The sequence below is a fragment of the Gardnerella sp. DNF00257 genome (genome assembly GCF_049262745.1).
GTDB classification, from domain to species: domain Bacteria; phylum Actinomycetota; class Actinomycetes; order Actinomycetales; family Bifidobacteriaceae; genus Bifidobacterium; species Bifidobacterium piotii.
Window position 1 is genome coordinate 288,357 of sequence record NZ_CP058403.1, and the last position, 922,746, is coordinate 1,211,102.

The 922,746-nt window shown below is 41.3% G+C and carries 700 protein-coding genes, 26 tRNA genes, 2 other RNA genes, 7 pseudogenes, 1 CRISPR repeat array and 6 riboswitches (2 of these 742 running past the window's edge); of the genes and pseudogenes, 353 read left to right on the forward strand and 382 right to left on the reverse strand.

Annotated elements, in window-relative coordinates:
• On the forward strand, positions 1–688 hold the 3' portion of the coding sequence (locus tag HXT23_RS00980; protein ID WP_148699028.1) for an IS3 family transposase. It extends 110 nt beyond the left edge of the window; 688 of the gene's 798 nt are visible here — the last part of the coding sequence; its start codon lies off the left edge, out of view; its stop codon occupies positions 686–688.
• On the opposite strand, the gene HXT23_RS00985 is transcribed toward HXT23_RS00980, so the two are convergent.
• Positions 580–1,002, reverse strand: coding sequence for a DUF3052 domain-containing protein (locus tag HXT23_RS00985; protein WP_004130062.1), 423 nt, complete (start codon positions 1,000–1,002; stop codon positions 580–582). The two genes, HXT23_RS00980 and HXT23_RS00985, sit on opposite strands and share 109 nt — an antisense overlap.
• A 237-nt stretch (positions 1,003–1,239) precedes the next feature.
• Between HXT23_RS00985 and nrdD the strand changes: the two genes are divergently transcribed.
• The 6 genes from nrdD (at position 1,240) to HXT23_RS01015 (ending at position 9,304) form a co-directional block, all read left to right on the forward strand.
• Positions 1,240–3,687 (forward strand): anaerobic ribonucleoside-triphosphate reductase, encoded by a 2,448-nt coding sequence (nrdD, locus tag HXT23_RS00990; RefSeq protein WP_422112931.1) that lies wholly within the window; start codon positions 1,240–1,242, stop codon positions 3,685–3,687.
• A gap of 121 nt (positions 3,688–3,808) precedes the next feature.
• Positions 3,809–4,516 (forward strand): anaerobic ribonucleoside-triphosphate reductase activating protein, encoded by a 708-nt coding sequence (gene nrdG / locus HXT23_RS00995; RefSeq protein WP_248899327.1) that lies wholly within the window; start codon positions 3,809–3,811, stop codon positions 4,514–4,516.
• A 418-nt stretch (positions 4,517–4,934) separates the two neighbouring features.
• Positions 4,935–6,836: an ABC transporter ATP-binding protein gene (locus HXT23_RS01000; protein ID WP_422112932.1), complete on the forward strand. Its 1,902-nt coding sequence runs from the start codon at positions 4,935–4,937 to the stop codon at positions 6,834–6,836.
• Entirely contained in the window at positions 6,826–9,000 is a 2,175-nt protein-coding gene (locus HXT23_RS01005) for an ABC transporter ATP-binding protein (RefSeq protein ID WP_422112933.1), read from the forward strand. The genes HXT23_RS01000 and HXT23_RS01005 overlap by 11 nt, the downstream gene beginning before the upstream one ends.
• A gap of 115 nt (positions 9,001–9,115) precedes the next feature.
• Positions 9,116–9,189 (forward strand) — tRNA-Asp (locus HXT23_RS01010).
• 42 nt (positions 9,190–9,231) lie between these two features.
• Positions 9,232–9,304: transfer RNA gene (locus HXT23_RS01015), tRNA-Phe, on the forward strand.
• An 80-nt stretch (positions 9,305–9,384) separates the two neighbouring features.
• Here HXT23_RS01015 and galE read toward each other — a convergent pair.
• Positions 9,385–10,395 carry a UDP-glucose 4-epimerase GalE gene (gene galE, locus HXT23_RS01020; protein ID WP_016635764.1) on the reverse strand — a complete coding sequence of 337 codons (1,011 nt, stop codon included), beginning with the start codon at positions 10,393–10,395 and terminating at the stop codon, positions 9,385–9,387.
• Between the two features lie 170 nt (positions 10,396–10,565).
• Here galE and trmB point away from each other — a divergent pair, with 170 nt between their 5' ends.
• From trmB to HXT23_RS01055, 7 genes are all read left to right on the forward strand, one after another.
• Positions 10,566–11,531 (forward strand): tRNA (guanosine(46)-N7)-methyltransferase TrmB, encoded by a 966-nt coding sequence (gene trmB, locus HXT23_RS01025; RefSeq protein ID WP_422113066.1) that lies wholly within the window; start codon positions 10,566–10,568, stop codon positions 11,529–11,531.
• Between the two features lie 129 nt (positions 11,532–11,660).
• A tRNA-Glu gene (locus HXT23_RS01030) sits at positions 11,661–11,732 on the forward strand.
• Between the two features lie 170 nt (positions 11,733–11,902).
• The gene (locus tag HXT23_RS01035; protein ID WP_422112934.1) at positions 11,903–12,640 is read left to right on the forward strand and encodes a hypothetical protein; all 738 of its coding nucleotides are present in this window, start codon (positions 11,903–11,905) and stop codon (positions 12,638–12,640) included.
• A gap of 25 nt (positions 12,641–12,665) precedes the next feature.
• The gene (locus tag HXT23_RS01040; RefSeq protein ID WP_422113067.1) at positions 12,666–15,404 is read left to right on the forward strand and encodes an HAD-IC family P-type ATPase; all 2,739 of its coding nucleotides are present in this window, start codon (positions 12,666–12,668) and stop codon (positions 15,402–15,404) included.
• Positions 15,405–15,466: 62 nt separating this feature from the next.
• Positions 15,467–16,930, forward strand: a complete 1,464-nt coding sequence (locus HXT23_RS01045; protein WP_422112935.1) for an L-serine ammonia-lyase — start codon at positions 15,467–15,469, stop codon at positions 16,928–16,930.
• A 268-nt stretch (positions 16,931–17,198) separates the two neighbouring features.
• Positions 17,199–17,606: an FKBP-type peptidyl-prolyl cis-trans isomerase gene (locus tag HXT23_RS01050; RefSeq protein ID WP_004130076.1), complete on the forward strand. Its 408-nt coding sequence runs from the start codon at positions 17,199–17,201 to the stop codon at positions 17,604–17,606.
• 57 nt (positions 17,607–17,663) lie between these two features.
• The gene (locus HXT23_RS01055) at positions 17,664–18,143 is read left to right on the forward strand and encodes a GreA/GreB family elongation factor (protein ID WP_016635771.1); all 480 of its coding nucleotides are present in this window, start codon (positions 17,664–17,666) and stop codon (positions 18,141–18,143) included.
• A gap of 186 nt (positions 18,144–18,329) precedes the next feature.
• Here the strand turns inward: HXT23_RS01055 and lexA are convergent, their stop codons facing one another.
• Positions 18,330–19,052, reverse strand: a complete 723-nt coding sequence (gene lexA, locus HXT23_RS01060; protein ID WP_422112936.1) for a transcriptional repressor LexA — start codon at positions 19,050–19,052, stop codon at positions 18,330–18,332.
• Positions 19,053–19,212: 160 nt separating this feature from the next.
• Between lexA and HXT23_RS01065 the strand changes: the two genes are divergently transcribed.
• Together HXT23_RS01065 and nrdR are read left to right on the forward strand one after the other, a co-directional pair.
• Positions 19,213–19,575 (forward strand): LysM peptidoglycan-binding domain-containing protein, encoded by a 363-nt coding sequence (locus HXT23_RS01065; protein ID WP_016635773.1) that lies wholly within the window; start codon positions 19,213–19,215, stop codon positions 19,573–19,575.
• Positions 19,576–19,887: 312 nt separating this feature from the next.
• The gene (gene nrdR, locus HXT23_RS01070) at positions 19,888–20,334 is read left to right on the forward strand and encodes a transcriptional regulator NrdR (protein WP_032812895.1); all 447 of its coding nucleotides are present in this window, start codon (positions 19,888–19,890) and stop codon (positions 20,332–20,334) included.
• Positions 20,335–20,570: 236 nt separating this feature from the next.
• On the opposite strand, the gene HXT23_RS01075 is transcribed toward nrdR, so the two are convergent.
• On the reverse strand, positions 20,571–22,847 hold the full coding sequence (locus HXT23_RS01075; protein WP_422112937.1) for a HelD family protein: 2,277 nt from the start codon (positions 22,845–22,847) through the stop codon (positions 20,571–20,573).
• 199 nt (positions 22,848–23,046) lie between these two features.
• On the opposite strand from HXT23_RS01075, the gene mraZ reads away from it, so the two are divergent.
• From mraZ to HXT23_RS01165, 18 genes are all read left to right on the forward strand, one after another.
• Complete coding sequence (gene mraZ, locus HXT23_RS01080) at positions 23,047–23,826, forward strand: division/cell wall cluster transcriptional repressor MraZ (protein WP_422112938.1); 780 nt, start codon at positions 23,047–23,049, stop codon at positions 23,824–23,826.
• Complete coding sequence (gene rsmH / locus HXT23_RS01085; RefSeq protein WP_422112939.1) at positions 23,823–24,893, forward strand: 16S rRNA (cytosine(1402)-N(4))-methyltransferase RsmH; 1,071 nt, start codon at positions 23,823–23,825, stop codon at positions 24,891–24,893. The genes mraZ and rsmH overlap by 4 nt, the downstream gene beginning before the upstream one ends.
• Positions 24,893–25,582 (forward strand): hypothetical protein, encoded by a 690-nt coding sequence (locus tag HXT23_RS01090; protein WP_422112940.1) that lies wholly within the window; start codon positions 24,893–24,895, stop codon positions 25,580–25,582. Before rsmH ends, HXT23_RS01090 begins: the two co-directional genes overlap by 1 nt.
• Positions 25,582–27,636: a peptidoglycan D,D-transpeptidase FtsI family protein gene (locus HXT23_RS01095; protein WP_422113068.1), complete on the forward strand. Its 2,055-nt coding sequence runs from the start codon at positions 25,582–25,584 to the stop codon at positions 27,634–27,636. Before HXT23_RS01090 ends, HXT23_RS01095 begins: the two co-directional genes overlap by 1 nt.
• Before the next feature lie 28 nt (positions 27,637–27,664).
• Positions 27,665–28,846 (forward strand): hypothetical protein, encoded by a 1,182-nt coding sequence (locus tag HXT23_RS01100; RefSeq protein WP_016635779.1) that lies wholly within the window; start codon positions 27,665–27,667, stop codon positions 28,844–28,846.
• A 23-nt stretch (positions 28,847–28,869) separates the two neighbouring features.
• The gene (locus tag HXT23_RS01105) at positions 28,870–30,690 is read left to right on the forward strand and encodes a UDP-N-acetylmuramoyl-tripeptide--D-alanyl-D-alanine ligase (RefSeq protein WP_422112941.1); all 1,821 of its coding nucleotides are present in this window, start codon (positions 28,870–28,872) and stop codon (positions 30,688–30,690) included.
• Positions 30,687–31,790, forward strand: a complete 1,104-nt coding sequence (gene mraY, locus HXT23_RS01110; RefSeq protein WP_016802455.1) for a phospho-N-acetylmuramoyl-pentapeptide-transferase — start codon at positions 30,687–30,689, stop codon at positions 31,788–31,790. Before HXT23_RS01105 ends, mraY begins: the two co-directional genes overlap by 4 nt.
• Positions 31,791–31,799: 9 nt before the next feature.
• Positions 31,800–33,368, forward strand: coding sequence for a UDP-N-acetylmuramoyl-L-alanine--D-glutamate ligase (gene murD / locus HXT23_RS01115; protein ID WP_422112942.1), 1,569 nt, complete (start codon positions 31,800–31,802; stop codon positions 33,366–33,368).
• The gene (locus HXT23_RS01120) at positions 33,361–34,704 is read left to right on the forward strand and encodes an FtsW/RodA/SpoVE family cell cycle protein (RefSeq protein ID WP_422112943.1); all 1,344 of its coding nucleotides are present in this window, start codon (positions 33,361–33,363) and stop codon (positions 34,702–34,704) included. Before murD ends, HXT23_RS01120 begins: the two co-directional genes overlap by 8 nt.
• Positions 34,705–34,912: 208 nt before the next feature.
• Positions 34,913–36,118 carry a UDP-N-acetylglucosamine--N-acetylmuramyl-(pentapeptide) pyrophosphoryl-undecaprenol N-acetylglucosamine transferase gene (locus HXT23_RS01125; RefSeq protein ID WP_032815327.1) on the forward strand — a complete coding sequence of 402 codons (1,206 nt, stop codon included), beginning with the start codon at positions 34,913–34,915 and terminating at the stop codon, positions 36,116–36,118.
• Between the two features lie 2 nt (positions 36,119–36,120).
• Positions 36,121–37,629, forward strand: coding sequence for a UDP-N-acetylmuramate--L-alanine ligase (gene murC / locus HXT23_RS01130; protein ID WP_422112944.1), 1,509 nt, complete (start codon positions 36,121–36,123; stop codon positions 37,627–37,629).
• Positions 37,630–37,745: 116 nt separating this feature from the next.
• A complete protein-coding gene (locus tag HXT23_RS01135; RefSeq protein ID WP_422113069.1) occupies positions 37,746–38,930 on the forward strand; it encodes a cell division protein FtsQ/DivIB in 1,185 nt (394 codons plus the stop codon).
• A 273-nt stretch (positions 38,931–39,203) separates the two neighbouring features.
• The gene (gene rpsL, locus HXT23_RS01140; RefSeq protein ID WP_003813881.1) at positions 39,204–39,575 is read left to right on the forward strand and encodes a 30S ribosomal protein S12; all 372 of its coding nucleotides are present in this window, start codon (positions 39,204–39,206) and stop codon (positions 39,573–39,575) included.
• A 3-nt stretch (positions 39,576–39,578) separates the two neighbouring features.
• Positions 39,579–40,049 carry a 30S ribosomal protein S7 gene (rpsG, locus tag HXT23_RS01145; protein ID WP_004127577.1) on the forward strand — a complete coding sequence of 157 codons (471 nt, stop codon included), beginning with the start codon at positions 39,579–39,581 and terminating at the stop codon, positions 40,047–40,049.
• A gap of 42 nt (positions 40,050–40,091) precedes the next feature.
• The gene (fusA, locus tag HXT23_RS01150) at positions 40,092–42,221 is read left to right on the forward strand and encodes an elongation factor G (protein WP_004130136.1); all 2,130 of its coding nucleotides are present in this window, start codon (positions 40,092–40,094) and stop codon (positions 42,219–42,221) included.
• Positions 42,222–42,391: 170 nt separating this feature from the next.
• Entirely contained in the window at positions 42,392–43,591 is a 1,200-nt protein-coding gene (gene tuf / locus HXT23_RS01155; RefSeq protein ID WP_102704959.1) for an elongation factor Tu, read from the forward strand.
• 211 nt (positions 43,592–43,802) lie between these two features.
• Positions 43,803–43,982 carry a hypothetical protein gene (locus HXT23_RS01160; protein WP_415680552.1) on the forward strand — a complete coding sequence of 60 codons (180 nt, stop codon included), beginning with the start codon at positions 43,803–43,805 and terminating at the stop codon, positions 43,980–43,982.
• Positions 43,942–46,308 carry a leucine-rich repeat domain-containing protein gene (locus tag HXT23_RS01165; RefSeq protein ID WP_422112945.1) on the forward strand — a complete coding sequence of 789 codons (2,367 nt, stop codon included), beginning with the start codon at positions 43,942–43,944 and terminating at the stop codon, positions 46,306–46,308. Before HXT23_RS01160 ends, HXT23_RS01165 begins: the two co-directional genes overlap by 41 nt.
• 208 nt (positions 46,309–46,516) lie before the next feature.
• Here the strand turns inward: HXT23_RS01165 and HXT23_RS01170 are convergent.
• Positions 46,517–46,590 (reverse strand) — tRNA-Lys (locus HXT23_RS01170).
• A gap of 438 nt (positions 46,591–47,028) precedes the next feature.
• Here HXT23_RS01170 and HXT23_RS01175 point away from each other — a divergent pair.
• The 7 genes from HXT23_RS01175 to murI all read left to right on the forward strand — a co-directional run bounded on the left by HXT23_RS01175 (position 47,029) and on the right by murI (position 61,273).
• Positions 47,029–52,929: a S8 family serine peptidase gene (locus tag HXT23_RS01175; RefSeq protein ID WP_422112946.1), complete on the forward strand. Its 5,901-nt coding sequence runs from the start codon at positions 47,029–47,031 to the stop codon at positions 52,927–52,929.
• Positions 52,930–53,049: 120 nt separating this feature from the next.
• A complete protein-coding gene (xseA, locus tag HXT23_RS01180; protein ID WP_032843025.1) occupies positions 53,050–54,390 on the forward strand; it encodes an exodeoxyribonuclease VII large subunit in 1,341 nt (446 codons plus the stop codon).
• A 64-nt stretch (positions 54,391–54,454) separates the two neighbouring features.
• Positions 54,455–54,766 carry an exodeoxyribonuclease VII small subunit gene (locus HXT23_RS01185; protein WP_422112947.1) on the forward strand — a complete coding sequence of 104 codons (312 nt, stop codon included), beginning with the start codon at positions 54,455–54,457 and terminating at the stop codon, positions 54,764–54,766.
• Positions 54,767–54,883: 117 nt separating this feature from the next.
• Positions 54,884–54,956: transfer RNA gene (locus HXT23_RS01190), tRNA-Arg, on the forward strand.
• A gap of 131 nt (positions 54,957–55,087) precedes the next feature.
• Complete coding sequence (locus tag HXT23_RS01195; protein WP_223293471.1) at positions 55,088–56,221, forward strand: Abi family protein; 1,134 nt, start codon at positions 55,088–55,090, stop codon at positions 56,219–56,221.
• Between the two features lie 288 nt (positions 56,222–56,509).
• Positions 56,510–59,920 carry a mupirocin-resistant isoleucine--tRNA ligase gene (gene ileS, locus HXT23_RS01200; protein WP_016787345.1) on the forward strand — a complete coding sequence of 1,137 codons (3,411 nt, stop codon included), beginning with the start codon at positions 56,510–56,512 and terminating at the stop codon, positions 59,918–59,920.
• Between the two features lie 570 nt (positions 59,921–60,490).
• Positions 60,491–61,273 carry a glutamate racemase gene (murI, locus tag HXT23_RS01205; RefSeq protein ID WP_422112948.1) on the forward strand — a complete coding sequence of 261 codons (783 nt, stop codon included), beginning with the start codon at positions 60,491–60,493 and terminating at the stop codon, positions 61,271–61,273.
• Between the two features lie 47 nt (positions 61,274–61,320).
• Here the strand turns inward: murI and HXT23_RS01210 are convergent, their stop codons facing one another.
• Entirely contained in the window at positions 61,321–61,947 is a 627-nt protein-coding gene (locus tag HXT23_RS01210; RefSeq protein ID WP_240320629.1) for a vitamin K epoxide reductase family protein, read from the reverse strand.
• A gap of 79 nt (positions 61,948–62,026) precedes the next feature.
• On the opposite strand from HXT23_RS01210, the gene HXT23_RS01215 reads away from it, so the two are divergent.
• Positions 62,027–62,923, forward strand: coding sequence for a PHP domain-containing protein (locus HXT23_RS01215; RefSeq protein WP_016787355.1), 897 nt, complete (start codon positions 62,027–62,029; stop codon positions 62,921–62,923).
• Positions 62,924–62,970: 47 nt separating this feature from the next.
• Here the strand turns inward: HXT23_RS01215 and HXT23_RS01220 are convergent, their stop codons facing one another.
• Together HXT23_RS01220 and HXT23_RS01225 are read right to left on the reverse strand one after the other, a co-directional pair.
• Positions 62,971–63,195, reverse strand: a complete 225-nt coding sequence (locus tag HXT23_RS01220; protein WP_020758939.1) for a DUF3107 domain-containing protein — start codon at positions 63,193–63,195, stop codon at positions 62,971–62,973.
• Between the two features lie 9 nt (positions 63,196–63,204).
• Positions 63,205–64,773, reverse strand: coding sequence for a phosphotransferase (locus HXT23_RS01225; RefSeq protein WP_422112949.1), 1,569 nt, complete (start codon positions 64,771–64,773; stop codon positions 63,205–63,207).
• A 151-nt stretch (positions 64,774–64,924) separates the two neighbouring features.
• Here HXT23_RS01225 and HXT23_RS01230 point away from each other — a divergent pair, with 151 nt between their 5' ends.
• Positions 64,925–66,565 carry an ATP-dependent helicase gene (locus HXT23_RS01230; RefSeq protein ID WP_422112950.1) on the forward strand — a complete coding sequence of 547 codons (1,641 nt, stop codon included), beginning with the start codon at positions 64,925–64,927 and terminating at the stop codon, positions 66,563–66,565.
• A 53-nt stretch (positions 66,566–66,618) separates the two neighbouring features.
• Here the strand turns inward: HXT23_RS01230 and HXT23_RS01235 are convergent, their stop codons facing one another.
• On the reverse strand, positions 66,619–68,400 hold the full coding sequence (locus HXT23_RS01235; RefSeq protein ID WP_422112951.1) for a zinc-dependent metalloprotease: 1,782 nt from the start codon (positions 68,398–68,400) through the stop codon (positions 66,619–66,621).
• A 248-nt stretch (positions 68,401–68,648) separates the two neighbouring features.
• Here HXT23_RS01235 and HXT23_RS01240 point away from each other — a divergent pair, with 248 nt between their 5' ends.
• Positions 68,649–69,566, forward strand: coding sequence for a S16 family serine protease (locus HXT23_RS01240; protein WP_422113070.1), 918 nt, complete (start codon positions 68,649–68,651; stop codon positions 69,564–69,566).
• Here the strand turns inward: HXT23_RS01240 and HXT23_RS01245 are convergent.
• Positions 69,557–69,630: transfer RNA gene (locus HXT23_RS01245), tRNA-Val, on the reverse strand. The genes HXT23_RS01240 and HXT23_RS01245 overlap by 10 nt on opposite strands.
• Positions 69,631–69,793: 163 nt before the next feature.
• On the opposite strand from HXT23_RS01245, the gene HXT23_RS01250 reads away from it, so the two are divergent.
• The 6 genes from HXT23_RS01250 (at position 69,794) to HXT23_RS01275 (ending at position 76,134) form a co-directional block, all read left to right on the forward strand.
• The gene (locus HXT23_RS01250) at positions 69,794–71,152 is read left to right on the forward strand and encodes a DivIVA domain-containing protein (RefSeq protein WP_422112952.1); all 1,359 of its coding nucleotides are present in this window, start codon (positions 69,794–69,796) and stop codon (positions 71,150–71,152) included.
• A 54-nt stretch (positions 71,153–71,206) separates the two neighbouring features.
• Positions 71,207–71,959 (forward strand): DNA repair protein RecO, encoded by a 753-nt coding sequence (recO, locus tag HXT23_RS01255; protein WP_016787368.1) that lies wholly within the window; start codon positions 71,207–71,209, stop codon positions 71,957–71,959.
• 86 nt (positions 71,960–72,045) lie between these two features.
• A riboswitch (TPP riboswitch) is annotated at positions 72,046–72,147 on the forward strand.
• A 36-nt stretch (positions 72,148–72,183) separates the two neighbouring features.
• Positions 72,184–72,804: an ECF transporter S component gene (locus HXT23_RS01260; protein WP_004130359.1), complete on the forward strand. Its 621-nt coding sequence runs from the start codon at positions 72,184–72,186 to the stop codon at positions 72,802–72,804.
• 169 nt (positions 72,805–72,973) lie between these two features.
• Positions 72,974–73,897 (forward strand): ABC transporter substrate-binding protein, encoded by a 924-nt coding sequence (locus tag HXT23_RS01265; RefSeq protein WP_016808719.1) that lies wholly within the window; start codon positions 72,974–72,976, stop codon positions 73,895–73,897.
• 108 nt (positions 73,898–74,005) lie between these two features.
• Positions 74,006–75,247, forward strand: coding sequence for a phosphotransferase enzyme family protein (locus HXT23_RS01270; RefSeq protein WP_115757264.1), 1,242 nt, complete (start codon positions 74,006–74,008; stop codon positions 75,245–75,247).
• Between the two features lie 92 nt (positions 75,248–75,339).
• Positions 75,340–76,134: an isoprenyl transferase gene (locus tag HXT23_RS01275; protein ID WP_016635710.1), complete on the forward strand. Its 795-nt coding sequence runs from the start codon at positions 75,340–75,342 to the stop codon at positions 76,132–76,134.
• Positions 76,135–76,160: 26 nt separating this feature from the next.
• Here HXT23_RS01275 and HXT23_RS01280 read toward each other — a convergent pair whose 3' ends face one another.
• Both HXT23_RS01280 and HXT23_RS01285 read right to left on the reverse strand, forming a co-directional pair.
• The gene (locus HXT23_RS01280) at positions 76,161–77,390 is read right to left on the reverse strand and encodes a M20 family metallopeptidase (RefSeq protein ID WP_016635709.1); all 1,230 of its coding nucleotides are present in this window, start codon (positions 77,388–77,390) and stop codon (positions 76,161–76,163) included.
• 64 nt (positions 77,391–77,454) lie between these two features.
• Positions 77,455–77,844, reverse strand: a complete 390-nt coding sequence (locus HXT23_RS01285; protein ID WP_016635708.1) for an MTH1187 family thiamine-binding protein — start codon at positions 77,842–77,844, stop codon at positions 77,455–77,457.
• A 167-nt stretch (positions 77,845–78,011) separates the two neighbouring features.
• On the opposite strand from HXT23_RS01285, the gene HXT23_RS01290 reads away from it, so the two are divergent.
• From HXT23_RS01290 to HXT23_RS01350, 13 genes are all read left to right on the forward strand, one after another.
• Positions 78,012–79,532, forward strand: a complete 1,521-nt coding sequence (locus tag HXT23_RS01290) for a glycine--tRNA ligase (RefSeq protein WP_016635707.1) — start codon at positions 78,012–78,014, stop codon at positions 79,530–79,532.
• Positions 79,533–79,615: 83 nt separating this feature from the next.
• Positions 79,616–80,770, forward strand: coding sequence for a tRNA dihydrouridine synthase DusB (dusB, locus tag HXT23_RS01295; protein ID WP_116438596.1), 1,155 nt, complete (start codon positions 79,616–79,618; stop codon positions 80,768–80,770).
• A gap of 229 nt (positions 80,771–80,999) precedes the next feature.
• A complete protein-coding gene (gene ftsZ / locus HXT23_RS01300; protein ID WP_016635705.1) occupies positions 81,000–82,208 on the forward strand; it encodes a cell division protein FtsZ in 1,209 nt (402 codons plus the stop codon).
• Positions 82,209–82,232: 24 nt separating this feature from the next.
• Complete coding sequence (locus tag HXT23_RS01305; protein ID WP_016635704.1) at positions 82,233–82,697, forward strand: cell division protein SepF; 465 nt, start codon at positions 82,233–82,235, stop codon at positions 82,695–82,697.
• A gap of 211 nt (positions 82,698–82,908) precedes the next feature.
• Positions 82,909–83,202: a YggT family protein gene (locus tag HXT23_RS01310; protein WP_415701891.1), complete on the forward strand. Its 294-nt coding sequence runs from the start codon at positions 82,909–82,911 to the stop codon at positions 83,200–83,202.
• Positions 83,203–83,475: 273 nt separating this feature from the next.
• Positions 83,476–84,789 carry a DivIVA domain-containing protein gene (locus HXT23_RS01315; protein WP_016787380.1) on the forward strand — a complete coding sequence of 438 codons (1,314 nt, stop codon included), beginning with the start codon at positions 83,476–83,478 and terminating at the stop codon, positions 84,787–84,789.
• A 68-nt stretch (positions 84,790–84,857) separates the two neighbouring features.
• Positions 84,858–85,352 carry a signal peptidase II gene (locus HXT23_RS01320; RefSeq protein WP_016808726.1) on the forward strand — a complete coding sequence of 165 codons (495 nt, stop codon included), beginning with the start codon at positions 84,858–84,860 and terminating at the stop codon, positions 85,350–85,352.
• Positions 85,345–86,301, forward strand: coding sequence for an RluA family pseudouridine synthase (locus tag HXT23_RS01325; protein ID WP_422112953.1), 957 nt, complete (start codon positions 85,345–85,347; stop codon positions 86,299–86,301). The genes HXT23_RS01320 and HXT23_RS01325 overlap by 8 nt, the downstream gene beginning before the upstream one ends.
• A gap of 52 nt (positions 86,302–86,353) precedes the next feature.
• Positions 86,354–89,905: a DNA polymerase III subunit alpha gene (dnaE, locus tag HXT23_RS01330; protein WP_422112954.1), complete on the forward strand. Its 3,552-nt coding sequence runs from the start codon at positions 86,354–86,356 to the stop codon at positions 89,903–89,905.
• Positions 89,906–90,059: 154 nt separating this feature from the next.
• Positions 90,060–90,752 (forward strand): hypothetical protein, encoded by a 693-nt coding sequence (locus HXT23_RS01335; protein WP_004130326.1) that lies wholly within the window; start codon positions 90,060–90,062, stop codon positions 90,750–90,752.
• Between the two features lie 188 nt (positions 90,753–90,940).
• Positions 90,941–92,278 carry a type I glutamate--ammonia ligase gene (gene glnA / locus HXT23_RS01340; protein ID WP_004130324.1) on the forward strand — a complete coding sequence of 446 codons (1,338 nt, stop codon included), beginning with the start codon at positions 90,941–90,943 and terminating at the stop codon, positions 92,276–92,278.
• A gap of 420 nt (positions 92,279–92,698) precedes the next feature.
• Positions 92,699–93,655, forward strand: a complete 957-nt coding sequence (locus HXT23_RS01345) for a nucleoside hydrolase (protein ID WP_032813541.1) — start codon at positions 92,699–92,701, stop codon at positions 93,653–93,655.
• Between the two features lie 130 nt (positions 93,656–93,785).
• Positions 93,786–95,189, forward strand: a complete 1,404-nt coding sequence (locus tag HXT23_RS01350; RefSeq protein ID WP_016635694.1) for an MFS transporter — start codon at positions 93,786–93,788, stop codon at positions 95,187–95,189.
• Positions 95,190–95,284: 95 nt separating this feature from the next.
• On the opposite strand, the gene hrpA is transcribed toward HXT23_RS01350, so the two are convergent.
• Positions 95,285–99,358: an ATP-dependent RNA helicase HrpA gene (hrpA, locus tag HXT23_RS01355; RefSeq protein WP_422112955.1), complete on the reverse strand. Its 4,074-nt coding sequence runs from the start codon at positions 99,356–99,358 to the stop codon at positions 95,285–95,287.
• 28 nt (positions 99,359–99,386) lie between these two features.
• Positions 99,387–100,088 carry a class I SAM-dependent methyltransferase gene (locus HXT23_RS01360; protein WP_422112956.1) on the reverse strand — a complete coding sequence of 234 codons (702 nt, stop codon included), beginning with the start codon at positions 100,086–100,088 and terminating at the stop codon, positions 99,387–99,389.
• Between the two features lie 120 nt (positions 100,089–100,208).
• On the opposite strand from HXT23_RS01360, the gene hflX reads away from it, so the two are divergent.
• The 8 genes from hflX to HXT23_RS01400 all read left to right on the forward strand — a co-directional run bounded on the left by hflX (position 100,209) and on the right by HXT23_RS01400 (position 108,050).
• Positions 100,209–101,726 carry a GTPase HflX gene (gene hflX / locus HXT23_RS01365; RefSeq protein WP_422112957.1) on the forward strand — a complete coding sequence of 506 codons (1,518 nt, stop codon included), beginning with the start codon at positions 100,209–100,211 and terminating at the stop codon, positions 101,724–101,726.
• A 131-nt stretch (positions 101,727–101,857) separates the two neighbouring features.
• Complete coding sequence (locus HXT23_RS01370) at positions 101,858–102,820, forward strand: L-lactate dehydrogenase (RefSeq protein ID WP_004130300.1); 963 nt, start codon at positions 101,858–101,860, stop codon at positions 102,818–102,820.
• A gap of 155 nt (positions 102,821–102,975) precedes the next feature.
• Positions 102,976–104,322 carry a SufS family cysteine desulfurase gene (locus tag HXT23_RS01375; protein ID WP_422112958.1) on the forward strand — a complete coding sequence of 449 codons (1,347 nt, stop codon included), beginning with the start codon at positions 102,976–102,978 and terminating at the stop codon, positions 104,320–104,322.
• A gap of 28 nt (positions 104,323–104,350) precedes the next feature.
• On the forward strand, positions 104,351–104,977 hold the full coding sequence (sufU, locus tag HXT23_RS01380) for a Fe-S cluster assembly sulfur transfer protein SufU (RefSeq protein WP_422112959.1): 627 nt from the start codon (positions 104,351–104,353) through the stop codon (positions 104,975–104,977).
• Between the two features lie 53 nt (positions 104,978–105,030).
• A complete protein-coding gene (locus tag HXT23_RS01385; protein WP_016635688.1) occupies positions 105,031–105,507 on the forward strand; it encodes a metal-sulfur cluster assembly factor in 477 nt (158 codons plus the stop codon).
• Positions 105,508–105,520: 13 nt separating this feature from the next.
• Positions 105,521–106,222 (forward strand): HAD family hydrolase, encoded by a 702-nt coding sequence (locus HXT23_RS01390; protein ID WP_422112960.1) that lies wholly within the window; start codon positions 105,521–105,523, stop codon positions 106,220–106,222.
• A 276-nt stretch (positions 106,223–106,498) separates the two neighbouring features.
• A complete protein-coding gene (locus tag HXT23_RS01395) occupies positions 106,499–107,119 on the forward strand; it encodes a type IV toxin-antitoxin system AbiEi family antitoxin domain-containing protein (protein ID WP_422113071.1) in 621 nt (206 codons plus the stop codon).
• Positions 107,112–108,050 (forward strand): nucleotidyl transferase AbiEii/AbiGii toxin family protein, encoded by a 939-nt coding sequence (locus HXT23_RS01400; RefSeq protein ID WP_422112961.1) that lies wholly within the window; start codon positions 107,112–107,114, stop codon positions 108,048–108,050. Before HXT23_RS01395 ends, HXT23_RS01400 begins: the two co-directional genes overlap by 8 nt.
• A 328-nt stretch (positions 108,051–108,378) precedes the next feature.
• Here the strand turns inward: HXT23_RS01400 and HXT23_RS01405 are convergent, their stop codons facing one another.
• Entirely contained in the window at positions 108,379–109,026 is a 648-nt protein-coding gene (locus HXT23_RS01405; RefSeq protein ID WP_422112962.1) for a DUF4125 family protein, read from the reverse strand.
• Positions 109,026–111,080: a DUF4037 domain-containing protein gene (locus HXT23_RS01410; RefSeq protein WP_422112963.1), complete on the reverse strand. Its 2,055-nt coding sequence runs from the start codon at positions 111,078–111,080 to the stop codon at positions 109,026–109,028. The genes HXT23_RS01405 and HXT23_RS01410 overlap by 1 nt, the downstream gene beginning before the upstream one ends.
• A gap of 290 nt (positions 111,081–111,370) precedes the next feature.
• Between HXT23_RS01410 and HXT23_RS01415 the strand changes: the two genes are divergently transcribed.
• Positions 111,371–113,638: a BspA family leucine-rich repeat surface protein gene (locus tag HXT23_RS01415; RefSeq protein WP_422112964.1), complete on the forward strand. Its 2,268-nt coding sequence runs from the start codon at positions 111,371–111,373 to the stop codon at positions 113,636–113,638.
• Between the two features lie 54 nt (positions 113,639–113,692).
• On the opposite strand, the gene HXT23_RS01420 is transcribed toward HXT23_RS01415, so the two are convergent.
• Positions 113,693–113,766: transfer RNA gene (locus tag HXT23_RS01420), tRNA-Pro, on the reverse strand.
• A gap of 435 nt (positions 113,767–114,201) precedes the next feature.
• Here HXT23_RS01420 and lysS point away from each other — a divergent pair.
• Together lysS and HXT23_RS01430 are read left to right on the forward strand one after the other, a co-directional pair.
• Positions 114,202–115,878 carry a lysine--tRNA ligase gene (gene lysS, locus HXT23_RS01425; protein ID WP_016787416.1) on the forward strand — a complete coding sequence of 559 codons (1,677 nt, stop codon included), beginning with the start codon at positions 114,202–114,204 and terminating at the stop codon, positions 115,876–115,878.
• Between the two features lie 155 nt (positions 115,879–116,033).
• Positions 116,034–116,774 carry a phosphoglyceromutase gene (locus HXT23_RS01430; protein WP_004130287.1) on the forward strand — a complete coding sequence of 247 codons (741 nt, stop codon included), beginning with the start codon at positions 116,034–116,036 and terminating at the stop codon, positions 116,772–116,774.
• A gap of 144 nt (positions 116,775–116,918) precedes the next feature.
• Here the strand turns inward: HXT23_RS01430 and phoU are convergent, their stop codons facing one another.
• Entirely contained in the window at positions 116,919–117,599 is a 681-nt protein-coding gene (phoU, locus tag HXT23_RS01435; RefSeq protein WP_016787418.1) for a phosphate signaling complex protein PhoU, read from the reverse strand.
• A gap of 154 nt (positions 117,600–117,753) precedes the next feature.
• Between phoU and HXT23_RS01440 the strand changes: the two genes are divergently transcribed.
• Positions 117,754–119,202, forward strand: coding sequence for a sensor histidine kinase (locus tag HXT23_RS01440; RefSeq protein WP_422112965.1), 1,449 nt, complete (start codon positions 117,754–117,756; stop codon positions 119,200–119,202).
• A gap of 35 nt (positions 119,203–119,237) precedes the next feature.
• Here HXT23_RS01440 and HXT23_RS01445 read toward each other — a convergent pair whose 3' ends face one another.
• Positions 119,238–119,492, reverse strand: coding sequence for a DUF2530 domain-containing protein (locus HXT23_RS01445; protein ID WP_162862689.1), 255 nt, complete (start codon positions 119,490–119,492; stop codon positions 119,238–119,240).
• Between the two features lie 169 nt (positions 119,493–119,661).
• Between HXT23_RS01445 and HXT23_RS01450 the strand changes: the two genes are divergently transcribed.
• The 3 genes from HXT23_RS01450 to HXT23_RS01460 all read left to right on the forward strand — a co-directional run bounded on the left by HXT23_RS01450 (position 119,662) and on the right by HXT23_RS01460 (position 122,713).
• Positions 119,662–120,651: a CHAP domain-containing protein gene (locus HXT23_RS01450; protein WP_020973356.1), complete on the forward strand. Its 990-nt coding sequence runs from the start codon at positions 119,662–119,664 to the stop codon at positions 120,649–120,651.
• A gap of 100 nt (positions 120,652–120,751) precedes the next feature.
• The gene (locus HXT23_RS01455) at positions 120,752–121,507 is read left to right on the forward strand and encodes a C40 family peptidase (RefSeq protein ID WP_020973357.1); all 756 of its coding nucleotides are present in this window, start codon (positions 120,752–120,754) and stop codon (positions 121,505–121,507) included.
• A 162-nt stretch (positions 121,508–121,669) separates the two neighbouring features.
• Positions 121,670–122,713: a universal stress protein gene (locus HXT23_RS01460; protein ID WP_016635970.1), complete on the forward strand. Its 1,044-nt coding sequence runs from the start codon at positions 121,670–121,672 to the stop codon at positions 122,711–122,713.
• Between the two features lie 107 nt (positions 122,714–122,820).
• Here HXT23_RS01460 and HXT23_RS01465 read toward each other — a convergent pair whose 3' ends face one another.
• Positions 122,821–124,059, reverse strand: coding sequence for a glycosyltransferase (locus HXT23_RS01465; RefSeq protein ID WP_032818186.1), 1,239 nt, complete (start codon positions 124,057–124,059; stop codon positions 122,821–122,823).
• 179 nt (positions 124,060–124,238) lie between these two features.
• Entirely contained in the window at positions 124,239–124,658 is a 420-nt protein-coding gene (locus HXT23_RS01470; protein WP_032813037.1) for an OsmC family protein, read from the reverse strand.
• 110 nt (positions 124,659–124,768) lie between these two features.
• Here HXT23_RS01470 and HXT23_RS01475 point away from each other — a divergent pair, with 110 nt between their 5' ends.
• From HXT23_RS01475 to HXT23_RS01485, 3 genes are read left to right on the forward strand one after another with little or no spacing between them, the layout of a single operon-like run.
• Positions 124,769–125,641 (forward strand): thymidylate synthase, encoded by an 873-nt coding sequence (locus HXT23_RS01475; RefSeq protein WP_016635973.1) that lies wholly within the window; start codon positions 124,769–124,771, stop codon positions 125,639–125,641.
• 46 nt (positions 125,642–125,687) lie between these two features.
• The gene (locus HXT23_RS01480) at positions 125,688–126,311 is read left to right on the forward strand and encodes a dihydrofolate reductase (RefSeq protein ID WP_422112966.1); all 624 of its coding nucleotides are present in this window, start codon (positions 125,688–125,690) and stop codon (positions 126,309–126,311) included.
• A gap of 18 nt (positions 126,312–126,329) precedes the next feature.
• The gene (locus HXT23_RS01485; protein ID WP_004130272.1) at positions 126,330–126,875 is read left to right on the forward strand and encodes a low molecular weight protein-tyrosine-phosphatase; all 546 of its coding nucleotides are present in this window, start codon (positions 126,330–126,332) and stop codon (positions 126,873–126,875) included.
• 112 nt (positions 126,876–126,987) lie between these two features.
• Here HXT23_RS01485 and HXT23_RS01490 read toward each other — a convergent pair whose 3' ends face one another.
• Both HXT23_RS01490 and HXT23_RS01495 read right to left on the reverse strand, forming a co-directional pair.
• The gene (locus HXT23_RS01490) at positions 126,988–127,773 is read right to left on the reverse strand and encodes a DUF4191 domain-containing protein (RefSeq protein ID WP_248899285.1); all 786 of its coding nucleotides are present in this window, start codon (positions 127,771–127,773) and stop codon (positions 126,988–126,990) included.
• A 172-nt stretch (positions 127,774–127,945) separates the two neighbouring features.
• Positions 127,946–128,602: a DUF3043 domain-containing protein gene (locus HXT23_RS01495; protein WP_016635977.1), complete on the reverse strand. Its 657-nt coding sequence runs from the start codon at positions 128,600–128,602 to the stop codon at positions 127,946–127,948.
• Between the two features lie 137 nt (positions 128,603–128,739).
• On the opposite strand from HXT23_RS01495, the gene HXT23_RS01500 reads away from it, so the two are divergent.
• Positions 128,740–130,107 carry a dipeptidase gene (locus tag HXT23_RS01500; RefSeq protein ID WP_410294241.1) on the forward strand — a complete coding sequence of 456 codons (1,368 nt, stop codon included), beginning with the start codon at positions 128,740–128,742 and terminating at the stop codon, positions 130,105–130,107.
• A 79-nt stretch (positions 130,108–130,186) separates the two neighbouring features.
• Positions 130,187–130,289, forward strand: a riboswitch (TPP riboswitch).
• Positions 130,290–130,516: 227 nt separating this feature from the next.
• Positions 130,517–133,162 carry an ATP-binding cassette domain-containing protein gene (locus HXT23_RS01505; RefSeq protein WP_422112967.1) on the forward strand — a complete coding sequence of 882 codons (2,646 nt, stop codon included), beginning with the start codon at positions 130,517–130,519 and terminating at the stop codon, positions 133,160–133,162.
• A gap of 68 nt (positions 133,163–133,230) precedes the next feature.
• On the opposite strand, the gene HXT23_RS01510 is transcribed toward HXT23_RS01505, so the two are convergent.
• Positions 133,231–133,303: transfer RNA gene (locus tag HXT23_RS01510), tRNA-Arg, on the reverse strand.
• Positions 133,304–133,903: 600 nt separating this feature from the next.
• On the opposite strand from HXT23_RS01510, the gene HXT23_RS01515 reads away from it, so the two are divergent.
• From HXT23_RS01515 to HXT23_RS01550, 8 genes are all read left to right on the forward strand, one after another.
• Positions 133,904–134,533, forward strand: a complete 630-nt coding sequence (locus HXT23_RS01515; RefSeq protein WP_101889647.1) for a tryptophan transporter — start codon at positions 133,904–133,906, stop codon at positions 134,531–134,533.
• Positions 134,534–134,674: 141 nt separating this feature from the next.
• Entirely contained in the window at positions 134,675–135,256 is a 582-nt protein-coding gene (locus HXT23_RS01520) for a tryptophan transporter (RefSeq protein WP_004130262.1), read from the forward strand.
• 125 nt (positions 135,257–135,381) lie between these two features.
• Positions 135,382–137,262: an ABC transporter ATP-binding protein gene (locus HXT23_RS01525; RefSeq protein WP_422112968.1), complete on the forward strand. Its 1,881-nt coding sequence runs from the start codon at positions 135,382–135,384 to the stop codon at positions 137,260–137,262.
• A 14-nt stretch (positions 137,263–137,276) separates the two neighbouring features.
• On the forward strand, positions 137,277–138,050 hold the full coding sequence (locus tag HXT23_RS01530) for an energy-coupling factor transporter transmembrane component T family protein (protein WP_032816908.1): 774 nt from the start codon (positions 137,277–137,279) through the stop codon (positions 138,048–138,050).
• A 56-nt stretch (positions 138,051–138,106) separates the two neighbouring features.
• Positions 138,107–139,207, forward strand: coding sequence for a 1,4-dihydroxy-2-naphthoate octaprenyltransferase (menA, locus tag HXT23_RS01535; RefSeq protein WP_422112969.1), 1,101 nt, complete (start codon positions 138,107–138,109; stop codon positions 139,205–139,207).
• Positions 139,208–139,421: 214 nt separating this feature from the next.
• On the forward strand, positions 139,422–140,210 hold the full coding sequence (locus HXT23_RS01540) for an ANTAR domain-containing response regulator (protein WP_115757224.1): 789 nt from the start codon (positions 139,422–139,424) through the stop codon (positions 140,208–140,210).
• 96 nt (positions 140,211–140,306) lie between these two features.
• Complete coding sequence (gene polA / locus HXT23_RS01545; RefSeq protein ID WP_422112970.1) at positions 140,307–143,333, forward strand: DNA polymerase I; 3,027 nt, start codon at positions 140,307–140,309, stop codon at positions 143,331–143,333.
• Between the two features lie 58 nt (positions 143,334–143,391).
• Positions 143,392–144,249 carry a Nif3-like dinuclear metal center hexameric protein gene (locus tag HXT23_RS01550; RefSeq protein WP_422112971.1) on the forward strand — a complete coding sequence of 286 codons (858 nt, stop codon included), beginning with the start codon at positions 143,392–143,394 and terminating at the stop codon, positions 144,247–144,249.
• Between the two features lie 116 nt (positions 144,250–144,365).
• Here HXT23_RS01550 and HXT23_RS01555 read toward each other — a convergent pair.
• From HXT23_RS01555 to HXT23_RS01580, 6 genes and pseudogenes are all read right to left on the reverse strand, one after another.
• Positions 144,366–144,452: transfer RNA gene (locus tag HXT23_RS01555), tRNA-Leu, on the reverse strand.
• 66 nt (positions 144,453–144,518) lie between these two features.
• Complete coding sequence (locus tag HXT23_RS01560) at positions 144,519–146,462, reverse strand: FAD-binding protein (RefSeq protein WP_115757218.1); 1,944 nt, start codon at positions 146,460–146,462, stop codon at positions 144,519–144,521.
• Positions 146,463–146,545: 83 nt separating this feature from the next.
• A complete protein-coding gene (locus HXT23_RS01565; RefSeq protein WP_115757217.1) occupies positions 146,546–148,099 on the reverse strand; it encodes a DNA-processing protein DprA in 1,554 nt (517 codons plus the stop codon).
• Entirely contained in the window at positions 148,096–148,470 is a 375-nt protein-coding gene (locus HXT23_RS01570; protein ID WP_410294374.1) for a hypothetical protein, read from the reverse strand. The genes HXT23_RS01565 and HXT23_RS01570 overlap by 4 nt, the downstream gene beginning before the upstream one ends.
• A pseudogene (locus HXT23_RS01575) lies at positions 148,444–149,781 on the reverse strand (YifB family Mg chelatase-like AAA ATPase); the annotation flags it as partial. The pseudogene HXT23_RS01575 and the gene HXT23_RS01570, both read right to left, overlap by 27 nt.
• Entirely contained in the window at positions 149,781–150,263 is a 483-nt protein-coding gene (locus HXT23_RS01580; RefSeq protein WP_162862688.1) for a YraN family protein, read from the reverse strand. The pseudogene HXT23_RS01575 and the gene HXT23_RS01580, both read right to left, overlap by 1 nt.
• A gap of 224 nt (positions 150,264–150,487) precedes the next feature.
• Here HXT23_RS01580 and glgX point away from each other — a divergent pair, with 224 nt between their 5' ends.
• Positions 150,488–152,611, forward strand: a complete 2,124-nt coding sequence (glgX, locus tag HXT23_RS01585) for a glycogen debranching protein GlgX (protein WP_016786800.1) — start codon at positions 150,488–150,490, stop codon at positions 152,609–152,611.
• A gap of 150 nt (positions 152,612–152,761) precedes the next feature.
• Here glgX and HXT23_RS01590 read toward each other — a convergent pair whose 3' ends face one another.
• Entirely contained in the window at positions 152,762–153,814 is a 1,053-nt protein-coding gene (locus HXT23_RS01590; protein ID WP_422112972.1) for an ABC transporter permease, read from the reverse strand.
• A 135-nt stretch (positions 153,815–153,949) separates the two neighbouring features.
• On the opposite strand from HXT23_RS01590, the gene HXT23_RS01595 reads away from it, so the two are divergent.
• The 5 genes from HXT23_RS01595 to aroA all read left to right on the forward strand — a co-directional run bounded on the left by HXT23_RS01595 (position 153,950) and on the right by aroA (position 158,998).
• Positions 153,950–154,023 (forward strand) — tRNA-Pro (locus HXT23_RS01595).
• A 257-nt stretch (positions 154,024–154,280) separates the two neighbouring features.
• Positions 154,281–154,883 carry an ECF transporter S component gene (locus HXT23_RS01600; RefSeq protein WP_016635674.1) on the forward strand — a complete coding sequence of 201 codons (603 nt, stop codon included), beginning with the start codon at positions 154,281–154,283 and terminating at the stop codon, positions 154,881–154,883.
• 199 nt (positions 154,884–155,082) lie between these two features.
• The gene (locus tag HXT23_RS01605; RefSeq protein ID WP_116438550.1) at positions 155,083–156,672 is read left to right on the forward strand and encodes an ABC transporter ATP-binding protein; all 1,590 of its coding nucleotides are present in this window, start codon (positions 155,083–155,085) and stop codon (positions 156,670–156,672) included.
• Positions 156,673–156,674: 2 nt separating this feature from the next.
• The gene (locus tag HXT23_RS01610; protein ID WP_032815803.1) at positions 156,675–157,568 is read left to right on the forward strand and encodes an energy-coupling factor transporter transmembrane component T family protein; all 894 of its coding nucleotides are present in this window, start codon (positions 156,675–156,677) and stop codon (positions 157,566–157,568) included.
• A gap of 62 nt (positions 157,569–157,630) precedes the next feature.
• A complete protein-coding gene (gene aroA, locus HXT23_RS01615; protein ID WP_422112973.1) occupies positions 157,631–158,998 on the forward strand; it encodes a 3-phosphoshikimate 1-carboxyvinyltransferase in 1,368 nt (455 codons plus the stop codon).
• 115 nt (positions 158,999–159,113) lie between these two features.
• Here aroA and HXT23_RS01620 read toward each other — a convergent pair whose 3' ends face one another.
• The 3 genes from HXT23_RS01620 to HXT23_RS01630 form a co-directional block, all read right to left on the reverse strand.
• Positions 159,114–160,343: an acetate/propionate family kinase gene (locus HXT23_RS01620; RefSeq protein ID WP_004574964.1), complete on the reverse strand. Its 1,230-nt coding sequence runs from the start codon at positions 160,341–160,343 to the stop codon at positions 159,114–159,116.
• 177 nt (positions 160,344–160,520) lie between these two features.
• A complete protein-coding gene (gene pta, locus HXT23_RS01625; RefSeq protein WP_422112974.1) occupies positions 160,521–162,179 on the reverse strand; it encodes a phosphate acetyltransferase in 1,659 nt (552 codons plus the stop codon).
• Positions 162,180–162,466: 287 nt separating this feature from the next.
• A complete protein-coding gene (locus HXT23_RS01630) occupies positions 162,467–164,944 on the reverse strand; it encodes a phosphoketolase (RefSeq protein WP_004112522.1) in 2,478 nt (825 codons plus the stop codon).
• A gap of 373 nt (positions 164,945–165,317) precedes the next feature.
• Here HXT23_RS01630 and guaA point away from each other — a divergent pair, with 373 nt between their 5' ends.
• From guaA to ssrA, 8 genes are all read left to right on the forward strand, one after another.
• Positions 165,318–166,880: a glutamine-hydrolyzing GMP synthase gene (gene guaA, locus HXT23_RS01635; protein ID WP_016831849.1), complete on the forward strand. Its 1,563-nt coding sequence runs from the start codon at positions 165,318–165,320 to the stop codon at positions 166,878–166,880.
• Between the two features lie 102 nt (positions 166,881–166,982).
• Positions 166,983–168,425: an Eco57I restriction-modification methylase domain-containing protein gene (locus HXT23_RS01640; RefSeq protein ID WP_422112975.1), complete on the forward strand. Its 1,443-nt coding sequence runs from the start codon at positions 166,983–166,985 to the stop codon at positions 168,423–168,425.
• 12 nt (positions 168,426–168,437) lie between these two features.
• Positions 168,438–170,576 (forward strand): ATP-binding protein, encoded by a 2,139-nt coding sequence (locus tag HXT23_RS01645; protein ID WP_422112976.1) that lies wholly within the window; start codon positions 168,438–168,440, stop codon positions 170,574–170,576.
• 1 nt (position 170,577) lies between these two features.
• Entirely contained in the window at positions 170,578–171,174 is a 597-nt protein-coding gene (locus HXT23_RS01650; RefSeq protein WP_422112977.1) for a hypothetical protein, read from the forward strand.
• A complete protein-coding gene (locus HXT23_RS01655; protein WP_422112978.1) occupies positions 171,164–171,790 on the forward strand; it encodes an HNH endonuclease in 627 nt (208 codons plus the stop codon). The genes HXT23_RS01650 and HXT23_RS01655 overlap by 11 nt, the downstream gene beginning before the upstream one ends.
• 255 nt (positions 171,791–172,045) lie before the next feature.
• The gene (locus HXT23_RS01660) at positions 172,046–172,327 is read left to right on the forward strand and encodes a Type 1 glutamine amidotransferase-like domain-containing protein (RefSeq protein WP_422113072.1); all 282 of its coding nucleotides are present in this window, start codon (positions 172,046–172,048) and stop codon (positions 172,325–172,327) included.
• Positions 172,328–172,829: 502 nt separating this feature from the next.
• Positions 172,830–174,512 carry an alpha-amylase gene (locus HXT23_RS01665; protein WP_422112979.1) on the forward strand — a complete coding sequence of 561 codons (1,683 nt, stop codon included), beginning with the start codon at positions 172,830–172,832 and terminating at the stop codon, positions 174,510–174,512.
• A 154-nt stretch (positions 174,513–174,666) separates the two neighbouring features.
• Positions 174,667–175,063: a transfer-messenger RNA gene (gene ssrA, locus HXT23_RS01670) on the forward strand.
• 96 nt (positions 175,064–175,159) lie between these two features.
• On the opposite strand, the gene HXT23_RS01675 is transcribed toward ssrA, so the two are convergent.
• Entirely contained in the window at positions 175,160–176,242 is a 1,083-nt protein-coding gene (locus tag HXT23_RS01675; RefSeq protein ID WP_116438544.1) for a Panacea domain-containing protein, read from the reverse strand.
• A 728-nt stretch (positions 176,243–176,970) separates the two neighbouring features.
• Between HXT23_RS01675 and HXT23_RS01680 the strand changes: the two genes are divergently transcribed.
• From HXT23_RS01680 to HXT23_RS01700, 5 genes are all read left to right on the forward strand, one after another.
• Complete coding sequence (locus HXT23_RS01680) at positions 176,971–178,155, forward strand: hypothetical protein (protein ID WP_422112980.1); 1,185 nt, start codon at positions 176,971–176,973, stop codon at positions 178,153–178,155.
• A 560-nt stretch (positions 178,156–178,715) separates the two neighbouring features.
• Entirely contained in the window at positions 178,716–180,020 is a 1,305-nt protein-coding gene (locus HXT23_RS01685; protein WP_032816638.1) for an MFS transporter, read from the forward strand.
• Between the two features lie 185 nt (positions 180,021–180,205).
• Complete coding sequence (locus HXT23_RS01690) at positions 180,206–185,992, forward strand: GA module (RefSeq protein ID WP_422112981.1); 5,787 nt, start codon at positions 180,206–180,208, stop codon at positions 185,990–185,992.
• Between the two features lie 430 nt (positions 185,993–186,422).
• Positions 186,423–187,679 carry a serine/threonine transporter SstT gene (gene sstT / locus HXT23_RS01695; RefSeq protein ID WP_016636153.1) on the forward strand — a complete coding sequence of 419 codons (1,257 nt, stop codon included), beginning with the start codon at positions 186,423–186,425 and terminating at the stop codon, positions 187,677–187,679.
• Between the two features lie 91 nt (positions 187,680–187,770).
• Positions 187,771–188,193: a GNAT family N-acetyltransferase gene (locus HXT23_RS01700; RefSeq protein WP_016636152.1), complete on the forward strand. Its 423-nt coding sequence runs from the start codon at positions 187,771–187,773 to the stop codon at positions 188,191–188,193.
• 7 nt (positions 188,194–188,200) lie between these two features.
• Here the strand turns inward: HXT23_RS01700 and epsC are convergent, their stop codons facing one another.
• From epsC to HXT23_RS01730, 6 genes are all read right to left on the reverse strand, one after another.
• Positions 188,201–189,040: a serine O-acetyltransferase EpsC gene (gene epsC / locus HXT23_RS01705; protein ID WP_016636151.1), complete on the reverse strand. Its 840-nt coding sequence runs from the start codon at positions 189,038–189,040 to the stop codon at positions 188,201–188,203.
• 129 nt (positions 189,041–189,169) lie between these two features.
• Positions 189,170–190,102: a cysteine synthase A gene (gene cysK, locus HXT23_RS01710; protein WP_119529448.1), complete on the reverse strand. Its 933-nt coding sequence runs from the start codon at positions 190,100–190,102 to the stop codon at positions 189,170–189,172.
• Between the two features lie 547 nt (positions 190,103–190,649).
• Complete coding sequence (locus HXT23_RS01715; RefSeq protein ID WP_119529449.1) at positions 190,650–191,453, reverse strand: energy-coupling factor ABC transporter ATP-binding protein; 804 nt, start codon at positions 191,451–191,453, stop codon at positions 190,650–190,652.
• Positions 191,450–192,304, reverse strand: coding sequence for an energy-coupling factor ABC transporter ATP-binding protein (locus HXT23_RS01720; RefSeq protein ID WP_119529450.1), 855 nt, complete (start codon positions 192,302–192,304; stop codon positions 191,450–191,452). Before HXT23_RS01720 ends, HXT23_RS01715 begins: the two co-directional genes overlap by 4 nt.
• Positions 192,286–193,086 carry an energy-coupling factor transporter transmembrane component T family protein gene (locus HXT23_RS01725; protein WP_119529451.1) on the reverse strand — a complete coding sequence of 267 codons (801 nt, stop codon included), beginning with the start codon at positions 193,084–193,086 and terminating at the stop codon, positions 192,286–192,288. The genes HXT23_RS01720 and HXT23_RS01725 overlap by 19 nt, the downstream gene beginning before the upstream one ends.
• 76 nt (positions 193,087–193,162) lie before the next feature.
• Positions 193,163–193,762, reverse strand: a complete 600-nt coding sequence (locus tag HXT23_RS01730) for an ECF transporter S component (RefSeq protein WP_119529452.1) — start codon at positions 193,760–193,762, stop codon at positions 193,163–193,165.
• A gap of 383 nt (positions 193,763–194,145) precedes the next feature.
• Here HXT23_RS01730 and HXT23_RS01735 point away from each other — a divergent pair, with 383 nt between their 5' ends.
• The 4 genes from HXT23_RS01735 (at position 194,146) to HXT23_RS01750 (ending at position 198,818) form a co-directional block, all read left to right on the forward strand.
• Complete coding sequence (locus HXT23_RS01735; protein WP_422112982.1) at positions 194,146–195,132, forward strand: DUF3137 domain-containing protein; 987 nt, start codon at positions 194,146–194,148, stop codon at positions 195,130–195,132.
• 96 nt (positions 195,133–195,228) lie between these two features.
• The gene (locus HXT23_RS01740) at positions 195,229–195,783 is read left to right on the forward strand and encodes a LemA family protein (RefSeq protein ID WP_422112983.1); all 555 of its coding nucleotides are present in this window, start codon (positions 195,229–195,231) and stop codon (positions 195,781–195,783) included.
• Between the two features lie 175 nt (positions 195,784–195,958).
• Positions 195,959–196,768, forward strand: coding sequence for a nucleoside phosphorylase (locus HXT23_RS01745; RefSeq protein WP_020973404.1), 810 nt, complete (start codon positions 195,959–195,961; stop codon positions 196,766–196,768).
• Positions 196,769–197,051: 283 nt separating this feature from the next.
• Entirely contained in the window at positions 197,052–198,818 is a 1,767-nt protein-coding gene (locus HXT23_RS01750; protein WP_422112984.1) for an ABC transporter ATP-binding protein, read from the forward strand.
• 237 nt (positions 198,819–199,055) lie between these two features.
• Here the strand turns inward: HXT23_RS01750 and HXT23_RS01755 are convergent, their stop codons facing one another.
• Positions 199,056–200,387 (reverse strand): Na+/H+ antiporter NhaC family protein, encoded by a 1,332-nt coding sequence (locus tag HXT23_RS01755; protein WP_422112985.1) that lies wholly within the window; start codon positions 200,385–200,387, stop codon positions 199,056–199,058.
• A gap of 574 nt (positions 200,388–200,961) precedes the next feature.
• On the opposite strand from HXT23_RS01755, the gene HXT23_RS01760 reads away from it, so the two are divergent.
• Entirely contained in the window at positions 200,962–201,705 is a 744-nt protein-coding gene (locus HXT23_RS01760) for an ATP-binding cassette domain-containing protein (RefSeq protein WP_422112986.1), read from the forward strand.
• Positions 201,695–203,773 carry a YhgE/Pip family protein gene (locus HXT23_RS01765; protein ID WP_422112987.1) on the forward strand — a complete coding sequence of 693 codons (2,079 nt, stop codon included), beginning with the start codon at positions 201,695–201,697 and terminating at the stop codon, positions 203,771–203,773. Before HXT23_RS01760 ends, HXT23_RS01765 begins: the two co-directional genes overlap by 11 nt.
• Before the next feature lie 90 nt (positions 203,774–203,863).
• On the opposite strand, the gene HXT23_RS01770 is transcribed toward HXT23_RS01765, so the two are convergent.
• Positions 203,864–204,997 (reverse strand): 4-hydroxybutyrate dehydrogenase, encoded by a 1,134-nt coding sequence (locus HXT23_RS01770; RefSeq protein ID WP_422112988.1) that lies wholly within the window; start codon positions 204,995–204,997, stop codon positions 203,864–203,866.
• A gap of 212 nt (positions 204,998–205,209) precedes the next feature.
• Positions 205,210–206,550, reverse strand: coding sequence for a H2O-forming NADH oxidase (nox, locus tag HXT23_RS01775; RefSeq protein WP_016799407.1), 1,341 nt, complete (start codon positions 206,548–206,550; stop codon positions 205,210–205,212).
• A 354-nt stretch (positions 206,551–206,904) separates the two neighbouring features.
• Here nox and HXT23_RS01780 point away from each other — a divergent pair, with 354 nt between their 5' ends.
• The gene (locus tag HXT23_RS01780) at positions 206,905–207,513 is read left to right on the forward strand and encodes a pyroglutamyl-peptidase I (RefSeq protein ID WP_116438527.1); all 609 of its coding nucleotides are present in this window, start codon (positions 206,905–206,907) and stop codon (positions 207,511–207,513) included.
• A gap of 113 nt (positions 207,514–207,626) precedes the next feature.
• On the opposite strand, the gene HXT23_RS01785 is transcribed toward HXT23_RS01780, so the two are convergent.
• A complete protein-coding gene (locus HXT23_RS01785) occupies positions 207,627–208,697 on the reverse strand; it encodes a metal ABC transporter solute-binding protein, Zn/Mn family (protein WP_102705017.1) in 1,071 nt (356 codons plus the stop codon).
• Positions 208,698–208,955: 258 nt separating this feature from the next.
• On the opposite strand from HXT23_RS01785, the gene HXT23_RS01790 reads away from it, so the two are divergent.
• From HXT23_RS01790 to HXT23_RS01800, 3 genes are all read left to right on the forward strand, one after another.
• Entirely contained in the window at positions 208,956–209,840 is an 885-nt protein-coding gene (locus tag HXT23_RS01790) for a bifunctional methylenetetrahydrofolate dehydrogenase/methenyltetrahydrofolate cyclohydrolase (protein WP_016636133.1), read from the forward strand.
• Positions 209,841–210,014: 174 nt separating this feature from the next.
• Entirely contained in the window at positions 210,015–211,520 is a 1,506-nt protein-coding gene (gene rpsA, locus HXT23_RS01795) for a 30S ribosomal protein S1 (RefSeq protein ID WP_004130522.1), read from the forward strand.
• A 161-nt stretch (positions 211,521–211,681) separates the two neighbouring features.
• Complete coding sequence (locus HXT23_RS01800; protein ID WP_016635741.1) at positions 211,682–212,011, forward strand: TM2 domain-containing protein; 330 nt, start codon at positions 211,682–211,684, stop codon at positions 212,009–212,011.
• Between the two features lie 142 nt (positions 212,012–212,153).
• On the opposite strand, the gene HXT23_RS01805 is transcribed toward HXT23_RS01800, so the two are convergent.
• A complete protein-coding gene (locus tag HXT23_RS01805) occupies positions 212,154–214,298 on the reverse strand; it encodes a sialidase family protein (RefSeq protein ID WP_422112989.1) in 2,145 nt (714 codons plus the stop codon).
• A 564-nt stretch (positions 214,299–214,862) separates the two neighbouring features.
• On the opposite strand from HXT23_RS01805, the gene HXT23_RS01810 reads away from it, so the two are divergent.
• From HXT23_RS01810 to pyk, 5 genes are all read left to right on the forward strand, one after another.
• Entirely contained in the window at positions 214,863–215,387 is a 525-nt protein-coding gene (locus HXT23_RS01810; RefSeq protein WP_004113147.1) for a GNAT family N-acetyltransferase, read from the forward strand.
• 55 nt (positions 215,388–215,442) lie between these two features.
• A complete protein-coding gene (coaE, locus tag HXT23_RS01815) occupies positions 215,443–216,114 on the forward strand; it encodes a dephospho-CoA kinase (protein ID WP_422112990.1) in 672 nt (223 codons plus the stop codon).
• An 80-nt stretch (positions 216,115–216,194) separates the two neighbouring features.
• Positions 216,195–218,309, forward strand: coding sequence for an excinuclease ABC subunit UvrB (gene uvrB / locus HXT23_RS01820; protein ID WP_422112991.1), 2,115 nt, complete (start codon positions 216,195–216,197; stop codon positions 218,307–218,309).
• A 512-nt stretch (positions 218,310–218,821) separates the two neighbouring features.
• Positions 218,822–220,435, forward strand: a complete 1,614-nt coding sequence (locus HXT23_RS01825) for an InlB B-repeat-containing protein (RefSeq protein WP_422112992.1) — start codon at positions 218,822–218,824, stop codon at positions 220,433–220,435.
• Between the two features lie 441 nt (positions 220,436–220,876).
• Positions 220,877–222,316, forward strand: coding sequence for a pyruvate kinase (gene pyk / locus HXT23_RS01830; protein WP_032813212.1), 1,440 nt, complete (start codon positions 220,877–220,879; stop codon positions 222,314–222,316).
• A 286-nt stretch (positions 222,317–222,602) separates the two neighbouring features.
• Here the strand turns inward: pyk and HXT23_RS01835 are convergent.
• Positions 222,603–222,676, reverse strand: a tRNA-Leu gene (locus HXT23_RS01835).
• A gap of 290 nt (positions 222,677–222,966) precedes the next feature.
• Between HXT23_RS01835 and HXT23_RS01840 the strand changes: the two genes are divergently transcribed.
• The 6 genes from HXT23_RS01840 (at position 222,967) to HXT23_RS01865 (ending at position 227,085) form a co-directional block, all read left to right on the forward strand.
• A tRNA-Arg gene (locus tag HXT23_RS01840) sits at positions 222,967–223,039 on the forward strand.
• A 67-nt stretch (positions 223,040–223,106) separates the two neighbouring features.
• Positions 223,107–224,516 (forward strand): bifunctional UDP-N-acetylglucosamine diphosphorylase/glucosamine-1-phosphate N-acetyltransferase GlmU, encoded by a 1,410-nt coding sequence (gene glmU, locus HXT23_RS01845; protein ID WP_422112993.1) that lies wholly within the window; start codon positions 223,107–223,109, stop codon positions 224,514–224,516.
• A 45-nt stretch (positions 224,517–224,561) separates the two neighbouring features.
• Positions 224,562–225,035, forward strand: coding sequence for a ribosome silencing factor (gene rsfS / locus HXT23_RS01850; protein ID WP_422112994.1), 474 nt, complete (start codon positions 224,562–224,564; stop codon positions 225,033–225,035).
• Positions 225,036–225,044: 9 nt separating this feature from the next.
• Positions 225,045–225,866, forward strand: coding sequence for a histidine phosphatase family protein (locus tag HXT23_RS01855; RefSeq protein ID WP_016635859.1), 822 nt, complete (start codon positions 225,045–225,047; stop codon positions 225,864–225,866).
• Positions 225,867–226,045: 179 nt separating this feature from the next.
• Positions 226,046–226,567 (forward strand): LytTR family DNA-binding domain-containing protein, encoded by a 522-nt coding sequence (locus tag HXT23_RS01860; protein ID WP_016797538.1) that lies wholly within the window; start codon positions 226,046–226,048, stop codon positions 226,565–226,567.
• Between the two features lie 68 nt (positions 226,568–226,635).
• Positions 226,636–227,085, forward strand: coding sequence for a DUF3021 family protein (locus HXT23_RS01865; RefSeq protein ID WP_422112995.1), 450 nt, complete (start codon positions 226,636–226,638; stop codon positions 227,083–227,085).
• Between the two features lie 181 nt (positions 227,086–227,266).
• On the opposite strand, the gene HXT23_RS01870 is transcribed toward HXT23_RS01865, so the two are convergent.
• A complete protein-coding gene (locus HXT23_RS01870) occupies positions 227,267–227,671 on the reverse strand; it encodes a pyridoxamine 5'-phosphate oxidase family protein (RefSeq protein ID WP_422113073.1) in 405 nt (134 codons plus the stop codon).
• 446 nt (positions 227,672–228,117) lie between these two features.
• Between HXT23_RS01870 and HXT23_RS01875 the strand changes: the two genes are divergently transcribed.
• The 5 genes from HXT23_RS01875 (at position 228,118) to HXT23_RS01895 (ending at position 232,926) form a co-directional block, all read left to right on the forward strand.
• Complete coding sequence (locus tag HXT23_RS01875; protein ID WP_422112996.1) at positions 228,118–229,113, forward strand: DMT family transporter; 996 nt, start codon at positions 228,118–228,120, stop codon at positions 229,111–229,113.
• Between the two features lie 103 nt (positions 229,114–229,216).
• The gene (locus tag HXT23_RS01880; RefSeq protein WP_422112997.1) at positions 229,217–230,425 is read left to right on the forward strand and encodes a hypothetical protein; all 1,209 of its coding nucleotides are present in this window, start codon (positions 229,217–229,219) and stop codon (positions 230,423–230,425) included.
• A 110-nt stretch (positions 230,426–230,535) separates the two neighbouring features.
• Positions 230,536–230,608, forward strand: a tRNA-Ala gene (locus HXT23_RS01885).
• A gap of 151 nt (positions 230,609–230,759) precedes the next feature.
• Complete coding sequence (locus tag HXT23_RS01890; protein WP_016635853.1) at positions 230,760–232,019, forward strand: Na+/H+ antiporter NhaA; 1,260 nt, start codon at positions 230,760–230,762, stop codon at positions 232,017–232,019.
• Between the two features lie 55 nt (positions 232,020–232,074).
• Positions 232,075–232,926, forward strand: coding sequence for a TIGR00730 family Rossman fold protein (locus HXT23_RS01895; protein ID WP_020973430.1), 852 nt, complete (start codon positions 232,075–232,077; stop codon positions 232,924–232,926).
• Between the two features lie 26 nt (positions 232,927–232,952).
• Here the strand turns inward: HXT23_RS01895 and HXT23_RS01900 are convergent, their stop codons facing one another.
• Positions 232,953–234,128 carry a succinate dehydrogenase/fumarate reductase iron-sulfur subunit gene (locus HXT23_RS01900; RefSeq protein WP_422112998.1) on the reverse strand — a complete coding sequence of 392 codons (1,176 nt, stop codon included), beginning with the start codon at positions 234,126–234,128 and terminating at the stop codon, positions 232,953–232,955.
• Positions 234,129–234,253: 125 nt separating this feature from the next.
• Here HXT23_RS01900 and HXT23_RS01905 point away from each other — a divergent pair, with 125 nt between their 5' ends.
• From HXT23_RS01905 to era, 6 genes are all read left to right on the forward strand, one after another.
• On the forward strand, positions 234,254–235,051 hold the full coding sequence (locus tag HXT23_RS01905; RefSeq protein WP_422112999.1) for a 16S rRNA (uracil(1498)-N(3))-methyltransferase: 798 nt from the start codon (positions 234,254–234,256) through the stop codon (positions 235,049–235,051).
• 136 nt (positions 235,052–235,187) lie between these two features.
• Positions 235,188–235,556: a histidine triad nucleotide-binding protein gene (locus HXT23_RS01910; RefSeq protein WP_016635849.1), complete on the forward strand. Its 369-nt coding sequence runs from the start codon at positions 235,188–235,190 to the stop codon at positions 235,554–235,556.
• 3 nt (positions 235,557–235,559) lie between these two features.
• The gene (locus tag HXT23_RS01915) at positions 235,560–236,864 is read left to right on the forward strand and encodes a PhoH family protein (protein WP_422113000.1); all 1,305 of its coding nucleotides are present in this window, start codon (positions 235,560–235,562) and stop codon (positions 236,862–236,864) included.
• A 2-nt stretch (positions 236,865–236,866) separates the two neighbouring features.
• Positions 236,867–237,394 (forward strand): rRNA maturation RNase YbeY, encoded by a 528-nt coding sequence (gene ybeY, locus HXT23_RS01920; protein ID WP_004130585.1) that lies wholly within the window; start codon positions 236,867–236,869, stop codon positions 237,392–237,394.
• Complete coding sequence (locus HXT23_RS01925; protein WP_422113074.1) at positions 237,384–238,901, forward strand: hemolysin family protein; 1,518 nt, start codon at positions 237,384–237,386, stop codon at positions 238,899–238,901. Before ybeY ends, HXT23_RS01925 begins: the two co-directional genes overlap by 11 nt.
• Positions 238,902–238,910: 9 nt before the next feature.
• Positions 238,911–239,975, forward strand: a complete 1,065-nt coding sequence (gene era, locus HXT23_RS01930; RefSeq protein WP_422113001.1) for a GTPase Era — start codon at positions 238,911–238,913, stop codon at positions 239,973–239,975.
• 456 nt (positions 239,976–240,431) lie between these two features.
• Here the strand turns inward: era and HXT23_RS01935 are convergent, their stop codons facing one another.
• Together HXT23_RS01935 and HXT23_RS01940 are read right to left on the reverse strand one after the other, a co-directional pair.
• Positions 240,432–244,310, reverse strand: a complete 3,879-nt coding sequence (locus HXT23_RS01935; protein ID WP_422113002.1) for a hypothetical protein — start codon at positions 244,308–244,310, stop codon at positions 240,432–240,434.
• A 410-nt stretch (positions 244,311–244,720) separates the two neighbouring features.
• Positions 244,721–246,775 (reverse strand): AMP-dependent synthetase/ligase, encoded by a 2,055-nt coding sequence (locus HXT23_RS01940; protein WP_410294289.1) that lies wholly within the window; start codon positions 246,773–246,775, stop codon positions 244,721–244,723.
• A 419-nt stretch (positions 246,776–247,194) separates the two neighbouring features.
• On the opposite strand from HXT23_RS01940, the gene HXT23_RS01945 reads away from it, so the two are divergent.
• The 12 genes from HXT23_RS01945 to HXT23_RS02000 all read left to right on the forward strand — a co-directional run bounded on the left by HXT23_RS01945 (position 247,195) and on the right by HXT23_RS02000 (position 268,188).
• Positions 247,195–247,812 (forward strand): 50S ribosomal protein L25/general stress protein Ctc, encoded by a 618-nt coding sequence (locus HXT23_RS01945; RefSeq protein ID WP_004132884.1) that lies wholly within the window; start codon positions 247,195–247,197, stop codon positions 247,810–247,812.
• Between the two features lie 735 nt (positions 247,813–248,547).
• Positions 248,548–257,412: an InlB B-repeat-containing protein gene (locus HXT23_RS01950; RefSeq protein WP_422113003.1), complete on the forward strand. Its 8,865-nt coding sequence runs from the start codon at positions 248,548–248,550 to the stop codon at positions 257,410–257,412.
• Positions 257,413–257,510: 98 nt separating this feature from the next.
• Complete coding sequence (gene rpmE, locus HXT23_RS01955; RefSeq protein ID WP_004113085.1) at positions 257,511–257,723, forward strand: 50S ribosomal protein L31; 213 nt, start codon at positions 257,511–257,513, stop codon at positions 257,721–257,723.
• A gap of 144 nt (positions 257,724–257,867) precedes the next feature.
• Positions 257,868–258,965: a peptide chain release factor 1 gene (prfA, locus tag HXT23_RS01960; protein WP_116285916.1), complete on the forward strand. Its 1,098-nt coding sequence runs from the start codon at positions 257,868–257,870 to the stop codon at positions 258,963–258,965.
• A gap of 97 nt (positions 258,966–259,062) precedes the next feature.
• Positions 259,063–259,950, forward strand: coding sequence for a peptide chain release factor N(5)-glutamine methyltransferase (gene prmC, locus HXT23_RS01965; protein WP_422113004.1), 888 nt, complete (start codon positions 259,063–259,065; stop codon positions 259,948–259,950).
• 21 nt (positions 259,951–259,971) lie between these two features.
• Positions 259,972–260,649 carry an L-threonylcarbamoyladenylate synthase gene (locus HXT23_RS01970; protein ID WP_422113005.1) on the forward strand — a complete coding sequence of 226 codons (678 nt, stop codon included), beginning with the start codon at positions 259,972–259,974 and terminating at the stop codon, positions 260,647–260,649.
• On the forward strand, positions 260,646–261,749 hold the full coding sequence (locus tag HXT23_RS01975) for an MraY family glycosyltransferase (RefSeq protein WP_020757335.1): 1,104 nt from the start codon (positions 260,646–260,648) through the stop codon (positions 261,747–261,749). Before HXT23_RS01970 ends, HXT23_RS01975 begins: the two co-directional genes overlap by 4 nt.
• Before the next feature lie 176 nt (positions 261,750–261,925).
• Complete coding sequence (gene guaB / locus HXT23_RS01980; protein ID WP_016635948.1) at positions 261,926–263,470, forward strand: IMP dehydrogenase; 1,545 nt, start codon at positions 261,926–261,928, stop codon at positions 263,468–263,470.
• Between the two features lie 185 nt (positions 263,471–263,655).
• Positions 263,656–263,973, forward strand: coding sequence for a hypothetical protein (locus HXT23_RS01985; protein WP_020757332.1), 318 nt, complete (start codon positions 263,656–263,658; stop codon positions 263,971–263,973).
• A gap of 84 nt (positions 263,974–264,057) precedes the next feature.
• A complete protein-coding gene (orn, locus tag HXT23_RS01990; RefSeq protein WP_422113006.1) occupies positions 264,058–264,765 on the forward strand; it encodes an oligoribonuclease in 708 nt (235 codons plus the stop codon).
• A 66-nt stretch (positions 264,766–264,831) separates the two neighbouring features.
• Positions 264,832–266,280 carry a PIF1 family DEAD/DEAH box helicase gene (locus HXT23_RS01995; protein ID WP_422113007.1) on the forward strand — a complete coding sequence of 483 codons (1,449 nt, stop codon included), beginning with the start codon at positions 264,832–264,834 and terminating at the stop codon, positions 266,278–266,280.
• 78 nt (positions 266,281–266,358) lie between these two features.
• A complete protein-coding gene (locus HXT23_RS02000; protein WP_422113008.1) occupies positions 266,359–268,188 on the forward strand; it encodes a proline--tRNA ligase in 1,830 nt (609 codons plus the stop codon).
• A gap of 204 nt (positions 268,189–268,392) precedes the next feature.
• Here HXT23_RS02000 and HXT23_RS02005 read toward each other — a convergent pair whose 3' ends face one another.
• Positions 268,393–268,992 (reverse strand): single-stranded DNA-binding protein, encoded by a 600-nt coding sequence (locus HXT23_RS02005; protein ID WP_422113009.1) that lies wholly within the window; start codon positions 268,990–268,992, stop codon positions 268,393–268,395.
• A gap of 390 nt (positions 268,993–269,382) precedes the next feature.
• Here HXT23_RS02005 and HXT23_RS02010 point away from each other — a divergent pair, with 390 nt between their 5' ends.
• Complete coding sequence (locus tag HXT23_RS02010) at positions 269,383–270,594, forward strand: CAP domain-containing protein (protein ID WP_422113010.1); 1,212 nt, start codon at positions 269,383–269,385, stop codon at positions 270,592–270,594.
• A 153-nt stretch (positions 270,595–270,747) separates the two neighbouring features.
• Here the strand turns inward: HXT23_RS02010 and HXT23_RS02015 are convergent.
• A pseudogene (locus HXT23_RS02015) lies at positions 270,748–270,861 on the reverse strand (M13-type metalloendopeptidase); the annotation flags it as partial.
• A 96-nt stretch (positions 270,862–270,957) separates the two neighbouring features.
• Here HXT23_RS02015 and cas9 point away from each other — a divergent pair.
• Genes cas9 through cas2 form a run of 3 tightly spaced genes read left to right on the forward strand, consistent with a single transcriptional unit; the run spans position 270,958 to position 275,763 of the window.
• On the forward strand, positions 270,958–274,518 hold the full coding sequence (gene cas9 / locus HXT23_RS02020) for a type II CRISPR RNA-guided endonuclease Cas9 (protein WP_422113011.1): 3,561 nt from the start codon (positions 270,958–270,960) through the stop codon (positions 274,516–274,518).
• A gap of 7 nt (positions 274,519–274,525) precedes the next feature.
• Positions 274,526–275,434, forward strand: a complete 909-nt coding sequence (cas1, locus tag HXT23_RS02025; RefSeq protein ID WP_422113012.1) for a type II CRISPR-associated endonuclease Cas1 — start codon at positions 274,526–274,528, stop codon at positions 275,432–275,434.
• Positions 275,431–275,763, forward strand: coding sequence for a CRISPR-associated endonuclease Cas2 (gene cas2, locus HXT23_RS02030; protein ID WP_004108445.1), 333 nt, complete (start codon positions 275,431–275,433; stop codon positions 275,761–275,763). The genes cas1 and cas2 overlap by 4 nt, the downstream gene beginning before the upstream one ends.
• 50 nt (positions 275,764–275,813) lie before the next feature.
• Positions 275,814–276,489: direct repeats of the CRISPR family, unit length 36 nt; unit sequence CAATTATATCAAGAATGGTAGAAGCTAATTTTCAAC.
• A 372-nt stretch (positions 276,490–276,861) separates the two neighbouring features.
• On the opposite strand, the gene HXT23_RS02035 is transcribed toward cas2, so the two are convergent.
• Positions 276,862–278,994, reverse strand: a complete 2,133-nt coding sequence (locus HXT23_RS02035; protein WP_422113013.1) for a M13 family metallopeptidase — start codon at positions 278,992–278,994, stop codon at positions 276,862–276,864.
• A gap of 91 nt (positions 278,995–279,085) precedes the next feature.
• On the opposite strand from HXT23_RS02035, the gene map reads away from it, so the two are divergent.
• From map to HXT23_RS02100, 13 genes are all read left to right on the forward strand, one after another.
• Positions 279,086–279,859 (forward strand): type I methionyl aminopeptidase, encoded by a 774-nt coding sequence (map, locus tag HXT23_RS02040; RefSeq protein ID WP_016785904.1) that lies wholly within the window; start codon positions 279,086–279,088, stop codon positions 279,857–279,859.
• A gap of 93 nt (positions 279,860–279,952) precedes the next feature.
• Positions 279,953–281,074 carry a peptide chain release factor 2 gene (gene prfB, locus HXT23_RS02045; protein ID WP_422113014.1) on the forward strand — a complete coding sequence of 374 codons (1,122 nt, stop codon included), beginning with the start codon at positions 279,953–279,955 and terminating at the stop codon, positions 281,072–281,074.
• Positions 281,075–281,185: 111 nt separating this feature from the next.
• A complete protein-coding gene (ftsE, locus tag HXT23_RS02050; RefSeq protein WP_422113015.1) occupies positions 281,186–282,499 on the forward strand; it encodes a cell division ATP-binding protein FtsE in 1,314 nt (437 codons plus the stop codon).
• Complete coding sequence (gene ftsX, locus HXT23_RS02055) at positions 282,499–283,422, forward strand: permease-like cell division protein FtsX (RefSeq protein ID WP_032812849.1); 924 nt, start codon at positions 282,499–282,501, stop codon at positions 283,420–283,422. Before ftsE ends, ftsX begins: the two co-directional genes overlap by 1 nt.
• 240 nt (positions 283,423–283,662) lie before the next feature.
• Positions 283,663–284,979, forward strand: coding sequence for a CHAP domain-containing protein (locus tag HXT23_RS02060; RefSeq protein WP_230479099.1), 1,317 nt, complete (start codon positions 283,663–283,665; stop codon positions 284,977–284,979).
• A gap of 53 nt (positions 284,980–285,032) precedes the next feature.
• Complete coding sequence (gene smpB, locus HXT23_RS02065) at positions 285,033–285,521, forward strand: SsrA-binding protein SmpB (RefSeq protein WP_004130644.1); 489 nt, start codon at positions 285,033–285,035, stop codon at positions 285,519–285,521.
• An 889-nt stretch (positions 285,522–286,410) separates the two neighbouring features.
• Complete coding sequence (locus tag HXT23_RS02070; RefSeq protein ID WP_016635763.1) at positions 286,411–287,337, forward strand: ABC transporter substrate-binding protein; 927 nt, start codon at positions 286,411–286,413, stop codon at positions 287,335–287,337.
• Between the two features lie 117 nt (positions 287,338–287,454).
• The gene (locus HXT23_RS02075; protein ID WP_422113016.1) at positions 287,455–288,450 is read left to right on the forward strand and encodes an amino acid ABC transporter permease; all 996 of its coding nucleotides are present in this window, start codon (positions 287,455–287,457) and stop codon (positions 288,448–288,450) included.
• Positions 288,451–288,533: 83 nt separating this feature from the next.
• Positions 288,534–289,370: an amino acid ABC transporter ATP-binding protein gene (locus HXT23_RS02080; protein ID WP_422113017.1), complete on the forward strand. Its 837-nt coding sequence runs from the start codon at positions 288,534–288,536 to the stop codon at positions 289,368–289,370.
• Positions 289,371–289,600: 230 nt separating this feature from the next.
• Positions 289,601–290,566: an ABC transporter substrate-binding protein gene (locus tag HXT23_RS02085; protein ID WP_016635665.1), complete on the forward strand. Its 966-nt coding sequence runs from the start codon at positions 289,601–289,603 to the stop codon at positions 290,564–290,566.
• A gap of 33 nt (positions 290,567–290,599) precedes the next feature.
• On the forward strand, positions 290,600–291,478 hold the full coding sequence (locus tag HXT23_RS02090) for an amino acid ABC transporter permease (RefSeq protein WP_116438491.1): 879 nt from the start codon (positions 290,600–290,602) through the stop codon (positions 291,476–291,478).
• A gap of 93 nt (positions 291,479–291,571) precedes the next feature.
• Positions 291,572–293,479 (forward strand): glutamine--fructose-6-phosphate transaminase (isomerizing), encoded by a 1,908-nt coding sequence (gene glmS / locus HXT23_RS02095; RefSeq protein ID WP_422113018.1) that lies wholly within the window; start codon positions 291,572–291,574, stop codon positions 293,477–293,479.
• Positions 293,480–293,495: 16 nt separating this feature from the next.
• Complete coding sequence (locus HXT23_RS02100) at positions 293,496–294,986, forward strand: ABC transporter substrate-binding protein (RefSeq protein WP_032815585.1); 1,491 nt, start codon at positions 293,496–293,498, stop codon at positions 294,984–294,986.
• 53 nt (positions 294,987–295,039) lie between these two features.
• On the opposite strand, the gene HXT23_RS02105 is transcribed toward HXT23_RS02100, so the two are convergent.
• Positions 295,040–295,810, reverse strand: coding sequence for a type III pantothenate kinase (locus tag HXT23_RS02105; RefSeq protein WP_016786294.1), 771 nt, complete (start codon positions 295,808–295,810; stop codon positions 295,040–295,042).
• Between the two features lie 199 nt (positions 295,811–296,009).
• Here HXT23_RS02105 and HXT23_RS02110 point away from each other — a divergent pair, with 199 nt between their 5' ends.
• Entirely contained in the window at positions 296,010–297,773 is a 1,764-nt protein-coding gene (locus HXT23_RS02110; protein ID WP_032815583.1) for a glycoside hydrolase family 13 protein, read from the forward strand.
• 109 nt (positions 297,774–297,882) lie between these two features.
• Here HXT23_RS02110 and pdxT read toward each other — a convergent pair whose 3' ends face one another.
• Both pdxT and pdxS read right to left on the reverse strand, forming a co-directional pair.
• Positions 297,883–298,476: a pyridoxal 5'-phosphate synthase glutaminase subunit PdxT gene (gene pdxT / locus HXT23_RS02115; RefSeq protein WP_032813518.1), complete on the reverse strand. Its 594-nt coding sequence runs from the start codon at positions 298,474–298,476 to the stop codon at positions 297,883–297,885.
• A 28-nt stretch (positions 298,477–298,504) separates the two neighbouring features.
• The gene (pdxS, locus tag HXT23_RS02120; RefSeq protein WP_042711222.1) at positions 298,505–299,338 is read right to left on the reverse strand and encodes a pyridoxal 5'-phosphate synthase lyase subunit PdxS; all 834 of its coding nucleotides are present in this window, start codon (positions 299,336–299,338) and stop codon (positions 298,505–298,507) included.
• Between the two features lie 561 nt (positions 299,339–299,899).
• Here pdxS and HXT23_RS02125 point away from each other — a divergent pair.
• The 11 genes from HXT23_RS02125 to HXT23_RS02175 all read left to right on the forward strand — a co-directional run bounded on the left by HXT23_RS02125 (position 299,900) and on the right by HXT23_RS02175 (position 315,768).
• Entirely contained in the window at positions 299,900–301,582 is a 1,683-nt protein-coding gene (locus HXT23_RS02125; protein ID WP_422113019.1) for an ABC transporter substrate-binding protein, read from the forward strand.
• A 160-nt stretch (positions 301,583–301,742) separates the two neighbouring features.
• Positions 301,743–302,711 carry an ABC transporter permease gene (locus tag HXT23_RS02130; RefSeq protein ID WP_016838033.1) on the forward strand — a complete coding sequence of 323 codons (969 nt, stop codon included), beginning with the start codon at positions 301,743–301,745 and terminating at the stop codon, positions 302,709–302,711.
• Positions 302,712–302,747: 36 nt separating this feature from the next.
• Positions 302,748–303,593 (forward strand): ABC transporter permease, encoded by an 846-nt coding sequence (locus tag HXT23_RS02135; RefSeq protein ID WP_422113020.1) that lies wholly within the window; start codon positions 302,748–302,750, stop codon positions 303,591–303,593.
• On the forward strand, positions 303,583–305,268 hold the full coding sequence (locus HXT23_RS02140; protein ID WP_422113021.1) for an ABC transporter ATP-binding protein: 1,686 nt from the start codon (positions 303,583–303,585) through the stop codon (positions 305,266–305,268). The genes HXT23_RS02135 and HXT23_RS02140 overlap by 11 nt, the downstream gene beginning before the upstream one ends.
• Before the next feature lie 179 nt (positions 305,269–305,447).
• Positions 305,448–305,948, forward strand: coding sequence for an S-ribosylhomocysteine lyase (locus HXT23_RS02145; protein WP_004113527.1), 501 nt, complete (start codon positions 305,448–305,450; stop codon positions 305,946–305,948).
• Between the two features lie 60 nt (positions 305,949–306,008).
• Complete coding sequence (locus HXT23_RS02150) at positions 306,009–306,554, forward strand: N-acetyltransferase (RefSeq protein WP_422113022.1); 546 nt, start codon at positions 306,009–306,011, stop codon at positions 306,552–306,554.
• Positions 306,555–306,649: 95 nt separating this feature from the next.
• Complete coding sequence (alr, locus tag HXT23_RS02155) at positions 306,650–308,005, forward strand: alanine racemase (RefSeq protein WP_422113023.1); 1,356 nt, start codon at positions 306,650–306,652, stop codon at positions 308,003–308,005.
• Between the two features lie 82 nt (positions 308,006–308,087).
• Complete coding sequence (locus HXT23_RS02160) at positions 308,088–309,371, forward strand: deoxyguanosinetriphosphate triphosphohydrolase (RefSeq protein WP_016786273.1); 1,284 nt, start codon at positions 308,088–308,090, stop codon at positions 309,369–309,371.
• Positions 309,372–309,445: 74 nt separating this feature from the next.
• Complete coding sequence (gene dnaG / locus HXT23_RS02165) at positions 309,446–311,548, forward strand: DNA primase (RefSeq protein WP_422113024.1); 2,103 nt, start codon at positions 309,446–309,448, stop codon at positions 311,546–311,548.
• Between the two features lie 90 nt (positions 311,549–311,638).
• Positions 311,639–314,785, forward strand: a complete 3,147-nt coding sequence (locus tag HXT23_RS02170) for an alpha-mannosidase (RefSeq protein WP_422113025.1) — start codon at positions 311,639–311,641, stop codon at positions 314,783–314,785.
• Positions 314,786–314,802: 17 nt separating this feature from the next.
• The gene (locus HXT23_RS02175; protein WP_415696452.1) at positions 314,803–315,768 is read left to right on the forward strand and encodes a nucleoside hydrolase; all 966 of its coding nucleotides are present in this window, start codon (positions 314,803–314,805) and stop codon (positions 315,766–315,768) included.
• Between the two features lie 147 nt (positions 315,769–315,915).
• Here the strand turns inward: HXT23_RS02175 and HXT23_RS02180 are convergent, their stop codons facing one another.
• Entirely contained in the window at positions 315,916–317,631 is a 1,716-nt protein-coding gene (locus HXT23_RS02180; protein ID WP_116285885.1) for an acetolactate synthase large subunit, read from the reverse strand.
• Between the two features lie 263 nt (positions 317,632–317,894).
• Here HXT23_RS02180 and HXT23_RS02185 point away from each other — a divergent pair, with 263 nt between their 5' ends.
• The 3 genes from HXT23_RS02185 to HXT23_RS02195 all read left to right on the forward strand — a co-directional run bounded on the left by HXT23_RS02185 (position 317,895) and on the right by HXT23_RS02195 (position 321,749).
• Positions 317,895–319,088 (forward strand): SLC13 family permease, encoded by a 1,194-nt coding sequence (locus HXT23_RS02185; RefSeq protein WP_032815578.1) that lies wholly within the window; start codon positions 317,895–317,897, stop codon positions 319,086–319,088.
• Between the two features lie 371 nt (positions 319,089–319,459).
• On the forward strand, positions 319,460–320,881 hold the full coding sequence (locus tag HXT23_RS02190; protein WP_422113026.1) for a PTS ascorbate transporter subunit IIC: 1,422 nt from the start codon (positions 319,460–319,462) through the stop codon (positions 320,879–320,881).
• Positions 320,882–321,020: 139 nt separating this feature from the next.
• Complete coding sequence (locus HXT23_RS02195) at positions 321,021–321,749, forward strand: GntR family transcriptional regulator (RefSeq protein ID WP_016635561.1); 729 nt, start codon at positions 321,021–321,023, stop codon at positions 321,747–321,749.
• Between the two features lie 107 nt (positions 321,750–321,856).
• On the opposite strand, the gene rpsT is transcribed toward HXT23_RS02195, so the two are convergent.
• Positions 321,857–322,117: a 30S ribosomal protein S20 gene (gene rpsT / locus HXT23_RS02200; protein WP_004130697.1), complete on the reverse strand. Its 261-nt coding sequence runs from the start codon at positions 322,115–322,117 to the stop codon at positions 321,857–321,859.
• A 182-nt stretch (positions 322,118–322,299) separates the two neighbouring features.
• On the opposite strand from rpsT, the gene lepA reads away from it, so the two are divergent.
• The 3 genes from lepA to HXT23_RS02215 are packed head-to-tail and all read left to right on the forward strand — an operon-like array spanning position 322,300 to position 326,000.
• Positions 322,300–324,180 carry a translation elongation factor 4 gene (gene lepA / locus HXT23_RS02205; protein ID WP_422113027.1) on the forward strand — a complete coding sequence of 627 codons (1,881 nt, stop codon included), beginning with the start codon at positions 322,300–322,302 and terminating at the stop codon, positions 324,178–324,180.
• Positions 324,181–324,233: 53 nt separating this feature from the next.
• The gene (gene hemW / locus HXT23_RS02210; protein WP_415701421.1) at positions 324,234–325,499 is read left to right on the forward strand and encodes a radical SAM family heme chaperone HemW; all 1,266 of its coding nucleotides are present in this window, start codon (positions 324,234–324,236) and stop codon (positions 325,497–325,499) included.
• A 45-nt stretch (positions 325,500–325,544) separates the two neighbouring features.
• Entirely contained in the window at positions 325,545–326,000 is a 456-nt protein-coding gene (locus tag HXT23_RS02215) for a tripartite tricarboxylate transporter TctB family protein (RefSeq protein WP_016808534.1), read from the forward strand.
• A gap of 138 nt (positions 326,001–326,138) precedes the next feature.
• On the opposite strand, the gene HXT23_RS02220 is transcribed toward HXT23_RS02215, so the two are convergent.
• The 3 genes from HXT23_RS02220 to HXT23_RS02230 all read right to left on the reverse strand — a co-directional run bounded on the left by HXT23_RS02220 (position 326,139) and on the right by HXT23_RS02230 (position 329,816).
• On the reverse strand, positions 326,139–326,420 hold the full coding sequence (locus HXT23_RS02220; RefSeq protein WP_415697267.1) for a type II toxin-antitoxin system YafQ family toxin: 282 nt from the start codon (positions 326,418–326,420) through the stop codon (positions 326,139–326,141).
• A complete protein-coding gene (locus HXT23_RS02225) occupies positions 326,417–326,737 on the reverse strand; it encodes a type II toxin-antitoxin system RelB/DinJ family antitoxin (RefSeq protein ID WP_116438474.1) in 321 nt (106 codons plus the stop codon). The genes HXT23_RS02220 and HXT23_RS02225 overlap by 4 nt, the downstream gene beginning before the upstream one ends.
• Before the next feature lie 631 nt (positions 326,738–327,368).
• Positions 327,369–329,816, reverse strand: a complete 2,448-nt coding sequence (locus tag HXT23_RS02230) for an InlB B-repeat-containing protein (RefSeq protein ID WP_422113028.1) — start codon at positions 329,814–329,816, stop codon at positions 327,369–327,371.
• Between the two features lie 871 nt (positions 329,817–330,687).
• Between HXT23_RS02230 and HXT23_RS02235 the strand changes: the two genes are divergently transcribed.
• The 6 genes from HXT23_RS02235 (at position 330,688) to HXT23_RS02260 (ending at position 336,503) form a co-directional block, all read left to right on the forward strand.
• The gene (locus HXT23_RS02235; RefSeq protein WP_422113029.1) at positions 330,688–332,058 is read left to right on the forward strand and encodes an ABC transporter permease; all 1,371 of its coding nucleotides are present in this window, start codon (positions 330,688–330,690) and stop codon (positions 332,056–332,058) included.
• A gap of 59 nt (positions 332,059–332,117) precedes the next feature.
• Entirely contained in the window at positions 332,118–333,470 is a 1,353-nt protein-coding gene (locus tag HXT23_RS02240) for an ABC transporter permease (RefSeq protein WP_422113030.1), read from the forward strand.
• 166 nt (positions 333,471–333,636) lie between these two features.
• The gene (locus HXT23_RS02245; protein ID WP_248899193.1) at positions 333,637–334,278 is read left to right on the forward strand and encodes an ABC transporter ATP-binding protein; all 642 of its coding nucleotides are present in this window, start codon (positions 333,637–333,639) and stop codon (positions 334,276–334,278) included.
• A gap of 167 nt (positions 334,279–334,445) precedes the next feature.
• Positions 334,446–334,910, forward strand: coding sequence for a 5-(carboxyamino)imidazole ribonucleotide mutase (gene purE / locus HXT23_RS02250; RefSeq protein ID WP_410294377.1), 465 nt, complete (start codon positions 334,446–334,448; stop codon positions 334,908–334,910).
• On the forward strand, positions 334,894–336,066 hold the full coding sequence (gene purK / locus HXT23_RS02255) for a 5-(carboxyamino)imidazole ribonucleotide synthase (RefSeq protein ID WP_422113031.1): 1,173 nt from the start codon (positions 334,894–334,896) through the stop codon (positions 336,064–336,066). Before purE ends, purK begins: the two co-directional genes overlap by 17 nt.
• A 26-nt stretch (positions 336,067–336,092) precedes the next feature.
• Positions 336,093–336,503, forward strand: coding sequence for a Fur family transcriptional regulator (locus HXT23_RS02260; protein WP_016840232.1), 411 nt, complete (start codon positions 336,093–336,095; stop codon positions 336,501–336,503).
• Between the two features lie 102 nt (positions 336,504–336,605).
• On the opposite strand, the gene HXT23_RS02265 is transcribed toward HXT23_RS02260, so the two are convergent.
• From HXT23_RS02265 to HXT23_RS02320, 12 genes are all read right to left on the reverse strand, one after another.
• Positions 336,606–336,887, reverse strand: coding sequence for an HU family DNA-binding protein (locus HXT23_RS02265; RefSeq protein WP_004112617.1), 282 nt, complete (start codon positions 336,885–336,887; stop codon positions 336,606–336,608).
• 243 nt (positions 336,888–337,130) lie between these two features.
• Positions 337,131–339,566, reverse strand: coding sequence for a lysylphosphatidylglycerol synthase transmembrane domain-containing protein (locus tag HXT23_RS02270; protein ID WP_020973627.1), 2,436 nt, complete (start codon positions 339,564–339,566; stop codon positions 337,131–337,133).
• A gap of 58 nt (positions 339,567–339,624) precedes the next feature.
• On the reverse strand, positions 339,625–341,067 hold the full coding sequence (gene purB, locus HXT23_RS02275; protein WP_016635806.1) for an adenylosuccinate lyase: 1,443 nt from the start codon (positions 341,065–341,067) through the stop codon (positions 339,625–339,627).
• Positions 341,068–341,129: 62 nt separating this feature from the next.
• Positions 341,130–342,737 (reverse strand): esterase/lipase family protein, encoded by a 1,608-nt coding sequence (locus tag HXT23_RS02280; protein WP_422113032.1) that lies wholly within the window; start codon positions 342,735–342,737, stop codon positions 341,130–341,132.
• A complete protein-coding gene (locus HXT23_RS02285) occupies positions 342,737–342,988 on the reverse strand; it encodes a hypothetical protein (protein ID WP_116285874.1) in 252 nt (83 codons plus the stop codon). The genes HXT23_RS02280 and HXT23_RS02285 overlap by 1 nt, the downstream gene beginning before the upstream one ends.
• A gap of 140 nt (positions 342,989–343,128) precedes the next feature.
• Positions 343,129–343,752 (reverse strand): DUF6466 family protein, encoded by a 624-nt coding sequence (locus HXT23_RS02290; RefSeq protein ID WP_422113033.1) that lies wholly within the window; start codon positions 343,750–343,752, stop codon positions 343,129–343,131.
• Positions 343,749–344,786 carry a vWA domain-containing protein gene (locus tag HXT23_RS02295; protein ID WP_422113034.1) on the reverse strand — a complete coding sequence of 346 codons (1,038 nt, stop codon included), beginning with the start codon at positions 344,784–344,786 and terminating at the stop codon, positions 343,749–343,751. Before HXT23_RS02295 ends, HXT23_RS02290 begins: the two co-directional genes overlap by 4 nt.
• A complete protein-coding gene (locus tag HXT23_RS02300) occupies positions 344,783–345,952 on the reverse strand; it encodes a vWA domain-containing protein (RefSeq protein WP_230470815.1) in 1,170 nt (389 codons plus the stop codon). Before HXT23_RS02300 ends, HXT23_RS02295 begins: the two co-directional genes overlap by 4 nt.
• A 32-nt stretch (positions 345,953–345,984) precedes the next feature.
• On the reverse strand, positions 345,985–346,533 hold the full coding sequence (locus HXT23_RS02305) for a hypothetical protein (protein WP_016635800.1): 549 nt from the start codon (positions 346,531–346,533) through the stop codon (positions 345,985–345,987).
• Positions 346,534–346,551: 18 nt separating this feature from the next.
• Complete coding sequence (locus tag HXT23_RS02310) at positions 346,552–347,568, reverse strand: DUF58 domain-containing protein (RefSeq protein ID WP_016840217.1); 1,017 nt, start codon at positions 347,566–347,568, stop codon at positions 346,552–346,554.
• Entirely contained in the window at positions 347,565–348,701 is a 1,137-nt protein-coding gene (locus HXT23_RS02315; RefSeq protein WP_016801466.1) for an AAA family ATPase, read from the reverse strand. Before HXT23_RS02315 ends, HXT23_RS02310 begins: the two co-directional genes overlap by 4 nt.
• Before the next feature lie 76 nt (positions 348,702–348,777).
• On the reverse strand, positions 348,778–349,479 hold the full coding sequence (locus tag HXT23_RS02320; protein WP_016635797.1) for a uracil-DNA glycosylase: 702 nt from the start codon (positions 349,477–349,479) through the stop codon (positions 348,778–348,780).
• A 155-nt stretch (positions 349,480–349,634) separates the two neighbouring features.
• On the opposite strand from HXT23_RS02320, the gene HXT23_RS02325 reads away from it, so the two are divergent.
• Positions 349,635–350,318: a LytR C-terminal domain-containing protein gene (locus HXT23_RS02325; RefSeq protein WP_422113075.1), complete on the forward strand. Its 684-nt coding sequence runs from the start codon at positions 349,635–349,637 to the stop codon at positions 350,316–350,318.
• 272 nt (positions 350,319–350,590) lie between these two features.
• Positions 350,591–352,216 carry a chaperonin GroEL gene (gene groL / locus HXT23_RS02330; RefSeq protein WP_016635795.1) on the forward strand — a complete coding sequence of 542 codons (1,626 nt, stop codon included), beginning with the start codon at positions 350,591–350,593 and terminating at the stop codon, positions 352,214–352,216.
• 108 nt (positions 352,217–352,324) lie between these two features.
• On the opposite strand, the gene HXT23_RS02335 is transcribed toward groL, so the two are convergent.
• Positions 352,325–352,618, reverse strand: coding sequence for a WXG100 family type VII secretion target (locus HXT23_RS02335; protein ID WP_016635794.1), 294 nt, complete (start codon positions 352,616–352,618; stop codon positions 352,325–352,327).
• Between the two features lie 161 nt (positions 352,619–352,779).
• Between HXT23_RS02335 and HXT23_RS02340 the strand changes: the two genes are divergently transcribed.
• The 6 genes from HXT23_RS02340 to HXT23_RS02365 all read left to right on the forward strand — a co-directional run bounded on the left by HXT23_RS02340 (position 352,780) and on the right by HXT23_RS02365 (position 360,783).
• Positions 352,780–353,514: a TPM domain-containing protein gene (locus HXT23_RS02340; RefSeq protein ID WP_032815682.1), complete on the forward strand. Its 735-nt coding sequence runs from the start codon at positions 352,780–352,782 to the stop codon at positions 353,512–353,514.
• 60 nt (positions 353,515–353,574) lie between these two features.
• On the forward strand, positions 353,575–354,315 hold the full coding sequence (locus HXT23_RS02345; RefSeq protein WP_032812835.1) for a response regulator transcription factor: 741 nt from the start codon (positions 353,575–353,577) through the stop codon (positions 354,313–354,315).
• A gap of 2 nt (positions 354,316–354,317) precedes the next feature.
• On the forward strand, positions 354,318–356,330 hold the full coding sequence (locus HXT23_RS02350) for a sensor histidine kinase (protein ID WP_016635791.1): 2,013 nt from the start codon (positions 354,318–354,320) through the stop codon (positions 356,328–356,330).
• A 154-nt stretch (positions 356,331–356,484) separates the two neighbouring features.
• Positions 356,485–356,874 carry a cold-shock protein gene (locus tag HXT23_RS02355; RefSeq protein WP_016635790.1) on the forward strand — a complete coding sequence of 130 codons (390 nt, stop codon included), beginning with the start codon at positions 356,485–356,487 and terminating at the stop codon, positions 356,872–356,874.
• An 18-nt stretch (positions 356,875–356,892) separates the two neighbouring features.
• Complete coding sequence (locus tag HXT23_RS02360) at positions 356,893–358,104, forward strand: DUF3027 domain-containing protein (protein ID WP_016840213.1); 1,212 nt, start codon at positions 356,893–356,895, stop codon at positions 358,102–358,104.
• 81 nt (positions 358,105–358,185) lie between these two features.
• Positions 358,186–360,783: an ATP-dependent Clp protease ATP-binding subunit gene (locus tag HXT23_RS02365; protein ID WP_016840212.1), complete on the forward strand. Its 2,598-nt coding sequence runs from the start codon at positions 358,186–358,188 to the stop codon at positions 360,781–360,783.
• A gap of 74 nt (positions 360,784–360,857) precedes the next feature.
• Here HXT23_RS02365 and HXT23_RS02370 read toward each other — a convergent pair whose 3' ends face one another.
• Together HXT23_RS02370 and HXT23_RS02375 are read right to left on the reverse strand one after the other, a co-directional pair.
• Positions 360,858–363,614: a bifunctional lysylphosphatidylglycerol flippase/synthetase MprF gene (locus HXT23_RS02370; protein WP_422113035.1), complete on the reverse strand. Its 2,757-nt coding sequence runs from the start codon at positions 363,612–363,614 to the stop codon at positions 360,858–360,860.
• 2 nt (positions 363,615–363,616) lie between these two features.
• Positions 363,617–364,997: pseudogene (locus HXT23_RS02375) on the reverse strand (alpha/beta hydrolase-fold protein).
• 285 nt (positions 364,998–365,282) lie between these two features.
• Between HXT23_RS02375 and HXT23_RS02380 the strand changes: the two are divergent.
• Positions 365,283–367,340 (forward strand): LTA synthase family protein, encoded by a 2,058-nt coding sequence (locus tag HXT23_RS02380; RefSeq protein WP_421779225.1) that lies wholly within the window; start codon positions 365,283–365,285, stop codon positions 367,338–367,340.
• Here the strand turns inward: HXT23_RS02380 and purD are convergent.
• From purD to purT, 6 genes are all read right to left on the reverse strand, one after another.
• The gene (gene purD, locus HXT23_RS02385) at positions 367,337–368,614 is read right to left on the reverse strand and encodes a phosphoribosylamine--glycine ligase (protein WP_016801453.1); all 1,278 of its coding nucleotides are present in this window, start codon (positions 368,612–368,614) and stop codon (positions 367,337–367,339) included. The genes HXT23_RS02380 and purD overlap by 4 nt on opposite strands.
• Before the next feature lie 33 nt (positions 368,615–368,647).
• A complete protein-coding gene (gene purM / locus HXT23_RS02390; RefSeq protein ID WP_016801451.1) occupies positions 368,648–369,682 on the reverse strand; it encodes a phosphoribosylformylglycinamidine cyclo-ligase in 1,035 nt (344 codons plus the stop codon).
• A gap of 53 nt (positions 369,683–369,735) precedes the next feature.
• Positions 369,736–371,229 (reverse strand): amidophosphoribosyltransferase, encoded by a 1,494-nt coding sequence (gene purF, locus HXT23_RS02395; protein ID WP_016840202.1) that lies wholly within the window; start codon positions 371,227–371,229, stop codon positions 369,736–369,738.
• Between the two features lie 69 nt (positions 371,230–371,298).
• A complete protein-coding gene (locus tag HXT23_RS02400; RefSeq protein ID WP_422113036.1) occupies positions 371,299–375,072 on the reverse strand; it encodes a phosphoribosylformylglycinamidine synthase in 3,774 nt (1,257 codons plus the stop codon).
• 126 nt (positions 375,073–375,198) lie between these two features.
• Positions 375,199–375,981 carry a phosphoribosylaminoimidazolesuccinocarboxamide synthase gene (purC, locus tag HXT23_RS02405; RefSeq protein ID WP_421779051.1) on the reverse strand — a complete coding sequence of 261 codons (783 nt, stop codon included), beginning with the start codon at positions 375,979–375,981 and terminating at the stop codon, positions 375,199–375,201.
• Positions 375,982–376,151: 170 nt separating this feature from the next.
• Positions 376,152–377,525 carry a formate-dependent phosphoribosylglycinamide formyltransferase gene (purT, locus tag HXT23_RS02410; protein WP_422113037.1) on the reverse strand — a complete coding sequence of 458 codons (1,374 nt, stop codon included), beginning with the start codon at positions 377,523–377,525 and terminating at the stop codon, positions 376,152–376,154.
• Between the two features lie 132 nt (positions 377,526–377,657).
• Between purT and HXT23_RS02415 the strand changes: the two genes are divergently transcribed.
• The 7 genes from HXT23_RS02415 to HXT23_RS02445 all read left to right on the forward strand — a co-directional run bounded on the left by HXT23_RS02415 (position 377,658) and on the right by HXT23_RS02445 (position 384,528).
• A tRNA-His gene (locus tag HXT23_RS02415) sits at positions 377,658–377,733 on the forward strand.
• Between the two features lie 255 nt (positions 377,734–377,988).
• Complete coding sequence (locus HXT23_RS02420) at positions 377,989–380,688, forward strand: DNA translocase FtsK (protein ID WP_101896581.1); 2,700 nt, start codon at positions 377,989–377,991, stop codon at positions 380,686–380,688.
• A 125-nt stretch (positions 380,689–380,813) separates the two neighbouring features.
• Positions 380,814–381,428 carry a CDP-diacylglycerol--glycerol-3-phosphate 3-phosphatidyltransferase gene (gene pgsA, locus HXT23_RS02425; protein WP_032815680.1) on the forward strand — a complete coding sequence of 205 codons (615 nt, stop codon included), beginning with the start codon at positions 380,814–380,816 and terminating at the stop codon, positions 381,426–381,428.
• A gap of 4 nt (positions 381,429–381,432) precedes the next feature.
• The gene (locus HXT23_RS02430) at positions 381,433–382,173 is read left to right on the forward strand and encodes a CinA family protein (protein ID WP_101896580.1); all 741 of its coding nucleotides are present in this window, start codon (positions 381,433–381,435) and stop codon (positions 382,171–382,173) included.
• Positions 382,160–382,393, forward strand: coding sequence for a DUF3046 domain-containing protein (locus HXT23_RS02435; protein WP_020973608.1), 234 nt, complete (start codon positions 382,160–382,162; stop codon positions 382,391–382,393). Before HXT23_RS02430 ends, HXT23_RS02435 begins: the two co-directional genes overlap by 14 nt.
• Before the next feature lie 244 nt (positions 382,394–382,637).
• Entirely contained in the window at positions 382,638–383,795 is a 1,158-nt protein-coding gene (gene recA / locus HXT23_RS02440; RefSeq protein WP_018639211.1) for a recombinase RecA, read from the forward strand.
• Positions 383,796–383,817: 22 nt separating this feature from the next.
• Positions 383,818–384,528, forward strand: coding sequence for a regulatory protein RecX (locus tag HXT23_RS02445; protein WP_422113038.1), 711 nt, complete (start codon positions 383,818–383,820; stop codon positions 384,526–384,528).
• A gap of 11 nt (positions 384,529–384,539) precedes the next feature.
• Here HXT23_RS02445 and thrC read toward each other — a convergent pair whose 3' ends face one another.
• Positions 384,540–386,057 carry a threonine synthase gene (gene thrC / locus HXT23_RS02450; protein WP_422113039.1) on the reverse strand — a complete coding sequence of 506 codons (1,518 nt, stop codon included), beginning with the start codon at positions 386,055–386,057 and terminating at the stop codon, positions 384,540–384,542.
• 72 nt (positions 386,058–386,129) lie between these two features.
• Here thrC and HXT23_RS02455 point away from each other — a divergent pair, with 72 nt between their 5' ends.
• From HXT23_RS02455 to HXT23_RS02525, 15 genes are all read left to right on the forward strand, one after another.
• The gene (locus HXT23_RS02455) at positions 386,130–387,488 is read left to right on the forward strand and encodes a glutamate-5-semialdehyde dehydrogenase (protein ID WP_422113040.1); all 1,359 of its coding nucleotides are present in this window, start codon (positions 386,130–386,132) and stop codon (positions 387,486–387,488) included.
• A gap of 16 nt (positions 387,489–387,504) precedes the next feature.
• Complete coding sequence (locus tag HXT23_RS02460) at positions 387,505–388,089, forward strand: hypothetical protein (RefSeq protein ID WP_016635285.1); 585 nt, start codon at positions 387,505–387,507, stop codon at positions 388,087–388,089.
• A gap of 54 nt (positions 388,090–388,143) precedes the next feature.
• Positions 388,144–388,923: a nicotinate-nucleotide adenylyltransferase gene (nadD, locus tag HXT23_RS02465; RefSeq protein WP_422113041.1), complete on the forward strand. Its 780-nt coding sequence runs from the start codon at positions 388,144–388,146 to the stop codon at positions 388,921–388,923.
• A gap of 148 nt (positions 388,924–389,071) precedes the next feature.
• Positions 389,072–390,094, forward strand: a complete 1,023-nt coding sequence (locus tag HXT23_RS02470; RefSeq protein WP_016635287.1) for a ribose-phosphate diphosphokinase — start codon at positions 389,072–389,074, stop codon at positions 390,092–390,094.
• A gap of 86 nt (positions 390,095–390,180) precedes the next feature.
• A tRNA-Gln gene (locus HXT23_RS02475) sits at positions 390,181–390,251 on the forward strand.
• A gap of 135 nt (positions 390,252–390,386) precedes the next feature.
• Entirely contained in the window at positions 390,387–391,037 is a 651-nt protein-coding gene (locus HXT23_RS02480) for a CDP-alcohol phosphatidyltransferase family protein (protein WP_004133174.1), read from the forward strand.
• A 76-nt stretch (positions 391,038–391,113) separates the two neighbouring features.
• Positions 391,114–391,872 (forward strand): YebC/PmpR family DNA-binding transcriptional regulator, encoded by a 759-nt coding sequence (locus HXT23_RS02485; protein WP_004113651.1) that lies wholly within the window; start codon positions 391,114–391,116, stop codon positions 391,870–391,872.
• A gap of 6 nt (positions 391,873–391,878) precedes the next feature.
• Entirely contained in the window at positions 391,879–392,460 is a 582-nt protein-coding gene (gene ruvC / locus HXT23_RS02490) for a crossover junction endodeoxyribonuclease RuvC (RefSeq protein ID WP_004133171.1), read from the forward strand.
• Between the two features lie 60 nt (positions 392,461–392,520).
• Positions 392,521–393,159 (forward strand): Holliday junction branch migration protein RuvA, encoded by a 639-nt coding sequence (ruvA, locus tag HXT23_RS02495; RefSeq protein WP_422113042.1) that lies wholly within the window; start codon positions 392,521–392,523, stop codon positions 393,157–393,159.
• A gap of 5 nt (positions 393,160–393,164) precedes the next feature.
• A complete protein-coding gene (gene ruvB, locus HXT23_RS02500) occupies positions 393,165–394,244 on the forward strand; it encodes a Holliday junction branch migration DNA helicase RuvB (protein WP_016791976.1) in 1,080 nt (359 codons plus the stop codon).
• 68 nt (positions 394,245–394,312) lie between these two features.
• Positions 394,313–394,738 carry a preprotein translocase subunit YajC gene (gene yajC / locus HXT23_RS02505; RefSeq protein WP_116438443.1) on the forward strand — a complete coding sequence of 142 codons (426 nt, stop codon included), beginning with the start codon at positions 394,313–394,315 and terminating at the stop codon, positions 394,736–394,738.
• Between the two features lie 17 nt (positions 394,739–394,755).
• Positions 394,756–395,337 carry an adenine phosphoribosyltransferase gene (locus HXT23_RS02510; RefSeq protein WP_004130797.1) on the forward strand — a complete coding sequence of 194 codons (582 nt, stop codon included), beginning with the start codon at positions 394,756–394,758 and terminating at the stop codon, positions 395,335–395,337.
• Between the two features lie 95 nt (positions 395,338–395,432).
• Positions 395,433–396,761 (forward strand): DUF6350 family protein, encoded by a 1,329-nt coding sequence (locus HXT23_RS02515; RefSeq protein WP_116438442.1) that lies wholly within the window; start codon positions 395,433–395,435, stop codon positions 396,759–396,761.
• 29 nt (positions 396,762–396,790) lie between these two features.
• Positions 396,791–398,473 carry a bifunctional phosphoribosylaminoimidazolecarboxamide formyltransferase/IMP cyclohydrolase gene (gene purH, locus HXT23_RS02520; protein WP_422113043.1) on the forward strand — a complete coding sequence of 561 codons (1,683 nt, stop codon included), beginning with the start codon at positions 396,791–396,793 and terminating at the stop codon, positions 398,471–398,473.
• A 140-nt stretch (positions 398,474–398,613) separates the two neighbouring features.
• The gene (locus tag HXT23_RS02525) at positions 398,614–398,991 is read left to right on the forward strand and encodes a DUF3017 domain-containing protein (protein WP_119529533.1); all 378 of its coding nucleotides are present in this window, start codon (positions 398,614–398,616) and stop codon (positions 398,989–398,991) included.
• 15 nt (positions 398,992–399,006) lie between these two features.
• Here HXT23_RS02525 and HXT23_RS02530 read toward each other — a convergent pair whose 3' ends face one another.
• Positions 399,007–399,954: an MIP/aquaporin family protein gene (locus HXT23_RS02530; protein ID WP_016635296.1), complete on the reverse strand. Its 948-nt coding sequence runs from the start codon at positions 399,952–399,954 to the stop codon at positions 399,007–399,009.
• A gap of 238 nt (positions 399,955–400,192) precedes the next feature.
• Between HXT23_RS02530 and HXT23_RS02535 the strand changes: the two genes are divergently transcribed.
• The 4 genes from HXT23_RS02535 (at position 400,193) to HXT23_RS02550 (ending at position 407,277) form a co-directional block, all read left to right on the forward strand.
• Positions 400,193–400,966: a pseudouridine synthase gene (locus HXT23_RS02535; protein WP_004133164.1), complete on the forward strand. Its 774-nt coding sequence runs from the start codon at positions 400,193–400,195 to the stop codon at positions 400,964–400,966.
• Positions 400,963–403,170, forward strand: a complete 2,208-nt coding sequence (gene der, locus HXT23_RS02540) for a bifunctional cytidylate kinase/GTPase Der (protein ID WP_422113044.1) — start codon at positions 400,963–400,965, stop codon at positions 403,168–403,170. The genes HXT23_RS02535 and der overlap by 4 nt, the downstream gene beginning before the upstream one ends.
• A gap of 94 nt (positions 403,171–403,264) precedes the next feature.
• Positions 403,265–405,793, forward strand: a complete 2,529-nt coding sequence (locus HXT23_RS02545) for a DEAD/DEAH box helicase (RefSeq protein WP_422113045.1) — start codon at positions 403,265–403,267, stop codon at positions 405,791–405,793.
• 110 nt (positions 405,794–405,903) lie between these two features.
• Entirely contained in the window at positions 405,904–407,277 is a 1,374-nt protein-coding gene (locus HXT23_RS02550) for a replication-associated recombination protein A (RefSeq protein WP_422113046.1), read from the forward strand.
• 74 nt (positions 407,278–407,351) lie between these two features.
• Here HXT23_RS02550 and HXT23_RS02555 read toward each other — a convergent pair whose 3' ends face one another.
• From HXT23_RS02555 to HXT23_RS02565, 3 genes are all read right to left on the reverse strand, one after another.
• Positions 407,352–407,657 (reverse strand): YhbY family RNA-binding protein, encoded by a 306-nt coding sequence (locus HXT23_RS02555; protein ID WP_016840177.1) that lies wholly within the window; start codon positions 407,655–407,657, stop codon positions 407,352–407,354.
• Positions 407,658–407,921: 264 nt separating this feature from the next.
• Entirely contained in the window at positions 407,922–410,279 is a 2,358-nt protein-coding gene (locus HXT23_RS02560; protein ID WP_422113047.1) for an energy-coupling factor transporter ATPase, read from the reverse strand.
• Between the two features lie 58 nt (positions 410,280–410,337).
• Positions 410,338–410,937 carry an ECF transporter S component gene (locus HXT23_RS02565; RefSeq protein ID WP_422113048.1) on the reverse strand — a complete coding sequence of 200 codons (600 nt, stop codon included), beginning with the start codon at positions 410,935–410,937 and terminating at the stop codon, positions 410,338–410,340.
• Between the two features lie 5 nt (positions 410,938–410,942).
• Positions 410,943–411,094, reverse strand: a riboswitch (FMN riboswitch).
• A gap of 134 nt (positions 411,095–411,228) precedes the next feature.
• On the opposite strand from HXT23_RS02565, the gene HXT23_RS02570 reads away from it, so the two are divergent.
• A complete protein-coding gene (locus tag HXT23_RS02570) occupies positions 411,229–412,245 on the forward strand; it encodes a glycosyltransferase (RefSeq protein WP_410294342.1) in 1,017 nt (338 codons plus the stop codon).
• Positions 412,246–412,361: 116 nt separating this feature from the next.
• Here HXT23_RS02570 and adhP read toward each other — a convergent pair whose 3' ends face one another.
• Positions 412,362–413,372, reverse strand: coding sequence for an alcohol dehydrogenase AdhP (adhP, locus tag HXT23_RS02575; RefSeq protein WP_016801426.1), 1,011 nt, complete (start codon positions 413,370–413,372; stop codon positions 412,362–412,364).
• A gap of 326 nt (positions 413,373–413,698) precedes the next feature.
• On the opposite strand from adhP, the gene HXT23_RS02580 reads away from it, so the two are divergent.
• From HXT23_RS02580 to HXT23_RS02635, 12 genes are all read left to right on the forward strand, one after another.
• A tRNA-Gly gene (locus HXT23_RS02580) sits at positions 413,699–413,774 on the forward strand.
• A gap of 413 nt (positions 413,775–414,187) precedes the next feature.
• Positions 414,188–414,769 carry a hypothetical protein gene (locus HXT23_RS02585; RefSeq protein ID WP_004130824.1) on the forward strand — a complete coding sequence of 194 codons (582 nt, stop codon included), beginning with the start codon at positions 414,188–414,190 and terminating at the stop codon, positions 414,767–414,769.
• 263 nt (positions 414,770–415,032) lie between these two features.
• Complete coding sequence (locus tag HXT23_RS02590) at positions 415,033–417,090, forward strand: AMP-dependent synthetase/ligase (protein WP_016801422.1); 2,058 nt, start codon at positions 415,033–415,035, stop codon at positions 417,088–417,090.
• 126 nt (positions 417,091–417,216) lie between these two features.
• Positions 417,217–417,705, forward strand: coding sequence for a peptide deformylase (locus HXT23_RS02595; protein WP_016801421.1), 489 nt, complete (start codon positions 417,217–417,219; stop codon positions 417,703–417,705).
• 269 nt (positions 417,706–417,974) lie between these two features.
• Positions 417,975–418,775, forward strand: a complete 801-nt coding sequence (gene rpsB / locus HXT23_RS02600) for a 30S ribosomal protein S2 (protein ID WP_016792016.1) — start codon at positions 417,975–417,977, stop codon at positions 418,773–418,775.
• 29 nt (positions 418,776–418,804) lie between these two features.
• Complete coding sequence (gene tsf / locus HXT23_RS02605; protein WP_004130831.1) at positions 418,805–419,656, forward strand: translation elongation factor Ts; 852 nt, start codon at positions 418,805–418,807, stop codon at positions 419,654–419,656.
• A 155-nt stretch (positions 419,657–419,811) separates the two neighbouring features.
• On the forward strand, positions 419,812–421,239 hold the full coding sequence (locus HXT23_RS02610; protein ID WP_016635307.1) for a UTP--glucose-1-phosphate uridylyltransferase: 1,428 nt from the start codon (positions 419,812–419,814) through the stop codon (positions 421,237–421,239).
• 226 nt (positions 421,240–421,465) lie between these two features.
• Complete coding sequence (locus HXT23_RS02615; RefSeq protein WP_016801416.1) at positions 421,466–423,394, forward strand: helix-turn-helix transcriptional regulator; 1,929 nt, start codon at positions 421,466–421,468, stop codon at positions 423,392–423,394.
• 1 nt (position 423,395) lies between these two features.
• Positions 423,396–423,770: a hypothetical protein gene (locus HXT23_RS02620; protein WP_016801415.1), complete on the forward strand. Its 375-nt coding sequence runs from the start codon at positions 423,396–423,398 to the stop codon at positions 423,768–423,770.
• Positions 423,771–423,780: 10 nt separating this feature from the next.
• On the forward strand, positions 423,781–426,363 hold the full coding sequence (locus HXT23_RS02625; protein WP_422113049.1) for a DEAD/DEAH box helicase: 2,583 nt from the start codon (positions 423,781–423,783) through the stop codon (positions 426,361–426,363).
• Between the two features lie 58 nt (positions 426,364–426,421).
• Complete coding sequence (locus tag HXT23_RS02630; protein WP_004130843.1) at positions 426,422–426,769, forward strand: RNA polymerase-binding protein RbpA; 348 nt, start codon at positions 426,422–426,424, stop codon at positions 426,767–426,769.
• A gap of 81 nt (positions 426,770–426,850) precedes the next feature.
• Positions 426,851–427,564, forward strand: a complete 714-nt coding sequence (locus HXT23_RS02635; RefSeq protein ID WP_422113050.1) for an HAD hydrolase-like protein — start codon at positions 426,851–426,853, stop codon at positions 427,562–427,564.
• Positions 427,565–427,767: 203 nt separating this feature from the next.
• Here HXT23_RS02635 and HXT23_RS02640 read toward each other — a convergent pair whose 3' ends face one another.
• The 17 genes from HXT23_RS02640 to hisS form a co-directional block, all read right to left on the reverse strand.
• Positions 427,768–428,286: a MerR family transcriptional regulator gene (locus HXT23_RS02640; protein WP_016840163.1), complete on the reverse strand. Its 519-nt coding sequence runs from the start codon at positions 428,284–428,286 to the stop codon at positions 427,768–427,770.
• Between the two features lie 21 nt (positions 428,287–428,307).
• Complete coding sequence (locus tag HXT23_RS02645; protein ID WP_016635312.1) at positions 428,308–428,748, reverse strand: FHA domain-containing protein; 441 nt, start codon at positions 428,746–428,748, stop codon at positions 428,308–428,310.
• Between the two features lie 18 nt (positions 428,749–428,766).
• Entirely contained in the window at positions 428,767–429,648 is an 882-nt protein-coding gene (locus HXT23_RS02650) for a DUF881 domain-containing protein (protein ID WP_016792031.1), read from the reverse strand.
• Positions 429,649–429,662: 14 nt separating this feature from the next.
• Positions 429,663–429,995, reverse strand: a complete 333-nt coding sequence (locus HXT23_RS02655; protein ID WP_004130859.1) for a small basic family protein — start codon at positions 429,993–429,995, stop codon at positions 429,663–429,665.
• Positions 429,996–430,014: 19 nt separating this feature from the next.
• A complete protein-coding gene (locus HXT23_RS02660; RefSeq protein WP_016635314.1) occupies positions 430,015–431,046 on the reverse strand; it encodes a DUF881 domain-containing protein in 1,032 nt (343 codons plus the stop codon).
• Positions 431,047–431,089: 43 nt separating this feature from the next.
• Positions 431,090–431,692 carry a CDP-alcohol phosphatidyltransferase family protein gene (locus HXT23_RS02665; RefSeq protein ID WP_422111780.1) on the reverse strand — a complete coding sequence of 201 codons (603 nt, stop codon included), beginning with the start codon at positions 431,690–431,692 and terminating at the stop codon, positions 431,090–431,092.
• 94 nt (positions 431,693–431,786) lie between these two features.
• Positions 431,787–432,452 carry a ribulose-phosphate 3-epimerase gene (rpe, locus tag HXT23_RS02670; protein ID WP_004130865.1) on the reverse strand — a complete coding sequence of 222 codons (666 nt, stop codon included), beginning with the start codon at positions 432,450–432,452 and terminating at the stop codon, positions 431,787–431,789.
• Positions 432,453–432,504: 52 nt separating this feature from the next.
• Positions 432,505–433,464: a prolipoprotein diacylglyceryl transferase gene (gene lgt, locus HXT23_RS02675; protein WP_016635317.1), complete on the reverse strand. Its 960-nt coding sequence runs from the start codon at positions 433,462–433,464 to the stop codon at positions 432,505–432,507.
• 83 nt (positions 433,465–433,547) lie between these two features.
• A complete protein-coding gene (locus HXT23_RS02680) occupies positions 433,548–434,489 on the reverse strand; it encodes a phosphatidate cytidylyltransferase (RefSeq protein ID WP_004130869.1) in 942 nt (313 codons plus the stop codon).
• Positions 434,490–434,493: 4 nt separating this feature from the next.
• Entirely contained in the window at positions 434,494–435,048 is a 555-nt protein-coding gene (frr, locus tag HXT23_RS02685; RefSeq protein ID WP_016635318.1) for a ribosome recycling factor, read from the reverse strand.
• A 154-nt stretch (positions 435,049–435,202) separates the two neighbouring features.
• On the reverse strand, positions 435,203–435,952 hold the full coding sequence (gene pyrH / locus HXT23_RS02690; RefSeq protein ID WP_016635319.1) for a UMP kinase: 750 nt from the start codon (positions 435,950–435,952) through the stop codon (positions 435,203–435,205).
• A 259-nt stretch (positions 435,953–436,211) separates the two neighbouring features.
• Entirely contained in the window at positions 436,212–437,315 is a 1,104-nt protein-coding gene (locus tag HXT23_RS02695; RefSeq protein WP_422113051.1) for an amino acid ABC transporter permease, read from the reverse strand.
• A gap of 5 nt (positions 437,316–437,320) precedes the next feature.
• Complete coding sequence (locus tag HXT23_RS02700; protein ID WP_248899164.1) at positions 437,321–437,998, reverse strand: ABC transporter permease subunit; 678 nt, start codon at positions 437,996–437,998, stop codon at positions 437,321–437,323.
• A gap of 1 nt (position 437,999) precedes the next feature.
• A complete protein-coding gene (locus HXT23_RS02705) occupies positions 438,000–438,872 on the reverse strand; it encodes a glutamate ABC transporter substrate-binding protein (protein WP_032815674.1) in 873 nt (290 codons plus the stop codon).
• Positions 438,873–438,927: 55 nt separating this feature from the next.
• Positions 438,928–439,698 carry an amino acid ABC transporter ATP-binding protein gene (locus HXT23_RS02710; RefSeq protein WP_004137994.1) on the reverse strand — a complete coding sequence of 257 codons (771 nt, stop codon included), beginning with the start codon at positions 439,696–439,698 and terminating at the stop codon, positions 438,928–438,930.
• Positions 439,699–439,900: 202 nt separating this feature from the next.
• Positions 439,901–441,697, reverse strand: a complete 1,797-nt coding sequence (gene aspS / locus HXT23_RS02715; RefSeq protein WP_016840150.1) for an aspartate--tRNA ligase — start codon at positions 441,695–441,697, stop codon at positions 439,901–439,903.
• Positions 441,698–441,832: 135 nt separating this feature from the next.
• The gene (hisS, locus tag HXT23_RS02720; protein WP_016840148.1) at positions 441,833–443,233 is read right to left on the reverse strand and encodes a histidine--tRNA ligase; all 1,401 of its coding nucleotides are present in this window, start codon (positions 443,231–443,233) and stop codon (positions 441,833–441,835) included.
• Positions 443,234–443,329: 96 nt separating this feature from the next.
• Between hisS and HXT23_RS02725 the strand changes: the two genes are divergently transcribed.
• Complete coding sequence (locus tag HXT23_RS02725; RefSeq protein ID WP_116285832.1) at positions 443,330–444,697, forward strand: DUF349 domain-containing protein; 1,368 nt, start codon at positions 443,330–443,332, stop codon at positions 444,695–444,697.
• An 88-nt stretch (positions 444,698–444,785) separates the two neighbouring features.
• Here HXT23_RS02725 and HXT23_RS02730 read toward each other — a convergent pair whose 3' ends face one another.
• From HXT23_RS02730 to uvrA, 9 genes are all read right to left on the reverse strand, one after another.
• Positions 444,786–445,925, reverse strand: coding sequence for a P-loop NTPase (locus tag HXT23_RS02730; RefSeq protein ID WP_421781313.1), 1,140 nt, complete (start codon positions 445,923–445,925; stop codon positions 444,786–444,788).
• 4 nt (positions 445,926–445,929) lie between these two features.
• Positions 445,930–448,848: an NAD-dependent DNA ligase LigA gene (ligA, locus tag HXT23_RS02735; RefSeq protein ID WP_422113052.1), complete on the reverse strand. Its 2,919-nt coding sequence runs from the start codon at positions 448,846–448,848 to the stop codon at positions 445,930–445,932.
• Positions 448,849–448,904: 56 nt separating this feature from the next.
• Positions 448,905–452,201: a tetratricopeptide repeat protein gene (locus tag HXT23_RS02740; RefSeq protein WP_422113053.1), complete on the reverse strand. Its 3,297-nt coding sequence runs from the start codon at positions 452,199–452,201 to the stop codon at positions 448,905–448,907.
• A 218-nt stretch (positions 452,202–452,419) separates the two neighbouring features.
• On the reverse strand, positions 452,420–453,322 hold the full coding sequence (locus tag HXT23_RS02745; protein ID WP_016635329.1) for a LysR substrate-binding domain-containing protein: 903 nt from the start codon (positions 453,320–453,322) through the stop codon (positions 452,420–452,422).
• Positions 453,323–453,401: 79 nt separating this feature from the next.
• Positions 453,402–455,030 carry an alkyl hydroperoxide reductase subunit F gene (gene ahpF / locus HXT23_RS02750; RefSeq protein WP_422113054.1) on the reverse strand — a complete coding sequence of 543 codons (1,629 nt, stop codon included), beginning with the start codon at positions 455,028–455,030 and terminating at the stop codon, positions 453,402–453,404.
• 101 nt (positions 455,031–455,131) lie between these two features.
• On the reverse strand, positions 455,132–455,695 hold the full coding sequence (gene ahpC, locus HXT23_RS02755; protein ID WP_101889301.1) for an alkyl hydroperoxide reductase subunit C: 564 nt from the start codon (positions 455,693–455,695) through the stop codon (positions 455,132–455,134).
• 428 nt (positions 455,696–456,123) lie between these two features.
• Positions 456,124–457,254: a GuaB3 family IMP dehydrogenase-related protein gene (locus HXT23_RS02760; protein ID WP_004130903.1), complete on the reverse strand. Its 1,131-nt coding sequence runs from the start codon at positions 457,252–457,254 to the stop codon at positions 456,124–456,126.
• 57 nt (positions 457,255–457,311) lie between these two features.
• On the reverse strand, positions 457,312–459,567 hold the full coding sequence (gene uvrC, locus HXT23_RS02765; protein ID WP_422113055.1) for an excinuclease ABC subunit UvrC: 2,256 nt from the start codon (positions 459,565–459,567) through the stop codon (positions 457,312–457,314).
• 72 nt (positions 459,568–459,639) lie between these two features.
• Positions 459,640–462,615 (reverse strand): excinuclease ABC subunit UvrA, encoded by a 2,976-nt coding sequence (gene uvrA / locus HXT23_RS02770; RefSeq protein WP_422113076.1) that lies wholly within the window; start codon positions 462,613–462,615, stop codon positions 459,640–459,642.
• A 294-nt stretch (positions 462,616–462,909) separates the two neighbouring features.
• On the opposite strand from uvrA, the gene HXT23_RS02775 reads away from it, so the two are divergent.
• Positions 462,910–464,511: an ABC-F family ATP-binding cassette domain-containing protein gene (locus tag HXT23_RS02775; protein ID WP_410294356.1), complete on the forward strand. Its 1,602-nt coding sequence runs from the start codon at positions 462,910–462,912 to the stop codon at positions 464,509–464,511.
• A gap of 14 nt (positions 464,512–464,525) precedes the next feature.
• Positions 464,526–466,754 carry a beta-carotene 15,15'-monooxygenase gene (locus HXT23_RS02780; RefSeq protein WP_410294357.1) on the forward strand — a complete coding sequence of 743 codons (2,229 nt, stop codon included), beginning with the start codon at positions 464,526–464,528 and terminating at the stop codon, positions 466,752–466,754.
• Between the two features lie 74 nt (positions 466,755–466,828).
• On the opposite strand, the gene HXT23_RS02785 is transcribed toward HXT23_RS02780, so the two are convergent.
• From HXT23_RS02785 to HXT23_RS02795, 3 genes are all read right to left on the reverse strand, one after another.
• Positions 466,829–468,055 (reverse strand): pyridoxal phosphate-dependent aminotransferase, encoded by a 1,227-nt coding sequence (locus HXT23_RS02785; protein WP_410294358.1) that lies wholly within the window; start codon positions 468,053–468,055, stop codon positions 466,829–466,831.
• Positions 468,056–468,158: 103 nt separating this feature from the next.
• Complete coding sequence (ppgK, locus tag HXT23_RS02790) at positions 468,159–468,929, reverse strand: polyphosphate--glucose phosphotransferase (protein ID WP_004130916.1); 771 nt, start codon at positions 468,927–468,929, stop codon at positions 468,159–468,161.
• Between the two features lie 180 nt (positions 468,930–469,109).
• Positions 469,110–469,952, reverse strand: coding sequence for an inositol monophosphatase family protein (locus tag HXT23_RS02795; RefSeq protein ID WP_016840121.1), 843 nt, complete (start codon positions 469,950–469,952; stop codon positions 469,110–469,112).
• A gap of 284 nt (positions 469,953–470,236) precedes the next feature.
• On the opposite strand from HXT23_RS02795, the gene serB reads away from it, so the two are divergent.
• Positions 470,237–470,932, forward strand: a complete 696-nt coding sequence (gene serB, locus HXT23_RS02800) for a phosphoserine phosphatase SerB (RefSeq protein WP_422113077.1) — start codon at positions 470,237–470,239, stop codon at positions 470,930–470,932.
• 17 nt (positions 470,933–470,949) lie between these two features.
• On the opposite strand, the gene fmt is transcribed toward serB, so the two are convergent.
• From fmt to hrcA, 3 genes are all read right to left on the reverse strand, one after another.
• A complete protein-coding gene (gene fmt, locus HXT23_RS02805; protein WP_422113056.1) occupies positions 470,950–471,930 on the reverse strand; it encodes a methionyl-tRNA formyltransferase in 981 nt (326 codons plus the stop codon).
• A gap of 44 nt (positions 471,931–471,974) precedes the next feature.
• Positions 471,975–473,132 (reverse strand): DnaJ C-terminal domain-containing protein, encoded by a 1,158-nt coding sequence (locus HXT23_RS02810; protein ID WP_422113057.1) that lies wholly within the window; start codon positions 473,130–473,132, stop codon positions 471,975–471,977.
• 71 nt (positions 473,133–473,203) lie between these two features.
• Positions 473,204–474,220 carry a heat-inducible transcriptional repressor HrcA gene (gene hrcA, locus HXT23_RS02815; RefSeq protein WP_422113078.1) on the reverse strand — a complete coding sequence of 339 codons (1,017 nt, stop codon included), beginning with the start codon at positions 474,218–474,220 and terminating at the stop codon, positions 473,204–473,206.
• A 343-nt stretch (positions 474,221–474,563) separates the two neighbouring features.
• Here hrcA and tkt point away from each other — a divergent pair, with 343 nt between their 5' ends.
• The 4 genes and pseudogenes from tkt to HXT23_RS02835 all read left to right on the forward strand — a co-directional run bounded on the left by tkt (position 474,564) and on the right by HXT23_RS02835 (position 478,878).
• Positions 474,564–476,663 (forward strand): transketolase, encoded by a 2,100-nt coding sequence (gene tkt / locus HXT23_RS02820; protein WP_248899154.1) that lies wholly within the window; start codon positions 474,564–474,566, stop codon positions 476,661–476,663.
• A 210-nt stretch (positions 476,664–476,873) separates the two neighbouring features.
• Positions 476,874–477,977, forward strand: coding sequence for a transaldolase (gene tal, locus HXT23_RS02825; protein WP_016635345.1), 1,104 nt, complete (start codon positions 476,874–476,876; stop codon positions 477,975–477,977).
• Positions 477,978–478,377: 400 nt separating this feature from the next.
• A pseudogene (locus HXT23_RS02830) lies at positions 478,378–478,548 on the forward strand (conjugal transfer protein); the annotation flags it as partial.
• A gap of 108 nt (positions 478,549–478,656) precedes the next feature.
• Complete coding sequence (locus tag HXT23_RS02835; protein WP_004111696.1) at positions 478,657–478,878, forward strand: hypothetical protein; 222 nt, start codon at positions 478,657–478,659, stop codon at positions 478,876–478,878.
• Between the two features lie 359 nt (positions 478,879–479,237).
• On the opposite strand, the gene HXT23_RS02840 is transcribed toward HXT23_RS02835, so the two are convergent.
• From HXT23_RS02840 to HXT23_RS02855, 4 genes are all read right to left on the reverse strand, one after another.
• Positions 479,238–479,888 (reverse strand): hypothetical protein, encoded by a 651-nt coding sequence (locus tag HXT23_RS02840; protein ID WP_116438410.1) that lies wholly within the window; start codon positions 479,886–479,888, stop codon positions 479,238–479,240.
• Complete coding sequence (locus HXT23_RS02845; protein WP_016801371.1) at positions 479,857–480,729, reverse strand: ABC transporter ATP-binding protein; 873 nt, start codon at positions 480,727–480,729, stop codon at positions 479,857–479,859. The genes HXT23_RS02840 and HXT23_RS02845 overlap by 32 nt, the downstream gene beginning before the upstream one ends.
• 4 nt (positions 480,730–480,733) lie before the next feature.
• On the reverse strand, positions 480,734–481,126 hold the full coding sequence (locus HXT23_RS02850; RefSeq protein ID WP_004121577.1) for a hypothetical protein: 393 nt from the start codon (positions 481,124–481,126) through the stop codon (positions 480,734–480,736).
• 118 nt (positions 481,127–481,244) lie between these two features.
• Positions 481,245–481,424, reverse strand: a complete 180-nt coding sequence (locus HXT23_RS02855; RefSeq protein WP_004123693.1) for a hypothetical protein — start codon at positions 481,422–481,424, stop codon at positions 481,245–481,247.
• A gap of 1,366 nt (positions 481,425–482,790) precedes the next feature.
• On the opposite strand from HXT23_RS02855, the gene HXT23_RS02860 reads away from it, so the two are divergent.
• The 4 genes from HXT23_RS02860 to HXT23_RS02875 all read left to right on the forward strand — a co-directional run bounded on the left by HXT23_RS02860 (position 482,791) and on the right by HXT23_RS02875 (position 484,169).
• Entirely contained in the window at positions 482,791–483,063 is a 273-nt protein-coding gene (locus HXT23_RS02860; protein ID WP_422113058.1) for a type II toxin-antitoxin system Phd/YefM family antitoxin, read from the forward strand.
• Complete coding sequence (locus tag HXT23_RS02865; RefSeq protein WP_016635624.1) at positions 483,044–483,361, forward strand: type II toxin-antitoxin system RelE/ParE family toxin; 318 nt, start codon at positions 483,044–483,046, stop codon at positions 483,359–483,361. The genes HXT23_RS02860 and HXT23_RS02865 overlap by 20 nt, the downstream gene beginning before the upstream one ends.
• Before the next feature lie 156 nt (positions 483,362–483,517).
• Entirely contained in the window at positions 483,518–483,718 is a 201-nt protein-coding gene (locus HXT23_RS02870; protein ID WP_101889313.1) for a helix-turn-helix transcriptional regulator, read from the forward strand.
• Position 483,719: 1 nt separating this feature from the next.
• Positions 483,720–484,169: a hypothetical protein gene (locus HXT23_RS02875; RefSeq protein ID WP_422113059.1), complete on the forward strand. Its 450-nt coding sequence runs from the start codon at positions 483,720–483,722 to the stop codon at positions 484,167–484,169.
• Between the two features lie 586 nt (positions 484,170–484,755).
• Here HXT23_RS02875 and HXT23_RS02880 read toward each other — a convergent pair.
• From HXT23_RS02880 to leuS, 38 genes are all read right to left on the reverse strand, one after another.
• A complete protein-coding gene (locus HXT23_RS02880; protein ID WP_016801179.1) occupies positions 484,756–485,595 on the reverse strand; it encodes an HAD hydrolase family protein in 840 nt (279 codons plus the stop codon).
• A 132-nt stretch (positions 485,596–485,727) separates the two neighbouring features.
• On the reverse strand, positions 485,728–485,976 hold the full coding sequence (gene secG / locus HXT23_RS02885) for a preprotein translocase subunit SecG (protein ID WP_004115170.1): 249 nt from the start codon (positions 485,974–485,976) through the stop codon (positions 485,728–485,730).
• 120 nt (positions 485,977–486,096) lie between these two features.
• On the reverse strand, positions 486,097–486,894 hold the full coding sequence (tpiA, locus tag HXT23_RS02890) for a triose-phosphate isomerase (RefSeq protein ID WP_016635445.1): 798 nt from the start codon (positions 486,892–486,894) through the stop codon (positions 486,097–486,099).
• Between the two features lie 104 nt (positions 486,895–486,998).
• The gene (locus tag HXT23_RS02895) at positions 486,999–488,204 is read right to left on the reverse strand and encodes a phosphoglycerate kinase (protein ID WP_422112630.1); all 1,206 of its coding nucleotides are present in this window, start codon (positions 488,202–488,204) and stop codon (positions 486,999–487,001) included.
• A gap of 256 nt (positions 488,205–488,460) precedes the next feature.
• On the reverse strand, positions 488,461–489,399 hold the full coding sequence (gene whiA, locus HXT23_RS02900) for a DNA-binding protein WhiA (RefSeq protein ID WP_004130980.1): 939 nt from the start codon (positions 489,397–489,399) through the stop codon (positions 488,461–488,463).
• 184 nt (positions 489,400–489,583) lie between these two features.
• Positions 489,584–490,432 carry an RNase adapter RapZ gene (rapZ, locus tag HXT23_RS02905; RefSeq protein ID WP_080649803.1) on the reverse strand — a complete coding sequence of 283 codons (849 nt, stop codon included), beginning with the start codon at positions 490,430–490,432 and terminating at the stop codon, positions 489,584–489,586.
• Between the two features lie 110 nt (positions 490,433–490,542).
• Positions 490,543–491,682, reverse strand: a complete 1,140-nt coding sequence (locus HXT23_RS02910; RefSeq protein ID WP_422112631.1) for a shikimate dehydrogenase family protein — start codon at positions 491,680–491,682, stop codon at positions 490,543–490,545.
• A 60-nt stretch (positions 491,683–491,742) separates the two neighbouring features.
• On the reverse strand, positions 491,743–494,259 hold the full coding sequence (locus HXT23_RS02915; protein ID WP_422112632.1) for a primosomal protein N': 2,517 nt from the start codon (positions 494,257–494,259) through the stop codon (positions 491,743–491,745).
• Between the two features lie 39 nt (positions 494,260–494,298).
• Entirely contained in the window at positions 494,299–495,525 is a 1,227-nt protein-coding gene (gene metK / locus HXT23_RS02920; protein WP_422112633.1) for a methionine adenosyltransferase, read from the reverse strand.
• Between the two features lie 137 nt (positions 495,526–495,662).
• The gene (gene rpoZ / locus HXT23_RS02925) at positions 495,663–495,947 is read right to left on the reverse strand and encodes a DNA-directed RNA polymerase subunit omega (RefSeq protein ID WP_004130985.1); all 285 of its coding nucleotides are present in this window, start codon (positions 495,945–495,947) and stop codon (positions 495,663–495,665) included.
• 143 nt (positions 495,948–496,090) lie between these two features.
• Positions 496,091–496,705, reverse strand: coding sequence for a guanylate kinase (gene gmk, locus HXT23_RS02930; RefSeq protein WP_016635440.1), 615 nt, complete (start codon positions 496,703–496,705; stop codon positions 496,091–496,093).
• Positions 496,706–496,727: 22 nt separating this feature from the next.
• Positions 496,728–497,627, reverse strand: coding sequence for an orotidine-5'-phosphate decarboxylase (gene pyrF, locus HXT23_RS02935; protein ID WP_016635439.1), 900 nt, complete (start codon positions 497,625–497,627; stop codon positions 496,728–496,730).
• A 3-nt stretch (positions 497,628–497,630) separates the two neighbouring features.
• Complete coding sequence (gene carB, locus HXT23_RS02940) at positions 497,631–501,026, reverse strand: carbamoyl-phosphate synthase large subunit (RefSeq protein ID WP_422112634.1); 3,396 nt, start codon at positions 501,024–501,026, stop codon at positions 497,631–497,633.
• A gap of 29 nt (positions 501,027–501,055) precedes the next feature.
• A complete protein-coding gene (gene carA / locus HXT23_RS02945) occupies positions 501,056–502,270 on the reverse strand; it encodes a glutamine-hydrolyzing carbamoyl-phosphate synthase small subunit (RefSeq protein ID WP_116438403.1) in 1,215 nt (404 codons plus the stop codon).
• Between the two features lie 192 nt (positions 502,271–502,462).
• Positions 502,463–502,942, reverse strand: coding sequence for a transcription antitermination factor NusB (gene nusB / locus HXT23_RS02950; RefSeq protein WP_422112635.1), 480 nt, complete (start codon positions 502,940–502,942; stop codon positions 502,463–502,465).
• Between the two features lie 26 nt (positions 502,943–502,968).
• Positions 502,969–503,532 carry an elongation factor P gene (efp, locus tag HXT23_RS02955; protein WP_004130995.1) on the reverse strand — a complete coding sequence of 188 codons (564 nt, stop codon included), beginning with the start codon at positions 503,530–503,532 and terminating at the stop codon, positions 502,969–502,971.
• Between the two features lie 126 nt (positions 503,533–503,658).
• Entirely contained in the window at positions 503,659–504,609 is a 951-nt protein-coding gene (locus tag HXT23_RS02960) for a hypothetical protein (protein ID WP_422112636.1), read from the reverse strand.
• A gap of 122 nt (positions 504,610–504,731) precedes the next feature.
• The gene (gene pyrE, locus HXT23_RS02965; protein WP_422112637.1) at positions 504,732–505,424 is read right to left on the reverse strand and encodes an orotate phosphoribosyltransferase; all 693 of its coding nucleotides are present in this window, start codon (positions 505,422–505,424) and stop codon (positions 504,732–504,734) included.
• Positions 505,425–505,496: 72 nt separating this feature from the next.
• Positions 505,497–506,480 carry a dihydroorotate dehydrogenase gene (locus HXT23_RS02970; RefSeq protein ID WP_422112638.1) on the reverse strand — a complete coding sequence of 328 codons (984 nt, stop codon included), beginning with the start codon at positions 506,478–506,480 and terminating at the stop codon, positions 505,497–505,499.
• A 10-nt stretch (positions 506,481–506,490) separates the two neighbouring features.
• Positions 506,491–507,375 carry a dihydroorotate dehydrogenase electron transfer subunit gene (locus HXT23_RS02975; protein WP_422112639.1) on the reverse strand — a complete coding sequence of 295 codons (885 nt, stop codon included), beginning with the start codon at positions 507,373–507,375 and terminating at the stop codon, positions 506,491–506,493.
• Between the two features lie 170 nt (positions 507,376–507,545).
• A complete protein-coding gene (pyrF, locus tag HXT23_RS02980) occupies positions 507,546–508,580 on the reverse strand; it encodes an orotidine-5'-phosphate decarboxylase (RefSeq protein WP_422112640.1) in 1,035 nt (344 codons plus the stop codon).
• An 84-nt stretch (positions 508,581–508,664) separates the two neighbouring features.
• Positions 508,665–510,077 carry a dihydroorotase gene (locus HXT23_RS02985; RefSeq protein WP_422112641.1) on the reverse strand — a complete coding sequence of 471 codons (1,413 nt, stop codon included), beginning with the start codon at positions 510,075–510,077 and terminating at the stop codon, positions 508,665–508,667.
• Positions 510,078–510,220: 143 nt separating this feature from the next.
• Positions 510,221–511,447: an aspartate carbamoyltransferase gene (gene pyrB, locus HXT23_RS02990; protein WP_422112642.1), complete on the reverse strand. Its 1,227-nt coding sequence runs from the start codon at positions 511,445–511,447 to the stop codon at positions 510,221–510,223.
• Between the two features lie 140 nt (positions 511,448–511,587).
• Complete coding sequence (locus HXT23_RS02995) at positions 511,588–511,920, reverse strand: type II toxin-antitoxin system RelE/ParE family toxin (RefSeq protein WP_004131015.1); 333 nt, start codon at positions 511,918–511,920, stop codon at positions 511,588–511,590.
• Positions 511,920–512,153 (reverse strand): hypothetical protein, encoded by a 234-nt coding sequence (locus HXT23_RS03000; RefSeq protein WP_422112643.1) that lies wholly within the window; start codon positions 512,151–512,153, stop codon positions 511,920–511,922. Before HXT23_RS03000 ends, HXT23_RS02995 begins: the two co-directional genes overlap by 1 nt.
• Positions 512,154–512,248: 95 nt before the next feature.
• Complete coding sequence (locus tag HXT23_RS03005; RefSeq protein WP_422112644.1) at positions 512,249–515,545, reverse strand: bifunctional [glutamine synthetase] adenylyltransferase/[glutamine synthetase]-adenylyl-L-tyrosine phosphorylase; 3,297 nt, start codon at positions 515,543–515,545, stop codon at positions 512,249–512,251.
• A gap of 54 nt (positions 515,546–515,599) precedes the next feature.
• Positions 515,600–516,454 carry a methylenetetrahydrofolate reductase [NAD(P)H] gene (metF, locus tag HXT23_RS03010; protein ID WP_004133041.1) on the reverse strand — a complete coding sequence of 285 codons (855 nt, stop codon included), beginning with the start codon at positions 516,452–516,454 and terminating at the stop codon, positions 515,600–515,602.
• On the reverse strand, positions 516,451–518,787 hold the full coding sequence (gene metE, locus HXT23_RS03015) for a 5-methyltetrahydropteroyltriglutamate--homocysteine S-methyltransferase (protein WP_422112645.1): 2,337 nt from the start codon (positions 518,785–518,787) through the stop codon (positions 516,451–516,453). The genes metF and metE overlap by 4 nt, the downstream gene beginning before the upstream one ends.
• Before the next feature lie 198 nt (positions 518,788–518,985).
• Positions 518,986–519,543: a SixA phosphatase family protein gene (locus HXT23_RS03020; protein ID WP_004131024.1), complete on the reverse strand. Its 558-nt coding sequence runs from the start codon at positions 519,541–519,543 to the stop codon at positions 518,986–518,988.
• 21 nt (positions 519,544–519,564) lie between these two features.
• Positions 519,565–520,665, reverse strand: a complete 1,101-nt coding sequence (locus HXT23_RS03025; protein ID WP_016784959.1) for a tRNA (adenine-N1)-methyltransferase — start codon at positions 520,663–520,665, stop codon at positions 519,565–519,567.
• Between the two features lie 37 nt (positions 520,666–520,702).
• Entirely contained in the window at positions 520,703–521,767 is a 1,065-nt protein-coding gene (gene tsaD, locus HXT23_RS03030; protein WP_016784957.1) for a tRNA (adenosine(37)-N6)-threonylcarbamoyltransferase complex transferase subunit TsaD, read from the reverse strand.
• On the reverse strand, positions 521,760–522,386 hold the full coding sequence (gene rimI / locus HXT23_RS03035) for a ribosomal protein S18-alanine N-acetyltransferase (protein ID WP_422112646.1): 627 nt from the start codon (positions 522,384–522,386) through the stop codon (positions 521,760–521,762). Before rimI ends, tsaD begins: the two co-directional genes overlap by 8 nt.
• A gap of 20 nt (positions 522,387–522,406) precedes the next feature.
• Positions 522,407–523,201: a tRNA (adenosine(37)-N6)-threonylcarbamoyltransferase complex dimerization subunit type 1 TsaB gene (gene tsaB / locus HXT23_RS03040; protein ID WP_422112647.1), complete on the reverse strand. Its 795-nt coding sequence runs from the start codon at positions 523,199–523,201 to the stop codon at positions 522,407–522,409.
• 38 nt (positions 523,202–523,239) lie between these two features.
• Complete coding sequence (gene tsaE / locus HXT23_RS03045; protein WP_253254094.1) at positions 523,240–523,755, reverse strand: tRNA (adenosine(37)-N6)-threonylcarbamoyltransferase complex ATPase subunit type 1 TsaE; 516 nt, start codon at positions 523,753–523,755, stop codon at positions 523,240–523,242.
• Between the two features lie 75 nt (positions 523,756–523,830).
• Complete coding sequence (gene holA, locus HXT23_RS03050) at positions 523,831–524,820, reverse strand: DNA polymerase III subunit delta (RefSeq protein WP_422112648.1); 990 nt, start codon at positions 524,818–524,820, stop codon at positions 523,831–523,833.
• 191 nt (positions 524,821–525,011) lie between these two features.
• Positions 525,012–526,829 carry a ComEC/Rec2 family competence protein gene (locus HXT23_RS03055; protein WP_422112649.1) on the reverse strand — a complete coding sequence of 606 codons (1,818 nt, stop codon included), beginning with the start codon at positions 526,827–526,829 and terminating at the stop codon, positions 525,012–525,014.
• A gap of 51 nt (positions 526,830–526,880) precedes the next feature.
• Positions 526,881–527,735, reverse strand: a complete 855-nt coding sequence (locus HXT23_RS03060) for a ComEA family DNA-binding protein (protein ID WP_422112650.1) — start codon at positions 527,733–527,735, stop codon at positions 526,881–526,883.
• Between the two features lie 138 nt (positions 527,736–527,873).
• Positions 527,874–530,858, reverse strand: coding sequence for a leucine--tRNA ligase (gene leuS / locus HXT23_RS03065; RefSeq protein WP_422112651.1), 2,985 nt, complete (start codon positions 530,856–530,858; stop codon positions 527,874–527,876).
• Positions 530,859–531,063: 205 nt separating this feature from the next.
• Here leuS and HXT23_RS03070 point away from each other — a divergent pair, with 205 nt between their 5' ends.
• The 4 genes from HXT23_RS03070 (at position 531,064) to HXT23_RS03085 (ending at position 534,730) form a co-directional block, all read left to right on the forward strand.
• Positions 531,064–531,504: a hypothetical protein gene (locus HXT23_RS03070; RefSeq protein ID WP_422112652.1), complete on the forward strand. Its 441-nt coding sequence runs from the start codon at positions 531,064–531,066 to the stop codon at positions 531,502–531,504.
• A gap of 74 nt (positions 531,505–531,578) precedes the next feature.
• A complete protein-coding gene (locus HXT23_RS03075; RefSeq protein WP_422112653.1) occupies positions 531,579–532,022 on the forward strand; it encodes a DUF2871 domain-containing protein in 444 nt (147 codons plus the stop codon).
• 89 nt (positions 532,023–532,111) lie between these two features.
• Positions 532,112–532,918, forward strand: a complete 807-nt coding sequence (locus tag HXT23_RS03080; protein ID WP_422112654.1) for a fructosamine kinase family protein — start codon at positions 532,112–532,114, stop codon at positions 532,916–532,918.
• A gap of 90 nt (positions 532,919–533,008) precedes the next feature.
• Positions 533,009–534,730, forward strand: coding sequence for a hypothetical protein (locus tag HXT23_RS03085; RefSeq protein ID WP_422112655.1), 1,722 nt, complete (start codon positions 533,009–533,011; stop codon positions 534,728–534,730).
• Positions 534,731–534,822: 92 nt separating this feature from the next.
• Here the strand turns inward: HXT23_RS03085 and HXT23_RS03090 are convergent, their stop codons facing one another.
• Positions 534,823–536,646, reverse strand: a complete 1,824-nt coding sequence (locus HXT23_RS03090; protein ID WP_016635411.1) for an AMP-dependent synthetase/ligase — start codon at positions 536,644–536,646, stop codon at positions 534,823–534,825.
• Positions 536,647–536,735: 89 nt separating this feature from the next.
• Positions 536,736–537,476 carry a M23 family metallopeptidase gene (locus HXT23_RS03095; protein ID WP_016635410.1) on the reverse strand — a complete coding sequence of 247 codons (741 nt, stop codon included), beginning with the start codon at positions 537,474–537,476 and terminating at the stop codon, positions 536,736–536,738.
• Positions 537,477–537,736: 260 nt separating this feature from the next.
• On the opposite strand from HXT23_RS03095, the gene HXT23_RS03100 reads away from it, so the two are divergent.
• Together HXT23_RS03100 and HXT23_RS03105 are read left to right on the forward strand one after the other, a co-directional pair.
• Positions 537,737–537,809: transfer RNA gene (locus HXT23_RS03100), tRNA-Asn, on the forward strand.
• Between the two features lie 196 nt (positions 537,810–538,005).
• Positions 538,006–539,022, forward strand: a complete 1,017-nt coding sequence (locus tag HXT23_RS03105) for a hypothetical protein (RefSeq protein WP_422112656.1) — start codon at positions 538,006–538,008, stop codon at positions 539,020–539,022.
• Between the two features lie 65 nt (positions 539,023–539,087).
• On the opposite strand, the gene HXT23_RS03110 is transcribed toward HXT23_RS03105, so the two are convergent.
• The 8 genes from HXT23_RS03110 to eno all read right to left on the reverse strand — a co-directional run bounded on the left by HXT23_RS03110 (position 539,088) and on the right by eno (position 548,233).
• Positions 539,088–540,536 carry an amino acid permease gene (locus HXT23_RS03110; RefSeq protein ID WP_032812801.1) on the reverse strand — a complete coding sequence of 483 codons (1,449 nt, stop codon included), beginning with the start codon at positions 540,534–540,536 and terminating at the stop codon, positions 539,088–539,090.
• 51 nt (positions 540,537–540,587) lie between these two features.
• Positions 540,588–540,779, reverse strand: a riboswitch (Lysine riboswitch).
• 71 nt (positions 540,780–540,850) lie between these two features.
• On the reverse strand, positions 540,851–541,606 hold the full coding sequence (locus tag HXT23_RS03115) for a trimeric intracellular cation channel family protein (RefSeq protein WP_032815779.1): 756 nt from the start codon (positions 541,604–541,606) through the stop codon (positions 540,851–540,853).
• Between the two features lie 186 nt (positions 541,607–541,792).
• Complete coding sequence (locus tag HXT23_RS03120; protein ID WP_016635406.1) at positions 541,793–542,962, reverse strand: branched-chain amino acid aminotransferase; 1,170 nt, start codon at positions 542,960–542,962, stop codon at positions 541,793–541,795.
• A gap of 230 nt (positions 542,963–543,192) precedes the next feature.
• Positions 543,193–543,276: transfer RNA gene (locus HXT23_RS03125), tRNA-Leu, on the reverse strand.
• Between the two features lie 41 nt (positions 543,277–543,317).
• Positions 543,318–544,949: a DUF501 domain-containing protein gene (locus HXT23_RS03130; RefSeq protein WP_032812799.1), complete on the reverse strand. Its 1,632-nt coding sequence runs from the start codon at positions 544,947–544,949 to the stop codon at positions 543,318–543,320.
• Between the two features lie 74 nt (positions 544,950–545,023).
• On the reverse strand, positions 545,024–545,665 hold the full coding sequence (locus HXT23_RS03135) for a septum formation initiator family protein (RefSeq protein ID WP_032812798.1): 642 nt from the start codon (positions 545,663–545,665) through the stop codon (positions 545,024–545,026).
• A 147-nt stretch (positions 545,666–545,812) separates the two neighbouring features.
• On the reverse strand, positions 545,813–546,727 hold the full coding sequence (locus tag HXT23_RS03140) for an L-lactate dehydrogenase (protein ID WP_004130482.1): 915 nt from the start codon (positions 546,725–546,727) through the stop codon (positions 545,813–545,815).
• A gap of 210 nt (positions 546,728–546,937) precedes the next feature.
• Positions 546,938–548,233, reverse strand: a complete 1,296-nt coding sequence (gene eno, locus HXT23_RS03145) for a phosphopyruvate hydratase (protein WP_004111823.1) — start codon at positions 548,231–548,233, stop codon at positions 546,938–546,940.
• Between the two features lie 147 nt (positions 548,234–548,380).
• A riboswitch (TPP riboswitch) is annotated at positions 548,381–548,487 on the forward strand.
• A gap of 10 nt (positions 548,488–548,497) precedes the next feature.
• Between eno and HXT23_RS03150 the strand changes: the two genes are divergently transcribed.
• The 3 genes from HXT23_RS03150 to HXT23_RS03160 are packed head-to-tail and all read left to right on the forward strand — an operon-like array spanning position 548,498 to position 551,207.
• Positions 548,498–549,286, forward strand: coding sequence for an ABC transporter permease (locus HXT23_RS03150; RefSeq protein ID WP_016800667.1), 789 nt, complete (start codon positions 548,498–548,500; stop codon positions 549,284–549,286).
• Between the two features lie 30 nt (positions 549,287–549,316).
• Positions 549,317–550,348 (forward strand): ABC transporter substrate-binding protein, encoded by a 1,032-nt coding sequence (locus HXT23_RS03155; protein ID WP_422112657.1) that lies wholly within the window; start codon positions 549,317–549,319, stop codon positions 550,346–550,348.
• 43 nt (positions 550,349–550,391) lie between these two features.
• Complete coding sequence (locus tag HXT23_RS03160) at positions 550,392–551,207, forward strand: ABC transporter ATP-binding protein (RefSeq protein ID WP_016800663.1); 816 nt, start codon at positions 550,392–550,394, stop codon at positions 551,205–551,207.
• A gap of 78 nt (positions 551,208–551,285) precedes the next feature.
• On the opposite strand, the gene mfd is transcribed toward HXT23_RS03160, so the two are convergent.
• The 3 genes from mfd to HXT23_RS03175 form a co-directional block, all read right to left on the reverse strand.
• Entirely contained in the window at positions 551,286–554,930 is a 3,645-nt protein-coding gene (gene mfd / locus HXT23_RS03165; RefSeq protein WP_422112658.1) for a transcription-repair coupling factor, read from the reverse strand.
• Entirely contained in the window at positions 554,920–555,519 is a 600-nt protein-coding gene (gene pth, locus HXT23_RS03170; RefSeq protein ID WP_004130472.1) for an aminoacyl-tRNA hydrolase, read from the reverse strand. Before pth ends, mfd begins: the two co-directional genes overlap by 11 nt.
• 127 nt (positions 555,520–555,646) lie before the next feature.
• The gene (locus HXT23_RS03175) at positions 555,647–556,687 is read right to left on the reverse strand and encodes an ABC transporter substrate-binding protein (protein WP_317623562.1); all 1,041 of its coding nucleotides are present in this window, start codon (positions 556,685–556,687) and stop codon (positions 555,647–555,649) included.
• A 385-nt stretch (positions 556,688–557,072) separates the two neighbouring features.
• Here HXT23_RS03175 and HXT23_RS03180 point away from each other — a divergent pair, with 385 nt between their 5' ends.
• Positions 557,073–557,864, forward strand: coding sequence for an ABC transporter permease (locus HXT23_RS03180; protein WP_422112659.1), 792 nt, complete (start codon positions 557,073–557,075; stop codon positions 557,862–557,864).
• A gap of 108 nt (positions 557,865–557,972) precedes the next feature.
• Here HXT23_RS03180 and HXT23_RS03185 read toward each other — a convergent pair whose 3' ends face one another.
• The 3 genes from HXT23_RS03185 to HXT23_RS03195 all read right to left on the reverse strand — a co-directional run bounded on the left by HXT23_RS03185 (position 557,973) and on the right by HXT23_RS03195 (position 563,700).
• Positions 557,973–561,554, reverse strand: a complete 3,582-nt coding sequence (locus HXT23_RS03185; RefSeq protein ID WP_422112660.1) for a UPF0182 family protein — start codon at positions 561,552–561,554, stop codon at positions 557,973–557,975.
• 142 nt (positions 561,555–561,696) lie between these two features.
• The gene (locus HXT23_RS03190) at positions 561,697–562,986 is read right to left on the reverse strand and encodes a uracil-xanthine permease family protein (protein WP_422112661.1); all 1,290 of its coding nucleotides are present in this window, start codon (positions 562,984–562,986) and stop codon (positions 561,697–561,699) included.
• 345 nt (positions 562,987–563,331) lie between these two features.
• Positions 563,332–563,700: a DUF488 domain-containing protein gene (locus HXT23_RS03195; protein ID WP_421781391.1), complete on the reverse strand. Its 369-nt coding sequence runs from the start codon at positions 563,698–563,700 to the stop codon at positions 563,332–563,334.
• 239 nt (positions 563,701–563,939) lie between these two features.
• Here HXT23_RS03195 and HXT23_RS03200 point away from each other — a divergent pair, with 239 nt between their 5' ends.
• Positions 563,940–565,001, forward strand: a complete 1,062-nt coding sequence (locus HXT23_RS03200; protein ID WP_016635392.1) for a YeiH family protein — start codon at positions 563,940–563,942, stop codon at positions 564,999–565,001.
• A 124-nt stretch (positions 565,002–565,125) separates the two neighbouring features.
• Here the strand turns inward: HXT23_RS03200 and HXT23_RS03205 are convergent, their stop codons facing one another.
• The 4 genes from HXT23_RS03205 to HXT23_RS03220 form a co-directional block, all read right to left on the reverse strand.
• A complete protein-coding gene (locus HXT23_RS03205; protein ID WP_422112662.1) occupies positions 565,126–565,956 on the reverse strand; it encodes a L,D-transpeptidase in 831 nt (276 codons plus the stop codon).
• Between the two features lie 114 nt (positions 565,957–566,070).
• The gene (ychF, locus tag HXT23_RS03210; protein WP_004132823.1) at positions 566,071–567,159 is read right to left on the reverse strand and encodes a redox-regulated ATPase YchF; all 1,089 of its coding nucleotides are present in this window, start codon (positions 567,157–567,159) and stop codon (positions 566,071–566,073) included.
• Positions 567,160–567,215: 56 nt separating this feature from the next.
• On the reverse strand, positions 567,216–568,019 hold the full coding sequence (gene proC, locus HXT23_RS03215) for a pyrroline-5-carboxylate reductase (protein WP_422112663.1): 804 nt from the start codon (positions 568,017–568,019) through the stop codon (positions 567,216–567,218).
• 168 nt (positions 568,020–568,187) lie between these two features.
• A complete protein-coding gene (locus HXT23_RS03220) occupies positions 568,188–569,567 on the reverse strand; it encodes an alpha/beta fold hydrolase (protein ID WP_422112664.1) in 1,380 nt (459 codons plus the stop codon).
• A 129-nt stretch (positions 569,568–569,696) separates the two neighbouring features.
• Between HXT23_RS03220 and HXT23_RS03225 the strand changes: the two genes are divergently transcribed.
• Together HXT23_RS03225 and HXT23_RS03230 are read left to right on the forward strand one after the other, a co-directional pair.
• Positions 569,697–572,231 (forward strand): histidine kinase, encoded by a 2,535-nt coding sequence (locus HXT23_RS03225; RefSeq protein WP_422112665.1) that lies wholly within the window; start codon positions 569,697–569,699, stop codon positions 572,229–572,231.
• A 9-nt stretch (positions 572,232–572,240) separates the two neighbouring features.
• Positions 572,241–572,960, forward strand: a complete 720-nt coding sequence (locus HXT23_RS03230; RefSeq protein WP_016829555.1) for a response regulator — start codon at positions 572,241–572,243, stop codon at positions 572,958–572,960.
• Between the two features lie 142 nt (positions 572,961–573,102).
• Here HXT23_RS03230 and HXT23_RS03235 read toward each other — a convergent pair whose 3' ends face one another.
• Together HXT23_RS03235 and HXT23_RS03240 are read right to left on the reverse strand one after the other, a co-directional pair.
• Positions 573,103–575,796: an ABC transporter permease gene (locus tag HXT23_RS03235; RefSeq protein WP_422112666.1), complete on the reverse strand. Its 2,694-nt coding sequence runs from the start codon at positions 575,794–575,796 to the stop codon at positions 573,103–573,105.
• A gap of 16 nt (positions 575,797–575,812) precedes the next feature.
• Positions 575,813–576,640 carry an ABC transporter ATP-binding protein gene (locus HXT23_RS03240; RefSeq protein ID WP_004132833.1) on the reverse strand — a complete coding sequence of 276 codons (828 nt, stop codon included), beginning with the start codon at positions 576,638–576,640 and terminating at the stop codon, positions 575,813–575,815.
• Positions 576,641–577,204: 564 nt separating this feature from the next.
• Between HXT23_RS03240 and fucO the strand changes: the two genes are divergently transcribed.
• On the forward strand, positions 577,205–578,356 hold the full coding sequence (gene fucO / locus HXT23_RS03245) for a lactaldehyde reductase (RefSeq protein WP_020757132.1): 1,152 nt from the start codon (positions 577,205–577,207) through the stop codon (positions 578,354–578,356).
• Positions 578,357–578,515: 159 nt separating this feature from the next.
• Here fucO and HXT23_RS03250 read toward each other — a convergent pair whose 3' ends face one another.
• Positions 578,516–579,559, reverse strand: coding sequence for a LacI family DNA-binding transcriptional regulator (locus tag HXT23_RS03250; RefSeq protein ID WP_422112667.1), 1,044 nt, complete (start codon positions 579,557–579,559; stop codon positions 578,516–578,518).
• Positions 579,560–580,059: 500 nt separating this feature from the next.
• Here HXT23_RS03250 and HXT23_RS03255 point away from each other — a divergent pair, with 500 nt between their 5' ends.
• From HXT23_RS03255 to HXT23_RS03275, 5 genes are all read left to right on the forward strand, one after another.
• On the forward strand, positions 580,060–581,343 hold the full coding sequence (locus HXT23_RS03255; protein ID WP_004130435.1) for an enolase C-terminal domain-like protein: 1,284 nt from the start codon (positions 580,060–580,062) through the stop codon (positions 581,341–581,343).
• Positions 581,344–581,469: 126 nt separating this feature from the next.
• A complete protein-coding gene (locus HXT23_RS03260; RefSeq protein WP_016635378.1) occupies positions 581,470–582,261 on the forward strand; it encodes an SDR family oxidoreductase in 792 nt (263 codons plus the stop codon).
• A gap of 144 nt (positions 582,262–582,405) precedes the next feature.
• Entirely contained in the window at positions 582,406–583,692 is a 1,287-nt protein-coding gene (locus HXT23_RS03265) for an MFS transporter (protein WP_016800651.1), read from the forward strand.
• A gap of 66 nt (positions 583,693–583,758) precedes the next feature.
• Positions 583,759–584,532, forward strand: coding sequence for an amidohydrolase family protein (locus HXT23_RS03270; RefSeq protein WP_016800650.1), 774 nt, complete (start codon positions 583,759–583,761; stop codon positions 584,530–584,532).
• Positions 584,533–584,669: 137 nt separating this feature from the next.
• Complete coding sequence (locus tag HXT23_RS03275) at positions 584,670–585,584, forward strand: dihydrodipicolinate synthase family protein (RefSeq protein WP_422112668.1); 915 nt, start codon at positions 584,670–584,672, stop codon at positions 585,582–585,584.
• A 118-nt stretch (positions 585,585–585,702) separates the two neighbouring features.
• Here HXT23_RS03275 and thrS read toward each other — a convergent pair whose 3' ends face one another.
• The 5 genes from thrS to HXT23_RS03300 form a co-directional block, all read right to left on the reverse strand.
• On the reverse strand, positions 585,703–587,733 hold the full coding sequence (thrS, locus tag HXT23_RS03280) for a threonine--tRNA ligase (protein ID WP_101889358.1): 2,031 nt from the start codon (positions 587,731–587,733) through the stop codon (positions 585,703–585,705).
• A 143-nt stretch (positions 587,734–587,876) separates the two neighbouring features.
• Positions 587,877–588,776, reverse strand: a complete 900-nt coding sequence (locus tag HXT23_RS03285) for a metal ABC transporter permease (RefSeq protein ID WP_422112669.1) — start codon at positions 588,774–588,776, stop codon at positions 587,877–587,879.
• Positions 588,777–588,778: 2 nt separating this feature from the next.
• Positions 588,779–589,723: a metal ABC transporter permease gene (locus tag HXT23_RS03290; RefSeq protein WP_422112670.1), complete on the reverse strand. Its 945-nt coding sequence runs from the start codon at positions 589,721–589,723 to the stop codon at positions 588,779–588,781.
• Positions 589,713–590,504 (reverse strand): metal ABC transporter ATP-binding protein, encoded by a 792-nt coding sequence (locus HXT23_RS03295; RefSeq protein WP_422113079.1) that lies wholly within the window; start codon positions 590,502–590,504, stop codon positions 589,713–589,715. The genes HXT23_RS03290 and HXT23_RS03295 overlap by 11 nt, the downstream gene beginning before the upstream one ends.
• A gap of 106 nt (positions 590,505–590,610) precedes the next feature.
• On the reverse strand, positions 590,611–591,795 hold the full coding sequence (locus HXT23_RS03300; RefSeq protein WP_016635370.1) for a metal ABC transporter solute-binding protein, Zn/Mn family: 1,185 nt from the start codon (positions 591,793–591,795) through the stop codon (positions 590,611–590,613).
• A 384-nt stretch (positions 591,796–592,179) separates the two neighbouring features.
• Between HXT23_RS03300 and HXT23_RS03305 the strand changes: the two genes are divergently transcribed.
• The 3 genes from HXT23_RS03305 (at position 592,180) to HXT23_RS03315 (ending at position 595,024) form a co-directional block, all read left to right on the forward strand.
• Positions 592,180–593,190 (forward strand): ADP-dependent NAD(P)H-hydrate dehydratase, encoded by a 1,011-nt coding sequence (locus HXT23_RS03305; RefSeq protein WP_422112671.1) that lies wholly within the window; start codon positions 592,180–592,182, stop codon positions 593,188–593,190.
• 13 nt (positions 593,191–593,203) lie between these two features.
• Positions 593,204–593,884 carry an HAD family hydrolase gene (locus HXT23_RS03310; RefSeq protein WP_422112672.1) on the forward strand — a complete coding sequence of 227 codons (681 nt, stop codon included), beginning with the start codon at positions 593,204–593,206 and terminating at the stop codon, positions 593,882–593,884.
• 207 nt (positions 593,885–594,091) lie between these two features.
• The gene (locus HXT23_RS03315; RefSeq protein WP_016635366.1) at positions 594,092–595,024 is read left to right on the forward strand and encodes a LysR family transcriptional regulator; all 933 of its coding nucleotides are present in this window, start codon (positions 594,092–594,094) and stop codon (positions 595,022–595,024) included.
• A gap of 460 nt (positions 595,025–595,484) precedes the next feature.
• On the opposite strand, the gene HXT23_RS03320 is transcribed toward HXT23_RS03315, so the two are convergent.
• From HXT23_RS03320 to cas3, 7 genes are all read right to left on the reverse strand, one after another.
• A complete protein-coding gene (locus tag HXT23_RS03320; protein ID WP_422112673.1) occupies positions 595,485–595,697 on the reverse strand; it encodes a hypothetical protein in 213 nt (70 codons plus the stop codon).
• Positions 595,698–596,253: 556 nt separating this feature from the next.
• Complete coding sequence (cas6e, locus tag HXT23_RS03325; RefSeq protein WP_422112674.1) at positions 596,254–596,901, reverse strand: type I-E CRISPR-associated protein Cas6/Cse3/CasE; 648 nt, start codon at positions 596,899–596,901, stop codon at positions 596,254–596,256.
• Positions 596,902–597,777, reverse strand: a complete 876-nt coding sequence (cas5e, locus tag HXT23_RS03330; protein ID WP_422112675.1) for a type I-E CRISPR-associated protein Cas5/CasD — start codon at positions 597,775–597,777, stop codon at positions 596,902–596,904. It abuts the gene before it with no gap.
• A gap of 58 nt (positions 597,778–597,835) precedes the next feature.
• On the reverse strand, positions 597,836–598,924 hold the full coding sequence (gene cas7e, locus HXT23_RS03335; protein WP_016838863.1) for a type I-E CRISPR-associated protein Cas7/Cse4/CasC: 1,089 nt from the start codon (positions 598,922–598,924) through the stop codon (positions 597,836–597,838).
• 87 nt (positions 598,925–599,011) lie between these two features.
• Positions 599,012–599,626 (reverse strand): type I-E CRISPR-associated protein Cse2/CasB, encoded by a 615-nt coding sequence (gene casB / locus HXT23_RS03340; RefSeq protein WP_016838861.1) that lies wholly within the window; start codon positions 599,624–599,626, stop codon positions 599,012–599,014.
• Between the two features lie 21 nt (positions 599,627–599,647).
• The gene (locus HXT23_RS03345) at positions 599,648–601,318 is read right to left on the reverse strand and encodes a type I-E CRISPR-associated protein Cse1/CasA (protein ID WP_016838859.1); all 1,671 of its coding nucleotides are present in this window, start codon (positions 601,316–601,318) and stop codon (positions 599,648–599,650) included.
• A complete protein-coding gene (gene cas3 / locus HXT23_RS03350; RefSeq protein WP_422112676.1) occupies positions 601,315–604,161 on the reverse strand; it encodes a CRISPR-associated helicase Cas3' in 2,847 nt (948 codons plus the stop codon). Before cas3 ends, HXT23_RS03345 begins: the two co-directional genes overlap by 4 nt.
• A gap of 346 nt (positions 604,162–604,507) precedes the next feature.
• On the opposite strand from cas3, the gene HXT23_RS03355 reads away from it, so the two are divergent.
• Together HXT23_RS03355 and HXT23_RS03360 are read left to right on the forward strand one after the other, a co-directional pair.
• Positions 604,508–605,896, forward strand: a complete 1,389-nt coding sequence (locus HXT23_RS03355) for an IS3 family transposase (RefSeq protein ID WP_422112677.1) — start codon at positions 604,508–604,510, stop codon at positions 605,894–605,896.
• A gap of 189 nt (positions 605,897–606,085) precedes the next feature.
• A pseudogene (locus HXT23_RS03360) lies at positions 606,086–606,409 on the forward strand (transposase-like zinc-binding domain-containing protein); the annotation flags it as partial.
• Between the two features lie 122 nt (positions 606,410–606,531).
• On the opposite strand, the gene HXT23_RS03365 reads toward HXT23_RS03360, so the two are convergent.
• The 11 genes from HXT23_RS03365 to HXT23_RS03415 form a co-directional block, all read right to left on the reverse strand.
• Entirely contained in the window at positions 606,532–608,988 is a 2,457-nt protein-coding gene (locus HXT23_RS03365) for an SHIRT domain-containing protein (RefSeq protein WP_422112678.1), read from the reverse strand.
• An 88-nt stretch (positions 608,989–609,076) separates the two neighbouring features.
• Positions 609,077–609,150 (reverse strand) — tRNA-Arg (locus HXT23_RS03370).
• A 162-nt stretch (positions 609,151–609,312) separates the two neighbouring features.
• The gene (locus tag HXT23_RS03375) at positions 609,313–609,981 is read right to left on the reverse strand and encodes an ATP-dependent Clp protease proteolytic subunit (RefSeq protein WP_016635611.1); all 669 of its coding nucleotides are present in this window, start codon (positions 609,979–609,981) and stop codon (positions 609,313–609,315) included.
• A gap of 5 nt (positions 609,982–609,986) precedes the next feature.
• Positions 609,987–610,598, reverse strand: coding sequence for an ATP-dependent Clp protease proteolytic subunit (locus tag HXT23_RS03380; RefSeq protein WP_032813113.1), 612 nt, complete (start codon positions 610,596–610,598; stop codon positions 609,987–609,989).
• A 35-nt stretch (positions 610,599–610,633) separates the two neighbouring features.
• On the reverse strand, positions 610,634–612,124 hold the full coding sequence (locus tag HXT23_RS03385; RefSeq protein WP_422112679.1) for a chloride channel protein: 1,491 nt from the start codon (positions 612,122–612,124) through the stop codon (positions 610,634–610,636).
• A gap of 150 nt (positions 612,125–612,274) precedes the next feature.
• Complete coding sequence (tig, locus tag HXT23_RS03390; protein WP_016831440.1) at positions 612,275–613,633, reverse strand: trigger factor; 1,359 nt, start codon at positions 613,631–613,633, stop codon at positions 612,275–612,277.
• Between the two features lie 51 nt (positions 613,634–613,684).
• Positions 613,685–615,067, reverse strand: a complete 1,383-nt coding sequence (locus HXT23_RS03395) for an HRDC domain-containing protein (protein WP_422112680.1) — start codon at positions 615,065–615,067, stop codon at positions 613,685–613,687.
• A gap of 181 nt (positions 615,068–615,248) precedes the next feature.
• The gene (locus HXT23_RS03400) at positions 615,249–615,629 is read right to left on the reverse strand and encodes a hypothetical protein (RefSeq protein WP_016831443.1); all 381 of its coding nucleotides are present in this window, start codon (positions 615,627–615,629) and stop codon (positions 615,249–615,251) included.
• A gap of 107 nt (positions 615,630–615,736) precedes the next feature.
• Entirely contained in the window at positions 615,737–616,618 is an 882-nt protein-coding gene (pflA, locus tag HXT23_RS03405; protein ID WP_020973667.1) for a pyruvate formate-lyase-activating protein, read from the reverse strand.
• Between the two features lie 109 nt (positions 616,619–616,727).
• Complete coding sequence (pflB, locus tag HXT23_RS03410; protein ID WP_020973668.1) at positions 616,728–619,103, reverse strand: formate C-acetyltransferase; 2,376 nt, start codon at positions 619,101–619,103, stop codon at positions 616,728–616,730.
• A gap of 249 nt (positions 619,104–619,352) precedes the next feature.
• The gene (locus tag HXT23_RS03415; protein WP_422113080.1) at positions 619,353–621,065 is read right to left on the reverse strand and encodes an NAD+ synthase; all 1,713 of its coding nucleotides are present in this window, start codon (positions 621,063–621,065) and stop codon (positions 619,353–619,355) included.
• A 291-nt stretch (positions 621,066–621,356) separates the two neighbouring features.
• On the opposite strand from HXT23_RS03415, the gene HXT23_RS03420 reads away from it, so the two are divergent.
• The 4 genes from HXT23_RS03420 to HXT23_RS03435 all read left to right on the forward strand — a co-directional run bounded on the left by HXT23_RS03420 (position 621,357) and on the right by HXT23_RS03435 (position 624,403).
• On the forward strand, positions 621,357–622,205 hold the full coding sequence (locus tag HXT23_RS03420; protein ID WP_016635601.1) for a MetQ/NlpA family ABC transporter substrate-binding protein: 849 nt from the start codon (positions 621,357–621,359) through the stop codon (positions 622,203–622,205).
• A gap of 123 nt (positions 622,206–622,328) precedes the next feature.
• Positions 622,329–623,129 carry a methionine ABC transporter ATP-binding protein gene (locus HXT23_RS03425; protein WP_422112681.1) on the forward strand — a complete coding sequence of 267 codons (801 nt, stop codon included), beginning with the start codon at positions 622,329–622,331 and terminating at the stop codon, positions 623,127–623,129.
• A gap of 1 nt (position 623,130) precedes the next feature.
• Positions 623,131–623,811, forward strand: a complete 681-nt coding sequence (locus HXT23_RS03430) for a methionine ABC transporter permease (protein ID WP_016831446.1) — start codon at positions 623,131–623,133, stop codon at positions 623,809–623,811.
• Positions 623,812–623,863: 52 nt separating this feature from the next.
• The gene (locus HXT23_RS03435; protein WP_422112682.1) at positions 623,864–624,403 is read left to right on the forward strand and encodes a peptidylprolyl isomerase; all 540 of its coding nucleotides are present in this window, start codon (positions 623,864–623,866) and stop codon (positions 624,401–624,403) included.
• A gap of 134 nt (positions 624,404–624,537) precedes the next feature.
• On the opposite strand, the gene HXT23_RS03440 is transcribed toward HXT23_RS03435, so the two are convergent.
• Genes HXT23_RS03440 through HXT23_RS03450 form a run of 3 tightly spaced genes read right to left on the reverse strand, consistent with a single transcriptional unit; the run spans position 624,538 to position 627,670 of the window.
• Positions 624,538–626,877, reverse strand: a complete 2,340-nt coding sequence (locus tag HXT23_RS03440; protein ID WP_004574583.1) for a RelA/SpoT family protein — start codon at positions 626,875–626,877, stop codon at positions 624,538–624,540.
• A gap of 11 nt (positions 626,878–626,888) precedes the next feature.
• A complete protein-coding gene (gene dut / locus HXT23_RS03445; RefSeq protein ID WP_004132127.1) occupies positions 626,889–627,377 on the reverse strand; it encodes a dUTP diphosphatase in 489 nt (162 codons plus the stop codon).
• Complete coding sequence (locus HXT23_RS03450; protein WP_004132126.1) at positions 627,377–627,670, reverse strand: DUF4193 domain-containing protein; 294 nt, start codon at positions 627,668–627,670, stop codon at positions 627,377–627,379. Before HXT23_RS03450 ends, dut begins: the two co-directional genes overlap by 1 nt.
• Before the next feature lie 233 nt (positions 627,671–627,903).
• Between HXT23_RS03450 and sepH the strand changes: the two genes are divergently transcribed.
• Positions 627,904–629,250 carry a septation protein SepH gene (gene sepH / locus HXT23_RS03455; protein WP_004132125.1) on the forward strand — a complete coding sequence of 449 codons (1,347 nt, stop codon included), beginning with the start codon at positions 627,904–627,906 and terminating at the stop codon, positions 629,248–629,250.
• A gap of 11 nt (positions 629,251–629,261) precedes the next feature.
• On the opposite strand, the gene HXT23_RS03460 is transcribed toward sepH, so the two are convergent.
• Positions 629,262–630,479 carry an alkaline phosphatase family protein gene (locus tag HXT23_RS03460; protein ID WP_018642368.1) on the reverse strand — a complete coding sequence of 406 codons (1,218 nt, stop codon included), beginning with the start codon at positions 630,477–630,479 and terminating at the stop codon, positions 629,262–629,264.
• Between the two features lie 217 nt (positions 630,480–630,696).
• Between HXT23_RS03460 and HXT23_RS03465 the strand changes: the two genes are divergently transcribed.
• A complete protein-coding gene (locus tag HXT23_RS03465) occupies positions 630,697–633,381 on the forward strand; it encodes a DNA gyrase/topoisomerase IV subunit A (protein WP_422112683.1) in 2,685 nt (894 codons plus the stop codon).
• A 66-nt stretch (positions 633,382–633,447) separates the two neighbouring features.
• On the opposite strand, the pseudogene HXT23_RS03470 reads toward HXT23_RS03465, so the two are convergent.
• From HXT23_RS03470 to HXT23_RS03490, 5 genes and pseudogenes are all read right to left on the reverse strand, one after another.
• Positions 633,448–635,378: pseudogene (locus HXT23_RS03470) on the reverse strand (InlB B-repeat-containing protein).
• A gap of 197 nt (positions 635,379–635,575) precedes the next feature.
• Positions 635,576–636,760, reverse strand: a complete 1,185-nt coding sequence (locus HXT23_RS03475; protein ID WP_422112684.1) for an MFS transporter — start codon at positions 636,758–636,760, stop codon at positions 635,576–635,578.
• A gap of 69 nt (positions 636,761–636,829) precedes the next feature.
• Positions 636,830–639,217, reverse strand: a complete 2,388-nt coding sequence (locus HXT23_RS03480) for a DNA gyrase/topoisomerase IV subunit B (protein ID WP_422112685.1) — start codon at positions 639,215–639,217, stop codon at positions 636,830–636,832.
• 93 nt (positions 639,218–639,310) lie between these two features.
• On the reverse strand, positions 639,311–640,615 hold the full coding sequence (locus tag HXT23_RS03485) for an RNA polymerase sigma factor (protein WP_422112686.1): 1,305 nt from the start codon (positions 640,613–640,615) through the stop codon (positions 639,311–639,313).
• 135 nt (positions 640,616–640,750) lie between these two features.
• Positions 640,751–641,701 carry a hypothetical protein gene (locus HXT23_RS03490; protein WP_016635587.1) on the reverse strand — a complete coding sequence of 317 codons (951 nt, stop codon included), beginning with the start codon at positions 641,699–641,701 and terminating at the stop codon, positions 640,751–640,753.
• 242 nt (positions 641,702–641,943) lie between these two features.
• Here HXT23_RS03490 and HXT23_RS03495 point away from each other — a divergent pair, with 242 nt between their 5' ends.
• Together HXT23_RS03495 and HXT23_RS03500 are read left to right on the forward strand one after the other, a co-directional pair.
• Positions 641,944–643,047, forward strand: a complete 1,104-nt coding sequence (locus tag HXT23_RS03495) for a polyprenyl synthetase family protein (RefSeq protein ID WP_248899086.1) — start codon at positions 641,944–641,946, stop codon at positions 643,045–643,047.
• Positions 643,048–643,129: 82 nt separating this feature from the next.
• Entirely contained in the window at positions 643,130–645,466 is a 2,337-nt protein-coding gene (locus HXT23_RS03500) for a protein kinase domain-containing protein (RefSeq protein WP_422112687.1), read from the forward strand.
• Positions 645,467–645,475: 9 nt separating this feature from the next.
• On the opposite strand, the gene HXT23_RS03505 is transcribed toward HXT23_RS03500, so the two are convergent.
• Complete coding sequence (locus HXT23_RS03505; RefSeq protein ID WP_248899455.1) at positions 645,476–646,180, reverse strand: lysophospholipid acyltransferase family protein; 705 nt, start codon at positions 646,178–646,180, stop codon at positions 645,476–645,478.
• Positions 646,181–646,252: 72 nt separating this feature from the next.
• On the opposite strand from HXT23_RS03505, the gene HXT23_RS03510 reads away from it, so the two are divergent.
• Positions 646,253–646,792 carry a hypothetical protein gene (locus tag HXT23_RS03510; protein WP_248899084.1) on the forward strand — a complete coding sequence of 180 codons (540 nt, stop codon included), beginning with the start codon at positions 646,253–646,255 and terminating at the stop codon, positions 646,790–646,792.
• Positions 646,793–647,090: 298 nt separating this feature from the next.
• Here the strand turns inward: HXT23_RS03510 and secA are convergent, their stop codons facing one another.
• Together secA and hpf are read right to left on the reverse strand one after the other, a co-directional pair.
• Positions 647,091–649,862 carry a preprotein translocase subunit SecA gene (secA, locus tag HXT23_RS03515; RefSeq protein ID WP_016833643.1) on the reverse strand — a complete coding sequence of 924 codons (2,772 nt, stop codon included), beginning with the start codon at positions 649,860–649,862 and terminating at the stop codon, positions 647,091–647,093.
• Between the two features lie 216 nt (positions 649,863–650,078).
• Positions 650,079–650,753, reverse strand: coding sequence for a ribosome hibernation-promoting factor, HPF/YfiA family (gene hpf / locus HXT23_RS03520; RefSeq protein WP_016635580.1), 675 nt, complete (start codon positions 650,751–650,753; stop codon positions 650,079–650,081).
• 156 nt (positions 650,754–650,909) lie between these two features.
• On the opposite strand from hpf, the gene rnpB reads away from it, so the two are divergent.
• Positions 650,910–651,281: RNase P RNA component class A (gene rnpB / locus HXT23_RS03525), an RNA gene on the forward strand.
• Positions 651,282–651,308: 27 nt separating this feature from the next.
• Here rnpB and HXT23_RS03530 read toward each other — a convergent pair.
• The 11 genes from HXT23_RS03530 to HXT23_RS03580 form a co-directional block, all read right to left on the reverse strand.
• A complete protein-coding gene (locus HXT23_RS03530; RefSeq protein WP_422112688.1) occupies positions 651,309–651,941 on the reverse strand; it encodes an HAD family hydrolase in 633 nt (210 codons plus the stop codon).
• A gap of 64 nt (positions 651,942–652,005) precedes the next feature.
• Positions 652,006–653,790 carry a DNA repair protein RecN gene (gene recN, locus HXT23_RS03535; protein ID WP_422112689.1) on the reverse strand — a complete coding sequence of 595 codons (1,785 nt, stop codon included), beginning with the start codon at positions 653,788–653,790 and terminating at the stop codon, positions 652,006–652,008.
• 9 nt (positions 653,791–653,799) lie between these two features.
• On the reverse strand, positions 653,800–654,852 hold the full coding sequence (locus HXT23_RS03540) for an NAD kinase (protein WP_410294066.1): 1,053 nt from the start codon (positions 654,850–654,852) through the stop codon (positions 653,800–653,802).
• A 57-nt stretch (positions 654,853–654,909) separates the two neighbouring features.
• Positions 654,910–655,701: a TlyA family RNA methyltransferase gene (locus HXT23_RS03545; RefSeq protein ID WP_422112690.1), complete on the reverse strand. Its 792-nt coding sequence runs from the start codon at positions 655,699–655,701 to the stop codon at positions 654,910–654,912.
• A gap of 40 nt (positions 655,702–655,741) precedes the next feature.
• Positions 655,742–656,839, reverse strand: coding sequence for an HAD-IIA family hydrolase (locus HXT23_RS03550; RefSeq protein WP_119529265.1), 1,098 nt, complete (start codon positions 656,837–656,839; stop codon positions 655,742–655,744).
• A gap of 99 nt (positions 656,840–656,938) precedes the next feature.
• Positions 656,939–658,495, reverse strand: a complete 1,557-nt coding sequence (locus tag HXT23_RS03555; protein ID WP_422112691.1) for a hypothetical protein — start codon at positions 658,493–658,495, stop codon at positions 656,939–656,941.
• 81 nt (positions 658,496–658,576) lie between these two features.
• Positions 658,577–659,896: a tyrosine--tRNA ligase gene (gene tyrS, locus HXT23_RS03560; protein WP_422112692.1), complete on the reverse strand. Its 1,320-nt coding sequence runs from the start codon at positions 659,894–659,896 to the stop codon at positions 658,577–658,579.
• A gap of 65 nt (positions 659,897–659,961) precedes the next feature.
• Positions 659,962–661,467 (reverse strand): argininosuccinate lyase, encoded by a 1,506-nt coding sequence (gene argH, locus HXT23_RS03565; protein WP_422112693.1) that lies wholly within the window; start codon positions 661,465–661,467, stop codon positions 659,962–659,964.
• 37 nt (positions 661,468–661,504) lie between these two features.
• Positions 661,505–662,719 carry an argininosuccinate synthase gene (locus HXT23_RS03570; RefSeq protein WP_422112694.1) on the reverse strand — a complete coding sequence of 405 codons (1,215 nt, stop codon included), beginning with the start codon at positions 662,717–662,719 and terminating at the stop codon, positions 661,505–661,507.
• Positions 662,720–662,970: 251 nt separating this feature from the next.
• On the reverse strand, positions 662,971–664,377 hold the full coding sequence (locus HXT23_RS03575) for a sensor histidine kinase (protein WP_016784742.1): 1,407 nt from the start codon (positions 664,375–664,377) through the stop codon (positions 662,971–662,973).
• Positions 664,378–664,383: 6 nt separating this feature from the next.
• A complete protein-coding gene (locus tag HXT23_RS03580) occupies positions 664,384–665,085 on the reverse strand; it encodes a response regulator transcription factor (RefSeq protein WP_422112695.1) in 702 nt (233 codons plus the stop codon).
• A 139-nt stretch (positions 665,086–665,224) separates the two neighbouring features.
• Here HXT23_RS03580 and HXT23_RS03585 point away from each other — a divergent pair, with 139 nt between their 5' ends.
• Genes HXT23_RS03585 through HXT23_RS03595 form a run of 3 tightly spaced genes read left to right on the forward strand, consistent with a single transcriptional unit; the run spans position 665,225 to position 667,535 of the window.
• Positions 665,225–665,989 (forward strand): ABC transporter ATP-binding protein, encoded by a 765-nt coding sequence (locus HXT23_RS03585; RefSeq protein ID WP_116285719.1) that lies wholly within the window; start codon positions 665,225–665,227, stop codon positions 665,987–665,989.
• Positions 665,986–666,711, forward strand: coding sequence for an ABC transporter permease (locus tag HXT23_RS03590; RefSeq protein WP_102155501.1), 726 nt, complete (start codon positions 665,986–665,988; stop codon positions 666,709–666,711). The genes HXT23_RS03585 and HXT23_RS03590 overlap by 4 nt, the downstream gene beginning before the upstream one ends.
• Positions 666,712–666,770: 59 nt before the next feature.
• Complete coding sequence (locus HXT23_RS03595; RefSeq protein ID WP_415701531.1) at positions 666,771–667,535, forward strand: ABC transporter permease; 765 nt, start codon at positions 666,771–666,773, stop codon at positions 667,533–667,535.
• Between the two features lie 1,257 nt (positions 667,536–668,792).
• Here HXT23_RS03595 and HXT23_RS03600 read toward each other — a convergent pair.
• Positions 668,793–669,926, reverse strand: a complete 1,134-nt coding sequence (locus HXT23_RS03600) for a hypothetical protein (RefSeq protein WP_410294057.1) — start codon at positions 669,924–669,926, stop codon at positions 668,793–668,795.
• Between the two features lie 703 nt (positions 669,927–670,629).
• Here HXT23_RS03600 and HXT23_RS03605 point away from each other — a divergent pair.
• Both HXT23_RS03605 and HXT23_RS03610 read left to right on the forward strand, forming a co-directional pair.
• Positions 670,630–670,833, forward strand: coding sequence for a helix-turn-helix transcriptional regulator (locus HXT23_RS03605; protein WP_422112696.1), 204 nt, complete (start codon positions 670,630–670,632; stop codon positions 670,831–670,833).
• Positions 670,830–671,231, forward strand: coding sequence for a DUF2178 domain-containing protein (locus tag HXT23_RS03610; protein WP_422112697.1), 402 nt, complete (start codon positions 670,830–670,832; stop codon positions 671,229–671,231). The genes HXT23_RS03605 and HXT23_RS03610 overlap by 4 nt, the downstream gene beginning before the upstream one ends.
• A 23-nt stretch (positions 671,232–671,254) precedes the next feature.
• Here HXT23_RS03610 and HXT23_RS03615 read toward each other — a convergent pair whose 3' ends face one another.
• Together HXT23_RS03615 and HXT23_RS03620 are read right to left on the reverse strand one after the other, a co-directional pair.
• Positions 671,255–671,899, reverse strand: a complete 645-nt coding sequence (locus HXT23_RS03615; protein WP_422112698.1) for a helix-turn-helix domain-containing protein — start codon at positions 671,897–671,899, stop codon at positions 671,255–671,257.
• A 363-nt stretch (positions 671,900–672,262) separates the two neighbouring features.
• Positions 672,263–673,573: a YcxB family protein gene (locus tag HXT23_RS03620; protein WP_422112699.1), complete on the reverse strand. Its 1,311-nt coding sequence runs from the start codon at positions 673,571–673,573 to the stop codon at positions 672,263–672,265.
• A gap of 635 nt (positions 673,574–674,208) precedes the next feature.
• Between HXT23_RS03620 and HXT23_RS03625 the strand changes: the two genes are divergently transcribed.
• The gene (locus tag HXT23_RS03625; protein ID WP_016842135.1) at positions 674,209–674,508 is read left to right on the forward strand and encodes a hypothetical protein; all 300 of its coding nucleotides are present in this window, start codon (positions 674,209–674,211) and stop codon (positions 674,506–674,508) included.
• Positions 674,509–674,604: 96 nt separating this feature from the next.
• Here the strand turns inward: HXT23_RS03625 and HXT23_RS03630 are convergent, their stop codons facing one another.
• From HXT23_RS03630 to HXT23_RS03640, 3 genes are all read right to left on the reverse strand, one after another.
• The gene (locus tag HXT23_RS03630; RefSeq protein ID WP_032815751.1) at positions 674,605–675,312 is read right to left on the reverse strand and encodes a hypothetical protein; all 708 of its coding nucleotides are present in this window, start codon (positions 675,310–675,312) and stop codon (positions 674,605–674,607) included.
• 195 nt (positions 675,313–675,507) lie between these two features.
• Positions 675,508–676,404 carry a hypothetical protein gene (locus HXT23_RS03635; protein WP_004122116.1) on the reverse strand — a complete coding sequence of 299 codons (897 nt, stop codon included), beginning with the start codon at positions 676,402–676,404 and terminating at the stop codon, positions 675,508–675,510.
• A gap of 92 nt (positions 676,405–676,496) precedes the next feature.
• The gene (locus tag HXT23_RS03640; RefSeq protein WP_422113081.1) at positions 676,497–678,443 is read right to left on the reverse strand and encodes a type I restriction enzyme endonuclease domain-containing protein; all 1,947 of its coding nucleotides are present in this window, start codon (positions 678,441–678,443) and stop codon (positions 676,497–676,499) included.
• Between the two features lie 580 nt (positions 678,444–679,023).
• Here HXT23_RS03640 and HXT23_RS03645 point away from each other — a divergent pair.
• The 3 genes and pseudogenes from HXT23_RS03645 (at position 679,024) to msr(D) (ending at position 682,381) form a co-directional block, all read left to right on the forward strand.
• Positions 679,024–679,194 carry a hypothetical protein gene (locus HXT23_RS03645; protein WP_000873143.1) on the forward strand — a complete coding sequence of 57 codons (171 nt, stop codon included), beginning with the start codon at positions 679,024–679,026 and terminating at the stop codon, positions 679,192–679,194.
• A 385-nt stretch (positions 679,195–679,579) separates the two neighbouring features.
• Positions 679,580–680,797 carry a macrolide efflux MFS transporter Mef(A) gene (mef(A), locus tag HXT23_RS03650; RefSeq protein ID WP_422112700.1) on the forward strand — a complete coding sequence of 406 codons (1,218 nt, stop codon included), beginning with the start codon at positions 679,580–679,582 and terminating at the stop codon, positions 680,795–680,797.
• 119 nt (positions 680,798–680,916) lie between these two features.
• A pseudogene (gene msr(D), locus HXT23_RS03655) lies at positions 680,917–682,381 on the forward strand (ABC-F type ribosomal protection protein Msr(D)).
• A gap of 117 nt (positions 682,382–682,498) precedes the next feature.
• On the opposite strand, the gene HXT23_RS03660 reads toward msr(D), so the two are convergent.
• A complete protein-coding gene (locus HXT23_RS03660; protein WP_004121959.1) occupies positions 682,499–682,789 on the reverse strand; it encodes a DUF5960 family protein in 291 nt (96 codons plus the stop codon).
• Entirely contained in the window at positions 682,789–683,001 is a 213-nt protein-coding gene (locus tag HXT23_RS03665; RefSeq protein WP_004121956.1) for a helix-turn-helix domain-containing protein, read from the reverse strand. The genes HXT23_RS03660 and HXT23_RS03665 overlap by 1 nt, the downstream gene beginning before the upstream one ends.
• 311 nt (positions 683,002–683,312) lie before the next feature.
• Here HXT23_RS03665 and HXT23_RS03670 point away from each other — a divergent pair, with 311 nt between their 5' ends.
• The 4 genes from HXT23_RS03670 (at position 683,313) to HXT23_RS03685 (ending at position 688,912) form a co-directional block, all read left to right on the forward strand.
• Complete coding sequence (locus HXT23_RS03670; RefSeq protein ID WP_004121944.1) at positions 683,313–685,637, forward strand: phage/plasmid primase, P4 family; 2,325 nt, start codon at positions 683,313–683,315, stop codon at positions 685,635–685,637.
• Between the two features lie 418 nt (positions 685,638–686,055).
• A complete protein-coding gene (locus HXT23_RS03675; RefSeq protein ID WP_422112701.1) occupies positions 686,056–687,003 on the forward strand; it encodes a phage major capsid protein in 948 nt (315 codons plus the stop codon).
• A gap of 18 nt (positions 687,004–687,021) precedes the next feature.
• Positions 687,022–687,189, forward strand: coding sequence for a hypothetical protein (locus HXT23_RS03680; RefSeq protein ID WP_180947300.1), 168 nt, complete (start codon positions 687,022–687,024; stop codon positions 687,187–687,189).
• A 70-nt stretch (positions 687,190–687,259) separates the two neighbouring features.
• Positions 687,260–688,912, forward strand: a complete 1,653-nt coding sequence (locus HXT23_RS03685; protein WP_422112702.1) for a recombinase family protein — start codon at positions 687,260–687,262, stop codon at positions 688,910–688,912.
• A 212-nt stretch (positions 688,913–689,124) separates the two neighbouring features.
• On the opposite strand, the gene HXT23_RS03690 is transcribed toward HXT23_RS03685, so the two are convergent.
• From HXT23_RS03690 to HXT23_RS03720, 7 genes are all read right to left on the reverse strand, one after another.
• The gene (locus HXT23_RS03690) at positions 689,125–690,084 is read right to left on the reverse strand and encodes a hypothetical protein (RefSeq protein ID WP_248899068.1); all 960 of its coding nucleotides are present in this window, start codon (positions 690,082–690,084) and stop codon (positions 689,125–689,127) included.
• A 150-nt stretch (positions 690,085–690,234) separates the two neighbouring features.
• The gene (locus HXT23_RS03695) at positions 690,235–690,741 is read right to left on the reverse strand and encodes a GNAT family N-acetyltransferase (RefSeq protein ID WP_016635551.1); all 507 of its coding nucleotides are present in this window, start codon (positions 690,739–690,741) and stop codon (positions 690,235–690,237) included.
• A gap of 425 nt (positions 690,742–691,166) precedes the next feature.
• On the reverse strand, positions 691,167–692,105 hold the full coding sequence (locus HXT23_RS03700) for an ABC transporter permease (protein WP_422112703.1): 939 nt from the start codon (positions 692,103–692,105) through the stop codon (positions 691,167–691,169).
• The gene (locus HXT23_RS03705) at positions 692,102–692,881 is read right to left on the reverse strand and encodes a hypothetical protein (protein WP_004132058.1); all 780 of its coding nucleotides are present in this window, start codon (positions 692,879–692,881) and stop codon (positions 692,102–692,104) included. Before HXT23_RS03705 ends, HXT23_RS03700 begins: the two co-directional genes overlap by 4 nt.
• A gap of 10 nt (positions 692,882–692,891) precedes the next feature.
• A complete protein-coding gene (locus HXT23_RS03710; RefSeq protein WP_248899066.1) occupies positions 692,892–693,992 on the reverse strand; it encodes an ABC transporter ATP-binding protein in 1,101 nt (366 codons plus the stop codon).
• Positions 693,993–694,401: 409 nt separating this feature from the next.
• Complete coding sequence (locus HXT23_RS03715) at positions 694,402–694,851, reverse strand: hypothetical protein (protein ID WP_422112704.1); 450 nt, start codon at positions 694,849–694,851, stop codon at positions 694,402–694,404.
• Between the two features lie 248 nt (positions 694,852–695,099).
• On the reverse strand, positions 695,100–695,240 hold the full coding sequence (locus HXT23_RS03720) for a hypothetical protein (RefSeq protein WP_162861504.1): 141 nt from the start codon (positions 695,238–695,240) through the stop codon (positions 695,100–695,102).
• Between the two features lie 168 nt (positions 695,241–695,408).
• On the opposite strand from HXT23_RS03720, the gene HXT23_RS03725 reads away from it, so the two are divergent.
• Positions 695,409–695,657: a type II toxin-antitoxin system Phd/YefM family antitoxin gene (locus HXT23_RS03725; protein ID WP_119529251.1), complete on the forward strand. Its 249-nt coding sequence runs from the start codon at positions 695,409–695,411 to the stop codon at positions 695,655–695,657.
• A gap of 151 nt (positions 695,658–695,808) precedes the next feature.
• Here the strand turns inward: HXT23_RS03725 and HXT23_RS03730 are convergent, their stop codons facing one another.
• From HXT23_RS03730 to HXT23_RS03740, 3 genes are all read right to left on the reverse strand, one after another.
• The gene (locus HXT23_RS03730; RefSeq protein ID WP_032817102.1) at positions 695,809–696,411 is read right to left on the reverse strand and encodes a hypothetical protein; all 603 of its coding nucleotides are present in this window, start codon (positions 696,409–696,411) and stop codon (positions 695,809–695,811) included.
• A gap of 181 nt (positions 696,412–696,592) precedes the next feature.
• A complete protein-coding gene (locus tag HXT23_RS03735) occupies positions 696,593–697,078 on the reverse strand; it encodes an NUDIX hydrolase (protein ID WP_016635903.1) in 486 nt (161 codons plus the stop codon).
• Positions 697,079–697,479: 401 nt separating this feature from the next.
• Entirely contained in the window at positions 697,480–698,091 is a 612-nt protein-coding gene (locus tag HXT23_RS03740; RefSeq protein ID WP_422112705.1) for a CadD family cadmium resistance transporter, read from the reverse strand.
• 431 nt (positions 698,092–698,522) lie between these two features.
• Between HXT23_RS03740 and HXT23_RS03745 the strand changes: the two genes are divergently transcribed.
• Positions 698,523–698,795, forward strand: a complete 273-nt coding sequence (locus HXT23_RS03745) for a type II toxin-antitoxin system Phd/YefM family antitoxin (RefSeq protein WP_016637256.1) — start codon at positions 698,523–698,525, stop codon at positions 698,793–698,795.
• Entirely contained in the window at positions 698,776–699,093 is a 318-nt protein-coding gene (locus tag HXT23_RS03750) for a type II toxin-antitoxin system RelE/ParE family toxin (protein ID WP_016635624.1), read from the forward strand. The genes HXT23_RS03745 and HXT23_RS03750 overlap by 20 nt, the downstream gene beginning before the upstream one ends.
• Positions 699,094–699,356: 263 nt before the next feature.
• On the opposite strand, the gene HXT23_RS03755 is transcribed toward HXT23_RS03750, so the two are convergent.
• The 18 genes from HXT23_RS03755 to HXT23_RS03840 all read right to left on the reverse strand — a co-directional run bounded on the left by HXT23_RS03755 (position 699,357) and on the right by HXT23_RS03840 (position 717,237).
• The gene (locus tag HXT23_RS03755; protein WP_016788772.1) at positions 699,357–699,704 is read right to left on the reverse strand and encodes a hypothetical protein; all 348 of its coding nucleotides are present in this window, start codon (positions 699,702–699,704) and stop codon (positions 699,357–699,359) included.
• Positions 699,705–699,789: 85 nt separating this feature from the next.
• The gene (locus HXT23_RS03760; RefSeq protein ID WP_016635622.1) at positions 699,790–699,981 is read right to left on the reverse strand and encodes a DUF4417 domain-containing protein; all 192 of its coding nucleotides are present in this window, start codon (positions 699,979–699,981) and stop codon (positions 699,790–699,792) included.
• A gap of 183 nt (positions 699,982–700,164) precedes the next feature.
• Positions 700,165–700,344, reverse strand: coding sequence for a hypothetical protein (locus tag HXT23_RS03765; protein ID WP_009994761.1), 180 nt, complete (start codon positions 700,342–700,344; stop codon positions 700,165–700,167).
• A gap of 443 nt (positions 700,345–700,787) precedes the next feature.
• The gene (locus HXT23_RS03770) at positions 700,788–702,266 is read right to left on the reverse strand and encodes an Lsa family ABC-F type ribosomal protection protein (RefSeq protein WP_422112706.1); all 1,479 of its coding nucleotides are present in this window, start codon (positions 702,264–702,266) and stop codon (positions 700,788–700,790) included.
• Between the two features lie 107 nt (positions 702,267–702,373).
• Positions 702,374–702,658 (reverse strand): hypothetical protein, encoded by a 285-nt coding sequence (locus HXT23_RS03775; RefSeq protein ID WP_004114737.1) that lies wholly within the window; start codon positions 702,656–702,658, stop codon positions 702,374–702,376.
• 91 nt (positions 702,659–702,749) lie between these two features.
• Positions 702,750–703,343: a DUF4097 family beta strand repeat-containing protein gene (locus HXT23_RS03780; RefSeq protein ID WP_422112707.1), complete on the reverse strand. Its 594-nt coding sequence runs from the start codon at positions 703,341–703,343 to the stop codon at positions 702,750–702,752.
• A gap of 27 nt (positions 703,344–703,370) precedes the next feature.
• Positions 703,371–704,327 carry a recombinase family protein gene (locus HXT23_RS03785; RefSeq protein WP_422112708.1) on the reverse strand — a complete coding sequence of 319 codons (957 nt, stop codon included), beginning with the start codon at positions 704,325–704,327 and terminating at the stop codon, positions 703,371–703,373.
• A 281-nt stretch (positions 704,328–704,608) separates the two neighbouring features.
• Entirely contained in the window at positions 704,609–706,015 is a 1,407-nt protein-coding gene (locus HXT23_RS03790) for a class I SAM-dependent RNA methyltransferase (protein WP_422112709.1), read from the reverse strand.
• Between the two features lie 10 nt (positions 706,016–706,025).
• Entirely contained in the window at positions 706,026–706,799 is a 774-nt protein-coding gene (locus HXT23_RS03795) for a DUF3159 domain-containing protein (protein WP_004574628.1), read from the reverse strand.
• A 91-nt stretch (positions 706,800–706,890) separates the two neighbouring features.
• Positions 706,891–707,718 (reverse strand): DUF3710 domain-containing protein, encoded by an 828-nt coding sequence (locus tag HXT23_RS03800; RefSeq protein WP_422112710.1) that lies wholly within the window; start codon positions 707,716–707,718, stop codon positions 706,891–706,893.
• A 69-nt stretch (positions 707,719–707,787) separates the two neighbouring features.
• On the reverse strand, positions 707,788–708,681 hold the full coding sequence (locus tag HXT23_RS03805; protein ID WP_422112711.1) for an exodeoxyribonuclease III: 894 nt from the start codon (positions 708,679–708,681) through the stop codon (positions 707,788–707,790).
• Between the two features lie 154 nt (positions 708,682–708,835).
• Complete coding sequence (locus HXT23_RS03810; RefSeq protein ID WP_016797133.1) at positions 708,836–709,378, reverse strand: arginine repressor; 543 nt, start codon at positions 709,376–709,378, stop codon at positions 708,836–708,838.
• A gap of 242 nt (positions 709,379–709,620) precedes the next feature.
• The gene (pheT, locus tag HXT23_RS03815) at positions 709,621–712,239 is read right to left on the reverse strand and encodes a phenylalanine--tRNA ligase subunit beta (RefSeq protein WP_422112712.1); all 2,619 of its coding nucleotides are present in this window, start codon (positions 712,237–712,239) and stop codon (positions 709,621–709,623) included.
• A 3-nt stretch (positions 712,240–712,242) separates the two neighbouring features.
• The gene (gene pheS / locus HXT23_RS03820; protein ID WP_004132005.1) at positions 712,243–713,310 is read right to left on the reverse strand and encodes a phenylalanine--tRNA ligase subunit alpha; all 1,068 of its coding nucleotides are present in this window, start codon (positions 713,308–713,310) and stop codon (positions 712,243–712,245) included.
• 53 nt (positions 713,311–713,363) lie between these two features.
• The gene (locus HXT23_RS03825; RefSeq protein ID WP_116689446.1) at positions 713,364–714,344 is read right to left on the reverse strand and encodes a TrmH family RNA methyltransferase; all 981 of its coding nucleotides are present in this window, start codon (positions 714,342–714,344) and stop codon (positions 713,364–713,366) included.
• A 96-nt stretch (positions 714,345–714,440) separates the two neighbouring features.
• Positions 714,441–715,442, reverse strand: a complete 1,002-nt coding sequence (locus HXT23_RS03830) for a cation diffusion facilitator family transporter (protein ID WP_116689445.1) — start codon at positions 715,440–715,442, stop codon at positions 714,441–714,443.
• A 151-nt stretch (positions 715,443–715,593) separates the two neighbouring features.
• Entirely contained in the window at positions 715,594–716,583 is a 990-nt protein-coding gene (gene miaA, locus HXT23_RS03835; protein ID WP_422112713.1) for a tRNA (adenosine(37)-N6)-dimethylallyltransferase MiaA, read from the reverse strand.
• A gap of 57 nt (positions 716,584–716,640) precedes the next feature.
• Positions 716,641–717,237: a CarD family transcriptional regulator gene (locus tag HXT23_RS03840; RefSeq protein WP_128813736.1), complete on the reverse strand. Its 597-nt coding sequence runs from the start codon at positions 717,235–717,237 to the stop codon at positions 716,641–716,643.
• A 146-nt stretch (positions 717,238–717,383) separates the two neighbouring features.
• On the opposite strand from HXT23_RS03840, the gene glgB reads away from it, so the two are divergent.
• The 3 genes from glgB to HXT23_RS03855 are packed head-to-tail and all read left to right on the forward strand — an operon-like array spanning position 717,384 to position 721,554.
• On the forward strand, positions 717,384–719,654 hold the full coding sequence (glgB, locus tag HXT23_RS03845) for a 1,4-alpha-glucan branching protein GlgB (protein WP_415697607.1): 2,271 nt from the start codon (positions 717,384–717,386) through the stop codon (positions 719,652–719,654).
• 42 nt (positions 719,655–719,696) lie between these two features.
• Positions 719,697–720,446 carry a response regulator transcription factor gene (locus HXT23_RS03850; protein WP_016636277.1) on the forward strand — a complete coding sequence of 250 codons (750 nt, stop codon included), beginning with the start codon at positions 719,697–719,699 and terminating at the stop codon, positions 720,444–720,446.
• 58 nt (positions 720,447–720,504) lie between these two features.
• Positions 720,505–721,554, forward strand: a complete 1,050-nt coding sequence (locus tag HXT23_RS03855; RefSeq protein WP_421779232.1) for a sensor histidine kinase — start codon at positions 720,505–720,507, stop codon at positions 721,552–721,554.
• Between the two features lie 68 nt (positions 721,555–721,622).
• Here HXT23_RS03855 and HXT23_RS03860 read toward each other — a convergent pair whose 3' ends face one another.
• A complete protein-coding gene (locus HXT23_RS03860) occupies positions 721,623–722,360 on the reverse strand; it encodes a ComF family protein (protein ID WP_421778538.1) in 738 nt (245 codons plus the stop codon).
• A 101-nt stretch (positions 722,361–722,461) separates the two neighbouring features.
• Complete coding sequence (locus HXT23_RS03865; protein ID WP_421778539.1) at positions 722,462–723,274, reverse strand: HAD-IIB family hydrolase; 813 nt, start codon at positions 723,272–723,274, stop codon at positions 722,462–722,464.
• A gap of 118 nt (positions 723,275–723,392) precedes the next feature.
• Here HXT23_RS03865 and HXT23_RS03870 point away from each other — a divergent pair, with 118 nt between their 5' ends.
• On the forward strand, positions 723,393–723,821 hold the full coding sequence (locus HXT23_RS03870) for a metallopeptidase family protein (protein WP_004131993.1): 429 nt from the start codon (positions 723,393–723,395) through the stop codon (positions 723,819–723,821).
• 23 nt (positions 723,822–723,844) lie between these two features.
• Here HXT23_RS03870 and HXT23_RS03875 read toward each other — a convergent pair whose 3' ends face one another.
• Complete coding sequence (locus HXT23_RS03875; protein ID WP_422113082.1) at positions 723,845–725,470, reverse strand: DUF5719 family protein; 1,626 nt, start codon at positions 725,468–725,470, stop codon at positions 723,845–723,847.
• 72 nt (positions 725,471–725,542) lie between these two features.
• On the reverse strand, positions 725,543–728,854 hold the full coding sequence (locus HXT23_RS03880; RefSeq protein ID WP_422112714.1) for a glycosyltransferase family 2 protein: 3,312 nt from the start codon (positions 728,852–728,854) through the stop codon (positions 725,543–725,545).
• A gap of 100 nt (positions 728,855–728,954) precedes the next feature.
• Here HXT23_RS03880 and HXT23_RS03885 point away from each other — a divergent pair, with 100 nt between their 5' ends.
• The 4 genes from HXT23_RS03885 to HXT23_RS03900 all read left to right on the forward strand — a co-directional run bounded on the left by HXT23_RS03885 (position 728,955) and on the right by HXT23_RS03900 (position 734,222).
• A complete protein-coding gene (locus tag HXT23_RS03885) occupies positions 728,955–730,436 on the forward strand; it encodes an LCP family protein (RefSeq protein ID WP_422112715.1) in 1,482 nt (493 codons plus the stop codon).
• Between the two features lie 133 nt (positions 730,437–730,569).
• Positions 730,570–731,919 carry an LCP family protein gene (locus HXT23_RS03890; protein WP_422112716.1) on the forward strand — a complete coding sequence of 450 codons (1,350 nt, stop codon included), beginning with the start codon at positions 730,570–730,572 and terminating at the stop codon, positions 731,917–731,919.
• A gap of 96 nt (positions 731,920–732,015) precedes the next feature.
• A complete protein-coding gene (locus HXT23_RS03895) occupies positions 732,016–733,791 on the forward strand; it encodes an FtsK/SpoIIIE domain-containing protein (protein ID WP_422112717.1) in 1,776 nt (591 codons plus the stop codon).
• A 158-nt stretch (positions 733,792–733,949) separates the two neighbouring features.
• Positions 733,950–734,222, forward strand: coding sequence for a WhiB family transcriptional regulator (locus HXT23_RS03900; RefSeq protein ID WP_016636286.1), 273 nt, complete (start codon positions 733,950–733,952; stop codon positions 734,220–734,222).
• Positions 734,223–734,231: 9 nt separating this feature from the next.
• On the opposite strand, the gene HXT23_RS03905 is transcribed toward HXT23_RS03900, so the two are convergent.
• The 9 genes from HXT23_RS03905 to aroC form a co-directional block, all read right to left on the reverse strand.
• Positions 734,232–735,716, reverse strand: a complete 1,485-nt coding sequence (locus HXT23_RS03905) for a sensor histidine kinase (RefSeq protein WP_004574649.1) — start codon at positions 735,714–735,716, stop codon at positions 734,232–734,234.
• Positions 735,717–735,856: 140 nt separating this feature from the next.
• Entirely contained in the window at positions 735,857–737,884 is a 2,028-nt protein-coding gene (locus HXT23_RS03910; protein WP_128813740.1) for an ABC transporter ATP-binding protein, read from the reverse strand.
• A 23-nt stretch (positions 737,885–737,907) separates the two neighbouring features.
• Positions 737,908–738,897, reverse strand: coding sequence for an ABC transporter permease (locus HXT23_RS03915; protein WP_004574651.1), 990 nt, complete (start codon positions 738,895–738,897; stop codon positions 737,908–737,910).
• Positions 738,898–738,909: 12 nt separating this feature from the next.
• Positions 738,910–739,836, reverse strand: a complete 927-nt coding sequence (locus HXT23_RS03920; protein WP_016636289.1) for an ABC transporter permease — start codon at positions 739,834–739,836, stop codon at positions 738,910–738,912.
• Positions 739,837–740,068: 232 nt separating this feature from the next.
• Positions 740,069–741,700: a peptide ABC transporter substrate-binding protein gene (locus tag HXT23_RS03925; RefSeq protein WP_422112718.1), complete on the reverse strand. Its 1,632-nt coding sequence runs from the start codon at positions 741,698–741,700 to the stop codon at positions 740,069–740,071.
• Positions 741,701–742,220: 520 nt separating this feature from the next.
• Positions 742,221–743,888, reverse strand: a complete 1,668-nt coding sequence (locus tag HXT23_RS03930; RefSeq protein WP_422112719.1) for a CTP synthase — start codon at positions 743,886–743,888, stop codon at positions 742,221–742,223.
• Complete coding sequence (gene aroQ, locus HXT23_RS03935; protein ID WP_162861550.1) at positions 743,881–744,363, reverse strand: type II 3-dehydroquinate dehydratase; 483 nt, start codon at positions 744,361–744,363, stop codon at positions 743,881–743,883. Before aroQ ends, HXT23_RS03930 begins: the two co-directional genes overlap by 8 nt.
• 57 nt (positions 744,364–744,420) lie before the next feature.
• On the reverse strand, positions 744,421–746,124 hold the full coding sequence (locus tag HXT23_RS03940) for a bifunctional shikimate kinase/3-dehydroquinate synthase (RefSeq protein ID WP_422112720.1): 1,704 nt from the start codon (positions 746,122–746,124) through the stop codon (positions 744,421–744,423).
• Complete coding sequence (aroC, locus tag HXT23_RS03945) at positions 746,121–747,308, reverse strand: chorismate synthase (protein ID WP_422112721.1); 1,188 nt, start codon at positions 747,306–747,308, stop codon at positions 746,121–746,123. Before aroC ends, HXT23_RS03940 begins: the two co-directional genes overlap by 4 nt.
• Before the next feature lie 209 nt (positions 747,309–747,517).
• On the opposite strand from aroC, the gene HXT23_RS03950 reads away from it, so the two are divergent.
• Positions 747,518–748,021, forward strand: coding sequence for a peptidase A24 (locus tag HXT23_RS03950; RefSeq protein ID WP_102704697.1), 504 nt, complete (start codon positions 747,518–747,520; stop codon positions 748,019–748,021).
• Positions 748,022–748,721: 700 nt separating this feature from the next.
• Here HXT23_RS03950 and mltG read toward each other — a convergent pair.
• The 13 genes from mltG to HXT23_RS04015 form a co-directional block, all read right to left on the reverse strand.
• Positions 748,722–749,879 (reverse strand): endolytic transglycosylase MltG, encoded by a 1,158-nt coding sequence (gene mltG / locus HXT23_RS03955; RefSeq protein WP_422112722.1) that lies wholly within the window; start codon positions 749,877–749,879, stop codon positions 748,722–748,724.
• On the reverse strand, positions 749,872–750,414 hold the full coding sequence (gene ruvX / locus HXT23_RS03960; protein WP_102704699.1) for a Holliday junction resolvase RuvX: 543 nt from the start codon (positions 750,412–750,414) through the stop codon (positions 749,872–749,874). Before ruvX ends, mltG begins: the two co-directional genes overlap by 8 nt.
• A 62-nt stretch (positions 750,415–750,476) precedes the next feature.
• A complete protein-coding gene (gene alaS, locus HXT23_RS03965) occupies positions 750,477–753,158 on the reverse strand; it encodes an alanine--tRNA ligase (RefSeq protein ID WP_102704700.1) in 2,682 nt (893 codons plus the stop codon).
• 52 nt (positions 753,159–753,210) lie between these two features.
• Complete coding sequence (locus HXT23_RS03970) at positions 753,211–753,489, reverse strand: hypothetical protein (RefSeq protein ID WP_004131948.1); 279 nt, start codon at positions 753,487–753,489, stop codon at positions 753,211–753,213.
• Positions 753,489–753,923, reverse strand: a complete 435-nt coding sequence (locus HXT23_RS03975) for a DUF948 domain-containing protein (RefSeq protein WP_004131946.1) — start codon at positions 753,921–753,923, stop codon at positions 753,489–753,491. Before HXT23_RS03975 ends, HXT23_RS03970 begins: the two co-directional genes overlap by 1 nt.
• 141 nt (positions 753,924–754,064) lie before the next feature.
• On the reverse strand, positions 754,065–754,739 hold the full coding sequence (locus HXT23_RS03980; RefSeq protein WP_032815178.1) for a histidine phosphatase family protein: 675 nt from the start codon (positions 754,737–754,739) through the stop codon (positions 754,065–754,067).
• Positions 754,740–754,868: 129 nt separating this feature from the next.
• Positions 754,869–756,209: a galactose-1-phosphate uridylyltransferase gene (gene galT / locus HXT23_RS03985; RefSeq protein WP_050568106.1), complete on the reverse strand. Its 1,341-nt coding sequence runs from the start codon at positions 756,207–756,209 to the stop codon at positions 754,869–754,871.
• Between the two features lie 485 nt (positions 756,210–756,694).
• Positions 756,695–756,817 carry a hypothetical protein gene (locus tag HXT23_RS03990; RefSeq protein ID WP_004574665.1) on the reverse strand — a complete coding sequence of 41 codons (123 nt, stop codon included), beginning with the start codon at positions 756,815–756,817 and terminating at the stop codon, positions 756,695–756,697.
• Positions 756,818–757,368: 551 nt separating this feature from the next.
• Positions 757,369–757,995: a 30S ribosomal protein S4 gene (gene rpsD, locus HXT23_RS03995; protein WP_004113375.1), complete on the reverse strand. Its 627-nt coding sequence runs from the start codon at positions 757,993–757,995 to the stop codon at positions 757,369–757,371.
• Between the two features lie 641 nt (positions 757,996–758,636).
• Positions 758,637–759,398, reverse strand: coding sequence for an ABC transporter ATP-binding protein (locus HXT23_RS04000; RefSeq protein ID WP_422112723.1), 762 nt, complete (start codon positions 759,396–759,398; stop codon positions 758,637–758,639).
• A gap of 1 nt (position 759,399) precedes the next feature.
• Positions 759,400–760,611, reverse strand: coding sequence for an ABC transporter permease (locus tag HXT23_RS04005; protein WP_422112724.1), 1,212 nt, complete (start codon positions 760,609–760,611; stop codon positions 759,400–759,402).
• Positions 760,612–760,632: 21 nt separating this feature from the next.
• On the reverse strand, positions 760,633–761,067 hold the full coding sequence (locus HXT23_RS04010; protein ID WP_102704705.1) for a DUF4418 family protein: 435 nt from the start codon (positions 761,065–761,067) through the stop codon (positions 760,633–760,635).
• Positions 761,068–761,482: 415 nt separating this feature from the next.
• Positions 761,483–764,494: an ATP-dependent helicase gene (locus HXT23_RS04015; RefSeq protein WP_422112725.1), complete on the reverse strand. Its 3,012-nt coding sequence runs from the start codon at positions 764,492–764,494 to the stop codon at positions 761,483–761,485.
• A 444-nt stretch (positions 764,495–764,938) separates the two neighbouring features.
• Between HXT23_RS04015 and HXT23_RS04020 the strand changes: the two genes are divergently transcribed.
• The 5 genes from HXT23_RS04020 (at position 764,939) to HXT23_RS04040 (ending at position 771,044) form a co-directional block, all read left to right on the forward strand.
• The gene (locus HXT23_RS04020) at positions 764,939–765,520 is read left to right on the forward strand and encodes a xanthine phosphoribosyltransferase (protein ID WP_004574671.1); all 582 of its coding nucleotides are present in this window, start codon (positions 764,939–764,941) and stop codon (positions 765,518–765,520) included.
• A 358-nt stretch (positions 765,521–765,878) separates the two neighbouring features.
• Entirely contained in the window at positions 765,879–767,171 is a 1,293-nt protein-coding gene (locus tag HXT23_RS04025) for a thiolase family protein (protein WP_119529228.1), read from the forward strand.
• A 252-nt stretch (positions 767,172–767,423) separates the two neighbouring features.
• Positions 767,424–768,749 carry a hydroxymethylglutaryl-CoA reductase, degradative gene (locus HXT23_RS04030; RefSeq protein WP_422112726.1) on the forward strand — a complete coding sequence of 442 codons (1,326 nt, stop codon included), beginning with the start codon at positions 767,424–767,426 and terminating at the stop codon, positions 768,747–768,749.
• 148 nt (positions 768,750–768,897) lie between these two features.
• Positions 768,898–770,394: a hydroxymethylglutaryl-CoA synthase family protein gene (locus HXT23_RS04035; RefSeq protein WP_422112727.1), complete on the forward strand. Its 1,497-nt coding sequence runs from the start codon at positions 768,898–768,900 to the stop codon at positions 770,392–770,394.
• Between the two features lie 137 nt (positions 770,395–770,531).
• Positions 770,532–771,044: a Panacea domain-containing protein gene (locus tag HXT23_RS04040; protein WP_016837430.1), complete on the forward strand. Its 513-nt coding sequence runs from the start codon at positions 770,532–770,534 to the stop codon at positions 771,042–771,044.
• Between the two features lie 85 nt (positions 771,045–771,129).
• Here the strand turns inward: HXT23_RS04040 and HXT23_RS04045 are convergent.
• The 8 genes from HXT23_RS04045 to HXT23_RS04080 form a co-directional block, all read right to left on the reverse strand.
• A tRNA-Ser gene (locus HXT23_RS04045) sits at positions 771,130–771,214 on the reverse strand.
• An 86-nt stretch (positions 771,215–771,300) separates the two neighbouring features.
• Complete coding sequence (locus tag HXT23_RS04050; RefSeq protein ID WP_422112728.1) at positions 771,301–772,062, reverse strand: Bax inhibitor-1/YccA family protein; 762 nt, start codon at positions 772,060–772,062, stop codon at positions 771,301–771,303.
• 407 nt (positions 772,063–772,469) lie between these two features.
• The gene (locus tag HXT23_RS04055) at positions 772,470–773,276 is read right to left on the reverse strand and encodes a GTP pyrophosphokinase (RefSeq protein WP_128813751.1); all 807 of its coding nucleotides are present in this window, start codon (positions 773,274–773,276) and stop codon (positions 772,470–772,472) included.
• Between the two features lie 309 nt (positions 773,277–773,585).
• Positions 773,586–774,920 (reverse strand): hypothetical protein, encoded by a 1,335-nt coding sequence (locus tag HXT23_RS04060; RefSeq protein ID WP_422112729.1) that lies wholly within the window; start codon positions 774,918–774,920, stop codon positions 773,586–773,588.
• Positions 774,921–775,228: 308 nt separating this feature from the next.
• Complete coding sequence (locus tag HXT23_RS04065; RefSeq protein WP_422112730.1) at positions 775,229–776,389, reverse strand: class C sortase; 1,161 nt, start codon at positions 776,387–776,389, stop codon at positions 775,229–775,231.
• Between the two features lie 296 nt (positions 776,390–776,685).
• Positions 776,686–778,419 carry a SpaH/EbpB family LPXTG-anchored major pilin gene (locus HXT23_RS04070; protein ID WP_422112731.1) on the reverse strand — a complete coding sequence of 578 codons (1,734 nt, stop codon included), beginning with the start codon at positions 778,417–778,419 and terminating at the stop codon, positions 776,686–776,688.
• A gap of 303 nt (positions 778,420–778,722) precedes the next feature.
• The gene (locus HXT23_RS04075) at positions 778,723–784,032 is read right to left on the reverse strand and encodes a Rib/alpha-like domain-containing protein (protein WP_422112732.1); all 5,310 of its coding nucleotides are present in this window, start codon (positions 784,030–784,032) and stop codon (positions 778,723–778,725) included.
• Positions 784,033–785,266: 1,234 nt separating this feature from the next.
• Entirely contained in the window at positions 785,267–786,196 is a 930-nt protein-coding gene (locus HXT23_RS04080) for an ORF6N domain-containing protein (protein WP_422112733.1), read from the reverse strand.
• A 370-nt stretch (positions 786,197–786,566) separates the two neighbouring features.
• Here HXT23_RS04080 and HXT23_RS04085 point away from each other — a divergent pair, with 370 nt between their 5' ends.
• From HXT23_RS04085 to HXT23_RS04095, 3 genes are all read left to right on the forward strand, one after another.
• Complete coding sequence (locus tag HXT23_RS04085) at positions 786,567–786,842, forward strand: type II toxin-antitoxin system RelB/DinJ family antitoxin (protein ID WP_004131892.1); 276 nt, start codon at positions 786,567–786,569, stop codon at positions 786,840–786,842.
• A gap of 22 nt (positions 786,843–786,864) precedes the next feature.
• Complete coding sequence (locus HXT23_RS04090; protein ID WP_101889791.1) at positions 786,865–787,128, forward strand: Txe/YoeB family addiction module toxin; 264 nt, start codon at positions 786,865–786,867, stop codon at positions 787,126–787,128.
• A 96-nt stretch (positions 787,129–787,224) separates the two neighbouring features.
• Positions 787,225–787,485 carry a DUF6725 family protein gene (locus tag HXT23_RS04095; RefSeq protein WP_422112734.1) on the forward strand — a complete coding sequence of 87 codons (261 nt, stop codon included), beginning with the start codon at positions 787,225–787,227 and terminating at the stop codon, positions 787,483–787,485.
• An 83-nt stretch (positions 787,486–787,568) separates the two neighbouring features.
• Here HXT23_RS04095 and HXT23_RS04100 read toward each other — a convergent pair whose 3' ends face one another.
• From HXT23_RS04100 to coaD, 15 genes are all read right to left on the reverse strand, one after another.
• Complete coding sequence (locus tag HXT23_RS04100) at positions 787,569–788,408, reverse strand: ParA family protein (RefSeq protein WP_115756814.1); 840 nt, start codon at positions 788,406–788,408, stop codon at positions 787,569–787,571.
• Positions 788,409–788,471: 63 nt separating this feature from the next.
• A complete protein-coding gene (locus HXT23_RS04105) occupies positions 788,472–789,605 on the reverse strand; it encodes a site-specific tyrosine recombinase (RefSeq protein ID WP_422112735.1) in 1,134 nt (377 codons plus the stop codon).
• A 181-nt stretch (positions 789,606–789,786) separates the two neighbouring features.
• Positions 789,787–790,878 (reverse strand): prephenate dehydrogenase, encoded by a 1,092-nt coding sequence (locus HXT23_RS04110; RefSeq protein WP_415695028.1) that lies wholly within the window; start codon positions 790,876–790,878, stop codon positions 789,787–789,789.
• Entirely contained in the window at positions 790,872–791,924 is a 1,053-nt protein-coding gene (locus HXT23_RS04115) for a prephenate dehydratase (RefSeq protein ID WP_422112736.1), read from the reverse strand. The genes HXT23_RS04110 and HXT23_RS04115 overlap by 7 nt, the downstream gene beginning before the upstream one ends.
• Positions 791,925–792,080: 156 nt before the next feature.
• Positions 792,081–792,515: an alcohol dehydrogenase gene (locus HXT23_RS04120; RefSeq protein WP_415680749.1), complete on the reverse strand. Its 435-nt coding sequence runs from the start codon at positions 792,513–792,515 to the stop codon at positions 792,081–792,083.
• 43 nt (positions 792,516–792,558) lie between these two features.
• Positions 792,559–794,484: a translational GTPase TypA gene (typA, locus tag HXT23_RS04125; protein ID WP_004574694.1), complete on the reverse strand. Its 1,926-nt coding sequence runs from the start codon at positions 794,482–794,484 to the stop codon at positions 792,559–792,561.
• A 230-nt stretch (positions 794,485–794,714) separates the two neighbouring features.
• Positions 794,715–795,491 carry a Fe-S cluster assembly ATPase SufC gene (gene sufC / locus HXT23_RS04130; RefSeq protein WP_004113429.1) on the reverse strand — a complete coding sequence of 259 codons (777 nt, stop codon included), beginning with the start codon at positions 795,489–795,491 and terminating at the stop codon, positions 794,715–794,717.
• Between the two features lie 9 nt (positions 795,492–795,500).
• Positions 795,501–796,826 carry a Fe-S cluster assembly protein SufD gene (sufD, locus tag HXT23_RS04135; RefSeq protein ID WP_422112737.1) on the reverse strand — a complete coding sequence of 442 codons (1,326 nt, stop codon included), beginning with the start codon at positions 796,824–796,826 and terminating at the stop codon, positions 795,501–795,503.
• Positions 796,826–798,370 carry a Fe-S cluster assembly protein SufB gene (sufB, locus tag HXT23_RS04140; RefSeq protein ID WP_004574697.1) on the reverse strand — a complete coding sequence of 515 codons (1,545 nt, stop codon included), beginning with the start codon at positions 798,368–798,370 and terminating at the stop codon, positions 796,826–796,828. The genes sufD and sufB overlap by 1 nt, the downstream gene beginning before the upstream one ends.
• A gap of 107 nt (positions 798,371–798,477) precedes the next feature.
• Positions 798,478–799,599 carry a tyrosine recombinase XerC gene (locus tag HXT23_RS04145; RefSeq protein WP_422112738.1) on the reverse strand — a complete coding sequence of 374 codons (1,122 nt, stop codon included), beginning with the start codon at positions 799,597–799,599 and terminating at the stop codon, positions 798,478–798,480.
• Positions 799,600–799,641: 42 nt separating this feature from the next.
• Positions 799,642–800,553 (reverse strand): ribonuclease III, encoded by a 912-nt coding sequence (gene rnc, locus HXT23_RS04150; protein ID WP_248899451.1) that lies wholly within the window; start codon positions 800,551–800,553, stop codon positions 799,642–799,644.
• Between the two features lie 255 nt (positions 800,554–800,808).
• Complete coding sequence (gene rpmF / locus HXT23_RS04155) at positions 800,809–801,003, reverse strand: 50S ribosomal protein L32 (protein WP_004113441.1); 195 nt, start codon at positions 801,001–801,003, stop codon at positions 800,809–800,811.
• Positions 801,004–801,349: 346 nt separating this feature from the next.
• Positions 801,350–802,000, reverse strand: a complete 651-nt coding sequence (locus HXT23_RS04160) for a YceD family protein (RefSeq protein ID WP_032839583.1) — start codon at positions 801,998–802,000, stop codon at positions 801,350–801,352.
• Position 802,001: 1 nt separating this feature from the next.
• Positions 802,002–802,985 carry a hypothetical protein gene (locus HXT23_RS04165; RefSeq protein ID WP_422112739.1) on the reverse strand — a complete coding sequence of 328 codons (984 nt, stop codon included), beginning with the start codon at positions 802,983–802,985 and terminating at the stop codon, positions 802,002–802,004.
• 96 nt (positions 802,986–803,081) lie between these two features.
• Positions 803,082–803,654 (reverse strand): pantetheine-phosphate adenylyltransferase, encoded by a 573-nt coding sequence (gene coaD / locus HXT23_RS04170; protein ID WP_422112740.1) that lies wholly within the window; start codon positions 803,652–803,654, stop codon positions 803,082–803,084.
• A 626-nt stretch (positions 803,655–804,280) separates the two neighbouring features.
• Between coaD and HXT23_RS04175 the strand changes: the two genes are divergently transcribed.
• Complete coding sequence (locus HXT23_RS04175; RefSeq protein WP_415696601.1) at positions 804,281–804,565, forward strand: DUF3039 domain-containing protein; 285 nt, start codon at positions 804,281–804,283, stop codon at positions 804,563–804,565.
• A gap of 38 nt (positions 804,566–804,603) precedes the next feature.
• Here the strand turns inward: HXT23_RS04175 and HXT23_RS04180 are convergent, their stop codons facing one another.
• A complete protein-coding gene (locus HXT23_RS04180) occupies positions 804,604–806,010 on the reverse strand; it encodes a nicotinate phosphoribosyltransferase (RefSeq protein WP_422112741.1) in 1,407 nt (468 codons plus the stop codon).
• Positions 806,011–806,345: 335 nt separating this feature from the next.
• Here HXT23_RS04180 and cysS point away from each other — a divergent pair, with 335 nt between their 5' ends.
• From cysS to trmD, 8 genes are all read left to right on the forward strand, one after another.
• Positions 806,346–807,941: a cysteine--tRNA ligase gene (gene cysS / locus HXT23_RS04185; protein WP_422112742.1), complete on the forward strand. Its 1,596-nt coding sequence runs from the start codon at positions 806,346–806,348 to the stop codon at positions 807,939–807,941.
• A gap of 81 nt (positions 807,942–808,022) precedes the next feature.
• A complete protein-coding gene (gene ffh / locus HXT23_RS04190) occupies positions 808,023–809,726 on the forward strand; it encodes a signal recognition particle protein (RefSeq protein WP_422112743.1) in 1,704 nt (567 codons plus the stop codon).
• A gap of 34 nt (positions 809,727–809,760) precedes the next feature.
• The gene (locus HXT23_RS04195) at positions 809,761–810,810 is read left to right on the forward strand and encodes an endonuclease/exonuclease/phosphatase family protein (protein ID WP_422112744.1); all 1,050 of its coding nucleotides are present in this window, start codon (positions 809,761–809,763) and stop codon (positions 810,808–810,810) included.
• A gap of 107 nt (positions 810,811–810,917) precedes the next feature.
• The gene (locus tag HXT23_RS04200) at positions 810,918–811,073 is read left to right on the forward strand and encodes a hypothetical protein (RefSeq protein WP_180946721.1); all 156 of its coding nucleotides are present in this window, start codon (positions 810,918–810,920) and stop codon (positions 811,071–811,073) included.
• A gap of 300 nt (positions 811,074–811,373) precedes the next feature.
• Positions 811,374–811,835, forward strand: coding sequence for a 30S ribosomal protein S16 (rpsP, locus tag HXT23_RS04205; protein ID WP_004113466.1), 462 nt, complete (start codon positions 811,374–811,376; stop codon positions 811,833–811,835).
• Between the two features lie 2 nt (positions 811,836–811,837).
• On the forward strand, positions 811,838–812,071 hold the full coding sequence (locus HXT23_RS04210) for an RNA-binding protein (RefSeq protein ID WP_004131855.1): 234 nt from the start codon (positions 811,838–811,840) through the stop codon (positions 812,069–812,071).
• 8 nt (positions 812,072–812,079) lie between these two features.
• Positions 812,080–812,664, forward strand: a complete 585-nt coding sequence (gene rimM, locus HXT23_RS04215) for a ribosome maturation factor RimM (protein ID WP_004131853.1) — start codon at positions 812,080–812,082, stop codon at positions 812,662–812,664.
• Positions 812,665–812,695: 31 nt separating this feature from the next.
• Positions 812,696–813,565: a tRNA (guanosine(37)-N1)-methyltransferase TrmD gene (gene trmD / locus HXT23_RS04220; RefSeq protein WP_422112745.1), complete on the forward strand. Its 870-nt coding sequence runs from the start codon at positions 812,696–812,698 to the stop codon at positions 813,563–813,565.
• Between the two features lie 382 nt (positions 813,566–813,947).
• Here trmD and HXT23_RS04225 read toward each other — a convergent pair whose 3' ends face one another.
• On the reverse strand, positions 813,948–814,529 hold the full coding sequence (locus tag HXT23_RS04225) for an RsmD family RNA methyltransferase (protein WP_422112746.1): 582 nt from the start codon (positions 814,527–814,529) through the stop codon (positions 813,948–813,950).
• Between the two features lie 242 nt (positions 814,530–814,771).
• Between HXT23_RS04225 and HXT23_RS04230 the strand changes: the two genes are divergently transcribed.
• Positions 814,772–815,719 carry a nucleoside hydrolase gene (locus tag HXT23_RS04230; protein WP_004131838.1) on the forward strand — a complete coding sequence of 316 codons (948 nt, stop codon included), beginning with the start codon at positions 814,772–814,774 and terminating at the stop codon, positions 815,717–815,719.
• A gap of 123 nt (positions 815,720–815,842) precedes the next feature.
• Positions 815,843–817,264: an MFS transporter gene (locus tag HXT23_RS04235; protein ID WP_020758532.1), complete on the forward strand. Its 1,422-nt coding sequence runs from the start codon at positions 815,843–815,845 to the stop codon at positions 817,262–817,264.
• A 221-nt stretch (positions 817,265–817,485) separates the two neighbouring features.
• Here HXT23_RS04235 and HXT23_RS04240 read toward each other — a convergent pair whose 3' ends face one another.
• The 14 genes from HXT23_RS04240 to HXT23_RS04305 all read right to left on the reverse strand — a co-directional run bounded on the left by HXT23_RS04240 (position 817,486) and on the right by HXT23_RS04305 (position 833,368).
• Positions 817,486–818,634: a PfkB family carbohydrate kinase gene (locus HXT23_RS04240; protein WP_020757721.1), complete on the reverse strand. Its 1,149-nt coding sequence runs from the start codon at positions 818,632–818,634 to the stop codon at positions 817,486–817,488.
• A gap of 108 nt (positions 818,635–818,742) precedes the next feature.
• Entirely contained in the window at positions 818,743–821,181 is a 2,439-nt protein-coding gene (locus tag HXT23_RS04245) for an ATP-dependent DNA helicase RecG (protein ID WP_422112747.1), read from the reverse strand.
• 251 nt (positions 821,182–821,432) lie between these two features.
• Entirely contained in the window at positions 821,433–821,627 is a 195-nt protein-coding gene (gene rpmB, locus HXT23_RS04250) for a 50S ribosomal protein L28 (RefSeq protein ID WP_004128912.1), read from the reverse strand.
• A gap of 142 nt (positions 821,628–821,769) precedes the next feature.
• The gene (fni, locus tag HXT23_RS04255; RefSeq protein ID WP_422112748.1) at positions 821,770–824,235 is read right to left on the reverse strand and encodes a type 2 isopentenyl-diphosphate Delta-isomerase; all 2,466 of its coding nucleotides are present in this window, start codon (positions 824,233–824,235) and stop codon (positions 821,770–821,772) included.
• Positions 824,228–825,358, reverse strand: a complete 1,131-nt coding sequence (gene mvaD / locus HXT23_RS04260) for a diphosphomevalonate decarboxylase (protein ID WP_119529206.1) — start codon at positions 825,356–825,358, stop codon at positions 824,228–824,230. Before mvaD ends, fni begins: the two co-directional genes overlap by 8 nt.
• Positions 825,359–825,379: 21 nt before the next feature.
• Positions 825,380–826,525 carry a mevalonate kinase gene (mvk, locus tag HXT23_RS04265; RefSeq protein ID WP_422112749.1) on the reverse strand — a complete coding sequence of 382 codons (1,146 nt, stop codon included), beginning with the start codon at positions 826,523–826,525 and terminating at the stop codon, positions 825,380–825,382.
• A gap of 693 nt (positions 826,526–827,218) precedes the next feature.
• A complete protein-coding gene (rplI, locus tag HXT23_RS04270) occupies positions 827,219–827,665 on the reverse strand; it encodes a 50S ribosomal protein L9 (protein WP_004112972.1) in 447 nt (148 codons plus the stop codon).
• A gap of 15 nt (positions 827,666–827,680) precedes the next feature.
• Complete coding sequence (rpsR, locus tag HXT23_RS04275; RefSeq protein ID WP_004105399.1) at positions 827,681–827,929, reverse strand: 30S ribosomal protein S18; 249 nt, start codon at positions 827,927–827,929, stop codon at positions 827,681–827,683.
• Between the two features lie 190 nt (positions 827,930–828,119).
• Positions 828,120–828,761, reverse strand: a complete 642-nt coding sequence (gene ssb / locus HXT23_RS04280; RefSeq protein WP_016806626.1) for a single-stranded DNA-binding protein — start codon at positions 828,759–828,761, stop codon at positions 828,120–828,122.
• 172 nt (positions 828,762–828,933) lie between these two features.
• On the reverse strand, positions 828,934–829,230 hold the full coding sequence (rpsF, locus tag HXT23_RS04285; RefSeq protein ID WP_119529204.1) for a 30S ribosomal protein S6: 297 nt from the start codon (positions 829,228–829,230) through the stop codon (positions 828,934–828,936).
• 196 nt (positions 829,231–829,426) lie between these two features.
• Positions 829,427–830,443, reverse strand: a complete 1,017-nt coding sequence (locus HXT23_RS04290) for a ribose-phosphate diphosphokinase (RefSeq protein WP_016794614.1) — start codon at positions 830,441–830,443, stop codon at positions 829,427–829,429.
• A 67-nt stretch (positions 830,444–830,510) separates the two neighbouring features.
• The gene (locus HXT23_RS04295) at positions 830,511–831,533 is read right to left on the reverse strand and encodes a ribokinase (protein WP_422113083.1); all 1,023 of its coding nucleotides are present in this window, start codon (positions 831,531–831,533) and stop codon (positions 830,511–830,513) included.
• Between the two features lie 157 nt (positions 831,534–831,690).
• A complete protein-coding gene (locus HXT23_RS04300; protein WP_422112750.1) occupies positions 831,691–833,055 on the reverse strand; it encodes a PFL family protein in 1,365 nt (454 codons plus the stop codon).
• A gap of 19 nt (positions 833,056–833,074) precedes the next feature.
• Positions 833,075–833,368, reverse strand: coding sequence for an ACT domain-containing protein (locus tag HXT23_RS04305; RefSeq protein ID WP_016636180.1), 294 nt, complete (start codon positions 833,366–833,368; stop codon positions 833,075–833,077).
• Positions 833,369–833,826: 458 nt separating this feature from the next.
• Between HXT23_RS04305 and HXT23_RS04310 the strand changes: the two genes are divergently transcribed.
• A complete protein-coding gene (locus HXT23_RS04310; protein WP_422112751.1) occupies positions 833,827–842,763 on the forward strand; it encodes a Rib/alpha-like domain-containing protein in 8,937 nt (2,978 codons plus the stop codon).
• Between the two features lie 303 nt (positions 842,764–843,066).
• Here the strand turns inward: HXT23_RS04310 and HXT23_RS04315 are convergent.
• From HXT23_RS04315 to HXT23_RS04360, 10 genes are all read right to left on the reverse strand, one after another.
• Positions 843,067–843,139: transfer RNA gene (locus HXT23_RS04315), tRNA-Val, on the reverse strand.
• Positions 843,140–843,179: 40 nt separating this feature from the next.
• Positions 843,180–843,251: transfer RNA gene (locus tag HXT23_RS04320), tRNA-Val, on the reverse strand.
• Positions 843,252–843,282: 31 nt separating this feature from the next.
• A tRNA-Cys gene (locus tag HXT23_RS04325) sits at positions 843,283–843,353 on the reverse strand.
• Positions 843,354–843,380: 27 nt separating this feature from the next.
• Positions 843,381–843,453: transfer RNA gene (locus HXT23_RS04330), tRNA-Gly, on the reverse strand.
• A gap of 118 nt (positions 843,454–843,571) precedes the next feature.
• Positions 843,572–844,510, reverse strand: a complete 939-nt coding sequence (locus tag HXT23_RS04335) for an acyltransferase domain-containing protein (protein ID WP_016635530.1) — start codon at positions 844,508–844,510, stop codon at positions 843,572–843,574.
• A gap of 42 nt (positions 844,511–844,552) precedes the next feature.
• Positions 844,553–846,079 (reverse strand): DUF4127 family protein, encoded by a 1,527-nt coding sequence (locus HXT23_RS04340; RefSeq protein ID WP_422112752.1) that lies wholly within the window; start codon positions 846,077–846,079, stop codon positions 844,553–844,555.
• A 1-nt stretch (position 846,080) separates the two neighbouring features.
• Positions 846,081–846,923 (reverse strand): carbohydrate ABC transporter permease, encoded by an 843-nt coding sequence (locus HXT23_RS04345; protein WP_016635532.1) that lies wholly within the window; start codon positions 846,921–846,923, stop codon positions 846,081–846,083.
• Entirely contained in the window at positions 846,913–847,884 is a 972-nt protein-coding gene (locus HXT23_RS04350; RefSeq protein ID WP_016635533.1) for a carbohydrate ABC transporter permease, read from the reverse strand. The genes HXT23_RS04345 and HXT23_RS04350 overlap by 11 nt, the downstream gene beginning before the upstream one ends.
• On the reverse strand, positions 847,884–849,167 hold the full coding sequence (locus tag HXT23_RS04355) for an ABC transporter substrate-binding protein (RefSeq protein ID WP_016635534.1): 1,284 nt from the start codon (positions 849,165–849,167) through the stop codon (positions 847,884–847,886). The genes HXT23_RS04350 and HXT23_RS04355 overlap by 1 nt, the downstream gene beginning before the upstream one ends.
• A 75-nt stretch (positions 849,168–849,242) precedes the next feature.
• The gene (locus tag HXT23_RS04360; RefSeq protein WP_116438239.1) at positions 849,243–850,196 is read right to left on the reverse strand and encodes an ROK family protein; all 954 of its coding nucleotides are present in this window, start codon (positions 850,194–850,196) and stop codon (positions 849,243–849,245) included.
• Positions 850,197–850,474: 278 nt separating this feature from the next.
• On the opposite strand from HXT23_RS04360, the gene HXT23_RS04365 reads away from it, so the two are divergent.
• The 3 genes from HXT23_RS04365 (at position 850,475) to HXT23_RS04375 (ending at position 855,004) form a co-directional block, all read left to right on the forward strand.
• Complete coding sequence (locus tag HXT23_RS04365; RefSeq protein ID WP_016635536.1) at positions 850,475–851,614, forward strand: ROK family protein; 1,140 nt, start codon at positions 850,475–850,477, stop codon at positions 851,612–851,614.
• 99 nt (positions 851,615–851,713) lie between these two features.
• Positions 851,714–853,744 (forward strand): family 20 glycosylhydrolase, encoded by a 2,031-nt coding sequence (locus HXT23_RS04370; RefSeq protein WP_422111620.1) that lies wholly within the window; start codon positions 851,714–851,716, stop codon positions 853,742–853,744.
• 75 nt (positions 853,745–853,819) lie between these two features.
• Positions 853,820–855,004, forward strand: a complete 1,185-nt coding sequence (locus HXT23_RS04375) for a GDSL family lipase (protein ID WP_422112753.1) — start codon at positions 853,820–853,822, stop codon at positions 855,002–855,004.
• A 290-nt stretch (positions 855,005–855,294) separates the two neighbouring features.
• Here the strand turns inward: HXT23_RS04375 and HXT23_RS04380 are convergent, their stop codons facing one another.
• From HXT23_RS04380 to HXT23_RS04425, 10 genes are all read right to left on the reverse strand, one after another.
• The gene (locus HXT23_RS04380; RefSeq protein WP_016635358.1) at positions 855,295–856,740 is read right to left on the reverse strand and encodes an MFS transporter; all 1,446 of its coding nucleotides are present in this window, start codon (positions 856,738–856,740) and stop codon (positions 855,295–855,297) included.
• Positions 856,741–856,901: 161 nt separating this feature from the next.
• On the reverse strand, positions 856,902–858,107 hold the full coding sequence (locus HXT23_RS04385; RefSeq protein ID WP_016785560.1) for an iron-containing alcohol dehydrogenase: 1,206 nt from the start codon (positions 858,105–858,107) through the stop codon (positions 856,902–856,904).
• Positions 858,108–858,109: 2 nt separating this feature from the next.
• Positions 858,110–858,823, reverse strand: coding sequence for an HAD family hydrolase (locus tag HXT23_RS04390; RefSeq protein ID WP_016635356.1), 714 nt, complete (start codon positions 858,821–858,823; stop codon positions 858,110–858,112).
• A gap of 80 nt (positions 858,824–858,903) precedes the next feature.
• The gene (locus tag HXT23_RS04395; RefSeq protein WP_032813262.1) at positions 858,904–859,887 is read right to left on the reverse strand and encodes a nucleoside hydrolase; all 984 of its coding nucleotides are present in this window, start codon (positions 859,885–859,887) and stop codon (positions 858,904–858,906) included.
• 76 nt (positions 859,888–859,963) lie between these two features.
• Positions 859,964–860,932, reverse strand: coding sequence for a carbohydrate kinase family protein (locus tag HXT23_RS04400; RefSeq protein WP_422112754.1), 969 nt, complete (start codon positions 860,930–860,932; stop codon positions 859,964–859,966).
• Entirely contained in the window at positions 860,925–861,626 is a 702-nt protein-coding gene (locus HXT23_RS04405) for a phosphoribosylanthranilate isomerase (RefSeq protein ID WP_422112755.1), read from the reverse strand. The genes HXT23_RS04400 and HXT23_RS04405 overlap by 8 nt, the downstream gene beginning before the upstream one ends.
• A 5-nt stretch (positions 861,627–861,631) precedes the next feature.
• Positions 861,632–862,435 carry an energy-coupling factor ABC transporter ATP-binding protein gene (locus HXT23_RS04410; protein WP_004133370.1) on the reverse strand — a complete coding sequence of 268 codons (804 nt, stop codon included), beginning with the start codon at positions 862,433–862,435 and terminating at the stop codon, positions 861,632–861,634.
• The gene (locus HXT23_RS04415) at positions 862,432–863,304 is read right to left on the reverse strand and encodes an energy-coupling factor ABC transporter ATP-binding protein (RefSeq protein ID WP_101889586.1); all 873 of its coding nucleotides are present in this window, start codon (positions 863,302–863,304) and stop codon (positions 862,432–862,434) included. Before HXT23_RS04415 ends, HXT23_RS04410 begins: the two co-directional genes overlap by 4 nt.
• On the reverse strand, positions 863,301–864,065 hold the full coding sequence (locus tag HXT23_RS04420) for an energy-coupling factor transporter transmembrane component T (RefSeq protein WP_016635352.1): 765 nt from the start codon (positions 864,063–864,065) through the stop codon (positions 863,301–863,303). The genes HXT23_RS04415 and HXT23_RS04420 overlap by 4 nt, the downstream gene beginning before the upstream one ends.
• Positions 864,066–864,213: 148 nt before the next feature.
• Positions 864,214–864,870, reverse strand: coding sequence for an ECF transporter S component (locus tag HXT23_RS04425; RefSeq protein ID WP_032813263.1), 657 nt, complete (start codon positions 864,868–864,870; stop codon positions 864,214–864,216).
• A 197-nt stretch (positions 864,871–865,067) separates the two neighbouring features.
• On the opposite strand from HXT23_RS04425, the gene HXT23_RS04430 reads away from it, so the two are divergent.
• Positions 865,068–866,960, forward strand: a complete 1,893-nt coding sequence (locus HXT23_RS04430; protein ID WP_016635350.1) for a PfkB family carbohydrate kinase — start codon at positions 865,068–865,070, stop codon at positions 866,958–866,960.
• 311 nt (positions 866,961–867,271) lie between these two features.
• On the opposite strand, the gene HXT23_RS04435 is transcribed toward HXT23_RS04430, so the two are convergent.
• The 5 genes from HXT23_RS04435 to trxA all read right to left on the reverse strand — a co-directional run bounded on the left by HXT23_RS04435 (position 867,272) and on the right by trxA (position 873,715).
• A complete protein-coding gene (locus HXT23_RS04435; protein WP_422112756.1) occupies positions 867,272–868,480 on the reverse strand; it encodes a hypothetical protein in 1,209 nt (402 codons plus the stop codon).
• Between the two features lie 844 nt (positions 868,481–869,324).
• Positions 869,325–870,116: a DeoR/GlpR family DNA-binding transcription regulator gene (locus HXT23_RS04440; RefSeq protein ID WP_016636371.1), complete on the reverse strand. Its 792-nt coding sequence runs from the start codon at positions 870,114–870,116 to the stop codon at positions 869,325–869,327.
• Between the two features lie 162 nt (positions 870,117–870,278).
• Complete coding sequence (locus tag HXT23_RS04445; RefSeq protein WP_410293996.1) at positions 870,279–871,937, reverse strand: MDR family MFS transporter; 1,659 nt, start codon at positions 871,935–871,937, stop codon at positions 870,279–870,281.
• A 218-nt stretch (positions 871,938–872,155) separates the two neighbouring features.
• Complete coding sequence (locus HXT23_RS04450; RefSeq protein ID WP_410293995.1) at positions 872,156–873,160, reverse strand: G5 domain-containing protein; 1,005 nt, start codon at positions 873,158–873,160, stop codon at positions 872,156–872,158.
• A gap of 198 nt (positions 873,161–873,358) precedes the next feature.
• Positions 873,359–873,715 carry a thioredoxin gene (gene trxA, locus HXT23_RS04455; RefSeq protein WP_060785879.1) on the reverse strand — a complete coding sequence of 119 codons (357 nt, stop codon included), beginning with the start codon at positions 873,713–873,715 and terminating at the stop codon, positions 873,359–873,361.
• A gap of 118 nt (positions 873,716–873,833) precedes the next feature.
• Between trxA and serS the strand changes: the two genes are divergently transcribed.
• On the forward strand, positions 873,834–875,120 hold the full coding sequence (gene serS, locus HXT23_RS04460; protein WP_004131752.1) for a serine--tRNA ligase: 1,287 nt from the start codon (positions 873,834–873,836) through the stop codon (positions 875,118–875,120).
• A gap of 273 nt (positions 875,121–875,393) precedes the next feature.
• On the opposite strand, the gene HXT23_RS04465 is transcribed toward serS, so the two are convergent.
• From HXT23_RS04465 to pgi, 9 genes are all read right to left on the reverse strand, one after another.
• A complete protein-coding gene (locus tag HXT23_RS04465; RefSeq protein WP_016808392.1) occupies positions 875,394–876,167 on the reverse strand; it encodes an HNH endonuclease family protein in 774 nt (257 codons plus the stop codon).
• Positions 876,151–878,736: an ABC transporter ATP-binding protein gene (locus tag HXT23_RS04470; protein ID WP_422112757.1), complete on the reverse strand. Its 2,586-nt coding sequence runs from the start codon at positions 878,734–878,736 to the stop codon at positions 876,151–876,153. The genes HXT23_RS04465 and HXT23_RS04470 overlap by 17 nt, the downstream gene beginning before the upstream one ends.
• Positions 878,737–879,066: 330 nt before the next feature.
• Positions 879,067–879,750, reverse strand: coding sequence for a ribonuclease HII (locus HXT23_RS04475; RefSeq protein WP_410293993.1), 684 nt, complete (start codon positions 879,748–879,750; stop codon positions 879,067–879,069).
• Positions 879,751–879,854: 104 nt separating this feature from the next.
• On the reverse strand, positions 879,855–880,808 hold the full coding sequence (lepB, locus tag HXT23_RS04480) for a signal peptidase I (protein ID WP_016636362.1): 954 nt from the start codon (positions 880,806–880,808) through the stop codon (positions 879,855–879,857).
• Between the two features lie 35 nt (positions 880,809–880,843).
• Entirely contained in the window at positions 880,844–881,212 is a 369-nt protein-coding gene (gene rplS, locus HXT23_RS04485; RefSeq protein WP_004127473.1) for a 50S ribosomal protein L19, read from the reverse strand.
• A 256-nt stretch (positions 881,213–881,468) separates the two neighbouring features.
• On the reverse strand, positions 881,469–883,001 hold the full coding sequence (locus tag HXT23_RS04490; protein WP_119529191.1) for a nitrate/sulfonate/bicarbonate ABC transporter ATP-binding protein: 1,533 nt from the start codon (positions 882,999–883,001) through the stop codon (positions 881,469–881,471).
• A 138-nt stretch (positions 883,002–883,139) separates the two neighbouring features.
• A complete protein-coding gene (locus HXT23_RS04495; protein WP_119529190.1) occupies positions 883,140–884,888 on the reverse strand; it encodes an ABC transporter permease in 1,749 nt (582 codons plus the stop codon).
• A 115-nt stretch (positions 884,889–885,003) separates the two neighbouring features.
• Entirely contained in the window at positions 885,004–885,147 is a 144-nt protein-coding gene (locus HXT23_RS04500) for a hypothetical protein (RefSeq protein ID WP_162861482.1), read from the reverse strand.
• Between the two features lie 113 nt (positions 885,148–885,260).
• Positions 885,261–885,421: riboswitch (M-box (ykoK) riboswitch) on the reverse strand.
• Positions 885,422–885,929: 508 nt separating this feature from the next.
• Positions 885,930–887,624: a glucose-6-phosphate isomerase gene (pgi, locus tag HXT23_RS04505; protein ID WP_004131739.1), complete on the reverse strand. Its 1,695-nt coding sequence runs from the start codon at positions 887,622–887,624 to the stop codon at positions 885,930–885,932.
• A 335-nt stretch (positions 887,625–887,959) separates the two neighbouring features.
• Between pgi and HXT23_RS04510 the strand changes: the two genes are divergently transcribed.
• Positions 887,960–888,032 (forward strand) — tRNA-Thr (locus HXT23_RS04510).
• Positions 888,033–888,068: 36 nt separating this feature from the next.
• Positions 888,069–888,149, forward strand: a tRNA-Leu gene (locus tag HXT23_RS04515).
• Between the two features lie 95 nt (positions 888,150–888,244).
• Here HXT23_RS04515 and HXT23_RS04520 read toward each other — a convergent pair.
• The 3 genes from HXT23_RS04520 to HXT23_RS04530 all read right to left on the reverse strand — a co-directional run bounded on the left by HXT23_RS04520 (position 888,245) and on the right by HXT23_RS04530 (position 891,933).
• Positions 888,245–888,928, reverse strand: coding sequence for a non-canonical purine NTP pyrophosphatase (locus HXT23_RS04520; RefSeq protein WP_119529189.1), 684 nt, complete (start codon positions 888,926–888,928; stop codon positions 888,245–888,247).
• Positions 888,929–889,003: 75 nt separating this feature from the next.
• The gene (rph, locus tag HXT23_RS04525; RefSeq protein WP_020973255.1) at positions 889,004–889,768 is read right to left on the reverse strand and encodes a ribonuclease PH; all 765 of its coding nucleotides are present in this window, start codon (positions 889,766–889,768) and stop codon (positions 889,004–889,006) included.
• 107 nt (positions 889,769–889,875) lie between these two features.
• Positions 889,876–891,933, reverse strand: coding sequence for an ABC-F family ATP-binding cassette domain-containing protein (locus HXT23_RS04530; RefSeq protein ID WP_410293992.1), 2,058 nt, complete (start codon positions 891,931–891,933; stop codon positions 889,876–889,878).
• Positions 891,934–892,032: 99 nt separating this feature from the next.
• Between HXT23_RS04530 and HXT23_RS04535 the strand changes: the two genes are divergently transcribed.
• Positions 892,033–893,187: a quinone-dependent dihydroorotate dehydrogenase gene (locus HXT23_RS04535; RefSeq protein WP_422112758.1), complete on the forward strand. Its 1,155-nt coding sequence runs from the start codon at positions 892,033–892,035 to the stop codon at positions 893,185–893,187.
• 57 nt (positions 893,188–893,244) lie between these two features.
• On the opposite strand, the gene HXT23_RS04540 is transcribed toward HXT23_RS04535, so the two are convergent.
• From HXT23_RS04540 to HXT23_RS04560, 5 genes are all read right to left on the reverse strand, one after another.
• The gene (locus HXT23_RS04540; protein WP_421778606.1) at positions 893,245–895,668 is read right to left on the reverse strand and encodes a transglycosylase domain-containing protein; all 2,424 of its coding nucleotides are present in this window, start codon (positions 895,666–895,668) and stop codon (positions 893,245–893,247) included.
• A 79-nt stretch (positions 895,669–895,747) separates the two neighbouring features.
• On the reverse strand, positions 895,748–896,467 hold the full coding sequence (locus tag HXT23_RS04545) for a Crp/Fnr family transcriptional regulator (protein WP_116285544.1): 720 nt from the start codon (positions 896,465–896,467) through the stop codon (positions 895,748–895,750).
• Positions 896,468–896,497: 30 nt separating this feature from the next.
• Complete coding sequence (locus HXT23_RS04550; RefSeq protein ID WP_422112759.1) at positions 896,498–899,056, reverse strand: S9 family peptidase; 2,559 nt, start codon at positions 899,054–899,056, stop codon at positions 896,498–896,500.
• 101 nt (positions 899,057–899,157) lie between these two features.
• Positions 899,158–900,468 (reverse strand): App1 family protein, encoded by a 1,311-nt coding sequence (locus tag HXT23_RS04555; RefSeq protein ID WP_422112760.1) that lies wholly within the window; start codon positions 900,466–900,468, stop codon positions 899,158–899,160.
• The gene (locus HXT23_RS04560) at positions 900,452–901,972 is read right to left on the reverse strand and encodes a L,D-transpeptidase (RefSeq protein WP_016805671.1); all 1,521 of its coding nucleotides are present in this window, start codon (positions 901,970–901,972) and stop codon (positions 900,452–900,454) included. The genes HXT23_RS04555 and HXT23_RS04560 overlap by 17 nt, the downstream gene beginning before the upstream one ends.
• A gap of 301 nt (positions 901,973–902,273) precedes the next feature.
• Between HXT23_RS04560 and HXT23_RS04565 the strand changes: the two genes are divergently transcribed.
• From HXT23_RS04565 to rpiA, 4 genes are all read left to right on the forward strand, one after another.
• Positions 902,274–903,401 carry a diacylglycerol/lipid kinase family protein gene (locus HXT23_RS04565; protein ID WP_410293988.1) on the forward strand — a complete coding sequence of 376 codons (1,128 nt, stop codon included), beginning with the start codon at positions 902,274–902,276 and terminating at the stop codon, positions 903,399–903,401.
• 415 nt (positions 903,402–903,816) lie between these two features.
• Entirely contained in the window at positions 903,817–905,490 is a 1,674-nt protein-coding gene (pgm, locus tag HXT23_RS04570; protein WP_016805665.1) for a phosphoglucomutase (alpha-D-glucose-1,6-bisphosphate-dependent), read from the forward strand.
• Between the two features lie 125 nt (positions 905,491–905,615).
• Positions 905,616–906,698, forward strand: a complete 1,083-nt coding sequence (locus HXT23_RS04575) for a ribonuclease H family protein (RefSeq protein ID WP_050567894.1) — start codon at positions 905,616–905,618, stop codon at positions 906,696–906,698.
• A 133-nt stretch (positions 906,699–906,831) separates the two neighbouring features.
• Complete coding sequence (gene rpiA / locus HXT23_RS04580; protein WP_016635466.1) at positions 906,832–907,530, forward strand: ribose-5-phosphate isomerase RpiA; 699 nt, start codon at positions 906,832–906,834, stop codon at positions 907,528–907,530.
• A 193-nt stretch (positions 907,531–907,723) separates the two neighbouring features.
• Here the strand turns inward: rpiA and HXT23_RS04585 are convergent, their stop codons facing one another.
• Together HXT23_RS04585 and HXT23_RS04590 are read right to left on the reverse strand one after the other, a co-directional pair.
• On the reverse strand, positions 907,724–907,813 hold the full coding sequence (locus tag HXT23_RS04585) for a 30S ribosomal protein bS22 (protein ID WP_004268639.1): 90 nt from the start codon (positions 907,811–907,813) through the stop codon (positions 907,724–907,726).
• Between the two features lie 147 nt (positions 907,814–907,960).
• Entirely contained in the window at positions 907,961–908,593 is a 633-nt protein-coding gene (locus tag HXT23_RS04590; protein ID WP_032815309.1) for a hypothetical protein, read from the reverse strand.
• A gap of 91 nt (positions 908,594–908,684) precedes the next feature.
• Here HXT23_RS04590 and radA point away from each other — a divergent pair, with 91 nt between their 5' ends.
• The 4 genes from radA (at position 908,685) to HXT23_RS04610 (ending at position 913,746) form a co-directional block, all read left to right on the forward strand.
• Positions 908,685–910,118 carry a DNA repair protein RadA gene (gene radA / locus HXT23_RS04595; RefSeq protein WP_410293986.1) on the forward strand — a complete coding sequence of 478 codons (1,434 nt, stop codon included), beginning with the start codon at positions 908,685–908,687 and terminating at the stop codon, positions 910,116–910,118.
• 33 nt (positions 910,119–910,151) lie between these two features.
• Positions 910,152–911,645 (forward strand): adenosylhomocysteinase, encoded by a 1,494-nt coding sequence (locus HXT23_RS04600; protein WP_422112761.1) that lies wholly within the window; start codon positions 910,152–910,154, stop codon positions 911,643–911,645.
• 91 nt (positions 911,646–911,736) lie between these two features.
• The gene (locus HXT23_RS04605; RefSeq protein ID WP_016635470.1) at positions 911,737–913,158 is read left to right on the forward strand and encodes an amidohydrolase family protein; all 1,422 of its coding nucleotides are present in this window, start codon (positions 911,737–911,739) and stop codon (positions 913,156–913,158) included.
• A gap of 51 nt (positions 913,159–913,209) precedes the next feature.
• Positions 913,210–913,746 (forward strand): cupin domain-containing protein, encoded by a 537-nt coding sequence (locus HXT23_RS04610; protein ID WP_018642959.1) that lies wholly within the window; start codon positions 913,210–913,212, stop codon positions 913,744–913,746.
• A gap of 1 nt (position 913,747) precedes the next feature.
• On the opposite strand, the gene HXT23_RS04615 is transcribed toward HXT23_RS04610, so the two are convergent.
• Complete coding sequence (locus HXT23_RS04615; protein WP_422112762.1) at positions 913,748–914,599, reverse strand: nucleosidase; 852 nt, start codon at positions 914,597–914,599, stop codon at positions 913,748–913,750.
• A 385-nt stretch (positions 914,600–914,984) separates the two neighbouring features.
• On the opposite strand from HXT23_RS04615, the gene HXT23_RS04620 reads away from it, so the two are divergent.
• The 3 genes from HXT23_RS04620 (at position 914,985) to HXT23_RS04630 (ending at position 917,805) form a co-directional block, all read left to right on the forward strand.
• Positions 914,985–915,854: an ABC transporter substrate-binding protein gene (locus HXT23_RS04620; protein WP_020759301.1), complete on the forward strand. Its 870-nt coding sequence runs from the start codon at positions 914,985–914,987 to the stop codon at positions 915,852–915,854.
• A gap of 176 nt (positions 915,855–916,030) precedes the next feature.
• On the forward strand, positions 916,031–916,981 hold the full coding sequence (locus HXT23_RS04625; RefSeq protein ID WP_004131717.1) for an amino acid ABC transporter permease: 951 nt from the start codon (positions 916,031–916,033) through the stop codon (positions 916,979–916,981).
• Positions 916,981–917,805, forward strand: coding sequence for an amino acid ABC transporter ATP-binding protein (locus HXT23_RS04630; RefSeq protein WP_016796786.1), 825 nt, complete (start codon positions 916,981–916,983; stop codon positions 917,803–917,805). The genes HXT23_RS04625 and HXT23_RS04630 overlap by 1 nt, the downstream gene beginning before the upstream one ends.
• Here HXT23_RS04630 and ribF read toward each other — a convergent pair.
• The 4 genes from ribF to infB all read right to left on the reverse strand — a co-directional run.
• A complete protein-coding gene (gene ribF / locus HXT23_RS04635) occupies positions 917,791–919,062 on the reverse strand; it encodes a bifunctional riboflavin kinase/FMN adenylyltransferase (protein ID WP_422113084.1) in 1,272 nt (423 codons plus the stop codon). The two genes, HXT23_RS04630 and ribF, sit on opposite strands and share 15 nt — an antisense overlap.
• Before the next feature lie 105 nt (positions 919,063–919,167).
• Complete coding sequence (gene truB / locus HXT23_RS04640) at positions 919,168–920,397, reverse strand: tRNA pseudouridine(55) synthase TruB (RefSeq protein ID WP_422112763.1); 1,230 nt, start codon at positions 920,395–920,397, stop codon at positions 919,168–919,170.
• Complete coding sequence (gene rbfA, locus HXT23_RS04645; protein ID WP_016805645.1) at positions 920,390–920,905, reverse strand: 30S ribosome-binding factor RbfA; 516 nt, start codon at positions 920,903–920,905, stop codon at positions 920,390–920,392. The genes truB and rbfA overlap by 8 nt, the downstream gene beginning before the upstream one ends.
• A 1-nt stretch (position 920,906) precedes the next feature.
• A protein-coding gene (gene infB, locus HXT23_RS04650; RefSeq protein WP_422112764.1) for a translation initiation factor IF-2 crosses the window boundary here: on the reverse strand, positions 920,907–922,746 show its 3' portion. The gene runs 1,058 nt beyond the window's last position; 1,840 of the gene's 2,898 nt are visible here — the last part of the coding sequence; its start codon lies beyond the right edge, outside the window — the gene reads right to left on this strand; the stop codon is at positions 920,907–920,909.

Below are 922,746 nucleotides of genomic sequence, written 5' to 3' on the forward strand. Positions count from 1 at the left end.
TTGCCAGTTACGTAAAGATATTGCCGCTATTGCTGGTGAGTCTTTCCATACTTATGGTTATTGTCGTATCTGGCATGTATTGCGTGTTCGTGGAATACGAGTCAGCGAAAAAGTAGTGCGTAAGATTATTAGCGAAGATAAAATCCTTGTGCGTTATCCGCGTCGGAAACGGCGCTATTCGAGCTATAACGGTGAGATAGCGCCTGCTCCTGAAAATCTTGTAAAGCGTAACTTTCACACCAATGCCCCTGGCAAGCTATGGCTTACAGATATAACCGAGTTCATCACGACGGAATCGAAACTGTATATTTCAGCTGTTATCGACTGTTTTGACGGAAAGATAGTCGGGTGGGCTAGCGGGCGCCATCCCAGTAATGAAATAGTAATGGCTTCAATGAATATGGCTCTTGAAGAACCCATTAGCGATAATTCGTTGATAATTCATTCTGATAGAGGATCCCACTATCGTGGCGGAGATTTTGCAGCGTTTTTACGATGTCACCACATCATACAATCAATGTCTAAAAAAGGGGTACATATCAGTGTTGAGCTACAAAAGCGTCAACTATTTACTATTTACTACTTGCTTTGGCCTTTGCCGAATGCGCGCAAGCGAATACCATTCCAATCTTCGCTAACTGTTAAAGGCGTTGCGGCGTTCATTCCAGCAGTCATTGCTGCTGCTTGAACAGTGCTCGAGCTTGGAGAACCAGCACGCCCTGGCTTAGGTGTTAAAACCCACATAGGTGCGTTGCTGTTCAACATGTTTGTTGCGTCCATAATGGTGTCTGCTAGCTCGTCTTCGTCGTCGCCGTCTCGCCACCAAATAATCACTCCGTCAACAGTGGAGCTGTAATCTTCGTCAACAAGTTCTTCGCCAGTCAATTCTTCGATATTGCTGCAAATCGCATCGTCAACGTCATCGTCCCACAGCCACTGCTGTACGATGTCTCCAGGTTGGAATCCAAATTCTTCTGCATGTTGAAAAGCTGTCTGTTCCACGTGACTCAATATATCAAAGCGTCAAGAATTTGTGCGACTCGCCCTAGCTGCGCACACGGCACGCTGAGACACGCCTGGAAAATCGCCAGAAACCACAAAATCACTATATATAGTTTGTTATTTATGTAAGTTGCCCTAGATATTGTGCATGCAATGGGTTATAGTAGAGCAAGTTGTTGCGAATCATAAGTCGATTTGCGATGCAAAATACACGGTAGATTGAGAAAGGTCTGTAGAATGCAGGTCTCTGATATGACTTTAGAAGATGCCACTTTGCAAGATGAACAAGCAGCCGCTTTAGGCGATTTTAATGGCGTCTTCAACGACTCTTCTAAGAAGTCTCGCGTGCAAGTCGAAAAGCGCGATGGCCGCGTTGTTGACTTTGATCAGATGAACATAATAATGGCCATTAAAGCTGCGTTTAAGGATTTGCGCAAAGAAGTTGGTCCGCAAGAAGAGCAAATGATTCGCGATATTACGGATCATATTGAGGCCGAGATTCAAGACCGTTACAATGGCCCTGCAAAAATCGAAGATATTCAGACTCTTGTTGAGCATGGTCTTATTGAAAATCACCTTTACGAAGTTGCGCGTTGCTACACAAGCTACCGCCTAAACCGAGATATTGACCGCGCTAAGGCAACCGATATTAACGAAGCTGTGAATCGCCTTGTAAACCGAGATGAGTCGCTTGTGCGCGAAAATGCTAACAAGGATTCCAACGTTTACGCTACTCAGCGCGATCTTCTTGCAGGCGCTGTTTCTAAGGCTTCCGCGTTTTCTATGCTTCCACACGCGGTTTCTAACGCGCACATGAAGGGCGATATTCACTTCCACGATGCCGATTATTCGCCATTTACTTGCATGAGCAATTGTTCGCTTCCAGATTTTGGCAACATGCTTGCTAGGGGATTTGCGCTTGGAAATGCAATGATGGATAGCCCAAAGTCGATTGGCACGGCGGCTACTCAAGTTACGCAGATTATTAAGGATATTGCAGGCGCGCAGTACGGCGGCCAAACTGTAAACCGCGCAGACGAGATGCTGGAGCCTTACGCTAAGTGCGATTACGACAAGAATCTTGCTATGGCTCAGGCCATGATTCCAGATTCCACGCCAATCGAAGTTGCTAAGGCTATGATTGACGGCTTAAAGGCTCAGGAGCCTAAGAATCTTCATTGTTCAGATAGGGATCCTCTTCCAGAAGACACTCCTTTTGACGAGAATTTGAGTGAGTTGGATCAGCTTCGCGAAGTTTACGCAAAGATTATGACGCGCAAGGCGATTTACGACGCTATGCAAACAATGGAATATCAAATCAATTCCAACCGCGTTTCTAACGGCCAGACTCCGTTTGTAACTGTTGGTTTTGGTCTTGGTACGTCCTGGTTTGCTCGCGAAATTCAGCGTGCTATTTTGCTTAATCGCATTCGCGGACTCGGCAAGGACCGTCATACTGCTATCTTCCCTAAACTTGTGTTTACTATTAAGCACGGCGTTAACGCAGATGCTGGCGACCCTAACTACGATTTGAAGCAGCTTGCGCTTGAGTGCTCTACAAAGCGCATGTACCCAGACGTTGTGTTCTACGAGAATATTGTTAAGATTACAGGCTCCTTTAAGGCGCCTATGGGCTGCCGATCCTTCCTTCAGGGCTGGATTGATCCAAAGACTGGCAAAGACGTGGAAGACGGCCGCATGAATCTTGGCGTTGTAACAGTTAATGTGCCTCGCATTGCGCTGGAGTCTCACGGAGACGTAAACCGCTTCTGGAAGCTTTTTAACGAGCGCATGGAAGTGGCACATCAAGCTTTGCGATTCCGCATTATGCGTTGCAAGCAGGCAACTCCTGTAAACGCTCCAACGCTGTTCCGCTACGGCGCGTTTGGGCGTTTGGGCGCTAACGAGAGCGTGGATCAGCTGTTCCGCAACGAGCGTGCAACCGTGTCTCTTGGCTACATTGGTTTGTATGAAGCTACATCCGTGTTCTTTGGCAAGGATTGGATGCAAGATCACAGCTGGAACGAAGATGGCAAGCAATTTGCGCTTTCTATGGTTCGCCGCATGAATCAGCTTTGCCAGCAGTGGTCGAAGGCAGAGGGATACCACTACTCGGTATATTCCACTCCTGCTGAGTCTTTGACGGATCGCTTTAACCGCATGGATCGCCAGAAGTTTGGCAGCATTGAAGGCGTTACAGATCACGACTTCTACACTAATTCCTTCCATTACCCAGTGTGGTTGCAGCCAACTCCTATGGAGAAGCTCCGCTACGAGGTTGACTTCCCGTACTTTGCTTCCGGCGGATTTATTAACTACTGCGAGTTCCCATGCTTGCAAGCGAATCCTAAGGCTTTGGAGGCTGTTTGGGATTATGCTTATAAGATTGGCATTGGCTACTTGGGTACGAACACTCCGATTGACCATTGCTTTGTTTGCGGATTCCAGGGCGATTTTGAGCCGACTAAGGAAGGCTTCCGCTGCCCAGAGTGCGGCAACAGTGACCCAGATAAGTGCAATGTGACTAAGCGCACTTGCGGCTACTTGGGTAATCCTGTTCAGCGCCCAATGGTTCACGGCCGCCACGAGGAAATCGCTCATCGCGTAAAGCACATGTCTGGAGAAACTGGCCATGTTGTTCTTAACAATGGCGAGTCTCGCGAGTGGTACGAGGAAACTAAGTAGTGCGTAGGATTGCGGCGTAAAATCGCGGAGCGTGTAATTGCGTAAAGTCGCAGCTTAAAGTCGCATAAAGTCGCATAAAATAAGGTAAAAGCTAGGCTAAATTACTAAAAAGGTCGGAACCATGGCTCGTATAAGTTTGCACGATTTTGCACCTGCAGACGTTAACCGCGGGCCTTGGATTCCAACCTCTCTTTCTAATAATCCGCGCGCAGGGCAGTGGTCCAGTGAGCGCATGAGCAAGGGCATGATTGCGGATTATAAGCGTTTTTTGATGACGGATGGCGAAGGAATCCGTTGCTCGCTGTACGTTTCTGGCTGCCCGTTCCATTGCGTTGAATGCTATAACGAGTCGATTTGGGATTTTCGCGCAGGATACCCATACACGCAAAAGCTTGAAGACCAAATTATGGAAGATTTGGCGCTTCCGTACGTGCAAGGATTGACGCTTCTTGGCGGAGAGCCGCTTCTTAACACTGGTATTTTGCTGCCACTTTGCAAGCGTATTCGAAGCGAGTTTGGAAATACAAAAGACATTTGGAGCTGGACTGGTTACACTTGGGAAGAGCTTATGCGCAAAGGCGAGACGCCAGATAAGCTTGAGCTTTTGCAATACATTGACATTCTTGTTGACGGGCGATATATGAAGGATCTTCACGATTCGCTGTTGCAATTCCGCGGATCTAGTAATCAGCGGATTATTGACGTGCCAAAGTCGCTGAAAAATCCGAGTGATCCGCCTGTAATCTGGGAAAAGCTTCACGATCAAGAGCGTTTTATTCCATCAATCTATGGCAAGGATCGAGCGAAAGGCGAAGCTGACGCGAGTTAGCTAATGGTTGTTAGAAATAGCGCGCTTAGACCGCGCAAGTGATTTTCCTATTTAGCGTTGCGCGTACCTTCCTATTTGGTGTGTAGGAGGGCTGGGTGTTTACGCTCGCGCGTTACATCGCGCTATTCCTCGCGGCTATTAGCAGCCGCTCGGCTGATTTGGCATGTAAAGTCCACTGGACTTTACGTTTGAGCCAAATCACGCTTTGAAGGAGCTTGAAATACGTTATGCAATTTCAAGCTCAGTCAAAGCGCTTTGCCGCACAGAAGCAGTGCTTCTGCTCTAAGCGGCTCAGCGAATCGAGGTGACTTCTCGCGCATTATGCAGCTCGAAGTCGTTGATTCGCAATCGCACTACAAGCCAAAATAGTCAGAAGTGATATGATTAAGCGTATAAATTCTTTTAATAGAGAGGTCGCATGAAAGCAAAATCGCATAAAAAACACAAGGATTACGCGCCTAATGCGTTTCGCACAATAATGCCGCTGTTAAAGCGCTATCGTATGCTTGGTGTAATCACGTCTGCTGCGATTTTTGTAGAAGCATCTATGCAAATTGCGATTCCAACAGTAATGTCTAGTCTTATTGACTTTGGAATTGCCGCAAAATCCCAAAATGCTGTTAAATACTACGGCTTGCAATTACTCGCTTTTGCCGCAATATCAATGATTTTTGGCGTTATTTCTGGCGTTTGTTGCGCGCATTCTAGCGCGGGCTTTGGCAAAAATTTGCGATGCAAGATGTTTAGTCGCTTGCAATCGTTGAGTTTTTGCGATCTTGACCGTTTTTCTACTGGAACGGTTGTTACGCGCCTAACTAGCGACGTTTCTAATATTCAATTTGCGTATCAAATGGTTATTCGCGCAGGCGTTCGCAGCCTTGTGATTATTGTTGCAGCATGGTGGTTTACTTTTTGCATAAGCCCTTCGATTTCTTGGGTTTTTCTTAGTCTTATTCCAATTGTTGGCGTTATTTGTGGTATTGGTGCCAAGATTGTTGCACCCACTTTTGCGCAAATTTACGGCACGATTGACAGCATGAACGGCATGGTTAGCGAAAATTTGCGCAATATTCGCATTGTTAAGTCGTATGTTAGAGAAGACTACGAAAACCGCCGTTTTAGGCGCATATCGCATAAAATTTACAGCTATTTTTTAAAAGCGGAGTATATTCTAAATTGTAGTATTCCTCTTTTTAACTTGTGTTTTTATGCGTGTTTGCTTCTTGTTGCGTGGATGGCTTCTAAGCAAATCGTTGCTTCGGGAAATAATCCTGCATTTGGCTTGACTACGGGAAATCTTGCTGCGCTGGTTGTATATGCGTTGCAAATTTTGTTTGCGCTTGCTAATTTGGTTGTAATTTTTGTTATGACGGTTACTGCGCGCACGTCAATGCATCGTGTTGCAAATGTTTTACAATCGCATAACAGTGAGTATGTTCATAAAAACGCGATTACAGAGCTTGCAGATGCTTCGATTCGTTTTAATAATGTTGATTTTGCATATGATTCTGCGCGCGTAAATGGCGATTTGTCTTCGGCTGCTTGCGACTTATCTAAAGGTAGTCAGGAAATTTTACACAACATAAATCTAAATATTCCTTCTGGCTCTACTGTTGGGATTGTGGGCGCAACGGGTAGTGGAAAGTCAAGTATTATAAATTTGATTGCGCGCATTTACGATGTAACAAAAGGCACTGTTTTTGTAGGCGGATCAGACGTTCGTTTTTATGATTCCAAAAGTTTGCGCAACCAGATAGGAATTGTGTTACAAAAAAATATTCTGTTTAGCGGCACTATTGCGCAAAATCTTCGATGGGGCAATGAGAATGCGACTGACTCCGACTTGCGCGAGGCGTGTAAAATCGCTTGCGCTCAAGAGTTTATAGACGATTTGCCGCATGCATATAACACGAATCTTGAGCAAGGCGGCAAGAATCTTTCGGGCGGTCAAAAACAGCGACTTTGCATTGCGCGCGCGTTGCTAAAGCGGCCAAAAATCTTGATCTTAGACGATTCAATGAGTGCAGTAGATGTTAAGACAGACGCCAAGATTCGCGAGAATTTAAGGCATTTTATGCCCGATTCCACGCAAATCATTGTTGCGCAACGCGTGTCTTCTTGCATGCACGCGGATTTGATTGTTGTTCTTAAAGATGGGCGTGTTGTTGCTAAAGGAAAGCATAGCGAGTTGATGGAATCGTGTGAAACGTATAGAAAAATGGCGATTTCTCAAGGTATAAAAATGATTGAATCTAAAAACAGCGAAGGCAGTAAAGACACCGAAGGCAGTGAGGGTGGCAGGATTAACAATGGAAAATAAGGAAAAGTCGCAAGAAAAATCTGCGTTAAAGTCTGCACAAGAATCTTCGCAAAAGTCGCAAGAAAACTTAGATCAAAAGTCGCAAGAAAAATTCGCTATAAATTGGCGCGTTCTAAAGCGCTTATCGTCTTATATTATGGCTTACAAGATGCAAGTTTTTGTTGTTATTGCGTCAATTATTATAAGCTCCATTGTTCAAGCTGTAAGCGCAATGTTTTTGCAATCGCTTGTAGACGCGTACATTTTGCCTCTAATTGGCAAGCGTAATCCCGATTTTGCGCCACTTTTGCGAATGATTGCAATTATGGCATGCGTGTGCGCTATTGGTGTGTTCTTTAGCTGGCTTTGGAGCAGGCTGGTTGTAAAAATCGCGCAAAGTGTAATGCGAAACCTTAGAAATCAAATGTTTAAGCATCATCAAGATCTTCCGCTTGGGTACTTAGACGCTCACGGATATGGCGATGTTATGAGCCGATACACAAACGACACGGAAGCGCTCCATGAAGCGATTTCTTGGTCTTTTCCCGATTCGTTTGGCGCGCTAATGTCTATTGCGGCGGCGTTTTGCGCGATTATTTGGCTTTCGATTCCTGTTGCGATTTTTATTGTGATTTTTACTGCAATTCTCTTGCTTCTAGTGCGTTTTATGCTTAAGCGTTCTGGCAAGCTTTTTGTGCAATTCCAGGCAGCTTTGGGTGATTTGAACGAGTTTGTAGAAGAGGCGGATTCTGGTAGAAAAGTTATTAAGATTTTTAATCACGAGCGTGCGGCGGTGGAAAAATTAAGTGATTTGGCGATTCACGTGCAAAAAATTTCTGCTAGCGCCAATTCTTACGCAAATAATGTTATGCCTGTGATTAGTAACGCGAGCTACCTGTTTTACGTTTTGCTTGCGATTTTTGGAGCGTGGGCGGTAAATGCTGGCGTGTATTCTGCTGGATTGAGCGGCGTTTTTGGTGTGAATTCAAGCACGCTTACAATCGGCACGCTTATATCTCTTCTTACGCTTTCTCGCGCGTTTATAAACCCGATTGGTGAGATAACAATGCAACTAAATTCGCTTATGATGGCGACTGCAGGAGCGAATCGCATCTTTGCGCTTTTAGATGAGCCTGTTGAAAAAGATGATGGAACAGTTAAGCTCGTTAAAATTCGCGCAAAAATCGTTGAGTGCTGTAGTGGAGATGGCGATGATAGTGGCGATAAATCGCAAGTAAATCAAGTAGATTCTACAGACGCTAAACAGTCTTATTTGCAAGTTTTTAACGAAGTAAGCGAAGATTCTTGCGGAAGTAATGTGTATTGGGCGTGGAAAAATTGCTCTAAAAATTTAAGTGGCGGTTCTTCAAATTGCGGTTCTTTAAGCTCCGATTCTTGCGCAGATGCCCAAAAACACGCGATTCGCTCTAAAGATGGCGTGTACACGCTTGTTAGGGGAGATGTTCGCTTTGAAAACGTTACGTTTGGTTACGAGCCTTCTAAAACTGTTTTGCACAATATATCTTGGTATGCTCACGCGGGTCAAAAAGTTGCGCTTGTAGGTGCAACTGGAGCTGGCAAAACCACTATCGCCAATCTTCTTACGCGTTTTTATAACATTGCTGATGGTCAAATCTTGTATGACGGAATCGATGTTCGTAATATTTGCAAAAGTGACTTGCGCCATGCTGTTGCAACCGTTTTGCAAGATGTTGGATTGTTTAGTGCAAGCATAATAGACAATATTCGCTACGGACGCCTTAATGCTAGCGATTCCGATTGCATTGCTGCAGCCACTCTTGCTCATGCGGATTCCTTTATTTCCAAGCTGCCAGACGGATACAACACGCATATTAAAAACGGCGGAGCAGACCTTTCTCAAGGCCAAAAGCAGTTGATTGCGATTGCGCGCGCTGCTGTTGCGAATCCGCCTGTTTTGATTTTAGACGAAGCAACTTCTTCGATCGACACGCATACGGAAGCGCTTGTGCAAAGCGCGATGGACGCTTTGATGCAAGATAGAACCGTGTTTGTTATTGCGCACAGGCTTTCTACAGTGCGAAACGCGGATGTGATTATGGTTTTGGACCATGGTCGCATTGTTGAGCGTGGGTCTCATGAAGACTTGATGAAAAAGCGTGGTGAATATTATCAACTTTGCACGGGTGCAATGGAGCTGGAGTAGCCAGCGTCGTGTTTGCTTGATATTCTGCGGCAACACGCCGAATATGCTTTTGAACTTGCATTTTGGCGTGGATTCTGTAAGATAGTAACTCGGCTGTTCAATGGAACAAAGCCACGGCCCCGTAGCTCAGTTGGTTAGAGCGCCGCCCTGTCACGGCGGAGGTCACCGGTTCAAGTCCGGCCGGGGTCGCGATTAGTAAAGGCCCGGTTCGCCGGGTTTTTTATTCATCATGGCTCTGTAGCTCAGTTGGTAGAGCGAGCGACTGAAAATCGCTAGGTCAGCGGATCGATCCCGCTCGGAGCCACAAGTAAATAAATAAAAACTAAATAACAAAACGCGCAGCATTTTTGCCGCGCGTTTTTGTTTATAAGCTAGTCAATTTGCTTAGTCAACTTGCTTCCACGATTCAACATCAATATGATGGTTTGGATTTGCTTGCCAAGCTTCCCATGCGGATTCCACAATATCCTTAACGTTGTAGCGCGCATGCCACCCCATCTCTTCGTTAATGCGCTTAGTGCTTCCAATCAATTGTGGCGGATCGCCAGCTCTACGCCCTAAAATCGCCTCTCTAAATGGCAATCCAGTAACGCGCCTAACTTCGTCTACAATTTGACGAACAGAAGTGCCTTTGCCTGTTCCAACGTTAAAAGCGTCGTACTTGCGCTCATCGCGATCTAAATAAGTAAGCGCTGCAATGTGCGCGTCTGCAAGATCTGAAACGTGAATGTAGTCGCGAATGCAAGTGCCGTCGGCAGTAGGGTAGTCGTTGCCAAAAATCGCAGGAGCTTTGCCTTGCTGCAACCTATCTAAAAGCATAGGAATCAGGTTCAAAATCGCAGGATCTTCTAGCTCCACAGGCCCGCATCCCGCAACGTTAAAGTAGCGAAGTGCGCAAAAACGAATTCCATAAGTGTGTTCGCAAGCGCGTGCCATCCACTCGCCAAAAAGTTTAGTTTGGCCGTAAGGATTAATCGGAAGCATTGGAACAACGTCTTCTGGCACAACTTCTACAGGCGGCTCGCCATACGTGGCTGCGCTAGACGAAAAAACAAGCTTTTTAGCACCGCTTTGGCGCATTCCTTCTAAAACGTTAAGCATGCCATTAATGTTCTGCTGGTAGTACCAAAGTGGCTTTTCTACTGACTCTCCAACTTGCTTTCGCGCAGCAAAGTGAATCACAGAGTCAACGTTATTTTCCTTCATTATTTGCGCAAGTCGCGCTCCAGCGTCTGGGGAAGCAATGTCCATTCCGTAAAGTCGCGCGCCTTCAATTCTTGTAGGTTTTCCGTAGCTCAAATCGTCTACAACTACAACGTTTTGCTTTGCTTGGTGAAGAGCGTGTACAACGTGTGCGCCAATGTAGCCGCATCCGCCTGTAACTAGAATAGTCATTGTTTACCGTTTACCTTTCTTACTTATGCTGTTTTTGCATAATGTTATAGGGAAATTATAGCGCTTGAATCATATTGTGTTTTTGACATTGTTTGTGTTTGTGATTGTTTGTGTTTGTTGCAGTGTTTTGCGCGTTTGATATTATGCGATGAGTTGTGATTCAATCGCGTATGCAAGAAAATAAGGAAGATTGGCTAAAAATGAACGATTTTAATGTAGATAGTGCAAGTGACGATTTGCATGGTGGCCACTCTTTTGGCGATTTGACTGGTGATTTGACTGGTGATTTGACTGCTGGTGCGTATGATTGCGCGGTTGCTGGCGACTCTTCCAAACCTCAACAGCCTCACGCATCCGCTAGGGCGATTCTTTCTTTTGTACGAAGGTCTGCTAGGCTTGACGCGCGCTTAGAGAAAGCCAAGCAGCGCTACTCAAGCGCTTATTTGCTATGCATTGCGGATGGCGATGGGTCTTTGCGCGTAAAAAGCGATTTGTGTGTGGATTCGCAGTGGATTGAAGCCAATTGGGGCAATGCTAATCCGCTTATAGTCGAAATCGGATCGGGTCAGGGAGAAAATATTGTGGCGGCTGCTGCAGCAAACCCGAATACGAATTTTCTTGCGCTAGAAGTTTATGACCCAGGCGTAGCGCACACTATGCTTTTGGCTGGTAAGCAGGATTTGCATAATTTGCGAATTGCGCAAGTTAACGCTCCTGATTTTCTTGCAGCGTGCAAAAGTGGTGTTTTGGCAGAAGTTTGGACATTTTTCCCAGATCCTTGGCCTAAAATGCGTCATCACAAGCGCCGAATTGTTCAGCCTTCTTTGGCTAAGTCTGTGCATAATGCGCTTGTTGCAGGTGGAGTTTGGCGAATTGCTACAGATATTGAGGATTACGCATTGCATGTTCACGAAGTTATGGATTCTTTTGAAGGCTTTGAAAACGATGGCGATTTGCGTGTGAGCTTGCCGATTGAGCATGTTGGAAAGGGTAATGCGCAAGATGCTGCGGATTTGCCTCATGCGGATTTTGTGGAGTCGCGTCGCTTTGATGGGCGTGTTTTGACGAATTTTGAGCGCAAGGGATTGGATGCTGGTCGCGTGATTCACGATTTTGCGTATGTTGTTAAAAAGTGAGTTGTGAATTTGATTGTTGAGCGTTGCGTGGCGTGTGGTGCGTTGCGTTAGAATCGCGTTGTCTTCCTTCAACACGCCGTAATTTGCAAGAACTGCGCATGAGTGTTAATATCATATGGTTTGGTTAAAGCCCCCTTCGTCTAACGGTTAGGACACCAGACTTTCAATCTGACAACAAGAGTTCGACTCTCTTAGGGGGTACAAATTTTGCGCCGCTAGTTTTAGCGGCGTTTTTTGTTATCTACGATGTTTACCTCTTGTGGGGTTATAGGCCAAAAAGTGGGGTTATAGGCCAGAGTTATTAAGTCTTACCCTGAACCTTGCGCTGTTCTTCGATACGCTTCGTGCGTGATTTGTGCTATAAAAGTCTTATGGTCTTTATGCGCAAAACAAAACACGTTCTTATGCGTGCGATTCGTGCTGTTTTGTGCAAACGTAATTATGTTGTTTCGGCTTTTGCGTCCGCATTGGTGATTTTCTTATTTGCGTCTCTAAGTGCTTGCACTCCTCAGGGCCATGCTGTTGGCAATAGCGGGCATTTGGACGACATTGTTCATGATGGCATTGATGTAGAAGACATAAAATTGTTTGTAGTTGGATCCAGGCAGGCGGCTCTTGATTCTAAGCTTTTGCATATGTGTGAGAAATCTGGTTTGCATGCATCATATACTTCGATTGCAGACGTCAAAAATGCTAATTTTGCTTCGCAAGAGGCAATTATGGACGCTTCAAATCAGCCTGTGTCTATTATTTTGATAAACAACATTAATGTTGATAGATTAGATCGCGTTGATTATAGCGTTAAAAGCAATGCTGGCGGTGCGCACGTTGATCTAAAAGCTCGCAAAGCTTGGACTAATGCGCTTGAATATGCGCGCTCTGCTGGGATTCCTGTTGTGCTTGTTAATCCGCAAAATCCACCTAAGGACCGCACTTTGTATGCAGCGAAGCTTTATATTCTTAAGGATTTAGATGGCGAGAATTTGTTTGACGCAAATCTAATTAAGGGTTTCGATAAAATCCAACATTCTAGTCTTCTAAAAATCGTTCAATCTGTGATTGACAATACACCTCACAGTAGGGATGTGGTTATAAATGACAAAGATTAGCTCTAACGTTACGAGTTTGCAAAAAATGCATGATTCGCAAAGCTCTGCAAACTCTACAGATTCTACAGATTCTTTGAATATCTCCGATTTCCCTGATTTGCCAGAGGTTAGCGAACAAGGCTTAACACAAAGCGAAGTTTTTGATGCTGTAAATCGCGGATTTGTAAATGTTACAAATAATCGCACATCTAGGTCCGTTCTTTCTATTGTGCGCGCAAACGTGTTTACTCTTTTTAACGCAATTATTTTTGCAGCAATGGTTGTTGTTCTTGCCACTGGTTCTTGGAAAGACGCTGTTTTTGGCTTTGTGATTCTTATTAACACGGGTATTGGTGTTGTTACGGAGTTGCGCGCAAAGCGTACGCTCGACCGTCTTTCGATTCTTGTTGCTTCCAAATCGATTGTTCGGCGCGAAGGCAAAAATGTTTATGTTGATCATAGCGGTATTGTGCTTGGTGATTTGTTGTGGGTTCGTTCTGGCGACCAGGTTCCTGCAGATGCAAATGTTGTTAAATCTTGGGGCTTAGAAATGGACGAGTCCATGCTTACGGGCGAGTCTGTTACTGTTCGTAAAGCTGCGGACGACTTTGTTTATTCTGGCTCTACTGCGGTTTCTGGCGTTGCTTTAATGCGCGTTACGGCTGTAGGAGATAACAGCTATGCGTCTAAGCTTGCTGCACAAGCAAAGGTTTATACAAAAACAATCTCCGATTTGAGTCGTGGAATTAACACGATTCTAAAGTGGATGACGATTGTTGTTGTTCCTCTTTGCGTTTTACTTGTTTGGTCGCAAATCAATAAGGTTGGCGGTTTTGCTGTAGCTTTACAGACGGGGCAGTGGAAGAGTGCTGTTGTTTCTGCTGTTGCTGGAGTTGTTGGCATGATTCCAGAAGGTCTTGTTCTTTTAACTTCGCTTAACTTTGCTGTTGCTGCAATGCGTCTTGCGCGTAAAAAAACGTTGGTTCAGGAGCTTGAATCTGTTGAAACTTTGGCTCGAGTGGATTGCCTTAATCTAGACAAAACGGGCACTATTACGGATGGTGGAATCGCGTTTGTTGGTGTTGACTTGATTGGTGATGGCTCGATTGGTGATGACTCGAATCGTTTGGTGAATCAAGCTTTGTTCGACTTATCTAACGAAGAAAATCCAAATGCTACAGGTTCTGCCATTATGGAAGGCCTTAAAGATCAAGGTGTTTCCTCTGCTTCTAGTGTTAGCGCTCGCTTGCCATTTTCGTCTGCAAGAAAGTGGAGCGCAATACGCTATGCGCTAAAAGACGGTAGATTTGAAACGTGGTATATGGGTGCTCCAGAGGTTTTGGCAACTGCGATTTGTGCACGCAAATCTAGCGTTGCTTCTGGCGATTTGCACGGTTCTATTGTTCCAGCGGTTGCAGAAGGCGGAATCAGCGATTCTGCGGTTTCTGGCGATTCTACTTTCGATAATTGCCATTTAACGGATTCGTTTAAGCAAATTTTGAATCGTGTAAACGAATACGCTCAGCAGGGTAATCGTGTTCTTCTTCTAGCTGTTGCTTATAGTGATTCTGGCGATTCTAATAACGCAACGTTCTACAGTTCTCCAGTAGTGTCTACAAGCGCTCGCCCTGTTGCTTTAGTTCGATGCTCAGAGAAAATACGTGCTGACGCTCGTCAAACTCTTGCTTGGTTTAGACAGCAAGGTGTTAGGTGCCGCGTTATTTCTGGCGATAATCCAACAACCGTTGCATCTGTTGCCGAAAAAGTTGGTCTAACTGGTAACTCAAAGCCTGTTTCGATGGACGCAAGGCAGTTGCCTAAAGATATAAATCAACTTGCCGAAGTTCTTGAAAACGTTGATGTTCTTGGTCGTGTTTTGCCAGATCAAAAAAAGGCGATTGTTCAAGCTTTGCACTCTAAAGGCCACGTCGTTGCTATGACTGGCGACGGTGTAAACGACACGCTTGCGCTCAAAGAGGCAGACTTAGGCGTTGCAATGGGTAACGCTGCTCCAGCTGCTAAAGCTGTTGCGCAAGTTGTTCTTGTTGACTCACGTTTCTCGCATCTTCCAGACGTTGTTGCTAAAGGTCGTCAAGTAATGGCAAACATGGAACGTGTTGCAGGACTGTTCCTTGTTAAAACCGTGTATTCTGCACTGATTTCTGCAGGTGTGGTTTTGCTCGGTCTTAATTTTCCATATTTGCCTCGTCACATAACCTATATCGGTTCGTTAACCATTGGTATTCCAGCATTTTTGCTAGCTTTGGCTCCTAATACAAGACGCTACGTTCCTGGATTCTTGCATCGTGTTGTTCGTTTTGCTTTACCAAATGGTATAGCTGTTGCTGTGTCTGTTTTGGTTGTGTCCATTCTTTCTCCTTTAATGCTTGCGCGCGGTCTTGATTCTTCTAACGCTAACGCTTCTAGGCTTATTGTTGAATCCGTGCACGCTGTTGGTGTAACTCGCACTATTTGTGCTGTTACTGTTTTTGTGCTCGGTGTTGCAGTTTTGGCTACAGTTTCTAAGCCACTTATCTCTTGGCGTGGAATTATGGTCTTATGCTTTGCTGCTGCTGGCGTTATTGGTGCATTTATACCGTTTGTTGCGCATTTCTTTGATTTGCATGTTCCTGTGAGTGGAAATGCAATGTTTGTTATGATTTGTGCTGTAATTTTTGCCTTTGTTATCTGGTTAGTTTTACATCTTGTTAGTCACTTGATTGAAAACTGGATTGATAATGTAAACGATGGTAGTGTTTTGCACTCTTATGATAGTGATCGTTGATGTAGCGTGTCGTGCCTACTAACAATTGTGCTTACAATAGATATGTGTTCAGTATTTTAGAAATGTTCTCGGTTGGTGTAGGTCCTAGTTCTTCACACACGGTTGGACCTATGCGCGCAGCGAATGCTTTTGTGACTTCTCTTCAAAAGAATGGAAAGCTTAAAGACGTTTCGCGTGTGCGAGTCACACTGTATGGCTCCTTGTCTCTTACTGGATTGGGTCATGGCACGGATCGTGCATCGGTTGCTGGTCTTGAAGGTAACCTTCCAGACGATGTTGATACGGAACACATGATGACTATTCGCGAAGATTGTAAGAAAAGCGGAACTTTAACACTTGCGCATAGTCATACTATCGAATTTGATTACGATTCCGATGTTGTTTTTGAAAAGTGGCGGCGCATGGCTGCACATCCTAATGGCATGCGGTTTGTTGCTTTGAACTCCTTTGGTAATACTGTTGACGAACAAGTTTGGTATTCGATTGGTGGCGGATTTATTCGCAAAGGCAATGCCAACGATAAGATGATTGGTTTGCATGACCGCGTTGATGAAAATGTGGAAGAAAGTGAAGATAAAACTAAAGATTCTGAATCTTCTAGTGATTCGCGCGAAGACTCGTCTGTTCCATATCCTTTTACAACGTGCAAAGAACTTATCTCGATTTGCAAAAAGGAGCATAAGAGTATAAGCGACATTGTTTGGCAAAACGAACTTGCTTTGCATAACGGTAATTCCGAATATGTTCGTTCTTATTTGTTGCATGTTTGGGAAGTTATGGAAGAGTGTGTTGAACATGGATGTAACTCTAAGCAGCAGATTCTTCCAGGTGGACTTGAGGTTCATAGGCGTGCTCCGCGTATGTATGCTCGTCTTGCTGCAAATTCCGATATGCTTAAGCAAAATCGTAGGCGAGCTGATTGCGCTCTGGAAGCTTCTGATTCTGCTTGGGTAAATCTTTTTGCTCTTGCAGTGAGTGAAGAAAACGCTGGAGGTGGTCGTATTGTTACAGCTCCGACTAATGGATCCGCTGGTATTATTCCAGCTGTTTTGCAATACTATTGGCGTTTTGTAGACAGTTCTAGCGAGGAGGGAATAATAAAGTTCCTTCTTGCTTCTGGAGCTGTTGGCTATTTGTTTAAGCGCAATGCTTCTATTTCTGGTGCAGAAGTTGGGTGCCAGGGAGAAGTTGGTTCTGCGTGTTCTATGGCTGCTGCAGGCCTGTGCGAAGTTCTTGGCGGAACTCCGCAGCAGGTTGAAAATGCTGCCGAAATTGGTATTGAGCATCATCTTGGTCTCACTTGTGATCCGGTTGGTGGCTTGGTTCAGATTCCTTGTATCGAGCGCAATGCTATGGCTGCCAACACTGCTATTAATGCTGTTAGAATGGCTCTTCTAGGTGATGGCTCTCATATTGTTAGCTTGGATAGTGCTATTAAAACTATGAAGGAAACTGGCCAAGACATGATGTCTAAATATCGCGAAACATCTAAGGGTGGCTTAGCTGTGAACGTAGTTGAGTGCTAGTTATAGTCGTTGCATTTATAGCTATTTTTATTGCATTTTCCTTAAGCATGTTTTGCGTATTTGCTTGCATTGTGTTGCTATATTGTTATGCAAGTTATATGCGTATTGGCATAGGTAGCGGTTGAGTGCTAATCTAAAACACGCTATAAAATTGCAAAAATGTTATAATATTCAAAGTTTTTAATGAATAGTTTGTAAGTGTTAGTGGCTTTTTGCAAGCATTTACACATGTTTGTAAGGGATTATAAGAGGTTATAAAGGAGGCAAAATGGCACAGGATATGCCAGAAGTAGTTGCGGAATTTGGTACTACGCCAACGGTGACGTTCCCAGCGCTTGAGCCGCCAGCAGGGCTTAAGGTTGTTGAATTGGTAGAAGGTAATGGGCCTTTGGTTCGTGCTGGAGACACTGTTACCGTTAATTACCATGGCGTTGTTTGGGGAGCAAGTGAGCCTTTTGACTCTAGTTTTGCTCGTCATACTCCTGCCAGCTTTGGTATTGGTGTTGGTCAGGTTATTCAGGGTTGGGATCGTACTGTTCCAGGACATAATGTTGGTTCTCGCTTACTTGTTTCTATTCCGCCTGAGTATGGTTATGGTTCACGAGGTGTTCCGCAGGCTGGAATTGGTGGTTCGGACACCCTCGTTTTTGTGATTGATATTATTTCTACTCGCTAAACGCGAGTGATTGTTTTGTTGCTTTTATTCTTTATTCTTTGTTAAGGAGATTGCAAAATGGCTGAAGAAAAAGTAATTCTATTGACTAAAGAAGCCTACGATAAGCTTAAGGAAGAATTAGCTCATCGCGAAGGTGAATATCGTGATGAAATCACCGAGCGTATTGCTGCTGCTCGCGCCGAAGGCGATTTGTCTGAAAACGGTGGCTATCAGGCTGCTCGCGAAGAGCAGGGCAAGAACGAGGGTCGTATTAACGAGCTTATTGTTAAGCTACGCAACGCAAAGATTCTTGAGGCTCCAGAGGAAGGCCTTGTTGGCAATGGCTCTGTTGTTACTTTAGATCTTGCTGGTCGAGAGATGACTTATGTTCTTGGCTCTCGTGATATTGCTGTTGCTACCGATTACGATGTTATTAGTCCAGAATCTCCGATTGGTGCTGCAATTATTGGCGCTAAAGCGGGTGATACTGTTAGCTACTCTGCTCCAAATGGTCGCCAAATTTCTGTAACCATTAAGGATTCTCATCCACTCGCTTAAACAATGAATTTGTTTTAATAAGCGAGCACATACTTGTTATCTATTTATTTTCTCTAATCGCTGTGATTTAGAATCTATATGATTTATAGGTCACAGCGATTTTATTTATATGCTTATTTGTATCCGTTTAACAGTATCGTTCTTTAGTTGTTTTAATCTCGTAAATCTTGTAAATCTCTTAAATCATTAAATTTTTCTTAAAATGGTAACAACTTTGCCCATTATCTTTGCGTGAGACCCATCTATAGGGGAATACGCTGGATTGTGAGGCATAAGCCAAACGTGACCATTTTCTTTTCTAAACGTCTTTACAGTTGCTTCGTTATCTAGCAGTGCAGCAACAATATCTCCATTTGTTGCTTCATTCTGTTCTCGCACAACAACATAATCACCGTCGCAAATTGCTGCGTCAATCATTGAATCTCCATGCACTTCTAGCATGAACAGATTTCCGCTTCCAGTAAGTCTTTCTGGCAAACGCATAACATCTTCAACATGTTGTTCAGCTGTTATAGGTACTCCTGCAGCGATTCTTCCAACAAGAGGAACATCGTGAGAGTTTATCAAAGACTCACTGTTATACATGCTCACATCGATAGCTGATTGTTTTTCAAGCAATGCATGGGCTTTTTCTTTATTCCTTTGTATAAAATCTCCAATAACTTCAATTGCTCTACCTTTATTTGCACTTATTCGTATTAATCCTTTCATCTCGAGTGCTCGTAATTGATGTTTTACGGAAGAAGGACTTCTTAAGCCTACAGCTTCACCTATTTCTCTAAATGATGGAGGGAATCCATGTTCTTCGAGGCATTGCTGTATAGCATCCATGATTTTTCTCTGGCGATCTGTTAGTGGCTCAGCGTTGTGCGCCGCAGAATCACTAAGCTCGTTTTGGGTGGTATTCATGGTGTCTCCTTTCGTTGTTTTACATTCTAATACACTTTTCAAAAAAAATCAAACATATGTTCGACACGCCGTTGCATCTTTAGAACAAATGTGTCAAGATTAATACACTTGTTCGATAGAACAAATGTTCATGTCAATTAAAACGTAAGAAAGGATAGTTATGTATAAGAACTTGAACTCTTCTAATGGTATTAGTTATTCAACACCAAATCGTGCCGCTTTGGCTAATAAGGGTTACAAAAAACGCAAAAATAAATTATTTATTCGTTTTATAGTTTTTTCTGCGTTAGTTTGTTTTGCTTGGATTATTTTTATGCCAAAGCCAGCTGTTTCAGCCGTATCAAAATCCTTTGTAACGTATACTGTTCGACCTGGAGATACCTTATGGAGTTATGCAAAATCCATAACAGATAAAAATGGCAATATTTCTGATTCTGTTGATTACCTTATGCAATTAAATAATCTTGATTCTACAGATTTAGAAGTAGGGCAGTCTATACGAGTACCTTTTATTGACGACTGATTTTGTTATTACAAATATTATTAGAATGGAGTATTTATGAGTTCAGATTATGAATATAATTCGTCAGACTCGTATGATTTGTTTGCATTATATTATTGCGATGATTCTGCATGTTGCAGTTGTAATGATTTAAGCGTTAAACCAATTGTTGAACCACTTGTTGTTATGGATGTATCTATATATCCATCTATTCGAGTGTTTTGCGATAAATTTTATAAAATATACGAGGAAAAATATGAAAAAATCGATTTATTTATATAAAACATTGAAATATATATAACATATTTAATTAATTTTTAGTATGCTGTATATATGCATTGTCCTTTTTGTAAGAATTCCGATACTAAGGTTATTGACACTAGAATCAGCGAGGATGGATATTCAATCCGTCGTAGGCGCGAGTGTCAGATGTGTGGTAATCGTTTTACAACAGTAGAAACTACGCAATTGCTTGTTATGAAGCGTTCTGGTTCTGTGGAACCTTTTGATAGGGCAAAAGTGGTTGCTGGTGTTGGAAAAGCTTGCCAGGGTAGACCAATAGATTCTGAGGAGCTAAAGACTCTTGGAATGGAAGTTGAAGCTGATTTACGCGCTCGTGGATTAGCTCAAATCACATCCGAAGATGTTGGAAAAGCAATATTAAAGCCGTTGCGTGAACTAGACGAGGTGGCGTATCTTCGTTTTGCTAGCGTATATCAGAATTTTACTGGTTTGGAAGATTTTGAACGTGCAATAGATGATCTTAAGAAAAGTAAGTGATTGTGCAATATTTTACATTGAGTGAACAATTTGTGAATGTTGCTGAATAAGTATAAGTTTGAGTATTTGAGTTTGTGTGAATGTTGATTTGCTGTTTGTTAGCGAATCGTTGAGTCTTAGAATAAATATGGTTATAGTGTGAGGGATAACCTGATTTGTTTGACCCAATTAAAGGGTCAAACAAATAACAAGGTTGTTAATAGTTGGGTTTACTCAGTACTTTTACTTCGCGATTATTACTTTGAAAAATTGGCGTCGTCTTGTGTGCGCAAGACAACAAGACGCTGTGTTGGTCTTGTCATTGCAACGTATAGATTTGCCGCTGCGCTAAGTCTGGATGCTGCTTCCTGCTCGATGGCAGAAGGTTGCATTAGGATTACCGCATCGTATTCCAATCCCTTAACATTTTCCGCATTGCAAACGCTAATTTGACTATCGTCAAAGTTTTGCTGAATTATGCGTGCATATTCCTTAGTTGAAAGATTCTTGCTAAGAGTATTTTTAACGATTTTGTTTGCATGCTTTATTAGTTCTTGAGGAACAATAATTGCTACGCGTCCGCTTCCGTCTTCGGAAACAAATTCGTTAAATAAGTCAATGCAATATTTAGCAAGCATATTATTAAGCTCATTTTGATTCTGAACCGTATGTGTAACAAGCGAATCTGGAACAGATCTAACTGCATTAACTGTTGATATATATAAGCCAGAATTATTTGCAACTTTTCCTGCAGCTTCAGAAACTTCTTTAGGATTACGGTAATTAATTGTTAGTTCATAAAGATCCCAGTTTTCGTTTCCAAACAATGAGCTCATGTTTTTTTGCCAACTATGTGTACCACCTAGAGAGGAGGTTTGTGCAACATCGCCAACAATTGTAAATGAGCGTGAAGGGCACCTGCGTATTAGCATACGCCAATCCATTGCAGTAAGCTCTTGCGCTTCATCTACAACAACATGGCCATAAGTCCACTCTCTATCAGACGCGGCAAGATTTGCAACCATACTTGCATCGTTACCTTGAATATTCTCAATAAGCATATCGGCGGTAATAATGCCATTTCCTATGCCATTTTGTGCAAGAGTATCGGAAGCATATTGCTGTTCTTCGAGTTTTTTACGAGCGAGAGCAGCGTTTTGTGCTTCAATCTTTGGATCTGGGCCTAGTAGCTCCATAGCTTCGTCAAGAAGTGGGATGTCGGACTGAGTTAAAGGACTTCCTTTTGGTCTAATCAATGCACGAATATCATTTTCACTTAACCAAGGAGCATATATGCGAAGTTGTTCAGGTTTAGAAAAGAGTTGGTCTATAAGCCAATTGGCATTCATAGGTAGCCAAGCAAGATTTAATGTAATCTTGAGCTTATTTTCCATTCTAAGTTGCGAAGTAATATCGGATATCTCCGCTTGGGAAGGAACATAATCAAGTTGTTCTAGATACCTGTTTCTAAGCGAACTTATAACTGACTTTACAAATGTTTTACGCGCCTGGTTATGAGGCTGGTGTGTGCGCTGAGCGTCTAATTGTGCAAGCTCTATATCTTCCTTTTTTAATTGCACAGCAAAACCATTTATGCGTAGTGTTGGCAAATCTTTAGGAACGCGTATTCTTGCGCAAATAGCGTTTTGAATAACGTTTTTCATGCGGTACATTCCCTTAAGTTTTGCTGCATGAGGAGTGTCTTGCACTGTTGCATGAATATTTGGGATTAGATCCGCTATAGTTCTGCTAACAACACCAGTTTCACCCAAAGATGGCAAAACTTGATCTATGTATCTTAAGAATGCGGAGCTTGGTCCTACGATCAAAACGCCTGATCTTTCAAGCTTTCTGCGATGCGTGTAGAGCAAGTATGCTGCTCTGTGCAAAGCTACTGCAGTTTTGCCTGTACCAGGTCCACCTTGCACAACAATTGTACGGTCAAGAGGAGCGCGAATAATGCGGTCTTGTTCTGCCTGAATGGTTGCAACAATATCCGTCATTTTTCCAGTTCTACGAGAACCTAGAGAAGCAAGCAATGCACCTTCGCCAGTAAGTGTTCCTTGCTTAGACGCTTTGTTTACTTCGTCTGAATGAATATCTAGAATCTCGTCTTCAACTCCTACAACTTCTCGGAATTTAAGAGTTATGTGCCTGCGCATAACAATGTCTCCATGATTTGAAGGAGTCGCTTCGTAGAATGGTCTAGCCGCTTCTGCTCTCCAATCAGTTAAGATTGGGTCGTGATTTTCGCTTAGTAAACCGATTCTTCCAATGTAGCGCCTTATGCCTTCTAGGCTGTCTAGTCTGCCGAACACGAGTCTATCTTCTACAGCTCTAAGTTGCGTTAAACGATCTTCGTACATTGTTGCAAAAGAATCTCGTTCTGTTCGCTGAGTTGGTGAGCCATGCGAGCCTGCAGCGCGTACAGAATCAAGCCTTGCTCGGATTGTTGAACGCAAGTTATCTAATCGACTGTAGGCGCAATCAACCGCTTGTTGTTCTTCGCTGAGTTGTGAGGAGTACGTAGACATTTGTGTCCGTTCTTCTTAAAAGTTGGGCTAAAACTAGGCGTTTAAGTATACCTCGAGGCTAATACACGTTGCATGTTTCCAATCTGAGTTAAAAAAATATTATTTTTTTACAAAAAAGTGGGGATTTTTGGTGAGAAATGGGGTAAAATGGTGAATGATGTGCAAGTGGCATATTGCATGTTGAAAAGGAGGTGGATTGATGGCTAGTAACAATGCTGGCGCAAATGCGCAAGATAAAGCCAATTCCTCCTTTAAGCATGCTCAAAATCCATCTGGTTATGATTCTCAAAATACGGCTCAAGCTAATGCTCAAGATGCGCATATGCCAATGCAAAATTCTCAAGCGTACGCCCAGCCTTATTATGTGATGCCGCAAATGCCGCAAATGTATCAAGCGCAGCAAATGCCTCAAATGCCTGTTATGCAGCCTGTTATGCAACCTCAACCTATGTCTTCGGCTTTTACATCCACTCCTTTGCCTCAAGACGCGGTTTTTGGTGCTAATAATTTGCAAAGTCAGGCTAATAATCACGTAAAGAATCCGATACTTCTTGGAACTTATTCTCCAAAAATAGATGCAAAGGGTCGTGTTGCTTTACCTGCAAAATTCAGATCCCAGTTGGGTGATGGTTTTGTTATTGCTCGCGGACAAGAGCGATGCGTTTATGTTCTTCCAATGCAAGAGTTTGAGCGTATTACAACTCAGATTCAGCTCACATCTATGAGTAATAAGTCTGCAAGAGACTACCTTAGAGTCTTCCTTTCTGGCGCTGTTGATCAGGAGCCAGATAAGCAAGGTCGTATAGTAGTGCCTCCAATGCTAAGGGATTATGCAAATCTTGGAGATGAGATTGTTGTAATTGGTGTTGGAACTCGCGCAGAAATATGGAACAAATCTGCTTGGAACAATTATCTTGCAGATAAAGAGCAAGATTATGCAGATATTGCAAATGATGTTCTTCCGGCGGTGGCACAATGAAAGATTTATCTATAATTCATGCGCCAGTGCTGCTGGAAGACTGTGTAAATCTTGTTTCTCCAGCATTAGATCACAAAGATTCTATTGTTGTTGATTGCACTCTTGGACTTGCGGGTCACGCAACAGCTTTTCTTAAAGCTGCTCCACTTGCAACTCTTATTGGAATAGATAGAGATAGTGAAGCTCTTGGCTTAGCGACAAAAAGAATGCGCGATGAAGGCTTAGAGAATCGTTTTATTCCAGTGCATGCTGCATTTGATGAAGTTGACAAAGTTCTTGAAGATTTAGAAATCGAAAAGATTGACGCAGCGTTTATGGACTTGGGTCTTTCTAGTTTGCAAATAGACGAGGAAGATAGAGGATTTTCTTATTCTCATAACACAGTCTTAGATATGCGTATGGATACAACTCAAAGTGTTACTGCTGAAACCATTCTTGCTACTTATAGTGCATCCAGTCTTGCTCAAATATTCCGTGAGTATGGTCAAGAACGTTTTTCTGGGCCAGTCGCAAGAAAAATAGTGCAAGTTAGACAAGAGAATCCAATAAAAACGTCTGGTCAACTTGTTGATTTAGTGGATCATGTTATTCCGCGTGCTCATCGTGCTCCAGGAAATCCAGCTAAACGAGTTTTTCAGGCTCTTAGAATCGAAGTTAATGGAGAGCTAGATAAGCTTTCTAGGACTCTGCCAAAGCTTGCTTTGCGCTTAAATAACGGTGGCAGAATTGTTGTTGAGTCTTATCATTCTTTGGAAGATATTACGGTTAAGCGTTTTATGAATAAAGGCTTAGAAGTAGATGTTCCAGCAAATATGCCAATTATTCCGCAAAGTGCAAAACCTTTCTTTAAGTCTTTAACTCGCGGAGCTATTAAAGCATCTAAAGAAGAAATTGCAAATAATACAAGGTCTTCTTCTGTTCGCTTACGCGCAGTGGAGCTTATTAGATATATTCCAGATAGGTGGATTAAAGACTTTACAGCTATTGCTCAAGGAGAAGATTCATCTTTGCATCGTTCTTCTTCTAAAGCGAATGGCGTAAATAACAGCAAAGGAGGCAGGTTCTAATGGATAAGCCAAGTAAAAACCGTGCTTCTAGGATTGCTGCGTCTTATGCAAATTCATCTGCTCCTGCTGGGCGAGTAAACGAGAAGGCAGCTGGTAATAATTCAAGGCAAAATCGCGTTTTAAAGTCGATTCCATTAGTGTTTAGTGCCTCTGACCGTAGGTCTTACACAGTAATGAATCACTTACATAGAGTCATAGAGTGGAGTAACACTCGTAAAGCTCCTCTTTTCAACTTGATTATTGTTGTTATTTTCCTTTTTGTTACGCCTACTACGTCTTTGTTATTGCGCACAAAAATGGCGGAGATATCTTTTGAACAAGCTGCCACTCAATCAAGTATCTCTAGGCTTCGTCAAGATGTGGAAACTGCGCAAACAAAGTTAGATGCGCTAGAAGCGGATCTTCCAGCAAAAGCACAAGATATGGGAATGATTCCACAACAGGGAGCAATAACAGTTGATTTAAGTGCTTATGCAAACAAAAAGAAGGCAGAACAAGCTGCTATTGAAGCTCAAAAAGCTAAGCCAGAGCAAGCACAGCAAAAACTTAAACAACAACAAACTAAACCAGATAAAACTAAACCAGATAAAACTAAACCAGATAAAACTAAACCAGACAAAACTAAATCAGATAAAACTAAACAACAAACTAAACAACAGCCAGAACAAAAAAATAAGGAGAAACATTGATGAACCGCCTAATCAAGCAACGTTTCGCCAAATACTCAGGCAAAATGAAAACAGTATTGTATTATGCCAAACTTGCTGGTAAAAAGTTGCACTCTACTACAAGCAGAGTGAGCAAAATCAGCAAGAGCAGATTCAATACGAGTAAGTTGTACAGATCATACGGCAGTAATGCCGCGCGTTCTGGTTCTGGTTATGCTTCTTCTGGAGCTAATGCACGTTATGGCGCTCAAACTAGCGTTATACGAAACACGGTTTTTGCAAAAAAGTGTATTGCTGTTGCAATGATATTCGCGTTTATTGCATCTGTAGCAATAGTAAAACTTAGCTTTATACAGTTAATCAATGCACGTTCTACTGCTCAGGCGGCGCAGGCAGAACGTAGCAGAACTCGTCCAATACTTGCTCGTAGAGGTCGTATTTTAGATGCAAATGGTTCTGTTTTAGCTCAAAGCGTTGAAAGATACAACATAATCGCAGACCCTATGAATGCTCAGTCTTTTAAGCCAACTCCTTGCACAAAGCAAACTGCTGGGAATTGTCATGCAATTAATGGCAAAGATGTTGAAGGAACTGGCGCTGTTGCTGTAGCACGTCTTTTGGCTCCTATTTTGCATATGAGTTCTGTCGAAATAGGCGGCAAGATTGCAGGCGTAGGACGTTACGCTGTTATTAAAAGAAATGTTAAGCCTTCTGTTAAGCGCGCAATAGACAAGCTTAATCTTTCTGGTTGTGTTTATGCAGAAAACAGTAGCGAACGCGTATACTCGAGTGGCCCTATTCTTGGTGCTTTAATCGGCTCTGTTAAAGACGCTGAAGAAAGCGCTCGCAAGGAAGCAAAGGGTAGAAGAGGAGAAATTGGCGAATCTGGACTAGAGCTTTCTCAAGATAAGGTTCTAACTGGTAAAGATGGATATCAAAAATACCAGGGAAATAACGTTGGAAATGAGAAAATTCCTGGAACGGTAAGCGAATATAAAGATGCTGTAAACGGTAACGACATAAAGCTAACTATTGATAGCGATGTAGATTGGTACGTTAAGAAGGTTCTTCTAGACGGCATGAATAGGTATAAAGCTGGATGGGGCGTTGCTGTTGTTCAAGATATTCGCACTGGAGAAATCGTTGCTCTAGAAGATAGCGATAGTATTAAAGCTGGTTCTGCCGAAGCTAGAGCGTCTGTTTCTAAAGCTGTTAGCCAAGTGTTTGAGCCAGGCTCCATTGGTAAAGTTTTCTCAGTTGCAGGCATGCTTCAGACGGGCGCGCGCTCGTTATCAGATAAGTTTGCTGTTCCAGGAAGCATTGAAAAGCAAGGTCAGCTTTTCCACGACGCTCATAATCATGGTGTTATGAGGCTCACTTTGGCAGGCATTTTGAAGGAATCTTCTAACGTTGGCATGATTATGGCTGGCGAAAAATATCCAAATAACAAACGTTATGAGTTTTTGTCTAAGTTTGGAATTGGACAATATACTGGATTAGGCTTGCAAGGAGAATCTCAAGGTTTGCTTCCGAGTGTTCAATCGTGGGATGGTCGTAAGCAAAACACTGTTTTGTTTGGTCAGGGTTATGCAACAAACGCTTTGCAAATCACTAATGCTATATCAACAATCGCAAATAAAGGCGTAAGACTTAAGCAATCGATTATCAAGTCTGTAATTGATCCTCAAGGCAGAGTTACTGAGCGCAAAAGGCCAGAAGGCACTAGGGTATTGGATGAGCACGTTGCTGATCAAATGTTAAATGCTATGGAGTCCACTGCAGAATATTACGGTAGCTACATATCTGTTAATGGATATCGAATTGCTGCAAAGAGTGGTACTGCAGAAGTTGCTGGATTTGGCGGAGCGCTTAGCTCTATAGTTGCAGATTGCGCAGCAATATTGCCTGTAGATAATCCACGTTTTGCAATAACTGTAGCATTAAGCAATCCAGAAGGTACATTCGGTGTTTATACTGCGGCGCCTATTATAAAAACAATAGGCGAGTTCCTAATGCAAAAGTACAACGTTCCAGTATCGACTCCTCGCACCGATCCTATTGCTGTACAATGGTAATAGATAGCGAACGAGGGCGAGTGCGAGTATGAATGCTGTTGATGAATTTTCTAGAACAAGAGTAACTCTTGGTTTTGCTGCACAACAATACGGTTTTGAAGTAATACCATCTTTTGCTTCTGGAATAACAATTACGTCTTTAGCGTGTGATGTTAGGAATGTTAAGCCTGGGTGTCTTTTTATTCCTGCAAATCGCGTAGATAAAAGACAATTGGAAGCTGCTAGAGATGCTGGAGCATACGCAGCAATGGTTACTCCAGAGTTTAGGTCCGAAGCGATGAGCGTTGGTATTCCACTTTTAGTTTCTTCCAACAATCCAGTAACTTTGGGTAAACTTGCTTGCGATGTTAATAATGACCCATCTTCTTTTATAGCGACTTTTGCGGTTGCTGGCGATGATGATGACGAAGTCTATGCAAATGTTATACGTTTAGCTGATTTTCTTCATATGCTTGGCAACCCAATTGGTGTTATAAGCGCTGCAGGGTCTAATTCTCTTCAGCGAGAACTGGATTTAGAATATCCGCTTGGAATAGTGGATATTCAGCACAATTTGTCGGTATGCGTAGAAGATGGTGCTGCAGCTGTTGTTATAGCGCTAAATTCTGCAACTCTTAAAAAAGACGCTTTGCAATCTGTAAACATTGATGTTCTTGGAGTTGAAAGCAATAATGCGCTCGCAATGGCAGGAAGTCTCGATTTGTATAAGTCAGATTCCAGCTCGCAAGCTATTGAACACAGTGGTGGCGATTTGGCATATGATTCAAGCTTTGCAAATTCAAAAGATAAGTCGCAAGCAAGCGGCACATTAGAAGCCAAATCTAAAGTGGATGCTAATTCAGAAGATTCGCAAGATTTGCATGACTCTAAGTCTAAAGAATCATCGGAATCACTTATATATAGTAATAAAAAAGATGATTCTAAGATTGATTACAAGAACGATTCCAAGATTGACGAATCAAGCATAAAATCTGCGCGCCCTGTAATGAGTTTTTATAATTTACAACAAAGGTATGGATTTATAAGTCACGAAAGATCTTATTGTGTAATGCGTTCTAGGGAATCAGATGAGCTAGCTGCATTAGCAGATCAAATCGGCGGCAAAAGTGTTAGTAAACATCTTTCTCTTTCAATCGCAATGGTTCTTGCTGCTGGTGTTAGAAGAGGAACAATTAAGAGCGCGTTGCGAGTATCTCACGAACTAAAATAGAAACCAATATTTAAGAGCAGAAAATGTTTTCAATAGAGCAAAATAGCAAGCAAAATAGCAAGCAAAATAAAATTACAGACACTGTTTTTACGCAAGATAGCACTCATATGATGCCTATGAGCATTAAAGAGGTGGCAGATGCTGTTAACGCAAGCGAGCTTTTATGTGGTTCGTCGGCATCTTGCGATTCTGTAAAAAGCACCGATATTGTTAATTTCGCTACAAGTGATTCGCGTAACGTTGCTTGCGGAGCGGTATTTATTGCTATAAAGGGCGAGCGAGTAGACGGACACGATTTTGTTCAAAAAGCAGCTCAACTTGGAGCCAAAGCTGCGATTGTGGAACATGCTGTTTTGCTAGATGAAAGTGTGCAAAACAAGATTGCTCAAATCGTTGTTAAAAATTCGGTTGAAGCGCTTGGACTTTTAGCAAAACATAATTTAGTTCGCCGCCGCGCGCTAAATACGCCGTTTAGCATTATTGGCATAACTGGTTCCGTTGGAAAAACTACCACAAAAGATATGCTTAATGCTTTGCTTTCAACGCTTGGCAATACAGTTGCGCCCGTTGGGTCTTTTAATAACGAGATTGGATTGCCATTAACGTCTTTGCGTGTAAACGAGAATACGCGATTCCTTATTGCGGAGATGGGTGCAAATCATGTTGGAGAAATTGCAATGCTCACAACTATTGCGCCTCCAGACTTATCGGTTGTATTAAAAGTTGGTGTTGCTCATTTGGGTGAATTTGGATCTGTAGAAAAAATTGCGCAAGCTAAGAGTGAGATTGTTAGGGGACTTTTGCCTCATGGTGTTGCAATTTTGAATGCAGATGATTTTCGTGTTGCGTCTATGAACAAGCTGGCTGATCAAGATAAAGTTCGCTGGTTTGGCTTAAATGCTGATAATAATGGCAATTTTGATGCATCGAATAATGGTAATTATCAATTGCGCGCGCAAGATATTTCTTTAGACGAAAGTGGTTGTGCAAAATTTACGATTATCGAAAGCGAAAAAATCGCAACTAGCGAAAATAGTGCGACTAGTGAAAATAGTGCAACACTACATCTTGCGCTTCCTGGCGCGCACAATGTTATGAATGCTCTTGCTGCATCAAATGTTGCACGATATTTTGGAATGAGTCTTAAAAACATTGCTCTAGTTTTGAATAAAGTTTCGCGTATTAGCCCGCATCGTATGCAAATTTCTGTTATTTGCAAAGATGATAGAAAGTTTACACTTATTGACGATTCATTTAATGCAAATCCAGACTCTATGAAAGCAGGAATTGACGGATTATGCTCTTATGAGTCAAATGATTCTTCTAATTCCGCTAACTCTTCTAGCTCCGACGATTCTGCAAATTCTGCCGATTCTGCCAAATCTTCATCCACTAAACTTTTTAGAATCGCTGTTTTAGGCTCAATGTTGGAACTTGGAAAAGACGAATATAACATGCATGAGTCTATAGGAAAATATGTTGCACAAAAGAATATTGACGCAATAATTTCCGTTGGATCTTCCACGAGTGAAAAATTAGATGAATTAGCTTCTTGCATAGCTAAAGGTGCTAGAGATAATTGGCAAAATAACAGAAATAACAGAAATAACATTGTAAATAAGTATCAAAATAACAATGTTGATGCTAAAAACAACGTGTACTTTGTGCATGATTGTATTGAGGCGAATAATATTGTTTGGAGTCTTGTGGGTGAGCATTCTAGTACTGTTGTGTTGTTAAAGGGGTCTCATGCTTCGGGGCTGAGTGTTTTGGCTGAAAGCTGGGCTAAACTTAGTAAGAGTCTTAACGCTAGCCTTAACAAACATACGGAGGTTAACCTGTGATTGCGCTTATTGTGGGAATAGTGGTTTCGCTAATAGTCACTATTGTTGGCACGCCGCTTTTAATCCGCTTAGTACACCGATTAAATTACGGACAATACATTCGCCAAGACGGTCCGCAATCACATTTAGTTAAGCGAGGCACGCCTACAATGGGCGGTGTTGTTATTAATCTTGCTGTTGTGGTTGGATGGGCTGCATCTGCTTTGTACAGGTATTTTTCTGTTGGCAGAACGCCTTCTTGGTCTGCAGTTCTTGTTCTTTTTGCAATGCTTTCAATGGGCTTTTTAGGTTTTATTGATGATTTTGCAAAGGTTAGAAAAAAGCAAAATCTTGGCCTTTCTGTGCGAGCAAAGTTATTTGGTCAGATTATTTTTGCAAGCATTTATGCGCTTTTAGCTCTTATGTTGCCAACTCAGTCGGGCATTGCAAGCGCGCAGCCTGGCATGAGTTTTATAGAAAAGCCATTCTTTGATTTCTCTATGTTTGGAAAAGCAATAGGAATCGTAATTTTTATTGTTTGGGTAAACTTTTTAATGGCTGCATGGTCTAATGCAGTAAATCTTACAGATGGATTAGATGGTCTTGCTGCTGGATCTTCTATGATTGCCTTTGCAGGATATGCACTTATCGCTTTTTGGGAAAGCTACCATGTTAAAGGCGGCGGCCACTTTGGCTTCTCTTACGCCGTCTCGGATCCGCTTGATTTAACAATTATTTCTGTTTGTGCTGCCGTTGCTTGCTTTGGATTCTTGTGGTACAACTCAAATCCTGCTCAAGTGTTTATGGGAGACACTGGCTCTTTGGCTTTAGGTGGCCTTTTTGCTGCGCTTTCCATTGCTACTCACACAGAGTTTTTGGCTGTTATTTTAGGCGGACTGTTCGTTGCAGAAACTTGCAGTGATGTGATTCAGGTTGGCTGTTTTAAGTTAACGCATAAGCGCGTGTTCAAAATGGCGCCAATTCATCATCATTTTGAGCTTGTTGGATGGGCAGAAGGCAAAGTTGTTGTTCGTTTTTGGATGATTGAGCTTATGTTTGTTCTGTCTGCGTTGATGACGTTCTATGCGGATTGGGCAGGCCGTTCTGGATTGTTGATTTAGGGTGATTATATGAGCAATGTTGCAAATGATTTGTGCAAGGAGTTCTCTTTGCACAATGAGTTCCCATTCCATAACGTTCTTGTAGCAGGATTAGGCGTTTCTGGCATAGGAGCCATGGAAGTGCTTAAAACTGTTGGCGCTAATGCGATTAGCGCAGACGAGCGTAAGGAAGAGGCGCAAATCCACGATTTTTCTAAAATCGATTGGAACACGATTGATGCTGTTGTAACATCGCCAGTTTTTAACCCTAGAACGCCTTTTATTCTAGAGGCTCAAAAGCGCAATATTCCAGTCATCAGCGAAGTGGAGCTTGCGTGGCTTGTGCGCGTAAAGTCGCTTAAAACAAGTCTTCCAGCTGCATGGATTGGAATTACTGGAACAAATGGAAAAACATCTACAACAGAGATGACTTCCGATATGCTTACAGCTTGCGGTCTAGATGCTCCTGCAGTTGGAAACATTGGCAAGTCTGTTTCTTACGCTGCGCTAGAAAAAGAACACGATGCGTTATGTGTTGAATTAAGCTCTTTCCAACTTCATTTTACTAATTCCTTAGAGTTGGATTGCGCTGCGATTACTAATATTGCGGCTGACCATTTGGATTGGCACGGTGGCATTGAAGCTTACGCAAAAGATAAGTCGAAAGTTTTTAATGGCGTTAAAAAAGCGCTTGTGTACAATGCTCAAGATTCACGAGTTAGCGAATTAGCAAAAGTTGCACAAGTAAAAGATGGTTGTAAAAAAATTGGTTTTACACTTTGCGCGCCAAAATGCGGAGAAATAGGCGTTGAAAATGGTTGGATTGTAGACAAAAGTGGCGTTTCTGGTGCAAAAGTTGGTGATCCAGTCAAAATAGTAGCTCTAAAAGAACTAAAACACTTATGCGAGCCAGATGGAAGTGTGTATCCTCATCTTCTTTCAGACGCGCTAACTGCACTAGCTCTAACTCTTGGCTTAAAACAAGACGTTGAAAATGCAGTTAAAGCATTGTGCAACTTTGCTCCAGGAGGGCATAGGATTCAAACTGTTGCAACGTTAAATGCTAAAGATAGTCTTCCAGAACACGCGATTCGTTTTGTGGACGATTCCAAAGCTACTAACGCTCATGCTGCTGCCGCTTCTATTTCTAGTTTTGGCAAAAAATCCGTAATTTTGATTGCCGGAGGCCTTGCAAAAGGTGGCCATTTTGAAGATTTAGTTAATCAAAATCGTAGTATTATTAAGGCTGTTGTTGTTATTGGACTAGATCAAAAGCCGATTGTAGAAGCGCTTAATTTTAAAGGCCAGGGTATTCCTGTAACAATAGTTTCTGCGAATGGCGAAGGTTTCGAATCTTTTGATTCTGTAGATGATCGCGTTCTTAAAGAGGTTGAGAACTCGCCAGTTCTTAGCGCGGATTCTACTTTGGGTCAAAAAGTTATTTCTACAGCTGTTCAAGCTGCTGGAAGGTACGCGCAGCCTGGAGATGTTGTTCTTCTGGCACCAGCATGCGCTTCTATGGATCAATTTGTTTCTTACGCAGATCGTGGCAATCGTTTTGCTAAAGAATCTGAGCGATGGGTTAAGAGCCATGAATGAGAACAATAAAAAAGCTAGCTCATCAAGTTCTAGAAGCCCTAAAAAGCTTAAAAAACGCGGTTTTGGCATTTTTGGCAGTAAAGTGGAGTCTTCAAATAATGCTTTTGGCGTTAAAGAAACATTTAGTGATAATACAAAGGCTTTTAAGCAATACGTTGGTATTCGCAGTATTTTTAACCCATTGTGGTGTCTTTTTGGACTAAGAATATCTGTTGTAATATTAACCGTTTTTGGCTTATTTATGGTGTTTTCAAGCTCGTCGGTAACGATGATTACTTACGGAGCTGGCCCTTGGGGTTCTGGAATGAGCCAACTGTTTTATTGCGTTATTGGTCTTGCTGGATATTTGATTTTTTCACATCTTCCTGTTGATTTTTATAAAAGCAGGATTATTACCATTTACGCAATATCGGTTTTTATGCAATTTTTGACTTTTGTTCCAGGTATTAGGCACGAGGTTAATGGTAATGCTAGCTGGATTAAAATAGGCCCGCTTACAATGCAACCAGCGGAAATCACCAAACTTGCTATATGCATTTGGCTACCAATGGCACTTATTCTTGCAAAAAAGGCTTATAAGCGTGTTGCTATGCGCGCATATATTCCAACAGTTGTAGCTTTGGGTGTTTCGGTTCTTTTAGTTGTTGCAGGCAAGGATCTTGGTACCGCTCTTATTATTTTGCTTATTGCTGTTGTGGCGTTTTATGTTGGAGGATTCCCTACAAAATGGCTTGTTGTGGCCCTTATAACGGCTTGTGCAGCAGTTTTATTGCTTGTTGTGACTAGCCAAAATCGTATGCGTCGTATTCTTGCTACGATTCATGGATGCGATGCAAAGTCGATTAGAGGCGTTTGTTTTCAGTCGATTCATGCGCAATACGCAATGGCGTCTGGTGGAATAATGGGAGTTGGCATAGGTAATTCTAGAGAAAAGTGGAATTATTTGCCGTATGCTCACAACGATTTTATTTTTGCAATCATTGGCGAAGAGATGGGCTTTATTGTTGCTTCTTGCGTAATCCTTCTTTACATTGTAATTGGATGGTGCTTGCTAACTTCTGCCTTGCAATCAACAAATAAGCTTGTTTCAATATCTCTTATTAGCATTGCTACTTGGATTGTTGGCCAAGGACTAATAAACATTTTGGTTGTTGTTCAGATTTTGCCAGTTATGGGCGTTCCTATGCCATTTGTTTCCGCAGGTGGATCTTCTCTTGTTATGTGTCTTCTTGCGATGGGTGTTGCGGATAGTTTTATTAAGAGCAATCCGAACATAAAATTTGGGAATAAATGGTCATTAAAGCGTGCAAAATCGCGGCAGCAAAGTGGTGATTAATCAGCTCAATAATAAACAAGTGTTAATCAAAAACAAGTGTTAATCAAAATTGAGAAAGTATTATAAAATTATAAAATCCGCTTTTCGTAAAAATTTTGTTTAATTTATATTTAATTGTTAAGTCATATATTAAAGTTTTAAGTAGATTAGTTCTGATTGGGATTTATGATTGGGATTATCAAATAAGCAGATTGAGGTGGCTGAATTGGTGCAAGATCAATATAAAGATAGCAATTCTTTGCATGTTGTTCTAGCAGGCGGGGGCACTGCTGGTCATGTTAATCCTCTTCTTTCTGTAGCGCATGCGTTAAAAGATTTAGATGAGTCGGTAGAAATCAGTGTTATTGGCACTAATGCTGGTTTAGAAAAAACGCTGGTTCCTAAGGCGGGGTTGCCATTAGATGTTATTGAAAAAGTCCCATTCCCTAGAAAACCTAATCTTTACATGCTTAAGTTTCCTTTTAAGTGGATTCGCGAAATGCGCAAGGTTGCTAAGATTCTTGAGCAAAGGCATGCTAATATTGTTGTTGGATTTGGCGGTTACGCGTCTGCGCCAGTTTATGCACAAGCGCATAGAATGCATTTGCCTATTGTGATTCATGAGCAAAATGCGCGTGCTGGAATGGCAAATAAGCTTGGAGCGCGTTGGGCAAGCATGATCGGATGTGTTTACGATGGCACTGGTTTAATCGCAAGGGCGGCGTCGAATAGCAAAGCTATAAGAGTTGGTCTTCCTCTTAGAAAATCCATATCCGATTTATGCGCAAAGATTACTCAAGACATTGATTTAGCTAGATTTGAAGGCGCTAAAAATCTTGGACTAGATCCTAGCAGGCCGATTATTCTTGTAACTGGCGGGTCTTTGGGCGCTAAAAGCATTAACGAAGCTGTATCTATTGCTGCTGGCGATTTACTAAAATGCGCGCAAATCGTTCATCTTACAGGTAGCGGAAAATCTAAAGAAGTTAAAGATAATGTTGCGCGCTCGGCTGGTCTTAATCAAATAAATGACATTAAGCCAGAACATGCAGGACTTGGTGATTACCATATTTGCGAATATTTAGAGCGAATTGATTGGGCTTTTGCTTGCGCTGACTTGGTGATTTGTAGATCGGGAGCAGGCACTGTTGCAGAAGTATCTGCGATTGGCGTTCCAGCAGTTTACGTGCCTCTTCCAATTGGAAACGGTGAGCAGCGATTTAACGCACAACCTGTTGCAAACGCAGGGGGAGCGATTATTGTAAACGATTGCGATTTTAGCGATGATTGGATTCGCGCAAACGTGTTGAAATTGCTTAATAACCCAGACGAGCTTTGCAAGATGCGCGAAAAGGCTTGGAAATACGGCATTCGTAATGCTGCAAGAGTAATGGCAGAGCATATTCTTAAGATTGCAAAAGAAAGCAAAAAATAATCATGGAAATTAATATGAACCCTATTTGTGCTGCTTTTAGTAAAGATCAAACTGTAAATTCTTTAGGTTCTGTGCATTTTATTGGCATTGGCGGCGCTGGAATGAGCGTTTTAGCAGAGATGTTACATGAAGAAGGCGTTAGCGTAAGCGGATGCGATAGTAAAGAAAGCGACCACACAAGTCGCTTAGAAGAACTCGGCATAAATGTGCAAATTGGTCAAAGTGCAAGCCATGTAAAAAATGCAGATATTCTTGTGTACTCTAGCGCGATTAAGCCAAATAATCCAGAAGTAGTGGCGGCTGCGCAAAATGGCGTAAAACTTGTTCACAGAAGTGACATTTTATCTTTACTTTTAAGCTCTAAAAAAGGTGTGACTGTTGCGGGAGCGCATGGTAAGACTACAACAAGCTCTCTTTTGGCTCATATTTTGAAAGTTTGTGGTAAAGGCGATTTAGCAGACCCGAGTTATGCGATTGGCGGTTCGATTCAAGCGCAGGGCGGCGGCGAAGTTGACGGAGGTCATGCTGGTTGCGGAAGTGTTATGGTTGCGGAGGCGGATGAATCCGACGGCAGCTTTGAAAAATACAATCCATATATTGCAATTGTTACAAACGTAGAAGCGGACCACCTAGACCATTATGGAAATACGCAAAATTATCGCGCAGCGTTTGTTGAGCATTTAAGCCACGCTCTAGGATTTATTGTGATTTGTGCAGACGATGATGGCGCTTGCGCTGTTTTAGAGGATTTAAGCGATGATTCTCTTAAAAAAACAATCGCATACGCAAGTAGTAAGAATAGTGTTTCTTGCTTAAGTAATAGAGTAAAAAGCCTTGTAAAGTTTGCGTTTATTAATCACGAAAGCGAGCAGACGGGTAGTGGCAGCGAGTCGTTTGTTATTGACTTTAACGGCGATTCTATAAGCGTTAATCTTATGATTCCAGGCTTGCACAATGCTAGAAACGCGTGTGCTGCGATCATTGCAGCAACACTTTTGGGCATGAATCCTAAAGATGCAGCAGATGGAGCTGCGAGCTTCCTTGGTGCTTCTAGAAGATTTGACATTCGCGGATGCGTTGGCGGAGTAACGGTTGTAGACGATTACGCGCATCATCCTACAGAAATCGACGCTCTTTTGCGCGCCGCAAGAAGAAGGTATCCAGATTCTACGATTCGCGTGCTTTTCCAGCCACATCTGTTTTCTAGGACGCGCTCTTTTGCGCGCGAATTTGCTTCTGCTTTATCTCTTGCAGATGACGTAATCGTAACTGGCATTTTCCCAGCTCGAGAAAAGCAGGAAGATTTTCCAAATATTCACGCTTCGACTATTGTTAACGCAGCTAAAGAATGTGCGCTTAATTGCAATATTGAAGCTGTAGAAGACATGAGGGATGGCGCTTTAATGCTTGCTCGCCGAGCTAATAGTGGAGATGTACTTTTTACGGTTGGTGCTGGAAGCATTACCACTATGACGTCTGTTATGCTAGAAGAGTTACGCTTAAAGCAATAAGCTAAATGGGCAATAATAGTCGGCAAACAAGCGATAATAAGCAATCTGTAAAGTCGCAAATAAAGTAGTAAATAAAGTCGCGTATAGATGCAAGTGGAAGTAGGTGAGTGATAGCTATGGGTCGAATGATTTTTGGCAAGTCTGCCAGCAATGATGAATCCAATGAGCCTAATAATCCTAATGAATCTGCTAGTTCTATTAAGCATACTAGGTCTATTACATCCACTTTTGCTACGACTGATAATTTCCCTAAGTCTGATAATTTCCCTAAGTCTTCTAATTTTTCTAAGTCTACTAATCTTGATGCGCATAGAAGGTCAATTCAATCCAATCTAAACTCACAAGATTCTACAAGATTAGCTAAAAATGATTTATCTAATAGCAAAAAAGCGACTACGAGTAGCTCGTTAGAAAATCAATTTTCTAAAAATGCTTTTGTAGATGCAAGAAGACTTTCCGTAGTTGATTTTGTAAAGCAAACGTTAAAGTCTAGTTCTGGTCCTCTTGGAATTGCATCTAGACCTAAAGTAATAGATTTTAGCGCTCGCGAAAAAGAAAAGAATTTTGCTAAAATACGTACCATTTTGCTGCGATTTGCCTACGCTTTTCTTGCGTTTGCGTTAATCGCTTTGCTTTGTTGGATGCTGTTTTTATCTCCATTTTTCCGTCTTGATTCTAAAAATATACGCATTTTTGGTTCTAACGAATGGGTGAGTGAACAGAAAATTGCGTTAATCGCGTCTAATCAGGTAGATAAGTCACTGTTTTTAGTTTCTTCTCAACAAATAATTGAGCAATTAAATAACATACCTGGCGTAACAGAAACAAAGGTTGTAAAGCAATTTCCGCACGGTTTGCAAATAACTGTTCGTGCGCAAAAGCCTGCTGCAATGCTTAAAGCAAAAGATGGCGAAAAACTTACAGCTGTAGATGTTAAAGGTAGAGTCTTAAACGCTGTTCAAAACGTCTCTACTAGCGGAATACCAGTTATAGAAGTTAGCGACGTTAGTAAAAGTCTAAACAGTAGAGCTGTTAAGGAAGCGTTGAAAATTGTAAGCTCGCTTTCTCAAGATTTTAGGTCTCACGTTATTCGTGTTAGTGCAAAAACGCAGGATTCTGTTGAAACAGATGTTTCTTACCCTGGTCCAAGCGGAGACGTTCATAGGATTGTTGTTTGGGGAGATTCTTCGGATTTGGAGCTTAAAAAGGCAATTGTGGAAACGATTATTAGCGATCCAAGTAAAATCGGCAATCGTCAGCTTTTGGATGTTTCTGCTCCTGCAAGGCCGATTCTTAAGTAGTTTGCTTGAGTAGCTTGTTTAAGCGGTTTTTAATTGTCAAGCAAATGTGTATAATAATAGTTTGTGTGTGCCAACGGCGTGCCTTATGTAATAGGCGTGCTGGTTGGGATATCCCAAGTGCCAAAGATAGCGCGCAGTAATGCGTGGCTGGAGGCGCAAGGGCCATCGGGCCGGTGGACTGTGGCTTTTCTCTTTAACCGATTCAGGTTTAAGGTGTGCTGCAGTGCTGCGGTTTCACCAAATAGAAGACATTAATGAATCGGAGAACTTAAGTTGCCTACGATTGAACAACTCGTCCGTAAGGGACGTCAGGCCAAGCCTAAGAAGTCAAAGACTTTGGCCTTGAAAGGTAGCCCGTTGCGTCGTGGCGTGTGCACTCGTGTGTACACAACCACTCCTAAGAAGCCAAACTCTGCGCTTCGTAAGGTTGCTCGTGTGCGCCTCAGCTCGGGTATTGAAGTAACCGCCTATATTCCAGGCGAAGGTCATAACTTGCAGGAGCACTCCATTGTGCTTGTGCGCGGTGGCCGTGTGAAGGATCTCCCAGGTGTGCGTTACCACATTGTGCGTGGCGCTCTCGATACCCAGGGTGTTAAGGACCGCAAGCAGGGTCGTTCCCTGTATGGAGCAAAGAAGGCGAAGTAAAACATGTCACGTAAAGGACCTGCAAAAAAGCATCAGCTGCTTCCTGATCCAATCTACGGCTCGACCGTCGTGGCTCAGTTGATTAACAAAATTCTTCTCGATGGCAAGAAGTCCATTGCAGAAAACATCGTCTACACCGCTCTTGAGCAGGTGAAGGCAAAGACCGAGCAGGAGCCAGTTTCTGTTTTGAAGCGCGCTCTCGATAACATTCGTCCAAGCCTCGAGGTTCGTTCCCGCCGCGTTGGTGGCGCAACCTACCAGGTGCCAGTCGAAGTTAAGCCTGCTCGTGCAAACACTTTGTCGTTGCGCTGGCTTACAGACTTCTCCCGCGTTCGTCGTGAGAAGACTATGGCTGAGCGTTTGGCTAACGAAATTCTCGATGCCTCCAATGGCTTGGGTGCTTCTGTAAAGCGCCGCGAGGATACCCACAAGATGGCAGAAGCAAACAAGGCTTTTGCTCACTATCGCTGGTAATCCACAAGATAATCGGTATCTTAAAGAGCTAAGGATAATAATATGGCACAAGATGTGCTTAACGACCTTAATATGGTTCGTAACATCGGCATCATGGCGCACATCGATGCTGGTAAGACTACTACCACCGAGCGTATTCTTTACTACACTGGTAAGAATTACAAGATTGGTGAAACTCACGATGGCGCTTCTACCATGGACTTTATGGCGCAGGAGCAGGAACGCGGTATTACTATTCAGTCTGCTGCAACCACTTGCTTCTGGCAGCGTCAAACCCATGACACAGATGACCGCTATCAAATCAACATCATCGATACACCAGGACACGTTGACTTTACCGCCGAGGTAGAGCGTTCTTTGCGTGTTCTCGACGGTGCTGTTGCAGTGTTCGACGGTAAGGAAGGCGTGGAGCCTCAGTCCGAAACCGTTTGGCGTCAGGCAGATAAGTATAGCGTTCCACGTATTTGCTTCATCAACAAGATGGATAAGTTGGGCGCAGACTTCTACTATTCTGTTAAGACCATTAAGGAAAAGCTTGGCGCTAAGCCACTCGTTATTCAGCTTCCAATCGGCGCTGAAAACGACTTCCTTGGTGTTGTTGACTTGATTCGTATGAAGGCTTACGTTTGGAATGACGTTAAGGACGATATGGGTGCCCACTACGACACCGTTGACATTCCTGCCGACTTGCAAGAGCGTGCAGAAGAATATCGTGCCGAGCTTATGGATCAGGTTGCAGAAGCCGACGAAGAGTTGCTTGAGAAGTATCTTGAATCGGGAGAGCTTTCCGAAGAAGAGATTCGCATGGGTATTCGCAAGCTTACTATTGCTCGCGAAGCCTTCCCAGTAACTTGCGGTTCTGCATTTAAGGATAAGGGTGTTCAGCCAATGCTGGATGCTGTTGTTGACTTCCTTCCAAGCCCAGAAGATGTTCCATCTATTAAGGGCTTTGATCCAAGCGATGAATCTGTTGAGATTGATCGTAAGCCAGTAAATACAGATCCATTTGCTGCATTGGTCTTTAAGATCTCCACTCATCCGTTCTACGGCAAGCTTGTGTTCGTGCGCGTGTACTCTGGCGAAGTTAAGCCAGGCGATTCCGTGTACGATTCCACTAAGAGCAAGAAGGAACGCGTTGGTAAGATCTTCCAGATGCACGCAGATAAGGAAAATCCTGTAGATTCTGCAGAAGCTGGAAACATTTACACCTTCGTTGGTTTGAAGAACGTTAGCACGGGCGATACCTTGTGCGACGAGAAGAGCCCAATTTCCTTGGAATCCATGACATTCCCAGATCCTGTTATCGAGGTTGCTGTGGAGCCAAAGACTAAGGCAGATCAGGAAAAGATGAGCTTGGCCTTGGCTAAGCTTTCCGACGAAGATCCTACCTTCCAGGTTAAGACCGACGAAGAATCTGGTCAGACTTTGATTTCTGGTATGGGCGAGCTTCAGCTCGACATTATTGTGGATCGTATGCGTCGCGAGTTCAAGGTTGAAGCGAATGTTGGTAAGCCACAGGTTGCTTATCGCGAAACCATTCGCAAGGCTGTTATGAACCAGGAATACACCCACAAGAAGCAGACTGGTGGTTCTGGTCAGTTCGCAAAGGTTTTGATGAACTTCGAGCCAATCGATCCAGAATCTGGCGAAGTCTATCAGTTTGTTAACGAGGTCACTGGTGGCCACATTACTAAGGAATTCATTCCTTCCATCGACGCAGGTGTGCAGGAAGCTATGGAATCTGGCGTTTTGGCTGGCTTCCCAGTGGTTGGCGTTAAAGCAACCGTTACCGACGGTCAGACTCACGACGTTGATTCTTCGGAAATGGCCTTCAAGATTGCAGGTTCCATGTGCTTCAAGGAAGCTGCTCCTAAGGCTCACCCAGTAATCCTCGAGCCAATTATGGCCGTGGAAGTTCGTACTCCAGAAGAGTACATGGGCGACGTTATGGGCGATTTGAACTCCCGTCGTGGAAACATTCAGTCTATGACCGACGCTACTGGCGTTAAGGTTATTGACGCTAAGGTTCCACTGAGTGAGATGTTCGGCTACATTGGTGATCTTCGTTCCAAGACTCAGGGACGTGCAATGTTCACCATGCAAATGGACTCTTACGCGGAAGTTCCAAAGGCTGTTTCGGACGAGATTATTAAAGCCCAGCGCGGCGAGTAAAAGCGCACGCTACTTCGGTGTTTTGTGTCCCTAGTCAACGCTAGAATTTCGTACGTTGACTGGGTTCTGGCACCGAAGTGGCACCTAACCCAGAAACCCAGTAAATATGTAGCTAGAGGCTTCACATAAGAGTGTGAAGCGAACTACGAGACGTCCAGGAGGACAAACACATGGCAAAGGAAAAGTACGAGCGTACTAAGCCGCATGTTAACATTGGTACCATTGGTCACGTTGATCACGGTAAGACTACCTTGACCGCGGCTATTTCTAAGGTGCTTCATGGCGAATATCCAGATCTGAACCCTCAGTATGACTTCGATCAGATCGACGCCGCTCCAGAAGAGAAGGAGCGCGGCATTACCATTAACATCGCCCACATCGAGTATCAGACGGATGCACGTCACTATGCTCACGTGGACGCTCCAGGCCACGCTGATTACGTTAAGAACATGATCACTGGTGCCGCTCAGATGGATGGCGCAATCCTCGTGGTTGCTGCTACCGACGGCCCAATGGCTCAGACCCGTGAACACGTCTTGCTTGCTAAGCAGGTCGGCGTTCCAAAAATTCTTGTTGCTTTGAACAAGTGCGATATGGTTGACGACGAAGAGCTTATCGACCTCGTTGAAGAAGAGGTTCGTGACCTCCTCGACGAAAACGGCTTCGATCGCGATTGCCCAGTCATCCGTACTTCCGCTTACGGCGCTTTGCATGATGACGCTCCAGACCACGACAAGTGGGTAGAGACCGTCAAGGAACTCATGAAGGCTGTTGACGAGTACATCCCAACCCCAACTCACGATCTTGACAAGCCATTCTTGATGCCAATCGAAGATGTGTTCACCATCTCCGGTCGTGGTACCGTTGTCACCGGTCGTGTTGAGCGTGGTAAGCTCCCAATCAACACCCCAGTTGAGATTGTTGGTTTGCGCGATACTCAGACCACCACCGTCACCTCTATCGAGACCTTCCACAAGCAGATGGATGAGGCCGAGGCTGGCGATAACACTGGTCTTCTTCTTCGTGGTATCAACCGTACCGACGTTGAGCGTGGTCAGGTTGTGGCTGCTCCAGGTTCTGTGACACCACACACCAAGTTCGAAGGCGAAGTTTACGTCTTGACCAAGGACGAAGGTGGCCGTCACTCGCCATTCTTCTCCAACTACCGCCCACAGTTCTACTTCCGTACCACTGATGTTACTGGCGTTATCACCTTGCCAGACGGCATCGAAATGGTTCAGCCAGGCGATCACGCAACCTTCACTGTTGAGTTGATCCAGGCTATCGCAATGGAAGAGGGCTTGACCTTCGCAGTTCGTGAAGGTGGCCGTACCGTTGGCTCTGGTCGTGTGACCAAGATTCTTGCCTAGTATTTTCGATTTTCTAGTCTGAAGATATTAGCTAATCTTTAAGAGACCCCGTAAGTTTTCTTGCGGGGTCTCTTTGTTTTCTGTGTTTTTCGTATTTTATTCATTTTTATGTAATTGTTCCAGATGGTTACTAAAATAGTGACTTGCGGCTTGTGGCTGCGTTTACGAGTTAACATTTATTTTTAAGTTGTTAAATAAGAAGGTTGAGTTTATGCCTGGGGTTATTGGCAGGTTGGTTAATCGTATTAAAAGTGGTTTAACGGCTAAAGTTTTTAAGCTGTTTGTTGCTTCGATTATTGCTGTTTGCATGCTTTTTGGCATAATGCCAGCTTGTGAATCTCACGCAGCTTTTGCGCAAAATACGTCTGGGGGGGGGGGCTGCGTTAACTGAGCCTTCTGCATCTAGTAGTGGTAGTGGCAGTGTAGTCAAGCAAGAGAAGCCAGAAGACCCAAACAATTTATTCGCTAATAATCCAAAGCTTAAAGAAGCTCTTTATTATAGGGTAAAAGCAGATAGTGACGTTAGTGTGCCTGATTCTATAGATAGATGGCATCCTACAGAATCAGATATGGCAAGAGTTAAAAAGTTAGATTTAGAAAATTGGAAAATTGATGATGTTAGATTTTTAAAGTATTTTCCAAATCTTGAAGACCTGAATTTGAGTGAGAATACTATAAGTGATATTTCTCAATTGCCTAGTCTAAAAAATCTTAAAAAATTGGATTTGCGTCGTAATAATATAAGTATTATTCCTGTGTTAAATGGTTTGCCAAATCTTGAATCTTTGGACATAAGTGAAAACAAAATTAGTAACGTAGACAATCTTGCTAATCTTTGTGCAGGCAAGCTTATAAATGTTAAAGCTGAAAAAAATAATATTACGAATATTGATAAAATTTATCCATATGCTCTTGCAAAGAATACAGCTTTTTATAATGATTTTCATAGCGATACTTCTAACTTATATGAGAAAAAGTATGATAGTCTGTATGATTTTTCTAACCAGCGCATTGAAAAAAATATAACTACTCAGCAGGCTAAAGATGGGTATAACTATAGTCAACTTTTGAAGTCAAGTATTAAAGATGAAGAATTTACATTTTCTTATAATTATGCTTATGCGGGTAATACAATCGAGAGGAATAGACACTATACTCCTATTACAGATGAGTTAATTCGTATTAATAAAAATGATGGGGTTAAATTAATCGATTTTAATTTAAAGAAAAAAATGGGAATGGATATGTACAATGGAACCAGTGATGTTCATCATGGTCCAGACTTTAGATTTAATGGAAGGCTTCTTATACGTCAATATGTAATTAAACGTATAAATATAGAAGTTAGTTTTGGTCAGTCAATTGATTTTAAGAATGCGCTAAAAAATAGTGAATTATCAGGCTACAGCGGAAAAATAAGCGATTTAGGATTGGAATTTTGTGGATATGATTCCTGGGGAGGTTACGTCAATTTTAATGCGCCTGACAATCAGACAGCCTTTTTCCCTGGTAAACAAACTTTTGAATTTCCTGTATGTTACAAAAACGGTGATATTAAGAATAATATAGAAGGCTACCATCCAGTTGATAATTTTACTTTTATTGTTAATGCGAAAACTATGGCTGAAACGTGGTCTGCTAAAAGCAGTGATGTGAAAATTGATGATATTGATGCGGCTAGCAAAAATCCGCCTGCTAAGCAGCCAACTGTAGAGTCTATTAAAACGAATGTTAAAAATCAGATTGATAAACTGTTTGGAAAAGATGGTTCGCTTGAATATCCTGTTATTCCAGATAATCTGAAAGTTCCTGCATGTTATTCGTGCGATCCTAATGAATCTGAAGATGAATGTTCAAATGTTGACCAAGATGAATGTGCTCCATACAACGGATTCGATCCTAATAACAATCCTAATTACTTCAACGATGATGGTGAAGAAGTCTCTGTGTTTAAGAATATTGGTGATTACTACTATGAAAATTGTTATGATGTAGATAATCCAGATGCTTGCACTCCAAAGTATTATTACAAGGCGCCTACGGTTACGGTAGGTAATTTTGAAATACCTACCGTAACTAGTGAAGATCAAACTGTTAATGTTCCTGTTACGGTTACTTATGTTGATGGATCGCAGTGTAAGTTTAATGCAAGCTTTGTTGTGAAGGCAACGCAGCCGCAACCTCAGCCGCAGCCGCAGCCAGGTCCTAAGTCAGTTCCGCAGCCAACGCCAACGCCTGTGCCAACGCCGCAACCGCAGCCAGAACCTCAGCCTCAGCCAGAGCCTACTCCGCAGAATCCGCCTGTCACGCCTGCACCTGCGCCAACTCCAGATCAGCCTGAAACCCCTTCGGGTCAATCACACATGACGGAACCAGAGATATTGCCTAAGCCATATTTGAACATAGACGTAACACCTGATTCAAACATAGGCACAACGCCTAATACTGGTTCAGAAAATAGCAATACGCCTAATCCGTACCTTAATCAAAAGCCAGATGCTTCTAGTAATGGTGCATCTAAAAATGGTGTAGCTTTTGCTAAGTCTGCTAATAGGCACAAAACTGCTGCTGGAATTAACTCCGCATCGCATAAATCGCGTGGAACTATTCCAGCAACTGGCTCTGAGTCGTCTTTAATAGCGATTGTTGCAATTCTTAGCATATTGCTTGGAGTTGTTGCTATTTGTAAATGCAAATTCAAGCAATATATTTTGTAAAAATAGGTGTGTGGGCGCAAGCCTGTAAGTATGCGTAAGCATGTAAATATGTGCAACACTGTAATTGTGTGTAACCCTGTAAATATGGATGCATAAGTTTTATGCTTGAATCCCCGTATTTACAGGCATAATTCCCAAAGCTAGGTAGGCAGTAGGAGATGTGCCTAAATACGAAAAAACCCAAGCCGCAAAGCTTGGGTTTTGTTTGTGCCCCCTCAGGGATTCGAACCCTGGACACGCTGATTAAGAGTCAGCTGCTCTAGCCAACTGAGCTAAAGGGGCGTTGGCGTTTTCTTGAGCCGAGTAATAACTATACTCAGAATCGCTTTATTTGCAAGTTACGGCGTGTCGTGTTTTGTTATTAGTGCTATAACGCTTTTTTGGTTTCACATTTTATATTTCGGAAAAATTTCGATAAGAAGTTTATCTAAAGTAACATATGTTTATAAATATAAGCAATATTTATAGAAAATAGTAACAAAAAACGAGTTTTTCAATCTTTTGTGTGAACAACATGTTAATTTATAGTTGTATAATCAACGCAGTTCTGAAAAATTTTCTCTTTAGAAATGGCTATATTTCGCCGTTCTTTGTGTATTGATTCGTATTTGTTAACTGTTTATGCATAAAAATTTACATATTTATGTTTTTTTTTATTTTACTCAATGCTAGGCTTGTGAAAAATATTTTATAAGTATTTCATTGAAGGAGAGCGTATTTATGAAGTTCAAAAGAGCATCATATTTAACTCGCTTAGCTGCATTAGGAGTTGCTACAGCAACCCTTATTGCTCCATTTGGTGCAGCAAATGCTGCGGATACTAAGAATTCAGTTAGTAATAACAGTGCTTATGTAAATGATGCAAATGCATCTTCTATTAAAAATCAGTTTAGAATGTATAAAAATAACTCTGTAAGCCATAAGCTTACTAGATATGAGAATTTACACTTAGATTCAAATAAAGCTGCATTGCTTGAAAAATATGCTATAAAGAACAGTGCTAGCGTGCCCAATAAGCCTATTGCTGTTATTGTTACTCTGCGTAAGCAGCCGAGTCGTCCTTCAGTTGCATCGGAAAAATCAAATAAAGATGAGCAAAATCGTTTAATTGATAAATGGCGTAAAAAGTACAATATGAGTGTTCGACGTCAGCTTGGATATTTAATGAATTGCTTTGAAGCAACAATTCCAGCAAACCGTATGCAAGCTTTACGCCATGAGCCAGAAGTTAGATCTGTAGAAAAAGAGCGTTTATATTATCCGCTGGAAAATTTTGCTCGTGAGCTTCAGGGTCTTACGCAGGCTTTCCGAGAAAGTAATAAAAACTTAGATGGTACTGGCATGTTGGTTTCAATAATCGATACTGGAATTGATATTAACAGTAAAGATATGAAGCTGGATTCATCTGCTAAAAGTGCAAAAAAGTTAAATCCACAACCAGGATTTACAGATAAAGTTCCTGCAGGATTTAATTATGCAGATGAAACTAATGAAGTGAAAGATAATCATGCTGAACAGCATGGCATGCATGTTGCTGGAATTGTTGGAGCTAATGGAGATGAAGAAAATGCTCCTGCAGCTAGCAATCATCGTGTTAATGGCATAGCTCCTAATGCGCAGCTGCTTGCTATGAAAGTGTTTTCTAACAACCCAGATATGCCTGGATGCCGTGATGCGGATGTTGTGGCAGCTATAGAAGATTCTGTTAAGCTTGGTGCCGACGTTATAAACATGTCTATTGGCTCCGATAATGGACTTGATTCTACTTCAAGTATTGCTGCGTTAGCGTTAATGAAGGCTAGAAAAGCTGGAGTGTTGCCTGTTGTTTCGGCTGGAAATTCTGGATTGAACTTCTCGAATTCTGGTGGATTAGATGATGTGTTTGGAAAATGGGATGATGGCACTTTGGGGTCTCCATCTTCCTTCCCAGATGCTTTTAGTGTTGCTTCTGTTGAAAATTCAAAAGTTACACAAACCAAGGCGCAATGGTTTGTTAATAATGCATCTGCTACAAACTCTGGTTCTAATGATGCTAAGAAAAATGATTTTCCTTACTCACTTTCTACAGGTGTAGCTGATGGAAAATCACATGAAATTGTTGATATTAACCTTGGTAAAAAAGATGATGTTAAAGACCTTAACTTAAAGGGTAAATATGCATTAGTTAAACGCGGAGATATTGCGTTTACAGAAAAGGTTAATAACGCAAAAGAAAAAGGTGCTGAAGGTGTTGTTGTATACAATGTAAAGGATGATCCTACTCAATTCCTAGATATGGCAGGCGTCGATAAGATTAAAGATGTTTTTGTAACATCAATACGCTATGAAGATGGTGAGGCAATCTATCAAGCAATCAAAAAGAATAATGGAAAAGTGGAAGTAACTTTCACCAATGATTTTGTTGCTATTGCTAACCCAGATTCGTTAAAGCCATCTAGATTTACGTCTTGGGGTCCAACTCCAGATCTTAATTTTAAGCCTCATATTTCTGGTATTGGTGGGAATGTGTGGTCTACTCAGAATGATAATAAGTACAGAAGTATGTCTGGTACTTCTATGGCAGCCCCAAATATATCAGGTCTTTCTGCTCTGCTGATGGAAAATTATAAAAAGCGTTTTAAGGGCAAAGAACTTAAACCTTCTGAATTAGTTGATCGTATTGAGCAAGTGTTGATGAATACAGCTAGGATTCTTACTCGCGATGATGGTAATAAAAAAGTTCCGTATGCTCCTAGACAAATTGGCGCTGGTTTAGCGCAGCTCGACAAAGCCATTAAGACGGATGTTGTTGCAACTACTAAAGATAGTCGCAGCAATGAAAGTAAAGCATATGCTTCTCTTTATGAGTTAAAGCAGGGTGAACGCAAGTTTAATGTAACATTGCATAATTATGGTTCTGAGGATGTTAAATATAGCATACCGAATCAGGTTGTTGTAAACGAGACAAATAAACCTGGTGAAAAAACATCCACATTTGTGAATGATAAAGAAACATTAACTGCAGATAAGTCTTCCGTAATTGTAGAGGCTGGTAAAACAGTTGATATTACTTTCACATTGAATCCTCAATATGGGGAAAACCATTACATTGAAGGATGGGCTTGCTTAAAGTCTAAGACTAAAGGTCAGCCTGATTTGTCTGTTCCATATCTTGGTTTTGTTGGTAATTGGAATGCTGAGCAGATTTTGGTTAAACCTGGTGAAAAGTATAAGAATGCTGATAAACCAGCTCAGCCTGTTAATCCTGCACAAAATCCTTCTCCTGCAGCTCCGAACCAGTCTGCCGATGAAAGTAACGGTGAAATTGATTCAACTACTGCCCTTATGTCTGATTCAGCAGACGGAAGTATGCAAGTTAAGATAAATGGATCTAAACGATTTATGTTCTCACCTAATGATGATGGCTGGTATGATTTAATCACACCATATGTGCCATTATTGCGTAGTGCTGCAGACATTCGCTACGAGATTATGGATGAAAATGCAAGCAAGGTATTACGAGTTTTAGGTGAAGACCACAATGTTTCTAGACCTACTTTGCCTTCTGCAGCAGATTCAATGGGCCATGAAGGTGTGAATGGTCGTTTTGATGGTAAGCGTTATGATCCGAAAATCGCGCAGTTTGTGCGGTTTGAGGATGGAAATTACGTGTATCGCATTCAAGCTCGTTTGGGCAAAGGCTTTCAGTGGCAAAACTACGACATGAAGTTTGCTCTAGATACGCATGGTCCTAATGTGAATGTTTCCGACCGTGATTCTAATGGCGTTGTAACAATCACTTTAAGTGATAACTTAAGTGAAGATCCTGGTCTTCCAGTTATTCGCCGTGTTGGTGATGATGATGTATTTAAGTATGATGATGCAACTGGTTGCACTTTAGATAAAGTACATCATAAGCGCGTGTGCAAAATAAATGTTGGTAACACAACGCCATTTATTTCTGTTGTTGCTAAAGACGCAGGAATGAATGGAACTCGTGTAGTTAAAGTGTTTGCTAATAAAGATCATAAAATCTTCATTTCTCGTCGAAAGGAAATGGACGGGAAGATGGTTGGAACATCTGTAGTGCATGACAATAAGTTAAATCTTGAAGGTTATGTTTCTGATGATGTTAAATCCATGAAAGTTCTAGCAAGTTACAAGAAATACGATGGATCAATTGTTAAAACAACAGTTAAAGTGAATCTAAATAAAGCACCAAAGTTTACTGCTAGTAATATAAAAATAGTACGTGGTGAAAACACTGTAAAGGTGCTTGGATTCTCTGATGATAAATGCAAAACGCAAATAGCTAGCGAAGAGTTTACGTTAACATACAATCCAGAGCGTCCGCGTATTAGTGTTACTAATACGGATAGTGGCGATAGTGATGGAAGTTTGCCTGTTTTGAGTGATGGTAGTGTAACTGTAAAAGGCAAAGTAAAAGATAGTTCACAACCTAAGCAAAAGCTTGAGCTAACAATTCGTTACCAAGTGGATAAAGTGAAGCAAGCAGCTGGTTCTACTGATCCTGGTTCTTCTAATTCAAGCAGCGAATCTGCTGATGATGTAGATGACACTGAGACAAAAGAGGATCCAGTAACGATTAATTCGGATGGAACATTTGAAGTAACAGTAAAGCCTTCTGCTAAGGCGTATCAGGTTACTCTCTGCGCAAGTAATGGTCAGAATCTTAAAATTAAGTCTGTTAAGCTTCAAGGCCGTAACGAGCCGAACTTTATGGAAGTAAGCAATGGCGTGTTCTATCCAAGTAATGTAACTCCACTTGGAGCAAATATTTGGATGATTAATCCTATTACTGCAGGACCAAGCTTAGACTCCTTTACTTTGCAAGGTACTGTTGGTCCAGATATAAAGAGTGTAGAATTTACTCCTTCTACGCGTCTTAATAAAGATGGCAAGTATATGTTAGAGTCAGCTATTGCTGCAAAGATAGACAGTCAAGCGCATAGTTTCTCTATTGATTTGCCAATGCATACGGGAATTAATGATTTCCGTGCTGTTGTAAAAACTGCTGATGGTAATAAGCTTATGGATTTTGCAGTTGCTTTCTTGTTTGATAAAGAAGCTCCAAAAGCTACTTTTGTTAATCCACAATTATATGGTCATACATTGTTTACAAACAAAGATACCGTAAAGTTTAAGGGTAGTGCTCAAGATAACGCTTCTGGATATAGGCTTTCTATCAATCATTCTGTTGTTGCAGAGTTTACTTCTCTGGAAAATGGTGATGGCCCAGAAGCAAACAAAAAAGAATTTGAGCGTGATGTTGATGTAGAAGATGGAGATCATGTTTTTCTTGAGCTTGAAGACAAGGTTAATTCATCTGTTTATGGTTCCATTCCAGTTGTTGTTGATAAAACAAATCCAACTGTAGATGTAAGCATGAAAGACGATGAATCAGTAGAAGGTGACTATACGGTTACTATAAAGGCTAAAGATGCAAATCTTAAATCCGTAGCTGCATATGTTGACGACAAGCCAATCAGTGCTGTTTCTAATACGAATTTAGCTCCTCATCCTGTAGAGAGCACGTTGCTTTCGTTAACTCAAGGATATAGTTCCTATACTGAAGTAGATAAACCTGAAAAGGATCATTTGGAATTAAAGGCAGTCATTCATGCTAAAGATCTGGCAGAAGGTAATCATATTCTTCGCGTAGAAGCTGTTGATTATGCTGGAAACTCAGCTGCTGGTGATAATCAGCGAACTTCCATTCCGTTTGTTAAAAAGAAGCATGCTGAACCAGTTAAGCCTGATCATTCTAAGCCAGATGTGCCTGGTCATAATGTGAATCCAAATGTTCCAAAGAAGCAAGAAATTCCTGCTCCTCCAGATGCAAACGCTCATGTTCCAGCAGCTCCTAAGAGTGTTGTTGAATTAACAAAAGCTCTTAAGAGCAATCTTTTAGTTGGTAAATATGAAAACAATGTTGCTCGTGCAGGTGTCGAAAATCCTATGAAGCTTCGACTTAGCCAAAATAGTGACATTATTGAGCAGCTTAAGAAGAATAAAGTTGTATATGCATATGCGTACATTTATTCTCTTCCTGTTTTGTTGCATGGCAAAGATGGTGCTAGCTACGTAAAGGTTGTTTTGGATGATAAAGGTCAGCCTCATTTTTATGCTGAGATTCCAGAAGGATATTCGGGTAAACATACAATTGTTCTTATTGATAACAGAGGATTACAAATTGCTTGGACTAATGTGTGGGTTATTCCAGCTAATGCAACTTCATTCGATGAGACTATTGCAGAATATAACTTGATACATTCTGAAAGTCATTATGGATTTACTTTTGCGTCTAGTGATGAAGATTATGAATCTGTAAGTAATATTGCAGATAATAATGAGGTAAATGGTTCTGAGACTAACTCGGGAGCATATGCAGGTGCTAATGGTAATGCTAATAGCAATGTTAATGGCAATAGTAAGAATGCTAATAATAATGCTAATTCTTCCTTAAGTAACTCATTGTCTTCTTCAAAGAACACTAATACAGAGGGAATGCTTTCAAAGTTAGGTGTGACTGGTGCTGGAATAGTATTCACACTGGCTACATTGGCTTTGTTGCTGCTAAGTGGCACTTTTGCACTTTTTGTTCGCAAAATGCGCATGTAAAGTGTTAACTAGTTACCTTTAAGTCTAAATAGTTATATTCCCCATGTGTAACAGCATGGGGAATATTTGTTTAGTGCGCTTTATGTTTTGTATGCTCATTTGTTAAATTGGCGTGTTTGCATGTTTGTCCTTCTTAACAGTCAAGCTGTAAGCATGACATTAAGTATGGTGTTGCAAGAATTGCAAAATGAGCATCAAGGCTCAGAGTTGCAGCCTAAAGCGCAATCTAATCGCACGCTACCTTTGCATGCAAGCGAAACAAGCGCCGAAAATCCTTGGCCAGTAAGCGTTATAAGCCAAAAGTTCCATGGTGCTGTAGAAAAGTGGCCTGCGGCTTGGGTAGAAGGTCAGATTGTTGAAATCAACATGAGAAGGTCTACGTCTGGCTACGTAACGCTTAGAGACAGCAACGAAGACGTTTCAATCTCCATAATGGGCTTTAGCAAGTTTGTTCAGCAAGCGAAAGATTTGCGGCAGGGCGATAGGGTAGTTGTTCACGGCAAGGCAGATATTTGGGTAAAAGCAACACGATTGAGCTTTGTTGCCGACGAAATTAGGCGTGTTGGTGCTGGCGACTTAAAAGCGCAAATAGACGAGTTGCGCAAAAAGCTTAAAGGCGAAGGCTTGTTCGACGCGGAAAATAAGGTGCCGCTGCCCGAGTTTCCAAAGTGCATTGGACTGGTGTGTGCGCCTCAAGCTCGAGCCGAGGGAGATGTTATTACAAACGTCAATTTGCGATGGCCTGTAACGCGTTTTAAGGTGGTTCACGCGCATGTTCAGGGTGTGCAATGCCCAGCGGACGTTATTGCTGCCATTAAGCAGCTAGACGCAGACCCAGAGGTTGATGTGATTATTGTTGCGCGCGGCGGCGGTAGTTTTGAAGATTTGATTGGATTTTCGGACGAGGGCGTGGTTCGCGCTACGGCTGCTTGCGTAACTCCGATTGTTTCTGCGATTGGTCACGAAGACGATTGGACGCTGATTGATTTGGCGGCAGATATGCGAGCTTCTACGCCTACAGATGCAGCAAAGCGCGTTGTTCCAGATGTTAACGAGCAATGGCAGTTGATTGATAACGCCTTGCAACACGCGCGCATGAGGATTTCTGCGCGAGTTAGCAACGAGATTCAGCTTATTGAGGGATATGCGAATAGGCCAAGTATTACTCAGCCAACCACTATGTTGGAGCCGCACGAGTTGTTTGTTCAGCAAGCAATTGAACGCATGAGGCATGGTTTGGTGCGGTTGCTGGACGACGCTAGTTTAACTGTTGAAAAGGCACATGCCAGCATTACAGCTCTTAGCCCGCAATCAACGCTTAATCGCGGTTACGCGGTTGTGCAGATTAGCGGCGGAAAGGTGCTTGACGATTCTAGTCGTGTAAAAACTGGCGATGATATAACAGTTACTCTTAAAAGTGGCTTGATCACAGCTAATGTTACTTCTGTAGAAAAGTCGTAAAGTTATAAAGCTGTAAAGTCGTAAAATAAAAAAAGTTTTAAATAAAAATTAGAAAAGGATGATTATGAGTGACGAAACTACGCGCGCAAATGGTGCAAAAGTTGATGCGATTAGCACGCTTAGCAGCGAAGAGCGAGCTGCGATTGACGCAATGCCTTACGAAGAGGCGCGCGAAAAGCTTGTGCAAGCTGTTAAAGCGCTTGAGGCTGGCGGCTTGACTTTAGATCAGTCTATGCATCAATGGGAGCTTGGAGAGGCGTTAGCAAAGCGTGCGCAGGGCTTGCTTGCATCGGTTCGCGCTAAGTTGGACGCGGCTCAAGCGGAGCAGTCGACTACAGCAGCAACTGCTGGAACGCAGTCGAATCTTGAATCGTGAATCTTGAGTGCGTTATAGCGCGTAAACCATGCCATGGTGTATAATTGCCATTTGTTGCTTTGCAAGAAGCGTGCGCATGTTTCGTTTTGCGTGTTGCGCGCTGCAATCAACTAAACTGCCTCGGTAGCTCAGTGGATAGAGCACCACTCTCCTAAAGTGGGTGTCGTCAGTTCGATTCTGATTCGGGGCACTTTTTGTGTATAGCTATATTTGGTTGTGTGCTGTATATAGTTTGTTTATTTTTTGACAAATATTAGTTTCTTTTGTAGAATAGATACGTGGTGAAGCCAGGCTGTGTCTGGTTCGCGAAGAGCCAATCAAGTGATTGATTGGCTCTTTGTGCATCTAATGGCGGGGGATTTGGTGGGAATGATGGTGATTTATAAGCCTTTTACTACTATCAAGCAGCAAATAAAATTGCTTAAGTCTAGAGGAGTAGTGTTTTCTGATGAGCTTAAAGCTATGGAAATACTTGAAAGAGAAGGCTACTATAGCGTTGTGAATGGGTATAAAAATCCATTTCTTGAATCAAAAAATTCGAATAAATATGTTCAAGGAACAAAGTTTGAACACATTTATTATCTTTTTAAATTTGATCGCGAACTTCGTGGTATTATTTTTGCGGCTACAACTAGAACAGAAGCATTGTTAAGATCATCATGTTCATATTGTTTTAGCCAGATTCACGATAATGAAGTCAATGCTTACCTTAATGAAGCTAATTATGAAGATCCAAAGGAATCGCGCGGTTTAGTTAGAGCATTTAATCGAATTATAGAAAATAATACGTCAAATAATAAAAAATTAAATCTAGGGAAAGAATACATACGGCATTGTATCAATAATCACGATGGTCAGGTTCCATTATGGGTTTTATCTAATGACCTAACTTTCGGACAGATATTCTGGTTTTACAAAGTTCAAACTAGATGCATGAGAGGTTTGGTTGCTAGGGAATATACTGAACTTTATAATTCTTCACACTGTTCTCAAAAAGATATTACGTCAATAAAAATTGATTCTACTTATAGAAGAATTAAAGAGTTCAGAAATATTTGTGCGCATGATGAACGTTTGTATTGTGCTAGACCACATAGTTTCAATGCAACAGTTTTTCAGCTTATTAAAGATTTCGACTTATTCTTAGACACTAACTATTATCTAGAGTTTTTAGAGAAAATTGAGAAATTACTAAGTGCGCTTTGCGTTGAAGTGCCAAGTTGTTCCAAAAATGTTATTGAATGCATTGGAATGTCTAGTATTAATGAATTTTATGATTGGAAAAATAAAATTAAAGAAAATATTACCTTGAATAGTAACTTGCCTGTTCCCAACGAACCAACGCTTAAAGCTATGAATCACGCTAATCAAATTATAGATGGCAAAATTGCTGAAGATGGCATTGTTTTTAGTAATGCTAATGAAGCTAAAGCATTTTTGGATAATATGTCATGAAAATGTCATGAAAATTATTCGCGAGTCGCGAAATCCTTCACAATGTTAGGGGATAGTGTTAGATTATTTCTAACTTAAGCGATGATCCGTTATCGGCGGGGAGTTTTCGGAAGAACGGCGAGGATTCGTAAGATTCTTGCTTATTAGAACCGACGGGGTTGGCCCGCATAGCCAAACACGAGAGGCTGCAAGAGTTGCGTAAGTATTTTGCAGCAAGCGAGGTGGTACCGCGGCAGTAACTGTCGTCCTCGCAGGGAAATATTCACCCTGTTGAGCGAGGAGAGCACAGTGAGCGAATCCACTAGTCCAGCCGCAAACGCGTCCGAAAATACGTCTACAAATAACGTATATCCAAAGGCAAGTGTTTCAGCATCAACGCAAGAAGCTGCCAGCGCGCAAGTTGCACCAAATCCTTCCTTCCCAAAGCTTGAAGAGTCCGTTCTTCAATATTGGGATGCAAATAACACCTTCCGCAAGTCAATCGAATACCGCCCGTCTGGCAAGGGTAGCCAAAACGAGTTCGTGTTCTTCGACGGCCCTCCATTCGCAAACGGTCTTCCTCACTACGGTCACCTTCTTACAGGTTATGCAAAAGACGTTGTTCCGCGCTATCAAACCATGCGCGGACGCAAAGTAAATCGCGTTTTTGGTTGGGATACTCACGGTCTTCCAGCAGAGTTGGAAGCGCAGAAGGAACTTGGCATTGAGTCGGTTGATCAAATCGAAAAAATGGGCATCGCAAAGTTCAATGATGCTTGCCGTGCCAGCGTTTTAAAGTACACAAACGAGTGGCAAAACTACGTGCATCGTCAGGCTCGCTGGGTTGATTTCGAGCGCGGCTACAAAACGTTGAATATTCCATACATGGAATCCGTAATGTGGGCGTTTAAGCAGCTTTACGATAAGGGCTTGGCTTACAAGGGCTACCGCGTTCTTCCGTACTGCCCAAAGGACCAGACTCCACTTAGCGCTCACGAGCTTCGTATGGATGCGGATGTGTACCAAAACCGCCAGGATACCACTGTTTCCGTTGCTGTTAAACTTCGAGACGAAGATGATGCTTACGCAGTATTCTGGACCACCACTCCTTGGACAGTTCCAACAAACTTCGCAATCGTAGTTGGCGCAGACATTGATTACGTGGAAGTTCGTCCAACCGAAGGCAAGTTTGCAGGCAAAAAGTTCTACATTGGCAAGCCTTTGCTTGGATCTTACACTAAGGAACTTGGCGAAAACTACGAGGTTGTGCGCGAGCTTAAGGGCGCTGAGATGGCTGGTTGGCGTTACTATCCAGTGTTCCCATACTTTGCAAGCGATTCTGTGCTCGCCGAAGGCGGCACTCCAGGCCCTAATGCTTTTACGATTTTTACTGCAGATTATGTAGACACTGCAGAAGGTACTGGCCTTGTTCACCAGGCTCCTTACGGCGAGGACGATATGAACACGCTTAACGCTCACGAAATTCGCAGCGTTGACGTGCTCGACGCAGGATGCAAGTTTACAAGTGATTGCCCAGATTACGAAGGCTTGTACGTTTTCGACGCCAACTTGCCAATTTTGCGCAACTTGCGTGCAGGAGACGGCCCGCTTGCCAAGATGCCAGAAGATCAGCGCGCGTTGCTGTTCCAAGAAAAAAGCTACGTGCACAGCTATCCTCATTGCTGGCGTTGCGCAACTCCGCTTATTTACAAGCCTGTTTCCAGCTGGTTTGTTTCTGTTACAAAGATTAAGAAGCGTTTGCTTGAGCTTAATCAGCAGATTAATTGGATTCCTGGAAACGTTAAGGACGGCCAGTTCGGTAAATGGCTTTCTAACGCTCGCGATTGGTCGATTAGCCGTAACCGCTTCTGGGGCTCGCCAATCCCAGTGTGGGTGAGTGACGATCCAAAGTATCCGCGCGTAGACGTGTATGGTTCGTTGGATGAGCTTAAGGCTGATTTTGGCGACTATCCTCGCGACGATGATGGCAATGTGAATATGCATCGCCCGTATATCGATCGCCTTACTCGACCAAACCCAGACGATCCTACTGGAAAGTCGCAAATGCACCGCATTACGGACGTTCTTGATTGCTGGTTTGAGTCTGGTTCTATGCCTTTTGCACAGTTCCATTATCCTTTTGAAAATAAGGACTTCTTCGAAGAGCACTTCCCATGCGATTACATCGTTGAATACATTGGTCAGACTCGCGGATGGTTCTACACACTTCACATTATGGCTACGGCTCTATTTGATCGCCCAGCTTTTAAGAACGTGATTTGCCACGGCATTGTGCTTGGTTCCGACGGTCAGAAGATGAGTAAGCATTTGCGCAACTACCCAGATGTTAATGGCGTTTTCAACGAATACGGTTCGGACGCAATGCGCTGGTTCCTTATGTCTTCGCCAATTTTGCGCGGCGGCAATTTGATTGTGACTGCAGACGGCATTAGGGATACGGTTCGTCAGGTTATGCTTCCAGTTTGGAGCTCGTATTACTTCTTCACTTTGTATGCTAACGCTGCAAATGGTGGTAAGGGCTACGATGCTCGTATGCTTCGCGCAGACGAGGTTGCAGGCCTTTGTAACATGGATCGCTACTTGCTTGCTCGCACGCGTTTGCTTGTTGAGCGCGTAGAAAAGTGCTTGAACGAGTTTGCGATTAGCGATGCTTGCGCAGCAGTTAGCGATTTTATTGACGTGCTTACAAATTGGTATATTCGCGGCAGCCGTGACCGATTCTGGAATGAAGATGAGACTGCTTTCAACACGCTTTACACTGTGTTGGAAGTGTTCATGCGCACGATTTCCCCTCTTGCTCCTATGGAAGCGGAGGCTGTGTGGCGAGGTCTTACAGGCGGCGAATCCGTGCATTTGGCTGATTGGCCTTATTTGGTTGAGCCGCAAACGCTTTCGGATGGCGAGAAGAACCCTAAGGCTGGCGAAGTTACTGAGCTTGGTGCTGTTCTTGCTCACGACGATGCTTTGGTTGCTGCTATGGATAAGGTTCGCGAGGTTGTTTCTTCTACGCTTTCGTTGCGTAAGGCGGAGCAGTTGCGTGTGCGCCAGCCGTTAGCAAACTTGACAGTTGTTGCAGAAAATACTGATGCTGTTGAGCCTTACGAGCAGGTTCTTGAGCGCGAGCTTAACGTTAAGAATGTTACATTCTGCACTTTGGAAGACGCAGGCGACCACGGTTTGAAGATTGTTCACGAGCTTAAGGTGAATGCGCGCGCAGCTGGTCCTCGTTTGGGTAAGCAGGTGCAATTTGCTATTAAGGCTTCGAAGAGTGGCGATTGGCGTGTTGACGGCTCTGGTGTTCCTGTTGTTAATACTCCAAACGGCGAAGTTGCGCTTGAACAAGGCGAATATGAGCTTGTAAATCGCGTTGAGTCTTCGGATGCTCAAGTGGCTGCAAATACTGCTTCTGCTGCAATGCCAACTGGTGGCTTTGTTATGCTAGATACTGCTTTGACTAGCGATTTGCTTGCGGAAGGCTACGCTCGCGATGCTATTCGCGCTGTTCAGGACGCGCGTAAAGAGAATGGCTTAGACATTAGCGATAGAATCGCTTTGACTTTGAGCGTGCCAGCTGTGGACGTTGCTAAAGTTAATCAGTTCCGTGATTTGATTTCCGAAGAGACTTTGGCTACAAGCTTAGAAGTTACAGAGGCTGATCCTAGTGCAACCGAGCTTAGCGTAAGTCTTAAGCGTGCGTAAAAGCTAAGTATTGTATAGTGTGCCTTCGCGTTATGTAGTTAGCGCGGAGGCAATTTTATTTTGGATATATAAGCAATTAGGCATTTATTTGTTTTGTGGCGTGCGTTTTGTTGGTCTTCGGATTTCGCCTAAGTGTAGGCGAAATCGGGGTCGCGCTTGCGTGGAAAGCGTATTAGCTTTCCACTTTGAGCAAGCGCTATCGCATCAATTTGCTTTTTCACGCTACGCTTCAAGTGAAAAAGCAAGGTGATGCGACACTCCGATTTCCATACCTTCCTATAGATTCGTTATAACAACAGTACAAATTTACTCATGTTTGTATTTGTCAGTTTTATAAGAAAACATGCAACACTTTGGGCATAAATTCGCCATTGCATTAGTGGGGACGCTCCATATGTGCGCAGCGCAGTGGGCATTGGTAAACCCGTGGTACTTAGCTACTAGGTTTATCTCTGCCACTGCTTGCGTTTCACTAAGAATTTCTACACGCGCAATCTTATTGACTCCGTTTTGTAAAGCTTATGTTTGTGCTAAAAAGTAACATAATAAGAGTCTATTAGGAGGTTTTTTATGACTTCATGCGCTCCAATTGGTGTGTTTGACTCAGGGCTTGGTGGCATTTCTGTAGTTCGTCAACTTCACGCATCTATGCCTAATGAGCGCATTGTTTATTTTGGCGACTCTGCAAACGCGCCTTATGGCATAAAAACTCCTCAAGAAGTGCGAGATCTTAGTTTTAAGATTGTTGAGCATTTTGCAAGTCTTAATGTTAAAGCTGTTGTAATTGCTTGCAATACTGCCACTTCTGCTGCTGTAAAAGATTTGCGCGCACATTACAATATGCCGATTATTGGCATGGAGCCTGCTCTTAAGCTTGCTTGCGATTTGGGTGGTGGCAAGCCTCAGCGCGTAATCGTTGCAGCTACGCCTTTAACTCTTAGAGAACGCAAGTTTGCAGAACTTATGAATCGTTTTACGCAAAATCACAAGATTTTTTCTAGACCGTGCCCTGATTTGGTAGAAATTGTGGAAAATGGCGATTTAGGCAATAAAAATATTGTTATGAGCGCTTTGCACAAGTATTTTGATTCTTACGATTTAACGAATATTGATTCAGTTGTTTTAGGATGCACTCATTTTGTGTTTTATAAAAGCTACTTCCGTGAGTTTTTGCCTGATTGCGTGAATATTGTAGACGGCAATGATGGCACTATTCATCATCTTAAAAGCGTTTTAGAATCTAAAGATTTGCTTGCGCCAATCGAAAATAGTGGAAGTGTTCTGCTTACTAACTCCGATTCAAGTAATCGTATTGCTAAGCTATCGCAATCGTTATTTAATGGTGATTTTTGATTGCAAATTAAATTGCGTCTTATTGATTGCGTCTTATTGATTGCGTCTTATGAAAATATGGCATTGCCGTATTTGCTTAAAATAAGCAATACAAGAGTAAAAATCCAAAGCAAATCCACAATTAAATCGTAATTTAGTCGGTAGTAAGCGCTTAAAATCTTATTTTTTAATCCAATCTCTTGCACACTAAATGTTGCGTGTGTAAGAGACATAAATTGCAAAGTTGTGCAAAACATTAAAACAAGGCACCATGGGCAAAGAATTTGTATAACAAACATAGATTGCGTAAACAGCCAATAAGCGTACAAGAGTGCAGCTAATCCACCAATCCAGCTAAAAGTTGCCAGCCATTTTGGAAGTTTTACTTTTGCTATTCCAACTACAGCAAGCGTTACGAAAACGCTTTCTGCTGCAATTCCAAAGAAAGCATTAGGGAAGCTTAGTTCTCCAAATCTTATGAATTCCGCTTGCCAAGATTGAGCCACTTTAGAGCACGAAACAACGGTGTTTACGTCGCATCCAAGCGCTTTGTGCGGTGCGCGTGCAAGAGCTAAAGTTTCGGAAGAAAGTATTAGCGATGTTAAAAGTGCAATTGCGGATGAAATAAGCATAATCATGTAAACCCAAGCGGCAGAATGTCGCCAAGAATTCATGCGATTATTGTGGCTACCCATAAACACTCCTCAAAGCGCTAATGTATTTAGATATTGTTTAGACTTAAAAACGTTACATGCCACAGTTTACGATAATTATATGACTGTAATAGGTAGTAGTGCGAATAACGATTTTAATTTGGATTCTAAATCGCAAGATTTAGGGTGGGATTTGCATTGTCATACTTTATATTCCGATGGCACTAAAACTCCAAAAGAATTAGTAGATGAAGCTAAAAATCTTGGTCTTAGTGGAGTAGCTATTAGCGATCACGATACTACTGCTGGTTGGCATGATTTTGAAGAAGCTGCTAAAAACGCTGATTTTCCAGTTATTTTTGGATCAGAGATAACATCTGTAGAGGGGAATATATCGGTTCACATGCTTGCTTATAACTACAATCCAAATGACGAGTGCATTAATGAAATGTTTGCAACTACAAGAAAACGCCGATTGGAACGCACGCGCAAAATGGTTGACCTTATGTCGCACGATTTTCCGATTACTTGGCAAGATGTTCTTGCTCAAGCAGGACAAGGTGAGCTAACTACGATTGGTCGCCCGCATATTGCAGACGCTCTTGTTGCTGCAGGCGTTTTTGAAACAAGGTCGCAAGCTTTTGCAGGTCCTGTTGCTCCACGCGGCCCATACTACATTCCAACGCCATCTCCAAGTGTTGATGAAGTTATTAAAGTTATTAAACACGCTGGGGGAGTAAGCGTTATTGCACATCCTGCGGATTATAGCAGGAATCTTGTTATTCTTTCGGACTCTCAAATAGAACACTATGCAAGCGTTGGCCTTAATGGATTAGAAGTATATCATCGTGGCAACTCTTTAACGCAAAGACAAAGACTATTGGAGTTAGCAAAAGACTTGAATTTGCTTGTTACTGGCGGCTCCGATTGGCATGGAAGTGGCAAGCCAAATAAAATCGGAGAAGAAACAACAAGTTGCAATGTTGTTTCTAAAATCCTAAATTACCAGATGAATTAAAATTGCGCTGTTAAAACGTTATAAACGTGTTAAGTGTTCTAGCAGTGTTAAAACGCGTTAAAACCAACTGTGTGAGTTGGCGTATCTCCTATAATTGCATATGCAAAAGAGTCTGCCATAATAAAAATTTTTCGATTGTTTTTATCTGTAAGATTAATCGCTTTTGCGTCTTTAATAGCGCTTTCAATAATGTTTTGTATATCTTGCTCGCTTTGATCGCTTTCAAAGCTAATAGTGTCTTTTACGTGCTTAACGCCAATTGTTACCTTCATTTTTGTTCCTTAATTGTTTTCGCTGTTTTCGGTATTGTTTTCTAGTTTGCTTTTTGCATCTTTAATAGCAAGCTCTGCATCTTTTAGCATTGGAATAATAATCGTTGCTGGCTTGTCTAAATCTTCATTTTTATTGCCATTATTTTCATTATTACCATCATCTTCATTATTCTTGCTATTGGCGTCATCACTATTTTCTGCATCAGCATTATTGCTACTGTTGGATTCGTTGTTTGAATTGTTATTTGCATCGTTAGATTTACTAACGCTGCTTATAACTTGCGTTTCTAAGCCGTCTGCAATAGTGGAGGTTTTAGTAGCAGCTTCAGTGGAATTAGTGTTGTCGTTTATAGTTATAGTTTGTTCGTATGTATTATCTTTATAATCTTTTTGATCTTCTTGCTTGAGCGTTACAATAGTTTTTTCGTTAGTAGCGTCCGAAGATATAGTATCGTCTTTAACAACATCATCTTTAATAGAATTATCTTTAACAATATCGTCTTTAACAATATCTCCTACAGTAAGAGAAGACGCTGGATTTGCGCTATTATTGTTTTGATTTGCGCTTGCTGCTCTAGAATTATTTATGCGAGTAAGCTCGTGAGCAAGACGTTCCACTTGCGCTTTAAATCGCATTATTCCAGTTGTATCTGCGCGTTGCAAAGCTTGAATAAAGTCTCCAACTTGCTCCATTTGCAACCAAAGATTTGCTCGAAGCATAATCATGCTGTCTAATCTAGACCCAAGTATTCTTCCATATGCACTTAGCAAAGCGTTTCTATGCTGCTCGTTAAGCTTTGCAAAAATCCACGCTAAATCGCGAGCAGGATCGTTGATTTGCATGCTTTGCCAATTGGTTACAGCTGTAATCGTGGAGCCAGAAAATAGAAAATCACCATCTTTGAATCCGCCGTGAACTGGGCAAGTGTCGAATGACCATAATCCATCAGTTTCTAAAACTCTAGACCAATTGTCTGTTATTTCTGTAGGAATATGGCCTGCTTGGCGCAATCTTTTAATCCAAGATGTTAATTGCGTGCGAATTTGACCAGTAGTAAAGGAAGGATAACCGCTTTTAGTTAAAAATGACGGACTTAGTCTATGAATCGCGCCTATTGCCGTTCCAGCGTTTACGCAATCATCTGTTGTAAGAAGACTTAATTCTCTTGCATTTCCGTTTAAATGATTACAAATAAGTACTGTCGGATTGTTAAAATCAGCTTCTCCTATGGAGCCAAAATGTAATTCGCTTTGACTTTGATTATTAGTAGAATCTTGTTGATTTGCTTGGTTTTGCCGGTTAGTTTGATTTGCCTTATTTGAAAGCGACCCAGGAACAAACTTAAGCATTTCTTCGTGAGCAAATCCAAGAGCCGCAAGCCCCTTAGTTTTTTGCAATACCCATGCTGCTCGTGCTCTGTCGTGCAAACGTTTATGACCTTTAGTGTTAGAGCTAACAAAAATATCGTAAAGGCTGCCCGAAACGTCTTGAATAACAGCGTGAGATATGCCAGCAGCGGCATCGGTGGCGTTTGCCTGCTCGCTTTGGCGCGTTCCGGCGAATTGTACTTCTGGCATGACCGATGAGGCCAGCGCTACCAACTTGAATCTGCTTATCTGTGTCACAGTTCAACATTAATACAAAGCAACGAGATATAGCTAAATAGCCTTTAACCACATTAGCGTTTTATGCTTTTATTTTTTCTTTAATTGTTGTAACAATAGAATTATGATTTCTACTCAAGAGTCTTTAGAAAGCAAAAAGCGCGAATCTAACGAAAATCATGGTAAAGATTATGCTCAATCTTTGCTAGAAGGTTTAGATGATTCTCAACGCAAAGCAGCAATGGCGTTACAAGGGCCAGTGCGCATTACTGCATGCGCTGGAGCAGGTAAGACTCGCACTATTACACGAAGAATCGCGTATGCGTGCGCAAAAGGAGAGTGGGACGAAAATTGCGTTTTAGCTGTTACTTTTTCTGTAAAAGCTGCTAAAGAAATGCAAAATCGCCTTAAAAAATTAGGCGTAAATAATGCAACTGTTGCAACTTTTCATTCCGCAGCTTTACAACATTTAAGACGAGTTTGGAATGACGTTTGCGAAGCTCCTTTTCCAAATATAATGGATGATCCAAAAAGCGTTACTGAGCAAGCATTAAGTCATTACACGGATTTTGCAGATATGACTTCTGCGCAAATAAGAGATATTGTTTCAGAAATCAACTGGGCAAAAGTTAGTCTTATTGCGCCAGATGATTACGCGCGAGCATATTCTTGCGTTAGTCGAGATCTTCCTGCAGCTCTAGACGTTAATCAATTTGTTGAAGCATATAAAGCTTACGAGTTAGAAAAAAACACAAGGAATCTTATTGATTTTAACGATTTGCTGCTTCTTGCGTGCCACATTTTGCGTGCTTTTCCTAAAGCATGTGAGAAAATACGTAGCAAAATCGGCTGGGTTACTGTTGACGAGTATCAGGATGTTTCTCCTCTTCAACATGAGCTTCTTAAATGTTGGCTTGGCAATAATCGAAATATTTGCGTTGTTGGAGATCCTGCGCAAACGATTTATTCTTTTGCAGGAGCAAGCAGCTACGATTTACTTGAATTTCCTAACGAGTTTGCGCCGCTTTGTGCAGACATTAATCTAAATACGGATTACAGATCTACGGAACGTATTGTAGGGCTTGCTAATCGAGTTCTTTCTAAGTCTGCTTTTAGATGTGATTATTTAAGACTTGTGTCAAAAAATAAGGGTGGCGCTCGCGTTACTAAAACTGTTTACAACACGGATTACGACGAAGCTGTTGATGTTGCTCAACGAATTTATAATGCTGTTAAAGCAGGCAAAGCGTGCCCTACAGATTTTGCTATTCTAACTCGCACTAATGCTCAACAGAATATATTTTGCAAAACTTTGGGTGATTTAGGAATACATTTTTCTGTTAGAAAAGATGCTGGTTTGCAGATTGATGTTTTAGAAAACAATTTTGAAGATTCAAACGCTAGCGATTTGAGTGATTCAGAAAAATACGTCGAAAGTGGCGATGCAAAAGACATTGACTTTGCAAAAGAAAGCGAAAGCGAGCGCGAAAAAGTAGATTTAATCAAAAAATCTTTACTTCCTGTAACGATTTCTACGATTCATGCATCTAAAGGCTTGGAATTTAAGCACGTGTTTTTAATCGGCTGCAGCGAAGGCTTACTGCCATTTGGAAGCATTAATAGAACTCAAGATGCAGACGAAGAAGAGCGCAGACTTATGTATGTTGCAATAACGCGCGCAGAAGCAACCTTGCACATATCTTATGCAATTTGCAAAGACTACGGCAACGGAATGCAAAGGTCTGTAAGCCACTTTTTAGAATAAATGCATTTATGCAATTGTTCTAACGTAAATCGCTTATAAATTAGTTTGTGACTTTATTCGTTGCTTTTTTGCTGATTAGAGTCTTCGCCAGAATCCTTGCCAGAGTCTTCTTCGGAGTCTTCTTTAGAGTCCGCATTAGAATCTTGGTTTGAGTCTTGCTTGTTGTTTTGGATGTCGGTGTTATTGTCGCTAGATGCCAATAATTTACTTAATTCGTCGTCCCAATTAACGTCTTTAAGTTTTTGCTCTAAATCGTCACTGTTCTTAAAATCTTCTAAATCAAGCATATTCTTGCTTAATTCTTCTAGATTAATGTTTGCTAAATTATTGCTATCTGTTTGTCCAGATTCTTTTTTAGTCGTGTTATAGCTGTTTTGAATATTCGTATTGTTTTGACTATTAGTGTTGTTTTCGTTATTTTCGTTGTTTTTATTGTTTTCGTTATTTTTATTTACTTTATTAGTATCGTCTTTATTATCTTCTTTATCTTTATTATCCTTAGTATCTTCTTTATCTTCGCTAAAATCTGGTAATTCTGGCAAAAGATCTGGGTGGTTCCACATGGCATCGCGTTCCTCAATGCCTTTTTCGTTTGTAATCGCATCCCACATTGCAGCAGCTTCGCGCATTGCTCTAGGATGCAACTTTAATCCAGTTAAAGCTTGGAAAGTCATTTCGGAAGGGCCGCCTGCAGCGCGTTCTCTCCTTGTCATCTCTCTAAGCTGCTCAATGTGTGGAATGTGTGCCATTCCAGCACGCCAAATAACGCAATCAACCCAACCTTCACTAAGTGCAAGAAGCGTTTCTAATCCTTTTAATGCTTGTTTTTGATCTTCTGTATCGTTTCGAGCAATATTACATAAGTCAACAGCTCCCGAAATAGACTCTGGGTTCATTCCTTCAATATCTCTAAGCTGTTCTTCCATAGCGCTTAAGTCAATCGAAATTCCAGCTGCATACTTTATTATTAGTGCTTCAAAACGAGGCATAAGCCAAGGTGCAGATGCAAACAATCGTGCGTGAGCAAGCTCTCGCAATGCTAGATAATTCATAACTTCGTTAATGTCTAATCCCCACTTTTTTGCGTAATCTATGCAATTGTAAGGAACAAGACCGCCTGCAGGGTTTTTAAGAAGTGAAATACCTTGATCAAAGCTTCCGCGAATCTCGTGAGATAAATTTCCAGCAGCATATCCTAATTGCATTGCAAAAGACGTGTTAGCAAGAAGGCTCATCATTTGTTCTGGCTTTTTTACGCCATCTGGCATAGGTATTGGCATAACGCCGTCGTATAATCCTTCTACTTCTAAGTCTTGGTCTTCTCCAAATTTTTCGGCAATAACATCCGAAAAAGCGTTACTAACCGATTTGGCAACAGGATTTGCAAACTTAATCCACGAATCTATAGTTCCATTAACCCAGTCTTCTCTTGAAAGAATATCGGGGGTTCCAGATACTGGATTTAGATTGCAATTCGCGTCTAGCCATAAGTTTGCTTCACTTAGCGCTCTTCTTGTTGCATCTGCAACTTGTGCGTTTACTGTACCGCCGTCTCCAGTTGCTTTTTGGCAAGCAAGCAATTGAGCAAGTCTTTTATTGATTGGACCTTCTTTAAGTGTTTCCGTCATCTCAAAAGGCGTGTTTAAGCCGCCATTAGCAAAGGCACTCATTAACGAATGAACTTCTTCTGGAGATGGAAGGCCTCCGTTTGAACATCTTGTAAGAATGTCATCGCGAACTTCAAAAGGAAGATTTTCAAAGTTAGACCAAGCTCTTTCTCCTTCTTTGGGGCCAAAGCAGCTAACAAGCCATTGGTGAATTTCTTCTTCGCTCATATTCAATCCTTATGAAGTTTGTACCTAAGTTAAATATATTTGCGTATATTTTATGTTTGTTTACATAGTCTTTAACTATACAGTTTTAACTACGTATAAAAGATTCTACTCGATACATGGTGATTTTTGCTAATAAATTAATAATGTGTATAACTTTTTCAAATTTTTTCAAAAACCGCATCTTGTGAGGGTTTTTAGAGTGTAGGTTATGCACATTTACATATACTATTAATTTTATGTCTAATAAGATGCCTAATAAGATTACATACGTGTTTAATAAAATCAATAAAAATATATTCACTACTCTTAAAAATGCTGTTGGGGATCTTATTGAATATTTTTCCGCTAAGTCATTTAGGTATTTTGTTGGGTTATTTATTGTAGTTATGTCGATTATCGCGCTTTTTCTACCAAGTGCATACGTTGTTGAAGAACCTGGGCCAACTCAAGATGTTCTAGGAAAGTCTTTTGGAAAATATGTGATTAATGTTAAAAATAGCGCTGTTAAGAATACTGACTATAAATCTTCGTCAAAAAGTGGAAAGCTTCTTTTAGTAACAGTAAATACGTCTGGAATACCAGGTTACGAGATTCCAAATATATATGCGATTGCATCTTGGTTTGATTCTAAAAAGCAAGTTTTACCTAGAGAAGTTCTTGTTCCAGTAAATCAAAACGCAAGCGATTATAAGAAAGAAACAAATAAGCAAATGGCTTCTTCGCAATCTTCTGCGCAAGTGTCGGCTTTGGATTATGCGAAGAAGCATCTTAATGTGAATGTAAAAAACGTAAAAATTAAGTTGCATATAGACGATATTGGTGGACCTTCTGCAGGCATGATGTACGCTTTGGGTATTTTGAACAAGCTTACAAACACAGATTTGGCTGGTGGGAAAATAATCGCTGGAACGGGAACCATTGATAACTCTGGGAAAGTTGGTCCAATTGGCGGTATTCGATTAAAGATGATATCTGCAAAAAGAGACGGAGCTAAATGGTTCTTAGCGCCAAACAGCAATTGCAATGAAGTTGTTGGGAATATTCCGCAAGGCTTAAAAGTTGTAAGCGTAAAAACATTGGATGACGCATACAAAGCGTTAGTAAAAATAAAGGCTGGGAAGAATCTAGATTCTTTAAGAACTTGTAAAGCGGAAAGTGGGCGATGAGGGACTCGAACCCCCGACATCCACCGTGTAAAGGTGGCGCTCTAGCCAGCTGAGCTAATCGCCCGCTTGAAACAAGATACAGTATGGTGTGTACTAGAACGTTGATTTGTGTTTTAGGCGTGTTTTGCGCATATATCATTTGCGTGTTTTGCGTGTTTTTTGTTTATGCGTCTTAACAATCGCGTAAAGTGTATTGAATACGAATCTGTTCAGGAGGTCTATTGTTTATGGCGAGTAAACCTGATACCGCGCGTAATTCTTCGGGTATTGAGCGTGTAGGTAAGCGCAAGAAGGGTTACAGCGTAGAGCAAGTTAATGATTTTCTTGAGCGTGCTCATTCTTTGTATGAATCTAGCGACATTAGTCTTACTCAAAAAGATATTCAAGACGTATCTTTCGATTTAGAAGATGAAGGATATGCTATTCCTCAAGTAGATGCTGCTCTTTCTAGATTAGAGCGTGCAGTTGTAGATAAGACTACGCAGTACGAGATTTCTAATCTCGGCAAGATTGTTTGGAAGGCACAAGCAGACGAAGAATATAGAGTTTTGCTTTCTCATTCCCAGCGCGATTATAAAATGCGCTTTGATTCCGCGCAATCGCGTAAGCCTTCTTACGATAAAAAACAAGTAGACAATGTTGTAAATAAGTCGCTAGATAAGATTGCTGTTCTTCTTGGATATAATCCAGTTTGGGGAAGCAGTTTAAGTGATTTAGACAAAATTGACGCAATGTTTGTTTCTAATGTTCTGTTTACTCAACGTTCTGGAAAACGAGGATATGACGAGCGTCAGGTGGACTATTATCTAAATGCTTGCGTTCGCTTATTAAGCAGACTTGAGTCTTATGATCGAGTTGCTAAGTATACAGACTTCGATTCTAGTGATTCTGTTGATTCTGCTAATTTTGGCGTTTCTGCTAAGTCTAATAATGATTTACAAGAAAATGTTGTTTCTAAAACATCTTCTGCGCCTAGTGTTGTTGAACCTAGTGTTGTTGCGCCTAGTGCTGTTGAACCTAAGGCAGTTCCAGCTCCCTCTCCATTAATGCCTCCAGCAATTCCTCCATCTATTCCTGTTGAGCATCATGCACAGAAGGCGATTTTTACTCCTCACTCTGCGAGTGTTGAAGCTAGTGACGATACAGACGACGAAATGTCGCAAGCGTCTACTGTTATGCCTCCAGCATTCCCTCCGTCTTATGCTCCTAATGCTGCTTCCAACAATTTTGCTACTAACAATAATGATTTTGGAAAAGTTAAAGATGCAGAAAAGAAGGAAGATAGCGCGAATGTTGTTAGTGCGAATGCTGATGGTGTAAATAATGCAAATGCTAACAATGCAAGTAATAACAATGTAAATGATTCTAAATCCATTGGAGATTTGAATCTTTCACTTCTTGCTTCGCCTAAGTTCGAGCCTTCGCAAAGTCTTAATTTAGATATTCCAGATCTTTCGTTCCCTGTTATGAACCATTTTGACACTTCGGTTGAAGATTCTTCTCGCGAAGCAAATAATGATTCAGATGATTTTGACGATACTGGCGAATCTAATTTTGGCGGATTTGTAAACCCAAATCATAATTAATAATCTATTTTTCACTTAGATTTAGGGATTATACAAGCTAAGAGTTATTGATTAATGCCGTTATATAACGATGAAGCTGTTGTTCTTAAGACTTTTCCTCTTGGGGAAGCTGATCGAGTTATTGTTATGCTCACTAAAAAGCATGGCAAGGTTCGAGCTGTTGCAAAAGGTGTAAGGCGGTTAAAATCTAGATTTGGTGGGCGCTTAGAGCCATTTATGCGTGTTAATGCACTTTTTGCAACTGGCAAAACTTTTGATGTTATTTCTCAAGCGGTTTTAGTCTCGCCTTATGCTGGTAGCATTTGTGCGGATTACAATCTGTATAGTTGCGCTAGCATGATTGCAGAGATTGCAGACGATTTAGTCTCGTCTTGTTCGCAATATTCGGATTCTTGCTCACAATACAATCTTCTTATAGCTGCTTTGTCTGCTCTTTCTAAAAGTTTGCATAGTGCTGAATCAATCGCGCTTTCGTACGTTTTAAGAGCATTGCAATTAGCTGGATGGTCTCCTAGGTTAAATGAGTGCGTTATTTGTTCAACACGCAATGATTTAGACTATTTTTCGGCAGCTAGTGGTGGAGTTATGTGCTCTAAAGATCATGCTTTAGAGTCTATTAAGTGCAATGATCTAGCGCGTTTTCAAATGATTTCATTAATTAATGGCGATTGGCAAAATTTAGACGGAACAAGTATAGACGATTTAACATCTAAATGTGTTGAACAATGGTGTGAATATTGGTTAGAAAAGCCTATTAGATCTATGCGTTTAAGCGAAAAAAATTCTAATTCGCTGTATTTTGATTAGAGTTTCTATTATCTTAATGAGCGATTTTGTTAATTTTATGTTTGAATTTTATAAAATTTGTCCTCGCTGTCTGATGCAATATGAATGATATCAGGCACGGGTGCTCTTTTAAGAGCTGAGAAGATTACTGTCTAACCGTTTAACGTGAATCGGGTAATGCCGACGTACGGAGTTTTCTGCAGGGTCGCCTTTGTTTGATTGGTTAAAGATGAAAGGAGACCCTAATGGGTACATCTGTTGAAGAAGAGACCGTGCGTCCATCCTTGCGTTGGAACGTAGCCGATGTTACGCTCACGGTTGTTATTGCTGTAGCTTCTGGTATTATCTTCTGGGGCATCGGCTTGATTAGTGAGCCTATTTCTGCTGCTCTTAAGCTTATTCCAGTTCCAGGCGTTAGCGCATTGTACTATGGTTTGTTCTACTTCGCTGGTCCTTTAGCTGCTATTATGGTTCGCAAGCCAGGCGCTGCACTATTCGGCGAGTTTATTGCTGCAATGGTTGAGTTGACTGTTGGTAGCCACTGGGGCGGTATTGGTACCGTTCTTCCTGGTTTTGTTCAGGGCTTGTTCGCTGAGTTTGCATTCTTGTTTGTTATGTATCGCAAGTGGAACGTTGGTTTGACTGCACTTTCTGGCGCGTTAGCTGGTTTGGGTGGAATCGTTTCAACCTATCCGTTCTACTACGCAGGTGTTCCAATCTTCGGCGCATTCATGATGATTCACACACTTTGCAGCATGATTTCTGGTGCTGTAATTGGTGGTGTAGTTATGTGGTACTTGTACAAGGGTATTGCTGCTACTGGCGCATTGAGCCGTTTTGCTTCTGGCAAAGAAGTACGCGCTTAAGTCTTAACTTTTGCTAGTAAGATTTGATTTGTGGGCGGGGAATTACCTCGCCCACTTTTGTAAAGTCGCAAATAAAAGTGGCAAATAAAGTCGCAAGTTAGCAGCGCGCAAAAGTCGCAAATAAAAGTCAAAATAAAATCACAAATCACTATAAAACAAAGGAGTTAGTATGCTAAGAGTACGTCTTGAATATGTGCATCCATGGACGAATCACGCAGGTATGTATCTTGCAAGAAAGCGCGGATTATATGCGCAATACGGATTAGATGTAGAGTTTACAAGCACAGATACGGAGCGCGGAGATGTTCCAGCATGCTTGGAGCGTGGAGAAGTAGATATAGCTCTTGTTCGCTTAAATCAGCTTTTGGCTCATCAAAATGGCTCAAACAAGCTAACGTCATTTGCTGTAATGAATCAATCGCAAATTGGCGGAATCATAACAAATAAAAACACTGGCATTACGCGATTCAAAGATCTAGAAGGAAAGCGCGTAGTAATCCCTATGGGCGTTAAGCGCTTATACACAGAGCTTCAGCAGGCGGTTGCTGCCGACGGAGGCGATTTTAGCAAGCTGATTACAATTGATCCAGGCCCATGGGAGCCAGACATTCGAGCAGTAGAGCGCGGAATGTGCGACGCTTTTATTAACGTAGCTTGGTGGGAGCCATACCAGGGTTCGCTTCCATTTGACCAAGTTGTTGTTCTTCCATTCGATTCTATTGGCGTAGCGCCTCATCATTCTTACTATGTTTGCGCTCGCCAAGAGATGATTGAGCGAAATCCGCAATTAATACGCAACTTTGCAAGCGCAACAGTTAAGGGCTATGAACTTGCAGGAAAAGACCCGCAGGCTGGCGTTGATGCTTTGCAAAATGCGCTTTGCCATATTAGCCCAGAGGCTTTGCGCGCCTCGCTAGACGAAGTGATTCCGTCTTGGTACGACAAGAATGGTCGTTGGGGTACAGCAGACATGGCTTTGGTGGAAAACTACACTCGTTGGATGGGTGAAAATGGCCACTTAAGTGTGCCTCTTGATTGCGCGCTAAAGAGCCTAGAAAGCGGATGTGTAACAAACGAGTATTTGCCAGAATAGTCGGCCAGCATGTGCTTGAATCGCAAGCATAATAACGATTGCAAACGCAATTACAATCGCAAATAAATATCACAATTCAATGAACCTGTGGCAATAATTGGAGCGAATATGGAAAACGAAAGCAACGACCCTCAGCTAGATATTGTTGCTCAAAGATGGGCAAATGTTGATTTAGATGAGGCAAATATTGTGTGTTCTCTTTTAGAGGATCCGCTAGAAGCTGATTGCGTTTTAAGTCATAGTTTGCGTCCAATGGCTGCAGGTTCATTGATTCGTGTGCATTACAAAGATGATTCGTCAAAGAAATCGCAAAGTTTGGACGTTTATATTAAAAGATGCAGCACAAAAGTTAGGCAAGCAAGCACAATTAGGCCGTATCATCGTTTTGCGGAGCATCTTTTACAAGACAAAATAAGCACGCCAAAGTACTTGTATTTTAACAAAAATAGCGAGTTTTTAGGTTTAGAAAAGAATGCTTCTGGCGATACTTGTGACGATACTTCTGGCGATATTTACGTAGACGGCACTCTTCTTGTAATAGGTGATTGCGCTTACGAAGTGACTTTAAAAGCTGGCGGAGAAGATAGATACAAAGACGCGTACACTTGGGATCCGCCTAAAACGTGTGAAGAAGCCAAAAATCTTGGAGTAATGATGGCAAAAATCGCCTTAGCTTCGCAAAGTTTTGACGAGCCAAATCCTAAGGAAATCAACGCTTTTCAATCAAGATTTAGTCTTTGTGCAAGCGAAGATGTGCAAAAAGCTGCAGAAGTTTGGTTGGAAAATAGACCTGATTTAGCGAAATTCTTAAAAGAGCAGAATCGTGATTTTGTAAAAGATTTAAGTGAATTTGCTCCAACATGCAAAAAAATTTACGATTTGGGGTATGCGAATCTAAAAAAGCAGTGGACTCATGGAGATCCGCATATATCTAATTTTATGTGGGAAGGTAGCGCTCCAAGTGCAGTGTTTGATTTTGGAATGGCGTATAAAAACACAGCAATCTACGATTTGGCAATGACTTTAGAACGCAACACAATTCAATGGGTAGATATTGCGAATGGCAAAAAAGATTCATTTAGAACGGACTTAGCAGAAGCAATTTTGCAAGGATATGCTAGCGTTCGACCGTTAACAGATGTTGAAAAAGAGCTGCTTCCGCTTGTTTTATCTGTAAGTCAAATCGAGCAATGCGTAGAATTTGTAGACTATTACTTAAAGTCAAATGGATCTTACGATTTTAAGATTTGGGGCTACGATACTGGATTCTTAGAGCATGCTAGATGGTACAAATCTTGCTTTGGGAAAAGATATTTGAATTATCTAACAGAAGTTTTGCAAAAAATATAGCGGACTTTTTAGTGTGCTTTTTAGTGCGCTTTTTAGTCAAGCTTTGCAAAACGCTTTAGCTATTCGTTCAATGGGGTTGTTAGATTTTAACTATGAGTTTTGAAAACGTTGACTACACTTCGTTAAATATTCCAGCGGCTCCATTTAGTGATCCTAGCCGTGTGCCAGATTTTCCTAAAGGTAAAGTTCCTCGCCATGTAGGCGTGATTATGGACGGCAATGGCAGATGGGCTAAAGAGCGCGGAATGATTCGCACTGAAGGGCATAAAGCGGCGGAACCAGTGGTTTTTGACACTATTGCAGGAGCCATAGAAGCAGGTGTTCGCTACTTAAGCTTGTACACGTTTTCTACTGAAAATTGGAAGAGATCTCCTCAAGAAGTGCATTTTTTGATGGGATTTTCTAGAGATATTATTCACCGCAGAGTTGCGCAAATGAATGAGTGGGGAGTGCGCGTGCGCTGGGCTGGAAGACGGCCGAAATTGTGGAAGTCTGTTATTGACGAGTTGGAAAAAGCTCAAGAAATCACAAAAAATAACACTACGATTGACGTTGTTTTTTGCTTAAACTATGGTGGTCGCGCGGAAATCGCAGACGCTTGCGCGGCAATTGCTAGGGAAGTTAAAAGCGGCAAAATTAAGGGCGATCGCATTAGCGAGAAGATGATTGCAGAACATTTGTATAATCCAGATATTCCAGATTGTGATCTTGTGATTCGCACTTCGGGAGAGCAGCGCACTAGCAACTTTTTGCCTTGGCAGGCGTCTTATGCGGAGCTTGATTTTGTGCCAGAACTCTTCCCAGATTATGGTCGCGAAGCGTTGTGGAGGTCAATCGACCGTTATGCGCATCGCGACCGCAGATTTGGTGGCGTAAAAACCGCTTAAACTTATCTGTTAGTAGAATTAATTTATTAGTCGCAAGCTAGCCATGCACAAGCTGCAACAACAGCTGATTCAAGTCCACGATTTAGAGTTGGTTGCAAATCTGGAGCAAAAGCTGGATTGTGGTTTCCTGGAGCATTTTTCATGTCTTCAAATCCACCTAATCCCCAGTATGCGTAAGGTGTATTGAAAGCGTTCGCGACTATAGAAAAATCTTCTGAAGCAGAAGCGCGCGAAATATTTACAGAGTCTTCTCCAAAGTATTCATCAAAAGCTTTACGCACGCGCAAAGATGAATTCTGATCATTATTCGTAAGCGGATAGCGGTCATAGTATGTAAATTCTGGTTTCTTAGGACATCTTGCAAGCTCGCACTCTCCGCGCACAATTCGCTCAATAGCAGAGTGAACAAATTTTTGAGTATCTTCGCTGTATGTTCTAGTATTAATCAAAAGTTCCGCATCGTCTGGAATAATGTTTGACTTGCTTCCAGCGTTTATTGCGCCGACTGTAACTATTGCGTAATCTTTAGCTGCAAGTTCGCGAGACACAATCGTTTGCAATTTAAGCACAATTGACGAAGCAACAATCACTGGGTCAACACTCAACTCAGGCATAGAACCATGTGAACCTTTACCAAAAATGTGCACACGAATCGAAGCTGCAGTAGTTAAGAACGCGCCCGATCGAATACCAACTGTTCCTGCAGGAATAGCGCCCAACACATGCTGACCAAGGTAAACGTCAGGCTTTGGAATAATGCGTGTAATGCCATTTTCAACCAAGCTTTTTGCGCCTTGAGCTGTTTCTTCTCCAGGCTGAAAAACGCCAATGTACGTTCCTCTCCAAGCATCTTTATGCTTGTTAAAAGCCTTCAAGGCACCAAGTAGGCTGGAAATATGAAAATCGTGACCGCAAGCGTGTGAAACTCCGACCGTTTTGCCATTTTCGTCTTGCGTGCTAACTGTTGAATTGTAATCTTTTCCTGAATTTTCTTTAATTGGAAGCGCATCAATATCCGCTCTCATAGCAACAACAGGACCTTCGCCGTTTTTAATCTCTGCCACAACGCCTGTTTTGCCAACTCGCTTTGTTTCAATCCCAGCTTTGCTAAGAATATCAATAATTGTTTGAGCTGTATGATCTTCTTTCATTGACAGTTCAGGATGTTGATGAAAGTATTTGTATTGTCTTTCTCGTTCTGCTTGGGTTTTATCTAAATCGGACAATATTTTCTGAACTGCCGTAAGTTGCAGCATAAATTCCTGCTTTCTTTTGTTTTGTTATAACTTTGTTGAGTTTTGAGATTATTTGATTTTAGTTTTATTTTTCTTTATTTCGTTCTTCAAGAATCTTGTCTACAAGAGCAGCTTTTGCGTCGATTTGACCGCTAAAACCAGGGCGAATGTCTAGTTTTAAGATAACGCCTGTGCGGTAGCCTTTTTCAACAAGAACCATAGTTGCGTCTTTTACAACGCGCATAACGTCGTCGAATTCGCCTTCGATGTTTGTAAACATTGCGTTTGTTTCGTTTTTTAATCCAGAATCACGAATCACTTTAACGCAATCTGCTACGTATTCGCTAAGTTCTTCGCCAACTCCGCTAGGAGCAATGCATAATGCTGCAACTGTATTAGTTTTGTGGGAATTTTTGTTATTGCAAGTATCGCAAGTCTTGTTATCGTTAGTCTTTTCAACATTGTTTTCGCTCATTTTAGATCCTTTCAAAATGCAAATGTGTGTTCAAAATTATGCTTACACTTTATTGTATTCGCTTAGCTTATATATGTAGCTTTATACGTTTCTATTAGCGTCACAGGGTTTTTCTATAATAAACACCGTTTCACCCGAATTTTCTAGATTTACGAAAAAGGTGTATTGTGGCTGTTTCAAAACTTGATGAAGTTGTGTCGCTGGCTAAGCGTCGTGGATTTGTGTTCCCAGCTGGAGAGATTTACGGCGGAACTCGCTCCGCGTGGGATTATGGCCCTTTGGGCGTTGCATTAAAAGATAATATTAAGCGCGAATGGTGGCGTTATATGGTCACTACTCGTGGCGATGTTGTTGGCGTAGATACGTCTGTTATTTTGCCTTCTCAAGTTTGGGTTGCGTCTGGTCACGTTTCTGTATTCAACGATCCTCTTATTGAGTGCTTGAATTGCCATAAGCGCCATCGTGCAGATAAGTTGGAAGAGTCTTATGCCGAAAAGCATGGCGACAAGATGCCAGAGAATGGCTTAAAAGACATTGCTTGCCCAGATTGCGGTACTCGCGGAAATTGGACGGAGCCTCGCGATTTTAACATGATGCTTCGCACGCATTTGGGGCCAGTAGAAGACGAAAACAGCTTGCATTACTTGCGACCAGAAACAGCGCAGGGTATTTTCGTTGATTTTAAGAACGTTATGACTTCTACGCGTCAAAAGCCGCCATTCGGCATTGCAAACATTGGTAAGTCTTTCCGTAACGAGATTACGCCTGGAAACTTCATCTTCCGCACTCGCGAGTTTGAGCAGATGGAAATGGAGTTCTTCGTAGAGCCTGGAACCGACGAAGCTTGGCATCAATATTGGATTGACACTCGCGTAAATTGGTATGTTGATTTGGGCGTAAAGCCAGAGAATTTGCGCATGTATGAGCATCCTAAAGAGAAGCTAAGCCATTATTCCAAGCGCACTGTAGATATTGAATACAAATTCGGATTCCAAGGATCTGACTGGGGAGAGCTTGAAGGCATTGCAAACCGTACCGACTACGATTTGTCTGCTCATGCTAAGCATTCTGGCGAGGATTTGAGCTACTTTAACCAGGCAACTGGCGAAAAGTACGTGCCTTACGTTATTGAGCCTGCTGCTGGCCTTACGCGCTCGCTTATGGCGTTCTTGGTTGATGCTTACGACGTTGACGAGGCTCCAAACACTAAGGGTGGAGTGGATAAGCGCACTGTTCTTAGACTTGACCCTCGTTTGGCTCCTGTTAAGGCTGCTGTTTTGCCATTGAGCAAGAAGCCAGAATTACAATCGGTTGCTCAAGATTTGGCTGCGGATCTTCGACAGCATGATTGGGTTATTGACTACGATGAGGCTGGCGCTATTGGTCGCCGCTATCGCCGCGAAGACGAGATTGGTACTCCTTTGTGCGTAACAGTTGACTTCGATACTTTGGAAGATCACGCTGTTACAATTCGCGAGCGCGACACTATGCAACAAGAGCGTGTTTCATTAGATAAGGTTGCAGATTACGTAGCAAGCCGCATTAATGAAAAGCGCGTTAAGTATCCGCAAGGTCCTGTAGAGATTGTTGGAACTCGCGCTGCAGATGGCGGTGTGGATGTTTCTAAGGAAGGCGGCGTTGACGAGTCGCAGCCTGTAAAGATTGCTCAAGCTGGCGGATTGTACTAATAAGTATTTAGTAAAAGTCGCTAGTAAAAAGTCGCATAAAATCGCTAGCAAAAATATATTAAAGTGAACGGAGTTAAAGCAATATGGATTTTTCTATTAAACCAGTGGATTTAGGGAAAATTCATATTGCAACTCCTGTTGTTTTATCTCCAATGGCTGGTATTACTAACTGGCCTTTTCGCGTGATTTGCCGAGAGTACGGGCCAGATGGCTTGTATGTTGCAGAAATGATTACTGCACGCGCACTAGTCGCAAGAAATCCAAAAGCCTTGCGTTTATGCCGTTTTGCGCCTAGCGAGAAAGTGCGCTCCTTGCAACTTTACGGAGTAGATCCTTTAATTGTGGAGCAAGCTGCTCGAATTGTTGTTGACGAAAATATGGCAGATCACGTTGACTTAAACTTTGGCTGCCCAGTTCCTAAAGTTACAAGGCGCGGCGGCGGTTCTGCTCTTCCTTGGAAAACAGATTTGCTTCAAGAGATTTTACATCGCGTTGTAAGCGTGTGTAATCCAGCGGGAATTCCTGTTACAGCTAAATTCCGTGTTGGAATTGACGAAGCTCACGAGACTTTTATGCAAGCTGGCCATATTGCGCAAGAAGAGGGTTGTGCGGCTGTTACTTTGCATGCGCGTACCACTGCAGAATATTATGGTGGTCATTCCGATTGGAGCCGTATTGGCGAGCTTGTAGAGGCTTTAGATATTCCTGTTTTTGGCAATGGTGATATCTGGGGCGCGGACGACGCTCTTGCAATGTTTAAAGAAACAGGGTGTGCAGGCGTTGCTATTGGTAGAGGCTGCCAGGGGCGTCCTTGGATTTTTGCAGATATTCGTTCTGCTTGCAATGGCAGCGATAATCGTGTTAATCCAAGTCTTGGCGAAGTTTGCAAGGTGATTTTAAGGCATTTGGAGCTTCTTGTTGACTTTTATGATGGCGATGAGCGAATGGCAGTTCATGACTTGCGAAAGCATATTGCTTGGTATTTGAAAGGCTTCCCAGTTGGAGGAGGAACTCGCAAAAGCTTTATGGAATGCGAGTCTATTGATGACGTTCAACGCAATATTGATGCGTTAGATTCGTCACTTAAGCTTCCTGAGCAGATTTTAGACACGCCGCGTGGTCGAGTTCGTTTTGCTAAAAAAGTTCATTTGCCATATGGCTGGTTGGATTCAAGAATTACTACTAGCGAGGAGCGCAAAGAGCTTTTTGGCAATGATCCAATGGATGCTAGCTACTAGCGTTTTTCTAGAGTTTTCTAGGGTTTAGTGGCTGTTAAAAATGGCGTCTAAACTATTGCTTAATGTTCCAAACTTTTGTTGATAAAACGCCTTAAATATTTGCGTATAGCACGGTGTATTATCGAATCGGTGACATTTTTTAAGTTTTTATTTGTAAAACGTCGCCATTATCGAGCGTTTTGCGCTAAAGTATTGCGTAAAACGTGCGTGTGAGTGACAGGAGACAACGGTGAGCGAGATTGCCCAGACTGACAATTTCAACGACAAAACCATAATCAAGGTAGTCGGCGTCGGTGGAGCCGGTGGTAACGCCGTCAACCGAATGATCACCGAGGGTTTGCAGAACGTAGAATTCGTAGCTATCAACACTGATGCTAAGGATTTGTTGCGTTCCGACGCTGATGTAAAGATTTCATTATCTGATGCTTCAAGTCGTGGTCTCGGTGCTGGTGCTGATCCAGAAAAGGGTGCAAAAGCTGCACAAGATCATCAATCCGACATTGAAGAAGCATTAAAGGGCGCCGATATGGTGTTCGTAACTTGCGGCGAGGGCGGTGGAACTGGTACAGGTGCAAGCCCAATAGTTGCGCGAGCTGCACACCAGCAAGGTGCTTTAACAATCGCAGTAGTTACGCGTCCTTTCGGGTTTGAAGGCCCTCAGCGTGCTGCATCGGCAAAACTTGGTATTGAAAATCTTCGTAAAGAAGTCGATGCTTTGATTGTTATTCCAAACGATCGTTTGTTGGAAATTTCAGATCGAACTATCGGAATTATTGAAGCTTTTAAGACGGCAGATACCGCATTGCTTGCAGGCGTGCAAGGTATTACCGATTTGATTACCATGAATTCTTATATTCATGTTGATTTTTCGGATGTTACCGCCGTTTTGCGTGGTGCGGGAACCGCGCTGTTTGGAATTGGCGCTGCAAAGGGAGAAGACAGAGCTACTCAAGCTGCTGAAATTGCTATTAGCTCCCCATTGCTTGAAGAGAGCATTGAGGGTGCTCACGGTGCTTTGATTAATATTGCAGGTCCAAGCGATTTGAAGTTGCAAGAAGCAAGTGCTGCAACAGAACTTGTTCGCAAGGCAATTCATCCAGAAGCCCAGATTATTTGGGGTCTTTCTTTGGACGATTCTTACGGAGACGAAGTTCGCGTTACTGTTATTGCCGCTGGTTTTGATTCCCACCCTAAGGTGGAAGACGATAAGGCTGGTGCTTTTGTAGATATGCAAGCAGGAGTTGATTCTGTTGCCCCAGCTCAGTCAACAACTCCAGTCGCATCTCCTGCAAAGCCTGTTGTTGCTGAAGAATCTTCACATCCTGTTTCTTCCATGTTTGATTCTGTTGCTCCAAGCCAGAATTATCAAGCATCGGCTGCTAAAGATAAGCCTCAAGACGAACCAGACGAATTGGATATTCCTGATTTTCTACGTTAAGCATAGCGATAGGAGGGCAGCTTAATGGCTGGCTTTATGAAGAACATGATGTCTTACGTAGGCATGAGTGATGTTCAAGACGACGATGATTTCGTTGATTCTCAAGCGCAAGAAACTTCGTTTGACAACGATCACAACGTTGCTCCTATAAGTCTGCATAATTCAGAATCGCAGTTGGGTAATGGCACTGCTTCTCGTGCTGGAGCAGTCCGCATGAGTCGCATTACAACGATTCATCCAAAGTCTTATGACGATGCTCAATTAGTTGGGCGTGCGTTAAGAGATGGAACTCCAGTTGTTTTGAATCTTACTGGTGTTAGTGAATCTGTTGCGTATCGCATTGTTGACTTTTCTGCTGGAGTTGTGTTTGGTGTTCGTGGATCTATTGAGCGAGTAACGCCAAGAGTGTTTCTTCTAAGTCCTTCGCAAGTAAACATAAAGGTTGAAGACGCTCCTAATGGCGGTTCTGCTAGAGAATTGTTCTCGTAAAGATACAAGCTTAGTAACAAAGACCGCTTATAGCATTTGCTTTATGCGTTATTTAGATTTAAGGCAGAGTCTCTTTGAGATTTCTGCCTTAAATTATCTAATATCAATTATCGAATAAAAATTATCTAATAACAAAAATCTTCTTAACTTTTATTGTGATGATTGTTTACTTGTGATTGTTTTAAGAAAGTTTATTTACGGAAGTGAGTTTATGATTTTTAACAGCTTAATATTAATCATTAATCTTTTTCTAAGCGCATACTTAACAGTGCTATTTATTCGCGCAATTTTAGACTGGATTCCAATCGTATTCCATTCATTTAGGCCAAATGCGATTGTTAGAAAATTTGCTCAAATCATATATTATTTAACGGAACCGCTTTTAAGATTTGCGCGTAGATTCATACCACCCGTAAGGCTTGGTAACATAAGTTTAGACGTAAGTTTTATGGTTGTTTACTTTTTGATAATTGTTTTACAAGTGATTTTATCTATGATTTATTAAGATTTTTGTTTTATTAAGACTTTAAGAATGTTCACTATACGCGCGCAATCGCCACTATTTTTAAACGATGTTCGTATTATTATCTATTAATCACATTATTTACTAAACATTTACTAAACGTAAGTCTTCATAATAAAAATAAGTCTGAATAATAAAATATTGGCAGATTTCGTAAAAAATAATTACTTTTTACACAATTTTTTCTATGGACGTGATAGCATCGAAGAGATATATCAAAAGGGCTGCGCGCCCAAAAGTGAGGTGTAATGCATTATGGCTCTGTTAACGCCTAAAGACATTCGCGAGCATACCTTCCAGATCGTTAGATTCAAGGGAGGCTATGACGTTGACGAAGTTGATGACTTTTTAGATCAGGTTACAGAAACAATCGAAGCGCTTGGTCAGCAGGCCGTGCAAGGACTCGGGGCTTCTACGCAGTCTCTTGGCGCTGATGTTGCTAGCTTAAACAATAAGATTGCAGACTTAACAAATCAGGTTGAATCTTTAACTAAAGAAAATAATGATTTGCGAGAAGCATCCAGCAATGCAAGCAAGAGTGATAACGATCTTGCAGCAAAGCTTAAGGAAGCGGAAGAAAACAACCGTGCATTGAGCGAGCAAAATCAGCAGCTTAAGGAGCAACTGGATGGATTGGGTGCTCAAGTAGATCAGCTTACCGCTCAAGCTGCAAATGCAGATAATGCTAAGGCAGACGCTGATAAGAAGATTCAAGAAGAGCTTGAAAACGTTACGCGCGAGCGCGATGACTTCCGTGCAAGCAGCGAAAACTTGGGTCGTGAGCTAGAAGAGGTTCGCCAGCAGCTTGTTGTAACTCAGCAAGAAAATGCTAAGGTTCAAGATCTTAACAAGCAGCTCGAAGAATCGCATAAGCGAGAAGAACAGCTTCGCGAGCAAGTTTCTAAGATGGAACCAAGCACAGAAACTGGTAGCTTGCAAAAGATTGCAGGCGCTGGTGCGGAAGCTCAGGGCTCGGAGCCAGAGCGTGCTACTGCTATGTTGACTCTTGCAATGCAATTGCACGATCAATACGTAGACAAGGGCAAGGCAAAGGCTCAGCAGATTGTTGAAGAAAGCCAGGCACGCTATAACGAGATAATTGCCAAGGCAGACGAATACTCTGGTCGCACGCACAGCGAGGCTGACGAATACAATAAGCAAACTCGCGGGGATGCGGATGATTATTCGGTGCGTACTCGCGGAGATGCCGATGCTTATGCGGCTCGTGCTCACAACGAGGCAGACGCTTACTCGGGCAAGGTTCGTCAAGCTGCGGATGACTACTCCAAGCAAACTCACGATCAAGCTGATCAATACGAAGCAGAAGTTCAGCACAGAGCTGCGGATTACGATTCCACTACTCGCACTTCTGCAGACGCATATGCTCGCCAAGTACGTGAGAATCTCGAGAAGCAAACTAAGGTTATTGAAGGAAACATTCAAAGCCTTAAGCAGTTTGAAACTGAGTATCGTACTCGCTTGACCGACTTCTTGGGTCAGCTTGTTGCTCAAGTTTCCGACGAAAACACGTATACATCTATGGAAAATCAAGATAAGCAGGATAAGTAGTATTTACTAGTATTTAGTAGTATTTACTAAATCCCTTTAGATTGGAAAATACATTGACGCATAGTTATGTGCGTGTAGAACGGCTGCGTAATCGCGCAGCCGTTTTTGCACTGATTGCTTTTATTGGCGTGGTTTTAGACCGAGTAACAAAAGTTTGGGCTTTAGCAGCGCTTAGTGGTGGAAAAAACATTGAGATTCTTCCACACTTGCTCTCTTTTACTCTTGTTAGGAATCCTGGAGCATCTTTTGGCTTAGGCTCTTCTTTTACTTGGGTTATTAGCGTGTTAGCTTGCGCTGCTTGCGGTGCTATGACTGCTGTTATTAAGCACACAAAATCCTTATATTGGACTATTGCGCTTGCTTTAGCTTTTGCTGGAGCTTTTGGAAATCTTATTGATAGAGCGCAATATGCTCAGGGCTTTTTGAACGGAAAAGTCGTAGATTTTATAAACTACGGATGGTCCGTTGGAAATGTTGCAGATATTGAGCTTATGTTTGCAGGAATCGCAGTTATATGCCTTATTTTGATTGGGATTCCTCTTATAGAGCGCGCTGATGAGTGATATTCGTTTTACAGTTACGAGTCAATTTGCAGGATGCAGGTTCGACGTATGTTTGTCGAAGCTTATGGGAGTATCGCGTGCAAACGCAATATCGCTAATCGATAGTGGCAAAGCAAAAATCTTAAATAGAAAGTCGCAAAAATCGTCTATTTTGCAAGAATCAGATGTGATTGTTGTAAATAAAGAAGACGATTGTGCTTGCGATTGTGCTAGTGCTCGCGATTCTTCCAGTAATGCTCAAAGTAAGCCTTCTATATGCGATTTGGAAATCGTATATAACGATGACGATGTTGTAGTAATAAACAAGCCTGTTTCTGTTGCGTCTCACGCAGCAAAAGGGTGGAACGGGCCTACTGTTCCAGAATGTCTAGAAGACGCTGGAATTAAAATAAACACAACGCTTTGCGACGAATCACGCAAAGGAATCGTAAGCAGGTTAGACGTTGGAACAAGCGGCCTTATGCTCGTTTGCAAAACGGATTTTGCGTACGAAAAGATGAAGCAGCAATTTGCTAGTCATAGTGTTAAAAAAACTTATACGGCATTAGTGCAAGGAAATTTGGAGCAAAACAAAGCGACTATTGAAGCTCCGATTGGAAGGTCGAAAGTATCTGACTTTAGGTTTACTGTAACCAAAAATGGCAAGCCAGCTGTAACACATTGGGATGTTTTGGAGCGCTTTGGAATTGCAACTTTAGTTAGCGTAAATTTAGAGACGGGTAGAACTCACCAAATACGCGTGCATTTTTCTTCGATTGGCCATCCATTAGTGGCGGATAAAATGTATGGAGCAAACCCAAAGCTCGCAGAAAAACTAGAGTTACAACGCCAATGGCTTCACTCAACTAAGCTAGAATTTAAGCATCCTAGAACAGGAAAATTAGTTAAGCTTGAATCGAAGTATCCGCTAGATTTGCAACACGCTTTACAAGCCGTGCGACAATTATAAAAGCGAGCATATTTAGCAAAACAGGTCATATTGCATCTATAAAATAGCAAGCATGACTAGGCCAGAAACAAACTTTGTACATTTGCATAACCACACGCATTATTCGCTTTTGGATGGTGCTTCAAAGATACCAGACCTAGTAGCGAGTGCAAAAGAATTGGGTATGCCAGCTATTGCTATTACAGACCACGGCAATATGCATGGCGCGTACGAGATGTGGAGCACGGCTGTAAAAGCTGGGATTAAGCCGATTATTGGAATCGAAGCTTATGTGACTCCAGAAACAGCCAGACAAGACAAAAGCCGAGTTCATTGGGGAACGGACGCGCAAAGAAGCGACGATGTTTCTGGCGGTGGTTTGATTACTCACATGACAATGTGGGCCGAAAATGATGAAGGCTTAACAAATTTGCTTAAAGCATCGTCTATAGCCAATTTGGAAGGTCGCGTTATGCGATATCCTCGAATGGATAAAGATGTGCTTTCAACGTATTCTAAAGGTGTTATAGCGTCTTCTGGATGTCCGTCTGGAATTATTCAAACGCGTCTTCGTTTGGGTCAATTTGATGAGGCTTTACGCGCTGCAGGTGAGTTCCAAGATATTTTTGGTCGAGATAATTTCTTTATTGAGCTTATGAATCACGGGCTTTCTATTGAAACACGCGTTACAAAAGATTTGCTTGAGATTGCTAAAAAGTTGAATGCTCCTCTTCTTGCTACTAACGACTTGCACTATGTGCACGAAGAAGATCGCGAAGCGCAAGATGCAATGCTTTGTATTAATTCTGGATCTCGCTTAGATGATCCAGATCGTTTTAAGTTTGACGGTTCTGGCTATTATTTGAAGTCTGCTGAGCAAATGCGTGAGCTTTTTAAGGAGTTCCCAGAAGCTTGCGATAATACTCTTGAGATTGCTCGCCGATGCAATGTTATGTTTGATGACGGCGAAGATGGCGCTTTTATGCCGCAATTTGACTGCCCTAAAGGTTGGGATGAGACTTCGCTATTTCTTAAAAAAGTCGAAGAAGGATTAGAGCGCAGATATAACAAAAACGTTCCTATTGAAGTCTTAAAACAAGCAGACTACGAGTGTGGCGTTATATGCCAAATGCAATTTTGTGGCTACTTTTTAGTTGTTGCAGACTATATTAATTGGGCAAAAGAGCATGGGGTTATGGTTGGCCCTGGCCGAGGAAGTGCAGCAGGCGCAATGGTTGCGTATGCAATGGGCATTACCGAACTAGATCCAATGAAGCATGGCTTGATTTTTGAACGATTCTTAAACCCAGAGCGCGTGTCTTTGCCAGATATTGACGTTGACTTTGACCCAGAAGGTAGAGCCAAAGTTTTGGAATATGTTGGCGAAAAATATGGAAAAGATAAAGTAGCGCAATGCGTGATTTATGGCACAATTAAAACAAAACAAGCACTTAAAGATTCTGCTCGAATAATGGGCTATGAGTTTTCTGTTGGAGAAAAAATTACAAAGATTTTGCCGCCTCCAAAAAACGGCAAAGATATGAGTTTCCACGATATTTTTGACGAAAAGTCAAAGCGTTATGCGGAAGCTCGCGAGTTTCGCGAGATGTATGATAGCGACCCAGATACAAAGCGGATTACAGAAGAAGCAAAGGGTATTGAGGGTCTGATTCGCCAAACGGGTGTACATGCTTGTGCAACGATTATGGGTTCGGAGCCTATTACAGATACATCTCCTCTGTTGGAGCGCACTGATGGCACGATTACAACTACCTTTGAGTATCACACTTGCGAAACGCTTGGCTTAGTTAAGATGGATTTTTTGGGTCTTTCTAACTTAACAGTTATTAGAGATACTCTTAAAAACGTTGAAAATAATGGAAAAGAGCCTATTGACTATACTAAAATTCCGCTTGACGATAAAGAAACATATCAGCTTCTTGCAAGAGGAGATACTTTAGGCGTTTTCCAGCTTGATTCCGACGGTATGCGTGCGCTTCTTCGCACTCTAAAACCAGATAACTTTAACGATATTTCTGCTTTGATTGCGCTTTACAGACCAGGTCCTATGGATATGGATTCGCACACCAATTATGCTAAGCGTAAGAACGGTTTGCAAGATATTACGCCTATTCATCCAGAGGTTGCGGAGCCACTAAAAGATGTTCTTGGCGAAACTTATGGTTTGATTGTGTACCAAGAGCAGGTGCAGTCGGCTGCTCGTATTTTAGCTGGATACAGCCTTGGCAAGGCAGATGTTTTGCGTAGAGCTATGGGTAAAAAGAAGCCAGAAGTGCTAGCTAAAGAGAAAATACCGTTCTTTAAAGGCATGAAGGAACATGGTTATTCAGAAGAAGCTGCCCAAGCTGTTTGGGATGTTCTGGTTCCATTCTCGGGTTACGCGTTTAATAAGGCTCACTCGGCTGCATACGGTTTGATTTCTTATTGGACTGCTTACTTAAAAACGCATTATCCTGTGGAATTTATGGCTGCATTGCTTCAAAACGAGCGCACTAATAAAGATAAGACAGCACTTTACTTGGGTGAAGCACGACGCATGGGTATTCGCGTTTTGCAACCAGATATTAATGAGTCGGTTCTTGAATATTCTGCAGTTGGAGATGTTGTGCGCTTTGGCCTTGGAGCTGTACGAAACGTTGGAGATAAAGCAGTTAACGATATTATTAGCGAGAGGGAAAGCGAGCGCGGAAAATTCGTTGATTTTAAGGATTTTGTAAATCGCGTATCGTTTGAATCTCTGAATCGCAGACTTGTTGAATCGCTTATTAAATCTGGTGCTTTTGACTCAATTAGCACTTGTAGGCGAGCACTTTTTGAAGTTTATAATCCACTAATTGACTCAGTTATTTCTATTAAGCGAAAGCAGGCAGGTGGCCAATTTGACCTTTTTGCCGATTTGGATGATTCAAGTAACGAGCTTGGAGACGCACAAATCAATATTCCAGATGTTGAAGAGTGGGATAAAAAAACGAAGCTAAACTTTGAGCGAGAAATGCTTGGACTTTATGTTTCGGATCACCCTTTGAGTGGACTTTCTGCTGTTTTGGCTGGTCTTAGAGAAATGTCGATTGCGCAGCTTCTAAACCGTGCTAGAACTATGAGCGAAAATCAACAAGTAACTCTTGCAGGACTTGTTACTAGCGTAGATAGGCGAGTGTCTAAAAAAGGTAATGCTTGGGCGATTGTAACTATTGAAGACATGGAAAGCTCAATACAATGCATGTTCTTTGGCAAAGTTTACGAGTCTTCTGCTGCAGAACTTGCGATTGATCAAGTTGTGCGAATTAGGGGCCAGGTAGAAGTTCGAGACGAAACTGTTTCTTTAAGAGCTACGGATTTTGAAGTTCCAAGCTTAGAGGCAGAAGACGCTCAACCTGTAACTATTGTTTTGCCTTTGCAAGCGCTAGAAAAGTCTCGTATAAAAGAGCTTGAAAACATTGTTACAAGGCATCCCGGTTGTTGCGAAGTAAATCTTGCTTTGATTGACTCTAAGGGGTGCGCAAAAGTCTTATCTTTTGGAGATAGATTTAGAGTCAAGCGAGATACGTCACTTTTTGCAGAGCTAAAAATATTGTTTGGCCCAGCTTGCTTGCCAAGTGCTTAAAATAAGCGCCTAAAATAAGCTAATCGCGTAGAATATTCTTAGAGTGATTTAGAGTGATTTTAAGCGTTTTAAGAAGTGATAGTTATAAGTAAAGATAAGTGAAGATAAGTAAAAACAAGTAAAGCAAGGCTTTTTAATTTAGAAGGTAAAAGATATGTGTAAAGATAACGACGATTTGAGTAAAAACAATAACGTTAGCGATAATAATAATGGCGTTAATGGCAATAATGGCGTTGGTTCTAATGATTCTAACGATGTTCGTACTTCTTTTACCGATAAAGAGCTGGAAGACGCGTTGCTTGGTTTTGAAAAAGAGTTTAGCGAAGAGCAAAATCGTGATTCAATCGATGATGCTGTAAAAAAGATTGAGCAAGCGGATTTTGAAGAAGATTTGCAAGGTTTGCTTGGAAAAAAGGCAAAGTGCGCGCTGTTCTTAACAGCTATAGAGCCAGGAGAGCTTCTTGCATCTTTTTGCAAAATGGCTGGAGTTAATGCGGATTGTTTTAACGACGAAAATGGTGGAGTCGCAGTTTTACGTGATTTAGACGAAGACAATCCAGAAAAATCAGTTAAAAAATTTACCGACTATTTTCGTGGAATGCCTGCTGTTCTAATGGTAAATCGCGCTAATAAGATTGATGCAAAAGTTTATGAATACAATCGAGGCGTTTTAGACGTTGTTCCTCCTATGATTCTTGCAATGGCTGCTAGATGTGTTGAAGATCTTATGATTTGTTACTCAAGTGTTAAAGATCTTAAAGAATCTGGGATTGAAGTTACAAGTACAGATGATTTAAGCGATGATCAAGCCAAAGAGATTTTTTATAAATATGGCAAAAAGATGTAGTCTATGTTAAATAGATTGCTACTAGATTGCTATTAGATTGTTACATTAAAAATAAGTAAATTCATGCTCATAAAGCTAAATAAAAGCGAAAAGTAAGAGATAATATAATAATTAGTCTCTTAAATATTAGTTAAAGAGTATGAGAGAAAAACACATAGTTACACACTTAAATTGATTGGACTGTAGATATGGATAGACAGCAAGAATTCGCTTTGCGTACAGTTGAAGAGCGTGACGTTCGTTTTATTCGACTATGGTTCACGGATGTTCTTGGAACGCTTAAATCGGTTGCTATTGCTCCAGCAGAGCTTGAAGCTGCGTTTGAAGAGGGTATTGGCTTTGACGGTTCTGCGATTGAAGGCATGACTCGCGTTTTAGAAGACGATATGATTGTTAAGCCAGATCCTTCGACTTTCCAACTTTTGCCATGGCATGGCGGTCCAGAAGGCACGGCGCGCATGTTTTGCGACGTTTTAACGCCAGATGGGGAGCCGTCTCTTGGAGATCCGCGTCACGTTCTTAAAACTGCGCTCGCAAAAGCTAAAGAAAAAGGCTTTACTTTTTACGTTCATCCAGAAATTGAGTTTTACTTATTTGAAGCGCAAGATGATTGGTCTAAGGCGCCTGTTCCTATTGATGAAGGTGGGTATTTTGACCACGTTCCAAGAAGTTCGGCAATGGACTTTCGTCGTAGTGCTGTGAGCATGCTTGAACAGATGGGTATTTCTGTTGAGTATTCTCACCACGAAGGCGGTCCTGGTCAAAACGAGATTGACTTAAGATATGCAGACGCTCTTACTACTGCAGATAACATTATGACTTTCCGCACTGTTGTTAAGGAGATTTCTCTTGAGCGCGGAATGTATGCCAGCTTTATGCCTAAGCCGCTTACAGATCAGCCTGGTTCTGGTATGCACACGCATTTAAGCCTGTTTGAAGGAGATTCAAACGCTTTCTATGAGGCTGGTCAAGAGTTTAATATGTCTCTTATTGCGCGCCAATTTGCGGCTGGTATTTTGCATCATGCTGCAGAAATTTGCGCTGTTACAGATCAATACGTTAATTCTTACAAGCGCTTGTGGGGTGGAGCGGAAGCTCCTAGCTATGTTTGCTGGGGTCATAGCAACCGTTCTGCGCTTTTGCGTGTGCCTCAATATAAGCCAGGCAAAGGCAATTCTTGCCGTATGGAGTTTCGCGCGCTCGACCCTGTGGCGAATCCATATCTTGCATACTCTGTTTTGTTGGCTGCTGGTTTAGATGGCATTGAAAAGCAAATGACTTTGTGTGATCCTACTAGCGACGACGTTTGGGAGCTTACAGATGCTGAGCGTCAAGCTATGGGCATTCAGCCTCTTCCTGAGTCTTTGGATGAAGCTTTGAAGATTATGGAGAAGTCTGATTTTGTAGCTAGCGTTTTAGGTGAGCATGCGTTTGAATACTTCTTGCGCAACAAGCATAAAGAGTGGGAAGAGTATCGTCGCCAAGTAACTCCTTACGAACTCGAGAAATATTTGCCTAGACTTTAGGTTTTTGCGTTTAGTTTGTGTTGACTATTAAAATCGCGCGATGTGCTGTGGTGGCGTGTCGCGCGTTTTATTTTTAGGTTTTTCTTTGATTGTTTTTTAACATTTTTCGCAAAATTTTTTCATATTGTTATATCTGAATGTTTGTGTTTGAATGTTAGTTTTTAAGTATAATCTAAACCTTTGTTTATTTAATTTAACTTTTGCTTGCGATTGGAACATTTTATAACAAAAATCGCAAACTATTGCACAATAAAGAAACAATGATATATCTAAAATTATCCAATTGTAATGTTGATTTTCAAAATTATGGGGATAGAATTTTTGCTTGGTTGCATTTGAATAATTTTGAAAATATTCGCGCAATCCATGATTTACAACGACTGTAAAATCATGCCAAATACACAAAGGGAGGTAACTCAAGTGAAGAAGCTGATTCTTGATCTTGATACTGGTGTTGACGATACTCTCGCTATATCTTATGCTCTTGGAAGCCCAGAAATGGAGCTTATTGGCATAACTGGCACGTATGGCAACGTTTTAATGGAGCAAGGTGTTCGTAACGCGCTTGCAATCACAGACTTACTTGGGCATCCCGAAGTAAAAGTTTATAAGGGACTTTCGCACGCAAGCAAAAAAGATTCTTTTGAAGTTCTTCCAATTTCTGCATTTATTCATGGAGATAACGGAATTGGCGATGTTGAGATTCCAGATTCTGCGCGCAAAGCAGAGGATGAATCAGCTGTTGATTTTATTATCGATTCTGTAAAGAAATATGGCAAGGACTTGGTGTATGTTCCAACGGGACCAATGACAAATATTGCTGCTGCGTTGAAGAAAGCTCCAGAAATCAAGGACGAAATCGGAAAGATTGTTCTTATGGGCGGAGCACTTACCATTCATGGAAACGTAAACGCTTGGACCGAAGCGAATATATCTCAAGACCCAGATGCTGCAGATGTACTATTCCGCTCTGGTGCTCCAGTAACAATGATTGGTTTGGATGTTACTTTACAGACTTTGCTTACCTACAAGGAGACAAAGCAGTGGCGTGACCTTGGTACAAAGGCTGGCAAGTTCCTTGCAGATATGACCGACTTTTACATTAAGGCATATGAGACAACGGCTCCACACCTTGGCGGATGCGGTTTGCATGATCCTTTGGCAGTGGCTGTAGCTGTGGATCCAACGCTTGTTACAACGCTTCCAATCAATATGCAAGTTGATGTTGAAGGCCCAACTCGTGGACGCACAATTGGTGATGTTACGCGCTTGAATGACCCTGTTAAGACAATGCAAGTTGCTGTTGGCGTTGATGTTCCACGATTCTTGAACGAGTTTATGACGCGCATTTCTGGCTTGGCAAAAATCGCTGGCTGAGTGTGGATTTTACGAGTTTTAACTCCGCTTTTTGTTGTTCGACACGCCGCAAATCGCAACATTTTTCGCAATATGCGATGTGCCTTATTTGCCAATGTAAAAACTAAAAATATTAATTGATTGGATTATTATGACTGAGATTGCAAAATCTAGTGCGGTAGACCCATACGAGGATCCAAAAACCCGCGACAAAGTGGCGATTTACTCGCTAATTTTACTTCTTATAACCTTTATTCTTGGAACATTGTGTTTGCAAGGATTTAATCTGGTATTCGATCAGATTGGTAAAGCTGTTGGCGCGCCTGATCAAGCTTCTCTTATTACGAGTTTGCCAATTATTGTTTTAGGCATTGTGTGCTTTATTTACGGTTCTTTGGGTGACTTTGTGTCGCTTCGTAGACTCATAACAATCGGACTTGTAACACTGTTTGTTGGATCGTTGTTTGGTTTTATTGCAAACTTCTTCTTCACTCCAAACTTGTGGACTGTTATTATTGCGCGCATTTTACAAACCGCTGGCGAGCAAGTAGCAGGTTCTTCCTTCCTTGTTATTGCAACTAAGTATTTGCGCAACGATCTTAAGGTAATTTTCTTTGGACTCTTTACTGCTGCTTATCAGCTTTCTGCTTCTATTGGCGTTTTTGCTGCTGGTGCTCTTAGCTCTATTGCTTGGCAGTATTTGTTCTTGATTCCTGCAATTACCATTCTGTTCTTGCCAGTTCTTGTTAAGTTCTTGCCTACAAAGAACGGTATTGGTGGAAAGATAGATAAGCTTGGCTTTACAGTGTTTGGTATTGCTGTTGCATTGTTGACTTTGTTCTTCTCGTACAAGGCATGGGGATTGTTGCTTGGATCCATCGTGCTGTTTGTTGTGTTTGCTGGATACATTATGAAGGCAAAGAACCCGTTTGTAACTCCTGCATTCTTTAAGAATAAGCGTTGGCTTTCGGGCATTATTTTGATCTTCATCTTCTACTTTACTAACTATTGCATGCCTCCAATTTACAATGTTATTGGTGGAGCTTTGTATCATATGAGCACTGAGGCAGTTTCTTCCTACCTTGTATGGGCATTCGTTGTAGCAGCGGTGTTTGGAACATGCTCTGGAACAATTATCGGTTTCATTGGACGTAAAGCTGGCATTATTATAGCTGCTGTTCTTATGATTCTTGGATGGGTTGGAGCTGCTGTATTCATAAATTGCGGATTCCTTGTTCTAACTTTGTGCGCATGCGTTTACTACGCTGGTTGCGGACTTATGTATTCGCCAATCGTTTCAACGGTTCTTAGTGCATTGCCTGTTGAAGAATCGGGTCGTGGATGCGGTATGAACGATTTAGTTATGAATGTTACAGCATCAATCGGTATTTCCATTTTCAGCGGATTCTTTGGCGGAAACTTGCTAAAAGGATTCTCTTTTGCTGGAATCCAAGGCTTAGGTGCAGGTTATTCTAACTTGCTTATGATGGGCGCTATTGTAGCCTTTATTGGCTTAGTAGTTTACATTGCTCGTAGCCTTATGGTTAAAGAGTAATTATTATTTACTCAATATGTTAGTGGTCACTATCTTGCAGTCATCTTTGACTGCGTGGATAGTGACCACTTTTGTATTATTTTGCTTGCGTGCTATCAAATCTTTTTCATACGCTGAATACTAATTGGGTATGCCGTTCCAAGCTCTTGCGCCCAAAGAGAAACGTAGAATTCTTCGCACATCCACTTTAGTTTTTGAGCTTTTTCTTGAGCTTCATCTCTATTAGGCCCAGCAGGCAAGCTTTCTGCTCTCTTTTGAGCTTCTAGCACAAGCTTATGAGCTTCATCTGCCTGCCAAGCCCATTGAACATCTCGATTTTTGTCTAACTTAGCTTTGTTAAGTCGAATCAAATCCGCATGTAAATAGCGCTCTATTGAACTAAGTGCGCTAGAATCTGCTTTTGCAATGAATCCAGGAAAAACAAGCGAAGATGCGTGTTCTTTAATCGATTGAAGAACACTAAGCATTGGCAAGTCGGCTTTGCCGCTAACAGCAGACTCGACTTTAGCAAATCGCTCCAAAATAGCAATAACACTGTGTGCAACTCTATAAACCGTGTCTTCGTAAACTTCGGCAATATTGCCAACGGCTTCTTTAAGTTCAACATCGTTAGTAATTTTTTGCGTATTTGGTATAAGTCGCTTAATAGCAGCCATTTGCAAATCTTGAGCCAAATCTTTAGAAGACTTATAAGGTGCAGAAGCAAGTAGCAAAGCCTCGCTGCCTAGCCATCTAGATGTAATGCGCTTATCGTCTAAAATAAGCATGTTAAGCGCGCCTTGCCAAACCATTTGAGATCTAGAAAGATTAGTTGCTCCAGACTTGTGTAACAAATCTGCTCTCTCAACAACATTTCCAGCTTGTGCAGCTTTAATCGCTTTGCTATTAACAACATTTAATGCACACTCTTGAGCTGATTTTGCAAATCGATGCTGAAGGCTTATTAGCGACTTATCTGTTCCTAAAACAGTAGGCTTAATGCGCTTGTTGTTTTGATTATGCGAATTGTTTTGATTAGGTTTGTTTTTATTAGTTTTCTTTTGCTCAACGCTAAAAGTTACGCGCAAATAAGGAGATAGTCGTTGTAGCTGATCTTCGCTTAAAACTTCTGGGTGGATTTGTGCTCCAACAACACTAATCGCAGCTTTAGTAAAGACTTCGCTAAAGTCTTGCCAAATAAAATCTTCTTGCGGATTCTCATTTATTCCTGGAAGATAATCGTAGTTTTCGTCAATCCACTCGCGGATCTTACGCGCAGTATCTGGAGCTGGCACGAATTGCACGCGCAAAGTCTTAGGAAGAGACTTAATCATGCCAATAATAAGCTCGTCTAATAAGCCTGGCACATTCCAAGTAAACTCTTGAGGCTTAAGTCGCAAAAGCGCATGAAGTGGAACGTGTACGGTTACGCCATCTAAAGGATTATGCGGATCGTAAATGTAGCTTAAGCGCAAATTAATTCTCTGGCCGTCTGTTCCAATCGTATGCCAAGTATCGGGGTAGTCTGCTAAATCAGTGTCATTTGCGTATTGCAAGCGCTCAACACAATCTGGGTTAAAATCAAGAAAATGCGGGTCTTGAAGCCTATAATTTTTCCACCATTTAGCCAAATCTGCAATGGTCGTAGCTTCTTGAGGAAGTTTATTATCGTAAAAAGTAAACAAATCCTCGTCGTTTACAGTTTCGCTTGCTTGCCTAGTGCGATTTGTTTGATTATCGGCATCGTTCAAAACGTTAATATTTGAGGAGATAAAATCGTTGAATGGAAAACGCTGTTGAACGTTTCCTTCGACTAAGCCTTGACGAATCATCAATATTCTAGATTCGTAAGGATTGATTTTAGACCATTGAACAGTGCGATTTTGCACAATAGGCAAGCCGTACAAAAGCACTTTCGATTGAGCAATTGCAGCACCTTTGCTTGCGCTCCAATGAGCATCTAAATATGTTACGCGAGTAAGGTTCTTAGCTAAAGACTCCGCCCAAGCAGGGTCTATTTGCGCGCAATACCTTGCCCAAAGTCTAGAAGTTTCAACTAATTCCGTACACATAATCCAAGAAGGAGTTGTTTTAGAAACAGATGAAGATGGGAAGATTGCAAACCTTGTGCTTCTAGCGCCTTGATAATCGTTTTTTGCCATTTTTTGAGCGCGCTTAATGGCACGAATTTTGGCTGTTCCGCGAAGTCCTGCAAAATCCGAAGCCTTAGGCTCGCGAATAACTTGCATGCCAATCATAGAAAGCAAGCCAGAAAGCATAGAAGCGTGGATTCCTTGATAATCCCAAGTGCAACAAAGACTGTGAGCTGCTTGTTGATTATTTGGCAATTGGCGGATTTGCAAGCTTGCGCGTTTAATCGGCAGCGCTTCGCCAACATTATAATGAAGCTCCTTGCATAAATCTTTAAGCTGATTAACTAAATCTTTCCACTGTTTTAGGCGTAAAAAGTGGAAAAATTCCTCTTTGCAAAGTCGCCTTAGCGCGTTGTTGCTGATTTCGCCATCCGCCTGGAATATGCGATCCCAAATATTCAATGCTGTTAAAAAGTCACTTAACTCGTCTGCATAACGATTGTGTAATCTATCGGCTTCCTCGCGCTTGTCCTCGGGGCGCTCGCGCGGATCTTGCAAACTCAAAAACGCAACAATAACAAGAATCGCAGCTAAAGTATTAGGCGTAGTGTTTCGCGCAGCTTCAATAATCATGCGTCCAAGGCGAATGTCAATTGGAATATGACTAAGCTCGCGGCCAATTCGAGTCAAGCTTATAACACCAGATTTTCTACTTATTGCACCAAGCTCACTAAGCTCGTTAAAACCGTCGCTTACAGCCTTAATATCTGGAGGATCAATAAATCCAAAATTCGTTATATCTTCGCCAGTTTTAGCAACACCAACAGAGAGCATGTGTAAAACAACAGCGCCAAGTGAAGTGCGCAAAATCTCGGGATCGGTAAAGCGCGGGCGAGTCTCGTAATCTTCCCTAGAATACAAGCGAATAGCAATGCCGTCTGCGATTCGCCCACAACGACCAGAGCGCTGATCTGCACTCGCTTGAGAAATAGGTTCTATAGGAAGACGCTGAACTTTGGCAGACTTAGAATATCGCGAAATTCTAGCAAAACCAGGGTCTACAACGTAACGGATCGAAGGCACTGTAAGAGAAGTTTCTGCAACATTAGTGGCGATTACAATGCGCTGATGCGTGTGGTGTTCAAAAACGCGATGCTGGTCTTTAGAAGAAAGACGTGCAAAAAGTGGAACAATCTCAATGGCGTCTCTGCGATTCATGTCGCTTGTGCGCGCACCGAAATAGGAACGCAACGATGCTTCAAACTCGCGAATATCGCGCTCGCCAGAAGCAAAAACCATAATATCTCGCGCGCCTTGAGTGTGTGTTGAATGAATCACAAGTTGAGCGCATGCGCGAGTTACAGCAGAAGCAATGTCTTCATCGCAAATATCTTCTCGATTGCTTTCGTTAGATTGGCTTTGCTCAACGCTTTCATCGTCCATAGCAATATCTGCAAAACCTGGAACATGCTTCATAAGCGAAGGTGCGCTTCCAAGCGGCTCGTAAAGTACGCGCACTGGGTATGTTCGCCCAGAAACCTCTATAACAGGAACTTTAATGTGTAAAGCTTGCTCAAAATGGTCTTTGAACTTTGCAGAATCGATTGTTGCAGAAGTAATAATAAGCTTTAAGTCTTTGCGCTTTGGCAAAAGAGTTGTTAAATATCCGAGCAAAAAATCAATGTTTAGGCTGCGCTCGTGAGCTTCGTCAATAATAATAGTGTCATAGCGCGTAAGAAGTGGGTCGCGCTGAATTTGAGCAAGCAGAATACCGTCTGTAACTATGCGAAGCTTTGTTTTGGATGAGCTTTCGTCGTTAAAACGCACTTGGTAGCCGATTTCTTCGCCAAGCTTAACACCCATTTCGCTTGCTATTCGCTCTGCAACCGTGCGTGCAGCAAGTCGGCGAGGTTGTGTGTGAACAATTTGCTTTCCGCGACCGCCTCTGCCAAGCTCTAAAGCCATCTTTGGTATTTGAGTGGTTTTTCCAGAACCCGTTTGACCAGATACGATCACAACTTGCGACTCTTTAATAGCTTCAATAATCTGGTTGCGTGCGGAACAAATCGGCAGTTCACTAGGATAGTCAAAATTCATATTAAATCCTATTAAATCCTGCTAAATACTATTTTCTTAAGACTTCTATAATCCTGTATCCCTTAGAGCTTGCGTATTTTTCAACGCTAAAATCTTCACCAAGATTTTTAGAAAGCCAAGGGATTAAGGAGTCGGAGCCAAGATTTTTTTGAACAACCAAATAAGCAGCTCCACCAACTTTTAGGCGAGGAAGCCACGTGAGCAAAATATTGTGTAAAACGTCTTTTCCAACGCGGATTGGAGGATTAGACCAAATAAGATCAATGTTTTTAGATGAATCTTCTTTTAGCGCATCTTCTACAAGATAAGTGTGAATGCTATTTAATCCAGCATTCTTGGCGTTAATATTAGTAAGCTCTAGAGCGCGCTCGTTAACGTCTACAGCGTAAATTTGCGCATTAGGGGATTCAAAACCTAAAGCCAAGCTAATAGCGCCCCAGCCGCAACCGATGTCGAAAAATCGCCCATTTTCTGGGGGTTGTGGAGCGTGTTTAAGAAGAACTGCAGTTCCTAAATCAAGTTTAGAAGAGCTAAAAACTCCGTTAGAAACTTGCACGCTAACTTCTTTGCCTCGCAAATCAACTTGCAAAGTTCGTCTTAAGTCTAAAGAATTTGGGTTAGCGGAAAAATACTGTTCGCCGCTAGTCTTAGATTCTTTAGCATTTTTGTTTGTTTTAGTAGCATTAATGCTGCTCGTCTTTTTAGTTTTATTAAAAGTGTTAATAGTCATTTTAGTGTTGGTTAAAAATTATGTCTTCTAGATTCACAATAATAAAACAAACGTTGTAAATCGCGTATTAATAAGGGATTTAACGTAAGTAGTTAAAGAAAAATAGCAAAGGGCATAGTTTTGGTAGATACTTTAGCAAATAGTGATTTGGCAAGTGGTGATAATAATATGCCCGAGCATAAAAATGAGCATAAATACTTTCTTTCAGGCCATAGTGAAGTTCTGCTAGACGATGCGAACGCTGGATCAAGCATAGAAAGTAACGACGAAGCTTGGCAAGAGCGTGAATCAAGAAACGCGTTAAAACGAGTTGCTGGTCTTGGAGAATTACAAGACGTAACCGAAGTAGAGTACAGAAAACTAAGGCTGGAACGCGTTGTTTTAGTAGGCGTGTGGTCTAGCGCTCGCGGAACTCTAAGCCAAGCAGAAGAGTCTCTTAGAGAGTTGGCAGCACTTGCTAAAACAGCTGGAGCAGTAGTATGCGACGGCATGTTGCAGCAAAGATACAGACCAGATGCAGCAACGTATGTTGGTTCTGGAAAAGCGCGTGAACTTGCAGCGGTTGTAGCTCAAAATGATGCGGATACGATTGTTGTAGACGACGATCTTCCACCAAGCCAGAGAAGAGCTTTGGAAGACGCTACTAAAGTCAAAGTTGTAGACAGAACAGCTGTTATTCTAGACATTTTCGCTCAACATGCAACAAGCAGGGAAGGAAAGGCACAAGTAGAGCTTGCTCAGCTTCAATACATGCTTCCGCGACTTAGAGGTTGGGGTGCTGCTCTTTCTAGGCAGGCTGGTGGCCGCGCTGCTGGAGACGCTGGAATAGGCTCTAGAGGCCCTGGCGAAACAAAAATCGAAATGGATAGGCGTGCAATTAGGAATCGAATTTCAAAATTGCGTCACGACATTGCGCTAATGGCACCAACTCGCGAGACAAAGCGCGGATCTAGGCGTCGTCAAGATATTCCAACCGTTGCAGTAGTAGGGTATACAAATGCTGGAAAATCTTCGATTATAAATAGGCTTACTGGCTCTAAGGAGCTTGTAGAAAATGCGCTTTTTGCCACTTTGGATACTGCTGTTCGAAAGTCTTTAACTAAAGATGGTCGCGCTTATACGCTTGTAGACACGGTTGGTTTTGTGCGAAGGCTGCCAACTCAGCTAGTAGAAGCGTTTAAGTCCACTTTGGAAGAGGTTGGCCAAGCAGACGTTATTTTGCACGTTGTTGACGGTTCTCACCCAGACCCTATTTCTCAAATTGAGGCAGTTAACGAGGTTTTAGCTCAAATTGATGGAGTAGAAGACATTGCGCAAATTATTGCGTTTAATAAGTCGGATGTTATGCAAGAGCCAATGCGTTTGCGTTTGCAATCGTTGTATCCTGATTCTCTTATTGTCTCTGCGCAAAGTGGCGAAAATATTGAGCATCTAAAAGCACGCGTAGAAAATTTGTTACCTTCGCCACATGTTCACGTTAAAGTTAAGCTTCCTTACAGTGATTATTCTGGATCTTTACTATCTAAAGTTAGAGAAAATGGCATTGTAAAATCAGTGGAATATAAGGATTCTGGCATAGAATTAGATGCTTTTGTTGGAGATTCTTTGTCTTCAAAACTTATGCAAATTGCGTTTTAGTCGAAATTCCTTAGGTGTGATTAAAGTAAAAACTGTTCATGCATATATCTCTATTGTTAGAGCAGCCCTTATATTTTGAGTTATTTATTAGCTAGAGGGTTGACTCTGTTTTGTGGAAAAGGGGTTTTCTAATGGTGAATTCTCAGGTTAAGCCAACAAAGCTTGCGATTATTGGTGCTGGCGCAGTAGGTTCTACGCTTGCGTTTGCTGCTGCTCAGCGCGGTGTTGCTCGTGAAATTGTGCTTGAGGATATCGCTAAGGAACGTGTTGAAGCAGAAGTGCTCGATATGCAGCACGGTTCTAGCTTCTACCCAGCTGTTTCTATTGCTGGCTCCGACGATGTTGAAATTTGCCGCGATGCCGATATGGTTGTTATTACTGCTGGCGCTCGTCAAAAGCCTGGTCAGACTCGTTTGGAGCTTGCAGGTGCAACTATCAATATTATGAAGTCGATTATTCCTAATGTTGTTAAGGTTGCTCCAAACGCAATTTACATGCTTATTACAAATCCTGTTGACGTTGTTACGCATGTTTCTATGAAGCTTTCTGGTCTTCCTGCTAATCAAATGTTTGGATCGGGTACAAACCTTGATTCTGCACGTTTGCGCTTCCTTATTGCTCAGCACACTGGTGTGAATGTTAAGAACGTTCACGCTTATATTGCTGGCGAACATGGCGATTCCGAAGTTCCTCTTTGGGCTTCTGCAACTATTGGTGGCGTTCCAATGTGCGAGTGGAATGCTCTTCCAGGTCATGAGCCATTGGATGAAGCTAAGCGCGAAGAGATTCATCAAGAAGTTAAGAACGCAGCATACAAGATTATTAACGGTAAAGGCGCTACAAACTACGCTATTGCAATGTCTGGCGTAGATATTGTTGAGGCTGTTCTTCGAGACACCAACCGCATTTTGCCAGTTTCTTCTTTGCTTGAAGACTTCCATGGAATCTCAGACGTTTGCATGTCGGTTCCAACTTTGTTGAACCGCAACGGCGTAAATTCTCGCTTGAATACTCCAGTTTCGGATCGTGAGCTTGCTGCTTTGAAGCGTTCTGCAGAGACTCTTCGTCAAGCTGCGGCACAATTTGGATTCTAATTAGTTTTTGCTTTATGATTTAAGCTTTTATGCTTTTATGCTTGGCTGTTCGTAAAGCGCTAATTACTAAGATTTAAGTATTGAAAGTCGCTCCTTCAATCTTTGTTTGGGGGGAGCGGCTTTTAAGTTATAAATTTGATTAAAAGGTGATTTGAATGTTTAATCATAAAAATCTTGGAACAGATTTTGCGCTAATGCACGATTTTGAAGATTTAAGGCTCCAATTTCCGATTTTAAGTCGCAAAGTACATTCAAAACCCTTGATTTACTTGGATTCTGCAGCAACTTCTCAAAAGCCGCAAGTTGTAATTAATGCCGAAAGCGAGTTTTATAAAACGATTAATGCTGGTGTGCATAGAGGCGCGCACGAGTTGGCAGCGCTTAGCACAGTTGCGTTTGAACAAGCGCGCGCAAAGGTTGCAAAACTCGTTGGTGCTTGTAGCAAAGAAGGCAGCGAAGAGATTGTTGTTACGCCTGGCGCTACAGGAGCGCTGAATCTTCTTGCTACTGCTATTGGAAACGCAACTATTAACTCTAGGTTAAATCGCCCTGGTTTTGCGGAAGATAACTTAACTTTGCGCCAGCATTTTGTGATTAATGAGGGAGATAATATTGTTGTTTCTCGCGCAGACCATCATTCCGTTTTATTGCCATTCCAAGAGCTTGCGATTCGCTCTGGCGCGGAGCTTCGATGGATCGATGTAAGTGAAGATGGTCGCGTGCGCGCAGACGCGGATTATTTGAGCACTGTTATTGATGAGCGCACGAAAATCGTTGCAGTTACGCATATTAGCAATGTTACGGGCGCAATCACGGATGTTTCGCCGATTTGCAAGCGCGCGCACCAGGTTGGGGCGATTTTTGTTCTTGACGCTTGCCAGTCCGTTCCGCATATTCCAGTTGATTTTCACGCGCTAGATGTTGATTTTGCAGCCTTTAGCGCGCATAAAATGTACGGTCCGACGGGAGTTGGGTTCTTGTATGGTCGCCGCAATCTTTTGAATGCTCTTCCGCCAGCCAATTTTGGGGGATCTATGGTGGAGCTTGCGTGGCTTAACAAGCCAGCGCAATATATGCAAGCGCCTTACCGTTTTGAGGCGGGAACTCAGCCAGTTGCACAAATGGTTGCTGCAGGAGTTGCAGCGGATTGGCTGTGCTCGTTGGGCATGAATCGAGTTGCAAAGCATGAGCAGGAACTTGCTGAAGAATTGCTTAAATTGCAAGATGTTCCAGGGGTTCGCGTGCTTGGCCCGCTTGATTTAAGCATGCGCATTGCAACGGTTTCTTTTGAAGTTGAAGGCGTGCATCCGCATGACGTTGGCCAGTTTTTGGATGCGCAAGGTATTGCGATTCGCGTTGGGCATCATTGCGCTCAGCCGATTCATCGCCATTTTGGCGTGTACGCTTCGAATCGCGTTTCTGTTGGAGTTTATAACACAATCGAAGAAGCTCGCGAATTAATCGAAGCTGTTTCCCAAGTTCGCGCATATTTTGGCGCATAGTCGTAATATTTTAATGCAAGGAGAGCGTATGTTTGATATGAGTTTTGATGATGACGGTAACGGTGCAAGTAGCGGATTAGAAAGCATGTATCAAGAAGTGATTTTAGATGCTGCTAGAAATCCGCACGGAAAGGCGCATTTTTTAAGCACGGAGAGCCTTTCTAAAGCAGAGTCGCAAGCAACCGATGAGCTAAAAAACGATTCTAATATAAAAATTACAAATCATCACGAAAATTGTGCTGTAGAAGCTAGTAAAGACTATGCATTTGGGGAATCTCATCAATTTAATCCAACTTGCGGAGATGAGGTTACTATGCACGTGGAACTCGCTAAAAACGTTGATAATTCAAGCAATGCGCTTATAAAAAGTATTAAGTGGGATGGCCACGGTTGCTCAATTTCGCAAGCGAGTCTTTCGATTATGGTTGATTTGGTTGAGGGAAAAACTGTTGCGGATGCCTTGCGATTAGCCGCTCTTTTCCACAAGCTTATGGAATCTAGGGGAGTGGGATTAAAAAACGAGCAAGATGAAGATGAGTTGGAAGATGCAATGGTTTTTCAAGGCGTTTCTAAATATCCAATGCGAATCAAGTGTGCGTTGCTTGCGTGGGAAGGCTTAAAAGACGGTATTGCAAAGGCTATTGAGGCTTTATAAAATCGTATGTAGCTTTATAAAATCGTAGTGTAACGCTAAAAATAAGGAACAAGATGGCAGAAAATCAAGCAGAATCAACTCTTAGCGCAAACAATATTGGGCGCGTAAGCGAGGAAGATATTCAAGAGGCTTTGCACAATGTTGTGGACCCAGAGCTTGGTATTGATGTTGTTGACTTGGGCTTAGTTTACGGGATTGAGATTGATGAGCTTGGTCGCGCGATCCTTACGATGACGCTTACAACGCCTGCTTGCCCGCTTACGGATTTGATTGAAGACGAGTGCGCGAGTGCGCTTGTTGGATTAGTGGACGAATTTAGGATTGATTGGACTTGGAAGCCGCGTTGGAGTGTTGAAAATATTACGGAAGATGGGCGCGCGCAGCTTGAGGCGCTTGGTTATAATTTGAACAATTTGCCTGCTAGCTTTGGCGCTGGGGTTGGTGTTTCTGGCGTTGGTGTTGGAGCTCCTGGTGCTTCTGGCGCTTCTGGAATGTCGTCCTATATTGGCGGAATTTCGCCAACTGAATAATTTAGGATTTTTAATGATTTGCACAGAAGATTTTTCGCCTAATTGCAATGATTTTAAGAATAGTGACGATTGCAAGAATGGCGATAATTTTATTAAGAATAGCGACGATTATTGCGATTTGTGCGCGCAAAAAATTATTGAAAACCGCATAACAGATGTTGTTTTTGACTTGCATCTTCTTGTTGATTGGGATGCGCGCCGCACATTGGAGTCAGAATACCCAGATTATATTGGCGAAGTTCTGTTTAGCTATGAGCCAGAATGGGGTTTTGAGTTTCACGAAGCTTTGCGAGAGGCGGCATGGAGTAGCCAGCGCGCACTGGAATCGTTTAGCGAGCATCACGGTCCTGCTGTAACTTGGCTTTATCGCCTGTATTTTAAGAATTTTTCACGCGGATTTTTAGGGGAGCGAGCGCGTTTTGCGTCTCTTGCTCGCGATTTAATCGCAAAAGGTGTGCGCGTTTGGTCGCTTGGAAACGCTTCGCAAGAGTGGATTGATTGTGCGCGCGCAACTTGCCAAATACTTGGCGAGATAAATGGCGTTAGTGCATCTTACGAATCTCATTTGCGCAAGCCGAATATTATGATTTATCGAGATTTTTTGAGCAAAAATGGTTTGAACGCATCTTCTACTGTTTTTGTTGAATCGGATTTGCGTAGCTTAAAAACTGCACAAAGAATCGACTGTGCGTTTGCAAAATTATTTACTCTGTAATAAAACTATTCACGCTATAGTTGCCTCAACATTTGTAAATATTTATCAATAGTTATTTGAATTTGTCAATGTTTGTCAACAGTGTCAATACTTGACTTATAAACATTTGCTGATGTTTACGTTTTTCAGTCCTAAATAATCACCTATATGCAACTTTTTAACTGCATTTACTTGCAATTGTGCGTTATTTGTATAATAATAAAGCACAAAAGCAAGTATTTAATAAGTGTTTGTTATCTATAAAATGATAATTTTTTAATAGGTTGGTCTGCATTGGTGAAAGTAATAGCGAATCAAAAGAGAACGAATATTAGTGCGATTAAAGGAATAGTTAAGAAAAATAACGGTATTGTTACTGCAAAAGAAATTTCTTCTGCAGGAATAGACTCTTGGTATCTAACTAGCATGGTCAAAAATAATGATTTGGAAAGAGTTGCTCGCGGAGTGTATTTCGATAGCACTTCAAATAATTATGATGAACTTTATTTTTTCCAACTTCGTAATAAAGCTTGCATATACTCTTACCAAACTGCTTTGTATCTGTATAATCTTACAGATCGTATGCCGTTTATAAACGAAGTTACAGTATGCCAGGGGTACAATACGTGGCGCATAAAAAATGATGTTGAAGTGCATCAAATTGAGAAAAAATGGTATAGAATTGGTATCACTCACGTGCGTACTGTTATTGGTAATTATGTGATGGTTTATAATATGGAGCGCACTATTTGCGATTTGGTTAGAAATCGTAGGCGCCAGGATTCAGAGATATTTGGTAAGGCTTTGCGTGCGTATGTGAGGAATCCTAAGAAAGATGTACATAGATTGCGCGAATATGCCAAACAATTTGGTATTCTTCGGCAAGTTGACGATATTTTGGAGATTCTCGATGAATAACAGTAGTAATAAAAGTATTGCAATTAGAGATAGTGTTACTCAGAGTTTACGTAACAAGTCGCAAGAACTTAGCTTAGATTACAACACTTTGTTAAGTCGATATTTCTTTGATGAGTTTTTGAAGTTGCTTGCAAAAAGTGAGTATAAAAATAATTTCGTCTTGAAAGGCGGAATGCTTCTGAGCTTTGTGCTTGGAATTGATAATAGATCAACCCAAGACATTGATTTTTTGATTAATGGTTTAAAAATGGAGGATTCTTATTTATTTAATGTTATTAAAAGTGTTACAGCTTATGAAGAAAATCATGATGGGGTGTGGTTTGAAATCAACGATTCTATTGATTCTATTAGACCTGAAGATGAATATGGTGGATATCGTTTTCATATAATCGGTCATTTAGATAAAATTAGGTTTCCTTTTTCGGTTGACATAGCTACTGGAGATCCAATGTATCCAGAAGTTAAAGTGGGGAAATATTCTACTGTTCTTGGAGACGATATAGATTTGCAAATATATCCTCTTGAATCAGTATTGGCTGAAAAATTGCAAACTATTCTTTCTAAGGCGGAAAGTAATACGAGAAGCAAAGACTTTTACGATATTTACGCAATTATGAATTCGATGAATGCGTCTAATAACGGGAATTGTGGAGTTGCTATTGCGTATTTAGCCGATTGTGAGTTTGTGAATCAAATTAATGAAAGTATTGATTTTAGTGTATTAAAAGTTGCTATGTCGCTTACTTGCAAGCATAGAAATACGTATTTTTCAAAAGTGAAAGCATGTGAAATACTTGAATGCATCTCATGCGATAGTGCTGTAATCGATAGATGGAATAGATATGCTAAGAAGCATCAGTACGCGAAAAGTGTAAATTTTGACGATATTATTTTCGCTATATCAAAACTAATAAATCTTATGCTTGATTAGGTTTTAGCTTTGATTTTGTAACTTGCTTTTGTGCTTCATATTTTCATAGATAATGCACAAAAGCAAGTTTTTTTTTTAATAAGTGTTTATTATCTATAAAATGATAATTCTTTTGGGAATAACCCAATTTTTTGATAGGTTGATGAAAAATTATAGCCCCTCTATTCATTACGTTATGTAAAGAAACGCGCACCAGCGGGTGACTATTCGAGGGACTTATTAAAATTCTATCAAATTAGAATAATGTTAGCAACATACTGTAGCGCTTGTAGCTTTTAATCTGCGTGGAATCGGCAACCTTAAACAAGTTTTTTTATAAGCAAGTTAACTAGTGTGCGCGCTCTGCCGCTTCAAGTGAATCGTAGCCATACATGTGCACAGTATTTTCAATAATCATCTGAGTAAGATTTAGATTTTTTGCAAGCAAATCTTCTATAAAAGCCTTATATTTAGCAAAAGTATCATCAGAATACGTGCTTAATTCTCCTCGCAAATACGTTTCAAAAGATGTATTTTCTGCTGTATCTTTGCTTGTTTTTAGAACGCGCATTGCAAGACCTAAATGAGGGTAGTGATTGCGAAAATCATCGGCCCACTTAACTTGCGTTAAAATAATCTTCTCTTGCTCGCTTTTTCTAGGCTCTAAAATCGGCTTAATATAAGGCTTAATTGTGCGCTCAAAAATTTCTGGCGCAGTAGACTCCATCATTCTTGCATATTTTTCTGTTATCAAATTTCTGCCATTGCTATTTGCGCGCTCAAGATCTTTTTTATAAGACTCTTGCAAATCCAGAGGCCAAGTTAAAAATTGGCTCATTCTCATAATGTGGAATGTTGGCCAGTTTCCTTGACAATTCGCGCGTCCGCCTTCGTTTTGCGTAAGCTGGAATTGCTGCCATTCTAGTTTTGTAATTTCTTCTGCAAGCTTTTGCGTTTTTGGATTTTGCGTTTTTAGATTTGATAATGAATTGCACATCATAAGCTCCTTAAGCACGCAGCGCGCGAATTAATATGCGCTTCAACATACGGGCGCTGCCATTCTAAAAATGTTTCATTGCAATCGCTCAATCCTTGATATTTAAGCTCTTGCACTACTTCGTTGCACACGTTTTGAATAATCTCGTTTATTTTAGATTCAGCTTCGCTGCTGCCTTTTGTGCCTTCGCCAAATCCGATTCCGCCAAAGCACGCCGCACTACTTAGTCGCATAAGCGATTCAAGTTGATTTGCTACTCCAGAAAGTCTAGACGCCATTCGCGCGCTTAGCTTGCGTAAAGCTGCAAATTGCCACTTATAATATGGCAAATATCCTGCGCTTATTGGGTTATTTAGCAAGAATACGATTGAAGCGGTTGCGCGCACAAACTCGTTTATAGAAAGCCACGTTGCAGCTCCGTCTTTTCGCGCTAGCATTCGTGGAACATTGTATTGACCTGTTTGAGCCATCATGCCAAGCCTTCTAGAGATTAGCGAGATTCGCACATCGTCTGGCATAATCTTAAAACTTTGACGCGTTTTGCTAAATTCTCCAAGTGGGTCTGCAAAAATTTGGCCGTTAGTAGCTGCAGCAAGTGTTGATTCGTTTAGCGAAAGCCACAAATACGGCTCGTCTTGGCTTGGAGCAGTAGCAAATCCCGTTATGTTTTCAAAAAATTCGCTTATGCTAAATACTCCGACTCGCTTGCTGCTTTCGCATGATTTAGCGCGCGGCGTTTCTTCGCGAGAGCCAAAACCAGCGAATTCTTGCGGCAAATCGTTGTAAGCTGCTTGCAAATCCTCGCCAATTTTTGCATAGTCTTCATCTGTAAGCCATAAGCAGAATCCTGGGCCAAAATCGTGGTCGCGCGAAATCTCGTCGTCAAATCCGTAGCATTCCGATCCGTGGCCTACTAATCCTGCAGCTATGCGGTTTTTGTAGTCTCTAAATTTTGGTAATTCCAGTAGTTGCTTTCCGTAAGTTTGCCAATATTCTTTTGCAAGTTGCATGCCGTTTTTTATTTTTGGATTATCTTCTGCTTTTACGGTTTTGTTTGACTGTATAGTTTTGTTTGACTTTGGCTGCAGATCATCGGTTGCTGGCGATTTTTCCGCAGCGCACTGAATCGCATCCGCCACGCCACTCGCCGTAAATTTTTCTGCTGCCTTCTGTGCTTGGTGCAAATTTTCCAACGTAATCGCATAGGACTCGCTATCTTTTCCGTAACATTGTGCTATTAAATCAAGCGCTTTACTGTATGCGTCTACAGAATCGGAATACTCTTTTCGTGCGTATTGAACTTGCGCATATCCTGCCAACGCAGATGCGTAATGTGGCTGATTTTGGTTGTTTCCTGCAATGTACATGCGAATGCTGGTTGAAGCGTGTTCAAAAGCAGTGTTAAGACTATCAGATTTGCTATTCGTGCTTTCGTTAGGCTGCGAGCACTCTTGCAAATTCGCAAGCGCAAGATTCGTGTGAGTTGCTGCTATATCTATGTCTGTTGAAGGATCGATACTCGATTTTTGCAATATGTCTAATGCTTTTTCAAGCTGATCTATTGCTTCTTTAATTTTGCCTGTTTCGCTGTAAAGCATTGAAAGATTGTTGTGAAGGGCAGCGAGTTTTCTATCGTTTGGTTTTAGTGTTTTCGATGATTCTTTAATAGCTTGAGAATATATTTCTGTTGCGCGCTCATAGCTGCCCGCGGCTCGTAGGCTAGTAGCAGCGTTAATCAGCGTGGTTGTTCCAGCTTCGCTGCCTGCTAAATCCATCTTTCTTGCCAAATCTAGCGCATTGTCAATGATTTGCTTGTTTTTTGTGTGTTCTCCTCTAGACCTATAAAATCCCATCAACTCGTTTAACACGGATAGTTGCAATGCTTGAGCGTTTGATTCTGCTTGGTTTGATTCTGCTTGGTTTGATTCTTCTTGGTTTGCTTTTGCTTGCGATTGGTTTAGAGCGTTTAGCAAGTATTTTTCGATTTCTTGCACGCTTGCGTGGCTTGCAAACATACTGTCTAGTTCTTTATACAATTGCGAAACGCTTAACATTTAAGCCACCTTGCTTCTTGCGATTAAATTCCGTTTTGCTCACTACTTAATCATACAAAATTATGCGTTTATACAGAATTATAAGTTTATAAGAGTGTTGCAATATACGTTATTCTTGTTTTTTATGATTTGTAATAATTTTATATTAAATTTTTTTGTTTAAGATTAGTTTTTGTATAAAGAAGAATCATCTTTTAGGGAATTTTACATTTTTTCTTCCATTTTTTTTTTTCTACTGGCTAGCATGGATATTAAGAGTGTGTATTCTTGCTGATTGAATAGGAAGATAAATGAGGAATAAGAGCGGGATTTATAAAATTGTGGCCATCTGTGCGTCTGTGATTGCTGCTCTGGCAATGCTAGTTCCGACCGTTACTAGTGCTGTTGGCTTGTCTGCTGCCAATAATTCCAATCATAATGCAGCTTCTGCTCCTAGTTCTGCTACTTCGACTCGTTCCACCTCGTCATCTTCTACTAGCTCAACTAGAAGCAGTGAGCAATCAGGGAACTCAAATAAAGGTAAGTGGACAGAATTAAAAGGGCGTAATCTTCAGTGGAGATATGGTGATAAAAAAGACGGTGGTAATCTTTGTGAATTGCATTTAAGCCCAGTTGATAAGACTAAACCTGTTAATGGAAACCACCTACTCGGCCAAGATTATAACGGTTTAGAACATATTTTTAGCGGATATCAGTCAGGGTCTACTGGATTAGCTAATCAAATAAAAACTATTGTTATAGATGAAGACATGAATCTATCCGACGCAGAAGGAATGTTTTATGATTTTGAAGGTGTTACAAAGATAACTGGTTTGCAACATATGAGATTCAAAGGTTCGAATGATGTGTCTTTGCAATCTATGTTCTCTAAATGCATTAGACTCAAGGAACTTGAAGGCATTCAAAATTGGGATATAACCAAAGTTACTAATACTAGTTTTATGTTTACGGAGGATAAAAACCTTAAAAACATTGATTTAAGTGGTTGGAAGACTAATAATAAAACAAATATGTTTGCTATGTTCTACAATAGTGGCGTTGAATCATTAAATTTAGAAAAATGGAATTTTAGTCAAGATGAATTCCAGGTATTCTATGGCGGTGATAAAAGTAGAGCAACTGCTGGCATGTTTCAGAATTCTGGCTTAAGAGATATTACGCTACCTACGGATAAAAAGAATGAAAACTATTCTACTTTTCCTGGCGGCATATGGCGCAAGTCCAAAGGCAAATCTGCTGTTAAGCCTGGGGAAAATATTGATTTGGTAGATAATGATTATACGTCAAAGACTGGCTATATTCGTTGGGTTCGAGATTATACTAAAGTTACATTTTACAGCAAAGTTGGGGATGCTGAAAATCCTAATAACACAATTACTTGTATTGCTGACGTATTGCAAGGTAAAAGTCATACGCTAGGTAAGAATACAGAGCTAGGTAAGAATACAGAGTTTGTGAATTGCACGCATAAATACACTCCTGGTAAAGATCTTCAATTAAGCGGTAAACCTGATGACAAGGTTGCTGATAAAGAAAAACTAGCCTTGCAGGCTGAAGATCTTGGTTTAACTTATACTGCTAAACTTATTCGCGAATCTAAGAATAGTAAGATTGATGTGTTGAAAAATCTTCTTAAAGAAGCTGATAATTCTCGATATAAGTCAGCCATGACTTTTGATGAGATTAGAGAGTCTCTTGGAATTGTTTCTGACGACACTGTTAAGTGGCAGCAACTCTTAACGCCAATATTTGACGATGTTAATTTTGTAAATAAAAAACAAATTTTTATTAAGAATGCAGGATTTAATGGTAATTCAAAGTTAAACGTAAATAATGATGTGCTTAAAGATCGTGCAAATCCTTTGGATATTCAAGATAAGAATATTAAAGATGCGATTATGCACGCGCTTTTTGATATCACTTTTACGGCTAATGTAACGCACAAGCAAAAGCCAAAGCCACCTGTTCCAACGCCTCCTGCGCCTCAACCGCAGCCAACTCCAACTCCAACACCAGAGCCTGGTCCAACTCCAGAACCAGCGCCAGAGCCAACTCCAACACCAGAACCTTCTCCAGAACCAACTCCAGACGATTCGGATATTTTGCCAGATATAACGCCGAAGCCTGATTTGAATATTAACTCGAATAATAATTTTGTGCATCCTTTCAATAAAGCGCCTCAATCAGTTAAAGGTGATGATGTGCAAAATAACAAGTTGCAGCATTCAGAGATTAATGGTAGAGCTCGTTTGGGTGTAAAAGAGTATGTAGGCGGCAATAGTGGAACCTGCAAATGCGTGTGCCCAAATTTGCCGAAAGACGCAAAATCTCGTAAATTCAATAAATCGGTAAGAAAATCATCAAATAAAGCTACGCCTTGTAAAAGCGGAAATAACTATTCCTGGCTGGGAATTGGTGGCTTGATTATTTCGTGGCTGATTATGCTTCTTATTGGCTTTATTGTGGGATATAAGATGAGAAAGAAGCGCGATGATAATCAGCGCCAAGATGAACATAGCGACGAAAATCAGAGTGTTATAAAAGATCAATCGCTATAAAATCAAACGCCATAAAGCAGTGCGCTTAGACCGCGCTAGTGCAAAAATCAAAAGTCGGGCTGGTGGGATTTGAACCCGCGGCCTCTTCGTCCCGAACGAAGCGCGCTACCAAACTGCGCTACAGCCCGATGTTATTGTGTGAATTCATCTTACGAATACATGATGCAACTACATGCTGTAATCGCATCATGAAACACTACAATAACTTGGTCATAATAGCGTGAACTTGCTACAAAATATAATTGTGTGTCGTTAGTGTGTGTCGCTAGTAAATAAATTTTTTGAGATTTTATTAAAAATTTACTTTCACTTTTTATGGCTTGCATGCAATCTGCAATATTTGCAAAATCATGTCGTTTTTCGTAAATAATTTTGTATAACTTAATAAAATAGTAAAAATTTTTACTGTAAATCTATTTTTCTTCCGAAAACAGAAAAATATAAATATTTATATAAAAATGTGTATTTGATGTAAAAATGATTTGCGCAATCGACTAAATAATGCAATAAAACGGATTTGCGACGCGCTTAGCTGTATTACCTAGTAGCTACAATTAGCGTCTATGAGTGACACGAATACTACAATGCTTGCCGCGCAAAACGCCGCAGCAGAAAATGACGCAACAGATAACGCCAACGAAATCGACACCGTTGAGCATGCCGAAATGCTACTCGCGCAAGACGAGGCAATCGCCAAGCGTGTAAACGAAGGTGCAAGCCTGGATGAAGCAATTGATCCAAGCAATAAAGAGTTTGGTCCTCTTGCACACCCAGAGCAGGTGCAAATGCGCGTTGCAAAGCGTGCAATGATGCTTAAGGAAGGTGTACAACCATACCCAGTGCATCTTAACGTTACGGATACTATCGAAAAAGTGCGTGCCGATTTTGATGGCAAGCTTCAAGCTGGCGAAGAAACCGATACTGAGGTTGGTATTGCTGGCCGCGTTCTCTTCTTGCGTAACGCTGGCGGCTTGTGCTTCGTTAAGCTTGCTGCTGGTGACGGCACTACGATTCAGGCAATGGTTTCCAAGAAGGAAATTGGCGAAGAATCAATTAAGAGCTTCAAGCAGATGGTTGATTTGGGAGACCATTTGTATGTTCGCGGTCGCGTGATTTCTTCCAAGACCGGTGAGCTTTCCGTATTTGCAACCGAGTGGGCGATTGCAGCTAAGGCTCTGCAGCCGCTTCCAGCTTTGCATAAGGAATTAAGCGACGATACTCGTACTCGCAAGCCATATATTGGCATGATTGCAGACGAGAAGATTCGAGATATGGTTCGTAGGCGTTCGCATGCTGTGGCTTCTCTTCGCCGCACTTTCGACAGCCACGACTTCTTGGAAGTCGAGACTCCAATGTTGCAAACGGTTCACGGCGGTGCTGCTGCTCGTCCGTTTACAACTCACATGAACGCTTTCGACATTGATCTTTACTTGCGTATTGCTCCAGAACTTTTCCTTAAGCGCTGCTTGGTTGGTGGAATTGACCGCGTGTTTGAAATCAACCGTGATTTTAGAAACGAAGGCGTGGACGCAACTCACGCTCCAGAGTTTACAATGCTCGAAGCCTACCAAGCTTACGGCACTTACGATACGATTGGCGCTCTTACTAAAGAGCTGATTCAAAAGGCTGCACTAGACGCTTTTGGCTCCACTAAGGTGACTTTGCTTAACGGCGAAGAGTACGATTTTGGTGGCGAATGGAAGCAGATTACCATGTACGGCTCGCTTAGCGAGGCTTTGGGTGAGGAGATTACGCCAGAAACTTCCGTTGAGCATTTGGGCGCAATCGCAGACAAGCTTGGCGTTGAGCGCGACGAAGTGGAGAATCACGGCAAGTTGGTTGAGCACTTGTGGGAGCACTTCTACGAGGATAAGCTTTATGAGCCAACGTTTGTGCGTGACTTCCCAGTGGAGACCAGCCCTCTTGTTAAGGGTCACCGCACAAAGCCAGGAATGGTTGAAAAGTGGGATTTGTATGTGCGCGGCTTTGAGCTTGCAACAGGCTACTCCGAGCTTAACGATCCTGTTGTGCAGCGCGAGCGCTTTGTTGCTCAAGCTAAGGATGCTTTGGCTGGAGACGTTGAGGCAATGGATATTGACGAGGACTTTATTGAGGCTCTCGGCGTTGGTATGCCTCCTGCTGGCGGCATGGGAATGGGTATTGACCGCTTGTTAATCGCACTTACGGGCGCAACCATTCGCGAGACGATTACGTTCCCACTCGTAAAGCCACTTCGCTAGTTGTGATTATCGCTAGTTGTATTAGTTATAATCAGTTGAATTAATCTTAAAAGTCGTTGAATGCTATTCAAGTGTTCGGCGACTTTTTTGATTAAATTTTTCGTGTTTGTTTACTTTTTGTAAGTAGTCGTACGAAACGAATAGACTAGGTAATTATGACATATAAATTAGTATTGCTCCGACATGGTCAGAGCGCATGGAATAAGACCAATCAGTTCACTGGTTGGGTTGATGTACCGCTCACTGAGCAGGGTGTTGAGGAAGCTAAGCATGGTGGCGAGCTTCTTAAAGAGAAGAACGTTCTTCCAGACATCGTGTTCACTTCTTTGCTTCGTCGTGCTATCAACACCGCGAATTACGCGCTTGATGCAGCAGACCGCTTGTGGATTCCAGTTCGTCGCAGCTGGCGTTTGAACGAGCGTCACTATGGCGCTTTGCAAGGCAAGAACAAGTCTGAGATTCGTCAGGAATATGGCGATGAGAAGTTTATGATTTGGCGTCGTTCTTACGCAACTCCACCTCCACAGATCGATCCAAACGATGAATATTCTCAAACGAATGATCCTCGTTATGCAGGCGACCCAGTTCCAGAAACTGAAGCTTTGGCAAACGTTGTGACTCGCGTAACTCCTTACTGGGAGTCCGATATTGTTCCAGAGCTTAAGTCTGGTAAGACTGTAATGATTGCAGCTCACGGCAACAGCTTGCGCGCAATCGTTAAGATGCTCGACAACTTGAGCGAAGAAGAGATTTCCAAGGTGAATATTCCAACGGCTATTCCTCTTCTTTACGAGTTGGACGAGAACTTTAAGCCAATCAAGCCTCGCGGCGAGTATTTGGATCCAGAAGCTGCTGCTGCTGGCGCTGCTGCCGTGGCTGCTCAAGGTCAAAAGTGAGTTTGATTAGCTTAAGTTAGCTTAATTATCTTAAATTAACTTAAATAAAAAGTAGGTTTGCAAAATTAATTGCAAGCCTACTTTTGTTTTACAAGCTACTTTTTAGGTTTCTATTCAAAAATCGTGTTCTACGCCACTTGTGTTTTATGCTACAACTGTGTCTTTGTCTGGTTCTGGCTTCTTAGTTGGGTCAAATCCCGAAACAATAAATACAACTTGCCTTGCTGCAGCAACTGAATGATCGCCTATGCGTTCCATGAATCTGCTTAGAAGCACCAAGTCAATCAATTGTTTTCTAGTGCCGTTCCAATCTTCGCCTTCTACAAGAGCAAAAATATCTTCGTGCAACTTATCCATTACGTCGTCGCCGTGAATAATTGCATCTGCTACATTAACGTCTCTATTTGAAAGCATGTCTGTTAATTGACCTGCAAGAACATGCAAAAAGTCAACCATTTTTTCAACAGTTTCTTTTGCTTGACTTGGTATTGCGCAATCAGGCCATGTGCGTCTTGCGATTTGTGCAACGTGACTTGTTAAATCGCCCATGCGCTCAAAAGTTGCAGCAAGCCTCATAGTTGCAACTACTTCTCGCAAATCTGTTGCAACTGGATTTTGACGTGCAAGCAATATTAAGCATTGATCTATAACGTTTGCTTCTAGTGCGTCTAGCTTTGCGTCGTTATCTATAACCGTTTGCGCAGCTTCTAAGTCTGCGTTTACTAGAGCGCTTCCAGCATCGTTCATGGCTCTTGCAACAAACTCTGCCATGCGTTCAATGTTTAATGCAACTGCCTTCATCTCTTCGTTGAAAATCACTCGCATGGTGTGTCCTTTCTTGCGTTCAATCGCGCTAAATTGCATTGGAGCATATTCGCGTTTGTTTAGATTGCCCTAATCAAGTATAGACTACTGTGCGCACGTGCGTTAAACGTATTAGTCGCTTAAATGTGAGCGCGTTAGAGTATTCTTTAAGAGTATGCTTCAAGATTCGCCATATTCGCCTTTAATGGTGTTTGTTGTTTTTGCTTTGATTGCACTTTGTGTTGCAATTGTTGTTGTTATGTTTGCTTTTGACTTTGTTCTATCAACATTTCGTAATGTTTTTGTTCCATTTTTTGATTCTACTTTTAGTCGTATTTTTATGACTTTTAGGCGTGGTTTTAAGCGCATCTTTCGCATCATTTTTCATAAGAAAATGCAAAAAGTTTTAGGCGATTCCGACTTTGATTCCGATTCCGACTTTGATATAGACGATAGTTCCGAAGACATTAGCTCCGACGCTTGCGCTGTTTTAGCTATGCTTCCAGGAGCTACGATTGTTGTTGATAAAAATAACGACGTTTTGCGCGCAAGTTCACAAAGCTACACTCTTGGAGTTGTTTTAGACGATTCGATTGTTCAGCCGCGCGTTTTGCAAGCTGTAAATAATGTGCGTTTCTCTGGAGGCTATGAAAGTTTTGATTTAGTGACTTTTACTCCCAAACAGTATGTAACAATTAGTGAAGATAGTGATTGTTATGTAGATAATGTAGATAATGTAGATAATGTAGATAATGCAGATAATGCTTCGTATTTGCAATCTTCGGCTGCTTTCGATTCTTCTTCAACACAATCTAGCGATTCCGCGTCTAGTCCTTCTACAATTTCTAGACCTAACTGGCTTAATATTACAGTTGGAAGTGTTGGAGAAGGCAAAGTTGTTGTTATTATAAACGACTCCAGTGCGGAGCATCTTTTTGAGCAAACGCGTAACGATTTTATAAGCAATGTTTCCAATCAACTTATTAGCTCAACACGCATGATTTCCAGCCTTACTAATGTTTTGCAAACTAAAGATGTTAATGCAAGTCGTATTAAAGATATTGCTGCGTCTGCTCAAAAATCGTCTAAACACTTGGAACATATGTTAGAAGATTTGCTTCTTCTTATGCGAGCGCAAAGTCCTATTGATACTTCAAAAGCTAGTGTTGTAAACGTTTTGAGAGTGTTGGAAGATGTTAAAAATCTTGTTTCTGCTCTTTCGTCTAGTAAAAATGTTCGCGTAATTGTTAAAGCAGATTCTTCACTTAATGTTTTAGCGGATTCTAGTCAAATAAGCAGTGCGATTAGAAAACTTGTTGAAAATGCTATTATCTATTCTAACAAAAATAGTGTTGTTGCTCTTTGCGCTTTAAAGTCAGAAGATAATCGATTTGCTGTGATTCGCGTTGTTGATTCTGGAATTGGTATTCCGCTAAAAGATCAGCCGCGTATTTTTGAACGTTTTTATAGGTCGAGTAATCAAAATGACTTTAGTAAAGACGGCGTTGGATTGGGTCTTGCTATTGCTAAGCACGTGGCTCTTACGCATCACGGTAGCATAACATTGTGGAGTAGGCCTGGGCAGGGAACTACTGTTAATTTTGCTATTCCGCTTGCAAAGTAGTGTGCAAAATAGTTCTCTTAATTGTATTAAGCGTTTTACTTTCCTAGTCTTCTATAATCCCAGCGATCAAAGTGTTCCCAGATTAAAAGCAAAATTCCAATTACAAATCCACTAAGGCAAATTGCAGCAAAGAACCACAATAAAAAGTGTAAAATCGCAAGAATAACTGTGATTAATGATGCTATGAGCCAAATAATCGTTCCAGTCATAAATGCTTTGCACAAGTCCACGCGCAATGGCTTTGGTGCTTCTTTGCGTGCATCTGGATTAATAATTGGTGCTAGCTTCATATGATTAACCATACATCTTTGCGTGTTCAATATCAATTTTAAGAATTACATTGCGTATTGTGTTGCGTATTGTGTTGCGTATTGTGTTGCGTATCCGTACCACATTGTATCCTTTAGATTTGTAAGTGTGAATTTGTGAATACATTTAGAAGATTTTAGGAGCGATTTTATGAAGCATGCTGAGCATGGTGCTAAAGCAAAGGGGCGGTTTAATTCGCCTTTTATGCTTTTTACTTCTGTGCGCGGTTCGCATGCATCTTCTAATAATCGTGCTGCAGCCGTTTTAGAAAATAATGGCGCTGTTGTAAGTCTAAAAGATATAAATCAAGAATTTGCTGTTTCTTTGTCTCGTCGCCAGCTTCGTTTAGCACGCGTTGCTAAAGAGCGTAAGAATCGTATGATTATTTCCGCTTCTTTGTTTGCATTAGTCGGAGCTGCTTTAACTTCTATGACGTTGAACAAGCCTAATAGCATGGATTCTTTGGCTTCTAAACCTTATTCTTCTAAGTTGAGTTTTGTAGACGATTCTTCTGCTCAAGCAGCGTCTCGTTCTAGTATGCGAGAAAGCATTAATCGCGCTAATAAATATTTGAACTTTAGCAGCGCAGTTGCTGGCCTTGAATCTGATTTAAGCGCATTTTCTACTAAGTCTTCTCATAAGTCTAAGTGGGATTTGGGTTCTAATTCCGATTTTAAGGTGTCGGAAATGTCTAAGTCTGCAGCAAATAATCCGAATGTTGCTGTTTTCTTGGATTCAGATGCAAAGATTGTTCCATCTGGTTTTAATCCAAATCACGATTCTGGCGATTCGGGAAATGCTTACGAATTTAGCCAATGCACTTGGTGGGTTTATGTTCGCAGGCATCAGCTTGGCCTTCCAGTTGGCTCCAATATGGGAGACGGATGGATGTGGGGCTGGACTGCTCGCAAGCTCGGTTATTGGGTAGATAATACTCCACGTCATGCTGGAGACATAATGGTGTTTGGCCGCGGTCAAGCTGGAGTTAACCGCGCTTATGGCCACGTTGCTATTGTGGAAAAGATTAATCAAGATGGTTCTATAGAAACATCTGAATCTAGCGCCGAATATCATGGTAGAACCTATTCAAGAGTTGTTAGCGCTAAAGATGCTTCCGCTTTTGAGTTTATTCACTACTAAATCTTTTAAGCATTACTCGCATAATATTAGATTCATCAACTTTTGTTGGTTTACTAGGCGTTTTTATGTGCTTTGTATTGTTAATGTGTTAACATCGCTAATGATGGTTGAGCAAAAGATTAATCAAAATATTAAACAAAATAAGATTTTTTCTTCTATAGTTGCGGGAGCTGTATGCACAACTCTTCTTGCTACTATGGTTCCTTTTGCTTGTGCTTATGCAGAAGAGTCTGCAGTTACTTCTACGCGTTCCTTCCCTAAAGTCACATCTGTTAAGCGTGATTTATTAACAGAATCTACTTCTACAAGCGTTGATTCTAATTCGCATTGGGGTGGGATTGAGTCTTTAAATGTTCCTCAAACTAAAAGTGCTGCAGAGTTGGCGGCTCAGGCGGCTGCAGAAAATGCTCGTAATGCTGCTCGCAATAATGATGGCGATTACGATTCTGCTGCAAGCCGTTCTGGCGTTAGAGGAACATCACAAAGCTATTTTGTTGCTCCTCCAGATGGTTCTTCTACGTCGGCAATGCTTAATTTTGCTGCTCAATTCTTAAACAAAGTGCCGTATCGTTCTGGTGGAACAACTCCTGCTGGCTGGGATTGCTCTGGATTTGTGCAATACGTTTTTGCAAATATGGGTGTTTCTTTGCCTAGAACTTCTGGCGCGCAAGCAACAGTTGGTACAGCTGTTCCAAGTCTTGCTCAAGCAGCTCCAGGAGATATTATTGCAAATGGTACTCACGCTGCGATTTACGTAGGCAATGGAATGGTTATTAATTCGCAATACGGCGGAACAAAATATAGCCCTATTCCTTATGTTTTTACATCTGCTTATTCCATTCGCCGAGTTTTTTAGCATAAGTTTTTGGCGTAAGTCGCAAGTTTTTTAGCGCTAATTTGAAAGTTGTAAGTCATAAGTTACAAATCTTCTGTGTTGCAATAGACTCAAAACAATTAAACGGCTATTGTAGTACTTAAGTAAATATTGCAAAATTCGCGCAATGCTAGGAGGATCTAGATGACACAGAATGTTATTACACAAGAAAAAGCTGTTCTTGTAGGCGTTGATGGTTCTCATGCAAGCTATAAGGCTGTTTGGTGGGCGTCAAACTACGCTAAGCATGCTGGATTGCAGCTTCAAATTGTTTGCGCATACTCTTTGCCAAGTTATGCTGCTGTGTCTTTTGATGCAACTTACACTGCCATCGGAGATGATAATGTTGCTCATCAAGACGCTCAGGAGATTCTTTCTAAAGCCAAAGCTGTAGCTTTAGAGCAGGGTGTGGATGCAACAACTCTGATTGTTACTGGCGACCCGTCTTCTGTGTTTGTGGAGCTTTCTAGAAACTATCAACTTATTGTTATTGGAAACCGTGGTAAAGGCGGATTGGCAGAGCGTTTACTTGGCACAACAAGTTCTTCACTTCCAGCATACGCTTATTGCCCAATTGTTGTTGTGCCATATACAGATGATGATGGTCATAGAATCCACTTGAACAATAAGATTTCTAAGATTGCTGTTGGCTCCGACGAATCTAAGTGGGGATTAAAAGCGCTTGAGATTGCTGCAGATTTGGCAGATAGTTGGAATGCTCAATTAGATGTGATTTCTGCTGTTCCTAGCGTTCAAGGAGCTGAGGGAGATACTGCAGTTATGGGGTCTTATATGGAAGATCTTGACGAGCGTGTAAAGCCGATTTTGCAACGCTTGCCAAACCTAAAGATTCATCGTTCTGTAGTTCCTGGTTCTGCTGTAAACGCTTTGACTCAAGCTAGCTTAAACAACGATTTGGTTGTTGTTGGCTCTAGGGGCAGGGGTGGATTTACTGGTCTGCTTCTTGGTTCTATTAGTCAAGGTTTGCTTCAGCATTCGTCTAGACCAGTGTATGTTGTTCCTCGCAAGTATGTGGAACTAAGCGCTGCGCAAGTAGCTCAGCAGTCTATGGCGAGTAGCAATGCATCGCCTATTGACTCTATTAATGGTGTTCATAAAGTTGATGTTCCAAAGGCTGGTGTTGAAGAAGCTAAGCAAATTGAGCAAACAATCGATCCGCTTCACTAAAGTAGTAACGCTAAGTAGTAACGCTAAGCGCTAAAACATAAATCGCGTATAAGGCACTAATTGTGTTTTATACGCGATTTTTTCAAACTTGTATTGTTAATATGCTTTTAGTTTTTCTTAAGCAAGAACCGCGCGCGTCTTGCCTCTCGAGCAGCTCGCTTTTTAGCAAGTTCTTGATTGTTAATGCTAATTGCACGCTCATAAATCTTAATTAACTCTTGAGCTTGCTTTTTAAAGTCATTGTTTTTTGAATATTCAAGAACATTTGCTTTTAGCTGCTCTTGCTCTTCTTCGCTCATATTAAGAACGCGGCTAAACACTTGCTTAAAGTCTTCTTTAGAATCCCATTGGTAACCATTTTTGCCACTAATAATTTGATTTTCATTAGGAGCGTCGTGCTTAACAAGCGCAAACAAGCCAGAGGCCATTGCCTCCAGCATAGAAAGCGAGTGCATCTCCGATAGGGAAGCGGTAGTGTAGTAGTCCATTGCGTGCAAATACTTAGGAATTTGCGTGTGTTCAATAGGGCCTAGAAGGTAAATTCTATCTTCAAATCCTTTGCTTGCTACCTTATTGCGCAAGTCCTCTAAATCAGGGCCTCCGCCAATAACAACAAGTCTAGCTAAATCGCGAGGAAAATCACAATACATAAAGTTGTCAATCAACTCGCTAATGTTCTTTTCGGCTCCGATTCTTCCAACAAAAACAAATAACTTTGTAGAATCTGCAATGCCGTATTTTTTACGGAATTCTTCTCTAAAAGCAATTCGTTCTGGTGTTGGCAAGAACTTTTTGTATTCAACAGCATTGCTAAGAACAACAACCTTTTTATCAACTTTTTGGCGGTCAATATAAGCTTGAGCCTTAGCAGACATGCTGGTAATAATTGTTGCGTTCTTAGAGAATCGCGTAAAATATTTTGCCGATATATTCCTAGAAAACTCAGTAAAATGCTTTAGACCAATGTAAAACAGGAATTTATCGTATTCGGTGTGTAGCGTGTAAACAACAGGAACATGCTCTTTTTTGGCCACTTCTAGGCCTATTTCTCCAATGCCAAATTCGTTTTGAATGTGAATAACATCTGGCTTAAAGTTAATCGGGAACTTTTTGCGCATGTTTCCAATTGGAATTGCAACCCTATACTTGTAAAGCTTTTTCAAAAGAATGCCTGGAACGTACACAACGCCGTCTACAAGCTTGGTTTTACGTTGTTTTTCGGAGCCAACTGTAACAACAAGAACCTCATGACCAAGTTCCTCGTACATTTTTTTAAGCATGTAGGATTGTGTTGCTACGCCGTTTATGTATGGTGGATACGTTTCTGTAAAAATCGCGATTTTCAAAGTTTCCTCCGATTACATAAATAGCTTACATAAATAGCTCTAACAACGTTAAAAGTGTAGCATTGTGTTTAGCATTGTGCCACAAATTGTTATTTTTTGCCACTTTAGTGGCGTTTTTTTGAATCATCGGCTAGTGGCCATTTTTCCGCGTGCTAAGAGCGCTGGTGCAAATCTTCCCATTAATGCCGAATATTTACGCTAACTTGTACAAGTGCTCCGCGCTCAAGAGTGTGCTTAACTGTGCAACCCTTGCTAATATGCTTTTCCATACGCTCTTTTAGTGCTTGTGCATCTTCGTTAGTTAGTGCAGGCTTTGCGCTTGTGGCGTCTACTGTTAAGTCTTCTTGGAATCTTAAGTAAGTTCCTTCTTCTGGGTCGTAAGTGCCATTTACAACTACGCGCGCGCCTTTTCCTTCTCCAATCGCATGCTCAACAGCGTATTGGCTGCTTAAAGCTGTGCAACCAGCTAGAGCTATTTGCATTAGTTCTACGGGAGAAAATTGCCCTTCGCCTTTGCCAAATTTTAGTGTTGCTCCGTCTTCGCTTTTTGCAATCCAAGAGCCGTCTTCTAAACGCTCAACCCATATTCTTCTAGCCATTCTTGCTCCTTTGCGTTTGTTGTATTTAGCTAAAACAATTATATAGAGATGCACAGTATATTTGCACATGCATTGGTAGTGTTGAATTTAGCTAATGATAGAATAAACGTATGGCTTTAACTCAACAAGAACTTGCAAATTTGCGCGCGCGCGTGCCTCAAAAACCAGTGTCTAATATTCCTACTCCTTACGAGGATTTGGTTAGAAAAATCTTTATGGAAGGCACATTAAAATCAGATCGCACTGGTACGGGAACAATATCTCTTTTTGGTCAGCAAATTCGCTTTGACTTAAGCAAGAGTTTCCCGCTTATAACAACAAAAACCGTGTTCTTTAAGGGGCTTGCGTACGAGCTTCTTTGGTTCCTTAAAGGCTCTAGTAATGTGCGTTGGTTGCAAGAAAACGGTGTGCATATTTGGGATGAGTGGGCAGACGAAAATGGCGATTTAGGGCCTGTTTACGGCGTTCAGTGGCGTAGTTGGCCAGCTCCAACAGAGCAAAATCCAAATCGCACAATCGACCAGATTGCAAACGTTATGGATCTTATTAAGAATCATCCAGATTCTCGTCGAATGATTGTTAGCGCATGGAATCCTGCAGAAGTAGAGAATATGGCTTTGCCTCCGTGCCATTCGCTTTTCCAGTTCTATGTTGCCGATGGCAAGCTTTCTTGCCAGCTTTACCAGCGTTCTTGCGATATGTTCCTTGGTGTGCCATTCAACATTGCTTCTTACTCGCTTTTAACAATGATGATGGCTCAACAAGCAGGATTAGAACCGGGAGAGTTCGTGTGGACGGGCGGCGATTGCCATATTTACGATAATCACGTAGAGCAAGTGCTTGAGCAGCTTTCGCGCGAGCCGTACCCGTATCCGCAGCTTGAGATTCGCAAAGCTGATTCTATTTTTAGCTACGACTATAGCGATTTTAAGGTTGTTGATTATAAGCATCATCCTACGATTAAGGCTCCTGTAGCTGTGTGATTTTACTTTATTTAGTGATTGATTAGTAGGCTTACTTAGGAGTTTTATGACTAACAATATTCCCGTTCGTTTAATTTGGGGGCAAGCATACGATTTTGAAGGCCGTACAGGCGCTATGGGCGTTAATGGCGGTATGCCTTGGCGACTTTCCCCAGATTTGCGCTATTTTAAGGCAATGACAATCTCTTGCCCAGTAATAATGGGCAGAGGAACTTGGGATTCTATGCCAGAAAAATTTAGGCCTCTTCCTGGTCGCGAAAATATTGTTGTTTCTAGGAATCCAGACTTTAATCCAAATGGAGCAAAAAGTTTTACAAATATTGAAGACGCAATATGCTACGCAAAAAAGTGGATTGAAGATAATCCTATTGAGCTTGTAGATTCTTTGGATTTGCCAAAAGATGGCAGAGCAATTTGGATTATTGGTGGCGGCGCAATCTTTAGAGAAGTGATTAAGTCACAAATTGTTGACGCATCTTATGTAACTCAAATTGAAGCTAGAGTAGAAGCAGATACCTTTGCTCCAAACATTCAAAAACTTGTAGATGATGGATTGTGGAAAGTTACGCGCGATGGCGATTGGCAGGAATCGCCTATAAAAGTTGGCGAAAAACAATTCAATACAAAATATAAGTTTATGGTTTATGAGCCAGTTAAATCTAAAAAATAAGCTAGATTAAGGATATGTATGGAATCTTTAAGCAAAATTCACGTAGATGCTAAGCATCCGTATGTTGTTATGACAGTTTGCACGGGGAATATTTGCAGATCTCCAATGGCAGAAATTGTTTTGCGTAACGAGTTTAAGCTTAGAGGATTAAGCGATGTTGTTGCTGTAAAATCATGCGGCGTAAGCGACGAAGAATACGGAAATCCTATTGATAGGCGTGCGCAAAAAGAGCTTAAAAGTAGGGGATATTCTTTGCCGTTAAGCCATTTTGCGCATAGGATTGAGCGAGACGAAATAGAAGAGACGAATCTTTTTCTTCCAATGACGGCTTCGCATATGCAATCTTTGCTTAGGATTATTCCGCCGCAAAAGCGTAGTCTTGTACACATGTATAGGTCGTTTGATCCGTCTTTAGAAAAGCCACAAGCTGGTCGCGAAGCTGTTTTAGATTTGGCAGACCCTTGGTATGGTGGTCCTAAAGAGTTTGAGATTGCAATGGATCAAGTGGAGGAGTGCGCTCCGTACATTGTTGATTGGGTTCAGTCGCGTATAACGCGAGAATAGTATTTGCATATAAATCGCAAGTAAAATCGCAAGTAAAATCGCGTATAAATATATTAAAACCAGACGAACCGCTTGGAACGTCTGGTTTATTTTATGCGCAAAACTTAAGAATTTATTTTCCTCTTAAAGCTCTGCGGCTCACGCGTGGAGCATGAGTTGGGTCAATTCCCTTTGGAATTCCAAACCCTAGCTTTCCTTGCAAAGTGCGTAAACGGTCGTTTAGAATCGCAAGCTCTGTTTTGGTTAGGAAGAATCTGCGATTTGGATGAATTGCAGCAAGAGGAGCAAACTTGTGATTTGTAGGAATCAAAGTTTTAGACTTTAGAACTTTACTCCTTAAATCCTTAAGCTTAACTTGATTTTGGCCATTTCCAACGCAAATGCGGTAAACAGGAATATTGGATCCAGCTGTAACACTTTTAATAGCATGCTCTTGGCGTTCCATAGCATGAGTTAGGCGTTCGTAATTGCCTTCTCCAACAAGAAAGATTCCGTTAAAACCAGTTCCACGCCAAATCGCGTCTTTGGTGCGAGGATCAACCCATACTGGCTGTTGTGGGAAAGTAAAACCGCCTTTATTGATTGCGCTTAAAATTCCAGCTGCAGCTCCAGGCTTACCTTCTAGTTTTGCGTATCCAACTTTATCTGCGCGCTTTGTTAGAACAACAGTAAAAAGCAAAAGACCAAGCATAAGCGCTGTTACAATCATCATAATCCACGTAAAAATGGACCAGCGTAAAATAGCGCCAGCTATAACGCATAACACTACAGGGGCTACAAAAGCCAAGCCAAGCCAAAGCGGAAGCTGCTTATCTTCTGTATACGTGTACTTGTAAATGCGCACAATTTGTGAAATCATGCCCGATTTCTTAGTGTTCTTTGACTTTTCGTTTGCCATTTTGCGTTTATCCCCTATACGATATTCGCGTTAATTTTGTTTTGTGCTTATTGCAAGGTTTTCTACAACGGGTTTACTACCACATTTGTGCCACTATTACTTAAGTAGCCTTAAGTAGCATGCTACAAACACACATTTCTATAAATCATATCTTTGTTGGTATACTAGCGTTTTACTTTGGCCAATTACCGCGTTTTGGCGTGCTCGGCTTTGGTAGCCTCCATCTGCGCATTTGTATTGCGCGACTGCAAGCATACATTGCAGACCTAGAGCTTTTAGCAACAGCAGCCTGGCCGTACCTTTTAACAAGTTCTTTTCTAAGTTTTCGCCACATTATTAAAACGTCAATAATCGCAGCAAAAAGATACGCGTAAAGAATAATCGCAAGCGCAAAATAAAGAGCAATATACTTAGTAGACAAGAAGTTTTGTGTAAAGAAGATGCAAATCATAATTACGATTGCGAATGGAACGAAAAACTCGCCAATATTAAAACGTGCGTCTACGTAATCGCGAATATAAACTCTCCAAGGAAGCTGCTCCGACTTTGGCATATGCGCTAAATCGCCATTTTTCATAGCTTCGTATTGTGCGTTTTCTCTTTCGCGCAATCGTGCTCGCGCAGCCTTTGCGCTAGCTTTTCTATCGGTTGGAACTAGCGGCCTAAGATTTTGCGCTGCAGCTTCGCTTTGCTTTGGAGTTGGAGCGTTTTTTGTGCGAGTTTTTGCCTTATTTTCTACTTTATTTTCGCTATTTTCATTGGCTGCTGATTTATTGCCATTTTGCGCATTATTATCAGCATCTTTTTTTACAAATGGATTCCATGTCATGTTTGCAGATTACCCAACAGACTAGACGCGTTCCATAGATTTTGCTGGCTGTTAATGTTGTTAATAGTGTGATAGTGGTTAGATAGTAGTTAATCGCTTGACTATTTGTTTTGGCTATTTGTTTTAAGGAGATTTGTATGGCTAATCTTAATGTGGAAGATGTTAAGAATCGTGTTAGCGCTGCGTGGAATGATGTTATATCCGTTCTTAGTAAAAAGATAGAGCTTGGAGCTGTTTCTGCTAAAGGAATTACTGGGGATCATATGCGCGCTTCGGCTGAATACGTTGCTGGAGTATTGCGCGAAGTGGGCGTTGATGCTCGCGTTGAGCAGTCTCAAAATCCAGATGGCACTCCAGGCGCATTCGAGGTTGTTGGATCTAGAATTGTAAATCCAAATGCTCCAACTGTTTTGCTCTACGCTCATCACGATGTTCAGCCTGTTCCAGATGCAAGCGAGTGGAACACGAATCCTTTTAAAGGAACCGAGATAGATGGGCGCTTGTATGGTCGCGGCAGCGCGGACGATGGCGGCGGAATTGCCATTCACTACGGTGCTTTGCGCGCTTTAAGTGAAGATTTAGGCGTAAACATTAAAGTGTTTATTGAAGGCGAAGAGGAGATGGGCTCTCCAAGCTTTATTCCTTTTATTGAATCTCACAAAGATGAGTTTGAATCCGATGTAATTATTGTTGCAGATTCTGGAAATTGGTCTGCAGAAATTCCAAGCCTTACAACTAGCTTGCGTGGAAACACTACTGTAGACGTTAAGGTTAAGGTTCTTAATCATCAAGTTCACTCGGGTCAGTTTGGTGGACCTATTTTAGATGCATACACGCTTGCTTCAATGCTCGTTGCTTCTCTTTACAACAAAGACGGCGATTTGAATGTTCCTGGAATTGAATCGCAAGAGCCTGTTGGTGGCTTGCAACGCGATTTAGACGAGTCGCAAGTTAGAGCCGATTCTTCGGTAGTGGATTCATACAAGCTTGCAGGAACTGGATCTTTGGCTGCACGAATGTGGACTAAGCCAAGTTTGACTGTTATTGGAATGGACGCTCATCCAGTAGAGGAAAGCTTTAACGTTATTGCTCACGAGACACGCTTGCGACTTTCGCTTAGAACTGCGCCTTGCCAGCGTCCTGAGGAAGCGCAAAAAGCATTGAGTGACTTTTTGGTTGCAAACGCCCCATTTGGGGCAGAGGTTACTGTAGAGCCTCTAGATAATGGCATGGGTTGGGCTATGGATCCAAATGCAATTGCAACTAAAGATGCGCTCGCTTCTATGAAAGACGCTTTTGGTGTGGATCCTATTAACAAGGGCGAAGGTGGCTCGATTCCATTTATTCCAGAATTGCAACGAATCTTCCCTAAGGCTCAAGTTTTGGTTACGGGTCCAGAAGATCCAAAGTCTAATGCTCACAGCCCAAACGAGTCGATTTCTCTTTCTGGCTTGAAGTCAAATATTGTAACGGAAGCTTTGCTTCTTAGTCGCTTAGCGAAGTAGTGTTGTAAGTTATAACTCGCGCATAAAAGCACGCGAACACGTTGATTTTGTGCGCGAGTCTACACAATGCCGTAAAATTTTCACTCGACACGGGTGCTTTGCGTTAATTCGTAAAGCTGAGAGAAACCGTTTGAACGTGAATCCAGGTAATACTGGCGCACGGAGATCTGTTTTTCCCGTGCCTAAAAGTAAAAAGGCACAATCATGTCAACAAGCGTCTTCTATGCATATAGCAAGTAAATGCTGTATGCTGTTTAGATTTTTCTAAGCAAGTAGGCGTTTTGGGATTGTAGGATTTGCTAAGATTCTAAGATTTGTTAAGATTCTAAAAATCTATAGTAAAGTCTAATAATCCTAAAAATAATTTAATAAATAATTAAATAAAAATCATTGCCATAAAGGATTTGCTATGCCCGATGAATCTAAAACGCAGGTTTTGAACAATACTAACCAGTACAAAGCTGAAACTTTCCTTCCATCGGCTTTTAGTGCTGCTCAGTTGCGTTTTGAGAATTGGGGTTATCGTCATGCCTCTCGCAAAGCGTTTGCTGTTCGTGGTTTGAACCTGACTATTGAAGCAGGGCAGAGAGTATTGCTATTAGGAGCATCGGGCATAGGCAAGTCCACTATTCTTGAAGGTGCTGCTGGATTAATCGGCAGCGATATTATTCTTAAAAGTGATTCAAACGCTAAAAATAGTAACTCTTCTTCGCATAATGTTTTAGTTGAAGACGAAGATGGCGGAGTGAGTGAAGGCGCAGTATTTGTAGACGATGTACCAGTTCATAAGGCTCGCGGACGCGTTGGTTTAGTTTTACAAGACCCAGAATCTCAAGCGATTTTTCAACGTTTAGGAGATAACGTTGCGTTTGGTCCAGAAAACATGAATGTTCCGCGCAAAGAGATTTGGAATATTGTTGACGAAAGTCTTAAAGAGGTTGGCTTAGATGGCTTGCAACTTCATCGATCTACTGCACATTTAAGCGGTGGTCAAATGCAGCGACTGGCTCTTGCTGGCGCGCTGGCAATGAAGCCTAGTGTTCTTCTTTTAGACGAGCCTACAGCAAATCTGGATCCAGACGGTGTTGAGCAAATTGTTTCAGCAGTTGGAAAAGTGCTCGACGATACTCACGCAACAATGGTTCTTGTGGAACATCATGCTCAACCGTGGATTGATCTAATTGACCGAGTAATTGTTTTGGGGCTTGAAAATAGCGGTAATAGCGGTAATAGCGAAGATGGCAAAAACTTTGTTCACGATGATGATATTGCAAGGGGTGAGAGTGCTAAAACAGTAATCGTAGCTGACGGAACTCCAGACGAGGTGTTTAATCGCAAGGATCTTGACTTTGAAAATCTTGGAATATGGCTTCCAGATAAGTATAAGGATTCAAAAAATCGCAATATAGGTAGGATTCATGTTGAAGGAGAGCCTGATTGCGATCCTTCTGTAGGAGATGGGAAAGTAGTTTTATCTACAAAAAATCTTGCGATTAGTCATACGGATACTCCAATAGCTAAAAACATTAATCTTGAATTTAATTCTGGCCAAATAACGGCTTTGGTTGGCGCAAATGGTGCTGGAAAATCAACTTTGTCTTTAACTTTGGCAGGGCTAATTCCGTCAATAGAAGGCGAAGTTGTAGCAAGCGAGGAACTTTGTAAAGATTTAGACTCAAGTGATCCTATAAAGTGGAAGTCAACTGAACTCGCTAAAAGAATATCGTATGTTTTCCAAAATCCAGAACACCAATTTGCTTGCGGAACTGTTTTAGAAGAGGTTATGTTAGGCCCTATTAGAACAGGTATGAGCGAGGAGGATGCTCGAGCAAAAGCTCAAGAATTGCTAGAGCGATTCCGATTAGGCAGATATGCCAACGCAAATCCGTACACGCTTTCTGGAGGAGAAAAGCGCAGGCTTACAGTTGCTGCATCTTTGGCTGCAGCTCCAAGGGTTTTGATTTTAGATGAGCCAACTTTTGGCCAAGATCGAAAAACGTGGATGCAAATTATAAAGTTGATTGCAAGTCTTAGAGCAGACGGCGTTAGCGTTATTGTTGTTACTCACGATAAAGAGCTAGTAGATGCTCTTGGCGCGCGTTTGGTTGAACTTTTGCCAGTTAGCAATGCTAAGAATAGTGATTCTGGAGATTTATCAGATTTACAAGAATCGCAAGCAAAAGAAGCTTTAGAATCATCGCAAAGCTTGTCTTCTACAACTAATTCAACGAATATTTCTCGAATAAAAGTTAGCGCTGTAAATAAGCGTGATGAGCAAGAAAGAGCTGCAAGTTGCTCGCCATTTTTGGCTTCGCTAAATCCTGTTTACCGCATGCTTGGAGCTTTTATGCTTTCCATTCCTTTGCTGTTTACTCTTGATTGGCTTTCTTCGACTATTGCGCTTGTTTTAGAGTTTATAATTTTATGGATTATTGGAATGAATCCTTGGCGCGTTGTTAAGCTTTCTTGGCCTGTTTGGGTTGGTGCGCCTGGATCTGCTCTAGCAGTGTGGTTGTACGGTAAATCGGGCGGAGCAACATTGTTTGATTGGGGAATTATTCACGTAAGTGAGCACTCAACAACTCTTGCAATTGCAACGTTTATTCGTATTTTAGCTATTGGTGTTCCTGCAATTGTTACTGTTATTGGTATTGATGCTACAGATTTAGCAGATGCTTTTAGTCAAGTTATGCACTTGCCAGATAAGTTTGTTTATGGCGGATTAGCAGGAATGAGGCTTTTTAGCGTTTTGCAAGACGATTGGGCAGCTCTTACTGCTTCTAGAAGATCTCGCGGTCTTGGAGACGATAGTAAGATTCGCGCATTTATGCCTCAAGCTTTTGCGCTGCTTGTTCTTTCGATTCGTAGGTCTAGTACCTTGGCAACAGCAATGCAAGCGCGCGGTTTTGGTGGAGAAAATCCAAGATCTCATGCACGCATAAGTTACGTAAATAAGCGCGATTATGTGTTTATGGTTGTATGCTTAATTATTCCTGCAATTGCATTAATCGCAGCTGTTTACTACGGTACGTTTGCGCTTCTTGGTGGAAATTAATTTTGGTGTGTCGTTAATGCAAGACACATACTGAAAACGTTGGAATAAAGCCATTTTGGGATATTTTGTGGGCTTAATGGGATTCGAACCCACGACCTTCTGCTCCGGAGGCAGACGCTCTATCCACTGAGCTACAAGCCCGCAACTTGTGAAAGTATACACGTTGCTAGGGATTGAGATTGTTTTATATAAGATTAGAAATGCGTTTTATGCGCTTACGGCGTTTTGCTTGGAATTGCGCCGATTTAAGTGTGGATATTTTTACGTGTTTTGTGTGATTTTTTGCTAATTTTATCTTTTTGTTTGCATTTGTACTTTTATAGTGTTAGCATCGAACACAACACAAACGCATATCGTAAATTTTACGGTGTTAGGTTTGTGATTGACCACATAGGCATTTAGCTTTGCAGCTAAAGTATTTAAGGAGGCGGCTATCATGCGTAACATGAATGCTCAAGCTCGCGATACTTTTGATGCTGCTCGTATGTGGTGGTGGCAGACTTCTCTTTGGCGTAGTTTACTCTAAAGTTTTAGAAGCTGCTTGTTTAGGCTTATAAAAGACCTCTAGGGTAAACCTAGGGGTCTTTTTTATATCCTAAAACGCAAGAATCCATTTGGATTTAATCCAAATTGAAAATAATCTAAACAATCTAAAACCAATAACAATCTACAAACTAACAACAATCTAAACCAAAATTGTTGAAAACAAACAACGTAAAAATTTACGTAAAGGAGAAAATCATGAATCAGGAGTCCACTAACGTAGAAGCTACTAACACAGAGCAAACATCTGCACAGTCCGAAATTAATCAAGCAGCTACTTTGCTAAAAGGCGTAAATGTTAAAAAGCACGCTTTAGATATTACGTCTTTAGTGTTGGTTGCTGTTCTTTTTGCAGCAGGATGCATTCTTGACTTTACAGTTGCAAAGTCGCTTTCGATTGGAAACATTCAGCCTGAGTTTGTTATTGCATCGTTCTGCTTGTCTATTTTGCTTGTTCGACCAAATGTTATTCAAGGTGCGATTATTGGCGCTTTGGCTGCTACTTTGATTCAATTTAACACTTCGATTCCTGGTCTTGAATACGCTTGCGATATTCCAGCAGCAATTATTATGACGTTAGCGCTTATGGGATATCTAAAAGCTTTCCCTAAGGATGCTGCTAGAAAGTTCAGCGTGTTCCCGTTTATATCTACGTTTGTTGCAACTGTTATTTCTGGAATGATTTTTGCAACAATCGCATCCTTATTTATTCTTCACTCTCCAAACACGATTCTTGTTATGCTTCCAATTATTTTGGGAACTGCTGTGTTTAATGCTGTTGTTGTTGAAGTTCTTTACACTCCAATTCGACTCGTTTTGCACAAGTAAATCGCCATTGAAAATGAGAAATAAATTAACTTGAATCAACGTAAGCAAATATAAACAAACGTAAATGAATGTAAGTAAACGTAAATAAACATCAAAAGTCGATAATTAAAACTTGATTATCGCAACATAAAGGAGAAGATTATGAATCAGGGAATTAACGAACATGCAGGTAGCATGATCAATGCTGTAAGTGTTAAAAAGCACGCTTTAGATGTTACGTCTTTAGTGTTGGTTGCTGTTCTTTTTGCAGCAGGATGTATTCTTGACTTTACAGTTGCAAAAGCACTTTCAATTGGAAACATTAAACCAAACTTCTTAATCGCATCGTTCTGTCTTGCGATTTTGCTGGTTCGTCCAAATGTTATTCAAGGTGCGATTATTGGTGCTTTGGCTGCAACTTTAATGCAATTTAACGCATCTATTCCTGGTCTTAATTATGTTTGCGATATTCCGGCAGCAATTGTTATGACTTTGATGATTATGGCTTATGTTCACGTTTTCCCTAAGGATGCTGCTAGAAAGTTCAGTATTTTCCCACTTATAGCAACTTTTATAACTACAGTTGTTTCTGGTTTAATATTTGCATCTACTGCATCTTTCTTTGTTCTTCATTCTCCTAAGACGATCCTTGTTATGCTTCCAATCATTTTTGGAACTGCTGTGTTTAATGCTGTTGTTGTTGAAGTTCTTTACACTCCAATTCGACTCGTTTTGCACAAGTAGCACAGTTTGTGTTTGCAATATGTACTACGCAATATGTGTTAGGAATGTTTGGTAAATTATATAATCGTTAGATAATAATCAATAATTAGTAATCAATTTATTGGTTTTAAGAGTTAGGAATTATTGTGCCTTTGCTTGAGTTAAAAGATGTGTCTTTTAAGTATGTGAATCGGAATAAAGATGATTCTTTAGACTCTTCAAAGGCACAAGATTCCACTTTTGCACTAAAAGATGTGAGTCTTAGCATAGAGTCTGGCGAATTCGTTGGTATTATTGGCCCTTCTGGGTCTGGAAAAACAACGCTTGCTTCGCTTTTTTCTGGCGCGATTCCGCATCATTATTCTGGCGAACTCTTAGGAAGTGTTAAGATTGCTGGTCAAGACACTAAAAATCTTGCTTTAACTAACATTGCTTGCTTAATTGGATCTGTTATTCAAGATATTGATGCGCAAATGGTTGCTGCAAATGTGGAAGATGAGATTCTTTTTGGCTTAGAAAATTTTGGTGTTGCGCATAGCGAAATACCAAGTCGAATAGATGAAGCTTTGCAAATTGTTGGAATTAGTGACTTGCGTAACCGCGATTTAGACACTCTTTCTGGAGGTCAAAAGCAGAAAGTTGCGATTGCTGCTATTCTTGCGCTAAAGCCTAAAGTTATGGTGTTAGATGAGCCTACGTGCGCTTTAGACCCTGTTTCTTCTAAAATGATTTTTTCGATTCTTAAAGATTTGAATAAGAATTTTGGAATAACGGTTGTTGTAATTGAGCAAAAAGTGGCACTTTTAAGCGAGTATTGCAAGCGTTTAGTTGTGCTTTCTAATGGCACTTTGTCGCTTGATTTGCCTGTTAGCAAAGCGCTAAAAAACATGGATTTGCTTTATTCTATTGGAATAAATTATCCGCGCACTACGCATTTTGTTAATGATCTACAGCGTGAGAATGTTTGCTCTAAAAGCGATTTGCCTGTGTCTGTAGAAGATACAGTAAATACTATTGTTAATACGATTAATAGTAGAAAATCTTTGACTTCTAATAGTAATTCTCATGGTGATTCTCATGGTGAATTTGATAATAGCGAATGCGATTCAAACACATCGGCGGTTGCTGGCGATTTTTCCCACGAATCGCAAGTATCCGAACAATCTTCTGCACAATCTTCCGCGCAAAATCAATCAAAAAATACTTCTCCATGTCTTTCGCTTAAAAACGTTAGTTTTTCGTACCCAAGTGGCGTTAGTGCGTTAAAAAATGTGTCTTTTGAAGCTTATGCTGGAGAACTTGTAACTCTTGTTGGAAGAAATGGCGCTGGAAAAACAACCGTTACTAAGCTCATCAATGGTTTGCTTAAGGCGAGCGGCGGCAATATTTTTATTGATGGCAAAGACACTAGCAATATGAAGATTAGTCAGATTGCGCATTATGTTTCTACGCTTTTCCAAAATCCAGATCGTCAGCTTTGCAAAGATACTGTTTTAGAAGAAGTAGCGTTTAGTTGCATTCTTTTAGGAGAGTCGGTTAAAGATGCTAATGATCATGCTATGCAAGTTATTGAAAAGCTAAATCTAGACCCTAAAGCAAGCCCATTTATGCTTTCTAGAGGCCAGCGTCAAATGGTTGCTTTGGCTGCAACTGTTGTAACTAAACCTAAGATTCTTGTTTTAGACGAGCCAACGTGTGGCTTAGACTACATGGAATGCTTGCGTATTATGCAAGTTGTAGAAGACCTTAGAGACCACGGTTGCTGTGTGATAATGGTTTGCCACGATATGGAAGTGGTTCTTGACTTTGCAACGCGCTTAATCGTAGTAAACGATGGCAAAATTCTAGAAGACGGAAGAATAAGTTGCGTTTTTGAAAACAATGCGATTTGCAAAGAAGCTGCATTATGCGCTCCACTTTTGTGTGCTGTATCTCAAGGCTTAGTCGAAAATGGTTTTGACGCTTGTAAGGGCTTGTATAAAAGGGATATGTTGGTTAATGCTCTTAAAAAGAGTTGCAATTTGTAAAGCAAGGTGTAATTATGCAAACTAAAATCTTAACGTATAACGAAGGCTCAACTTTGCTTCACAAAGCAAATCCTATTGCAAAACTCATATTAGCTATAAGCGTTGTTGTATCTGCTTTTATAGCTCAACAATTCACTGTTCTTATTGTTATTGCAGCTCTTATTCTTGCTGGCATGGCTATGGCTGGTATTCTTAAAGCGCTATTTCCTCTTGTGCGTGCAATGCTTATTCTTGGCGTTGTAATGTTCTTTTTGCAAACAGTTATTGCTCAAGGCGGAAACTACATGTTCTTATGGTTTAGCACAAAGGGAATTTCTGTTGCATTGCGAGCATCTTTAAGACTTTTTTGCTTTGCATTGCCTCTTGTAAGCGTGCTTAGCATTACAAAGCTAAACGATTTAGCTAACGCTGTTGTTCAATACTTACACATTCCATATTGCTATGCTTTTACAATCACTACAGCTGTGCGATTTGTTCCTATTTTTGCGTACGAGATGTCTCAAATTACAGAAGCTCAAATGGCAAGAGGAGTGGAGTTCGATACTAAGAATCCTTTTAAAAAGATTAAGCTTATGATGCCTTTGATTGTGCCTCTTTTAGTTTTGTCTGTTCGTAAAGCAGATAGCTGTGCGCTGGCAGCAGAAGAGCGCGGATTCTATTTGCGCACGCGTAAGTCTTCTTTTAGAAAGTATCCTTTTGGTTGGCGTGGATTTGTTCTTTTTGTTGTGTCTGCGTTAATGATTGCTTTGCCAATACTTGTGTCTATATTTGCTCCACAAATAATCTAAAATAGTCTAAACTAATCTAGAATCAATTAAAAAATTCTAGAATTTAGGCGATTTTAATGACTAATATTAAGTTTTGGCTTAAAGGTGCAAGACTTTATACTCTTCCAATTGGAATCGTGCCAGTTGTTATGGCAATTTCGATTTTTGCAAGGTATTTATTTAGTGGTCAAATACTTGTAAAGACTTACAATGTTGAAAATTTTGCTTTGCAAGCGTTTTTGTGTTTATGCGTTGCTGTTTTTATGCAAATTTCAGTAAACTATGCAAACGATTATTGTGACGGTTTGCGCGGATTAGATAATCAAAGGTCTAAGCGAGATGTAAGCGCAGAAAACAAAGCGTTGTGCGATGTGTCTTGGAGGCTTGCAGACGTTGGTATTAAGCCAAAATCAGTGTTGTATGCTGCTTGCATATCTGCTCTAATATCGTGTGTTTTTGGACTAGTTATTACTATTAGAAGCGGAATTTGGATGTTTATTCCTCTTGGATTAATTTGCGTTATAGCAGCTTGGTTTTATGCAGGAGGATCACACCCATACGGATATAGGGGTTGGGGAGAGCTTAGCGCATTTTTGTTCTTTGGGCCAGTAGCGTTTTTAGGAACATTGTGTGCTCTTTTTTATGCAAGTGGTTTTTCTAAAGACTCAATAAATGCAGCAAGCATTGAGCAAATTGTTTTTTGCGTATTATTATCTTTTATTCCAGGCGGATTTTCTGCTTGCCTTATGATGATTAATAATTTAAGAGATATAGAAAGCGATACGCAACATAAAAAGATTACTGCAATGGCTTTGCTTGGCAAACGCAAGGGTAGTGTTGTATTTACTTGTGTTGCTGTTTTAGTGGCGATTTTACAATCATCTTATGTGCTGTTATATGTGTTCGATTCTCGATTTATAGGTGTATTTTTAAGTATTAATAACCCACATAAAACTGTTTTCGCATTAAGCAATATCTTATTTAATAAAGGTGTGTTTATTGTTTCTTGCATTCTGTTACTATTGGTTACTTGCATGTTTATTAAAAAAGCGTGCTCGCTAATATACGCAGTTATTAATGGGAATTATGCTAGTGCTTTTCCGTTGTGCGTACAGTTAGCAATGCTCGGTGCTTTGACTTTTGTATTGTCGTTATTTGCATGTGCTTTACCGCATTAAAAAGCGGTTTAGAGCGTATTTTTATACACGCATGCGAGTAAAATCATTGGCAACGCGCACAGTGTGCTTTTAGTGTTTGTGCATAAAACTTGCATGATGCTAGCCTAAAAAATAAACGCAAAGATGGCGAGTATGAGTATTAAGTGTGCGAATGTATATGTTAGTTAATGCATAGCGCTGTTGCCTTGTGTTTTGGTAAGGAAATGAGGTTAGAATGTCGGCTGAAAACAGCGATGAAGAGATGGGGAAGGCGTCTGTTGTGCTTACGGATGATGAATTGCGTAATGCATATGAATCGTCGAATGGCGTAGAAAGCAATAATAAAAATAGCGAGCAAAAAGAAAACGGCGTTAAAACTGTTGTTGTTGCAGAAGATGAAGCAGTAAACCGTATGGATCTTGTAGCAATGCTGGAAGATAACGGATATAAGGTTGTTGGTCAAGCTGCTAATGGGCAAGAGGCTATTGATCTTACTCGTGAACATCGTCCAGACGTTGTTTGCATGGACGTTAAAATGCCTGGCGTGGATGGAATTCAAGCAGCTGCTACTATTTGCGATGAAAATATTGCGCCTGTTGTTATGCTAACAGCTTTTTCGCAAACAGATCTTGTTAAGCGCGCTACTGGCGCTGGAGCAATGGCGTATGTTACAAAGCCTTACGAAGAGTCAAAGCTTTTGCCGGCTCTAGAAGTTGCAATGGGCAGATTTAGCGAGATTAACGATTTGCTCGATAGTGTTGAGCGCACAGAAAACAAGCTTCAAGATGCTCAAGATCAGCTTCGTAAAGCAGAAGAAAAGCTTAAGAAAGCAGAAGATACTCTCGAAGAGCGCAAGCTTGTAGATAGAGCAAAAGGCTTGCTTATGGATAAAGCTGGCTTCTCGGAGCAGGGTGCTTTCCGTTGGATTCAAAAAACTTCTATGGATCAGCGTATTCCAAAGAAGCGTCTTGCGTTGGCTATTATCGCTAAGTATGGCGAAGAAAAGCCATCTGACGAAGCGTAGTAAAGTCAAAATAATTTTGGTAATCGCGGTTTCTTGCGCGAGCTATGCATAAATAATTTCAAAAGTTTATTTTACAAAAACGCAGGTGGGTGTTAAGTGAATACCAGCATCGTTGCAAACGAGGATTCTTTGAATAATGAGGATTATAAGGGAACGTTGTTGGTGGTAGATGGCCACTCACTTGCGTTTCGTGCTTTTTATGCAATATCGGCAGACAATTTTTCCACAAAATCTGGTTTTGCAACTAATGCAATATGGGGTTTTGCTACTATGCTTTCGCAAGTCATAGAAAAAGAGAAACCAGATAAGCTTGCGGTTGCTTTCGACGTTAAAGGTGGAACTTTTAGAAACAAGCTTTTGCCGCAATATAAGGGTACTCGTGAAGCTGCTCCAGAAGAACTTATAGCTCAGCTGCCCGTTATTCAAAAAATGCTTAGTGCGTTAGGTGTTAAGTACATTACAAAGCAAGGCTACGAAGGCGACGATATTATTGCTACTTTGGCAACTATGGGCGCTAATGCTGGTTATAAAACGCTTGTGCTTTCTGGAGATCGCGATGCTTTTCAGCTAATTAATAACACTATTAACGTGCTGTACCCAGGCAGGCATTTTAAGGATCTAAAGCAAATGGATCCTAATGCGATTGTTGAAAAATACAATGTTACGCCTAGTCAGTATTCAGATTTAGCAGCATTGCGTGGAGAAACGTCTGATAATATTCCAGGAGTTCCAGGAGTTGGAGATGGTTATGCTGCTAAGTGGATTAATCAATTTGGCAGCCTAGAAGGCATTATTGAAAACGCAAGTAAAATCACAGGTAAAAAAGGCGAGTCTTTACGAGAAAGCATTGATCAGATTCGATTAAACAAAAAAGTTAATACTCTTGTTAAAGATCTAGACCTTGGAGTTAGCGTTAGTGATCTTGATTTTGGCAATGTAAACGCTGCGTCCGTAGGAGAGTTGTTTGAAAATCTTGAATTTGGTACGCGTACTAGAAGAAAGATTCTAAAAGAATTTACTCGCGGAACCAAAGAGCTTTTAGATGAGAATATTAAAACAATGATTTCTGCTGGAAGTGCGCATGCAGAAAATGGCGGTTCTACGGAATCAAATGATTCAGATGATATAGAAGACGTTAAAACTCTGTTAGATAAAATAAACGTGCATAATATTAATTCCGAGTCTGATGCAGATAATTGGATTAGTATCGCAAAATCTTGTGTTGCGGATTCTTGCGACTTTTCTGACTCGTATATAAATAGCGCAAATCTTATAAGAAACGACTTAGAATGCGAAAAAACAATAAAAGAGCATAAAGAATTAGTAGTGTTTGCTGTAGAAGAAAAAAACAACACTAGTCAGTTTGGTATTTTTGCAAAAGCATTAATAATCCTAGCTGGTAACGATGCTGCAATTGTGTATGCGAATGTTCTTAAATCCAATAGCGCAATAGCTTATAAACTAAGAGATTTTATAAAAAAGCATGAGTCTTCAGTAGTTTTGCACGATTATAAAAAGCATATTGCTCTTTTAACGTCTCTAAAAATTGTAGAAGATAATTACTCTTTTAGCCCGCTAGTCGATACTCGCTTAGCATCTTACTTAGTTGATCCAGATTTTAAGAACGAAAATCTTTGCGATATGGCTGAGCATGTTTTGAATATTCATATAGACTCTTCGCGATTAAACGCTGAGCCAACGCAAGGCAAACTTGATTTTGATATTGATAGCAGCCAAGATTCTAAAGAGCAAGATTCTAAAGATCAAGATTCACAGAGTCAAGATAACAAAGAATTAGAAAAAAGCATGCTAGAAACAGCTCTGGTTATACGTTTGCTTTCTAAACAATATGCGAAAGAGTTAGATGAGCGCAAGCAAACTGGCTTAATGGTAGACGTTGAAATGCCTGTTTCTAGAGTTTTAAGGAAGATGGAAGATACGGGCGCTGCTGTAGATATGCTACGACTTACGTCTATGAGAGATAATTTTGCAAGTGAAGCTAATTTTGCTCAAAAAATGGCGCTAGACGTTGCAGCTAAGCCAATAAATTTGCAAAGTCCTAAGCAAATTCAGAAATTACTTTTTGAAGACATGGGTCTAAAGCCTACTCGTAGAACAAAAAGTGGCTCGTATACTACTAATGCCGAGGCTTTACAAGAGTTGTATTCAAAAATTGATCCAGATGAGAAGCCAAGTCAATTTTTAGGCGCTTTGCTTAAGTATCGTGAAACTAATAAATTAAAGCAAATCGTTCAAAGCCTTATTGATGCTGCAAGATATAAAGATGGTAGGATTCACACAACTTTTGAGCAAACTATTGCTGCTACTGGCCGACTAAGTTCTTCGGATCCAAACTTGCAAAACATTCCTAATAGAAATGCTGCAGGAAGAGAGATTAGAGCGGCATTTGTTCCAGGAAGTGGCTATGAGCAGCTTATGAGTTGTGATTATTCGCAAGTGGAACTTAGAATTATGGCTCATGCTTCTGCAGATAAAACGCTTATTGATGCTTTCCAGTCTGGAGTTGATTTTCATAAGTTTGTAGCAAGCTTAGTTTATAGGATTCCAGTAGAGCAAGTTAGCGCAGATCAGCGTAGCCATGTTAAAGCAATGAGCTACGGGTTAGCGTACGGACTCAGTACGTACGGTCTTGCAAAGCAACTAGGCATTAGTCCTGCAGCTGCCGAGATGCTTAAAGAAAAGTATTTCAATACTTTTGGTGCAGTACACGACTATTTGGAGTCTTTAGTAGATAAAGCTAGAAAGCTTGGATACACTCAAACAATGTTTGGTAGAAGAAGATATTTCCCAAAGTTAAATTCTACGAACAGAGCATCTAGAGAAGCTGCAGAACGAGCTGCTCTAAACGCTCCTATTCAAGGAAGCGCTGCAGACATTATGAAGCTTGCAATGATTAGAGTAGATGATGATTTGCGAAAAGCTAATGTTAAGAGTCGCGTGATTTTGCAAATCCACGATGAACTTGTTCTTGAGATTGCTCATGGTGAGGCGGATGTTGTAGAAAACATTGTTAAAAATGCTATGGAACATACTGTTGAGCTTTCTGTTCCGCTTAGTGTTTCTACTGGAGTTGGTGCTGATTGGCAGCTTGCTGCGCATTGATGTGTTTGCGAGAATTATTGTAAAGACCACTGTAGGCTTGTTGTAAAGGATAGGAATAATGGCAACTTTAGGTGAGATTGTTAATGTTTTAGAAGACTTATATCCTTTAAGTCTTGCTGAGTCTTGGGATAATCCAGGATTAATCGTTGGGAATCCTTCGCATAAAGTTAATAAAATTATTTGCTTATCGGATCCAACTTTAGAAGCTGTTGAAGGATCGTGCAAAATGGGAGCGGATTTGATTGTTTCGCACCATCCTTTGTTTTTTAAGTCGGTTCACGAAGTTTCTGGTTTTTCTGTTCGTGGAAAAATAGTTCAAACGCTTATTGAAAATCGTTGTGGATTATGGGTTGGTCACACTAATGCGGACGCGGCTTTTAGGGGAGTGGCGCATGCTGCGTCTATTGCTTTTGGTCTTAAGGATTTGCATCCTCTTGTTCCTGCAAGCAATAATGATACTTCTCTTGGGCTTGGAAGAGTTGGAGTGCTTGAGCAAAAAATAACGCTTAAAGAGTTTGCTACGCGAGTTTTTAACGTTTTACCTGCTACTAAGCTAGGCGTTCAAGTGTGCGGAGATGTTGATGCAATGGTTAGTAAAATAGCTGTTCTTCCAGGTTCGGGCGATTCCTTATTCGATGAAGTTCGCGCTTGTGGAGCAGACGTGTATGTAACAAGTGATTTAAGGCATCATCCTGCAACGGACGCGTACGAGCAAGCTATTTATGAATCGCAATTAGCGCACTCTAATATTATTAAGCCTATGCTTATAAACACTCCTCATAGCGCTATTGAGTCTTTGTGGTTTAAGTATGCTGTTAAAGATATTCACGATTCTATATATAAGAATTTTGGTGAGTCATTAGACGTTTCTTGGATTGGTAGAGCTTTTGACCCTTGGAATTACGTGATTAACTAGCGTGATTAACTAGTGCGATTAGCTACGCGATTAGTTAGTGTGATTAGCTACGAGATTAGTGTTTGCTAATACGAAACAAAAAAGTCTTGCTGATTTCTCAACAAGACTTTATTTTGTGTCCGGAGCGGGACTTGAACCCGCACGCCTGTACAAATAGGCACTAGCACCTCAAGCTAGCGCGTCTACCATTCCGCCACCCGGACGGGTGTTTTAGACAACAGATAGAACTATAACATTTTTTTCAACTCTTTGCTTCGGCGTGTTGCAAATTAATTGATTTTTGTAATAATTTCTTTAATTTCGCTAGCATTTTGCGCGTTAATTGGATGATTTGGGTCAAAATCCACTACTGTAACTGGAATATTTTGCACTTTTCCGCTTAAATCCACTATGGAATGTTGCGGATTTTGGCTGTTGTTATGTTGTGGATAATCCAATCTTGTAAAAGATCCTCTAGATTCATGCCTTGCTAACGATGCTTGCAAAACTGCTTTTGCAAATGTAATCAAGTTTTTCAATTCCAAAATAGCTGTTAGTTCTTGATTAAAAACAAGATTTTTAGAATGCAAAATAAGCATATTGGCTTTTGGAATAATAAGCGTATCGATTTTTTGCAAAGCTTCTTTAATGCTCTTTTCGCTGCATCTTACTGCAATAGCTGTTTCCATAATCTCTTCTAGCGCATTTAAAAGCATGTATGGATTTTGCTCATCTTTTGAATCATTCTCGCTTTGCATAAGAGCGCGTATTTTTTGGATTCGCTTTTTAGCTAACTCGTCTATTTTTTGGATTTTGTTTTGCAAATTATTTTGATTTTGAGTCTCTTCTTGATTTTGCAAGTTTTTTGCAATAGATTTTCCTGCGATTTTTCCAAATAAGCAAGCGTCAAGAAGTGAGTTTCCGCCAAGGCGATTAGCGCCATGCACTCCAGAGCAAGCGCATTCTCCAGCAGCGTATAATCCCTTTATACTTTGTTTTTTCCCTCTATCTAACTTATATACTTGGCTGTTAAGAGTGATTGGTATTCCACCCATTGTGTAGTGTGCAGTAGGCTTAATAGGTACAAGATCTTTTGAAGGATCTAAATGCGCATATTTTTCAATCGTCTCAACAACTTGCGGAAGAGTCTCCAACATATGCTCTTTTTCTATATGAGTCATGTCTAGCCAAACGCAATCTTTTTTATCAACGTTGCTAGTTGTGTCTTCTACGCCTCGAGCAGCATCAACTTCTGCTATAATCGCCCTGCTAACTACGTCTCTTGGTGCTAAATCCGCGTGCGTATTATCGTAGTTCTTCATAAAAGCTTCGTTTTTGCAATTCCTAAGCACTCCGCCTTCTCCTCGCGCGGCTTCCGAAAGTAATATTCCAGTGTGTGCTAAGCCCGTTGGATGGAATTGTATAAACTCTATGTCTTCTAATTGCAATCCAGCATTTAGCGCTAAAGCCATTCCGTCTCCAGTTAAATCCCAGGAGTTAGAAGTTGTTGCAAATAGTCTTCCAGCGCCTCCAGTTGCAATAAGAACATTATTTGCGCTTATTTTTTCTACGCTTCCCGTTTTTTCGTTTAGCGCTATAACTCCTTCTACGCTGTTTGTTTCGCTATTTATTGCAATGTCTGTAACGTAAATTTCTTCGCTAATTTCAATGTTTTCTTCTAAGCATTTTTGCCACAAGCTGTATAGAATTTGGTGTCCGATTCTATCTGCAGCGTACGCAGCTCGCCTAACTGGCTGTTTTCCAAAGTTTGCAGTATGGCCCCCAAAGAATCTTTGATTAATGTGGCCGTCTTTTGTTCTAGAAAAAGCAACTCCAAAGTGTTCAAGTTCAATAACTGTGTCTCTAGCTTCTTTTGCTAGCATTTTTGCTGCGTCTTGATCGCTTAGCCAGTCGCCTCCGTGAACAGTGTCGTAATAGTGCCATTGCCAGCAATCTTTTTCTACGTTTCCTAATGATGCTGCAATTCCGCCTTCGGCAGAGCCTGTATGAGATCTTAACGCTTGAAGCTTGCAAATCACTAGTATTTTAGGCTGTTTTCCGTGCGTTTTTAGCGTTTGGTATTCTTTAGACTTTACTAAGCCTAATGCGGCTGAAAGTCCTGCAGCTCCAGCTCCAATAATTAAAACGTTGTAAAACGAGTTATTTATTTTTATTTGCTCGCTTTTTTCTTGACTTTTTGCGTTTGATTCGCTTTGCTCAAAGTTTGATTGCATAACACTTATTTTCTCATATTTTTCGCATTTTATTTAAGACTTTAGGACTTTTTATTTAAGACTTTAAGACTTTTATTTAAGACTTAAGTCTTTTTTCGATTTATGCTAAAAACGCCATTTTGACTTTTGATTAATCCATCTAGCTCAAGAATCGCAAGCTCTCCTGATATTTGCGATATTGAAAAATCGCCATTTGTTTCTGATTTTGCAATAGCTTCATGAATATTGTCTATATTTGCACATACTTTGTTGTGCTTGCATTTGTGAATCGCTTTTAATATAAGCTTTTGTAAATCATTGCAAGTGTCTGGAATACTTTCGTTATTACTTAGTGAATGTGGCAAATAATGATGTGAATTAGGGTAGATGTCTTCTATATCTCTGTGTGAGCATATCATCATAGCTTTTCCGTCATGAATAAGCATGTTGCATCCAGCATTATTTGGCAAAGTTACATCTCCAGGAACAGCATACAATTCTCGGTTTAGTTCCAATGCCCAATTTGCTGTGTTTAATGCTCCCGACCTTAATCTAGCTTGAGAAACTATGACTTTGCTGGCAAGTGCTGCAATAAGGCGGTTTCTTAGCAAGAATCTGCGTGCTTCTGGAATAGTTTCGGGGCAAAGCTCGCTTATGCATGCGCCTCCGCTTGCAAGTATTGCGTTAAAAAGTTGAGCATTGCTGCTTGGACCCATATTGTTTAGTCCTCCAGCAAAAACGACTATTGTTTTACCTACAGGACTTGCGTTTATTGCGTGGCAATCCAATGCGTCTAATGTTCCCCAATGTGCTGCAGCGTCAATTCCGTAAGCTCCGCCAGAAACAATTGTGTGCCCTTTTTTAGCGCACGATTTTGCGAAAGTAAAGCTAAGTTCGTACCCGTAGTCATTGCATCCTCTAGATCCAACGATTGCAAGTGGTTGTTTGCATTGAATAAGAGCGTTTGGGTCTCCAATTCCCCATAAGCAAAGTGGGGGAGCGACCTTGCATTTTGTTGCTAAATCTTGTAATTGTTTAGGCCAATACTTGCTTTTTGGAGATATAATCCATTGCGATCCGCTTGAGCTAAACCATTTTTTGAGTTTGTTTGCATCCCAAAAAGGTAGATCTTGCATTCTTAAACACCATTTTTTAACAGATTTATGCAATACAGCAAAATTATTTACTTCGTTTTTATTGTTTGCACTTTTACCGCCCCAAATTTTAAGACCTTCCAAAAAGCATTTTTCTAAAACTTTGATTTGTGGGTGATTTTTTACAATGTTTGTAAGAACATTGTCTAAATCGTTTGTGCTTGAATCGGTATTGCATTCTTGCTGTTTATTTTCGCTCGAATCTTTTTGATGACTATTTGTTGGAAAATCAAGCTCTAATTGTTTATTGCTTATTTTGCTTGTGTTTTTAGTGATTGATTCGCAAATAGAATATAGCGCATCTACAATGCTTGCAGCATTAACAGTTCCTATAGTAAGCGTGTACATTATTGCGTCTGCTCCATCTACACAAAACGTTAGTATTGCTCGCGCTAAAGTATCGTCATTTATTGCATAAATATCACTTGTTTGCGTGTTTGTTATATTTGCTGCATTGGTCATATTTACAGCATTTGCATTATTTGCATTATTTGTACTAATCATATTCTTGTCCTTAAGCTAATTGCTTGAGCCATATCGGTTAAATCTGGGCAAGTGTGACCACAAAGATCTGCCAAAGTCCAAGCAAGTCTAAGTGCTCTATCTGCGCCGCGTAAACTCAACTTGTGGTTTTCAAGAGACTTATTTATAAGCTCAATCGCTTTTTGAGATGTGTATTTTCTAAGCCACGTTCCAGAAGCTTGAGCGTTGCAACTCCAACCAAGTTTCTTAAAACGATCTTGTGCAACAAGTCTTGCGTTCTTTACATTTTCACGCATCATTGCGCTAGTCAAAATCTTTTCCGACATTTGACTTGCGCCGTTTTCTAACATGGCTTTTCTGGTTATGATTTTTTCTACTGGTGGCACATCCATTTGAATATCAATCCTGTCTAAAATTGGTCCAGAAAGTCTAGAAAAATAGCGTATGCGTTCCTTCTCTTTGCAAGTGCATCGCTCTCCGTTTCCGTACGCATATCCGCATGGGCACGGGTTTGCTGCTATAACGAGTTGGAATTTAGCAGGATACAGCGTTGTTCCTTTAGATCTAGAAACAGCAATATGCCCAGATTCCAATGGCTCTCTAAGCGTTTGCAAAACTCGTGGCGAAAATTCTGGAGCTTCGTCCATAAATAAAACTCCACAATGCGCGCGAGTTATGATTCCAGGCTTGGCTAAACCTGCGCCGCCTCCTATAAGAGATGCTGCGGAAGAAGTGTGATGAGGTGCTTCAAAAGGCGGAACGTCCGTTATTCCGTAGTAGGGAAGTGTTCCGCAAAGCGACCTAATAGATGCCACTTCTAGCTGCTCTCGCTCGTTAAGAGGGCACATTATGCTTGGCATTCTAGAAGCTAGCATTGTTTTTCCAGACCCAGGAGGTCCTATCATCATAACATGGTGTCCTCCAGCTGCCGCCACTTGCAAAGCCCACTTTGTGTGCTCTTGGCCTAATACTTCCGACATATCACCAATTTCGTTTAATGGTTTATCGTTATTTACAGGCTCAACGCTATCTGCGATGTTTTTGCTCGGGCATTTAATTGCGTTGCTATTAGCATTGTGCAAATCGCCAGCTTTTTCTCTTTCTTCTACTCTAATGTGGTCGTACTTGTTAATAGCATTTAGTGCGCGTTCTCTGTTCTTTTCGGCAATCGGCCTAGCTTCGTCTTCTAATTTTCCATTTAGCTCGTCTACTAAATCCAAAATATGCTTAATCCCAATTGCTTCAATCCCATTTACTAGCTTTGCTTCTTCAAGATTTCCGTATGGAATAATCATTTTTGTAATATTTTTTTGCTTAGCGTATAGTGCGATTGGCAGCATTCCTTGAATTGGTAAAACGGATCCGTCTAAATTAAGCTCGCCTAAAATAATAGTGTTTTCTAGCTCGCTAAGTGGAATAATTCCTCTGGCGCTTAGTATGCTTGCTGCGATTGCAAGGTCGTAAGATGCTCCACTTTTTGGCATAGAAGCAGGAGAAAGATTTACTGTTAGCCTTGTGTCTGGCCAGTCGCATCGCAAAGACATATATGCCGATTTAACTCGTTCTCTTGCTTCGCTTAAAGAAGTATCGGGAAGGCCAATAATTGAGAATCCAGGCAGTCCGCTAGATATAAATGCTTGCAACTGTATTGTAAAGGCCTTTAACCCAAGTAGTCCTACAGATAATGCGTTGCCAATAATCATTAGAATGCTCCTAAAATGTGGTGTATTTGAATGTTTTTGTTTTTGGAAATAAGGATTGATACAACGTCGAATCGTATTCTTCTATGCTTAAACATTTTGTGATTTTCTAGCCAATTGAATGCAGCTTTATGCGTTTTTATGCGTTTTTCTTCTGTTACTGCTTCTAAAGGGGTACCAAATCTTATGCTTCGTCGTGTTTTTACTTCAATAAATACGATTATTCCTTCTGTGTTCATCATTACAACATCAAGCTCTCCAAAACGACTATGCCAATTTCTATCTAGCAAAATCCAATTTTTAAGCATTAGTTTTAGTGACGTGTATTCTTCGCCAAGGCTGCCTATTGTTTTATTTGGTATTGAAAAGTCGCATAGTTGTTCTTCGACTTTTGCTACGCAGCTTAGCAGCTCTTCTTGTTGTATATTTTCTTGTTGTATATCTTCTTGCGATATATCTAATATCATGTTTTGCTCGTTTATCATGATGCAATTTCATCAAGCTCAAAATCTTTTTTCTAGCTTTTTAGAGCAATGTGGTTAAAGGCTATACTTCGGCGTGTTGCCTTTAATCTAGGGAAAAATCATACTGTTTAATAAAGGATTTTTTTATTTTCTAAAAAAGCTTGCATTATGCAAAAGTTTAATCTTTTTTAAGAATCGCCTTATGTATTGATGAAAACTATATAAATATATGCAATACTTGAATTATGCAAATTAGACCAGGTTCTATGTATCCGCTTGGAGCTACCTACGATGGCGCGGGCGTAAACTTCGCATTGTTTTCCGAAGTAGCAAAGCATGTTGAGTTGTGCTTGTTTGATGAGCAAGACAACGAAACGCGCATCGATATGACTGAGCAGAATTCTTACGTTTGGCATACTTACATATCTGGAATACAGCCAGGCCAAAGATACGGCTATAGAGTTCACGGTCCGTATGATCCAAATCATGGATTGTGGTGTAATCCAAACAAGCTGCTTTTAGATCCATATGCTAAAGCGATTGAGGGAAATATTGACGGCGACGAGAGCCTGTTTTCTTATTGGTTTGCAAATCCAGATGATTTAGCAGCAATGAACACTTTGGATTCTGCAGATCACACTATGAAAGCTGCTGTTATAAACCCATATTTTGATTGGGGGAACGACCAGCACCCAATGATTCCGTATCACGATAGCGTGATTTACGAAGCTCATGTTAGAGGAATGACGAATCTAAATCGTAATGTTCCTCCCGAAATACGCGGAACGTATGCTGGATTAGCTCATCCAAGCGTAATATCTTACTTAAAAAAGCTTGGAATTACTGCCATTGAGCTTATGCCTATTCATCAATTTGTAAACGATTCTTTCTTGCAGAATAAAGGCTTAAGCAACTATTGGGGATATAACACGATTGGCTTCTTTGCTCCTCAAAACTCGTATTCAAGCTCTGGTCAGCGCGGCGAGCAAGTAAACGAGTTTAAGGCAATGGTTAAGGCATATCATGCCGCAGGAATGGAAGTTATTCTAGACGTTGTTTACAATCACACTGCAGAAGGAAACGATAGAGGTCCAACATTAAGCTTTAGGGGAATCGACAATCGTGCTTACTATCGCTTAGTAGACAACGATCAGCGTCATTATTTTGACACTACTGGCACAGGAAACTCGCTTCTTATGCGATCTCCTAAAGCCTTGCGATTAATCACAGATAGCTTGCGATATTGGGTAACCGAAATGCACGTAGACGGATTTAGATTCGACTTAGCTGCAACGCTTGCTCGTCAATTCCAAGAAGTAGATAAGCTTTCTGCATTCTTCGACATTATTGAGCAAGACCCTATTATCTCTAGCGTAAAGCTTATTGCAGAGCCTTGGGATATTGGCGTTGGCGGATACCAAGTTGGCGGATTCCCTCCAAGCTGGTCCGAGTGGAATGGCCGCTACCGCGATTGCGTACGCGATTTTTGGCGCTCGCAGCCTTCGACTTTGCCTGAGTTTGCAAGCCGACTTATGGGAAGCTCCGATTTATATGAGCAAAATGGTCGTAAGCCTGTAGCTTCCGTAAACTTTATTACTGCTCACGATGGTTTTACTATGAACGATTTGGTGAGCTATAACGAAAAGCATAATGAAGCAAATAAGGAAGGCAATAACGACGGTGCTAACGACAATCGTTCGTGGAATTGCGGAGTAGAAGGCCCTACAAATATTCACGATGTTAACGAACTTCGTCAGCGCCAAATGCGAAATCTTTTCTCCACTTTGCTAATGAGCCAGGGCATTCCTATGATTTGCGCTGGAGACGAGATTATGCGTACTCAAAATGGAAACAACAACGCATATTGCCAAGATAATGCTATTTCTTGGATTAATTGGGATTTTGATTCCACTCAAAAAGATATGTTTGACTTTGTTTCTAAGCTTATTCATTTAAGACTAGATCACCCTGTTTTGCATAGGCGTAGGTTCTTTATTGGTCGTATGCCTTCGGATGATGCTTCAGAGATTCCGCAAGTAGAGTGGTTTGATCACACGGGTTCCGTAATGGATATGGAAGCTTGGAGTAATACTCATGCGCTTTCGGTGATGATTTATTTGAATGGTTCAGATATTCCAGAAACCGATTGGTACGGAAGCAGAATGGTCGATAACGACTTTATTCTTATTTTCAACGCGCATTACGAGCCTATAACTTTCACTTTGCCAGATAAGCGTTATGGCGAAAAGTGGACTCTTGTTGTAGACACTCATAATCCAAAAGGTCCGCAATTGCATTACGAATCTGGTTTTAATATTGTTGCTCAATCTAGAAGCTTCCTTCTTCTTATGAGTGAGAAGCAAGAATAATAAGCAAGAAATAAGCAAATTAATTAATTGTGACCTACGATTTTGCTGATTTTAGCTGGTTGTAGGTCACATTTTTAATATCTTGATTTAATATCTTGATTTAATATCTTGATTTAATATCTTGATTTAATGCATTATTTAAGATTTGACTTAAGACCTTAAACGGTCGCTTTGCATAGCTGCGACTTGTCTTGAAAACACTATTATCCACCCTAAAAATAGTAAACAAGACAAAGCTTCTACATTTGTTAAAGTGTTATTACCATGAACCCATTGGTTTCCAACCCAAGCAGTAAGAATAACAGCTAAATCCGAAGCAACGTAGAATGTTTTAGAAAGCCTAGGAGCAAGCCATGGAAGGCATATAAGCATTGTGCAAATAAGACCAGTAACGCCTCTAGCGCATAAATCGTGTATAACTGGGTGAGGAGTGTAGCGGAACGTTCCAATCCCAATAAACGCTATTCCTCCAAGAATTAGCAAAGCTGCCATAATAGTTGTTCGAGTTTTAAAATGCTTTGTAGTGTTAGTGCCCTTATTTTGCAAGATTTCGTGCTGTGTTGCAACAAACTCGGTTATAGCAAAGTAGCTTGTAATAATAATGCATATTCCAGCTAGAATTAGCGTTGCATTAAACATGCTTGCTGCAAACGTTGTTCTGTCTCCTAGTTGAGAGAAGTTATTGTTGTACCAATACGGGTCGTCGGAAGTTAATCCAGCAGTTGCAGCTCCAGAAATCACAAATAGTGGAAGAAGTGAAGCAACGGTTTTTGCTTCTAAAAGTTCTGCTTGTACAAGAGTTGCATATCCAACAATTCCGCTTAATGCGCAACAAAGAACAGGAAGATAATTGTTTACGGCACTTCTTCCAATAATGCTGTTGATTATAGAAAGAAGAGCAAAAGACATAAGTAGCATTGTTGCGCCATAAATCGTAGAAAGAGCGATTATTTCAAAAGCGTGTTTTGCAATTTGCAACCAATTCTTTTTAAGTATTCCTTTGTGCGTTCTTAAATATCCGACTACAAAAGTGCACATGCTGCAAGCGGCCACCACTCCAGATGCCATTGTAAACAAGCGTTGTGTAACTTGCCATATTGCTGGCATTGTGTTTATGTATATAGACATTACAATCATGCCAAATAATGCGCACGCTAGAAAAGCGATTAATCCAGCTGCTTCTGCACGTTGAAAACGCCCCATATGAACCTCTAAAATCCGTTTCCTATTTTTCAATGCTTGTTCTATTCTATCGCGCGTGTTGCAAATTTGCGTTTGTCTGCAATGTGCGCTATTGTATTTGATTGTGCTTGGAGCTGGTAATCAGCTAGAAAGCATCGGGGTGTAGCGCAGTTTGGTAGCGCGCCTGCTTTGGGAGCAGGATGTCGCAGGTTCGAATCCTGTCACCCCGACTTTTTTATATCTGCTTGTTTTTTGAACATCTACTATACAAAAAAGCACTCTATGTGTATTCTTGTATAGGTGAGTTTTTGGTGCATTATTTGTGTTAGATTCTTACACTGTGATTATAAATATTTGACTCGGGAGCCGTTTTGGCTGAGAGGAAGCGAAAGCTTCGACCGATTGAACGTGTGCTAAGTAATGTTAGCAACGGATGTCGCTCTTTTCCCGTGCCCAAATCTTTCAATATTGAAGAAAGGCACTTATTATGACTAATGTTTCAATGGAACATTCTAATCGCTGGCGTATTCTTGATATCGTCATAGCTGCTATTATCGCTGTTGCATCTGGCGTATTATTCTGGGCTTGGGATATTGTGTGCGCAGCTCCTACTAATCTTTTTGCAAGCTTATTGCCTGGTGCTGAAGGTTTATCTAATGGTTTTTGGCTTTTTGCTGGACCTTTAGCTGCAATAATCGTGCGTAAGCCTGGTGCTGCATTGTTTGCCGAAACGCTTGCTGCTTTTGTGGAACTTATGTTAGGAAATCAATGGGGTGTTGGCGGATCGTTAATCGTCGGTATTATTCAAGGCGTTGGCGCTGAACTTGCATTCATTTTCTTTATGTACAAAACATGGAATCTGCTTTCCACTGCAATATCTGGATCGTTAGCAGGCGTAGCTTGCTTTATCTACAATTGGGTTAGTGGCGGTCAAGGCTGGAGCGCTCAATATATTGTTGCAAATCTCATTACTTCTATTATTTCTGGTCTTATTGTTGCAGGCGTTGTAGTGTGGTTTGTTCAAAAGGCATTAGCTGCAACGGGTGTGCTTGATCGTTTTGAATCAGGCCGTCCTCAAGCATTAGTGTGAGTTATATCTAAGTACTAATTGCAACTTGTAAACTATCGTGTTTAATGCGCAAAATGCAAAAACACGGTAGTTTACTCGTATGATGCTTATATTTCGTATTTGTTTTACTTTATATTTTTTGAAATTGTGTTATGCAATTTTTATATTTTAGATTTTGCTATGCAATGAAAATTTTGCTATGCAATGAAAGTTTGTTTGTATGCAATTTGTGAATAAGACTGAATGGACTCCAGCGAGCGTAGTTGCTAAAGACTGGGGTTGGAGACACGCTACTCGCAAAGATTTTGTGTTGAGGAATGTAAATATTGATATTAAGCCTGGTGAGCATGTGTTGCTTTTAGGCGCTTCTGGCGCTGGGAAAAGCACATTTATGGCTGGTTTAGCAGGTGTTTTAGGTGACGAAACAGAAGGTATGGAAGAAGGTAGCCTTCTAGTCGGTGGTGTTCATGCTAGAGATGCTCGCGGAAAAGTTGGACTTGTTATGCAAGACCCAGATTCTCAAATCATTCTTGAAAGAGTAGGCGACGATGTAGCTTTTGGAAGTGAGAATCTTGGAGTTAACAGCGAAGAGACTTGGAATCGCGTAAAGCTTTCAATAAAAGCTGTTGGCTTAGACAATATTACTCAAGGAAGTCAGGGTCTTAGACGCTCAACACAATCTTTATCGGGAGGTCAAAGGCAACGTCTTGCTTTAGCAGGAGTGCTTGCAATGCATCCTGGATTGCTTCTTTTAGATGAGCCTACAGCTAATCTAGATCCTAAAGGTGTTCAGCAAGTTCATGATGCTGTAGCGAATATTCTTAAAAAAACAGGCTCTACAATGATTGTAGTTGAACATCATATTGACGTGTGGCTGGATTTGATTGATAGAGTTATTGTTATTGGAAAAGATGAAAATAATAATGATTCAAATGTAGGATGCGTTATTGCAGACGGTAAGCCTGAGGATGTTTTTGAAAAGTATGGCGATATGCTTGCAAAAGGTGGTGCTTGGGTTCCAGGAAGAACAGTTAAATCTTTTGCTCCTAAACATTGCTATGACGAGATCAAAGACGAAATAAAAGACGAGATCAAAGATACGGAAGAATCTGTTGCGCTCTATACGAATGATTGCTCTTTTGGAAGAACTCTGACACTATCGGAACATGTTAATGTAGCTTTTCGTTTTGGCGAAGTAACGGCTTTAATGGGACCTAATGGTGCTGGTAAAACCACATTAGCGTTAACGCTTGCAGGCTTATTAAAGCCGATTGCTGGCAGCGTGTGCATGATGGAAAAGTATGTGCCAAAACGACGTAAAAATGATCTTTTTACTTGGAAAAGTCAAGAATTACTAGGGCGAGTTGGCATGGTGTTTCAGGAGCCAGAACATCAATTCATAACATCGTCTGTAAGAGACGAAGTTGCTGTAGGGCCTAAAAAGCAAGGAAAAAGCGAAAAGGAATCTTACGATATTGCCGATAGCATGCTTGAACGTATGGATTTGAAGCGTTTTGCTCTTGCTAATCCTTATACATTATCTGGAGGAGAAAAACGTAGACTTTCTGTAGCTACGCTTTTAGCTGCTGCTCCACGCGTTGTTATTATGGATGAGCCTACTTTTGGACAAGATTTTAAAACTTGGACAGCAATGGTGAAACTTATTGCGCAAATACGCGATAGTGGCTCAGCGGTGATTGTTGTTACTCACGATGATGAGCTTGTAAAGTCTTTAGATGCCAGAGTAATAAGAGTTGAGTCACGAAAAATCGCAGGATCCGCTCATAACTATAGTGAAGGGAATGAGTAGAAGTGAATAAAACTAGTAGTGTAGAAGAATCGTCTAGAATCCAAGTTAAAGACTTTGAAAATTTATTAAAAGTTTCGCATATTGATGTAACTGCATCTTCTAAACGTTTAGAAAGTGAACGACTAGTTTCGCCTTCTTGGTTTATTCGTAGGCTCAATCCAATAAGCCGTTTTATTGGAGCGCTGCTACTTTGCTTACCTATGTTTGTTACATTAGATATTGTTTCAGCTTCTATTGCATTCGGTTTAGATATACTGTTATTTGCAATTGCTGGAGTAACTCCTTGGTATGTTTTACGCCATACTTGGCCAGTTTGGATTGCTGCTTCGGGTAGTTTTATATCGGTTCTTTTATATGGTCAAAGTTCTGGAGATGATATATTTAAGTTTGGCTGGATGCATATAAGCCAAGGATCATTGTATTTGGCAATTTGTACGTTTGTTCGTGTTGCATCTGTAGCAGTTCCAGGCGTTATATTAGCCATTGGATTAGATCCAACTGATTTAGCAGACGGATTAGTGCAGATTTTGCATTTTTCTCCACGATTTGTGTACGGAGCATTAGCTGGATTGAGAATGTTTAGTCTATTGCAAAATGATTGGCGTGCTTTTGGTTTAGCTCGAAGGTCTCGTGGTATATCGGATGGTAAAGCGTTGCAGCGTATGCTTTCGCAATCTTTTGGTTTGCTCGTGTTATCTATTCGCAGAGGCACTAAACTTGCTACAGCTATGGAAGCTAGGGCTTTTGGAAGTAATATTAAACGTGTTCCAGCACGAAAATCGAAGTTAACAGCATACGATTGGATATTTTATGCAATTTGCATTGCTGTTCCTACTATTGCTTTATATGCTTCAATACAAACAGGATATTGGCATAATGCGTTTATTCATATGTAAAGCATTGTGAAAATTACAATGCGTACATATTTATAGATAGTATTCATAATATGAGCGGAATAATGAATACTTATAATCATGATGATGTTTGGCAAGCTCCATCATGCAATACTCCTTTGAATGCAACAGTGAATATTCCTGGAAGCAAGTCGTTATCTAATCGATACTTGATTTTGGCAGCTCTTGGTAAAAAGCCAGTTGTTCTAAAGGGATTGCTGAGATCAAGAGATACGGAACTTATGATTAACGCGCTAAGCGTATTTGGAGTTAAATGCGATTCGCTAAGCCGCGACGGCACAGCAGTTTGTGTTATTCCGCCCAAAAATGGCGTTTTTAGCGTAGATGATTGTGCGGTTGTTAATTGTGGCTTGGCTGGAACAGTTATGCGTTTTGTAACAGCTTTAGCGCTGTTTGCAAATAATTGTGTGAAATTTGATGGAGATGAGCAAGCGTATGCTCGTCCAATGAAGCCTGTTCTAGATGGATTGGAACAGCTAGGCGCAAAAATCGTATATCACGGAAAAGTCGGATTCTTACCATTTAGCGTTATTCCGCCCAAAAATCTTGAATCATATGGTGTAAATTGTGCGCAAAATTCTTGCAATAATCGCGTTATTCGCATTGACTCTTCGTCGTCGTCTCAATTTATATCTGCGCTTCTGCTAATTGCATCTCGAATTCCAGGAGGATTACAAATAGAGCATATTGGAAGCAAATTGCCTAGTATGCCTCATATTCAAATGACAATGGAAGACGTGCGCAAAGCTGGCGGAGTAGTAGATATGCCAGAAAGCGGAGTATGGCGTATTAAAGAGCATGATTTGACTTTGCCAGATGAAGTTGTTGTAGAGCCAGATCTTTCTAATGCAGCGCCTTTTATTGGAGCAGCGTTGATTGCTGGCGGATGCGTTAAAATCCCTAATTGGCCGCTTAAAACAACTCAGCCTGGGGGATTGTTGCCTGGGATTCTAGAGCAAATGGGCGCAGAAATTGTTTTTGAGCATTCGGCTGCGGATTCTTCAACATTGTGCGTAACTGGTAGTGGCAAAATTCACGCAATTAAGTCGCTTGATTTGGCTGCTGCTGGCGAGGTTGCGCCGAGTATTGCTGCGATTCTTGCGCTTGCAGATGGTGTAAGCGAGTTGCACGGTATTGCGCATTTAAGAGGCCACGAAACGAATCGCTTGAGTGCAATAGTTACGGAACTAAATCGCGTTGGAATAGGCGCTGATGAGCTAGATGATGGAATTCGTATTATTCCTAGCAAAAATATGCATGGGGAAGTGATGGAGACTTATGCGGATCACAGAATGGCAACTTTTGCATCAATGTTAGGTCTTCGTATATCTAATATAAGAGTAAAAAATATTGCCACTACGCGCAAAACAATCCCTGATTTTCCTGGTATGTGGAATAAGATGCTTGAATAGTGAGCTTAAATAGTGAGACTAAATAGTGAGCTTAAATAACAAATAATCCCGAGTTTTTTTAACTCGGGATTATTTATGTGTTACGTTTTTACGTTACGTTGTTTTACACTACGATTTAGCGCTCAAACTTGTTGCCGTAAGAATCGACTCCAGCTTCTGCGATTTGTGCAGACTTTCGAGCGATTGCCAACTCTTCGTTAGTTGGGATTACAGCAATAATCACAGAGCTATCTGGAGTGGAAATAATGCGTGGCTCCTTAGAACGAACCAAGTTCTTCTCTTTATCGAGCTTAACGCCGAATGGAGCAAGCTTTTCGCATACGCGAGCGCGAACAATCTCGTCGTTTTCGCCAACGCCAGCGGTGAATGTGATTACGTCCACGCCGCCCATTTGAGCTGTGTAGTTGCCAATGTAGCCAACAATGCGGTGAACGTACACGCCAAGAGCAAGCTTAGCGTCTTCGTCGCCCTCTGCGATGAGCTTATGAATATCGCGCAAATCGCCGTGGCCAGTCATGCCCATCATGCCAGAACGCTTGTTAAAGAGCGTATCAAGCTCGTCTACGTTCATGTGAGCGTTGCGAATAAGGTGGAAGACTACAGCTGGGTCAATATCTCCAGTGCGGCCGCCCATCATTAAACCTTCGAGAGGCGTTAAGCCCATAGAAGTTTCAACTGGCTTGCCAGAAATCTGAGCGGAAGCAGAAGCGCCGTTTCCAATGTGCAAAACAATCTGCTTCAAGCCTTCTGCAGGCTTTCCAACAACGCTTGGAACTACAGAGCCAATGTACTCGTGGGAAGTGCCGTGAGCGCCATAGCGACGAATGTGGTACTGGTTTGCAATATCTTTGTTCAATGCGTAAGTCGCAGCAACCTGTGGCAAATCGTGGAAGAACGAAGAGTCAAACACCATAATCTGTGGAACATCTGGCAAAAGTTCAGTCATGACTTCAGCGCCAACAGCCTCAGGACCGTTGTGAAGTGGAGCCAAAACAGCCAAATCCTTCACCTTATTAATGGTCTTTTTGTTCACTAATGCAGGCTTAGGGAATGTTAAGCCACCCTGAACAACGCGGTGTCCAACAGCTACGATTCCAGACTTAGAAAGATTTGGACCATATTCCTCGAAGAAGCCGAGTACGCGCTTTAAGCCTTGCTCGTGATCGTGCACTGGCTCGTCAAACTCATGCTTTTCGCCATTGAATACGTGCTTGTAGTGTCCGTCAACTGGCTCGCCAATTTTTTCTACAATACCAGATGCAATGCCTTCGCCGCTTTCCAAATCGACGAGCTGGTACTTAATAGAACTAGAACCAGAATTGATAACAAGAACGGTTTTTGCCATGAGGGCATCCTCCATAAAGTGTTGATAAGGCTAGTAAATTGCCACGTTTAAGTGTACATGCAAGTTCCTACAATGAATGCTAATAAATGCTTTTGTATTTACTTATTATTACATTTGCAAATCATTGTAAGAACTTGCGATTATTAAATTATTGCTTGCGATTATTGCTTGCGATTATTAGAACTGCGCTTCCAAAGCTGTAAGAGCAACAGTGTTAATAATATCTTGAACCAATGCGCCTCTAGACAAGTCGTTAACAGGCTTGTTTAGTCCTTGCAGGATTGGTCCAACAGCTAACGCGCCGCTGGAGCGCTGAACGGCCTTGTATCCAATGTTTCCAGCGCATAAGTCTGGGAACACAAACACATTTACGTGGCCTGCAACATCATTGCCTTTAGCTTTGGATGCAGCAACAGTTTCGGACCACGCAGCGTCAAATTGAATAGATCCAACGACCTTTAAGTCTGGGTCGCTTTCTTTTACAATCTTTGTTGCTTCTTCTACAAGATCAACGTCTGGGCCTTTTCCAGATCCAAGAGTGGAGTAAGATAGCATTCCAACTTTAGGATCTAAGCCAAAAGCTTTAGCAGTTTGTGCGGATTGAAGCGCAATATCTGCAAGCTGCTGCGCATCTGGATTAAGGTTGATTGCGCAATCTGCAAATACTGCCACATGATCCTTAAAGCACATAATGAATGCGCCAGAAACAAGCTTAGATCCAGGCTTAGTTTTAATAACTTGAAGAGCAGGGCGAACTGTATTTGCCGTTGAGTTAACAGAGCCAGAAACAAGTCCGTCTGCTAATCCAAGTACCACTAGCATTGTGCCAAAGTAGCTTGCGTCTTTAAGCTGCTCTCTAGCTTGATCTTCTGTCATGCCTTTCTTTGCGCGCAATTCGCAAAGCTTGCTAATCATCTTGCTAAGAATCTCTTCGTCGCTCATAGATTGGAAGCTTGCTTTGCTAAGAGACTTTAATCCAAGCTCTTGTGCTCTTGCAAGAATAGATTCGCGTTCTCCAACAATAACGAGGTTTACAATGTCTCGCTCTAGCAAATAATCAGCTGCTTTTAGAATGCGGTCTTCTTCGCCTTCTGGGAGCACTATTGTTTTCTTATTTGCTTTAGCTTTTCCAAGCAGGCTGTATTGGAAGGCGTATGGGGTAGTAGGAGCGGCAAATGGCTGTTGCAAAGCGCTAATGATTTCTTCGTTTTCAACGTAATCGCTGAATTTATTAAACTCTGATTCGCTTATAGAAGGCAAAGTCCAAAGTGGAGTGCCATTATTGCTTTGAGCATAGTCTTCTTTTAATTCTTTTGCTAAGTCTTCTTTGCAATCAGTTACAAAAATGCCAAATACTTTTGTGTATTCTTTGCTAACGCTTGCGGATTGTGCTTCGATTGTTTGCAAGATTTGCTTACTATCTCTGCCTTCTGCGCAAACGCTTAAGAACACTGGGGAAGCTAAGTCTGCTGCAACAGATGCATCAAATCTAAATAAGTCTGGGTCAAATACAGAAGTAGAATCGCTTGCTACAATAACGCATCCTTGAGCGTTTGTTGCGCTAATCAGCTCGTTGTAACTAGCTACAATGTCTCCTCTTAGTGTGTCTTTGTTTTTACGAACTGCGCATGGGCATGCTGCGATTACTTGTTCCAGCGTTGGTTTTGTGTTGCTTGCGGCTATCAATTCGCTTGTAAATGCGTCATCATGTTTTGCGGATGGCCTAAAAACAGTTGTTGAATAATGATTAGAAAGAGCTTTTGTAACTCCTAGTGCTACAACATTGCGACTTTGCGCGCAATCTGCGCTAATAATAGTTACGTTAACTAACGACACGACTTTTCTCCTTTGATGCGTCTGTGTTTATTCTATTTTGCTTTGCATTTTTATTTTGCTTTGCATTTTCGTTTTTGCTATTCTTCGTATTTCAACGTTGAAAATTGCATATCGAACGAAGAATCCTTAGCTATTTTAAGGCTATTTGCAAAACAACAAGCGGAAATTTCGATTTTTTATGTGTTTTATTATTAATTTTTTTTTATTCTACTAATTTTTTAGGGAGCCAACCTTTCGATTGACTCCCTAAAAATCAGCTAAGCAATTTTAGCGTTGATAGCTTAAAACTACTCGTTATCGCCAGCGGTTGCGGCGGTTGCGGTAACAGCGCCTGGCTTGTCGGTCTTAACGCCTGGCCATACCCAATCGGTGTAGTCTGGGTGATCAAGACCCTTGTCGACTGCATACTGGAAGGCTTCGAGGCGGAAGTCCTCGAGCTTCTTGATTTCGTCGGCATACTTAGCGGCGTCAACCATGCGCAATGCTTCAGCGGTAAGCTCGTAACGATCCATGTCGTTCACGCGAACCATATCGTATGGCGTGGTGGTGGAGCCCTGCTCCTTGTAGCCATGAACGTTGAAGTTGTCGTGGTTTGGACGATCGTAAATCAAGCCGCGAACGTCATGTGCATAGGAGTGGTAAGCGAAGAGGACTGGCTTATCGGCAGTGAAGAGATCAGTGAACTCTTCGTCAGTCAAAGCTTCGTTGTTTTCCTTAGCGGACTGCAACTTGAGCAAGTCAACAACGTTAACAACCTTGAACTTAACGCCAAGCTTGTTCAACTTGTCGGCAGCGGCCATCAATTCCTGCTGTGGAACATCGCCAACACCAGCAAGAACAACCTGAACTTCGTCATTGTTCTTAGCGTTGGAAGCCCACTTCCACTCAGCAGCACCCTTCTCGAGCTCTTCGCGAGCTTCGTCGAGAGTCAACCAAGTAGCAGCTGGCTGCTTACCAGCGAAGATGGCGTTAATCATGTTGGTGGACTTGTAAGCCTTTTCAGCAACAGCAAGCAACATGTTGGAATCCACTGGGAAGTAGATGCCGATTACGTGATCGTTGTTGAAGGTCTTGTTCAAGAGCACGGAGGTTACGCCTGGATCCTGGTGCGAGAAGCCGTTGTGATCCTGACGCCATACGTGAGAGGATACAAGCAAGTTCACAGAGGAGATTGGCTTACGCCATGGGATCTCGCGAACGGTAGCCTCAAGCCACTTTGCGTGCTGGTTCAACATGGAGTCGATAACGTGTACGAAGGACTCGTAAGAGCTCCAAATGCCGTGACGACCAGTGAGCAAGTAGCCCTCGAGGAAGCCTTCCATCTGGTGCTCGGAAAGCTGCTCGGTAACCTGGCCAGTAACAGCCATGTGCTCGTCGACTAAGCCAGAAAGGTAGCCAGCATCCCACTGCTTGTTGGTTACTTCGTAAGCAGCCTGCAAACGGTTGGAAGCGGTCTCATCTGGGCCGAAGATACGGAAGGAATCTGGGTTGTTCTTAATGATGTCGCGAGTGTAAACACCAAGGCGACGGGTAGCTTCGAGCTGACCCCAGCCGTGACCGAATTCCTTAACTTCCTTAACTTCGTAATCTTCAAGCTTTGGAAGCTTAAGATCTTCGCGAATACGACCACCGTTGGCGTTTGGATTTTCGCCAATACGGAGTTCTCCCTTTGGCATGAAGGAAAGAACGTCTTCCTTAACAGCACCCTTTTCATCGAAGAGCTCTTCAGGCTTGTAGGACTTCATCCAGTTCTTCAAAACCTCGAAGTGAGCTTCGGTATCGCGAGCGGAAGCCAGTGGAACCTGGTGTGCACGCCAAGAACCTTCGGTCTTCTTGCCGTCGATGAACTTCGGGCAAGTCCAACCCTTTGGAGTGCGGAAGATAATCATTGGGTAGTAAGGGCGAGTTACGTCGTTAGTTTGAGCCTCGGCCTTAATATCGCAAATCTCATCGAAGATGGTTTCAAACATATCGGCAAAGCGACGGTGAATGGAAAGGTGATCCTCATCATCGAAGCCAGCAACGAACTCATATGGCTCGTAGCCCATGCCGTGGAAGAACTCGTGGAGCTCTTCGTCGGAAATGCGGGAAAGAATGGTTGGGTTAGCGATCTTGTAGCCGTTCAAATGCAAGATTGGAAGCACAATACCATCGGTACGTGGGTTAACGAGCTTGTTGGACTGCCAACCAGTAGCCAAAGGACCAGTTTCAGCTTCGCCATCGCCAACGATTGCTGGAACAAACAAGCTTGGGTTGTTCATAACAGCGCCGTAAGCGTGGGAGAGAGCGTAACCGAGCTCGCCACCTTCGTGGATGGAGCCTGGGGTCTCTGGAGCGAAGTGAGAAGGAATGCCGCCTGGGTAAGAGAACTGGCGGAAGAACTTCTGCAAACCAGCTTCGTCCTTGGTGATCTTTGGATAGTACTCAGTGTAGGTACCGTCAAGATAAGACTGAGCAGTACCAGCTGGGCCGCCGTGGCCTGGACCCATGATAATCACTGTGTTCTGCTGGTGATCAGCAATAAAGCGGTTGATGTGTCCAATAAGGAAGTTAAGGCCTGGAGTTGTACCCCAGTGGCCGACTAGACGATGCTTAACATCTTCGCGAGTGAATGGCTCCTTCATTAGAGGATTGCTGCGAAGATAAATCTGACCGATAGCGAGGTAATTAGCAACGCGCCAATACTTGTCTACGCCTTCGATGGCCGCCTCGGAAACTGGAGCGTTAAGCTTCTTCCAAGGGGTGCCAATAACAGGACTCGTCATGTGTACTCCTGTACTCAAGCACTTTTCAGTGCGATTTTAATCATTACCATTTGGTTATAGAGGCCAAAAAACAAATGTATTCGCCTCTTTTTCCATCTTTTTCAGTATAGTAACAGCTTTTGACTTTTGTGCGTTTGATTAGTTACTACGTGCGAATTTGTTGAAAAAATGTGTTAAAGTGTTAACAAAAATCACCTTAAAAGTATCAATTATGTTATGTTTGATGTTCACTTTCTTGTTATGTAAAGGTTGTTTATTTTTACAATTTTTATAATTTGTTAAGTTACGGCGTTTCGCACAACGCAACGTCTAAAAGCGCCATTAGTATAAATTGAATCACCTATAAATGTGTTTCTTATATATAAGGAGAATCATGGCAAACGGTCCGGTACTTGTAGTTGACTTCGGTGCCCAATATGCCCAGCTAATCGCTAGAAGAGTGAGGGAAGCAAACGTTTATTCGGAGCTTGTTCCACACTCTATGCCAGTAGAGGAGATGCTGGCAAAAGATCCAAAAGCCATAATTCTTTCTGGCGGCCCTGCCTCCGTTTATGAGCCAGGAGCGCCAAAAATTGACACAAAGATTTTTGAAGCGGGCGTTCCAGTGCTTGGAATTTGCTACGGATTCCAAGTTATGGCTCACGAGCTTGGCGGAGTTGTAGACAAAGCAGCATTGGGTGAGTACGGAAAAACGCATGCAACTATTGATGAAGCAGAAGGATTGCTTGCAAATTCGCCATTAGATCAAAATACTTGGATGAGTCACGGAGTGGCAGTTAAGAGCGCGCCAGAAGGATTCGAGGTGCTTGCTCACACTCAAGGCGCTCCAGTTGCAGCTATGCAAGACAAAAGTCGCAAGCTTTACGGAGTGCAATGGCATCCAGAAGTCAAGCATACGCCTTTAGGTCAAAAGCTTATTTCCACATTTTTGCACGAGTGCGCAGGATTGGAAAATGATTGGAATCCTTCTAATATTATTGAAGATCAAGTTGCAAAGATTCGCGCAGAAGTTGGAGACGCGCAGGTTATTTGCGGACTTTCTGGAGGAGTCGATTCCGCTGTTGCTGCAGCTCTTGTGCATAAAGCAATCGGAGATCAGCTTACTTGCGTTTTTGTAGACCATGGTCTTCTTCGTAAAGGCGAAGTCGAGCAAGTTAAGCACGATTTTGTTGAGGCAACTGGAATCAAGCTTATTGCAGTAGATGCAGAAGACGACTTTTTAGATGCGCTTAAAGGCGTTAGCGAGCCAGAGCGCAAGCGCAAGATTATTGGCGAAAAGTTTATTCGCACATTCGAAAAAGCACAACGTCAAGTTATTGAAGAAGCTGGAAAATCTGGAGCAGAAGTTAAGTTCCTTGTACAAGGCACGCTTTACCCAGATGTTGTTGAGTCTGGCGGCGGAGACGGTGCTGCAAACATTAAGTCGCATCACAATGTTGGCGGCTTACCAAAGGACTTAAAGTTTAAGCTTATTGAGCCTTTGCGCACTTTGTTTAAGGATGAAGTTCGCGCAATTGGTACGGAGCTTGGGCTTCCAGACGCTATTGTTTGGCGCCAGCCGTTCCCAGGGCCAGGATTGGGAATTCGCATTGTTGGCGAGATTACTCGCGAGCGTTTGGCTGTGCTTAGAGAAGCAGATGCGATTGCGCGCGAAGAGCTTTCGGCAGCTGGATTAGATCGAGATATTTGGCAATGCCCAGTTGTTCTTTTGGCAGATGTTCACTCTGTTGGAGTTCAAGGAGACGAACGCACATACGGTTCTCCGATTGTGCTTCGACCAGTAAGTTCGGAAGACGCTATGACTGCTGATTGGTCGCGAGTTCCTTACGATGTATTGGCAAAGATTTCTACTCGAATCACAAACGAATGTCGTCAGATTAATCGCGTTGTGTTAGACGTTACATCTAAGCCGCCTGCCACAATCGAGTGGGAATAGAACAAAAAGAAAGAATGATAGAGCTTAGAGAATTTGCTAGAAAACAAATTTTTGCTTTAATGAGACTAGATAGCGTATCAATTAATAAACTGGAGTGATTTGATGAAAAAAAAAACAAACATAAAAAATATAGCTGATAAATGTCAAATATTCACCCCAGAAAATTATGTTAAGGAGTTACTGGACTCAGTTGGATATTGTGAGGATATATTAGATAAAACTATATTAGAAAACTCTTGTGGCGATGGTAATATACTTGTTGAAATAGTTAAAAGATATATTGAACAAGCAATAAAACAAAAATATTCTAAAGAAAGAATAAAAGAAGGTTTACAAGATAATGTTTTTGGATTTGAGATTGATAAGGTTCAATTTGAAAAGTGTATTTATAATTTGAATTTAGTTGCGAAAGAAAATGATATACATGATGTGCAATGGAATATTTATAATAAAGATTATTTAAAAAGTGAGGTTAATAAAAAATTTGATTTTATTGTAGGTAATCCACCATATATAACTTATAGTGATTTATCTAAGGAAGAAAGGGAGTTTATTAAGGAAAAATATAGTACTTGCAGACAAGGAAAGTTTGACTATTGTTATGCTTTTATAGAGCACAGTATTAACTCCTTATCAAATAAAGGAAAAATGTCCTATTTGATACCTAGCAGCATTTTTAAAACAGTTTTTGGTGAAAACCTCAGAGAATTTATGATAGATAATACTATTAGAATAAAAGATTACACAAAAGAAAAAATATTTGATAATGCACTAGTAAAATCGGCGATATTGATAGTTGATAGAGGACATATTAGCAAAAAAATTCAATATGTAGATATGAGTAGTAATCGTAGGTTATGTATTTGCAAAAAAGAAATTAAGAACAAATGGATTTTTTCTAATAAATTTAATGTTGGGGAGAAACGTTTTGGTGATTTTTTTAAAGTTTCTCATGTGGTAGCTACTTTGTTAAATAAAGCATATGTAATTAATGAAAATATGTACGAAGAAGTTGAAAAATTTTATAGGGTTGGGAATTTATTGATTGAAAAAGATATAATTATGCCAACAGCAACGCCGAGAACTATGAGGTATGGAAAGGTTGAAAAAATTATTTTTCCATATAAAGATGTTAATAATCAGATAGAGAGATATGAAGAAAAAGAATTTGAAGAATCATATCCATGCGCTTTTGCATATTTAAATCAATTCAAAGAAGAATTAATGGAAAGAAAATCTGATAAAAAAGCAAAGTGGTTTGAGTATGGGAGATCCCAAGCACTTTCAGGGATTAAATGTGAAAAATTGCTTATATCAACTATTATAACAGACAAAGTTTGTATTTATAAATTAGGTGAAGATTGCATTCCATATGCTGGTATGTATATTTCTCTAAGAAATCAAAATCAAAAATATGACTTAGATTTTGCAAAAAAAATTTTAAAGAGTGAAAATTTTTTTGAATATGTTAAAAATATTGGAATAAATATAAGCGGAAGTTCATTGAGAATTACATCTAAAGATATCGAAGATTTTTATTTTTAAATAGGAGTGAGCATGGAATATCTCAAGTATAGTATTGAAGATAGTACAATTGCGGAGTTATTAGGAGCACAAAATTTTTCCAAAGACGAGGCTGCAATTTTAGAATTGATTAAGAACTCATATGATGCAAAAGCGTTGCTTGTTAAACTTGAATTCATAGATAAAAATACGTTAAAAATAACTGATGATGGAGTTGGTATGGATTCAGAGGATATAAAAAAGCACTGGATGCATATTGGAAAAAGCAATAAAGGATATGACCTAATAGATTCAAACAATAAAGTTAGGGTTCAAGCCGGAGCAAAAGGTGTAGGTAGATTTGCTTTATCAAGATTAGGTAAAAATATTCAGTTATATAGTAAAAAGGAACATAAAGACGGCGTTATTTGGGCAACGGATTGGAATACATCTACATTAGAGATAAATTCAAGTATAGAGAATAAAGGTACCTGTATTATAATAAATAATCTTAGGGAAAAGTGGACTCTGAATAGGATTAAGAAATTAAACAAATATCTTGAAAAAACATATAATGATACGGCTATGAGAATACAAATTATAGCCAATGATTATAATGAATTTGTGGATTTACATTTTCCAGATCCTGAGCCAGGAAAAAATTGTAGGTCGTTTATTAATTTAGAGTATATAAAAGGCGAGTTATTGGTATCAGTATTTTCAGACGAGTTTTCTATTGATGCGAAAAAGTATTGTGAAGGAATGGATTTGAATCAACACAATAGAAAAATAAATATTATAGATGAATTGGAAGGTAATGAAATTTTTGATGTTTATGGAGAAGGATTAATTACAGTTCTAGAGAAACTTGGAAGATTTTCGGCAAATTTATTTTTCAATTTAAATGCTACAAATTATGATAAAGAAAAGTTTCTATATAAATACCTAAGAACTGATGAAATTTTAGATAGTGGTGTTGTTCTTTATAGAAATGCTTTTAGCATATCTTCGTTTGAAGGCGAGAAAGATTGGCTAGGATTAGGAAAAAGATCAAGGAAGTCACCAGCAGCTGCATCACATCCAACAGGTGCTTGGCGAGTAAGAGAAAATCAAATATCTGGGTTCGTATTAATAGATAAAGAAGAAAATAAAGCACTACAAGACCTTATGAATAGACAAGGATTAGATGAAAATATATATTATCAATTATTCATTCAAATAATATTAATTGGTATCAAAGAATTTGAACGATATAGACAAAAAATAATACGAAATATTAATAAAAAAAATATGGTTGAAGAAAACTTTACTGAGAGAATATCAGATGAAATCGTAAGAAATCCTAAAATGATAAATAATTTAAATAAAAATGATAAGGTGAAACTTATTAAAGAACTTAAGTTGTTTAATAAGGATAGTAAAAAACTTAAACAAGAAAAAGCGGATGTTGAAAATAGGTATAGATATGATGTAAGAATTTTGAATGCTTTAGCAACATCGGGTATGAAAGCAACATCAATAGCACATGAGATAAACAATGATAGAAATCAAATCGAACCTTCTTATGACTTCATAATAAATTCTTTAAAAAAATATAAAGTTTGGGACATAGTTAATGATCCGGAAAATAGAAAATTTGCATTTGAAGACATACCAGGTTTATTGGAAAATAATCATGCTGCAGTAAAAAAGATACTTAGGTTCATTGATGCGATTTTAGAAAAAGTAGAAAAGGAACAATTTTTTGCTATGAAATTGAATGTCAAAGAAATTGTGGGTCAAATAATAAAAAAATGGGAAAGAGACTATGCTTGGTTAAATGTAGAAATATGCGTGGATGACTTTTTAGAATTTAACATATCAAAAGACACATTCTATACAATATTTGATAATTTAATATTAAATAGCGTTCAACAAAACAGTCAATCAAATGAATTAAAAATAAAAATTATGATCAGTAAAGACTGCAATAAGTTGAAAATTTCTTATTATGATAATGGAAAAGGATTGCCAGAAAAATATTTAAATAATCCAAGAATTATTTTAGAACCACATGAAACAAGCAGAGCCAATGGTCATGGGCTTGGGATGTGGATAATTAATAATACAATTAATTTTCAAAATGGAGAGATTATTAATATTTCAGGTGAAAAAGGATTTGAATTTATTTTTGAGATGGAGGAGACTTTATAACATGCAACTGATAACTATGCTTTATGTAGATGATAAAATAGATTTGTTTGTTTCAAAATATTTAAAAGGATACTCAAATGATAAGGCTCGTTATGAATATTTGGAATTGAAATTTGAAAGCAATTATTCATATGAGAATTTACTTAACAGTGAAGAAATTCAAAAATCTGATATATTATTTTTGGATTCAATGCTTTTTGAAAATGGTACTGTACTAGATAATAAAATTTCAGGAGAAGAGCTTGGCTTGATAATAAAAAAGATATTTCCTTTTAAAGAAATAATAGTTATCACGCAGTATCAAGAAAAAATGGAGTATAGTACATTAAAAAAATACAACTCTAGTACCTATCATTGTGATCCAAACTTATTTTTCAATGAGAATTGGGATAGGGTAATAGAGAAGGCCGCAGAAAACATTATTTTAAATAGAAATATTCTGAAAAATATTTCATCTAAAAAATATGTTGAAAAATTTTTATTTGAGAAAATGGAGAATTCAATAAATGGGGTGTTAGATTATGATAATTTAACAAAGGTTGATATAGATAATCTGATTAATGCTTTTGAAGAAATGAGAAAACTATATGAACAATGATTATAGAAATACAAAATATTATAATTTAAAAAATGATATTGTGTCTGAAAAAAATTCTTTAGGGAAGAGAATACAAAAGGAACATCCTGGAGTTAAAATAATATATAATCAAATAAATAAAAAAGGTAGTGAATATAATAAAAAATTTAGGTTAATATATAGTAATAAATGTGCTTATTGCGGCATCACAACAGATGTAATAAGTTCTGAACTATTCGAAATAGATCACTTTATTTGCGAGGCATCATTTAATGGTGATTCTATAAAAGCTGGTGAGATAAGTAATTTGGTTTTATCGTGTAGAAAATGCAATCTGGCAAAAAGGGATTTTAAATGGAGTGAAGAATATTCTTCTATGTTTAATGTTGACGATGGAAGCATAACAAAATTATTTTACAGAGATGAGGATTATTATATTAGAATAGAAAAAGAATGCATAACGGACAGCGTGATTTGCAGTTTTTATAATAAACTTAAATTAAGTGAAGAAATTAGAAGATTAGATTTTTTGCTTATGAATATGCATGGATTTTATGAAAAGAATTCCAATGACAGCAGGATAAGAAGCATATTACAATATATTGTTCTTCTACAACGAAAAAGAAATGGATTATAGTTAATACATGAATAAGGTTTCGTTTATCTAATAGTAATAGCTTCAAATATTTATGTAAAATATAGGGAGTTCAAGACTTTTACTAAAGAAACAGATTTTAAACATAGGAGGAAATTTATGATTATAGCAATTGGAGGAGGAGAAGTATATCAAAATCAAACGTACGATATAGATAAATTTATTGTTGAGTAATCAAATAAAGAAAACCCGCATTTTTTATTTATTCCTACAGCGAGTAAAGATGCTGATGCTTATATAGAAACCATAAGTAATTTATATGAGAGCTTGGGATGTAAAACTGATACATTGTATTTATCTAACGCAAAAGTAAACAAGGAAGAGGTTAATCAAAAGATAGAAAATGCAGACATAATCTATGTTGGTGGTGGAAATACTGCTTATATGATGCAAGTTTGGAGAAAATATTCTGTAGATAAGGCACTAATTAAAGCTTATAAAAGCGGAAAGATACTCTCAGGCTTAAGTGCAGGCTCTATATGTTGGTTTATTGCAGGTCATAGGATAGTGAATTTATAGAAGATGTAGAAAACCCAAAACATAAATGGGTTAAAGGCTTAGGCATTATTCCTTATTTACATTGTCCTCATTATGATGAGCCAGAAAGAGTAGGTTTTGATGAATTCTATTCTGGACAGATAGCAGATGCTATAGCAATAGAGAATCAAGTAGCAGTTATTTGGGATAATTACGAGATCAATGTTATTAAATCTAACCATAATAAGAACGCATATAAACTTTCTTGGAGTGATAAAGGTTTGAGTAAAGAAGTTTTATTTTAAAAAATTCTCCGATACTGGGACTGGGACGGGACTAAAAATTTAAAAACGTCCTATAATTAGGTGGATTTAGTTATACTTAAAAAACTAGAATCCAGTATTTTGAATGGTTTGTGATATATCGTACGTTTAGAAAAGAAGAATGGGAATAGATGAGTCTAATATAGTCCTAATATAGTCCTATATATAAGGAGTGAAGTAAGAACAAAGCAAAGCCGCAATTCTTGCAGAAAGGAACAACGATGATCCACGGCATAGAAGTATTTACGAGCTTCAATAAAAAAGCGCTTGTAAAGTTAAAGTTTGTGTTGGCAAGAGTTGCGGCTATAACATCTTGTGCTGCTACTATTTTGGCGGTAGCAGTAGTCGCAAGCAGCCCAGCGATTGCATATGCTGGCGCAAAATCATCTCAAAAAACTGCACAAAAAGGCGTAATCGTAACAGCATTCCAGCAAAATTGGAAAAGCATAGCCAAGGAATGCAAAAAAACGTACGGCCCAGAGGGCGTAAAATACGTGCAAGTTTCGCCTCCGCAAGATCATATTAAGGGCGATCAATGGTGGACAAGTTATCAACCTGTAAGCTATAAGCTAAATTCAAAACTTGGCACAGAAGACGAGTTTAAAAAGATGATTACAACGTGCAAAGCTTCGGGTGTTGGAATTATTGCAGATGCGGTAATAAACCACACAACTGGTTTTGCAAACAAAGACACACTTGGCGTTGGTGGAAGCAAGTATGATGCTGCAAATCAATCGTTCCCAGATGCTGGATATACAAAAGATGATTTTCACAAGTCAACAGAAGATATAAACACGTATCGAAAAGCAGAAATCGTTTGGACGCATCGACTTGTTGGGCTGCTTGATTTGGACACTTCTAATCCTCATGTGCAAAAAACTTTGGGAGAGTACTTTGCGCATATGCTAAAGCTTGGAGTGGCTGGGTTTAGAGTTGATGCTGCAAAACACATGTCTCCGCAAGATGTAAAAGGCATAAAAGCTGCGGCTGCAGAGGCTGCTGGCACAACGCCAGATAAGATTTGGTGGATGCAAGAAACAATAGGGTTCCCAGAGCAAGACCCTATAATTCAGCCAGACCAGTATCTGCAAACTGGTGAAGTGAACGAATTTGAGTACTCCTATAGGCTTAGAAACTATTTTTATGGGTCTATTGAGAATCTTAAACATATTACAGATAAGCTGATTCCAAGCAAAAAAGCTGCGATTTTTGTTACAAATTGGGATACTGAGCGAGACAATGCAAGCAGAGTTTTGACGTATAAAGATGGCAAAAAATATGAGCTTGCAAACGCGTTTATGTTGGCGTATCCGTACGGAACTCCAAATGTGTTTTCGGGTTATGAGTTTACAAAACGAGACGAGGGAGCGCCTGGATCTACGCAAACTTCGATTCCTGATGTGAGTTGTGCGAAGGATTCTAAGTGGCAATGCACGCAAAGGTTAACTTCGATTCGCGGAATGATTGGATTCTACAACGCTGTTAGAGGCACTAAGGTTACTAATTGGCAAGATGACGACGATAATAACGTTGCATTTAGCAGAGGAAACAAGGGTTTTCTTGCGATTAACAATACGGAAAAGCCGCAAAAAGTGAGCTATAAGACTGACTTGCCAGATGGCGAATATTGCAATGTTTATGAGTCTAAAGATTGCACTAAAACTGTGAGCGTTAGTGGTGGCAAAGTGGAGACCACTATTAATGCGGAATCTGCTGTTGCTCTTCATGCTAATGCTGTAAAAAGCCTTGGAAACGCTAGAGCTAGAAACGTTACAATATTTATTTGCGTGTGTGTTGCGGGAATTTGTACGTTTGTTGTTACTAGAAGATTTGTTGAAAAATCGAAGAAGCTTGCCAAAGGCAATAGTGATGGTGTTAAAACAGGTGAGACTGAAGGTAAGTGATTCTGGAATAAATCTTTAGGTGAGCTTTAGGTGAGCTTTAAGTGATTCTGAAATAAATCAATATTCTAAAACAGGTTGACTCTGTTAAAACGTTTATTTATAATGATTATTCTGGCTTTAGCCAGCATTTAAATGATAGTTTGATAAATCAAAAGGGGTCGATCGGTTTCGACGGTGATCTGTTCGCCGCGGGGAAGCGTGCCGAGAATGCGAAAGTCCACTCGTAAACGTCCTTTCGCAAAAGAATAAGTGCTAAATCTAATCGCACTGAGTTCGCTCTTGCTGCCTGAGCTTCGCGCCAGGATTAACCAGCGAGCAGCTGCTCCGTTTACCCACTCACGTCTTCGGAGTGGTGCTAAACGTCATTAGAAGACTTGCTTGAATTGCCGAGCTGCAGGGTAGTTCAGGGACTTTTACTGTAGATATGCTCGCCATGAATTGTCTGCGATAACATGGGGGCAGAAAAACTGCCGAATGGCCAGCAGACTACGCACGTAGAAGACCGAGGGTACGGTTTCCGGACCGGGGTTCAATTCCCCGCGACTCCACAAACGCAATAACGCCACTGCTCAAACAGTGGCGTTTTTTTTTGTTGTTGTTCTATTGTTTAACATATCATGAATTGCTGTAAAGTCGCGCAAAATGCGTTAACTAGCTTCGTTTTTTGCGGACTTTTTGCTGGCTGAAGATTTTCTACTGGATGCAGATTTTTTGCTGGCTTCACTCTTTGCGCTAGTCGCAGGATTCCTGCTAGTTGTAGTGTTCGTGCTGTGCGTAGTGTTTCCGCTAGTCGTAGCCTTTGCGTTGTTTGCAGTGTTTCCACTGTTTGTAGTCGTGTTACTAGTTTTACTACTACTTTTACTAGTCGTGTTTTGAGTCGTGTTACTACTAGTGTTGTTTGTGTTGCTGTTTGTACTCGTGTTTTGAGCCGTGTTTTGTTGTTTTACTGCTTCTAGGTTATGTTGAAAGTTTTGGCGTTTAATCTCGTTTTGCTCGTATTCGCATAATTGTTTTCCTATGCTTCTAGCTATCATGCGTGCTCGAGTTTTAATATTATTATCCGACATGTTTTTGAACTCGTTTAGCGTTCTGATTTTACGCATGACCATGTTTTCAGCGTCTATGAGTTCTTTACAATGATTATTAACCGCGTGTGCTTGATTTTGTGCTTCTAGTTTTTCTTTTTCTGCTTGCTTGCATTTTTTAAGATGCGCGTCTCTTAGACGGCGTATGGCGTTTTCAACGCTTCTACTTCTTGTATTCGCGCGCCCGTCTGCAATTACAGGGTTTTTCGCGTAATAATCGTGGATGATTTTATGTGATAGTTCAGTATCGCATGCGTTGTTAGTGTTAACGCCTCTTCTAGCGTCAACCCATGGTAGCTCACTGCGTGCTCTGGCGGCTAAGTCTTGTGTAGTGTAATCTTTTAACGCGTCGCAAACAGCGTATATTACGCGTAGTTGGGAGCAGTTAAATGATTTGTATAGTTCGACTGGGCTGAAGATAATATTGTTTTCGCTTACTTCGTCTTGTGTTAGGTAGCATATGTTAAATAGTTCTAGGCATACTGGCCCGTTTTTCCATGCTTGGAATGAGTTAGGGAATAATTGTAGGCTTGTTGTAGATAAGTATTGTGCTTGACAGTAGTATGTGAGTAGTTCTAGTCTCTCGTGGCTCATTTTTCCGTAATTATGTAGTATTGCGTATGCTACGCGTTTGATTGTAGACATTTGAGTATTCCTTTCATCGTTGAAAAGACATGACTATTGGTAGGGTAATGGTTTTTAGTTTGCGAAAACGTTACCATACGAGTCGCGTATGGTACAAACTGGCGGCGTGTCGCGAATCGACTTGCATGGGCGCTTTGACTGAGCTTGAAATTGCATAGCGCATTTCAAGCTCCTTCAAAGCGTGATTTGGCTTAAGTCATAAAGTCCAGTGGACTTTATGCGCCAAATCAGCCGAACGGCTACTAATAGCCGTGAGGAATAGCGTAGCGCGCGAGTGCACTTCGATTCGCTGAGCCGCTTAAATGTAAAGTCCAGTGGACTTTACATGCGGCGAAGACGTTCGCACGGCTAATCCGTGCGAACGATATTCCTTATTTTTCCCATTATTTGTTCCACGACACACCCGAAAATCCTTTTCTTAAAAAAACCTGGGAAAATTCTTCAAAAACCTTGAAATGCGTATTTTTACGGTTTAAGTGTTGTTTATCCATAAATTTTACGGCGAGTGTGGCTTAATTGTGGATTAGTTTGTGTATAACATCATTTTTTTCGGTTTAGCATGTGTGGCTGGGGCTTGACTTTTTCAAACGGGGGGGGGGGTATGTTAATAGCAACATCACACGGTGGATAACCGTTGGTGGAAATGCGCGAACGCGTGTTTGATTATTTTTCCCCGCCGCTTGCGGATTGTCCGCTGGCGCGTGGGGGAGAAGAAGAAAGGAAATAAAATGATGAATAAGAAGGCTATCGCCGCTTTCGCTGCTGGCGCAACTTTGCTTGCCGGCTTTGCAATGGCAACCCCAGCATTTGCTGAGGATGCTCCTAAGAAGCAGCAAACTGCTCAGGAGAATCTCGATGCTACACGCAAGGAGATAAAGGAACTTGAAACTAAGTTGCAAACCCTTAAGGGTGGTCTTAAAGGTCTTACGGATGCAGAAAGTACTGCTAAGACTAAGGCTACTTCTGTTATTGCTACTTTAGTTGACACATCCAAAGATCCTTATACTCTTAAGGCGGATGCAAAGGATACTTCAGCAAATATCGCTTTGGCTCAGGCTTACGTTAATGCTCATAATGATGTTGTGAAGCGTAATGCTGAAATTTCTGAAACACAAGAGAAGCTTAATAAAGATAATGACAGTCTTAACGGCTTGTTGGATGCTGTTGATAAGGAAGCCAAGGATAAGGAAGCTAAGAAGGAAGCTAAGGATGGTGCTGCTGATCAGGCCATTGTTGACTTGACTGCTGCTAAGCTTGCTCTTAAGAAGGCTGATGCTAAGAAGTCTAAGGCTCTTAAGGATTATCGCGATAAGAAGACTGTTTATGAGTCTGCTAAGCGTAAGTTTAAGGCTGCTGAGGAGGCTTTGAATTCTGCTAATAATGCTGTAGAACTCTACAATGCTGCTGGTAAGAATGATTCTGCTGAGCTCAAGCGTCTTAATGATGCTGTTAACCGTGCAAAGGCTAAGCGTGATGCTGCACAAGATACACTAGATGATGCTTATGCTGATTACTTTAAGGCTTTGACTGATTCTGAACAGGCTGCTGTATCCTACAACACTGCTCTTGATACTTATAACAAGGACTATGATGCTGCAGTAGCTGCTGGTGCTGATGTTTCTGCGTTTGTGGATATGACTCATGCTGATCATGCTGATACTGATCTTAATGCTGAGCCTGCTCCTTCTCCTGAGGCTCAGAAGAAGGCTGAGGCTAAGGCTGGTAAGAATGGTGCTGCTGCTGGTGCTAATGGCTCCGCTGCTGCTGGTGCTAAGGCTGAGGTTGAGAACAAGAACGGTAAGGACAAGCGCGGTAACACCCACACTGGTACTGGTGTTGGCGTAACTTTGACCGCTTTGGCTGCCACCATGCTTGCTGGCATGGGTGCTGCTGTTCGCAAGGCTCGTCACTAAGCATTGCGCGCGCACTTATGCTAAGTGTGTGAGTGCGCGCTTATGCTCTTTTAGAGTTTGCACTTAACGACTGGTGTGGTGTTTTGTAGGGAAATGCCACACTGGTTTTGCTCTTGATTCTTGCACTTTTGTTTTAATTCTGGTTTGCTATTATTTTCTTTTCTTCCCAGAGTTAGGGCGTCTGCTGCGGGGTTTTGAGTGTTGAGTGTGTTGCTTTCGGTTTTGTTTGCTACTAGGGGCATTCAAAACCGAAAGCTTTTTTGTTTTTCACTTTTTGTTTTTTACTTTTGGTCTATAACCCTCACTTTTTGTCTAAACTGTTTTTTGGTCTATAGCTAACCACTGTTTTTTGTAGCGTTTTTGTTATTTTGTATTATTATTTGTTGATTTTTCTTGAACAAGAGTATAGTGTTACTAAATTTGTAAAATAAGCTATTGGATTTGTGTAGTTTGTAGTGAATTATTTAAGTTTGATAGTGATTTGCGAGTAGTTATGCATTTGCAGAAGCTTGCATTATGATTTGCGATTTTACAAGAGCTTTAAGGGAGAGTTGGTTGCTGTGAAGTCAATATTTAGTAAGAATAATATTTTTATTCGTATGAGATCTATTAGTCCAGCATTGCGATGGTCTTTGGTTGGCTTCTGTTTTTCTATGCTAGGCAATCAAGCGTATGAAGGCTCGGTTTTGCCTTCGATTATTATTGTGGGCTTGCCGGCTTGGGTGATTGGTTTTCGTAAGACTTTTATGACGGTTGCCGATTTTCTTTCGCCATGCTCTGGTTGGATTGTTGATAAGCTTGGCGGTTTTCGCGCTCTTGCAATGACTGAAGGCGTAGAAGGCGTGCTTAGTTTACTACCGCTTCTTATGCTTGGCTCTCCTGCGTGGAAGTGGTCGCTGGTGGCTCTTTCTTGCGCATTGCTGATTACTGGTCAAGTGATTGATATTGCTAGCGAAGTTTTCGAGGTTGATGCTGCAGGCGGCGATGACAGCATGATTGTAAACTACAGCGGCATTGTGAGCGTTTTGGCAAGTATTACAGGAACCTTGCTCGGCTCTCCGCTTGGTTCGTGGATTGCAAGCTGGTCGATTCCTGCTGTTTTGATTTTCTCGTCCGTCACTTCTTTTGCGGCTTGTGCTACGCGATTTATTATGAAACAAGACATTGCGCAAGCATCTAACGAAGTAGAGGGAGAGTTGCAAGAAGTAGAGAATGAATCGCAAGCGATTAGTGAAGAAGGAGAAGTATCGCAAGTATCGCAAGAAAATGACGTTGACAACAAATCCACAGTTAAGCAATCTGCGAATCCATTACTAAAGAGTAAAATCATGCTTCTTGCTGGATCTCTTTTGGTTGCTTTTATTCCTGCATGCTCTGTCTCTTATATTCTTCTAGGTCTTGGTAAGCAATATGGCTCTCAATCTTTAACAATATTGTATATTTTCACTGGTGTAGGAAACGTGCTTGCATCCGTTTTGTATGCGCACTCGTCTCAAAAACTCGGTTTAAGAAAAGTTGCAATTTTAGGCATTATTGTGAGCTTAGCTGCTTATTGCTTTATGTTTACTAATCTTTTGCCAATAATGTGCTTTGCATTCTTACTTGAAGCGATTGGCGGAATGCTATTAGTAGAGCCGATTATTGTTGCGCGTCAGATTCTGTTTAAGGGAAGTGCTCTCGCTAAGTTTTCTGGTTGGGCGCGCCTTGCGTTTGCGATTGGTGCTACTACTGGTTCTTGGATTGGATTTGCATTCTCGTCTACGTTCCAATGGCAGCTTTTGCCTATACTCGCGCTGATTTTCACAGCAGGATTGCTTGTTGTTTTGCCTCAATTACCAAATACTAGCTATGCTGCGCTCGAATGATTATTTGTAATATTTAATATTCAATATAGTTGTGACTTTAATCATATAGTAGTTTTTATCTATAATACTTGAATTTCCGCATGGGGGGGGGGGTATCATCTGCTCTGTTAACAAGCTCTTTTACAATATGTGAATTTATGCATATAGAGCGAGTGGAAGAGAAAATCTATCAGTGAGGATTGCTAATGGTTAAGAAAACGCAAACTGCTAAAAATGCTTTACATGTGTCTAAGAATTACGCGTATTTGAAGCCGAGTGTACTTCGTTCAATGGCGAATGATATAAGTGGAACTCGTTTAGAAGCATGTAAGTCGTATGCTGTTTCGCGTTTACCGAAGATTGCTGTGACTGCAACGTTAGCAAGCTTGCTTGCTTGTGGTGCTGGTTTGCCAACTCATCAAGCTTGGGCTAATGGTTTTAATCTTCCTGATGGTAGCTATAGGTATGCGAATCGCGATTCTTCTACAAAGGCGCAGAGGTATGTGGATATTAAACTAGTGCCATGCGATGATAAACAAAACGATAATAAGGAGACGGCAGACAGAAAAACTTACGGACAATATTATAAGGTTGAATACCAGTTTAATTCTAATGGCGATTGGTGGGGTGGTAGACCATTCTGGTGGGCGAGCGTGCCTAAGGACGTCACAATTGTAGACGATAGCATTACTTTGTACAAACATGAACAGTTGACTGGTGGTTTGTCTTCTCAACAGACAGGTGCAACATATACAAAGGATTCTTGGAATCAGTCCGCAAGCCGTTTCTGGTTTGATAATAATAAAGCGCAAGGTGCTGAATTTAAGAGTAACTGGGAAAGAATGACCGGTGAAGCTGGCGGTTATGACGAATCTGGTGATACTCTCGATACTTCTAAGAAGTATAAGGAAGCCACTAGCGCTTTGATTATTAACTGGGAGAGTAGAGGTAATAGAAAGTCTAAGATTAGCTTCGTTATTAAACTGAACGATAAAAAGACACCTTTGAAGTTTGCTGGTGGCGTGTATCAGGTACTGGGTAACTGGCATTACACCGTTGGCAAGGTTGAGCTTGCACCGACTTTGCCAGATTATTCCAAGGAATTAGAGCTTAATTATCCTCAGGCTACAGAAATTGCTACATTTGGACAGCCAACAAAGTCTGAGCGAGATAAAATACTCAGCAAGCTATGGGATGCTAATAAGAGTAATACCGATGTGCTGAACAAGCTTAAAGGTATGGAACAGACTCAAACTGAAGAGGCTTTCAAAAAGGCTGTAACTATTAATGCTGATGGCAGTGCAAAGGTAACGTATAAAGATAACTCTACGGATACTATTTCTAAGGAGAATCTGACTAAGCGCTATATTCCTTTTGCTGATAAGGTGAAAATTAACTATCCTACCAATTTAACTCCTGTTAAAAATACTTCTCAATTAAGCAAGGAAGAGAAACAAGCTGTAAAGGATGCTATTCTAGCAGCTAATACTGGTAAGCATATTAAAGATTTGACTGTTGATGCTAATGGCAATGCGACTATTACTTTCACTGATAAGATTGGTACTCCTTCAACTAAAAAGCTTGAAGGCAAGTATCTTGTAAAGAAGCAGCGTTCGCTTGCGGATAAGTTTACGCCATACTATCCAGTTCCAATGGCTGTTGGAAATCCAGCTCAATTGACTCAAGGTGAGCAAACAGAACTTGTGAATAAAGTTTATGAAGCGAATAAAACTAAAGCTGACTTCATGAATGCTATTGGTAACCCTAGTAGTGCTGCTGATGCTAAAACTAAAAACATTATTACTGTTGATACTCAAGGCAACGTGACTATCACTTATACTGATAAGTCTACTGATAAGCTCGATGGCAGCAAGATGGTGTATCAAGCGAAGAAGCTTAATGAGACCACTTACATTACGCTTCCAGCTCGTACAGCAGTTGATAATGCTAAGAGTTTAAAAGATGAAGACCAGAAGAAAGTTAGACAAGCTATATTAGAAGCCAATAGTGGTCTTAAAAGCAAGTTAAAAGATAATAATGAAAGCGCTATCACATTTGATGATAATACGCATACTATGACTGTTAAGTTTAATGACGGTTCAACGTCTACTTTCGACTATTCTGAGTTGGTGTATACAAAGGGTAATCCAGAAAAGCCAACGATGCAAAACGCTAGCAGGAATGGTTACAAATATAATATCACTAAGATTGCTGTTAAAGATAAAAGTAAGCTTACTCCAGATGATTGGCATAAGTTTGTTCGCAAGTTCGTACAAGATAACTGGGAAGCTAATCAAGGACAAACCGCAATAACTGATGAATTTATTAATGGCACTAGCGGTTTATTAGATAAGCTGAATGCTACTGGCGATAATAAGGGTAATGGTATGCAACTTTACAACTATAAAGATAAGTGGCATACCAAGAGTGATTCAAATCTAACGTTATCCAATGGAAATTTTGGTCAGAATGGTATTGTTTCAATATATCAAGGTAGTTCTATAGAGATTAAGAAGAATGGCAACTTTGGTCAGGAAACTGCTTTTATGCTTTCTGCAGATGATTGCTTCGTTTCAGATTCTGCCGCTCCTAAGCCTGAAGAACTTAAGAATGAAGCTAATGATCTTATTGACAAGATTCTTAAGAAAAATGGCTTGAATGATCAAGAGATTAAGAAGTTTAAGGAAGATCATAAGAACGATATCAACAATATTGCTAAGCCAGGAGATGTAGACAATATTATTAAGTCTGCTGATGAGCATGGTAAAGATGAGAAGAAAAAGAAAGATGCTCAGAAGCAGATTGAGAATGCTACTAGTAGCTTAGATGAGAAAACTAAGCAAGAACTGAAGAACAAGCTTAAGGGTAAGACTGATCCTGATGAGATTAACCGCATAGTTAATGAAGCTAAAAATAAGAAGTCTGATGAGGATCAGAAGCAGAAGAATGATCAGCAGGCTAAGGAAGAAGAGCAGCAAAAGCAGGCTGTTCAAACTCAACAAGCTACTGATAATAGTACTGTCGACAAAAAGCAGCAGCAAGCTACTCAAGAGGAGAATACTTCTAATCAGCAAGCTGAAAAAGACAAGAAGGATGCTGAGCTTGAGAAGAAAAAGCAGGCTGCTATTGATGAAATTCGCAATGGTGAAGATTATAAAAATCTTACGCCTGGTGATAAGAAGCAGTTTATTGAGAATATTCAGAATGCAGCTGATGAGAATGATATAAATACTATAAAGCAACAGGCTGCGGAAAAGGCTACTCAGAATCAGAATGCTGCTGATAACAGTAATAAAGAAGGTCTTGATAAGGCTAAGACTGATGCTAAGAAGAAGATTGGTGAGTTGACTAATCTCAACGCACGAGATAAGCAGAAGTATCAGGGTGACATTGATAGCGCTAAAGATCTTGATAGTGTTGAAACCATATTAGATAATGCCAATACCGCTGATGCTAAAGCTGCTGCTAAGAAGAAGATTGCTGAGCTGAAGCAGAAAGGTGATCTTACTGAAGATGAAGCTAATGGTTTAATCGGTCGCATTGACAGTGCTAAAGATCTGCGAGAAGTTGAGGGTATTCTTGAGGAAGCCGAGCTAAAGAAAGCTAAGAAGTATGCTAAATCTGAAGTAGATAATCTCACCAATCTTAACAAAGCTCAAAAGGAAGCGCTTAAAGCAGAGATTGATGATATTGAAACTGACCCGACCAATGAGAATATGAAGACTGTTGATCAGGCTAAGACTGCTATCACTGATGTTGTTACCAAGGCTAAAGAGCTTAACAAAAAGATGGGAGATCTTAAGGCTCTTGTTGATTTGGTCAAGAAGCAGGAAGAAGACCTTAAAAAGTCTGAGAAGTACAATGATACATCTAAGAAGACTGCTTTTGACAGTGCGTTAAAGGCTGCGGAAGATCTTGTTAAGACTGATTCTGCTGATAATAAGACTGCTGATGAAGTTGACAAGATTAGTAAAGCTCTTGAAAAAGCTGTTAATGATCTCGGTGGTAATACTGTTGACAAGTCAAAGCTTCAGGATGAAATCGAGATAGCTTATGAATGGCAAGGCAAGAATAAGCAGGGCCAGGATGATTCTTCTAAGAAGAAGAATCCAAAGTATGAGAATGCTTCTAATGATAAGAAGAATGATTTTGATACTGCTCTGTCTAATGCAAAGAGAGTTTATGACCAAAAAGATGCTTCACAGCAGTCTATTAATGATGCTAAAGATAATTTAAGCAAAGCGATTGATGCTCTTGATGGTCATGATAAGTCTCAATTGGTAGCAAAACTCACAGAAGCAAAAGGTAAGAAGAATGATGCTTCTTATAATAATGCTTCTAAGGAGAAGCAAGATGCTCTTGACAATGCTATAACCTCTGCAGAAGGTATCGTAGAGAAAGCTGGTGCAACAGCAGGTGATATTACTAACGCTATCACTGCTCTTACAAATGCTGTTACTGGTTTGGACGGTCAGGATACCTCTGCTTTGCAGAAGGCTGTTAATTATGCCAATATTAATAAGTCTAAAGTAGCTTATAAGAACGCCGATAAAGATAAGCGAGATAATTTTGATAAGGCTTTGCAAGCTGCTCAAAACATCTTGAATAATCCTCAGGGCAAGACTAAGGAAGCAATCAACGATGCTAAGACTAAGCTTGAAACTGCTTCTAGAGCTCTTAATGGAACTGTAGATACTTCTAAGTTGCAAGCTGAAGTTAACAAAGCTAATTCTTTGAAGAAGTCCGTACAGTATACGAATGCTGTTCAGGATAAGAAGTCTGCGTTTGGTGCAGCTCTGCAGCAGGCTGAGTCTGCTCTTGCTGATGCGAATAATGCTCAATCAATGAAGACTCCTGATCAGAAGCAGACTGCTGTTGATACTGCGCTTCAACATCTTCAAACCGCAGCAGCTGCATTGAATGGTGTTGATATTGCTGATTTGCAAGCTGAGATTGCTCTTGAGAATAGGGTGAAAGAGTCTGTAAAGTATGTGTATGATACTGCTGAAAAGCAGCAAAAATATAATAAGGCTTTGCAAGATGCGAAGGAGCTTGTTTCTAAACTGGCTGGATCTGGTGACGAGAGTAAAGATCTTGCTGGTAAGTCTCAATCAGAGCGTCAGGCTCTTGTTGATTCTTCGTTAAAGAATCTGAAGAATGCTAAAGATGCTTTGAATGGTGTTAATAAGACGGTATTGCAAGCTGAAGTTGATGATGATTCTCGCTTTAGCAAGTCGTTAGAATACTCGCTTGGTGAGCCTAATGATTTGGATGTGTATAAGAAGGCGTTGGCGGAAGCTAATCGTGTGCTTGCGGATCCTAATGCTACCCAGGCTCAAGTTGATTCTGCGTTGAAGGATCTTCAGGCTGCGAAGAACAGTATTGCGAATAAGTATAGCGGCTCTGGTACTGGTTCTGAATCTGGTGTTGGTGTGAATGATAATGCGCCTACTACTGCAGATAAGGGCGAGTTGAATATTCAGATTCAGAATGCTGAGTCTGATTCACAGACTGGTAACGTTGGTTCTAATAATGCCGATAATGCTGGCGCAAACTCTGGTAACGCTTCTAGCAACAACGCTGATAACACTTCTAATGGCACAAATTCTATTGATGTGAATGCTTCTGTTGAGAATAACCAGGCTGTTAAGCAGGCAGATGTTCAAGTTTCTAAGGCTCAGGCGACTGTGAATACTGCTTTGGCGGAAGCTAAGCGTGTGCTTGCGGATCCTAATGCAACTCAGGCTCAGGTTGATGCTGCTGTTCGCAACCTTTCTATGGCTCGTAAAGCTTTGGCTGATGCTAAGTCTAATGCTGCCAAGGTTCGTGCTTCTGTGCGTTCTAAGGTTTTGAAGAGTGGTCGTGCTGATCAACTTAGTAATACTGGTAGTAATGTGTCTGTGTTTGGCTTGCTTGCTGCAACTATTAGTGCTGCTGGTGCTGCGCTTTTAGGCAGCAGGCGTCGCGGTGCTTATCGTCACAGCAATAAGTAGAATACTTGCTAGCTGGTCTGGGTATTGCAGATCGGCTAGCTTTAGAGCCTCTTAATGTTGGCTTAAATGCATTCAGTATGTTTGCTCAGTATTAAATAATAGAATAATTAAATTAATTAAAAACGTGCCTCACTTTGCATTTTTCTTTACTTTGCGAAGTGAGGCATTTTGTCATTTTATTTGCGATTAAATGGGAACTTGTAGATGTTTACTATATCTTAAGTTATATTAATCATAAACACTTATTGAAGCCTTTATTTACTGAGTTGCTAAGTCATTTAATTATTGAATTATTGAATAACTAAAACCTAACGATTTGCATATATATGCATACATGTGTATAATATGTAAAAATAGAAAATCTTGCGAGTATGAATACAAATAAAAGAGTATAAAATATTCTGCACAAACTAAATTACAGGAGACTCTCATGCACAAGATTCTTCAAAAGTGGAATAGCATTGACCTTATTCTTCGTATTGTTATTGGTCTTTTTCTAGGCGCTGCACTTGGTCTTTTTGTGCCATCTCACGTTTACGTGCTAGATCTTATGGGAAAGCTGTTTGTGAGCGCACTTAAATCCGTTGCGCCGATTTTGGTATTTTGCCTTGTGATTGGCGCGCTTGCAAAAGCAAAAAGTGTTGGAAACATGAAGCTTGTAATCGTGTTGTATGCACTTTCTACGTTTATTGCAAGCCTTATAGCTGTTTGCGCAGCTATGATTTTCCCTGTTGACTTCACTTTTGCGCATGTTGAAGCAGCATCTTCGCCATCTCCTCAAGGAATCGGCGAAGTTCTTAATTCTCTTGTGTTAAATATTGTTGTAAACCCTGTAGATGCTCTTGCAAAGGGAAACTTTATTGGTATTTTATTCTGGGCAATCGCATTTGGCGTAGCACTTCGCTTGGCTGAGCCTTCCACTAAAGCATTCTTTGACAACGTTTCTTCTGCTATTGGAAAAATTGTTCACTGGATTATTAACGCAGCACCTTTTGGCATTATGGGTCTTGTTTATACAACAGTTTCAAGCAATGGTCTTCGTATTTTTAGTGAATACGGTTCCGTTATTGCCTTGTTAGTATGCACTATGGCTGTTGTTGCTTTGATTGTAAATCCTATTTTGGTTTTTGTTCTTACTGGCAAGAATCCGTATCCTCTTGTATTGCGTACGTTGCGCGATTCGGGAGTTACAGCGTTCTTTATGCGTTCTTCTGCTGCAAATATTCCTGTAAACATGAATTTGTGCGAAAAACTCGGTTTTAATAAAGACAATTACTCTGTTTCTATACCACTTGGATCAACCATTAATATGAGTGGTGCTGCTATAACGATTTCGATTATGGCTTTGTGCGCTGCTCACACGCTTGGGATTTACGTTGATATTCCAACAGCTGTGATTTTGTCTGCGCTTTCTGCAGTTAGCGCTGCAGGTGCATCTGGTGTAGCTGGTGGCTCGCTTTTGCTTATACCTCTTGCGTGCTCGTCGTTTGGTATTTCAAACGATATTGCTATGCAAGTAGTTGCTATTGGCCTTATTATTGGCGTGATTCAAGATTCGTGCGAAACTGCGCTTAACTCTTCCACAGATGTTCTCTTTACGGCAGTTGGCGAATATCGCATGTGGCAGCGTGCAGGTCTTAAGTTTAAGATGGGCAAAGACCACGAGCCAGTGCAACTTAAAAAGTAGCTGTTGTTAAGTATTATTATTAGTGCGCGTTCTTCCGTTTTTACGTTTTAGATCGCGCACTTTTGCTATATTTTGCGAGGTGTTATTGTAAATGAATTTAACAGACGTGCAAATAAAAGAGTATAAAAAATATAATAGCAAAGATATTTTAAAACTATATGATTCTGTTGGTTGGTCTTCGTATACAGATGATTTACCCGCCTTAGAAAATGGCTTTAATAATTCGCTCAAGGTTTTAGCTGCCTATAAAAATGATGAGCTAGTTGGAATTGCTAGAGCTGTTGGTGACGGATATACGGTTGTTCTTATTCAAGATATTCTTGTTTTGCCAGAGTATCAAAGGCAGGGAATAGGCTCTGCTTTGTTAAATGCGATTGTGGATTTTTATCCTAATGTTCGTCAAATTCAATTAACCACGGATTGTACTGAAAAAACTATTGCTTTTTATAAATCTGCTGGTTTTATTGAGTTATCAGAAATCGAGTGCTGCGGTTTTATAAAAGACAGAGCATAATAGCGTATTAGGCTTTAGGGAAGTGGTAGGTTGTGTTTGCGGGAATGCTGCGGTTTATCCACGCGTTTGCTGCGATTGTACTTCCGCTGCCGATTGTGGTTTCTCCGCCTAAGATTGTTGCGTTTGCGTAAATTACAACATTATTTCCAATATTTGGATGCCGCTTTCCGTCTTTTACAGGATTTCCATTCTCGTCTAGCGCAAAACTTTTTGCACCCAGAGTTACGCCTTGGTAAAGCTTAACATGCTCGCCAATCACAGTTGTTTCGCCAATTACAATGCCAGTTCCGTGATCAATGCAAAAATATGCGCCAATTTTTGCTCCTGGATGAATGTCGATTCCAGTTTTTCTGTGTGCATATTCGCTCATAAGTCTAGGAATTAGCGGTACGTTAAGTTCGTAGAGTGCGTGAGCTGTGCGGTGAATAAGCATTGCATAAAAACCAGGGTATGCGAGCGTTACTTCTACTTTGCTTGTGCAAGCAGGATCGCCTTCATACATGGCTTGAATATCTGTTAAAAGTAACTTTTTAATTGTAGGAAGAGTATTTATAAATTTATTGCAAGTTTCTCGAATTTTAATTGTGTTGCTTGTGTAGCATTGAAGTTCGTGAAATATAATGCGTTCTATAGTGTCTAATGCGTTTGAAGTAACAGTATTCAAACTAGCGTTGAGTTGCGTAGTCTCGTTGCTTTCATTGCGCACATGCAACTCAGGCAAAAGTAGAGCCTGAGTCGCATGTATGAGCGCAATAATATTTCGGTAATTAGGTATGAATGTAGCTTGCCTTATGTCTGAATCGTTAATTGAGTTTAGTTGATTTATAAGGTCAAGGCGATCACTCATACATTTCTCCCGTTATTTTTATTATTTTCCTTTATTCTACAGTTTTGATCATTATCTAATAATGTTATTTATTATCCATATATTATTTAATCAAAACTTGCGTATTTACAGTAGCGCTCCTAAATGTAGTTAGTCTTCAAATAATGCGGTAGACAAGTATCGATCTCCTGAATCGGGAAGTATTGCAACGATGGTTTTGCCAGCGTTTTCTTCTCTTTTTGCTTCTTGGATTGCTGCCCAGATTGCAGCTCCAGAAGAAATACCCACTAGCACACCTTCTTTTTTGCTTATAAGCTTGCCGCTTTCGATTGCGTCTTCATTTGTTACGTGAACAATGCGATTATAAATGTTTTGGTTAAGCACATCTGGCACGAATCCTGCGCCGATTCCTTGAATCTTGTGCGCTCCTGGCTTGCCGCCTGCGAGCACAGGGGAGTCGGCTGGTTCTACTGCGATTACTTCCAGATTCGGATTTTGTTCCTTTAAATATGTGCCAGTACCTGTGATTGTGCCGCCTGTTCCAACGCCAGCAATGAGCATATCCACGTTTCCATCAGTGTCTTGCCAAATTTCTGGACCTGTTGTTTTGTAGTGTGCGTGCACATTTGCTTGATTGGTAAACTGTCCTGGAGTCCACGCGTTTGGCGTGTTTTCAACGATTTCCTTTGCTTTGGCAATTGCGCCTTTCATTCCATCTTTAGCTGGTGTGAGCACGAGCTCGGCGCCGTATGCTTTCATAAGTTTTCGGCGTTCAATAGACATGCTTTCTGGCATTACAATAATGCTTTTGTATCCTTTTGTCTGCGCAATCATTGAAAGACCAATGCCAGTATTTCCAGAAGTTGGCTCAACGATTACTGAGCCTGGTTTAAGCGTGCCTTCGGCTTCTGCTTCTTCAATCATCTGCTTTGCAATTCGGTCTTTTACGGAGCCTGCTGGGTTAAAGTATTCGAGTTTTACAAGGATTTTTGCTGCTAGATTGTACTCTTTTTCAATGTGTGTAAGCTCCATAAGTGGAGTGTTTCCTACGAGTTCTTGCACGGACTTGTAAATATTAGACATAATATTTCCCCTTACTTGTTTGTTTTGTTTAATTTGTTTCTGTTTTGTTTTTAATTTTTAAAAAACAATTTTTATTAATAAAGTGATTATTTATTAGTTGTTTCTAAAGATGCCATTATTCGTTTAATATTTATTCGTTTTAACATTAACACGTATTAAATTGTTATTTTTTAACGTTATATTCGATTTTTGGCATAAAAAAAGAAACAGCGCGCTGTTTCTTGAATCGTAATTTGCTGTGTTTTAACGTAGATGCTTTTAACACAGGCTAGATGATGCATACTTAGTGCTTGCAAACATCATTTCGATTAAGAAATGCGCAACAGCATACGTTACAACAACAATTTGTCATCATATTTGTATGATACATGTGCACTCCTTTACTCGTCGAAATGGTGATAAGTGAAGACTATAGCGAATGGATTTGTGTTTGTCAAATTTGATTTGCGTCTGCTGATACTAATGTTTATTAACAAATGCTAATTTTAAGAAACTACGCGATTTGTGCATTTGCTTTCTTTGCTGCTTCATTTGATAGTCGGTAGTTTTATTGTTCGTAATAGTCGTTCACAAATTCTTCAACAGATAGGAACGTATTTTCATAACCCAACTTTTCGCACAGCTTCACAACATCTGGCTTATCTAGTTGTGCGCTAGAAAGTATGTTATCTTGCATAAATGCGTCTCGCGTAGTGCCGTCAAAAAGAACCTTGCCATTGGAAAGCACAACAACTCGATTAAATACTCTAGCCACAAAATTCATATCGTGAAGAACAGCTATAACAGTTTTTCCTTGCAAAACAAGGTGTTTAATAATTGATTCAATACAATTTTTGCCGCGATCGTCTTGGGCGATTGTAGGCTCGTCTAAAATAACAACTTGCGTATCCATTGCTAAAATCGACGCAATAGAAACCATTTTCCTTTCGCAAAGACTTAAATCGTAAGGATTTACCTCGCTTTTATCTAAAAGTCCTACGAGTTTTAGACTTTCTTTTGCTTGAATCAGTGCTTGACTCTTATCAATTCCAATTTTTAAAAGTCCAAACATTACTTCGCGTATAACAGTTGATTCAAAAATTTGGTCATCTGGATTCTGGAATACAAATCCAATATCTTTAGCAAGAGAGGGAACAGTACATTCTGCAATATCTTTACCATTTAATAAAACGCTTCCAGATTTTGGAGTAAGAAGTCCTCTAAGGATTTTAAGTAAAGTTGTTTTTCCAGTGCCATTTTGACCAACAATAGCGCATGCTCCAGTAGCAAAAGACAAATTCAGATTATTGAATATTTGTGATGTTGGAGTATGAGAAAAAGACACATTTCGTATTTCAATAGTAGGAGTCATTGTAAGCGATTCCCTTCGTGCGAGCTTAAAATTTGTGACGTTTGCTCAAGAGTTATTGGATACAAGCCATTATTGTTTTTTAATGAAAGTTTTTTGCAAATTTGAGTATAAACAGGAGGATTTACGCCATATTCTTCCAAGTCTTCGCGAGAAAAGATTTTTTGCGGAGTATCAAAATCAATAAGTTTTCCTTCGCTTAAAAGCATTACGCGGTCGCTATATTGCGCGATTTTTTCCATTTTGTGCTCAACCATAATAATAGTTTGACCCTGATTTTTTAAGGATTCTACCGACTTAAAAACCTCTTCAGAACCTTTAGGATCAAGCTGCGAAGTTGGCTCGTCTAAAATTATTACTTCTGGTTGCATAACTAAAATAGCGGCAATAGACATTCGTTGCATTTGGCCGCCAGATAAATCGTATGGAGAGCAATCTTTAAGATGCGCAATGTTAAGCATCTCCATGATTTTCTCTACGCGATTTTGCATCTCGTTTTGCTCAATGCCAAGATTTTCAAGCCCAAACGCAATTTCTTCGTACACAGTAAGCTTCGAGCCTGTAATTTGATTAAAAGGATTTTGAAAAACCAGTCCAACTTTTTTGCAAAGACTGTCTATTGGAGTAGTTTTTGCGTTAAGACCGTCTACCTCTACTTTGCCGCCGTACGCTCCGTGGTAAAGATTAGGAACAAGACCTAAAATAGCTTGAGATAATGTTGATTTTCCAGCTCCATTAGCACCTATTATTCCAATAAATTCGCCTTTATGAATATCGCAAGAAATGTCATTAAGTGCAAGAGTTTTACTATACGGGTAGCGATATTTTAAGTGCTCTATATGAATAGCTGCCATGCTATATATCCTAAATTATTAAGTAACGCATAAATAATAGATGCGATTATTACGATTAAACAAGCGCATAAAAATAACGTATTGTATTTACTAGGCTTAAACGGTTTTATGAATGTTTTTTGATTATTGCACGAAAATCCGCGAACTTCTAAAGCTATAGTTCTTTCTTTAGAACTCATAAACGAAGACATTATAATCGGGGATATTAGAGGCAAAAAAGCTTTGAAACGCGTTATTGGGGAACCTTTTGTTTTCAATCCTCTGCTTCTTTGTGCATCAACTATAGTCGAAGTTTGCTGTGTTATTTGAGGAATGATTTGAAATAGCGAGACAAAAACATAGCCCATTTTAGGTGGTAAACCAGCTTGTATCATCTCTTGCATCATATTAGAAGGTTTAGTTGTAAGCGTTAAAACACAAAATGCAAACGAAATATTTAATATATTTAGCACAATCTTCATTGCTACTTCAAAACCTTCCTTGCGAGCAATCAAAGGTCCTAGTTTGAATAAAATCGTGTAGTTTCCCGATCTAAAAAAAGTTTGAACTATAAAAATAGTTACAATAATAAAACCAGTAACTTGTATTACGATTTTTATTTTTGCTAGGACCCTTGATGTTGCAAGTAATATTAGGCTCAAAATAATAAAGATAGCAAAAGAAGTATAGCCTCCAAGCAAACTCGGTGTGCTTGGAGCGCATATTACGTATGCAAGCTTGGTTTTTGCAGATAGTCCGTTTAGAAACGAATGCTTATCTTCAAATAGGCTGATGCTTTTCATAGTATCTCGTCTTATTGTGCTTATAAAAACTTGTAGAACTTAGAGTTTATGTGATTTATTTGCTTGCGATAAACGTTTATTTATCAAGATCTTCGTCATCGGATTGATAAATAGCTATTAAACTCTTAGGAAGAACTTTATAAATTCCAGCTGCAAGGAACAAAACAACAATCTTGTCTGGTATATCTACAACAAGCTCATCTACGAATGATGCAAAGAAGCCTTTGGATCCCATTGCTGCAAAAACAGCGTCACCCCAAACGTTTCCAGTGGTTCCGCCCCAATAAATCATGTTTAGAGGTGTAGAAATGATTATTGCGATTGCTGCAACAATAAGACTTGTTATAAGAATGTGATACCACTTGCTCATATATTTTAATCGTGCAGCGATTCCAACGCTTACTCCAATTGCTGCAGCTGTAATGCTATAGACTGTAGAAATTGGATCAATTGTTAAGCCGTAAACAATATTAGTTAAAAATCCAGCAATTCCGCCTACAACTGGTCCTGCTAAGCAAGCTGAAATGCAAGTGCCTAGTGTGCCAAGCCAAAGTGGTAGTTTTAGCATGCTTGCAAATAGTTTTGCAACATAATTTATGCCGATTGCGGCTGGTATTAGTACGAGTGAAGCGGTAGTTAATTTAACGCTCCAAATAGTTTTTAGTTTCTTTACCATTTTTGAACTTCCTATCAGTTAAGGAATAAATTCAAGTTCATTATACGCTTTGAGAAATGTTATTAAAGTAGTTGAAAATTAATGTGTTATAAATTGTTATATTGTTTATTTTGTGTTATTTTGTTCTTTGTTATTTGTTTTTGTATTAAGTCTTTATTGAAAATAGTCACATTTAAGATACTTTGCTAGCAGAATCAAAGTGGTTCAAAATCAAAGTTGTTATTATTTCGTTATTTGACTATTTCACTATTCCAAATTTAACTATTCACAAATCTTACTATTCCAAATAATGATTATTTATGATAAAAAAATATAAGAGCCTTTTATGACTTTTATAAAGATGTTGTTATAAAAATATTGGCGATTATAAGAGGGAGATGACGATGAATGTAAAACATAGTAGCGTGTTTACAAATCCCGAAGTTTTAGAAAGACTTAATAAATTAGAAAAATCTCCCCAAATGCAAGGGAAACTAAATGAGTTAAAAGAAGGCATAAAAAATAACGCTTTTGACCCAATGCGTTTGATTCCATTAATACCAGTAGTGCTAATTATTGGTGCTGTTGGCAATTATCTTCCTTCGTTTGACTACTCTACTTATAAATATCCTTTACTCATAATAGTTGCCTTTGTTGTTTGCTTTGCTGGCAAGTTTTTTGTAACAAATAAGGTTGATGTAAATACTCTATATGCGAATAATGTTTTAACGCCGATTTTAAATGAGATTCTGCCTGGAACGGTATTAGAAAATTCTGAAGGAATTGACAACAGTATTTTTAATAATCTTCTGCCAATATCTAGTAGGTATTATTCAAACAAACACATAATTTTTGGCGATGAATCTAAAACTGAATTTTCAAATATGCAAGCAATGCACTTTTCTAGAACTGAAAGTGGAAAAACTGTCAAAAAAACTGATTTTATTGGTCAAGTCTTATTAATAAACGCAAAAACCAATATAAATGGTCACATTAGAATCGTTCCCGTTACTGGAAAGAACTTTATGGGGCAAAAACTAAATGGATACTATGGTAAAAAAACAAAAGAGGAGAGTGAAGTTCAAACAGAATCCATTGAGTTTAATAACTCGTATTCAATCTTTTCTACAGACGATTTTTATACAAAGCTTGTATTAGATCCAAGTTTTATAGAAGCATTGAATAATTTGCAAAAAAGAATGAGAGTTTGCATATATCTAGATAGTGAGCATATTATTGCAGCTTTTGACTCTGGTCGGTACATATTAGGAAATCCTGGAAAATCTGGAATAGAAGACCTATCTTTAACAAGAGAATATGCAAGATTTAGGGATGTTTTGGCTGAGTATTACGAAATAATCAGCGTAATTAGAGAGAAATTGCAAAATTAGAAGCTATAAAATTGAAAAAGTAGAGATTGCACACTAGTGAATTGCAAAAACAGAGATAATTAAGACTAGAAAAAGGCTAAAAATAAAGGAGACATTATGGATTATGAAACTATTTTAATAGTTATTGCAGCAGTGCTTGTAGTGGCTATTGGCTGGTTTATTGGTACGTTAAATAGACTAAGAAAATATAGAGTGATTATAGAAGAGTCGCAAAAAAACGTTGACATTGCGCTCGCTAAAAGGTACGACACTATTTGCCAAATGCTTAAAGTTGCGCAGTCGTTTGCAAAGTACGAAAAAACAACATTAGTGGATTTAGTGAGTTTAAGAGAAGGATTAAACTCTGCGGATTCTAGCGAAGCAATGAAAAATCAGAATCATGCAATAGGGAAGATTTTTGCTTTGGCAGAAGCTTACCCAGAATTAAAGTCTTCTGAGCAGTTTTTGAATTTGCAAGAAGAAGTGAACGACGAAAACGAGCAGCTGGCTGCAGCAAAAAGAATCGTAAATAGTAACATTAGTACTCTTAATCAAAATATTGTTACTTTCCCAGTTTCGCTTATTGCAAAATTAAGCGGAATAAAGCAGATGGCTTTTCTTGATGAAGATGATTTAAGCAATAAGAAGAATATCGATAGCATACTGGGCTAGTGAAGATGTTTAGCTAGCGAAAATGTTTAGCCAGACGGTATATCTAATGTAGCCAATCGCCCGCGAATTTGCAGCGATTGGCTATTTTTTATAATCTTTGAGTACTAATGCGTGTATTTGTATATAGGATTGAGTGCTTGTAGGATGGAGCTGATTGTATGAAGGAGCTGATTGTATGGCAGAATATGATTTACCGATTTTAGAGTATGATTCCGATAAAAGTGCAGTTTTAATGCCAAATCACGATAATATTTCCGTTCAGCTTCCATCTAAAGCGGTTTTTGCTTTCTTAGGCGATGAAATCGATCAGTATGCTTTAAGCAGGAAAGCTACGATTGTAGCAAATTTTGAATCTGCAACTAAAGTATATCCAATATATGTTTTGGAAGAGAAAGTAGAGAAAAAAGTAAGAGAAAATACAAACAGCGAAGTAGAAGAAGAAACGCAAAAAATCTGCTTAGTGCAGGCTCCAGTTGGTGCTCCTGCCGCTGTTCAGATCTTAGACTGGCTGATTTCTTACGGTGTTAGCGAAGTTGTTAGTGCTGGTTCTTGCGGATCGCTAGTTGATTATGCGGAAAACGTTTTTCTGGTTCCGTATAAAGCTTTAAGGGATGAGGGGACTTCTTATCATTATTTGCCTCCAAGTCGTTATGTTGATGTTTCAGAGCGTTCGAGACGTGCTATTTTACAAACCTTGCAAGCGCACAATTTGCCTTATCATGAAGTTAAAACGTGGACTACTGATGGGTTTTTCCGTGAGACTAAGACGAAAGTTGCTAGTCGTAAGCAGGAGGGATGCGCGGTTGTTGAGATGGAGTGTTCTGCTTTAGCGGCTTGTGCACAAATGCGTGGGATTGTTTGGGGTGAGATTCTTTACACTGCAGATACTTTGCACGATGTTGAAAATTATGATGAGCGCAATTGGGGTGGAGACTCTAAAGCGTATGCTCTTGAGCTTTGTATTGAAGCAGCGTTGCGCATTTGACACGTTTACACTGATATTACATACGGAATCAGCATTTTAATTTGATTTTTTTTTTTAACTCTATGCTTATTATTTCTAGCAAGCATTACGTATAAATGCGTTTAAGTATTACGTTAATGGTTAATAATCGTGATAAGTATGATAGTGTAGCTTTCAATGCTTTGTAGCGAGTGAATAAGCAAATCGCTTATGAAAATGCTGCTTGCGAAAATGATATTAGAGAAGAGATAGTAGAAATAGTAGAAATAGAAGAGATATATAAAGGAAGTGAGAGGTAGCGAGAATGAGTAAAACTGACAATGTGGCAAATCAGCAATCATCGGCAAATAAGAAATCATCCGCACTGCATCCCGACGTAAAAAATTACGTAAAACTATTTTTCAAAGAAAACAAACTTGTAGCTTTTCTTTCGATGATAGTTTTTATTGCCTTGTCTATGATTTACACTGCTATTTCTTGGATTTTGCAAATTATTTTCGACTATATGTCTGGCAAAGGAGACTTCTCTCTAACTACTATTTTGCTGCTTGTCGCTTCCTTTATGCTGGTAATCTCACTGATTTTTGCGTTGAAGCGCAGCGCGTATCCTCGCTTTCTTGAAAAAGCAATGAATCAGTATAAAGAGTCTGTTATTAAGAAGCTTTTAAAAAAGAGTTATAGTGATTTTTCGCTTGCAAATTCCGGCATGTATCTTTCTGTACTTACTAATGATTGCGAGCGTATTCAAGAAAAGTATTTGAAGAAGATTTTTGATTTTGTTCAAGACGTTCTTATGCTTGTAAGCTCGCTAGCTCTTATGATTTACTACAGTCCGCTGCTCACTGTTATTGCTCTTGTTATTTCTGTGCTTCCAATGGCGTGCTCGATTCTTACAGCTAACGAAATCGCCACTAGAGAGGAGCAGGTTTCTAAGTCGAATGAGTCTTATACGGCACTGACGAAGGATGTTTTGAACGGAGTTTCTGTTATTAAGAGTTTTAAGGCGGAGCAGGAGGTTATTGATCGATACAAAAATCAGTCGATGGAGCTTGAGCATACGAAGAATCTTCGCGAGAAAACAATGACTACCGTTTCTGCTCTTGGCACAATTTCAAGTCTTGGAACTCAGCTTGGAGTGATGCTTGTTGGCGCTTGGATGGTTAACGCTCACGTTGGCGTTATTACTGCTGGAATGGTTTTAGCTTTTACTAATTTGATGAATGGCGTACTTCAGCCTATTTCTAGTCTTCCGCAAATGCTTGGCGAGATGAAGGGCGCCAAGAAGCTTATTAGCAAGATGGCTGATTATATGAGTAACGCTAAGGAAGATTCTGGCGAGATTATTGACGATTCTATTAAAAACGTTGTTTTGCGAGATGTTTCGTATTCTTATGATGCGGATCATAAAGTCTTGAAAAATGTAAGTCTTAGTTTGCAAGCTGGAAAATCTTACGCGATAGTGGGGCCTTCTGGCGCTGGTAAAAGTAGTTTGATTAATCTGCTTATGGGCTACTACAAGGATTATAAGGGTAGCGTGCAGCTGAATAATCACGAACTTAGCAATGTGAGCAAGAGTTCGCTTTACGATAAGACGACTCTTATGCAGCAGTCTGTGTTTATGTTTGATGCTTCGATTTTAGATAATATTACGCTGTTTAAGCCGTTCCCGGACGCAGAGGTAGATCGCGTGATTCACTTGGCTGGTTTGAATGATTTGATTGCTGCTAAAGGCAAGGATTATCAGTGCGGTGAGAATGGTAGTCATCTTTCTGGCGGCGAAAAGCAGCGTATTGCTATTGCGCGAAGCTTGCTTAAAAAGTCCGAGATCCTGCTGGTTGATGAGGCAACGAGTGCGCTAGATAACGAGACGAGCGCGAACGTAACGCAGTCTATTTTGGATTTGCAAGGAATTCTTCGACTTGTTATAACTCACCGCTTGGATGCTAATTCGCTTAAACAATATGATGAGATTCTTGTGATGAAAAGTGGCGAGCTTATTGAGCGCGGAAGCTTTGAGGGCCTTATGAATCAGAAAGCTTACTTCTACTCGCTTTATACTGTGTCTATGTGAGGATGTTGTCTGGCTTGTTGAAATGTGCTGAGCAATTTTAAGCTCGGTAAAAATATTAACGCAGTACGCTTTCTGCAATAGTAGCCAATCGCCCGCGAATTTGCATTGATTGGCTACTTTGCGGGTGGCTGTATGTTAGGTTCGCCTACTTGGCGCGGTGAAGAAAATTGCCGTAAATGGCAAAAATCTTCACCAGCGTTTATTAGATGTGTATTGTTTGTGACTTTCAGCTAACTGCTAAATAAACTGAGATATTACAATGCCTGCAGTCATAAGTGGAATGTTGAAGATAAGGAATGTTGGAATGCAAGTATCCCAAATGTGACTGTGTTGACCATCTGCATTTAAGCCAGAAGTAGGACCAAGCGTTGTATCGGAAGCAGGGGAGCCTGCGTCACCAAGAGCTGCAGCGGAAGACATAAGAAGAATTGTTGCAGGAGTGCTAAAACCAATGCTTTGGCAAAGCGGCACGAACAAAACTGCAAGAATAGGAACCGTGCCAAACGATGTGCCGATGCCCATAGTAACAAGCAAGCCAATAATCGTAATAACGAATGCAGCGATTAGCTTGTTTTGACCCATACAAGCAACGCCAAGGTGTACAAGCTCATTAACTCCGCCCGTAGCTTGAATCACGTTAGCGTAGCCGCCAGCAATGAGCATAATAAATGCAATAAGACCCATAAGCTTAACGCCGCCCATAAGCTGCTTGTCGATGTCTTTCCACTTTATTGCGCCAAAAATAATCATGGTTGCAAGACCTGCAAGAGAAGAAAGTGAAAGATCCTTACTAATAACTTGCACTACTACAACAACAATAATCGCAAGAATAGTTACGTAGTGTGCTTTAGTAAGCGGGCCAACAACAGCGTCCGCAGCGCGAGTATCTGCTTCGGTTGTTTTATATTCGCGAGGCTTTCTGTATAGAACAAAAACTGCAAACAGTAAAGCTGCAAGCATTGCAGCACCCAAATACCAGTTCACAGCGCTAACGTCTGAAACGCTAACTTTCATACCATTTTTAGAAAGATTAGTTGCAATAACTGTTTGGAAAATTAAGCCAAAGCCAAATGGAATAGCAATGTACGGCACTTCTAGTCCGAACGCAGTGCAGCATGCGGCAGCGCGGCGATCTAGCTTAAGCTTGTTCATAATGGAAAGAATCGGCGGAATAAGAATAGGAATGTAAGCAATGTGAACAGGCACAATATTTTGAGACATACACGCAATAATTGTTAGAACTGCAAGAAGAATGAACTTGTTCGTGCCAATAATTTTGCTAATTTTTTTAGAAATGATTTGAGCTAGGCCAGTTGCTGTAATTGCCTCTGCAAAAGTACCAAGAAGAATGTAGGCGAGCGCAGTTTGCGCGTTTGTGGAAAAACCATCGCAAAGCAGCGCCATAATAGTGTGGCTGCCATCTCCAAAAAGAGGGAGATGGCCAGCAATGCCACCTGCAACGCATGCAACAATCATTGCGAGTAAAACATTGAGTTTAGCGAGACTTAACGCGCATAACACTACAACCGATACAATTACTGGGTTGCATAGAATGTTTAAAATTTGCATACTCTTTCACCTCTTTTTAAAGTTATCTTCATTTTGATGTTTGTAATAATATGTTTTTTTAATTTTGATGATTTTTAAATTTTAATATTTAAAGACAATATCATAAAGACGTACGTAATATTTTTATTGGCGGAATAAAAATATTACGTATGCTTGAAATTTACATGATTAAATCAAAAATGTGAGATTTTGTTATATATAGCGTGTTTTTAGAGCTAAAATATAGACAAATGAACAAAATGTTCAAAAATAAGTTAGTATTTGTTCACCTTGAAGAGTACTATGAAGGTGTTCGCAAGGAATTAACAAAATAATTAATTCCTTGTTTTACACAATTTTGTTGCAATAACGCAATATAAGTGGCTGCAAAAATCGAGTTTAAGCAGCATCAAATTGAAGATTGAGTCGAAAATCAAAAATAAAAAATCAATAAAAATTAAAAATTGAAACAAAATTAAAAATTGAAAAATATTAGTTAAACACAAAGGAGGAATGCATAGCAATTTCGATAGCAACATTAAAAATGTATACCATTTAAAAATGTATGACATCGCTACTTTGCAGCAAACAAATTATGCAAGAGGAACAAACGCTTATAGAAGCGAAAGAATTAGGATTAAAAAGATTTACAAGAACTCCATTCTGGGATGTGTCATTAAAAGTTGAGCCTCATCAAATCGTTGCAATCTCGGGAGAACATGGCTCTGGAAAGTCTGCTCTACTACTAGCATTGTCTGGCTATATGAAGTTTACGAATGGAACGTTAAAAATCGCAGATTTAAGCCTTCCAGCAGATACAAAAGAATCACGTCAATACGTTGGGCTGGGACTGTTCAATGGAATCAATGAATTCTACAACACTCAAACAATAGAAGAAGCGCTTATGAGCGAGCTAAAACTTGCTAGCGCATCGCCGCTTTTCCGCGAACAATACAAGAATAATGTTAAAAATCGCGAAGCACTGCATCAATACGCGTATAACGTTCTAGCGTATTGGAAAGTGTTATCTCCTAGAGAAACTGCTATTGGTGATTTAACTCCATGTGAGCGCATGAGATTAGGGATTGCGCTTGCGCTACTAAAAAAGCCGTGGATTCTTTTTGTAGACGGCGTAGAAACTGAGCTTACAAGTGAGCAAAGTGAATGCTTGCTTGCAGACATTCGCGCATACGTTAGCAAAAACTACTGCTCCTGCCTTGTTGGAGTTTTGCAAAGCGAGTTAGAAAAGCAAGCGGATCAATTATTAAGGCTAAATCGCGTAAGTTACAGCGAAGATTATGAGCTTAACAAAAATGGAGATGGTAAGAATGCGCGTTAATACTATTGTTCTTGCGTTTCGTGAATTAAATAATGCTATAAAAGGTAAAGCTCGAAAGCTTGTTATTGGAACAGTAGCCTTAATACCACTTTTATATGGGTCTTTGTATTTATGGGCATTTACTAATCCATACAAAACTCTAGATACGGTTCCAGTTGCAGTTGTTGTGGAAGATAGCGGTGCAATTATAAATGGCAAAATGCGTAACATTGGAAACGAGATTAAAACTCGCTTGAAGAGTCAAAAAGATGGAAGTGAAGGTTTCCAGTGGAACTTTGTAGATAGCGCTAAAGCAAACAAAGGTCTTAAAAATGGCGATTATTTTATGGTAGCAACTATTCCATCGTCTTTTAGCAAGTGCATTGCTTCTGCTGAATATGATAGTCCAACTAAAGCAAAGCTACACGTAAAATACGATCAAGCTAGTAACATGCTTGCTTCTCAAATAGGAAAAACAGCGTTTCACACTTTAAGGAGCGAAATTAGCGAAGCGATTGCACAAGAATATTGGGAGAATATGTTTAAAAAAGTAAACTCTGCTTCTGATTCTTTTAATGCTGCTGTGAGCGGTTCTGGCGATTTAAGCGCGGGAATACAATCGCTTAATGGTGGAGTAGATAAGCTTGCTGATGGATCGAGCAAGCTTACTCAATCTTTGCAAAAACTACAAAACGGATTGGGAGAGCTTCAAAAAGGAGCGCAATCGCTTAAAAATGCAAATGCGCAAAGCAAAGATGGAGCGCAAACATTAGCGCAAAAAACTAACGATTTGGCAAATGGCGCAAATCAGCTAAATAGTGGAGCACAAACGTTATATAACGCTACAGACGAACTATATAATGGTGCGCAAAAGCTTTCGGATTCTAGTGCTCAACTTGAAGAGCGTGTTAAAGCAGGAAACGAGGCTACAAAAAATCAGCTTGCTCAATTGCTTGTTGAAGCGCAAAATCCGCTTGTAACTAAAGAGATTGTGTTAGAAAAATTGCAAGGTCTTGCAGGAGGCTTAAGTGAAAATTCTAAGCTCTTAGAGACGAATCTTTCGGCATTGAGCCAAGGTGCTGGAGCACTTTCTTCTGGGAGCTTGAAGATAAAAGCTGGAGTTGACGCCGTTTCTAAAGGAATATCAAGCGTTCACAATGGCTCGTCGCAGCTTTCCGCTGGAGCAAATAAGCTGGCGGAAGGTCTTAATAAAGTAAGCAATGGCAGTGAAAAGCTCAATAATGGTATTAATTCTGCTGCACTTGGGTCTGCAAAAATAGTAGATGGCTCGAGCAAGCTTAATTCTGGAGTTAAAAATCTTTCTGAAAATACGCCAAAGCTTGCTGAAGGAGCTAAAAAGTTGCATGAAGGCCTTAAAAGCGCACAAAGCTCTAGCAAAATCAACAATATTAAGCAAAAAAGTAAGATGATGAGTGCTCCAGTTGCGCTTAAAGAGCATAATTATTCGCATGTTGAAAACTACGGAACTGGCTTTGCGCCTTACTTTATTTCGATAGGCCTTTGGGTTGGCGCGCTTATGGCAACTTTTGTTTTAAGGGTTATGGATAGGCGAGCAATACTTAATGGCATGAATCCGCTTAAAAGTGCGCTTATTAGTTTTACGCCGTTTGTGATTATGGGCGTTGTGCAAGCTGTAATTCTTATGGGCGTTGTTCACGGAGCGTTGAAGTTGCAAATCGACAATGTTGCTGCATTCTACGCGCTGGGGATTATAGCGTCAATAGTCTTTATGGCCATAATGCAAATGATTATGGCAGTGTTTAAGATTCCAGGAAGAATTGTTGCGATTGTGCTGCTTATGCTGCAAATCACTAGCTCTGCAGGAACATTCCCGGTGCAAATGACGCCATCGTTCTTTAGAGCGGTTCACCCATACTTGCCTATGACGTACTCGATTATGGGGTTGCGTCAAGCAATGGCTGGAAGAAACAGCGGAGCAATAGCCTCCAGCATTGGAATTCTTGTAATCTTTGGCATTATTGCAATTGCAATAACAAGCATTGTTGCGCGCATGAAGCGCACAGTTACTATGTTTGATTTGCATCCTGTAATAACGCTTGAGCCGTGAGCTTTAAAGTAGGCATGATAATTAAAATCCCCACAGCTTCTGTTAGTTGTGGGGATTATTTTTTAGTGAAATCTTTAGTGAAATATGATTTTAGAAAGTAGATGCATAGACTTCGTCGATAGCATCTTCGCTCATATGCATGTATGAGTTCTTCAAGAGTCGCTGCTGCTCTTTAACAACGCTTGAAGCCCAGTCGCGAATCATGTCTTTGGTCATGCCATACTCGTGAAGATTGTGCTTAGGGAGAATCGTGTTAAGAACTTCGTCAAGCTTGTTTAATACGTCTACTTTTTGGCATTCAAGAATATTTGCCATAAAGTCAAAAAGTTTAGAAAGCTCAGTATTTTCAGCGCTAGTGCTGTTTTCAGAGTTGTGCTTAGAGTAGTAGCGCAAAACGCTTGTAAGAAGAGCAGCATTTGTCTCGCCATGAGCTACATGGAAAGTGCCGCCAAGCGGATAAGCCATAGCGTGTACGCAACCGCATCCAGCGTTACCAAACGCAATACCAGCGTAAAGACTTGCAGAAACCAAGTCGCCTACAACTTGGCTTTTAGCGCTGCTGCCTTCCTTAACAACTCGCATGTAGCTTTGCAAAATAAGTCCGCAAGCCTTGTAACTAAACATTTTTGTAAGCTCTGTTGCAATAGGGGAGAGCGCAGACTCAATAGAATGAGTAAGGGCATCAATAGAGCTGGTTGCAAAAACGTAATCAGGCAGGCTCTTTAACAATTCTGGAATAAGAACAGCGTCTGTAGCGTAGCAAGCATCATTTGCCAAACCCTTTTTAGTGTTGCGCTTTGTAAGCGAGAACACGGCAACGTTGGTAACTTCGGAGCCAGTTCCGCAAGTAGTTGGAACAAGAATAAGATCTGCGCCTTTTTGTGCAGGAATCTTGCCATCAATCAAGTCTTCGAGTGGGCTTGTTTGCTTTAACGCGCAAACTTTAGAAATATCCAAAACAGTGCCGCCGCCAATGCCAATCACGCGCTTTGGGGTAGTGTGAATATCTCGAACAATAGCGTCAACCATTTCGTCGCTTGGCTCGCCCTTGCCGTAGTTTTCTTGGAAAATCACATTGCAATCAAGGTTTAAGCTGCCAAAATAAGGTTCCCAAATGTATTGGTTTGTAATAACCAAATCGTCTTTGCCAAGCTTAAATTCTTGCGCAAAATCGCGCGTATTTTCAAATTTGTGAATAGTTGGCTTAATAGATAGCTGCTTCATCCTAGACTCCTTTGTTTTAATTTGTACGTCTTACGCTAATATGCGCGTTTTGGTTCGCGATTTGTGCGCGGATGATTAAAAAACCAAGCAACCGCTCCATTATAGAACAAATTGCTTGGTTTAATAAACGCGATTTAAGCTAATTAGCAGAAATTGATTCAGCCTAAGCTAATCAATAAAAAGCGATTCAGCCTAAACCAATCAGAAGCTAATCATCCCTTCAACAAAGCCGTGTAAGCTGCCATCGTAATGTAGTTGTATGGCTGGTTGAAGTGAGGCATAAAGAAGATATCGCACAAAGCAAGCTCTTTAATCGTGACTTTCTTTTGAATAGCAAGCGAGAACAGGTGGATTGCTGCAGACATATCGTAGTTAGACGCCAGTTGGCATCCAACAATCACCTTGGTGTCTTTCTTGTAAACAATGCGAATCTTCACCTTTGGATTCTCAACTTCCATAAACGCAGGCTTTTGTGTATCTTCAAAATCAACGTAGTCAACGTCCATGCCCTCTTTTTGAGCAGCCGTTAAGCTCAAACCAGTGCAAACAAGCTTGTAGTCGTAAATCATCATTGCGCTAGAGCCTTGCACGCCTTCGGTTTCTACAGGAGTTCCGCAAACATTGTGGCCTGCAATCAATCCGCTTCTAACGGCATTAGTAGCAAGCGCAATGTAGTTTACGCGGCTTCGAGCGTTGTCGTAGATTGTAGCGCAATCGCCAATAGCGTACACGTCTGGGTCGGAAGTTTGCTGCTTCTTGTCAACTAGGAAAGCGCCATTTTCGTATTGCTTCAAATGATCTTTTCCAAGAGCAACATTTGGGTGGAATCCAATGGCACAAATCACCATGTCGGCATCGTAAGTGCCCTTGCTTGTTTTAACAGCCTTAACTTCAGTATCTCCAACAATCTCTTCAACAGCTTGACCAAGCTCAAAGTGAATGCCCTTATCTTCCATAATTCTCTTCAAATTATCGGAAAACTCTGGGTCAAAGTAGCCGTTAAGAATATGTTCTTCCATGTCAATGAGAGTCACGTTCTTGCCAAGGCGCTTAAAAGCTTCCGCAAGCTCCACGCCAATGTAGCCGCCGCCAAGAACCACAACGTTATTAAAATCGCGCTCTTGAAGTTTAGCAATAACAGTTTGCGCGTTTTGGAAAAGCTTTACCATTTGCACGTTTTCCAAGTCAATGCCCTTAATGCGTGGCTTGTTTGGAAGGCTGCCAGTAGCTAGAACGAGTTTATCGTAAGAATCGTGAATAACAGATCCGTCTTTAAGCTCGACTGTTACTTCTTTCTTTGCATAATCAATGTCGAGAACTTTGCTTTCAAGATTTACCTTAGCGCCTTTTTTAACGAAATCTTCTGGCTTCTGGTAGAACAGGCCATCGCTGCTTTTAATCTGCTTGCCAATCCACAAAGCCATACCGCAGCCAAGGAAGGAAATGTTGCTATTCTGATCGTAGATTGTAAGATCGTTTCCTGGGTAGCTCAAAATGGTGTTAGCGCAGGCAGTGCCAGCATGATTTGCGCCAATCTGAATAATCTTGGTCATCGGTAATCTCTTTTCGTCATTGATTTTTGATTTATCTATATTTTCTGTATTTATATGGTTTTATGCGCGCTGTTAACAACATTGTTCGTTAAGCACGCGCTAGTAGCTAATCATATTACACTACGACGAGTCTGGCTAATCGTGAGTATAGGTGTGTTGTTTTGCGATTATTGTATAAGTTGTAATTACCATTTAATCTTTGCTATAAAAGTGAAATAAGTAATAGAATCATGAATGTTTTATACAAGTGCATTCGTGTATATAGTTTTCGCAATGTATTTTGATAAAGTTTGATAAAGTTTTATAAAGTTTTATAAAGTTTTATAAGTGAGAGTTGTATGAGGGGGTATTGTAATGCGTATTTTGATTACTGGTTTTACGCCGTTTGATAATGAGTCTATAAATCCGTCGTGGGAGATTGCGCAATCAGTGCATGCGCCTGAAGGCGTGGAACTTGTTCGTTTGCAGATTCCTACGGAATTTAACAAGGGTGCGCAAAAAGTTATTGAGAAAATAGAGGAAGTTCACCCTAATGCTGTGCTTTCGCTAGGGCAATTTGGCGGTTCTGCTTGTTTTAACGTTGAATATGTTGGCATTAACTGTAGAGCTGCGCGCATACCAGATAATAGTGGATATAAGCCTTGGTATGAGTCTGTTGTGCAGGATGGTGATGTGGCTTATAAAGCGACTTTGCCAGTTTTGAACATAGTTGACGCTTTAAATAAAGCGAAATTGCCTGCGGCTGTGTCTTTTTCTGCGGGCGCGTACGTATGTAATGACGTGCTTTACAGTGTTTGTAATTATTGCCAGACTAAAAAATTGCCAATTAAGAGCGGTTTCATTCACGTTCCGTATTTGCCTGAGCAGGTTCTCAATAAGCCGAGCACGAGTTCTATGAGTTTAGCTGATATGCTTCGAGGCATTGAAGTTGCGTTGCGAGTGATTGCAGATGATTGCAAGTGATTGCAGATAAATCGCCAGCAAATCTTTAATTCGTAAGTAATTGCTAATAATCGTAAGTAATTGCTAATAAATAGTATGAAGTATTTATTGTCTATACTTGCTCAAGCACGTGTCTACTTTCCAGGATCTTGCTGGCCTTCGTTAGACCTGTTTGGATCTGGCTGAGAAACAGTCGGCTTTTCGGTAATAGGCTTCTTTTGATTAGCTTCTTGCTTTGCTAAATCTTTACGCATATCGGTCGTAGTTTTGCTAGCATTGTCAATGTCTTCGCAAATCTTCATAACCCATTTTCTTAAATCTGTTGCATACGTTGGCATAAGTTCATTAACCCACATTACAGATGTGTAGCTTCTGCCAGCAGTTCCCGTCAAAATGCTAATATCGTCGCCTTTACGCTGACTATTGCTTATAAGTACGTCGAATTTTCGTTCTTCAATAAGCTTTTGGAATTCATCTATATTAGCTTTGTCTACTTCGTCGCCTTGCGCTACTTGCTGAGCATAAGCTTTAGGCGCAGAATCGCTGATTCCCATATCGGACATAAGCCAGAAAAGAACAGGATTTATTGAAGCGTACTTAAACTTTTTGTGACTTTTAGCAAAGTTTGCAAGATATTCGTCAAGCTTATTTTCTTGCGATTTAACTGCGTCAAGTCTTTTAGCAAAAACCTTCTTTTTTGAAGGAAGGACTTTAGAAAAAGCGTTGCAAATGCTAGAAGCCATCTCGTTTCTAGCATCTTTTGAGAACCAAAGATAGGGATTGTCGCCATTTAGCGCTCCGACTGTGGAAGCTGCGTTTACAATCTCGCTGCTTTTAGACGTATGCTTTGCAACCCAACTATCGTAGCCAGCGCCATTTGACACAACGACTTGCGCAGAATACAGCTTTTGCAAATCTTTGCTAGATGGCTTAAAAGTAGAGATGTCGGTATCTGGATTGCTGATTATAGATTGCACTTCAACATCGTTTCCACCGATTTCTCTAGCCAAACTTGCCCAAGATTCAAGAGTGGAAACAACCTTGATTTGTTTAACTTCTTTTTTGGGTTGTGTTGGAGCTTTAGAAGATTGCGAGCTTGCACCACACCCAGCTATACCAATCAACATTGATGGAACAATTATGCACGCTAAAACAGCTTTGCATATTTTCTTTGCGCGAGTTAAATGAAAAATATTTTCGCACATCTTTGCGCCCCTTCCGTCAGTGTTATTAGCATTAGCACTTGTTAAAACTCGTTGTAGCTTGCTGCAAGGCTCTTTGCAAGTCTTGTTGTAGCTTTCTTATGCAATACAAATACCATTCTATTATAATATTCAGTTATTAACAGTTGTGTCGCGCACTTCGATACCTCACGATAGCCTATCCATGAATTATTTATGCGATTTGTTAGATAAGTTAAAATTGCTATGTGTTAAATTGTGCTGATAGTTGGGAAGTGAATCATGGTTGTTGTATTAGATGGAAAAGCGCTAGCTGCAAGTATTAAAAGCGACTTAAAAAATAGAGTAGAAAAGCTTAAAGAAAAAGGCATTAATCCAGGGCTTGGAACGCTTTTAGTTGGAAGCGACCCTGGCTCGCTGAAGTATGTTGCTGGAAAACACAAGGATTGCGAAGAAGTGGGGATTCGCTCAATCCGCTGCGATTTGCCAGAAGACGCTAGCGAAGACGAAATTCTTAAGGACGTAAATCAGCTTAATAATGACCCTTCTTGCACAGGTTTTATTGTGCAATTGCCTTTGCCAAAGGGAGTTGATTCCCAAAAGATTATTGAGGCAGTAGACCCTGCAAAAGATTGCGACGGAATGCATCCATATAATTTGGGCGAGCTTGTTATGCATATTTCGGGAGATATTGTTACGCCTTTGCCATGCACGCCGCGAGGAATTTTGGCGCTTTTAGACGCTTATAACATTGATCTTGAAGGCAAAAATGTGTGCGTGCTTGGGCGAGGAATCACGGTTGGTCGAACAATCGGGCTGCTTCTTACGCGCAGGGGAGTAGATGCAACTGTAACATTGTGCCACACGCGCACGCGCGATTTGCATGATATTATGATGCGATCCGACGTTATTATTGCGGCAATGGGCAGCGCTGGATTTGTAAAGCCTTGCGATGTTAAGCCTGGAGCCGTGCTGGTTGATGTTGGTGTATCGCGCGTTTTTGATGAAGAAGTGGGAAGGTATCGCGTAAAAGGCGATGTTGATGTTGCTTGTAGAGAAGTAGCGGGAGCGTATTCGCCAAATCCTGGCGGAGTGGGACCAATGACTCGCGCAATGCTATTGGCTAATGTTGTTGACATGGCTGAGCGAGCAGCAAGCGGCGAGTAAGTTGCAAGTAAGTGGCAAGTAGTAAATATCAAATACTGCGACACGCCCGAAGTAAAACGGCGATTTTGGCTATGCCTATATATAACATTGACAGAGCGCGTGCATAGTGCGCGTGCATAAATCATAATTTAATATCGAGTAATATCCACCCCAAGAAGAAACCACTAATAAGTAATGGCAGAGAATAATAACGAAGTCGCCAAGGTTGCGATTAATGATATTGGCACCGAAGAAGACTTCATCAAGGCAGTCGATTCAACCATCAAGAATTTTGACGATGGTGATTTAGTTGAAGGTACAGTCGTAAAGATTGATCACGACGAAGTATTGTTGGACATCGGCTACAAAACTGAAGGTGTAATCCCTTCCCGTGAACTTTCCATCAAGAAAGACGTTGATCCAGATGATGTTGTTGAAGTTGGCGACACCATCGAAGCCCTTGTTGTAACTAAGGAAGACAAGGAAGGACGTCTTATTCTCTCCAAGAAGCGTGCACAGTATGAGCGCGCTTGGGGTGACATTGAGAAGATCAAGGATGCAGACGGCATTGTTGAAGGTACCGTTATTGAGGCTGTTAAGGGCGGCTTGATTGTAGACATCGGTTTGCGCGGCTTCTTGCCAGCTTCCCTCGTTGAAATGCGTCGCGTTCGCGATCTTTCCCCATACATTGGCCAGAAGATTAAGGCTAAGATTCTTGAGCTCGATAAGAACCGCAACAATGTTGTGCTTTCTCGTCGTCAGTTCCTCGAGGAAACCCAGTCCGAAGTTCGCGAGACCTTCCTCTCGCAGCTTAAGAAGGGTCAGATTCGCGAAGGCGTTGTGTCTTCTATCGTAAACTTCGGCGCGTTTGTTGACCTCGGCGGTGTTGACGGTCTCATTCACGTTTCCGAGCTTTCCTGGAAGCACATCGATCACCCATCCGAGGTTGTTAAGGTTGGCGATAAGGTTACCGTTGAGGTTCTCGACGTTGATCTCGACCGCGAACGCATTTCCCTCTCCCTTAAGGCAACTCAGGAAGATCCATGGCAGCGCTTCGCTCGTACCCATGTTCCTGGACAGGTTGTTAAGGGCAAGGTCACTAAGATTGTTCAGTTTGGTGTGTTCATCTCCGTTGAGGACGGCATCGAAGGCTTGGTTCACATTTCCGAGCTTGCTAACCGTCATGTAGAGAACCCAGAAACTGTTGTTAAGGGTGGCGAAGAAGTATTCGTTAAGGTTATTGACGTAGATCTCGATCGTCGCAGGATCTCGCTCTCCTTGAAGCAGGCTAACGAGGCTGTTGATCCAAATTCTGAAGATTTCGATCCAGCTCTCTACGGCATGCCAGCTGAGTATGACGAAGAAGGAAACTACAAGTACCCAGAAGGCTTCGATCCAAACACTAACGAGTGGATTGCTGGTTACGAGCAGCAGCGCGAAGAGTGGGAAGCACAGTATGCAGCAGCTCACGAATTGTGGGAGCAGCACAAGGTGTTCGCCGCTAAGGAACTCGCAGCTGCAGCAGAATCCGCAGCCGCTGATGGTCAGAGTGAAGAAGCTGAAGAAAAGAAGCCAGCTAAGGAAGAGAAGAAGGAAGAAGTTGCTTCCAACTATTCTTCTGAGGCAGCTAACGAAGGTGCTTTAGCTGATTCCGATCAGCTCGCAGCTTTGCGCGAACAGCTTTTGAGCGAAAAGAAGTAGTTTCTACTTTCTAATAGAAGCTTATTAACAATTGCCCTGGTGAGTAATCATCGGGGCAATTTTGTAATTAAATATAGGTACAATTAATTCTCTTTTAAGAATCATGATTATATGATGCTTTTAAATATTAATCATAATTATTAAAAGGATTGGTGAAGATTATGAGCACGTTTGACAACAATCAGCAAAATGCTCAGTTCCCTTCGTACGATGGGAATATTGAGGAGAACACTAAAGCAACTTTAGTAAGCTCGCGCAATAAAATTGTTGCAGGTTTGCTAGCGATTTTCTTAGGCACATTAGGTATTCACAATTTTTATCTTGGTTTTAAAGGAAAGGCGATTGCACAGCTGCTTATTTCTGTTCTTTCTTTTGGTTTCCTGTTGATTATTACGGGAATATGGGCATTGGTTGAGGGTATTTTGATTCTTTGCTCAAAGCCTGGAACTAAGTGGCATCAAGATGCTGATGGTGCTGAGTTAAAAGACTAAAAATAAATATTTAGTATTAAGATTTATAAGTAATTTTACAAATAAAAGATGCGTTTTAGAATTCAATTTCCAAAACGCATCTTTTATTTTTTATGCCTGAAACATTAGAACAAATGAATAATATAGCAAATACACTTATTCTTTAATATTTCATATTTTTTAATTTCATTAATGCTGTAGAGATAGCTATTAATAGAAGCATTAAAGCATAAGGAATAGTTGTGTTGATTCCAGTTTTTTGCATCATTCCTCTATTATTTGCTAACGCATTGCCAGATTTACTATAACGCTTATCATTATTTTCATTATCAATGCTGTAATTATCCTGTTTTGCTTTTGAAGAGTAATGATAATTCGTTCTGGAATCGTCTGTATTAGAATAATCCTTTCTGTAATTTTGAGAATATTCTTTATCTATGTTAAATGTGCTGCTATTCTGTTTGTTGTTATTCTTATTTATCTCCTTTTCAGATTGTGTTGTTTCAGGATCTTTTCCTGTTTGTGTATCAGTATGTGATTGATTGTTAGGTAGAGGATCTGTTTGAGTACTAGAATTTTTAGTTTCACTTGCAACATTTAAAGTTATAGTCGTTTCAAATGATAATTCTGTGCTTGAACGATCTTGATTTTTGTTTGCAGACGCAATACGAATTTTTGCAGTAAGTTTATCTCCAACTTTTGCTGTTTTTGGCACTTCAATTTTCAAAGGAATATATGTAGTTTTATTTGCTTCGATTGTTACAGAATCGCTTGATGCAGTAAAATCACTTGTGTTTATAGACGTAACTTTAATGTTTTCATATTTAGTACTCGTAGGATTTACCACAGGAAGATTTATCTCTTTGGTGGATAGATTAATTTTAGTTGTGGAACCTAAGGTTATGTTAGGACGTATACTTAACCAGTCAGCAGAAATTCTCGTATACATTATGTCATTATTATCGCCCTCATATAGGAGACCATAACCGCCTCCTGCTTTTTGGCTTAAAGCTTGAATAGTGGAGTAAGCCATTGCACCATTCTTGAATCCCTTTTCTTCTGTCCAATTTTCTCCATCATTATATGAGACACGTATCAAACCATTTTCTCTTCCAGAACCAGAAGAAGATGAATATAAGAGGATTTTAGCTGCATCAGATCCGATTGGAGCATCTGGGAATGCTCTTGTTATTTGAGCGTTATTACCTGGATCTGGCAGTGTCTCATCTTTGTATGCTTTACCATACGTTTCTCCGCCATCATTAGAAAAAGCAATGATTCTATGATTATTTGCACCACCTTCATGCGGTCTAGAGTTTAACATAATTCTTCCATCAGAAAGCTCTACAACCTTATTTTCATCCATATGGCTTTGTTCTTTACCTAGTCCAACTGGATTTCCAGCTTTCCAAGTTACTCCATGGTCATCAGAGTATACAGATACGGCTTGCCATTTCTCATTGTTTCTTTGCACACTTCCATTGGAACTGTTTACTATTGCGTATTGTTGTATTAAACGACCTTTATATTTTCCGTATTTTAGTTGAATACCATGCCCAGAAGTAGCAAATCTAGCTCGTTCATTTTTTGGATATTTAGTTATGTCTTTAGTTATAACTTTTGGCTCACTCCAAGTTAAACCGTTATCTTTTGAGCAAGTAACAGCAGCGTCTAAAATATGTCTATCACTTTTATCTGTACTAGCTGTAGAATCCCATACGCCACCATCGTATGATTTTACGAAGAATAAGAAAATATTGCCTGTTTCTTGGTCTACAACATATGAAGGGTCAGAGAATCCATATTTATTTGAGAGTCCATCTTTATTTGAGTTTTCTTTTCCTTTTGCTACGATTTGTATTTTTTCAAAAGTTTTTCCACCGTCTTTAGATATTCTTTGAACAATAGAATTTGGATTAGGGGCATCAGCTGCACCATTTGGTCGATAATCCCAAGCTGTAAGAATCCAACCATTGTTAGCTTCAGCTATTGCAGGTATTCTATAATAAGGTTTTCCAGTTAGTCCTTCCACAGTTTGACCTATTGTTGCTAATCTAATAGGATCCCCGTCTTTTCTAGGCCTTGGAACTGGATTAATATTTGTAACTTTTTCGCCAATTAATTTTGGAGTAGATATAACTTCATTACCATTTGCATCTTTGCTAATTTTCCAATCGGTTGACGGAGTGAAACCTTTTTCTTTAATGTCAGAATTCTCTGTTATATGGAATCCTTGCGTGCATGATACAGTTTTTCCTGGTTGTAGATCTCTCCATCTACAGTTACCATTATTTCCTTCAACGGCCACAGCAGTGAGATTACTTTTAGTTGGCCAAACAGTCACATTGTGATTAGTATTATTTGTGTAAGTCAGCTTATATCTTAGCGTATCCCCAACTCGAACATCATTTTTTAAATCATCCGTACGTGTAATCGTAAATGTTACTGGTTCAGTTTGTTCGGGGGGGGGGTAGTTGCTGATGCTACACCTATGCTAAGTGACACAATTGTTGCAGATGTAAGAATTGCTGAGAAAATATTTTTGCAAACTTTATGCGCTGTTCCAATCATTATATTCCTTTCTTCATTGAAGGCGTATAAGTAATTACCTATAAATTACATCTTTGTCTTTATAGTTTGCGAGAACAATTACCTCGTATCTGTAGATTCTAAATCATTCATATGACATGTGACGTATGTTGAATTTTATGATAAAAAGAAGAAATTATATTGATTAAGTGAATATAAGCGAAAATATTTCGAAAATAATAATTAGTACTTATATAACGATGGTTATGTAAAATCAAATATGCATATGTCGATTAAATATGTTGTGTTGTAATACGGATAGTAGCTTGTATAAAGGATTTTTATGAAGAACATTGAAATTAAAAAATTAGATTATTTAGAAGCCAAAGATAATATGAATATAATTTTAGATTTATATCTAAAAGCATTCCCTAAAGAACTGGATCGTATAGATAATGTTCGTGAGCGCATATTAGATAGTTTGAAAGATAACAATAGTGCGCTTTTACTTGTTGCTACAATGAATAATCGTATTATCGGTGTTTTATATGGCATAGAATTATTACAAGATAATTGGTATGCGAATCAAATTAAGCCATTTTTATCAGAAAATTATGATTGGTACAATCAAGGCTTAGAGCTAAATGAGTTGTTTGTAGATCCTGAGTTTCAGCATATAGGCGTTGGCAGTGCGCTTATGAAGAAAGTCGAAAATCTTAAATTATATAAAACAATAATTTTATCTACAGAAAAAGATAATAATGTTGTTGCTTTAGATTTTTATAATAAGCTTGGATACAGTTTATTAACCGATAATTGGAAATCTTATTACGGGTCTATTTACTGCGTGCTATATAAGAAGTTTTAGTTGGGTCAATTAAAACTTACGTTATTGTGAGAAATGTATCGTTTATAATCAAAATATGACAATGATGCGGATTGCGGTAACGGGCGGAATTGCAGCTGGAAAATCTACAGTAGTAAATCATTTGCGTTCGCTTGGCGCGTTTGTTATAGATTACGACGTTTTAGCGCGTAAAGTGGTGGAGCCGGGAAGCGTAGTCTTGCGGAAAATCGTAAGCATTTTTGGGGAAGATGCTGTTAAGAATGATGGCTCTTTAAATCGCGAGTTTATTGCAAAGCATGTTTTTGGAGACTCCTACGAGAGTTGTGAAAATCGTAAGAAGCTTGAATCTATTATTCATCCTGCTATTTATGATTTAGCGAAGACTTTAGAAGTTGAGTATATAAGCGAATATGTTAATAAAATTTCTGAAGAAAATCACAGTGCGCTAGGCAGTATGAGTTCGATTATTGTGCACGATATTCCGCTGCTTGCACAAGTAATTGACAGCATTCCATTTAGTTTTGACTATATTATTACAGTTGAAGCGCCTAAAGATGTTCGCATTGCGCGAATGATAAGCGAGCGCAAAATGAGCCAGAATCAGGCGAAGCAGCGCATAAATAATCAAGTTGAAGAGATTGAGCGCAAAAAAATCGCGGATTTTGTGGTTGATTCTACAAAGCCTATGGAAGTTATGCTTAAAAACGTTGATTCAAAAATTAAAAAGTGGATGAGTAAGGAGCATTAGATACCGCGCGGAAAAATCGCAAGCAACCGCGCGATTGTTAGGCTTTAGTAAAATAAATAAAATGCTCTTGGAGAAAAATAATGTCGAATAAAATTCAGCGCACAAACAAGCCTTTTGTAGTAAAAGCGCCGTATGCGCCTTCGGGCGACCAGCCGCAAGCAATCGAAGAGTTAGCAAATCGCATTGAAAACGGCGAAAACGACGTTGTTTTAATGGGCGCAACTGGCACTGGTAAAACTGCTACAACCGCTTGGCTGATTGAGCGTTTGCAGCGGCCGACACTTATTATTGAGCCGAATAAAACATTGGCAGCTCAGCTTTGCGCGGAGTTTCGCGAGCTTATGCCAGATAATGCTGTGAGCTATTTTGTGTCTTACTACGATTACTATCAGCCAGAAGCGTATATTCCGCAAACAGACACGTATATTGAAAAAGATTCGAATATTAACGACGATGTTGAGCGCCTTCGTCACGCGGCTACAGCGAATTTGCTTACGCGCAGGGATTGCGTTGTTGTAGCTACTGTTTCTTGCATTTATGGACTCGGTACCCCAGAGGAGTATGCCGAGCGAATGCTTATGCTGAGTGTTGGGGAGACGCTTGAGCGAGACGATTTATTACGTCAATTTGTTAGCATGCAATACAAGCGCAATGACATTGCGTTTACGCGCGGAACTTTTAGAGTGCGCGGAGATACGGTTGAGATTATTCCAGTTTACGAAGAATTAGCTGTGCGAATTGAGTTCTTTGGCGACGAAATCGACAGAATTACAATGCTGCATCCGCTTACGGGGGAAGTGATTCGCCAGGAGAGTAGTGTTCATATTTTCCCAGCGTCTCACTATATTGCGGGTCCTGAGCGCATGGAACGCGCGTTAGAGGCGATTGAGAAAGAGCGCGACGAACGAGTTGCGCAGCTTAAAAAGCAGAACAAATTGCTGGAAGCTCAGCGTTTGGAAATGCGAACTACGTACGATTTAGAGATGCTTCGCCAAGTTGGAGTATGCCCAGGAGTGGAGAATTATTCGAGGCATTTTGACGGACGCGCGGCAGGTACGCCTCCGCATACGCTTCTTGACTTTTTCCCAGACGATTTTTTGCTTGTTTTAGATGAGTCGCATGTAACCGTGCCGCAAATCGGAGCTATGTATGAGGGAGATGCTTCGCGCAAACGAACGCTTGTAGAGCATGGCTTTAGGCTGCCTTCGGCAATGGATAATCGCCCGTTAAAGTGGAACGAATTTTTGGAGCATGTTGGTCAAACTGTGTATCTTTCGGCAACACCTGGAGATTACGAGTTGGGGCTTTCGGATGGAGTAGTTGAGCAGATTATTCGCCCAACTGGTTTGCTGGACCCTAAGATTGAGGTTAGGCCTGTGGAAGGGCAGGTTGACGATTTGCTTGCGGAAATCAAGGCTAGAGTTGCAAAAGATGAGCGCGTGCTTGTTACTACGCTTACAAAGAAAATGGCGGAAGACTTAACTGATTACTTTTTGGAGCTTGGTATTAAAGTTGAGTACTTGCATTCGGATGTTGATACTTTGCGCAGAGTGGAGCTTTTGCGCGAGCTTCGCGAAGGCAAAATTGATGTGATTGTTGGCATTAATTTGCTTCGTGAGGGCTTGGATTTGCCAGAAGTTTCGCTTGTTGCGATTTTGGATGCAGATAAGGAAGGCTTCTTAAGATCTTACCGTTCGCTTATTCAGACGATTGGTCGCGCTGCTCGTAACGTTTCGGGAACTGTGCTTATGTATGCGGATAGCGTTACGGATGCTATGAGCAAGGCGATTAGTGAGACGGAGCGCCGCCGCGAAAAGCAAATCGCGTATAACAAGGCTCACGGAATTGACCCTAAGCCTTTGCGAAAGAAGATTAGCGATGTGAACGACATGCTCGCTAAAGAGGATGTTGATACTCAAACTTTGCTTGCAGGCGGTTACAGGAATGCTAATAAGGCTGGGAACTCGCATTATGGCGTGCCAAAAGAGCCGAATCTTGGGCAGCAAAGCAAAGAAAAGCGCATGGCGAATATTTCTGCCTTGCCGCAAAGCGATATTATGTCTTTGATTAAGAATTTGAGCGAGCAAATGCATGTTGCTGCGCAGCAGTTGCAATTCGAGCTTGCAGCGCGTTTGCGCGACGAAATACGCGATCTTAAAAAAGAGTTGCGGCAAATGGATGAGGCTAGCAAGTGAGCATAATTAATCGTGAGTTAATCGTGAGTTAATCGTGCGAAATTTAGTTATGTTATGTGAGTGATTATTGATTATCTCTGTTTTTGATATGTCTTTGCATTGATAGAGAATCAGCCGTGGAATATTCTAAATTTTGTTAATGTGAAAAAATAAATTTATTTTATTTTTTTTTTTGAAAAATACTTGACAAAAGGATTGAGAGAGAGCATGCTCAGACAGACAGACAGACAGACAGACAGACAGACAGACAGACAGACAGACAGACAGACAGACAGACAGACAGACAGACAGACAGACAGACAGACAGACAGCGTGATTTTGTCTTTTTTGTAACATAATTTTTTACAATTTTCACCACTCTATACATTATTTATTTTGAATTCGCACATATGAGTGGTTCTGCGCATATTTCTATACATTTTTGGCCTATAGATCTATATTTGCGCTGTATAAATTTTTGAATTTAATAAAAAATTATTATTACTATAATCATTAATTTGGTTGGGAATAAAATGAATAATAAAATAATAAAAAAAGTTATTAGTTTAGTAGTTGCTTTTATAGCTGCGATTGGACTTTTTGCAGGAGAAGTGACAGCTCAGGCTGCTGAAGATAATAATGCGAATAAGCATCCTTTACGCATATCTATGAATTATGCAGCAACATTAGGCAAAGGTCATGCAACGCCTGGAGCACTTGGACAGCTTAGTAATGAAATGGAAGCAATGTGGAAGAATCTTCCTATAACAGTTACTGACAGCCAGGGGAAAGAGCTTGAAGTTCAGAAAGAATTAAATGGTCACTGTGAACGCACTGTTGGCAATTTTGCGAATGGCGAAAAAGTAACTATCAAAGTTGATACTTCAAAGCTTCCTGATGGCTATAATCTTTCTTGGGAGTCTGATTATACGTATCCTAAACCAACTAGAAATTATGCTGAATTTCAAGCGGTAGTTGATAACAGTATGCCTGTACGTATTTCGCTAAATCAAATGAAGGTAAAATTCGACTTGAAGGGCGGAAGTATTGACGGTAAATCAGATGCAATCATGAATACTGTAAAAAAAGATAATACGGTTGATTTTCCAGCTGATCCAACAAAAGATAATTTAGTATTTGGTGGATGGTATACCGAGCTACCTGATACTGATTCGTATAGAAAACAAGGAGCTGTTGGTAGACGCTACTACTGGAATAGCAAATCGCCATTTTCTGATTATAGTCGTGATTGGATGCGATGGAATGATACCAATCTAGACCCATTGTATGACGGCATATTTTTACTTCGCGCGCAGTGGAATGCTTGTGCGACTTTTAACGCCAATGGAGGAGTGTTTAATAATAAGAATGAAAACACTAAAGACGAAGTAACTATAGCTGGTAAAGAAATTACGCTTTCTCAAGCGCCTACTCGCGATGATTATCAGTTCTTAAACTGGGTAGATGCTGCTGGTAATACATACAAGCCTGGTGATACGTATACTTTGAATGCTAATACCGTGTTTACTGCAAAGTGGAAGCAGATTCGCAATACGGTTACATTCAAGAACGGCGATAAGACTCAAACGGTAAAGGTGGAAACTGGTAAGGCTATTGATACGGATGCGTTTGCTGACCAGTCCATGCCGAAGAATCCAACGAAGGATGGTTATACTTTCAAAGAGTGGAATACTAAGGAAGATGGTAAGGGTGCAGCATTTACTGGCACAACGACTGTTGATAGTGATTTGACAGTATATGCCATCTTTACGAAGAATAAAGGCAGCGATGATGGTGGCGATAATGACGACAGCAATGGCGGCGGAATTGTTGAACCAGATTCAAGCGATAATCCTGAATTAAATGTTGGAGGCGGCAGCGTCAATAACAATAGAACGTTAAACGGTGCTGCGAACGGCTCGGCAGACGGTGTTGAAAATGGTGCAGCTGCCAATGTAAACGGTGTTGAAAACAGAAGTGGTTCCGCTAAGTCGCAGACTGCTGGCACGCGCTCTTCTGGAGTGCTGCCAAATAATGGCGCGAATGCTTCTGGTGCAACTTTTGCATCCTTCGGCGCTATGGTGCTTGGCATGTTTGCAGCTTCTGGATCTGTGCTAAATCGCAAGCGTGCTAAGTATTTGCGCTAGTTTGCGCTATTGTGTAAGTCATAAATAAATTAAGGCGGGCACTGGTTAAACGGTGCTCGCCTTATCGTTTTGTGTTCCTTATTGTTTGTGCGTATTGTCGTTTGTCTTGTTCGTGCGGTTTTTTTGAGTGTGATTTTTGCGCTTTTTGTCAGTTATAACTTATAAATTATCGATTTTGCTTTTAAGTTTCACTTGTATGCGATAATCGTTGTGTGAGTGCTGTTGATTGTAAGTCGATTGTAAGTTAATCGCGTATAAATAAGTTAGCGTGACTAATCGCAAGTTAAGAGTGATTAATCAGTGAGCGCAGCTAGTCATGTTTAATCGTAGTAAATAAATAAGTGCGAGTTTTGCCTATAGGTCACAATTTGCTGGTACACTATTACTCGGAAAGTGGGTATTTTCCCATTTAAAAATAAACAAAGGAAACAGGCAGGCATTATGAGAAAAGCCAAAATTGTTGATACTATTGGACCAGCTACCGAATCGTTAGAGGGCATTACCAAGCTTGTTGAAGCTGGCATGGATGTTGCTCGCTTAAACCGTTCGCATGGCACTCCTGAAGATCATTTGCGCGTTTACAACAATGTGCGCGAAGCTTCAAAGACCACTGGTCGTAATGTTGCTGCTCTTGTTGATTTGCAAGGTCCAAAGATTCGTTGCGGCTGGTTCAAGAAGAACGCTGAAGGCGAAGACAAGGTTTATTTGGAAGAGGGCCAAGAGTTCGTTATTACAACAGACGATATTGAGGGTGATGAGCATCGCACTTCCACAACCTTCAAGGGTTTGCCAGGAGATTGCCACGCAGGCGATCCAATTTTGATCGATGATGGCAAGGTTCGTCTTGAGGTTACCAAGGTAGAAGGCAACGACGTACACACTAAGGTTGTTGTTGCTGGCCCAGTTTCTAGTCACAAGGGCATTAACCTTCCAGGCGTTGCCGTTTCTCTTCCAGCATTGACCGAAAAGGATGAGTCTGATCTTCGTTGGGCTATTCGCACGGGTGCAGACATTATTGCAATGTCGTTCGTGCGTTTTGCTACCGATATTGATCGCGCTCACGAAATCATGGACGAAGAAGGCCGCCGCATTCCAATCGTTGCAAAGATTGAGAAGCCACAGGCCGTTGCAAACTTGGAAGAGATTGTTAAGACCTTCGATGGCATTATGGTTGCTCGTGGAGATATGGCAGTGGAGATGCCACTTGAGCAGGTTCCACTCGTTACCAAGCGCTGCATTGAGCTTTCTCGCCAATACGCAAAGCCAGTAATCGTTGCTACCGAAGTTCTTGGATCTATGGTTAACTCTCCAGTTCCAACTCGTGCAGAGGCTTCTGATTGCGCTAATGCTGTTCTTGACGGCGCCGATGCAACTATGACATCTAACGAGACTGCAGTCGGCAAGTATCCAGCAGTTACCGTTCAGACCATGTCTCGTATTTCTCAATACGCTACTGAAAACGGTTACGATCGCATTCCATCTGTGGAGCTTGACATGTCTAGCACGGGTGCAGTTTCTTCTGCAGCTGTTGACTTGGCAGACAAGCTCAACGCTAAGGCGATTGTTGCTTACACGCAAACTGGTCGTACCGTTCATCGCATTTCTCGTGAACGCCCAGCTGCTCCAATCTACGGCTTGACCAACAATGAGCACACTTATCACTGGTTGGCTTTGAGCTGGGGCACTGAAGGCTTCTTGATTAGCGAGGACTACCATGATATGAACCGTCATGATCTTATGATCTTCACCGACAAGGTTCTTCGTGAAGCTGGCAAGGTTGAAGACGGCGACAAGATTGTTGTTTTGAGCACTGCTCAGGGTGAGCGCCAGGCTGGTCGTACTGACTCTATTTACGTTCACACCGTTGGTGCTTGCGATTAATCGCTAGTTGATTGCTAGTTGATTGCTAGTTAATCGTTAGTTTTCTAAACGCGCATCCTTTTGGGTGCGCGTTTTTGTTTAGCGCGAATCGCGTGATTTCTCACGCTACGATTTAAACTCAAAGTCGTCGATTCCCGCGTTTGTTTACCATTTGAGTCAAAAAGGGAACAAACGCGGGAATGAAAGCGACTGCAAGGATTATGTGTGTCGTTTGTGTATTGTGAAAAATCGCGTGAGAGAGAAGATAACAAAAACGCCGCTTAGCATGTAAGCGGCGTTGTGCACGTGCCCCCGGTGAGACTCGAACTCACACTGCACAGATTTTGAGGCTGTTTCCTCTACCAATTGGGATACAGGGGCATCTTAAATTATCCGCGTTTTAACGCGACTTGATGACTATACCACATTTTGTAGAGTAATCAAATATACCGCGTGTTGCGTGTAAGAAAGCTAGTTGCGTGTGTGCGGAAAAATCGCAAGCAACCGTGCGCCAAAAACCCAAAGTAAAATGCAATAAATCAAAACGGAATTAAAACGGAATCAAATATCACAAATAAGAATCAAAACGGAATCAAAACAGAAATATTAATTTGCAAATTATTTAAGATTGGGTGTGTTGGTGTAAGAATTTTGGTATAATTGCAACTTGCGCCTCTGTAGCTCAATGGATAGAGCAACGGCCTTCTAATCCGTTGGTTGCGCGTTCGAATCGCGTCGGGGGCACTTTGCTTTGCTCTTATGTTTGTGTTGAAAAATCTTTCGGCACGTATTATGCAAATAAGGAGCGCATGTGGAAAATCATAATGTAGCCGCAGCAATAATTCTGGCAGCAGGTGATGGGACGCGCATGCGTTCAACAACGCCGAAAGTGTTGCACAAGTTTGCTGGAAAAACATTCTTAAATCGCGTAATGGACGCAATGGCAGGCGTAAACCCTAAGGAGCTTGTCGTTGTAGTTCATGCTCAAGCGCAACGGGTGTCGCAAGCAGCACAAAGCTACAACAACGCTGTGCGGATTGTAAATCAAGACGATAAGCCTGGAACTGGCAGGGCTGTGCAGTGCGCAATGCAAGATCTTAACGAGGCTTCAAAACAAGAATGCGGTAATGCGCTTAAAGGGGCTGTGTTAATCGCAGCAAGCGATATGCCACTTTTAGACACGCAAACATTGCAATCATTAATCGATTTTCACAATAATCAAGGCAATGTGGCAACTGTTTTAACCGCTGTTTTAGACGACGCCACTGGCTACGGGCGAATTGTGTGCGGCGAAAATGGCGATGTTTTGCGCATTGTTGAGCACAAAGACGCTAATGCAGAAGAGCTTGCGATTAAGGAAGTGAACACATCTGTGTATGTGTTCGACGCTGCAGTGCTTAGCGATGCTATAGAAAACCTTGATTCAAAGAACGCTCAAGGCGAGTTTTACTTAACAGATGCGCTAGAGCACGCTCGCGCAATGGGGCGTGTTGGAGCAATGGCGGCCGCAGATTCGTTGATTGTAGAAGGCGTAAATACGCGCGTTCAGTTATCTGCGCTTGCAAAAGCATACAACAAGCGCGTTTGCGAAAAGTGGATGCTTGAAGGCGTGACTATTTTAGATCCAGATACTACGTGGATTGAAGACGATGTTGTTTTGCAAGAAGATGTTACGGTTCTTCCAGGCTGCTTCTTGCAAGGGCATACAACTGTTAAAAGCGGCGCTGTTGTAGGGCCGTACACTACGCTTATTGATGCGCAAGTAGATGAAGACGCGGTTGTGGAGCGCTCGCGTGTGCAGGAATCGCATATTTGCCGCGCTGCAAACATTGGGCCGTGGACGTATTTGCGACCAGGAAATGTGCTTGGCGAAGAAAGCAAAGCTGGCGCGTTTGTGGAAATGAAGAAAGCGCATATTGGAAACGGCACTAAGGTTCCGCACTTGAGCTATATGGGCGACGCTGATTTGGGAGAGCACACGAACATCGGCGGTGGAACGATTACAGCAAACTACGACGGCGTGCATAAGAATCACACGACTATTGGCTCTAACGCGCATGTTGGTGCAGGAAACCTGTTTGTAGCTCCAGTTACTGTTGGAGATGGAGTTACAACGGGTGCAGGCTCTGTTGTGCGTCACGATGTTCCAGCGGATTCCATGGTGTATTCAGAAAATACTCAGCATGTTGTAGAAGGCTGGAAGCCAGCTTGGGAGCGATAGTTCGCTAGTTCGATAGTTTGCTAGTTCGATAGTTAAGGAGAAACAATGGCAGCTTTAGAAAGCTCTGTTAACGCGATTAGGATTGCTGCGTCTGCAGCCGATAGGTTAAAAGCCACTAATTGCCAGGCTTTTGACGTTAGCAATCTGCTTGGAATTACAGACGCCATGCTGGTTGTTTCTGCGTCTAACGAGCGTCAAGTCTTAGCTGTTAGTGAAGAAATCGAAAAAGACTTGTATTTAAAAGACAACAAGCGCAAGCCAATATCTAGAGAAGGCTTAGAACTAGCACAGTGGATTTTGCTTGATTTTGGCGACTTTGTGGTTCATATTATGCACGAGGAAGCGCGCGAGTTTTATCGCCTTGAGCGTTTGTGGAATGATTGCCCTGCAATTGATTTGCAACTTCCAGAGCATAGTGAGAGCGATGCGAACGACGATGATGGAGATAATGGAGATAATTCAGATAATGGCGATTATGCCTATGATGCACAAAATGGCGATCAAGAGTCTGAAAGGTAGCGCAAGATAATGGTGGATTTTGTTGAAAGCGCAACACAAATTGCGCATAATGCCAATAAAAACAGCGCTCACGAAGGTATTGCGCGTTCTGTAATGCTTGTTCGCCATGGTCAGACGCCTTATAATGCTCAATTTAGACTTCAAGGCATGATTGATATTGCTTTAGATGAGTCTGGAATAGACCAGGTGACTCGCTCTGGCAAGGCTTTGCGCGTGCTATTTGGAGCTTCCGACTTAGAAGACCCAAAGAATCCAAATAGCCAGGAGCACGTGCGCATTACGCCAGAAGAAGCCGATGCAAGTTTTGTTGCCATTGTTTCGCCGCTTATTCGCGCTCAGCAGACGGCTCATGCTTTTGCAGATAAGATTGGTCTTAATGTGCATGTTGAAGATGGCGTGCGCGAACGCTTTTTTGGCGAGTGGGAAGGCCTTAATCGCCAGCAAATTAGCGAAAAATGGCCAGAAGATTTTAAGGCTTGGGTAAAAGGCGAAGGTGGAGAGCTTAATCACGGTGCAGAAACTAAGCAAGAAGTTGGCGAGCGCGCTGCGAAAGCTGTAGAAGATTGGGCGCGCAAAACTGGCTCAGACCGCGATTTACTAGTGTTTTCGCATGGATCTTGCCTTTCTCAAACTGTTCATAAGCTTCTTGGATTAGACAAGGTAGATCCTTCTTATAAGACGATTGGCGGAATGGGAAACGGCCGTTGGGCGCGTTTAATTCCAAGCCTTAATGCGGATGGCTCAATTCATTGGCGTTTGGATGCTTACGATCAAGGTCCTGCAGCCGACCCTACAAGCCAGCGTCTTATTCGCATTTGGGGTGCAGCTTAAGCAGCATAATTTCTCCTTTTTTGCCGCTTATATTCCTAAAACTACCGTTTAGCGGTTTTGTAAAGACAGATTATTTACAGTGCCGTATAGTCAAAATTACAAAACAGAAAGCTGGCAAAAGCTAAGAAAAGTTAGCAAAAGCTAGTAAACGCTAACGGTAGTATACGAAAGGGGGCCTGATGAAAGTAACGATTGCTATTGTGCCGCCAGAAGAAGAGCAGTGCGTTCAATTGTCAGTTCACAATATTGACGATAACCTTAAACGCATTATAGCCAATTTGCAAAGCATTGATTCTAAAGATGCAAAATCAAGCAATGCTGAAAATAATACTGATATTGCTGAAAATAACACTGCGAATGCGGCAAATAGCAATAATAATTCATTCATATATGGTTATATTAATGATTCGATTATTGTTATGCACGAGCCAGATGTGATTATGATTTGCGTAGAAAATTCGCGTGTAATAATTCACAGTGATAAAGGCGAGTGCGTTTCTTACAAGCGCCTAATGGATTTTGACAATCCGCAATTCGCGTCGTTTGTGCGCATATCTAAATCCGCAATCGTGAACTTAAATCGCATTGTTCGAGTCGATCCAGGATTCGGCGGAAGTATGAGCGTAAAAATGGACGACGGAAGCGTTGAGTGGATTAGTCGCAGATGCTTGAGCTCGTTCAAAAAGCGCTTGGGAATGTAGTTTTAAGCGTATTTTTAATACTAATTTTTAATACTAATTTTTTAATACTTAAAAAGGAAGCGATTATTATGGAAAAGCAAGTTACAACTTTTGGTAAAACAATGGTAAAAAACATTGTTAAAGGCATTGGCATAGGGTGCACTATTTTTACAGTAATGTCTTTTATTTCAAGCCTGTTAGCACATAGCGCGGTTGGAAACAGAATTGCATCTTATGCTGTAGCGTCGTTTGTTATAGGCATAGGATATGGAGTGTTCGCTATTTTTTGGTCGAATGAACGCATGTCAAATCTTGCAAAGTTCGTTTTTGCGCTAGTTCCGCCAATTGCTATTCAATTTATTGTGTCTGTGATTGTTGGGTGGATTTCATTTAAAGATGATCCAGCGGTGATTTGCGGATGGATTGCGTTCACTGTTATTTTACCGATTCCTATTGCTGCAATAATTTATTACTTCGAGAAGAAGAAAGCGGAAGAAATGAACGCTAGATTGCGCGAATTGCGTAAAGAAAGCAAGTAAATTAGTGACAATTAAATAATTTGAGTAAAAATTTAAGTAAATAAAATAATCAAATAAAAATTGAGTGGTGTTCATCTTCGCCTTTGAAGAAGAACGCCACTCGCTATTCTAAAACGCGTCATAGAATGGTCATAATTTATTCGGCGTTTTGCTAGATTTTTGTTAAGAATTAGTATTTTGACTAATCTTTAGCAATCGTCTTTCCAGCATTAGCTCCAGAAGTCAAATCCTGAATCTCATTAATCTCCATAACAGGAACAGCAGCAGGCTTCTTTGTACCCTTTTCTTCTGCAACGCGAACCTGCTCTTCGTAAATCGCGTCATCCGTGTGAAGTGTAACAGTTCCGCGGAAGCGATAGCCCTTCTTTTCTGCCAAATTTGCAACAGCAACAACAAGCTGGCTGCCGTCTTGCAAGTTCTTAAAATGCTGACCTGCAGTGCGCTCGTGGTATGCAAGATGATTATCGTCTAGAACAAACATCGACATCTTTGGGCCAAGATCAAGCTCGCCATCTTTGCTAACTGTTGCAATCCAAGCCAAATTGTTTTCAATAAAAGTCTTCATATCTTCGCTAAGAGTTGCCATGTTGAGTCCTTTCTTCAACTGATTATTGTGCAATCGCGCAATCATATGATTATGATTCAATCACTTTTAAGATTACGCGCAATCGTGCATATAAAGGCTTAAAAATCGATGCATTTTTGTAAAAATGCGTAAACTTGTGACATAAATCACTAATTGCACAAAGTGCGCGCTCCGAATTGCCTTCGCGCGCTACGCTTTAAGCGCGAAGGCAGGTTTGAGCGACTACAAAGTCATGTGTTGTAAATCATGAATCGTAAATATTAAGGCAATAGTGTGCTATCAAGTGCTGATTTCGCAATAAAGTAGTAAATTTTCCGAAGGAACGCCAATGGGTTGTACTTTTCTTGTTTTTGTGGCTATTCTATAAAGTTTATAAGGCAATTTAGCTAACTTAAAGAAAAATTTAATGCTATAGACTTGTTGTTTGCAATAATGAGGGGAGTGACATGAGTGAAATAAATAGCGCTGTTCAACCAAGGCAGAATAATCGAATTACCGTAAACATTGCGCGAATCATGTTGCTCTTATGCGCCGCAATTTGGGGCGGAAGCTACGTATCGTCTAAATACGCTCTAGAGGTATTCACTCCGCAATGGCTTATGGGTGTTCGCATGCTTGGAGCGTGCATAATAATGGGCGTGGTTTTCTTTAAGACGCTTCGCAAAAATTTTACTAAAAAGCTAATAATTCCTTCGCTTTTAACGGGCGTTACATACTACGCGTCTTTAGTTACGCAAACAGAAGGATTAAGGTGGATTGACCCAGGCAGAAGCGCTTTTCTTACAGCTGCATATTGCGTTATAGCGCCATTTTCCGCGTGGATGATTATTAAAAAGAAGCCAACGCTTTTAGGAATTATTGCTGCTTTAACATGCGTTGTGGGCGTTGGATTCGTTGCGCTAAAGCCAGGCTTGCTTGTTCTTACGCTTTCTCACGGAGATGTTTTAACTCTTATTTGCGCGGCTGTTTTTGCGTTTAACTTAACATACTTAGCGTATTACTCTAGGCAGTACAATCCCGTTGCTTTAACATTCGGCCAGTTTAGTGTTTCTGGAGTTCTATTTTTGTGCGGAGCTGCAATAAGCGAGCCTTTGCCTAACTTTAATGCCGAAGATAATTGGATTACGTTTACAAACATGTTCTATCTTATAGTGATAGTAACTGTTCTTGCTCAAGTTATTCAAAACTACACGCTGATTTATCTTTCTACAGCTAACGCTTCTGTGATTATGTGCACAGAATGCTTGTTTACATTGCTATTTTCTAGCATTCTTTACAATGAGCGAGTAACAAGCATGGCTTTTGTTGGATTTGCGTTGATTTTTGCTGCGATTTTGCTTGCAAGTTTGGCAGAGCATATTGAGCTTATAAAAGCAAGAAAAAAGCAGAGCGCTTATAAATCTAAAGCAGAAGTGGCATCTGCGCCAGCATCTACAATCTAAGTAGTAGTCAATTTGAATACTAATTAGCGAATATTTTGGTGATTACTAATTTGTGCATATTGCTTAGTGAATAGTAGTAGATAACGATTTTTAAGGTGTGCTTGTGAAGAACTTCTTTAAGGGAATATCATTTACGCAAGTTCTAGCTGGCTCTCTTGCAGCTGTGACGGCGTTTTTGCTTTCGTCAAAAATTGGTATTGCGGGGTCTGTTATTGGCGTTGCAATAGGTTCGATTGTCTCTGCTGTAGCATCGCAACTTTATCAAAATGTTATTCACGCGTCTTCTAAAAAGATACAGTCTTCTTCTGCGCTAAAGTCAGGTTCAAGCCGCTATGAAGAAGATGACACTAAAGTGGTAAATAATGCGCGTTTTATTGCATTAGAGGATGATATGCCTAAAGAATACGAAGTTTACAATAATATGATTGATTCGAGCAAAGAAAAACAAGCTAGAAGAGTTGTTGCAATGGCTTCTAATGCAAATGTTGCAAATGTTGCTGGCGATTCTTCACGCGATGTTGATTCTTTAAGTTCGCAAAGCGCAAAATCGGGGGAATCGCAAGCACTTAATGCCGAAAGCACGAGTGTTATGGAATTATCTTCCTTAAGAAAACTGAAAGAAGAAGATAATGAGCTTTCGGAAGGAGACGAAGACTCGATTCTTACTCTTAACGACGCTAAACGCGCATTAGGCGGCAGAAGTGATTACGCAAATAGTGAAGCGAAGTATAAGAAGCTTACGATTGTTATTGCTATTTTGAGCGCGCTCGCGGCTGTTCTTCTTACTGCTGGCATTGTGCTTCTGTTTACTCAAGGAAAGGGCACAGATAATTTAGTGCCTTCTGGCCAAAATACCGAGCAGGATAATGGCCAGAATCCAAATAATCAAATGCGGCAAAATAGCCAAAATAATGGCGTTCAAAATCAAGATAAGAACTCTCAAGACGCGCAAAAAGACTCTCAAGATGCGCAAGACAGTAAAGACAGTAAAGACGGCGAAGACGGCAAAGACGGCAAAGAAGGAAAAGATTCTTCGAGCAAGAATCCTAGTGAAAAGCAAGATAAAAAGACTCACGAGGGATCTTCCTCCTCTTCTTTAGATTCAAATGAGTCTAATGCAGGTTCTGGCGAGCAAAGCTCTGGAGATTCTGGTGTTTCTGGAGCGGATTCTGGTGCGCGAGGGTCTAAAGGCGATTCTTCGGTTTCTGGCGACTCTTCGTCTTCGTCGTCGCTTTCATCTAACGGCTCGAGTGGTGGATCTGCTGCACAACAAGGCGAATCTGGCTCGCAGCAATCAGGCGGCGGCGAATAGTCGGCGAATAGAAATAGCTGCCAAAATGCTGTATACGACACGCCGAGTTTGGTTGGCAGCAAAATCTGTTGTATTCTATCAAAGGTTCGTTTGAGCTATACAACTAAAACGGGGCTATGGCGCAGCTGGTAGCGCATCTCCATGGCATGGAGGGGGTCGGGGGTTCGAATCCCCCTAGCTCCACAATTTGAAACGTCACTTCTAATCGGAGTGGCGTTTTTGTTATATTTCGATACGTATCTTATATACTTGTAAGTCCTAGTGCATGTAACGTATTTTGCACAAGCATTCTAAACTTAAAACTTAACTTAGAACTTATAGGAGATAATTCAGCATGTTAAAGCGCGCGTGGAAAGTGGCATGCAAAATAGCCAATAATGAGCGTACGTCTGGGTTGATCATGCTCGGATTTGCTTTAGCTGGATTAATGCTTGCAAATTTGCCATTTGCGTCGCCTATTTTTGAAGCTGTTTCTCACACGCAAATCGGAATTCCATACACCAACATTCACATGTCGATTAGCCACTGGGTTCAAGACGGCGTGCTAACTATTTTCTTCCTTACAGTTGGTTTAGACTTAAAACACGAGCTTATTGCAGGATCCCTTAGAGACCCGCGCGCTGCAGCAATGCCAATGATTTGCGCTGTTGGCGGCATGATTGTTCCGCCGATTCTTTTTGTTGGAACTGTTACAATATTCTCGGAGTTGCACGCTGGTCAAGAGATTATGCGACTTACTTCTGGAGCGCTTCCGTCTTTAGAAATGGTTCGCGACGGTTGGGCTATTCCTACGGCAACAGATATAGCATTCTCGCTGGCTGTTCTTGCTCTTTTTGCTAAAACACTTCCTAAAGCATTGCGCGCATTTTTAATGACTCTGGCTACAGTTGACGACCTTCTTGGAATTGCGTTAATCGCAGTGTTCTTCTCTTCGCTTAACGCATGGTATTGGTTTGTGGGCGTTGTTTTATGCGGATTAGTATGGACTATGCTTGTGCGATTAAAGCGCGTTCCATGGCCTGTTGTGGCGCTTGTTGGCTTGCTTGCATGGGTTATGATGTATCAAGCTGGCGTTCACCCAACTCTTGCAGGCGTAATGGTTGGTTTGCTAACTCCTGCGCATCTTGTTCACGGCGAAAAGTCGCTTAGAGCCGAAAGGTATCGCCAGAAAATTCAGCCTTTGTCTTCTTTGTTTGCACTTCCAGTTTTTGCGCTTTTTGCAACTGGAGTTCATTTTGAAACATTGACTTGGCAGCTGTTTTTGTCTCCAATACTAATTGCGATTACGATTGCGTTAGTTGTTGGAAAGCCACTTGGAATTATGATTACTGCTTGGTTTGCTAAGAAAGTTATTGGCTTGCGCGTTCCAGACGATTTGCGCGTTCGCGACCTTTTGCCTACAGCATGCGCGTGCGGAATTGGCTTTACTGTGTCTTTGTTAATCGCTTCGCTTGCGTACAGCGACGCGGACCTTTCGGGCGAAGCGCGATTCGGCGTACTAGTGGCGTCTATTATTGCGGCTGCTGTTTCTGGATTCTTGCTTGCAAAGCAATCGAATCATATGGAAGAAGAATTAGACGATATTGAAGAGTGATTTAGAGTGATTTAGTCTGTTTTTAATTGCGATTAGAAGGTTTTAGAGGTGACTTATGGTTTCTAATAATAATTTAGGTAATTTAGATAATTCTGGTAAATCTGATAATCCAGATAATTCTTGCGACTTGCGCGCGCAAAGCGAACAGAATTCACCTTGGAAAGACACGTATTACAGCGGTGCGGTAATGATGCGCGGACCAATGATTCCTAAGGAAAGCACAACGGAAACGCTGTTGCAACACGATTTGCCTAATAGCGATTTGCATAATAATTACGCGTGGCAAGGCCTTGACCCTTGGCGAGTTCTTAGAATACAAGCAGAATTCGTGGATGGCTTCGACGCTTTGGCAAAACTTGGATTAGCTGTTAGCGTGTTTGGCTCTGCTCGCATAAAGCCAGATGAGCCAGAATACAATAGCGCTCGCATAATGGGCAAAGAGCTTGTAAAACGCGGTTTTGCGGTGATTACGGGTGGCGGCCCTGGAATTATGGAAGCGGCCAATCGCGGAGCGGCAGAAGCTGGTGGAACAAGCGTGGGGCTAGGAATCGAATTGCCTCACGAGCAGGGCTTAAACAAATGGGTAAATCTTGGAATGCAATTCCGCTACTTTTTTGTTCGCAAAACAATGTTCCTAAAGTATTCTTCGGGAATTATTGTGTGCCCAGGCGGTTTTGGCACAATGGACGAGCTTTTTGAGTCGCTTACGCTTGTTCAAACGCATAAGGTTTCTAAAATTCCTGTTGTGCTTTTCGGCAGTGAATATTGGAAAGGCCTTATGAATTGGATTGAAACTACAGTTAAAGAAAGAGGACTTATATCGTCTTTTGACCCTAGTTTGCTTGCGATTACAGACGACCCTCTAGAAGCTGTGCGAATTGCAACTGGAGACAAGTTTATTAATTAGCTTTGGCTAGTTTTTGTTAGTTTTGGCTAGTTTTCCTTCACTTTGCGCTCATTGATAAGCGTTGTAAGTTGCCAAATTTCTTCTCCAACGTCGATTCCGCGTGGGCATTGCCTGGAGCATGCTCGCACGGATTGGCACGCGCTTATGCCGTCGCTAGAATCCGCCAAGTCTAATCTTCGATTAGTGGCGTTATCTCTAGAATCATTAATAAATCGCGCAGCATTTATAAGCGCTGCAGGTCCAATAAACGCTTCTCCGCCTGCATAAACTGGGCAAATTCCTTCGCACACGCCGCACATTATGCAATTGCTTAAAAGCTCAAACTTTGCAAGCTGCTCTGGGTGCTGCAAAAACTCAATAATCGCAAGTTTTCCGCTGCTGTTTCTTGTTTGAACATCTTGCGCTTGCAAATATGGCTCAAGTCTTTTAAGTTGCGCAATCATTGGAGAAAGATCGCAAATAAGGTCTCTTTGAACAGCAAAGCCAGAAAGTGGCGCAACCTCAATAATGCCAAAGCTTCCATTTTGGATTAGTGAAGATATCTCTTGAGATTGCACTTGCGGATTGTGATTTTCATCGACTGATGATGTTGTAGCTAGTGTTGCGGAAGCTTGCGACTTTACGCTACCAGTTTTTCTAAAACCGCTTGATCTAACGCCTTGATTTTGCGGGTTTTGCGTATTTTGCCTAGCGTTTTGAGCGATTGTGGCTGTGCAAAGTAAAGTGGGTATGCCGTTTACGTTTGCAGCATCCGATCCGCAAACGCCGTGACCGCAAGAGTATCTAAATGCCAAAGTTGGGTCTAGTGTGCGCTTAATTTTAAGCAAGCAGTCTAAAATCGTGTCGTTTTTGCGCGCACGAATCGTATAATCTTGAATCCAATGATTTCCGCTTAATGGTTTAGCTGGTAAATCGCCAGAATTTTGCGCCTGGAATGGGCTACTTTTGCGCTTTTTTGCAAAAGGGCTTTCTCGGCGCCTTCTAACTAAGCCAGGGGAGTTAGTGGAGGAGATTTGTGTTGAGTTAGTGGTTGAGCCAGTGCTTGAGTCGCCAGCAACCGCTGAGTCGCCAGCAACCGCGGAGTCGCAAGAACCGTCATTTGGAGTAAAACGAGATACGCGAAAAGTCACAAAAGCTTCATCGCTTGTAGTGCAATCTTGATTAATGGAATGCGCAAAGTTGCGTCTAAAATCGTCAACCATTTGCGCATACCTCCAATTCGTATAATTCTAGTTTGCCATAATACTTGCACAGAAATACTTGAGCGATTACATAAGTGGCAATAAGTAGCAAAAATGTTGGCTGCGCCTAACGTTAGGCTTAAATTATGACAGATGCTTTGTTTTTGCTGGATACAAATAAAGACGATGCGCCCGTTCTTGCAAATGGGATTGAAGAGGGCTGGACTCTTAGCTTGCCTCAACACGTTAAAAGGCACGCAATAAGCGCAATGCGACTTTCTGATGGCGATTCGCTAGACCTTTCGGACGGCAAAGGAGTGCGAATTCACGCAACGATTACAGACAGCGAAAATGGCTTAGTTAAAGTAGATTCGTTTATAAAAGAGCCAGCGCCAACAACCAGATTATCGCTGATTCAGGCGCTTGCAAAAACGGGTCACGACGAGCAAGCAATAGATATGGCTACGCAAATCGGAGTAGACGAAGTAATTCCTTGGTGTGCAAATAGGTCAATATCAAAATGGAAGCCAGGGCGCACAGATAAGCGATGGAATCAGGTGCTTGAGGCTGCAACGGAGCAATCGCGAAGAGCGTGGATGCCGCAGCTTTTAGAGCCAGTTACAAGTAAGCAGATTCTAGCGATTTGTAGGCGTGCATGCGTTTATGGAAGTCTTGTAGTTGTTTTGCATCAAGATGCAACGGATTCTTTTAGTCAAATCGAAAACTACGTAAACGACCTAACAGAAAAATGCTTAAAAGACGGCAAAACGCGCACTGTTTACGTAATTGTAGGGCCAGAAGGCGGAATTAGCGAAGAAGAAGTGCAAAGTTTTATAGACGCTGGAGCTAAAAGTTGCGTTTTAGGAAGCAATATTTTACGAGCGTCTACAGCAGGGCCAGTATGCTTATCGTTGCTTTCTAGAGCGCTTGGCAGGTACGAATAGTAAGCAATTTTGCAATTAATTCTTGCAAGCTTTGTGCGTGTTTTGTGTAAAATAGTAAATGGTATTTTGCAATAAGAATTGCAACAATAATTGCAGTAAGAATTGCAGTAAGAATTATTGAAAAGTGGGCAAAATAATGGATAAAGCATGCAATACATACATAACTGACAAAGATTGCATTTTTTGCAAGATAATTGATGGGCAAATCCCAAGTAGCAAAGTGTATGAAGACGATGCAGTAGTGGCTTTTAACGATATTAATCCGCAAGCCAAGGTGCATGTTTTGATTGTTCCGCGCAATCACTACAAGAATGTTGTTGAGCTTGCGCAAAATGATTGTGATGTTTTGGCTCATATTGCATGCGTTGCGCAAAAAATTGCAAACGACTTTTATAATGGCGATTATCGCCTTGTTTTCAACACTGGTTTGGGAGCTGGTCAAACCGTGTTCCATGTTCACGCTCATGTTTTAACAGGCGAAAAACTTGAAGAAGGTAGTTTATAAATCGTGGCAAATAGTACAACGCGTATTGTTCAAATTCCAAGCGAATTAAGCCCAGTTGCTGTTTTGGGAGCAGCAGATTCAAACTTAAGAGAGTTGGAGAAGGCTTTTCCAAGCGTAGATATTTCCGTTCACGCGGATTGTGTGAAAATCGTATCTAGAAGCGCAAGAAGTGAGGAAGACGCTTGCAAAGCTGAACACGCGTTGCGCAAAATAGTTGATTGCGCTTACGATGCTCCTGTTGATTCTTATGCTGTAAAACGCATGCTAGAAAGAGATGTGCTTAAAGGTAGCGAGCATAATGTGCGAATCGATAGGATTGGCCACAATGGCGGAGTTTTAGGCGGAGCGTTTAGCGGATTAAAGTCTTTTGATGCTGGCGCTGGCTTTGGTTCTGGCTCTGGTTCAATCGAAAGCGATTTTGCGCGAAATTCTGCCGATTTAATGCCATCTAGTGAAGATGCTAAAAGGCGAGCAATGAGCCGCAAAGCGCGAATGGCTAAAGGCGTTATAACGTTTGCAGGCGGAAATCCTGTTCGCGCAAAAACAGCGGGTCAAACGGCTTATGTGCAAGCAATGGAGTCAAATACTGTAACGTTTGGAATTGGGCCTGCTGGTACTGGAAAAACGTATTTGGCAGTTGCTAAGGCGGTTAGAGCTTTAGAAGATGGTCGCGTGCGAAGAATAGTGTTGACGCGCCCTGCTGTAGAAGCTGGGGAAAATCTTGGATTCTTGCCTGGAACACTAAACGACAAAGTGGACCCATATTTAAGGCCGCTTTACGACGCGCTTTCCGACATGTTGGGCGCGCCGCAACTTAAGAGGTATATGGACGAAAACGTTGTGGAAGTGGCTCCGCTTGCATACATGAGAGGTCGCACGCTTAATGACGCTTTTGTTATTTTAGACGAAGCGCAAAATGCTACTGTTCAGCAGCTTAAAATGTTTTTGACGCGTCTTGGATTTAACACAACAATGGTGATTACGGGAGATAGAACGCAAGTTGATTTAGCGGTTCCAAAATCTGGATTAGCTTCGATTGAGAACGTGCTAAAAGACGTTAAAAGTATTGCGTTTGTTCACTTAAATGCGCAAGACGTTGTTAGGGCCGAGCTTGTTGGGCGAATCGTAGAAGCGTACGAAGCGTGGGAAAAGCGCGAGGCTGATTTTAGGCGCGAGAAGAATGCAGCAAAGCGCGAGGCTGGGGATGCGCGTGGAAAATCGCAAGAAACCGTGCAGTCGCAAGAAACCGCAGAATCGCAAAAATCGCAAAATCTTGAATCGCAAAATCTTGAGAGGAATATCAAGTAATCATGAGTGTTGAAGTGATGAACGAAACCGTTTGGCAAATCGACCCAAAAATATTCTCCGACCTTGGAATGTGGGTTTTGCAACAAATGCGAGTAAGCGTTCAATCCGATTTGTCGATTACTTTTGTAGACCCAGAGCCAATCGCTAGTCTTCACGAAAAATGGATGAACTTAGAAGGTCCTACAGATGTTATGAGCTTTCCAATGGACGAGCTGACTCCTGGAAGTGACGACAAAGTGAGCGAAGGAATGCTTGGAGACCTTGTGATTTGCCCGTGGGTGGCGGCTCAACAGGCAGCAGCGGCAGGGCATAGCACAATGGAAGAGATGCTATTGCTTACGATTCACGGAATGTTGCATTTGCTTGGCTACGATCACACTACGCCTCAAGAAGAAAAGCAAATGTTTGGCTTGCAAAGGCAGCTTTTGCTAACGTTCTTTGCAGCTAGATCTGGCGAGCTTTACGACGCCACTTTGCCAGCAGGTGCCGTAAATGAGCTGGAAGAATACGAGAAAAATCATGCTAAATAACATTACAATTCCGCCGATTCCCGATTTGCCTGCGCATATGTGGGCTTGCTTGGGTGCGATTGCAATAGTCGCAGTTTTGCTTGTGTGGCTTTCGCTTGCAATGGCGGCGGCGGAAGGGGCTGTGCCAAGAGTTACAAGGTCTAGTCTTAATAATCTTATGATTGAAGAACAAACGAACGATAACGAAAGTCAAGTCGTTCGCTTGAGGAAGCTTGCTAGAATTCGCAGAGCAAAGAGGCTTATAGCAGATAGGTACGCAACGAGCGGAGCGTGCGCGTTTGTGCGAATCGTGTGTAATGTGCTGGACGGCGTGGCTTTTGCTGCAATCGCGGCAGCTCTTGGTGCGTCTTTTTGGCTAACGCTATTAATCGGACTAATAGTGGCAATGATTGTTGCAATTGTTTCTATTCTTGTGCGGCCAAGGTCCGTGGGCGCGGCTCAGCCAGTTTTTAAGCTAATGCGCTTGTCTAGAATAGTTTCGATTGCTGTTTTTATGAATCCGTTTGCAAAAATCGCAAGCCGTGGAGATTCGCAAAGTCAAAGCCAAAATCATAAGAAAAATGCTGCTCTTTCCGACGACGAAGAGTTGGAGAATATTCAATTAGATCAAGCTAAAGCGAGTATTGACAGGCTTGTGGAAGCAAACGATTTTGACCCAGAAGTTTCGGAGATGATGCGCAATGTGCTTACACTTTCCGACACGTTAACGCGCGAAATCATGGTTCCGCGAACCGATATGATTTGCGTTAAAAACGACGAAACGCTGGAAAATTTCCTAAAATTATGCTCAAGATCTGGATTTTCTCGCGTGCCTATAATTGGCGAGTCGGTTGACGATTTGGAAGGAATCGCGTATTTAAAGGATGCTGTGCGCGCAACTGTGTTTAATCCTGCGGCATCTGAGCGAGCGGTTTCTACGATTGGCCGAAGCCCAATGCTTGTTCCAGAATCCAAGCCAGTGGATGATTTGTTCCACGAAATGCAACGAATCCGCCAGCACGTTGCAGTTGTTGTAGACGAATATGGCGGAATTGCAGGGCTTGTGACGATTGAAGACGCGATTGAGCAAATTGTTGGAGAGCTAGAAGATGAGCACGACCGCACTCAGCACGCGGATCCGCAAGAGGTGAGTAAGGGTGTGTGGAAAATGCCTGCGCGCACGCCGATTGCCGATTTGGAAGATATTTTTGAAGTGCATATAGACGAAGACGATGTAGACACTGTGTTTGGGTTGCTTACTAAGTTGCTTGGAAACGTGCCGATTGTTGGGTCGAGCGCTGTGACTCGCGGCCTTAAGCTAACTGCGGTTGATTCTGCTGGGCGGCGCAAGAAAGTCTCCACGATTCTTGTTGAGCGAGATATTCAAGGTCTTAAAGAAGAAGACGATAGTGCTGGAAAGAGCGGCGGAAAGAGTGCTGGAAAGAGTGACAGCAGGAGCGAGGGCAAGAATAATGCCAAGAATGGCGATAAAGATAGTGAATCATCGCAAGTTGATAGCGATAAATAGTGTTGAATTATGAATAGTATGAAAGATGTTGATGATATGAGTGACGACATGGACAATATGGACGATATGAATGACGAAATGTTTGCTAATTTAGATTCTTCTCTAAAAGCGAGCGTAGAAGTGCCTGATTTTAACGGCTATAAATCGGGATTTGTTGCTGTAGTAGGCAGGCCAAACGTTGGAAAATCAACGCTTATGAACGCGCTAATCGGAACGCAAATCGCAATAGCGTCTTCTCGCCCAGAAACAACGCGCAAGGCGATTCGCGGAATCTTAACAACTCCAAACGCGCAAATGGTGTTAGTTGATACGCCAGGAATTCACAGGCCGCGCACTTTGCTAGGCCAGCGTTTGAACGATATTGTAGACGAGTCGCTTGCAGATGTTGATGCGATTGCTTTCTTGCTTCCAGCAGATCAAGAGATTGGGCCTGGAGATAGAAGAATCTTAAGCCGACTTCGCTCCGACTTTGCCAAAAAAGATGCGGCTGGAAACTGGGTGTGGAAGGTTCCGCTTATTGGAATCGTCACTAAAATTGATACGCTAAGCCGAGATGAGTTGGTGTCTCATTTGATTGAGATTCAACAGTTTGCTGATTTTACGGATATTGTGCCAGTTAGCGCTTTGGAACGCGACAATGTTGACGAAGTTAAGAAGGTTTTGATTGACAATCTTCCAGAAGGTCCGAAGATGTATCCAGACGATCAGCTTAGCGAGGAGAGTCCTTCTAGCATGATTGCAGAGCTGATTCGTGGGGCTTTTCTTGAGGAACTTGACGACGAGTTGCCACATTCGCTGGCGGTTGTTGTAGATAGCATTGTGCGCCCAGGAGATGAGGACTATGTGCAATATAGCGATAATAAAGCGCATGTGATTGTGTCGGTGTATGTTGAGCGCGATTCGCAAAAGCCGATTATTATTGGGCGCGGTGCGGAGCATATTGTGCGCGTTAAGAAGCGTTTGCGTACTGCAGTGAATCGTATTACAGGTGCTAAAGCTGTGCTCGATTTGCACGTGAAGGTTGCAAAGGGGTGGCAGAGCGACCCTAAGAAGCTTGAGCGTTTGGGGTTCTAATTCGTCGCGCCCGAGAATGTAGCCCTCATTGGTGTGTTGAGCTACAAAGTGCGGAGTTGTTTGACGGATTTTGTACGTGATTTAGGTCGAATTTGGTACAAAATGCGCGGGCGCGACGACCTGCCTTCGAGCTTAGAGCGTAGCGCGAGAAGGCAATTTGGAGCGCTGAGCAGCTCAAGGCAGAAGCACTGCTTCTGCGCTGCAAAGCGCTTTGACTGAGCTTGAAATTGCATAATGCATTTCAAGCTCCTTTAAAGCGTGATTTGGCATGTAAAGTCCAGTGGACTTTACATGCCAAATCAGCCGAGCGGCTACTAATATCCGCGAGGAATAGCGCACTGTAACGCGCGAGCGATTTGACGGGTTTTGTTGTTGATAGATACAAAAACCGCGGCAGACGAGTTGGTGAAGACTGGTCAACCGCGGTTTTTGTTTTCTTTGTTTTTTTAGTTTTGATTACGCACGACGATGGCGAGCAAAGTAAGTGCCGCCTCCGATTGCTGCGATTCCTGCAACAACAGCTGCGATTCCTGCAACAACCTTAAACGTAGTGCTGTTGGATGCGCTTTGTGCTGCGTTTTGTGCGCCGCCAGAAGCTTGAGCGTTCTTAGATTCGCTCTTAGATTCGCTCTTAGATTCGCTTTTTGCAGAATCCTTTGTATCGTTCTTTGCATTATCCTGCTTAGACTCGTTCTTAGCAGCAGAATCCTTAGCAGCATCTTGTGCTTTAGCAAGATCCTTGGCTGCAGCTTTAGCGCCAGCGGCTGCAAGCGCTGCTGCGATGCGGTTAGCGTGTGCTGCGCCTGCAACATTATTCGCCGCAACGCCATTAGCGTTCTGAGCATTAGTTCCGTTTGCACTCTGCGATTGTGCAGCTGGAATCACAGCGTTAAATCCAAGTTGCTCGTTTCCGAACAAGTTGTTTGCATATCCTGCAAGATACTGGTTGTAGTAGTTGGAGTTGCTACTAGAAGCATCACTACTGGAGCTGGAGTCAGAATCAGAACCAGAACCAGAACCAGGCGTTGTGTCGCTATCTCCGCTTGGAGCTGGCGCAGGCGCAGGTGGCGTTGGAGCTGGAACTGACGGCTCTGGAGCTGGTGGAACCACTGTGTCTTTTACGTTCTTATTAAGCGCGTCTGCGTTATCGTTCAACGTAGTTGTCAACGTTTCAAGCTGCGTGGTGTAGCTCATCAAATCCGTTTGCATATTCTGGAATCGCCCAGTAGCAGCAAGGAACTTGGCCCTGTATGTTTCCCGAGTAGCTTCATTAGGCAGCTTCTTGATTATCTCGTTAAACTTAGCTTCAGCAGCCTTAACAGTCTTTTGTGCTGTTGTAACCTTAGCTTTTGCGGCTTTAAGAGTGGCTTGAGCAGAGGCAACCTTAGCCTTAGCATCTGCAACGGTCTTTTTAGCTGCCTTAACAGCCTCAATCTTTTTGGAAACATCAGCTTTAGTTTCTACAACCTTTTTATTTGCCTCATCTGCTCTTTTACTTAAAGCAGAAAGCTCGTTGTTTACTCGTTCTTGCTGATCATTAGCACTTTTAACAGCCTTTTGCGCATCAGAAACTCTATTATTTGCTTGTTCAATCTTTTTAGTTTCCGCTTCGACTGTTTTCTCTAATTCAGCAATCTTATCAGCTAGCTCATCAGCCTTTTTGTTAGCAGCCGCAAGCGCTTCACTTTCCCTATTCTTGTCGGCTTCTGCAGCTTGAACCGCTTGCTTTGCAGCATCCACCTTGCCTTGAGCAGTATTAACAGCATCACTCAAATCGCCATCAATCGTAGCCTGTTTTGCATTTGCTGCTTTATGAGCTTCTTCTGCAGTATTCTTAGCATTATCAGCATTTTTGTTCAAATCAGTCGAAGCTGCTTGCAACTTTTTAAGTTCTTGCTCAAGTTGCTTCTTTTTGTTATCTCTAGCATTTTCGTCAAGCTGAGCATTAGCATCTGCCTTCTGCTTTTCTTCTTCATAAAGCTTTTTCGCAGCCTCAGCAGATTCTTCCAGAAGGATTTTGCTTTTATTTGCGTCTTTAAACTCTTCTTGAGCTTGCTCAAATTTGCTAACAGCACCATCGAATTTTTCTTCGAGGCCTTTAATAGCGGCACGATCCTGTTCGCTCATGGCGTGCTTTTTCTGCAAAACCTTATATCTGGCGTTAAAAATAGCCATATTTGCAAGGTTTGCGTCCGCATTAAGCTGCTTCAACTTTTCTGCGTTATCTGGTTCCAAGTTATTGTTATTAGGATTAACTTTTTTAACATAAGCATCAAGCAAATCCTTATATTGGCTAACTGTAATCGTCGATTCGTTGCTACCATGCCACATGGCAATATCTTGGTATTTGTTTTTATTGTCATACGAGTTGTCGCCTTCGGCGAAGCCCGCAGCAGTATTTGACCTATCGGCAAAGTTTGTGTAATGGCCAACTGCGTTTATAAACTTCTTAGTAAGCGATTCATCATTGTCGTTTTCAAATAAGATAGTTTTTGTATTGCGAGTAAAATCTGCAAGATCATGTCTATGTTGTTGCAGTATTTCTTTAGCGCCATTTGCGAGTTTATGATTCGCCCATTTGCCGCTGCTAATTGTGTTGTCGTACAAGGTTTTTTCTATTGTGTACCAACCGTCTAGAGCGTTGTGTGAGTCGCCAGAGTTGATTTTGCAAGAAAAATGACCTTCGTCTGTTACCTCGCAGTCATCAAACTTCTGTGGATTTCTTGTATTGTCGTGCCCGTCTAACTTGTTGCTCCACGCAACATTTTCCGCAGATCGATTATATGCATGCGTTTTTAAATCTTCTGCTACACCATCAGGTTCATGAGATGCAGCATGACCTATATACGCGGCTGAGTAGAAGGAATGCACAATGCCCTCGGCAATATGCGTTAAGCGCACGCCGACTTCTGGCAAAGAATCGTCTGCCTTGCGCAGCGTGTTAAGAGCATCGTAGTATGTTGATGCTTCAATCATATTTTGCAGCGAGTCTGCGCTACCAACCCTGCCAAGTCCAGGCTTTACTAAGTCGTTGTACCAAGTTGGAGCATAAACTGTGTATCCTGGAGTAGTGTATGTGACATTTCCAACAGTTTTGTTCTTATCAGGAACCGTATAAGTCTCGCCCTTAAGGACTTTTTGAGCGCGCTCAGCGTCTGCAATAAGCTTGGCGTTGACTGCGTTTTTCTTAGCTTTTTCAGTATCAATCACATATTGCAAGAACTTGTAGAAGTCGGACTTTTCTTCTACTTTTTTGTTTGAATCTTCTGTATCTGCGGTAAGGTCGTATTCGTCACTTTTTTGTTTTGCTGTGCGTTTAGCTTCCTCTACAGCGTTTTTTAAATCATAAAAGTCTTTGTTCTTTGACTTAAGCTCATTTTCTGCTTTTGTAAGATTGTCGCTTGCAGAGTTGACTTCCGAATTCTTTTTAGCAGCATTAGTCTTTGCTGAATCTGCTTTTTCTTGCGCTTCTTGAGCTTCTTTTTCTAGATTTTTAACATTCTCATTTTCGCTAGCAGATTTTGGATTTGTAAGCGCTTCTATCTGGGCCGTAATTTTCTTTTGATTGTTATTGTTTTCTTCAACAAGCTTATCTGCATTTTGTTTAAGTACATCTAACTGATTGGCCTTTTGCAATAATTCTTGATGCTCCTTTTTTGCATTGCTTAGAGCATCCTTGGCTTGTTGCAGATTTTCGTTTTCTTTCTCTTGAGCTTTTTGCTTATCTTTTAAATCTTCATCTGCTTTATCTGCTAGCTCTTTATGCTTTGCAGCGTCACTTTGAGCAGAAGCATTAAGTTCTTCGGCTTCTATTTGTGCATTTGCAGCATCTTTCCTTGCGTCTAAAGCAGCTTTTTCTTTATTTTTTTCTGCTTCTAATATTTTAGTTTTTGCTGTTACTTCGTCTTTTGCTTTAGATGCCTGCAATTGCTTTTCTTGCAATTCTTTATTTGCTTTAGTTTGATTTTCTTCTGCGAGAGTTTTCTCTTTTTGAGCATCCTCTAACTCAGATTGTGCAGTGCTGGCAACATTGTTGGCGTCGGTCGCAGCTTGATTAGCCTGATTATATTCGTCTTGAGCTTTTGTAAATTCTGTATTAGCTTCTTTTTCTAGTCTTTCGGCTTCGTCTGCAAGCTTGTTTGCTTCTTTATTTGCTTCTTCGCTGGATTTTGGATTGGATTGTGGTTCGGATTGTGGATTTGCGCTGTTAACTACATTGTTAGTTTCTTGAGTTATGTTTGGATTCTGTTCAACAGCGTTGGCCACATTTGCCACACCGAATAATGCCAGTGAACTTGCGCCTAAAGATATAGCGGCTGCGATTTTAGCATTCATAAAACCTCTCCTCATATTTGATAATAGGAAATCGTTAGTTTTCGTGTTTTTGAACAAGATTTTTTAGCAATTGCTTGCCGTTCGTCTTGTTTTGGAAAACATATTTTCTACCGGGGGGGGGGTATATAGTTTTCAACGTGATTTTACCAAATACCTATGGATTAAACTGCGAATCGACGATTTCGAGCTGCATAATTTCCCCGTGTTTGTTTACTTTTTCTTGCTTTTGTTTCCAAAATTGACCAAAAAGGGAACAAACGCGGGTAAAAGGGAACAAACGCGGGCAAAATCAACAACAAAAACCGCGGTAGACGAGTAGGTATAAGACCAGTCGACCGCGGTTTTGGGTGATTCGCGCATAAATCGCAAGTAGGTTTGCTGGCGATTCGCGCATTACGATTTAATCAGCGCTACTTCTTGCGAATCGTGTACATTTGCGTGTTGAGCAATGCAGAATACTTCTTAATAACGCGAGGGCGAATAATCTTCATAGAAGCCGTCATTAAGCCGTTTTCTTGAGTAAACTCTTCTGGCAAAATAATGAACTTTCGCACAGATTCCGCGCGAGATACGCCCTCATTTGCAAGATCCACAAACTTTTGAACTTCCGCACGCACAACCGCGTTATTTGCGGCATCTTCCATGCTCATAGTCTCGTCCAAGCCCTTGGATTTAAGCCAATTGCGCAAAATCTCCTCGTCTAAAGTAACAAGAGCAGATATAAATGGCCTCTTATCTCCAAGAACAAGAGCTTGAGACACAAGCTCGCAACGCTTAATCACTTCTTCAATAGGGCCAGGAGCCACATTCTTTCCGCCAGCGGTAATGATTAAGTCCTTCTTGCGACCAGTAATGTAAAGCATGCCGTCGTCGTCAATTCTGCCCAAATCGCCAGTAGCATACCATCCGTCTTCTGTAAACGAAGTTTCGGTCGCCTCTTCGTTCTTGTGATATCTCTTAAATACGCAAGTGCCCTTAATTTGAACTTCGCCATCTTTAGCAATTCGCAAAGTGAAAGCTGGGAAAGCAATGCCAACGGAGCCTTCGTGGAATGGAACGCCAATAGGTGTGAACGCGCATGGGGCAGTGGTTTCCGTAAGACCGTAGCCCTCGTAAACTGGCACGCCTGCGCCGCGGAAGAACGCTAGCAGCTCTGGGTCAAGCGGCGCACCGCCAGCAACAATCCAGCGCGCGCGCCCACCAAGCGCTTGGCGAATCGGGCGGTAAACCAGTGGATCGTAAGCAGCGCGGCGAGCCTTTGTTAGCGCCTTAGCGTCTCCAGAATCCTGTACTTCCTTCATATATTGCTGAGCTGTAACAACAGCACCCTGGAAAGCAAGTCCCTTAGCGCCGTGACCTGCCTTTTGCGAAGCCGCGTTATACACTTTTTCGAGCACACGCGGAACAACAATCATAACGGTTGGCTTTGCAACTTGAAGATCGGATATAAGCGTTGTAATGCCTTGTGCAATGTAGATTCTAAGCGTGCTAGCAACAACAATATAGTTGATTGCGCGCGCAAACGAATGTGCTTGAGGCAAGAACAGAAGCACAGATCCATCAGGCTCGCTAAGCAAGTCTGGCAAATAAATCGGCAAGTTTAATGCCGTTGTGCAATAATGCTCATGCGTCATTTCCACGCCTTTTGGCGCAGCCGTAGAGCCAGAAGTGTACACGATTGAGCACAAGTCGGTTTTTTTAACCGAGTCAATGCGCTCGTCTAGCTCTTCATCGCTAACAGCGTATCCAAAAGCCTGAAGTTCCGCCAATCCGCCAGTTTCTATGCAAATAATGCGCTCAAGGCTTGGGCATTCTTCGATTGCGCCGTCCGCCTTTTCCTTCATATCTGTTGTTCCAACAATCAAAAAGCGCGAATCGGAGTTGTTTACAATGTTGCGAATTTGCTCGGCAGAATCAGTGTCGTAAATCGTAGCAAGCACGCCTCCGCATGCCATAACAGCAGCATCCGCAATATCCCACTCGTACGATGTTTTGCACATTAACGCAACAGCATCGCCCTTGCGCAAACCGTAGTGCATTAAGCCTTTTGCGGCATCTCGCACTTCTTTAAGGAACTGATTTGCTGTTTTTGTAACCCATTCATCGTTTTCTTTGTACGTGTAAAGCGGATCGTCTCCCATTCGAGCGGCCCTATCTGCATACAAGTCGTAGATGCTTGTGCCTTCATCTAGCGGAGCGCTTCCCTCGGTTTTTGTAGTCAACAAGCCAGTTTGTGGGTCTAAGAAAGTGGTGGTTGGCATTTCTGCACCCCACTCTTCTACGCGAGGCAGACGCGATTTTTGCGCAAGTAGCGTGTTTGTTGCTTCTTGTTTTTCTTCGACTTGCGAGTAGTCTTGGCTTCCCGAGCGATCGTCGCTAACTGGGTGTGCAAAGTTGCTGCCGATTTGCAAGGCCTTGCGGGCAAGGTTGAAAGCTTGCTGCTGGAGTGTGTTTAGCACGGACACGTCTGCTCCTTAATTGCGCTAATCTTGAGTCATAAATTTGCGTTGCAACATGTAATTTGTGTTGCAACTCGTGTCACAAAATCAGCTTGTTTTTAATCGCACAATTTAATGCGCGCTTACTTCTTTTATATATGATAATAGCTTGTGTGGCTCAAGTCACTTTTTGCCTTGATATTGCCTTGATTTTGTGTTGATATTTTTTGGATAAGCGCATGTCTAAGTGTTTTTGTAGACTAGATAAGTTGCTTTGGCGAGGGAATAACACTGCGATTGCGCCTGCGACGAGCGCTTTGCGATCGTTGCTTGCGATTGTTGTGTAAGTTCCGTTATCGACTGGGCTGATGCCAATATGGTTTTCGGCGCGTCGGTGCGCCTGAAGCTGGATTAATCAATCTATCCAGATAATTAAGGAGACCGATATGGCTACAAAGATTACACTTGAAGGCAATGTGCGCAATGAGTTCGGTAAGGGTGTTGCTCGCCGTTTGCGTGTTGCCAATTTGATTCCAGCCAGCATTTACGCTGGCGGTGCTGAACCTGTACACGTTACTCTTCCAATGAGGGAGACCACTCTTTCGCTTCGTCACGCAAACGCCTTGTTTACCATTAAGTTTGGTAAGGAATCGCGAATCGCAGTTGTTAAGGATGTTCAGCGCAACCCTGTTAAGCGCATTGTTGAGCACATTGACTTCTACGAAGTTAAGGCTGGCGAGAAGATTGACGTTGAGGTGCCAGTGTTTGTTGAAGGCACTCCAAAGGGTGCTGCTGTTGCATTCGTAGACGTTCAGGAGCTTAAGGTTCGCGCAGACGTTGCCAACTTGCCAGAGCGCTTGGTTGTTAATGTTGACGGCTTAACCGATGGCACCAAGGTGTTTGCTAAAGACGTTAAGCTTCCTGAGGGCGTTGTGCTCGACATGGATGGCGAAGAGTCTGTTGTTAGCGTTACCGTTCCAGAAGATGCTGCTACAGAAGAGCCAGCTGCTGCTCCTGCTGCCGATGCTGCTGCTCCTGCTGCAGAAGCTCCTGCTGCCGAGTAAGGTTTTGCTTAGGAATTTTTCTTAAAAGTTTCTAAGCTTTATAAGCCGCGCAAGTCAAGATTTTATTGACTTACGCGGCTTTTTGTTATTTTTGCACACAAAACTGTAGTGCGTTTGTACCGAATTTCCGTGTTTTTTAATACAAACGCACTACATAACTCCGCACTTTGTAGCTCTAATCAGCGTGTTGAGCAACAAAAAGCGGAATAGCAGATCATGTCGTTAGCGCGCTACGCTCTAAGCGAAAAGGCAGGTCGTGTCGTTCGCGCGGATTAGCCGCGCTATTCCTCGCGGTTATTAGTAGCCGCTCGGCTGATTTGGCATGTAAAGTCCACTGGACTTTACATTTGAGCCAAATCACGCTTTGAGGGAGCTTGAAATGCGTTATGCAATTTCAAGCTCAGTCAAAGCGCCTCTCGCGCTACGCTTTAAGCGAAAAGGCAGGTCGTCGCGCCCGCGCACTTTGTACCATATTTGACTTAAATCACGTACAAAAAGCGGAAAAGCAGGTCGTGTCGTTCGCGCGGTCTAAGCGCGCGAACGTCTTCGCCGCGCAGAAGCAGTGCTTCTGCTCTAAGCGGCTCAGCGAATCGAAGTGCATTCGCGCGCTACGCTCTAAGCACTCATGCAAGTCGATTCGAGCAAAAACCCTTGAAACAAAAATACTTATGGGGGGGGGGTATCCGTGCTATCTGATAGAATGCAAAGGTTAAGTATTACGAGTTGGGAGTTTTAGTGGATAAAGCAAAAGACGTTGCTAGCAAGGGTAATTCGAGCAGCAAGCAAGTTAAGCATAAAAGCGCTAAAAATAAAGGCGCTAGTAGCTTAAAGAATGTTTCTTCGAAGAATGCGAATAATGCTTCTGGTCGCATCGGCGTTGCTGCCGTAGCTTTAGCATCTACGCTGTCTATGTTGCTGCCTGGTGCAACGGCTTTAGCTAAGACTCCTCTTAACGCTGATTCTTTTGATTCGTCTTATGTAAAGAGTGCTGCTAAGACTTCTGGCAAGGGTGCTGGCAAGGGCAATGGCGACCCAAACGGCTTATATAACAATGGTTTGCTTAACACGGGCGCTACTTCTGAGCTTGCTAGGCGCCAGATGGTTGGTTCTGCTAAAGAATATTTAGTTAAGCATGCTGATTCTAATGCTGATTCTAATGCTAGCGCGGCAGGTGTTGATAATCAGGAAGCGGCTGCTGGCGATTCTTCTGTAAGCGTTAATGGTTCTGGCGAGCCTTCTGATGCTGGCTCTGAGGCTGCTTCTGATGCTGGCAATGGCGATAATGATGTCGATGGCGATGGCGCAGTTGCAGACGAAAATAGTAGCAATGATGCTAGCGTGGAATCCAGCAGCAAACAAATCAAGCCTACAGCTGAACCTAAAGCTGCAACTAAGGGCAAGCAAAATAATTCAAATGTAGCAAAGCCAAAGAGTAAAACTGTTGAGAAAGAGCAGCCTGCAGAAGCAAAACCAGCTGAGACTCCTGCATCGAAGGCAGAGCCTGTCAAGACTGAGCCTGCAAAAACAGAAGTTGTGAATCCAACGCCTGCAGCGAAGACAGCTGATGCATCGAAGACAGAACCTGCAAATTCTGCGCCTGCTGCAAAGACGGATTCTTCTGCCAAGACTGAGCCAGATCAAAAGTCAGATCAGCCTGCAAGCACAGAAAATGCGCAGTCTGGAAGTGAACAGAATGCAAGTGCGAATCTTGCAAGCACTGAAAGCGCAAATCCTGTTGCAAAGGTAGAGAACGATTCCACTAAGCCAAAAGTTCGTAATCGTAGAGATGTTAATCAAAGTGCCAAAGATTCTAACAAGGGGAGTAGTGTAACTGCTGAAGGTGCAGATGCAGGTGCATCAATCACAGATAGAAGCGGTGAAGGCGCGAATGGCTCTAATAATAATTCGAATGCAAACAGCCAGGTAATTAAGCCGAATGAGAAGAATCTAACAGCTGGCGACCAAAACGCTGCCAACGAACAGGTACAAACCGACAAAAAGCCAAAAGCTACGTATAATTTGCAAATTCGCTATACGATTGGCGGCGCTGCAAATAAGCAGCTTGTGCAGCCGTACGAGCTTACGATTGATCAAGAAGACTTCGATAAGCTCGGCAAAGATGACAAGTACGAGTACATTGAGCTTCCAAAGGCTGCTGGATACCGTCCATCCGTATACCATTCCGGGGATTACCAGTACTACATTAAAAACGGCGAAGGCAATTATGTTATTGACAATGGCACGGATGCGGATGCTACTCGCTACTTGCGTTTAAGCAAGAAGCTGATTACTGATTACGCTGTAAAGCAAAGGCAGGTTGTTGGAGGAGGTAACGGCGCTCAAGCTCCGCAAAATCCGCAGAATCCATCGTCTGCGCAGACGCAATCAGAAGACAATGGCATCCAGCACTACGGCGAGCTGAACATAAACTACGCTCCTAAAACAGCTAAATATTACATTCGCCACATGCTGCAAGATGCTGACAATAGAAATGAATTCAAAGAAGATAAAAATGTATCAGGCGTTAAGACCATTACGGTAGGTGGCGAGCAAATTCACGTTACCGAAGTTACTGGTACAGTCGGCTCTAATGTAAGCGCTGTTTCTGTGTATATTCCAGGCTACGAGCCAGAGCACAATTTGATTAGCTCGCCTCTTTCGGATTCCGAAGACGAAAAAGACAAGCTTGTTTTGAACCTTCGCTACTACCGTAAGGCTTACGACGTTACTTACGATTCTGCTGGCGGCACAGATATTACTGCTCAAAAAGTGTATTACAAGCAAAATGTGCCACCAGTTACAAACCCAACTAAGCGCGGCTACACGTTTAAGGGCTGGCATATTGTTGACCCTGCTGAAAGCACAGCAAATACGCAAAACGTTAATTTTGATGCTAGCTCTCCAATGCCAGATCACGATGTTAAGCTTCGCGCAATTTGGGAAGAGAATAAAACCACCAGCTACCGCGTGAGTGTGTGGGTGCAGAAGGCGGATTTAGTAGACAAAAAGAATCCAGATTCGCGTGCAAACTACGACTTTGTTGGTCTTGTTGAGCGTACGAATGTTAAGACTGGCAGCAGCGTTGATCTTGATAACATGAGCGATGCTGGCGTTGCTAATGATTCTACTCGATTAAGCGGAACGAATGAGAATAATGCTATTGATAATTCTGAGCTTGGCTTAACTAAAGAAGAGTTGCAAGGCAGAAATTCTGACCACAAAGATGGCTTAATTGCAAAGTTCAACTGGATGAACGATACGCCTGTAACAAGCTTAGACGAGTACAATACTGAGAATCCTGATGATCCAAAAAATTATACTGTAGATTCTAATGGCGAAAGAGTTTATAAAGATAACTTCACGCGCTATTTCTATGTGAATAAAAAGCTTACGGGTGACTCGAATAATAGCAAAAAAACTCTTAAAGCTAACGACTTAGATAATAATTTTGACTTAGTCTACGATCGCAAAGAGTACGAGCTTATTTTTGCTGCTCCTAAGAACAGTAATAATGGTATGGGCGGCAATAATGCTGTTATAAATAAAAAGAACAGCAAAGGTGAGATAATTAGCTACTGCTACGCTGGCGGCGGTGATTGTTCAGATAAATTAGACAATAAGTCTACTTACACGTATGGTAATAGTTTTAATAAAGTAACTAACAAAGTTGATCATAATGGTTACCGTGTAAAGGTTCGTTACGGTCAGAGTCTTACTGATTTTTGGCCTAATTCAGATGAAGTAGACTTTATGGATGATGGTAACACTTCTTCATTAGGTTTTGTGATTGGTGGAAATGCTGATGGAGGTACTTATGGTACATATCGTGATACTCCTCCATTCCGTTTAACGAAAGAAGAATTTGTTGATCCAAAATTCCATTGGATGTATGGCAAGGGCACAGCTCCGCAGATTAGTGACGACCCTGCAGATAAAAATGCGTCAAAGTATACCGTAAAAGATAATCAGCGCCTACTTATTCTTGATTCCCATGATAATTCTAAACGACTTGAAGCTGCTCCTATACAGGTAATCATTAAAAAACAGAGCATTGCATCTGCAAAAAATGGCGATACTGGCGAAAATATTAAGTATGAGCTTTCTACAGATTCCTATAGTAAGGATGATACTAACAATAATTATTATGTGTTTCCTCCGTCTTCTATTGCAGGCTTTGAGTCAAAAATAACTGGTCTTAAACCTGCAAACAGTAATCGTGAAGATGGTGTTAAGGTTGGGGAAAGCCTCGATGCTGATGACTTCTATGAAAAAGTACGTGATCTTTATGAAGAAGTAACAGGTGAAGACGCTCCAGACGATGCTCCAGAAGAAGGAAATGATGGCGATTTTCCTGTCCCTGATTATTCTTGTGACGAAGACGATGAATATGGAGGACTTGCTCTTAAAAAGTTAAATGATGAGATTGCTAGAAGACTTAAAACTGATCCAGAATATAAGAAATATTACGAGTTTAAAAAGAAGTATCATCTTGAGTTCCGTCGCTACTTCGCTGGCATTGAAAAAAAGCTTAATTTTGGTGATGAGGTTAAGTGTAGAGAATTTGAGTCTGATAATATAGTAACTCTCGAGTACGACCGCAAGAAGTACGCTGTGCAGTTTTATAATGCGGACGGCAATGCTATAACAAAAGATAATGTCGCTGCTACAGAAGAACTGCCGTATGAGTATAGCTTGTCTAAGCGCGGCAATGCTAAATTGACTGGCGAAGACGAAAAGCTATACTATGACGGTGGCAAAGTTACGTCTTACGATGCTTCTGTAACTAAAGACAATGCTGATACGTCTAAGCAGTTCGATGGCAAGTACACTTTCACGCTTAATGGTACTAAGTACTCCATCGTTCGCCCTGCTGATTTGCCAAAAGACTATGTGTTTAAGGGCTGGGCTGTTGATCAAGCTGGTATTCATCTTATAAATGGTGAGATAAACGACAATAGTGAAAGTACTGAAGGTGACGGCAAAGCTAAAGGCGAAACTAAAGATTATACAATGCCAGTTAACGGCATTAAGCTTTACGCTGCGTGGGGATTGCCAACTGATATTAAGCACACTGTAACGCTTGATTACAATATGAATCAAATCGGCAATGACGGTAAAGAGAAGCCTGATACTGACGTAAAGGAAACGAGGACAGTTAAGCGTTACGATCCGCTCAACGAAAAGGAAATCAGTATTCCAACTCGCAAAGGCTACGACTTCTACGGCTGGGAGCTTGTTAAAAAGGGCGGTGTGGAATTAACAGATCACACTCCATACGCTTTTAGTAACCAAGTAGTAGAAGATATAACGCTTAAAGCTGTGTGGATTGAAGATACTCGCTACAACGGCACTTTTAAGCACATATTCTTAAAGCCTGGGTACACGATTAAGCAGTATAAGACTACTACTGATGCCGTAGCCAAAGCTGCGATGGTAGATCACGTTTCTACTCAAACGGTTTCTGGCTTGCGTGAGCATTTGCGCTACAATGCGGAAGCAGTCTACAGTGACGAAACGCACTTCCCAGATAAGCATTTCACGAGCTTTGAAGCCTCGAAGGACGAGAGTAAGAATACTGGCGAGTTTATTTACCAAACGTACAATACACGCAAGTATAAGGTTCGCTACGTAACAATTGGTGAGGATGGCAAAGAAAAGGATCTTCTTCCAGAAAGCGAAGTCAGCTCTGTAAATCGAAAGTACGACGTAGCATTCTACAAGCCGATTGAAGGCTTTATGCCGAGAACTACGCAGAAGAGTTTTACGTATGAAACTGACGATGCTGGCAAGCAGACTAAAGATATTCCTCCAATCAAATTCGTATACGACGACGTTCGCGTGCTTAAGCGCAAGAACGAATCGCAAGCTTGCCCAGATAACTACACGCGCTACGTGTTCAAAGTGGATGATAATCAAAGCTCTATGGGTAGCATTGTTGACTGGCAAGGAAAAACTGTAGCTGACGGCTCTGCTCTTGTGTATGATGCGATTTCTGGCACGAAGGCATACCAAATGCCGCTGCCTCAAGATCCAGTTGCAAAGCCAGGCTACGAGTTTGCAGGCTGGACTTCTAAGATTTATATAGATAATGGACATGGTTCGCAAACGGAAAGCGATGGCTTTAGCCGTCTTCCAATTCTTTCTGAATCTCAATCATATCCAAAAGTTGTTTACATTGCTAACTTCAAGCTAAAAGCTCCTGTTGCAATAGAGACTAAGGTCTTGAAGCCAACAGATACTTTGAATACGACTGGAGAGAATGCAGCTAAAGATCTTATAAAGAATTCTAATGAGTATCCAACTGGCGCTAAGTTCAGCTTTGCGTCAAGCGAAAAGTTTGACAGCACTCCAGGTTTGCACAAGATTAAAGTGCAAGTAGAGCTTAACGGCAACATTGCTCAAACTGAAGTGTTGTACCGCGTGCTGCCAGATTTGGTGTACGAAAGCGATTGGGAGAAGTTTAAGGCTACTGACTACGGTACGAGTGCTGTAGATAATAACGAATATGTGAAAGTCACTTTTACTGGTGATTGGCAGCAAGGTAGGATTCTTGGTCATGACGGCGAGACTAGCAAGAATAACCCTGCGCTCGTTGCATACGTTTATAAAGGTAAGAAGGATATTTCTGTACGTGTGCCGCAAGCCTTTGGTAAGGAATACGAGGATGATCATTATCACTACGTGTTTAAGGGTTGGACTACTGGGACGCAAACCGATCCAGCAAAGATATCTAACTACGATATTAAGTCTGAAGATCGCTACAAAAAAGACACGTTTAGTAATGATGTAACTTACCACGCTGTTTACAAGCGAATCGACTACTTCTCCAGCTCGTCCGATAATGGAACAGTTCCGGAAGATTCTGTAATCGCAATCTTTAAGCCTGCACCAGGTCGAAAGTGGAAGGACGGCACAAGCGGTCCTAAGGTGTTCTACGTAAAGAAGGGCACTGATCTTTCGCATATTCCGTACAGTTCTAGCGACTCTACTAACGCTTTGACGAGGCTTAAAGAAAACCTAACAAATGCTACTGGTACCTGGTCTAGAAGCAGCATGATTAATGGCAAAGAAGAAGTAACGCCTATAACAAATGTTTCGGATTGGCAAGTTAATAAGCCGTTCCAAGAGTTCGTGGCAGATCAAACGCCTTGGACGCAGCCAGAAGTGCAGACTGATTACTTTGTTGCTGTGCAAGATAAGCGTGACACACTTCCGCCGTTAGACAAGTATTTGACAAATCTTGATGCTTTGAAGAAAGAGGCAGAAGCTAAAGGCAAGATAAAAGATGTAAAAGTCGAATACGATTTGCCAGAAGGTAAGCAGCCAGAAGACTTTGAGAATAAAATGCTTGCTAAGCCTTCTTTGTACACTGTACCGCTAAGGATTACAGTCAATTACAAGGATGGTGCAAAGCCTGAAACGTATAAGCGCGTTGCTCGTCTTAAGGTGATTTACCAGTTGATGTACCCAGAAAGCTTGCCGAAGCTTGCAAATGGAGAGATTGACACTAATTCTCCAGAAGCGAAGCAGGTATTGGATAGTAACAATTTTGCTAGAGTGAGCTTTATTAATGCGGACAATGACAGATATTCGCTAGACGGCAAAGGAAGCTTTGGCAAAAATGACCGCACGTTGTATTACGCGCGTAAAAATTCTGCTACTGGCGTAAAAGCTCCGCAACCTGTTGGCAAGGATTATGACGCTGATGGATATCATTACGTGTTCAAAGGATGGAGAAAGCTCGACCATTTTGTTGATCCTGCTGCGAATAGCACTGTGCATGCGCGTGCAAGGCGTAGCTTGCCTGATTATTCATCAATTCCTTTCACTACTTTGATGGTAAGTGAACCAGAATCTGTGACTAGCGTTAATGTGCCAGATACAAAGAAGGATCTTCTAACAAACGAGCAGATTCGTAATGAAATACATGATGCGGATACAACGTATCAGGCAGAGTACGATAAAATACCGAACGTAATCGACGCTTCTACAACGAAGAAAACATTGGAAGGATACGTTCCTGCAGTGTTCCTTCCAGAGATTGGTCACCGCTGGAAGAATGGCGAATATAAGCCGAAGCTTCTATATATTCGTCCTTCTAAAAAAGACACTGACAATATTAAGTTTATGAAGAAAGTTGCTGGTGATACTGGCAAAGAGCTTTATGGATTTAGCAAGTGGCGTATGTTTACAGCTCAAGGTGATAAACTTGATGCTGCTACTAATGATTCCTGGAATATCTCAGCTCCGCTTATGTTTGTTGCTGAGCAAACTGGTGTTTCCGACATTACTATTCCAGAAACAATCGTTAGCGCGGGCGATGCGATTCCAGATTTGGATCAGCTTGTGAATAATACGGATCCTACGAATGTTAAGGTGGAGATAAATCACATTTACGGTCAAGGCGTTAAGCCTAAGGATTCTGCAGATACAAGTAATAGCAAGCGCGTATATAGCCCTGGAACTGCAACTGTTGTTGTAGATGTTACGAGGCCAACTGACGTTGAAGGACAAACTATCACAACGCAAACTCCAATTCGCGTGCGCGTTTTGCCGAACGTTATTGCAGATAAAGATTTGCCTGCAAATGATACTAAAGAATCTAAGTATATTGCGCAAAACTACACGAAGGTAACGTATGTAGCTGGTAGTGGTGGAGAAATGAAGTCACAAGTACATACATATTGGGTACGTAAAGATAGAATGTCTGAAATAAATAATTATATTCCAGACGTACTTGCAAATGCTGGCTATGTGTTCAAGGATTGGTCAAGTGTTACTAAGAATTATTCTTTGGATTTGAATACTAATAATTCTGCAACAAGTGACCAAAAAGAGTTCCTAGCTAAGCGTGCGGAGCTTGCTGGCCTAAGCTTTATTGCAAAGAAGATTAGGGCGTCTGAGCGTTCTTCGTTTGCTACGTTGAAGAATCTTCTTGATCTTGGTGGAAAAGAAAATGGCATAACTATTAGCCTTGAAGAAACTACGATTACTGCAAACTTCGAGGAGATGAAACCTATGAGGTTTGAGTTTAGAAGTTCTGCGATTTCGGGTATTCCTGCAACGTTTACGCTTGCAAACTTAACGGAGAATTCGAGTGGGAATACGACCGTTAAAGTAGATAATACTAACTTTACAATAAACAATTTCATTTCGGATGGTGGCTCTAATGGCCTTCTTCCTTCTTGCACAGGCACTACTTGCAAGATTTCTGGCACGCCTAAGATTGTAGACGGCAAGCCTAAAGTGGAAGTTAAGTTTACAACTGTTGACCAGTATGGGCGTAGAGCGGAGATTGTTGTGTATATTGACGTAGTGGATTCGGCAAAGCCTGATCCAACGCCAACGCCTGAGCCTGATTATTCAACGGTTCCTTCGGATTATGTTGTTCCAGCGTATGAGCCAGCACCTGTGCCAGCTCCTGTTCCTGTTGTGCCTTTGCAAGATAAGCAAAAGACGGGAGTTAAGGGAGATTTGCTGCCTCAAACGGGTGTTGACGCTTCGCAATCTGCGTTAATCGCAAGCTTGTTAGCGTCTGTTGGTTTTGCTGGGTTCGCTGCAAAGCATAGGAGAAAGCGCGAAGACGGTAAGAATAACTAAGCGAGTCGAGGGTAGTAACTAAAATAGCGAAGGTTCCGGTTCACGCTTAGCTATTGGGGCTTTGCGACCCGGGTCGCCCGAATTCCATAGGAGACATTATGAAGCAGGGTATTCATCCCGACTATCACGCAGTGCAGGTTACCTGCTCTTGCGGAGACACTTTTGTAACTCGTTCCACCGCTGATGGCGATCATATGACGGTTGACGTGTGCTCAAAGTGCCACCCATTCTATACCGGCAAGCAGAAGATTCTCGATACCGGCGGCCGCGTGGCTCGCTTCGAGAAGCGCTACGGTAAGAAGACTAAGTAGCTTTTTAATCGCCAGCCCTGCTTTCGTGTAATCAGCGGAATCGGGGCTGGCGTTTTATGTGCTAAACATGTGCGTATCTTACAATATTTAATTTAATATTTTCGATTTAAAAATCCGCGTTATGCGCGACTACAAAGGAACAAAATGGCCGAGTCAATAGATGAGCAATTCCCAGCAGCGGTTACAGCTCTAAACGAATACCGCGATATTGAAAATCGCATGGGAGAGCCAGAAGTAGCGTCTAATCCAGACGCAATCCGCAAGCTCGGTCGTAGGCATGCAGAACTCGGATCAATCGTAAGCGCGTACTTAAATTACAAGCAGCTTTGCGAAGACTACGAAGTAGCTAGCGAGATGGCAAGCGAAGACGAAGACTTAGCAAAAGAAGCAAAACATTTAGAAGAGCAGATTCCAGCAGCAAAAGAAAAGCTTCGCACAGCGCTGATTCCTAGGGATCCAGACGATGCGCGAGACATGATTATGGAAATCAAAGCTGGTACGGGTGGCGAAGAAGCGGCTCTGTTTGCTGGCGATTTATTGCGCATGTACATGCGTTACGCGGAAAAGCGCGGATGGACTACCGTAATCCAAAGCGAAAACGCGACGGAGCTTGGCGGCGTAAAAGACGTGCAGCTTGCGATTCGCGCAAAAGGCACTCCTGCTCCAGAAGACGGCGTGTGGGCAAGCATGAAGTACGAAGGCGGAGTGCATCGCGTGCAGCGAATCCCAGTTACTGAATCGCAAGGTCGTATTCAAACTTCGGCAGCTGGTGTAATTGTGTTCCCAGAAGCAGACGAAGACGACGACGAAATCGAAATCGATCCAAAAGACCTTAAAATCGATATTTTCATGAGCTCTGGCCCTGGCGGACAGTCCGTGAACACTACTTATTCCGCGGTTCGCATGACGCATATTCCAACGGGAATTGTTGTTAGCATGCAAGATGAAAAGTCGCAGATTCAAAACCGTGCGGCAGCCTTGCGCGTGCTAAAGTCGCGCTTGCTTGCTATGAAGCACGAGCAGGAGGCAGCGGAGGCAGCAGATATGCGCCACTCGCAGGTGCGCTCGTTGGATCGTTCTGAGCGAATCCGCACATACAACTTCCCAGAAAATCGTATTGTGGACCATCGCACGAATTACAAGGCATACAATCTTGACCAGGTGCTTAACGGCGATTTGCAAGCGGTTATAGACAGCGATATTCAGGCGGATGAAGCCGATCGCTTAGCTAAAGCCAAGTAAATAGTAATATCTTTAAACTCGTTGCTTGTGTTGGCTTGCAGAAATTAAATTGTAGAAATTGGCTTGTAGGAATTAGCATCTAGGAATTGCTTGTATTATGCGCGAACTCTTGCAAAATGCTATTGCGTGTCTTTGTAAAGCAGGCGTAGATTCTCCACAATATGACGCTCGTGTACTTTTAGCACACGCTTGTGGCATAAGCTTAGCAGACTTAAACAAGGCGCTAATACTTGGCGATTTTAAGGATTTTTTGCCCGATTATGCTAGCAAATATAGCGATTTTATATCTAGGCGTGCTTCGCGCGAGCCATTGCAGCACATTATTGGATGCACTACTTTTCGCTACATAGACCTAATAGTAGGTAAAGGCGTTTTTGTGCCAAGGCCCGAGACAGAAGTGGTAGTTCAAGAGGGAATAGATTGGATTCGCGCAAATAATCTAAAAAATCCTATTGTTTTAGACTTGTGTGCAGGCTCGGGAGCAATTGGACTATCGGTTGCAAGCGAAGTTGCAAACGCGCAAGTGTGGGCTGTTGAAAAATCGCCAGAAGCTTTTGAATATTTGCAAAAAAACTACAACAAAATCGCGGAAAAATATGATATTTTAAACAGATATCACGCAATATTAGGCGATGCTACAAACGTTAATCTGTCTGAAACAGCTGCGATTAAAGAGAAAGTAGACGTAGTAATCACAAACCCACCATACGTGCCAGAAAGCAAGCCGCTAGAGCAGATTGAAGCTCGCGACTACGATCCAAAAATGGCGTTATATGGTGGATCTAAAGACGGACTGCTAATACCGCAAAAAATTATGAAAGCGAGTTTTGCGTATTTGCGTAGGGGTGGAATAATGATTATGGAACACGATATTACGCAAGGAGAAGCGCTTGCAGATTATGCAAAAAACGTAGGATTTAGCAGCGCAAAAGTCAAAAACGACTTAACAAACAGAGCAAGATTTGTAGTATGCAAAAAATTGTAGTATGCAAAAAAGAGGCTAAAAATGAGTAAAATTTGCACGATTAACGAAGAATCATTGCAACTTGCAGCGCAAATAATCAACGCAGGCGGCGTAATCGTAGTGCCAACAGACACAGTTTACGGAGTGGCGTGCGATCCATTTAACGAGGATGCAGTAGCGAAAATCTACCAACTAAAACGCAGGCCGCGTACAAAAGCCTTGCAAATACTTATGAGCAGCGTAGACGACTTAGAAAAACTTGGGCTTTACTTGCCAGGCCCATTAGACGTGCTTGCGGAAAAATTCCTGCCAGGCGGATACTCGCCAATCGCGCGCGCAAAAAAAGATTCGGTAGCTACAAGGCTTGCTACGCTTTGTAAAGCAGACGAGAACAATGAGCAACGTGAAGCAACGCAATGCGAAGCAACACAAGGTGTGCGCGTGCCAGATTGCCCAGAGCTAATGAAAATCTTGCGTGTTACGGGGCCATTGGCTGCATCTAGCGCAAATCGCAGCGGAAACGAGAGCGCAGACAGCGTGGAAGAAGCGTTCGAGGCTTTTGGAGACGAAATTCCACTGTACTTAAACGCTGGGCCAACGCGCTCGCATGTAGCAAGCACGGTAGTTAGCGCGGATTCAGCAGACGCGGACGGAATCGTGATTTTGCGCGAAGGCGTTATAAGTGAAGAACAGATAAGAGCAGAAAGTCGCAAGAAATGAGGGTATACCTATTTATAGCAGCAATCGCAGGAGGCGCAACGTGGCTAATAATGCCGCTTGTACGTCATCTTGCGATTCGCATAGGAGCCGTTGGAAAAGTGCGCGCTCGCGACGTGCACACAATACCTACGCCCCGTATGGGTGGAGTTGGAATGCTATTCGGCTTTGCGGTATCAATGGCGTTTGCAAGCTCCATGCCTTTTATTTCGGGGCTTTTTGCAGGAACACACCAGCCGTGGGTGGTTTTGGCTGGAGCTGTACTAATATGCCTTTTGGGAGTTTGCGACGATATTTGGGACTTAGATTGGATGCTAAAACTTGCAGGTCAATTGCTAATAGCTGTTTTTGTTGCGTGGGGAGGATTGCAAATCGTAGCATTGCCGCTTGGCTCTCTAGTTACAGCGTCTCCGAGTCTTTCAATCGCAATAACCGCAATACTAATCGTGGCTTCAATTAATGCAGTCAACTTTGTAGACGGACTAGATGGACTGGCTTCTGGAATTGTGGCAATTGGCGGAATCGCATTCGCAACATACTCTTATATTCTTGCGCGCACATCTCCAAGCTACGCTTCAATGGCAACTCTTATAGACGTTGCAATGGTGGGAATGTGCTTAGGGTTTATTTTGCACAATTGGCATCCTGCAAAGCTTTTTATGGGCGATTCTGGCTCCATGCTAATCGGGTATTTAATAACTTGCGCGTCTATTATAATGACAGGCCACTTAGATCCATCTGCAGTGCACACAAGCATCTATTTGCCAGTATTTATGCCTATTTTGCTTCCGATTTTAGTGCTGTTTTTGCCAGTGTTAGACATGTGTTTAGCAATATGCAGAAGGCTTGCAAAAGGGCAGTCGCCAATGCATCCAGACCGCATGCATTTGCATCACAGAATGTTGCGCATTGGGCACTCGGTGCAAGGAGCAGTGCTTATTTTGTGGGGATGGGCGGCGCTTATATCTTTTGGCTCAATAATGATTCTGTTCTTTAAAGCAGTTTACGTGCTTGTTGGCATGATTATTGCGGCGGCGTTGCTTACAATTCTTACAATGATGCCATATTTGCGCAGGCGGTTGCCAGAGCTACGAAATTCGTAAAAAGTGGAGTAGTGTTTGAATTGATGCTAATCGCAGTACCCGTCGCATTAGTCGTAGATAGTCGTAGATAATCGTAGATAATAGCGCTGTAGTAGTTTTATATCAAAATGGCCACTAAATATTGTGTATGAAACGCGGCTTTTGCAAACGTCATAGCAAAAACGTATAGTGACCCTATGGTTACAACTGATATGAACATGCAATCTGCGTATACTCCTGTTCCTCCAATTTTCGAAAAGCTCGGCCTCGCGTACGACGATGTGCTTCTGCTTCCAAACGAAACCGATGTAATTCCATCCGAAGTAGATACAACTACTCATCTAACTCGCGAAATCACTATGAAAGTTCCTGCAATTTCTGCAGCAATGGACACAGTAACTGAGTCGGATATGGCTATTGCAATGGCTAGAAATGGCGGAATTGGCGTACTTCACCGCAATCTTTCCATTGATGATCAGGCTGCGCAAGTAGATATTGTTAAGCGCAGTGAGTCTGGCATGATTACTGACCCTCTTACTGTTCACCCAGATGCAACGCTCGCCGATTTAGATAAATTGTGCGGGCGCTTCCATATTTCGGGCTTGCCAGTAGTAGATGGCGAAAATCGTTTAGTTGGCATTATTACCAATCGCGATATGCGTTTTATTGCTTCCGAGGATTACGATCGCTTGAAAGTCAAAGACGTTATGACTCGCGAAAATCTTGTAACTGGTCCTTCTAATATTTCTAAAGAAGACGCACATCGCTTGCTTGCGGAAAACAAGGTTGAAAAGTTGCCGCTGGTTGATGCCGAAGGAAAGCTTACAGGTTTGATTACTGTTAAGGACTTTGTTAAGACTGAGCAGTACCCAGATGCCACTAAAGACGACCAGGGTAGACTTCGTGTGGCTGCTGGAATTGGTTTCCTTGGAGATGCTTGGCAACGTGCGTGCGCTCTTATGGAAGCTGGTGTAGACGTTCTTGTTGTTGATACAGCAAACGGCGAAGCTCGCTTGGCACTAGACATGATTCGCAGAATTAAGGCAGATAAGGCTTTTAACGGCGTGCAAATTATTGGCGGAAATATTGCAACTCGCCAAGGTGCGCAGGCGATGATTGACGCTGGCGTTGACGCTGTAAAGGTTGGCGTTGGCCCAGGCTCTATTTGCACTACGCGCGTGGTTGCTGGCGTTGGTGTGCCTCAGCTTACCGCTGTTTACGACGCTGCTCAAGCTTGCAAGGCTGCTGGAATTCCATGCATTGCTGATGGCGGTATTCACTATTCTGGAGATATTGCTAAGGCTTTGGTTGCAGGCGCAAATACCGTTATGCTCGGCGGCACTTTGGCTGGATGTGAGGAAGCTCCAGGCGAGAAGGTTTTGCTTCACGGAAAGCAATACAAGCTTTATCGTGGCATGGGCTCGCTTGGCGCAATGGCGCCTCGCGGTAAGAAGTCTTATTCTAAGGATCGTTACTTCCAGGCAGATGTTACTAGCTCCGATAAGGTGGTTCCAGAAGGCGTGGAAGGCGAAGTTCCATACCGCGGTCCACTTAACGCTGTGCTTTACCAGTTGCTTGGCGGTTTGCATCAGTCTATGTTCTACGTTGGCGCTCACAACATTAAGGAGCTTCAGGAGCGCGGTCGCTTTATTCGCATTACGGATGCAGGCCTTAGGGAATCGCATCCTCACGATATTGTGATGACTGCAGAAGCGCCAAACTACAGCGGTTTCCACAACTAAGTCGCAAGTTGTGCGCGAGTTGCGCGGATAAGTCGCGTATAAGTCGCAAGTATTTTTGCATTAAACGGCGAAGAGTTAGCTAAGTCTTATTTGCTACTTTCTAACTTTTCGTCGTTTTTGTTTTGACAATTCGTATAAAATTATTGTATAGTTAGTGGGATATCCCACTAAAAATGAGGTGATTTGTGGAAGTAGTGAAAGATTATGACGTTCGTCTTGATAGCAAAAAGCGTGTAACTCTGCGCGGAGCTAAATACCCTTATTACAATGTTAAAGAATGTGATAACGGTTGCATTTTATTAGAACCTCGTGAGCTTACTGTTCCAAAGAGTATCTCTTCTAAAACTCTTAAAAGTATGGATGAAGCAATTCGCAATTTTAAGATTGGCAAAGTCTCTGAACCTGTTGATCTTTCTGACGAAGCACGTCGTCAATCTGAAGCACATGAGGGAAAATCATTTAATAACACAGATGAACTTATGCAGGATTTATTAGATGATTAAATCAGTATTTCGCTCGCCTCAGCTCATAGTCTGAGGGAAGATGTAGGCTGATGGGTTCAAAAAAATATTAGGAAAGGAACGAAAATGGCAGAAGCTAAGGAAGATCTTACGTTTACGCCGGAAGAATCGCGCTTAATTTGGATTGATTGCGAGATGACTGGTCTCGATATTTTCCACGACGAATTATGCGAAGTGTCTGTAGTTCCAACTGACTTTAATTTGAAAGTTCTAGACGATGGCATTGATTTAGTTATTAAGCCAAGCGATGCTGCTGTGGCTAATATGAACGATTTTGTGCGCAATATGCACACGTCTTCCGGTCTTGTTGACGAGTGGAATAAAAACGGTTTGCCGCTAGAAGAAGCACAAAAGCAGGTTGTTGAGTACGTAAAGCGATTTTTGCCAGAGCACGGGAAAGCGCATCTTGCTGGAAACTCCGTTGGCTCCGACAAAAAATTCCTCGACCGCTACATGCCAGATTTAATGGCAAATTTGCATTACCGCGTAATCGACGTAAGCACATTGAAGGAGATTTCGCGCAGACTTTACCCAGACGTTTACCGCAATAAGCCAGCGAAACACGGAGGCCACCGTGCGCTCGCGGATATTATTGAGTCGATTGACGAGTTGCGCTACTACCGAGACATGATGTTCGTTCCAGCTCCAGGGCCAAGCGAAGCACAAGCAAAAGCGGGCGCGCAACACATTGAGAGCACGAGCTTGCTTCGCGACTACGAGCGCAGAGGCGAAGCTCTAGAAGACGTAAATTCCGCAGAAAAGCGCGATTATTAAACAAAGCGTGACTATTAAACGCATTAAACGTAAATGCGCAAATAGCGCAAATAAAAGGTGCTGCCAATGAAGCAATCGGAAGCGTTAGAAATAATAAACGCGGGCGCAAGTGTGTTCTTAACGGGCGCTCCTGGGTCGGGAAAAACGTATGTTTTAAACCGTGCTGTGCGCTCAATGCGCGAGAACGGTTTAAGCGTTGCAGTAACGGCTTCAACGGGCATTGCAGCAACGCATTTGAACGGCCAAACCATTCACTCGTGGAGTGGAACAGGCGTTGCAAACGCGCTTACCGATTCGCTTCTTAAAACCATTAGAGCTAGGCGCGCAAAGCGCATAAAAGCCACAGACGTGCTTGTGTTGGACGAAGTTTCCATGATTCACGCTTGGCTTTTCGACATGGTTGACGAAGTGTGCCGCAAGGTGCGCAAAAATGATTTGCCTTTTGGTGGACTGCAAGTGGTGGTTTCTGGCGACTTCTTCCAGCTGCCTCCAGTTAGCACGTCTACGCGAAATCGCGATGTATTCGAGCCTAGCCCGGAGTTTATTACATCGCGCGAAAAGTATGCTGCTGCTGGCAAAAATCCCGAAGGCTATATTACGGAATCGTTTGCGTGGGATTCTCTAAAACCTGTTGTGTGCTATTTAACAGAGCAACATAGGCAAGATGATGGCAAGCTTCTTAGCGTTTTAACGGATATTCGAAGTGGCATAGTGAGCGATGAAGATAAGCAAGTTCTTGCTAGTCGCCTTGGCGAATATCCTCAAGATAGCGAAGTTTCGGTTCATCTTTTTCCAACAAACGCGCAAGCGGACGGCTTAAATAATGTGCAACTTGCTGCGATTGATGAGGAGCCTCACGAATTTGTAGCAACGGAAGCTGGCCCTAAAAATCTTGTAGAGCGCTTAAAAAAGAACATGCTTGCGCCTGAGCGTCTTGTATTAAAGGCTGGTGCGGCTGTAATGGCTTTGCGAAATGACCAAGATAAGCAATATGTGAACGGTTCTGTTGGGCGAGTTTTGCGATTTGCACCTGAATCCAAAGGTGGCTGGCCGATTGTTGAGTTTGAAAACGGCAATATTGTTACTCTTAAGCCTGCTGCTTGGGAGATGACAGATGGCGAAACTGTTCTTGCTAGCGTAAATCAAGTGCCACTTAGATGCGCGTGGGGAATTACGATTCATAAGTCGCAAGGAATGACGCTTGATAGTGCAGTTATGGATTTGCGCCGTACTTTTGCGCCTGGAATGGGCTATGTTGCGCTTTCGCGTGTGGAAAATTTGAGCGGGCTTTATTTAGAGGGCATTAATGACCGCGCGTTTAGCGTTTGCGCGGATGCTGTGATTCTTGATAGCTCTTTGCGCGAGGCTTCTGAGAAAGCAAGTAAGCTTCTTGCTAACAGTGGTGCTAATTCTTTAGTAAAAAACACGTTAGAAAACGAATTCGCCAGTCAGCAGGAACTTGATATTTTTGCAAGTACTAGCAACGATGAGTTTGGATTCAATGACGAGTTTTAGTTGAAAATTACCTATTGTGAATTTGTTTAGTAGCGTAAACAAGTGTTTATGTCCTCGTGCGCAAATAGATTGGAACGCATGGGTTCTAATGTACTTCGTATGTCTAAGCTGTTCCTTCGTACGCTGCGCGAAGATCCAGCAGACGCGGACGTTAATTCCGCAAAACTTATGCAGCGCGCAGGCTACATTCGTAAATCTGCTCCAGGCGTGTGGACGTGGTTGCCGCTTGGTCTAAAGGTACTCAATAAAGTTCAAGCGATTATTCGCGAAGAAATCAACGGTATTGGCGCTCAAGAAGTTCACTTCCCAGCGCTTCTTCCACGCGAGCCATACGAGGCTACAAACCGTTGGGAAGAGTACGGCGACAACATCTTCCGCCTTAAAGATCGCCATGAGGCTGACTATCTTCTTGCTCCAACGCACGAAGAAGTCTTTACTCTTCTTGTAAAAGATATGTATTCTTCGTACAAGGATTTGCCACTAACTTTGTACCAGATTCAAACGAAGTATCGCGACGAGTTCCGTCCGCGCGCTGGCCTTATTCGCGGCCGCGAGTTTATTATGCAAGACGCTTACTCGTTCTCGATTGACGAAGACGGCTTAAAGTCTGCTTATGTTGAAGAGCGCGCTGCTTACGCTCGAATTTTTGACCGTTTAGGCATTAAATACGTGATTGTTCACGCTGTTTCTGGCCCTATGGGCGGATCGGATTCCGAGGAATTCCTGGCTCCAATGGCAATTGGCGAAGATACTTTTGCACTTGCTCCTTCTGGAAAAGCTTGGAACGTTGAGGCTTTGACCACACCAGAAATGCAAGATGTTGACTGCTCGGCAACTCCTAAAATGGAAGCTCTTGATACTCCAGATGCTAAGACGATTGAAGCTTTGGTTAAAGTTTCTAACGATTTGCATCCACGCAAAGACGGACGCGAATGGCAAGCAAGCGATACTTTGAAGAACTTGATTATTGCCGTTAAGCACCCTGCAGATGCTGTCGGCGGCGAGCACGAGGAGCCTTGGCGCGAAATCGTAGCTATTGGTGTTCCAGGAGATCGCCAGGTAGATATGAAGCGTCTTGAAGCTCAATTTGCTCCTGCAGAAATCGAAGAAGCAACCGAGGATGACTTAAAGTCTCATCCTGAGTTTGTTAAGGGATATATTGGCGCTGGCGTGTTAGGTCCTCAAGCTCGCAAAGATGGTAGTGGAATTGAAAATCCTGTCCGCTACTTGATGGATGCTCACGTTGCAAAGGGAAGCGCCTGGATTACAGGAGCAGATGAAGACGGTAAGCACATTTACAACGCTGTTTACGGCCGCGATTTTGAAGCGGACGGCGTTGTTGAGGCAGCACAGGTTCGCGATGGTGATATGAGCCCAGATGGTTCTGGCCCATTGAGCTTTGAGCGTGGCGTGGAAATCGGACAGGTGTTCCAGCTTGGCTTAAAGTATTCTAAGGCTTTGGGCTTAAGCGTTCTTAACGAAAACGGCAAAGCTGTGCCAGTTTGGATGGGCTGCTACGGTATTGGCGTTAGCCGCGTGATTGCGTGCCTTGCAGAAACACATCACGATGATGCTGGCCTTGCATGGCCTATGGCGATTGCCCCAGCTCAAGTTCACGTTGTTGCTACTGGCAAAGATCAAGTTGCTTTCGATGCTGCCGAGAAAGTTGTTGAAGAGCTTAGCAAGCAGGGAATCGAAGTAATCTTCGACGATCGTCCAAAGGTTTCTCCAGGCGTAAAGTTTAAGGATGCGGAGCTTGTTGGCGTGCCGCTGATTGCTGTAGCTGGCCGAGATACTGTGAACAATGGCACGATTGAAATCCGCGATCGTAACGGCTCAAATGTTGAAGCAGTTCCAGTTGATGAGGCTGCTAGCCGCATTGTAGAGCGCGTTCGCGAGCAATTGTAATCGCAATAATTTGTAACAACTAATCAGCGATTAAACAATTGAACGATTAAAACAATATTGCCGTTGATATAATGCTTTGCATGTTTTGCATGTGTGCGCATTATTTTCAGCGGCAATATTGCTATGATTATCAACAAAATTTTTCCAAATATGGTGTACTAAAGCCTAATGTTTAAGCCTAATGTTTAATGCTATTAAAACTTTCTAAAAGTCATTGGCGCCTCCTTCAATATCGTTGTATTCTTCTTCATCTAAGTGGCCTCCAAAATCATTTATCTCTTCATTTTCTTGAGAATCTTCTTTAGAATTATCTTGAATAGAAGACTGTGATTTAGAAGACATTGGATTTTTCATTGCAAAGTTTTGATTTTGACTATCTCCATTTTCGCTATAGTCTTTGTTTTTAGACTCTGCGTTTGCAACGTTTCTGTTTCTAGCGTACGAAGTCTTAGTAAATTCACTGATTCCGCGATTTAGGTCGTGTCCGATTGATGTTGCTTCTAGAACCACTCGCGATCGGTCTTCTCCATCTTTGTGCCAAGATTCCGTGTTTAAATTTCCGCAAACTACGATTGCGTCTCCCTTATGCACGCTTTTTAACACGTTTGATGCTAGCGACTTGTACGCTTTTACAGTCATCCATGTTGTTGGGCGCTCCTTCCATGCTTTTTCTTCGTTATGATAGTAAGAAGATGTGCTTCCGATTCTTAGTGAGCATGCGGGCGCGTTTTCATTTCGACTAAAGTTTACAGGGTCGCTTCCAACGTATCCGCTGATTGTTAATGTTGCTTGTTGCTGTGCCATATTTTTCAACCTTTCAAGAGTTTGGACTGCGACTAATTTAAGTCTCGAAGTTCATCGCGAAAAACCGTGTTGATTATCGTGGCTTTTGGCAAATTCGCCGCAGTAGAATCAACTATGAATTATGGAAAATAGTTGCGCAATATATTTTTATAAATGTGGTTAAAGCCTATGTTTTATTCACATTGATTAAAAAGTCTTGACAAAATCTGCAAAAGCGAGTATCGGATTAAAAGTCTAAAAAATATATGTAGATTGGTATACTTAAAGGAGCGGTTTTTGTTTTGTTTAGCATAGAGTGAGCCTAGATTTTACTTACTTCTACTTACTGTAATGCTGAACATAAAATTGCTAAGAGATAGTTATGTTCGTATACGAGAGAGGACTACACTTATGTGGAATAAGTTGCATGTGTTTTCTGTAAAGAAATGCCTGGCTGTTGCAACATCGGCTGTTGCTTGTGCAGCAATGATTGGATCTACTGCAGTATCTGCTAGTACATTGGTTGATTTGCCTAATAACAGCGTTGCAAATGTTAATACAAATTGGCAGATTAAAGACAATAAAGTCGCAAGCTACATTTTAGGCGAAATACGTAATTTGCGCTTAAAGTATTATCAAGATGGCGTTACACTTATGAACGGCATGCCTCTTGCGGATTATGTTACTTCTAAGGGTCTTACAAAAGAGCAATATATTGATGGTATTCGCTACGATCGCGCAAACGAAGAAGATGCGTATCGTCGCGCAGAAGAGACTGCTAAGCATGGCAAGATTGATCATTTGGGTCCAGATGGCGTAAGCCTTCCAGACTACACTGGTCGTAAGGCTTGGGGTGAAAACCTTGCTTGGGGCGAAGATCCAGAAGAATCTATGCACGATTGGGCAAACGAAGAGGAATCCCAATTGCGCCAAGCTAATGGCATGATAAATGGTGATAACGCTCACTTATATCAAATTTTGAACCCAGAAAACATTTCCTTCGGTTATGGCGAGGCTGCTGGCGGTCCTCACGGAAAAGTATCTGCTTTAACTTTGTCAAATTATGTTGGAGATACCGACTATCAAAATGGCAAGCTAGATAACACTCCTCACCTTGATTTTGCGTGGATTATTCGAGACAACGACATTGCTGTTGGCGCAAATGCCTATAGCGATAAGCCTCTTGAGTATCGTTGGCTTTCTTACAATTTGAGTACTCAGCAGTGGGCAACTATTGCTGATTGGAGTACTGGAAACTGGGCTTCTTGGGTTACAAGGCCAGGCGACTATTGGTTGCATTGCGAAGTACGCGATCCTTCTACCAAGAAAGTTATTTTAGAGAAGACAATTGCTTTCCACTACACGGTTCCAAGTCAGACTGTTATTGCTGGAACGTACGCTGCATGGCAGGGTAATAGTGTTCTTCTTGGCGCAACTACTAATAATCCTAATGGTTCTACCAAGATTAAGATCTACGATTACAACGCTAAGCAGTGGGTTGAGGGATTTGATGGTCCTTGGGCTTTGTGGAGCCCACGTCCAGGTATCTATTGGACTCATTTTGAGGCATATGATCAGAACGGCAACTTGTCGGATGTTAAGACATACGCATTTGGCGTGTGAGTTTGATTAGCTGGTCTGATTATTTGGGCTGATTAGCAAGTCACACAAACATAAAAAGAATCATATAAAAGCCTGCTTACGTATTAAACGTTTGCAGGCTTTTTTGTTTATATTATTTGTTTATATTATTTGCGACTTACAAAATGTTGCGATTTACCAAATGTGTACGCGCTCGCTTGGATCGAGCCACATCTCGTCGCCTTCTTTAACGTCGAATGCATTGTAGAACAAGTCAACGTTGCGCGCAATGCCGTTAGTGCGGCACTCTCGTTATTAAGTTAATGCTATGCCATAGATATTTATTACATGAAAATTTATAGATATTTATTTTATTTATATAAATAATTGATTATGATTTTATATATGGAAGGCAATATTTCTTATGCTATCGGCATTGACGTCGGTTTAAATTCAGTAGGTCTTGCTGCAATTCGTTTGGATGATTACGGGGAACCTATAAGAATACTTAAAGCAATGAGTGTTATTCATGATGCTGGTATTGATCCAAATGGTGCAAAAGAATCTGATACGCGTAAAGCAATTTCTGGTGTCGCGCGGCGTGTGCGCAGGTTATATCGTCAGCGCAGACGTCGTTTGCAGAAACTTGATTTTCTATTGCAATCATTGGGTTGGCCTGTTGTTGAGAACAAGGATTTAGATTTTTCTGATTCGTTTATTCCATGGATTTTTCGTGCAAAACTTGCTGATGAATATATTGCGGATGAAGAACAGCGTAAACAAATGTTAAGTGTTGCAATTCGTCATATTGCTCGACATCGTGGTTGGCGCAATCCTTATCAGTCAATAAAGTCAATGATGCAAGAGACTGAGTATTCTGAATTTTACAATGAGTTGTTAAAAAATATTGAAAAGCTTGCGTCAGGAGTAGGTTGTGAAGGTTCTACGCCTGCGCAATTAGTACGTGATTATCTTTTATCGCAACAAGGTAAACCCTCGCGTCGTTTACGTATAACTACAGACGATAAAAAGAAAAATCATCCCAACTTATTAGATCCTGTTTTACCACGTAAGTTAATGCAAAGTGACAGCATGCTTGAGATTCTCAATATTTTCAATGTGCAACATATTGATGACAAGTATGTTAGAGAGCAGATTATTAATGCCGTTTTCTATGCTAAATCTCCGCGTGGCTCTGCAGAAAATCGTGTTGGTAAGGATGCTATAACAAGAAAGGGTAAGCGTGCGCTAAAGGCATCGTTAGCGTTTCAGAAATATCGAATCATATCTACTATTTCTAATCTTCGCATAAGAGAAAATTCAAAAGAACGTTGTCTGACGATAGAAGAAAAACAGAATGTTTATAAATTATTAACGACTTCAATTGATAAGTCATCAAAAAAGAAAAGCACTGAAGCACCATTATACACTTGGATTGATGTAGCTGATTGCCTCGGAATTGAACGCTATAAGTTGCGTGGAGTAGGATCACAAATAGGAGATGGAGAATCTGTTGGTAATCGTCCTCCAATGTTGAATAGTGAGTTAGCTATTATTTATGCGAATAATAAATCTTTAAGACAATCGTTGCTCACTTGGTGGTTAGATGCTAATCGTACGCAAGAAGATAAAGAAGCTCTTATTGATATATTGAGCAACACGGTAGACATAGAGGCAATTCATGATAATCCTGAATATCAAGATAAGTACGGTTCGGCAATAGCGTTTATTGATTCAATGGATGAAACAGAAATTGCGGCATTGGAAAATATTTCATTACCTAATGGTCGTGCTGCTTATAGTTTGGAAACATTAGATGAACTCAATAAGCAAATGCTTGAAACTGATGATGATTTATTTGAAGCGCGCAAAAAGTTATTTAATTTACCAAATAATTGGCGTTCATCTGAAGCTTCTATTGCAGAGCCAACAGGTAATCCTTCAGTTGATCGAGTATTGAAAATTGTGCATCGATTCCTTATAAGTGCTAAAAATCGTTGGGGTAATCCTGTACGTATTAATATTGAACATGTTCGTTCTGGATTCCAATCTAAAAAAATGGCGAATTCATATAAAGAATTATTAGATAAACGAACCAAAGGCAAAGAAAATCTTAAAGCAATGATGCGGAATTCTTTGCATTTGGGCACGAGTGATTCTATTTCAGATGCAGATATACGCCGTTATGAAGCTGTTCAACGTCAGAATGGACAATGTTTGTATTGTGGCTCTGAGATTACTTATAATACTTGTGAGCTAGACCATATTGTTCCACGTAAGGGACCAGGTTCGACGAATACTCGTGAGAATTTAGTTGCTACTTGCTCATCGTGTAACGCTCAAAAGTGTAATACTCCTTTTGCAACTTGGTGCGAACAGTCTACATATTGCAAGAATCATGATATTAGTGTAGATTCCGCTATTAATCGGGTTCGTGCTTTTATTTTCCCGCCTAAATCATACGATAAACACGGTGCTAATCAATTCAAAAAAGAAGTTATATCTCGCTTGAAACAAAAAGTTGGTGATGAAGCGTTTGATAATCGTTCTATTGAATCGGTTGCATGGATGGCAAACGAATTGCATCGTAGAATTGATTGGTATTATAATTCACAGAATTATCAAACAAACAATGGTATTTCCGATATAAGTAATAAATCTCAAATAAATGTTGGAGTTTATGCTGGATCGCTTACTGCTATAGCAAGAAGAATGTCTGGAATTGACGGAAAACTAGAGTTCTTTGATGGTAGAAGAAAAACTCGTTTTGATAGACGACATCATGCAGTTGATGCATCAGTAATTGCAATGATGACTCCAGGAATAGCTCAAATACTTGCAATTAAATGCAATCTGCGTGAAACACAGTTATTACAAGGCAATAAAGTGGTTCCCGGTGGTATTGATTGGAAAGAATATCCAACGGCAAATGATCAAGGATATCAGCAATATGCTAATTGGTCTGTTCGTATGAATGCGCTATTGAAACTTCTTAATGAAGAAATGAGAGCTGATCGTATTGCTGTGGTTAATTCTATTCGTTTGAGATACAGTAATTCTTCTGTTCACCAATATGAGGTACATGCATTATTGAAGTTGCATGTCGGTGATGAAATCGACAGTGAAACAATCCGACGTTCTTCTACTCCTGCACTTTATTGTGCTTTGACAAGGAATCCTGATTATGATGTAAACAATGGTCTTCCTGAAAATCCAAATAGAACTATCCTGTTGCATAATAAGAAGTTAAATGCTGATGATTCGATTACTTTTTTCGAAGCACAAGCAGCGCAGCTTTTCGTACGAGAAGGTTCTGCAGAGATTGGTAATTCTATCCACCATCTACGCATTTATGAATGCTTTAAAAAGTTGAAAAGTGGAAAAGTTCAAAAATCTTATGGAATGATTCGTGTATTTCAAAATGATTTGCATAGACATATTCATGAAGATTTATTCTCGTGTGATTTGCCTGAGCAGTCTATCTCAATGAGATATGCTAATACTAAAGTCGCTCATGCTGTGCAAACAGGTAATGCTAATTATCTCGGATATCTTGTGCCTGGCGATGAGATTATCGTTGATTTTAGTCATATTACATTATCAGAAAATATAGGTAAATTTGTAGAATTCCTAAACAAAATAGGTGCAGATTGTACAGCATATAGGCATTGGGTGGTTGTGGGTACAGACACTGAAAAAGTTTTGATACTTAAACCATCGATGATTTCTTCTGAAGGAATTGACAAGTTGTATTCGAATTGTGAGCGCAATAACTTTGATTATTCTTCTTATGAAAAATCTATTAATGAGATTCTAGCTGGTAAAGGTTGGCGTGTTTCGGTTAATGTATTGGCTCAGTATAAAGCAGCAACTATTCGACGTAATGCATTAGGTGAGCCTCGTTGGGCATCGCGTTCTCATTTACCTATTTCTTGGCGTTGGGATACTGGAGAAAATAGAGAATAGAGGAATTATGCAGAACGCTTGGCGTGTGATTGATTGTACTAATTTACAAGGTGAATTACGGTATATTCGCGGTAGGATTTTAGTGTGTGATCACGCATTAGAGCAGAAAGTTGAAATTCCTCTAGCGGAAACGGCAATATTGCTTATTGGTTTGCATTGTAACTGTTCTGCAGGTCTGCTTCATCAGTGTGCTGAATATGGTACTTGTGTAATGACCTGTGATTGGCGATGTGTTCCTATAAGTGCTATGCATTCGTGGATTAATGTTCCTACGAGAATTACCATCCGTCAATTGTCGCAGGCAACAATGAGTGTGCCTCGAAGAAAAGCAGCGTGGGCTCAGATTGTTCGTGCGAAAATACGTGGACAAGCAGCTTGCCTTGATTTATTAAGTAAAGAAGGGGGTGGGTTATTACGAGGACTATCTAATACTGTTCGTTCTGGAGATGTAACGAATAGAGAAGGTCAAGCTGCTCGTGAATATTGGAAACGTATTTTTCCAAAGGAAGAAGATTTTCATCGTAAACCAGGGTCTGGTCAAGATAGGAATGCTTTACTTGACTATGCTTATATGGTGTTGCGTGGTTTTTCCATTCGTGCAGTTTTATCTGCTGGTCTTAATCCAGCAATGGGTATGAATCATCATAATGGTACTAATTATTTCTGCTTAGCAGATGACATAATTGAACCGTTTAGACCAGCTGTTGATTACGCTGTTTCAAAATTATCATTCTCAGATACTACGAATGATAAAGCAGTTAAAAAGTATTTAATCGACAGTGTTAATCAACAGTTTAATGGTTCTGGACATACAATTCCTAGTGCTTTATCTGATTTAGCTCAATCATATGGTATTTATGTGGAAAAAGACGTGGAAGAATTTCAAGTACCACAATTCGTAAGGAGTGAATTATGAAAGTCGATGAGGACAGTGGTGGCATGTGGTGTTTAGTAATGTTTGATTTACCAGTGAAAACAAAAGTAGAGCGTCACGCTGCAACTGTATTTCGCAATATGCTGCTTGATATGGGGTATGCAATGGTGCAATTTTCTGTATATGTTCGTTATAGCCCCACTCAAACAGGAAATAGAACTTCAGTAAAAATAATTAAGGATAATCTTCCTCCACGTGGATCTATACGCATTTTACATGTCAGTGATCATCAATGGTCATCTGCACAACGTTATTACAATGCCAGGCAAGAAAAGAAAGAGGAGACTCCCGATATTGCTATGCTTTTTTAATCATAAAATGTCTTATAAAGGTTGGAATTCTACCATTCTTGACGATATACCAATTATATCAAGAATGGTAGAAGCTAATTTTCAACACCGCGATAGGGGAGATATTAACGATTTCAATTATATCAAGAATGGTAGAAGCTAATTTTCAACAAGGCATGGCGTTGCTTCGTGAGTATAGCAATTATATCAAGAATGGTAGAAGCTAATTTTCAACCATTTATTGCATTTTTAGAATTTACTAACAATTATATCAAGAATGGTAGAAGCTAATTTTCAACAACGCACAAAGGGCGATATTAACGATTTCAATTATATCAAGAATGGTAGAAGCTAATTTTCAACGACGCGCCAGCATTATTTATGCGATGCCCAATTATATCAAGAATGGTAGAAGCTAATTTTCAACTGATTATTAAAAATAATATGTTGACTGACAATTATATCAAGAATGGTAGAAGCTAATTTTCAACTCTAGCGCGTCCGTCTCTACTTGCGATTCAATTATATCAAGAATGGTAGAAGCTAATTTTCAACAAGATGCACGATAGCAGCGAGCGCAGATCAATTATATCAAGGATGGTAGAAGCTAATTTTCAACCACGCCAGTAAGATTGTAAACTGTTTGACAATTATATCAAGGATGGTAGAAGCTAATTTTCAACTCCTGTCATAAGACACCTTGCAGCATCACAATTATATCAAGAATGGTAGAAGCTAATTTTCAACGAATAAATAAAAACGGGGAAGCTAGAAAGCTTCCCCTGCAGTGATAATCATCAAAACTGCTGAGCAATCAAACTGGATAACAAGTCCAGTCTTATTGAAAATTAGCACTACAAATATATCATTTTTAAGAAATAAAAGACAAGTGATTTTTTTAAGTTTTGTTAAAAGATTTGAAAAGTTAACATATCGATATATTCAATGAATGATGCAGTTGGAAATATTACTATTATTATGTTTAACATATATGCGTTTTTAAAAAGTGCATTCCTAGAATGTATGTATGTACATAGATAGCATCCATATATTCATAATGGGAACGTTACTAATGCAGCGTTCCCATTATGTTTTTATAATATGCGACTTATCAGCGATTTACCAAATGTGTACGCGCTTAGCAGGGTCGAGCCACATCTCGTCGCCTTCTTTAACGTCGAATGCGTTGTAGAACAAGTCAACGTTGCGCGCAATGCCGTTAGTGCGGCACTCTGCAGGGGAGTGTGGGTCGATTTGAAGGTATTGCTCCGCAATCTCGTTACGAGACTTTGAACGCCACACAAGCGCGTAGCTTAAGAAGAATCGTTGCAAAGCAGTGAAGCCATCTACCTTAGGAGCGTTCAGCAAAGTTTCGCGAATTGCATCGTCGCTTCCGTCAATCTCTTGACCATTGCTCTTTTGCAAAGCAAAAGCGTACGCTTTAAGCGCAATAGTTACGCCGCTTAAATCGCCAATATTTTCGCCGATTGTTAAAGCGCCATTTACGTGAGGCATTGCATTGCGTTCTTCTTTGCTCTTTAAGTGAGAATACTTAACAATAAGCTGCGTTGGAGTAAAAGCATTGTATTGCTCAATAAGCGCTTTAGTGCGCTCAGTGAAGTTGGTTTTGTCTTCTTCAGTCCACCAATTGTTAAGAACGCCGTCGCCATCGTATTCGCAACCTTGATCGTCAAAACCGTGGCCGATTTCGTGGCCAATTACTGCACCAATGGCACCGTAATTTGCTGCGTCTGGAGCACTTGGGCTAAAGAATGGAGGTTGCAAAATCGCAGCTGGGAACACGATTACGTTAAGCAGTGGATCGTAGTAAGCGTTTACGGTTTGCGGAGTCATCTGCCACTCTTCGCGATCCACAGGTTCTCCAGCTTTTGCAGTATACCTACCAAACACAAATCGAGAAACTTCGCGCATATTCTCAATTAAGCCAGCGTCTTCCTTAATATTTAGCGCAGAGTAGTCAATCCAATGATTTGTGTAACCAATATTTGGCTCAAACTTGCTAAGCTTTTCCAAAGCCTTTGCCTTAGTCTCCTCGCCAAGCCAGCTGCTGTTAGAAATAGATACGCGGTATGCGTTAATAAGATTGCTAACTAAGCCTTCCATATACTTTTTAGAAGACTCAGGGAAGTGCAAGCGCACATATTCGCGGCCAATTTCTTCGCCGCAAGCATCGTCAACAACTCCGATTGCGCGCTTCCAGCGGTCGCGTGGCTTGGTGGCGCCAGAAAGCACTTTGCCGTAGAAGTCGAATCGCGCTTGTGCAAAGTCCTCGCTTAACATGCTTGCCCAGCACAAAATCACATGAACGCGTGCCCAAAGCTTTAGATCTTCTAAGTTCGCTTCTTGCCAAATCTTATTCAATCCTTCTATAAAGCTTGGCTCGTGAACTACTACTTTGCTAAAAGCTTTGCGAAGATCTATTGGCTGATTCTTTGCTTCTTCCGAGTTATCGTAAGATTTTTGAGCAGCATCTAAGAAAGCGTCAAGGTTTAGTGCTTCAAGCGTTTTTGCCAAATCTTCATAATCGTAAGGATTATAAGTTTTTTGAGAATCGCGTGTTGCTACATTATCCCAATGGTTGCTTGCGATTTGTGTTTCCACCTTCAAGAAACGTTCCGATTGCTCGCTTGTAGTAGTGGCATCTCCGTAACCAGCTAATCGCAGCAACTTTGCTACCATTTTTACGTATTCAGCGCGAATCGGAGCGTAATTATCTTCGCGATAGTATGCTTCGTCTGGCAAGCCCAATCCAGCCTGCTCAATGTGCATAATATTCGTCTTAGGGTCTTTAGGGTCTCCGTATACGCCAAAAGCAAACATTGCATTTGGGCCGCCGTATGGAGTAAGAGAAGCAATAGTGCGAACTAAGTCTTCTTTGCTGCTAGCTGCATCAACAGCGTCTAAATCGCTCTTAATTGGCGTAATTCCAGCTTTTTCAATAGATGCAGTATCTAAATAGTTACGGTATAAGATTCGCGACTTTTTGGCTGGGCAATCTTCGCTTTCTAAAATATCTCGAATTTGCGTTTCTGCATCTTCTGCAAGCTTGTAGAAAGCACCAAACATTGGTTTGTCTTCTGGAAGAGTGTAAGTGTCAATCCAAGGACCGTTTACGTAACGGAATAAATCGTCTTGTGGTCGAATAACCGAAGAGAAGGAAGCTGGGTCAAAATTTACAGCAGAAATTTCCTTCTGCGATTCTTTATTATTATTTTCATTGTTATTATGCATGTGCCTAGATTACAAGTATTAAGCGACATCATTGGCTAGTATTTTCGCCATATTTTGTGCTATTTTCGTGCCTGCGCGTTAGTCTTAAATCATGATTGAACTTAAAACTCCATCCGAAATTGAAGCTATGAAGCCTGCGGGTCGCTTCGTTGGTAGTATTCTTAAAGATTTACAAGCAATGACAAAAGTTGGAACAAATCTTCTTGAGATTGATGACTTTGTTCGCCAACGCATTATGAGCCGTAAAGGTGCATCTTCTTGCTATGTTGATTACGCTCCTGATTTTGGAACTGGTCCTTTTGCGCACTACATTTGCACTTCTGTAAACGATGCTGTTCTTCATGGCGTTCCTTTTGATTACAACCTTAAAGACGGCGATTTGCTAACGCTTGACTTAGCGATTAACGTTGACGGATGGGTTGGAGATTCTGCTGTTAGCTTTGTTGTTGGAAAGCATGCAGATCCAGAAGATTTGCGCTTGATTAAGTGCACGGAGGAAGCACTCGAGGCTGGCATTAACATGGCTCAGCCTGGCAACCGTCTTGGCGATATTTCTGCAGCTGTTGGATGCGTTGCTCACGAGTATGGTTACAGCGTAAATCTTGAGTTTGGCGGCCACGGAGTTGGTCATATTATGCATGGCGATCCGCACGTTCCTAACGATGGCACAGCTCACCACGGCTACAAGCTTCGCCCAGGCTTGGTTATTGCTATTGAGCCGTGGTTCTTAAAGACTACTGACGAGATTTATCAAGATCCAAAAGACGGTTGGACTCTTCGATCTGCTGACGGTTCGCGCGGTGCTCATAGTGAGCATACGATTGCAATTACAGAGAATGGTCCAGAGATTTTGACTGTTCGCTAAACTTTTAATAGTAATTGTGTAAAGCGTTAAATAGCGTTAAATAGTAATTGCGTAAAACGAACATAATAAAACATAAAGAGGTACTTTAAGTAAATGGCGGAATTTGATTTTGCTCAAGCGTTAAATGATGTTGAAGCAAAGTATTCTTCGATTTCTAAAGCAATAGATATTGATTCGCTTAAGTCTACGATTGCAGATTTAGAAAAGCAAGCTGCACAGCCTGGACTTTGGGATGATTCTGAGCACGCTCAGCAAGTTACGAGTAAGCTTTCGGCAGCTCAGTCTCAATTAAAGCGTTTGCAAGCTGTAGATCAGCGCATTGAAGATGCTAAAACTTTGATTGAGCTTGGGCAAGAAGAAGGCGATGCCGATTCTATGAGCGAGGCTCAAGATGAGCTTGGCGCTATTGCTCACGAGCTTGACGATATGGAAGTACAAACTCTTCTTGACGGAGAATACGACGCGCGTGCAGCTGTAGTTACTATTCGATCTGGCGCTGGTGGCGTAGATGCTGCTGATTTTGCGCAAATGCTTCTTAGAATGTACTTGCGCTGGGCAGAGCGAAATGGCTACAAAACTAAGATGATGGACACGTCTTATGCGGAAGAAGCTGGTATTAAATCTGCGACTTTCCAAGTGGATGCTCCATACGCGTATGGTCGTCTTTCCGTAGAAGGCGGCACTCACAGAATGGTTCGTATATCTCCATTCGATAATCAAGGCAGGCGTCAAACTGGCTTTAGTGCCGTGGAAGTAATCCCACTTGTTGAAGCTACGGATCATATTGACATTCCAGATTCAGACATTCGCGTAGACACTTTCCAAGCGTCTGGTCCTGGCGGACAAGGCGTAAATACTACGTATTCTGCTGTTCGTATTACCCATTTGCCTACTGGTTTGGTTGTTTCTATGCAAGATGAGCGCAGCCAGATTCAGAACCGTGCCGCTGCAATGGCAGTTTTGCAATCGCGTTTGCTTGTGTTAAAGCATGCAGAAGAAGCTGCTAAAAAGAAGGAGCTTGCTGGAGATATTAAGGCAAGTTGGGGAGACCAAATGCGCTCCTACGTTCTTCACCCGTACCAGATGGTAAAGGATTTGCGCACAGGCTACGAAACTTCGCAAACTCAAGCTGTTTTTGACGGAGATATTGACGGTTTCATTGAAGCTGGCATTCGATGGAGGCACGAGCAGCGAGTTGCTGCAAAGCGCGGATAATTGCGTCTAGGTTGTTTTGACTTAGCGTAAAGCGCCTAAAATCAAAAACAATCTATAAGATAGTAAAAAGTAAAGAATATCGTTCAATAGTTCGTAAAGGAAAATGCAGATATGTCTCTGATTTCGCTAGAACATGTGTCGAAGATTTATCCTAAGGGCACACGCCCCGCTTTGGACGATATTTCTTTAGACGTTAATCGCGGCGACTTTGTGTTTCTTGTGGGCGCTTCTGGGTCTGGTAAGACAACGCTTTTGAGTTTGCTTTTGCGAGAAGAAGAAGCCACAAAAGGCGAGATTCACGTTGCTGGCAACGACTTGAGGCGACTGGTAAATCGCCAGGTTCCGCAGTATAGAAGGTCACTTGGCTTTATTTTTCAGGATTATAAGCTGCTGAATAATAAAACTGTGTATCAAAATGTGGCTTTTGCACTAGAGGTTATTGGCACGAGCCGCTCTACGATTAAGTCGCTTGTTCCGCGAGTTTTGGAAACAGTTGGTTTAACTGGCAAGGAGAATAATTATCCGCACGAGCTTTCGGGTGGAGAGGCTCAGCGAGTTGCCATTGCGCGCGCGTACGTTAATCATCCGCAAATTCTTCTTGCAGACGAGCCTACTGGAAACTTGGATCCTACAACTTCGCTTGGAATTATGGAAGTTTTGGACGCCATTAATCGCACGGGTACTACGATTGTTATGGCTACGCACAATGAGGAAATTGTTAACTCTATGCGAAAACGCGTTGTGGAGCTTCATTCTGGTCATATTGTGCGAGATGAGCGCGAAGGCTCTTACGATTCTGCGCTTTACTTCCCAGACGCAGATGTTGAGCAAAAGTCGAAAGCTCAACAAGCTGTAGAAGGAGACTCCATTAGTGCTGCTGTTGCTGATTCTAATGGCGATTCTAAGAGCGGTTCAAATGGCGAATCAAATGCCGAATCAAATGGCGAATCTAGCTCAAATGCTAATAGTCAATCACCTATAAATGCAAATGGTTTTGACGAGTCGCAAGAAAATTATCGTTTTATGTCTAAACGTGCAAAGCGTGCAGTTCAAGCAAAAAAGGCAATGGATGCTGTTGCTCAAACTTTGCAAAATGGGTCCGAAAATAATGAGGGCATTGCTCGTCTTGCGCAATCTGTTCATTCTGGCAGAACGGGTAGATATGGCGAGGTTTTTCAGCCTTTAGAAACAACTATGACTTGGGGGCGTGGGCTTTCGATTCCGCCTGCTCCTCCTGCAAAAAAGTCAGAAGATAAGGGTGATGCCAGTAGCGTTGATGGGTCGAATGAAACAAGCTCTAATAGCAAAGCTAGCGATAGTGAAGCGAATAAAAGCGAAGTAAATAAAACAGAAGCGAATAAAAGCGAAGAGAATAAAACAGAAGTGAATAATAGCGAAAATCTTAAGGACGAAGGAGACGAGTAATGCGATTGCGATTCATATTCTCCGAAACGTGGATTAGTTTACGCAGAAACGTTTCTATGATTATTTCGGTAATGCTCGTTACCTTCATATCGTTCTTGTTTATAGGCGCATCTGTTCTTATGCAAGCACAAATCACAAAAGCTAAGGGCGATTGGTACGACAAAGTAGAAGTGGTTGCGTGGCTTTGCCCAGATGGTACGAGTCAAGCAGCATCTTGCGCTTCTGGAAAAGCTCCAACAAAGAGCGAAATCGTAAAGTTAGAAAACATTATTAACCAAGAACTTGGCTCAGACGTTTCAAACATAACTTACGTTAGCAGAAGTGAGTTTTATAAAAACACTTTTCTTAAGCAATATCCTAATGGCTTATATCAAGGCCGCACTTTAACAGCTGCAGATATGCAAGATTCCTTGCGACTAAAGCTTACAAATCCAACAAAATATCAAGTTGTTTCCGAGGTTCTTTCTGGTCGTGAAGGCGTAGAAGAAGTTGTGGACCAAAGGCAGATTTTTGACCCCGTGTTTAGTGTTTTGAATCACGCAACAGCTGTGACTATTGTTCTTGCTGCAGTTATGGTTGTTGTTGCGATTATGCTTACAGGTACTACGATTCGCATGTCTGCGGCTTCTAGAAAGCAAGAGACAGAGATTATGCGACTTGTTGGCGCTTCTAATTGGACAATTCGTATGCCGTTTATTTTAGAAGGAGCGTTTGCTTCTCTTATAGGATCTTTGCTATCTGGGTGCGCGCTAAGCATTGTTGTTAAGGTGTTTATTACAGATTGGCTTGCACAAAACGTTCGTTGGATGCCGTTTGTTAATCAAGCAACTGTTTGGATGACTGTTCCAGCGTTGGTTATTGGAGCTGTATTGCTTTCAATAATCGCCTCTGCGTTTGCTTTGAGACGATATTTGCAAGCGTAAATTGTCTTAAATAAATTGTTATAAGCAAATCGTCTTAAATAAATCGCCTAAATATAAGTGATATAAAACTTAAGATTGGTTTGAAACGCTTACGATTAATAAGATTTTCAATGTATAATTCGCTTTAGTGCTTGTAAAGGTTGAAAGGAAAGCAAGTTGGGTAGAAAGTTTGAAAGCAAAGGATGCTATTTTTACTATTCTAAACGCGTTGTTACTAGCGTGATTGCGCTAGGCGTTCTTATGCTTTCTGCATTTACTATTCTACTTGCGTATACTCCTTTGCGTGCGAATGCTGTAACAATGCAAGATTACAACAGAAAAGTGCAAAGTAATGCGGCTCTTAAAAAGCAATTGGCTGGAGTTAGTAAGCAGCTTGCAGATAAGATTTTAGAGCTTAATGATCTTAACGAGCATCAAATTCCAAACCAGATTCGAGCAGCTCAACAGGCTCAAGATCAAGCGCAACAAGCAATGAGTCTTGTTGAATCAACAAATCAACGTTTGCAATCTGCTCAAAAAGATAAGCGCGATTTGGAAGAAAAGATTAAAAAAACTGGCGAAGATTTTGACGACGCAAAGGCTGCTGTGGCCCAGCTTGCGCGAAAAAGTTTCCACGGCTCAAACGCTTCTAACGTAATGGCTATGGTAACCAATTCAACAACTACCGAGCAATTTGTTGGAAAACTTCAATCGGAAGCTGCCGTTGTTCGTAGTGAGGCGAATGCTGCTAACGATGCTGCTGTTACTTTGAGCAACTCAATGAATAGGCGTCAGCGTTTGGCTGCTATAGAAGATGAGATTCAAAAATTAAAGCAAAAAGCTCAAGACCAGGCACAAAGCGCGCAAGCTGCAGCAAAAGCTGCTGTAGATAAGCAGCGTTCTTTGCAAAATTTGCGAGACCAGGGAAGTGTTCTTAGAAAGCAGTTGGAAAGTCAAAAGAACAGTCTTACGTCTCGTGCTGCTCGTGAGGCTGCAGAAATCGTTGCGTTAAAGTCTCAAATCGACGCTCAAGCTAGGGCTTTGGCTGCGTCTGCTGCAGCTCGCATGAATCCAAATGCTAATCGCCAACAAATGCGTGGTAGTGGCTGGAGTGCGCCTTATTTGCCTGCGTTGCCTCTTTCTAATGGTGCTGCAAGTGGTATGAATTACTCAGTTCCTGGCAATTGCCCTGCTGGTGCTGGTAATTGCTACGGACATAATACTGGTAATACTGCTGGAGGTTCTGCATACCCTGCTCGCCAGTGCACGCTTTGGGCATATTTGCGTAGGTCGCAGCTTGGTTTGCCTGTTGGGTCATTTATGGGAAACGGCGCAGACTGGGCAAATTCTGGGCGCCGACTCGGTTATCTTGTAAATCGCACTCCACATGTTGGCGCTGTTATGGTGTTTTCTAGAGGTGCTGCTGGATCCGACCCTACGTATGGTCATGTTGCTGTTGTTGAGCGCGTAAATTCCGATGGCTCCGTGCTTATATCTGAAGGTGGTGTTGGGTTTGCAACGTTCCCGTCTTATAGGACTATCGGCAATGCTGGAAACTATGAGTACGTTCACTATTAATTTTTAATTTTTATGATTTGATTTAGGTATGACTCGATTTAGGTTGGTGTAATTTGGATAAAAAACCTGGTTCAGATGGTACTTTAACTGTTGCAAGAAATAAAAAAGCTAATCACGACTATGCGATTGAAGATTGCTACGAAGCAGGTATTGCGCTTACTGGAACCGAAGTTAAGTCTTTACGAGAAGGCAGAGCTTCTTTAGCTGAAGCGTTTGTAAATATTGATAGACGTGGTGAGATTTGGCTAGAAGGCGCAAATATTCCAGAGTATCTAAATGGAACGTGGAATAATCATGCGCCAAAACGCAAGCGTAAGTTACTTCTTCATGCTGTTCAAATTGCTAAGCTTTCTAGGCAAATTGAAGCTAAAGGTTATACGATTGTGCCTTTGAGGATTTATTTTAAGGGCAGTTACGCTAAAGTTGAGATTGCTTTGGCGCGAGGCAAAAAAGAGTACGATAAGCGGCAGGCTTTGCGCGAAGAACAAGATAAGCGCGAGGCATTGCGCGCTATGCGATACAAGAATATGCAATCTAGGTGATTCGCCGTTTTGCGTCTTCCTTGCTTGGTGTTGTAGGAGGTCTGGGTGTTTCTTGTCTCACAACGCTCCGCCTATTACGTGTTGTCTAGTGTTGCGGTTGTTCCGATTTGGCTTTGATTTTGTTTTTGTGTTGAGGTTTGTTTGTAGGGTGAGTCATTGGATTATTTGGTATCGTCTGCCGCTCTTATACTGTTCGACCAAGAATCACCCAGCCCTCTTGCATGCTTGAACAATTGCGTAGCTTTCATCACTGAGATTCTCGATTTTTCTTCTTCATTCGATGAATCACCATTTCATGCTGAGGTTCATCTCATTCAGTGCGAAAAATCTCGAATCTCTACCTAGCTTGCGCACCAACCTGCCTGAGCGCTTAAAGCGTAGCGCGCGAAGGTAATTTGGCGCGCTGAGCTTGCTTAAGGTTGAAAGCACAGTGTGCTTTCAACGCAAGCGAAGACGTTCGCGCGCTTAGACCGCGCGAACGATGTTACGGGTTTTGTACCAAATTTGACCTAAATCACGTACAAAAAGCGGAACCAATTGACGCACTTTGTACCAAATTTGACCTAAATTACGTACAAAGTGCGGAAAATAATACGCGCATATTTCACTTACTTGGTGTTGCTCGGGCGCGACGACCTGCCATGTAGTGCGATTGTATAACGACACGCCGTATATTATTCATTTTTACGAATAATATACGGCTTTTTGATTTTGCAATTCGCTATTTTTCGCTAATTTTTAATATATGCGTGTATGGCAATTTATGAATATTCAGTTTTTGTATTTTAATAATCGCAATTTAGTAGCGATATCGTGTATAGTTATGCATATCACTGTAAATTATAAGTTATTCATTCTTTAAGACTGAAGGATTGAACAGGAGAAGAAAATGCTTAAGTCAAATAAGATTTTTAAGTCAATTAAGCCAATTGCTGCAATTGCAACTCTTGCATTGATTGGATGCACATGCGCATGCGGCCCTGCTGATTCTAAAGCAGAAGACCCAGATGTGGCACGCAGCTACGATGTAAGCAAAGTTCAAAAAGACGAAGAGATTGCAAAGCTTGTTCCAGAAAGCGTTGCAAAAACTGGCGAGCTAACTGTTGGCGTAAATGTTAGCTATGCTCCTGCAGAATTCTTTGCTGCCGATGGCAAAACTCCAGTCGGTTACGAGATTGATTTTTCTAAGGCGTTAGCAAAGTTGATGGGCTTAAAAGCCAAGATTATGCACGCGCAATTCGATTCCATTATTCCAGCAATTGGAAGCAAGTATAACGTTGGAATCTCTGGCTTTACAGTCAACGCTGAACGTATGAAGTCCGTTGATTTTGTAACGTACGCAAACGCTGGCTTATCTTTTGAAGTTCGTAAAGGCAATCCAACTAAGGTGGATCCAAAGAATCTTTGCGGCAAAAAAGTTACATTAGAAACTGGCACTGTTGGCGAGCCAATCATGGAAGAAGCCAAGAAGCAATGCAAGGCGAATAACAATAAGCCGCTTGAAATCCTAAGCTTTAAGGATCAAACAGATGCCACTACAGCTTTGCTTTCTGGCCGCGCAGATGTTATGTATGCAGACACTCCTGTTGCTGGTTACGCTGCAATAAAGAATAGCGGAAAGCTAGAGATTCTAGAAAGCAGCGATGACGCGGAGCCAATGGGTGCAGCTGTTAAGAAGGGCGATGCTAAGATGCTAAAGCTTATTAAGGCTGCAATCGATAAGCTTATGAAGAATGGCGTTTACAAAGACATTCTTAAAAAGTGGGGCGTTGAAAACGTTGCTATTAAGGAAGCGCAAGTAAACCCAGAAGTCTGATTTTAAATTCGGCGTGCGTTTATAGCTATTAGTATAGGTAAAATCGCACGCCAATTTTTTGTATTTAATCTACATTAATTTGCATATGTTGCAACCTAAAGTCTTTATGGAGAAAGTATGTTTAACAGTTTAAATAAAAAGCCTTTGCAAAATTCGCAAGGAAGCGAGCGCATTTTGCCAGTTAAAAATCCTGGACCAATCGTAGCTGGCATAATCGTAGCTATAATTGCATGCTCACTGCTTTATTCTATAGTCACCAATCCGCGATTTGAGTGGAATGTTGTTGGAATTTATCTTATAAGCAACAACGTTCTTGCTGGTATTGGTTGGACTTTGTTGTTGACTTTGCTTTCTATGGTTATTGCGATTGTTTTGGCTGTTTGTTTGGCTATGATGCGTAAGAGTGTTAATCCTGTTTTGCGTGGTGTGAGTTGGTTCTTTATTTGGTTTTTCCGTGGTACGCCTGTTTATACGCAGCTTGTTTTTTGGGGTATGTTTGCGGTTCTTGTTCCTAAGTTGAGTTTGGGTGTTCCGTTTACGTCTGTTGAGTTTTTCTCGATTGATTCTAATGTTGTTATGACTTCTTTGAATGCTGCTGTTATTGGTTTGTCTCTTAATGAGTCTGCGTATTTGTCGGAGATTGTTCGTGCTGGCTTGGAGGCTGTGGATGCTGGTCAGGTTGAGGCTGCTCAGGCTTTGGGTATGGGTAGGTCTTTGACTATGCGTAGGGTTGTTTTGCCTCAGGCTATGCGTATTATTGTTCCGCCTTTGGGTAATGAGACTATTGGTATGCTTAAGACTACGTCTTTGGTTTTGGCTGTTCCTTTTACTTTGGAGCTTCAGTTTGCTACTAATGCTGTTGCTAATCGTATTTATAAGCCGATTCCGCTTCTTATTGTTGCTAGTGTTTGGTATTTGGTGATTACGTCTGTTTTGATGGTTTTGCAGGTTATGTTAGAAAAGCATTTTGGCAAAGGATTCGAAGCAAAAGACATTGTAAAAAATACGCAAATCAACTCAAATGCTGCAAAGCGTGGAGATAAAGCCATTAAAGCTGCTAGCGATGCGGTAAATGGTCGCAATAATGCAACAATGCTTGGATTTAACGCATAGTTGTATTGATTGCATAATGCAAGCATAAATAAGTGCATTATAAATGATAAAATTCCATTAGTTTTTATTAGATTTGAGGAAAAATGACAAATAATCTAACACTTACAGAGCAAGACGTACAAGACGCGCAAAATCAGAATAATAATAATGATATTCCAGCAGTAGTTATAAGCGATTTGCATAAGAGCTTTGGCAATTTGCAAGTTCTTAAGGGCATTAATATGACTGTTAAGCCAGGAAGTGTAACAGTTATACTTGGGCCTTCGGGAAGTGGAAAGTCAACCTTACTGCGATTAGTGAACCAGCTTGAAACAATCACATCTGGAAAAATTACGATTTACGGCGAGCGCATTGGCGTAAAAACTGTTGTTCGTAAGGGTAAAGAGGTTTTGCAAGCGTTAAACGATAAAGAGATTGCAGCGCAGCGCGCAAAGCTTGGAATGGTGTTCCAGCGTTTTAACCTGTTTCCACATATGACTGCTATTGAAAACGTTATGGAAGCTCCAGTTCACGTTTTGCACATGGATAAAATTGCAGCGCACGATTTAGCGGTTAAAGAGCTTGAGCGCGTTGGAATGGCAGACCGCGTAGATCATTATCCTTCTCAACTTTCGGGCGGTCAGCAGCAGCGAGTTGCGATTGCTCGCGCGCTTGCTATGAAGCCAGAAATCATGCTTTTTGATGAGCCTACGTCTGCGCTAGACCCAGAGCTTGTTGGAGAAGTGCTTAATGTTATGCGCGACTTGGCAAACGATGGTATGACAATGATTGTTGTAACTCACGAGATTGGTTTTGCTCGAGAAGTTGCAGATCAAGTTGTGTTTATGGACGGCGGAAAAGTTGTTGAATGTGGAACGTCTGGGATTATTGATAATCCTCAAACTGAAAGGTTCAAGGATTTTCTGCACAATGTTTTGTAAGTTTAACATATAAATATAAATACGTAAAAATTAAAGTATTTTGTGTAAAATTATGAATAATTTATGGCTGTGGTGTTTGCTGCAGCCTTTTTATTTTGATTAGTATTATTATTCAAACAATTTTACGTAAAGAATATTTTGCGTAGTGTTTAGCGTGTTTGTGTAATAACAAACATAGTGTAAAGTTGTTCATTGTTTGAATATTCCATCCAATTTATTCGGAGATTAGTATGAGTGATGCATGTTCTTCATGCGAATCAAACTCGCATAGTAAGAACGGCGTTCGTGTATCTCGTTGGCTAAGATTTGTTGCTGCGTTTACGTCGCTATCTTTACTAGGATTTTCTAGTGCTTGCGGAACAAGTGATGCTGTTGGGCCAGATCCTCTTTTAGCGCGCAGCTACGATGTTAATCGTATTAAAAAAGATAAAAGTATTGCTGCAATGTTGCCAAAAAAGCTTGTTGAAAGTGGCGAGCTTGTAATGGGCACTAATGTTGGGTATGCGCCAGCAGGATTTTATGCTAGAGATGGAAAAACGGTTGTAGGATACGAAATTGACTTAAACAAAGCGTTAGCAAAATTGATGGGGTTAAAGCTTCGCATTGTTCACGCGCCTTTTGACGCGATTTTGCCATCTGTTGGAAGCAAATTTGATATTGGTGTTTCGGGATTTACGGTTAGCAAAGAGCGAGAAAAGTCGGTTGATTTTGTAACGTACGCGGATGCTGGCTTGCTTTTTGTTGTTAGAAAAGGCAATCCAACAAATGTGAATCTTAACGACTTATGCGGTAAAAAAGTCTCTGTTCAAGTTGGAACAACAAGCGAAACTCAAATGTATGACGCAAGAGATGTTTGTAAAGTAAGTCGCAAAGCGCCATTAGACGTTCTTGCTTTTAGGGAACAAACGGATGCTACGACTGCAGTAGTTGCAGGCCGCGCAGACGTTATGTATGCAGACACTCCTGTTTCTAGTTTTGCGATTGAGCAAACGGACGGGCAGCTAGAGCCATTGGGTAAAAGCCGCGATAAAGCTCTTATGGGCATTATTGCTCAAAAAGGAGATACTCAGCTTGTAGAAGCAATAAAAGCTGGTATTGAAAAGCTGATACAAACTGGCGCGTATCAAGAAATAATGAAGGCGTGGGGTGTTGAAGACGTTATGATTAAGCACCCAGAAGTAAATCCAAAAGTGTGATTGCTTTTTAGTTGATTAGACTAGGATAAAAACATGAGTGCTAAAAATAACAACAACAACGAGCGTATTTTGCCAGTCAAAAATCCAGTGCCGATTATATCTGGCATTATTGTGGCGATTATAGCGTGTGCTCTTGTGTATTCAATTGCTACAAATCCTCGATTTGAGTGGGCAATCGTTTGGAAGTACATTTTTAACGAGAATGTTCTTGCTGGTATTGGTTGGACTTTGTTGTTGACTTTGCTTTCTATGGTTATTGCGATTGTTTTGGCTGTTTGTTTGGCTATGATGCGTAAGAGTGTTAATCCTGTTTTGCGTGGTGTGAGTTGGTTCTTTATTTGGTTTTTCCGTGGTACGCCTGTTTATACGCAGCTTGTTTTTTGGGGTATGTTTGCGGTTCTTGTTCCTAAGTTGAGTTTGGGTGTTCCGTTTACGTCTGTTGAGTTTTTCTCGATTGATTCTAATGTTGTTATGACTTCTTTGAATGCTGCTGTTATTGGTTTGTCTCTTAATGAGGCTGCGTATTTGTCGGAGATTGTTCGTGCTGGCTTGGAGGCTGTGGATGCTGGTCAGGTTGAGGCTGCTCAGGCTTTGGGTATGGGTAGGTCTTTGACTATGCGTAGGGTTGTTTTGCCTCAGGCTATGCGTATTATTGTTCCGCCTTTGGGTAATGAGACTATTGGTATGCTTAAGACTACGTCTTTGGTTTTGGCTGTTCCTTTTACTTTGGAGCTTCAGTTTGCTACTAATGCTGTTGCTAATCGTATTTATAAGCCGATTCCGCTTCTTATTGTTGCTAGTGTTTGGTATTTGGTGATTACGTCTGTTTTGATGGTTTTGCAGGTTATGTTAGAAAAGCATTTTGGCAAAGGATTTGAAGCAAAAGCAGATAGCATTCATAGCAACAGATAGCAGTAATTGCAAAACATAATTCAAAACATAATTCAAAACATAATTGCAAAACGAGTAGAAACACACACGTTTTATAACGTACAATAGAAAATTATGTGTGGAATTGTTGGATACGCAGGTTTTGGCACAGTTTGCGCAAAGCCTTTAGAAGTTTGCTTAAACGGATTAGAACGCTTAGAGTACAGAGGCTATGATTCGTCTGGTGTAGCTCTTGCTGCTCCAGGAATGGATTCTATATGCGTGCGCAAAAAAGCTGGTCGCTTAGCTGTTTTAAGAAAAGATATAGCCGAAAATCCAATGCCAGAAGCGAGCGTTGCAATAGGCCACACGCGTTGGGCTACAAATGGTGCTCCATGCGACTTAAACGCGCATCCTCACGTTAGTGCAGACGGAAAAATCGCCCTTATTCACAACGGTATTATTGAAAACGCTATTAGCCTTAAAGAACAAATGCAAAAAGAAGGCATAGAGTTTTCGTCTCAAACAGATACGGAAGTTGCAGCAAAAGCGCTTGGAAAAATCGCGAATCAAATAATTGAAGAAACTGGTAAGCCAGATCTTTTTGAAGCAATAAGACGAGTTGCAAAAATTCTTAAAGGAGCTTTTACTCTACTTGCTGTAGACGTTAGACAGCCTAATATTGTTGCTGCTGTTCGCCACGATTCGCCACTTGTAGTAGGTGTTTCAAATAACGAGTATTTTCTAGGCTCCGACGTTGCGGCTTTTGTAGAATACACAGATAAAGTTCTTGAAGTTGGTCAAGATCAAGCTGTTTTAATCGGAGATATAAACGGATGCAAAAAAGCACAGCTTTTACTTACAGATTTTGACGGAAACGAGATTGAAAACCCTAGTTACTTTACAGTAGACTGGGATGCTTCTGCAGTAGAAAAAGGCGGGTGGGATTCCTTTATGGATAAGGAAATCCACGAAGATCCGCATGCTGTAGCCGATACTTTGCGCGGGCGATTCGACGCAAAAGGGAACATTATTCTTGACGAAGTTAGGATTAGTCAAGATATTTTGCGATCAATCGACAAGATAATAGTTGTGGCTTGTGGAACAGCAAGCTACGCTGGATTAGTTGCAAAATATGCGATTGAACATTGGGTGCGCGTGCCAGTAGAAGTGGAGTTGGCTCACGAGTTTAGGTACAGAGACCCGATTTTAACGCATAGAACGCTTGTTGTTGCAATATCTCAGTCTGGCGAAACAATGGACACGCTAATGGCGTTAAGGCATGCGCGTGAGCAGGGTAGCCGCGTGCTTGCAATATGCAACACTCAAGGATCGAGTATTCCTCGAGAATCGGATGCTGTACTTTACACGCATGCAGGCCCGGAAATCGCAGTTGCTTCCACAAAAGCCTTCGTTGCGCAAATCGTAGCAGCATACATGCTTGGGCTTTATTTGGCTCAAGTCAAAGGAACAATGTATAGAGATGAGATTCAGCAAATCGTGTCTCAGCTTAAAGAAATGCCAGATAAAATTCAAAACGTTTTAGACACTCAAACGGACTCGATTATGCAAGCTGCAAAGCGAACGATGGACGCAAAATCGTTCTTGTTCCTTGGCAGGCACGTTGGCTACCCAGTAGCGCTAGAAGGCGCATTAAAGCTAAAAGAGATTGCGTACACGTTTACAGAAGGCTTTGCTGCAGGGGAGCTAAAGCACGGCCCGATTGCTCTTGTAGATAAGGGAGAGCCAGTTGTTGTTATAGTGCCATCTTCTAGAGGTAGAGACGTTTTACACGCTAAAATGATATCGGGAATCGAAGAAGTTAAGGCTCGCGGAGCGTTTACGATTGCGGTTGCAGAAGACGGCGATCCAGACGCTGAGCGTTACGCAGATATTGTGTTTTGGCGCCCTAAATGCCCAACATTGCTAAGCCCGCTTGTAGATGTTGTAGCATTGCAACTTTTTGCTATGAATATGGCAAAGCTTAAAGGCTACGACGTTGATAAGCCTAGGAATCTTGCAAAATCCGTAACTGTGGAATAGCAATACAATGAGTGTTATGAGTGCAAGAAGACCGCACAAAAATCGCAAGCAGGATTTTGGTTGTTTTGTTATGCGTAATGTAAAACGTAATATAAACTGCGATTTGACTCGTTATATAAAGCGTGTAATTTCTGCGATTATATGCGTTTTTGCTGTTGTTTTTTGTGCATCATGCGGATCTGTTGATTCTAGAACAAAAATCACGGTGTGGTCTTGGGAGCCAAGCATGAAGCGGATTGCTGCAGATTTTGAGAAGCAAAATCCAGATATTCGCGTTAGTGTTAAAGACACAAGCGGGTATAGCAATCTTAATAGCGCTATTCAAGATGGCTATGGCATGCCAGATGTTGCTCAGCTTGAGTACTATGCTTTGCCACAATACGCTGTTAGCGGTCAGCTTCTAGACATTACAGATAGGGTACAGGGAACTCAAACATTTTACACGCAAGGATCATGGTCTTCTGTGCAATTAGGAGGCCGAATATACGGTTTGCCAATGGATTCAGGGCCTTTAGCGTGGTTTTATAATCAAGATGTGTTTAGCCAAGCAGGCGTGGATGCTACGCAAATTCACACTTGGAAAGACTACATTCACGCAGCAAGAAAGCTAAAAAATATTGGTGTTTATATTGCTGCGGATTCTGGAGATGCTAGCTTTTACAACGCTATGATTTGGCTTTCTGGCGGGCATCCGTTTATAACCTCGCACGACGGAAAAACTGTTACTGTTCGCTTAAGCAAAGATAAAGGAACAAAAGACTTTACAAAATTTTGGCAATTAATGATTGACGAAGACTTAGTGGACACAAGGCTTACAACGTGGACTCCAGCTTGGAAGAGCGCTGTTGGTTCTGGAAATGTTGCTTCCGTTTTTGCTGGAGCGTGGATGACTTCTCTTTTAATGCATGACATTCCAGGCGGAGCAGGGTTGTGGCGTGTTGCAAGAGTTCCAACAATGGATGGCAAAAATAATAATGCGCAAATGGGCGGATCTGCGCTAAGTGTATTGCAATCTAGCAGGAAGCCAGAAGCTGCAATGCGTTTTGTTGATTTTGTTTGCCACAATCAACAAGGCATTAAAGAACGCGTTAGTTCGGGAGCATTCCCAGCAGACGTTGTAACTCTTAGAGATAGCGCATTTTTGAATAAGACTACTGTTTTGGATTCTAGAGGAATTAAAGTGCCATACTTTGGCGGGCAACGCTTTAATAGAGTTTTTGCGGATGCGGCGCAACATGTGTATACGGGGTACAAGTATTTGCCATTTGAAGTATATTCGCGTAGTGATTTTCGCTCCACAGTTGGCTTAGCTTACGATTGGAATCGAAAGTCAAAAGCGCGTTTAAACATTAAAGCTATGATTGACGCTGGAATTAAGCAAGATGACGGAAAAGATTTTGTTCTTCCAGACGACCCTGGCCCTAAAATTCGTCTTAAAGACGGAATCGCGCTTTGGAAAAAAGACTTAAAAGAATACGGATATAATCAAGGTTTTGTTGTTCGCTGAGAGTGTTCGCTGAGACTTATGTGCTTTAGGTTTGTAATCCAAAGGAAAAGTCGCTAGCAACCGATTGTTCTTCTATAAATCTCGTACATTCCCTTAAAAATCAAATTTGGATCGTAGTGATCAATCGAATCAACGTCTTTTTCAAAAAGTCGCCCCAAGCCTCCTGTAGCAACAACCTTAAACGGCTCATTTATCTCTATTTTGAATTGCTCAATTGTGCGCTCAATGCCCCCGAGGAAGCTGTAGTAGAGGCCAGCTTGCATAGCAGGACGAGTTGATTTTGCAAGAATGGATTTAGGGCGCGAAATCTCAACTTCTGGAAGCTGAGCAGTATTATCCCATAGAGCTGCCGCAGCCGAGCTGATTCCCGTGCAAATAAGTCCGCAAGTAATTGCTCCGCTTTTATCAACGTAGTTATAAGTTGTAGCTGTGCCAAAATCAATTACCAATGCTGGGCCGCCATATTCGTAAAACGCGCCAACACAATCTGCTAAGCAGTCTGCGCCCAAAGAGCGAGGCTCGTCAATCCTAATATTTACGCCAGTTTTTACTCCAGGACCTACAATCATAGGGTCGATTTGCAAAAACTTAACAATGCTTGCGCGGAACGAGTGCATAACTTTTGGAACAACAGAAGCAACAATAACATCTTCAACATCGTTTACGCTAAAACCGCTTAAATTAAGGAATTGCGTAATCATAATGCCGTATTCGTCGGAAGTGTGATTTGCTTTTGTAGTCATTCTATATGTGCCAACAATCTTGCCGTTATCTAAGAATCCAAGCACAATATTCGTGTTGCCAATGTCTACTGCTAAAAGCATATTCGCCTCCGTTGTGTTTGTGTGTTGCCAAACTTAAGTATGCGCATCTTTAGAGCAATACTACATTAATGCTAAGTCGTTGCGTGCAATTTGATTGTTTGTGCTTGCTGTTTTAGGAAATCACATAAAAGTGTGGCGGTGTGGCACAGTAGGTGATAAAGTCGAAAACAATGGCAGCGAGGCTAGAAAGGAATTGTAAATGATAAATCGTCAAGCAATATTGCATAGGCCACTTTCACAATACGCGTATTCTACGGCAGAATATTGCTTAACAATTCGCTTGCGTGCAGCAAAGAATAATCTTTGTTCATGCGTTTTGCACTACGGGAATCGCGTTGATTTAACTCCGTTAGACAAGTTTTGCACGCTGAAAATGGAAAAGATTGCAAGCGACGATTACTTTGACTACTATGAAGCGAATATAAGCAGCGATTTAGATAGAGTTTGTTATTACTTTGAGATGCAAGATGCGGATGAGCACTTGTATTTGTATGCCGATACTATTGCAGCTGATTTTCCAGAAGATCGTACAGAAGTCTACCAGTTCCCATTTATTCGCCGCGAAGAGATTAGCGACGTTCCACATTGGCTTAAAGAGGCTGTTGTTTACAACATTTTCCCAGATAGTTTTGCAGATTCTAAACGCGGCATAAGTTGCATTGCAAAAGATTATTTTGATGAAAAAACTGGCCAAACTTTACACACTCGTTTGGGCGGAACAATTAGAGGCATAATCGAAAACCTTGATTATATAGAAGATTTGGGCTTTAATTGCTTGTACTTAAATCCTATTTTTACAGCTGCAGAGTACCATCGTTACGATCTTCTTGACTACTACCATGTTTGCCCTAATTTAGGAACGGACGACGATTTTAGGGAGCTTGTTAGCGAGGTTCATAATCGCGGCATGCACATAATTATTGACGGCGTTTTTAATCATTCTAGTTGGTATTTCTTCGCGTTTGACGATGTTGTTAAAAATGGCGAAAATTCGCAATACAAGGATTGGTTCTATGGATTAAAGTTCCCTGTTGTGCGCCCCGAAGATGGCGAGCGCCCAAGCTATACGTGTTTTGCGTATGAGCGTAAAATGCCAAAGCTTAATACTTCTAATCCAAAAGTTCGCGACTATTTTATGGACGTTTGTCGCTATTGGCTTGAAGATTTTGATGTTGACGGTTGGCGTTTAGACGTTGCTAATGAGGTTGATAAAGACTTTTGGCGTGCCTTCCGCGCTGTTGCTAAAAAGACTAAAAAAGATAGTGTGCTAATTGCGGAGATTTGGGAGAATTCTGAGCGTTGGCTGCAAGGAGATATGTTTGACTCCACTATGAACTACGAATTCCGCAAAGTTTGCCGCGATTTCTTTGCTTTTGGTAAGATTAATGCGCGCGAGTTTAATAGTCGATTTGTGGATATGCTTTTAAGATACCCATTCCCGATTGTTCAAGGTCAATTGAATTTGCTTGATAGTCATGACGTTAGTCGCTTTAGGAGCTTGTGTGCGCAAAATTCCGCGGATTCTGGCGATTCTTCCGCGGTGGATAAGCGATTCCGCTTGGCTGAGCTTTGTTTGCTTACGTCTGTTGGAACTCCAAGCGTGTTCTATGGGGACGAGCTTGGCGTAGTTGGTTTTGAAGAGTGTGATTACCGCGCGGCTATGCCTTGGGTAAATCCTGTAAAGGATAATCGCGACTTGTTCCGCGAACTTATAAACTTGCGTAAAAGTAACGATTGCTTTAGTCATGGCAATTTTAGAGTTCTTGACTATGATGAGCGCGGAAAATTTGTGTTTGCGCGAGAAACCGACTCTAAGCGTGTTGTAGTGGCTTTAAATGCGTTTAATGAGTCTAACGATTCGTTTAGTGGCTTGCCAGATTGTAAGCCGATTATTAGCTATAATTATGATGCTCAAAATCACTCTCTTGGAGCTTTTGGATACGCGATTTTTGAAGCAAAATAGCGATTTTTACTAGCGATTTTTGCTGGCGATTTAATCAATAAAAATGGCACTTAATCAAGTGATTTAAGTGCCATTTTTATTTACAAGCTTAAGATATTTGCAAATCCAACTACAAATCTAAGAAAAGCTGATGGATTCTAGTGTCTTCGTCAAGCTCTGGGTGGAAAGCTGTTCCGATTTGATTTCCCTGGCGAGCAGCTACAACGTTGCCATCTACTGTTGCAAGAGTCTCGGCATTTGGGCCGACTTGCGCAATATAAGGCGCGCGAATAAACGTCATTGGAACGGCTCCAAGACTGCCAAAATCCGATTCGCAATGGAAGCTTCCAAGCTGGCGGCCGTAAGCGTTGCGCTTAACAGTAACGTCTAGAGTGCCAAATCCACTAACTTCGTTACCTTCCACGTTTTTTGCAAGCAAAATCAATCCTGCACAAGTGCCAAGAACTGGCATTCCGTTTGCAATTTTCTCGCGCAAAGGCTCAAGCATATTTTGCTCTTTAAGAAGCTTAGTTTGCACAGTGCTTTCGCCGCCAGGCAAAACAAGGCGGTCAAAAGATTGCTCCAAATCTCGCGCTTGACGAAGCTCAATAACGCGCGCGCCAAGCTTTTCTAGCATTAAACGATGCTCAAGAAAAGCTCCTTGAACAGCTAAAACTGCTACAGTGTGCGCGCAATTATTTGTATTGATAGGTGAGTTTGCCAAAATAATTCGCCTCAATCACTCGCTTAAATCACTCGCCGCGGTTAGCCATTAAAAGCTTGATTTCTTGCTCGTTAATGCCAACCATAGCTTCGCCCAAATTCTCGGAAAGCTTAGCAATCATCTTGGCATCTTTGTAATTAGTAACAGCCTTAACGATTGCAGCAGCGCGCTTTGCTGGGTCTCCAGACTTAAAGATGCCAGAGCCAACAAACACGCCTTCTGCGCCAAGTTGCATCATTAAAGCAGCGTCTGCAGGGGTAGCAACACCGCCAGCTGCAAAGTTTACAACAGGAAGCTTGCCGTTTTGTGCAACGTACTTTACAAGATCGAAAGGCACGCGCAATGTCTTGGCTTCCTCAAAAAGCTCATCCTCGCGCATGCTTGTAAGCTTACGGATTGCGGAATTCATCATGCGCATGTGGCGCACTGCCTGAATCACATCTCCAGTTCCAGGCTCGCCCTTAGTGCGAATCATGGAAGCACCTTCGTTAATCCTTCGCAAAGCTTCGCCCAAATCCTTAGCTCCGCAAACAAATGGAACTGCAAAATCACGCTTGTTAATGTGGTACACGTCGTCTGCAGGGCTAAGCACTTCGCTTTCGTCAATATAGTCAATCTCAATAGCCTCAAGTACTTGCGCTTCTACAAAGTGACCAATACGGCATTTTGCCATAACAGGAATAGACACAGCCTCTTGGATTCCGTGAATCATAGCGGGGTCGCTCATTCTAGAAACGCCACCAGCCGCGCGAATATCGGCAGGAATGCGTTCCAACGCCATTACAGCGCAAGCTCCAGAATCTTCAGCAATTCGTGCCTGCTCTGGAGTAGTAACGTCCATAATCACGCCGCCCTTAAGCATTTGTGCAAGCTGGCGATTTAGAGCAGTGCGGTCTTGGCTGCCGTTATTTTGCGGATCTGAGGATTCGTTTACTGTTACTGTAGTATTCAAGTTTTCTGCCATTATTCCTCGCTTTTTATTGGCGTTTTATTGGCGCAATTTGCATGCATGCTGTGTGTAACATCTTTATGCGTCTGTTATACATTTTTTGCAAATATGCAAGCTATCGTATTGTTTTTTGCGCACGTTTGCAAGTTTACGTCTGATGGCATTTAACCACATTCATAGGATATGTGATTAAAATTGCGTTGAATTTTTATAGAATCGCGTTGAATTTTTTACACAATGATGTCAAATTTTTGTAAAAACGTATAAATATCAATTACTTATTAATGATTTATAACCAAGTTTTTAGACTCGCCCTAGTTTTGATTGACTTGCTAGCAAGCTACGATTGTATACGCCGTTGACTTTGTGTTGCAAGTGTTGCAATTAGACAAAGCAACGAGCTTAAACAATTAAATAACAACATAAACAACAATTAAATAAATGTATCTAATTCAATCCAGAAAGGTTTGTTGAATGGATAGCAAAGAACCCAAAGATGGCGCATACTCTAAAGATGCGACCAATAAACTCTATGGGCAAGAAAACGCGCAAGAATCGCAAGCTGGCTTTAGTACAGATGCTTCGCTTAACGCTGCGTCTAAAAGTGCGTATAAAACCAATAAGCGTGGTTTGGGAAAATTCTGGCTTGTTTCTGTAGCAATCGTAGTAATCGCAGTAGTTAGCGCGATTGTTGCAACGCTTACAGGTCCGCAAAAAAATCCTGCAAGTCAAACATCTTCTGCGCAAGTTTCAAATAAAACTGTGTCAATAGGATTAAAACTTGCTCCTACAAATCTCGATATTCGCAATCAATCTGGCTCATCATTGGAGCAATTGTTAATTGGAAACGTGTATGAAGGTCTTGTAGCTAGAAATGCTAAAAATCAGGTTGTTCCATCCCTTGCAGAAAGTTGGAAAATAAGCAAAGATGGCTTAAAATACACTTTCCACATGCGTAAAGGCGTTGTTTTTTCTAATGGGAATAAGCTTACTGCAAAAGACGCTGAGTGGTCTTTTAACGAGCTTGTTGCTAAGAAGTATCGCGGATCAAACATGGTTGGAAAAGTTGAATCCGCTAAAGCTAAAGATGATTACACGTTTGAAATTAAGCTTAAAGAGCCAAATGCAAAGCTTTTGTGGGCATTGTGCTCTAGAGCTGGCTTAGTTTTCGATAAGCTTGCGAATTATGACGCTAAAACTCAAGCTGTTGGATCTGGCCCGTATTTGGTAGAAAAGTTTGTGCCAAACGACCGAGTTGTGTTAAAAGCAAATCCGCGCTATAAGGGCGTTAATAAGGCAAAAACTCAAAAAGTTGTTGTTCGCTATTTTGTAGACGATGTTGCTGCTGTAAATGCGCTTTCTTCGGGATCTGTTCAAGCTTTGGCGCCTATTTCTGGCCAGCTTGCTAAGACTTTTAAGGCGGATTCAAAGCACTATGTTGTTAAAGCTGGAAACACTACCGATAAATTTGTGCTTGCTATGAATATGAATGGTGAGCGAACTAAAGATAAGCGCGTGCGTCAAGCGATTCGCTATGCGATTGACCACAAGCAAATTATTGCTTCGCGCGGAGGTACGGATGCTTTGCTTGGCGGACCAATTCCTTCTTTGGACCCAGGATATGAGGATTTAACTAAGATTTACGCGCATAATGTTAAGCGCGCTAAGTCGTTAATGAAGGAAGCTGGTTTTAGCGAGTCGAATCCTTTGCATCTTTCGCTTACTTACCCGAATATTTATGGAACGCAACTTGGTGAGCAATTGATGTCTCAATTAAAGCAAATTGGCATTGATCTAAAAGTAAACGTTGTTGAATTTACTACTTGGCTTCACGACGTTTATACAAATAAAAACTACGATTTGTCTATGGTAGATCACAATGAAAGCCATGATTTTGGCCAGTGGGCAGATCCTAAGTATTACTACGGTTACAACAATAAGCAGGTTCAGGATTTGTATGCTAAGGCAATGCTTTGCGCGAATATTAAGGAGTCTAATAAGCTTCTTGCTAAAGCTGCGCGAATCGTTAGCCAGGATGCTCCTGCAGATTGGTTGCTTAATTACAAAGTTGTTACAGCTAAGGTAAAGAACCTTGAAGGCATGCCTTTTGACATTAATCAGGTTCTTTTGCCGCTATACAACTTGCGACTTAAGTGATTTGGTCTAAATTCTCCCGCGTTTGTTTCTTTTTCTTGCTTTTGTTTACGTTTTAGCTCATTTAGTAAACAAAAGCGGGCAAACTTTCACGAGTTTGTTTACCAGTTAAGTAAAAAAGGGAACAAATGCGGGAAAACGATAGATTAAGTAAGGGGTTTGTATGAAGCGCATGATTCTTCGACGCATCGCGTTGTTCTTTGTAGCGCTGCTATTTATTTCTGCAATCGTATTTCTTGCTCTTAGAGTTTTACCTGGAGACGTTGCTCAAGTTATGGCTGGCTTAAACGCGCCAGATGGAAAAGTTGAGCAATTAAGACGCGATTTAGGATTAAACAAGCCCCTTTTCATTCAATATTTAGAGTGGATTTTTGGCGTTTTTAGGGGCGACTTTGGCATCTCAATGCTCACTGGTCGCTCCGTTGCGTCCACTATTGCTATGCGTGCTAGCATAACTTTTCCGCTTATTTTTCTAGGGCTTTTAATTGCGCTCGCAATTGGTATTCCGCTTGGATGTTTGCAAGTTTTGCATTCTGGCAAGTCTTTGCAAGGCTTTTTAAGATTTTGCGCGATTGCAGGCGGCTCTGTTCCTGCTCTTTGGGGCGGAATGATTTTAATCATGATTTTTGGCAGGGGCATTGGCTTAGTTGGGATTTTTCCTACTCAAGGTTTTCCAACAGACGGTTGGCGTGATTTTTCTAGCGCATTTTTGTCGTTGATTCTTCCATCGCTAACAGTTGGCATTATTGTTGGATCTGGCTTTATGCGTTACGCTGCAGCATCATTAGAGCAGATTTCTAATAGTGACATTGCGTTGCAAGCCATGGCTTGCGGAATGACTAAAAAGCAAATGATTTGGCGAGTTGGCTTGCGATTAGCGTTGCCGCAGCTTGTGTCTGTAATCGGATTGACTTTTGCACATATGATTATGGGAGTAATGGTTATTGAAAATCTGTTTTCGCTTCCTGGAATGGGTATGGGTCTTGTGCGCGATGTTGGTTTGCGAGATCTTATATCTGTTCAGGGCAATCTTTTTATGCTTTCTGCATTGTTCTTGCTTGTTGGGTTTGCGATTGACGTGTTGCATCGTTTGCTGGATTCAAGGCTTAGCCAGGATTCGAGTAATGAATGATTTGAGCTGTGATTCAAGTGGGGAGTGATTCAAGCAATGATTAAGTTTTTAAGACGCATTTGGCGCGGAATTATTGGAAAATTCGTTTGCATTATTTTGTGCTTGTGGATTTTTGTAGCTGCGCTTTCTTTTGTGTGGACGCCTTATTCTCTTCTAGAAACAAACGGATACCAGGTATGGCAAAAGCCTTCTCTAAAGCATTGGCTTGGCACAGATGGCACGGGTGCAGATATGCTTAGCTGGCTTATGGCTGGGTCTAGAGTAGAGATTTTGCTTGTTATTTCAACAATTGCGATTGCAAGCGTTGTTGGGTTTATTGTTTTAAGTTTTACGATTTGCCGTGTTCAAAAAATTCGTTCCCTAAGCATTATGGCAGTAGACGCTTTAATTTCCATTCCAACAGTTTTGATTGCTCTTATGCTTGCTGTACCTCTTGGAGCATCTGTTCTTATAATCATGCTTGCATGCGGATTTGGCTACGGCTTAAATCTTGCTCGTATTTTGCGGCCAAGTGCTGTTCTTGTTCTTAAGTCTAATTATGTTGATTGCGCGATTTCTAATGGCGCTAGCAGAAGTTACGTTTTGCTAAAGCATGTTCTTCCTAATATTTTGCCTATCGCTTCCGTTCAGCTTTCGCTTTCTGCAGGAACTGTTATTTTAGCGGAAAGCGGATTGACTTATCTAGGTGTTGGTGTTCCTTCGGGAGTGCCGAGCTGGGGTCGTGTTCTTTCTACTTCGGTTACTTTGATTCACGTTTATCCGCTTGCAGCTCTATGGCCTGGTCTTGTTGTTACATTAACAGTTTTAGCTCTTAATCTTTTTGGCGACGTTTTAAGAAGTGCTACAAATCCAGCAAATAGGGAGTCTAAGAATGAGTCTTGATATAAAAGGATTATCGCTTAGCATTGGATCTTCGCGCATTTTAAGCGATGTTTCACTTAACGTTAAAGATGGCGAGCGCGTTGGACTAGTTGGATCTTCTGGCTCTGGCAAATCAATGCTTTTAAGAGCTGCGATTGGTCTAGTTCCTTCTAATTGCAAAATCACTGGCTCTTGCCGCGTTGGCAATACCCAAACTGTTGGCGCTAACGATTCTGCGCTTGCACGCATTCGTGGCAAGTATGTTGGAGTTGTTTTTCAGCAAGCTGATCGCGCGCTTAACCCTGTTATGAGTGTTAGCGAGCAAATCTCGTTACCTCTTAGGATTCATTACAATTTAGAAGAAGATGATATTCAAAATCGCGTTAAAGTCATGCTTGAAAAAGTTGGTTTAGGCACAAATATTTTGAATAAGCGCACTTTTGAGCTTTCGGGCGGGCAAATGCAGCGAGTTGGAATTGCTACAGCGCTTATAACTTGCCCTAAGCTAATTCTTGCAGACGAGCCGACTACTGCTCTTGATTCTGTTACGCAAAAAGATGTTGTAAATATGCTCACTTCTTTAGTTGATAATATGGGCGCTTCAATGCTTTTTGTTACTCACGATTTTTCTGTTCTTTCTTACGCTGCTACGCGTTGCTATGTTTTGGATTCTGGGCGATTAGTCGATAGTGCGCGTGTTGGTGAATTGCTAGAAAATCCTAAGGTTCGCTCTACTAAGCAGCTTGTTCTTGCGGCGCGCGCTTTAAGTCTTAGTAAGAATGATTTAAGTCTTAGTAATAAAAATGATCTAAGTCTTGATGATAAGAATGATTTAAGTCTTAGTAATAAAAATGATTCTTCTAAAGATGATTGCATTTTTAACGCTAAAAACGTTCATGTTGTTTTAGGAAGCTCAAAAACACGTGTTGAAGCATTAAAAGGCGTTGACTTTAATCTTAAAGTTGGTGAATCTTTAGCACTAATTGGCGGATCTGGAAGTGGTAAAACAACTTTGATTCGTTCTTTGCTTGGATTGCAAGAAATACGCCAGGGGAGTATAGAATATTGCGGAAAGCTAGTCGAAACCGTTGAAAATGCTAGAAAATCAAGTTTAAAAGATTCTGCTTACGTAAATATGAGAAGACAATGTTCGCTTGTATTTCAGCATCCTTTTGCAGCTTTAGACCCACGTTGGACAGTTAGAAAAAGCGTTGCTGAGCCGCTTGAAATATGGCGTAAAAACATGAGTTCTGATTCACATGCTGTTGATTCAAATACTGTTGATTCACATGTTATTGATTCTAAAGTAGATGATGTTTTGAATTTAGTTGGATTAGATCCTAGTGTTTTTGGCAAAAGATACCCTTGCCAGCTTTCTGGCGGGCAAGCTCAATGCGTTGCTATTGCGCGCGCGCTAATCAATAATCCTAGAGTTTTGGTTGCAGATGAGCCAATGAGTGCAATCGATGTTTCTGAGCGCACAAGAATCTTAGATGCGTTTAATGTGATTCGCGCAAATCGCCCTAATATGGCGTGCATATTCGTTAGCCACGATCTTGGTATGATTCAACATTTAGCTTCTAGCGTTGTTGTTCTAAAAGATGGCGTTGTTGTTGAATCTGGGCTTGTAAGTCAAATTTTAAATAATCCAAAACATAGCTACACTCGCGAACTTATTGATGCTGCTACTTTGTAAGTCTGTATTGGTAAGTCTTGAAAGTTTGTAAGTAATAAGATTTGTAAGTCAATAAAAAATATTTTTAAATTCGTGTTTATGTGTGTTTGGCAAGAATAGCGTCTAATATTGTTAGTAATCGTTATTTGCGCATATTTACGCATACATTTGCGCATGTATTACAAGTTAGGAAAGATAAAATGAGCGAAAATCAAAATAATCAGCCAACACCTCGTCCAGAAAGCTTTGAGCTTGACCACACTAAAGTTAAAGCTCCATACGTTCGCTATATTGACACTCAAAAAGGCCCGAATGGAGATGTTATTTCTAACTACGATATTCGCTTAACTCAGCCTAACCAAGAGGCTATTCCTACGGGCGCTTTGCACACTATTGAGCACACGATTGCTGTTCTTTTGCGCCAGCGCATTGAAGGCTACATTGATTGCTCTCCATTTGGTTGCCGTACAGGATTCCACCTTTTAACTTGGGGCACTCATAGCACGGAAGATGTTGCGCGCGCGTTAAAGGAATCTCTTGAATTTATTGCGTACAAAGCTACTTGGGAAGATGTTCCAGCTACAACTATTGAGTCTTGCGGAAACTACCGCGATCATAGCTTATTTGGAGCGCGTCAATGGTGCAAAGATATTTTAGACAAGGGCATTAGCTCCGATCCTTTTGAGCGTAAGATTGTGTGATTTGTTGCGTTTAATTGTGCAAGACTGTAAAATCGCCATATTCTAAGCATAGGGGGGTGTATGTGTGAAATAAGATTGAGGAAAGCAACTCTTAGCGATTTAAAAGATATTGAAAATATTTATGAGAGAGCAAGAGTATTTATGGCAAATAATGGCAATCCTCATCAATGGGGAGATCGTTTTCCTCTAACATCTAGTGTTATAGAAGATATTCGTTTGAACCGTTTTAATCTTCTTGTAGACACGGACCCAGACTTTGGAGAAGAGCGCATTTTGGCACAATTTGCACTGTGCGAAGGGACTGATGAAGTCTACGCAAAGATTGACGGAGCTTGGCTAGATGACGTTTTGCCATACGTTACAATTCATAGACTTGCATCTTCGGGAGTCAAGCCAAAAATGGCAAGCGAATGTTTAAGATGGGCTAAGCGCAATTACTCTAATGTTAGAATCGACACTCATCCCAACAACTTGATTATGCAAAAAGTTATTTTGCGAGAAGGCTTTAGCAAGTGTGGTCTTGTTGTAATTCCAGATCGCGCGCATAGTGCAACTAGAATCGCGTATCAATGGTTGCGATCGCATAATCATGTAATACGGTATTAGAAGTATTAGAAGTATTAGAAGTATTAAGATGTAAGTCAAAAATACTTGCATATATAGTAGATATAAAAGTAAACGTAAAAGTAAAGGCGCAAGATATGTGTAAAAATTCGAGTATACAAGCGATTTTGCAAGAAAACTATGCTCGCGCCTTAAGCACATACCCAGGGCAGGTAATCGTTGATTTAAAAGCGCTAAGAGATAATATGCGAACTCTTGTTGAGCGCGTTTCTAAAGATTTGAAGCCTGGGCAAAAGTCGCCAGCGGTTATGGGAGTTGTTAAAGCAGACGGGTATGGTCACGGGCTTATTCCTAGCGCGCTCGCAGCTCTTGCAGGAGGAGCAACTTGGCTTGGCACAGCTCAACCTTACGAGGCTTTACGACTTCGCGCGTGTGGAATTGACTCAAGCAGATGCCGTATTCTTACGTGGCTTACTAGCGCTCCAACGTCTCTTTTTGCTGATTTAATAAACGCAGATATTGATATTTCTGTTGGCTCGCTGGATTCAATTGACGCTGTTGCGCTCGCTGCTAAATCGGTTGGAGCTACCGCTCGCGTACACGTTAAGGTAGATACAGGATTTGGCAGAAACGGTTTTACGCCTGCAGGCTTTAGTGATGCTTTAGAAAAACTTAGTGAATATTCTAACCAGGGATTAATCGAAGTTATTGGGCAATGGAGTCACTTAGCCGTTGCTGATTGCCCAGACGTTCCAGAGTTTGTTGCATCTACAGATAGGCAAATTGAGCAATTCCACGATTTTACTCGAAGAATGCGCGAAGCTGGGTTGGAGCCTAAAATCCGACATTTGGCTAATACGGCTGCAACTCTTAACAGGCCAGAGATACGATTTGAGCTTGTTCGCCCAGGAATTGGATTGTATGGATACGAGCCAGATCCTGTTATGGGAGCGCCTCAAGCTTACGACTTGCATCCAGCTATGACTTTACAAGCGCAACTGGGAACAGTTAAATCTGTAGAAGCAGGGCATGGAATTTCGTACGGGCGCACGTATTTAACGCCAGACAATACAAGCACAGCAATCGTTCCACTCGGCTATGCGGATGGCATTTTGCGCGCGTCTAGCGGATTCGATATGCAAGGCTCTCGTCATGTTAATAAGCCTGGAGGCCCTGTGCGCGTGGAAACCAAGAGCGGCGCTAGGATTTTGCATGTTTCGGGGCGAGTTTGCATGGATCAGTTTATTGTTGACTTAAAAGGCAGTGCTAAAGATCTTGGAGTTAAAGAAGGAGATACGGTCAGGCTTTTTGGGCCAGGAAGAGGCTTAGAATATGCGGAGCCGACGGCAGACGATTGGGCGGCGGCTGCAGGAACAATAAGCTACGAGATTATGACTGGTATTGGCCCTAGAGTTCCTAGATTGTATAAGAATGCTTACGAAGTTTTGCCTAAAAAAGACATAAAAATGTTGGATGAAAAAAGCTTAATCTAAATTTTTACGGTTTTAGCGACTATTGAGTTAGCGACTTTACGCTTTTAGATTTGCTTCTTGCAATTAGTGGAGGAGGTTTTTAATGTGTAACGATGTGATTGCTTCCGATAACGAAGTTGTTGGCGAATACAGCTTGCACGATACAGAGCGTTGGGCTAGCGAGCCTCACCACACGCGCGCTCGCACACCGTTTGAGCGAGACAGAGCCAGAATAATCCACTCTTCAGCGCTTAGAAGACTTGGCGCTAAAAGTCAAGTGCTTGTAGCTGGATCCGACGATTTTGCTCGCACACGTTTAACGCACACGTTGGAAGTTGCGCAAATTGGTCGCCAGATTGCTGCGATGCTTGGAGCAGATCCAGATGTTGTAGATTGCGCTTGCTTAGCTCACGACTTAGGTCATCCTCCTTTTGGTCACAATGGCGAGCGCGCGCTTGCTCAAATCGCAAGCAATATTGGTGGTTTTGAAGGAAATGCTCAAACTCTTAGACTTTTAACGCGTTTAGAGCCTAAAGTTTTTAGAGAAAATGGCGCTAGTGCAGGCGTAAATCTTACGCGTGCAAGCTTAGATGCTGCTGTTAAATATCCTTGGGGTTTTGATGAAGCAAAAGCGCACGATAAAGGCGAGCGTGACTTAAAATTCTGCGTTTACCCAGACGATAGGGAAGTTTTTGATTGGCTAAAGTCTGGCTCTCCGCGCGAATCGAAGCCTATAGAATGCCAAATTATGGATCTTTCCGACGATATTGCGTACAGTGTTCACGATATTGAAGACGCGATTGTGACTGGAGCTTTTAACACGGAGCTTGTTTGGGATTCAAGCGTTGCAGATCAAGTTGTTCAAGAAGCTCATAATTGGTACGGCAGCCAGTGGGATGCAGATAGTCTTTTGGCAGCTTTTAAGCGTTTGCGCGCTCTTAACATGTTCCCTGATTCTTTTGACGGCTCTAGAAGGTCTCTCGCTCACTTAAAGAATATTACTAGTGCTTTAATCGGCAGGTTTGCAAGTTCTGTTGAGAAAGCAACTAGAGAAAAATATGGGAACGGCGCTTTAATTCGCTATCGCGCAAATGTTGTGATTCCTCCAGAAACATCTTACGAGATAATCGTTCTTAAAAGTTTGGCTGTGCATTTTATAATCCAGCCTAGGGAGCGCGAGTTTTATAAGCGTGAGCAAAAGATTCTAACGGATTTGGTTGAAGTTTTTATGAGCAAATCTCCTCGAGCGCACGATGCTATGGAATCTGTGTTTATAAGCGATTGGAATAAGTGCTCTAGCGAAGACGAACGTTTAAGAGTTGCAATTGATCAAGTTGCAAGTCTTACAGATGGATCGGCTACAGCTCTTCATGCCGCTTTGTGCTAAATCAACGCTTTTACGCTTTTACGCTTTTATGAATAGAGTGTCTATAGCCTTCGGCTTGCGATAAGCTAGAGATTATGGCTGGAATGATTGTAAAAGAAGACGTTGAGCGTGTGCGCGCTGCTGCAGATTTGTACGATATTGTATCTGCAACTGTTACGCTTAAGCCTTCTGGAACGGGTACTTTTGTGGGGCTTTGCCCGTTTCACGATGAAAAAACGCCTAGTTTTAGCGTTCGTCCAAGCTTAGGTGTCTGGCATTGCTTTGGTTGCGGTGCTGGCGGAGATGTTTTTAAGTATGTTGAGCAAAAAGAAAACATTGATTTTCGCGAGGCAGTAGAGTTGCTAGCGGACCGCTTCCACGTTGAAGTTCATTATGACAAATCGCAAGATGCTAAAGATAATTCTCATGCTGGCTCCAAGCGCGCTCGTCTTATAGAAGCAAACGAGGAAGCTCAACGTTTCTTTGCGTCTCAAATCAACTCTAAAGAAGCGGCTCCAGCGCGTAGTTTGCTTGCAGGGCGCAATTTTACTCAAGCGCAATGCGAGCGTTTTGGTTGCGGATACGCGCCTAACGGATGGGATAATCTTGTTCGCTATTTGTCTAATAAGGGTTTTACTCGTCAAGAATTATTGGATGCAGGATTGGCACGCCAAGGTCAGCGCGGAATTTACGATTACTTCCGCGGCCGATTAACGTGGCCTATTCGAGATTCTACGGGACGCACTTTGGGTTTTGGTGCCAGAAAGCTTTACGACGACGATTCTATTAGCGCAAAGTACATTAATACTCCAGACACTGTGTTGTACCGAAAAACGCAAGTTCTTTATGGAATTGACATTGCTAAGTCGAATATTGTTAAAAAGCGCCAAGTTGTGATTGTGGAAGGCTATACGGATGTTATGGCTTGCCATTTAGCTGGTGTAGATACTGCTGTTGCAACTTGCGGAACGGCTTTTGGCGCGGAGCACGCGAAGATTATTCGTCGTCTTATTGCAGACGATTCTTTGGGAGCGATTCAGCTTGTTGGCCCTGTAAAAGTAGAAGGTCAAAAAGTTAGTTCGCGTATTGTTTTTACTTTTGATGGAGACGCGGCAGGTCAAAAAGCTGCTCTGCATGCTTTTGGCTTAGATTCAGCGTTTTTAACACAGACTTTTGTTGCTGTTGCAGATAACAATTTAGACCCTTGCGATTTGCGTATTCAGCGCGGCGACGATGCTGTTCGTTCTTTGATTGCGCGCGCTAATCCTCTTTATGATTTTGTAATCGACACTGTTATTCGTAAGTTTGACACGTCTTTTACTACAGGGCAGATGGGTGCTGTTAAGGCGGTTGCTCCTCTTGTTGCGCAAATTCGAGACAGGTCTTTGCTTGACTTGTACACTAGAAAAGCTGTTAGAAATATTGGTGTTGATTTAGACGTTATGCGTAGGGAAGTGGAGTCTAATAGAAGGCGATTGCACGTTGTAGACGATGACGCTTATTCTAAAGGCTATTCTTCTAGCGTTTATGCGGATTCTCGCGCATTTGATCAGCGTTCTCAAAGCATGAATGAAGCTGCTGTAAAAACAGCCATGCTTAGAAGTGCGTACAAGAATCAAAGCTATTACAAGGTTGACGATTCCGTGTTTATGTGCGAACAGCAGTTTATGGCTGTTCTTATGCAATCTCCTCTAGCATTTAGCGGCCAACTTTTTGCGCATCTTACTTTGAATAATTTTATTACGCCAGTTTTTAGAACTCTTTTCCAAGCATTTGTTGCTTCTGGAGGCTTGCCTAGCACAAATATTAGCCAAGGTCTTTGGTTGCACACTATTACTAAGGCTGCAGGCCCTATGTTAGAAGGCGTTATTAACGAGCTTTCCGTAATGCCTCTTCCATTGTCTTTAAGCAAGGGCTTAAGTAGCGCTTCTTCGCTTAACTCGTCGGCTGCTTACGATTATAGTGGCGAAGGCACTAAAGGCGGACCATCCAGTCTTTTGCGCGTTCCTAGCGAAGAAGAACAAAAGTATGCAAACGAGTTGCTTATTAAGCTTTTAGACGTTGGTTTTATGCGAAAAATCGGAGCTATTAAGCTTAGAATGAGTAAGTTAGAAGATGGGAGTGAAAAGCTTAATCTTTTAGGTCAGATTACTAGATTAGAATCTGCTCGAAAAGATCTTCAATCACAAATTCTATAAGATTTATCAATTACTTGTTTTGTCTTTATATACAGAGATACGTTATTTATGTATAAATGTGTAGTTGTGTAAGAAAGAAGTGTAGAAACAATGTTTTTATTACCTGAGCAGCAGTTGAGTCGCTGTACAAGAGTTATGCAACAACGCTTATATCCGTATATAAATACTGTTTTATCGCATTGTAAAATTCTAGCATATGAGATTGCTGGAGAACCTATTTCTTCTGGCGAATTCTTCTCTAAGCTAAAAAGAAACGATATTGCGTTTCGCTCATTTAATGCTCCATGTGTTTGGGGAACAACTTGGGGTACAACGTGGTTTGAAGTTACAGGGTCGATTGATTTTTCAAAGGTAAAAGGGCGCAAAGTTGAGCTAAATGTTGATTTAGGTTGGATTAGCAATCTTTTTCCTGGTTTTCAAGCCGAAGGATTAGTGTATAACGTTGACGGAAGAGTTATAAAAGCTGTAAACCCTTGTAATCATTGGGTTCCATTGATTGATGAGCATAATAATCGTTCTATTAGTATTGATGAAAATGGTAATTTTACTTTATATTTGGAAGCTGCAGACAATCCATTTGTTGAAGGATCTACTCCATTTTCTCCTACTGATTTAGGAGAGCGTGCTACTGGAAAAACTGAATGCCAATATATGTTGAAGTATATTGACGTTACCGTTTTTAATCGCAATATTTTTGATTATTATATGGATCTTGAGACTGTAAGTTCTTTGATGCGCGAATTAAGTGATGATAATCCGCGTTATTGGAAACTAGCTAAAGCTTTACAGCGATCCTTAAACGCGTATGATGAGCATGATTTTTCTACTGTTCAAAATGCTCGTAAAGAGTTGTTTAATGTATTAAGTAGCCCTGCTGCAGCAAGCTCTATAAAGCATACGGCTGTTGGTCATGCTCATATTGATTCTGCTTGGCAATGGCCTGTGCGCGAAACTCATAGAAAAGTTGCGCGCACAATATCTAACGTTTTAGCTCTTATGGATGAGGACCCTGATTTTACTTATGCTATGAGTTCTGCTCAACAATACGAGTGGCTAGAAAACGAGCATCCCGATTTGTTTGAGCGTATGAAAAATAGGATTAAAGAAGGACGTTTTATACCCGTTGGCGGTATGTGGGTTGAGTCTGATGTAATGATGCCATGTGGTGAATCTTTAATTCGCCAAATGACTTTTGGCAAGCGCTATTTTAAGGAGCATCTTGGTGTAAATCCGCATGGCATTTGGCTTCCAGACAGTTTTGGCTATACTGGATCATTGCCTCAAATCGCTCGCCGCGCTGGATTTGATTGGTTTTTAACTCAAAAGCTCTCCTGGAACGATACCACTAAATTCCCACATCATTCTTTCCTTTGGGAAGGAATAGACGGTTCTAGGATTTTAGCTCATTTTCCTCCATCTAATACTTATGCTTCGTCTGTTAGCATGCATGAGTTAGTTTATTCTCAACGCAATTTTTTGGATAAAGATTTATCTGATAACGCAATATTGCTATACGGTTTTGGCGACGGAGGTGGCGGGCCTACTCGCGAAATGACTGCTCGCATTAGGCGCAATCGTAATCTAGAGGGTGCTCCTAGAGTTGATTTCGGCACTCCTGATGAGTTGTTTGAAAAAATACGAAAAGATATTGTTGACGATTCAAATTGCAATACACCAGTGTTTAAGGGTGAGCTTTATCTAGAGTTGCATAGAAAAACTCTTACTTCTCAGCAAGATATGAAGCGCTATTGCAGAATAGAGGAATCATTGTTGCGCGTAGCTGAATATCTTGTTGTTTTAGCTCGAGTTTATGCGCCAGAATACCGTTTTAATAACAATGAGCTTACTAGAATTTGGAAGACTTTATTATTGAACCAGTTCCACGATATTCTTCCAGGCTCCGCTATTGCATGGGTTCATAGGCAAGCTAGAGAAGAATATGCTAGAGATATTTCTTCTTTACGTAAAATTATTTCAGATATTGCTAATGCGATTGTAAAAGCTAACAGCACTAACAGCGCTATTAATATGCGTGAAAATGTAAAGTTATTGACTTATACAGGTAAAAATGATGTTGCTTGGAATTTATATCAATGCAATGAAAGCAGTAAAAATAATAAAACAACTGTAAAACACAAAAATGATGGTGGAATAATTCTTAATAATAGTGTTTTAAGTGTGACTATTGAACGCGATGGCACAGTGTCTTCTGTTAAAGATATTGAATTTAATCGCGAGCTAATTCCATCTGGTTATCACATGGCGCAATACGAGATACTAAAAGATGAGCCGTATCAATGGGATGCGTGGGATGTTGATCGAGATGCGTTTATGAGGAATCGTAAGATTGATGATTCTTCAATTGTTTGTGTTAAAGAACTTCTATCTGGCGGTGTGTCTGTTGAAATCTTGGCATGTAAAAAAGATATAAAGATTAAAACAAATATAGTTTTAGAGCCGTGTGTTAAACGACTTGATTTCCATGCGCAAGTTGATTGGAAAGCTAAAGAGCAATTTTTGAAAGTAGATATGCCAACATCTATATGTTCAAATAATGCGCAATATGAGTGTCAATATGGTTTAGTTGAACGTCCAATAGTAAAAAATACTCGTAGTGACGATGCAAAATTTGAATCATGCACGCATAGGTTTGTTCGCATAGAAGATTCCTCGTATGCTGTTGCTGTTGCGAATTCGTCTACTTATGGCGCTGATGCTTATCCTATTGGCGATTATTCTTCATCTTACGGAACTATGCTCAGATTATCTTTGCTTTCTGCGCCTCTTTACCCAGATCCAAATACGGATCAAGGTAAGCATGAATTTACTTGGTCATTTATTGCTGATGCAAATATGGACTCAGTTTTAAGTGCGGCTAATCTTTTGAATTCGCCAATCGTTGATAAGCTTCCAGATGTAGATCCGCTGTTTACGATTCATAGAAACTCAGGTCTAATTGCATTAGATTGGGTTAAGCTAGCTGACGATTGTTCTGGAGATATAATCTTGCGTATTTACGAGCCATGTGGTGGCTGCGCAAGTGGGCAAATAAAACTCAACAAAATCTTGCGTGCGGACTCAATCGAAGAAGTAGATCTTATGGAAATGCCATTGTTGCACGGTATGCCTATAGCTTTGCACAAGAATAATGATGAGTTAAATATAGAATTACGTCCTTTTCAGCTATGCTCATTGCGTATTCACGTTGCATCTGAAACTACAGTTTCTATTAATTGATAGGATGTTGAGAGTTTATGAAAAATAAAGGAATTTATTCTAAAAAGAAAATAATAATAGATACAGATTGTGGTTCGGATGATGCTATGGCAATTGCCATGGCTTTAAATGATCCTAGATATGAGATATTAATGTTTTGCACTGTATCAGGAAACGTGTGCATGGAACAAGCGACTATTAATACGCTTACTACTATCGAGCATGCTGGTTCATATGAGCCACCTGTATATAAAGGAAGCAGAAGCATGCTCTTACGTGATTTGGCTTATGCTCATGAAACTCATGGTAGAGATGGAATGGGTGATATTGGTCTAGTGCCTCATCGTTTGAAAGAAAGTAATGGTAATGCTGTTTTGAAAATGATTGAAACTTTAAGAAACAGTGAAGATGGTGAAATAGACATTATTGCATTAGGGCCATTAACTAACATTGCTCTAGCTATTAAGGTTGATTATGAAGCGATGAAAAAAGTTGGTCGCATAGTTGTTATGGGATCTGCTGGTTTAGGCCGTGGAAATGTTTCTCCTGTAGCAGAATTCAATATTTGGCAAGATGCAGAAGCCGCAAAGATATTAGTTGACTCTGGTCTTAAAAATATTATGTTTGTTGGATGGGACGCATGCTTGGGAGAATGTATGCTGAATCCACAAGAAATTGCTAATATTCGCAAAAGTGGAGAACTTGGTAAGTTTGTTATTGATTGTAATAGGGAATTAATGGAAATGAATATTAGCCGTTTTGGGGATGCTTATCTAGATATGGCTGATCCATCTGCTGTTGCTGCTGCGTTATATCCTGAATGTATAAGCGAGTGCACAAAATATTATTGCCAAGTTGATGCAACTCCTGGACCAAGTTATGGCTCAGTTCTTGTTGATGCTAATTTCTTCTCTGGTAAAACTCCGAATGTTGAAATATGTAGTAGGCTTAATCCCGAAAAATATAAAAATTACATTTATCGTACTTTGCATGTTGTAGATTAGCAAAATTTGTTTTTACCAACATGCTTTCTATATTGAAATAATATTTAAATACGACCGAGTTTGTTTATGGCTATTCACAAACTTTCTCGGTCGTATTTATATTTAATGCGTATAATTTAATGCGTATATTTTCACTATAAATATACTTTAGTTGCCGAAGTCAATGTCTCCAAGCTTTTCAATAAGCTTCATGTTTTCGCTATAATCCACTGGGCAAGATATAACGTCAACACCGCTTTCTTGAGCCAAAGCCTCTTTAAGCATGTTGTATAAGTCTTCTGGCTTTTGTACAACGTGGCCTCTAGCTCCAAAGCTTTCTGCCAATTTTGGAACATTTGGATTAGTAAAATCAACGTATTCGTGTTCTCCAGCGTGCAAGTCCATCTTCCACTTAATCAAACCGTACGCGTTATCTTCCCAAACCAAAACCACCATTCTAGAACCAACGCGAACAGCGGTTTCAATCTCTTGAACGTTCATCATAAAGCTGCCGTCGCCCATAACAGCAAGAACAGGCTTTGTGTTGATTTTTCCACTATTATCTTTAATGAATGATGCTCCAACAGCTCCAGGCAAAGTCCAAGCCATTGTAGAAAGACTGTTGTCTATAATGCACGTATTTGGATGCATTGTTGGGTAAAGTCTTGCCATCCACATTTTTAGTGCGCCCGTATCTACAAGAACCTTAGTTCCTTCTGCAACAGCACGACGAGTATCGTAAACAACGCGCTGAGGCTTCATAGGAATGCTGTTATCGTTTTCAAACGAACGCAACTCGTCTGTAATCATTTGACGAATCTTTGGGTGAGTTACGTCAAAAGTAACGTTTCTATCTTTAAGCACACTTGTAAGCGCTTTAAGCGTTTGAGCAATATCTGCCATAATGTTTAGTGCAGTAGGGTAGTGAGCGTCTGTGTCTTCAACAAATGTGTTTATGTGAATAATCGTCTTGTCAATATTTGGATTAATCTTCTTAGGGTCAAATTGCTGAATTGAGAATCCTACAGCAATAATCAAATCTGCTGTGTCGAAAGCAAAATTCTCATAATCTCTATGCATAAATCCAACTACGCCAAGAGCGTTCGGGTGATTATCTGGGAACACGCCTTTGCCTTCAAACGTTGTTGCAACTGGAACATTAAGCTGTTCTGCAAAATCTAGAAGCTGTTCTTGAGCGTGGCTTCTTGCAACGCCGTTTCCTGCAAGAATAATCGGCCTTTTTGCTTGGCTAATTATTTTAGCAGCTTCGTAAATTGTGTCTGGAGCTGGAAGAATATGCAACGGCTTTGGAAGCGGAAGTGGCTTTGCATCTTCTGGCACGCTCATTTCGCTAATATCTTCTGGAATAACAAGGCATGTTGCTCCTGGGCGCTTTCTTTGAGCGATTGAGAAAGCTTTGCGAACCATTTCTGGAGCTGTGCTTGGAGCAAGCATCATAGAAGACCATTGAGTGATTGGTTGGAATAGTGCTACTAAATCAATGATTTGGTGAGATTCCTTGTAAAGTCTAGATACGTTTCCTTGAGCGCATATTGCAACAAGCGGAGTTGTGCTTGCATTTGCTTGAGCTACAGGAAGCGTAAGATTTAGTGCTCCAGGCCCCAGCGTTGCCAAGCATACGCCTGGCTTTCCAGTAATATGTGCATAAGTTGCGGCCATAAAGCCTGCGCCTTGCTCGTGGCGAGTAAGCACAAAGCGTATGTTTCCATTTCGCTCAATTGCCTCTAAAAGCGGAATATTTTCTTCTCCTGGGATTCCAAAAACAACCTCAACGCCTTCGTTTACAAGGCATTCTACGATTAAGTCTGCTGTGTTTCTTTTATGGCTTGCTGTTTTTTGAGCTTGCGATTCTTGATTTGTCATAATTGCGTTTCTCGCTTTGTGCTTAATGTGCTTGTTAGCCTTACGACTTCTTTTCCATTTATAATATAAGACTCTAAGACATGTGCATTTTGCGCGTGTCACAAAAATGGGCGGATTTTTACATATTCGCTTTGTGGCAAAACTAAAGCGCTTTTAGCACCCTGTGCCTTGTTATTTCAACGATTTTGTCGGGAATTTTTGCCTCTTTGGATTGGGTTTCTTATACAATTGAAAGAGTCGTTTATTTTAGTTGCGGAGGAATGATGAGGCGTTGGCTTCTGAATTTGGTCAAATGTGAGACCATCCTTATTGTGGCCGCCGTTTTAGCTGTTATTTCTTGTTTTTTCGTTCCGCCTGATGCGCAATATTTTAGTTACATTCACGTAAACACTATTTCTCAACTTGTTTGCTTAATGATGGTTGTTTGCGGATTCCAACGAATAGGCGTTTTTAGAAGCATTGGCGCGAATCTTCTTAGAAGAGTTAGGACTGAGCGCGGATTAGTTCTTGTTCTTATGTCTCTAACGTTTTTCTCGGCAATGCTTATTACTAACGATGTTGCTCTTGTGACTTTTGTTCCTTTTGCGATTTCTGTTTTAATGATGGCGAATGCCGAAAAGCACGCGATTCTTATTGTTACTTTAATGACGATTGGTGCAAACGTTGGAAGCATGCTAACTCCTATTGGCAATGCGCACAATTTGTATCTTAAAGCGCTTACTGGAATGTCTACTGGCGACTTTCTTTCCATTATGGCTCCGTACACGCTTACTGCTGCGATTCTTATGATTGCGTTTGCGTTTGTGTTCTTTAGTTCTAGAAAAGTCGATCAGTTTGAAGGATTGCACGGAGACGACATTGAGCAAGGCGTTTTAGCTCCGCATTCTAAATCACCTAAGCCAGACGAGATTCGCGTTATGGGCTACGGTGTTGGCTTTACTCAATGGCGAGTTGTTATTTACAGCCTTTTGTTTATTTTGTGTTTGTGTGGAGTAGCTGGCTGGATTCCAGACTGGATTATGGTTTTGGCAGTTGTTATTGCCTTTATTGTTTGCGATTCGCATGTGTTCCGCGCTTTGGATTGGGCTTTGCCTCTTACGTTTATAATGTTCTTCATTTTTATTGGAAACATGCGCAGGGTTCCTGGATTTACCGAGATTGCGCAAATGTGGGTTGGCTCTCACCCTATGGAAGTTTCGGTTGTTTCTAGTCAAATGATTAGTAACGTTCCAACAACTATTTTGCTTTCTGGATTCTGCGACCAATGGAAGATGCTTATTATTGGCACTAATCTTGGCGGCATGGGAACGCTTATTGCGTCTATGGCGTCTTTGATTTCGTACAAGAGTATTACGCATAAGTATCCTCATAATAAGGGTCGCTATTTGCTTATGTACACAATTGTGAATCTTCTTTTCTTAGCTGTTTTGATTGGCTTAGCTTGGATTATTGAGTAGTTTCTGGCGTGTCTTTTTAAGAATTATTGTGATTATTTTCACATATTTTTAAGTTATTGACGAATAAAAGACTATTAATTTTCAGATTATATACGATTTTGTTATATTATTTTCTGTTAAATCACGATTATGCATAATAATTTTCATTTTATTTGTGATATGCCTAAAAATCGCCATAAATTGGATATAACGTTATAACAAATTTATGTCTTGGCTTATCTATTATTATGACTTTTGAATTAAATAAATTCGAGCATTCTGGTTTGACTTATTTGACTCAGTTAATTACACTATCTCTCTTGTAATTTTCGTTTCATGCCAAAATGCGTCTAAAAATATTAAATATTAACATACAAAATAAGGAGAGAACTGTGAACGGTATTCTTCCTATACTGCTCGATGTTTTCCGTCAACCAGCTGTAATAGTTGCGATGATTTCTTTGATTGGACTTGCAGTTCAAGGCAAAAGTATTTCCAACATTGTACAAGGTTCAATTCGTACAATGGTTGGATTTTTGGTTTTGGCTGCAGGATCTGGCGTTGTAACTCAAGCGCTTGATCCATTTGGAAGCATGTTCCAATATGCTTTCCACGTTCAAGGTGTAGTTCCAAACAATGAGGCAATTATTGGAACCGTTCTTTTAAAGTACGGCTCAGAATCTGCTCTCATCTTCTTCTTTGGAATGATTGTAAACATTATTCTTTCTCTAACATCTCGTTTCAAATTCATTTATCTAACTGGTCACGTTGCTTTCTACATGGCTAGTATGATTGCAGTAATCTTCAATGTTGCAGGTTTTAATACTTTAACTCTTATTGTTATTGGTTCTCTTGCACAAGGCTTATTGATTACGATTTCTCCAGCGTTGGTGCAATCGTTTATGCGTAAAGCTTCCGCCAAAGATGACGTAGCTCTTGGTCACCCTGCTAGCAGTGGTGTTCTTATTGGAACTTTAGTTGCAAAGCTTACGCGCTCTAAAAAGCATCCGTCTAAGTCTACTGAAGATATTAAGTTCCCATCTGCTCTTGGATTCTTAAAAGATACAACTGTTTTGATTGCGCTTTCAATGGCAGTTATTTACGTTGTGGTTGCTCTTTTTGCGGGCCCTGAGTTTATTGAGACTAAGCTTTCTGGCGGCCAGAACTTTATTGTGTTCGTTATTCTTAAAGCAGCAATGTTCTCTGCAGGCGTTTTTGTTATTCTTGCAGGCGTTCAAGTTGTTTTAGATGAGATTGTTCCAGCATTTAAGGGAATATCCGAAAAATTGGTTAAAAATGCTAAGCCAGCATTGGATGCTCCTATGACATTCGGTTTTGCTCCAAACGCCGTTCTTATTGGATTCCTTGCAAGCTTTGCAGGTGGAATTGTTGGAATGGTCATTATGGCCTTGGCTGGCACAACGGTTGTTATTCCAGGAATTGTTGCGCACTTTATGGCAGGTGGCGTTACGGGAGTGTTTAGCAATGGTCAGGCAGGTAGAAGAGGATGCGTTATAGGCGGTTTTGTTAATGGCCTTGTTATTACATTCTTGCCTTTGCTTCTTTTGCCTGTTTTGGGAAATCTTGGCTCTGCAAACTCAACCTATTCCGACGCTGACTATGGTGTAGCAGGAGTAATATTTGGCTACTCAAATGTTGCTGGAGGAAGGATTCTGCTTATTGTTGCAATCGCTATTCTATACGTTCTTTTCTATGCGTCGTCAATAATATTGACTCGTTTAGAAAACAAAAAAGTTAAATCGCTAGCAACAAACAATTCTGCTTCTAGCGCGTCGGATTACATATTGGACTAATAAACTGATACTATTAGTTCTATATGTATTCAAAAGCATTTTTGTAAGAATTGTCGTAGAATCATAAGGCTTAAGAATCGTAGGATTTTAGGCAATTCTTACAATTGTTTTTCTAATCATTCTGTTTGGAGAGTGAATTGTGACTGAAGGTGTGCCTAAATATGTAGCAGTGCGCGATAATCTTAGAAAGCGCATTGATTTAATGAAGCCGCAGGAGCAGCTCCCTCCAGAATTAGAATTATGCAAACAATACAACGTTAGTAGAATAACACTTAGGCATGCAGTAGATAGTTTGATACTAGAAGGCTTGCTTGTTAGAATCCAAGGAAAAGGAACTTTTAGAGCAAAGAATATTGTTCATAGCTCTAATCGAGAAGTTATATCAGATAAAATTCAAGGATTCTATCAAAATTATTCCGAAAACAATACAAACGTGCGAATCAAGGTTATTCAAAACAGCATTGTTAAAGACGAGTCGGCTGCGCATAAGCTTGGTTTAGACGAATCAGAAGATTTGATTTGCATAAAGCGACTAAAATACGTTGATAACGTTTTATCAAGTTATATTGTTGTTTATCTTTCGGCATCTAGATTCCCTAAGGTTTTGAATATCGATTTTTCTAAGCAATCAATAGTGAATTTCTTGGAAAGTGATTATGCTGTAAAGCTTTACGAAAATGATTTATTAATTCGCGTTGAACAGTTATGCGACGATATGTCTGAATTTTTGCATGTTGAGCCAAAAACTCCAGCGCTTACTGTTGAGTCGATTGTTAAAGATTCTTTTGGCTCTATAATCGCCTTTGGCGTTGGTATACATACGCCTAATTATGGAGATATTCAGTTTAAGATGCACGTTAGCTCGTGAGTTTTTGTGCTATTTTCTTTCTTTAGAATACAAAAATCCCCGTTGCCAAATGAAATCAATGGTAGCGGGGATTTTTCAAACTCTAATCAATTCGCAATATGCGATTATTAAAGAGCGTTGATTGCTACAGCAAGACCAGACTTGCGGTTTGCAGCCTGATTCTTGTGAATCACGCCACGGCCTGCAGCCTTATCGAGCTTCTGAGAAGCTACTGCAAAAGCGGCCTGTGCGGCAGCCTTGTCACCAGCGGAAATGGCTTCGCGAGTAGCGCGGATAGCAGTCTTCAAAGCAGACTTCACTGCCACGTTACGCTTGTGTGCCTTTTCATTGGTGAGCACGCGCTTTTTCTGCGACTTAATGTTTGCCACTATTACTCCAAACGACGTTTACTATACTAAGGACATACAGTGTGCAAGCATAGCATGGTTTATGGATAAGTGTTTCTAGAGTAGTCAAGTGTTTCTAGGGTAGTCAAGTTGCTAACATTAGTTAGTTGCAATACTTTTCGCATATTTGATTGCTCGTATAGTCTTAAAAGGAGATATTTGCTTTGATTACACCGCATAACCAGCCAGGATTTACGGATCAATCGCTGATACGCAACTTCTGCATTATTGCGCATATAGATCACGGCAAGTCTACCGTAGCAGATCGCATTTTGCAGCTTTCGGGAATTGTGCCAGAGCGCGAGATGCGAGACCGATTTTTGGACCGCATGGATATTGAGCAAGAGCGCGGAATCACTATTAAATCGCAAGCTGTTCGAGTTCCGTGGACTTTTGACGGCAAAGAGTACTCGCTTGGAATGATTGATACTCCAGGTCATGTTGATTTTACTTACGAAGTTTCGCGTGCGCTTGCAGCTTGCGAAGGTGCAGTTTTGCTTGTGGATGCAACGCAAGGTATTGAAGCGCAGACGCTTTCTAACCTTTATATGGCAATCGAACACGATTTAACGATTATTCCTGTATTAAACAAAATCGATTTACCTAGTGCGGAGCCAGACAAGCATGCAGAAGAAATAGCTGGCTTAATTGGATGCAAGCCTAGCGAAGTTTTGCGCGTTTCTGGCAAAACTGGCGAAGGTGTAAAAGATCTTCTCGACCAAATCGTACTGGAAGTGCCATCTCCTAGTGGAAATCCTGATGGCGCTGCTCGTGCGCTTATTTTTGACTCCGTCTACGATTCTTATCGCGGAATTGTCACCTATATTCGTATGGTTGATGGCGAGCTTAAATCGCGTGAAAAGCTTCACATGATGGGCATTGGCATGACGCACGATCCTATTGAAATCGGCGTTATTAGCCCAGATATGACTCCAACAAAGGCGCTTGGAGCGGGAGAAGTCGGCTACGTAATTACGGGTGCAAAAGACGTTAGCCAGTCTAAAGTTGGCGACACAATTACTAGTGCTGCACATCCTGCGTCTAAGCCTTTGGAGGGCTACAGAGACCCTAAGCCTATGGTTTATGCTGGCTTATTCCCAATCGATAACGCGCAATTCCCAGAGCTTAGAGACGCGCTAGATAAGCTAAAACTTAACGATGCTGCTCTTATTTACGAGCCAGAAACGTCTGTTGCGTTGGGCTTTGGTTTCCGTTGCGGATTCTTAGGTTTGTTGCACATGGAGATTGTTTCCGAGCGTTTAAGCCGCGAGTTTGGCTTGGATCTTATTTCAACTGCTCCAAACGTAACTTACGACGTTACAAGCGAAGATGGTACCGAGCATCATGTGACTAATCCTAGCGAGTTTCCAGAAGGCAAAATCAAGCGCATTATTGAGCCAATGGTTGCTGCCGACATTATTGCTCCAAAAGATTTTATTGGTGCGATTATGGATTTGTGCCAAGATCATCGCGGAGAAATGGGCACAATGGAATACATTAGTGCCGACCGCGTGGAAATGCACTACAGGATTCCTCTTGCGGAAATTGTTTTTGACTTCTTCGATCAGCTTAAAAGCCGCACAAAGGGCTACGCTTCTCTTGACTACCACGAAGATGGAGAGCAAGCTGCAGATCTTGTTAAGGTAGATATTCTTATTCAAGGAGATAAGGTCGACGCTTTTAGTGCGATTGTTCACCGAGATAAGGCTTATTCTTACGGCGTTATGATGACTAAGAAGCTTCGCGGGCTTATTCCTCGCCAGCAGTTTGAGATTCCAATTCAGGCTGCGATTGGCTCGCGTATTATTGCGCGCGAAACGATTAGTGCGCTTAGAAAAGACGTGCTCGCTAAGTGCTACGGCGGCGATATTACGCGTAAGCGCAAGCTTCTAGAAAAACAGAAGGCTGGTAAGAAGCGCATGAAGATGCTTGGGCACGTTGAAGTTCCGCAAGAAGCGTTTGTTGCAGCTTTAGCTACAGACGATAGCGCAAACGATAGAGACACTAAAGATAAGATTCGCGCTGCGCAAAAATCCGAAGGCTGAGGCTTATATTGAATTTTGAATCGAACAATACTAGTGAAGATTCGCGTTCAATCATGCCTTTTGAAGTGTACGTGCATGTGCCATTTTGCTTGCGTCGATGCGGTTACTGCGATTTTAACACGTATACAGCTCGAGATTTGGGAGAAGGCGCAAGTCGAAGTGGGTACGCGGATGTTGCGATTCGCGAGATGCGTCTTGTAAAAAAGTGGCAAGAATTTCACGGGATTTTCGAGCCTAAAGCGCAATCTGTTTTCTTTGGTGGCGGCACTCCGACTGTTCTTAAAGCGCAAGATTTAGTGCGAATTTTGCGCGAAATCAGCGAATTGTGGGGCATTATGCCTGGTGCAGAAGTCACTACGGAAGCAAACCCAGACACTGCAGACGAGCATTATGTTGAAGAGCTTGCAAAAGGCGGATTTACGCGAATATCTTTTGGAATGCAATCGGCTGTGCCGCATGTGCTAAAAACGCTTGACCGCACGCATACGCCAGAAAACGTAGAGCGCGGAGTTAAGGCGGCGAACGCTTGTGGCTTGCGTTCGAGTGTTGATTTGATTTATGGCGCGCCAGGGGAGAGCATAGATGATTGGCGAAAGTCTGTAGAAATGGCTTTGAGCCTGGGTGTTAACCACGTTTCTGCGTATGCGCTAACAGTAGAGCCGCGCACAAAAATGGGTCGCCAGATTGCTGCTGGCACAATTCAAGCGCCAGATGACGATGATGAAGCAGCAAAATACGAGTTGGCAGATAGTCTTTTTAGTTCTGCTGGCCTAGAGTGGTATGAGATTTCTAACTGGGCGCGCCCTGGTTTTGAGTCTCGTCACAACCTTGGATATTGGAAGAACATTGATTGGGCAGGAATTGGTCCTGGAGCTCATTCGCATTACAATTCAGCGAGCGGTCTTAATAAGCAAAGCATGGATGATTGTGCTGTTTTAGCGGATTCAAGCAAGTTTTACAATCTTAGATCTTGGGATATTTTGCATCCAAAACGCTGGGCGCAGGCGATTAATGCAGGAAACGTGCCTTGGCAAAACTACGAGTGCATAAATAGTGAAGATGCGTTAATAGAAGAGGTAATGCTTGGGTTGCGCATTAGGGAAGGACTTAGTGTTGATGAATTGTGCGCAAAGATGCGTAAAGCCAATTGCGAATTTGACGATTCGTATTTGCAAAAAGTGCTAATCGAAGTGTGTAAAGAAGATTTGGCAGTGTTGCGCGAAAATCATATTATTGCCACTCAAAAAGGGCGTTTATTAAACGATTTATTAATCGAAAAAATTGTTGACGCGTGCCAAAATGGCTTAGTTATGCGCTAAAATGATTCGTATTGTGTGAAAATTCAATGCAGAAAGGAATCAGTCATGGCAAACCGCAAGGAGCGTAGAGCAAAAGCCAGGCAGAGTCGTAGGGGAATCCCATCTCAATACGATCAGACGAATGGTCGCGGTCGCGGTGGAATGATTGACGAGTACAATTTGCAAGAACATTCAAGAAGACTTCAAGAAAATGGCGTTGATGGATGGAAGCCATCTTCTAGCGTTACGCAAAGCCAGAACAAGATGGAACGCAATATTAAGCGCGCGCAGGCTGGAGACGATACGTGGAATGCTGTTCGCAAGGTTATTGGCGTGTGCTCTTGGGCTGTTCTTTTGCTTTCTGCGTTTGCGTTCTTGGTGATTATGTGGCTGCCGAGCCAACCAATGGTGCTTGTTGTAACGATTGCTGTGTTGTTTGCTTTGGGCGTGTTTGGGCTGTTCTTTAGTTTTAGTAACGCTAAGCAAAATCCGCGTCTCGACGAGCACGGCACTGCGATTTAAGTGTATTTAGGTCGATTTATGTGTGTTTATAGATAGATAAAACTGTTTTTAATAAATTAATAAATTAAGGCGGGCACTTTGGTAACGCAATGTGCTCGCCTTATTTGTTTTTATTTCGATTTGCTATTTCTTAAAAATCTATTCGTTAAATACGTCTGAGTGTGTTCCTGTTCGAGAAAGTACAAGCACTACGTCATCGTTATCTATGCGATATATAAGCAGCCAGTCTGGCTTTACATGGCATTCTCGAAATCCTAAATAGTTTCCTGTAAGTGCGTGGTCGCAGTATCTTTCAGCAAGCTTTTCTTGCGATGCAATCATTCGCACTACACTATCTAAGAGTCTTATATCGTATCCTCGTTTTTTGATTCTTTTAAGATCTCTTTTGAATGAATTTAATAATACGACTTTTAGGCTCATTTTAGTGCGTCCTCCAATGCTTCGGTAACATTGTCGTAGCGCTTGTACTCTTCTGGATGCGCTTTCATGTAGTCATATTCCTTAAACGCGGCGATTGTTTCTTTATTGTATTTTGGCTGTTTTAAGTCGAATGGGAGCCCTTCTACCATAAGCGATTTGTGTAAGAACATGTTGATTGCATCGCTTAGAGTTATGCCGAAGCTGGCGAATAGTTCTTCTGCTTGTGCTTTAACTTCTTTTGTAACTCGCACGTTAATGCTTGCGGTTTTTGCTGAGGACTTTGCTGGTGTTGCTGTTGCGGTTGCGCTGATTGCCATAATATGCTCCTTGATTTTATACTTATAATTTTTGCTTCTATAAGTGCGTTAGTTTTTTGACTCGTTAATTTTGTTTGTTTTTGATTTGTTTTTCTAGCTTTTCTAGTTTCGCTAGTTTCGCTAGTTTTTCTAGTTTTTGATATTCAGCTATCAACTTTTATTACATTCTACAATGTATTGCACTGTTTTACAATATGCTATAAACGTTTTACAATATATTACGATTGTATTACATTTACTGCCTGCTGCTCTTGTTACAAGATACGCTTTCTTGCAATGTGTGCGCTTATTTAAGTAGCAAGTCCGTAAGGTTAATCGCCTTAATGCCGTCGTAAGAGTTATAGTGTCAAAATTTGTAAAAATTCAAAGTTTTTGAATCTTTCGTCAAAAACTTTTGTATTTTGGTAACTTTTTGAATTCTGCGTCAAAAACTTTTAGACGTCTGGGTTAAAATCTTTTTGTGAAGCATAAGCAAGTTTCTGTTTTTATGTGTCTTTGTGCGCTAGTTGTTTGGTTAAGCGTTTGTGCTAATCGCAGAGCATAAATTCTATAAAACGAGGCGGGCACTTTGGTAACGCAATGTGCTCGCCTCAATTTTTATGTGTTTTATTTCGTGCGCTATGCTTATAGATTATTTTTTGCTTTTTGCAATAAGCGATGTTAATAGCGTTGTTAGCGCGATTGTTGTAATTATAGCCGTTATTGAAAGTGCGAGAGAATTGTCTACGCCTGTTCTTGGCAGTGTATTTTGCATGGCAGTGCCAAGTTTATCTACAACGCCTCTTTTATTTGAATTGGCAGAATCGTTAGTTTGATTTGAATTAGTTGATTCTAACGATTTTGATTTATTGTCGCGCCTGTTTTGAGCATTAACATTGTTCGATTGATTGCCACTGCTTTTATGATTACTTTCCTCTTCTGAGCCATTATCTAAGTCGAGACTTGAGCCGTTTTCAGAGTTGTTATTTGGATCATGCGAGTCCTGCGGATCTTCTGTATTGGAATCCTTAGTGTAAACTGCGTATACCGTAATGTCGGATGTTACAGCTGTTGTGCCTAAGAACTTATCGCCTGTTCCGTCTGCTTTTGTATTCCACTCCTTAAACGTATAACCCGCTTTAGTAGGATTTTTTGGCATAGACTGATTCTTTAAGGAATCGCCTTCAATAGTCTTTCCAACTTCTACTTCAACAGTCGCAATAGTGTTTTCTCCGTCTTTGAATGTTACTTTTTTAAGTACAGGAATAAACTTCCACGTTCCAACCAAAGTAATGTTTTTGTTTACATTTTCAATAGTTGTAACAGGCTTGCCTTTTCCGTCAATCTTCCATCCAGCGTTTTCGTCAAAGATCCACGTGCCGGTCTTCTTAGTGCCATCGCCAACTACTTCTGGATAAGGCTCAAATGTTGAATTGTCTGTTGTATGCAAAGTAGCGTTATCAATTGTAATTGATTTGTCTTTATAAACATTAATTGGCTTTAGTGCATACTGCTCATTAATGTAATCAGGAAGCGTTCGGTCAGGAGTTCCACTTTCAAACTTGAAATCAACTTTGTATGGAACTTCTACAGAAATTTCTGATTTTTCTTCGTTAAATTTAACGTTAAAAGGTATAAGCTTTTCTGAGTCGTCCGCTACAAGCCTTCTATATACGTAATTGATTTTTCCAGATAGTTCGCCTTGCGCTGATCCTTCGATTTGGTAGGTTTTTCCAGCTTGCGCGTTGCTGTTAAACCATACAGGAATAAACTTAATCTTTATCTCATCAACTAAATTGTTAATCCTATGTTTAATCTCATCGTACGAGTAGGCGTATGGCTTCATTAGCTGATCGCCTCTGTACCAGTCTTTTAGGTATGCAGTTGCAGTAATAGTATTACCCTCTTCTTTTACATCTTTGAGTGCAAAATCACCATAATCACCTAAAAGCGATGTTGGGTCGTTTCTCACGCCACCAATTTTCATTGGGTAATGTATTTTTGGTTCGCTAGGAAGCTCTCTACTAGGCGATAACGATATTTCTTCTGGCAACTTAAACGTGAGTTTAATTGATACGTTTAAATCAGATACGTACACTCTTGAAACGTCGTTAATCTTTGTTTTTAGCCATTTTTCAACGTTTTCTAAAGAGGATTTGAATGGTTCACTGCTAATTTTAGCGTTTATTTCAAGACCATCTCTAGTTATAAGAGGAGAGCTGTAATCTTCGTACGTAACTTTTTGAGCAGTTCCCGAAAAACCGAATTTTCCGATTGATGTAATGTCTTTTTTATTGTGTCCGTCTGTTAAATCCCCGCTGTAAATAAGCTGATTATAGTCTTGTTTTGTTGTATCAAGAGGATCACTTATTGTACGTTCACCGCCAAGAAGTGGAATGTTCAGCTCGCGAGTAATATATGTGAACCCGAATCCAGGCACCCAGTTTTCACCATCTTTTCTGTACAGATTTAAAACGCCTGTACCAGTAATGTTTTTATTTTGAACTTGGTCAAGTGAGCTTTTTGTAAACGAAAAATGAGCTGTTAGCTTTACAGTTTTGGAATCACTAGAATTAGATAAATTTTCCCACGTGTTTTCTTTTAAATTAGCAATAAGCGTGATTGTATTTTTATGGCGATGAGAGATTTTTGCGCTCGCTGATTTAACGAGTGAAGATTGATTCTCAACGCCTGCATCTTCTTGCCATTCAATAGGTTCAGGCAAAGATAGCGAGTAGCTAAAATCAAGCTTAGCTTTTTCTTGTTTACAAGATTCTTTTAACTTATCAGTGAATTCATTTTCGCAAGATTTCATTTGATCCTTAGTTGCTTTAAGAACCTTGTTGAACGGAATGTCTAGCATAAGAGTTCCAGAATAATTAGTAGCGTCGCTGCTGTTTGCGTCTACGATAGCTCCCGACGCATTCTTTGCAGTGACGTTTAGAGAAGCATATTTTCCAACTTCTAACAGTGGGCTATTAACGTTTAATCCACCGTAGAATGGCCCAGGAATGTCTTGAGTGTCTTGATTATTTTGAATATTGCTATTGGTGTTTGCAAACGATGCTTTGGAAAATGCAGTTAATGACGATGTGAACAACCCCCCCCCCCAAGGCAAAAATTAGGAAAGAGGTTAGAAATTTTCGTTTCAAAAAGAAAATAGTATGCCCGTGTTTCATTGATTGACTTCTCTCCGTATAGATGTGCCCAACTACAATACGAATCAATAGTTTATCATCTCAGCGTTTATTTATGCAATAGTTTATAAGTTGTTTATTCTTGTATGCCTTGTGTTGTATGCCTTGCAATGATTGATATTCTATTAAAAAATGTATTGGGTGGCAAAATGGATGAAACAATAGCTTGGGGAGATAAAAGTACAAAATCTAGCAAAGGCTGATTATACGGATAAACTTATAGAACTTGTGCTGAAAGATTGTGCTGAAAGAGAATGATTGAGAAGTTTGTTGTGATTAATCGCAAGTTAATCGCAGAACATAAATCTCATAAATAAACTAAGGCGGGCACTTTGGTAACGCAATGTGCTCGCCTTAATTGTTGTTGTATGTGCCTTTATCCATGCAAATCCTCGTCAAATCATGCAAAATAAATTTTTTTGACTGTAAAGTCTCAAGTTGTAAAACTTGCTAATCGATTAATAAATTTTCTTTCATTAACATTTAGTCACATAAATTATTTCAAATGATTATAACAACATGTCATATATTTTTCATTGAAAATCAGTAATTTTCATAAAATTTTCTAAGATTTTTGAAGATAATAAACAGATTATTCACAGTGTTTTATAAGGGTAAATAATATAGGCTACGTGATTGTACTTGCTGTATGGTTTATACGATTTTGTGTGGCTTATACGATTTTGTATTATTCGTGCGGCTTGTACTTAGTACTGATATTAATGATTGAATAACTACGATTTAACTACAAGTGTTCGATGAGGATGGTAGTCAATGACATTTATTTCTCGCGCAATACGCTACGTTTTGAGAAAAAGAGTAAAAACAGCAATCGTGTTTGTAATACTAGCTTTGATTTCAACGCTTTTGCTAGCATCTTCTGCAGTTGCAATTGCTGCAGAAAAAGAAGGAAAAAAGGTAGAAGAACAAGCGGAATCTAGTTTTGTTTTAGCAAATAATCCGCAAGTAAATCCTGGAACTCCTAGGGGAGCGGGAACCGTTAAACCAAGTGATGTTAAAAAAATCGCGTCACTAAAAAACGTTGATTCGTATGTTTTACGTCAAAATGTTACAGCCGATTTGGTTGATGCAAAAGCAGCGAGAATCAAAGGTGTTCAAGACTACGATGCGCGCAGAGAAAAGCAATTTGGCAATGCTGTAAACCTAGAAGGAACAAACTCTTCTAAGGGTCTAAATGCTTTCAAAACAAAATCAATTCACATGGTTAAAGGAAGGGCTTTGCGCGAATCAGATGAGCATGCATCCTTAATTCACGAAGATTTAGCAAAACTTAACGGGCTAAAATTAGGCGATTCGCTAACGCTTAAAGCCAATCCTTTCGACGCCGATAACCTTAACCATTCTACGGAGCAAGTAAAAACACGCATAGTTGGAATTTACGGCGGAGCTAACAATCGCCCAGTTGCAACGCGTGCAGAATTAACTGCAAATACTGTGTATACAGATTTAAAAACAACCAGAGAGCTTTACAAATATAAGCCTGGAAAAGAGATATACCAGGACGCAAGTTTTAAGGTTAAAAAAGGAGTGGACGCAGATTCTGTGATTGAAGAAGCGTCTAAGCTGCCGATTGATTTGCAAAACTATCAAATTACTCGAGATGACCAGTTTGTACAAGGAATGATTGGCGCAGCAAAAGGCGTAAAATCCATGATGAACATAACTGTTGTTGCAGTAAGCGCGTTTGCTGTTGTAGCTCTTGGATTGGTTCTTATTCTTTGGATTAATGAGCGTAGAAAAGAAATTGGAGTTTTAACTTCCATTGGCGTTGGAAAAGTTTCACTTGTGTTGCAGCAGCTTTTTGAGCTTGTGCTACTTGCGATTCCAGCCATTGCAATAGGCTATGGTTTTGCTAGCGCAATATCTCCATGGTTTAGCGACTGCGCATTAGGATCGGTAAAAAATTCCGCCGCGCAGCAGCTTAGCTCAATGGGTCAAGCTGGAGGAAACTTGGAATCAAGCATGGCCACTAGAACACTAGATAAGATTGCTGTTCAAGTTAGCTCAGATTGCTTAATTCAATCGTCATTAATGGTTCTAATGATTATTATTGTTGCGGTTGCGCTGTCTTATCTTCCTATTTTGCGAAAGTCTCCTAGAGATTTGCTTGGCATGCAAAAGTAGTTGGCATGCAAAAGTAGTTGGCATGCAAAAGTAGTTGACGTGCAAAAGTAGGTGGTAAAATGACTCAAATTATAAAAAGATCTTGGCTAGCTATAGTTAGAAAACCAAGGCGTAGCGCTATTTTAGCTTTGATTATTACGGTGGTTCTTAGCGCGCTTATTTGCCAAGCGAGTGTTATTTCTTGCGTAAAAAATCTAGAGAATCAAATAACATCCAACATTGGTTTAGGATTTAGTGTTTACGCAAAAACGCAAGGGCAGACTTTGCCAGAGTCTGATTCTGCTGGTGATTCTACTGGTGACTCCGCTAAACAATCGCAGCAAGATATTCCTCAAGATTTGCAAAAAAACGAAGGAATTCCCGAAAGTCTTATTGCAAAATTTAAAAGAATTAATGGAGTAAAAACCATTGCAGAAGAAAAAGATGTTTTAGCAAATCCTGTTAACGCTAAAATTGTAGCGCCAATAAATGGTCCGCGTTTAGACAATGATGAAATGTTTTCGCTTGTTTCCATAACGGGAACAACTAAATCACAGTTAGCGCAGGGATTCCAAGAAGGATTATATAAGCTTGATGAAGGCAGCCATATTGATTCTTCGGCACCTGGCGACTCTAAGCGCGCAAAATCTGCAATAATTCACAAGAGCTTTGCTAAACAAAATAATCTTAAACTCGGGTCTGTTTTAACTCTAAAACAAGGCAGCAAAAGCATTAATCTTAAGGTTGTTGGCATTTTTTCTGGCAAGATGCAAACAAAAGGTGCGCTTCCTTCCGATTCTTCCGAAAATCGCGTAATAACTGATTTAGAATCTGCTCTTTACTTGTTTGGAAGTAAAAATCGCAGTTCTATAAAGTGCGTTATGCAAAATCCAAATAATCTAGAAAATGCTTTAAAAGAAGCCAATAAAATCGCTAAAAACTATGGCAGCGGAATGCTTTCTGTAGAAAATAATGCGCAAAGATTTGCCTCTGTTCTTCAATCCGTAAAAACAGTTAGGCAATTAGTGTTTATGATTCTATTTTGCCTTGCGATTGTTGCAGTAATAATTCTTGGATTAGTGCTTGTTTTTTGGGTACGAGGAAGGATTCACGAAGTTGGCGTTTTAATGGCAATTGGTGTAGAAAAACGTGTTATAGCTTTGCAAATGATTATAGAAGTTTTTATAATATCCGCATTTTGCTCAGTGCTGTCTACTGCGATTAGTGCTGCAATATCGTCTAGTGTTGGATCAATGCTATTAGTAAATGTTGCAAATGGTGCAATTACGTACTCATCAAATCAGCCTTTGCTAACTAGCCAAACAGCGTTTGCTATTCTTCTAGGATTTGCTATAGCGTTTGTATCTCTATGCATTGCTCTTGCGCCAATAATGTTTAAAAAGCCGCGTTCTATACTCAGCTCAATTAGTTAGAGGAGATTAAAGTGGCGTATTTTGTATGCATATAGCGCTTGCGATTAGTGTGCGGAACATGTGTACAGGCCAAAATAATCATAAAAATAATAGATAAATTTATAACACAGATTCATAAAAATATAGATTAATAGAAACACAGATTAATAGAATATTGGAGTTTATTATGACAACTTTATTAAAACTAAACAACGTTGATTACTCTTATGGAGCAACTAATATTGCGGTTCTTAAAAATGTTAATGCAGATTTTGAAGCTGGAAAAATCTATAGCATAACAGGGCCATCTGGAGCTGGAAAATCTACCATGTTATCTCTTTTAGCTGGTTTAGACTCGCCAACAAGCGGAACAGTATTGTTTAACGGGCAAGATATTTCAAAGAATGGTGGTTATGCTAATCATCGTAAGAACAATGTTTCTTTAGTTTTCCAGAGTTTTAATCTAATCGACTATTTGACTCCTGTAGAAAACTTGCGTCTTGTTAGCTCAAAGGCGGATTCTACAATTCTTAAAGAGCTGGGTCTTAGCGAAGACGAGTCCACTAGAAATATAACAAAGCTTTCAGGAGGCCAGCAGCAGCGCGTAGCTATTGCGCGAGCGCTTGTATCTTCTGCGCCTGTTATTCTTGCCGACGAGCCAACAGGTAGCTTGGATCCAAACACAACTCAAGAAGTTATAGCAATCTTAAAAGATGCCGCTCATAAGCGCGGAAAATGCGTGATTGTTGTAACGCATTCTAGCGATGTTGCGGATGCTGCAGACGTAAAATATGTTCTTAAAAATAAGCAGCTAATAAAGAAGCAATAAAGAAGCTATAAAGAAGCTAATAAAACACCAATTATTAGCCATTTTTCCGTGCTTATGCGTAAAGTAAAACTTGCGTATAAACTTTGCGCATAAGCTGCGTATTTACGCATATACGGGAGGTTGTTGTGGCAGATATTTTAGATTCAAAACCTGTTGTGGCAGTTGTTATGGGCTCTTCTAGCGATTGGGAAACAATGCGTCACGCATGTGAAATCTTAGAAAAATTTAGAGTGCCGTATATAAAGCAAGTTATTTCTGCACATCGCACTCCAGAACTTATGGCAGATTTTGCACATAGCGCTAGAAAAAACGGTTTTCGTGTGATTATTGCTGGCGCTGGTGGAGCTGCACACTTACCAGGCATGATTGCTGCTCAAACAACGCTTCCAGTTGTTGGTGTTCCTGTAAAATCCCATGCTCTTTCGGGCTGGGATTCTTTGCTTTCTATAGTGCAAATGCCTGGCGGAATTCCAGTTGCAACAACCGCTGTTGGCAATTCTGGCGCTACGAATGCTGGCTTGCTTGCTGTAAGCATGCTTAGCACAACAGATAGTCGCCTAGAAAAAGAACTTGAAGATTACCGTAAAGAATTAAAAAAGAAGGTTGAGGAATCTAATGCCGAGCTTATGTGAAGCTACTGATGGTGCTGTAAAGTGCTTAATGCCAGGGGCAACTATTGGAATTATAGGCGGTGGTCAGCTTGGTCGCATGATGGCGATTGCTGCTAGAAGAATGGGCTTTAAAATCGGCGTTTTAGACCCAGCGCATAATTGCCCAGTGTTCCAAGTTGCGGATTTTCAAGTTGAAGCTGAGTATGATGATTTGGAGGCTTTAAAAAAGCTTGCTAAAAGTTGCGATGTGCTTACGTACGAATTTGAAAACGTAAACGCAGATGCTTTAGATAGTGTGCGAGATTTGGTTGCTGTTCCTCAAGGAACCGACTTATTGCGAGTTACGCAAGACCGTGTTTTTGAAAAAAGCTTTATTAACAATCATGGTATTGAAACAGCTAAATGGCGTGAAGTCAACAATTTAGACGATTTAGATAAAGCAATCGAAGAAATCGGGCTGCCTGCAATTCTTAAAACGCGCAGAGGTGGTTACGACGGCCACGGTCAAGACGTTTTGCGCACTCAAGAAGACGTTGATAATGTTTGTAATCGCGTAGAAAATGGCCAAGAGATGCCGCCTTCTATTCTCGAAGGTTTTGTTGACTTTGCTTTTGAAGCATCAATTCTTGTTTCGGGGAATGGCAACGAATTTGTGACTTATCCGCTTGTAAAAAACGTGCATCACAATAGCATTTTGCACATGACTTTGGCTCCTGCAAATGTTGATGCTAAGGTTCAAGAAGCTGCGCATAGTTTAGCGCTTAGATTGGCTCAAGGATTTAAGCTTGCTGGAACGCTTGGAATTGAGCTGTTTATTACTAAAGATAATCGCGTAGTAGTAAATGAGCTTGCGCCACGCCCGCATAATTCGGGGCATTACACGATTGAAGCTTGCGATATGGATCAGTTTGAAGCTCATGTTCGCGGTATTGTTGGATGGCCACTAAAAGAGCCTAAGCTGCTTTCTGCGGCTGTTATGGTTAATGTTTTAGGTCAGCATGTTGCACCTACTCGCGCGCTTATTGTGGAGCATCCAGAATGGCATGTTCACGACTACGGCAAGGCACAGGTCCGTAAGAATCGCAAAATGGGTCATATTACTGTTCTTTGCAATAATCCTGTTGAGGAAGCCAATGTGTTAGACTCTACAGGTTGTTGGGATGACGAGCTTGATTAAAAGTTTTTGTTGCGAAAGGTTAAATAATGGTTGGTGAGCCAATACGCAGAAACACTAAGCAAAAAGAAACAGTTCTTGAGCATTTAAAAGCTTCGCGTAATTTTGTTTCTGCTCAAAATTTGCATCGCGCGCTTGTAGAAGATGGGGAAATCATTGGTTTGGCCACCGTTTATCGCCAGCTTAATACGCTTGCACAAAGCGGAGATGTTGATACTGTGCGTTTTAACGGTCAGCAGCTTTTTAGGATTTGCGACGAGAACACGCATCATCATCATCTTGTGTGCGAAAAGTGTGGCAAAACTGTAGACATAGAGCCTCCAGATGACGAAGGTTGGATTCATAAGATTGCTGAATCTCACGGATACACGGTTATAGACCACACTTTGGAAGTGTTTGGGCTTTGCAAAGATTGCAATAGTGAGAAACTAGAGCACTGAGTTAGAGCGCATAAAACACAGCGCATAAAACAAAAGAACGAGGAACAAATCCAACTTTGGGAATGTTCCTCGTTCTTGTAAGTCTACGCTTAAAGGTTCAACTTACTCAGTAACAGCCTTCTTAAGCAAAGAACCAGCGGAGATTCTAACACCGTAAGATGCAGGAATCTTAATGGTTTCGCCAGTACGTGGGTTGCGGCCAGTGCGCTCTGCGCGCTTTACGCGCTCTGCAGAGAACAGACCAGTGAGCTTCAATCCTTCGCCAGACTGCAAAGCCTCAACGAACACATCCTGGAATGCGTTGACAGCGGCCTCGGCCTGTGCCTTGGTAAGGTTGGACTTCTGAGCGATCTTCGAAACGAGATCAGACTTGTTGTATGCCATACAAGCATCCTTTGTGTTAGGGGCCTTCTCTTCCAAAGACCACTTTCACTCATAGATATTAGTACATTTTCCCTACAAATGCGCGGTTTTTCAGCGTTTTATTAAGATTTTTTTACGATTTTTTACTTTTTTTAGTGAATAAAGTGTATAAAAACCGCAAAAATGCCTTATATAGGCTTATTTATGCGGTTTTTAACTAAATATATTCTTTTTTTGACTCGTTAAATTTACACTAATTTGTTATTAAATTAATCCCTTATTGCTAAGACTTTTCATTGCAAAAGCGCCTATTGGTATTCGTAACCAATAGAACATAAGGCGGTAAAGAAGAGTTGCAGATAATGCGATTGTTGGATGAACGCCAACTGAAGTGAATGCAAAAGTCAAAGATGCTTCAACGGCTCCCAATCCGCCAGGCGTTGGAACAGCAGATCCAGCAGTGTTTGCCACTAAGAACAGAAGAACTGTTTCCCAAGGGTTTGCGTAGTATCCAAATGCCAAAAGAGCAATCCAATATCCTAGTCCTGTTGCAAAAACAAGAATCAAACCGCCCAAAGTGCCGTTAAAAAGCTGTTTTGGTTTAGTTACAAGTTCTTTTATCTGTTTGCCATAGTCCGAAAGAATTGGAAGATATTTTTTGCGTATAAATTTGCGAATAGGAGTAATAGCCATAAACGCGCATAGGATTATAGTAACAATTCCTATTACGGTAATAAGCATATGCGTAGGAATCATTCCAGATAGAAGGTTTTTACCAGTAAAAATTCCAACGCTAAATATAACAAGAGCGGTTACTAGCGATTGCAAAAGCCATACTGCGCTTGTAATCGCTGTTGCTTGAGATGTTGAACTACCATTTTTCTTTATAAGTTGCATGTTTACAAACGCAGGACCTACTCCAGCTGGCATAGACACGGCAGTAAAGCCAGAAGCTGCTTGCGATGTAAATAAAACACAAGCATTTGGCTTTGAGTCATCCATAAAAGATCCGAGCGTAATAGAAGACCCAACCCAAGCAAGCATGCTGCATGCAAAGCAAGCAAAGACCATCACGCTATCTGCTTTTTTGAGCGCAAAAATAAATTCTTGCGGATGCAATTGAGTAACAATAGCCGAAATCGCTGCAATAATAAGGATTAAGCTAACAAAGAATCGAATATTAAAACGTGCTAATCTAACAGTGTCGTAGTCTTCTTCGTTGTTAAGCGCGCAAACTTTTTTACTAATCTCATTTTTAAGATCTTCAAAAAGTTTTTTATTGCAAGAAGAAAGTGACCTTACAGATGCTGGAACAGCTGCTTTTTGAATAAATGGAAGTATTTGCGCAACCTTATTTGTGCCCCAAACGCTTATTGCTGATTCAACAGCAGTTTTTGCATCAATGCAAGACGCGATTATTGTTAAAAGTTGAACTTTATCTAAAGCAACATTAGTTGAATCACTAGCAACATCGCCATTTTGCCAACCTGCAATTAGGGGAGTTCCATCTTCTAGTCGCGCAAGCGATTCGGGTCCTATTCTTCTGTGTGTAATGCCTCTAGAGTTTGCAATATCAAGATATTGCATAAGTCTTTGAGCGTCTTTAGATGTAAGTGTGTTTAGATTGCAAGGAACAAGAACATTGCTAGTATGAAATACCATTATTGATGATTTTTCTAGGTCTGTTACCCCATACACGTTTGCTGTTGCAAGATGCAAGTTTCTAAGAGCAAGTAGCATAGAAAGATGGTGATGTATTGAGTGTCTTGCAGAACGGTCTCGTCTAACTGGAATGTCAATTAACTTAACCCATTGCCATAGCTGATTTAGATACCCAGGCAAGTGCACTTGATTGTCTAATACAGATATAACGTATCTTGTTCCGTGAATATCAATCGCATCGTATAGCCTTGAATTTTCAATCAAATCGTCGTCAAGACTAGACTTAAGAACTCCACTATGGTCGGTTGTTAGTGTTCTTCTATTAAGCTGAACAAGATGCGTAATGCCAATGTTTTCTAGTGCTTCAACAATATCTTTGCCCCATGCTCCTTTGCTTTGCGTTCCCTTAATAAACCGAATTAGTGTTCCAAAAGAACGTCCAATGCACCAAGATGTTAATGCGCCTGTTAGCGAATGCCAAGAAGTTACGATTAATATTGGAGACGCAATTAGCAGCGCTTGCCAAGAGAGTTTTACGATTTTGTTATCTCTTCTAGGTCCGCTAACAGTTAGAAAAGCAACCAAAACCGCGTACATGTCTGGCAATAATTCTGTGCCATGACTATTAGATATTGAATTAAGAGATGCGAATATCGAAGGATTGTTTAGCGTTGTAAGAATGTAGGAAATATACCATACAAGCGGATACGTTAAAAGCAAAGTTATTGTTGATATTGCCGTATTAATCCATTTTTTTGAATCGATCATTGATACGATTACGCCAGCAACAATTGCGATTGTAAGCGCTTGCTGAAAAAGAGAAGATGGAAGTCCTTTTACAATCCACTCAATAATCTTCCCAGCATTTTTTGCGTCGTGTTCTACGCCTGCTGTTGTTCCCGAAAAACACGTTGCAAATAACACTACTGCTGTAGCTACGCCAGCAGATGCAATTGCGTAGATTAAATCTGCCCAATTGCGAACTAGCTTAGGCTCAACGTCGTTAATAACTAAATCATCTTTTACTTGCGATTGCATAGTACACCGTTTATTTATTAATAGTTATTAATGTTTAATAAGTTATTGAACAAAATAGTTATTGAATAAAATCCACCAAACGTGATGCAATTCCAGTATAAGATTCTGGAGTAAGATTTTTTAGCCTATTTGCAGTCTGAGCATCGAAGTTTCTAGAAGATATAAAATCTTCAACATCTTGTCTAGAAATACTATGACCACGCATAAGCTCTTTAACTTGCTCGTACGGCTTTTCCATTCCTTCTACGCCAGCAATTTCTTGAGCGCGCATAGCAGTTTGGATTGGCTCTCCAAGAACTTCCCAATTGTTGTTAAGCTCTTCGCTCATCATTTGCGTGTTTGGATGAATCGACTTTAAGCCGCCAAGAAGATTGTTCAAAGCAAGAAGAGCGTAGCCAAATGCGGATCCAACGTTTCTTTGAGTAGTGGAATCTGTTAAATCGCGCTGCCAGCGGCTTTCGGTAAGCGTTGCACAAAGAGTGTCGAAAAGTGCGCAAGAAATCTCTAGATTTGCTTCCGCGTTTTCAAATCGAATAGGGTTCACTTTATGAGGCATTGTGGAGGATCCAGTAGCGCCTTTAACAGGAACTTGCACAAAAACGCCGCGAGAAATGTACATCCACACGTCTACAGCAAGATTGTGAAGAATATGATTAATGTGACTTACAGTGCTATAAAGTTCCGCTTGCCAATCGTGGCTTTCGATTTGCGTTGTAAGAGGATTAAAGCAAAGACCCATTCTGTTTTCTACAAATTCTTTAGAAACGTTAAGCCAATCAACATTAGGGAAAGCAGCAAGATGAGCGCCAAAAGTTCCAGTAGCACCATTTATCTTTCCAAGATACTCTTGGGAGTTAAGGTGTTTTAGCTGGCGATTTAGCCTATAAACAAACACAGCAAGTTCTTTGCCTAAAGTTGTAGGAGTTGCAGGCTGGCCGTGAGTGAGCGATAGCATTGGCATATCTCTATACTCTTGCGCTTTTTGAGTCAAGTAATCAACAATAGCTTGCAAATTTGGCCTATACACGTTTTCAACAGCGTTTTTTACGCAACGAGCTATAGAAAGATTGTTTATATCTTCGCTTGTGCAAGCAAAATGAACTAATGTTTTAAGATTGCTAAGCTGGGTTTTATGCCCTAATACTTGCTCTGCTTTGTCTAACTCGTCGTCAATATAGTATTCAACAGCTTTAACGTCGTGATGTGTAACAGCTTCGTGAGATGCATGGCGTTTTATGCCTTCTGCTCCAAAGTTTTCTGGGATTGCGCGCAAATAATCGCATTCCTCGTCTGTTAAAGGCTTTACGCCATCTACAATCGTCTTAAAATCGTTTCCCTTATAACCGTTTGCTAGAAGAATCATCCATTCAACTTCTACACGCATGCGCTCGCGGTTTAATGCTGGTTCGCTTAAATATTCTACAAGGCTTGCAGTTTGGTTGTGGTATCTTCCATCTAGAGGAGTCAAAGCAATAGCAGGGCAAATATCAGTAAGCTTCATACTCTAAAGGTTACAGCATGGCAAAAACTACTAAGTTTTGAGCGTTGCTATTTTACTTTGCATTAGTGTTGCATAACACCTTGCCACAATGTTGTTTCTTCTAATTTTCCGCTTAATATCTTATTAAAATGTGATTCTTGAGTTCTAATTTCTTTAGACGCAAGTTGGTGAGCATCCGCATATGCTGCTTGATGATAGTTCAAATCGTGTGTGAGTGTTCCTTCTTCTGGTACATTTTTTACTAATATTCCGTCTTTTTCAAAAATATTTTTTGTGTTGCGATTTGTGTTGCCAATCTTATTACGATTTTGTTTAGAGACATTTTTATCATCTTCTTCTTTTCTTTTAATTCGATTAGCGCTTTTACTTGCAATTGCGTGAATCGTAACCCAATTATTTCTGCTCGGATTACTTGCTCCGTCTAGTGTTGGAACTAGTTCGTCTTCCATTTCTATGCTCGTAACCCAAGTTTTGCTTGGAATTGCGTGGTTTGCTATTGGAGACCCAGCAGTTACAACATGTTTTATGTTGTATTGTTTTGAATAGTCGCTAGCAATTCCTGCAGCAACTATTCCTCCTTGAGAATGTCCAACAAGAACAACATTGTCGTTCGCTTTAATTCCGCTCTTTTTCATAGCTTCTACAACCATTCTTGTGCTGTCTGCGTTCATTCTTACGCTTCTAGAACTGCTCATAACCTCTGCATTTTGAGGCCATCCAAAAGGAGACTTTGGTTTACCGTCGGTTCCAGGTATTGTAACAAGCCAAGACGTGCTACCGTCTTTTTGTCTAAAACGTTGAATTGCGATTGTTGCAGCATCTGGATTTGTTTTTGGAGGATGCACCGAAAGATTTCCACTAGAAAGGCTGTTAAGATTTTCAAGCGCTTGATCAATATTGTTTCCCTTATAGAGAAATATTTTAGATTGTGCGTTTTTAGGCAAAACTAGTTTTGTTACTTTAAGATTGTTTCCTTGGTTTGCATCGTTGATTTTTGAGCTAAACATGCTTAATGCGCTTGCAAAAGTGGAAACTGGCGCTTTTGAATGTTTTACATCGTTCTTTTCTTGAATGCTAGAAAAAAGACGAATAGGGATTCCTGTTACGGGGTTTATTAGAAAATGTTTAGAAAAGCCTCTAATAAATCCTTGCTGAATAGGAGCTGTTGCGTGGCTCCACTTAGAAAAGTTTTTCATGCCACTTTTTTGAGTCATGTCTAAAATCGCGCTGAATCCTACGCTTGCAAAGAATGGTACTGCAGCAATAGGGAAGATGGTAGTTCCAATAGACACAAGGTTATCCAAGGTTTCTCTATTTTTGTATTCTGCTTGAGAATATAAGTTATTTGCTCTGACTATTAGAGTTGCTAATTCACTAAGATTGTTAGACATTGATTCGCATTGGCTTGACTTTATTCTGCATTCGTTAGAATCAGGCAAGTTTTGCAAAGCATGTTGATTAATGTTTTCGCTAAAACAGTTGTTTTGGTTTTGTACAAGAGCTGCTTTTTGGCTTTCGATTTGCATTGCAGTTTGCATCCAACAAGCACTTAGCGAATGAAAATCGTTTGATAGTTCGCTAAGTCTTGCAGCTTTTGTTCTATATGCGTTAGAATCAGCAACGCTAAGAGGTTCTCCGCCAGTTATTGTAGATTTTACTCTCCAAGGCATTATTTACCCCCAAAGTTTAGCATCGATCTAAAAGTAGAATTAGCGTTAATAAAATCACCGTCAACAAAACTAGTATTAACACAGCTGATTTGGCATGCTTCTCTAGCAGTTTTAGCCATCTGTTCGTTAAACGCGTTTGCGGCTCTTCCGTGCCAGTCTTTAAGAGTGTTGGAGTGTGCTTCGCTAAGCACGCTGTTAGAGCATTGTTCTGTTCTTTCTAACAGCCACTGGTAGTCGTTAAATATGTGCATACAAACATTACACACAATGTTTTTCAAATAGTCACGAAAATTCTTGCAATGTGGTTAAAGGCTATAAGCCTTGAAATATAAGGTTTTTGTGTTTTAAGTCGTTTTTTTTTAACGAATTTTATCGCAAATTTTAGCGCGATCTACCAAGGCTTATTGCTTGAGTCTTCTTTTTTAGAAGACTTAGTTTTTTCATTCTTATTTGATTCGTCTTTAGTGGAATCATCGCTATTTTGATTTGATTGATTTTGCGAATTTTGGCTAGAATCGCTTTGATTATTTTGCTTTAGCAAGTCTTGAATTTTACTTTTTTGCGAATCGCTTAAGCTGGATTTGTTGGATTTTTCTTGCGCTTTATTAGTCATATTTTTGCGATTATTTTGGCTTGTTTGCGCATTAGAATCCGTATCTTTTTTATCTTGGTTAAGTTGCTTTTGCAAGCTTTTAGTAAGCTCTTTAGATATTATTGCGTTATGATTAATGCTCTTTAATAAGTGCGGCATTAAAATCGTGTAAGGCGATTTTGCTTCGTTAAATTGGTCATCAACCTGTTTTTGAGATACAACCAACGTTTCTTTATCTGCATCAACTTTTTTCGATGCATTTATGTTGTTTATAAGACTTTTTGTAGCAGCGTTATACGTTGATTCTGCTTTAAGATTAGTTGCAATTAAATAGATTGAAACCATGCATAAAAATATAACAATAGAAGATATTGCAATAATAGAAAATCTTAGGAATGACTTAGGTGTGATTTTGATAATCATATAAGCTTCCTCGATTTTGTAATCCAGCATGCCAATTCCCAAAGAATTAATACACTTGCAAGAATAGCAAACGGCCAAACGATTGGATACGGCCTAAGTCTTGGCTTAACAGTGTTGTTTTGTCTCCATTGCTTAGAAAGAATCTGCTTTGCTTCTACGCCAATAGAATGATCTTTACTGGAATCAACATATTTTCCACTAAGCTCGTCTGCAATATTCTTAAGATTTTTTGAATCCATTTTAGAAATTCCAGGCTTTTTTGTAGAAGGGTCAATAACCCATTTTTCAGACTGTTTTATAGAAGAATCAGTTACGTTAATATCGTCTAAATTATCCAACTTAGTGCTTTTATTTGGTATTTTTCCGCCATTTTTAGAGCCAACACCAATTACGTAAGCATGATTTATGTAGCCGCGCAAAGATGAGAATGTTCTGCGCTTTCTGCTAGTGGTTTCTTCGCCATCGCTAATTAAATACAAAACAGTAACATCTTGCGGATGAGCGTTGTGAATCGCTTGAGTGGCAAGAAGAGTCTTATCTAGAGGAGCGTCTAAGCTCGTTCCGTTTGAAACTCCAACAGGCTCTGTGTTAATGGTGTTAACCCAATTTTCAATGGCATTTGCGTCTGGAGTTAGTGGAACGTCAACACTAGAAGACGCTCCAAATCTTATTGCGCTAAAGCTTGCGTTTGCGTAATTATTCGTTACTTGCTTTATTATTTGCTTTGCGCTGTTAAACCTAGTAGTGCGATTGTTGTTTAAGTCTTTAGAATCATTAACGTTCATAGAGCCAGTAACGTCTAAAACAAATATTACGTTTGTAGCGTTAAGAGAGCGTTGAAAAGTGCTTTTCATAATGCATGGGCATAATGCGCAAATCGCAAGCAAAACGCATATTAAAACTCTGCGAATACGCATATAAACAGTTTCATCTGTGTTATAAGAGTTGCGTTTTAGTGGGAAAATCTCAAATAGTGCTAAAACGGCAAGAATTGCAATTAAGATTAACGAAATCCAACTAAAATATATTCTCATCGTTTTATCCTTCTTGCAAAAATAAGCCAAAGAGACACAAAAATAACCGCTAAAATTGTTGCAATACTAGGGTCATCGCTTAAAGCTGATTGAGATGAATCATTTGGAATACTCGTATGTTGCTGCTCGATTTTACGAACCAAAGCCATTACAGAATCAGCGTTATGTTGCGTTAAGAAAATACCTCCGTTTTGAGTAATTAGATCACGCATTTGCCTAGTGGTTGCCTCGTTTTCGCTTTGAGCAGACCCAGAATACAATCCATCAACTTGAATATTCGCTTGTTTTGTTAAATCCAAAGCTGCTTTAAGCGAATAAGACGGCTTTCCAGAAACAACATTGTCTGTTGCTAAAACAATAGAAGCACTGCGATTAAGGCGATTATGAGGCTTTTTAGAATTGTTAGAAGAGCCGTACACAACTCCTGGAATCATTGCAGCACAACTAACAAGACCATCTCCGATTAAAGATGTTGCTTCTTTTCGATTTTGAGTTCCATCAAGCCATGTAGAAATTTGCTGATATTGCTTTTGTTGCATATTGTCGATTTTGTCTTGAGTTTGAACTCCATCCAAGAGTTTAGAAGCGTATTGCAATTGCTTTTTAACAAGCGAATAATCGTCTGTTAGTGGAAAAACAGTTCTAGATGTTGAGTTAAAAATACTCAAGCCAATGCGCTCGCCTTGAAAATGCTCAACAAATTTTAAGTAAGCGTTAATAACTTCTAAATCGTAGGGAAGAGTGGATCCAGAAACGTCTAAGCAAAGCACAATATCTCTAGAACTCGATTGCTCGTTTGCGTCTAAAACTCTAGAAGGCCTTGCGCTAAGAATTAGCGTGCATAAAAGAGCAAGAGAAAGCATTAAGGCGCATGTTCTTCGCAAAATATTCCATAATCGCCATCTTCTTGAGCATATGCTTCCTTTAAGGTCTTCGTCTAAAGAAAAAGACGTTAAAAAGCTTGTTTCTAATATTTTGGAAGATTTAATTTTGTAGTTTTTAGAATTACGTTTTTTAATCTCACTTATTGCAAACGCCAATATTGCAACGATTACGCTTATTAAAACGCCAAAAACAAAGATTAGCGGCCATTTTAATCGCATTGAAAATAGTGTTGAAGCAAATATTTTGCTCATTTCTAAATTAGGTATTGCCAAATTATGCATTGCAAAAGTGCATGTGCTTAAAGTGGAGAATGTCATCTTTTATTCTCCTTTGGCTTGTTTTCTTTTGTTTTCCAACTTTCAAGAAGAACAAGAACCCACCTTGCGCCTTGATCAACATCCGTATTTTTAGCTTGATTATTATATTTAGTATCTGCAAATTCAGTAGGGTATAGTGCTGCAATAGTTTGGCGCAATAAGTCTGCTCCATGCGTGTTCTTCCAAGAGTTTCTAAGCGAACTTATGTCTGAAAGAGTATGTGATTTAATGTTTTCACCGCTTATTATCGAAACATATTGTCTTGCAATTTGAGCTAATTTTGCAAAAGCTTGATCTTTTTTAATCTTTTTTTGATTATAGTCGCTAACAACTTGCTCGATTTTTTTACGCCATTCTTGCTTATTTGCATTTAGAGTATGCGCAGCATTCTTTATATCTTTTTTAGTATTAACTTTAGGATTGATTTTGCATATAGCAAAGTAGAGCGTTGCGCTTGCTAAAAGTGCCACTATTATGCTTAAGCCAATAAAAGCAAGTAGCATTGTTTCGTCGTTTAGAACCTTTTGAACATTAAGAATACTCACTGATTACACCAACCCAAACTACTCTAAGAGTAAATCTTGATTCTTCTTAACATTAAAAACGCTATTTTGCAAAGTTGCGTTGCAAATAAATTTAGCTAAAGAATGGAATATTTGGCTGCTGGAAGATCCTCGTATAAGGCAAGCCTTATAAGTGTTTAAGCAATCATGCAAAGCGTTGTTTACAAATGCTCTATGTGCTTTTACCTCTTTAGCGCATGAATCATCTATTAAAAACGCTGGTATTTTGCGCATAGTTGTTCCATCAACTATTGGAATATTTTTAGACGTGCTAAATGGGTTTACAGGATTTATTGTTACAACTATTAAAGAATGTAAACTTGCGATTTTTTGCAAATCGTTAAAATGTTTTTGCAAAATAGCGTATTCGTCCGTAATTATTACGATCAAACTATGTTTTTGTGTAATCGAATTAGCAAAATCAATAATTGCATTTGTGTTTCTAGTCTTTTTGCGTGCGTTGCATAGTGAAATATCTAAGCTACGTTCAAAATCAGGAAGATTCCTGCAAGATGGGATTCTTAAAATATTATCTCCATCAAATAAAGCGCAATCAAGCGAATCGTTGCGTTTTAAGCTTAAAGACGCAAAAAAGCATGCTGTGTTAGAAGCAATCTCATACAAGTGCTCATTGCTTTTAGATGCGCAAGAAGCATTCATATTTACGCTAGAATCCACAAGAATCCAAGTTTTAGAAGAAGATTCGCGCTGCCTGGAAGAAACCATCGGCTCGCCAACTCTTGCGCTGGCTTTCCAATTAATCATTCTGGCTTCGTCTCCAGGCTGCCACGCGTGAACGTCTACTAAGTCGCCATTGCCAAATTTTTGACTAGAAGGATGTTCTCCTTCGAAAATGCTTAAAGATTTTTTTGCAAGTGGCAAATTTAGGCGATTGTCTAATACTTCGATTTTTCTTCTAACTTTTTTAGACGAATCGGAGCATAGTAAACTTCTTTTAGCATTATTAGTAGAAAAAGTTGGATGAGAATAAGCGTTAAGCAGTTTTGCAAAAATCATGGTGCAGGAACCGTTTTCACTATTGCATCAATAACTTGATCGCTAGTAATTGAATCCGCTAAAGCTTCAAAAGTCAAAAGAATTCTGTGTCTAAGAACTTCGTGAGCAAACTTTTTAACATCTTCTGGAATAACGTAATCTCTTCCAGAAAGCAAAGCTTGAGCTTGACCAATGCGAATCAAAGCAATAGAAGCTCTAGGGCTTGCTCCCATTCTAACTAGCGAAGAAATAGTTTTAAGAGGATGACTTCCTTGGCCTCTAGAAGTTGCAACAATATCTACAGCATACTTCATAACAGCTTCCGAAACATGCACTCGCTTAGCAGCTGCGCGCAAAAAAGTAACGTCTTGCAAACTTATTTTTTGACTATTAAGCGTTTGAGGATTAAAAACGTCGCTTCCTCTGTTTGTTAGAAGCTCCAACATGCTTACTTCTTCGATAGGTGAAGGATAAGTCATAACTGCCTTAAGCATAAAACGATCCATTTGAGCTTCTGGAAGATTAAAAGTGCCTTCTTCTTCAATAGGATTTTGCGTAGCAATAACCATAAAAGGTTGAGGTAGATTAATGCGTTCTCCGCCGATTGTTGTTGCGCCTTCGGCCATTGCTTCTAGCATAGCGGATTGTGTTTTTGCGTTAGAACGATTGATTTCGTCTAGAAGAATCACGTTTGCATGAATAGGGCCGATTTGTGTTGTAAATCTTTGAGAAGCAAAGTCAAAAACTTGTGTTCCAACTAAGTCTGCTGGCATTAAATCAGGAGTGCATTGAATTCGCTTAAAACTTCCAGACATAGCTGTTGCAAGAGTCTGCGCAGCAGTTGTTTTTGCAAGTCCTGGAACTGATTCAATAAGAATGTGGCCCCCAGCAATAAGCGTCAAAATAAGTGATTCTCTAAGTGAATCTTGGCCTACAAGCGTTTGCGTGAATCTGGAGCGAAGAATGGCAGCTATTTGCTGTGCTTTTTTAATGCTTTCGTTAGACACGCCTACAGATATTGGCTGATTTACTTCGTCTATTGTGCTAGAAGCAACGCCATTGGAAACGGGCGTGCGAGGTTGAGGTGGAAGAGTGAAAACACCAGTATTCGCGCTATTATTTTGACTATTTGGTTGTGGAGGGAATAATGCCATGCGTTTTATTTTAACCGATATGCGCTACCTTAGATTCTTTTAGTTTCTATTTTTGGCAAGTCTTTACTTGTTTTTTCTATAAACTCCAGTCAATTGGTGTTGTGCCTAGAGATATTAATGCTTGATTTGCTCTAGAAAATGGCTTTGACCCAAAAAATCCTCTTGACGCAGAAAGTGGGCTTGGATGAGGGGATTGAATAATTATTGCATTTGTAAGAAGTGGTGCTAGGCTTTGCGCGTTTCTACCCCAAAGAATAGCCACAAGTGGAAGTGGTTTGCCATTGGCATCTTTACGATTATTTAATGCTGTTATTGCAGCATCTGTGATTTGTTCCCAGCCTTTTCCTTGATGACTATTAGCTTTTCCAGCTTCTACGCTAAGACATCTGTTCAAAAGCATTACGCCTTGCTTAGTCCAAGGTGTTAAATCGCCATTTTTAGGCATTGGAACGTTTAAGTCACTAACTAATTCTTTGTAAATATTAGTCAGACTTTTAGGCAACGGTTTAACACGAGCATCTACACAAAAACTAAGACCAACGGGGTGGCCTGGAGTAGGGTATGGGTCTTGGCCAACAATAAGAACTTTTATTTGATTAAATGGAATAGTAAAAGCTCTAAGAATATTATGACTTTCTGGCAAAAATCGCCTTCCGCACGCCATTTCTTCGCGCAAGAAGTCTCCCATTTTGTGAATTTGCGGCTCAACTGGCTCAAGAGCATTTGCCCAATCTGGATCTATTAGCTCGTGCAAAGATTTTCGCTGCTTAATATTCATGTTTATCAACTCTAAAACAAGGCTTATAAAACAAGTGTGCAAACAAGTGTTGCAAATGCTAAAACAGATATTAGCGTAAACAAAAATTTTACGCTTTGTGCTCGCCATTCGCTAATATGGATTCATATTGTTTAGATAGTTTTAGAAGGGATGCAATTATGGCGCATAAGCAGAACGTGTCGTTTACACCAGATGCTTTTGATAATCCACCAGAAGGTCCTGTTGGTGTTCATCGCGGAAATCGCGCTTGGTATGCTGTATTGCTCCCGTATGTAGTAGTCATAGCTATGGCTGTTATTTTAGGCGTTTTTGCGTGGGCTATTATGTCTGGAGAAATCAACAATATTCGTTTGCCTTGGAGTGCAAATCAGTCAACAACTGCTAAGTCTTCTAACACTAAGAGCGGTAAGATTGATGAGCGCAAGAGCAAGTCGGATGATGCTGATGACGATTCAGACGAAGATAGAGATCCAGTAAAAAGCGATAAGCCAAACAAAACAGATAAAAACAGTAATAGCTCTAAGGATTCTAAAGACAATAATGCAAGCGACTCAAATGCTTCTGAGCAACCTATTAACAAGACTGTTCCAGTAAGAGTTGTTAACGCAACAAAGATTCAGGGTCATGCGGCTCAAGAAGCAGCAAAGCTTAAGCAAGCAGGCTATTCAAGTGTAGAAGCTGCAAATCCTTCTGGAAATGTTCCTGCTGATTCCGTTGTTTGGTATAAGGGAGACGAGAATCGATCTGCTGCTGAAGATATTGCTAAGACGCTTGGAATTAGCAATGTTGAATCTGCAAATCAAATAGCAACTACTATTGTTGTTGTTTTGTGCAAGTAGAATTACGATTTTCTTATTTCGTAATAATTTTAACTAATAAATAATTGCTTAAGTAGCTAAGTAGAAAGTCGCAATAAATGGCTTTTTACTTGGCTATTTTTGATTTTAGACTATAGATTTTTTCTATAGATTTTTGATTATAGTTGGCACTCGGGCACGTAGAGTGCTAATCTTCATTTAGCACTCAGTTTAACGGTTTAGTCAACAGCTGACGGTTGATTAGCTAAAAGAAGCATGAGTGAGTGTCCATAGTTAAGTTATGTGGAGGAATAATGGCAAAGATTATTGCCTATGAAGAGGATGCCCGCCAGGGTATGCTTGCTGGTCTTGATAAGCTTGCAAATACAGTAAAGGTCACTCTTGGACCAAAGGGTCGTAACGTAGTTCTAGATAAGTCTTACGGCGCTCCAACAATCACCAATGATGGCGTTTCAATCGCTAAAGAGATTGATCTTGAAGATCCATACGAGCGCATTGGTGCTGAGTTAGTTAAGGAAGTTGCTAAGAAGACTGATGACGTTGCAGGCGACGGCACTACAACCGCTACCGTTTTGGCTCAGTCTTTGGTGCACGAAGGCTTAAAGAATGTTGTTGCAGGAAGCAATCCAATTGCTCTTCGCCGCGGCATTGAAAAAGCTTCCGAAGCAATTGTTAAGGAATTGCTCGCATCTGCTAAAGACGTTGAAACGAAGGATCAAATCGCCGCTACTGCTACGATTTCTGCTGCCGACCCAGAAGTTGGCGAAAAGATTGCTGAGGCTCTAGATAAGGTTGGCCAAGATGGCGTTGTTACTGTTGAAGACAACAACAAGTTTGGTCTTGATTTGGACTTTACAGAAGGTATGCGCTTCGATAAGGGTTACATTTCTCCTTACTTTGTAACTAACGCAGAAGATCAGACTGCTGTTTTGGAAGACCCATACATCTTGCTCACTTCTGGCAAGGTTTCTAGCCAGCAAGACATTGTTCATGTTGCAGAACTTGTTATGAAGTCTGGTAAGCCATTGCTTATTATTGCAGAAGACGTTGATGGCGAAGCTTTGCCAACTCTTGTTCTTAACAAGATTCGTGGCACTTTCAACACTGTAGCTGTTAAGGCTCCAGGCTTTGGTGATCGTCGTAAGGCAATGCTTCAAGATATGGCAATTTTGACTGGTGCTCAAGTTGTTTCTGATGATCTTGGCTTAAAGCTTGATTCTATCGATGCATCTGTGTTTGGTCACGCATCTAAGGTGATTGTTTCTAAGGATGAAACAACTATCGTTTCTGGTGCTGGTTCTAAGGAAGACGTTGAGGCTCGTGTTGCTCAAATTCGCGCAGAGATTGAGAACACTGATTCCGATTACGATCGCGAAAAGCTTCAGGAGCGTCTTGCAAAGCTTGCTGGTGGCGTTGCTGTTATTAAGGTTGGTGCTGCTACAGAAGTAGAAGCCAAGGAGCGCAAGCATCGCATTGAAGACGCAGTGCGTAATGCTAAAGCTGCAATTGAAGAGGGCTTGCTCCCAGGTGGTGGCGTTGCTCTTGTTCAAGCTGCTGCAAAGGTTGAGAAGTCTCAAGAAATCGCAAATCTTAAGGGCGAAGAAGCTACTGGTGCTGCAATCGTGTTCCGCGCTGTAGAAGCTCCAATCAAGCAGATTGCTCAAAATAGCGGTGTTTCTGGAGATGTTGTTCTTAACAAGGTTCGCGAGCTTCCAGAAGGCCAAGGCTTTAACGCTGCAACTAACGCTTACGAAGATTTGATGGCTGCTGGCGTTACCGACCCAGTTAAGGTGACTCGTTCTGCTCTACAGAATGCCGCTTCTATTGCTGGTTTGTTCTTAACAACCGAAGCTGTTGTTGCTAACAAGCCAGAAAAGCCAGCTGCAGCTCCAGCTGGCGGCGCAGAAATGGGCTACTAAATTAAATTAAGTTAACTCTTTGATTGAGTCTGTTTAGTTATTAAGCATGAGCGGTAAAGTTTTGGCTTTGCCGCTCATGTTTTTGTAATTTGTTTTTGTGACTTTTGTTTAGTTCATTGCAAACAAGGAAGTTGCTTGTGTTTCTGTATCCATGTAAATGTTAGAAACATTTTGCATTGCTAATTGAATTGCCTCTAGAGATTGCTCCATTTGTTGGTGTGCTGAACGCCATTGCCCAGCGGTTATTGCAAACTGAGTTGCAGCAGGGCCAGTCCACACGCTTTGTAATTGCTGTAGATTTGCGTACATTCCATTTGTTGCGTCTCTAATCGCATTAATCGAAGATCCGACTGCTGCAGCAGATTGCTGAATTTGCTCTGAGTCTACTCTAAATTGTGCCATTTCTAACTCCTTAATGTTTGTAAATGTATGTGTTTTTCTATGTTTTTTTTTATTTCCGTGTTCTCTAATGCTTGTATAGAATGTGCTTGTACAGAATGATGCGTCTAAAACTTAATTTTGCTCTTGTTTCTTGTAATCTAAAAACACGGTATTATGAATATATGCCATTAAGCGATTATGACAAAGATTTTTTTACTAATGTGGTTAAAGGCTTATGCACACTTATAATGCTTGCGTTTTTGAGCCAAATTGTTCTATTTTCAAGCACTGCTTTTGCTGAAGATGAATCAAAAAATGGTGATTTAGCAAATAAAAGTTCTAATAATTATGGCATTGTTGCTACTGATTCAATCACAGATACGGAAAATCTTCTAGGGGATTCCGTTGCAAAAGTTTCCGATATGATTGCTAGCACAAAAAAGCAAACTGGAGTGTCTGTACGTCTTCTTTATTTAGCGAATTTTAGTGGTAGTAAAGACCCATCAAAGTGGGCTAGCGATTTATTAACAAGCACGAATCCACCTGCAAACACAGTTCTTCTAGCAGTTGCTACTCATGATGGAAAGCTTGTTGTTGCAGTTTCCCCTAATTCCGACGAATGGCTTAAAAGAAAAACAACAGTTGACTTATTGTCGGATGCAGCTTATAGGCCATTAGTTAACGCGCAAGGTGCTGACTGGGCTAAGTCTGCGATTTTGCTTATGAAGCAGATTTCTAGAGCTAAAAAGACGTCGGTTACGCCTTCAACAAGTATTATTGCAACTATTGTTATGATTGTTGTGATTGCTGCATTGTTTGTAATTGTTGCGATTGTGCTTTATAGAAGAAATTATGTGCTAAAGCAAGTTAAACTGGGCTTTAGAAAAGCTAAGCGTAGGCACGCATCTAATAAATAAAATTATTTTTTCCAGGAAACACTCAGGAAACATTCAGCTTTATAAGTGATGCTAAACAGTATGGGTAAGAATGTAGAAGCATCTATTGTTGTGGTCGATGATGAACCTTCAATTCGTGAACTTTTGGTTGCATCGTTGCATTTTGCTGGATTTGACGTAGAAACCGCTGCTTCTGGATCGGAAGCAATCGAGGTTATAGAGCGCGTTCATCCAGATCTTATTGTTATGGACGTTATGTTGCCAGATATAGACGGTTTTACCGTTACAAGGCGAATCCGCCAAAATGGTGTAGTAGTACCAGTTCTGTTTCTTACAGCTAGAGATGATACTCAAGATAAGATTATGGGCTTAACAGTTGGCGGAGACGACTACGTTACAAAGCCTTTTAGCCTAGAAGAAGTAGTTGCTAGAATACGAGCGATTTTGCGCAGAACTCAAGAGCCAGAAGAAGACACCCCTGTTGTGCGCGTTGCAGATTTAGAGATTAATGAGGACTCGCACGATGTTTCTAGAGCTGGAGTTCCAATCGAGCTAAGTCCTACGGAATACAAGCTTTTGCATTACTTAATGGATAACGAAGGCAGAGTGTTGTCTAAAAGCCAGATTCTTAATCACGTTTGGCAATACGATTGGGGTGGAGACGCAGCAATCGTTGAATCCTATATTTCTTATCTTAGAAAGAAAATCGACGGTATTGAGATTAAGCATGACGACGGCTCTATAGAGAAAGTTGTTCCACTTATTGAAACTAAGCGCGGAATTGGTTACATGATTCGCGTGCCAAAGGCAGGTCAAGCCTGATTATGAATAGTGGCAAGTCTGCGGAAGTCGCTATTTATAATCCAGAAGTCGCTAATGCAAATGCGGATTATAAAAGCAAAAACAATAATCCTAATAAAAAGCATAAAGCATCAAAATGGATACGCAAACATCTAGATGCAATACCGTTGAGTACTCGATTAGTAGCATGTACTCTTGTAGTTTTAACTATTGCAGCATTTTGCATATCTTTGTCGATTAGGCAGCTGGTTGGAAGCTATTTGCTAGATAAAACCGATGCTCAGTTGGCAGATCAGGCTCAGCTTATTTACGACAATATTGATTTGCTTAGAAAAAAGGATTCAAAAGAGCCAACTGTTGGTCCAAACGATTACTTCTTGCAAATTCGAGATACTAATAACAAAATTATTACAACGCCTTTGGTTCCTCCGCTTAAAGGAGACGTTGTTTCTATGCCAACGCTGCCAGAAGATGGCGAAATTAACAGCGTTGTTATAAAAAGAAAGCCGTTTACATCTCCAGCTGTAGTTCATGGAGACCTTAAAAGCGTTGATGAAGCAACTGCAAAGGTTGCTCAGTCGCCGTGGCGCGTGTTAGTTCTTACGTGGGGTAATCGCAGTGGTTACAACTCCGAAATGCACGTTAGGGGTTACGTCTATATAGCGCTTTCTCTAAGCGATCAAATGGATACTCTAAACACTCTTACGCGCTATTGCTTAATGGTTAGTATAACTGTTATTTTGCTTGGTGCAGTTTTGTCTGCTTTGATTATTCAATCAACTCTTGTTCCGCTAAAAAGAATAGAAAAAACAGCTTCTAAAATTGCTTCTGGAGATTTAAGCAGACGAGTTCCATCTGCTCCAGAAAACACGGAAGTTGGGTCTTTGGCAGCAAGCTTAAATTCAATGCTTTCTAGGATTGAGCAAGGCTTTAACGATCAAGAAGCAATGACAGAAAAAATGAAACGTTTTGTTTCAGATGCAAGTCACGAGCTTAGAACGCCTTTGGCTGCGATTCACGGTTATGCAGAATTGTATTACATGTGGAGAGGTGTTGCTGGTCAGCAAGATAAGGCAGATGATTCCATTGCTCACATTAAGGCTTCTAGCGAAAGAATGACAGAGCTTGTTGAAGATTTGCTTTCGCTAGCGCGATTTGACGAAGGGCGAGGAATAAATGTTTCTCAAACTGTTAACGTGACTCCTATTCTTAAGGATGCTGCTAATGACTTGCGCGCGCTTGATCAAGTTAGAGTTGTTCAGCAAGGAACATTGTATTTAGCAGACGACTTAAAGTTAATGGATTGCTCTAAGCCTACAAATTGCAATCTTGATAGAAAGTTTATTTTTACTCCAGGCTCGCTTCCTAACGTTACTATAAAGGGCGATGGAGCAAGGTTGCGTCAAGTTCTTACTAATATTGTTGGCAACATTCATCGTTATACTCCAAGTGATTCTCCTGTAGAAATCGGAATGGGAATTTTTAAAGCTTCGATTACTCCAGAAGCTTTGCAAAAAATGAGCTCTGTTTCTAAGTCTCTTAAGGATTTTTTGGAAGCTGCAGAAGTTAGCCAATCAACAGGTGCTGGCAGCTCTTACGTTGTTATAAGGGTTGTTGATCACGGTCCTGGAGTTCCAGAAGAATCGTTGCCTCATATTTTTGAGCGTTTCTATATTGCTGATCCTTCTAGAGCTAGAGAAAAGGGCGGTACAGGCTTAGGCATGTCTATTGCGCAATCTGTTGTTAAAGCTCATCGCGGTTTGATTTGCGCAACAACGTCTTGTGCGTATAGAACTAGTGAAGATAATTTTGCTACAGATATTTCTGCAGATATAACATTGAATGGAGATGAATCTTTGGATTCTAAGCCTCACGGTTTAACTCTTACAGTTGTATTGCCAAATGTTATTATTGACGATAGTAGCGATAGTAGTGATAGTAGCGATAGCGCAAACAAAGAAAATAATGTAGATAAATCAAATAAAATGCTTACAAGTGACTCTATTAGTGGTGTTGAAAATAACAAGACTGTTTAGACTGTTAGACTGTTTAGGTTGTAGGTTATTTAGATTATTTAGGTTGTTCTAGATTCATGCGCTACAATTAGAAAAGTGTGAATCTGTAGAGTTATGTGGATGTAGTAGAATTGATGATTCGCATAAAGTTTAGTGAATTTGAGTGAGGTGTGTTATGCCCAACGGGCGCGTTCGTTGGTATGATTCCCAAAAGGGATATGGCTTTATAGTGGATGAAGACGGCAAAGATGTATTCTTGCCTTCTTCTGCATTGCCATCGTCAATAAAAGAATTGCGTAAAGGTACGCGTGTGGAATTTTCTGTTGTAGAAGGACGCAAAGGCCCGCAAGCAATGGGACTTACACTCGTAGCTTCTGCTCCTTCGCTTGTAAAAGCTACAAGGCCAAAAGCAGAAGATATGGCTGCAATTGTAGAAGACCTTATTAAGCTTTTAGACTCTGCTGGCAACGGCTTGCGTAGACGCCATTATCCATCTAGTGCAGAATCTAAAAAGCTCGCGCACTTGTTGCGTGCTGTAGCAGATAATTTTGACGTACAAGATTAATAGTTAACAGGATTTTTTATGGAAGATGAAGTAATAAATCCGCAGGAGCTTGCTTATGAAGTTGCTGTGGAAACTTCGGAGCGCAAAAACGCTGTAGGCGATTTTGTAGGCAAAATGGATCTTGGTAGCAATGTTACTGATTTCCGTTTTGCTTGCACTATGCTTGGCTATGAAGGCTGGCAATGGTCGGTAACGCTGTATCATGATGAAGATGCTGGTCGTTGGACTGTTAATGAATCTAGTCTTGCTCCAACTGAAGATTCATTACTTCCTCCTCCTTGGGTTCCTTGGAAAGATAGACTTAGGCCTACGGATCTTTCGGTTATGGATTCAATAGGCACTGCAGAAGATGACTCCAGGCTTGAAGATGGAGTTAAGCTTGATAGTGCTCAAGAAAATGATGCATCTGAAGACGGTTCGCAATGCGCTAAAGATAGTGAAAACAGTAATAACGACGCAAATAGCGAGAATAGCGAGAATAGCGAAAATATCGCAGATAGTTCAGATAGTTCGGATAGCAAAAGCGCATATAATACAGATAACGCGAGTGCAGATGATGAAAATCTTGAGAATGGGGAGTCAAAAGAAGATTTTGAAGATGCTGTTGAAACTTTCCGCTTAACTCGAAAAAGAGTTATGACTGCTCAGGCTATAGCTCAAACTGCAAAAAGATGGTATGCGGGTCAACATGGGCCAAAGTCGCTTTCTACTAAGATTGCAGATGGAAAAGCTTGCTCGTCATGTGGATTTATGATTCCTCTTGCAGGAAGTCTTGGAAACATGTTTGGAGTTTGCGCAAATATGTGGAGCCCAGACGATGGGCGAGTAGTTGCGCTTGATCATGGATGCGGAGAACATTCCGAAATAGCGCCTCCTGAGCCATCGCAGCTTTGGGTTCAATCAGAGCCTGCTTACGACGACTATCACATTGAGATTGTTCCTCAAACGCCTAGAGAAGAACGTGCAGATGTTGAGCTTATAGAAGAAGCGATTGAAGATAGCAAAGAAAATCGCAAGTCAAGGCGTAAGCGCGTTTTGGATGAAAATAATCAAGATAGTGAAGAGCATGATGACGATGGTTTGCACAATGAAGATGAAGATATTGCAAACAATAATAGTGGTTTGCAATATGAAGATAGTGAAGAATCCAAAGTCAGTGCGCAAATCGTAGATAGTACAGAATATGAAGATAATCTTGACTCAAATAATAATCCGCGCTCAAATGATTAGTCTCACGGATTCTATATAGGCATTGCTCTAGAGTCATGGCAACTCGTTACCATGGAACAAGGATAAAAACGGAAGGCAATTATGTTTGAACGGTTCACTGACCGCGCTCGGCGTGTTATTGTGCTAGCGCAAGAAGAAGCGCGCGCTCTTCAGCATAACTACATTGGTACTGAGCATATTCTTTTAGGCCTTATTAGAGAAGGTGAAGGAATAGCAGCAAAAGCTTTGAGTGCAAAAGGCGTAGATTTAGACGGTACTCGCAAACAAGTAAAAGAGATGATTGGAACGGGTACTGTTTCGCCTAATGGCCACATACCTTTTACTCCGCATGCTAAGCAAGTGCTTGAGCTTAGTTTGCGTGAAGCTTTGCAACTTGGTCATAGTTATATTGGTACTGAGCATATTCTTTTAGGCCTTATTAGAGAAGGCGAAGGCGTTGGAACGCAAGTGCTTATTAAAATGGAGGTTGATTTAGGCGATCTTCGTAGCACGGCAATGGATTTGATTCGTGGCAATTCTGGCATTCCAGCAGACGGTCAAGGTGCAGAACTTGCAAATGCTGGAGGAGTTCAAGATAAACGTAATCAGTCTGGTTCTGCTCTTTTAGATCAGTTTGGAAGAAATCTTACTAACGAAGCTCAACAAGGCAAGCTTGATCCTGTTATTGGACGCTCTAAAGAAATCGAGCGCGTTATGGTTGTGCTTTCTAGAAGAACAAAGAATAATCCTGTTCTTATTGGTGAGCCAGGCGTTGGTAAAACAGCTGTTGTAGAAGGTCTTGCGCAAAAGATTGTTGCTGGAGACGTTCCAGAAACGTTAAAGGGTAAGCAAGTTTATTCCCTCGATCTTGGCTCAATGGTTGCAGGCTCTCGTTACCGCGGCGATTTTGAAGAGCGCTTAAAGAAGGTGCTTAAAGAGATTAAGACTCGCGGAGATATTGTTCTGTTTATTGACGAGATTCACACTATTGTTGGCGCTGGCGCTGCTGACGGTGCTTTGGGTGCTTCCGATATGCTTAAGCCTATGCTTGCGCGCGGCGAGATGCAAACGATTGGTGCTACAACTACAGATGAGTATAGAAAGTATATTGAAAAGGATGCGGCTTTGGAACGCAGATTCCAGCCTATTCAGGTTCAAGAGCCTTCTATTGCAGAAACAATCGAAATTCTAAAGGGCTTGCGTGCTCGCTACGAGAATCATCATCATGTAACTATTACGGATGGTGCTTTGCAATCTGCAGCCGAAATGTCTGCTCGATACATTCAAGATCGCAATTTGCCAGATAAGGCAATTGACTTGATTGACGAAGCTGGTGCTCGATTGCGAATTAAGCGTTTAACAGAGCCTTCAGAGCTTAAAGAACTTGATTCTAAGATTTCTAAGCTTTCCGATAAAAAAGACGAAGCTATTAAGAATCAAGATTTTGAAAAAGCTGCCGACTTGCGAGATGAGCAAGAGAAGCTTGAAGAAGATCGTAAGACTAAAGAGCAAGCTTGGCGCGAAGGCGAATCCAATGTGAATATGGTTGTAGACGAAGATGTGATTGCATCTGTTGTTTCTAATACAACTGGTATTCCTGTTGTTAAGCTCACGCAAGCAGAGTCTAAAAAGCTGCTTGGCATGGAAGCAGAACTTCATAAGCGCATTATTGGTCAAGATGAGGCTGTTTGTGCGCTTTCTCGCTCGATTCGTCGTGCTCGAGTGGGCTTGAAGGATCCAAAACGTCCTGCTGGCTCGTTTATTTTTGCTGGACCTACTGGTGTTGGTAAAACGGAGCTTGCTAAGACTTTGGCTCAGTTCCTGTTTGACGATGACGATGCGCTTATTCGCGTAGATATGTCGGAGTTTGCAGAAAAGTATGCAGCTTCGCGTCTTTTTGGTGCTCCTCCAGGCTATGTTGGCTACGAGGAAGGTGGCGAGCTTACGGAGAAGGTTCGTAGAAAGCCATTCTCCGTGGTTTTGTTCGACGAGATTGAGAAGGCGCATCCAGATATTTTCAACACATTGTTGCAAGTTTTGGATGATGGCCACTTAACAGATGGTCAGGGCCGAAAAGTTGATTTTAAGAACACTATTATTATATTGACTACGAATCTTGGTACTCGAGATATTGCTAAGGCAGCAAACACAGGGTTTAGCCTTGGCAATAACGCGGATGCGTCTTATCAGCGTATGAAGGATCAAGTTAATTCCGAGCTTAAGCGTCAATTCCGCCCAGAGTTCCTTAACCGCTTAGACGATACTATTGTGTTCCGTCAGCTTACTGAGCCAGAGGTTCGTCAAATTGTTGACTTAGATGTTAAGCGTTTGAACGACCGCTTGTTTGAGCGTCATATGGCTTTGGAGCTTACAGATGAAGCTAAGAATCTTCTTGCGCAAAAGGGCTTTGACCCACTTCTTGGAGCAAGGCCATTGCGTAGAGTTATTCAGCGAGACATTGAGGACGCTATTAGCGAGAAGATTTTGCTTGGCGATTTAACAGACGGAGAATGCGTTGAGGTGGATGCCGAAGGCGAAGGGTTGCTTGGAGAATTTATTTTCCGCGGTAAGAAGTTTGATTCCGCATGCAGCGACTCTAAGTCGGCAGAATCCACTGATTCCAATGATTCTTCTGAATCAACCGAGTCAGCTAAATCAGCCGAATCTGATTCCGCTTCTAAAGTCGAATCGGAGTCTTAGTTGCACAATTAAGATTTCTATTAAAATCTCTTAATAAACTTAATCTCCGTTAATATGCAAGCTTAGCACGCAAATTAACGGAGATTTTTTTGATTTGCGTCTTTCTTAAGTGTTTTTAGCATTTCTAAAATTTGCTTAGGATTTGTTTCTGGCAAATATGAACTTGTAACAGCTAGCGATATTTGCGCAAGCTTTGCAGAATCCAAATAGCATATGTACACAGGACTATTGGTTGGTTGGAACTTTTTCTTAAAGAAGTACAACGACTTAAATCCGTATGCTGGTTCCAAAATGTCGGACATCATCTCTAGAGCATGAACAATAATCTCGTTGGACTCATGGTGATTTACGTCATTTTGTGCATGTTCTACGCCATCATTATCATTATTTTCTATATCGTCATTGTTGTTAACAGTGTTCGCTTCACTTTGCAAAGAAGTCGAAGTACTAGAATCGTTTGAGTCGCAAATATCTGTTATTCCAGCAAGAGGAGCAGCAGAAAGACTCATAAATTCCACAGCCGATTCTGGATTCTCAAGTCCTTCATCTCTTAAGCGTTCCGCCATTCTTGCAATAAGCAATTCCATAATTCCATTAGGACTATCCGTACGGTGCCTCATAAAATCAAGAGTCCACCCTATTACGCGATTGTTGCTATAAGTAGGCATCCAGCTTGTAACGCCAAGAACCTTGCCATTATTGTCAATTGCATACAAAATTTTTACTCGAGGATCGTGCAATTCTTCTAATCCGCCAAGAGTAAACTTCATCTCTGGAAGAGATTTAAGCTCTGCCCACTCTTCCGAAATCTCAATAATCTGTTGTTGAATTTTCCACGGAGCATCGTTGTATGTGCTAAGAACATCTGTTATGCCATCGCGTTTTGCTTTGTTTATAGCGGTACGAATATCTTGCCACTTTTTGCCACGAGTTTGCCACTCTTTAGGGTAAACAAGCATATCGCTTCCAACTTTAATAGACATAAAACCAAGAGATTCTAGGTTTTTGCGGTCTTCCTCATGCACAGCATAGAAAGCTGGAGACCAAGAGTTTTGCTCGCAAAGTTGAATAAACGCTTTCAAATCATTCTTATATTCTGATTTATCTCCAAAAGGCCCTGTTAATGTTAAAGCAATTCCGTACTTAAGCCTATATGCTATTGCGGAGCGTTCCGTGTTGGAGAACCAATAGTGATTGTCTGGCCAAGTAGTCATAAAGCTCATTGTGTCTCCGCCAAAATGAACTAATTGACTTGCTTTTTTACGATCTTCTTCGTTAATAGTAACTTTGTTCTTAAACCACATAAGGCAAACAACAAAAAGAACAATCCAAAGAAGAACTCCAACGCATTGAGTAATAGCAGAAGCAAGTGTAGTTAATGGCATAAGCATTGCGTTAGATCTTGTTCCAAATCCCATAGGCATCCAACGTCCTGGAAGGTCACGGAGTAAATGATGCAAGTCTGCTGCAGGCTTAAACTCATTTGGAGCAATTAATCCAAAGCAAACATATCCTATTCCAGTAGAAAATAGTGCAAGAACAATTGCAACTAAGCCAATTCTGCGTTCAAACTTATCGCTATGATTTGGAAAATGCTTTATGTTTATAAACAATAGAATTGCGATTAATAGTGGAGGCAGAGCAGTGAGCATAAACGCTATAGAAGTTGCATTATTCTTGTGGAAAATCATAGCTTGCTTAGCTGCTATTAATGGCAAAATCGCAAAATACATAGTTGCATAAACTGCAGTAAGTCCATTAATTGTTATAGCGGCATAAGCTGCAAGTCTTCTTCCGCGTAAAAGTCCCCAAGATATAATCATTAAAGTAACAATAGGCAAAAGAATACGAATCCAAAGACCGCCAATTGTTGCGTGTTGCAATCCAGAATGAAGCAAACAGCTGCTAGAACTATAATTCGATATGCATCTTGCAAGCCAAGGTTTTGTGCCCATTTGTGGAGACATAAACAAGCCAAGAGTTGTTAGTATTCCAGCGTGAGATCTTGAAGACAATGCAAGAACAGGGCCTAACGCCATAATAAGTTGCGCTATTGAAAAAAGACGCCTAATTTCGTAGTCTGTTCCATGCCACCAGCTTGCGCTTTTAGCAGTATTAGTTTTGTTGTTCTTGTTCATTGCATTGCCAATAATATGGCCACAAATCGCTGCAAAAATCGTGCAATAATCCCCAGGATTTCCACTATAAAGAAGCATTGCAGATGTTATTGAATAGCCCAAAACAAGCATTCGTCTACGCCACAAGATTGATTCGCATGTTGCTGCAGACATAAACGCGCCAACAAAAAGAGTAAAAGGCGAAAGCCTAATTGGTATTCTAGTAATCCAATGCATATTGCGAATAATCGCAGAAAGATTGCCAATTAGTGTTAGCCCTAGCAAAGTTCCAATAAGCGTGCTAGATACAGAAACAAAAAGCAAACGCATTTTTCCAATTCTTGTTTCTGCTAATCCGATTAAAACCAAAGAAAGAATAGCGTTAACAGCTAAAGACGGAAAACTGTTTACAAAGAAAAGCGAGTGGAACAGTTTAAGCAAAAGTTGAGGAACGTTTCTATGGCCAAAAAGGAATGGGGAGCCAATTTTTGGCTTATGGTACGAGAAAAACTGTGCAAGAGTAGCGTTTGTACCGTAAGTGTAAATGTGCATTACGGTACGGAAAATCCAATGTACAAGGTTTATAAGCAAAAATACAAGCGTGATTTTTACTGCAAGAACTCGTTGAGACAGCCAGATTCTAACATCATTACTTAGTATAGATAAATGATGTTTTGCTGTTGACTTGTGATTTTTTGATAAAAAGTTTGGCATGTTTATCGCCTCACCTTCTGATTAACAACCACTTGAATATTACTATAAGAGCTTAAATCTGGATCATGCTTTGCTATTCCAGCGTCTTTACAAAGATGATCAATAGCAACCTTTAATCCGCTTTGAACCGTATGCCAATCGTGTCCTGAGCCTTTAGAAATCATTGTTATAACGCTTATTCCAGCTTTATGTGCTGCAATAGCAATAGTGGATTGATTTATTTGTGATTTTGGATCCCATGCTCCTGCTATTGAATAATAATTTTGATTTAATGGAGCGTTTTTTCTCATTATGTTTGTTGGAATATGTTTTTCGTATTCCTTGCGATTTCCGTTAAAATAGCGGTTTATTGTTTCGTTTTTATTCTTGTAAGTTGGCTCTAATTCTCCGCCAGCAGAATACATGTTTCCAAACAACTTTGGGTACGCTGGAACTATTTGAGTTGCACAAGTTCCACCTTGAGAAAATCCTCCCATAAGCCAAAGTGCTGGATTTGTGCTTGCAGGAAGATTTTTGCGAATCCAGCTAACAACATCTTTAGTCAGGTACGTTTGAGCATTTCCATAAACTTTTGTGTTTGCACAAAGTGAATTGTGCGTTGAAGTGCCATTCTGGTCTGGGGAAACAACAATCGGAGCTAAACCATTGTGCTTTTTAGCGTAAGCGTCTAAAGTATTCACTATTTCGCTTGCAGCAAATAGTCTATTAGGGCTTCCTGGCTGTCCAGAAAGAAGAACCATTACAGGAAGTTTTGGAGCAAATTTTGTTAGCGCAGCTGGAGGAAGATACACGTTTGCGATTCTAGCTCGGAAGTTTGATTGCGTTGCTGGAATTCTAACAGAGCGGCTAATGCCTTTAGACGGCATTTTAGGCAGTTTTTTTCTGATCTGCTAGTAAGTTCCAATCTTTAATCTCCATAACTGCATTGTGTTTATTATGCTCTTCTAGCTTTGGGTAATTTCCTAATCCAAAAACAGATCCAATAGTCGTGTATTCTCCGTAAATCATGTTTACGCGAATCATTGTTGCTAAAACAAATAAGATAATCGAAAAAATAGCTAGAGCTCTTCTGTATCCCTTAGAAATTATTGCAGCGCTTAGAGCAAAGCCTACGGCAGCAAATCCTCCTGCAATCGAAAAAATCACGAGCCAGCCAAGACTTACGCCAAACACAAGAAAAACGTCGGATATTAGCCAAGTTATGAATCCAAAAATAATGGCGAATAAAAATGCTGAGCCTAGTTGAGTTAATAGTTTTGGAAAATACTTTGACTTTTTAGGTTTTGTAATTAAAAGAACAGCTAAGCATAATGCAGATATTGCGAATATGCTTATAGGTAGAGTGCCGTGCATTAAGTTAATTGTGGCAATAAATTGCTTCATTCTTACTGTTCCTTAAAACCTCGCTAGATTGAAGATAACAAACACAACCTTTGCAAATATAGTATATAATCCTTAAAATTTTCTATATTTTGTCATCTATTATAATGATAAATGCTATAGAACACCTTACAATACGTCAAAAGTATGAATATGCATAGTTTTATACGGTTGTTTGGTATGACGATAGTGATACTTAAGATGTATGTGTAGACTAATACGTACACGATATGCGTTAAGAACGTAATAAATGTAATATGCATTAAATATTGGGCATTAAACATGGGCATGAATCAGAAGGGTGCAAAATTGCCATTAAGCAATTCTCTTACAATTTTTAAGCAATTTGATCGTTTTAAGATTAGGTTTGCTCGTTGGGCGTATTGCGCTCTGTTTGTTGCTTTTTGCGCAATAATGGTTATGATTGTGCAGCTTTCTGTACAGCGTTCTGGTCGAGTGGAAATGACTTCATCACTTTCTGCAAGCGCTTGGAACATAATCTCAAAAATGTGGCTTAAGCTTAATTTTGTTTTTGTGCTTAATCTTCTTATTCTTGCGTTGATTTATGGTATTTTGCTAATAATCATAAACCGTTTTTGGATTACGTCTGCTATTTTGATTAGCGCATCTATAATTGTTTCTGTTATTGAATATATGAAAGTGAATGTTCGATACGAAACGATTCTTCCAGCTGACTTAAACTTTTTAAAAAGTAATACTGGAAATATCGCATCTTTTCTTCCAGACAACGCAAATGCCGTTATTTTTAGCTCTATTGTTGCTGTTCTAATAACTTGGGTTATTGCGCTTTTGTTGCATGTTTTAGATGTTAATCATGGAAAAATTGTTATTATTTCAAATTTAAGAACTTCGATTTTGGTTCGTGTTGTAACTTTAATAGCATTATTAGCGACTTTTGGATGGTATATTTGCACAGTTGGAACTGTTGATTCTAGCGCAAACAATTTTGCTAAGTTTATGGGAGATACGCCATCAATGTGGGACTCCGTTTACGACGCTCAAAGAAACGGCGCATTAGTGGCATTTTTAAGGCAAGTAAACCCAAAGGTTATGGATAAGCCTGCGGATTACAATGAGCGAACTATGAGCGCTTTGCTAGAAAAATACAATAATGAAGCAAAGAAAATAAACGCTTCTAGAAAGTCAAAAATCTCCGATAATACTGTTGTTTATGTGCTTTCGGAATCATTCTCTAATCCAATAAGAGTTCCTGGATTGCAACTAAATAAGAATCCAATGCCATTTATAAGCTCTTTGAAAGAGAAAACAGATAGCGGTTTAATGCTTTCTTCTGGCTACGGCGGAGGAACTGCAAATCTTGAATATATGTCTCTTACGGGATTGAGCATGGTGAACTTTAACTCATCTCTTACAAGCCCGTATCAGCAGCTTGTTCCAAATTCTTCTTGGACTCCTACGATTAATAGGTATTGGGGGAGTGAATCTAATTCCATAGCATTCCACCCGTATGAGCCTAGCATGTACTTGCGCTCAACAAACTATAAGAAGTTTGGTTTTAGTAAGTTCTACTCGCTAGAATCTCCTAATGTTATTGCTCACAAAAATATGCTTGATAAATCGCCTTATGTTTGCGACGAGTCTGCGTATAAAAGTGCGTTTGAAAAAATCGCATCTAGTAAAAATAATCAATTTGTGCAAATAGTCACAATGCAAAATCATATGCCATTTAGGAATTGGTATAAGAACAATGATTTTAAGGCTAGTTCAAAGCCTAGCTCGCCAAAGCTTGGAAGCTCGGAAATATCTTCGATTGAAACATACGCTAAGGGAGTGAGTTACACAGATAAAGCAACTCAAGAGTTCTTAAATGACTTGGATTCTATAGATAAGCCAGTGACTGTTGTATTCTATGGAGATCATCTTCCTGGAATATATAGTACTGCCAGCGATGATGAGAATAATTCTCTTGATTTGCATCTAACTGATTACTTTATTTGGTCAAATAAAAAAGCTAGAGAAAATAATAAAGCTCCAAACAAAATTAGTGACTATTATTCTTCTCCAAACTTCTTTATATCGCAAGTGGCGTCTCACACAAATTCTAAAGTTTCGCCATATCTTGCATTCCTTACAAAATTGCACGAAAAGATTAGTGCAATGGAGCCTCCTGTAGTAAATAAGATTCAGGGGTGGGATAGAATTCCGCAAGGCCAGCCAATTTACTTGAATCCAAGCGGAAAGCCAATGATTGCTAGTAGTATGAACAAAGAAACTAAACAATTATTGCATGATTACCGTTTGATTCAATATGATATTACGGCTGGAAAGCATTATCTTAAAAACACAAACTTTCTTGGTTTTTAATTTTTCAATGCTTTAAGTGCTTTAGTTGCAATGTCGTGCCTATAAAACATGTTAGAAAGATTAAGATTGTCTAATATGCTATAGGCTTTTGATTGAGCATCTTTAACATCTTTGCCATTTACTTGCAAAAGTGCCACTCTTCCAGAAGACGTTACAAGATTATTGTTTTCGTCTAATTTAACACCAGAATAGTAAACATTTTGATCTGCGCTATTAAGAGTGATTTGTGGCAGAGGTGTTCCTGTAACAAGCTTTCCTGGGTATCCTTTGCTTGCTAACACAACGCCAAGAGTTACGCCATTTTTAATCCAAGTAAATGTTGGTTCTTTGCCATGCAAAATGTTAAAAATAGCTTCGCCAAAGTCGCTAGTAAGTCTTGGAAGAACAACCTCTGTTTCTGGGTCTCCAAAGCGAGCGTTAAATTCTATGACTTTTGCGCCTTGCTCTGTGTTAATCAATCCAGCGTACAAAACTCCTGTAAAAGGCATGCCTTCGCTTGCAAGAGCTTGCAAAGTTGGGCGTACGATTTTATCAATCGCTTGTTTTACAACTTCATCGCTGATTTGCGGAACAGGGCTATAAGCTCCCATGCCGCCTGTGTTTGGGCCAGTATCGCCATCATGAGCGCGCTTGTGATCTTGAGAAATTGGCATAACCCAAAAATCTGTTCCGTTAGCAAAACTCATTAATGAGAATTCTTCGCCTTCTAAAAACTCTTCTATAACTACTTTTGCTCCAGCTTTGCCAAAACGATGGTCTACAAAAATATCGTCTAAAGCTGCGAGCGCCTCATCAACGCTAGTGGCAACTGTTACGCCTTTCCCAGCAGCCAAGCCGTCTGCTTTAATAACAATAGGAGCGCCTTGATTTTTAACGTACTCAATCGCTGGTTCTAGCTCGCTAAATGTTTGGTAGGCGGCTGTTGGAATATTATGCCTTTGCATAAGTTGCTTTGCAAAATCCTTAGATCCTTCAATTTGAGCAGCCGCTTTGTTTGGGCCAAATGCTGGGATTCCATTAGCTTCAAAATCGTCAACAATGCCATTCATAAGAGGCACTTCGGGGCCAATAAAAGCAAAGTCGTAGTTGTTGCTCTTAACAAATTCGATTAAAGCGTTGTGATCCGATTCGCTAATGTTTTCAGTTTTGATTCCGCTTTTAATCATGCCTGGGTTTCCAGGAGCAACTGTGACTTCGCTAACGCTTTTACTTGCTAAAAATGCAACTGCGATTGCGTGTTCTCGTGCGCCTGAGCCTACAACTAAAACTTTCATCTTTAATCCTTTATTACTTTAAGATTTTGTGAATTATAACAACTCAACTGCAACGTTTTCGCGTTTAATCATTTTGCCAATAACATACGCTTGTTCATTATTGTTTTTAAGGATTTGCATAGCTTCATCTGCTTTATTTGCATCAATTGCTAATACCATTCCGATTCCCATGTTAAAAACGTTGAACATTTCTGAGTGGTCTACTTTACCCGACTTTTCAATAAGGTTGAAAATTGCAGGAACTTGCCACTTTTTTGTGTCGATTTGTGCTGCAAGATTATTTGCAAACATTCTTGGAATGTTTTCTATAAATCCGCCGCCTGTAATATGAGCTACGCCTTTAATAAGATGATTAGCAAAAAGCGGTTTTAATGCTTTAACGTAGATTTTTGTAGGCTCTAAAAGAACTTCGCCAATAGATTTGCCACACAATTCTTCTGGTTTACTATTTACGTTGTAATTAGCTACATCAAAAAGTGCTTTTCTAACAAGTGAGAATCCGTTTGAGTGTACTCCCGAAGATGCAAGTCCTATAAGAGTGTCTCCAGGCGTGATTTTAGAGCCATCAACAATGTTTTCTCTTTCTGCAACTCCTACAGCAAACCCTGCAAGATCGTACTCGCTTTGATCGTACATTCCTGGCATTTCTGCAGTCTCTCCGCCAATTAATGCTGCTTCTGATTGCACGCATCCGTCTGCAACGCCAGAAACAACTTGCTCAAGTATTTCTGGATTGTTTCTTCCGCAAGCAATGTAATCAAGGAAGAACAGAGGCTGTGCTCCTTGAGCTGCAATATCGTTTACACACATAGCAACGCAATCAATGCCAATCGTATTATGCTTTTGCATCATTTGCGCAATCATAAGCTTTGTGCCAACTCCGTCTGTTCCAGAAATTAGCACTGGGTCTTTGTATCCAAGGCTTGCTAAATCAAACAGGCCGCCAAAACCGCCAATTCCGCCCATAACGCCTGGTCTTTTTGTGCGATTTACGTGGGATTTTATTCTTCGCACAACCTCGTAGCCAGCTTCTACGCTAACGCCAGCTTGTTCATATGCGTTTGGCATTTAAGAATCCTTTCGTGTTTGTTTTAAGTGTTTAGTCGAAGTTTAGTCGTAGTTTAATCGCAGTTTTTAGTCGCAAAATTGTATTTACTATTCTTTTTAATATTCTCTAAAACTTCCTTGTCTTCTTTAGAAAGCGAAGCTAAGAATTCATCTCGGTAGTCGTCTAAAGCAGTAGGGTAGTCGCCATTAAAATACGCTACGCATAATCCTCCGTACGGAGCAGGCTTATTTAACCCAATAGACTCAACAAGACCGTCTAAAGATAAGAATGCTAAAGAGTCAGCGCCAATATACTCGCGAATTTGCTCAACGGAATGTTTAGCTGCAATAAGCTCTTTAGTTGTTTGAATATCGATTCCGTAGAAGCACGGGTATTTAAGAGGAGGTGAAGAGATTCGCATATGAACCTCTTTAGCGCCCGCTTCTCTAAGAAGACGAACAATCCTCTTAGACGTGGTTCCGCGAACGATTGAATCGTCAATAACAATTACGCGCTTTCCCTTAACAACACCTCTAACAGCCGAAAGCTTCATGCGAACGCCTTGTTCTCTAAGCTCTTGCGTTGGTTGAATAAAAGTGCGCGCAACGTATTGATTTTTAATCAAACCCATCTCGTTAGGGATTCCGCTTGTTTCGGCATATCCTGCAGCTGCAGAAAGCGAAGAATTAGGCACTCCAATCACCATATCTGCGTCTACATGAGACTCTTTAGCTAAGCGTGCTCCCATGCGCTTTCGCGCAGAATGAACATTAATGCCGTAAATATTAGAATCCGGGCGAGCAAAATAGATAAACTCCATTGAGCAAACAGCGTGCTGAATATTCTTTGCATAACGCTCAATCTTGTATCCATCATTATTAATAACGATTATTTCGCCAGGCTCAATGTCTCTAATAAACTCCGCGCTAACAATATCTAAAGCGCAAGTTTCCGATGCAAGAACGTAAGCACCATTACTCATTCTTCCTAGACTAAGAGGCCTAAAACCATTAGGATCCGTTGCTCCAATAAGCGCGTCTTCTGTAAGAAGTAAGTATGCAAAACCGCCATGAACAGTTAACAGCGCATCTTTAAGCTTATCCATAAATGAAGTTTTGTTCGACCTTTTAATAAGATGCATCAAAACTTCTGTGTCGGAGTTAGAGTGGAAAATCGCTCCGCAATCTTCTAGCTTATTTCTAAGAGTTGTGCAATTAGTAAGATTGCCATTATGCCCTAAAGCAACATCTCCATCGTGGAAAGAAAACAGAAAAGGCTGAATGTTCTCAACACTTCCAGATCCAGCAGTAGCGTAGCGAACGTGGCCAATCGCGCTGTTTCCAGTAAGATGCTTCATAATGTCTTCGTTTGCAAAAACTTGCGTTAAAAGACCTAAGTTTCTGTATCCTTTAAGATGGCCATTATCGTTTGCAACTATTCCAGCACCTTCTTGGCCTCTATGTTGCAATGCGTGCAAGCCAAAGTAGGTAAGCCTTGCGGCATCGGAATGACCCCACACGCCAAAAACGCCACATTCTTCGTGAACTCCTTCAAGTTCAGCAGACATTCGCACCCCCTATATTTTCAAAATCGCAATAAATATTTTGATTAGAGTAATTAAACACAAAATCCCCAATCATGACGTAAAGTATTCAACGCCAGCGCTAAAAATGTTTTGTGTTCTAAAATCTGGAATATTTACGTACAAGCCGTTGCCGCTGCGCTCGCAATGACCCATTTTTCCAAACACTCTTCCATCTGGGCTAGTGATTCCTTCTACAGCCATAAGCGAACCGTTTGGATTTACTTTAAGATTCATGCTTGGAACGCCATTGCTATCAACGTATTGCGTTGCAATTTGGCCGTTTTGTATAAGAGTATCCATAACTTCTGGCAATGCTACGAATCGACCTTCTCCATGAGATATTGCAACACTATGAACATCGCCAACTTTGCAATTTGAAAGCCATGGAGAAAGATTAGAAGCAACGCGAGTTCTAACAATCTTGCTTTGATGCCTTCCAATAGTGTTAAACGTTAAAGTCGGGCATTCTGCATCCATTGGAACAATATCTCCGAATGGAACAAGACCGAGCTTAATAAGAGCTTGGAAGCCGTTGCAAATACCAAGCATTAAGCCATCGCGATTGTTTAGCAAATCTCGAACAGAGTCGCTAACTGCAGGGTTTCTAAAGAATGCAGCTATAAACTTTGCAGAACCGTCTGGCTCGTCGCCTCCAGAGAAGCCGCCAGGAATCATAACAATTTGGCTTTTATTAATCTCTTTAACAAGCTCTTTTGCGGATTCTACAACATCATCAGCGCTTAAATTATTGATTATAAGCGTTTTGCATTCTGCTCCAGCTTTTTCAAACGCTGCTTGAGTGTCGTATTCGCAATTGTTTCCAGGGAAAACTGGAATGATTACGCGCGGCTTGCTCAATGGAGTTCTTCTGCTAGATTTCATATGATTTCTAACAGGCTTGCGATTAGTGGAATTTATTTCGCGAACTGCGCTTCCTTTACCTCTATATGGGAAAATGCCCTCTAGAGGACTTTCCCAATCTTCCTGTAAATCATCTAAACTAATAATTTCGTTGCAAGCATAAAGCTTAAATTCATTGCACGTTTGTCCAATAACTTCAACGTTTACAAGATTTTCGCTAACCTTGTTTGCAAAATCATCAACGTTAAAATCTTCATCCACTTCTACAAAGAAAGTTCCATATCTAGACTTAAACAAGTCGTCTGTTTTAACAGAGTCGTTAAGTTTTAATCCAATATGGTTGCCCAAAGTCATCTTAAACAGGCTTTCTGCACTAGCTCCAAAACCTGGAGTGCTAATTGCTAGCGCGCGCTTGCTTGAAGTAAGATTTTCAACAATCCTAATCGCCTCTAAGAAGCTTTGAGCGTTAGGCGTGATTCCGTCTTCTTTATACGTAGGTAGTATTCTTAGGATTTTACTATTGGTTTTTTTGAATTCTGGAGAAACAACATTTCGCGCGTCTCCTGTAGAAACAGCAAACGATATAAGAGTTGGAGGAACGTCAAGATTTTCAAAGCTTCCGCTCATAGAGTCTTTGCCGCCGATCGCGCCAACGCCAAAATCAATTTGCGCGCTTAAAGCGCCAAGAACTGCTGCAGTAGGTTTTCCCCATCTTTCTGGAACATTTTGCGGTTTGCCAAAATATTCTTGAAGGCTTAAATAAGCGTTTTCGATTGTAAAACCGCTTGCTACAAGTTTTGCTAAAGATTCTACAACCGATATGTACGCTCCCGTAAATTGGTTCTTTTCCATAATGTATGGGTTAAATCCCCAAGACATTGCAGAAGCGGTGTTTGTTTCGCCAAATACTGGGAATTTTGCGACCATTGCTTGTGCTGGAGTGAGCTGGCGGCGGCCGCCAAATGGCATAAGAACGGTTGCGGCTCCAATAGTGGAGTCAAACATTTCGCTAAGGCCTTTGTTTGAGCAAACGTTTATGTTAGAAACAAGATTTTTAATGCGCTCAGCTAAAGACTTGCCAGAGTAAACTCCACTTTCGTCTTGCCACTTTGTAGCATATTTTTTGCCATTTTCAACGTAAATATCTTGCGTTTTTGGAGCGCCATTAGAAGCTAGGAATTCGCGGCTTAGATCAACAATTGTTTTTCCTCGCCAAGTCATTTTCATTCGAGCTTCTTTTGTAACTGTAGCTACAATTTGCGCTTCCAAATTTTCTTGACGCGCGTAGCTCAAAAATTCGTCTGCATCGCTTGCAGAAACATCAACTGCCATTCGCTCTTGAGATTCAGAAATCGCAAGCTCCGTGCCATCAAGGCCTTCGTATTTTTTAGACACCTTGTCTAAGTTAATAATCAAGCCATCTGCGATTTCTCCAGTTGCAACGCTTACGCCACCAGCGCCAAAATCGTTGCAACGCTTAATAAGACGGCATGCGTCTTTGCGTCTAAAAAGTCTTTGCAACTTGCGTTCAATAGGTGCATTTCCTTTTTGAACTTCTGCTCCGCACTCTTCAATGCTGTCTGCATCTTGCGCTTTAGAAGCACCTGTTGCTCCGCCAATTCCGTCTCTTCCGGTTCTGCCGCCTAGAAGAATAATCACATCTCCTGCTTCAGGTGTTTCTCTTCTAACGTGGTCTGCTGGGGTAGCTGCTACAACCGCGCCAACTTCCATTCGTTTTGCAACATATCCTGGGTGGTAAATCTCGTGTACTTCGCCTGTTGCTAATCCAATTTGATTTCCGTAAGACGAGTAGCCTGCAGCTGCCGACGTTACAATTTTTCGTTGAGATAGTTTTCCTTCTAAAGTTTCGCTAATAGGAGTTCTAGGGTCGGCTGCTCCAGTTACGCGCATTGCTTGATATACGTAGGAGCGTCCCGAAAGAGGATCTCGAATGCAACCGCCAATGCAAGTTGCAGCGCCGCCAAAGGGTTCGATTTCTGTAGGATGATTATGCGTTTCGTTTTTGAACAAAAACAGCCAGTCTTCATCGTGCCCATTAACGTCAACTTTTACTTTTACTGTGCACGCGTTGATTTCTTCGGATTCGTCTAAGTTTTTAAGCTTTCCTGTATGCTTCAAATATTTTGCGCCAATAGTGGCCATGTCCATCAGGCAAATCGGCTTATTTGTGCGCTTAAGCTCTTCGCGTAGTTTAAGATAACGATTAAATGCATCTTTTACTTGCTCGTCATCTATTTGAACGTTTTCAAAATGCGTTCCAAAAGTAGTATGGCGGCAATGGTCGGACCAATACGTGTCTATTACTTTTATTTCTGTAATAGTTGGATTGCGATTTTCGCTTCTAAAATAGTCTTGGCAGAATTTAGCATCAGCCAAGTCCATTGCTAGCGCGCGATCTTCAATGAATTTTTGCAATCCGTTGGAATCTAAATCGTTAAAACCATCTAATACTTCTACGTTTGCTGGAACAATTGCCTCACTTTTAAGCGTATCGACACTATCTAGCGATGCTTCGCGAGCTTCTACTGGATTAATAACGTAGTGTTTAATTGAGTCAATGTCTTCTTTAGACAAATTGCCATTAAAAGCAAGAATTTGAGCAGTTCTAACTTTAGGGCATTCTCCCTGACTAATCATTTGTACGCATTCGCTTGCGGATTGCGCGCGCTGATCAAATTGGCCAGGAAGGAATTCTATAGCAACAACATGCTCATTTGTGCTAATAGGCAAGTAGTCGTAAGTGTTGTCTACTGTAGGCTCGCTAAGAACTGTTTTAACAGCAGTGTTAAAAAGATCTTTAGATATTCCTTCTACATCATACCTGTTGATTATGCGCGTGGATTTTAGAGAATCAATACCAAGAATTTCTTTAAGCTCGTGATTAAGATGTTGGGCTTTTATATCGAAACCAGATCGTTTTTCAACATAAACGCGAAATACCACGGTGAACCTGCCTTGCAATTGTAGTTTTGGCTATTTGTGTTTGGCTATTTTTGTTTGCTTGTTTGTTTATTTATTTGTTTAAGAACGCGCGTGGCTCGCACCTAAAAGATGCGAGCCACATTAAAATTATTGTTCAGCGCAATCGTTTGGATTGACTTCGTCGAAGTTTACTCCTTCGCTTTGCGCAAGAGATTTAAGCCTCGAGAATATTTCTTCGTAGGCTGGAATTATGTCTCCTAAATCGCGTCTGAACAAGTCTTTATCTAAATGACTTACTTCAGAGCCATTCGTATTGCGCTTATCCCAAAGTCGGCATGTATCTGGCGTTATCTCGTCTGCAAGAAGAATGTTTCCTTGTGCGTCTACGCCTTCTTCAATCTTAAAGTCAACGAGTTGAACGTCGATTTTGTTGAAAATATCCAAAAGTGCATTGTTTACAGCGTGAGCTTTCTTTGTAATTTCTGCCATTTCGCTTTCGCTAGCAAGACCTAAAGCTACAACGCCTTCTGGGTTAATAAAAGGATCGCCAAGATCGTCTGACTTTACGCAAAACTCCAAAAGAGGCTTTTTTAGTGCAGTTCCTTCTTTAACGGCATATCGTTTTGCAAAAGAACCAGCAGCTGTGTTTCGCATTATTATTTCTAGCGGAAACATCTTCATGCGCTTTACAAGCTGTTCGGTATCTGAAATTCTGCCAAGAAAATGGCTTTTAACTCCACGAGCTTTAAGAAGATTGAACAGTAGAGAAGTGATTTGATTATTTAAGCTTCCTTTTCCAGCAATTTGAGCCTTTTTAAGACCATTGCCAGCTGTAGCTTGATTCATGTATTGAACCCACAGAACGTTATCGTTACTCGTGGCATACAATTTCTTTGCTTTACCTTCATACAACTTGTCAAGTTTTTCCATTGACGTGCCTCTCCGTTGTATCCATGGCTGAGTGTTGCAAACCATCATTATTTGAAGGTTTATTCAACCGCCAGCAAGATTAGACTAACAATTGTTACCTACATTTTGTTTGTATTATTTTTTGATTTTTTGTCTAATAAAAGTAGTAAAAACCTTGACTTTTCAGCGTTCTACGATGGCAGTTCTACTGTGTGTATTTTGCTTGCAATGCGTGTCGCACAAGATTTTGCATCATTTACGCTGTTCGATACTGTCAAAATAACACCCATTCGTCTTGAGCCGTGGACTTCTGGCTTTCCAAAAATTCGTATATCGCATCTTGTGCAATCTTCTTCGTCTAATGCTTGTGCAAGATTTGTAAATCCTACAGCTCCGTTTCCTTGCACAACAAGTGCGTGACTTAATGCAACTTCGTTATCTTTTAAGCAAAGAGCAGTGTGCTTTTGTGTGATTGGAACACCTAATATTGCTAAAACATGCAAAGCAAACTCGCTGTAGTATTGCGAAATCATTGTTACCATGCCAGTGTCGTGTGGTCTAGGGGATAGTTCGCTAAAAAGTAAATCTCCATTCTTAAGAACAAAAAGTTCTACGCCGTAAATGCCCCAGCCTGTTTCTCCGTTTTCTTTTGCTATTTTGCTTAAACCTTCTACTGCTTGTTTTGCAATATTTTGAGCTGATTTTCTAACATTTTCTGGTATGTTTGCTGGTTGCCATGATTGCCTGTAGTCGCCGTTTTCTTGGCATTGTGCAATAGGTTCGCATGTTGTTATTCCAGCGCTTGAGCACACTGTTAAAACCGTTAATTCGTAGTCTAAAGGAGCAAGTGCTTCCACTATTACGCGAGATATATCTTCATTATTTTCATTATATTCACTCTGCAAGCTTTGCGTTTTATGCTTAGATCTTCTTCCATTTTGTGCTTCATACCAGGCATCTTCAAGATTTTTAGGATCTTTTACAATAGATTGACCATGGCCAGAAGAACTCATAATTGGTTTTACTACGCATGGATAACCTACGATTTTTGCTCCTTCTTCTAACTCTTTGTAGCTTGAAGCAAAACAATATGGTGTAGTAGGCAAACCAATTTTTTCGTGGGCGATTTTTCGCAAAGCTTCGCGATCCATTGCAATCGAAGTGATACTAGAGCTTGGAACGACTTGAATTTTTTTGTTTTTAACAACGTCTTTTAATACTTCGGTTGATATTGCTTCAACTTCTGGGATTATTATGTTTGGGTTTATGTTGTTTATTAGTTCTTGCAATTTTTTAGAATCGCTCATGTCTAAAACGCGATTTTCTTGCGCAACTTGCATTGCTGGAGCATTCGCATAACTATCTGCAGCAAATACTTTAATACCAAGTCTTATAAGCTCTATAGTGATTTCTTTTCCAAGCTCTCCAGACCCTAGAAGAAGAGCTTTTGTTGTGTATGACGTTGAATTTAGAATGCCAAAAGTGCGATTGTTTTCAACGCTTTTCCAATGTTCTGCTTGCTCATTGAGCATGCTGGTTGCATTTGATTTTTGCAAAAAACTCATAGTCTTATTGTGTCATTAAGTAACGTCGTATTTTGTGCGACGCGCCGAAAATCGCAAGGGTAGCGCAAATTAGAAAAATCGTGTATAGTATTCCTCTGTTGTGCGATTCCCGAAGGGTTTCGCGCTGTAATGGTGGCTATAGCTCAGTCGGTAGAGCATCTGATTGTGGTTCAGAAGGTCGCGCGTTCAAGCCGCGTTAGCCACCCCACTTAATCGGCTGCTTCACAGCCGATTTTTTTTTACTCTGTATGGCTTTCTGTTTTGTCTTGTTTTTGTGTTCAAACATGTTTATTTTGTTAGCACGCTTTGGAGTAGAATAAGTAAAGCTATTAATTTGATAATATTGATTGGATAATTTTAAGTAATTCGGTTGGTGTTTGTACTTAATGTGAATGATTGCTGGCGATTAGCTTGCTAGTTGTTAGCGGTTTTTGTACGCGCATTTTATGGAGGAGCGATTTATATGCCAAACAATGGTGGTAAGCAGTCTAAAGTGCAGACTAATGAGCCATTTTGGGAGTCTGCTCTGCTTTTTGTTCCGCGTGTTATTGGCAAAGCAGTTCGCTCGCTTTTTGGAGTTGGGCAATACGATGAGGCATACCGTAGAGACGGATTGTGCTTTGTAATGCTTATTCTTGCTGTTCTTTTTTGTGCATCTGAATGGTTTAGAGTTAGCGGATTCTTAGGTGTTGCGTTGCACTCTTTATCTTCCGCGATTTTTGGCATTATGAGCGTTGTTTTACCAGTGTGGCTTAGTGCGGTTGCTATTAGGCTTATGCGAAATAGTGGTGCTAAATCTGGAAATCCTCGTGTTATAGGTGGTTTTGTTCTTCTTTTATGGTCAATTTGCTCAATTTTAGACATTTTGATTGCAAGCAAAAATCAAGAATTTAATATAGATGATTTGCAAAAATCTGGCGGATTACTAGGATTCTTCTTAGGTTCTCCTTTGGCCTGGGGATTATCTAGGATTTTTGCCCTTACAATTTTTGTTATTATTGCAATTTTTGCTATTTTAATGATTCTTAAATTACATGTTGAAGATGTGACTCAATTTGTTTCATCTATTTTCTCTAAAAAGTCAAAGAATAATCAAGACTTAGAGAATGCAGATGATGAAAATTTGAGTAATAGCAGCGATAATCTTGAGTTTGCAGAAGGCGTTCCAACTCATGATTCTAGTGAATCGGAAAAATCGCGTAAAGATTTGCACAATTCAATAATCTCTAAGATTTTTAATTCTATGTTCGGCTCTAAAAAGAAGGATAGCAATAGCGAACTTTTAGATGCGTATGCTGGAGATGATGCTTTTCTTAGCGCTTCTTCTAAGCCAAGTCAAGATGGCTACTCTATTGAAGGCTATGGCTCTAAATCGGACCCGCAAGAAGATCAGAATCAAAGTAATCATCCGCGTGTTGTTGGTTCTAATGGTGTTTCTAATGGCACTCATGGCGCTAATTCTTTGCCGTCTTCTGGTCAAATGTATATTGACGAATTTCCAAAAGCGCCAATTAGTGGCGAATCGCAATATAGCAATGATCCATGGAGTAAAATGCCTGGTCAACAGTTGGATCAATATAGGTCATCGCAAGAAAATGATGAAAATAGTGCGAGCAACGCCAATAATGAAAACGATTCTAACGATTCTTCAAGTGAGTACAGCGAAGAGCCGTACAGATTGCCAGATTTGAACATTCTTGTTCACGGAAAACCGCACGCAACTAGAACTCCTGCAAATGATCGCGTAATTCGTGCGCTAACTTCTACGTTTGAACAGTTTGAAGTGGATGCAAAAGTTATTGGCTTTTTGAGGGGTCCTTCTGTTACTCAATACGAAGTTGAGTTGGGGCCTGGAGTAAAAGTTGAAAAAGTCACAAATCTTCAAAAAAATATTGCATACGCTGTAGCAAGCACAGATGTGCGTATTTTGTCTCCAATTCCAGGCAAGTCTGCGATTGGTATAGAGATTCCAAACGTAGATCGAGAGATTGTAAACCTTGGAGATGTTTTAAGGTCAGATAAAGCTCGCCAGGATTCAAATCCTATGCTCACTGGAGTTGGTAAAGACGTTGAGGGTCATTTTGTAACTGCTGCTCTAGATAAAATGCCGCATCTTCTTGTTGCTGGTGCTACTGGCTCTGGAAAGTCAAGCTTTATAAACTCTATGCTAACTTCTATTATTATGCGTTCTACTCCAGAGCAGGTTCGCATGATTTTGGTAGATCCAAAGCGAGTAGAGCTTTCTGCATATGCTGGGATTCCGCATTTGCTAACTCCGATTATTACAGACCCTAAGAAGGCAGCTCAAGCTCTTGAATGGGTTGTTAAAGAGATGGACTCGCGCTATGACGACTTGCAATTCTTTGGTTTCCGTCATGTTAAAGACTTTAACAAGGCCGTGCGCGAAGGCAAGGTTCATGTGCCAAAAGGCTCCGAGAGAAAAGTTGCTCCATACCCGTATTTGCTTGTTGTTGTAGACGAGATGGCTGATTTGATGATGGTTGCAAAAAACGACGTTGAAAGTTCTATTCAGCGCATTACTCAGCTTGCTCGTGCTGCAGGCGTGCATTTGGTTCTTGCAACTCAGCGACCGTCTGTTGATGTTGTAACTGGCTTAATTAAGGCGAATATTCCATCTCGTTTGGCTTTTGCTACGTCTTCTGCTACGGATTCGCGCGTTATTTTAGACACTGTTGGCGCGGAAACTTTGATTGGTCAAGGAGATGCGTTGTTCCTTCCAATGGGTGCTGCTAAGCCTCAGCGAGTTCAGGGCTCTTGGGTTAGCGAATCGGAAATTCGCAAAGCTGTAGAATATGTTAGAACTCAGCGAAAGCCAAAATACAGGGAAGACATTGAGCAAATGGCTGCAAAAGCAGACGAACAGGCTCAAATTCAAGCTAAAACAACAGATATTGGCGACGATATGGATGAGCTTCTTCAAGCTGCCGAGCTTGTTGTTGGTGCGCAATTTGGATCTACGTCTATGCTTCAACGAAAACTTCGTGTTGGTTTTTCTAAGGCAGGCAGACTTATGGATTTGCTTGAATCGCGTGGCGTTGTTGGGCCTTCGGAAGGCTCTAAAGCGCGTGAGGTTCTTGTTCAACCGCAAGATTTGCCTAAAGTATTAGCTTTTATTAAAGGCGAGTCTGATTCTTTGAATTAAGCATAATTAAGCATAATTAAGCACTTTGAATTAAGTATTGTTAAAGCATTGCTAAAGGATTGTTGTTAAATTAAGTTTTGCGTTTGCTATACCATATTTGTGTAGCGGTTATGGAGGTATTAACGATGTTGCAAAATGGTAAGTCTAAGTTGCTAGAAGGTTGGAATTGTGCTCCAAACATTGTGACTTACATAAGAATAGCTCTTTCTGTTGTATTCATCGTTTTGTATCTTATCTCTGGGCCTTGGGGCTATGCTTCTACTTCGGTTCGCTGGGCTGCGTTTGCAATGTTTATAATCGCAGCTTCAACAGATAAATTAGACGGTTGGATGGCTAGAAAATATAATCAAGTTACAGAGCTTGGAAAACTCTTAGATCCTATTGCCGATAAGCTTTTAATACTTTCTGCTCTTATTATTGCTTCTGCTTTTGGCGAGCTTTATTGGTGGATTACTCTACTGTTTATTCTTAGAGAAATAGGCATTACTGTTTTGCGTTTTTACGTTATAGATAAAGGCGGAAAAGTTATTGCAGCATCTTGGGCAGGAAAGTATAAGACACTTTCTCAATCTGTTGGAATTTCAATGTTGCTTGCGCCTATTGTTCCAATATTTTGCGCTTACAATGTTTCTGTTTGGGTTGTGTGCTATTACTCGCTTTGCTACGGTTTTATAGGCATTGCTCTTGGTTTTGCGCTTTATTCTGGATTCCTTTACGTGCGCGGTGCGTTTAAGCGATAGTAAAATGTGCGACTATTTGGCAAGTGCTTCTACGGATTCTTCTACGGATGCTTTCGCAAGTAAGATTCTCGATTTTTGTGTGAATAATTCTTTGCATATTTCTTGTGCAGAATCTTTAACAGGAGGACTTCTTGCGGATTCGTTTGTAAATATTCCTGGAGCCTCAAAGGTTTTTCTTGGCTCGGCTGTTACTTACGATATTCGCGAAAAATCTAAGATTCTTGGCGTGGATTCTGATTTGCTTAAAACTTGCGGTGCTGTAGAGCCTAGTGTTGCAAAGCAAATGGCGTTTGGTTGCGCAAGATTGTATAGCGGCGCAAAGTGGCAATACGATTGCATGGATTCTAGTAAAGATGTTGATAGCGCAGATTTTCCTGTTATTGGATTGTCTACTACTGGCGTTGCGGGCCCTGGCTCCGATGGCTTAAAGCCGCAAGGATTGGCTTACGTTGGAATTTTTATTCCAAATGTTGCTTCAAAGCGCTGTTCTTCGCTTGATTTTGATTTAGTTTCGCTAAAAATTAACAATATTAAAGATCGTATTTTTGAGTGTAAATGTGGCAAAATAAGCAATCTTTCTTTAAGTAGATGTTCTACTTATTCAGTTGACCACGGTTTTACGCTTTGCGCTCAACTAAATATTTCTGGAGATAGAAAAGACGTTCGTATTGGTGTTGTTAGCGCGCTAATTAGGATTTTCTATGCTCTTATTTTTGAAGATTGGATTTTTTATGCGCGAACGTGAATTTTGGGAGCTTCTTGAAGAAGTTTTCGGTAGAGAATTTGGTAGGAGTATTGCTAAAGACCAAGAGCTGCAAAAGCTTGATGGTATGAGCGCGCGCGAGGCGATTGATGCTGGCGTGGAGCCTAGAATTGTTTGGAATGTTTTATGTGATCACATGAATATTCCAGATAGCAAGCGTTGGGGTAAAGACCATAATGCTCCGCCACTTCCAGCAAAATAAGGGTTATTTTATTTTTTAATTTGATTGCGTGTATGCGTTTTTGTTGGAATTTCAAGCCAACACGCATATCGAACAAATGTTCGTTTATGGTGTATAATATTTAATTGTTGGTCTTCTTGCAGCGTGTAAGTGCCTACTGGTTATTGGAAAATAGCCTTTAACCACATTGCTCTAAAACGCTTGCACGGGCATCATGTATTGAGTATGGTCATCAATACATCGGCATGCGAAAGGAGTAATAAATATGGCACAACAAACAAAAAAGGGTGCTGTGGATCGTCTTATTGATGCCGACAAGGCAGATCCACGTAGAAAAGCAGCGCTAGAGATGGCTCTTGCAAATGTTGAAAAACAATATGGCAAGGGTTCTGCAATGCGATTAGGAGATAAGCCACTGCAAGACGTTGAGGTTATTCCTACTGGTTCCTTAGCTCTAGACATGGCTTTGGGAATTGGTGGCGTTCCTCGTGGGCGTATTGTAGAGGTTTATGGTCCTGAATCTTCTGGTAAAACAACGTTAGCTTTGCACATTGTTGCTAATGCTCAAAAGAATGGCGGAGTTGCAGCGTTTATTGATGCTGAGCATGCGTTAGATCCAGTTTATGCGCGTAAATTAGGTGTAGATACAGATTCTCTTATTGTTTCTCAGCCAGATAATGGTGAGCAAGCTTTAGAGATTGCAGATATGCTTATTCGATCTGGAGCTTTAGACGTTATAGTTGTTGATTCTGTAGCAGCGCTTGTTCCAAAAGCCGAAATTGATGGAGATATGGGAGATAGCCATGTTGGTTTGCAAGCTCGCTTAATGAGTCAGGCTTTAAGAAAGATGACAGGAGCTTTGTCTCAAGCTGGAACAACCGCAATCTTTATTAATCAGCTTAGAGAAAAAATCGGTGTGTTCTTTGGTAATCCAGAAACAACTACAGGTGGTAAAGCTCTTAAATTCTATTCGTCTGTTCGAATGGATATTAGGCGTGTTTCTACTATTAAAAACGGAGAAGAAGCTGTTGGCAATCGAACTAAAGTAAAGATTGTTAAGAATAAAATGGCTCCTCCTTTCAAAACAGCTGAATTTGATGTTCTTTATGGAGAAGGAATATCTACTGAAGGCTCTGTAATTGATATGGCTGTACAGTGTGACGTTATTAAAAAGTCTGGTTCTTGGTTTACGTATGAGGGTGAACAGCTTGGTCAAGGTAGAGAAAACGTGCGTCAATTCCTTAAAGATAATCCTGCTATTACGGAAGAAATTAGCGATAAAGTAAAAGTTGCTTTTGGGCTAATGAAGCCAGAAGATCAATTTGTTGAAGTAGAAGATGAAGACGATAGCGAAAAAGCAAAGTCGAATTCTAATGCAGAAAATAACTCAGATGCTTCTAGTAAAGATTCCAAGAATAAATAGTGATAGATGAGAAGACTGATAGATGATTAGTGTTGAGAGTTTTCTTCGCAATCATAAGCCCGTAGATGCTTCTGTTTTTAACAAAAATGATGTTAAGAACAAGAATGTGTGTGCAGAAGATGATTGTAGTTTAGAAGCTGTTAATTCACATTATTCAGAGAATAGTGTTGAAATAGGTGATTGCGAAGAAAACTCATGCCATTCGTCTTATAGATTGCGAAAGTATAACTCTTTTAATAATAAAGCTGTTAAAAAAGTAGACTCTAAAAAAGCATGCGACTTTGATAGTTGCAAAGAGTGTGCTTTAAGAATATTAGATTATGCTGCAAGGTCTTCAAACGACTTAAAAAATAGGCTTATAGATAAGGGTTATAGAGAGAATATTGTTGAATCTGTAATAATTCGTTTAGAAGATTTGCATTTGATTGACGATGAGCAATATGCTCAATCTGTTATACGCTCATGCATAAGTAGAACATTAGGAGAGCGTGCAACTCGCATGGAGTTGCAAAAAAAGGGAGTTGCTTCCGCTATTGTTTGTTCATCTTTGCAAGATGCTAGAGAAAACGGTGTTTTTGAACAAAGCGCATGGAGTTTAGGCAAAAAGGTAGCACAGCGAACAAAAAATCTAGAACCAGATGTTAGAAGGCGAAGATTCTTCTCTGCAGGAGCTAGAAAAGGTCACGATTTAAGCACGTTAAACGAAGTATATTATGCTCTGTTTAAGTCTTAAACCATTAGGACTTAGCAGATTTCGTTAGCGCACTTAAGAACGTAATCTGGCATATCTTCAACATTAATAACATCGTTGAATCTAGCTGTTTTATTCTTAAGTTCGCTAAGCATTTTAGGAGCGTTTGTAGAAGTTTTTCTTTCTAGCAAATCCATGCAAGCAAAATCATCTAATCCTTCAACATTTAAGCCTAAAGATTCGCAAACAACTCTAGGGAACTTATACGGGCTTGCAGTGCTTAAAAGAACGCGAGGAACACTAGAATCATGAGGAATATGGCTCATAACAAAGTATCCGCAAGCAGTATGTGGGTCAATAACATAATTATGCTTATTCCAGCATTCTTTTATGGAATCTCGAATTTGATCCTCGTTTGCCCATCCGCATCCAAAAAGTTCTCGAATTTTAGAAAGCACGTCTTCTGGTACTTCAAAAGCGCCCCATTGTTGCAAATCATTCATAAGCATTTGCAAAAGTCGCGTATCTTTATTGCATATATAGTAAAGCATGCGTTCCAAATTAGAAGAAACAAGAATATCCATAGAAGGCGCAACCGTTTGATGGAAAGGTCGAATCTTGTTATATGTTCCGCTAACCAAAAAGTCAAACAAAACATTATTGCTATTGCTTGCAACAATCAAGTGCTTTACAGGAAGACCAAGCATTTTTGCATAATATCCAGCAAGAATATTGCCAAAATTGCCACTTGGAACGCAAAATTCCACTTCTTCTCCAAGCTTTATAGATCCGCGTTCAACAAGCTTAGAATAAGCATAAAAGTAGTAAACAACTTGAGGAATAAGCCTGCCTATATTAATCGAATTAGCAGAAGAAAGCAAAGCATTATTGTTGTTCTTAATCGATTCATTAATTGAGTCGTTAGTAAAAATTTGCTTAACGCTGCTTTGAGTGTCGTCAAAATTACCTCTAACAGCGCAAACTTTTACGTTGCTTCCGCTTTGAGTTGTCATTTGCAATTCTTGAACTTTGCTTACTTTACCTTCTGGGTAAAAAGTAACCATAGAAGTGCCTTCAACGTTTGCAAAGCCAGCGAGCGCAGCTTTGCCTGTATCTCCCGAAGTGGCTGTAAGAATCATAACGTTTTGGCTAGAGTCAGAAGCATTTTTTGAGCAACGAATAAATTGTGGCAAAATTTGCAAAGCAACATCTTTAAAAGCACAAGTAGGACCGTGGAAAAGCTCTAAAACAAAATCATTGTTAGTACCAAGCTGCTTTAATGGAGTAATTTCGCAATCTTCCCATTGATCTCCATAAGCATTTTCAACGCACTCATCAAGCTCGTTAGAAGTAAAATCTGGAAGGAGGATTTGAAGAACATCTTTAGCAATTTGCTTATAAGATTTTCCAACAATATTAGAAATATTGTAGCGAGTTTCGCCAAGGCAATCCGTAACAAACAGGCCACCGTCTTCGGCTATGCCCCTACGAATAGCTTGCTTCGAAGTGTAGGTTTTAGAGTTAGACCTAGTGCTGTGAAACATAACTGCATTCGTAGTGTTTTCTGCCATGATTCCTCCATTTGTGTCAATTGTTATACATAATACCTGAAGCGTTGGAGCCTAAGCACTGCTATTGCTAATATGTTCAATATGATTAATCTCAATACAAAGTTTGACGAAACGCATAATAGTGAACAAGTCAATAGTTCTAAAGAGCATGGGGACTCTACAGATTCTATTGTTTTTTCTAGAGCAGATGATGCGCGAATCGCACAAAGAGAATTTGCTAAAGCTAATGCCACTTTTAAGAACAATCTTTTAAATGCTATTGCTGATTCTCTTGAAAATAACTCAGAATTTATTGAAAAAGCAAACAAGCAAGACTTAGAAAAAGCCCAAAAAAATGGTATGGATGCTGGAAAACTAGACAGACTTGTGTTTAACAAAGAAAGAATAGTTAAATCAGCTCAAAGTGTTAGAAAAATAGCGCAATTGCAAGATCCTGTTGGCCAAATTGTTCGAGGATACACGCTGGAAAATGGTATTAAACTTTCTCAAGTAAGAGTGCCAATTGGCGTAATGGGAATGATTTACGAAGCTAGACCAAATGTAACTGTTGACGTTGCATCTTTGTGCATAAAATCTTCAAATGCTGTAATTTTAAGAGGCGGAAGTGCAGCCGAATGCACAAATCGCGCAACTATTAGTGTGTTAAAGCAAGTCTTAAAAGATTTTGGTGTAAGTGAAAATCTTATAGAATCCGTTGATGATTTAGGCAGAAGCGGCGCAACGTCAATGATGCACGCTCATGGTCATATTGACGTTCTTGTTCCTAGAGGAAGCGCAAATCTAATCGCGGCAGTTGTTAAGGAATCAACAGTCCCAGTCATAGAAACTGGTGCTGGAAACGTTCACATTTATGTAGATAAAACAGCAAACTTTAGTCAAGCAATTCCGATTATTATAAACGCAAAAACGCAACGAGTCGGAGTTTGTAATGCTGCAGAAAAATTACTTGTAGATAAAAGCATTGCTCAAGATTTTCTTCCAAAAGTCGCAAGTGAATTAGCGAATCGTAATGTCTTAATTCATGCTGATGAAGAATCATACAATATTTTATCATCCGCAAACATAAGTGGTATTAAACTAGAGCATGCAAATAATGAAGATTGGTCTACAGAATACTTGTCTTTGCAAATCGGAGTAAAAGTTGTAGATGGTGTTAAAGATGCCATTAATCATATTTCAAAATATTCAACGGGTCACACGGAAACGATTATTGCGCAAGACTACTTAACGATTAATGAGTTTGTCTCGTCAATAGACAGCGCGGTTGTTATGGTAAATGCTTCAACAAGGTTTACAGACGGCGGCGAATTTGGTTTTGGAGCGGAGCTTGGAATTTCCACGCAAAAGTTGCATGCAAGAGGGCCAATGGGCTTAGTAGAGATGACAACTACAAAGTGGGTTGGCTACGGGCAAGGACAAATAAGGGCTTAAGAGTAAGGTTAAGAATATGCCTGATACATCACAATCACAATCGTCTAAAATTGCTAAAAATCAATCAAACGAGGATCTAAGCTTATCTAACGGTGTAGGTGCTTCTAATGTGCTTGATGCTTTAGATGTTGCAGCAGAAAGATTGTCTATTGTTCGTTACGTGTTTTTAGTTCAAATAGAAGATGGGATTGCTTCTGCAAGTCAAAGGTCTTCTCTTGAGTATGCTGACGCTGTTTTAATGGGTTGGCCAGATAGAGATAATCGAGATGTTGTTACGCCAGAAAATAGCGAAACAATAGATAAGATTAATAAGAACTTGCAAAAAATGGAAAGTAATATAGCCGAATTTAGTAAGTTTGAGCGCGCTAGTCTTATAGACAATATGAGCGAAGTTCTTGTAGAGATTACGGAGTGTGTTGCAAACATTAGAGGTGTTTTCCAGCCTGATTTTGCTCTTCCAACGTTTGAAGAAATTAAGCGCGTTGTTCAAGATGAGTGGAATGAAGAAATGGGGAACATTAATCCAGATAAAGCAAATGTTGCTTCCAGCGTAATTGATGAAGTTAAAGCAGATGATGCGGCAGATGCAGCTAACGCATAATGTATCTAACGCATCAAATGCGACTAATTTAAAATAAAATGGGATTTTGTTTAAATGAGTGATTCATCTACAGAACGCAGAATGTCGGATTTATTCCAAGGTTCTTTTGACCAAAGTCAAGCTAGCGTGCCAGTTTCGGCAAATTCTTCTAGGCTTAAGCACTCTGCAAGAGGGAATGTTCATCAACATCCGCGCATAGGAATTATGGGTGGCACTTTTGATCCGATTCATAATGGCCACTTGGTGGCAGCTTCCGAAGTTGCGTGGGTTTATGATTTAGACGAAGTTATTTTTGTTCCTACTGGAAAGCCTGTTTTTAAGCTAGACAAAAAAGTCACGAATGCAGAAGACAGATATTTGATGACTGTAATCGCAACAGCTTCAAATCCAAAATTTACAGTTTCTAGAGTGGATATTGATAGGCCTGGCGTTACTTACACAATCGACACGCTTCGCGACATTCGTGCTCAACACCCAGACGCGGATCTTTTCTTTATTACTGGAGCAGACGCTATTGCAGAGATTATGCAATGGAAAAATGCTAGAGAATTATGGAGTTTGGCTAGATTTGTTGCTGTAACACGTCCAGGGTATGCAAGTCCAGAAAAGTTTACACAAATTGAAGCTCGTTCCGCGTCTTACGATTCTTGCGACGATATGATTAATTGTCACAATCATCGTTTTCCAGTTGACATATTGGAGATTCCAGCGTTGGCAATTTCTTCAACAGACGTTCGCAAGCGTGCAGAGCATGGGGAGCCAGTTTGGTATTTGGTTCCAGACGGCGTTGTTCAATACATTGTTAAACACGGTTTATACATACGCGATTTGTAATGATTTGTAATGTTTTTTGTAAGGATTTGCAACTGTTTGCAAGCATTTGTTATGTATGAAACGGCTTAATTGTTATAGTCTGCGCAAATAGATAGTATTGAACTCAGTCCGATTTTTGTGGACTGTTAGCGAACTAGCGTTTGGAGATATGGTGAGCATCGTCCTTGAAGGAAAGCCAGATAAAAACCTTGTTCTCGTAACTGGTCGCGCGCATCCTAAGCTTGCTAAAGATGTTGCGAATCAGCTTGGTATAGAAGTATTGGAAACAACGGCATACGATTTTGCTAATGGCGAGATGTATGTTCGTTACACTCAGTCTGTGCGAGGAACAGACGTGTTTGTGTTGCAAAGTCATAGTGACCCTGTTAACAAGTCCATTATGGAACAGTTAATTATGATTGATGCATTAAAGCGCGCATCTGCTCGTTCTATTACCGCTGTGTGCCCGTTGCTTGGATATTCTAGACAAGATAAAAAGCATCGCGGTCGTGAGCCTATTTCTTGCCGCTTGATGTTTGATTTACTTAAAACAGCAGGCGCAGATCGCATTATGAGCGTTGATTTGCATGCTGCGCAATCGCAAGGATTCTTTGATGGTCCTGTAGATCATTTGATTGCTATGCCAGTTTTGGTGGACTATGTAAGGGATCGCTTTAGCGAAGATTTAGGAAACGTTACTGTTGTTTCGCCAGATGCAGGACGAATCCGCGTTGCTGAGCAGTGGGCGCAAAGATTGGGCGGAGGTCCATTGGCTTTTGTTCATAAGACTAGAGATATTACGCGTCCAAATCAAGCTGTTGCAAACCGTGTAGTTGGCGATGTTGCTGGTCGCGATTGCGTTATGGTAGATGATTTAATCGATACTGCTGGAACAATCGCAGGTGCTTGCAATGTTCTTAAAGACGCTGGAGCAAAGTCTGTAACTGTTGTTGCAACGCACGGCGTTCTTTCGGGTCCTGCAGTTGAGCGATTGAAGAATTGCGGAGCTAGAGAAGTTGTGTTAACAGATACTGTTCCAATTCCACAAGAAAAGCGTTGGGATGGGTTGACGGTTCTTTCGATTGCTCCACTTTTGGCAAGCGCGATTAAAGCTGTGTTTGAAGATGGGTCCGTTGCAAAGCTGTTTGACACATACCCAGAGCACCACGGAAAAGGGTTTTTGTTTGCATAAATTTGCATAAATCCTATTTCGCCACGCCAAGCTTGACGATTTTGATTGTTGTGGCATAATAGTGACTTGGCGGTTTTTTCCGCCGTTCCCTCATGGTGTAATGGCAGCACACGGGTCTTTGGAACCCTTTGTCTTGGTTCGAATCCAGGTGAGGGAGCTAGAATTAGCGCCGCTTAGTTTTAAGCGGCGTTTTTGTTAACGCGGTGATGAGTTTAGAAGTGATTTGTGTTTGAATACTCGTGTTTGAGCGCTGTGTTTGAATGATTATATTTGAATCAAAGAAAGGCTTAATATGTTGGAATCTTTAAGAAGTGGATTCAAACGTGTTATTTTGCCAATCGCAAAGCTTCTTGTTAAATTTGGATGTAGCGCTAACAGTGTTACGATTTTTGGCACCATTGCACTTGTTGCAACTTCTGTTTTTATTTCTATAAGCGGCCAGCTTTTTATTGGCACTATTTTGCTTACGATTTTTGTTCTTGCAGACGCTTTAGATGGCTCTGTTGCTGCTTTAACAAACAAGAATGGTGGCACTAAATTTGGCGCATTTTTAGATTCAACTCTAGATAGAATTGCAGATTGGTCGCTTTTTGCTTGTGTTTGCATTTGTTTATATCGCGCAAATAATCTAAACATTTGCTTATATTTGCCATTTTACGTGAATAATTTTTTGAGATATTGCGGATTAGTGTGCTCGCTAGTATCTATGATGTTTGCTTTTGTAACATCGTATGCGAGAGCAAGAGGCGAGTCTGTTGGAGTAGACGCTAAAAAAGGATTGATTACTCGCGCCGATAGAGTTGCCATAATTCTAGTTTCAATGGGATTAAGCGGATTAACGGGTTGGTTATTGTGGCTTTGCTTGGCAATGATTATTCTTTGCATTGGTGGAGCTATAACTGTTTTTCAGCGCATTTTTGAAGTTAAAAATTTGCTTAAATAAACTCGATCTGGCGATTTGTCGCTAAAGCGCATTAAAATCATCACGTTTACGTAACCGTACACTTTTTAGGAGTATCATGTCAGGTCATTCCAAGTGGGCGACCACAAAGCACAAGAAGGCCGCTATCGACGCAAAGCGCGGCAAGCTTTTCGCCAAGCTTATTAAGAATATTGAAATCGCAGCTCGTCTTGGTGGTGGAGACCCAGATGGTAACCCAACTTTGTACGATGCAATCGTTAAAGCTAAGAAAGCTTCTATGCCAGCAGACAACATTAAGCGCGCTGTTAAGCGTGGATCTGGCGAAGAAGCAGGTGGCGCAAACTACGAAGAAATTGTTTACGAAGGTTATGCACCAGCAGGCGTTGGCTTGATTATTGAGTGCCTTACAGATAATCGTAATCGCGCTGCAGCAGATGTTCGTTCCACTCTTACAAAGGGCAATGGCTCTTTGGCTACAAGTGGTTCTGTGAGCTTTAACTTTGAGCGCAAGGGCTTGATTGAAGTTCCTAGCGAAGGCGTTGACTATAGCAAGCTTTTTGATATTGCTGCAGAAGCAGGTGCTGAAGACGTTGCAGACGATGGAGACGTGTATTCCGTATACACGGATTCTAGCGATTTGGTAACTGTTCGTAAGGCTTTGCAAGATGCTGGTTTTGACTACGATTCTGCAGAAATCGTTATGCATCCAAATAACGAGGTTGAGTTGAGCTTTGAAGATGCTCAAAAGGTGTCTCGCTTGATTGACAATCTCGATGATTTGGACGATGTTCAAAATATTTATAGCAACTGGACTGCTTCGGATGAAGTTATGGCTCAGCTTGAGGAAGCAGAATAGTTTCCAATGATGATTTTGGGCGTTGACCCCGGGCTTACTCGCTGCGGGGTCGGCGTGATTGAAGCCGGCGTTTCTCGTCGGCTTTCTTTTATTCACGTCGATGTTTTAAGAAGCAATCCAAAAACTTCTCAAGATTTAAGATTGCTAGAAATTTACAATGGTCTTGTGGAGAAAATCGAGAGGTTTTCGCCAGATGTTGTTTCGATTGAGCGCGTGTTTGCTCAAGAAAATCGAAATACGGTGCTTGGAACTGCTCAAGTTGCAGGAATCGCTATGCTTGTTGCAGCTCAAAGGGGTATTCCTGTTGCTTTACACACTCCAACGGAGGTTAAACTTGCTGTTGCGGGCAGTGGTAGTGCTGGCAAAGAGCAAGTAGAGCGCATGGTTGCGCGTCTTTTGAATCTTAATGTTTTACCAACTCCTGCAGATGCTGCCGATGCTTTAGCTCAAGCTATTTGCCATGCTCTTAGGCCTGCAGGCGCATTGCAAGGCGGAGAGCGAGAGCAGCATTTAACAGATGCTCAAAGAAAGTGGGCTGAGTCTTTGCGTGCGGCGCGCGGATCAAGTTCTGTCGGGCGAGGTATGTAGGATGTCTATAGAACAGATGTTCTATAGACTGTAGGGATTTATTTTGAAAGGTGAGCGCTGATGATCGGTATGCTTAATGGCGTAGTGGAATCTATCGATTCGCGTTGTGCGCTTGTCTGTGTTTGTGGCGTTGGCTACGAGGTATATATGCCTTCGTCAGATTTATCATCTTTGCGCGAAGGTCAAGAAGTTAGAGTTTATACGTCTTTGCAAGTTAGTCAAGATGCTATTACGCTCTATGGTTTTACAAGTATGGCTGCAAAGCGTATTTTTCTTCAAATTCAACAAAAAGTTAGTGGAGTAGGTCCTAAAGTCGCTCTTTCTTTGCTTTCAACATTAAGCGTAGATCGTTTGATTAAGGCTATTGCGGATTCAGATGTTTCTGCGCTTTCTTCCGCTCCTGGGTTGGGAAAAAAGGGTGCACAAAAAATTATCCTCGAGCTTAAAGGCTCTATTGACGTGTCTTTATTATCACAAGATAGCGTGGATAAAAATGTAAACAAGAATATAAGCGACTTTATTGATTCTTCTATGCAAAAAGTTGTTGTTGGATTGATGTCTTTAGGCTGGAAGCAGTTTGATGCTCAAAAAGCAGTGGAAAGCGTTTGTAAACAAGAGCATATTTCTTTGCCAATTAGAGATGAAGATATGCCAACAGTTTTGCGCATGGCTTTGTCTTCGCTGGATAGAGGCAGGTGAGGATTATGAGTTTTGGCGAGAAAATCAACAGTGAGAAAATCAACAACGTGCAATCTGTTAATACTGGCGTATCAGAAGATTCATTAAGAATAGTATCTTCTAGTGCTATAGAAAACGAGCAAATTAGTGATGAGGAGTTGCGTCCTCATGCTCTGGATGGTTTTATTGGTCAGCCTTTATTAAAAGCGCAATTGCAACTTTTTTTGGATGCTGCAAGATTGCGTAATGTTCCTCCCGATCATATGCTTCTTGCAGGTCCTCCTGGTCTTGGAAAAACAACTTTAGCAATGATTGTTGCTAACGAATTAGGCGTTTCTATTCGAGTTACTTCTGGCCCTGCTATTCAACATGCTGGGGATTTAGCATCGATTTTAAGCTCTTTAGATACAGGTGAAGTGTTGTTTATTGATGAGATTCATCGACTTCCTCGCGCTGCAGAAGAGTTGCTTTATATCGCTATGGAAGATTTTCGAGTAGACGTTATGGTTGGAAAAGGGCCTGGAGCGTCTTCTATACCGCTTACTTTGCCTCATTTTACGGTTGTTGGCGCAACTACTAGAGAAGGCATGCTTCCTTCTCCTCTTAGAGCGCGTTTTGGTTTTACTGCTCACTTGGATTTTTATCCTCACGAAGAGCTAGAGAAGCTTATTGAGCGTTCTTCCGCACTTTTAGGCGTAAATCTTGCAGGCCAAGCGGCAAAAGAGCTTGCTTTGCGCTCTAGGGGAACTCCTAGAATTGCAAACAGACTTTTGAGGCGTGTTAGAGATTGGGCAGTAGTACATAATCTTAAAGAAGTAAATCGCGAGTCTGTAATCGAAGCTTTATCTTTGTATCAAATAGATACTCAAGGCCTTGATCGTTTAGATATTGCTGTTCTAAAAGCTATTGTGGTTCAATTTAATGGTGGTCCTGTAGGGCTTAATAACTTGGCTGCAATGGTTGGAGAAGAGTCGGAAACTGTGGAAACTGTTTGTGAACCATATTTGGTTCGAGAAGGCTTTCTTGTTAGAACACCTAAAGGCAGAGTTGCAACTGAAAAAGCTTGGCAACATTTAGGTCTTAAAGCACCCGATAATGTCAGATAGATAACATAAAATAGTTGATTTGGACGGTGTTTTGCCGTCTTAGGGTTGGATAACTTAAGGAGTTTATTGTGCCCCAATTCTTTCAACAGTATGGCATGCTTATTGTTCTTGTAATTGCCATGGTTGGTATCATGTGGTTCCAATCTCGTAACATGAAAAAGCGCCAAACTGAATTGCGTTCTTTCCATGATTCGTTAAAGCCTGGTGTTGAGGTTATAACCATTGGCGGAATTATTGGTAAAGTTGTTAGCGTTGATGCAGATCACGAAGAGATTGTTTTAGATTCAGAAGGTAGTCTGCTTCGCGTATCTTTCCGTGCTGTTAACAGGGTTTACGTTCGCGTAGATTTTAATAGCTACGATAAAGAAGATAGTGCCGAAGGCGCTAATAATGCAAATAGCGCAGAAGATAACGAATCGCAAGAATCGCAAGAATCCAATGAATCTAACGAGGTTCAAGAATCTAGCGAATCTAATGAAAATAAAGAAAACTAGAATAGAACGCTAGGATTATGACAACAACTGATATTACGGTAAAGCCTCTAAAGAATGTTAGTAGTGAAGATGCTAATTATTTAGCATCTCTTGTTCGCACAATTCCAGGATTCCCTAATCCAAAGATTGTTTTTCGCGATTTTCTACCAGTATTTGCAGATGCTCGTGGTATGAACATTCTTATTGAGTCACTTGTTGATTCTTTGCCAGTTTCTAAAGATTCTTTTGATTTAGTTGCAGGTCTTGAAGCTCGTGGATTCTTATTTGGCCCAGTATTAGCTGCACGCTTAAATAAGGGTTTTGTTGCCGTAAGAAAAGCAGGGAAGTTGCCGCCAGAAGTTATTAGTGAATCGTATTCTCTTGAATATGGAGAAGCTAAAATCGAGATTGAAAAAGACTCGATTAAACCTGGCCAGCGTGTTCTTATTGTTGATGATTTGATTGCAACAGGAGGAACCGCAAAAGCTGCTGCAAGGCTTGTTGAAAGATCCGAAGGTGTTGTTGCTGGATTCTGCTTTGTAATGGAGCTAACGGGCATTAACGGAATGAGCGACTTGCAATCCTATAAGTGCTCTAGCTTAATGAAAATGCCGGCTTAAACACAGCAAATAATAGTTTTAGGAAAAGCGTTAAATACATAGATAATCCAAAATAATCCAAGTCTAAACTTTAAGAACGTAGGGGAGAAACAATTTTGAAAAAACTAAAATCTTCTCTTATTAGCGTTTTGATGGGTTTAGCTATTCCAGCAATAGCTATTTTTGTTTTTGCTCTTATTGTTGGGTTGTTTATGTCTTTAACGCTTTTAGTAATTTCGATTGAAGAAGGAACTGGTAATCTTTCTGATTCATCAATGTCTTTAACATGGGCCGTACTTCTTTTTGCACAAGGTGTTGGTCTTGGTTTTGACGATTTTGTTCTTACGATTATTCCTCTTGGATTAACAATTCTTTTAGTTTCATCTCTTGCAATTGCAATGAGAAAGCTAAAAGGCGGTCAATTAGCCAATTCAATAGGATTATTTGTTTGGGTTTTTGCAAATTATGTAATATCCCAAAATACTAATATTGAGTTGTTGGATTCTTTGCCAATAATATTGCTAAAAAGTGTTTGTGTGTATATTTTGGCTATGATGATTGCTGTTTTTCCATATTCTTCTACGTTTGCACAAATAAAACAAAAGTTGGCAAAGCATTTTTCTGAGCGAATAATTAAATGCGCAAAAATCTGTTTTTATTGCTCTGTAAGTGTTTTAGTTATTTACGCAATTGTTGCACTTTTAACAATCATCTTTTGGTGTGTAGTTGGTTCAAGCAACGTTGAGATTGCATTTTCTAAGCTAGGAATGCAAATCGGTTCTAGGATTTTAACATCTATTGCCTGTTTAGTGTGGTTGCCGAATATTGCACTATGGGCATTATCTTGGATTTCTGGAGCAGGATTCAACATTGGAGATATTGCAAGCTTTAGTATTTTTTCTGTTAGCAAAAAATCGTTACCACCTATTCCACTTTTTGCAATATTTCCAGATGCTATAAAAGATTCATTCTATAGAACAGCTTCGGTTAGTATATTGTTTGTTTTGTGCGCTATTTTGGCATCGTTTATAATTTTGTACTCAAAGTTGTGCAACCTTAGAATCATATTTGATAACAATAAAGTAGACTGGAAGAAAACAGCTTTTGCATTTGTTCAATCTGCAATAGTTCTAGTAGCATCTTGCATGGCAATAATACTTGTTATGAGTGTATTGCTTCTATTTGCAAATGGTAGTTTGGGAAGATTTAGATTAGCACATGTTGGAGTTAATGTAAGTAGAAGTCTTCGTTCCTTAGGCCATTTAACAATATACGGTTTTGGCTTTGCTTGGCTTGTTATTCTTTTTGTTTGCGCAATAATAGTTGGTATTCGACTTTTAAGCAATAAAATTTTATCCGAAAATCAACCTTTGCTTGAGAGCAAAACTGAAACTAGTAATCTTGAGTCAACTAGAACAGTCAGCTCAAAAGCTAATAAAAAATAAATCCTCATCCAACACAAGGAGGAACACCGGTGCAACAGATACATGAGCAAGAACAAAATGCAGATGTGCTGATAACCACAGGTAAAAGGTCAATAAAGCGAGTACTGGTTTCAGTATTTTGCAAAGAAGGACTAGAAACGCTGGCAGATGCTTTTAGAAAGTGTGGAACTCAAGTTGTTTCAACTGGTTCAACTGCTTCAAAGCTTCAAGAATTGGGTGTAAGCGTTACGCAAGTGTCGGATGTAACAGGATTCCCAGAAAGTTTAGATGGTAGAGTTAAAACTCTCGATCCGCATATTCACGCTGGAATCCTAGCAGATATGAGCAATTCGGATCACGTAAAGCAGCTTAAAGATTTGAATATTGAGCCATTTGATGCTGTAGTTGTAAACTTGTATCCTTTTGTGAACACAGTTATGAGCGGCGCTAAAAATGATGCCATTATTGAAAAAATCGATATTGGTGGACCTTCAATGATTCGAGCAGCTGCTAAAAATCATAAGTCTGTAGCTGTTATTACAGACCCTGCAGATTATAAATTGCTTGCTAATCGAATTGCTTCTGGCGAAGGCTTTAGTTTGCAAGAGCGCGAATACTTAGCGCATAAAGCATTCGAGCATACAGCCGCTTACGACGCTGCAATATGCCAATGGACTAATAGTGCTTGGCCAATGCCACAAAGCATGATAGAAAACACAGAAAACAGCGATGATTCGCTTGATAAAACAAGCAAAGATTCGTTACTTCCATGTGACTACACGCGAACATGGACTCTTGAACGTAAGCTTAGGTATGGAGAGAATCCACATCAATATGCTGGGCTTTATCTTGATCCGTTGCATAATGGCGGTTTAGCTCAAGCTGAGCTTCTTGGCGGAAAGCCAATGAGTTACAACAATTATGTTGATGCGGATGCAGCATGGCGTGCAGTTTGGGATTTTGCTCCGCAAATTGCCGTTGCTGTTTGCAAACACAATAATCCTTGCGGCTTAGCAATAGGTGCAACAGCTGCCGAAGCTCATGCGAAGGCTCACGCTTGCGATCCTGTAAGCGCATACGGTGGAGTGATTGCTTGCAATTCAACTGTTACTCTAGAAATGGCACAAAGTGTGCGTCCAATTTTTACAGAAGTAATTATTGCTCCAGACTACGATCCTGAAGCTTTGGAATTATTGCGCACTAAGAAGAAGAATTTGCGAATCCTAAAGGTTGCAAATCCTCCTGTTTTAGGCTTGCAAGTGCATCCTATTGACGGAGGCGCGTTGGTGCAAAGCGCAGACAAGATTGACGATTTTGGAGATAATCCACAAAATTGGACTCTTGTTTCTGGAAATCCAGCAGACGAAAAAACCCTAAAAGATTTAGAGTTTGCATGGCGTTCTCTTAGGTGCGTAAAGTCTAATGCCATTTTGCTTGCGCATGATTTAGCAACTGTTGGAATAGGAATGGGTCAAGTTAATCGTGTGGATTCTTGCCATCTTGCAGTTGAAAGAGCAAATACTTTGGCAGATGGATTAGAACGCGCTAAAGGCTCTGTTGCAGCATCCGACGCATTCTTCCCGTTTGCTGATGGTCCTCAAATCTTGATAGAAGCAGGTGTAAGTGCAATAGTTCAACCTGGAGGGTCTATTAGAGATGAGGAAGTGTTTGAAGCTGCGCGCGCGGCTGGCGTAACAATGTACACTACTGGAACGAGGCACTTCTTCCACTAAAAATCAATCGCTATTTGCAAATTAGTATTTCTGTAAATAGCTGATTAGTCAGTTAGATTAGCTCGATTAATCATATTAACATAAAAAGCCTTGGATTGTATTTAATATACTTTCCAAGGCTTTTTATGTATTATACAAGTATGACAATTAGCCAGAAGAATCAAGATAGCGAATTAAAATTTGATCATAAAGATGAATTATTGCACGATGCGAATAGCAATGCGAATAGCAACTCAAACAATCATATCTACGTTTCGGAAGTAAAAGAAGGTAAGCCATACGCGCAATGGATTGTAGCAATAATCGTATGCGTGTGCGCTGTATTAGCTTTTATAGGAAAAATAATGGCTGCTACAGTTATTATTTCTGCAACAGCCATCATTCTTGGAATAATACGCTTAATTTTCTCTCAACGAAGCCCTTGGAAAGTTAGATCCGTTGCCTTTGACTCTTTTCTAAGCATTGCACTAGGACTTGGTTTGCTAATAACGTATTTTTCTATTTTTGTTTTTATGTAACCTATTTTGTTTTAACTATTTGTCTTCGTTATAAAATGGGTTAACTTCTTTATTCTCGCTATTTTCTGATTCTTCGTTAGATGAGGAAGTGTTTTTGGAAGAATCATCCAAGCTTAAATCGCCAGAATTATTAGATTCTTTAGCACTGGTTGAGTCTTTTGAAGAAGAACGAACAAGCTTGCTAATAAGCATAATGAATCCAACAAGAGCTGCTGCAAAAACAGGAGCAATCCAAAATACCCAAAGTTGGCTTAATGGCGAAGCAGCTAATTTCTTAGACTGTGCAAGAATGGCAATACCTGTAGAGCGAGCAGGATTAAGACCCGATCCAGTAATTTGGTAGGTAATAAAAGCTCCAACAGAGTATGCAATACCCATGTGTGCTGCATACGTGCATTTAGCACTACCATCTTCGCGCGTATACGTCATTGCTGTTGCAACAATAATAAGAACTGCAATAATCTCAACTATTAATGCGGAGATAACGCCAAAAGAAGCATTAACGCTTTTTAGCTGATTTGCAGAGATAGAAGCGCTTTCAAAACCGTTTACAACAGGAGCAAACCATGTTTTTTCTGGAACCATTTTAGTTTGAGGAAGAATAAAAACAGTTATTGAAGCAGCAACGAGTGCGCCAAGAACTTGCGCAATAATGTATAAAATTCCAGAGATATAAGAGGTTCTTCCAGTAAGCATAGAAGCGATTGTTACTGCTGGATTAACGTGGCCTCCAGAAACCTTAGCTGCTATACTGATTGCTGCTGCGTAAGCTAAGCCTGTTCCTGCAGCAATCAAAAGAACGTTCACGCCGTACATTGCTGTTACAACAGAAGAGAATGTGTAAATAGTAAATATTGCAAAAACGCTTGCAATAAATTCAGCAAAAATCCTAAAAATAAGAGGTGCAGGAGCAGATGCTTTTTGCTCATCATTTGAACATTTATTTTGCAAAGTGTTGTTCATAACAATTCCTTACGTTAATGTGTACGTGTTGTGTTGTTTTTATGTTGTTTTGTTATTCGCAACACAACCAAACGTTTGCTATAGTATCACGGCTATGCCATACGCTAGTATAGAAAAACGTGGCAATTTGCTGTGAGTATTAAAAAATGATTAAAAATTATTAAAAAATACGCAAAAATGGCCATAAATAAAACATCAATAAGATTAAATTAATACAATAGGTCACGTTGGGAGAACGATGCCAAACGCATATTCCCGCGCCAATCAGGCGCATTCAAATGACAAAAATGCCGTTCGACTGCAAAAGCTACTTGCTGAAGCGGGATTTGGTTCAAGACGCAAATGTGAGGAGATTATTCTCGATGGGCGTGTTGAAGTGGATGATGAGCTTGTAACAACACTCGGAACTCGAGTAGATCCAAGTAAGCAAAAAATTCGCGTAGACGGATCCAGAGTAAAGTTCAATCACAAGCTTGTAACGCTTGCGCTTAATAAGCCAAAGCGAGTTTTGAGCGCAATGGATGATCCAAAAGGTCGCTTTACTTTAAGAGATATTGTTGGAGACAAATACGAGCGAATTTTCCACATGGGTCGCTTGGACTACGATTCGGAAGGTCTTATTTTAATGACCAACGATGGCGAGCTAAGCCAGCATGTTATGCATCCAAAGTACGAAGTTGAAAAAACGTATATTGCAACTGTTGAAGGCAAAATCAACGGAATGGTTTGCCGCAGGCTAGTTTCGCAAGGCGTAAATCTGGAAGACGGCTGGATTAAGCTAGACAGATGCGCAATAATCGATCAGAATCACGATGCAACAATCGTAAAAGTTGTTTTGCACTCTGGCAAAAATCGCATTGTGCGTAGGATTTTTGGAGCTGTTGGTTTCCCGGTAAAGCGTCTTGTTCGTACGCAAATCGGCCCTATTAAGTTGGGCGACTTAAAAGCTGGGTCTTATCGCGTGCTTTCGCAAGTAGAAGTGCGCTCGCTTTCTAAGGAGGTTGGCCTGTGATTTGTGTAGCAATTGATGGACCAGCAGGAGTTGGCAAGTCTTCTACTTCTCGCGCTTTAGCACAATACTACGGTTTTGCGTATTTAGATACGGGTGCAATGTATAGAGCTGCCGCATGGTGGTGCTTAAAGCAAGGAATTGATTTAAGCAAGCAGCTTGAGTTGGATGAAGAAGGAAATCCAACAAATTCGGCAGATGCAGAACGCTTTAATCAAATTGTTGAAGCTGTTGGAGCATTGTTTACGGAAGATCATGCTGAATTTAGCGTTGATCCAAAAAATCCTGTAGTCGTAATTGATAGTGAAGATATTAGCGAAGAATTGCGTTCCATCGAAGTTTCTTCGCACGTGTCTACTGTTTCTTCGATTCCTGCAGTTCGACGCATGCTTATTGCTGCTCAGCGCGCGTATATTGCGGCAGAGTCAGCTGAGGATTCTTTCTCTGGCGGAGAAGGCATAGTTGCAGAAGGCCGCGATATTACTACTGTTGTGGCTCCTAATGCGCAAGTTCGAGTGCTTCTTACTGCTCGCGAAGAAGTGCGCCAAGCTCGCAGAAACAAGCAAGATATTGCGCAAGAAAATTCGCAAAATAATGAATCTAAGAATAATGAATCTTTAGAAGAAGACGATATTCGCGCTCGAGACGCTAAAGATTCTAAAGTTACGCATTTTCTTAAAGCTGCAGACGGTGTTACAACTCTCGATAATTCTGATTTGACTTTTGAGCAGACTCTTGACGCGCTTGTAGAGATGGTTGACGATGCTATTGAGCAAGATGAGTACGATCGTTATGCTGCAAATCTTGAAGGCTACGATCTTGACGATGAAGACCGTGCGCTTCTTAGCGGAGATTTAGCAGGCGAAGATGAGTCGAAAGATACAAAAGCGGTTGGAGTAATCGCCGTTATTGGCCGACCAAACGTTGGAAAATCAACGCTTGTAAACCGTATCTTGGGTCACAGAGTTGCTGTTGTAGAAGATACTCCAGGCGTTACTAGAGATCGCGTAAGCTACGACGCTGAGTGGGCTGGAACCAACTTCAAGCTTGTTGACACTGGCGGCTGGGAAGCAGATGTTGAAGGCATTGATTCTTCGATTGCTCAGCAAGCGCAAGTAGCAGTGCGTTTAAGCGATGCTGTGATTTTCCTAGTAGACGGTCAAGTTGGTTTAACAGCTACCGACGAGCGTATTGTTTCAATGCTTCGCGCTGCTGGTAAGCCTATTACTTTGGCAGTTAACAAGGTTGACGACGCTAGAAGCGAGTATTTGACTGCAGAGTTTTGGAAGCTTGGAATGGGCGAGCCTTACGGAATTTCTGCAATGCACGGCAGAGGCGTTGGAGATTTGCTTGACGCGGCTCTTACGTCTTTGAAGAAAGCGAATAAGACTTCTGGATTCTTAACTCCGCAAGGTCTTCGCAGAGTTGCTTTAGTAGGTCGTCCAAACGTTGGTAAGTCTTCGCTTTTGAACCATTTGGCTCACGAAGAACGCTCTGTTGTAAACGACTTGGCTGGAACTACTAGAGACCCTGTTGATGAAGTTGTGCGCGTAGACGGTGAGGATTGGCTGTTTATTGACACGGCTGGTATTAAGCGCAGGCAGCACAAGCTTACTGGCGCCGAATACTATTCTTCACTACGTACGCAAGCTGCGATTGAACGCTCGGAACTTGCTTTGATTCTTTTTGATTCTTCTCAGCCGATTGCAGAGCAGGATCTAAAAGTTATGAGCCAGGCAGTAGATGCAGGTCGCGCAATCGTACTTGTGTTTAACAAGTGGGATTTGATGGACGAATTTTCCAGGCAGCGCATGGAACGCTTGTGGAAAACTGAGTTTGAGCGCGTTACTTGGGCTGAACGCGTTAATCTTTCTGCAAAAACGGGATGGCATACTAACCGTCTTGCGCGCGCTATGCGAACAGCCTTAGAAAACTGGGATAAGCGCATTCCTACAGGCAAGCTTAACGCTTTCTTAGGCCGTATTCAGTCTGCTCATCCACATCCTTTGCGAGGTGGAAAGCAAGCGCGAATCTTATTTGCAACGCAAGCTTCTACGCGCCCTCCGCGTTTTGTAATATTTACAACTGGCTTCTTAGAGCACGGCTACCGTCGCTTTATTGAGCGTTCTCTTCGAGAAGAGTTTGGATTTGAGGGAACTCCTATTCAAATCTCTGTAAAAGTACGAGATAAAAAGAAGCGCAAGTAAAGTCGCAGGTTAATCGCAAATAAATCACAAATAAATTGCAAATAAATCTGCGATTAAAGTTGCGATTAAAGCGTAAGTAAAGTAGGAGCGGAATATGGCTGGATTAGGCGAGTTAGCTCTTGATTTGCATCATGCTAGCGAAGACGAAATTTTTCAAGCATTTGTTGATTGGGTTAAGACCAACAAGCATGTAGATTTGTGGCCGCATCAAGAAGAGTCGGTTATGGATTTGCTTGCAGGAGACCACGTAGTCTTAAACACTCCAACAGGTTCTGGAAAATCGCTAGTAGCGCTCGGCATGCATTTTGCAGCACTTGCCACTGGCAGACTCTCCTACTACACTGCGCCAATCAAAGCACTTGTATCCGAAAAATTCTTCGATTTAGTTGCGATTTTTGGGCGAGACAACGTAGGCATGATTACTGGCGACTCGCATATTAACGCGGATGCTCCAATAATCTGCTGCACTGCAGAAATCTTAGCAAATCAAGCCTTACGCGAAGGCACAAACGCAAAAGTTGATTGCGTTGCAATGGACGAATTCCACTACTATGGAGACCCAGAGCGCGGTTGGGCTTGGCAAGTGCCGCTACTTACTCTTGCAAACACGCAATTTTTGCTTATGAGCGCAACTCTTGGAGACGTGTCAGATATTGCACAGCGCCTAGAAAAATCAACAAATCGTAGTGTTGATATTATTGCTAACGCTCCAAGGCCAATTCCACTAGAATACGAGTACACAGATAAGCCGCTTGCAACAACTGTAGAACTATTATTTAACAAGGGTTTAACGCCAATCTACGTAGTTCATTTTTCGCAAGACGCAGCTCTAGAAACAGCTCAAGCGCTTGCAAGCACGGGGGTTTCTAGCAAAGATCAGCGAGACAAAATTGCGCAAGCAATTAAAGGCACTAAATTTACTACAGGATTCGGCAAAATTTTGCAAAGGCTGCTGCGCACAGGAGTTGGCGTACATCATGCTGGTATGCTTCCGCGCTACCGCAGGCTCGTCGAACAGCTTGCACAACAGGGGTTGCTGCCAGTTATTTGCGGAACAGACACTCTTGGCGTTGGTATTAACGTGCCGATTCACTCTGTTGTGCTTACCGCTCTTACAAAATTTGACGGTAACCGTAGTCGAAAGCTTCGCGCTCGCGAGTTTCACCAAATTGCAGGTCGCGCAGGCAGAATGGGGTTTGATACCGAAGGCTTAGTGGTTAGCGAGGCTCCAGAGTTCGAGATTGAGAATGCGCGCGCTGTTGCAAAAGCTGGAAACGATCCTAAAAAGCTTAAAAAAGTTAAGCGTAAGAAGGCTCCAGAAGGATTTGTTGTTTGGAGTGAGCAAACGTTTACTAAGCTTATTGAAAGCGCTCCCGAAACTTTGAATCCGCACATGGTTGTAACTCACTCAATGATTTTGAACGAAGTTACGCAAGGCGGAGACGCTAGAGCACGCGTTGAAAAACTTATTGAAGATAGTGCGCAAAAGCCGCAAGATAAAGAGAAATTGCTCGAGCGTTGCAACGATATTTTCCGAACTTTGCTTGACACTCAAGTTATTGAATGTAGAGAGCTTTCGGATGGTTCTTGCGATTATGATCTTGATGTTGCTATGCCAGAAGGTTTTGCGCTAGATCAGCCACTTTCGCCGTTCTTGCTTGCTGCTTTGGAACTTCTAGACCCAGAATCTGAAAGTTACGCGCTTGACGTAATTTCTATGGTTGAAGCAACTTTAGATGACCCTAAACCTGTTCTTCGCGCTCAAGAGCGTAAGGCTCGCGACGCTGCAATGGCTGGCATGAAAGATGATGGCATTGATTACGAGGAGCGCATGGAACGCTTGGCGGAAGTTAGCTACCCTAAGCCTCTTGAAGATTTGCTTGAGCCTGCTTTTGCGCAATATCGCAAAGATGTTCCGTGGGCAAACGACTACTGGATTAAGCCTAAATCTGTGCTTCGAGACATGGTTGAAACCGCCTCCGATTTTACTGGCTATATTTCGCGCTATGTCATTGCTAGAAGCGAGGGAACGCTTCTTCGTTACCTTTCAGACGCTTATCGTTCGCTTGCTCGCACTGTGCCAGAAGACATGCTTAACGAAGAATTGCGCGATATTATTTCGTGGCTTCGTCTTGTTGTGCGCTCTATTGATTCAAGTCTTGTTGACGAGTGGGAGAGTGCTGGAGGATCGGACGCTGAAGCTAGTGCTGTAACTATGGCTGCGCCTTCAACTGCTGAGTCTGTTGTTGCGGATCGAAGAGGACTTATTGTGTTGATTAGAAACGCAATGTTCCGCCGCGTGCAACTTATGGATTTGGAAGATGCGGATGTTTTAGGAGAGCTTGACAAAGCTTGGGGTTACGGCGTTCACGAGTGGAATGATGTGCTTGACGACTATTACGATGAACATGAGTATGTTGGGATAGATGCCAAAGCTCGTGGCGGCGACTTGTTTATTTTGGATGATTCTCTAGAAAAAAGTGAGCATTCGTGGAAAGTTCGGCAGATTATTGACGATTCGGACGGAGACCATAATTGGGCTATTACTGGAATTGTTGATTTGGATTCCACACAAGATACAGGCGAAGTTGTGTTCTTTGACTACAGCGTGTCGCACGTTTAGTGTTGTTTTACTTAAGTTTTATTTGCGTTTTGCTTATATTTTACTTATGTTTTATGCAAAATCTAAAATATAGTCGAACGTTTGTTCTATGGATTGAGTATACTTAGATTATGGTTCAGGATTTATTTACAGCAAGTAGTGCGCCTAGCGATGTAACACGTCCATTGGCTGTGCGTATGCGACCGAGCGTTATCGAAGACGTTCTTGGGCAGACTCATGCGCTAAAAGATGGTTCGCCTTTGCGCAGGCTTGCAAATCCTCAATCTAAAGGTTCTCTTACATCTCCAAGTTCTGTTGTGTTGTTTGGGCCTCCAGGTGTTGGTAAAACTACGCTTGCTTATATTGTGGCTCAACAGTCTGGTCGCGTGTTTGAAGAGCTTTCTGCTGTAACTTCTGGAGTCAAAGATGTTAGAGCGGTGCTAGATCGCGCGCATGAGCGTTTAGTTAGTAAAGGTCAAGAAACAGTTCTGTTTATTGACGAAGTTCACCGTTTTTCTAAATCACAGCAAGATGCTTTGCTTCCAAGCGTAGAAAATCGCGATGTAACTTTTATTGGAGCTACTACCGAAAATCCAAGTTTTTCAATCATTAAGCCACTACTTAGTAGATCAGTAGTTGTTAAACTTGAGTCGCTTAGTGTAGAAGATTTGCGCACGCTTATTGAACGCGCAATTTCTAGCGAAAATGGTCTTAATAATCAGCTTAAGATTGATGACGATGCAATAGATTCAATTATTCGTTTAAGTGGGGGAGACGCTCGCAAAACTCTTACGATTTTAGAAGCGGCTGCGGGAGCTGTAACAGGAGATGTTGCGTTGCAACATGGCAAAAAGAAGCCTGTTATTACTGCAGATGTTGTTTCTAACGTAATGGATACTACTACAGTTCGCTACGACAAAGATGGCGACGACCACTACGATGTGATTTCTGCTTTTATTAAGTCAATGCGTGGAAGTGATGTTGACGCTTCTTTGCATTATTTAGCGCGAATGCTTAGAGCTGGGGAAGACCCGCGTTTTATTGCAAGGCGAATTATGATTGCTGCTGCCGAAGAAGTTGGTATGGCGGCTCCGCAAATTTTGCAAGTAACTGTTGCTGCAGCTCAAGCTGTTGCTCTAATTGGCATGCCAGAAGCGCGGATTATTCTTTCGGAAGCTGTGATTGCTGTAGCAACTGCTCCTAAATCAAACGCAAGCTATAATGCGATTAATAAGGCTTTGCAAGATGTTGATGCTGGAAATATTGGTCAAGTGCCTCTTCATTTGCGAAATGCTCCAACTGCTTTAATGAAAAGCTGGGGAAATCACGATGGGTACAAGTATGCTCACGACTACCCAGGAGCTGTGGCTTCTCAACAATATATGCCAGATGAGCTAGTTGGCCGCGAATATTATCACCCAAATAATCGCGGCTACGAGCACGAGATTTCACAACGTTTATCTCAAATTCGCGCCATTCTTCATAAATCCGATGACAATAAATAAAGTCAATAATTAAAAGGCTCCTTAGAATTTTAAGAAGCCTTTTAATGCAGTATTACTATTTTTTTAAGAGAGTTTTAGTCACGAATAAGCATAATGTGGTCAATATCTTCGCGATTTGAAACGCGGAACAGCACAAAGCGGTTGCCAATTACTTGCACAACTTCTGCACCAAGATGCTCTGCAAGTTCTTGTGCAGCTTCTTTAGCACTTAAGCCAGAGCCATCTTGCACAGCACACTTCATAAGCTCGTGCGATTGCATTGTCTCGTCTGCTTGCTTAACAGCAGCATCGCTAATATCATTTTTTCCAACATAAAGCAATGGGCTTAAAGTGTTAGCGAGCGCACGCAATTGCTTAATCTGCTTTTTAGTTAATGCCATTATTTTCCTTCCAAATCGCGTTCAACATGCGTAAAACGCTAAAACGTCAATTTTCAAAACATTAAAACACTAAAACGTCAAAACGCTATATTGTCAAACGCAATTATCAACAACCAACTATCGACCATCTATTTATAACGCTTAAATTTTCAATGCTTATCGGATTATACATTAACCGTAAGAATCTGCGCTCAATGCGCTCAATACGTTCAATACAATAAATCCGCTCAATGCGTTCAATCCGTTCGATTATAAATATTCAGGCTATATAAATATTCCAGCAAAAATTATTCCGCACACAATAGCTAATGTAACGCTTAAAAGCGCAAAGTCTTTTATGCGAATTTTCTCCGTATGTAAGTGCGTGCGCTTTGCTCCAGGAACGTAACATCTAGAATCTAGTGCAAGCCCTAGTGTGTTTGCGTGTCGAATCACGCTTGCAAATCCTGGAACAATAAGAGATGTTATTGCTCGCAATCGCTTTTTTATAGACCCGTCTTTTATGTTTCCACCTCTTGCGATTTGAGCTAAGGCTACAGATTCTGCTTCTTTTGAAAGAGTTGGCAAAAATCGCAAAGCAAGGCTCATAATAAGGGCAATTTCTTGACTTGGCAATCCTACGCTTTTAAGAGGCGAAATAATAGATGCGCATGCTTCAGTCAATCGCGTTTGGCTTATGGTTAGTACAATTATTGACCCGATTAGTATAACAAGCGAAAATCGTGAAGCGAAAAGTATTGCAAACTTTATTCCATCATCTGTTATTAGTAGCGGCCCTATTCTAAAAAGTCCTTTTCCAGAATGCACAACTAGAAGATTAAACATTCCAGAAAATACGAATATTGCAATAAACATGTGCAATGACAACAATAATTTTATAGGAGATATTCTAGCGAGAAATATTAGAGCAAGCGTTGATAGTGCAAGAATTCCTAGTTGATAGAAGTTTGTAATGCTAAACGCGCTAAACATAAGAATTAAGCAAGATATTAGTATTATTCGCGTATTGAATAAGCTTAGCAATGACTTGTTTTTGTTTTCGTTTTTGCTTTCGCTACCATTCTCGTTAGCATTTTCAAGCTTTTCGTCTTGTGCTTGTACTTGTTCTTGTTCTTGCACTCGCTTCTTTTTGCGCGAATCAAGCGTAACTATGCGCGCACCAAGCGATTTTGCTTCATTTAAATCGTGCGTAATAACAATAATTGTTACGCCTTTATTGTGCAAATCGCTTAAAATTTTTAGCACGATTTTTGCATACTCAAAATCTAATCCTGCTGTAGGCTCGTCTAAAACCAAAATTTTTGGATTGCAAGCTAAAATTCCTGCGATTGCTACTAGTCGCTGCTGTCCGCCAGAAAGTTCGAATGGGGATTTCTGCGCTAAGTGTTCAATATGCAATGATTTTAGTGTGTTCAATACTCTGGAATGTAATTCACGTCCTTCTAATCCAAAGTTTTTTGGCCCGTATGCTACATCTTCAAAAACAGTTTGCGCAAAAAGTTGCTGTTCTGGCAATTGCATAACGTAACCAATGTTTTTGCGAATTTCACGCATTTGCGATTTGTTTGTTTTTTCGCTAATTTTTATTCCGTTTACGCAAATAGAGCCAGAATCATATTTAATAAGTGCGCATATTGCTTTTGCGAGCGTTGATTTTCCGCATCCATTTTTTCCCATTATTGCAACGATTTCGCCTGATTTTACGCTTAGAGAATAATCGCATAATATAGGAGTTTGATTTTTGCTATAGCTAAGTCTTAGATTCGATATTTCAATTGCCGTATTTGAACTTTCTACATTTTTCGTCATGCTTTTTGATTCAATAACAGCTGGCGATTTTTCCGTGAAAAATTCATCTAATTCCAATAAACTTACATCACGCAATTTTCCGTTTTCTAGCATTAATATTCGATCCGCATTTTTGCATTCGCTAATCTTATGCGTTACTTGCACGATTGTTGTGCCGCTCGCTTGCAACTTGTCAAAAAGCTTATTCACATCTTCTTTTGCGCAAGAATCAAGCATGCTTGTAGGCTCATCTAATACAAGAAGTTTTGATTTTGTAGCAATCGACGACGCAATAGCAACACGCTGCTGCTGACCTCCACTCATATTGCTCGGATCGCTAAAACGGTGATTTTCCATGTTTACAGCGCGTAAAGCATTGCTTATATTTTGCTTCATAAATTCTTTAGAGGCGCACAAGTTTTCAAGCCCAAAAGCAACATCGTCTTCTACAACTGTTGTAACGATTTGGTCTTCTGGGCTTTGAAACAATGCTCCAATAGATTCTCGTGCTTTTTGGTACGCTTTTGAATCAACATTGTTTGCTTCAAAAACTTTTATTCCGCATAGCGTAACAATTCCAGAATCTGGGGAAGAAAGTCCTGCAATAATTTTAGATAGCGTAGATTTTCCGCTACCATTTTTGCCTATTATTGCAATTCTTTGACCATACGCTATTTCAAGATCTATTCCGTCTAGAATCCAAGTTTTTCCGCCATCATAGCTAAAGCGAACTTTTTGCAAAGAAACAGCATTATCTTTTTTAGCACAATAATCCGTATTGCTTTTTTCGACTTTGCAAGATGTTTTATCTTGAATAACTTTATTGCTTTGCATAATCAGCTTGCTTTTTACTTGATTGACGAATGCTATTTTGGCTAATGCTATTTGTTTACTACTTGTTGTAGTTAAGAAGCTTTGAAACAGGCTTATAAACAAGCATAGTTATTACGCAATGAATCGCAAGCTTAATAGCATTAAACGGTAGCAGAGCTGGAACTATAAGAGCAGCAACTTGCTCAACGCTAATATGAGCATAAAGCGGCGTAATTATAAGATTTCCGACTATTGCAAGAGCAATCGCAACTACAGAGCCAACTACAAGCGAAATAATAGCGCCTTCTTTGGTTCTAATTTTTTTGTAGACGATTGCAGCGCTAACAGAAGCGCCCAGCGAAACCAATATTGCCATTATTGCGCCAAACGGATTAGTGAAGAAGTGCGGAGCAAATCCTAAAACGCTTACGATTACAGCGGCGAATGGCCCGTAGGCAAATCCTGCAATCAAACACACAATTCCAGAAGGATCATATTTAAGGTAGTTTACGTCTGGAATAAGTGGAAATTCTATAAAGCTTACAGCAATAGAGAGCGCAACGAATAGCGCGTATTTAGCAATTTTTTCGCTTGACCAATAGTTTGTGCCAGAGTAAGTTGCGTGATTATTTGCTGTGTTATTACTTGTTTTATGATTATTTTCGCGTGAAATGCTCATTAGAGCCTCCGTTTCTTTCATCCGGACTTTAACCGTTGGCTTCGGATTTTAACCGAATCAGCAGCGCAATGCCGCTCGCGGGCTTCAAGACAATTCACTAATTCAAGAATTACCTCGTTACCGCCAGTAAGGACTTTCACCTTCCCTGAAACTACACTTTATTTTTATCTTATGCTAAGAACATTTATCGCTAAGAATATTTATTGCTAAGTGCTAAGAACATTTAGCGGTTTGATTAACTTTTGACTTGTAACGCTTTTTGATGGCAATGCTAAGTGTAAGATTAAGAGCATGAGTGAAATTACGAATACTTCTGTTAATACTATAGACAAGCTTGCGATTATTGTTGTTACTTATAAGCGCCAGGAGCTTCTTGCAAATTTGTTCAAATCATTTGAGTGTCTGAATCAATGCCCGTGGCGAATTGTTGTTGTAGACAACGAAAGTAGCGAAAAAACGCGCAAAATGGTGGATGATTTAGGCGATATTCTTTCGCGCAGATGGGGCGCTTCTAGCGCGGACGATTCTGGCGATTCAAACCGCGTTGTTTACGCGCCACAAAGTAGCAATCTTGGGGGAGCTGGCGGTTTTAGTGCTGGCGTTAAAAAAGCGTATGAGCTTGGCGCACAATGGTTTTGGGTTATGGACGATGATGTTGAAACTGTTCCAGAATCTATTGAGCGTCTTTGCAAGTGGACTAAAAGCCACGATGTTATTCAAGGAAGTCGTTTAGACTACGACGGTGGTGATTTTTATTGGCAATATAACTTTATTGTTTCTCTTGGAATCCCTAATCCAATCGCTCCAGCAGCATTTGGGCCATCTGGCTACCGCGTTATGAACACAATGTGCTTTGAAGGTGGATTGTTTAAGCGCAATATTGTAGAGAAAATCGGACTTCCAGATTCGCGCTACTTTATTTATTGGGATGACACTACTTATGGCTATCTTGCTAGCAAAGTTACGAATCCGATTGTTGTAAATGACATTATTCTTCGCAGAACTCGTAATATTCCTAATTGGGATATTGCTGGAGTTCGTCAACTAAATTCCACTTCCGACATGAATCGTTATCATATTATGCGAAATCGTGGCTTTATGGCGCGCTACTTTATGATCCACGGTGATTTTAGGCCATTTATGTTTGCTCTTGGAACCGCTTTGACTGCTGCAAAAGAGCTTATTAGGCTTGTTGCTGTAGATCGTGAGCATATTTTAAGTGGCGTTAAAAAGCTTTTTACTGGTTGGATTGCAAGCAGAAAAATTTTGCATGATCCTAATTGGAAGCCAATGCCTCCGTTGAAATAGTGTACAAAAATTAAGTCTTAAAACATCTTAAAGCATCTTAAAACTTCTTAAAACATAATCTAGAAGCCACCTAGCGTTTGCTAAGTGGCTTCTAGATTTTTATTTTATCTCTTTTTTCAGTGGGAGAGGTCAATTACCATTCGACCGCGAATCTTACCGCTGAGCATCTCATCGAAGATGTCGTTAATGTCTTCCATCTTGCGCATATGGCATTTTGGAACAACCTTGCCTTCAGCACCAAACTGGAATGCTTCTTCCAAATCTTTACGAGTTCCAACAAGGGATCCAACCAAGCGGATTCCGTCGAGAACAAGGCGAGGGATGCTGAGTTCCATATCTTCTGGTGGAAGACCAACAGCTGCAACAGTGCCGCCTGCTCGCACAGAGTCAACTGCGCTGTTAAAAGCATCCTTGCTTACGGCGGTTACAACAGCGCCATGAGCGCCGCCTACCTTCTTCATAGCAAATTCAGGAACATTTTCCTTAAGTGGGTTCACGCACAAATCTGCGCCATATTCCTTAGCAAATTCAAGCTGAGCATCGTTAACATCTACTGCGATTACGTGCGCACCAAATACGTTCTTTGCATATTGCAACGCAAGATTACCAAGACCGCCAAGACCGAATAAAATAAGCCATTCGCCTGGATGTACGCCAGATTCCTTAATAGCCTTGTAGGTTGTAACGCCAGCGCAAGTGATGGAGCTTGCAGGAGCTGGATCCAAGCCTTCTGGGACCTTTACTGCGTAGTCTGCTGCGACGATGCACTCTTGAGACATGCCACCATCGGCAGTGTATCCTGCGTTCAAAACGCTACGGCAAAGTGTTTCTCTGCCCGTGGTGCAATATTCGCAATGTCCGCAACCCTTAAAGAACCATGCTACAGATGCACGGTCGCCTGGCTTTAATGTTGTAACACCAGGGCCAACTTCCTTAACAATACCAATGCCTTCGTGGCCAAGAATAACGCCAGTTTTATCGCCAAAATCTTGGTTCTTAACGTGAAGATCTGTGTGGCATACGCCGCAGCATTCCATGTCGAGCAACGCTTCGCCAAATTCCAATGGACGAAGTTCCTTCTCTACAACCTGAGCCTTCTTATCTTTGGTTGCAACAATAGCCTTCATAGAAACCTCCTTGTTCTATGCTTCATTTTAAAAACACTGATTTTTCAGTTTTCTTTTACCTGTTTGGTAAAAGCTATCTTTTATTCTACATTATTTTTACGATTTTTCATGATAAAAATCACATTTTAAGAAAAATTTTTATAAAAATTTATGGCTTAATGATAATAATTATCGTATTCAATATTTTTCTTATCGTTTTCTTATCTTTTTCTTCTGCTCAACACTCCGTAAAATCGCTTGAATACAGCAGAAAATCACTATACATTTTTTATTTTTGATTATAACTTGCATTAAACAATAAATCAGGCTACTATGGCATCTTGTTTGCGGATATAGCTTAGTTGGTAAAGCGCAACCTTGCCAAGGTTGAGACCGCGGGTTCGAGTCCCGCTGTCCGCTCCATTTGATTTCTCAGCAGATATCTCCTAATATCTGCTGAGATTTTTTATTTTCTATCACATGTTTCAGCACGTATGCCAGCTTTGGGGCTATAGGCAGCCAAAAGGGTTATAAGCCAAAAAGTGCGTAAAGCTAAGCTGATGAATATTCTGGAAATAAAATTAGTCAGCTTAGCTTTGGACTATAAAGCAATTCTTTTTTATTCAATGTGTATAACTTTTGTTAGATAATCCTTGATTTTTCGGCGAAAATTCAAGCGTTATGAATGTTTTATCCACATATTAAATTAACTCTTTTATTTTTTGCAATAAGCTGTATGCTTTACTTAAACATTAGAAAATAATGTGAAAACAAAATTAACAAATAAGGAATTAAAAAATAAATGACTTGACAAAATTTTAGGAAAGAAGGAGAGAATGAGAAATTTTTCTAACACTCTGTTATACGCAAACGATGATGATAATGAGACATTTTGGGAGGTTATTAATAGTAACTTCCCAGATCAAGTAGATCCGTCGCGGTTCCAGACTAAAGATAGAAGACCTTTTCCAGTTTATGAAGGTTTAATACCAGTTGGGTCTTCTCGCTCAATGGCAAGTTATCACGTATCATCGTGTTTCAATAATACGCATGGTAAAAAGATGTACCTATATCTTGCAATGCAAATATGCAAAGTAGCGTGCATAGTAGGTGATATTTCTCACGGCAGGCCAATATCGCCAGAGATGAAAAGAGCATTAACAAAAGAGTGTATATACAAACTCGAGAATATGTGGTACTTGATTAATGAATGCTACAAAGATAAGCATAATGAGGCAGAAGTTTCTAAGCTAAGAAGTAATCCAACAATACCGAAGATGATAAACGGAATACTGGTTTCTCCATCACAATTAGAGGCAGTTGTTTTGCTTCATATTGGAGATACAGAATATTGGACATCTTTAACACTTAGATTCATAATGGGAAAATGGGTTTGCACGTTAGCAGATATAGGTTAGGTTTTACCTAATCGTAGTTTGCATAATATGAATTTTAAGTAGTTATTGATTCAATTAAGTATGTACATGCATAAACATGTTGGATTATGTAGCTTATTTGCGTAACGCCCCTAGAATATAATTTGCATTTGCTGTTTTACTCAAGGGGTTTTCTAAATCGTTATTTGTTAAATTGTTATTTTGTAAAAAACGCCAATTTTCTGTGCATATTTTTGTATCTTCATAGTTTTGTGTTGGCATGCTTATACCGTACAATTAAGAATATGCTGCGAGAATTTTCTGTAGAAGACATTCACCCAACTAACGATGGTGACACAATTTATTCATTGCTTGCCAATAGGGCAATGCGAGACCCGCAAGGCGTGATTGCACAATGGCAAGATGACAATACTCGTCAATGGCACGATGTTAGCGCATCACAGATGCTATCCAAAGTTCGTTCTACTGCAAGAGGCTTAATCGCTCTTGGTGTTAAGCAAGGAGACAAAATCGTTATTTACTCTCCAACTTGTTACGAATGGGGTGTTGTGGACTTTGCGTGCGCTTGTATTGGTGCTGTAAGCATACCTATTTACGAAACTGACTCCGCTCTTCAAGCTGCAGATATTATTTCGGAAGTAAAGCCTGTTATCGCTTTTGCAGGAGACGATGAGCATGCGCAATGCTTGGAAAGAGTTCGTCAAGACAATAAGCGAATTTCGTTAAAAACGGTTTTTAACTTTAAGGCCAATGGTATTGATGCTGTTATTGATTTTGGAAAATCAATAAGCGACGATGAGCTAAATAATGCTATTAATCAAATAAAAGCAGATGATTTAGCAACTATTGTATACACTTCTGGCTCTACTGGCAAGCCAAAGGGAGCAATGCTTACTAATAGAAACTTTACGCACATTGTTTACGCAGCATACGATGTTCTAAACGACATGTTGTATAAGCCAAGTAGAATACTTCTATTCCTTCCTCTTGCACATTGCTTTGCAAGGTATATTCAATATGTTGCAGTTGGAGCGAACGGTGTTATTGGTTATGTTCCAAACGCTAAGCATTTGTTGGCAGATTTGCGTAGTTTTAAGCCTACGTATTTGCTTGGCGTTCCTCGAGTGTTTGAAAAAGTTTATAACGCAGCATCTCAAAAAGCTGGCGCTGGAATCCGCGGTAGAATCTTTGCTAAGGCTGTTCAGCATTTTGCTGAGTGGTCTAAAGATGAAGTCGAAGGAAAATCGCATTCTATTTATGCAAAATTGCAGCACGATTTTTATATGAAGACTGTTGGTTCTTCTATAAGATCTGCACTTGGTCCTAATTTAGCGTGGCTAGCTTGTGGTGGTGCTCCAATAAATGCAGAGCTTGCTCACTTCTTTAATGGATTAGATGGAATAACTTTTATTCAAGGTTATGGAATGACGGAAACAGCTGCTCCATGCGTTGTTAACTTTGAGCATGCTAATCAAGTTGGTTCTGTTGGAAAGCCTGGTCCTGGAATCACAATTCGCATTGCAAATGATGGCGAAGTTCTTGTAAAAGGTCCTAATGTTTTTGTTGGATATTACGGAAAGCCAGAGCTTACTGCAGGAGTTATTGACCAAGATGGATGGCTTCATTCTGGCGATTTAGGCGAGATTGATGATGAGGGCTTCTTAACAATTACTGGCAGAAAAAAAGACATTATTATCACTGCTGGCGGAAAGAACATAAGTCCTGCTCCTCTTGAAACCATTATTGCAAAGTGTCCTATTGTTTCGCATGCAGTGGTTGTTGGAGATGGAAAGCCATTTGTTTCTGCTCTTATTGAGCTTGAGCCAGATATGGTTCGTTCTTGGCTTAATAATCAAGGAATGGATGAGACTATTCCAATGAAAGATATTGCACAAAATGATGCAATCCGATCTGTTGTTCAGCAATTTATTGATCAAGCTAATAGCACAGTTTCTAGAGCGGAGTCTATTCGTAAATTTGTTATTTTAGACGAAGAATTCTCTCAAGATGCTGGTACGTTAACGCCAAGCATGAAGGTTGTGCGTCCAAAGGTTTTGAAGAAATATAGCGATATTATTGAAACGCAGCTGTATGCTCCAAAACCTAATAGTAGGCCACTTCCTGCAACGGTTAAGATTTTAGATAAAACAACCGAAACTGTTAAGCAGGCTCAAGAAACTGTTAAGCAAGCTCAAGAGGTTGTTACTCCTAAAGTTAAGCAAGCTATTGATCAAGCTGCAACGCATTTGAAGCGTTTTGGAGAAGATTTGCCTGTGCAATCCGATTCTAAGGAATCTTATTCAAATAATGAAGATGGAGTAAACCAAACCGTTAGTGAATAAGATTATAAAATAAGATACTAATAGGCTAATTAACAATTGCAAATATAGATTTACAGCTGGTATTACGATAAAGCTTGTATAATTATGGATTGCGATTTTAATTAGCCTTTTGTTTTAAGGAGTGCCGTGACTATTAGACAAATCCGCGTTGTTCCAGACCCTGTTCTTAGAACGCCTTGTGATGAAATTCGCGAGATTACACCATCTGTTAGAAGTCTTGTAGAAGATTTATTAGAAACTGTAAACGACCCAGGTCGTGCAGGTCTTAGCGCAAACCAAATTGGTGTTAATCTTAGAGCATTTTCTTATAACATTGATGGAACAATAGGCTATATTCTAAATCCTGTTATAGAAGAGCTTAATGGTGAACAATACGGAGATGAGGGCTGCTTATCGGTTCCAGGATTGTGGTACAAGACCCGCAGAGCTGATTATGCTAGAGCAAGAGGAATAGATCTAGACGGTAAAACTGTTGTTTTAGAAGGCAAAGGCTTAATGGCCCGCATGATTCAACATGAATGCGACCATCTTGATGGTCATGTGTATATTGACCGCTTAGAAAAAGATGTTAGAAAGCAAGCTTTACGCCAATTGCGCAATAGCTCTTCTAAGTAGCTAATTTAATAAATTATCGCGATTTTTTATAGAGATTGATTACAAAGTTAGTATAAAGCTTCTGTTATAATTTGGATTTGCGTGTTCGCTTTGAGCATGAGTGTTGTCGCGTTATACGATTGCTCGTTTTTTATTGTCTATCAGAATGCGCATATACGCGCCATGTACGCGTCCGTTCGTGTCGGTCGGCTTGGATTTAGTTATATGCTAGCCAAGTTGCATGCGAACAGACATGGCCAGGCAAGAACCGACAAGAAAGGTATATAGATATGGCACAGATTACCATGAGCGAAATGCTGAAGGCTGGTTTGCACTTCGGTCACCAAACTCGTCGTTGGAATCCAAAGATGAAGCAGTTCATTCTTACTCAGCGCAATGGTATTCATATCATCAATTTGTTCAAGTCGCTCGACATGATCGACAAGGCTTATGACTTTATTAAGCAGACTGTTGCTCATAATGGCACTGTTTTGTTTGTGGGTACTAAAAAGCAGGCTCAAGAAGCTGTGCAAAATCAGGCTACTCGCGTAAACATGCCTTACGTAAGTGAGCGCTGGCTCGGCGGTATGTTGACTAACTTCCAAACTGTTTCTACTCGCGTAAAGCGTTTGAAGGAACTCGAGGAAATGGACTTTACCGACGTTCGTGGATCTGGTTTAACCAAGAAGGAACTTTTGCTTCTTGAGCGCGAAAAGGATAAGCTTTCCAAGCAGCTCGGCGGTATTCGCAATATGAACCGTACTCCTTCCGCAATGTTTGTTGTAGATGTTAACAAGGAAGCTTTGGCTGTTGAAGAAGCACACAAGCTCGGTATTCCAGTTGTGGCAATCGTTGACACCAACACCGATCCAGAATCCGTTGAGTATCCAATTCCAGCAAACGACGATGCAATTCGTGGTGTAGAGCTTCTTACAAGCTTGATGGCCGATGCTGTTGCAGAAGGTTTGCTTGATCACGCTGGCAAGGGTGCAAAGGCTGAAGATGCCAATGCTCAGCCAATGGCAGCATGGGAAAAGGAACTGCTCACTAAGGAATCTGAACAGTCCGACAATGAAGCCAAGGCTGAATAAGCCTGTTGGCAGTTAATGAGGAGAACAAAATGGCAGCAATTACTGCAGCGTTGATTAAGCAGGTGCGCGAAGAAACTGGCGCAGGCATGATGGACGTTAAGAAGGCTCTTACTGAAGCCGAAGGCGATGTAGCTCGCGCTAAGGAAATCATCCGCGCTAAGGGCATTCAGGCCGCTGGCAAGCGTGAAGGTCGCAAGGCTCAAGAAGGAACCGTTGCTTCTAAGGTTGTTAAGACTGCAGAAGGCGAAACTGGTTATGCAGTTGAGTTGAATTCCGAAACTGACTTTGTTGCTAAGACACCAAAGTTTGTTGAATTCTCCGAAACTGTGTTGAACAATGCTATTGAAGCCAATGCTTCTAATGCAGAAGAGCTTCTTGCCGCTAAGGCTGGAGATGCTACTGTTAAGGAAGAAGTTGAAGAAGCAGCAGCATTGTTTGGCGAACACGTTAAGGTTGGCCAGATTGCCAAGGTTAACGGTCCTCACGTTGAGGTTTACGCTCACAAGAAGTCCGTTGAATTGCCTCCAAGCATTGTTTCTATGATTGCTACCGACGAAGCAGGCGCTAAGGTTGCTCACGAAGCTGCTTTGCAAATTTCCGCTATGGGTGCTCAGTGGCTCCGCCGCGAAGACGTTCCAGCAGATGTGTTGGAGTCTGAGCGTCGCGTTGCTACCGAAAAGTCTTTGGCAGAAGGCAAGCCAGAAAAGATCGTTCCAAAGATTGTTGAAGGCCGTTTGAACGCCTTCTTCAAGGAAACTGTTCTTCTTGAGCAAGCTTATGTTAAGGATCCTTCCAAGACTATTGGCGACTTGTTCAAGGAAGTTGGCGGCTCTGCTTTAGCTTTCGCTCGTGTTGAGGTTGGCAAAGGCTCTGCTGAATAGTTTTTGCTAAGTTTCAAATAATTTTCTTTTACTGAAAACTATTTGAAATGTAAAAATGGACTTGCGTGTTTAACGCGTGAGTCCATTTTTGTTTGCAACATATTGTTTGAGCAGATAAACTATTAATCACAATGCATACAGGGAGGCTGCGTTAAATGGACAACACTTTTGAATTGTCCGCTGCAAAGATGCGCGAACACGGTATGAGCGAAGTTGCTATTAGCCAATTTGAACGTCTTTATAAAGTGTGGAATGAAGATAAAACTGGCGGGTTTATTCGCGAAAACGCAGTAGAACCTATTAAGACTGTGCCAAATTTTCATGAGATTTATGAAACAATTGATCACAATAAAGCTGTTAACGCGTTTTCAAAAACAGCATTTATTAAGTTAAATGGTGGTCTTGGAACGTCAATGGGATTGTCTTGTGCAAAGTCGCTATTGCCAGTTAGAAGGCATAAAGCTCGTCAAATGAGATTTATTGATATTATAATTGGCCAAGTTCTTACAGCGCGCCAACGTTTAGGCGTTGATTTGCCTTTGATTTTTATGAACTCTTTTCGAACGTCTAAAGATACGTTACAAGTATTAAAGCGTACAAAAAAGTTTTCTCAAGAAAATATTCCTGTTGAAATTATTCAGCATCAAGAGCCAAAGCTTCTAGAAGAAACGGGGGAGCCTGTTTCTTGTTCTAAAGATAGCAATTTAGAATGGTGCCCTCCAGGCCATGGCGACATTTTCTCTACTATTTGGGAATCTGGATTGCTGGATATTCTAAAGAAAAATGGCATTAAATACTTGTTTATTTCTAACTCCGACAATTTAGGTGCAAGACCCTCTAGAACTCTTGCTCAGCATTTTGAAAATACTGGTGCTTCAATCATGATTGAGGTTGCTAAGCGTACTCAAGCAGACCGTAAAGGCGGTCATATTGTTAGAAGTCTTGAAACTGGCAGAATGATGCTTCGAGAAATGACTCAGGTTGCCGCAGAAGATAGGCGAAGTGCGCAAAGCATTAATAAACATCCTTATTTTAATACTAATAATATTTGGATTCGCGTTGATGCTTTGCAAAAGATTCTTAAAAAATATAAAGGTGTGCTTCCTCTTCCAGTTATTTGCAATCACAAGACTGTTGACCCAACTGATGATTCAAGCGAAAAAGTGATTCAGCTTGAAACTGCTATGGGTTCTGCTGTTTCGCTTTTTGACGATGCGATTTGTGTTGAGGTTGATAGAATGCGATTTTTGCCTGTAAAGACTACTAACGATTTGTTTATAATGCGTTCTGACCGCTTCCATCTTACAGATTCTTACGAGATGGAAGATGGCAATTACATATTTCCAGATGTGGATTTAGATCCACGATTCTACAAAACTATTGATGATTTTAACGAAAGATTCCCGTATTCTGTTCCAGCTTTGGCTGCTGCAAAATCCGTTACAATACGAGGCGATTGGACTTTTGGAAGCCAAGTTTCTATGTTTGCGGATGCTATTTTAGAAGATACAGGGGAGCCAAGTTACGTTCCAAATGGCGAATTTGTGGGCCCTCAGGGCATTGAGCCAGACGAGTGGGTGTAGTAACAAAATAAATTCATTCGGGCGTGTCGTGTGGAAAATGGCCTTATTTCAACGTTTTTATAGTGTTGATTATTGTATTTTCAAGAAATTTGATGACTTTTTTTGAAAATGTCCACACGTATGGCAAAACACCATTAAAATAGTTAAGGTGTGTGTTGAGAATTTAGCGTTTTTCGCATGTTTTTAACACAAAGTGAAATTACAAAGAAACGATACGTGAGGACAAATGGCAGAAGGAAGTAACGGAAGACGTCGTTTTTCCGATAAGTGGGGCAAACACGAGCTTGATGTACTGGCTGTGTTGTCTTCCGCATTTCCACAATGGCTGACTTCGCGTCAGATTGCGCAACGAGTTAAGGCTTATGCCGATTCTTATGGAGAGCTTGCCGATCAAGCTGCAAAGGCTGCGTTTGCAAAGCAATTCCAAAGAGATCGTGCCAAGCTTGCAGCTATGGGTATTGCGATTGAATCTCGCCAGCCTGAATATTCTTCAAAGTCTGAAGGCCAAGATTTTGCATCCTACAGGTTGCAACTTGGTGACGAACCACGCGTGCGTATTCGTTTTGAACAAGAAGAGCTTCCTGTTCTTGCGGCTGCTAATTATTTAGCTCGCTCTATGTCGATTTCTTCTTCTGAATCGCGCAAAGTAGATCAGCAACATTCTTCTGCGTCACGTACTGCTCCGCGCGTTCCTCAAACACCTATTCCTGGTTTGGGCTTAGATTCGATTGCCCCTGGTCTTGGAACTCAAACAATTCCAGACGCATTGGTTAAGGTTATCGATTCTAGAAGATTTGCAGCAACCGTTGACGTTGATGGTGAACATTTGAACGTTGCATACACTGATTCCGACGATTTAGCAATGTTTGTTCTTGAGCATCCAGGTTCTTGCGTTGTAAGCCCTCAAGAAGCGGTTGATGCTTTCCATAGAAGACTTAATGCTGCTACGCAATTCGTTGAATGCGACGAGAATTACGCTGATCAAAGCGTTGATTCTGCACGTTCTAATGCGGAAGATAATCAAGACCTTTCGGAAAACGAGCCAGACAAGTCTCGTCAAAAAAAGACGTCTTTCCAAACGGGAAGTGAAGTAGATCGCAGACTTCGACTAATGCTCTTCCTTTCTGCTCATCTTGGAGAAGAATTCCCACTAAATGAGCTTGCTGTAAGATTTATTGGCAAACCTAAGAATGACGATGAGCTTCGTAGATTTGTTGCGATTTTGCATAAAGACATTAATACGCTTACTACCGTTTCCGACGATGGAGAGATGGCAGGTAGCCAATTCTTCGATATTGATTGGTCGCTTTTAGAAACGGAAGGTATTGTTTCCGCAACTAACTCACTGGGTCTTGAACGTTTAGCAGGAGTTTCTCAACAATATATGAGCATGCTTACTGCTTCTATCAATTACCTTGCGCATTCTCCTCTTTTGCCTGTTGAACAAAGAGATCAAGCCAAAGCGCTTTACATGCGTTTACGTAGGCATGTTAGCCCTGGTGAGACTCCTTGGCTTAGCCTTACTGGTTACGAGGTGGAGCCTAGAAATTGTTCCGTTGTTCGCAGTGCGATTAGTGCTAATGCATTAATCGACATGGAGTACACGGACGGTGCTGGTAGAACTCGCAGAAAGATTGTTGCTCCTTCTAAGATTTTTGTTGACGAAGGCGTGTACTACGTTGCTGTTTGGACAGATGTTGAGAATCAAACTCCACAAGATAAGCGTAGTTTTGTTGCAAAAGACACTTCGATTAATAAAGCGAACGGTTTGCCTAGAATTTGGCAGGTTTTGCGCGTTGCAAGAATTGAGCGCGCAGAAGTTGTTAAGCCTATTTGCCCTGTAGAAATTCCAGATGTTCCAGTTAGTGAACTTAGAAAATGGAGTTTTGACAATGGTACTCAAACATGCTTTATTACAGATGAGCCAGATTTGAACTTCTTAAAGAGTCTTTCTGGAGCTACCATCGAGCCTTGTGGAGCTGGTGTTAAGGTTCACTTAACGGTTTCTTCCGACTCCTGGTTTGTTGCATTTTGCATTGCTCACGCTCGTCATATTAAAGCTGTTTCTCCAGAGACCTTGCGCACTATGATTATTGCTCGAGCACAGCGAGAATTAAGCGTTAATAATAGCGATTTCCAAAACGTGGAGAATTAAAATGCCATGGTGGATTTGGCTTTTATTAACTCTTTTTATGCTATGCATGATTGGTGCAGGGCTTGCGTACGCACTTAAATGCGCGTATAAGATTTTAACGAATTGCACTAGTTTTTCCACTAAGGTTTATTCTTGTTTTGAAAAGTTGCAAAACGGTGATGATTCGTTGAAAAAGAATTCATATCCATTTTTTACGCGTCCGATTAGCGATGCTGCGCAATGTGTAGAAGAGGCTCGCATTCGAGTTTTAAAGCGCCAAGAAAAAGTAGGGGATTCTCATAGGACTGTTTGGCAGCATTGGAATAATGTGTCTTTGCGCAAGGAAGATATTGACAATCCAATTTTTAAGGAATCTAAAGAAACTAAAGGAAACTAACGAATAGTTTATGACTACGCTCCCATTATCTCCGTCGCAACGATTTAATGCGTTTCGCAAGACTTTGCAGCATTCTAAATCAATGGCTGCAAAATTTGAAAGCTCTTTAAGTTTTGACTTGGATGATTTTCAACTTGAAGCAATTGATGCTCTAGAAAATGGAGATAATGTTCTTGTTGCTGCTCCTACAGGCGCTGGTAAAACGGTTGTAGCAGATTTTGCTGTTTTTTTGGGCGTTAATCGTGGTGTTAAAACCTTCTATACAACTCCAATCAAGGCTCTTAGCAACCAAAAATATCATGATTTTTGTGAAGTTTATGGCTCTAATAAAGTTGGTCTTTTAACAGGAGACACGTCTGTTAACAGTGAAGCAGATATTGTTGTTATGACAACAGAAGTCTTACGCAATATGCTTTATGAGCGTTCAATAACACTTAATTCTCTTGGATTTGTTGTTTTAGACGAGGTGCATTATTTAGCAGATAAATTCCGAGGAGCAGTTTGGGAAGAAGTTATTATTCATCTTCCGCAAAGCGTTAAAATTATTGGACTTTCGGCAACTGTTTCTAATGTTGAAGATTTTAGCGCATGGATTTCTTCTGTTCGCGGAAACACTCATTTAATCGTAGATGAGCATAGGCCTGTTCCTCTTGAACGTCATGTTATTATTCAAAAAGATGGCCAAACAGAGCCAGAGCTTCTTAATCTTTACGATACAGACAAAAATGGTAATGCAACGAATCGTGTAAATCTTGCTTTAACTAGAAAGTTAAGCCAGTGGGAAAACGCTGCTTTGCGCAAAAAATCTTCTTATTTAAGTAAAGATAAGAGATTCTCTAAAGGGCGATTTTCTAGAAGAAAATCGCGTGAGCGCTCTAGTGATTTACAAAAAAATTCCAAGTCGTCTTTAACTGTTCGTCATACTCCTAAAAGATGGGCTGTTATTGACGAGCTTGATTATCTTAATATGCTTCCTGGGATTTACTTTATTTTCTCACGTTCTGGTTGTGATCAAGCTGTTCAGCAATGCTTAAACGCTGGTCTAGCCCTTACAAGCGATGAAGAGATGTACGAGATTCGTAGAATTGTTGATTCAATGATCTCGCAAAATAAGCTTTCTAAAAGTGACTTAAAAGCGCTTAGATTTGAACGCTTTAGATATGCTTTGGAACAAGGATTCGCGGCTCATCACGCAGGCATGATTGCGATTTTTAGGCATATTGTTGAAACTCTTTTTGAGCGTGGTCTTATTAAGATTATTTTTGCTACAGAAACGCTTGCTTTAGGCTTAAATATGCCAGCTAGGAGCGTTGTTGTAGAAAAGCTAGTTAAGTATGATGGCACAGGTCATGTTCCTCTTACACCTGGAGAGTTTACTCAACTTACTGGCCGAGCTGGCAGGCGTGGAATTGACGATATTGGTCATGCTGTTTTAATAGACAATCCTGATTTTGACCCAGCTAAAGCGGCTTCTCTTTCTAGCAAGCGTGTTTATCCTCTTCACTCTAGCTTTGTTCCAACTTTTAACATGGCTGTTAATCTTCTTAATAATAGCGATGCAAAAACAGCTCGAGTAACACTTAGCAGCTCGTTTGCGCAATGGGAAGCAAATGCTTCTGCAACGCGCCTTTTGAGTCGTATTGAAGAGCTTCAAGAGGCGATTAGTGGCTATGAGCAGGCTTTTTATTGTTCTAATGGCGATTTTGCTGAGTTTATGACTCTTAGAATGCGCCTTAAAGACGCTCAACATGATCAGCGTAGAAAACTTAAGCATACTCTGTTTTCCAGCGATTTAGAGCGTTCAAATGCATTCAAAGAGTTAGATAACAAAATTGCTAGTTTGCGTAGTCAAGAAAGAAATCATCCTTGCGCAAATTGCCCAGATATTCAGAGCCACTTGCATTGGGGATATTATTGGGCTAGAGAAACAAAAGAGCTAAATCAAGTTAAAGAACGTTATAATTCTAGAACTGGTTCTGTTGCAAGATGTTTTGACAACATTTGTAATGTTTTATGTAGTTTGGATTACTTAAAACAAACAGGTAATACGTTTGTTTTGACTAATAAGGGTCAGCTTCTTAGACGACTTTATAACGAGCTCGATGTTGTTTTTGCGCAAGCTATTTGCGAAGGTATTTTTAACGATTTAACTCCTATTGAACTGTTGAGTTGCGTATCTTCTTTGGTTTATGAGTCTAGAGGGCCAGTGGGATCAGAGCCAAGAAGATATCCTGGTGGATTAGACGGCGCTGTATTCAATACTGTTTCTAGATTAAAAGAATTGTTTATGCGCATAAGCAATATGTGCTTAAACAATCATCTTGATGCGTTGAAATCGCTAGATTTTGGCGCAGTAGACCTTATATACGATTGGGCGCAAGGCGCTGACTTGCTTGATATTTTGCAAAATACGGATATTACGGGTGGAGATTTTGTGCGCTTTGCTAAAAGACTTATAGACTTGCTTAATCAGCTTGCTGTTCTTAGCGATTATTTAAGAATTTTGCCTAATGTAGACGATTCTTTAGCGCACAAAGCATATGAAGCAGTTCAAATAATTAATCGTGGGGTAGTAGCCTATTGTGATGTTTAATCTTTATAGTCCGTGCAATTCGCTAGCTTTATAATGGAAACTAAAAGGAGAATATAATATGGCAGAACGCAGTTTACGTGGTATGAGCATTGGTGCAAAGTCGCTAGAATCCGACGATAATGTTGATTTTGCAGCTCGTAATGATGTTACATATGTTTGTCCTAAAGGGCATAGGACTATTCTCCCTCTTGCTCAAGGTGCAGAAGTTCCAGAAGAATGGGAATGCCGTTGCGGTGCTTTAGCGCATAAAGAAGGCGACGCAGATAGGCCAGATGATGATTTTAATAAGCCAACTCGAACTCATTGGGATATGCTTTTAGAGCGTAGAAGCGAAGAAGAGCTAAAAGCTTTGCTTGATAAGCGCTTGAAAATGCATCACGAAGGTTGGATTCCTGATTACGAGTAGTCTTTGATGTGTAGTTTTACTTTAATTTTGTGATTAATCACTAATATTAATTATTTAATTTAGGATTTTAGGGAAAACTCCATGAAAGTTGTTTTGCTTGATTTAGATGGCACTTTGACTCAATCGCATATGGGAATTATTGCGTGTGCTAAAAGAGCTATGAGCGATTTAGGCATGCAAATTCCAGACGACGAAGAAATGATGCGCTTTATAGGACCGTCTATTCTTGAATCTTTTCAACGAAATGGCATGCCAGAAGATTTGCAATTAGAAGGCGTAAAGTTGTATCGAAAGTATTATTCAGAAGTTGCAACTTTTACAGATCCGAAAAATCCTAGTGGTAGTAAAATCACTGGAAGTCTTTTGAATAAGGTTTACGAAGGTATTCCAGAACAATTAAAGAAACTACGTGAATCTGGATATTATCTTGCTACAGCATCTTGCAAGCCAGAATATCAAGTTAAGCCTATTTGTGATTATTTTGGTTTAACAGATTTGATTGATGGAATTTACGGCGCGAGTGCCGATATGTCTAGAATTAAAAAAGACCAAGTTATTCGCTATGTTTTGAAAAATATTGGTTTTGACTATTCGCTAGACAAAGCATTAATGGTTGGCGACCGATGGACGGACGCAGATGGTGCTTTAGCATGCTACATTGATTGTCTTGGTTGCGCTTGGGGCTACGCAGAGCCTGGTGAGCTTAAAAAGCACGGTGCTTATAGAATTATTGACAATGTTTGTGATTTGAGCATTGCTATTGATGAATATTTTGATAATACTTTGCGCAAATAATATTTCTATATAAAAATAATTCTATATAAGTATCCGATAATGTACGTTATGTCAGATTTGTTATAAATCACGAATACAACACACTACATAAGAATTAGAATCAGCACACCACTTTCATTTTTATTATTCATTATTTTTTTTTATTCTTAATATTTCGATATTTTCAATATGATATAAATTTTATGTTTTAAGATTCTTTAGTTTTAAGATTCTTTAGATAAATCAGCTCGTACTTGCTTAACAATGCATCCAACTGCGATTGCAAAAACAGCTGAGCCGCCTTCGAGCATGCTAAACATGTTTTCTTGATTATTGTTACATTCCATAACAGATTGACCATCGCAAATTATTGTCATGCGCTCAAGATGATTAACACTATAACAATTCAAAAAAACTATAGCTGTTGTAACGTTTGTAAGATTTACACCAGCGTCTAAAAGTCGCTTAGCAACCGCCATGATAGAAATATCTTTGAAAGAATATAAACGCCTAGATCCAGACCCGTGTGAAGGATTAATCGAAGGCATAATAATGCTTTTTCTAGCCCAATAATCAAGTTGCCTATAGGTTATTCCAGCAATCTTCATTGCAACGCTTCCGCGATATCCAACGGACTCTTCTCCATCGCTAGAAAAAGAAAACAACTCCCCCTGCACTGGCTGATTATTAGATTCATCAAAATCGGCCAGTGCATTCTTTTTAGAAGAGTTTTTCAATACCATTATTGTTTATTGTGTTTATCGCTATCGTTTACTAACAGCACTTTGCGTAAAGAACATTAAGCGATATTTGCCAATCATAATCTCATCGCCATTATTAAGAACTGCTTCATCAACTCGATTACGATTAACATATGTTCCGTTTAAGCTGCCCGCATCTGCAATGCTAAAAACGTTCCCATTCCTTCTAAAAACAGCATGCGCTCTAGAAACAGTAGAATCGTCAAGCATAATATCTGCTCTAGAATCACGCCCAACCGATACAACATCTTCGTCTAACAAATAACGAGACCCAGAAACTGCTCCACGCGTAGAAATAAGCAAAGCGGTGCCTGGCAGCAGTTTTGCTATTGTGTCTAAATCATCCTGTTTTAGTGGGCGGTCTGCGTTCGAGTTTATTGGAATAGTTATTGCTGGCATGCCAATAATGGTTGTTTCGCCAGCTGTAGGAATAGGTTCAGTCATAATTGCTATTTTACCTTCTTATTCGACCGGTTTTGCGTATTGGTACTGTTTTGGTTCGCGTGTTGAACGAATCTCAACCTCTTCAGGCGTTGAAACGTATACGGAAGCGCCAAATTTAACTTTTAATCTAGATCCAACTCCCCCTGCAATATTTACGGCGTTTTGCAAATTTTGCGCATCGCCAATCGCCTTAACTATGTAAGGAGGATTTATCTCGATTCCATCGCACAGCAATCCATGCTTAGTGTCGGAAATATAAGTAGAAGTAACAATGCGAATATCGTTAATAGACATAACTTCCACGCCAGCGTTGCGAAGCTCCTCTATAAGTTGAAACATGGTTGCAGCATCTACACGCTCTTTTTCTCCAGCTGTAATATGAATAATTACACCTTTTCCAATTGCTGGAAGTCTACCAGAAATCAAGCCGCTTGTTTGCGAATTTTGCTTAGCAATTCTAGCAGCTTCTTCTTGCTTATTAACAGATGCTTTTAGAGAATTAAGCTGACTTGTTAATTCAAACTTTCGCTGCTCAAGATTTTGTATTTGAGAATTAGTTTCCGTAATCAATCGCGTAAGCTCGTCTTCGCTCATAGTTTGATACACAAGAGCACTTCGATTAACTTGAATCATATATGCAAAGCTAAGAAGAGCGCAAAGAAGCATAACAAGCAAGCCTGTTATAATGCGCGTTCTAGTAACATGACCTTGCAAAGATGGCTTATTTTTGCGCTTAACGATTGGGAAGGAACCCGTTTGCGTGCGGTCGCTTTCTCGATCTTTAGCATGCTGGCGATGAAGCCGTTTAACAATATTGTCTACATTTTTATCAATATTATTATCGCTTAATTCATTGTTTTTTACGCTGTTTTTTGAAGTATTCGCAAGTGGATGTTTCATATTATCCCCTGAATCTATCCCCTAAATATAAAACGACGAATTGCAGAAACGTTAGAGAAGATTCGTATTCCTAAAACAACAATAACAGCTGTTTGCAATTGTGCACCAACTCCAAGCTGGTTGCCAAGCAAAACTAAAAGCGTTGCAGCAATAACATTTGAGAAGAACGAAATAACAAACACTTTGTCGGAAAAGCTGCGCTCAAAATAAGCTCTAGCAGCGCCAAGAAGAGCATCTAGTGCAGCAAGCACCATGATTGGCAAATACGGTTGAATAACCACTGGAATATCTGGATGCACAACAATGCCAATAAGTGCTCCTAAAATCAATCCAAGAATAGCTGTCATAACCTATTTCCTATCTTTCCTATCTTCTACTAGTCAACTCTTTTGCAAAATTGACTTCTCCCGTTCCAGCTGCCGACAACTTTAAGTTATTAGTAGTTGAAACTTGTGGATTAATACCAGCATTTGTAAGAGAAGTAAACCATTCAGAATGCTTTTGAGAATTTAACTTTTCAATAAGGCTAGAGCTGTCTCCTATTGCCTCAATCGTATACGGGCTTTGAGTTTGATTAACACCAACAAGAATTGTGGATCCTGCAGTACGAATTGATGTTTGAGAGCCAATCCTGTATCCGTTAACTGATATTGCTTCCGCTCCAGCATCCCAAAGAATGGAAACAAAGATTTGAATATCCCTATCGCTAACAACCTTGATTCTAGCGCCTTTAGACATTTCTCTAGGAAGAGAACCATTAGAAACATCGTTACTTGCAGAAATAGGATTTGCAATAGTCAAAACAACACCAGGCCCATATACAGCGTGAGTGCCATTAGTCATGTTGTCGGATTTATCAACTTGATTTTCGTACGGAGTGTTAATTCTTTTAGACTCTTTGTCTACACTAGCGCGAAGCTTTGCAACTTCTTTAACAAGATTATCGAATCTGCTTGCGTGAGTCGTAAGCTCGTTCGCTAAAGATACGCGTATAGCTTTACGCGAATCAGCGTGTAGTTTACGTACAAATTGGCTACCAACAGTACCAACAGCAATGCAAATTAAAAAAACAATTATTCTTGTAATCCAAATACTAATCTTGCTAACATTTTGCTTATTTAGTCTAGAATCCATAAAAAGCGGATCCACTGGTCTGTTGCTTAAATCATCTATTAGTCTAAGAGAATAATCTTCAAGCCTACGACGCCTATCTCGATGCGACGAAAAAGTATACGATGAATTTGTAACGTGATGAGCGCCTAAATTAAACACGGATTTAGAAAATACTGCTCTGCGCTTAGAAAACAAAACAACAGTTGGAGCAGGAAAAGACTCTGGAGCTTTGCCACTAGAGGCATAATCTCCACTTTGATTTAGATTAGAAGTCTTTTCCACCATGATTCATCCGTTGTTATTGATTAGTTTTCAAAAATCGTAAGAATTATTTAGCCTTTTTTATTAGTAGCTTATAAGCTTGTATGCAATATAATATTCCCGCAAACCAATAAAGCGTTATTCCCCAAATCGCACATGCAATTGCAGCAGCATATAGAATAAGCATTGGCTCTGTTGCAATCGCGAAAACAATCATAAATAGAACAATAGTTACCATTAGCAATGCTGTTCCAGTTTTGCCCATAAAATTAACAGGCAAAGGGCCATAGTCGTATTGTGCAAGAATCACAATTAAAATTGCCATTATTGCGTCTCGCAAAACAACTAAAGCTAATGCCCACCAAGGTATAATCTTTGCAAATGCTAAAGCTAATGTGCTGCAAACTATAAGAAGCCTATCTGCAATTGGGTCTAGAATCTGACCTAATTTGCTAACTTGATTAAAAGTTCTTGCAATATAACCGTCAATACAATCAGAAAGTGCAGCTATTGCAAGAACAATTAAAGCAGGCCACATTTTGTGTTGCGCAATTAAAACAGCAAGATAAGGTATTGAGCATATTCTTAAAAAGCTAATAACATTAGGCACAGTAAGAACTCGATTAAGCGCTTCAGGACTGTATTCCTGACTATAAACGAATTTGGCCATACCTAATTTCCTTAAAACTTGCTAAAAATAAAATTTCAATACTAATACTATTGCGAATAATAAAATATTGGGGCACTCTTATGCCCCAATATTTCTACGCACGCCAAGCTTCTTGAGCAATATTACGAATAGAATCAATTGCTTGAGCTGGGCTACTTGCTCCGTAAACTGCAGATCCAGCAACAAGAACATCTGCTCCAGCTTGCGCAACAGTTGCAGCAGTAGATGGGCTAACACCGCCGTCAACCTGAATATGCGTACTTAATCCGCGGCGCGTAATCTCATCGCGTAAGCGGCGAACCTTATTCATTTGATTACTTAAGAACTTTTGACCGCCAAAACCAGGCTCTACAGTCATAATAAGAACCATATCAAACTCGTCTAAAATATCAAAAATAGGCTCAACTGGCTCAGCTGGGCGAACCGCAAAGCAAGCTTTGCAACCCATATCTCTAAGCTGGCGCGCAAGACGCACAGGAGCGTGAGTTGCACCCATGTGGAAGCTAACAGAATCAGCCCCGAGCTTAGCGTATTCTGGTGCCCAACGGTCTGGATCCTCAATCATCAAATGAACATCTACAGGAAGATTAGTAACTTCGCAAATGCGCTTTACAATCGGCTCCCCCAAAGTCAAATTTGGTACAAAATGATGATCCATAACATCAACATGAACAAGATCAGCGTTGGAAATTGCTATAAGATCTCTTTCAAGATTGCAAAAATCTGCAGAAAGAATGCTAGGTGCTATTTGTATATTCATGTGTTCCATTCTAAGAAAAGCAAGCGACTAGAAAAGCAAAATCTAGCTAAATCTAACTATTTAACTTAGATTCCTCTTTCGCTTCGTTTTTGGAAACCATTTTTGCTTTGGATTGAAGTTCACGCTCACGCTCGTATGCTGTAATGTCAATCAAGCGGTTCACAAGATTTGCTCGCGATTTTTTACTATTTTGCAAAATAACAAAAACAATAATCGAAGCAATAAAAATTGCAATCGACACCCAAACGTTAATTCTTACTCCAAGGAAAGTGTGTGAAAAATCAATGCGTAAAGCTTCAATCCACATTCTTCCAGCTGTATACCACATTACGTAAAGAACAAACTCGGAACCAGACTTAAGCTTGCTTTTAAGCGCTTTGCTAAAGCATATAAGCAAAGCAGCGCCTGCAAAATTCCAAAGCATCTCGTACAAGAACGTTGGATGGAAAAGTGTGCCTTCTGGGCATGTAAGACCGTCGTAGCATCTTTCAGCGTGACCAATTGCATTTGATGCCGAATAATTAAGTTTTAATCCCCATGGAAGTGTTGTAGGAGCGCCATAAAGTTCTTGATTAAACCAATTGCCTAAACGCCCTATTCCTTGAGCTACAAGCAATGCAGGAGCTGCACAATCAGCAAGTAGGCTTATAGGATATTTTCTGTACGCGCAAAATGCACTAGCAGCCAAAGATCCGAGTATCACTCCGCCCCAGATTCCAAGTCCACCATTCCAAATCCTAAAAATTTCTAGAAAATCGCCATTTGCGCCAAAAAACTTCTCTGGAGTTGTAATAACGTGATATAGACGCGCGCCAACAATTCCCATAGGAAGGCTTACAAGAGCTATATCTAAAATTTGATTAAAATCTCCACCTTCTCGCTTCCATCTGCGATTTGCAATCCAAATTGCGACTAGTGCTCCAGCAAGAATCGAAAGCGCATAAAATCTTAATGTAATAGGTCCGAATGTAATTTGAGAAATACTTGGACTAGGAATAGCACAAATCGTCATATTCTTTACTTTCCTTTATTTTCTTTTACTTTCAACAAAACATAAGGACTTTTGTTAAAACGTTTAATTGGTAAAAATTAATATTAGAATCCAACTGCTTTGATTAAGGCCATTAAAACTGGCGCGCACAGCAAGATTGAGTCCACTCTATCTAGAACACCGCCATGACCTTTAAGCAAATGACCCATGTCTTTAATGCCAATATCTCGTTTAAGCATAGATGCGCACAAATCACCAAAAGTTCCAACAATTCCAGACAAAATGCCCATAACAGCAGGCATCCACCAGAATTTAATCCAAGATGTTCCATAGAATCCAGCAACAATCGCGTAAGCTCCGATTAGTGCAAGAAGCATAGATCCTATAAGTCCTTCAACAGACTTTTTTGGAGATATTCGTGGAGAAAGCTTATGTTTACCTAACCATGCTCCAGCAAAAAGTCCGCCCGTATCGCTTAAAGCAGGTAAAAATATGAGTAGCATTGCGTGCGCTACAGCTTGTTTAGAATCAGCTATAGATAAAATAATGCAAGAAGCAAGAAGAGGAATATACAACACTACAAACAACGAAACAGCTGTATTAGTAAAAGTACTAGCTTTTGGGCTTTTAGAAGTTGCATGCTGTAGTTTCTTTTCTACAGCACGCATAGTTCTTTTAGATACAGTGCTATTTAGAGTTGCAAAAATAACAGTTAAAATAAGCGAGGCTGTTATTCCACTTGCCATTGCAACTGCATGCCACTTTGCGTAGAAGGTTGAAAAAATCGTAATAACCGAGCAAATAGACAGTATAGCAAAAGGAATCCTAAACCCCGCTGTAGCAAAGTCAACGTGCAATTCCCACAATGCAAGAAGCATAAAAACAGTTAAAAGAACAACAAAAGCATCTATACTTACAAGAAGACATGCCACAATTACAGCAATCAGCAGCACTGCAGTTGCAATAGCTTGTGGCATGTTCCTGCCAGTTCGCTTGTTTATATCTGTTAAAGCTTCATAAGCATCGTTTGTAGCATTTGAATCCAAAGAATCAAACCTCCATGATTTCCTTCTGCTTGCCTTCTAGCAAAGCATCTAAGGAATCGGTAACTTGCTTAGTTACTTTATCTAGTTCTTTTTGCAAGCGATCGCCTTCATCTTCGCCAATTTCGCCATCTTTAACAGACTTATCAATGCTTTCTTTAGTCTTGCGACGAATATTTCTAACAGCAACCTTGCCTTCTTCTGCCTTGGTCTTAGCAAGCTTTACGTATTCCTTACGTCTATCTTCAGTAAGCTCTGGCATTGTAACGCGAATAACATTGCCATCTCTGTTAGGGCTAACACCCAAATCTGAATCGCGAATAGCTTTTTCAACAGCATTTGCTTGCGATGCGTCAAAAGGAGTAACAGAAAGAGTTCTTGGCTCTGGAACGCCAATAGAAGCTACAGCCTTAATAGGAGTTGGAGCACCATAATAGTCAACCATAATGCCATTAAGAAGAGCAGGATTAGCTCGACCAGTCCTAATGCCCATAAAGTTTTCTTTTGTAGCTTCAACAGACTTGTTCATTTGTTCAAGAGCCTGATCAATAATCGCTGGCATGTGTTCTCCTTTATTGGTATTAGTTGTGCCAATTAAAATTCTATTTATAAATTTTGTGATTGTTAAATTTTACGTTGTTAAATTATTGCCTAATTTGCATGTTTTATTTATTGATGATTTATTTATTGGTGATTATTCACTAATATTTCATCTATTAAGCAAACGTAGGCTCGTCGTTAGAAACCAAAGTTCCAATTTGATCTCCGACTAATGCACGAGTAACGTTTCCTTCTCCTTCTAAGCCAAACACGCGAATCTTTTGGTTGTTGTCTCTAGCCATAGAAAGCGCAGAAGCGTCCATAACAGCAAGACCATCAACAAGCGCGCGATGGTAATTAAGAGTGAGGAATTTTTTAGCATTAGGATCTTTACGAGGATCTGCACTATAAACTCCGTCAACGCCATTCTTACCCATTAGAACTTCATCGCAATGAATCTCTAAAGAACGCTGAATAGAAACGGTATCGGTTGAAAAATAAGGCATGCCAGCGCCTGCACCAAAAATCACAACTCGGCCTTTTTCTAAGTGTCGAATTGCTTTAAGTGGAATATAAGGCTCAGCAACTTGACCCATTGTTATAGCAGTTTGAACGCGAGTTGCCTGCCCTGCTTGTTCAAGAAAATCTTGCAAAGCTAAGCAATTCATAACAGTTCCAAGCATACCCATGTAATCGCCGCGACTACGATCGATGCCAGCTTGTTGAAGCTCTGCACCGCGGAAGAAGTTTCCGCCGCCAACAACAATTGCAACTTGCACGCCTTCATGCACTGCTTTTACAATCTCGCCAGCAATTCTACGAATAACATGAGTATCTATACCAACGGCGCCACCGCCAAATGCTTCTCCCGAGAGTTTCAATAAAACTCTACGAGACTTGCTTTCCCCCGCTTGTGCGATAGTCATAAAACTTTCCTCCAGTCATAACGGCGAACGCAAGCATATCTTTGCTATGATATCTTTCAATAACGACACATCACAACACGATTTTTAACATGATTGTGTAGATTTTTATCGATTTTTATTTTGAACATGTTTAGCAGTGTTTTTTGTAAATGCTAAAAGCGTTTTGTTCAAATTAATAAAATCAAACGAATAAAAATAGCGCAATAGGCGGAATCAAACCCATTGCGCTATCAATCCATGATTAATCTAAAAGTTAAGATTAATCATGCTTTTTATTATTTTTATCTTGGTTAGTATTTTGACTATCTTCTAGATTCTCGTCACCTGTTTCTAGATGATGCTCATCATAGCCTTGCAAGTAACGCGTACGACGCCAATGGTGAATAGAAGCGTTTGTACCGCGGTGATGCACGTGGTACTTTCTAGGAGTTCCACCATGTGGCAGCTCTTTAACTTCCTTAGCAACAGCAATCTGATTCACGTTAGAAGGATCCATAATTGCGATTGGTGCAACAGGTTCTGGCTCTGTTGGAGCTGCAGTTCTGCTACTAAGCTTTGATGGAAGCCATTCAGCAAACCAAGAAAGCGCCCAGCAAATCAAGAAGTATACAACTGCAGCAACAGTCAAAGTTTGCAAAATGTTAAAGTACATTGATCCAAGTCGTCTAGATTCCTGAAGCAAATCAGTGTACATAATTATGGAACCCAATGCAGTATCTTTTAACACAACAACAAGCTGAGTTACAGCTGCAGGAAGCATTGCGATTATTGCTTGCGGCATTTCGATTTGTGTTAAAGATTGATATTGCGAAAGTCCAAGAGCTAAAGATGCTTCGCGCTGACCATTAGGAAGATTTCCAACGCCAGATCGAACTAACTCTGCAACAACAGAACCGTTGTACAAAATCAAAGACAAAACAACAGCCCAATAAGACGCTCCACTTATTCCAGCAAATGCAAATCCTCGCCAAAGGAAGATCATAAGCAAAAGCACTGGTACAGCTCGGCAAAACTCAACTACAACGGCAGAAATGCTACGAAGAATCAAGCTAGGCAATAGTCTTAAAAGACCAAACAAAAGTCCAAAAACTATTGAGCCTACAACAGCAAGAAGCGAAGCTTTAAGAGTCATCCACAATCCTGGAAGATAAAAATCGCTCCAAGCTTCCGATTCTACAGCTGGATTCCACAATGCCCACGAAAGCTGATTTTCGCCTTCTGGAGGATTGCTAAGTCTTAAAAGCAAAGCAATAACAATAAGCGCAAACACAGCGCACGCAACAATATTTGCAATGCGAATCTTCTTTAGAGCCTTAGGTCCAGGCGCATCAAATAACAGAGATTTTTCTTGTTCTTTTGCCATTTTTATCACCTTCTAACCGCAAGCTTATTAGACAAATAAGTTGTGAGAATACCAATTGGAATAATTAAAACAATGTATCCGCACGCAAAAATCAAAAAGATTGGAACAATCAAATCTGCGTGCCTTTCAATCATCTCGCTCATAAGAGTAGATGTTTCTGTAGCAACAGATGCAGCAGCAGCAACAGTGGAATTTTTTAGCAACGCAATAAACGTGTTTCCAAGTGGTGCTACAGATCCGCAGAAAGTTTGAGGCAAAATAACACTAGAAGCAGATTGGAAGAAGTTAAGTCCAAGCGCCCTACATGCTTCTGCCTGACCCAAAGGTACAGTGTTTAAGCCAGATCTTAAAGATTCGCAAACAAATGCTGCAGTGTAAAAACTCAAGCCAGCAATTGCAAGCCAGAAGAAGTTTACGCTAAAAACAGTGGAAAAACCGAGCTTTAGCTGTGCGTACACGCCAAGAACCATAAAAACCATGATTATAGTTAGAGGCATATTCTTAAAGAACTCAACGTATGCGCCTGCAATAAGACGAAGCGAATGGATTGGGCAAATCCTCATCATAACTAGAATCACGCCAAGAATCGTGGAAAAAAGCACGCTCCACAATGTGATTTCAATATTCACTAAGAATGCTCCTGGAATATTGTATGAGGTAAATAATTGCACAAAGTCTTGCATTTTACTCCTCCCCCTCTTCTGGTACTGGCGGATTATACTTTGCGTTTGGCTTAAAACCAGTTCCGCGCATGTTATCGTCTAAAGCTCTTTTCCATGAACCATTTTTAATCATGTCTTTAAGAGCAGCATTAATGCGCTTAGCTAGCTTAGTGTTTCCTTTTTTAATGCCAATTCCGTAGTGTTCTTCGGTAAATGGCTTACCAACAAGCTTTAGTCTGCCTCTAGATGCTGTAGCAAGACCAGCGAGAATAATATCGTCTGTTGTAACAGCGTCTACGATTCCAGAGAATAATGCTGTTGCGCACTCTGCATAGCCAGGCTGTTGCATAAGTTGAACTTTTGAAGAGTATTTCTCTTTAATAACTATTGCAGACGTAGAGCCAGTTACGGAGCATAAGCGCTTTCCATCTAAATCGTCTGGACCGCTTACTTTATGCTCGTCTTTACGAACCAATAAATCTTGACCAGCAATAAAATATGGTCCTGCAAAAGAAACAGCGTTTTTTCTGGCATCTGTTATGGAATATGTTGCAACAATCATATCTACATCGCCATTTTGAAGCATTGCTTCGCGCTGTTTTGAAGGCGATTCCTTCCAAACAATTCTATCTTCGGAGTAACCCAACTTTTTGGCAACATACTTTGCAACGTCTACATCAAAACCAACGTAGGTTCCAGACTTTTTGAAACCAAGACCAGGCTGATCAAACTTAATACCAATGCGTATTACATTGCTTCGATTATCGCTACTGCAAGCGCTAAGCGGGAAAACGCAGCACAATACGCAAACCATAGATAAAATTGCGCGATATGTATGCCTGAATCCCAGTCTGCAACGCTTACACTTAAGAGCAATATTGTGTAAATATTTCATAGCTACCTCTTAAAGACTTAAAAATCGATATTAATGATTTCAATTAAGAATCAAATTAATGAGTCAAAATCTTTGAAAGGAAGTCTTTTGCTCTATCTGTCTTTGGATTCTCAAAGAACTCTTCTGGCGTATTTTGCTCAAGAATACGACCATCTGCCATAAACACGATTTTGTCTGCAGCTTTACGCGCAAAGCCCATCTCGTGAGTAACGCAAATCATTGTCATACCTTCTTTTGCAAGCTCAACCATAACATCAAGAACTTCGTTAACCATTTCTGGATCAAGCGCAGATGTAGGCTCATCAAAAAGCATAACCTTTGGGTGCATTGCAAGCGCGCGAGCAATTGCCACTCGCTGCTGCTGACCTCCAGAAAGCTGAGAAGGCATCTTGTTTGCTTGATTATCTACACCAACTCTTGCAAGAAGATCCATTGCTAAACTTTCCGCTTCTTGCTGTTCCATATGGCGAACCTTAATAGGAGCAAGCGTAACGTTTTCTAGAATTGTCTTGTTTGCAAAAAGATTAAAGGATTGGAACACCATTCCAACTTCCGCACGCAATGCAGCAAGTTCTTTTCCTTCTTGAGGAAGAGGCTTACCATCAATGCGAATATCTCCAGAGTCGATTGTTTCAAGACGATTAATCGTCCTGCACATTGTTGACTTGCCAGAACCAGAAGGTCCAATAATAACAAGCACTTCGCCTTTATTAACTGTTAAGTTAATATCTTTCAAAACGTGAAGCTTGCCATAATGTTTTTCAACATGGCTAAGTTCCACCAATGGCTGTGCTACTTTTTTTGTGTTGTTTAATTTAGTATCCATAAAAAGGATTCTAATGTTCTTGTGTTACATGCGTTTATCGTAATAGTTACTTTTAACCACCTATAAAGTTACGAAAAACATTAAAAATGATACAAAAATGTTAATTTTACTTAAAAAAATGCCGTTAAGCCTTGATTTTGGTTTAGTTAACCAAACGACTTAACGGCATATATGAATATTAATTCTTGTTTAACGCTTGCGACTATTCGTCTTCTTCTGGATCGTAATCAACGCCAGTTTCTGCACGCTGTTCAGCAGAGATTGGAGCAGGAGCGCCAGTTAGAGGATCGCGGCCGCCGCCAGCCTTAGGGAAGGCGATTACGTCGCGAATCGAGCTTGCACCTGCCAAAATTGCAGCAGTACGATCCCAGCCCAAAGCAATACCAGCGTGAGGTGGAGCACCATACTTAAACGCTTCAAGCAAGAATCCAAACTTTTCTTCTGCCTCTGCTTTGTCGATTCCAAGAACGTCAAGCACACGGTCTTGAATATCATCGCGATGAATACGAACAGAGCCGCCGCCCATCTCGTTTCCGTTGCAAACAATGTCGTAAGAATCGCTCATTGCATGCTCTGGGTCTTTATCGAACTTGTCAATCCAATCAGCAGATGGCATTGTAAATGGATGATGCATAGAAGTCCACTTAGAATGGCCAACTGCAACATCATCATCGTCTGGATCATCCGTTCGCTTAAACAATGGGAAGTCAACAACCCAAGTAAACGCAAACTCATCTGGGTGAAGTAATCCTGCGCGGCTAGCAAGCTCTACACGAACTGCACCAAGCAAAAGCTGAGAAGATTCGCGGCTGCCTGCTGCAAAGAACACAGCATCGCCATCTTGCGCACCAACAGCTTCCTTAAGTCCTGCGCGTTCTTCTTCGCTAAGATTCTTAGCAACAGGGCCTTTGAGCTCACCATCTTCACCAAAGACTACATAAGCCAAACCCTTAGCACCGCGCTGCTTAGCCCAATCCTGCCAAGCGTCAAACTGACGACGAGGTGTTTCGGCACCGCCCTTAAAGAGCACAGCGCCAACATAAGGAGCTTGGAACACGCGGAATGGAGTGTTCTTAAAGAAGTCAGTCAACTCAATAAGTGGGTTTCCAAAACGCAAATCTGGCTTATCGGAACCGTACTTATCCATTGCTTCTTGCCAAGTGATTCGAGGCAAAGGAAGAGTGATTTCGTGGCCTGCTTCCTTCCAAATAGCAGCGATAACGCGCTCTGCCATAGCCATAACATCTTCTTGGCTTGCAAAGCTCATTTCCATATCGAGCTGAGTGAACTCAGGCTGACGATCTGCACGGAAGTCTTCATCGCGATAGCAACGAGCAAGCTGATAGTAGCGCTCAACACCAGAAACCATAAGCAACTGCTTTAAAAGCTGAGGAGACTGTGGAAGAGCGTACCAAGAGCCTGGAACCAAGCGCGCTGGAACAACAAAGTCGCGAGCGCCTTCTGGAGTGGACTTAATAAACGTTGGTGTTTCTACCTCAGTAAAGTCCATATCTTCCAAAGCATGACGAGCTGCCTTAGCCATGTTTGAGCGGAGCTTTAGATTACGCTGCATAGATGGACGGCGTAAATCAAGATAACGGTACTTCAAACGTACGTCTTCGCTAGGAAGCTTGTTTTCGGACTCGTTTTCCAAAGCTGTAGAAACTTGGAATGGTAACGCATCGGACTTAGCGAGAATTGTTACTTTATTTGCAACGATTTCAATTTTTCCTGTTGCTAAATGGTCATTTTCATTGCCATCTGGACGCAAGCGAACTTCGCCAGTAACTTGCACAACAAACTCGCTACGCAATGGTCGCGCAGTTTCTTCATCGTAAATAACAACTTGCACTAAGCCAGTGTTGTCTCGAACGTCTACAAAGGCAACGCCACCGTGGTCGCGGCGACGATCAACCCAACCAGCAATGGTTACGTTTTGTCCAACTAATGTCTCAGTCACTTCAACGGCATGGTGTGTGCGATACGCCGTCTGGCTCATAAGTCCACTTCCTTGTTTGAATAATTTTGTTAATTTTTGTTTTGACTTTAATAGTTTACCGCATGAATCGCGCTTTCAAATATTAAAATCTTAAAAAGCAAATTGCAAATCTTAAATCTTAAAAGTAAATTAAAATTATTGAGCGCAAGAAACAGCTTGATGAGCATATGCGTCATCTGGCTGCCAAGACATAACGTCTGCACAAACTTGTTCTCCCGTAATAATGTTTTTTACTTCGTCTTTGCTGGATTCAGAATCTGTACTATCTGCTGGGAACCAAACGTAAGGAATACCCAACTTATCTGCATACTTGATTTGTTTACCAAGCTTTGCAGCACTTGGAGATACGTCTGTTGCGATTCCTCTAGAGCGAAGCTTTTGAGCAATCTGATTACAAGATGGCCTATCTTCCTCATTCCAAACTGCAACCAAAACTGCAGCAGGAGAAACGCGTGAAACTGTAGCTCCAGATGTGTGAAGCATGTAAGAAAGCAAGCGCGAAAGTCCTATAGAAAGACCTACTCCTGGATACTTTTTGTTTCCTTGAGAAACAAGATTGTCGTATCTTCCACCAGAGCAGATTGACCCAAGGGATTCAGCGCCTTCTAGGAACGTCTCGTAGACTGAGCCAGTGTAGTAATCCAAGCCGCGCGCAATCTTCAAATCAGCAACAACAGATCCTGGACGAATTTTTGACGCATCGTCTACAATCATCGCAAGCGTTTCTACGCCTTCAATCGCTAATGCGTAAGATTCATTGTTAGCATCTCTAGAAATATTGTTTTTATCGCATAAAGCGTTGAATTTAGTCTTTAATTCTTCTCCGCTATTTGCGCTAAGCTCTGCAAGCTCTAAGCATGCTGCAGCTTGAGAATCCGTAGCTTTGCATTCTTTTACAAGAAGATTTGCAACTTCTTTTGCGCCAATCTTATCTAGCTTATCGATTTCTCGAAGAACACCTTCAATATCGCTTAAGCCAATTCCTCTATAAAAGCCTTCGGACAGCTTGCGATTATTTGCGTGAACAGTGGCTTTTGGCAAGCCAAACTCACGCAAACGCTCAAGTGCTTCTACCATAACAAGTGGAAGCTCCACTTCGTAGTGAGATGGCAAGTCGCCATTTCCTACAACGTCAATATCTGCTTGAACGAACTCACGGAAACGTCCTTCTTGTGGACGCTCTCCACGCCAAACTTTTTGCATTTGCCAACGCTTAAATGGGAATGCTAAATCGCCAGTGTGTTCAACAACATACCTGCTAAGAGGAACTGTTAAATCAAAGTGCAATCCAATGCGATTTTCAACTGGAGTGTCGCTTTCGTGACCCACTTCTTGCAATCTAGATAAAAGATATATTTCTTTGCTAGTTTCACCCTTTTTTAACAAGCTTGAACCCTGCTCAACAGCACGAGTTTCAATGCCTATAAAACCATTTAATTCAAATACTTCCCGCAATGTGTCCATAACACGCTGCTCAACAGCGCGCTCGCTTGGAAGCCACTCCGGAAAACCAGATATTGATGAGCCTTGTACCATGTCCACTATAATAGGTTATGTTACGGAAAAATCATGGCTTACCGTCATACTTATTCGTAACACTATTACCGTGCATATGCTCTAAGGAGTCGTCCCGTGACCGAACAGACTAAACCTATAGAAACTACTAAACAAGCTACCCCAAAGCCGCATGCTCCTTCGCCTGCAAGCTTAGCAAATAAAGCTCGCGTTGTTGCTGCTGTTCCAGCTATCTCGTATAGCGAAGAAGACGTTAAAGGCGCAAAAACCTTTGGGCGTGTTGATGAAAATGGAAATGTGTATGTTCGAGAAGCTGGTGGAGAACGCGAAGTAGGGCAATACTCTACTGGCACTCCAGAAGACGCTTTGACTTTCTACGTACACCGTTATCTTGACTTAAAGATCAAGCTTGATCTTTTTGAAAAAAGACTTGAATCTTCTAACGTAAGGCCAAAGGAAATTGACGAAACCTTAGCTACTTTAGATGCGGAGCTTAAGGAGCCATCTGTTGTTGGAGATCTTGCCGCTTTAAGCGCGCGACACGCCGAGCTAAAAACTAAAGCTGCATCTAAAAAAGAAGAACTCGCTAAAGCTCGCAAAGCAGAATTAGAAAAAGCTCTTAAAGATCGCACAGCAATTGTTGAACAGGCAGAAGCGCTTGTTCAACAAATGGGCGAGTCTACAAACTGGCGCTCGCTTTCCGATAAGCTTCGTTCGCTGTTCGATAAGTGGCAGCAGCATCAGCGCACTACAATTCACTTAAACAAGGCGGATGCGGATGCTCTTTGGCAGCGTTTCTCTAAAGCCCGTTCTGCATTCTCTCAAGCTCGCTCTGCTTGGGTTAAAGAGCGAGACAATGAGCGCAATAGTGCTAAAGAGATTAAGGAAGCAATCATAAAAGAAGCAGAAAGCCTAAAGGACTCTACTCAATGGCGTGAAACTTCAATGAAGTTTAATGCTTTGATGGACCGCTGGAAGAAGGCTGGAAATGCTGGACGTCAACACGACGACGAATTGTGGACTAAGTTCCGCGAAGCTGCAGATGCTTTCTACCATGCTCGTCAAGAAGATAGAGAAAAGATGAGCGCTGGCGAAAAAGAAAATCTTAGCAAGAAGGAAGCTTTGCTCGTTAAAGCAGAAGCTCTTGTTCCTGTTAAAGACGAAGAAGCTGCTAAAGCTGCTCGCAAAGCATTGTCTGAGATTCAAGAAGAATGGGACAAGATTGGTTTTGTTCCACGCGAAGATATGCGCAGAATTGAATCTCGCTTGAACGATGTAGATAAGAAGATTAAGGCTGTTGAAGATGCTGCTTGGAAGGATGCAGACCCAGAAGCAGATGCTCGCAAGTCTAGTTTTGCTGCGCAATTAAAGGCTCAACTCGAGGAGCTTGAGTCTAAGATTGCAAGCGAAAAAGATGCAAAGCGTAAAGCTAAGCTACAGGCAGAAAAAGCAACTAAAGAACAGTGGCTTAACGCTATTAAGTAGTTTGGCTTATAAAGCAAAGCATTAATCAAAGCATATTGCAAAAATAAGGCTGCTTGACGAAAAGTCAAGTGGCCTCATTTTTTATCGATTAATCGATTAATGATTTTGCAAGACTAACAAATGTATTAGCTAATTGAGTGTTTGCTAGTTTGCCATCTTTTGTAAGAACAGCAGGTCTTCCCGATTCTCCAATTTCTCTAATACTTGTGTCTAACGGAATTTGAGCAAGAAGAGGAACACTCTTACCAAGAGCTTTGCAAAGCTGATCGCTCACGCGCTTTCCGCCTCCCGAACCAAAGATTTCTAGTCGTGCTCCATTATTATCAAACCAACTCATATTTTCTACAACACCGCGCACATTAACTGGAATTTGCAAAGCCATAAGCCCCGCTCTAACAGCAACATCCGAAGCACTAGGCTGAGGTGTTGTAACAACAACAAGCTCCACATTCGGCAATGATTGTGCAACAGCTAAAGCCATATCTCCTGTTCCAGGAGCCAAATCTAAAAGAAGCACGTCTGGATCTGCCCACCAAACATCGCATAGAAATTGCTCAAGAGAACGTTGCAAACGAGGTCCTCGCCACAAAATCGCGCGATCTGTTCCAGCAAACATTCCAATAGAAATCAGCTTAACTCCCCAAGCTTCAACTGGCATAAGCATGCCGTTCAGATTAGTCGGTTGAGTTGTAATTCCAAACATGCGTGGCAATGAAAAACCATAAACATCTGCATCTATTGCTGCTGTTTTGTAGCCAAGAGATGCAAAAGTGGCAGCTAAATTAGCTGTTATAGAAGACTTGCCAACTCCGCCTTTTCCAGATGCAATAGCAAAAATCCTTGTTCTAACACCATTTTTGTTGAATGGATTTTCTTTACGCTCCTCTTTTAAATCCAAAACAAGCTTTGCAAGCTTATCTTTGCTCATAGCGCTTACGTTTACTGTTGGAATAAGCGTTGCATTTGGGTACTTTGCTACAACTGATTGAACTCTTTGCGTAATAACTTGAGCTAATGGGCAGTCTGGAACAGTAAGCTCAATATCTATAGAAACGCTATAAGTTGGATTATGATTATTTGATTCGCATGATTTTTCGCACGATTTTTCGCTTACGCGAACGCCCGTAACCATGTTTAATTCGGTAACAGAACGCCCTAATTCTGGATCAATCACACTACCCAATAAGTCGTAGATACGCGTTTCTAATTCAACAAGATTATTACTCATGTTTTTACAATTCACTTTGCGAATCAAGTGTAATATCGTTTTTTAGTGCAGATTCAACACTACCTGTTTTAAGTAAAATCTTAAATTGATTCTCGTTCAACATTGGTATGCCAAATTCTTCTGCTTTAGCTTCTTTAGATCCAGCATTTGCTCCAACAATCACACAATACGTTTTTTTACTAACAGAAGATGCAGCTTTTCCACCTCTAGATACAATAGCTTCTTTAGCAGAATCTCGTGTGAAATCTTCTAAAGACCCTGTAACAACAACAGTTTTGCCACTAAGCGTTTGCTCAAGATTATTGGATTGTGCAGAATCGTTTCCAACAACTCCAGCTTCTTCCCATTTTCTTAAAACTTCGCTACGCCAATCGTTAGAATCTTTTGATTTTTCAAACCAATCAAAAACAGCTTGAGCAATTTCTGGACCAACGCCATCAATTTGAGTTAAATCCTCAATAGTCGCATTTGCAATATTTTCGATTGAGCCAAACCTTGCAGCTATAAGGCGAGCAGTTGGCGGACCAAGCCTGCGAATAGAAAGTGCCACTAGCACACGCCAAAGAGGCGCAGACTTACCTTTTTGAGCTATTTCTTCTAGCATTGCTCTTGTTGTTTCGCTAGGACGAGTGTATTCTGGCGCTTCAACTGTTTTAAGAACATTATTTACGCGAATTTTCTTTTCAACTAGCTTTGTTACGTAAGCATCCACAGGAACTTCAAACATTGGGTAGTTTGGATTAAAAGATTCGTTAGACTCATCACTAGTAGAGTCGTTAGAATTACTAAAGTCGTTAGAATCTTTAGAATCATCATTCGACTTTCTTCTAGTAGCTTCTAGAGGCCTAGTCCAAAAAGCTGAGACTTGCCTCCATAATCCACTTCCGCCAATCTTTTTAGATCGTTTTTTAAGTTTTCCGTCTTTTCCTACTTCTTCCCATTCTTCAACAAGCGGAATTTCCTTCCAAACTTTAACATTTCGCAAATCGTTAGCACTAAGGTTAAAGATATCGGCTTCGCTAGTAAGAACAGGAGTTTGAGGAGCAGGAAGACAGCAATTCGACTCTGGTAGAATCGGCGGATTAGAAGATCCTCGCTCAACAACTATTTTGCTTATGCTTTTATCTTCAATATAAACTTTTGACGTTATTGGCCTAGAATCTTCTGGATTAGTTAGAGCAAGAGCGGATGCTTCGCCAAGATTTTCAATATCAAAAGCTTGTCTTGAAGCCAAGTTGATTATGCGCTCAGTAAGCTGAGCTGGGCAATTTTCTACATTAGGGCAGCGAATATCTTTGTCGCCTTCTTTTGTAGGAGCAAGCTTTGTTCCGCAAGATGGACAATACTCTGGCATAACGAAATTTTTCAATTCATTTTCTCTGCCATTTCTATATTTGAGCACAGGTCCAACTAATTCTGGAATAACATCTCCAGCTTTACGCACAACAACAGTATCTCCAATAAGTACACCTTTATGTTCAACTTCGTATGGATTGTGCAAAGTTGTACGAGATATAGTGGAACCTGCAACAGTTACTGGCTCTAAAACAGCTACTGGAGTTACTCTTCCTGTTCTTCCAACTTGAACAACAATATCTTTTAAGCGCGTATTAACTTCTTCTGGCGGATACTTGTACGCAATTGCCCAACGCGGCGCTCTAGAAGTTGCTCCGAGCTTTCTTTGCAATGCGCGATCATCTACTTTTACTACAATTCCATCTAATGCATGAATAATAGTGTTTCTATGCTCACCATAGTAATCAATCATGTCTTCTATTTGTTCAAAAGACGTAACCTTGCGCGTATATGGAGAAACAGGAATACCCCATTTTTTGTACAATTCGTAAGCATCCGATTGGTTGAATGATGTTTGAGTATGCGCATTAGATTCGCCACCGCTTTGCGCTAAGTCCTTCCACTTTAGATTTCCTAATCCGTGTGCTATAAAACTCAAACGTCTTGTAGATGTAATTCTAGGATCTTTTTGTCTTAAAGAGCCTGCAGCTGCATTTCTTGGATTTGCAAAAGGAGCTTTGCCTAAATCTTCTTGCTCAATGTTTAGCTTTCTAAAATCCGCCCACTTCATAAATACTTCACCGCGGATTTCCACAAATTCTGGAATATCGTCTGGATCTTCACCATGCAATTGCGTAGGAATTTCTTCGATTGTTCTTACGTTTAGCGATATGTCTTCTCCAGTAACACCGTCTCCTCGGGTTAGCCCTTGTTCCAAAGTTCCATTTCGATAAATAAGATTTAGCGCAAGACCATCGATTTTTACTTCGCATGTCATTGGCAGCGGCTTATTTTCAGGCCATTGCAAGTCTCGAATAATGCTGTTATACCAAGATTTTAATTCATCAATCGAAAAAACATCATCCAAGCTCATCATTCTTGAAGGGTGACGAACTGGTGCAAAATCGTTAGAAAAAGTTCCGCCAACTCTATGCGTTGGCGATTGAGGCGTGTCTAAAATCGGGAAAGTAGCCTCAAGTGCGCTCAAAACTCGCATTCTTGCGTCGTAAGCTGCGTCGGAGCTTGTTGGAGAATCGTCAACATAGTATGCGATTTGATCTGCTTGCGCCCATGCAGCCAATTTTGCCCATAATCTTGCGCCTTGTTCTGTTGTTAAAAGCGAAGGATCAAGCTTAGCTAATTGCATTGCGTCCGAATCTGACGGCTCTAGCTTAGCAATCCAATTGTCAAAATCTGCGATTGAACTAAAAGTGTTAGACTCACTTAAATCACTTGTTACATCATGTGATTGCTTTACGCTTTGAATCGTTGATGCAAATTTGCCATTAACGCTTGGCTCATTATTATTTTGTATATTTTCAACATTATTAACACTATCTAGATCATCAAAAAGTGACAATTGAGCACCACTCGAATGTTGCATTGAATCACCATTAGATGCAGCCATGAGTCTTCCCTTCAAAGCGTTTTAGTCTATTTTATAACCCATTTAACAAGAATTTATTAAGCGTTAAGAGATCGCAAAAATTGCATTTGAACAATACTTTCAGAAGAATCGTTTCTAAACAGCATTCTAGATCTAGCAACAGAAAGAGTTCGCGCAATAACAAACATACCCTCATTAACAGTGACTTTTGCAGCTTCGTCAATAATCTCATATGCATTAACATCTGGCCAATTCACAATATTATTGATTTCTAGCATTTCTTTTGCTTGATGCAAGCTTCTAGGAACAGAAATGCATTGAGATTCAACTCTACTTAAGAGTTCTGCAAGCTCTACTTCTAGAGATTCATTTTTTTCACTAAACAAGTCATCTGCAACCATATATGCAGCAACAGCGAGCGGGAAGTTATCTTGCATCCACTCTGCGTATGCTAGCCTGTAGTAAATAAACGCAGCATCTTCTCTATCGAAACATACTTGTAAAGCGTTTAAGCATACTGCTTCTACAGAAGGCCAATCTTCTTGACGAGATAATTGCGAAGCTAACTTTAAGTGAGATATAACATACGTTGGAGCATAAGAAACCATTGTATTTAGATGTTTTAGCGCCTCTTTACTCCTTCCAAGCTGGCCGAGTAAATCCGCAATCTCCATATGCGCGTAGAAAAGTCCGTCTGGTATAAGCCTCATTTGCTCGTTTTGCGTTGCAAACATGCGATTATAAACAACGCGCTCAGCATACGAGTTGAAGTATCTTGGAACAACATCCCCAGAAGCAAACATATCGTCAAAATGCTTTATATTGTTTTCATACTCTTCGATTGCGCTTTCTAAATCTCCACTCATAAATTGTTCGTGAGCATGCACTCGCATATTGTAAATATCTTTTGAAGTGTTAAACGATATTTCTGGTATTTCTTTTTCGTCTATTAATGCACTTATTACATGGTTTGCTTGATCGTTTAGCTCTGGATCGTTAATGCTTTCAACAATATCCATTGCCATACGAGCTTTTTCTGCGTTCGTCATAATTGCTTTAGACGCTATGTGATTAAAATCAGCAACCGCTTGTTGTAAAACGTCTTCGCGCTGTATTGAAAGGCCTTTTGCGTCTTGAGTTGCTAACAATTCTTGCGACTTTGCGTCAAAAATTATGTCGGAAAACTCTGGTTCTTCTTGAGCACCATGCGGCGCAAAGCAACTGTCTCGTAAGTCAAACGTTGGCTCAATTTGGTTTAATGAGCCGTTTTCATCAACTTGCAAAGTTGCATTAAACTTTTTATACGTTTCAAGAGGATTATTTAATCCGTTTGCGCGTATGTGCTTTAAAAACGACTTTCTAGTAAAAGTAACAGTTAGCAACGGTATAATCGAAGGAGATTTGCTAAACGCTGCCATTGGGTCTTCGTTTTTTGCGCTATTATTGCTATCGCTATTATCACTACGATTAGTGTTACTACTGTTATCACTGTTGTTCGCGCTTGTATCTTCAAGATTTTCTACAACGCTTTCAACAAAATTATCTGAAGCACTATCCGAGCTACTATCTGCGTTCGATCCTAAATTAGCAAATCCATTACTAACATCTCCATGAATATCCCCATCTTTTGGATCGCCTTTTGCTCTTGCAGCATTTTTATTCATGTGATTAATCGCATTAATCGTTTGGCTTAAAATTTTATTCATAGCAACGTCTTGAGCTGCAACCATTTCCTCTAAGCCGATTGAATCCAATCTTATTGAAACGTTTTGCACTTCTTCGCTAGCACCAAAAGCAAGAGTAGCCAACATTAATCCAATACGAAGATTGTAGTTAGTTGTCATTTTGGATCTGTTTTGTTCGCTTATTGGAACAAAATCTTTTTTAGCAGAATCGTATGTTAAAGTAGGCATCATTGAATTGCCTGTTGCCATAAACGCTAATGCAACATTTCCACTATCTAAATTAGATCTAAAATCAGCATCGAACCTAAAAGGCAAATAAAGGCTTCTGATTAGCTCAGAAAGTCTTTGCCTGTACGACCATTCACAATTAGAAGATCCGTTAGCTTTATAAATATACAAATCATTAGATTTTCTTGCACGATTAAGCAAATGCAATAATGGCCTAATATTGTTGTCTTGCAACGGATTTCCAAAAGAATTCATGTCGATCTCGCCACTTGCGCAAAAAGCTGGATCGTTTATAAAAGCCATATCCATTGCGCAAACTTGATTATAAGTTGCATTATTTTCTGTTAAATCACCGCCATTAGAGCAGTTTTCTTCTAAGCAATTGCTAATAGACTGGAATCTGTTTATTGCACCTTCTATACGCAAAGCTTTTAACGCGGATTTTGCTTCCAAAGAATCATCCCAAACTAAAAAGTTTGCGTCTGAACATTTAGATTTTTGCAAATGCAATCTTTCAGCGGCGTGTTCAGCCTCTAATGCTCCAGCGTCCTCTAATGCTCCAGCGTCTGCCATTAAGTACGTAAAATATTTCTCCATTGCAGAAACGCGTAAACCAGCTCTTTCTGCTGTGTTTGCGTCGCAAACGCTTCGCCTAATAGCCCTCAAAGGTGCTTCTTTTGTAAGATGCCTAAATATGTTTCCAGATCCAAATCCACTAAAAGCTAACAACATATCTGGTACAAAAAATGACGCAAAGTAAGATATAGCGATTGCGTCAAAATAACTAAGATTGCAACGCAAATTATTAGGCAAATCTACACGCGTTTCTTCTAGCGTATAAGTTTCTTTTTTAGTATTTGCTTTGCGAATCCAAGACGATACCCATTGAATTCCGCCATCTTTAGAAGTTTGAACAACAACATCTCCCTTAATAACAACTAAATCATTATTTGACTTATTCTTAAAACCACTTTTTTTGATATGGCTTGCGCTATGGCTCGCTTTATGGCTTGCTCGAGTAGTTTTTTTATCAATGCAACCGTAGAATCTATCTGAGTTAGAAAGAGTCATAGAGTTTTGCTCAACAAAAGACAATTCGGGTATATTTTCCGTTGTATCTTCAATTGTTACAGTGTGTCCTTCGTAAACTCTGCCTTCTAAATCAGCAACAGCAACTTGGTAAAAACGCTTGCAATCTTTGCTAAACAATCCAATTGAAATACCTTGTTTTTTGCCGTAAATCTTAATCCAACCCAGTTTTGTTGAGCTAGGCATAAAAGGAAAATCGTTAAAAATATGTTTTTTTGAAAATAGCTTAACAGGAATTGAGTTTTTGCTCTCCCAAAGCGTATCAATTGTACGTAGCGCAATCTGCATGCTTCTATCTGCGTCATAATTGCAATTTTTTGCATTATGGCAGATTGAATCAGCGTTATTGCTAGATTGCACTTGGTTTTGCATAATCCCCATTCTTTCTTATTGCACAACTTTAACGTAAGACAATAAAATTCTACACAATTGATTTATACGCATCTTATTGATTCTTACTGAACATTCTAAGTATAGCGAACATTCTAAATATAAATGATTGTTGAATCGCAAGCATGCAATCAAATTTTATCGAAAATCTTACTAAGATTCTGCTAAATCATGTTAAATATGCAAATATATGATCGCAACTATTTTTTATGCAAATTCGCGCAAGTTCCACAAATAATCGTGCATAATCCTTCCATAATCTTGTCTACTGGAGAAGCAGCTCGCCAATTTAAGTACAGCGATCTGTACGGCTTTGGACTATTAAACTCGCGAATTGTTAAACCAGCTGGCTGAACAATAGGCGGAAGAGTCGCAAGACGCGGAAGTAATGTTACATCTTTGCTTCCAACAACCATGTATCGTAAGGTTTCCAAAGATGTTGCACAAAATTCGGACTGTTTTGCTCCAACCTTTTGACAAACATCAATCATACTTCGTCTCATACAATGTCCATCTTCCAAAAGAAGTATTTTTTGACTAGATAATTGAGACAAATCGATTGGAGATTTTTGGTTTCCTAATTGCGAATTTGTTGACGCTGCTAAAACAAAATCTTCATCAAAAATGTGATTAACCTTTATTGACGATTCGTCTAACTTTTCACTCAATATTGCTGCATCGATTTGACCATTATTTAGCAATTCGATTAAAGTTGCGGACTTTTCTTCAACAAAACGAATAGTAAAATTCGGCTTAATCTTACGCAGAACAGGTATTATTCTAGGCAAAAGATATGGGCATAATGTTGGGAAAATGCCCAAAACTATAGTAGAAGACCAAGGATCTTCTAAGCGCCTTGCTGCTTGATAAATGTTAGAAACATCTGAATGAATACGCTTTGCATAATACACTACTTCCCTTCCTGCAGGAGTTAAAATCTGCTTTCCTGGAGTCCTCTCAATAAGACAAACTCCAAGCGTGTCTTCTAGCTTTTTAATCTGCGTAGATAAAGTTGGCTGAGAAACGTGCATGCGCTCGGCAGCTTTTGTAAAGCTTTCTTCTTTTGCAAAAGCAATTAAGTATTCAAGCGATTTAATGTTCAAGTATTTATCTTTCTATGCGTACTATAGGCGTGCTATATGCGTATTCTAAGCGAGTTCTATGAATGTTCAATGCATGATTTTAATTATGTGGGTCTCTAATTAAATAGTCGAAAGCACTAAGAGCTGCATTTGCGCCAGACCCGTATGCTGTAACAATCTGCTTATAAGGCTCATCCGAGCAATCGCCAGCAGCAAAAATTCCAGGAATACTCGTGCATCCTTTTCTATCTGTTACTATTTCTGCTCGATTGTTTAAGCTTAGTTTATTTTCAATCCACTTTGTATTTGGCATTAAACCAATTTGAACAAACACTCCGTCTGTGTGTAAAATTTTCTCACGATTTTCCGCATTATTCTCATTGCGATCCATATAATGCACTGCGGTAACTTTTTTGTTATCTCCATCTATTTTGCTAAGGGATGCACTTGTTATTACATTTGCATTAGAAAGAGAATGTAAAGTGTTTAGCAATATTTGATCCGCTTTAAGAGAATCCATAAACTCTATAACAGTAACGTGATTTGCAATTCCTGCTAAGTCTATTGCAGCTTCGACTCCAGAATTTCCTCCGCCAACAACTACAACATTCTTGTTCTTAAACAAAGGGCCATCGCAATGCGGGCAGAACGACACTCCCCTGTTTCTGTATTCATCTTCTCCAGGAACACCAAGCGTTCTCCACGTAGCGCCTGTTGCAATAATCACCGCTTTAGCTTTTAGACTTCCGCCAGATTTAGTGTTAATTGTGTGTAATCCGTAAGGCTTTTCTGCAACGTCTAAAGACGTAGCCCAATCGGGAGTAAATACGTCAATATTGTATTGAGCAATGTGGTTTGTTAAATCGTTAGCCAGCTTTGCGCCTGTTGTGTGCGTTTGAGAAATGTGGTTTTCAATGCTTTCTGTTTCAACAACCTGACCGCCTCTGTGGTCCATAATCATTGCTGTTTTAAGACCTTTTCTAGCTGTGTAAATCGCAGCAGCGCTGGCAGCAGGACCTCCGCCTACAATAAGAACGTCGTATGGGTTTTTAGCGTTCATTTTTTGCGCTAGTGAAGAATCGCTTGCCTCCGTAGAATCGCTTGAATCGCTAGAATCCCCATTTTCTTCTTGACTTAAAAGCATCGCAACTAATTCGTCTATAGATGACCTTCCAGAAGAAATCATCTTTCCGTTTTCAAAAACAGCAGGAACACTCATTACACCAAGAGCATCTACCTCGTCTTTGAAAGCGCTTCCTTCTACAGCAATATGCTTTACTTTTGGATTAATAATCGAAATTGTATTAAGTGACTGAACAACCTCTGGGCAATTAATGCAAGTAACAGACATGTATGTAGTAATATCATGACTTCCAAGTTGCAAAATTGCTTTGCGCTGCTCGTCACTTATTTTTGGAGCATAACCACTTACTTGCAAAATCGCCAAAACTAAAGAGCTAAACTCGTGACCAAGTGGCAAACCTGCAAAACTTACAGAAATGTTATTTTGCGGATTAGTAATTGAAAAACTTGGGATTCGCTTCGTGCTACTTTTATCACCTTTTATAACAGTGATTTTGTTGCTTTGATTTGCTACTTCTTGCAAAAGCTCAATAACTTTTTGAGAATTTTCACTACTATCAACGTACGCAACAAGATTAATCGGATTAACCATTTTTTCTAGCAATCCAGCAAGTTGAGTAGTTAAATTTGAATCTAATAAAGTCATTATTTTCACTTTCTGTAGCAATCAAAGCAACGTGTAAATTGTGTTAAAACCAGTCGATAAAATCAGCAGTTAAAATAAGCAAATAAAATCAACTGTTAAAATCAGATTTTTCCAACTAAGTCAATAGATGGAGCAAGTGTTTCTTCTCCCTGCTCCCACTTTGCTGGGCATACTTCTCCTGGGTGAGATGCAATAAATTGTGCAGCTTTAATTTTGCGAATCATCTCGTCGGCGTTTCTGCCGATTCCATCTGCTGTCATCTCGTAGAATTGAATATTGCCTTGAGGATCCAGCAAAAAAGTTGCGCGATGAGCTAAACCAGATTCCTCATTTAGCGCATTAAAGTTTCTAGAAAGCGCGCCATTTGGGTCTCCAAGCATTGTGTATTGAACTTTTGCAATAGCTTTAGAATCATCGTGCCAAGCTTTGTGAACAAAGTGCGTATCTGTTGAAACAGAATAAACTTCTACACCTAATTTTTGAAGCTCTTCATAGTGGTTTGCAAGATCTTCAAGCTCTGTTGGGCACACGAATGAAAAGTCTGCTGGATAGAAGAAGAAAATAGCCCATTTTCCAAGAACGTCATTGTCGCTTACTTCTACAAAATTGCCATTCTTGTATCCATTTACCTTAAACGGAAGAATATGCGTACCAATAAGGCTCATAACAACTCCAATCTTTACTTGTTTGCTAAAATCTTTTATTGTTTTTTGCAATATTTTTAGTTAAACGTGTTAAATAGCTTGCTTAAGAATCTAGATTTAACCGTATTTTTATAATAGATTATTTATATCGATAATCCTATATATATAGATAATCTCTATAGACTTACACATGTTATATCAATAATGGTGTTGAAAACTAACTTGACTTTGCAAAATTCTGGAATATTAAGTTTATTAGCAAAAACAAAACAAAACTATCAAAAACGGGATTATGAGCTAAAAGCTAACTTACTAATTCTATTTCAAGAACATTCATCAACTTAGCTTTACACACTTTTTGGCCTATAAACAAGAATTGCGCACTCAAAATTGAATCAAGCGCGCAATTCTATTCATCATTAATAAGATAATAATAGGATTTTAATGATTTACCTTATATCTTGATGGAATGGGTTAAAAACAACACTACAACGCTGGAAACTCTTAACATCAACATATCCAGTAGATGCCATTGTTCGCCTTAAAGCACCAATAAGGTTAGTCTTTCCATCTGCCATATGACTTGGCCCAAACAAGATATTCTCAAGAGGAGCAACAGTTCCAACATTCGTTCGCATACCACGCGGCAAAGAAGGATGACGAGCTTCTGCTCCCCAATGCATTCCTCGGCCTGGAGCCTCGGTTGCGCGCGCTAAAGGAGTGCCAAGCATTACTGCATCTGCTCCCATAGCAAGTGCCTTAATAAAGTTACCAGACGTTCCCATTCCGCCATCTGCAATAATTTGAACGTATCGTCCACCAGACTCATCCATATAATCTCTGCGAGCTTCTGCAACGTCTGCAATAGCAGTTGCCATAGGCGCTTGAACTCCGAGCGTATTCATTGTTGCAGAAACAGCGCCACCGCCAAAACCAACAAGGATTCCAGCAGCACCAGTTCTCATAAGATGCAATGCGGAAGTGTAGTCTGCGCAACCTCCAACAATAACTGGAACGTCTAAATCGTAAATAAACTTCTTTAAGTCAAGAGGCTCATGGTCTTTAGAAACATGCTCCGCACTAACAGCAGTTCCGCGAATAACAAATAAATCAACGCCTGCTTCTAGAACAGTAGAATAAAATTCTTGAGTGCGTTGCGGAGAAAGAGCACCTGCAACCGTAACACCTGCATCGCGAATTGTGTGCAAGCGCTTAACAATAAGTTCTGGCTTGATTGGCTCCGAATAAATCTCCTGTATGCGCTTAGTTGCAACTTCGTCTTTAAGCTCTGAGATTTCTTTAAGAAGTGGTTCTGGATTCTCGTAACGAGTCCACAATCCTTCCAAATCTAGCACGCCCAACGCTCCCATTTGGCCCATTGCAATAGCCGTATCTGGGCTTGTAACAGAATCCATTGGCGCAGCAATCACTGGTACGTCAAAACTATAAGCGTCGACTTGCCATGATGTAGATACAGCCTTTGGGTCGCGAGAACGACGAGAAGGAAGTATAGCAATATCGTCTAGTGAGTAAGCAACTCGGGCTTTTTTGCCCAAACCTATTTCGATTTCTTGAGACATACTTATAAGGCTAGTTGCTTATCATGACTAATCAACATGCCATAGAATTGTTTAGATTTATTGAGAGTGCAAAAACTCATAAATAGTTTTAGCCTTTAACAAACCGATTCCAGGAACTTTTTGCAACTCTTCTATGCTTGCTTCTTTTAGATTTTTAACACTACCAAATTTTGAAAGCAAACGTTTTTTATAAGATTCACCAATTCCAGGAATTGAGTCAATAGATGAATACAACATTGCCTTTGCGCGTTTTTTTCTATGATAAGCAATAGCAAAACGATGAGATTCGTCTCTAGCTCTTTGAAGCAAATACAATCCTTCGGAGCTTCTTTTTAGAATAATTGGGTATTGATTATTAGGTAGCCAAACTTCTTCTAATTTTTTAGACAATCCACATACTGTTATGCCTTTAACATTGCAATCAATCATTGCTTTTTGAGCTGCTTTTGCTTGCTCAATACCGCCATCGACGATTACAAGATTGGGCTTGTACGCAAATTTTTTAGAGGATGATTGTGGAGGATTTTCTACGCTATCATCATCCACATCACTATTACTTTCATCTTTATGCTTAAAACGTCTAGAAATAGTTTCATATAATGCGCTTAAATCGTCTAGTTGGCCAATGCCATTAGGTCCTTTTATAGAAAATCTTCTATATTCACTAGGTTTAGCAATTCCATCTTCAAAAACAACCATTGATGCAACTTGATATCTTCCATCAGCTGAGTTTGAAATATCGTAGCATTCAATTCGCAAAGGAGCTTCACTCATTGAAAGAGCTGCAGCAACTTGATTCATAGCATTAGTTCTAGATTCTAAAGTAGAAATCCTACTTGTTTTCATCTGTTTAAGAGACTGCTCAGCATTCAAGTTTGCTTGATCCATAAGCGAACGCTTATCTCCACGTTCTGCAACTTTAATAGTTACTTTTGACCCTCTTAAACCACTAAGCCAGCTTTCAATATTTTCTTTTTGAGAGTTATCTAATTCAATAGGAACAATAATCTCCCTAGGAATCGGGCAAATAGGGTCAAGCAAATCCCCTCTTCCAGTTGTTTCTTGGCGCTTTTTGCGTTCTTTTGTTTCTTTAGCTCTATACGACGAATTTATATTTTGGCCACTAGAATAGTCGATTTGTAACGCATTCCTGGATTGCTCTATTTTTAAAGAGTTTTCATATTGCAAATCATTATTTGATTCATATTCAGAATAAACTCGTATAAGCAAATTTGCGATTATATCTGCATCACTAATGTCTTCGCTTCTTTCGACTTGCCAATTTTTTTCTCCGCGTATCAGCCCTTCTCTAACAAAAAACGCGTGAACGCATGCATCAATCGAATCTGCACTAAATCCAAAAACATCAGCTTCTACTTGATCGTTAAAAACAACAGAATTTTGTTGAATAACAGTTCTAAAAATGTTGATTTTGTCTCTTATTTTTGCAGCATTTTCAAAATCTAAATTATCGCTTAACTCCTTCATTTTTCTAGTTAAATCGTTAATGTAGGAATCTCCAATAGCGCCAGTTAAAATGCCAACTAATTGTTCAACATTGTTTCTATGCGTTTTTTTGTCTACTTTTTGGACGCAAGGTGCAGAGCATTTTCCAATAGACGCAAGAAGACAAGGCCTTCCTGTTTTTTGTGCTTTATTGAAAACAGACTGTCTGCATGTTCTAACTGGAAAAGTTTTTAGCAAAGAATCCAAGCTGTGCTTTAATTGCCAAACTTTTGCATACGGTCCAAAATATTGCGTTGACTTTGAGTTTCGATTTCTAGTAATCCAAACTCTTGGAAAATCATCGTTTACCGATACAGCAATATATGGGTATGTTTTATCATCTTTAAAAACAATGTTGAATTTTGGATTAAACTCTTTAATCCAAGTATATTCAAGAGTTAAAGCCTCAAGCTCCGTGTTTACAACAGTCCATTCTAAACTTCTAGCTGTTAATACCATTGATTGCGTTCTAGGATGAAGCTGATTTAATGGCTGAAAATAATTCGATAGCCTGTTTCTTAAACTTTTTGCTTTTCCAACGTATATTACTTTTCCACGCTCATCTCTCCACTTGTATACTCCAGGTTGATTTGGAATATCGGAAGTTTTTGGCCTAAATAAATCACGACTATCTCCTAAAAGAGGAGCACCAAAGTCATTTTTAGATGAATTATCAAAGTAGTTAGCATTACTTTCATCATATTTAGATAGGTGAGTTTTCTTCCATTCTCCCCTACTAGTTTCTATATTTTCTATAGTTTCTCTATCTTCTCTAATATTTGATTCTTTAGAATTTAGAATATTCATTATCTCACCTCCTTTCATAAGATATTCATAAAATTATTCATAAATTTTTACTTAAATACTGCTGATTTTGCTCTATTCCAGCATTGACTTTAAGAATTTACCAGTCCAGCTTTCTGGCTGCTTTGCAACATCTTCTGGAGTACCAGTTGCCACGATTTCGCCGCCTTTATCTCCTCCTTCTGGGCCTAAATCTATAATCCAATCTGCGCATTTTACAACATCAAGATTGTGCTCAATAACTATTACACTATTTCCTTTATCTACTAAAGATTGAAGAACACTTAAAAGCTTACGAACATCTTCAAAATGCAAGCCCGTAGTAGGTTCATCTAGAATATAAACGGTTTTTCCAGTAGAACGCTTTTGTAGTTCCGTAGCAAGCTTTACTCTTTGCGACTCTCCGCCAGAAAGTGTTGGAGCACTTTGGCCAAGCCGAATATAGCCTAAGCCAACTTTAACTAAAGTCTCTAAGTATCTAGAAATAGACGGATATGCTTTAAAGAACACAGCAGCTTGCGATATTGGCATATCTAGCACGTCTGAAATAGTTTTACCATTGTACTTTACTTCTAGAGTGTCTCGATTATATCTTTTTCCGTGACATTCTTCGCATTGCACGTATACGTCTGGCAAAAAATTCATCTCGATTTTAAGCGTTCCGTCTCCACTACAAGCTTCACACCTTCCGCCTTTTACGTTAAACGAGAATCTTCCAGGACCATACCCTCTAACTTTCGCTTCTGGAGTTTGAGCAAAAAGCGAGCGAATTTTATCACAAACTCCAGTGTAGGTTGCAGGGTTTGATCTAGGCGTTCTACCAATAGGATTTTGATCTACGTGAACAACCTTATCGCAATTGTCTACTCCATCAACGCGCTTATGCAATCCTGGAACAATGCGGGCGCCGTTTAGCTTATCTGCCAAAACTGGGTAAAGTATTGAGTTGATTAAGCTTGACTTTCCAGATCCAGATACTCCTGTTATGCAAGTAAATACACCTAAAGGTATTTCTACATCTATGTTTTTAAGATTGTGCTCTTTTGCACCAACAATAGTTAGCTTACGACTTTTGTTGATTTTGCGGCGTTTTTTAGGAACATCTATTGTGCGTCTTTTTGCAATATAGTCTCCTGTAATTGATCGCTTTGCCTCTGTTATGTGTTTTGCAGGGCCGCAATATACAACTTCTCCACCGTTTTCTCCAGCTTCTGGACCAATGTCTACAAGCCAGTCTGACTTTCGTATTGTATCTTCGTCGTGTTCTACAACTATAAGCGTATTTCCAAGATCTCTAAGATTGTGCAACGTTGATATAAGCTTTTCGTTGTCTCTTTGATGAAGACCAATAGACGGTTCGTCAAGAACGTACATAACACCAACTAGCCCAGACCCTATTTGCGTTGCAAGTCTTATTCTTTGAGCTTCTCCGCCAGAAAGAGTTTTTGCTGCTCTAGAAAGAGTTAAGTAGTTTAAGCCAACGTCATTTAAGAATCCTAGTCTTGCTTTGATTTCTTTTACAATCTCTTTAGCAATTATCTTTTTTGAGCCTTCTAGTTTTAATGAATTAATCCATTCAAGACTTTTTTCAATAGGCATATCGCATACGTCTGCGATTGAGCACGAGCCAACTTTAATAGACAAGACTTCTGGATTAAGTCTTTTTCCTTTGCATGTTAAGCATGGCACTTCCCGCATGTATGACTCGTAGTATTGACGCATTTGATCTGAGTCTGTTTCGTCATGCTTACGCATAAGAGTACGCACTACGCCCTCAAATCCTGTTGAATACTCTCTCTGCCTACCCCATCGATTTTTATACGATACTTTTACTTCAAAATCATGGCCATAGAGTATTGAATCTTGCACATCTTTTGGAAGATTTTCCCACGGCGTATCCATACTAAAACCAAGCTCTACGCTTAAGCCTTTTAACACATGCCTGTAGTATTCTCCAGCTGCTTTATTTAATGCCCAAGGTTCTATAGCGCCTTCGTTAAGTGACTTTTCTGTATTTGGAACAACAAGAGCAGGGTCAATCTCTAGATTGTAACCTATTCCAGAGCAATCATGGCATGCTCCATACGGAGCATTGAATGAGAACGTTCTTGGCTCTATCTCTAATAGGTTAAATTGATGGCTATTCGGGCATGCCATATTTTCGGAAAAACTTTGACGCCTGTTTTTAGAGGAAGCATCTTCGTCTACAAAATCAGCAACAACAATACCTTTAGAAAGCTTTAGTGCTGTTTCTATAGAATCTGTAAGACGTGTACGTATGCCATCTTTTATAACTAACCTATCTACAATAACTTCGATTGTGTGTTTCTTTTGTTTTTCTAAAGTAATATCTTCAGAAAGCTCGCGCATTTGCCCGTCTACAAGCGCTCTAGAATAGCCGTCTGACCTAAGAAGAGTAATTGTATCTTTAAACTCACCTTTTCTGCCGTTAACAATAGGAGCCAGTAATTGCAACCTTGTTTTTTGCGGCAAAGAAAGCAATGCGTTAGCTATTTGTTGAGGGGTTTGCGCACTAACGATTTCCCCACATTTAGGGCAATGTGGAACACCTACGCGAGCAAAAAGAAGCCTTAAATAGTCATAAATCTCCGTAATCGTACCAACAGTAGAACGAGGATTGCGATTAGTGGTTTTTTGATCAATCGATACTGCTGGGCTTAAGCCTTCAATAAAATCTACGTCTGGCTTATCCATTCTTCCAAGGAATTGCCTTGCATACGCACTTAAGGATTCCACATAACGCCTTTGACCTTCTGCAAAAAGAGTGTCAAAAGCAAGAGAAGATTTACCAGAACCAGATAGTCCAGTAAAAACAATCATCCTATTTCTAGGCAATTGTAAATTAACATTCTTTAGATTATGCTCTCTTGCACCTTGAACAGTTATTTTTAAGTCGGAAGGAACATCACTTAAGTCGTATATTAAATTACCATTATTTTTTATAATTGGCGCCGAATCAATAAAGGATTGAAGTACATTGTTTTTTTGATTATTATTTCCATCTTTAGTATTCATGCTTGTAGCGCTCATGTTTGCATCTTTTATTGAAAACGATTGCTTACTTTGTAAAGAATCCAAGTGTTTTTGCATTCTACCTCCTTAAGATGCTTAGCGTATATGAATCAAAATTGCAAAACTAAATCTTGATTACGTGCCTGTTTTATAATATCATTCATTATAGAACACATGTTCGAAATATGTTGCTTACTGCGTGTTGCTAATCCTATGCAAGCCTAACGGTATAATCGGGAGTTTGGTTAACATATTTCAATTAATATCTTAATTACGATTTTTCAAGAATAGAACTTAAGGGGTGGGTAAAAAATGGCCATTGACGCACAAGGACTTACTATACAAATTGGTGCGCGCACGCTATTAAGCCCAACAGATTTTCATGTTACAAAAGGCGACAAAATAGGCTTAGTCGGAAGGAATGGCGCTGGAAAAACAACACTTACGCGCGTAATTACTGGAGAAACTCTTCCAGCTGGAGGAAGCGTAAAAGTAAGCGGCTCGTTAGGATATCTTCCACAAGACACACATGCAGCAGATCCAGAGCAAAGCGCGTTAGATAGAATTATGAGCGCTCGCGATATTTCGTCAATCGTATCTCGTATACGAAAAGCAGAAAAAGACATGACGAATCCAGATCCAGACATTATGACAAAAGCCATGAATCGCTACGATAAAGCAATTAATGACTTTGAAAAAGCTGGTGGATACGCTGTTCAATCAGAAGCAATATCAATGGCAAATAGCCTTGGACTCCCACAAGAAGTTATGAAACAAGCTCTTGGAACACTTTCTGGCGGCCAACGCAGGCGAATCGAACTTGCGAGAATACTTTTTTCTAATGCAGATACGCTGATTTTAGATGAGCCTACTAACCACTTAGACGCAGATTCCATAATATGGTTGCGAAACTATCTGAAAAAATTCTCTGGTGGATTCCTTGTTATATCTCACTCAACAGAGTTGCTAGACGAAGTTGTTAATAAAGTTTGGCATTTAGATGCACAATTGGCTCAAATAGACATGTATTCAATGGGCTGGAAAGCATACTTGCATCAGCGCGTTGTAGACGAAGAGCGAAGACGAAGAGAGCGCGAAGTTGCAGAAAAGAAGGCGGAGCGACTTATGAAGCAAGGAATCCGACTTCACGCAAAAGCGACTAAAGCAGTAGCAGCTCAAAATATGATGCGCAGAGCTGAACGCCTATTGAGTGAAACAAGCGAAGCTCAAAGCCGCGAAAAAGTAGCAGACATTCGATTCCCAGAGCCTGCTCCTTGCGGACGCACTCCTATTATGGCTAAAGATATTTCAAAAGCTTATGGTTCAAACATCGTATTTGCTGGAATAAATTTGGCTATAGATAAAGGCTCGAGAGTTGTTATTCTTGGGTACAATGGCGCTGGAAAAACTACCACTTTGCGCATTCTTGCTGGCGAAGAAAGCGCAGATACTGGCGTTGTTGAATATGGACACGGATGCAAAATAGGCTATTTTGCGCAAGAGCACGATACTTTAGACTTAGATGCAACTGTTTTAGAAAATCTTCAACACGTTGCGCCAGAATTAAACGACACTCAAGCAAGATCAATGCTTGGAAGCTTCCTGTTTTCGGGAGATGACGCCATGAAACCCGCTAAAGTGCTTTCTGGCGGCGAGAAAACTCGCCTAGCGTTGGCAACTCTTGTAACTTCTAAAGCAAACGTTCTTTTGCTTGATGAGCCTACTAATAACTTAGACCCAGCTTCTCGCGAAGAAATTCTTAAAGCAATTTCTAAATACGAAGGCGCAATTGTGTTAGTTACTCACGACGAAGGAGCAGTTCTTGCGCTAAACCCAGAAAGAGTTCTTCTTATGCCAGACGGCGACGAAGACTTGTGGAGCGACGACTATCTTGATTTGGTAGCGGAAGAATAGGATTTTAGATTTCTATGAAAAAAACAGCTAATTTTGCCAATTGCGCGCTACACAACATTTTTCGCGTGCTTCGCGCGCCTTTAGCAATCTTGCTGTTAATAGCATTGTTTGAATGCACTGTTGGGAATATTCCATTTTGGAATAGCGTTACTGGCAGCACAGATAGCATGTTTGCTCACAATCTTACTGGCCCTGGAATTAAAAGACTTTCTTCTGGAGGACTTTTAATTACAGACCCTTCGGAATCTTATTTAGAAGTTAATTCCGACGGATCTTCGCCGTACATTCAGCTTAAGCCTTCACTAATTACGCCGAAAAAAATTGGCAAAAGTCCTGTTAAAACAGACGTGCATGTACGCATTGATGTTAATAAAATCGCTGGAAAGCCTTTAAGCACAAACCCTAGAGCTATTAGTTTTGCTATGCTTCCTGTTCCAGATCAAGCGGTTGGAGCTAAAAGCACGCTTAGATTATGGATACAACACCCTAAAGGAGACGTTGTAGACGTTGAGGACGCAAAAGCAAATGTTAGAGCACCTTTCAGCTGGAATTGGGGCCGCGTTCTTCTTCTTATAGTCGTTTCAATTTTGATTTCTTTGTGGAATCCTTGGTCTAAATTGTGGAAAATAAAACTTAATACAAAAAGTTTTAATCAAAGACTTTTACTCGTTTTATCTTGGACTCCATTTATTGCTATAGCTGTTGTTGCAATCGTTTGGAATGTTTTTAACGGTATTCCAATGCATTTTGACGTTGCTGGAAACTACACGTACGATTTTGACCAATATGCGCGCACAGCAGATGCTCTTATTAAAGGCAAAACATATCTTGACTTGCCTGTTCCTAAGCAAATGCAAAATCTTACTAATCCGTACGATCCAATTGCAAGAAACAAGCTTCTTTCTGATTTAGTGCACAATATTTATTGGGACCACGCGTATTACAACGGCCACTGGTACTCGTATTTTGGCGTAATTCCAGCTGTTTTATTCTTTATGCCTTACAGACTTATATCGAGTTTGTGGATTAATGGCGGAGCAATGCTTCCAACAACAATCGCAACTCTTATATGCCTAGTGGGATTCTTAATTTCGGGCTCTCTTCTAGTGATTAGACTTATTGAGCGAATAAACAAACGAGCGTCTCTTGCTTGCGTGTCTATTTGCTTAGCATTGTTCTTTATTACATCTAACACCGTTTACTTATGGTTTAGAACATCATTCTATAGTGTTCCAATGGCAGCTTCGCTATTCTTTACATCTTTAGGATTATGGTTTTATCTTGGCGCTGCTAAAAATGGCATTGCAAAAGATGAAAATCAAGCACAAGAATCCAACGAATCTTACAATTCTATTTATCAAATATCTGCTAAGCACATTGCATTAGGATCTTTGTTTATATCTCTAAATCTAGGATGCAGACCAACATTTATAATCGCGTTTTTGCTTGCAATACCGCTTTTTTACAACAATATTTACTTTTATTTTAAGCATTTAATTTCTAGCAAGAAAATCATAAAAGAAGACTTAAAGCAAATAATAAAGCTAGTTTTAAGCGTGATTGTGCCGTTTGTAATAGTTGCAATACCAATCGGATTGTATAACGCTTTAAGATTTGGGTCGCCATTTAACTTTGGTAACGAATATCAAATTACTATTACAGACATGACTACAATGCGGCTTCCATTGCAAAACATTATTCCTTCGATTTTAAGTTATTTAGCTTTGCCATTACGCTTTACGCCAGTTTTCCCTTGGATTTCGATTAATCCTATTGCTTTCAATAGATGGCAATACGCAGAGCCAATGATTGGCGGAATGTTTACTCTTGCTCCATTGGCATTTATTGGCGTTATTTGTTCTTTGTTAATGATTAAAAAAATGAGCAAATTTGCATCAAGACTTACTATATGTGCTTTAATTCTTGCAATGATTGTTGTTGTTTTCAACAGCTTAAAAGCAGGAATTGGGTGGCGTTATATTGCTGACTTTGGGTGGGCATTCTCGCTAAGCGCAATAATCGGAATTACTGTTTTTCTAGAAAAATACGCAAACGTAGAAGATTGTACAACTTTGCGCACAAAAGTTATGTGTTACACAATACGCATTGCAGTTTTAGCAATGCTATTTTTCTCTATTACAATCGCTTTCTTAGGTTGGTTTGTTCCAGGAAGAGAAGACTCAGTTTTGCGATTCAATCCGGGGCTTTGGCATTACGTTAGATGCTGGTTTACGCTAATCTAGTCTAAAGTTTAAGAACATGAGTCTTCTTAATTCATAAGTCTTCTAAATCTGAGTCTTCAAAATTCTAGATTTTTCTACATCTCTTCTAACATTTTATGAACAGTATTAAGCAATAAAGTAACGCCATTTTCAAATTGATCCTCTTGCGGAAGTAAAGATAGCGCTAAGTAGCCATTAGTTGGCATGTCAAAATAATATCCAGGCTGAGAAACCAGCTTGTAGTCTTTAATTAAGCGCAAAGCTAATAAATCATCATCTATACAAGAAGGAACGCGCAACAAAATATTCCATCCGCCTTCTGCTCGCAATGCACTAACGCAACAATTTGGGTAGTTTTCAAGCATTTTTCTAAGCGTTTTAAGATTAGAGCGTACTCGACTTTGAACAATCGCAGTTTGCTCTTTAGCGCATTGCAATAATTCTGGAATTCTTTCCGATACAGTTGCGCCAATCGGAAGAAAATCATCCGCAATAACGTCAAGTCGTTTCATTGCTTCTTGCACATCTTGACTTGGCCCCGAAACTTCAATCCACCCAACTTTTGCGTGCGGAGCTGCAAGCATTTTTGAGAATCCATCTAAAGCAAAAACAAGCGTTGATTGTTCTCCCGCAAGTCTTGAATTTTCGTTAAATGGTTCTAAAGAGTAATCGTAGAAAACTTCATCTGCAATAATCGCAACATTATTTTTATTGCACAAACTCAACAATTGCGCTCTTTCTTCTGGCTTAATATAAGAGCCTGTTGGATTATTTGGGTTTATTAAAACAAGAGCACGAATGCGATTATTTGCGTTTTGCAAAAGTTCTTTAACTCTTGGAATATCAATAGTCCAAGAACCATCGTAAACAAGCGGATAAGGTATAGATTTTACGCCTTGGAGTCTTGCAATAGATTCAATAAGAGGATACCCAGGAGTTGGAGCTAAAACTGAGTCGCCGCAATCGCACATTAGCATCATAAGCCATGCGTATGCTTGAGAAGTAGACGATAATACGTATAGATTATTTGGATTAAGAGCTTTTAACGAATTACTTTTTTGATCTACGATATTTTGACTTGTAACATCTTGATCTGCGCGATTATCTCTAGCATTTATAAAGTCAGCAAGAATGCGCCTAACTTCGATTGGCCCTCTAGGATCTGCTGTATATTTTGCGCTTAAACATTTTGGAGCAAGACCATGCACTGTTGGGTTTGAATCGTTAAGTTTTGTGAGTTTAATACCTTTAGACATAGCAACGCGTTGAGCCAGAATAATTGGATTTGGCTCACTTACATCAACTCTAGAAGAAAATCGCACTCGACTACACTAGCGCATTGCATAACCAAATATAAAAAATGCGCCGAACGCATAAGCATCCAGCGCAAATAAAGTAAATAAAACAAATAAAATATTAAAAAACTTACTTGTTTCTTTGTTGCATTGCATAGTAAGCTGCGCCAATAATACCAGCTTCGTTATGCAAAGATGCAACAACAATAGGAGTCTTAATATCGATATGCGGCAAGAACTTCTCGCTCACACGGCTAACGCCACCGCCAACAACAAACAAGTCTGGATTAAAGTACTTTTCCATTAATCCGTAATACTTAGTTAAGCGCTTAGCCCACTTTTTATAGCCCATATCCAACTTTTCACGAACAGAAGAAGCAGCATACTTTTCTGCATCTCCCTTTCCTTTTTCTAGCTGAATGTGACCAAGCTCTGTGTTTGGAATAAGAACGCCATTGTAAATCAAAGCAGTTCCAATTCCAGTGCCTAATGTTGTTGCAATAACTAAGCCATCTTTATCTTTTGCTGCACCAAAATGCTGTTCTGCAAGACCAGCAGCGTCGGCATCGTTAACAACTGTAACAGGGCGACCGCAAGCTTCGCTAAACACTTCTGTAACATCCACACCAATCCAAGATTGATCAAGATTCGCCATAAACTCAAGTTTCTTGCCTGGCTTAATAGGCGCTGGGAAAGCAATACCAACAGGAACATCTTCAGGCACATCAAAATGCTCGAGCTGCTGACGAACAATATCTGCAACAGCTTGAGGTGTGGAAACCGCTGGAGTTAGAATCTTATAACGAGGTTCCGCAAACTCACCTTTTTCCAAATTAACTGGTGCAGCCTTAATACCAGAGCCACCAATATCTACGCCAAATGCTTGTGCAGTGTCAATCATCGTTAACACTCCCCTCTGAATGTCGGACAACGGGATATCACGTTTATTCTACAATATTGCTAAAGCGACACGCTTATATATTGTCTATTTAATGATAACGATTGCATAAATGTTTTTCTCAAAATTAAAGCTTTAATATTAAAAATCATGCAAACAATTGCTAAGATTTTTAACTCTAATCTATCGCAAATAGTTTTGAAGCTCCTTGTTTATTAAACCATTTGAAGCAATAACGTCGTTTTCGCGTCTCCAGTGGATTGAGTCACCATTCCATTGTCGAACATGACCTTGAGCCTCTTTAACAACAACAGCACCAGCGGAAACGCCTGGAATATCCCACTCGTGAAGATGCGGCTCAAAATAAGCGTCGTAAGTGCCATCAGCAACCTTGCATAAATCGAGAGAAGCAGGGCCAATGCGCTTAATATCTGCTGGACATTCTTCCTCAAGCGAAGAAACAACATCCAGAGCTCTTTTAGACTCGCCTGGAATATAAGACATTCCGTAGCAAACAACAGAACCGTGCAATGTTGATGTTGTAGAAGGCGTGATTTTCTCTCGCTTTTCTCCATTAGGAGTTTTGCGAATACGAATAGCACCCTGGCCTTTAGCTGCTAAATAAGTAAGACCTAAAGCTGGAGCATGAACAACTCCAAGAATTGGCCTTGCAGAGCCTTGATCATTAAACTCAAAAAGCGAAACAGTTAGAGTCCACTCTGCCAGATCTCGATTAAAGTTAATAGCACCGTCAATATTTCCAACGCACCAAAAACGATCACCAATATTGCAATTTTCTGGACGATTACGCCAAAATCCCTGGAAGGTATTTATGTACGTAAGACGATTTTCAATAAAGCGTACGAGCTTATCTCCAAAACCAGAATCTGCTTGATTAGGATCCCCCAAAACCATCATGCTTGCCATATCTCTAGGATTTAATTGGTCTTGATACGCATGCTTGCCAACATCTTCCAAAATTCTAGCAACTTCAAGAGCAACATCGCGTAAATTCATACTTGCCATACTTACCACCTCTTTAATTCCCCACATTTTGATTATTTATCTATTCCATAAATCTGCAACTATCCATAAATCTGCAACTATTTTACTCAACTAATCAAATTAAACCAAACTTCCACACGCAATATTCAAATAAAATCAATAAACTTTCACATTTAATAGTTTTATAGAAAAGCTTCACATGCAAAAACGCATAATAAAACAAATTCTTAAATTTCTTAAACCAGCCTTAGAATTAATTAATAAACCTAACATCTCTCTTAAAAGATTATAACATGACTTATAACATGACTAAAGTATCAGACTTAAAAACACAGAACTTAATTAATACTCATTCAAATAATCCTTCACTAAAAAAACCAGGGCTTCTTGTTTTAGATGTAGACGCCACTCTTATTGAAGAAGAAGTTATAGATTTATTAGGAGATATTGCTGGAGTTGGCTCTGATCTGGCATATATAACGTCTAGAGCAATGCAAGGAAAAATGGACTTTAATACGTCGCTAAAGCTAAGAGTTTCTATGCTTAAAGGACTTGACTATTCTTGCGTTAAACAAGTTGCGCAAAATATTCATGTAACAAATGGAGCTAAAAAACTTATAAGCACATTGCACTCTTTTGGATGGAAAGTGGGAGCTGTTAGCGGCGGATTCAATCAAGTTTTAGACGATTTTTTGCCAAAACTAAACATAGACTTTTGGGTTGCAAACAATCTAGAAGTCGTAGATTCTAAACTAAGCGGAAAAGTTATTAATCCAATAGTGAATCGTCAATATAAAGCAAAAGCATTGACTAATTGGGCGCGCAAAAACAATATTGATATTGCTCAAAGCATTGCTATTGGAGACGGCGCTAACGATATAGATATGATTAAAACAGCAGGATTAGGCGTAGCATTTTGCGCAAAGCAGTTATTAAAAAGTCAAGCTCAAGCAAGCATAGATACGCGAGACCTAAGCCTAGTTTTAGATTTACTAAATTAACGTTTACTCACTAACTTTTAATCCAAGTAGGATTCACTACTTAAGTGCGCTCCTCTTGCCCAATCTGCAGCATTCATAGCTTTTTTACCTTGCGCTTTAACTTCTAAAAGCTCAATAGCTCCGCTTGCACATCCAACCCAAACATTGTGCTTTTTTGCAAGAATCTGCCCATGTTTAAGCTCGTTTAGACTATATAATTCAATATCTTCATCTTTTGCTAATGCGCAAGCAAGAACGTGCAAAGTGATTGTTTGCAAATCACTAGAATCAACATGAAGATTGCACCAAGCTCCAGGATTTGGCGTGCAAGCGCGAATCTGCCTATCGATTGCAAATGATGGAATATCAAAACGAATATGAGCATCTTCAACAGTGATTTTTTGAGCGATTTGGCAAGGCATAGAGTCTTGCTCAACAGGAACAATTTGACCAGATTCCAAGCCAACAAGAGCAGAGCAAAGAAGATTTGCACCATCATTGCTTAATCGCGTAAGCAAATCGCCAGCTGTTTCGTGAGCGCCAATCTCGGTAGTCATTTGTGCAAGAATCGGACCTTCATCCATTCCGCGCGTAATTTTAAAAACTGTTGCACCTGTAATATCGTCTCCAGCCCATATTGCGCGCTGAACAGGAGCAGCACCTCGCCACTGCGGAAGAAGCGAAAAATGCAAGTTGTACCATCCTAAAGGAAGAGCATCCAAAACCGATTGGCGAAGAATCTTTCCATATGCAACTACGGCCGCAATCCTTGCGCCAGTAGCTTTTAGAGCACCCACACACTCTTGCTCATTGCTGGGATTAACCTCTAGAACAGGAATTCCAAGCTCAATCGCAGCTTTTTTAACAGCACTAGGAACAAGCTTTCTACCTCTGCCAGTCGGAGCATCTGGACGAGTAAGAACAGCTCGAACATCAAAATGCTCTTTATCTTCAGCAAGCGCGCGCAAAGGAGCAACAGCAACATCTGGAGTTCCAGCAAACAAAATAGGCAATACCATAAGTCAACTCCTTAAAATACTAAGAATCATTAAAATCCTAAATCCTAGCAAAATGCATCTTTTAGCTTGCTAAAGAATCCCTTTTTATTGCCCACTGGCTCTGCAATAGCATGTTGCTTTACTTCGCTAACTTTTTCATCGTGCAAGTTTGCAAACTTTTCAATCAAACTACGCTCTTCTTCGCTAAGCTTTGTTGGAATATTAACAAGAACGTGAACAATAAGATTTCCTCTATCTTTGCTTCCAAAAACAGTAACACCCAAATCGTAAAGAGGAATCGTGTCTTCGTTTTGCGTTCCAGCAGGAATTTCAACACTCTTTTTTCCATCAAAAGTATCAATATCTACTTTGTGACCAAGAACAGCCCAGCTCATTGGAACGTCAATCCAGCAATGTAAATCGTTTAAGTCTCTAGTAAATTGCTCGTCTTTGCGAATACGAACATCAACATACAAATCGCCTGCAGGACCGCCACATTCGCCTATTGCTCCTTGAGACGTAAGTCGTAAGCGAGAATTGTCTTTAATTCCAGCAGGAATCGTGATTCCAACTTCTCTAGAAGTGCGAACGCGACCATGACCGTGGCAATTTGGGCAAACATTTTTAATAATCGTTCCGTGACCTTCGCAAGCGCGGCAAGGCTCCGAAGACATCATTTGACCAAACATTGTACGAGTAACTCGTTGCACAAAACCAGCACCCTTGCACTCTGAGCAAGTTATAGGGTCTGATTTATCTGCAGAACCTTTTCCAGCGCAATCTTGGCAAAGACCAAAAGTAACAACATGAACCTTAGCGTTTCCGCCAAAAACAACAGTTTTAAGATCAACCTTAACTTCTGTTAGCGAATCTTCACCACGATTAACGCGCGGAATAGGAGATCCAGCATTAGCACCAAAAGACCCAGAGAAGAACTGGTTTATAAAATCTCCCATATCCATATTCATATTTGCGTACGCGCCAGCGCCAGCACCAGCTCCTGATGCCGATAGATTATTTGGATCTACGCCCATATCTACCATTTTGCGTTTTTCTGGATTAGACAAAACGTCGTACGCAGCGTTAACTTCCTTGAATTTGTCTTCAAACTCAGGCCCTGCAATATCTGGATGATACTTTCGACTTAACTTTCTATAAGCTTTGCGAATCTCATCGTCGCTAGCGTTAGAATCAACACCTAAAATCTTGTAATAGTCAGTCACTTAACTCCCCTTTTATGTTCTAAAATTATTTTTGCATAAGGCACAGCCAGCTAATATTTATGAATTTGCTTTTATGAATTTTCAGATATAAACGCATTAAGATATTTTGCTACAGCTTTAACAGCCGTCATTGTTGCAGCATAATCCATATGAGTAGGGCCGATCGAGCCAATAAACGCCGAATCGGAATCTGAATTGTAGCCGTAAGCGCTTGTTACAACAGAAGCATTTAGAAGACCAGGCGTGTGAGTTTCCGAACCTATTGCAACGCTAACGCCACTTGCGCAATCGTTTGCTTCTTCGCTTAGCGAAGTCATAAGTCGCATAATAACAGCTTGCTCTTCTAGAGCGTCAAAAAGAGACGCAAAATCGCCAATATTTTGCCTATGCGCAAGTTGAGAAGCCCCAGCCATGTACAAATCGTGGGAATGCTCGCCGTCGTGCATATCTTCTAACGCATTAGCAAGTTGACTAATAACTTGCAAAGCAGAAGCTAAATCCTGGCGATTTGCTAGAGAATAAACACGTTTTGAAGCATCAAGAAGAGATAATCCAATGCAATCATCGTTAACCATATTAGTTAGATGCAATAAATCATCTGCATTTATGTTTGACGCTTGAATAATGTGCTGCGCAACGCCTCCAGCATCTGTAATAACAACAACTAGAAGAGTTGAAGAGGATACTTGAACAATCTCAATTCTTTTTACTTTTGATTTCGACAATGCAGGAGATGCAACTAGCGCGACTTGACCAGTTATGCTTGCAAGAAGTCGCGCTGAGCGTTGTAGAGTGTCTTGTAAACTAACAGATCCACTTAAAAACGTGCGAATCCCTCGTCTTTGCGCATTAGAAAGCGGGATTAACGCAGCTAAGCCATCAACAAAATACCTGTAGCCTTTTTCTGTAGGAATTCTTCCAGCAGAAGTATGTGGCTGAATCAAGTAGCCTTCTTCTTCTAGAAGAGACATATCGTTGCGAATCGTTGCAGAACTAACGCCTAATTTGTGATTTTTAGCTAAAGATGCAGACCCAACAGGCTCATGCGAACGAATATAATCTTCAACAACCGCACGCAATATCATCATGCGTCGTGATTGCATTGATTCTCCTTTATTAAAACGTCAAACTCGATTAAATAGCGCTAATAATTTTTATAAATAGCACTAATCGTTTATTAATTCACTGCTAACTATTATATATGCCAAAATAATATGTGATAACAATATGTGATTAAGTATTATTAAGTATTTTTAATAAATCACTTTTACAGAATAACAACTAACTATAAATATAAACTTTTGTTAACTTTTGACACACTTTGTTAAAAATTCGTCTGATATAAAAGATAGGATTAAAGGGCAATGTGAGGGTAATGGCCAGCGTAAGCTGTGCGCAAAAACCCGAATTATTGGAAGGAAAGTAGATCACATGACCGATTTCAACTGGTCTGCATTAGACGAGCGCGCCGTAAAGATGGCGAAGGTTCTCTCGGCTGATGCTGTTGAGCGAGCAGGACACGGACATCCTGGCTCCCCTGTTTCATTGGCACCAATTGCGTACACCTTGTACCAGCACTTCATTAAGCACGATCCTGCTGACCCAAAGTGGGCTGGCCGCGATCGTTTTATTCTTTCTGGCGGTCACGCTTCGCTTACGCAATACGTGCAATTGTTCTTCTCTGGTTACGGCTTAACTCTTGACGATCTTAAGTATTTCCGTGGCGGTGCAGACACGCGTACTCCTGGTCACCCAGAATATGGCTTAACTCCAGGCATTGAAATGACTACTGGCCCACTTGGCCAGGGTCTTGCTTCTGCTGTTGGTTTTGCTTATGGTCAGCGCTTTGAGCGCGGTCTTCTTGACCCAGAAGCTCCAGCTGGCACTTCCCCATTCGATCACAAAGTGTGGGTTATTTGCGGTGAAGGCGACGTTGAGGAAGGCGTTTCTTCTGAAGCTGCTTCCTTGGCTGGAAACCAAAAGCTTGGCAATTTGACTGTAATCTTCGATGCAAACCACATTCAGATTGAAGGCGATACTAAGCTCACCTTCTCTGAAGATATTCTTGCTCGTTACCGTGCATACGGTTGGTACACCGACGAAGTTAGCTTCATTCAGCCAGACGGTTCCTATAAGGAAGACGTTCAGGCTTTGGCTGCAGCTATCGAAAAGGCTCAGGAAGTTACCGATAAGCCTCACTTCATTAAGGTTAATACTTTGATTGCTTGGCCAACCCCAGGTAAGACCGACAACGAAGCTTCTCACGGCTCTAAGCTTGGTGAAGAAGCTGTTAAGGGCTTGAAGGAACTTTGCGGTTTCGACCCAGAAGTTTCGTTCCCAATCGACGAAGAAGCTTTGGCTCATGCTCGCAAGGTTGCCGAGCGCGGTTTGGCTGCTCACAAGGCTTGGGATGAAGCTCTTGCAAAGTGGGCTTCTGCCAACCCAGATAAGGCTGCTCTTTACGATCGTCTTAAGGCTGGCAAGCTTCCAGAAGGCTTCGACAAGGCTATTGACGACTTGGTTGCTGGCTTCGAAGTCGGTTCCAAGGTTGCTACCCGTAAGGCTTCTGGCGCAGTTCTTAACGCAATTGCTGCTGTTATGCCAGAACTTTGGGGCGGTTCCGCTGATTTGGGTGGATCCAACAACACCAACATTAAGGGTGCTGACTCCTTCGGCCCATCCGAGGATGCAACTCGCACTTGGCCAAACGTTTCCGAGTACGGTCGTCAGCTTCACTTCGGTGTGCGTGAGTTTGCAATGGGTGCTATTACCAACGGTATTTTGCTTGGTTCTAACACTCGCCCATTCAACGGCACCTTCTTCCAGTTCTCTGACTACGAGCGCCCAGCAGTTCGCTTGGCAGCTTTGATGGAGATTCCAAACCTCTACGTTTGGACTCACGATTCCGTAGCCTTGGGCGAAGATGGTCCAACTCACCAGCCAATCGAACACTTGGCTGCTTTCCGCGCTATTCCTCAGCTTGAGGTTGTGCGCCCTGCAGATGAGTACGAGACTGCTGAAGCTTACCGCTACTTCTTCGAGAAGAAGAACAGCTACCCAACCGCTATGATTTTGACTCGCCAAGGCGTTCCAACTCTCGCAGAAACTGCTGATAAGGCTCGCGAAGGCGTAAAGCACGGCGCTTACGTTTTGGTTGATTGCGAAGGCACTCCAGACGTAATCATCATGGCTACTGGCTCCGAAGTTCAGTGGGCTGTTGCTGGTGCCAAGACTTTGGCTGCAGAAGGCATTAAGGCTCGCGTTCTTTCTATGCCATCTCTCGAATGGTTCGAAGAGCAAGACGAAGAGTACAAGGAAGCAATCCTTCCAAAGTCTGTTAAAGCTCGCGTTTCCATCGAAGCTGGCTTGGCATTGCCTTGGTACAAGTATCTTGGCGATTGCGGCAAGGCTGTTTCTATCGAACAGTACGGCTTGCAGGGTGACGGCGGTCAGAACATGATCGACTTGGGTATTACTGCTGAGCATGTAGTAGAAGCTGCTAAGGCTTCTATCGAAGAAGCACGCGCTTAAGATAGCAAGTAATCAAAATAAAACTTGATGTGTCAAAATAAAATTGATTCATCACAAAAACTCGAAGTGCTAATTTAGCAACTTCACTGGAAACAGCAAAGGCGTGTTGATGTTAAGCTACAAATTGTTTAACATCAACCGCTGTTTCCTGTAAAACGCCAACACTACCAACGTGTTCCAATTGGTGGAGCACAGTGTTAAGGAGATAACATGACTGAAGCAACGCAGCGCACTAGCGATTCCGGCGTTTCTATTTGGTTGGACGATTTGTCCCGTACCCGCATTGAGTCTGGCTCTTTGCAAGATTTGATTGCTAACAAGAATGTTGTTGGTGTTACTACCAACCCATCTATCTTCCAGAAGGCTTTGAGCCAGGTTGGCCCATACGACGCACAGCTTAAGGAACTCGGCAAGGTTGACGTTGAGACCGCTATTCGCGAGTTGACCACCACCGATGTTCGTAACGCAACTGATATCTTCCGTGAGATTGCAGAAAAGACCGACTTTGTTGACGGCCGCGTCTCCATCGAAGTTGACCCACGCTTGGCTCACGATACTGCTAACACCGAAAAGCAGGCTGAAGAGCTTTGGGCAAAGGTTGATCGTCCAAACGTTATGATCAAGATTCCTGCAACTTTGGAAGGTCTTCCAGCTATCACCGCTACCCTTGCTAAGGGTATCTCCGTGAACGTAACCTTGATCTTCTCCCTCGAGCGCTACGAGCAGGTTATCGACGCCTTCATCGAAGGTATTGCTCAAGCTGCTGCTAACGGCCACGACTTGAAGCACATTGGTTCCGTAGCTTCCTTCTTCGTCTCCCGCGTTGATAGCGCTGTTGACAAGCTCCTCGAAGCTAACGGTTCTGCTGAAGCTAAGGCTCTTGAAGGCAAGGCTGCTGTTGCTAACGCTCGCTTGGCTTACGAACTCTTCGAGAAGAAGTTCGCTGCCGACCCACGTTGGGCTGATCTTGAAGCCAAGGGCGCAAAGAAGCAGCGTCCACTTTGGGCTTCCACTGGCACCAAGAACGCAGCTTACTCCGATTGCAAGTACGTTGACGAGTTGGTTGCTGAGCATGTTGTTAACACCATGCCAGAAAAGACTTTGAACGCTCTTGCTGATCACGGCAACGGTGCTGCTTCCATTAAGGGCACTTACGAAGAGAGCCACGCTGTTATGAACAAGCTTGCTGAGCTTGGCATTAACATTAAGGACGTTACCGACAAGCTTGAGGCCGACGGTGTTGCCGCCTTCATCAAGTCTTGGGATTCCGTGATTGCAGACGTACAGTCTGGCATCGATCGCGTAAACGCCTGATTTGATTAATCAGTAATAGCTAAACATAAACCGCACATGCAAGTGGATTAGTTCACACATGTGCGGTTTTGTTTTGCGTTTTTATCAATCGCAATAAAAAAGCTACCCAGTGTTATTTTTTCTAAGCTAAGTAATTGAGAAAGACAGACAGTGTAGTTCTGTCTCTTTTCACGTAGAATTTTTTAATCGGCAGAAATATATATGATGGATAGGTATGTGTTCCTGCCTATTTTTATGCAATTTTTCAAAACAATAAAGAACATTATTAGATTAATAAGGAGGAAAATATGAAAACATTAGTAAAAAAGACAATGGGTCTATTGATGGCAACATTAGTAGCATTTGGTGTAATGGCTGGAACTACACAGGCATTTGCGAACGAAGGGCAACCTGTATATAACAGCTAAGAGGAGTAAGACCTTTTTTGTCTGATAAATTCGATATTACGAAGTATAAGAATTATAAGTTATTGGAAGATTATGATAAGAAGAACTTGTTTGATGTGGAAGAGTATTTGAAGAATAGGGAGAAGGTAAAAATAAACAAAAACAGTGTGATTATAAGAATATAGTTGAATATTATTACAAATTATTTTCGGGTATAATTTATTTATAAACCACTAACAAGGCTATGGAGCTTGGTTATATTGATCCTGTGATGTAAATAAAAAGGAGGATTTATGAAAAATACGAAAAAATGTCCAAAGTGTGGGGGAAGTGAAATTATATTTGTGCCTGGATCTGCTGGTGCTTATGGGACTGGAAATAATGTTATGACTGGCCATACAATTATGTCGGCAGTACCTGTTGATAGGTATATTTGCACTGCCTGTGGTTTTAGCGAGGAGTGGATTGACCTTGATAATATGGATAAATTAAAAAAGAAATATGATGAGATTTAAATGAGAGTTACTTTTATATGGGGCTGGGATAGATGATTAATAAACCAAATGTGCCAATTTGCTTTGTAAATCTTTATTTCAGCTGCCTTTCTCACAATTTTGTCTGTGGCATCTCAATAATAAATTTTAGCATGCGTTTCATCTTGATATTCTTTTAGAACTTTATTGAATTCCTGACATGCTCCAAAGCCTGAACTACCAAAATAGAGCACTTATCCAGTTTTAAGATTTGAGATATTATTCTCCTGTAATACTGAAAATGAGGGTCTTAAGCCGCTCAAATGAATATATGCAATAAAACCAACGAATAACATTATGACAATAGCTGGAAGTATACGAGATACTACACTTTTCATAACTCAGTACTCCTTTTTCGTAAATTGTAATAACGACAATAGGAAAAACATAACAATATACATTAGAGCAATAATGCAAGTTACAGACGTAAGAGCAGTGAACGAGTCTGGTGATAAATAATAAAATATCTGAAAAGAATACACGGATGTTTGAGACAATATTATGTTTATCAAATTCGGCAATATCCATAATAATATAAAGGAAAGAATCATCGTAACACCAACTTTTTCAAAATATATCAACAGATTCATATTTATAGCAATATACAAAAGGAAAATTATCGGATATACGAGCAGTTGATGCATAACTATCCCTAGAGACGAGTAATTTAGTGACAAAAATACCAAATTTACGACTAGATAAATGCTTACGTATTCACCATATATAAAACACAATAATTTAATCCTATTAGGAATATACTCTAGATAATAATGAATAATTTTCTTCTCTTGCCATTCACCAATTGATAATATCTGATATAGGCTTAAAAATAGTATAGTTATCGTTGAAAAGAACTTATATTGTGATAAAAATGCACCTCTTTTAGCTTGAAATACTATAAACACGCAACATGCCAAATACAAAACAAAAGACAATAAGAAAAGCTTCTGATGACTAAACTTAATAATTTCTGATTTTATATAGTACTTCATTATCATCTTCCTCCAACATAAAAGCTTTAATATCATGCGTAATATCACTGTATTCCACGATTTGTACCCCATGCTCAATCAGCAATTTAAGAACCTTGGCAATATCCTCTCTAGGCAATTTAATTCTAAAAGTTGATTCTTTGTTATCTTTGCTACGACAAAAAACCTCATATCTGTTAGAAAGCAATTCACTAATATCCACATCATTTACAACAATCACATTATAAATTCTTAGATTATCGTTAAAATTAACAATTTTTTGAATTTTCCCTTTTTTTAAATACCATACAATATCAGCAATTTCACCTAACTCATCTAATATATGACTTGAAATTACAAGGCTTTTACCTTGTGAGCGCAATGACAAGATAGTGTCTTTTAACTGCTTTATAGTAAGAACATCTAATCCATTGAAAGGTTCATCAAGAAGAATAATTTCACTATTTGAGAGCAATATTCTAGCAATATTTAATTTTTGCTTCATACCTAGCGACAATTGTTTAAACTTTTTATTTTTTGCTTCGTCGAGACTCACCTGATGCAATAATTTATCACAATTAAAGTCTTTTCTCCCCATCAAAGCAGCAAACACTCTAAGATTATCCTGTACAGAAAATTCGTCATAAAAAGATGGATTCTCAATAGCAAATGAAAGTGAACCGTCCAATTCAATATTGCCTTGATAATCAACTATCAAATTTGCAATGCACTTCATTAACGTGGTTTTTCCTGAACCATTATTGCCTACTAACGCAATAATTTGCCCAGCACTGCTTTCCAAAGAAATGTCATCTAAAACGACTTTTCCCCCATATGATTTTTTCAAATGAGATATCTTCATAAGATTACCTCTTAACAAATGAAACTAAAAATTTCCGATCTCCTTTTACAGAAATCTTACTATCTTCACCAATAAAAATTTTAGGACTCTCTTCGTAGATAACAGCATTTTTAACATTTCCTGGCTGTTTCTGAGCACGCACAAAAAGAGCATCATCAAGCTTGTACAGCTTTCCAGCAAAGCGTATCTCTCCTTTGCCTCTCTTTGCATAAATAGCATACACTCCTGGTTTTAACGATAAGTTATCGTTATTTTTATAATCTCCTGAAACTAGTGTTGGCAAATCATCACGAATCATACCAAAACGAACATTATTTGTCTTATACCCTACATACAGCAGACTGATAAGACCGAGGATTACTATGGTAGCTGCAAATATCCATTTTTTGCTTTTCATTTCTTAATCACATCCAAATCTATTATTTCATCAGCAATTTTATCGAACATTGCATCATGAGTAACAATAAAAATCATCGCAGTCTTTTTTAACTCCAAGACTTTGTCTATAAAAATCTTCATTGTTTCAAAACCTCTTCAATATTAAACAAAGATAAACCTTGCTCAATATCTAAACTAGAAACAACCGATTTAAAACTTCTTTCATTAAATCTATGATAATTTTCTAGCAATGATTTGATAACTGCAATACCGCAATCTGAAGTCAAATTTTGCATATTGTAAGGATAAGCCACCATCTATTGAGCTCCTCAAAGTTTCAAGGCGTGGAGGCTATCATAGCCTCCACGCTACAGATTTAATCACAAACGTTAAAAAGCATCATACAATCAAATCAATTTTCTCAAATACTAAATTACGCAAATAGATTACAATTAGAACACTATAATGAGACTAACCTAATATACTGTTGTAATGAAATCTGGTAATATAATCACATGCAGAACTAGAGAATCATCCCCAGCAGATGAAACCCCAGACAACACACATCCATCCAGCTCTAATCGAACGAGATTCTTCTAGCGTTAGCTCCTTCATAATAATCATCTCTTCTCTTTCAGGTAAAAAACCTCTTATAGAGCTAAATCCGCAACATCATAAACGAATGTTGCATTCTCAACTCTCACCATAATTGTAAAGCATTTATGATGTCTTGTTAATACACTGTAACGAAAATGTTATAACACATATATACCAGATATTTCCACCAACTTTCATCCTGGAATTCATGTAATTATCGCGAATTATGTATGATTTTGAAGATAAAATTCACATGAAAATATGCAGACTATCCTCTATTACGATTGCTCATTTTTCTCAATTATCGGGTTATATGCCAAAAAATAAGGTACGACCACACCTTATATGTGAAATCTTACCTTATTTTTGTTTTATGACTTCAATTTCCCACTTCACCAGCTGGGTGCAAAGTGGCGAATCGACTTGCATGCGCTTTGACAGAGCTTGAAATTGCATAACGCATTTCAAGCTCCTTCAAAGCGTGATTTGGCTCAAATGTAAAGTCCAGTGGACTTTACATGCCAAATCAGCCGAACGGCTACTAATAGCCGTGCGCGACGACCTGCCTTTTCGCTTAGAGCGTAGCGCGAAAAGGTAATTCGGAGCGCTGAGCCACTCAAGGCAGAAGCACTGCTTCTGCGTGGCGAAGACGTGAGCGCAGCTAACCTGCGCGCGAATCGACGATTTCGAGCTGCATAATGCGCGCGAATGCACTTCGATTCGCTGAGCTTGCTCAAAGTTGAAAGCACAGTGTGCTTTCAACGCAAGCGAAGTACGTTAACATCCTGTGCACTCGACCCCAGAGCGTATACATGTTCCCTCATACAGCAAAATCGCACTCAAAAATCTCGAGAACACAGCTTAAAGCTGCTTCGCATTAAACCTTTTAACGATAGCCCTCGCTAAGCCTTGCTACACAAAGCCTTCAATGCACCCACCTATTAAGCCCGTGACATCAATACGACAGTCTCGACGTGGATTGAGAGAACGGGTAGTATAGCTACACTTTTTTGAGTGCCAAGCCACTAATATAATTGTAATCTTGATAATATTATGATACTTTTTTGATAAAAGGAGGTTGATACTATGATTAATATTCGTCCAGTTTCCGATTTAAGAAATAAATTCCCAGAAGTAGAAGAAACAGTTATAAATTCAAATACACCAGTATTACTTACAAAAAATGGTTATGGGACTATGGTTCTCATGAGCATCAAACAATACTCTGCCCTCACTGACAACATTGAAAGAAAACTCGACGAAGCAGATACTTTTGCCGCAAACACTTCTACGCGTCTTTCTAAAGACGATGTCTTTGATAGCGTAAGGAGAAGGATTAATGAGCAAGAACACGTATAAATTAACCTTTCTCCCACTATTCAAAGAAGATTTATTAGAAACAGTTGACTATATAACCAATACACTGCAAAATCCAAAAGCTGCTCACAGACTTGTTGACGATATAGAATCAGCAATCGATAAACGACTTGAATCACCCCTCTTATTTGCTCCTTACCAATCATCAACAACACGAGAACACCCCTACTACAGGATTAGCGTACGCAACTTTTCTGTTTTTTACGTTGTCATCGACGACACTATGGAAGTGCGCCGACTTCTATACTCAAAACGAAATATTGACGCACTACTGGAATAACTATTCTCAATAACTATCATTATTATGCTAACGATTATTAAAAAATCTATCGTCTTTTTAGTTTAAGAAATTATAAAAAAGCAAAGTACGCTTGACAAAAAAAGCAAAGCGAGCTATACATTATATGTAAAGTGAGCTTGCTGTTGAAGGAGGAAAATGAAAAATGCAATTTCTCAATTAAGAAAACAACATAAAATAACTCAAGAAGAATTGGCAAATGAAGTTGGAGTAACAAGACAGACCATAACTTCCATTGAAACTGGGAAGTATATAGCGTCACTGCCGTTGGCTTTTAAAATTGCTAAGTTTTTTGATATGAGTATTGAAGAAATATTTAGTATAGAAGAGGATGATTAATATGAACAAATTAGAAAAATATAAAAAAGAAATAGGATTTAGAATTAGTATTTTAGTCTTATTATGTATGGTTGCCTTACTCGCAGTTATTATTGGAAATTTTTACTTAAAATATAAATTTCCATTAAAAGAAGATGTGACATATTATGTAGCAGTATTTTTTATTGGACTTGAACTTGTATCTGTATTCTACATGTCAATGCTCGGTAGAGCATATAGAAATAGATACATATTGGAGAAGATGTATACTAAAGAAACAGATGAAAGAATGATATTAATAAAGATGAAGTCAGGATCAAATATAATACCTATATTTTCAATGGTTATTGTAATAGTTTCTTTAATTGTAGCATATGTAAGTTATGAAGCCTTTTTAGCCTTAATAATAGTTGCATTTGTACAATTAATATTTTCTAAATTATTAAAAGTATATTGGTCAAAAAAGATTTAAAAATATCATAGTAAAGGTATTAGACGATAGACAGTTAAAACTCTATCGTCTTTTTTTATACTCAAAATTAGGAGGTAAAAATGGTAAGGATAAGAAGCCACACTTAAAACAATTTAATATATAAGACATTTAGCGATTGAAATATAAGTTCAGTCGCTTTTTTAATTGAAATTTATAGATTAAGGAGAAGAAATTAATGGATAGAGAAATGATAATTTAGCTGCCTAATCTTCGATTGTCGCTTGCCCGTTCATGAGCATAGGTAAAAGCCAATCACGGAGAGCTATCAAAGCTCTATTTTCGCGTTGATTAGACGATATAGTCGTATAAGCAGGCATAGCAATTCTATTAAACACCTTAAGTTCAATCTCATTTGGAATATAAATGGGTCGATTATTAACTAGTGGTTTATCACAAGAAAGTACAGCATCACCACTAATGAAAAATGGGTATTATACATTGAGATCTTTAGCTGTTCCGACTTGAATGGTAGATTTCTTCTCTTCACTGATAATGTCACCAAGCTTTCCGTTTGACTCTCTAGGAAAGAATTCGTCACACAACTTCGCCAGTAACGAAAGGTGGGTTATTCACAATCTAGTAAAAGATTTGAATTAAGCCAGGTAGCAACGCCATTATTGTTGTTGGAGTCGCAAACCTCATCTGCAATCGCAAGCAACCGAGGATTACTATTCGATACCGCTACACCGTATCCCCCTGCGCGGAACATGTCTATATCTATAATATCGTCGCCAAATACAACAGTGCGACTAGGCTTTACACCCAAACGATCGCAAATAACGTTCAAAGCATGCCCCTTGTTTGCAAGAGGATTCGTAAGCATCCACAAAACATCTTCGCTAATGTGTAGCGAAAAATCGCTTGGAAGAATGCTCTGAAGTTTTTCCTTCTCACTCTCTCGAGGAACAATAATAATCTTGTCTGCAATACCACTTGGAACATTAGAAAAATCGGTAATAATAAAATCCTGCTCGCTCCAAAGCATACGAACATCAAAATTAGTGTAACGAACATCGTTCATAACAATGCCAATGCGAAGCGTAGGAATCTCATTAAGCAAGCGCAAACACACACTACAAGCATGTTGAGAATCAAATCCAAAACGCGTAAGAGTATCAAGGCTTCTTTGCGAAGTAAGCTCACCTATCGTGCTGTGAGCACAGTCAAAATCAATAAGAGCACCATTAAGGTACGCGCAAACTTGAGCATTCAAATCGTGAATAAAATCAAAAGCACTACCAACTGGGCGAGCCGTAATAATCGCAAGCGGAATTCCACATTCACTCAAACGCTTAGAAGCGCTAACAGTTTCTTGGCTTAAATATCTGCTTTCAAAAGCATTAGCATCATGAAGCATAGTGCCATCAAGATCTGCTACCACAAGAGAAGGAGAAAAATGAAGCATAACAATAACCTATAATGTATTTTAATTAGTCTAACATCTTCTAACATATTAAAAAGCATAGCAAAATGTACACCTGCTCTGCTTATAAAATAAAAAGCGCGCAATCTTTCGACTACGCGCTTAAAAGAATACTTAGATAAGTGAGAACTTAGTCATAAGATTCAAGGCAACAATAACAGCCACCCAAATCAAAGCTATAATAACAGTCCAACGATTCAAGTTCTTTTCTGCAACACCAGAGCTACCAGCGTTCTTCGTTAAACCGCCGCCGAACATATCGGAAAGGCCGCCGCCCTTGCCCTTGTGCATCAAAATCAACAATGTTAACAAAATGCTGGTGAGCACAAGCAACACTTGCAAAACAATTTTCACAGCGGACACAAGTAACCTCCTGTTTTTGGTACTCTGTAAAGCATAGTAAAAGCCATTGACCTACGCGCTAAATATATGTTGAATCAGAACTAAATAAGTGCTAAATCATTCACTAAATAAGCACTAAAATCATTCGCGATTTTTATAAGACGCGAGTTTAACAATAGAAGCAAGCTCTTCAACTTCTAAAGACGCTCCTCCAATAAGGAATCCATCCACATCTGGCTCACTAATTAAGCTTGACGCATTAGAAGACGTTACAGATCCGCCATAAAGAATACGCACAGAATTTGCAACATTGTTGTCGAAAGTGCGTCGCAAATCGTCTCTAATCGCAAAAGCTGCCTCTTGAGCAGATTGGGCTGTAGCAACCATGCCAGTTCCAATAGCCCAAACTGGTTCGTACGCAATAATCAAACGCTCTGCTTGCTTAGAATCTAAGTCGCGAGTAACGTCGTGGACTTGACCAACCGCAAAATCAAGCTCTATACCTTGCTTGCGCTCCTCAAAGCTTTCGCCAACGCATAAAATTGGTTGCATTCCAGCTGCAAGAACAGCACGCACTTGGTCAACAATATTCGCATCGTCTTCTGGATGATACTTTCTACGCTCGGAATGACCTACAATCACCATTGAGCAGCCAAGACTTGCAAGCATATCTGCAGAAACGTCTCCAGTAAACGCGCCTTGAGTTGTAACGGAAACAGCTTGCGCTCCGTAAAGAATAGGAATATTGCTGGATTCAACTAAAACTTGTACGCTTCTTAAGGATGTAAACGACGGCATAAGCGCAATATCGCATTTTTTGCAATCAAAGTGAGAATCGCAAAGCATCCACCAGAATTTTTGAATAAAATGAGTGGCTTCGAGGTGATTGAAATTCATCTTCCAATTACCTGCAACTAGCGGTTTTCTTTTACAAACCATAATCACCCTTAAGAATTGTTATAAAGATAAAATTAACATTATGCCGACCTCGATTTACAAAATGAATTCATAAAATCGAAGCCGGCACAATATCTTAAAGTTATTTACTCAAGCACGCTCAAGCCTGGAAGAGTCTTACCTTCCAAGAACTCGAGAGAAGCGCCGCCACCAGTGGAGATGTGCGAGAAGCCATCTTCCGCAAATCCAAGGTTACGAACTGCAGAAGCGGAATCACCACCGCCAACAATAGTGAAAGTACCGTTCTTAGTGGCGTCAACCAAGCCTTGTGCTACAGCACGAGTGCCAGCTGCAAACTCTGGAACTTCAAACACACCCATAGGGCCATTCCACACAACAGTCTTGGAATCAACAATCTTATCGTGGAACAGCTTTTGAGAATCAGGGCCAATATCTAAGCCCATCTTATCTGCAGGAATAGCATCCGCTGGAACAACTTCTGGAGCAACTGGAGTGTCGCCTGCTGGGAAGCCAGCGTTCACAACAATATCGGTTGGAAGAACAAGCTCTACGCCATTCTTCTTAGCGGTTTCAATATATCCCTTAACTTTCTCGAGCTGATCATCCTCGAGCAAAGAAGTACCGACTTCGTGACCCAAAGCCTTAAGGAAAGTAAACACCATTCCGCCGCCAATAACAAGGCGATCAGCCTTCGAAAGCAAGTTTTCAATAACGCCAAGCTTGTCGGAAACCTTAGATCCACCAAGAACTACTGTCAAAGGACGCTCTGGATTTTCGGTTGCACGAGAAAGTGCCTTAACTTCCTTCTCAACAAGCAAGCCAGCAGCAGCTGGAAGATCGGCAGCAACATCGTAATTTGAACCCTGGGCGCGGTGAACAACACCGAAGCCGTCGGAAACAAAAACCTCTCCAAGAGCAGCAATCTTCTTAGCGTATTCAGCGCGCTCAGAAGCATCCTTGCTGGTTTCTTCGGCGTTAAAGCGCACGTTTTCAAGCAAAACAACGTCGCCATTGTTCATTGCAGCAACCTTAGCTTGAGCATCTTCGCCGTAAGTATCTGCAGCCAAAGCAACATTTACACCAAGAAGTTCACCTAAGCGAGCTGCCACTGGAGCCAAAGAAAGCTCTGGAACAACTTGACCCTTTGGACGGCCAAGATGAGCCATTAAAATAACCTTGGCACCCTGCTCGCGCAAAGCTTTAATCGTTGGCAAAGCAGCCTTAATACGACCGTCGTCTGTGATAGTCGTGCCCTTAAGAGGAACATTAAAATCGGCACGAACGAGTACGCGCTTGCCGCTCAAATCTCCCAAATCTTTAAGTGTCTTCATTGGTATCCTTTCCAAACCATGATTCAACCAATCATGATGGCGAATTTAACAAGAAAAAAGACGAAAGCAAAGCTAAAACGTCTATAAATTCCACAAACGATTATACCGCATATGCGCAACAAGCACGCACAAAATCAACAGAAAGATTTACATAAAAATCAACACCAAAATCGCGCGATAAAAAAAATGCCGCATACTTTGTGTATACGGCATTTAATCAAAGTTAGTAGCTACAAAAGTTAATTCTAGAATCAACTCACATTCTAGATTTTTCGACTTTAGCGCAAAGTTGCAAAAGTCTACGAATTCGACCAGCAACAGCATCTTTTGTGATTGGAGGATCTGCCAAATGACCAAGCTCTTCCAAGCTTGCATCACTGTGCTTAAGTCGCAACTTGCCTGCCATCAAAAGATTTTCTGGAATATCGTCCCCAAGAACGTCGAAAGCGTGACGAACCTTTTCGCAAGCTTCTGCAGCAGCCTTAGCACTCCTGCGCATATTTGCATCGTCGAAGTTTGCTAAACGATTAGCTTTTCCTCTTGCTTCGCCATCAGAACGCTTGCCAGTCCATTCTCTAGAAGACCTTGGAGCACCAATCAAATTAAGCATACGCTCAATTGCGTCTGAATCACGCAAAGTAACGCGCTCGGAGCTTTTAACTTTACGAGCCTTTGCGCTTACACCCAAACGTGCAGCCATAGCTTGTAGAGCTGTTGCAGCTTCGTGAGTTGGGCAAACAATCTCTAGATAGCTAGCTTTTCCAGGATCCGATATAGCACCGTGAGCTATAAACGCTCCCCTCCATGCGGCTTTAATTTGTGCAATGCTTCCGCTAACAATTTCTGGAGCTAAGCCTGCAACAATGTGCATACGTCGATCCAGAAGACCAGATTGCAATGCTAAAGCTGCGGCTCCTCTATCAACAAGAACCTCGTAACGAGTAACAACACCCGTAGGCGTTTGACGAGAAGCTTGAGAAATCTTAGCCTCCCGCTGGAAATAAGTCTCAAGAACGTCTACGAGCCATTGTGCTGCATTTTGCGAATCAAACTGTGCTCTAATTACAGCTTGATTATTGACTGGCCTTAAACCTCCAGCAAAACGCATCATCGCTGCAGCTTGAGCCATAATAACCGCTGGTTGGTCACTATTATTTGCGACGAGTTCGTTCTTTACGTCGTCAAGAAGAGCCAAGGGAAACCTCCTATTTTGTTCTTCTTAAAGTATGCGTTGGGATTCTTGCAAGATGCCATTGCACGATGCTAAAAACATCTACATGCTCGGCTTTCTGTAGTACCCAATGACTTGGACATTTTACCTTTTAATATTGCTTTTTATATTACATAACACCGTAGGAGAAAATACATTATTAGTTAAATCATGCTCTAGATCTCATCTCTCTAGCAGACACTGTAACTTGTAATCCTCTAGATTTTAATCGTTTTGCAAGCTCTATGCTAATAGCTACAGACCTATGCTGGCCTCCTGTGCATCCAATTGCAATAGTTACATAGTGCTTATCTTCTTTTGCAAAACCATCGATTGCTGTAAGAAGAGCTTTCTCGTAGGAATCTAAGAATTCCATTGCGGCTGGGTTTTTAAGAACATAATCGCTAACAGCTTTATCTTTGCCTGTTAAATCTCTAAGTTCTGGAACCCAAAATGGATTTGGCAAAAATCGCATATCTGCCACAAAATCGGCATCCATAGGCATTCCATACTTAAATCCAAAACTAAAAATATGCACAGATACAGTAGAAGACCCTTTTCCAAGCAAGCCTTCGTAAAGCTTAGTTGAAAGTTGATGAATACTAAGAGTAGAAGTATCGATAATAATATCCGCGCAATCCTTAAGATGACTTAAAAGCTCGCGCTCTTCTAAAATGCCATCAATAAGTCTCCCGCCGCGTTGCAAAGGATGCGGCCTGCGCACAGACTCATATCGCTTAATAAGCACAGAATCGGAAGCGTCTAAAAATAGTATTCGAGTTTTTACGCCCAAATCATCTATGTGACCCAAAACAGCAAAAAGATCGTCAAAATATCCGCGCGATCTTACATCAATCACTGCTGCAAGCTTATGCACTTTAGAGCCAGAAGACGTCATCATATCTACAAGCGGAATCAGCAGCTTTGGAGGAAGATTATCAATAACATACCAGCCCATGTCTTCCAAAGCATTTGCAGCATGCGATCTTCCAGCGCCACTCATACCCGTAATAAGCATTACTTCAAAATCGCTTGAAACATGCGCATCTTGGCTACTTAAAGAAGCATTATTTGATTGCAACTTAAAAACGGAATTATGAGATTGCATTTCTAGATTATTCTCATCGCTCATAATGCCTCCTGCAATGCTTTTTCCATGCGACTTCTTATGTAATCGTAATCTGTAGCCTTGTCAGATTGGTGTTTGTTTGTGCAAGAATCATCACTCGAATCATCACTCGCATATCTATACTCAAAAGTCATAAGTTTTACTTGATCTAATGCCTGATACAAAAGCATTTCTTCTCCACCAATACCAATGCCGTATTTTCTCCAAACTTTAAGCATCTGGCTTGGTCGAGGACTGTAAACAACGTCTAGCAAAGCTCCTAAATGTTTTATTGACTTTTCCTTGCAATATTCACACAAAGCGAGCGCTAATCCGTCTGCTACATGAGCTGGAACAGTGCTTATAACAATATCTGCGTTTGCAATTGCTTCAATTGCATCCAACGAAGAAATAGATTCTAGAATGTGAGATTTATCACATTTTTCTATACTTTGTAAATCGTCAATTTGTAAATCGCGCGGTTGTAAAGGCTCAATCGTGGGAAACTCTATACCGCAAACAGGCTTGTAATCGCGCTTGTTTTTAATCTCAAAATTCTCTGGCTCTATTCTTCTGCTATTTGGAAAATCCGAGTTATGTTTATCTACTAAATCGTTAAATCTACTAACGCCTTTAACAGTTTTACCATCGCTTTGCAATCTTGCAACAACACTAACTTTGCTCAATTTTGAGCCTTGCGCAATTTCTATTAAAGCTGCCATTGCAGAAGACGCTGTGTTTCCGCTGCCAATAATAACCGCACTTTTAGCATTTGATATTTTAGATTTTAGAGCGCGCATTAACGCCATTACAATCCCATTTACATCTGTGTTACAAAGCTCAATCGTCTCAGGATTTTCTATGCATGGCTTTTTACTAAACACAGCAGTATTTGCAACTCCAAGCGTTTTTGCCCAATAGTCGCAAGCTACACCTAGGCTCATAATCGTTTTTTTAAGTGGCATTGTAAGGCTTAAGCCTTTCCAAGAATCATCAAGATGCGCAATAAAATCTTTTAAGTCTTCTTCACTAACTTTTTCTTTACTATAATGCCAATTTCTCAAGCCCAATGCCTTATATGCAGCGTTGTGTAAAACTGGAGATAGAGAGTGCGATATAGGATTGCCCAAAACCGCACAATTGTAGCATTTTTCAACCATTTTAACCTCTTTATTTATAAGTCTTTGCTTGTGAGCCTATGCTTGTGAGCCTATGCGATTTTACAAATCCTTAGGATCTACACTAAATTTTAATTCGCCACTTTTTCGCATTGCAAAATGCTTTGCGCATTCTTTTTTCAAACGATTAACTAATTCATATCTATATTCTAATGGCACTCTTACAACTGCTTTAACTCTATCGTTTAATTCTTCAAATCGTTGAGAATTTTGCTCGCGCAATGTTGAAGGAGGCTTCATTGGAACAATTCCAAGTAAAGGTGGAAGATATTCGGACTCACTCGAATCGCCAGAATCTTCGCTCGAATCGCCAGAAACCACAGAGCTATTATTTTTAGTTTCGACTTTTAACATTGGAAGATTGCTAGAACTATCTAAATTGCCATTTTTGCTTGCGACTTTTGCAATGTCTTCACTAATATCTTCACTAATATCTTCACTAATATCTTCACACGCATAATCACCCATTGCGCCAATCGCATTAAGCGTATCTACAACAGCTTGCCTAAAACCCCATATTCTTGCAACGCAAACAGAAGGAGGCAAAAGCGCATCTTCTCTTTCTTTAAGCTCTTGTTTAGAAAGAATCGAAGAATCCCACTCCTCTAACGATTTAGCGAGAACATCATAAGTTTCTCCCAAAATAAGCACGCTTCCGTCTCTGCTTTTTGGAGCACACATAGAAGCCGCCTTCATCCATGCGTTCAAAGTGTCGATTCGAGCATCTAATCCCGTGCTGTAAAGACTCGTCCACGCGTCTAAAATCGCAACAAGACCATATTCCCCGCAAGAATCTTTAGAATTGCTTAAAACACGCGGCTGCGATCCAAGCGCGCTAATAACAATCATCGGCTTTTGCTCAACCCACTCAACAACACCGCTTTTTTGTTTTGCAGAAGAAACAATAATTGGAACATCCTTAAAAAACTTAAACACTTCTTTAGCTGTAAAATTAACGCCTATATGAACAGCTTCAATCGCTCCAGAATTACTAGAACAATTCGAGCATTTCCAACCTATTGCAATACTTCCACACCACGCGCATTTAGGAGCAGAACCGTCTAAGGGCAAGTCAAGCGGACCAGTGCAACGTTTGCAACGAGCAATACAATGGCACTTTTTACACGCAGCTTTTTGAATAGCGCTATCTTGGCAAGTGGCAAGCAAAACAGGCATTTTAGCGTCTAAAGTTTGTCTAATCGAAGTTAGCGCAGTATACGGTATTCTAGAACCTACACTCGGGTCGTTTATTTTAGTCAAATTATTTGAATTTAAAAGACGAACCCAAGGACTTGCATTTTGAACAACAGACTTAAAAGGCGTAACCTCTACTAAATGGCCACTAACCGAAGGAGCTAATTTTTTGTTTTCAACTTCGCTTTGACTAATAACGCTTCTTGCAAAAGACATTGAAACAAATACGCCATTATGATTTTTTGCGCGCAATCGCATAACGCCTCTAGCTTGTGCGTAAGGCATCATGCCGTCTGCATACTGATATGCGCTATCTTCTACAATCACAAAAAGCGCTTGCGACTCAACTGGCGCATACATTGCAGACCTTGTTCCTAAAACGCACGGAACAATGCCCTTTTCTATGGCTCTCCACGCTCTATACCTATCTGCTGGAGAATCATAAGCGCAAAGACGAGCAACATCTCCACTTAAAGCGCCATTAGAATTTTGTGACTTTTTATAAGGCTTAAGACCGTAAACCATAAGCGAGCGCATAACATCGCTCACTTCTCGAATCGTAGGCAAAACAACAGCAACTTGACGACCAGCGCTTATAGCATTTGCAATAATCCACGCTAAATCTTGCGCCCATCTAAACGCGCCTGGCAAAGTATCTACAAGAAAAGCTTTGTAAGTATTCGTTGTACTTAACGTAAAGTCATCTTTAGAATGCAAATAATAAGGTTTTTGAACGTTTTCTAGCGCTTGTTTTAACAAATCCGCGTTTTTGTAAGACGCAAACATGCGAGCATCGGTTGTTTCTATAAGATTTTCCGATTCGCTATATTGATTCTGTTGCCAGTCATCTTTCGATTTTAGGCTTTTGCGAAAATCGCTAGTCCATTTTTGCCTTTTAGACATGTGAATATCGTCTAAAAAATTCTCTTTATCTACGCCAGCGATTCTTTTGGGCAAAGCGAGCCGAATAATATTCGCTCTAGTTCCACCATAAGCGTTAGCAATTGACGAAATATCTTGCATAAAAGATTTAGATGCAACTTTTTCGCTTGAAACAATTTTTTCAATAAACTTTAGGGAAGATTTTGGTGTTTCGCTTGAATCGCTTCTGCTCCATATGATTCCGTTAACTCGTCTTGCGCCGAATTTTACGCGAACCATAACCCCTGGCTTTGCGTCTTCATCTTGCGATTGGCTAACAATGTAGTCGAAAGTTTTTCCAAGATGAGGTGCTTGAACGTCTAAAACAACATGCGCAATCGCACAGTTACTCGCTTGGATTGGTGTTGAACCACCCTTTTTGCGCCTGTGCGATTTTTTCGCTAAACCTTCTAAAGAAGGCTGCAACGAAGACTGTTCAAGCATTAATAATCCTTATAAAATTAATCCTTATAAAACTTCAAATCATTTTTTTAATGATTTTACCTCATTTTTAATCTGTTCAACACGATTCAACTTTTCCCAAGGAAACTCAACATCACTTCTGCCAAAATGACCATATGCAGAAGTCTTAGAGTAAATTGGTCTAAGCAAATCAAGTTCGTCAATAATCGCAGCTGGTCGCAAATCAAAGACTTTGCGAACTATTGCAGAAATATCCGAACGCGTAATTCCGTTGGCTTCTGTTCCAAAAGTTTCTACATTTACGCTAACAGGATCTGCAATACCAATCGCGTACGCGACTTGCACTTCTACTTTATGAGCCAAACCTGCAGCAACAAGATTCTTAGCAACCCAACGTGCAGCGTATGCTGCAGAACGATCTACCTTACTAGGGTCTTTTCCAGAAAAAGCTCCGCCACCATGATGAGCGGCTCCACCATAAGTGTCTACAATAATCTTTCTGCCAGTCAATCCAGAGTCTGCAGCAGGCCCGCCTAAAACAAACGACCCTGTAGGATTTACAAGCATTCTATAATCGCTATAATCAACGCGATTTTCTAAGACTTTACTAAGAACAGGTTCTACAACGTTTTTAACAAGCTGTTCTCTAAGCCAATCAACGCTTACATTAGGGCTATGTTGAGTGGAAATCAAAACAGTATCTAAGCGAATAGGCTCTAACTTTTCGTTATACTCGATTGTTACTTGCGTTTTTCCATCTGGTCTAAGATTTGGCACAATTCCAGATTTTCTAACGTAAGATAAGCGTTGAGCCAGACGATGAGCAAGATAGATTGGAAGAGGCATATAAGTGTCTGTTTCGTCGCTAGCGTAGCCAAACATAACGCCCTGGTCGCCTGCTCCTTGACTCTTATAACGCTCTTCTTTAGACGCAATACTTTCGGATTCTAAATCTAATCTAGAAACACCTTGATTTATCTCCGCGCTTTGCTCAGTTAGCGAAACCATTACGCCACAAGAATCAGCGTCTAAGCCAACAGAAGAACTGTTGTATCCAACTTCGCGCACTACTTTTCTTACGATTCCAGGAATATCTGTGTAAACTTCTCCCCTAACTTCGCCAAAAACAACAAATTGTCCTACGCAAGCGCAAACTTCAACAGCAACATGCGCATTGGGATCTTGACGAAGCATGTCGTCTAAAATTGCATCCGCAATCTGATCACAAAGCTTATCTGGATGACCTTCCGTAACAGATTCTGCAGAAATAAGTTTAGACTCTTTCATAATTCCCCTTTATAACTTTGTAACTTTATAAATAAAGCTAACTCTCTAAATTGCGCATTAAAACAATCGCAGCCGCATACCCACACGCAATTGTAAGCGCAAGGATAATACGGCTGCAATTAAACGAAAAAGAAAACTTAGTTTCCTTCGTTCACATCGTCTTCACCAAGATTCTCTACTAGCAAACCCTTATTAATCTCGCGGAATGCAATAGAAAGAGGCTTTTCTTGGTTCTTATACTCAACAAGAGGACCAACGTTTTGCAACAATCCCTCGTTAAGCTGTGTGAAATAAGAATTAATCTGCCGTGCTCGTTTTGCGGCAAACAAGGCAAGCGCATACTTGGAATCCGCATGTTGCATTAAATCATCAATAGGCGGATTTGCAAGTCCCGTAGGTGTTGGCTTAGTGCCCAATGCCATAATGTTCTCCATATTCTATGGTGCCACAATAGTTTCCAAATAATCAATTGTAAGCTATTGCAAGGATATTCAAAACACTAATCAAAATTAAACTAAAGTGATTGGAACTAATCTAAACTAATCTAAACTAAAACTAATCAAGATTAATCTAAATCGTATTCTTTAGCGATTATATTCCAAAGCTCGTCCGCAGCGCGATTAGCATCGTCATTAACAATCACAAAATCAAACTCACTAGACGCGGCAATTTCCACTTTTGCTGTTTGCAAACGCTTAGCTTGCTGCTCAGGAGTTTCTGTGCCTCTACCAATAAGCCTACGCTTAAGCTCTTCAAAACTAGGAGGAGCAATAAACACGTACACAACTTCCAAACCAAGTCTAGAAGCCTCTTGCTTTACTCTTCTAGCTCCTTGAAGATCGATCTCTAGAAGCGTTGGAACGTTTTGAGCAAGATGATCCAAAACTGGTTTAAGAAGAGTACCGTAGTGAGCCATTCCGTGAACAAGAGCCGTCTCTAAAAATTCGCCGTTCTTTTGCCTTCTAGCAAACTCTTCTTCGTCAATAAACCAATAATGAATGCCATTAAACTCGTCGTAGCGAGGCTTTCTGGTAGTCGCAGAAACAGAAAGCCAAATATTAGGGTGTTTTTCGCGCAATACCCCCTCAACAGTGCCCTTACCAGCAGCAGTAGGACCAGTAAGAACAATCAATCGCCTTTTAATGGATTGCGTACTTTGTGTATTGTCTAAACTAACCATATTTGACTCTCTTAAATCATTTTTATGAATCCATTAAAGCTTGACGAATATCCCAAGCTATTCGTTCAGTTGCATTAGATAATGCACCAATATCTGGACCGTGCGAAGCAATAGACCTAGAAACAGTTACTAAAACGTTTCCGTGAGTTCCAGCAAAAACCGTTTTCAAATCGTTAGCTTCCGCACCCTGCCAGCCGTAGCCTGGAGAAAGAATAGGGCCAGTAAAACTCGTTAAATCGATTCCACCGCCATTCATCCAATCTCCAATAGTGGCTCCAACAATTAAGCCAACAGAACCCATGCCCTTTGTATTGTTGTTAAAAGTTTGAGCAGTTTGAGCAATACCATGAGCAACAGTTGTACCACGGTATGAACCAGTTTGACGAATTGCTGTTTGCAAACTAGCGCCTTCGCGATTAGACGTTAGCGAAGCAATAAACACACCCTTGCCATTATTAAGAGCCTCATTAATCAACCCACCCATTGACCTAGCTCCGTAATATGGAAGAAGCGTAATTGCATCTGTAAGAAGAGGCGCATCTGGCTTAAAATAAGCGTCTGCAAGAGCGGAGATTGTTGTAGACAATCCACCATGACCGCAATCAACAATAGTGATTACATCCATTTGCCTTGCAGCGTACAGCACTCGTTCGAGCGCCGCGAAACCCTTAGACCCGTAGCGCTCGAACATGCTTGACTGGAATTTTACGGCAGCAGCTCTGCCGTTCATGGCTTGAAGCATACGCATGGAGAACAATTCTGCTCCTTGAGCATCCATATTGTATCCCCAATTAAGCAGCATTTTGCGGTGCGGATCTATACCAACGCATAATGGCCCATATTTTGCCATAGCGTTTTTTAGACGCAATCCAAAATCGGATCTTTGCGCCTGCAATTCCTGCTCTCGTATGCTTTCGGTCATGTATTAAGCCCGACTTTCTTCGTTTTCTGCCTTCTCGATTGCAAACAGTTGCTTTGCATGCTCCTGAATGCTCATCACTTGGTAATCGTTGTTCTTAACGGCTTCTATAGCCATAAGAACTGGTGCAAACTCCGTAATTGTAGTGAATTGCGGAAGGTCTGCTGCAACAGCAGCTGCACGAATAGCATAACCATCCGTACGCGACCCTCTTGAATTCGGCGTGTTCAACACCATATCAATCTTACCATTCTCAATCAGCTCAACCACGTTTTTGCCGATTCTTTCGCGCGAAGGCACGTCATTTCGCACATCCTTCGCCGTGTCGCCTTGGCTAGAAAGCTTATCAACAATAACGGAATCAATGCCATAGCGTCTAAGAACAGATGCCGTACCTTCTGTAGCCCAAATAGTAAATCCAAGCTCTACTAGGCGCACTGCAAGTAACGGCAATTGCCTCTTATCGGCATCACTTACAGACACAAACACGTTGCCGCTTGTAGGCAAACCGCCCTTGTATGCTGCAAGCTGACTCTTAGCAAAAGCATGTGGGAAGTCGCGGTCAAAGCCCATAACTTCTCCAGTAGAGCGCATTTCTGGACCGAGCAAAATATCAACCGTGCGACCAACAGGCGTGCGGAAACGCTTGAAAGGCAAGACGGAAGCTTTAATTGCCACTTGCTGACCTGGGTGAATATCTCCACCATCTCCCTTTGGAAGAAGAAGACCGCGCTTTCGCTGCTGTGCGATTGTTTCTCCAGCCATAATTCGAGCAGCAGCTTTAGCAAGAGCAACTCCCGTAGCTTTAGAAGCAAACGGAACAGTTCTAGACGCTCTAGGATTCGCCTCAATTACGTACAAAGTATTTGCCATAAAAGCGTATTGAACGTTAATAAGACCACGAACCGAGCATCCGCGAGCAATCGCAAGCGTGCCTTCCCTAAGGCGGCGAATTTGATCGTCGGAAAGCGTGCTTGGAGGAAGAGTGCAAGCAGCATCGCCAGAGTGCACACCAGCCTCTTCAACATGCTCCATAATTCCGCCAATATAAAGCTCGTTGCCGTCGTAAAGTGCATCAACGTCAATCTCAATAGCATCTTGGAGGAATTTATCAATCAAAAGCGGCGAAGGCAAGCGACCAGAAACAACAGTGTCTGCTCTAGCTTCTTGCAAAGCGCGATCTACGTATTTTGCAAGTTGAGCATCGTCATACACGATTTCCATGCCACGACCACCAAGCACGTAGCTTGGTCGTACAAGAACAGGATAACCGATTGCGTGAGCTGCATCTTTAGCTTCTTCAAGACTTAAAGCCGTGCCGTAACGCGGAGCATTCATGCCTTCTTGACGAAGAACCTCGCCGAAAAGCTCGCGATTTTCCGCCAAATCAATGGCCTCAGGCGTAGTGCCCAAAATTGGAACTCCTGCAGCCTTAAGTCGAGCCGCAAGCGAAAGCGGAGTTTGGCCGCCAAGTTGCACAATCACACCTTTAACTGGGCCAAGCTTCTTTTCTGCTTGATAAATCTCAAGCACGTCTTCGAAGGTAAGAGGCTCAAAGTAGAGGCGATCCGACATATCGTAGTCTGTAGAAACTGTTTCAGGATTGCAATTGACCATGATTGTGTCGTAATCCTTACCCAGCTCTTGCACAGCGTGAACGCAAGTGTAGTCAAACTCAATACCCTGGCCGATTCTATTCGGACCAGATCCAAGAATGATCACAGCTTCGCGATTGCGCGGCTTAAGCTCGCTTTCTTGAGCGTAGCAAGAATAGTAGTAAGGCGTTACAGCGTCAAACTCGGCAGCGCAAGTGTCAACCGTTTTGTAAACAGGATGCAATCCATACGCCCAGCGAAGCTCTCGAACCATGTTTTCGCCTTCGTCGCCAAGATTACGCAAATGCGCAATTTGAACATCCGAAAGGCCAGCAAGCTTAGCGCTCTTTAACACTTTTGGCGTCAAGTTTTCTGCTTCACGAACCTCTAAAGCTGTTTTGTTAATTAGCGAAAGCTGCTCAACAAACCATGGGTCGATTTTTGTTGCGTCAAAAATCTGCTTTGGAGTTGCTCCACCCCAAAGCGCGCGCTGAATTTGCAAGTAGCGGTGCTCTGTTGGTGTGTGCATTTCTTCAAGAAGCTTAGCAACTTCTTCTTTGCTCGGGCGCTCTCCGTCCCAGTTAAAGCATGCGTGGCGCTTGTCGATTGAACGCATTGCTTTGCCTAGGGACTCCTGGAAGTTTCCAGCCAAAGCCATAGCTTCGCCAACAGACTTCATAGAAGTAGTAAGTGTAGTGTCTGCTCCAGGGAATTTTTCGAAAGCAAAGCGCGGAATCTTAGTTACAACATAGTCAATCGTTGGCTCAAAGCTTGCAGGCGTTGAACGCGTAATATCGTTTTGAATTTCGTCCAAAGTGTAGCCGAGAGCAAGTTTTGTAGCGATTTTTGCGATTGGGAAGCCAGTTGCTTTAGATGCGAGCGCAGAAGAACGCGAAACTCGCGGATTCATTTCGATTACGATTATGCGACCAGTCTTAGGGTTGATTGCGAATTGAATATTGCAACCGCCTGTATCAACTCCAACGCCTCGAATAATCGCAATGCCAATATCGCGCATCTTTTGATACTCGCGATCTGTTAGCGTAAAGCATGGAGCAACTGTAATCGAGTCTCCCGTGTGAACGCCCACAGGGTCAACGTTTTCGATTGGGCACACAACAACAACGTTGTCTTTTGAGTCTCGCATAAGCTCCAGCTCAAATTCCTTCCAGCCTTCAATGCCTTCTTCAATAAGCACTTCGTCTGTTGGAGAATAGTGGATGCCTGCTCCTGCAATGCGGTGTAATTCTTCTTGATTGTGAGCAATTCCAGAGCCTAAGCCGCCCATTGTAAAGCTTGGACGTACCACTACTGGGTATCCAAGCGTTTCAACAATCTTGTCTACTTCTTCGATTGAGTGAGCAATAAAGGATTTTGCGCTTTCTGCTCCAGCTTTTTCTACGACTTTCTTAAAAAGCTCACGATCTTCACCGCGATCAATTGCTTCCAAAGATGCGCCAATAAGCTCCACATTGTACTTTTTTAGGATTCCTGCACGACCCAAGTCCATTGCGGCATTAAGAGCAGTTTGGCCGCCGAGCGTTGGAAGAAGCGCATCTGGCTTCTCTTTAGCAATAATGCGCTCCAAAATCGCCGTGTCTATTGGCTCAATGTATGTTGCGTCTGCAAGCTCTGGATCCGTCATAATCGTAGCAGGATTAGAGTTTACAAGGATTACGCGGATTCCTTCTTCGTGAAGCACTCGGCACGCTTGCGTTCCCGAATAGTCGAATTCTGCAGCCTGACCAATTACGATTGGACCAGAACCAATCACCATTACAGACTTAATATCATCGCGTTTTGGCATTATAAATTCCTTTTATCTCTTTATACCTACTATTTTTCGCTCTTATTCTTGTGATTTTGCATAAGTTCTACAAAGCGATCAAACAAGTATGATGCGTCGTGAGGTCCTGCGGCTGCTTCTGGGTGATATTGCACAGAAAAAGCTGGAATATCAAGGCATTGCAAGCCTTCTACAACATTGTCGTTAAGATCTACATGAGACACTATTACGCGACCAAAATGGCCATTTTCGTAAGGAGACTGAACAGTCTGGCCAATAGGTGCGTCTACAGCAAATCCGTGATTATGAGCCGTAACTTCCACTTTTCCTGTAGTCACGTCTTTTACAGGCTGATTTATGCCACGATGACCAAACTTAAGCTTGTATGTTCCAAAGCCGAGCGCGCGACCAAGCAATTGGTTTCCAAAGCATATTCCAAAGAATGGGTAGCCAGCATCTAACACATTACGCAATAATTCCACTTCGCGATTTGCTTGAGCAGGGTCTCCAGGGCCATTAGAGAAGAACACGCCATCTGCGTTAAGCGCTTGAAGCGACTCAAAGCTTATTGAGGAACTTACAACGTGCACACGGCATCCACGCTGTGCCAAACGGTGAGGAGTCATGGCTTTTATGCCAAAGTCAACAGCTACAACAGTGTAAAGCGGCTCTTTGCCCTCATAATCTCCGCAAGGCTCAATCGTATAAGCTTCTTGCGTACTAACTTCGTCTGTTAGTCGCAAGCCTTGCATTTGAGGAGTTTCTTTAATCTCATTTACAAAAGATGCAACCGTGCGAATTGCTCCAGTAGTTTTGTCTATAAGAGCATCATTAGAAAAAATGCCGGCACGCATAACGCCAACTGAGCGTAAATGTCGTACCAGCATTCTTGTATCAATACCACTGATTCCTACAATACCTTGTTTTTCTAAATCATCTTCCAAGGAACCAGTAGCTCTCCAATTGCTAACATTTGGACTTGGAGCTTTTACAACGTATCCTGCAACCCATATTTTTGACGACTCTGGGTCTTCGCCGTTTATTCCCGTATTTCCTATGTGTGGGAACGTTTGAACAACTATTTGTTGATCATAACTTGGATCAGTAAGTGTTTCTTGGTAACCAGTCATTCCTGTAGAGAACACGATTTCAGCGCGTGTAGAACCTTTTGCGCCAAATGGTTTACCAACGTAAACTTGCCCGTCTTCCAATACTAATACTGCATCATCAGTGCCGAATCCGGCGAAGGTGTCGTTATAGCCCACCTTAACCCCCTTATGGCTTTAGGTTATTCGTGGCAAGTCTACTCATATTGGCGGACGGCGACGCGCCGATGTATTACAAAACAAAAATCCGCCTACTTTTACAAGCAAGCGGATTTACATGTTTTACGACTATTTTGCAAAAGACTATTTTGCAAAACTAAAATCTGAATCTAAATCTGACTTTACAAAAGATTAATCGTTTTCTTGCGATTCTTCTGCTTCACCAGATTCCCCAGATTCACCAGATTCACCATTAAACTTAGCCAAGCAAGCGTCTTTGTCGGAAACAATTGCGCTTAAAAGACCATGAATAAAGGTGATTGCTTCATCGTCACTATATGTTTTAGAAAGAGCAATTGCCTCATCAATCGCAACTTTATCTGGTACTTCGTCGTTTAGAAGAATCTCCCAAACAGCAATGCGCAAAATATTGCGATCAATAACCGCCATTCTTCCAACTTTCCAGCCTGTTGAATAGCGATTTAAGGTTTTATCAATCCTATTTCTGCGCTCTCCTACTCCGCGAATAATATCAACAGCATAATCTGGAAGAGGAGTTTGCGCGCCTGGCTCTTTCAAACGTTCGTCGAGTAAAGAAAGAATATTCTGACTTTTCTCGTCTGCCTCATAAAGAGTGTTCAATGCCCTCTTTCGAGCAGTGGAGCGTGCCATATTAGCGTCCTTTTTATAAGTTTTTACTAGTTTTCGCGACCAAGGTAAGAGCCGTCACGAGTATCGACCTTAACCTTTTCGCCTTCGCCAACAAAGAGTGGAACCTGAATTTCGGCACCAGTTTCAACTGTTGCAGGCTTAGTGCCAGCGTTAGAACGGTTGCCTTGCAAGCCTGGCTCAGTGTGAGTAATCGTCAAAATTACAGACGCTGGAAGCTCTACGCTCAAAGGAGTGCCATCATGGAAGCTAACAATGCAATCAGTTCCTTCAAGAAGATACTTGCTTTGATCTCCAACCAAATCCTTAGGAATGTACACCTGGTCGTAGGTTGTCATATCCATAAACACAAAGTTATCGCCGTCTTCGTAAGAGTATTGCAAAGTACGGTTATCAACGGTCTCGAACTCCATCTTCATGCCGGCGTTAAAAGTCTTATCGACAATCTTGCCCGAGAGCACGTTCTTAATGGTGGTACGAACGAAAGCAGGACCTTTGCCTGGCTTTACGTGCTGGAACTTAACAACAGTCCAAAGCTGACCTTCAAGGTTCAAAACCGATCCATTTTTAATATCATTGGTAGTCTGTGCCACGAGTTATCCGTTTCTTTCGCTAATAAAGCTGCAATGCGTGCAGCTAAGAAATAAACCTTGCTTATTATGCCACAAAGCGTCAACTAATTAAAATAACAACTAAAATAACAACCGCATTTAACGCAATTATTCGTTACTCTGATCGTTTTGTTCCGACGAGTCTGAGTTTTGACTACGACCCATTGGAATATAGCCACCTTGATCATCCTTAGGATGTGGAGCATCAAAAGGATACCCATTGCCATCTCTGCTTAAAAATCTATCGCTCACTTTTTTAATTCTATCTTCATACTGGCTTATAACAGCTTTTATTTTTTGATAAGCCTGCTTTAACTCTGTATAATTATTGCTGCTTTTAGCAAGAGCATTCCCTGCATCATTAATAGCATTTTCTAGGCTTTTAGAAGCATCAGCTAAAATAGGCAAATTTTTAGCTTTTTCGACAAGCTCTCTAGCTTTTTTAACAAGATTTAACAATTGATCACCAAAAGCAGTTCTGCTAGTTTTTAGTAAATTCTTTGCATGCGTTTTAACAGAATTAGCATCTTTGTGCAAAGAATCCAATTTGTCTGAAAGCTTATTTTCAACTGTTGTAGAATCGTAAGAATCCGCGCCAAGTGGGCATGATGGAATATCATCGTTTAAGTCATCATTAGCGTAGCTTAGAGAAGTTTCAAAATCATCTGCAGCGTCTTTAGCTGCATCAAAATCTTCATCAAAATCAGCAGCTTTTATACTAGATGCATCTTTAACATCTTGACTTGATACAATTTTTTTAAGCTCTTCTTTAGCATTGATTACTTTTTTGCGCAATTGAACGCAATTTTTAGAAGGCTCACTCGCTTTTAGACTAGGCTTAGAGTTATTAGCAAATACTACAAACCCTAATCCAACAACAACTCCGATTGATATAAGAGATGCACAAACAATAACAGCAATAGCTTTTTTATCGCTTAACAATGAGTTGTTTGAACCATCATTAGAAGAGCCAAAAATATTTTCTTGCTCATACTCATCTTGATTATTAAAGGAAGCGATATCATCCAAATCTTGATATCCGTTATTATCTTCTTTCATAATCGCCATCCTCTTTTAACAAGACTTACGCATGAATAAAATAGTAAGAACACGATTAATGCACGATTAATACGTGACTTACATAATTCTATAATTACACAAGTCTATATTGTTTGCACAATTCATGCACCATATTTTTGCAAATAATTTTCAGCTTTGCTAGCCAAGTTCTTATCCATAACAGCACTTCCGTCACTATTAGTGAGTTTTTGTGCTGCATCGAAGATTTCTCGCACGTTTGCAATTGGAAGCACTGGGAAGCCAAACTCTTGCTCTACTGCTTTTACTGCAGAAAGATCACTGTCTTTTGTGCGCTCCATTCTATCTACTGCCAAAATCAAGCCAACAACTTGCACATTTGCTTCTGCTTTAAGCTTTGGCAAAGTTTCGCGAACTGCAGTCCCAGCAGTCATAACGTCGTCAACCAGCAACACATTCATGCCGTCTTTTAGCGGCTTTCCAACCATCATTCCGCCGTCGCCGTGATCTTTTCGCTCTTTTCTATCAAAAGTAAAACCAACTGGCATATTGTAATTATTCGTTAAAGCCATAGACGTAGAAACTGCCAGCGGAATGCCTTTATAAGCAGGACCAAAAACTGTGTCAATATTGCTAGAAAGAACACCATCTTTTATTGCTGCAATAATTCTTTGAGCGTAATAATCGCCAAGAGAAGCGATTTTCATGCCGTCGTCAAAAGCACCAGCATTAATAAAGTAAGGCGATTGGCGACCAGACTTAAGCGTAAAATCACCAAATTTAAGCGCGCCTGAATCAAGCAAAAACTTTGTAAAATCCTCGTGTAATTGTGCCATAATTAACTCTCCTTGTTAAATCTGTCTTGAATAAATTGTCTTAGTAAATTGTCTTAAATAATGCATTAAATGTCATCGCCAAGTTTTGCCCTCTTTAAGCAAAGATGCAAGCTTTGGTCGAGAATCAAGCAAATCGTCAAGCTCACGCGCAATGCGAATCGGAGCAGTTGGGTCCACAAGAGCTGCAGCCCCAACTTCTACAGCATTAGCGCCAGCATACAAGTATTCCAAAGCTTTCTCTCCAGAATCAATGCCACCAATACCAATGATTGGAATATCTGGCATAGCTTGACGCACTCGCCACACGAAGCCAAGTCCAATCGGGAAGATTGCAGGGCCAGAAACACCGCCCGTACGGTTTGCAATAATCGGCTCGCCTGTGCGAATGTCAATTCTCAATCCAACTAAAGTATTAATCATGCTTAAAGCATCTGCGCCAGCATCAACAGCAGCCTCGCAAATCGAAACAATATCTGTAACATTTGGCGTCATTTTTACAATCATCGGCTTATCTGTCATTGCGCGAAGTCGCTTAATTAAACGATGCAATGCAACTGGGTCTGTGCCAACACTCATTCCGCCATGAGTTACGTTTGGGCAGCTAACGTTAATCTCTAGCATATCTGCCGCGGAATCCGCAAGCTTTTCAACAACTTGCGCATAATCTTCGTCACTGTGGCCTGCAACATTTGTGATTACAAGCGCTCCAAGCTTTTTTAACTTTGGAAGCTCGTCTACTAAATAGTGATCAACTCCAGGATTTTGCAAACCAACAGCATTCACCATTCCAGAAGGCGATTCTGCAGTGCGCGGAGAAGGATTACCCTCCCAAGGAACTGGGGAAACACCTTTTGTACAAATTGCTCCAAGTTGGCTAACGTCATAAAAGTGCGCGCAAGCTGCAAGTTGGAACGTGCCAGACGCTGTTCCAACCATGTTTTTCCACTCAACTCCCGCAACTTTAGTTGAGTGCTTCCAAACGTGGCTAGTGTCAAAACCAAGATTTTGCGCATTATTTTGCGCGTTTTCTAAAGCATTATTTGTTTCATTGCTCATGTTCTTTCCTTTACTCCCAGCCTAATCTTTCAGCATCAAACACTGGCCCTTCGTTACAAACTTTAAGTCTGCCTTCTAAAGTATCTACAACGCAAGCAACACAAGTTCCATAGCCGCATCCCATTCTTGCTTCTAGGCTTAATTGACATTTAACATTACGCTCATGCGCCCAATGAGCTACAGCTTTCATCATTGGCATAGGCCCGCAAGAAAGAATAACAATAGGCAAATCGCCATTAAAATCAAAATGATTTTCTTGCTCGAGTTCATTAAGCAAAGTAATAACAGTTCCTTGCGCGTTGCTAATGCTATAAACATCATCAACGTATTCCTTCATAAACGAGTCAGCAAAATGATTATCGCGATACCCGAGCACTGCACTCACTTTGCAATCCTTGTTTTTTGCAATCGCTTGAGCAGCACAAATCAAAGGAGGAACGCCCAATCCTCCGCTTACAAGAACATAGTGCGCTGGCTTAGAAATATCAAAGCCCAATCCTAATGGCCCTAAAGCGTCTACAATGTCACCTGCTTTAAGCTGTGCAAATTCGGCAGTGCCTTTACCAATAACAGCAAAAATAAGACTAAAAGTGTCTCCATCAACGCTTGCAACACCAAATGGCCTAGGAAGCATAGTTGTAGAATCTGGAGAATATAAGTTAACAAATTGCGCAGGAGTGGCCGTTTTAGCAATAGCATCATCGCGCAAAACTAAGCGATACACACCCTCGTCAAGCTTTTGATTATCAAGAACTTCTATTGGGCGCCTTCCTAAAAGACGGCTATATTTTGGCTTACTAGAATCTGAACCCGAATAGTCTAAAGAGCTTTCGCGAATAGTAAATATAAAGCCTCTAGAAGATTTTCGAGTTTGAATAAACATGCCATCACTCATGTATTTGCCCTATCTTGTTTAATGTGTAACTGTTTAGTTTTTAGTTATTTATGATTTGCGATTTACAACTTGCGATTTATAATTTGCAACTTATAACTTGCGATTTGTAGCTTGCTATTAGCTATAAATTATATTCGCTTATGTTTATCTATATTCACTTATAAATCGATTCACTTATAAATCGCCTGCCTTAAATCATCTCGCATATTAATAGCAGCACAAGCAGAAGAATGTGCAACAATATCTAGAATGTCATCTAATGAAATTGAAGATTCGTGCTTTTTATAAGATTCACTGTTTTTCCAAGCGCCAATAATTCCGCGCGAAGAGTTTACTATAGCGCCACTGCCATTTTCATCAAACATTCCAGCAACATCTTGTGCCGTTCCGCCTTGTGCTCCGTAGCCTGGAACAAGAAAGAAAGTATGTGGCATAAGTTCGCGCAATCGCTTGCCTTCTTGTGGATGAGTTGCTCCAACAACTGCTCCGACTCTAGAATATCCGTGATTCCCAATGTTTGATTCGCCCCAATTTTCAATCAAGCTTGCCATATGCTCGTAAACTGGCTTGCCATCTTCAACAACAAGCTCTTGCAACTCTTTGCTAGAAGGATTAGACGTGCGCAAAAGCACAAAAATGCTCTTATTGCGCAAAATTGCTTCGTTTACAAAAGGCATAACGCCATCCGAGCCCATATACGGGTTTACAGTAAGCGAATCCTCGTGCCAAACATCCTTTGTGCTAGAACTTTTTAGAAGATTAAGCAAAGACTCGTCAAAGTCGTAAGATTCATCGCTAAAATACGAATCAAGATTAGCAAATCCTCGCAAATGCGCAGCATACTGGCCTGCCGTAGAGCCAATATCTCCTCGTTTTGCGTCTCCAATAACAACTAAGCCTTTGGATTTAGCATAATCGCAAGTCATTGTGTAAGTGTCAATTCCAGCAGGGCCAAGCGCCTCATACATTGCAATTTGTGGCTTAACAGCTGGAACAATATCGCAAATCGCATCAATAATTGCACGATTAAACTCAAAATAAGCAGCACCAAGCAAAGTTGACAAAGCTTCTTCACTCTCTACTTCTTGCAAAACTTCATTTGCTAAGCCGCTTAAAATTTGCGCAGGCAAAATACCAGGCTTTGGGTCTAAGCCAACAACAGTAGGATTTTGCTTTGCTGCAATCGCTTCTACTAACTCGTCCATTTTGCTCCCATTTTTATTATTTTTTACGACTTACTCACGCGACTTACGCATACGACTTACACATACGACTTATTAAATACGCGGCTACATTCTAGAAAACGCAATTTGCGATCCAATAATAGTTGCCACTGGCCTGCCCTTTAATTGCCACCCGTCAAATGGCGTATTTCTGGCTTTTGAATGGAATGAGTTTGAATCCACACTCCACTTTTCGTTCATATTAATCAACACTAAATCAACGTTTTCTGGGTGCTCCGTGTCGCTTAATCGCAATGTACGCCGAAGCGCGCACTTGGAAGACACGTTTAGCAAAGCCGAAACATCCGTAGGTCTGCGGCTCATTAGTTGCATTGGATTAACAGACATTAGCTCAATTAAATGCTTATCGTCCGTGTATCCTGCATCCACAAGCACTTTTCTACAAACCGCGTACGCGCATTCTAAGCCAATAATGCCATTAGGCGCGCTCGCAAAGTCGCCAGATTTATCTGCATCTGTATGCGGAGCATGGTCAGTCGCAATCATGTCTATAGTTCCATCTGCGATTGCACCAAGAGTAGCCTGTCTATCTGCTTTAGACCTAAGTGGAGGATTCATTTTTGCGTTAACGCCATACTTAAGCACATCTTCATCGCAAAGAGCAACGTAATGCGGAGCTGTCTCGCAAGTAATAGGCAATCCTTCCTTCTTAGCTTTGCGAATCTCTTCAAAAGCAGCTGCAGTACTCACATGCTGGAAGTGCACGTGAACGCCGCTAACTCGCGCAGCATCAATGTCTCGCTTAACAATCGCAAGCTCCGTAGAAGCAGGAATTCCACCAACGCCTAAAATCTTAGCAACTGGGCCTTCGTTTACTGATCCAGAATCGTGATGCTCACAATGTTCAAGAAGAGACAATCCTGTTTCTTTAGCGATTTTTAGAACGTCTTGCAAAATCGAATCTGTAACTGCAGCACCATCGTCACTGATTGCAACTACAGGATGCTTCTTCATCGGAGACGTTTTTTGACTATCTTCGATTCCAGTAACATACTTTTTCCACAAATTAACGTTGCTAGGATCAACGCCACTTCTTCCGCCCGATGCGCAAACGCTTAAATCGTAGCGAACTGGCAATTTTACGCCATATATGCAACCGTATCTTTGCAAGTAGTCAATCACATTTTCCACATCAAAAGGAGCATCATTCCAAGGCTCGCCATCAACTGACGGAATAGTATTCGGCATAATCAAAACTTGCGTATATCCGCCTGCGGCCGCAGCATTGCCGCCAGTCATCATCGTTTCTTTATCTGTTTGACCAGGATCCCTAAAATGCACGTGCGGGTCTGCAAAACCAGGAGCAACAATCCAATCACTTGCATCAATTTCTCCGCATATCCTGGCATTTGGCTCAATTAAAGCATCTTGCCGCACACCTTCTACGATTAAATCAATGCGCTCGCTAGTATCCCAAACTGCAATATTTTGCAAAGTTAAGGTTCGAGAGTTATTCATATTGCTCCTAGTTCGCTCAAGGTTTTTAAGTTATTAGATTATTTTAGATTACTTTATATTTCAATTGCGTTAATCGCGCTTATTTTTGCGTTTTGACTGCATTCAATCTGCATTCAATCTGCATTCAATTTGCACTCAATCTGTTATGCTTCTTCGTCGCAATACAAGCATCGATACACGTTTGCGTCAGAATCGTCCTTATAGAACTTTTTGACTAATGATAATTCACTATTTGTTATGCAGCGAATATTAGGACATTTAAGATCTTTAGGAGCATTTTTGTCTTCTTTATGAACACGAGGATTAGCGAGCGAAATTCCATTAGCATCGTAAGCTTGCGATTCGTCTTTAGGCACATTCACAAAATCTGTTGGCTCATAGCCCAAAAGCTCATCTCCAAGAACAGAGCTTTCAAGAGCCATTCGCATAAGCATACCGTTTTTAACTTGCTCAAAGTATGCTGCACGAGGGTCCGCGTCAACATCAACCGCAATCTCGTTAATTCTAGGAAGTGGGTGAAGAACAGCCGTATTAGGCTTTGCTTTTTGCAATTTTTCTTCCGTCAAAATGTAAGTATCTCTAAGTCGCAAGTATTGATCTCTGTCTGTAAAACGCTCTTCTTGAACGCGAGTCATGTAAAGCACGTCAAGCTTGCCAATAACTTCCATCAAATCGCGAGTTTCCTCGTAAGAGCACGATTCGGTTGCGTTTATACGATCAATAACGTATTGAGGAGTTTTAAGCTCATCTGGACTAATCAACACAAAATGAACATTTCCAAAGCGGCATAAAGTTTCAATAAGCGAGTGAACTGTGCGGCCGTACGTTAAGTCTCCGCAAAGCCCAACTGTTAAATTATTCAGTCTGCCAAATCGTGCAAGAATCGTTGCTAAATCTGCAAGAGTTTGAGTAGGATGCATGTGGCCGCCGTCTCCTGCATTAATTACTGGCGTGCTAACAGCTTGCGTTGCTACAAAAGCGGCGCCTTCCTTAGGGTGACGCATTGCTACAACATCTACATAGTTTGACACCACTTTTAACGTGTCGCTAACTGTTTCGCCTTTACTAGCACTAGAAAGTTGAGCGCCTGCAAAGCCAATCACCTTGCCACCTAAGCGAAGCATTGCTGTTTCAAAGCTTAATCGCGTGCGCGTACTCGGCTCATAAAAAAGAGTGGCCAACACTCTGCCATCGCAAGTGTGGGCCACTTCTTTTCTGTGCGAATCAATGTATCGCGCTTTATCTAAAAGCATTCGTATTTGCGCCGTGGAAATATCGTCTAAAGTAACAACGCTTTTGCCTGCTAACGATTGAGCAATTGCGCAACGAGAAAAAACTTGATTTGAAGAATCATAAAATGCGTTCGTCATAATAGAACCGCTTACCTTTCGCTAGTTGGCAAACGACCGCGATTGTGCGCGACCTACGTAATATTACTGATTAGCTTTGACGAAACCCATACTCGGAGTGGCGAACAACTATAACTTATTATGCAACATTTAATAAGTATTTAATCCAATAAATCTATTTGTTCCAATACAGTTTGTTGATTACATTTACCATAAGTAACCTTCAAAATATAAACTGTATTTTTTTCTAAATCAACTCTGTAATAAATAAGAAAATTCTTTACAACAATACGACGCACACCAAGTGAATTCCACGGCTCATACTTAACTACAGGCGCAAACTGAGGAAAAAGAGATAGTCTTTCAATATTAAATTTAATGATATTAATAATTCTGGCAGAAGTTTTCTTAGAAATATTAGATGCAATATAATCTCTTATATTTTTTAAATCATTTTCTGCATCTTGAGTAACAAGAATATCAAAAGAACTCATTACAAGCCCTTTTCTAACTCAGCAAAAACATCTTTATATGGTCTAGATAAACCAGAAGCTGACTGCTTGTAACTATTCATAAGTTTTGCAGCAAAATCAGTAGAGAATAATTCGTCATTTTCTTCTAAATTTTCACTACTGACTGTTTGCTTTGTACGTGAAGAAACATCAGAATAAAAAACTGAAGACTTAGCTCTTTCTTTTACATCAATGCTTATCATTGAATTTTTCATTAAAAATCACCTCCCATCCTGCAATTATAACTTAAAGAACAGAATGCAACAATAAATTCGAAGCTACAAAATATGACTAGATTGCGACTGTAAACTTAGCGACAGTAGAAGAGACGAGACATGACTTCGCGGCATTGACGCATAACAGCCATTAAATCGTTTTCAAAAACGCGACCCTGGTTTGGATCATATCCAAGATAAGTTGCGATTCCACCCAAAGAATAAGAGTCTGTTGGAATAGCATCCGCACGCTCAAGGGAGCCAGACCACAAGAAGTTTGCATTTCGCACTGCAGAACACATATGCCAGCAGCGCTCTAGCACATTTGCATCTTCATCTTCAATCAAATGCAATTCTTTAAGCGCTTTCAACGCTTGCATTGTGCCAACCGTGCGCAAAGACTCGTATTTTCCAGCGTATTGCAATTGCAAAAGCTGAACAGTCCACTCAACATCACTTAAACCGCCGCGCCCAAGCTTCAAATGCCTGTCTCTGCTAACTCCTCTTGGCAAACGTTCTGCTTCCATACGCGCTTTAAGCTTACGAATTTCCGCTAATTGGGATTCGCTAAGAGGCTCCAATGAATAGCGCAAATCGTTTACTACTCCACTTAGCAAAGCATCTGCCAAATCTTTAGAACCTGCAGCAAAGCGCGCGCGCAAAAGTGCCTGATTTTCCCACGTACTTGCCCACTTTTGGTAATAATGCTCGCACGATTCTAGCGAGCGCACAAGCGGCCCATCTTTTCCTTCTGGTCGCAAATCTAAATCGACCATGATTTTTGGTTCTAAAGTAAGAGGACCTTGCAAAATATTGCGCAATATGTCTACAGTAGTTTGCGCAAAACGGTGAGCAAGATTCGCTCCAGAATCATCGCTAGAATCACAACCGCAAATATCTTGTGTAGGCTTATAAACAACCATCATATCTGCATCAGAGCAGAAGTTAACTTCCCTACCGCCATAACGTCCGAGGGCAATAATTGAAATCGAAGCTTTGCTCTCATCTAGGCACATTTTGCGAGACGCATCTTTCATAGCCCATTGCAAAGCAGCATCAAGAACAGCGTCAAATACGTCACTCATTGCTTGCATCGAAGTATCATCGTCAATTATCCCACACATCCAAGCAAGAGCTACTCGCTCAATTTCTTGCCGTCTTAAAGCGCGCAAAGATTGAGCAAAATCCGCAATACTGCTTGAATATCTTGCAACCATTGCTCGCGTTTGCATATCTAAGCTTTCTCTGCCTCTTGGCGCAAGCGTCGAGTCGTCTCCAAGCCAAGTTATCGACTGTATGGACTTCATCATTGCATCGCCTAAATAGCGCGAATCAGACAAAACATGGCAAAGCCGTTGAGCTGCGCTAGGAGAGTCACGCAAAAATCCAAGATACGTATTTTTTCCACCAAAGCGTTCGGAAAGTCGTCTAAAAGCAAGCAAACCCATGTCGGGATTTTGACCTTCTCCAAGCCATTTCAACACTGCAGGAAGCAAAATTCTGTGAATTTTAGCAGCACGCGAAAGTCCCTCAGTAAGCGCTTCAACATGCATTTGTGCAGCTTTAGCGTCCGCAAATCCGATTGACGCAAAGCGAGCGCGAGCAGCCTCAGCAGACAGCACAATAGGATCCGCATCCGTTTGCGCATTAATCGGAAGCATTGGGCGATAATAAATATCTTTATGCAAATGCCTAATCTCTCGTCGCGCTTTGTCGAATCGTGCAACAAGCTCTTCTGGCTTAAGTCTAACAGCTCTAGCAAGACGCCTAATTTGCTCGTTACTGTTAAGTTCTTCTACACTAATACTTCTTGCGCGATCTAATCCACCATTTCCTTGCGCACCTAAGTCTGGGAATAAATGCGTACGTTGCATATTCCACATTTGCTGGCGATGTTCTAGCACGCGCTCAAAACGGTAGTGTTCTGCCAAAATCGCAGCTTGCGATCTAGAAACATAACCTCCAGCAGATAATGCGTTAAGCGCGCCTAGTGTATCTCTAACTCGCAAAGACTTATCTTCACTTCCGTGCACAAGTTGCAACATTTGCACAGTAAACTCAACATCGCGCAATCCTCCGCGACCAAGCTTCATGTCTAAATCTCTATGAGACGCAGGAATCAAAGACTCTACTCGCTGTCTCATATGTTGGCAATCTGCAACAAAATGCTCACGACCAGACGCTTTCCAAACAAGCGAATCTGCCATTTGTCTATAATCTTTACCAAGTTGCGCATCTCCTGCAGCTGGCCTCGACTTTAGTAATGCTTGAAACTCCCAGCTACTTGCCCACTTTTCGTAGTATTCTCTATGCGATTCCAAACTCCTAACAAGCGGACCATCTTTACCCTCTGGCCTTAGAGCAGTATCAATTTGCCACAATGGCGGCTCCGCACATCCCGCAACAACCGATTGACAAACTTTTTGTAAAACAAGCGCAATAGAAGAGCCAACTCGCAAAGCTTCATCTTGTTTAACGCCATTAGTTGGCTCTACTACATATATTAAGTCAATGTCGGAAACGTAGTTTATTTCTTGCGCTCCCAATTTTCCCATTGCGATTATTGCAAACTTGCAACAGCAGGATCCAGAAACTTGCCCGCGCGCAATCGCAAGTGCCGCCTCTAAAGCCGCATCTGCAGCGTCCGAAAGTTTACAACTTATGTCTGGTTGTAATTCTACGGGGTCTGCGCTCGCCAAATCGTATGCCATAATCGCAGCAATATGCTGGCGATATCTCGCTCTAAGCGCGCAAACAGCTTGCGCAAAAGGCATAGAGCTTATTGGAACAGTGCACGAATCGCAATTCTTGTTGTCATCTTTTTCTTCATTTACTACTGTTGCGCTGTACGATTGAACAGCTTCTAGTAAATCCAAAACACGCTCTTCTAAAGTCATATGCAGCAAATGATTTGGGTCACTTGCAGCAGCGTTTATTAAATCTTCGCGTGTTCGCATTAGCATTGCAAACGCTTTAGAAGCTCCAAGAACTTGCATTAAAGACGAAAGCGGACTTGTTATTAGTGAATTATTAGAGTTCTCGGCAATATTTTCAACAACTTTTTGACGCGATTTGTATATGTCGTTAAACGCTAAAATTGCGTAATCTGGATCTTCTACTCTATTTATGCTTTCTAAGATTTTGAGCACATTAATTGAATTATTCTCACAATTTTTGCAAATATCTTCTATAGTTTTACGAGCAGATTCTGGGCGCGCAAACCCTGCTTTAACTAGACTTCTATACGATAAGTTGCTTTCTTGAGCAAAACCTAAGTTGCTTTTTGAACCATTTTGCAAATTAGCTTTTGATTCCACGTTCAAAATCGTGCTAAAGCCATTGCTTAGATCTCCAGCATTACTTGTTTGATTGCTCATAACGCCACTGTACATTGTGGTGTCGTACAACAATATTTTGCACGGCACCACAAGTACGATTTGCGCAATCTACACGATTTTAGTAAAAAGTGGCTTAACGTTTGACCAAATGCTTCTAGTAACGCCAGGACGATTCATTGTGTACAAGTGTATTCCGTCTACACCTTCCGCAACTAAATCGTTAATCTGTTGAGACGCAAATATGCTTCCAGCGTCTTGCAAAACTTCTGGGTTACTTCCCCATCGCTCAATCATTGCTAAAACTGGCTCACTCATTTTAGAAGAGCACATTTTTGTCATTCGCTTAACTTGATTTGCGTTTACAACTGGCATAACTCCAGCTTCAATAGGAACGTTAATGCCAGCTTTTCTAGCTAAATCCCTAAAATGCAAAAAGTCATCGTTATTGTAAAAAAGTTGCGAAATCAAGTAAGTTACTCCAGCATCCACTTTTCGCTTTAGATTATCGATGTCTTCTTGCAAAGTAGCAGCTTCTGGATGTTTTTCTGGGTAGCATGCACCCAAAATAGGCAAATCTGGTCGCTTTGAGCGAATATACGATACTAAATCGCTTGCGTGATTAAACACTCCAGCAGCATTCTGACTTTCAATAACGTCTCCGCGCAAAGCTAAAACACCACTAACGCCTGCCTTATCAAACATGTCTAAAGCTTCGTCAACATCGTCATAATCCAAGTATCTTGCTGTTAAGTGAGCAACAGTCTTAATGCCATACTCCGATCGAATAGTGTTGGCGATTCTAGCAGTAGCAGTTCGATCCGAAGATTTTCCTGTTCCGTAAGTTACAGATATAAAATCTGGATCCAAACCCCTTAAGCCGTCTAAAGTGTCGTAAATCGTGCCTATTGGAGATGTTCTTTTAGGCGGAAACACCTCTAGCGAAAACTTTGGTTTGTACGTCATTTTAGACCGCCACCCAATTCGCTTCTAACTTTTTTAGCTGCCGAAACAAGATTTTGCAAGCTAACCCAAGTTTCTGCATTGCCACGAGTCTTCAAGCCACAATCTGGGTTAATCCAAAGTTTGCTTGCTGGCATTTTGTGCAAAATCTCGTGAATCCTATTAACAATTTCTTCTTCGCTAGGAACGCGAGGAGAGTGAATGTCGTAAACACCAGGGCCTGCTTCTGTTTCAAAGTTCGCGTTATGAATAGCGTCCAAAACAACTAGATCTCCGCGCGAAGCTTCAAACGATATTACATCCGCATCCATTGCATCAATGTCTCGAATAATGTCGTTAAACTCCGAGTAGCACATATGCGTGTGGATTTGCGTAGTAGCATCTACAGCAGAATGCACAAGACGGAAAGATGCAATTGCCCAATCCAAATACTTCTTATGCCAATCCGAACGCCTAAGCGGAAGCTTTTCACGCAAAGCTGCCTCATCGATTTGAATTACGCGAATTCCAGCACGCTCCAAGTCCAAAACTTCGTCTCGAATAGCAAGAGCAAGCTGCTGAGTTTGCTCCTCGTGCGTAATATCTTCTCGAGGCCAAGACCAGTTAAGAATCGTAACAGGCCCCGTTAGCATGCCCTTCATAACATGATTTGTGCGGCTTTGAGCATACGCACTCCACTCTACTGTGATTGGCTGCGCTCTAGAAACGTCGCTCCAAACGATTGGAGGCTTTACGCATCGAGTTCCATAAGACTGCACCCAAGCGTTTTTTGTAAACTTGAATCCGTGCAAATGCTGGCCAAAGTATTCAACCATGTCGTTTCGCTCAAATTCGCCATGCACAAGAACGTCTAATCCAATGCTCTCTTGGTGTTCTATGCACTCGTCTATTTGCTTGGCAATAAACGCGTTGTATTCTTCTTTGCTAATTTCGCCTTTTCTAAAAAGCGCTCGAATCGATCTTATTTCTTTTGTTTGAGGGAAAGATCCGATAGTTGTTGTAGGTAAATCAGGCAATCCTAATGCTTCTTTTTGTAATTTTTGACGCTCCGCGCGAGATGGCTTTCGCTCAAAATCTTCTGGCTTAAGGCTTGCGATTCGCGATTTAACGTTTTCGTCTACCTTTACTCTAGACCCGTCAAATAATGCCTGATTTTGCGCTAATTCCTCGCTATTTTTAAGCTCATCATCATTCAAAACGCAAAGTTTAGCGATTTCGCTTACTTCCTTCAACTTTTCTACAGCAAACGCAAAATGCTTTAATACGTCTTCGCCAAGCTCTTCTCCATCTGTGCTAAATGGAACATGCAAAAGCGAGCATGCAGTAGAAACAGCTATGCGATTAGTAACATTTTTTTGCAAAGCGTCTAATAAGCCAAGACTTTGTGCGTAATCATTTTTCCAAATGTTTCTGCCGTTTACAACTCCTGCAAAAATAGTTGTTTTCTCATTTACTCCATATTTTTGCAAAGCTTCAAGGTTTTCTTCTTTGCCTTCTACAAAATCTAAGCCAATTGCATCGAATGCTAAATCGTTTAGCGTTTGGTACGAGTCTAAAATATTGCCAAAATACGTGTTAAGCAAAATCTTAACGTTTTCAGCATTCTCTGTGCTTTCAAGTCTGCTTTGAAGAATCGGCTTATATAAGTCGCTAAAAATCCTTAAATCGCCATCTTCTTTATCTAAGCACAAATATGGTTCGTCAAATTGCATCCATTTTGCTCCAAGACTTGCAAATCGTTTTACAATATCGCAATATGCGTTTGCTAATGCTTCAATCGTTTCTTTGTTTGCTTCTAATTCTTGAGCTTGAGGATTGCGAGCAAGCTTTAAGAAGGTGTATGGGCCAATTAGCACTGGCTTTGTTTCAATTCCTAGTGCTTTTGCTTCATTAAACTCGTCGAATGGTTTTGTGCCATCTAAATGCAAATTTTGCGGATTTTCTACTTCTGGAACAATGTAGTGGTAATTAGTTGTAAACCACTTCTTCATTGGAAGAGCTGTTACATCCCCTCTATCCCCTTGATATCCGCGCGCGATGGCAAAAAGCGTATCTTCTGCATTTTCAAACTTTAGATTCTTGTACCGTTCTGGCACTGCACCAAGCAGGATTGCCGTGTCTAGCATTTGATCGTAGTAGCTAAAATCGTTGCTTGGTATGAGTTCTATTCCAGATTCTGCTTGAATTTTCCAATGCTTTTTGCGCAAGTCTTTTGCAACTTGTCTTACTTCTTCTAGAGTTGCGTCTTTTTTCCAATAGCGTTCAATAATTTTTTTAAGCTCGCGATTTGCGCCGATTCGCGGGAATCCCTGTACGGATGTAAGAACAGTATGCATATATCCTCCAAATAATTAACAACCTGATTCAGCCTAGCAAACATTTGGCTTAATGAGGTCATTACCTATTTTGGGGTGTCGTTATAAGCTAAACTTATATGCAGATTTATGCATATGATTTATGCAGATTTATACAAATGATTCGCGTATATTTATGCAAATTTTATAAGGATTTTATGCAAATTTATGCGTATTTTACTACTCAAAATCCTTTGGACTTATAACACCCAATGCTTTTGCTCCGCGAAGTCCGCACGTTGCAAAAGGAGAGTCGGAAACTAGCACAACAATCGAAGCGTTAGAAAGCCCAAGCCTCATTGTTCCTAAAACGTCTGGGTCGGAATCTGGGGAAGAAAGCCATTGTGCAGCCATCGACATTGTTGGCTCATGGCCTATAATCATTGTTATTTTAGATTCACTTCTAATCTCACAAAGCTCATCCATTACAGATTGCATTCCGCCATCATATAAGCTTTTTCTTGATGCAACTATTGGCGAATCTCCAAACTTTTTAAGCATTTTATGCATTGTTTGCTCTGTGCGATTTGCACTTGAACAAACAATATAATCTGGAACAAGCTTTAAAGATTTCAATCCTTTTGCCATGATTTTTGCTTGTTTTATACCTTTATCGCTAAGGTCTCTTCCCCAATCATCTCCCATTGTTGGCGGCACCGCTTTTGCGTGGCGCATTAGTAGCAGCACATATTTTGCATGCTTTACTTTTTTAACGATTTTCTTGATTGACGCCGCCATTTTAATCTCCTCAGTCTTCAGTTAAGCCTTATTAGGCTTTGGATTTGAGTTAGGCAATTGTGCGATTTGCAAATCTAAATCTCTAAGGACTTTTCTAAGTTTTCTATCAGATATATCTCTAAGAGACAAGTCTTCTAGCTGTTCTGCGCGCTCTTCGGGAGTTAAATCATCAATATCGCTAACAGTATCTTTTGTAGCACGCTCGCGCTTTTTTAGTGCATTAAATCCTTGAGCCATTGCGCGCGAAATAACCAAAAAACCAGTATGACCTATCATTGCGTGATCTGGTCTAACTGCTAAATCTTGAGCTTTCCAAGTTCTTTCTAACGTTTCTTGAATCTCTGGTTCTGTCCAAACTCCCGAAGCTCGCAAACTTTGTGCCATTCTAGACATTTGCGTTGTGGTTGTTACGTACGCAACCAATACGCCACCTGGAGCAATAACTCTATAAGCTTGTTCAAGCCTGTTCCAAGGATCAAGCATGTCTAGCATAATGCGGTCAAAATAGCCTTCTGGAAGAGACTTTGCTACTGTGTCAAAATCTCCAGTTAAAAGATTCCACCATTTTGGACTTTCGCCATAGTAAATCGTTGCGTTTAGTTGCGCGATTCTAGCAAAATCAGATCTAAGCTCTATTGTTGTAAGCTCGCCACTTTGACCAACAGCGTCTAAAAGACTTAAGCTCATTGCGCCAGAGCCTGCTCCCGACTCTAAAACGCGCATTCCAGAGCGAATATCTCCTAAAGAAATCACTTGCGCAATATCTTTTGGATACATTATTTGAGCGCCTCTTGGCATAGATAAAACGTAATCCGCCAATCGCGGACGCATAACTACATAATCCCATCCGCCTATTGCGCGCGCCGCCATCCAAGGCTTGTTTGATTCTTTAGATGCGTCAAGTTGCTTATTACTGCGCTCAAAATCACGTTTTGTGCTAACTGTTGTTACTACAACGCCTTGAGTTTTGCCAATAACATCGTCGTGCAAAATAATGCCGTGTTCGGTTTGTGTAACTCCGCCTTTAACAAGCTGTGCTGTGATTCGCTTGCCTTTTCTATCGGTGAATTGTATTTTTTCACCAACTTGCAAAACTCCTCTACGCGCATAGCTTTCGTACACAAAACACCTCGCTTATTTTTAAGAACGACTTTTACTATTATAAGCTAACGGTTGTAAGTGGCATTGCTGAATCGATTGCAAAATCTGGAGCAGACGGACGAACTCCTGCTTCTACCAAATTCACGCCAAGCATTGCCACCATTGCTCCGTTATCTGTGCAAAGCTTAAGCTGCGGCAAACGAACTTCGATTCCGTGCTCTTTGCCTTGCTCTAAAAGATGCTCTCTAAGTTGCGAGTTTGCGGAGAATCCACCACCAATCAGCAAAGTTTTAGAACCGTATTGCTCGCAGCCCATCATAGCTTTGCGCGAAAGAACGTCTGCAACAGAGTTTGCTAAAGATGCGCAAACGTCGTCTACTGGTATTTCTAAGCCTTGTGCTTGGCGAGCTTCTACCCAACGCGCAACAGCTGTTTTTACTCCCGAAAAACTAAAGTCGTAAGGATGCTCTTTGCCAGAACGACCTTGCGTAAGTCCTTGCGGAACCTTCAACGTATTTGGATCCCCAAGGCGCCCGTGCCTATCAATATGCGGGCCTCCTGGGTAAGGGAATCCAAGCAATCTAGCTACTTTATCAAAGCACTCGCCAGCTGCATCATCTAATGTTGTTCCAACAACGTCTATGCTGCGCGCAATATCGTTCACGTGAAGAAGTGAAGTGTGTCCGCCAGAAACAATTAAAGCAAGAACGTCTTTAGGCACGTCTCCGAATTGCAATTGCGTTACTGCAATATGTCCAATAACGTGGTTTATTCCATAAATCGGCTTTTTTGCAGCACTGGCTAGTGCTTTAGCGCCAGAAACACCAACAGCTAAGCATCCTGCTAATCCCGGTCCTGCGCTTACTGCTATAGCATCAATATCGCTTAAATCCATATTTGCATCTGCTAACGCTTTTGATACAACTGGCACAAATGCTTCTGCATGCGCACGCGATGCGATTTCTGGTATAACACCGCCGTAGCGTGCGTGTTCTTGCATTGAGGATGCTACAACGTTAGAAACTAATGTTCTTCCTTTAACGATTGCGGCTGCTGTTTCGTCGCAAGTTGATTCAATGCCTAAAACTATTGGCTCGCTTGTTTTATTCATTGTTTCACTCATTGTTATCCTCACTTTTAGCACTGTTATAAGCTTCGCTAGATTCTTCTAAGTTTTTTGAGTTTTCTAAATTTTCTAAGTCGTCTAAGTTGTCTAAGTCTTCAAAGTCGTCTATTTGCGCACACATTGTATATGCGTCTATTCCTTCTGGCATGTAGTATCTTTTTCGTAATCCCATTTTTGTAAAACCGAATTTTTCATACAGTTTTAATGCTGGATTATTGTTTACTTTAACTTCTAAAAGCATTCGTTTTGCGCCTATTGATTTTGCATTTTCAATCATGGTCTTTAGAAGATTGCTTGCGATTCCTCGCTTTTGATACTCTTTTGCAACGCCTATTGTCATTATTTGAGCGTCGTCACCATCAAACCAAAATCCCGCATACCCAGCTACCGTATTTGTGTTTAGATCAACATCTGCATAATACGCGCGCATCGGTGCTTGTAACTCTTGCAAAATCATGTTCTTGTTCCAGCATCCTGACCCAAACAAGTCTGCTTCGATTTTTGCAATTTGAGAAACTATTGCTTCATATTTTGTACAATCAATTTTCTCTAATGCACAGCTTTGACTATTTGATGCACAAGCTGGATATTTTGAGCGAGTTATGTCTACAATCATATGCGTACTTCGCTTGAATCCTATTTTTCCGCCACTTTTGTAGCAGCGCCAGATCCCAAAACGTGTTTCAACGGGTTTGGAACCGATACGTCTGGTCTTCTTAAATAAAGCGGTTCAATAACGTCTTTTTGACTTGCGCACAACTTAAATATCTCTAATCCTTTTACGCCTAAATCAAGAGCACTCACTTCTGTAATTAAGCATATATTCTCGATTTTCTTCCAATCTTCAGCGTATTTTTTAGCACCATGACCCGCAACACAAACGCAATAATCGCAAATATTATTTGATTCAAAATATTGATTTACTCTATCAACAATATTTGCAGGATAATCAATATCCATTTCTATTACTTCGCAACCACTATCGTCGTATAAACTCATATAAACTTGGCGTCTTCTAGCGTCGTTTAGCGAAAGAACATACGTGTGTTTAGCTACGCAAGATTCATTATTTTCGACTATTTCACTATTAGAGATAACGCCATTTTTAAGCGATTCTTCAAAAGCTCCGGAACGAATCATTAAACTTTGCGCAATCAAACTGTTGCATCCTAGAATCTTTGCGTTATTCGCAAAAGCAATCGCCTTAGCTGCAACTAGCCCAGCTCGTAAACCTGTAAAAGGAGCAGGACCTACTCCAACTACAATCTCGTCTATTTGATTAAGCTCTAGTCCAGCATTTTTTACAGCAGAATCAATGTTTACTTGCAATCTTTCAACATGAGTGCGAGAATCCGTTTCTATTATCAGATTATGCCCCACAACTCCAACTGTTGAACCGTACGACGTGTCTATAATCAGCGTATTGCTCATTTTCATTCCTTAAATTGACTAACCAATTTAGCTTACTCTTAATCAAGAATTTTTAAGCGATTGCACCAATCTCCCCCAACTGGAACAAGCGTTACAACGCGATTTCCTTCGCTCGTAAACTCATTTGATTCGCTTTTATCAATCGGCCTATCAATATGAACTTCAAGACGAACATTTGCAAGAACGCCTGCCATTTGCTCTCCCCATTCCATAAGCACAACAGTTCCATCTCCTGGCTCTTCCAAAGCTTCGTCTAATCCAAGTGATTCAAGCTCATCTAAAAGCCTAGAAACAGTGTCTTGCCCTGGAGCGTAATCTTTTCCACCAAGCCTGTATGCGTCTACGTGAATAAGATTTGCCACTTTTCCGTTAGAAAACGTGCCTTTAAGCTCTCTAGCAATAGTAAAAGTTGGGGAAACTATTGGCTCTTTTATTGCTAAGCCTTTACCAAATCCTTTAGCAAACGTTGTTTTTCCAGCACCAAGAGGACCAGAAAGCAAAATAACGTCTGTTTCATGCACTATTTTTGCGATTGATTCTCCAAGATCTTGCATACACGAATCACTTGGAATTACAAGCTTTTTAATATTATGATTTTCCAAAATCACACACTTTCAATTTGATTTAATTTAACGACCGCGCAAAGCAATCATGCTAATGCATTTTTCTAAAGCGTAATCAGCATCACTCGCTCCACCTTTGCATTGCTCATCTGCCCATGCTAAACACATAAAACACTTACGAATCCCATTCTCACTCCATCCACCTAAATCTCTCATAGCCATTTTTAACGCCCACGGATTCACTTTTGCTTGCGCGTTAGAAATTTCTCCGTTTTTAACTGCTATAGCTTTTGCGATTATGCGCATTTTTACAGCCAAAGCTCCAATCAACGCTATAGGGTCAACGCCTTGCAAAACCGCTCTTCTTGCAGCAAGAATAGCTTGACCCGCGTTTCCTTGTGCAGCTTTATCTGCTACAAAAAATCCAGTTACTTGCGGATCCGATATTAAGTATTGGTCAACTATTTTTAGCGTTATTGGGTTATCTTCAAAATCAAAACAAAGCTGAGAACAAAGAGACGCCAACTGGTCGGTTTTTCCGCCTAAAACCTCTACAATGCGCGCAGCGGCTGCAGGCTCCACTGTGCGATTTTGTCTTTCAAAAAGACTTAGCACAAAATTCAATCTTGCATCATCTTTTTTAAGATCTGGAACAGTTATTTTATTTGCTCCAGCTTTTTCTAGCTTTGTAACTATTGACTTTCCTTTAACGCCACCTTCGTGACGTGCAATAACCCAGCAATCATTTATATTAGATTTTGCATTAGTTTTTGATTTAGATTTACTAACACAAAACTCTATTATCGCTTCAACTAAATCTTCATTAGCTTGCTCAAGATTATTAATAACAACAATTGTTCCACTAGAAAAAAGTGATGGACCTGTGGCAGTTACAAAAGCATATTTATCGGCATTCAAAGCGTCTAAATTTACAACATCTGCATCTGGGTATGAGCCTAATATGCGCGTTTTTAAGTCGCGAGCGTTCAAATCATTCAAATACGCATCCCCACCAACTACAATCGTAAGTGGCGCAAAGTTCTTTAACGTTTGCATACGTACCCCTTAATGCTAATGTTTTGCAACTTAATGCTAATGTCTTGCAAGTTAGCTAATCAAATCTACCATTAATTCGATTATTTTTAGCTATTTAACACATCTAATAATTGTACAAACTATACAAAACTTAAGATGATTGACTATAAATTGACTATAAAAATTGCTCAAAATCATCACTTGCACAAAAATCATTCAAAAAGTTCAACCGAATCATCTACAAGATGCTTAAAGCGATTTGACTTTGCTTGAGCGTAAATCTTAAACGAATTATAAAACTCTTTATTTTTAAGATACTTATTAATAAAAAATGCACACAAAAATACGCTAAATTCAACCGACCACGCAAGCCACGCACCTAATGGCCCTGAAACCCATGGAATAACTCCGATTTGCAAATCTCCAAGATTCCAAGCACAATTTGCCATAATGTTTGTTCCAATAGAAGAAATATTAGCGAAAAATAGCGCAATCGAGTAATTCCAGCACGCGCAAACAAGTGACAAAAGCCCAAAAATCGTTGCAAAATCAACAAAAGGAGCAACAAGTAAGTTCGCTATAATAGATATAAAAGAAACTTGAGGTTGCATTAATATTTGCACAGGAAGTGTAAAACATTGAGCACACAATGTAATACTTAATGCGCTTGCAATACTAGACGGCATATATCTTAAAAAGATTCTTCTTAAAGGCATTCCACAAACAATTATTCCAAAAGTTGCACACACAGAAAGTGCAAACGCATAATCCCACGCAAACTTAGGGCAAACAAATAAAACACCTATAACAGTTAAGCTTAATGCGCTAGCCGATTGATACGCTCTAGAAAGTAAAAATGCGATTGAACAAATAATGCCCATTATAAGTGCGCGTAAAACCGAAGCAGATGGGTATACAATAAGTGCTAAAGAAACATTTCCCAGTATTTCCAGAAACGCACACAGCCATTTTGGAACAAGAAAATATAAGCAAACTTTACGAATCATTGCTGCAACAAGCAAAAAGTGGCCTCCAGAAACTGCCATTAAATGCATTATTCCCGAGATCTTAAATCTTTGCTTCATTGTATTTGCATATGCGCTGTCAATTTGACTACTTTTATCTTCATCGTCATTGCTTAAATGCTCTTGACCTAAAAGCCCTACAGTAAGGCCAGGAACGAGCATTTGACCCTGCTCACTTAAATTTCCTGTAACTTTGTAAAATTCTTTATAAAGACTGTTTAGAGCACTTGTTAAAAACCCAGATTTTTCAATCACTTTTAAGGAATTGACTTGATTTTTGCTCGATTTATTTTCCTTACTAAACTTAGATTTATCTTTTTTACTAGCTTTAGGAATTTGAATTTCCACGTTATTTGCGCCAAATTTAGAAATACCAATCTTTGCAAAACTGCTAATCGTATAGCCGTAATTAATTGCTTTACAATCTGGATTAAAAGCGTAAAGCTTCGCACTTGCAAAACTCGCATGTTTTTGCACAACATGATTTTTATCTTCTGTTTCAACACTTTTAACACTTACATTAGCTATACAATCTCCTCTAAAAGAAGAAGATGTTCTTAAAGGAGACGTTATTTTCATAGCCACTTTAACGCTTTTAGAATCGAGCCTTTTATTACCATCATAGCTTTGAGTGCTTCTAGCACTTTCGCTTTTAATAACAGAAAAAACAGGATCTAGCTCTTCTAAGCATTGCGTAATCGAACAAATCATAAATGAAGCTAAAAATGCGCACATAATCGCATAAAAAGTTTGCTTGTATTTGATTATTCCTAAGCTCCTCAAAAATTTAGATTTAAGCACACCATTAAAAAATGATCCATTAGAGAATGAAACATAAAAGCACAGAATAGCAAAAATAAAAGTGGCAAATATTGTATACGCTAAAACTTGATTACTTTTGCATATAAATCTTGCATACAAGCATCCAAACCACATTGCAAAAGCAATTGGAACAAGTCTAAAATCCTTGTTTCCATTTTCAAAGTTCCAATAAAATTCTTCCATTTTACGCCTTAAACAACAAAGTTATAAAACAAACCTATAGATAAGCGATTCTTAACCAACACAAATCATCGATTTAATCTTCGCAAAAGTTTTCGGACCAATCCCGTTGACTTGCATCAAATCTTCAACACGATTAAAAACGCGAACTTTTTTACGCATGTCTAATATTCTTTGAGCCATTTTTGGCCCTATGCCTTTTATTGCTTGTAATTCTTCCGATCCAGCACTATTTATATTTATGCATTCACTTTTATTTTGAATATTTTTGCTTCTATTTTGACTATATTCACTCTTATTTTTTTCAATCAAATCTTGATTTTTGCTAACACTTTCAACGCTTTCTTCATCTTTTTTTAACTCACTTTTATGATTAGTGCTCACTTTTGATTTATTATTTGATTCGTATTTACCATCATTTTTACCGTCGCCTTTAGCATCTGACTTATTGTAAAAATCAACTTGCTTATTAGAATGATCTCTTGATTTTGCGCTAGCGTTATATGCATAAACCTTGCTATAAGTTGCATATTGACTTATTAACATTGTTAAACTACAAGATAAACAAACAACTAGAATCAGCATTATTGCTAAAATATGAGCAGGCTTTATAGCCAATCTAACATGATTCTTCACTCTTGCTTCGTTGCGCTTACTAAAATCATCAACTTTTAATGAAGAACTATTAGCATTAGTAGCAAGGTCTTTCAAAGCGAGCGCACGTTCTTTAGTTTCGCTATCTAAAACGCAAGTTTTATAGTCTAAAATATTCAAATCATCTTTTGTATGCTGTAAATCTTTAGCTTCTCTATAAGAATCACTAATATCGCTGCTTTCTGCACTAACATAATTGTTCAAGCCACTAATCGCATCAAGCCTTTCCAAAACATTACGACTCGTTTTATGCACCTTTAATCACCTCCTTTTGTTATTCATAATCATTCATAAAAAAGATGCTTACCTCCACTATTAAATGAAGATAAGCATCTTTCAAGTAAAATTAACCAATGTGGTTAAAGGCTATTTTGCCTAGAAAACATTGAGTTTTCAGCTTTCGTCTGGCACAATAGACACAATCTTTGGAGCCTTCACAATCACTTTGCGCGGAGCTTTACTACCCAAGCGATCAGCAACAGCTTCCAACGCAAGCTTTTCTAGCTCTTCGGCCTCAATATTCGGGTCAACTTCGAGCTTTGCGCGAACTTTGCCCTTAATTTGCACAACAGCTGTAACAGTATCTGCACCAATGTAGCGAGAATCTGCAACAGGCCAATTTGCGTGAGCAATCGACTTAGTATGACCAAGCTTGCTCCACATTTCTTCGCAAATATGCGGAGCAATCGGAGAAAGCATAAGAACAAGCGGCTCAACTGCTGCTCGAGGCACGCTAGGCAAAGACGTTAAGTGGTTATTTAACACAATCAGCTTAGCGATTGCAGTGTTTGGTCGCATTGCTTCCATCTCTACAGTCACTTGCGCAATCGTGTTATTAACAAGCTTTAGTGTCTTTTCGTCGAGCGCATCTTCTGTTACTACGCAAGCGCCTGTTTCTTCGTTAACAACGTTACGCCACAAGCGCTGCAAGAATCGCATGCCTCCAACAACGTTACGCGTATTCCATGGGCGAGATTCAGAAAGAGGACCCATACTCATCTCGTACAAGCGGAACGTATCTGCACCGTAATTTTCGTACATATAGTCTGGAGTCACAATATTCTTTAGACTCTTGCCCATCTTTCCAAACTCGCGATTCACGCTCTCGCCGTGCCACGTAAATGTTGGCTCTCCAGCTCCGTTATTAGCGCCTTCTTCAACTTCGTCTGCTGGAACGTACTGTCCACGCTCGTCCGTGTACGCATAAGCTTGAATCATGCCCTGGTTAAATAGGCGATGGAACGGCTCAGCAGAATCCACGTAGCCCAAGTCATAAAGCGCTTTATGCCAGAATCTCGAGTAAAGCAAGTGCAAAACTGCGTGCTCTACGCCACCAACGTAAAGGTCAACGCCACCAGAAACATGCTCTTTGCCTGGACGGTTAGTGCCCATCCAATAGTCGTATTCGTCGCTGTCAACCATGTGCTCTGCGTCATTCGGATCCAAGTAGCGCATGTAGTACCAGCATGAACCAGCCCAGTTTGGCATAGTGTTTGTATCTCGATAGTAGGTTTTTACACCGTCACCAAAATCAAGCTGAACTTTAACCCAATCGTCGTTTCTGCTTAGTGGCGCTTCTGGCTCCGAGTTTGCGTCGTTTGGAGCATAAGTCTTTGGTTGATAGTCTGGAACATCTGGCAAAGCAATCGGAAGTTCACTATCTGGAACTAAGTAAGCAACACCATCCTCGTCATAAACGATTGGGAAAGGCTCTCCCCAGTAACGCTGCCTAGAGAACAGCCAATCGCGAAGTCTGTAAGAAACTCTGCCAACGCCTACGCCTGCTGATTCAAGCCAAGTCGTAACTTTTTTAATAGCTTCATCTACGCGCAAACCGTTAATAGACAAAGCGTCACCAAGCTTATGAGTATGCTCCACAGAAGAATTAATAACAATTCCGTCATGAGAAACAAATGGAGCTTTGCCGTTATAATCTTCTAACTTTTCGCCAGAATCCGGCAAAGGCTTAACAGTGTAAATCACAGGCAAGCCAAAAGCTTTAGCAAAATCATAATCGCGCTGATCGCCGCCTGGAACTGCCATAATTGCGCCCGTTCCATAGCCCATAAGAACATAATCTGCAACAAACAGTGGAAGTTTTGCACCAGTTACAGGATTAATCGCGTAAAGACCAGTAAACAAGCCTGTTTTAGCCCCTGCATCTTCCGTGCGATCTTTAGCAGTCTTCGCGCGAGCTTGAGCCTGATACTCTGCTAAACCTTCCTTAAGATTTGCGTAGCCACCCTTCCAACTTTCTGAAACATCCGCACTCCACGCTTCTGGAATATGCTCAAGAATTGGATGATCTACAGAAACAACAGCAAAAGTAGTACCAAAAAGCGTGTCTGGACGAGTTGTGTACACTTCCAAATCGCGAGTTTCGCCGTCCGCACATGGCACTTCAAAATGCACGGATGCACCGTGAGATTCGCCAATCCAGTTTCGCTGCATAAGCTTAACTTTTTCTGGCCAATCAATCGTATTCAAATCTTCAACCAAACGATGCGCATAAGCTGTAATTCGCATGGACCATTGACGAAGATTGCGCTGGAATACTGGGAAGTTTCCACGCTCAGATTTGCCTTCTGCAGTAACTTCCTCGTTTGCAAGCACAGTTCCCAATCCTGGGCACCAATTTACAGGAGATTTAGAAATGTAAGCAATACGGAAGTCATTCAAAACGTCTGCTTGTTCTACTTTGCTAAGCTCTTCCCATTTTTTGCCTGCAAAACCAGGAATTTCGCGCTTTGCGCTCTTAAACTCATCAACAAGCTCACAAATTGGACGAGCAGAACCCTTTCCTCCATCTTTTCTTACAAAATCAGGGTTATACCAAGCGTCGTAAAGCTTTGAGAAAATCCATTGTGTCCAACGAACGTAGTTTGTATCAATAGTTGCAAAAGACCTACGATCATCAAAACTCAATCCCATACGATGCAACTGCCTGCGCATATTTGCAATATTTGCCTCGGTAGTAATGCGAGGATGCTGACCAGTTTGCACAGCGTACTGTTCTGCAGGAAGTCCAAAAGCGTCGTAGCCCATAGCATGCAAAACGTTCTCGCCCTTCATGCGGTGATATCGGCTTACAACGTCTGTTGCTAAATATCCAAGAGGATGCCCAACGTGCAAGCCCTTACCAGAAGGGTACGGGAACATGTCCATTGCAAAGAAAGAAGGGCGGCCTTCAGCATTCCTGCCTTCGCCATCCCTTAAATTACCCTTAACATTAGCAGCCCAGAATGTGCCCTGCTCATCCCAGGTTTTTTGCCAGCGCTGCTCAATATCTTGTGCGAGTTGCGCATTATAACGAAAAGCTGGCTCAGCGATTGTAGCTTTATTGTCAGCTGTTGCATATTGTTGATCGTTGTCTTCCATAAACAAGCACTATAGCGACTCATATCGTCAATTTGCAACACTTTTTACAACTTTTAAGCATATTTTATTGTGTTTTTTGAAAGTTTTAATGCATAATTCACAAAATACTATTATTTAGCGTTTTTTATAAAAATCATTACTACAATTGTTTTAAGAGTTTAACATAAGAATTTACTAGAAATAATATGATTTAACGAGGTTAGTTATGAAGGTATCAAAGAACACGCTTTTATTAATCGCATGCCTTGTATGGGGATTTGCTGGATTCAACATTCTTAAGATTGGTGTTAATGCATACTCAAACTTTTTATCTCCTATTAACTTCGCTTTATCTTTAGCTGTTTTTGTAATATTCCAAATGTTTATTTTTGGAAAACTTGTTAAAAAGCACGTGTCTAGAATCAACGCTTACAAAGAAAACAAGCAATTTTTCCTTAAATTCTTTGACGTTAAATCTTTTATAATCATGGCTTTTATGATGACTTTTGGAATTGTTCTTCGTGCAACAAATATAGCTCCAGAACGCTTTATTGCCGTGTTTTATACGGGATTAGGCTCTGCATTAGCCTTAGCAGGATTGCTTTTTGGATATCATTTTGCTAAAACTGCATGCCCGCGTTACAAAAACACTCATACTATGCAATAGTGCTTACAAACACTTGTAACAACATCAACATTACTAAGGAATATTTGACTATCACTCTACATAAGGAAGTTACTATGAACCATGTTATGAAACGTTATATTAATACGTCTTTGTTGTATGCTGTCCTCGCCATGATTGGCGGCGTCTTTTATCGCGAATTTACAAAATTTAATGCTTTCCATACAAAAACTGTGCTTGCTGTAGTTCACACACACTACTTTATGCTTGGCATGGTTGTTTTTCTGTTACTCATACTATTTGAGAAAAACTTCAGTTTTAGTAACGAAAAAACTACACAAATCTTAATAACTTATCATATTGGACTCAACCTAACAGCAGCAATGATGATTACTCGTGGAATTGCACAAGTAATGCGTCTACATCTCAGTCCATCTATAGATTTTTCCATAACTGGTTTAGCAGGAATCGGACACATCCTACTTGGCGTAAGTATTGTACTAATCTTATTGCAAATTAAACGCAGCATCGCTCATTGTGCTAATACTTCATTAGAATAGTGATGATAGGAATAATTTAGTTTATTCATAAAATATTTATTAAGTGTGTAACTATAAGCCGCATACGCTACTACATTAAGAAGGTTGCTATGAGTAATAACGTGTATAAAAAGAGCAGATCATACGCACCAGAACGATTCTTTGAATGCGAAGGTCGTGGACTTAATTGGCTTCGAGAAGCTTACGACTATGGCGGGCCTAAAGTAGCTAAAGTTTTTGATTGGGGAAAAGACTACTTAAACATTGAACGCATTGAAACTACAAGCCCTACTCCTTTAGCATCGTTTGAATTTGGAGCATCTTTGGCACATATGCACGATTTCGATGCGAAATATTTTGGGGAGCCACCTGCAGATTATGATGGCACATGCTATTTTGGACCATTAAGCGACCCTGTAAAAATGGATTGTGGCACTTGGAGTAATGTTATTGACTATTTAGCAGAAGGCAGGCTCTTGCCAATGGTAAACCTTGGCATTTCTAGAGGAAGTCTTACAAAAAGCGATTTAGATCTTACAAATAGAGTTATTGACGCTTTGCCAGATTTACTTGGAAAAGCCGCTGAAGATAAGCCAGCGCGAGTCCATGGAGACTTGTGGAGCGGAAACGTGCTTTGGACTAAAAGCGAAGACGGTGAACACACAGAAGCTGTTTTAATTGATCCTGCGGCTCATGGCGGCCATCGCGAAGAAGATTTATCAATGCTTCACTTATTTGGAATCAGCTATTTTAAGCAGATTCTAGACGGCTACCAGTCTGTTCATCCACTAAAATCTGGTTTTGAAAATCGCATGACAATTTGGCAACTCTACCCTATTGCTGGTCATTGTGTTTTCTTTGGCGGAGGCTACATTAGCGAATATCGAGACATGTGCTTGGATTTGCTTAATCGCTAAATTTGCATTAGATAATTTAATAGAAACTAACACATAAATAAGCTAACAGATAAATAAGTACAAAACTAAAATTTACGAAAGGTTTTAACTATGATTCGCACGCATAAGCATATTTTGCGCAAAACTATTGCTGTTATAGCAGCTAGCACAATGCTTCTTGCGATTTGCGCATGCGGATCGAGCAATGCAAAAAACGCATCGCCTAGCGCAAAGCCTCAAGTGAATCACGGCAACGTTATAGTTTTTACGCCTTCTGATGGTCTAAATTTAAGTAGAAAAACTCCATTAAGTACATGGGATAATCTTGTTCCAGAAATAGTAAAATCGTTAAAAAAACAAGGATTTTCCAGCAACTCAATCACAACTAAGTCTTCTAACAGCTTGTACAATCAAAGTCAAGATATTCAAGATTATGTTGTAAACACTATTACGTCACTAAATTCTAAGAACAGCGCTAAAAATACTAAAAGTAAAAGCGCAAAAACAAATGTTAAGAATCTTCAAGATAGCGCAAAAAAGCAGCTTTCAAAAACGACTATTGTTGTTGCTCCTTGGACTAATAAAAACGGACACAACAATTATGGAGATTATGTAACTCAACCAGATTCAAATAGTGATCAATTAAATGACGATGATTTAAAGAATCAACAAGAAGCAGAAAATAGACTTTCTAACGCTTTAGAGCTTGCTAAAAAAGCTGGAATGCATGTTGTTATGCTTTCTAGACTAAGTAAGGGATTTAAGCCAGACATTCTATTTGATCTTTCTTCTGCACAAAGAATTGGAGAGGTTCAAGCCTATACTCTTGTACAAAAATTGGCTCTAAATCAAGCATCTAAAGATAATCCAAAAAGTGTGGAAGTGCTTTTGCCTTGCCATAATCAAAAGCAAAATATTCATTTTCATGTTGGAATAAACAAACGCACAATAAACTCCGAAGATTCTTTGTATAAAACTCCAGAGTTTGATGACGAATTTTCCAAACTTGCATTTGAAGGAATCTGGAAGGTTCTAAAGCCATATTTTGAATCTGGACTAATGTTTTCTCCTTCTGGAAAGCTTAACAAGAATTCCACTGCAAACGATTGGAAAAATGTTGCTATAGATGCGGATAATTCCGATTCTGTTAAAGCAGAACTTGAATTTAGACTTATTGAAAAAAATAGTTCTAAATCAACTCCAACAAAACACGTAGATGGAATTATTGCGTTAGAAGATCAAGTTGCTATGCAAACAGAAAGCGCTTTAGAAGAGCTTGGATATAAGGGCAGCTCTGCAGACATTAATCCTTCGTTTACTCTTCCAGACATTATTGGAAACTTTATTGGAAAACGTAATTTAAGCAAAAAGCGCGTACCTTTGCCATCTAATGTAAAAAATAATAAGCTCAAAAAACAAAAAGTAAACGAAAAAAGTAACAAAAATAAAAACACACAAGACAGCAATCAAAGTAGCATCCAAGATAGTCAAAGTGAATATGCAAACACTATTGTAAACGATTCAAAATGGCCTGTTATTACAGGCTACGGAGCATACAAAGACGCTTTACCTAATCTTGTAAACGGAAAGCAATGGATGACTTCTATAGAAAACATCCAAAAGATTTCTAGCGATGTTGCAAAACAGTGTAACTCGTTAAACACTACTGGAAAGATTACGCAACTAGAAGACGTGACCATTTTTGTAAACAATAGTGATTCGCAAAAAGGTGTACCAGTTGCAAATGAAGATATTCTTGCAATCAGCGCAACTAATCTTAAAGCGCTTTTAATAGACCCAGGCTATGTGACTCTTGCAGACGCTGGGCTTTAATCGCTTTACTACATTGCATTACACTAACGCCTTACACTAGGCAGCTTAAGCTTATGCACTAGCTTGCACACTATTAGTAGAGATTATTTCGATTATCTTTTGACTCTTGGAGCATAAATCTTATTTTCAATAAGATCTTTATAACGCTCTAAAACAACGCTTCTTTTTGCTTTAAGGCTTGGAGTAACCAATCCATTTTCTTGCGTAAACGCGTCTGGAACAATCTCAAACTTTCTAATCGATTGTGCTCTAGAAACCTTAGAATTTGCTTTTACAACACTTTGCTCAATTTCGGATCTTACAATTGAATTTTTTCGAGCTTCATCCAGCGAGCGCACAGGTCCTGCCCCTCTAGATATAAGCCACGAGTTTACTTCTGCCAAATCAAGCGCAATAATTGCCGATATAAACGGCTTTCTGTCTCCTACAACAACGCATTGAGAAACGATTGGGCAAGTCATAACAGAAGCTTCTAGAATGCTTGGAGAAACGTTTTTACCGCCAGCAGTTATTATTAAATCTTTTTTACGGCCTGTAATCCTAACAAATCCATCTGGTTCTAGCGTGCCAAAATCTCCCGTGTGCAGCCAACCATTTACTATTTGCTTTTCTGTTATTTCTGGATGATTATGGTATCCTATGCAAACAGCAGGGCTTTTAATGCAAAGTTCACCTTCATCATCTATTGCAACAGACACACCTTTAACTGGAATACCTACTGTTCCAATTCTGTATCCCTTTGTAGGGTTTACCATTGATGGCGCGCATGTTTCTGTCATTCCGTATCCTTCAAGGATTGGAAGCCCAATTCCGTTAAAGAAGTGAGATATAGACGTGTCTAAAGGAGCACCGCCAGAAACACCGTATTCAACGCATCCTCCAAAAACTTGCAAAATCGACTTATATACAGTGTTTTTAAAGAATTCGTGACTTATTGCAATCAATGGCGAAACCATTGCACCATTTTGCTGTGCCTTTGACCATTGTTTAGCAACTTTTACGCTTAACGCAAATATAACGCCTTTTAATCCTCTTCCTGCTTTTTGAGAAGCCGCATTGTAGATTTTTTCAAATATTCTAGGAACACCAAGCACGAATGTTGGCCTAAAGCTTTTGAAGTCACTAAGTATTGTTTTTAGATTGCTAGATAATCCAAGCGTAACGTTTCCAGTAAAGCAAAAGAATTGCATATATCGTGCAAAAACGTGTGCTAGAGGAAGGAACAGCAAAAGTCGTGGATTACCATTCTTACTTTTTAACGCTATATCTGGCATAGAAACTATTCCAGACTTTGCTATAAAAACAAAGTTTCCGTGCGAAAGCTCAATGCCTTTTGGCTCTCCAGTAGATCCAGAAGTATAAACAATTGTTGCTAAATCTTTACCTCTAACAGCTTTTTCTCTCTCGTAAAATTCTGCATCCGTAACGGTTTTTCCGTATTCAATAAACGTGTCGATTGCGTTTGAACTCAATACGAATATTTCTTCAAGACATTTACACGACTTTTTTGCAATCAATACATTATCTCTAATTGCTTCGTCTTCAACAAAAATCATGCTCACATTGGAATCGTTAACAATGTTTTCTATTTGACTCACAGAGCTTGTTTCGTAGATTGGAACAGTTAAAGCTCCAATAGACATTATTGCCATATCTAGCAAAGTCCACTGCCAAGAAGTATGAGCAATTATAGATATTGAATCCCCTGGCATAACACCGTGTGCTATAAACCCTTTTGCAACAGATATAACTAAATCTCTAAACTCTTTAGCGCTGTAGGATTCCCATTTTCCATTTTCGCCAAGATACTCAATTAAGGATCCGTTTGCATTGCGCTCTACGCGATTTTCAAGAAGCGAAAAAACATTTGCGTCGTAATCAATCTTCTCATTAAGATTGCGAGAATACTTTTGCATAGCCGCTCCTTAAATTGCGCATATTATTTAAGCAATGATTCTCAATATTTTACTCAAGAATCTATACACACTATACGATACGTATTTTACTAGTTTTCTTTTAAGTCTTCTTTTGGCTTTAACACTATTTTTTGTTTTTGAACCATCTTTTTTGGGTTTGCGTACGTTCTGTTTCTTCGTTTTAATCCCCATTGAACGCAAAGATTATCGCAATGATCCGACCCAACTGTTACATATGCAAAATTCTGACCCTTTTTAACAATTGACCCAACAGGTAAATCCGTATATGCAGGCTCAAATGTAGATGTTAAAACACCATGACTTATTGTTACAACAGATTTTCCAGCAACCAGCCCCGCAAAGGCGATTATTCCATCTTGTGGCGCTCGTAACTCATCGCCTTCTTTGGCTTGCAAATCAACACCTCTGTGGCCTGCAAGCCAAGGTTTACTCGGAGCATCAAAATCCTTAATAATATTTGCTTCTTTTACTGGATATATCATCCTTGACTTGCAATATTCCTCCTTAGAATCCTCACTCATACTTGTAGCTAAAACATGTTTTTTAGAATTATTTTTACAAATATTCGCGTATTTCTTGTACGCATCTTGCTGATTAGCTTGAATGTACTCATATTCAATGCTTTTGCTAATACTCGTATTTTCTATAACACGAATTAGTGTAATAAATGCAATCAAAGCAAAAAACGCTATTATGTATACAAAAATTATCTTATGTTTCAAAACATATTTTTTTATTCTATTAATTTTTTTGATGATTTTTTGCATCATTTTTTTATAAATGACTTTCATCTTAAATATTTTCCACATATTTTCTCTCCTTTGAATTTCACACTAAAAGTGGCGTATTTTAAGGGTTTTTGCTAATTTCATTTACGTTCTTAAAAGTTTTTCATACGATTCTTTTTTAGTAAAGATTTTTTAAGCAATGTGGTTAAAGGCTATAAAACCTTGATATTTCAACATTTAACAATTTTCGACACGCCCAAACGAGCATATATTTGCATATTGCCAAATTCCGTGTAATATAAATGTCTTGTGCACGGCACAAAGCCAAGCATGGAAGATATTCCTGCGTAGCTCAGTTGGCAGAGCGTTCGACTGTTAATCGAATGGTCGCTGGTTCAAGCCCAGCCGCAGGAGCAAAATAAACCACCAGTCATGCTGGTGGTTTTTTGTTTTAGAAAAATTTTAGATACATCAAATCTAAGTCAAACTCTCGGGTTATAGGCCAAAAACCTATAAGTTGCAATGCGTTAACGTACTTGCTTTGGCGTAAACTGTAAAGGTCGTTTGCATAAAGCAAATCTTGGCAAATATTGATAAACAGAGGATAAATATGTTAGAAAACATCTCCAAAGTCATGAATAATGGCAATAAAAAGAAGATGATAGTTCTTATAACTGGCGTTGTAGTACTTGCGCTAGTTCTTTGCATAGGCGCAATATGCTGGAGCGTTCAGCATAATGCTCGCGTAAAAGAGGCTCGTAAAGCTTGCGAAGTTCAAGTTGCACAAGTAACTAAAGCAAACAAATCTTGGAACAAACTTATTAAAAATTCTCTACTTGTGTCTTTTGCTAAAGAAGATTCCGAAAACGGCAAACTACTAAATAAGCTTATGAAGTTGCGCATTCCAGAAACAGTTGTGTGCAACGCAAATTCACCAGAAGCTTTAGGTGCGCAAAATGCTCAAGCTATTGCAGCAGCGCAATGGTATTCCGATAACGCTCAACGAATTCGCAGCATCACTTCTATTATGATTGATAAAGCTGCAGGCGACGAGTCTACTCAAGAAGACAAAAAGAAGGAAGAAGAAAGCCAAAAGCAATTGCAAGAGCTTACTGCTCCTGTTATTAGAAAAGCACCTAGAGTACAACGCAGGCCAAGACTTACCATCCCTAACATTCCTCCAGATCCTGTAGAAACAGCAAAGAAAAAAGCTCAAGAAGATGCTGCTGCAAAAGAAGCAATTAGAGAAGCAGAAAAGAAGAAGGCTGAAGCTGCAAAGAAGGCAGCTGAAAAGAGAAAAGAAGAATTAGAGCAAATGAGAAAAGAGATTAGAGAAGCTGAAAAGAAGGCTGCAGAAAAGAAGGCAGAAGAAGAGAAAAAGAAGAAGGAAGAGGAAGAGAAAAAGAAGAAGCTGGAAACTCCTCCGCCTACGCGTCCAACAACTCCTACGCCACCAGCTAGCGGCACCGGAAGTACTGGCACCGGCAATACACCTCCACCAGCTAGCGGCAGCGGAAGTACAAGCGGCGGTACTGGCAGCGGAAGTACTGGCACCGGCAATACACCTCCACCAGCTAGCGGCAGCGGAAGTACAAGCGGCGGAAGTACAAGCGGCGGATCTAATTAAATAACCTCTGTTAACGCATAAAAAATGCGCTCAGCAAATCACTGAGCGCATTTTTTATACTCTAATCACTTTGTTAAATCAACTTGATCTAACGGAATAACCTTAGTGTGATACTTAATCTTGTATCCAACATAAAGCACAATGAACAGCGGAACAGACATATAAGTTATGCCAATCGCTTGCCAATTAAGCGTGTGGAACGATTCAAGATCTTGACCAACAATAACCAAAATGCACAATACAAGAGCCACAATAGGGCCGAATGGGTACCACTTAGCTTTATAAACAAGATCGTCCAAAGACTTTCCTTGAGCAATATACGCCTTGCGGAACCTGTAGTGCGCAGCTGCGATTCCTGCCCACGCAATAAATCCAGTCAAACCACTTGCAGCAACTAAGAACATGTAAATTTGCGTTCCAAAAATACTCATCAAGAATGTTAAAAGAGCTACAACAAACGTTGCAACCAAAGATTGCATTGGAACACCTCTTCTATCTACGTTTCCAAACATCTTTGGAGCGTGATTATCTTTTGCAAGAGCGTAAAGCATTCTAGTAGAAGCGTACATTCCAGAGTTTGCTGCCGAAATAACAGATGTAAGCACAACAGCGTTCATAATTGTTGCTGCAACTGCCAATCCTGCGCGCTGGAATACAAGAGTGAATGGGCTTATAGAAATATCGCTAGCTTCCGATCCAAGCAAACTTGGGCTTGTGTATGGAATAATGCATGCGATTACAAAGATTGCAAGAATGTAGAACAAAACAATACGCCAGAACACTTGCTTTACAGCCTTTGGAATGCTCTTATCTGGTGTTGCAGATTCTCCTGCTGTAATACCAATAAGCTCTGTTCCCTGGAAAGAGAAGCCTGCAATAGCAAACGCGCCTAAAACAGCTGGGATTCCGCCAGCAAATGGAGCATTCTTATGCGTAAAGTTGCTTAGCAATGGCGCTTTTCCGCCTAAAATGCCAACAATCGTAAGCAAACCAATAGCAAGGAATATAATAACGGTTACAACTTTAATAATCGAAAGCCAATACTCGGTTTCTCCAAAGCACTTAACAGTAAGAATATTAATCAAAAGAATAATAACAAGAACTGTTAGGGAGAATACCCATATTGGCACCTTAGGAAGCCAATATTGCAAAACGATTGCTGCAGTGCTTATATCTACAGCAACTGTAATTGCCCAGTTAAACCAGTAATTCCAGCCCATTGCAAATCCTAAAGCTGGATCAATAAACTTTCCAGAATAAGATGCAAAAGATCCACTAATTGGCATATAAGTTGCCATCTCGCCAAGAGATGTCATAAGAAAATAAACCATAATGCCGATTGCAGCATACGCTAAAAGCGCTCCCCCTGGGCCTGCCATGTGGATTGTTGCACCGCTAGCTACAAATAAGCCCGTTCCAATGCTTCCACCCAAAGCAATCATGGAAATGTGGCGTGTTTTTAGACCGCGATGAACGGTTTGAGATTCTGTAGTTGATGAACTGTTGTTACTCATTGTTTCCTCCTTTTGACAATATTCAAACAGAGGCAAACAGGCAACAATATGCATGTCGATAGCACTCCGCAGCAAATTGCCAAAATTGCTGCGACAGTCCTTGGCCTATTTAGCCAAGTCCCAGCTTGTAAGCTAGAAAGAATAACCTACAAACTTCGGCGCTCTCCCCTTTTGCAAATCACTTAACGCCTCTTTCTGGCTAATGATTGCTACTCTTGTTGAGCGCGACCTCTGGTCGATGTGTTTTATTATTAAGATAGGCAAAGACAAACTCTAGACACTAACCGATATTTATTCAGATTAGACTAGATTTTCTAGTTATTTTGATTATTTTTTTCTGTATTTTTTATGGCTTTATCAGAAATTTTACGACTATATGCATTATGTCTGCGATATTTATTTATTTTTATTGGCGATTTGCGATTCATTGCGCCAAAAAGTGTTAAATCAAACTTTACAGACATTAATCGCATCGCAACTACTAGCACAACAATAAGAGTATCTAAAATCATCTCTGTAATAACGTCAAAACACCCTGCTCGTTGTGCTTTTACAACAAATACTGTTAAAACACACCCGACTGCAGCAGGAAGCGCATACCAATGCTTATCTCGAACAATTACAGGAACTTGATTCAAAACCATATCTCGAATTAATCCACCACCAAGCGCCGTTGCCATGCCCAAAAACACAGACGCCATTCCAGACATGTGAAAATCCAGCCCCTTAGCAGTGCCATTTACAGCAAAAAGACCCAATGCTAAAGCGTCCAGAGTTAACATAAACCACTTCCACTCGTCAATTTCTAGATGAGCAAAAGCAACAATAACACCAGAAGCCAATCCAGTAAAAACAAATCCCCTATCCGCAATTCCTACAGGAGGCAAAGCTCCAAGCAAAACGTCTCTAACAATTCCACCACCCAATGCTGTAAGCCAAGACGTTGTAATTATTGCAAAAATATCGTAGTTCTTGCGAATAGCCCACATTCCGCCAACCATTCCACAACAACCCACAGCTATGTATTCAACAACAAGGAAGAAAACGTTGTCACCTAATGCCCCTTCCACAATACTTCCTTTCCATGCGCTAAACACTCAAAACAAAATCTAACCAACAATTAACCTATATCTAACCAAGCATACAATTAGCGCGCCACTTGTTATAAACATAAAATGTTATAAACATACAATGACGCGCTAAATAAAATATATTAACGTTTTTTACGACTATTTTTGAACGATTTCAATTCTTAACTAGTCGCACACCTTCCACATCCAGTTGTGAGTGTCTTCAACATCTCCAAGCTGAATTCCAAGAAGCTCATCGCGAAGCTCTTGCGTAAGAGCACCAACGCCACCATCTGCAACCTTAAGATCGAATTCATCCGACTTAAATCTGCCGATTGGAGTAATGATTGCAGCAGTTCCGCAAGCAAGAACTTCCGTAACTTCTCCAGAGCGAATGTCGTCAAGCAAGCCTTTAAGAGGAATCATAGTTTCAACAACATCATGACCCTTCTCTTTTGCAAGTTGAATAATAGAACGGCGAGTAACGCCTGGAAGAATGCTACCAGTCAAAGATGGAGTTTCCAAATGACCATCCTTGTGGAGCGCAAACATGTTCATGCCGCCAAGCTCTTCCAAATAAGTCTTAGTTGCAGCATCCACAAAGCAAACCTGCTCACATCCGTGCTCAATACCCTTATATTCGCCAAGCAAAGAAGCAGCATAATTTCCGCCACACTTAGCAAAACCAGTTCCACCAGGACCAGTACGGAACCATTGATCTTCTACCCAAATGCTAACAGGCTTTAAGCCACCCTTAAAGTATGGGCCAGAAGGAGAAGCAATTACGCAATACTCAACCTCGTGAGCTTCGCGAACACCAAGGAAAGGCTCGGAAGCAAACATAAATGGTCGCATATAAAGCGTGTATTCGCGCCTGCTTGGAACCCAATCTTTATCTCGCTTAACTAAAGCTGCAACCGACCCAATAAAATCGTCAATAGAAAGATCTGGCAAATACAAACGCTTAGCAGAATTTTGGAATCGCGCAGCATTAATATCTGGGCGGAAAAGCCAAACAGAACCATCGGAACGCTTATAAGCCTTCAAGCCTTCAAAGCATTCTTGCGCGTAATGAAGAACAGATGCGCCTGGATCCATTTTCAACGGACCGTAAGGCTCAACACGCCTATCGGACCAGCCTTCTCCCTTGGTCCAAGACATATGAACCATATTGTCGGAGAAAATCTGACCAAATGCTGGCTTATCAATAAGTTCGTTGCGCTTAGCACTAGAAACTGGATTATCGTTAGGCAAAACGGTAAAGTTGCCAGCTAATTTGTTTAACAGAGCAGGATCGCTATGATCGTAAAAACCGTAGGCATCCTTAAACTCTGGAGCGACTTCTAAATCGGCCATTATGTCTCTTTTCCTATTTGCAATTACTGTATTTGTGATTGCTTTATAATTAATGCATTGCAATTGCTTTTAATGCAATTAATGGTATAGATTAGTACGATTCTCAATTAACGCAAGCCCGTATACAAATATTTTTTATAGAAAAACAAGCATTTAGGCTAAAGATTTACGATTTGCAACAAAGAATTAACATAATATACGAAAAAAATAAATTCGCAGCGTAAGATTTGTGCCTCTGGTGGGACTCGAACCCACAAGCCCGTAAGGGCGTCAGATTTTAAGTCTGATGCGTATGCCAATTCCGCCACGGAGGCAACAGTCATTAATTATGCCATATAAAACAATTAAAAACAACTCAGCGTGTGGCGAGTGTTCTACGACCCAAATCTAGAGTGATTCCATCCAGCAAGCCGTGCTCACTTGCAACAAAAGTTTCCAAGACGCCACCATGGTCTTGATAAGCCTCTTTAGCAAGACGCTCAAGAACGCGACTTAGCACAACTGCACCTCCGCCAACAACATCAACTCTTCCAGGATGAATCGTTGCATACGTGCGGCGCCTCTCCCTAGACATATGCAAGAACCTATCGTTAACCGTATATGCCTGATCTAACGCGATTTTTACTCCATCAACAGCCTTATGGTCATAATGCTTTAAGCCAATCGCAAGAGCCGCCATAGTTGTAACAGTACCAGAAACACCAATAATCGTGCGCGCTTTACCAGCATCAACATGCTTTAACGCTTCATCTATATTCTTGTCAATATCTTTAATTGCACAAGATATCTCTTCTTCGGTAGGCGGATCCGTATGCAAATGACGCTCAGTCATGCGCACAGAACCAATGTTCATAGAATATGCCGAATCAACCTTATCTTCAGCAATATTTACACCATCTCCGCCTAAAACAAGCTCTGTGGAGCCTCCGCCTAGATCAATAACAAGATAAGGCGCTTGCAAGTCTTTTCTAGAAACAACACTTGTTGCTCCCAAAAAACTCAAAGCAGCTTCTTCAGTTCCACTAATCACCTCTGGATGCACTCCAAGCTCTTCAAACATCATTTGTTCAAACACATCTCTGTTTAGAGCATCCCTTGTTGCAGAAGTTGCAACAAAACGAATAGCATCCACCTTATGCTCGCTAAGAACCTTAGCAAACTCTTTAGCAGCTTCTTTTACACGCTCTAATGCATCGGGCGCAAACATATGCGTTTCGTCAATTCCCTGCCCCAAGCGTACAACCCTAAGCATTCTAGGAACAACATCTTTCATGCCATTTTCATCAACTCTAGCAATTTTTAGACGAATCGAATTAGTTCCACAATCGATTGCAGCAACACAAACAGACTTGCTAGATACGCCTTCTCGATTAACTTTTTTGCAACCAAGATTGAGCGATTCTTCATCTTCATTTTGAGCATAGTCATTATCTTCCCAAGGAGTAGTGCATTTGCAAACTTTTGGACTAAACTCACTTGCGATTTTGTCTAAAACAATATCTCCAATAGGATTAACGCCTCTGCCCATAACAAGACTTTGAGCTAGCAAAGCATGCAAGCATTTAACACGAACTGGCATTCCGCCTGCACTCATGTTTTTAATATGCTCTTCGCTATCGTTTAATCGATTAGCTAACTCTTTGCGAAACTCTAAATACGCTTTATGCGCATATTCGTATTTTTTAGCAACTTCTTCGTTAGTGTTTAACAAATCATTGCATTCCTTCATAAAGCCTTGTGCTTCTAGGTGTGAAGCAGCTTTAACAGCCTCTGGACTTGTTAAATAGCATGTTGTAGGAAAAGGCGTTCCGTCTTCTAAGCATGGACGCGTAATAACAGCAAGTGGCCTACCACAAACACATCTAGCGCCAACAGCAACCATGCCCCTTGGAAATCTTCCTAATTGACGCTTTACAATGTTTTTGTCTGCTTTATTTGCAGGATTCTCTAGTAGCGAACTCACTAATAACTTTGCGTTTAGGCCCATGTTACACTCCATATGCATTGCGCATCTTAAAATCGTATATAACTCTTATTGTTAAATTCTATCTAGTTTTAATTCTATCTACTTTTATTACCATTATTACTATGTTTTTTGTTTGTTGACTTTTCATTATTACTTTTAGATTTATTAGACTTGCTTGTGCTATTGGAGTGATTATTTTGTTTGCCACTTTGCTTAGTGGTATTAGTCTTAGAAGACTTGCTACTTTCATCATTTTCTTTAGCCTTAAAGCTCATATCGTCTGGCTTGTCTGCCTTGTGAAGCGCGTAAAACAAGTCACTATACCACGGCAACGCTTTTCTATCTTCGTACAAAGAATCATCCTTATTAAACGATTCTGGAACAGAACCCGTAATCGCCTCTGGATGCTCTACTCTAACAGCTTGCTCCCCTGGAAATATAAACCCCAATCTTTCCCTTGCTTGAGCTGCAACATACGCCTTGTCTTTCCAACGCTCTACATCGTTATTAAGAGCTTGCTTTTTATCTTTCAAAGCAGACTCATCCCTTTGCAAAGCGTGCAATTCTGCCAAACTTAAAGCATAGTTACGAATTGTTGATATAAGACCAATACAGCAAAGAAATACAACAACTATCATGGAAACAAATACGATTGAACCAGAAAACAGCTTCTTTTTTTGAGGCTGATTTGATTCGTCAACTGTATTTGCAGTCATGCGGCGATTTCTTAAAATCATACTTCTAAATTACTTTGAATATTCGACGTGACGCACACGCGCTTATAAGATTGCGGCCAGCAACACAAGGCCACTGACCGCAATCAACTCTTAGCTTTATTATTAGGCTTATTATTAAGCTTTAGTCTTTATAGTTTTGACTTTAGATTACTCCATTTGAGCTTTGCTCAAAATCGTATCTGCAGAATGTTGCAATTTTTGCAACTCTTCTTGAGTCAAATCAAGCTGGCATTGCTTAACAATTCCTTCTCTACCAACAATTGCTGGGTAAGAAAGATAAGAATGGTATTCTTCGCGATAGTTAGAAACAGGCATTTGCTCTTTAGAATCCGAAAGAACTGCATCCACTAAACGAACTGCAGCAGCAGCAATACCGTAGTTTGTGTATTTCTTTCCGTAGAACACTGTAAATCCGCCTTCGCGAGTTTCCTCATCAATAGCGTCTAAATCCATGTTCTTTTCTTTAATAAGCTCTGTTATAGGCTGCTCAAAGACTTTAACTGTGGACCACGCAACAAATTGCGAATCACCATGCTCTCCTAAGCTATATCCCTTAACAGCCTTTGGATGCACGCCAAAGAACTTGCCTACTGCACGATGCAAGCGCGCAGAATCAAGCAAAGTGCCAGTTCCAATAATCTTTTCGTAAGGAAGACCAGTAGCTTCCTTGTAAAGCTGGCAAATAGCGTCGCAAGGATTTGTTATGTCAATCAAAACACCGTGGAATCCAGAAGCCTTAATCTTTGCACCAACTTCTGCAACTTCCTTACGATTATATTTAAGCTCTGCAAAACGATCTGGATGAGGAACGTCCAAAAGCTTTATGTGACCCAAGGCGCTTACGATTACCTCTACGTCTTTTAATGCTTCATAATCATTAACCGTAATATTAACGTTAAAAGGCACATTATCCATTGAATCTTCAAAATCCAATGCGTCGGCATTCACTTTTGCCTCGTTTGTATCATAAAGATACAAATCATCAGCATGACCGCCAACAACAAGTTGATGCGCTACTGCTGCACCAACGTTTCCCATGCCTATAACTGCGACTTTTCTCATATGAAACATCTCCTTCCGTTTTTAGTTTTCCATAAAAAATAGCACTATTTTGATGAGAATGAAAGTAATTTTAGAAAAATTTATATATTTTTTCAAAAAATCGCTAAAATATACGAAAAACGGCCAATCGCATGAATGCGACTGGCCGAATTATGCTACAGTCTAGATCTTAAACAAGACTTACGTAGAACTTATAAAAGCTCTAGCATATTACTTCATATACTTCTTGCAAGCCTTGAATGCGCTGTAACCAGCATATTGAGCAGTAGAACCAAGCTCTTCTTCAATCTCAAGCAAGCGGTTGTACTTAGCAATACGCTCGCCACGAGCAGGAGCACCAGTCTTGATTTGGCCGGTGTTCTTAGCAACAGCAAGATCAGAAATGGTGGTATCTGGGGTTTCGCCAGAACGGTGAGAAACCATGGAAGTGAAGCCATTCTTGGTTGCAAGCTCAATAGCGTCGAGAGTCTCGGTAACGGAACCAATCTGGTTCAACTTTACGAGCAAGGAATTAGCTGCTCCAAGCTCAATGCCCTTAGCCAAACGCTTTGGATTAGTAACGAGCAAGTCGTCACCAACGAATTGCAAACGATCGCCAAGACGCTTGGTGATTGCTGCCCAATCATCCCAGCCTTCTTCCTGGAATGGATCTTCGATGGAAACGATTGGATACTCGTTAATGAGCTTCTCGTAGTAATCAAGCATGTAAGCAGATTCGCGCTCTTCGCCGTCGAAACGATACTTGCCAGTTTCCTTGTTGTAGAACTCAGAAGAAGCAACGTCGAGGGAAATACCAATCTGCTTGCCTGGCTCGTAACCAGCAGCTTCGATTGCATCCATAATGTACTTCAAAGAATCTTCGTTGGACTTCATCTTTGGAGCGAAGCCACCTTCGTCGCCAAGGCCAGTAGCCAAGCCTTCCTTCTTCAAAACGTTCTTTAAGGTGTGATAAACCTCAACGCCAGCGCGCAAAGCGTCGCTATAAGTAGCAAAACCGTATGGAGAAATCATGTATTCCTGAATATCGGTTGCAAAATCAGCGTGAGCACCACCGTTCATAATGTTCATGTTTGGAACTGGAAGAATGTGGCCATTTGTACCGCCAATGTAGCGATACAAAGGAAGCTCAGCAGACTCAGCAGCAGCATAAAGAGCAGCAAGAGAAACGCCAAGAATAGCGTTTGCGCCAAGCTTGCCCTTGTTTGGAGTGCCATCAAGCTCGATCATTGTTTCATCAAGAGCGCGCTGATCAGAGGCATCCATGCCAATAACCTTTGGAGCGATTACTTCGTTAACAGCCTTAACTGCTTCCAAAGTACCCTTGCCTTGATAGCGAGACTTATCGCCATCGCGACGCTCCCAAGCTTCTGCCTCACCAGTTGAAGCACCAGAAGGAACTAAACCAATTCCTTGAGCGCCATCTTCGGTCTCCAAATAAACCTGAACAGTAGGATTTCCACGAGAATCCAAAATTTCGCGTGCATATACGCTTTCAATAGCTGCCACAACTACTCCTTATTTATCTGTTGGTTGTGTAACATATTTAAGATTAATGCGTTTTATGGACGTTATTTCGCAGCGTAAGTCGTTAAGCATACAAGACTATATAATCTAAGCTTTTCTTAATTTGTCCACACCTTTGTACAATAATAACAAACTGGCACGGGGTGCAATTATTCGCTTGATTGTAATTGCTGAGATCATACCCGTCGAACCTGATATAGCTAGTACTATCGAAGGGAATGTCGAATGATTAGCCATTGTAAGAGCATGCTAAAAAATGCATCTTCTTCACTGCGCTTATGCGTGCCATGGCTTTCCACACTTGTCATACTTATTGGATGGTTTTTAGCTACACTTGGGCCTAAAGAGACTAGGCATATTCCATCACCTGCAGAAGTAATTAACGCTTTTCAAGAATTAAACTCAGAAGGTTTAATTTGGCCTTCGTTGGGAATTAGTTTTACAAGAGTTATTGCAGGATTATGTTTAGGAATGATAATTGCAGTTCCAGCAGGAGTTATTTCGGGTAGCACAAAGCTGGGCGACATTATTATTAACAAGCCTGGCCACATGCTACGGTCTGTTCCTTTTACCGCACTAGCACCTTTGCTTATTATTTTATTAGGCATTGGTGAGACTATGAAAATAGCTCTTATTGCTATAGGCGTATTTGGAACGTTCTACGTAAATATGAGGGATGGAGTTCGTAATATTGATCCCAAACTCTTGGAATTAGCTCGCGCATACAAAGTAAATAGCAAAACAGTATTTTTCACAATTCTTCTTCGAGGAGCGCTACCTAACTTTATGACTGCTTTACGCTTTGCAATATCAGTGTCTTGGGTGGCATTGGTAACGTGTGAAACAGTCAACGCTTCAAAAGGAATTGGATATGTTCTTGCAAGATCACAAGAATTTTACAGACCAGATCAAATGCTGCTATGCATAGTTTTATACGCGATTGCAGGTCTACTTTCTGAAGGAATTGCAACACTTTTAGAAAAAATTTGCATGCCTGAGCGACGTTCATCCATCGTTAAAATCAAACAGAACTAAGAATATTAGCAAAATAATTAGGAGAATAAAATGGCTAAATTCGCATTATCTACAACAAGCAAGCGAGCATTAGCAGCTTTCTGCGCGCTTTGCACAGCAATCACCCTAGCATCATGCGGAAGCTCGAACAGCAAAACACAAGCATCATCCGCAAAATCTTCCACAAATACTACTAAGCAAGTAAAAGAAGATACTGGAACTTTAAGAGTAGCATATTTGACTTCTGCAAATTATTTAACAACTCTTTCAAAGAATACAAAGATGGCAGATAAGATCTTTGGTAAGGCAAAAGTTACATTTAGCGGGCCATATGTTCCTCCAGAAGCAAACACTGCAGTAACTTCTGGAAACGCAGACGTAACAACCACAGGATCTGGCCATTTTATTCATTTTATCTCCAAAGGCCAGCCATGGGTTGCTTATGCTATTAACTATTACAATGGAAACGCTCAAGGAATCGTAGCAGCACCAAATAGCGGAATCAAATCACTTAAAGACTTATACGGAAAAAAGATTGGAATTATTGCTAAAGGTGGAAGTGGAGATTATATAATTCACAAAGCCTTTGAAAAAGCAGGACTTGACCCATCCAAGGTTCAAGAAGTAGAGATGAGTCCGAAGAACTTCCATGCAGCATTCACAACTGGTCAAGTTGATGCATTAGCAACCTTCGATCAGAACTTTGCTGCAGCTCTTGCAACTCCAGGATCAAAACTTCTAGTCACTGCAAAAGATTATGGAAATATTAACTTCGGAATCCAAGTTGCATCTGCTGAATTTGCTAAAAAGCACCCACAGCTATTAAAGAAAATGTATCGTGCTTTAGTAGAAGAAGGTAAAAGAGTTAAGAAGAAGCATTCGATTATTCTTGATATGTATAAGAAGTTTGGTGCATCCGATGAAACAATGAAAGAATTAGCTAAGTTTGACATTCCGCAAATTCGACCAATGAATGCAGAAACTATGAAAATGCTTAAACAGCAAGCTAAGGAATATGTTAAATACGGATTCATTAAAGAAGTTCCTGATTTCTCTAAAGCTGTAATCGACTGCAGCAAGTAAACGATTACTAATTGTAATTAGAATACGACTTTAGAATACGACTATGTTTAATAGCATTTTTCATAAGCGTAGCAATGTAGAAGTTTCCAAAGAATCTACTTGCAAATCAAATATTAACGATAGCGATTACTGCGTTAGTATAGAGAATCTGGGCATTTCTTTCGCAAGTGCAAAAGATAAAAATACAGAAAACGATTTTGCAAATAATTCTTCTTTTGTATTGAAAAACATTACGATGAGAATTAAAAAGGGCGAATTTGTTTCGCTTATTGGTAGATCGGGATGCGGAAAAACTACGCTTTTGAAAATAATTTCAGGACTTCTAACTCCTAGCGAAGGCAGCATTCACGCAACAAGCCGTCAAGCTATTGGTTTTCAAGATGCACGATTAATACCGTGGCTTTCTGTAAACAAAAATGTTGTTTTTGGCATGGAAGGAAGTAAGCAAGATCTTAAGAATATTGCGCATTTAGCGCTTTGCCAAATGCAGCTTGTTGGTTACGATAACAAGTGGCCTTCTGAGCTTTCTGGAGGCCAGCAGCAGCGCGTATCTTTAGCAAGAGCTTTAGTTAGAAGTCCTGAATTATTGTTACTTGACGAGCCTTTTGGAGCTTTGGATGCTCTTACGCGTTTCGATATGCAAGATTTGCTTAATAATCTTCAAGCTAAATATGGCTGGAGCACACTTATGGTTACGCATGACATTGCGGAAGCTGTAAGACTTTCTAACCGCATTCTTATGATAAAAGATGGCAAAATTGCTAAGCAATGGAACATTGATCGCGAAGATCTTGATGCTCAAAATCGCCCTGTAAATCATAGCGAAATCGAAGATGAGCTTAGAGAAGCTTTGCAATAAGTAACTCGAAAATAATGTGAATAAAGGCGACTGCAAAATAGCGGCCGCCTTTATTTATAAACAACGCAATAATTCACCTTACCAAGCTAAATCTTCAAGAAGTTGACGCACCCAATCAAGTATTTCGCGCTCACTCATTGCGCTAGTTCCAAGTGAAGATTCAAAAGGCGATGGAATAATAAGCGTATGAGTAAGCGGACGATACTTAACTCCGCGGTAAATCCTTTGCAAACGCATCCACAACGATTCTTTTGGATCTAAACCAATAACACGAACCGATTTACCTTGAGAGCTAATTTGCGTAATACCAAGATCACGAGCCTTAAAACGCAAGCGAGCAACATCGCACAATATGCTAAACGCTTCAGGCGGCTCACCAAAACGATCAAGCAACTCATCTCGCAACTCTTGCAAATCCTTATTATTGTTAGCGGAAGCAAGCTTACGGTACGCTTCTAAACGAAGCTTGTCGGAATCAATATAATCAACTGGAATCGAAGCTTCAACAGGCAAATCAATAGACGTGGAAACAGTTTCCTTATGCTCTGGCTCTTTGTATTTTTCAACAGCTTCACAAACCATTCGCACGTATAAATCAAATCCAACGCCTTCAATGTGGCCACTTTGCGCATTGCCAAGCAAGTTTCCAGTGCCTCTAAGCTCCAAATCCTTCATAGCAACATCGAATCCAGATCCAAGAGCAGTATATTGAGCAATTGTTGCAAGGCGATCATGCGCTTGTTGAGTCATAGGCTTAGACGGATCATACAAAAAGTATGCGTACGCACGCTCACGACCTCTGCCAACGCGCCCGCGCAATTGGTGAAGCTGGCTTAGGCCGAATCTGTCTGCATGATCCACAATAAGCGTATTAGCGTTAGAAATATCTAATCCCGTTTCAATAATCGTAGTGCAAACAAGAACGTCAATATCTCTATGCCAAAAATCGCGAATAATAGTGTCGAGCTGCTTCTCACCCATTTTTCCGTGCGCAATAGCTACCCTAGCATCTGGAACGAGTTTTTGAATATTAGTCGCGACCTTACTAATATCTTCTACTCGATTGTGCACGTAAAATACTTGGCCACCTCTAAGCAACTCTCGCTTAACACAAGCTGCCACTTGCGCGTCTTCGTAAGCTCCAACATAAGTCAAGACTGGCAAACGGTCTTCTGGAGGCGTAGCAAGAGTAGACATTTCGCGAATACCCGTAACAGCCATTTCAAGTGTTCGAGGAATTGGCGTTGCAGAAAGACTAAGAACGTCTACGTTTGTGCGCAAAGCTTTCAAAGTCTCCTTGTGCTCAACGCCAAAACGCTGCTCTTCGTCTATAATCACCAAACCTAAATCCTTGAATTTTATGTTTGGATTCAAAAGCTTATGCGTGCCAATAACAACATCAACTTCGCCTGATTCAAGGCCTTGAATAGTATTGTTAACCTCTTTTTCGCTTTGGAATCTACTCATTGCAGCAACAGTTACGGGGAATCCAGAAAAACGATTAGTAAAAGTCTCGTAATGTTGTTGAACTAAAAGAGTTGTTGGCGCTAGAACAACCACTTGCTTTCCGTCTTGAACTGCCTTAAAAGCAGCGCGCACAGCAATCTCGGTTTTACCAAAACCAACGTCTCCACAAATCAGCCTATCCATTGGAATTGGCTTTTGCATATCTTGCTTAACTTCGTCAATAGTCGTAAGCTGATCTGGAGTTTCTTGGTATGGAAAATCATCCTCAAGTTCTTTTTGCCAAGGAGTGTCTGCGCTAAAAGCAAATCCGCTGCTAGATGCTCGTGCAGAATAAAGTTTAATCAAGTCTTGCGCAACTTCTTGAACAGCTTTTCTCGCTTTTTCTTTTGTAGCAGCCCAGTCCGCACCTCCAAGCTTATTTAGCTTTGGAATCTCTGCACCAATATATTTGCTAACCAAATCAAGCTGATCTGTTGGAATAAAAAGCTTATCTGCAGGAGCATTGCGTTTACTTGGAGCATACTCAATTTCCAAATATTCGCGCGTAGCTTCTCCGTTTGAAGTTTTTACATTCCTCTGCCTCATGCCTATAAATTTGCCAATTCCGTGCTGTTCGTGAACAACAAAATCTCCTGGCTTAAGGTCTAGAAGGTCGATTTCTTTTTTTCTACGCTTTGGCGACTTAAAACCACTTGCAGAAGAAGACTTTCCTGTTAAATCTCTTTCGCTAAGAATTGCAATTTTACTTTGCGTATCTATAAAACCGTCAACTATTTTCGATTGAACTGCCGAAAAATCAAATACGCCACTTGCGCGTACAGCTCGCGCAAGTCTTGATAAAATTCCACTTGAAGCAGCGCTAATATAAACCTTGTATCCGTTAGAAATAAGACCAGATATTCCGTTAGAAATCTTCTCACTATCTCCTCTAAATTCTTGAGGAGATTTAATGCACAAGTCTAAATAGTTATTTTTTACGACTTTATTTTCGTTTTCTTCTTTAGAATCAACGGTTGCTTGCGATTTACTCGTTGAATCCATTGCAAAACTGTTTAAGTTAATTACTTGATGATTGTTGTTTTCAAGATTTTCTAAAACGCTGCCAAAATCAAGAAAACTCGCTTTATCGAATGTTATTGGAGCGCCAGCACCCTTACCAGACGCAGCAACATGCCAACTTGCAGCCAAAAACTCGTTTGCTGTTTTAACTAAATCGTTAGCTGCGCGCTTGCATTTTTCTAAGTCGGAAACCAAAATTATTGCGTTTTTATCAAGCAAATTTTCCACTGGTTCCATGTTGTCAACTAATGCTGGAATCAAAGACTCCATACCCTCTACAGGTATTGCATTTGCGATTGATTCAAGCATATCTTGAGCATTTGGAATTTTACCAATCAAAGACTTCGCTCGTTTTTGAATATCTTTTGTAAGTTGCAACTCTCGGCAAGGTGTAGCCCAAACACTATTAATATTCTTCCCATAAGTGCGCTGATCAGATGCATGGAATTGTTTGATTGCGTCAATCTCATCTCCAAAAAACTCAATACGCACAGGATGATCCATTGTTGGAGGAAAAACGTCTATAATTCCGCCTCGAACAGCAAATTCAGCGCGATTCATAACAAGTTCCACGCGATTATACGAGTTTTCAACAAGTCGTTTTGTAGCAAGCTCAATAGAAATCTCATTGCCACATTCAAAAACAAGCGGCTCTACATTGCAAAGACCCTTAACAACTGGCTGAATAAGGGATCGAACTGGCATAACAAGAACGCGAATTGGGCTAAACATGGCACTTTTGCCGCTTTTGCTGCTTTTGCCGCTTTTGCTATCTTCCCCACTTTGCGGATGCTTTAATCGCCTAAAAACAGCCATTCTGCTTGCTACAGTATCTGCTCTAGGAGAAAGACGCTCGTGCGGAAGAGTTTCCCAAGCTTCAAGATTAGCAATATCTTTAGGGTTCCCATTATAAAAATCGCGTATTGATTCAAGTGATTCTAAAGCATCTCTACCAGATGGAACTACTAAAACAACAGGCTTTTTAGTAGCCATTGCAGCAGCTACAGCAGATCTAGCTCCACTTGGACAATACACATTAAGAGGATTAGAAAAATCTTCTTCAAGCAAAGCTAAAGACTTAAACGAATCATTTTTCTTACAAATATCTTTAAGTATGCTTTCAAAAGAAGCATCAGAAATATTAAAATCTTTAGAATCTAGCATTTTGTTAGCAAAAGAATCATACTTATCTGCCATTAAAATGCTCCTGAGTGGCTGCAAGCCCGCGGAAAATCACACTTTCTACAGCATCTGCGCCATCTGCCAAAAAATTAGGAAGTTCAGATTTTTGCGCACCAGCAAATCCGCCCAAAACCCAATTAACAGTATTATCGTGAGCATGAGCACCACGCTGAGCATGCCCAACACCCATTCTTACGCGCGCATATTGCGGAGTTCCAAGAGAGCGATCTATAGAACGAATACCGTTATGACCTCCAGCAGAACCTCCAGCTTTTACTTTAATGCGCCCAAAATCCAAATCCATATCGTCGTGAACAATCACAATATGGTCAGTTTCAATTTGATAATAAGAGCTTATAGAAGATATTGCAGCTCCAGAATCGTTCATAAAAGTAAGCGGCTTAGCAAGGAAGAACTTTGCAAGCTTACCGTCTAAATTCATAACTCCCTTGCCAAGTTTAGACAAGCCTTTATGGTCAGAAAAAGATATTGACCATCGCTCAGCAAGCAAATCCGCAACCATAAATCCCATATTATGACGAGTACCTTCGTACTTAGATCCAGGATTGCCAAGGCCAGCAATAAGCCAAAAATCCGAAGCCATAATTCACGCCCAATCTTATAAACTCAACAACAAAACGGGCGTACCGATTGAAGTTGGATTATACAACTACCCGATACGCCCTCATATACCGTACTTTATTTTAGCAAGACTCAAGTCATTGCGTAAACTACTTCAAAAATTCGTCCGTAGTTAATTCTTTTGCTTGAGGAGTTTTATATGTTACTTTGCCTTTAGAATCCGTATACGCACCTTCCTTACTTAGGAAGTCGAAGTATTCTTGAGCACCCTTAACATCATTTGTGCCGAACACAAACTTGCCGCTTTTTATGTCTGCACGATTACCCCAATATTGCCCGTCAACAATCATCTTCATGCTTCGCTTAACGAATTTCACATCAAGATTAGCTTCAGGAGCTTCTTTTACTAAAATGTTCGCAGCTTCATCTGGATGATTGTAAGCGTATTCATAACCGCGCTTAACGGCTTTAACAAAAGCGCGAACAAGCTTCGGATTGCGCTTAACTGTGTTTGCGTTAGTAATAACACCAATCGTATCTGGCTGACCAGGAACTCCATAATCTGCTGTCTTAAAGCAACGCAACTTTGGACCATACATTTCCGCCTGCACACCTTCCCAAGTACCATAAAAACCACCAAAATCAGCTTTTCCAGATTCAAGCGTACGGAACGTAGAAGTACCAACAGTAACCTTATCGAACTTACCTTTGCCACCATCATGCTGGATCATTCTACGAATCACAGCATCACCTTCTGCAGATCCAAAGGTTGCAAAAGTTTTACCATCAAAGTCTTTAGGAGAATGAATTTTAGTATTTTTATAAAGAGAGCACCAAATTGCGCTAGGCTTTTGCTGAACTTGCAAAACTTCCTTCAATTTAGTGCCTTTTGTACTGAAATCTGCAAGACTAGTAATATTGCTTAAAGCAAAATCCGCAGCACCAGAGTCAACAGCATGCTCGGCACCAGTTTGAGACACAGCCAAAATATTCACGTGTAAACCAGCTTGCTTAAACCACCCCATATGCTTTGCCACGTATATGCCAATATGATTAGTATCAGGTATCCACGAAAGCATAAACGAAACGTTTTGAAGACCAGATTTACTATTCTGCTTACTATTGTTTGATCCGCACGCGCACAAAGACAGAATACAGCATGAGCTTATAAAAACTGCTATTGCACGCATAATATTTTTATTAGATTTCAAACAAAAAGCTCGCACATTACGCCATAATTCGCATATCATGAATTCCCTAGCTTTCTTATAAATAACCGCTTTCTGGGAATGTGACACGAACTTGGCAGAAAACGGTATCAAGGGCCTAGCCCGCGCCGTTCAATGCCCCCAAAAATTAGAACTTTTGGTTTGCCACGCATTGACTCACGAAACGACTAAATTATGCACTAATCGAAAGACAAATACGCATAAAATACACGCTTGCTAACTACATACTATCTATATGATATTTTCATACAAGAAAGTTTGTAAAATTTTACGTTGTTTGATTGGGGCAGCAGTCAAGCAGCTACAACAAGCATTATGGCTTGTATACTGAAAGGAACGATATTCCATGACGCGCGCGCGCTGGAAAACACTACTGCACAATTATCTGCCAACAATAATTTCTACTATTACATTACTAATTTTTTGGCAGCTTTCTTGCGAATTCTATAAAATTCCAGAAAATTCTATTCCAACTCCTACAGATATTGCTAAAGCAACTTGTGATGTATGGCCACAATTATGGCCTGCAACCCTTGCAACTATTGAAGAGACAATTGTTGGTTTTAGTCTTGCCATTGTGTGCGGCATTTTACTGGGCGTACTTTTTCACGTATGCAAGCTGGTTCACGCAGCTTTGTTCCCACTTCTTTGTGCTGCACAAACGTTACCACTTATTTCGATTGCCCCGCTATTTCTTATATGGTTCGGTTTCGAAATGTCTGGAAAAATTGTTATCGTAGCTATTTTTAGCATGTTCCCTATTGCTGTTCAAACAATTAGAGGTCTTGATGCAGTTCCAAGTTTTTATAGCGATGTAGCTCTAACATGCGGAGCGGGACGAGTTTGGACGCTTTGGCACGTAAAATTAAGGATTGCAGCTCGACAAATTTTTGGTGGAATTCGCATTAGCACAGCCTACGTTTTTGGCGCAGCTACTACTGCAGAATATCTTGGCGCTCGTCAAGGATTAGGTATTTGGCTGCAAGCTGCATATAATTCTTTCCGCACTCCGCTTATTTTTTCTGCAACATTCGTAATTATTGCGTTTACAGCAATATTGATGGGCTTAGTTAATATAAGCGAACGATTATTGCTAGGTCCTGTAGAAGACGACGAAGACCCAGATAATCAAATGTAAAAACACATAAAGCCAACACATAAAATAATGCCGAACATAATCTAAACTATGCTCGGCATTATTTTTATTAATCTAAAGCTGCTTTAGACGCTTCTTTGACTTTTGCTTTTACTTTCCAGAGTCTTCTTTAATAGCATCGTTAATCGCATCGCTTAGCTCTTTTTGAGCTTTGCCATACGCTTGCCAATCTCCAGATTTCATTGCATCATCCGAATCCTTTAGCGCTTGAGCTGCTCGCTTAAGAGCCATTTTTGCTTTTGCACTAAAATCAGCGTCTGCCTTAGCATTAGCATTGGCATTTTTATTGCCATTTTCGCTATTCTTAGTCGAATCTTTTTGCTTAGGATTAGAAGCAATATTGTTTACACCAGAATTATTTGAAGCATCGCCAGCGTTTGCGCCAGAGTTTCCTCCAAATACTTGGTTTAATGCTTCATCCAAAGTGTCTGCAAATCCAACTTGATCTCCAAAAGCAACCAATACTTTCTTAAGCAATGGGTAGCTAGTAGATCCGCTAGATTGTACATAAACAGGCTCTACGTAAACCAATCCACCGCCAAGTGGCAATGTAAGTAAGTTTCCACGCTTAACTTTAGTTGATCCAGATTCAAGCAAATTCAACTCTTTAGAAACATTTGCATTAGCATTAAAGTTGTTTTGAGCTTGACCAGGTCCTGGAACATTGGAAACTTTAGGTAACTCTTGAAGTCTTAGTTGGCCATAATTTTCGCTTACTTTTCCAGCAACATTTCCAGCATCTGAATTTACAGACAAGAATCCAGTTAGGATCTCTCGAGTAGATCTTCCAGCAGGAATGTATGTAGAAACAAGCGAAAATACTGGCTTGTTTGCTCCTCTAGTTTGTAAAGTCAAATAGTATGGAGGTTGCAAAATATCTTCTCTCTGAAGACTTTGAGATTCTGTAGGATCTACTGGAGTCTGCCAGAAGTCTTCTCCCGAGAAGAACTGGCTTGCGCTGTCAACATGATACTTTGCAAGCAAATGCCTTTGTACTTTGAACAAGCTTTCTGGGTATCTAATATGACTCATCAAATCGCCAGAAATCTTAGAAATATCGTGATAATGCCCTGGGAATATTGATCTCCAAGCTTTAATCACAGGGTCTTTTTTATCCCACACATACAAGTCAACAGAACCGTCGTACGCATCAACAGTAGCTTTAACTGAATTGCGAATATAGTTTGCTCGCTGGTTAGTCAAGCCTTTAATCGAACGAGATGTTGTTGTTGTAGAATCTTGAGTCACCTGCCCAAAATCAGTCATTTGCGAATATGGGTAAGAGTCGGACGTTGTATATCCGTCAACAATCCACTTAACTCGTCCGTCAACAACTGCTGGGTAAACGCGCCCATCTAATGTCAAGTATGGAGCTACTTTAGAAACACGAGTCTTAGGGTCGCGATCATACAAAATCTGAGAATTTGCAGTAACTCTATCCGAGAATAAGATTTGATCTGATTCAAAACGAATAGCGTGTAGCAGCTTAGAGAAGAAGTTGCCTACACTTGGTCCACCATTTCCCTTAAACGTTGTTAAAGCGCCATTTGAGCCAGTTGGATAATCAAATTCCCAAGGAGCAGAGCCTTTTGGAGAACCAACAATCGAATACTTTGGAGCATTTGGCGAGAAGTAGATACGCGGCTCATACTTCTTCAACTTTGTAAGCTTTCCTTGAGTTGGAATTCCATACTCCATAAATTGCGGCTGACCATCTGCAGTAACCTTATTTCCGTAAGCTGCAACAACGCCATACCCGTGCGTATAAACAGTGTGGTCATTAACCCAATTTCGATTATCGTTTCCAGCTAAATCAAGCTCGCGCGCAGCAATAACCGTGTCTTGACTCACGCCATCAATGTCGTACTTATCTACAGAAAGAGTATCTGCAAAAGTATAGTATTGCTTAGATTGCTGCAATTGGCGGAATGTTGGAGAAGTGACTTGAGGGTCTAAAAGCCTGATTTGTGCAGTAGACTCCGCTTCTTTTGCTAGCGCTCCCGACTTTCCTTCCGAAGTAGCGTTATACGATTCTTTTTTAACATTATTTAAGCCATACGCAAACTTAGTTGCATCAATATTTCGCTGAATATAAGTGGCTTCTAATTCTTGTGCATTCGGCGCTACCTTAAAACGTTGCAAAAGAGCAGGCCAAGCAAAAGACAACACCATAGCGCATACAACTAAAGATGCAACAGCTATAGCAGGCGTGCGCCAAGCTTTAACAGCTACAACAAATCGCGTGCCAATTTTTACATTTCCATTAAGAGCGTGAGATTTTAGCAACCACGCTGTTATAACAATTCCAACAATTAGTGTTATTACAGCCATTGCAATGCTGGAAGGAACACCAGCATTCATATCTGTGTAAGATCCGCCAGTAATCTTAGAACCATCCAAATTTACAATCGCAAACACATCTAATATTTGCAAAACGGACCAGAAAATAATAACTAGCATAAACCACGCAGAAATTTGACGCCTTGCGCTTTTAGTTATGCTAAAAATGCCCTTTCCATCTACAGGAAGCGTAATTCTTACAGCTCCCATCAAAGCGTTTGTTATAACGCTAAATAGCAAAGAAACAGCAAGAAGAACAATAAACGCTCTTGTAAAAAGTCGCAAGCCTGGCAAAGCAAACACATAAAAACCGTTATCAAATCCAAATTGCGGATCTTTAATACCAAATGATTGGTAGTTAAACATAAGCAAAATTTGCACCCAATGATTGTAGAATTGCATTCCAAACACAGCGCCTACAATCAAAGACACAACTCCTGCAACATGCATTGCAAGCTTAGAGCTTATTCCCTTTTTAGTGTCTAAAATATTGCCTTTTTCTTTAACATATACGCCATCTTCGCTTCCAGGGCGTTTTTTAATCGCAATATATGCAGACAAATACCCAAACGCAGCCATAAGCAGAGCATACAAAGCCCAAACGCCGATTTTAGCGGCTAGTTGAATCCAGATTACGCTCTCAAATCCAAGTTGCGCATACCACATGCAATCTGTAATAAAAGTAGAAAAACCAAAAATAATTGAGCATATAAACGCTATTGCTACTACTATTGCAACAATAATCCAACGCCATTTTCTTGATTTTCCAACAAACTTATTTACATCAAAATCTATTCTCATATAGCGATTATTCTCCTTACTATTTGAGTTTTTTCTATCGCTTTTATTGCTTTTATTGCTTTTACTATCTTTACTATCTTCGCTAGCATCGCTAGTATCACTATTTTTGGGCGAGTCGCCTTCGTTTTCTAGTTTTTTCTTAGCTTCTAATATATCGCTAAAGAGGTCACCAAGGTCATCATCGTCACTATAATAGTCTGCCAAATCTTTTATTTTTTTTGCAAACTTTGAAGAAGTCTTATCTTTGTTTTCACTATTAGACTCATCTTTAGAAGCATCTTTAGCAACAATATTTGTATTACTATTATCTTCATCAATGCTTTCTATGACTACATCTTGATCGTTGGAATCATCCGCAGAAGCATTCGCAGAAGTATCGGCAAAATCATTATTTTGATTGCTCTTTTTCTTTCCATCGCTTGAATAATCGGAACGCTTATACACCTTAGTGTTTTTAGGTTTTTTAGCCATATAAGCGCCAAAAGCAGCCCATGCAACGCCAATGAGTATTTCTATAATGACTTTCAACATAAGGTTAATAATACTATACTAACTATTCCCAATCTACGTGTTGTGTTTGTTGTGTAATCAAAAATAATTACAAAAAAGCGCGCTCGCAAAAGTAGCGAACGCGCCTAAATCGATTAAATTAAATCATATTGAAGCATTTATGCTAAGCAACATCTGGATCGTCTTTAGCGATTGTTCCAGTAAGCTTTCCAATTGCTTTCATAATGTGGTACACAACCAACACAACAACAGTGCCGATTGCAATACCGTTAAACTGAATTCCAGAAATAGCAAATTGGAAGTTGGCAATGCCAATAATCATAACGATTGCAGCAATCATAATGTTAACTGGCTTATCGAAGTTCACTTTGTTCTCTACCCAAATGCGAACGCCAATCATGCCAATCATGCCGTAAAGCAAAGTGGTTACACCGCCCAAAACGCCTGCTGGAATGGAGTTTACAATTGCACCAAACTTTGGGCAAAGGCTTAATACGAATGCAAAGAATGCAGCGCACCAATAAGCGGCAGTAGAATACACTTTTGTTGCAGCCATAACGCCAATGTTTTCGCCATAGGTTGTAGTACCACAACCGCCAAAGCAACCAGCGATTGCAGTGCCTAAGCCGTCTGCAAACAAAGCTGTACCAATCTTGGAATCGTAGTCGCGGCCAGTCATCTGAGCTACAGACTTAACGTGACCAACGTTTTCTGCAATAAGAACCAGCACAACTGGCAAGAACATAAGCAAAACAGAGAAGTCAACTTGCGGAGTGTGGAACTTAGGGAAGCCAATCCAAGGTGCCTGCTCAATCTTACTAAAGTCAACTTGACCCTGGAAGCATGCATACGCGTAGCCAACAAGAACACCAAGCAAGATGTTCAATCGCCCAAGAAGACCACGGAAGATCACTGCAATAAGCATAACTGCAACCAAAGTTACCAAGGCAGTGTCTGGAGCCTTTTGGAAGTTACCCCAAACAGCTGGACCTAAGTTAAAGCCAATAATTGCAACGATTGCACCGTTAACAACAGGAGGCATAATAACGTCAATCCACTTTGCTCCTGCAAAATGCACAAGCACACCGATTAGCGCAAGAAGAATACCTGTGCACATAATGCCAAAGCTTGCTACAGCAATACCCTTATGCGCAGCAGTTACAGCCATAACAGGTGCTATAAGACCAAAAGAGCTTCCTAAATAACTAGGAAGCTTATTTGCGTTAATCAACAAGAACAGTGCTGTAGAAAGAGCCGTGAACATTAAAGTAGTAGACGGATCAAAGCCTGTAAGAATTGGCACTAAGAATGTTGCGCCAAACATAGCAATAACATGCTGAGCACCAATACCAGCAGTACGAGTCCAAGTTAAACGCTCATCTGGCTCTACTACTTCTCCTGGCTTCAAAGTTTTTCCGTCTCCATGAAGCTGCCATGTAAACAACGATTTCATCGTTTTCTCCTTGTGTAAAACAAGTTCGTATGTAAGTTTGTGATTGAAAAACAACCACCAAAACAAGCGCCAGCTTAAAAAAAAAAAACAAGCACTACTCAAGCGCAGGTTTGGCAGATTTTGCAGAGGCTATACCAACCGCCACCCCCTAGCCAAGTGGTCATTCTAATGTACTAATCACAAAGTGTCGAGACAATTTGAAAAATAATAAATTTATAAATTTGTTTTGTTGAAATATCAAGGAAAATCGGTGTGTCGAAAACGCATCAAACACCACTAATTATTACTCATAAAAGTTTATAAACATAAACTTTTGCTTATGTATTAGATTCGCTTATTACAATCTTAATTTTGCAAAACATTTTGAATGTAATCTTTTAATACAATTGCATGATTTATACGCGGATCTTTCGCTCCATATAAAAACGTTACTTTTTTACTTTTTCTACATATATCTACGATTTGGTTTACACAATCTTGATTCTCATCTAACTCTTCAATATAACGATTAGAAAATTCTTTAAAGCGCTCAGGCTTATGGCTAAACCATTTTCGCAAATCACTTGATGGAGCAATATCTTTACACCACAAATCAAGATTTGCCTTTTCTTTACTTATTCCTCTAGGCCACAATCTATCTACTAATACTCTCAAGCCATCATCTTCATCAGATGATTCATAAATGCGTTTAATTTGAATATTAATATTGCACATAATTACCTCTTTAACTACAGATAATGATTACACAATTATGATTTTTTTCAACAAGATTTAATTAATCACAATGTAAATGGAACTAATACAAAACTACGATAGATTTTTATCGAATATGTTTTATTATGTGATTTTTATATAGGCGTGTCGCTTGCCATTACAACAAAACGCTAGAAAATGTGTAAATATTTTTGATTTTTTGTTCGTTTTTGTCCGATTATGAGAGAATAATTGGCTAAATGGTTAATTTCTTTGATACATGGAAAAAGAAAATCTGCACAACAAACATGGCTCTTATAGCTGTGCTTACACTTTTAGCTTCCTTAATCGGCAGCTGGCTCAAGCAGTTCCCAGGCCTAAGCCTTTTGGGAGCTCTTATTATTGCGTTGCTTATTGGTATGGCTCTGCAGCTGCCTTTGCACGTATACAAGTTGAACAATGATTCTAGACGAGCAGGCGTTAAAGCATCTGCTGGCCTAATCGCAAATAAGCTACTTCGACTAGGCATTATTTTGCTTGGCTTTAAGCTAAATTTGCACGTTCTATTTACTCAAGGATTAAAGTGCCTACCAATTGCAGCCGTTCTAGTTGCTGTTATGGTATGCATTACATACAACATTGCAAAATTCCTTAAGGTTAGCCCACAACTTGCAATGCTAACCGCAGGAGGCACAAGCATTTGCGGAGCTGCAGCTGTTATGGGTCTTTCGGGATCTATGCCAGTGCTTCCACAAGATGAGGACGAAAAAGAACAAAACGAGGTTATGGCTGTTGCAACAGTTGCAATAATGGGCACAATCTACGCTTTGGCAGAAATCTTTATTCTTCCTCACTTTGGAATGACTAAGCAGCAGCTTGGAATTGCATCTGGCGCATCGCTCCACGAAATCGCACACGCTGTTGCAGCGGGCGGAGCTTTTGGAAGCATTGACGTTGCAACAATCATGAAGCTTACTCGAGTTCTTATGCTTGTTCCTACATCAATCTTTATTGCAATTTGGTGGAACGCTCGTCATAGCCAAGTAGAAGATAACGGAAAGCGCAAAATCAACTTCCCATGGTTTATGCTTGGATTTATTGCAGCATCTGTTATTGGTACGTACGTGCCTTTTGTTTCGTCCTACGCATCACTACTTGTAGACGCAGGATACGTCTTCCTTGGAATGGCTATGGCTGCTCTTGGAATCAACGTAAACTTTAGAGTTATATTTAAGCAAGGAAAAGCAGCATTCTTAGCAAGCTTCCTGGCATCTATTGTTTTAGTTGCGTTAGCTTGTTGCGCAAGTATTTTGTTCTTCTAATAAACAAGAGAAGATAAAACAAACGCAGTTAAAACAAACAAAAAATCAGGGGATTCCATTTTGAAATCTCCTGATTTTTTATATTTCTTACTTACGTAAATGCTTCACATAACTCTAAAACAGATTATTCAATATATACTGCTGTTCCGTCTGGAATATTCGTATAGAACCAATTAGCATCTGGAACACTTAATCGCACACATCCGTGCGATGCAGGGACCCCAAGTTTTTGCGCTTCTTCTACAATATAATCGCCAAAATTAGCACGAGTTGGAACAGAGTGGAACAAATACTTTGCTCCTATAAAACCAACCCAATAGTCTCCACCCATTCCTTCTGTTCTATTGTAAAAATGGTATCCCCTATGCCCTATTCTAAAATCGCCTTTAGGTGTGGAGTTATTCATTCCAGAGCTAACAATCATTGTATAAACAAGATTATTATTCGCATAAATATAAACACGTTGTTTTTTAAGGTCTACATTTATTTGCAAATGATTTGCATCTATTCCAGAAAGATTTGGATATTGACCGCCTGTAGAAATCTTCCATAAGTTAGAAAAATCAATTGCATTCGCATTTTGATTTTGTGCATTAGAGCTATCATTAGACTTATCTTTGGACTTATCATTATGCTCTAATGGCGTCTTTTTTGCTTTCGACTTTGCGTCAAAATTATCGCCTTTTTTACTTTTTACATTACTTAAAGCGGAATCAAGCTTGTTTGACTTAAAATATTGTGCTTTAAGATTTACAAAAATACGCTTATTCGCTTCTTTAACAACATGCGATACTTGGAATCCAACAAAACTAAAGAAGACCAAAACAATTAGAAAAGCGAGCGCACGCTTGTAGAAAATTTTGCGATTTTTTGGAGATTTTAAGCTAATAACATATTTCACAAATCGCGAAATAAGCGACTTTAACATGCTTTTAAAAGCATAAAATATATTCATACAATCTCCATAAGTAAACAAAATAAAAGGCGCCACTTCGATACTACACTATAGTGCCTAAGCAGCGCCAAATTACACGTTATTTGATTATTTATATGATTATTGTCTAACTAATCACACATTAAACTTAAATTCAACAATATCTCCGTCTTGCATAACGTAATCGCGGCCTTCAAGACGAAGCTTTCCTTCTTCCTTGATTTTTGCCATAGAGCCTTGAGCCTCAACAAAATCATTGTAAGAAACAACTTCTGCTTTAATAAATCCACGCTCAAAATCTGTGTGAATAACGCCTGCAGCTTGCGGAGCAGTCCAACCTTTATGAATTTGCCATGCGTGAACTTCTTTAACGCCAGCAGTCAAATAGGTTTGAAGCCCTAAAATATCAAAGCCAACGCGCGCAAGCTGATCCAATCCAGATTCTTGTAATCCTGCATCTGCAAGCATTTCTCTAGCATCTTCTTCATCAAGCTCAGTAAGCTCCGACTCAAATTGCGCGTTAAGGAAAATCGCCTTTGCAGGAGCTACAGATGCCGCTAGCTTAGACTTCAAAGAATCATCCGAAAGCTCCGAATCGTCAACATTAAACACATAAATAAAAGGCTTAGCAGTAAGCAAGTGCAAATCGTAAACGTCGTCTTTATTAATCAACTTCTCGTTATGAGCCTGATCAATCGTCTTTCCAGATTCAAGAATTTCTTTAGCTTTGTTCACTGCGCCAACGTATTCTTGAGTAACTTTTTTGCCACGTAAATCTTTTTCTAACTTTGGCAAAGCGTTCTCGATTGTTTGCAAATCTGCAAGAATAAGCTCCGTGTTGATTGTGTCAATATCGTCTGCAGGATCCACCTTGCCATTAACGTGCACAATGTCATCATCGTTAAACGCGCGAACAACTTCGCAAATAGCATCCGCTTCGCGAATATTAGCAAGGAACTTGTTTCCCAAGCCTTCGCCTTCGCTAGCACCCTTAACGATTCCTGCAATATCAACAAATGTAACGGTTGCTGGAACGATTTTCTCGGTTTTAACAAGCTTTGCTAAAACAGGCAAACGTTTGTCTGGCAAAGGCACAATACCAGTATTTGGCTCGATTGTTGCAAATGGATAATTTTCCGCTAAAACGTTGTTTCGTGTTAGCGCATTAAACATAGTTGATTTACCAACGTTAGGCAAACCTACGATTCCAATAGTTAAAGACATATTACCTACTTTAGACCAGCTAGCGGAAGTGACTACACTACTATACTCGTAATGTTTTATTTTTGTTGAATTGCGTCAACCGCGCTAATAACATCTCCCCTAAAACCACACGATTCTAGCTTTGCAACACCTCGAATCGTAGTGCCACCAGGAGAGCATACTGCGTCCTTCATAACCCCTGGGTGAACACGCGTATCCATATACAACGCGCCTACTCCCTCAATCATCTTTGCAGCCAAGCGATATGCGCAATCTCTCTTTAGACCATACTTTACGCCAGCATCTGCTAAAGCTTCCATGTACATAGCAGTAAAAGCTGGAGCGCAACTAGAAACACACATTGCAATATTCATGTGCTCGCTATCTACTCGCTCGACTAAAGAAATCGGATTAAAAATAGCATTAAAAGCTTCTAGTTGACTATCCGTTAGCGTATTTTCGCTTTCTGCTAGAGTGACTCCTTGGCAAACTGCGATTGGCGTATTTGGAATAATGCATTGCACGTTAGCATCTTTGCCCAGTAGATTCTGGTAACGCTTAAGAGTCCAGCCTGCTGCAACGGATATAACTGCGATTTTTCTTTCTACAATAGTTTTTGCAATAGGTTGCAAAACTTCTTCTATTTGATTTGGTTTTACAGCTAAAATTAAAACATTGCTAAAATCGCAAACTTCACACGCGCTTTTTAACGCTTTTACGCCAAATTCGCTTGCATTATTAGCAAGTTTTTCAAAGTGCGCCGCGCATGCAACCATATCTTTGCCTTGTAAAACATTAGCGCGAATCAAGCCTTTAGCAATTGCTTGAGCCATGTTTCCAAAACCAATAAATCCAACGGTTCCAATTGAGTTAGAACTCATTAACAAATCCCCTTAATATCTAAACACTAAAACGAACACTAAATAAACACTAACTTTTTATTAAGCATCTAATCATTTGTATATATAACTTGTATATCTAATCATTTGTTAGGTACTTTAATCAAAGTTACTTACCGCTTATATTACTTATCACTTATATCACTTATATCACTTATAAATAGACTCCAAATCTCCACGATTCTTTGCCTCTTCTAGCAAATGACGGAACACAAAGTCGCCATGAACACCATCGTGCTCAAACTCGTTTGTTGTCCAATAATGGGAGTTTGCAATACGAGAAAGCGTATCTAACTGAAGACCAGAATCAACGTACATGTCGTCGAAGTAAACCGCTGCTTGCAAAGGAACTGCGTTATTTGCAAGCTGATCTAAATCGTAAATCTTGCCAAACTGCTTGTCGCTCATTAAGCAGTCAACTGCTGGCAAGAATGGTTGCAAAGCTTTTTCTTGATCAAACATCCAAGGAAACATAGCTTCGCCCGTAAAAAGAAGCGGGCGCGCGCTACCAGAAAACTCTGGCATTGTTTCCCTAACCTGCTGAGCTGCCCACAAAATCGGGTGCTCTAATTCACCATCAGCATAAATAAATTCTTGCAGCGGCCAATATAGCGGACTAGAATATGTTGCATCCATAACACCGTAAAGAAACTCATCGCTTAAATAGCCGTCTGCTGTTCCACCGCCATGCTTAAATGCTTTAAGAGATCCATCTCCATCCGAAAATGCGGAGTCAATAAGCCAATGAACTCTTTCAAAACTTGGCTTCATGCCAAAAGATGATCCAAGAGTCTGGAATCGCTCAACGGTTAGCTTTTCGCCATTAGGTAAGAAAACATCTCCTTGAGAAATCCTATCTGCAATAGCAGCAGCGCGCGCAACATCCTGCGGATAGCGCTCATAGAATTGCTCAGTTTTACGCGCCATACGAGGAAAAGTATGTTCATAGACTTCACGCGCATTTGCAGGAACATGAGGAATGCCGCCAGTTGTGAAGCTTGCAATCAATCCCTGCGGGAAAAGCGACAAATACGTAAGCGTTAAGAATCCACCATAGCTTTGACCCAAAGAAACCCACGGCTTTGCATTAAACTCAGTTAAGCGCAAATGCTCAAAATCGCGAATAATAGAATCTGCTAAGAATCGCTTTAAGTACCATGCTTGCCGCTCTACGCTCACGCCGTCGTCTGCCATGCGCTTAATCGTAGAAGCATCTACCCTAGAAGAGCGCCCAACACCACGCTGGTCTGGCAAGACTACGCGAAAATGCTTAATTGCTTCTTGAATCCAACCATCGCTAGACGGCGAAAGTGGACGAGGGCACTGACCGCCTGGGCCTCCTTGCAAAAACACCAGCAAAGGCAAATCGTCATGCGCATGTTCTGGAGCACTAATAACCCTGCAAAATAGGCGAATCTTCTCCCCTTTAATAGAATCGCCTGGAGTGTTTTGCTCCCAGTCTAAAGGAACATCGATTGCGCGCTCTTCTACATACAATCCTGGTACGTAATACTTTGCTAGCAGTGCCATTGTAAACATTCCTTTCTGCACTCGCATGCAACGTTGCAATAACAAATCACATACAAAAATACACACTCTTATATAAATCATACTAAAGTTCGATTGTTCTATAAAGTGCCGTGTACTAGCCTAGTAGTTATGAAAATATCTCACACGTTTAACAGAGCTATACAACGCTTACGCACTGAGCTTACGCTAAACGATATATTGTGGGGCATTATTCCGCTTATTCTTTTTACACTTTCAAGCAATCGTTATACTATAAGCAATGTTGACGGATTCTTGACGCAAAGTTCGCTACTTACAACCTATCTTATAAATATTGTTGTTGCAGCATTACTTTCACTACGAAAACTATGGCCCGAACACACAGCTGTTATTTTTATTGTTGCATGCATTGTGCAAGTAATATTTGGTCCAGCTCAACTTTTTGCTGATTTCTTTGGTTTTGTGCTACTTGTTAATGCTATTGCTCGCGGAAATCCAGAGCATTCAAAAGCTTTTGTTATTGCAGCTTACGTAACAACCGTATTATCTTGCGCAGCAATATCGTGGAATATTGTAATGGGGCCAATATATGGCATCAATCATTTAAAAGCTAGTTATTCTTGCAGCGTAAAAAATATAAATAGTAGTAACATAAAAAACTGCGTTTCAATTATACTTGATTTTGCAATTCCTAATATAATTTTTGCGATTATTATTACTACAATTACGGTTATTATTGGCTACTGGCAGCGCACTCACGTGCACACTATTCAACTTTTACAAGAGAACAATAACGCTATTCGCGCGTACCGAAAGAAAGCTCAGCATATTGCTGTTACTGCAGAGCGCGCTAGAATCGCTAGGGATATGCACGATATTGTTGCTCACACGCTTTCTATTATTATTGTTCAAGCAGACGGTGGTCGCTATGCAGCAACCAAAGATATTTCTCTTGCTAAAAAAACAATGCATATTATTAAAAACGAAGCCGAGCGCGCCGTTCACGACATGCGCCGACTGCTAGAAGCTTTAACAGACGCTCCATCCGCTCAATTGGATTTTAATCACATACCTTCGCTTATTGAGCAAGCAAAAATTGCATCTCCTAATAATATTTTTTGGCACACTGTTGATGGCATAAATTCTCAAAATAGACTTAACACGGACGCACAAACCGTTGCATATCGCGTTGTTCAGGAATCTCTTACTAATATTCGGAAGCACGCAGGAAATGGCATTAAAATAAACATTCACGAACAGTGGAACGAACAAGGCTTAACACTAAAAATCACAAATGAAGTACACAAGCTTGAAGCTAATAAAGAGCAAAATAGTGGTGTGCCACATAAAAATGGTTATGGCTTAATTGGCATGAAAGAGCGCATTGAAAATCTTCATGGAACACTTGATTATGGAATACAAAACGATGGAACATTTAGTATTGTTGCTTTTATTCCATACTCTTACATTACAGATCAATCAAACACTACTGCTTCTGCACTAAATAGTATTTCTAATGTTAGTTATAAAAACGTAAAAGTTAATAATCCATTATCAACGCAAGAAAAACCTGAAAATGCAAGCGATAAAACCTCATCAAAAGTTTTGCCAGAAGCAAATAATTCACAAAATAGGATTGAAAAAGTATCGCAATGGTTTGAAAAACATTGGCTTATTGGAGACATTATTTATGCGTCACCTTGGACTGTTCTAATGCTTTTTATACCAACTTACGATTTTACTGTTGGAACTGGAATGACTTCGCAATATTCAAGCTCGCTTTCATTTCAAATACTTTATAGAATACTTACGCTTACTACTATGATTCCATTTATGTTTCGTAGAAAAGCTCCAACTATGTGCGCAATTATTGCAGCAGCATTTTCTGCAATACAACTTATATGCTTACCTAATATTTTATTTGCTAATTTCTTTATACCAGCCATTGTTTATGCGGCTGTGCTCTATGGCAAAAAGCACGCATGGCAATGGGTTAGCGCAGTAGTGCTCGCCGAATCTGCTATTTTTGCTGTAAAAATTGGTGTTGCATCAAAAAATATTCCACAAAATGAAACTCCAATACGATTTTTTGCATCTAATGCGTACACAACCAATTTTTATGACATTATGCAAATGGCGTCCGTAGGATTAGTTTTTGGTTTTATAGTTGCGTTAATTTGTTTTACTGCTATTACATTTGCTTATTACCGCAGAAACGATGATAATAATTTGCTGATTCTAAAAGCGCGCAGAACAGAATTAGAACAAGAACAAAAACAGCTAGAAGTACTTGCAGCAAATGCCGAAAGGCAGCGTATTAGCGCAAATATTCAGCAAAAAGTTGCAGTTACATTGCATAAAGTAATTTATGCTGCAAATAGTGGAATCGATATGCTAAATGAATACGAAAAATTAAATAGCAATGCAGAAAAGCTAAAGTCATCACAACAAGAGCAATCACAGGAACAAGAACAAATTGAAGCAATTAGTAAGGCTTTTAAAAACATTGGAGATGAAGGTCGCTCAGCACTTAGGTACATGCGAAAACTACTTGGAATTTTGCGAGAAACAGGCTCAAGTGTTAATTCATCAAATAATAGTGCAAATGTAGCTGAGATTGCGGTTCGCCCTGCTGCCCCACTAGATGAACAAATTCAACACAACACATTAAATAAGCAACAGTAAGTTGATACTATGGAAAATATGGAAAACAATGGAGTAATTCGCGTAGCAATAGCAGACGATCAGGAGCTTGTGCGCGCAGGATTTACTATGGTAATCAACTCGCAAAAAGATATGCGAGTTGTTGCGCAAGCAGCGAATGGAAATGAAATTGTAGAAGTTGCGTCAAAGGAAAATCCAGACGTTATTTTGATGGACGTGCGCATGCCTAACATGGACGGTTTGGAAGCTACGCGCAAAATCTTAAAAGAAGACACTAACGCCAATACGCGCATTATTATTTTAACTACTTTTGATTTAGACGAATATGTTATGGCTGCGATTCATACGGGCGCATCGGGATTCTTGCTTAAAGATACAGAGCCAGAAACATTGCTTAATTCAATACGGACTGTGTATCAAGGAAATGCAATTATTGCTCCAACTGCTACAAAGCGCTTAATTGAGTCAATGATCTCTAAGCCTAACGATGAAGAAAAATCAAAAGAAGAAATTGCGACTAAAAACGAGCAAAGCGCAAACACGTACGATTCTTGCTTAAATGACTTAACAGATCGCGAGCGCGAAGTTCTTGTAGAGATTGCTCACGGACTATCTAATCAAGAGATTGCTAATAAACTGTTTATTAGCTTGCCAACAGTTAAAACGCATGTTGCGCATATTTTGGGAAAAATCAATGCAAGAGACAGAGTTCAAGCTGTTGTGTTTGCTTACGAGAACAGTCTTGTTTAACTATTTTTATAAAAATAAAAAACAATGCGAATGTTCTTATAGCCAATAAATCTTTTCTATAAAAATAATGCGGCTGCAAATTAATCAATTCTTAATTGAATGATTAAAATTGCAACCGCATTTTGTTTTGCGTTTCTAGCGATTAGTCCTCCGCGAGCGCAACTACTGGCGAAGACTTTACTGCTCTACGAGCTGGAAGAACGCTGGAAAGAAGCGCTGCAAGTAAAGCGATTAGAGCAAGAACCGCGTAAATAGTCCAATCAATTACAAACGGAACTTTGCCAATTGCGCTAAACACCATGTAGGATCCAATCCATCCAAACGCTGTTCCAACAATCAAGCCAGAAACAGTGCTTGTTAGGGAAATCAACGTTGCTTCCAACGCAAGAGATCTTCTAACCTGTCCTCTTGTCATGCCGATTGCGCGCAAAGTTGCAGATTCTTTGGTTCGCTCAATAACAGACAAGCTTAACGTGTTTGCAACGCCTATTAAAGCAATCACAACAGCTACTGCTATTAAGCCAACAAGCAACATCATCATTATGTCGATAGCACTCTCCCACTGCGCTCGTTGGAACACGCTTCCACCAGCCATAACCTCCGCATAGCTAGATGTAATATTTCTAATATTTTTAACAATATCTACAAGATTAGCTTTGCTAGAGTCTACCGAAATAAGCAGAATATGCGTTGTAGGCTTAAGGTAGTTATTGAAGTAAGATTTGCTAACAAAAGCAGTATTCCTTGAATATATATTAACATTTCTATACTTCTTAAACTGAACTTGCTTTACAGTAATGCTCTTATCGTTATTACTCGAGTCTGTATTCATGCCAGTAAATGGCGTAATATTATTACTGTCTGTTTCACCAGAACTGTACTTTTCTACGTAAGCTTGCAGATTAAGGTTTCCTTTTTTAAGCTCAAAAGGCTCTCCGCCTTCTCCATTAAACTTAGGCAAAAGCACAGAATCTTTGTTTATATTAACGCCATCAAGGTCAGTGTGCATTACATTTTTAAGTTGATCTGTATTATCAACTCCAGCTGCCATAGCATACTCAGTTTCGCCCTTAGCGTTCTTAAAAGTCATAGGAACTGCAGGAAGCAACTCAGTATGCTTTATTCCACTAATCTTTGAAATATCGGCAGCTAAAGATTCATCAACATTCTTGCCTTGAATAATAATGTCAACACTGTAATGGTCATCAACAACACCTTTAAGAGTTGCTTTACCACATATTGCGCCAGTTACTACCGTTGAAACAAGCGTTACGCCAATAAGCAAAGCCGTTCCAGTTGCCGCAACTCTTCTAGGGTTTCTTTGCACGTTTGCGTTAGCAACTTTAGATGCAGGACCACAAAGTGCCATGATTGCGCCAGTTGCCTTCATAGCAAACGGCATCCAGAATATGGCTGTCATAACAATACCAATAAAAACAAGCGCACAACCAAACATTGCTCCAAGCAAAGTCATCCAAGAGTCAGAACCAGCAGTAGGAGACCTCCTCGCAATCATGCTTGCTAAAGAAGTAGCACTTAAAGCCGTAGCTAAAATACCTACAACAATAAACACAACACCAAAAACAGCGCGAATAATGCTTGCACGCTTATCTTTAATCAAATCCATTGGTCGTAGCGCTTCCATAGGCGTTACTTTTGTAGCCGACCTCGCAGCACCCATAGATGCAAGAACTGTTACAATCGTGCCAATTGCTATTGGCCACACAACCGCTGGAAGCGAAACAATCAAAGGAATCTTAGATAACGGTCCAGAATTAATATTCACGTTACTAATTGCGCCCATAAATCCGATTGCACAAAGCACGCCAACAGCCGCAGAAATAACTCCAAGTATTGCAGCTTCAAGCAAAACTGCTGCATAAAGCTGGTGCGATTGTGCACCGATTACGCGCAAAAGTGCAAGAGTGCGTCTGCGTTGAGCAACCAAAACTTGGAATGTGTTTGCTATAACGAGCGAAGAAATAAGCAACGCTAGAATACCAAAAGATAGCAAGAACATGGTTACAAAATTGGTACCGTTAGACACATTTCGAACAGCTCTTACGCCAACTTCATGCCTAGACATAAGAGAGAATCTCGAAGGAAGCAAAGAGTTAATCTTAGGAGATAAATCGTTTATTTTAGATTCATCAATACTCATGTACACTTTGCTTTGCACAACTTCATTGTCAAAATTCTTAAGATTGTTGAGTTTTGCACAAAAATCATTCGTTACGCCACCAAGATATGTGCCGCGATTTGAAAATGGTATTTGAGAATGCTCTCCATCGTCTACAAGACCAACCACACGAACATCGTACGATTTTTCTTTATCTCCGCCAGTGTCATCTACTTTAACCAAAGTTATAGTATCGCCAATATTTGCATGTATTGATTTAGCAATACTTTTAATAAGAGTTATTTCACCTATTTTTTGCGGTTCTCTACCTTCTGTTGATTTATACACAGGAAGATTTCCATACAAACCATTAGACCAAGCAATACTCGTAACTGATTTATCACCTTTTTCCACTCTTACAAGAGCAGTCGCATCATCACTACGAATGCCATTAACACCAGGCATCTTCGATATTTCGTCTAAATGAAGGTCTTTATAATGAATTTTACTACTCGGAGAACTGTTAGGATTCCTAAATGAGATTGCATAATTTGCGCTACCGAATTCATTTGTTGCGTTACGAACCATCAAGTCATCAACGCTGTTTGCAAAAAGCAAAGTAGCGCTCATAAACATGCTGCCTATAAGAATTGCAATTCCAGAGGCGATTAACATGCGCACGCTTTTACGCATAAGTTTTAGTGCGATTTTCCACATTCTAACTTCACCCCTTTTATTGCAATTGAGCAGGCTGATTATTAACGCCAGCCTCGCTGCGTTCCATAAGCATCTTGCTCATTCCTTCTGCAGTAGGATTTTGCACGTCTTCAACGATTTGACCATCTGCAAACACGATTGCTCTATCTGCATAAGACGCTGCAACAGCGTCGTGAGTAACCATAATCACAGTTTGACCAAGTTCCGTTACAGACTTCTTCAAAAAATGCAAAACTTCCAAACTGGAAGCAGAATCGAGATTGCCAGTAGGCTCGTCTGCAAAAACTACGGAAGGCTTAGAGATTAAAGCTCGAGCGATTGCAACGCGTTGGCGCTGACCACCAGAAAGTTCGGCAGGCCTATGCTTTAAGCGATCTTGCAAGCCAAGAGTATTAATCAAAGTATTAAACCATTGCTTATCTGGCTTTTTGCCTGCCAAAGTAAGAGGCATAAGAATATTTTGCTCAGCGCTAAACATTGGAAGAAGATTAAAACTTTGGAAAATAAACCCAACCATTTCGCGGCGCATAAGCGTAAGCTGATTATCGCTCATACCTGTAATATCTAGGCCATCTACCAAAACTTTTCCAGAATTAACGCTGTCAAGACCAGCCAAAGAATGCATTAAAGTTGACTTTCCAGAACCAGAAGGACCCATAATCGCCGTAAACTTGCCGCGCTCGAAGCTAACGCTAACATCTCGCAAAGCGTGAACAATGCCTGCGCCCTTGCCAAAATCTTTAACAACATGCAAAGCTGCAACCGCAGTCTCGCCAATCAAACCTTCTTGAGCGGAATAATTCATTTGCGTAAAACGCGTATCTTGACTATTTTCAACACTCATTTTGCACCTCACATACTTCTGTGATTACCTTACAATTACAATTTACGTGATTAAAAACGCATTCTCTATAGTGCGTAAGGCTGATATTTTCATTGGAATAATAGGGATTTTGATATTAAATTTTGATATAAAAATGCTCTTATGTAAAATCGTCATACTTTAGTATGAGAAGCTTGCATAAGATTGTTAATGCTACAAGCTCAAATTTGCATTTCACGCGATTAGTCAATGCAAAATAAGTCAATTTTTAATGCAAAATAAGTCAATTTGGCAACTACAACACCATCAATTAAAGAATTTTTCTTAACATGTTTAATATTTTTCCTTCAAAATAAGCATTACAAATCATGTGCTCGAATTTTTATAAATGTGCTTATTTATATCTAAAATAAATAAAAATGCATAAAATTAGTTAGTTTATGTTCATTTTAATTGTTTATTTGTTAATTTTAGTAACAAAACGCTTATTTACACACTCGCCAAATGTCATGCAATATTGTAAAATATTAATCGACTACCAAAAATTTGGCATAAGCCAACAAGAAACTCAAAGGAGATTTTCGCATGGTCTATAGAATGATTTTTAATCAGACTGCTTACTTTGGTCGTGGAGCAATCAAAGAGATTCCAAACGTTGCTAAAGCACATGGATTCAAAAAAGCATTTGTTGTAACAGATCCTGTTCTTGTAAAGACTGGAACCGTTAAAAGAGTTACCGACGTTCTAGAATCCGCTGGTCTTCCATACGAAGTATTCGACAACGTAAAGCCAAATCCACCTGTTGAATGCATTCAAGACGGTGTAGAAAAGTTCAAGGCATCTGGCGCAGACTTCCTTATTGGACTCGGCGGCGGCTCTCCGCAAGATACATGCAAAGGCATTGGAATTATTGTAGCTAACCCAGAGTTTGGCGATGTTCTTTCTCTAGAAGGCGTTGCAGATACAAAGAATCCTTCTGTACCAATCTTTGGCGTGCCAACAACCGCAGGAACCGCTTCCGAAACAACAATCAACTATGTTGTTACCGATACTGCAAAGCTTCGCAAGTTCGTTGCAGTAGACCCTCACGATATTCCAATCGTTGCATTCGTAGACCCAGATCTCACCGATTCCATGCCACGCTCGCTTAAAGTTGCAACTGGTTTGGACGCACTCACACACGCAATCGAAGGTTTCATTACTCCAGGCGCATGGAGCCTTTCGGATTGCTTGTCTTTGCAAACAATTCGCATGATTGCACAAAACCTTGCAAAGAGCGCAGACGGAGATGTTCCAGCAGGCGAACAAATGGCTTACGCAAGCTATATAACTGGCATGGCATACTCCAACGTTGGTTTGGGCTTGGTTCACGGCATGGCTCACCCACTCGGTGGTCGCCTTGGCGTTGCTCATGGCGTTGCAAACGGAATTTTGCTTGCTCCTGTTATGGAATATAACAAAGATTACACTGGCGAAAAGTATCGCGATATTGCTGCCGCATTCGACGTTCCAAACGCATACACCGATGACCTCGAAACCGTGCGCAATGCTGCTGTAAAGGCAGTTCACGACTTAACGGTTAAGCTTGGAAATCCTACTAAGATTAGCGAAGTCGGAGCTAGTGAGGCAGATATTGAAGGCTTAAGCCACGACGCTTTGGCAGATGTTTGCACTCCAGGAAACCCACGCAAGGCCACTTTGGAAGATATTCGCAAGATTTACACAAGCTTGATGTAGTCTCTTTGCGTAGTCTTCTAAAATAATCAAACAATAAATAAATACGCACATTTAGAACGAACAATTTGTGGACGCAATTTATCTTGATTTATCTTGATTTAAGTTGCGTCCACATTTTGTATGCAATAAGCCATAAAGCCTATATCTACAAGTTTTCTATTAATCAACAACTGACTGAGTGCTGTCTCGAATAACAACATGAGCAGGAAGAACTAGTTGACTTTCAATCTCCTTGCCTTCTCGAATTGCAAGAATCATACTAACAGCATTTTTTGCCATAATATCAAAAGGCTGATTAACGGTTGTTAAAGAAGGCATTAAATATTGCGCTGGATAAACGTCATCAAAGCCTGCAACCGAAAGCTCTGTTCCTAACTTAATTCCGCGCTCTCGAGCTGCACGATACACATTTACAGCAGTAATATCGTTGCAAGCAAAAATCGCAGTTGGACGCTTGGCTTTAGGCAAATCCAAAAGACTACAAGCCATTTTGTATCCAAGCTCTGGAAGATAATCGCCCTCTTTTACTAAGTCTTTATCAACACTCAAACCAGCTTGTTCCATAGCAGCACTGTATCCAGCAAAGCGAGCAACACCAGATTGAACGTTTAACGGACCTGTAATAACGCCAATTCGCTTATGACCCAAACTAATCAAATGCCGAGTAAGCTCGTAGGAACCTGTCCAATTATCAATAGAAATCGTGTGATCGTTGCCGTTGCCAACAGAAACTGGGTCAATAATCACAAGCGGAATATTGCGCATACGCAAAAATTCTTTATCTTTTTCTTCTAGATCAGACATTTGCGATATAACACCCAAAGGGTTTCTATCTACGATTCCACGCAAGCATTCCTCGCGCTTTTTGCCATTGTTAGTTTGAGCAACCGTAAGCGCTAATCCTTCTTTTTGCGCCCAGCGAGACGCGTAAGTAATCATCTCAATCGTGCCATTATTTGCAACGTAATCTACAAGTAGCTCAACTGTTGGAGAAATTTTAGTGCTAACAAGAGAATAATCGCGCCCACTTTTAGCTAGAACTTTTTCTACGCGTCTTCTAGTTTCTTCCGATACTCCCGACCTACCGTTTATTACCTTCGATATTGTAGACGGAGAAACACCAGCTTCTTTAGCAAGTTCTGTAATCTTAGGCTTCGACGATTCAGATTCTTCTAAACCACTTTGTTTGCTATTTATGGCCATTTTCTCCCTTTCTAGCTTCTACGCGTTTTTGCTTAACGCATTTTCCATCTAAATCATTTTCTATCTAAATCACTAATCTTAAAGAAAAATTCGCATACATACTTAAGATTATCCGCAATAATACAAGCTGCCAGAAAAACTGAAAAATAGAATTATTGCTTGATTTATCAAGGTTATTACAGGTTCCATAATACACTATTTCGCATTTAACGCGCAAAAAATGCGAAAATTTCTTACGACACGCCGAATAATAAAATTATTTGCCCTTAGTCGCAAGCAAAACGCGGACTAAATGCGCGATTTTCCTTACTAAAAAGCTCAATTTTTCAATAATCAAAAAATCAAAAATATGACATTTATCACATTGCGTCATCGTAGAAATATTCGCAAAAATCGCTTTACGAAAATTTCTACTCATACTACAACATTTTTCCATTATTTTGATATAAAATTACAAATGTAGGTCACAACGATCTTAAAGCAAAGGAGCACAAATCGTTATGAGTACAATTACATCAGTAAAAACCTATGATTTTAGATTCCCTACGTCGCAAACGCTTTCTGGATCCGACGCAATGAACAAAGATCCAGATTATTCATCCGCATACGTAGAAATCAAAACAAGCCTAGACGATGGCATTAAAGGCGTTGGATTTGTATTTACAATTGGCCGCGGCAACGATGTTGTTTGCGCAGCAATCGACTCCATGTCTCAAGTGCTTATTGGCAGAAACGTAGAAGAATTACTAGACAACATGCGTCTTGCATGGGATCTTTTTGTTCACGACTCACAACTTCGCTGGCTAGGCCCAGAAAAAGGCGTAGAGCACATGGCAATTGGCGCTATTTTGAGCGCGTTGTGGGATATTAAAGCAAAGAGAGCTGGAAAGCCTTTGTGGCGCTTACTCGCCGAGATGGATCCAAAGGAATTAGTCTCTACGCTCGACTTCCGCTATATGACCGACGCGTTAAGGCCAGAAGAAGCAATCGAATTCTTGCAAGATGGTCAAAAAGGCAAGGAAGAGCGAATTGCAGACCTGCTTGTAAACGGCTACCCAGGCTACTCCACTGCCGCAGGCTGGCTCGGTTACAGCGATGAGAAAATGGTTGCAATCGCTAAGGAAGAATCGCAAGTTAAAGGCTTTAAGCAAATTAAGCTTAAGGTTGGTCAAAATGTAGACGACGATTTGAGAAGACTCGCACTTGCTCGCGAAGCAATTGGCCCAGACGTTCGCCTTGCAGTAGATGCAAACCAGGTTTGGGATGTTCCAACAGCAATCACTTGGATTAATCGCTTCCACGACTTCGACTTAGCTTGGGTAGAAGAGCCAACAAGCCCAGACGACGTTATTGGACACGCAACAATCGCCCGCGCAATCAACCCAATACCAGTTGCAACTGGTGAGCAAATGCAAAGCAGAATCATGTTTAAGCAATACTTGCAAGCAAACGCATTTGGAATCATGCAAATCGACGCAACTCGAGTTGCAGGTCCACAAGAAGTTGTTCTCGAATACTTGCTTGCGCGCAAGTTTAATAAGCCAGTTTGCCCTCACGCAGGCGGCGTTGGATTGTGCGAAGCCGTGTGCCACTTTGCAATGTTTGATTACGTTGCAGTTTCTGGCACAAAGGAAGGCCGCATGATTGAATACGTAGACAATCAGCACGAGCACTTTGTGCATCCAACACAAATCAAGAATGGTAATTATGTTGCACCAACTGCCCCAGGTAATGGCACTGAAATGACGCTGGAAACGGCTGAAAAGTACCTTTATCGCGGATAGTTATGCAATTGTGGCTAGCAGTTTACATTAAGCTGTTTATTTTAAATTGCTAGCCACTTTAAACAATCAAGATTCATAATTTAAGATTCAAAAAGCAAACCACATCATTTAACAAAGGAGTTCATTATGGATTTGCATTTGGAAGGCAAAGTTTTCATCGTAACAGGTGGATTCAAGGGCATTGGTAAGGGCATTACGCTTCAGCTTGCACAAGAGGGCGCAATTCCAGTAGTTATTAACCGCGCAGACCCTGCAGAAGAGACATTCCGCAAGGATATTGAGCAATATACAAAGAACTACGATGTTTATCTTCTCGACTTAAACGACACGGACGAGATTGCACCAATTATTGAAGAAACCTACAAGAAGTATGGTCATATTGACGGCATTGTAAATAACGCTGGTGTTAACGACAACAAGGATTTGGAATCCACTTCTTGGCGCGACTTCGAGAAGTCGATTCACGGAAACCTTACCCACTACTACGAGACTGTTCACGCTGCTGTAAAGTACTTAAAGGAAAGCCACGGCGCTGTTGTGAACATTTCTTCTAAGACTGCTCTAACCGGCCAGGGCAAGACCAGTGCCTACGCTGCTGCAAAGGGCGGAATCTTAGGCTTGACTCGCGAATGGGCTGCAGCACTTATTCATGACCGCGTGCGCGTAAACGCGATTGTTGTCTCCGAATGCTGGACCCCACTGTATGCCGATTGGATTAAGACCTTTGGCGACGAAGCAGCTCAGCAGGCTCGTTTGAAGGTTATTACCGACAAGATTCCTCTGGAGAACCGCATGACTACCACGGAAGAGATTGGAAACGAAGCTGCATTCCTGCTTTCGGATCGCTCTTCGCACACCACTGGTCAGTGGGTATTCGTTGATGGCGGCTACGTGCATCTTGATCGCGCTTTGTCTTAAATTCCAAACGCAAATTTAAGATTCGATGCAATTTAACTAGTCGATGGTGCGCAATGCAAAATGTGTGCTTGCGCACCATTGCACAAAATCATTTAAGAACTTAAAATCTTAAACTCTTTGAATTATTCTCACACTGGAGTGACGATGACTACAAAAGAAAACGACAACGTGGTTGTTAAGAATAACAAAAGTAGCTCAAAAACTATAATTGCCATTGTATTGGTAACATCTTTGTTCTTCGTATGGGGTTTGACCATGAATTTGGTCAATGCTCTTAATTCCCCATTTGGACATTACTTAAATCTAAATAACACAGAAGCAGCGCTGCTTCAGGTTGCATACTTTGGCGCATACTTTGTAATGGCTATTCCTGCAGGTTTAATCGCAAAGCGCTTTGGGTACAAGGGCGGCGTAATTAGCGGTCTTGCACTCTTTGCAATCGGCGCATTTGCTGTAATTCCTGCAACCGCTACAGCAAGCTATGTTATGTTCCTTATAGCAATGTTTATTATTGCTCTTGGTGCTGCAACTTTGGAAACAAACTGCAACCCATACATTACAAAGCTTGGCGACGAAAAGGGCGAATCCTTTAGAATCAACATGGCACAAAGCTTTAACGGCGTTGGCAGCATTGTTGGCCCGCTTATTCTTGGCAACATTATTGGTAAAACCGTTAAGCAAGGCGAACCAGGATTTGAATTTGCTAAGTCGAAGTTCCTTAGCGATACTCGCATGATTTACATTGTTATTGGCATTGTTCTTATTGCGGTTATTGCAATCTTCTTCTGCTTTAAGCTTCCTACACCTCCAGGAGATGTTGAGGCAGATCAAGAAAATAAGGGCGATTCTTCATTCTTGCATCTTGTTAAGAAGCCATACTTTACACTTGGCGTTATTGCAGAATTTGTATTTGTAGGCCTTCAGGTTGTTGGAATGGCAATGTTCTCATCGTTTGCTCTTAAGCATTGGGGTGCTGGAGTAACAACTGGTATTGCGGCGTCTATGCTTGCAATCGTTTCCTTAATGTTTACTCTTGGTCGCTTTATTACAACGCCTCTTATGACAAAGTTTGATAGCGATAAGATTCTTGGAATCTACATGGTTTTGAGCGCATTGCTAATGTTTGTTGCATTCCTTGGACTCGGCAAGATTTCTGTAGTGGCCTACATTATCTCCTACCTGTTTGTGTCTATTGGATTCCCAACCGTGTTCTCACTTACCTTAAAGGGAATTCATGGCTCTGCTGCAAAGACTGGCTCTTCCGCTTTGATTATGAGCGTTGTTGGCGCAGCTATAATCCCACTATTCCTTGGATTTGTACAAGATTTTGCTGGCATTGAGGTTGCAGTGCTGCTCACCGTTCCAGGATTCTTGTATGTAGCTTGGTACGCATTGTGGGGTTCCAAGATTGGTCTTGTAGAAGCTAAGTGATTTGCAAAGAACTACAAAGTCTTTATTAGAAAGACTTTAGAAAGACTTTAGAAAGGAAAATTTATTATGTCTCAACTTCGTATTTTAGATTCCCATTTTCATATTTGGGATCCAACAAAGCAAGTCTTGCCTTGGCTTGATGGTTTAGACAAGTTAAACCACACTTTTACTCTCGAGCAGCTAGAAAAAGAGTATGCAGATTTGGGAGTTGACTTCCTTGGCGGCGTATACGTTGAGGTTGATGCTGCAGACCACGAGCTAGAAGATAGGCTTATTGGAGAAAATCCTAATCCTAAGATTCTTGCTAAAATGCTTAGAGTTACGTTGGATCCGTTTATGCGCGTACCAATTAACGCAACTGGTATTCGCGAGCCACTTCATATTCCAAGCGAGCCACGCGGACGCTGCCTAGAGCCTTCGTTTATTGGTGGCCTTAAGGCAATGGCAAAGAAGGGCATGCCTTTTGAGCTTTGCAATCGTGGCGAAGAACTTGGCGATATGGCTAAAGCTTTTGAGCAAGTTCCAGAAGTGACTGTTGTTCTAAACCATTTGGGCAATGTTCCAGGATTAGACGAGGATTCCTGCGCTGCTTTGCGTGCGTTTGCAAAGCTTCCACACAGCTATATTAAGATTTCTGGAGATAATCCAGTAAATCCAGATATTGTTAAGTTTGTAAAAGACACATTTAGCCCTGATCGCCTACTCTTTAGCTCTAATTGGCCAGTTGTTAAGTTGAATTCTTCGCTTAAGCAGCATCTTGACTTAATGGTTGAGCTTTTCGGCGACGACGAAGATTTCTTTATGAATAATGCAAAGAAGGCGTATGGTATTAAACTGTAATTAATTAAGTTATTTGAATAGTCGATTTTAATAGTCGATTTTAGTAATCATTGCTTATGGGGTGTAAGATTTTGCCAGTTAAAGTCTTATGCCCCATAATTAAATACACAAAATAATTAAATAAAAGGACGAATTTTATGACTACTTCTAATAGCGCAAAGCTCGACTTGCATGCTTTTAAGGGCGTTTTTTGCCCATCAATAACTGTAAGCAAAGATGACGGAAGCATTGACTACGACTTATGGGCAAAGCACTTAGACCATCTGATTGATGCTGGGATTAATGGCATATTGATTTTTGGCAGCATTGGCGAGTTCTACGCATATCCGCTTAGCGTAAAAAAGGAAGCTGCTAAGTTTGCTATTGAGCACGTTAATCACAGAGTTCCAGTTCTTATAGGCGTTGGAAACACAAATCTTAACGAAGTACTTGACTTTACTAAGTTTGCGCAAAATTGCGGAGCAGACGCTGTTGTAGCTGTGTCTCCATACTACTTTGGACCAACTACACAAACCGCAGAACGCTACTTTGGCGCAATTGCGAGCGCAACTAGCTTGCCTGTTATTCTATACAACTTCCCTGCTCGAACTGGCAGCGATTTAACACCAAGCTTAGTTGCAAGTCTTGCTGAAAAATACCCGAATATTGTTGGTATTAAAGATACGGTAGATACTATAAGCCATACTCGCGCAATGATTGAAGAAACTAGACGCGTAAACCCAGATTTTGTTGTTTTCTCTGGTTTTGACGAGTACTACACTCCTAACAGGATTGCTGGAGGAAATGGCGTGATTTGTGGACTTACTAATGTAGAGCCAGAAACTTTTGCAGCTTTGCATAAAGCGTATGAGACTGGCGACTTTGCGCATCTTATTGAATGTGCTAAAAGAATCAGCCACTTGATGGCAGTTTACAACACTACTGACTTGTTTATTTCTGCGATTAAAGCTGCTGTAAATCTTAAGGGATTGCCGATTAGCACGCTTGTTCGCGAGCCTGCAAGTCAAGTTAATAGCGAGCAAGTCGAAGCAATTCGCGCTCTGCTTAAGTAACTAAGTCACTCGCAATAAATCAAGAATAAAAAGAATAAACCCGCACAACGTTAAGAAGTGCGGGTTTGTTTTGTGTTGACTTACGTTGATTTATGCTACGTAAGTTGCATCGCGAATGCTACTTTGTGTAGCGCTCGAAATCTTCTGCAGTATTCACCTGAACGCGCTGCTTAATAATGGACAAAATCCACTCTTTAGCTTGTTCAACTGGAACGCCGTTCAATTGGCTGCCATCGCGGAAGCGGAAGCTCACAGCATTGTTGTTCACATCCTCTTCGCCAGCAATCAAAGTGAAAGGCACCTTAGACTTAGAAGCGTTACGAATCTTCTTGCCAAAACGATCGTCAGAACTGTCCATCTCGCAACGAACCATATTCTCTTCCAAATCGCTAATAAACTTTTGCAAGTGCGGAGCGAACTCGTCTGCAACAGGAACGCCAGTCACCTGGACTGGAGCCAACCATGCTGGGAACGCGCCTGCATAATGCTCAAGCAAAATAGCAAAGAAGCGCTCAATAGAGCCAAAGAGTGCGCGGTGAATCATCACAGGGCGCTGGTGACTACCGTCAGCTGCAATGTACTCCAACTTAAAGCGCTCAGGCAAGTTGAAGTCGAGCTGAATAGTAGAAACCTGCCAAGTGCGGCCGATTGCATCGCGAGCTTGCACAGAAATCTTAGGTCCATAGAATGCAGCTCCACCTGGATCGTCCACGAGTTCCAAACCAGACTCTTTAGCAACCTCTGCCAAAGTGTTTGTTGCTTCTTCCCAAATCTCGTCGGAACCAACGAACTTGTGCTCATCCTTAGTGGAAAGCTCCAAGTAGAAGTCGTTCAAACCGAAGTCTTTAAGAAGACCAAGTACAAAGTTAAGCAAGCTCTTTAGCTCATCGCGCATTTGCTCGCGAGTGCAGTAAATGTGCGAATCATCTTGAGTCAATCCACGCACGCGAGTTAAGCCATGCACAACGCCAGACTTTTCGTAGCGATACACAGTACCAAACTCAAACAAGCGCAAAGGAAGCTCACGATAAGAACGCTGACGAGACTTGAAGATCAAGTTATGCATTGGGCAGTTCATTGGCTTCAAGTAGTAGTCAGCACCCTGGCGAGTTACGTTACCGTTTTCGTCGCGCTCTTCGTCAAGCTTCATTGGAGGATACATGCCATCCTTGTACCACTGCAAGTGGCCAGAAGTCTCATACAAGCCGCCCTTAGTAATGTGCGGAGTTTGCACAAAGCTGTAATGATGCTTTCTGTGCTGCTCACGGGAATAATCTTCCATTGCGTTAATAATCGCAGCACCCTTTGGATGGAACACTGCCAAGCCTGGACCAATCTCGTCTGGGAATGAGAACAAATCCATCTCTTGACCAAGCTTACGATGATCGCGCTTAGCAGCCTCTTCCATGCGACTTGTGTAAGCCTTAAGCTCTTCCTTGCTAGGCCATGCAGTTCCGTAAATGCGCTGAAGCATAGGATTATGCTCCGAACCGCGCCAGTAAGCTGCAGCTACACGCTCAAGCTTAAAAGCCTTAATATAACGCGTATTTGGCAAATGAGGTCCGCGGCACAAATCGCTCCAGACCTTGTTGCCTTCGCGATCCAAATTGTCGTACATGCTAAGCTCGTGCTTGCTAATTTCGCCAGCAGCCGCAGGATCAAGAGCCGCTTCCTTATCTCCAATCAACTCCAACTTATAAGGTTGATTTGCTTCTTCTTCGCGCGCTTCATCTTCTGTTACAACGCGGCGGCGGAAGCTTTGAGACTCTTTAATAATGCGCTGCATATGCTTTTCGATTTGCTTCAAATCGTCTGGCGTAAATGGAGTATCAACATCGAAATCATAGTAGAAGCCGTCTTTAATTACAGGACCTACGCCCAACTTTGCGTCTGGTCGAATTTCTTGAACAGCTTGAGCCATCACGTGAGTAGCGGAATGACGCATGATTGCGATGCCATCTTCACTATCAAGTGCTACTGATTCCACGGTATCGCCGTTATGAAGAGGCGTGTACAAATCACGCAACTCGCCATTTAAACGCACGGCAATAATATTCTTATCTTCCGCGAAAAGTTCAACGCCAGTGAAGCTTGCATCCACCTCCTTGCGTTCCTCGTTTACAGTGATGGAGATGGTATTTTCAGCCATAATTGTCCTTTTCTATCGGGGTCTTGCGTTACTAATGTGCAGACCTGGACTTGTGTGGCGTCGATAAACTTACGCGATTAAAACATAATAAAACGCGCAAAAAACGACGTCAATCGCACGCATTTTTCACGCGCAATTCTCTGTTACTCTAGAACAACAGAGCGACTTTTTAAATACGATTTTTTGCAAAAACCAGAATAAATCTCATGTATTTTCAAAAAGATGCTTTCACTAAGCTTTACAACTAAAAAGAAGCATCCAGCGCAAATCGATATAGTTCCACCAGCAGAAAGTCTTAAAATCACAGCTAAGGCAAGTCCTAAAAGCGCTATAAAAATAGAAGACAATACGCACGCAAACACAAATTTGTTAATCGAACGCATTCTGCTCTTTAGTGCTGCTGCAGGAGCTGCGATTAAAGATACCGAAACAACAGTTCCAACAGCTGGAATAATTACCGAAACTGTAATGATTATTAGCGCAAGAACAATTCCTTGCATTAATCCGCTTCTGCCGCCTAAAGCTTTGTAATTAGTGGAATCAAAAGAGCAATGAATCAAATTAGCACTATTAAAACTCCACAATCCTAGTGCAAGAGCAAATGCAATAATCGCAAAAATCACGTCTGCAGGAGTGCAATTAAGCAAAGATCCTGTTAAAAAACCCTCAATTCGCAATGGAAGCGGAGCAAACCACTTGTTCAAAAAGTAGCCGCTAGCAAAACCAACAGTAAGAGTTATTCCAGCAGAAGCTTGAGAAGATATACCCTTTAGTTTAGAAAGAACATGCATCATAAAAGACAAAACAATACAAGCCAAAGCAGCGCCGATAAAAAGACCAATAGACAAAACGTTCTGGTCAATCGTATAAACAGATGTGACTACAACTCCGATTACAGCTCCTGGAAAAGCAGCGTGAGTTATAGACTCGGTGAAGAAAATACGCTGATTAAGCAAAGCCAAAGATCCAACAAAACCGCATAATGCTCCAACAGCGATTGCCTCTACAATAGGAAGAGCGATAATTTGCCAAATACTTACCATTATTACTTTCCACCAGCCTCTATTGCGCTAGACTTTTTCTTTTTAGAAAACTTTTTAGAAAACACTAGTGCGCATGTAACTCTGTATAAGAATCTTAAAATCAAAACGACTACGAACATTGCGCAAATACTTAGTGCCACTGCAGCTTGCGGAGAAACTGGATGATCAAGCTCCAAGTTCATAGCGTACATGCCTAATAAAACGCCAAAAATACCAACAGCAACTCCAACAGCCACCATGCGCCCAACAGTGCGCGCAACCAATCTTGCGCTAGCTCCAGGAATAACAAGGTATCCAATAACAAGAAGTACACCAACAGCCGAAGATGCAGAGACTACAACAGACGCAATTGCAACGTTTAGCACAATATCTACAAGTAAAGTATTAACACCCATTAAAGGAGCACTAGCGCGGTCAAACGCAACAACAATCTGCTTCTTCCAAGTTAGCGCAAGCAATGCGATTGCAAATAAACAAATAAGCATGGCTTGAGTCATTCTATCGTCTGTAACATCTAGCAAGCGTCCAAACATAAGTGCTTCAAGCTGGCCAGACATATCTCCCTTTTTAAGAGATATTACGATTCCAAGCGCAAAAAATGTTGTTAAAACTGTTGCAATTATTGACTCGTTGATTTTTTGAGACCTAGATGCCCACACAAGAGCTGCGACCAGAAAAATTGCGCAAATCGAAGCTCCTGGAATGATTTGCCCAATTCCTCCATACAATGCTCCGACTACGATTCCAGGAAAAATCCCGTGAACCAAAGCCTCCGCATTAAACTCGGCGCATCTTAAGTTAACAAACACACCAACTATTCCGCTAGCAACCGCAAGAACAATAAGAAGGCAGAAAGGCCTAAAAATGTAGGGAGCGGATGCAATAAAGTCAAATCCTGGTATAGGCTCGAGGATTTTGCGCAAAGACTCAACCAATTCAGCTAGCATTGGATTCGTCTCCTAATGCAGAATCTAACGAAGCATTTAACGAATCATTTAGCGAATCATCTTTGTTTGCTAATTGATTCAAAGTAAGACCCGCACTTGCAGCTGGCATACTTCCACCATAAGCCAAAGATATGTTTTCTTTAGTCATGACTTTTCTAAGAGGCCCAAAAGCCACTTGACGACCAGCCAAAAGCAAGGCTTTTTCGCAAATCGCGTCCGCGATTACCAAGTCGTGAGTAGACACAATAAACGAAATCCCCTCTTCTTTAGCGGACTTCATAATGTTTAGCAACTCTTTTCGATTCGGCTCGTCTAATCCGTTAAAAGGCTCGTCTAAAAGAATCAACGTAGGTCGCGCAACAATAGCACGTGCAAGCAATATTCGCTGACGCTGACCGCCAGAAAGATCGCCAAATCTAACATCTGCTCTGTCTAGCAAACCAACATGATTAAGAGCGCTCTCAACAGCTTTTTTCTGGCTTTTTTTAAGCAAACCGAGGAATCCAGTTTGCCTACTTAAGCCCATTGCTACAACTTGACGAGCGGTGATTGGAAAAGTCAAATCCAAATCAACTTGTTGAGGAACATAGCCTATTGAAACCGTTTTTGGCATTGTTAAGCTTCCACTGCTCACTCGCACAATACCAATAATCGCCTGCAAAAACGTTGTTTTTCCAGAACCATTAGGCCCAATCAAAGCTAAAGCCTGCCCAGCTTCTACACTTCCGTTAAGACCAGTAACAACAGTTTTATAACCGTACGCTAAGTCGCAATCTTTCATTGCGAGAACGCTCTTATTCACTATAAATTAGCCTTCTTTTAACTACTTTTGTAACTACTTTTGTAGTGATTTATGATTTTCCGCCACTTCTGTAGCTACATATTAACTACTTTTTTAGCGCATCTTTTACAGATTCTGGAAGGTCTGGAATTTTGCCATCCCAAGCCTTAACAAGAGTCTGAACGTTGTGAACAATAGAACCAATATATGTCTCGCCAGCAGATCCAACAGGGCCAAGAGAATCGCCGTAAAGCGCATCGTCTCCAATAATCGCCTTTACGCCTGCAGCAGCAGCAACGGCCTTAATCGACTTGGAATTGTTGGAATTTTCGGCGAAGATTGCCACGGCACCAGACTTTTTAACAGCTTCTGCAGCTTCCTTAATATGGTCTGCGGTTGCGTCTTGCTGGCTGTTAAAGTCAGAAAGCGCTGCACCAATAAACTTAACGTTGTAATCGCGCGAGAAGTATCCAAATGCGTCGTGCGAAGTAAAGAGTACGCGATGTTCCTTTGGCACACTGTTCAAAGCACTAGTTGCCCAAGAGTCCAAATCAGTAAGCGACTTAACGAACTTCTCAACATGCTCGTCGAAGATTGACTTGCTTTCTGGAAGAGCCTTCCCAAGGAAGTTACCAATATTCTTGACTTGAATCATAGTGTTCTTTGTGCTGGTCCAAATATGTGGATCATACTGGAATTCTGGCTCCTTCTCGCCTTCTTCTGGTGGGAATGGCCATTTTTCGGCGTGAACCTTTTCAATACCGCGGTCAATCTTGTAAGGAAGATTCTTTTCTTTAGCAGCTTGCGCCTTTGAATCCTTGATTTCATCTGCTGTAAGAATGCCAGAAGTTACACCCATTGTGCCCTTAAATCCAGTTGCTTTTACAGCCTGATCTAAGAAGTGCTCAAGGTCTACTCCAGAAACAAGCATTAAATCTGCTTTAGAAAGCGCCTTGGATTGTGCTGGAGTCATCTCGTGCTCGTGAGCAGATGCGTTTGGAGCAAGCAAGCAAGTGAGGTTGATTGTTGACTTTGCTTTGTCTAAAGGCGCGCCAATCACAGACTTTTTGCCTTGAGAATCGGTTTTATTAAGGCTTAATCCAGATTTTGCATCTGCAGTGGATGCGATTTGAGTTACGTAATCGCAGATTTGCGTGGTTGTTGCAACTACGTTTACTTGATTGCCGTTAGTCTTTTGATCTGCTGTCTTAGCTGTTGATCCACATGCGCACAAGCCAACAGTTAGCAAAGCGGCGGTGGCTGCAGTGGCAAAAATTCGTGCAGTTTTCACTATTTTCCTTTCCGGAATCTATGAATTCACATTATTGAAATTCACATTATTGCGATTTTTCTTGTGTTTTCCTAAGCACTTTAACTTGTGCTATCTTTTTTAATCTTGTAATTAGGAAAGATTATCGTTAGCAATAACGCTTTAAGCATAGAAAAAATAAAAAGATTGGTCAATAAAATCACAAAAATTATCGAGATTTTTTATAAAACAGCGTGTCGTGATTTTTTTGTTTGATATAATTGCGATTTTTCTGGCGATCTTCTTGCGATTTGCCAATAAATGATGTATAGGAACGCAAAATTGTCACTACCATCAAGCAATAATCGCACATAATCAACAATCACGCATAATCAACAATCGCATATATTCACTAGAATCGTAAGTATGACTCCACTTCTAAACACAGCCAGTATAGATGTAAAAGATGCTAGCAAATGCTTAAAAAAACCAAACGAATCAAGCAATAAGTACTCTAGAGGCGTTCTTGGATTAGTAACAGGATCAAACGCATACCCAGGAGCGGCCGTTTTAAGCACAAAATCAGCAGCATACAGCAATATTGGCATGGTTCGCTACGCGGGGCCATTTAGAGCGCAAAATCTTGTTTTACAAGCAGTTCCAGAAGCCGTTGTTTCAGACTGCCTGCAAGGAAAAGTCAACGCTATAACCGTTGGGTCTGGAATCCCAGATTATGAGCATTGCAATGATGATTCAACAAAATCGCAACGAGACTATATTTTAGACTTGCTTAAACCATATAGCGCGCATAGCGCACATAGTGCAGAAAATCAAGAAAACACAAACCTACCACCCGTATGCGTAGACGCTGGAGCGCTTGATTTATTGCCTAAAAAAGTTTGTGAAAAAGTTGTTTTAACTCCTCATGCTTTAGAATTAAGCAAGCTATTAAAACGTTATAACCTTGATTTTAGCGCGGAAAATATTGCAAAAAATCCTGTAGAATTCGCTCAAAAAGCGGCAAATCTTACTGGAGCAACTGTTCTTCTTAAAGGGTCCACCACTGTTGTTGCATCTGCAGAAAGTTTGAACTTGCCAATATTTACTTGCAAATATGGCCCATCTTGGCTTGCGACCGCTGGGTCTGGAGATGTTCTTGCGGGTATTTTAGGCGCACTTCTTGCGCAGAATAATTGCGAACTAAATCAAAGTGCAAACTACGCATTAATCGCTGCTAGCGCGGCTATGATTCATGGATTGGCCGCAAAGTTGGCTGCAAAGTCGTACGCAAAGTTAGACGCAAAGTCGTATGCAAAAAGTGTTTACACTAATTGCGCAAATTACGAAAATCGCGAAAATATTGAGCATCCAATAGTCGCAAGCGATATTATTGATGCATTGCCTTACACTCTTGGATTTTTAATGAATCTTGATTAGTGAAAGAAGAAAAATGACAAGCGAAAATATCAACGCAAATAAAAATATCAACACAGAATCTGTTGAAATTCATGACGTAATGTTCGATTATTGCAAGGTTTTGCTCGAGTGGAATTGCAGAAATTGCTTGCAAAAACAGTTCCCAGATTTGGTAGACACAATTTGCCCTAATGGCACTTTTGGAAAAGACGATTTGGCTGGATTCTATGAGTTTGAAGATCGTATGGACGGCGGCGAACTATTAAAAGACCTTTTGCCAGAATATGAGAGGCGATTTGGCAAGGATCTTAGCAACGCTTTTCAATGGTATTGCGCACACTACGATCAAGTTCTTACACGCATGATGCCTGGAATGGTTGATTTATTGCACGATTTGCGCAAAGCTGGCTACGGCGTTTGGGGATTGACTAACTGGTCTAAAGAAACTTTCCCACTAGCATTGCGTAAATTCCCAGAATTGAACACACTTTTACAGGGTACGGTTATTTCTGGCGTTGAAAAATTGCATAAGCCACAGCCCGAGATTTTTGAGCTTGCTATGAGCAGATTTGGGTTAAAACCGCAAACAACTGTTTTCTTCGACGATAAGCCAGTAAATATCGATGGCGCGCATAACGTTGGAATGCATGGGTTTGTTTTTACTACAGCGCAAAAAGCTAGAGAGGATTTGGCATCGCTGGGCGTTAGATTATAGGCGTTGGATTATAGGCGTTAGATTATAGGCGTTAGATTATAGGCGTTAGATTATAGGCGTTAGATTGTAAGCGTTAGATTGTAAGCGCTAAGCCACAGTCGCAAGATTATAGGCGTTAGTTTATAGTTGTTATAGTTGTAATAGTTGGAAATAGTCAAGTATAAAAAATAGTCAAGTATAAATCCCAAAATCGGAAGGCTCTTAATAATGACGCTGCTGCAATTAAAGTACATTGTGAAAATCGTAGAGTGCGGATCTATGAACGAAGCTTCGCACGAACTTTATGTTTCACAACCAGCGTTAAGCTCTTCCGTAAAAGAGCTAGAGCGAGAGCTTGGAATTGAGATTTTTACAAGGTCTTCTCAAGGAATTGCGTTAACGGTTGACGGAGCTGAGTTTTTAACATACGCACGCCAAGTTTTAGACCAAGCAGATTTGCTAGAAGAGCGATACAACAGCACTAAGCCTAGAAAACAGCTTTGCAGCGTTGCCACCCAGCACTACATGTTTGCTGTTGAGGCTTTTGTAGACATGATTCGCAGCATAGATTCTAACGAGTACGAGTTTTCACTAAGGGAGACTCGCACAAAGAACATTATTAATCAAGTGACTTCAATGCGCGCAGACCTTGGTTTGCTTTATCTTTCCGACTACAACAAAGACGTTATTGGAAAAATGCTTCGAGAAAAGCATCTTGAGTTTCATCCGCTTTTCCGCGCTAATTTGCACGTTTTTATTTCTAGGAATAATCCGCTCGCAAATCGCAAGAAGCTTACTTTGGAGGATTTGCGACCATATCCGTTTATTCAGTACGAACAGGGAGAAGACGGGAGTTTCTTCTTTACAGAGGAAGCGGTTTGGCCTCAACATCCGCCTAAAAAGATTAATGTTACAGACCGCGCAACCATTTTGAACTTTATTATTGGCCTTAATGGTTTTACGATTTGCACTGGAATCGACAATGGCGACTTGAATAACGAGAAAATCGTGACCATTCCGCTGGATTGCGAAGAAACCATGCTTGTTGGGTGGATTAAGAATGAGCGCACAAATCTTTCTCCTGCAGCGCTTGCATATCTTTCTCAACTCGAATCTGTGCTAATTAAACACGGGTATCAAGTTATAAATAGAGCTAAATAGATAAATGCGTGTGAATGGCGTCAAGTGCACCTCCGGGATTTGAACTCTTGAATCATAGCACGCGTATGCGGAAATACTGTAAATGGTAAGGTTGCGGCACGCGTGGTAAGGGATCACCCCCGCGTATGCGGGAAAGACACAGATTTTGCAATTAGCCCTTATTTTGGGTTAGGATCACCCCCGCGTATGCAGGAAAGACGTGTTTATCATACCCCTTAATACTTTCATCGTAGGATCACCCCCGCGCATGCGGGAAAGACACATATGATAGAATCGAATTGAGAGCTGGGGCTCCCCTTACCCTTAATCTCGTAACGAGTTGGTTTGGGGGAATGACCAGCTCTTTTGTAATAGTTAATTTAGGGGTTATAGACCAAAATTTATTTTTTATTCGTCTAATGGATCAACTTTACGCGGCAACCCCAAATCGTCTGCTATATCGTCATGTATATCGCCGCACTCATAAGGCTCTAGCATTATATGCTTCGATTAACAACTCTTTAGGTGCACTCTTGTGCATCCATGCTTCTACTAAATAATAATCAATTGCAATAGACGGTTCGCCTGCTCGAATAGCACTATTGGCTGCTTCTTTCCAAGTTTCATCCATGTATGGTTCAGCATAAGGCCGAAGTTTCTCAGCCATGTCATAACAAAGTTTCATAATATCCATTAGCTTTTCACACATCTCTTATCTTCCACATCATTATATGCAGTAACAATACGCTAACCTTTTTCTTTTTTGATAAACGCACTTCTAGGATAGCATCAGCGTATGTGGGAAAGCCTGCCAGTTGGTGTTGCTGACTTCGTGTTTTGACGAAGTCAGCCCTCGCTTGCGTTGAAAGCACACTGTGCTTTCAACTTTGAGCAAGCTCGGCGCTCCAAGATGCTTTCGCGCGCACTGTGCTGCGCTCAAGCAGGTTGTCCCGCCCCGCGTATGAGGGAAAGACTGATGTAGTGACGTGATATACGTTTTTATCGGAGGATCACCCCCGCGTATGCGGGAAAGACTCACACGAATTTACAATTTCTGTGTCAATATCAGGATCACCCCCGCGCATGCGGGAAAGACTGTGCGTCTCCAGCGCTCATACCGCCGCAACCAGGATCACCCCCGCGCATGCGGGAAAGACGCATCTCACGCCTCCTAGCACACTACAGGGCAGGGATCACCCCCGCGCATGCGGGAAAGACACTTAAAGATCCCAATAAATAGCATGATTTATTTAATTGTCTAAAGGAATTACTGTCATCATTCCAAAGCCATACGCTTTCTTTTTCCCAAATCCTTCTATCAGTGTTTTACGCATAATATCTGCGTCACTAATTGTTAAAATACCTTGATAAACAGCTTTACTTAATCGAATAGGTTTTTCTGACTTTGTAAATAAGCTATATCCGCGTTCAACAATAGCGAATTCATTTTCGTTCAACGAAAAACCTAATTTTTGTGCACGATTAAGCAAAAAATTCATCTGCTGATCATAAGTAACATGTGGTACTACCCTACCTCTCGTAGTGCGAGTTTCAGAAGTATCAGAAATAGCAACAACAGGATTAAGAGTTACTCTAAATTGCATTTTCATACCATTTGTTAATGAACTCAAAAACTTATCATAATTCTTACTTGACGCCGTTCCTATAACACCATACATCTCTAGACGTTGCAAATCTGGTTCAGAATCACTCACTATAAGCAGGTAATGCTTTCCATGCAGAACATCAACTCTCCATAGTTTTCGGCTTCTTTCATGATTTTCCCATTCGCCAGGGAAACTTTGCTCAACCCAATTATGGAAAGCTCCTACAGATTTAAGATCTCTCAATGATGAGGGATTTTTATAATCAATTTCAACTCTACTCAAATAAGACATTTAAGACTCCAATCCAGAAAAAGCATCATGCTCAGCAATAAAATCTCCAGTAGATTTCACATGCTTACTATCTGATGAAATACCTTCCAAATCCGAATTATTGTGAAGAATTCTCTTAATAGGTATCTCCATTTTTGACTCGTAACGGAATCCGAATTTTCTTTCCTTGTTAGAGAAAGAATTAACGAAATCCTTGCGCAATCTACGAACTGATTCCTGAATTCTATAAGTAGTATTATCGTCTTTAACTAATTCTGATGCAGCTTTATCTACTAAATCAGAATCAGCGTATAAGGATATAAATACTTCATTGCATGATTCATTAGAAGACTCTGATGCTTCAGATAGTTTAGAAGCATTAAATCTTTTTTTAGACCACTTGTTTGCAAGCCACTCATGCGTTAATAGAGCCTGAATTACTCCACAATCTTCTACTCCTAGAATAAAGTCAGCAGTAGGAGGCAATGATTTTCTGCCTAAACTAGATTGGAAATACGGCGAGCGCAAAGCATTGCTAATATCATAAATAAGTTGCTCATTGTTAGATCCTATTGCAACTAGGAATATAGCATCTTCTAGATAGTAACGATTTGTAACGTAATTTTTTTCAAAGTCACCGTTAGGCTTATATTTTGCAGCAATATGATAATCTCTAAGCAAATTTCCTTGCTGATCTATTCGTACTGCAAAATCTAAATCATTAAGCTTTGCAATCTCTTCATCACAATCTGCGCTTCTTCTATATCCAAAAGCTGCAGCAATCATACCTACTACCGCACTTTTAGATGGATAGTAGTCTGTGTGACGAGTCTCAAAATGCGAATCTGTACCCCATGATTGCAACGGTCCAGAAAACTTCAGTAATAAACTTTTCATAAGCTTCCTAACTGTTAAACACTAAATATCAACTAATAAGTGTTATTTATTAAGGAATTTACTGAAGCAATTCTGAGACTTTAGAAGAAAAATCATCCAATAATTGCTGCATACTTTGCTCTTCCACTCCTAATTTAATCTCCTCATTTGAAGAATCCATTGTCACATAGAATGATGCAAGTGGCTTATGGACGAATTTTTGAACTTTTTCATATTCTTGAGATAGTTTCTCAATAGATTTTGAAACATATCCATCTTTAGATTTTACTGGATCTTCAAATGCACTAACTAAGTTTACTGGCCTGTCATCTCTTAAAGTTACTACAAGCATTTGCGGCAAAGTTTGATTCGCAAAAGTATTTGCTTTTCCAGTAGGCATAGCATTAGCGAAAGCTTCAATAAAAAGCTTAAGAGCATTAATTGTAGATTCTTTGTTATCACTCAACTGATGACTAAATTCATGTACTGCAACATTTGCATAACGATACAGCGTTGAAGAATTATATTCTATTGTGCCCAGCATTCCAGCTCCAGCATTATCATCCGCAGATAAATCATCTACAGCAGTATAGTAATCAAATTCAGCACGAACAGCGTGAGTGGAAATTGCGTGAGCAACTTGAGAAGAAGCATCTTCATTAAGAGATCGATTGTCTGCAAGCATGCGACCGAATAGCGCAATATCAATAGGTGGATTATCTTTCAAAATTTCTTCCAGCTGCTTCTTGTCCTTAATATTGTTGACTGCTGCTTGCGCTAGAGAATTCGCTTGATTTTCACCTAAGAAAAATAGAACATTTACTACAGGAGTTATTTTACCCTTATCTGTTTTAGTTTTAATACCAGCATTATTTAACGTTTTATTTGCTAAATCTAATGCTTCTTGTTCAGATAATTCTGGTTTTAACGTAATGATTTTATCAGCAACGTATTTAACAATATTTTTGCTTCGCATTCCAACATTGGAATCTCCGCTGTGTTCTTTGAAATATTCGCGCATTGAGTGCTTCCAACATTGGGAACTTACTCTAGCTCTAGTTACACCGCCATATTGAGCAGTTTTCGGACTACCAGCATCATCACGATTAATATTGCATGGAGGAACACTTTGGATTGCTTGAATATCTAAGAATAAACGAGAGTTCATTGTTTTGCCTTTCTAAATTTTAGTTAATTGTTTAAATTGTTTAATAACACTGTTTTTAAAATATTTTTATTGCATTAAGAAGTATTGCTACTTGGTGAAGCGATAATATTCTTGCGCCCAGGAAAGTCTTACTTTTTCTGAATCTTCAAACTGAAGCAAATACAAATCTCGCGCAAGTTTAGAATAATCAATTGCTTGCTTATTTTCTTTCATTCTACTTTTTAGCAATCGGACTAATTGACGAAGATAGTAGTAAAAACTCTCATAATCGCTTGCAGTAATCATAACACTAAAGCGCCTATCCATCGCTCCACGCACACCTTCGTCACTTCTTAGTGCTCTTAAAGCTGTTCCCATATTGTTATAAGATTTTTCATTTTCTGGATCTTCAGATTTATTCAAATCTTTATAACTTGATTTTTCTACACCACCTTGTTCATACAACGCGTATATTTGCAAAGTGTTTATAACAGCTCGCATTTGATAGCTAACTTCACCATATTTATCTATGAAGCTTTCTGGCACATTGTTTAATATCCACGGCCATATTTCTACAGACTGACTTAATGGCTTACCAATTGTGTGACGCAGTTGAGCAAGCATAGCTCTATATGACGAAGTATCTGCAATTTCTATAAACTGATTGATAATTTTTCTAACAGCATTAGATACTTCAACAGATTTGCTTTGATTTTCAGCCATAATATCCTCCTTTCTATGTCTTTATTTTTTTGATAATTTTTTTAATCGACTAGTAAAAATGCTGTAAGCTGTAACTATATTTTTTGTAGATTCTTTCTCACTTTGCACAACAGGCCTACCTGTAAAATCGCGCAATGTAGCATTTTCCAACATGCCTTTTGCTTCATTGATGAGTATATTATGCAAAGTATTTCTCCATTGAGCACAACGCTCATTCATTGAATCTTTTGGTTTAATATTTGCTAACCATTGCCTAAACGGTTGATCGACTAAGAAATAAACATGACTAATACACTTACCAGCATATTTAGTTGCATCATCTTTATTTCTATTACGTATTTCACATATGTCTAGAAGAAATTGCCTGTAAATAAATCCTATGGCAGATCTTGTATACTCGACTTCATTGTTAATTCTGCCCACCCATCCATTGTCAGAATTATCAGTTACTACAACTTCATCAATATGCAGAGTATCGCATATTTCATCTGTAGGAACCCAAGATGTAGCATTACCATCATCTTTCATACTCACAGCCTGTAATGAAATAGAAGAACCTTCAATATCTTTACTAATTTTGTTTAACCATTCCATAATTCCAGGTTTGTGATTTTTTAGGATCCCATCATCTGATTCTTGCAATGTAAGTAACCCAAATGATCTCCACATAGATTCTTCTACTTTATGCTTCCTTGGAGTGTATTTGTCCTTGTTTTCCCGTTCCTTGTTGTACTGCCATACTGTCATTGGCTCAATAAAAGCATCTTTATGATTAATATCAGGGAGTTTTACTATAGAAACCGATATTGGATTTTCAATGCTAATATCAGGATTTATATATATTGCTCTACTCCATCTAGTGTAAAGCTGAGAAATATTGTCAATAAATGTTTCATAAAACGAATTTTCAATATTTTCCGCTCCAGAATACTCCCAACACGGTTTTTGTCTCTTCTCAGGAGATTGCATTTCACCAACAAGCACGCAGTTGAGCATAAGAGTTTCAAATAGGTTTTCGCCTTCTACGTAAATGCCACCAAGATCAAAAAGCCACCCTTTAGAAGCTTTATATTTTTCAGTACCAAACATGGTCTTATCTGCTAATCCAACATATGACTGTAAGGTAATAATCCATCTTGCTAATTGCGCTTCACTAAGTGACGATTTGTTATTATCAACATTATCTTTTGGAGAAAATACAGCTACTTTATTGTTACTTTCAGAAATCAATCGATTTATATTTTTACCAGATATCTCACTAGGAGATTTACCGCCAAGCTTTTTACTATCAATATCTTGTTTAAGTACTTGGAAAAATGGATATTTGTCATCAAAAAGGTAAAAACGATCATGCCATTGTTCTAAATATTTGAAAACTGCGTCTGGAAACTCTTTTGAATTCCAAAATTCGCGCCAAATATTCATTGTTTCTTTATTGAAATAATATTCATTATCTTCATTTGAATCAAATTCACGAGAATTTCCTTGAATATCGTACCTAGAAAAAACAGTATGAAGTACAGCGAGCAAAATACGAAGCAATACAAAATCTTGAGTTTTCATATCTCCCGCAAGAGCTTTATATTCTGATGCATGCTTAAACACATCTGTAATTGATACGAGCTTATTGTGGCCTTTTTCGTCTACAATGACGGAAATCCAAGGCTCATCTAATAAATTAAATCTGCTCACCTTCTTAATTCCTTTCTGTCTTCTTCCGAACTATTAATACATACAATACCACTTTTTTCAGAATAAACAACTCTGTATTTCGATAATTCGCAAATATTATTTTCATCGAATAAAAGCACCAAAGAACCTCGCAACCAAGGCTGATTATCCCAATTTTTGAATTGATTTTGTTTTCGTATTCTTTCCAGTTCTGCAATTGTTTCATCAACACGATTGCTGTTTAATGTAAACATCCACGGCAATCCTACTGTTTCTTGAGCAAGTTTCATTGCAACTTCTGAATCATCAATATTTTGTGAAATATCTTCACAATCATGGAAAGTTCCATAGCCAGATCCAACTTTTTTCACAGCAATAACTTCTATAGATTCGCCGCTATTACGAACTTGAGCACATGCAAATTCATCAGATTCATTCGTAATTGGATTCTCCAACAGGCCGACAATAGATCTTTTACCGATTTTTGATTTTGGATTTTCGATTCTATATGTTTTTGCAGCACTTTCATTACTATTTCTTACTGAATCATGTTCTCTTTTTGCAACAGCATACACATCTTTCAAATCTTCTTGCAACCCTAAAGGATTATCGCCATAAACTATTTGCACTAATCGAGAAATATCTTGAGGCATGTTTATAACATCTGGCAAATAGTATTGAGTTCTCATAAGTAAATATTTGCTGTAAATAGACTCTGAACCTTTATCAAATTCATAACACTCACTGGTTCCCAACACATATAAAATTGGCTCTGTGAAAGTTTCTGGGCGTTCTATCGTATGCCTGTGTAATCTGCCAGCACGTTGAAGTAATAAATCTATAGGAGCAAGATCAGTAAACAAAATATCAAAATCAATATCAAGTGACTGCTCTAATACTTGCGTACCGATAATTATTGCACGAGTAGGTCTATGAGCATTCTTGCCAATCATATTGCAAATCTGTTGTTCTTTTCTAACTCTATCTGTAGCAATAAATTGCGAATGAATAACTATAACTTCGTCATCACTAAATTCATCAACGCACGCATTATAAATTTCTTGAGCTCTTTTAACGGTGTTTACTATAATCCCAGCAATGCCGCCATTATTTAACAAAGATTTAAGCTCACTAACAAGTGATTCGTGTAATCTATCGTCTGTTATTTTTCTTACAGAAACAGATTTATTTTCACTAGCATCATTTTCAATAAATTTTTGTTTTACACAGTTTTTATCACTGTACGTAATTAAAGGATAATTATTTGTTTCAAAATCAACATTAGATTTATCACATTCTCTCCAACTAAATCCAAATAACCCACACATATAGGCTTTTATAAGTTCTTTTCTACGCTTGGCTGGTAAAGTAGCAGAAAGTAACACTACGGGAACACCGTATGCTGCCATCCAAATAAGAGATTCTTCAAGATACTTATTCATATAAGCGTCATAAGCGTGCACTTCGTCAATAATTACAACTTTTTTACTTAAACCCAAATGACGAAGCATAAGATGTTTCTGCTTTAGCGAAGCTAACAAAAATTGATCTACTGTACCAACTACAAAATCATCCAACATTGCGGTTTTTCGCCCAGTAAACCAATCATTAAGTATTACTCCATTATTATTTACATCATTATTACTAGATCTACTCTCAGAACCATCATTCATATTTTGCATTCCATGCGGTAAATGCGCATAATCTGCATTCAGTTCAGCTTTACCATGAACTAAACGTAAACCAATTTCACCCTGAAAATCACGATTCACGCTTTTAAGCCAATCCTCAACTCTCCTAAACATTCCGTTAGAAGTTGCTTGAGTAGGAAGACCGAAGAATACTCCGCTTCTTCCGGTTAGATTTGCTAATTGCTCAGCGGCAATCAAAGAAGCTTCTGTTTTTCCTGAACCCATTGCAGATTCAAGAATAAAAATTCCAGGCTCTTTGCAATGAGAAATGACATCGTGCAACACTGTCTGAATGCTATTCGGCAAGAAGCCAAAACGATGTTTGTATATTTGCAAAACATTGCTACAACAATTTAATGATTCCCATACGTCTTTAGAACCATGTTGTAACCACTTTTCCCAGCCTTTTCTATATCTTTCTTCCTGGTTTTCTATTAAATCTTTCTCTATTGGAATAAGCGGAAAATAGTGTTCATTGCTTGCAATCCAATCAGCCATAATTACTAATCCACACAACAAAACTTGTGCTGGCTCACTTATTTCTGGAAGATCATCTACATTAGAAAAATCATTTCTTTCTAAAGCCCAAACCAAAATATCATTCTGCAATTTTTTCCATAATTTACTATTCTCACTTTCAGTTTCACTTTGATAGTAATGGTCAGAATACGCAGATTCGTTATTTTTATAAACAAAATCATTATCTAAAGGCTTACCGTGATGAGCACCAACGATTGCACAAATTCCTTCAGGAACTCCAGCATTAGAAAGAATAGCTTGACCAGTTATAGTGTGATGGCTACTCGAGCAATCTTCTGCCTTTTTAATAAAATCATCGATATTTGTAAAACCAACAGTAGCTAACTTATTTTTTAACGCAATATCTAAATCTTCTGAATTTGAATACGATTTTCGAAACTGAAAAACTGGAGTAGCTTTACCAATATCATGTATGCATCCTAAAAATTGAGATAACTTTTTTGCATCAACATGTTTACTTAATGAGGCTTCAATCAATCTTCGCTGACCATCACTAAGCCAATGATCCCATAATTGACCAATAACATTTCCAGTATCTTCAAGGTGTTGAGCAAGAGGAAGCCATTGCATTACTCCATTAACTTCTCTCTTTTTACCCCATAATGCAGGATTAACAATATGATTACATCTCATACCTACTATCCCCTTAATCTACAATGATTACTAAATAATGGTAAATATACTCTTAATAAAAGTTTTAAGGAAGATTGTATCGAATATTTATTTATAATTATCTGAGCTTCAAACATATTACATGCATTTGAAGCTCAGATAATTGCCTCGCCAATGCGAGAAAGACGATAGAACACGAAACACAGAAGGATCACACCCGCGCATGCGGGAAAGACTATCAAAAGCGATTATACATCAACAACATTGTTATTGTGGTTCTTGTACTGGTTATTCGGATTAGGGGTTATAGGTCAAAAGAGGCTTAGGACAAAATTCTGTACAAAATGGAAGGAGTCTGAAAGTCACAATGAAAGTTATCTATACAGAAGCTCAAAAGAAACATGCTATACAAACCTACAAGAAATATAAATCCTATAGTAAAACATTAAGAGTATTAGGATATCCATCAAGGCATGTCTTATTTGACTGGGTTAAAAATGTCAGGAAGCCAGGACAACCTCCTAAAAAGCCTAAAAATTTACCGCGACATTATTCTTTTAAAATAAAACACAAAGCTTGTCAGCTAGCTTTAGGTGGTATGTCAGTTAAAGAAGTTGCAAAAAAGTTAGATCTTACTACTCATGCAATCATTTATGATTGGATAAAAAGTTATCGATTGCATGGTGAAGAAGGTCTTATGAGTAAGAAAGAGAAAGTAGATAGAGGTATTTATAAAACAAAAGCTCAACTTGTTAAGAGCTTACCTGATGATGTAAGCGAGTTAAAAGAACTTGCAGCTAAACTTATGGTAGAAAAAGCTGTACTTGAGAAGGAGCTTGAGTTATCAAAAAAAGTAGAGGGCGGCATCCCCAATAAACTGCCAAATAAACTAAAGGTGCAAATTATGCTAGAACTACTTTTAGTGTTACCGTTAGAGCTTCTGATTAAAACACTTCAGATAAAACGTTCAAGTTATTATTATGCTAAAAAGGCTCTTCAAAAACCTGACAAATACGCACATATACGGTGTCGTATACACGAGATTGCAGAAGAAAACTTCTTTACTTATGGCTCTCCTAGAATGTGGCTAGTGTTGAGAACTAAAGGTATTAAAGTATCTGAAAAAGTAGTAAGACGGCTCATGAAAGAAGAGTTAATTGAAGTTAGATATGCCAGGCGTAAAAGACGCTATTCAAGTTACATAGGAGAAATTACTCCTGCATGTAGTAACATTGTTAACAATAATTTTCATGCAGATTCACCTAATAAGATTTGGCTTACAGATATTACTGAGTTTTCAGTAAAAGAGTCAAAACTCTATTTAAGCCCTATGATTGACTGTTTTGATGGTAAAGTGGTCTCTTACGCTCTTTCAAACCACCCAGATCAGTGTCTTGTGGATGAAATGTTAGAAGGGGCTTTAACTACCCTTGACACTACAGAATGTAAAAGCTTAGTTATTCATACCGATAGAGGAGGTCACTATAGAGGTGGCAGGTGGATTGAGAGATTAGAAGGTCTTGGTATTACACGCTCCATGTCAAGAAAAGGAAATAGTGGAGATAATGCTGCCTGTGAAGGCTTTTTTGGACGAATGAAAACAGAAATGTATTATCCACTTAACTGGGATAGTACAGAAGAATTACGTCAAGCTATTCATACTTATATTGATTTTTACAACAATCACAGAATTAAAATAAGTATTAGTGGAAAGACAATTATGGAACATCGTGATATGATTGCACAAAATGTCTAAAAAATTGTCCTAAGCCCCAAAAGTGTGTAAGAAATCATGTCTCACGCATTGCAATACAAGCGTTTTGCGGTAATCGAATCTGTTTTCTGCACATTCGCCACCTGGACAAAAAGTGTGTAAAAAATCAGCCCATAACCCTTATAGCAGTAGGGCTCAATGTATATCGAATGTGGGTTATTCTTCATTTGTATGAATAACCCACTATGCGATAACTGTCATCACAAAATGAGCAAGAATGGTCACACCAATGCTGGCACTACTAGATACCGTTGTTCTAACTGTGGAGCCTCTAAAAGTAGAGCATATGATAAACAATCAAACGATTTAACAGTTGGCTTAAATTGGCTTTTATCTAATAAAACTCAAGATAAGTATTCATACGACTTCTCAGCCCGTACCTTAAGACGTAAAAATAAGCTTTTCTGGGACTTACGGCCGCAAGTACCATTCGTAGACAAAGTTTATGATTACATTCATGTTGATGGTGTTCATTTAGGACGTAAATCTGTAATACCAGTAATTATCAAAAAGCTAAGCTGACTAATTCTATTTCCAAAATATTCATCAGCTTAGCTTTACACAGTTTTGGCCTATAACCCCGCTATCTGTGGATAGAGGGGTTCAATTATTAAACATTAATCTTTTCGTTTACTTACTTGAAGCAAAACACCCATCGCAGCTAATACACTTCCAATCAATACTAAGCTACTATCGGTCGTTCCTGTCCGTGGTAAAGTGGCTTTGTGCTGTGGCTGCGACTTTGGCTGCGGCTGTGACTCTTGCTCTGACTCTTGCTTCGGCTGCAGCTGTGACTCTTGTTGCGACTCTGTCTTAGGCTGAGGCTGAGGCGTTGACTGTGGATTTGACTGCGGCTGCTGCTCTTGCTGCGGAGTTGGCGTCACTGGCTGAGGCTCTGGCTCTTGCTCTGGCTCTGGCTGTGGATTCGGCTGCGGCTCTGATGTTGTTTTTTCTTTTACTGTTACTGTCGCTTGTTTTGTTGCAGTTGCTCCTTTGCTATCTGCTACTTTATATGTAATTTTATATGTGCCGACTTTGTTATTGTCAAAACCACCTTTATCTACTATTTCTACTTTTTCTTTTAAGTCGCCGTCTTCTTTATCTGTTGCTTTTATTATTAGTGTTTTTAGATCTAAATCTTCTCCTACCATTATTTCTTTGTCAGCTACTTCTAATTGAGGTGCTTCGTCTAGGGTAGATAGAGGTTTTATGCTAGTAAATTTCCATGTTCCTATGAATGTTAAATCTTTATCTTCTACTGTTTGCTCTTTAGTATCATATCCTATGAATGTCCATTTCCCTCCGTCTACTGCTATTTCTTTTTGAGTTGGGTCAGCTGGAGTTATTTTTTCGCCTTTTTTATATGTATTTTCATCTTTTGGCAGTAAGTTTGTAACTTCTGCTGGTAAGTTTCTGCCATCTTCTGATTTGAAATTATAGTTTACTTTATGTTTTAAACCAGCATTAAAGTCTACGACTATTCTTGTTTTTTTGTCACTACTATCTAAAAGACCAACTGTAAATTCCTGATTTTCTTTTTCGTTATAGTATTTTTCATCTAATGTTTGTGATTTTAAAACATATTTTCCTGGTTCTAAATAAAGAAGATTATTTGGTTCATAATATCCAGCATCATTTATTGTAGTTTTTTTCATCATTTCTTCTATTACATTTATAGCATCTTCTTTTTCATTCGCACGAGAATGATTAGGTTTAATAGCAGATTTAACTAAAACCTCTTTATTATCTTCTACACGATAAAGATCAAAACTATTATCTAAAGGAGTTTTTTTATCTTCTTTAAATTGACGAACAACAATCTCTGTTGGTAGGGCACGATAAGTGAGATAGTAATGTTTTGTAGTCAACATATTTCTATCGTTATCATAGCCATAAGTTAAATAATGGTTGCCTTTTTCTTTAGTTGTAGAGTCATCTTTTTTAAATTCTTTTGTTTTTGGCTTATCTATATCATTATCACAGTAAATATATCCTGGAATTGTTTTTGCTTTTAACTCTTCTAAAGTAGGTCTTTTTCTTGAGCTTTTTTCATCACCATCATACGACAATAAAGGAGTGGACAATCTAGCTTTATAAACTGGATTATTCCCAAAGAAAGCTTTATCTGTTTTAACAATGTCAAGCATATCTTTTAGATCAAGTTTTTTAAAAGGTTCATTAGAAAAAGAATTTTTATCTTTTTCACTTCTTTCTTTTAGAGGTGAAGATAATTTTTGGTTTGTTAATTTTCTATAACTACTATCATCTACAAAGTGAAAATCTACATCTACAGAAGTTACAAAAAATTTAAATATAGTATTTCCTTCTCCATATCTATCTACATAAAAAACTTGTGAGAGTGCATCGTCATTTTTAGTTGTTTGATAGCTAACTCTAACAAATGCACGAGTTTGCTTTGGATTTACTTTAAATTTAGTTTCCTCTGTTAAATTTTCTCCAAGGACTTTTTTATTTACCGAAAGAGAAAATGGCGTTTCGGCATATTTACCGTCATTAAAAGAAATTTTATTGCCTTCTTCTAAGGTGTTAAAAGCGTGATAAACTGCTCCAACTTGTGCTCTTGCACTCTCTACATTTCTTTTTGGTAAAAATATAAAGTAATCAACTGTTCCATCTTGTGGATACCAATCTACAAATCTCCATCCTATTAATGTTAATTGTTTGGTATCTTTTCCTTTTGGGTTAAAGTCTTTTCCTTTTGGAGTAAAATAAATTTTTACTTTATCGTATTTTTCTGCTTCAGCTTTTTGCAATTCTTCATTTGAAAAAACTTCTGGATAGAGATTTTCTGAAGTTTTTTCAGTCATAAGGTCATAATAGCCTTCTTCATCTTTAGTTAAATTAGTTTTGTTTGCAGAACCTGCGGTACGGCTACTTTCTGAGCCATTCCTTAAATCATTATCTTTACCCACCGTGTCAGCGTGAGCAAGTGTCGCTTGAGATATAGCCATTCCAGAGGACAAAATTCCAACCACCACAACTGCCACCACAGCAGAAACGAAATGTTGTCCGAGCTTACGCAAACTATAACGATTAACTTTCTCAGGTTGCATAAGATAGCCTCTTTTTCTCAATTAATTAATCAATCACTTTTGATAACAACCATTATAAAAAAAAACGCGGCAAAAACCGCGTGTATTGTGCGCCAGACAGGATTCGAACCTGCAACCTTCTGATCCGTAGTCAGATGCTCTAATCCGTTGGGCTACTGGCGCATGTTCTCCAAAAACTTGGAACTTTAACTTTCCGTTGTTTTTGGCAACTTGACTAATATACAACCATCTTTACAAAAATACAAACCCTGGCGTGTCGCCATCGCCAGGGTCTGCAGTTAAAACATAAGAATCTAAAACATAAGAATCTAAAACATAAAATCCTTAAGATCTATGTTCAAGAACCTCGTCTACCATTCCGTATTCTTTAGCTTGAGGAGCGGTAAGAATAGTGTCTACCTCAATATCTTTACGAATTCGCTCAACACTTTGGCCAGTGTGCTTTGCAAGAGTGGCCTCTAACCATTCGCGCAAACGCAACATCTCCTTAGCTTGAAGCTCTATCTCTGTAGCCTTGCCAAAATCTTGACCCATTGCAGGTTGATGAATAAGCACGCGAGCATTTGGCAAAATCATGCGCTTACCAGCAGCACCAGCAGCAAGCAAAATCGCAGCAGCCGAAGCAGCTTGACCCAAGCACACCGTTTGAACATCTGGCTTAATGTATTGCATGGTATCGTAAATAGCCGTCATAGCCGTCATAGAGCCACCAGGAGAGTTAATGTACATCATTACATCTCTGCTTGGATCCATGCTTTCTAGAACCAAAAGCTGAGCCATAATGTCGTCTGCAGAAGTGTCGTCTACCTGAACACCCATAAAAATAATGCGGTCTTCAAAAAGCTTAGTGTATGGATCTTGAGTTTTCATACCATAAGGAGTCTGCTCACCAAATTGCGGCAAAACATAACGATTCGTAAACACACCACTGGTCTGACCAAATCCGCCCAAACGCTTAGCGCGAGCAACAAACTTTGCTTCTTCACTTGCCATTAAAATCACTCCTCCCCACGCATAGAAGCTGGAGTGGTAACAATCTTATCTACAAAGCCATACTCCAAAGCCTGCTGAGCAGTAAACCAATGATCATACTCGTTGTCTCGGTAGATCTCTTCAACAGTATGACCAGTCTGCTGAGCCGTTAGCTCAGCGAGAGTTTTCTTCATATCCATAATAAGTTCAGCATTAATACGCACGTCTGTAGCAGTGCCACCAACACCGCCAGAAGGCTGGTGCATTAGCACGCGAGCGTGAGACGTAATAAAACGCTTACCAGGCGTGCCAGAACTCAGCAAGAACTGACCCATAGAAGCAGCCATGCCAACAGCAATCGTAGCAACATCTGGCTCAATAAGCTGCATAGTGTCGTAAATAGCCATTCCAGCGGTAATAGAACCACCTGGCGAATTAATATAAAGCCAAATATCTTTCTTAGGATCTTGCGCAGCTAGCATAAGCATCTGAGCGCAAATAATATTGGCATTTTCATCCTTGACTTCAGAGCCAAGCCAAATAATACGATCCTTTAAGAGTTGATTAAAAATCGAATCCGTTGGATTTTGTGGCTCCCCTTCTTGCATAACGGGAGAAGCCGTAAACAGATCAGTCACCTTATCTCCTTACAAACATTTTGAATACATCTAGACTATCGTGTGCGCGTGACCGCAAAACAAGAATGTGAAGTAAAACGCTTAACGCAATTAGACACGCAATTAGACACGCAACTAGACACGCAACTAGACACAATCACCGCCAATAGCATAAGACAAAGTAATGTAAACGGTGCGTTTACTAATTCCGCAACTAAAAGCCACGCCATAATCGGAGCTTTTCTAGAAGACGCAAGTAAAGAAGCAGCGCCAATAATAGATACAGAAATTGCGGAAACTTGCGAAATGTCAAAAACTTGCAAAAAACCAGACGTTGAAAAAATAGCGTATAAAATCACACCAAAGCAAGCGCCAGTTGAAATGCTTGGCTGCAATACGCCTCCAGAAGCACCATAGCGCAAAACAAGCAAAGTAGCAGCCATTTTCATTAGCGCAAGAAGCAACAAAATAGTAACAATATGCGAGTTTTCTGCCAAATACGGAAAACTAGCTACAGAAAAAGCAAGCTGAGAAAGCGACCTACCATTCCCCATAATATGCGGAAACCAACAAGCCGCAACACCAATAACTAAGCCAGCTACAGGCATAAAACACAGCATTTGTATGCCACGCAAAGCATGAGTTCTACACCAAATAATACCCAAGCGAAAAACGTAACCAACTAAGCCGCACACTGCACCAACAACAACAGTTAAAACGCAAATTTGCCAAGAAAACACGCAAGAAAATTGCGAAATATTGTAGTATCTAGAATGATGCAATAAAAACTCAACAACAAACGCAGCAACATAATTCATAACAAGAGCAAAAGGCAAGCAACGCAAACGCTCCGAGCGCGCAATATTTTTAAGTGCATTAACTATTACAGAGCCATTTTCGCGATTTAGCCACGCATAAAAACCAAAACCTTGAGTTTTACTAAGCAAACCTAAAGAAAGCACAGTGCCAGCTAAAGGCGCATGGTACACTGCAGCCAAGCCAGCACCTGCAGCAGACGCAACTAGTATACGCTGAGTTTTAACAGACACATTAAAAATACTGCTGCAACGCTGAGCAATCATTGCAGCTAATTCTCTAGGAGCTACTTCCCTTCCGATTGAAATTCCAGATCCAACAATGACGATTTGTAATAAAACATGTGCAATAGTAGAAAAAATTGGCATTCTACTGCCACTAACGGCTTGTGGAATAGTAACGATTCGAGGAGGATTCTCCTTCTTTCGCAAAAAATACCAAGCCAGTGCAGCAATAGTCATAGCAATTGTGCCAGGTAGCACGTATCGATACCAAGGAAGCCCTAAAAATACAGTATTTTTAGCAGATTCAATTGAGCCAAAAGCAAGGTGTTGTACAGCGTAAAAAATAAGCGTAAGAACTGTTGCTCCTAAGCCAACAAGAACGCCAAGAGCAACAGAGACTGCAATAAAACGCGCTACTAGAATTGCAAAACTAAATAATTTGCAAGATTTGCCGAATTTGCTAAATCTGCAACAAGATTCATGCTTTGTTTTAGCACTACTATCCATAATGTCTCGCAATTCTTAACATTTTTCTATAATAATCGTAATTCTATATAGTAATTATTTAATTAAATATAAGTAAGACCCAGCAGAGCTATACTCCACTAGGCCTTAAATAACAAGATTATTAGAAGATTCTAATTTAGAAGACTCTAACTACTTTTCAGCAGAAAGCTCATCGGCAACAGCTGCAGCAGCAGAAGCAGCCTTAACGCTTTCATCTTCTGGCTCTTCATCTTCCGACAAGAAAGCACTCAAATCAAGAGCTTCTCCGCCAGCAACGAACTTTACAGCACGCATGCCAGCAAGCAAGCCCTTAGAGCGAGCAACTTCTTGAACAGCAGAACCAAGCTGACCATTGCGAACAATAGCGTTAATAAACTGGCTTGGATCCATTCCGTACTGCTGAGCAACAGAAACCAAGAAGTTGGTAACGTCTGCTTGAGAAACAGAAACATCGAGGCTTTCTGCCAAAGCGTCGAGAACCATCTGGTCACGAAGCTCCTTTTCTGCAGCCTTTTCAGCCTCTTCCTTTTGCTTCTTAGTGGCCTTTTCTGGGTCTGGAGTCATGCCCTTAAGGTGCTCGGCAACAGCCTTATCTTTAACACCCTTTGGCACAGGAATTTCAACTTCTTCTTGAATCTTAGCAATAAAAGCATCGCGAGCAAGAGTTGCCTGACGGCCTTCATTTGCCTGCTCCAAAGACTTACGAACGTCTTCCTTAAGTTCCTTTAGAGTGTCGAACTCAGATGCTTCCTTAGCAAACTCATCGTCAAGCTTTGGCAATTCTTGAGCCTTAACGGAGTTAACCTTTACCTTAACCTGAGCTTTCTTGCCCTGGTTCTTTCCAGCTTCGAGAGTACCTTCAAAAGTGGTTTCTTCTCCAGCGGAAAGACCTTCCAAAGCCTCATCCAAACCATCAAGCATAGTGTTGGAACCAAGCTCGTAGCTTACGCCATTTTGAGAATCGGCAACTTCGTCGTTAATCTTAGCTTCCAAATCGATGTTTGCAAAATCACCCTTCTTAGCTGGGCGATCAACACCAACAAGAGTGCCAAAACGTGCGCGCAAAGCCTCAAGACGAGCCTTAACATCGCTATCTTTAACTTCTGGCTTCTCTACTTCGATTTCTACACCCTTAAACTTGTTAAGCTTGAACTCTGGGCGACGCTCAACAGTTGCAACAAACTTAAGCTTAAGTTCGTCTTTAGCAGATTCTGGGACTTCCTGAACATCAAATTCTGGCTGATCCATTGGGCGAATCTTCTTTTCTTCCAAAGCCTTAGAATAAAGCTCTGGAACAGCAGAATTTACAGCTTCACCGGCAACAGCTCCGAAGCCAACTCGCTGATCTACAATCTTGCCTGGTACGTGTCCCTTACGGAAACCTGGCACGTTGATTTGCTTTGCGATCTCTTTACGAGCCTGATCCATAAATGGCTCAAAATCTTCGAGATCTGCGGTAATGGTGAGCTTAACCTTAGTTGGCTCAAGATTCCTGACGCTGATTTTCACGCTTGCGCTCCTGAAATTACGTTTTCTAGCTTCTGCCATATGGCACAACCGTTACATAATAGCTCGAGTTACGGACTCAGCAATTAAATCGCTTTGCCACGTTCTTGCACCCTGCTCTACAAGAAACTCCTTAACATCAATATGCTCAATATTATCTTGCCAACAAAGATTGCGAATAATTTGCGGTTTAATAATGATTTCCGTAGGCGTATGCGTATCTTCTGCAATCTTGATTAAAGACTGCTTTACATTTTGTAAGCGCTCATATCTTTTGGGATGATGATCACGCCAATACTTCATAGATCGTGGAGCTGCTTGCGATTCTTGTGCGTCGCCAGAATCCGCAGAATTGCCAGAATCCGCAGAATTGCCAGAATCGCCAAAATCGCCAGCATCGTTGTAATTGCCATATTTACTACTTGAATCATCAAGCTTAGAAACAATAGCAACTTCCCCACTTTTAGCGCGACTAATCGCGTCTTCTATAACAGCTTTCCACACATTTGGCTTGATTTTGCGCTGAATCGGAGCATAGCGTTCAAACATCTTGTCTTGCTCGCTGCCTGTGTGAATCCTAACGCGTTCGTTAAGAATGCGAATTGAGCGAAACTCCCTAGAATTACTTGGTTTTCGCTTTCCTGCTTCAATAATCGCAGCATCCGAAAGCAATAGAGTTGGCGCAATATCGTATTGACAAGCAAGCTCATCTCGCTTTTGCCAAAGCTCTTTTGCAATCATTAAGCCGATTTTATCGTGCATAAGAACGCTTATATGAGATATTCTAAGCCAAGGATTTGGGTGAGGAGCCTTCTTTTGAGCACCTTTACTTAATAAGTGTGAAAACTCTTGATTTGCCCATAAAAGCTTGCCTTGCTTTTTTAACTCGCCGCTCATTACTTCTTCTAATTCGATTAGCAATTCAACGTCTAAAGCAGCATAATTTCGCCAATCTCTAGGAAGAGGTCTATATGACCAATCCGCTGCAGAATGTTCTTTTGCAAGAGTCAATCCCAAATAATATTCAGTTACAGAGCTTAATCCAAAGCGCTTTCTACCAAGCAATTTAGCTGCGATTTCTGTATCAAATAAAGCACGCGGACGCAAACCAATATCGAAAAATCCTGGCAAATCTTGCATAGAATCGTGAATAATCCAAGGCGCGTCCCCTACTGCCTGGTTAAATTCATGCCAATCAACGCCAAGTTTTCCTAGCGCTATTGGGTCCAGCAATCCAATTCCTGCACCTTTGCGTTTGAACTGAATCAGCCAATCTTCGTGACCATATCTAAAACCAGATGCGCGCTCTGCGTCTGCAGCCAAAGGCCCCGACCCTGCTGCTAACAAATTACAATATTCTTTATATGATTCAAGCGTATCAATGACTTCTGGAACTCCTTCTCTAGGCTCTTTTAAGAGCTTTGGTTCCTTATTCAAGAACGCCTCCCGATTGTACGCTTTAGCCAAATTCTTACGCTTTTTGCATCTTACTTTGCAATTTTTTGCAAAATATCCGTAAAAAATATTTAAGCCGTGTTATAGATTATGCATCTTTTAACACGGCTTCAACTTTCGCACACAACTACGACTAATCAAAAATAAGCAATCAATCAAATAATCAATCTGCTTTATTGTTTGCTATTTCGCGATTTATGCGCTTAACAAGCCTAGTTTTAAGGAATCTAGTAAGAGTAAATGCGACTGCCGAAGCTAAAACTGTTGGAACAACGTAGCCAGCATGTAAACCTAAATCCGAGAACTTGGATATTGAAAAAGTAACAAGTTCTATAACAAAAGTTATCGCAATAGATATTATTGGCACTTCAATAAGAAGTTTCTCATCAAACGATGCAACAATGTTTATTGGCAACAAAATTATTGGCAAAATAACGAAAACAGTAAGCGCTGTAGCAAAACCAAACTGATCGTTACACCGCACAAAAATAGCTAACGCTAATGTAAAAGCTAATGCAATCCAACAACCTATTCTGCGCTTCATTGCGTATCCTTTCTCTAAAAAAGGTTATTTGTATAATTATACAAAATCCTTTAAAAAAAAAAACAATACAATACGCAAAAATTGCCTAAAACGCATCGAGGTTCAGTCTAGTACACTACAAAACCGTGGTCTTTGAACTGGTTTACAACTCGCTCTTTAAGCGCCTTAGAAGGTCCTTTTTGATTCTCAAGAGGGTACGGAATCCTAAGCTCATGCCACTTTGGGCGACCTAGTTGATGGAATCCAAGCACGTCAATATGCTCAACAGCATCCCCAAACGAATCGCAAATCTCAGCAACTTTTTCAACATTTTCTTCACTGTCTGTAAGACCTGGAACGAGCACAAAACGCACCCAAATCTTCTTACCAGCCTTCGCCAATCGCTGACCAAAGTCAATAGTTGGCTGAAGCAAGCCGCCAGTTACTTTTTTATACGTTTCTTCAATACCAGATTTAACGTCTAGCAAGCAAAGATCAATGTCGTCAATCATTTCGTCTGTATAATTGCGATTCAAAAAGCCCGAAGTATCTAAGCAAGTATGCACGCCCATCTCTTTTGCTGCACGAAACACTCTAGATACAAAAGCTGGTTGCATCATGGACTCGCCGCCAGAAAATGTGATTCCGCCGCCTGTTGCCTTAAAAAGACTTTGATAACGGTCTACTTTTTTAATCATTGCATCTAAGTAGACTGGCTTGCCGTCACGCATTTTCCAAGTATCAGGATTTTGGCAATATTGGCAACGAAGTGGGCAGCCACTCATAAACACCGTCATACGAGTGCCAGGGCCATCAACAGAAGTATTGATATCCCAAGAATGCACAAATCCAATATCGCCAGTTTTAAGAGCAACTAAGCGGTCTTTTCTGTCTAATCCAATTGGAGATTCAAAACCAGAAAGACCACCCATTAAAGTTTGTCGGGCATACTCTTTTGACTCCTTTAACATGTGCTGAGTCGTAGTGCGAAATGCTGTGTTTTCAGCCATCATATGCCCCCTATAACCGTCTTTGGTATACCTTTTAAGTCTATTTTATTTGAAAAGCCGCCAGGAGCAAAACCTGCTCACCCCCGGCGGCATTCGCAATCAATCAGAATCAGTCAGTAACTGAACCCTGGTGGAATGTACGAGAAATAACGTCGAGCTGCTGCTCCTTAGTGAGCTTTACAAAGTTCACTGCGTAGCCAGAAACACGAACCGTAAGATGTGGGTACTTTTCTGGATGCTCAACAGCGTCTTCAAGCTGTTCCTTACGCAAAACATTGATGTTTGCGTGGTACAAGCCGTGGCCGTTGCCAGCGTCCAAAATACCAACAAGGTTGTTAATACGCTCGTCTTCGTCTCTACCCAAACCATCTGGAGTAATGGTGTTAGTCAACGAGATACCATCGAGAGCATCGTCATAGTCAATCTTGCCAACAGAGAACATGGATGGAAGCATGCCGTGAGAATCCATACCATTTTCTGGGTTTGCACCTGGAGCGTAAGGAGTGCCCTTCTTGTGGCCAGATGGGAAGGAACCAGTGTTCTTGCCGTACTCAACGTTAGAAGTAATAGTCAAGATGGACTGAGTTGGAACAGCATTACGGTATACAGGCAAACGCTTTACTTGACCCATAACAGTGCTTACAACCCACTTTGCCAAGTCATCAGCACGATCGTCATCGTTACCGTAGATTGGGAACTCGCCAACCGTCTTGTAGCCAACGATTAAGTCGTCGTCTGCGCCTTCAATGTACTCGTACTCGTGGCCTTCTGCAGTCTTAGCATCCTTGTTGTAGATTGGGTAAACCTTCGCATACTTTATAGCAGCCAAGGAATCTGCAGCAATAGACAAGCCAGACATACCGCAGCCGAGTGTACGATAGACTTCCCTATCATGCAAAGCCATCTCAATGGACTCGTACGCGTACTTATCGTGCATGTAGTGGATTATGTTCAAAGCCTCAATGTAGGTTTCGGAAAGCCATTCCAAAGCCTTCTCGTAGTTGGCCTTAACCTTCTCGTAGTCAAGAGTTCCATCAGCTTCTGGCTTGATTGGGTCAATAACGCCCTTATCAATAACCTGCATGCCAGTCATCTCATCGCGGCCACCGTTAATCGCGTAGAGCAAAGCCTTTGCGGAGTTAACGCGTGCAGCGAAGAACTGCATTTGCTTACCAACGCGCATTGGGGAAACGCAGCAAGCAATAGCAGCGTCGTCGCCCCAGTGCTCACGAATATCTTTATCGGACTCGTACTGAATTGCAGAAGTGTCGATAGAGATTCGTGCGCAGAAACGCTTGTAGGCTTCTGGAAGCTTTGGATCCCAGAAAATAGTGATGTTTGGCTCTGGACCAGGACCTAGATGCTCAAGAGTCAAAGTGTTGAGCAAACGGAACGAAGTCTTAGTAACAAAGGTACGGCCATCATCGCTGAAGCCTGCATCGGACCAAGTTGCCCAGTATGGATCTCCAGAGAAGATTGCGTCGTAATCCTTAGTACGCAAGAAGCGCACAATACGAAGCTTCATAACCAATGCATCAATGATTTCCTGAGCGTCGGTTTCGTTGATTAATCCAGCCTTCAAATCGCGCTCAAAGTAGCAATCGAAGAATGCGGAAACACGGCCGAAGCTCATTGCAGCGCCATCCTGGCTCTTAACAGAAGCAAGATAGCCCATGTAAGTCCACTGAACAGCTTCCTTAGCGGTTTGAGCTGGGCGGCTCAAATCCAAGCCATACTCGTTGCCCAAGTTAATAAGCTGCTTCAAAGCCTTGATTTGCTCATCGTGCTCTTCGCGGAAGCGAATCCAATGCTCAATCTCGGTCTCAGTAAAGTCGTTGCGGTATGGAATCGAATCCTTATCGCGCTTCTTGAACTCAATAAGCATGTTTACGCCGTAAAGAGCCACACGACGATAATCACCGATAATACGGCCACGGCCATAAGCATCTGGCAAACCAGTCAAAATCTTGTTGTGGCGAGCAATCTTAATATTCTTGGTGTAAACACCAAACACGCCATCGTTATGAGTCTTGCGATAAACGGTGAAAATCTTCTTGATTTCTGGATCTACTTCCTTGCCAGCTTCCTTAATGGCCTGCTCAACCATTCGCCAACCGCCGTTTGGCATCATAGCGCGCTTGCAAGGTTCGTCGGTTTGAAGACCTACGATTACGTTATCTACTTCTGGGCTTTCAATGTAGCCTGCTGGCATTGCGTCAATACCTGCTGGAATATGTGTTTCAACGTCGTATACGCGGCGCTCACGCTCGACAGCCAAGTAGTTGTCGTCGAGGTACTTCCACATATGCTTAGTTTTTTCGGTGGCGTCTGCCAAGAAAGTCTCATCACCCTCGTATGGAGTGTAATTCTTTAGGATAAAGTCACGAACGTCAATATCTTTTTCCCAATTGCCGCTTGTAAATCCATCCCACGCTTTTGCACGAAGATCCTCTTCGGTGAGAACGGATGCATCCACTGATGCCATATTTGACTCCTTTCGTATCCACGACGCTTCTTCACGTCGCCTTCTCTACTATGTTAGAGCAATGTTTAAACAGTACACGTCGATTTTTGGCATTTTTAACGTGAGTTACCTCACATTTTACTGTTTTTTAGCTTATTTTTAATAAAAATGCTAGTTTGAATCCTCAAACTAGCACATATACAACGCGTAGAGAACAGGCGGTTGCTTGCGACTTTTTCCAAGCTTCACCAATCCGTTCCCAGCCTTCGCCTATTCTCTAAACGCCGTTGTTACTGGAATTCGCCTATCTCTACCAAACGCAATCGCACTAACTTTTGGACCTAACGGATACTGCCTACGCTTCCATTCTGCGCGGTCTACAAGCTGAATAACTGTATCAACTGTGCGCTCATCAAAACCGTCTGCAAGCAAATCCGCCCTGCCGTGAGCAAGCTCTATATGCGCTTCCAGCACTTTGTCTAGCAAATCGTATTCTGGCAAAGAATCTGAATCCTTTTGCCCTGGCCTAAGCTCGGCACTTGGAGGCTTAACAATAGAGTTTACAGGTATAAGAATGCCATCTTTTGGAGCCTTTTCTTTAGGATTATTGTCTTTAGGAAAATCTTCACTACCAGCAATAGGCAACATTCCAAGACCTACGCCATTTTTAGCAGCGCGATTACGCCATCTAGAAAGCGCCCAAACGCGAGTCTTAAACAAATCTTTAATAGGAGCATACCCACCTACCGCATCTCCATAAATCGTAGAATAACCGCATGCAAGCTCCGACTTATTGCCAGTAGCTAAAGCCAGCAAACCTTTTGAATTAGAATACGCCATAACAATCACGCCTCTAACTCGCGCTTGCAAATTTTCTGCAGCAACACCTTGCAAATCAAGCTGATTTTGGAATGACTTAAAAAGCGGCTCAATAGGCTGAATATCGTAATGTGCTCCAAGGCGCTTAGCTAAATCGCAAGCATCGTCTTTAGAACCAAGCGAAGAATACATGCTTGGCATTGAAATTCCCCAAACGTTTTGCCCTCCGCAAGCATCCGCCGCCATAGTTGCAACTAGCGCAGAGTCGATTCCGCCAGAAAGTCCTAAGCAAACACCCTTAAAGCCATTTTTACGCATGTAATCTCTAAGTCCTAAAACGCATGCGCAATAAACTTCTTCGTCTGGGTCTAATTTTTGAGCAATCGTCGAGCACTTTTGCACATCTAAATCTGTATTAAAATCAACAAAACTTAAGTCTTGATCAAACATCTTAGAACGCTCAATCAAAGATCCGTCTGCATTTACTACAAAGCTGCCGCCATCAAAAACAAGATCGTCTTGAGCACCAACTTGATTTACATAAACAAGCGGAGCATTAACCTCTTTTGCACGCTTTTGAGCCAGTTTTAAGCGAATATCCGTTTTGCCTTCTTCGTACGGAGAACCGTTGATTGTTACTAGAACATCAATCCCCTCTTTAGAAAGACGCGCAACTGGGCCGCCATCTTGCCAAATGTCTTCGCAAATCGCAAATCCTAATTTTGCGCCTTTAACGTTTAGAATCCCGCAATCGTTTCCAGACGAGAAAATTCTAAATTCGTCAAAAACGCCATAATTTGGCAAAAAATGTTTGTCGTAAACAAGCGCCACTTTTCCGTTGTTAATAACAAGCAAGCGATTTCTTGGCTTACCTAACTCATCGTCTACACCAACCGTTCCAACAACAACGTATAAATCACCTAATCCGCTATCTTTTAAGCTTTTTGCAAGACTATAAGCGGCATTATTAGCTGCTTTTCTAAATGTTGCACGCAAAGCAAGGTCTTCGATTGGATACCCAGTTAGTGTCATTTCTGGAAACACAACAATATCGGCGTTCCCCCTACTTGCGTCTTTGCAAAATCGCAATATTTCATCCGTATTTTTGCTTATATTTCCAACGCAAGTGTCAATTTGAGCTAAAGCTAAACGCAAAGAAGTCATGTTTTTATTATAAGCCATGTTGCACAAGCCATATCATTTTAAAGCTTTCTAAAACAAAAAGATTGCAAAACGCCACGCCAAAACAATAAGGAAAAACAAAAAATCAAGTCCTAAATGCAAAAAATAATTGTTGATTATCTTATTGATTTTATTAGCTTTACTAACTCGTCATAAATTATACAAATAGAAAATAGGTAGCGAAGAGGCTGCAAAATCGCATATATTGATATTCCGTTGCTAAGAAACAAAATAATCAACTAGCAAAAAACATTAAAGGACAAGGGGAAAAACATGAAAATCACAAAAAAGAACACAAAGATTATTGCAGCTTTTACAGCACTAACTGCGATTTTGGGTCTTTCGCTAAGCGCATGCGGATCTTCTGCAAATGGAGCAACTAAAGACGATAAGGTGATTAAGGTTGCAGCTTCCCCAACTCCTCACAGCGATATTTTGAATAAAGTAGTTAAGCCTATTTTGCAAAAGCAAGGCTATAAGTTGGTTGTTAAGGAATTTACTGATTACGTTCAGCCAAATACTGCTGTAGAAGAAGGCGAAGCAGACGCAAACTACCATCAGCATTTGCCATACTTAGATAACTTTAATAAAGAAAGAGGAACGCATATTATTTCTATTGCTGGAATCCACTTTGAGCCATTTGGACTTTACCCAGGAAAGACTAAAACAATTAAGGACTTAAAAGATGGTGCAACAGTTGCTGTTCCTAGCGATCCAACCAACGAAGCTCGCGCACTTCTTCTTTTGCAAGACGCAGGTCTTCTTAAGCTAAAGAATCCAAAGGATGTTAACTCAACCAAGAAGGATATTGTTTCTAATCCAAAGAATCTAAAGTTTAAGGAAATAGACGCCTCTTTGGTTCCAACAGTCGTTAAAGACGTTGATTTAGCTGCTCTAAACGGAAACTACGCTATTCAAGCTGGATTTAACCCAACTAAAGATCCTCTTACAAGCGAAAAAGTTGGAGGCGTAGCCGCTAAGACATACGAAAACATTATTGCTGTTAAGAAGGGCTCCGAAAAACTTGCTAAAATCAAGGCTCTTGTAAAAGCGTTAAAAACAGATGCAGTTCGTGATTTTATAAAGAAAAACTACAACGGCGCTGTTCTTCCAGTGTTTTAACGTGATTACAGCGTCTAATCGCAAATAAAAAAAAAAGACATGTGCCTCTAAAAAAACTAGAGGCACGTGCCTCATATTTGTTTTATAATTCGTTTTACAATTCGTTCTACAATCGGTGGAAAAATGATTCAGATTGAACATCTTTATAAGACTTATTCAAGCGGCAAAACTAAGCACGAAGCGCTTAAAGACATTAATTTGACTATTGAATCGGGAGAAGTTTTTGGAATTTTAGGTTCTTCGGGAGCTGGAAAGTCTTCGCTAGTTAGATGCATAAACCTTTTAGAAAGACCTACGAGCGGAAAAGTTGTAATAGACGGAAAAGATATTACAGATGCTAAAAATCGCGATTTATCTAATATCAGGTCAAATATTGGCATGATTTTCCAAAACTTTAGTCTTTTTCAGCAGAGAACCGTATTGCAAAATGTGACTTTTCCTTTGGAAATAAACCACACGAATAAAAACGAACGAGAAGAACGAGCAAAATATTTGCTTGACTTAGTTGGCTTAAAAGATTTAGCAAACCGCTACCCTATTCAGCTTTCTGGCGGCCAGCAGCAACGTGTTGCTATTGCGCGAGCGCTTGCTAACAATCCTTCGATTATGCTTTGTGATGAAGCTACAAGCGCATTGGATTCAACAACTACTGCGCAAATACTTGATTTGCTTAGAAGAATCAACCGAGATCTTAACGTTACATTGGTTATTATTACTCACTCTCTTGCAGTTGCACGCAATATTTGCGATAGAGTTGCAATGATTGATAGTGGAAAAATCGTAGAAATCGGCGATACTTCAACGCTTTTCAAGAATCCGCAAAGCAATATTCTAAAAACACTTATTGCAAACGAAAATGTTGAAAATCATAGAGATAACAGCAAAAACATCAGCAACAGCAACGAAAACAGCGAGGTGAAATAAAATGCCAGAAAATATTTCACAATTTATAGACGAATATGGAGAACTAATTATTGAAGGCACAAAAGACACAATTGTTATGACTTCAATATCTACATTATTTGCATACGTAATAGGACTTCCAATAGGAGTTCTTCTTATAACAAGCGCAAAGCAAGGAATTTGCAAAAACGCGCTGCTTAACACTGTTTTAGGAAGCATTGTAAACGTTGTGAGATCTATTCCGTTTATAATTTTGCTTGTTGCTATAATCCCACTTACAAGGCTTATTGTTGGAACATCTTTAGGTGTTCCAGGAGCAATTGTTCCGCTTGTTATAACAGCTGCGCCATTCGTAGCGCGAATTGTTGAGCAATCTTTGGCAGAAGTTGACGGAAGTCTTATAGAAGCTGCTCAAAGTTTTGGAGCAAGCAACACACAAATCGTGTTCAAAGTATTGCTTTTTGAAAGTTTACCTTCGCTAATTCGCGGAGCAGCATTAACGTTTATTACGCTTTTTGGATTCTCAGCAATGGCTGGAACAGTTGGCGCAGGAGGACTTGGAGATATTGCGATTCGCTACGGATATCAGCGTTATCAATACGACGTTATGAGCGCAGCAGTAATTTTGTGCATTTTGCTTGTGCAATTAGTGCAAAGCATTGGAGATTTAATATCCAACAAAATCAACCATCACGAGCGCTAATATTAATCAAAATAAACAGTGAACAGTCTTTAATGTATGGGAGAATCGCAATATGACACTTATTAATATGCATACGTCTGAAGGCGATATAAAGATTAATCTTTTTGACGATAAAGCGCCTATTACAGTAAAAAATTTCGTTGACTTGGCAACTGGCGAAAAAGAGTGGATTGATCCTTTTAGCGGCGAAAAGTCTAATGAGCCTTTCTACAATGGCTTAACTTTCCACAGAATTATTAAAGACTTTATGATTCAAGGCGGATGCCCTCTTGGAAACGGAATGGGCGGTCCTGGCTACGAATTTGACGACGAGATTGACCCATCTCTAAAGTTCGATAAGCCATATTTGCTCGCAATGGCAAATGCTGGAAAGCAACGCGGACGCGATGGCCGCTTGCATGGCACGAATGGATCTCAATTCTTTATAACAACTGTTCCAACTCCTTGGCTTGATGGTCATCACACGATTTTTGGAGAAGTTGTGGACGATGAGTCTAAAGCTGTTGTAGATAAGCTAGAATCTGTTCCAACAGATAGGTCCGATGCTCCACTAGAGCCAGTTGGAATTATATCTATTGATGTTATTAAGTAAAAACATTAGCTAAAATAAAGCAAAAATAGTATAAGAATTGCAATAATAAAACTTCCAGCCAAAGGATTATTTGACTGGAAGTTTTATTGTTTAGTTGCGCTTTAGCTACGATTTAGTTACTGTTTAGTCGCAGTTTAATCGCGTTCCATTTTTCTAAGTCGCGGTTCCGCACTATCTTTTGCACCAGTAATTCTATAAACGTCAAAAACGCCATCAATCTTACGAATTGCAGCAAGAAGAGTGTTCAAATGCTGAGGATCTGCCATTTCAAACGTAAATTGGCTTGTAGCAACGCGATCGTCTCCAGTAGCAATCGTTCCCGAAAGAATATTTACGCCATGATCCGAAAGAACTCGTGTAACATCTGAAAGCAAATGCTGACGATCCAAAGCTTCTACTTGAACTTTAACAAGGAACAAGCCTTTGTCGCTTGTCCATTGAACAGGAATAACACGTTCCGATTGCGACTTTTGCAAATCAATCATATTTTGGCAATCTGTTCTATGAACAGAAACGCCCTGATTCCTTGTTATAAAGCCAACAATGTCATCTCCTGGAACAGGCATGCAACAGCGCGCAAGCTTAACCCAAACGTCTCCAACACCCTTTACAGAAACGCCAAGAACGCCGTTAGACTTGCGACTACGCTCTGCTCTTCTAAGCGGAAGCGCCTCTTCTTGCGCTTCTTCTGCTACTTCTTCGCTTCCTGCATCTTTAACAAGACGAGAAATAACATTTTGTGTAGAAACCTGACCTTCGCCAATCGCAGCATAAACGGCTTCTACGTTAGCAGTAATATTAAGCTCTTGCGCAACGCCTATTAACGCTTGCGGAGTGAGCAAAGTAGACAAAGGCAAGTTACGTTTACGCATAGCGCGCGTAAGCTCGTCTTTGCCTTCTTCAATGGCCTCCGAACGGCGTTCCTTGCTAAACCACTGCCTAATCTTATTTCTAGCTCTAGGGCTTTTTACAAAGCTGAGCCAATCGCGCGAAGGACCAGCAGTATCGGACTTAGATGTAAGAACTTCTACAGTATCTCCATTGTTAAGTTTTGTATCTAGTGGAACAAGCTTTCCATTTACGCGAGCGCCCATCATTCTGTGACCAACTTCCGTATGCACAGAATAAGCAAAGTCAACTGGTGTTGCGTCTTGCGGAAGAGCAACAATACTTCCCTTTGGAGTAAACACGTAGACTTCCGAAGCTCCAAGATCTTGCTTCAAAGAACCCAAGAATTCGTCGGAATCTGGCGTTTCGCTAGTCCAATCTGCAAGCTGCTGAATCCACTTTAAGTTATCTAATTCGCTAAGCTCTTTGTTTTCTTCTTGCTCGCGCTTAACATCACCCTTATCTGGCTTGCTTAAAGCTCGACCAGCTTGGCCATTTGCTTTGTACTTCCAGTGTGCAGCAATACCAAATTCAGCACGCCTATGCATATCCCATGTGCGAATTTGAATCTCAACAGGCTTTCCACCAGGGCCTACAACAGTAGTGTGCAAGCTTTGATACATATTTAGCTTAGGAGTAGCAATGTAGTCCTTAAATCGGCCTGGAACAGGGCTCCAACGCGCGTGAACTGCGCCAAGAGCCGCATAACAGTCTCGAATAGAATCAACGATTATTCTAACGCCTACAAGGTCATAGATATTTTCAAAATCATGACCGCGAACAATCATCTTTTGGTAGATTGAGAAATAATCTTTTGGTCGCCCTTTAACCGAAGCCTTAACATGTTGCGCACTTAAATCTTCGTTGATTTCTTCTAGAATTTGACGTAAATATACTTCTCGCTGGCCAGCTCTTCGAGCTACTAACACTACGATTTCGTTATAAATCTTAGGGTATAAAACCTTAAAGCTTAGCTCTTCAAGCTCTGTTTTAATAGCATTCATGCCGAGTCGATTTGCAAGCGGAGCATAAACGTCTAGAGTTTCTCGAGCTTTTTTATGCGAGCTAGACGCCTTAACGTACCTCCACGTACGCGCATTATGTAATCGATCTGCAAGTTTTACTACTAACACTCGCACATCTCGGCTCATTGCAACAACCATTTTGCGGATTGTTTCTGCTTGAGCGCTTTCGCCGTACTCCATATTGGATATTTTTGTAACGCCATCTACAAGGCCAGCAACCGTGTCTCCAAAGTCTGCTCTGCACTCTTCTAGCGTGTAATCTGTGTCTTCTACAGTGTCGTGCAATAATCCTGCAGCAACAACAATAGGACCCATTCCAAGATCAGCTAAAATTTGAGCTACAGCAAGAGGGTGAATAATGTACGGCTCTCCCGATTTACGCCTTTGACCAGTATGCTGCTTTACGGCTCTTTTATACGCCTTATGCAAAATATCCATGTTTTCATCGGGATGATGCCACTTGCACATTTGCAATATAGGACGCAATGGGTCTCGCATATCTTCGCTAATTTCACACCCGAGCATATTAGCGCCTTTAATATCTTCTTGAGATTCTCCCATTGAATGTCACCTCATTGCACGCCAGTAGAGCCAAATCCTTTAGTGGATCTATCGGAGCCTGGAAGCTGACTTGCTTCAACAAACCTAGCTTCAACATAACGTTGAATAACAAGCTGAGCTATGCGATCTCCACGATTAAATTGCACAGTATTATTTGGATCCATATTGATTAATGGAACCTTAATCTCTCCACGATACCCAGCATCAATCGTTCCTGGAGCATTAAGAACAGTAACACCCTGTTTTACAGCTAAACCAGAACGCGGATGAACCAAAGCCACGTATCCAGCAGGCAAGGCGATTGCAACGCCAGTCGGCACTAGAGCGCGCTCAAAAGGACGCAAGGTAACGTCTTGCGTAGTTCGCAAATCCGCTCCAGCATCTCCCGCATGAGCGTAAGAAAGATGCTCCATTGCAGCCTGGCTATCTGTTCCATCGTTCAAATATTTAATAAGAACTTCCACCTGCTCTGGGCCCGTATAGGTATCATCGTAAGCCATTAAGCTGCGCACTCCTTACAAATCGGTTGACCGTCTTGAGACATTTGAGCGAGCTGACTTCTGTGCTTTACAAGGAAGCATTCGGAGCAAATGAACTCATCACCTTGCATTGGTATTACTGTAACAGATGCATCTTCGTTGCTAAGATCTGCGCCTGGCAACTCGTAATCTTCTGCAATAGCGTTTTCGTCATCGTCTATATCGTTTGCAGAATTTTGAGAGCCTTTGCTCAATGCTTCCAACGACTCCTCGTCTTCGTCTTTACTACGAGGAGAATCATAATCCTGTGCCATTATGGTCCTTTCGTTTTTAAGATTACTTATTGCTTAAAACTACTTTTCTACTTTATTTATAGCGATTAGCACTATTTATAGCAATTAGTCTAAATCTACCTACGCGCATAGCATACATGAAAGCTACCCCGCATAGAATACTCGCTTTTTTATTAATAGAAAATGGCAAAGAAGGCATACTATGGACTAAAGTATGTTATAAGTATCGTTAAAAGCGAGGAAAGTGGTGCGCAATGCTTGAAAATCCGCCAAAAGAGGCGAGTTTCGATCATGTGGATAATAATGGCGATTTAATTTTTATTTTTGAAAACACGCCGTTAAAAATTCATGTTGACGACACGCTGGAGCGCGCAATCGCCGAGTCGAAAAAACTAACAAATGTTGATGGACGTAATCAAAATACAGTTAACTCGACTGGCAAATCGGACGATTCGCCAAATGCAACTACAGCAACTCTGCCTATATCTCAAATTCAAGCTTTAATACGCGCTGGATTAGAACCAGAACATGTTGCAAAGCGCTACAACGTAAGCGAATCTCAAGTTAGACGATTCTCAAGCGGAGTAGAAACCGAAAAGCAATATGCTATTGAACAATTCTTGACTGTTCCAGCGCCTAAACAAAGCAATATGCGAACTCTTTCGGATTTAATTGAGCGCACTCTTGCAAAAGCGCATATTGGAATGGAAACAGTAAAGTGGCGTGCCACAAGACGCGGACTTGAACCATGGCTTATAACAGCAGAATTCAACACTGCTACTCGCACAATAAAAGCCGAGTGGACTTGGAACATGCATGATAACTCCGTTGCTTGCGCTAATCCTTCTGCAAGATTGTTACTTGGCGAAGAAGTTATGAATAATGATTCTTCCAAGAAGTCACAATTTGGCGGAACTTATAGAGATACTGTAAGCATTAGCTTCCCATTTGCAAACGAAGATCTTCCAGGAAACTCAATTCGTTCTGCAAGAATAGAGCGCGCTGTTTCTCAATGGGAATCAAGGAATAGTGAGAACCTTGCAAATGTTGCAAACGTTGCAATGCAAGCGCAAAATGCAAAAAATGAGCAAGACCAAAATGCGCAAAACGCAAACGCACAAAACGCACAAGAACAATACAATGCGAATAAATCACTAGACCAAAATAACGCAAATCCTTTAGATTCTTTGCAAAGCTACGAGCAAAACAATAATCTAAGTACTTTAGTTGCAAATAGCGAGAACCAAGTGGATGCAAATGCTGTATCTAACAGTATAAATGCCGTACAAATCGCATCGAATATAGCAAACTCGTCCAATTCCGATTTGAACAAAGCTAGCAACAATGCAAATGCGCTTTTTAGCAATAACTCTAGCTATAGCTCTAATAGTGAATCGCGCAACGAAGAAGAAAAACAAGCAAATCAAGAAAATAAAAAAGATAATCACGTTCAAGCAGACAAAACTGTTTCGATAGAAGCGCCAAAGTCTGCGCAAACGCCAAAGTCTACTAAAGCGCGCGCAAACGAACATTCTAAAGCCAAAAAGAGCAGCCGTGCAGCTGTTCCTAGCTGGGATGAGATTCTTTTTGGCGAAGGATGATTTAGCGTAAATTAAGCTATATCAACTAAGCACGGAATATCCATTTCCATTGCGCTCATAGAGCCATGAACACTCGGCAAGTTCATGGCTTTTTCTGTTTCGATTCTAGAATCAACGATTGTTACAGATGACTTTGCTTGAACAAGAACATCTCCAATAACGCTTAGCGCAAGCGAGCTGATTTCTCCAAAAACGCCATCTTTAACAGCTTGCTCTTTAGTTCTAACACGCGCTTTATCTTGCAAAACATTAGTCCACCTTAACGCAATGTCTTCTGGATTTGCGCCATCTTCCGCGTATAGCATAACAGACCTAGGCTCTCCCCCAACAAGCTTAACTCCTTTAGTAAGACGACTATCTTTTGCAATATCTATTTTCAAATCTGGATTTGACTCAATCATTCCATGGTCTGCCGTAATAACGATTAGAGTGCCTTTTTGACAATTTTTTCTTAAAAGATTTAATTGTGCGTCTATCTGCTCAAAAATAGAAACCCAATTCTCGGATTTCCAACCATAATTGTGACCGATTTTGTCTATATCTCTAAGATACAAATACGTTAAACCAGGCGTTTTAGTGCTGTTTGCAGCATTCATAATTCGCGCTCTAGCAGTTGTTCCGCTTATAAATTTAGCTCCTCTAAAAGCTGCTTGAGTTAAAGGAGAATCCTCAAATTTTGAAAGACTTACGTGGTTTGCTCTAACACCCAATCTAGAAAGCGACTCGAATATTGTAGGCTGACGTTGCAAATCTAATGGATTTGGAGCATCCCTAAATTGGATTAATTGAGATAATGCGCCAGTTTTAGGATTTTTTTGAGTGTATCCTGTCATTGCAGTAAGACCAGGGCAAGTCCCAGTGCCAAAAGTGGCCATTGCTGCAACCGTAGTGCTAGGAACGCAAGTTGTTATAGGGCGCTGATTTGCGCTGTTGTTAAGAAGAGCACGCAAATATGGAGCATGACCTTTTCTAATAGCAAGATTCCAATATCCAAGACCATCCACAAGCACAACAACAGCACTTTTTACTTTAGGAAACCCAAACAAATCTCGCAAAGAATCAGGATTTTTATGGATTTGTGTGCAAATTGGCGATCCTATAGAAGCACTAAGAGCTGGAAGAATCGAAGATAGATGAAGAGCAGATTTAGGATTATTGTATGCGTCACGGATTTTGCTATTTTCAACAAACTTCAACAAGTCATCCAATTGTGGAATCTCAATAGTCATAAGCTACATTGTAGTTAAAAAAGACTACATATAAAGTTAAATTCGAGTTAGCGCTAAAGTTAGATTCAAATCGCAAGAAAAATCGCAAGGAAAAACGCAACTAAAATCACAGGAAAAATCACCACTAAAATGGCAAGAAAATAAGCATTTAACAAACATTTGTGCATATAAATTGGTATTATAAAGGCTTGTAAGTCACTTCAAGGAGTTCAAAATTATGCCTTCACGCAGCAAGTCAACAAAAGCAGCCTTCGACCCTAGAAAGGTTAAAGAGAATATTGTTGAAACGCCGCTTAACGAAGAGATGAGCAAATCTTTTCTGGAATACGCATATTCTGTGATTTACGCGCGCGCATTGCCAGACGCAAGAGACGGAATGAAGCCAGTACAGCGCAGAATCGTGTACCAAATGGGAAACATGAATCTTACGCCAGATCACGCGTATATGAAGTCTGCTCGCGTTGTAGGCGAAGTTATGGGAAAGCTGCATCCGCATGGAGATTCCGCGATTTACGAAGCAATGGTGCGCTTGGCTCAGCCGTTTTCTCTTAGACTCCCATTGGTTGACGGTCATGGAAACTTTGGTTCCTTAGACGACGGCCCTGCAGCATCCAGGTACACAGAAGCGAGACTAGCTCCAGCAGCGCTTGGAATGAATGCAGATATTAACGAAGACACTGTTGATTTTGCGCCAAACTACGACAATAAGCTAAAAGAGCCAACAGTTTTGCCTTCTGCTATACCAAACTTGCTTGTAAATGGAGCTTCTGGAATCGCAGTTGGAATGGCTACAAACATGGCTACTCACAATCTTGGAGAGGTTGTTGCTGCAGCAAAATACGTTATGAAGCACCCAAATGCTACTCTAGACGATTTAATGCAAATAGTTCCAGGTCCAGACTGGCCAGGCGGCGGCATAATTATTGGGCGCAGCGGAATCCGCGAAGCGTACGAAACTGGAAGAGGCGCTTTTACAACAAGATCAAAAACGCATATTGAAAACGTTACAGCACGCAAAAAGGCGATTATTGTTACAGAATTGCCATTTATGGTTGGCCCAGAGCGCGTGCTCGAACGCATATCTCAAGGTATAAAAGCGCGCAAACTAGACGGAATATCTGGAGCAATCGACTTAACAGATAGGCACAATGGAACGCGAATCGTAATAGAAATAAAAACAGGATTCGACCCAAACGCTGTTCTTGCGCAACTTTTTAAGCACACTCCGCTGCAAGAAAGCTTTACAATTAACAACGTTGCACTAGTAGACGGCAGGCCGCACACAATGGGGCTTCGCGAGCTCCTAGACGTGTGGATTTCGCACAGAAGAACCGTTATTAGAAGACGCAGCGAATTTAGACTAAACAAAGCCAAAGAAAGATTGCACCTTGTAGAAGGCTTACTTCTTGCAATGCTAGACATTGACGAAGTGATTCAAGTAATTAGGTCTTCCGAAGATGCAGAAACCGCTAAATCAAAGCTTATTAGCGTATTTGATTTAGACGAGATTCAATCGCAATACATTCTTGACTTAAGGCTTAGAAGACTTACAAAAATGAGTCGAATCGAGCTAGAAGGCGAAAAAAACGACTTATTGCAAAAAATAGATGAGCTTAACGAAATTCTAAGCTCTGCAAATCAGTTAGACAAAGTTGTAATTGCAGAAATGGATTACGCTGTAAAACAGTGGGATACTCCTCGCAGAACTATTCTTTTAGACGAGCAAGAAGACGGCAGTTTTACGCCTGTTTGTACTAAAAACACTAAAGTTGCAAACAATGATTTAGCAATGGATGCAGTTATTGCAGCTAATAAGATTACAAGCACTCAAGCAGACGTTGCAGCAGCTGCTCTGGCCGCCAAAAAGTCTGGGAGCAGCGATGCTTCTGCAATAGCTTTGCAATTAAGCGACGATCCGTGCGCTGTAGCTTTGAGCACATCTGGACTTATAGCAAGAACAAGCGTTGAAACATTTAATAGATGGCAATCACATTCTTCAAATGTTTTTGACACTCCATGCTTAAGCGTGTTTGAAACAACAACTCGCGCAAACTACGCTTTAATAACATCCGCAGGTCGATTAGTAATAGCGCATGTTGCAGATTTACCACACTTAAATCAAGGAAACGAAGACGTTTTAGAATCGCTTTCTAATGGAGTTAAAGCAAACGAATTGCTAACTTCCACTCAAAGCACAGACCCGATTAGAGGAGAAAAAGTCGTAGCTGCTATTGCATTAAGCGATGATTCTAAAACTCCTACATCTTCTAAAACTCCTCTTGCAATCGGAACAAATAATGGCGTTGTAAAACGATGGAATTTTGAATCGCCAACAACAATGGATTCCTGGAGCATTATTGACTTAAAAGATAATGATTCAGTAATCGGAGCAGCTCTTGCAAAAGACGAAGACAGGATTGTGTTTATAAGCAGCGACTCTTCCCTACTTACATTCGACGCAAAGCAAGTGCGCGCACAAGGACGAAGCTCTGCTGGAATGGCAGGAATTAGGCTTAACGAAGGATGCGTTGTTTCTGCTTTTGCTGTAGTTGCTAAAAATGACGTTGAATGGAACTACGAAGAAGGGCAAAACGGACTATTTTCTGCTTCTGGAAGCGTAGTTTTCACTCTTGCTGGAGACAGCGACGCGCTTGCTGGAACAGAAAACGGAGCAGCAAAGATTACGCCGCTAGAAATGTACCCTACAAAGGGTCGCGGCACGGGAGGCGTGCGATCGCAGCGATTCCTTAAGGGGCAAAATACACTTTTGCATGCATATGTTGGAAACTATCCGCTTTACGCAACTACACAACGTGGAGCAAATGTAGAGCTACCTAAGCCAGATATGCGAAGGGATGCATCGGGAACCGAGCTAGTCTCCCCTATTGCGCATATTGGTTAGTTACGTTGTGTAGTTACGCCATTTATGCCATTGTTTCAACGTATGCTATAGCTGCGATTTTTGTAGCTAGTTTTTGCGAGCATGCTTGGAATAGCTACTGCGTGATTTTCTAGCTCCTACAAGTACCAAAATTCCTGCAAACACAGATGCAAACAAAGAATTCATGGCCATAGCCACTGAAGAGCCAGTTTCAGGCAAATACTTAGCAGAATTAGCGTGAATCTGCATTTTCGATGGCGCTTCATCTTGTTTCTTTACATCAAACGAATAATCTTGATTCTTTGTATATTCTTGCCCATGCGAAGGAACAGAATCTATAATAGGCGTAGAATCTGGAGCTGGAGTTTGCTCTTCATCTGTATCTGGCGTCGTATCTGGCGTTGGCACAGGCGTTGGCACAGGCGTTGGAATCGGAGCAGGAGCTGGCTTAGGTGTATAAATAGCATAAACCGTCATATCACTTTTTACTGGAGTTTGATCAGTAAATATTTTGCTTTTATCCTTACCTGTAGAGTCGGCATTCCACTCTACAAAAGTATAACCTTCTTTAGATGGTGCCGATGGCATCATCTGACCTGCAACACTGTTTTCACTTATGCTTTTGCCTTCCTTAACTTGCACAGAAGCATAATTAGAATTATTGCCATTTACAAAAGTAACAGTGTAGATCTTAGCCTTAGGAATAATGTTGTAGGTAAAGTGCGATCTACCAATCATCCTAGGCATATTATTAACAAAATCATAAAATATACACTGACCTTCAAGGGTGCCAGTCTTCACTGCTACATATTTGCCATCAGAGTTTTTCTTAAAATATGGAGAGCGGTCAATCGTTACGGGATTCCCATTCTCCTCAAAACCCTCCATAACACTGATTGTATGACCAGAGCTTTCTTGAGTAATTGTAATAGGGCGCTTATATTCCTCTCCTACCTCAATAGTAAAAGGTCCAGGATTTTGATTGTCAAACGGTGAATCATTTTCCCCTGAGCGAAACTTATATTGTCCTAAATTACCTTTTACAACAATTTCAGAAATTTTATTACCTTGGAAAGCAACACTACCAACTCCAGCAAGATAATACGGGTCAGCATCCGTATCATGCTCTTTGCCAGTTCCATCAATTACACCTTCAAACACAACTTTTTCAATTTCATTAGCAACAAAGGCTGCATTGCTTACTGAAATAACATTTTTTGGAATAACAACAGTTCCCTTAATTTTATTCCAACCGAAAGCGCCATATTCTATAATCTTAAGAGACTGCGGAAGAGTTACACCCTCAATATAAGTTTCGCCATCAATGTGTTCATGCTTATTCCCAACCTGCTTTGCACTTCCAGTAAAAGCACATTCATGAATAACTTCAATACCTTCAGGAATAACTATGTGATGATTTTTCTTAAGCTTTTCCTTGCCTTTGGCGCTAAGTCCATCCACATATTCATTTACTGTTTCATTCGTTTCAGGATGATAAACATCTTTCCTGCCACCAACAGTTTTACCATCGGCAGAAATATTAAAGTCGTCACGCGTCCAAGTTAAAGATGCATCATTTGTGCTACTTGAATCATTTGAAGCTTCCCTAGATTCTGCAGATTCATGTACATTTATACTTCCACGATTACTTGTTGGAAGATTAGTATTGCTTACATCTATAAGAGTTTGCGTAATCTTATTAGTTTCAAAATTTTCAGTATCAGTTACAGATTCAGAAGTTTTAGCAGATTTAGCAGATTTTGTAGTTTCGTTAGTTTTTTCAGTTTCGTTAGAATTTGAAGAGTTAATACTTTCAGAAGGTTTTACGGAAGTGCTATCTAAAGCCCCCCCCCAATGGATGTTTCAGAATCTACCGCAGAAGAATTTACAGTAGTAGTAACACCAGAAGCAGTTGAAGTTTCAACAGCATTAGCACTTTGCGCTACGCAAAAAGCACACGCAGCAGTAGCAATACCCATCATAGCGCTAGTCAAAATTACGTTAGTTCTCTTACTCATTTTTTCCTCTTGCAAAACCAACTCTTCTAAAATTATTAGCGATTAAAACAAATATAATACATGTGCTTAACAGTATTAGTTTGAATCTTCACATATTCTACAACTTACACTTTCAATAGCAATCAAATGTAACCAAACTCACAATAATCTTAATAAATCTTAAACCAAAACCAGCAAACAATCACACAAAAATATTTTCATACTAAACTTTTGCAAGTCCGAATCAATTTCATATGCATAAACGCCATTGCAGATAGCAAAATAATCAAATATGCTGGCAGCAAAGACATAGACACGTTTTGACCAATAAACCCAAAGATTGCAGGCATTAGCATTGATCCAATATATGCGCTAGCCATTTGCACGCCAACAATCGCTTGCGATTTATCAGCTCCAAAATAATGCGGTGTGGAATGAATAATGCATGGATAAATAGGCGCACAACCTAAACCAATAATCACAAATCCTGCAACCAATGCTATATGATTTGGCAATGGCAATAACAATACAATAATGCCTAAAATCATCACTAGTTGCCCAAGACGAATCATGGTTTCATCATTAAAACGCATTGTCAAAAATCCGCTTATAAATCGTCCTGCTGTAATACCAACATAAAATAAACTTGCCCAACCCGCTGCAACAACGCGGATAACTCCCCCGTGCAAAACCATGTAACTACTAGCCCATAATCCTGCAGTTTGTTCAATAGCGCAGTAACAGAAAAACATTATAAAAATATTTTTAGCTCCAGGAATGCGCAAAACTTCTGCAAAAGATAGCGTTTTAGAATATTCTTTAGATATCTGAATAGGTTTTAGTAATTTATGCGATTTACGATTATTCCACAATGGCAAACTTGCAAACAATATTACAGTTAATATAACTTGAACAATAGCAATATATTGATACCCTGCAGACCATCCAAATCCGCAAGAAAGCGCAAAACCCATAACGTAAGGCCCAGCTGAAGCTCCAATACCCCACATGCAGTGAAGCCAGCTCATATGACGGCTTTCGTAGTGCAAAGCAACATAGTTGTTAAGAGCAGCGTCTACTCCTCCAGCACCAAGTCCGTACGGAATTGCCAGAAAAATAAGCACAAGATAATTCGGCGCAAAAGAAAAACCCAATAATGACAACGCAGTTAAAGCAACAGATACAGAAGTAACTTTTCCTACGCCAAATCGCTTAGTTATTCTGTCACTCAATAGAGCAGACACAATAGTTCCTGCAGAAATAACCATTGATATTCCGCCAGCCCAAGAAATTTGCGCGCCAATATCGTGGCTCATAGTCGGCCAAGCAGATCCTAAAAGAGCATCTGGCAAACCCAAGCTAATAAATGCTAAATAGATAATTGCAAGAAGAAGGTTAATCATAAAATTCCCCAACCTAGTTCTTCATATTTGCAATGCGAACGCCCCTTCATAAAATAATACATAACAAAATCAGGTATCGATTTTGGAGCGATCAAAGTCGTCTGCGTTATCAACAATAAACTGCTTGCGTGGAGGAACGTCATCGCCCATTAGCAAATCAAATACTTCGCTTGCTTGTTGAGCATCTTCCATACGAATCCTTCTTAACATGCGCGTTCTAGGGTCCATAGTGGTGTCTGCAAGCTGATCAGCATCCATCTCGCCCAAGCCCTTGTAGCGCTGAATATCGCTGTTAAAATCAATGCCCTTAGCTTGCAAATCATCAAGCTTTCCAGCCAATTCGTCATCGGAATACGTGTAAATATACTCGCCTTTGTGCTTTCCAGCGAGCGCAATCCTGTGAAGAGGCGGCACAGCAGCATAAACATGCCCGTGCTCAATAAGCGGACGCATATAACGGTAGAACAGCGTTAGCAACAAAATACGAATGTGCGCGCCGTCAACATCTGCATCGGTCATCATAACAATCTTGTTATAACGCGCTTGCGAAATATCAAAACTTGCGCCCGACCCTGCTCCAACAACTTGAATGATTGCAGCGCACTCTTTGTTGGAAAGCATTTGCGCAAGACTTGCTTTTTGAACGTTCAAAATCTTACCGCGTATTGGCAAAAGCGCTTGGAAAGCAGAGTTTCGAGCAGCTTTTGCAGTACCAAGCGCAGAATCGCCCTCAACGATGAAAAGTTCTGCAACATCGTCGTTTCCAGGCTGGCAATCAGAAAGCTTCGGCGGCATAGAAGCAGACTCAAGCGCATTCTTTCTGCGAGTAACTTCCTTAGTTTTACGCGCTTGAATACGCGCGTGCATCTCGGAAACAATTTTCTCTAAAACTCTAGCAGACTGCTCTTTGAATCCTCGCTTAGACCCACTAATCATCTCGCCGAATTGAGCATCCGTCATTTTTGTAACGATTGGCTTAACTTGAGCAGTTCCAAGAACATCTTTAGTTTGACCCTGGAATTGAGGCTCTGCTATGCGAACTGTTACAACAGCAACCATTCCAGCTAGAATATCGTCTCGCTCAATCTTAGTGTTTGAATCTTTAAGATTTACTTTAAGCTTTCTAGCATTGTCTTCAACAGCCTTGCGGATTTGCTTAGTCAATCCTTGCAAGAATCCGTCTACGTGCATACCTCCGCCAGGAGTTTCAACAACGTTCACAAAGCTAACAATCGTTGAATCGTAGCCGTTTACCCAACGCATTGCAATGTCTACAGCGCATTTACGCGTTACTTGTTGAGCATGCAAATCTCCTGCAGCATCAACAGCTTGCGTTTCTTCCAAGTAAGTGTCTTGGCCTGTAATTCGCCAAATATCGGAGATTGCTTGACCTTTTGAAAGAAAGTCAACAAAATCTTTTACTCCGCCATTGTGCAAAAATTCAACAACTCTAGGATGATGATTATTTTGCAATTCTCTAGCAGACTCACTATTTGCAACAGATTGCTCGGTGGATTCTTCGATTTCGCTATCTGATTCAGCTTCCGATTCGCCATATAATTGAGCTTCTTCTGACTCCGATTCAGTTTGATTTATCTCATTAGATTCATCATCTTCGGCTGCTTGCGATTCATCCTTAAACGTCAAATCATCTGTTAAATCGCTAGCATTCGCATCAATATTCGCATCATCGCCAGAACTACTGTCAACTTCTTGAATATCGCTAAATTCGCCTTCTGGCACATGCTCGTCAATAACAGTAATTCGCAAACCTGGAACCAAAAAGCTCGTTTGACGAACTCTGTCAATCAACTGTTCGTAACTAAAGCGAGCTGTTGAATTAAAAATCTCGGGATCTGCCCAATATCTAACTCGAGTACCAGTAGTTTTTGGCGAAACTGTGCCAATAATCTCTAATTCAGTAGGCTTGTTCTTACGCGTGCGCTTGAACGGAGAAGCTGGAGACGGATTTTCTGGATCTGCATCGCTATACACACCAGGATGCCCCTGATGAAAAGCCATATGATGCGTTTTTCCGTCTCTATCTACTTCTACGTCTAATCTCAAACTCAACGCGTTTACAACAGAAGATCCAACGCCATGCAAACCGCCTGCAGCGTTGTATGAAGCGTTACCAAACTTTGCTCCAGCATGAAGCTTAGTTAAAACAACTTCAACGCCTGTAAGCTTTGTTTTTGGCTCCACGTCTACTGGAATGCCACGACCGTTATCTGCAACTTCAATAGAGCCATCATCGTGAAGAGTAACAACAATATGGTCACAAGCTCCAGCTAAAGCCTCGTCAACCGCATTGTCAATAATCTCCCAAAGGCAATGCATTAATCCTTGGCTGTCTGTAGTACCAATATACATTCCTGGACGCTTTCTTACAGCATCCAAGCCTTCTAGCACTGTCAAACTGTCGGCATCATATTGCTCTTGCTCTTTAGAGACCACTTCTACCCCTTATATAAGCTAACTATTAAGCAATAAGTGTCGCATCTTAACTAAAGTAGAAACACGACACTTTTGCAATATAACGTTACAAAATCACTGATCTAAGAAGTCACGCAAGGTTTGCGACCTAGAAGGATGACGCAACTTAGACATTGTTTTAGACTCGATTTGACGAATGCGTTCGCGAGTAACGCCATACACGCGACCAATATCATCCAAAGTCTTAGGCTGACCATCTTCCAAGCCGTATCGCATTTTAATAACGCCAGCCTCCCGAGGAGCTAATGTTTCAAGAACCTGCCTGAACTGCTCTTGCAAAAGAGAGAATGCTACAGCATCAGATGGTGCAATTGCATCGGTATCTTCAATCAAATCACCAAACTCGGAATCGCCATCTTCGCCCAAAGGAGTGTGCAAAGAAATAGGCTCACGACCATACTTTTGCACTTCTTGCACCTTTTCTACAGGCATATCAAGCTCGCGTGCAAGCTCGTCTGGCGTAGGCTCGCGACCCAAGTCTTGAAGCATTTGGCGCTGAACTCTAGAAAGCTTATTAATAACTTCCACCATGTGCACTGGAACTCGAATTGTACGAGCCTGATCTGCCATAGCACGCGTAATCGCCTGGCGAATCCACCAAGTTGCATACGTTGAGAACTTAAAGCCCTTCTTCCAATCAAACTTTTCTACTGCACGAATTAAGCCAAGATTACCTTCCTGAATTAAATCAAGGAAAAGCATGCCCCTGCCTGTGTACCTTTTAGCAAGCGAAACAACAAGTCTCAAGTTTGCTTCTAGAAGATGATCTTTAGCTTTCTTACCATCTGCTGCAGCCCACTTAAGCTCGCGCTTGCGCTTAAACTCCATTTGGTCGATTTGCGTGTCAAGCAAATGCTGAGCATACAAACCAGCTTCGATTCTCTCCGACAAATCAACTTCCTGCTCCGCGTTAAGAAGGCTAACGCGACCAATCTGCTTTAAGTAGTCTTTAACAGGATCTGCCGTAGCTCCAGTAGCGATTACTCGACGCTTTGGGTTTCCAGAAGGAGTTAAATTATCGTCATCGTCGTCATCTCGAACAATAAAAGCGCCTTTTGCTTGAGGAACTTGCGGAGCTTCTGACTTGTTTTCGTCCGTTTCTTCGCCGTCTTCGTCTTCAGAGATATCGTCTAGATTATTAATGTCGTCAACATCGTCCAAGTTGTCTACGTCGTCTACATCAAGATCATCGTGAATTTCATCAAAATCTTCTAAATCCATGTGATCTTCGTCTGGATCCATTGGCGCATCAACATTAGCATCAACGTCTTGAGCATCAATGTCTTCATCAATCTTAAAGTCTTGTTGTTCTTCTTTGCTCGTCTTGGAATCGACACTTGCTTTATTTTCGCTCGCCAAACTTTTCCTCCTGTAGATTCCCCGCTAACACAAAGTAATCCGCCAAAATAGGGTATTTAATTTTGCTATACCCTAAAGGCACTCTACTATACCATAAAGGCATAGTTATGGCAAGGGCAACTTTTCATTAAGAAGTTAATCATCTTCTAAGGACGATTCTTTATTACTTTCTTCTTGCGGCGTGGCGAATTTTCTACACCACGCTGGCTCTACATGATTCCTATATGCGTTATCTACTATTCTAACCATTGAGCAATCAGGATCTATATCTAACGCCATTTCAACATATTTTTCAACATCACCTAGCCTAAACCACCAACTTATATAGCACATTAAAGCGTAAACTTGCACTTTTAATTCTGGTATTCCATCTACAACACAAGCCATAGCCTTTAGTAGATTTACAACGTCTAACGCTTTACAAATATCTGGAAGCTCGTGATCTTCGTTAAATTTTTCTTCTAGAAAACGTCTTAAATCTTTAGATATTTCTTTTGTTCTAGGCTCTAAAGCTAGAGTAAGCAACGAGTCGATATTGTAGTACTCTTCTTTAGAGTCCAGTAAAGCCACAAGCAAAGTGTCTCGAACGTTAATATTGTCAAACATTGCAATCGGCAGCATTATAAGGTCGTAACCTACAATGTTTCCTTCTTTTTTGCAAATCATATTATTCCAGTTGCGTATTGATTGATTTACAAAAATATCAAAAGCCGAGAATACTTCTTGCTTACATTTAACATCTAAATCTCTGTTTATGTAATCAATATACTTTTCAAAAAATTCTGGAGCTAAAGATCTAAGATTTTCAATCCAATTATCGTTGTAATCATGATGATTGTTAACATAATCTTTAGGAATGTCTAAAACTGCTATACACTCTTTTGGAAGATGATTAAGATCCACTTTTTCTATTGTTTTTCCAGAAGCATAGCTCACAGCAAAATAGTCTTCGGATTTGTTACAAATCATACTTGCAGCATAAATATTCGTCATCTCTTTAAAAGTTGAATATTCATGATCTTTGTCTTCAAAAAATTGCGTCTCACTGATTTCGCAGCCTTTAGACTCGTTTTTTATTGTTTTCATAATTCCTCCCCTGTTTGTTTGTTGCTTGTTATTTGTTATTTGTTATTCGTTACTCGATACTTGCTGTATTGATTTCGCTGTTTCTTTTAACTTTGTAAATAAGAGTTTTGCATTGCAAAAGCGATAGCGCAATAAAAACTAAGCAATGTGGTTAAAGGCTATAAATCCTAGAAAAAATCCTAGAAAAGTCTTAGAAAATACTCACTTCTGCAATGTCTAAGGCATGTGGATAACTCGTAGATATGAGTTTAGATTCGCAAAAGTCATGCATCGATACGCGTATAAGCGAATTAATTTATAGTCAATTTGATTCTTTAGCTTGCAAAAATCTTATTTCTAATTGCAATAAAACACTTAAAAACGTTGTTTCCCAAGCAATTTTGTCTAGCGAAGGCGGAAAACGACTTAGAGCTTTATTAGCATTATATGCTTTTGATGCAGCAAAAGAGAGCTACTCAGCTACGCAAAGTGACGACTCTTACAAAAACTCAAAAAACGCAATGCTAGACGTTGCTTGTGCTCTAGAAGTATTTCAAACAGCAGCTCTTGTTCACGACGACATAATCGACGAATCCGCTTTAAGACGAGGAAAACCAAGCGCATATTGTGCGCTATCTAAAGCCACAAACAATAGTCATATTGGAACTGGTCTTGGATTAATGCTCGGAGATATTCTAGCGTCTCAAAGCTTCGACATAACTAGAAAAGCGTGCGAAAACTTGCAAAATCCTAATGAGGTTTTATGCGAATTTACAAACATGCAAAAAAACGTTGGAATTGGCCAAATTCTAGACCTTTCAATCGAAATGATGAGCCTAGATAATCCACAAAAACTTGCCGAATCTTCTATAAACGTTTTTAGGTGGAAAACTGCAAGTTACACAACTATTGCACCTCTTGCTCTGGGATTTTTGGCTGCTGGAATGCAAAAAGACTACGCAATCAACTTAGCGAATCAAATTGGAGATCCTTTAGGAATCGCATTCCAACTTGCAGACGATCTTTTAGATATTGTTTCGGATTCTGCTCACACGGGTAAACCAATCGGAGGAGATATTCGAGAAGGAAAACGCGCTGTTCTTCTAGCAGACGCATTAGAACTTTGCACTCCCGAAGATAATCTCTTCTTAATAAACGCATACACTTCTAAAAGCCGAAACGAAGATGACGTTAAAAGAATCATTGATATTTATAGTAAAAGTGGCGCTATAGGTAAGTCTAAAAAGCGCATTCACAATCTTTGGGTTGAATCGCAAGAAAAAATAGACACTAGTTCGCTAAGCAATCATAGTAAAGTCATTTTGCACAATATTTCTAGCATGTTTATTCCTAAAGAATGGCAATAAGCGCAAATTGCGACTATTCTTTACTGTATTACCTGTACACTTTTAAGTAGTGGGTTTAATACGCGTATAAGGGATTTACTACATGAGTGAAGTTCAAGCGCAACTGGGAATGTGTGTTGAAAATCGCTATCGCATAGTTAAAAAGATAGCGGAAGGTGGCATGGCTACTGTTTATAAAGCGCAAGATGAGCGTCTTAATCGCCCTGTTGCGCTTAAAATCATGCATACTCAGCTTGCTCAAGGAATCCACCGAGAACAATTTATTGCAAGGTTCCGCAGAGAAGCAACTTCTGCAGCGTCAATCGCAAATCCGCATATTGTTCAAGTTTACGATACTGGCGAGTTTGAAGGACTTGACTACTTAGTTATGGAATATGTTCATGGCGTAAATCTTAGATACGAGATGAACAAATACGGCACTTTTAGCGTAAAAGATACTTTGCGCGTGTTAGCTCAAACTTTAGATGGCCTTGCATCCGCACACCTTGCTGGCGTTGTACACAGAGATATTAAGCCAGAAAATATTTTGATTAACGACCGCGGAAACGTGCAAATCACCGATTTTGGACTTGCGCGTGCAATTTCTCAAGCAACTCTTTCTTCTACGGGTCTTCTTCTTGGAACGGCTGCATACCTTGCTCCAGAAATGATTGAGAAGAATCTGGCAACTCCTCAAGGAGATTTATATTCCGCAGGAATGATGGCTTGGGAGATGCTAGCTGGCAGAGTTCCTTTTAACGCGGATAATCCAGTAACTCTTGTTTTTAAGCATGTTCACGAAGACACCCCTTCTATAAAAACTGTTTGCAAAGATATCAATTCTTCGGTTGCAGATTTTCTTAGTTCGATTACCGCTCGAGAAATGGAAAAAAGACCAAATGACGCTTCTAAAGCGCTTAATATTTTAAGAAGCGTGTGCTCTGGCTTAAGCGAAGAAGAGTGGCAATATAAGCTTGAAGTAGATTTAGACACAGAAAATCAACCTCTTGAAGGCTCGATAATCGCAAACAAGATTGAAGATAAAAAATCTAATCTAAAATCTCAAATACCACTTCCGCCTAGCTTGAATAACAATACTTTGAGTGAAAATACTTTGAGTGATTCTGATTCGTCGAATGATGCATTGGCAAACAACACGCTTGCTAGTAACACGCTTGCGAGCACAGAAAATCTAAATAAGACTACAGACATAGATAAGACTACAGACATAGATAAAACAGCTGATATTGACGCAACTCAAGCATTATCTACATTATCTACAAAAAGCTCCGATTTTAATGAAGTCTCTTCAAACTATTCAACTTCAACGAATAGCAATCCTCTAGAAGACTTTAACGATAATAATATGCTCACTGTTACAATGCGCGCACCGCAATTTATTAGTGAACGATTAAAAGCTAAAAGAAATAAGTCTAATAATGCAAACGACAATGGCAAAAAAACGCGCAAAAACATTATTATTATATCTGCAAGTTGCGCAGCAATCGCAGCAACCGCAGTAGCATTTGGCGCGTACTGGTACTATTTAGGCCCTGGAAGCTATTGGTCTTTACCAAAACCAAACACGCAAGAATGCGCATCCCAAAGTGCATGCAAAATAACAAACGTTCCGTGGGCAGACTACGAGCGCACTCTTAAAATATCTAATATTCCTTATTCCGTTTCTAAAGACTTTAGCGACAACATACCCGAAGGAAACATTATTTTCACTAATCCAGATTTTAGTGGCAGCAAAATCTCTAAGCGAAATAATGGCCGCGTTAAAATTGTTGTTTCAAAAGGCGTACGCAAGTCAACCATTCCAGAAGATATTATAGATCCAACTTCCAACGCTGGAAAAGATCCTATAAAAGCATTAAAAAAGGCAGGATTTACTTCTATTACGCATAAACCAAGCGAAGACATTTATTCTTTGGAAATTCCTAAAGGATGCGTTGTTGAGATTTCGCCAACTCCTGGAATGCAAATGAATCACAATAAAAATATTACTGTGATTCTTTCTAAAGGGCCAATGCCTGTTTCTATGCCAGACGTTGTTAATCTTACAAAAGAAGAAGCAGATAAGGCGTTTAACGAAGCAAAATTAGTTCCAAACTACAGCGAAGAATTTAATGACAAAGTAGAAAAAGGCAAGATTATTAGCGCGTCCGTGCAAAAAGGAACACAAATGCATTGGGGAGATAAACTCGATGTTGTTGTTTCTAAGGGACCAAAGACTATAACAATGCCAGATGTGCGCAATAAGAACGCTAATGAAGCTAGAAGAATACTTGAATCGCTTGGATTAAAAGTTAATATTTCTGCTCCTTTGGGCGATCTTATGCACACTGTTAGATTCCAATCCGCAGCTCCTGGGTCTCAAGTTAGAGTTCTAGACGAAAGTGGAAATCCAACAACAGTAACGTTAACGATTATTTAACTATTTAGCTTAACGATTATTCGCTTTTGCTTGCGACTCTTCTAGCATTCGCTTTTTAACAGTTTGCGCATATTCGTCAACGTACTCTTGACCGCTCATTTGCTGGATTGCTTTTGTTACTTTATTAGTAAGATCTCGAAGAATATCGTGCGTAATTTCTTCTGGACTCATCTTGCTAACTTCGATTGGCTTTCCGTAAATCGCCTTAGTATTGCCATTTGCAGGCATAATCTGGCCATGTTTTTGAAGTTCGCGCGTGCCAATAATCGCAACTGGAACAATCGGGCATCCTGTTTCTAGAGCTAATCTTGCAGCGCCAGAATGACCCTTATATAGCTTTCCATCTGGGCTTCTTGTTCCTTCAATGTGAATTCCAAAAAGCTGACCTTTTTCTAGGATTTCTTTAGCATGATTCAGCGCACCAAGCGATTTTGATCCGCCAGAACGATCCACTGGAAACACGCCAACAGACGTAAACCACCACTTTTTAAAGCGGCCCTTTAACCCTTTGCCCTCAAAATACTCAGCTTTTCCCATAAAATGAATCATGCGCGGGCATGTAAGAGGCAAAAGCGCATCGTCAATAACAGCAAGATGATTTGCTGCAATAATCGCTCCGCCTGTTTTAGGAATATTGTTGACTCCTTGAGCAGTAGGATGAATCCTTAAGCGTGCAATGAATCCAAACCCCTTTACAAAGAACCAATACAACATGCTAATCCCCATTCTAGCAAGATTCGCAAAATAGCATTCAAACTATCAAGCAGACTTGCTACAGTATAATTCATGACTTCTTCTAAGAATACCAACTCCCATAACCGTTTGTACAATAACGAAAACAGCAATGGTGACGATTCGTTTAGTCAAAACTTTAACGACGACTGGTCTCAATTCGTTAGCGAGCACAAAAAAGATTTTAATGATTTAGAAAAGTCCAAAAGCGCAAAAATCTTTAGAAAACGCATTAATCAAGCTGCAGAACCATTAAGAAACATAGCATTTACCACTAAACCTGGTCCAAGAGATAACACAACATCAAGCTGGCTCGATGTTGATAAAACAATGGACGACTACGGAGACGACTTTGTTGCTCCAAACCCCCATTTTAAGAACGTTTCCATTACCCTTGTAGTTTTATGGAGCGTGTTTGTTTTGGGCGTTCTAGGCATGATTTTGAGCGTTCTAGTGCCATATTTTGCGATTTACACTGGCTCTGTTAGTGCTTTCCTATTTTTGATTGGTGGCGCAGGCCTACTTATGAGCAGAAAAAAGGACAATACTTCTAGCGAAGACTATAACGAGTTTGGAAAAGGCGCGCGAGTTTAGAACTAGCGAGTTTAAGTGCATTTGCGCGACGACCTACCTTTTCGCTTAAAGCGTAGCGCGAAAAGGTAATTCGGAGCGCCAAGCTTGTTTAAGGTTGAAAGCACGGTGTGCTTTCAACGCAAGCGAGGACGTTCGCGCGCTTAGACCGCGCGAACGACATGACACGCCGGAAATTCAGTACAATCGCACTACAATATCAGTGAATTAAAGTGTATTCGAGCAAAAAAGAAAAGAATGAGGCTGATGCATTAACACCAGCCTCATTCTTATTAGACGTTTACTTTATAAAACGTTGACTTTAATCCTCATTTTGACCGTGGCAAAGCTTGTACTTTCTGCCAGATCCGCATGGGCATTCGTCGTTCTTATTTGTTCCAGGGAACGTACGACCATCGGCCCAAGGAGTCTTCCACTCCTCCGCCTTTGGACGCTTGCTTAATGGAACTTCGCCTTCTGCATGGCTCATAGGAGCAGGGCCGACGATTCCAGAATGCTCGTCTTCTTCTTGCTCTTCTTGCTCAATGCTTTCGTCAATGTAAGAATCATCTTGATTTTCTGTTTCTGCAACAATCTGCTCAAGATTCATACGGAACAGAAGCTGAATAGACTCTTCCTTAATGGCCTCAATCATGGAGTTGTACATTTGGAAGCCTTCGCGCTGGTACTCAACCAAAGGATCTCGCTGACCCATACCGCGCAAGCCAATGCCATCCTTTAAGTAGTCCATCTCGTAAAGATGTTCACGCCACTTTCTATCAAGAACAGCCAAAACAACTCTGCGCTCAAATTGACGCAAGCTATCGGAGCCCATTCGCTCTTCAAACACTGCATAAATAGTTGTTACACCATCTACAATCGTGTCTCTTAAAGCATCAACAGCTTTTTGACCCTTAAGAGGCTCAATTTGCAAGCGAAGCTGATCCCAATCAACAATAATTGGCATAACTGCGTTCACAGCATCTTTAAGGCCTTCCCAATCCCAATCCTTAGGCTTATCGGAACCATTCATTGCTCCGCGAACGTAGCTATCTGCAGTATCTTTAATAAACTTTAAGATATCTTCGTGAATATCTTCGCCCTTAAGAACAGCCTGACGTTCCGAATAGATAACCGTACGCTGCTTGTTCATAACGTCGTCATACTTCAAAACGTTCTTACGCATTTCAAAGTTACGAGCTTCAACAGTCTTTTGAGCCGTGCGCACGCCATTAGAAACATACTTAGATTCGATTGGTTCGCCTTCTGGCAAGCCCTTAGCCATAACACGCGCAACAAGCTGAGTGTTGAACAAACGCATTAAGTCATCTTCCAAGCTTAAGTAGAAGCGCGATTCGCCAGGATCACCCTGACGGCCAGAACGGCCTCTAAGCTGATTATCAATACGACGAGATTCGTGGCGCTCAGTGCCTAAAACATACAAGCCACCAAGCTTCTTAACTTCTTCGTGCTCGTCTTTAACTTGTTCCTTAACTTCTGCCAAAACGCCTGGCCAACGCTTCTCGTACTCTTCTGGAGTATCGTCTGGAGAATAGCCTTCTGCTTTAAGCTTTGCGTCTGCCAAAAACTCAACGTTTCCGCCAAGCATAATATCTGTACCACGACCTGCCATGTTTGTAGCAACAGTCACAGCACCCTTACGACCTGCAACAGCAACAACAGCTGCTTCCTTAGCGTTTTGCTTAGCATTCAACACTTGATGAGGAATACGAGCAACATCCAAAAGCGAAGAAACGATTTCGGAAGATTCAACCGATGCAGTACCAAGCAAAACAGGCTGACCCTTTGCATGACGCTGAGCTACGTCTCGAACAATCGCAGCAAGCTTTTCCTTCTTAGTGCGGAAGATCAAATCATCCTTATCCATACGAATAACTGGACGGTTAGAAGGAATTGGAAGAACACCAAGCTTGTATGTTCCCATAAACTCGGCAGCTTCCGTTTCTGCAGTACCAGTCATGCCAGCAAGCTTGTCGTACATGCGGAAGTAGTTTTGCAAAGTAATAGTTGCAAAAGTCTGATTTTCTGCTTTTACTTCCACATTTTCTTTAGCTTCAATCGCTTGATGCAAGCCTTCGCTATAACGACGACCTGGAAGAACACGGCCAGTGTGCTCGTCAACAATCAAAACTTCGCCATTAGTAACAACATAATCGCGATCAAGAAGGAACAATTCCTTAGCTTTCAAAGCATTGTTCAAGTAGCCAATCAAAGCAGTGTTGCTTGGCTCGTAAAGATTATCAATACCTAAATAATCTTCAATCTTTGCAATGCCTGGATCCAAAATACCAGCAGTCTTGCGCTTTTCGTCAATCTTGTAATCAACATCGCGATCAAGCTTTAGAACAAGCTTTGCAAACTCGCGATACCAACGCGTAACATCGCCTTCGGCAGGTCCCGAGATAATAAGTGGCGTACGAGCCTCATCAATAAGAATGGAATCAACCTCATCGACGATTGCATAGTGATGACCACGCTGAACAAGATCGCCCTTTTCCCAAGCCATGTTGTCTCGCAAATAGTCAAAGCCAAACTCGTTGTTTGTGCCGTAAGTAATATCTGCGTTATATTGCTTCCTGCGCTCTGGAGGCTGCTGATCTGTAATAATGCATCCAACGCTCATGCCAAGGAACCTGTAAATACGACCCATAAGCTCACTCTGGTAGCTAGCAAGATAGTCGTTAACAGTAACAACATGAACGCCCTTGCCTTCCAAAGCGTTCAAATAGCTAGGCAGTGTTGCAACGAGTGTTTTACCTTCACCAGTCTTCATTTCTGCAATATTGCCCCAATGCAATGCTGCACCGCCCATAAGCTGAACGTCAAAGTGACGCTGACCAAGAGTACGCTTTGAAACTTCTCGCACTGTAGCAAAGGCTTCTGGCATTAAGTCATCAAGCTTCGCACCATTGTCTAACTTTTGCTTGAATTTTGCCGTTTGTCCTTTAAGTTCCTCGTCCGAAAGCGCAGAAATCTGATCTTCAAGCGCATTCACAGCCTTCGCAACGTTCTCAAGGCGCTTCAATTGACGGCCTTCACCCATGCGCAAGGCTTTATCAACGATATCTACCACGTTTAGCTCCCTTAGGTCGTGTCTATTATTCGGCTAGCCAATATAGACGTAAACTGTGCCTATATTACGCGACGGCTACGATTTTTGCAGCTCGCGAGTCCAAAACAGCGTATAAAATGCCCGCCTAGCTTATTACTAGACGGGCATTGAACTCATATGAGTTATTCTATTTACCTTTATTTGCTTTTATTCTTTTATTATTTCTTTACTGTTTTGTTACTTCTTTTTAGCAACATTTTCTGGAGTATCAATCTCAAACACACCATAACTCCATCCATGTCTACGGTATACAACCGATGGACGCATTGTTTCTTTATTAACAAACAGGAAGAAATCATGACCAATAAGTTCCATCTCGTACAATGCTTCATCAATGCTCATTGGCTCGGCAATGTGGAGCTTACGACGAATCACAATAGGAGTATCTCCAACACTCACCTCTACAGATTCGCCAGGACCTAAGTCGGAAGCAACCGCAGCATCTGCGCTATTTGTTCCATCTTCTTGAACAACTTCTTCAACAGTTGTTTCAACTTCTGGCTCTACAACACCCAAATCAACTGGAACCATCTGCTCGTAGCCACGACGATGATCCTTGCGGCGATCTCGAGTTCTGCGCAAGCGAAGCGTCAACTTATCTAACGCCATATCTAATGCACTGTATTGATCTGTGCTAGATGCTTCTGCGCGAATAACCGTACTTCCTGCAACTACAGTAATTTCAACTCTTTTTGCAGTATCTGCCTGCCTTGGATTGCCCTCAGTGTTAAGCACAATCTGAATGCGCTGCGCATCTGGAGCAATGGCGGTCACACGATTCATCTTGCTTTCTACAACGTCACGGAATCTTTGCTTAATCTGCGTATGACGTCCGGTGATGACGATTTCCATGCGAACCTCCTTAAGTAATCCGATATAAATCGGTTTGTGTACACGTCAACGGCACCAGCGCCGCTGATACATCCATTATATCCGCTAAAAGCCGCCATTTTCTAGCGAGTCGCAAAATATGCGCAAAATTAAAACGTCTGCTATAATTGGGAAGGTTGAGGTTTCACGATGACCGCGGCTGCAATGTTCATTCGGAGTAGCTGAGGAACTTCCGGGCTCCGTAGAGCACAATGGCGGATAACGTCCGCCCAGGGCAACCTGAGAGATAGCGCAACAGAGAATAGACCGCCTAAACTTTTGTTTAGGTAAGGGTGAAACGGCGGTGCAAGAGACCACCGGGCTTCTGGTAACAGTTAGCCGCATGGCAAGCCTCATTGGGAGCAAGGTCAAGCAGAAGGTGTTTAAGGGCTGCTCGCCTAAGTCTTCGGGTAGACTGCTAGAGTTTGGCGGTAACGTCAAATCGAGATGGATGGTCATCCGTGTGCATTTTGCACGCGACAAAACCCGGGGTATGTGAAACCTCACCTCAACTTTTTTTATTTAAGACTTTGTAATTTATTTAAGACTTTTTGGCGCAAAGTCAAAATCGCCTTTTATTAAATCTGCTACCCCACAAGTTTTCATTCCAGCTAAACAAGCTGACTTTAGTGCTGAATCAGAATCCTCAAAAACAGTGCAATCGCTTGCTTTTATGCCAATTCGCTCCGATAAGTCAACGTAAGTTTTAGGACTATTTTTTGCATTACTTTCTAAATCTTCTCCAAAAATCATCAAATCAAAGTAATCATACAAATCCGTACGCTTTAATGCAGCAACGCATAAAGACCTGGAAAGAGTAGTTATAAGAACCATTTTTGCACCAGTTTTATTCAGATAATCCACGTAATTTTTAGCGCCTTTTCTAAGCGGCAAATGCTTTGCGTATGCGTTAAAAGCCATGTCTTGCCACTCTTTCATTAAGTCTTCGGGAGAATCCGTAAAACCAAAACGCTCAATAACGTAATCCGCAACTTGGCGAGGTGTCATTGTGGCAGTGGAATCAGCAAAATCGAGCGGCACTTTAATACCTCGTTTAGCAAAACTCTCTTCGTCTATCTTGTCCCAAACGTCTAAGGAATCAAGCAAAGTTCCGTCAAAATCAAAAATCGCAGCACAATTTGAATTATCAACTAATGCATTTTCGCTCATATTATTAATCCTGATATTAATCCTGTTTTATAGAAATTACTTTTAATTAGCTTAAGATTTTTCATTAAACTTTACTATTTTCAAGCAATTCTTTTGCATGATCCAAAGATGCTTGCGATTGGCTTCCCGAAAGCATTCTTGCAATTTCGCTTTGGCGACTAATCTCGTCTAATTTGCTAACAGTTGTATCTGCAAAGCTAGAATTCTCGCCAGAATCCGCACTAGAATCAGCTCCAGAATCCGCCGCGCTTTTAATCTTTTTTCTAACAACAAATTGAACGTTTGCAAAAGCTGCTACTTGAGCCAAATGCGTTACAACAATCACTTGTGAACTTTTAGCAAGCAAAGCCAAGCGCTTGCCTAACTCTACGGCTGCCACTCCGCCAACACCTGCATCAACTTCGTCGAAGATAAACGTCATTGATTGATTATTGCTGTGGTTAAACTTTGCAGCAACAAGCTCCATTGCAAGCATAAGCCTACTGAGTTCGCCGCCCGAAGCACTACTGCCCATTGGCAAATAATTAGATGCAGGGAAAGGCTTAAAAAGAAACTCAACACTATCTAAGCCGTGCACGTTTAAATCAAATTTTCCGTCCTTGTTTTTAGCACTCTTAGAAACATTAATCAAAAGTTGCGCATCTGGCATAGATAAGGATTCAAGCTCTTTGCTAACCTCGTCGCTAAACTTTTCTGCAACAACTTTGCGCGTGTTACAAAGAGCTTCGGCAAGTTTTTCAGCATCTTTATAAGTCTTCTCGCACAAGTCTTTAGCGCGCGCAACTGCTTCTGGCGAATCATCCAAATCTTCAAGCTCAAATTGCGCTTTTTTAGCCCACTCGAAAACATCGTCAATTTGCGGCCCCCATCTGCGCGTTAAATCGCTTAAATCGTGAATACGATTATTAATAGCGTCTAAATCTTCTTGACTCTCGTCAACATCTAACTGCTGCGCAAGCTGCATAACAATGTCGGAAATTTGGGAAGAAATATCGTCAAGTTGATTTGCAATAGCGCTATAATCTCCGTCAACTCGAATCGAACGAATTGCCCTAGCAGCATTGTCTACCAAATGCAATGCGTCAACTGAATCTATTGCGCCATAGTCAATTTGACTTGCGTCCAACGAAGAAATTGCTTCGCTAATAGCTCCAACGATTTGAGCAGCGTTTTCTATGCGATCTCTTTTAGCTTTAAGATTTTCATCCTCATTTGGTTTTGGATCAATTTGGCGAATTTTTTCTAGCGATTCGCGCAAATAGTCTGCGCGCTGCCTAGAAGACGATTGCTGATTTATAAGGCGATTATATGCTTCAACAGCATTTTGCCACTTATTAAACGCTGATTCATAGTCTTGTAGTTCTTTAGAATTGCACGAGATTGAATCCAAGAATTCACGCTGTTTTGAAGCTGTTGCTATGCGAAGCTGATCGCTTTGACCATGAATTGTTATTGTGTGCGAGCAAACGCTTTCTAGCAAGGATTTTGGAACAGAATAACCAGAGATTACAGCTCTTGATCTACCATTTTTTGGAACAGACCTAGATACGTAAACGTCTTCTTTAGAATCGTCATCTTCACATTCTTCGGCATTAATCCCAGATTCTTGCAATATTTGTGCAACATCGCTAGATTTTGGCACAGAAAACACGCCTTGAGCCCACGATTCGTTTGCAAAAGATGATACTTTTGCCAAATCCGCTTTTCCTCCAGATATAAGCTTTATAGCGCTTAAAAGCATGGACTTTCCAGCACCAGTTTCGCCAGTTATTGCAGTCATTCCTTTAGAAGGCGTAATAACAGCGTTAGAAATTGGGCCTAAATTACGAATCTCAAGTTCTTCAAGCACAAATACCCCCTATAGGTTTAGATTATTAGGGACGATTGGATAATCCGCGTTACAATCCGCGTTACAATCCGCGTTTTTTACGCCTACACCATCTTCATAATTTCTATCGGTTTCATTATGAAGATTTGCTTCATAAATCTTAGGTCTAGCGTCCACTTTTCGGCGATTTTCACGCCATCCAACAACTGGCAAATCAAACTTTGTGACTAATCTTTGTGTAAACGGAACTCCAGAAAGTCGCGCTAAAAGCAACTCATCTTTAGATTGCCTAATTTGAATCCTAGAACCTTGCGGCAAAGCTCTTTGACGCCTTCCATCGCAGCAAATCCACCCACCAGAAGATGATTCTTGCAAAATATCAATCGTAAAAGTAGATCCTGCTCCGATTATTAGCGGCCTAGAAAATAGTGCGTGCGCAGCCAAAGGAACCAGTTGCAAAGCCTCAACGTTTGGCCACATAATCGGGCCACCTGCCGAAAACGCGTACGCAGTAGAACCAGTAGGCGTAGAAACAATCACACCATCGCATCCAAAAGACGACATTTCAACATTGTCAACGCGAATCGAAAGCTCCACCATTCGCCCGCGATCTGCCCTATCTAAAGTAATATCGTTAAGCGCCCAATCACTTAAAGGCTCGCTAGCTCCAGGAAGCCAAACATCTACATGCGCTTCCATTCTATGCTCTAAGAAGTAGTCTTTTTGAGCAATTCTGCGCACAGCCTCATCTATTTGGAAGCTTTCAAATTCCGCCAAAAAACCAACATGCCCAAGGTTTATTCCAATTATTGGAACAGGAGTGCAATGCACCAATTCTGCAGCCTGAAGCATTGTGCCATCCCCACCTAGCACAACAACAATTTCTGTATTTTTATCTACCACTTGCGCGATTTTTTGAGCAAAATCCGATATTGCAGCACTATGAAACACGCTAACATTAAAACCAGCATTTTTAAGTTGAGTAGTAACTTGATTTACAACAGCACTGTTGCTATCAAGACGCGCATGAGTAACCACAAGAGCATTGCGAGAAGTACAATTCCCTTCTAAACGTTCTTGCATAGCGCCCCCTTTGAGATTTATTTGTAGCTTTATTTGTAGCTTTACAAAAGTTAATCATCATTTTAGTTGTTGCACTACATATTGCGCATAAAGAAGATATTCAACGTTTCCGTGAGTTCCCTCTATAGGAGATTCATGAGTTGCAATAACGCTTAAACAATTGTTTTTAGCGCATTCTTTAATATTTTCTAAGGCTTTAAGTCTTAAGTTTTTATCTGTTACAATTCCGCGCTTGCCAAGATTCCCCTTACCAACTTCAAATTGCGGCTTTACAAGAAGAACAATATTCGCGTTATTTTGCGCAATACGTGCAATTACTGGAATAACAAAGCTAAGAGATATAAAAGAGACGTCGGAGACTATAAGATTCGGCTTGTATGGCAAATCTTGAGCGTAAACATTTCTAATATTTACGCCACTCATTTCAATAACGCGCGGATTGCTTGCGATTTTTGGGTGCAATTGACCGTGCCCAACGTCTAAAGCTATAACGCTATTTGCGCCATTTTGCAACAAATAATCGCAAAAACCGCCAGTAGAAGCACCAATATCTAATGCTTTAGTATTTGAATCAACTTTTAAGCCCAAATTCTCAAATAAGCGGAATGCGCCTTCGAGTTTTAGCGCTCCTCTAGAAACGTATTTAATGCAAGAATTTTCTTTTTTTGATTCGTCAAGGCTTATTTTTTGCGATTTTTTCACTAAAAATGACGATTTTTTAACAATACGATTATCTACTTTTACTACTCCAGACTTGATTAAGCGTTGAGATGTAGTTCTACTTTTTACTAAACTACGATTTACAAGCGCACAGTCTAAGCGCTGAGCTAAATCATCTTCGTCTAGCATTAAAAACCTCGCTTAAAATCACAAATCGCAAAGTCACAAATCACAAAGAAAACTCTGGAAGAATGTAATCTTCAAGCGATTTTCCACTATCTATTAAGCTCCAAGCAAGCGCACAAGCAGCTCGCAAAGCGTTGCAATCGTTAGGATTGTTTACTTCAATAGAGTTACTAACGATTTGCGCTCTAGAATCGCCGCACGTAAACGTAGAATCGTCAACGCGCTTTGGAGCAACATGCACCTCGTTTAGTCCTCTTAAATCTTTAGAAACAAAGCTTGGTCGCAAGTGTTTTGGAGCTTCAAGTAACATGCGCGGATTTGTAACGCCCGTAAGAACAAGAAGCGACTTATACCCTCCTCTGGTACCTGCTTCAATGTCTGTGTCTAATCTGTCTCCTACAGCCAGCGAGCGCTCAATGCTTATTAGCGGATTTCCAAATTCGTCTTTTTGCGCATATTCTTTAACATCTTCATCATTGTGCTTTGCGTTTGCAGCAACCAGCAATCGCGCTTCGTCATACATTGCGCACTCGGGCTTTCCTGCAGACGCAATAGGCTCTACTCCAGTGGCATTTACTACAGCTTGAATCATGGAACCACATCCAGGAGCTATACCAAACTCACGCGGGATTGTTAAATCGCGATTAGTAACAAAATACTTAGCTCCACTCTCTACAGCAAAAGCGACTTGTGCCATTTCTTGCCAAGTCATTTGCGGATACCAGCCTTGAATTACAGCCTGCGGATTGTCTTTACAAGACTTTACAGGATTAAGACCAGCACGCTTAACCTCTTGCACAAGGTGATCTGCGCCTAGAACTAAAACGTTTGAGCCGCTTGGAACATAGCGAGCAACCATTCGAGCAGCTACAAGCGAAGACGTTATTATTTGCCACGGCTCTACTTTTAAGCCAAAACTTTCTAGCTGACTTGCTACAACTTCTTGAAAACGAGAAGAATTATTAGTTGTGTATTCAACAAACATGCCATTTTTTTGAGCATTTTCAATTGATTCAGCAGCGTATTCAACGGATTTTCCGCCTCTATACACTACGCCATCTAAGTCAAGCAAAGCTAAGCGAAAATCCTTGCTTAACGCAGATTTACTATTTGAAAAATTTGCTCGTTCATCAAGTTGCATAGAATATCCCCACATGATTTTAAGAATACCAAAGTAGAAAATGCCCAGCTTACTATACTTTTACAATACAGAAGCTGGGCTTAGAGAATATGACTTGTACTATTCCTCTTTAGGCTTAACTGCATTCATCTCTACAGTTTCAGTATTATCTGCGATTTGTGAATCTTCGTCTGAATTGTCTGAATCATCATCTGGAGCATCGTCCGAATCGTCTGAATAATCGTCCGAGTCATCCGAATCGTCCGAATCATCATCTGGAGCAAATTGCGCATCATCTTCACTAATGCCAACTTCGTCCATAATCGCATCATTAAGATGTTCCAAATCGTAGTCAATCACAACATCTTCTGGATTTTCTTCGTCTTCAATATCTGCATACTGCTCTTCTAAGCGATCCAGCAAAGTGTCAAGCTCAATCGCCTCATCGCTTCGCCCAGCCTCCTCAAGGAAGTACTGCTCCGCTTGCACAGCGCGCATTCTATACTCGCCAGGCAAGCCCTTAGACCTGCCCATTGCGTGAACAAGCTCAATCGCCTTATCTGCATGGTTTGTATCCGCCAAAACGCCTGCATACACAAGGAACATTTCTGCTTTAACTTCGCCACTAACGCTTTTAGCTTCGTCCGACATGCAAATTTCTAGCGCTTTATCGAGGTTGCCCATACCGCGCTCACAATCGGCAATAAATGGAAGATAATCCGTGTAACCATTCATTCGCATAGCCGTTCTAAACTCGCGCGCAGCAAGCTTATAATCGCCTTGGCGGTATGCAATAAATCCTAGCGTTTCGCGCGAAAAATCAATGCGAGATGCCTGCTTTGCAGCCCACTTTGCGTGTTCTAAAGCAAGCTCTGGATCTTCGTCTTGCAAAGCGTATGCAGCAAGAATATGCAAGCCAATGTTTTCGGAATGCTCCTTAGAAAGACCACGCAAACGCTCGCGAGACTCCTTAGAAAGCATTGAATATTCTAAGCCCTTAGGCATTTTTGGCTCGCCTGGGCGCCTATCGGTATACGGGTTTTGAGATGGGTAAGAAACAGTTCCATCCGAGTTTCTACGAGGGCCATTTTCAAAGCGGAAAGACGACTTCGAATCGCGCTTTCTAGAATCGTTCTTCTTAAATCCACTCTTGTGGAATCCGCCGCGATTGTCATTATTATTGCGGTTAAACCTGCGCTCACCATCGCGATCAAACCTGCGCTCGCCACGTTCTGTGCGATTATCGCGATCAAACTTCTTGTATCTTGGATTTCCTGATTCTTTTGAATCAGACTCAAAACCACGATTCGCGCGCTTATTGTAATCGCTATGATTGTATCGATTATCGCGATTGCGCTTATCTTCGCGATTATACCTATCTTCGCGATTATCTTTTCTGTCAAACTTGCGATTATCGCGCTCAAACCTGCGCTCACTATCGCCATCAAACTTGCGATCCGCGTTCTTCTTAAAACCGTTCTTCTTAAAGCCACTCTTGTGGAATCCATCCTTGTGGAAACCATCCTTGTGGAAACCGCCGTGATTTTCCTCACCTTTATGGAACCCACCTTTGTGGAATCCTCCGCGATGTTCCCCGTTCTTACCGCCATTTTGACGGCTAAAATGGCCACGATTACCAAACGACTTACCACTACGCGATCCGCGTTCTTCGCCCATTATTGGCATACCTTTCAAAGTTTAAAATATAAAATTATACTAAAAATCTAATGCTAAAAACAAATCAAGCGCACTTAAAAACTACGCGCGCTCAACTGCACCAATAGCCTTCTTGCCTCTACGAATCAAAGCAAAACGACCGTGCAAGAATGAGCTATCGCTCAAAACGTCATCAACGCTTTCTACGCGATTATTGTTAACGTACAATCCTCCAGCTTCAATAGCTCTACGAGCCTCGGAAATAGTGCGGAACAATCCAGCAGCAACAGCGGCTTCAACAACACGATCTGCAACATGCGCTTTAGCAAATTCCAAAGTGCCATCTTGTGCTTTAACTTTAACACCATCCAAAGCAGCTTCAAGAGTTTGCTCGTCAATATCGTCTAAATCACCCTTACCAAAAAGCGCTCCAGAAGCAGCAATCGCCTGATTCGTAACGTCTTCTCCGTGAACAAAGCTTGTAACTTCCCAAGCAAGCACACGCTGAGCTTCACGACTTCCTGGGTCTTCTTGAATTTGCTTTTCCAAACTCTCAATCTCGCTCTTAGGCAAGAACGTAAAAGCTTTAAGAAGCTTAACAACTTCATCGTCTGGCTGATTAAACCAGAATTGATAGAAGCGATAAGGGCTAAGCATTGTAGGATCGAGCCACATTGCGTTACCCTCCGACTTGCCAAACTTACGACCTTGATTATCCGTAATAATCGGGCTTGTAAACACATGCACAGAAGCTCCGCGAACCTTACGAATCAAATCCATGCCAGAAGTCAAATTGCCCCACTGGTCAGATCCACCAAGCTGCAAAGTAACGTTGTAATTATCAAACAAATACAAGAAGTCGTTTCCTTGCAAAACTTGGTAGCTAAACTCTGCAAACGAAATACCTTCGTCGGAGTTTAAGCGGCGAGCAACAATATCTTTAGAAAGCATTGTGCCAACTCTAAAGTTCTTGCCAACATCGCGCAAAAAGTCGATAGCAGACATTTTAGAAACCCAGTCGTAGTTGCTTACAAAACGAACAGGATTCTCTCCATCAAGAGGCAAGATGCGGCCAATTTGCTTGCGCAAACGCTCCGCCCAGCCAGCAACAATATCTTTGGAATTAAGCGTGCGCTCTCCGCTTTGACGCGGATCTCCAATCAAGCCCGTAGCACCGCCAACCAAAGCAATAGGATGATGGCCTGCAGCTTGCAAATGACGCATGTTAATAAGCTGAACAAGATTGCCAATATGAAGCGATGCAGCAGTAGGATCGTAGCCGCAATAATAAGTTAATGGTTCTCCGTCAAGTGCTTGAGCAAGTTGCTGTTCGTCTGTAGATTGAGAAATCAATCCACGCCACTTTAGCTCTTCAAACAAAGAAGCAAATCCAGCCTCTTTGTAATTCCTCACCTGAGCCATTTATATCTCCTTATTATTGCAAAAATTACCGAAAATATCGGGCGCATTTGCGCGCTACAAGCCTTTCAATTTTGGCAGCACATGGAGACACTCTTATAAGCTGTTCCGTAGCTTACAGATTCAGCGAATTTCTTGTATTCGCTAATCGCAAGCTGAGCTTGATTAATTTGCTCTTTTACGCGCACAAAAGCTGTTCCGCCTTTGCCGCATCTAGAAGAAACAGAGCCATAGCTAGAAAGAACAAGTCTAAGATCTGGTATTTTATTTGCATCAATAATGCCGTCTAAAATCGTTGCATAATCGTCATTACTCAAATCGCTTAAATCGCATTTAAGACTTTCGGCGCGCTTTACGCATAATCCCGATAACGTATGCGCATTGCGGAAAGGAACGCCTTGTTTTACAAGCCATTCTGCAATGTCGGTAGCAAGAGCAAAACCAGTTGCAGACTGCTCAAGCAAGCGAGGCGTGTTAAATCGCATTGTTCTAACCATTCCTGCAAACGCTGGAAGCAAAACTTCTAGAGTGTCGATTTGGTCAAAAACCGCCTCTTTATCTTCTTGCAAATCGCGCGCATAAGCGGTTGGAAGACCTTTAAGAGTGGCCATTAATCCAGTTAAATCTCCGATTAATCGCCCAGCTTTGCCTCTAGCAAGCTCCGCAATATCTGGATTCTTCTTTTGAGGCATAATCGAAGAACCCGTAGAATAAGCATCGTCTAAAGTCACAAACGCAAACTCTTGAGTATTCCATATAATAATCTCTTCGCTTAAGCGAGAAATATCAACGCCAATCATAGATGCAATAAACGCAAACTCCGCAACAACATCTCGGCTTGCTGTAGCATCAATCGAGTTTGCACAAACAGCAGAAAAACCAAGCTCTTTAGCAACTTCTTCGGGGTCTAAGCCAAGAGTGTTGCCAGCCAAAGCGCCTGCTCCGTATGGACTTTCGTTTGCGCGCAAATCCCAATCCGCAAGACGATTTACGTCTCGCAAAAGCGGCCAAACATGGGCCATTAGCTGGTGTGCAAGCAAAATAGGCTGAGCGTGTTGCATATGAGTTCGCCCAGGCATTACAGCGTCTTTTGCTTCTAAAGATTGAGCGACTAAAGCATTGCAAACATCTAACACGAGAGCAGCCAAAACGCGCGAGTGTCTGCGCAAAAACATGCGTATTAAAGCTGCAATTTGATCGTTTCTAGAGCGTCCAGCCCTAAGTTTTCCACCTAGCTCGCTTCCTGCAATCTCAAGCAGACCGCGCTCTAATGCTGTTGCTTCGTCCTCGTCTTCTTCAATCGGCGCAAAAGTGCCATTATCTACGCGTTTTTGCAACTCGTCTAGCGCTTTGCAAAGATCTGCATATTCTTGATTTGTTAATAAACTTGCACGATGCAATGCGTGTGCGTGCGCGCGAGAGCCTGCAATATCGTCATCCGCTAACCGCCAATCAAATTGCGTTGACTTGCTAAGCTTTGCGAGCTCTGCAGAAGGCCCCGAGCTAAAACGGCCGCCCCACAAGGCTATTGGATGGTTTGTGTTGGAATTTGCATCGGCATTCGCATCGTGCATAGTTATTCTTCTTTCGCTTTCCTCTTTTTAGTTGTTCTCAGTTGTTCTTTGCAACGCGCATATCTCGAGCCGCAGCAACCTTGCTAGACAATCCGTAGATTTCAATAAATCCGTTGGAAGCGCGCTGGTCGAAGGTATCGGAAGAATCGTAAGTAGCTAAGTTAAAGTCATACAAAGACTCATTCGACTTTCTGCCTGTTACAACAGCCTTTCCTGCGTACAAAGTCATGCGAATATCGCCAGAAACCCGCTCTTGCGTCTCGTTTATAAACGCGTTCAAAGAACGCACAACTGGCGAGAACCACTGGCCGTCGTACACAAATTCCGCCCACTTTTTATCGAGATCACGCTTAAGCCTGTGCTGTTCGCGCTCCAAGCAGCAATTTTCAAGCTCTTGATGAGCCGTAATCAAAGCTTGCGCGCCTGGAACTTCGTACAATTCGCGAGACTTAATGCCAACTAAACGATCTTCAATAATGTCGATTCTGCCGATTCCTTGAGCGCCTGCCCTCTTGTTCATCTCTTCGATTGCTTGAAGCGCAGTTACGCTGTGGCCGTCAATTGCAACTGGCACGCCTTTTTCAAACGTGATTGTAACTTCGTCTGGAGTTGTAGCTTCCAAAGGATTCTTTGTGTAAGAGTAGCATTCCTCAGTTGGAGCGTTCCACGGATCTTCCAAAAAGCCTGTTTCAATTGCCCTTCCCCAAACGTTTTGGTCTATGGAATACGGGCTTTTCTTGCTTTGAGTAATCGGAAGATTATGCTCGTTTGCAAAAGCGATTTCCACATCTCTAGTAAGCGACAAATCACGAATTGGGCTAATTGCCTTTAAATCTGGGTCCAAAGACTGAATTGCAACTTCAAAGCGAACTTGATCGTTTCCTTTGCCCGTGCAACCGTGGGCGATTGTATCGGCGTCAAATTCGTGCGCTGCGTGAACCAAGTGACGAGTAATAAGCGGCCTAGAAAGCGCGGAAACTAAAGGATACACGTCTTCGTAAAGTGCGTTTGCTTTTAATGCGAGCATGCAATAGTTATCTGCAAATTCTTCGCGAGCATCAACTACATACGATTCAACAGCACCGCATGCTAAAGCGCGGTTTTTAATCACTTCTAGCGCTTCTCCACCTTGACCAACGTTTAGCGAAACAGCTACAACGTCTTGGCCTGTTTGCTCTTTAAGGTACGGAATTGCTACAGATGTATCGAGGCCACCCGAATACGCCAATACAATACGCTTCTTATTAGTCATAGCGACCTCCCACGGTCATATATTGAATAAATAATATTGAATAAATAAACAATACATAGTATATTATACAACTATAGATACATTCTCAACACGCGCAGAAATACGCCATTTTTTAAGATTTGCGCTTAGAAGTATTTAATCAAAAGCCAAAACAAAGATAATACTTATACAGTTAACAAATATGATTATTAGGCATCATTTTTAAGACATAATTTTATAAGCACAATTTTATAAGCATCATCGCAAATATGTTAGAAACATTTTTTACTCGGCACTGTTAACTCAACCTTAAACCCACCGTATTTGCTTCTACTTATATCAACTGTTCCATTATGAGCGCCAATAATCTGCTGAACAATCAGCAAACCCAAACCATGCCGTTGCTCTGCAGTACTTGTATCGCAAATCATATAGTGCGGTGCATGATTAAGCTTTTCGATTTTTTCATCTGAAACACCTATACCGTTATCTTCAACACAAATAATACAATTATTATTATTTGCAGCAACGGATACATAAATCGTACACCCATTTTCATTATGAGATATGCTGTTCTGAATAAGATTAGATATTGCTCGTTTTAATAAATCTTTATCTACATTAATATTGCAAACAGTCAATTCTGCGTCCGTTTCCCATTTAATCGAAAACTCATCTTGCATACCCATATTCATAAAATCCACAACAACTTGCCTAACAACAGCAACAACATTTTCTTCTTTTTTCATAATTGGTTGCATATTGTACTCAAGTTTTGAAGCCAAATTAAGGTCATTAATCAAATTCTTCATTCTGGCACTTTGTTTAATAATCATCGTCGCTTTTTTACGATCTTCTTGCGAAATATGGAGAGAATTTTCTAACTGTCCCGCATATCCCATCACCATAGATAACGGCGTACGAATATCATGCGAAACCCCAGCTATCCAATTTGCTCTTGCAGTCTCTCTTTTTCTCAATTGTTCTTTTTGTATTTGCAAAATATCGGAAGCAGAATTTATGTTAGATGAAATTTCTGAAAGCGCTCCTGTTTCTGGAATATGCACGCTTTCTCCACTAGATAAACGTTGTATCCCTTTTGTAATCGGATTAATTGATTTTAGTAGTTTTATATTAGCTATTAAATAAATTCCAAGAATCAGCAAAATGTTGATAAATAATACGCTTAAAACAATCTGCGGAAAATTTGAGATTAAACTGTAGTTCCAACTTGGTCGCGTATGTTTCCAAAAGCTGTTGTGCGGAAATCCGACTACTACAACTCCATCCTTATTTTTGCCAGTGTAAGTTGGATAACCATCAATGTAACCAACGCTCAAATTAGCTATATCAGACAAAGTATAGTCGTTTGGAATACCCGCAGGAACATTTTCTGTTTTCCATACGACTTTCAACGTATTATTATCAATCAAAATTGCCCATGCGCCAGAATTTGTCAATTTGGAAGACATATTTTTTGATAATGCATAATCCCCACTTGCGGATAATTGCAATGCTTCTCCCGTCTCTTTGGCTATGCTATAAGGAGACATCTCTTTATCGGGAGCGTAATTTCCTATAAGTACAATAAACGCAATAATATTCATTAATACTATAAGCACAGAGCTTAGTAGAAAAATACTTATAAAGCGTTGTATTAGTTTTGGTATGCTTTTCATTCTGCTTTACTCCACAATCAGCTTATATCCTAAGCCTTTAACTGTTATTAAAGAAACAGGCTGCGATGGATTGAGTTCTATTTTTTCTCTGATACGACGTATATGTGCCATTAAAGAATTTTCATATCCAAAAGGATTAGCTCCCCATGCAGCTTCACATAACGCGTCAATTGTTACAATGCATCCAGCATTTCTATAAAGTGCAGAAAGTAAATCATATTCTTTGGCTGTAAGTGGAATATGTTCGTTATTTTTTATTACTTGGGCAGAAGAAAAATCAATCTGACTATTTTTCAGTTTAACAATGGGATTTTCGCTCTTGTAGCTTCGTCTTAAAATTGCCATAATGCGAAACGTTAGCTCTTTTGGAAGAAACGGCTTTACAATATAATCGTCTGCTCCTAAGTCAAATCCCTTAAACTTATCTTCATCTTCACCGCAAGCAGTAAGGAATAAAATAGGACAATCACTATATTGTTTTATCTGCTTCACTAACTCAAACCCATTACCGTCGGGGAGCATAACATCAAGGATTGCTAATTCTGGACGTAATTTTTGTGTTGCCTCTACTGCATCTTTTATACTTTTTGCAGTCGTTATATTATAAAAACCGTATTCGTTTAATATGGATACAACCATATCTAGAAGTTCCTGCTCATCATCAACAAGTAGCAGATGCTTGTTCAATAAATAATCATTCCGATTCATGGAGAACCCCCTAACATATATTATGCCATGTGAATATTCATTTTTTGACCTCGCATAAAAATGTAAGGTAGATGTAAGGTGAAGAGAATGTTGTAGAAAGGTTGACGCAATATCATAAATCCTGAAAGGAGATATTGCCATGAACAATATTGTTACAACAGAACATTTAACAAAAAAATATAAGTCATTTATTGCCGTTAATGATGTTTCACTTCATATTCGCAAAGGTAGCATTTACGGCTTTCTTGGGCCAAATGGAGCTGGAAAATCTACAACAATGAAAATGCTCCTAGGGCTTACAGCTCCAACAAAAGGTGCATTTACAATCGATGGAAAGCAGTTTCCTGCCGACCGCATACCTATTTTGAAAGAAATAGGCTCATTTATTGAATCACCATCTTTCTATGCAAATCTAACAGGTAGAGAAAATCTTGACATTATACGTCGCATTTTAGAACTACCTAAGAGTGCAGTTGATGACGCATTAGAATTAGTAGGTCTTTCTGAGTTTGCAGACCGTCTTGCAAAAAAATATTCGCTTGGCATGAAGCAAAGGCTTGGTCTTGCTGGAGCATTGCTTGGTAGACCACCTATTTTGATTTTAGATGAGCCAACAAATGGACTCGATCCATCTGGCATACACGAAATCCGAAATCTGATTAAGTCGCTGCCAGATCTTTACAATTGCACGATTCTTATTTCTTCTCATATGCTATCCGAAATTGAGCTTATTGCAGATGATATTGGAATACTTAATCACGGACACTTGTTATTTGAAGGTAGTTTAGATGAACTACGACAGAATGCATTACAATCTGGTTTTGCTTCCGACAATTTGGAAGATATGTTCCTATCCATGATTGATGAAGACAATAAGATCAGGAAGCAGAGTGCAAGACTATGAAAACGCTTGTAATCGAACTAAAAAAATGCAAGAGAACTGGCTTTATAGCTCTTATGATTGCTATTGGCGTTATGGGAGCAGCGTACGCTTTTGTGAATTTTATTGTACGAAAAAATACATTATTAAACCTGCCTTTAGCTCCTATGGATATTCTTCTTACACAGCTTTACGGCATGATTATGGTGTTAAACATGTTCGGCATAATAGTCGCAGCATGCATTATCTACAACATGGAATTTAAGGGAAATGCAGTAAAAAAGATGCATATGCTGCCTATGAGCGTTCCTGCTATGTACCTATGCAAATTTATGCTGCTGACTGTTCTATTACTAATCGCTATTTGCATACAAAATTTAGCACTTGCAAAAATCGGTGTAACAGATTTGCCACAAGGTACGTTTAATGTAAGTACTCTTATATCTTTTGCTGCATATTCATTTATTACGTCAATGCCTGTATTGTCCTTTATGATTTTTGTATCATCACGATTTGAAAACATGTGGGTAACGCTTGGAATTGGTGTAGCAGGATTTTTAAGCGGCATGGCATTGGCTTCTTCAGACATTGTGCTTTTTATGGCATCACCTTTTATAGTTATGCTAAAACCAGCAGTTGCCATGAGCGCGCAACCTAATACTACGGTCGTAATCGTATCCATAGTTGAAACACTTCTGTTTTTATGTTCTGGATTGTGGGCGGCTAAGAACCTGCACTATGAATAAAAACACGCACTATAAGTAAAAACTTGCACTATATAACTATGAATAAGGAGATTATGAAAATGAGATTTTTTGAACTTCTTAGAATCGAATTTAAGAAAGTAAAGCGTAGTAAAATTATTCCTTTGATTTTTATTGCGCCATTACTTGTGGTTGGATCTGGTGTAGCAAGCCTTCATAGCTACTTTACTCCAGAATATACACACGCATGGGCTGCTATGTTTATTCAAAGCGCATTAGTCTACTCATATTATCTGCTTCCGCTTAGTATGATTGTTGTTTGCGTGATGATTGCAGGACGAGAAACAAGCAATAACGGAATACTAAAAATGCTGGCACTGCCTGTTAGCAGATACGCGATTTCTGCTGCAAAATTTTGCGTACTGCTATTTTATTTGCTTATGGAAATGGTCGTATTTTTTGCTGTATTCGTTATAGCAGGATTGTTTGCAACCAGTAGCACAGGAGTTACAGAAACACTCCCAATTATGTATCTACTAAAATGGTGTTTAGATCTGTTTTTGACTATGATTCCAAGCGTAATAGTCATGTGGGCGATTACTGTGCTTTTTGAAAAGTCAATGCTATCCGTTGGATTAAATATACTTCTTGTAATTCCTGGCGTATTAATAGCAAATACTCCACTTTGGGTAGTTTATCCTTATTGTTACAGCGGATATATGGTTTCCCGCTCTCTACATGCAGTTACATCAACAGGATTAGGAAACGGATTTAATCTTATACCATTTTTGCCATGTGCAATTGCAATATCTGTGTTTGTATTTTTGATTGCAATAACACAATTTGGTAAAAAAGAAATGAGATAACAAGGTGTACTAAATAACAATGCAGCTAAATAACAAATGCAGATGTGACTTGCAAAATCGCGTATGTGAATTGCAAAATCGCGTATAAGGTTTTAGCTATACACAAAAACGCTCAAAACGCTCAAAACGCCCAAAACGCAGTATGGAAACCAATAGAACAAAAACAAAAAAGCTTTCGGTTTTGAATGCCCCTAGTAGCAAACAAAACCGAAAGCAACACACTCAAAGCTCTAATCTCTCAACAAGGTTATAGCGACGAATGGATAAGAATAACACAGATAATAACAGTAAAGACTGAATAGACAGAATTGAAGCCAGTAAAACGTGTTCCCGTGTTTGCATAGCAACACGTTATGCATACACGGGAATAAAAGAACTACATAGCCATTGATAGAACAGCAGACGACGCAGACTCACTCTGTAATGAGTTAATAGAACTTGCCCAATACAGATGTTGCAAATACAAATAATGCGGACAGCATAAGATAACACGTTTCCATTAGCTTATAATACTTTAGATAAGACTTCCTTTTAACAAGAAGTTTACTCTCTTCTTCACATCCATTAGTCTTTGAATATTTATTCATTGTATTCATACAGTCTATATCAATCTTAATTAAAGCATATTTATTATTGTAAGATTTCACTTTAACACCAAGACAACAAGTAATTACCAGAATAACAAGTGCATTGATTTTAATATAATCATCTGACTGAATATAGGTAGATATAATCCCAAATAAACCCACAAGTGTCGTTAGAATCAACATATACAAGGTATTAGGTTTTAAATCATCTTGAATTTCTGTACATTCAACTTTTTTGCATATACATAAAAGAAAATAATAGTAATATAGGCAGCTAGCATAAATAGAAGAATAAATAAACGACCAATAGAAGTATCGGTTTTATAAAATATAAATACCGCTGATACTGGTATAGCAATTAAAACTACGTAAAAGGATACTATCCAATCACTAATACTGTCTAAAGTTTTTTATCTATACACTCTTTACAATCGTCTATGCACTTTTTACAAGTTTTAACTTTAGAATCAGTTTGCGAATTATGATTTTTAAAACACATAGGCAACGTCGCCTCGATTTATAATAATTTTGATTAATTTATATATTCAATTAGTTAGAAAAATGGTGGTTGCAGGAGAACCCACAACCACCATAAGTATAACATTAGCGTTTACAAAGCTACTAACACTACAAGCGCTCGTAGCCGTGCATTAGCTAATGCGTGCAATGCTTAGTGACGAGCCTTGCGAACAGCAGCACCCATGCCAGCAAGCATAGTGGCAGCCAAAGCGGTCAAAGTTACGCCAACACCAGTACCAGTGTGGGTGTTACCGCGCTTGTCCTTGTCCTTCTTGTTCTCAACCTCAGTCTTAGCACCAGCAGCAGAGCCATTGGCACCAGCCTGGCCAGCAGCCTGACCTGGCTTGCCTGGCTTTGCAGCACCTGGCTTACCTGGCTGAACTGTTGCAGATGGAACAAAGTTGGTGCCATACACATAGTCAGTGGAAAGAGGAGCCAAAGAAGCTGGAGTTGGATACGTAGAAACATCAGCCTTAGAAGCCTGAGCATTCTTGTAAGCACCAGCATACGCGGTCAAAGCCTCGCCAAACTTACCAGCAGCCTCTTTGAAAGCCTTATCTGCATCAGCAAACTTGGTCTTTGCAGCAGACAAAGCTTCATTAGCTTCATTGATTACCTTCTTCAAGCTAGCAACTTCAGCATTGTAAGCACGAGAACCCTTATCCTTAGCATTCTCATCCTGGTAATCCTTAAGAGCACGCTGAGCAGCCTTTAAGTTATTCTCAGCATCATGCTTAGCGTTGAAAGCAGCATCAGCCTCAGCAAAAGCCTTATCCTTAGCTTCCTTAGCCTTATCTAACTTCTCCTTAGCTTCATCCAACTTAGCAAGAGCAACACGCTTTGCATCCTTAGAAGGCTCAACTTTTGGAGTGTTAGCATCAACAAGCTTCTGAGCAGCATCAACAGCAGCCTGAGCATCATTCACAGCTTTAGTATCATTAGCAAGATTCTCGTTAGCTTTATTATAGGCTTTAGCAGCAGCATTATTAGCGGCAGAATTATCAGCGGCATCCTTCTTAGCCTGTTCCTTTAAGCCAGCCTCATTAAGATTTGGATAAAGCTTCACGTAAGCTGCAATATCCTCATTATCCTTCTTAAGAGCTTCCTGCTTAGTCTTGAGAGTTTCCTTAGCAGTAGCAAGCTGAGCTTGCGCGAGGGCAAGATTCTGCTCCTGAACAGTTGGCTCCTTAGCGGCATCAGCAGCGAATGCTGGGGTTGCCATTGCAAAGCCAGCAAGCAAAGTTGCGCCAGCAGCGAAAGCGGCGATAGCCTTCTTATTCATCATTTTATTTCCTTTCTTCTTCTCCTATGCGTTAGGGGCGCATAGAAAAATTTGCCTTTGCGGTTTCCCGCGTAGTAACCGAGAACTAGGGATTCATCGGTAACTGACTTAAAAGATACAACATGCTCTACCTAAAATCAACTAAAACATTCAGCTAACATTAAGGTTTGTTCTAAATATTTTATTGTGATTTTACTAAACTAATACTATTTGCCGTAAATTTTACATATAAATCGCTATCAAACCGTAAAAATACGCATTTCAAGGTTTTTGAAGAATTTTCCCAGGTTTTTTTAAGGAAAGCTTTTCGGGTGTGTCGTGAAACAAATAATGGGAAAAATCAGGAATATCGTTCGCACGGATTAGCCGCGCTATTCCTCACGGCTATTAGTAGCCGTTCGGCTGATTTGGCGCATAAAGTCCACTGGACTTTATGCCTTAAGCCAAATCACGCTTTGACTGAGCTTGAAATGCGTTATGCAATTTCAAGCTCAGTCAAAGCGCAAGCACACTACAGGTTTATCAATGCCAATCTCTTCATTTACTAGCAAACTATACTTTTCACACTCCTTCAGGCTTACCAATACTTCTAATTCACATCCCACAAAAATACCTAAACCAACCATGGAAAGCTAACTTGACATTTGCTTTCAAAACGATTATCTTATATGTAAAGCTAACTTTCCATTAGGAAGGAGAATGTAATGTGAAAAATAGACTTGAACAAATTAGAAAAGAAAAAGGAATAACCCAAGAAGAACTTGCCGACGCACTCGAAGTATCAAGACAAACAGTCGGTTCTTTGGAAAATGGAAGATACAACCCGTCAATCATATTGGCATACAAAATTGCTAAGTACTTTGCTTTAACAATCGAAGAAATATTTATTTACGAGGAAGATAAAAAATGAAAAACAAAAAACCCATAATTTTTTGGTACATAGGATATGTAATAGGAATTTGCGGATTAATTCTTGCACTCACTCTTAAACTGAACGAATCCGTAGAAATTGCACTGTCGGTTGTTTTTGTTGCAATTATCTCACTTTCACGCGTAAAAATCATGCACTATAAGATGATGGAAAAAGACCACACCTACAAAATAAATGTGAACGATGAAAGAAACGAGAAAATCAAAGATAAAGTAAATGCAACAATGGCATTCATACTGATGCACCTAATGGGAATAATTGCCATAATTGCATTTATCACAAAATCATATTTGCCAGCTGCTCTTTTAGCTATTTCAGTCGCCTTTTCTCCATTAATCATGTTTTTTGTCAACAAATATTATGAGAAAAAATATTAAAACCAGACCCACCCACCCATTTACTACTTATTACGAAGCTTACCAACTTTCATAAATTCTTTATCTCCAATACGGAACTTTTTACTATTAAACGCCACTCCCATAATTCTGCTAATAATATACTCATCGGTTACAAGCACGAAATACTGCTTATCTTTTTTATCCACCAAATAATACTGATCAGCCCCAATAGTGGCAACAGCTTTACTGAAATCATATATGCCAAACAATGGCAATCCTCCAAGGAGAGTAGAAAACCATCCAACAAAATTATCCACCATTTTCTCAGATGAACTGTTATAAGTCTTAACAACAGTTAGCATATTGATTTCTGAATCAGGATATTCATCTAGAACAATCTGCTCTTTAATTTTCGACTTCTTAAAACCGCTCAACCTACCGTCGAAACCATATTTATTGAGATTAATAGGCTTCTTAGTAATAGAAAAATCAACGCTACTGTTCTCATCCAAAAGATAATCAACACTCACGCTTAGAGCAGATGCAATAAATTTCAGATTCTCTATATCTGGCAAACCCCGATTCGTTTCCCATTTTGCTACAGCAGCACGAGATACCATCAATAATTCCGAAAGCTCCTCCTGCGTCAACCCAGCTTCCAGACGAGCCTTTTTAATTTTTTCTCCCAAAGATATAACACTACTCATAACACAACTCCTTTCAAATCAGTTATTACACATAATGAAATTACTTGACGGAAACCAAATTAGTATTGAAACATTTGATTTAGATACCGCCTAATTACAAACTAACAAATAATTTACAGCGGAAAAAGAAACAAGGTGAAACACTATAGTTACCAACTGTAACAGTATAAGAATGCAAATAATGTAGGGAACTTTTTTACAATTTTTACACCGATTTGTTCCCTAAAACATAAGCAACTAGAGCACGCAACTATGGATGCTACTATCTGACAATCACTATCTAGCAATCTTCCGACACTCTTCGATTCTGGCATCCAACCACTCTGCCCTACTACCAATAAACCCTACTACCAATAAACCCTACTACCAATATGCCCTACTGCTCTTTGCAATTAGCCCAGTGCTATATTCATACGTGTAGGTGTTCTGCATATCAGCATCACTCGGCGACCAGCTTCCATTTGAAGATTTTGAAGCCTTAAACAGAATATAAAGACCACATTTTCCATCCTGAGAGTCCCTGTTATACTGCAGATAAGTAATGTCCGAACGGCTTTCACTCAGAACAAAGTACATATCCCCCTTGGCGGTATAGTTCTCCTTGAACGCAAAGCCTTTCGCCGCAAAATACTTATCAAATATCTTAAGCGCTGCATTTCTTTCCTTCTTTGATTCTAAATCACGCTCAGTGTCATCATGCAAATCGGAATTTTTCTCTTGCTCTTCAGCCTTTAATCTTGCATCTTTTAATCTTGTATCTTTCCTGTTATTGCGATCTATTCTGCTATACCACTCAGATTCACTTATTTTTGGATCAGTATCACTTGAATCTTTCATTGGTCGAAGATACTTAAGGAAAAATGGACCTTCAGGCTTATAAAGATAATACTCAAAAGGAGCATACATATCATCCACGTGCTCTGTGTATGTACCATTATCATTTTGTTTCACAGAATATCTTCCAACAATAAATAAAACGTCAAAAAATCCAAGACCTAAGATAATCAATACGCAAAGTAGAACAGATAGATAACGAAGTACAATTCTTATACCTATTTTCCGTATACGCGAAATAAGATAGAGATTATAGAAAACACATTCAAGAGCAATCGTAATCATCCAAACAACTGGCATTGCCGCGCATATAACATATACCCAAGTCTGCAAAAGCCACCGATTTGGAAGATGCAACGCAGTTATTTCAAAAAATGCAGTTAGAATACCACTTAACACAAAAAAGCAACAAAGAATCAGCGAGATTCTACCCTTCCACCGTTGCTTGCCATAGCTAAGAAAAGATTTGTTACAATCTACATTTTCACTACGAAAACGACTGTGTAGATTGCGTTGCCAAATAACACAAATAACACAAATAACCCAAATAAGAGAAACTCCAACAAGAAACAGAATTGCAAAACAATAGGTGATCCATCCAAAAAGCTGTAGCTTATTGGATGCCATAAAAGCAGTTCCAATAATCATTAAGATGGAAAAGATTTCCGCACTCAATTGTAAAACCTTATACTTGTACAATTCTTTATTTGCACTGTTAAGGTTTTCACATATTTGCTCATGTGATTCACAATATAGTGGATTTTTCTCATCTGTGGGAGTATGTTCCTGCTTTTCTTTCTCTTTCTCTCTTCTCCCTTGTAGATTATCTTTCTTTCTCAATTATTCTCCTTCATCGCAAGTTCTATAAGTTTATCTATATAATCAGCCTTTCTATGATTACTCACCTTTCATCTTGCATTACGCTATTAGATATTGCAGCCGTATTAACGCTTTGTTGTTTCTACGCTTAGTTTCACTGCTGTTCTGTTATATTTTGAGTTATCTTTTATCGTGTATCACATGTTTTGGTGCATTTAATCACATAATTATACATATTTTAGTGTTTTTTATCACATAATTATACACATTGAACAGTTCACAACGCAGTGAGCACATCCATCTGTTTTGCACACAATATTATGCAACCAAGATTTACTCTATTCTTATCAGAAACCTCGGTAATACCATTTTCTAATTCATCATTCAAATCACCTGAGTTCACATCACTCAAGGTCTTATAAAACAATCTGCCTTAAGAAAATAAACCTCAAAAACCGTTTCTATGAACTTTTCTAATTAGATAGATTCTTGTTACGATCTTCAATACAATTGCAAATTAAATCTACAGCTTTAATACTTCCAACATTTTAGCAACCCCTCAATCATTTTCCCATACACTCGCGCCTGCTACATACCTACTTGTTGTCTTTGTTTCTACATTGAAGTATGTTATCAGCAATAGGAGGTACAAATTCATGGATAAAAATGAAAACATTAATTTACCTACGAAGGTCACCATTACTTTAGATCTTGACAAATTATACAATGAACTAAAAGAAAATGGTTGGAAACCTAATAGTACGGCTAAATACTACAAGCATTACATCCTTAAACATATTGGTAAAGAAGATACTATTCTTGGATCTGATGAAAGCGTGAGATATCTAATTGATCTGATGACCACAATTTCATCCCGTCATTTCTTATCAATGATTGAACCAGGCCCTGGTAAAGAAGCTCTTATAAAACGTGTTATACACGAATATGAAAAATAACCCCCCTATTTTTTCAAACACAAAAGTCTAACTTTTTTTTGGGGGGCACATCACATTTACATCTGATAACTATTTCTTAGTTCTAAATAATATTATTTATTCAACTCCTATGGAATTTAAAAAATCAATAAGTGTTTTTCCAAGTTCTTCGTTTTCTTTTACTAGTTTTATGCATTTTTTAGGAATGTAGTAGAATTTATTGGCTTCATCTCTTAAAACTATGAAATTTTTTTCTTCGCCTTCAGGGCAATTCTTGGGGTATAAAACTCCGTAGTGAGATTGATTTTTACTTAAGGTATTTCTTACTAGCATGATTTGTTTAATTTTTTCCCCTTTTATTACTCCCTTCAAAGCATCATGTGGGTGAAAATTACCTGTAGTTATATCTACGTTATAATTGTTAGAATGTATTTTAGCTTTTTTATAATTTTTTTGTTTACTTATGCGATAAAATAAATTATTACCTTCTTCATCAGATAACTCATCATTTTCTTCATAATTTTTCAAATCTATTATATCCGTACTTGTATTTGTATTTAAATCATCTTCTGTAAGTCCAAAAGTATATGGCATTAAAAAAATTTTGTTATATTTAATCCTGTAAATATCCACTTCATTTTCTAGATCTATTACCCACCAATATAAATTTTTGAATTTACCTCTACCTCTAGTAGGCATGTTAATTTGATTTTGATTTGTTTTAAATTTACTTAAATCCTTATTCAATGTTTCTATCTCAGAATATGCTTTTCCAGCATTTTTTATTTCAGTATTTAACTCTTCTTTCGAACTATTGTTACCCATAATAAACTCTCTCTCCTTCTGCGTAAAATACACATACAAAGCCAGGTGCAAAAGGAGTGTTCAGTAAGGGATTAAAAGAAAACCAACTGAAAGCCTTTAAGCGGGAACATAAGAAATAAAACGACCATACAAGAGTAGAGATACTCTGTGTGGCCGTTTTCTTATACTCAGATACCGAAATAGTATTTGAGATTTTTAGAACAAACCTTGTATTTGAGCTTGTATTAACACTGCAGTAACGCTGGCACCTGTATTAATTAAAAAGTCTTTTAGTCCAACCAATGCTGATTTTAAAATATGCGGTTTCTTCTCTTCTTCAATTTTTAATTTGATGTCAGCTAATAATTCTGTTGCGGTTTCTATATCCTCTTTTGATAAATCAGATTCACTAATACTTTTTTCAACGGCATCAACTACATCCTTAACTTTATCATAGGAAAATGTAACTGTATTCTCACTTCCAGACACTATCTGTACATTATCGGATGGCGAATTGATCACACTTGTATTCCCGTAATAATTATTCACGGTTTGCGGCATGTTCACTGCGGATTCTTTTTCAGTCTCAGAGAAAACCATATTTTCCCCTACAATACCTTCCGATTCTAATTTCAATGTCCATTCTAAAATAGTATTTTTGACTTTTTCTTCAATGTCTTTAACTGCAGTTGTAGGTACATGTAATGCATAATCCATTGGAAGTAGCGAATCAGCCATTTTATCAAACAATGCAAGTTGTTCGCCTGAAAAATCTAAAGTTAATACATTTCCTGAGGACTGACATAAAGAAATGATTTCAGAAATTGAATTTACTAACTTTCTTTCACAAATCTTTTTTTCGTATTCATTATCCTGTATTGAGGTTGGAATCCAACCGCGATAAGGATTGAAAGTTTTTAAACTTCCACGAACCTTTCTATACTCAGGGCAAGATTCTGGGTCAGGATAACCATTTAATTCGTGTTGAATCCATTGATCAAAATCAGCAAGCTTTAATTTTGATGCAATCAAATGTGCTTTGCGTAATATATTAACAACATCGCAATTTGATGACACAATTTCATTCTGTAATTCTAAAACAATACTTCCCATGTTATTCACCATCCTTCTTTCTACCATATAGGGCACTATTCTCAGCAAACATCATAGTTCTTCACATAGAAGCAATAAGGAAAAGGAATAATCTAACTTTCTGAAGTTGTTTCAGAATGCTCCTCAAAATTTTCTACCTGCTCCATCACCTTTGTGAACACTTCAGGACTATACTGTGGCGGATAGCCGTTCTTAACCAAACAAATCTTTATCTTCAATTTTAACTGATTACGCACATTCTGATTGTTGAGCCAGTCCACAAATGAAGACTCGGTATCTATTATTTCCTTAACTTTTTTAGCAAGTGTCTTGCATTTATCGTTTATCACAACACCGTTAACTTCTTTGTCAATGCCATATTCAAACTTATACTGGTCACGAAGAGCAATCAAAATATCATAGAATGCCTTTTCTTCAAAGGTTAATCCTATTTTACGGAAACTCTCACGATTTTCGTTCATCTGACGAAGTATCACTAAAGCTTGTTCAGTTGCAGCCTTAATAATATCTTCTGAGGCAGCTTCCTGTGTTGCCCCGGCTTCTTCAGCAGTAAGGTGCTTACGTCTTTCATGGTACTCATCAATAGTCTTTTCAATCATTTCTTGGAAAGATTTCGCTGCTAATTGGTTAACCCTGCCATATTCCTTTATTTGCTTACGGAGCATTTTGATAAGTAATTCTAACTTTGTAGCAGGCATTTCTACATCTGATAATTTTTCAAAGTATTCAGGAGAGAAGATATCTTCTTCCTCGCCACTTTCAAGAACACTTTCTACCTTATTGTATTTTAATGCCTCTTCAACCATCTTTGATACCACAAGATTCATAGTTTCAGCATCAACATCGCTGGTTCCACTCATTTTACGAACGAAGCCTGCTATAGCCATAAAGCACTGTGCAAGCGCAGATTCTTCTTCGCCCAGATTTCCAGAAGGTTGGCAAATATCAAAAGCACTTCTCATTCTCTTAACAGACTTTAAGAAATATGTCTTAAACGAGACCTGATTAGTTTTTCCGTTTCCTTCTGTCTGCAAGACCTGTGCTGATGTAAAGACATACTCAGCCGCTTTGGAAAGTAATTTATATCTTTCAACAGGGTCACATTTCGTATTAAGGAATGGAGCTAAGTCATAATCTGTAAACAGTGCTTTAAGTATTTCAATCTCCTCCCTGAATGCAGAGGTAGCCTGCTCAACGTCATCCGATGTGGGAGCAACTGATGTATCACCACCGTAAACCTTCATGGCCTCACGCATATTATCGCGAATGCCAATATAGTCGATAACCATACCATATTCTTTGCCGGGATATTTTCTGTTTACACGACTGATAGTTTGAATCAGCAAGTGCTTCTTCAAAGGCTTATCGTTATATAAATATGTAAGTGACGGAACATCAAATCCCGTAATCCACATATCAACTACGATAACAATATGGAAATTAGACCTTTCCTGTTTAAAGGCTGCATCCAGTTCTTCGCAACGTTTATCATTTTTAACTCCACCAAGATAGTTATACATCTCAGATTCATCATTACTTCCAACACTCGATACCATAGCCATAAATGGCATAGGCTTTAATTCTTTAAGTTCTTCATCTGTTGCAGTAACTCCGTCAGGAGTTTTCTTTTCTTCAAACCATTCCGGATATTTATACTTGAATTTCAAAAGAAGTGAATATGCAATTTTTCTGCTAGAACAGACGATCATTGCTTTCTGAATTCTATCTGGGTCACTATCACAAGATGAAATATAATGGTCATGAATATCTATAGCAAGCCTCTCCAAGCGAGAAGGCTCGCCAAGGATAACTTCCATAGAACTCATTGCACGTTTACTGGCTTCAATATCATCATACGTTGCACCATCATCGGCACACTTTTTATAGTAATTTTCAATTTCTTTAGCTTTGGTCTTATCAAGTAACACCTTGGCAATACGAGGATGATACTTAATAGAAACAGTTAGTCCATCTGCGACCGCCTGATCCATAGTGTATCTATCAATTTCCTGACCAAAGGTCTGATATGTTTCGGCAATAGGAGTTCCTGTGAAACCTACAAACGTAGCATGTTGAGGCGGTAAGTTTGCTAGTCAAGGAGTAAAACGACGAAGATTAGCATTTACTTCCGCCCATGCGATAGCTGTCCGTGATTGACAAGTGCTAGCACGCAGACAGAACGGAGATAGCGAACCGCTGAGTGTGTCGCTCTGCTCGTAAAAGCTTAGAAACCTTTGAACGAAAGGGATAATGAAAGCCTTGATTGCAAGGCTTTTTGCTTTATGGTGGGTAAGTATCAGAGTGAGAAAATTTTTGGAATGAGTAGAAGTGATAGCTAGAAATTATCAGTTTCTATTTCCATTTACCCTGTGGGTACGTGTTTGTTTCCATTGACAAGGAGTTTGTGGGAATAGAAATGTACCCACCTTGTTTGAATCAAGTGAAGTGTAGTTGAAGGAAATCTGTTGAAAGCAATACTTCATTTTACCGAATAAGTAATAATTTAGGCAACTTCAAATCGATTAAAAAAAAACTATTTTAAAGGTTAAGAGTAGACAAAAATTGTCCACTCTTTTTTGCAAACTCAATTTATCAATAAATGAAATGAGGGAATGTAAAATGAAATATTTTGAGGTTGAGTTAGAAAATCCTGATGAATTTTTAAAACTACAAACAGAAGATTTTGTGAAAGCTAATCGCTTGCTACTAAGGAAGATAATCCAGAGCGTTACAGTCTATGAAGAAAACTTCGTCATATCCTTTAAATCTGGCATCGAATTGGAAGTATGAGTCTCATTCCATAACTTTTATATTGAACATATCATCTTGTTGTGTTATACTATAAATTGATATAAACAAAGATGTAGGAGGAACCGAAACTATGACAGCCTCAATGCGTTTAAGATAAGCTGGCAATAAAAAAAGCAGAATCTATACCCGATGATAGGCTTTTTTGTTGTGCTTATTTATACGATATTGAGCATTCATTAGTTACGGTGAGGATATTGGTTATTTAACTATACCTTTATTTAACTATGTCTTTAATATGAATGTTTCCAAATTGTATGTATGCAGACCAAAAGCCACATTGTGGGGTTTGGCCTGCATTTTTTATTGCCTAGAATGCTATTCAAAATAGAAATTCAAGCAAAATAATATGCAGGAGATAATATAAATGGAAAAATACAACAATTGGAAACGAAAATTTTATGCAATATGGGCAGGGCAAGCAGTATCATTAATCACTAGTGCCATCCTGCAAATGGCGATTATTTTTTACCTTACAGAAAAAACAGGATCTGCGATGGTCTTGTCTATGGCTTCATTAGTAGGTTTTTTACCCTATGCGATTTTGGGACCTGCCATTGGTGTGCTAGTGGATCGTCATGATAGGGAAAAGATAATGATTGGTGCCGATTTAATTATCGCAGCAGCTGGTGCAGTGCTTGCTATTGTTGCATTCTGTATGGAGCTACCTGTCTGGATGATTATGATAGTATTGTTTATCCGTAGCATTGGAACAGCTTTTCATACCCCAGCACTCAATGCGGTTACACCACTTTTAGTACCAGAAGAACAGCTAACGAAATGCGCAGGCTATAGTCAGTCTTTGCAGTCTATAAGCTATATTGTTAGTCCGGCAGTTGCAGCACTCTTATACTCCGTTTGGGATTTAAATGCTATTATTGCCATCGACGTATTGGGTGCTGTGATTGCATCTATTACGGTAGCAATTGTACGTATACCTAAGCTGGGTAATCAAGTGCAAAGTTTAGAACCAAATTTCATAAGGGAGATGAAAGAAGGAGTTGTGGTTCTGAGACAAAACAAAGGATTGTTTGCCTTATTACTCTTAGGAACACTATATACTTTTGTTTATATGCCAATCAATGCACTATTTCCTTTAATAAGCATGGAACACTTTAATGGAACGCCTGTGCATATTTCTATTACGGAAATTTCCTTTGCATTTGGGATGCTAGCAGGAGGCTTATTATTAGGAAGATTAGGGGGCTTCGAAAAGCATGTATTACTAATAACAAGTTCATTTTTTATAATGGGGACCAGTTTAGCCGTTTCGGGAATACTTCCTCCAAATGGATTTGTAATATTCGTAGTTTGCTGTGCAATAATGGGGCTTTCGGTGCCATTTTATAGCGGTGTGCAAACAGCTCTTTTTCAGGAGAAAATTAAGCCTGAATATTTAGGACGTGTATTTTCTTTGATCGGAAGTATCATGTCACTTGCTATGCCAATTGGGTTAATTCTTTCTGGATTCTTTGCTGATAAAATCGGTGTAAATCATTGGTTTTTACTATCAGGTATTTTAATTATTGGCATTGCTATAGTTTGCCAAATGATAACTGAGGTTAGAAAATTAGATTTAAAATAAACAATATTGGAGGAATATTTATGTATCTTATTTTCATGTAACTCTTCCTGCTAAAATCGCAGGGTTTTCCCTGCATACAAGCAAATGAAAGCATGCGATTATAGACAGGAGGAAATGTTATGGAATTAATATTAAAAGCAAAAGACATTCGTGTGGAATTCAAAGGACGCGATGTTTTAGATATAAATGAATTAGAAGTATATGATTATGACCGTATTGGTTTAGTAGGAGCAAATGGTGCTGGAAAAAAGCACTTTACTCAGGGTACTTTTAGGAGAATTAACTCCCCCAGGATGTAAAATGAATCGTCTGGGTGAACTTGCCTATATTCCCCAGTTGGACGAAGTAACTCTGCAGGAGGAAAAAGATTTTGCACTTGTAGGCAAGCTAGGTGTTGAGCAATTAAATATACAGACTATGAGCGGTGGTGAAGAAACAAGGCTTAAAATAGCACAGGCCTTATCGGCACAGGTTCATGGTATTTTAGCGGATGAACCTACGAGCCATTTAGACCGTGAAGGAATTGATTTTCTAATAGGACAGCTAAAATATTTTACAGGTGCACTGTTAGTTATTAGCCATGACCGCTATTTTCTTGATGAAATAGTAGATAAAATATGGGAACTGAAAGATGGCAAAATCACTGAGTATTGGGGAAACTATTCTGATTATCTTCGTCAGAAAGAGGAAGAACGTAAGAGCCAAGCTGCAGAATACGAACAATTTATTGCGGAACGTGCCCGATTGGAAAGGGCTGCGGAGGAAAAGCGAAAACAGGCTCGTAAAATAGAACAGAAGGCAAAAGGTTCTTCAAAGAAAAAAAGTACTGAAGACGGAGGGCGTTTAGCTCATCAAAAATCAATAGGAAGTAAGGAAAAAAAGATGTATAATGCTGCTAAAACCCTAGAGCACAGGATTGCGGCCTTAGGAAAAGTAGAAGCTCCGGAAGGCATTCGCAGAATTCGTTTCAGGCAAAGTAAAGCATTGGAGCTCCATAATCCATACCCTATAGTCGGTGCAGAAATTAATAAAGTATTTGGGGATAAGGCTCTGTTTGAAAATGCATCTTTTCAAATTCCGTTAGGAGCAAAAGTGGCGTTAACTGGTGGTAATGGAATCGGAAAAACAACTTTAATCCAAATGATCTTAAACCATGAAGAAGGAATTTCTATTTCGCCTAAGGCAAAAATAGGTTACTTTGCACAGAATGGTTACAAGTACAACAGTAATCAGAATGTTATGGAGTTTATGCAGAAGGATTGTGACTACAATATATCAGAAATTCGTTCAGTGCTAGCATCTATGGGGTTCAAACAGAACGATATTGGAAAAAGTTTATCTGTTTTAAGCGGTGGAGAAATTATAAAATTGTTGCTTGCTAAAATGCTCATGGGTAGATATAACATCCTAATAATGGATGAACCCAGTAACTTCCTTGACATACCAAGTTTAGAGGCTTTGGAAATACTAATGAAGGAGTACACCGGAACTATCGTGTTTATCACCCACGATAAACGATTACTCGAAAATGTAGCAGATGTAGTTTATGAAATTAGAGATAAGAAAATAAATCTGAAACATTAAATTTAAGGTAGTCGCTGGTCAGTATAGTCTGTTCTGGTTGGCGACTCCATTGTTAAAGAGTATAAAGACTTTAGATTTTATGAATATTAAAAATAGGAACAGTCAATTGAACTGCTCCTATTTTTCTGCTAAATATATTGTAGTTTTCTTATATGTATAATGATAGATTAGCGGATTCTCATCTACGGTACTTACTTCAAATATGAAGAAGTGATCGCGGTTACCTGCATATTTGTTTTCTAACGCTTTTAGTGCGAGTAGGTTATCTCCATGTATGAGCATGTTTTCTGTATTAGGATCATTTTTGCAGTTTGATTTTTCTTTATCCTCAACTAGAATCCTAGGCTCTATTTTGATTTCTTTATCCTTACCAAGCCACGTAAGTTCCAGTTTTTGATTATTAGCCATTACTTTTCATCCTCCGCTATAAATTCCAAAATATCGTTGGGCGTGCAGTGTAAAGCTGTGCAGATACCTTCCACTTTTTCCAGTGATATATATTGCCCAGTGCGTAGTTTCGTAATAATGTTGGCGGAAATATTGCTCATTCTCATTAAGTCCTGATTGGAAATATCTTCTTCAATCATGCGATGTAATAGTTTTTTATAACTAACAGCCATAATTCCCTCCTTATTTTAATAGTTAAATATTATCACGATTCTGTGAGTATATCAACGATATAAAGAGCTAGCCACTCCGGAATATAGCAGATTAAAAAAGTCTCCTTTGCTATTCATTCAAGGCAAATGCCTAATGAATGCTTAGGAGATTTTTATTGTCAAAAATTTTTTCTAAAACCGTCAGATTACACCCTCTTTCATGGCTACCAAGTAGAAGACCAAAAAAACTTTTTAAGACAGGTTAAAAAGTCGGCTTTTTCTTTTGCCTGTGATGTAGAAGGGATAAGCCTTCTAGAAAAGGAGGATCAAATATGGATCTAGAGAAACTGCCAAAAGCACTAAAGAACAAGAATATCTTTTGTTCATGGAAGTACGAGCAGCAAGAAAACGGTAGGCTCACTAAGCCGCCTTATAACCCCATAACGGGAAAGAAAGCAGCTACAGACAACTTAAGCGATTTCACCTCGCTTGATGATGCCATGAAAGTAAAAGACCAATACGACGGAATTGGTATAAAGCTTGTTGATAACCTCTTAGGCATCGATTTAGACCACTGCATCGATAATGGCATCATTAAAGACTGGGCAAAAGAGATTATTGCCCATTTCAAGCACGCTTATATCGAATACAGCCCAAGTAAGCATGGCTTTCATATCTTGCTTCTGTTTAACGGCGCATACGATAAAAAGTCTTATTACATCAAGCATGGGGATATTGAGGTTTACAGCGCTCTAGCTACGAATCGCTATCTAACAGTTACGGGCGACGTGTATCAGGAAGGCGAGCTTTTAGAAGACGATGAAGCCATCATGTGGCTTTTAGACACGTACATGAAGCGAAACATAAACACTCATGAAAAAGAAAATAACGCGTGTACAAGGTCATATTTAAGCGATACATCTGTTATTGAAAAAGCTGGCAACGCCATAAATGGAGCTAAATTTACAGCACTTTGGCATGGTGACATTTCGGCTTACCCTTCTCATAGCGAAGCAGATGCCGCGCTTGTGTCTATTCTTGCCTTTTACTGTGGCGGTAACAAGGAGCAAATAGACCGACTTTTTCGTAAGTCTGCTTTATTCCGTCCTAAGTGGGATGAACACCGTGGCGCGGATACTTATGGCAACACAACCATTCAGAAAGCTGTTTCTAAATGTCATACCTTCTATGAGCCTTTCCATAATGCAAGTGCTGAGGAAGACTTTGATGATCTCTTATCTAAATTACAGGAACTAAAGCCTGATGAAAATATACGATATCGCAACGGTGATTTAGGTAATGGCAGATTGTTTGCTGATATTTTCCAAAACATTCTGCACTATGTACCGGAGCGCAAAATGTGGTTCATCTTCGATGGTGTACGTTGGACTTGCGATATTGGAACGCTTAAAACGATGGAACTATGCAAGGATTTAGCTCTTTCTCTTATACGTTATGCTGGTGTCATTAAAGACGAGAGAACCCGTTCCATGCTTGTTGAGTATTGGAACAAATGGAGCAGCCGTCGTAACCGTGAGATTTATATCAAGGAAGCTCAAAGCGTTTACCCCATTTCGATGGAAGCGTTCGATAAGAACATTTATCTATTTAACTGCCAAAACGGAACTTTAGACCTTCAGCACGGTGTATTTCGCAAGCACTTAGCAACAGATCTTATTACCAAAGTATCACCTGTGTTTTATGACCCGAAGGCAAGAAGTGAACGTTTTCGCCAGTTTGTCGATGAAATTATGAGCGGAGATTGTGAGAAAGCCTTGTATCTTCAAAAGTCATTAGGCTATGCGTTAAGCGGTGATACACGCTATGAGTGCATGTTCTTTCTTTTTGGAGAAAGCACAAGAAACGGTAAAGGCACACTCATGGAAAGCGTTCTGTCTGTGATGGGCGATTACGGAAAAGCGGTACGCGCGGAAACCATTGCTCTAAAGAAGAACCCTAATAGCTCACAGCCGACCGAGGATGTAGCACGCCTTGCCGGTGTTCGCTTTGCCAATATATCTGAGCCGAGCCGAGGACTATTCCTTAATTCAGCCCAAGTTAAATACATGACGGGAAGTGATACCTTAAACGCTCGATTCCTGCATGAGAACAGTTTTGACTTTAAACCACAGTTCAAACTGTACGTGAACACCAATTATCTGCCCGTCATCAGCGATATGACAGTGTTTAGTAGCGACCGCATGCAGATTATTCCCTTTAACAGGCATTTTGAAGCGTGGGAACAGGATAAAACCTTAAAGGCGGAGTTTTCTAAAAAAGAGGTGCAAAGTGCCATTTTAAACTGGCTTCTTGAAGGCTTTACCCACCTCCGAGATGAAGGCTTTAAGCCGCCTAATAGCGTTCTTGATGCCATTTTTAGTTATGCCCACGACAGTGACAAGATGGCACAGTTTGCTGAAGATGTACTCGTTAAAGACCAGAGCTCTGAGATTCGAACGGCAGTTGTATACGACCACTACAAGAAGTGGTGCATTGATAACGGCTGTTTTTCTGAGAACAGCAGAAACTTCAATCAGGAATTAAGAAAATTTGCCGAGGTTGTAAGAAAGCGTCCCAAGACAGGCGGAGAAAAAACCACGCTTCTTAAAGGCTACAGGCTTAAAAGTGAGTTTAGCGATTTTTTAAGTGGCAACTAGTGGCAGTTAATAACCTATATCCCCATATAACCCTATAAGGCAATAACGAAATTTAACTGCCACATCATGCCACGTTTAAGGAGGTGGTGCCTATGATTGCGTAATTCGTATCGCAAACCTGTGTTGAACATGAAGAAGAAATACTATCATGCACAAATCAAAATACTGAAATGATTTCAGCTTTTTGACAACATTGAAGAAAGAAAACCTGCCTAGGTACTGTGCTGTTAGAAATTTATTCGCATACTACTTTCTGAACCTAACCCCCTAGGGGGGGTCAAATCTCTAAAGAGTACCCCTTCGGGAACGGGCGCAGGGTCTTGCGTGCAAAAACAGCGAATTCAAAAGGGTAAATGGGCAAAATCAAGCAAATTACTGCAGCAATTGCAGAAAACAGTAATGAAAGGAACTAACGATTATGATTAACAGAGATATTGAAAAAGAAATGAAACTAGCAAGTCAGGACTACCACAGCACGTTTTGGAACGTATTGCGCAATGCAAATGGTAATGCGAATAATATTGAAAGAAAACTGCGCCACCATTATACGGATGCCTATGATTTGCCGACTTCTTCTCTAGCAAAACTCGAAGCAAAGCTTGCAAACAAAAGTAATCTTAGAAAACTGTGTACAGTGGTAAAAGCACACTCCCAAGCAAGTAAATTGTTCATCTATGAAGCCTCACCGTTCACCAAATGGATGAAAGATTATGACACAAGCATCATGACGTATATGCCTATTAAAGATGGTTTTAAGCGTATTGATGTAACGGAGTATACCCTAGTTAACCTCATTCGTTTGGGTACGGATTTTGCAGCTGACCTTGACTTTGATATCGAAGAGTTCATAACAAGCGAACTGACGAAGCAGTTCACATTGAATGAGTCGGAAGCTTTTATAAATGGTGATGGGATAACTAAGCCGACAGGAATTTTATCAGATACATCAGGTGCTGAGGTTGCTGTGCAAGCAAAAGAGATTTCCGCAGATGCCATCAAACGTTTATTCTTCTCGCTAGATAGTAAGTATCGAGAAAATGCCACGTGGCTTATGAATGATGAAACTGCTCTTTATCTTCAAACCTTAAAGGACACTACCGGATCATACATCCTATCTGATTTTGATGGCAACTTAATGGGCAGACCTGTGGTCATTGACAATGCCATGCCTTCTTCTCAAAAGGGAGCGAAAGTTATCGCTTTTGGTGATTTTTCCAACTATTGGATTATCGAACGCCATAACCCAACCATCAAGGTTCTAAACGAAATATTTTCTCTTATGGACCAGATAGGTTACCTCTCTTTTGAGTATTTGGATGGAAAACTGGTACATCCTGAAGCAATTAAAGTATTGCAACTTTCTTAAAAAAAGAGGTCAAAATGCATGGATGAACAAATTAGGGATACACCGGTAAAAACCGAAGTGTTAAGAATCGGAAATACTGAATTTACGGTTCACTCTCTTGAAAGCAAGAGTGCTAAGAAAGGTGTCAAAGACCTAATCAAGCACCTTATTTTAAGCAATTTAAACCATGTAATAGAAGCTAAATAACTTGATAAATTCTGAGTTATACGGGAATATATACTGACCGCTTGAAGGCTGTCGGAAAGGAGGAAAACAGATGAATAAACTAAATAGACAGCCTTCTTATACTCTAGATAATGTAGGCAAGATAACGGCACTTTACTGCCGTTTATCCAAAGACGATGAATTACAAGGTGACAGCAATTCCATTATCAATCAAAAGAGCATGCTGAAAAAGTATGCCGAGGACAATCATTTCAACAATCTTATGTTCTTTGTAGATGATGGCTACTCGGGTACTAATTTCCAGCGACCTGATTGGCTTAAATTAACTGCTCTCATTGACGAAGGAAAGATTGGAACCATTATCGTCAAGGACATGTCACGCTTGGGTAGAGATTATCTGCAAGTTGGTATGTATACAGAGATGGTATTCCCTAACGCTGATATTCGCTTTATTGCAATAAATAACGGCGTAGATAGCAATAATCAGTCAGACAACGACATGACACCTTTCATCAACATCTTCAATGAGTTTTATGCTAAGGACACAAGCAGAAAAATAAAAGCTGTGTTTAAAGCAAAAGGACAAAGTGGGAAGCCGCTCTGCATCAATCCTCCTTATGGGTATCTTAAGGATCCTGAAGATAAAAATCATTGGATTGTAGATGAAGAAGCTGCCAGTGTAGTGCGTGAAATCTTTAGACTCTGTGTTAATGGATATGGTACTAGCCAGATTGCCAATGAGCTAATCAAAAGGAATATTCCAACACCTTCTGAGCATTTTTTCTCTCTTGGTATTAAAATTCCTTCCGCGAAATCGGAGATTAAGGGAGTCTGGAATCAAAAAACTATCTCTAATATGCTTGAAAAGCAAGAATATCTTGGGCATACGGTCAATTTCAAAACAAGAAAGAAATCGTACAAGTGCAAGAAAACATTATTGAATCCCAAAGAAGACTGGCTAATTTTCAAAAACACACACGAAGCAATTATTGACCAGGAAACTTTTGATATTGTTCAACGTATAAGAGATGGTAGACGAGTGCGTGCCAATCTTGGAGAGATGCCGGTGTTATCGGGAATGCTATTTTGTGCGGATTGTGGTAACAAGCTTTATCAGGTTCGAGGAAAAGATTGGAGCCATGATAAAGAATACTTTGTCTGTGCTACCTATCGTAAGCAAAAAGGCAAATGCTCATCACATCAAATTAGAAATATTCAGATCGAAGCAATACTGCTTCACGAGCTACGAATGATTACTTCATTTGCCAAACAGCACGAAGAAGAGTTCGTGGGACTTGTGATGAAGAAAAGCGAGAAAGAACTAACCCAAAAGTTAAAGTCCTCTAATAGGGAACTCGAGCAAGCAAAAGCAAGAATTAGCAAACTTGACACAATTGTTCAGCATCTCTATGAAGACAACCTAGACGGTAAAATTTCTGATGAACGATTTAAGAGCATGTCTAAGTCCTACGACAAGGAACAAGCTGAACTGAAAAGCAAGATTGAATCCCTTGAAGCCTTTATTTCTAAAGCGCAAGAGGAATGTCTCAACGTAGATTCTTTCTTGAAATTAGTACGACAATACACAGATATACAAGAACTTAATGCAGAGATCATTCGAACCTTTGTAGATAAGATTTATGTTGAAAAATCTGAAAAGGTAGCAGGTACAAGAACCAAGAAACAAACCATATGGATACAGTGGAATTACATAGGTGCAGTTGATATTCCACTCCATAAGTAAAATCGGCGTATCCGGTAGTAATACCGATTACGCCGATAATTTTTTTAGGAATTAAATCCCTAAGTGAACGCCCCTAATGATGTGCATTTTTTTACATCAATCTTGTACACTCAGCTCGTTTCGATACTAGCCTTTGACATCAATACTACACAACACTCTCAACGTACGTAGAACCTTTTGCTCAAAGAAGAAGAAAACAGTCTTACAAAACCTTATGCTGCTACTGCGGTTCTTCTCCATGGATGATGCTTTATAACGATAACAATATCTGTAAGCACAACGCCAACGACTACGCTTACCCATACTAAGCTAGGTGTAAGCAGCCAAGCGAGAACACCGAAGATCAGCAGTCGAAGCAGTACAACAATAACTAAGAAAGGCCAACTTTTTGTTAGGCATTTCTGTTGGTCAGCCTTCAATGCGCCCATCAGAACCATAACCGCAGCCAGCGCGCAAGAAAATAGCATATTGCCAAAGAATATGACGAGTAGCGTTCGCCATCCAGCGATAGTACCAAGCATCCACCATTGCAGCATCAATGCAAGCAAAAATGTTGCAACATCGCATACTGCTTCCATCAGCATATTCGCAACAATTAACGAGGAAAATGTTAAAGACACACCTCTAGAAGTGTCTGTTTTACTTGCGCTCTCATGCTGTAATGCAATCATGTTTCTCGCCTCGGCGCGCTTTACGCGCTCTTCTTCAAGCATTTGAACGCCAAGCTCAACCGATTTCTTTGAAGCTTCCTGTAATTGCGCATCCGTCATACCTGGCTGCCAAGGCTTTTCAAAAACAAACAGCAACACACTAGTGATTGCTGCGCCAATAATAATGCTTAGCAGCATAATATTGGAAACAAGCAATAAAGCAATACCAGAAGTCACCAGCAGCCTGAGCACAAAATCGATGATTCCTCTGAGTAAATCGCCAGACCTGTCATCTGGTCTGCGACGCCTATTCCACTGCAGATACGCTGCACTTAGAAGCGAAAACACCACAACACTCAGTGCAAGTATTGCCACAGTTTCCCAACCTAGTACGCGGTGCCCTACGAACTGCTGTACAAGCAACGCAATAATAAGCGTGCAAATACCAGCAACAGTTTCTGTAATCACATAACCCCAAAAAGCATCCTTGAAAAGCACTGGCCTTACCTTCGTCTCACTCATCATCTTTCCTCAGAAAATCCAATTACGGAATATCGTGCTATGATTGCACAGCTTTGATCGCACAAAATATCTAAAAAATTACCCTAAATATCTAAAAATTACCCTAAACACCGCTTGAGCGGTCAGTATAGATAAAATTTAATATTTTTCCTATATATTAATCCAATACCTTCTTGTTGTAACGTTTCCTCTTGATAAGCTATTTTTCACTTTGTTTTCTAAAATTCCACCATTATTTTCTATAACTCGTATCGAGCCGATATTGTCATCATCACACGTAATTAAAACTTTATGTAGATTCAAAGTCTCTTTACAATATGCAAGTGCCATAGAAAGCATTTTTGTTCCATAGCCCTTCATACATTCAGATTGTCTAATCTCGTACCCTATGTGGCCGCCATAGTTAATTAAAAAAGAGTTTAATTCATGCCTAATATTAATTTCACCAATAAATTTTTCATTATCTATCAGCCAAAACGTAGTAGCTTTAACATAATTTTCAGGCAAATTTATACCATGTTCAATATTATAAGAACTCTCTATAATCGTCTCAGGGTGTATAAAACGTCTTTCTGCATTCGGCCTAAAAATTTCATCTTCTTCATTTGCTTCTATATAACCTTGAATATATTTACTATCTGGTCTAATTAATTTCATAAGTTCTCCTTATTTCTAATATGTGATTCTAATAAGAATGCAATTCTATTAAAATTAGAATCCATAATAGTCTGTTTAGCTTTAATAGTATTACTATTTAAAAAAAAACCACACATACAAGCTTTTATTAAAGAAAAAATTTAATTTTTTCTTTCAATTAGTGCGAGCTTTTCAAATCCATAAAATTTTTCTTTTCCATAAAGCACAGCTTCTACTAGAAAAGTAATGTATGATATAGCCAAATATACAAACAAAAAGTGGGTGCACTTTTTAACGATAGGAAAAAATATCGCAAAAAGGTTTAAGATTGGCTTAATAGCTTGCTGAACAATCTTACGCAATAATCAACATGCCACTAGTCTTACACCCACTCCCCATACGCGAATTTAATATTTATATAATTAACTAAATCCCATATTTATCAGCTAAAATCCTATATTTGTTAAAGTACCTTTACGTCGTTGAATCGCCACACCAACATTCCATATGATCACACCAACAATTGCCCACAACGCACCAACAATAAGAATCACAAGTAGCGATACACCAACATTTACAGAACCATCAACTATGCTACGCGATACTTGCGTAACATGAGTTACTGGAATCACATATAACACGTATTGCATCATCTTAGGAAATACGCTAATTGGAGCAATCACACCACAAACAATAGGAAGTATTGCACTAAGCGCGTTAGAAATAGTATAAACATCATTCATCATCATGCTTATAGCAGCTATAGCAATACCAAATCCCGTAGAAGCAACAGGAACAATAAGGAACAACAGCATCAACGCACTCATATTAATCACAAAGAAAGCACTCGGGCTTACTACAAGCATTGTTATAAACAAAGTCACAGCATCACTCACCAAAGAAATAGTAACGAGCGCAATAATACGACCGAACCATAATGGTAATGCAACTTTCGCGCTTGTAAGCACGAATGGTGTTGTTCCTTCAAAACGATCCCATGCTAGTGCCTCTGACACAGTCATACTTGTGGAAATATAACACGCACCCATAACAGCAGCAAGAGTTGATGCAATCAAACTATAATTAAAACCAGCGCTAGTCGCATAACTAGCTGCTCCATTGAAGCCTCCGATTACAGCTCCAGCTAGAAAAACGTATAAGAACGTGGATAAAAGAGGCTCAACAATCATACGGATAACAGCAGTATTCCAACTATTTAAGCTAGGTATACTCTGTATACTCACTCTTGCACCAGTTCGTATACTAGATAAAACACTTACGTGACCATACTGTGAATATTGATTATATTGATGCAATCTAGCACACTTACTATTTTGAATAATTTTATTTTGCATAGTTTCAACCTGATTATTATTTCGTATCATATTATGTTCAAACTTCCATTAAGCGTTGCAAGTCGAATAGCATGACGTAACATAAAACCTGCAATAACAAGCAAAATGCTGGATAATACAACGCATAACACAATTGCTAACACAGTAGTAGCATTAAACGATTGCGCATGAACCACCCACACTGCAGACGTGAGCGGATGAATAAACGCAATAACGCGAGCTGGCAATGGCATTGATTCTACAGGTATCACTATTCCACAAAGCATCCATACAGGAATTAAAATCAAACCTTCATAAACTGTAGCTTTACGGCATAATACAAAAATTCCAGATAATAATGCAGCAGAAGCTACGCAAGCTAGCATAGAAAGTAAGTATCCAACTAACTGCGTGAATGTTATCATAAAGAACCCATGGCAGAAAACAGCAACGGTAATAATCGCAAGCGGCATACCAATACAACCAAGTAAAGCTGCTGATCCTACAATAGGAAGAAACACTGCAGAAGGTGAGATAACACTTAAAGTTAAATATTGTAATGTTCCTAAATAACGCTGGTATCCAATAATTCCAACAGCAGTAGTCGTAGCAGACCATAATCCAGCTATAGAAGAATCAACCCAAATATTATTAAGACAATTAGCGCAATCATGAGAAAAACCATAGTATGCAACAATTTTCATCAACGCAAAACATACTGGAGCAAGTATCGCATTTTGCAAGAAAAACGTTGTTTTCGCTAAACTTTTAAGCTGAAACCACAAGCCACGAATCACAAAAGCATATGAACGAGTAGAAGTATTCATATTAAACCTCCTACTTACTTAATGGGAGTAAGGACGGCGAAGAAGACGGCGTAACAGAAGAAGAAATATTTGATGCAGAAATATTGTCATTTTGAACAATAGCAAGATACGTTTCTTCCAAACTTGCAGCGCGATCACCTAAACGTGTAATCCCATCAACAGGAATTTTAATATTTCGTTCTTGAGATAATGTTTTACTCCACGCGATAGTAATATTTAACACTCCATGCGATTCAAAAACATCACACCACAACACTCCATCAAGTTTTTGCAATTCTTCCTTAACACTAGGAGTTCCACTTGATGCTTCACATTCATACGCGTACATTGTTACATGATCAATATGCTGCAAAGAAGCCAACTGCTGCACACTTCCCTGAGCGATAATATTACCGTGATTTATTACAGCAACAGTATCAGCTAATTTTTCAGCCTCACTCATCTCATGCGTAGTTAACAAAATCGCTATTCCTTGATCTCGTAAAGCATGAATAATTTCACGTACTTTCCTAGCATTTTCAGGATCCAAACCAGTAGTAGGCTCATCTAAAAGCATAAGATCCGTTTTAGCGACCAGCGATCGAGCAATATGCAATCGCTGCCACATTCCCCTTGAAAAAGTTTGAACAGCATCATGAGCTTTATCAAGTAAATCAACTTGCTCAAGAGCATCGTGAATACGCTTACCTTGCTCCATATATGGAACAGCAGAAAGATCCGCGAAATAACGAAGATTATCTAATGCACTTAACCTTTGATAAAATCCTCGCTCACCTCCAAGAAGTAACGACACGTGCTTACGCGCTTCTCGAGGATTACTCACAGCATCAATATCGGCAATACGAACACTACCACTATCAGGAGCTAACAACGTACCAACAATTTTTACAGTAGTTGTTTTACCTGCACCATTCGGACCAAGCAAGCAAAATATTTCACCAGAATGAATATCAAAAGATACGTTATGTAAAACTTGGCGAGTTGTCTTCTTACGACCTAATCCACGAGAATAAGATCTTGTTACATTATCAATACGCAATATTAAGTTGCTAGCTGACTGCTTATTATTGTTATCGCGACTATTAGTTGCATTTTCTATATTATTATTCATTATTATTGCTTCGTTCTTACTTATTATTAAACCTTAATTCTTACTGTTATTGAATAAATTTCAACAATGAAAATCAGTTAGATAAAAAGATAACGCTTGCTTACAAGAACGATAAGAACGCGCAAAAACATGCAAAAAACGTGCAAAAACCAACGCGCACGTGCAAACATAATGACAAACATCATGTGCAATGCGTGTTTAATACTGCTAAAGAATATGTATCTTAAGCTGTTTTATGTGCTTTTATATGCCTTTCAAACCGTTCTTAAGACTAGCGATCATTTGGGCAGTCATAGCGCAACACCTCATAAACTTAAATGTGCTTTACGTGGAAAATTATACGAGCATTACGTCAAAAACTCAAATATAAGCAATCACAAAACATTTGTTTAACATTTGCAAAATATTACTATTTCTTCTTATAACCTATAGCAACATTACCTGTTTTATTAAGCCCTGGTATTTTAAGAACACAAGAGCTTGACTTACAAGAGCCTGGCTTGTCTTTTAAATCAAATTTCCCAACTAAAAATAAAGCTTTAAGTCCTGGACCAGGTAAATTAAACTGTGAGTCAACTAATTTGATGGGCTTATCTCCAAGAGTGACTTTAGACAAATCATAGTGAGAATCCAGAATGTCTCGTGACACAAAGAGATACAATTCATCCTTATTCATATAGTTTTCTGGTATACGAAACTCTTCCCGAGACACCGCTACCGTTCCCCAATGATACGACGCAAGCGCCGCCTTCTCATCATCGTCGGCACATCCCGCAAGAGAAAAGAGAGAACCTATCAGCAGAAGCATAACAAGACAACTTTGAAAAATGGTTTTACCAAAAATAGTTTTACTTCTCATAACACTACTAGCCTCCTTTTCGTTAACACGACTCTGTATCAAATGATTATAAAACAGATTATTAAGCAAACAAGATCTACAATTCACTCTGATTACTGTAATAATCTTAATAAATATATTATTTTTTTTTATTAATTTGTCTAGATTATCGACACTAATCTCTTCATTTACTAGCAAACTATACTCTTTAATAAACAGCAAGGTTCACGAAACAGAAGAACCAGAAGGATCAATATCGTCATGCACGTTTAATGCTTCCAACAATATTCCCTCATAAACGAAGCAATCACCTGCGAATCTTCACCTTCATAATACTCAACAAGCAACTTCTTAAACTCAGTAACCTTATTTTCTGGAATAACCAACAAGTCCTGACCATGAGAAATCAAACAGTGTAGGGAACTTTTTACTATTATTGCTACGATTTGTTCCCCAAAACACAAGCAACTAGAGCACACATAGGCTATCTGTCATTTATAAAATAACTCTCAAAATACTTAGGATTTATTTATCCTAAAATATATGCTATAATTCTTCTAAAAATGGAGGTTCTTGATATGAATGTAAATACAGACACACTTGTTTCTATTTCCGAAGCAAATCAAAACTTTTCTAGAGTTGCGCGACTTGTTGACACATACGGATCAGCTGTTATTTTGAAAAACAATGCTCCTCGCTACGTAATTTTAGAATTCCCAAAAGCCAAAACTGAAAAAGTTACTGTTCCATCAGACGATGAGGTTATGACTTTATCGGATATGTTCATCAAAAAGAACAAAAAAGTTTATGAGGAACTTGCTAAATGAAGAACTGATTGATATTATTCTCAAAGTCGCAACACTTGGATTAAAAATCACCAAGCCTAATACTCCAACATTCTGAAGCATTTTTTAGAATATGCCAAACTCTATTTCGTGCGATTGGTCAAAGTAACGGACATAAAACACCACAACAGTATTACTTCACTACAGCTTTTCCATTCAAGCAGTGCACAGCATAGTGAGCACATCCATTTGTTTTGCGCCCAAGATCTGCTTTATGCTTATCACAAACTTCAGCCATACCATTCTCACAAACTACTTCAAGACATGCGCCTTTGGTAATTTCTCCTTCTAAAACACTCGTACCATTTAACGTATCCACCATGCAAGAAACAACAACCTTAACATTATGCGCCACAGCAGAACCATTAAGACACTTTAGAAAAACATCATTCACCTGAGCATTCCTTGCTTCCACCCTGCCGTTATGAACTTCTGCATAAATCTTGTCAGCTTTAATATCTGCTACTAATACTTGATTAGACTCAGCTTCAATCTCACAAAAATCAACATTCTCCGGCAACGTAACAATGACCTCAGGACTGCCTTTAGCAAGCCACTTAAGCCAGTAAAAAGCCGACACTTTTTCTGTTTGAACGAACTTTATACCGTCTTGATTTTCTTCAACACAAAATATATCTTTTTCACAATTAACATAACTAATACTAAAAGAATCAGCTCTTCTGACCGTTAAGCTAACATCTTTCGTTTTTGCTACAAACTTCCTACTATTCGCCACTTGAACAACTCCCTTGTTAAATATCGGGTTATAGACCAAAAATCAAAAGACCCGACTTGGTCCGCATTGCTAAGAGGCGCGTCGGGTACTGTTAATTATTGTAATATACCATTGGCGGTGATTGTCAATTTTAATGGAATAATATTTATGTAACGATCTCTTGCCATAATAGCGGGATTCATTAATATCTTTCATCTGAAATTATATGCTCTATTCCACTATGCTCCGATTTAAGATATTCTTTCATAAATGTTGGGTAAGCCTTGAACTTATCAAGCTCATCTATAGGTAACCAATGCATTGTCTCTTTAGCACCTGACTCTGTAGTGCTTTGGCTCGTAAAATCTCTTTTGCCCATGGACTTCATCAAGTAGTAGAGTGTAAGCTCATGGAAGTCTACTCCTTTTAAGCCAGAGCTGCCGATGAATAAGTGCTCGTGTATGACGGCAAGGTGATCTACTTCGTAATTAAGACCTGTCTCTTCAAATACTTCTCTCTTAACGGCTTCTTCTGATGTCTCGCCCACGTGAACCGCTCCGCCAACTGAGTAGAAATAGTCGTCCTCATCATTTCTTGCAAATAGCACACAACCTTCTTCGACTATGATGGCTGCTGCTCTATATCTAAATGCTTTTTCATCGTTAATAAATCCGCAATTATGTTCCATGGTTTACTCCTTTATTTTTTATCTAATGACTGTGACTTATGGTTCAAATGCAAACAAGTTCCCAATCTGAATTGAAAACCCAAGTGATTGATACATTTGTATATCACATTGTGCACAAGCAACAGTCATTGAACTTATTACACTCGACCCTAGAGCGTAGACATGTTCCCCCATACAGCCAAAGTGGGCTCAAAACCGCTCCAAGCCAGCCTAAAGCTGCCACACGCTAAACCTTTTAACGATAACTCTCGCAAACCCCTGCTACACAAGGGCAAAAGCACCCACCTAATCAGCCTCCTGCATCTTATAGCACGGTGAAACGCCGTGACGGTGGGAAGCACCACTTATTTTCTCGTTTGAGTTTGAACGTAAAAATAGCAGATAAAGGGAAGGAAATGAATTTACACCACTTTTAGGACTTGACCTATGAAATAATTAATCGTTCCATTTTCAATCAATATATAGAGACCGAGTCCAATAAACACGACAGGTACAATTACTTTTTCGTACTTTTCCACAGTCTCTCCGATAGCAGAAATTGAGGCGAGATTTTGAGATAATTTGCATAGAATCAAAATCCCTAACGCAAATATTACTAAACTTATACTAATCTCAATCAAACTCTTTCCTGTAAAATAGGGGATATAAATTCCTAAATTATCTCCACCCATTGCCACTGTTAAACTTGTAAATGCTAAGATTTTTGATCCATCTCCGGTAATTTTCCCCTCGATATCTTCTTCATCAATATCTTCATCCACAAAAATTGCTCTTATACCAAGACCTAGCGGAATTAGACCAAGGAGTCCGATAATCCAATCTTGTGGAATAAAATTTAAAAAGTAAGCGGCAATAAGACTAGCCAGTACAAGCAGTCCTGTACCTAAATACTGCCCTACATAAATTGATTTCAAACCTTTCTTTCCTTGACTAGCGAATAAAATAGTCAAAACAACTAAGAAGTCAATGGATGTAGAAACAAAAACTAATGAAGCGGATACTATTGTTTCCATTATTTCTCCTTTCAAAATGTTTAATGTTTACAGCCAATCAAAATTGACTGCACACACATTGTGCCTCGGCAGTTGCCAATGGAGACATTTTAAGAAATAACTTCACAATTTTCCCACCTTTCCTTGAAATATTACTTGTGAAATTTACTTAAACTATATGATTTTGTCAAATATGCTGATAGATATCCACGCAAACTGTGAAGATTGAAAATATATAAAATTAGATAGACCAAACATTATTCATCTAAATAAAGCCATTGTTTTCAAAAGTCTTATAGTCTATTATTTTATTTTCTTGACAACAAACAAATTGATTCTAAATGGATTGAGAGAACGGGTAGTATAGCTACACTTTTTGAGTGCCAAGCCACTAATATAATTGTAATCTTGATAATATTATGATACTTTTTTGATAAAAGGAGGTTGATACTATGATTAATATTCGCCCAGTTTCCGACTTAAGAAATAAATTCCCAGAAGTAGAAGAAACAGTTATAAATTCAAATACACCAGTATTCCTTACAAAAAATGGTTATGGAACTATGGTTCTCATGAGCATCAAACAATACTCTGCCCTCACTGACGACATTGAAAGAAAACTCGACGAAGCAGATACTTTTGCCGCAAACACTTCTACGCGTCTTTCTAAAGACGACGTCTTTGATAGCGCAAGGAGAAGGATTAATGAGCAAGAACACGTATAAATTAACCTTTCTCCCACTATTCAAAGAAGATTTATTAGAAACAGTTGACTATATAACCAATACACTGCAAAATCCAAAAGCTGCTCACAGACTTGTTGACGATATAGAATCAGCAATCGATAAACGACTTGAATCGCCCCTCTTATTTGCTCCTTACCAATCATCAACAACACGAGAACACCCCTACTACAGGATTAGCGTACGCAACTTTTCTGTTTTTTACGTTGTCATCGACGACACTATGGAAGTGCGCAGACTTCTATATTCAAAACGAAATATTGACGCACTACTGGAATAACTATTCCTAATAACTATCATTATTATGCTAACGATTATTGAAAAAGCTATCGTTAAAAGGTTTAAGATTGGCTTAATAGCTTGATTTTAGGCAAGATATCCATTCTCCTCACACCATGTCCATGCAATATTAGATTGTTGGCTGGAAGCCGTGGTGTTCTAATAATGGGCGTAAATTTCAAGTTCAACTTAAAAATTACGCCCAAAATAGTCAACTTGCTTTTTACACGTAAAAGACACACAGAAAAAGAATTGCTCCGTACACTAAATATTTTGCCCCTTATGAATTGATGACATGTATTTCACGCACCGCGCTTTCCAATCGTCCTCACGAACGCAAGCAAATGCATCCGTTACAGCCTGCAAACCTAAACTTTTAACATATTTACAAGCAATACTAAAACTATTATCAATGCTGATTTCTTCATTTACTAGCAAACTATACTTTGCATACACAGAAGGAACAGCAGAGCCAATATCATCAAATAAAAAAGGATTCATATCACTTAAAAATGAAGTCAATTCTTCACTTTTATTTTCTTTCCAATAATGATTTAACGCGTAATAAATCATAGAAAACAATTCAAACTTATTCACAACTATTCCTCCCACGAATCATTATTTAATCCTGTCCTATCACGCCCCCATTAGTTTTTCACTATGCTACTTCAATCTTCATATTCAACAAATTGAGTTTTCAAATATTTCTCTTTAATTTCATCTGCATTTTACTATACACAAGAACTACTTCAGGCTCCAATTCTTCCATCATAGAGTCCATACCAGCTTCAAAATAGTATCTGTTAACTCTGTTCTTCAATTGACCATAACTACCAACAGAAACAATTGAGTGCCTCTCAACACCTAAGAACGCAATCTTTTCAGGCAAAAATTTTGTAGTATATGTCCTATCATCACCCCATCTAACACATGGTATTAGGGCAATCGACTAAACAGGACGGACATTGAGCCTGACTTTAAGATTCATAAAAAGAAGTGACTATTACTGACAGAGATCAGTAATAGTCACCCAACGTGAGATATTCAACTATTGACTTGAACCAAACAAAATTCAATCAGTCTTTCGAAGGACAGTCTTAAGCGAGATCACTGTGACACCAATAACAAAAGAGGTAAAACCAATTCTAATAGCAAGTGTGCCATCCCATATTAAGGCAACCAGCATCGCAATTAAGGCAACCGTCAAGCCGAATGTCGCTACTTCACGGCAAAAACGAACGAGCTTGTCCATTTCCTTAAACACCTCCTCGTACACATACTAATAATCAGGTTTCACTTTACCTTTTGAGCTATATTTTCCCACTTCACAAGGTGGGTGCAAAGTGTGTGCACTTTTTAACGTTAACATCCTGTACATTCGACCCTAGAGCGTTGATATCTTCTCTCAAACGGCCAAAACACACTCAAAAACCACGCCAAGCCAGCCTAAAGCCGCCACATGCTAAACCTTTTAACGATAGCCCTCGCTAAGCCCTGCTATACAAGGGCAAATTTGCACCCACCTATTAAGCCTTTGACATCAATACGACAGTCTCACGTGTATCAAGACTACCCTTATGATAACCATGCATCAATAAAAGAGCCTTAACGTTCATTGCAGGAGAGAAACTGGCAAGGGGAATGTCGTATGATGATAAAAGTCTAAGGCACTACAAACTGGGATTTGGATTTTACTTAAAATTGTATTATTTTATTAGCGATATCTTCTACAAATCGCTTATCGTGTTCCACAAATATGAGTGTAGGCTTTGCTTCTTTTATAATTTCCTCAATCTGTATTCTTGATATTACATCTATATAATTCAGTGGTTCGTCCCAAACAAATATATGAGCTGGCTTTGAGAAACTTACAGCAATTAAAACTTTCTTTTTTTGTCCATCACTATAATTCTTCATATCCATTTCAAATAATTCTCTTGAAAAATCTAATTTTCTTAGAATTGTTTTACACAATGTTTCATCAACATCTTGCTTGTGAATATATTCATTTAGGCTACCTGTTAAATTAGATGTGTCTTGAGGAATATACGAGATTTTTAAATTACCTGCTAATTTTATCTCACCTGTATACTCGTGATTTATACCTAATAAAATTTTAATCAAGGTTGATTTTCCGCTACCATTACCCCCATATATAGCCACTATGTCGCCTTGCTTTATCTCGAAACTTACATTATTTAGGATCTGTCTCTCTCCATAGCATGATGATAAATTGCTAACCGATATTAGAGGATTTTTATGATGATGTAATGGATGCAATAATAGACTTTCCTTTGTTTCGATATCTTTTAGTAAACTCTGTTTTTCTTCTATTGCCTTGTTTTGTCTATTCTCCAAATTCTTAGATTTTTTCATCATCTTGGCTGATTGATGACCTATATGTCCTTTGTCTGGTTTTACACCTGATACTTTTACACCATTTTTAGTATTTTCAATTTTATCAGACCAAATTTGACTTTGTCTTGCAGACTCTTTTAATCGTTTAATATCTTTTCTTAATCTCTCATTTTGACTAATTTCAAATTGGTCTTTCATCACTTTGTTTTCATACCATGATGTAAAATTTCCCGATTGGACATCAATAGAATTCCTGTTAATAGAAATAACATGATTGATACAACCATCTAAAAAATCTCTATCATGAGATATAAGCAAAAATCCTTTTTTACTTTTCAGATATTCACTTACAATTTTTCTTCCGTCCATATCTAAATGGTTTGTTGGTTCATCAATAAGTAAAAAGCCATCTTCTCTTGTAAACAAAATAGCTAAAAGGATTTTTGTTTGTTCCCCTTTAGAAAGCGTTTCAAACTCTCTGTAAACAAGGTTCTCATCTACATTTAGCAAACTGAGTTCTCTAAATAACTTCCATTCTTCATCATCTGATATTAGTTCTTTATATAACTCAATTCCTAATTTTGAAGTATCGCTTATATTTGGTGGAAATTTAATAAATTCAACATCCTTGCTTATTTTACCTTGATAAGCTTCTTGATTTAAAAGTAACTTAAATAGAGTTGATTTACCGATTCCATTTCTTCCTATCAATCCCGTTTTCCAGTTTGTATCAAAGGAAAACGATACATTTTTAAATATGGGTTTTACATATCCATAATATGAGAAAGTGAGGTTTTCAATTTTAATTACTGACATAAAACGCCTCCCTAAATTATCATTTACCGCCCGGGTGCAAAGTGTGTGCACCTTTTAACGTTTAGTTTTTCATGTATTACTACGGTTATCACTGCTTTGCTTTTCAGTCATTTCAATTCTCGATTAGGTAATTTTCCAGTTCTCAAAGCGACAGTAACAAACTCAACCTCTTGCAAGCACTTCTCGCAAAGTTCATAACCTTCATTGAAGTTCACTCTTGACCTAAATGTGCTAGCAATGAATTCGCATGGTGAGGTGATCCTTTCAACTACACCGCACCGTTCGCACTCAGCATACACATTCCCATCCTTAATCGGAATAAACATTCCATGATCTTTCTCATTTCCCATGACGCTAACATCTTCGAAATCATCAAATTTTACATAGAGCATATACGGCTTCCTCCTTTATCGGTATGTCTATATACGCTCTAATTCCAACTTATATCAAGTTTTATTGCTTCTTTTTTGATCTATATGTCTGCTACTTCGCAATAGCTTTCCCATTAAGACAGTGCACCATGTAATGCGCAAACCCATCGTTTTTACAATTTACCTTCTTCTTATCAGAAACCTCACTAATACCATTCTCACAAACTACTTCAAGACATGCATCCTTAGGTATTGTTCCTTCTAAAATACTCATGCCATTTAACGTATCAAGTGTACAAACATGAGTTACTTCTACGTTTGTTGCTGAAGCCGACCCATTACAACATTTAAGAAAGACATCATCCGCTTTCAAATTAACAACTTCTACCTTGCCATTATTCACTTCTACATAAAGCTTACCAATCTCAATATCTGTGATGAGCACTTGATTAGAATCAGATTCAACCTCACAAACTTCCACATCATGTGGCAAACTCACAACAATTTCAGGCATACCCTGAGTAAACCACCTCAACCAATTCGAAGCTGAGACTTTTTTAGTTTGAATAAGCCTTATAACATTTTGCGCTTCCTCAACCCTCAATATATCTTGTTCACAGTTAATAAAGCTCACGCCAAAAGTATCAGCACGTTTCACCGTTAAACGAACATCTTTCGTCTCTGCGATAAACTTCTTATTACCCATTTCCTTAAACACCTCCTAGTGCACATACTAATAATCAGATCTCATTTTACCTTTTGAGCTATATTTCTTAGACTTGCGTTTGACCGTTCCGTCCTCTCCAACTTCCAAATTACTCCGAGCCGCCATCTCAAGCTCAACCGCTTCAAACTTCTCTTTAGAAATAATGCCTGCATGATGATCTGTATTCAAATACTGACAATCCGCATTTCCCGGAACAGCAATCGCCACATCGCCTGTATATTTACGCCTAGTCAAAGTGCTCTCAACAGCACGTTTACTCCAAACGTCTTTCCCCTTGGGAGACTTAACACCTCTACTTTTTAACCTTTCAATAATTCCACCGATACTTAATCCTTTTAAATACCAGTCAAAAATATCTCTTACCACTTGCGCTTGGTCTTCATCAATAATAAGCATGCCATGTTTATCTTTTTTATAACCATAACAAGCCCTGCTATAAAGACCTGATGTGCCATCTTCTGCTCTACGTCTTAATCCCCAAACAATATTCTCACTACGCCAATCATTCTCTGCTTGACTACAAGCTTGAACCACACTGATTAAAAGTTCATCATCAACCGTTTCCGTATCAATCTTATCGGTCTCAAAGATAATCCTTGTACCACATGATCGAATCTTTCTAATAGCCTCTAATCCTTCTTTCGTATCACGACCAAAACGGCTCACACTTTTAGTAAGAATAATATCAAGATTACCTTTCTCGCATTCTTCAATCATTCGATTAAACTCGTTTCTTGAAGATCCAACCTTAGCTGAAGCAACATCAAGAAAAATATCAGCAACAAACCAAGTCATGTGAGAAGCAGCAAGACGAGTAAGACCAGACACCTGAACAGCAAGGCTATCCAGCTGCTCTTTACGATTCGTACTCACACGAGCATAAACCCCAACCGCATAATCCTTAATTACACGCTGAGGATGGATGACTATCACATCTTTATTTAGCTCATCTATCTTGTCCATAGCCATCTCTCCTTATTATTAGACTAACGAAACTTAGATTTCTTCTCCATGATAATTAGCCTAAACCTTATTTTCCCACTTCACAGCCTGGGTGCAAAGTGGGTGCACTTTTTAACGTTAACATCCTGTGCACTCGACCCCAGAGCGTCGACATGTTTCCTCAAACAGCCAAACCGCGCTCAAAAACCGCGAGAACCCAGCTTGAAGCCGCTTTGCATTAAACCTTTTAACGATAACTCTCGCTAAGCCCTGCTACACAAGGGCAAAAATGCACCCACCTATTAAGCCTTTGACATCAATACGACAGTCTCGACGTGATGAGTGTTGGGATATATGTCGAACGCGCGCAAAGACTGAACGCTGTAGCCAAGCTCCTTAAACGTACCAACATCGCGAGCAAGACTAGTAGGATCGCAAGCGACATACACAACGCTTCTAGCCCCAGACTTCGCAATCTGCTTACAAACTTGAGCTTTAGCACCAGCGCGCGGAGGATCCAACACAACAACATCTGGATGCGCAAATCGGCGCACAATCTTAGATGACTTACTCGCCTTAAACACCTGCGATTCAAGCGTTTGCGCAACATCGCCTTGCAAAGCTTCAACAACATCCCTGCTAAGCCCTGCGCGCCCAATGTTTCGCCTTGCGTTCTTTACAGCAATCGGCGCACCCTCAATGCTAAGCACGCGCGCTGGCTCTGCAGAACCAGAATCGCCAGCAGAACTAGATAAATTCCCGCCAACATTAGCCAAAGTCGCAAGCGGAATCGTAAACAAACCCGAACCAGAATACAAATCCCACAAAACCGTATTCTTAGTGCGACCACCAAGCGCAGAACGGACTAATCCCAAAACGTAGTTCACTAAATGCTCTGGAGCTGCGCGATGAATCTGCCAAAAACCGCGCGCGTCAACATCGTAGTCAAAAGTACGAATACGCGATGAATCGCCAGCAGCCACAACGCGCACGCGCTCGCGCAACAAAGCCGATCCTGCAACCAACTCATCATTTACTATAAGCGCATAATTTTCGCCAATCGCATCAAGAAGCGCAGCCTTGTCATTAAAATCCAAACCCTCAACCCGAGGCTCTGGAACAGCAAGACGAATTTGCGCATTTGGCGAGAAAGAACGATTCCACAAGTCCAAAGAATCCGCAACAGCTAAAACCGCGCGCGACGCAAGTGGCATAGTATCAATCGCAATGCGATCATGCGACTCGCGCTTACGCATAGACAATCGCCCTTCATCATCCGCAACCAACTCCATGCGCGTACGCCAATTAAATCCGTTAAGCTCCTCGTCCCCTGGAATGCGCTCAACACTAACATCGCTTTCCGCAACATCCATATGCGCTAAGCGCTGGAATTGATTGGCAATTACGGAAGCCTTCCAACGAATCTGACCAGGCAAAGAAACGTGAATTAAATCCGCGCCGCCAACTCCGCCGCCCTGAGCCAAAGGGCCAGCGAGCTTCCATTGCGGCTCCACACGATCCGCACTAGGCTCCAAAACTTCTACAACTTCGCCAGTAAAAAAGTGCGCTTTTGCACGCATCGGCTCATCCATACGCACAACAACCAGCTCACCAGGCAGCGCAAATCGCACGAATACAACGCGTCCGTCAAGATGACCTACGCATCTTCCTTGATCCGCATAACGCTCGATTCGCATCGTCACTTGCATGTACTACCCCTTAGTTCTGCTTCTCTTCACTTTGCTTTTCGCTAATCTGTTTTTCGTCAATCTGCTTTTCTTCGCGATAATTTTCTTCGCGATTTTTATGATGAAGACGCATAAACGGCGTTGCAATAATCAAGTAAGAAACCCAAATCGCGAGCGCCCAGAACGGCAATCCCATAAGCAATCGAACAGTGCCAAGCCACACAACGTGATTTGTCAAATATAATGGCACTTGTAAAACGAGTCGCAGCGCAAAAACGCCAATCCATAATCCAGTAACATACATGTACGCGCGCTTAAGTGGCTTATAATCAAGCCATTCGTGCAGCCAAGCGCCAAAATTTTCCGTAGGCATTTTGCGAATCGACTCAATCACAAGCCCAAGAGCTGGCACACGCGCAATCAGCGAAATCGCAAGAAGAACACCGTACACAGCGTTTGTAATAAAGCCCATCATGTAGTAGTCGCGCGCTTGATGACTCGTCCACACCCAAATAAGGCAGATTCCAACGGAAACAAGCCCACTTAGCGCGCCCATAATCGACTGACGTTGAATAAGTCGCGCCACCACTTGCAAAACTGCAAGAGCTGCAGACGCAATAACTGTTGTTTGTACGTTCCGCGTTACAACAAAGCAAATAACAAACAGCAAGCCTGGCAGCATGGATTCAATTACGCCACGAACTCCGCCAATGGAGTCAATCACAGAAAACGCTTTTTCTTCGGATCCAATGGAAGCTAAAGAGGCTAATCCTGAGCGTTTTTTGTTGCGCGCATTTTTTTCCAAGACAATATCCTTTGCTGCATGACTTTTGCTATTCGACTATTCGACTTTTGCTATTCGACTTTTGCTATTCGACTTTTGCTATAAAGCTTTACTAACGAACTTCAGAGAACATTGGACCGCGAGTTAGCGTAGTTTTGACTTCTACCTGCTGATCTGCGCCAAGTGGCCCCTTTGGACGGCCTGGAATTTCACCAGAATCACCAGCAGAATCGCCAGAACCACCATTGTCAGAATCTCTAGGAACCAAAACATCATGCATTGGAATCATATCTCGAGGAGCTAATGGCTCACTGCCTCGGTCTACAACAATGTCACTAAACCACTTGTTAAGCAAAACTGCTTCATCACTCGCCTTTTTTGAATCGCCAGCAACCGAAAAATCGCCAGCAGCTACACCAGAAAAGACTCCGCGAAGCATCCAACGCGGACCGTCAACTCCAACAATTCGCGTATCTACAGTCTTATCTTCAACTTTAACTGGTAATATAATCTCTTTGCCAAAAACGCCATTCACTTCCCTGGCGTCAGAATTTCCCTTAAGCAAATCCGCGCGAACTTCGCTCCAGATTCCTTCTGTTTTAGGGGCTGCAAACGCCTCAACTTCTACACTAGAAGACCTATACGTAACTGTTATGCCAAGAACTTGGTTAGACTCGCGCTGCTTTTTTACGCGCAACTCTATTCCTTGCAAATACGGAATACAAATAGCTCCGAAGTCAATATATGTACTTAAATCAGGAACTTTTTCGTCTGAAATATTCCAAGGACCTCTAAGATTTCCTCGACCCAAATACGTGTCTGCGCTGTATCCGCCTTCAATAAGCTCGTTTAAGGCCGAATTTTGGGATTGCAAATCCGCAAGATTTCCAGCATTTTTACTATCAGCTTTAGCCTTGCGCTTCGACTTAAACCATCCCATGATTCCTCTTTTCTAACGGCCAATGCCACTTTTACTCAACTTCACAAGATTACCACAAGCAAAGCAAAATCACACATTGTATCTTATGCTTAGCGCAGCGTGATCCGACCAGCGCGAATCGTAGCTTGGCGCGCGATCAATCACGAATCCGCAAGCAGTTTCCGCAAGCTCTGGAGTAGCAAATTGATAGTCTAAACGCCATCCAACATTGTTATCAAAAGCCTTGCCGCGCTGACTCCACCACGTGTATGGCCCTTGAATATTGCCAGCAAGCATTCGCATAACGTCTACAAATTCATACTCGTTAATCCAGCGGTCGATGTACGCGCGCTCCTCTGGCAAAAATCCAGCACTTTTCTCATTCGCTTTAGCGTTTTTAATGTCTAGAGGAGTGTGAGCAATATTAAAATCACCACACAAAATCGCCTGATTTCCGCCACTTGCAGCAATATCTCTAAGCTCCCCTAATCGCGTAAGCATAGTGTCTAAAAAGCGGAATTTTTGATGCATTTTCTGCGGATCGTCAACATTTCCAGCGTGAACATACACGCAAGCAACAGTAATATCATACCCTTCAGGCGTATGAACGTCGGTTTCTATCCAGCGGCCAGAATCCACGTCTTCGCTTAAACCAGGCAGGCCATAGCGCTGACTTACAACTGGCAAAGATGTTACAAGCGCTACTCCAGCACGCCCTTTTATATCGCAAATCTGATTTGTAACGCAAAATTGTTTGTCATTTTGCACAGATTCATCTTGCACAGATTCATCTTGCACAGATTCACCACTTTTAGACGCATACAAATCCTTGATTTTACCCATAATCGGGTCAATCGCATCTTGCGGAGCGCGAACCTCTTGCATACACCACACATCTGGAGTGTGATTTTGCACCCAATCAAGCATCCCCTTGCGCTCTGCAGCGCGAATACCATTCAAGTTTGAAGTTGCAATAGTAATCATAAAATCCACTCTAATCGAATATGCATATTACAAATGAATATTACAAATGAATATTACAAATGAATATTACAAATGCATATTACAAAATAACGAATAATTGTATATTTATATCAATAATTGTATCTTTGCGCGCAGCTTTGCTACAGATTTTCAACTACCGTGACGCAACAGAAAGCATCCAATTTGCACGATTTTCCGCTTCTTCGTTAGAAACACAAACCATAAGCACGGTATCATCGCCAGCAACCGAACCTAAAATCCCCTTTAACGGCTGTCTATCAATAACACTAGCAACATATTGAGCAGCACCCGAAGGAGTGTGAATCACAACAATATTATTAGCAAATCCAACTTCTGTAATAAGACCAGAAAGAGTTCTTGCAACTTGCTGATCAATCCTAACCGTATCCATTGCGTGACGGTTGCCAGTTCCATCTCCCAAGACGTACGCAATTCTGCCATCTGTAAGACGAATTTTAACAGCATTTATCTCGTCTAAATCGCGACTCAGAGTTGCTTGAGTAACATCAAAACCATTACGAGCCAAAACAGCAGCAAGCTGCGATTGAGAAGTAATAACCTCGCTTAAAAGCGCCTGCTCAATCGCGTTTAATCGCGCAGCCTTAGTTGCAGGACGCTGTTTGCCAGCAGAGTCATTATCATCAAAATTCCCAAAATTCTTCTTTGCATGAACCATAGCTGACAAACCTTTCTAAAAAAACTATTCCAATCTAATATACATGTATATATGCATAACTTTCCGTATATTTACCAAGATTGGCCAATATTTACTAATATATATTGATCTTTATTAATATTTGCATATTGGATATAACGAATATACTGGATAAAAATCACAATAAAATCACAATAAAAAATGCGGCCAAACAACTAAAGAATAGTTATTCAGCCGCATTAATCAAAAGCTAATTCACGATTTTACACGCGCAAAGTTGCATGCAAATCTTTAGCCGCTTTTGTAATTGCTTCTCGAACAGCTTCCATTTCTTCGCCAGAAAGCGTACGATCTGCAGCTCTAAAAGTCACAGAATAAGCAAGAGAGCGCAAACCATCTGAAAGCTGCTCGCCTTCATAAACATCGAACAACTCTATAGACTCAAGCAAATCGCCAGAAGCTTTAACAATAGCTTTCTCTAAGTCGCTAGCACTCAAAGAAGAAGGAGCAACAAACGCAAAGTCCTGTTTAACAGGTGGGAATGTAGAAACAGGCTTTGCTTGAACAGGCTTAACTTGCATAGCATTAAACAATGCGCTCAAATCAAGCTCGAATGCTGCAGAATGCTTTGGCAAATCCAAATTCTCATTCACGCTAGGGTGAAGCTCGCCAACAATGCCAATTTCAACATCGTCGCCGCCATCAACAGCAACAAACACTTTGGCAGTACGGCCTGGATGCCAAGAGGCAGGAGCATCGTTTGCACTAAGCTGACAAATCTTAAAATCAACGCCGATGCGCTTTCCTAAACGCTGAACAGCTTCTAGAGCATCGCTGTAATCAACGTCTCGATGCGTACCAAGCCAGCCAGTTTCTTCTGCTTTACCAGTAAAAAGCGCTGCAACATGCAAAGGCTGCTTAGGCAAACCTGCATCCAAAGCTGCAAGCTGAGCATCCGTAGGTCGAACCGAGCCAGGCAAAGCAGGAATTGCAGGAGCATTAGGATCTGCAAAATACACGTGGCCAAGCTCATAAAGCGAAACATTGCTCAAACCGCGGCGAATATTTCTGCGAACCGTTCCAGCTAAAGTGGTAAGAACATTCCTGCGAAGCCAAGGACGATCGCCAGCCAAAGGATTTGCGATTTTTACGCTAATTTTAGCAACAGAATCAACGTCTTCGCGGAAAGCATCAAAATCTTCCTTACCAACAAATGGGTAGCTCAAAGATTCAACCAAGCCCATTTCTGCAAGCTCATAAGCAATAGCTCTACGAGTTGCTTGTTCCTGCGTTAAACCAGTTTTGCCAGTAACAGGAACAGCTGGAACCTTAACAGGAATTTCATCGTAGCCAACCAAGCGCGCGATTTCTTCAACCAAATCGCATGGATCATTCAAGTCTGGGCGCCAAGTTGGAGGCAAAACAGAGAACGAACCATTTCCGCCGCCAGCAACCGAGCATCCAATATCCGTAAGAATATCGCTAATGCGGTTCAAATCAATGCTTAATCCAGAAACACGCTCTACCTCGCTAGCTTTGAAAACAATAACGTTTCTATCAACAGTATTGTTTACGTCTGTAGGCGTATTAGAAGGCTCTCCAGAGCCAAGCTCGCTAAGCATTGTAACAGCCATTTGCGCAGCTGCAGGCTGAAGCTGAGTATCTACTCCGCGCTCAAAGCGGCGAGAAGCCTCGGTTGGAAGCTTGTGTCTACGAGCTGTACGAGCAATAGAAACGGGATCAAAGTGTGCAGCTTCAACAAGAATATTCTTTGTTTCGCTCGTCACTTCTCCATACATTCCGCCCATTACGCCAGCAAGTCCAAGAACACGCGAACCGTGATTTCCCTTTGGAGAATCGCAAATAAGCAAGTCCTCAACGTTAAGCTCTCTATCTTTGCCATCTAAAGTTGTTAAATGCTCCCCAGCTTTAGCGCGGCGAACAACAATAGGACCTTCAATCTTATCTAAATCATAAGCGTGAAGAGGCTGACCCAAGTCAAGCATTACGTAATTTGTAACGTCTACTGCAAGAGATATTCCACGCATTCCAGCGCGAGTCAAACGCCTACGCATCCAATTAGGGCTTGCGGATTGTGGATTAAAGTTTCTAACTACACGCGCGTAGTATCGATCGCATCCAACAACACCATGAATAGGGTTTGTATCTTCAATGCTAACTTCAATATCTGTAGACGCGTTTTCAACAGAAACTTGACTTGCCTTATTATTAAGTTCCACTACAGGATCCGTGTATGCAGCACCAGTTGAATGGTGATATTCGCGCGCAACACCCCTGTACGAGAACGCGTATCCGCGATCAGGAGTGATGTTAATCTCTAGCAAAGGCTTGTTTAAGTGAAGAAGCGACATTGCGTCATCTCCAGGCTTTAACGCCTCATATTCTGCTTTAGAGAATCCATATTCGCGAAGCAAAATAATGCCATCGTGACTATCTCCCAACCCAAGCTCGCGCTCGGACGCGCACATTCCATTAGAAATGTGGCCGTAAGTTTTGCGAGGCTCAATCTTAAAATCGCCAGGCAAAACAGCGCCAGGAAGAGTTACAACAACCTTTTCTCCAGCAGCCATATTTGGAGCACCGCAAATAATTCCACGAGGAACCTTATTGCCATTTTCGTCTACCTCGTTGTATTTATCTCCAACATCAACATGGCACCAATTAATAACCTTGCCATTCTTTTGTGGCTCTGGAGTAGCATCAACAACGTAACCTACAACAATAGGACCTGTAACTTGAGAATCGTGAATCTCTTCTTCTTCTAAGCCAACTCGCACCAAATCTTTAGCAAGCTGATCATAAGTCAAACCTTCTGGCACTTCAACATGATCTTTAAGCCAGTCAATATCTACCATTGGCATGAGTTACTCTCCCATCACAAACTGTTCTGCGAAGCGCTTATCGCCTTCAACCAAATCGTGCATATCGTTAATATCGTGACGAAGCAGCAAAGTGCGCTCCAAACCAACACCGAAAGCAAATCCCGTATAAACATCTGGGTCTAAGCCTGCAGACTTAAGAACGTTCGGGTTAACCATTCCGCATCCGCCCCATTCAATCCAACCTGGGCCGCCCTTTTTATCTGGGAACCAAAGATCCAACTCTGCGCTAGGCTCCGTGAACGGGAAGTAGCTTGGACGCAAACGGCTTTTTGCATCTGGGCCAAACATTGCAACAGCAAGGCGATCTAGCACACCCTTTAAATCTGCCATGCTTAAGTGCTTATCTACAGCCAAAGCTTCGCATTGATGGAAGACTGGCGTATGCGTTGCATCAAGCTCATCCGTGCGGAACACGCGACCTGGGGATGCAATGTACAGAGGAACGCCTCTCTCAATTAACGCGCGAACCTGGTCGGAAGAAGTTTGCGTACGCAAAACCATGTTAGATCCAACAAATCCTGCAGCATCCTTTGCCTGATTTCCCTGCACGTAGAAAGTATCTTGCATTTGGCGAGCAGGATGATCTGGGCCAAAGTTCAATGCATCAAAATCGAACCACTCTGTTTCCACCTCTGGACCTGCAGAAATCTGCCAACCCATAGACACAAAAAAGTCTTCAAAATCTTCAATAATACGCGCAATCGGATGGCGAGCGCCAAGCGGCTTACGATTTATTGGCAAAGTCATATCGACTGTTTCTTTTTGAAGCATGTTTGCTTCTTCTAGAGCTTTAATACGCTCTTGAGCCGCCGCAAATTCCCTACCAAAATCAGCACGCAAAGCAGACATTACTTTGCCAGCTTCTTTCTTTTCTTCTACTGGAAGACTTCCAATAGCTTTGCTAGCAAGTGTCATTGCAGACTGAGCGCCAGCATACTTAGTTTTTGCCGCTTTTAAATCTTCCATTGTTTTAGCGGCTTGAACACAAGCAATGCCCTCTTTTACTACCTTTGTAATTGACTTTGCGTCAAATGGCTGACTCTTTGCCACAGCACCCTTCCTATCCGTGTATGCGTACTTTTGTGAAGCATTCAAAAAACGTCTCAAATCCCCATTTTTCGCTCATGACTAGACATAGCCAAGCCCATTAGCATTACCGCTGCACTGGTTGCTAAGTTCATTGATTCTGCTTTTCCGTAGATTGGTATTACCGATATTTCGTCTACTTTATTTAAGACTTCTTGCGGCAATCCTCTGGCTTCGTTTCCAAATAATATTGCGACATTAGAGGTGACATTATCGGCGATATTAGACTCATTTCTAAACGAATCTAAAACACGCGCAAACGACTTTGGCTTTTTATTTTCCGTGCCATAAATATCAGCAGCAATCACTTTAATCTTTGCATTTTTTGCCCAATCAAACCATTCGTTTTCGCTCATTTTTACTACTGGCAAGTGGAATAACGATCCTGCACTAGATCGAACAAGCTTTGAGTTAAATCGGCTTACGCAATCGTCAACAAAAACAACAGCATTGCATCCAGCTACGTCTGCAACGCGAATAATCGCCCCAGCGTTGCCTGGGTCTCTTACTTGCCAACATGATGCAATTAATATGTTTTTGTTTTTGCAAGATTTAGTATCATCGCTGCTCTCTAGCCCAGATTTATCAGTCTCACCAATCTTATTAAATTCTTTACTAAATTCTTCGTCTAAAACCTTAGAATCACAAAGTGCAACAATCCCCTGGCAATCCGTGCTGATTTTGCGCATAACTTCTGCTGTTGCAGGGTGCACATAGCAATTATTTTTTAATGATTCGTCAACGATTTTAGCGATTACTTCTATAGGGCCACCATTACTCGTGACGCCACTATAACTACGATTACTGCCACTATTAACAGCATCTTGCAAAACATAAATGTCTAAAATCGACTTATGCGCGTACCTTACAGCTTCCCTAACGCTTTGCGGTCCTTCAACTAAAAAGCGCCCATCCCCTCGCGATTTTGCGCGACTTATTGCACAAATGCGCTTAACGCGATCGCTATGCGCGTTGTCTATTAACTCTTTTAACGGCATAATATCACTCTACTTTATACGTATTTACATTTACATGTATTTACAACACACGTAACTGTTACAATACAAGGCTACTCAACAAAACTGCGCGAAAAACTACTCGTGATGCTCCGACGAACTTTGAGTAGTATATCCCTCTGGCTCCAACTGGAACGTTGTATGCGAAACAGAAACTGGAAAATGATCACGCAAACAATCTTGAAGCTGGCTCAAAATATCCGCACACTGCCCCATCGTCAAATCGCGCTCAACAACAACATGCGCCATAAAAATAGGCATTCCTGTAGAAACTGTGCTTGCGTGCAAATCGTGAACAGCAAGAACGTGCGGAACATGTTCAAGATGGTCACGAACTTTTTCTATATCCAATCCTTCTGGAGTTTGCTCAAGCAAAACTTTTACAGCATTTTTAAGCAAGTGCAACGCTCTAGGAATCATCAAAATTGCTATAATTCCGCCAGCTACAGCGTCGAAACCGCTCCAATTTGTAGCTATCATAACTAATGCAGAAACAACTACTGCTACAGAGCCTAAAGCATCGTTCATAACTTCCAAAAACGCTGCTCGCATATTCATATTGTCTTTAGATTGAGAAACAAGAATTATAAGCGAAGCAATATTTGCAAGAAGACCTAGAACACCAAAGAAAAGCAGCTGATTTACACTGTGAATTTCATTATGACTTGCGCCAAAAAGACGCATCCCCGACTCCACAATCGCATAAACGCCTACAAAAAGAAGCACAAGAGCTCCAGCTGCAGCAGTAATCACTTCTAGCCTTGCCCACCCCCAAGTGCGCTTTGCATTAGGCTTTTTGCGCATTAAAATCGCAGTAACCGTAGATGCAGCTAAAACGGAAATATCCGTTAGCATATGACCAGCATCAATCAGCAAAGAAATCGAATTAGTTAAAATAGATCCGATTACTTCTGCCAAAAACACAATTGACGTTAACGCTAGTGATAGCGAAAGCTTATGCTGATGCGCGTGACTTGCGCTAATAGCATCTTGCAAAGAAGCGGCATTAGTTCCAGAAGTACTTAAATCATTCTTCTCTAAGATTTCACTGGAAGAGTTTGACAAATGATGATTATTCACACAAATCTCCTATGTTCATACAAATAAGTATCTCGATATCGTTTCTCAATATCATTCCCAATATGCCTTATACGAAATGAACCCCAGCCTAAGCTAGGGTTCACGCATAAACATCTAAAGATTAATTATCTAAAAACTTATTCTATTATTACTATTCGACAATTAACGCGCCAAGATGATGAGAAGTTGATTCAGCAATCAAATCATCTTTGAAATTGCCATTATCCGCCGCGTCGATTATTTCCATAGCATCGTCAACAACGTTTGACTTTAAAGCATTAATCCAATGAATACGAGAGTCTCTTCCAAACCAGCCCATTTGCTTGCGCGCAAGTCGCCTAGTTTTTTGCGCAATATCGTCAAATGCTTCGTCTTCACTACACAAGCCGTCTAAATAGTCCATTATCTGCTTGTATCCCAAAGCCCTGCTAGCAGTAACACCAAGCTTTGAGCGAATCGCCTTAACTTCGTTTACAAAACCCTGCTCGCGCATCATTTTTGTGCGAAGATCCACTCGCGCATCCAAATCTTCTCTGCTTAAGTCCAATCCGATTTGCACGCAATCAATCAAATACTTGTATTTTGGCAAAGTTGCAGAATACGGCTTGCCTGTTAGCTCAATAACTTCTAGCGCGCGAATTGTTCGGCGCGAATTTCTTGGATCCATATTTTTAGCTGCAACGGGATCTAACTTTTGCAATTCTTCAAAAAGCACCATTGCTCCTTGCGATTTTTCGCGCTCTTCCAAAGCTTTGCGAACATCAGGATTTGTGCCAGGAAAAGTTATATCGTCTACGGCAGCGCGAGCATATAGGCCAGATCCTCCAACAAGAATTGGGCGAATACCTTTTTCTTGCAAATCGCGTATGCACTGTCTAGCAAGCGTTTGAAACTTTGCAACGCTCATTGCCTCTTGCGGGTCAATAACATCTATTAAATGATGCTTAATCTCGCTTTGCTCTTCTTTAGTGGCTTTTGCTGTACCAATATCCATGTAGCGGTACATTTGATATGCGTCTGCGTTAATAATTTCCGCTTTTGCACCGCGTTCAGCAAATTTCTTTGCAATCGCAATACCAAGACTCGTTTTGCCAGATGCTGTTGGTCCTACAATCGAAATCACTTTCGGCGGTTTGCACACAATGCGCTCCTAAGTAGCAAATTTAAGCTAATAAAATTTAAGCTAATAAAAATAGACTTATTTCTTTTTAGCTTTTTTAGACTTTTCCGCAAGCAATCTAAGAGTATCTGCAGCAGCTTCTTCTGGAGCATGAGTATGATGTTCTTCGTCTCCAGGCAAAGGATTAGCATAACCAAGATTCACGTTAAGCAAACGTTCTGCTTGAGTCTCGTCAATCTTTTCCGACAATGCGATTTCCGATATAAGAATACTGCGAGCGCGAGCAAGCATGCGCTTTTCTCCAGCAGAAAGTCCATGTTCATCAACATCTCGCTGCGACAAATCGCGAACAACTTCCGCAATCTTATTAACATCGCCAGTAGCAATTTTCTCAACGTTAAGCTTGTATCTTCTAGACCAATTCATCTCTTTTTCAATGATTGGCGTACGCAAAATCTCAAAAACTTTAGCAACTTCTTTGGCGCCAACAATGTCTCTAACGCCAACTTTTTTAACATTATCTACTGGAACGTTAATCTCTAAACCATCTGAAGACAATACGACTAAGCGCAAATATTGCCTAGTAACACCCTTAACAGTACGTTCACTAATTTCCTCGACTCTAGCCGCACCATGACGAGGATAGACGACCATATCGCCGACTTGATAACCCACAGAACCCTCCGTATGCACAGAAAAACTCATTTCAGTTTCCCATAAGGCAAAGACTTGAGCGCTGTTAAATTATTTTTTCGACTTATTAGCCAAAGTTTACTCAAAACACACAAGACATACGCAAATAATGTTGTATGATAGACAACATGAGTACAGTATCTAACATCAATGAAGATGCAATCGCAGTGGCTGTTCGTCAAGACGTGCTTGCTGCGGTGAGCAACGCAGAATATTACAATCCGCACGAGGTCCTTGGTGGACATCTCGGAACTGGCAAGGGCGCTGGTACTGCCACTGTTCGCGTTTTACGACCAATGGCCAAGAAAGTAACAATTCTCACTAAGAGCGGCGAGTACGAAGCTCAGCACGAATACAATGGCATTTTTGTTGCCACTATTCCTGCAACTAAGCACACTAAAAGCAAAGAATGGTCTGTTCCTAGCTATCGCATTCGTACCGTAGAAGTAGACGGCGCCGAGTCCGTAGACGACGATCCGTACCGCTACTTGCCTCAAATCGGCGACATGGACATGTACCTGTTTGGCGAAGGCAGGCACGAAAGACTTTGGGAAGCACTAGGTGCTCATGTTAAAAGCATTACTGATTCTTGGGGTCTTGTAAGCCCAGAAACAGGCAAAATGGTTAAAAAAGTTACTGGAACATCCTTTACTGTGTGGGCTCCAAACGCTCGCGCTGTAAGAGTTGTTGGCAACTTTAACTATTGGAATGGCCGCCGTCATGCAATGCGTTCGCTTGGCTCTAGTGGCATTTGGGAGCTTTTTATTCCAGGAGTAGGCGCAGGCGAGGTTTACAAGTTTGAGATTATGACTCAAGCTGGAAACTGGATTATGAAGGCAGACCCAATGGAGCGCTCGCACGAAGTTCCACCTAACACTGGTTCTGTTGTTGTTGACTCCGACTTTAAGTGGCACGATAGCGAGTGGCTTGAGCATCGCGCAAAGACGAATGCGCATGATGGACCTGTTAGCATCTACGAAGTTCAAGCAAATAGCTGGAATCGCGATTACGACAATTATCGCGAGCTTGCAGACCACTTAGTTGACTACGTTCAGCAAGAAGGCTTTACTCACGTTGAGTTTATGCCTCTTACACAATACCCATTCTCGGGATCTTGGGGATATCAAGTTACCGGTTATTATGCTGTTGACTCAAGGCTTGGAAGCCCAGACGACTTTAAGTACTTGGTAAACAAGCTCCACAAGGCTGGAATTGGTGTGATTATGGATTGGGTTCCAGCACACTTCCCTAAGGATGACTTTGCTTTGGGCAGATTCGACGGCACTGCGCTTTACGAAGACCCAGATCCACTTCGCGGCGAGCACCCAGATTGGGGAACGTACATATTTAACTTTGGCAGACACGAGGTTCGCAACTTCTTGGTTGCTAACGCGTGCTTCTGGCTTAGCGAGTATCACGTTGACGCTTTGCGAGTAGATGCCGTGTCTTCTATGCTCTACTTGGATTACAGCCGCGAAGCTGGCCAATGGCGTCCAAACATGTATGGCGGACGCGAAAACCTTGAAGCTATTGACTTTATTAAGGAAGCAAACGCTACTGCATACAAGAATAATCCTGGAATTATGATGATTGCAGAAGAGTCCACTGCATACCAAGGCGTTACTGCTCCTACAGACATGGGTGGCTTAGGCTTTGGCTTAAAGTGGAACATGGGCTGGATGCACGACACTTTGCAATACCTTAAAGAAGAGCCGATTAATCGCCGTTGGCATCACAACGAAATCACGTTCTCTATGGTTTACGCGTATTCCGAGCATTACGTGTTGCCACTTAGCCACGACGAAGTTGTGTATGGCAAGGGATCTCTTCTTGGAAAGATGCCTGGAGACGAATGGCAACAGTTTGCTGGCCTTCGAGCGCTCTTGGCGTATCAATGGTCTCACCCAGGAAAGAATCTTCTGTTTATGGGTGGAGAAATCGGCCAGTCTTGCGAATGGAACTTCAACAATTCGCTTAATTGGCACGAGCTTCAATGGCCATTCCATCAAGGAGTTCAAAAGCTGGTTGCAGATCTTAATGCTTTGTATAAGAGCTCTAGGGCGTTCTGGAGCCAAGACTTTACACCAGACGGATTCCAGTGGCTTACTAGCGACGATTCCGACCACAATACATTAAGCTACATGCGAATCGGAGACAACGGCGAAGAAATCGTTGTTGTTGTTAACTTCTCTGGTCAAGCATGGCAAGATTACCAAGTGGCATTGCCTAAGGGTGGAAAGTGGCAAGAGATTCTTACTACAGACGACGCTAAGTATTGCGGATCCGATATTCACAACGGCACATTTACTGCTGCCGCAGAGGAGTATCATTCTAGGCCATATTCTGCAAGGATTACTGTTCCAGCACTTGGAGCTGTATTCCTTAAGCCACTAGATTAAGGTAATGATTAAATAGCTAAAAAGGAATCTAAACTAGGTAAAATGTTGGACACTCCATTGCAAACAAGTGCTCCTCGAACAATTCTTGTTGTAGAAGACGAGCCAGATTTAGCTACAGCTATAGCGCAAAGAATTGCTGCTAGAGGTTGGAAAGCTAGAGTTGTTTGCGATGGAGTGTCTGCAGTTAAAGCAGCGTTAAGCTTAAAACCAGACCTTATAATCATGGATATTATGCTTCCTGTTATGGATGGCATAGAAGCAACGCGAAGAATAGTATCTAAATGCCCGATTCCTGTTCTTATGCTTACAGCAAGAGACTCAGAAGCAGATAAACTAGCTGGACTAAGCGCAGGAGCAGACGACTACGTTACAAAGCCATTCTCCCCTAGAGAGCTTATTGCAAGATGCGGTGCGCTTTTAAGAAGAGTTGAGCGCGCTGCAATAATAGCAAAAAGAGAACAATACAACACTTTAATTAAGTTTGGAAACTTGATTATTGACACAAAGCAGAGACTTGTTACGATTGGCGAAAAAGCAATCCACTTTACGCCTACAGAGTTTTCTTTACTTACGACTTTTGCAAATCACCCTCACGAAGTGTTAAAAAGAGAAACGCTTTTAGAAAAAGTCTGGGATTGGCCAGATGCTTCGGGAACGCGCACAGTTGATTCCCACGTTAAATCTTTAAGACATAAGATTGGATCTGATTGGATTCGCACAATACATGGAGTAGGCTACGCTTTTGAGCCACCTAAAGAAGATTATGAGCCAGAATTTGATTCTCAAAAATAGCAAAGATCATAAGAACATAAAAAATAGCAATCTACTAAAGAGTTCATTAAAAAATTCGATGAAGAACACTCTAAAGAATCCACTGCCTCATCCTAAAAGCGCAATAGGATTTTTTACGTCATTAAAAGGCGAATTGTCTGCGATTATTGTTTTTGCAACAGCTATAGCATTTGTTATGGCATGGTTTTTACTAAAAGTTGGATTAAGTGGTTGGATTGCAATGCCACTAACTCTTGCAGTTGCATTAGGAATAACATACGCATTTTCTAGAGGATTAACTTCCCCACTTAGACAAATGCGCGATGCTGCAGAGACTATGGCAGATGGCGACTATTCTGTACGTGTTCAGATCGAAAGCAGAAAAGACGAAGTTGGAAAGCTCACTCTTGCTTTTAACGAGATGGCAGAAGAACTAGAGCACGCAGACAATATGCGCCGAGACCTTATAGCAAACGTTAGCCACGAGCTTAGAACGCCTGTTAGCGCTTTGCAAGCAATGGTGGAAAACCTTGCAGATGGAGTTGTGGAGCCAACGCCATCAAATATGGAAGCAATCGTAAATCAAACACATAAATTAGCTGATTTAATCACTTTTCTTCTTGACTTATCTAGAGTAGAAGCAGGCGCAGAGAGCCTTGTTATTACAAGCTTTGACTTTAAAGACTTTATTAACAACATTGTAGAAACAGTAAAAATCGCAGACGCGGGTCACAATCACAGCATAAGTCTTAATATTGAAAACAACATTATGCTTGTTGGAGACAAAAATCGCCTATCTCAATTGTTTACAAACGTAGTATCTAACGCAATCAAGCATTCTGCAGACAACACAAAGATTCTTATAAGCGCTAAGTCGAATCACGAAAAAAATATTTTAGTTTGCAATGTTATTAATTTTGGAACGCAAATTCCTGAAGAAAATCGAGCAGACATTTTCCGCAGATTTGTTAAGGGAAATCAAGGAATGGGAACAGAGTCTGGCGGAACCGGATTAGGACTTTCGATTGCAAGATGGGCCGCGCTACTTCATCACGGAAACGTTAGAGTTGTAGACGATAAGCGCGGAGTTAATTTTGAGATAACATTGCCGCTTACATATAGCGAATAGAAAGATTGCGCGAGTTTTAAGAGCTTAAACATACAAGCTAAACACGCAAAATCCTTAAACACGCAAATCTAAGAGTATAAAACGCTTTCTTTAGACCACACTCCAGCCAGCGCAAAACACGCAAAAACAGCAACACCGCTTTTATTTAGCTCTTTAACACAGTTTTTTAGCGTAGACCCCGTAGTAATAATGTCGTCTATAATAATCACTTTGTACCCGTTTTTAATGCCACTTGCATCCACCAATAAACCTTTAGACGTGCGCAAAGACCTTTGCCTACTCCCCCTTAGTTGAACGGACTTTCCCCTTACATTAATCATTTTAATTGCTTTAACAAAAGTAGCATCAATGCCTTGTTTTTTAAGACTTTTAACAACATTTTTAGCTATTGGATCCATATGACTTCTGCCGCGCTTTCTTTTAGACGCAAAAGACGAAGGAACTGGAATAATGGCCACTTTGTTTGAGTTTCCAACAACACTAATAATCAAGCTAAAAAGCAAGTTAGAAAAAGGCTTATCTAAAAGTTGGTTTCCATGATCTTTCCATTGCAAAATACACCTTCTTACAGCCCATCCGTATGTTGCACAAGAATAGATGTTTTTGCAAAATACGCCACTAAACGGGTCTCTATGCCATTTACTAAACTTTGATTTGCATTCGTTGCAAAGCACGCAATCTGCCATTGAGCAGCCAGCACAAGAAATTGGAAAAGCAAGATTAAGAATGGTCTTAAGCAAATTTACCCAAGAAACGTTGAAAATAAGCCGATTTTGCTTGCTTTCGTTAAGGTTTTTGTAAATCATAAAAAGACGATAGCAATGCTAAAAACAAATGGCAATAAAATTAGAGCAATGTGGTTAAAGGCTTTTTACTTAAAACTTTAGTTAAGTATTTACTTAAAACTTTAGTTAAGACTTTCTAATAGCTTAGAGCACAATTCAAAAGTGTTATTAGGATTTTTTACGCAAATCGCAAGCGCTCCTGTTAAAGAAGTTGGGTAATCGTTACCGCCTTTGTACATGCGATCTCCCACAAAAGCAACAGATTTTAGCGAAATGTCGCAAATCTTACAAAGAGAATCAAGAGCATATGCTTTATCGTTTCCTTTGCAAACAATATCAACACTTGTCTCTCCGCCAGCTCGCACAGAAAAGTCGGGCAAATATGCAGAAATTTGTTCAGCTAGCTGCTCCTTTAGCTTGCCGCTAGGATCCCAATCCTTTTTAAGTTCGATTGGAGCAAGCTGACCTAGTGCAGAAAAAGTGATTTGAGTACCACGATTTTCTATTTGACTACCCCAAAGATCTTTGTCTCCAACGCTTTTTAGCAATCCCATTTTTTTAGCGCAATCTTTAACAACGCAAATAATGCGATTTGCGTCTTTTACGGAAATCGTGTGAGAATACACGCATTTAAGACTGCCATCAACAATTCGATAATAGCTTGTTCCATTAGTTGGCATAATGTGAAAATTGTCTAGATTCGTAGAAGCAGGCAAAACGCTTAAAACTTGGCTTTTGACTAATCGCAAGTCTCCGCCCGTAATTAAAGCAACAGGAATTTTATTGATTAAATCTCCAAAAACCTTGCACATTGGGCTAGTCATAGGTTTTTTAGAGCATGCAAGAGTGTTGTCTAAGTCAAAACCAATAAGTGAACACAAAGCAAGACGCTCACAAAGCCCCTGCTCATTGTACTCATGAATATTTGGCTCCAACGATTTCCTCCTGTACAAACTATGCAATTCAAGTATTCCATATTATCAACATATTTACTACACCGTTTTGTGTTTGCACATTAATCAAATGCCCTAGCATACAAATAAAGTTAGGTGTATGACGTCTTTAGTATGGGAACAAAAAAGATACAGAAACCGCCACGGACGCGGCATGCGTGCGCCAATGTTTGGCACGCGACTTCCTAGATACAGAACAGCCAGCGGAATGTTCGATTCAATGGTGGCAGCTCAAATTAGAAGACTTAACAGTGCTTGGTCAAATCTTATAAAAGACGTTCAATTTGCTGTAGAAGATGTTCCTCCAAGCCAGCCAGTTTTGTGGGAAAGTAATAAAAGAATAATGTCTCAAGCTTTTCCTGCATCTAAAGGAATACCACAAAGAATAGTTTTGTACAGACTTCCACTGTGCACACACGTTACTAGCAGAGCGGAGCTTCAATACGCGATTAGAGACGAAATAGTGCAACGTTTAGCAGAATTGTACGGAAGAAGACCAGAAGAAATCGACCCAGATTGGGGATTGTAAATAACAGCCTAAAAGCCCTAAGTCTACTTTACAATCGAAGGATTTGAGCGAACTTTAACACTTATACTGTTAGGGTCAAGCGACTTAGAAGGAATCCATGCAACGCCTGCAAAACCAGCATCGTTTACTGCTTTTGATTGAATCCTAGACGCAAACGAAACTCCAGATTTAGACTTAAGAGTAAACATAACAGCTTTAGGATTAATATCTTTCGCTAAAATCGTTGAAACAGTATAAGACTTAACTTCAATAGTCTTAGACGATACTTTTAAGCCAGAAGAATCGTAAGCACTAAGCTTTACATTGGCATTATCAACAGATCCGTTTACAATATGCAGCGAAGTTTCGTCTGCAGAAAATGGGGAAACAAGCGCACTATTTGTAATAGAACGAACAGCATTAACAAAAGCAATATCGCTTTGACCATCTTTGCCACTTTTTTCAACAGAAGCCATAGCAAAAATAGGAACGTTACTTTGCGCAAAAATCGCCCCAACGCCCTTAGGTACTTCTGGTAAATCAACAACTTGAATTTGTCTTGCACTAAAATCTACTTGCTTTATGCTCTTTTTTCCAGAATCATCGAGCCAATACAAATCGACTTTTCCGCTTTTATTAGACCAAATATAAGCTTTGGCTTGGTCGCCTTCACTAACTCCTGGCAAAACAGGCTCTAAAGATGCTGATTCTTGCGGAGAAATAATATCCACGCCTTTAGAAGCAAGACCAGATGAACGAATAAACTTAACGAACGACGAAACTGGAGCTTGCTCGCTTAAAACTTGAATATAAAGACCATCCGACTTTGATGCAGCTGCAGAAATGTTAAAGTAAGCGTCACTATGTGCTGGAACAGTAAAAGTGCTTCCTGTAGAAAGATTTAGCTGCGCTCCCGATTTATTAGTTGACCATGCTTTAACGCTTACAACTGTAGGCTTAGACGATAGATTAACAGAGTTTAATCTTACAGAAACACCTTCCGCTATTCTTGGAATAATAAAGTTTTGGCGCATTGAAGGAGATACGCAAGAAGTGGCAGATAATCCTTTTAAGTCGCCGTTTGTAGCCCAAGACGCAACAGATGCAGCAGACCCAGTTCCAGATTGCGCACTTAAAAGACTACTTTCCAAAACTTGAGCATCTTTATCTACATTACTTTCTGCAAAATAGGCTCTATCTTGGCTTTCGCTTGAATCACTAGGATCACTAGAAGAACTAGAAGGATTGTTAAAAGATTTGTTGACTAAATCTTTAGAATCGCCAGCATATTTTACGCCGTTAAAAGTGGACTTATAAACGTTGCCAAAAGACGCATATCTGGATATTGACTTTAAGTCTCCTTCGGATTCTTGAAACTCGCTATCGCCATATTTTGCTGAATCTGGTAAAGCTATTCTGCTAGGGCAAACTGTTTGCAAATTTGTAGAACTAACACGCTTTTCTACGCTTCCAATAGGAAAAATCGGGTCGTCTGTTAGCTGTTTTAGTGGTAATACGCAAGACGCAACAACAGCACAAGAAACAAGTATTGCAGCGCTTAAAATAGACAAAGACCACAGCTTGAATCTTCTAAAACGAACAGAAGCGCTAATCGAAGCAGCATCTTGTGCATGACGATGACTATTTTTAGAATTCGTATCTGACTTCATTAATCTACCTGCCATTTATCCGTCTAATCAATCATAGCTTCTAACTAATCATCCTAATTATTCACGCTCTATTTATTCACGCTCTATTACGTTATTGCTGTTAAAACGAGGCAAAGCAACCAGGCAATACAATAGCAGCACTAAAGCAAAAACAACAATCCATGGAATTCTCCAAGAAAGTGTGCGCGAATGGCTATAAATCGAAGTTTTAGAAGAAGACATGTCTGCTACATCGTCGAATCTGCAATACGTTCCATGACTAGATGAAACAACAAGCTGAGTTCCTTCCGAAGCGTTTACGTTTGCAATCAATTTTTCTGTTGCGTCTTTATTTGCGTCGCCTTCTAAGTTAATCATTGAATTATTAGCCGCTAAATCGTTTTTGGCTTTAGAATCATTAACAATGTAAATTCCGCCAATACCAAGCTGCTTTAAGGTTACAATCGACTCATCGCTTGCGTGAGAAAGAAGCTTAGAAGCCGCGTAATAAAGCGTATTCGTACTAGGAGAATGCCCATATAAAACATCTCTAACTTGCAAAGATGGAGATAAGTCAACTAAATCGCCACGAGCGGTACGCATAAGCGAAATATTCAACTCACGACTATTCACAGCTTTAATCGCAAGAACGCGATTTGCACTATTCTTATTTAAGTAGTCCGAAACAACCATTGGCAAGCCACTATCGCTTGCGTAAACAGAGGTTACCGGTCCGCTAATAATCGCAAATAATCCAAGCAAAGCAGCAACTGCAAAAATTCCAAAAGCTAAAATTCCTCTTGCAAGATGAATAAGCTTTTTCATCATTGCTTTAGCAGAACGATTCATAGCTGCACGCTTAGAAACGCGAGTAGTGTAATCGTCTGGATTATTGTCTTGATTAGCAGAATTAGATTTTCGCAAAGGTTCAAACCTACGAACTGCTTTTCCTGCAACCATGCACATGCATGTAAGAACACCAAGAGCGCTCAAGCTTACGCCTGGAAGAACACTTGCACTAATAGGACCGTCAAAATCGGATGCAACAACAACGCGGCAAGCGACTAAAGAAAGCACCATTCCGCTAACTATTACAACCCACATCATTCTTGAAGCTCTTAAAGCAAACGGAAGAGCAAGCGCGCACAAAGCCATTAGTACAGCTAATGCTGCGAAAACAATCATGATTATTCCGCGAAGTTGCAAAATTAACATTGAACCCGAAGAAAAATGATTCAAATCAATGTTAAACGCTCGAAGCAAAACGTCTATATAACTACTAGCTCTAGGAGCACCATTTATTTTTTGAGAAGGCAAAGCCATACTAGCAAAAATTTGACGCCACATTCCAGTTCCAAAATAGCGCACAACGCTACCCAATGTTGGCAAAAGAACTAGAACAGATGGAACAGGCATTAGCGCAAGCATAAAACGATGCGAACGCACCATAATTATTGATGCAACAAAAATAACAAACATTGGCAGCAAAAGCTGAGGACTTGCAGCAAGCGGAACCATAAAGCACAAAGATGCGCAAGCTGCGCTTTGGATTGACGCAACTGGAACAACAGGGTCTTCTGTAACGTACATTCCTACAGCGTGGAAAGCGAACGCAAATGCAGCTGGCAAAAATACCATTGTTAGAATCATTGGCAAATCGCCTCTAGCAAAAATGCCAAAAGCCATAGCAATCATTGTCCAACAAAGACCAGAGCACACTCGCACAATGTCTGATCTAGTAAACACGCCTGCGAGCGCCCAAAAACTTAGTAGCATAGCGGGAGCAGCAAGGAAAAATATGGCGTTTATTGCAGCTAACGTATTTCCACCAAACACAATGGAAGCTAGCATCCAAATCATAAGAAGCGGAGACGGAGGAAGAGGAGACGCAAAACCGTCGTCTGGAATATATGCTCCAATCGCAGACTTAAACAAATCACTAAAACTTGTTCCAGTAGAAAGAAGCTGGCTTGAATAAAGCGAAGATCCAGAAAGAATCTTATTAATTGGCGCTCCGTAAAGAAGTATTACGGTTGCAAAAACAAGAAGAGATGCACAAATTGCAGCGCTCCATCTAAACAAAACTCTTCTATGCAAGTGTTTTCTTGCAAGCGGACTTAAAATAACACCCTTTTTTTGAGTCTTAAAAGCAATAGTTTTGTCTTTCCAACGCGTAATTTGACTACGACTTGCTATAAGAGAAGTGAGTCGTTTTAAGGAAACTTTTGAAACTCTAGACACTCGTCTTCTTGCAAAAATAGCGCGAGGTAATTGCGCTAACGCAATCCAAGGAAGCATAAGACGCATAAAAGCAACATACGGCTGCTTAGCAAACAAAGATTGAAGTGCGCGGATTATTGACATTGGAACAGAGCAAAGCCAAATAAGAGGCCACATAATAACGCTAACATCTGTATACATGTATCTTTGCTTTGCCATAATCGAATAAGCTAAGCCGTAGCAAATATTGGTTTTTTCTGCATCGCGCTCTTCGCCGCTCCTAGTGCGAAGACCGTCAAAACGCGCTCTTCTATGCGCGATTCTGGCTTGTGGTACAACAACAACTCGCCCACCGCTTAAAACGACTCGCCTACAAAAATCGTTAGACTCTTCAAAAGTGGTAAGCCAAGGCTGAGTTCCTCGCATTGTTTGCCAAGTGCTAAGCGAAACTAAAGCGCCTGCAAGAGAAACAGAATAGACGTCTCCCCTAAAATCGTATTGCTCTTGATCTGGCTCGCCTTCTACGCTAAGCGAATGCACTTTATGTTTCCACGCATACATGCCAACGTTATGAAGAATTTTTCCTTGCCAATCAACTTGTTTTGCACCAAGAACGCAAGCTGTTGGAGTGTTTCGCCAAGTCTCTCTTAAAGCTTCCAAGCATTTTGAATCGCAAGGTTTTGAATCGTCATGCAAAAGCCACAGCGACTTAACGCCTTGCAGTGGCAAAAGTTTTCTTAAAGACTTTTCTACAGCATCTCCAAATGATTTTGCAGACTTAATAGGAAGAATAACAACTTTTACTTGCTTATATTGTTTATAGGAATCAGTGTTATTGCCACTGTACGCATTGCCATACGCATTACTAAAAGCTTGATTTCCGTTGGAAAAATCTGCACTAGAAATTAATCCCGATAATTGAGTTGGCTCTATTTGAACGTTAAAAGACTTTACTAACTCTTTTTGTGTTCTACTAGCACAATCAGCTACAACAATAGTTCCAGGAAGAACACTTTGATTTATAACCGCTTGCAAAGTTTCTTCGTAAAACCGCGTATCTTGCTCAACGCTCATTATTGAAACAATAGAAGAATCAACCTCGCTAGGCTTTATTCTATTCATAGCAGAAAAGACTTGTAAAACATCGTTTTCAAAAGTGCAAGTTTCAGCGGTTATTGAATCCATACATAACAGTTTACGCAAGGGGTATGTATTATGCATGTTAAAATCTCAATAGAATACACTATAATGGTGATTTATATGTGCATTTACGAAAGAAGGAAGCATGGCAGCCTCTCGGTATAATCAAGACCGTCGGTACCAAACTAACTATTGGGACTCATCTGCACCGCACCATACTCTCAATAGTCAAATGCTTAATAATACTCGTAAAATCATTTGCATGGCAATTATTGCCGTTCTAGCCTTTTTAACTACAATAATCGCATCCGTATGGCTTGACTTTTCTTCTACTATTAGTTCGCGCGTTATAAAAACCATCTCAACAAGCACCAAACAGATTCAGTCAATAGACCCTAATGCTGGTAAAACTATTAATATTCTTGTTCTTGGTCAAGATACTCGAGAAGGTAAAAATCGCGCTTTTCAGGGCGGCGGAGAAGACGAAAATCATCAATCAGACACAGCAATGATTGTTCAAATCAGCGCAGACAGGTCTTATATAAACATTGTTTCAATTCCAAGAGATTCAATGGTTAAAGCCGCATCGTGCAATACGTCTAGAGGCAGAATTCCAGCTAGACGTAAAGTTATGTTTAACTCGATTTTCGCACTTGGCTACGCTAAGGGAGGAGACTTAGCAAGCGCAGCATCATGTACGCTTGCAACAGTAAACGAGATTACTGGCTTAAACATAACAGATTTTATTGTTGCAGACTTTAGCGGTTTAAGCGATATGATTAACGCGATTGGCGGAGTAACCCTGTGCATTCCTGTAAACACCAGGGATTACTACACGGGCGTTAACCTAAAGCGCGGACTCCAACACCTTGATGGCGTGCAAGCAACACAATATGCAAGGATGAGGCACGATAGCGCAAGCGACGGAAGCGATATTATGCGAACAACGCGTCAGCAATATCTGCTTAAGCAACTTATTCATCAAGCACTATCTAAGAATCTTCTAACACAGTCGGGCCAACTTTATCAACTTGCAAAATCAGCTCTAAAGTCACTTAATATGAGCCAAGGTCTTGCAAACCCTACAACACTGGTTGGTTTAGCTGCAAGTCTTCGTAATCTAAAGCCTTCGCACATTTACGCACAAACAATACCGATTGCAACCGACCCATACGATGAAAATCGTGTTATTTTAGACGAAAGTGCGCAAGACGTTTGGGATTTAATGCAAGAAGATAAGCCGTTAACTAAAGATTTAGGCGAAAAACCACGTAAAAGTAAAAAGTCTTCAAAAAAGAACGCAAAAAATGGCAAAAAGTCTGATTCTAAAGAAAACTCCGATTCTTCTAGTGCAGATTCTAACGACTCTGCGGAGTCTACAAATTCTGGCGAAAATAGCCTTAATTCCTCTAATTCCTATGCAGATCCAAATGCAGTTAAAATTGGGCGCGTGGATCCAAAAACTGGATTAGCAAAAGACAGCTTAGGCAGACTTATTGATCCAAATAGCGGCGGAATCGTTAACCCAGAAGACGGAACAATAAGAAACCCACAAACTGGTCACTACATGGGAATTGCAGATAAATACCTAAATAATACAATATGCGCTGTTCCAAAAGGAAAGTAATACACTAGAAAAAGCACGTTGTTAAATAGTTTATAACTACGTTGCTTTATAATGCCATTGGTAGTTTTCACTAATAATTATGCATACATATAGACGCCATCAATATTGCAAACGCGTGGCTTAGGGAGGATAAATGAGCCAGCAACGTCCAGAAGACGCTTTGGGGAATCAAAATAATCCACCTAGCTTTGCTCCATTGAATAAACATAATAAAAACGCGAATTCAATACCGAGCTTTCCGCCTAAAAATGCACACAATAACGCGCATAAAAACAGCGAATTAAACAAGCAAGAGACTGTTCAGCGTGCACCGTCGTTTGAGCCAAAGCCTAGAAAAGTAAGCCAAAATTCGCAAAATTATCGCACGCAAAACACTGGCACACAAGCATATAGCGAGCAGTACTACCCCGAACAAAGTCAGCGTTTGAGTCAAAATAATGCAAGTGCATCTAGTTTTACTCCAAAAAGAATCCAAAACTTTAGTCAAAACGAAGTTAGACCAATAGCAAGTAATTCTTCTGCTGGAGCTCTTGCTTTTAGAAAAAAACATCGCTTACTAAAGTACTTATCTCTGCTTTTAGTAACAATATTGATTCTTGTAGGAGCACTAGGCGTTTTATCTTGGAACTGGGTTGACTCTCAAATTAAGCGAGATAATTGGCTAACGGATACTCCAGATACTCAAGAAACAACTTGGCTAATTTTAGGATCGGATCAGAGAGAAGGCGAAGAAGCAAAAGAAATAACTGGATTTAGAACAGATACGATTCTTGTTTTAACAAAACCAGTAAGTGGGCACAGCTCCTTAATATCCATTCCAAGAGACTCGCTAGTTTCTGTAAACGGCCAGCAAATGAAGATTAACACAGTTGCACAAGATCTTGGAAATAGAGCACTAACAAAAACCGTTGAAAAAATTACTGGCCACAAAATAGACCACGTTGCAGAAATAAAATTCGCAGGACTTACAAACGTTGTAAACTCGCTTGGAACAATAGACTTATGCTACGATCGCACAGTTAGCGATGCCTACAGTGGGCTTAATTGGACTGCAGGATGCCACAGCGCAGACGGAAACGTTGCATTAGCATTTTCTAGAATGAGATATGCGGATCCTCAATCTGATTTTGGAAGAGCTGCAAGACAGCGAATGGTAATTAGCGCAATAATGAAAAAAGCTTTATCTAGCAGCACGCTTACAAACTTCTCGAAAGTAAAAGGTTTTGCAAAAGCATCGCTTGATTCTGCAATATTAGACGAAAACTCGAATCCTGGAACACTACTGAACATGGGTCTTGCTTTTAAGGAAGCAACAGGAAAAGACGGCGTAACAGGAACAGTCTATTGGACTAATCCAGATTATTGGGTGTATTCAGTTGGATCAGCCGTTTTGTTAGACGATGCTAAAAACATTGAATTATTCGATCAACTATCTGCTGGAACGCATGCGCCTGGAAACGTTGGAACGCTTGCAGAGCAATAAACATAATTTTAGCTAATCATATTTAGCCAATTTAGCCTTTAACCACATTTGTGGTTTTTACTTGCATATTTCTTAATAGCAATACACTATTGCGTTATGGAATACGAAAACAATGCAAACAATACTAAAAGCATAGCTTCAAAACCAATGTTTTGGATGCAAATAATGGCAAATATTGTGCCTATTTTAGCCAATGTTGCTCTTGCTATAATGGCGTTTTTGCAAAAAAGTTGGATGATGCTTGCAATGATTGTTCCTAGCATAATGATGTATATTGCTTGCTTAATACCACAAATTGTTCAATACAATTCAAACAAAAACAACAAAAGTTTAGTAAAGAATAATACAAATCAAAGCGTTCACTTTAGCAAAACAACAGTCGACTCTCATATTAAAGGTGTTCCAGAAACTCTTGTTCCAATCAACCTGGAAGCAATGCTGATTAATAACGCAAATCAAATCGTTTCTACAAATTACTCTAAAAACATGCAAAATCGTGTTCCTCCATGGAAAAATGTTGTATACGCTTGGCTAGTGTCTTCTAAAAACTCTTTAGAAGCTCCAATCGGAATAAACAGCAGCGGTTACTTTTGTATAGATCTTGTTAAAAATGGCCCGCACGCGCTTGTAGCAGGAACAACTGGGTCTGGAAAATCCGTTTTACTAACATCTTTGTGTTTGGCTCTAGCTTTTAGATATTCACCTAAATTATTGCAATTTGTGTTTATGGACTTTAAGGGAGGAGCTACATTCGATTCTCTTTCCACACTTCCACACAGCGTTGGAAACGTTGGAGACTTAAATCTTAAGCATGCTGCAAGAGCATTGCGCGGATTAGAAATGGAATTAGATAGGCGAGAAAGATTGGTGGCAAATCAAGGCTGCCACGATATTAGTCAAGTAAAACCAAGCGAACCTTCAATGGTGATTGTTATAGACGAATTCCATGCTCTTAAAAATCAACTACCCGATTACATGAATCGCCTAATACGCATAGCTTCTGTTGGAAGATCCCTAGGAATGCATCTTATAGCGTGCACACAAAATCCAATGGGACAAGTAAATGCAGATATGAAAGCAAATATGTCTATAAACATTTGTTTAAGAGTTAGAGACGCAATGCAATCACACGAACTACTTGGGTCTCCTGCCGCTGCAAGCATAAACCCGAATAATCCTGGAGCAGCATATTGCAATACAGGAGACGGAATAGTAGCGTTACAATGCTCACAAAGTCAAAATAAAAATTCGCTTATAAAAGCAATCGAATTGGCTGGAAAATTCTATTGCTACAAAACTCCTAAACAATTGTTTAGCGCTCCCCTACCAAGATACTTAAATAATTCAACACTTAATAAATACTGCAAAAACACAAAAGATAGCGAGTTTGGACTTTTAATCGGCTTAAAAGACGACGGAATTAACTTAAGCGAAGCAATTTTGCCAATAAATCTTGGAAACATAGCGATTATTGGCGGAAGCAAACGAGGAAAGTCTAATCTTATAAATGTGATTAAAAATGCGATTAGTATGCAAAATCTTGATTCAAAAAACATTCACATTCAAGACAACGCAGACTCACTTTTAGAGCCTTTTAACAGCGACGAAAAGTCTAAAGAATTGCAATGCAAACTAAAAGACACTAAAACAACAGTAATATTTTGCGCTCAAAACGCAAGACACATACGCATACCAGAGCAAGCGCCAGTAAGAATAATCTTCCCAACAGGCGATGCTGCAACAGACTCAATGCTTGGAATACCTACCGACTTACTAAAAACACTAACCGCGGAAGATTATCAAACACCAGGAAGATGCATAATGGTGATTCCTGGAAAAGCTAATTTGCTGCAAATATTGAGTTTTACATAAAAATATGACTTAAATCACTCAAAAAGATTAAAAAATTTTGTAAAAGTCTTGAAAAAAAGTTATATTCATGCTTTCCTGGAGTGCGGATAGTTTTTATGTAAAATCTAACAACTTTGATTAGTAAGTGTAAACGCGTATTAAAAAGAGGTTATTTACTTATGAGTAGCGCATTCGACTGGCGTGCAAAAGCAGCTTGCCGAGATAAGGATCCTGAACTTTTCTTCCCAGTAGGAAACAACAGCTCATCCAATCAGCAAGTTGAAGAAGCCAAAGCAGTGTGCAGAACTTGTAATGTTGCCGACAATTGCTTAAGATGCGCTCTAGAAACAAGCCAAGATTACGGCGTTTGGGGCGGTCTTAGCGAAGATGAAAGGCGCTCGCTAAAGCGTAGAGCAATGCGAGCGCGCAGAAATCAAAACGCTGAATTTTAGTTAGATAGACTACTCTACTCCAGGAACGCGCAGCTTAATATCCAGCAAAACGCGAGTTCCGCCTTCTCTTCGCGATTCCCACTTAACAGTGCCACCAAAATCGTTAGTAACAAAAGTGTTGATTAGCTGAGTGCCTAATCCAGATCCAGAAGACTTTGCCATTCCATGCAAGGATTCGCTTTCGATTCCGCCGCCATTGTCTTCTACAACAATACTAAGATTGTCTCCTCCACGACCAACAGAAATCTTAATATGACCTTCACTCATGCCTTCAAAACCGTGCTCAACAGCATTTGTAACAAGCTCGGTTAAAACAAGAGAAAGAGGCGTTGCGTCTTGAGCTGCAAGCTTGCCGAATTTACCACAAAAATCAACTGTAATATTTTGATTTTGCGAAGCAAGTTCAATCGTCATTTTAAGCAAGCTAGAAATCACTTTGTCGAAGTCAACAACCTCATCGGCTGTCTGGCTTAAACCTTCGTGAACAAGAGCAATAGTTTGGACTCGCCTTTGAGCTTCTTCTAGCTCTTTTCTAACTTCGTACGACTTAGTTTTTCTAGCTTGAAGACGAAGCAAAGCAGAAACAGCTTGAAGATTATTCTTAACGCGATGATGAATCTCGGAAATAGTAGCGTTCTTAGTCTGAAGCTCCTTTTCTCTTCTAAGAACTTCCGTAACATCTCGGCAAAGAACAACAGCACCCGTTCTATCGTTAGGCCCATAAAGCGGCAGCGAGCGCATAGAAACAACGGAATTATTTACTTCTAACTCGCAATCAACATCTGCTTTACCGCTTAATACCAAAGGCAAGCTTTCGGGAACAACATCGTTTGTGTGAAGAAGACGCGCTCCAAACTCGCACAAGAACTCGCCTTGCATAGTGTTTAATCCGCCAAGTCTGCGGAAGCAGCTGATTGCGTTTGGAGAAGCATAGCGAACAACACCGCTTTCTTCTAAAATAATAAAACCATCTGCAACTCGAGCATTGTGGCGCTGATTTAGCATTGAATCGTGGTACGGAAACTGCTCGCGCGCAATCATGTCGAACAACGTTTTGCCAGCATTAATGCTTTCCGTCTCGTATCTACCATTTGATTCTCTTGTTGCAAGATTTGTTTCTCTAAGAACAAGACCAAGCGTTTTGCCATTGTGACGAACTGGAGCGTAAACATTGCAAACAGTAGCTCTTCCAACAGTTCTTAAAACCGAAGAGTGGAAACTTGTTTCTTTACTCATTGCTGCTTCTAGCTCATTATGCATTGATTCATCTAGCTTTACGCCGAGTAAATCTTCGGTTCTAAGCGTGATTGCTGTAGACGGACGGCATTGTTCTGCTACAACGTAATCTCCATTGCCATTTTGAATAACTAAAAGCAAGTCTGCAAAACTTAAATCTGCTATTACTTGCCAATCTGCTACAAGGTGATGCAACCATTCTCGATCCGACTCGTCAAAATCTGGACGTGTTGCAAGAATATGAGAAAAATCAGCCATGATTTAATAATATAAACACGCGAATATAAACACGCGAATATTCCAAAGTTTCGCAAGTACATATAAAACAAAAGTGCAGAAGTTTTATCTCCTGCACTTTTATCTACATCTAATAGCTTGCACTAATACGAGTCTTACGACTAATCCAATCCAAGCTCCAAGTTTCCACCAGGAATTGCGTCGAGAAGATCGCGAGTATATTCCTTTTGAGGATGATCAAACACTTCGTCGGTTGTAGCATGCTCAACAAGCTTTCCGTGCTGCATAACAACAACCTCGTCCGCAATCTGACGAACCACTGCCAAATCGTGAGTGATGAACAAGTAGCTTAATCCGCGCTCTGCTTGCAAATCGTTAAGCAAGTGCAAAACCTGATCTTGTACAAGCACGTCTAATGCAGAAACAGCTTCATCGCAAACGATTACGTCTGGATCCAACGCCATTGCACGCGCAATCGCAATGCGCTGACGCTGACCGCCAGAAAGCTCGTTCGGGAATCGAGTCATAACAGAAGCAGGCATGCGAACCATATCCAAGAGTTCGCGTACGCGATTCTGTCTGCTCTTTTTACTTCCAATCTTATGGATTCGCAAAGGCTCTTCAATAGAACGATAAATCGAATACATTGGGTCTAGCGAACCGTAAGGATTTTGGAATACTGGCTGAACATGACGACGGAAATCAAGCAAATCCGCGCCCTTTAAGTCAGCAATATTCTTGCCCTCGTAGGTAACAGTTCCACTTGTTGGCTTTAGTAATCTCAAAACCATGTTTGCAACAGTAGACTTACCAGAACCAGATTCACCCACAATTGCCAACGTTGTTCCGCGCTTAATAGAGAACGAAACATCGTCAACAGCTTTGAAAAGTTCCTTCTTGCGCGGAAGCTTAAACTCGCGAGTTAAGTGGTCGACTGTAATAATATGCTCGCTCTTTTCAAGAGTTTGCTCACCTACTACGTGATGCTCAAGCAAATTATCCGCGTTGCCGCCATGCTCCTTAACGGAGATGATTCGCTGAGAAGCAAGGCTTGGAGCGGCAGCAACAAGTCGCTTAGTGTACGGATGCTGTGGATGTTGCAAAACGTCCAAAGATGGACCAGACTCAACAACGCGACCCTTATACATAACAACAACGTGCTGAGCACGAGCTGCAGCCAAACCTAAATCGTGAGTAATAAAGAGCACAGAAGTGCCGAGAGAATCGGTAAGCGTATGCAAATGGTCAAGAATACGCTTTTGCACAGTTACATCTAGTGCGGAAGTTGGCTCATCTGCAATAAGCAAATCTGGACGGCAAGCCAAGCCAATCGCGATTAACGCGCGCTGACGCATACCACCAGAAAACTCGTGCGGGAACTGACGTGCGCGAGTTGCAGCATCTGGCAAACCAGCTTCATCAAGCAAACCAGCAATGCGGTCTTCAACGCTTGCACCAACAACATACTTTTTGGCTATTTCCCAAGCCTTGTCGTCGTTCACACCGTACTTGATTAAATCGTCTGCAACGCGCCAACGAGTTTCGGAACCCGGAACCCACTCTTTTTTGTAGTATTCCATAGCTTCATTAAACTTTTCGGCATTCGTTTGCTCGCTAAGACCAGCCTGTGCCAAAGCTCGCTTTGCTTCGTCCAATAATGCGCTCAGTTCTTTAGAGCCAAGGAAGATTTCGTCTTCGTTGCTTTTAACTTCTACAGCGTCTCCCGCTAAAGCTTCTGCCAAAGCGGAGCGCTTCTCATGGCTAACGTCAACGCCATTTGCAAGAAGAGCTTCTTTAACTTGAGTTCCAATTCGCCAAACAGGGTTCAAATTACTCATAGGGTCTTGCGGAACCAATCCCATTGCCGTTCCGCGCAAAGCCGCATAATCTTTAGGCTTTAGATTGCTTATTTCTTGACCTTTAAGCTTAATAGAACCACCAGTAACGTGACCTGTTCCAGGGAGTAAACCAAGAACCGCCATTGCAGAAGTAGACTTTCCAGAACCAGATTCGCCTACGATTGCAACCCACTGACCTGGGTAAACGTTAAAGCTTGCATCGCGAACAGCGTGTACGGCCTTTTTAGAATCCGTTGTAAAGTCAACTTGAAGATTTTTAACTTCCAGCAAAGGACCCTGCTCGCGTTGCATTGCAATAGTATCTACATTTTTACGTGTTGCTGTGTTCATAATCACTATTCCTCCACGCTAACTTACGCCTTACGGCTCTTTGGATCCAACGCATCTTTTACGGCGTCGCCCATCATAATAAAGGCGAGCACAGTAATGGCGAGCGCAATGGATGGATAGAATAAGACTTCTGGATTTGTAGTAAGAACATTTCTAGCGGTAGAAATATCTACACCCCAGCTAACTGTTGTTGTTGGCAAACCAATACCCAAGAAGCTAAGTGTTGCTTCCAAAACAATGTAAGAGCCGAGAGAAGTTGTACCTACAACAATGATTGGAGCCAGCGAGTTTGGAATAATGTGCTGGAACAAGTTTCGCATTGGAGTAGAACCTAAAGCGGTAGATGCTGTGTTAAATTCAAGATTCTTGGATTCCATAACAGCACTTCTTGCGATTCGAGCAACGCCTACCCATCCAAAGAGAACCATAACAAACACGATTTTCCAAATCGACTTAGACGTGCGGAACATTTGCAAAACTACGATTGCACCTAGCAGCATTGGCAAAGCCAAGAAAATATCGGTGATTCGGCTAAGAACCGCATCAATCCATCCTCCAAAGAATCCAGCCAAAGCTCCAATTAGCGAACCAACTAACACCACTAAAGCCGTTGCTAGCAAGCCAACGCTTAAAGATGTACGTGTTCCATATACAACTCGAGCGTAAATATCGCATCCTTGCATGTCGAATCCAAACGGATGCGCAGCAGAAGCTGGCTCAAGCGAGTGCTCCAAAACACAGTAATTAGGATTGTGCTTTGTGAGAGCGCCTGGGAAGAGCGCAACAAAAATAATCGCAATAATCAAAATTGCAGAAACAATAAACAATGGATTTCTGCGCAAAGATCGCCAAGCATCAGCCCACATGCTTGTAGCTGGAGCAGATTCGTCTACAGAATCAACTTCTTGAAGAGGCGTATCGTCAAGAGGAGCAACATAGCGTTCCTGACCTGGCAATGTATTGTAATTTGCATTATTTGTAATCAAATTATCTTCCATCAAATTATCTTCCATAATGTGCTCTCCTTACGCGTAGCGAATGCGCGGATCTAGAGCCGCGTACAACATGTCAACAAGAAGATTGCTGACTACAAATATCAACATAAGAAGCGTAACTATAGAAACAACAAGGTTTCCTTCTCCCTTTAGAATTCCCTGATATGTAAGGAATCCAACGCCATGAATGTTGAAGATTGTTTCCGAAATCATTGCGCCGCTCATAAGAGCGCCCAAATCTTGACCTAAGAATGTAACAACAGGAATAAGCGAGTTACGCAAAATGTGTCGAACAATAACGGAGCCTTCTTTTAAGCCCTTTGCACGAGCCGTGCGCACGTAATCAAGCGATATGTTTGACGAAATTTCCGACCTTGTAAGTCGAATAATATATGCCATTGAAACGGATCCAAGAACTATTGCAGGAAGAAGAAGATCGTAGAATCCAGGATCGTTGCTTGCAGTAACAGGCATAATATGCCACTTAACACCAAACAAATATTGGCCAATAAAGCCAGTAACAAATGTTGGCACAGAAATAAGAAGGAGTGATACAACCAGGATTACACTGTCGTACCACTTTCCTTTCTTTAAGCCAGAGATTATACCGAAAGCTACGCCGAACAAGGCTTCAAAAGCGAACGCCATCAACGCAAGCTTAATGGTTACAGGGAATGCGCGGCCAATCTCGTCAATTACTGGCTGGCCAGCAAAAGTATGACCAAAATCAAGAGTAAGCGCATTCTTTAAGAACAACAAATATTGAATAATAAATGGCTTATCCAAGTTATACTCGGCACGAATTTGCGCTTCTACAGCATGGTTAATTGGCTTATCGCCAAACATTGCTTTTACTGGATCTCCAGGCAAAGCAAACACCAAAGCGTATACCAACAATGTTGTGCCGAGAACCACAGGAATCATCTGCAAAACGCGGCGCAGAACATATTTACCCATTGGTTTCTCCTTATATATTTACTTAAAAATTCGCATAGCACACACCCAACTTGTGGCTTGCATATTGATTTAACCCAACCTAAGTAAAAACACAAAGTGCTGCCTCGAACAGCGGATAGAATTTTGTAATTTTATTCGCCATTCGAAGGCAGCAGCACGTTTTTACATGCTATTTAATTATGGTTTATTTTTTAATAGCTACTTGATTTTAATAGCTACTTGATTTTGATCTTTACTTGTGGAGCTTGTAGTAAAGTGGCATATTCTGCCAATCCATTACAAAGCCCTTCAAGCTTGGAACCATAACAGCCTTGGCGTTCGAGTAGAACAGTGGGACGTATGGAAGATCCTCAAGAAGAATCTCGTTAGCCTGCTGATAAAGCTTAGTTGCCTCAGCTGGCTGAGAAGAAGAAGCCTTCTTAAGCAAAGCATCGAACTTAGGATTCTTGTAATCAGCTTCGTTGGAACCATTGCCATCCGCAGCAACGGAAGCAAATTCCTGAGTCAAGTAATTTTCTGGGCTTGGGTAATCTGGCATCCAGCCTGCACGCCATGCACCCTTAACCTGACGCTGTTCGCATGCGTTACGGAACTCTTGGAATGTTGGAACTGGAGTTGTTTCAGCATTGATTCCAAGATGATTCTTGATGGAGTTTACAACTGCGTCAAACACAGACTTAGCGTTGCCATCGGCGTTGTAAGTAAAGGTAAGAGGACCATCATACTTAGAGATCTTATCTGCCTTTGCCCAAAGTTCCTTAGCCTTTGCGGCATTAAACTTAAGGTTTTCATGTCCCTTAAGATCTGCCTTGTAGCCTGGAGTCAAAGGAGAAGTGAACTCGTTTGCAGGAGATGCAGTGTTGTTAAGAACCTTCTTGATGATGGTTTCACGGTCGATTGCCATAGAAACAGCTTGACGACGCAAGCGGCCTTCTTCGGTAGTTACATCGAAGTGTGGCAATTTTGCAGGAATACCGAACTGCTGGATTACGGAACCTGGACGGTTGTATGCCTTAACAGTGGTGTCCTTTTGGAAAGTCTTGGTTTCGGTATCTGGAATGTTATCCGTCATATCAAGATTGCCAGACTGAACATCGCGATAAGCAGCGGTGCCGTCGGTGTAAATCTTAAAGGTAACGCCGTCATTCTGAGCCTTGCGTGGGCCATCGTAATCTGGGTTCTTTACAACTTCAATCTGCTTGTTGTGATCCCAAGACTTAAACAGGTATGGACCAGAAGAAACTGGCTTTTCGCCATAAGCCTTTGGATTCTTGTAGAAGGATTCTGGAAGAGGAGCGAATGCAAGGTAACCAACCTTAATAGCAAACACAGAATCTGGCTGGTTCAAATCAACAGTAAAGGTGTACTTATCTAAAACCTTTAAGCCAGAAAGCTGCTCGTCGCCCTTAGTGTCATTCTTCTGCAAGTCTTCGTAGCCCTTAATGGTCTGGAAGAAGGAAGAGCACTTCTGAGCATTCTTAGCGTTTGCTACAAAGCTCCAAGCCTTAGTAAAGCTTTCTGCGGTGATTGGAGTGCCATCGCTGAACTTCTTATCTTTTTTAAGCTTAACGGTGTATTGGGTCGCATCGGCGTTTGGAGTTACGCTCTCGGCATCTTCGTTTACAGTGTTGCCCTTTTCGTCAAAAGTGACCAACGTGGAGTTGACCAATACAGCAGGACGAGCACCAGCATTCTCGTTAATATTTCCTGGAACAAGCTCGTTCTGAGGCTCGGAGTCGTTTACGGTAATAACAACCTTGCCACCATTTGTTTGAGCGGTCTTCGAGGCAGAAGAACCGCATCCACCGAGCAGCATAGCAACCGAGCACGCAGCTGCGGCAAAAAGTAATGCCTTATTCTTCATATGTTTTCTCCTAACGTTGGGTATGGCAGGATTCCATTAATTATCACGAAAAAGTCTCATTACAAGCTTTGCAAAGCCTTTACGCTTTACAGGCTCTATAGGCTTAATAAATAAAATCCACCTAGTATTTATTGCCAGATGGATTCTTTGCAAAGCCAATAAGGAGGCCTCTTCGTTGATTAAAATTCAATCATACGGATTTTATTAAACAACGCAAGCTCAAAGTCTAAATGTAAAATTTACTGTTATTTTGTATATAAACAGTAAAAACAACTATTGTAATAGAAAAATATTAGATTAAATCGTATTCTATGCGATATTTTGCCAAGTCTTTTACATCTGCAGTGATATTACAAAAATGTAAATTTGCATCTGGAATATGTAACAATCATGTTAAACGATGCAAAATATGCAACAAGATGATTAAATATTAATCAAAATAAAAAGTGGTGTAAAATCGCACCCAAAGTCACGAGTTTACACCACTTAATAATTTAAGTCAAATAGCTAGCAGCTTAAATCACTTAGCGTTATTTGTTTGATGCTCAAGAGCAGCCGCCACTAATCCAGCAAACAAAGGATGAGGCTTAGTTGGACGAGACTTAAACTCTGGATGAGCTTGAGTTGCAACATAGAATGGGTGAACACTCTTTGGAAGCTCCACAAACTCAGTCAAATTACCGTCTGGGCTTTGGCCGCTAATACGCAAGCCAGCTTCGCGCAAACGATCCTTATAAGCCACGTTCACTTCGTAACGGTGACGATGACGCTCGGTAACATGCGTAGAACCGTAAAGCTCAGCAACAATAGAGCCTTCTTCAAGAGTTGCAGGATAAGAACCGAGTCTCATTGTGTGACCCATATCTCCCTTGCCAGCAACAATATCTTTTTGCTCTTCCATAGTTGCGATTACTGGATCTCCACAATCCTTTTCAAACTCTGTGGAATTAGCATCCTCAAGTCCAAGCACGTGACGAGCGTACTCAATAACCACAGATTGCAAGCCAAGGCAAAGACCAAGAGTTGGCAGGCCATGCTCGCGAGCGTAACGGAGCGCGCCAATCTTACCTTCGATGCCACGAATGCCGAAGCCGCCTGGAATAACCATGCCGTCCATTTGATCGAGAGCTGCAGCAGCACCTTCTTGAGTTTCGCACTTATCGGCAGCAACCCATCGCACGTTTACCTTAGCCCAGTTTGCAAAACCGCCAGCCTTAATGGCCTCCGTAACGGAAAGATACGCATCTGGTAAATCAATGTACTTTCCAACGATTGCAATGTTTAGCTCATGCTTTGGATGATGAACGCGCTCAAGCAAATCTTCCCACTCGTTCCAATCAACATCGTGGAATGGAAGCTCAAGCTCGCGCACAACGTAAGCATCCAAGCCCTCGTTGAACAAAATCTTTGGAACATCGTAAATGCTTGGAGCATCCACGCAATTCACAACGCCTTCTGCATCAACATCGCACATAAGCGAAATCTTGTCTTTAATGCCTTGATTAAGAGGGCGATCCGAACGCAAAACAAGCGCGTCTGGAGAAATACCAAGAGAGCGAAGCATCATTACGGAATGTTGAGTTGGCTTAGTCTTCAACTCATGAGCTGCAGCAATATAAGGCACCAAGGAAACGTGCACAAACATGCAATTTTCTGGACCTAAATCGCGGCGAACTTCGCGAGCAGCTTCCAAGAATGGCTGCGACTCAATATCTCCAACAGTACCGCCGATTTCCGTAATAATAACGTCTACATCGTCGCTAGCTTGCGCACGCATACGCGACTTAATCTCGCCAGTAATGTGTGGAATAACTTGCACGCACTGACCCAAATACTCGCCAGCGCGCTCTTTTCTAAGCACGGATTGATAAATCTGGCCAGTTGTAACATTTGCTTTTTGACTTAAGAAAACATCAAGGAATCGCTCGTAGTGACCAATATCAAGATCTGTTTCTGCGCCATCTTCTGTAACGTAAACCTCACCATGTTGGAATGGGTTCATTGTGCCTGGGTCAACATTGATGTAAGGATCAAGTTTTTGTTGCAAAACGTGAAGACCGCGGCTTCGCAAAAGCCTACCTAAAGACGATGCAGTAAGACCTTTTCCGAGGGACGAAACAACGCCACCAGTAACAAAAATATGCTTTGTAATATGCTCCTGAGAGTTACCATGTTTTCTTCTAACCATGGAACTCCATAGTATCTTCGAGCCTCGACTCGGGTGTTAAACAATGAGCAACAGCTTCTAGCGCAAGCTTGTAACCGTACAGCCCCATGCCTGTAATAGTGCCAGTTGCAACAGCGCTAATAACGCTAATTTTACGAAAAGCATCGCGCGCAGAAGGATTAGAAATATGCACTTCCACTAGTGGCACTCCAGCATCCAAAACCATGTGAGCAGCATCCGCGAGCGCATAACTATAGTGAGTAAAAGCAGCAGGATTCATAACTACTGGAGTATGCGTATCAGCTGCTTCGTGCATCCAGTGCACCATTTGTGCTTCGTCGTCGCTTTGGCGTACTTCTACTTGCAAGTTAAGCTTTTGCGCCCACTTTTTGCAAAGCGAGCACAGTGCTTCAAAATCTTGATTGCCATAAACGTCTGGCTGGCGAACGCCTAATCGCCCCAAATTTGGGCCATTTACTACCAAAACTTTGCGCATATTTATAGCGTTTTTTGAATTTTCTGAATTTTGCGCGTTTTCTACATCTACCATTTTCTAACCTCTAATCTTATTAAACGCTTCGCGAATCGCCTCCAGCGGCGGATTATCTAAGTGAATCGGGTTTCCAATCCCGTCTAAAACAACAAATCGCAAGGTGTTGCCTCTAGCTTTTTTATCTTTATGCATTAAGTCAAGAACCTTATTAAAAGCATCGTCACTACTGCCGCCTCCATTCCAAGATATTGGCAATCCAAGTGACTTTAAAAGTGAACGATGATACTCAACGTCTTCTGGACTTAAATAGCCCAAAATTTGCGCAAGCTCCGCCGCAAAAACCATTCCAACAGCAACCGCGTTTCCGTGACGCCAAGAAAAATGCTCTATTTGCTCAATTGCATGCCCAAGAGTGTGGCCGTAGTTTAAAAACTCGCGCAAACCTTGCTCTTTTAAGTCGTTAGAAACGTGGTACGCCTTAACGCGCACGCTTTTTTCTATTAAATCGCAAACCATATTGTTCAAGTGTGAATCGCTTAAAACAGAAGAGCCATCGAGAGTGCGTAACTTGCTAGCATTTTGCGGATTTTCCAGAATTTTTAGGATGCTTGTATCGCCAATAAACCCTGATTTTGCAACCTCTCCTAAGCCTTCAACAAAAATATCGTTATTGAGAGTAGAAAACGCGCAAGTATCTGCCAAAACACCTGCAGGCGTGTAAAAACTACCAACCAAATTCTTGCCAAACGCAGTATTTACGCCAGTTTTTCCGCCAGTCGAAGCATCTACCATAGCAAGAAGCGAAGTTGGGCAATTTACGTAGCGGATTCCGCGCATCCAAGTAGATGCAACGAATCCAGCCAAATCTGTGGCTGCTCCACCACCCAAGCCAACAATCGCATCCGAACGCGTAAAACCAGCATTTGCAAGATGCGACCATACAAAATCCGCAACCTTAACAGTTTTACCAGCCTCTGCGTCTGGAATAAGAATGTCGAAAACATCGTAGCCAGCAGCGCGCAAAATAGTTCTTGCTTTATCGCTATGCCTTTGAACAGGCTGAGTGTGAATCAAAGCTACTCGAACAGGCTCTTTTCCAAGCATTTGCGGCAAAAGACTCATAGCACCAGCGCCAATGTGAACATTGTAGTCTTCAATATCTTTGCCACTTACATGCACAATTCGTTGCATAATCATATCTTTCAGCTTTCTTGCGGCAGGTTTTGGCGTTAATTCATAAACGCGAGCGTGCAAATTCGCTACTTTACAAAACACGGGGTCTCTTTTAGCAAACAAATCCAACCACCGTTTTGCTCCGTCTTTGCCGCTTAGCATAGGGCGATTTGAATTCCAACTTACGCGCTCAATTGCATCGTTTGGATCCACTTGCAAGTAAACAACGCGGCCGCCGAGTTTTGTATATTTTTTTAAGACTTCTTGCGTTTGTGGGCGCATTGGAGAGCCACCGCCGAGGGCGATTATTGGGGCGGATTGCTCAGAATCTGCAAAAATAGCATCTTTAACAATTTGAGCTTCAATATCTCTAAAAGACTCTTCGCCAAAATCCTTAAAATATTGGCTAATCGGCATATTGATTTTTTGCTCAATTAAATCGTCTGTATCTATAAAAGGAACATTCAAAATATGCGCTAATTCCTTGCCAACACGCGTTTTTCCAGCTGCAGGCATGCCGATTATAACAGCTAACGGCATTTTGTATTTAGGCACACCGTGAGTGGAACTTTGCAAAGATTCTTCGCTCATCTCATATGCTCTTTCCAAGATTGAACGTAACTCTTAGCATTCCTAGCAGTTTCTTCTAGCGAATCTCCACCAAACTTTTCTAACGCATACTTTGCAAGCGTTAACCGAACCATTGCCTCTGCAACTACAGAAGCGGCTGGAACTGCCGTAAAATCGGAGCGCTGATTAATCGCTTGAGCTGGCTGGCCAGTAAGAACATCTACCGTTCGCAAAGCACGCGGAATAGACGGAATCGGCTTCATTGCTGCACGCACGCGAATTGTCTCTCCATTTGACATTCCGCCTTCAATTCCTCCAGCACGATTGCTAAGGCGCGCAATGTTGCCATCTTCGCCTGTTATGATTTCGTCGTGAGCAGCCGAGCCAGGGCGATTTGCTTCTTCAAAACCGTCTCCAATTTCCACGCCTTTAATCGCCTGGATTCCCATAAGCGCCGCCGCCAACGCCGCATCCAAACGGCGATCCGACTCAACATACGTTCCAACTCCAGCAGGCATGCCGTATGCCAAAACCTCTACAACACCGCCAAGCGTATCTGCATTGGCCTTTGCTTCATCAATGCGAGCCATCATGCGCGCTTCGGCATCTTTATCTAGAGTACGAACAGGCGAAGCATCCAACGCCTCAATATCATCTGGTGTTGGAAGGGCTAAACTTTTGCTTACATATTCGCCGCCGATCCCAATAACGTGCGCAACTGTGCGCACACCCAACGCTTGGTGCAAAAACGCATCAGCTACAGCGCCTAAAGCCACGCGAGAAGCCGTTTCCCTTGCACTCGAACGCTCCAAAACCTCGCGAGAATCACTAAAACCGTATTTACGCATGCCTGTTAAATCCGCATGCCCAGGTCGCGGCCTAGAAAGAGGCGCGTTACGGCCTTCTTTTGGCAAATCATGGTCTAGCGGATCTGCACTCATCACTTCAACCCACTTTGGCCACTCGCTATTTGCGATTTCGATTGCAATTGGAGACCCAAGAGTAACACCGTGGCGAACGCCTGTAAGCAAACGCACTTTGTCTTGCTCAAACTTCATTCGCGCTCCACGACCATATCCAAGTCGTCTACGCGCAAGAGCAGAAACAATGTCTGCGCTAGTAATCTTAACTCCTGCTGGCACTCCTTCAATCATTGCCACCAGCGCTTCACCATGCGACTCCCCTGCCGTTTGCCATCTAAGCATGCCTTCTCCAATCGCGTTGTGCGTTATATTTATTGTTATACTTCTTGAACTTAATACTGTTCTTTATTTTAAATCAATACTCGATTCTAAATCTGTATTCTACTAACCACTAAGTATTGCTCACAATCCACGAAATCTATCACACAAGCCTTTAACCACATTGAGCAAAATTTGTTGCAATGCAATTTTCGCTTATTTAGCATAATCGAATGAGTCAGTTTATTATGGCGTGTTTATTTGCAACGCCAACGCTTGTATGCACGATTGCACTGTGCGCAACGGATTTAATCATCCGCGTTGTGCCTAGACTTTGGGTTGTACTAGCTGCTTTTGCACAATCTGCAGCGAACCTTATTTTTTCGCTGATTACTTTGCACAATGTTAATTTTCTTTTGCGCGGCTGGCTTTGCGCAATAACAGTTTTTGCATTCTACGTTTTGGTGCAAAAACTTTGCATGCGCGGAGCACTCGGATTTGGCGACGTTACGTGCGCTTCTATGATTGCTCAAGCTTTGGCGCTATTTGGATTCGGCTGCATAATCTACTGGTTTGCATTAGTTGGAATATTTGGATTAATTTGGATTTTAGTGTGGAAAATCTGCTCTAAAGTCTGCTTGCGATTTTTCCGCGAGCATCTTGTGCAAAATAAACAAAATAAAATCCCGTTCGTACCAGTATTAGCTGCATCTGCAATCATCGCTGTTATGCTTTGAACTTTTTGCTGCGATTTTATAGCGTTAAGTAAGGTGGAGATTCGAGATTTTTCGCGGCGAATGAAGCGAACCTCAGCATGAAATGGTGATTCGCTGAAGCAGCAAGAAAAATCGAGAATCTCGGTGATGAAAGATACGCAAAAGTTCTAGCATGCAAGAGGGCTGGGTTATTCTTGGTCGAACAGTATAAGAGCGGCAGCCGATACCAAATAATCCAATGACTCACCCTACAAACAAACTTCAACTCAAAAAACAAAATCAAAGCCAAATCGGAACAACCGCAACAACAGACTACACGTAATAGGCGGAGCGTTGTGAGACAAGAATTAGCCAGCCCTCTCGAAACAGCAAACAGAGAATGTCGTTCGCGCGGATTAGCCGCGCTCACGTCTTCGCAGCGCAGAAGCAGTGCTTCTGACTTGAGCTGCTCAGCGCTCCAAATTGCCTTCTCGCGCTACGCTCTAAGCTCGAAGGCAGGTTGGCGCGCCTGCGAGGAGAGAAATACTCAAACCTCGCGCAATACAAAGCAAGGAGCGCGCTACGCTTAAAGTGAGAAGGTAGGTCCTGTCGTTAGCGCGGTCTAAGCGCGCTCGCGTCTTCGCTTGCGTTGAAAGCACACTGTGCTTTCAACCTTAAGCAAGCTCAGCGCTCCGAATTGCCTTTTCGCGCTACGCTCTAAGCGAAAAGGCAGGTCGTCGCGCTAGTTGGCGTTTTCGTTGGAACGCTTATACTCGTCGCGGATCTCTAAGAAATCGTCGTAGTTATCCGCAAACTTAGTTTCGCCTGTCTTTAAGTTGGTTGTAACAAAATAAATCCATGGACCATTCGCTGGATTAAGAGCCGCCAAAATCGCGTTATCTCCAGGAATGCTTATAGGAGTAGGTGGCAGCCCCTTGTGAATCCTAGTGTTGTACGGGTTGCTTGCATCGTCTAGCTGCGATTGCGTAAGGTTAATCGCCTTAATCCCAATTCCGTATGCAACCGTAGTATCCATTCCCAAAGGCATGTCTTTAGCTAAACGATTTAAGATTACGCGCGAAACTTTGCCGTAGTATTCGCGATTATTGACTTCTGCTTCTGCAATGGAAGCAATTTTAAGAATCTTTTGACGCAAATCACCCTTAGGAACGCCCAGAGAATCAAGCTTTTTAACGCGCTTATCTACCATTTTTGCCAGTATCTTGTTAGCAGACTTCATGGATTTTACGTTGTAAACTCCAGGCTCCAACCATCCTTCAAAGCTGCCGCACGCTTCTGACGGCAAAATCCCCGCTCCGTCCGCTTTTTGAATCGCGTTAAATTGAGCAATGTCAATTCCCGAGATTTGTGCAGCCTTGCGAATAACCTCCGTTGCGCGCTCCCCTGCTTTAACGTCTAAGAATCCACCAGCCTTGCTTTGGTCGGAAAGAATTTCCACTACGTCCATTGAATTCATGTGTTTTTTAAGCGCGTAAATTCCTGGGTACAAAATCTTGTTATTTGCTGCAACAATATTAGAAAAAGTGGATTGCGACTTTACAACCTGCGCCTTAACAAGGTTATTTCCCACTTCTACAGATCCTTGACCTGGTTCAATCGTAAATTCAACGAACCCACTTCCAGGACCTGGCCAGTCTTCCATAATTGCAGACTGACTATTGTTTCTTACATAAACCGCAACGCGATATAAGCCGTATCCAACAACAAATAGCAACGCAAAAACTAGTACAAGAATGAATGCAACTATACGATTTCTTTTACTTTTGCGATTTCTACGCGCATTTCTTGCTTTTCGCGATTTTGGCGGAACAGGAGGATTGGATGAATTGTGACTCCATTTAGCGTTTTGATTGAAAAAATCGTCTATATTCTCACTCATTAAACGCTTCCTTTCTGATGGAGTCACTTTGCGATTCACTTTGCGAGTCGTCTTGCAAGTCGCCTTTTACATTTTTGCAAGCATTTCTGTAATCGTCAATCGCAGATTGCAAAATCAATACTGCCGATTGCTGATCAACCATTGGACGATGCTTTTTAGTGGAAAAATCAGCATCTAACAATTGCCTATGAGCAGTAACTGTTGTTAGTCGTTCGTCGTTAAAAACGATTTCTGGAATAAAATCAAGCGACCAATCGCCATAATCAAAAAGCGATTTAATGCGCTTGGCTAAATTAGCACCCCATCTGCGCGCTTTTTTAGCAGACTTTCCTTCAGATCCGTCTAATTGCAGAGGCAAACCAACTACGACTCGGCTCACACTATTATCTTCTATAACGTTAATAACGTCTTCAATCGCATTAAATGAGTCGCCATAGGCTTGAATATTACCGATTGGGTGAGCAAAAGTCAGCTCAGGGTCGGACTTAGAAAGCCCAACCCTGGCATCTCCTAAATCAACGCCAAGCCAAATCATACGAAAACTCAACTTATTAATTTGGCTCGAGTGTTAAACATCTTAAACATTTAACCTTTTGACTATAGCTTCAAAACTTCGGCTTTCACGGCCTCGAGTGCTTCATCAATCTTAGAAGCATCCGCACCGCCACCTTGAGCAAAGTCTGGCTTGCCGCCGCCGCCGCCGCCAAGAACCTTGGAAGCTGTACGCACCAAGTCGCCAGCCTTAGCGCCAGCCGAGCGAGCTGCATCGTTAGTAGCAACAGCAACCATTGGCTTATCACTCTCGTTTACACCGCACAACGCAACAACTACTGGCGAATCTTCGCCCAAGCGAGAACGAACGTCAAGAACAGTCTTGCGCAAAGCGTCGAAGGAACCGAAGTTTCCAACATTCTTTACAGCAAGCTTAATCTTTGAGCTGCTTTGTTTAGCCGATTCAACTAATTCTGGAACAGCCTCATTAAGCTGAGATTCGTAAACAGAAGCAAGCTTGCGATCGGAATCCTTCATCTTGTTAAGCAAAGACTCTAAGCGCTCAGCCAACTCGTCTGGACGAGCGTTAACCATGTCTGCAAGTTGCGCAACCAAAGCATGCTCGCGAGCGCCATACTCGTATGCTTCTTCGCCGCAAAGCGCGTCAATTCTACGCACGCCAGAGCCAATAGAAGACTCGGAAAGGATTGTAACCATACCAATCTTGCCAGTGCTCTTAGCATGAGTACCGCCACAAAGCTCGCGGCTCCAGCCGTCGCCAATCTCTACAACGCGAACAATATCGCCATACTTTTCGCCGAACAAGTGCATTGCTCCAAGCTTGAAAGCGTCGTCAATTGGCATTTCCTTTGGAACAACTTGCAAGTCTTCGCGAATGCGCTCGTTTACGCGAGCTTCTACGCGCAACAACGCATCCTTATCAACAGCCTTTGGCCATTGGAAGTCAAAGCGCAAACGGTCTGGATCTACTACAGAACCGCGCTGAGTTGCCTGCGGGCCAAGCTCTTCTCGCAAAGCCTTGTGAAGAGTGTGTGTAGCAGTGTGGCTTCTAGCCAAAGCAGCTCTACGAACCTGATCAATATTTGTGTTCACTGTAGCACCAACGCTAAGCGTACCTTCAGTAAGTCGGCAGCTGTGAACAATCAAATCCTTAATTGGACGCTGAACATCGTCAACCTCCAAAATTGCGCCGTCGTCGGAAATAATTTCTCCCTGATCAGCAATCTGGCCACCGCGCTCAGCATAGAATGGCGTGCGATCAAGAATAACCTCAACGTTTGCAGGAGCGCTAACGCTTTTAACGGAGCCTTTACCTGCTTCAACAATTGCCAAAACGTTGGAACGGCTGGAAAAGTCTGTGTAACCGAGGAAGTCGATTGGCTTTTCGAGTTCCTTCTTAATGTCGTCGTAAACGCTAACGTCCACATTGTGACGCTTCTTCAAAGCATCCGCGCGAGCGCGGCCTTTCTGCTCGCTCATAAGCTCGCGGAACTTAGCTTCATCAACCTTAACACCCTGCTCAGCAGCCATCTCTAGAGTCAACTCAATTGGGAAGCCGTAAGTATCGTGCAAAGTAAATGCGTCGGAGCCACCAACAATAGGGTCATCCTTGTGTTCCTTCTTGGCTTTTTCAACAGCCAAGTCAAGAATAGTCGTGCCCTTTTCTAGAGTGCGGCGGAACGCATCTTCCTCACCGTATGCAGCTTCGCTAACCTCGTGGAAAGTGTTGTTAAGCTCTGGGTAGCTTGGTTCCATAGCGCCCTTAGAAACTGGGAACAAGGTTGGCAAAACTGGGTCTTGCACACCAAGCATGCGCATTGCGCGAACAGTTCTGCGAAGAAGACGGCGAAGCACGTATCCGCGGCCAACATTGCTTGGACGCACGCCATCGCTCATAATCATCAACGCGGAACGCACGTGATCTGCCACAACGCGGAAACGAACATCCGCATCGGCGTTGCTGCCGTACTTTACGCCGCTAAGCTTTTCTGCAGCTTCAATAACTGGATAAACTTCGTCAGTCTCGTAAATGTTTTCCTTGCCTTGCATAAGGTAAGCCAAACGTTCCAAACCAGCGCCTGTATCAATATTCTTTTGATCAAGCTCACCAACAATGTGCAAATCGGTCTTAGACTTTACGTTGTCTACCTGGAAGTTCTCAAAAACCAAATCCCAAATCTCAATAAAACGAGATTCGTCGGCAGCAGGACCGCCATCCTTGCCGTATTCTGGACCGCGATCCACGTAGATCTCGGAGCATGGGCCGCCAGGGCCAGGGCCACCAGTAGTCCAGAAGTTATCTTCCATGCCAAAAACTTGCATGTGCTCTGGGTCGAAGCCCTCATTCTTCCAAATTGCGCGAGCTTCGTCGTCGTCGGTATAAGTAGTTACCCAAAGTTTTTCTGGGTCAAAACCATAGCCGCCCTTATCTTGCGGAGTTGTTAAAAGCTCCCAAGCGTAGTGGATTGCTTCTTCCTTAAAATAGTCGCCAAAACTAAAGTTTCCAACCATTTGGAAGAAGGTGCCATGACGAGTTGTTTTACCAACTTCGTCAATATCGAGAGTACGCACGCACTTTTGGTTAGACGTCATTCTGCGAGAAGGAGGCGTTTGCTCTCCCAAAAGATAAGGTATGAATGGAACCATGCCTGCAATCGTGAAAAGCGTCGTTGGATTTGGAGAAATCAGCGATGCCGAAGGTACAACCATATGGCCATTCTTAGCAAAATAATCAAGATAACGCTTTGCAATTTCTGCTGTGCGCATGGGTACGAACTCCTTTTTATTTATTTAGACTTAGTATAAGACCACTTAGTAACTACTTAGTATAAGACTTATTTGTAAACGAATCGTCACGCTTATCGGCATACTTACTAGCATACTTAGAGTTAATCTGCGACTCGTGGGCTTTTCTGCTGGAATTAAAATCATTGTACAAAGACAAAATCGTGCTTAAAGTAAGATTTTTTGGATCTTTATCGAAGAAGAAATTCCTAGCGTTTTGTGGGAACTTTTCCTTAACGTACGCGCGAGCTTTTGTAACAGACATAACTCCCATTACAAAACCGATGCAAATCCAAAATAAACGCTTAAACATCACTCCCCCTTAGGCGTAAACGACTCGCCAGAATTTGCCGCATGCCTAGCGGAAGATTCTGCAGCATCCGTTGGAACAGTAGCCTTATTAAAGAACGCATTAAAAGTGTCTTTAAGCGCATAGCAAGCAGATGCAATTTTAACAACTGGCTTTCCAAGAAAAGCGCCATACAAATCCGTAAGAGCGCCAACATTTGTAGCTGTAGTGCGAGCAGCATCTGTAACAGCATTAACGTCTTCAAGTGTTTTGTTCACTTGTTTTACTGTGGTAACAGATTCGTCGATAGCAGGCAAAGCGTGCTCGCCCGATTCTTTAACAGTTTGAGAAATCTGATTAAACATTTTACCCAGCCGAATAAGCGGATAAATCATAAATCCCGAAAGCACCGCAAACGAAATCGCCGCAATTAGAGCAGCAATGTCTCCAACGCTCATCGTAACCTCTTTCCTGCTGTTTTACACACGACTACCCACGCAATGTATTAAAAGATTAACGAAGAGTCAAGACTCTTTTTGAAAATCTAGCGAACATTTAGTGAACACTTAACGAACATTTTTTGCGCAAACTAATCGCATTTACTCGTTATATCCCTTAATTGTTATAGCTTGGTCAATCGGCTCTGCTGTGTTGAAATCAAGGCGAGTTACACTTCCATTTTGCGGTCGCTCACTCAAATCGTAGCCAACAGGGGCAAAACGATGCATAAGGCTTAAAAGCGTGTTTCCGTGGGAGATTTGCAAAACGTTGTCTCCATCTTTTAACGCTGGATTGCTTGCGATTATTTTGAAACCGCCTTCAACACGCTTCCAATATTCAATATCTGACTCTGCATCGTGGAATGGGTCGGCCTCTTTAAGCATGTCTCGAGTTGCAGCAAGACCAAATTTTTCAACGATTTCGTTATACGTTTTTGCTCCATGAGGCGCACCTGCAGCCCACCAAGCCATATTCATATCTTGGCCTTCAAAATATCCGTAGCATTGTTCGCGAAAATGCATATCGCTTACAAGATGCGGACGAATATGCGTATTCTTTTCGTTTTCGCTTAAAATACGCTCAGCTGTGATTTGCGCGCGAGTTGTATCGGAGCAATATGCGGCAGCAAAAACAATGTTCTTAAGCTTTTTAGCCGCTAAATCGGCGTCTTTAAGCCCTTTTTGAGTTAGTGGAGAATTGCTCCATCCTTGCAAGCGATTGTAGCAATTAAACATGGTTTGACCATGACGAACTAAATAAAGATGCAACAACATAACTTAATCATCTCACTTTTTAAGTAAAACGTGTAAAAATTAGAGTAATTAAGACGAGACTAATCAAGACTAATCAAGACTAATCAAGACTAATCAAGACTAATCAAGACAAGACTAATCCAAGTCAGACTAATCCAAGTCAACATCTCCTAATTCTTGGAATCTGCTTGCAATCAACTCTGGAGTAGTATCGGAAATCCAAGATGCCATTCCTGCTTCCGACCCAGCCAAATACTTGATTTTATTGGCGTCTCGCATAAACGAGAAGAATTGCAAATTAAGGCGATAATGCGAACGGCGAGAATCATGCACAGGAGCTTGATGCCACGCTGCAACGTAAGGCAAATCGACGAAATCGCTGGAATTTGCATCACTCGCGCCAGAAGATAAGTCGAAAGCAGCCGAACTTGCAAACGATTTAGCACTCGAATCTCCCGCGTTTGAAGACGATAATCCAAAGAACTTATTAGCACGTTTAAGAAGTGTTATGTAGATTTGCGCCAAATCCCAACGCTCTTGATCATCAAGCTGATCCAAAGTAAGAACGTCTCGAACAGGAGCAACATGCACCTCTAGCGGCCATCGAGCGGCAGCTGGAACATACGCAACCCAACTGTGATTATGCATAATCACGCGCTTTTTAGCTTCTATCTCTGAATTCATCAAATCCTTAAGAAGATTGCTGCCAGTGCGCTCAAAATAAGCCTCCGTGTGGCGCAACTCCTGCTCTAACCTAGGAGCAATAAACGGATATGCGTAAATCTGACCATGAGGATGATGCAAAGTTACGCCGATTTGACTGCCGTGATTTTCAAACGGATAAATCTGCTCAATTCCTTCGATTTGGCTAATTTCTGCGGTTCTAAACGCCCACGCTTCAACAATCGTGCGCATGCGCAAAACAGAAAGATTAGCTGGAAGCATGTTCTCGTTGGAACTAAAGCAAATCACTTCGCATCGGCCAGCTGCAGGAGCCTGCTTCCACAATGGATTTCCATCAACGTATGTTGTTGTATTTGGCACGCCTGCAACCTGAGCCATAGCTGGATAGCGGTTTTCAAAAACAACAACGTCGTAGTCTTCATCTGGAATTTCGCCATCTTGATACTCGCGCTGTGGCTTTCTGCCAGCAAATGGGTCGATTCTTGATTGAGCAGAACCACGCACAGAATCATCTGCAGAACCATCCGCCGAACCTTGATTATTTGAATCCGCATCAAGAATCTCAGCTGGCCGCTTTGCCCACAACCTAGACATTGGAATCCAGTCTCCTGTAAGCGGATCTTGCCTCATTTGTGGAACTTCGCTAGGAACTTCGTTGCCTTCGCTATCAACATGCGAAGTAAAGCGATACGCTAACTTTCTAGGGTCAATCAGCTCCCTTGTTTTGTGGCCGCTAACGTATTCTGGATTGTCATCTATGTAGAAAAAGTCGCGTCCGTCGGAAAGCTTTGTTGCTGTAATGCGCATATGCTCGCGCGCGTAAGTTCCAGGGCGATACAACTTATACGGATACTCGCCACCAAAATCGCGAATCGGAGATTGCGTTGCGCGCGGCGGCTCTTGCGGCGTAATACCACTTAAGACTGCAGGTATTGCAGGCATTTGTTGAGTCACATACAATGAATCGCGCACATCTGCAGCAGCTTCTCCTTCGGCTTGAGCTACAAGGCTACTAAGAGACGAATCCCCAACACCCGTACTTGTAATCTTGCTCATAACCGTCTCGTTTGTGCCGCTAGCTTTGCTTCTAGCGCGAATCGCGTTAACGTCTATTGCGTCAAAAGCATCTGTGTCTTCTAAGCTTTTTTCGACTTCGCGTTCATCTGCCTTCTTATGCTTAGATGCGTCGTCAATCTCGAATCCTGCAGCAGCACCACCTTCAAAGCCGCCGCCTGGGCCTGCAAATCCAGCTGTAGTTGGAATATTGTGCAACCCGTTAATCTTTTTAGGCTCTACCACAAGACCACCCCTTCAAAAGTGTTATTGTTTAGCGCATCTTTTGCGTGTTTGTTGATTGCGCGTGCGGCAAGTTGTTGTGCTTTTAGCGCATTCGCTTTGGTATTTTGTTGAGACATCTTTGACTCCATCGTCTCTTCTACTCTCTAGTCTTCTTTTATTGCGTATTCTGTTTTACTTGTATTTTGTATCTTCTTTTATTCTTTTGTATATTCTTTTGTATCTTAATAACACGCTTTAGACGCTTAGTTACCTATTATATATTTTCTGATTCAACACTCGCACAATGTTATATTTTGTAATATAACGGGCATTGTTGTAATGATTATATGTGATTTTGTTTTATTATTAAAGTGTTTTGTTGCATAATGTTCGGTTGCTTGCGACCTTTCCCTAACAAAAGTTAATGCGCACCAACATGTAACCAGCTTTTACGTAGTTCATACTGATTTTATACAAATGCACTACGATTCGTGCAGTATTTTCCGCACTTTGTAGCTCTAAACAGCGTGTTGAACAACAAAACGCGGAAAAACTTCCGCACTTTGTAGTCCAACACACCAATCAAAATACAAAACACGGGAAGAATAGCAAATAAAACGCATTGACCCCCACTATGCAATGCACAGCAGGGGTCAAGCGGTATGTCCTTAAGAATGAAATCCAGAATTTAGCGAGCGTAGTACTCGACGACGTACTGGATGTTGACTTCAACTGGAATCTGATCGACTTCCGGCTTACGAGTCAAAGTAGCCTTCAAAGAGGCAAGATTCACATCGAGGTAACCAGGAACTGCTGGCAAAACGTCACGATGAACGCCTTCAGCAGCCATCTGGAATGGCACCATTGTCTGGCTCTTAGCGCGAACCTGAATGGTCTGGCCTGGCTTAACACGGTAAGATGGGCGATCAACAAGATTGCCATCTACCAAGATGTGACGATGCACAACAAACTGGCGAGCTTGAGCGGTTGTACGAGCAAAACCTGCGCGCAAAACCAAAGCATCAAGACGGGTTTCCAAATCAGTGAGCATTGCGTCACCAGTCTGACCTGCAGTGTGCGTACCCTTTTCGTAAGCTGCACGAAGCTGCTTCTCGGAAAGACCGTACTGAGCGCGAAGACGCTGCTTCTCGCGAAGACGTACTGCGTAATCGGACTCGGTACGACGACGAGTGCGGCCGTGCTCACCTGGAGCATATGGACGCTTCTCGAAAATACGCTGAGCCTTTGGGGTCAAAGCGATGCCGAGGGCGCGAGAAAGACGCACCTGACGGCGAGAACGCTGAATATTAGTCATTACTAATCCTTTATTCTGTCGTTATCTGAACGGAACGTGAACCAAACTTTTACGATTATTCACGCTGAGCCGGCCTCTCCAGTGCTTCTTCGTGTAAACACACGAACGCGAAAGCATTAAAACGCTTAAATAACGCCATAATTCTTGCGCGCCGACCCACTGATGGGCTAAGGCTCCAGATAATGCCTACGAAAAATAGGCATCGTTCCCTATACTACTCCGCGCCGTAGAATATACGCGACGACCTGCCTTTGTGCTTGAGCGTAGCGCACAAAGGCAATTCGGAGCGCTGAGCCGCTTAAAGCAGAAGCATTGCTTCTGCGCTGCAAAGCGCTCTGACTGAGCTTGAAATTGCATAGCGCGTTTCAAGCTCCTTCAAAGCGTGATTTGGCTCAAATGTAAAGTCCAGTGGACTTTACATGCCAAATCAGCCGAGCGGCTACTAATAGCCGCGAGGAATAGCGCGGCTAATCCGCGCGAATGCTTTAAGCTACAAAGTACGGAAACGGTTGACGCTTTTTGTACGTGATTTAAGTCAAATATGGTACAAAGTGCGGAAATGGTTGACGCTTTTTGTACGTGATTTAGATTAAATATGGTACAAAGTGCGGAAAATCGCTCTCGCGTTATGCTTTAAGCGCTCAGTCAAAGCGCGCGCGAAGAACGCCAGAGTCCATTGCGTAAACACAGTCAGCGCTTGCAGCAACCGATTCATCGTGAGTCACAACTAAAACAGCCGCTCCAGAAGCCGCACAATCGCGCAGCAAAGACACAACAGTTTGCGTGTTTTGCGAATCCAAATCGCCAGTAGGCTCGTCCAAAATCAACAAACGCGGCTTATTAATCAAAGCGCGCGCAATCATAACGCGACGCATTTCTCCGCCAGAAAGCTCGCGCGGATAGCAATGCGCAAGATCGTCCACGTTAAGTTGCTTAAGCAAATCCATAGCGAAGGAATTTAAATTCGCACAATCTTCTGTCTCAAGTTTTTGCGTAAAATCGCCTACTCGCTTAGAAGAAGCACGCGCAATCATAACAGGCAAAATAACGTTATTTATCACATTCAAATTAGCAAGCAGCGTCTGCGATTGCGTAACAAAACCAATGTTTTTTGCGCGAATCGCAGAAATTTGCTCGTCGCTTATAGAAGACATCGAAATATTGCATCCAAAAATCGTAACACTTCCGCGCGTAGGCTTTAAAAGCCCTGCAATCATGTTTAATAGAGTTGACTTTCCATTTCCAGACTTGCCCACAATCGCCGCAAAGTCGCCAGCTTTAAGCGAAAAATCAACATTGTCTACAGCAATAAACTTGCGATTTTTGCGCTTAAATTCGCGAGTAACGTTTTTAAGATTTACGACTAAATCGCCTAAATCGTTACTAACCACTTTATTCGCCATCTTACTCGCCATCTCTTAAAGTCAAATACGCTTCCCTGCTTGCGATTCGCCCAACAATAATCGCAGAAGTTACCAAAACACTAGCAAGCGAAAACGCTACAGAAATCGCAGCAAGCGCGCACACAAGCCAAACATTCGATTCCAAGTACGGCAATTGTAACTGGCTAGAAATCGCAATATTGTATGGGAACAAAATAAGCGAAGCAAACGCAACGCCAATCACGCCACCTGCAACGCCAATCACAGCCGATTCGCGCGAAATCATGACAAAAAGCATGCGCTTATTTGCGCCCAAAATCCTCAATGAAGAAAATTCCCTCTTGCGCTCCGATGTAGATGCCGCAAAAACGCACACAAGAATTAACACGCCCACAGCCCAAAACGCAAAAACGCCAAGGAAAATCGCCTTGTTTAGCACCTCTAAACTCTTTTTAGTCTGCTCTGTAATTCCGCCTGGAAAAACCATTCCAAGACTTTTAATTCCGCTAGTTTTACGAATATTTTCCGCAACACTCTTAGCGCTAAAACCCTTGCGAACTTTTACAAGAACAGCACTAACGGCCTTGCGCGCGTATTTTGCAGGAATCGCAGTGTGCCCAACTTTAGAAGAATACTTAACAACCACTGGAATCGTGTCTCTGTTTACAAACACTGAGTTATCTAGGCTAGTGCCCGTTTTAGCAAGTTGCGCAACAATCGGCCATTCGTGCCCATACAAGCGAACCGTGTTTTGGTAAGAAACAAGCACATTTGCGCCTGCAATCATCTGACCTTTTTTAAGCTCGTTTTTGTGTTGTGAATAAATCCATGGCGCGATTACAAAGTCACTCGTAGGGTCAAAACCTATGATTTGCAACTTTTCCGCGCAGCATCCAGCAGATAGAGAAGATATGTAAGTTTGCATGCTTGCTTTTTCAACGCCTTTTGATTTTCGCACAAAATCTTCAATATTGTTCGTAAAGTAAAACGTGCTCGATCCGCCATTAGTTAGCAACGCTTCCGCGCGATTGTATGTGTTTTGCGGAATCACCATAATATCCGCGCCAAGGCGAGCGCGCATGCTATTTAGGCCGTTTGAAAGATTTAGGGAGATTAGCGAGCCGCCAAAAAACACTGCAGCTAGGCACGCGGAAACCACGATTAACGCGGCGGTTCTTAGCGGCTTTTGCTTTAGGTTTTCTAGCGGCAATCGCTTTAATGTAATAGTGTGCATAGTAAATTACTTAGATACACACTAGCAAGCAGACTTAGTATCGAGATACACGCTAACGGATGCAAACACCAACGCTAGTACAGATAACACAATCAACGTTGGACGCATAACAGATGCGCAATGCATCATTGGGCTTTTGCAAACACCAATAAGGAATGTTGTAGTAGCAATCATAAACAGAGAGTTAGCAATTACAGCAATATTTAAGCCAGCGCGAACGTGTTCTTTAACAAATAGCGCAATAATGCCTAGAATCGCTATAACAACGCCAATTCCAATAGCCACGCGGCTTGTGTAGTAGCATGTCATAGGTTGCATCATCATAGGCATTTTAGCCATTTTAGACATTTTGCCCATGCCACCAGTTGAGCATGGTTTTGCAAATGTTAATGGCGCTATAGCAATAAGAATTCCAAACACAATTGCGTGAAGCGATGTGAATAATTTGTTCTTCATAATAAATACCTCATTAAATCTAGTTATTATTTTTTAGTGTTGCTTTTTGTTTAACGCAACACGCTTTACGGCACTCACATTTGCAAGCGCCACGCCTTTTAAATCTCGTTTATAACTACAATCGCAAATATTCAGAACTTAATCGACTTCCCCTTGAGTCTAAAATCTTGAACATTTGCAGTTTTTACTTTTATTCTTTTTTACTTTTATTCTTCTTACTCTTATATTTTTCTTGCGCTTATATTTCTCTTACTCTTATATTTTTTCTTATAGCTTAATAGAAAACAAGTCTTGAATATTTTGTTTTAGTGTATATAATCACGCACTAGTTATAACAATATTACAATTAACAATTTAAAGTAATCTTCAATAAGATCGCATTATTTTAAGTGTAAAATTTATAAAACGAAAAATTTTACAATTTCTCAATCGGAGCAACTCTTAGCATAAGTCGCTTTACGCCATCCGAACCAAAGTCAACTGTAATAATTGAGTTTCTGCCCTTGTCTTGTGTTTTAAGAACAGTTCCAAGGCCGTATGTGTCGTGCGAAATTTTATCGCCTTCATGAAAATCGTTGATGTTTAGATGATTGTCTTTTTCTTGCAAACTTTGCTTTTTGTAAGATAATGACGATGCTGACGATTGCAAATTTGAGGTGGACGATTGACTTTGGTACGATGCGCTTGATTTTCTTGCGATTCGCGTGGTGACTTTGCCAGATTTTGAGCCATACGACTTGCCGTATGAGCTGCCATACGAACTAGAACCATACGACTTTGAACCACACGACTTGCCATAAGACTTTGAAGAACCATATGAGCTGCCATAATGCGATTTGCTGTAGCGAGATCCGCTATAACTCGAGACTCCGTAAGTTGTGTACGAATCGTCGCTCCAACCGCCGTCGCTTCCAAAATCGTCGGAGAAATCGCCAGCAAAATCGCGGTCAAAATCTCTGCCTGCTCCCCTTAGTCCAGCTCGCATAACATCTGCTTCCTTGCGTTTCCAGCAAATCAAATCCGCAGGAATCTCGTCCAAAAACTGGCTTTGAATCATCTCCGCAGATTTGCCCCATTGAGATCGCTCAGCTGCCCAAGTAACGTACAAAATCTTCTTAGCACGAGTTATGCCAACGTATGCAAGACGACGCTCCTCGCAAAGCTCCTTTTGATTGTCAACACAGCGCGAATGAGGAAAAGTGCCCTGCTCCATTCCAGTCAAAAACACAACAGGATACTCCAAGCCCTTAGCTGTGTGAAGCGTCATAAGCGTAACTTTTCCAGTATCTTCGCCCTGGTCTGGAAGCTGATCCGAATCAGCAACCAAAGCCGTAGTCTCCAAAAAACCAGCAACATTAGCATCAGGCGTATTCTGCTCATACTCGGCTGCAACCGATTGCAATTGAGACAAGTTATCTACTCTAAATTCGTCTTGAGTGTCCTTAGACTCTCGCAAATCTTGCAACAATCCGCTTTCGTTAAGCACGTTCTCCACAACCTTAGAAGGCTTGGAATCGTTAGCTTTCATAAAGTCAATAAGCGAAGTAATAAGATCCCTAAAACTCTTAAGCGCATTAAAAGTTCTAGATGAAATACCAATTTGCTCCGCAATCTTATCTATTTGACTAAGAGCAGACCAAAAACTTATAGAATTTTCTTTTGCATAAGACGTAATCTGCGACTCAGCACGCGCTCCAAGACCACGCTTTGGAACGTTCAAAATTCGGCGCATATTAACATCGTCATCAGGGTTTGCAATCGATTGCAAGTAAGCAAGCGCATCTTTGACTTCGCGGCGCTCGTAGAACTTAGTTCCGCCAACAAGTTGATAAGGCAAGCCAGACTTAATAAGCGCATCTTCTAAGCTACGCGATTGCGAATTTGCGCGATACATAATCGCAATATCCGAGTAGTTTACGCCATCTTCACTTGCCAAGCGCGCGATTTCTTGAGCAACCCACATTGCCTCGCCTTGCGCGTTATCTGCTACGTAGCCTACGATTGGAGAACCTTTGCCTAAAGAAGTCCACAACTTTTTAGGCTTGCGATTAGTGTTGTTAGAAATCACAGCATTTGCAGCGTCCAAAATGGTTTGCGTAGAGCGATAATTCTGCTCCAACATAATTGTTGTAGCGTTTGGAAAATCCTGCTCAAAGTCTTGAATATTGCGAATATCTGCACCGCGGAAAGCATAAATCGACTGGTCGGAATCGCCAACAACCGTGATTGACGATTGCGGAAGTTGAGTGGAATCTGGTGAAGCTGCGAAATCTGGTGAAGCTGCGGAAACTTGTGGAACTGCGGAATTATCACCCACACCTGCATCACCCACACCTGCAAGCTGGCGAATCAAAACGTATTGCGCGTGATTTGTATCTTGATACTCGTCAACCAAAATGTAGCGGAACTTTCGCTTGTAATACGCGCTAACTTGCGGATTTTGGCGCAAAAGCTTAACCGTTAGCATAATCAGATCGTCAAAATCAACAGCATTCGAAACGCTAAGCCTATTTTGGTACTCCGCGTAAACAGCGGCGTAAAGCGCATCGGAATTGCCAGCAGCATTAAAGCTAGATGCGCCAGATACAGACGCGCCTGGCTTATAATCTGGTGCGTAATTTTTAAGATTTTCCTGCCATGTAACCAAATTATTTTTGAAATCAGATATCTTAGACAATAAAAGTTTAGGCGTAAACTTTTTAATATCTATGTTCAATTCGGAGGCAATGATTTTAACAAGACGCTCGCAATCGGAAGAATCATAGATAGAAAAGCCTGATTTTAAGCCGATTGAATCGCCATGAGCGCGAAGAATTTTAACGCAAGCAGAATGGAAAGTAGAGACCCACATGCTATTTGCACTATTGCCGATTAAGCTCGCCAAGCGCTCGCGCATCTCCGCTGCCGCCTTGTTTGTAAACGTGATTGCAAGAATTTGGCTCGGCCACGCTTTGTGATTAGCCAAAATCCACGCGATTCGGCGCGTAAGAACACGTGTTTTGCCGCTGCCTGCGCCAGCTCCGATTAAAAGCGCGGGGCCAGTGTATTGGACTGCCTTGGATTGCTGGGGATTTAAGCCTTCTAACAGTGTTTGAGGGTTGATTTCGGGGAGGTTGGAAGATTGTGCGGATGTTTGAGCGTATTGGACAGCGGCAGAAGATTGAGCTGTTTGGGAAGATTGTGCGGAATTTGAATATTTTGCGGAAAAATCGAAAGCCGCCGTAGAAGCAGAAACTTCGCTCGTCATATCTTCATTAATAGGAGCATCACTAATAGGGGTATCACTAATAAGAGCATCACCAGTGAAGGCATCGCCAATGGGAGCATCACTCTGCTCGTCGAAAACTTCATTAATAGTAGCATCGCTCTGCTCGCTGGCAGCTTCTGGATTGCCAAACAAATCAAAATCGTAACCGTACTTGCTCAAAAGCCACTCTCCCCCGTGTTCCAAATCGCAAAAATTAAACTCTAACCAATTTTAACGGACGGCAGCCAAACACAAATCGTGCGTTTTGCACTGTACGCATTACGCAAATCTGTAGTGCGATTGTACCTAATTTCGGTGTTTTTTGGTACAAACGCACTACATAAACATGTAAAACTGTAGTGCGATTGTACCTAATTTACGGCGTGTCGTTATACAAACGCACTACAAGGCAGGTACTGTCGTTCGCGCGTTACAGCGCGCTCACGTCTTCGCTTGCGTTGAAAGCACACCGTGCTTTCAACCTTAAGCAAGCTCAGCGCTCCGAATTGCCTTCGCGCGCTACGCTTTGAGCGCTCAGGCAGGTCGGAGCGCGGTCAAAGCGGGGGGTAAGCTATACAGATACCGCTGCACACGCAAAATACGCGCAATTTGAAAGGAATAATCGTGCAAGAACTTGAAGAACGCATCCAAAAAGAAGGCATTGTTAAGCCAGGAAATGTTTTGAAAGTCGACGCATTCCTTAACCACCAGTGCGATTGCGCGCTTTTTGACGCAATGGGAGCCGCTTGGGCACAGCATTTTCAGAACACGCAAATCAACAAAATCCTAACAATCGAGTCTTCGGGAATCGGAATCGCGTGCGTTGCTGCGCGTCATTTTGGAAACATTCCAGTGGTTTTTGCAAAGAAAGCGCAATCAATAAACCTGGATGGCGATCAATACGTGTCTACCGTATTCTCGTTTACAAAGCAGCGCGAGTTCCCTGTAATTGTGTCTAGAAAATATTTGAGCGCAGACGACCGCGTTTTGATTTTGGACGATTTTTTGGCTAATGGCAAGGCTTTGCAAGGGTTGATTGACATTTGCAATCACGCTGGGGCCACGGTTGCTGGCATTGGCATTGCGATTGAAAAAGGCTTCCAAGGCGGCGGAGACGCGTTGCGCGAAGCTGGATATGACTTGGATTCGCTGGCGATTGTGGAGTCGATGGATCCTAGCGATGGCTCAATCACATTCCGCAAATAGCGATACTTTCGCATTTTATACCACACGATACTTCCGCATTTTGTACCAAATTCAGGCCAAAACACGTACAAAAAGCGGAAAAAATTGACGCACTTTGTACCAAAATCAACCCAAAACACGTACAAAAAGCGGAAAATGCGAAAAATGTGATTGTGCGCAAATTGTGAAAAAATTAAACATAATTCTTCACAAATCGCAATTTTGCGTAAAAATACGATAAAGTAGTTCGGTTGGTGTTTGAAACCTATTACTCTAAATGTGCTAGTTTTCAACATGCAATTTTTAATAATTTTCAATAAGATAGCTTGATCAAGATAGCTTTAATCGGCTAGTTTTCAACTGATTGGCGGCTAAACGTATGAGTGATGTTGTGATTGTAAGCGCAGCGCGCACACCGATAGGCAAATTCGGAGGCGCGTTGAAGTCGCTCACATCTGTTGAGTTAGGAACAATCGCAGCAAAAGCCGCAATCGAACGCGCAGGAATCAGCCCAAAATCCGTAGATCAAGCGATTTTTGGCAACGTACTTCAAGCAGGCAGCGGTCAAAACGTTGCGCGCCAAATCGCCCTTAGATCGGGGCTTGACGAGTCAAGTTGCGCAATGACAATCAACGAGGTTTGTGGGTCTGGTCTTAAAGCCATTCGCCTTGCGCAGTCGGCGATTTGCATGGGAGACGCACAAGTCGTAGTTGCTGGCGGCACGGAAAGCATGAGCAACGTGCCGTTTTACGCGCAAAACGTGCGATTTGGTGGCATTCGCTACGGCAACAGCGCGCTGGTTGATGGACTAAAAAAAGACGGTCTTTGTGATGCTTTTACTGGCAAAGAAATGGGCGTTACTGCAGAAAACGTGGCTGCAAAGTTTGACATAACGCGCGAGCAGCAAGACGCTTTTGCACTAAAATCGCACCAGAAAGCCGTTTTTGCGCAAAATAACGGCGATTTTGACGCGGAGATTGCTCCCGTGCAGCTTGCGGATGGAACTTTGATTAGCCGAGACGAGCATCCGCGAGCCAACACTTCTATGGAGAAATTGGCTAAGCTTAAAACGTTGTTTGAGGCGGATTTTGGAACGCGCGAAGCTGATGGAATGCGTGGAGCGAACTGTGGCTTGAGTGAGGCGGATTCTGGCAGTCGCGAAACTGGTGGAATGAGCGAGGCAGATTCTGGCACAAAACACTCGCCTACCGTAACCGCTGGAAACGCGAGCGGTATCAACGACGGCGCAGCAGCACTCGTCTTAATGAGCAAAGACTACGCAATCGCGCACGGAATCGACTATTTGGCAGAAATCGTGGGATTTGCCGAGGGCGGAATCAGCCCAGATCTTATGGGATACGCGCCAAAACACGTTATGGAGCGCATGCTAAAAAACACGGGCTACACCGTTGAAAACATTGACCTTTTTGAGATTAACGAAGCGTTTGCTGCGCAAAGCATAGCCGTGTGTCAGCAGCTGAACATAAGCGAAAACAAGCTGAATGTAAGAGGCGGCGCGATTGCGCTCGGTCACCCGCTTGGCGCTAGCGGAGCCAGGATTTTAACAACACTTCTTTACGCGCTTAAAGACAATCACATGCAAAACGGCGTTGCAGCGCTGTGCGTGGGAGGCGGAATTGGAGTGAGCATGCAAGTTAGGATGCGAAAGTAGACGTAGCAATGCGATAAGTGCGGAGTGTGCGTATACAAATGACACAACTTACGGAGTGTCGCGACACGCACGAATTGTGGCAGAATGCATACGGAGTGTTGAGACACGCGCGGTTGCTGGCGACGAATATGGCGGCTGCTTACGATTCGCGGTTGCTGCGACTTTAATCGCGTAAATCGCGTCAAAGAGACATTGCAAAAGTGAAAAACGTAAAAATGAAAATCGTGAAAATAGCGCAAAAAATGGAGAAACATGTCAGCTTTTCGAGAATTAAGCGTAGAACAGCGCATAAAAACGCTGAAATCAGAGTGCGCGCTTAGCGGCGATTTTGCGCAACTTCTGCTCGAGCAACTCGCGCAAAGCAGCGAAACAAACATTCCTGCAAGCGTTGCAAACAGCATGATCGAAAATCAAATCGGGCGATTCAGCCTGCCAGTAGGCGTTGTGCGCGGCCTAAAAGTAAACGGCGTTACTCGAAACGTGATGATGGCTACGGAAGAGCCGTCCGTAATCGCTGCCGCATGCAACGGCGCAAAAATCGCGTCGAAAAGCCTAGAAAACGGCGTTGTTGCACGCAGCGAGCATTACGTTACGCGCGCGCAAATCGTTTTTGAAGACGCGGACGGAAGCGTAGCCCAAAAACTAGATAGCATAATGCGAGACGAGTCAAAACGCGCGGCGATTAGAGAGGTTGCGCGCTCCGCGCACCCATCAATATACCAACGCGGCGGCGGATTAGAACGCGCGCAGGCGGCGGCGTTAACAGGCTTCGCCAAGCTAACACTAGACATAAACGCGTGCGATGCAATGGGAGCAAACATTGCAAACACCATTGGCGAAGCTGTTAAAACCCAGCTGGAAAGCTGGGTTGGGCGCAAGGCGCTGGTGGCAATTCTTGCCAACTCCAGCCGCGCGGCAACAATCGCCGAAGTGCGCATACCCGTAGAAGCGCTTGTGCACAGCGCAAAAACTGCCGCAGCTGGAGATGCCGACGGCATGCGCCTTGCGCGCCGCATCGCCGCCTTAAGCTCCCTGGCCGCCGTAGACGCGGAGCGCGCTGCAACACACAATAAAGGAATCCTAAACGGAATAGTGGCTGCAACACTCGCATCAGGCAACGACACGCGCGCATTGCAAGCCGCCGCGCACGAATGGGCCGCAAAATCTGGCCGCTACATGCCTCTTTCAACGTGGACCTTGCAAAATAACGACCAAATCCTTTACGGCCGCATCGAAATCCCATTGCAAATCGGCACAGTGGGCGGCGCAATCGCCTCGCTCCCAATGTCAAAAATCGCGCTGCAACTTGCTAAAGTCAATAACGCCAACGATTTTCGAAACGTTCTAGCAGCCGTAGGACTCGTGCAAAACTTGGCGGCTCTTCGCGCACTCGCGGGCCCTGGAATCCAGGCTGGCCACATGCGCCTTCAGGCCGCAAACATCGCTATCGCTTCTGGAGCGCGCGGGGACGAAATTCAAAAGGTTGTGCACGCGCTTCTAAACAAAAATTCTTCCGATTTGAACACGAATTCTGCAAGAATAATTCTTGATGATTTGCGCAAGCGCAGGAACACGTAAAACCGCAAAAACGCGCGGTTAATGGCCATTTTTCCGCGGAAAAGTCGGAAGCATCCGCGCCGTAAAATTTACACCACTAAAATCGCACTTAAAAAATTTACACCACTAAAATTACACTTAAAAAATCGCACTTAAAAAATAGGAAACCATGAGCAATACTTCACAAAACGCACCAGGCAACACGCCACAAAACAACACACCGAATTCCACTCACAACACGCCAAACGACACGCACACCACACCCCAAATTCCGCCAAAAGTTGGCATCGACCGCATAACTTTCGCAACCCCAAATTGCTACCTAAGCATGCGCGACCTTGCGATTGCGCGCGGAATCGACCCAAACAAATTCACAATTGGAATCGGCCAAAGCCAGCAAGCAGTGCCGCCAAATCATCAAGATATCGTAACGCTTGGCGCTCAAGCTGCGCTGCCACTGATGCCGTACATCGACAGTAACCGCCTCAAAATGGTGATCGTTGGCACAGAAAGCGGCGTCGACGCCAGCAAATCCAGCGCGCTCTACATTCACAAACTGCTGAACCTTAGCGCTTGGGTGCGATGCGTGGAAGTAAAAGAGGCGTGTTATGGCGGAACTGCGGCGCTTATGATGGCTCGTGATTACGTTTTGGCGCACTCTGGTGCGCAAGTTTTGGTGATTGCTGCAGACATTGCGCGCTACGGCGTTGGCACTCCTGGCGAGGTGACGCAAGGCGCTGGTGCTGTGGCGATGCTTGTAAGCGAGAATCCGCGCGTGTTGCAAATCAACAACGACAGCGTTGTAAAATCGGCGGAAATCCAGGATTTTTGGCGGCCCGTATATCAAAGCACGGCTTTGGCGCGCGGAAAGTTTTCAACCGAGCAATACATTCGCATGTTTTGCGACGTGTGGCAGCGATACAGTGCGGAAAACGCCTGCAATTTCAACGATTTTGAGGCGATTTGCTTCCATCTTCCGTACACAAAAATGGGGCTTAAGGCGCTTCGAGCTGGGTTGGAGGAAAATTCTGGCGCGCCGCACGCATGTGATGGCGTTTTACACACAAATGACGGCGTGTTGCCTGAAAATGACAACGCGTCCCTTACAAGCGATACTCGCGAACGTCTTCTTGCGCGATACCAAGACAGCACACAATACAGTCGTCGAATCGGTAATATTTACACTGGCTCACTCTATTTAGGCTTAATTTCTTTACTTGATTACGATTATTTTAGGAATTCTTGCGATTCTGCGATTGATGACGATTCATCAGAATCTACTGGCGATTCATCAGAGTCTGCTTGCGATTCATCAACGGTTGCTTGCGACTTATCTTCCGCAACGCACACAAACGAATCACCGACGCGCCTGTCTCCCCTACTCCCAGGTCAAAAAATCGGCTTATTCTCTTACGGTTCAGGCGCTGTAGCAGAATTCTTTAGCGCAACACTTGTTCCAGGATGGCGAAGCGCGCTGTTTTCCAATCAGCACATAAAAACATTAAACAATCGCACGCAATTAACCGTTTCGCAATACGAGGAGATGTTCAACAGCGCAGCGCCTTATTCTCCACAAGATTTTGTAAGCAGCCAGAAAAATCGAAGTGGCGCGCGATTCGTGCTTGACTCCATCACATCTCAAGAGCGCAACTATCGTTCTATCTAGTCTATCCGCATTTTGTAGCTCTAAACAGTGCGATACGTACCCCGTATATTGCGTTTTTCTTGTAATATTAACGAGGTATTCTGTAAAATATATTTTACTCTTGTGCGCATAATAAGTTTGTTGAAAGGAGATTGAATATGAAAGCTTTAGATATAGCATCAATTTTTATTGATCGATATGGGAAAACGCTAGCATTGACAAATCTCACTTTGAATAAGCTAGTATATTTTGCGCAGGTGGAATCGTTGCGTAATAATCCTGAGCGCCCATTATTTACGGATGAGATTCAAGCTTGGGAATATGGCCCCATAGAGCCTAGCGTTTATAACGAATTTAAGCAGTTTGGCAGGAATTGTATTTTTAATGCGCCTAATCACGAAACTAACCAGTATGCTGATCGCATTGTAGATACTGTTGTTGAAAAATATGCTTGGATGAATGCATTTGATTTAATAAATTATACTCATCGCGCTGGTGGTGCGTGGCACAATGTGTATGATGCTTTGCACAATAAACCGATTCTTATACATGATATTCTTCAGTCGTCAGATGTTGGTTCATATCCTGCTAGGAAAAATACGTTTATTAGTGCTGTGGATGCTGTAAAAAAACAGTATCCTAATACTTTACGTATTCTTGGTGATGCATGAGCCAGTATGATGCTCTATGATAGACCAAAAGATTTAATAGCTTAACACAAAAGTGGCTTGAACTTTTATTCAAGCCACTTACTCGCGGATGAGGCGAGATTCGAACTCGCGGTAGGTTTCCCTACAACGGTTTTCAAGACCGTCTCCTTAGACCGCTCGGACACCCATCCATGTGTGCTCGCTGCGCAATATGCGCATCAATCACACAAGCGAATAGCCTACCATAATCCCTAGGAAAAAACGCGCAGGCTCGCACCTAGTCGCGCCTATTTCCCAGCAACTCCAGCAAGTACACAAACATGTTGATGAAGTCCAAATAAAGATTAAATGCGCAAATAATCGAAACACGCTTAATCATTTCTGGCTGATTAGCATACGCTTCAAAAATCGCACGCGTTTTTTGTGCATCGTAAGCCGTAAGACCTGCAAAAATCAACACCGCAATCGCAGCAATAAATCGCATAGTTCCAGCGCTTGGAGCAACGAACATAAGAATTACCTGGCTCACGCACAAAACCAACAAAGCCACCATAAGAATCGGGCCAGCCTTAAGCATATTCACTTTTGTAGTAAGCGCAAGCATTGTAAGACACAGGAAGAATCCAGCAGTTAAAGCCAAAACCATTGCAATAGAGCCTAGGCTAAACACAGTAAAGATCGTGCTAAGTGTAAAGCCTGTAAGTGCCGCATACGCATAGAACATTGCACGAGCAGCAAAAACGCTCATTTTCATAACGCGCATTCCAAGTACAACAGCAAGCACCACTTGCGCAATAATAATGCCAAAGAAGCCGAACCTACCAGTAGCATACAAATAAGAGTAAAGAGCACCCGTGCTTTGCGTAAACATTGCAACAAGCGTTGTAACTATTAAGCCAACGGTCATCTCTGCGTAAACGCGACGCACACTCACTCGCTCCGCCTGCTCGCGCACATAAGTAGCCTGCGAGTCTACAATTGTTGTGTTTTGCGCAAAATCGCCAGCATAATTGCCGTTAAAATTTCCAAAATCTCCCATATATCCTCCTAAATCCTTATAAACATTATAAAGCCCTATAAATCCTTAAGTATCTAATTATAGTACATTTGTACAACTATGCGTGTCGTGCTACAAAAAGCGGAAATGTAGGTCGTGTCGTTCGCGCAGATTAGCTGCGCTCACGTCTTCGCCGCCGTAGAAGCACACCGTGCTTCTACGCTAAGCGGCTCAGCGAGTCGAGGTGATTTCTCGCGCATTATGCAGCTCGAAATCGTCGACTCGCACGCGGTCTAAGCGCGCGAACGTCTTCGCCGCACGTAAAGTCCACTGGACTTTACGTTTAAGCGGCTCAGCGAGTCGAGGTGATTTCTCGCGCATTATGCAGCTCGAAATCGTCGACTCGCACGCGCTTTAAGCGAAAAGGCAGGTCGTCGCGCATTAGATTGCTACGACTCAGGCGCATCCTCCACGCGCGGCGCACCATTAATATCGCGATGAATCCCCTGCATCTTCGCCTCAATTGCCTGCAAATTCTGCGCGCACTCAAGCAGCGTCTTAGAATGCTCCGCCAACTTTGCGTCTGGCAAATCCGCCTTATAACGCAACGCGTGCTCCAAACTCGCCCAATAATCCATTGCAATTGTGCGGAATTGCACCTCAACAGGCGTGTAATGCGCACCCGACGACAAAAACACTGGCACAGCGTAAATCACATGCAAACTGCGGTACCCATTCGGCTTTGGGTTTTTAATGTAGTCCTTAACTTGCAGCACCTGAATATCCGTTTGCTTGGAAAGGTATTGCGCAACCGCGTACACGTCATCACGATAGTTGCAAATCACGCGGATTCCAGCCACGTCGAACAGGTTGTCGCGAATCGAACGCGTTGATATGCTTAGGTTTCTGCGGCGCAGCTTCTCAAAAATCGAGTGCACGGATTTTAGTCGCCGCTCCATGTGATGCACTGGGTTGTGCGAAAATCGCACCTGAAACTCGCCGTCCAAAATCTCCAGCTTCGTGCTGATTTCGTACATCGCGCCTTCGTACACTTGCATCATGTTTACGAATTCGTCCATTTGCTCGGGCGGAAGATGCGGCGTTTCGCTTTTTATAGGTGATTTTTGCGCGGACTTTTCGTCGGCGGTTGCTTGCGACTTTTCCGCAGCAGCGTCTGGCGACCCACCATCGCCAGCCCCTTGCAAGCTGGCGTAAAGTTCGGCCAAATTTAAACGATTATGACGATCAAGTATCACGTCTTTTTATTTTACTCGCAATTTTGCTATAAGTCTGATAATCGCCTGGGAATATGCACAAGCGACAACATATAGTGCGATTGCGCGACGACCTTCCTTCGCGCTTAAAGAGTAGCGCGCGAACGACTTTCCGCACTTTGTACCAAATTTGACCTAAATCACGTACAAAACGCGGAAAAGATTGACGCACTTTGTACCAAAATCCGCCTAAAACACGTACAAAAAGCGGAACACAACTCCGCACTTTGTACCACATTTGACCCAAAACACGTACAAAACGCGGAAAAGATTAATCGAGAATGTTGTAAATCACGCAACGGCCACAGGAACTCCCGCCGAAAGCAGCTTCTTCTTAAACTCAATCGGATTCAAAATATCGCAATAATCAAATCGCACAATCCTAACAACTCCGCAATCCATAAGCCACCGCTCTCTATTGCGTTCCTTCCTAACTGCATCACGATTATATCTATATAAGTTATTTGTGCTGAAGTTGTTGATATTTTCAACACTTCCATCAAAATCCTCAGTACGCAAGTCGCAAGCAACCGAGCGGCTATCAAGCAAAGTTCTATCTTCAATCAAATATTTATCAGTGCCATCAAACTCTCCAACAATAATTTTTCCGTTAACTTTCCACATAAAATCTGCGCGATATGGACTATGTGGATGATTCGGGTTCGGAAACTCGTGCTGCAATTCTGGCTCCACAAAACCAAGCTCAAGCATTATCGCCCGCGCAAGTGACTCTCCGCCGTTCTCACTCTTAGGGTTCGCATAGTTTACCAAAGTCTCCATTCGCGACAAAACATCAAATTCATCGGTGCCAAGAAAATTTGGATTGTTAATAGGCGAATAATTTACACCATAAAAATCCGCGTTTTTTGGATTCTGAACACTGTTCAAGAACTGCGGCGTATCGCTACAACAATCCATGGAGCCGTAAAATTTACGACAAACATGCAAAATTTTGTTAAGATCTTCACCTTTTCGAGCAGCAGAATCGAAAGTTGCTAGCGACTCGGCGAACGCCCCCTTCCAAGCGCACACGTAGAGAACGTTGTAAATGCTGGCAACATGACTAATAGCAAGTTCTTCATCAGTCGCAATATGCCCAAATGACGATGCTGTCAAAAAATTCGTATTTTTTACTGTGCCGCTATTAGCGCTTGTGCCCTTGCCAATAATTGTGCCGTTGCTCACATTTTTATGTCTATTTTTAGTAAAATCATCTAGCCTTATACCAGATTCATCTTCTATTATGTTTGGCAGTTTTAGTCGGCTATATTTGTGTCTAAATGCACTTCGCACCGATTTTTTCCGCTCTAAATCAGATTTTTTCTTGTTCGAAGCAAATTTTTCTGCATAACTAGACGACACGTATATTTCTGTAAGAGAATGATGTATGTAAGGCAAGTGAACCACCTCCAACCCCAGGAGCACGGCGGCAGTTTCGCCAGTAAAATTCCACTTTTTTATCTTTATCTTGTTTGTAAGAGTGACTGCAATACGCTTAACTTTATCTTTGTACAGCAATTGATCCCAGTGATCACGAATAGCGTAGAAGCCGTAATATGGCTCGACTAATTTTCCTGATTCTAAGCAGCGTCGCAAGTCTGTTCGAGAATTGCTTTGAGAAGCCATAAGACATGACTTAGAATTCTCTGACTCAATAAGTTTTTTAAATAATTTATCGGGTATGCCGTTAATATTTATTTTCTTTGACATATGTTGATAATAAATAACGTTGTTTTTGTATGTAAAGAATTTTTTATCAATGTGGTTAAAGGCTATAAAACGTTGAAAAATCAGGAAAAGCGACGCACTTTGTACCACATTTGACCCAAAACACGTACAAAAAGCGGAAAAACTGACGCACTTTGTACCAAATTTGACCCGAATTACGTACAAAAAGCGGAAGTATCGCTCGCGCGCGGCCCACGCGCCGCGCATCACTTTGTGCGCAGTTTAACCACGCCACGCCCAACCCATAGTATGTGCTTGCCGCGAATATCCCACTTGCGCCGCCTCTTACCAGCCGCCGCCGTAATCATCATGGAAAGAATCGCCGCCGAGAAAATCATCGCTATAACAAACAGCGTCATCCAAAGCGGCCACTGCACATGGTCCTCTGGCGCCGCAACTGGGTCTGGCAGCACGCGGTAGCCAGTCACCAAAAGCCTATGCGAGTTAATTCCGTACGGCGTGCACGTAAGCAGCGTTGCCAAATCGCGCCCAGGCTCGCGCTGCAGCAGGCTTATGTCGTGCGGATCCACCACGTTTATGCGAAACACCTTGTATCGCAAGGTCTCGCCTTGCACGTCTAGGTAAAAGTAGTCGCCTTTTTTAAGGTCGGTTAGCGAGTCGAACATGGTTGCGTTCGGCAAGCCCGTATGCGCGGTGATCACGGTGTGTCGCCCCTTGCCGCCCACTGGCAAATCCGTGCCGTACAAGTGCCCCGCGCCTCGCGCCAGCGTCTCTTGCAGCGTGCCGTGGTAAATCGGCAGCTTTACGCCAATCTTTGGAATTTTTACAATGCCAATAATGCCCATCGGCTCCTCAAGCGTTTTAAGGTAGCGCTTGTAGCCAGGCGTGTTGACTATGCTTTCCTGGCCGTCGCCGCCGTACGGGTCTCGCGTGAGCATGTCTTTGCGCGTTGCGTTGTAGCGCTTTGCTGCGCGAATGTGCGCGCGCCGCACGTCGCCAGCCTGGTCGTGGTTGTACTTATCGTACGCGGTGGAAATCTCCTTGGAAACGTGATTGTTCCACAGCGTTGAGCACACAGGGTAGCTAAAGCACAGAATGCCTGCAAGAACCAGAGCAATCGGCTCTATAATGCGCATCAGTGCGCTTTTCTTTTTAGTTATTTTTTTAGTTGTTTTTTTAGTTTTAAGTGTATTTTGGTTTATATTTTGGTTTATTTTTTGGCTTGAGATTGAGCGTGGAGTTTGCTCTTCGGAAGCTTCCGACTTTTCCGCTAGCAAACCACTCGCACCAGCCACACTGCTCGTGCTAACCACACTGGAGGTACGCTTCGCCTTATTCTTAAACAATTTAGCAACCGCGCGCTCACTCAACGAGTGGCACCAATTGCTAATATCGGCTAGCTTCATAACTCCTCCAAGCTCAAGCTATTCAATGAAATAACTCCGCACTTTGTACCACATTTGACCAAAATCACGTACAAAAAGCGGAAAAACTGACGCACTTTGTACCAAATTTGACCTAAATCACGTACAAACTCGGGAAAGATTAGAGCACTTTGTACCAGAACACGCCAGCGTAGAAACAAAATGCTCAACGCATTTTGTTTTAAGCGCTGCAGCGTGTCTTCTGGTACAAAGTGCCTAAATCTTTTGCATGATTAAACCAAACGCCACCTAATCCAGCGTTGGCTAATCACACACAATCACGCAGCCTGCTCTTCTTCCTTCTTGCGATTCTTAAGGAATACGAACATACCAGAGCCAACAAGACCGAGGCCAATAAGCGCAAAGATAATCACGCCTGCAGCACCAGTCTCTGGAAGGTTGAACCAGTTCTTGCCGCTTCCATCAGGGCCACCGTTTGGAAGATCCTTGAAGGTGTAGGTGAAGGTTTGCGTTCCAGTGTCATACCCTGCACCAGTATTATTTGCAGTAACTTCCTCAACCTTTGGAGACAAAGCAAAGCCTTCTGGAGCAGCGGTTTCTACAACGTAGAATGTCTGTCCAGCCTTAACTTCAAAAGCACCAGTCAAACCAGTGCCGTCAGCAGTGCCGTTTGTTGCACCTTCAAGGCCATCAGCAACAGTGGTACCAGTTTTATAACCCTTAGTAGCCTTGTTCTTGCAGTTAGCCTCAGTACGAGCCTTATCCGCTACGCAATTATCAGCATCCGTCTTATTAGCAAAGACAGCAAACTTAGCGCCCTTAAGACCTTCAGTCTCTTTAACTGCGTTAACCTTCTTAATCTGGAACTTAACAAGCGTTACCTTTGCGTCTGGGCCTGGATCTGGAGGATTGACTGGTTCTGGAGTCGTACCATTCTTGCCGTGGCCTGGCTGATATCCATACTTGTTGTAGAAGCCATCGGCGCCCGCTGGAGCATCTGGCGCAAGCTTGAACACAAGCTTAACAGTCAACTTTGGAAGCTTGGTCTTGTCTTTAGCATCCTTAAGAGCGGTAGCAATAGCAGCAAGACCATCATCAGTAAACTTTACCGTAATGCGCTTACGGGTTACAGTGCCGCCGTTCTTATCAACATCACTATCAGCAACACTAACCGTGTAGTCCTTTGCAGGAATAGTAGTATCGCCAATCTTGACTTCCTTAACCAAAGCCTTAGCATTTGTGTCCGTTAGATCAGCAGTCACATCAGAATACGCGCTAATCAACGCATCATCCCACACGGCAAAGCCCTGGAAATCATCCTTGGTGTATGAATCAGGCGGGACTTCACTTGTTGTAGTAACATCCGTGGTAATGGTGTATGGAATCTCATCGCCAGCACCAACCATGCCCGCGGTGTCGGCCGTCTTTTTGATAGCATCCTTAGTGGACTTGTTCTTTGGCTCAACGCTTACATCGTACGTGTAGGTGTTATCCTTGTTGGTGTTTGTGCGAGTTACTTGCGGAATTGTCATGAAGAATGGCCTAGCAAGAACAGCATATCCAGGCGCAGCTTTGGTTTCTTCAACCTTGTAAAGGCCGATAGCAAGGTCAGGGAACTTTGCTTCGCCTAGCGTAGTGCCATCTTGACCATCACCAGTTTTCTTAGTTGTACCTTTTTGTTCAAGAGTGAGTTTAGCTTCAGACTCCTTGCCGCTGTTCACTTTTTCAACGATTCCAGCAACCTTCATCCAGTCGTCGTACTTTTTAAGATCAATAGCTGCACCATTAATATGAGTTACCTTTTTAACAGTGAACTCTGCGCCAGCAACTTTGTCTTTCTTTTCCTGGTTGCCATCTTTATTCAGCGCATACTTGTACTTGGTAATGGTAATGGAACCTTTTTGCTCACCAATATTTGCAGCCCATGGAGCAGGCTTTGCATCAGCCGCCCAAGCGGAGCTGCCAGCAACCACGGCGCCAGCAACGCACAGCGTGCCAGCCATCGCGAGCGAGGCCACCGCGGCCACGCACTGCTTTGTTATCTTATTCATAATTTCTCCTTGTTTGTTTTGTTCTTGCGAACACTTTGAGAGATATATGTTATGTTTTGTGTTTATATTAACTAGTTTCGTCAACCAACTTCCGCCAACCAACTTTCGTCAACCAACTTCCGCCAACTAACTTCCGCCAATCGCAGCTTGCAACCAGCATCCGCAGTTAAGCCAACTTCCGCCAGCCAACTTTGCAATTAACTTGCACTAGCTAATCTGTTTAGTTATCATTTTCAGTTTTGATTGAGCACAATCATGCGCCCAAACCCTCCCGCAGGTTTTACGCTGCAGAAAATATCTTCATCAGCATCGCCACCTTTCGGTTATCCACCATTCGATGCGCAGCATTACGCCGCCACACCACTCGGCAGTTTTGCGGATAAAAGATTTGATTACAGGGGCAGGTTCTGCGTGGTCGCAAGCCGCCGCACCTACAGCTCGATTAGCCGCTGCACCGCGCACCCCACCGCGCAACGCCTTACGCAACAACGACTTACGCAGCAACGCCTCAAGCATCGCGCGCCCCCACTTGGTCTGGTCAAGGAAGAACCCAGCCGCCATGGCGCCCGTGCCAATCACGCACACAACGCTCATCAGCATGTTCCAGTTCACGCAATCTTCGCCGCCCGTCTTTGGCAGGTTAAACGGCTCCACAACCTTAACTGGGAAGAACTTTGCGGCGTAGTCAATGCCCTTCGTTCCTTTAAACTTCATAGCGCTAACAATATCGCTGCCACTCGGAACGCTAATCGTAGTTCCATAGTTCATAGCAGCTTTATATTCACCCAAAGCATCTAGCTTCAACGCAAACACTGCGCAATAGTACTTTCCAGTATCCGTAGGCGCTTTAGTGTTTGAAATAAATCCGCGCGAGCGCTCCATAGTTCCGCCAGTGTTGTCGAAAAGCAAAGGGTTCTTTATTACATCAGTATCGCAGGCATCGCCATTTTTTGCACCACTCTTACGGCAAGTTTCTTGTTCCTTGAACTTCGCATGCCCCCACACCTTCTGTTTATCGCCGCCATTCAGATTAAAGAAGAGTTTATCGAGATTTTCGCTCCAAACTTGAGGCTTGTTGCTGCCCTTAGCAGGACTGTTCGCATCCCTGCACAACGTTCTTAGCGTAATACCTTTGCGCTTGGCCGTAGACCACGAGTCAACACCAAGGTCGTGCAGCAATCCGATTCCGCGCATAACAGTAACGCCAACCTTGCTGTCAACATCTGCAATGTTATCTGTGGAGTCAACTTGGCCATTATTGGTATCGGAATTATACACACTATGGTCAAAATACTTGTAAACGTTAACATGCAAATCGTTGTTACCAATAGCTGGTCTAGTAACCTTCACCTTTGCATAGATAGGGTGATCCTTGTTGATGGAGCCTTCGCCGTCCGAAGTAGAGCCGTCTGGGTAGTGCACAACAACCTCGGCCAAGTAATCGTCAGCGTCTTGCCACTTATCTGGGCGGAAGGTGACGGAGCCTTTGCCAGTGGCGTCCGCGCTGGCTTGCTGCTTCTTGCCATCTTTCAACTCTGGCTTGCCGTCTTTCATCTTAACGTTGTCTTCGCCATCCTCGAAGTTCGCCCAAGGCAAACTTTTGACTTTCAAGTCTGTAATATCGCCAGCCTTAACAAAGCGCTTAATCTCATACCAAGTGCCTTTAGGCAGAGCGCCTTCCTTAACGTTTTGCAAGTCGTAATCAGGAACGCCGTTAGCGTTAACGTCATTCTTCCCGCTAGCGTCCTTAACCTTCTTCTTGCTTTGCGGCGCACCCGAGCTTATATCAGCCTTGTGATTATTAAGATTCTTGTCAAAAGTACTACCAGCCTGAATTTCTGGAATCTTCGTATAAGTAGGGTTATACAGCTGATTGTCGTTATGAATACGCACATAGAATGTGTCGATTTTGTAGCCCTGGCCGTCTGTGCCGTATGGATTACCCTTAGCGTTCAGCACGCTTGGAGCTGGATCTTCGTTCTTCTTAGACTTGAGTTTAGCCTCAACAGCCTTCTCAAACGCCGCAGACTTATCGTCACCCCTTATAACGTAGACCTTGCACTGGTAGTCTCCAGTCTTCTGCGCCTTTCCGCCAAAGAAGCCGCGGGTGCGCTCAGAAGTATTATTACTATTGCCGCCAGGAACCCAATCGTCATACAGCAAGTCATCAGGCTTGCAGTTGTTACGATCTTTGATACACGACTTTTGCTGATTGAAAGTAGCATGTCCCCAAATCGTTTGCTTCTTAAACCTTAAGCCGTCTTTTTCGATATCTTTCGCATTCTTAGCTTTACTATCAACATGACCAGGCAGAGTGTTGTAAGTATAGTCGCTATACTTGCCATCCTTGCCCTTCTTGGAGCAGATTACGTGCTGATGAAGTTTGCCAACAGACTTAGTCATCCACGAGTCGAAGGTTGCATCGTTAGGTAACGACTCGCCTACTTTAAGGTCGTAACCATTGCCCATATACGCATTAGGGTAATTCTTATACAACGTAAGGCCGAACTGATTATGAGCGTCGTCGCGCGTAACATTCACCTTTGCATACACAGGGTGCTTGTAGTTAATAGATTCTGGCTGATCCGTAGATGTGCCGTCTGGGTAGTGCACAACAACCTCGGCCCAATACTCGTCCTTATCCTGCCACTTATCTGGGCGGAATGTTACGGCGCCGTATTCGCGAGTTGACTTAGGGTCTTTATCTTTTGCCTCGTTCTTGCCATCTGCCTTATTGTCTTCGCCGCCTTCAAAGTTAGCCCAAGGGTACGTTTTTGCCTTACTATTATTTGCGTCTGCGCTCTTAATCAGCCTCTTAATCGTAAACCACGTGCCTTTTGGCAGGTCTTCTTTCTCAACAATGCCATCTTGATCTTCCTTTGGAACGCCATTGCCGTCCTTAATGTTCTTTGGCTGCTTCGAAGAATTACCATTGTGCTCAAAATCGTCAAGCTTAAACTTACCAGCCTCAATAGTGCCAGTCTTCACGTAAGTAGGGTTGTACTTTTGGTTGTCTTTGAGCTTGATCTTAAAGTGGAAGGAGTCTACAGTCCACTCTGTGCCCCTAGTGGATGCAAAAGTGTTGCCAATATCAAAAGCAAAGCCATAGTTTGCGCCTTGCTTAACTAAGCCATCAAACGTTTTAAGCGCATCATTATATTGCTTCCCTGCTCCAGTGTGAGCCTCGTGGAACGCAAACACCTTGCACTCGTACTCGCCCGCTTTTTTAGGCGTGCCGCCAATCAGCGCGCGAGAACGCTCCATAGTGCTGCTGTTCCACTCTCCCTTAGAAAGGTATTGATTGCCATCTGTGCAGTTACCATTCGCACACTTAGGGTCATTGTCTCGAATCCACTGGCGGAAGCCCTGGAATTGCAAACCATCAACGTCGCCGCTTGGTGTGCCGCCCTTGCCACCATTAGGCGTTAGCAGCGTGTACGGAGCCTTAGGGTCATCCTTCCTATGGCACACAGCGCGGAAGGTAATAGGACCCTTTGCGTTAGTGGACCACGAATCCAGCACAATTCCGTCATCCTTGGCGCCTTCACCAATCGCCTGGCCTTTTGTAAGCTCACGCGGCTTTTGGCCATTCGCATTGTGGTAGTTAATATCGCCGCCAAATGCGTTATTATTTATGCTCTTGCCGTTAAGAAGCTTAAGATTCAAATCCTGCGGATTATTAGTAACCGTAAGGTCTTCTACCCTAACGGGGGCCGCAACAATAGTATCTTTATTGCCAGCATCTGGATCCCTAGACGTTGAACCATCTGGGTATGTAACGAGCACAGGCGTGCTGTTAGATTCGCCAGCATTCGACTTATCTGGAGTAAACGTCACCTTGCCATTACCAGTGTTGTCTTTACTAATACTAGACCATTTAAGCTTCTTAGGAGCATATGGGTATTTTTTGCTGTCGTAATCCTTAAGCTCAAACTTAGTTCCTTTAGGCAGCGGGCCGTCCATAATCCAATTCTTGCCATTCGATACGCTCTTAGGCTCCGCGCTTGTAGCAGTACCAACAGTGTAGTAACCGTTGCCTTGCTTTATGTTATGCACAACCGTTTCATCGTAATGCGGGTTGTAGATAGACGCTTGCGAGACAACCTTGATTTTGACTTGCTGATACTCATCCCAATGACCATCATCTCCACCATGAGCACACCAGTATGGATATATATTGCTATTCGGGTGATGAACTTTTAGCGTGAAAATTAGCTCGTGGCCAATATCCTTTTTGCGAGGATTATACTTTAGGACTCCAGTCCCCCTATCTACGCTAACGCAGCCTGGAGTGCTGCTTACATTACAACCACTATAATCAGAGCGACTAACACCATCTGGCACACTTTGAATCTCATACCTCATAGACGCCTTATCTGGCAAAGGCTTTATACCGTCTTCGCCAGGCAAATCGCTTATAGGTATGTTAGTGGTTGTTTCTCCAGGATGCTTTTTGAAGTGACCTTCTGAACCAGTCTTTCCTACCCATTCGCCAGTTTCAACATACGGCTTTAACTCGGCATTCGTGCCAAAAACGGTTACAGGAACATTGCTTATACCACCATACGCACTTGCGCCACTTTGATTCTTCAGCTTCTTTATATAATCTGGAAGCATTTTATTATCATATTTAGGGTATAACAAAGGCGTTTTTTCAACAGGATTAGTACCCATATCGTGCTCAATCTTATCTGGAATGCCGTCGCCATCGTAGTCAAGCGGACCCATAAAAGCCCATCTAGCATTTTCAGCTTCGCCACCAAGATTATCGGAGCCTAATGCATACTTATTAGGGATATATCCAGCTACAAAAGGTAACAATTCTGGATGTTTAACATCTGCATTGTATTTAGCCGTGATATGCCACTCATAACCGTGCAAACCTTCTCGTTCCCAAGACAATATCGCTGCAGAAAGCTTAGTCTTCCAGCTTCTAAATGTGCACATACCTGCGCCATTATTATCTTCATCACTACATTCACCAAGCTTATCTATACCAAAAGCTTGGTCAAATCCACTTGAAACCTTATTAGCGTCTGTACTGTACCAATTATCAGTGCCATAAAAATCAGAAAGTTTTAAGCCAACATCTGTTTTCGCCTTATTGCCACAAACTGTATCTCCTGGTTTTCCTCCCCATTTATTTGACCAATCTTTATTGTATAACCAGCATCCATATAGCTTAAAGTTCCTATCGGGCCTGTGCTTATTACCTGTACGCCTTCTATCTATAGAAATAGAATTAAGATCAATACCTTTTGGCAAAAAAATCATTGATAAAGGCTTACCTTTACCTTGAGCATCTCCTTCAATTCTATTATCCTTTTCAATACTTTGATATTCCTTAGACTCCTTCATAAGACTTACAGTCCAAGTAATTGTTCTGTTCGTCTTATCTATGGTTGCATTAGGAAGAGAAATTGAATTGTATGCATACCATGCTGGATGATACGTATTCCCATTCTCTGAGTATTTATTAGCATCACCATTACCAACAGCGTAGCCAGTGCCCATTCCATCCCACCAAACCTGTGGATATGGATTTGTAAAGTAACTTCCTCTATCTCCAGACGCAATACCCTTTGCCTTATTCACTGGCGGAAGAATGAGCATTGCAAGGAGCGTGGCGGCGGCGAGGAACATTGCTAGAAGCGCGCGTAGTAGGGTGCGGGCTGAACGTGTGGTGCGCGCTGCGGTGGCAGAAGTGGCAGCGCAAGACTCTGCGCCACCCTTATTCCAAGCAAAAGCGCGCAACGCAAGACGCCCCACGCGTGATGCGAATCCACGTAACCCTGCTGGCAACATAGTCTACTCACCTTTCCTGGCACCGCGAATATCGTGGCAACCCCCAACACGCTGCATGAATCCATTCCATGCGGCTTGTTCCTCTTTATTCTTAGTTACTGCTCTTCGCTCTTGCTTGCTCATGCGTTCGCGCGCAACGCCCAAAACGGGCAGAGTACCAGACAAATCCAATACTCAAAGGGCGTTAAGCACAATGTGCCGAACGCTCCAACCAGTACCCGAACAAAGCAGATACTCCCACTGCCCAACGCAGCATAAACGTCCAGCAATCACTCAACGCGGCGCTAAATGCGGCGGTTAACCCGGGGGTTAACTCGCGCGCAAAAACAAGATAGCAAAGCGCAGCTTTAACTAAAGCCATTAGCAATGATACCCCCCCCCCCATAATGAATTGCAAGAAAAATAGACTTTAACAGAACTTTAAGGAAAAGTTTTTATAATGATTGGCTTTTGCAAAAAAATCTATTGAATACGCGATAATAACCGAATAGTTTTATGTAGTAGGTGAAGTGTTTTGTGTAACCCGCGTGTCGCAAAACCACAAGATGTTGTGGTTTGGGTGCGCGCGAACCACAAGCCTCTGACCACAAGCGCGAGCAAATCGTAAGGCTAAAGCCAGTGCCCGAGCGCAAACGCACTACATAACTCCGCATTTTGTACGTGATTTAGGTTGATTTTGGTACAAAGTGCGGAAGATTTTTCCGCGTTTTGTACGTAATTTGGGTCAAATATGGTACAAAGTGCGGAAAGGCAGGCCCTGTCGTTCGCGCGCTACGCTCTAAGCGCAAAGGTAGGTCGGAGCGCAAACACACTACATCAAAGCGCGAAGACAGGTCGTAGCGCACATTTGGAGCAAAACACTAGAACATTATAAAACCCTAAAACTCTAACTCAGGATTCTTTAACAACTCATCAAACATCGCATTATACAAACGCAAAGGCAGATCTTGTCGCTCGCGCGTTACAGCGCGCTCACGTCTTCGCCGCGCAGAAGCAGTGCTTCTGCCTTGAGCGGCTCAGCGCTCCGAATTACCTTTTCGCGCTACGCTCTAAGCGAAAAGGCAGGTCGGAGCGCACAAAGATAAACAGCCTCATCGTCTGTTCCATAATCTATAGCCACATACCTATCGTGATACTTCCTACCAGCAATCTTAAACTTCAAATCAACACCAGGATAATCGCTTACAAAATCATGCAACATACTTTCCGTAAGCATATTCTTATTCCTAGCATTATCACTAAAAACTACAATTTCAACCCCTTCACTGGCAAACCGCAATAGCTCCAACGTTTTAAGACCAATATAATTATCTACAACATAAATGCTTTTCTTAGCTGACTTATATATTTTGCAATACGCAAGATCCGCTTCTATTTTGTTACCGTCCATAAGAAGAAAATGTTTATACGAATCTGGATTAATAAAATTATCCATTACTTTATTAAAATCTTCCTTCGTTGCCATTTGAGATTTTATTTCCGCTATATCTTTAGTATTCTGGTTTGTTTGAATCGCAAGCTGCGCTAACTCGTTCGCGCCAATAAAATCCTTATTTTCAACAATATAATCCTTCATTTGCTTAAAGGTTCTAATAAGCGCTTTCGACTGCATTGTGGCAAGTTCGCCTCTTAACACTGTCATAAGCATATAAATACCTTGCTCAGTAAAAGCATATGGAAGCTTTCTGCGACCACCCCAACTTGATGTAGAATTTTTTGACATCAAGTTTTTGAACTCATCAGCGGTTAACTGAAACATAAAGTCGTTATCAAACTTTTCTATGTTATTTTTTACTTGTTGATTGAACGCTCTTGTACTGTATCCATATATCTCAGCTAAATCCACATCAAGCATGACTTTTTGATTGCGAATGTTATAAATTTTTTCTTTTATCGTTTTAGCGTCTATTATCATTCCAACAGACGCGTTTTTAGATTCCGCAATCGTTAAATTTTTATTCCCATCTACCATAAGACCCTCCTAAAAATGTACGTAAAACCTAGCGCCATGCAACAAAAACTACACTTCTGACACAAAACCCATAAATCACAAGCAAAATTACAAAATCAATCACAAGCCACAAAACATCTAACAACTAGCAAAACTAGCATGCATCAGCGCATAAATATAATTCTACAAAACAAGAGGATTTACCGAAAATGTTGCGCAAAACCACAAAATCAACAACAAAAAGCGGAAAGGTCGTCGCGCACGCGTTACTGAAAATCATCAACAATTGATTGCATAATTAATGACATTTACGTTACATAATATATAATTATCGTATACATTTATGCAAAAGTATAAAACTCTACACTAAAACATAAGACTAGGAACCAAGATGACTACAGCAACAACAGACGTAGTAAACGTAAACTTTCGCGCAAAGAAAGAAGACAAACTCAACGCAGAACGAGTTTGCAAAGAACTCGGAATCTCTATGAGCGCCGCGCTGAACGTGTTTATCAAAACGATTGGTCGCGAAAAGAGAATACCGTTAGATTTTTCGCTAGACCCATTTTACTCGCCGTCAAATCAGGCATATTTGAAATCGCAGATTGATGGCGTTAAAAATGGCACCATAAAGCTCGAAGAACACAATTTAATCATGGATTAGATTAAACCTTAGGATTCAAACAATGAGAAAAATTGCTTGGACTCCAGACGCTTGGAGTGACTATCTCTATTGGGAAAGCGATAATAAAACTCGTAAAAAGCTTAACAATATTATTAAAGAGATTATGCGGAATCCAATCGACGGAAAAGGTAAACCCGAACTACTTAAAGGAAACTATTCTGGTTGTTGGAGTAGACGAGTAAGCGATAAAGATAGAATCGTATACTCGTTTACAGATGACACGATTATAATTTATGCATGCAAAGGCCACTACGACGATAAATAACGCGAAGACGCAAATAACACGGAAGGCAGCACTACGATTAGCTTAATTAGGCGGCAGATTCTGCCAGAGTTTATACCAGTTGGCGCGCGAATTGTTGTGCGAACGTACAAAATCGCGCAATTAGGCGGCGGCGAAAGATTGCAAGCAACCGACAGCAGCGCACAAGCAACCAATGGCAGCGCACAAAAAATCGAGTATCACGACGCGATTGGTCACGTAATCAGCTGGGACGGCGAAACATTGCATCTTATGCGCGACGCGGCAGCAAACGGAAGTCGACCCGAGCAAGAAATGTTCATCAACGCGCGCACAATCGTGCGATTAAAGCCCGTGCCCGAGCGCAAACGCACTACATAACTCCGCATTTTGTACGTGATTTAGGTTGATTTTGGTACAAAGTGCGGAAAGGCAGATCCTGTCGTTAGCGCGGTCTAAGCGCACTATTCAACAACGCCGTTAGAAATCAGCTCGCGCGCAACCTCGCGATACTCCTTAGCAGTCTTATGCTCAGGAGCAAAAATCGTAATCGGAACCGCCGCAACAGTAGAATCTGGCAGCTTAATCGAACGCGAAATCACAGAATGCAACACGCGCCCCTGGAAAGCCTCATAAATCCTTTGCAAAACCTCTTCGCTGTGCAAAGTGCGCGTAAACATGGTAACGAGCACGCCAAACACTTGCAAATCTGGGTTAATTCTGTGCTGCACTTTTTCAATCGACTGCATAAGCAGCGCCACGCCTCTAAGCGCAAAGAACTCCGCAGCAACAGGAATAATCACACCATCCGCCGCTGTAAGCGCGTTTACAGTGAGCAAGCCAAGCGAAGGCTGGCAATCAATAATAATAACGTCGTACTCGTTACGAACTTTGCGCAACACGCCAGCCAAAATCTGCTCGCGACCAACCTCGGTAACAAGCTGAACCTCTGCAGCCGAAAGATCGATGTTTGCAGGCATAACGTCAATGTTTTCTGTGGCTGTGCTACGAATCACATCGTGCACGTCTACAGAAGAATCAAAAAGCGCCGTGTAAACCGTGTTGTCAAGCGCGTTCGCATTAATCCCAAGCCCCACCGTTGCAGCGCCTTGCGGATCGAAGTCAACAATTAAAACTCGCCTACCGTATTGACTCAGCGCACCAGCGATATTGATGGAGCTGGTAGTTTTACCAACGCCACCCTTCTGGTTACACATAGCAATAATGCGCGCAGGACCGTGCGTTGTAAGCGCATCGGGCGCGCGGAAAGTCTCATATTCGCGTCCAAGTAAATCAGTAGGCATACGCTCCAGTTTAGCAAAAGGTATGTTCAGTGGATTTGCGCGATGCTGCGGCGAATAAAACACCTACCTTGCGCGCGGATGACTCATCACATACGCCTCCATAAGCGCGTCTGGACTTATATGCGTGTAAATCTGCGTTGTTGTAACAGACGCATGCCCAAGCAGCTCCTGCACAGTGCGCACGTCGGCGCCGCCCGAAATCAAATGCGTTGCAAAGGAGTGTCGAAGCGTGTGCGGATGCAATTCTTTGCCGATTTTTGCCATCTTACCAGCGCGCGAAATCGCCTCCCACGCGGATTGGCGAGACAGCGATTTGCCGCGTTTGTTGAGGAAAATCATGTGAGAATTTGCGGATTTTGATGATGCGTTTGATGAGTTTAAGGATGATTTTGATGATGAGTTTGAGGCGGTGCTGGCGGAAGCTTCCGACTTTTGCGCGCGGCTTGCAAGAATCGGCCTAGCTTTATCTAAATAATCGCGCAACGCACGAACCGCACACTTTCCAATCGGCACAAGCCTCTGCTTTTGCCCCTTGCCGCTAAGCCGCACAACTGATTCCGCCAAATCAATGTCCTCGAATTTTAGGCCAACCGCCTCGCTCACGCGCGCACCAGTCGCGTACAAAAATTCCACAAGCGCGCGGTCTCGAAGCGAGACGGCATCCGTGCTACCAAATCCGCCAGCCGCATCGATTACGCGCTCCACTTCGCTAATGCTGAGCACGTCTGGAAGATGCTCAGACTGCTTTGGCGCTTTGACTTCTGCAGAAGGGTCGCTTGCGATTTGCGCGTTGGAAAGCATGAATTTGTTCCACTCGTGGATGCTTGCGATTCGCCGCGCAATCGTGCGAGGCCCTAACCTTTGCGCTGCCATTGCTTGTGATGACATTGCTTGTGATGACATTGCGCGCACGTATTCTTCAATATCTAGTTGCGTGATTTTGTTAACATCGTTGATTTTTCGGGCTTCGCGCAGCCAGTTCGTGTATTTTGTAAGATCCGACTCGTAAGCTTCAACGGTTTTTGGCGAAAGCCCGCGCTCCACGCTTATGTGGTTTAGAAACTGCTGGATTTTTGGGGAAAATGGCGATTGATGCGGTTGATTTGCATGCGATTTATGCGATTGATTAGTGCTCGGTTGATGCGGTTTCTGCGATTGGCTCGATTGGCTCATGCTCGGCTGTTGCGATTCGGTCATATGTCAATTATATGCCGCTCGAATCGACGACTTCGAATTGCACAATGCTTGATCAATTTTCCGCGTTTTGTACCATTTTTTGGTCAAAATTGGTACAAAAAGCGGAGGGGTTTTCCGGAGTTTGTACGCGATTTAGGTCAAAATTGGTACAAAAAGCGGAAAGACAGGTCGGAGCGAGCGCTTAGAGAGTTGAGACGCGGCGGAGTGTTATGCGCGCTACACGCGTGTCGCTTGCAGCCGCCAAATCACTCAGCGCAACGCCAACAATCTGCTCGCCGCTTTGCGCGCTTTGAATCAGCTGACTTTGCCAATCGCCTGGGCAATCAAGCGCAAATCGAAGCTCGCGCAAATCGCCAGCCGACTCATCGCAAGCAACCGCGCGCTCCTTATACTTGTACTCGCGCCAAGAATCAGCCTTAGCAAAGAACGCGCGCTCATCGCAAGCAACCGCAGAATCGCCATCACTCTCCTCAAGCATCTTCTTCGCAAAACTCAACTCCTCAATCACGCTACCAAGCAAATCCGCCACATTTCGCCGATTTTCCGCAACCATCGCACGCGTGCGATTCGGGTCCGTAAGCGCAACTCGCGTCATATCTCGCCAAGAACCAGCCGACATTTGCAACGCAACATTGCGATTTTCGCTTTCACACAAAACATTCGCCAGCGCTGTAGAAACAACGTGCGGCATGTGCGAAATCAGCGCCGCCGAAGCATCGTGTATGGAATCGTTCAACACAAGCGCGCGATTACCACACAACGCCACAATAACGCGCAAAACCGCCAAAAATCGCCAGAAATCGCTGCTCTCATCAACGCTAATTGCCCAAAGCGCGCCGTCCAGCAACTCCGCGCTCGACGCCTGCCAACCAGTAAACTCGCTTCCAGCCATAGGATGCGCGCCAATATAACAATCGCCAAGCCCCGCGGCCTTAACCTGCTCGCGCACAAGCCCTTTAACGCTACCAACATCCGTCAAAGTTGTGCGCTGCTTGTTGATTCCGCGCGAAATCTCGCCAAGAACTTCTGGCATAGCAGCAAGAGAATTGCACAAAATCAAAACATTTGGCTGCATGCGCGCAAGATCCGCAACGCTTTCAACGCAAGTAATTCCAAGCGCCCTCGCCTCTTTATACATTGTTTGATGGCGATTATACGCGTACACTTTGCAAGAGCCAGTAGCCACCAAACGCTTTGCGATTGATCCGCCAATAAGTCCAAGTCCAACAATACCAACAGAAAATTTTTGAGAAAATTCAGCATCTTCTACCATAATAATTCTCTTTCTGCATGCATTACGTTCAAAGTGCGCAAAGCATCAACTGAAGCATCGCCCGAATCCTCAACCGAAGCCTCGCCTGCAGAATCAATGCACACTCCGCCATTAGGCAGCATCCAATCATTCATAATCGGATTATTGCGATTATTAGAAGGATACACCGCTAAAACTCGCACCCAATCACCATGTTCAACAACCTCTTGAATCATAGCTTTGCACGTAGAATCCCAAGGAGCAGCATCAACAGTGGCAATAAAACTATATAAACCATCTTGACCTTTAATCGGCCTAGACATAAAAGAAGTCATATTAAGACCATGATCGCGCACAACGTCAAGCAAATTTGCTAGCACTCCAGCACCTGTACAACGCGGAATAAAAGCAATAATCGAAGAAAAAGATGAATAGCATTCGCGATGCATACTAACAAAATTGAAAGCCTCATCTCTAGGAGCTAACACTAAAAACTCAGTGCGCGCGCCAGAAAAATCTTCAACGCCTTCACTCACAATTTGCCTATTGTATAAATCAGCACAAATTTTAGGGCACAAAGCAACTTCGCCATTAACTAAATCCCTACAAGCAGCAGCGTTTGAAGACGCGGTTTTTTCTTTCAATCCATGCTTTTGAGCAAACTTACGGCATTGCGCCAACGCGTGAGGGTGAGCAACAATAGTCGAACAGTTATCGATTGAATCCGACTGGCAAACAACAGCATCAAAACTTATATCAACACCCAAGCGAGCAATGCCAACCATATTTTTTGCATCAATTAATAAATCTAAATTAGGTATTACTACGCCTTCAATATTGTTTTCCCACGCAATAATACCCAAATCGTAGCAATCTTCAATTTTGCTAGCGATATTACGAATATTCTCACACGCAGTTGGAATAAGACGCAAAGCACTTAACGATTTACATTGTTCTTTAACTTTTAAAGCAGCTTGATGAGTAAAAGAACCTTCTGGCCCTAAATAGCATAATTTGCGGTCACTACTGCTGTTCTTATTACTATTCATGACTATATTGCTATTCATGACTATTCCTCAAACTACTTTAAGACTATAAGACTAAGACTACTGTAAATAAGACTACTCTAAGACTATAAGTAAGACTACCTTACACTGATTTGGCACCACTTATTTAGCGCCACTACCACTTATTTAGCGCCACTACCACTGATTTAGTGCCACTTATTTAGCGCCAGAAATAACAAAAAATTTATTAGGCATACAAAGCAAAACTGCGTGAGCAATAATCACGCCATAAAGCCAAAAATATCCAGCATTTTGTGCAATCCACGGAAGATTATCCACGCTAAAGCCAATGGCAACTAGCACGCCGCGAAATGCGCCAAAAACTCTAAACCATCCAAGCGCAATCATCCACACAACCGAACAACACACGATTGCATGCAAAATAAAGCCAAACATGCCACAAAGCATGCGAGCAAAACATGCGCTCAAAGTAACAAGCAAAAGCGCGATTACAATACCGTACGGAAAGCCGTACATAGCGCCCATTCGGTGCGCAAACGTGCCCAAAACCGCGCAAAATGCGGCCAAAACGCATAAAGCCGCACACTTGCTAGCAAATAGCACGGAATGCGACTTTATGTTAAACATCATTTTAAGGAATATTTTAAGAAATCACGCTAAATTTACGCAGCAATCATGCAGCGTTGTTGTTCTGCCTACGCTGCTTAGCGCGCCACTTATACCACTCGTCACGGCTCAAAATAATCTTGCGCACGCGAATCGACTCAGGTGTAACTTCCACGCACTCATCTTCGTTAGCAAAGTCAAGAGACTCTTCCAAGCTCATCTTAATTGGTGGAGTCAAAGTCTCAAGCACATCTGCTGTAGAAGAACGCATGTTAGTCATATGCTTAGCAAGCGTAATGTTAACATCCAACTCGTCTGGCTTGTTGTTAATACCAACGATTTGACCTTCGTACACAGGGCTTTGCGGATCCACAAAGAACACGCCGCGCGCCTGCAAACGCTGCATAGCATAAGGAGTTGCAACACCCTTACGATCGCAAACCATAGAGCCATTCTGGCGAGTTACAATCTGACCAGCCCAAGGCGCGTAGCCTGCAGAAATAGAGCTTGCGATTCCCGTTCCGCGAGTTGCAGAAAGAAGAGCCGTGCGGAAGCCAATAAGACCACGCGAAGGAACAGTAAATTGCAAGCGAATCCAGCCAGATCCGTGATTGCTCATAGAATCCATGCGGCCCTTGCGATCTGCCATAAGCTGCGTAACAGTACCCATGTATTCTTCTGGAACATCAATCGTAGTGTTTTCCATAGGCTCGTTAATTTGGCCGTCAATCGTCTTAGTAACAACTTGAGGGCGGCCAACTGTAAGCTCGTAGCCTTCGCGACGCATTTGCTCCGCCAAAACTGCCAACGCCAACTCGCCACGACCTTGAACTTCCCAAGCATCTGGGCGGTCTGTTGGAAGAACCTTAATAGACACGTTACCAATAAGCTCGCGATCAAGCCTATCTTTAATCATACGCGCTGTAAGCTTGTGATCCTTGCCTTCTGTGCCAGCAAGCGGCGAATCGTTAATGCCGAAAGTCATGGAGATAGCTGGGTCGTCAACGTGAATCAATGGAAGAGGCTTTGGATCGTTCTGATCCACAATCGTCTCACCAATCATAATGTCGTTAACGCCTGCAACTGCAACAATATCGCCAGGGCCTGCAGATGCAACAGGAGTGCGCTCCAAGCCTTGAGTGCGCAAAAGCTCGGAAACACGGAAGTTTTCAATCGAGCCGTCTACGCGAGAAAGCCCGTAAGTCTTGCCCTTTTCCAAAATGCCATTGTAGATTCGCACTAAGCCCAAGCGGCCAAGGAAGTCGGAAGAATCAATGTTTGCAACGTGCGCCTGAAGAGGTGCGCCTTCCTCGTACTCTGGCGCTGGAATATTGGAAATAATAGAGTCAAAAAGCGGCTCCAAATTATCGTTGTCTGGCAAACCGCCGTTTTCTGGCTGATTCAAGGATGCATAGCCAGCTTTTGCAGCACAATAAATAACAGGCAAATCAAGAAGCGAATCAATATCGAGGTCGATTCCTTCTTCTACAACGTCTTGTGCAAGACCTAGAAGCAAATCTGTAGCCTCGCTCACAACCTCGTCAATACGCGCATCTGGACGATCCGTTTTGTTAACGCACAAAATCACTGGCAGCTTCGCCTCAAGAGCCTTGCGTAGAACGAATCGAGTTTGCGGAAGTGGGCCTTCGGAAGCGTCAACAAGCAGCACAACGCCATCAACCATGGAGATGCCGCGCTCTACCTCGCCACCAAAGTCGGCGTGACCTGGGGTATCGATTACGTTGATTGTGATTCCCTCTGGATGACCGTACTTTTCTGCGAGCGGGCCAGTGTATTGCACGGCCGTGTTCTTGGCAAGAATGGTGATGCCCTTTTCGCGCTCAAGGTCGTTGGAGTCCATTACGCGGTCTGGCACTTCTTCTCGCTCAGAGAATACGTGCGACTGCTGAAGCATGGCATTTACGAGCGTTGTTTTACCATGGTCAACGTGCGCTACGATTGCCACATTTCTAATATCACCGCGAACAGTCATTACAAACCTCTTCCATTTGATTTAGCCAAACCTAAACGAGTTTACTCGCGGCTTTAGACACGCCATTACACGAGAAATGTTGACGCATTTTGTAGCTCTAAACAGCATGTAGGACTACAAAACACGGAACAACCTTCCGCACTTTGTACCAGATTTGGCCTAAATCACGTACAAAACGCGGAATAGAAGATCATGTTGCTCTCGCGCTTTAAGCGCTCATGCAGGTCGATTCATGCAATCGCAGACTCGCTGGCACCTTCTGGCAAATACTTGTCGTATCCTTCTTCTTCCAACTCGTCTGCAAGCTCTGGCCCTGCAGTCTTTACAAAGTGACCTTGCGCAAAAACGTGCACAATATCTGGCTTAATATACTTAAGGATTCGCGTGTAATGCGTAACCATCATAATGCCCAAACCAGTGCTTTCTTTAGCACGATTTACGCCTTCCGAAACAATTCGCAAAGCATCCACGTCTAGTCCAGAATCCGTCTCGTCTAAAATCGCAAACTTTGGCTTTAGAATCTCTAGTTGCAAAACTTCCGCGCGCTTTTTCTCGCCGCCCGAAAATCCCTCGTTTACAGAACGAGATGCAAACTTTGGATCCATTCTTAAGCGCTTCATTGCTTCGTTAAGCTCTTTAACCCACGCGCGCAAAGTCGGAGCCTCGCCGCTCACTTCTGTTTTTGCTGTGCGCAAAAAGTTCGTCATCGAAACGCCAGGTACCTCTACAGGGTATTGCATCGCAAGGAACAGCCCAGCTTTTGCGCGCTCGTCTGGAGTCATCTTCAAAATATCTTCGCCGTCTAGAAGCACCTGGCCCGAATCCACCTCGTACTTTGGGTGACCTGCCAAAGTGTATGCGAGAGTAGACTTTCCAGAGCCATTCGGACCCATAATCGCGTGCGTTTCGCCAGAATTAACTGTAAGATTTACGCCCTTTAAGATTTGCTTGCGTCCCTCTTTTGTTTCTACAGACGCGTACAAATCCTTGATTTCTAAAGTTGACATGTTTATCTCCTATTCTTCCGCATATTTCGATTCGTCGGTTGCTTGCGATTCGCGTGATGGTGCGGTTGCTTGCGATTCTTCCGTCTTAGCTAAACGCCTCTCAATCGCAGCCATCAAATGATCTACGATTTGCGGCACGCCAATCTCATCAATAAGCTCGTTAAAGAATCCGCGCACAACAAGCTTTCTAGCATCCGCCTCGCTCACGCCGCGAGATTGCAAGTAAAACAGCTCCTCGTCGTCGAATCTGCCAACAGAACTTGCGTGACCTGCGCCAATAATATTGCCGTTTTCGATTTCCAAATTTGGCTCCGAATCAGCAATCGCTCCAGGAGTTAGCACCAGGTTTCTGTTCAACTCGTACGAATCCGTGCCTGGAGCTTCTGGCTTAATAAGCGCGTTTCCAACCCATGTAGAATGCGCTCCTTTGCCGTAAAGCGCGCCCTTATACACTACTCGCGACTTGCATTCTGGGTGATTGTGCACAACCATCGTACGATGCTCAACATGCTCGCCTGGATCCACAAAATACATGCCAAGCATGTTCAAATCGCCCTTTTCGCCGCCAAAATCCTGATCCATGCGGATTCGCACAACATCTCCGCCAAGCGTGACCATTGTGTGACGAAGAGACGCACCAGCACCCACGTGAATCCTATGATTTCCAACGTGTTTGCTGCCTGAATCCCACTCTTGAATGAACGTTGTAGAAACGTGCGCATTATCTCCAAGAATGATTTCTACGCCTTCAGCAAGCTTTGCAACTCCTGTGTGTTCTACAATAATATCCGCGTTTGTGTAAGAATCGGCTTCAATCACTAAGTGCAATGCGTCTAGCGGCAATGCGTCTAGCGATTTCGCAGCGTCTAGTGATTGCAAGTTGTTTCCGTGGATTTGCAATATTATTGGCTTTGTAACTTCGCCACAAACATGCAAAACGTATGCCGACTTTGCAGAATTCCACGCAACAGCAGCCACGCGATCCGAAGGCTTCATTTCTGTGTGCGGAGCCTCGTTTTTTGGCAGAATTTGCAGAGTTGCATGCGAATCGCCATCAACGCCTTTTAGCTCCACAGCAACGTTGTTAGACGGCTCAAAGCTATCAAAAAACTCGGAGATTCGCTCAACTGGCGTGTACCGCCAATCTTCCTGCTTGCGCGTTGGAATCGCAAAGTCTTGCACGTTAAAAGAGCGCACGGATTTATCTGCACTAGAAGGCATTGCAGCAGGAACAGCATAAGGATCGTTAGGGTCTGCTACAGGAATATTAATTTCTTTTTCTGTCATTTTATTGCCTAGATTATCGCTCAAATTCTTTTTCAGATCTTCGCTCATCACCCCACGGATCCTTCCATTTGCAATTCCACAAGACGATTAAGCTCCAGAGCATACTCCATTGGCAGCTGGCGACTAATCGGCTCCACAAAGCCGCGAACAATCATGCCCATAGCCTCTTTTTCTTCCAGCCCTCGGCTCATCAAATAGAAAAGCTGATCCTCAGAAACCTTGGAAACAGTGGCCTCGTGAGCCATCGAAACGTTATCTTCGCGCACGTCAACATGCGGATAAGTGTCGGACCTAGAAAAATCGTCAACAAGCAAAGCGTCGCACACAACCGACGAGCTGGAGCCACTAGCGCCCTTAACAATCTTCACAAGACCGCGGTAAGCCGAGCGACCTCCGCCGCGCGAAATCGACTTAGCAACAATCGTGGAACTTGTGTGCGGAGCCAAGTGAATCATCTTCGCACCCGTATCTTGGTACTGACCGCGGCCAGCAAAGCTCAAAGACATGGTTTCTGCTTTTGCGTACGGCTCAGCAAGAATGCATGCAGGATACTTCATAGTAGCCTTGGAGCCAATGTTTCCATCAACCCACTCCATTGTGCCGCCTTCGCGCACGTAGGCTCGCTGAGTTACCAAGTTGTACACGTTATTTGACCAGTTTTGCACGGTTGTGTATCGCACGCGCGCATGCTTTTCTACAACAATCTCAACGTTTGCAGCGTGGAGCGAATCCGTGGAATAAATCGGAGCTGTGCAACCTTCAACGTAATGCACGTACGAGCCTTCATCTGCAATAATCAACGTGCGCTCAAACTGACCCATGTTCGGCGTGTTAATGCGGAAGTAAGCCTGCAGCGGAATATCAACATGCACGCCTTTTGGCACGTACACAAACGAGCCGCCACTCCAAGCTGCGGTGTTAAGAGCCGCAAACTTGTTGTCGTCAACTGGAATCACAGTTGCAAAATACTTTTTTACAAGCTCTGGATACTTTTGAACTGCCGTATCTGTATCAACAAAAATTACGCCTTGCGCAGCCAAGTCTTCGCGAATCGAATTGTAAATAACTTCCGACTCGTACTGTGCTGCAACGCCCGAAACCAAGCGCTTTTTCTCCGCTTCTGGAATGCCAAGCCTATCGTAAGTTTTGCGAATGTCTTCTGGCAAATCGTCCCAAGTTTTCGCTTGATCGTGTACTGGGCGAACGTAATACTTAAAATCGTCTGCGTCAAAACCGCTTAAATCCACGCCCCAATCTGGCATCGGCTTTTGCAAAAACGCGCGGTAGCCTTGCAAACGAAGGTTTAGCATCCATTCTGGCTCATGTTTATCGGCAGAAATTGCGCGAACAACCGACTCGTCAATGCCCTTCTTTGCAGCCTCGCCTGCAGCGTCCGAATCATGCCAGCCGTAATTGTATTCGCCAAATTCGGCAACGATTTGCTCGTCTTGGCGAATTTTATCTTCGTTTACGCGAGAGCGATCTGCCACATACTGGCTCATTTCAACGTCTGCCGCGCTGGATTCGTTTTGATTCGCTACATTCTCATTCAATGATGCGCTTGATTCAGGCTTATTTGAATCATCAACCACTGTTTTACCCTCCTATCAAGCTTATAAGTCGATTATACATTTAGCCACGCGGCGGCATTACGTGATTCAAATCACATCTTTTCATTCTCTGCATAAACCTTATTTTTCTAGGCACGAGGGAAGGCTTGCGAGTAGCGCTGCTTAAGAGCTTGAATAGAAACGTGCGTGTAGCGCTGCGTTGTGTTAAGCGACGAATGACCCAAAAGCTCTTGAACTTCGCGAAGATCCGCTCCACCGTTGAGCATATGCGTTGCAGCACTGTGGCGAAGCGCGTGCGGTGCAACATCTGGCACGTTTGCAGCAGCTGCAGCCTCGTGAACAATGCTTCTAACAATGCGCTGATCGATGCGCTTTGCTCGCGCGCCCAAAAACAACGCTTGCGAGGTTTCTGCGTGCTTTTCTAGCAGCTCACTTCGACCATGCTCAATCCACTCTTTGCACGCGTTTGCAGCAGGAACGCCAAACGGCACCACGCGCTGCTTGTTCCCTTTACCTGTAACTTTTACAGTGTGATTTTCAAAATCCATATCTTGCACATTAATGCTTGTAAGCTCCCCCACGCGCATGCCCGTTGCGTATAAAAGCTCTAGAATCGCAGCGTTTCTAAGGGCTAGCGCATGTTCTTGAGGGGATTTTTGGGGCGATTTTAGTGGCGTGTTTTCTTTACGATCGGAAGTTTGCGACTTTTGCGCGCGAGGCTTTTTTTGCGTGCTGCTTTGCTCAGTTGAATCCTGCGCAAAGTTATCGGCGCAACTATCTGCGCAATTATCTGCATAACTATCCGCATAATCAAGCAACTTTTGCGCTTGCGCTTCGTCTAAAACAGTAGGAAGCTCATTAGCAATCTTAGGAGTTGAAAGAATTTGCGCAGGATTTGCGCTAATCAAACCAACGTGCTTAGCCCACGCAAAAAAGCCGCGCACAGCTACCACTTTGCGCGCCAAACTCGAGCGCGCGTGATTCTTGTTAAGCCAATACATCCATTGGCGCAAAACACCCGTGGAAACCGCGCGCAAATCGCAAAAACCGTTGCTGCTACACCACTCTAAGCATTGCAAAACATCCGCGCCGTACGCGCGCAAAGTGGCCTCCCCAAGGCCTTTGTTGGCGCGCAAATAGTCAACGTAGCGCGCACAGTGGTAGCATAAGTCGCAAAAGTCGCCAGCAACCGTTGATGATGCTGAATCATCGTCAAATAATGAATCATTATTATTACGACTGCTAGCCATAGAACCGCCTCAAATCGCCTATATAACAGCAATCAGAAAGACCTAATTACCGCTTTCTTCGCTCGCGCTCGATTTACGCCTTCTATCCAACACATGCCAAGCTTTATCTGCAGCAGCAAGCTGAGCCTTGCGCTTGCTAGAACCATCCGCCTCGCCGAGCAGCTCATCGCCGTTTTCGTGCGCCAAAACCGCGCGCGCACGGAACACAGGCGCGTAATCTGGGCCAGAAACCGACATTCTATATTGCGGCTCGTCAAGCCCCATCTCGTGCGCCAAAACCGTAAGCGAAGTCTTCCAATCCAAAGCTGGGCCTTCCGTAAGAACCTCCGCCAAAGTGTCGTCAATCAAGCGATGCACTACAGCGCGCGCCTCGTCAATGCCATGCTCAACAAAAGTCGCGCCAATAAGCGCCTCAACAATATCGCACAAAATCGAGTCTTTTTGAGCGCCGCCATGCTCCATCTCGCCATGACCCAAAAGAATATACGGCCCAACATGCAACTTATCTCGCGCAACCGCGCTCAAAGCCCACTCCGAAACAGCCTTAGCGCGAAGCTTAGCCAACTGACCTTCCGTCATGTCTGGGTGAGCAGAAAACAGCGTTTCTGTAGAAACAAGCTCCAAAACAGCATCCCCCAAAAACTCTAGGCGCTCGTAGTTTTTAGTGCCTGGATGCTCGTGCGAAAAAGATCGATGAGTGAGCGCCTCAACAAGCAAATCTGGCGAAATCGTAGTGCCAAGCGCGCGCAAAAGCTCCTGAGTAGGGTCACCATTTTGTGTGTGTCCGTCTTGTGTTCGTGCAACGCCAATGCTGCTAGTTCTAGCGTCTTGTGGCTGATTTGGGTTCGTGCATGCGCCGTGCTGGTCGTCATTTTGAACGCCATTTATATCGTTTTTGACGCCATTTTGATCTTTTGTATTGTTCCCACTCATATTTTCAACATTATAGCGCATGCGTTGAAGTCGTTGATTTGCGCTATATGCTTCCCGACTTTGTTGCTATAATCAGCGTGCAAAACAACAAAACCCGTCAACTTTTCCCGACTTTGTACCAAAAAACACCTAAATCACGTACAAAAAGCGGAACAAACTGACGCACTTTGTACCAAATTTGACCTAAATCACGTACATTTTCGGGAAACAACACAAACTAGTAAAAACGCAAAAACCCTGCCACCCGTCGATGGCAGGGTTCTCTTAAAATACAACCTACTTGGTGTGCGCAGAGCGAATTGCTTCGCGATACACGCGACCGCGGAAGTTACCGCAGGTTGGGCAAGCCATGTGAGACAACGCTGGCGAACCGCAGTTCGGGCAGGTAATAGTCTGCACGGCAGAAGCCTTCCAATTGGCGCGACGCGAATGAGTATTAGCGCGCGAGGTCTTGTACTTTGGCAGTGCCATAATCTTTCCTCTATTTCGTTCAACCGATTGAGCTTAAGCGTTCTGTATATTACAGCAAGCGCCATACATTATGCAAAATCGCACTACAAATTTGTTAGATTTGCCTCGCGCATGCGCTTTGACCGCGCGAGCGATATTTCCGCATTTTGTACGTAATTATGGTCAAATATGGTACAAAATGCGGAGTTGTTTGACGGGTTTTGTACGTAATTTATGTCGATTTTGGTACAAAAAGCGGAGGGTTTTTCCGGAGTTTGTACGTAATTTACGCCAAATTTGGTACAAAAAGCGGAAAGGCAGGTCGTCGCGCACGCGATCAAAGCATTCATGCAGGTCGGAGCGCAAATCAGCTGCGATTTTGCGAGTTTTCAAGCTTTTCCTTAAGACCTTCAAGCGCCGCAAAACGAATATCCGTAACGTCGTGATGATGCTCTGGATGCTCATTCAGATTCTCTCCGCACTGAGTGCAGAGACCCTTGCAATCTGGCTCGCACAAAGGCTTAAGTGGCAACTCGCTAACCATTGTGTCTCGAATTAGCGCCTCAATGTCGGCAAAATCGCCGCCACCAACCAGCGGATACACATTTCCAGAATCGTCGCCTTCGTCCCAAATATCAGCATCTTCTAAATCATCATTAGAGTTATTAGAGTTATTAGAACGCGCGCCGCCATTTGCACCCTTGCTGCCTTTGCCGCTTTCCACGCGCGCAAAAAACGCGCACACATCAACAGGCCAATCCCTATGCAACGGCATCAAGCATCGCGAGCACTCTGCATGCACTCGCGCTGTAATCGTGCCCTGGAACATAAGCCCGTCCACAACGGAATCAAAATTGCCGTCTACTGTAACATCGCTCCCTGGCTGCACGCCAATAACGCTGTCTCCAATGCCCTCTGGCGCTGGGAATGCGCGATGCAACTGCATGCTACTTCCCGCTCGCGCCGCCATTTGCGCAACTGGTACCGCCCACAAAGACTGGGAGGGATGCGATGTCATTTTAATTCCTTTCGTCACTTTTGCTTATTTCGCTGCTCTCGCTGTCAAATTCGTCATCTATCTTACTAGCAGCCTCATTTTGAACGTGTGCAGCAGCGCGTCTACGCTCTTCTAAAACGCGCTGACCTGCTTGAACGTCTTGCTCAAGCTTGTCTAATTGCTGCTTTAAGCCTTCCATAACCGTGGCACTGTACTGATCCGCACCGCGAGTAAGCTTTTCGGCCTTTGCTTGCGCATTGTTTACAATCTCGCGCGCTTGGTTTCTTGCAATCGCAACAACATTTTCTTGACCTGCCAAGAATCTGGCTCGCTCCTGAGCTTCCTCAACCATTTGCGCAGCCTGACTTTGAGCCGAACTCACAACAGAATTTGCTTGAGCTTGCGCCGTGCGCAAACGTCTCTCCGCCTCTCGCATTAACGCACTAGCACGCTCCAGCTGAACAGGCAGCATGTCTTTTAATCTAGACAAGTAATCGCCAAATTCTTCGCGATCCACCTTTGCCATTCCAGCAGCAAAGAGCACTCCCTTTGCGCTGTTTAACACCGTTTCCATCGTGTCGATTATGTCGTACACAGTGGTGAACTCTTCGCGCGACTTTGTGCGCACTTCCTCACTAACGGTTTGCGGATCTGCTGCCTTAAACACGTTTTCTTCTTCGTCGTCAAACTCTATTGCACCGCCGTCTTCTCGCTCGCGCAAATCTGGCATTGGGAACAAGTTTTGCACATTATCGCCAGCAGACGCTGAGTAGCTAGCAGCCGCTGATTCACTAGCAGCATCGCTAGTAGCACCACTAGCAGCGTCACTAGCATCATCACTAGCATCATCATCGTTAGCCTTACTTGCAGCAGGCACAGCGTCGTAAGCTTCAAAAGCAGCACTAGGCGAATCGTCACTGTTTGCAATCACTGGATTTAATGGCAACTTTTGGCTGCGATTTGCCGATACCTGGCTTTCCATTGTGTCATCTTCGTTTTCGCTCATTTTCGCTCCTTCGCTAAGTAGCTGCTCTCTTATCTCTTAATTATCTTATTATCTTATTTTATTATTTTATTATTTTAATTTATGACTTTATTGTACTTATTTTAGCGATATTGCGCTTGATATTGGACTTGTTTTAGAAAAAACGCTTTGCAAAAGTGGAATCACATTATTTGGCACCATTCCCGAAACGTCTCCACCATGACGAGCCACATCTTTTACAACAGAGCTAGAAACATGCTCCAAAATAGGATCCGCTGGCAAAAACATGGTTTCAATGCCAGCCAACTTGCGATTAACCAGCGCCATTCCAAGCTCCGCCTCGTAGTCACCGTTTTGTCGCAATCCCTTAACTATTACGGTTGCGCCGACTTTTTTGCAATAATCTGTAATAAGACCATCTGTAGAAGAAACAACTATTTTACATGCTGGCGATTTAGCTGCACCGCGCAAAGGTGGCGCAAACTTGCCGATTGGCGAATCGTCTTTTAAGTCTTCCAGCGCTTTGCGAATAATATCCACGCGCTCCGACTCGGAAAACATGGGCGTTTTGGCCGCATTAACCGCCACTAAAACATGCACTTCGTTAAAAAGATGCGTACAACGTTGTATCACGTCTAAGTGCCCGGCTGTAACGGGATCGTAGGAGCCTGGGCAAACAGCTATAGTCATGCTTTTAGGTTACCACGTGTCTGGCACGAATCTGGCACGCGCTTTGACCGCGCGAACAACATGACCCATTCCCGCATTTTGTACATGATTCAGGTCAAATATGGTACAAAGTGCGTCGAATCGTTCGCGCGCGGTGATGCCAAGCGAAGTAGAGATTCGAGATTTTTCGCAGCTATCGAAGCGAGCCTCAGCGTCGCTAGATGGTGACTCGCCGAGAGAGCAAGAAAAATCGAGAATCTCGGCGATAAAAGCCACGCAATTGTTCTAGATATTCAGAAGGTTTGATGTATTTCTCTACGAGCAATAAATAGCGCAGTACTAAAACCTAAAACCTTAGAATATTAACGTTCATAAGCTATACGCAAAAGTGCGCGTCACTTGCGAGGAGAGAAATACTCAAACCTCGCGCAACAGCAAACAGAGAATGCCGCTCGCGCAATATTTGTTGCGATTATGAATTATGCTTGTATAAACATAAATCGCAAGCAACAAAACACGATTTATGCAAACATGATTTGTGTGAAAAGGATTTGTACGAAAGGGATGCAATGACGTTTTCAAATGATTCATCTTCAAATGATTCAAAATATGGCGATAGCTTAAACGCTGCTAATTTGAACGCTGTTATGGAAGACGATTCGCAAAGCCTCCCAGATTCTGGGTCTAGCACAAGCACAAGCTTGCTCGAAAAGCCAGAAGTAGACGAATCCGCAAAAATGGACGATGGCGGCGACGCAGATCGCTTTGCACACTACGTTTCCAAAGATCGCGTAATCGAATCACGCTTGACTGGCCGCCCTGTTGTAGCACTGTGCGGAAAAGTGTGGATTCCAAAGCGCGAAGCAAACGACTACCCTGTTTGCCCAGAGTGCAAAAAAATCTACGAAGAGATGAACAATCTGGGCTTTTAGAGTAACTCAAATTAGAGCTGATTTATAAACTAGCAAAACTAGCCTAAAACGCTGATTTCTGTAGGAATCGCAGGGTCGCCGCGCATAAGACTTTGAGCAGAAATCGGAAGTCTGCTAAGCGCTTTGGCGCAATAATCTTGTGCGCGCATAATCGCGTCATGACCCATAAACTCCGTATTAAATTCGCCATTTTGCACGTAGTCAACTAGCAAATCTTCCCAAGAATCTTGCGGATTAAAGGCAGCGAGCGCACTCTCCGATCCAGAAATCACGCGCTCACAATCAGCTACGCCATTGCCAGCAGCACCGCCATTCGCTCGACTAAAATCGTAGGAACGATACGCAAGTTTACGCCCTGGAACAGTCGCCTTATTCTTAGACTTCTTAGCAACAGGTTGCATAACGCCATCCGAACCCTGGCGCTCCGTAAGCTTATAAACCATTGCGCAAGTAGGCGCGCCCGAACCCGTAACAAGCATTGTGCCAATGCCGTAGGAATCGACTGGCGCGTTTTGCAAAGACGCAAGAGCGTACTCGTCCAAATCGTTAGTAACTGTGATTTTAGTGTTTTTAGCGCCTAACGCATCGAGCTGCGCGCGCACGCGACGAGCCATAACGCACAAATCGCCCGAATCAATGCGAACGCCGCCAAGATCCGCGCCAGCAACTTGCACGGCGGTTTTAACAGCCTCTTCCACGTTGTACGTGTCTACAAGCAGCGTTGTGCCTTTGCCGAGCGCTGCAATCTGCGACTCAAAAGCATCGCGCTCGCGGTCGTGCACAAGCGTAAAGCAATGCGCTGCCGTTCCAATCGCCTTAAGACCGTAAAGCTTTGCCGCGAGCAAGTTTGCAGTGCCCTTAAAACCACCGATTACCGCCGCGCGAGAGGCAGCCACCGCCGACCACTCGTTTGTGCGCCTGCCACCCATATCCATGCACGGCCTTCCAGCAGAAGCGGAAACCATGCGTGCGGCGGCGCTCGCCACCGCGCAATCGTAGTTAAGCACGGAAAGCAGCAACGTTTCTAGCAGCGTGCACTCGCCAAAAGTGCCTTCAACTTGCAAAATCGGCGAATCTGGGAAGAACATTTCACCTTCCCTGTAACCGCGAATTTTGCCGCTAAAGTGGTAGTTTTCTAGCCATTTAATGGTGTCTTTGCTTACGATTTTGCGGTCTTGCAAAAATCGCAAATCCTCGTCGCTAAAGTGGAATCGCGCTAGCTCCTCTAAAATTCTGCCAGTGCCTGCTACCACTCCGTAGCGGCGACCTTGCGGAAGGTGTCGCGCAAAAATCTCAAAAACGCATTTTCGGTCTGCTGTGCCGTCTTTTAGCGCAGCGTCGAGCATTGTGTACTCGTACATGTCGGTCATGAGTACGGAAGAGTTTGCGTAGGATTTTACGTCAGACTTTACTTCAGACTTTGCGAAATCAAAAGAATCAAGCATTTTTAATCCTTTCTTGCGATTTTAGTGGCGTGCATTCGGCGGGCGGTTAGTGGCCATTTTTCCGTAGCTGCGCTTGCATTTTCTATCTGCTTGCAATCATAGTCCTACGCCTATCTACGACCAAAGCTACAAAGTGCGTCGAATCGTTCGCGCGGTCTAAGTGCTCAGGCAGGTCGTCGCGCCCGAAAATGTACGTGATTTAAATCAAATCTGGTACAAAATACGGAGTTATTTCCCCGAGTTTGTACGTGATTTAGATCAAATATGGTACAAAATGCGTCAAATCGTTCGCGCGCTCTAAACGTGAGTTATTAGCTAAACATATAATTGAGATTATGCTTGAAAATACGAACAGAACTCTTACAGCAGCAGCCGCGCGATTGCGCTTATACAACACGGCAACTCACAGCACTAGCGAGTTTACAACCATCACTCCTGGTCACGTTGGAATGTACGTGTGTGGCGCAACTGTGCAAAGCTCGCCGCACATAGGTCATATTCGCGCAGCAATCGCCTTCGACGTTGTTCGCCGATGGCTTTTGCGCCTTGGCTACAACGTTACTTTTGTTAGAAATGTTACAGATATAGACGATAAAATCATCAAAAAAGCTAGCGAAAATGGCCAAACATGGTGGCAGCGCGCCTACATTTACGAGCGCGAGTTTACTGAAGCTTACAACACGCTTGGTGTTATGCCGCCTACTGTGGAGCCGCGCGCAACTGGTCACATCAACGACATGGTGGAGCTTATACAGCGCTTGATCGACCGCGGACACGCATACGAAATAACGGATGCGAATGGCAATCCTACTGGAAACGTGTATTTTAGTGTTCCAAGTTGGCAGGATTACGGCGCACTTACGCATCAAAATGGCAATTCAGATGGCAGTAATAGCGACGACAAATCCAGCAAAGCCGACAAATACAATCCGATTGACCCTGCCGACGCAAGCCCAGATAAGCATGATGCTCGCGATTTTGCGCTTTGGAAGGCACCTTGCGATTTTGACCAAAAAGACGCGCGCTGGAATACGCCGTTTGGAGCAGGCCGACCAGGATGGCACATTGAATGCTCAGCGATGAGTCACCGCTATCTTGGCGATTCATTCGACATTCACGGCGGCGGACTAGACTTGCGCTTCCCACATCACGAAAACGAGATGGCACAAACACTCGCTGCTGGATGGAAGAGCGCAAACGTGTGGATGCATTCCGCTTGGGTTACATCTAAGGGCGAAAAAATGAGCAAATCCCTTGGAAACGGCCTTTCTGTTCCATCGGTTCTGGCTCAAAAATCCGCGTGGGTTGTTAGATACGCGCTAGGCGGCGTGCAGTACCGCGCAATGCTGGAGTGGTCGGATCAATCTTTGAACGAGGCACAATCGGCTTATGATCGCATATCTAACTTCCTCGAGCGCGCTGGCCGCGTAATCGAAAATCAGCCAGATTATGCGGAAGTTCAAAGCGTTGATGCGGATAATCTTCCAGAAGATTTTACTAAAGCTATGAACGACGACATTAACGTTTCGGGCGCGCTGGCTGCGATTTTTACTGCGATTCGCTCTGGTAACGCGCTTTTGGACGACTATGCGCAAAGTCAAGATAACAGTCAAAACGATGGCATTAAAAACCTTATTAAGACTTGTGTTTTGCAAGTTCGCGCAATGCTAGACACGCTTGGGCTAGACCCTTACTCCCCACAATGGCGAAGCAACGCGCAAAAATCGCAAGATTTGAGCGAAGGCGCGAATAGTGGCGCAAGCGCGGAACACAAAGCTCTTGAATCCTTGATTACAAATCAGCTAGAACAAAGGGCGATTGCGCGCGCTGCTAAGGATTTTGCACGCGCAGACGCGATTCGCGACTCTTTAACCGCCGCTGGCGTTGTAATCGAAGATTGCGCACAAGGTTCATCGTGGCATTTGTCTTAATCAAAAACAATGTAAACATAATAAAAGCAATAAAAAGCAACATAACAAAACGTTCCAAACAACCTGTAGAATAGAGCAATTATGGCAGCATTTAGTTCGTTAACAGAAAGACTTTCTGGCGCATTCAAGCACTTGCGTCGAAAAGGCAAATTATCCGACGCAGACATAGACGGCACGATTCGCGAAATCCGCCGCGCGCTTTTAGACGCAGACGTAGCTCTAGACGTTGTGCGATCTTTTACAGCTAAAATCCGCGAGCGCGCACTAGGCGAAGAGGTTTCTAGCGCACTAAATCCTGCACAACAGGTTGTGCGAATTGTAAACGACGAGCTTACAAACGTTTTGGGCGCAGGCGTTGAGCGACCGCTGAACTTTGCAAAATACCCCCCAACCGTAATCATGCTTGCTGGTTTGCAAGGCGCTGGTAAAACAACGCTCGCAGGAAAATTGGGCTACTGGCTTAAGGATTCGGGCCATACGCCTTTGCTTGTTGCGGCGGATTTGCAGCGCCCTAACGCCGTTACGCAGCTTGAGGTTGTTGCAGAGCGCGCAGGCGTGGCGATTTTTGCGCCAGAGCGAGGCGTGCAAAGTGATGGCGGCAGCGAAGTTGTTTCGGCTGGTTTAGCGGCGGGAGACCCTGTTAAAGTTGCGCGAGATTCCATTGACTACGCGCGCGCAAAAATGTACGACACGGTTATTATCGATACCGCTGGTCGCCTTGGCGTGGACGACGCTCTTATGCAGCAGGCGCGCGAAATTCGCGATGCTGTTAATCCGCAAGAAATCCTGTTTGTTATAGACGCCATGATTGGTCAGGATGCTGTTCGCACGGCTCAAGCGTTTAACGAGGGCGTTGACTTTACGGGTGTTGTGCTTTCTAAGTTAGATGGCGATGCACGAGGCGGCGCTGCGCTATCTGTTGCAAGCTTTACGGGCAAGCCGATTTTGTTCGCTTCCACTGGCGAAGGTTTGAAGGATTTTGAGATTTTCCACCCAGATAGAATGGCCTCCAGAATCCTCGACATGGGCGATATTCTAACGCTTATTGAGAATGCGCAAAAGCAGTTTGACGAGGAAGAGTCTAGAAAAGCGGCCGCCAAAATATCTGAAGGAACTTTTGGACTAGATGACTTTTTGGATCAGCTTCAGCAAGTTAAAAAGCTTGGTTCTATGAAGAAAATTCTTGGCATGATGCCTGGAATGGCGGCGCACAGGCAAGAGCTTGAGCAGTTTGACGACCGCGAGATAGACCGCACAGAGGCGATTATTCGCTCGATGACACCTAAGGAGCGCAAAGACACCAAGATTATTGATGGTTCTAGGCGCGCGCGAATCGCAGCTGGCGCAGGCGTTTCAGTTTCCGCGGTGAATGCGCTTTTGCAACGCTTTGAGCAAGCAGCTAAGATGATGAAGCGCATGAGCAATGGCGGCGGCGCAGGAATGCCTGGAATGGGCGGAATTCCTGGGTTTGGCGGCGGCGCAGGAAAGTCTAAGCGCAAAGACAAAAAGAGCAAGAAGAAGGGCGGAAAGTCTGGCAATCCTATGCGCCGCGAGGCCGAGGAGCGCGCGCTCAGAGACCGCTTGTCTGGAAATTCTTATGCAAATAATGCGAATGATGGCGATGACGCTGGCGAATCTGCCTTTATGAAGAAGAAGCAGGATTTGCCTAATAATTTGCCAGAAAATCTTCAAAATCTTATGAGTGGCGAAGGTGATTTTGCTGGCGGAATGCCTGATTTGCCACCTAATTTGGGTGGCGGACTCGCAGGACTTTTCGGCAGATAATGCAGATAATGCAAATAATGCAGATAACCAGTAGATGATTTACTCGATTTTACTTGCGATTTTACTTATTTCGCTTGTTTTGCTTCTAGCTTGGCAGTTGCTTAGGTGGCTGCCAGCTGGAGCAGATAAGCTAAAACCGCTACCCTATGTTATTGCGCTGCTGCCGATTGCTCCGTGTTGCGCAGGTTTTGGGCTAATCGCCAGCGCTGTGGCTGCAGTTGCAACACGCTCGCAAAATGAATTTTATAAATCTTACGTATTTTTGTGCGTTGCATATGCACTGTTATTCTTAATCTCTTTGAAATCGTATACGCCGTATTTTGCAAGAAGATTGATGCGAATAAAACAGGAAAAATCGCAGGAAAAATCACTAGAAATCCGCGTTATGACGCTTAATTGCAGATATGGCCGCGCAAACGCAAGTCAAATAATAAAACTCGCAAAAACGCATAAAATCGACACGATTCTTTTACAAGAAGTAAGCAAAAAACTTGTAAAAAACCTTGAAAAACTTGGCATTAAGCGTGATTTTGCGCATGTGCAATTGGGCAACGCGAACGACCACGAAAATGGCGGCTTTAACGCGATTTATACGCGACTAAGCAATGTTAAATCTTTTGGTAAGTCGATTAAGATTGATGCAGCAAACGTGCCAATTGTTACGGCGGAGGCTTGCGATTCTTCCGCGGAAAATCTTCTAATAACATTCGCCTCAGCGCATCCAAAATCGCCTATGCGCGGATGCGCGGCTTGGTGCAGCGGAATAATGTCGCTTGCAAAAATCGGCGAAAATCATAATAAAAGCGGATGCAAAAAAGTCACAATAATCGGCGGAGACTTAAACTCTACTCCAGACCACCCAAGCTTTAGAACGTTACTAAAATCAGGCTTTTTCGACGCATCAATGCAAATCGGCAAGCGACTAAAGACTTGGCCAACGTGGCAAAAATGGCCGAATCTTGCGCTTGACCATGTGTTAGTAAAATCAAGCGGATGCATCGCTAAAGCCACAGAGCAAAGCACGATTCGCGTGGACGGCAGCGACCACTTTGCGCTAATCGTTTGCGTTTCAATCCTCCTCTAGCTCTATTCCTCACGGCTATTAGTAGCCGCTCGGCTGATTTGGCACATAAAGTCCACTGGACTTTATGCTTGAGCCAAATCACGCTTTGAAGGAGCTTGAAATGCGTTATGCAATTTCAAGCTCAGTCAAAGCGCTTATTCACGCGAATAACAACGTTCTTTGCGTACATTACTCCGCCAAGCAAGGTAGAGATTCGAGATTTTTCGCGGCGAATCGACGACTTCGAGCTGCATAGCGCGCGAGAAGTCACCTCGATTCGCTGAGCCGCTTAGAGCAGAAGCACTGCTTCTGCGCGGCGAAGGCGTGAGCGCGCTGTAACGCGCGAGCGTAGAAACACCCAGCCCTCCTACAACACCAAATAGGAAATAGGAAATATCGTTCACGCACTACGCTCTAAGCGCGAAGGCAGGTCGGAGCGAATAGTCCACGCAATCAGTCATAATAGAAAAGTTATTCGCGTGAATCGAAGCCCTCTTATCGACCACGCGAGGAACAGTGGAACTCGCAAGGAGTGCCCCACACCCGAGCGAAATTCTACGACTCTAGTTATAAGGAGAGCCATTTTGGCAACCAAGATTCGTCTTAAGAGATTGGGCAAGAAGTTCTACGCCTTCTATCGCGTTGTGATTTCTGATTCGCGCAACAAGCGCAACGGCAAGTCCATCGAAGAGATCGGCATCTACGATCCAAACAAGCAGCCATCTTTGATTCAGATTAAGTCTGATCGCGCACAGTACTGGCTTGGCGTTGGCGCACAGCCAACCGAACCAGTGTTGAAGCTGCTAAAGATTACTGGCGATTGGCAGAAGTTCAAGGGTCTTGAAGGTGCAGAAGGCACTTTGAAGACTAGCGAAGCTGGCCCAGATGCTCAAGCTCGCGTTGAAGCTGTAGAAGCCGAAGCTCAGAAGCTTAAGGCTGCTAAGTCCGAAGCCGCTGCAAAGGCTCAGGCTGCTGCAGAAGCCGCTAAGAACGAAGCCGAAGAAGCTCCAGCAGCAGATGCTGAAGCCGAGGAAAAGGCTGAGTAATTATGCTGGCTCAAGCTGTGGAACATCTCATTAAGAACATTGTGGATTTTCCAGATGACGTATCCGTGCGTTCTCATTCAAACGCTCGCGGCGAACTTTTGCGCGTGCGCGTAAATCCAGAAGACATCGGTCGCGTTATTGGAAGAAACGGTCGTACCGCTAATGCTATTCGTATTGTTGTTCAGGCTCTAAGCCGTCGCAATGTGCGCGTAGACATTATGGACGTACGTAAGTGAGATTGAACGTGGCTAAAAACCAACTTTTTGACAACCCTCAGCAAGGTTCAAACACCCTACTGAGGGTTTGTCGTATTGGAAAAGCGCAAGGATTAAAAGGCGAAGTCACGGTTCAAATCTTTACCGACGAACCTTATAATCGCTTTGAACCAGGCAATGTGCTTTACACGCAAGACGGCGAGCGCAAGTTTACAATCGAAGCCTCTCGCACTTTCAAAAACCGCTGGATTCTGCTTTTTGAACAGAGCCTAAATCGTAACGACGCAGAGGCATTAAACGGCTTGGAGCTTTACACTAAGGCTCAAAGCGCGGAAGAGTTAGAGCAAGAAAACGCCTGGTATATTAAGGATTTAGTAGGCCTTAGCGCGCGCATTTGTAAGAATAATTCACTTGGTGTTGCTCCTCGCGAAATCGGCAAAGTCGTAGACGTTGTGGACGGCGCGCAGTCGCTGCTTAAAATCCGCCTTTTGGAGCCAGTTGGCGATGATAAAATTGCGCTAGTTCCTTTTGTTCAAGCGCTTGTTCCAGAAGTAAATCTTAAAGACGAATATTTAACTTTAGACCCTCCAGGCGGCTTAATCCCTGGGCTTTAATGCGCAGGATTTAAGCTTAAGGCTTATAAAAATGCAAATCGACATAATCTCCGTATTTCCAGAATATTTTCGCATGCTTGATTTAAGCTTGCTCGGCAAAGCGCAAGATAATGGCCTGCTTAAAATCAACGCGTACAATCTTAGAAGATGGACGCACGACGTTCATCAATCGGTTGACGATACACCAGTTGGCGGCGGCGCAGGAATGGTGATGAAGCCAGAGGTGTGGTCGGAGTGCCTTGATGAGCTGCTTTTTAGTGGCAATAATATCGCAGATAACAGCGGCGATGGCTGCGATGGCTGCGACGTCTGCGACGACAATAACTGCATCGCAAATAATAGCGTTGATAACGGCACAATTCTAATCTTCCCAAATCCTTCTGCACCACTGTTTTCGCAAAAAGACGCAACGCAATTAGCAAACGCAAAGCGACTCGTGTTTGGATGCGGCCGCTACGAAGGCTACGACGCGCGAATCCCAGAATACTACAAATCGCGCGGCTTAGATGTGCGCGAGTATTCGATTGGCGACTACGTTCTTAACGGCGGCGAAGTTGCTGTTAGCGTTATGGTAGAGGCCATTACGCGCTTGATTCCAGGCTTTATGGGTAACCCTGAGTCGATTGTGGAAGAGTCATACACGGGCGCGGACGCGATTCTTGAGCATCACCAGTACACGCGTCCAACAACTTGGCGCGGCATTAGTGTGCCTGCGATTCTTACTTCGGGCGACCACGCTAAAGTGGATCGATTCCGTAGAGATGATGCGTTGGAGCGCACAAGTCAAATTAGACCAGATTTGATTGAGAAACTTGATTGCAAGTCGCTTAGTAAGCAGGATAGAAAAACGCTGATTAGCCTTGGATGGGAGGTTTCTGGCGATTCGCCAAAGCGCCTATAAATCTAGCTATCGCTAGCGCATTTCCTTGTTTGGTGTGTAGGAGGGCTGTGTGTTTCTTGTCTCACAACGCTCCGCCTCTTACGTGTAGTCTGTTGTTGCGGTTGTTCCGATTTGGCTTTGATTTTGTTTTTTGGATTGAAGTTTGTTTGTAGGGTGAGTCATTGGATTATTCGGTATCGGCTGCCGCTCTTATACTGTTCGACCAAGAATCACCCAGCCCTCTTGCATGCTAAAACTTTTGCGTATCGCTAGTCGCCTGAGATTCTCGATTTTTCTTGCTCTCTCGGCGAGTCACCACCTTCGGCGCTGAGGCTCACCTCTTTCGCGGCGAAAAATCTCGAATCTCTACCTAGCTTGGCAAATCTTTAAACGCAAATAAAGGTCAACGCGTAGCTTGAATAAACATCACGGCAGTCTCGCCATAGTTTCGCGTGTCGAAAATCTCCCACCCCGCGCAAATCTTAGGCACAACGCTGCGCGCGCTACGCTCCAAAACAATCAACGTATCTGCAGCAGCGCTCACAACTCCCCTATTAACCATGTTTTCAATCAAAAGCTCAACTTGTGCCGTCTCCAACGCGTACGGCGGATCTATAAACACCAAATCGAAAGCCTCGCCGCTGTAGTCTTGCACAAACTGCTCCGCGCGCTTTTTGTTTACGCGCACGCTTAAATCCTGGCTCCACGCGCTTTGACTTTCTAGCACTTTAACGGTTTTTGCAATTAGTGCCGCCGCAGCCGCGTTAGCCTCTACACACACCAGCTCGTTTGCACCCCTAGAAATCGCCTCCACGCCCAACGCAGCGGTTCCAGCGAATAAGTCGAGTACGCGCGCTCCCCCGCACACTCCCCACGAGTCGAGTCTAGAAAAAATCGCCTCTTTTGTGCGGTCTGTTGTTGGTCTTGTACATGACTTTGCGGCGCATAATGGCGTGCCTTTAAATCTTCCTGCAATTACGTGCATATTTTAAGCATATCATTTTAATTTATTTTGCCTTATGCATCTTTTTTACTTGTGTCAAATTTTATCCTTGTTAAAATTGTATTGGTCATTTGTTTATTAACATCAACAAATGTTGCTTAGCACTGGTTTCTGGCGATTTATCCCAAACTACGCTAAACAATGAAGTTTGCTAAAAAGCCTAAGCATAAAATATCTAAATCCCAAATACAACTGACATACAACTAAACAACTAAGGAGCAGCAATGACTTCAATCATTTTAGATTGCGACCCTGGCCACGACGACGCGATGGCAATTCTTCTAGCGCTTGGCAACCCAAACATTGATTTGATTGGCGTAACAACAGTCGGCGGTAATCAAAGCCTCGAAAAAGTTACGTACAACGCGCGAGCAACGCTAGAAATGGCTCACGCAACAAACATTCCAGTTCACGCAGGATGCGATCGCCCAATGATTCGCCCGCTAGAAGTGGCTGCATCCATTCATGGCGAAACTGGCCTAGACGGAGTAACTCTCCCAAAGCCAACTCGCCCATTAGACGAAGGCCACGCAGTAAACTGGATTATCAACACGATTATGAACAGCGAGCCAGGCACGATTACACTTGTTCCAACTGGCCCACTTACAAACATTGCAATGGCTGCGCGAATGGAGCCGCGAATCGTTAGCCGCGTTAAGGAAGTTGTGCTTATGGGCGGCGGCTACCACGTTGGAAATTGGAGCGCGGTCGCAGAATTTAACATTAAGGTAGATCCTGAAGCCGCTCACGTTGTGTTTAATGAAGATTGGCCTATTACAATGGTTGGTCTTGATTTAACGCACCAAGCACTTTGCACACCGCAAGTACAAGCTAAAATCGACGCAATCGGCACACCTCTTTCTGCGTTTGCAAGCGGCTTGATGGACTTCTTCCGCAAAACATACCAAAACAATCAAGATTTTATTGACCCACCTGTGCACGATCCTTGCACGGTTGCGTACTTGATTGACCACAGTGTTGTACAAACTCGCAGATGCCCTCTAGACGTTGAAATTAAAGGCGATTTAACACTTGGAATGACGGTTGCAGACTTGCGCGGACCAGAGCCATCCGCAAGCGAATGCCACACGCAAGTGGCCACTAAGCTTGACTTTAACAAGTTCTGGGATTTGATTATCGACGCTCTAAAGCGAATCGATGGAATCAAATAAGTCAAGTAAGTCAAATAAACCAAATAGTCAAACAATATACATCAAACAAATAAATAAAAGATAATAGAGAAAATCCCTAACAAGAGAAGATCCCTAATAACCAAACAATATATAGGAGTTATTATGACTGAGGTTTCATCTCCAGCTCCACACATGTTAGACAAGGGCGGACGCTCAATCGTAGCACTTATGACCGCACTTCTAGTGGCCATTTTTGCGTTCCAGCTAAACGCATCCATGCTCTCCCCAGCACTCGCCACTATGACACACGAGCTTAAAACAACGGATACGCAAATCGCGCTAACACAAACCGTGTTCTTTACTGCAGCAGCGCTGTTTTCGCTATTCCTACCTCGCTTGGCAGACCTTGTTGGCCGCAAAAAAGTACTTACAGGCATTCTGATTTCAACCATTTTAGGATGCGTGATTAGCGCCATTGCACCAAATGTTACGGTTCTTATGATTGGCCGAATCCTTCAAGGCGCAAGCGGTCCAGTTGTGCCAATGTGCTTGATTATGCTGCGCGTGCGCGTTAGCGAAGAAAAGCGTTACGCAAAGTTGATGGCAATTTTAACATCTGTAAATGGCGGAATTGCAGGCGTTGACGCACTTGCAGGCGGCTGGCTCGCAGGCAACTTTGGATTTAGATCCGTGTTTTGTACAATGGCTGTAATCGGCGTGATTGCAGTTCTTTTGGTTATATTCCAGACTGAAGAATCGCACGCGCAAGACACTCCTAAGATGGATTGGGTTGGTGTTGTAACGCTTGGCATCGCGTTCTTGGCTGCATATCTTGCGATTAACGAAATCGGCAAGCTTGCTAGCGCCAACTTGACTCTTGTTGCAGTTCTTGTAGTTCTTGCAATCGTTTTCTTTGTAATCTTCTGGAACGTAGAGGGCAAAAACTCCGCTCCGCTTGTTTCTACAAAATATATGAGCCAACGACGCACTTGGGGATTGCTTTCTTGCACGCTTCTTACAATGACGGGCGTTTTTGCAATCATGAATGGCGTTGTTCCACAGCTTGCACAAGATGTTAAGTCTGGAGCTGCAATGAGCGCAAGTGTGGTTAGCTTTGCAACTCTTACACCTTACGCAATCATTGGCTTTGTATTTGGTCCTGTTGCTGGCATGCTTGCTGCAAAGTTTGGATACCGACTCGTTTTGCGCGCTGGAATCCTTGTAAGCGTTCTTGGCGTTGTATTTGGAATGTACGTTGCTGAAATGCCTTCTGTTTGCGCTCTTGTAGTGCTTTCTTTGTGGCTTGGAATTAGCTACGCAGGTGTTGCAAACATTATGCTTAACGGCCTTGGAATTGTGCTTTCTCCTAAAGATAATCCTGGATATTTGCCTGGCATGAATGCTGGAGCGTTTAACCTTGGTGCAGGATTGAGCTTTGCGATTCTTTACGCTGTTATGACCAATTTTGCGCAGAACGCTGGAGCCACAACTGGCTACGTTGCTTCGATGATTGCTGGAATCGTGCTGCTTGCTCTCGCGTTTGCATGCTCGTTCTTGATTCCTAAGCCAGAAGATTGCGACTGATAAGCGCTTAGACTGCGCTTGCTCAGGCAGGTAAAATCGCTCGCGAGTTACAGCACACTGTAGCGCGCGAGCGATTTTCCGCTTTTTGTACGTGTTTTAGGTCAAAAATGGTACAAAATGCGGAAGATTTTTCCCGAGTTTGTACCATTTTTTGGTGGAATGTGGTACAAAAAGCGTCACATCGTTCGCGCGCTCTAAGCGAATGCAGGTCGGAGCGAGTATCACGCGCGCTCATGAATGCTTTGCATACGCTCCTCAACAAGCTCTGGCGTCATCGCCTCGTGCACCGCTTCAACAGACTCCATGTTAAGCGCAGCAGCAGCAACCGCAAATCGCCCAGTCTTAGAATTGTCAAAGTGGTTGTATCGCGCGTAAATCAAAGCAGCAGTCGCAGTATCGCTAGAACCGTTGTCGTTGCCAACAGCCTTAGCACCTTCGGATCCATTTCCTCTAGAAACAATCATTCTTTGAACGCGCCGCAAAGGCACAGGATAAAACGCAATGCCTTCCCCAAGTATTCCATACGCAACGCCTTCTCGCCCAGAATTAACAAACACGCGCTTAACTCCGCGCTTAAGCAGCGCCTTTGCGCATTGCACAGCTGACCTTTCGTCTACAGCGCAAATTCCAGTAAGCGCTTGCGATTCTGCAGTGTCTAAAACAAGAGTATCAATGCAATTTAAGCGCGAAAGTATTCTCGTAGCTTTTGCATCCGTTATTGCGCGCACCATAATCGGCTTATGGTAGTTATCGCACACCCATTCAAATGACTTTTGCGAAATGTTTGTGTCGAGCGCAACAATGTCTGCGTTTTCTATGATTGATATTCTTTCACGCAAAAAGTCTGGCGTCATGTAATCGTAGATGCTCATATCGTCTAGTGCCAAAAGCCTTTGCCCCGAAGCGTCTCCAACGTACATGTAAGACGCTGTCATTGCGTCTGGCAGCTGCTTTGAGTAGCCTATATCTAGTCCGTTTACAGATGCGTCGATTTTGAACAACTCGCCATTATGGTCGCCTCCGTACACAGAGACCAGACTTGCGCGCGTGTTCATCCTCTCTAAAGCAACTGCGATATTTCGCCCAACTCCGCCAAGCGCGTAGCGCACTTTTGCAGCGTTCGACGTGTAGTCCATAAGATCTCCGCACGCGATTCCCAAAACATCCATGCTTATTCCGCCGATTACAGTCACGTAGCTTGGTGGCGTAACAATGTAACCTTTGCCTCTAAGGTATCCCTTGCGAATCAAATTAGAAATGTGCGCGGCCACGCCCGATCGCGTAATGCCAGCTAAATCTGCAAGCTCTTGCTGACTAATCATAGGATTCTGCTGAATCCACGACAATATTTGTTGTTCGCGTTCAGTCATCTTTGCCTCGTCTCTCGCGTTTTTACCTTATATCTCTAGAATATTCAAAAATTGTCTTTTTCGCACGTAAATTGTAAAAAATTGTGCGATTTTCTTCTCGATTTTCTTCTAATTGCTCAAAATCGCAGTGCTACTTCCACGAGTAAAGTCTAAAACCGCTCCAGCGAGTTGCATGTGATTTTGCAAAGTTGGGTCGCTTGCAAGAATCGAAGTTGCGCATTGCCTTGCATCTGCAATAATATGCGCGTCTTTAACAACTCGAAGCAACTTTAAGCTTGATTTTCCGCCAGATTGACTATCTCCTAAAACATCTCCAGCGTTTCTAAGCTCCAAGTCTTTTTGCGCGATTACAAAACCATCTAGCGATTCCTCTACAACTTGCAAACGCTCTGCTGCCAACTCGTTGCCTTGAGCTGCAGATACCAGAAAAGCCCATGATTGCGTGCCAGAGCGCCCCACTCGTCCCCTAAGTTGATGAAGCTGTGCAAGCCCGAATCGCTCTGCGTTAAAAATCACTATGCAACTTGCTTTTGCAACGTCTACGCCAACTTCGATTACGGTTGTAGAAACCAAGATTTGCACTTTTCCGCTTTCAAAGTCGCTCATAATTTTGCGCTTCTCGTCGTCGCTTGTGCGGCCTGTAAGCTCAGCAAAATTGACGCCACTAAATTGAGCGAGGTTTTTAAGGCGAGTTAAAATTTGCGATACTGTGTGAATTTGCGAATTTGCTTGTGAGTTAACTTGTGAGTTAACTTGCGAATCGTTTAGTGGATTAGATGCGTATGCGCCAAAGTCGCCAGCAACCGCGCAATCGCCATTATCTCCGTTGTCGCCATTATCGCCATTATCGTCATCGTCTATTCGCGCACAAACAATGTACGCGCGCTCCCCCGCGTCAATCCTAGAACGAACGTGTCTAAACATAGCTGCCATTTTTGCAAAGTCCAGCTCGTTTATAACAAACGTTCGAATCGGCTTTCGGCCGCCTGGAAGCTCCGTTAAGTAAGACGCGTCTAAATCGCCAAACCAAGTCATTGCAGCGCTCCTAGGGATCGGCGTAGCCGTCATAACAAGAAGATGAACATCCGCATTATTGCTCATTTTTCGTATAAGCGAATCGCGCTGCTCAACGCCAAATCTGTGTTGCTCGTCTATAATCGCAAGCGCAAGGTTTGTGGGCTTAAAACTAGCGGAAAATGCGGCATGAGTGGCCACAATAATCGCTGGCTCGCCGCTTGCTACTTTTGCCAAAGCACTTCTTCGATCCGCCAGCTTCATTCCGCCCGTCACAAGCGTAATTTCAACGTTTATATGTGCGCGCGCAATCATTTTGCGCAAGTTTTCGGCGTGTTGATGAGCCAGCACTTGAGTTGGCGCAACAAGAACCGCTTGATGGCCCGAACCAACAGCTTGAAGCATTGCGCTCATTGCAACAACCGTCTTTCCAGAGCCGACTTCTCCTTGCAAAAGACGACGCATTGGTTTTAATGGTGATTCGCTGGTTAATGGCAATTCGCTGGCTGCTTGCGAATCATCTGTTGCTTGCGATTCGCCCTGCGCGCCTTGCATATCTTCAGTAATCTCGCTAATAACGTTTTTTTGGCCTTCCGTCAACGCAAATGGCAAACTTTCTTCAAACTGCTGCCTTAAAGCGCCATTGTTGCATTTATAAGCAGAGCCAAGACGCGAATTCTCGCGCGATTGCAAAACAGCAATTTGAGATATAAACGCCTCTTCAAAACGCATTGTGTTAATTGCACGCGCAAAATCCTCTTTGCTTTGCGGATTGTGAATTGATTCAAACGCATCCGTGCGGTGCATAAGATTTTTACTTGCGATTACGGATTGTGGAAGAATGTCTGGCAGTGATTCAGGCAGGGATTCAGGCGCAAAATCGCCACTATCACAACTCTTAAAAAGTTGCAATAATCCTAAAATCGTCTCGTGAATATGGTCGCTAGAAATACGCGAATTTGCGTGATAAATCGGCCGAGGAGCGCATAACTTTTCAAACGCTTCTTCAACACTTTTCGCAGCAAAATCGTCAGACGCGCTAGATTTCTCATCGTTGATAGATTTCTCATCGTTACTCGACTTCTCATCATCACTACGCGCCGCCAAAACGCTTATAACTTGCGGATGCGTAAATTGCAAAACGCCATTAAACGCGCCGCTCGCGCCGCCCACAACAACGGTTTGACCAACGCTCATGCGGCTGCTAACCCATTGCGCGTATTGCTTGCTTTTTGAAAAATAGACGATTTGAGCGCGCGACGCATCTTGCGCAACGTTTACATCTAGGCGATACCCTCTCCGCGCATTCATTTGCACTAAGTTTATGGACTGTATAATCGAACAAAACGCCACTTCTTGACCTGGCAAAATTTGGCTTAAACGCGCGCGTTTTAGCGGATTTGTGACTCTAAACGGGTAGTACGTTAGCGCGTCTTTTACTGTGACTACACCTAGCGATTTTAAGGCAGATACGCGGCGCTTGTTGCCTACGATTGAAGATATTGCTGTGTTAAGTGTTATGCGTGCTGCCATACTTCGATTATAATCGTTGCGCTAAGATTTAAGCGCGCCGTAACGCTCGCACAACTTTCCGCACTTTGTAGCTCAAAACAGCATGTAGGACTACAAAACCCGTCAAACAACTCCGCACTTTGTACCAAAATCGACCCAAAACACGTACAAAAAGCGGAAATGTAGCGCGCGCGGTCTAAGCGCGAATGCAGGTCAATTCGCTAACAAAAAAGCCCCGAGCACTGCTCAGGGCCTTACATTTAACACGCGATTCACGCTTCAACACGCTGAACCTTGCCTGCCTTAATGCATTTTACGCACACACGAAGGCGAACATTTTCGCCATCAATGGTGGTGCGAACTGGCTGAAGGTTCGGGCGGAAGGTGCGCTTATTGCGAATGTGCGAATGTGAAACACTGAAACCGGTCTGCGGTCCCTTGCCACATAATGCGCAACGAGCTGCCATAATGGACTCCTATTTTCTTTGACTTGCAAGTCTTGCGTCGCTCATCCATGCAAATCCAAACGCGACTAACCGACGCTAAATCGCATAAACAAATAAGCATGCCTGAACGCACAACTACACAAGTATATCACTACGCCAGACATTACAGCGCGCACGGCTTGCCATCAATCAAGATGCGCGAATTTTGGCGCAAATCCGCAACATTCTTACATCCAAGCAACGCCATAATCGCGCGAATCTGCGTCTTCCAATCCTCAATCTGCTCAACAAGCGCATCCTGTCCACCGCAAGTTAGCGTATGCAAGAACTCGCCAGCAACTCCAACTGCACTCGCCCCAAGCTTCAGCGCGCGCACAACATCAAGCGGCGTACGCACTCCTCCGCTTGCAAACACTTGCATTTGCGCACAACTGCCAGCAACCGCACCATCGCAAGAATCGCAAGAATCGTGCAAAATCTTATCGCATTGCGCTATGTCTAGTAACGACTCAACAGTGGTAAGCCCCCAAGAATCAAGGAACTCGTAGCCGCGCCCACGCCCACGCCGTGCATTTTCAATCGCAACAAAATTCGTGCCGCCGCGCCCACCAACGTCCACAGCGCGCACGCCCACATTTTGCAATTGCAGAACATCCCCAGCGCTCATTCCGCATCCAGTTTCCTTAACAACAACTGGCACTTTCATTGAATCAAGCGCGCGCACAACAGCCTCAATATTGCTAAGCCACGCGCTAAAATCGCGGTCGCCTTCGCTCATAACAAGCTCTTGCGCCGCATTAAGGTGGATTTGCAACGCGTTTGCTTGCAAAATTTCAACAGCTTTAATCGCCTGTTCAACGCTTGCCCCAGCGCTTACATTCGCCATAACAAATCCGCGCGGATTAAAGCGCCGAATAACGCTGAAAGTCTCTGCAAGACGCGGATTTTTAAGCGCTGCGCTTAGCGAGCCAGAAGCCATTGCTACACCAGTTTTTGCTGCCACTTTTGCAAGCATTGCGTTTATATTTTCGCCATTCTTGCTGCCGCCCGTCATTGCGTTAATGTACAGCGGAACGTCCCATTTTGCGGATTCTCCAAACACGCGCACGCTTGTATCTACATCGCTTAGCGCCAATTGCGGCAACGCATTTGGAATAAATCGCACTTGTTCAAAACCAGCGTCCGCGTGCGATTTATATTGTTCGCACGCAAGTTTTATGTGATCGTCTTTGCGCTGTTCAATAAGCGAAGAGTCGCGATTTTCATCAAATTCCGCGACTTTCAGATTAAGCGCCTCAATCCCACTTTTTTGCCATTCGTCTTTAATGAGATTAGCAACTGCATCAAAATCTTGTGCGCGCGCAATCGCAATTCCGCAATCTCCTCCGCCTGCGCCGCTTGTTTTGGATGGCAATCCTGCACTGTTGGCAACTTCGATTAGCTGCGTAAGTTTTGGTGTTTCGATTAGCGTTCCCGTGATTTCTCCAAGATTTTTTAGCAACGCACGATTTTGCGCGAATCCGCTTAATAACGCGTTAAAATCCCCATTTTCTAGCGCATTTGCGATTTTTTGCACGCATTTTTCGCTTTGCACGCAAAAATCTTCGTAAGTTTTAGCGTATGTTTCAGCGTATGTTTTATCAATATTATTCACGCTTAAAGTGCCGCTTGCCTCAGATTTCACTCCAGCTTTCACGCTTCCAACAAGCTCCGCGCTACTGGCAGGGCTCCCAGTCCAGCCAACTAAAAGTCGTAAGCTTGCGCCCACTTTTAAGCGTTTTACTTCAAATCGCGGCCATTTTCTTTGCATCAACTCGCACAAGCTGGAGTCGCCGCTTTCAATCATTTCGACTTCCGCTTTAAGCCATTCGCGATTGTACGCGCGATACAATACCCACCCACCGTATGAGCTTGCTGCCACGTCTCCGCCGCTTCCCGACTTTTTTACTAGCGAAGACGCGATTATGGCCAATTTGCACAATTCTGGCGTTGCAATCGCCAATCCGTACCATTCGCACAACGCGCGAACAGCAGCCACCGTTACTGCAGCCGAAGATCCAAGTCCATATTTTTTGCCACTTTTTTTATCGTCTAAATCGCTTTCAATGTGTACGTTGTATTCGCGCGCGCAACCCAGTGCGTCCTCCGCACCCAACACGCCCATCTCGCGCGCATATTCGTCCACTACGTTCATTGCGGAAATCACGTACGCGTAGTATTTTTTAATTTTTTCTACATTAGTTTGTTCTAGCGAATCGTTGGTTGCTTGCGATTTTTCCGCTGGCAAATCGCAAGCAACCGAGCGCGAATCGCATCCGCATCCATCATTTTTATCTAAAATAAATTCCTTGTTATTGCCAAAACGCGTGCCGTCACCGTTTCCGCCGCCAAACTTCCAATATAATGGCTCAAAATTTTTATCCTCACACGTAATTTTTCCGTAAAAATTCCTGCCGTAAAAATTCCTGCCACAGTCGGCATCTTCAGAAAAATCGCAAGCTCCAGCCGCGTCAACCGTAACTTTAACATAACGATTCACAGCTGCTACGATTGCCGCTCTTCCATCCACAACAGCGTATTCGCCTGCTATATAAAGCTTTCCAGGAGCTTCCGCTTGAAACTTAGTCATGATTTTCTCCGTACGCCGTTACGCTAACCGCATCGCCTGGGCGCGCAATAATAAACTGCGGATTGGATTGCGCTGATTCAACAGATTCCGCAAAATCCGCCGATTTCTGCGACTCGCGCAAACTCTTAATCTCACTCAACACGCGCAGCCTCAACTCGTTTTTAACGCGCAAAACTTGCTCCGCACTAGTTAAAACCTTAACATTTGGACCTGCGTCCATTGTAGCCCAAACAGGCCACCCCTCGCCGCGCATTTGCAGCACGACTCTAAGCACGGCGTGCGATTCTTCGCTAAGGTAGTCAACGCTAGGATTGGCCGCGCGCATTGCAGCATGCATTCCTAAAGCATTTCTCTCCGAAACCTCGCCCAACGCCTCTAAATCGCAGTTTTTAATCGCTTGCAAAGCCGCTGTAATGTCATCTTTACAACTTTCGATCCAACTTTTATAAAGCGGCGACGTTTCAACCGTTTGACGCATTGCTTTGCGGCTCGAAATCTTCTTTTTGCTTGGATTCAAAACAACAGCCACCATTGCAAGATTCAAATCTTTTGGCGATTCAATTGGCTCCGCGCAACTTGTTTCGCTACTCACGCCCGCGTTCCACAACACCAATCCGCCATAAATCGACCTGCATGCCGACCCCGACCCTTTGCGCGCTAAAATCGAAAGTTCGCGCGCGTTTAACCTAAGACCAGCCGCATACGCTGCAGCCGCCGCCAGCGCTGCAAAACCCGAGGCACTAGACGCAAGGCCCGCTGCCGTTGGAACCGTGTTTTTGCTTACGACTCGCGCATGGCTTTCGATTCCAGCCATCTTCCGCACCATGTCTAGCATTCTTACAATTCGCGCGCGCTCTTCGCTTTGCAATAAATCGCCACTAAGCTCTGTGTTGTTTAAGCAAACGGAGTCTTCTTTTAGAAAATCGTCAAAATGCACGCTAGTTTTTGTGAAAAATCCACCTAAAGTCAAAGATAGCGAGGAAGAATACGGCAAAATAAACTGCTCGTCGCGCTTTCCCCAATACTTAATTAGCGCAATATTTGCGTTTGCTTCCGCGATTGCGCAATGCGTTTGCATCGACTCGTCAAACGCTATTTTTGGCTCAATTTCAACGTTTTCCACAATAACCTTTCTATAACCTTTCTAACTGCCGATTTCCACAATCCACGTTTTGGCAGCACCTGCACGCTCTAAAGCCAGCGCCACTTTAAGCGCATTATCGTAGTTTTGCGCAAGCGCGATAACGCATCCGCCACCGCCTCCTCCAGTCAGCTTTGCTCCCAAAGCACCACTTTTGCACGCAGCACTAACCAACTCGTCTAATAGTGGCGTGCTCACGCCTAATTGCGCAAGAATCTTGTGCGCGAGGCTCATCTTAAGCCCAATTTCCAGCGGCTGCCCAAGCTCTAAATCATCTTGCGCGCTAATAGCAATTTTCCCAAGCTGCTCCAGCATCGCATCAACCGCATGCGGATTCAAATCGCGCTTTTTGCGCAATGCTTCAACCGTATCGCGCGTTTGACCCTTGCACCCCGAATCAGCCAAAACAAGCCACGCGTGCAATCGTATATTTATGTTGCTAAATTCTCCGCACAAAAATCGCACCGCGCGCGCCGAAGCAGTAGCCTTAGCGTCTAATCCCGATGCCTTTCCATGAGCAACATTTTCCGCCTCCTGCGTAAGCGCAAAAAGCTGATCCTCGCTGGCTTCAATCGCATAATAGCCTAGAATCGCGCGAATTACAGCACCTGCAGCTGCAGCCGACGACCCCAATCCTCGCTCTGGCGGAAAATCGCAAGCTGTTTCCACTTGTAACGCTTCGCCGCGCCAATTCGCAAATTGCAAAGCCTTATAAATCGCGGTTTTAATGGAGTTCAAACGCTTTGGCGCATTTTTTAATGGCCCGCAAAAATCCAACGCTTTAAGCGTTACGTAACTTTGAGCAAGCTCTTGCAAGCTGTTTTTATTAGGATTATTTTCGATTTGTGCAACTAGCTCGTCGGTTGCTTGCGACTTTTGCGCACCTGTGTTTAATGCATTGTATGCGTTTTCTGCGATTGATGCCTTTTCTGCGATTGCGCTACTAACTGTTGCGCGCATCTTAAGATTTTTCAGCGGAAGAGCCACTGCACTGTGGCCATAAACAACCGAATGCTCACCAAAAAGAATTACTTTTGCGCAAGTCTGCCCAACGCCAATGCGATTATGTACGCGATTTTTTGTGCGCTCATTATTGCAATCGCACGGATTAGACGCGTGGCGATTCGCTAAAGTGTTGCACTCAGTCACTAATCCTCCTTTGCGACGCACTGGTTCACTTATTGGCATTGCTTAATTATTAGCATTGCATAATTGCGCAAATGCTCGCTTTTGCATGTTAAGTCTATTTATCAACTTTTATAATTTAGTAGCTAAAACGATTCAACACCACGATTTACGCAATACGCACACAACACATTCACATTTCCCGAATTTTGTTTCTCTAATTAGCGTGTTCAACAACAAAACACGGAAAACAACTCCGCATTTTGTACCAAATTTGACCTAAATCACGTACAAAAAGCGTCAACCATTTCCGCACTTTGTACCAAATTTGACCCAAATCACGTACAAAAAGCGTCAACCATTTCCGCACTTTGTACCAAATTTGACCCAAATCACGTACAAAAAGCGGAAATATCGCTCGCGCAGATTAGCTGCGCTCACGTCTTCGCCGCACGTAAAGTCCACTGGACTTTACGTTTGAGCGGCTCAGCGAATCGAAGTGCATTCGCGCGCTACGCTCTAAGCGCTCATGCAAGTCGATTCGCAACGAAAAAAGCTCCGCGCAAGTCGCAGCAAGTAAAACTCACCACAATTCGCACAGAGCCAATGCTTAAGATCAATCCAAATGGATTGCCTCCCATCGCAAATTCCGCAAAAATTCGCAAGAAAACTTGCAAGAACTCACAAAACCCACGTGGGAAGCTGGAACACGTTTAACTACTCAGCTACAACCTTAACAGTAAAGGAAGCGCTGATTTCTGGGTGAAGAGCCACAGTTGCTGGGAATTCGCCAGTGGTCTTGATTGCAGCAACGCTAATAGCGCGTGCTTCAACGGCGGCCTTTGGTGCCAAAGCAGCAGCAATCTTATCGGCGGAAATACCACCGAAGAGCTTGCCAGACTCGCTCACCTTAGCAGCGATTTCTACAACAGTGCCTTCGATTGCGGCTTTAGCTGCAACGGCCTCTTCGCGAGTGGCAACAGCCTTAGCCAAGCGTGCGCGACGCATCGCTTCAATCTGGGAAGCAGCGCCCTTATTCCACGCAAAGGCCAAGCCCTGTGGAATCAAGTAGTTACGTGCGTAACCAGCCTTAACAGTAATAACGTCACCCGAGTGACCCAAGTTTGCAACGGTCTTGGTGAGAATAACCTTGGTTTCTGCCATGTTCTATCCTCTCAATCAGCGACCAGTAGTGGCGTATGGGAGCAAAGCCATCTCGCGAGCGTTCTTAACGGCCTTCGCGATCTTGCGCTGTTCCTGTACGGTTACACCAGTAATACGACGGGAACGAATCTTGCCGCGGTCCGAAACGAACTTACGCAACAAAGCAACGTCCTTGTAATCAATTTCAGTAATCTTGGCAGCCTTCAAAGGATTTGGCTTCTTCTTAAAAGGCTTGACCGGTGGTTGCGGCCTCTTACGTGACATAGGATGTCCTCTCTTAAATGCGTTAAACTTTTGTTTTTGTTTATACGCTAAACTGATGTTTTTAATTGTAAAGTCGTATTTAGATTTTTACCAGCATTAGTTTTACAAGCAATAAGTCATATTCGCTAAACTATCTGCCCTAAAGCAGCGGCGACTAGACGCCATTAGCGCGCGCATAAAACTAGAAAAACTAGAACTCTGGCTCTTCGTCTGTTCCACCAAAATCGGAGCTAGCTCCAAACGTTGCAAATCCGCCGTTTGATGGAGCAGAAGCACTCCACGGGTCTTCAACGTTTACGCCCTGATTAGCGCCATTTTGCGCATTCATTCCAGCACCAGCAGCCGCACTATTTGCATAATTCGCGCCGCCAGCATAACCGCCAGTGTATCCACCAGCATTCATACCAGCTCCAGCACCAGCGCCCTGATTGAATCCGCCATTGTTCCCAGCAAAACCGCCCTTCGAGCTCAAACGATTAACCTGAGCGGTTGCAAAACGCAAGGATGGCCCAATCTCATCAATCATCAAATCAATGCTGTATCGTTTTTCGTTGCTGTTTTTATCAACGTAGTTGTTTGCACGCAACCTACCCTGAATAATAACGCGCATTCCCTTAGTAAGTGTTTGTGCGCAATGCTCAGCTAAGTCGCCCCATGCAACGCATCTAAGCGATAATGGCGTGCCGTTAACGTAGCTGTTTGTTCTTCTGTCAAAAGTAGAGGAATTAGAAACAATCGTAAAAGACGTTCTAACACTACCGTTGGAACTGGTAGCAGTTTCTGGCTCTTTAGCCAAATTACCAATCACAGTTATAACAGTTTCTCCAGCCATCGTAGCCTCTTTTCTATTAAGACTTGGAACAATTTCGTGGAACAATTTAGAGCAAATCCAATTTGGCTATTTGACTATTTGACTATAAATTAATCAAACTAATCTAAATAAAATTTTGGATATTGTCCCTAAACTTTTGACTTTACTTTGCTTTACTTTGCTTTACTTTGCTTTACTTTGCGTCCTTGCGAAGAATCTTCGTGCGGACTACAGATTCGTTAAGGTTCAAAACACGGTCAAGCTCGTCGCTAAGTGCTGGCTCGGCAGTGTAATTCACTACAACGTAGTTACCTTCGTTCTTGCCATCAATCTCGTAAGCAAGCTTACGGCGACCCCAATAGTCGGTACCATCAACGGAACCGCCCTCTTTGGTGACAAGCTCAAGATACTGCTCGGTCAACTTCTTAAGACCGCGCTCGTCAAGCTCTGAATCGGCAATGAACATCAGTTCATACTTGTGTGCAGACATCACCCACCTCCTTCGGACTATTCGGCTGCGGGCTTTCCACAGCAGGAGTGTGTTTGCAAAATCGTTCGTAAATCAAATTATTACACAATTTATTACGCGATTATTACGCAATAATTTTTGCATATTTAATTTTACGAACAACCTACTAAGTCTACATCATGCTTGCGACTCACCGCCGCGCAGCTAATCAACCACACTAATGAGCGTAAATATTCCTATGCTTCATGTCTTCTGGAAGCGCGTTTCTAAGCGAAACAAGCGACCCGGACCTAAACACAGACCTAATTCCAGCAGCCAAAAGAGGCGCAATCGAAAGAACCGTCATATTTTCTAAGCGCTTTTCTTCGGGAACAGGAACTGTATCCGTTAAAATGATTTCACGCGCGCCGCAACTCTTAAGTCGCTCTACTGCAGGGCCAGATAGTAGCGCATGAGTTGCAACCAAAGTAACGGATTTTGCACCAGCGCCTTTAAGCGTGCGCACAGCTTCGCAAATCGTGCCAGCCGTATCAATCATATCGTCTACAACAATGCAATCGCGGCCTTGAATATCTCCAATAATTCCATGCGCTTCCGCGTGATTTGGCCTTGTTATATCTCGCGTTTTGTGAATAAACGCTAATGGCAATCCGCCAAGCTTTGCAGCCCATTGCTCCGAAACCTTGATTCGCCCTGCGTCTGGAGAAACAATCGTAGTGTTTTCCAGGCTCATAGTGTTGCGAACGTAGTCAATCAAAACTGGCATAGCTGTTAAGTGATCCACAGGACCGTCGAAGAATCCCTGCTCTTGAGCCGCGTGCATGTCTACAGTCAAAATACGAGTAGCTCCAGCAGATCGGAACAAGTCAAACATAAGTCGCGCTGTAATTGGCTCGCGGCCTTGATGCTTTTTGTCTTGACGCGAATACCCAAAGAAAGGCGCAACAACGTTTATGCTTCTAGCGGATGCTCTCCTTAAAGAATCCACCATAAGCAGCTGCTCCATAATCCAATTGTTGATTGGATCTGTGTGCGCTTGCAAAACAAAAACGTCTGCGCCTCGAACTGGTTGCGTAAAGCGCACATACATTTCTCCGTTTGCAAAATCGTAGGCAGTTGTTTCCAGCACGTCTATTCCAAGGTAGTTGGCGGTTTCTTCCGCAAGTTGCGGATACGCTCTACCCGTTACAAGCATCATTTGCTTTTTTGGAGTGCCTTCAAGAATTGTTGACATATTTGCCTTCCCGTTTGCAAAATCTGTAAAAACGCATACGCGACTAGTTTAGCAGCATACAACGCCACTACTCAAATGCGCGAACAACCTGCTGCGCACTTCCATACGAACTTTGCGCTCCAAATCCCATTGCTGCATACGCCGAAACGTAAGTGGCAACTTGCGCGCTTTGCGCTAGGCTAAATCCAGCTGCAAGTCCTGCTAAAACAGTTCCCATAAACGCGTCTCCGCAGCCCGTTGTATCTACTGCTTTAACACGCTGAGGGCAAATGCGCACAGCCTTCTTGCCATCTTGCGCAGCATAGTCTAAAACAACCGAGCCTTCTGCACCAAGCGTTACAACTGCCTCATCAAAGCCGTACTCGTGCATAATGCGCGCCGCATCATGCCAATCAAAATCGTCCCAATTCCCGTCTTCTGGCTCGCTAATTTTAAGCAATTGCGCCATCTCGTGCTCGTTTACAAGAAGGATGCTTGCGTTTTCAATCAACTCGCGTGGCAGCTCGCTTACAAAAGGCGAATTATTTAGCAAAACTTTTACGCCAGCCGCACTCGCAATTTTTGCCGCCGCCGTTACGGTTTCCATTGGGCTTTCTAGGCAAAGTCCTAAAACACTTGCGCCGCAAATTGCTTGCTTAACATCGTTTTGATTAATGTATTCAACGCTCACTTTTGCATTAGACCCTGGAGCGTAAACGATTGTGTTTTCGCCGCCTTTTGCGTCTACTGTTATTACTGTTGCGCCACTTTTTACGCCTTCTACGCGCAAAATTCTAGACGTGTCTACTCCAGCAGATTCTAGCGTGTTTAGTAGGAATTTTGCATTTTCGTCGCTGCCTACCGCGCCAAACATTTGCACGTTCGCGCCGATTTTCGCTGCAGAAACGGCCTGATTCCCCGATTTTCCGCCTGGAAGAACGCGCAAATCACTGCCATTTACGGTTTCTCCAGGATTTGGAAGACGATCTGCAACTATTGTGTAATCTGCGTTCATGGAGCCTACTACAGCAACGTGATTGCTTGATTCGCCTATCTTTTTTAGCGTGCTAGCAAGCATTTCGCCACTTAGTGGCGTAGTCTTTTCCATAATAAATCCTTTCGTAAAACTCCATTAATTCGTGATTTGCGCGGACTAATCATAACTTAAGTCATAACTTAAGTAATGATTTAAGTCATAACTCAACCGTGACTTTAAGTCATGATTTTAAGTAATGATTAAACCGTAACTTAACTTGCGATTAATTCGCCTAATTCTTAAAGCTATGTACAGGCGCTGGAATTCGCCCACCGCGCGAAACGAATTCCTCGCAGCTTTCGGTATTCACTGGCATAATCGGCGCATATCCCATTAAACCGCCAAAATTAGCCATTTGCCCAACGCTTTTGCCTTCCACAGGTATTATGCGCACAGCAGTTGTTTTTTGGTTTATCATACCGATTGCTGCTTCATCCGCAATCATTCCAGATATTGTTGCAGCAGTTGTGCTTCCAGGAATCGCAATCATATCTAGGCCTACGGAGCATACGCACGTCATTGCTTCTAGCTTTTCTATTTTAAGGCATCCCGACTTTGCAGCAGCAATCATGTTTGCGTCTTCCGAAACAGGTATAAACGCGCCAGAAAGCCCGCCAACGTAGCTGCTGGCCATTATTCCGCCCTTTTTAACTTGATCGTTAAGCATTGCAAGAGCGGCGGTTGTGCCAGGCGCACCAACAGTAGAAAGTCCGATTTTCTCTAGGACTTCGCCTACGGAATCTCCCACGGCTGGCGTTGGCGCAAGCGACAAGTCGATTATGCCAAACGGCACACCAAGCCTTCTAGATGCCTCTTGCGCAACCAACTGGCCGACTCGCGTAATCTTAAAAGCTGTGCGCTTAATCGTCTCGCACAAGAACGCAAAATCCTTGCCGTGCGCCTCATCTAGCGCGCGCGAAACCACGCCTGGCCCAGATACGCCAACGTTTATTACAGCGTCTCCTTCGGTTACGCCGTGGAATCCGCCTGCCATAAATGGATTATCGTCTGGAGCGTTGCAAAATGCAACGAACTTTACACATCCGTACGAATCACGGTCTGCAGTCGCGCGCGCGATTTGCTTGACTACTCGCCCAAGCAGCTGAACGCAATCCATATCAATTCCAGTTCGCGTAGACCCCACGTTTGCGCTCGAGCACACAATATCCGTCTCGCTCAAGGCTTTTGGCAGCGATTCTATAAGCATGCGATCGGCAGCTGTCATGGATTTTGCAGGCAGAGCGGAGTAGCCGCCAATCAAATCTACTCCAACTTTTTTGGCAGCCTTATCTAGCGCGTGCGCAATTTGCACAAAGTCGTCTGGGCTTTTGCACGCTGCTGCTCCAACTAGGCTTATTGGCGTTACGGTTATGCGCTTGTTTACAATCGGGATTCCGTAGTCGCGCTCAATCGCGCAGCCCGTGCTGACTAAGTCTTTTGCAAGGCGCGTAATCTTGTTGTATACGTTTTCGCACACTTTTTGCACGCTTGCGTCTGCGCAGTCTAGCAGATTTATTCCCATTGTTATGGTTCTAACGTCGAGCTTTTCTTGCTCGATCATGGAGTTTGTTTCGCTCACTTCCATAATATTTAGCATGGGCTTCTCCTACTAATCCCTAGATTCTGTGCATGTTTGTAAAGATTTCCGCGCGCTGGCAGTGTATACTAACGCCTATTCCTTCGCCCAGCTTTGACAACTCTTCGGCCAGCTCGCCAAATTCTACGCTTATTTCGTTTACGTCTACAATCATCATCATGTTAAAGAATCCGTTGACGATTGTTTGAGATATATCTAAAATATTCGCCTTGCTATTTGCTAAATGAGTCGTAACTTTTGCTATGATTCCTACAGCATCTTTGCCCACTACGGTGATTACGGCTTTGTTTTCATCATTATTAGTGGTGTTCATAATCACTCCTATTGGCTATATGTGATTTTTGCTGCGCAACAGCTGTTCTATCTATTCTGCTTGCCATTCGCGCGCGTTTTGCTCCTTATTTATACTATTGCCCGCCGCGTATAATCGCCTAGTTGTGCAACACGCCAAAATAACATCTGAATAAATTCTTATAAAAGGTTAAAAATTTATAATAAAATCCTCCATATATTGTTATATCAACATAATATGCATCAAATACCCCCCCCCATCAGTAAATTTTACACTTGTAGTCAACATCACGCTTAAAAAATTTCACTCAAAAAACAAAAATACGATATAATATCTTGAATTGATGAATATTTATCTGTTCATGTAATTGAGCAAAGCTTGAATGCATACATGTTAAGCACACATTAGCAATCGCAATGCATCGCATGCTCCACAAAGCGGCCGAATAAAAGAAGAACACAAAAAGAATGGGGATTATTATGGCAAAGAACACTCGCCAAAAGCACGCACGCAATCAAGAGTATCGCTCATTTGCAAATGTAAGCGCCGATTTTAACGCATCAACCGCGCGCAAACTGTCACTTAGCGCGCTTACAACAGTTCTTACTGCAGCAACCTGCTTGGGCGGTCAGCCACTACTCGCATCCTCTAATATTCTTCTTCCTCCAACTACAGCGGCTTTTGCATCTCAAGTGAGTGATGCAAAAAATACTCCTTGGCTACATACGCCAAACATTCTTGAGTTCCAAAGGTATCGTTTTGTTAACAGCAATGGAAAAACTGGCTCAACAGCCGATTTGGGTGATTACGATAACACCACCAAGAAATCGGATATGTATGCACACGTTGAAGAAAACAACGGTGCTAAGTATTTAGTCTTCGATGTGTTCTTCAACAACGACGGCAAATCAATGGTCACTCATTCTAGCCAGCATCAATACGTGTGGCAGATTCCTTTTACAGTTGCAGACTTAAACAATGGAGGATATAAAAACGATACTATCAGCGATTTGAGCTTCGACTTCTATCAACGAAACAATAATTCTCCTCAAGCAACAAACGCGATGCTTTCGCGTGATATTAAATTGTTCAGCAAAGACGATAGCAAATCTTTTAACGTTAATTTCTTAAACAATGGTAAAGATCACGCAGGCTCAACATACTTATACACATTAGGCATAAGAGGAGGAAACAGCTACAATCGCGACTTAAGTGAAACATTCCACAATAACGCTAGATCAAATAACGGAAAAGTGGATCCTGTTATTGAAAAAGCAGTAAAACTTTATGGACCATATTCAGGAAAAAGCTACGGCATTGGCTTAAGAACTACTAATGCAAATTATGCTGTTCACATGCACTGCAAGTTGAAGCTGCGCCAAGACGCAACTATAGACGACATTCAAAACGCTTTTACTTGGGCAAACAGTAGCTCTTATGGTAAAACAACTAACTCTGCTTACACGTTTATTTCTGGTCGCACACAAGACGAGAACTTCCCTCGCACAAAAAGCGATAAAATCCCTCCAAAGCTGTATTTTAATGGCAAGGAAATTGGCGATAAGGACAACAACAGCATTACCGTGTATCAGGGCGAAAGCAACACCTTCACTTTCAGCACGTCCGACAATAGCGAAAAGGTGACGAAGTTCTCCGTAGGTGGATTCCCTAACGGTATAAACGCAAACTTTAATGAGAGTAATAAGGACGGCTTTGACGCGACTGAAAAGAAGCCTTACAAACACGAAATTAAAGACGTTAAGTTTGAGCACAAGGATGGCAAGACGCCAGTAAACTCCGACTACACGATTACTGTTTCTGCAACCGACGCTTCTGGCAACAAAGCAGAAAAGAAAGTCACTGTACATCTTAAGAATCTGAACCAGAAGTACAAGGCTCCAACCGCTACCCCACTTACTGTTGATTGGGGGCATGAGCTTACTAAAGACGAGCTTATAAAGCAGATAAAAGACAATGATGGAAATGGCGAAATAACTTTTATTGACAAGAAGTTGCCAAAGACAAATCTATCCGAAAGCCGTTTCAAACATTCTAAGAACACTCTGCAAGTCGCATCAAAAATCATATATGCAGATGGATCCTACCATCTAGTGAACATTCCTGTAATAGTTAAAAAGCCACTTGCTTTTGAGCACGCACCAAAAGGAAGCGAGAACACTGTAACCGTTGGGGATAAACTTAAACAACCAAGCGATTACATAACACTCGAAAATAATTCTGACAATAAAGTTAAGCCGCAAAAAGTAGAATGGTACGGCGGAACACCTAATTCCAGCACAATTGGCAACTTTAATAACACTGTCAGAGTGCATTACACAGACGGTAGCCACAAAGATACTACTGTAACATTTAACGTTAAGCCGAAAACACCTGTTATTGAAACAGATTTGAACGGTCGAGCAAAAATTAAAAACCAGAAAGTAGTAGTAAACGTCGGCACTGGGTTTATACCAGGTGCCACAAACAAAGTTACATTATACGATGCCAACAATAACGCAATTGGCTCTACTACCGAAATCAAAGACGGTAAGGCAACTATTACTGTAGCTAATAGCATACCTGCAGGAAATGTGTATGCGATTACAAGCAGTTCATACAACAATCATCAGGATAAACATACAAATACCTTCAATTTATCTTCCGATAGAAGTGACAATCACCAAGCTACAGAAGATAGACAAAAGCCAACACTTACAGCAAACGATGCAACTGCAAAAGTTGGAGAAAACTTAAGCTTTAATCTTGAAGCAACAGATGATATTAAAATTGACGACTTCAATATTGCAGCTCCATTAGCGGGACTTGTAAATAATGATTTTTCACGTTTGAAGATTGAATACCAAGGCAAACAAGATGATCCAAAAAATCGCAAAGTAAAAATTACGATACTTGGCATGAAAGCAAGTGAAGTTGGAGAACATAAACTCAAGTTCTCAGTTACTGATGCAGCTGGAAACAAAACTGAGAAGGAAGTTAAGCTAACAGTTAAGCAACCTTACGAGCTAAAAGCAAATCCTATTACCGTTGACTTAGGTCATGAACTTACTAATGATGACGCTAAGAAGATATTTGAAAACAGCAAAAATGTTCCTTCTGGAACAACATACACTTGGGTTACTAAACCTAAGACCGACTCAACTGGTAAAGAAAATCCTGGCACAGTAAGAGTCACCATTCCTGGAGAAAAACCTAAAGAGATTTCTGTAGCTGTAACAGTTCAAGATACAGTGAAACCAGTAATAAAGGTGTACAAGAAAGGCCCTGGTGACACTTGGACTGAAGTAACCGAAAAGGTTACTGAAGGCAAAACAAGTTACACAAAGATTGACACGTACCACGGTGACAAGTGCGAACTGAAAATAACAGCAACAGACAACAGTGGCAAAGTTACAGATTTGAAGATTGATCGTTTAATAACCGGCATGACTTCATCTGATTTTGCAACAAAGCAAGGCGTCGGTTCTGAAAAAGATCCTCGAGCTATAAAGATCGCAGGCTCTGTGCCGAATGGCACGGCTGCCGGAGCGTACTCTAGGACTCTTGTAGCAGTTGATGGCTCTGGAAATCAAACGAACTTCCCAATTCGCTTTATTGTGCACAATCAAGCAGATAAATTCGGCAAGATTACTCCAAAGGATATAACTCATAACATTCCTGAAGATGGCAACAATAATAATCACCCAAAGGCTGAAGATGGTATATCCGAAGCTAGCAAGAAAGATTTGCCAACCGGTACAACGTATTCTTGGGTTAAGGAACCAGATTGGAATAAGCCTAGCAAAGATACAACTGCTACAATTCGCATAACGTTCCCAGACGGTTCTCACGTAGACGTTTCACCAAAGCTTACTGTTACGGATACAATTAAGCCTGTTATTGAAAAGCCTGATTTAGGAACAGCAAAACATGGAAGCAAAGATCATTACTTACTGAAAGTTCATCGCGGTGAGAAGTTTGATCTTACACTGAAAGTTCACGACAACACTGGCAAAATAGTCGGCGCAATCTTGGATAACAATGTACCTGATTGCGGAATCACTAATACTAATTTAACAGTTGACAATGCAGGCAACCACAGTGTTAAGAACCCTGCTATTGTTCATATAACTGGTACAGCACCAACCAACGAAGGAACAAGCCAATATTGGAGCCGTACTGTTACTGTAACAGACGAGGCTGGTAATAGTTCTAAACTCCCTATTCAGATTGCTGTATATACAAGCGCGGAGGAACACAAAGCCACATCAAAGCAAGTCCGAAAACCATTTAATACAGCAGTAACTGTTAAAGACATTCAAGATGCAATAACAACTGACTATACAAGCAAAGACCCAACTAAGAAACCAGTAGTTTCTGTAAAAACTGGCGAAAAATTACCAGATGGCACAACTTCTGGAAACTCTAAGGTTACAGCAATTGTTACTTATCCAGATGGTTCTACAACAGAAGTTGTAGTTCCTGTCACTATTGATACTGCTCTTAGTAGAACACATATTCCAACATCTAACATTGTAGAAAAGTCTTACGGCTCTACGAAAGACGATATAGAGAAATCTATAACAAGCACTTCTAAAGGCGGCGGAATATCTTGGCCTAATAACAAAGTTCCTACAGGAAATACAACAATTGAGATTTCCGACAAAACCAAGATTCCTAGAGGAACTGAGCCTGGCACATACGAAGTTCCTGTAAAGATAACGTATAGCGATAACTCTGTTGGATACGCCACAGTAAAAGTTAAGATTGGCGAGCCGCAGAGCAAGAGCTACAACCCACAAGGCAATACGCTTACATTTGCTTACAACTCGAAGCCAAAGACTGACAACATATCCGGTAAAATTACTGGTGTTGGAAACGGTAATGGCATTAGTTTTGGTAAAGATAAGCAGGGTAAAGATATAGCACTTCCTTATGGTGCTCATATTGCTATTGACAACCCAAGTAACATTCCAGACGGAACCAAATCTGGCGATTTCAGTATTCCTGTAACCATTACATATAAGGATGGTTCAGAAGATCATACAGTTGTTAAGGTAACAATTGGCGAACCACAAAGCGAAACAAATAAGCCAACTGTTACTGATATAACGAAGAAGTATGGCGAAAAATCTAATAAAGATGAAGTAAATAATCACGTTACTTTTGACAGTAGTAAGCCTAAACCAACCGTAACTGTTGAAAATGCTAACGATATTCCAAATGGTACAACTCCTGGCGACGTAAATATTAACGTTAATATTGAGTATCCTGATGGCTCCAAATCTCGCGTTACAGTAAAAGTTACTACTGGAGATCCTGATACCAAGACTTACGCACCAAGCGCAAACGAAGTTAAGAAAAACCGTAGGGATAAGATTACTGCTGCGGATATCACTGGTGCTGTAAAGACTTCTACAGTTGATGGCAAGACCCCGGATAAGAGCAAAACAAAAGTAGAGCTTGTAAACAAAAACAACTTGCCTGATATGACTAAGACTGGCACAACTAATGTTCCTGTTAAGGTCACATACCCAGATGGGTCAGAAGTTGTTCTTGAAGTTCCAGTGGTAGTTAGGGATACTGACAAGGATATTTACACGCCAACGTCTTCTACGCTAGAAAAGCCTTACGGCTCAACTATTAGCGAGAAGGATATTACTGATAAGGTTACGGTTCCACACTTTGTTGGAGATGCAACTAAAATCTCTTACAAAGTCAAGGACACTAAGAAGATTCCAGGAGGAAACTCAGAGCCTGGAGCTTACACAGTACCTATAACAGTAACTTATCCGGACGGCACAAGCGAAGATGTGGACGTAAACGTTACAATCTTGAATAAGGATTCCGACTCTTACGAACCAACCGCTAAAACTCTTACGAAGAAGCACGGAGAAACGATTAGCAATGACGATATTACCGGTCAAGTAAGTGTGCCTAATTATCCATCTGACACTGGCAAAGAGCAGCCGACTAAGACTGTGGAAACTGGAGCAACGCTTCCAGATACGAATACTCCAGGTGAAAGCGATGTGCCGGTTACTGTTAAATACCCAGATGGTACGACCGACACTGTAAATGTTCATGTGGTTGTTAAGGATGCGGATGCGAATACGCATACTCCACAAGCTGAACCACTTGAAAGGAATATCAACGACGGAAAGCCTAACGATAACGAAATTACAAGTAAGGTTACGATTCCTACTTGGCCAGAAAATGAAACGCCAAAGCCAACTTACTCTATTAGCAATGAAGATGCTAAGAAGATCCCTAATGGAGATAAGGCTGGCAAGTTTGAAGTGCCTGTAACGGTTAAGTATCCGGATGGATCAACAACTGTGATCAACGTGCCTGTAATTATTAAGGCTCCAAAGCCAGAAGCGAAAACTGGTGTGACTGTGCCAAAGGGTGTTGAACCTAAGCCAGAAGACATGATTTCCAATAAGGATAAGTTCCCTGATGACACGCAGTTTGAGTGGAAGAAAGAGAACGGCAATGAAACTGACAAGCCAGACACCAAGACAGCTGGAAACACGCAAGGCACTGTTGTTGTAACAGTTCCAGGGCAAAAGTCTCAAGAAGTGACAGTAAAGGTTAACGTTGTTGAGCCAAGTGCATCTGAAGTCAACGTTCCACAAGGCACGGATTTGCCAGACGCTAAGGATGTTATTAAGGATTCCAACGATACGAATAAGTATCCTAGCGGAACTACCTTTACATGGAAGCCTGAAGATAAACCGGATACTAACAATCCTGGCGCAAAGAATGGCAAGATTATTGTTACCCTCCCAGGTCAATCTCCTGTAGAGGTGCCTGTAACAGTGAACGTTTTGCCAAAGCCAGAAGCGAATGTTGTGAACGTTCCACTAAATGGCACACTTCCAGAAGCTAAGGATGTTATTAAGGATTCTACCGATAAGAATAAGTTCCCTAAGGATACTACGTTCAAGTGGAAGACTAAGCCAAAAACAGACGAGTCTAGCAAAGACAAGAAAGGCGTAATAACTGTCACTATTCCAGGCGTAAATGGCAAGCCTGGAACTTCTGCTGATGTAGAAGTTACTGTGAACGTAACTCCTAAGCCTAATGACAAAGTTACCACCGTCGCACAGAACAGCGATCCAGATCCTAAGAACAGCATTGCCAATAATGGTGATTTCCCAGATGGCACTAAGTTCGAGTGGAGCAAGGACCAAGACGGAAAGTCTGGTAAGCCAGACACGTCTAAAACTGGCACTGGAAAAACTGGCACTGTTGTGGTAACTGTTCCAGGGCAAGCCCCTCAGACCGTTGAAGTCAAGGTAAACGTTATACCAGCACCTGAAGTAAATAACGTAACTGTGTTGCAAAAAACTGGCGGCAAGGACAATACTCCTCAGGCAGGTGACTTAATCTCCAATAAAGATAAATTAAATGGAGCAACTTTCGAGTGGAAGAAAGACGGCAGCGGCAACGAAACTGGCAAGCCAGACACGTCACACGTTGGCAACCAGCCAGGCATCGTAACTATTACGGTTCCAGGAATGACCCCTGTAGATGTGCCTGTAAACGTGCTTGTTGTGCCAAATCCAGAAGGCAAGACGGTGAGCGTGCCAGTAAACGCCAAGCCAAAGCCAGAAGACAGCATTGCAAACAATGGTGACTTCCCAGATGGCACTACTTTCGAGTGGGAGAAGGATGCTGCTCCAAAGACCGACAAGACGGGTCCTACTACTGGCACTGTGATTGTAAAGATTCCAGGCCTAAAAGACCCAGTAGAAGTGAAAGTAACTCTAAACGTTACAGACAAGCCATTTATCAACGATAGTAGCGCAAAGAACACGCCAGAAAATCCTGGTAAAACCACTATTACTGGTAAAACTCAGCCAGGAAACACCGTAACTGTCAAAGACAAAGACGGTAAGACTGTTGTTGGTACTGGAACTGCCGACAAAGACGGCAACTTCACTATCGAAATCGATAAGAAGGATCCTGGCACAACGCTCAATCTTATTCCAAGCAATGGCAAAGATGAAGGCGAAGCTACTACCGTAACCGTTATTGCAAAGCCAAAAGCTCCTACAATCACCGTTCCTTCGGAAAATAAAGACGGAAAGCCAGGAGACGGAAACGTAACAGTAACGCCTACAAAAGATGACAGCGCAACAGTTGTTACGATTGTGATTACTGCTAAGCCAAATCCGCTTAACGGTCCAGAAAAGCCAGTTCGCACGATTGTTGTTAAGAAGGGCGACGACGGCACGTGGAAGAAGGATGGAGACGTTCCAGAAGGCGTAACTGTTGATCCAAAGACTGGTGAAGTTAAGATTCCAGCCAAAGACTTGGAGGACGGCAGCACGATTACTGCTGTTGCTAAGGATAAGGATGACCACTCTTCGGATAAAGCGGAGAAAACAACTGGCTTTAAGACTCCGCAGATTACCGGACAGTCTATAGCAGACGAGCCAAGCGGCAGCGGTAGCGAAAGCGGTGGAGATCAGGGCGGAAGCCATGGAAGTCAAAAGATTACTGGCAAAACCGATGTTCCAGGCGCAACTATTACTGTTACCGACAAAGATGGAAAGCAAATCGGAACCGGTAAAGCAGATAAAGATGGCAACTTCACTATTACTATCAACAAGCAAACGCCTGGCACGATTGTAAACCTTACTCCTACAAACGGCGAAGGTGATTTTGCAAAGACTGGAAACACTGTTGAAGTAACGGTTGGCGGAGATATTGCCGTTCCACGCATAGACACGCCTGCAGACGGAAGCGCCACAATAACACCAAATCTTACGGATACGCGCATAGATAAGGTTGTTATTACGTATACGCCTGAAGGCGACGGAAGCACGCCGCAAACTGTTACAATCACCGTTATCGCCGAGGGCGATATGCGCGTGTGGAAGATTGACGGCACTGCTCCTAACGGCGTAACTGTTGATCCAAATACTGGCGTTGTTACGATTCCAGCTGCAAACGTTAAAGACGGAAGCACGATCACCGCTGTTGCAAAGAATAGCACTGATAGCACTGCTGGAGGCTCGTCTAGCACTGTTACAGGCACGATTGCGCAGCCTGGAGGCAGCGGTAGCGGTAGCGATGATGGTAGCGGTAGCAGCGATGATGGTAGCGATAGCGGCGAAAGCGATAGTGGCACAAACGAAAGCGGAAGTCACATCAATAATGGCAACAACGCAAACAACACCAACAACGCAAACAAGAATGGCAACAAAAATGACGTAAGCGGCCACAATGGCGGCAATAATCATGGAAACCAATCTAGCAATAGTGGATCTAATAGTGAATCTAGACGAGATAAAGGTGCTCTAGGCAATACTGGCGTTGGTGTTGCATTAAGCGCTCTTGCATCTGCGATGCTTGCTGGCATGGGTGCTGCAGGAAGGGCTGTATCTCGCCGCAAGAAGCGCAACTAGCTAGCACGCGCTAAGTAACTATAAACCAACAAACAAAGGCCTGGAGCGATTGCTCTGGGCCTTTTTGTTACCCGCTTTTTTGAATTCTGCAGCTAACCTGCGCGAACGATATTTCCGCACTTTGTACCATATTCCACCTAAATTACGTACAAACTCGGGAAAAACTTCCGCTTTTTGTACCATATTTGACCTAAAAATGGTACAAAAAGCGGAAAACAGATCGTGTCGTTCTCGCAGTTTAAGCGCGCGAACGTCAATGAATAAAAAAAAACGCGGCAAAATACCGCGAAAACAAACATATTGTGGGTGATATAGGAATCGAACCTATGACCCCTTCCGTGTGAAGGAAGTGCGCTAGCCGCTGCGCCAATCACCCAAAATTTTTTTAATTATGCGTGAAAGGCAATCCTTTCGAGTGGGCGATACAAGGTTCGAACTTGTGACCCCTTCCGTGTCAGGGAAGTGCGCTACCACTGCGCCAACCGCCCAGGTTGTTTATTAAGCTAACACGCTCAATCGAGGTGGGTACGAGAGTCGAACTCATCTATACGGCTTTGCAGGCCGCTGCCTAACCGCTTGGCTAACCCACCACAAGGCCGATAACTCACCAGACCTAGAGCGGACAACGGGACTCGAACCCGCGGTCTCAACCTTGGCAAGGTTGCGCTTTACCAACTAAGCTATGTCCGCAATGCTTTCTCGCTAACTAATGCCAGTCCGAAGCACGAGTAACTACTATACCAGAAATATTTATAAATTCAAGTCCGCCGCCCGTTGGCGTGTCGAATAGCAAACACTGTTAAATTTTCTACCTAACATTCTTTAAAACTCCGTACCCAATCGCCATCCTTCCCCCATTTTCAACATATTCCCTAATATTTTTTTGCAAACTTGTTTCCGTCTTATCACTTTCCATGCGCACTTCCTTGCGCACTTCCCCACACGCTTCTACATTGTTTTCCTTGCCACAATTTACACCATTTTCACCACGCCCAAAAATCTTGCAATTTTCTCCAAAAACCCAACGCTTATAGTCGTCAGAATACGCAATTCCAAAAACTCGAAACATAGATCTAAATACTCGAATATTCGACTTTTCTGGTAGCAACTTATCTAAAGCAGGATCAAGCAGCCACGATATGCAATAAAAAGTGCAATTCTTTAACTCAGGAATGTACTTATCTATAAACTCATTAGCCAACATAAAACTTATCGTTAAATTTTCTATGCTTAACTTTGCATCAGACGGAATATGTACGCTTACCAGATTTTGCCTTTTGCAAAACTCAAATTCTAATTCACCTAATCTAAATATTTTCATAGAAAGAAGACGTGGAAACCAAAATTCTTCACTAAAAACAAAAGGATACTTGCCAACACGAATCTTCTTAACAAATCTTTTAATAAAACCAAAAGTACTTAAAAAGACTTCATCTTTAATTCCAGCTTGTTCATATCTTCTACGCACCAAAAGAACGCATACCATAAATATTGAAAGAATCCGCATTCCGCTATCATCAGCACAATATTCATTCAATTTTGCAACTGCTAACTCTTGATTAAACCCGTCATTAAAAAGGTCTTGTATGCAATCCATCAAAACAGAAATATCTATATTTTTAAAAGATTGTACTATTGTGCGCGTTAGGCAATCATCAAAATGCAATTCGTTACACAGATTTTCAACATCTTCTGCAGTCTGCAAAATCAGGTATGACTTTTCATCTTCTTTTAACAAATCACACATTTTTACCTCACAATAAGCCTCACAATAAACTCACAACAAGCCTCACAACAAATCAAAATTAACTTCAAACATCCTTTTCCATGGAAAATCTACATTATTGATTTTCAAAGGAAGCGCTTTTGATAAATTCAACTTGCTATACTCTTTCTGCAACAAGTTTTTAGCTTCGCACTTAGCCCACGCTTCGCATGGCTTTACATCAAAATAATTACCACCATAATTATCAATCCTCTTAGCTATATTCCATCGAATATTTGATTGATATAACGCATCTTCGATTATTCTATATGCAATATTTTTCTTTATACTTTTTGAATCAATGCCTAAAATTGCTTGAGATAAAACTGTTCCCAAAGTATTGCAATTTGTATTCCATCCCGCATAACTAATAATTCTGTCTAAAACGTTATTATCATCTAGCAAAGTTAATAATTGCAAATCCCCACCATTTGAATACGCACTATCACATAATGCAACTTTCTTACCAGATTCGACTAACGTGCAAATATGATTAGTAAAATAATCTAAATTTCTATACGTGTCGTACGTTACATCATGATTAGATACAGAAAATTCTGCTTCTTGCATAACTTTTCCAGGAGCATTAATCATTAAACAAATGTTGTTTAGTCCACTTAAACCGCTTAAATCACCTAAATCGCTATCTTCCCAATTTTCTAAAAGCCTTGCTCCACAAGCTAAAACATGAGATTTTAGGCTTTCAAACATAGGCCTATCTTCGTAAGAAGGAACTATTGTTGGCCCTAATATAGACGAATATTCAACACTTATAGAAGGCTTTATTCTATGCGATTTACAAAACGCTCTTGCAAGCAGAGTCATGCCAACTTCATCTGATCCAGGATACATAGCAACTCTACTGTTTAACCTCTTAGAATAAACAGCTGATTGAAGTCTTCTTTGAGATACTGCAGTATATCCGTATGGACTAGAATCGTCTTGTGGAAAAATAAGATAATCAATAGTATTATTTGCTACTAAATCAAGAATTGATATATTAATACCAAGATTTTTATCACGACGATTTTCATAATCATCAATAACATATTGAGGAATATCAAAAGATTCTAACTCTTTCTCCTGCAATTGTGTTAGATCATTGCATCTAATCTTTTTATCACTCAGATATGCTCTTAAATAAAGACTCCTACCATATTCTGCGTAATAATCAGGCTCCTCATCGCTGCTGTTATACGCAGGCGCGCGCATAACAGTGCAAAAAACAAATAAAGTCATATTTGGATTAACTTTTTTGAGCTTTTCCAATACGCTCAGTCTGCTTTGCAAACAATCGCTTTGTAAATTATGTACTCTTGAAGGAACCAATCCCCCATACACAAGCATGTCTGCAGATATTATAGCAATATCACATTTTTTGGCGTTATCCATCAAGAAATCAACTATTCCATTAATATCTGCAGACTGTTTTTTATTACCTAATAATTCTAACGGCACATTTACAAGGTCAAAATCACTACTTTTAGCTAAAAGCTCTGGGAACTTATAGTTACAAGGTCGCTCGTCTAATGGAAGAAATAAGACTTTCATTTTAACCTTTCAACCCACCTTCTTGTAATCCTTTGTAAAGATGCTTTTGGAATAGAGCAAAGAATACAACTATAGGAACAAGCGATATTATTGCGCCAGCCGCAACTAATCTAGGATCCGTATAGAACGTTCCTTGTAAACGATTCAAGCCAACAGTAAGCGTATATTTATCGTCATCGCTTAATGCAACCAATGGCCACAAGAAGTCGTTGTAGCTTCCAACAAACGACAATATTCCAATAACAGTAAGCGTTCCTTTTACCTGCGGCAATGCTACATACACGAATCTTTGCCAAATATTCGCTCCATCTACTTTTGAAGCTTCTAGTAAATCTTGCGGAACAGATTTAAACGCATTTACCATAAGCAATACGTTTAACGGGCCAATCAAACCAGGCAAAGCCAAACCAAACAGAGTATTCGTTAATCCCATACCTTTTACTAGAAGGAATGTAGAAACAAGAATACCTTCGCATGGCATGATGATTGCGGCAACAAAAAGCAAATAACCGATTTTACTAAACTTAAACTTTAAGCACCCAAAAGCATATCCAGCCATTGAGCATCCGATTATATTCCCCAAAACATTCATTGCTACAACAATCAGGGTATTGCACAAATAGTGAAGTATAGGAACTGTTCTAAATGCTTTTACAAAATTTTGCACTGTAAAATCATGCGGAATCAAATACGGAGGCATTGCAAAAACATTGTCATTAGGGCCCTTAAATGCTAGTGCAATTTCCCATACTAATGGACCAGCTAGCAATATGAACACTAATACAAGAATGCAATATTGAACTATCGTTCCGATTCTAACGCGATGAGTGTTATTAGTTTTCATCTCCAGCACCCCTGTGAACAAATATTTGCTGAATAACTGTTATAAAACCAACAATAATTAACAGAACAACGCTTATTGCGCTAGCGTATCCAGTACGAGCACTCAATCCTGTTCCTTCTTGCTGAATCAGCATTGTCATTGTTATGTCTTTTCCGCCTATTCCGCCTGTACCACGAGTAATTACATACACCTCGTTAAACACTCGGAATGCTGCTACAGACGAAAGCATCATTATTAGAGTCATTGTGGACCTAACTCCTGGTACTGTAATGCAGAAGAATTTGCGCATTATTCCAGCTCCGTCTATATCGGCAGCTTCGTACAATGATTTATTTATGTTAGCTAAAGCTGCTAAATAAATAATCATGTAATATCCAAGACCTAACCATATTGTTACAAACATTGCACTAAAAATTGTTAGCCATCTGTCTGTAAGGAATGGCAATGGCCCTGTTACTACGTGAATCATCTGTAGAATGGAATTAACTAATCCCCTTGTATCGAGCAAGTTAGTCCAGATAAGCCCTATTACCACTGCAGACAACACTACTGGGAAGTAGTAGGTTGTTCTAAAGAATCCTATTATTTTTGAATCTTTACTCACTAAAGCAGCAAGTATAAGAGGCAAAATAATCATAAATGGCACAACGCATACTGTGTATAAAGCAGAATTGAAAATAGCAGTTACAAAACGACTATCGCCAAATAGTTTTACGTAATTTGCAAATCCAACATTGTGCCCAGGTATAAGCATTCTAGCGTTTGTAAAAGATCTTAAAATGGTGTTTATAAACGGATAAATGCAAAACAATATAAGTATGATTAAAGCTGGCAGAACAAATAACCAAGACATGCACCCATCTTCGTTAAATTTTTTACGGAAGATGCCCCGAGGGGCAGGAGCCGCATTACTGCGACTCACTGCCGACTCGGCTTGTGGATTATTCATAGGAGAAATCATTACTTTAACCTGTCGTTTAGTGCAGCAACTGCTTTATCAAGCGCTTCTTTAACTCCCTTTTCTCCTTGAATTGCCTGAGTTAATTCAGGAGATAGATAGTTTACGCCGTCAGTATCGGAAATCTCTGGTGGGAAGTTTGCAACAGTACCATTGTCAATTTCTTCCTTAGCAACTTTAAGAACCTTGCCTTCTATAGTAGATTCGTCAATGCTCTTAAAGAATGGATCATCCATTGCGCCAGCTGCAGAAGGATAAGTATTTGACTTCTTAGAAAACTCAACTTGATTCTTCTTGTTTGTTAAGAAGTTAGCGAGCTTCAAAGCCATTTTCTTATTCTTTGTTTGAGAATTTACTGCCATTAGCATTGGGTTAAGTGTATTCTTCTTGTTAGTTGCCAATGGTGCTACATCAAGTTGCTTATAGACTTGCGGAGCATTTGCCTTAAATGCGGCAACAGAAGAAGTTGAATCAAGCATATACGCTATGTTTCCTTGGAAATATAGTTTCTCTGCGTTAATTATGTTTGCGTTCATTCCATCTTTAGGAATAGCACCCTTCTTATAAAGATTTGCATAATGCTGAATATACTCAACACCCTTGCTAGAGTTAAAGGTAAACTTTGATCTGTCTTTACTCAAGAAGTTAACACCATACTCTTCAAACTGCGAAGGGAATACGTATGGAACAGCAATCATGTAGCTCTTACCACCGCATTTTTCATTAACCGTATTTGCCTGATCGAATAAATCATTGTAGGTTTTTGGCGGCTTATTAATGTCTAGACCGCAGTTAGCAAAAACATCCTTGTTCAAATAAGCAACATCAATATTTAAGTACCACGGGAATCCATAGACTCCTTCGTCAATACCATTGCCCGAGAATTTAGATCCATCCCAAACCTGAGGCAAATAGTCCTTGGCCATTCCTGCAGCTTCTTTACTAAGATTCAGCAACGCTCCAGACTTTGCAAGATTGTATGCTTGCTGTTCGTTAACATTTACAATATCTGGCAATTGACCAGCTGCAGCATCCGTAGATAACTTTGAATCATAGTTTTCTGCAGGCTGATCGACCCACTTGACTTTTACTCCAGGATTTTCTTTTTCAAACTCACTAATAAGTTTTGTAAAATATGGAGTGTAAGTATCGTTCTTAAGGTTCCAAGTTTGGAACGATACTGTAGAAGATTCGGAATTATTTGCAGAAGAACCGCATGCGCATAACGATAGTGCGGCTGCGATTGAGACGCATCCAGCAATAACACCTTTACCAATAGCATTCATAATGTTTCTCCTTTGAAATCAATTTATGTATTAACAGTTACGTATTAGCAATATCTAGTTGGAAAATGTATGTAATTAATTATTTCCCTCCTTTTTTATATCGTCATTGTGATTGCCGATAAGAGCTGCTCCTAACGCACCAAAAAACACCTCTTGATCTGCAATCACTAGACGATTAGATATATTTAATGAGGACAAAAATGGCGATTTTGTCTCAAGTCCACCAATAACTTTTTGTATATCCTTTAATAAAATTGTTCCTATCTTGCTTATGCCACCGCCGATAACAATAATTTTTGGGTCAAAAGTTACTGTGAGCATTTGTATTGTGCTTACAAGCGTGAATATGAATTTATGCCAGACTTTTTCAGCCTTTTCATTTTTATTGGAGACTTCTCTTAGTAACGATGCAATAGGATATCCATTTTTGGTAGGCCACATTTGCGCTAAAGCGCTTCCAGATATTATTGTTTCTACACACCCACGCTGACCGCATGGGCACATTGCACCATTTTTGTCTGCAACTATGTGTCCTATCTCTCCCGCAATCCCAGTTGAACCGTGGAAAAGCAACCCATTAATAACTACTCCTGCCGAAACACCAGTGCCTAAATTCAAGAACACTAAGCTGCTTGAATTTGCTCCATAATAATGGTATGCACCAAAGGCTGCAGCATTAACATCGTTATCAATGTAGGCATTTATTCCAAATCTATTTAAGATTTCAGATTTGAAATCTAGATTATGCGATCCCAAATTCACCGATTCACATACGCAACCAGTGTTTTGATTCACTAATCCAGGTACTCCAATACCGATACTTAAATCAACTTCCTTTCCATATATATTGTTAACTTGCTTAATCACTTTTGATATGAGATTACACACCTCATCAACGATTTCTTTTTCTCCTTGATGAGTAGACACTTGAGAATACGCAATAGGCTTATTGTGCGTGTCGAAAGCTGCACACAGCACCTTTGTGCCACCAACATCTACACCTATACGTATTGGCGAATCAAGTGCCATAATAAACTCCTTACAATTACCTCTACCTTGAAGTAAAGTCCATATTTATTGGATTAAGTACAATTATTGCACTAAAAAATAAAAAAGCAATACCGTTTATAATATTTATCAAAAAACATTGAAAATAAAGGCGTTTCGCAATATAACTTATTAATACAAAAAACGTAAATTCAAAAAAATAATTTCTAAAAACATCTTTTAGTATATGTTCCAAACTATATATTTATCTGATAATATGTAACATATAAAAATAAAAGGGCTTGAAGATGGGATGCAATATGGAAGATACCCAAATACCCCAGTCGATGATAAATCAGCTGATGACGGTTTCTCAAAAAACAATACCCGCAGACGCAAGAATAAATAATAGAATGTTAGTATTCAATTATTTATTCCCAAAGCAAATACTCTCTAGAGCAATGCTTGTAAGAAAGACCGAACTTTCAAAAGCATCAATCTCTACCGTTGTATCTGAAATGCTAGATGACCACATGCTTATAGAAAGTGGGCATGAATCAAAAATAGAACGTGGTAAAAGAGGAACATTACTAGAAGTTGATGCAACTTATTGGAATATTATAGCTATTGACATTTCTCAACCATGCTTAATACAAGGCGCAATCCTCAACCTATGCGGAGATATATTAAAACGATCAGAAATATCACTATACAAAAACACAGATGTTAGCGCAGACAAAATAGTTGAATTATGCAAAACTCTTATAAAGCAATCGAACAATAATATATTGGGAATAGGCATTGCTGTTCCTGGAATTGTAGACAACAACGGGAAAGTTATACGTTCATTAAATCTTAAGTGGGAAAATATAAATCTTAAAGAAGAATTAAACAAATATTTTGACTGCCCTATTATTATTGACCACGATACAAATAGCGCACTTCTAGCAGAAAGATTTTTCGGCAACGGAGTATCAAACACTATATTTATACAATTATCACTAGGCGTTGGAGCATCTATATTAATAAATGACGCAATAATTACTGGCATAAACAATTCCGCAGGAGAAATCGGTCATATAACCATTGACCCTAATGGTCCAACTTGCACATGTGGAAAAAAGGGATGTTTAGAAACATATATATCTGCAGAAATATTGCATAAAAAAATGTTCACATCTAATCAAGCAAGAATAGACATACTAACAGAAGCTGGACATTATTTAGGAAAAGCTCTTACAACAACTATTAATCTTTTAGACTTAACAGATGTTGTTATTTATGGACCATCCGACATTGTAAACAAAGTCTTTATAAGCGCCACGGAAGAAGCCATACAAGAGTACGGCCCTTATAATCCAAAACATTCGTGCACAGTAAGACGCTGTACGTGTAATAACGACATAACTCTTATTGGAGAATGCATTTCTGTTATTCAAAACAGAATTATGCATCTTTAATATACGAAAATATACCAATATTCACCAATAAAAATCTTTAATCATATTGTATGTATTAAAAGATAAAACTTAAACAAAAATAGCAAAGAAGCATTAATCATGGATATAAAAGAATCAACAATCATACTTGTGCCTTATCCACAAAAATTAAAAATTACAGGAAATGACTCCATAACTCTTCCAGAGTCAAGCTATATTAGTTTCAAAAATATTAAACCAGATACAAGAATTACTACTGCTGGAAAACAGTTATGCGTAGACTTAAAAAATCAATTTAATTTTGATTGGAATGTTAGCTACGGGGATGGCTATAAAAGCGCCATAAATGTATCAATAAACAAGGATCTTTGCGCACAAGAATATAAAATTTATACGTCATTAGCAAATAATAAACCAAGAATAAATCGTGCAATAATCACTGTAGAAGCTAAAGACATTCAGAGTATTTGTTTTGCAATACAAACTATAAGACAGTTAATTAAACAATTTGGAACAAGTATGCCTTTAATAGAAATTGAAGACTTTCCAAAAATACCAGTCAGAGCATACTCTTACGACGTTTCAAGAGGTAGAATACCTAAGCTTTCTTGGCTAAAGATTTTGGTAGATCAATTGTGCTTATACAAATATAACCAACTACAGCTTTATGTTGAGCATACTATTGATTTAGAAAATACTATTGAATCGTGGATTAAACATACTCCACTTACATGCAGTGAAATTATTGAACTAGATGAATATTGCTACAACCGAGGAATTGAGCTTGTTCCTACTATGGCAACTTTTGGTCATATGTACGAAGTTTTAAGAAGTCCGTCTTATAAAAATCTTGGCGAATTCCCTAGCCAATCACAAAGGCCGTTTAGCTTTGTAGAAAGAATGCTGCATCACACATTTAATCCTGCAAACCCACAAACAATACCATTCATAAGTAAAAGAATTAAAGATTATGCAGCATTATTTAGATCAAATAAATTCAACATTGGTGCAGATGAAACCTTTGATCTTGGCTGCGGAGAAAGCAAAGAAATTGCGCAAAAAGATGGCGTAGCAAACCTATATTCATCTTACGTTCAAAAATTATGCAATACGTTACAAGAAATAGGATCACAGCCAATAATGTATGCAGATATTGCATTAAAACATCCAAATATGTTATGCGCCATTCCAAAAAATGTTATTTTTGCAAACTGGAATTATGCAGCAAACGTTACAGAAGATAGTGTTAAATTAATACATAATCAAAACGCACAGCAATACGTATGCCCTGGAACACAAACATGGAATAGGCTAATACCAGATTTTGATTGTGCAATTAGCAACATATCTAAAATGTGTAAATATGCTCACAAAAATAACGCTTATGGATTATTACTCACAGACTGGGGAGATTATGGTCATATAAATGACCCAATTCTCTCTTTGCCTTATTTGATTATGACTGCTCAATACTCATGGGGATCTAGCAAGATAAGTAAAAACAATGTAGAACACGATTTTACAGATATCAATTCGCTAAATACCTTATTAAAAGATATAAGCAATATTCTTACCGATAATGTTTGCCCTCAATTATGCAATATTCTTCAAGAAGCATCACACTCACAAGCATTTAGCTGGTCAGACGCGGTGCAATTTAAAGAGCTTGATGATAATGGCGATTCAAACAAAGATGTTTTATTCTTATTAGGATTCAAAAAAGACATATCTCTAAAAGAAGCAAGAAAACAGTTTTTGACTGATAGAAATCAACAAATATTAAATGCAGAAAAATACAACAACACATTGTACAAATGCATAAATGATCTTTATAAAACGTACTCTTGCTACAAATGCTACACACTCAAAGAAAGAATAAATAAAGACTTTATAAACACAACAATTTTAAGTATTCAAGGCCAGCAAATACTTAATAGCCTTGGATTGTATATTCTTAACGCAAGCGCAGAATATTCAAATAGCAGCAATAAAATAAGCAAAGACCAAGTAGCTTACTTTGTACAGACTATAAACAATTGGTTTGTTCAATATGCAAATAGGTGGAATTCTATAGGAAAATCTGCAGACTTGTACAGGATTCGACAAGTTTTTGATTGGCACATAGATTGGCTGTTAAAAAATTCCAATTAAATATATTACTTTTTATTACTGTTTATTATCCGATGACTATTTTACGAAAATTATAAATACAAGATGAAGGCTTTTATGAATAACACAAACTGCTCAATCAACGAACAAGCAATTCTAGACTCTGGATTAAAAATATCTAACATATTCGATGTAAAACATAGAGTTTTAGGAAGATATAATAATGTAAAAAATCCTTGTGGAAACAAAAAATACTATTCAACTTATTGGACTGGAAGCGGCGTTGAATTTTTGTATTCAGGAAACTCACTAAAACTTGTAATTGAGTCATCTTACACACAATATGAACCTTGGGTAAGCGTAGACATAGATGGATGCCAAATAAGCAAACAAACACTTAACAATGGCATTAACTTAATCCAATTGTCTAATGATTTAGATGATAACAAATATCATAAAATACGCTTGCTAAAAGAAACACAGTTTATGCACGAAGACCCAACCCAAACTTTTGTTATAGAAAAAGTCATATATGATGGAACTTTTAGGAATCCAGAAAAACCATCTTTAACTCTTGAATTTATAGGAGACAGTATAACAAGCGCAGAAGGAGCATGCGCGAATGCGAGTATACAGAAATATTGCTCTGCCATTTTTAGCGCTTGGAATGGATACCCTAGAATAGTGTCAGACGCCTTAAATGCAGATTTTAGCGTAATATCTCAAGCAGGCTGGGGAATAGTTTGCAACTGCGAAAATAATCCTAATTGCACATTAACAAATATATACTCAAAAATTTGTAAACCTGCTCAAGGGAGAAACATTGAATTTGGTTGCAACGATAGCTATAAACCAGTAATCAACACTGATTTTATTGTTATAAATCTTGGAACAAACGACGCCACAGCTTGCCTTGCAAACGAGTGGGAAGACCCGAAAACGCATAAAAAATTCAAGTTAAGTTTAGATAAAAATGCTCTAAACTCAAGTGAAAATGACTTCTTAGATAATGAGTCTGCAAAGATAGTTAAAAACGGCGTAAATAACCTATTAGAAACAGTTAGAAAGATTAACCCAGACTCAACCATAATTTGGTGCTATGGGATGCTTGGAAATAGGCTGGAGAATCTTATTGAACAATCCATTAATGATTTCTGCAATAAAACGAGCGACAAGAAAATATTTTATATTGAATTACAAAATACTAGCGATAATAATCTTGGCGCATGCAGTCACCCTGGAAAAATAGCACATAAAAATGCTGCGCAAATCTTAATCAATAAAATAAAACAGTTGATGTAAAGGATGACAATCAAAGAAGAAAGTATGCATTACAGATTTATGTAGTCGCTCCGACCTGCCTTCGCAAACGCACTACATGAAACCGCAAATCTTCCGCATTTTGTAGTTATAATCAGCGCGTTCAACAACAAAATAAAAGCCGCAACGAAAAATCCACTGCGGCTTTTATTGCTTATAAACCTTTCTAAAATTTTCAACAATGCCTAATACTCTGCAATTTAACAATTACAGTTAAATACGGCAATAAATAATTTATTTACTAAAATACCTGACTACAATACCTGACTCTACTACGCCTCATCTTTCTCAACGTGCGAATGGCTATAAATCATCTTCATAGAGAAGATGAAAATAACCATAGCTGCAAGAACGATAATTCCGCCTATCATAAACACGTTTGCATATGTGGAAGCAAGTCCGCTTGCTGTTCCAAACATAGATCCTCCGCTCATCGAGCCATTGGCCATAAGCTGTCCGAATAACGATACACCAATCGAACCAGTAATAGCTTGAAGCAAATCATTAAATCCTAAAGCTCTACCAGATTCTTCAGGTTCTACTGTCAAAGTTGCAGTATCAACAATTGGCTGGTAGAAGAATGAAGTGCCAAAGTAGTAGATGCACGGAGCAACAGCAAGCGCCCAAATCTGACCTGCAGGAATCAAAATAGCTATTGCAATCAAGCCGCATCCCATGCACGCAAGAGCGAGAATTACCGAAGCTTTGCGTCCAATCTTTTGAATAATAGGACCAGCAACAAATCCCATAATCGCAGCTAAGATGATTGACCAAACAAGCCAATTAGACACTTGGGAAGAATCAATCTTATAAACATTTAATCCAATAGCATTGCATCCTGCATTCAAAGTGTAGCTAAAGAAGTATCCAACAAAGATTACAACCATAGTCATTGCAAATGCTGGATTTGTAAGCATCTTAGGTGTAATGAATGGGTTCTTAGCCTTATTTATATAAACAACAAATGCGATTAACGTCACCACGCAAGCAGCAAGCCAGAAATAATTCATATCTGTAAAGAACATAGTTACAGATGCTGCAAATAGACCTATAAGCGCAAAGCCAATAACATCAATCCTTGCGCCCTTGCAATGTTCATCTGGCAAATTCTTACGCAATACTGGCAGCAAGAACACTGCCAACACGCCAATGCCAAACAGAATTCTCCAATCAACTAAGGTCATATATCCCGCAAGGAATACACCCAAAGCGGCAGCAGCACGGAATACTGCAACAAATATTCCGTACCAAATAACTCGCTTCTTCTTTTCTACATACTTAGAAACCAGCACCAAGAATATAGAGCCAGAAACTTGCCATCCAGCAGATTGTAAAATCCTAGCAATAATTACAATCCAAATATTAAGATGACCAAAGCATCCAAGAACCGATGCAGCAACAAACACAACAGTTCCTAATGTCATCATTTTCTTTAGTGACACAAAATCACCAAGCGAACCATAAATAACGCACACAATACCCAAGACAATTCCTGGCAAAGACGTGATTAATGGAGCAAGGTTTGCTTGTTTTAGCTGGTCTCCAATATTTACGTAAATCATTCCAAAAGCCTGCTGCTGCAATACGCCAAGAGTAAAAATAGCGAGCACAACAGGAATTGCAACTTTTGCCATTTTATTCATTTTTGCGAACTCTTCAGTTCCCTCTTCAGGAACTGGAATGCCATTAGTTCGCTCACTGACTTCAACTTTAGTCATGGCTATTCCTTTCTTCTATTCTTCCAATTAAATGGAATATTTTTGCCACGCCTATATTTTTGACGCAGCATCGCTGGCACAAATCTTCATTTGACTTATGTCAACAACATTTACTTATAAATCAGCTAAATCAGCAATAACCCACTAAAAAAACGAATTTTCTAACAGATTTCCCTATGCATAGAAAGCTGATATATTTTTTTACAATCATCTGGATTTAGCCTTGCAACGGAACCTATAGAATTATCTTCACCAAAGAACTCAATTTGACTCAACATCTTATCGATTCCATCTTTAGGCAAACCCGCATCTTCAAAACTCGTAGGCATACCTAAGGATTTGAAAAACTTTTCAGTTTCCAAAATTCCCTTATTTGCTAAATAAGATTCACTATCTACAGTGCTAACATTTGCCTCAGTAGAAATGCCAAACACTTCTTTTGCGTATCTAGCAAATCTCTTAGCATTCTTGCTAGAAGCAACCTTCATCCATGAACACATGATTATAGATAATGTTGCACCATGAGGAGTGTTATATAAAGCACTAATCTCATTCGCTAACGTATGCGTAGACCAATCTTCATTGCGACCAATACTAAAAGTATTATTCTGAGCAATTGTTGAAATCCACATAATCTGCGCACGCAAATCATAGTTTTCCAGATTTTCCAAACAGCGCGGACCTATGGAAATTAGAGTGCGCAGAACTCCCTCGCACATTGAATCCACTACCCCGAAATCGTTATCATCGCTAAAATATCTTTCGCAAATATGACTAAACATGTCTACTATTCCGCATGCTGTTGGATATGCTGGAACGCTAAGAGTTAGCTCTGGATTCATAAAAGCGACAACAGGTCTGACTATTGTATTAGATATAAGCAGCTTAAGATGCTCAGAGTCATTATTTATAACCACTACTTTGCTTGATTCGCTACCAGACGCAGGCAAAGTAAGCACAGAAAACACTGGCAAACTAGACTTTACTTTCGCAAACCCAGTAAAATAATCCCATACATCACAATTACCAGCAGCTCCAATACCTATAGCTTTAGAAGAATCAATTACCGAACCACCTCCAATTGCAACGATGCCATCAATGCAATTATTTTTTACAACTTCAATACCTTTTCTAACTAGCGATAGCTTAGGATTTGGCTCAACTCCACCAAGATCAACAAAATCAATATTGTATTTATGCAAACTATTTTTAATATCAAAAAGAATATGTGAAAGGTATTCTCCACCATCATAATGAAGAAGAACCTTAGATATACCTCTATCTTTTAATTCTTTTCCAACTTTACATTGAGCATTCCTGCCAAACACAAACTTAGTTCCAATGCAAAGATCAAAATTATTAATCATGATTACCGAACCTCCAGCAAAGAGTTTCTTTCTTCATTTGCAATATCAGAAGAAAATAGAACTGAAGAAATGTCATTTACGCAATTAGCTAAATACTTTGGCCTGGCCAACTTCAATGCAGAGATTTCACCGTCTCCATAAGATACAGCAATACAATCAACACAATTTTCTCTAGAAGACTCAACGTCGCTATAGGAATCTCCAATATATACACAATCAAAAGGGCTAATATTATATTTACTAATCATTAAAGAAATCATTTCTTTCTTGCTCATATAAACTTTCGATTCAGAATACAAAGAATCTGGAGAAATCCAACTGTCGAATAGCTCAATCCATTTTTTTATATTCAAAATCTTTTCCAATGCATCCAATGGCTTATTCGTAACTATTGCATTTATTACTCCGCATTTTTTAAGTTTCAAAATAAGCCGAGCAATACCCGCATACATGTGCGTACTATGAAAATTATTTAAATTCCTATAATGATTACTAATATCTGAATCGAATTTTTTATAAAATTCAAATCCAGGATATGGGATGAGGTACTTAAATATTTCTAATGTTGACTTACTCAAATTAGAACTATTAGATATAAATCCTTCAGGAAGCTTAGACCCACAAGCACATGCGGCATAGTTTATGGAACGCCACACGTCTTCGCTTGTACTGGCTATGGTTCCATCAAAATCCCAAAGGATTAATTTATACCTCATCCCAAGCCCTTTCTTTATAGATTGTTAATAATGAACAATGTTTCTAAATAGCGTTTCTTAATACTGTTTCTAAAACTAAATTAGTTATAACTTTCAAGAGTCTTGTAAAGCATATCTACAAATCCAGGGAAATCTAGCTCAAGAGCTGCTTCTGCGTTGGGTTCCTTACCTCTTGGCTCCATAGTTGGAGTACGCTCTAAATCAACAGCTGGATTTTCGCCACGTAGATGTCTGTAATCACATACAGTCATTCCTCTTGTTAGCTTTCCATCAAGCTCAACGTCAATATGCATTGGAACAGCCTTAATAAGTTCGGGGAAAGCAACCCATGTTACAGCACAAGCATCATGCATTGTTGCGCCTGTTAGATTTGTTTCTTCAGCACATGTTCCTATAAAGAATTCAGTTAAATCAGCAGCTAACATTGCTGCTTTTGTTCCAATTTGCCTAAATTTAGCAACATGCTCTGCTTTAAGATCGCATTGACGAGTTAAATTAATTCCAGTCATTTTTACATGAATTCCAGAATTAAACACTCTAGATGCTGCTTCTGGATCAACAAAAATATTGAATTCTGCCGATGGAGTCCAATTTCCAAAAGTAACAGACCCACCCATGATGCATATTTCTTTGACTCTATCAACAATTCTAGGTTCTCTATTTATTGCAGATGCTATGTTTGTTAGCGGACCTGTAGCTATAAGAGTTACATCATCTGTGCTCATAACTGTGTCAACAATAAAATCTACAGCATGCTTATTCTGTGGCTTATGAACAGGATCTGGAAGAACTGGACCATCTAAACCAGTAACACCATGGAATTGAGGCGCAGTAACAAGAGGCGCAACCATAGGACAGCTATGCCCAGGGTAAACACCAATATTATCTGCCTCGCCTAAAACTTCAAGAATTTTAATTGCATTAGTCGTCACATTTTCTAATGGGCTATTGCCGCCAATTGTTGTAATTCCTAGAACATTAAGATGCTTAACAGCAATCATTATTCCAAATGCATCATCATGACCTGGATCACAATCCAAAATTACTTTCTTTTTATTACTCATTATTAATGACTTCCTTATCATATTGTTTGGTAACTTATTATTTATTGCATTATTTATTAATCAATAACCTCAATTGTTATTTGAAAGTTTTTACATCATAATGCAACAAAAATTCATTAATTTGATTGATATTAGGAGAATTCCTAGCACCTTTATGCGCTACTGAATACGCAGCAACAGCATTCCCATACAGTAAGGATCGTTCAATATTAGAACAATCCAACATAGATTTTATGTAACCAGCGTTATAAATATCGCCAGCACCTATAGTATCTACAACATCAACATTGAACGGCGGAGCAGATATAACGCTACTATTCTTAAATCCTATAGAGCCGTTTGCACCATCTCTTGCAACAACTGTACGTCCGTTAACAGATAAATCTTTTGCATTATTTTCCCATGTATCATCTCCTAAATAAGAAAACTCGTCTGGACCAGAACCCAATAAATGAGTTACATATGGCATTATTCCCATCAAAGCATCATAAAAATCAGGATTTAATACGCCATTATCAACTCGTAAATTCAGATCGAATGAAGTGGGAATTCCGAAATTATAAGCCTCTCTAAATATGCGCGTAATAGAATCTCTTGCAGAAGTGTTATACACAAGGCACATACCAGAAGAATGAATCCAATCAGAGTTTCTAACAGCATTCATAATGCGATCATCAAGATCTAGCACCTTAAAGGATTGGCTCTCTCTTGGCCAACCCCACAAATACCTTTCACCAAACTCATCTACAAACGCAAACACTCCAACGGTATTTAACTCAGCATGCGTGCGCAAATAGGTTGTGTCAACGCCTTCCTTAGCAAAATCATCTAAAACAAAACGACCATATTGGTCATTCCCTATAGAACCAACAAAATATGTATTAACTGCTAATCTAGAAAGCGCAACAGCAGTATTGGCAGAAGTACCTCCACCTTGAATAGATACATCAGGATACTTAACAATAGTTCTTTGCTTATTCAAAAATCGCGGATAAGGAACTATAATATCTACATTTGCATCGCCAACAACAATAACATTATGCATTTAACGCCGCCTTAATAAAAGCTTCCACTTTTACAGGATCCTTACATCTCAACGTATTTGCACGCTCGTCTTTGTAATTTGTAAGACTAAATGAGTCAACACCATACGGGTTAGTATCATGAATCGCATCAGCAACATTAGAAGCATCAAGGCCTCCAGCAATAATGCATTTAACAGATGTAGAGTCAATAATCTCCTTATCGATAGACCTATCGTGCTCAATTCCAGTTGCGCCTATGTCGTTAGCATCTGGCGATTTTGTGTCTATTAAAAAGAAGTCGGAAACTTTTTCATAATCTTTAACATATTGGAGAACTTTTTGCTCTTCTAAAGGAACGCCTTTAAGAACAGGTATAGCTTGCATAATAAGAAGCTCAGGAAACCTACTTTTTAACTCACCAACTTGTTCAGGAGTTATACCTTCTATGTCTCCAGATAAATGCAAAACATCTGGCATTGCTAAATTTAAGTCTTCACTAATTTCGTCTATATTCTCCGAACACGTTAAGCCAATTCTTACGGCACCTGGTTGTACACCATTAAAAATCTCTTTTGCTTGCGAGCAAGACAACTGACCTGGAGTATGTTGAATATGCCCATAGCTTACGCCAATATGCTTAGCGCCAAGACTTACAACCATACGCGCATCTTCCACAGTCCTAATTCCATAAATTTGTACAATAACGTCAGCCATATTATTCACCTTTCACTGTTAAACAATTCAACAAACGCTGGCACAGTAAATGGAGTGCCATTCATACCAACTTTTTGCGCAACTCTTGTAATCGGTGGAGGAGTTACAAAAGATAATCGCAAGATATCCGTTTGAGAAAACACCTTCTCTGCTGGCCCATCTAACAAAACTCTTCCAGACTGCATAACAATTATTCGACTAAAATTCTCCGTAACAAACTTCATGTCATGCGATATTGTTATGCACAATTTTCCTTGAGATTGCAGCGTCTTTATAATCTTCTTAAGACGTAGATTCCCTAAAACATCTTGACCACATGTAGGCTCATCAAAAATAATGACTTTTGGATCCATCATAAGTATTGCGCCAATAGTGCAGAATTTTTTCTCTGTTAAAGATAGGTCAAAAGGATGGATATCTAACTTATTGTTAAGACCAACAAGATTTGACACTAATTCCATGCGTTCTTCGATTAATTTTGAATCCATTTTTATTTGTTCTGGACCAAACGAAAATTCTTTACGAACGCTCTCTAAAAACAGCTGGTCATCTGGATTTTGGAATACATACCCAACTTCGCAAGCCCATTCAGAGGTATCTTTAGTATCAACATTTATACCATCAATTAAGACTTTGCCCGAAGTTGCTTTAAGAATACCGTTAAAATGCTTAACAAGCGTTGTTTTACCAGCGCCATTTTGACCAATTATTGCAACAGGCTCATTGCCGCTAATACTAAAAGAAACACCATCAAGCGCTTTGTGCCCCGATTTATATTCGTGCACAAGATTGATAACATCTAACTTCATGAGTTAACCTCACTTTTATTAGAACGTATGCTACTTTTAACAAGATCAACTGCCTGATTCTCGGTGATAGGAATTTTAGTCACATTTACTCCGCAATCGGCAATAGCAAAACCGAGTTTTACGTAGTCTGGAGGTTCAATTCCGTGATTAGTAATATCTGGATTTGTAAATACTTCATAAGGCGATCCACTTGTAAAAACTTCGCCATTATCCAGCACCATAACAGTATCAGCGCACCTTGCAACGCGCTCCATATCGTGATCAACCATAATCACAGTTACGCCACTATTATTGAGACGTTTTACAATGTCAAAAATCTCCTCGCTGCCAAGTGGATCAAGTTGTGTTGTACACTCATCTAAAACCAAAATCTTAGGTTCCATAATAAAAGTTGACCCAAATGCAACTCTTTGAATCTGTCCACCCGAAAGCTCAAGAGGATTTCGGTCTAAAATATCACTTATACGCATTAATTCTGCAACTTGAATAACTTTTTCAGTCATCTCCTTACGAGCAACACCTTGATTACATAATCCATATGCAAGCTCTTCTGCAACAGTGCCCGAAGTGTAGCTAAGTTGATTAAACGGATTTTGAAATACTAGACCGATTGTTTTAGAAAGTTTAGCTACACTAGAAGAAGAAACATCATTGCCGTCAACAAACACTTTTCCACGCGATTTGCCAACAAAATAATGCGGTATTAAACCAACTAATGCATTACATAATGTTGATTTACCAGATCCGTTAGCGCCTATGATACATAAAAAGCTTCCCTCTTTAACATCAAAGCTTATATGTTTTAATGCACTTTTCTTACTACCGCTGTATCTATATGAAAAATCTTTTACGGAGAGAATATTATTCATTTTAGACCCCCATAATAAGGAATAATTCCAACATAGAAACAGGTAGACAAGACTAAAGAGATAGCAAGAATTAGTAATAACATGTAAGTCAAAACTGAGTCATAAACTCTCCATTGGACTTCTACTATGCTTGTTCTTTTTACTCCACTTACACCAAAGCCACGCGTTTCTAATGTCATTCCTCGCTCTTGAGCATCAGTCAAAGAGCTTAAAACAACAGGCCCAAGTAAAGGTATTAGCGCACGCAATCTGCCAATCGCACTTCCAGACATTTTTAACCCTCTAGCGCTTTGAGCCTGGCTAATAACAGACATTCGTCTTTGCATTTGCGGAACAACATTTAAGCTTGCTAAAACTAAGTAACCTATTTTTGCAGGAAGACCTATGCCAGTTAAAGCAGCGACCATACTGCCTATATAAGTAGTTTTATTCATAATGTAAAAACTGCCCAAAAATACTAGAACAGTAACTACTACTCTTCCCGCATAAATCATTCCTTCGAGACCAAGTTTTGCAAATCCAAAATCCGCTATAAAGGTTTTATTACTGGGACTATATAGCCCTTGTATAAACATAAGCATTAATGTCATTGGTATTCCAAAGCCAAACATAAGTTTTACATATGGAACAACAATCCTTGCAATAATTGCTACAACAAAAAGAACTACAATAAATGCAATTCCTAGACAAGGATCTGGCCATGCCATAGATGAGATTCCTAAAGTAAAAATAGCAATTATTTTTGTTATAGGATTCAGCATAGAAACAGGATTATTATCGCAACGCTGCCATGTTAAACAACTTTTATTATCACTCATTGCAACATAACTCCCTCGTTAAACTTATGAAACCATAAAACCATGAAGCTGATTCAAGATTGTTAAATCAGCTTCTTCGACAAAAAACTAATTAATCAACAGAATCTTCATCATATTCATCTGATTCATCAGAATTATCCGAATCATCTGAATTGCCTGCAGCATATTGACTTAAGAACCTCTTAGGCACCTTTTTAACAATAAAGTAGGCAACAGCAACAGCAATTCCCTTATCTAATAGATTCTCAATAATTGATGATGAAAATACAGAAGCAAAAATATTTTTCATTGCTACAACAAGCGTTGCAGTAAGCACCGAGGTTCCATTAATGCCAGTTGCTCCACTAAAAACAAATACTGTTATAAGTGATGCAGAAACGGCGTTTACTAAGGTTACAACAACCCAAACAATTAGAACACCCCACCACTTTTTGAATAAACCTGCCTTAACCATATAACCAACAACAAGACCACATAAAACGCTAACTACCGCATAAGGTAAATTAACTGGATTTGCCACCAATGCTAAAAATACATTTGTTAAGAACCCAGTTAAGGCAGCAACCCACGGTCCCGATAAGCAGGCAACTACCATAGTTCCAATCATATCTAGAAACAGAGGGAGCTTTAGCGTTGAGCATAGAGTACCGCCAATAAGATTTATACCTACTGCAATAGGAATCAAAACTAACGATTTAGTTGAGAATTGATTCTTAATATTCTCAATAAATAATAGCTTCTTTGCCATCATGCACCACCCTTCAACAAAATGTTGATAAGTCTTGCAAAGTTGTTAATTCTTTCAAAATTTCAACAAAACAACACTGTATGAAAATTGTTTCCTAAACAGTTTTCATAATTCATCTTAGAATAATAAATACTTATTGTCAATAATGCACAGTTATGAATAAACTATATCTTTGAAGACAAAAAAGAAGGAATCAAATGAACATTAAAGACATAGCTCGATTATCCAAAGTTTCAGCATCAACTGTGTCAAAAATTGTTAACAGTAAAGATGATTCAATCAGTTCTGAAACTCGCGAGCGCGTCTTATCTGTAATACGACAATATCACTACACTCCATATGCAAAAATATCGTCGCAATCAAAAACTTGGCATATTGCAGTAATTCTTAGATCTTCAATATCTTTTGACACAACTTTAGACGGAATAATACAAACAGCACAACAATCAGGCTATGGAACAGTAGTTTTCAATAGCTATTCAAACATAGAACAAGAAAGTAAAAATATAAGCGCACTTAGCAAGCACAAAATCGACGGCGTTATATGGGAGCCAGTAAGCAAAGAAAGCTTTAATAAATTAAAAGGAATTGAACACGAGATACCATGGCTAACTATTGGATCAATAGGAGGCGACGAATCACTATTATTGCCCTATTCAGATGCGGCATATAAACTGACGGAACAACTAATATCGCATGGCCACACATCAATAGGATGCTTAATGACAGATGGAAGAAGAACAAAAGATTTTCTTAACGGATTCAAATCATGCTTATTTGACCATCACCTCGATTTTGACGAAAGCAGAATATTTTTTGACCTCAACGACAAATTAGTAGAAAAAATAAGCGATCACTCTATTACTGCGCTCGTGTCTTCTCATTATAGAAAAGCTTTAGAATTTCAACAGTTAATGACTTCTCTAAATAGAAGCATTCCCGAGGACGTTTCACTCGTATCCATAAAAAACGACACAAACGAACAGCCTATACTGGCAAAAAACTCTGAAATATCTACATATACAATCCGCAACGCTGATTTTGGGTCATACTTGTGCAGCAAGCTTATAAACGAAATAGAAAAAAGACATGAATCAAAGACTTCTTTCGTTCAAGAATTCCATCTGGACAATACAAGAACTATAGGATCACCGTCTCAGCTAAGAAAACAAAAGATAACAATTATAGGATCTATTAACCTAGACACATTCCTATCTGTGCAAAATTTGCCAAGTAAAAATGAAAGCATTAATGTTCAAACTTCTAAAACTTATCCAAACGGTAGCGCAATAAACCAAGCTATAGCAGTATCTAACCTTGGCCAACGTGTAACCCTAATAGGAAATGTTGGATACGACTTGGATGCAGACAAAATATATAAAACACTTTCACAATGGGCAATAGATTCATCTGGCGTAATACGCAAACATGAATCTCACACTGGAAAAGCGTACACATTAGTAGACGCTTGCGGAGATTCAATAACATCTGTAATATCTGGCGCAAATAGCACATTAAATCAATCAAACATACAAGATAGAGCTAATTTGTTTGAAAACACAGCATATTGCATAATTCAATCAGATATACCTGTCGATGCAATAATATCTGCGTGCAAAATCGCTAAAAAAGCTGGTGCAAAAATCATATTCAATCATGTTTCATCCGAAAACATACCGAAAGAAATAATAGATAAAATAGATATTTTATTTACGAATATAGATAGTAAAAACACTGATCGAATTGAGGAAATAGCAAAAGAAAAATCCTCATCTTTTATAAATAAAGGCGTAAAAACAGTAATTATAAATATGCTGCATAAAGGATACTTACTATCTGATTACAAAGAAGAAAAAATAGTAAATAGCAACGAACCCAACATCGAGAAGTATAGCAACTGCAGTGATGCTTTTGTATCAGCACTAGCAGCATATATGCTATATGGTTACACCACAAACCAAGCAGCAGAAATTGCGGCCTACGCTGCAAATTATTCGAATTCCAGAGAAGAGATAACACCATCTTTTATAGACAAATATACTTTAGAAACAAGTATAACTATGCCTAAAAGCAGTTTGATAAACCAGTAGACGCTTTTTGTAGCTATAATCAGCGTGTTCGACAACAAAACACGTAAAAGAAAAAGGCTTGTTAGAAACCTAACAAGCCTTTAAAACTAAAGAACAGAATCCCGTCCCTAGCGGAAAACCATCTCTAGCAACAAGCATTAAGCACCTGCAAGCAGAATAAAGAACCTACACGGTAAGAAAAGGAAATTTCGGCAAACCGAGCAAACTCTAAACCCCGCATGCAAGCTGCAGCACAAAACACGCGCCGCCGCCTAACGCAAGCCTATTTCAAGCGCGCACTCACACACTTAGCATAAGTGCGCGCGCAATGCTTAGTGACGAGCCTTGCGAACAGCAGCACCCATGCCAGCAAGCATGGTGGCAGCCAAAGCGGTCAAAGTTACGCCAACACCAGTACCAGTGTGGGTGTTACCGCGCTTGTCCTTGCCGTTCTTGTTCTCAACCTCAGTCTTAGCACCAGCAGCGGCGCCATTAGCAGCGCCAGCCTTACCAGCAGCAGCACCTGGCTGAGCGGCAGCGCCTGCCTGGCCAGCTGGAGCACCAGGAGTGGAGACCTCATTAGAAGAGCCTACAAAACCGCGACCAGGCTGGAAGTCGCTATCAAGCAACTCAATATCTTCTGGAGTGCTATAACCAAGAACCAAAGCCTCCTTATGATCCTTAGCAGCATAGAAATTGGTCTTGTAGGCAGCAAAAGCCTCACGATAAGCAGTTAAAGCCTCACCAAACTTGGTAGATGCCTCAGTATACTTGGTGCTAAGATTGTCAGCCTTATCCTTAGCATCAGTAGAAGCCTTCACCAAGCGACCATACTCAGCCTTTTCACTCTTGCTCAATCCAGTCATATCATGGTTATTCTCGAAATCAGCAACAGTCTTAGCAGCATTATTAGCCTTAGCCTGAGCAACCTTCTGCTCACGATAAAGCTTGTCAGCCTTAGCAAAAGCATCCTTAAGCTTCTTAGTAGCAGTCTTAAGCCTTGTAGCAGAAGCAGACAACTGTACAGCGTAATCGTCATCTTCCTTATCAGCAACTGGAGCAAACTTGCGCATAGCCAAGACAGCAGCATCATAAGCAGCCTGAGCAGTCGCTACATCCTTCTTAGCGGCTTCGGCAGCAGCCTGAGCATCAACATTTGCATTGTATTTGTCTGCATATTCCTGCAATTTCGTCTTAGTTGCAGGCTTAATAGTATCGCCTTCCTCTTTCACCTCATACTTACCAGTCTTCTGATCAAGCACGAGCTTTACACCATCCGCATCATTTGGCTTTTGAGCTGGAACAGCAGCCTTTTTGGTTTCAGCAGCGGTTTCCTTTTCCTTAGCAGTATTCTTAGCAGACTCAAGGTTAGCAGCAGCAGTGTTGGCAGCATCCTGAGCTTCCTTATAAGACGTTGGCTTCTTAACCTCAGTAGTAGCAGAACCCTTACCATCAGCAGCGAATGCTGGGGTTGCCATTGCGAAGCCGGCAAGCAAAGTTGCGCCAGCAGCGAAAGCGGCGATAGCCTTCTTATTCATCATTTTATTTCCTTTCTTCTTCTCCTATGCGTTAGGGGCGCATAGAAAAATTTGCTCCACAATCCAAAACGGATCGTGGCACACGGCCAAACTAGGTGCGGCCATGTTTGCTATTAACATACCCCCCCCCCGTTTGAAAAAGTCAAGCCCCAGCCACACATGCTAAACCGAAAAAAATGATGTTATACACAAACTAATCCACAATTAAGGCCACATTGCCGTAAAATTTGTGGATAAACAACGCTTAAACCGTAAAAATACGCATTTCAAGGTTTTTGAAGAATTTTCCCAGGTTTTTTTAAGGAAATACTTTTCGGGTGTGTCGCACGCGACGACCTGCCTTTTCGCTTAAAGAGTAGCGCGAAAAGGCAATTCGGAGCGCTGAGCCACTTAAGGCAGAAGCACTGCTTCTGCGTGGCGAAGACGTTCGCGCGCTGTAACGCGCGAACGATATTTCCCGAAAATGTCGCTCAAAACGTCAAAATCAACAACAAAACACGGAAAACGTTAGCGCAACCTAAACGCGAATGCACGTCATGTCGTAAATCAAATACAAACACACTACAGTTTTGCGTGTTTATGTAGTGCGTTTGTACCAAAAAACACCGAAATTCGGTACAAACGCACTACATGGCAGGTCGTGTCGTTCGCACGGATTAGCCGTGCGAACGTCTTCGCTTGCGTTGAAAGCACACCGTGCTTTCAACCTGAGCAAGCTCAGCGCTCCGAATTGGAAAATCGTTAGCGCGGTCTAAGCACGCTAACGTAGAAACACCCAGACCTCCCACAACGCTAAGTAGGAAAATAGCTTGCGAGGCCTAAGCGCAAAGGCAGGTCGTCGCGTAAGCTATTCACCAGTAACTGTTGGCGCAAGAACTAGATTCTTAACCAACTCGCGAGTGCGAAGCTGCGAATCAGCGTCTAAGCAATCGTCTGTAATAACAGTGTCAACCTGGTCAAATCGCGCAAAAAGCGAAAGCGACGTGCAAGTCCACTTAGTATGATCCGTTAATATAATCGTGCGATCCGCAATATCCATCAAAGCCATATCCGTAGCGGCTTCCAGCGAATTTGGCATAAGGAACCCGCGAGGCAAACTAACGGAATGCGTGCCCAAAAATACTGTGTTTACGCGCAAAGACGAAACAACTTTATCGGCAATAGGCCCAACCAACGAGTTGGAACGCGTAATCACACCGCCCGTAACAATAACCTCAATATCTTTAGATTCAAGCGCTTGAACAAGCTCCGCAACTGGAATCGAATTTGTTAGAATCGTGATTCCAGACGCCCTGCGCGACTCAAGAAGATGCTGAGCAAACACGTATGCGGTTGTGCCGCCACCTATTGCAATCACATCCCCTGGCTGAACATAATCCACCGCCTTAGTGGCGATTGCATCCTTAAGACCCATATCCATCTGCGATTTTACGGAAAACAGCGGCTCCGAAAGAAGTGTGTTAGTTGTAACAGCACCACCGTGCACGCGTTTTAGAAGACCGCGATCCGAAAGCTCCGCAATATCCCTGCGAATTGTCATTGCAGAAACGGCGAGTTCCTTAGAAAGAGCGGTAATACGCACGGCTCCCCTGGTGCGAAGGCGGCTCAAAATCAATTGTTGACGCTGTGAAGAAATCATGTGAACATTATCGCACAAGTAAACGCAAAAAACAAACGCAGATGAGCGTTTCTAGGCTCAAAACGTTATGTATTTAACAAAAATCACATAAAATCTGGCAAAACGAACAAATGCTTGTAAAAAGTGCGCGTTACCAAGCACTGTAGAGATTCTTGCAAGATATCAGTATTGATGATGCGTATGATCGTGCATAACATCTTTATGCTCCGATGCGTGCGGAATGTGCAAAACGCGCATACGGTCAATCGCCCTGCGCGCAAGCTGATGCGCCGAACCCGCGCCTTCTCCCTTAACGCCAAAAATAACAATCAACGCCATAATAGCCGTAATAATCGCGCTAATTCGCAAAGTCCATTGCACGCCAAAAATACTAGCCGCAACATTATCCGCGCTTCCAACACCCGTAAGCAAGTGATGCCATTGCGTAAAGGTGGCCATTGTTACAACAAGCACAGGCGCACCAATCGCACCCCAAAGCTGACGCATTGTATTAGTCACAGCAGATCCGTCGCCAAGCTCGCTTTGTTGCAAACAGTTTAACGACCACGTTGTAACAGGCATAAGCAAGAATCCCATGCCGATTTGACGCGTAAATTGCCAAATAGAAATCCACCAAATCCACGTATGCATGTCTATAAGGCTCATCATTACTGTGCCAAAAAGCAAAATCAACGAGCCAGCCATTGCCACTGGCCGCACGCCAAAACGATCGAGCATGCGCCCACCAAAGTATTGCGAAATGGCCATTCCAAACGCGCCAGGCAAAAGCACGAGTCCGCTCATAGTGGCGGAAAAACCGCGATCCGACTGAATATAAAGTGGAATAACAACCATAATCGAGCTAAACGCAAAGAACGTTAAGCATGCGCAAGCCGTTCCAATTGTAAAATAGCGATTCTTCAAAACGTTAATGCCAAGTAAAGGTTGCTTACCACTCGCGTGCGCGCGCAACTGTCTCGCAACAAACCATGCAACTCCGCACGCACCAACAAGCATAGGCGCCCAAGAAAACGCGCTAGAAATTCCGTACGCTTCAATGTTTGTAAAGCCAAACATAACGCCGCCGAAACCAATAATCGAAAGACCAACGGAGAAAAAGTCGGCTTTCGCAGTGCGATCTTGCTCGCCAAAATTGTGCAAGAAGAACGCAGAAAGAACAATAGAAATTACGCCAATAATGCTAAGTGACAAAAAGATTGAACGCCACCCGTTGAAATCAGTTTGAATGCCGCCAACAGTTGGACCGATTGCTGGCGCAATGCTCATAGCCATACCAACGCTGCCCATAGCCATTCCGCGCCGCGTTACTGGATACACAGAAAACACGGTGATTTGCAACACGGGCCACATAACGCCAGTACCAATCGCCTCTAAAGTGCGGCCAGCCAACGCCATAATAAAATCATTGCTAAGCCACGCCATAATCGAGCCAAGCGTAAAAAGAATCATAGACGATATAACGATTTGACGCGTGGAAAATCGCCTAGTTAAAAACGCAGTAAGCGGCACCATAATAGCCATAACCAACTGAAAAATAGACGTAAGCCACTGACCTGTAGTAACACTAATGTTAAATTCGCGAACAATCGTTGGCAGCGCGGCCGTAAGTTGTAATTGCGCAAAATTACCAATAAACGTTATAAAAGTTAAAATTGCCAAAGAAACCAAGGCTGCGCTCGTAAGACGATTGTTCTTATACGCTTGCTCACCAACAAGAGCATGGCTAAGTTCACGCCAATTCCCAAAAGACTTGCATTTATAAGACTTGCTAACAGAGTCACTACTCTTATTAAACCATGATTTTCTAGGCAATATTGTCACTTAAACTTCCTTCCATATTTGCAAAACACGCATAAAATAATCAGCGATTATTGTAAAACCAAGAAACATAATCGACTCTACAATAATCGCCTTAAAACAAGCCTATAAGTCTACTCCGTGAGTTTGTTGTTTACAAAGCTACAAACTACAAACTACAAACTACAAACACACGATTCTCTATAACCCAACGATTCTCAAAAAATTCATTACGCGCCAAATCAGTAGCTTCTATGCGACAACCAATGCCTATACGCGCCTTGAATCGACCCATAACGACCATTGCAATAATTCCAGAACCAACGAAGCTGAGTTTGATAATTAGTTGCCCAATCAGCGCCCATAGAAGACATCTTTCTTCCAGGCAAAGCTTGAGGCAAACCATACGCGCCAGAAGGATTCATAGCGTTTACGCGCCAACCAGATTCGTGCGAGATAATAAACACAGTAGCAGTAAAATCAGCCTCGCTATATCCGTTTGAAAGCAGCCACGAATGCGCCCACTCTTGCATCTCGCCTGCTGGAACAGTGGTTCCAATAGACGCAGCAAAATCAGAATCTACACTAGCACCGCCAGTTCCAACAAGAACAACCCTATCTTTTGGAGCTTGCTTAACAAAAGATACAAAAACGTTGGAAGACACAATCTTCTTGCCTGCGCGCGTAACAATTTTGCTTGTTTCCATAACACCAGGCGCACCCTGCTCTTTAACCTTTTCCGTGCCTTTTGGAAGAGCAGATGTCTCTTTTTTAACCGTATTAAACGCAATAGGCTCGTCGGAAGTTTCTAACTTTGCTCCCGCACGCTTAATAGTTATAACTGTAGACTCGCTAACCCTTGAATCAAGAGACGGCGTAACAACGTCGTGCGAATCCAAAGTTATGTCTCCCGCTTCTAAAACGGACTTAACATTTGTAAAATCTGTTCCAAAAACCGCGCGATGATGGCCATTTATATTTACAGTAATATAAGAAGTTGCGCCCTTTTTAGATGGTTTAAGCGAGTTTCTGTATGCACCACGAGAAACCTGATTTTCGCTATCTGTAGCCGAATAGGCGGTTACATAAGACTTTGCGGAATTTGATTTGGAACCAGAATAAAAGTTTCGAGAAACAATTCCAAGAACTACAACAGCCACAATACTAACAAAAATCACTGCGACTCTTGCCCATTGACGCATGCTCAATGAAGTAAGCGTAACAGTTTTCTTTCTGTGACTTGTCATAACTCTCCTTGATAGAAGTTAGTGCAAAGTGTAAACCTAAAACGTTATACGACTTTTCGTTATATAACTTTTAGTCATACGACTTTTGCACAAAGTATATATAATTGTAGTCTTACGTAAAGAGAAGCCCTAAAAATCAAGGTTCTTGCGACTATTCCCCGCAATCCTTAAATTCGCTTTACTCGCTTACAGAATCACCTAATTATCTTTATTATTTTCATCATCTTTACTAGGATCATAAGCCTTAGCTTGATTAACTAAATCTTCTAAATCAGCTGGAAGCAAAGCGCCAGCTTGACGATAAATAACATCTCCGCGCTTAATAACCATAACTGTTGGAACCGCTTTAATCGCAGCTGCACTCGCCAAATCTGGAGACTGATCAATGTCTACTTTAACAAACGGAACATCTTCAAACTTTGCGCTTACTTGCTCAAAAATCGGCCCAAAAGCACGGCAAGGACCGCACCAAGTGGCCCAAAAATCAACAACAACTACCTCGTTGGTGCTTGCAATCTTCTCAAAATCTTCTTGAGTAGCGTGAATAAGTGCCATTTTTACTCCTTAAAACAAGATTTAATAAATTTTACACGCACACATGCTCATTCGCATCTGCCATTCGCACCATGCTTATACGCATTATCTGTCGCCTTACGGCACTAGGCTAGAAAACATGCTTGATATCCAATTTATTCGTGAACATGCCGACGTAGTTAAGGAATCGCAACGCAAGCGTGGCGAGTCCGTAGAACTTGTCGATGAAGTGCTTCGCGCAGACGATTTGCGCCGCACAAGCTTAAAGGCATTTGAGGCAGCTAGAGCCGATCAAAAAGCAATTGGCAAAAAGGTAGCAGCCGCAAGCGCAGACCAAAAAGCCGAACTTATTGCACAAACAAAAGAGTTAGCGCAAAAAGTTGCACAGTTTAAGGCTCAATCCGAGCAAGCTACTGCCGACTACACAACAGCAATGTGGAAGCTTTCTAACATTGTAGAAGACGAAGCTCCAGAAGGCGGAGAAGACGACTACGTTGTTGTTAAGAAGGTTGGCACACCTCGCGACTTTGCAGCAGAAGGCTTTGAGCCAAAAGACCACTTGACTCTTGGAACTGGCGTTGCTGGAATCGATATGCGCAGAGGCGTTAAGGTTGCAGGCTCTCGCTTCTACTTCTTGCGCGGAGCTGTTGCCCGCTTGCAAATCGCAATGCTTACAATGGCTGTAGACCAAGCAGAAGAGCACGGCTTTACGCTTGCGATTACGCCAACACTTGTGCGTCCAGAAGTTATGCGAGGAACTGGATTCTTGAATTCTCACGCAGACGAAATTTATCGCCTTCGCGAGCCAGATGATCAATACCTAGTTGGTACATCCGAAGTTGCTCTTGCAGGCATGCATGAGGATGAAATCCTTGACTTAAGTAATGGCGCTTTGCGCTACTGTGGCTGGTCGAGCTGCTACCGCCGAGAAGCTGGTGCTGCTGGAAAAGATACTTCTGGCATTATTCGCGTGCATCAATTCGATAAGGTAGAAATGTTTGTTTATTGCAAGCAAGAAGATTCTCGCGCAGAACATCAAAAGTTGCTTGGAATGGAACAAGAGATGCTCGCTAAGGTGGAAGTGCCTTACCGCATTATTGACACCGCTGCTGGCGACCTTGGCTCTTCTGCTGCGCGCAAGTTTGATTGCGAAGCTTGGGTGCCAACTCAGGGTCGCTACCGCGAGCTTACTTCTACTTCTAATTGCACTGAGTATCAGGCTCGCCGCTTGAATGTTCGCGAGCGCATAGAAGATGGCGGAACTCGCCCAGTTAGCACGCTTAATGGCACTTTGGCTACCACTCGCTGGCTTGTTGCTATTTTGGAAAATCATCAGCACGAAGATGGTTCTATTGATATTCCAAAAGCTATGCAAGCATACATGGGTGGCAAAGAGGTTATTGAACCTACTAAGTGGGAAGCATAGAAGCCTAAAAGCCTAACATAGCTTTAAGTCTTTAATTTAACGTTGACTAATAAGTGTGCAAATCAGTTTTGGTTTGCACACTTTTTTTATTTGCACAACGCCGCTTTTTGTACGTGATTTAGGCCAAATATGGTACAAAGTGCGGAAGTTTTTCCGCTTTTTGTACGTGATTTAGGCCAAAAATGGTACAAAATGCGGAAAATCGAAGTACATTCGCACAGCGAACGTCGATGCCACAACGCAACAACACAACACCGCTCACCGCTCACAGCTCTACTTTGTAGGCAACTCTTGCGCAGAACACCCGTGCAAAACAGACGCCATACTCTGCTTTTCGGCGCTTGTAACGCTAAGGTCGTACTTATACTTAACAGCAATCTGCCTAGCTACATAACCGCATCTAAAAGACTTATTAGATGGAAGCCAATAGGCCGCAGAAGCAGAGCCTTTTTCTTGGTTTGCTGCTCCTTGCACAGCAAGAAGGTTCAGCATATCGTTACCAAACTTAAGTCGCTTAGCGCGATTCCACTTCCAAGCACCCGACTGCCAAGCGTTTTCTAGAGCAACAACGTGGTCAATTTGAACAAGAGCGCTAGTTTTTCTGCCTCGCACAAAGTTAATATCTAATCCTGTATATGGGTCATGTAAAAGCCCAGACGCCACTTTGCAAGATCCCGCATACTTAAAGCGAACATGCGTTAAATCGCGCGCAAGAACGTCTTCTCGAACATCACAACCGTTTTTATCATCGTCTGTAGTTCTATACCCAAAAACGCTTCTGTTATATCCAGAAGCATGCGACTTATCTACTTTTAACTTGCTAAGCTTTTCTGCAGCATCTCCACTGGCAACGTATTCTCCAGTAATATTCCCAACATCTTGGTTGAGTTTAGGCAAAACTAAGCCAATAACAATTCCTATAAGAATCGCGAGCGCAATAAGCCATATAAAAGACGTTACGCTCCTAGAGATTGGAGCGTTGCTATAGCGCGCATCACCTACTCTACGGTTACTACGACTACTACGGTTACTACGATTGCGCAGCATGATTAATATCTACAACCCAAGGAATACGACGTATAACAATGTTGAGCACTTGCTGAATAAGGCTAATAAGAATAATGATTGCCATAACTGCGTACACAACGTTCCATTGCGGATTCTTAGTTACAAGCGGATGTATTGTGCTAGAAACAAGCATTATTGCGTTTGCGATTCCAATAAGAGAAACCGACATAAGAATCGCTTGCATTCTGCCGACTTTGCGCGATAATCTTACGCGTTGCTGAGCCAATTTTCGCATTGAATCAACAACTCGTTTAACGCAATAGTCTCCTTGACGGAATGCCAATACTTCTTGCAAACCAAGCTCTACATCATCTACTTCTAGTTCAACCATTTTTTGATCTAGATGAACTTTATTAATAAAGCTTTTAAGGCTCAAACTAAACAATCCTGGGATTACAAACACGATTAGCAAACAAATCACAGACGCAAAAATCGCGATTTGAACACTAAAATAGCTTAGCAAAACGATTGCTGGAATAATCGAAAGAATCATTCCAACGCTCATACTAAGACCTGCCTTGTGTAAGTGAGCGTGATGAAGGTCTAGTCCTGCAAAAGACGCAACAAGCGTTAAGCATCTTAAGCATGCGCAAACAACTACAACAAGAACGTAGTCTTTAACACCTAAGCCAAAAAGCGGCCTGCTTGCTATAGCAAACATTGCTGCGATTGCGCAAACAGGAATCAACAAAGCACAAACAATGTTTATTACAGTTGAGAAGGCACTGAGAATGGCAAATAATGCTTTCTTTAAGTAAGACACTTTTGATTTTTTGCCACTATTATGCGCAATATTCTCACGCTCATTTTCACGCTCATCGCCACTTGAATCGCTACTTGTATCGCCACTTTGCGCGCGCAAATCGCCACTTAAATCGCCACTTAGCGCGCCTACAGATGCAGCTCGCGCACGCGAATCACTAAACACACTAACTTTAACTAAATTGTCTGCACTAGTGGCGTAGCTATCGCTTGGAAGAAACACAAGAATAGTTGCTTTTTTGGCAATTTTGCGCAAAATATCGCATAAGTTTTTAGCTTCTTTAGCGCTAATGTTTTTAGAAGAATAGTCAAAAATGTATACAGGAGTGCGGCGAATCAGCGCGCGCGCCATAACAAGTCTCCTAAGAATGTCTTGCTTATTTTCGGCATGAATATTTTCTACGCGCAAGTCTAAACCGTTGTAATCTGCATAAACAACACCATCCGCGCGAGCAGCCCCAAGTGCCTGCCACATAGACGTTGTAGTAGCATTTTTAGACGCCATCAGTAAGTTTTCTCGCAAAGTAGCAGAAAACATGTGACTATTCTTGCGAACAATCGTTACAAGATCCGCCAATGCACCAGGATCTACATTATTTAGAGTTATATAAGAAGGATTTCCCACAATATCGCCAAAATCAGATGCCACAAATGGCGAATCTGCACCCAAATCAGGCAAAGCGTAACTATCACTGTAAGATAGCGCAACATTCGATTTAGAGCTAAAAGTGACGCCATTAAGAACGTTATTCGCAACTAAATCGTAATACTCGCTTGGCATTATATTCAGTTTTCCACTAGAAACATTAAAGGATGCGCGCAAAGGACGATTATTCTTAACAAAATTACAACGAACATGCAAAGAAACGTTGCTAGCGCCATCTGGAATACTCAAAGACGACTTATTGTCTATTTTTTCTAGCACGGATTGTGAATATTCGGAATCCAAATCGGAATCTAAAGTAGACGAATTATTGGAAGAACCACCATTAGCAGCAACACTTTTGAACAAATCGCCAATATTATTTAGCCCCAAAACAGCACGATTTTTAATATGCATGCAATTAGCAACTCGGCGAATTGGATCCACACTTAACATAAGCAGCGGCAAAGTTAGCATTGCTGCAGGAAGACCAACAGACCTAACTGAAAGAAGCCAAACCGTGCAAACAACAGCAACCGCAACCATAAAATACGTCAAAAAAGCGCACAAACAACGCAACAAAACACGAACGTTATAAAGCGCAGTACAAAGAGCTAAAGCAGAAAAAACGGCCGCAACGAGGCAAATACTCGCTAGATAAGTGTTGATTGAGAACAACGCAATGCTAACAGCAAAAGGCATAGGAAAAGCTGCAAAAATTTGCGGCAAAAGCAAACCAGCCCAACGCTGAACCCAAGCAATATCTTCATTTACGCAGATTGAAGAATACTCAACAGAATCAGTGCGATTAGCCGAACTGAGCGAAATCATAGATCGCAACATCTTCGGTCGAAGCTTCATAGCTACGCGAGTGCCAATCTCGGTAGAAAAAATACAAGATTGATGGAAAGCAATGTATTTTATAATCAAAATACCAACAAGCGAAATCAAATAAGACGTTAACTCAACGGAGCTAAGCAAAGATTTACCAGTATATTTTGCTGGAATCAAAATAGGCGAAAGAATACCAACACAAACATACACAAAACCGATGTTTGCAAGAGAAGATATAGCAAGACACGCCGCTCTTAAGGCAACCAGATGTTTAACACCTGGAACAAAAGCAAAGAAACGACTAATCATTTAACTATCCTTTTCTTGTTCATAAAACCTACAAAATCAACGTAGTTATATTATGCATAAGAGCGAACACATTTAACCAGTGCAAACAAACACAAAAACAGCCAAACATCTAAATATCTAAACATCAAACATCAAACAAATCTAATACTCATAGCACATCTAACATCTAAACTCTTAAAGCACTATAAATCACTTTTCAAACCCGTAAAATGCACTTCTACAAGCACTCTCTAACACACAGATTCGCTACCTATTACAACACATAAGATTACGCTAAACGCCAGGCATCAACACGCCGAATTGTAGATTGCTAGCTACACAAAATGCGCACTACCCCAAATGCCAACTCAAACGGTGCAAATCGCTAGCGCCGTGCTCAAGAATCGCATCCCTATGCGCTTTAGAACCATAGCCCTTGTTATGCGCCCAATCGTAAACAGCATATTTTGGATTTTGCGCTAAATCAATCATCAACGAATCTCGAGTCACCTTTGCAATAACAGAAGCCGCAGAAACACTAGCACACTTTTGATCTGCCTTAACTAAAGTGTGAACTTTTACAGAAAATTGCATACTAGGCGCATCAAAAGTACCTAAAGCTTTGCCAACGTAATTGAACGGACCGTCCAAAATCGCAGCAATCCGCGCATCTTTAAGGCTAGAGCGCATGCGATTTTGAACATCGTTAATTGCATTAATCGCAGCAACACCAAGAGCGTAGCTAATACCCCACTCGTCAATTTGACGATTTGTGCAAGAGCCAACAGCAAAAGCATTACACCAATTTTCAATCGGATCCAGCAAACCCTCCCGCTTATGCGCATTAAGAAGCTTAGAATCCGCTAAACCTTGCGGAAAACTACCCGATTTAATCTTTTGCGCACTAAAAAGCGCAGCCCCAACCATAACAGGACCAGCAAGACTACCGCGGCCAACTTCGTCTAAGCCAACAACCCAGTCAAATCCGCTGCTTATAAGGTTTTGTTCAAAGTCAAAAGATGGAATAATTGCCAAATTTGCCTACTCTTAACTACTTATTTGCACTACTTATTTGCGATATCTACTTATTTGCGATATCAACTTACGTTTACTTATGCTTAATTACGTCTACTTACGTCTTACTTATTTGCAGATTTGGCTTTTACATCGTCAAAAGCATCGCTGTGGTTTTCAAAAATACCCATACGATTAAGTGGCCAAAAACGCATAAACGCAACGCCTTCAATTTTAGAAATTGGCACTAAACCGTCGTCTCCATCGTTCTTATGGTACCTAGAATCCGCGGAATTAGCGCGATTATCTCCAAGAACAAAAACGTGACCTGGCTTAACTTTTACCTTAAACGCAAACGCACTCGGACTTACGCCTGGTCTAATGTAAGCAGATTCAAGAACTGGAACGCCATTAACCAAAATCGGGTCGCCATCTCCCTTGCACTCAACTGTATCTCCAGGAAGACCAATAAGACGCTTAATTAAATCTTTGCCTGCAAGAATGCCACCACTGCTGCTTTCTCCGCTTAGCCAATTAGCGGGATCTTCGAAAACAACAATATCACCACGATTTAGCGGAAAAACCCTAGGAGTTAGTTTAGACGTAACAACGTAATCGCCTATATGAATTGTGTCTAGCATAGATCCCGACGGTATAAAATACACGCCAAGAATAAAAATACGCAAAAGAATCACAACAATAATAGGAACAAGATACCAAGCAATAAGCTCTTTCCAAGAAGTTTTGAAAAGCTTTACTGTTCTTGCTTTAGAGCCATTTTGCTCTTGAGAATTTTGACGATTATTTTGCTCCGAATTATTACCACGCAAAGCGTAATTCGTATAATCGCGATTATTCACGCAATTACCAGAAACGTGATTTCCCCTGATTTTGCAATGTTTAGAGTGCATACCAGCTCCAGCACTCTTAGAGCCAAAATTAAAAACGCTCATAACACCAAAGCCAGAAGCAAGATTACGCTTGACTTCTGGCTCGGGTGGAACAGGAGAAGGATTCAAGCCGTGACCTGCTACATTAACAATATGATTATCGCTATTTTGCAAGTCTTCGGAATGCATATTAATCCTTATGTAAATCCTTAACCTAAATAAATTTACTTAGCAGCGCTGTTGTCACGACGCTCGGCAATACGAGCAGCCTTGCCACGCAAAGCGCGCAAGTAGTAAAGCTTAGCGCGACGAACGCGACCACTACGAACCAGCTTAATCGAATCGATAGCTGGAGAATGAAGTGGGAAGCGACGCTCAACACCAGTACCAAAGCTAACCTTACGAACAACAAAAGTCTCGCGAACGCCAGCACCCTTACGAGCAATAACTACGCCAGTAAAAGTCTGAATACGAGTGTTGTTGCCTTCCTGAATCTTAACGTTAACGTCAACAGTATCTCCAGGACGGAAAGCTGGGATTTCTTCGGCAGCCTTAAGATGCTTAGCATCAAATGCTTCTACAGCATTCACCATAATAATTCCTCCATCGCCGCCGCATATCAGCGCAAGTTTTATCAAAGTAAATTGTCTAATTTTAATTTTGACTTTTAACTTTACTTTGAATAATCTTTCCCAAAAAGTTTGCTTTTTGGGGCTTCCATCCGCCAATCTTCAAAAGCTGGCTAGACTACTAATAAGCAGACTATGCGGCATCCGCTTATTGAAAGCATACGAACATAAATTTATGCTCAATAATGGACATTATTTAGCACTATTTCGCACTATTTTATCACGCAACGCCATTAAGCGGCGCTGTTTCAACAGTACGCGTTAACTCGTCGTCGTCGGCATCGTAGTCAAAAAGCTCACCATAACGACCCCAGCTAATCGCAATATCAAATTGCTGACGAGCCAAAGCGTCCGTATGCTTACTGCGAAGCAAATCCAAAATCAACTCACCGCGAAGCTTGCCGTTGCGGTTTCGGCTCAAAGCCTGGTCAATCGCGTGAACAAGAGGCGCATGCTCAATCGCAAGTCGCGCAAACACCTGCTTGCTGTGCAAAATGTCGGCATTATGCCACTCTTGACCAGCTTGCGTAATCGTAATATGGCCATTTTCTGCTGTGAGCAAATCAAGCATTGTTCCAGCATCCACAAGCGGGAACAAGTCATCGATTTCAAACGACAAATCCGCAGCCAAATCAGCCAAATCAATACCATCTGGCTCTTCCGATATAACGTCTAGCAAACCAGCCATGCCTCCTGGCGTTGCATTAGGCAGCAAGTGCACAGCAACTGGCTCTGGCTTTTGCTCGCCCGCATCCGCTTGCTCTTCGTTTTGCTTAGCTTCCACTTCTGCATCGTGATGCTTTTGAATAAGCATATCTGCGATTGCAGCAGCCTCAGTTTCTTCCGCATCCGCTTGCTCCGCAGGCAAAGAGTCGCTCGCAGCACTAGACGAATCGCTAGAGACGGACGAATCCGCATTTTGCGATTCAAGATCGCTTTCTGGATTCGAGCCAGTCAAAATAGCATAAAGATTATCTACCATCGCCTCAAATTCAGCACTATGCTTGTCTCTTGGTCGAGGCAAATCAACTTGCACATCTGCAATCAAATGACCTGGATGAGACCCCAAAACTACCACGCGATCCGCCATTTGCACAGCTTCTTCAATATTGTGCGTAACGATTACAACAGACTTGATATCACGCTCTTCACTAGACCAAAGCTTAAGAACTTCCTGACGAAGATTTTCTGCCGTAAGAACGTCAAGAGCCGAGAATGGCTCATCCATAAACAAAGCGTCTGGGCGCAAAACCAGCGCGCGCGCAATGCCTACACGCTGGCGCATACCGCCCGAAAGCTCCTTTGGGTACGCTGTTTCAAAGCCGTCCAAGCCAATTGCATCTATTGCAGCGAGCGCAAGCTCCGTGCGCTTCTCTTTACTAACGCCTCTAGCGCGCAAGCCAAGCTCCACATTGTCTTGAACTGTAAGCCATGGCATAAGAGCAAAGGTTTGGAAGACGATTGCCACTCCTGGGTTTGGCCCTGTAAGCTCGCGTCCGCGATATGTAACTGTTCCCTCTGTTGGCTGAATCAAGCCTGCCATTGTTCGCAAGAAGGTTGACTTTCCCGCGCCAGAACGCCCTAGAATTGCAACGATTTCGCCTTCGCGCAGCGTAAACGATATGTCGTGAAGTACGTGCTGAGTAGTGCCACTATCCGAAGTAAAGCTCTGGCTTATGTGCTTTGCGTCAATAATGTCGCTTGTAATTGAAGACTGCGCAGCCTTTTGCGCGTTTTTGTTCAAAGTGTTCATAATTTTGCCAATCTTTTCGTAAAGTTTGTAAGTTTATAAGTTTAATTTTTGAATTTATTGATTTTATTTATATTGATTTAGCGATTAATGGCAACTAACAAGCAACTAATCATCGGTTACTTGCGATTAGCCAATCGTTTAATTCAACACGAATCTTTTTGCGGAGTACCTTTGCAAAGGCGCCCAGAACAGTCGATTACTTAACACAACTATTAAGCTCATAACAGTTACTCCCACAAGCGTTTTTACGGAATCACCAACGGTTGTTGCATTCGTAATATACGCGCCCAAACCTTGAGTTGCCATGTGATTCTTGCCGTATTCAACAATCTCTGCAACAATCGAAGCGTTCCAAGCGCCGCCAGCGGCCGTAATTCCGCCAGTGCACCAAGATCCAAAAATCGCAGGCAAAACAAGAGTCTTCCACTTAAGTACACGATTCAATCTAAAGCTTCTTGTCATTTCTCGTAAATCGTCTGGAATCGCACTAGCGCCTGCAATAACGTTAAACAGAATGTACCATTGCGTGCCAAGTGCCATCAAAATAATACTTCCCCAGCCAAGGTCAATGTGCCAAGCCATAAACCACATCATTGCAAATGGGAATATAAAGTTTGCTGGGAAGCTAGCCAAGATTTGCACAACAGGTTGCATAATGCGAGAAATCTTAGGATTCATGCCAATATACACGCCTACTGGCACCCAAATCAGCGAGCTTACAAAAATCAACACTGCAACGCGCACAAAAGTCAAAGCGCCTAACGCTCCAGCTGTAACAAACTCTTGCAAACCTGTGCGAGTTGCTACAAAGTAAAGCATTTGTGCAGCCGCAGCAATAATTAGAACAATCATTACAACGTTAAAAACTAAATCGCCAAGCTTGCGAGCAGACGCTTTACGAGGCCATTTTGCACCCGTGCGTCCGAATGGGCGCGTAGCCAATTCCAGCCACTCGCGAATAGGCGAAAACAGCTTGCTAATAACTTCGTCGGCATGCGAATGACGAATAAGCGTTAAAATCGCGCTCTTTCGCTCTTCATCGGACGCGCTTTGCGTTATGCGGAATCGCTCTGCCCACGCGGTAAGCGGCTTCCAAAGGAAAAAGTCGATTGCAAGCACAACAATAATCATGGATAAAATGGCCCACCAAATATTTCCAAGCTTGTTTTCTGCAGCAGATTGCGCAACAAAGCTACCAACTCCAGGCAGCGCATAAGTGTGATTGTTTACGGAAATCATCTCGGAAGCAGTAAGGAAGAACCATCCGCCACCAACGCTCATCATGCAATTCCAAAGCAGCGGAATCATTGCGTTTGGCATATCCAGCACCCAGAATCTCTGCCAATGCGTAAGTTGCAAGCTGCGCACTGCCTCGTCTAACTCCTTAGGCTCACTTAAAAGCGAACGGTGGAACGAGAAAGTCATGTTCCACGCCTGGCTTGTAAAAATCGCAAAAATCGAAGCGGCTTCAACGCCCATCATCGATCCTGGGAAAATCACTAACCAAATCGTTACTGTAGCCGAAAGGAAGCCAAGAATTGGAACGGATTGCAAAATGTCTAGCAATGGAATAAGAACCTTGCCCAAGCGACGGCTGCGCGCTGCAAGAGATCCGTAAATAATCGTAAAAATCAGCGATGCTATAAGCGCAAGCATCATGCGGAACACGGATCTAAGCGTGTAATAAGGCAAATTAATAAGGTCTGTTGAAACCGCGGAAGGTATGCCACTAGGTCCAATCGGCTGGTTAATGCGCTGCAAAAGGAAAGCGCTTACTCCAAAAAGTGCGATTATGCCAACGCACACAATAATATCGGACCAAAAACGAGTGTTTTCGTCTACTTGCGCGCTGGCACTACTTTTTCCAGATGTTGTAAATATTGTCATGATAAGTCCTCTGGTAACGCGTATTTTCTTTGAGAGCCGCTTATCACCACTATTTTGCGTAATCCTAATAAGGCTAGTAAGGCTAGTAAGCCTAATCAGCTAAATCACTAAATCACTAAACGCAAGTATTTTGGCGGCGATTGCTGGCTTTTTTATATTCAGGAGGAACGTCCGTACTACTACTAACACTGTCTGAATCGTCACTAACAGCGTTAACAGTATTAGCACTTTGATTACAGCCCGTACTGTCATGTTTCACAGCAATCACCTCCTCTAGCTTGTGCGCGCCAACGCAAAACCGTACTATCGCATCGTCATTGAACCGGACGGCAAGCAAGAAGACACAATGTGATTTACAAATCAAAAGAAATCAACATTAATCTTGTCGTTCAAGCTTCAGCTTCGCAGGGCGATGGCGTTGCATTAGTCGAAGCCTTGAAATCGACAACAACTGTTGACCAACTTGCAGTGTCTCCACTGTGTTGCGGCAGCAACCCGTATCCCCGTGGTAGCCTTACCTACCGACCGTGCTCATTATAAATTATCACCACTTTTAAGTCAACCTATTTTTGAATTGATTTCTCGCGCTACGATTTAAGCGCAAGTAAGGTAGAGATGCGAGATTTTTTGCAGCGGATGAAGCGAACCTCAGCATCTTTGATGGTGATTCGCTGAAGTAGCAAGAAAAATCGAGAATCTCGGTGATGAAAACTACGCAATTGTTCAAGCATGCAAGAGGGCTGGGTGATTCTTGGTCGAACAGTATAAGAGCGGCAGCCGATACCCAATAGCCCAATGACTCACCCTACAAACAAACTTCAACACAAAAACAAAATCAAAGCCAAATCGGAACAACCGCAACAACAAACCACACGTAATAGGCGGAGCGTTGTGAGACAAGAAACACCCAGCCCTCATACAACACCAAGCAGAGAATGTCGTTAGCTCGAAAAGTCAATTCGGAGAGAAAAAAGCCTCTTGACGAGTAAATACGCCAAGAGGCTTTAGATTAACAATCAAATAAGATTGCTACTCGCTCACTTACTTGCGATGAGCGCGGTAGAAGCGAATCAAGCTCTGCGTAGAAGCATCCTGAGCTGCCAAAGCGCTATCATCCTTAGAGATTGCAGGAGTAATCTGCTTTGCAAGCTGCTTGCCAAGCTCCACACCCCACTGATCGTAAGAATCCAAGCCCCAAACAGTGCCTTCAACGAAGGTGATGTGCTCGTAGAGAGCAATCAACTCGCCCAAGCTAAATGGAGTCAAAGCATCGCCAAAGATGGAAGTGGTTGGACGATTGCCGCTAAATACGCGAGCTGGAACAATCTCCTCTGGAGTACCTTCAGCACGAACTTCGTCTGCAGTCTTACCGAAAGCAAGAGCCTTAGTCTGTGCAAGATAGTTGCCCAAGAAAAGCTCGTGCACGTCTTGATCGCCATCTTTAGTAGGATTTGGCGTGTTTACAAAGGCAATAAAATCAGCTGGAATAAGCTGAGTGCCCTGGTGAATCAACTGGTAGAAAGCGTGCTGGCCATTGGTGCCTGGCTCGCCCCAGAAGATTTCGCCAGTTTCACTGGTTACAGGAGTGCCGTCCCAGCGAACCGACTTGCCGTTGGATTCCATAGTGAGCTGCTGCAAATACGCTGGGAAGCGATGCAAGTACTGATCGTATGGAAGAACAGCGTGGGAAGCAACCTTGTAGAAGTTGCGGTACCAAACGTTGAGCATACCAAGAAGAACAACAACATTCTTCTCGAATGGAGTCTCAGCAAAGTAGGTATCGATTGCGTGGAAGCCCTTCAAGAATTCCTCAAAGCGCTCAGGTCCTAAAACAACAGCCAAAGAGGTGCCAACAGCGGAATCAACGGAGTAACGGCCGCCAACCCAGTTCCAGAAGCCAAAGGCGTTGGTTGGGTTAATGCCGAACTCTTCAACCTTTTCGAGGTTGGTAGAAACAGCCACGAAGTGCTTTGCAACAGCTTCTGCCTTCTTTGCATCGCTGCCGTCGATAGCGCCGCTCTCCTGAAGCTTGTTAAGCAACCAGGTGCGAGCGCTACGAGCGTTTGTCAAAGTTTCCAAAGTGGTGAAAGTCTTGGAAACAATGATGAAAAGCGTGGTTTCTGGATCCAAATCCTTGGTCTTTTCTGCCATATCGTTTGGATCAATGTTAGAAACGTAGCGAGCGCTAATACCAGCGTCAGCGTATGGCTTTAAGGCTTCGTAAACCATGACCGGACCCAAGTCGGAGCCGCCGATGCCAATGTTTACAACAGTCTTAATGTTCTTGCCAGTAACGCCCTTCCAAGCGCCGGAGCGAACTTCGTTAGCAAAATCGTAAATGCGACCCAAAACCTCGCGAACGTCTGCAACGGTATCTTGGCCGTCTACAATAAACTTGCCAGCGTCTTCGGCTGGGCGGCGCAAAGCAGTGTGCAAAACTGCGCGGTCTTCGGTGTTGTTAATGTGCACGCCAGTGTACATTGCCTTAGTGCGCTCGTCGAGCTTAACAGCCTTAGCAAGGTTTGCGAAAAGCTTAAGCGTTTCTGGCTTAATCAAATTCTTAGAAAGATCGAAGTGGAGATCTCCAGCTTCGAAGCTCAACTTATCCACGCGATTTGCATCTTCAGCAAACCACTTCTTCAGGCTCACGCCTTCGGATTGCAACTCATCATAGTGCTTTTGCAATGCAGCCCATTCTGGGGTCTTAACGGCGTCAACTGGTGGATTGATGGCCATTTCTAGGTCCTTTCATCTTTATTAAGTGATGTGATGATTTATAAATGTTTTATATAAATGTTTTAAGTCTAAGCACAATCTTTGGCACACTTAAACACAATGCAAAATCATCATGAATCGTAAGCAAAAATCATAATGTAAACAAGTGTAAAAATGAGCTAAAGCAAGGCGCTTGCATCACATCTTCCAATTGCCAAGATACTCACAAAAGCGGACAGAAATACACTTTGACTAGAACACATGCGAACATTACGGCGCGGCGCACTAGACAAAATCGAAATATTCATATATAGTATTTGATTTGTGCGCGAGTCGCGAATGCTTCTCGGGCAATTGCCACTTTAGCTCAGTCGGTAGAGCGTCTCACTCGTAATGAGAAGGTCGACAGTTCGATTCTGTCAAGTGGCTCTTAAAAACCCATTTTTTGCCTGTTTAGGCGATTTCGCGCGAGTGGCGGAATGGTAGACGCGCAGGATTTAGGTTCCTGTGTCTTACGACGTGTGGGTTCAAGTCCCATCTCGCGCACATTTTGTAGTTTAATCGCAAGCAAAAGTTGCAAGCTTTAATCGCAAGCTAAAATCGTGAGTTTATCGCAACTATAATCGCAAATTAAATCGCAACTACTCAATAAACATCGCCTTTAACTCAGGCAAAAGTGCCCTCAAAGCGTTGCCGCGATGAGAAATCGCATTCTTTTCTTGCTGACTAAGTTGCGCGCTAGTTAAATCGTGCATTTGAACACCATCCCTAACGGGCTGATTATTTGGCACAAAAAGCGGATCGTAGCCAAAACCGTTGCAACCTCTAGGCTCACGAATCAAGCGCCCAACCATTTCTCCAACGCGAACAGTCTCAAAACCGTTGTTTTTCCACATAGCGTTTTCCAGATCCGCATCAACGCAGTCTTTAGGAACAGCAAGAGCCGCCGCGCATCTAAATCGCGCAGTTCGGCATTCGTCTGGAATATCTTCCAGCTGCTTAAGCAAAAGCGCGTTATTGGCATTATCGTCTCCATGAACCCCGCTCCAGCGCGCAGACAATATTCCTGGAGCCGCGCCCAAAACGTCTACAATCAAGCCAGAATCGTCAGCAACCGCAGGCAATCCAGTTCTTTGCGCAACGTCTCTAGCCTTGATTAGCGCGTTTTGCTCAAAAGTCACGCCTGTTTCCACTGGGTCTGGAAGCCCCAAAGAGCCAGCAGTAACAAGCTCAATATGCTCCGATATTTCCGCAAACTCTTCGTTAAGAATCCGCTGAATTTCAACGAGTTTACCCTCATTATGCGTTGCCACAACAAGTTTCACGCTCGCCACTCCTTAGTAATTTATCGAATAAACAGACATAAATTTTTATAAATTTTATTTAATTTTGACTTTTATTTAATTTTGACTTAAAGCTGCACGCTGAGCCGCTTGAAGCTCGCGATTCCCCTTAGATGCCAAATCAAGCAAAACGTTAAGCTCATCGCGATTAAACGGGCGATGCTCCGCTGTGCCTTGAATCTCAATAAAATTGCCCGAACCAGTCATAGCAACATTCATATCTGTCATAGCTTGACTATCTTCTACATAAGGCAAATCAAGCATTGGAGTGCCATTAATCACGCCCACTGAAACAGCAGAAACAGAGTCTTTAATAACGTTTTTAGCGCTGCGAATATGCTTGTGCTTTTCGGCCCAATTTAGCGCATCCACAAGAGCAACATACGCACCCGTAATCGAAGCTGTACGCGTGCCGCCATCTGCTTGAAGAACATCGCAATCGATTTGAATAAGGCACTCGCCCATTGCCTTCATGTCTATAACGCCCCTAAGGCAGCGACCAATAAGACGACTAATCTCGTGCGTGCGGCCGCCGATTTTGCCCTTAACAGACTCGCGATCAGTGCGCTCAGCAGTGGCCCTTGGAAGCATTGAGTACTCGGCTGTAACCCAACCTAAACCAGTGTCTCGCCTCCAGCGCGGAACTCCAATAGTAAAAGTGGCAGTGCACATAACGCGCGTATTTCCGCACTCAATAAGAACGGAGCCTTCTGGAACGTTTGTAAAATTGCGCGTGATTTTTACTGGCCGCAACTCGTCCACATCTCTGCCATCAAAGCGAATAGGTTTTACAGATTCCAACATATCCTTAATTTGAGCCATAATTCAACAATTTAGCACGCGGCATTAACTAGCACGCGGCATTAATCTTGCTAGCACGCAGCATTAATCTTTAGCAAAATCGCTACACAAAACTGTAGACTTTTGCATCAAATTTGCTCGCTAAGCGTAAGCCACTCTTCTTCTAACGCGCTAGACTCGCTTTGATTCGCTTGTAGCTTCTCGTTAAGCTCTTGCAAGCCAACAAAATCGCTAGGATCGTGGCTTGCCATTTTTTGCTCAATCGCGCTTTTTTCTTCCTCAAGCTTTTCTAGCTTGCGCTCTATTGCCGCAACTCTTCTTGTAGCATCGTAGTACGCTTTTCCGCTTAATTTTGCTTCAGATTTTTGATTTGATTTTTGATTGGATTTTTCCGCAGAATCCGCATCTAGCAAATCGCCAGCAACCGCACTGGAACCATCACTGGAACTCGCCTCAAAATCTGCCTTAGATTCTTGCATATTTGCGCGCTCATAGTCTTCCATAATCTTTAAATACTCGTCAACTCCGCCTGGAAGATGGCGAATCTTGCCGTCAATCAACGCAAACTGCTGATCAGTCACGCGCTCAAGCAAGTATCTATCGTGAGATACAACAATCAAAGTGCCTGGCCATGTGTCTAGTAAATCTTCCATAACTGCAAGCATGTCGGTGTCTAGATCGTTTCCAGGCTCGTCCATTATCAACACATTTGGCTCGTTTAGAAGAATCAAAAGCAATTGCATGCGGCGTTTTTGGCCACCCGAAAGGTCTGCAATCGGCGTCATAAGCTGCTCTGGCTTAAAACCAAGCCTCTCCATAAGCTGACCAGGAGTCACTTCTTTGCCGTCGATTATGTAGCTTGGCTTATATCGGCTCAAAACCTCTTTAACCTTATATTTTCCAAGCTTTTCCAGCTCTTCTAAGCGCTGAGAAAGAACGGCAAATTTTACAGTTTTGCCAATATTTACATGACCTTTAGTTGGACGCAAAGAGCCGTCGATTATGCTTAAAAGCGTTGATTTTCCAGCGCCATTAGCTCCCACTATGCCGAATCGGTCTCCAGGTCCTATTAGCCACGTTTGATTGTCTAAAATCATGCGGCCGCTAATCGTTTTTTGTAATGCTGCACACGTTTCTTTTAATGACGATTCTTCTTGCGATAATTGCGATTCTTGCGACTGCGCGGCTGCTTGCGATTCGTCTACAGAAATCGTAACGCTACCATCATGCATAGGCTGTGAAAATGGCGATTTTACAATATCTGCATCGACTCCAGCAGGCTTTGACGAATCCTCAAAAATTTGCGTAACGTCAATCAAATCAACAACTTGCTTGCCAAGTCGAGAAGTGGCCATTCGCTTTAACTCAAGCGTATCTCGCATTGGCGGAACGTCTGCTATAAGCTCGCGAGCTTGCTTAACGTGGAATTTTTGCTTTGTAGAACGAGCGCGAGCACCTCTAGAAAGCCACGCAAGCTCTTTACGAGCCAAATTCCGCCTGCGCTCCTCGCGAACATCCGCCTGGCGTTCGCGCTCAACGCGCTGCATCATGTAAGCGCTGTAGCCGCCTTCAAACGGGTCGATTGCGCCATCGTGAACTTCCCACATAGAAGAGCAAACTTCGTCTAAAAACCACCTGTCGTGCGTAACAAGCAAAAGCGCACCCTGACCATCTTGCCATCTGTGCAAAAGATGCTCCGCAAGCCAATGAATTGTAAGCACATCAAGATGATTCGTAGGCTCGTCCAAAGCCAAAATATCCCAATCATGCAGCAGAAGTCTTGCCAAATCCGCGCGCCTACGCTGGCCGCCAGAAAGCGTACCAACCTTAGCTTCAAGGTTGATTCCGCCCAAAAGAGCCTCCACAATTTCTCGCTGCTTTGAATCTGCAGCCCACTCGTAATCCTGGCGATTTTCTAGCGCAGCCTGGCGAACCGTAGCATTATCGTCTAGCGGGTCTCGCTGGCTTAAAATGCCAAAAGTTAGGCCATTTCTACGCGTAACTCTTCCCGAATCTGGGTCAATCGCGCCTTGAAGAAGCTTTAAAAGAGTGGATTTTCCATCTCCATTTTTGCCTACGATTCCTATGCGATCGCCTTCAAAAACGCCTTGAGTTACGTCTTTGAAAATCGTTTTTGTTGCAAATTCAAGGGAAACATGTTCTAGTCCCAAATCATAAGTAGGCATAACTCACAAATATAGCCGTGCTGCTATACCATTCGCAAAGGCAGGTCGATTCGCTTTTACCAAGATTGCAAAATGCTCAAAGTTGTATAGTATTGAATCATGAGTTACGTATCTGAAAATTCTTTACACAATGCTGTGAATCTTGCCGCAACAGACTTATTTACTTTTAGCTACAAGCACATTATTAAGCCACACTTAGTGTTTAACATTCCGCCAGACGAAGCACACGACCGCATGATTGCATTTTGCAAAATAAGCGAACGAGTTCCTGGATTAATGTGGCTTTTGCGACAAATGATTGACTACACAGATCCAATTTTACAAACGCAAGTTATGGGAGTGGATTTTGCAAATCCATTTGGCTTAAGCGCAGGACTCGATAAAAACTGCGACTTGTGCACAGTTCTAGACAACGCTGGTTTTGGATTTGAAACAGTTGGCTCCACAACCGCTCGTCCATGTGCAGGAAACGCTAAGCCTTGGTATCATAGGCTTCCGCAATATGATTCGCTTCTTGTTCATGCAGGTCTTGCAAACGACGGCAGCGAATTTGTGATTCCTAGAGTAGAAAAAGCGTGGACGAATGCTAAAAGCATGCAAATTTCTGTAAGCATCGCGCGAACTAACGATAATCTTGTTGGTGATTTAGACGAAGGCATTGAAGATTATCGCATATCCATGGAGCGCGCAAGCGGCAAAAGCTCGATGATTGAGGTTAATATTTCTTGCCCAAACACTATGGCTGGCGAGCCTTTTAGCAATCCAGATGCTTTAGATAAGCTTTTTAGTGTTTTAGACAAAGTTAGCAGGCCTCAGCCAACTCTTGTAAAAATGCCTTTGAACTTAAAGGGCGGATGGCCTCAATTTAAGTCTTTGCTAGACGTTTTAAGCGAGCATAAGGTTGATGGCGTAAGCATTGCAAATTTGCGCAAGAATCGAGATGGGCTAGACATTCCTGCAGATTGGCAAGGTGGAATCTCGGGTTCTCCAACATTTGCCGCAAGCAACGATCTTATTAAGCGCACTAGAAGCGAGTTTGGGTCTCGCTTTGCAATTGCTGGAATCGGCGGAGTATTTACCGCTGAACAAGCGTATCAAAAGATTAGAAACGGCGCCGACTTAGTTATGTTCGTTTCTTCTCTTATGTACAGAGGCCCTCAACAAATTACAACGCTAAAGCGCGGTCTTGCAAAAATACTTAGAAAAGACGGCTTTAATAGTGTTAAAGATGCTGTTGGAGTAGACGCGCTCTAGGCGACGAGTCACACTAGCAACAACACACACTAGCGACCACACGCTAGCGACCATACGCTAGCGAGTTCCGCCAGAATACGAGCTGGAGGTATCTCCACTGCTGGCGTTACCAGAATATTGGTCTTGCCTTCCGTCGCCCGTTGCGTAGCGTCCGTTTGTAGTTGCATCTTGTTGCGAGTTTTGATCACCTTGCGAATCCTGAGAGCCTTGCGCACTCTGGTCGCTTTGCGAATCCTGGCTTTGCTCTTGAGCTGCCTGTCTGCGCGCTTCTTCTTCTCTATCACGCTGCTGTTGCAACTCATACTGCCTGCGCATCTGCTCGCTAGTCAACGGCATTTTTCCGCCAGCCATATACTTTGGATCTGGTTTTCCGTAATCGTTATCCATAGGCGTGTTAGATGCCTTTAGGTACGTATCCATAAACTTTTTCCAAGCAGGCATAGCAATGTAGGTACCATACCATGTGCTGTGGTAGACGCCATTAATGCGCATGTTGTTAAAGCTCTTTTGAACTTCCGCATTTCCAACCGCAATAAACGCAGACACCTTATTTGGCACAAATCCAGCTGTTGCCATGTAAAAGTCTTCGTTAGTACCAGTTTTAGTAAACGTTTTTCGCCCACCTTCTAGCTGAGCCATATGCGCAACACCAGTTGGCTGAACAACGCCTTGATTAATAGCGTATGCTGCCGTTTGAGCAACCTTCTTTGGTATTGCTTGATGGCAATTAGCGCTAGGAACACGCAAACGCTTACCATTCTTGTCTACTACGCGCTTAATGGCTATAGGATCGCACTGAACGCCATTAGCTGCGATTGTTGCATAAACATTTGCCATTGTAAGCGGCGAAGCTTGCACAGCACCAATCAACATAGGAGGATTGAACGAGTTCTTAGAGAACACATCTTCTTGACCCAGTGGCGAATTGTGATACCCCAACGTTTTAGCTGCCTCCGCAACAGCACAAAGCTTAAGCTGGGTTCCCATTGCTGCCTGAATAGTGTTATGAGAATGAACAAGACCCATTAAAGGTGTTTCTGGGCTAACACTACCGCCACCAGAGTTTTGAACAGACCAGCGACCAATTCCACGATACCTTGCGCAAGAAAAATCAGTGTTGTTATAAAGCATGCTTGTTCTTAGAGGCTGATTAATCGACTTTCCAGCAAGCAACCAAGCAACAATGTTAATTGGCTTCCACGTAGAACCAATCTGCCAGCCTAAGCCTCCGCCGTCTCGCTCGTCTACAGCGTAGTTAATCGCAGTGTGCGTAGGGTCTGATTTTGCTGCATCTGTAGCATCGTAAATACGGTTGCTTCCAAATCCAAGTACTTCTCCAGTTCCAGGTTTAATAGCAGCAATCGAAACTTCAAAACCGCTTGGATCGTGTATTGGAACAGTAGCCCTAGCTGTATCCATTGCAGAAGAGTTTGCAAGAATATCCATTGTTGTGTAAATGTCTAATCCGCCTTCGTTAAGAAGCTTTTGACGCGCAACAGTGGTTTTACCAAACTCGCGTGAATTCAAGATTTTCTTAGTAACATAATCGCAAAAGAATGCAGCATCTCCAGCAGCTTGGCATCCAACATTTGCAACTTCGTGCTGAATATTAAGTGTATCTTTAATTGGAATTTTTACAGCATCATCATGTTCTTTTTGGGTTATAAAATTCTGCCTAAGCATTAAATCAAGAACAATATTCCTCTGCTTTTGAGATTCTGGCCAATTTTCTTCTATAGAAGGATCATACCTAGAAGGATTTTTTGTAATTGATGCAATCGTTGCAGACTGAACAAGATTAAGCTTTGCTGCCGTAGTATTAAAGTAGCGTTTTGCAGCAGTTTCTACACCATAAAGGTTATTACTACCGAATTGTGCAACGTTTAAGTAACCTTGTAGAATCTCTAGCTTTGAGTATTTTTTCTCCATTTGAATTGCGATTAGCATTTCTCGCAATTTTCTGGCAACAGTACTTTCTGCAGCGTGATATTCCGATATAGGATCGTTATCTTCCCTAGCTTTAATCATAAGAACGTTTTTAACGTACTGCTGCGTTAAGGAAGATCCACCTTGCATATCTGACTTTTTAATAAACGTTTGCACAAACGCACGCATAACGCCTTGAACATCTACGCCAGAATGTTCAAAGAATCGTCGATCTTCTCGAGCAACCATTGCTTGTTGCATGTATTGCGATATTCGCCTAAGCGGCACAACAGTGCGGTTTTGAGCATAAAAAGTGGCAATAACAGTTTTGCCATCGGAAGCGTATAATCGCGATTTTTGCGGCAATGCAGTAACGTCAAAATCAATGCCATCTACCCTAAGAGAAGGCACAACAGACTTAACAACGCTGTTTATGCTCATTACCCCTGGAACAAATAGAATACTAGAAGCCACACCACCTGCAACACACAAAGTGATGTACGTAAGAAACAGTGCGAGTACTCTACGAGTTGTTAGGGATTTCTTTTTAGGCATGCGTACTATTCTAGAGGCTTGCCTCTACGTTGCGGCACGCAAAAATCGCAATTTATAAGATTTGCGCTATTTGCGCGATTTATCTTTCTGCTCTGCGAATCAACATTCCAGGCTCGTAAATAATAATCGACCTTCCGTGCCTTTTAATCCAACCTCTTTGCGCAAAATCCATCAACGCTTTATTAACTGTTTCTCTAGAAGATCCAACCAATTGCGCAAGCTCTTCTTGAGTTAAATCGTGAGGAACAAGCACGCCTTCTCTAACAGGCTCTCCAAATCTAGAAGCAAGATTCAAAAGCGTTTTAGCTAATCTTGCTGGAACGTCCATAAAAACAAGATCAGAAATATGCTCGTTATTTGCCCTTAAACGCGCTGCCAAAACTTGAAGCATGTCTACAGCAACTCTAGGATGGTGACCTAACCAGTTAAAAAGTACTTCGTTTTCTAGCCACAGCACGCGAGTTTTATCTGTAATAGCAATCGCAGATGCCGTGCGCGGCCCACCATACGGGTCAAAAACAGGAATCTCCCCAAGAATTTCTCCATGTGTGTGAATGCTAAGCAATTGCACACGATTATCTCTAGAATGACGAACTAGCTTAACGCGGCCGCGCTCCAAAAGATACATGCGGCGATCCGTATCTCCTTCGTTAAAAATCGCCTGCCCCTTAGAAAAAACCGACTCATGCAAGTGTTCTAGCAGCTCCCTCGCTTGGTCTAGCGGCACTTGCTTAAATAACGCTGTATGCGTTAACGGAAGGTCTTCCACGTAGGGCTTATCTGGCTTTACTATTACCACAATCAGCCTCCAATGTGTTTTAAAAATATTCTACGAAATACCCATGGCATCTAAACACCACGCGTTTTCGTAACAAACTTCTTCCCACTTTTTATACCTGCCAGAGCCTCCGCCGTGGCCGCCTTCTGTTTCAATGCGCGCAATAGCATCCGCTCCAGCCGCCTGCAATCGCGCAAGCCACTTAAGCGGCTCCGTAACAAGAACGCGAGTGTCGTTAATCGAAGACGTTATAAGAATTTTTGGAAACTCTCCCTGCTCAATACGCTCAGGCACATTCTCGTAAGGCGTGTAAGACTTTAGATACACGTAATCTTGCGCATTGTGCAACGGGTCTCCCCACTCGTCCCACTCGGTAACAGTAAGAGGCAGTGAGTCGTCTAGCATAGACGTAAGCGCGTCTACAAAAGGAACATCCGCTTCGATTCCTGCGTAGCATTGCGGAGCCATATTTGCCACAGCTCCCATAAGAAGCCCGCCTGCAGAACCGCCATTTGCAACAGTATGATTTGCATCAGCATACCCTGCTTGTTGCAAAGCGCGCGTAACATCTACAAAATCCTCAAAAGTGTGTTTTTTGTTGCGACGCCTGCCATTCTCATACCACGCGCGACCCATTTCTCCACCGCCTCGCACATGAACTTGAGCAAAAAGCACGCCTCTGTCTAGCATGCTTAAACGCGCAACAGAAAAATACGGATCGCTGCTAATCTCGTACGCTCCGTAAGCGGTTATAAACATTGCATTAGTTTTTGCAACAGCGTCTTTTTTCCAAACTAGCGAAACTGGCACGCTCTCGCCATCTCGAACTTTAACCCACACTCGTTTTTCTGCGTAGTCGTTTTCGTTAAAATCGCCTAAAATTTTTCCGCGCTTAAGCAAAACGCTTTTACCTGTTGCTGGGTCTAGTTCTTTTAACGCTCCAAGAGTTGCGTAACTTGAGCAAGAATAACGTATTTTTGGCGCTTCATAACACGGATTTCCCGTTGCAACAATAAGGCTGATTCGACTATTTTTTGCTTGTTCAAGACTTATTTTAGATAATTCTTTGCGAGCGCTTGTGGAACGGAAGCTTGCGACTTTTGCGCAAGAATCGCTAGCCTCCAACGAATCGCAAGCAGAAAGCGAATCGCAAGAATCTTCCACAAACCCATCTTCTTTTACAAGACGGAATCTCCATGGGCAGCCAGTCTTAAAATCTTCAACGGCATTGCTTTTAGTCATAACTGCCAATTGAGGCAAGCCGTTTGCGCGGAAAGAAAGAGCAACGTAGTTTTTATAAACGCTTAAACCATCCACGCTCAAGCCGCGCAACCCTTGCAAAATCTTAGGATTTTGGCTGTTGTAATACGGCGCACTAATGGCTTTTTTACTCGCGCCTTTTTCTATTAAATCACCATTTTGACATCCGTATGGAGAACCTTGCGCAACGCAGATGCCTTCGCCAATGTTAAATGGCATTGAATCTGCAGAGTATTTTCGCAAATCTATAACATCAATTTGAAAATTAGGATTTTTAAGATTGTGGCTTACAAACATTAGAGGAATGTCTTTGCCATCTTGCCCAGCATTTTCAAAGCACGCAAACGAAACGTCGTATTCTACGTTTTCTATAGGCTTAAGCACCATTCTAAAATCGCCTTCTGGAGTGCTTAGAGGCAACATTAACACGCGTGAAGTGGTTTTAGAGCTGCTGTTTATAATAACGCTTCGCTCGTCGAAGCTTTCGTACACGCTAACAAAAAAGCGTTCGTCTAAATCTTCAAAAACTTTAACGTCATTTTCTACACTTGTTCCAACCTTATGCCTAAACACTTGGTATGGCCTCCAAGCACTATCTAAAGTTACGTAGAAAACCCATTTTCCATCTGGCGTTAAAAGCGCGGAAGATATGCCTTTTATGCAATCCGAAAGTGTTACAAAACTATTGTTATAGCGAGTGATGTAATCGGCGCTTTCGCTACCATTTTCTTCGATATTTTCGCCATTTTTGCAATCAAAATCGCCACTTTTATCCGCGCAAAAATCGCGAATATAAAAGTCAAATCTTTCATCGCCTTTAGAATCAACTCCAAACAGCATTCGCTTACCGTCTAAGCTAATATCCATTCCTCCAAGCTGAAAGAATCCGCCATTAAAACGGTTAGCTTCTATATTTGCGTCAAAAATAACCTCTTCGCATGGCGTTTGACCAGCATGAGCGTGCTCATCTATAACAGGCGGATTCCAATCATCTTCGCTCTTAATTTTCATACGGCATTGAACGCCATATTGCTTGCCTTCTTCGGTTCTAACGTAATACCAATAACCGTCCATGCGAGTTGGAACCGACATATCTGTTTCTTGAATACGGCTCTTTAACTCACTAAACAAATGTTTACGTAAAGGCTCTAAACTAGAAACGCGTTTGCTAGTGTACTCATTTTGAGCATCAATATACTCGCGCAACTCCTTGGATTTAGTGTTACTCATCCACGCATATTCGTCTACAAACACATCGTTGTGGAACTTACGAACGTAGTCAACTCGTTTTGCAAGAAGTGGCTTTTTAGCAGTATTAAAATCACTAACTTTTAGCGAATTATCTTCCATTTATAACCTTTACAATCTTTATGATCTTTACAATCTTAACAACACTAACAACTACAACACTTAAAACACTTAGAACACTTAAAATCAGTCTTTGATTAAAATCATTCTTTGCTATTAACAGAATCCATAATAAACGGAATCATAATATCTTCTAGCAAATTGCCATTTTGAGCAGCAAAGAATGGAACACCTTCAAAAGTACCAGCTGCACCCTTAGCTTCAACAAAAATATCATTGCAAGTTTTAGCAACTCTAGAAGATGCAAGAGTCACACCAAAATTCTTAGACATGCTTCGCCTAAAATCAACCAAAGTTGCGTCTTTTTTAAGCTGACGTATGCCAACAGCAAGAACGCGATTTGGGAATTTTTCAATGATTTTTGCATAAGTCGAAGGGTCTTTTTGACCGTCATCTCCAATAAGAACAAATCGCATGTCTGGAAAATCATCCATAAGCTGTTGAGCAAACTCAAGCTTGTGCTGTGGTCCAGTTGGAACAAAAGTCTTAGGACGCGGGTCTAAATCCCTAAGAAGAAGAGGCCCCGCAGGAAAACCTTCGCGCAAAATAAAGTGTCGGATTGAAGCTTCCACATTCCAAGGAGAAGTGGATAGGTAGAAGAAAGGAGTGCTAGGAATTGAATCCTTAATACGCTTAAAAAAGTGACTCATTCCATCAACAGCATGCCTATGTTCGGGATTCATAATAAGCAAATTGTAAGCAGCTCTAAGAGGAGAAGGCGCTTGAGTGACCATAATAGTATCGTCAACGTCGGAAATAATGCCTAAAGGCGTTTGCTCCGATATAACAAACATGCTTGCTTCAACAGGATTGCGATTATCAACCTTGTACGAAACCTTGTGCTCGCCTGGCAAAAGCGACCTTTCGGTAACCAAATCCAAGTAACCCGAACAATCCGAAACGCAATATTCTGCGCTACTGTTATATGCAGAATCTGGCTTATCGTAAACAGAAGAATCGCCAACCTGCGCCCATTCAACAGCGACGTCATCAATACTTAGAGCAACCTTAACGCGAATCGCAGGAACAACAAGCATTGCGTAAATACCGCGCTTTAACGCGGAATGATGTCCATTTTTAGGTGCTAGAACAGTTCGGCAAATCAAGCGCGCGTAGCGATCGGTACCGTAACCAATGTATGGCTCAACGCTAGGAAAACATCCAAAATGCCGAGCGATTTTGCCACTTATGCGCACCCAAAGTCCAAAGCTAGACGTTGCGAACTTTCTAGCAAATTGAACAATCGGAGGTTTTTTATCTAAGCGCTCTTCGCTAGAAGGAGCATCAAACAGCGTTTCTGTAACACGAACCTGAATCGGAGTGCTACTAACTCTTCTAGCTGCAGCAGGCAAATCGCCCTTCAAATTCGGTGCTTTATTAGCGAACTGGTCCATCTGGTTGTTCTCCAACAACTTCCACAACGGTTCCGCGAGGGCAGTTTTCAAACACCCACTTTGCGTCCTGCTCATACATGTTTATGCATCCATGAGAACCGTACTTTGCAGGGTATCCTTGAGATATACCAACATTGTTCCAAAGAGCGGTGTGGAATGAGATTCCGCCGTTAAAGTAGCTAACCCAAGTGATTCCAGGCAAGAAATACCTAGAGCCATTTCGGTTAAATCCGCGCATATCTTGCACTCGGTAGCGCAAGTAAATAAAGTACGTTCCGTTTGGCGTTTCGTAATAACCGTTTGAGCCACTGCAAACTGGGAATGTTTTAAGAAGCTGATCATCTTTGTAAACGCTTATTGTTTGGTTTGACTTGTTAACAACAACGCGCATGTCAACAGTCTTTTTTTCGATTCCAAACTTAACAACATTTGTTGGAACACTAAGCTTTGTATCTGCCGACTTTTCTACAGCTTGAACAACCTTGTTTGCAAAGTCTTTAGAATACTTAACTTCTATGCCATTTGCACCCTTAAGCGTTGTTAATATAAACTTTCCTTGCTTGTTATATGTATCTTCTTGGTCTACTTTTTGTTGATTAAGATTCTTAGCAAGCTCTTTAGAAAGCCATGCGTCGGCAGCAGACGAATCAACCTTGTACGAAATCTTCTTTTTTGCACAATCTGCATCAATCTTAATCCAAGATGCTAAAACAGCCTTTGAAAGCGTAAAATCTTTTGAATCGCCGTTGTCTAACGTAATTTTTTTAGATATCAAATTATTGAGTTGATCAACAGTTTTCTGCGCTACATCACGTTTAATTGGAGCTTCTACCTTACGAGAGCCAACCGTAACTTTTACTGTTTTACCAGGATTTTCTAGAACACGCTTAATAGCCTCGCGAACTGGCAAAGTTATGATTGTACGCCCTGGAACACCATCTTCTACAACATAAGAGTTAGAAGAAGAATCGAACTTAGCAGTATAAGGCATTGCCCTATCTTTTTCGCTAACAAACTTTTTAACAATGTACGCGTCCATGCTTTCGTTGTCTAACTTGGCTTTAAGTCCAACGTTTTCTTGCAACCAAGGCATAAGCATTGTAAACACATTATTGTGCTTTGCGCGCATAATGTTTTGCACAGTTGCGCTTTTATCTACGCTTACCGATAAGTCTTTAAGTGTTTCAACAGAGCTTTTTCCAGAATCGTCTTTAATCTCAATCTTTGTGTTTTCAATCGCCCTATTTACAGCATCTGTGACTTTTTCAACTTGAGCGCCCGAAACTTCACTGCTGCCAGCAAAATGCACTCCAGGAGCAACACGGTCACGGAAGTATGCTTGCGACCCTACAAAAGCTGCAACTACAAGTATTAAGAAAATAATAAACGAGTAAAGCAATACAAGCGCTGACTTATTGCCTTTAACACGTTTTTTCGATACTTCAAATTGTTCAGTATCGTCGGATTCAAAAACGCTCATATTATTTTCTTGCGATTCAGACATAACCTTAAACCCCTGCTAGTTCTACGCGCAAACGCACATTGTAAGTCTATCACTTGCTTAGCATATAAAAATCATATAAATGGCACTAACTAAGCAAACATGCCAGCGTCAAAATGTAGTTAAACGCATAATCAAGCTCATAATCAACGCGCTAATCAAATGCAGCAATCAAGCGCTTAATCAGACGCAGCAACGCGCGAAATAACGTAATAAGTGATGAAAATGTAAAGAAATAATCAAATTTTATAAATATTGTCAAAATAATGTCCATATCTTAAAGATGTGTGCAAGAATAATAAATATGCCAGATATGCCAATTCAAGCAACAATTGCGTTAATGGTGATTGTTTTTGCGCTAGTTTTTGCGCCATTCGTCATCATGATAGTTACGCGTACCCTGAAGAAGCATCATTTAGCAGAAAAACTGGCAGAAAGGCATGGAGACAGCGTTCACTACGCTTTTATACTAAATCCTTCTAAACCGCAAGCCGAAGAATACCGAAAAAGCATTAAAGATTACTGTGCTTCTAACGATTTTACGTACGAAATAATAGATACGCAGCTTAATAAAGACGGGCGCGAATGCGCGCTAGAAGCTTTGAAAAATGGCGCAAATGTTGTTGTTGCTGTTGGCGGAGATGGCACTGTTAGAACGGTTGCGAGCGCAGTTAGCGGAACAAACCACGCAATGGGAATAATTCCAATTGGAACGGGAAACTTGTTTGCGCGAAACATGGGGATTCCTGTAGACGATGTTCAAGCTGCGCTAAAAGTGGCAACTAGCCATGGATCTAGGTTTGTTGACGTTGGTCGCGTTTTTATACTCGACAAGCCGTACGAAGATCACGGTCATGCGTTCTTGATTATTGCGGGAATTGGATTCGACGCGCTTATGATAGACGACACTAATCCTGCGCTTAAAAAGAACATAAGCTGGCTTGCGTATTTTGTTGCAGGTGTTAAACACTTATTTGCGCCAAAATACCGCGGAGACGTTACTTTTACGCGCAAAGATGGAACGGATTACACGTCTAAAGCAATATCTTTCCGCACGCTTATGGCTGGAAATTGCGGCCAGATTCCAATGTTTTCACTTATGCCAGATGCAGCTTACGACGATGGCATACTCGACTTTGAGATTATTGACACTTCTGGCGGATTAATTGGATGGGCTAACTTATTTGGAGATGTTGTACACCAAACCGTTACAGGAAAAGCGCAACAAAGCCCACTTTCTACAAACTCCAAGATTGACCAATCGCAAGGTGTTGAAGCCGAAGTTAAGCTAGAACGGCCTGCTCCCGTGCAGGTTGATGGAGATATTTTGGGATACACAAAACACTTGCGTTTTAGTGTAGATAAACGAGCATTATGCGTGCGCGTGCCACAGAGTTTGCAATCTTCTTTAACTCAAAATACCGCAGTTTAGTCTACGATTTCAGCCGTTTAAGCGATACGCAATTGTTCAAGCACGTAAGAGGGCTGGATGATTCTTGGTCGAACAGTATAAGAGCGGCAGCCGATACCAAATAATCCAATGGCACACGCCTACAAACAAACTTCAACCAAAAACAAAAAATTAAAGCCAAATCGGAACAACCGCAACTATAGACTACACGTAATAGGCGGAGCGTTGTGCGAATCGACGACTTCGAGCTGCATAGCGCGCGAGAAGTCACCTCGATTCGCTGAGCTTGCTCAAAGTTGAAAGCACAGTGTGCTTTCAACGCAAGCGAGGGCGTGAGCGCGCTGTAACGCGCGAGCGTAGAATTAGCCAGCCCTCTAGCAACAGTAAACAGAAAAATACATTAGAAAATACCGCCGCCGTGGCAAAATAAAAAATTATGGTAGCAAAAAATGCGGGAATGCCCGCCACCCCAGAAGATCTAGTAGACGTTGACGCTTTGATTGGCGCTTACTACGATGAAGTTCCAAATTCCAATATTCCAGAACAGCGCGTTATTTTCGGCACGTCTGGTCACCGTGGTTCTGCATTAAAAACTTCGTTTAACGAAGCTCACATTGTTGCAATCACACAAGCCATTGCCGAATACCGCAAGAAGGCTGGCGTAACTGGCCCACTTTATATTGGTAGAGATACGCACGCTCTTTCGGAGCCTGCTCAAAAAACCGCTATTGAGGTTTTGGTTGCTAACGGAGTTCACGTTCGTGTGGATTCTCGCGGCGACTTTGTGCCAACTCCTGTTGTTTCTCAGGCTATTTTGACGCATAACCGCGCAGCAGATGGCACTCAGCGCTTTAGCGGAGACGGCTTGGCCGACGGCATTGTAGTCACTCCTTCACACAATCCTCCAACCGACGGTGGTTTTAAGTACGATCCTGTAACCGGCGGCCCTGCCCCAGCAGACGTAACTAATGCGATTGCAAACCGCGCAAACGAATTGCTCGACAATTACAAGTCCATTAAGCGCGTGCCTTTCGAGGAAGCAATCAAGTCTGATTTGGTTGAAGGCTTCGATTACCGCGAACACTACGTTAGCGATTTGGCAAACGTTATTGACTTCGACGTAATTCGCTCTAGCGGCGTGCGCTTGGGAATTGATCCACTCGGCGGTGCAAGCGTAAACTACTGGCCACTTATGAACGAAAAGTACGGTTTAAACATTGGCGTTGTGCGCCCAGATGTTGACCCAACTTGGCGATTCATGACAATCGATCACGATGGCAAGATTCGTATGGATCCAAGCTCCCCTTACGCAATGAAGGGCTTAGTTGATCAGCTTAACGCTGGCGCTTGGGATAAGTACGATCTGGTTGGCGGCACCGATCCAGATGCCGACCGCCACGGAATTGTGTGCCCTAACTGGGGTGTTATGAATCCAAACCACTACATTGCAGTGTGCGTGGAATACTTGTTCGGCGGCGCTCGCCCAGATTGGCCAAAGAATACTGCAATCGGCAAGACGCTTGTGTCTTCTTCTTTGATTGACCGCGTAGCTGCTTCTATTAACGCAAAGCTTGTGGAAGTTCCTGTTGGCTTTAAGTGGTTTGTTGAGCCTCTCTTTAGTGGCGAAGTTGCTTTCGGCGGCGAGGAAAGCTCTGGCATGAGCTTCTTGCGCAAGGATGGCCGCGTGTGGACCACCGATAAAGATGGCTTGATTCCTGATTTGCTCGCTGCAGAAATCACTGCAAAGACTGGCAAGAATCCTGCTCAGCTTCATCAAGACCAGGTTGCTCGCTTTGGCGAAAGCTGGTACAAGCGCGTAGATACGCCAACAACACTTGAGCAAAAGCAAAAGTTTGCAGCTCTAAGCGGAAACGACGTTGAAGCGACTAAGCTTGCTGGCGAAGATATTACAGCAAAGCTTACAGAAGCTCCTGGAAACGGCGCTAAGATTGGCGGTTTGAAGGTTACAACTAAGAACAATTGGTTCGCTGCTCGCCCATCTGGTACCGAGAACATTTACAAGGTTTACGCTGAGTCCTTCGTTTCTCCAGAAGCGCTAGATAAGGTGCTTGAGGAAGCTACTGCTGTAGTAGACAAGGCTTTAGCGTAACGCTTAATTGCGATTAGTTAAAATTGACTTAGGTTAGTCGAAGTTGATTTACGATTAGTCGAAGTCAACAGCTTCTATATGCGCTGGTTGCTATGCTGCCAGCGCATTTTTTGAAAGGTTTTACAATGATTGTTGTTTCTACAGACGGATCTGCTCTGGGAAACCCAAACGGATCAATGGGATGGGCTTGGGCAGACCACATAGACGAAGCAGGCAACGCTCACGAGCACAATCACACTGGAAACGCAGATGCAGGCGGAGCTACTAACGGCACGAATCAAATAGGCGAATTATGCGCAGTTCTAGAAGCTTTGCGCGCACACCCTGGAAGCGAGCCTTTAACAATCGAAAGCGACTCGCAATATGCGATTAATTGTGCAACAACCTGGATTCACGGTTGGAAAAAGAACGGTTGGAAAAACTCCAAAAAAGAGCCTGTAAAAAATGCAGAACTTATTCGCGCAATCGATTCGGAGATTTGTAAGCGCAAAGGCTCCGTTAAGTTTGTTTGGGTTAAGGGACACGCTGGAAACGCGGGAAACGAGAAAGTTGACGAGCTTGCTAGAACTTATGCTGAAGATTGCCGAAGCAAATTGAAGGATGGATATTTGCCATTAGAAGGATGGAAATCGTTGATTTCTTCTACATATTCAGATGGCGTTGACGTTCCGCAAGACGCAAAAATGCTATTGGATGGAAAAATTTCTAGTAGCGAATACCACATTGGCAGATGTGTTGGAGAAGATATTAATCCTGATTTTAATGACGATAATACGCGCGAAACAAGCCGTGAAACAGAGTGTGAAACATTTAGCGATGCTGCCACCACTCACTACGCAAACAACAACGCTGCTTGCGATTTAACTGCACAAATCATTAATACAAATGATGAATTGCCATCCACAGAAGAATCAAAAGACACAGACAAACCAAAAGGCACAGACGAATCGCAAGCAACCGAAGATTTGCATGAAAATAACGAATCACAAAATAAATCAGAACAAAAATATAAAGCAGTTCCAGGATTACGCGTATGCGGAACATTGCAATTCACGCCTGCTCCAAACACAAGCCCAAGTTTTAACGGGAATCCACGATTTATAACAGGCACAATACAGTTAAGCGGATACGTTATGCCAGACGGCACTTTTAACCTAGAGCCAAGCGAGTTTTATATGCAAACAAACGCAAACAAATGCGAAAAATAACAGAACAAAAATCTTAAAGCAGACTAATATGTAATATGTATGGAACAGATGCGATTAGCAATCGCTAAAAATCGCACATAATCGCGCAAAATAGCGTGGTAACAACCTGCCAAAAGCAAGAAAGTAGGCACAAATGGATAAAGCACAACAAGACGCGCTAAAGAAAGCAGCTGGCATTGAGGCCGCAAAAATCGTACAAAATGGCATGATGGTTGGACTTGGCACTGGCTCTACAGTGCGCTTCTTAGTAGACGAGCTTGGCCGCAGAGTTAAAGAAGAAGGCTTGAGCTTTACGGGAGTTACGACTTCTCGTCGCACGCAAGAGCAGGCAGAAAGCTACGGAATTAAGATTCTAGATATTAACGATGTTGACCATATTGACGTTACGATTGACGGATCAGACGAAGTTGATAAGAACTTTAACGGCATTAAGGGCGGCGGCGCAGCTCTTCTTTGGGAAAAGATTGTTGCAATCAACTCCGATCGCATTGTGTGGATTGTTGACGCAAGCAAGGTTGTAGACACAATCGGCAAGTTCCCACTGCCTGTTGAAGTGATTCCATTTGGTTCTGCTCAAGTGATTCGCAAGTTCGAGAAGCGCGGATACAAGCCAGTTTTGCGCTTGGATGCAAACGGCAAAGAAGTGCGCACAGACGAGAACAACTTTGTTGTTGACTTGCACTTGGAGCGCATCGACCACCCACAAGAGCTTGCTAAAGACTTGATTGAAACTGTTGGCGTTGTTGAACACGGACTGTTCCTTAACATGGTTGATACTGTGATTGTTGGAGATCCAAACGGCCCACGCACGCTTACAAACCCAAATAAGTAAACGGCATATCTAATATTTAACCAATCATTTCCCGAGAGTGTGCGTAAAATCCACTGTTTTACGTACATTTTCGGGAAATTTTTTACATTCTTCAATCAGGGTAATTTTCAATCGTAATAAAAAAAAGCGCTGGAAAAATCCAACGCTTTCAAAAGTATTACGTGCCCAAACGGGCAGGCGCGCCAAACAGCTATTACTTACGCTGATGACGAGTCTTACGCAGCAGTTTGCGGTGCTTCTTCTTGCTCATCCGCTTGCGGCGCTTCTTGATGACAGAACCCATCTGAAGCCTCCATTCATATGTAAAGTGTGCAACTTGCCTAATGTTACACCGTTTTGACGACTTTGGAAAATCCTAAAGCAAAGTTTTACAAAAACACATGCAAAACATATATAAAACACATGCAAAACAGCTTATATTTTGCAAATTTTACATTGGGAATTGCTTATAGAATCTTTCAACAGATTGCTTTGATCCAGTTAACTCAAACACAGCTGTGTCGTTTTGCCAAATGGCACTAGCTTTCGCTTTATTTCCCGACTCAGTCTTTAACACATAGCTGCCAGTGGTTTTTCCAGAAACTTGAATTTTTCCAGAAGCAACATCTACTCCACTTAAACCATCTAGCAAAAGCTCATATTGTTTATTCGCTAAGTCACGACTGCTCCATTGAGCAACAACAAGAGAAACGTCACTTCCAGATTCTCCAGTTGAATACTTAACTGTGTATTCTTCTAAAGGAGAAGCCGAAGACCATTTTGCGCTAGCAGAAGCATCAACACGCGCAAAATCAAGAACGGTATCTGGCATAGCTTTTAACAACGCAGTAGATGTGCTAGGCAAATCTTTAGCCTTAATAGATGGCGTTTTTGCAGAAGGCACTTGCGTTTTAGCAGGTTGCGCATTTTGCTGGTGATTTAACGCCCAACCTGGCCAAACAAACGCGGAAGCAATTGCCAAAACAACAACTATTAATGCAACAATAAGCACTTTTCGTAAATTGTTATGAGACGCAGAAAATCCTTGCGAAGAAGTAGAAGAATTATTTGTATAAGAATTCATTTTTTACCCCACATAACACTATTAAACATACTTGGATTATCTCACAAAAGTATGACGGTAAAATGTCTACAAATGCAGCTAGCGTCAAATCATGGCTGCAAAATCTTCTACTTATTACTTATGCTCCGAATGTGGTTGGAGTGGGTCAAAATGGTACGGCCGCTGCCCAGAATGTGGCGAATGGGGTACGCTAAGCGAGTTTAGCGAGCCAAAGTTGCAAAGTGGCGTTTCTAAAACTTTAAGATCGTCTAGAAATTCAAGAAGCGCAAAAGCTAACGCAATTGCATCATTAAGCCTTGATTCTAGCGTAGATGCACAGCCTATTAGCAATATTCAAGCAGATAATGGAATTAGAATACACACGGGATTTAGTGAATTTGACCGCGTTTTAGGTGGAGGTCTTGTTCCAGGGTCTGTAACTCTTATAGCAGGCGAGCCAGGAATCGGAAAATCCACTTTGCTTTTAGAAACAGCTGGAAAAGTGGCCAAAAATGGTGGCGAATCCAAAGAAAGCATAGTCCTATACATTTCTGGCGAAGAATCAAAATCGCAAGTAAAATTGCGCGCATCACGCATAAACGCCATAAGTCAAAATCTTCTTCTTGCTAGCACAACAGACTTAAACACAGCTTTAGCACTAATCGAAAAATATAAGCCAACACTTGCAATTGTTGACTCAGCACAAACCATTGTTTCTAGCGATGTTGATGGCATTACAGGAGGCTCCACTCAAGTTAGAGAAGTAGCTAGCGCGCTTATTGACGTTGCTAAAACTTGTAATATTCCAGTGCTTTTAGTTGGTCACGTTACAAAAGACGGCTCGATTGCAGGACCGCGCACGCTTGAACATCTTGTAGACACTGTTTGCCAATTTGAAGGAGATAGTCAAACGGCATTGCGCATGCTTCGTGCTGTTAAAAATCGTTTTGGACCTACAGACGAAGTTGGCTGCTTCGACATGAGCGGATGCGGCATTGAGGAAGTTCTGGACCCTTCTGGCCTATTCTTGTCTTCTAACGAGGATTGCAAAAACGAAGGCACATGCGTAACTCTTACATTAGAGGGCAATCGAAGCCTTGCTATTGAAGTTCAAGCGCTTGTTACAGACTCTGTTCTTCCTGCTCCTAGGCGTGCAGTTTCGGGAGTAGATGCAAACAGAATCGCTATGCTTACGGCAGTTTTATATAGGCATGGCGGATTAAATCTTCTATCTAAAGACATTTACGTTTCTACGATTGCTGGAGCAAAAGCAAAAGAGCCGGCTTGCGATTTAGCAATAGTGGCGTCTCTTGCAAGCGCTGCAAAAAATAAGCCAGTTTTGCCGTTTACGTGCGCAATTGGCGAGATTAGCTTAACTGGCCAAGTTCGCTCGGCTTCTAGAATGGAAACTAGACTTAAAGAGGCGGCAAGAATTGGCTATAAACGTGCGATTGTTTGCCACTTGCAAAAAAAGATTCACGTTGAAGGAATTGATGTAGTTGAAGTAAATAATCTTAAAGAAGCGTTGAGCTCGCTGGGATTGTAGAAGATTAATTAAAGGGTTAATTAGGAGATTAATATGGTTGACTTTAGCAAATGGGCTTCGTTTACTTCGCAAAAAACTAATCGCTCGCTTGCTGGTTCGCGAGTGTTTATTGAAGATGTAATTGATGAGAATAACTGCGATAACATCAACAAGAATGCGCAAAAATTCTTGCAAAACGCACAATCTTGGGGAATAATTCCTGTAGATTCTAAGGAAGACGCTGATTTTTGCGTAAAAATATGCGCAAAAAACCTAGAAACCACTATAGACGCGCCTAATTTAAGTGGAAAAGATGCCATTGACTACGCGCAAAGCCACATGCCAGTAATGCGCACACTACTTAACAATTTACAAGAAAATGGTCTTAATTTAGAAGGCGTTAGAATAGCTGTTTGCCTTGTATTAGAGCCAAAAACAGCCGTTCTACTAAGAGAGTTACACGCACACGGCGCGATTGTTGGCGTTTTTTGCGGCCCAGACGAAACCGACCAGAGAGTAGCAGATCAACTTAAAAAAGAGGGCATTTTAGTACAAGCAAACCGCGATTGGTCGCCTGAGCAAACGCACGAAGGCGCTCTAAAACTTCTAGACGAGATACAGCCAGACATAATAATCGACGATGGCGCTAGTTTTGCGCGCCTAGCAAGCCTGGAACGCCCGCAAATCGCAGCAAATCTAATAGGCGTTGCAGAAGAAACAACAAGCGGAGTGCGCGCTTTTGAAGCAATGCAAAAAGCTGGACACTTGCACTACCCTGTAATCGCAGTAAATAATAGCGCTCTAAAAACCGATTTTGACAATCGTCATGGAACTGGAGAAACATGCGTTACAACAATGCAACAAATTCTTGGAAGTGAATGCTTTAACAATGCCAAAGTAACTGTTGTTGGATACGGACCAGTTGGACGCGGATTTGCCTTAAGAATACGCGCATTGGGCGCAAAAGTTACGATTTGCGACACAAATCCTGTTCAAGCTTTACGCGCAGTTTTCGACGGATTTGAAGCTAAAAATCTTGAATGCGCTGCTAATACAAGCAATATGATTGTTTCTGCGACTGGAGTTCGTCACACTATTACATTGCAACACATGCAAAATATGCAAGAAAACGCGATTTTGGCTGTTATTGGTGGAATTGCAAACGAGATTGCACTAGACGAAATCCCTGATTTTAAGCCAATTGTTGGAACCGCGCAAAGAAAAATCCAAGTTCCGTGCGGACCTCAAATTACGCTAATAAGCGAAGGAGACGGCACTAACTACACAACAGGCGGCGGAAATCCTATTGAGATTATGGACTTTAGTTTTGCTGTTCAAGTGAGCGCAGTTGCGTATTTGCTAGAGCACAATGGCAATAAAAATGGCGAAAATCGCCTTAATTCTGGAATCTACCAACTTCCAGAAAGCTCCGATAAGCAAATAGCAAGAATCGCACTAGCAAAACGCAGATATAGCGCAAGCGAAGCCAACAAAAACAATGGCTACAAGTGGGATTTAACACGATTCGCAGAAGAAGAAAACATTTAGCATAAATCAATTAACCAAAACATAATAAATCTAAGCAATAATAGAATAAATAAAGCAAAAAGTAGTACAACGTAATTCCTTAAGGAACACAATGCTTACAGACCCAATACGCAAACTTGCACATCCAACACCACTTAGAGAAGTCACACTATACAGTGCATCAATGGTTATTCCAGTAACGGGACCAATAATCCCCGAAGGTGCAGTCGCAGTGTCTAACGGGCACGTTGTGCACGTTGGAACGCGTCAATGGGTGCTTAATATTCTAAAAGACGATATGCCAAGTGATTCTTATATGCAAATGTTTAGAAACGAGAAGCATTGGCAAGGTCTTATGACGCCAGGTCTTATCAATGCGCATACGCACTTGCAATACACAAACATGGCAAGCGTAGGGCAGGGAGAATATAGAAATTTCCACGATTGGGAGCAAGGATTTAACGTTGTTTACGACAAGTTGCAAGAAGATAAACAAAAAAATCCATCGCTAACAACTTGGAAGACTTCTGCATACGAAGGCGCAAGAATGATGGTGGAGGCAGGCACAACAGCAGCTGCCGACATTGTAACCGATATTGAAGCGGTTGGAGCGCTTGCAAGCCAGGGAATGCACGGAATTGCCTATTGGGAGGTAATGGGCTGGAAAAACGTTGACTGGAAGGAAGAAGGCTACGCTAAGCTGCTAGAAATGCTTGAGCATATGATGAAAAACGGCAGCATACCGAGTATAGGTATTAGCCCGCATGCGCCTTATAGTCTAGAAACAGAGCCGTTTGTGGATTTGCCAGACATTGCGCGCCAGCTAAACATGCGCTTGCACATACACTTAGCGGAAACACCAATGGAAGCTGGAAATCACGCAGATACGCTAACTACTTATTCTGCACCAGATTGGAATAGCAATGTTTGGGAAAGCTATAGCGAACTTAAATCGCACGGAATGACAGCTTCTGCAATTCAATTTTTGGATCAGCTTGGGTCTTTGGGGCCAGACGTTCATATTGCGCACGGCGTTTGGGCGGATGGCGAAGACCGCAGGATTTTACGCCAGCGCGGAGTTGGAGTGGCACTTTGCCCAAGATCCAATCGCATTACTGTTACAGAGCGAGACGCGCCGATTCGCGATTACATGGAAGAAGGAAACTTACTTGCGATTGGTACAGATTCACTATCTTCTTCCCCATCTTTAGACGTTTTAGACGACGCTGCAAAAGTCTACGACTTAGCAACGGCACAGGGCTATAGAAAAGATGATTTAACGCATCGAATTATTCGCATGCTTACTTTAGGCGGCGCAAGCGTTATGGGCTTGCACGTAGGACCGCACAGAATTGGCCAAATTAATGCTGGAGCCACGGCCGACCTTGCATTCTTTAACATTCCAACAGACACAAGCTCGCCACAAGGAGTTGAAGAGACTTTGCATAATTTTGTTCGTCACGGCGCAGGTAGTGCAAAAGCAACAGTAATATCTGGAAATCTTGTGTACAATAATGGCGCTTTTGCGCAATAAGTCTTGACTAATAAGTCTCGCAAAATAAATCAGAAAATATCAGGAGATATTATGAGCATTAAATTAGAAGATATGAGCGATTACGCAAAAAATCTTGTTAAAGAATTGCACTTAGAAGCCCACCCAGAAGGCGGATGGTACGCTCGCGATTGGCAAGCATCTCAACTGTATAGCGCAAATAACAACGAAAACGCGAGCGCAAACTTAAGTGATACTAAAGTTGACGAAAACTCTAGTTCAAACGCTCCAAGGCCACTAGCATCGCTTATTTACTTTCTTTTACCAGCTGGCGATTCAAGCGCGTGGCATAAAGTTGACGCAGACGAGATTTGGCTTTGGCATGGGCCAGCAAATCTTACGATTGAGCTTGGCGGTTGTGGCGTAAATCCTTGCGCGGAGGCGGATTTGCAACGTTTTACGCTTGGAAACACTAAAGAACACAACGGCTTATCTACGCGCGGTCACCTTGTGATTCCTGCTGGAACATGGCAGCGAACCGTTCCTAGCAACGCAGACGTTCTAGTGTCTTGCGTTGTAAGCCCTGGTTTTACTTTTAGCGGATTTAATTTAGCGCCTAAAAACGAGTAAGCTATTTAACAAGCGCGTTCAAAACGCTCAAAGTCAAACTTGCAGCGCGATTTGCAGCAAGAACTAAATCGTCTTTATGCGCATCAAGCGATTCATAGGATTCTCCGCAACGATTACTCATTGCGCGAATCGCAAGGAATGGCACGCCATTTTTAGCTGCAATATGCGCCACTGCAGCGCCTTCCATCTCTTCGCAATCGCCAAAAACCTCTTCGCGAACTGCGTCTAGAATCTTTGGGTCTGTGTTAAATTGGTCGCTTGTTGCTATGTTTCCGCAAACGTATGCAACGCCATTTTCGCTCTTATTAGACGCGCTTTGCTTAAATCCCGCGGAAGAATCGCAAGCAGCCGAAGATGATTCTTGCAAAGACTTTTCAAGCCTAAAGCCTAATAACTTCGCTTGATTTGCCGCTAAATCGCATAATTTTGAATCCGATTCAAAAACGTCCTTATACGGAGAGCACTCGGCAATAATTTGCGTATTTGTTTCTAAATAGTGAAGATTCTTGCCTATAACAATGTCTCCAACATTAAGACGCGGATTTAATGCGCCTGCAATTCCGCTAAAAATCAACACTTGTGGCTTAGCTTCGATTATAAGAGCCTGAGCTGCAGCTGCAGCGGCGCACTTTCCCATTCCAGCAATGCATATTGTAAGAATCGCGCTATTTTCGTTGTTGTTAGAGGCGATTTTACCTTGAATAAAAGTAACACCGTAATCTTGCCAAGACTTATATTCGCCACTAAACGCTTGCAAAATAGGTTGGGCCTCTTTTTGAAGTGCCACTATAATCGCAAGTTTTGAAAGATTGCTAAAATCGCCAGAATTACCGATTGAAAATTCCTTTTGCATAGTCTCCCCTAAAATAAGTTCGATAAGTCTAATCTAATAAAATCTAACAAAATCAAATATAGTCAGATACAGTTAAATACAATCAAATGTTTATGATTCTAAAATCGTAAAGACACGCCGCAACACACAACACGCCGCAACACACCGATTGTAACCGTTACTTAACATTTACAAAATTGAACATAAGTAGAGCAAATTTACGCCATTAAATCAACAAAATATAGCACGTTATAAACAATCGCGATAACAATTCTGTAACAATTAAGCATTAAATACGCCTATCGTCTTATAAACTATCAAATGTACGGCCGCAAAACCTACTTAAATCGCTTAAAAAACGAATAAGCGAAAAATTTTAAGGTTTTAGCAAAAACAAGGAGAAAAAATGGCTATTTTCGTACATAACAACTTGCACACTAACCGCGTAGCAATCGCAGCTACAAAAATCGCTGCAGCAGCATTAGCAGTGGCTGCAATGGTTAGCACAGCGGCATGCGGAAGCCAAAACGCACAAGATCCAAACCAAAAGACGATCACTCCAGGCGTTTTGACAATCGGCACAGCTCAGCCAACTTACACACCTTGGATGTACGATAACAAGCCAGAAAACGGCAAAGGATACGAATCCGCAGTAGCATACGCTGTTGCAAAGAAACTTGGCTACGGCAAAGACAAGGTTAAGTGGGTTCGCACAACCTTCGACTCCGCAGTAACTCCAGGCCCAAAGGACTTTGACTTTAACCTTCAACAGTTCTCTATTACCGAAGAACGCAAGAAGGCAGTAGACTTTTCGCCAAGCTACTACAACGCAACTCAAGGCGTTGTTGTTAAAAAAGACAGCAAGTTTGCTAACGCAAAGACTTTAGCAGATCTTAAAACCGCGCAGATTGGCGCAATGGTTGGAACAACAAGCTACAGCTTTGCTAAAGACAAGATTAAGAGCGATATTCAAACCTTTAACGATAACGACGCTTTGGTTCAGGCTCTTGACTCTAAGCAAATTGACGCACTTGTTATAGATACTCCATCTTCTGTAAATATTGTACGCAGCAAGCAGGTTAAAGATGGCGTTGTTCTTGGACAGATTGCAGGATCGGAAGATAAGGAAGGAACTGGCCTTGTTCTTCCAAAAGGATCTAAGCTTACTGCAGACGTTACTAAGGCTGTGAATGCTCTAGAAAAAGATGGCACTTTGAAGAAGCTTCAAGAAAAGTGGCTTGCAGAGTACACAACTGATGTGCCAGTTCTTAAGTAAATTGATCTAAATTAAATCAAACAAAATAGATTAAAAATAGATCAAAATAAATAAAAATCGTACCAACGTCATTACCAATACGCATTATTGTAAGCAATTTGTAACCCAATCGTCACATAAAAGTGCTTACAATAGTGCGTATCATTCATTATGTCGAAAGGCTCAGGCTACCGCCAATGACAGTACTTAACGGCAGTACAACAGATTCTGCAAGCAACGAATCAAATAAGTTACTCACTAATGCGTCGTCACTATCTAGCGCTAATACGGCATTAGATGAAGGAACGTGCGCTTTAAGCAATATCGAGCTTGAGCGCAGAGCAATACGCAAAAAACAGAATCTTAAATCTGTTTTAACAAGCATAATAAGCACTTTAGTATTGCTTGGCGTGTGCATTGCGGCGCTTGCAATGAGCCCTGGTTGGCCAAGAGTGCGCGAAACGTTCTTTTCTGGCAAATACTTTATGCTATCTTTGCCATCTGTTTTGCAAGGATTAATGCTTAACTTGCAAGTGCTTGTATTTGCTGTAATCGGAGTTGCAATACTTGGAACTTTAATCGCAGTTATTCGCACAAGCGTAAGCCCAATGCTTTTTCCGTTGCGAGCTATAGCGCAATTCTACACAACCATTATGCGCGGCATACCAATGCTTGTTGTGCTTTACTTAATCGGCTTTGGCATACCAGGCTTGCAGCTTTTTGGACGCATTCCACCAGCAATACTCGGCACAATCGCCATTGTTATGAGCTACTCCGCATACGTTGGAGAGGTATTGCGCGCAGGATTTGAAGACGTGCATCCGTCAATGCGAGCATCTGCAAGGTCTCTTGGCTTAACATCTGGTCAAACTGTGCGATTAGTGGTAATTCCTCTTGGCTTAAGAAAAGTGGCTCCTGCTTTAATGAACGACTTTATATCAATGCAAAAAGACGCAGGGCTTATATCTGTTTTGGGCGCTGTAGACGCAGTTCGAGCAGCTCAAATATCTGTTGCAACTTCTTATAACTTCACTCCGTACGTTGTAGCAAGCGTTGTATTTATAGCGCTGAGCATTCCGTTTATTGTTCTAAACGATTGGTATACAGCAAGACTTCGCAAGCGCGAGCTAAACGGAGGAACTGTGTGATGAATAACGTAACAAATCAAAAGGTAAATCAACAAATGAGTGATTACACGAACACAAGCAACCAAACGGATTCAAGCAACCAAACGGATTCAACTCCAGTTTTGCGCTTAAGTAATATTAGAAAATCGTATAACTCAACACCTGTTCTTAAGGGTATTTCTTTTGATATTGCGCCTCACGAAGTGGTGGCTCTTTTAGGGCCTTCTGGAAGCGGCAAATCTACTCTTATGAAGTGCATTAATTTGCTTGAGAGAGTAGACGACGGCCAAGTTTGGCTTGGAAACACAGATATTACAGATCCACGCATAAACCAAGATCAAATTAGATCTCAAATCGGAGTTGTGTTCCAGCAATTCAATCTTTTTACGCATATGAGTGTTTTAGATAACGTGACTCTTGCTGCGCGAAAAGTTCATCATTGGAGCAAAGATCGCGCAGAAAGCCGCGCAATGGAGCTTCTATCTAGGATTAAGCTAGAAAATAAAGCAAAGTCCTACCCAGATCAGCTTTCGGGCGGCCAGCAGCAACGAGTGGCGATTGCTCGCGCGCTTATGACAAGCCCACAACTCCTGCTTTTAGACGAGATTACTTCCGCGCTAGACCCAATGCTTGTTGGCGAAGTTCTAGACATGGTTGCGGAGCTAAAGCAGCAAGGAACAACCATTTTAATGGCCACTCACGAGATGCATTTTGCGCACGAAGCTGCCGATAGAGTGGTTTTGCTTAGAAACGGCGTTGTTGCAGAAAACGGCACGCCGTACGAAGTTATGGACGCTTGCAGTGACCCAGAAACGCAAAACTTCTTTAAATCATTCCGCCACTAGCGCGCGCGTTTGCTCAACGTCTTTGCTAATAGCGTCCTTAAGCTGCTCTTGCGAGTCAAATGCTTGTTGAGGGCGCAAGAAGCGTGCAAACTCAATGCAAACCCTATGCCCGTACAAGTCTTGAATCTTATCTGTTAACGCATATGCTTCAACAGTTCGATTAGACGATTGCTCTTCTAGAGTATCGTCGTAAGCATCCGCGCGATTTGATGAGTTTGCTGCGTCATCTTCAAAAGTAGGATTAGTGCCAACTGAAATTGCAGCAGCCCAACGCCAAGGAGAATGCAATCCAAGATGAAGCTCATCTTTACGCAAAACACCTACGCTAGGAATGTTTCTGCTAGAAGAAGCGCCATTTTGCTCGTCTGCATCTAAATCAATAATCCAGCCAGCATACACGCCATCAACAGGAATATATCCGTCAATTCGCTCACCAAGATTTACAGTTGGGAAGCCAATTTGATGACCGCGACCAGCTCCGTGAATAACAGTGCCTTCTACTCTATGAGGTTGGCCAAGAATATCTCCAGCATCTCGAACCCTGCCATTTGCAAGCATCCATCGCACATTTGTAGAGCTCCAAGCACGAACCTTTTTATTCGGCATGCCCTTGCTCCAAGCACGATATTCCGCCTTATTCATGCCACTTGCAGGATCTTTTGGCTCTCCGCCTTCTAAAGGAACCTCTGGAACAATCGGGTCTGGAACGCGAACGTCTCCTGGCCCAAAATCATCTACAACAACAAGATTAAAAACGCCTGTAGCTTGCGCAAGCTCTTTAATAGCATGAACGTTTCCAGCTCTTTTAGCGCCCAAAGCTGCATCCGACCCCAAAACAAGCGCGCGCATACCTAGCTTACCAACCAGCTGCCCAAGGAAGAATCTGTACGATTTTGCCGCAAAAGCAAGGCTATATCGAACTATAATAACGTGATCAACGTCTAACTGCTGTAAAACTCTAAGCCGCTGGCGAACGCTTGTTAGCGCTTGCGAATCTACTGGAATTTGCGCGTCATCGCCAAAATCGTCGAATAAATCTGGATTTTCGTGCACAACGCTTGGACGAGGGTCAAACATTATAACAACCGAGAACGCGTTGTTTTTGCGCGCAATCTCCACTGTTCGCTCAATAACTTTACGATGCCCAAGATGCATTCCGTCGAATACACCTATTGTAACAACTGACTTACGTTGAGCGCTCAACGTTGGCCAACTAATCATACCGTTGGCATCTGGTCGAATGTCTATGACCTTCATCATATCCTTACTGTTCGCAAGAGCCGCAAATATTGGTATCGCTTTATTTTAGACGCCACTTTGCCGCAACCCCATTTTCACACTAACATCTATTTTACCAGCAAACTAGCTTTGTACAAATACTACAATTGGTTTAGCTTCTATTTGATTTGTATTTTTTTCGATTTTTTCGTTTGTTGTTGTAATTTTGGCTTGAGATATAGAAACCGTTCTGCTTAAATCTGCGGTTGCTTGACGCTTTTGTGCGGTCTGCAAAACAGCAACAACGTCGTTTTGCTCATCTTTTGCGGCTTTTACGTATGCAATAGCGTTCTTTGTAGCGTCTTTTGCACTAATAGCAGAAATCGTGATTTTTCTGCCAAATCGCAAGTCTTTAGCTTGATTTTCACTTACTTCTACTGTTTGCATCGTTAATTTTGCAGATTCAAACATGCTTAGCAAGCGTTGATTAAGAGTGTTTTCTAGAGGCGACGAGGCTGGCAAAGCAGATGGCGAATCGCCAGCAGCTTGCGATTCGCATGAACCTTGTGAATAGTATGAATCGTCTAAAACAGCCTTCGCGCGAGTTTGAGTCACTCCATTTTTGTTTGTAAATGTGCGAATAACACTTTTAAGCTTAAGTACGCGACTATCTTCTATAGAAAAATCGCCAATACGCGTTCTTCTAAGGCTCACTAAGTGGCCTCCAACTCCAAGAACACGACCCAAATCGCGAGCTAGAGCGCGAATATACGTACCACTAGAGCAAGAAACGCTTGCGCGCACATCAATAACCTTTGCACCGCTTACGCCCACACTAAAATGCGCATCCAGCAAAGAAAAATCATAAATAAAAACTTCTCTAGGCTCTAAATGAACATCTTTACCTTCACGCGCTAAGTCGTAAGCGCGAACGCCGTTTACTTTTATAGCAGAAAAAGATGTTGGCGTTTGCATAATCGAGCCAGTAAAATTCTTTGCTATTACAACGCGCAATTCTTTAAGAATTTCATCAATATTTGCAAAGTTTATAATGCCATTTTCATCATCCGCGCTTGAAACAACATCACCATCTGCGTCGTCCGTATTAGTTGACTCGCCAAGACGAATCACAGCTTCGTACGTTTTATTGTGACCGAGCAAATAGTTAAGCAAGCGCGTGGCGTTACCAAAGCCAAGAATCAGCAAACCTGTTGCCATTGGGTCTAAAGTGCCAGCATGCCCCACTCGTTTAGTGTGCAACAGGCCGCGCGCAAAAGATACAACATCGTGACTGGTAACGCCTTTTGGCTTATCTACTAGCAAAATGCCAGAAGATGGCATCTTGCTAGAAGATTGCATTTGAAAATTACTCATTTCCCTCTATAAAGTCGTCTTCAAAGTCGTCGCCATCAAGGTCATTATCAAAGTCGCCGTCAAATTCCTCATCTTCACGCGGCTTTTTGTACGGATCGGCTTCTCCAGCGTATTGAGCTGTTTCTCGAGCTTTAGCCAGCTCCTCGTCACGCTTACGCGCAGCAACCAAAATGTCTTCAATCTCGTGAGCTTCGCTAGGAACTTCATCGTAAACAAATTGGATTTGAGGCGTTAATCGCAAGCCTGCTTTAGCTCCAACTAAAGTGCGCAAACGCCCCTTAGCCTGCTGCAAAGCCTGGTTTGCGCGCATACGCTCGCCCTGCTCTTTTCCAGCAGTACCAAGCTGAGTCCAATACACTTTAGCTATTTGCAAATCGTTAGTAACTCTCACTTCTGTAATCGTTACGTTAGCAAGTCGCTTATCATGCAAATGCGATTCCATATTGGACGCAATCACTCTGTGAATCAAAGCCGCAATTCGCGCGGCTCTAGGGTTTGTTCCAGCCATATTACTTGCGCTCAATCTGCTTCATTTCAAAGGTTTCGATTACGTCGCCAAGCTCAATGTCGTTAAAGCTGCCAAGGTTAATGCCTGCCTCGTAGCCTTCGCTAACGGATTGCACATCATCCTTAAACCTACGCAAAGTGGAGATTTCAAGATCGTTAACAGTAGCAACGCCGTTTCGCAAGATACGGCACTTGGTTCCGCGCTTAACTTCGCCATCTTGAACCATAACGCCAGCAATATTGCCAAACTTGGACGAGCGGAAGATTTCGCGAATCTCGGAATGAGATGTAACAACCTCTTCAAACTCTGGCTTAAGCATACCCTTCAAAGCAGCTTCAATATCTTCGATTGCCTTGTAAATAACCGAGTAGTACTTAACTTCCACGCCTTCGCGATCTGCCAAGTCTGCAACCTGGCGATTTGGACGCACGTTAAAGCCAATAATAACGGCCTTATCAACTGTTGCAAGGTTCACATCGTTTTGAGTAATTGCACCAACGCCGCGGTGAATAACCTGAATTCCAACTTCGTCGGAAACCTCAATCTTCATTAAGGAGTCTTCCAAAGCTTCAACTGAACCAGAAGAATCACCCTTAATAACAATGTTGAGCATATCCACTTCGGACTTAGCAAACTGTTCCTTAAGGCTTTCAAGAGACACAACCTTACGACGCTTTGCAAGCTGAGCCGCGCGTTCTGTAGCCTGGCGCTTTTCGGCAATTTGACGAGCAGAACGATCGTCGGAAGTAACCAAGAACAAGTCGCCTGCAGTTGGAACAGAAGTCAAGCCAAGCACCTGAACTGGCGTAGAAGGACCTGCCTCTTGCAAGTGATTGCCATTTTCGTCGAGCATTGCGCGAACGCGACCATAAGACGTGCCTGCAACAATGGAATCTCCGACTTTAAGCGTACCTTGCTGAACAAGAACAGTTGCAACAGCACCGCGACCCTTATCCAAACGAGCTTCAACAGTTGCACCGCGAGCATCCATGTTTGGATTTGCTTTAGGATCAAGCTCCGCATCTGTAGTCAAAAGAACAGCCTCAAGAAGCTTATCTACGTTGGTTCCCTGCTTTGCAGAGATATTCACAAACATTGTGTCGCCGCCGTATTCTTCTGGCACAAGACCGTACTCTGTAAGCTGACCGCGCACCTTATCTGGGTTTGCTCCAGCAACATCAATCTTGTTTACTGCAACAACAATAGGCACGTGAGCAGCCTGTGCGTGGTTGATTGCTTCAACAGTTTGAGGCATAACGCCGTCGTCTGCTGCAACAACAAGAATTGCAACGTCTGTAAGCTCCGCACCACGAGCACGCATAGCTGTAAACGCTTCGTGGCCTGGAGTATCCAAGAACGTAATCTTGCGCTTGTCGCCGTCTAAAGTAACTGTAACCTGGTAAGCGCCGATTCGCTGCGTAATACCGCCAGCTTCTCGAGCTACAACATTCGACTTACGAATTGTATCGAGCAAGCGAGTTTTACCGTGATCAACGTGGCCCATAACAGTAACAACTGGAGGGCGAGTTACAAGATTATCGTCTTCTTGAAGCTCTTCTTCGTCTAAGTCAATATCGAACTGCTGAAGAAGCTCTTTATCTTCCTCTTCTGCAGAAACAAGGCTAATATTCCAGCCGATTTCTTCGCCAAGAATTTGGAATGTTGTTTCATCCAAAGACTGAGTAGCTGTAGCCATTTCTCCAAGATGGAACAAAACAGTTACCAAAGCTGCTGGATTTACATCAATCTTTTCTGCCAAATCAGAAAGCGTTGCTCCCTGACGAAGGCGAATCGTAGCGCCATTACCCGAAGGAATACGCACGCCACCAATAACTGGTGCT

Coding starts and splice junctions, on each gene's coding strand:
- nrdD (WP_422112931.1), top strand. CDS start 1,240: ATGCAGGTCTCTGATATGACTTTAGAAGATGCCACTTTGCAAGATGAA.
- nrdG (WP_248899327.1), top strand. CDS start 3,809: ATGGCTCGTATAAGTTTGCACGATTTTGCACCTGCAGACGTTAACCGC.
- HXT23_RS01000 (WP_422112932.1), top strand. CDS start 4,935: ATGAAAGCAAAATCGCATAAAAAACACAAGGATTACGCGCCTAATGCG.
- HXT23_RS01005 (WP_422112933.1), top strand. CDS start 6,826: ATGGAAAATAAGGAAAAGTCGCAAGAAAAATCTGCGTTAAAGTCTGCA.
- galE (WP_016635764.1), bottom strand. CDS start 10,395: ATGACTATTCTAGTTACAGGCGGATGCGGCTACATTGGCGCACACGTT.
- trmB (WP_422113066.1), top strand. CDS start 10,566: ATGCAAGAAAATAAGGAAGATTGGCTAAAAATGAACGATTTTAATGTA.
- HXT23_RS01035 (WP_422112934.1), top strand. CDS start 11,903: ATGGTCTTTATGCGCAAAACAAAACACGTTCTTATGCGTGCGATTCGT.
- HXT23_RS01040 (WP_422113067.1), top strand. CDS start 12,666: ATGCATGATTCGCAAAGCTCTGCAAACTCTACAGATTCTACAGATTCT.
- HXT23_RS01045 (WP_422112935.1), top strand. CDS start 15,467: ATGTTCTCGGTTGGTGTAGGTCCTAGTTCTTCACACACGGTTGGACCT.
- HXT23_RS01050 (WP_004130076.1), top strand. CDS start 17,199: ATGGCACAGGATATGCCAGAAGTAGTTGCGGAATTTGGTACTACGCCA.
- HXT23_RS01055 (WP_016635771.1), top strand. CDS start 17,664: ATGGCTGAAGAAAAAGTAATTCTATTGACTAAAGAAGCCTACGATAAG.
- lexA (WP_422112936.1), bottom strand. CDS start 19,052: ATGAATACCACCCAAAACGAGCTTAGTGATTCTGCGGCGCACAACGCT.
- HXT23_RS01065 (WP_016635773.1), top strand. CDS start 19,213: ATGTATAAGAACTTGAACTCTTCTAATGGTATTAGTTATTCAACACCA.
- nrdR (WP_032812895.1), top strand. CDS start 19,888: ATGCATTGTCCTTTTTGTAAGAATTCCGATACTAAGGTTATTGACACT.
- HXT23_RS01075 (WP_422112937.1), bottom strand. CDS start 22,847: ATGTCTACGTACTCCTCACAACTCAGCGAAGAACAACAAGCGGTTGAT.
- mraZ (WP_422112938.1), top strand. CDS start 23,047: ATGGCTAGTAACAATGCTGGCGCAAATGCGCAAGATAAAGCCAATTCC.
- rsmH (WP_422112939.1), top strand. CDS start 23,823: ATGAAAGATTTATCTATAATTCATGCGCCAGTGCTGCTGGAAGACTGT.
- HXT23_RS01090 (WP_422112940.1), top strand. CDS start 24,893: ATGGATAAGCCAAGTAAAAACCGTGCTTCTAGGATTGCTGCGTCTTAT.
- HXT23_RS01095 (WP_422113068.1), top strand. CDS start 25,582: ATGAACCGCCTAATCAAGCAACGTTTCGCCAAATACTCAGGCAAAATG.
- HXT23_RS01100 (WP_016635779.1), top strand. CDS start 27,665: ATGAATGCTGTTGATGAATTTTCTAGAACAAGAGTAACTCTTGGTTTT.
- HXT23_RS01105 (WP_422112941.1), top strand. CDS start 28,870: ATGTTTTCAATAGAGCAAAATAGCAAGCAAAATAGCAAGCAAAATAAA.
- murD (WP_422112942.1), top strand. CDS start 31,800: ATGAGCAATGTTGCAAATGATTTGTGCAAGGAGTTCTCTTTGCACAAT.
- HXT23_RS01120 (WP_422112943.1), top strand. CDS start 33,361: ATGAATGAGAACAATAAAAAAGCTAGCTCATCAAGTTCTAGAAGCCCT.
- murC (WP_422112944.1), top strand. CDS start 36,121: ATGGAAATTAATATGAACCCTATTTGTGCTGCTTTTAGTAAAGATCAA.
- HXT23_RS01135 (WP_422113069.1), top strand. CDS start 37,746: ATGGGTCGAATGATTTTTGGCAAGTCTGCCAGCAATGATGAATCCAAT.
- rpsG (WP_004127577.1), top strand. CDS start 39,579: ATGTCACGTAAAGGACCTGCAAAAAAGCATCAGCTGCTTCCTGATCCA.
- fusA (WP_004130136.1), top strand. CDS start 40,092: ATGGCACAAGATGTGCTTAACGACCTTAATATGGTTCGTAACATCGGC.
- tuf (WP_102704959.1), top strand. CDS start 42,392: ATGGCAAAGGAAAAGTACGAGCGTACTAAGCCGCATGTTAACATTGGT.
- HXT23_RS01160 (WP_415680552.1), top strand. CDS start 43,803: ATGCCTGGGGTTATTGGCAGGTTGGTTAATCGTATTAAAAGTGGTTTA.
- HXT23_RS01175 (WP_422112946.1), top strand. CDS start 47,029: ATGAAGTTCAAAAGAGCATCATATTTAACTCGCTTAGCTGCATTAGGA.
- xseA (WP_032843025.1), top strand. CDS start 53,050: ATGTTTGTCCTTCTTAACAGTCAAGCTGTAAGCATGACATTAAGTATG.
- HXT23_RS01185 (WP_422112947.1), top strand. CDS start 54,455: ATGAGTGACGAAACTACGCGCGCAAATGGTGCAAAAGTTGATGCGATT.
- murI (WP_422112948.1), top strand. CDS start 60,491: ATGACTTCATGCGCTCCAATTGGTGTGTTTGACTCAGGGCTTGGTGGC.
- HXT23_RS01210 (WP_240320629.1), bottom strand. CDS start 61,947: ATGGGTAGCCACAATAATCGCATGAATTCTTGGCGACATTCTGCCGCT.
- HXT23_RS01215 (WP_016787355.1), top strand. CDS start 62,027: ATGACTGTAATAGGTAGTAGTGCGAATAACGATTTTAATTTGGATTCT.
- HXT23_RS01220 (WP_020758939.1), bottom strand. CDS start 63,195: ATGAAGGTAACAATTGGCGTTAAGCACGTAAAAGACACTATTAGCTTT.
- HXT23_RS01225 (WP_422112949.1), bottom strand. CDS start 64,773: ATGCCAGAAGTACAATTCGCCGGAACGCGCCAAAGCGAGCAGGCAAAC.
- HXT23_RS01230 (WP_422112950.1), top strand. CDS start 64,925: ATGATTTCTACTCAAGAGTCTTTAGAAAGCAAAAAGCGCGAATCTAAC.
- HXT23_RS01235 (WP_422112951.1), bottom strand. CDS start 68,400: ATGAGCGAAGAAGAAATTCACCAATGGCTTGTTAGCTGCTTTGGCCCC.
- HXT23_RS01240 (WP_422113070.1), top strand. CDS start 68,649: ATGCCTAATAAGATTACATACGTGTTTAATAAAATCAATAAAAATATA.
- HXT23_RS01250 (WP_422112952.1), top strand. CDS start 69,794: ATGGCGAGTAAACCTGATACCGCGCGTAATTCTTCGGGTATTGAGCGT.
- recO (WP_016787368.1), top strand. CDS start 71,207: ATGCCGTTATATAACGATGAAGCTGTTGTTCTTAAGACTTTTCCTCTT.
- HXT23_RS01260 (WP_004130359.1), top strand. CDS start 72,184: ATGGGTACATCTGTTGAAGAAGAGACCGTGCGTCCATCCTTGCGTTGG.
- HXT23_RS01265 (WP_016808719.1), top strand. CDS start 72,974: ATGCTAAGAGTACGTCTTGAATATGTGCATCCATGGACGAATCACGCA.
- HXT23_RS01270 (WP_115757264.1), top strand. CDS start 74,006: ATGGAAAACGAAAGCAACGACCCTCAGCTAGATATTGTTGCTCAAAGA.
- HXT23_RS01275 (WP_016635710.1), top strand. CDS start 75,340: ATGAGTTTTGAAAACGTTGACTACACTTCGTTAAATATTCCAGCGGCT.
- HXT23_RS01280 (WP_016635709.1), bottom strand. CDS start 77,390: ATGCTGCAACTTACGGCAGTTCAGAAAATATTGTCCGATTTAGATAAA.
- HXT23_RS01285 (WP_016635708.1), bottom strand. CDS start 77,844: ATGAGCGAAAACAATGTTGAAAAGACTAACGATAACAAGACTTGCGAT.
- dusB (WP_116438596.1), top strand. CDS start 79,616: ATGGATTTTTCTATTAAACCAGTGGATTTAGGGAAAATTCATATTGCA.
- HXT23_RS01305 (WP_016635704.1), top strand. CDS start 82,233: ATGGCTGGCTTTATGAAGAACATGATGTCTTACGTAGGCATGAGTGAT.
- HXT23_RS01310 (WP_415701891.1), top strand. CDS start 82,909: ATGATTTTTAACAGCTTAATATTAATCATTAATCTTTTTCTAAGCGCA.
- HXT23_RS01315 (WP_016787380.1), top strand. CDS start 83,476: ATGGCTCTGTTAACGCCTAAAGACATTCGCGAGCATACCTTCCAGATC.
- HXT23_RS01325 (WP_422112953.1), top strand. CDS start 85,345: ATGAGTGATATTCGTTTTACAGTTACGAGTCAATTTGCAGGATGCAGG.
- dnaE (WP_422112954.1), top strand. CDS start 86,354: ATGACTAGGCCAGAAACAAACTTTGTACATTTGCATAACCACACGCAT.
- HXT23_RS01335 (WP_004130326.1), top strand. CDS start 90,060: ATGTGTAAAGATAACGACGATTTGAGTAAAAACAATAACGTTAGCGAT.
- glnA (WP_004130324.1), top strand. CDS start 90,941: ATGGATAGACAGCAAGAATTCGCTTTGCGTACAGTTGAAGAGCGTGAC.
- HXT23_RS01350 (WP_016635694.1), top strand. CDS start 93,786: ATGACTGAGATTGCAAAATCTAGTGCGGTAGACCCATACGAGGATCCA.
- hrpA (WP_422112955.1), bottom strand. CDS start 99,358: ATGAATTTTGACTATCCTAGTGAACTGCCGATTTGTTCCGCACGCAAC.
- HXT23_RS01360 (WP_422112956.1), bottom strand. CDS start 100,088: ATGACTATTAACACTTTTAATAAAACTAAAAAGACGAGCAGCATTAAT.
- HXT23_RS01370 (WP_004130300.1), top strand. CDS start 101,858: ATGGTGAATTCTCAGGTTAAGCCAACAAAGCTTGCGATTATTGGTGCT.
- HXT23_RS01375 (WP_422112958.1), top strand. CDS start 102,976: ATGTTTAATCATAAAAATCTTGGAACAGATTTTGCGCTAATGCACGAT.
- sufU (WP_422112959.1), top strand. CDS start 104,351: ATGTTTGATATGAGTTTTGATGATGACGGTAACGGTGCAAGTAGCGGA.
- HXT23_RS01385 (WP_016635688.1), top strand. CDS start 105,031: ATGGCAGAAAATCAAGCAGAATCAACTCTTAGCGCAAACAATATTGGG.
- HXT23_RS01390 (WP_422112960.1), top strand. CDS start 105,521: ATGATTTGCACAGAAGATTTTTCGCCTAATTGCAATGATTTTAAGAAT.
- HXT23_RS01400 (WP_422112961.1), top strand. CDS start 107,112: ATGAATAACAGTAGTAATAAAAGTATTGCAATTAGAGATAGTGTTACT.
- HXT23_RS01405 (WP_422112962.1), bottom strand. CDS start 109,026: ATGTGCAATTCATTATCAAATCTAAAAACGCAAAATCCAAAAACGCAA.
- HXT23_RS01410 (WP_422112963.1), bottom strand. CDS start 111,080: ATGTTAAGCGTTTCGCAATTGTATAAAGAACTAGACAGTATGTTTGCA.
- HXT23_RS01415 (WP_422112964.1), top strand. CDS start 111,371: ATGAGGAATAAGAGCGGGATTTATAAAATTGTGGCCATCTGTGCGTCT.
- lysS (WP_016787416.1), top strand. CDS start 114,202: ATGAGTGACACGAATACTACAATGCTTGCCGCGCAAAACGCCGCAGCA.
- HXT23_RS01430 (WP_004130287.1), top strand. CDS start 116,034: ATGACATATAAATTAGTATTGCTCCGACATGGTCAGAGCGCATGGAAT.
- phoU (WP_016787418.1), bottom strand. CDS start 117,599: ATGCGAGTGATTTTCAACGAAGAGATGAAGGCAGTTGCATTAAACATT.
- HXT23_RS01440 (WP_422112965.1), top strand. CDS start 117,754: ATGCTTCAAGATTCGCCATATTCGCCTTTAATGGTGTTTGTTGTTTTT.
- HXT23_RS01445 (WP_162862689.1), bottom strand. CDS start 119,492: ATGAAGCTAGCACCAATTATTAATCCAGATGCACGCAAAGAAGCACCA.
- HXT23_RS01450 (WP_020973356.1), top strand. CDS start 119,662: ATGAAGCATGCTGAGCATGGTGCTAAAGCAAAGGGGCGGTTTAATTCG.
- HXT23_RS01455 (WP_020973357.1), top strand. CDS start 120,752: ATGATGGTTGAGCAAAAGATTAATCAAAATATTAAACAAAATAAGATT.
- HXT23_RS01460 (WP_016635970.1), top strand. CDS start 121,670: ATGACACAGAATGTTATTACACAAGAAAAAGCTGTTCTTGTAGGCGTT.
- HXT23_RS01470 (WP_032813037.1), bottom strand. CDS start 124,658: ATGGCTAGAAGAATATGGGTTGAGCGTTTAGAAGACGGCTCTTGGATT.
- HXT23_RS01475 (WP_016635973.1), top strand. CDS start 124,769: ATGGCTTTAACTCAACAAGAACTTGCAAATTTGCGCGCGCGCGTGCCT.
- HXT23_RS01480 (WP_422112966.1), top strand. CDS start 125,688: ATGACTAACAATATTCCCGTTCGTTTAATTTGGGGGCAAGCATACGAT.
- HXT23_RS01485 (WP_004130272.1), top strand. CDS start 126,330: ATGGAATCTTTAAGCAAAATTCACGTAGATGCTAAGCATCCGTATGTT.
- HXT23_RS01490 (WP_248899285.1), bottom strand. CDS start 127,773: ATGGCAAACGAAAAGTCAAAGAACACTAAGAAATCGGGCATGATTTCA.
- HXT23_RS01495 (WP_016635977.1), bottom strand. CDS start 128,602: ATGACATGGAATCCATTTGTAAAAAAAGATGCTGATAATAATGCGCAA.
- HXT23_RS01500 (WP_410294241.1), top strand. CDS start 128,740: ATGGCTAATCTTAATGTGGAAGATGTTAAGAATCGTGTTAGCGCTGCG.
- HXT23_RS01505 (WP_422112967.1), top strand. CDS start 130,517: ATGCCCGATGAATCTAAAACGCAGGTTTTGAACAATACTAACCAGTAC.
- HXT23_RS01515 (WP_101889647.1), top strand. CDS start 133,904: ATGAATCAGGAGTCCACTAACGTAGAAGCTACTAACACAGAGCAAACA.
- HXT23_RS01520 (WP_004130262.1), top strand. CDS start 134,675: ATGAATCAGGGAATTAACGAACATGCAGGTAGCATGATCAATGCTGTA.
- HXT23_RS01530 (WP_032816908.1), top strand. CDS start 137,277: ATGCAAACTAAAATCTTAACGTATAACGAAGGCTCAACTTTGCTTCAC.
- menA (WP_422112969.1), top strand. CDS start 138,107: ATGACTAATATTAAGTTTTGGCTTAAAGGTGCAAGACTTTATACTCTT.
- HXT23_RS01540 (WP_115757224.1), top strand. CDS start 139,422: ATGTCGGCTGAAAACAGCGATGAAGAGATGGGGAAGGCGTCTGTTGTG.
- HXT23_RS01550 (WP_422112971.1), top strand. CDS start 143,392: ATGGCAACTTTAGGTGAGATTGTTAATGTTTTAGAAGACTTATATCCT.
- HXT23_RS01560 (WP_115757218.1), bottom strand. CDS start 146,462: ATGCAATCAAACTTTGAGCAAAGCGAATCAAACGCAAAAAGTCAAGAA.
- HXT23_RS01565 (WP_115757217.1), bottom strand. CDS start 148,099: ATGATTAGTACAAATAATGCAAATAATGCAAATGCTGTAAATATGACC.
- HXT23_RS01570 (WP_410294374.1), bottom strand. CDS start 148,470: ATGGATGTGCCACCAGTAGAAAAAATCATAACCAGAAAAGCCATGTTA.
- HXT23_RS01580 (WP_162862688.1), bottom strand. CDS start 150,263: ATGATAAACGAGCAAAACATGATATTAGATATATCGCAAGAAGATATA.
- glgX (WP_016786800.1), top strand. CDS start 150,488: ATGCAAATTAGACCAGGTTCTATGTATCCGCTTGGAGCTACCTACGAT.
- HXT23_RS01590 (WP_422112972.1), bottom strand. CDS start 153,814: ATGGGGCGTTTTCAACGTGCAGAAGCAGCTGGATTAATCGCTTTTCTA.
- HXT23_RS01600 (WP_016635674.1), top strand. CDS start 154,281: ATGACTAATGTTTCAATGGAACATTCTAATCGCTGGCGTATTCTTGAT.
- HXT23_RS01605 (WP_116438550.1), top strand. CDS start 155,083: ATGCAATTTGTGAATAAGACTGAATGGACTCCAGCGAGCGTAGTTGCT.
- aroA (WP_422112973.1), top strand. CDS start 157,631: ATGAATACTTATAATCATGATGATGTTTGGCAAGCTCCATCATGCAAT.
- HXT23_RS01620 (WP_004574964.1), bottom strand. CDS start 160,343: ATGGCAAAAACCGTTCTTGTTATCAATTCTGGTTCTAGTTCTATTAAG.
- HXT23_RS01630 (WP_004112522.1), bottom strand. CDS start 164,944: ATGACGAGTCCTGTTATTGGCACCCCTTGGAAGAAGCTTAACGCTCCA.
- guaA (WP_016831849.1), top strand. CDS start 165,318: ATGGCAAACGGTCCGGTACTTGTAGTTGACTTCGGTGCCCAATATGCC.
- HXT23_RS01640 (WP_422112975.1), top strand. CDS start 166,983: ATGAAAAAAAAAACAAACATAAAAAATATAGCTGATAAATGTCAAATA.
- HXT23_RS01645 (WP_422112976.1), top strand. CDS start 168,438: ATGGAATATCTCAAGTATAGTATTGAAGATAGTACAATTGCGGAGTTA.
- HXT23_RS01650 (WP_422112977.1), top strand. CDS start 170,578: ATGCAACTGATAACTATGCTTTATGTAGATGATAAAATAGATTTGTTT.
- HXT23_RS01655 (WP_422112978.1), top strand. CDS start 171,164: ATGAACAATGATTATAGAAATACAAAATATTATAATTTAAAAAATGAT.
- HXT23_RS01665 (WP_422112979.1), top strand. CDS start 172,830: ATGATCCACGGCATAGAAGTATTTACGAGCTTCAATAAAAAAGCGCTT.
- HXT23_RS01675 (WP_116438544.1), bottom strand. CDS start 176,242: ATGTCTACAATCAAACGCGTAGCATACGCAATACTACATAATTACGGA.
- HXT23_RS01680 (WP_422112980.1), top strand. CDS start 176,971: ATGATGAATAAGAAGGCTATCGCCGCTTTCGCTGCTGGCGCAACTTTG.
- HXT23_RS01690 (WP_422112981.1), top strand. CDS start 180,206: ATGGTTAAGAAAACGCAAACTGCTAAAAATGCTTTACATGTGTCTAAG.
- sstT (WP_016636153.1), top strand. CDS start 186,423: ATGCACAAGATTCTTCAAAAGTGGAATAGCATTGACCTTATTCTTCGT.
- HXT23_RS01700 (WP_016636152.1), top strand. CDS start 187,771: ATGAATTTAACAGACGTGCAAATAAAAGAGTATAAAAAATATAATAGC.
- epsC (WP_016636151.1), bottom strand. CDS start 189,040: ATGAGTGATCGCCTTGACCTTATAAATCAACTAAACTCAATTAACGAT.
- cysK (WP_119529448.1), bottom strand. CDS start 190,102: ATGTCTAATATTTACAAGTCCGTGCAAGAACTCGTAGGAAACACTCCA.
- HXT23_RS01715 (WP_119529449.1), bottom strand. CDS start 191,453: ATGACTCCTACTATTGAAATACGAAATGTGTCTTTTTCTCATACTCCA.
- HXT23_RS01720 (WP_119529450.1), bottom strand. CDS start 192,304: ATGGCAGCTATTCATATAGAGCACTTAAAATATCGCTACCCGTATAGT.
- HXT23_RS01725 (WP_119529451.1), bottom strand. CDS start 193,086: ATGAAAAGCATCAGCCTATTTGAAGATAAGCATTCGTTTCTAAACGGA.
- HXT23_RS01730 (WP_119529452.1), bottom strand. CDS start 193,762: ATGGTAAAGAAACTAAAAACTATTTGGAGCGTTAAATTAACTACCGCT.
- HXT23_RS01735 (WP_422112982.1), top strand. CDS start 194,146: ATGAATGTAAAACATAGTAGCGTGTTTACAAATCCCGAAGTTTTAGAA.
- HXT23_RS01740 (WP_422112983.1), top strand. CDS start 195,229: ATGGATTATGAAACTATTTTAATAGTTATTGCAGCAGTGCTTGTAGTG.
- HXT23_RS01745 (WP_020973404.1), top strand. CDS start 195,959: ATGGCAGAATATGATTTACCGATTTTAGAGTATGATTCCGATAAAAGT.
- HXT23_RS01750 (WP_422112984.1), top strand. CDS start 197,052: ATGAGTAAAACTGACAATGTGGCAAATCAGCAATCATCGGCAAATAAG.
- HXT23_RS01755 (WP_422112985.1), bottom strand. CDS start 200,387: ATGCAAATTTTAAACATTCTATGCAACCCAGTAATTGTATCGGTTGTA.
- HXT23_RS01760 (WP_422112986.1), top strand. CDS start 200,962: ATGCAAGAGGAACAAACGCTTATAGAAGCGAAAGAATTAGGATTAAAA.
- HXT23_RS01765 (WP_422112987.1), top strand. CDS start 201,695: ATGCGCGTTAATACTATTGTTCTTGCGTTTCGTGAATTAAATAATGCT.
- HXT23_RS01770 (WP_422112988.1), bottom strand. CDS start 204,997: ATGAAGCAGCTATCTATTAAGCCAACTATTCACAAATTTGAAAATACG.
- nox (WP_016799407.1), bottom strand. CDS start 206,550: ATGACCAAGATTATTCAGATTGGCGCAAATCATGCTGGCACTGCCTGC.
- HXT23_RS01780 (WP_116438527.1), top strand. CDS start 206,905: ATGCGTATTTTGATTACTGGTTTTACGCCGTTTGATAATGAGTCTATA.
- HXT23_RS01785 (WP_102705017.1), bottom strand. CDS start 208,697: ATGTGCGAAAATATTTTTCATTTAACTCGCGCAAAGAAAATATGCAAA.
- HXT23_RS01790 (WP_016636133.1), top strand. CDS start 208,956: ATGGTTGTTGTATTAGATGGAAAAGCGCTAGCTGCAAGTATTAAAAGC.
- rpsA (WP_004130522.1), top strand. CDS start 210,015: ATGGCAGAGAATAATAACGAAGTCGCCAAGGTTGCGATTAATGATATT.
- HXT23_RS01800 (WP_016635741.1), top strand. CDS start 211,682: ATGAGCACGTTTGACAACAATCAGCAAAATGCTCAGTTCCCTTCGTAC.
- HXT23_RS01810 (WP_004113147.1), top strand. CDS start 214,863: ATGAAGAACATTGAAATTAAAAAATTAGATTATTTAGAAGCCAAAGAT.
- coaE (WP_422112990.1), top strand. CDS start 215,443: ATGACAATGATGCGGATTGCGGTAACGGGCGGAATTGCAGCTGGAAAA.
- uvrB (WP_422112991.1), top strand. CDS start 216,195: ATGTCGAATAAAATTCAGCGCACAAACAAGCCTTTTGTAGTAAAAGCG.
- HXT23_RS01825 (WP_422112992.1), top strand. CDS start 218,822: ATGAATAATAAAATAATAAAAAAAGTTATTAGTTTAGTAGTTGCTTTT.
- pyk (WP_032813212.1), top strand. CDS start 220,877: ATGAGAAAAGCCAAAATTGTTGATACTATTGGACCAGCTACCGAATCG.
- rsfS (WP_422112994.1), top strand. CDS start 224,562: ATGGCAGCTTTAGAAAGCTCTGTTAACGCGATTAGGATTGCTGCGTCT.
- HXT23_RS01855 (WP_016635859.1), top strand. CDS start 225,045: ATGGTGGATTTTGTTGAAAGCGCAACACAAATTGCGCATAATGCCAAT.
- HXT23_RS01860 (WP_016797538.1), top strand. CDS start 226,046: ATGAAAGTAACGATTGCTATTGTGCCGCCAGAAGAAGAGCAGTGCGTT.
- HXT23_RS01865 (WP_422112995.1), top strand. CDS start 226,636: ATGGAAAAGCAAGTTACAACTTTTGGTAAAACAATGGTAAAAAACATT.
- HXT23_RS01870 (WP_422113073.1), bottom strand. CDS start 227,671: ATGGCAACTCTTAGCGAAGATATGAAGACTTTTATTGAAAACAATTTG.
- HXT23_RS01875 (WP_422112996.1), top strand. CDS start 228,118: ATGAGTGAAATAAATAGCGCTGTTCAACCAAGGCAGAATAATCGAATT.
- HXT23_RS01890 (WP_016635853.1), top strand. CDS start 230,760: ATGTTAAAGCGCGCGTGGAAAGTGGCATGCAAAATAGCCAATAATGAG.
- HXT23_RS01895 (WP_020973430.1), top strand. CDS start 232,075: ATGGTTTCTAATAATAATTTAGGTAATTTAGATAATTCTGGTAAATCT.
- HXT23_RS01900 (WP_422112998.1), bottom strand. CDS start 234,128: ATGGTTGACGATTTTAGACGCAACTTTGCGCATTCCATTAATCAAGAT.
- HXT23_RS01905 (WP_422112999.1), top strand. CDS start 234,254: ATGACAGATGCTTTGTTTTTGCTGGATACAAATAAAGACGATGCGCCC.
- HXT23_RS01910 (WP_016635849.1), top strand. CDS start 235,188: ATGGATAAAGCATGCAATACATACATAACTGACAAAGATTGCATTTTT.
- ybeY (WP_004130585.1), top strand. CDS start 236,867: ATGAGTGTTGAAGTGATGAACGAAACCGTTTGGCAAATCGACCCAAAA.
- HXT23_RS01925 (WP_422113074.1), top strand. CDS start 237,384: ATGCTAAATAACATTACAATTCCGCCGATTCCCGATTTGCCTGCGCAT.
- era (WP_422113001.1), top strand. CDS start 238,911: ATGAATAGTATGAAAGATGTTGATGATATGAGTGACGACATGGACAAT.
- HXT23_RS01935 (WP_422113002.1), bottom strand. CDS start 244,310: ATGAATGCTAAAATCGCAGCCGCTATATCTTTAGGCGCAAGTTCACTG.
- HXT23_RS01945 (WP_004132884.1), top strand. CDS start 247,195: ATGGCTACAAAGATTACACTTGAAGGCAATGTGCGCAATGAGTTCGGT.
- rpmE (WP_004113085.1), top strand. CDS start 257,511: ATGAAGCAGGGTATTCATCCCGACTATCACGCAGTGCAGGTTACCTGC.
- prfA (WP_116285916.1), top strand. CDS start 257,868: ATGGCCGAGTCAATAGATGAGCAATTCCCAGCAGCGGTTACAGCTCTA.
- prmC (WP_422113004.1), top strand. CDS start 259,063: ATGCGCGAACTCTTGCAAAATGCTATTGCGTGTCTTTGTAAAGCAGGC.
- HXT23_RS01970 (WP_422113005.1), top strand. CDS start 259,972: ATGAGTAAAATTTGCACGATTAACGAAGAATCATTGCAACTTGCAGCG.
- HXT23_RS01975 (WP_020757335.1), top strand. CDS start 260,646: ATGAGGGTATACCTATTTATAGCAGCAATCGCAGGAGGCGCAACGTGG.
- guaB (WP_016635948.1), top strand. CDS start 261,926: ATGGTTACAACTGATATGAACATGCAATCTGCGTATACTCCTGTTCCT.
- orn (WP_422113006.1), top strand. CDS start 264,058: ATGGCAGAAGCTAAGGAAGATCTTACGTTTACGCCGGAAGAATCGCGC.
- HXT23_RS01995 (WP_422113007.1), top strand. CDS start 264,832: ATGAAGCAATCGGAAGCGTTAGAAATAATAAACGCGGGCGCAAGTGTG.
- HXT23_RS02000 (WP_422113008.1), top strand. CDS start 266,359: ATGGGTTCTAATGTACTTCGTATGTCTAAGCTGTTCCTTCGTACGCTG.
- HXT23_RS02005 (WP_422113009.1), bottom strand. CDS start 268,992: ATGGCACAGCAACAAGCAACATTAACAATCAGCGGATACGTTGGAAGC.
- HXT23_RS02010 (WP_422113010.1), top strand. CDS start 269,383: ATGTGGAATAAGTTGCATGTGTTTTCTGTAAAGAAATGCCTGGCTGTT.
- cas9 (WP_422113011.1), top strand. CDS start 270,958: ATGGAAGGCAATATTTCTTATGCTATCGGCATTGACGTCGGTTTAAAT.
- cas1 (WP_422113012.1), top strand. CDS start 274,526: ATGCAGAACGCTTGGCGTGTGATTGATTGTACTAATTTACAAGGTGAA.
- cas2 (WP_004108445.1), top strand. CDS start 275,431: ATGAAAGTCGATGAGGACAGTGGTGGCATGTGGTGTTTAGTAATGTTT.
- HXT23_RS02035 (WP_422113013.1), bottom strand. CDS start 278,994: ATGCATAATAACAATGAAAATAATAATAAAGAATCGCAGAAGGAAATT.
- map (WP_016785904.1), top strand. CDS start 279,086: ATGATTGAACTTAAAACTCCATCCGAAATTGAAGCTATGAAGCCTGCG.
- prfB (WP_422113014.1), top strand. CDS start 279,953: ATGGCGGAATTTGATTTTGCTCAAGCGTTAAATGATGTTGAAGCAAAG.
- ftsE (WP_422113015.1), top strand. CDS start 281,186: ATGTCTCTGATTTCGCTAGAACATGTGTCGAAGATTTATCCTAAGGGC.
- ftsX (WP_032812849.1), top strand. CDS start 282,499: ATGCGATTGCGATTCATATTCTCCGAAACGTGGATTAGTTTACGCAGA.
- HXT23_RS02060 (WP_230479099.1), top strand. CDS start 283,663: ATGCTTTCTGCATTTACTATTCTACTTGCGTATACTCCTTTGCGTGCG.
- HXT23_RS02070 (WP_016635763.1), top strand. CDS start 286,411: ATGCTTAAGTCAAATAAGATTTTTAAGTCAATTAAGCCAATTGCTGCA.
- HXT23_RS02075 (WP_422113016.1), top strand. CDS start 287,455: ATGTTTAACAGTTTAAATAAAAAGCCTTTGCAAAATTCGCAAGGAAGC.
- HXT23_RS02080 (WP_422113017.1), top strand. CDS start 288,534: ATGACAAATAATCTAACACTTACAGAGCAAGACGTACAAGACGCGCAA.
- HXT23_RS02085 (WP_016635665.1), top strand. CDS start 289,601: ATGAGTGATGCATGTTCTTCATGCGAATCAAACTCGCATAGTAAGAAC.
- HXT23_RS02090 (WP_116438491.1), top strand. CDS start 290,600: ATGAGTGCTAAAAATAACAACAACAACGAGCGTATTTTGCCAGTCAAA.
- glmS (WP_422113018.1), top strand. CDS start 291,572: ATGTGTGGAATTGTTGGATACGCAGGTTTTGGCACAGTTTGCGCAAAG.
- HXT23_RS02100 (WP_032815585.1), top strand. CDS start 293,496: ATGAGTGCAAGAAGACCGCACAAAAATCGCAAGCAGGATTTTGGTTGT.
- HXT23_RS02105 (WP_016786294.1), bottom strand. CDS start 295,810: ATGCTTTTAGCAGTAGACATTGGCAACACGAATATTGTGCTTGGATTC.
- HXT23_RS02110 (WP_032815583.1), top strand. CDS start 296,010: ATGATAAATCGTCAAGCAATATTGCATAGGCCACTTTCACAATACGCG.
- pdxS (WP_042711222.1), bottom strand. CDS start 299,338: ATGCTTAAGGGCGGCGTGATTATGGACGTTACTACTCCAGAGCAGGCA.
- HXT23_RS02125 (WP_422113019.1), top strand. CDS start 299,900: ATGGATAGCAAAGAACCCAAAGATGGCGCATACTCTAAAGATGCGACC.
- HXT23_RS02130 (WP_016838033.1), top strand. CDS start 301,743: ATGAAGCGCATGATTCTTCGACGCATCGCGTTGTTCTTTGTAGCGCTG.
- HXT23_RS02135 (WP_422113020.1), top strand. CDS start 302,748: ATGATTAAGTTTTTAAGACGCATTTGGCGCGGAATTATTGGAAAATTC.
- HXT23_RS02140 (WP_422113021.1), top strand. CDS start 303,583: ATGAGTCTTGATATAAAAGGATTATCGCTTAGCATTGGATCTTCGCGC.
- HXT23_RS02145 (WP_004113527.1), top strand. CDS start 305,448: ATGAGCGAAAATCAAAATAATCAGCCAACACCTCGTCCAGAAAGCTTT.
- HXT23_RS02150 (WP_422113022.1), top strand. CDS start 306,009: ATGTGTGAAATAAGATTGAGGAAAGCAACTCTTAGCGATTTAAAAGAT.
- alr (WP_422113023.1), top strand. CDS start 306,650: ATGTGTAAAAATTCGAGTATACAAGCGATTTTGCAAGAAAACTATGCT.
- HXT23_RS02160 (WP_016786273.1), top strand. CDS start 308,088: ATGTGTAACGATGTGATTGCTTCCGATAACGAAGTTGTTGGCGAATAC.
- dnaG (WP_422113024.1), top strand. CDS start 309,446: ATGGCTGGAATGATTGTAAAAGAAGACGTTGAGCGTGTGCGCGCTGCT.
- HXT23_RS02170 (WP_422113025.1), top strand. CDS start 311,639: ATGTTTTTATTACCTGAGCAGCAGTTGAGTCGCTGTACAAGAGTTATG.
- HXT23_RS02175 (WP_415696452.1), top strand. CDS start 314,803: ATGAAAAATAAAGGAATTTATTCTAAAAAGAAAATAATAATAGATACA.
- HXT23_RS02180 (WP_116285885.1), bottom strand. CDS start 317,631: ATGACAAATCAAGAATCGCAAGCTCAAAAAACAGCAAGCCATAAAAGA.
- HXT23_RS02185 (WP_032815578.1), top strand. CDS start 317,895: ATGAGGCGTTGGCTTCTGAATTTGGTCAAATGTGAGACCATCCTTATT.
- hemW (WP_415701421.1), top strand. CDS start 324,234: ATGCCTTTTGAAGTGTACGTGCATGTGCCATTTTGCTTGCGTCGATGC.
- HXT23_RS02215 (WP_016808534.1), top strand. CDS start 325,545: ATGGCAAACCGCAAGGAGCGTAGAGCAAAAGCCAGGCAGAGTCGTAGG.
- HXT23_RS02220 (WP_415697267.1), bottom strand. CDS start 326,420: ATGAGCCTAAAAGTCGTATTATTAAATTCATTCAAAAGAGATCTTAAA.
- HXT23_RS02225 (WP_116438474.1), bottom strand. CDS start 326,737: ATGGCAATCAGCGCAACCGCAACAGCAACACCAGCAAAGTCCTCAGCA.
- HXT23_RS02235 (WP_422113029.1), top strand. CDS start 330,688: ATGACATTTATTTCTCGCGCAATACGCTACGTTTTGAGAAAAAGAGTA.
- HXT23_RS02240 (WP_422113030.1), top strand. CDS start 332,118: ATGACTCAAATTATAAAAAGATCTTGGCTAGCTATAGTTAGAAAACCA.
- HXT23_RS02245 (WP_248899193.1), top strand. CDS start 333,637: ATGACAACTTTATTAAAACTAAACAACGTTGATTACTCTTATGGAGCA.
- purE (WP_410294377.1), top strand. CDS start 334,446: ATGGGCTCTTCTAGCGATTGGGAAACAATGCGTCACGCATGTGAAATC.
- purK (WP_422113031.1), top strand. CDS start 334,894: ATGCCGAGCTTATGTGAAGCTACTGATGGTGCTGTAAAGTGCTTAATG.
- HXT23_RS02260 (WP_016840232.1), top strand. CDS start 336,093: ATGGTTGGTGAGCCAATACGCAGAAACACTAAGCAAAAAGAAACAGTT.
- HXT23_RS02265 (WP_004112617.1), bottom strand. CDS start 336,887: ATGGCATACAACAAGTCTGATCTCGTTTCGAAGATCGCTCAGAAGTCC.
- HXT23_RS02270 (WP_020973627.1), bottom strand. CDS start 339,566: ATGCAATCGCAAGTAAAAGATGATTTAGTTATTAACGACGTTGAGCCT.
- purB (WP_016635806.1), bottom strand. CDS start 341,067: ATGAAGCTTACTGATATTTGCCCTGCTATTGCTTTGACTCCTCTAGAT.
- HXT23_RS02280 (WP_422113032.1), bottom strand. CDS start 342,737: ATGCCTTGGAGAGTAAAATCTACAATAACTGGCGGAGAACCTCTTAGC.
- HXT23_RS02285 (WP_116285874.1), bottom strand. CDS start 342,988: ATGCACATATTTAACGACTACCAGTGGCTGTTAGAAAGAACAGAACAA.
- HXT23_RS02290 (WP_422113033.1), bottom strand. CDS start 343,752: ATGATTATCAAAATCACACCTAAGTCATTCCTAAGATTTTCTATTATT.
- HXT23_RS02295 (WP_422113034.1), bottom strand. CDS start 344,786: ATGAGAATATATTTTAGTTGGATTTCGTTAATCTTAATTGCAATTCTT.
- HXT23_RS02300 (WP_230470815.1), bottom strand. CDS start 345,952: ATGCATAATTTGGCAATACCTAATTTAGAAATGAGCAAAATATTTGCT.
- HXT23_RS02310 (WP_016840217.1), bottom strand. CDS start 347,568: ATGATTTTTGCAAAACTGCTTAACGCTTATTCTCATCCAACTTTTTCT.
- HXT23_RS02315 (WP_016801466.1), bottom strand. CDS start 348,701: ATGGCATTATTCCCTCCACAACCAAATAGTCAAAATAATAGCGCGAAT.
- HXT23_RS02320 (WP_016635797.1), bottom strand. CDS start 349,479: ATGAATATTAAGCAGCGAAAATCTTTGCACGAGCTAATAGATCCAGAT.
- groL (WP_016635795.1), top strand. CDS start 350,591: ATGGCAAAGATTATTGCCTATGAAGAGGATGCCCGCCAGGGTATGCTT.
- HXT23_RS02335 (WP_016635794.1), bottom strand. CDS start 352,618: ATGGCACAATTTAGAGTAGACTCAGAGCAAATTCAGCAATCTGCTGCA.
- HXT23_RS02340 (WP_032815682.1), top strand. CDS start 352,780: ATGCCATTAAGCGATTATGACAAAGATTTTTTTACTAATGTGGTTAAA.
- HXT23_RS02345 (WP_032812835.1), top strand. CDS start 353,575: ATGGGTAAGAATGTAGAAGCATCTATTGTTGTGGTCGATGATGAACCT.
- HXT23_RS02350 (WP_016635791.1), top strand. CDS start 354,318: ATGAATAGTGGCAAGTCTGCGGAAGTCGCTATTTATAATCCAGAAGTC.
- HXT23_RS02355 (WP_016635790.1), top strand. CDS start 356,485: ATGCCCAACGGGCGCGTTCGTTGGTATGATTCCCAAAAGGGATATGGC.
- HXT23_RS02360 (WP_016840213.1), top strand. CDS start 356,893: ATGGAAGATGAAGTAATAAATCCGCAGGAGCTTGCTTATGAAGTTGCT.
- HXT23_RS02365 (WP_016840212.1), top strand. CDS start 358,186: ATGTTTGAACGGTTCACTGACCGCGCTCGGCGTGTTATTGTGCTAGCG.
- HXT23_RS02370 (WP_422113035.1), bottom strand. CDS start 363,614: ATGCCAAACTTTTTATCAAAAAATCACAAGTCAACAGCAAAACATCAT.
- HXT23_RS02380 (WP_421779225.1), top strand. CDS start 365,283: ATGAATCAGAAGGGTGCAAAATTGCCATTAAGCAATTCTCTTACAATT.
- purD (WP_016801453.1), bottom strand. CDS start 368,614: ATGAAAGTTTTAGTTGTAGGCTCAGGCGCACGAGAACACGCAATCGCA.
- purM (WP_016801451.1), bottom strand. CDS start 369,682: ATGCCAAACGCATATGAACAAGCTGGCGTTAGCGTAGAAGCTGGCTAC.
- purF (WP_016840202.1), bottom strand. CDS start 371,229: ATGTCTGCTGAACTTGAAGGAGTTCACGAAGAATGTGGCGTTTTTGGC.
- purC (WP_421779051.1), bottom strand. CDS start 375,981: ATGGAAAAACTTGACAAGTTGTATGAAGGTAAAGCAAAGAAATTGTAT.
- purT (WP_422113037.1), bottom strand. CDS start 377,525: ATGAGTTTTTTGCAAAAATCAAATGCAACCAGCATGCTCAATGAGCAA.
- HXT23_RS02420 (WP_101896581.1), top strand. CDS start 377,989: ATGCCAAACAATGGTGGTAAGCAGTCTAAAGTGCAGACTAATGAGCCA.
- pgsA (WP_032815680.1), top strand. CDS start 380,814: ATGTTGCAAAATGGTAAGTCTAAGTTGCTAGAAGGTTGGAATTGTGCT.
- HXT23_RS02430 (WP_101896580.1), top strand. CDS start 381,433: ATGTGCGACTATTTGGCAAGTGCTTCTACGGATTCTTCTACGGATGCT.
- HXT23_RS02435 (WP_020973608.1), top strand. CDS start 382,160: ATGCGCGAACGTGAATTTTGGGAGCTTCTTGAAGAAGTTTTCGGTAGA.
- recA (WP_018639211.1), top strand. CDS start 382,638: ATGGCACAACAAACAAAAAAGGGTGCTGTGGATCGTCTTATTGATGCC.
- HXT23_RS02445 (WP_422113038.1), top strand. CDS start 383,818: ATGATTAGTGTTGAGAGTTTTCTTCGCAATCATAAGCCCGTAGATGCT.
- thrC (WP_422113039.1), bottom strand. CDS start 386,057: ATGGCAGAAAACACTACGAATGCAGTTATGTTTCACAGCACTAGGTCT.
- HXT23_RS02455 (WP_422113040.1), top strand. CDS start 386,130: ATGTTCAATATGATTAATCTCAATACAAAGTTTGACGAAACGCATAAT.
- HXT23_RS02460 (WP_016635285.1), top strand. CDS start 387,505: ATGCCTGATACATCACAATCACAATCGTCTAAAATTGCTAAAAATCAA.
- nadD (WP_422113041.1), top strand. CDS start 388,144: ATGAGTGATTCATCTACAGAACGCAGAATGTCGGATTTATTCCAAGGT.
- HXT23_RS02470 (WP_016635287.1), top strand. CDS start 389,072: ATGGTGAGCATCGTCCTTGAAGGAAAGCCAGATAAAAACCTTGTTCTC.
- HXT23_RS02480 (WP_004133174.1), top strand. CDS start 390,387: ATGTTGGAATCTTTAAGAAGTGGATTCAAACGTGTTATTTTGCCAATC.
- HXT23_RS02485 (WP_004113651.1), top strand. CDS start 391,114: ATGTCAGGTCATTCCAAGTGGGCGACCACAAAGCACAAGAAGGCCGCT.
- ruvC (WP_004133171.1), top strand. CDS start 391,879: ATGATGATTTTGGGCGTTGACCCCGGGCTTACTCGCTGCGGGGTCGGC.
- ruvA (WP_422113042.1), top strand. CDS start 392,521: ATGATCGGTATGCTTAATGGCGTAGTGGAATCTATCGATTCGCGTTGT.
- ruvB (WP_016791976.1), top strand. CDS start 393,165: ATGAGTTTTGGCGAGAAAATCAACAGTGAGAAAATCAACAACGTGCAA.
- HXT23_RS02510 (WP_004130797.1), top strand. CDS start 394,756: ATGACAACAACTGATATTACGGTAAAGCCTCTAAAGAATGTTAGTAGT.
- HXT23_RS02525 (WP_119529533.1), top strand. CDS start 398,614: ATGACAATTAGCCAGAAGAATCAAGATAGCGAATTAAAATTTGATCAT.
- HXT23_RS02530 (WP_016635296.1), bottom strand. CDS start 399,954: ATGAACAACACTTTGCAAAATAAATGTTCAAATGATGAGCAAAAAGCA.
- HXT23_RS02535 (WP_004133164.1), top strand. CDS start 400,193: ATGCCAAACGCATATTCCCGCGCCAATCAGGCGCATTCAAATGACAAA.
- HXT23_RS02545 (WP_422113045.1), top strand. CDS start 403,265: ATGGCTGGATTAGGCGAGTTAGCTCTTGATTTGCATCATGCTAGCGAA.
- HXT23_RS02550 (WP_422113046.1), top strand. CDS start 405,904: ATGGTTCAGGATTTATTTACAGCAAGTAGTGCGCCTAGCGATGTAACA.
- HXT23_RS02555 (WP_016840177.1), bottom strand. CDS start 407,657: ATGGCATTAACTAAAAAGCAGATTAAGCAATTGCGTGCGCTCGCTAAC.
- HXT23_RS02560 (WP_422113047.1), bottom strand. CDS start 410,279: ATGCAAAGCAATAAAGTTATTCAAGATAAAACATCTTGCAAAGTCGAA.
- HXT23_RS02565 (WP_422113048.1), bottom strand. CDS start 410,937: ATGAGCATTTCACGCGAAAATAATCATAAAACAAGTAATAACACAGCA.
- HXT23_RS02570 (WP_410294342.1), top strand. CDS start 411,229: ATGAGTGAAATTACGAATACTTCTGTTAATACTATAGACAAGCTTGCG.
- adhP (WP_016801426.1), bottom strand. CDS start 413,372: ATGAAGGCTATTGTTGCAACCAAAGATAAGAAGGCTCAGGTTGTAGAG.
- HXT23_RS02585 (WP_004130824.1), top strand. CDS start 414,188: ATGAGAAATTTTTCTAACACTCTGTTATACGCAAACGATGATGATAAT.
- HXT23_RS02590 (WP_016801422.1), top strand. CDS start 415,033: ATGCTGCGAGAATTTTCTGTAGAAGACATTCACCCAACTAACGATGGT.
- rpsB (WP_016792016.1), top strand. CDS start 417,975: ATGGCACAGATTACCATGAGCGAAATGCTGAAGGCTGGTTTGCACTTC.
- tsf (WP_004130831.1), top strand. CDS start 418,805: ATGGCAGCAATTACTGCAGCGTTGATTAAGCAGGTGCGCGAAGAAACT.
- HXT23_RS02610 (WP_016635307.1), top strand. CDS start 419,812: ATGGACAACACTTTTGAATTGTCCGCTGCAAAGATGCGCGAACACGGT.
- HXT23_RS02615 (WP_016801416.1), top strand. CDS start 421,466: ATGGCAGAAGGAAGTAACGGAAGACGTCGTTTTTCCGATAAGTGGGGC.
- HXT23_RS02620 (WP_016801415.1), top strand. CDS start 423,396: ATGCCATGGTGGATTTGGCTTTTATTAACTCTTTTTATGCTATGCATG.
- HXT23_RS02625 (WP_422113049.1), top strand. CDS start 423,781: ATGACTACGCTCCCATTATCTCCGTCGCAACGATTTAATGCGTTTCGC.
- HXT23_RS02630 (WP_004130843.1), top strand. CDS start 426,422: ATGGCAGAACGCAGTTTACGTGGTATGAGCATTGGTGCAAAGTCGCTA.
- HXT23_RS02635 (WP_422113050.1), top strand. CDS start 426,851: ATGAAAGTTGTTTTGCTTGATTTAGATGGCACTTTGACTCAATCGCAT.
- HXT23_RS02640 (WP_016840163.1), bottom strand. CDS start 428,286: ATGGTATTGAAAAACTCTTCTAAAAAGAATGCACTGGCCGATTTTGAT.
- HXT23_RS02645 (WP_016635312.1), bottom strand. CDS start 428,748: ATGACTGAACCTATTCCTACAGCTGGCGAAACAACCATTATTGGCATG.
- HXT23_RS02650 (WP_016792031.1), bottom strand. CDS start 429,648: ATGAAACATCCACTTGCGAATACTTCAAAAAACAGCGTAAAAAACAAT.
- HXT23_RS02655 (WP_004130859.1), bottom strand. CDS start 429,995: ATGACAGCTATTCTTGGATTGATTTTAGGAGCACTTATTGGCATTGTT.
- HXT23_RS02660 (WP_016635314.1), bottom strand. CDS start 431,046: ATGGTGGAAAAGACTTCTAATCTAAATCAAAGTGGAGATTATGCCTCT.
- HXT23_RS02665 (WP_422111780.1), bottom strand. CDS start 431,692: ATGGCCAAATTCGTTTATAGTCAGGAATACAGTCCTGAAGCGCTTAAT.
- rpe (WP_004130865.1), bottom strand. CDS start 432,452: ATGAATATACAAATAGCACCTAGCATTCTTTCTGCAGATTTTTGCAAT.
- lgt (WP_016635317.1), bottom strand. CDS start 433,464: ATGACGATTTGTGCTATTCCTAGTCCAAGTATTTCTCAAATTACATTC.
- frr (WP_016635318.1), bottom strand. CDS start 435,048: ATGCCAGCGATTATTGATCAGGCTCTTGAACAAATGAACAAGTCTGTT.
- pyrH (WP_016635319.1), bottom strand. CDS start 435,952: ATGACTATCGCACAAGCGGGGGAAAGCAAGTCTCGTAGAGTTTTATTG.
- HXT23_RS02695 (WP_422113051.1), bottom strand. CDS start 437,315: ATGGCAAAAGAACAAGAAAAATCTCTGTTATTTGATGCGCCTGGACCT.
- HXT23_RS02700 (WP_248899164.1), bottom strand. CDS start 437,998: ATGCAAGACTTTGTGCAATTATTTACCTCATACAATATTCCAGGAGCA.
- HXT23_RS02705 (WP_032815674.1), bottom strand. CDS start 438,872: ATGAAATATTTACACAATATTGCTCTTAAGTGTAAGCGTTGCAGACTG.
- HXT23_RS02710 (WP_004137994.1), bottom strand. CDS start 439,698: ATGGATACTAAATTAAACAACACAAAAAAAGTAGCACAGCCATTGGTG.
- aspS (WP_016840150.1), bottom strand. CDS start 441,697: ATGAGCCAGACGGCGTATCGCACACACCATGCCGTTGAAGTGACTGAG.
- hisS (WP_016840148.1), bottom strand. CDS start 443,233: ATGGTACAAGGCTCATCAATATCTGGTTTTCCGGAGTGGCTTCCAAGC.
- HXT23_RS02730 (WP_421781313.1), bottom strand. CDS start 445,925: ATGAGTAATAATCTTGTTGAATTAGAAACGCGTATCTACGACTTATTG.
- ligA (WP_422113052.1), bottom strand. CDS start 448,848: ATGGCTGCATCTAATGGTGATTCAATGCAACATTCGAGTGGTGCTCAA.
- HXT23_RS02740 (WP_422113053.1), bottom strand. CDS start 452,201: ATGCAAAACCAAGTGCAATCTAGCAATAACGCTGATTCAATCTGCCAT.
- ahpF (WP_422113054.1), bottom strand. CDS start 455,030: ATGACTTTATTAGATTCAAATTTAACTACTCAACTTGCTGGATTGCTA.
- ahpC (WP_101889301.1), bottom strand. CDS start 455,695: ATGAGCCTTATTGGTACGCATATTCTTCCGTTTAAGGTAAATGGATAC.
- HXT23_RS02760 (WP_004130903.1), bottom strand. CDS start 457,254: ATGTCTCAAGAAATCGAAATAGGTTTGGGCAAAAAAGCCCGAGTTGCT.
- uvrC (WP_422113055.1), bottom strand. CDS start 459,567: ATGAATATTCTAAATTCTAAAGAATCAAATATTAGAGAAGATAGAGAA.
- uvrA (WP_422113076.1), bottom strand. CDS start 462,615: ATGAGCGCTACAAGCATGAATACTAAAGATGGAAATAATAATCAAAAA.
- HXT23_RS02775 (WP_410294356.1), top strand. CDS start 462,910: ATGGCCATTGACGCACAAGGACTTACTATACAAATTGGTGCGCGCACG.
- HXT23_RS02780 (WP_410294357.1), top strand. CDS start 464,526: ATGAAAAAAACAGCTAATTTTGCCAATTGCGCGCTACACAACATTTTT.
- ppgK (WP_004130916.1), bottom strand. CDS start 468,929: ATGATTGACACTGCACAAGCATTTGGCGTAGATATTGGTGGCTCTGGT.
- HXT23_RS02795 (WP_016840121.1), bottom strand. CDS start 469,952: ATGGCAAGTATGAATTTACGCGATGTTGCTCTTGAAGTTGCTAGAATT.
- serB (WP_422113077.1), top strand. CDS start 470,237: ATGACTAAAGTATCAGACTTAAAAACACAGAACTTAATTAATACTCAT.
- fmt (WP_422113056.1), bottom strand. CDS start 471,930: ATGGTATTGCCTATTTTGTTTGCTGGAACTCCAGATGTTGCTGTTGCT.
- hrcA (WP_422113078.1), bottom strand. CDS start 474,220: ATGATGATATTGCGTGCGGTTGTTGAAGATTATATTCGTTCGCATGAG.
- tkt (WP_248899154.1), top strand. CDS start 474,564: ATGACCGATTTCAACTGGTCTGCATTAGACGAGCGCGCCGTAAAGATG.
- tal (WP_016635345.1), top strand. CDS start 476,874: ATGACTGAAGCAACGCAGCGCACTAGCGATTCCGGCGTTTCTATTTGG.
- HXT23_RS02835 (WP_004111696.1), top strand. CDS start 478,657: ATGAAAAATACGAAAAAATGTCCAAAGTGTGGGGGAAGTGAAATTATA.
- HXT23_RS02840 (WP_116438410.1), bottom strand. CDS start 479,888: ATGAAGTACTATATAAAATCAGAAATTATTAAGTTTAGTCATCAGAAG.
- HXT23_RS02845 (WP_016801371.1), bottom strand. CDS start 480,729: ATGAAGATATCTCATTTGAAAAAATCATATGGGGGAAAAGTCGTTTTA.
- HXT23_RS02850 (WP_004121577.1), bottom strand. CDS start 481,126: ATGAAAAGCAAAAAATGGATATTTGCAGCTACCATAGTAATCCTCGGT.
- HXT23_RS02855 (WP_004123693.1), bottom strand. CDS start 481,424: ATGGTGGCTTATCCTTACAATATGCAAAATTTGACTTCAGATTGCGGT.
- HXT23_RS02860 (WP_422113058.1), top strand. CDS start 482,791: ATGATTAATATTCGTCCAGTTTCCGATTTAAGAAATAAATTCCCAGAA.
- HXT23_RS02865 (WP_016635624.1), top strand. CDS start 483,044: ATGAGCAAGAACACGTATAAATTAACCTTTCTCCCACTATTCAAAGAA.
- HXT23_RS02870 (WP_101889313.1), top strand. CDS start 483,518: ATGAAAAATGCAATTTCTCAATTAAGAAAACAACATAAAATAACTCAA.
- HXT23_RS02875 (WP_422113059.1), top strand. CDS start 483,720: ATGAACAAATTAGAAAAATATAAAAAAGAAATAGGATTTAGAATTAGT.
- HXT23_RS02880 (WP_016801179.1), bottom strand. CDS start 485,595: ATGCTTCATTTTTCTCCTTCTCTTGTGGTAGCAGATCTTGATGGCACT.
- tpiA (WP_016635445.1), bottom strand. CDS start 486,894: ATGGTTTGTAAAAGAAAACCGCTAGTTGCAGGTAATTGGAAGATGAAT.
- HXT23_RS02895 (WP_422112630.1), bottom strand. CDS start 488,204: ATGAAGACACTTAAAGATTTGGGAGATTTGAGCGGCAAGCGCGTACTC.
- rapZ (WP_080649803.1), bottom strand. CDS start 490,432: ATGCTTATTACGGGTATGAGTGGCGCTGGAAGATCGCATGCTGCAAAT.
- HXT23_RS02910 (WP_422112631.1), bottom strand. CDS start 491,682: ATGGTTGAAAAATGCTACAATTGTGCGGTTTTGGGCAATCCTATATCG.
- HXT23_RS02915 (WP_422112632.1), bottom strand. CDS start 494,259: ATGCTTGAACAGTCTTCGTTGCAGCCTTCTTTAGAAGGTTTAGCGAAA.
- metK (WP_422112633.1), bottom strand. CDS start 495,525: ATGAAAGAGTCTAAACTTATTTCTGCAGAATCTGTTACGGAAGGTCAT.
- rpoZ (WP_004130985.1), bottom strand. CDS start 495,947: ATGGCATTGGGCACTAAGCCAACACCTACGGGACTTGCAAATCCGCCT.
- gmk (WP_016635440.1), bottom strand. CDS start 496,705: ATGGTTAGTTTAGACAATACACAAAGTACGCAATCCATTAAAAGGCGA.
- pyrF (WP_016635439.1), bottom strand. CDS start 497,627: ATGACCGAAAGCATACGAGAGCAGGAATTGCAGGCGCAAAGATCCGAT.
- carB (WP_422112634.1), bottom strand. CDS start 501,026: ATGCCAAAACGCGATGATATTAAGTCTGTAATGGTGATTGGTTCTGGT.
- nusB (WP_422112635.1), bottom strand. CDS start 502,942: ATGGCACGCTCCACTGCTCGAAAGAGGGCATTGAACACTCTTTATGAG.
- HXT23_RS02960 (WP_422112636.1), bottom strand. CDS start 504,609: ATGAAAGAAGATAATAACGGATATCAAGATTTGGATGATATCGCTTCC.
- pyrE (WP_422112637.1), bottom strand. CDS start 505,424: ATGGCACAATTACACGAGGATTTTACAAAGTTTTTGCTTGATTCAGGC.
- HXT23_RS02970 (WP_422112638.1), bottom strand. CDS start 506,480: ATGAGCAATGAAACAAATAATGCTTTAGAAAACGCGCAAAATAATGCG.
- HXT23_RS02975 (WP_422112639.1), bottom strand. CDS start 507,375: ATGAGTGATGGCATGTTTATTCAAACTCGAAAATCTTCTAGAGGCTTT.
- pyrF (WP_422112640.1), bottom strand. CDS start 508,580: ATGGACGAGTTAGTAGAAGCGATTGCAGCAAAGCAAAATCCTACTGTT.
- HXT23_RS02985 (WP_422112641.1), bottom strand. CDS start 510,077: ATGAATAACTCTCGAACCTTAACTTTGCAAAATATTGCAGTTTGGGAT.
- pyrB (WP_422112642.1), bottom strand. CDS start 511,447: ATGACGAACGCATTTTATGATTCTTCAAATCAAGTTTTTTCTCGTTGC.
- HXT23_RS02995 (WP_004131015.1), bottom strand. CDS start 511,920: ATGAGTTCTTTTGATATTCTTGTTACTCAAGATGCAGAAAATGATTTA.
- HXT23_RS03000 (WP_422112643.1), bottom strand. CDS start 512,153: ATGAAAAATTCAATGATAAGCATTGATGTAAAAGAAAGAGCTAAGTCT.
- HXT23_RS03005 (WP_422112644.1), bottom strand. CDS start 515,545: ATGTACAGTGGCGTTATGAGCAATCAAACAAGTAATGCTGGAGATCTA.
- metF (WP_004133041.1), bottom strand. CDS start 516,454: ATGACGTACAAACCAAAGTTTTCGCTAGAGGTGTTTCCGCCTAAAAGA.
- metE (WP_422112645.1), bottom strand. CDS start 518,787: ATGCATACTGTTCTTACATCCGTACAGGGATTCCCGCGAATCGGCGCA.
- HXT23_RS03020 (WP_004131024.1), bottom strand. CDS start 519,543: ATGGCGGCGTCAATCAAGAAAATCGTTAAAAAAGTAAAGCATGCAAAA.
- tsaD (WP_016784957.1), bottom strand. CDS start 521,767: ATGAGTGAAACAATGAATAAAACAAGCGAGCCAATAGTTTTAGGCATT.
- rimI (WP_422112646.1), bottom strand. CDS start 522,386: ATGATTGTAGACATAACTCGCTCAAAATATCCAGCTTGTGCATCAAAT.
- tsaB (WP_422112647.1), bottom strand. CDS start 523,201: ATGAGCAATACGCTGATTATAGACACGTCGTACGGTTCAACAGTTGGA.
- tsaE (WP_253254094.1), bottom strand. CDS start 523,755: ATGCAAGATCTTGGAGAATCAATCGCAAAAATAGTGCATGAAACAGAC.
- holA (WP_422112648.1), bottom strand. CDS start 524,820: ATGCAAACGTTAAAGAACTTTGCGCCACTTACGATTGTAGTTGGTGGG.
- HXT23_RS03055 (WP_422112649.1), bottom strand. CDS start 526,829: ATGGAAGAATTTTATTGGAACTTTGAAAATGGAAACAAGGATTTTAGA.
- leuS (WP_422112651.1), bottom strand. CDS start 530,858: ATGGAAGACAACGATCAACAATATGCAACAGCTGACAATAAAGCTACA.
- HXT23_RS03070 (WP_422112652.1), top strand. CDS start 531,064: ATGAAGGTATCAAAGAACACGCTTTTATTAATCGCATGCCTTGTATGG.
- HXT23_RS03075 (WP_422112653.1), top strand. CDS start 531,579: ATGAACCATGTTATGAAACGTTATATTAATACGTCTTTGTTGTATGCT.
- HXT23_RS03080 (WP_422112654.1), top strand. CDS start 532,112: ATGAGTAATAACGTGTATAAAAAGAGCAGATCATACGCACCAGAACGA.
- HXT23_RS03085 (WP_422112655.1), top strand. CDS start 533,009: ATGATTCGCACGCATAAGCATATTTTGCGCAAAACTATTGCTGTTATA.
- HXT23_RS03090 (WP_016635411.1), bottom strand. CDS start 536,646: ATGCAAAAGTATTCTCGCAATCTTAATGAGAAGATTGATTACGACGCA.
- HXT23_RS03095 (WP_016635410.1), bottom strand. CDS start 537,476: ATGTGGAAAATATTTAAGATGAAAGTCATTTATAAAAAAATGATGCAA.
- HXT23_RS03105 (WP_422112656.1), top strand. CDS start 538,006: ATGTTAGAAAACATCTCCAAAGTCATGAATAATGGCAATAAAAAGAAG.
- HXT23_RS03110 (WP_032812801.1), bottom strand. CDS start 540,536: ATGAGTAACAACAGTTCATCAACTACAGAATCTCAAACCGTTCATCGC.
- HXT23_RS03120 (WP_016635406.1), bottom strand. CDS start 542,962: ATGGCCGATTTAGAAGTCGCTCCAGAGTTTAAGGATGCCTACGGTTTT.
- HXT23_RS03130 (WP_032812799.1), bottom strand. CDS start 544,949: ATGGGCCTAAACGCAAAGTTATTAGTGAGTTCGCTACTAGAGAATCCT.
- HXT23_RS03135 (WP_032812798.1), bottom strand. CDS start 545,665: ATGATTTTAAGAAATCGCCGCATGACTGCAAATACAGTTGACGAATCA.
- HXT23_RS03140 (WP_004130482.1), bottom strand. CDS start 546,727: ATGAGAAAAGTCGCAGTTATAGGCATGGGAAACGTTGGTGCAGCAGTA.
- HXT23_RS03150 (WP_016800667.1), top strand. CDS start 548,498: ATGCTAAAAAATGCATCTTCTTCACTGCGCTTATGCGTGCCATGGCTT.
- HXT23_RS03155 (WP_422112657.1), top strand. CDS start 549,317: ATGGCTAAATTCGCATTATCTACAACAAGCAAGCGAGCATTAGCAGCT.
- HXT23_RS03160 (WP_016800663.1), top strand. CDS start 550,392: ATGTTTAATAGCATTTTTCATAAGCGTAGCAATGTAGAAGTTTCCAAA.
- mfd (WP_422112658.1), bottom strand. CDS start 554,930: ATGGCAGATAAGTATGATTCTTTTGCTAACAAAATGCTAGATTCTAAA.
- pth (WP_004130472.1), bottom strand. CDS start 555,519: ATGGCTTCGGATTTTTGGCTTATTGCTGGCCTTGGCAATCCTGGATCT.
- HXT23_RS03175 (WP_317623562.1), bottom strand. CDS start 556,687: ATGCGTGCAATAGCAGTTTTTATAAGCTCATGCTGTATTCTGTCTTTG.
- HXT23_RS03180 (WP_422112659.1), top strand. CDS start 557,073: ATGACGCGCGCGCGCTGGAAAACACTACTGCACAATTATCTGCCAACA.
- HXT23_RS03185 (WP_422112660.1), bottom strand. CDS start 561,554: ATGTTGAAAGTCATTATAGAAATACTCATTGGCGTTGCATGGGCTGCT.
- HXT23_RS03190 (WP_422112661.1), bottom strand. CDS start 562,986: ATGAAATCGTTGTTTACATGGCAGCTTCATGGAGACGGAAAAACTTTG.
- HXT23_RS03195 (WP_421781391.1), bottom strand. CDS start 563,700: ATGTGCAATATTAATATTCAAATTAAACGCATTTATGAATCATCTGAT.
- HXT23_RS03200 (WP_016635392.1), top strand. CDS start 563,940: ATGGTTAATTTCTTTGATACATGGAAAAAGAAAATCTGCACAACAAAC.
- HXT23_RS03205 (WP_422112662.1), bottom strand. CDS start 565,956: ATGAATATATTTTATGCTTTTAAAAGCATGTTAAAGTCGCTTATTTCG.
- ychF (WP_004132823.1), bottom strand. CDS start 567,159: ATGTCTTTAACTATTGGAATCGTAGGTTTGCCTAACGTTGGTAAATCA.
- proC (WP_422112663.1), bottom strand. CDS start 568,019: ATGAGTTCTAACTCAATTGGAACCGTTGGATTTATTGGTTTTGGAAAC.
- HXT23_RS03220 (WP_422112664.1), bottom strand. CDS start 569,567: ATGGCACTGCTAGCAAAGTATTACGTACCAGGATTGTATGTAGAAGAG.
- HXT23_RS03225 (WP_422112665.1), top strand. CDS start 569,697: ATGAAAATATCTCACACGTTTAACAGAGCTATACAACGCTTACGCACT.
- HXT23_RS03230 (WP_016829555.1), top strand. CDS start 572,241: ATGGAAAATATGGAAAACAATGGAGTAATTCGCGTAGCAATAGCAGAC.
- HXT23_RS03235 (WP_422112666.1), bottom strand. CDS start 575,796: ATGTGGAAAATCGCACTAAAACTTATGCGTAAAAGCGTGCGCATGTTA.
- HXT23_RS03240 (WP_004132833.1), bottom strand. CDS start 576,640: ATGAGTGTTGAAAATAGTCAAGATACGCGTTTTACGCAAATGAATTAT.
- fucO (WP_020757132.1), top strand. CDS start 577,205: ATGGTCTATAGAATGATTTTTAATCAGACTGCTTACTTTGGTCGTGGA.
- HXT23_RS03250 (WP_422112667.1), bottom strand. CDS start 579,559: ATGGCCATAAATAGCAAACAAAGTGGTTTAGAAGAATCTGAATCGTCG.
- HXT23_RS03255 (WP_004130435.1), top strand. CDS start 580,060: ATGAGTACAATTACATCAGTAAAAACCTATGATTTTAGATTCCCTACG.
- HXT23_RS03260 (WP_016635378.1), top strand. CDS start 581,470: ATGGATTTGCATTTGGAAGGCAAAGTTTTCATCGTAACAGGTGGATTC.
- HXT23_RS03265 (WP_016800651.1), top strand. CDS start 582,406: ATGACTACAAAAGAAAACGACAACGTGGTTGTTAAGAATAACAAAAGT.
- HXT23_RS03270 (WP_016800650.1), top strand. CDS start 583,759: ATGTCTCAACTTCGTATTTTAGATTCCCATTTTCATATTTGGGATCCA.
- HXT23_RS03275 (WP_422112668.1), top strand. CDS start 584,670: ATGACTACTTCTAATAGCGCAAAGCTCGACTTGCATGCTTTTAAGGGC.
- thrS (WP_101889358.1), bottom strand. CDS start 587,733: ATGGCTGAAAATACCATCTCCATCACTGTAAACGAGGAACGCAAGGAG.
- HXT23_RS03285 (WP_422112669.1), bottom strand. CDS start 588,776: ATGGTAAGTATTTGGCAAATTATCGCTCTTCCTATTGTAGAGGCAATC.
- HXT23_RS03290 (WP_422112670.1), bottom strand. CDS start 589,723: ATGCTAGCTGAATTGGTTGAGTCTTTGCGCAAAATCCTCGAGCCTATA.
- HXT23_RS03295 (WP_422113079.1), bottom strand. CDS start 590,504: ATGAAAGATTGCGACTTAGCGTACGGTTATAAAACTGTTGTTACTGGT.
- HXT23_RS03305 (WP_422112671.1), top strand. CDS start 592,180: ATGACTCCACTTCTAAACACAGCCAGTATAGATGTAAAAGATGCTAGC.
- HXT23_RS03310 (WP_422112672.1), top strand. CDS start 593,204: ATGACAAGCGAAAATATCAACGCAAATAAAAATATCAACACAGAATCT.
- HXT23_RS03315 (WP_016635366.1), top strand. CDS start 594,092: ATGACGCTGCTGCAATTAAAGTACATTGTGAAAATCGTAGAGTGCGGA.
- HXT23_RS03320 (WP_422112673.1), bottom strand. CDS start 595,697: ATGGATATTATGAAACTTTGTTATGACATGGCTGAGAAACTTCGGCCT.
- cas6e (WP_422112674.1), bottom strand. CDS start 596,901: ATGTCTTATTTGAGTAGAGTTGAAATTGATTATAAAAATCCCTCATCA.
- cas5e (WP_422112675.1), bottom strand. CDS start 597,777: ATGAAAAGTTTATTACTGAAGTTTTCTGGACCGTTGCAATCATGGGGT.
- cas7e (WP_016838863.1), bottom strand. CDS start 598,924: ATGAACTCTCGTTTATTCTTAGATATTCAAGCAATCCAAAGTGTTCCT.
- casB (WP_016838861.1), bottom strand. CDS start 599,626: ATGGCTGAAAATCAAAGCAAATCTGTTGAAGTATCTAATGCTGTTAGA.
- cas3 (WP_422112676.1), bottom strand. CDS start 604,161: ATGAGATGTAATCATATTGTTAATCCTGCATTATGGGGTAAAAAGAGA.
- HXT23_RS03355 (WP_422112677.1), top strand. CDS start 604,508: ATGAAAGTTATCTATACAGAAGCTCAAAAGAAACATGCTATACAAACC.
- HXT23_RS03365 (WP_422112678.1), bottom strand. CDS start 608,988: ATGCAACCTGAGAAAGTTAATCGTTATAGTTTGCGTAAGCTCGGACAA.
- HXT23_RS03375 (WP_016635611.1), bottom strand. CDS start 609,981: ATGGCAAGTGAAGAAGCAAAGTTTGTTGCTCGCGCTAAGCGTTTGGGC.
- HXT23_RS03385 (WP_422112679.1), bottom strand. CDS start 612,124: ATGGATAGTAGTGCTAAAACAAAGCATGAATCTTGTTGCAGATTTAGC.
- HXT23_RS03400 (WP_016831443.1), bottom strand. CDS start 615,629: ATGAAGCGCAGAATAGGTTGTTGGATTGCATTAGCTTTTACATTAGCG.
- pflA (WP_020973667.1), bottom strand. CDS start 616,618: ATGGCTGAAAACACAGCATTTCGCACTACGACTCAGCACATGTTAAAG.
- pflB (WP_020973668.1), bottom strand. CDS start 619,103: ATGGCATCAGTGGATGCATCCGTTCTCACCGAAGAGGATCTTCGTGCA.
- HXT23_RS03415 (WP_422113080.1), bottom strand. CDS start 621,065: ATGACTTCTTTGCGTTTAGCTTTAGCTCAAATTGACACTTGCGTTGGA.
- HXT23_RS03420 (WP_016635601.1), top strand. CDS start 621,357: ATGAAAATCACAAAAAAGAACACAAAGATTATTGCAGCTTTTACAGCA.
- HXT23_RS03425 (WP_422112681.1), top strand. CDS start 622,329: ATGATTCAGATTGAACATCTTTATAAGACTTATTCAAGCGGCAAAACT.
- HXT23_RS03430 (WP_016831446.1), top strand. CDS start 623,131: ATGCCAGAAAATATTTCACAATTTATAGACGAATATGGAGAACTAATT.
- HXT23_RS03435 (WP_422112682.1), top strand. CDS start 623,864: ATGACACTTATTAATATGCATACGTCTGAAGGCGATATAAAGATTAAT.
- HXT23_RS03440 (WP_004574583.1), bottom strand. CDS start 626,877: ATGGGAGAATCTCAAGAAGATATTAAAGGCGCTAATATGCTCGGGTGT.
- dut (WP_004132127.1), bottom strand. CDS start 627,377: ATGGCTTACGATGATACCTATACGGGCCCAGAGCAGGTGGAAGTTCTT.
- HXT23_RS03450 (WP_004132126.1), bottom strand. CDS start 627,670: ATGGCACAGGATTATGATTCTCCTCGTAGTAAAGACGAAGACGAGGAG.
- sepH (WP_004132125.1), top strand. CDS start 627,904: ATGCTTGAAAATCCGCCAAAAGAGGCGAGTTTCGATCATGTGGATAAT.
- HXT23_RS03460 (WP_018642368.1), bottom strand. CDS start 630,479: ATGACTATTGAGATTCCACAATTGGATGACTTGTTGAAGTTTGTTGAA.
- HXT23_RS03465 (WP_422112683.1), top strand. CDS start 630,697: ATGCCTTCACGCAGCAAGTCAACAAAAGCAGCCTTCGACCCTAGAAAG.
- HXT23_RS03475 (WP_422112684.1), bottom strand. CDS start 636,760: ATGATTAACCTTCTTCTTGCAATTATCTATTTAGCATTTATTAGCTTG.
- HXT23_RS03490 (WP_016635587.1), bottom strand. CDS start 641,701: ATGAAAACAATAAAAAACGAGTCTAAAGGCTGCGAAATCAGTGAGACG.
- HXT23_RS03495 (WP_248899086.1), top strand. CDS start 641,944: ATGAGTTTAGATTCGCAAAAGTCATGCATCGATACGCGTATAAGCGAA.
- HXT23_RS03500 (WP_422112687.1), top strand. CDS start 643,130: ATGAGTGAAGTTCAAGCGCAACTGGGAATGTGTGTTGAAAATCGCTAT.
- HXT23_RS03505 (WP_248899455.1), bottom strand. CDS start 646,180: ATGTTGTATTGGTTCTTTGTAAAGGGGTTTGGATTCATTGCACGCTTA.
- HXT23_RS03510 (WP_248899084.1), top strand. CDS start 646,253: ATGACTTCTTCTAAGAATACCAACTCCCATAACCGTTTGTACAATAAC.
- hpf (WP_016635580.1), bottom strand. CDS start 650,753: ATGGAAATCGTCATCACCGGACGTCATACGCAGATTAAGCAAAGATTC.
- HXT23_RS03530 (WP_422112688.1), bottom strand. CDS start 651,941: ATGAGCGAAAATGCATTAGTTGATAATTCAAATTGTGCTGCGATTTTT.
- HXT23_RS03540 (WP_410294066.1), bottom strand. CDS start 654,852: ATGCAAGAACGTTTAGAAGGGAATTGTACTTCTCGCAATGCTCTTGTG.
- HXT23_RS03545 (WP_422112690.1), bottom strand. CDS start 655,701: ATGCTAGACGAAGATGATTTAGCTCAGCGCTTAGACTGTGCGCTTGTA.
- HXT23_RS03550 (WP_119529265.1), bottom strand. CDS start 656,839: ATGCAACTTGATGAACGAGCAAATTTTTCAAATAGTAAATCTGCGTTA.
- HXT23_RS03555 (WP_422112691.1), bottom strand. CDS start 658,495: ATGGGCGAAGAACGCGGATCGCGTAGTGGTAAGTCGTTTGGTAATCGT.
- tyrS (WP_422112692.1), bottom strand. CDS start 659,896: ATGGCTCAGGTGAGGAATTACAAAGAGGCTGGATTTGCTTCTTTGTTT.
- argH (WP_422112693.1), bottom strand. CDS start 661,467: ATGCACGATGCGAATGCCGATGCAAATTCCAACACAAACCATCCAATA.
- HXT23_RS03570 (WP_422112694.1), bottom strand. CDS start 662,719: ATGACTAATAAGAAGCGTATTGTATTGGCGTATTCGGGTGGCCTCGAT.
- HXT23_RS03575 (WP_016784742.1), bottom strand. CDS start 664,377: ATGAAAAGCATACCAAAACTAATACAACGCTTTATAAGTATTTTTCTA.
- HXT23_RS03580 (WP_422112695.1), bottom strand. CDS start 665,085: ATGAATCGGAATGATTATTTATTGAACAAGCATCTGCTACTTGTTGAT.
- HXT23_RS03585 (WP_116285719.1), top strand. CDS start 665,225: ATGAACAATATTGTTACAACAGAACATTTAACAAAAAAATATAAGTCA.
- HXT23_RS03590 (WP_102155501.1), top strand. CDS start 665,986: ATGAAAACGCTTGTAATCGAACTAAAAAAATGCAAGAGAACTGGCTTT.
- HXT23_RS03595 (WP_415701531.1), top strand. CDS start 666,771: ATGAGATTTTTTGAACTTCTTAGAATCGAATTTAAGAAAGTAAAGCGT.
- HXT23_RS03600 (WP_410294057.1), bottom strand. CDS start 669,926: ATGATGAATAAGAAGGCTATCGCCGCTTTCGCTGCTGGCGCAACTTTG.
- HXT23_RS03610 (WP_422112697.1), top strand. CDS start 670,830: ATGAAAAACAAAAAACCCATAATTTTTTGGTACATAGGATATGTAATA.
- HXT23_RS03615 (WP_422112698.1), bottom strand. CDS start 671,899: ATGAGTAGTGTTATATCTTTGGGAGAAAAAATTAAAAAGGCTCGTCTG.
- HXT23_RS03625 (WP_016842135.1), top strand. CDS start 674,209: ATGGATAAAAATGAAAACATTAATTTACCTACGAAGGTCACCATTACT.
- HXT23_RS03630 (WP_032815751.1), bottom strand. CDS start 675,312: ATGGGTAACAATAGTTCGAAAGAAGAGTTAAATACTGAAATAAAAAAT.
- HXT23_RS03635 (WP_004122116.1), bottom strand. CDS start 676,404: ATGGGAAGTATTGTTTTAGAATTACAGAATGAAATTGTGTCATCAAAT.
- HXT23_RS03645 (WP_000873143.1), top strand. CDS start 679,024: ATGAAATATTTTGAGGTTGAGTTAGAAAATCCTGATGAATTTTTAAAA.
- HXT23_RS03660 (WP_004121959.1), bottom strand. CDS start 682,789: ATGGCTAATAATCAAAAACTGGAACTTACGTGGCTTGGTAAGGATAAA.
- HXT23_RS03665 (WP_004121956.1), bottom strand. CDS start 683,001: ATGGCTGTTAGTTATAAAAAACTATTACATCGCATGATTGAAGAAGAT.
- HXT23_RS03670 (WP_004121944.1), top strand. CDS start 683,313: ATGGATCTAGAGAAACTGCCAAAAGCACTAAAGAACAAGAATATCTTT.
- HXT23_RS03675 (WP_422112701.1), top strand. CDS start 686,056: ATGATTAACAGAGATATTGAAAAAGAAATGAAACTAGCAAGTCAGGAC.
- HXT23_RS03680 (WP_180947300.1), top strand. CDS start 687,022: ATGGATGAACAAATTAGGGATACACCGGTAAAAACCGAAGTGTTAAGA.
- HXT23_RS03685 (WP_422112702.1), top strand. CDS start 687,260: ATGAATAAACTAAATAGACAGCCTTCTTATACTCTAGATAATGTAGGC.
- HXT23_RS03690 (WP_248899068.1), bottom strand. CDS start 690,084: ATGAGTGAGACGAAGGTAAGGCCAGTGCTTTTCAAGGATGCTTTTTGG.
- HXT23_RS03695 (WP_016635551.1), bottom strand. CDS start 690,741: ATGAAATTAATTAGACCAGATAGTAAATATATTCAAGGTTATATAGAA.
- HXT23_RS03700 (WP_422112703.1), bottom strand. CDS start 692,105: ATGATACGAAATAATAATCAGGTTGAAACTATGCAAAATAAAATTATT.
- HXT23_RS03705 (WP_004132058.1), bottom strand. CDS start 692,881: ATGAATACTTCTACTCGTTCATATGCTTTTGTGATTCGTGGCTTGTGG.
- HXT23_RS03710 (WP_248899066.1), bottom strand. CDS start 693,992: ATGAATAATAATATAGAAAATGCAACTAATAGTCGCGATAACAATAAT.
- HXT23_RS03715 (WP_422112704.1), bottom strand. CDS start 694,851: ATGAGAAGTAAAACTATTTTTGGTAAAACCATTTTTCAAAGTTGTCTT.
- HXT23_RS03725 (WP_119529251.1), top strand. CDS start 695,409: ATGAATGTAAATACAGACACACTTGTTTCTATTTCCGAAGCAAATCAA.
- HXT23_RS03735 (WP_016635903.1), bottom strand. CDS start 697,078: ATGGAACATAATTGCGGATTTATTAACGATGAAAAAGCATTTAGATAT.
- HXT23_RS03740 (WP_422112705.1), bottom strand. CDS start 698,091: ATGGAAACAATAGTATCCGCTTCATTAGTTTTTGTTTCTACATCCATT.
- HXT23_RS03745 (WP_016637256.1), top strand. CDS start 698,523: ATGATTAATATTCGCCCAGTTTCCGACTTAAGAAATAAATTCCCAGAA.
- HXT23_RS03750 (WP_016635624.1), top strand. CDS start 698,776: ATGAGCAAGAACACGTATAAATTAACCTTTCTCCCACTATTCAAAGAA.
- HXT23_RS03765 (WP_009994761.1), bottom strand. CDS start 700,344: ATGGACAAGCTCGTTCGTTTTTGCCGTGAAGTAGCGACATTCGGCTTG.
- HXT23_RS03770 (WP_422112706.1), bottom strand. CDS start 702,266: ATGTCAGTAATTAAAATTGAAAACCTCACTTTCTCATATTATGGATAT.
- HXT23_RS03775 (WP_004114737.1), bottom strand. CDS start 702,658: ATGCTCTATGTAAAATTTGATGATTTCGAAGATGTTAGCGTCATGGGA.
- HXT23_RS03780 (WP_422112707.1), bottom strand. CDS start 703,343: ATGGGTAATAAGAAGTTTATCGCAGAGACGAAAGATGTTCGTTTAACG.
- HXT23_RS03785 (WP_422112708.1), bottom strand. CDS start 704,327: ATGGACAAGATAGATGAGCTAAATAAAGATGTGATAGTCATCCATCCT.
- HXT23_RS03790 (WP_422112709.1), bottom strand. CDS start 706,015: ATGCAAGTGACGATGCGAATCGAGCGTTATGCGGATCAAGGAAGATGC.
- HXT23_RS03800 (WP_422112710.1), bottom strand. CDS start 707,718: ATGGGATGGTTTAAGTCGAAGCGCAAGGCTAAAGCTGATAGTAAAAAT.
- HXT23_RS03805 (WP_422112711.1), bottom strand. CDS start 708,681: ATGATTACTATTGCAACTTCAAACTTGAATGGTATTCGCGCTGCAGAG.
- HXT23_RS03810 (WP_016797133.1), bottom strand. CDS start 709,378: ATGGTTCATGCAAAGAAGAATTTTGGGAATTTTGATGATAATGACTCT.
- pheT (WP_422112712.1), bottom strand. CDS start 712,239: ATGCCAATGGTAGATATTGACTGGCTTAAAGATCATGTTGAAGTGCCA.
- HXT23_RS03825 (WP_116689446.1), bottom strand. CDS start 714,344: ATGCCGTTAAAAGAGTTAATAGACAACGCGCATAGCGATCGCGTTAAG.
- glgB (WP_415697607.1), top strand. CDS start 717,384: ATGAGTACAGTATCTAACATCAATGAAGATGCAATCGCAGTGGCTGTT.
- HXT23_RS03850 (WP_016636277.1), top strand. CDS start 719,697: ATGTTGGACACTCCATTGCAAACAAGTGCTCCTCGAACAATTCTTGTT.
- HXT23_RS03855 (WP_421779232.1), top strand. CDS start 720,505: ATGAAGAACACTCTAAAGAATCCACTGCCTCATCCTAAAAGCGCAATA.
- HXT23_RS03860 (WP_421778538.1), bottom strand. CDS start 722,360: ATGATTTACAAAAACCTTAACGAAAGCAAGCAAAATCGGCTTATTTTC.
- HXT23_RS03870 (WP_004131993.1), top strand. CDS start 723,393: ATGACGTCTTTAGTATGGGAACAAAAAAGATACAGAAACCGCCACGGA.
- HXT23_RS03875 (WP_422113082.1), bottom strand. CDS start 725,470: ATGAAGTCAGATACGAATTCTAAAAATAGTCATCGTCATGCACAAGAT.
- HXT23_RS03880 (WP_422112714.1), bottom strand. CDS start 728,854: ATGGATTCAATAACCGCTGAAACTTGCACTTTTGAAAACGATGTTTTA.
- HXT23_RS03885 (WP_422112715.1), top strand. CDS start 728,955: ATGGCAGCCTCTCGGTATAATCAAGACCGTCGGTACCAAACTAACTAT.
- HXT23_RS03890 (WP_422112716.1), top strand. CDS start 730,570: ATGAGCCAGCAACGTCCAGAAGACGCTTTGGGGAATCAAAATAATCCA.
- HXT23_RS03895 (WP_422112717.1), top strand. CDS start 732,016: ATGGAATACGAAAACAATGCAAACAATACTAAAAGCATAGCTTCAAAA.
- HXT23_RS03900 (WP_016636286.1), top strand. CDS start 733,950: ATGAGTAGCGCATTCGACTGGCGTGCAAAAGCAGCTTGCCGAGATAAG.
- HXT23_RS03905 (WP_004574649.1), bottom strand. CDS start 735,716: ATGGCTGATTTTTCTCATATTCTTGCAACACGTCCAGATTTTGACGAG.
- HXT23_RS03910 (WP_128813740.1), bottom strand. CDS start 737,884: ATGAACACAGCAACACGTAAAAATGTAGATACTATTGCAATGCAACGC.
- HXT23_RS03915 (WP_004574651.1), bottom strand. CDS start 738,897: ATGGAAGATAATTTGATGGAAGATAATTTGATTACAAATAATGCAAAT.
- HXT23_RS03920 (WP_016636289.1), bottom strand. CDS start 739,836: ATGGGTAAATATGTTCTGCGCCGCGTTTTGCAGATGATTCCTGTGGTT.
- HXT23_RS03925 (WP_422112718.1), bottom strand. CDS start 741,700: ATGAAGAATAAGGCATTACTTTTTGCCGCAGCTGCGTGCTCGGTTGCT.
- HXT23_RS03930 (WP_422112719.1), bottom strand. CDS start 743,888: ATGGTTAGAAGAAAACATGGTAACTCTCAGGAGCATATTACAAAGCAT.
- aroQ (WP_162861550.1), bottom strand. CDS start 744,363: ATGCGCAAAGTTTTGGTAGTAAATGGCCCAAATTTGGGGCGATTAGGC.
- HXT23_RS03940 (WP_422112720.1), bottom strand. CDS start 746,124: ATGAGCGAAGAATCTTTGCAAAGTTCCACTCACGGTGTGCCTAAATAC.
- aroC (WP_422112721.1), bottom strand. CDS start 747,308: ATGCTTAGATGGCAAACGGCAGGGGAGTCGCATGGTGAAGCGCTGGTG.
- HXT23_RS03950 (WP_102704697.1), top strand. CDS start 747,518: ATGAGTCAGTTTATTATGGCGTGTTTATTTGCAACGCCAACGCTTGTA.
- mltG (WP_422112722.1), bottom strand. CDS start 749,879: ATGAGTGAGAATATAGACGATTTTTTCAATCAAAACGCTAAATGGAGT.
- ruvX (WP_102704699.1), bottom strand. CDS start 750,414: ATGATTTGGCTTGGCGTTGATTTAGGAGATGCCAGGGTTGGGCTTTCT.
- alaS (WP_102704700.1), bottom strand. CDS start 753,158: ATGCGCACAGCAGAAATTGCAAAGCGTTATCTTGATTATTTTGCTAAG.
- HXT23_RS03970 (WP_004131948.1), bottom strand. CDS start 753,489: ATGTTTAAGCGTTTATTTTGGATTTGCATCGGTTTTGTAATGGGAGTT.
- HXT23_RS03975 (WP_004131946.1), bottom strand. CDS start 753,923: ATGAGCGTTGGAGACATTGCTGCTCTAATTGCGGCGATTTCGTTTGCG.
- HXT23_RS03980 (WP_032815178.1), bottom strand. CDS start 754,739: ATGTTGTTGCATCTTTATTTAGTTCGTCATGGTCAAACCATGTTTAAT.
- galT (WP_050568106.1), bottom strand. CDS start 756,209: ATGCGCATTACAGCAACAAAGCTTTCCGACGGACGCGACTTTTTCTAC.
- HXT23_RS03990 (WP_004574665.1), bottom strand. CDS start 756,817: ATGTCTCAACAAAATACCAAAGCGAATGCGCTAAAAGCACAACAACTT.
- rpsD (WP_004113375.1), bottom strand. CDS start 757,995: ATGACTAATATTCAGCGTTCTCGCCGTCAGGTGCGTCTTTCTCGCGCC.
- HXT23_RS04000 (WP_422112723.1), bottom strand. CDS start 759,398: ATGGCGAATAAAGTGGTTAGTAACGATTTAGGCGATTTAGTCGTAAAT.
- HXT23_RS04005 (WP_422112724.1), bottom strand. CDS start 760,611: ATGCACACTATTACATTAAAGCGATTGCCGCTAGAAAACCTAAAGCAA.
- HXT23_RS04010 (WP_102704705.1), bottom strand. CDS start 761,067: ATGAAGAACAAATTATTCACATCGCTTCACGCAATTGTGTTTGGAATT.
- HXT23_RS04025 (WP_119529228.1), top strand. CDS start 765,879: ATGAGTGATGTTGTGATTGTAAGCGCAGCGCGCACACCGATAGGCAAA.
- HXT23_RS04030 (WP_422112726.1), top strand. CDS start 767,424: ATGTCAGCTTTTCGAGAATTAAGCGTAGAACAGCGCATAAAAACGCTG.
- HXT23_RS04035 (WP_422112727.1), top strand. CDS start 768,898: ATGAGCAATACTTCACAAAACGCACCAGGCAACACGCCACAAAACAAC.
- HXT23_RS04040 (WP_016837430.1), top strand. CDS start 770,532: ATGAAAGCTTTAGATATAGCATCAATTTTTATTGATCGATATGGGAAA.
- HXT23_RS04050 (WP_422112728.1), bottom strand. CDS start 772,062: ATGGGAGATTTTGGAAATTTTAACGGCAATTATGCTGGCGATTTTGCG.
- HXT23_RS04060 (WP_422112729.1), bottom strand. CDS start 774,920: ATGGCTTCTCAAAGCAATTCTCGAACAGACTTGCGACGCTGCTTAGAA.
- HXT23_RS04065 (WP_422112730.1), bottom strand. CDS start 776,389: ATGAAGCTAGCCGATATTAGCAATTGGTGCCACTCGTTGAGTGAGCGC.
- HXT23_RS04070 (WP_422112731.1), bottom strand. CDS start 778,419: ATGAATAAGATAACAAAGCAGTGCGTGGCCGCGGTGGCCTCGCTCGCG.
- HXT23_RS04075 (WP_422112732.1), bottom strand. CDS start 784,032: ATGCTCATTCTTCCGCCAGTGAATAAGGCAAAGGGTATTGCGTCTGGA.
- HXT23_RS04080 (WP_422112733.1), bottom strand. CDS start 786,196: ATGGTAGATGGGAATAAAAATTTAACGATTGCGGAATCTAAAAACGCG.
- HXT23_RS04085 (WP_004131892.1), top strand. CDS start 786,567: ATGACTACAGCAACAACAGACGTAGTAAACGTAAACTTTCGCGCAAAG.
- HXT23_RS04090 (WP_101889791.1), top strand. CDS start 786,865: ATGAGAAAAATTGCTTGGACTCCAGACGCTTGGAGTGACTATCTCTAT.
- HXT23_RS04100 (WP_115756814.1), bottom strand. CDS start 788,408: ATGCCTACTGATTTACTTGGACGCGAATATGAGACTTTCCGCGCGCCC.
- HXT23_RS04105 (WP_422112735.1), bottom strand. CDS start 789,605: ATGACCGAATCGCAACAGCCGAGCATGAGCCAATCGAGCCAATCGCAG.
- HXT23_RS04110 (WP_415695028.1), bottom strand. CDS start 790,878: ATGGTAGAAGATGCTGAATTTTCTCAAAAATTTTCTGTTGGTATTGTT.
- HXT23_RS04115 (WP_422112736.1), bottom strand. CDS start 791,924: ATGAATAGCAATATAGTCATGAATAGTAATAAGAACAGCAGTAGTGAC.
- HXT23_RS04120 (WP_415680749.1), bottom strand. CDS start 792,515: ATGATGTTTAACATAAAGTCGCATTCCGTGCTATTTGCTAGCAAGTGT.
- typA (WP_004574694.1), bottom strand. CDS start 794,484: ATGACTGTTCGCGGTGATATTAGAAATGTGGCAATCGTAGCGCACGTT.
- sufC (WP_004113429.1), bottom strand. CDS start 795,491: ATGTCAACTTTAGAAATCAAGGATTTGTACGCGTCTGTAGAAACAAAA.
- sufD (WP_422112737.1), bottom strand. CDS start 796,826: ATGAGCGAAGATCTGAAAAAGAATTTGAGCGATAATCTAGGCAATAAA.
- HXT23_RS04145 (WP_422112738.1), bottom strand. CDS start 799,599: ATGGCTAGCAGTCGTAATAATAATGATTCATTATTTGACGATGATTCA.
- rnc (WP_248899451.1), bottom strand. CDS start 800,553: ATGCGCTATAATGTTGAAAATATGAGTGGGAACAATACAAAAGATCAA.
- rpmF (WP_004113441.1), bottom strand. CDS start 801,003: ATGGCACTGCCAAAGTACAAGACCTCGCGCGCTAATACTCATTCGCGT.
- HXT23_RS04160 (WP_032839583.1), bottom strand. CDS start 802,000: ATGACATCGCATCCCTCCCAGTCTTTGTGGGCGGTACCAGTTGCGCAA.
- HXT23_RS04165 (WP_422112739.1), bottom strand. CDS start 802,985: ATGAGCGAAAACGAAGATGACACAATGGAAAGCCAGGTATCGGCAAAT.
- coaD (WP_422112740.1), bottom strand. CDS start 803,654: ATGACTATAGCTGTTTGCCCAGGCTCCTACGATCCCGTTACAGCCGGG.
- HXT23_RS04175 (WP_415696601.1), top strand. CDS start 804,281: ATGGAAGACGATTCGCAAAGCCTCCCAGATTCTGGGTCTAGCACAAGC.
- HXT23_RS04180 (WP_422112741.1), bottom strand. CDS start 806,010: ATGCTTGATTCTTTTGATTTCGCAAAGTCTGAAGTAAAGTCTGACGTA.
- cysS (WP_422112742.1), top strand. CDS start 806,346: ATGCTTGAAAATACGAACAGAACTCTTACAGCAGCAGCCGCGCGATTG.
- ffh (WP_422112743.1), top strand. CDS start 808,023: ATGGCAGCATTTAGTTCGTTAACAGAAAGACTTTCTGGCGCATTCAAG.
- HXT23_RS04195 (WP_422112744.1), top strand. CDS start 809,761: ATGATTTACTCGATTTTACTTGCGATTTTACTTATTTCGCTTGTTTTG.
- HXT23_RS04200 (WP_180946721.1), top strand. CDS start 810,918: ATGCAATTTCAAGCTCAGTCAAAGCGCTTATTCACGCGAATAACAACG.
- HXT23_RS04210 (WP_004131855.1), top strand. CDS start 811,838: ATGCTGGCTCAAGCTGTGGAACATCTCATTAAGAACATTGTGGATTTT.
- trmD (WP_422112745.1), top strand. CDS start 812,696: ATGCAAATCGACATAATCTCCGTATTTCCAGAATATTTTCGCATGCTT.
- HXT23_RS04225 (WP_422112746.1), bottom strand. CDS start 814,529: ATGCACGTAATTGCAGGAAGATTTAAAGGCACGCCATTATGCGCCGCA.
- HXT23_RS04230 (WP_004131838.1), top strand. CDS start 814,772: ATGACTTCAATCATTTTAGATTGCGACCCTGGCCACGACGACGCGATG.
- HXT23_RS04235 (WP_020758532.1), top strand. CDS start 815,843: ATGACTGAGGTTTCATCTCCAGCTCCACACATGTTAGACAAGGGCGGA.
- HXT23_RS04240 (WP_020757721.1), bottom strand. CDS start 818,634: ATGACTGAACGCGAACAACAAATATTGTCGTGGATTCAGCAGAATCCT.
- HXT23_RS04245 (WP_422112747.1), bottom strand. CDS start 821,181: ATGGCAGCACGCATAACACTTAACACAGCAATATCTTCAATCGTAGGC.
- rpmB (WP_004128912.1), bottom strand. CDS start 821,627: ATGGCAGCTCGTTGCGCATTATGTGGCAAGGGACCGCAGACCGGTTTC.
- fni (WP_422112748.1), bottom strand. CDS start 824,235: ATGACTAAGTTTCAAGCGGAAGCTCCTGGAAAGCTTTATATAGCAGGC.
- rplI (WP_004112972.1), bottom strand. CDS start 827,665: ATGGCAGAAACCAAGGTTATTCTCACCAAGACCGTTGCAAACTTGGGT.
- rpsR (WP_004105399.1), bottom strand. CDS start 827,929: ATGTCACGTAAGAGGCCGCAACCACCGGTCAAGCCTTTTAAGAAGAAG.
- ssb (WP_016806626.1), bottom strand. CDS start 828,761: ATGGCTGGAGAAACTGTTATAACTGTGATTGGTAATTTGGCTAAAGAG.
- rpsF (WP_119529204.1), bottom strand. CDS start 829,230: ATGTCTGCACACAAGTATGAACTGATGTTCATTGCCGATTCAGAGCTT.
- HXT23_RS04290 (WP_016794614.1), bottom strand. CDS start 830,443: ATGTCAACAATTCTTGAAGGCACTCCAAAAAAGCAAATGATGCTTGTA.
- HXT23_RS04300 (WP_422112750.1), bottom strand. CDS start 833,055: ATGCTAAATATTATGGAAGTGAGCGAAACAAACTCCATGATCGAGCAA.
- HXT23_RS04305 (WP_016636180.1), bottom strand. CDS start 833,368: ATGAACACCACTAATAATGATGAAAACAAAGCCGTAATCACCGTAGTG.
- HXT23_RS04310 (WP_422112751.1), top strand. CDS start 833,827: ATGGCAAAGAACACTCGCCAAAAGCACGCACGCAATCAAGAGTATCGC.
- HXT23_RS04335 (WP_016635530.1), bottom strand. CDS start 844,510: ATGTGTGATTTGTTAAAAGAAGATGAAAAGTCATACCTGATTTTGCAG.
- HXT23_RS04340 (WP_422112752.1), bottom strand. CDS start 846,079: ATGAAAGTCTTATTTCTTCCATTAGACGAGCGACCTTGTAACTATAAG.
- HXT23_RS04345 (WP_016635532.1), bottom strand. CDS start 846,923: ATGAAAACTAATAACACTCATCGCGTTAGAATCGGAACGATAGTTCAA.
- HXT23_RS04350 (WP_016635533.1), bottom strand. CDS start 847,884: ATGATTTCTCCTATGAATAATCCACAAGCCGAGTCGGCAGTGAGTCGC.
- HXT23_RS04355 (WP_016635534.1), bottom strand. CDS start 849,167: ATGAATGCTATTGGTAAAGGTGTTATTGCTGGATGCGTCTCAATCGCA.
- HXT23_RS04360 (WP_116438239.1), bottom strand. CDS start 850,196: ATGGCACTTGATTCGCCAATACGTATAGGTGTAGATGTTGGTGGCACA.
- HXT23_RS04365 (WP_016635536.1), top strand. CDS start 850,475: ATGGAAGATACCCAAATACCCCAGTCGATGATAAATCAGCTGATGACG.
- HXT23_RS04370 (WP_422111620.1), top strand. CDS start 851,714: ATGGATATAAAAGAATCAACAATCATACTTGTGCCTTATCCACAAAAA.
- HXT23_RS04375 (WP_422112753.1), top strand. CDS start 853,820: ATGAATAACACAAACTGCTCAATCAACGAACAAGCAATTCTAGACTCT.
- HXT23_RS04380 (WP_016635358.1), bottom strand. CDS start 856,740: ATGACTAAAGTTGAAGTCAGTGAGCGAACTAATGGCATTCCAGTTCCT.
- HXT23_RS04385 (WP_016785560.1), bottom strand. CDS start 858,107: ATGATTAATAATTTTGATCTTTGCATTGGAACTAAGTTTGTGTTTGGC.
- HXT23_RS04390 (WP_016635356.1), bottom strand. CDS start 858,823: ATGAGGTATAAATTAATCCTTTGGGATTTTGATGGAACCATAGCCAGT.
- HXT23_RS04395 (WP_032813262.1), bottom strand. CDS start 859,887: ATGAGTAATAAAAAGAAAGTAATTTTGGATTGTGATCCAGGTCATGAT.
- HXT23_RS04400 (WP_422112754.1), bottom strand. CDS start 860,932: ATGCATAATGTTATTGTTGTTGGCGATGCAAATGTAGATATTATAGTT.
- HXT23_RS04405 (WP_422112755.1), bottom strand. CDS start 861,626: ATGGCTGACGTTATTGTACAAATTTATGGAATTAGGACTGTGGAAGAT.
- HXT23_RS04410 (WP_004133370.1), bottom strand. CDS start 862,435: ATGAAGTTAGATGTTATCAATCTTGTGCACGAATATAAATCGGGGCAC.
- HXT23_RS04415 (WP_101889586.1), bottom strand. CDS start 863,304: ATGAATAATATTCTCTCCGTAAAAGATTTTTCATATAGATACAGCGGT.
- HXT23_RS04420 (WP_016635352.1), bottom strand. CDS start 864,065: ATGCTGAATCCTATAACAAAAATAATTGCTATTTTTACTTTAGGAATC.
- HXT23_RS04425 (WP_032813263.1), bottom strand. CDS start 864,870: ATGGCAAAGAAGCTATTATTTATTGAGAATATTAAGAATCAATTCTCA.
- HXT23_RS04430 (WP_016635350.1), top strand. CDS start 865,068: ATGAACATTAAAGACATAGCTCGATTATCCAAAGTTTCAGCATCAACT.
- HXT23_RS04435 (WP_422112756.1), bottom strand. CDS start 868,480: ATGATGAATAAGAAGGCTATCGCCGCTTTCGCTGCTGGCGCAACTTTG.
- HXT23_RS04440 (WP_016636371.1), bottom strand. CDS start 870,116: ATGATTTCTTCACAGCGTCAACAATTGATTTTGAGCCGCCTTCGCACC.
- HXT23_RS04450 (WP_410293995.1), bottom strand. CDS start 873,160: ATGACAAGTCACAGAAAGAAAACTGTTACGCTTACTTCATTGAGCATG.
- trxA (WP_060785879.1), bottom strand. CDS start 873,715: ATGGCACTTATTCACGCTACTCAAGAAGATTTTGAGAAGATTGCAAGC.
- serS (WP_004131752.1), top strand. CDS start 873,834: ATGCTTGATATCCAATTTATTCGTGAACATGCCGACGTAGTTAAGGAA.
- HXT23_RS04465 (WP_016808392.1), bottom strand. CDS start 876,167: ATGCTGCGCAATCGTAGTAACCGTAGTAGTCGTAGTAACCGTAGAGTA.
- HXT23_RS04470 (WP_422112757.1), bottom strand. CDS start 878,736: ATGATTAGTCGTTTCTTTGCTTTTGTTCCAGGTGTTAAACATCTGGTT.
- lepB (WP_016636362.1), bottom strand. CDS start 880,808: ATGCATTCCGAAGACTTGCAAAATAGCGATAATCATATTGTTAATGTA.
- rplS (WP_004127473.1), bottom strand. CDS start 881,212: ATGGTGAATGCTGTAGAAGCATTTGATGCTAAGCATCTTAAGGCTGCC.
- HXT23_RS04490 (WP_119529191.1), bottom strand. CDS start 883,001: ATGAACACTTTGAACAAAAACGCGCAAAAGGCTGCGCAGTCTTCAATT.
- HXT23_RS04495 (WP_119529190.1), bottom strand. CDS start 884,888: ATGACAATATTTACAACATCTGGAAAAAGTAGTGCCAGCGCGCAAGTA.
- pgi (WP_004131739.1), bottom strand. CDS start 887,624: ATGGCCATCAATCCACCAGTTGACGCCGTTAAGACCCCAGAATGGGCT.
- rph (WP_020973255.1), bottom strand. CDS start 889,768: ATGGCTCAAATTAAGGATATGTTGGAATCTGTAAAACCTATTCGCTTT.
- HXT23_RS04530 (WP_410293992.1), bottom strand. CDS start 891,933: ATGCCTACTTATGATTTGGGACTAGAACATGTTTCCCTTGAATTTGCA.
- HXT23_RS04535 (WP_422112758.1), top strand. CDS start 892,033: ATGAGTTACGTATCTGAAAATTCTTTACACAATGCTGTGAATCTTGCC.
- HXT23_RS04540 (WP_421778606.1), bottom strand. CDS start 895,668: ATGCCTAAAAAGAAATCCCTAACAACTCGTAGAGTACTCGCACTGTTT.
- HXT23_RS04550 (WP_422112759.1), bottom strand. CDS start 899,056: ATGGAAGATAATTCGCTAAAAGTTAGTGATTTTAATACTGCTAAAAAG.
- HXT23_RS04555 (WP_422112760.1), bottom strand. CDS start 900,468: ATGGACCAGTTCGCTAATAAAGCACCGAATTTGAAGGGCGATTTGCCT.
- HXT23_RS04560 (WP_016805671.1), bottom strand. CDS start 901,972: ATGTCTGAATCGCAAGAAAATAATATGAGCGTTTTTGAATCCGACGAT.
- HXT23_RS04565 (WP_410293988.1), top strand. CDS start 902,274: ATGCCAGATATGCCAATTCAAGCAACAATTGCGTTAATGGTGATTGTT.
- pgm (WP_016805665.1), top strand. CDS start 903,817: ATGGTAGCAAAAAATGCGGGAATGCCCGCCACCCCAGAAGATCTAGTA.
- HXT23_RS04575 (WP_050567894.1), top strand. CDS start 905,616: ATGATTGTTGTTTCTACAGACGGATCTGCTCTGGGAAACCCAAACGGA.
- rpiA (WP_016635466.1), top strand. CDS start 906,832: ATGGATAAAGCACAACAAGACGCGCTAAAGAAAGCAGCTGGCATTGAG.
- HXT23_RS04585 (WP_004268639.1), bottom strand. CDS start 907,813: ATGGGTTCTGTCATCAAGAAGCGCCGCAAGCGGATGAGCAAGAAGAAG.
- HXT23_RS04590 (WP_032815309.1), bottom strand. CDS start 908,593: ATGAATTCTTATACAAATAATTCTTCTACTTCTTCGCAAGGATTTTCT.
- radA (WP_410293986.1), top strand. CDS start 908,685: ATGGCTGCAAAATCTTCTACTTATTACTTATGCTCCGAATGTGGTTGG.
- HXT23_RS04600 (WP_422112761.1), top strand. CDS start 910,152: ATGGTTGACTTTAGCAAATGGGCTTCGTTTACTTCGCAAAAAACTAAT.
- HXT23_RS04605 (WP_016635470.1), top strand. CDS start 911,737: ATGCTTACAGACCCAATACGCAAACTTGCACATCCAACACCACTTAGA.
- HXT23_RS04610 (WP_018642959.1), top strand. CDS start 913,210: ATGAGCATTAAATTAGAAGATATGAGCGATTACGCAAAAAATCTTGTT.
- HXT23_RS04615 (WP_422112762.1), bottom strand. CDS start 914,599: ATGCAAAAGGAATTTTCAATCGGTAATTCTGGCGATTTTAGCAATCTT.
- HXT23_RS04620 (WP_020759301.1), top strand. CDS start 914,985: ATGGCTATTTTCGTACATAACAACTTGCACACTAACCGCGTAGCAATC.
- HXT23_RS04625 (WP_004131717.1), top strand. CDS start 916,031: ATGACAGTACTTAACGGCAGTACAACAGATTCTGCAAGCAACGAATCA.
- HXT23_RS04630 (WP_016796786.1), top strand. CDS start 916,981: ATGAATAACGTAACAAATCAAAAGGTAAATCAACAAATGAGTGATTAC.
- ribF (WP_422113084.1), bottom strand. CDS start 919,062: ATGAAGGTCATAGACATTCGACCAGATGCCAACGGTATGATTAGTTGG.
- truB (WP_422112763.1), bottom strand. CDS start 920,397: ATGAGTAATTTTCAAATGCAATCTTCTAGCAAGATGCCATCTTCTGGC.
- rbfA (WP_016805645.1), bottom strand. CDS start 920,905: ATGGCTGGAACAAACCCTAGAGCCGCGCGAATTGCGGCTTTGATTCAC.